This window comes from Ruegeria sp. AF7, from assembly GCF_056541885.1.
Genome location: NZ_JBQFYX010000001.1, coordinates 225,280 through 1,100,354, shown reverse-complemented (window position 1 = coordinate 1,100,354; position 875,075 = coordinate 225,280). Strand labels below are relative to the sequence as shown.

Sequence of the window (875,075 nt, the reverse complement as noted above, 5' to 3'; positions counted from 1 at the left end):
GCTTGAGCTACGCAAGGGCTCCGCTCAGCAGGCCTTGACCGCAACCTAATCACAAGAAAGAAACAGGAACGGATTCTACATCCAAACGGCCCGGATCAAGGGGCTGGGTCACAGACCATCTTTAGTCCGCGAGGGATATCTCAAGACATTGATCGGTAGGCATGCGATTTACTATCAAATTCGAGGCGAGTTGATCGCGATCATCAGAATACTGCATCAAAGTATGGATATGGAACAGCACTTGTAGTCTCGGCGAATGGCAGAAATGCGGGCTGCACACACAGCATTTGATCGCATTGTCCAAGGTATCCTTCGAGCCGGAGCGAAGGCCGGATTTGACTATGGCCAATTTAATGCTGCGAAGCCGAGAACGACGACATTGAGCCCAAAGTCTCAGATGCCGCGCTTCGTACGAATGTTTGCTAGGTATTTCGACGAGGTGTAAGCCCTGTGATTTGGATAGCAGTTTCGTTGGCTCCATTTACGGCCGCACTTTTGGAGCGGCTATTCCGAGACCTCGTGGGTGGCAAAGGCATCCGCATAGTCAGGATGCCAGCGCGACAGCGCGGGCCGGTTATGGACAATATCACCCAGGGCCCATTCGACGCGTTTCCTGTCGCGGGCTTCTGAGACATCGTTGTCGGGGCAGAGAATATAGAAATCTCCGTTCGACATGCGCTTCAGCAGATAGTCGATGGCCTCGACGCTTGACCATGCCGCCGCGGGCTTTTCGGGCATGAACTTCTGGATCATGCCCGTATAGGTAAAGCCGGGCACAAACAAATGGACGCTGATTTCGGCACCCGCCTCGCGCAGCTCGTGGGCCAGCATCTCGGTCATGACCTTCACAGCGGCCTTGCTGGTGTTATAGGCGGCGTTACCGGGTGGCGTGGTGATCCCCTGTTTCGAGCCTGTGTTGATAACCACGGCAGGGCGTGCTGCGGCGATCATCCGCGGCAGGAAGGCGTGCACTCCGCTCATGACGCCAAACAGATTGACCTCTATCAGTTTCCGCCAGTTCTCACTGTTTTCCCAACTGCCGGTCGGCAGCGCAATCCCGGCATTGTTCATCAAAACAGCCACCTCTCCGAGTTCAAAGACCTGATCGGCGAGATCCGTCATGGCTGCGGCGTTGGTCACGTCCGCGGGGATCGCCCGAACCGTCTGGGACGTATCCGCCAGTTCGATCAAATCCGCCTCGGCCTTGTCCAGCGCCTCTCCCGGAAGATCGACCAGCACAACACCCAGACCCGCCTGCAGGAACCGTTTGGCCGCAGCGAGACCCACGCCGCTTGCCGCCCCGGTGACAACGGCCAGGCCGCCTTTTTCGACTGCTTTTTGGTACATGTTTTTTCCTCTCATGATGACGGGTCACGTCGTGTTTCAGGGCGCCATCTTTTGTTTAATGCCCCCGATGAACGCCGCATCGTCCTGTTGTTTGCGGGCATCCAGCAAAGCCTCGGCATCAGGTCCTGCGCGATACCGTAAACGGTCGCTGCTATCGTTGGCCGCGTCCCAAATCACCTCAGCAACCGTCTCTGGCGCAGAAGGGTTCGATGCGAGTCTGCCGAACAGGCGCCCCATGGCTTCGGCCATCGGCGTGTAGCCTGACAGATTTTCATCCATCGCAAAATCGAACGAGCTGCCGCCGAAATTCGTCTGGATCATGCCAGGCTGAACAATACGCACCCGTATGCCCAACGGTTCCAACTCGTAGTGCAGGGCTTCGGACAGACCTTCCACCGCAAACTTGGTGCCGTGATAAAGCGCACCCAGTGGGAAGGTGATCTGCCCACCGATGGACGAGATATTGATCACCGTGCCGGAACGGTTTTGACGAAAGTGCGGAAGCACCGCTTTGGTCACCTCTATCAAGCCGATAACGTTGGTGTCGAACTGGCGTCGGATGCGGTCCATCGTAAAGGCTTCGAGCGCGCCATAGGCCCCATAGCCTGCATTGTTCAGCAAAACGTCGATCTGTCCAAAGCGATCGATGCCCTCTGCCACGGCCGTCGCGATTGATTTGGCATCCGTCACGTCCAGCCGCGCCAGGTGGACGTTCTCCAAATTGGCAAGATCCAAGCCGCTGGCAGGGGTCCGCATCGTGGCAACGACGTTCCATCCCCTGGCCTGAAAATACCCGGCCGTTGCCGCGCCGATACCAGACGACGCGCCGGTAATTAGAATGGTCTTCATATCATCGATCCCCTGGTGCCTATAGGCACAATACTCAAGAAATCTGCGTGACTCTTTTTCTATACTCCAAAATTTTTGCACAATTCTCTGGAAACGGAATTTTTTTAAGAAGTAAGTCTGCGTCCATGCAAAAGGAGGGCAAAGGCCTTATCAGAAGAACTTTGGTTGAGCGAGTTAGGGTTGTTGCGTAGCTTTTGCCCATGACCAATCCGGCCTCTTTCAAGTATTTCAAATCCAGTCCCGAGATCATCCGCCTTGCAGTGATGCTGTACATCCGTTTCCCGCTCTCGCTTCGGAACGTCGAAGATCTGTTGCACGAGCGAGGCATCGACGTGAGTCACGAAACCGTCCGATATTGGTGGAACAGGTTTGGTCCAATGTTTGCAGCTGAGATCCGACGGAAGCGTGTTCAGCAACTGCGCGCCTTCTCCAAATGGAAGTGGCACGTTGACGAGGTTTTTGTGAAGGTGAATGGCAAGCGGCATTATCTTTGGCGGGCTGTTGATCACGAAGGTGAGGTGCTGGAAGCCGTTGTCACCAAACGCCGAAACAAAGCTGCAGCACTGAAATTCCTCAAGAAATTGATAAAGCGGCACGGTTGCGCCGAAGAGATCGTCACAGATCGCTTCGCTTCCTACAAGGCTGCGCTCAGAGAAATGGGCGCGCTCGAAAAACAACAGACGGGCAGGTGGCTCAACAACCGCGTCGAGAATTCGCACCTGCCGTTTCGACGACGCGAACGCGCGATGCAACGTTTCAGGCGCATGCGAAGTTTACAGAAATTCGCCTCCGTCCACTCTTCCGTCTACAACCACTTCAACCAGCAAAGATCGCTAAGCAGCAGAGATACCTTCAAGCTGACACGCACCGCCGCTCTCGCCGAGTGGCGTCAACTTTGTTCCGGATAGGTTCGCGGTTCCCGCGGCACACTGAGACTGGTTCGAATTCGTCTGACAGCACCGCCACTCATACCGTCTTTGTTCAGCTTTTTTGCAGAGAGTTGAACTGCCGCGCCGGCCGGACGCCAACAGCTTCCCGATCAAAGATGCCGTGATGTTCGTTGCGCCCCAGTCAGCGACCCAGTCGCTGCGCAGGTCAGGTAAGTTGGCCTGACTTCACCCTCAGCAAAACACATGGTCAGTGAAAACACACAGAAATTGCAAATAAGTTATATTGCGCCTAGAGCTTTTGCCGGAGGCACGCATGAAACTGACATCCTATTCCAACTATGCGCTGCGATCTTTGCAACTGGCTGCGCTCAAGGCCCCAGATCGCATTCGCGTTGACGATGTCGTGCGGGTGCACGGCCTTGCCCGGCCGCATATTGTAAAAATCGTGCACGAGTTGGGTCGGGCCGGGTATCTGGAAACAGCACGCGGCAGAGGCGGTGGTTTCCGGTTGGCTAAACCCGCGGAACAGATAAAGATCGGCGATGTAATTCGCCTGACCGAAGGGCCCCTGGATGTGGTCGAATGCTTTAACCCTGAAAAAAACACCTGCCCTCTGATCGGTATATGTAAATTGTCCCAAGCGATCCAAAAAGCGACCGGGGCATTCATGGCTGTGCTTGATGATCTGACGCTGGCTGACATTGCCTCAAACAGAAACGAGTTGTTAAACCGTATCGCGCCGATTGAGGAGGGCATCGTGGCACCTATGCGCAACGCAAGATGACAATCCTAGATTGGACTGAGCGATTTCACGGGACTAGTCGCCTTCCGAAAGCTGTGCGTGAAAGGTTGCGTACAGCGGCCCGTATCGTGCGGTGCCCAAAAGGCGCTCAGGTATTCGGCCCTGACAACGTTCCCGACAGCCTATTGTTCTTGTACGACGGACGGATTCGCGTTTCTCAAAGTTCGGATTCGGGCCGCGAGATCGTGCTCTATCGGGTCGAGGCGGGGGAAAGCTGTGTACTGACGACGGCCTGTATGCTGGCAGAAGAAGCATATAACGCTGAAGGTATTGCCGAAACCGACGTAACGGCGGTGACGTTGCCGAAACATGCCTTTGACCGTTTGATCTCGGAAGAAGACGCATTTCGCGAGTTTGTATTCGAGGCCTACTCGCGCCGACTGATTGATCTGTTGCGGGTGGTCGATGACGTGGCATTCGGGCACCTGGATATTCGCCTGGCTGAACGTCTTCTGGTTCTGGCCGGGGGGCGGGAAGACATTCAGGCAACGCATCAGCAACTTGCCAGCGAACTGGGCACCGCGCGTGAAGTTGTCTCGCGGATATTGCAGGACTTTCAAAAGCGCGAGATGATTACCCAATCGCGGGGGCGCATTACGATAACCGACAAGGCGGCATTGGAACGCTTGGCGCAAAGCACTTGACCATTTCGGGAAATTTTCCGGTTTCGTGACTTTGTCACTGAAGTCAGGATTTCAAAGTTATATTTACTCTTCAACTTTTCAAGCCGCCAAGGTGATTGCAGGTCTGACGTGAAGGCCGGATATGGGCTGGCAGAAACGGAGGAGACGAAGATGAATGAGCGCAAACCCGCCCGGACGTTCGGCGGCATTGCCATTGCGCTGCTAGTTGCTGCTTTGGTCGGCGCGGCTGGCAGTTACATCTTTCTGATGTCCGGGCCCGGGCATCGCCAGGGCATGGCCGGTGAACGGGCAGAGCATCGTCACGGTGCAGATGGGCAAGGCCACGACGAGGTCAACATGCCGGGGCTGCGGGGCGAGAACGCGACGCTCGAGGAAAGCGCCGAGCTGGCTGTGATGTTCCGCAATTTCGATACGATCACACGCGAGGTTGAAAACCTTCCTAACGGTATTCGCACTGTCACACGATCTTCCGACCCGGATGTCATGGATGCTCTGATCTCCCATGTTGCCGGGATGATCGATCGGGTGGGCCGCAAGGATGATCCAATGATCATTATTCAGAGTCCGACCCTCGACATATTTTTTGACCATGGCGACAAGATCACCTCAGACATCGAAGTGACATCCGAAGGAATCGTAGTGGTGCAAACATCCGACGATCCGGAAATAGCCAAAGCCATGCATATCCATGCGGCCGAAGTGAGCGCGATGGCGGATCGCGGCATGGACGCCGTCCACGAAATGATGATGACACGCGGCGGAAACGGGTAACGGATCCGCGCCAGTTAGGAGGCAAGATCATGAATGATCAGAAGTCTATCGAGAGACACAACCAAAAGATGGCCGACGCGATAGCGACGCCGATTGACAGCTACCCGGTGGATCTGAGCGTGAAGCCCGATGTCCAGGGTTTTTACGACGAGGCGACCGCGACAATCAGTTATATCGTTGCAGATCCGACCTCGAATGCCTGTGCGATTATCGACAGTGTCATGGACATCGATTATGCCGCTGGCCGCATTACGTTTGGCCATGCCGACATGCTGATTGCCGAGGTTGAAAAGAGGGGGCTCAAGCTGGAATGGATCATTGAGACCCACGCCCATGCCGACCACCTGTCAGCCGCGCCTTACATTCAGCAAAAGCTGGGCGGTAAGATCGGCATCGGTGAAAACATCAAGATCGTGCAAGACGTGTTTGGCAAAATCTTCAATGAAGGCACCGAATTTCAGCGGGATGGCAGCCAGTTTGATGCCCTGTTCGTCGATGGCATGACCTATAAGATCGGCAACATGACCGCCTTTACCATGCATACACCGGGCCACACACCCGCCTGCATGGTGCATGTTGTCGGGGATGCAGCCTTTGTGGGCGACACGTTGTTCATGCCTGACGGTGGCTCCGCGCGGGCCGATTTCCCCGGTGGCGACGCGGGGACATTATTTGACTCGATCCACAAGGTGCTCAGCCTGCCGGACGAAACCCGGCTGTTCATGTGTCACGATTATGGTCCCAACGGGCGAGACATCCAGTGGGAAACCACGGTGGCCGAGGAGAAGGCCCACAACATTCACGTGGGCGGTGGCAAGACTAGGGACGAGTTCATCAAGATGCGGTCCGAGCGCGACGCGACGCTGGCGATGCCGACGCTGATCGTACCCTCTATTCAGGTCAACATCCGGGCGGGCGGCATTCCAACGGACCAGGATGGGAACCAGATGCTCAAAGTCCCAGTCAACAAGCTCTGAACGCAAGAGGCACCCATGGACATCAGAAAGATATCAGGCGCAGTTTCGGTGTCGCCGCAGGTTACGCCAGGTGACATAGAGGCCATAAAAGGCGCGGGCTTTCGTGCCATCATTTGCAACCGCCCCGATGGCGAAGGTGCCGATCAGCCGACATTCGAGGAGATCGAGGTAGCAGCAGAGAAACTGGGTCTCGAGGTACGCTATGTTCCAGTGCAAACCGGGATCGTCAGGGACGAAGACGCCGATGCCTTTGGCCGCGCGCTGACCGAGTTGCCGGGTCCGGTTCTGGCCTATTGCCGGACCGGCACGCGCTCGGCCACTTTGTGGTCGCTGAACGAGGCGGCGCACAAGCGTCCGGTGTCCGAGATTCTGTCAGCCACAAAGGTAGCCGGTTATGACATGAGCGGCGTTGCCCGCCGCATTGCCAATGGTGGGAAAACGCCGACCGACACGGGCGACGCATCCTTCGACGTGGTTATCGTGGGCGGTGGGGCAGGCGGTATCGCCACTGCGGCCAGCCTGCACGCGCGCAAATCCGACCTGTCCATTGCCATAATTGATCCGTCTGACGTACATTATTATCAGCCCGGCTGGACTTTGGTGGGCGGGGGTGTCTTCTCAGCAGAACAGACCGCCAAGACGATGGGGTCGCTGATCCCGCGCGGGGTGAAGTGGATCAAGGCGGCAGTTGCGGCCTTCGAGCCGCAGAACAATGCCGTAATTCTGGATGGCTGTCGCGTGGTGAAATACGACCGTCTTGTCGTATCTCCGGGGCTCAAGCTGGACTGGGGCGCGGTCGAAGGGCTGGAAGAAACCTTGGGCCGCAACGGGGTGACTTCGAACTACCGTTATGATCTGGCGCCCTACACATGGCAGCTTGTCGAAGGGCTTAAGGAAGGCCGGGCGCTGTTCACACAGCCGCCAATGCCGATCAAATGCGCGGGTGCGCCACAAAAAGCGTTGTACCTGTCGGGCGATGCGTGGTTCCGGCGAGGCGTTCTGAAGGATATCGACATCCAGTTCATGAACGCGGGCGGCGTGCTGTTCGGGGTCAAGGACTATGTCCCGGCGCTAATGGAATATGTCACAAAATACGACGCCTCGTTGAATTTCTTTCACAATCTGGTGTCGGTAGATGGGACGGCAAAAAAAGCGACCTTTAAGGTCGCAGTGCCCGACACCGAGCCCGAGTTGGTCACGGTCGAGTTTGACATGATGCATGTCTGCCCACCACAGGTCGCGCCGGACTTTATTCGCGTGTCGCCGCTGGCGGATGCTGCGGGCTGGGTCGATGTTGATCAGGCGACACTGCGCCACAAGAGTTTCGACAATATCTGGTCGCTGGGTGACGTGATGAACGCGCCCAACGCCAAAACCGCTGCGGCGGCGCGTAAACAGGCACCGACCGTGGCCGATAATATCGTGGCAGACATTCAGGGCCGCGGCCCAGTTGCCGCCTATGACGGCTACGGTTCGTGCCCGTTGACGGTCGAGCGCGGCAAGATCGTTCTGGCCGAGTTTGCCTATGGTGGGGTGATGACACCCAGCTTCCCGAAACTCCTGATCGACGGAACCCAACCCAGCCGGTTGGCGTGGCTGTTGAAAGAGAAGCTGCTGCCACCGATTTACTGGTCCGCGATGCTGAAGGGCAAAGAGTGGTTGGCCAAGCCCGAACCACTGAAGGTGGCGACCGATTAACTCCTTTCGAAACTGACACCGGAAGAACCGGTGTCAGTTCTGGCCTGTCCCGCCTCCGCCAAATGTGCAACGGGCCGCCGCTTTTCAGGACGTGAACCTATGCAGAGCCTTTTACGTTTCCTTCCAATTCTGGACTGGGGTCGCCAGTATAGCCGTGCGTCGCTGTCGAATGATCTGATCGCGGCAGTAATCGTCACGATCATGCTGATCCCACAGTCCTTGGCCTATGCCCTGCTGGCAGGGCTGCCGCCCGAGGCCGGGATCTATGCTTCGATATTGCCGATCATCCTTTATGCTGTTTTTGGCACCAGTCGGGCGTTGGCGGTGGGGCCTGTCGCGGTAGTGTCACTGCTGACAGCCAGCGCTGTGGGGCAGGTGGCCGAGCAGGGCACGGCCGGATACATGGTGGCGGCACTGACGCTGGCTTTCCTGTCGGGTGGGTTTCTGGTGCTGCTGGGCGTTTTTCGACTGGGCTTTCTGGCCAATTTCCTCAGCCATCCTGTCATCGCAGGTTTCATTACCGCATCGGGCATCCTGATCGCGACCAGCCAGTTAAAGCACATTCTGGGTGTCAGCGCCCATGGGCATACCCTGCCAGGGATGCTGGACTCAATCTTCGAAAACTTCGGGCAAACCAATTGGCTGACGGTAATCATCGGCGTGCTGGCCACTGCGTTCCTGTTCTGGGTGCGCAAGAACCTCAAGCCAGCGTTGCGGCGCATGGGGGTGCCGCCCCTGCTGGCTGACGTGCTGACCAAGGCTGGACCAGTTGCCGCCGTGGTGGTGACCACGGTTGTCGTCTGGGGCTTCGGGCTGGATGCGCAGGGCGTCAAGATCGTCGGCGAAGTGCCTCAGAACCTGCCGCCGCTGACTTTGCCGGGGCTGTCCCCGGACCTCATCGGTGCATTGCTGGTGCCAGCGATCCTGATCTCGATCATCGGTTTCGTCGAAAGCATCTCGGTTGCGCAGACGCTGGCTGCCAAGAAACGCCAGCGCGTGGACCCCGATCAGGAGTTGATCGGTCTGGGCGCAGCCAACCTGGGCGCGGCATTTACCGGCGGCTTTCCGGTCACCGGTGGGTTCTCACGCTCGGTCGTGAACTTCGATGCGGGGGCGGAAACCCCGGCGGCAGGCATCTATACCGCTGGTGGTCTGGCGATCGCCGCACTGTTCCTGACACCGCTGGTGTACTTTTTGCCCAAGGCCACGCTGGCCGCGACGATCATTGTTGCGGTGCTGAGCCTTGTGGACCTGTCAATCCTGAAAAAGACCTGGGGATATTCGCGCGCCGATTTTACAGCGGTGGCCGCCACCATCGTCCTGACTTTGTTGGCCGGGGTCGAAACCGGCGTGGCCAGCGGCGTGGCAATTTCGATCCTTCTGCATCTCTACAAAACCTCGCGCCCACATGTGGCCGAGGTCGGGCTTGTGCCGGGTACGCAACACTTCCGCAACATCAATCGCCACAAGGTCGACACCGAGCCGTCACTGGTGACGCTGCGGGTGGATGAAAGCCTGTATTTCGTGAACGCCCGTTTCCTCGAAGACCTGATTCAGGCGCGTGTGACCGAGGGCTGCGAAATCCGCAACGTGGTTTTGATGTTCTCAGCGGTGAACGAAGTCGACTTTTCGGCCCTCGAAAGCCTTGAGGCCATCAACCACCGCCTGCGTGACATGGGCGTTGGTCTGCACCTGTCCGAAGTCAAAGGCCCCGTCATGGACCGTCTGAAACAGTCGCATTTCCTCGACGACCTCAACGGGCAAATCTTTCTGGCTCAGTACGACGCATGGCAGCGGTTGACCGCACCGGACAGAGTAACAGCAGCGGCAGAGTAACCGGAGACGCATTCAGGTCAGAGTCCCGCGGGAAGTGCCGATGCGGGTTTAACACTCGGGTTCAACTTGAATGGGTAGGATGCGGTGGGTGGCACTTATCCACGTTCAGGAAGGGATTTGCTACGACGTCAGATCAATAATGCAACGTAGCGAAATCAAGTGGAAGCGCATCAAAGCTTTGCCAGATTTGCTCACAATACTCGGACTGAGCAACCGCAAAACGAACCATCCTGATTGTCAGTTCCTGTGAAGGAAGCGTGCTGTCAGCGCGTTGAAGCTGACCTGTTGCCAGGGACGCAGCAACCAGAGAATGAGGTAACCAGGCAACGCCAATTCCATTGATGGCATATTGTTGCATCGCAAGTGTCAGGGCTGTTTCAGCTCTGGTCACAAGTGTGGTTTCCTCTGGTAATCGCGGCGCGATTTTCCGAGCGAAAACTTGACCCAGAAACACATCGGGCGGATAGCCTATGACCGGAAGTGCCGCACTGGTGATTTTGTTGCGAACAGAGGGCGCGCAAATGGGAATCAAAGTGTCCGTGCCAAGTGTCTTGGCTTCGAATGCGTCACCAATACTGCTTATTTCGTCGCCCGGAACCGAATACATGATCGCAAAATCGACCTGTTTTGAGATCAGGTTCAACAGACATTCGTCCTGGTTCCCCGATCGCACGTGAATTGAGATATCGTCATTCTCGGTCAGCGTTTGCACGATCCTTGGCGAAATCGTGGTCGTCAAAGCATGTTGGCACACAAACGACAGTGACTTCCCGGTTTGGTCATTCGCTGTCTTCAGCACATGTCGCAGTTTGTGCAGCCGCGTACTAAGCTCTCTCAGTTCGGGCTCTAATGACTGAATGCCAGGCATAAGTGATACGGGCTTGCGGCGGCGGTCAAACAGGGTGGCTCCGACGCTGTTTTCGATAAGCCGTATCCTCCGGGTGAAGGCCGATTGAGTGAGAAGCCGCTTTTCAGCGGCTCGTGTCAACGAACCGCCATCCAAAACAGCCAAAATGTCATCGATCCATTCCAAGCGCATGGGGTTTAAATAGACCAAGGATATCTAATATGCAATTCATGCAAGTTATGAGTTGAATTTCGAATTAGATACGCGGTTCAAGCGATGATAAATTGCCGAAAGTCAATGTTAGGAGCCTCCACATGCATCTCGCCCGCTTTCCCCGTGTGCACCTTGCCCATCTGCCGACGCCGTTGGAGCCGATGAAGCGACTGTCCAAAGAGCTGGGGGTGGAAATCTGGATCAAACGCGATGACTGCACCGGTATGTCGACCGGTGGCAACAAGACCCGAAAGCTGGAATTCCTGATGGCCGAAGCCGAGGCGCAGGGCGCGGATATGGTCATGACGCAAGGGGCGACACAAACCAACCACGGACGACAGACAGCCGCTTTTGCGGCCAAGCTGGGATTTGATTGCCATATCCTGCTGGAAGATCGCACCGGTTATCAGGACGGAAACTACAACACCAACGGCAATGTCCTGTTGGATCACCTGCACGGTGCAACGACCGAAAAATTTCCCGGCGGGCATGACATGCCGGCCGAGATGGAAAAAGCAGCAGAGAAGAAAAGGGCAGAAGGACGCAACGTCTACGTCATCCCCGGCGGTGGATCAAACCCGACAGGTGCCCTTGGCTATGTGAACGCAGCTTTTGAGCTTTTGGGTCAAGCCAACGACCGTGGTTTGAGAATTGACCGGCTGGTGCACGCGACCGGCTCTTCGGGAACGCAGGCGGGGCTGGTGACCGGCATGTGCGCCATGAACGCGAAGGTGCCGGTTCTGGGGATCGGGACCAAGGCGCCCCAGCCTAAACAGGAACAAATGGTTTACGATCTAGCCTGCAAAACAGCCGAGAAGCTGGGATGCGCAGGCGTCGTGAACCGCGAAGACGTGATGGCCAATACCGACTATGTCGGGCAGGGTTATGGCCTGCCAACCGAAAGTGGTATCGAGGCAATCCGAATGTTTGCCGAGCTGGAGGGGATACTTTTGGATCCCTGCTATTCGGCAAAAGGTGCGGCAGGTCTTATTGATCTTGCACGCAAAGGCGAGTTCCAGGACCAGCGTGTCGTATTCCTGCACACCGGCGGTGCAGCGGCCCTGGGAGGGTATGACTTTGTATTTGATCATCAGAACCGCTGGGTCAATATCTGACCAATGACGCGGCCCCCGATCGGTATTCTTGGTGGCATGGGTCCCGAGGCGACTATCCTCCTCCAGCGCAAGTTGGTGGAGGCAGTGCCGGCAAGCGATGATCGTGACCATATCCCGTTGTTGATCGATATGAACCCGCAGGTGCCGTCTCGCATTGCTCACCTGATTGACGGAACGGGCGAGGATCCGGGGCCTGTGCTTGCTGCGATGGCACGTCGTCTTCAAGCTGCCGGGGCTGTGGCATTGGCCATGCCGTGCAACACCGCACATTACTATGCTGCTGCGATTACGGATGCCGCGACTATTCCCTTGTTGAACATGGTGGAATTGGCAGTGGGTCGTGCCGCGCGGATGATCGGACCGGGTGGGTGTGTCGGGATGCTGGCGTCGCCCGCGCTGCAGCGCGTAGGTCTTTTCGACACGGCGTTTCAGGTGCGGGGAATGTCAGTTGTCTGGCCAGCAGATGAGGGCAAGATGCTTGCGGCCATCCGCAGTATCAAGGCCGGTGACTCGTACAATGAGGCACGCCAAACTCTGAATACCGTATCTGCGGAACTGATGGGTGCCGGGGCAGATATGCAAATTATTGCGTGTTCAGAGCTTTCGATAATCGCCGACAGTGTCGCCGCGGACGTAATTGCCGTCGATACGATTGACCTGTTGGTTGATGCAATCATCGCGTTTTCCCAAGCAAATCGCACCCACCCTTGATCCGGCTGAAAGTGGGGCAAGTGATAAGGCTGGAAGACAGCGGTTCTGTGCAGTTGCGATCGTTGATCGTCTTGCAGATCACCTCAGCGCATAACAAAGGGGTTCGACATCGGGTTTTCCGACGTATTCAGCCAAACGGTCTTGGTTCGCGTGTAGTCGTGAATGGCCTCTAACCCTGCTTCCCTGCCATAACCGGATTGGTTGAAGCCGCCAAAGGGCGCGATGGGTGAGACGGCGCGGTAGGTGTTGATCCAGCAGATGCCCGATTGCAGGCGGGATGAAACACGGTGAGCACGGGCGACATTTTCGGTGAAGATACCCGAACCAAGCCCGAATGGCGTGTCATTGGCCAGGTTGATTGCCTCTTCTTCAGTGTCGAAGGGTAGCAAGGACATGACGGGACCGAACATTTCGACCTTCAGGGTCTCTGTCTCGGCACTGGTGCATTCCACCAGCGTTGGGGCCATGAAATGACCTGACCGATCCAGTGGTGCGCCTCCGAAACGAATACGGGCGCCCTGTTCCTTGGCCTTGGCCAGCGTCGCCTGAATTCTGACAATCTGGGCGTTTGTGCACAGCGGGCCAATATGAGTTTCAGGTTCCAATGGATCGCCGATGACAATGCCCGACATCTTTTCTTCGATTTTGGCGATAAGAGATTCCATAATTGGACGATGGATCAGCCCGCGTGATCCTGCGACGCAGCTTTGACCTGAAGCACCGAAATTGCCCGCGATCAGGCCGTTGGCGGCGCCATCCAGATTGGCATCATCGAAAACTATGATCGGGGATTTTCCACCCAATTCCAATGTGGTTACGGCAAAGTTCTCAGCCGAGTTGCGCACCACATGGCGCGCCGTTTCCGGGCCGCCAGTGAACGCGATCCGGTCCACGTCAGGATGCCGGGTGAGAGGGATCGCACAGTTTTCTGCGTCCCCGGTAATGACGGAGACGACGCCGGGTGGGAATCCCGCTTTGTCGATCAAGCGGGCGAACTCCAGCATTGGGGCGGGCGCAATCTCTGACGCCTTCAGCACAACCGAGCACCCTGCGGCAAGAGCTGGCCCAAGCTTGGTAGCCGTGAGAAACATTTGCGCGTTCCAGGGGACAATTGCGACCACCACGCCAATGGGCTCGCGCCGCGTAAAGACATGCATGTCCGGTTTGTCGATCGGTAGAACCGCGCCTTCGATTTTGTCCGCCAGCCCCGCATAGTAGCGATAATAATCGCCGACATATGCCGTTTGGGTCGCGGTTTCCGCCATCAGCTTGCCACTGTCCTTTGTCTCGATCTCGCCAAGGCGTTCTGCGTTCTGTTCGATCAGTTCTGCAAGGCGGAATAACAGTTTGCCACGTGCGGTTTGCGTCATGTCCCGCCACGCCGGATCATCAAGTGACCGGCGCGCTGCAGAAACGGCGCGCTCTACGTCTTCGGGTGCCGCACAGGCAAAACTGGCCCATTCCTCACCCGTTGCCGGATTCAACGAGGCCATCACTTGCCCACGTGCGCCTTCGGTCCAAGTGCCGTCGATAAATAGCTGGTAATGTGGTTTCTGGTGCATTGCGGCCCCTCACTGAAACTTTGGCATTACATCGTCGATGAAACGGGCAAGCGATGCGCGTTTGCGTTCGAAGCTCATGCCGCTGTCGATCCAAAACGAGTATTCATCATATCCAAGGTCTTCATAGCGTTTCAGACGCTCTGTCACTCCGTCCGCCGTGCCGATTGTCAGATCACGCGCCAGATTTTCGGGTGTCATCATTGCGTTGGCTGCCATTTCTTCTTCGGTCAGCGCCTGAATCAATCCCTGTCGGACTGGTCGCTTGTTTTGGAACCACGCGCCGAAATAGTTATAAAACCGGGACAAATCCCGCGCTGCCTGATCCAGTTCAGCGTCATCGCTCCCGACATAGGTGTGGTGAAGCAGCATGATCTTGGGGCGCGCTCCATCGTGATTGGCGCAGGCGGTTTCAAAACGGGTCATCAGTGTTTCGATTTCTTCGATGCCTTGCCAGAGCGGGGTGACCTGAATGTTGAATCCGTTCTGAACGCCGAACTCGTGGCTGTTCGGATCCCGCGCGGCAATCCAGATGGGCGGGCCGCCGGGTTGAACCGGCTTTGGGGCAGAACTGGTGGTGGGAAACTGAAAGAACTCACCGTCATGCGCGCAGTCGCCTTCCCACAATTTGGGCAGCAGAGGAGCGATCTCTCGCATTCGCTGACCGGCGGTCCATGCGTCCAGACCGGGCATAAGCCGCTCATATTCATAAGAGTAGGCCCCGCGCGCTATGCCCAGCTCGATCCGGCCGCCGGTCATGAGATCCGCTGCGGCTGTCTCGCCCGCCAGTTTGATCGGATGCCAGAACGGCGCGATTACAGTGCCGGTGCCAAGGCGCACGTTTTTGGTATGATGCGCGATGTCCACCAGCGACATCAGAGGGTTGGGTGCGATGGTGAAATCCATCCCGTGATGTTCACCAGTCCAGACCGCACGCATTCCTGCCTGATCCGCCATTTTGCACAGCTCGATGAACTCTTCATGCAGTTTCTCATGCGACTGTTCGGGGCCCAGCCGTTCCATATGGGCAAAAAGGGAAAACTCCATTCTTCAGGTCCTTTCCGACAGGCTGTGCACATCGCCCCGCTGGGCGTCACCCAGATAAAGCGAGAAATTGCGTGTTCGGCTTTCCAGCGCAAAACGAGCCATCATGGTCGCGATAGGTGCTGACGCGTAAGGCAGGGTCGCCAGGTCTTTGATTGCGATTGCCTGTAGCGTGCCATGCCGGGGCAGGGCGGGCGCAGACGCAAGAATGTAAACATGATGCGTGGTGGCATCGTCATAGACGGAATACGCGACGCCAAGGCGCGCATTGATACCCCTGGCCGTCAGGTTCTGCACAAGGCTGTTTCGCAGGTCCTGCCGATCTGACAGCGAAACTTGCGGCGGGAGGAAACCGGCATCTGTTTTCTCCAGCAAGATGTGCCCGTTCTGTTCGATGATTGCGCCGCAGACCACATTTCGCCCGGACGGTTCCAGCGCGCCACGTTCCAGCCCGAGGCTGAAATACTGCCCGTTCGCATAGCCGAGGCCGGGGGCATCGTCCTGAGAATACGTTTCGACCTGACCGATCAGAACGCAATGGTCGCCGGCTTCGACAATCTGATGAGTGCGGCAGGAAAACGTTGCGACTGCCCCCCTGATCAAAGGGACATCGTGCGTATCAAAGCAGTGATCGACTTTGGTAAATCGATCACCTTTGAACCCGGCAAACGTATTGGATACATCTTCCTGCCCCTCAGCCAGAATGTTCACCGCGAAACGGGCGCAGGTTGCGAATTTGTGATATGAAGACAGGTTTTTTCCCGGACAAACCAAAAGCAGGGGCGGGTCGAGAGAAACCGAAGTGAAGGAATTGGCCGTAAAGCCAAGTGGAGTGCCTGCGTCATCGCGCGTCGTCACAACCGTCACACCGGTCATGAACCGTCCAAAAGCACGACGAAGGTCACGAGGATCAAGAGCGGTCATGGGCGCAGCTCATTCAGAAAGCTGGAAATGGCGGCGTTGACCTGATCTGCATGCGTCATCGGCATCATATGTGCAGCGCCTTCAATGATTTGCGCGCGTCCGCTCATCGCGGTGTCCGCCATGGCACGTGACATCTCCGGGATCGAATTGGGCTCAAGACTGCCGGTTAGAAAAAGCGCCGGGCAGCTTAGTTTCTCCAACGTATCGCGTCGGGGGCATCGGCTGTGGGCGAAGACGGAGTAGGCCGTTTTATACGCAGCCGGGTCCATAGCCATCAGCCATCTACGGCAGGCATCGCGCTCGGCCGAGGCGACGTCTCCGAACCATCGATTCAATGTGCTGGTGGGATCAGCGATCGTCCTGCCATCCAGCTGCGCCGCACGGTCGCGCACGGCTTGTGCCGCATTCGCGTCTCTCTCAAAAACCGCGTTCAATGCGACGACCCCACAAACCCGGTCTGACATTTTGGCTGCAAGATCCAGCGCGATCATGGCCCCCATCGAGTGGCCCACCAAAACGACCGGACCACTCAAGCAGTCCAGAACACCCCGTGCCGCTTCGGTGTACGCCGAAAGCCTGATGCTCAGGTCAGTTAATGGGCTGTCTCCATGACCGGGCATGTCCGGGGCGGTCAGGCAACCCTCGGAAGCAAGCCCGTCCAATTGCGCGCCCCAGGCTTCAGCCTGTAAGCCAACACCGTGCAACAGAAGGATATTCTGACCCGAACCAGTCTGGATGGCCGCCAGCCCGCCGATCTCAGACCGCGGCCGGGTTGTCCAGGTCATGGCCCAAATCCTTGAGATCCTGATAACGGTCACCGATACGGTGGTGCGGTCTGCCCGAGGTTGCTGCGCCCAATACGACCACAACTTCGTCATCGCGCGGTGCGTCAGAAATCGAGAACTGAATTGTCAGGTAGTGCGACCTCCGCCCAGCGTCGTTTTTATCCATCAACGGCACCATGATCGGCGCGTTTGCCGGACCGCGTGTGTTGGTGAACGCCAGATAGGATTTCGCGCCGACGGCCTCACGGTAGTGATTGCCAAAGCGCAACGTGTGAATAAGGCCCGAAGCGTGCTCGACCTCACCATTCAGCCCGACCACAGCGGCTTTGCCATAGGCTTCGATTGCCTCTCCACTCCCGGCCAGTTTGATCATGCGTTTCGTCATCATCTCACCCAGAACAGGGCCATAGGCTTGTATCTCGGGTTTAAGGTCTTCCACAAACCGTCCTGCCCAGGGGTTGTGAACCACTGCGGCCACGGCAAACATGCGCCATGGGGTTTTGGCGGCTTGGAAGCCCTCGACAAGGACCTCCTCATCGTAGGTGACAATCTTACGTATTTCCGGTTGCATCAAAGCTCTCCTGTCGCGCTCGCAAACGTTAAAAACGGACAGGGTTTTTGACAAATGATTGAATTATGTGCTTTGCCATTAAAAAGACTAATGGACAGCTTGACCAAATGGGTAAATCTCTTCCACCACTGACCTGGTTCCGATCCTTCGAGGCGGCTGCACGAACGCTTAGCTTTACGGCGGCTGCCGAAGAGATTGGGTTGACGCAATCGGCGGTCAGTCAGCAGGTGAAATCGCTCGAAATGCGTTTGGGGACAGCTCTTTTTGTGAGGCACCCCAGAAGCTTGGCGCTGACGGATGCGGGGCGTAAACTATTGCCCGAGGTTGGCAGCGCGCTTGAAGCGCTTGCCGCGGCTGCCGGGCGCGTGGACGCCAGTGCCTCCGGAGACATCTTGACTGTCGCCACGTCTGTTAGCATCGCTCATTGGGTTATTGCCCCATACCTGTCAGATTTTACCAGACGCCATCCTGAAGTACGCGTTCGGCTTCTCAGTGCGATCTGGCCCGATGATTTCCACGCGTCTCACGCTGATGTTCAGGTTCGGTTCGGGTCAAAGAAACAGGTAGGGCATGGCGCTGTCCGACTGATACCTGACCGGCTGGTTGCTGTGAAATCCCCGGCAGTCGCAGGAGACGTGTTTGACCTGCCGCTGATCGAGGCTGTCGGGACATCAAGTGGGTGGGGCACATGGTTTGAAAAACAGGGCTTGCGCCGCCAACCCGGTGTTTTTGTCGATACATTTGGGATGGCCCTGCAACTGGCCGTTCATGGTAGCGGTGTCGCCTTGGTCAGCGAATTACTGACGACCCATGCGATTGCCGCGGGTCTGGTCGTACGCGTGCATGAATGTTCGGTGGACAGCAACGAAGGGTACTACCTTTCGTCCAACGCTGCCAATCCGGCTGCCCGGTTGTTTCACGACTGGCTGTTGGCGTTGGTTGCAGAACAGGCCTCGAATACCGTCAACGTCCCTGATTGACGTCAGACGTTGGTTGACAGTGTTCCACCGATGGGATCACGTCAACGGGCCTAAACTCAGGGGAGAAGTATGCAGGTCATCACCAATCCACATCGGGCGGGCCAAAAGCTTGCACCGTCTGCGCCGTATCCTTCTACAAATGCTGCCCGTGTTGAAGATTTGCTTTCTCAGTGCCCTGTCGCGAAAGAAACGCCATTGGTGGATGTTGGGAAACTGGCCCCTGTAGCCCAGCTTTGGGTGAAGGATGAGCGGGCGCGGATGAACCTTGGTTCGTTCAAAGCTTTAGGGGCGGCCTATGTAATTGCGCGTCATGCGGCCGAGAGGACAGGTGAGCCGGGTGAACAAACTCTGGCAGGCGCAACCTATGTGACCGCCAGCGCCGGGAACCACGGCATGAGTGTTGCGGCGGGTGCCAGAATTTTCGGCGCGAAGGCTGTCGTCTACATTGCTGAAACGGTGCCCGAAACCTTTGCGGAACGTCTGAAAGACCAAAAAGCCGAGGTTGTTCGAAGTGGTGCTGACTATGCTGCCAGTATGGGGGCAGCGAGAACGGCTGCCGACGAAAACGGATGGATATTGCTGTCGGACAGTTCGTGGGATGGATATTTTGACCTGCCATGGACTCTCATGGAAGGGTATTTGCAAATGGCGGCAGAGGCTGTCAGGCAGTGCCCCGAGGTTCCGACGCATATTCTGTTGCAAGCAGGTGTGGGCGGTTTGGCTGGAGCTGTTGCGGCTTATGCGCGAAAAACCTGGGGCGACGCACCGAAGATCGTTGTGGTTGAACCCGAAGTGGCACCTGCGTTGCAGGCCAGCATAGCTGCCGGAGAATGTGTTTTCGCGGATGGCCCGGACAGCATCATGGGGCGTCTGGATTGCAAGGAACCGTCGTTGATCGCGTTAAACGGATTGGCCCGCGATGCAGACCTGTTCCTGACCCTTTCAGATGACGATGTGGCAGCAAAGCTTGACGCGATGGCTAAGATCGGGCTGGCCACCACGGCATCCGGTGGGGCAGGCCTTGCGGCGGTTATGAACGAAACCGCACGGAATGCCATGGGGATCGACGAACACTCACGCGTGTTATGCTTTCTGTCGGAGATCGCGGAATGAGAGGGTTCGATCAGGCAGAGTTCGAGGCGCGCACCAAACGCGCGCAGGAGCCGATGGGAGCCGCGGATTTGTCGGCGCTGCTGCTGACGGCGGACACTGACTCACATTATTTTACCGGCTATCTGACCCGATTTTAGGAAGGCCCAACCCGACCATTGAACGCTTGCGCGTCGTTCTCGGTGCGCGTCGCATCACCGGAGACCAGGGTATCCTGCGCCGGTTGCGCATGATCAAATCCGAGGCTGAAATTGCCAAGATTCAAACAGCCTGTGATATTGCCGGACGCGCCTTCACCCGCGTGTCCGAGATTGCGCGAGCCGGGGTGCCTCTGAACACGGTTTTTCGCCGCTTCCAGATGCTCTGCCTTGAGGAAAGGGCCGATTGGGTGCCGTATCTTGCAGGCGGGGCAGAGCAGGGTGGCAAAATGATGTAATGCCACCTGCAACTTCCGCACCGCTGGACCTTGGCGATGTACTTATGCCGGATACAAGTCTGGTTTGGGATGGGTATTTCAGTGATTTTGATCGCAATTGGTCTGATCGTGTTACAAACCGATGAAACGTTGGAGCCTGAGTTCAGCTCGTATTTTTTTGGACCGCAAATATCCAATCTAGGTAACGCGTATTCCCAGCGGGATTGAGGTGACGACGGAAAGCCTTGCGGAAATGGAGCGGGCACTGCCAGCCGCCGCCGCATTGCTTCCCAGCGCGCGACCTTATCGCGTTGTCGGGTACGGGTGCACGTCTGCAAGCTCGGTTATCGGGTCCGACCGCGTGGCAGAACTTGTCAAACAGACATGCCAGACCGCCGAGGTTACAAACCCTTTGCGTGCGGCAACGGCCTGTGCGCGACACTTGGGCGTTTCGAAATTCGCGCTGCTGTCGCCCTATATTGAAGAGGTAAACCTTCCCCTGCGCCGGGCCTTTGCCCAAGGCGGAGTGGAGATGGATGTTTTTGGGACATTCGGGGAATCAGAAGAGGCCAAAGTTGTTCGGATTTCGGTGCAATCCGTCATTGACGCTGCCACAAAACTGGGCTCGGACCCGTCGGTTGATGCGGTTTTTCTAAGTTGCACAAACCTTCGCACGCAACAGGCTATTCCCGAGATTTGCGCGCGTATCGGCAAGCCGGTTCTGTCCAGTAATCAAAGTCTTGCGTGGCATATGCGTGCTCTGAACGAAGCCGGGTGAGCTGTTAAATCCCGATATTGTGTAACAAAATCAGGATTCACTGTTGCAATGTGAACATCGCTTGGTCTTAACTAACGGCTACAGATCAATGAAATCCGCAGAAGACGGATAATCATTTGACGTAACAGGGGGTCTTGTGGCCGATACAATGAACGACGCCGCGTTTGTCGAATTCCAACGCGTACAGAAGTCTTATGACGGCGAGAACCTCGTCGTAAAAGACTTAAACCTTGCAATGCCCAAAGGTGAGTTTCTGACAATGCTTGGGCCGTCAGGCTCGGGCAAGACGACTTGCCTTATGATGCTCGCCGGATTTGAAACCGCCACGCACGGTGAAATCCTCCTGGGCGGCAAGCCCATCAACAATATCCCGCCGCACAAGCGCGGTATTGGCATGGTTTTTCAGAACTACGCTTTGTTCCCGCATATGACGGTGGCCGAAAACCTGTCGTTTCCACTGGAAGTCCGTAAACTGGGCAAGTCGGAGCGGGATGAAAAGGTCAAGCGCGCACTGGATATGGTTCAGATGGGCGCCTTTGGTGGCCGACGTCCTGCTCAGCTGTCGGGCGGGCAACAACAGCGGATTGCTCTGGCTCGTGCCTTGGTATTCGAACCCGAACTGGTCTTGATGGACGAGCCATTGGGGGCATTGGACAAGCAGCTGCGTGAACATATGCAGTTCGAAATCACGCGTCTGGCCCATGAGCTTGGGATCACAACAGTCTACGTGACCCACGACCAGACCGAAGCGCTGACCATGTCAGATCGGGTGGCTGTATTTGATGACGGCCGCATTCAACAGCTGGCGCCGCCTGATCAGCTTTACGAAGAGCCGGAAAACAGTTTTGTCGCGCAATTCATTGGTGAAAACAACACGTTGGAAGGTGTTGTTAAATCAATTGACGGCGACACTTGCGTCGTACGTCTGGATGATGGCTCGGAAATCGACGCGGTTCCGATCAACGTCCACAGCGCAGGCGACCGGACCAAAGTTTCGATCCGCCCTGAACGTGTGGAATTCAACAAAGACCGACTGCATGCTGACGCGCATACTTTGAAAGCAAGGGTCGAAGAGTTCATTTACATGGGCGACGTATTCCGGTTCCGCATGTCCGTTGCCGGAAACAACGAATTCATCGCCAAAACTCGAAATGCGCCTGACGCCGTACGCCTGACCCCCGGTCAAGAGATCGATATTGGCTGGCTGGCACAGGATTGTCGTGCGCTCGACGCATAGACCAAACCGCGCGGGACAAGTGCGGTTAAGCTGAGGGACCGGCCGGTGAAAACCCGTGCATCGGCTGACCACCACATAAAACGGGATGAACTGGGAGTAACACATGAAACCAACCAAGATCATGCTCACTGCGGCTGCAATTGCGACGGCTGCGGGCACTGTTTCAGCCGAGGAGATGACCATCGTTTCCTGGGGCGGTGCCTATTCAAAGTCGCAGTTGAAGGCGTATCACGAGCCCTATTCGGAAAAGACCGGTATCACCATTCTGAACGATGACAGCTCGGCCGAAGCCGTTGCCAAACTGCGCGCAATGAACGAAGCGGGCAACATCACATGGGACGTGGTAGATGTTGTGGCAGCTGACGCGATCCGCCTGTGCGACGAGGGTCTGGCACTGGAAATCGATCCCGACACCATGCTGGCCCCTGCGCCCGATGGTACCTCGGCGGCGGATGACTTCGGCGACCTTCTGGTCAGCGACTGCTTTATCCCGCAGATCGTCTATTCGACAACCTTCGGCTATCGTACCGATCTGGTTGGTGATACGCCACCGACTGACGTCTGTGCGGTTTTCGATACCGAGACCTATCCAGGAAAGCGCTCGCTCGAAAAGCGTGCGATCAACAACATGGAATGGGCTCTGATCTGTGACGGCGTCGCCAAGGATGACGTTTATGACGTACTGGCAACATCCGAAGGACAGGATCAGGCGCTGGCTAAGCTGGCAACGATCAAAGACGATGTTGTCTGGTGGTCAGCCGGCGCAGACACGCCGCAACTTCTGGCTGACGGCGAAATTGTCATGGGTTCGACCTATAACGGTCGTCTGTTCAGCGTGATCGAAGAACAGAAGCAGCCCGTCGCGATGCTGTGGGACGCGCAGATCTTCGACCTTGACGGCTGGATCATCCCTGCCGGTCTGAGCGAAGAGCGTCAGGCACGTGCGCTGGACTACATCATGTTTGCGACCGACACCCAGCGCCTGGCGGATCAAGCCAAGTACATCTCGTACGGTCCGGCCCGCGCCTCGTCAGCTCCGCTGGTGGGTCAGCACGCAGAACTGGGTATCGACATGGCGCCGCACATGCCGACCGACCCGGAGAACGCCAAGAACACGTTCCTGTATAACTACGAGTTCTGGGCAGACTATCGCGATGATATCGAAGCCAAATTCCAGGCTTGGCTTGCGCAATAAGCGCTTGATTTCATGACTTGATCGGGGGGCGGTGCGCCGCCCCCGAACCAAAGAGAAACCAAGGGGCGAACATGACTGACGCAAGCCAAAATGTGGGGCCGATGCTGGCAGCGGACGGAACGCCGCTCAAGCAATCGCTGGCACGTTCACTGCGGCGGCAGAAACTGCGGGCCTTGATGCTCGTAGCTCCGCTGCTGCTGTTTGTCATGTTTTCCTTCATCGTGCCGATTGCATCGATGCTGTTCCGCTCGGTGGAGAACAGCCTGGTGTCGGAAACCCTTCCGTTGACGGTTGAAGCCCTGAAAGACTGGGATGTCCAAAGTGGCGAGCTGCCGGATGAGGCCGTCTACGACGCCTTTGTCCGCGACATGGTCGTGGCTGTCGACAACAAGACACATACCCGTCTGGGCTCGCGCCTGAACTACGAAGAAACCGGCATGTCATCATTGTTCCGCCGGTCCGGTCGCAAGCTGGGCAAGCTTGACCCGGAAACCGACGGGCCGTTCAAGGAACAATTGATCGAGATTCACGAAGGGTGGGGTGACCCGAATACCTGGGCGGTGATCAAGACCCATTCGCCCACGGTCACCAATGGCTATTTCCTGAATGCGGTAGATATGCGCAGAACTCCCGACGGCGCGCAGGCACAACCCGAAGACAAGCAAATCCTTGTAAAGCTGTTCGGTCGAACGCTGTTTATGTCTTTGGTAATAACGGGTGCCTGTATCCTGCTGGCTTATCCGGTCAGCTATTTGCTGGCGACGTTGCCGATGCGTGTCTCAAATCTGCTGATGATCCTTGTGCTTCTGCCGTTCTGGACGTCACTGTTGGTGCGGACGTCGGCGTGGAAGGTGATGCTGCAACAACAGGGCGTGATCAACGAAACGCTGGTCTGGCTGGGGTTAGTGGCTGACGATGCGCGACTGGTGATCATCAATAACCAGATCGGTACGATCACCGCAATGACGCATATCCTGCTGCCGTTCATGATCCTGCCCATGTATTCGGTGATGCAGACCATTCCGGAATCCTACACGCGTGCCGCGAAATCCATGGGTGCGACCAACTGGACGACGTTCTGGCGCATCTACTTCCCGCAATCTATTCCGGGTATCGGCGCGGGTTCAATCCTCGTGTTCATTTTGGCGATTGGCTACTACATCACGCCTGAAATCGTGGGCGGTACCAAAGGTGTCTTCATCTCGAACCGGATCGCCTATCACATCTCGTCCTCACTGAACTGGGGACTGGCGGCGGCGCTGGGAACGATACTTCTGGCGGTCGTTCTGCTGCTCTACTGGGTCTACGACAAGATCGTGGGCATTGATAACGTGAAGCTGGGATAATCGACATGGCCGCACTTACTCCGATATCCCGTAAACCTATGTCGATGGTTCTGCCCAGCGTTGCATTGGCCGGAGCATTCGCTGGTATCTTTGTCGGCGCCGGAAACGGCTCGGTCCTGCTAGGGATCGTGGGCGGTGCCATCGTGATTGCCGGACTGGCATGGATTTACATCAACATTCTAAAGAATGAGCAGTTGGCCCGCTGGATCAATATCCTCGGCTTTGGCATCGCGGGCTTTTTGATGTCCGGCCCAATGGGGGGAGTACTTGGCCTGTTGGGGGGCTGGTTCTTCGCCTGGTTTACTTATTGGTTGTACGAAGGGCGATACCGGCGCAAGCTGTTGCCGTACCTGACCGCGCAGCAGGTGTTTTACCACTACCTGTTCCGGGTGATCTGCGGTGCGATCTTCGTCTTCCTGATCACACCGATCCTTGTGGTCTTGCCGCTGTCGTTCAACGCACAGGACTTTTTTACCTTCACGCCCGAGATGTTGCGGCTTGACCCTGAAGGGTATTCGCTGAAGCACTACCGCGATTTCTTTACCAACAATGAATGGCAACGCAGCTTCAAGAACTCGCTGATCATTGCCCCGATTGCCACAATCATCTCGGTCTCGCTTGGCACCTTGGCGGCCATTGGTCTCAGCCAGAGCCACGTCCCCGGCCGCCGTGCTATCATGGGTATCCTGATTTCGCCGATGATCGTTCCGCTGATCATCTCGGCCACTGGCATGTTCTTTTTCTACAGCGATATCGGTCGGTTCCTTGAAGGCACGCTGGGCATGAACAAGAACTTTGTGGGTTATCTGAAAGTCATCCTGGCGCACGCCGTTCTGGGTATCCCGTTCGTGATCATCACTGTGACCGCCACGCTTGTGAGCTTTGATCGTTCGCTGACGAGGGCGGCTGCGAATATGGGGGCAGGGCCGGTGCGGACCTTCTTCAAGATCCAGATGCCGCTGATTCTGCCGGGTGTGATCTCGGGTGGCCTGTTCGCCTTCATCACCTCGTTCGACGAAGTTGTGGTGGTTCTGTTCGTTGGCTCAGCCAGTCAGAAGACTCTGCCGTGGCAGATGTTCACGGGCCTGCGGGAACAGATCAGCCCGACCATTCTGGCGGTTGCGACGATCCTGGTGGTTCTGTCGATTGCGCTGCTGACTACGGTTGAGTTGCTGCGGCGTCGGTCCGAACGTTTGCGGGGGCTTTCACCCGCTTGACGGAGCATTCTGTCTGATCTAACGATTCACGTGTTCATCTCCGCTGCGATGGCGTCGCGGCGTCTAAGGGGATGATCGGCTCTCGGACCCCGAGACCGCCTGTCCTGAACGCCGGGACATGTGGCCGGGATTTGTCGCCCGGCAAAGATGAGAGACCAAGTGATGACCGACACAACGAAACGCCCCGAATTCTTTACCTGCCACAATGGTGACAAAGCGCCTTTGCCGTTCAGCAAGGGGGAGTATGATCGCCGTCTCAGCAAGCTTCGCAGCATCATGGCCGCACGTGATATTCCTGCGATTCTGCTGACATCGATGCAGAATATCGCCTACTACTCGGGCTTTCTGTATTGTTCCTTTGGCCGTCCGTATGGCTGCGTGGTCACCCAAGAGGCCTGCACCACCGTTTCGGCCAACATCGACGCCGGGCAACCGTGGCGCCGGTCGGTCGAAGACAACGTGATTTATACTGACTGGAAGCGCGACAACTATTGGCGTGCGGTTGCAAGCCTGATCGGCAATGTTAAGCGGATCGGCATTGAAGGTGACCACATGACGCTGGCCGCCCGCGACACCGCCCTGCGGATGCTGGGTACCCCCGAACTGGTTGACATCGCGCCGGATACAATGACCGCGCGCATGGTCAAATCCGCCGAAGAGATTGAATTGATCAAGGGTGGGGCACGCACCGCGGACGTTGGCGGGGCGGCAATCCATGCGGCCATCCGTGAAGGCGCAACTGAGATCGAGATTGCCATGGCGGGCCGTGACGCAATGGAAGAGGAAATCGCGCGCGCCTATCCAGATGCCGAATATCGCGACACCTGGGTTTGGTTCCAGTCCGGGCTGAACACCGATGGCGCGCATAACCCGGTGACAAAACGCGCCCTGCAAAAAGGCGATATCCTGTCGCTGAACACTTTTCCGATGATCTCAGGCTATTACACTGCGCTGGAACGTACCCTGTTTCTGGGCGAGCCGGACGCTGACAGCTTGCGCCTCTGGAAAGCCAATGTGGCGGCCCATGAACTGGGTCTGAGCCTGATCAAACCCGGTGCGACCTGTTCAGGCATCACCGCCGAGATCAACCGTTTCTTTGCCGATGAGGGGCTGCTGCAATACCGCTCGTTCGGGTATGGCCATTCTTTCGGCATCCTCAGCCATTATTACGGGCGCGAGGCCGGTCTGGAACTGCGCGAGGATATCGACACCGTGCTGGAACCTGGCATGGTCGTTTCAATCGAGCCCATGCTGTGGATCCCCGAAGGGCAACCCGGTGCAGGGGGCTACCGCGAGCATGATATTCTGGTGGTGGGCGAAGACGGCGCCGAGAACATCACCGGCTTCCCATATGGGCCTGGCCACAACATCATCGATGCCTGATACAAAGAGGGGGGGAGCAAACGCTCCCCCCCTTCATTTCTCGCGACCGGCGCGTTCGTGAAAGATAAAACCCAGGAAATTCAACAATAGCTGCGCGGCCAAAATCTGCGTGCTTTCGCTGGGGTCATAGGCTGGTGCCACTTCGACAAGGTCGATGCCGACGACATTGCCGCGTTTAGCGAGGCCCTGAAGGATATCCAGAACGTCATAATACAAAAATCCCCCATGGCTTGGCGTCCCGGTCCCCGCCGCGATAGAGGGGCAAAAGGCGTCGATATCTATTGTCACATAATACCGAGCACCTTCGGGGATGCGTTCAAGAACGCCCCCGGTTCCCAGCTTTCTCGCCTGACGCACGGACAGGATGTCTGATCCACGTGCGCGTGCGTCCTCGTATCCTTCCTTGGCGGTTGACGAGACGTTTCGAATGCCCAATTGGGTCATCCCTGAGACATAGTCTTTCTCGATTGCCCGCCGCATGGGGTTGCCGTGGCCATTGGTGACACCGTGACGCTCGTCCACGAAATCCAGATGCGCATCGATTTGAACCACGTGGATCGGGCCGTTCTGTGCACAATCATCTTCAAACGCGGAAATGCAGGGAATGTTGACAGAGTGATCGCCGCCGATCACAAGCGGCAGCGCCCCGGCGGTCAGGATTTTGCGAACACCATAGGCGATGTTTTCGTGGCTGACCTCGGTCTTTGTGTGGACGATATCCGCATCCCCCAAATCCACGATACGCACGGAACTGTCCAGATAGGTTGCGTCGTCTTCGTGGTCATAGGCACCGGCATGTCCAAAACTGAACAGGGTCGAAGCCTCGCGCACGGCCCGAGGTCCGAACCTTGCCCCGGCGCGCCATTGCGTGCCGAAATCAAAGGGGGCACCAAGGACACAAACATCCGCATCAATATTATCCCAATCCTCGACATACGGAGATTTTCCAAAGGTCGATATTCCAACGAAAGGTAGGTTCAGTCGTCCTGACGCATATCCATGATCCTGCATTATCAATCCTTTCGCTGGTCATGCCGCCTTGCGTGCAATTGAACATGAGAAGGCGGTGCAATGAAATTAATTTTCTTCGATCAAACCATGTCTGGCGTTCAGACAGGTCTGATCCGGTGCATTCTTTCCGTTTAGCTGTTGGTCGTTTCGCCACAAACGAAAATTCAGAGGGGCAAGCTGGGGTACCGCAAAATCGTTCACGGCAGCGAGTGATTTTGCGGGCGATACACAAGTCCGGCGAAGCGGTGTTTTCATGGGTGCAGATGTTCAATCCCCGAAGGCTTTTACATCATGCCTGCCGCACAAGTTGCGAGCCGGGCGCAATCGTTGGCGGTGCGCTGTTCAGGGCGTCACGCGCGAAACCGGCGGCAGCTTTGTATTTGGCCATGAAACTGGCTCTTTCAGCCAAGGGAATGACCGTTTCAATATCGTCGAACACACCGGCACAGCGGTCGTTGACCAAATTCAACAGGCCAAAAGGCCCGGCACCCCGATTGCAAAGGACAAGGTTTGAAACCGGCCCGCACAGCGTGTCATCATAAGCCGCCAGCGCGGTTGGACCCACGCCATGCTTGAGCAAGCTGGCCCCCAAAACGCGGGCGTCCATGATCGCCTGGCTGGCCCCATTCGAACCGGTGGGGTACATCGGGTGGGCGGCGTCTCCGATCAAGGCAACCGGCCCGTCAACCCACGTTTCAACCGGATCGCGGTCGATCATTGGGTTTTCATATGTCACACCCGCACCGCGGATCAGAGCTGGAACATCCAGCCAATCATAGGTCCATCCGTCAAAATGATGCGCAAAATCCTTGGCCTCAACCTGCCGGAACCATCCGGTTGCCGCATGCGCGGCCGGGTCATCGTGGGTGACTTCGGCAATCCAGTTTATCAGCGCCAAGCCGGTTTCGGGGTCGGGGTGCGAGATCGGGTAGATCACCATTCGTTTCTTATGCGTACCCAGTCCGACAAAGGAGGAACCCGTGCGCACAGGCTTTGCCAATGTTGTGCCGCGCCACATGACGGCACCTCCCCAATGGATCGGAGGTTGGCTTGGATGCATTTGGGCGCGGAGGGCTGAATGGATACCGTCGGCGCCGATCAGAATGGCACCCGTTTCGTGGGTGGCCCCTTTATCAGTTTGCAGCCGCACTGTAACCGTCCCGTCCGCATTGGTCTGGTACCCCGTGGCCCGAGACCCAAGGCGCACGGCATCCGGGCCTGCGCGTTCGATAAACCGCTGGTAAAGCGCCATGTGAAACGCGCCGCGATGTACTGCGTATTGCGGCCAGTTGTAACCGGCGAAAGTTCCGCGCGGTTCCGAGTAAATCTCGCGCCCGTTCAACCCGACAAGCGCCCATTCCTGCGCAGGGACGCCGAACCCGTCCAGATCCTGAGCCGTGAAACCCAGATCGTACAACTCGCGCACGGCGTTGGGTTGCAGGTTTATTCCGACACCCAGCGGGCACAGTTGCCGAACGCTTTCAAAGACGGTGCAGTCGATGCCAATCTGATGCAGTGTCAGTGCCAGCGACAACCCGGCAATTCCACCACCCGCGATAAGCACTTTTGGATCTGTCATGTTGTGTGTCTTTCAGTCCGATTGGTGGCGGGAATTGGTTGTCGATAATCGGCGCGTGTGGATAAACCCTCAACCACAAATGCGTTTGATCCGTTCCGGGGATGGATGAAGGCTCGCGGCGTTGCGCAGCCGCGCCCGTAGGCAGATCAGAGCGGTATCAATCGTCGTTTGCATGAACCCATGCGCCATCGCCGCGCTGTCACCCTGTTTCAGCTTTCGGCGAGCGGATTGCCAAGTGTTCAGTGCGTCCGAAATCGCATTGCATGTCCAATGCTCGGCTTCTTGCGAAACAAATTCGGCAAAGGCGTCGCCCGCAGGCCCTGCGGCCAGACGTGTTGCCAGCATACGCGCGTGTATGCCGTTGGCCCCTTCGTAAATCGAGGTAATTCGGGCATCACGATAGGTCTGCTCCAGCCGGTATTCGCGCAAATAGCCATAGCCGCCCAGTACCTGCATACCCAATTCGGCGGCCTTGATACCGGCTTCGGTGCAATAGACCTTGGCAACCGGGGTTAGAAAATCAACCAGGTCAGGTGACGTAGCCCGTTCCAAGGTGACAAATGCAAGATGTGCAAGACTGCGGCTACTGATTGCCAGCCAGTCGATTTGATCCAGCATGCGGCGGATGTCGGCATGTTGATCCAGTGTTGCCAGTTGGCCGTCGGCATTGCGTCCCTGCACCCTTTCACTGGCATAATTACTGGCAATGTCGTAGGCCCGCGCGGCGTGCGCGACTCCCTGTAGGGCGACATCAAGCCGGGCGTGGTTCATCATGGTGAACATGGCCATCAGGCCTTCACCCTCGGCTCCGATCAATTCGGCTCTGGCCCCATCAAATGCCAGCTGGCACGTGGGTGAGGCATGCAGGCCCATCTTTTCCTCGATGCGCGTTACGGTAACGTGGTTGCGGCTGCCGTCAGTGCAGGTGCTGGGGCATAGAAACAGCGATAAACCTTTGACGCCGTCATCGGACGTGCGCGCAAGCACAAGATGCAGGATGTGATCGCTCATGTCCTGGTCACCGCCAGAGATAAAGATTTTTTCGCCCGTGATCTTCCATCCATCCTCAGCAGGTTCCGCCCGGCAGCGCACGCGTGAAAGGTCAGACCCGGCCCCGGGTTCAGTCAGGCACATGGTGGCCAGAGTTTCACCCGAGGCCAGAGAGGGAACGTACCGGGATTGCTGATCCTTTGTACCAAAGCGCAACAAGGTACGCACCGCGCCCGGAACCAATCCCGTAACCATCTGAAGGCTGTGGTTTGCGCCAGAAAACACTTCGGAGGTGATTGCCAGCATCAGGGCACCAAGCCCTTGACCTCCATATTCTTCAGGCACGGTGAGTGAGGGCCAGCCCTGTTCCGAATATGCTGCGTAAACTTGGCCAAAGCCGTCGGGCATGGATGCGCGACCGTTTTCCAGCGAGCATCCCTGCCTGTCTCCCGGCTCGTCTAGCGGGGCAATTTCACCTTGCGCGAAGGCCGCAAAATGTTCGCCGATCTCACCAGCCAGGTCAGCGTCCCAGTCTGGAAGCTCGGTAGCCCGGGCTACGTGGTTCAACGTGAATAAGATGTCCGCAAGCGGGGCTTCGAATGGCTTCATGGTCATATTACCCGACAGCTAGCGATTTCGGTGGTCACGACGCGGCCCGGTTCTGGCGGTTTGGCACTGTCGACGTTCAAAGTGACTGGGTAGGGGCGCGATGGGGCAGGGGGCAGCATCACTCAGTCAGTCCCAGCAGGCGCGCGGCATTGCCTTTGATGATGTCCGGGCGCAGTTCGTCCTTGATATTGATCTTCTCGAAATCCGACAGCCAGCGTTCAGGAGTGATCATTGGCCAGTCGGACCCAAACAGGACCTTTTTCCTGAGAATCGAGTTGCAGTATTTCACCAGAATCTCGGGGAAGTACTTTGGTGACCAGCCGGACAGGTCGATATAGACGTTGGGCTTGTGTTGCGCCACTGACAGAGCTTCTTCCTGCCAGGGAAATGACGGATGGGCGAGGATGATCTTCATATCCGGAAAATCGACGGCGACGTCATCCATGAACATCGGGTTCGAGTATTTAAGCCGCATTCCGTTACCGCCGCGCATGCCCGAACCGACACCGGTCTGGCCTGTGTGAAACAGGGCGATGCAGCCTTCCTCCGCGATTGCCTCGTAAAGGTCATAAGCCATGCGGTCATTGGGGTAGAACCCCTGCATCGTCGGATGAAACTTGAATCCTTTGATACCAAATTCGCGGATCAGGCGGCGCGCCTCGCGTGCGCCCATCTTGCCCTTGTGCGGATCGATTGACGCAAACGGGATGAGCACATCGTCATTTTCCGCCGCCAATGCGGCAACTTCTTCGTTCTTGTAGCGCCGATAGCCGGTCTCCCGCTCGGCATCGACCGGGAAGATCACCGCGGCTATGTTTTGCTCGCGATAGTGCTGTGCAGTCTCGGGAACCGTAGGCGGGTGGCTCCACGGAGCGCCAAAGTAATTGGCCATGGTTGCCTGCAGGTCGTCATAGCCATCGTCCGAGTGGCACCCGCAGGGTTCTTCAGCGTGGGTGTGAATGTCGATTGCGCGAACCTTGGAGATATCGACCATCTGTTCGTTCCTTTCTCAGATCTTTACGATTGCCGGGTCGGCGTCGTCATAAAGACGCTCAAGTAAATTTTGCCGTCGTGTCAGTATTTTGCGGAAATTGAGGTTCCCCTTGGCGGTCATTTCGCCCTCGGGCATTGAGGCGGGCTCGCTAAGAACAATGGCACGCCCGACCCGTGTGGAACTGCCCGATACCTCGCGTGCGCGCTCTGCCAGACGGCGGTGGATTTCACCTTGCAGCAGTTTGCAGCGGTAGGCGCCACTGTCGTCGCTCAGGTCAAATCCTTCCCGCTTCAGCTCGGCGACATCGGGAAAGACCATGACGCCGATCTCATTTCTGTCGGCACCTGTAATGACCAGATCTGAGGCAAGAGGCGCAAGGCAGGTCAACAAGTCCATCCGCAATTGCGCGGCACGCACCCATGTTCCGGTCAGCAACTTGAAATCTTCAGAAATCCGGCCGTCGAATTTCATACCTTTATTCACATCCTGCGGGTCGATGAACCGCATGGCGTCGCCGGTAATGAAAAACCCTTCTTCATCGAAAACACTGGCCGTCTTTTCGGGTTCGTTGAAATACCCGGGCATCACGTTTGGCCCTTTGATGCGCATTTCGCACCGCATGTCTTCATCCGGTATCAGCTTGAGAGTCACGCCGTTCATCGGAACGCCAACAACCCCGGAACGATCAATGGGCTCGGACTGCATCATTGTGGCGGGCGCTGTCTCGGTCAGTCCCCAGGACGAGGTCATCAGCGGTATCTCACCTTTGACATCCAGCGCCATCTGTTCAAATCCAGACCAGATGTCCTGAGGCAGTGAAGCGCCCGCATAAAAGATCAGATCAAGTTCTTCGAAGAACCGCCGCCGCAAATTGCCATCCCGCTGCAATGCGCCCAGCAGCATGCCGTAACCTACGGGAACATTGAAGCTGAGCGTGCCGGTGACCATGGACAGGTTTTCCAGCGTCCTCTCAAACAGACCAGCTACCGGTTTGCCGTCGTCGATGTAGAAGCTTCCGCCGTTGGCGAGCATCATGTTGAAATTATGTGATCCGCCAAAGACGTGGTTCCATGGCAGCCAATCGACCACTCGGGGCGGACGCGTGCGCAGAAATGGCAACGCGTCGGCCAGCATGGTTTGGTTCACACACATCATGCGATGGGTCGTGATGACCCCTTTCGGGGCCGAGGTTGAACCGCTGGTCATCAGGATCTTGGCGACGGAGGCGGGGCCAACCAGTTCATAGGCGGCCCCAAGATCGACACTGACATCCCCTTTGAGAAGTTCGTCGAACGCTGTGACCTGACTGTTCCTGCCTTGTCGGCTGGCTACGATTTCGACCCCTTGAAGCGCATCCAGTTCCAGCGCCTCTCGGTATTGATCCCCATCGACGACATAGGCCATCTTCGGGCGCACCAGTTCGATGGCATGGCGCAGGCGGCCGTGCGCGCCATGGATCAACGCGTACTGCTCAGCCACGGGGGCTGTTGGTATGCCGATATACTGAGCAGCAAGGCTTAGCAGACCGTGATCGACACCGTTACCGCTCATGATCAGGATCGGTGTGTCAGGCCCCATCCCACGCCCCAATAGCGAGCTTGCGATGGCTCGCACCTTTTCAAGCGTGGTCGCATAGCTTTCCTTGCGCCATCCCGCGCCGCTGCGTTCAGCAATGAACGTGCGGTCAGGCGCGTCCGAGGCCCAGGCGTGCAGCCAGACACCGGTTTTGTCGACGACAGGACCAAGAGTGTGGTTCGATTTTAGCAGGATGGAGCCGTCGGCCCGATCTTCGCGCGAAACAGAATGCACCAGGTATTCCGATGTGCGTTGCATGATCAGCCCCTTTTCCTCGCTTTTTCGATCGTCCTGAGGGCATCGAATACGGTGGTGATGGTTGCGTCATCCAAACCGGCCAGCAGCTTGCCTTCGTGGGCGGTCACTGCGGCGACTGCCTTTTCATATAATTGCCTGCCCGCCAGTGTCGTCCTGAGGGCATAGGCGCGCCGGTCGGTGGGTACCCGGTCGCGGACGATCAGTTCCCTGCGCTCCAGCTCGTCAATGATGACGACAAGGTTCGGGCGCTCGATATCCATTGCGTCAGCCAGTTGGGACTGCCGCAAACCGGGGTTATCGACGATGAGAACCAGTGCCGTATATGTCAGCATTCGCAGATCAAAGGGCCGCAGAGTTGTTTTCAGGTCTTCCTGCACCACATTGAAGGCCCGTTTCATGCGATAACCGACAAAGCCCCGCAGCGTGGCATCGCTGATCGTGTTTGGCGCGCTGTCTTCTGGCGTGTGTTCATGTTTCCTTTTCATGTGTTCACCTGAAGTTCGGGGCGCGCTTTTCAAGAAAGGCCCGCAGTCCTTCCTGGGCATCCGGTGTTGTTTGCGACAGGGCCGCGGCCAGCGATTCAGTAAACAGCCCGTCGTTTTGCGACATTTCATTGATCCGCGCGACCGCCTGAATCATCAGATAGTTTGACAGTGGCGCGTTTCGGGAAATCTTACCTGCCAGCTTTTGGGCCAGCGCCAAAGCCTCGCCTTCACCCACGCTATAATGTGCAAGCCCCAGCGATACCCCTTCGTCGGCACCATATTTGCGGCCGGTCAACATCATCTCGGTCATCCGATCGGCCCCCAGCAGGCGACCGACCCGCGCGGTCGCACCGCCGCCGACAAATATTCCGCGTCGGCCTTCGGGAAGCTGAAAGATCGTCGAAGGTTCAGCGATGCGAACATGTGTTGCCGCGGCAAGTTCCAGCCCGCCGCCGATCACGGCACCAAACATGGCCGAGACAACCGCAAGCCCACCAAACTGGATCTTGTCCATGACACTGTGCCAGTGGCGGGAATGATGCAGGTTTTCCTCGGCTGTACGATGAACATGCTCGGACAGGTCCAATCCGGAACAATAGTGCCCTTCAGTTCCGGTCAGTATCACCACACGTACATTTTTGGGTGGTGCAGAAAAGAAATCATCCAGCGCGCCCAACAGTTCCTCGCACATCGCGTTTCGCTTGTCGGGGCGGTTCATGGTCAGGGTCGCGATGGATCCGTTGACCTCAATGTTCAGGATTTGGCTGTCCATGGGGAACTCCTTACCGGGTCGGCAGACGAACGGCGCCGTCAAGTCGAATAGTGGTGCCATTCAAAAACGGGTTTTCAACGATCTGTTCGGCGAGCATTGCGAACTCGCGCGCTTCGCCAAGGCGGGCCGGGAAGGGAATGTTCGCAGTGATCTTGGCAGTGACCTCTTCCGGCAAGCCTTCCATCATTGGCGTGTGGAACAGGCCAGGTGCGATGGCCATCACCCGAATACCCGACTGTGCGAGTTCCCGTGCGGCAGGCAGGCACATCGAAGCGATTGCCCCTTTGGACGCGGCATATGCGGCTTGACCCAATTGACCGTCCTGCCACGCAACCGACGCCGTGTTGATGATCACACCGCGTTCACCGTCAGCCAGCGGGTCCAGCTTGGCCATGTGTCTCGCTGCGTGGCTCATCACGTTGTAGGTGCCAAAAAGATTTACGCGCAGAGTTTTCTCGAACACGTCGAATGACAGCTTGCCTTCGCGCCCGACGATCCTGGCCGCCATGCCGACGCCTGCACAACTGACGGCGATTCTGGGTGCCGACCCGAAATGGGTTATTGCCTTCCCAAACGCGGCACTCACGGCGGCCTCGTCACTGACATCGGCTTGCAGGGCAAGGCCACCAATTTCGTCAGCGACTGCCATCGCACCTTCAGCATTGAAATCCAAAACGGCAACGTTTGCTCCGCTGGCGGCGAAATGCCTTGCCGTTGCAGCGCCCAACCCGCTTCCGCCGCCGGTGACCAGCGCGACACATCCACTTAACTGCATGGTGCTCTCTCCAATTTAGTATGCTCAATCATTGTTGTATCTCATACCTATTTTCGGATGGGCCTGCTCCGGACCGCTGTTGGTGTCTAAGCTAGGGGATCAGGAACAGGGTAATGGCTGGAAACAGCACCAGGATCATGACCCGAATGATGTCAGAGGTGACGAACCACATCACTGCCTTGTAAGTTTGGGTCATCGGGGTTGAACGATCCATAGCGTTGATAATGAACAGATTCATTCCGACCGGAGGGGTGATCAGCCCGACCTCGACAACGATCAGAACCAGAATACCGAACCAGATGGCCACATGTTCGGGGCTCATGCCGAAATCCAGTGCGCTGATGACCGGAAAGAAGATCGGGATTGTCAGCAGGATCATTGACAGGCTGTCCATCAGACACCCGAAGATCAGATAGAACACCAGGATCAGGCACAACACCATCCACGGGCTGAGCCCAAGTCCAACGACCCAGCCAGACAGTTCCTGCGGTACCTGAGTGAGCGCTAGGAAACTGTTATACAGCCCTGCGCCCAACACGATGAAGAAGATCATCGCCGTGCTTGAGGCCGTGGCAATGATGCTTTCGACGAAGACCTGCCAGTTCAGATTGCCCGAGATCAGAGCGATCAACCCGGTTCCCGCCGCCCCCACGGCTGCGCCTTCGGTTGGGGTGAACCAGCCAAGATAGATGCCACCAACAACAAGGCCAAAAACCAGCAGGACAGGCCAGACATCCAGCAGTGCCCGTACGCGTTCAGGATATGGGATCGCTTCGCGGGTGCCGGCGGCGTCAGGATACATGCGCACATAGATCGAAATCGTGATGATATAGCCGAGCGCTGCCAGAATGCCGGGGACAAAGGCCGCGAGAAACAGCTTGGCGATATTCTGTTCCGTCAGGATCGCATAGATCACAAGGATCACCGAAGGCGGGATCAGAATGCCCAATGTGCCGCCAGCAGCAAGCGTTGCGGTCGAAAACCCGCCGGAATAGCCGTAGCGGCGCAGTTCGGGCAGCGCGACACGGCTCATCGTCGCGGCGGTGGCCAGGGAGGACCCGCATATTGCGCCAAATCCGGCACAAGCGCCAACTGCCGCCATGGCGACGCCTCCTTTGCGGTGGCCCAACCAGCTTTCAGCCGCTTTGAACAAGGCCGAAGACATGCCCGACAATGTCGCGAACTGCCCCATCAGCAGGAACATCGGAATGATCGTCAGCGAATAGCTGGAGAAGGTAGAGTAGGTTTCGGTTTTAAGCTTGGCCATGAACATGCTGGTGCCACCCATGGCAAAATACAGCCCGCCAATCCCGCACAGCAACATGGCAAGGCCAATCGGTGCGCGCAGGAAAATCATTATAAGAAGTACGGGAAAGGACACGTAGCCCAGTTCGAGCATGGTCAATGTGCGGCCTCCCCGCGATAGGGCAGGATATGACGCCCGGTGACAAGCTCGATGACCTGCGCGACGGCGCAATAGACAGCAACAAGTGATGCGACAAGGGCGGCAACAAAGCTTAGCCCATAGGCCCACCAAACAGGAAATTGCAGCAGAAAGGTCGTTTCACCATAGTCCAGCTTGTTTTGCATGCCGACAAACAGGCGCCATGTAATCAAAAGGATGACAAGCGACAGGACGATTTCCCAGAACGTGATGATCACCTTGTTCACCTTAGCCGGAAGGGCGTTTGTGAATACATCGACCGTGGCGTGAGAGCCGTAGAGCTGGCAGATCGGCAGGAACGAGAATATGGCGAATGCAACGCCGGCTTCGACCAGTTCAAAATCGCCATTCACCGGCCCGACGCCCGATGCAATCAGCGCATTTGCCGCTGCTTCCGACAGTGACGTCAGAATGTCCGAGTGACCCAGCGTGTTCAAGCCGCGCCCCAGCACGCTGACACAGGTCAGCAGGACCAGCGCAGTCAGAACCACACCGCCGAGAACGGCCATGAAGCGCGCGATGCGCTCAACCAGTTTCTGCATGATCAACTCCAAAGGGATTGCTCTCCCAGCGGGAAATAGCGCCGGAAGAGCGACCGGATCAGTTGCCGGAGTATTGCGAAATCAGTTCGAGCGCGCGGGCGCGCAAGCCGGTTCCGTCCAGACCTTTTTCATCCATCTCGGCGATCCAGGCGTCAGTGGTCGGCTGTGATGCTGCCTTCCATTCCGCAACCTGTTCCGGGCTCAGGGTGATGATGTTGTTGCCGCGTTCCATCGCCTGCTTGTGTGGCCCGTCATCATCGGCCTGCATCTGCTTGCCTGCGAAGGCCGAGAATTCAGCGCCCGAGTTGGCGTCGATGACGGCCTTCAGATCATCCGGCAATGCATCCCAGCGGTCCTTGTTCATCGCGAAGATGAAGGTGGTGGTATATAGCGTGTCATCGCCAAAGGTCGTGTGGTTTCCGACCAGTTCGTTGACCTTCAGGGCGCCGGTCACTTCCCAGGGAATCACAGTTGCGTCGATCACGCCTTTAGACAGCGCTTCAGGTACCGCGGGAACAGGCATGCCAACCGGGGTCGCCCCAAGCGAGCTGAAAAGGCCGTTCGTTACGCGTGTCGGTGCGCGCAGCTTTACACCGTTCAGATCTTCGATGCTTTCGATCGGCTCCTTTGAATGGATCAGACCGGGCCCGTGCACCCAGAGCCCGAGAACTTTGAATTGCTTGAAGTCATCGTCCATCATAGTTTCTTCGGCCAGATCCCAATAGGCGCGTGAGACGGCTTCTGCATTCGTCATGGTGAACGGCAGTTCGAACACTTCGGTCCGGGGAAAGCGGCCCGGTGTATATCCGGACACCGTCCAGACAATGTCGGCCACACCATCAATGGCCTGGTCGATCAGTTCGGGGGGTTTACCCCCAAGCTGCATGGACGGAAACCTTTGAATTTCGATCCGGCCATCCGAGTCCGCTTCGACCTTGTCGGCCCAGACATCCAGAACGTTCTTGGGTACGTTGGCTTGTGCTGGCAGGAACTGGTGCATCCGCAGTGTCACTTCGGCCGCAATGGCAGTGGTTGACATGGCGCCAAAAGCAATCGCCGCCACTGCAGATTTGAGTATGGTTCTGCGCAAGTTGGTCATGGTCTCCTCCCTAGATGACCTATGAGTATCATCCCCTGTTCATGATTGCTCATATTAGTTATGTTTTATAACGATTTTGATCCACTTTCTTAGTGTTTGGTTTCAGGTCCTTTTCGGAAAACAGAATGCTCACACATGTGAACCTTTTCGTCGAAACGCTACGCAACAGACAGGTTATGCGCGGACGCCAAGTTATCCTCTCAGGATTACATTGCCCTCGGTTGGCTCAAAGGTAAATTGAGATTTCTTAGATTTTAGTTTCTGTTTTCGGTAACTAAAGCGCGAAAACGGTGGATTTGCTTTCCCTGTTTCAATTGGACCAGCGCCCGCGGTGGAATTCAAGACCGTGTGTTATCGTCGGTGACAGCTTCAACTGCCTTGCCTGCGAGCTTCAGGAAAGTTTCGCGTTCATTCGGAGTTAGCCCTTCGAGGATCTCATTTTGCAGGTCAATTACGACTGGCGCAGCTGCCGCTAGGATGTCTTTTCCTTTTTCGGATAAGGTGACCTCTCGCGCGCGTCTGTCACGTTGACTGACCGAGCGTTTGACGTAGTTTTTCTGCTCCAGCCGGTCGATAACCCCGCCGATTGTTGCGCGGTCATAGGCGATTTTCGCTGCGACTGTCGCCTGATCAATGCCGGGTTCGGCGCGAATTGTTTCAAGTGCTGCGTACTGAACGGATGTAAGGTCGATCCCGGCCTCCTGCATCCGGACCGAGAACACGTGGGTTGAAATCTGATTGAGCCTGCGGATGAGGTGACCCGCCATTCCGTAAATACTCATTCAAAACCTCCGAAATCACTTTACGCCGTCACTTTTTCAGAACTACCGCGGCAATTAGTGAGTGTACATATCTTTGTTGACAGGAATTAGTAAGTATAGTTATTAAAATTGCGTGAACCTGCGGAGGAGGGGACAATGCAATATTACGTTGATGGATTTCGTCCGGGTGATCCGGATATCAAACCGGCTGCGTTCGGTCACCACATCCACCCCACAACCCTCCCCGAAAAGGTTGATGTTCTGATCGCGGGTTGTGGACCGGCCGGGCTTTGCCTTGCGGCGCAACTGGCCGGGTTCGCCGAAATTTCGACAATGATCGTGGATCAAAAACCGGGTCCGATGGAGAAAGGCCAGGCGGACGGTGTCAACGTCCGTTCGATGGAGATGTTTCAGGCGTTTGGTTTCGCTGAGAAAGTGAAGCGCGAAGCGTATTGGGTCAACCAAACGGCATTCTGGACGCCCAATCCCGCAAACCCGGACCACATCCGCCGGGCGGGCACGGTGCAGGACGTGGCCGACGATCAATCCGAGATGCCACATACCTTGATGAATCAGGCCCGGATTCATGAGCTGTTTCTGGAGGTGATGAGAAACGCTCCAACGCGGCTGCAACCCCATTACGGGCTTCGTGTCAGCGATTTGACGATTGATACCGGTTCCACGGATCACCCTGTCAGGGCAGAGCTTGAACGCCTGGGCGAAAATGGCGACGTGGTTGAACGGCTTACAGTACGTGCGAACTATGTCGTAGGCTGTGACGGTGCACGCAGCAATGTGCGCAGGGCTATCGGGGGTAAGCTGCAAGGCGACGCCGCACATCAGGCGTGGGGCGTTATGGACATATTGGCGAATTCCGATTTTCCCGATTTGCGGCGGAAATGCCTTGTTCAATCGGCTTCGGAAGGAAACGTTCTGATCCTTCCGCGCGAGGGCGGATACTTGTTCCGAATGTATGTCGAGCTTGACAAGCTGAACCCGGATGAGCGGGTCGCCAACCGCAATCTGACGGCTGACCATATCATCGCTGCCGCGAACTGGATCATGCGTCCTTTTTCCATCGACGTAAAAGAAGTCGTTTGGTGGTCGGTCTACGAGATTGGGCACAGGTTGACCGACAAGTTCGACGATGTCCCGCAGCATGAAATTGCAACACGCACCCCGCGCGTGTTCACGGCGGGCGACGCCTGCCACACGCATAGTCCCAAGGCAGGTCAGGGGATGAACGTGTCGATGGGCGATACTTTCAACCTGGGCTGGAAACTGGTGCATGTGCTGACGGGAAGATCAAAGCCTGATCTTCTTCACAGCTACTCGGCCGAGCGTTTGCAAGAGGCCAAAAGACTGGTCGAAACCGACCATAAATGGGCCCGGATCATGAGTGCACCACCAGGCGAGTCAGAGCTTGACAGCACTGATATGCCCCGATTTCAAAAACAGTTTATCGAAAATCTGGAATTCACCGGCGGGCTATCTGTTCACTATGGGCCTTCGGACTTGGTCGCCGAACCGGTTCACCAGCATCTGGCGCGTGGGCTGGTAATAGGCAAGCGATTTCATTCCGCACCAGTTGTCCGGCTTGCGGATGCCATGCCTATGCAATTGGGACATGTGGCCGAAGCGGATGCGCGTTGGAGGCTCTATGCCTTCGCTGGACAGGGAGACGCAGGTACGCAAGGCGGATCGATCCATCACCTTTGCGAGGCTTTGCAAAGCGATCCGAACTCTCCTCTGCGACGGTTTGCGCGCCCATACGAAGACATCGACGGTTTGATAGACCTTCGGGCCATCTTCCCGCAGGATTTCAAATCGCTGAATTATGAAGATATGCCGTCTCTTTTGAAACCCGAGAAGGGCAGGTACCGCCTGCGCGACTTCGAAAAGGTTTTTTGTGTTGATCACAAGAGGCGCGAAGACATCTACGAAATGCGCGGAATTGACCGGATAAAGGGCTGTATGGTCGTCGTCAGGCCGGACCAATATGTGGCGCATATCCTGCCATTAGAGTGTCACGCTGACCTGTTTGACTTCTTCTCCAGGCTGTTTGTTTCGGGCGGCGGTTGATAAGTGCGACGTCTTAGACCGCAATGGACAGAGGCTCCGGGGGGAGAATGGATTGTTGCATCGGTGCATGGTTCGGCAAGATTACCGCCTGGGCAAATCTGGATTGGCGCTTGAAGCCGCCCGTGTCGCAGGAAGGCTCTCTAGCCAGTCAGCTAAGCGCGGGTATTTCAGGACGCGTTTAACGCGGCCAGAACCTCGGTGCTCACCACAACACCGTCAGCCTCGGCTGCCGCCCGTTTGGCCAGACGCCCATCACCCGGAACACGGGCGTTCCCATTGCCGACAATTTCTGCGCAAATGCGCGCGATATATTGATTGAAGTCCGCGTTGCCGAACCGCGTCGGACCAATCGCTATCAGTGTCGCACCGCCTTTGATGTTAAGGGCTCCGAACGTCTCGCGTTCTTGATTGTCCACGGAAAGGGTTCCACCAGCCAGGGCGGCACCCAACACCTCAACCATGAAAGCGATTGCGGCGCCCTTGTGCTCGCCAAAAGGTAACAGGCTGCGGGTTTCCAGGATGGCGTTCGGGTCCGTACTGGGTTGGCCGTCAGGATCCAGCCCGGAGGGGCGGGGCAGGTCGTGCCCCTCGGCTGCGGCCATGCGGATATCCATCAAAGCAACCATTGAAGACGCCTGATCCCAGACTATCGGCGCACCGTCCTCGCGCGGGCAGGCAAAAGACATCGGGTTGGTGCCAAAAACCGGGCGCACCCCGCCTTGCGGCACCACCATGGACAATGAGTTGATCACGGCGAAAGCTACCAGACCAGCCTCGGCCAGCGGTTCGGTGTCAAACCGCAACGCGCCCAGATGGTGGCAATTTGCGCAGGTGAACGCGGCAATGCCGTATTCCTGCGCCATTTCGATCAACGTGTCGCGGGCTTCTGCTGCGGCGACCTGATAATATCCGTTATCGGCATCACCGCGCAAAACGCCCGGGGCAGCCTTTTCTACCTTGGGTTTCGCATTGCCGTTTGCATAGCCCGAGGTGAAGCTTTGGACATAGACCGGTAGCATACGCAATCCGTGGCTGCGCGGTCCGTCCCGCTCGGACCGGGTAACAATGTCGGCCAAAATATCGCTGCCCTGTGCATTAACTCCGGCAGAAACAAGTACGGATTTCGCCAGCGCCCGAACCTCGGCAAGAGTAAGCGTTTTGGTCGATTGTTCGGTCATCATTTCAAATCCAGTCTTTTTACTTCAGGGGTTAGGCACGCGCACGCGCGTTGGTGGGATCAACGGCGCAAGTATCGATCACCTCGGCATCGCGCATTTCGTAATGGACCAACACCTGCATCCTTGTACCCGGCGCGGTCATATCGTTTGGTACAAGTGCCATCGCTATGTCGTGGTTGCAATAATAAGAGAACCCACCCGACGTAACGCGCCCGATCAGTTCACCGTTTGCATAAACACCCTCATCGAACATCACCGATGTTTCGCCAAAGGGAAGCTTCAACGTGACCAACCGTTTGTGATTGCCCTCGCTTCTCTGCTTCTCCAGCGCCGCTTTTCCGATGAACTCGCGCCCCTCGGTGACGACAAACCGATCAAGGCTGGCCTCATACGGTGTCATGTCCTTGCAAATCTCGCGGTTGATGGCGCGATAGGACTTTTCAAGGCGCATGGACTCCAACGCCTCAAGCCCGAAGGGTTTTACACCGGCTTTCAAAAGCAGGTCGACAAGGTGTCGGTTATACCCGACAGGATGGTGCAGTTCCCAACCCAGCTCGCCTGTGTAAGATACCCGAAGCAGGTTTACGTCTTTGGCATAGCCCGCTTCACCCTTTTGCGCAGAGAGCCAGGGAAAAGCAGCATTCGACAAATCGTTGTCGGTCAGCGGTTGCAAAATCTCGCGCGCCTTGGGACCGGCCAGAGCGATCACACCCAACTGTTCCGAAACGTCTTCAAGGATAACCGATTGATCTTGTGGTAACAGACGTTGCAGCTGATCCCAGTTATAGGCGCGCCAATTCGGGGTCGAGACCAGATAGAAATCATTCTCGGCATAGCGGACAACTGTGTATTCCGCATCCATGCCACCATTGGGGTTTAGCAAAAGCGACAGGCTCATCCGGCCCACCTTGGGCATTTTGTTTGCCATCAGACCGCCCAGCCACCGCGCTGCGCCGGGTCCGCGTACAGTAAACTTGGTCATCGGCGACATCTCGATGAACCCGGCCTTTTCGCGGGTGGTACGTACTTCCTCCTGAACGCGTTCCATGTGGTTGGTGCGGCGGAAAGAATGTTCGGGGATCGCCTCTTGCGGCGATTTGGCGAACCAGCGCGGGAATTCATAGCCGTTGAAGCTGGTCCAGACTGCGCCGTGCGCCGTCAGCAGATCGTAAGACCCCACGGTTTTCATTGGGCGCGCGTCCGGGAAATCTTCGCCGGGGATATGCGCGTTCATATGTGTGCCCCAGGTTTCGCGAACCTTATCCATGGTCCAGCGTTTGGAGGCGTAGTCAGAGAAACGACGCGGGTCCAGTTCCGACATGTCCATGCCCGGATCCCCATCGACGATCCAGCGGGCCAGCCGTTCGCCCACGGTGCCGCCCCACAGAATGCCACCGGGCATCCCTTCGGCCAGCCACAGGTTTTTGTGCCCCGGCGCTGGTCCGGCAAGTGGCAATTCGTCCGGCGTCATTTGGAAGGGGCCGCGCGTGTTGGCCTTGATGCCCACCTCGCCAAGAACTGGCACCCGTTCGATTGCCCGTTCCCATTGGTTTTCCACGGCATCGAAATCCTCGGGCAAGAGGTCTGCGCCAAAGTCAGGTGGCACGCGGTCTTCGGCAAACAGCTTCAGGTCCTTGGTGAATTCATAGGGCCCGAACTGAATGCCGCCCACATCTTCACGCAGGTATGCGCCGTAATCCTCATCCCGCAGGATCGGGAACTCGGGAAGACCCTGCGCGCGACGTTCCTTGAGCAGAGGAACGGTTTCCGTGGTCCAGTATTGGTGAATGATGGGAATGCAGGGCAGGTCCAGCCCAACGCGCCGGGCATTTTCACGGGCATAGTTGCCGGTGGCAAAAACCAGGTGCTCGCACGTGATCTCTCCCTGATTGGTGGTCACTTTCCAATGACCGCTTTCCAGCTTTTCATACGCCCGTGCTTCGGTGTTTTGAAAGACCTTGGCACCTGCGTCCCGCGCCAGCTTTGCCATTGCCATGGTGATGTCGGCCGGGTTCACATAGCCGTCCTCGGTATGCAGAATACCGCCACGAATATGCTCGGACTGGCTCAGAAGGGGATGAACATCGGCAATTTCCGCCGGAGTCAACAGTTTGCAGGGCACACCGGCGGCCTCGGCAATCGAGATATATGACTGGAATTCATCCCAACGTTCCTGGGTGTTGGCAACGCGCAGCTGACCCACTTTGCGCAAGCCTACCGATGCACCCATCTTCTGTTCGACTTCGGAATAGATGCGGATGGTTTCCATCGTCATCTTCGACACGTTATGGGACCGCACGAAGGTGACCAGCAGACCTGCGGCATGCCAGGTCGAGCCTGAGGTCAGCGTGGTCCGTTCCAGCATCACCGCATCGCTACAGCCGTGCTGTGTCAGCCCATACAGAATGGACGCGCCCACACATCCGCCGCCAACGACAACAACTTTGGCATGTGACTTCATTTGCCGATTTCCTTCTTGCGACTGATCATGGTGTCAGACGCTCTGCCTGCCCGAAATCAGTAAGATGAGAACGTTCCGAAGTTTTTACGGAAACATGGCGCCAGACAATCGCAAAAAATTTCTCCTGCGGCTTAGTTCAGGTCACCTCTTACCGGGCCCCTTCGTATTGGTCGCTGTCTGGTTCCCGGTCATTCAGTGCCGTCCAGACCGGCATCAATTTTTATGTGCCTTGTCTTGTTTCACCCTGTTATGTTAGCGCAAACTGTGCCAGTGAAACCTGATGCCTTTGCAAAACTGGGTTTCTGTTGCCTACAGTATTGCGGCTTACAAGTGGGAGGAACAGGTGTATCTCGGTCTTGATTTGGGGACGTCAGGTCTTCGGGGAATTGTGGTCAGTGAAGACGGCGACGTCGTTGCCGAGGCCGAAGCGAACGTGAACACATCGACACCGCATCCGGGCTGGTCAGAGCAGGAACCTGCGGATTGGGTTGAAGCGTGTCAAAAGGTCGTTGCCCAGTTGCGCGGGCAAAACGGCGCTGCGTTTTCGGCAGTGCGGGGCATTGGTCTGAGCGGACATATGCATGGCGCAACGCTTCTGGACCGACAGGGTCGCGTCTTGAGGCCCTGTATCCTTTGGAACGACACAAGGTCTGCCCGTGAAGCTGCCGAACTGGATGCGCTTTCCGCGATGCGATCGATCACCGGAAACATCGTTTTTCCCGGCTTCACTGCGCCCAAACTGGAATGGGTGCGCAGGCATGAACCTGACGTTTTTGAAAAGACTGCCAAAGTCTTGCTCCCCAAAGATTATTTGCGCTTCTGGCTGACCGGAGAATACATCAGCGACATGTCCGACAGCGCGGGTACCGCGTGGTTGGACGTCGGATGCCGCGAATGGTCGGAAACAGCGCTTGAACTCAGCCACATGCGTCGGGATCAGATGCCCGAACTGGTCGAAGGCAGCGCCGCCGGGGGCGAGCTGAGGGCGGAGATTTTGCAGCACTGGGGCCTGACCGGACCCGTTGTTGTTGCCGGCGGGGCAGGCGACAACGCGGCGGCGGCCTGTGGTATTGGAAGCATCGCCGAAGGCAGCGGTTTTCTATCGCTGGGAACGTCGGGTGTGCTGCTGGTTGCCAAGGACAGTTACGCGCCCGCACCGGAAACGGCGGTTCATTGCTTCTGCCACGCGGTGCCGGAGCGCTGGATTCAAATGGGCGTCATCCTGTCGGCGACCAACAGCCTGAACTGGCTGTCCCGGAACCTCGGCCAATCCGTTGGCGCACTCGCATCGGCGTTGCCGGATACCGTCACCGGGCCGTCGAAGACAATGTTCCTGCCATACCTGTCGGGGGAACGTACCCCTCATAATGACAGCGCCATCCGGGGGGCATTCATGGGGCTGGATATTGCGTCAGATCCAGCGGATCTTGCACAGTCCGTGATGGAAGGTGTCTCGTTCGCGCTGCGTGATTGCCTTGAAGCCCTCAGGAGCACGGGAACAAAGCCTGAAAGCCTGATGGTCGTCGGCGGGGGTGCACGATCCCGGTTCTGGGTCGAGACGCTGGCAACTGTTCTGAACATTCCGCTTGCCTTGCCCAAAGGCAGTGAATTCGGAGCCGCCATCGGAGCGGCGCGCCTTGCTGCCTGTTCAGTAATTGGTGCAGACCCGGCGGAGCTCATGACATCGCCAGAAACCTCAGAAATTGTTCAGCCGCGCGCGGGGTTATTCGACGCTTATGAGGCTGAATATCAAAGATACCGCCGGTTCTATGCCGCTCTATCCCCCCTGTCTGCGCCATGATGAAGGGCGCCACTTCCGTACCCATCGAACAGGTTGTTCTGGAAGATGGCGCGATGTCAGTTTCCCTGCTGAGCTATGGGGCGATCACACAAGGGTGGTGGATCGGTGAAACGCCCCTGATCCTGGGCTATCCAAACCCGCAGGAATATCTGACCGACCCTTATTACATAGGCGCAATCGTGGGTCGCGTCGCCAATCGGATCGGTGGCGCAAAGTTTAAAATGCAGGATGCCGCTTATCGCCTGTCAACGAATGAAGGGGAAAACACGCTGCATGGCGGTGTGGTCGGGCTGTCACGCAGCCACTGGATTATCAGGAAGACCAAGCAGAACCGTGCAGTTCTGTCCTTGACGTCACCTGACGGCGCTGACGGTTTTCCCGGAGAAATCAGGTTCGAGATTCATGTCGAGCTGGCATTTCCACGGCTGACTTACACGATCACCGCATGGCCGGACCGTCCTACGCCGATCAGCATTGCGCAGCACAATTACTATACTCTGGGGTGCCAAAGCGGTATTCTTGACAGCCGTTTGACCCTGAATTCCAAGCGGGTACTGGAACTGGGCGACAGCTCTGTTCCGACAGGCGTCGTGAATGAGATCGAAAACCAAGCGCTGGATTTCTCATCCGCGCGCGTTATCGGTGATGAGGGGCGTGGCCTTGACCACTACTTCGTGTTTGAAGAGGCGGGCAATTTCGATCGACCGGTTGCCACAGTCGAAACACCGTCAGGTTTGCGCATGAATATCTACTCTGATCAGCCCGGCGCGCAGGTCTATTCCGCCGCGCACCTGTCCGATCCTTTCAGGCCATGCGCAGGGCTTTGCATTGAACCGTCCGGTTACACGGACGCTGTGAACCACCCCTTGTTTCCGTCCGTCATCTATTCTCCGGACAATCCGTATAAACAAGTTCTGACGTTGGAAATCGCAGAGGATCTGGCATGAAAGTTGCGATATCGATGTATGCTTTGGCCTTTTGCGTGACACTGTCGGCGGCGCAGGCGCAGGACCTCGGGCCGCTTCCTCAATTTGTAGAATCGGACCTTGCCAAGGTCGAACTGGGACAGTTGCTGTTTTACGACCCGATCCTGTCGGGGAACAAAAACATCAGCTGCGCCACTTGTCATCATCCGAAACTGGGAACGTCAGACGCGCTGTCTCTGGGTATCGGCGAAGGCGGTGTGGGGCTGGGGGCAGCGCGCAGGCTTGATCAGGAAAACATGCCCGAGCAGCGCATTCCCCGAAATGCACCGGGGCTGTGGAACCTTGGGGCGCTGGAATTCACCACCTTCTTTCATGACGGGCGTCTTGAGGCAGACCCGTCGCAGCCTGACGGGTTCCGAACGCCCTTGGGCACAGATATGAGGCCGGGCTTCCAATCTGCACTGGCCGCGCAAGCGATGTTCCCGGTCTTGTCGGCTGACGAAATGGCGGGCCACTATTCGGAAAACGAAGTGAGCAAAGCTGTGCGTCTTGGTTTGCTGACTCAAAAGGACGGCGCATGGGACCTTATCGCGGCGCGTGTTGCCGCAATCCCGGAATACAGGGCGCGCTTTGACCAGCTCGCGCCTGGAGAAGAGATCACTTTTACCGCAATCGCCAATATCATTGCCGATTTCATCGCCTTTGAATGGCGCGCTGACAACAGCCAGTTTGATCGCGCGATGCAGGGGAAAGAGGCGCTGCCCGAGCAGGCACAAATGGGGCTCGACCTTTTTTACGGCAAGGCCGGGTGCAGCACCTGCCATTCCGGCTGGTTCCAGACGGATCATGGATTTCATTCTATCGCCATGCCGCAAATCGGGCCGGGAAAAGCCGCCCGGTTCGAGAACCATGTTCGCGATGACGGGCGATTGCGTGTGACGGGCAATGTGGATGACGCCTTCAAATTTCGCACGCCATCCTTGCGCAATGTGACCCTGACGGCACCTTATGGTCACAACGGAGCCTACGCGCGGCTTGAAGATGTTGTCCGTCATCATCTGGACCCGGTCGCATCTTTGCGCAGCTACTCGGTCGAAAAAGCAGCGTTACCAGAGTTTCCGGGCGCGGAAGATCAAAAAGCCTTGCTCGACCCCACGCTGACCGAGGCGATTGCAGCGTCGAATGATCTGGCCCCAATTAGCCTGAGTGATGATGAGGTAAACGCCATTCTGAGTTTTCTCAGCACATTGGAAGACCCGGCGGTCCGGCTGGGTGTGCCCGCGCATGTGCCTAGCGGTTTGCCTGTTGATTAATGATCAGCGGTCGATGCGAAGCACTTGGTTGCTTCTGAAGGTCTGCCAATCACCAACCGTGCCGTCCGGCCAGATAACCCGCAGCTCCAGTTCGTCCGCGTTGCCCAGGCCAAAGTGGTGAAGTCCAGAGATGCCACTTGCGTGACCACCGCCAATGGTCACTTCCCGCGTTTGGACTCTGTCGGAGGTTTTGACTTCAATGAAGCTGCCGACAGCTGCGCGGTTGGGACGATCCTGGCCAAGATCAACCTGAACCCAGTTTCCAAGCTGTTGTTCGTTCTGAAATATCTCAAGTTCCGACCCGCGATTGACCACGACCAGATCAAGCGATCCATCCCCGTTCAGGTCCGCCAGGGCCCCACCGCGGGACTTGCCCATAGAGGCGACACCCGCCGCTGAGGCAGCTTCGAAAAACTGACCATTTGCGGATTGCAGCAACAGGTTGTTGGGGTCGGTTTGCGCCGCATCGGGCATCTGTTCGACATTGCCCTTGGCGACAAATATGTCGTCGCGCCCGTCGTTATTGACGTCGCCGAACTGCGCATGCCAGCCGGTTGACGGGCGACCATCGCCACCGACATGCGGCCTGTGCGCCGTTGTCCCCCGGTCATAAGTCGCGTCGCGCCATGTCGGCCCCTCGGCAGTGGGATCAAAGATCTGAAACTTCTGATCCCCCATCGAGGTCAGGTAAACATCAGGGAAGCCGTCCCCTGATATATCCCTTGATGCAATCCCCATGCCCCAGATCGAATAAGGCAGCCACCCATCTTCCGGCGCGTAAAGGTGTGGCGTGTCTTCCATAGCCCAAAGCTGCTCTTGCCCGCCGCGCACATAGTAATGGCGGTCGTTACTGACACGCAGGTCCGCGCGCCCGGTGCGCGCCCAGTCGGAAAACAGAATGGACAAGGAACAATGGCCCGGCACCAGGTGGAGAGGCGGGCCATAAGCCGTCCCTTCGGGGCGATACAAAAGCGTCGGCCCGCAGGCTTCAAACGGGCCATCGGGATTGGTTCGGTCGACATATGTTCCAAAAGCCAGTGTCGGCAGGGTTTGACCACTTTCCCAGGTGGCGGAAAAACCGGTGGTCCAGTGTTCCTGAGACTGGAAATTCAACGAGGTGAACGGTTCGAATGCGCAATTCGCCTTGCCACGCAACAAAACGTCTTCGCCAACGCGTAAAACCGCCAAGTCCACAAATCCGTCCCCGTCGATATCCACTGGGTAGGCGCCGGTCACGCCGGTCAGGGATAGCGCGCTTGGCGTTTCTGGCCGAAAACTGACATTGGGTCCTGATGTGTTGACAAACAATTGCGCCGGGTTGGTTCCCCCTGCGGCAAACAGTTCGGGCCGATCATCGCCATTGCAGTCGAAAACGGCGATGCCTCCGCCCACGAAGTGCTCCCATCCGCCGTCGTAAACATGGCTGGGGACGTCGATGCTGTGAAACTGCGGAAGGTTGATGTCGGCCGTGGCGGCAGACGCTGTCGCTAGCAGGATCGTCAGTTCAACTTGCATTTTCCGCCAGTTCCCTGACTTTCAGGATCGAGACTTGTTCGATCCCATAGGCCGCTGCCCCTTTTGCCCACATTGAATCCCCCCAATGGTTTACGTTGATTTCAGGCAGTGGCGCGTCAACGCTGACAACACCGTTATTGATGCGGGTCATCACTGCGTCGGAATGCAGGTATTCAAAGCTGCCTCGGGTGCCGGACAGAATGATGCATTCCGGATCGAACAGATTGATCAGGTTGGAAAGCCCCATTCCAAACATCTGGCCAGCGCGGGACAGAACTGAAATGGACCGGGCATCACCGGATTGGGCGGCTGCGTGAATATCAGCAAGAGTGTGCGGGTCAGTAGCCCGGCTGGCAATGGTTGCCTCGCGGATCAGGGCATATTCCCCAACATAAGCTTCAAGGCATCCGCGTTGCCCACACTGACATAACGCGCCATCCAGCTGAACTTTGACATGCCCGAATTCCGCGCCGCAGCCGCGCTCGCCGCGATATAGTTTGCCATCCAACACAATGCCCAAACCAATGCCGTGTTCTATCGTGACAACCAGAAAGTTCTTCAGCCCTTTGCCAAGCCCGAAAAGCTGTTCGGCCTTTGCAACCAGATTGGCGTCATTCTCGATAAACGCAGGGCAGGGGAGCACTTGGGACAGAAGCGGGCTCAGATCCACATTGCGCACTGTCAGCGAAGATGACCAATGTACAAAATTCCGCTCTGCGTCGACCAGCCCGGCAATTCCGATACAGACGCCGGAAACTTCTGTCAGGGACCTGCTTGCAGAGGTGCAGGCCTGTTCCAGCGCCGCGTATATCTTTTTTGCAAAAGCCTCCGGGGCCATCCGGGCCTCTTCCAGCGGGTGAGTGTAAGAGGTGATCTCGGTGCCTTCAAAATCGACCAGAATGACTGAAATCTGGTGCCGGGCCACTTTCACACCGGCAATCAGGTGACATCCGCCATGCAGTTTCAGCAACACACGTGGTCTGCCTCGGCGCGCGGACTTAGACGGTGTTTCGCCTTCGATTTCCTGAATCAGACCAGCTGAAAGCAGATCTGACGTTGCCGTTGTCACTGTCGCCGGGCTGGTCTCAAGCGCGCTTGCAATGTCGATCCGCGATATCGCCCCGGTCGACCGGATTTGTTCCAGCACGCGCAAACGGGTGATGTTTCGTTGATCCGTAGCGTTTGAAGAAACCTTGCTTTTCAGCATCCTGCCCTCGCGAATCTGATGATTTCCCAAGCGTAAGCGGTTTTTCTTCTTTCGGGTAGCATAAATATTTTACTGACTGAAATAAATATGCTACTCAGAATTGTGAGAGCCACGAATCATGAAGCGATGGCTCGATAAACCGGGAGGAAATCATGAAACGAATTCTCAGCGCTTCTGCTGTGGCCGTCCTGATGGGGACGGTTGCGTTTGCAGAAACCACGGTCGGTGTCAGCTGGTCGAACTTCCAGGAAGAGCGCTGGAAAACCGACGAAGCGGCAATCAAAGCCGCGCTTGAGGCGGGCGGTGCCGAATATATTTCGGCAGATGCGCAATCGTCGTCGGCCAAGCAGTTGTCGGATATTGAAAGTCTGATCGCCCAGGGCGTTGATGCGCTGATCATTCTGGCGCAGGATTCCCAGGCCATCGGTCCAGCTGTTCAGGCAGCGGCCGACGAAGGTATCCCAGTCATCGCGTATGACCGTCTGATCGAAGATGATCGGGCCTTCTACCTGACCTTTGACAATGTCGAAGTCGGTCGTATGCAGGCGCGCGCGGTGTTCGACGCCATGCCCAAGGGCAACTATGTGATGATCAAGGGCTCGCCCACCGACCCGAACGCGGATTTCCTGCGCGGTGGTCAACAGGAGATCATTCAGGGCGCTGTTGACAGTGGTGACATTGTGATCGTGGGCGAAGCCTATACCGATGGCTGGCTGCCTGCGAACGCGCAGCGCAACATGGAACAGATCCTGACCGCCAACGAAAACAAAGTCGATGCTGTGGTCGCGTCAAATGACGGAACCGCAGGCGGTGTAGTTGCTGCACTGACCGCGCAAGGTATGGACGGTATTCCGGTGTCGGGTCAGGATGGCGACCATGCGGCGCTGAACCGGGTGGCCAAAGGCACACAAACCGTCTCGGTCTGGAAAGACGCACGCGAACTGGGCAAAGCCGCAGGTGAAATCGCGGTCGCGCTGAGTGGTGGAACGGCTGCGGCAGACGTCGAAGGTGCGATCAGCTGGACTTCGCCCGGTGGCACCGAGATGAACTCGGTCTTCCTGGCGCCTGTGCCGATCACCAAAGACAACCTGTCCGTTGTAGTCGATGCTGGCTGGATTCCGCTGGAAGACCTGTGCCAGGGCGTCGAAAACGGTCCTGCACCCTGCAACTAAGTCAAGTCTCCAAACCATAACGTCTCTGGCCCGCAAGGCCGGGCCAGAGACCATAGCTGAACATGAAAGATCGGATATGACCGAAACTTCGTCTCAGCCGGTACCCCAAAAAGCAAAGGCTAACCTGTTCCAGCAACTGGAACTGGACATGCGGCTATTGGGCATGATCGGCGCCTTCATCATCCTGTGCATCGGCTTCAACATCGTAACGGATGGCCGTTTTCTGACGCCCAGAAACCTGTTCAACCTGTCGATCCAGACCGTCTCGGTCGCGATCATGGCTTGTGGCATGGTGTTCATTATCGTGATGCGCCATATTGATCTTTCGGTCGGCGCGCTGCTGGCGACCACATCTGCCGTCATGGCGATGACCCAGACCGAGCTCCTGCCGAACGTGCTGGGGTTAGGTTTGAACCACCCGGCGACTTGGGCTATCACCCTGATTGTCGGCCTTGCAGTTGGAACCTTGATCGGTGCATTCCACGGTTGGATGGTAGGCTATCTGACCATACCGGCCTTTATCGTGACGCTTGGCGGTTTTCTGGTCTGGCGCAACGTCGCCTGGTACATGACCGATGGCCAGACAATCGGCCCGCTGGACAGCACGTTCCTGATATTTGGCGGAACCAACGGGACCTTGGGTACAACCGTCAGCCTTCTGTTCGGCCTTGCCGCCACCGCTATTGCGGTCTGGGCGTTGTGGAGCGGTCGCCGCTCCAAGGCTGCCCATGGGTTCCCTGTGAAACCGGTTTGGGCTGAAACTACTTTGGCGGGGATCGTTGGCATCGCCATTATGGGATATGTCTTGATCGTCAACAGTTACTCGATCCCCACCCGCAGGCTGGAACGTATGTTCGAAGCGCGGGGTGAGACCATGCCTGAAGGGCTTGTTGTGGGTTATGGTATCCCGATCTCGGTTCTGATCCTGATCCTTGTTGCGGTAACCTTGACTGTTGTGGCCCGCAAAACCCGATTTGGCCGCTATATCTTTGCCACGGGGGGCAACCCGGATGCGGCGGAACTGTCGGGCATCAACACCCGCATGATGACCGTCAAGATCTTTGCCCTGATGGGGTTTCTGTGTGCGCTGTCCGCGGTCGTGGCCTCGGCCCGTCTGGCCAACCACTCGAACGATATCGGCACATTGGATGAGCTGCGCGTGATTGCTGCGGCCGTGATCGGCGGCACCGCCTTGTCCGGCGGTATTGGTACGATCTACGGCGCGATCCTAGGCGCGCTGATCATGCAGGCGCTGCAATCGGGCATGGCCATGGTTGGCGTGGACGCACCCTTTCAGAACATCGTCGTGGGCACCGTTCTGGTTTTGGCCGTCTATATCGACATCGTCTATCGCAAACGTCTGGGAGCGAAATGATGCAAGCACAAGAAACACAGAACCAAACTTCGGGCCGTGGGTCCGGCCAGCCTCCGCTTGTCGAAATGCGCGATATCTCGATTTCGTTCGGCGGCATCAAGGCGGTGGACCGTGTCTCGGTCGACTTGTACCCGGGCGAGGTTGTGGGCCTTCTGGGCCACAACGGGGCCGGTAAATCTACGCTGATCAAGGTGCTTTCGGGTGCCTATCAGAAGGACCACGGAGAGATCCTGATCGACGGCAAGAGGGTTGAGATCAACAACCCCCGCGATGCGCGTGCAAACAATATCGAGACGATCTATCAGACGCTGGCCTTGGCGGACAATCTGGATGCAAGTTCGAACCTTTTCCTGGGGCGGGAGATGGTCACGCCCTTCGGGTTGGTCAACGATGCCGCGATGGAGGCCGAATGCCGCAAGATCATGGCACAGTTGAACCCGAACTTTCAGAAGTTCAATGACCCGGTCTCGGCGCTGTCCGGCGGTCAGCGGCAGTCGGTGGCCATCGCGCGTGCGGTGTACTTCAACGCGCGTATCCTGATCATGGACGAGCCCACAGCCGCGCTTGGCCCACACGAAACACAGATGGTGGCGGACCTGATCCAGCAGCTCAAGGCGCAGGGGATCGGGATTTTCCTGATCGACCACGATGTGCATGCAGTGATGGAGCTGTGCGACCGGGCTTCGGTCATGAAAAACGGGCAACTGGTTGGCACTGTCGACATCGCCGATGTCACGGATGACGATCTGTTGTCGATGATCATTCTGGGCAAGAAGCCCGGCGAAAAGACGGAATGAGGTAAACGAGATGACGAGCGGTTTCTTTCAGGGGATCGAGCAGGTCCAATTCGAGGGCGAGAACAGTAAGAACCCGCTCGCATTCCGTCACTACAACCCGGACGAGATCGTGATGGGTAAGCGCATGGAGGATCACCTGCGTTTTGCCGTGGCGTGGTGGCACTCGTTTGCCTGGGAAGGCGGGGATCCGTTTGGTGGCTCGACTTTTGAACGTCCATGGCATCCGCAAGATGACATGGGCCGCGCTGAAATGAAGGCCGATGTTGCCTTTGAGATGTTCGAGATCATTGGCCAGCCCTATTTCTGCTGGCATGACGCGGATATCCGTCCCGAACAGGGCAGTTTTGCAGAAAACCTGCGCACGCTGAATGAGATCACCGATTATATCGGTGAAAAGATGCAGGCATCCGGCACCAAGCTGTTGTGGGGAACGGCCAACATGTTCAGCCACCGTCGCTGGATGGGGGGTGCCAGCACCAACCCCGACCCCGACGTCTTTGCTTTCGCTGCCGCCACGGTGAAATCCTGTTTGGACGCGACCCACAAACTGGGCGGCGAGAACTATGTGCTTTGGGGTGGACGCGAGGGCTACGAGACGCTGCTCAATACCGACATGAAGGCCGAACTGGATCATATGGGCCGGTTCCTGAACATGGTGGTCGAGTACAAGCACAAGATCGGCTTCAAAGGCACGATCCTCGTCGAACCCAAACCGCAGGAGCCGTCCAAGCATCAATATGATTTCGATGCGGCAACCTGTATCGGTTTCCTGCGCAAGTACGGCCTCGAGGATGAGGTCAAGCTGAACCTGGAACAAGGGCACGCAATCCTGGCAGGACACAGTTTCGAACATGAGATCGCTGTTGCTGCGGCTGAGGGTATGCTTGGGTCCATCGACATGAACCGGAACGATTACCAGTCCGGGTGGGATACGGATCAGTTCCCCAACAACACGCCCGAAGTCGCGCTGGCTTATTACCACATCCTGAAAGCGGGCGGGTTTACCACGGGTGGCACCAACTTCGACGCTAAACTTCGCAGGCAATCCATCGACGCCGAAGACCTGATCGCTGCGCATGTGGGCGGGATGGATATCTGTGCCCGGGGCCTGAAAGCGGCAGCTGCGATGCTTGAAGATGGTGGTCTGGAACAGGCGCTGGCCGACCGGTATGCAGGCTGGAAAACGCCCAAGGCTCAGGCGATGCTGAATTCCGACCTCGACGAGATTGCGGCACGGGTGCTTGCCGAAGACCTCAATCCTCAGCCGCGCTCGGGGCGTCAGGAAGTGCTTGAGAATTACGTGAACCGCTTTGTGTAATTCCGGCCGGCTCAGCCAGAACTCAAAATAATCGGTGTACAAAGCCCCGGAAACGCGTGAGTTTACTTAGGCGTTGCCCGGGGCTTTCCCTTGTCGAACGCAGTGGCATCATGGGCCCGTCTGGGTCGCGCAGGTGGGACGACCAGAGTATTGATGGAAAAATCATCAGGTAAGGCAATCTTTCTAAGTGGCAACCTGATGCTGCATGTGACGCGCATGTCGCTGACCACGAGCATTGGATTGATGGCGATCTTTGCTGTCGATTTTGTCGATATGGTCTTTATCTCGATGCTGGGCAACGACGCGCTGGCCGCAGCGGTAGGTTATGCCGGGACGCTGCTGTTTTTTACGAACGCCATCAATATCGGTCTGTCGATTTCTGCCGGGGCGCTGGTCGCGCGTGAGTTGGGCGGCGGGCGGGTCGAACAGGCAAGGCAATACGCGTCCAGTGTCGCCGTGCTGGGGCTGATCGTCGGGTTGGTAACCTCCGTTTTGGTGCTGCTGAACGTCAGCTTTCTGCTGTCGCTGCTTGGCGCAAAGGGCGAGGTTTTGCGGCTGGCGACGCGCTATGTGTCGATCATTCTGCCGACTATGTGGGTGATGTCGATTGCGATGGCGGCGATGGCTGTGCTGCGCGCCCACGGCGATGCGCGCCGATCAATGATGGCAACGATTTACGGCGGCGTTGTGAATGCAGTTCTTGACCCGATTTTGATATTTGCCGTTGGACTGGGGTTGGATGGGGCCGCGATAGCCTCAGTTCTGGCGCGGCTATGTATGTTGGGCGCAGCCTTATGGCCCGCGCTGCGGGTGCATCAGGGGTTTGCACGCCCATCGATGAAACAGGTGGCACAGGATTTTCGGCCCGTGCGGGCCATCGCAATCCCTGCTGTTCTGACGAACGTCGCCACGCCGATCGGGAATGCCATCGTTGTTCGGGAAATCGCGCAGTTCGGAACGGATGCAGTTGCGGGTATGGCGGTGATCGGGCGGCTGTTGCCGGTGGCGTTTTCGGTCATCTTTGCGCTGTCCGGCGCGATAGGGCCAATCATCGGGCAGAATTTCGGGGCAGAAAAATTTGATCGCGTGCGCACTGCGTTTCTGGCCGGGATCAAGTTCACCGCAATCTATGTTCTTTGCATGTCGGCTATTTTGTTTTTGCTGCGGTCCCCAATTGCAAATTTGTTCGCAGCCCAGGGGGAAACGCGCGTACTGATTTATCTGTTCTGCGGCCCGCTGGCATTGGCGTCGTTCTTCAATGGTGTGATTTTTGTGACAAATGCCAGTTTCAACAATCTGGGCCATCCGGTCTATTCCACATGGATAAACTGGGGTCGTCACACTATTGGCACATGGGTGTTTGCCATGATTGGCTCACAAATCGCCGGGGCCTCGGGCGTTCTGCTGGGTCAGGCTTTTGGGGGCGTCATCTTTGCTGTCATAGGATGGGTTCTTGTCGCGCGCGTAGTGGCACGGCTGGAACGCGTGCAAACGCCCGAGCCTTTTGCCGATCAGGGGCGGCTTCACTCGCTGTTCGGGCGTCGCGGCTGGTAAGCGATCAGGTCAGTTCCCCTGATTGCGCGCTTCCAGCCGTTCCAGGTTGACCACTGTCGACAGCATCAGGCGGTCATGGCTCCAATCCCGTGTCTGCTGGATTGAGGCCGACCCCAGAGCCAAAAGCGCACCAAAGATCAGCGTCATTCCAAGGAACACTCCCGGTAGGGCAGGTACCGATGGCTGAACATCGGTCAGCGCGATTACACGTTGCCGCAACACGCGTTTTGCCTTGCCGCCAGTCACAAAAGCAACATTCAGAACGCGTGGGCTGTTGGTTGAGATTGTCCGGGCGCAATAGTCCAGCAGGCACGCCGTGTATTCCCGCGCATCAATCCGTTTGCGCGCAACAACCGACTGGTCGCAGGCCAACTCGCGCAGCCGGCCGAACTGATACTTGAGCATCAGATAGGCCGGGTTCCAGAACAACAGCGGACGCAGCAGCTCAAACCCCAGTTCCCATTCGACGTCACCCGTACGGATATGCTGAAACTCGTGGGCAAGTGCAAAACGCAACTCGCGCGGGGTGTCCAGCAGATGGCTGGGTAGAACGACGTGGCGGCGGCGAAGTCCTCGCACGGCAAAGGGCACAGTGATGCGATCGGAAAGCCGAATATCCACCTTGGCGGACCGCCGCCAAAGAAAACTGGAATTGACAGTCTGACGGATCGTCATTGCGTCCCGCAAGGCACGCGCAGCGTACACGGCTGCGATACAGGCAAGTATGGCGGCAACGAGGGTGATCACAGGCTGCTGTCCGGACAATGCCAGATCAACCCACCTTTCGCGGGTGTTCAGCAGTGCTTCGAACTGCGTGGCAGGCATTGCGATGTCACCGCGCAGATAGGCTGCAACGGCGATATCGCCAAGGGCCACGGCACTGCCCGGCCAAGCGTAAGTCGCCAGCGACGACACGCAAACCGCGAGAAACGGACTGGCAAGAACACAAATGCTCAAGGTCTTGAGCACCCGCAACTGTGCGACATAGCCATTGCGTAGGACGGTGCGGCTTAGGGCCGTGCGGGTCACCAGCCAGATGACCGCCGAAAATGCCAGCACGATGTTGAGTTCGATGAATGCGTCGAGAACCGGTCTAACCGCTGTCATTTTGCAGTCTCCTCTCTACCAGTGCTCGAATTTCCTCCAGGTCGGCTTCGCTCAGCCCCGCATCGTCGACCAGCCGCGCCACCAGTGTGGCGGGGGTGTCGTCGAAAAGCGTGCGCGACAGATTTTGCAGCGAACGGGCCTGATATCTGTCCTTTTCCAGAAGAGGTGTGTAGATCAGGGTTTTTCCAGATTTGTGACTCTCCACAAAACCCTTCTCATCCAGAATGCGCAGGATCGTGGCCCCGGATGTGTAGGCCAGGTTGCGTTCTGACGGCAGGCGGTCCAGGACATCACGCACCGAGCCTTGCCCGAGGGCCCAGAGCTCGTTCATGAACTCCAGTTCGACCTCGGTCAGCAGATTTGTTGTCTTTTTCTTTCGCATCGGTCTCGGTGTCGTCATCGTTATTATGCCTGACAGACAAGCATCCTTTCGCGATTTCTCAAAGTCTAAACTTTCCAGAACACAAAAACGCCCCAGCCAATGGACAGGAATAGTGGTGTCCAGACGGGTTGCCCAATCAATCCAAGCCACGCCAGGAAAATATATGCGGCCCCCAGAAGGGTGATGAACAGGCGATCCCCCAGCGTGGTCGTCAGCCCCAGAACCCCGCGTCGCTCGATCCCGTCGCGGAATTTGAAGCCTTCCAGCAAGCCAATGCATGCAATGGCCGAGAAGATACCGACAAACACGGCCAGCGTGGCAGGTGTCCATGCCATCCAGAAATCGGGCCAAAGGGGGTCCGTCCACGAGAACCCTTTTTCGGCCTCTTGTCCGACATTGCCCCATCCGGCCTTGGCCTGGGCAAAGGCTGCTGAGGGCAGGAAGGGCAGGGTGAGAAGCAGTTTTCGCATATTGAACCTCACACACGTCCCATCGCGAAGCCACGCGCGATGTAGTTGCGAACAAACCAGATGACGATGGCACCGGGGATGATGGTCAGGGTGCCGGCGGCGGCCAGCAGCCCCAATTCGTACCCGGCACTGGATGCTGTGCGGGTCATCACGGCAGCGATGGGTTTGGCCTCAACCGCGGTCAGGGTCTTGGCCAGCAGCATTTCTACCCATGAGAACATAAAGCAGAAGAACGCCGCGACACCGACACCTGCCTTGATGTTGGGCAGAAAGATCGTCACGAAGAAACGCGGGAACGAATATCCATCCACATAGGCGGTTTCATCCAGCTCCTTTGGGATGCCACGCATGAAGCCTTCCAGAATCCACACCGCCAGCGGCACGTTGAACAGCGTATGGGCCAAAGCCACGGCCAGATACGTGTCGAACAGGTGGATCGACGAATAAAGCTGGAAGAATGGCAGGGCGAACACGGCCGCCGGAGCCATACGGTTGGTCAACAGCCAGAAGAACAGTTGCTTGTCACCGAGGAACCGATAGCGTGAGAACGCATAAGCCGCAGGCAGGGCAACGCAGACGGAAAGCACTGTGTTCAGAGTCACATAGGTGATCGAGTTGATGTAACCCCAATACCAGGTTGGGTCTGTGAAGATGGTGATATAGTTTTCCAGCGTAAAAGTCTGGGGAAACAGGGAAAAGCCCGACAGAATCTCGTTCGTTGTCTTGAAGGACATCGCCACCAGCCAATAGATCGGCAGCATCAGGAACGCGATATAGAGGATCGGGATGATGGACCGCTTTTTCATTCTGCGTCGTCCTTTGTCATCAGAGTGTAGAAGAGCCACGACACCAGCAGAGTGATGGCGAAGTAGATCAGGCTCATCGCTGCCGCCGGGCCAAGGTCGAACTGCCCCAGTGCGATCTTCACAAGGTCAATCGACAGCAGGGTGGTCGAGTTGCCGGGACCACCCCCAGTCAGAACAAAAGGCTCGGTATAGATATTGAAGCTGTCCATGAACCGCAGCAGAACCGCGATGGTCAGAACCGTCTTCATCTTGGGCAACTGGATGTAACGAAACACCGACCATGGGCTGGCGCCGTCGATCTTGGCGGCCTGATAATAGGCGTCCGGAATCGATACGAGGCCCGCATAGCACAGCAGCACGACCAGCGAGGTCCAGTGCCAGACGTCCATGACGATAACGGTTACCCAGGCCGACAGCGGCTGTTGCGTCATATCATAGTTGATGCCCAGCACGTCATTCAGGAAATATCCCAGCAATCCGATCTTGGGCAGGGTGAAGATGTTCCACATCGAGCCAACCACATTCCAAGGGATCAGCATCGGCAAGGCCATCAGCACCAGACAGACCGGCACCCAGAACCCTTTGCGCGGCATCGACAGGGCGACGATGATGCCCAAGGGCACCTCGATCAGCAGGATCAGGAAGGTAAACAGGAATTGCCGTCCAAGTGCTGCCTGAAAACGGTCGGATCGCAGGATCTGTTCGAACCAGCCCAAACCTTCCCAGAAGAACTGGTTGTTGCCGAAGGTTTCCTGCACCGAGTAGTTGACCACCGTCATCATGGGCACCAGCGCGTTGAACGCCACCAGCGCAAGTACGGGCAGGACAAAGAACCATGCCTTTTGGTTTTCCGTTCTCATTGCGCCCGCTCCTGAGTTGCAATCCAGCCGTCGCGGTAGATGCGGGATTGTTCGGGTTTGAATTGCAAGAAGACCTGTGATCCCGGTTCCGGTACAACGTGTTCGGTCACGACCTTGAGGGCGGTGTTGCCGACCACTGCGCTGACCACATAGTGGCGGCCGATATCGGCGACCTTGGTCACATGCGCCGGAATGCCGGTGTCGCCGAAACCTACATATTCCGGGCGGATACCCAGATCGGTGCGTCCGCCGTCACCGTGTGTGGGACCTTCCAGCATGACCTCGTGTCCTTCAAAAACGGCGCGGTCGCCTTTTGCTTCACATGGAAGGACGTTCATGCCCGGCGAGCCGATGAAATGGCCGACAAATGTGTGCTGTGGCCGTTCAAACAATTCGACGGGTGTTCCGATCTGAACCACTTCACCGTCTTGCATTACCACCACCTCGTCGGCGAAGGTCAGCGCCTCTGTCTGGTCGTGTGTCACGTAGATCATTGTGGCCTGCACGCGCTGATGCAGCTCTTTCAGCTTGGACCGCAGTTTCCATTTCAGGTGCGGGTCGATCACGGTCAGCGGTTCGTCGAACATCACCGCATTCACATCGTCGCGAACAAGGCCGCGACCCATCGAGATCTTCTGCTTGTTGTCCGGGCTCAGGCCTGATGCGCGGGTGTTCAGCATATCCGTGACGTCCAGCATCTCGGCGATTTCCAGAACACGGCGCTTGATGGTTTCGGCGTCGACACCCCGGTTCTTCAACGGGAAGGCCAGATTCTCGCCCACGGTCATCGTGTCGTAGATCACCGGAAACTGGAAAACCTGCGCGATGTTGCGTTGATCCGGGGGCAGGGCGGTGACGTCCTGATCATCGAACAGAATCCGGCCTTCCGAGGGGGTGAGAAGACCGGATATGATGTTCAGCAGCGTGGACTTACCACAACCTGACGGCCCCAACAGCGCATAGGCCCCGCCATCGCGCCATGTCACGTCGATTTCCTTCAGGGCATAGTCCTCGGGGCCTTTTGGCGATGGCATATAGCTGTGTCGAAGGTTTGAAAGCTTGATCTGTGCCATGTCAGGCCACCCTTTTGCCGTCTTGGCTGAAGTAACGGCAATGCGCCGGGTTCATGTAGAAACTGTGATCTTCGCCGACCTGATAAGGATGCACACCAGCGGCGAGTGAAACCCAGGCTTCGTCACCATGCTGGAAATGTGCGCTGGAATCCGAACCTGACAGTTCGGTCACGATCACACGTCCGGTCAGTTCGACATCGGCGTCAGACGTACGGAATGGCGTCACTCGATGAGGGCGAACGGCGATCATATATTCCCCGTCGGCCATGCCCGAGGCTGCCCAGCCGACATTGCCTGCCAATTGCGCCCGGGCGCTGGAAACAGTGATACGGGCCACATTGATAGGCGGGTCCGAGAATACACGCGCCGCGGCGATGTTTTCCGGATTGCGATAGATTTCGGTGGTTGGGCCGAACTGGGTCACGCGGCCGTCTTCCATCAGCGCGGTGTAGCCTCCCAGCAGCAATGCCTCTTCAGGTTCCGAGGTGGCGTAGACAACGACGGCCCCGCGACCAGCGAACAGATCGGGCAGTTGTTCGCGCAACTCTTCGCGCAGTTTATAATCAAGGTTCGCAAGCGGCTCATCAAGGAAGACGGCGCGGCTTTCCTTTGCGATGGCACGCGCCAGCGCGGTTCGTTGTTGTTGCCCGCCCGACAGCTCGTGTGGGCGGCGGTGCAGCATGGGGCGCAGTTGCAGCAGATCGGCGGCCTCTTCCACGCGGCCATCGATTTCCGATTTAGCCATGCCAGCCACGCGCAGGGGCGAGGCGATATTGTCGAATACGGTCATATGCGGGTAGTTCACGAAGAACTGGTGCACCAGGCTGATCTGCCGCTTTTGCGTGTTCAACCGTGTCACGTCCTGTCCGTCCATCAGGACCTTGCCCGAGGCGATCGGGTCCAATCCGGCCATCATCTTGATCAGTGACGTTTTTCCGGAACCTGTCGCACCCAATAGCACGTTGAAATGGCCGGTTTGCAGCGTCAGGTTGGTTGGCTTGATATGGATGACGTTGCCGACCCGTTTGGTCGCGTCTTGAAGTTCAATCATCTGGGAAACTCGCGGGGCATTCAGGAGTAGGCCGGGCTTAAGCCCGGCCTACGATGTTGCTTTTACTGGGACTGCCAGCGCTTAACCAGTTCGTCATAGTTGACGGTCTGGCCCTGCGGCTTTTCGTTTTCCAGCTTGGCCTTGGGAGAACCCGCTTTTTCCAGCCAGAAAGATGGGTCCTGCGGCTCGTTCAGGCGTGGACCGCAGCCGCCGTAGACACCGGCGCTTTCATCCGCGGCCTGCATACGTGCCATGGTGATGTCCATCTCTTCGGCCAGACGATCCATCGCCTCTTGCGGTGTAAAGGCACCGGAGTTCACGTCACCGATCTGCTGCCACCAGATCTGGGCCAGCTTCGGATAGTCCGGCACGTTGATGCCGGTCGGCGACCATGCCACGCGGTCAGGCGAGCGATAGAATTCGACCAGACCACCCAGCTTGGGGGCACGTTCCGTGAACGACTCGTGATTGACCGAGCTGTCACGGATGAAGGTCAGACCCACATGGGACTTCTTCACGTCGACAGTTTTGGAGGTCACGAACTGGGCATAAAGCCAGGCTGCCTGCGCACGATCCGAGGGGGTCGATTTCAGGAACGTCCAGGAACCCACGTCCTGATAGCCAACCTTCTGGCCTTCTTCCCAGTAGGGGCCGTGCGGGCTGGGCGCCATCCGCCACAGCGGCGTTCCTTCGTCATCCACGGTGTTGTTGCCTTCGGACTTCGGCTTCACCATGTCGGCCGTAAAGGCGGTGTACCAGAAAATCTGCTGGGCCACGTTGCCTTGGCTAAGCGCCGGCAGCGACTGGTAGAAGTCGTAAGACGCCGCACCCGGAGGCGCATAGGCCCGCAGCCATTCGTCCCATTTGCGGATCGCATAGACCGCAGCCGGACCGTTTGCAGCACCACCGCGCGACACTGAGGCACCGACTGGGTTACAGGTGCCCGCTTCCATGCGGATGCCCCATTCGTCAACCGGAATACCGTTCGGCTCGCCCTTGTCACCGGCACCGGCCATCGAAAGCCAGGCGTCGGTCATGCGCCAGCCAAGGTCGGGCGCGCGCTTGCCGTAATCCATGTGGCCGTAGATCGCCACGCCGTCGACTTCTTTCACGTCATTGGTGAAGAACTCGGCGATGTCTTCATAGGCCGACCAGTTGACCGGAACGCCCAGATCATAGCCGTATTTCTCTTTGAACGCGGCCTTGTTGGCTTCGTCATCGAACCAGTCCTTGCGGAACCAGTAGAGGTTCGCAAACTGCTGGTCGGGCAACTGATACAGTTTGCCGTCCGGCCCGGTGGTGAACTGAATGCCCATGAAGTCATCCAGATCGATTGTCGGCGAGGTTGTCGCCGCCCAGTCACCGCCCATCATGTCGGTCAGCGGATAGGCCAGTTGCAGACGCGAGTGGGTACCAATCAGGTCACTGTCGTTGACATAGCCGTCATACAGGTTCCGACCTGTCTGCATCTGGGTCTGAACAGCCTGGACCACTTCGCCTTCGCCAAGGATCTGGTGATTGACCTTGATGCCGGTGATTTCTTCAAACGCCTTTGTCAGAACCTCCGACTCGTAAGAATGCGTCGGAATGCCTTCGGACAGGACGTTGATTTCCATGCCAGCGTAGGGCTGTGCAGCTTGGATAAACCATTGCATCTCGGCCATTTGTTCGTCTTTCGACAAGGTCGATGGCTGGAATTCGTCGTCGATCCAACGTTGTGCTGCGGCTTCGTCGGCCCAAGCGGACCCGTGCCCCGCAATGACGGCAGCCGCCGCCACTGCGGAAAGTAGATGTCTCCGCATCTGTCTCCTCCCAAAAATTATGGTTCTCCGGCGGGAACCGGATGCAGAACAGCATCAGCGATTTTTTGCGTACGTGTCAAACTAAATTTTTAGTAATTGACGTTCAGGCATTCCGAAGCCGCGTGAATTGAATTTGTTTTCAACGCTGGAGATTATTGTAAATATCTAATTTCGTTATCGAAATTCATAAATTTCCCCGCGTGGAAAATAGGGATATCCACTGAGATCCATTGCGAGCGAGAGATGACACCGGGCACGTTGAATTGCACTCGCGTTGCGTGAGGCACAGGCACTGAGTGAGAATTTAGGCGAACCAGCATCCCAGATGATTGGTGTTGAAACTCAGTACTTACTCGCTACCAAACGGTTCCGTCAAAAATCCGGATGTGGCTATGCGGATGTAGCACGGCCTTGCCGTACACGGTAATCCGTGTCCATATATGGAAAATTTCCGGAGCCAGGTCGTGAAGAAGAATACCGTCAACACCCATCGCGAGCTGGAGTTGCTTGATGCCCTCAGACGTCTGGGAGGAACGGCTCGGAATTCGGATCTGGCGAATATGCTCGGCGTGTCCGAAGAGACGGTGCGGCGAACGATCAAAGCCTTGTCAAAGGCAGGCACAGTCGAGCGTGTTCATGGCGGTGCTTATCTTGCCGGAGCGCAGGGTGCCCCCAACTTCTTTCACAGGATCTCGCAAGACGCGGATGAAAAGCGATTAATCGCCGGGCATACTGCGAAACTGGTCCGGGATCAGATGACCGTTTTCCTGGATGTAGGATCGACGACCGCCTTCGTCGCCGAAGAGTTGCGCCAGGTCAGCAACCTCACGGTTGTCAGCAACTCCATCGGTGTCGTGCAGACATTGGCCGGGGTCAACGGAAACCGGGTGCACCTTTTGGGGGGCGAGTTGCAGATCGATGAAAGGGGGACGTTTGGTCATGTCACCCACAAGCAGCTGCAACGCTATGCCTTTGACATCGTGATCCTGAGCACGGACGCGATTTCAGACAGCAAAGGGTTTCTGTACCACAGCGCGGTCGAAGCGGATCTTGCATCGGTGGTGGTCAGGTGCGCGGACCAGGTTGTTATGGCCGCAGCGCATTCCAAGTTTGGTGAAAGGGCACCGTATGTGGGGCCGGATCCTCGACTGGTACATTCGCTGGTTACGGACGCTGTGCCAAAGGGTGGGGTGGCCAGATTCCTTGACCGTTGGGGCATCGAAATTCAGATCGCTGATGACAGCTAGGTAGCTGTTTTCAGGTACAGCCCGGATGGTCGTACTGCTTTGGGATGGAAGAAGCTAAGGAAAAGTGGCAGCCCGTAGGGGAATCGAACCCCTCTTTCCAGGTTGAAAACCTGGCGTCCTAACCGATAGACGAACGGGCCACTTGGTATCAGGTCACAAGCGCAAATGGCAGCCCGTAGGGGAATCGAACCCCTCTTTCCAGGTTGAAAACCTGGCGTCCTAACCGATAGACGAACGGGCCACGCTGGCTTGTGGAGGGCCTTTTACGGTTTCACTGTGACCCCCGCAAGCGTAAAAACGCAGGGATGGGAAAGTTTTTTAGCGCACCAAAGCCGCGTGTTAACGGGCTTCTGCTGCGTCCTCCAGCCTGAGCTGCACAGATCGGCGCCCGCCCCAGGTGTTGACCTCTAACCGACCCGCAAAATGAAAGCGCGCACCGCCGTGATTTGACAGTTTTTCGCCTATCGGCCCATCAAAAGCACCAAAGGCAATCGCATCCAGCGCGCCGCCCATTCCATCGGTCAGCGACAGTTTCAGATGCGATTCACCGACCCGTTTTGCAAAGCAAACCTGCAGGTCAGGCAGCGCATAGCGCGGGGCAGGGGCACCGGCACCAAACGGTCCGGCCTGTTCAATCAGCTCGATCAGATCCACGGTTGCTGCACCGGGCATCAATGCGCCATCCAGTTTCAAATCCGCAGGTCCACCCTGGCCCGCCCCTTGTCTGGCCAGCAGCTCGCTCAGGCGCTCCATTGCGGGTTCCAGCTGATCGCGCATGACGGTCAAACCCGCGGCCATCTTGTGGCCGCCTCCTTTGACCAGCAACCCTTCGGCCGCCAGACGCTGGATCGAAGCCCCAAGATCGACGCCGGAAACCGAGCGGCCCGACCCCTTGCCTTCATCCCCGTCAAAGCCGATCACGATTGCGGGTCGATTGGCTGTCTCCTTCAGCCGAGAGGCCACGATACCAACGACACCGGGGTGCCAGCCGTCGCCTGCCGCCCAGACCAAAGGGGTGTCCAAGCCACGCGCCTCGGCCTGCGCCAGCGCGGCGGCACGCACCGCGTTTTCAATGTCTCGGCGCTCGGCGTTCAAGGCATCCAGACGTTCGGACAAAGCCTGCGCCTCATGCAGGGAATCGGTGCTCAGCAAGCGCGCGCCCAAATCGGCCTGACCGATCCGCCCACCGGCATTCACGCGGGGCCCAAGCAGAAACCCGAGGTGATAACTGTTCGGCGCGGTATCCATGCGCGAGATATCGGACAGCGCGACAAGGCCGGGGCGCTGCCGCTGTGCCATCACTTTCAGCCCCTGTCGCACCAGGGCGCGGTTGGCCTCGATCAGTGGTGCCACATCGGCAACGGTCGCCAGGGCCACCAGATCCAGAAGGGCCATCAGGTCCGGTCCCCTTGCGCCCGCGTCACGCAGCTGCCGACCGGCCTCGACCAGCATCAGGAACACAACGCCCGCCGCGCAAAGATAACCAAGATCGCCGCTTTCATCCTGTCGATTTGGGTTCACCACTGCGACGCAATCGGGCAGCGTCTCGCCCCCCAGATGGTGGTCCAGAATGATCACATCCGCCCCCGAGGCCGCCGCAATCGGACCATGGCTGAGCGTGCCGCAATCAACGCAGATGATCAGGTCATGCGTAGCCGCAAGCTCCTGCATCGCGGGAACGTTGGGGCCGTACCCTTCGTCGATCCGGTCCGGTACATAAAGCGTCGCCTGCACGCCCATCTGCCGCAGCCAGACCAGCAGCAACGCGGCAGAACTGCCGCCATCGACATCGTAATCCGCAAACACCGCAATTTTCTGACGATTGCGGACGGCATCCAGAAAGCGCGCGGCGGCAATTTCCATATCCTTGATGGCCCGCGGATCAGGCAGCAATTCCTTCAGTTTTGGGTCAAGAAAGCCGGGTGCCTCAGATACCGGCACGCCGCGCCGGGCCAGAACCTGACAAACGGCACGGGGCAGGTCGGTTTGCTGCGCGATCATCTCGGCCGCCCGCTCAATCTCGGGGCTGGGTCCAACCCAAAGCCGTCCCGTCAGTGATTGCTCGACCCCAAGAAAACTCATTGCTCGCCTCTCATGCGCCAAGGCCGGACCCTTGTGGACCCGGCCTCTTCACCTTTTCAGAAATACTCTCGCCGAAGGCAACGGCGCAAAACGTTATGTGTTGTCATGCGGCCATGTCGGCGTGCGGTAGGACATGCGGCGCACCGACCCGGTCTTGGACCGCATCAGCAGCGTCGTGGTTTCCACCCAGCCGGGCTCGCGCTTGATCCGGGGCAGCAAAGAGCCACCGGTCACGCCGGTGGCGGCAAAGATCACATCCGCCGTCACCATCTCATCGCGTGCATAAACACGGTCCAGATCGGTGATGCCTGCCTTTGCGGCCCGGCCACGTTCGTCATCGTTACGGAACAACAGGCGACCAAAGATCTGCCCACCCATACATTTCAGCGCAGCGGCGGCCAGCACACCCTCGGGCGCGCCACCCTGGCCCATATACATGTCGATGCCGGTTACTTCGCTTTCAGCGCAATGCATGACACCCGCCACGTCACCATCAGTGATCAGACGGATCGCGGCGCCGGTTTCGCGCACTTCGGCAATCATCGCTTCGTGGCGCGGGCGTTCCAGAATGCAGACGGTGATGTCAGCGGCTTTACATCCCTTGGCCTTGGCCAGCGCTTCGACACGCTCGCGTGGCGACATGTCCAGGTTGACGACACCTTCAGGCAGCCCCGGGCCAACCGCCAGTTTGTCCATATACACATCCGGCGCGTGCAGCATCGAGCCGCGCGGGCCCATGGCGATGACGGTCAGTGCGTTCGGCATGTCCTTGGCAGTCAGCGTGGTGCCTTCCAGCGGATCCAGTGCAATATCCACACCGGGGCCATTGCCGGTGCCAACCTCTTCGCCGATATACAGCATCGGCGCCTCATCGCGCTCGCCTTCACCGATGACAACGACACCTGCGATATCCAGCAGGTTCAGCTGTTCGCGCATTGCGTTCACAGCGGCCTGATCCGCGGCTTTCTCATCGCCCCGGCCTACCAGCGAAGCCGAGGCCAGTGCAGCCTGTTCCGCCACCCTGGCCAGCCCCAGAGACAGCAGGCGGTCATTGAAATCGGTCTTGGCAGCACTCATGTTTCTGTATCCTCTGGTCAGTATAGCCGTGTCTTCCGGCATAGCTTGCGTTTCATGCAGGCCGCAAGGTCAAACCGCTTCAATCCGCAATGCAACTGGGTCGCCTGCAACCACATCGGTTTCGCGGAAACCCTCCAACGCGACGTCCAGCGCCGTTCGGGTGGTCTTATGGGTGACGATCAGCACAGGCGCTGTGCTTTCGGCATGTGCATATTGGCGCATCCGGTCGATTGACACCCCGGCATTGCCCAGAATAGCCGCAACCTTGGCCAATGCACCAGGTTTATCCAGCAGGCCCAGCCGCAGATAATACGGCGCAGGTCGACCGGTGACGGCGGGAACTGCGGTTTCAAGCGTGGTGGCTGGGCGGCCAAAGGTCGGGATCTGCAATCCACGCGCCAGATCGCAGACATCACCCATCACAGCGCTGGCTGTCGGACCTTCGCCTGCGCCGGGGCCGCGCAAAACAACCTGCTCAACCGCGTCGCCTTCGATCACGACCATATTGGTGCCGCCTTCCAGCTGGCCCAGTGGCGAGTCGCTGGGTACCAGGCAAGGCTGCATGCGTTGCTCCAGCCCGCGCGCGGTGCGCTGCGCCACGCCAAGCAATTTAATGCGAAAGCCCATATCTTCGGCCTGATCAATGTCGTCCAGGCTGATCTGCTGAATACCCTCAATCTCGATCCCGTCGAAATTCGGCTTGGTCCCAAACGCAATCGAGGATAGCAGAGCCAGCTTGTGCGCAGCGTCGATACCTCCGACATCCAGATTGGGGTCGGCCTCAAGGTATCCCAATTCGGCGCATTCATCGAAAAGGGCATTGTAGCCCTGACGCTGCGATTGCATCCGGGTCAGGATGTAGTTGCACGTTCCGTTCATGACACCCATCACGCGGGTGATCTCGTTCCCCGCCAGACCTTCGGTCAGGGATTTGATTACCGGGATACCACCAGCGACAGCGGCCTCAAACCGGATCACACGACCGGCGGCCTCGGCCTTTTCAGCCAGTTCCTGCCCGTGGATGGCCAGCAACGCCTTGTTGGCGGTGACCACATCCTTGCCACTGGCCAACGCTGCTTCGACCGAGGCTTTGGCAGGACCGTTCTCGCCACCCATCAATTCGACGTAAACGTCTATGTCGTCGCGTTTTGCCAGTGCAACCGGATCGGTTTCCCAGGCATAATCCGACAGATTCACGCCACGGTCCTTGTTCGGGTCGCGCGCGGATACAGCCACGATTTCAATCGAACGGCCTGTGCGGGCCTGCAACAATTCTGCATGGCGGCGGACGATCTTGACGACACCCACGCCGACCGTTCCCAAGCCCGCAATTCCCAGCCGCAGTGCCTGTGTCATGTCGTGGGTCCTCTTCCGCTCGAATTCTTCTGGTGTCGGATGCTTGTCCAATCAGCGCTGCCTTAGCGGGTTCAGGCCAAGGGTGCAATCCGTCACCGGGGGATAGTGGGGGTGATTTATGACGCGTCAGTTGGTTTGCGCGTTTTGTAGCGCCTGCGCCTTTTGGGCCAAGGCATTGCTGCGTTGGGTCAGATCGTCTTCGACTGCTGCTGCCTGATGGATCGGGTCCACCGGTGGCCCTAAGGTTTCCTGCAACGGAATAAGGCGCGGGTAGGGGGCGGATCTGACTGCAGCCGGTTCGCTGCCTTCCAACTCGGGAATGTCCGCACAGGCGGCGCAAAATAGAATAAGGGGCAAAACAGGCAGCAGTTTCATGTCGCAGGCTTTTCGGTCTTTGTTGCCCCATCGTGATGCACGTTTTGACGACATCGTTCAAGCGGGGTTCTATATGAACATCTGTTCATATACTGTAGACCCATGGCACGCACTCAAGGCTCACATTCCGACATAACCGGCCCGCGAATCCGCAAGGCCGCGCTGCACCTGTTTGCCCGCTATGGGTATGCCGCTGTCTCGATGCGGCAGATCGCAAAAGAGGTCGGCGTACAGGCAGGCGCGCTTTATAACTATACGCCCGACAAACAGAGCCTTTTGCACCGGTTGATGCGCGAACACATGCAGGACCTGCTTGAGGCGCTTGATGCAATGGGCCGTTGCGACGATGCCGAAGACGCTTTGCGCCAGTTTATCGGCTTTCACATCCGCTTCCATTTGCAACGCCCCGACGAAGTTTTCATCGCCTATATGGAGTTGCGCAATCTTTCGCCCGAAAACTTTGCTGAAATCGAAGACTTGCGGCGCCAATACGAAAACGTGCTGGAAAGCATCCTTGACTCAGGGCAGCAGGCCGGACAATTCGCAATTTCGGACACGAAGATTGCAACGCTGGCCGTGATTGCCATGCTGAACGGCGTGATGACCTGGTACCGTTCGGGTGGTCGCCTGTCACTGGACGAGGTCGAAGAGATCTATTGGAACATGGTGCACAAGGCCGTGACGGCCTGACAGGGTCAAACCGTCACGCTGTTAGTGCGCGGGGTGAATGAACGTGCCATTGCGCAGCTCGCGAAATGCCTGTTCCAGTTCGGCCCGCGTGTTCATCACGATGGGGCCATGCCACGCGACGGGTTCGTTGATCGGAGCCCCAGAGATCAGCAGGAACCGCAAACCTTGGGGGCCAGCCTGAACGGTGATTTCATCGCCCGTGCCAAAACGGACAAGCGTGCGATCCCCTGACATGTCGCGGATATTGACCTCTTGCCCGGCGATTTCCTTTTCCAACAGCACACCTGTCGGCTGCGAGGCATCGGCAAAGGCGGCCTGCCCCTGAAACACATAGGCGAAAGCACGGCGGTACGTATCGATCCGGAAAGTTTTCTTCACACCCGCCGGGACAGAGATATCCAGATATTGCGGGTCAGCAGCTATCCCGTCTACGGGACCGGTCTTACCCCAGAACTCACCCACGATCACCCGCACTGTCGTGCCATCGTCATCGGTGATTTCGGGGATGTCCTTGCTTTGGACGTCCTGATAGCGCGGGGCGGTCATCTTCTGGTCCGAGGGCAGGTTGCCCCACAACTGGAAGCCGTGCATCTGGCCCGAGATGTTGCCGCTTGGCATTTCCTGATGCAGGATACCGGATCCTGCGGTCATCCATTGCACATCACCGGCGCCAAGCGTGCCGGTGTTGCCCAGCGAATCCGAATGCTCGACCGTGCCGGTCAGGACGTAAGTGATCGTTTCGATCCCCCGGTGCGGGTGCCAGGGAAAACCGGCCTGATAATCCTGCGGTCGTTCATTTCTGAAATCATCAAACAGCAGAAAGGGATCCAGTTCGGACGGGTCCTGAAACCCGAATGCGCGGTGAAGTTTCACACCAGCCCCTTCCATTGTGGGGATGGCTTTGCGTGTTTCCAACGTCGGTCTAAGGGACATGTTTGCCTCCGTGTCGTCTGGGCAGCATGTAATCTCTGCGTCACAGCAGTCAATTTGCATGAAATAACCGGACCTGTGCGAAATTGTTTTGCAGCCAAACCCCTGTTGTTTCCGGCGCAAAATGGCTAGATCGAAGCGGATCAGACAGGAGACTTCTATGCAGGACGAAGTGCTGGCAACAATTCAGGCCTCATCCCCAAGACGATGGACCGGGGTAGGGATGCTGACAACGGTTGGAATGCTGGTTACCTATGTCGCGCTGGCATCGCCACCCGAACCGGTTTGGCAGGTGTTTCTGTTTATCGTTGGCGGTGCATCGCTTTGGTTGGCGCTTCGCGTCTGGCGCGCCACAGAAGACAGTATCGAACTGACCCGGACCGAGTTGCGAACAGGATCGGGTCAGGTTATCGCGGACGTGGCCGATATTGAAACGGTGGATCGGGGTGTTTTCGCGTTCAAACCGTCAAACGGCTTTCTGATCCGTACGCGAAACAAAGCAGTGAACCGCTGGGCTCCGGGGTTGTGGTGGCGGGTTGGTCACCGGGTTGGCGTGGGCGGCATGACATCTGCCGCCGAAGCCAAGTTTATGTCCGAAATTTTATCCGCTATTTGTGCAGACGAACGGGGTCTGGGTTAAGTTACAAGCAACTTCGTTTGTAAAGCGGGGACGGGTAAAGATGAAGTTCTCAAAGGTGATACCTGTCGCAAAATCCCAGCCCGGTCTGAACGTGGGGATGTATTCATTGGACGTTTCAACCAGAATAACAGTGTCCTGATTGGGCATCGGTGGCAAGCGGTCTTCGATTTCCTCGATCTTGTCGTCGTCCCACTCATTGTCAAAGCCGCGTACCGTCGACCAGCGAACGTAGTGGCGATCATCGTCTTCATCGTAAACAATCAGAGAAATACGCATCTTCACGTCTGACCGATTGTTGACCATCTTGCCTGCCAAATCGTGCAGCGAGTCGATATACACATCGGTCACGGCCTGCGTTTCACGCGAAATCAGGTCGCTGATCGTATAAGCAGCCTTCAGATTGGAGGCGCTTTGACGAAACCCCTCAAATGCAGTGAACGTGAACGTGATCGTCCATAACATCAGTGGAAAAATCATGAGCGCTTCAACGGTCAGAATGCCGCTTTCGTCTTTTTTGAAGACTTTGACGCGATTTTTCAGGTTTTGGAGTACAGACATGGTCTTACAGTGGCTCCTGTACGAATGCCGTGGTTGCGGTCACCGCGTAGTGACCTGACGCGTCCGGGACAAGTTTTGCGATGGCCGATGCCTCAAGAACCGGATCAATACGGAGACAGGCCCGCAGGATCATTAATTCGTTGGATTGGCCACTTTTGAAATCCAGAACCGGTTTGGGATCTTCGGAACTGTCCGTGCAGGGGATGTTGTCCGAAAGCACAATTCCAGCGAACGCGTCCTGTTTGATCATTTGCAACCGCAAGTTACCCTTGCAATCCTGAATGCCGGAAACATCGCAAATCCGATCCCGGATCACGTCGTGATTCCAGTTCGTACCTGTACCTAACCGAATATCTCTTACGATCAGGTCAACCCCACGTTCCAAAGCGGCATGTCGCATTGTGATGATAGACAGCTCACCACCAGCCACAAGAAGCGCCAGAAAACAGGGTATGAGCATGACAAATTCAATTGTCGCATTTCCGGCCTCAGAGCGCCGAAACATGCGGAGCCTGGAGAGTTTCTTTCCGATCATTGGGTTAGCCTCAATTTGCGGATCGACGATGCGATTGATTCAAAGGCTTTCTCAAGGTTCAGGCCGCTTACGTCATAAACGTGGCTGTCAGAGCTGGCACAGTCTTTCAGGGTTCTGTACCCGCTTCTGGGTGCCTCGAATGCGATGCCGTAAACGATGATACCCTGATCCTTGGCCGCGTCACAAACGTGCTTGGTGCGCTGGTTCTTGGCCGATGTTTCGACTTTCGCATAGGCCTTGGAATACCATTCCGCCCAACCGCTGGACTGCCAGTAATAGTTGTCGCGTGCATTCGAGGCCAAAGAAATTCGATTGAAGAGTTCAGGATATGTCAGCCGAACCGCTGTTCCGAGTTCTTCGTTCAAAGGTGTCTCTGGCTCCGGATTCCCGTAGGGATGATCCGCCCACACGCCCTGCTGAGGCCAGAAAAAGTTCGGACGCCCCTGAGAATGATACACAGTGTATTCTTCGGCTTCCGAGTTGTACCAGACGTCAGACATGCCTTCGCGCAGCGACGGGTTAAGCATGTATTGATCGGTGTTTTGACCATCGGTCATAACAATGGCGATCTTCAGCACGTCGGTACCATAGTTCGACGGGCGAACCGAGAATCTTGATGGCACAATAGTTGTACCGGCATAGGCGGGGTCCTGCTCCAGCGACAGGTCCTGAACAATTCCACGCATGCTTGGGTCCAGCAGGGCTGTTCCCCACTTCATCCCAATATCGATTGATGTGTTCCCACCGGGCGTGAGGGCCGCAATCTGGGCAAGCAATTTGTTCATGTTGTCGGTGACAGGGGTGATCGCACTTCCCGCACGAACAGGACAAACAGGCAATCTGATTGATCCTTCAGAATAAGTGAACGGATCGAAATGCGCGGTGCGTTCAAGGGTGTCATCCCGTTCCAGATCAGAATCGCTGTACTGTTCTGGAATGAAGTTCACGCAATGTGAATAGCTGTGTTCCTGTGTGACATTCGTGAACTTGTCTAGGATTGATGCCCCCGCGTTGACCTGCGTTGCGTATGGAACAATCGAGATTGAAATCTGCGTTTCGTCGGGTTTGTCCAGCATGAGCCTGACAAACTCCGACGCAGCTTCTCTCAATACTGCGATTTTTGTCTTTGATGGTGTGGCAGACGAGCGCGACATGGAGCCGGAGATGTCGAGAACCAAAGAGATTTCAACAGCGCCAATGGATTCTTCGGCTGCACTGCTAGATTTCAGGCTCAGTTTTGGAACGCCGCCATACCGCAGGTAACGCGTTGTCAGGACAGCCTCAGCAGTAGCAGACACTTTCTTGGAGCCAAAACCTTCAACTACTGTCGTAACAGCGTTCAAATCACTCAGTCCGGCTTTGGCCATATAGGAATCGACAATCTGCTTGGCAGGAAGGTCCTGGTCCAAGTCTGCAGCAGCAAGCACGGCGCGATCCAGAGTGGACTGTAGGCTGGCACGGTCGCGTTCATACTTCATAAGATCCATCGACATACCGGTAATCGCCAGCATCAGGACCACCATGAACAGTACGAAGATAGTGAAGACACCATCTTCATTCCGAGCGAATTGCTCTAAATTGAACGTTTTGCGCTTCGGTTTCGAGCCGTCGTTACAAAGCAAGGAATTTAGCATTCTGGTTACTCCGCCTCACACGTCGAATTCGTGCGTCAAAGAAAAAGAGATTTGGAACAAAGTTAATTTTCAAACGTGGCGTGAATTGGGCGAAAAAGGCTTGGTTTTGGCCTTTTTACGCGCCGAAGGGGTATAATTTGGACCGTTTCAGGTGATCTGTCGATGAAATGAAAACAATTCGTTAAGGAGTTGGCCGATCTGAGCGACTCACCCTAGGGCAACTAAGCATGCGTTCATAAAATGATTAAAAAAAGTGCATTGTTTGATTGCAGCAGGCCGCCAGTGGTGCGACAAAACGTCGTGACGTATCGTCATGTACCGCTACGGAGGATTTTATGACCGGCATCAAAGAACCCAGCTTTCGTCAAAGTGTTGACCTGATGTTCAACAGGGCCGCAGCCCTGATGGAACTGCCGCCGGGGTTGGAGCAAAAGATCCGTGTCTGCAACGCAACCTATACAGTTCGATTCGGTGTGCGGCTGCGTGGTGAAATCCATACCTTCACCGGTTACAGGTCTGTCCACTCGGAGCATATGGAGCCGGTCAAGGGCGGTATTCGATATGCCACTGCGGTTAACCAGGACGAAGTCGAAGCTCTGGCTGCGCTGATGACCTATAAGTGTGCTCTCGTTGAGACGCCGTTTGGTGGCTCCAAGGGTGGGCTTTGCATTGATCCACGAGAATACGAAGAACATGAACTGGAACAAATCACGCGGCGCTTTGCCTATGAGCTTGCAAAGCGAGACCTGATCAACCCATCGCAAAACGTGCCTGCGCCCGATATGGGCACTGGGGAGCGTGAAATGGCTTGGATGGCTGACCAATACGCACGGATGAACACAACGGACATCAATGCGCGCGCCTGTGTGACAGGAAAACCGCTGAATGCCGGTGGTATCGCGGGGCGGGTCGAGGCGACCGGGCGCGGCGTTCAATACGCGTTGCGCGAGTTCTTCCGCCACCCTGAAGACATCCAGAAAGCAGGCTTGTCAGGTAAACTGGATGGAAAGCGCATTATCGTGCAGGGGCTTGGCAATGTAGGTTATCACGCTGCAAAGTTCCTCAGCGAGGAAGATGGCGCGCGCATCACCGGAATCATCGAATGGGACGGCGCGCTATTTAATCCCGACGGCATTGACGTCGAAGCCGTGCGTCAGTGGATTGTCAAACATGGCGGCGTAAAAGACTATCCCGACGCGACCCATTCCGCCGAAGGCGCAGCAGTGCTGGAGGCCGATTGCGACATTCTGATCCCGGCGGCATTGGAAGGTGTCATCAACCTGTCGAACGCCGATCGGATCAAGGCGCCGCTGATTATCGAAGCTGCCAATGGTCCGGTTACCGCCGGCGCGGATGAAGTCCTGCGCAAGAAGGGCACAGTGATTATCCCCGACATGTATGCAAATGCGGGCGGTGTGACGGTTTCTTACTTCGAATGGGTCAAGAACCTTAGCCACATCCGCTTTGGCCGGATGCAGCGTCGTCAGGAAGAATCGCGCCACGAACTGATTGTCAGCGAGTTGGAACGGCTGGACCGGTACCTGGGCGATGCCTGGTCGATGTCGCCGGACTTCAAGGCCAAGTACCTCAAAGGCGCGGATGAGCTTGAGCTGGTGCGCTCGGGTCTCGACGACACGATGCGTATTGCCTACCAGTCGATGCGTGAAGTGTGGCACAGCCGCGACGATGTCGAAGACCTGCGTACCGCGGCCTATATCGTGGCGATTGATCGCGTTGCGAAAAGCTACCGCGCCAAGGGGCTCTGAAGCAGGCGGGCGGGGTGATCATTTCGCCCCGCCGGTACGCGCCGCGGCTTGAATGTCGATGGCGGCCCGTTAGTTTGACGGATAATAGACACTCAGAGAAACGAATCCCGGAGACCTCCATGTTGCGTATAGCCATTGTCGCGGCTCTGCTGGCCACCCCTTTGGCCGCTCAGGAAACCAAGGAACAAAGCTGCAAATATCAGGCGGATGTGGTGGCAGCGATCCAAAAGGCGCGGCTGGACCGCGTAAAAGAACGCGATGTGGCGCAAGCCGTGGCGGATAGCGGCCCGACATGGCCCGAAAACTACAATGCTGCAATCCCGCTGATCACACCTTGGGTTTATGAGCAAAAGATGCGGGACGTGCGCAAGAAAGACCTGGGCGCGGCGTGGCTTGAACTGTGCCTGCAACAATAATCCACAACTCGGACATTTCCTTGTGGACAACCGCGCGCCTTCCTCTTGGCGCGCGTTTTCATTTCTGGCAGGTTTAGCAGATGTCATTGCCCCCCGGATTTCTGGACGAATTGCGCACGCGGCTCAGCCTGTCTCAGGTTGTCGGGCGCAAAGTCATGTGGGACCAGCGCAAGTCCAATCAGGGCAAAGGGGACATGTGGGCGCCTTGCCCGTTCCATCATGAAAAGACGGCCTCGTTCCACGTGGATGATCAGAAGGGGTTTTATTACTGTTTTGGCTGTCATGCCAAAGGGGACGCGATCAGTTTTGTGAAAGAGACCGAGAATGTCTCGTTCATCGAAGCTGTCGAGATTCTGGCCCGCGAAGCCGGGATGCCGATGCCTGCGCGCGACCCGAAGGCGCAGGAAAAACAGGACCACCGCACACAGCTGGCTGATGTGATGGAACAGGCTGTGCAGTTCTTTCGCCTGCAACTCAAAACCGGGGCAGGAGCCGCCGCACGAGACTACCTCGCGCGCCGCGGGTTGAACGCGCAAGCGCTGGATCGGTGGGAGATTGGATTTGCTCCGGACGATTGGCAGGCGCTGTGGGACCATCTTCGCGGCAAGAACGTGGCCGAGGATCTGATCCTTGGGGCCGGGCTGGCCAAGCCTTCAAACAAAGGCAAAAAGCCCTACGACACCTTCCGCAACCGCATCATGTACCCGATCCGCGACCCGCGCGGACGTTGCATCGCGTTTGGCGGGCGGGCGATGGACCCCAATGACAACGCGAAATACCTGAACTCACCCGAGACCGAGCTGTTCGACAAAGGGCGCAGCCTTTACAATCAAGGCCCGGCACGACAGGCGGCAGGTAAGGGTCAGCCGCTGATCGTGGCCGAAGGCTATATGGACGTGATCGCGCTGGCCGAAGCAGGTTTTGGCGCGTCGGTTGCCCCTTTGGGAACGGCCATCACCGAACATCAATTGCAACTGCTGTGGCGGATCTCGGACGAGCCGATCATTGCGCTGGACGGCGACACGGCAGGTCTGCGCGCTGCGATGCGGGCGGTTGATCTGGCTTTGCCGCTGCTCGAAGCTGGAAAGTCGCTGCGGTTTGCCCTGATGCCAGAAGGCAGAGACCCCGACGACCTGCTGCGCGCCGAAGGGGCAGGCGCTGTGAAGGCCGTGCTGGATGGTGCCATTCCGATGGTCAAGTTGCTTTGGCGGCGCGAGACCGACGGCAAGGTGTTCGACAGTCCTGAACGTAAGGCGGCTTTGGACAAGTCCCTGCGCGAGAAAATCAAGCTGATCCGCGACCCATCAATACGGGCGCATTATGGGCAAGAGATCAAGGACCTGCGCTGGCAATTGTTCCGCCCGCAACGGCAGCAGCAATCCCGGCAATGGCAACCGCGCGGCAAATGGGTGCCGCCAAAACAGCCTGCCACGCCCGGCGCGCGGTCCTCGTTTCTGGCCTCGTCCGAGAATGCCGAGATTCAACTGCGCGAAGCGGCCATTCTGGCGATTGCCGCGCTTAACCCCCGAGTCGTCGTGCAGTTCGAACACCAACTGGAAGAGATGGAATGCCGCGACCCCGATCACGCCGCATTGCGAACTGCAATCCTGCGCCACGCGATCGATGACCCGGACAATCTGAAGGACCATATTGCCGAAACTTTAGGGCCAGAGGCCCTTGAAAACCTGCTGACCCTTCGCCATGTCGCCGTAATCCCCTGTGTGTTCAAACCAGGCGACGTTGAGAAGGCCGAGATGACACTGGCCGAAGAACTCGCGAAAATCAAAGCGCTCCGGGGGTTGGATGCTGAGATTGCCGAAGCCGCCGAGGAGATGTCCGATCTGGCCGATGAGGCACTGACATATCGGCTGGCGCAAGCGGCAGAAGAACGCAACCGGACAAGCCGAAGCCAGAATGAAGACAGGGCCATATTCGACATCGCCGACAACGGGGCGCGAATCAACCGCGACGAGAAAGACGCGTTCGAGGCGATTATGTCCGGCATCAAATTCGAGCGGAAACGCCGGTAAAATGGTGTTTTCGTAAGGCACTGGAAAAGAAAAACGGGTAAACGGGTGGCCGAATCACTTCTACGCGCTAATGATTCGGATCAAACGAATCACCCATCCCTGCAGGAGCATTGAATGGCCGCCAAAGACACGACCGAAGATCGCAAATCCGACGAGCAGGACCAGGAAATCTCGCTGGACATGAGCCAGGCCAACGTCAAGAAGATGATCGCCGAGGCCCGCGAGAAAGGTTACATCACCTACGATCAGCTCAATCAGGTTTTGCCGCCCGATCAGGTCAGCTCGGAACAGATCGAAGACGTTATGTCTATGCTGTCCGAGATGGGCATCAACATCATCGAAGATGAAGAGGCTGAAGAAGAAGAGAACAAGGGCTCGACCGAACTGACGACTACCGAAAGCAACCGCGAGGTTGCGTTGGCCGGGGCTGCCACCGAAAAGCTGGACCGCACCGACGACCCCGTTCGCATGTATCTGCGCGAGATGGGTTCGGTTGAACTGCTGAGCCGTGAGGGCGAGATTGCCATCGCCAAGCGGATCGAAGCAGGGCGCAACACCATGATCGCTGGTCTGTGCGAAAGCCCGCTGACCTTCCAGGCGATCACCATCTGGCACGACGAATTGCTGTCCGAGGACATTCTGCTGAGGGATGTCATCGATCTGGAAACCACGTTCGGCAACCAGTTGGACGAAGACGGCGACGCGCCAGTTGTAGACGCGTCGGCGGTGCAGGCTGCGAAACCCGCGAAAGAGGCCGGGCCGGAACTGGATGCCGATGGCAACCCGATCACCAGCGACGACGACGATGACGAAGACGATCAGGCCAACATGTCGCTGGCCGCGATGGAAGCGGCATTGAAGGATCAGGTTCTGACCACGCTGGAGCGGATCTCAACCGATTTCGCGATGCTGTCCGAAATGCAGGACAGCCGCATTTCGGCCACCTTGAACGAGGATGGCACGTTCAGCGAAAAAGACGAAGAGACTTATCAGAAGTTGCGGGCCGAGATTGTGCAGCTGGTGAATGGTCTTCACCTGCACAACAACCGGATCGAAGCGCTGATCGACCAACTTTACGGTATCAACCGTCGCGTCATGTCGCTGGACAGTTCGATGGTGAAGCTGGCCGATCAGGCAAGGATCAACCGTCGCGAGTTCATCGACGAATACCGCGGCCGTGAACTGGACCCCAACTGGCTGGCCGAAATGGCGGAAAAGCCGGGCCGGGGCTGGCAGATGTTCATCGAACGCTCGACCGCGAAGGTCGAAGAGCTGCGCAACGACATGGCTCAGGTCGGCCAATATGTGGGTCTGGACATCAGCGAATTCCGCCGCATCGTTCAGCAGGTCCAGAAGGGCGAAAAAGAGGCGCGTCAGGCCAAGAAGGAAATGGTCGAAGCCAACCTGCGTCTGGTGATCTCGATCGCCAAGAAATACACGAACCGCGGCCTGCAATTCCTTGATCTTATTCAGGAAGGTAACATCGGCCTAATGAAGGCGGTAGACAAGTTCGAATACCGCCGCGGCTATAAATTCTCGACCTATGCAACGTGGTGGATTCGTCAGGCTATCACGCGTTCAATCGCGGATCAGGCGCGCACAATCCGTATTCCGGTTCATATGATCGAAACGATCAACAAGCTGGTCCGGACCGGTCGCCAGATGTTGCACGAGATCGGCCGCGAACCGACGCCAGAAGAACTGGCCGAAAAGCTGCAAATGCCGCTTGAGAAGGTTCGCAAGGTGATGAAGATCGCCAAAGAGCCGATTTCACTGGAAACTCCGATTGGTGACGAAGAAGACAGCCAGCTGGGTGATTTCATTGAGGACAAGAATGCTGTGCTGCCGCTGGACAGCGCCATTCAGGAGAACCTCAAGGAAACCACGACACGGGTCCTGGCCTCACTCACCCCGCGTGAAGAACGTGTGCTGCGGATGCGTTTCGGCATCGGTATGAACACCGACCACACGCTTGAAGAGGTGGGTCAGCAGTTCAGCGTGACCCGCGAACGTATCCGCCAGATCGAAGCGAAGGCGCTGCGGAAGCTGAAGCACCCCAGCCGATCCCGAAAACTTCGGTCCTTCCTGGATCAGTAAGTATCAAGGCGCCTCTCCCGAGGCGCCTTTTTTTATTCCGGACACTCTTCACGATGGCCTGTTCTCCCATCACATTGGCGGGAACGCACAAGGGCTGGACCTTCTGTCCTTCTATATCCGTTCTGTCCACTCATGGAACGGGCCGGGGCGAGGTTTTTCAAGCTGATGACCCCCGGTCTCACGTCCGTATCGGGTGTTCTGTTCGCGTCTTGAACGCGCTGGGCGGCTGGCCTGTCCAACGTTTGAAAGCGGTCGAAAATGCGGCCTGATCGGCATAGCCCAGCGAATAGGCGATTTCGGACAAGGGCATTTCATTCTTGATAAAGGTCTGCGCCAGGTCGCACCGCAGATCGTCGACAACATCGCGATAGCTGGTGCCTTCGTCCCTGAGGCGCCGACTGAAGGTTCTAAGGCTCATCCCCAGATCAGCCGCGAGGCTTTCGGCCTGCGGGATTGCGCCGGGCAGGGATCGGGTAACCAGCCCTTCGACCTTGGCACGGGTCAGATGTTTGGGCGCGCCTCTCTCAGAAAGCAGGCGATCTGCATATTCCAGCAAGTGCTCTCTGAGTTGGGGGTCATAAGTCGGTACAGGCAGGTCCAGCGCTGAAAGAGGCAGGATAATCTCGAGGTTCTCAGCCCCAAAGGTCACGGGAAAACCGGCAAGCTTTTCAAATCTTCGGGCGTGGTCACCGACCCTGTGCTGAAACCGAATTTCTATCGGATAAAGATCGACTTGCGTCAGGTTCCGCATTCTGGCCAGGGCAGCAAATATCAGGAATTCGGTGCGTCTGTGATACCGCGCAAATCCGGGGTCTTTCCACTCGGCTTCCAAGGTCGCAAAGTTATCCGCGACGCGCAGGTTAAGCGCGATGGCAGGGTCGATGATACCGTGAAAGCGCGAGAGGTTCTCCATCACCTGTTTCAGGTCGCGGGAATACTTGCTGATATAGGCGGTCACGGTCGAGGCTGATGTAACCTCAAGACCTGTGCGGGCCGCAAACGTTATGTCATGGGTGGCGTCACATGCATAACGGATAAACAAAGCCTCGCTTTGTACGCTGTAGGTGGTCACCGGCGGCGCGATATCCTGAGGGCGCAGCCCTGCCATTTTCAGGACATCGCAGGACATGTCGCCATTTCCGGAATAGCGGTCCAGCGCCTGAACAAACAGATGAAGTCGGCCGATATCGACATCCATCGCGAAACAGTACCTCAAATTTTCAATTACATACACAAACTATTGCGGAATTGTCTTTCAGGATCGACGGTGCTGACAAGTGGATTTCACACAGAAACAAGCCGTCGGTGGCAGTTTCTCGAAATTTTTTGACCGGTATGGACAAGCATCGCCATGTGCAACGAACCAATTCAGTGGTGTTGCCGGGTCCAGACCTTTATGGGGATGAGGTCAGAGCCTCGGGGAAATCACCAGCCTCTGGTTAAGGCTCCCCGGCACGCCCCCACACCTTTCATACATGTCGCATTGCTTCGCTCAGGTGGTTTTGTCAGGCTGGCTTTAAGTCAATAGTTCCGGTGTAAAACCTTGCAGGATATTTTTGAGAATACAGCGGTTAATGACCAAAACCTAATTGTGTTCGACAGCGAATGCGTGCTGTGTTCGAGGTTTTTCCAGTTTATGCTGAAACGTGACCAGCGCCATGTTTTCCAATTTGCAACGGCGCAGTCCCCGCTTGGGCAAAAGCTATATCGTGATCTCGGCCTTCCCACACAGGATTTTCAAACAAATCTGGTGGTCGTGAATGGCGCTGTTTTTCAGCATCTGGATGCATTTGCAGCGGCGATGCGACAGTTGCGCGGCCCATGGTCGCTATTATCAATGTGTCGGTTTCTGCCTCGGCTTATCAAGGATCCAACCTATCGCCTGATCGCACGAAACAGATATGCATTCTTTGGGCGTTCCGAGACATGTCTGGTTCCCGGTCCCGATATCAGGGCTCGTTTTGCCGAAAACGGGTACTAGCGATGGACGATCCCTTTCTTAAGGCGATAGGATCGACCGAAAGGTTGCCAGGGGCGGTTCGAGTATTGCACATGAGCGAGGGCTGCTTTGCAGGACGTTGCGACATCGAACGTGGCAAAGGGATATGGGTTGCCCTTGCAACACGTCTGGCCGGGTTTCCGCAAAGCGGCAAAGACGTCCCCGTCTCCGTGCACATTGATACTGATGGCGAATTCTGGTCATGGGATCGGAATTTCGCGGGCCACAAAACCCGATCAACTCTGAAATATGATACGAAAAGAGAGTGTGTCCGTGAATCTTTTGGCGCGATCTCGATCTGGTTAAAGCCCGTTTGGTGGGAAAATGGGATGCATATCAAAATCCTCCGCCTGACCGTGTTTGGCATCCCGATGCCATCTTTTACCTTGCCGCGATCAAGAACGCGCGAATGGCAGGACAAAGCGGGGCGCTTTCGGTTTGATGTGTCTGCAGACGCGCCGGGACTGGGAATGTTGATCAGATACCAGGGCTGGCTCACGCCGGTTCACGCATCGCACGAGACGGACTAAACAGAACGTGAGCGACCCTGTGCCGACGGAGCTTATGGCCTAACCTTTTTGAGACACACAATCAGGGAATTATGACAATGAAACATACACGGACATTTGCCGCGCTTGCCGCCCTGGCGTTCAGCATTCCAATGACGGCTGACGCGGCGCCGCACGGTTACCGGACCGAGCCGATAAACGCCACTGACTTCGAGGTTATTCCGCGAGGCGACCGGCGCACCGAAGGATACTGGTGCGCCGCAGCGGATTATGCTCGGCGTACATTGGGCGCGGGTTGGCGCGATCCGATCTATGTGTTGCGTGGGTATGGGCCAAGCGTCACCACCGGGCGCAAGACGGCGGTTCAGTTTTCGACCAAGCCGCCCCAGAATGTCGATGTACAGCCAAGCAGTTTTGTTACAATCGGTTTTCAAACTGGCGACAGCATGTCTGTACAAGGCGCGAATGCCAGGTGTAACTATCGACCGTTCTATAACGACTGACAGAACGGCGAGACACCGCGAATGCAGACTGAATTTGCAATCCGTACAAAAGGATCAGGGCTATACGAATTCACGTCTGAAGTGACGCAGTGGCTTGGGCAGGTGGCGACGGATGGCTTACTGACGCTTTTCGTTCGCCACACTTCCTGTTCATTGCTTGTTCAGGAAAACGCGGACCCCGAAGTTCAAACTGATCTTCGGGCGTTTTTCGAAAGGCTGGTGCCGCCATCCGATCACCCGTCAATGTCGTATCTAAGGCATACTTACGAAGGCCCCGATGACATGCCAGCGCATATAAAGGCTGCGCTGTTGCCGGTATCCTTGTCGATACCTGTGGTGCAGGGTCGCCCGTGCCTTGGAACATGGCAGGGGATCTATCTGTTTGAACACCGCACGGCACCACACCAGAAACGGATTGCAGCACACCTGACCTGACCCTTTATCTAGCGGTTGAAATTTCCGACTACCCAAACCCTAGTTGCTGCCCTATAGTTGTGGATAAGTAAGTCGCAGCACTTACAAAAAGAGGCGGAACAAGGGACGAGGAGACGGCGGATGCGCTGCCCGTTTTGCGGAAATATCGATACTCAGGTAAAAGATTCACGCCCGGCAGAGGACCACGTGGCAATCCGCCGACGTCGGTTTTGCCCAGCATGTGGCGGGCGGTTCACGACCTATGAGCGTGTGCAGCTGCGTGATCTGGTTGTCATAAAGACCAATGGTAAACGCGAAGATTTCGACCGCGATAAACTGGAACGTTCGATCCGCATCTCGATGCAGAAACGGCCAGTTGATCCCGAGCGGATCGATCAGATGATTTCGGGTATTGTGCGCCGGCTGGAAAGCATGGGCGACACGGATATCCCGTCCCACAAGATCGGTGAGATCGTTATGGAAGCTCTGGCGCGGATCGATACCGTCGCTTATGTTCGCTTTGCGAGTGTGTACAAGAATTTCCAGGCGGCCGATGATTTCGAGGAGTTTGTCCACGAACTGCGACCGCCGCAGCCTTCGACGGACGAGTGAGCGAAACAGATAAGCGGTTTATGGCGCTGGCCTTGTCATTGGGGCGGCGCGGCCAGGGGACGTGCTGGCCAAACCCTGCGGTGGGTTGCGTTATCGTGCGCAAAGGCCGGATTGTCGGGCGCGGTTGGACTCAGCCGGGCGGGCGCCCCCATGCCGAGACTGAGGCTTTGGCGCAGGCTGGGCAGGCCGCGCGTGGCGCGACCGCCTATGTGAGTTTGGAGCCCTGCGCCCATCACGGAAAGACACCGCCCTGTGCCGAGGCATTGATTGCTGCGGGTGTCGCCCGTGTTGTGGCAGCCGTGGAAGACAGCGATCCGCGTGTCGCAGGGCAGGGCTTTGCCAAGCTGCGCGAGGCCGGAATTAAGGTCGTAACCGGTGTCCTCGCAGCGCAGGCGGAACGTGATCTGGCGGGCTTTTTTCTGAAGACCGAACAGGGCCGACCTTTTGTAACGCTTAAGCTGGCCAGCAGTTTTGATGGGCGGATCGCAACCGCGACCGGGCATAGCCAATGGATTACCGGGCCACAGGCGCGCCGCGTCGTCCATGCCATGCGCGCGCGCCACAGCGCGGTGATGGTCGGTGCCGGTACGGCGCGGGCCGACGACCCGTCACTGACGGTTCGGGACCTTGGCGTTGATCATCAGCCCGTGCGCGTTGTGGTTTCGCGCCATATGGACATATCCCTGATGGGGCATTTGGCTCGCACGGCATCAAAGACACCTGTGTGGCTCTGCCATGCGCATCACCCGGATGCCGAGCGCGCGAAAGCCTGGGAAGGATTGGGCGCAAAGCTGATCCCCTGTGCGTTGAAAGATCATCAGGTTGACGCGGTCGATCTGCTCCAACAGTTGGGGCAAGCCGGTCTGACCAGCGTCTTCTGCGAAGGTGGGGCGGCGCTGGCAGCGTCGCTGCTGGCCGAGGATCTGGTGGATGAACTGGTCGGATTTACCGCTGGATTGACCATCGGAGCCGAAGGTCTGGCTGCCGTGGGAACATTGGCTTTAACGACACTGGACGCCGCGCCACGGTTCGAACTGGTTGAAGCGAAAGTGGTGGGTGGGGATATCCTGCACCGTTGGCGCAGGGCGTCGGACTAGGTTTAGCGCCACAAGTGCGCATGTGTCGCAAACGCGCCCTGAAGTTTTGACAGAACTCGATTGAACGGACCGGTCGGAGCACAAGTGCCCTGCGCCAGACGTTCAACTGCAACCTCGACCGGGCAGGGTTGCCCCGTGACTGGGTCGAAATAACGAGGGTAATCAATCAGGGTGGCATGGACGAGGCCCATCAACGTTGGTCGTGCGCCACGCCGGGCGGGAACAACCCCCAGATCCGTGGTCAGCCCCCAACCCGCATAAAAGGGCGCGCCCAGAGTTGTAACCTTCACGCCGCGCAGCAAAGCCTCGAACCCCAGAAGCGATGTCATGGTCCATACTTCCTGCACGTGCGGCAACAATGACGCGGGGTCTGTTTGGGTTAAAACAATGTCTGCAATCGCCTCGGCATCGATCCTGCCTTCGCGCAGACCCGCTTCGACATCGGGGTGGGGTTTGTAAATCAGGATCGCGTCGGGATTGGCATCGCGCACAGTTTTCAGCAGGTCCAGATTGTTGCGGACCGCGCTGGTACCCAACAGGATCGAGGCGTCGTCCTCGACCTGTCCGGGCACAAGAATACGATGGCCTTCGGGCAGGGGGCTGGTCGGATTGCCGGTATTGTATTTGCTCAGGCCTTCGGCCAAAAGGTTTTCGACAAGACGTTCCGCGCGCAGGTCCTGATCCGGCCTCAACGTTTCACGCAAAGTGATCAGCTCTTCCAACTGGCTGGGTTTTGTCGGGTCGTAGTAGATACCGATCTCGTCTGTCACCAGCGACAATGGCGGGACCAGTGCCGCCCCAAGCCCGCGTGAACGCAGGAACCCGTCTTCGACCCGAACCGCCCCTTCGGTGTTCCTTGCCTGGCTGGCCCATACCATGTGGGGGCGGTCCGGTGTGCCGGGTTGAGATGCCGTAAAGCGCAGCTTTCCATGTTGCCCGAAAAACTGTTGCAGATGCCTGCGTTTCCACAAGCGCATCCCGGATGCCGTCCAGCCGTTCTTGTCCTGTCGCCAGGCGCGGGTCTTTGCCTCTAACGTGTCCAGTACCGTTTCCAGTTCGCACAGCTGATCACGATAGGGATCGAACCAAGTCGGGTACAGCAGCATGGCGGCCGCGAACAATTGCGCCCGTGTCAGACTGCGCTGGCGGCGCGGAACGGGTCTGTCATCCTGCGTCAGGCCCCATCCGGCATAGAAAGGTTGGCCGAACACACGCGGTTTGTGGCCCGCCAGAATTGCCTCGAACCCCAGTTGCGAGGACACGGTGTAAACAGCAACAGCCCCTTCAAGCAACGGCCATGGGCTGATCGGGTCGCTGAACCGCGTTATCCGGTCTGACAGGTCCTGATCGGTGAAATGCCCCTGACGGTGACCCGCCAGTGTTTCAGGATGTGTCTTGATCAGGATACGCGCGCCGGGGTTTTCCTCCTGCGCCAAGACAAGCATTTCAAGAAACCGGGCGCGGTCCGCTCCGCTTGCAGTTACTGAAGCATCGCCGACCGTCTGATCGATCACCAGAACATAGCCCGGATCGGGTGAATCAAGATCGAGATCGAAGGCGGAATATTTGCTGAGGTTAAGCTCTCTGATCCGCGTGATCGCGGCGCGGGCACGGTCCAGCAGGGCCGTGTCATCCAGAGGGTGCGTGGTCAGCACTGTCTCAAGTTCAGACGGCGTGGCGGCATCGAAATGCAGGCCGGAACGATCCAGCAACAGCCCCAAGGGGGGCTCGCCATTCCGGCCCGGGTGCAGAGATCTGAGAAAGGCGTCCTCGACCCGCAGAACCGGGGCAGCGTGTTTTTCGGCGATCTTAAGGCCGCGATGTGCTGTCGGGCTGTTGCCCCAGACGCCTACGCAATCGCCTTCTTTCGGAAGTCCCAGACGAATGTCGTAACCCGAAAGCGTCAGAATTCGTCTCAGACGTTTCTGGGTCAGAAAGCCGCCATTATAGACAAACAGCCGATTTAGCCCGCTCCCGGCTGACGTGTCGGGATCGGGACGCATGCATCAATTGCCAGTTAGCGTGGCAACGTTTGCAACGGGCGTCAGACCGCCTGCGATAAGTGAGATCGACTTGCTCCACTGCGCATAGGGCGCTTCGGTCACGTAGATTGTATCATCATCCCGGATCACGAAATCGCGTGCAATGAACAGGCCGTTGGGGGCTGTCAGGTTCAGCAGGTAGATCATGCGCTGATCCCCTTTGAGGTCGGCGCGTCCGGTGATACTGCGGGCGACATCCTGACGTTCCTTGCGCAGAATGAATATTCCCGTTGGATCCGAGGAAAGCGTCAGCAGACCACCGACCTGCGCCAAGGCTTCCAGAGCCGACAGGTCCTGACTTTCAAATGCCACGCGCGACTGGCCCCCGGTTGCGCCAAGGGCGATATACGATCTGCTGTCCTCTTCCACCAGAATGCGGTCGCCACCGCGCAGGGCGACGTCCAGCTTGGGGTTGCGGAACAGGTCCTCGTACCAAACGGTACCCTTCTGATCGCCCCGGATCAGGGTCACCAGCGCGATGTCCGACGCGACCGAGACCCCGCCCGCCTGGGACAACATACCAAGCAGCGATCGGGTTGGCCGTTCAATCGGATAAATGCCCGGTGCGGCGACCGTGCCCGTCAGCGAGACGGTGGACCCGTCACCCGCGACGCGCCGCACTTCGACTTGTGGGTCCGGCGTTTGTTCCTGAAGCTTGTCTGTGATCAGAACGCGCAGCTGTTCTGGCGTGTTTCCCGCGGCCCGAATCCGGCCTGCATAGGGGACAAAGATAAATCCGTCACTATCGACCTGAACCTCGTTCAACGCGGTCGCAAGACCGGTTTCGCCTGACAGCAAGCCATCGTCGACGTTTTCCCAGATGGTCAGCCCCAGCACGTCACCAGGGCGGACGGTATCTGCGGTCAATGTCTGGGCACTGCTGAAGGAGGACGAAAAGCCATACTGAGGAATGGCGGACGTCGCGCGTGTGACATTGTCGTCAACTTCAACGACATATGCGTTGCCCCCGTTTTGAACTGAACCGGCCAGAATTTCGGATTTGTTCGGTCCGGATTTTGGCAACTGGCACGCAGCCAGCAGACCAATTGCAGCCACAAGGGACACACCCCGCATCCATCGCCTAAGAGAGACTTTCACCGCCCGATATCCTCAGTCTTTTGTAGTTGCGTGCAGATTAGCTGGTAAGTTGCTTAACTTCCAGTCACACACCACCCGTTTCATTCGACGACTTTCAACTGTGTCGTTCGCGCCTCGTTCGTATTCAGAACCGATTGGTAAGGATCGTTGGTGTCCAAAAGCATATCCACGGCGCGACGCAGCAGCTGACGGCGGCCACGTCTTGAGTAGAACCCACCGGGTACCTGACTGGTTTCCAGAAGAAATTGCCGATAACAGCGATAGGCTTCGGCATCCGGGTGGCGGGGACCGGCGAAAAACGCTGCGATCGGCTGCTGTGAGACGAAATCGGGCTTGTCGTAAACCGAACGCCCGAATATGCGCAATGGAATGCCCCGCCACAGGACTTGCTGTCCGGCAGTGGAATTCACGGTGACGGCCGAACTCGCCTCATCCAGCAATATGGCCAGCTTGCCGCCCGGCACATAATGAACCCGGTCGCCGATGCCATGTTTTCCGGCTATCTCGCGGGCCCGGCGTCGCAACGGTTCGCGATGGTTTTCCAACGGGTGTTCCTTTACCACCAGCCTGTGATGGGCAGGCGCGCCCTGCGCAAATCCTTCGATTACCAGCTCAAGAAATTCACACATGCCCGAAAAGCTGGAATGAGCCTGCACCGAGCTGTCATGCCCAAGCTGCAACAGAACGAGGTGGTAGGGGTATCCGCCCCATCTGACCCGCGCCGTTGCCACACTTCGTTGAAGGCGATGAAAAGGCATCAAAAACAGTCGCTTGAGGTACAATCTGAATTCTTGAGAGACAGGTAATTCCCTGTGCGGTTGAAAGTTGCGGTAGCGACTGTTCAGGGCCATCACGAACCAATGATAAAGGGCGCCATAGAAGATATGGTGCCGCATGTCTCCCCAATGCGACGGGGGCGGGGGCGCCTTTCGGTCGGACAGGGCCAAGGCCTGGCGCATTTGCTGAACGTCCAGCGACATCAGCCGGGAATTTCCGTTTGATCCGTCCCGCTCATAAGTCACCCACCATGGGCGCAGATACCCCTCCTCGAATACATGAACGGTAACTCCGCACGACCGCGCGATTTCGACCGCACGCGCATGGATGGGTCTGGTGTCGCCATATAGAACAATATCCGTAACGGCTTTTTCAGCGATCAAAGAGGACAGTGTTGCGGGCCAGTTTTCCGGTTTGTCCTGAAACGGGATGTAACTCGCCTTGTCGAACCAGAACGCCTGATCACCTGCATTGAACCCAACCCGCCAGACCCGGGCCCCCGTGGCGCGCAACATACGCCCCAAGGCCGGGAAAAAAGGTCCGTGCGGGCCCTGAAGGAACAGGAAGACCCGATCATGAGACCTTGAAGGCGGGTGCGGCATCCGAACTGCTCGTATTGTTGTTGTTGCCAAAACTATGCCCGTTTGGTCGGTGTACGGCAAGGCAGGGCTTGCCCGCGCGGCCCGTTGGCCTTACCTCGACGGTGATAGTCAGGCACAGGTTAGGAACTGAGGGTTAACGGAATGTTTACAGGGATCGTCACCGACATGGGCACCGTCGTCGAGCTGGAGCAGCAGGGAGACCTGCGTGCGCGGATCAGGACCGCCTATGACACTGCGGGCATCGATATCGGGGCCTCGATTGCCAGTGACGGTGTTTGTCTGACCGTGATCGCGCTGGGCGACGATTGGTATGACGTCCAGATCAGCGCGGAAACCGTCTCGAAAACCAATCTCGACACCTGGACTGTCGGCAAGCGTGTCAATCTGGAACGCGCCCTGAAGGTTGGTGACGAACTGGGCGGTCACATCGTTTCGGGCCATGTGGATGGCGTAGCCGAGGTGATCGCGATCAAGGAAGACGGCGACAGCACCCGCGTCACCTTGCGCGCGCCAAAGGATCTTGCACGGTTCATCGCGCCCAAAGGGTCGGCGGCACTGAACGGCACATCCCTGACAGTAAATGACGTGACAGATTGCGATTTTGGCATCAACTTCATTCCACACACCAAGGAGGTCACCACTTGGGGTGACGTGCAGGTCGGTGACAGGGTCAATCTTGAGATCGATACGCTGGCCCGTTATGTGGCACGTCTGGCCGAAATGTCTTGATACGATACGTCGCGTCGGAACAGACCTGCGCCGTTTGTGGACTGGTCTTTGTGCCCTCAGTGGTCTATTCCGCCGTTCAAACATGCCATGCGAAAGGCTGCCCAATGAGCTTTGAGACACCCGGCCCGGTCGAGGCCCGGCTGCGCGACGCGATCAGCCCGATCGAAGACATTATTGAAGAGGCGCGTGCGGGCCGGATGTATATCCTGGTCGACCACGAGGATCGCGAAAACGAGGGCGATCTGGTGATTGCTGCCGAGTTCGCCGATGCCGAGGCCATTAACTTTATGGCCACCCATGGCCGTGGCCTGATCTGTCTGCCGATGACAGCAGAACGGGTCGAAGCACTTGGGCTGCCGATGATGGCGGTGAACAACTCGTCCCGGCACGAAACCGCATTCACCGTGTCAATCGAGGCGCGCGAAGGGGTCAGTACCGGGATCTCTGCCGCCGACCGTGCGCTGACCGTGGCAACTGCGATCAACGAGCAGAACACGATGGCTCATATCGCAACACCGGGCCACGTCTTCCCCTTGCGCGCCAAGCGGGGTGGGGTGCTGGTGCGTGCCGGTCATACCGAGGCGGCCGTCGATATCTCGCGTCTGGCCGGCCTGAACCCCTCGGGCGTGATCTGTGAGATCATGAAACCCGACGGCACCATGGCGCGTCTGCCCGATCTGGTTGAATTTGCGCAAGAGCACAACATGAAGATCGGCACAATCAGTGACCTGATCGCCTATCGGTCGCGCAACGACAATCTGGTGGTTGAAACCTCGCGTCAGATGGTGACGTCAGAATATGGCGGCGAGTGGGAGATGCGGCTGTTCACCGATCAGACCCATGGCATCGAACATGTGGTCATGATCAAGGGCGACATTACCACACCCGAACCGGTGTTGACCCGCACCCATGCTCTGCACGAGGCCCCCGATATTCTGGGTCTTGGTCCGAAATCCTCGCGCGAACTGCCGCGCGCCATGGAGAAGATTTCTGAAGAAGGACGGGGCGTGGTCTGCCTGTTCCGTCAACCGCGCAACTCGCTATATGCAACGGGCGACGAGGGGCCGCGCACAATCAAACAAACCGGTCTGGGGGCGCAGATCCTGTCCAAGATGGGAATTCAGGAACTAGTTCTGCTGACCGACTCGCCGCAAACCGTATATCTGGGGCTTGACGCGTTTGGCCTGTCCATCGTCGGCACCCGTTCGATCCTGAAGGAAGACTGATCATGGTTGCTCAAGACGAACATGGCGTTCTGTCGACACCGAAATTTGACAAGCCAGTCAAGCTGCTGATCGTGGCGGCGCCGTTTTATCGTGCGATTGCCGATAACCTGATCACGGGCGCGAAGGCCGAAATCGAAGCCGCGGGCGGAACCTGCGAAGTGGTCGAGGTTCCCGGCGCGCTGGAAATCCCGACCGCTATCGCAATGGCCGATCGTCAGTGCAACTTTGACGGCTACGTCGCGCTGGGCTGCGTCATTCGTGGCGAGACAACGCATTACGAAACCGTTTGCAACGACTCCAGCCGGGCCATCCAGTTGATGGGCCTGCAGGGCCTGTGCATCGGTAACGGTATTCTGACAGTAGAAAATGACGCGCAGGCCGAAGTCCGCGCGAACCCCAAAAAGATGAATAAAGGGGGTGGGGCTGCTGCTGCGGCCTTGCATCTGATCGCGCTCAGCCGTAAGTGGGGCTCTTCCAAAAAGGGCGTTGGTTTCAAACCGCCGTCCGAGTCCATCCTCGTGGCGGGCGACAGCAACGGATCCTCGACAGCATGACCAAGACAGACGCGCCGAAACCGGCAAACCAGAAACGCCTGATGAAATCCGCCGCCCGGCTTTATGCCGTGCAGGCGCTGTTCCAGATGGAACAGTCCGGGCAAACGACCGAAGCTGTCGTGAATGAGTTTCTGGATCACCGTTTTGGCGCTGTCTATGAGGGTGAGGAAATGTTGGACGGGGACATCTCGGTTTTCCGGTCCCTGGTTGACAATGCGGTGAACTATCAGGCGGCCATCGACCAGATGACCGACCGTGCGCTGGTCGCCAAATGGCCGATCGCTCGGATTGACCCGACCTTGCGGGCGCTGTTCCGTGCGGCTGGGGCAGAGCTGACCCAAAGCGACACGCCGCCAAAGGTTGTCATCACTGAATTTGTTGACGTTGCGCGTGCGTTTTTCCCGGAAGGCAAAGAGCCGAAATTCGTCAACGCAGTGCTGGATCACATGGCGCGTGAGGCACAGCCCGAGGCATTCTGACGCCTTTACGAGAACCAAATATGCGCAAACTATGAATGTCATAGTGCAAAGAGGTTCGCCATGCCCAAACTGATCCGCCTTTATATCACGCAAGTTGCCTGGGGCTTTGTCATTTCGGCTGTGTTTGTCGGCGTCCTGTTGGCGCTGAATGTTGCAAACCTGCGCCATCTGATAACCAGTTCGGAAATCGGCCTTATCGCTTTGGTGATGATCTGGTTCATGAACGGCATTGTCTTTGCGGGTGTCCAGTTCGCCTACAAGATCATGAGCATGGCAGAAAAGCCGCAAGGCCCGCGCCGGGGCACCCCTGTTGTACACAGCTTTAAACCGGCGGTCGCAAAGCAGGAAGCCCCAGCAGGGCGCTGAATTTCAGGGGAAAATGTGGCGGGACCACCAAACAACCGTGTGGTTTGATTCCCGAGGACCTGTATATACAGGTGGGCGCCAGGTAATCAGGCCAGGACCTGAACAGAGCCAGCCCCCTCGGAATTGCTTAAGGCCACCAGAATGCTACCTGTCACAAGAAGGGCAGAACCCGCCACGCGCTTAAGTAGGGCGTATGACGGGTTCGCACAAGGGGTCAGGCATCAACAGTTTCGTGCAATGCCGTGCGCATCTTGCCAAAGTGTTCGTCCCACCCCTTGTCCAGCGCCAGGATCAGGCCAAAACCATCGGCCCCCTGCGGCAGGCCTTCATGCCGCAGGTCAAGGCGCGTCCCTCCTGCGACGGGTTCCAGGGTCCACTTGACCACGCTCACCGCGTCGCCCATCGGTTTTACGGTGAACGTGTATTCCAGATATTTGGGAGGGTTGGCAACGCGAACCTCACCCCAAATCAACAGGTCGCCGCTTGTCGTGCCAAACATCTCCAACTTTTGACCCGCGGACAGAGGGTGTTGAGGTTTGTGGAACCATTCCGCCAGACGATCCGGGTCTGTAAGATAAGCCCAAACCGTTTCCGGCTCGGCCCTCAGAAAGATCGATTTCTTCAGAACTGCATCGGTCATTTCGATTTCCTTTCAACAGCTTCCTTGAGAGAGTTGAGGCGATCGTCCCAGAACTGGTCAAAATATCTGAGCCAGTCCAGAACGGGGGCCATGCCTTGTGGTTCAAGTCGGTTAATGCGTTCGCGGCCACGGGTTTCAACGGTGATCAAGCCGCCGTCGGATAGCACGGTCAGATGCTTTTTGACCGCGGCCCGGGTCATGTCGAACCGGTCTGTCAACTGCCCGATGGTCATGTCCTGAGACGAGAGCAATTGTACAATGTCCCTACGTGTGGGATCGGCCAGCGCACGGAACGCGTTTTGAGTTCGGTTATCCATAAGCAACCCCAGAACAGATACCATTTGGTATCATATTAATGCGATACCAAATGGTACCATGTCAAGCGCGATGCAGTACTTTACTTTTGTTCACCAATTGTTCACATTTGGGGTATGTTGTTAGATTTGCAGCCCGGACAGAAGCTCGCGCGTGGCGTCGCACGCCACCTTGCCGCGCATGGTTTTGTTTCTGTTGAAGAATTCGTTCCGGCACGTGGTTTGCGTGTCGATGTGATGGGGCTGGGTCCCAAAGGTGAGATTTGGGTGATCGAATGCAAATCCAGCCGTGCCGATTATCAATCGGATGCCAAATGGCAGGGCTATTTGGAATGGTGTGATCGATTCTTCTGGGCCGTGGATACCGAGTTTCCGACCGATCTGTTACCTGATGAAACGGGCTTGATCATTGCTGACGCCTATGATGCCGAGATCGTGCGCATGGCGCCCGAGGACAAGCTTGCCCCGGCGCGGCGCAAGAAGATGATCCAGAAATTTGCAACAGATGCAGCACGCCGTCTGCATGCGCTGCGCGATCCGCGCTTGTAAAAGCTCAGCCTTTGACGGCGAGGGCGGCCTGTATCGCGGCGCGGATCTCATCGGCGATTTCTTCGGCTTCCTCGGGGTCGAAATCCATCGGAATCTCGATGCCGTCGGCTTCGATGAACAAGCGTACCATCCCCTGATCGGTCGGACCGATTTGCAGGTTGGCCTGAATATCGCGTTCGGTATTGATGCCCATCTATGCCTCCGAGACTGAGCATTCGTGCTAGCGCGCACGGGGTTGAGAATCAAGTCACCTTTGCGGTCAGATAAGACATGGAAAATGTGGTTCTCAGAACGTTTCGCCCCGATGATGCCGCGTGGCTGGTTGGACAGCACGGGTTACTCTATGCGCGCGACGAAGGATTTGATGACAGCTTTGCCCCATTGGTTGCGCGCATCCTTGAGGAGTTCATTGCCAACAATGACCCGTCCTTTGAAAAAGGCTGGATTGTTGAACGGGCTGGGCAAAGATTGGGTAGCATCTTCTGCGTGCGTGTTGACCAGACAACCGCCAAACTACGCCTCTTCCTGCTAGTCCCCGAGGCGCGCGGACTTGGGTTGGGGAAACGGCTGTTGCAGACCTGTACAGACTTCGCACGCGAGGCCGGATTTCGGGAAATGGTTCTGTGGACCCATGAAAGCCATACGGCTGCCTGCGCGCTTTACAGGGCGTTTGGCTGGGAACTGATAGACAGCAAACCGGTGCATTCCTTTGGGGTCGATCTTGTCGAACAAAGCTGGAGAATTAGGCTTTAATCCTCTTGCATTCCCCCGGCGCGTTCGGTACATCGCCCCTCACAAAGTGCCGCCTTAGCTCAGTTGGTTAGAGCGCTGGATTGTGGATCCAGAGGTCCCCTGTTCAAGCCAGGGAGGCGGTACCATTCCCCCAAAATCGACTGTCCGTGTTCGCACCGCCAAGCGTATTAAAAGCGTTGTGTAGGCTTGAACGCCAGAATGTCCGGCGCGATGACCTTTAGCGCGCCAGGTTCAGTTTGAACCGCATTTTTGCTCGTTTGGCGGTGGGCAGGTGGCGGTTCAGGCGTTTGTTGATCAGGCCAAATCCCCCGACAATCACCAATGTCAGCAGGATGAAATAGAAGGCCAGAATTGGATAGGGGATGAACGGGTTGAACGTTTTGTCCGCGAAATAGCTGGCGTAATAGAGCGCGTCGCCACGTTGTTGCCAGGCCGGAAAGGCCGAGAAGAAGACCAACGTGGTGGCATGGAACAGAAAGATCGCTTCGTTCGTATAGGCCGGCCAGGCCAGACGCAGCATGGTGGGCCAGACGATCCGCCGAAACCGCGACCAGCCGGACATGCCATAGGCATCTGCCGCTTCGATATCTCCCTTGGGGATCGAGCGCAGGGCACCGTAAAAAATCTCACCCGAATAGGCTGCGGTGTTCAGGAACAGCACGATCAGCGCCCCCAGCCAGGCCGAGGTGAAGGCGTCGAACATCGGATATGTTTTCTTCAGCGACAGGAAGAAGAAATAAGCAAAGAAGAACTGGATAAAGAGAGGCGAGCCCCGGAACAGAAAGATGAACCATTCGGCAGGTTTGCGCAGCCATTTGTTGGTCGAGGCTTTGCCGACGGCCAGCGCGGTGGCCAGAAAGAACCCGGTCGCCAGCGCCATGACGCCGAAATAGATGTTCCAGATCATGCCCGAGCCGATCAGGGTGAACTGTTCGCACAGGGTGAAATCGGTCTTGGGCAGCAGGCGTTCGCCAAAGCCAAGCGACCGCAGGCCGTAATCCTGAATGGTCTGGATGCAGCTCATGATCGGGCTCCTTGGAAAGGAGATTGCGGGCGCGAGAGAGATTGCTGTGCAATCGCGTGCGGCACCCGGTTGCGGTCTGGAACGCGGATCATCATGCCGTGGTCTCCTTGCGCAGAAGCTCTCCGCCGGAAGTGGCCTGTCCGTGGGACAATCGCCGCATCAGTTTTTCAAGCCCAAGTTCCGAGAAACGGGTCATGCCAAGGTAGAAGATCAGCAGGAACAGGAAATACCACATGCGCCAGTCGCCATGCGGGTATTGCGTGAATTTCGAGGTTTTGGTGCCGCCCAGTTCGCGCGCCCAATACACGATATCTTCGACGCCCAGCAGGAAGAGCAGGGGTGTCGCCTTGATCAGCACCATCCAAAGATTGGACAGGCCGGGCAGCGCGTAAACCCACATCTGAGGCACAAGGATACGCCAGAAGGTCTGGCGGCGATTCATGCCATAAGCTTCGGCCGTTTCCAGTTGCGCATGTGGTACGGCGCGCATTCCGCCGAACAGGACATTGGCCGCAAAGGCGCCAAAAACGATAGAGAAGGTGATGACCGCAAGGAAAAACCCATAGGTTTCATGCACCCATTCAGGCGCGGTTCCGAGCGGCAGCTTGGCGGCCTGACAAACGAGGAAGTCATTGCCCTGGCGGATTGGGTCGGTCCAGTCCGGGCACAATATCTTATGCCGCGTCCACTCAAACGCCTGATCCAGCGCTATGACGAAGAACAGGAAAAACGCAATGTCGGGCACGCCGCGCACAATCGCGATATACCCTTTGCCCAGCCAGCTGAGCGGGGGGAAATGCGAGCGCGCCGCCATGGCACCTGCAAACCCGAAGCCAAGAGCGACGGGCGCGGTCACAGCCAGCAAGGCCAAAACCTTGATGAAAGACAGGTAGAACGACCAGTGGACGCCATTGGTCAGGTAGCATGAAAACCAGCGGAACGTGCCCAGCGTGTCAGGATCAGCGCAGTACGAGAACATATGGCGTCTTTCCAACGTCTGTTCCGGCTAGGCCGGAAGCGGCCCGGCGCCAAAGCACCGGACCGGGATTGGTCAGGTCTTAGTTGGTGACGACCGAACCGTCAGAACCGTATGTGGCGGTGCCTTCACCGAACCACTTGATCAGCATCTCGTTCAGCGTGCCGTCAGCTTTCATCGAAGTGATGGCTTCGTCGAACTTGCCGCGCAGTTCACCGTCGCTTTCACGCAGGCCCATGCCGACGCCGCCGCCCAGCGGAACCGGATCGCCGATAAAGACCAGCTCACCGCCCGATTCCTCGACCAGCGGCACCAGATAGTCGCGGTCGGCCAGAACGGCATCGGCTTCGCCGTTACGGACGGCTGCAATGGTTTCTTCCGGGGTCGCGAATTCAACCAGGGTTGCACCGGATTCGGCAACGTGGCCTGCCTGGATCGTGGCGGTTTGCGCAGCAACGACACCACCGGTTACGTCTGCCGAGTCAGAGGTCGCGACATAGGCCGACGCGGTCGGCGGGTAATAGTCTTGGGTAAAGTCGATGACCTCATCACGTTCGGCAGTGATCGACATACCGGCGATGATGGTGTCGTAGTTGCCCGAGACCAGGTTCGGAATGATCGAATCCCAGTCGTTCTTGACCCATTCACACTCCAGGTTAGCGCGTTTGCACAGCTCGTCGCCGACTTCACGCTCGAACCCGTCGATTTCACCTGCATCGTTGATGAAGTTGTACGGAGGGTAGGCGCCCTCGGTGCCCATGCGGACCGTGTCGGCCATCGCGATACCAGCAGTCAGCGCCAGGGCTGCAGTGGACAGAATCAGGTTTTTCATTGGTTACTCCCCAGTTTGGTTCTGTTCTTGAAGTTAAGCCGCCTGAGTGGCGGAGAGAAAGCCCCGAAGCCGCTCAGATTCGGGTGACGTAAAGATATCTTCGGGCAAACCTTCTTCCTCGATCAGGCCCTGATGAAGAAATACCACGTGGCTCGAGATATCTGCCGCCATTTTCATGTCATGTGTCACGATGATCATGGTGCGCCCTTCCGCTGCCAGATCCTTGATCACCTTGATCACTTCCTGTTCCAGTTCGGGATCCAGCGCCGAGGTCGGTTCGTCGAACAACAACGCCTGCGGTTCCATGCACAGCCCCCGTGCGATCGCGGCGCGCTGTTGCTGACCGCCGGACAATTGTGCCGGATAGGCGTCACATTTGTCGCCAATACCAACTTTCTCAAGGTATTTGCGCGCGCTGTCTTCCACTTCGGCCTTGTCGCGGCCCAGAACGGTCACGGGGGCTTCCATCACATTTTGCAGGATGGTCATATGCGCCCACAGATTGAACTGCTGAAACACCATCGACAGGTTGGTGCGGATGCGCAGAACCTGCTTGGGGTCCGCGGGGCGGCGCCCATGGCTATCGCCCGACCATTTGACAGGTTCGCCTTTGAACAGGATTTCACCCTGCTGGCTGTCTTCCAACAGATTGCAGCAGCGCAGCAAAGTTGATTTTCCTGACCCCGATGACCCGATCAGCGAGACTACGTCGCCGCCATGCGCTGTGATATCCACCCCCTTCAACACTTCCAGATTGCCGAAGCTTTTGTGAAGGTTTTTGATTTCGATGACGGGAGCGATTTCTGTCACGGGCAGTCCAGTAGTTTGTGGTGTTGGTGCGGTAATAGGGCCGAAAAATTTGCTCAATGCAATGCGCAATTCGCAAATTCAGGGTCGGAAACAGCCAAAATGACCAAATGCACCGGACAATTTGGTCATCAGATTATCCGCTGTGCGCATGGCGGTGGCGGGGTCGGTACGGACAGGTACTCCTCCGCCGGGATGTCGATCAGCCCCTGAATATGCAGCGTTTTGCGGTCGTGTTCGGCAAGGTTGTCTATTGCGGTTCGAACTGCGTCTGCGACCAGATCCGCGTTTTGGTCGGGTCCAGTAATATAGGGCAGGGTTGGTGTAGGAGTGGTTTTTGCCAATTCGCGCAGGCTTTTGCCCAGATCGGTATGTTCCTGCAACATCATCCAGGTCAATGCATCCAGCGCGGCGAAATCTGCCTTCCCGTCCGAGACCGCCTGCGCTGACAGCGCGTGACCGCCTGTTTCCAACAACGACGCAGGATTTAGGTTCTCCCGGGATAGATGCGTGATCGGTGCTGCCCAGCCGGATTGAGACAGCGCTTCGTTATACGCGAAGATACCGTCAGTCATGCCCGCCAGCGTGCGGTTGTCGTCGCGCCGCGCCACAAAGACCGAGCAATAATGCCCGGCAGGACAACCGGGAAGGCCGTAATCCGGGGTGCCCACCAGTTGAACCCGATCATGCAAGCGTGTGCGATAGGGCATTCCACAGGTCTGTGCCAGCACCAGATCAGGATCAAGCCAGACCTGCCAAACATCGGCGCCTCGGGTCAGCTGTTCCGGACCATGTCCCAGATGCGTGCGAATCAACCCCCAGAACCGATCATTGGCGGCCTGAACCTCGGGCATGTCGTACATGCCAAGCATGGCTATCAAGATTTGGCGGCCTTTTGCCGGGCCAAAGCCGAATCTACGTCGCTGACCCCCAGCAGGCTGACAACCAGACGCAGCAGCGAATCCTCCTCACCCGTACGGTGGCCATCAGCCAGGGCCACTGACCACAGCGCCTGAACCACCGCCAGCCGGTTTTCATAAGCGACTGCTTCCTTGATGGCACGGGTAAAACGGACCGTGTCGGGGGCTTCAGCCTCCAGATCTTCGGCACGGGCGCGCAAAGCCGCGCTTTCGAATGGGGACAAACCGTATCGTTCAGCCGAGATGCGGTCGATGCGCGCCATCTCGGAATCAGAATAATCGTTGTCAGATCGTGCCAGACGCACCAGCAAGGCCGTCAGGGCCAGGCGGGCATCATCTTCGACAAGCGGTTCGGGCTTGGGCTGTGTGAGCCTGGAAAGAAAGTCACTGAACATGGGTAAGATATAGCGGGCGCTTAACTCACATCCAAGCGGCTTTGGACGCGCTCGCGCGCTGCCTGACTGTCATTATAGCTCAGGCCCATGGCAATGCGGGCTTCTTCGACGATCTTTATCTCGCCTTCGTCCGAACTGCCATCCGCCAGAACAATTTCCCACAACGCGTCAAGGGCTGCTAGCCGCTCTTTCAGATCCGTGGTTTCCCGGATCAGTTTGCCGAACGTATCAGTTTCCGGTGCCGCAGCATGGAGCTTTTCACAGGTGGCACGCACCTTGGCTGCCTCAATCGCGTTATGCTGGTACAGACGGGCCAGTATCTTGTCGATCAGACTGATCTCTTCCAGCTTGTAATCGCGATCTGCCTGCGCGACGCGCACCATGAGGGCGCCCAGAGCAAGTTCTGCATCCGGGTCCGGCAACTGTTCATGATGAGGCGGTCTGAGCGCCTTAAAGAACCTTTTCAACATAACAAACACCTAGACGACAGGTCGTGATCGGCCAAGCACGAAATGCCGGTCTTGCTATAGTATTGCGTGTGTCCCGCGCTGAATCAGAGCTGCGCGGCACCGGGTACACACCGGCCAACATTCAATCATTGCCCAATATCCATGGGTTTCAATTTGTCCTTAAGAAACAAAGGCCTGCGTTTACCAGGTCAGCGCCTCTTTGGCTGCGTTCTGCAACCAGGCCAGCATCTGGCGATAGGGGACTGGACCGTAGCTGATCCGCGCGACCCCGAGCTTTGCCAGAGTGGGCGTATCCGGCGTGCCGGGCAGGGCGATGATATTGACCGGTAAGGTCGTGGATTCGCAAAGCCGGGCGATCAGGGCTTCGTTCTTTAGCCCGGGTGCAAAGAATCCGCTGGCGCCTGCGTCAGCATAGGCATTGGCACGGGCAATGGCCTCATCCAGCATCGTGTCGTCATGGGTGTCCGCTGCGGCCTTCAGGAAGATATCTGTGCGCGCATTGACATAGGCGGGAATAGCCGCGCGCGCGCAAGCGTCGCATACCGCTTCAACACGTTTGGCCTGAGTGGCGATATCGTAGAGACCGTCACCACCGATGATCTGGTCTTCAAAGTTGAACCCGACAACACCGCAGTCAAGTGCGCGCCGAACGTTTTGCGCGATCCCTTGCGGGTCTTCGGCATAAGCCCCCTCGAAATCCAGTGTTACCGGCAAATCAATCGCCGCAACGATGCGGCGTACATTGTCCAACGCGGCCTCAAGTGGAATGTTCTGCCCGTCGCCATAGCCCTGCGCCATGGCAACAGGGGCACTGCCGGTCGCGATGGCCTGGGCACCAGCGTCCCGAACGGCGCCAGCGCTGCCAGCGTCCCAGATATTGAACAGAATGACAGGATCGCCCTTCTTGTGAAGGCTGGTAAAGGTCACGGCTTTCTGGGACTGGCTGGTCATCGGAACTCTCCTGTTGTCACGTATCCTACAGCTAACGCTGAGAAAATGACCCGGCCAGAGTTTTTGCACCCAGCCAGGTCAATTTAAGGTGACGGCACAGGCACAGATTGCGTCAGCTTCGCAAAGCACCTGTGACATCCACCGGTTTGAAACCAAGGTCTCAGGCGTCGCCCGCAGCGCCAGAGACGAATTTCGCGCTAAACGCAGATTCGCCCAGACGTTGCAGAAGGCTCAGCTGTGTCTCCAGCCAGGCTTTATGACCTTCTTCTTCCATCAGGATGCGTTCGAACAGTGTACGCGAACCAACATCACCAACTTCGGCCGCCTGTTGCGCTGCATTGGTGTAAAAATCAACGGCCTCACTCTCGTCTTTGAGGTCAGAGGCGAACATCTCTTCCAGTGTGCCTGCTGCGGCCGGGCTTTTCTGAAACGCAAGCTCGGGGGTTCCACCCAGAAACAGGATACGTTCGATAAAGGCGTCAGAATGCACCAGCTCTTCCTGCATCTCGCCCCGCATTTTCTCGGCCAGAATATCAAGGCCCCAGTCGTCCAGAACATGCGCGTGCAACTGGTATTGGTGCGCGGCAGTAAGCTCCATATGAAGCGCTTGCTGAAGGTTGGTGATCGTTGTTGCGTTGCTCATCGGAAATCTCCTGAAACCGTGAAATGCAAAAGCAGAAAACCTGCCTCTCCACACAGTTAAGAGGTCAGCCCCCACGAAACAACGTGGGGTGACAGTCCGACACAGTCAGAGATTAGACCAGCCGCGAGGTGTCTTTTGCGGCCCGCACAAATTCGCGAAACAGCGGATGCGGGTCAAACGGCTTGGACTTCAGTTCCGGGTGGTACTGAACGCCGATGAACCACGGATGATCCGCCCATTCCACGATTTCGGGCAGACGACCGTCCGGGGACATGCCCGAAAACTTCAGGCCCGCTTTTTCAAGCTTGTCGCGATACTTGATGTCCACTTCATAGCGGTGGCGGTGTCGTTCCTCGATCTGCGTGCCGCCATAAACCTCGGCCACTTTGGATCCATCCGCCAATACTGCGTTGTAAGCTCCAAGGCGCATTGTGCCGCCCTTGTCGTCGCCGACCTTGCGCTCGACCTTGTGGTTGCCCTGTACCCACTCCTTGAGGTGATAGACCACCGGTTCAAACCGTTTCTTCCCGGCCTCATGGTCGAATTCCTCGGACCCGGCTTCGGTAATACCCGCAGCGTTCCGCGCAGCCTCGATCACCGCCATCTGCATGCCAAGACAAATGCCCAGATAGGGAACCTTGTGCTCGCGCGCATATTGCGCCGCCTTGATCTTGCCTTCGGTGCCACGCTCGCCAAACCCACCGGGGACGAGGATGGCGTGGAAGCCTTCCAGATACGGGGCCGCGTCTTCGGTATCGAAAACCTCGGCATCCACCCACTCGATCTTGACCTTCACGCGGTTGGCCATACCGCCATGGGTCAGCGCCTCGGCAATCGACTTATAGGCGTCTTCAAGCTGCGTATATTTGCCGACAATGGCCACTTTCACTTCGCCCTCGGCGTTGTGGATGCGGTCGCTCACATCTTCCCATTTGGCCAGATCGGGCTTGGGGGCGGGGCTGATCTGGAAGGCATCAAGAACGGCCTGATCCAGCCCCTCGCGGTGATAGGCCAGCGGGGCGTCGTAGATGGTCGACAGGTCCTGCGCTGCGATCACGCTGTCCGGACGCACGTTGCAGAACAGGGCCAGTTTTTCCCGTTCCTTGGTCGGGATCGGCCCTTCGGACCGGCAGACCAGAATATCGGGGGCCAGACCGATCGAGCGCAGTTCTTTCACCGAGTGCTGGGTCGGCTTGGTTTTCAACTCACCCGACGCTTTGATGTAGGGCAGCAACGTCAGATGCATAAAGATACACTGGCCGCGCGGTTTGTCCTGACTGAACTGTCGGATGGCTTCAAAGAAGGGCAGGCCTTCGATATCGCCCACAGTGCCGCCAATCTCACACAGCATGAAATCAACCTCATCCTCGCCGATGGCGATGAAATCCTTGATCTCATTTGTGACGTGCGGGATCACCTGAATGGTCTTGCCAAGGTAATCGCCACGGCGTTCTTTCTCGAGCACGTTCGAATAGATCCGCCCGGAACTGACCGAGTCGGTCTTGCGTGCCGCGACTCCGGTGAACCGTTCGTAGTGGCCAAGGTCCAGATCGGTCTCGGCACCATCATCGGTGACAAACACTTCGCCATGCTCAAAGGGCGACATCGTGCCGGGATCGACGTTCAGATAGGGGTCCAGCTTGCGCAGACGCACCGAATAACCGCGGGCCTGCAACAAAGCGCCCAAAGCTGCCGAAGCCAGCCCTTTGCCCAAGGACGAAACCACACCACCGGTGATGAAAATAAAACGTGCCATAGTTTTTCGGCTGCTCCCGTGAGACGTCAAAATCAGCTGCCCGGCGGTTCCGAAAAACCGCTGCATCACGGGACTTCACGTATAAAGGATTCGCGCCAAAAGCGCAAGAGAACCGCAAGATGCTGTTGCAGTCCTCTCTCAGGTTTCTAGGTTTTGTGGATCAATCCGCCTGCGGGATCAGCGGCGCGTTGTCGTCCTGTGCCGGCGGCAGAAGATCATCAACCGACGGAATAGCCGGAGCGCTTTCCTCGGTCGAAGCCGGTGCCGGAACGCCCAGACGGTCGATTACTGAGCTGCCCGAAGATTTCTGAGCCGCAAGAATGGTCAGTGTGATCGAGGTGACGATGAAACACGCTGCAAGTATCCAGGTCAGCTTGCCCAAAGCCGTCGCTGCCGCGCGACCGGTCATCGCACCACCGCCACCGCCCATGCCAAGGCCACCGCCTTCAGACCGCTGCATCAGGACAACGGCGATCAGGCCCAGAGCCAGAAGAAGATGGATGATGAGAACGACGTTTTCCATGGTGGTCCTGTACAGCGTGGCGTGTATCGCGTGGTACTTATGCAAGTTTGCCAGCGGGGGCAAGTCAGGAGTTGGCATCAACTTCCTTGATGTATCCCATCACGTCAAAGGGACTGGACAGTGCGTTGAGTTGTGACGCAGGCTGCGGCCATGCCACATGACGATCACGACCACCCGCATGCCCTGTTGCCACCCGAACCCGCATTGCGCGTCAAAGCGCTTGAGACGATTCTGACTCGCAAAGGGCTGATCGATCCGGCGGCTCTGGATGAGATTATCGACACTTATCAGAACAGGATCGGGCCGCAAAACGGCGCGCGCGTCGTTGCCAAAGCCTGGAGCGACCCTGCCTTCAAAGCCGCCCTGCTTGAAGACGCCACTCCGGTCGTAGCCGACCTTGGCTACTATGGCCGCCAGGGCGAACATATGGTGGTTGTCGAGAACACACCGGATCGGCACAACATGGTCGTCTGCACCCTGTGCAGCTGTTACCCTTGGCCACTGCTGGGTATCCCGCCCGGATGGTACAAGTCCGACGCCTACCGAGCCCGCGCGGTGCGAGAACCGCGCAAGGTGCTGGCCGAGTTCGGCGTCACCTTGCCCCAAGACACCTCTGTACGGGTTTGGGATTCGACGGCCGAAATTCGCTACCTTGTCTTGCCCATGCGCCCTGAAGGCACAGACGGGATGAACGAAGATGAACTAACCGCGCTTGTGACGCGCGACAGCATGATCGGCACGGGCCTTCCGAGGGTGCCCGCATGACCCGCGTTCACGATATGGGAGGCCGTTTCGGTGATGGTCCGATACGTCCAGAGGCAGAGGATGCGCCGGTCTTTGCCGAAGACTGGCACGCCCGCGCTCTTGCGGTCACACTTGCATCTGGGTTTCTGGGGCAGTGGAACATCGACGTTTCACGCCACGCGCGCGAACGCCTGTCCCCGAAGGACTACACCCGGTTTTCGTATTATGAGAAATGGATATCCGGTCTGGCCGATCTGCTTGTCGAAAAGGGTGTTCTGACATTGGAAGATCTGCGTGGCGTGCGTGGCGACAAACCGCACCCCTTGGCAGACAGAGCGCTCAAGGCGGAAGCGGTGTCCGCAGCGCTGGCCAAAGGCGGGCCCGCGGACAGGCCTTCCAATGTTGCGGCGCTGTTTTCTGTGGGGCAAGAGGTTGTCACGGTCCGACCGGCAGCAAATCGCCTCGTGGATGGGGGGCACACGCGCCTGCCTGTTTATGCATCCGGTGCCAGGGGCCGAATCCTGCGCCTGCACGGAACCCATGTTCTGCCCGATTCCAATGCGCATGGGTTGGGTGAAGCGCCAGAGCCGATTTATGCAGTGGCCTTTGCGGCATCAGAGCTCTGGGCCGCCCCCGAACATCCCGCCGACCAGGTGGTTCTGGACCTCTGGCAAAGCTACTTGGAACTGGTATGAATGATTGTATCTCATACGGAGCCCCCGAGCCGGTTTTTGCTGAGCCCTGGCACGCTCAGGTTTTTGCCGTCACCGTCGCGCTGAACGAGGCTGGGCGGTTCGAATGGTCGGATTGGGCGGCGCGCTTTTCAGCGATACTGAAACGCAATGGACTTGCCCGGGAACTGGATGGCGGTGACGATTACTTCCACGCATGGCTGGAAACGCTTGAGACATTGCTGGCCGAACAGGGCGCTGCCATGCCGAAAGATGTGCAGGATGTGCATCAGGCCTGGGAAGAGGCTTACCTGACCACTCCGCACGGACAACCTGTCCACTTACGATGACAGGGTAGGGGGCTCTGCCCCCGCCGCCCGTTCCGGGCGCCTCCCCCGGGATATTTACAGCCAGATGAAGCAAGGGATCCGCTCTTCATCTGGCTACAAATATCCCCGCCGGAGGCATCGCGCGCCCGCGCGATTTTCCTCTGCGGCGAAATATCGGTTTCCCTGCGGTTTTTGCCCCGCTATATGAGCCGGGTTTGATCACTCAGCACGAAAAGGACCGGATATGGCCAACGTGGTTGTTGTCGGCGCCCAATGGGGCGACGAAGGAAAAGGCAAGATTGTCGACTGGCTCAGCGAAAGGGCGGACGTAATCGCGCGTTTTCAGGGCGGTCACAATGCCGGTCACACGCTGGTGATCGACGGCGAGGTCTATAAGCTGCACGCGCTTCCTTCGGGTGTGGTACGCGGCGGCAAGCTGAGCGTTATCGGCAATGGTGTGGTTCTGGACCCCTGGCATCTGGTCAATGAGATCGCAACCATCCGGGCGCAGGGTGTTGAAATCACTCCCGACACGCTGATGATTGCCGAAAACACGCCGCTGATTCTGCCGATTCACGGCGAGTTGGATCGTGCGCGCGAGGAAGCTGCGAGCAAAGGCACCAAGATCGGAACAACCGGTCGCGGAATTGGCCCGGCCTATGAAGACAAGGTTGGGCGGCGTTCCGTTCGCGTTGCCGATCTGGCGGACGAAGCCACGCTGGAGGCCCGCGTGGACCGCGCATTGCAACATCACGATCCGTTGCGCAAGGGTCTGGGTATCGAACCGGTTGACCGCGACGCGCTGGTTGCTCAGCTCAAAGAGATCGCGCAACAAATTCTGCCGTTTGCGGCACCTGTCTGGAAAGTGCTGAACGAAAAGCGCAAGGCCGGGAAACGCATCCTGTTTGAAGGGGCGCAGGGCGCGCTGCTGGATATCGATTTTGGCACTTATCCCTTTGTAACGTCGTCGAACGTGATTGCGGGTCAGGCGGCAACCGGTGTTGGAATCGGTCCGGGCTCGATCAATTTCGTGCTTGGCATTGTTAAGGCCTATACCACCCGCGTTGGAGAAGGGCCGTTCCCGACCGAGTTGGAAGACGCAGACGGTCAGCGTCTGGGTGAACGCGGGCACGAATTCGGGACGACAACAGGCCGCAAGCGCCGCTGCGGATGGTTCGACGCCTGTCTGGTGCGCCAGACCTGCGCCACCAGCGGCGTGAACGGTATCTCGCTGACCAAGCTGGATGTTCTGGACGGGTTTGAGACCCTTAAGATCTGCACCGGGTATGAGCTGGATGGCGAGCGTTTGGATTACCTTCCAACCGCAGCTGATCAGCAAGCCCGCTGTACCCCGATTTACGAAGAAATGCCGGGGTGGAGCGAATCGACCGAAGGCGCGCGCAGCTGGGCGGATTTACCTGCAAATGCGATCAAATATGTACGTCGGGTCGAAGAACTGATCGAATGCCCGGTGGCACTTTTGTCCACCAGCCCGGAGCGGGATGACACCATTCTGGTGACAGACCCCTTTGCTGACTGATGCGCGAGAAACAGAAGACAGGGTTGAGTTACAAGGCACGCCGGCGCTGGTCGCTGGTGATCCTTGTGCTTGGCCTTCCGCTGTACATCATCGCCGTGGTGACGATCGTGAACTTGCTGGGGCGTCCTCCGATCTGGATCGAACTGCTGGTTTATATCGTGCTGGGCATCCTTTGGGCCCTGCCGTTCAAGTTCGTGTTTCGCGGCGTCGGCAAAGAAGACCCCGATCAGTCCTAGCGCTCGTCAGGTACGTGTAAATGACCGGGCCTGCTGAGCACTGCGCAGGATTACACGCGGTCCTCGGAGGTATATTGTCGGCTGTCTGGTATCAGTCGAAACGCTCGGGCTTTGTCATTCAGGGCAGGAGTATGGTCCAATGGCAAAAAGCAAAAAGGCCGGGGGTAAACCCGGCCTTGCTTGGAAACCTTGTGGCGTGATCAGCCTACGGCACGCTCGTCATCGGGGCGAAAACCGATCAGGTTGGACGCCGCGAAACGCCCGCCTCCGGCTTTCTCGATCTTGCCATCGCGCAGCAACTGTCCAAAAGAACGCAGGCTTTCTTCGCGATTGAACTCGTCCTGTTTCAGTGAACGCACCTTGTTCATCAGCTGCGGGCGCGAAAACTGCTCCTGACCTTCGATGAAGGACAGATATGCGGCAGCCGCTTCCAGAAGATCAGGCAGCGATTGCGCACCCTGTTCCTGTGCAAACTGTGCGAAACCGCCTTCCTCCGATCCGGTTGCGTCCTGGTCTGCGGTGACACGACGTGGCGAGACCGGGCTTGCGGATGTTCCGTGTTCATCCACCCGCTGCTCGGCCACCAGCTTGAGCGGCGCCGGAGCTTCCGGTGCCGGACGCATGCTGGTTACCTTGATCTCGGGTCGCCGTGGGCTGACCACGGATGCCAGATCGCCGCGGTAATCCCGGTCGGCCGCCTCTTCCGAGCGTGCCTGACCGTCGCGGTCGGCTTCGGTGGCTGCGACGGCGGTGCGCAGGTGCGAATAGGTTTCGCGCGCATCGCTGCTGCTGGGGTCATCCATATGCTCACCGGTCTTTGCCATCAGGCGTGACATATCCTGATCGGGATTCGCATCGTCCGCCAGTTTTTGGCTCGAACGACCGGACAGGTGATGTTCGATCTCGGAAATTTCGGTCAGCAGGTGCATTTCGTCGTCTGCGGTCAAAACACCCTGTGCCAGATCGTCCTCGACCGGTTCATCGTCGGATTCAATTGCTACGTCTTCTACGTTGAGAATGTTGGGGGCATCCTCTTCGTCGAAATCGTCTTCGCCAACGTCATCGAGATCAGCCAACAGAGGCTCGGCGGCGGACTGATCCGCCACCGGCGCGCCTTCGGTCTCGTCGATTTGCAGGGGCTGGGGGGTCAGGGGCGCCTGCAAGTCAACGGTGTCTTCGATCTGAGTTTCAGCAACTTCGGGGATCAGCGCATCAACTGTCTCAGCCGCTTGTGGTTCCGCGGCCTCCTCGTCAAGCGCCTCGTCAACCGCAGGTGCCGCCAGTTCTTCGGTTTCCTGGGTTTCAGGCTCTTTGGGTTCGGCAAAGTCATCCGCGCTGAGAGCACCAGCCTCAAACGCGGCGGCCACAGCATCTACCGGAGGAGCGGATTTGGCCAGCAGAGACGAGTCTTCGTCTTCGGAATACTCGGCAGCGGGCACATCGGAATGAGAGACGACCGCGCGAATACGCTGCAGTTTCGCCGCGATGCTGTCAGCAGCCGGGGGCGGGGTGTCTGCGACAGGTTCTGCCTCGGCGAACCCGGTCTGCGCAGGGGTCGGTTGTGGCTGAACATGAGCGGGAGTTTCGGCTACATTGACTGCGGCCGTGTGCGGGGCCGGTTCTTCAGCAGCAACTGGCGCTTCGGTTGTCTGAGTGGCACGCAGCAACAGGCCGGATTCGTTCTGACGGGCTTCGACGCGCTGTGATGCATCACGCCGGGCGATGCGGGTCAGCATTTCGGCATCAGGTTGCGGGGGTTCCGAACCGAAGTAACGGTCATCCGCTGCGAGATCGCGGAAATACTCGGCGATGGCTTTCATCGTTTCAAAGGAATCATCAAATCCTTCCAAAGTGCAGGAGAAGGTTCCATATGAAACGGTTAATACCTTGTTATTCTGTACCATCAGACGCACGTCCTTTACAAACTACGAGAGCCCACTTACCCGGAATCGGGAGCACACGAAGGCTCTGAACTTTATGCATGAACCTATCATTTTGTGGTCTTAATGTGTCCAAATCCGGGAAAAATGGCCAATCTTAGGAAAATCGAGCCAATTGTACGCTCTATCGATCCAATCGGGCTGTTCGGAGGGGGATTTATCGGATCTGGAGACCTGAATCTGGTGCTGAATCGCGTCAATTCGGTCGTTGCCGCCGATGGCGGAGCGGACATTTTGACAGAATCAGGCCGGATTCCCGATGCGGTGATTGGTGACTTCGATTCGCTGAGCAAAGCGACGCAAGCTAAAATTCCCACGGATCGCCTGTTTGCCATCCGCGAACAGGACAGCACCGATTTCGACAAGGCCCTGCGCAATCTGCACGCTCCTCTGGTTCTGGGGGCTGGGTTTCTTGGCGGGCGACTTGATCATCAACTGGCCGTTCTGAACGTTCTGGTCCGGCGGCAGGATCAGGCCTGCATATTGCTGGGCGAACGTGAACTGGTTTTTCATGCGCCGCCAGAGATCAAGCTGCCGGTTGCGCCCGGCGATGTGGTCTCGCTGTTTCCGATGCAGCCGGTGACGGGGCGCAGTACCGGGCTGGAATGGCCGATTGATAATCTGGCCTTTCAGCCGGACGGGCAGGTGGGAACATCCAACCGTGCACTGGCGCCTGTCGAGCTGAAGATGGATGGGCCGGGCCTGCTGGTGATGATCCCGCGCACAGCACTTGATCCGCTTATGCAGGTGTTTCTGTCGGGGCAGACCGGGCGCTGGCCCGCTCGCGCAGAATGACGTACAGGCCTGCGGCAATGGTGATGACGATGCCAGCCGCAGCCAATCCATCGGGCAGGTCGTTGAAAATCACCCATCCGATCAGGGTTGCAACCGGGATTTCCAGATATTGCATCGGGGCCAGTGTGGCAGAGGGCGCATAGCGCAGCGACCACGTCATCAGCAGATGCGCGACCGTACCCAACACCCCGATCGCAATCAGCAGCCAGTTCAGATCGCTGGATGGCAGGGTCATCGAGAGCTCCTGAATGTTCATTTGCGTGCCAATCAGAAGGAGCGGTGCCAGAAGGATCGTCGCAAATACGCCGGACACGGCTTGCAACGACACCGGATCGGTCTCTTTCGCGACTTGCCGGGTGACCAGCATGAACAAGGCAAAAACCACGGCAACGATCAGTGGCAGCAACGCAGGTGCACCCACCTCGGCAAAGCTGGGTTGAATGACCAGTAACGTGCCAATGAACCCGACGATGCAGGCAGCAAGACGGCGGGAACCGACCTCTTCCTCCAGAACATATTTGCCCAGCAGCAGCATGATGAATGGCATGACGAAGGCAATTGCAACGGCATCCGCCAATGGCAGGAATTGCAGCGCACTGAACATGGCCGAAATGCCGATGATATGCAGCAGCGTCCGTAGCAGGGTCAGCCGCAGGATCCGTCCGCGCATCCGCCAGGGTCGCCCCGTCACCGCAACCAGCGGGATCAGGATCACCGCTTGCACCGCGAAACGGACCATGACCAGCAGACCCAGCGGTGTGGTTTCACCCAACAGCTTCGCCATCGCATCCCCCAAGGGTGCGAGCACGCAAAAACCAAGCATCAAAAAGATGCCAAAGACGGGTCTGTCCTGGGTCATGAGCGCGACGCTATCTGTTTCGCGACGCAGAGGGAAGCGCTGTTGTCAGCGGTCGGGCAGGGGCTGAACCTTGGTGTAATCCGGCCCGTTGCAGGTGGGCAGACCATCCTCCAATTTCAGCCATTTCAGCTTTTCTTCATGCGCGACATGCAACGTTGGTTCCAGCGCTTCAGGAGCGCCCAGCGTCGCGACATATAGGTGCACCACATCCGACATGGCGGTTGACCGGAAGGACATCGGCGTGCCGCAGTGCGGGCAGAAGCTGCGCTCGACACCGGGAGAGGAGTTAAAGCGCTTGGGCTCTTCACCGATCCACCGCCAATGACCATCGCGAACTCCGAAATACGTTGTCATCGGCGCTGCGCATTGGCGGCGGCAACTGTCGCAATGGCAGGTGACGCATGAAAGTACCGGAGGGTCGACTTCGAACCGGATCTTGCCGCACAGACAATGCCCACGCATGTCGCCCCTCGCTTTCTGTTTCAACAGTTCGGTACGTTCACAGCCAGACCACCCAGCGAGGTTTCCTTGTATTTCTCATGCATGTCATGGCCGGTTTGGCGCATCGTCTCAATCACCGCGTCCAGCGGCACGAAATGCTGACCGTCCCCGCGCAAGGCCAGTGAGGCGGCTGAAACTGCTTTGATAGCGCCTAACCCGTTTCGTTCGATACAAGGAACCTGAACCAGTCCGGCAACAGGGTCGCAGGTCATGCCCAGATGATGCTCCAGCGCGATCTCGGCGGCATTTTCCACCTGTTCAGGGGTTCCCCCCATCACGGCGCAAAGCCCGGCTGCCGCCATGGCAGCGGCGCTGCCAACTTCGGCCTGACATCCCGCTTCGGCACCCGAGATTGAGGCGTTGTATTTCACCAACCCGCCAATGGCCGCCGCGGTCAGCAGGAAATCCTCGATATGGCTTTCGGACGCGCCCGGTACGTGGTCCAGATAGTAGCGTAGAACAGCGGGCAGAACACCTGCGGCCCCGTTGGTTGGCGCAGTGACAACTTGCCCGCCCGCCGCGTTTTCCTCGTTGACCGCCATGGCATAGACGCTCATCCAGTCGTTGATCGTGTGCGGCGCGGTCAGGTTCATGCCGCGTTCGGCCATCAGCGCATCATAGATGCCTTTCGCGCGGCGGCGCACTTTCAAACCGCCCGGAAGGATGCCGTCAGTGGTCAAGCCGCGTTCGATACAGGCATTCATGACGTCCCACAAACGGGCCGATCCTTTCGCGAAACTGTCGGCGCAGCCCCGCGCGATCTCGTTCGCGCGCTTCATCCCGGCTATGGTCTTGCCACTGGATTTGGCCATCTCAAGCATTTCTGCGGCGGATTTGAACGGGAACGGGACCGGGTCGCCTTCATCGGTGTCTTTCCCTTCGGCCAGTTCTTCCTCGGTCAGGACAAAGCCGCCGCCGATCGAATAAAACACCTGCCGCAGGATGACATCGCCCTGTGCGTCGGTAGCCATCAGGATCATCCCGTTGGCGTGCCCGGGCAAATTGTTGTCGTAGTCAAAAATCAGATCCGCCTTGGGATCGAAATGAAGCGTCGGCAGGCCTTCGGGCGTTACGGTGTGCGTGCGTGCTATATCGGCCAGCGCGGCCTCGGCCTTTTCGTTGTCATAGGTGTCGGGAACAAAGCCCGCCAGACCCAGAATGGTCGCCCGATCGGTCGCGTGGCCGACGCCGGTGAAGGCCAGCGAGCCGTGCAGCGAACCTTTCAGGCCCGTAAATTCAAAGGGGGACGCGCGCATCATGTCCAGAAAGCGCGCCGCGGCCACCATCGGGCCCATTGTGTGTGATGAAGACGGGCCAATGCCCACTTTGAACATATCGAAGACAGATAGGAACATATCAGATAGCCGAGCCTTCCGGGGGATTAGCGTAAGTAGGGGATGTGAAGGGTGTAACGCCCAAACCTTCCGCAGCGATTGCCGAACGGGTGGCGGGGCATGTCTCAAGGTGCAGAAGCACTTTCTGCAAATGTGGCGTGTCGGCCAGTTGATACCAGCTGCGGTCAGCACTTACGGGGTACAGGGCCATCCAGCGCATCATGCAGGCGACATAATAGGTCAGAACCGATGGGACACCTGCGCGAAACCACTCAGGCCCGCGTTGCGCCAGCGCTTCCAGCAGCCGCAGGTGCTGCTGCAACCGGGGTCGGATGCCCGCGCGCAGCGTGTCGGCCTGTGAGGCGTCTATGTATTTTTCAGCGTAGAACAGGATGCGAAGATCCGCATGCAACGTGTTGGACGCGAAGAACAGCCATTTCAGAAATCCGGCGCGTTCAGGATCATCCGCCGCCGGGGCCAATTGACCATGGCGCTCTGTCAGCCAAAGCAGGATCGCCGCAGTTTCAAAGATCGGGCCCTGCGGCGTTTCCAGAACCGGGATCAGCCCGTTGGGATTAAGCGACCGATACGCGTCGCTGTCCTGCTCGTTCTGGCGGCGGTCCACCACCACGGTTTCATAAGCTACGCCCATCTCGTTCAGCGCCAGCCGGATCACCAGCGAGGCGTTGTCAGGGGCGTAATGCAGGCGGTACCGGGTCAACATGCGCGCAACTTACAGCGCAAAGATGTGGGTGTAAGACATGATTGCGACTTTTCCGACAGGAAACGCGTAGTCCTGAGACATCTTAACACCAGTCGGATCGCAAAATGGGGTCGCAGTCGTCTGACGCATTCCCTATAACTCGGTCAGAATAAACTGGGAAAGCTGCCATGACCAGAGATCTGTCGCCAATCGACACCGCGAAATATGTTGCCGCGTACCGTGCCGCCGACATGGTCGAAGACGGGATGCGTGTCGGTCTTGGAACAGGATCGACAGCCGCCTGGCTGGTGCGCCGTCTGGGTGAACGGGTGCGCGAAGACGGACTGCGGATCAAGGGTGTTCCAACCTCGACCCGCACGGCGCAGCTTGCCCGCGAGGTTGGTATCGATGTCATCTCACTGGATCAGGCCGGTTGGCTGGACATGACCATCGACGGCGCGGATGAGTTCGATCAGGACCTGAACCTGATCAAGGGGGGCGGCGGTGCGCATCTGCAGGAAAAGATTGTGGCCACCGCCAGCGATCAGATGATCGTCATCGCCGATGCAGGTAAAGAAGTTGAAACTCTGGGGGCCTTTCCGCTGCCCGTCGAGGTCATTCCCTTTGGCTGGCAGACAACGCGCACATTGATCGAGGAAGCTCTGGATACGATGGATGTTCTTGGGACATCCTCGGCGCTGCGCATGAATGGCGAGGCTCCGTTTGTGACCGATGAGGGCAACCACATCCTTGACCTGCACCTCAAGCGCATCGGCAACCCGCGCCAGATGGCGCTGATTCTGAACCAGGTGCCCGGTGTTGTGGAAAATGGCTTGTTCATCGACATCTGCGACAAGGTCGTGATCGGCCATGGCGATGGCCGGGTCGAGCTGCGGGATATCAACGCGGGTACGGTCGCAATGGATCAGCTGCTCAGCGGATCGCGCGATAACCTGTTTTCCGATTTTTCGGACTGAGTATCGTGCAGGTCCCTCCGGCAAGTGGCTATGAAAGTTCGAAATTTCCACGCCGGGGGTTGGCACAGGGTTTTTTACGCCCAGATATCCAGAGAAATTTGCAAGTTGAACGAAGGAACCCGGCATGAGCTTTGACTATGATCTTTTTGTCATCGGTGGAGGTTCGGGCGGGGTCCGCGCGGCGCGTGTTGCGGCGGGTGAAACCGGCGCCAAGGTCGCGCTGGCCGAAGAAGACCGGTATGGCGGCACCTGTGTGATCCGGGGCTGCGTGCCAAAGAAGCTGATGGTCTTTGCCAGCGAATACTCGGGCATGGTCGGGGATGCGCAGGCCTATGGCTGGGACATTCAGCCCGGCTCGTTCAACTGGAACACTTTCCACGGCAAGCTTGTGGCCGAGCTTGATCGGTTGGAAGGGATATATCGCAATATCCTGAAGAACAACGGCGTCGAAAGCTTTGACCAGCGTGCGCGCCTTGTGGATGCCCACACGGTCGAGCTGGCCGACGGAACCCGCAAAACGGCCAAACACATTCTGATCGCCACCGGTGGTCGCCCGGTTGTTCCGGATTTTCCGGGCTCGGAACTGGCGATTACCTCGAACGAGATATTCCATTTGGACAAGCTGCCTGAAAGCATCCTGATCGTAGGGGGCGGTTATATCGCCTGTGAATTTGCCGGGATCATGAACGGGCTGGGGGTCAGGACGACTCAGTTCTATCGCGGCGCACAGATTCTTCGGGGTTTTGATGACGAGGCGCGTGGACTGATCAGCGAAGAAATGTGCCAGAACGGCATCGACCTGCACCTGGGCACCAATGTGCTCGAGATGAAAAAGCAGGGCGACAAGATCTGGGTCAAGGCCACCAACGGCTCCGAGCAGAGTTTTGATGTGGTGATGTATGCCACGGGCCGTGCGCCGAATGCCGATAACCTTGGGCTGGAGGCTTTGGGCGTTGAACGCGGCCGTAAGGGCGAGATCATCGTGGATGAATACAGCCAGACCGCTGTGCCTTCGATCTTTGCCATTGGCGATGTGACGGACCGGGTGAACCTGACACCGGTTGCGATCCGCGAGGGGATGGCCTTTGTGGAAACCGTGTTCAAGGGCAATCCGACACCGGTGGATCACGACTTGATTCCGACCGCGATCTTTACTCAGCCTGAGATGGGAACTGTCGGCCTCAGCGAAGAAGAGGCAGCGGAACAGGAACCGATTGAGGTTTATGCCACGTCTTTCAAGCCGATGCAGAAATCCTTTGCTGGCGGCACGCAGCGGGTACTGATGAAACTCATCGTCTCTCAGGCCACGCGCAAGGTGCTGGGTTGCCATATTGTCGCCCCCGGTGCCGGCGAGATGATCCAGCTGGCGGGAATCGCTGTAAAGATGGGCGCGACCAAGGAAGATTTTGACCGAACGGTTGCAGTTCACCCGGTCATGGCCGAAGAACTGGTGACAATGCGGCAACCTGTGCGCACGGCTTGATTTGCAAGCGCGCGCACACACGTTACAAGGGAACCCGTGATCACACGGTCCAAAACGAAGGAAAAGATACATATGGCGGGCAATAGCGGAGGCCCCTGGGGGGGCGGAGGCTCATCCGGTGGCGGAGGAAATCGGGGTAACAACGGGGACGGGCGCAAGCCCCCCGAAAGCGATGGCCCGCATATCCCCGAGATCGACGAACTGATGAAAAAAGGCCAGGAACAGCTGCGCGTCCTCATGGGCGGCCGTGGCGGCGGTGGCCGTGGTACCAATGGCTCGGGTGGCGGTGGTGGCCCGGCCTTTACCAAAGGCACCCTGCTGCTGGGTGGCGTCGCCGCTCTGGTGATGTGGGGCGTGGCCAGCGCCTATACGGTCAAACCCGAAGAGCAATCAGTTGAACTGCTGTTTGGCCGCTTCTCGGGGATCGGTACAGAAGGTCTCAACTTTGCCCCATGGCCGGTTGTGACGGCCGAAGTTATTCCGGTGAAGGTCGAACAGACGGAAACCATCGGCTCGGGTGGTCGTGGAAGCGATGCGGGTCTGATGCTGACGGGCGATGAAAACATCGTCGATATCGATTTTCAGGTGGTCTGGAACATCTCGAATCCGGCAGATTTCCTCTTCAACCTGCGTGATCCCAGACAAACGATTCAGGCGGTTTCGGAATCCGCGATGCGCGAAATTATCGCGCAGTCTTCGCTTGCGCCGATCCTGAACCGCGACCGTGCGGTTATCGCTGAACGGCTTGAGGAACTGATCCAATCCACGCTCGACAGCTATAGTTCAGGCATCAATATTGTTCGTGTGAACTTTGATGGTGCCGACCCACCAGAACCGGTCAAGGACGCATTCCGCGAAGTTCAGTCAGCGGGTCAGGAACGTGACCGGCTTGAAAAGCAGGCTGATGCCTATGCCAACCGGGTTCTCGCCGGTGCGCGCGGTGAAGCGGCACAGGTTCTGGAAGAAGCCGAAGCCTATCGCGCCCAGGTCGTGAACGAAGCACAGGGTGAGGCCAGCCGCTTCAGCGCGGTTTTGGCGGAATACGCCAAAGCACCAGACGTGACGCGCAAGCGTCTGTATCTTGAGCGGATGGAGCAGGTTCTTGGCGACGTAAACAAGATCATTCTGGATGAGAATGCCGGTGGGCAGGGGCAGGGCGTTGTCCCGTATCTGCCGCTGAACGAATTGCGCCGCAACTCGGGCGAGGGGAACTAAAAGATGCGTAAATCAACTTTTGTTCTGCCTGTCATTTTTGTTCTTGTGGTGGCTGCGCTATCGTCGATCTTCATCGTCGACGAACGGGAAAAAGCACTGGTTCTGCAATTCGGTCGCGTCATTGATGTCAAGGAAGATCCGGGTCTTGCGTTCAAGATTCCGGTCATTCAGGAAGTCGTCCGCTATGACGACCGTATTCTGAGCCGCGAGGTCGGACCACTGGAGGTGACACCTCTGGATGACCGTCGTCTGGTGGTTGACGCGTTTGCACGCTATCGGATTACCGACGTGCGCCAGTTCCGCGAAGCGGTGGGTGCGGGCGGTATCGATACCGCAGAACAGCGGCTGGATTCCATTTTGCGGGCGAAAACGCGCGAAGTTCTGGGTTCCGTCAGCTCGAACGATATCCTCAGCTCGGATCGGGCGGCGCTGATGCTGCGCATCCGCAATGGGGCCATTACCGAAGCGCGTGATCTGGGTCTTGAAGTGATCGACGTCCGGCTCAAACGCACTGACCTGCCGCAAGCCAACCTCGAAGCCACCTTTGCGCGTATGCGTGCCGAACGCGAGCGTGAAGCGGCAGATGAAGTGGCCCGTGGTGAGGAAGCCGCACAGCGTATCCGCGCGCAGGCCGATCGTACGGTGGTGGAACTGGTGTCGGATGCCCGCCGCGAATCTGAAATTGTTCGCGGTGAGGCCGACGCCGAACGCAACGCGATCTTTGCGGATGCCTACGGAGCAGACCCCGAGTTCTTTGAATTCTACCGCTCTCTGTCTGCCTATGAAAATGCGCTTCAGGGCGGAAACAGCTCGTTGGTGCTAAGCCCGGATTCGGACTTCTTCAACTACCTCAGTTCGCCAACTGGTCGGCGGGCACCGGTGGCGGCACCGTCCGAATGATGGGCATGATCCTTCTGGCCTTCGGGCTGGTACTGATTGTCGAGGGGCTGGCCTATGCGCTGGCCCCTTCGCTTATCGAACGGATGCTGGAGGCGCTGCGCGCCATGCCCGTACAGGCCCGGCGTCTGGCCGGGTTGCTTTGTGTTGTCAGTGGTTTGATCCTGCTCTGGGGGGCATATCAACTGGGCTTTTGACGGGGCGGTTTCACGTGCGGGTGATTTCGCTGCGATCCCGAGTTGCTCACCGGGTTAAACTGACTACATTGGAAACTAAGAAAGGCCGATACAGGCCTTGGCAAGATTGTCGACAAGGAGAGCTCAAGTGCAGGCAAAAGCGCGCAGTTTATCCGTCCGATGGGACGACGTGAGTGTTTGGATGCGGCTAATGTGGGTGGCCTTTGCTGGTACACTGCTTGTGCTGGCGCAGTCGGTTTCCGCTCAGGCCAGAAGCGAAAGCCTTGCGCCCTTGGCGGAAAAGATCAGCCCGGCCGTGGTGAACATCACCACAAGCACCCTGATCGAAGGTCAGACAGGTCCGCAGGGCATCGTGCCCGAGGGGTCTCCGTTCGAGGATTTCTTTCGCGAGTTTCAGGATCGCAACGGCGGCAATGACAACGGCCCGCCCCGACGCAGCAACGCCCTTGGGTCGGGTTTTGTGATCTCTGAAGATGGCTACATTGTCACCAACAATCACGTCATTGCGGAAGCTGATGAAATCCTTGTGGAGTTCTTCCCCGGCGACGGGCAGCCCAAAAAAGAACTGGTGGCCAAGGTCATCGGAACCGATGAGAAAACCGACATTGCACTGCTCAAGGTCGAGGCATCCGGCCCCTTGAAATACGTGCAATTTGGCGACAGCGACGTGGCGCGTGTGGGTGACTGGGTTATTGCCATGGGCAACCCGCTGGGCCAGGGCTTTTCTGTATCCGCTGGTATCGTATCGGCCCGCAACCGGGCGCTCAGCGGATCTTATGACGATTACATCCAGACAGATGCGGCGATCAACCGGGGCAACTCGGGTGGTCCGTTGTTCAACATGGACGGCGAAGTGATCGGCGTGAACACCGCGATCCTGTCGCCAAACGGTGGCTCGATCGGTATCGGCTTTTCGATGGCGTCGAACGTGGTGGTAAAGGTTGTCGATCAGCTGCGCGAATTTGGCGAAACCCGGCGCGGCTGGCTGGGTGTCCGCATTCAGGACGTGACCGAGGATATGGCCGAGGCGATGGGGCTGGAAAAACCCGGCGGCGCGCTGATCAGCGATGTCCCGGAAGGCCCCGCCCAGGAGGCCGGTCTGAAAGCGGGCGACGTGATTATCAGCTTTGACGGCGTCGAGGTCGAAGACACCCGTGGTCTGGTCCGTCAGGTCGGCGAAACAGAAGTCGGCAAAGCCGTCCGGGTCATTGTGCACCGCGATGGCGGCACACAGACAATTCTGGTCACGCTGGGACGCCGCGAGGACGCAGAAAGCAAAGAAGATGACGAAGAAGAAACGCAGGATGCTCCGGTCGAAGAAAACGCCGATATTCTCGGGCTGACCATCTCCCCGCTCACAGATACGCTGCGTGCGGATATGGGATTGGACGCAGATGCCCAAGGTCTGGTGATTTCGAATGTTGACGAAGCGTCTGAGGCTTACGCGAAAGGGTTGCGCGCGGGTGACCTGATTACGGAAGCGGGTCAGCAAAAGGTGGAAACCATCGCGGATCTGGAAGCCCGAATGGACCAATCGCGAGAGGCTGGGCGGAAATCCCTGCTGCTTCTGGTCCGCAGGGGGGGCGAGCCGCGATTTGTGGCGCTAAGCCTGGAAGAGTGATTTGAAAAGGCCGGGACAAGCGCCCGGCCTTTTTCATTGCCTGAACACCTGAAGAGGCATGCAGAAAGAAAATGAGCCATACGCAGTAATTGCGTATGGCTCAGATACAGGGAGAGATCAGTGGACAGATATCGGGGATGATTCTCTGACCTCCTACGGTAACAACTTCACCTTAGGTCAACACGAACCCTCTCGTATGTGAACCAGATCACACTGGTTCAGATAAGTTCGGAATCGGCCAGTTCCCGCAATGCGTCGAAATCCTGAATCAGCAATCCGCCGCGCGAGGATTCGACAATATTGTCGCGTTTCCAGATCGAGATTGTCTTGGAAACGGCCTCGCGCGTAGCCCCGACAAATTCGGCAAGTTCGCTCTGCGACAGGGTGATGCGCTGCGTTGGGTCGTCCTGCAATTCCGACAGATGCAGCAGCTTTCGGGCCAGTCGAATGGGCATGGGCAAAAAGACCTGCTCGTTCAGCTGCAACCCCATCCATCGCATCCGCAGCCCGGCCAACCGGATCAGATCCACGGCAAGGTCAGGCTGTTTTCTGATCTGGTTCATGACGTCATTGCGACGCACACGCAGGACGCGCGATGGCTCGGCCGCCGCAATAGTCGCCGTGCGCGGGCCGTTGTCAAACAGCGCAATCTCGCCAAAAACTTCACCTGGGCGCATCAGCGTCAATGTCAGTTTCCGGCCGCTCATCGCCAGAAAGGACACTTCAAGCGTGCCTTCCAGAATGGCATAAAGCGAATCCCCTTCATCGCCTTGTTCGAAAAGGGTTTCTCCTTGAGCCAGCGAGATGTCGGTCGCTTGCGCCGAAAGCATCTCTCTAAGCCCGTCGGAGGCTTCGGAAAGGAAGCCGCTGGTGGGAAAGGCCGTCATGTATACACCGATCTTGGGCAAGGTGTGAGTGTGGGTGGTGACACAACTTCCCATAGCTCGGCGGCTAAGCCAAGAATTTTGTTTGATTTTGCAGGTATGGCGACGTCAGAACAGCTATTTCTGTTCCGGGTCGTCCATATAGCGTTGCAGGATGCTGAATTGCAGCATCAGGAAGGCCATCAGCGCAATGGGAAATCCGAAGGTTTCGATCTTGACCCAAAGGTCGGTCGACATGGTGCGCCAGACAAACTCGTTTGCCGCGGCCAGAACAGCGAAACAGGCGCAAAGGCGGCGTGTCAGAATCATCCAGCCTTCGTGCTTCATAGGCAGCATTTCATCCAATACGTAGGCCAGATAAGATTTCTTTTGCAGCAACCCGATGCCAAGGATCAGGGCGAACAGGCCATAGACAAGCGTGGTTTTCATCTTGAAGAACCGCTCGTCATTGAACCATGCGGTCAGGCCGCCGAAGAAAATGACCATGAAGGCCGTGAAAATCTGCATCCGGCTCAGTTGGCCGGTGAGGTACCACAGGATACCCATTGCCCCCAGCATCAGGGGGACGAAGATAATCGTCGCGATGATAAAGCCGGAATATTCGGTGCCACCGATCAGAAAGCTGTCATCACGCAAGCGCAGGTAGATGAAGAAGAAGGCCAGCGGCGGGCCAAGCTCCAACGCCTGTTTCAGAAATGGGTTGATGTCTTTTTTGCCTGTCATCGGTATGTCCTGCTGCTTACCCGCCCATTTCAACTATTACGGCGCCGAGTGCAATCAATGCCATCAATGCAATGCGCCTTGGGCCAACGGTTTCCTTCAGGACAAGCCAGCCGATCAGCGCCGCAAAGACGGTTGAGGTTTCGCGCAGCACGGCGGCTTCGCCGACTTTGTCCAGTCGTGTGGCCAGCATGATCGAACCGAAGGACAAAGGCGCGATGATCCCGCCGGCCAGCCCCCGCAACATCAGCGGGCCGGGCGCAGGGCGATGCGTCATCGCGCGCCATCTGAGGAAGGCATAGATCGGCATGGCCGCGCCGTCGATCATGAAGAACCAGGCCAGAAATGTGAACGGGTCGGCGGTGGCGCGAATGCCATAGGCGTCATAGGTGGTGTAGAGGGCGACAAACAGGCCCGTGATGATCGCCAGTGTCAACGCGATGCCCAGCGTATCCCTGTTGGTTTCCAGGAACCTGAAGTTGTAGGCGGCCAACCCAAATATCCCGGCCAGCAGGGTTGCGACGCCCAGCCATTGAACGGCCGAGAATGTTTCGCCGAACAGAAGATAGGCACCGATGACAGTGAACAGCGGACCCGTACCACGCACCACGGGATAGACGACAGTGTAGGACCCTTTGGTGTACGCTGCGGCTTGCAGCGTCTTGTAGGCAATGTGGATCAGCCAGGCGAGGGCGAAGATCGGCCACATATGAGGTTCAGGCCAGGGCACCACGAAAAAGGCAAACGGGGCGGCCATCAGGCCATAGCTGGCGTCAATGGCGCCACGGGACAGCCATGGATCATGGCGGCCTTTCTGCAGCGCCCCGAACGCGGCGTGCAGGAAGGCAGCCGTCAACGCCAGTGCCAGCGCCAGTTGGTGACCGGCTTCGGTGCCTTCAAGTGAGATCAGCCAGTCGCTCAAATACGCAGACCTTTTGTAGGGCGGAGAGGGGTGGGGGCTGCCTGCCCCCACACCCCCGAGGGTATTTAGGGCCAGATGAAGAGGCGGATCAGCCCTTGTCGAGCCCGGTCAGGGCGGCGGCGAATTCTTCGGGGTCGAAGGGGGCAAGGTCATCGATTTGCTCTCCCACACCGATAGCGTGGATCGGCAGGCCGAACTTGTCGGCCAGAGCGACCAGCACGCCGCCCTTGGCGGTTCCGTCCAGCTTGGTCATGATCAGGCCCGAGACATCGGCCAGCTTGCGAAAGGTTTCCACCTGGCTCAGCGCGTTCTGGCCTGTGGTGGCGTCGAGGACCAGCAAGGTGTTGTGCGGCGCGGTATCGTCAACCTTGCGGATGACGCGGACGATCTTGGCCAGTTCCTCCATCAGGTCGGTGCGGTTTTGCAGGCGTCCGGCGGTATCGATCATCAGCAGATCCGCGCCTTCGGCCTGTGCCCGGGTCAGCGCGTCAAAGGCGAGGCTGGCGGGGTCCGAGCCCTCGGGCGCGGTCAGAACCGGAACCCCGGCTCGGTCGCCCCAGACTTGCAGCTGTTCAACGGCCGCCGCGCGAAAGGTGTCACCGGCGGCGATGACGACTTTTTTGCCAGCCTGCTTGAACTGGCTGGCCAGTTTGCCGATGGTCGTGGTCTTGCCCGAGCCGTTGACGCCGACGACCAGCACCACTTGCGGACGTTTGGGATAGATCGGCAGGGGCCTGGCCACGGGCTCCATCACGCGGGCCACTTCCTGCGCCAGCAACTGTTTGATTTCCCGGGTCGAGAGTTTGCGCCCAAAGCGCCCCTCGGCCATGTTCGAGGTGACACGCAGGGCGGTGTCGACGCCCATGTCAGAAGCGATCAGCAGCTCTTCGAGTTGCTCGAGCATGTCGTCATCCAGCGTGCGGCGCATTTCAGTGGCGGCGCCGCCGCGGCTGAACAGACGGTTCAGGATGCCTTTGGATTCGGGAAATTCCGGCGGTGGGGCAATGGGCTTGGGGTCCGCCGGGGCGGGGGCAGGTTGTTCAGCCGGTTCCTGCGCCGGTTCAGGGGCCGGAATTTCCGGGACCGGTTGCGGCTCGGGCTCAGGTTCGGGGAGGACAGGGTCGGGTGCGGCGGTTTCCTCGCCACCATCCTCGACGATGGCGTCCAGCCCCTGTTCGAGGCGGGATGAGGATTTGAACAGCTTGTCCTTTAGCTTTGAGAAAAACGCCATATTTGGTCTCCGCAGGTGTTCCTTTCACCTAATGCGGATTTGCGGCAGTTGCAAAGGGTCACGCAAAAGCGAAGACGAAACCAAATTGCGCGCCCCAGTAGAGCGGCCAGATCAGATAGGGCGTCAGCTTGTGGGCGGGGTGGTTCGCAGGCAGCAGGAACTTTTCCGTAGCAAGGATCAGATCAGACGCGATGAAGGCGATTGCAGCCGGGAACGCCCATCGCAGGGCACCTGTCTGGGGCAGCGCCAGCACGGTGATCCCCATGCCAAGGATGATCGGTATATAGGCCAGAACAGGGCCTTTCAGATCTCCGGCCCGAGGGGCAAGCAAGGTGGCCATGACAATGCCCAGAATGATCAGAGACCACACGATCGCGGGGGCATCCCAGATCAGGCTGGCGGAACTGGCAGGATGCGACAGGAACAGGGCGATATAGGCCAGATGCCCGGCGGCAAATGCGGCAATGCCGGCCATGAACGTGGCATCCGTTTCACGCGACAACAGCGCGTCCCCGGTTGCGCACAGGGCAAGTGCAACGGCGAGCATCCATGGGCTGCCCTGCAGAACCGCAATGACTGCCAGCGCGGCGACCGAGGAGGTTTTCAGCACAGTGCGCAAGGAACTGGCTGGTCGGGCCGTCAGGGGCAGGTATCCCAATGCGCAGCCAAGGGCGATCCAGAAGAGAAAGGTTGTCATGTCACCTCACCGCGGTTTTCGAATACCTTCATCCCGAGCGCGGCATATAATCAAGCGCTTACGTTGAGTTAAGCGTGTTTCCCCAAGCCCTGGCCAAAGGGTGAATGGCATAGCGGGATCGCATCTGACACAATGGGCGTATGTTCCGAGCGCTGATGATTCTCGCCTGCTTTGCCGCACCGCCCGCTGCGGCCCAGACCCCTTTGTCCGGCCCCGAATTCGACACCTATACGCAGGGCAAGACCCTGTTTTACGGTTTCGAAGGGCATGTTTACGGGGTCGAACGCTATTTGCCCAACCGCCGCGTGATCTGGTCATTTCTGGATGGCGATTGCAAGGAAGGTGTATGGTATCAGCAGGAAGAGCAGATTTGTTTCATCTACGAAGACCGGTTTGATCCGCAATGCTGGGTCTTTACGCGATCCGGCGGTGGCCTTGTCGCGCAGTTTGAAGGCGACCCGCAGGCGACCGAACTGTACGAGGCGGAAGATATCGGGGAAGAAATGGTGTGTTATGGCCCCGACGTCGGTGTCTGACTAGGTTACCCGAAGCTCATCATAGCTGAGCATGACATGCTGCTGATATGCAGGTCTTTCTGTCAGCTTATCGTAATAGCGCCGCAGGTTGGGCAGGACCGCGCGGGATATCGCGATGTCGTAATAGCGATAAAGGATATGTCCCAGCTGAATATCGGCCAGCGTCAGATCGGGCCCGCACAGGTAGGTGTTTTCTGACAGCCGGGTATCGGCAAGTACCAGTTTGCTATCCAGCGCGGCAACGGCCTGCTCAATCGCGTTTTGGTCCTGCTCTGCCGGGGCGGTCCGGACAACCTGCCAGAACACGGGCACCGTGAAATCCATCGCAACGTTGATCTTGGCCCATTCCGCCCATTTGTCGATTTCAGCCCGTTGGACCGGGTCGCGTGGCCAGAACGCATTCCCGCCATAGGCATTCGCCAGGTAGCGCAGGATTGCGCCGGTTTCCCACAGCGGTGGGTGATTGCCATCCTGTAGCACTGGGATGGTGCCGTTCGGGTTCAGCTTGCGAAAGGCATCGGTGTCCAGCCCGCCGAATCTGTGCCCTGCATCGTGGCGGTGAAAGCGCAGATCCATCTCTCCGACGCACCACATCAGGGCCTGAACATTCGATGACGTTTTGCGGCCCCAGATTGTCAGCATGGCTTAGAACAACGATCCTTGATCTGGTGTATCCGGTTTGGATTTCCGGTTGGTCTGCTTTGCGGCTGTCCCGGTGCCAAGAATGCCATCGGCGAATTCGATGTCCAGCACCGTGTGTTTTGCGGCCTCGGCCTTGGTCGTGATGACATTCCCATCTGCGCGAACCACGGCATATCCGCGTTCCAGCGTCGCCTTGTAGCTGAGCGTTTCGCGCAGGCGGTCTGTGGCCTCAAGCTGATGTTTCAGACGATCCAGCCGCGTGGTCTGCGCCGCGTTCATCCGGTCACCAAGCCGGGCAAGGTTTTGCGCGTGCTGGCCGATCTCGCGTTGAATTGGGCGCAGGGACAGGCGCGACGACAGGTTGCGCAGTGATTCCTTCCGGGCCGAGACCAGACCGCGCAGAGTTGACGGGCGCAGATGGGCTGACAGTTCCACAACTTGCAGGCGGCGGTTTTGCACTCCTCGCGTCAAAGCCGGGGTCAGGCGATCTGCAATCAAATCAAGGCGTTGCCGGGGGGAGTTCAACAGGCTGTCCGGGCGCGGCAGGGCGCGGGACAAATCGCGCAGCCTTTGCGAACGGCGCTGCACCGCGTCCGTTGCCGCGCGCGACAAGCGGGCGCCTTGCTCGCCGGTCCAGGCCAGCAGTTCGATGCGGACCGGCACGGCCAGCTCTGCCGCAGCTGTGGGTGTAGGCGCGCGGCGGTCCGAGACGAAATCGATCAGGGTCGTGTCGGTTTCATGCCCAACGGCCGAAATCAGCGGTATGTCCGATGCGGCGGCGGCGCGCGCGACACTCTCTTCGTTGAAGCCCCAAAGATCTTCGATCGACCCACCGCCACGGGCCACGATGATCAGGTCAGGACGGGGCAGCGCGCCACCGGGTGTCAACTGGTTGAACCCTTCGATGGCACGGGAAACCTCGGGGGCGCAGTTTGCGCCCTGCACGGCCACGGGCCAGATCAGAACCTTGCGCGGGAACCTGTCCCGAAGCCGGTGCAGAATGTCACGGATCACCGCGCCCGAAGGCGATGTCACAACGCCGATGATCTGCGGAAGATACGGCAGGGGCTTCTTACGCTCGGGCGCAAACAAACCTTCGGCCTCAAGCTGTTTCTTGCGCTTTTCCAGCAAAGCCATAAGCGCGCCCTGACCAGCGACCGCAACTTCATCGACATTCAGGTTGTATTTGGATTGCGCGCCAAAAGCGGTCAGGCGACCGGTGACGACTACCTCCAGCCCTTCCTCTGGCACGACCGAGAGGCTGGAAACCTGACCTTTCCATGTCGTGCAGGCCAAAACGTTCCGGTCGTCCTTGATGTCGTAGTACAGGTGCCCGGACCGGGCCTTGAACACGCGGCCAACTTCGCCGCGCACACGGATTCGCCCGAACGCGCCTTCCAGCGTGCGCTTCACCTCGCCCGAGACCTCGGAAACCGTGTATTCAGGTGTGTTTTGGCCCGGAATCGGGTCATCAAGCAGGTCGGACATTTCAGCGCCTTGTTTCAATTGCTCACCCAGCTTAGAACGCCGCGCAGGCGAGGCCAAGCAGATCGGAGACGACCCCATGAACATCCTTATTCTCGGCAGCGGCGGGCGCGAACACAGCCTGGCCTGGGCAGTGATGCAAAACCCAAAATGCGACCGTCTGATCGTGGCGCCGGGCAATGCCGGGATCGCTCAGATCGCGGAGTGTGCCGCTCTGGATATCGAAAACGGCGGGGCCGTTGTCAGCTTTGCCGAGGAAAACGCGATTGATTTCGTGATTGTCGGTCCCGAGGCCCCCTTGGCCGCCGGAGTGGCGGATCGCCTGCTCGAAGCCGGGGTGCTGGTTTTCGGACCGTCTGCCGAAGCGGCCCGGCTGGAAGCCTCGAAAAGCTTTACCAAGGAAATCTGCGACGCGGCACACGCGCCCACCGCCGCTTATGCGCGGTTCACCGCGCCCGAGCCCGCCAAGGCCTATATCCGCGAACAGGGCGCGCCCATCGTGGTTAAGGCCGATGGTCTGGCCGCCGGCAAGGGCGTGATCGTGGCCATGGACGAAGACACGGCGCTTGACGCCATTGACGACATGTTCGGCGGTGCTTTTGGCGGGGCCGGGGCCGAGGTCGTGATCGAAGAGTTTATGGACGGCGAAGAGGCGTCTTTGTTTGTTCTGTGCGACGGCCAAGACATCCTGTCCATCGGCACGGCCCAAGACCACAAGCGGGTGGGCGAAGGGGATACCGGCCTGAACACCGGGGGGATGGGTGCCTATTCTCCGGCGCCGGTTCTGAGCGCGGAAGTTGAAGCGCGTGCAATGGAAGAGATCGTGCGCCCCACCATCGCCGAGATGAAGCGCCGGGGCACACCGTTTCAGGGAATTCTTTATGCGGGGCTGATGATCAAGGACGGCCAGCCGCGCCTTGTGGAATATAACGTCCGTTTCGGGGATCCGGAATGTCAGGTCCTGATGATGCGTCTGGGCGCGCAGGCGATGGACCTGTTGCATGCCACCGCCGAAGGGCGGCTGGGCGAAATGCGGGTCAACTGGGCCGATGATCACGCGATGACGGTCGTGATGGCGGCCAAAGGTTATCCGGGAACCTACGAGAAGGGCACGGTCATCAAAGGATTGGACGGCTTGCCCGAGGACAGCAGCAACATGGTGTTTCATGCGGGCACAAGCGAGGCTGCGGGGCAGGTGCAGGCCGTCGGCGGGCGCGTTCTGAACGTGACCGCGCGCGGAAAAACGCTGCGAGAGGCGCGCGACCGGGCGTACCAGATGGTTGATGCCGTGGATTGGCCCGAAGGGTTCTATCGCAGCGATATCGGCTGGCGCGCTTTGGAGGGATGATCGGGCAGGGGGCTTTGCCCCCTCGGCCTTGCGGCCTCCCGGCGCTGCGCGGCCTCCCGGCGCTGCGCGGATTCGCGGTCGAAATCGTCCGCTGGACGATTTCTTTTCAACCACTCACCCTCCAGGATCTTTTTGGCCAGATGAAGAGGCGGATCAGCAATTCAGGGCTGATGTGAGATTGTCGCGCTGTTTGAGCGGGCCCAGGTCCGTCAGATGCCAGCCATCCTGATAGGAAACACGGATGATCCGCGACCAGTCGGCGCTGGCGAGGATCATTTCGGGATGGTCGCCACAGCTCCTCAGGCCGCCGGAAATGAAATCCTCACCGATCTTGTGGTTGGTCAGGCCGGGCAGAGCGGCGATTTCGGTCAGTCCGCTATCTTTGAAGCGCCATATGCGCAGGGTTTTGGCCAGGTGGGGGCGGTCGATATAGGCGATCTCGATATTGCCGTCACCATCCAGATCAGCAGCACCGACCGGGGCGAGCCAGCGGAAACGTGCGCCGATATGAGGAGTGGCCGCTATTTTTTCGCCAGCGGCGTTGTAGATCGCAAGCTGAGCGCCTGTTGTGTCCTGCGTTTCGACGACAACTGCTTCAACCGCGCCGTCCCTGTCGATGTCTGCCAGACGCGGCGCGAGGTCTTCGAATACACGGTCCTGTGGCAGACGAACCGTTACGACTGTATCATCGACCACAAGTTCCAGCGCGCCGTATTCGATATTGTCGCCCAAAACACCATGCGCGTATCGCGTGGTTGGTTCCGTGAAGCGGGCGTCGGTGATGGTATCCGCCGCGACGGCGATTGGCAGCGCGCACCACAGGCCAAAAGGGAGCAAAGCGCTGCGCACCCGACATTGCCACAGGCGGGCGGGCTGACGCGGCGCTTTGTTGGGCATCAGATCTGCTTTTCAGGCATCTGGACAATCAGGCCGTCCAGCGCGTCGGTCACCTTGATCTGACAGGTCAGGCGCGAGCGGGCCGGGTCGGGCTCATAGGCGAAATCCAGCATGTCCTCTTCCATGTCGTCCTTGGCCGGGATCTTCTCGACCCAGTCGGGGTGGACATAGACATGGCAGGTCGAGCAGGCGCAAGCACCGCCGCAATCGGCCTCGATGCCGGGAATGTTGTTGTCACGGGCCCCTTCCATGACGGTCAGTCCGTTGGCGACCTCGACAGTGTGCTCGGTACCGCCATGCTCGACATAGGTGATCTTTGCCATTGCGTGCGTCTTCCTTTTGCGATGTTCGAAACCTTCCTTAGTGAAGGGAGTTAGGTGTTTCCAGCCTCATTTGCGACTCCTTACGCCGTGTCTGGACTTTCCTGTATTTTGTTCTATTTTTGTTCCTATGCTTATTGCCCCTTTTCACCGCGCGGTTTCAAACCGGGACTGGCCGCGACCGCCGTCCTGTCTGCCCTCCGCCCAGCTGGAGGCCCCGCCCGAAGGGGCGCGTGTGGCCGTGGCCGGGCTGGTGATCCTGCGGCAGCGGCCGGGGACGGCCAAGGGCGTGATCTTTCTGACGCTTGAGGATGAGACCGGGATCGTCAACGTGGTGGTCTGGCGCAAAATCTACGAACGCTTCCGCCGTGCGGTGATCTCGGGGCGGTTGCTGAAGGTGACGGGTCGGATGCAGCGGGCGCATTCGGTGACCCATGTGATCGCGGAAGAGATCGAGGATATCTCGGACATGCTGGACCTGCTGGTGCAGGGGCAGGGTTAGGTCTGTCGTGCGGATCAATCCAACATTGTTCGTCACAGTGCCACAAACCCGCGCCTGGAGAGCGGGGCGATATGTTTTCTTTGCCTCAAATGTGTGTTTAAGGCGCTTTTCCGCCACTTGAACGCGGGATGGTCGACTCTTTGGAGCCGGGCGCGTAGTGACACGCATCTTTGCGCATCGGCTTGCGTCAAAGCTCGGGCCGGATTGCGCATCACTCAACGTCTTTTCAGAGTCAGTTCGGATGCCCAACGCAACACACCAAGGATCGCTCGAAAAAACCGTCTCACGGGACGAAAGCCGGATTTCCGACCGTCTGGCAGAGCTCTCGGAACTCACACGTTCTGCGGGGTATGTTCACACCGCCCGAATGATTGATGAGGCGTTAAGCGCTTATTCCTTTGAACGCAGGCAGGTTGAGACTGCAAAAAAGCTTCGGTCGGAGTTGCAGCAACTCAAGCGGATTGAGGCGTCGCGCTCGTCTGACGAAACGGATCGAAAGCCGCATTTGGTTCCGAACTTTCGGTCCCGGCGGTCGGCAAAACCCGATGGGATGCTGTTCGACAGGGCCGAGCGTTCTGACGGCGCAGCCCAGAAAGCCGGGGCGCGCAAAGGGCAGGCCGCATTTGTCCTGACGACCCGGATGCGTGTTGACGGGCGGAACGTTGCAAGGCTGCGCAATGGGCACTGGACAGGAATTTCCATGTCTTTCCCCGCGGAACCTGAATTCCAGTTTCGCTGACAGGTCGCCCCGCGCCAAGGATCCGCCGCCGGGGGCGCTGTTCGTGTTGGCGCGGGGCGGAGTAACCTGGTACGGGGACAAAGCGGGCCATACCTGCACCGCTGTAACGGTCGGTTTCACTAAACAGCCAGGCTATCCGAGTGAACGTTTACCGAACCAGAAGCACACCAAGATAGACAATGTAAGCAAGCACAAAGAGCCCGCCCTCGCGCCGACTGATTGACCAGCCGCTTCGGGCAAACCCGATAAGGACAAGCGTTGAGGCACACAGAACCCAGATATCGAGACGAATAATCTCGCCAGGGATGACCATAGGTTGCACCAGAACGGTTACGCCAAGGATACCCAAGATGTTGAAGATGTTACTGCCCAAGACGTTCCCGAGTGCGACATCTCCCTCACCTTTCCGAACTGCGATGATTGAAGTGACGAGCTCCGGCATTGAGGTTCCGATTGCAACAATCGTCAGCCCGATTACCGTCTCCGAAAGCCCCGCTGTCTCAGCAAGAGACACGGCACCTGTCACCAAGAACTTTGCCCCAAATATCGTAATCGCCAGCCCTGCAACGGTGATCAGCAACGACACGGCAAGCGATGTTTCTGGGCCGACTACGGCTTCTGCTTCGTTCTCGTAGACAGCTGCGGCTGGCGTGCCTTCGGACCTATACTCAGACCACAGCGTGAAGCCCAGATAGGCCGCCAACGTGACGACAAGCCCTGCGCCGATCAACCGGCTGATTTCGCCGTATAGAACTACGCTTAAACAAACGAGAGTTACTATCACAACCGCCGTACCATCCCGGCGGAGTGCTCTCGGATTCACGGCGATAGGCGCGATGAGTGCTGCGATGCCGAGTATCAGAAGAACGTTTCCAATGTTGCTGCCGACAACATTCCCAATCGAAATGCCTGAAGAACCGGAAAGCGCGGCTTGCAAGCTTGTAACCAATTCCGGTGTTGACGTTCCGAAGCCGACCAGTGTCAGTCCGATGACCATCGGTGATATACCGAACGACTTGGCAGCAGAAACCGATCCGCGCACCACCAATTCGCCACCGATCACTAAGCCAACAAGGCCAAATACGACAAATAACGCCGCGTACATCTTGAGTGGGTCTTTCTGAAGGATTTCCGTCGCTCATGTAATGATTTGCCAAACCTATACAATAGCAAAGGCGGATATTCGCGCATCACGCAGCACACGTAAGATTGGCCGCAAACCGGCCATGGAACAAACCTACTGCTTGAACAAAACGCTCTGTGCCTGTTTGTCCCGATGATCCCCTCGCAACTCGGCATACAGCGCGCGTCCGGCCTGAACGGCTGGGCGGGCGCTGACGGTCTCCAGCCAGCGGGCAAAGTGCGGTTTGTCCTCCAGCACCTGCTGCTGGCCTTCCCACAGGCTGGCCCAGCCCCAGATCGACATGTCGGCGATGGAATAGAAATCGCCCGCGACATACTCGTTTTCGGCCAGCCGCCGGTCCAGTACGCCGTAAAGCCGCGCGACCTCGGCGCGGTAGCGGTCCTTGGCATAGGGCAGGTCCTGCGGCGGGTCCAGTTGCGGGGCGTATTTCAGGAAGTGATGCGCCTGACCGGCCATCGGACCAACGCCGCCCATCTGCCACATCAACCATTCCTCGACCGCGATCCGGTCGCGTTCGGTCGTGCCATAGAACCGCCCGGTCTTGCGGGCCAAATACATCAGGATCGCGCCGCTTTCGAAAACCGAAACAGCCGCGCCGTCCGGTCCGTCGGGATCGACAATGGCGGGCATCCGGTTGTTGGGCGCGATCTTCAGGAATGCGGGATCGAACTGGTCACCCTTGCCGATATTGATCAGATGGGTGGTGTAGGGCAGCTCCATCTCCTCCAGGGCGATGGAAACTTTCCAGCCATTCGGTGTCGGCCAGAAATACAGATCAATCGGGTCAGCCATGCATTCTCCTGATGTTGACGGGGATCATGCGGGTTTCTGCCGGTTCGGCAAGTACCGCTTACGAAAGCGTGACCAAAGCGCAGGCCGGGCTTGACCGCGAACCGCCCGAGGCGTATTGCGATCCTGAAGCTACGTGGCGATTTGTTACCGGATTGCGGGCCACGCTAAACAACACCGCTAAAAGGTCAGGATGAAAGACCCCTTTCGCTTGGCCGCGTCTGGGGTTTTTTGTTTGCCTCCACCCGAGGCTGAAAGGATTGAGATGAGCGAGAACTGGAACAAACGCACCCAAGCCGTCCATGGCGGCATCCGTCGCAGCCAGTATAACGAGGTGAGCGAGGCGATTTTCCTGACGCAGGGTTTCGTCTACGAAAGCGCGGAACAGGCCGAGGCCCGGTTTCTGGAATGTGGCCCCGACGAGTTCATCTATGCCCGTTACGGCAACCCGACCGTGTCCATGTTCGAGCAACGCATCGCGGCGCTGGAAGGCGGCGAAGATGCCTTTGCGACGGCCTCGGGTATGGCTGCCGTCAACGGCGCGCTGACCTCGATGCTGAAAGCCGGGGACCATGTTGTTTCGGCCAAGGCGCTGTTCGGTTCGTGCCTCTATATCCTTGAAAACATCCTGAGCCGCTATGGCGTGGAGGTGACCTTTGTGGACGGCACCGATCTGGAGCAGTGGAAGGCTGCGATCCGCCCGGACACCAAGGCCGTTTTCTTTGAATCCATGTCGAACCCCACGCTAGAGGTGATCGATATCGCTTCTGTGGCCGATCTGGCCCATGCGGTCGGAGCCGTTGTCGTGGTGGACAACGTGTTCTCGACCCCGGTGTTCTCGCGCGCGATCCAGCAGGGTGCGGATGTGGTCGTCTACTCAGCGACCAAGCATATCGACGGGCAGGGCCGTGCGCTGGGCGGTGTCATCATCGGAACCAAGGACTTCATCCGCGGAACAGTTGAACCCTATCTCAAGCATACCGGTGGCGCGCTGAGCCCGTTCAATGCGTGGATCATGCTCAAGGGCCTTGAGACGATGGCGCTGCGGGTCAATGCACAGGCCGAAAGCGCGCAAAAGATTGCCGAGGCGCTGGAAGGGCACCCGGCATTGGAACGGACGCTTTACCCCGGTTTGAAAACCCACGCCCAGAACGCACTGGTTCAGACCCAGTTGGGCGGCAAGGGCGGGACTGTGCTATCGCTGGACATCAAGGGCGGCAAGGATGCGGCGTTTGCCTTCCTGAACGCGATGACCATCCCGGTGATTTCGAACAATCTGGGCGATGCCAAATCCATCGCGACGCACCCGGCGACAACAACGCACCAGCGTCTCAGCGACGCGCAGAAGGACCAACTGGGCATTACACCGGGTCTGATCCGCTTTTCCGTCGGGCTTGAGGATGCCGGTGACTTGCTGGCCGACCTTCGGCAAGCGCTGGAAGCCTCGCAGAAATAAACCAAAGCCCCCCGCGTCCTTTTTGTACTTGGGGGCAGGCTGCGTGCCTAAGCGGCCACTTTGTTTCGGGCGGCAGCCAGGCGTGCCGCCCGCTGTTCCCACCTTCAAAAGGCGCTAACTGTTGCGAGATGACGGTTTTGCGCCGGATTTTTCAATCCGGGCTGCTATTGCCGACGTATCGGGTTAGACTGGTATTAGACCATCAGTCATATATAGTCCGACGACCAACCAAGGAACCGCCGCTGATGAACGTTCACCCGCGTGACATTGATGAAAAACCGGATCGGGACAAGGCTGCCGAAGCTTTGAACGTTCTGCGGCAATGGGCCAAATCTGCTTCGGAAGCCGAGATAAACCAGCTTGACCCGGCTGTGGCCCGGCTGCTGCCCGGTTTGGCAGCGGGCAACTATCCGCCTTTTTCGCGCGCTTACCCCGATGACTTTACCGTCGATGCGGCGTACCGCGCATCCTTGCCGGATTTGCAGAACGGCCCGTCCAGCCTGATCCGTGGGGCCAAACAGCAGATCCAACATGTGGGTATTTCGAACTTCCGCCTGCCGATCCGGTTCCACCGGAAAGAGGGCGAAGACCTAACGCTGGAAACCTCGATCACCGGTACCGTCAGCCTTGAGGCCGAGAAAAAGGGCATCAACATGTCCCGGATCATGCGGTCTTTCTACAAACATGCGGAACGGACCTTCAGCTTTGAGGTCATGGAATCCGCCCTGGACGATTACATGTCCGATCTGGACAGCTTTGACGCCCGTATCCAGATGCGCTTTTCCTACCCGGACAGGATCAAAAGCCTGCGCTCGGGCCTTGAGGGGTATCAGTATTACGATATCGCGCTGGAACTGGTCGAACAGAACGGTGTGCGTCAGAAGATCATGCACCTTGACTATGTCTATTCCTCGACCTGCCCCTGTTCGCTGGAACTCAGCGAACATGCCCGGTCGATGCGCGGTCAGCTGGCGACGCCGCATTCGCAGCGCTCCGTCGCACGGATCTCGGTTGTCGTGGACTGTGATGCGGATTGCCTGTGGTTTGAAGACCTGATTGCGCTGTGCCGCCGTGCGGTTCCGACGGAAACGCAGGTGATGGTGAAGCGCGAAGATGAACAGGCTTTTGCCGAATTGAACGCAGCCAATCCGATCTTCGTCGAAGATGCCGCGCGCCTGTTTTGTGCCGAGTTGCTGGCAGATCATCACGTCGGTGATTTTCGCGTTGTCGCAAGCCATCAGGAAAGCCTGCACAGCCATGACGCCGTGTCGATTCTGACCGAGGGCCCAACCTTCGCCGCGTCCAGCCTTGACCCGAAACTGTTCACGACCCTGTTTCACATTGGCTGAACGCCTCGGGTAAGTGGCTAGAATTTAATCAGAGATTTTCCTGATCGGCGCTCATTCGCCGCAGCGCAGCAAAAATGCTGCACTTGCGCGAAAAACTCCTGTATCCTGACGGGGAATGCAGCTTCGGCACACCGGCGCGCTCAATGGTGTGTCACCCCGAAAGGAAGCCGAGACGTGAGACGCCTTGGACTGCAAGACCCCAACCTCCGCCCGGACCACCCGAGCGGGCAGGGCGCTTTACCCTCTCTCTCCGGGCTGCATCGTTTTCACAGGAGATCTATGGAATGAATCCGATTACCCAACCGCTGGAGCTTCAGGCCGCGGCTATACGCATGGCTGGCTATGCGATCGTCAACCAGATCAAGATCGCACAGATCATGACCCGTTCGGCACTTGAACTGCCGATGGTGCCGCTCCATGCCCTGCACCTGGCAGCATCAGCACCGGGTCCAGTGGTGAAAGCTCCGGCGGAAAAACCGGCGGCCAAACCCAAACCCGCCGCGACGCGCACGAAACGCGTACCGGCGAAATCGTCAACGGCCAAGAAAAAGCTGGCCCGCAAACCTGCGCCGGCCAAGCCGACGGCCAAATCGGTTGAGTTTTCAGCCAGTCCGCGGCCCAAGGCAGCACCCCCGGCGGCAGCCAAACCGACACCAGCAGTTAGTGATGAAAAAGCAGTGAAGCCTGTTGAATCCTCGGCGACACCTGCGACCGCAACCGTGCCACCCGTAACACCCAATCCCGCCCCTGCGACACCGCCGCCTGTTCAGGCAGCGCAGGTCAAGCCGACACAGGCCGATCCTGCCCCGGCCAAGGTGCAGGCGAAACCAGCCCCGGCGACGGAACCGCGCAAACCGCAGGCGCGAAAATCACGCCCCCCGTCAAAACCGCCTGTGATGCCCGGAACAGATGTCAAAAACTGACGGGTAAACCGGGATCATCTGCTTGACACGGTCGGGTTGGCACGCCAACCCTGCGCGTCATGATGGATCTTCGCCCGGTCGGATATGTGATTGGCTTGCTGGTCGCCATTCTTGGGGCGACCATGCTGCTGCCTATGCTCGCGGACCTGATCGAGGGGCGCGGCGAATGGCCGGTATTTCTGGAAAGCGCCATTATCACAACGCTGACCGGGACCGTTCTGGCGATGAGCTGCTCGAACGGTGTGGGCGAAGGGCTGACCATCCGCCAGACCTTCCTGTTGACAACCGGTGTTTGGGCGGCGCTGCCCCTGTTTGGGGCAATTCCGTTTCTGTTCGGTGAAACCGAGCTGCGCTTTGTCGACGCGTATTTCGAGGCGATGTCCGGCCTGACAACAACAGGTTCAACGGTGATTTCCGGGTTGGATACCCTGCCGCAGGGGCTATTGCTGTGGCGTGGTATCCTGCAATGGCTGGGGGGTATCGGGATCATCGTTGTCGCCATGGTGTTCCTGCCCGAACTGCGTGTCGGCGGCATGCAGATCTTCCGCTCGGAAGGCTTTGAAACAATGGGTAAAATCCTGCCTCGCGCGCAAGAGATCGCGGGTCAGATTTCGCTCATCTATGTTTTCCTGACACTGGTTTGCGCGCTGGTTTACGCCGGTCTGGGAATGAACTTTTTCGATGCGCTGGTACATGCGTTGACAACGCTTTCGACCGGTGGGTTCTCGAACTATGACGCCTCGTTCGGAACCTTTTCGGGCCCCGCCGAATATGCGGCGTCGGTGTTCATGATATTGGCGGCGCTTCCTTTTGTGCGCTATGTCCAGCTGGCAAACGGCCATACAGCGTCCTTGTGGAAAGACAGTCAAATTCGCGCGTTTCTGGCGACCATTCTGGTTCTGGTCATCATCATGTCGATTTTCCTGACATCGGTCTTTCCGCATCACTGGGAACAGGCGTTTCGGGAATCTCTGTTCAACATCACCTCGATCATCTCGGGCACCGGCTATGCCAGTGTCGATTACATGGGTTGGGGCAGCTTTCCGATCATGATGTTCTTCCTGATCGGCCTGATTGGCGGCTGCGCGGGTTCGACCGCATGCTCGATCAAGATATTCCGCTACCAGCTGCTATTCGCCTCGATCAAAAGTCAGATCAAACGGATCAGGTCTCCGCATGGCGTGTTCGTGCCGCTCTATGATGGGCGGCCCGTGGGGCAGGGCGTTCTGACCTCGGTGATGAGCTTTTTCATGTTCTTCGTCCTGTCGATGGGCGTGCTGTCCTGGGCGCTGGCGCTGACCGGCCTGGACTTCATCACAGCCGTTTCCGGGGCGGCGACCGCGCTGGCCAATGTCGGTCCCGGTCTGGGCGATCAGATCGGACCAGCGGGTAATTTCGCAAATCTCAACGACACGGCCAAATGGTTGCTGACAATCGGGATGCTGGTCGGGCGGCTCGAGCTGTTGGCCGTTTACGCGATCTTCACCGTTCAATTCTGGAGAGGCTGATGAAAAGACCCCTTGGCGCGCAGATTTCGCATATGCTCAAGGATCGTGGCGTGGACGTGATTTTCGGCATACCCGGCGTTCACAATCAGGAATTGTACCGCGGCATCGAAGAGGCTGGCATCCAACATGTTCTGGCCCGTCACGAACAGGGGGCGGGGTTCATGGCCGATGGGTATGCCCGCGCAACCGGCAAGCCGGGGGTTGCCTATGTGATCACCGGGCCCGGCCTGTGCAACATCATGACGCCGATCGGACAAGCCTACAGCGACTCGGTGCCGATGCTGGTGGTGTCGTCCTGCCTTGATGAAACACAGGCCTTGCGCGGCCAGTTGCACCAGATGAAGGACCAGCGCCTTGCGGCCGGAACCGTTGCCGACTGGTCGGCACAGGCCAACACGGCCGAGGCCGCCTATGCGCTGGTCGAACGCGCCTTTGAAGAATTCGAGCTGTCGCGCCCGCGCCCCAAGCACATTCAGGTGCCAATCGCGCAGTTGCAGGCCGAGGCTGATCCGGCACCTTTCCCCAGCCAGCCCGCGTTGCGCACCAAAGCGTTGCCGCCTGACGTATCGCCTGTTGTCTCGATGCTGAACCTTGCGCACAGGCCGCTGTTCATTCTGGGGGGCGGTTGCAAGTCCAGCGACTGGCGGCAGATTCTGACACAGCTTGGGGCTGCCTGCTTTACCTCATACGCAGGGCGCGGACTGCCAGGCGCAAACTATCCGCTGGATTTCGGCGCATCCCTGCCGCGCCCCGGCAGCGCCGAGGTTATCGCCTCAGCGGATCTGGTCATCGCGGTCGGCGCCGAACTGGGCGAGGTCGATCTGTGGCGCAGCGACCTTGGGCATTCGGCAACATTGATCCGGGTTGACCTTGATCCCGAAGTCCTGTCCGACCACCATCGCGCCGCGATCAAACTGCAAACCGACAGCGAAAGCTTTGCCCGCGCCTTGTGGCAGGCGACCGAAAACCTGAAACCGGCAACCGGCTGGTCGCCCGACGAAATTTCCGAAACCCGTGCCCGGTGGCGGGCCGAGGTGGATGCCGAACGGCCCGGAATTGTAGCAGTGGCCGATGCGCTGCGCGCGGCGATGCCCGCTGATACCATGATCTATTCCGACATGACCCAATTCGCCTATGTCGCGAAAGAGGTGTGGGACATGGCCTATCCGCATCACTGGCACCATCCCACCGGGTTCGGAACGCTGGGCTATGGTTTGCCGGCCGGAATTGGCGGCGCGGTGGCGCGGCGCGGCAAACCAACGGCGGTTATCGCCGGGGATTACGGGTTCCACTATACGATGCAGGAACTGGGTGTTGCGGTCGAACTGGGTTTGTCGCTGCCGATCATCCTGTGGGACAATGGCAAGCTGAAAGAAATCGAAGACAGCATGGTCCGCAGCCAGATCGCGCCAAATGCGGTGGTGGCGCATAACCCGGATTTCTGCAAACTGGCCGAGGCTTTTGGCGCGCGCGCCTCAGCCCCTTCATCTCTGGCTGAGATGCAGAGCGCAGTTCGCGCGGCTTTCGATGCACCTGTCCCGACCTTGATCCACATGACCCCGGACATTCTGTAAAAAAAAGAAGCGCCGCAAGTTCATGCGGCGCTTTGGTGTTTCAATGTCTGGTTTCAATATCTGCGCGGGCTCAGTCCCAGCAGTGCACCAGAACCGTCATTCCGGTCGCGCGCCGGTTCAGCTCGTTGGGGGAAATCCGGGTGGTTTCCTCGCTCGACTGACCGGAAACACCGGCTTTCGTCAGGATTTCTGTCAACCGCTCGACCGTTGCCGCAAGGCTGACTGACGCGGGCAGGGTGCGCCCCTCGGACGGTGTGGGCAGCAGCATGCCAACCACGTTGCCGCTGTCGTTGAAGACCGGCCCGCCCGCATCGCCGGGCTGTGCGTTCAGCGCCAGCCGTTTGACACCCGTCTCGCCGTTCAGGCCACGGATATCCGCGATTTGGCCGTAGGTCAGCGTCGGTGCGCCCAAAGCCCCCTGGTAGGAAAAGCCGGATACGGCCACTTCGGACTGGATGCGCGGTTGGGTGGTGCTGAAAGCAGCCACACTCATAGGGGCAAGAGCTTTTGCAGGACGCAGAACCGAAACACCAAGCTCCGGGTCCGTCAGCGCCAGCTGAACCTCCTGATCCCCTTCCAGAGTGATCCGGGTGCAGCTTTCGGCGGCTTCGGACACCGTCAGAACCGTGCCGTCCGCACCAGCGAAAAAGCCCGACCGCGACAGCCGCGGCTTGCGGATCTGAAGACCCGAGACCAGATCGATGCGCTGTTCCGCATCCGCACCGGCGGCGGCATCCAGAACCGCGTCCGTTGTGCTCAGGCTGGTCGCCATCGCAGCCAGAACACGCAGGCGGCGCGCCTCGTCCCCTTCGGGCCAGACCAGCGTAAAGCCCTTGATCATTCCATCGGCCAACCGCGCCTGCGTGAATGAAACGATCCCATTGCCGCGCCCTTCAAGGGTAAACTGGTCGCGGCCCAGCTCACGCGGGCCGTTCAGCGGAACAATTTCAAGCGACTGCATCACCTGGTAAAGGGCGCGCAGCGTGTTCTTGTCACCCTCCTGACTGATCAAAAGGGCCTGGGTGTTCAGATCCGAGGCGCTTTTGAAATGTACGAACGGAGCTTCATAGCGGTCAAAGCTGACTGTACCCAACGGCATGTCCAGCGCAATTCCGGCCGCGTCATCTGAATACCGGTCCATCCCGGCCGAGATTAGCGGCGCGTTGTATTCATCCATCAGGGCCTTGCGCTGAGCCGTGGTCAGAACTCCCGTCGCCTCATACCCGTTGAACCGCTGCCAATCGCCCATCGACCGGCGGGTTCCCTGACCGAAAGCGCCATCAATGGTCGAATTATAGAAACCCGCCGCTTGCAGGGCCGTTTGCAAGTCTCTCCGTTCCTGCGCGGTCAAAAGGCGCTCGGATTGCAGCGCTTGTGCGCGGGTTTCATCCGAAACCTGCGGGGTCGTAACCGCCACGGATTCTTCCGCCTGTGCTGCCGGTTCCGTCGGCGCGCTTACGACGTCGCGGTTTACCGCGTTTTCGCCGACAGGCCAGAACTGTTGCCCCAACGCGCTTGAAAACGCGACAAAGCTGTCACGCGGGATCTGCCCCTCGGCCCGGTATACACGCAATACCTGCTCGGCATCCCCGCGTGCATAAGGGCCGATCACGATGGCATACCAGCCACTGTTCAGCCGAAACCCGTTCACGTCGGGCAGGGTGCTGGCATAGGCTTGCGCCCGGTCCTGCGCTTCGCGCAGCGACGGCTGCGCCTCGACCTGAACCCAGACGCCGGGGTCTTGTTGAGCGGTCGCGGCGCGCAGGCCGACCAGAAGAAACAAAAGAATTGCTGAAAATACGCGTGTCATAGTCTGCCCGTGTTATGCGGTGTTTGTACTGAGGGGCAGAATACGCGATTTCATTTGCCAAATACCATGCTGTGAATGCGGGGAATTTGTGGTGTGGCCGCGCAGATACAGCCGCAGCCCAAAGCCCCGTTGACGCCCCTCGGCCCCTTGCATAGGAAGGGCCAAACCGACCGGAACCGGGCGCAGGGGCGCCCAGAGGGAATGTCATGACCGAACCGACCAGCGCACCGCGTTCATTTCAGGAAATCATCCTCAGGCTTCAGTCCTACTGGGCCTCGAAAGGCTGCGCGATTCTGCAACCCTATGACATGGAGGTCGGGGCAGGAACGTTCCATCCCGCAACCACCTTGCGGGCGCTGGGGTCCAAGGCATGGGCCGCAGCCTATGTTCAGCCGTCGCGCCGCCCCACGGACGGGCGCTATGGCGAAAACCCCAACCGGCTCCAGCATTACTACCAGTATCAGGTGCTGATCAAACCCAGCCCGCCGGATTTGCAGGATCTGTATCTGGGCAGCCTTCAGGCTATCGGCATCGACATGGATCTGCACGACATCCGCTTTGTCGAAGACGACTGGGAAAGCCCGACACTCGGCGCGTGGGGGCTTGGCTGGGAGGTTTGGTGTGACGGAATGGAAGTCAGCCAGTTCACCTACTTCCAGCAGGTCGGCGGCCATGACTGCGCGCCTGTCTCGGGCGAGCTGACCTATGGGCTCGAGCGTCTGGCCATGTATGTGCTGGGCATCGACCACGTGATGGACATGCCGTTCAACGATCCGCAATCCCCCAGCGCTTTGACCTATGGCGACATCTTCAAACAGACCGAAGAGGAATACGCCCGCTGGAACTTTGACGTCGCCAATACCGAGGTTCTGCTGCGCCATTTCGAAGAGGCCGAGGCTGAATGCGCCACGATCCTGGCGCAGGCGCATGACGATCCGAAAACCGGCAAGCGCATCATCATGGCGCATCCGGCCTATGACCAATGCATCAAGGCGTCACACATCTTCAACCTGCTGGATGCGCGGGGCGTGATCTCGGTCACCGAACGGCAGGCCTATATCGGGCGCGTGCGGGCGCTGGCCAAGCAATGCGCGGATGCCTTTGTGCAGACCGAGGCGGCCGGGTTCAGCGCCGGATGAGGCGATCAGGCCAGTCCCGGCAACAGGGCTTTCAGGCCGTCCGCGATCATGCTGACGGCGATAGCCGCCAGAATCATCCCCATAAAGCGGCTCATGATCACGCGCGCGGTGTCGGACAGGCGTTGGGCCAGCCAGGCCGCGTTCCAGAACGTGATCAGAAGCAGGCCAACAACGGCAAGGAATACGCCTGCATAAACAAAGGCTTCTATAGGCTTCTTGATCTGGTGTGCATACAGGATCAGCGTGGTGATGGTACCGGGGCCGACCAGAATGGGAAAGGCCAGCGGATAAAAGGCGACGGTGTCGGCTTCGGGGTAAGCGTCCTTTTCCCCCTTCGTCCCGTGATGAGAGGTGCTTTCGTGTCCGTTCAGCATGTTCAGACCGATCATCATGACAACCAGACCACCGGCGACGCGCAGATGATTGACGCTGATGCCAAAAAGGCCAAGCGCCTGACTGCCGACCAGGGCAAAGGCACCGCCAAGGATCAGGCAGTAGATCACGGTTTTGACCGCAATCTTGCGCTGTTCGGCGGCAGACAGGTCCTGAGTGACGCTCAGAAACACCGGCAGGTTGGTGACCGGGTTCATGATCGCAAACAATGCGCCGAAAAATCCGACGGCAAGGGTGGATTCCATCGTGTAGACCTCGTTTCTGCCTGTTCCCCGATGAAACCTGTCCTATTTTACAAGAACTTGAAAGAGGCGGCCTGAAAGATGACGGGAAAACTGCTGGCAATTCTTCTGCTGCTGTCGGCCATCGTGGCAGGCGTCGGCATGTATTATCTACAGGTCTACGGCTATTATTATGAGGTCGAACCGCAACCGGGGCAGGACGTTGCCCTGATGACGGATGCGAACGGTGTGCCGGAACCCATCGCCTATACCGGGTTTCAGGCTATCGACGCGGACAGTTCGCCGATCCGGTATCGCGCCTGTTTCGAAACCGAATTGTCGCCGGACCAGATGGCTGGATACGTGCCTGTCGAAAACTCCGAACCCCTGACCGCACCGGGATGGTTTGAGTGCTACGATGCGGTGTCTTTGGCGGAAGCGCTTGAATCCGGGCAGGCGCGGGCGTTCATGGGGGTGAAGAACATCCATTTCGGTGTCGACCGGATTGTGGCGATCACCGCGGATGGCAAGGGCTATGTCTGGCATGCGTTGAACAATTGCGGTGAAAAAGCCTATGACGGTACCGTCGTGGGCGAGGAATGTCCGCCGCGCCCGGAAAACTGAAGGAGCAGACCGTGGGCCATGTCATAGAAATCCCCGATTTCCTGACGGCCACTCTGGGGTTTGCGGTCTATCTGATCGGGGCCGAGATCAACGCACGTGTGACAACCCTGCGCAATTTCAACATCCCCGAACCCGTAACAGGGGGCCTGCTGGCCTCGCTGGTGGTTCTGACGCTCTATCTGGTCTTCGGGATCGAACTGTCCTTTGGCTTGACAGCCCGCGATTTCCTGCTGGTCCTGTTTTTTGCCGGGATCGGCCTGAACGCCCGTCTGTCTGACCTCATCGCGGGCGGTAAGCCGTTAATCTTGCTTTTGATTCTCACTCTGGCGACGATTGTCTTTCAGAATGTGATTGGCGCGGCTGGGGCGGCGATCTTCGACTATCCCGCACAGGCCGGTGTGTTGTTCGGATCGGCCGCCCTGATCGGTGGGCACGGTACGGCAATCGCATGGGCGCCGGACGTGGCGCAGGCAACGGGGTTAGACGGTGCGACCGAACTGGGTGTGGCCGTCGCCACCCTTGGATTGGTGCTTGCCGCGCTGGTTGGCGGCCCAATTGCGCGCCTGCTGGTCGAGCGGCGCGGCCTGACGCCTGACCGCCCTGACGAAGAACCCAGCGTCGGATTGCCGGATGAGCATGACGGGCACACCACAAGCATCGATCATCTGACCGTCATGCGCGTCCTGCTGCACCTGAACCTGGCGATCATCTTGGGATATGCACTGAATGAATCAATTGCCGCCGCCGGGCTGAAACTGCCGCTGTTCGTGCCCTGCCTGATCATGGGTATCGTCATCGCCAATCTGCGCACGGCCGTTTTTCCGGGCGCGCCCAAGGTGTCACGGACCCCATCCTTGGCGCTAATCTCTGAATTTGCGCTGGGGGCCTTTCTGGCCATGTCGCTCATGAGCTTGCAGTTGTGGACTATTGCTGAACTCGGGCTTGCCATTGCGGTGATCATGACCGCCCAGACCCTGTTTGCGGTTATCTTCGTGCTTTGGGTTCTATTCCCCGTCATGGGCTCGAACTACCGTGCCGCGGTTCTGGCCGCCGGGTTCGGTGGCTTCGCTCTGGGCGCAACCCCCACCGCAATTGCAAATATGACAGCCGTAACCAAGCGATATGGTCCGTCGCCTATTGCCTTTATCGTGCTGCCCCTTGTATCCGCCTTTTTTGTGGATATCGCCAATGCCATCGTCATTCAGACGATTGTGAATTTCTAAGGACCGACTATGCCCGACCTGTTGATCGAACTGTTCTCTGAAGAGATCCCTGCGCGCATGCAGACCCGCGCCGGAGATGAGCTGAAAAAACGGATCACCGATGGTTTGGTTGAGGCTGGTCTGACCTATGCTGGGGCCGCCGCCCTGACCACGCCGCGCCGCCTGACGCTGGCGGTCGAAGGGGTGCTGTCCGAGAGCCCGACGATCCGTGAGGAACGCAAAGGCCCCAAGGTTGGCGCACCCGACAAAGCCATCGAAGGTTTCCTGCGCGGCGCGGGCCTGACGCGGGAACAGTTGGAAGAACGCGACACGCCCAAGGGCGCTGTTTATTTCGCCACCATCGAAAAAGCTGGGCGTCCTGCGGCCGAGATCGTGGCCGAAGTGCTGGACGTAACCATCCGCAACTTCCCATGGCCCAAATCGATGCGCTGGGGCAGTGGCCCGATGCGTTGGGTGCGGCCCTTGCACTCGATCCTGTGCATCCTCAGCGATGAAGCGGGCGCGCAGGTTGTGCCTTTGGAGATCGAGGGGATCAAAGCCGGTGACACCACGGCTGGCCACCGTTTCATGGCGCCGAACCGGTTCTCGGTCACGTCGTTCGAGGATTATGCAGCCCAACTGAAACGCGCCTTTGTGGTGCTGTCGCCCGAAGAACGCGCCGAGCATATCTGGAACGACGCCCAGAACATGGGTTTTGCCGCCGGTCTTGAGGTGGTCGAGGATAAGGGTCTGCTGGCCGAGGTTGCCGGTCTGGTCGAATGGCCCGTGGTGCTGATGGGGCAGATTGACGAAGAGTTTCTGGAACTGCCGCCCGAGGTGCTGCAAACCTCGATGAAAGAGCATCAGAAGTTCTTTTCCGTGAAGAACCCCAAAACGGGTCGGATCGAACGCTTCATCACCGTCGCCAACCGCGAAACCGCCGACAATGGCGCAACCATTTTGGCCGGGAACCAAAAGGTGCTGTCGGCGCGCTTGGCCGATGCGAAGTTCTTCTGGGAGAACGATCTGCGCGTTGCCAAATCGGACATCGCCCAATGGACCCGCGCGCTGGAGAATGTGACCTTCCACAACAAGCTGGGCACACAGGCGGAACGGATCGACCGCATCGCCGCACTGGCCCGCGAACTGGCCCCGGTGACGGGCGCGGATGCCGATCAGGCCGAAAAAGCCGCGCGCTTGGCCAAGGCTGATCTGAGTTCCGAGATGGTCTATGAATTCCCCGAACTTCAGGGGCTTATGGGGCGGTACTACATCGAGGCAGCAGGTGAAGACGCCGCCGTGGCGGCCGTGGCTCAAGAGCATTACTCGCCGCTGGGTCCCTCGGATGACGTTCCTAACGCGCCGCTGTCTGTAAACGTGGCGCTGGCGGATAAGCTGGACACGCTGTCCGGGTTCTGGGCGATTGATGAGAAGCCAACCGGATCGAAAGACCCATTTGCGCTGCGCCGCGCGGCGTTGGGGGCTATTCGACTGATTTTGGACAACGATTTGCGTATCAATTTGGACCGTTTCTTTGACAGTCAGTTGGTTCGCGCGGAGAGCGCTATTAATGAGGCGCTGCCGGATGCGAGTGTCCGCGACCTTTTGGAGGAGATCGCCGATCATGGCGTCTTTGGCGCTGCATTCCAGACAGTTAAGGACAAAGTCGGAGGATTGCCTGCGGCTGCTTTTCTGGAGCTCGAGAAGAAGGTTCCTGACGCATCCGACGATCTCCTCTCCTTCTTCCACGACCGCCTCAAGGTCTTCCTCCGCGATGAAGGCATCCGCCACGACATTATCGACGCCTGTATCGCGATGGACGGCAATGATGACCTTAACCTGCTCGTCAAACGCGCCCGTGCTCTGAACGCGGTAATTGCGACTGAGGATGGCGAAAACCTTGTGCAGGGGTTCAAGCGCGCCAACAACATCCTGACGCAGGCCGAGGAGAAGGACGGCGTCGAATATTCCTACGGCGCAGATGTCAAATTTGCTGAAACGGACAGCGAAAAAGCGCTGTTTGCGGCCCTGGATCAGGCGCAAAAGCAGATCGATCCGGCGTTGAAAGCCGAGGATTTTCCGACCGCCATGGCCGCTATGGCCGCCTTGCGTGGGCCGGTGGATGCGTTCTTTGAAGATGTTCAGGTCAACACCGACAACGACATCCTGCGCCGCAACCGGCTGAACCTGCTCAGCCAGATCCGTCAGATCTGCTCCAGCGTGGCCGATCTGACCCGGATCGAAGGGTAAACGACCGGGCGCGCTGGCAGGCGCGCCCACAACGCACTTGCGTGAAGGGCGCAAGCGCTTATGCTGCACGCAAACCAAAAGGTGCTGCAGTGCAGAATAATCCGAATACGACGCTCATTACATCCGACGCGCCTGTCACCGCCCATAGGCATGGCGGGCGGGCCAAATGTCTGCAACGTTTGGTCCGGCTGGACCTGCCGGTGCCCCGAACCGTTGCGTTGTCATTTGATGCCGTTCACCAGATCGCCGAAGGGACAACCCCGGATATTGCATCGATCCTCGAACAGTTCGATCCCACTTCGTTGCTATGCGTCCGGCCCAGTTCCGAAGACCCCGATTGGGGTGGTCCCGGCGCGGTTCTCAATATCGGAATGAACGATGCGCGTTATGTTGATCTGTCCGACACCATGGGGGCCGAGGCCGCCGCAGCCCTGTATCTGAGGTTCGTTCAAAGCTATGCGATCCACGTGGCGCGGCTGGATGCGGATGTGTTTGATGACATTGACGCTGATGGCCGCGAGGGGCTGCGCCACTCGCTGCGCGCCTACGAGGATGAAACCGACGAGGTCTTTCCGCAGGACAGGGGCGAACAGCTGATCGGCGTTCTGCGCTCGATGGCACGTGCATGGGACGGGACGTCCGCGCGCTTGCTGCGGCAGGCCAAGGGGGCACCCGCTGACGCCGGGCTTGGGTTGGTCATCCAAGAGATGATCCCCGGCGTCGGCAAAGGGGAATGCGGATCGGGTGTTCTGCAACTGGTTGATTCCACAACCGGAATGCCACAGATCACCGGTCGCTACCTAAGTCAGAGCCAGGGGCGCGATGCGCTGGGCAAAGATGTGGCAGCCCTGTTTCTGGAAAAAGACCCGCGCGGCCCCTCGCTGGAAGAGGTCGCGCCCAAAGCTTTTGCCGATGTCAAAGCGCATGCCGCCCTGATGCGCGAGAAACTGCGCGAAGAGATGCAGGTCGAATTCGTCATTCAGGATGGCACTGTGCATATTCTGGATGGTGTCCGGGTGCAGCGATCGGCCCGCGCGGCCATGCGCATTGCCGTACGTCTTGCCGAAGACGGTATCATCCCGCCGCAAGAGGCGGTGATGCGTGTCGACCCGCACGCGCTGAACGAACTTCTGCACCGTCAGGTCCACCCCGATGCACGCCGCGACGTGCTGACCACGGCCATTGGTGCCAGCCCCGGTGCCTCGACCGGCAAGATCGTGTTCACCTCGGCCGAAGCACAGGCCAGTGCCGCTCGGGGCGAGGCGTGTGTTCTGGTGCGCCGGGAAACCTCGCCCGAGGATGTGCGCGGGATGCACGCCGCTGTAGCGGTTCTGACGGAAAAGGGCGGCATGACCAGCCACGCGGCCGTGATCGGGCGCGGATTGGGCCTGCCCTGTATCGTCGGGGCCTCGGAAATGCGGTTTCAGACGAAAGACAAGATGCTGACCGCACCGGATGGGCGGGTGTTTAAAACCGGCGATATTGTCACCATTGATGGCAGCTCGGGGCAGGTGCTGGCCGGTCAGCCCGCCATGCTCGAGGCCGCGTTGGATGACTGTTTCCAGACGCTGATGGGCTGGGCCGATGCCGAGCGTGACATCGACATCCGCGCCAATGCTGACACACCGGCTGACGCGCAGACGGCCCGGAACTTTCAGGCTCAGGGGATCGGTCTGTGCCGGACCGAACATATGTTCTTTGATCCCGGTCGTCTGATCGTGATGCGCGAAATGATCTTTGCGCAAACCTCGGCGGGCAGGGCGGCAGTGCTGGAACGCCTGCTTCCGATGCAGCGCGAGGATTTTGTTCAGCTGTTCAGGATCATGGAAGGCCAGCCTGTCTGCATCCGCCTGTTCGATCCCCCCTTGCATGAGTTTCTGCCGACAACGCGCACCGGGCAACGGGAACTGGCCGAGGCGCTGGACCTGCCCGTGTCTGACGTCGAACGCCGGGTTGAGGCGATGACCGAATACAACCCCATGCTGGGTCTGCGTGGCGTTCGTCTGGGTGTCACCGTGCCCGAGATCTACGACATGCAGGCGCGTGCGATTTTCGAAGCCACACTTGAAGCCCGAAAAAACGGTGCACCGGTGGTGCCCGAAGTGATGATCCCGCTGGTATCCGCCAAGCGCGAGGTTGAACTGGTCAAATCCCGCATCGACTCGGTCGCCGCCGCCGTTGAATCGGAACGGGGGCAGAAGTTCGAATATCGGCTGGGCGTCATGGTCGAAACACCACGCGCCTGTCTGCGCGCGGAAGAGATCGCGCCGCAGACCGCCTTCATGAGTTTTGGTACAAATGACCTGACGCAGATGACCTACGGTCTGTCCCGCGACGATGCTGGTCGTTTCATGTCCGCTTACGTGCGGCAGGGGGTCTTTACCGAAGATCCGTTCCATGTCCTTGATCCGGACGGGGTGGGCGAGCTGCTGAAACTCGGGGCGGAACGCGGACGTGCCGCGAAGCCGGATGTGACCCTTTCGGTCTGTGGCGAACACGGTGGAAACCCCGAATCAATCGCCATCTGTCGCGATCTTGGATTCGACTATGTGTCGTGCTCACCGTTCCGGGTTCCAGTCGCTCGGCTGGCTGCCGCTCAACTGGCGATTTCCTCCAGACTTGGGGGTTGACACTGCGCTGAACCCCAAGGAATAGTGGGTTATACGGTCACTCGTAGGCGAAAAATATTTTCGCTACGGGCGATTTTCCACTTGCTTTTTTCAAGATACTGGACCTTTGCCTCAGTCTGGGGTATCAGCCACGTCGCGCCCGCCGGGGGAGGGTATGGCGCGTGATGTGCCTGTGCGAGGTTATCTGATGCTACGTTACATATTGGCTGTTGCCGCAGTGGCGGCAACCGTGCTGCCGAGTGCGTCCTTCGCCGAGAAGGAAGCGACTGATACTGCAAAACAAGAACTTGTCGCCCGCAGTGAACTGCCGGCGCAAAGTTTTCGGGACTATTTCAAGCTGTTCCAGCCCCGCAAGGCGGCTGAACCTGTCGAAGTGTCCTTCTCAAAAGACTGGCTTGACCAGCAACCAAAGGCCACGGGCGGTGAAAACTGGAAATGCCTGTCCGAAGCCCTGTACTTCGAGGCGCGCGGCGAAAGCGTGCGCGGCCAGTTCGCGGTTGCCGAGGTGATCCTGAATCGGGTCAAAAGCAGCCGTTTCCCGGATTCCCTGTGCGGCGTGATCCATCAGGGGACCGGCAAGAAATACCAGTGCCAGTTCACATACACCTGCGATGGCCGCAAGGAAGTCATCCACGAGAAAAAGGCGTATGAGCGTGTGGCGAAAGTCGCGCGGGCAGCCATTGATGGCGTGGCGGATGAGTTGACCGAAGGGGCAACACATTATCACACGACGTCGGTTCGCCCATCCTGGTCGCGGGTCTACAAACAGACGGCGAAAATCGGCGTGCATGTTTTTTACCGCCACAACTACCGGACAGCGAGCAACTGATTGACGAACCCGCGCTGGAAGCTTGCTGGCGCGGGGCAGGTTGCATCCTATATTGCGGGCCAGGAGGCCCGTAATGAATTTGAACCGCAGACACCTTTTGCAAACGGCTGCAGCAGCACTGCTGATGCCGCGTGTGGCCAGTGCGGGTTTTGCACCGCTTAATGCGCGTGTAACCAAACACCCGATCGCGCCTGCAAGTTATCCTGAAACGGAAGTCTGGACATATGACGGGTCTGTCCCCGGCGTTGAACTGCGCGTCAGGCAGGGCGACCGCATCCAGCGCACCCTGATGAACCAGCTTCCGCAAGCAACTTCGGTCCATTGGCACGGCATTCGCATTGAAAACGCCATGGACGGCGTGCCCGGCCTGACACAGGACGCGGTCGAGACGGACGCAAGCTTTGATTACTCCTTCGTCGTTCCCGACGCAGGGACCTATTGGTATCATGCGCATAACCAGTCGATGGAACAGGTTGCGCGCGGGCTTTACGGGCCGCTGATCGTCGAAGAAACTGCTGCCCCCGATGTGGATCAGGATCTGGTGCTGATGCTGGACGACTGGCGGCTTGATCCGGAAACCGCCCAGATCACGGATGATTTCGACAATGGCCATGATCTCAGCCACGCTGGCCGACTGGGGAATATCATCACTGTCAACGGATCCCTTGACCCGCGCGTTCAGGCGCGACGGAACGACCGTCTCCGGCTACGCCTGATCAACGCCTCCAACGCGCGGATTTTTGACCTGAATCTCGATGGGTTGTCAGGGTGGATCGTCGCCCTTGACGGTATGCCACTGGAAACGCCGATCCTATTGTCGGGGGCTTTCCCAATCGCCCCTGCACAACGCATCGATCTTGTTGTGGATGTCGTGGCTGCGGGTGATACGGCAAGTCTGGTGAGTGTTGAACGCGACGGTGCCTTTGGCATCGTTCGGTTCGATGTCGACGAACCTCTCGCACCCGCGCCACGACAAGGCGTGGCAGCGTTGCCGCCCAACCCTTTGCCAGTCATCGAGGATGTCTCATCCGCACCATTGCACCGGATGTCCCTGCAAGGCGGGGCGATGCGCTGGCTGGACAACGCCCGGATCGGGGACACTGAATTGTCAGGCCAGGAACTGGCGCAGTTGGGCCGGTTCTGGGCCCTGAACGGTTATGCGGAACGCCCGTCCGATCCGTTTCTGGACGCCCGGACCGGCGGCCTTCACAGGATCGAGTTCGTCAATGAAACAGTCTTTCCACATGCCATGCATTTGCACGGCCACCACTTCCGACTGATCCAGCCGGACGGATCGCTTGGCCCGTGGCGCGACACTGTTTTGGTTGATCGCGGACAAACCCGCCAGATCGCGCTGGTCGCGGATAATCCGGGGGACTGGCTGTTGCATTGCCATATGCTGGGCCATGCCGCTTCGGGTATGATGAGCTGGTTTCGCGTCACCTGACGCCGCATTCGGCGGTTGGAATGGCGTTTGTTTGAATGTTATAGGCGCTTGCAACGCCTATAGTGGGCAAGCCCTGCAACAAGCCGAAAAGGCCGGACCCATGAGTTCTGAAATCCGACTGGCATTTGCGCACCCGTCCGAACGGTCCGAGGCGACCTCGCCCCGAGGGCCGCTGGACCGCATTTCCCTGCGCGACCATATTGTCGAGGTTGAAATCGGTGCGTTTCAGGCCGAGCGGGGAACAACCCAGCGGATCTGTTTCAATATCGTCGTCGAAGTCCGGCCTCTTACTGACCCCATTGACGACGATGTGGATCGCATCCTGTCTTATGACCGGGTGACGGAATCCATTGCCTATGAGCTCGCGGCCGAGCGTCTGAACCTGCTTGAAACCCTGGCCGAACGTGTGGCCGAACGTATCTTGCATGAACCTCAGGCTGTAAGGGTCTTTGTTCGCATCGAAAAACTGGATCGTGGTCCGGGCGCTCTTGGGGTCGAGATCGTGCGCGGGAAAGACTCGGTTCATCACGACGTGACCGAGGAAGACCGCCCGCATCCCCGTCTGGTCTACCTATCGAATGACGCTATCGCCTCGGACAATCTGACCGGGTGGATCGACCAGTTGCAGAACCGCCAACGCCCGCTGATCCTGTGTGTGGGGGCGTCAGACCTGGCTGCGCCGCAAACCGGCCACGCAATGACACAGCGCCGGATTGACCTGCTTGCGATCGAGCAAAACGCGTGGGTTCTGGCCGCACGCGATCACCGCTGCAAGGTGGTTTCAACCCGGACGGAACTGGACTGGGCCATGAAGAACGGCCAGATCTGTGTCTGGGCCCCGTCCAAGATCGTTCTGGACGCGGTGGATGGTCCTTCTGCCGCGCCATCCGACGCCGTGGCTTTGGCCGCGTGGTTTGCCGCGACCTTTGAAGCCAGTGAGATGATGGTCATCGGCGGTGAATTGCCGAAAGCGCCCAAAACCCCCCTGCGGGCTGTGGCCGTGGATCAGGCCAAATTGTGAGCATCTATTTCAGACCGCTGGTTCAGCACGGCCAGACCCGACCCGCTGGCGCGTACTCTCTGGCCGGTCAACCCCTGTGGTTTACCCATGTCGAAGCGCTTGGGCGCGATACCGCTCCGCAGATCATGGCGGCATCGGATATTCCCGGTGGGGCGCTGGCGCGTTTGACCGGCCCGCGCGCACCCATTGCCGGGCTGGATATGCAGGTGCCGCATATCATGGGCATTCTCAACACCACGCCTGACAGTTTCTCGGACGGGGGCGTTCACAGCTCGGTCGAGGCCGCCCGCGATGCCGCTGCAAGGATGGTGGCGCATGGGGCCACCATTCTGGATATCGGCGGGGAATCAACGCGCCCGGGCGCGGATTTCATTCCGGCAGATCAGGAAATTGCCCGCACCCGCCCGGTGATCGAGGCGATTCGCGCTCAAACGGATGCCCTAATTTCAATCGACACCCGCAAAGCCAGCGTCGCCAAAGCGGCGTATGCGGCGGGCGCGGGGCTGGTCAACGACGTCTCGGGGTTCACCTTCGATCCCGAACTGGCGCCGTTTTGCGCCGCCAAGGGCACACCAGTTTGCGTCATGCATATGCAGGGCGATCCGGCCACGATGCAGGAAAACCCCAGCTACGACAACGTGTTGCTGGATGTTTACGACTTCCTCGAATCCCAGATCGCTCTGCTGGAAAGCCTGGGGCTTCGGCGCGACCTGATCATGGTCGATCCGGGCATCGGTTTCGGCAAGACCGAGGATCATAACCTGACCCTGCTGCGCAATCTCAGCCTGTTTCACGGGCTTGGCTGCCCGATCCTGCTGGGCGTGTCCCGCAAGGGCTTTATCGGAACGATTGGACAGGAGCCTGACAAGACTGCCCGCGCGCCGGGTTCAATTGCCGTGGCTTTGGCCGGATTGTCTCAGGGCGTGCAGATCATTCGCGTTCACGACGTCGCCGAGACCGCTCAGGCCTTGCGCCTATGGGCCGCTGTCCGGTAATCCGGTCTCACGGAAAATCACGGAGTGACACCAATGCGCAAGCTGTTCGGAACCGACGGGGTGCGGGGCACGGCCAACACGCATCCGATGACGGCGGAAATGGCGTTGCGCATCGGGGCTGCGGTGGGGCGCTATTTCCGACGCGACGCGACCGGTGTGCACCGGGTCGTCATCGGCAAGGACACGCGCCTGTCCGGCTATATGCTGGAAAACGCGCTGACCGCCGGTTTGACGTCAACCGGAATGAACGTGCTGTTGCTGGGGCCGGTCCCCACGCCTGCGGTGGGTCTGATGACCCGGTCAATGCGGGCCGATCTGGGTGTCATGATCTCGGCCAGCCACAACCCGGCAGAGGACAACGGTATCAAGTTCTTTGGCCCCGACGGCTATAAATTGTCCGATCAGGCCGAGATCGACATCGAAAAGCTGATCGACGAAGGTGTCCGGCCTGCTCAGGCCCAGAATATCGGACGGGCGCGTCGTGTTGATGACGCCCGGTTCAGATATGGCGAGCGTGTGAAATCCTCGCTGCCGCGCGATGTGCGTCTGGATGGCCTGAAGGTGGTGATCGACTGTGCCAACGGCGCCGCCCACCGCACCGCGCCCGAGGTTCTTTGGGAACTGGGCGCAGACGTGATCCCGATCGGCATTGCGCCCAACGGGAAGAACATCAACCTCAACTGCGGATCGACCAAGCCGCAGCTGGCCGCCGAAACCGTCGTGGCGCATGGCGCTGACGTTGGTGTCTGTCTGGACGGCGACGCGGATCGGGTCGTTATCGTCGACGAAACCGGTCAGGTCGCCGATGGCGATCAGCTTATGGCACTGCTGGCGACGGCCTGGAAAAAATCCGGGCAGTTGAAAGGCGATGCGCTTGTGGCCACCGTGATGTCCAATCTGGGGCTTGAACGGCACCTCTCGTCACACGGTATGCGGCTGGAACGCACAGCCGTCGGCGACCGTTATGTGGTCGAACGTATGCGCGAAGGTGGCTTCAACCTGGGCGGTGAACAATCCGGTCATATCGTGATGAGCGATTATGCCACCACCGGCGATGGCCTGATGGCCGGTCTGCATTTCCTGGCCGAGATGGTTCTGTCCGGTCGCAAAGCCTCGGACCTGTCCAAGCAGTTCGAAACCGTGCCGCAGCTGTTGAAGAACGTCCGCTATGCCAACGGTCAAACTCCGCTTGAAGTTCAAAGCGTTAAAGCGGCCATTGCCGATGCCGAGGCGCGGCTGAACGGGCAGGGACGGTTGCTGATCCGTAAATCCGGCACCGAGCCGCTGATCCGCGTTATGGCCGAATGCGAGGATGACGCGCTGCTGGTCCAGGTCGTCGACAGTATCGTGGCCGAGGTCGAAGCCGCCACAGGCTAGTGCCCGAACAGAACCTTGCGCAGGCTGAACCACTGGCTGATGGCCATGCCCGTCAGGATCAAGGCCAGGGCGACGTAGAACCGCAGGGGCAGGGCCTCGGACAGGATCCAGGCCCCGAACACCATCGACCAGATCGGCACCTGATAATTCACCAGTGTCAAAAACACCGATCCGGCGCTGCGGGTGATCGAAACCCGCAGCAAGTTGGCGAATGCTGTGGGGATCAGGCCAAGCACGATCAGGGCCAGCGATGGGCGGTTGCCCTGCCACGTGGGAACACCTTCGATCAGCAGCATGATGGGCACCAGCAGAACAGCGCCGACCAGCAGGGTCAGCGCGGCCAGCGCCAGCGGCTCGACCGGCGGGCAACGCCGCGTCAGGATCGATGTCGAGGCATAGCAGAAGGCGGCCGAGATACAGGCCAGCTGCGCCAGCGGCTCGGTTCCTTGACCCAGCTTTGCTAGACCGGGTCCGATCAGGACCAATGCGCCGGAAAACCCAAGGCACACGCCCAGAAACCGACGCAGGTTCAGCGGCTCATCTGAAAAGAAATGCGCCAGCGGCAACACCATCAGCGGAATTGCAGCCATGGACAACCCTGCAAAGGCCGAGGGTACATATTGCTGCCCCCAGCTGAGCAGCATGAAAGGCACCGCAGTCGACAACACGCCAATCAGCAGGATTGATGTTGTCAGCGCGGGTGTCAAAACCGGCATGCGGCGCCCGGTGATCCGCATCAGGACAAGCAACGTCACCGCCCCCAATGTGGTGCGCGATGTCGCCACGGTAATCGGGCCATAACCTTCCAAAGCCATCGCAACGACCATGAATGTGCCGCCCCAAATAAGCCCCAGCGTAAAAACGCCGCTCCAGTCCTGCTTCGTGGGTTGTTCAACCATTCCATCCCCTTATCCCGCGTGCGCGCCGGTGTCACGGGCTGATCTTGACTTAACGTTAGTTTGCACTTACCGTAAGCAATGACTTACGATTCGACATTTACAGCTTTGGGCGATGCAACCCGCAGGCAGGTGTTCGAAGCCGTCGCCAGCCAGCCTCAGGCAGTGGGTGAGCTTGCGTCAAAGCTGCCGGTGAGCCGACCGGCCGTCTCGCAACATCTCAAGGTGCTGTCGGATGCCGGGCTGGTGACATGCCACGCGAAAGGGACGCGCCGGATCTATGCGGTGCGCCCCGAGGGGCTGGCAGAGCTGCGCAGATGGCTCGACCGGTACTGGAGCGACGTGATGAACAGCTTTGCAGATGAGGTGAACAGAGCCGGAGAGGGGCCATGACAGACCCGATTGTCAAAACAATTGTCGTAAGTGCCTCAGCTGCGCGTGCGTTCGACATCTTCGTCAACCGCATCGGTACATGGTGGCCGCTGGACAGCCACGCGGTGTCCACATCGCAGGGACAACCGGCAAGGGACGTGGTTATTGAACCCCGGATCGGTGGCGCGGTCTATGAGGTCATGTTCGACGGAACCCGTACCGACTGGGGCGAAGTGCTGGCGATCGATCCCGGCCGATCCGTGGCATTCACCTGGCACCCGGGCACCAACAGCGGGTCTCCTACGCGCGTCGATGTGCGTTTTGAGGATTGCGGTTCGGGGCAGGCCAAAGTCACCCTGACGCATTCCGGCTGGGACGTCTGGGCAGATGAAGCGCCCCAAAAGCGCGGCGGCTACGATACGGGATGGGATTTCGTGCTGGACGAATGCTTTGCTAAAGCAATCTGAAAATGAAAAAGGGCGACCGCCTGGGCCGCCCTTTGCCTGACATCGGTCAGGTTTAGTTCTTTTCTTTGTCGACCATCTTGCCGGCCGAGATCCACGGCATCATGCCGCGCAGCTTGGCGCCGGTCTCTTCGATCATATGCTCGTCATTGGCGCGGCGCGACGCTTTGATGGTCGGCTGGCCAACGGCGTTTTCCAGCATGAAGTCACGGACGAATTTGCCCTGCTGGATGTCGTCCAGAACCGCTTTCATGCGGGCCTTGGTCTCGTCGTATTTCAGGATGCGCGGACCGGTGACATACTGGCCATACTCGGCCGTGTTCGAGATCGAGTAATCCATGTTGGCGATGCCGCCTTCATAGATCAGGTCAACGATCAGCTTCACTTCGTGCAGACATTCGAAATAGGCCATCTCGGGTGCGTAACCGGCCTCGACCAGAGTTTCAAAGCCGCAGCGGATCAGTTCGACCAGTCCACCGCACAGAACGGCCTGTTCGCCGAACAGGTCGGTTTCGCATTCTTCGCGGAAGTTGGTCTCGATGATGCCCGAACGGCCGCCACCGATGGCCGAGCAGTAGGACAGGCCGATTTCCAGCGCCTTGCCGGTTGCATCGTTGTGAACCGCGACCAGGCAGGGCACACCGCCGCCTTTGGTGTATTCGCCGCGCACGGTGTGGCCAGGGCCTTTGGGGGCCATCATGATGACGTCAACGCCGTCTTTCGGCTCGATCAGCCCGAAATGGACGTTCAGACCGTGGGCAAACGCGATGGCGGCACCGGGTTTGATGTTGTCATGAACGTATTTCTTGTAGGTCTCGGCCTGCAATTCGTCGGGCATGGTGAACATGATGACGTCGCACCAGGCAGCCGCTTCGGCGATGCCCATCACTTGTAGACCTTCCGCTTCGGCTTTCTTGGCCGAGGGCGAGCCTTCGCGCAGGGCGATGACCAGGTTCTTGGCGCCCGAGTCGCGCAGGTTCAGCGCGTGGGCGTGGCCCTGGCTGCCATAGCCCAGGATAGCCACTTTCTTGTCTTTGATCAGGTTGATGTCGCAATCGCGATCGTAATAGACGCGCATTTTGCCGGTCCTTTCTGGTTTGGTTGGGGCGGTTCTACCTGCCGCGCGTCGGATTGGCGATAGGGTTGGGCTTGAGTATTTGTAAAAAAGATGAAGAATAATTCCTGAAAACGAAAAATACTGAAAAAATCATGCTTGACGATATCGACCGGCGCATTTTGCGTCACTTTCAGGCGAACCCCAGCCTGACCACCGCGGAACTGGCCGATCTGTGCCGGATCAGCGCAGGTGTCTGTTGGCGCAGGCTGGAAAAGATGCAGGCGGCCGGGATCATTGAAGGGCAGGAGGCGGTGATCGACTGGGCCGCGATGGGCTATGCGGTCGAAGTCTCGCTTCGGATCACCTTGGACAAGACACAGGCCCGCGCCTTTGACGAGTTTATGGAAGAGGCCCGCAACGTGGCCGAAGTGATCGAAATCCAGACCTTTCTGGGCCGGGTGGATGTCCGCCTGTCGGTGATAGCGCGGGATATGAAGCACTATCAGCAGCTTTATCGGGACCGGATCCTGACCCTGCCGCATATCGCCGATATCGAAGCGCTGATGCATATCGCGCGGGTCAAACGGGACGAGGTGTTACCGGTATGATCGAGCTGGACGAGATTGACCGCCGTCTGCTGCGCGCGTTGCAACAGGACGCCACCCAAAGCGCAGGTGCGCTGGGTCGCAGGTTCAACCTGTCTCAACCCGCCACCTGGCGGCGTATCCGCAGGTTGGAGGACGCCGGGATCATCAAGGGCCGAAGGCTGCGCCTGAATGCCGAGGCGCTGGGATTCGGCGTGACCGTGTTCCTGGGGGTCAAGCTGGCGCGCAAGGGTCAGATCAGCCTTGAGGATTTCGAACGCGCCGTCAGCGCCATCCCCGAAGTACAGACCGTCGAGCATGTTCTGGGTCTGTACGACTACCGCTTGCGCGTTGTGGCGCGGGACCTGTCCGATTTCGAACGCGTGTTGCGGCGCCGGATCATGACGCTGCCCGGCGCAGGCGATGTCGAGGCGAACGTCCTGCTAAGCGAGGAACGGCTGCCCGGACCGATTGGATGACCTGCCTTAGTATTTGGTGCGGATGTAATATCCGGGATGATGGGTCAGGCGGGCAAACGTGATCGGTTTGTCTTCTTTCCAGGTGGTACGCTCCATCTGGATCATCGACGCGCCCGCCGTGGTGCCCATGAATTCCGCCAGCCTTGCGTCAGCGGAAATAGCGCAGAACGCGACCTCGGCATCGTTGAACGGAGCGGCATTCAGCAGCCACTCATGCGGTCCTTGCTGGGTCAGGTCGGCGTTTTCCACATCAGGGACGGTTCCGATATTGATCCAGCGCTCTTCAAGTTGGAACGGGCGGTTGTCCGCGTAATGCATACAGACGACATGCAGAACCCGCGTCTCGGCGGGGACATCAAGCTGAGAGGACAGCCAGCGGGGGCAGGCCTCGACAGTCCGTTCCACCAGCGCATAGCGATAGGCGGCATTCTGGCTTTCGACCATCTGCCGCGCCAGTGAGAATTCCAGCTTGGCGTGTTTGCTGGGCTCTTTCTTGACCCGCGTCCCGCTTTTGCGCTTGCGTTCGATGAAACCCTGATCGGCCAGTTCCCTGAGGGCACGGTTCACCGTCGCGCGGGCGCAATTGAATTCTTCGGCCAGTTGCGTTTCGGTCGGCAGTAATGATCCCTGAGGCCACACGCGGCTTTCAATACGTCGTTTTACTTCATCTCGAACGGACTGGAAGTTAATACGCTTTTGTATCGTCACAGGAAAAATATCCCTTCAAGTAAAAAGTGTGCGCATCTGTTCAGAAGCAAGCAGAAGTGTAAAGGGGAAGTGACACTGGTTGGCGTCATTTTCTTGTGTTCCCAGTGTTATACAGCACCGAATGGGTCGATTTTACCCGCATTCCGTCGCGTCACTTTTTGTCGCGAAATGGCTTTACTGGCCAAGGTAAAGAGACCAAGACTGCACTGACGATATTGAAAGGACGCCATATGCCTGCCTTGCTGAAGAACGTTGACCCGAACGGGCTCGAAGAATTCTCGGTCGTATTCACCGATCGCTCGCTGAACCACATGTCCCAAAAGTTTCAGGGGGTAATGCGCGACATCTCGGCCATGCTGAAAGAGGTGTACAAGGCAGACGGGGTGGCCATCATTCCGGGCGGCGGTACCTATGCGATGGAGGCGGTTGCCCGGCAATTCGCGCGCGGGGCGGATGTTCTTGTGGTCCGGAACGGGTGGTTTTCGTACCGCTGGAGCCAGATCATCGAAAGCGGTGCCCTGACCAGCTCAACCACCGTGATGAAGGCGCGCGAGACTGGAAATTCCAGCCCGTCCCCCTTTGCGCCCGCACCGATTGACGAGGTCGTCGCAACGATTCGCGAACAGAAACCCGGCGTTGTGTTCGCTCCCCATGTTGAAACGGCAGCGGGTGTCATTCTGCCGGATGACTATGTGACCGCCCTGGCCAGCGCGGCGCATGAGGTGGGTGCATTGATGGTGCTGGATTGCATCGCATCCGGGTGTGCCTGGGTGGATATGAAAGCCACCGGTGTCGACGTCCTGATCTCGGCCCCGCAAAAGGGCTGGAGCGCATCGCCTTGTGCCGGTCTGGTCATGCTGTCCGAACGGGGCGAGGCGCGTCTGGAACAGACAAGCTCGGACAGTTTCGCCATCGACCTGAAGAAGTGGCGCCAGATCATGCAGGCCTATGAAAATGGCGGTCACGCCTATCACGCCACGATGCCCACCGATGCGCTGCTGGCCTTCCGCGATACCATGGCAGAAACCAGGGGATACGGGTTCGAAAAGCTGCGCAAGGCGCAATGGGCACTGGGCGACGGCGTGCGGGCGATGTTGAAGGAGTATGGCATTGTCTCGGTGGCGGCTGACGGTTTCGGCGCACCCGGCGTTGTGGTCAGCTACACTTCGGACCCCGAAATCCAGAACGGCAAGAAATTTGCCGCTCTGGGGATGCAGATTGCCGCCGGGGTGCCGTTGCAATGTGATGAACCCGAAGGCTTCAGCACCTTCCGTCTAGGCCTGTTCGGATTGGACAAGCTTTATGATGTGGACGCCACCATCGCGCGCCTGAAACGCGTGCTGGATCAGGTTCTGTAAACGGGTCGGGCCTTAGCGAACGCCAAGGCCCATCTGCATCAGCGTCTTGCGCACAGGCGGCAGGGAATACAGCGCGCTCAGCCCCATTGCGCGCGCATCCCGCAGCGGGCGCGCCTCGATCATCGAGGCGCGGTTCAGCAAATCGATCCCCTTGACCCGCATCTCGATCTCGGTATGGCGCGCCTTGTGATAGGCGTCCAGCATCTGCGCGTCGCCCAGACCTTCGGGCCGGGACTGCGCCAGATCCAGCAGGCAGCGCAGATCGCCCAATGACATGTTCAGCCCCTGCGCGCCAATGGGGGGCACCACATGCGCGGCTTCGGCCATCAGGGCAATACGCTCACCCGCCAGCCGTTCCGCGGACTGGCTGATGATCGGCCAGATGGTCCGGCGCGATGCCAGCTTCAAGGGGCCAAACAGGCCACAGGACCGTTCCGTCATCGCAGCCTCAAACGCTTCGGCATCAAGGGTTAAAAGGTCAACGGCCTTCGGGCCGCGCTCCATCCAGACGATGGCGGACGAGGGCTGCCCCTGCCAATCTGGCAGCGGAACCAATGTGAACGGCCCGCCAGACCTGTGTATCTCGGTCGAGACATTCTCGTGCGGAATAGGATGCGTCACCGCAAACGCCAGTGCTTTCTGTCCATACCGTGTTGTATGCACGTTGATACCGGCGGCCTCGCGCATGGGTGAGTTGCGCCCATCTGCGGCCAGCACCAGCTTGCAGCGGATGCGGCTGCCGTCGCTCAGGCCAACGCGGGCTTCGGCAGTGCGGGTGAACAGGCTGACGGTCCCGGTGCCGGGGCGGAAATCGACATTCGGCAGCTCTGCCAGCCGTGCGACCATCTCCCGGCGCAACAGCCAGTTGGGCAGGTTCCAGCCAAACGGTTGCTCGGAAATGTCGGCTGCGTTGAAATCGCGTATGACGCGGGGTTCGGGCACGTCTCCCCCGGCATCGACAATACGCATGATCTGCAAGGGGGCCGCATGGGCATCCAGCCGCGCCCACAGGCCGCATTGCTCCAGCAGGCCGCGCGCAGGTTGCAGAAAGGCGGTGGTGCGCAGGTCAGACCCGTCCACATCCCGTTCGGTGATCGGTGGCGCGGGATCTACACACACCACGTCAAACCCGGCGGTTCCAAACGCCGCCGCTGCGGTCAGACCGGCGATTCCACCGCCGGAAATCAGGATGTCACAACTGTCAGTCATGGCGCCTCTCATCAGTTCGGGCAGACCCTAGTTCGGTTCCGCCCCCTGCGCCAAGTGACATCCTGTCCCGTATCTCAGCCGCGTGAGATCAGGATCAGGACAAGGAACATCACCGGCACCATCATCAGGGCAGGGATGTAAAGGCCGGGAAGGCCGAACACCATGGCGGAACAGCCCCACATGCTGAGGACCGCGCCGACGGCATAATACAGGTCCTCTGCCTTGGCGTTGGCGGCGTCGCGGGCCAGCCACCCGAAAACCGGAATTGCAAAGAATAGGCGCTGCCAAACCGGCAGGCGTCCGGGCATCTCGATCGCGCTCATGGGGCTCTCCGTTCTGTTCGTCGCTCCAGCGCATATAGGGCTGCGCATGCGGGTGCAGAACGTGCGGATCGTCGCAGTGTGACAGGCTACCGCAGGCGGGCCAGAAATGCGGTCAGATCGTCCGTGTGATGGTGGATGTGATCGGCCTCATGCGGGTCCGGGGCGACGTGAACCGTGCGCATGCCCATCTCATGCGGAGCGGCCAGATTGCGCGGGTCATCCTCGAACATCGCGGCCTTGTCAGCCTGAATGCCATCCTGTGCAAAGATGGCTTCAAAGGCGGCTTTCTCGGGCTTTGGCCGATACCCGGCATGTTCGACGCCATAGATTGCATCAAACAGCCCCGAAAGCCCGCGCGCCTGCAAAACCCGCTCGGCGTAGGGCGCGCTGCCATTGGTGTAGACGATGCGCCGTCCGGGCAGGGCGCGAATGTGATCGGCCAGCTCTGCATCCGGGTCCATATGGCTCATGTCCACCTGATGCACCGCGTGCAGATAGGGCTCGGGGTCCAGATCATGTTCGGCCATCAACCCGGCCAGCGTGGTGCCGTATTGGCGCCAGTACTGCCCGCGCAGCCTGTCGGCCTCGGCCCGGTCCACGCCGATGGCCTGCACCACGTAATCCGTCATCAGAACTTCGATCTGATCGAACAGCTGCATATGCGGCGGATAGAGGGTGTTATCCAGATCGAACACCCATTGCGTGACATGACTGAAGGACGGTTTGACCATGGCTTGGGTTTAGGGCGCGGGCGGGGTGTTTTCAATGCCGTACTTGATTGACGCCCCCAGAGACGGATAGACATGTCCGAACGAGGAGACAGAATACCCCATGAGCCAGACCCGATCCCCCACCAAGGATGCCTATAGCCTGATACTCGAAGCCATTGATGTCGGCGTCTACAAGCCCGGCGATCGTCTGGTTGAAAGCGAGCTGGCAGAACGGTTCGGCGTGTCGCGCACCCCGATCCGCGAAGCGCTGCAACGCCTGGAAACCCAGTCTCTGCTGGAACGGGACGGGCGGTCGCTGATCGTGGCGTCGCTGGACCACAACCAGATGGCCGAGCTTTATATCGTGCGACGCGAACTGGAAGGGCTCGCCGCGCGGCTGGCCGCCAAACACGCCACCGAGGAAGAGATCAGGGTTCTTCACGACATGGTCCTCGAAGATGACAAGCTGGTGGGTGATCCGATGGCGCTGTCACGTGCCAATCGGCGCTTTCACGAACAGATCCATCTGGCCTCGCACAACCGCTACCTTGTCCAACAGCTTGATCTGGTGCACCGGACTATGGCCTTGATGGCGACCACGTCGCTGGCCGTGCAGGGGCGCGGAGAGATTGCCCAGAGCGAACATAAAGGCATCGTCGAAGCCATTGCCGCGCGCGATGAAGAGGCGGCGGGGCGGGCGCTCAAGGACCATATCTCGATCGCATTCATGACGCGCCTGAAGCAGGACGCAAGCCGCCGCGACAAGTGATTGTCAGGCCAGCGGCTCGTCTTCGCTGGCCTGTCCGTGCTGGGTCTTGTCCCAGAAAAACGGGTTGGTCGCCAATTCCCACAGCGCCTTGTAACCGGCAATCACGCCCAGCGGGAAATATAGAAACATCGTCGGAACCCAAGGCAAAAGAAACCGCCGCTCGCGTGCGGATACAGCGATCAGACCAACACCGATACTCAGCCCCTCTGCCATCAAAAACAGCCCGATCAGCGCGGTAGAGGTTGAATGCGGCACGATATTATCCATCGGATTGGCCAGCCCCAGGCTTGACAGCCAGAATACCCAGAGAACGGGCGCCAGCAGAAATTGCCCCAACGTGCCCAGAAAGAACGCCTGAAGGCCCAGAAATCTGGCACCTCCAAGGTCACGCCACAGCTTTTGCGGGCTGCGCATATGCACCAGATACGTGACCATGAACCCCTTGAGCCAGCGCGAGCGCTGTTTGACCCAGGGCCAGGCCCGGAAATTCGCCTCTTCATATGTTGTGGTATCCACCATTTCGGTCCGGTACCCGGCCCGGTACAGCCTTACGCCCAGATCAGCATCCTCGGTGACGTTATGGGCATCCCAGCCGCCCAGTTCCAACAGCTTGTCGCGACGGAAAAAGAACGTGGTGCCCCCAAGTGGCACCACCAGCCCCATGCGGGCGATCCCCGGCAGGATCACGCGGAACCAGCTGTTGTATTCGATGGTAAAGCAGCGTGACCGCCAGTTGGTGCGCGGGTTGTAGTAATCCAGAACCCCTTGCAGGCACACCACATCCGGCGCGGCCTGGGAGAAATGCGCCACCACGCGCTCGATCTGATCCGGTTGTGGGGCGTCCTCGGCATCCCAGACGCCGACGAAGTCGCCCCGGCAGAAATCCAGCGCGTAGTTCATGGCGCGCGGCTTGGTGGTCAACACGTTCAGCTCGGGCACCTCGACGATGCGAATCCAGCTGGGCAGGCTCACCTGCGCAAGGGCATTGCGCGTCACGTCATCCTTTTCCTCAAGCACAAGGATGACATCCAGCAACGCCTTGGGATAGGTCAGTCGCTGTAGTCTCTGTACCAGAGCGTTCGCGATCTCGCGCTCCTTGTACAATGGCACCATGATCGATACGCAGGGTTGCCGCAATGTGATGGCAGCTTCGGTGTGGTCCGGCTGCGTTCTCAGGCGATGCCAAAGGTAAGCCAGCGTGCCAGCCATCCGAAAGGCTGCAAAAAGCACTAAAGTTCCCACAGCCATGCCCAGCACCGCCAGCAGGCCAAACGCCGGGAACATGGCAAACAGCCCCAGCACACACAACAGGGCCACCGAAGGCCCCATGCGCGACCTAAGGGTCCAGTTGCGGCAGCTTTGTGCGGGATCAACCCGCGTTTCCGCAGATCTGGCCAAAGACCCCGAGAATTGCCGCGCAATCGTCCGGTCGATCTGATCGGATGCCGCCAGCACCGGGATCACGGCATATTCGCATTCGCGCATTTCGGCGGTCACGGTTGCGAACCGGTCGGGCCGGGCTGTGGCCACCAGAACAAGGGGGCCAATCCGCATCCAGGGGATGACATTGTGTTTCAGCCAGAAGTCGACCGGCATCAACCCGCTCAGTTCCGGCATCGGCGGGATCTGTTCAAGATCGGCAATCTGCCAGCCGGATTGCGTAGACAGCGCGCTCAACACGTCCTGCCGGGTGGCATAGCCTTCGCCGACCAGTATCTCTCCCAGCGGTGCGTTCTGTCTGGTTTGCTGGCTCAGCGCATGGTCCAGCTGGGACCGGGTGATAGCTCCGGTTTCCAGCAGGCAGGTGCCCAGCGGTTTCCGATACCCGGGCGCGGGGATCGGTGCGGCGGACGTGAAATCCAGAAGATCAAGCTCAGCCATAACAAAACCCTGGCGCAGTTACCTGCGCTCAGGGTTGTTCGATCAGGGTTAACACCCGGTTAACACTGCACAGACAAGCAGTTATGCCTGAATTTTCTTCTTCTCCATGGCCTCGGCGAAGCGCTCGAACAAATAGAAACTGTCCTGCGGTCCGGGCGATGCCTCGGGGTGGTGTTGGACCGAATAAACCGGCCGGTCCGCCATGCGGATACCGCAGTTCGAGCCGTCAAACAGCGACCGGTGGGTTTCTACGACGCCATCCGGCAGGGATTGCGCATCGACAGCAAAACCGTGGTTCATCGACGTGATCTCGACTTTGCCGGTGTCCAGATCCTTGACCGGGTGGTTCGCGCCGTGGTGGCCGTGGTTCATCTTGACCGTCTGACCACCCAGCGCCAGCGCCAGCATCTGGTGTCCAAGGCAGATGCCGAACACAGGCAGGTCTGTTGTCTCCAGAATCTCTTTGATCATCGGCACGGCGTATTCGCCTGTTGCTGCCGGATCGCCGGGACCGTTCGACAGGAACACACCGTCGGGCTGATGTGCCAGCACGTCGGCTGCGGTCGCGGTTGCGGGCAGAACGGTAACATCACATCCGGCGGATGCGAGGCAGCGCAGGATGTTGCGCTTGGCGCCATAGTCTACGGCAACAACCTTGTGGGCAGGGGCCTTCTGACGCTGGTACCCATCCGGCCAGGCCCACCGCATCTCATCCCAGCGATAGCTTTGGGCGCAGGTGACTTCCTTGGCCAGGTCCATGCCCTCCAGCCCGGCAAAACCGCGCGCGGCGGCGACCAGCGCCTCGATGTCGAAATTTCCCTCGGGGTCATGGGCCAGCGCCACATGCGGCGCACCTTGCTGGCGGATTGCCCGGGTCAGGCGGCGGGTATCGACACCCCCGATGGCGATGCGCCCCCGGCGGGCCAGCCAATCCTTGAGCTCCTCGGCCGAGCGCCAGTTCGATGGCTCGGTCGGATCCCATTTCACAACCATGCCAGCGGCGACCGGATCACCGGTTTCGTCATCCTCGGGGTTCACGCCGACATTGCCGATATGAGGGAAGGTGAAGGTCACGATCTGCCCGGCATAAGACGGGTCGGTCATGATCTCCTGATATCCGGTCATCGCCGTGTTAAAGCACAGCTCGGCCACGGTTTGCCCGGTCGCGCCGAAGCCTGCGCCGTAAAACAGGGTTCCATCGGCCAAAGCCAGACATGCGGTGGGCTTGGACGGGGCATTCGGGGCCATGGCGCGACTCTCCTGTAGGGTAAATCGGCGCATACCTAAGGGGGTTGGGCGTCTGGGTCAAGTCTGTTCAATTTTTGGGCTGTTGTTGTTTTTCAATGGGTTAGATGGATCGACCCCCGGTTGTATCAGGCTTTTTGTTTCTATATGGTCGGGGTTCCGTTGTCATGGGGATGGACAAACCAAATGGACATGCGATCACGGGTGAATGCCGCCCTGAAGCAAGCAATGAAAGACAAAGCAGCCGAGCGTCTGTCGACACTGCGGTTGATCAACGCCGCCATCAAAGACCGCGACATCGCGGCACGTGCGTCCAGCAATGAAGAAGCAAAGGGATGCAGCGACGCAGAGGTTCTTGAAATCCTTGGCAAAATGACCAAGCAGCGCAAGGAAAGCGCCCGCGCCTACGAAGAGGGCGGTCGCCTGGATCTGGCCGAACGCGAGATTCGCGAAGTCGAGGTGATCGAGGAATTTCTACCCAAACAGCTAGACGACGATGAGGTCAGCAAGGCCATTCAAACCGCCATCACGGCAACCGGCGCGGGTTCGATCCGCGATATGGGTAAGGTGATGGGCGAGTTGAAGACGCGCTATACCGGCCGGATGGATTTCGGCAAGGTCGGTCCGATGGTCAAGGATCATCTGTGCGCAGCCTCAAACGGCGATTGCTGAGGCACTGGGCCCCGTGAATTGCTACTGCGCGACTGGCTCGCGCAGTCTTAGGACCAGTTCGTCATAAAGCGTGATCCGCTCATCTTCGGACAGAAACGCCCCGATTTCGACCTCGCGCCCGTCTCCGACAAGGGTGACATAATGCGGAACCGGGCCGCCTTTCTCGTGCATCGCCGGCCGCGCCCAATAACGGTTGCAAGACCATTCGTGCTGCTCTTTGCCGGGGGTGTGGTGCACCAGCCGCGCATGTGTGCCCGACAGGGTCAGTACCTCGAACACACTGCGGGCGCGGTAGTTGGTCTTGATGGCCAGCCAAAGCCCCAGCACAGTGATCAGCAGAAACGGCAGCAACCCCCACAGGATCACGGAACCAAGCGTGGCCAGCAGCGGGATCAGGCCAAACAGGAACACCGACAGGATCGTGATCATCGCGCCCCGCGGCGGCAGCGAGTTATGCGGCCAAAGCCGCAGTTCCTGTTCGGTTTCCGAGGTCTGATTCCACGTGTAGGGCATACCGCGAACATAGCGCAGCGCCGCCTCATGTCGACGGGTTTTGATCAGACGACGTGGCCGACCCGAGACCAGGACAGGGCGTCATCCAGACGATCGTCACCCCAGAACACCTCCTGCCGGACAACAAAGCTGGGGGCGCCGAAAACACCCAGTTTGACGGCGGTTTCGGTTTCCGCCTCAAGGGCCGCGACGATGTCGTCGCCTTGCGCGCGCGCCAGGGTCAGTCGGGGGTCTTGCTGACACCGCAACAGCGCCTCGGACAGCGCACTTTCGCGACCGGCTTCCACCCCTTCCTCGAACCAGATGCGATAGAGCGTTTGGGTGAACGTCACGCCCCAGCCATCCATCATTCCAAGCAACGCAACCTGATTGGCCAGTGGCAGATTGGAAATCGGATAGGGCGCAGGCAGGTTGGCGTGGATGTGGTACTTGGCACAGCGGCGTTCGATATCGCGCCACATGTAAGCCGATTTCACAGGCTTTCCGGCAAAAGGGATATTCTGCTGGGCCGACATCACTGTGCGCACGTTGAACGGGCGCCAGTTCACCGTGGCGTCATGCTGGGCGCACCATTCCTCCAGACGCATCACGGTCAGGAAGCTGTACGTGCTGCCAATGGAATACCAAAAGTCGATCTCGGGCATTGCCGACCCTCCGACTGTTCCGTCCGCACATCATAGCCGATTTCGTCGCACTTGGCGAACGCAGGGTGAGGGCAAAGAAAAACCCCGCCACCAGGGCGGGGTTTCTTGGATCAGGTCGGGATCAGTGCGCGTGGCCCTTGTCCCAGTCTTCCTGCTTGGGCAGCTGCTCGAACGTGTGCTCGGGCGGCGGCGTGGGCAGGGTCCATTCCAGCGTATCGGCATACTCGTTCCAGTAGTTGGGCCGTGTCTCGCGTGCGCCACGCAGCAGGGCGTAGATCACGATGCCGAAGAACAGCAGGAACGAAGCGAACGAAATGAACGCGCCAATCGACGAAACAAAGTTCCACTGCGCGAACGCTTCGGGATAGTCGATGTAGCGGCGTGGCATCCCCTGACGACCCAGGAAGTGCTGCGGGAAGAAGGTCAGGTTGGCGCCGATGAAGAACAGCCAGAAGTGAACCTTGCCCCAGAACTCGGAATACTGACGCCCTGTCATCTTGGCGAAGTAGAAGTAGATCCCTGCGAAGATCGCAAACACGGCACCCAAGCTCATCACATAGTGGAAATGTGCCACCACATAGTAGGTGTCGTGATAGGCGCGGTCCACGCCAGCCTGCGACAGCACCACACCGGTCACACCGCCAACGGTGAACAGGAACAGGAAGCCGAAGGCAAACAGCATCGGTGTCTTGAACTCGATGGAACCGCCCCACATGGTCGCGATCCACGAGAAGACCTTAACACCTGTCGGAACCGCGATGACCATCGTGGCCAGCATGAAATAGGCCTGCTGACGCAGCGACATGCCAACGGTGTACATGTGGTGCGCCCACACGACAAAGCCCAGCACACCGATTGCGATAATCGCCCAGACCATCGGCAGATAGCCAAAGATCGGCTTGCGCGAGAAGGTCGCGATGACATGGCTGATGATGCCGAAACCGGGCAGGATCACGATATACACTTCCGGGTGGCCAAAGAACCACAGGATGTGCTGATACAGGATCGGATCGCCGCCACCGGCCGGATCAAAGAAGGTAAAGCCAAAGTTGCGGTCCATCAGCAACATGGTGATCGCGCCCGCCAGAACCGGCAGCGACAGCAGAATCAGCCACGAGGTGACGAAGATCGACCAGCTGAACAGCGGCACCTTGAACAGGGTCATGCCGGGGGCACGCATGTTCAGGAAGGTGGTGATCATGTTGATCGCGCCGAGGATCGAGGAGGCGCCCGATACGTGCACGGCAAAGATCGCAAGGTCCATGGACATGCCGCCCTCGGTCGTGGACAGCGGCGGGTACAGAACCCAGCCCACGCCCGAACCCATCTGATCGTTACCACCCGGGCTCAGCAGCGAGGCCACACCCAGCGAGGTACCGGCAACATAAAGCCAGAAGGACAGGTTGTTCATCCGCGGGAACGCCATATCCGGCGCGCCGATCTGCAACGGCATGAAATAGTTGCCAAATCCGCCGAACAGGGCAGGGATGACAACAAAGAACATCATCAGAACACCGTGATAGGTGATCATCACGTTCCACAGATGCCCGTTGGGCGTACACGGGTCGGCCATGAAGCCTTCCAGGCACATGTACTGAACACCGGGGTGCATCAGTTCAAGCCGCATGTAAACGGTCATCAGAACCGAGATCAGACCGGCCAGAGCCGAAACGATCAGGTACAGAATCCCGATGTCCTTGTGGTTGGTCGACATGAACCAGCGCTGGAAAAAGCTGCGCTGGTCTTCATGGTCGTGACCATGAATGGCTGCGTCTGCCATTATAGGTGCCTCCTGTTGCAACTACACCGCGCAGCCGGACCTCTCCAACGCGCGGGATTCCTGCTGGTTTTAGAATGCGTAGGGGCGACCTTCAATGGCCGAGTTTGATCTGGATCAAGATAAATGGCCGCACCCCCCTTGAAAAGGAACGATCAAGAGGCCGGGTTCTGAGCGTTCGGGGGGTGGCGATACAGCGGGCCTAGCGCCTGTGTTCAGGTCGCCCGCTATGGGACCGGCTCTCAAAGCTGACCGGAAAGGCGTGAACGCCTGCCGTCGGCCCACCCCGCAGGATCAAGGACAAGAGAGGGGGGTGTTGAGGCCAAAGTCTCAGATGCTGCGTTGTGTAGTAATGTCTGCATCTTCGGAGAAGACAAAGCTGGCAACAAGATCGTTGAAAATTATCAAAAACTTCTACAGCGTTGGCGTGGAAGGAGACGCAAAATGGCAATTTGCGGATATAGAACCGGCGTAATTCAGGACGCGTCACGCTCTAACTGGCACAACAATTCTGAACGACCAATCGCCTGGTCAGCGTGGTATCCAACAGAGGATTTCGAGAGCGGCGGGCAGACGCCAGAGGATTATTTTGAGCTTGGCGATGTTAACTTAGATGCCGCACTGACCACCAAAAAGAAATTGCCGGTCATACTTCTATCCCATGGCACTGGCGGCACAGCCGAGAGCCTCGGTTGGCTGGCGCGAGCGCTTGCACGTGAAGGCTATGTGGTTTTGGGAGCAAATCACCACGGCAACACTGGTTTGGAACCGTATCTCGCTGAGGGCTTTCTGTGCTGGTGGGAACGAGCGACAGACTTGTCCGTAATGCTATCGTCACTTGGGACGAGCGGGTTCTTTGCTAACAGGTTAGACTTCGATCTGGTTTCAGCTGTTGGTTTTTCTCTTGGAGGTTATACGGTTATGGCACTTGCTGGTGCCCAAACCAGTTTGGAAGAGTTTGAGGGCTGGCGCAGCGCAAACGGGATTTCTGAAGGCGGCCCGAAAGAGTTTCCAGATGCGGCGGATAGCATTCCTACACTGATGGAAACCTCAGATGCCTTTCGCCGGTCTTGGGCAGAGCACGGACATGACCGTTCAGACAAGCGGATAAAGTCGGTGGTCGCGATTGCTCCGGCACCACCGATCCGATCCTTTGTTCCGCAATCAGTCGCCGAACTTGATCTACCCGTCGTAATCCTGACTGGTGGAGCGGACAACGAAGCACCATCAGAGCACTGTGCCGACTGGCTTGCTTCGCAAAATGCCCGGTTTCAACGACACGACCTGGGTAAACAAGTGGGCCATTACAGCTTCCTAGATTTCCCCTCGGACAAGTCGCTCATTGGAAAAGCAGATATCTTTTCCGATCATGACAGCGTTGATCGTAACCAAGTGCATGAACAGGCCGCAGAAATCGTAATCCAGAACCTCACGGCATCTGAAAGAAAAGGTATTGCCTGACGATAATTGGAGCGCGTAAGCCGCCATTGGTGCAGCCGCAGCGAAATCTCACTTCGTCCCGCACAGTGCACCTTCGACTTGAGCTTGATGAAGTATTCAACAACTTAACCAGTCTTAGTCGAGTTAAGAAGTGCTAAACCTGTGCTCTGCTGCGTAGGCAGGCATCACCTGTCGGGAACGTGCCGCATCTGTCTCTGATGATGTGATCTCATGCCAAATCCAAGTGTACAAAACGTACAGCGCCCTCTGAAAACCCGGTACATTTTGTACATTTCAGGGCTCAATCCCCCGGCTTGACCCGGCGGGGCGGGTGGACCACAACTCGGGCAAAAGCCCCTCAAGGAACGGATGGCAACCATGGTTTATGATCCCGACAACATCTTCGCCAAAATTCTGCGCGGCGAGATACCTTCGTCAAAAGTTTACGAAGACGCCGACACACTGGCCTTCATGGACATCATGCCTCGTGCCGATGGGCATTTGCTGGTGATCCCCAAAACGCCCTGCCGCAATGTGCTGGATGCCACGCCCGACCAACTGGCGGCGGTTATGAACACCGTTCAAAAGATGGCTCGTGCAGTGATGAAAGCCTTCGACGCGGACGGTGTAACCATTCAGCAATTCAACGAAACCGCAGGCGGGCAGGAGGTTTTCCATCTCCACTTTCACGTCCTGCCGCGTCATGACGGCGTGTCGATGCGCCCACCTGGTAAAATGGGTGATTTCGACCTGATTGCCGAACATGCGGAGAAGATACAAATCGCTTTGTAGTCAATATCTTACGGTCTTTTTGTGAGGTGATAGTTCGGACAATTACCCACACCCGCCCGCGCATATCGTCGTGACCGGAGACAAGAAAACCCGAAACCCCTCCTTGGGACCGACCAAGTGACTCAATAGCCGGATAACGCAGAAATCGCCTGCTCCCTTGCAACGCGAATTGGCCATAAGATTAAGCGTGAAGGGGGGAAATGAATTGCCGTTCCGATTTGGGGTCGGAACGGCAGACTCGTAACCAAACACTTCTCGGATTTCGAGGGCGAGCCCTTGATCACCGGTTTAACATACCACTCACTCTTGATTGGCAGTTTCATATTACTCGTTAACAACACCGATGTATCCTAGAGAATTAAAAATTGCCTAAAGAATAACGTAAAACTGAATAGTTCTTGGTAAATTGCAACGTGTTTCGGAAACAGAGCCTTCCACACATGCATATTGTTGTATCCAAGCAGAGCGGATGCTGATTCTCTGACGAAGTAGAATCAGAGATCAGAGGCACCAAAAACGTCCGAGAAGGTTTTTTTCAGGGCCGCATCAAGATCATCCATAGTGACCGGAAGCCCCAGATCCACCAACGAAGTCACGCCATATTCGCTGATCCCGCAGGGAACGATGCCCGAGAAATGCTCCAGATTCGGTTCGACATTGATCGAAATGCCGTGAAAGCTGACCCACTTTCGCAAACGCAGGCCAATTGCCGCGATCTTGTCCTCTGCCGGTTTGCCAGTCACCGTCAGCGGTTTGTCGTCGCGTCGCACCCAGACACCAACGCGTCCGTCGCGTATTTCGCCGTGTACGTTGAATTCAGCCAGTGCCGATATCACCCAGTTTTCCAGCTGCTTCACAAATTGGCGCACGTCGCGCCCGCGCTTGTTCAGGTCCAGCATGACATAGGCCACACGCTGACCGGGCCCGTGATAGGTGTACTCGCCGCCGCGTTTGCTTGCATAGACCGGAAAGCGGTCAGGATCGGTCAGGTCTTCGATCTTTGCCGACGTGCCTGCTGTATAAAGCGGCGGGTGTTCCAGCAACCAGATGCACTCCTCCGCGTCGCCGCGCGCAATCCCGGCGACGCGCGCCTCCATAAAGGCGGTGGCGTCGTCATAACTGGTCAGACCATCGGTGATTTTCCATTCCATGGCGGCCTCATATCCGCCCAAAGCGGGCAGGGGAAGAGGGGTCAGGCCGCTTCGGCCAAACACTGTTGCAGCACCCGAGAATAGGTATCGACCCCTTGCGCGCCGGTCAGCAGGTATTTTCCGCCAAATACCATGGACGGCACACCAGAGATCCCCCGGCTGGTCCAGAACTGCTGTTTCTCTCGCACCAAAGCGATATGCTCCCCGGTCTCAAGCACCTGCCGTGCGGTATCAGGGTTCAGCCCTGCAGAAGTGACTGCCTGCAACAGAACCTCAGTGTCGGAAACATCCTGTTGCCGGGTGAAATACGCGTCGAAAAGCGCAAGCTTCAATTGATGTTGCAGGCCCTGACCTTCGGCCCAATCCAGCAACTGATGCGCCTTGAATGTATTCACGATCCGGCTGTCTTCATCAAAGTTGAAGGTGAACCCCAGTTCCGCCCCGATCGCCGTTAACCTTTCGCGGGCCTGCTGGCTCTGTTCAGGGGTCGAGCCATATTTCTCCGTGATGTGTTCCCGAAGGTTCTGCCCTTCAGGCGGCATGTTCGGGTTCAATTCGAACGGGTGCCAGCGAAGTTGGGCTTGGATGCCCTGCTGTTTCATTGCCACATCAAGCTGACGAAACCCGACTATACACCATGGGCACACAACGTCCGACACGATATCGATCTGTATGATGGGGTGGGTGTCGGTCGAGGTCATCTGAGGCTCCTGTCAGATCGAAACTGCGCTGTGCATCGGCTTAGATAAGACTGCTGCGAAGGATTTTAAACCAGCGTGTTTTTGCCTCTTCACATCGCGCGCGCCAACGTCTATACGCCGCTCTACCAAGTCACTGGCAGTGCGGTCGTGGCGGAATTGGTAGACGCGCAGCGTTGAGGTCGCTGTGGGGTAACACCCGTGGAAGTTCGAGTCTTCTCGACCGCACCAAATCTTCTCGTATCTTGTGATATTCTAATTGGCTTACGCGAAGCAGGCTTTGCCGTTCTGGTCTGTTCTCTTGCATTGCAAATCCGTGGCCCGTAACTAAGCCAGGTGTCGGGAAGCGCGCCATGCCTCTGCAATGATGCGATTTTTCCCTTCGTCCTGAATTTGCGGGCCGTAATTGCGGGTAGGTGCGATGAGACTTGTCATATCAACGATGAAAGACGAGGGGCCGTTCATCCTTGAATGGATCGCCTATTACCTTTCGATCGGGTTCACACATTTCATCGTTAACTCGAATGACTGTTCTGACGGCACCGACGCGATCCTGAAAAGATGCGAGGAGCTGGGTTTTCTGGCGCATATCGATAACCCCGGTCCCTGGAAGCATGGGCCGCAGGCGTCGGCCTATGCGAACGCTATGGAACATCCCTGGTACGCTGAAGCCGAGTGGATTCTGGTTTGTGATGTGGATGAGTTCTTAGACATCCGTGTTGGGGACGGGTCGTTGGACGATCTGTTTCGCACCTTTCCACATGCAGATGGCTTTGCCGCGATATGGCAGATGTTCGGGCACAATGGGATTGTCGAGTTTGACGACAAGTTTGTAATCGAACAATTCACATCTGCATCAGAGTTGGGGGTGGTCACACCGCAGAATGTGCGTGCCTTCAAATCGCTTGTCAGAAACAACGGGTCTTATCGGGCGATCAACACACACCGTCCGCGTGGCCCAATCGCCGGCAAGGCTGAAAGCTTTGCATGGATCGATGGTGACGGAGATCCCTTGCCACCTGCAATGCGGCGAAACGGTTGGTCTCATTCCACGACTGGCGCGGCCTTTGGGCAGCAGTTTTTCAGGATGAACCACTATGCCGTCCGGTCCATTGAGAGTTATCTGATGAAGCGGCTGCGGGGGGATGTAAACACAACCGCGTTTCATCCCAAGATGGAGGCAACGGGACAAGCCTATTGGCACATGCATTGCTTCAACAAGGTTGAAGAATTATCGGTCCTTTCCAAATTGGACCGCCTTGGAAAATCGTATGATGAACTACGTGCGGATCGTGTTCTGGGAGACTTGCACGAAAAAGCTGTTGCTTATCACAAGCGCCGTATCTCGGAGATACGTGAAACAGAGGCCGCGCAGGGATTCATAACTCGGTACAAGAATTTTGCCGGGGGGCGATATATCAAGGCGCTGGATCTGGGCGTGATGGAAGAAGGCGATCTTTCCTTTGATGCCGAGACCTACAAAGACCCCGAAGTTTCTTTCGCGCAAGTTGCGAAATGGACGCGCTTGGGCAAGATGTCCAAACCTGAAAACTCAAAACCCAATAACTACCCTTGGTTTACCCGGCTGGATTCTCTGGGAACGGCCATGGAGTACGAAGAAGCGGCGGCGCAGCATGCATTAATCACTAATGCAAAACAGGTGGACTTGCCGTTCGATCCGAAGGACCCATCTTTCCTGCCGCCAGTGTCTCCGGAGGTTGAAAGAACGAAAGAGCAGCGACAGCGGTTCTTGCGGTCAATCAGCGGCAAGAAGAACTGGGTTTTGATCGGGCATGTCGAAACCGAAATTGTAGAAGAAATACTCGCATTGGATGCAGTTGCTCAATTGACGATCATCGGGCCATGGGGGCTGTCGTGGGATACATTCGCCTGCAAGGATACGACGCAAGACAGTAATCTACAGGCCCTGGATCGCACGTTCTATTCATTGCTGGAGTACTTCCGCGAACCGATCATTGCGGGGCGTCTGAGGGTCTACCGGGCGCTGCCGCCTTTGATGCTGAAGCTGTTTCAGGAACAAAGTGTGGGCGTCGTGATCATACGCGGCGTTCGCGCCGAGCGTGTCATGTTGCAATTGCTGAACCGGATCGACAGGGTTCTGGCTCCGGGCGGAAGTATCGCTTTTACATCCTACAGGCGGGGCAAAGGGTCTTATTCCGGAATGTCTTCGGCTATTAACCGTTTTCTTGCGAGTAAAGCGAGTGACTATCGGATTACAAGCCTCGAGCCTCCGTGGCTTGGTATCGACAAGTTGCCACCACTTTCCAAAAACGACACATAGCTTCTGGTTCTTGAAGCAACGACATGTTAGCCATTGCCCAATAAACAAAACGGGTTTCGTGTGAATTCAATACCCGTCTGCAAGTGAGGTCGAGATGTCAAACGAACCCAGAGTGATCGGTGCTGTTCCCGGCAGCCAGAATAAACCGAACGCAGACAAGGCAACCAAGCGCAAGAATACAAAAGACGCGATACGTCGTACGTTCCTGACGCGCCTTCCCAAGGGCGGGGTGGCTGTTGAGATCGGTGTCTGGCAGGGCGAGTTTTCTCCGACAATCCTCAAATTGCTTGAACCCAGTCAGTTGTTTCTGATCGATCCCTGGAAACATATTGGCGAGGAATCGCATACAACGGCGTTTGTCGGTCGGACCGAAGACGAAAAGATGGAAGCCATCTTCCAGAAGGTCGTCGCGTCCTTCGAAAAAGAGATCGAAGAAGGCAAGGTTGGCATCATTCGCGATTTCTCGGTGCCGGCATTAAAGCTCTTTGACGATGAGAGCATTTCATTTGCCTATGTCGATGGGGATCATTCTTACGAAGGAGTAACTGCGGACCTGGAGGCGTTGTTTCCCAAGATCAAAGCGGGTGGGATCATGGCGTTTGATGATTACCACCGTCGCGGTTGGTGGGGCGACGGGGTGATCCGGGCCGTCAACGAGTTTCTGGGCAAACACCCCCGTGAATTGCGTATCCGGGCAATTGCTGGTGCGCAGATCGCTATAGAAAAAATCACTCCGCAAGACGACAGCAAGAAACAGGGCGACTAAGCGTCTGGGGTGAATGGCAGTGACGAACAAGCCTGAAAAAATCCTCATCTCTGCAATGAAAAATGAGGGCCCATATATTCTGGAATGGGTGGCTCATCATAAAGTTTTGGGTTTCGACCGGATCATTGTTTACACCAACGATTGCACGGACGGTACGAACAGAATTCTGCGCCGTCTTGAGGCCCTGGGTCATGTTGAGTTTCACAGGAACCGCGTGGGAACAGGCGGGATTCACAGATCAGCTCTGAGGCAGGCCCGCCGTTTGCCCGTCGTGAAAGAAGCCAAGTGGGTCTATGTCTGCGATGCGGATGAGTTTCTGAATATTCATGTCGGAAACCATAAGGTGGACGACCTGATCGAGGCCACACCGGGTGTGGATGTCATTTCCATTCCATGGAAGATATTCTCGAACAGCGGTCGCCATGTGTTGCGCGACGCGCCAGTGACGCAGCAGTTTTTCGATGGTGAGTTGGAGTATGAGCAGGGCGGGGCGGGGCGCCGGTTCGTCAAATCGCTTTTCCGGCAGGGTGAAGTCTATCTCCGCTATGGTATGCACAACCCGCATCCCAAATCCGAGTTTGAGGCAGGTGTGTTCCGGTCTGTTCCCGGGGGGCACGCGAAAGAACCCGCACCTTTTGGGAATCATGTTGCACCGCCTTTTGGATTTGAGATTGCACAGATCAATCACTATGCGGTCCGCTCCACACAAGCCTATCTGGCAAAGCGCAGCCGTGGGCGAGCTAATCACTCGTCCCAGACGTTGGGAACGGAATACTGGGACCGTTGGAACAGGGGTGGGGCGGCGGATGAGACGATCCTCAGGTACAAGGACGAAGTTGACGCATTGATGGCGGAGTTTCAGTCCGACGAACGGCTTGCGCGGCTGCACCGAAAAGCATTCCTGTGGCACAAGGCGTTGATCGAAGACCTTCTCAAACAGCCAGAATACAACGCGCTTTACCAGACGCTTGTTAATAAGCCGGCTGTAGAATTTGTTGCTAAAGACCGCGGATTGCACGCGCGTCTTTCGGCAGACAAGCAACCGTCTTCCAGCGAAAAACAGCCTGAATCCTGAAAAACCCGCCTTCGGAGAAACTGCATATGGCCGCGGAAAATACTCTTCCCACAATCGGAATGCTCTGGTTGGAAGGTCCTCTCAGTTTTCTGGAACAGATGTGCCTTTTGTCTTTTGTCGCGAACGGACACAGGGTCGTGCTGTTCCACTATGACGAAGTCGAGAATGTACCCGAAGGTATCGAACTGGTTTCGGCGAACGAAATTCACGAACCGCAGCGGTTCATTATGAACAACCAGTTTAAAACACCGGTTCCGCAATCTGATATTTTCAGGCTGCAGCTGATGCAAAAAACCGATTTTCTCTGGTGCGATACGGATGTGATTTCTTTGAAACCGATCCCGAAAGCGGATCATATTTTCGGCTTCTTCAATCGCAATACGATCTGCAATGCGATCATGCGGTTGCCGTCCGACAGCCCCGCGCTGAAAGCGTATACGGAATACAGTCTTGATCCATTCCCGATCCGTCCTTGGGTAGAAGGTGAGGAACGCGAGAATCTGGAGCGCCAGAAAAAGGCCGGTGAGTTGCCTCATGCCTCGGATCAGGCACACAGTGTTTACGGACCCGGTGTCATGACGTGGTTTCTGCGACATCATGGCGAGATAGAACACGCCAGCCCACCCCCGGTGTTTTACCCGTTGCCGTTTCGGCAAACGGGGCAGGCGAACGACATTCCAGCGCGGGAGTTTCGAAAAAAGTACCTTACGGATCAGACGCAGGCCGTCCATCTTTGGGGCCGTCGGATGCGTTGGTGGATTGCCAAGGGTGTAAAACGTCATTCATTTCTGGATCGAAGGCTGCGCGGTTTGGGGATCAGTCCTGCCAATGCACCTTTGCCACGCAGAGGGCGGGGCGCGCCGCAGAAAATTGAGTTTCCCGACTCGCTTCCGGATTTGCGGATCAGCAAAGAGGAAATCAGTGAGGCCACCAACGGCGTGATGTCCGTAGCTCAGGTCGCAAATTCTGAGCAGTTCTTCAAATTGGCCCAGGTTGAATTGGATAAGATAAAAGACAAAGGGCTTTATGGGGTGAATGACAAACCCCAATCGGGTCATCAGCGAGGTTGGGATCACTATGCCAATGACGCATTGCGGTTGAATGCCATGTCTATGTCATTGTCGAGGTTTGCCAACAATCAGCGCTATTTGCCTGACTTGAGCAACCCCAAGACCGTGACTGAGAAGATGCTGGTCATGAAGCTGTTTGCCGAGATGCCCGAAGTGTCGGCGGCGGATAAGTTGACGGCGGAAAGTTATATCCCAGAACCAGCCAGGAACCTCTTTACACCGGTGAAGCGCTATTGGGTTTCATCGTCGCCTGAGTTGCCGGAAGACCTCGACCTCGAGCCCGGCAGCTATTGGCTCAAATGCAATAACGGGCAGGGGCAAAACCACAGGATCACCTGGCCCATGAACACAGAAGACCGCAACCTGGCCCAGGAAAAGCTTACCAATTGGAGCAATAAACCCATTCCCCACGGCTTCTGGGCGGCAGAATGGTGGTATTCCACGATCGAAACGCGCTATTTCCTTGAAGAGGATCTGGCGGCAGAAGGTCAGGACATCATCGACTGGAAATTCTGGGTTGTCGCCGGAAAGGTCCAGATTGTTCAGGTCGACCGGGACCGCTCTCGAGGGCATGTGCAGATGATCCACGACCGGGATTTCAACTTCATCCCGAAAGAGCTGTATTTCCAGACAAGCGATGACACCGAGCCCAAGCCAGAGGTGTTTGACGATATGGTCGCAATTGCCGAAGCCGTCGGGCAACGTGTCGAGTTTGCGCGGGTGGACCTTTATGTAATTGGCGACAAGATTTATCTGGGCGAAATCACGCTCTGCCCGTTTGGCGGAAAACGCAAGATGCGTACGCCCGAACTGGATGTGCAGATGGGTGAGGCCTGGGTCGGCACCCGTCTGTTCCCGAACTGATCCGGTTACTCGACGGCGATTTCCTGACGCAGCTTTCCTGTTGTCTTGTCATAGATCAGGACGCGGTTGTCGTCGGTCACGACCGCATACCAGTTGGATCCAATGGTCAGGGCCTGCGCTCGGGCACCATCGGGTAAGTCGATCTGATCCGGCAGGGTGGGGGTGCGGTCTGATAGGCGGATGACAATCAGGGCGAATGTCACTAGAACCCCGCCAATCATCACCGCGGTCAGCAGCATGACCATCCGCCGCAGCAATCGTAGCTGCGGGGTTTCCTGCGGTTCTAGGGGTTCGGAAGGGACAGTCATGGGCACCCGCCAGATTGAGTTTCAGATCGCGGCCGATCCGCCGCCTCGCCTTGATAAGGCGCTTTCGCGGGATGTGCCAGACGGTGAAAACCTGTCGCGCACGCGGTTGGCGCGCCTGATCGAGGATGGCGCGGTTCGGATCGACGGGACCCGGATTCAGGACCCAAAGGCCAAAGTGTCCGAAGGGGCGCAGGTCGCCATAACTGTAGCCGAGGCGGAAGACAGCCATATCGGTGCTGAAGACATCCCGCTTGAGGTTGTTTTCGAAGACGCAGACGTGATCGTCGTCAACAAGCCAGCAGGCATGGTCGTGCACCCCGCGCCGGGCTCGCCCGGGGGTACGATGGTCAACGCCTTGCTACACCATTGCGGTGACGCTTTGTCAGGTGTTGGGGGGGTGAAACGCCCCGGTATCGTTCACCGGATCGATAAGGAAACCAGCGGTCTTCTGGTGGTCGCTAAAACGGACGCCGCGCATCACGGGCTGGCCGAGCAATTCGCAGCACATAGCGTCGAGCGCTATTACCGTGCTGTGTGTTACGGGGTTCCGGATGCAAGTGATCCTCGTTTGCGCGGCGTCAAAGGTGTCAGCTTTGAGCCGGGCAACATCATGCGTGTGACGACCCAGCTTGCGCGGCATAAGACCGACCGTCAAAGGCAGGCGGTGTTGTTTCATGGCGGGCGCCACGCGGTGACGCGTGCGCGGGTTGTTGAAAAATTCGGCGCGCCTGCTGGTCTGGCTTTGATCGAATGCTGGCTCGAGACCGGGCGAACGCACCAGATCCGCGTTCATATGGCCCATGCAGGGCATGGGCTTGTCGGGGATACGGTCTATGGTGGAAAGCGGAAATTGGCCATCAAGGCGTTTGCGCCTGCCGCTGCCGAATGCGTGTCCGGCTTTCCCCGGCAGGCGCTTCACGCCGCCGTATTGGGGTTCGAGCACCCGGTGACGGGCGAAAACCTGCGGTTTGAAGCCGAACTGCCGCAAGATATGGAGAACCTGATTGCCGCGCTTCGCGCACCGCTGACATAATAAGCAAAGTCCTGTGAGTAAGAGTTTCTTATCTTTCCTTCATGAAAGATTAATTTCAGACTGTTAGCAGCACCTCTTGAACAGGATGGGTTCCTTACCCATATCCCATGTTAAAGACTTAAACATTTGTCGGAGGGACATCATAATGGCAAATTACGCAAATCTCCCCGCGCCGACGCCCGAGGGCGGCCTGAACCGCTATATGCAGGAGATTCGCAAGTTTCCCCTGCTTGAGCCGGAAGAAGAATACATGCTGGCCAAGCGCTGGGTTGAAGAGCAGGACACAGAAGCCGCGCATAAGATGGTGACATCGCACCTGCGGCTGGCGGCCAAGATTGCCATGGGATATCGCGGCTACGGTCTGCCGCAAGCCGAAGTGATTTCCGAAGCCAATGTGGGCCTGATGCAGGCGGTCAAACGTTTTGACCCTGAAAAGGGTTTCCGTCTGGCCACCTATGCCATGTGGTGGATTCGCGCCTCGATTCAGGAATACATCCTGCGGTCATGGTCGCTGGTGAAACTGGGCACAACCTCGGCGCAGAAAAAGCTGTTCTTCAACCTGCGCAAAGCCAAGGCGCGTATCGGCGCACTGGAAGAGGGCGACTTGCGCCCCGAAAACGTCGCGCAAATTGCCAATGATCTTGGCGTGACCGAAGAGGAAGTCATCAGCATGAACCGCCGCATGTCCGGCGGGGACGCGTCCCTGAATGCCACGGTCGGGTCCGAAGGCGAAGGCACGATGCAATGGCAGGACTGGCTTGAGGATGAAGACGCCGACCAGGCCGGAGACTATGAGGCGCGCGATGAACTGGAAGCGCGTCGCGAGTTGCTTGCTGCGGCGCTGGACGTGTTGAACGACCGTGAAAAGGACATCCTGACCCAGCGCCGCTTGCTGGATCAGCCGGTGACGCTGGAGGACCTTAGCACGCAGTACAATGTCAGCCGCGAGCGGATCCGTCAGATCGAAGTTCGCGCGTTCGAGAAGCTGCAAAAGAAAATGCGGGATCTGGCACGTGAAAAAGGGATGCTGGGTGTCAGCTGACCACAATACCAGCCTGCAATAGCTGCGGGCTGGTTTTTCATCTGTGCGAAGAAACCTCCTCTTCGCGCACATGCTGGGCGCATCCTGACATATCGTAAACTGCTGAACATCTGCGGCCGCTATCCAAACTGTGAAGCCAAAAGAATGGCCGCAGGGCCAAAGCTATGGTACGGCAAAGACGCGTTTCAATTCGATGACGGTGTGACAGGTCGATCCTGCGGACCTCGCAGGGGAACGAACTCTTTGGGGTTCGAACATCTATGGAGAGCGTGATGCAAAAACCGGTTCAGTTTGGCGTGTTGGGGGCCGCGAAATTCGCGCGTGAATACATGGCACCGGCGATACATGCCGCCAACGGGGCGCGACTGGCTGCGCTGGCGACGTCAGATGCGGTAAAGGCTGAACCTTTTTTGTCGTTCCGTCCCGATCTGAAAGTGTTCGAAAGCTATGATGCGCTGTTGGCGGACCCCGGTATCGACGCGGTCTACATACCTTTGCCGAACCACCTTCATGTGGAATGGAGCCTGAAAGCGCTGGATGCCGGCAAGCATGTGCTGTGCGAAAAGCCGATGACTATGAAGGCGGACGAGTTTGACGCATTGATCCAAAAGCGCGACGAAAGCGGCCTGCTGTCCGCCGAGGCGTATATGATCGTGCATCACCCCCAATGGCAATTGGCACGCAAACTGATTGTGGATGGTGCAATCGGCAATCTGGTGCACGTAACCGGAGCGTTCAGTTTCGACAATCGGGCAGATACCCAGAATATTCGTAACCGCGCTGAAACGGGCGGCGGCGGATTGCGTGATATCGGGGTCTACGTGATCGGTGGAGCCCGGTTTGCAACGGGGCAGGAACCGGTGGCGATACAGTCAGCCATCCGTTGGCAGGATGATATCGACATCTTCACCGAAATTCGCGCGCAGTTCCCCGGTTTTACCTACTCAAGCTACGTGTCCATTCGGATGCATCCCCATCAGGAAATGGTGTTTCACGGGGAAAATGGCCTGATCCGCCTGACTACACCGTTTAATGCGCGTGTGTTTGGTGAAGCCCGGGTCGAGTTGCATCGTCCGGGGCTTGAGGTGCTGGTCACCCGGTTCCCCGGCGCAGACCATTACAAGCTTCAGGTCGAGGCCTTCTGCCGCTCGGTCAGGGAAGGGGCAGAATATCCCTGTCCGCTGGAATTCTCTCGGGGGACGCAAGAGGTGATTGACCGCGTGTTCGAGGGCGCAGTTTCGCTGTAACTTGCCCTTTGCGCGCAGGCTCGGCTATCCTTTTGCTTACGTTTAGCAGGAGATGACCCATGGCCGGAGGCTGGGCGCGCGACGGCGCAGTGAGCGAACAGATCGAAGCGTCGATTTCGGATGAACTGGCGCGGATGCAGGCGCAAAAGCGGCCTGTTGGTGAAAGCCTGACCCATTGCGCCGAATGCGAAGAGCCGATCCCTGAAAAACGCCGCGTTGCTTTGCCGGGCGTGAAGCTGTGCCTTGATTGCCAGCAGGAACGGGATGGTGCGTTCAAGGCACGTGGCGGCGTCAATCGGCGGGGGTCGAAGGACAGCCAGTTGAAGTGATCTCAGGTGCGGCTGCTTTGAGCCCAGAGTGCAAATTGCTGCGGTCGGCCCAAATACGTGCGAAGCGTGCGTCGCTGCCGTTGGTCCTACAATGGACGTCCCATTCCGGACGTTGACCGCCACTCGAAGTGCCGCAACGCAGAGTTCTTCACAATCATATTTGATCCTATTGCATGTTCTTTCTGCTCACTCAGACGCGACGGGCTGTTAACGGACCATGGACGCATCTCTTTTTCGTTGTGCGTCTCGGACCAGCGCCGCAAGCCGATAGAAGCCGTGTGCCATTTTTGTGTAGGGCGTAAGAAGGAAAAACGTAAGGACCGATCCGAGATGGATGGCCAGTAGCGCGGGCATCAGAGGCGTTGAACCGAGGGCATAGAGAACCAGCCCGCTGAGCCCCACAAACCCGAGCAACAGGATGAAGCCGATATCCCCACCCCAGGCCGACGGATCGCCGAGGTCTCGGTCTGACTTTTGCTTGAGCAGCGCCATCGCACCGCACCCCACCGTCAGCAGCAGCCCCCCGGAAATCCCGAACAGTTTCGGCAAAGACCAGAACCCGTAAGGCGCGTGCATTCCGAAGACATAGTGCATAACGGTCGCCACCGAGGTCGACGCAAAGCACAGCAGAAAACCATACATAACAGCGTGGTGGATGTGGCGTCGGCCCTGACTGAACCGGTCTTCGTCCTCGAAGTTGCAACCCTCGCCATGGCCTGCAGCCAGATCCTGCATCTTGCCCGCGCGTTTGAGCGCAGCCGTCAAATCAGACGTTTGGATGGGATTGCCACCAACCTCTGCCCAATAGCGCCTCAGGCTGAAGGCGATACTGAACAGAGGCAGCAGGAATGCAGGCGCAAAGATCGCGACCATCGCGTTATGCGATAGGACGGCATAAAACCCTTCGCCTCCACTGGAACCGATGGCGCGGGTCGCCCAGAACAACAGGGCAAATCCGATCACCAACGCCAAAGCGATGGCCCCGCCATGGGTGTGGAACCGGCGCGCCAGCGGTTGCGGCCATGCCAAGCTCTCCCAACTGTCCCGTCGCACCTCGGCCAGCGCCTTGGGCAGGTTCAGGTCAAATGCGTGCGGGGCGGTGTACTGACAGGCGTAGTAGCACCCCCGGCAGTTGTGGCATAGGTTGGCCAGTTGCGTGATGTCCCCATCCGAGAACGCGCGTTCCGCATGAAGCGACGGGAAGACCGAGCAATAGCCCTCGCAATAGCGGCAGGCGTTGCAGATCTCGGCCTGGCGGCGGGCTTCCTGAATAAGATCAGTTTGCATAAGCGGCGGCCTCTCGTCCTGCGATGCGTCCAAAAACAGTTCCGATGGTCATGCCAAAGCCCGCCAGATAGCCTTGCCCAAGGATCGACCCAGCCATCGTTTCCCCGGCCGCCCAAAGGTTTTTGATCTTGCCGCTTGGGGTCGAGCACTGGGCCGTCTCGTCAACCTTCAACCCAAGATAGGTAAAGGTCACACCGGTCCGCAGCGAGTAGCCATAAAACGGCGGTTCGGTAATTGGGCGCGCCCAGTTGGTCTTGGGCGGTATCAGGCCCGAGGTCGCCACCCCGTCCAGTTCGGTCGGATGAAACCCGCTGGTGTCACCGCAGGCGGCGTTGAATGCGCTGACGGTTGCTTTCAGTTTCTCCGCGGGCAGGTCCATCATCCCGGCCAATTCGTCCAACGTGTCCGCCTTTAGCGGAGGGAACACGGACGGCATGAACAGGTTCAGCGATTTGGCGTCGATGATGGCATATCCCACCTGATCCGGCTGCGCCGCCACCAAACGGCCCCAGATCGCGTAGCGTTTGGGCCAGACGTCTTCGCCCTCGTCATAGAACCGCTCGGCATGTTTGTTCACGACGATGGAAAACGGAACGCAGTCCAGACGGGTGACGATGCCGCCGTCGAATTTCGGCGCGCGCCCGTCGATGGCAACGGCGTGGCATTGGGTCGGGTCGCCAACGCTTTCTACTCCTTGGTCCAGCAGATCAGACAGGACAACGCCTCGGTTGTAAGGCGTTCCCCGGATCAGGAAGTTCTTGGCAGGTTCACCCCAGGCTCGGGTGAGCCAATCCGTGTCGGCCTGAAAGCCGCCGGAGGCAACGATGACCGCCTTGGGCGCTATGCGATGAGACTGGCCTTCATAGCTATAGTCGACCCACTCGATCCGATCACCATTCAGTTCCAAATGCGTGACGGCGGCTTCGTACAGCACATCTACACCCAAACCTGCCGCCGTGCGGTAATAGGCATTCACCAGAGATTTGCCGCCCCCCATGAAAAACGCATTGGTCTGTGCCAATGACAATGTGCCGGAAAGCGACGGCTGAAACCGGACCCCGTGTTCTTGCATCCAGGGAAGGCATTCTTCCGACGTGCGGATCGCCAACCGGGCAAGATGTTCATCGGTTTTTCCACCGGTGACTTTCAGCAGATCCGAGAGGTATTCGTCTTCGCTATACGCCTCGACGAGCGGACCCAACGGGCCCGAATGCATGCAGCGAAAATTGCGCGTATGGCGTGAGTTTCCGCCGCGATAAGGTTTTGGCGCCGTTTCAAGGATCAGAACACGGGCGCCTGCCTCGGCTGCAGTCATCGCAGCGCAGAGAGCCGCATTGCCGCCACCGATCACAGCGATATCGTAAGCTTCCTTTGGGGTGGCCATATCCTGTCTACCTACTGGCTTTCGTCGATTGAGCGGTCGCGGTCCTGCAACGCGCGGATGCGCATCCGCTGCGCAGCCTGAATATGCGCGCGCATCTCTGTCTCGGCCGCTGCGCCATCGCGGGCCTTCAAAGCCGCCATGATGCGCCGATGCTCGGCCACTGCGGCCTCGGCGCGGTCGCTATCCAGCAGTTGAGACGGCCCAAGGATCAACAGCGCCTTTTGCAAGGAGAGCATGGATTTTGCCAGAAACCGGTTCTTGGTCGCATCCAGAAGTGTTGCGTGAAAGACCCTGTTGATCCGCGCCGCGTCCGGGCCGGTGCCTGCTTCTGCCAGCCGGTCATTCAGAACCTCAAGCTCATCCAGTTCAACATCCGATGCCGCGCGGGTTGCCAGACGGGCCGCTGTCCCTTCAAGCACCGCGCGCATCTCATAGAGTTCCATGACCTCAGCGTAATCCAGGCTGCGCACGGTGGCACCTTGCCGTGGCACATGTGTGACCAGCCCGTCGGCTTCCAACTGCCTTATCGCCTCGCGCACCGGGGTACGGCTGACGCCCAACCGTTCCGAGAGCTCAATCTCGCGCAGCCGGTCGCCGGGCAAAAGAGTGCCCTCGCGAATCTCGCACAGCAGGCGCTGATACGCAGAATTGCCTTGTGGGCCAGGTTGTAACGGGTCGTCCTGAAGGGTCATCGCAGGCTCTCTTGTCATCTTGCGTCCAGTTGTATACACATGGATACATTATAAGTCAACGAAGCTGGAACGCTTACCTTGCACAGCCAAACCGATACCCCCTCTCTTCTGACGAAACGGGCCGTCACGCTCGGCCTGGCGGTGTCGGGCACTGGGGTATTTTGGGCGCTAAACCTGCCGCTACCTTTTCTGTTCGGGCCAATGAGCGCATGTTTGGTTGCAGCTCTTGCGCACGCACCGATGGAAGGCTTTGGACAGGTCTCGGTTGCCGCCCGCACTATACTGGGCGTGGCGGTAGGGGCATCGATTACGCCGGCTCTGTTTGCTGAATTGCCAAAAATGGCCGCGTCAATTGCGCTGATCCCGTTCTTCATCCTGCTAATCGCGCTGGTAGGTGTGCCATTCTTTCGCAAATTCTGGGGCTTTGACTCCACAACGGCTTTCTACGCAGCCATGCCGGGCGGTTTGCAAGACATGATCATCTTTGGCACAGAGGCGGGGGCCAATCCGCGTACCTTGTCCTTGATCCACGGTACGCGCGTGCTGATCATCGTGACGTTGGCCCCCTTGTTCCTCACCGTGTTCTATGATGCCCAACTCACCAATCCGATTGGCGAGCCCGCGCACAACCTGCCAATACATGAATTGGCGCTGATGGTTCTGGCCGCCATTATCGGCTGGAAAGGCGGGGAGCGGATCGGCCTGTTCGGGGCGTCAATCCTGGGGCCAATGATCCTTACGGCCGCCTTGTCACTGGGCGACTTAATTCATACCCGACCGCCTCGCGAGGCCATCCTTGCAGCGCAGTTTTTCATTGGCTGCGGAATTGGTGTGAAATTCGTAGGTGTCACATGGGTCGAACTACGCCGGGTAGTGGCAGCGGGCTTCGCCTATGTCATTGTCCTTGCCGTCCTGGCAGCCGCTTTCACCGCCGTTGTCACCACCTTGGGACTGGGCCAACCTGTCGAGGCGTTTCTGGCCTTCGCGCCCGGTGGGCAGGCAGAGATGACGGTGCTGGCCATCGTCTCGGGCGCGGATCTGGGCTTTGTAATCACCCACCATCTGACAAGGATCGTGCTGGTGATCATCGGCGCGCCCATTGCCGCAAATCTTATTCTGCGCTGGTCCAAACCTCGGGGTTGATCATGTGGATCGGAGCGCCTTCGGCATAGGCGTTCACCTGATCGAAAATATCCGCGAATTGCAGGTCGAACTCGTCTTCAGTGACAAAGCCGATATGTGGGGTCGCGATCAGGTTGGGATGTGACAAAAGCGGGTCGGTCGAATCAATCAGTGGCTCGGAATCAAACACATCAATTGCCGCTTTGCCGGGGCGACCGACGTTCAGCGCCTCAAGCAAAGCACCCGGCGCGATTAGCCCAGCCCGCGAGGTGTTTACAAACAGCGCCCCCGGCTGCATCTGTGCGAAATCCGATGCGGTGACGATCCCGCGCGTGTCCGGTTTCAAGCGCACATGGACCGAGACAACATCGCTGCTGCCAAAGAACGCTTCACGGCTGGGCGCGACCTGCGCGCCATCCGCCTGCGCACGCGCTCGGCCTTCTACGGATGACCACCAGACCACATTCATCCCAAAGGCCTCGGCATAACTTGCAATGGCGCGAGCAATGCGGCCATAGCCATAGAGCCCCAACTGACGCCCCCTCAGCGTCTTGCCCACGCCCGCCTGCCAGCGCCCTGCTTTGACCGAGGCCATTTGTGCGGGCAAATCCCGCATCCCGGCCATGATTAACGCCCAAGTAAGTTCGGCTGCAGCATATGACGGCGTCCCGCCATGCATGTTTGAGCACAGCAGCACGTCGTGATCTGTGCAGGCCTCAACATCGACATGAGGATAAACGCTGCGCTGGCTGATCAGTTTCAGATTCGGTAATTTCTCCAGCAAGGCGCGAGTGACTTTGGTACGTTCGCGGAACAGGACAAGCACCTCCGCGTCATGCAGTCGTTCGGCCAGAGTGTCAGTGTCTTCGACATGATCCGTCCATAATGTCACCTCATGACCGGTGAGTTTCTCAAAGCAAGGCAGGCCACGCAGCGTGTCAAACCAGTCATCAAGAATGTGGACCTTCATCGGCTTTCTATACCCTGCTCGGTGTTCAGTTTTCTTGGCGTCGGCACAAAATGACATGTGTCGAGAGCGGCCAGCGCATTGCGGACCCGTTCGCTTTGATCCAGCAGATGGTTGAACTGCTCATCGCACCCAGCGATCGGTGTCGGGTACTCCGCGATATCCCGCCTTAAGACCGCTTGCGCCAACCTAAGTTCCTGACGCGCGATATCGAGGCATTCTGAGTAATTGTCCATCGCGACCTCCAATATTGTATACTATAGTATACTCAATCTGGGCTGCCCGATCAACTCCCCTTCCACACCGATTTCGGAACATAAACATGCCCGTCCGCCAGCTTGCGTGCGGTTCGCACCAAGCCCGCCGCTTTCACGGTGAATCCCTCATCGGTTGAAAAATCCACCAACACGTCGATATTGCCCGAGGCGTGTTCCAGAACGACTTCAGCCGGGCTGGTCGTGGGGCGATCCAGCAAACCGTCGGCGACGGTTCCGGGAGTCAAAGCGCAAGACGCCATGCATTGCGCGCCGGTGACCGCCATGGTCGGGTGGGTTTTCCACGGCATGAAATACCGCACTGCGAGCGTTCCGCCTTCTCTGGCCGGAGCAACAAGGCCGAACTTAGGGGTGACCGATTTGGACACATCCCCCATACCCATCCGCTGCCCTGCTTCGATCCTAACGGCCTCCATCCGGTCAAAGAACGCGCGGTTTGCGTCCAGCTCATTGGCGCTCTCATAGCCCGTCAATCCGAAGTCTGTGGCGCGGGCGATAGCCATCGGCATAGCGACATCCATGCAGGTCAGTTCGACGCCCTGAACTGCATCGCGCAGGTTGCCCGTAGGCAGGAACGCTCCGGTGGCCGAGCCCACCACGCCCATGAAACTCAACTGCACCGGCGCTGAATGACCGGGAACGCCGGCGATCTCCGCATCACCCTCATAGGTCAATTCGCCCCCGGGTGTATTCACCTTGGCCACGATCCGAGCCCCAGTGTTGACGGCCCGAATGCGAACTTCAGTTTCATCACCCTGCGGTTTGAACAAGCCCATCTCGATGGCAGCAGGGGCAACGCCAGACAGGATATTGCCGCAAGTGGGTTTGAAATCGACCAGCTTGTCCTCGACCGAGACCTGCGCGAAGAAATAGTCGATATCGGCCCAGTCATCCTCGCCGACCGACAGCATCGCGACCTTTGTGGTCACCGCCGCGCCGCCGCCGATGCCGTCGATGTTCAGCGACTGCCCGGACCCAAGAGCGGCGATCAACACCTCGGCCAGCGCGTCCAGATCCTCAGGCAAATCCGAGCGGCGGAAATACGGGCCTTTCGACGTGCCGCCACGCATCAAGATATAAGGGATTGCGGTTTGAGTCATTTTGAACCCCTCACTTCAACGGCCAGGGCAGGCTGACCATGTCCTGCAACAGACCTGGCGGGAAATCGCGGTTCAGAGCGCCCGCCATCAGGCACATGAACCCGATGCCGCAGGCGGTCAGGATCAGAGTCATCTGCCAGCTGGACCCGGCGCGGATACGGAGAAAGGCGATCAGGAACCCTATCAGGGCGAGGATGAAGCCCACCACCCACGTGGCCGCGATCAAACTGGCGAACCACGCCAGAGTGGACCACAGACCGTGGGGTGCGCTGGCGTCTTCACCGGCGATTTCCTTGTCGGCAAAGATCACGTCGCCTTCGGGACGTCGCATCATCTGGATCAGAAGGATCACGCAACAGAATAGCGAGACGCTGCCGATAACCAGCGGGATGATCTTGTCGGTCATATTGTAGTCGGGGATCATGTTGGCGTTGACCAATGCGACGATCAGATAGGCCATGATCACCAGCAGAAAGATAAGCGGCGCGCGTTTGGTACCGGCCTGAACATCACCCTCGGCCATGATCATCTTGGCCTGCCGGATACCCAGAATGACCGAAACAACCGTGACCACGATCAGCACGATGACGATAGGGCTGAAGACATATTCCATCCCCTCGCCAAAGCTTTTGCGGAACCGGAATGAGGCGATCTGGAACGCCTGATTGGTGAACTTCTCAACCGGGTTCGACAGAACGAAACCGATCAGGAAGGCCGGGCGCGACCAGTCGAAACGGCGTAAAAAGATGCCGATCAGGCCGATCACGAACAGGGCCAGCAAGTCTTCGAAGTTTTGGCCGGATTGGAACGCCGCAAAGCTGATCAACATGAACAGGAACGGCGCCAGATAGGTGAAGCGGATCGTGGTCAGCTTGGCGATCCCGCCCGATGCCGCGATGCACAGGATGGTCCCGACGACGTTGGCCAACGCCAGCAGCCAGACGATCGAATAGGTGATGTCGAGATTGTCCTTGAGCATGCTCGGACCGACCTCGATATCGCCTGACCCCAGCAAAGCCACCGCGCCGATGAAGATCGCCATCGAGCCTGAACCAGGGATGCCAAACAGCAGAGTTGGCACCAGCCCTCCACCCTCTTTGGCGTTGTTCGAGCTTTCCGGGCCGATGACGCCGCGCACTTCGCCTTTGCCGAAATTGCTCTTGTCCTTGGTGGATTGCACCGAGTGACCGTAGGCGATCCAGTCGACAACCGAGCCGCCGAGGCCGGGAATGACTCCAACAATCACGCCAATGATCGAACAACGCACCGACAGCCATATATTTGCGAACCAGTCTTTGATGCCGTCCAGCCAACCGGCGCCCAGTGAGGCCCCCTTGGCAATCGACCGATCTTGACGCAGCAGCGATACGATCTCGGGCACCGCAAAGATACCCAGGCCAACGATGACCAGCTTCAAACCGTCCGTCAGATAAGGAATGTCGTAAGTTGCCATGCGCAGCGAACCGCCTGCATCCGCCTCACCAATCGTGCCAACCATCAGGCCCAGACCGGCGGCGGCGACTCCTTTCAGCGGGATCCGCCCGGCCAAAATGGCGACCATCGACAGGCCGAGAATTGTGATCATCAACATCTCGGGCAGGCCGAAGGCCAGAACGATGGGTCGCGCGATAAGTATGAACATGGTCAGGAAGGTCGCGCCGACGAGCCCTCCGAATAGGGACGAGGAAAAGGCTGCTGACAAGGCCCGTGCAGCCTCGCCCTTTTTCGCCATCGGAAAGCCGTCCAGCACGGTGGCCTGCGAAGCAGAACTGCCGGGGATGCCCATCAAGACGGACGCAAACGTGTCCGAGGTCGGCACCACCGCGACCATCCCGATCATCAGCGCCAGACCAAGGATCGGGTCCATTCCGAACATGAAAGGCAACAGCAGGGACAGACCGGCAATACCGCCAAGCCCCGGAAAGACGCCCACAGCCAGCCCCATGACGACGCCGAGAATGAGATACCCCAGAACGATGGGTTGCAGGATCAAACCCCACGCGTCACCAAGCGCAGGTAGAGCGGTGGCGAAAACCTCCATAGCGGCCGCCTTTCATAAACTGTTTTGTATGTAGAGAAACGCGCGCCCTTCGTTGGGCGCGACGACGTGTCAGCTTAGTTCAGCTCGACGCCGTAGGCCTCTTTCAGCCAGTTCAGGACGTATTGCTTGGCATTGTCATCCACATTGGTCGCCGTCTGCAGAGCAGATTTCGAGCCGTCGCCGACGAACACCGGATACTTGCCGACGTGCTTCGAGGAGATATCAGCAAAATCACCCCGCTCGGTCACTGCTTGAAACGCTGCGGTATAGGCGTCGACGACCTCTTGCGGCGTGTCACCGGGCAGGAAGGCCAGCTTTTGAACCGGGAAACCTGCCACGAAGAAGGCTTTCCATGCGTCCCATGCCTCACCACTGGTTTCGCAGCCATCGGTGGCCTCGCAGACCTCCTTGAAAGTCGGAATGCCCGGGAAGGTCGGGTCACGAACGATATTGCCATCAGCATCCAATGCGCCCCAAGTCATCATGGGAACGGCCTGACCGGCTTCGACCAGCGGGACCGAACCACCCAGATAGCCCGAGGACGTCTGGTAATCGATATTGGCTTCACCACGTTCAAACATCAGCCGACCATCCCCGCGGCCTTTGATCCCAAATACCGGTTCCACATTCATACCCAACATCTGCCAGGCCAGCAGAGGCACAAGGTCCAAACGGGTTGCACCCTGCGAGCCGTAGATGAAATTGGTGTCCTTCAGCGCATTGGCAGAGCCGTCAAACTTGGCTCCGTCCTCGGCGTTCAGATACGCAACACCACCCGTTCCAGATGCCATTACCGGAATCCAATCGTTGTATTCATAGCGTACGCGGGGATCGCTCAGCAGATACGGGAACTGAGTAGACCCGGACGTGCCAAACAACAGGGTACCGTCATCATGGCTTTTTTCCTGAAACCAGTTCGCGCCTTTGGTTGATCCCGCGCCCGGCATGAACTTGACCACCACAGTCGGCTGACCGGGCAATGCCTCGGATAATAGTGGCGCGAAGAAGTTGGCCCATTTAGCCGACCCGCCCGTTTCCGAGAACGGAATGACCCATTCGATGGTCTTGCCCGAGAAATCGACCTCGGCAGCGGCAGGTGCAGCGAATCCGGCAGCGGCGATCAGCCCCACGACGGCACGACGAGTGAAGTTGGAAATGGCCATTGGTTCCTCCCTGTTGACCAGACAACCACGTCGGCGCCCTCCGCGCCACCGTGATTGCAATTAGAACTGCGGGGTTGATTCCCCCTCCCATCTGGCAATCATGGGGCGCCAACCTTGCGCGAAACTTGCGGGAGACCTGATGCGGATCGTCATCGTCGAGGATAATGAGACCCTTGCCAACGCCATTGCCTATCGCCTGCGGGATCGGGGCCATGCCGCTGACGTGCTGACAGATGGCGGCGCGGCCGATTTGTATCTGGAGCAAGAAGGCGCAGATCTGATCGTTCTGGACATCAACCTGCCGGGTCGGTCTGGGCTTGAGATTTTGCGGTCCCTTCGCAACCGGGGTGACAGCGCGCCCGTCATCCTGCTGACCGCGCGCACCGAGACCAGCGACCGCGTTTCGGGTCTGGATATGGGCGCCGACGATTACTTAGTGAAACCCTTCGAGATGGATGAACTCGAGGCCCGCATCCGTGCCCTGTCCCGCCGCAAACAACTGGATTACGGTGCGCGCGAAACGATCGGAGACCTGGAATTCGACCGCACCGCCCGGCAGGTGAGCGCAAAGGGCCAAGTTCTCGATGTGCCGCGTCGGGAAATGGCTGTGCTTGAATGCCTGCTGGAACGTCGCGGCAGGATCGTCCCCAAAAGTCAGTTGATCGACTACGTCTACGGCGTGGGAGCCGATGTCGACGATTCGGCCGTCGAGCCGCATGTGTCACGACTGCGAAAACGCCTTCAGAACCTTGGCATCCGGATCAAGACCGCCCGTGGCCTTGGATATCTGCTAGAGGTGCAGAAGTGATCCGGCACGGCTCACTCAGGCTCAGGCTTTTCATTCTGATCCTGACGCCATTGGTGCTGCTCGCAATCCTGCTTGGATACTGGCGCTACACGGTTGCTCAACAAACGGCACAGGAGCTTTTTGACGACAGCCTATTGTCCGCCGGTCTGGCCATTTCTCGCGATGTGGCGGTGTCAGAAGGCGATGCCCTGTCGCCCACCACGCGCAGCTTGATCCGCGACGCATCGGGCGGAGAGATTTTTTATCACGTGACCGGACCCGGTGGCATCTACGTCACAGGGTATGCATACCCTCCGGCCGCTGCAAACCCGTCTGAGCAAGACGCGTACCAGCCGAGGTTTTTCGAGGCGATCTATCGGGATGAGCCGGTGCGCGTACTGAAAATGACCGAGCGCGTCACACTTGATAACCTTGTGGGCGATGCGACAGTAACAGCTTGGCAACGCGTTGCGGATCGCAACGCCTTTGCCAACGAACTGTCGATCCGCGCCGCGATCCTGATGGGTATCCTGCTGGCCACCCTTGCTGTTGTCGTGTGGTTCGGCGTCGCGCGAGGGCTGCGGCCCTTGCTGGATTTGCAGGATGCGATCGACCTACGCTCACCTGACGACCTGAGCGAAATCAAACGCCCGGTCCCGGTCGAGGTTCATGGCATTGTTCAGACCTTGAACCGGCTGTTTGGACAGGTCGAGCACAGCATCAACGCCCATCAGGTGTTTATCTCAGAAGCCGCGCACCAGCTGCGAAATCCGGCGGCAGCGGTCCAGTCCATGGCCGAGGCGTTGCGGGACGCAAGATCGGATGAGGACAAGGACAAACGGATTATCGAGCTTGTGTCGGCAGCGAAAAACTCCGCCACGGTGGCCGAGCAGCTATTGTCGTTGGAGCGGTTGCGGCAACCTACGCATCAGGATCAGATGGACAAGATTGATTTCCGTGCGGTTGTGGAAGAAGCCTGCGCTGACATGGGTGTACAGATCCTCGCAAAAGGGATCGAGTTTGATGTTATGATGCCGGACTCGACAATTCCGGTTTCAGGAGATCAGGTTTTTTTAACTGAGGCCATCAAAAACCTGCTGGACAACGCAATTAAGCACGGTGGGACTAAGTTGAGCCAAATTTCAGTCGCGCTGCGCTCTGATGGCGAGAACGTAAAGCTTACCGTATCTGATGACGGAACCGGCCTTTCACCCGACCAAAGCGAAGCCGTTTTCAGTCGATTTTCGCAGCTGGAATATTCCGAAGGTAGCGGTTTAGGGTTGTCGATTGTCTCAGCTGTAGCGAAGCGCCACGGAGGAGTGGCCGCGATCAACCAAGTCGAAAAAGGAGCAAGCGTCACGCTTCAGCTTCCCATAGCCCTGTAGTTTGTTTCAATTTCTGCTCGGAACCCGAAACCTGTCACAATCAAAGAGAGTTTTTCGATTACAGCGAATGACCGGTTTCCACCCCAGGTGCCGGACACGGTGGTCTTGATACGTCTTCACCGGACTTTGAAGCCTTTTGCAGCGAAATGGCGCTTGGTCCCGCTTAGCGGGCGTTCAGGGGCCCCTTGGGCGTGACATTCCCGGGCATGGCAGGTTCTTTCCGCAAGGCAGATGTCGCCACCCTCTGTCGAGGGCGTCTCAGCCCTCCATCGCTTCCAGCTCATCAATAAAGCCCGAGATCATCGACAGGCCTTTGTCCCAGAACTTGGGATCGCTGGCGTCCAGGCCGAACGGGGCCAGCAATTCCTTGTGGTGCATTGAACCACCAGCGCGCAGCATGTCGAAATACTTGTCCTCAAACCCATCCGCGCCGCTTTCGTAAACGGAATAGAGCGCGTTCACGAGGCCGTCGCCGAAGGCGTAGGCATAGACGTAGAAGGGCGAGTGGACGAAGTGCGGGATGTAAGCCCAGAAGGTCTCGTACCCGTCCATGAATTCAAATGCGGGGCCAAGGCTTTCGGCCTGAACGCTCATCCACAGGGCGTTGATGTCATCCGGGGTCAGCTCGCCCTCACGTCGGGCGGTGTGCAGCTTGCATTCAAAGTCGTAGAAGGCGATCTGGCGGACCACCGTGTTGATCATATCTTCGACCTTGCCAGCCAGTAGAACCTTGCGCTGTTCCGGGGTTTCAGCCTGTTCCAGCATCTTGCGGAATGTCAGCATCTCACCAAAGACCGAGGCGGTTTCCGCCAGTGTCAGCGGGGTGGATGACAGCATCTCGCCCTGACCGGCGGCCAGCACCTGATGGACGCCGTGACCCAGTTCATGGGCAAGCGTCATCACATCGCGCGGTTTGCCCAGATAGTTGAGCATCACATAGGGGTGGACATCGGTGACCGTCGGATGGGCGAAGGCCCCCGGCGCTTTGCCCGGTTTCACCGCCGCGTCGATCCATCCTTTTGAGAAGAAAGGCGCCGCGATTTCACCCATCCGGGGGTCAAAGGCATTATACGCGTTCATCACCGTCTTTTGGGCCTCTTCCCAATTCACGATACGCGTGTCTTCCATGGGCAGGGGCGCGTTGCGGTCCCAGACCTGCATGACGTCCAGTCCAAGCCACTTGCGCTTCAGCTCATAATAGCGATGGCTCAGCTTGGGGTAGGCGGCCACGACCGCCTCGCGCAGGGCCTCGACCACCTCGGGCTCGACATCGTTCGACAGGTGACGCCCGGTCTGAGCGGTCGGCATCTTGCGCCAGCGGTCGACGATTTCTTTCTCTTTGGCCTGCGTGTTGTGAACGCGGGCAAAGGTTTTGATATTGTCCTGAAAGACCGAAGCCAGTTCACGCGCCGCGGCCTCACGTTTCGCGCGGTCCTGTTCCGTCAGCAGATTCAGGGTGCCTTCGATGTTCAGTTCTTCACCGTCGACATGGAAGGCCAGTCCGGCAATCGTTTCGTCGAACAGACGTTCCCACGCGTCGCCGACAACCCCCAGATCATGAAGGAACTTTTCCAGTTCATCAGACAGCTGATAGGGCTTCATTGCGCGGATGCGACGGAACACAGGTTCGTAGCGGGCGAGATCCGTGTTCGCCGCAAAATGCGCCTTCAGAACATCGTCTTCGATCCGGTTGATCTCGAGCGTGAAGAACACCAGCGGAGTGGTGAAGATCGTGATCTTTTCCTGCATGTCCGACAGGAATTTGGCGCGCTCTGCATCTGTGGTCAGTTGATAATAGCGCAGACCGGCAAAGGACATGATACGCCCGGCGATGGCGTTGATCTTTTCGTTGCGATGCACACAGGTCAGCAGGTCTGCGGCCTCCAGATCAGCCAGCTTGCCTTCGTAATCAGCAGCAAACGCGGCACATTCACCTTCCAGCCAATCCAGATCGCGCGCTAATTCGGGTGCGTCTTCCGAGGTATAGAGATCGCTCAAATCCCATTCCGGAAGATTGCCCAGATTGCCGGAACCACCGATTGCGTTCGCGTCACGGACAGGGAAGGGAAGGTCGCGCATGGATCACCTTTAGTAGACTGCTTTTGCAAACATCTAGGGCTGGCGCGCCCGGATCACAAGCGGCCAATCCCAAAGGTGAAAAGGTTTACGAGGAAACCAGCTTGGAAGCGCCATTGGCCTGGTTGGCCAGAAAATGCGCCGCGATCTGGTCCAGAACAGGCCCTCGAACCTCGGGTGCTTCCATCAGCACCTCGTGTTCACCATCCGGAATTTCGATCAGCGTTCCGTTGGGCCAATTGGCCATGCGCGCACGAATTGCCTTGCGGTCCACAATTTGCTCATGGCTGCCCAAAAATGTCAGGCAAGGAGATTTCGGGGCGGGCTGTTCCATCAACCATGCACATTCGTCCAGCGACTCGCGCAGCCACAGGTTTGAAGGGGCACCCAGCGCGAGTTCAGGATGTGCGTTCAACTGATCCTGCATCATCCGGTACATGTCCGGGTCGCGGGTCAGCATGTTTCCCTCGAAAGGTTGCGACAGAACATAGCTTTTGAGCGTTGTGGTGGGGGGTGTGCGCTCGCCCAGGCCAAGCGCCGTGCCCCAATAGGCTGTCACGCGGCTTAAGGGTTTCATGACCGGAGTGAAGAAAATTCCCCACATAGGGCCCGTGAAGGCACACGCAGCAAAGCAGCCATTCTCGATGACGGCACGCAACCCGATTGCACCGCCCATCGAATGCCCGACCACGTACCATGGTTTTGGCAGGTCCAGCGCGCTTGCAAGTTTCAGGGTAACCTGAACGTCCTGCTGGTAATCGGTGAACTGATCGACATGTCCGACCCGAGCATCGTCCAGCAACCGATCTGCAAGACCCTGACCGCGCCAGTCGACAGCCAGCATGGCGAACCCACGCTCTACGAATTCGCTGGCAGTATTGCCGTATTTTTCTATGTATTCCGTGCGTCCCGGAAACATCATGACAGTGCCATGTGCCTTTCCGCCCGGAAGCCAGTGAGCAACGCGGATGCGTTTTTGATCCGACGTCGTCAACCAGTGGGCCTTTCCACCGGCGGGGCCGCCGGCCACGTCTTCAAACAGGGGGGCCGGCGAGAACTCCATCAGGCCAGTACCGATGCAAGTTTCATGGCAACACCCATGTCGCCATCAATGCTCAGCTTGCCGGACATGAACGCACCTGTAGGGTTCAATTCGCCGCTGAGGATTTGTTCGAACGTGTCGGCATCCGCGCTGAGGGTGACATCAGCATCGTCGTCGCTGACCCGCGCACCGTTAGAATCCAGGACAATGGCACCCAGATCGGCGATATCAAACTTGGCCGAGGCATCAAACGCGCCGCCTTCCAGTTTTTCATTCAAAGCGGCGGCTGCCTTTTCAAGAGTCTCGCTCATGTTTTTCCTCATATTGTTAGTGCGCCGTGAATGGACATCCCCGGTCGCAACGCTACACTGACTATTGTTATGAGCATTGCAATCTACAATCTCAAAGGTATCGTCGCGGCACTTTTTGTCCTAGTCACGATTTCCTCCACTTGCCTCGCGCAACAGGCGGATTTGCGCGATGAGGGCGAATTGCTGCAAAAACTTGCCCAATCGACGCCCGAGCAGGCCATTGCTCTGGATCGGCAGTTGCAAGCTCTGTGGGCCCAGTCCGGTTCAGCATCGGCCGATCTGCTGCTGGAACGTGGCCGTGAAGCGCTGGATGACGGTGACGTAGGTGCGGCGCTGGAACATCTGACCGCCCTGACGGACCATGCGCCCGATTTTGCTGAAGGCTGGCACCTGCGCGCTTCGGCCTTTTTCGGGATCGAACGGTTTGGCATGGCCGCTGCCGATCTGGAACATGCCCTGACCCTGAACCCCAACAATTACGAGGCAATCTACGGTTTGGGACTGATCTTTGAGGTTATCGGACAACCTGACAAAGCCTACGAGGCCTATTCACGGGCATTGGCTATACATCCCCACCACGAAGAAGTAACCAATGCGGTGAATCGACTGAAGCCGCAGATTGACGGCGCAGCGCTGTAAGGTCCGGGCAGGGGGCAAAGGTGAGCGGGTCATCCCGAATAGTGGCCGTTTTGGGCCCTACGAATACAGGTAAAACCCATTACGCAATCGAACGGATGCTGGGATACCGCACAGGTGTCATCGGTCTGCCGCTGCGTCTGCTTGCGCGCGAGGTCTATGACAAGATCGTCGCCATCCGCGGGCCATCGGTTGTTGCTTTGGTTACCGGCGAAGAGAGGATCGTGCCGCCTCGGACCCAGTATTGGGTCTGCACGGTCGAGGCGATGCCCGAAGGTATGGGCGCGGATTTCGTGGCAATTGATGAAATCCAGCTGTGTGCCGATCCCGAGCGCGGCCATGTCTTTACGGATCGCCTGCTTCGGTCGCGCGGAACAAACGAGACACTTTTCCTTGGCTCTGACACCATGCGCGGCCCGATTGCCGCGCTGGTGCCCGAGGCGCAGTTTGTCCGGCGCGAGCGGATGTCACAGTTGGTCTATTCCGGTTCGAAGAAACTCAGCCGGATGCCTGCACGCAGCGCTATTGTCGGGTTTTCGGTTGAGAATGTGTATGCCATCGCGGAGCTTTTGCGCCGTCTGAAAGGTGGCGCGGCGGTGGTCATGGGTGCTCTCAGCCCACGAACCCGCAACGCTCAGGTGGAACTTTATCAAAATGGCGAGGTTGATTATCTGGTTGCCACAGATGCCATCGGCATGGGCTTGAACCTGGATGTAAACCACGTTGCATTTTCATCCCTGACCAAATTCGACGGGCGGCGGATGCGCCCGCTGGCCCCGAATGAACTGGCCCAGATCGCAGGCCGTGCCGGGCGTGGCATGTCGGACGGCACCTTTGGCGTGACCGGAGAGGCGCCGCCGCTGGACGAAGGTGTCGCCCAGGCAATCATGGACAGCCGGTTTACGCCGATGAAAAAGCTGAACTGGCGGAATGCCGCTCTCCGGTTTGGTTCGATTGATGCGCTGATCAGCTCGCTTGAGGTCAGTCCGAGTGACGAACACCTGATCAAAGCCCGCCCTGCTGATGACCTGAATGTGTTGAAATCGCTGTCACAACAGGCCGAGATTGCCGCCCGTGCAAGTGACGGTCCATCCATCCGATTGCTGTGGGATGTGTGCAGAATCCCTGATTTTCGCGGCATCAGCCATGCAGAGCACGCCAGTCTGCTGGAAGTGATCTATGGCCACCTGCACGAACGCGGCAGTATTCCCGACGATTTCATGGCCCGGCAGATACGGCGGATTGACCAAACCCATGGGGATATCGATGCGTTATCCAAAAGGTTGGCATATATTCGCACCTGGACATATGTTGCGCAACGAAACGGTTGGGTGCGTGACGAATCACATTGGCGTGACGAAACGCGCACTGTAGAAGACAGGCTGTCTGACGCACTACATGAGCGACTGACTCAAAGATTTGTGGACCGGCGTACATCGGTTTTGTTGCGGCGGCTCAAACAGAAGGAGGCCCTTTTGGCCGAAGTAAATGACAAGGGTGAAGTGACCGTCGAAGGCGAATTCGTCGGTCGTCTGGAAGGGTTCCGGTTCAGCCCGGACAAAAGCGCGCAAGGAACCGAGGCGAAAGCGCTCAAATCGGCATCCCTGCAAGCACTCGCGCCGCAATTCCATCTGCGTGCCGATCGCTTCTACAATGCGCCCGATACCGAAATTGATTTCACCGATCAGGGTGGCCTGATGTGGGGCGAATATGCCGTTGGCAAATTGGTTGCCGGGGCCGAACCTCTCAAGCCCGTGGTCGAGGTTTTTGTGGATGAGGCCGCCGGTCCGGATGTTGAACAGAAGGTGCGGCGCCGGTTGCAGCACTTCATCGACCGCAAGATCGCTGCGCTGTTCGAGCCATTGCTGAATCTGTCGCGCGATGAGGAACTCAACGGGCTGGCCAAAGGATTTGCCTTCCGCATGGTCGAGGCGCTGGGCGTACTGCCCCGCGCAGGGGTCGCACAAGAGGTCAAGGATCTGGATCAGGACGCCCGCGGCGCCTTGCGCAAGCATGGTATCCGGTTTGGCCAGTTCACCATCTTTATGCCGCTGCTGCTGAAACCTGCTCCCACGCGTCTGCGTCTCGTGCTTTGGGCGCTGTCCAGCGGTTTGCAGGAATTTCCCGAAGCACCGCCTCCGGGTCTGGTCACTGTGCCGGTCGCCAAGGATGCACCACAGGGCTATGACACCATGTGCGGCTACCGCGATGCGGGTGACCGATCGATCCGGATCGACATGTTGGAACGTCTGGCCGATATGCTTCGTGCGGAGGACAGCCGTGGCGGGTTCGAAGCCAAGCCGGATATGCTGTCGATCACCGGTATGACGCTTGAACAGTTTGCTGACCTGATGCAGGGGTTGGGCTACAAAGCCGAACGCGGCGAGCGTGACAAGGTCAAACCAGCCCCGGTAGAGCAGCCTCCTGTGACAGAGGCGGCGGAACAAGCCGTTATCGGCGAGACGCCAGCACCTGACGCGGCCTCAGAAGAGGTCGCCGCGCCCGCCGAGGCGACAGCCGAGGCCACCGAAAGCACCGAGGCGGCAGCCGAGGCTGTCGCAGAGGGTCAGGTTGCGGAACCTGCGTCGGATGAACCCGAAGTTGAAGTGTTTTACACCTTCACCTGGGGCCGTCAGCGTCAGCCGAACCGTGGCCCGCGCCGCGAGCCGGGGCAGGGCAAGGGGAAACCACGGGGCAAACCGCAGGACGGCCGTGGCAAACCGCACGGCAAGAAGGGCGGCAAGCCGCAGGGTGCCAAGACCTTCTCGTCACGGCCACCGAAAAAGGAAAAGGCCATTGATCCCGACAACCCGTTCGCCGCAGCGCTTATGGGTCTGAAGGACGGCAATTGACGCAAGATGGCCGAGGCCAAACTGCGAATTGACAAATGGTTGTGGCAGGCGCGGTTCTTCAAGACCCGCAGCCTTGCCGCCAAACAGGTCAGTGGCGGCCATGTCCGGCTGAATGGAAACCGGGTGCTGAAACCGGCCCAAGCCGTGGCCCCCGGTGATGTTTTGACCTTCTCGCAGGGCCGCATTGTCCGCGTCATACGTGTGGAAAAACTGGGGGAACGCCGCGGTCCGGCGCCCGAGGCGCAAACGCTGTACTTTGATATGACCGAAAAGCAGGAAGCGCCTCTTGTAAATCCGGGTTTCGAGGGAAAAGGTCGGCCAACCAAGAAAGATCGACGTGCTATTGATCTTTCTCGCCCGGAAGATCACTGATCCTGTCTTGAAGAGCGGGCCAGACTGAATTAGCTAGTCGCTCAAACCGCAAACAGGAATCCGACCATGACCTATGTAGTCACCGAAAACTGTATCGCCTGCAAATACACCGACTGTGTCGAAGTGTGCCCGGTGGACTGTTTCTACGAAGGTGAAAATACGCTGGTCATCCATCCTGACGAATGCATTGACTGCGGCGTGTGCGAGCCCGAGTGCCCCGCCGACGCGATCCGCCCCGATACCGAGCCGGGCATGGAGGAGTGGGTCGAGTTCAATCGCAAGTATTCCGAACAATGGCCGGTGATCGTCACCAAGAAAGACCCACTGCCAGATGCGGAGGAGCGTGACGGTGAAGAGGGCAAGATGGAGAAGTATTTCTCGGAAGCGCCCGGCGAAGGCGGCTGAGTGATTCGTTCCAAGCGGCCTGTTTTGGCATAAAGACCGCGGCACAACCTGTTGAATGCAGGTTGAATATGATAAATTCCCGTAAGGTAAACTTTCGGGCGTCGTAAATTTGTGATATACTATATCTACATGATGACCGAGATTGGGATGCGCTCCGTAAGTATGCTCACTTTGGAGTTCTGAATTTGTGACAATATCGCCGCCTGACGGGGCTGAGACAGTCCCCGCATGTGGTGCTTTTGTTGTCCGTGTCCCGTCCGCTAGCAAGGAAAAAACTGAATGACAAAGTCGAAAAAGCTCGAGTTCCGCCCGAACGACTATGTTGTCTACCCCGCCCATGGCGTGGGCCAGATTATCTCGATCGAGGAACAGGATGTCGCGGGATTCTCGCTTGAGCTGTTCGTCATCTCATTTGAGAAAGACAAGATGACGTTGCGCGTTCCGACCAACAAGGTAACCGAGTCCGGTCTGCGGTCGCTCAGCTCGCCCGATGTGATCAGCCAGGCGATGAAAACGCTGAAAGGCAAGGCCAAGGTGAAACGCGCCATGTGGTCCCGTCGCGCACAAGAATATGAACAGAAGATCAACTCGGGTGATCTGATCTCGATCGCCGAAGTGGTCCGTGACCTGCACCGCACCGATGATCAGCGCGAGCAGAGCTATTCCGAGCGCCAGCTGTATGAAGCTGCCTTGGAGCGTCTGACCCGTGAGGTCGCGGCTGTTTCAGGCGCTGGCGAGGTGTCAGCCGCCAAACAGGTTGACGAGGTTCTGACCTCACGCGCTGCCTGATCGAAGGTACATTGACAATACGGGCCGCTCCAAATTTGGGGCGGCCTTTTTCGTGGCTTGGTGAATTGTTCAAGTGGCGCTAATTTCACTGTGTATGCAGCAGATTACCGGACGCACATGAAGCAGACTGTGAAATACCTGTACATCGGACACGACCCTGTTTCGGTCTGGTTTAGGTATGCGCTGATCCTGTTCGATGTTGCGACAATCATTTTCTTTGTCGGGACGGCGCACATCCCGCATGGGCCGGGCTTAACCGTTGCAAGCCAACTGGTCGGTGTGCTGATTTTTCTGGATTTCTCTGCGCGGCTCTGGATCTCAAAAGACCGCTGGAGATTTTTGCGCCAGATTTACACAGTGGCGGATATCGTGGTCATCCTCTCGCTGGTGCTTGATCCGTTTTTGACAGGCAACCTCGCTTTCCTGCGGATTTTACGTGCCCTGCGTCTGATCCATTCATATCACCTGCTCTGGGATCTGCGGCGCGACAGCCGTTTTTTCCGCACGCACGAGGACGCAGTTATTGCGGCGATCAACCTGCTGGTCTTTGTTTTTGCCACCTCAACGGCCGTTTTGGTATTTTTTATCCCCGAAGACGCGCAAACACCTTACATAGACGCGCTGTATTTTACCATGGCGACGCTCACCACGACCGGGTTTGGCGACATCACTTTGGTCACACCGGGCGGCAAAATGTTTTCCGTCTTCATTATGGTCGTTGGCGTAGCCTTGTTCGTCCGGCTGGCGCAGGCGATTTTCGCGCCACAGAAGGTCCGCCACAAATGCCCCAGCTGCGGGCTGTACCGGCACGACCCCGACGCCGTGCATTGCAAACATTGCGGCGATACGTTGCGAATTGAAACCGGGGGCGCGTCTTAGATCTGGGCGCTGATGGCAAGCAGAAATGTGATTTCCGCCAATTGTTGTGATGCGCCCAGAATGTCTCCGGTTTGACCGCCGATCTTGGTCTTCGCGACGAGCCCCAAAACAGCGACGATCAAAGCCGCGAAGAGTATCGCGGTAAGCGCCAGACTTCCGCACAAGCTGTAAGCGACCAGAATCGCGATGCCCACAGCGATACAGGCTGATCCTGCGCCGGGGGTGCCAACTGAATGGCTCAGGCCCGACTTTCTGGCGTTTGGAAGAAGAACCATTAGAGCTGGCATCAGGGCGCGGGAAAATACGCAAGCTGCAACAACCATCCAGATCGGACCAACAGCCAGCATGGTGGAAATCGCGGATATTCGTAAAATCTGCGAGATCATCAAGGCAAGCACGCCGTACGTTCCAATCTGGCTGTCCTTCATGATCTCCAGCCGACGTTCAGCGGTGAAACCGCCCCAAAGCCCGTCGAACGTGTCGGCCAGACCATCCTCGTGCATAGCGCCCGTCAACAGGATCAGTACCGCGACCAGCAACGAGGCTGCGACAAACGGGGGCAGTTGAAACCCCATCGCCAGCCAACCGGTCAGGCATGCCAGCCCGCCAACGACCAGCCCAACCAGTGGAAATGCCCATACCGATTGTGCCTGCCGGGCAAACACGGCTTTGGGCAAACGGGGCAGGGGCAGGCGGGTCAACAGCACCAGGGCCAGCGGAACATCCCACAGGGAAAACGGTTTGGTGTCGTTTTTTTGCACGCCCGTGCCTTTCGGGGTCTTGTTGGTTTCGATCCTTCGGTTAAACACGCAGGACCACTCTGATGCAATGAGGCTTTCATGCTGCCTGAACTGAATGATTTGAACACGTTCCGTGCTGTCCTGGCGGGGGCTCCGGGCCCGGATGCCGCTGCGGTGCAGGGCGCGGCCGAACGAAATGGACAATTGACCAAACCCCCTGGTGCGCTTGGTCGGCTTGAGGATCTTGCGGTCTGGTATGCAGGATGGCGAGGGGACGCCCGTCCACAAATCAGCGCGCCTCAGGTCATTGTGTTTGCCGGAAATCACGGTGTTAGCGCGCAGGGTGTTTCGGCCTTTCCGCCGGAAGTAACCGTGCAGATGGTGATGAATTTCGAACATGGCGGGGCGGCGATAAATCAGTTGGCAAGGGCGGCAGGCGCGAAGATGGATGTTCACGCGCTGGATCTGGACAAGCCGACCGCGGATTTCACCCAAACCCCCGCCATGACAGAGGATGAGTTGCTGGCCGCGTTGCGCACTGGCTGGCTGGCCGTTGATCCGCAATCCGATCTTTTGGTGGTCGGCGAAATGGGGATTGGCAACACCACCCCGGCTGCGGCTATTGCCTGCGCGCTGTTTGGTGGCGACGCGTCCGATTGGACAGGGCGCGGAACCGGTGTGGATGACGCCGGTCTGGTCAACAAAACCCGTGTCGTGGCCGAGGGCGTCGCGAAACACACGTCGAATGATGGTCTGGACATCCTGCGCTGTCTGGGTGGGCGCGAGATTGCTGCGATGGCGGGTGCAATTGCTGCCGCGCGGGTGTTGCGCATCCCGGTGATCCTGGACGGGTTCATCTGTTCGGCCGCCGCAGCCTGCTTATGGAAGCTGTCCGATGGCGCGCTGGATCATGCCGTGGCAGGCCACCAAAGCGCCGAAGCGGCCCATGGTGCCGTGCTGGCAAAATTGGGTAAAGAGCCGTTGCTGAGCCTTGGCCTGCGGTTGGGCGAAGGGTCCGGCGGGGCCTTGGCGATCAACATTCTGAAAAGTGCCGTCGCCTGTCATTCCGGCATGGCTACCTTTGCCGAAGCTGGGGTTTCGGACGGCTAAACCCGCACCTGACCCGGGCAAAGGCCTGGGTCAGGCCGATTTCTTGGCGTGCTCTTCAGCCAGTTCCAGCAGCGCGGTTTCCAGATCCTTTTCCAGCGCCTGCGAACGCTCGATGTATTTCTTGTTTTCGGCGATTGGCATTCCGGGGACCCAAAGCTCGGCCAGATCGCGCACTGCCTTCCTGTCATGGTGGTAAAACGTCTGTTCAGCCTGGGCTGCTTCGTATTCACTCAGTCCGATATTCTCCAGAACATAGCGACCTGCGCGCAGCGAACTGTCGAACATTTCCCGCACGATGTCATTGGCACCCGCCTGATACAACTCGTATACATGGGTCCGGTCGCGGGCGCGGGCGATGATGTGAAGGTCAGGACGCTGCCGTCTGGCATAGCTGACAAGCCGTGTGACTTGCTTGTGATCATCCATAACGGCGACAAGAACGGATGCTTTGTCCAATCCCGCCGCGCGCAACAGTTCCGGCCGAGTGGGATCGCCCAGAAAGCCTTTGACGCCAAATCGGCGCATCAGCTGAATCGTTTCAATATTGTGGTCCAGAACGACTGTCTTGAAACCGCTGGCCCGCACCAGCCGGTTGACGATCTGACCAAAGCGACCAATGCCGGCGATGATGACCGGGCCCTTTTCGTCAATCACGTCAGGTTCAGGGCTGGCCGCGGAATCGCCAATCTTCCGCGACAACGCATCGTAGACGATGAAAAGAAGAGGCGTGATTAACATCGTCAGAGCAACGATCATTAGCAGTTTCTGCGACAGGTCGGGCGGAATGACATTCTGTTTCGTCGAAAATGCCAGCAGGACAAAACCGAACTCACCAGCCTGCGCCAACCCAAGGGTGAACAACCAGTGATCACGCCCCCGCAGTTTGAAGGCCTTGCCCACCAGAAATAGGATGATCCCCTTGGCAAGTATCACAAGCAGCGCCAGTCCGATCAGGTCCAGCGGGTCGTTGAAAAAATAACCGAAGTCTATTCCGGCACCGACCGTGATGAAAAACAGCCCCAGAAACAATCCTTTGAACGGCTCAAGGTCGCTTTCCATTTCATGTCTGAATTCAGAACTGGCCAGAACAACGCCTGCCAGGAACGCGCCCAGGGCAGGTGATAGGCCGACCAGTGTCATCAGAAACGAAATGCCCACGACAATCATCAGTGCCAGTGCGGTGTACATCTCGCGCAGACGGGTTGCGTGGATGAAGCGAAACAACGGTCTTGTCAGGTAGACACCGGCCAGAATGACAAACACCACCGCGCCGATTGTGACAAGGGTAACGGCCCAGCCCGGCAGCCCTTCGACCAGCGACAAACTGTGATCGCCTGCGCCATGTGATCCTCCGGCCCCCCGGTCAATCGATCCATCTGCTTGGAAACGCGGCATGGCGGGCAGCGCCAGCAGTGGCAACAAAGCCAGAATTGGGATCACCGCGATGTCCTGCGTCAACAGAACCGAAAATGTCGCGCGGCCGCCGTTTGTCTGCATCAGGCCTTTTTCTGACAGGGTTTGAAGAACGATCGCAGTCGAGGAAAGCGAAAGGGTCAAACCCACCGCCAGGGCAACCGACCATGGATGGTTGGCGTACACAGCCACGGCAGCAATCGCGACTGTTGACAGCAACACCTGCAAACCGCCCAGACCCAATAGTTTGTCGCGCATATCCCATAAGGCGCGTGGCTCCAATTCCAGACCAATGAGAAACAGCATCATCACCACGCCAAATTCGGCCACATGCTGAAGATTTTCAGTTTCTGCTCCGACTAACCCCAGTACGGGTCCGATAATGATCCCGGCTGCAAGATAGCCCAGCACAGATCCCAAACCCAGTCTGGCAGACAGGGGAACGGCAATGACTGCCGCTGCCAGATAGATCGAAGCCTGGTATAGAAAGTCGTCCATGTGTGTCCTCGGAACCTTTTCAGGTGGGAAGGGGGGCGTCGCGTTTAAGTTGATCCATTACAATCTGGCTCTGTACTCGTGCAACGGCAGGATGCGGCAGGATCACCTGATGTAGCAAGCTGTTGAGGGCGGACAGGTCGTCACAGTAGATGTGCAGCAGATAGTCTGCCTCACCCGTCATCGTCCATGCGCTGGTAATCTCGGGGCGGGTGTCGACCATGCGGGCAAAGCTTGCGGATTGCTCGGGGCCATGGGTGCCCAGATGCACCTGAACGAACCCCTGCACCTGCAGGCCCAGTTTCAGCGGGTCCAGCCGGGCAGCGTACCCGGTGATGTACCCTTCGACTTCAAGCCGCTGTCGGCGGCGTCCCGCTTGGCTGGGCGACAGGTTCAGCATTTCACCCAGTTGTTGCGCTGTCAGATGTGCATCTTTTTGCAGCGCGGAAAGCAGTCGCTTGTCGGTTGCATCCAACATGTGCGGAAAAATCCTGATTTTATTAACTGATATGCGCATTTTGCGCGTCATCTTGCAGTTTATACAAAAACAATGCGCAGAAACAGCGTCAGAAAAGTCGTATTTTTGAATCAGCAAAGAAATTCCTGTTTTCGTAGGAGACGCCCATGGGTCCTTTCCCGCACAATGCCCCGAAATCCGTGATCAGCGAAGAAAACCCTGCCGGAACAGATGGGTTTGAATTCGTCGAATTCGCCCATCCAGAACCGCAGGAGCTGCGTGATCTGTTCGCAAAGATGGGGTTTGATCTGGTGGCCCGCCACAAGGAAAAACCTGCTGTCGAGCTTTGGCAACAAGGGGATGTCACATACATCCTGAATGCTGACCCGGACAGTTTCGCGGCTAAGTTCGTGGCCGAACATGGGCCCTGCGCGCCATCGATGGGCTGGCGGGTGGTGGACGCGCAAAAAGCGTATGAGCATGCCGTGTCAAAAGGTGCGGAACCTTACGACCACGCTGACAAAACCATGAATGTGCCTGCGATCAAGGGTATTGGCGGGTCGCTGATCTATTTCATTGATCAGTACTACGACACATCGCCCTATAATCAGGAATTCAACTGGATCAAGGAATCCAAACCTCGGGGCGAGGGGTTCTTCTATCTCGATCACCTGACGCACAATGTCTACAAGGGCAACATGGACAAGTGGTTCAAGTTCTATGGCGACCTGTTCAACTTCCGTGAAATTCGTTTCTTTGACATTCAGGGAAAATTCACCGGCCTTTATAGCCGCGCGCTGACATCACCCTGCGGTCGTATTCGTATTCCGATCAACGAGGACCGCGGTGAGACCGGGCAGATCGTGTCTTACCTGAAGAAATACAAAGGTGAAGGCATTCAGCATATCGCGGTTGGTAGCGATGACATCTATGCCTCGACCGATGCCATTGCTGAAAACGGCCTGAAGTTCATGCCGGGTCCGAATGAAGCTTATTACGAGATGTCCAGGACCCGCGTGGTCGGTCATGAAGAGCCGCTGGACCTGATGATGAAACACGGCATCCTGATCGACGGTGAAGGTGTCGTTGACGGGGGCGAGACGCGCATTCTGTTGCAGATCTTCTCGAAAACGGTGATTGGCCCGATCTTCTTCGAGTTTATTCAGCGCAAGGGTGATGATGGTTTCGGCGAAGGGAACTTCCAGGCGCTGTTTGAATCCATCGAGCGCGAACAGATCGAAAACGGCGAGATTTCCGCGGCTTGATCCAAATGAACCAATAAGTCGGGGGCGGTTCTGCTGCCTCTGACGTGCCTGTCTACAGGTGATCGGTCACGGTTTTGAGCGCCTATGTCAGCTGCGTGGCATCGCCAGGGTCACGTTGCGACCTTTCTTTTGATAACGCAGTTCACTGTCACTGATAGCAATGACCTTGCCGCCGTCAATACTGTCCCCAACTTTCAGTTTTTTGTAGCGCCCACTGGGAAGCCGGACCAAGGCGCGACGGTTTGCGGGTGTGCCGTAAACGCCGATCAGATTTAAGCGACGCAGATTGATCGCGTTATCGAGTGTAGCCTGGCGGGCTACAGATGCGGTTGTGGGAATCTTGGGTGCAACCGATTTCGCCTGAAACGATCCGGCGTCGTCTGAACTCTGGTCCAGCGCGGCCGTTGATCCAAGATTGGAGTTACCAGAAGCAGGTGCCTTTGCCGTGTCCAGACCCGCCGGTCGCAACCTAGGGCGCGGGACGCGGACAACGGCCAATGCGGTTGGCGTCTCGTCGATTTCTGTGCGCGCTTGCAGACTGTCCGGGCGTGCTTTTGGTCGCTTGGCCGAAAGCTCTGCCAGAGACCGCCCCCCCAACTGCCCGCGCTCGAAGCTCTCGACCAGATCTGCGGGGCGGAGTTTGGGGCGAAGACCGGCCAGTCTTTCGTCGACCTCGTCAAGTACGGGTTCGTCTTCGAAACGCACTGGCGTCGCCGGAGGAACCTTCGGTGGCCGGCCCTGATAAATGACAATCCCATCCGGGTTCAGCGTCCCTTCCGGCGTGGGCGTTACCAGCCCGCGGTCATCCAGATTGAACCGGGCTCCTGCAATGCCATGTTGCACGTCCCGAACGAAGGGTTCGTCGGTATCGAAACTGGAAGCCGGGGGCAGGGCAACCGCATCGCTTGACAGGTCGGATTTGTCAATCGACGTCAGATACAGATCGTCCGGTTCCGGGGCTTCTGGCACATCCAAAGCGGCCGGAGGCGTTACATTCACACCGGAGGCAGCGCTGATATCCTCATCTGCCTCGGGGTCCTGAGCTACAGATTCAACAGGGGTCGGGGCCACCTTGAGTGCCTCAAGGATTGCTGCGTCGGTTGGGGTGAGTTCCGGTTGTTCTACGGTATCTGCCTCGGCGGGGTCTGGTGTAGGGGGCACGTCCCCGTCCAGAGCAGGCTCAGGCGGCAAGTTTTCTGGGGGGGCAATTGCCAAAACTTCGGGCACTGTCGGTGGCAGGGCGTCGATATTCGGCTCGGAAACACCAATCTCGGTTGGAGTTGGGCTCAGTGCGACCTGATCTGTTTCTCCACCGCTGTCCAAGGCCAGCCAAACGCCGAAAACGCCGCCAAGAAGAACCGCCGCGGCAAATGCCGGGATCGCAATGCGCGGTGCCTGCGCTTTCGTATTCGCAAACTTTTTGTCAGGTGTTTCGGGGGTCAGAAACACGTTTGGTGCCGCGGCGCCTGCAATGGGATGCGCTGGTTTCCCAGCGGATTTTGCCGGTTCGGGCTGGTCTGTGTTTTTTACCGGCAGCGGGGGCTCTGTTGGTTGGGTTTTCGATGCGCCCGAACGTTCTGTGAACAATGCCTCTCGGGGGAATGCGTCTGCGTCTTCCTCGGCGCAAAACAAAACCGGTACGAAACCATGGTCCGAGGCAAAGGTACGCGCCTCGCTCAGCGTTTCTTGCGCAACAGCTGCAACATAGGTGGTGCCGCCTTCGGTCTGATAGTCGTAGCTGAGCTCGGACAAAGCGTAAGGCGTTGCGTCGGCAAGTGCGCTCTCAATACGTTCGACCGTGTCTTCGGGGGGCAAGTCATCGGTTGCAACCTGAAGGTATCGAACCTGTTCGGAAGGCAAAACAAGCTTGCAGCTTAGGTCGTTTTCCAACGCAAAGGCGTTTTCCCGCAAAACCTGCATCTGACCGGACAGGTCCGGCGAATCCAAGGGAATCGAGCCGATAACGAACCATTCGTCATCCGAGTGATGATACAGTGATATTCTGGTCGCAGAAAAAGACAGCGCAAAGGCAGGTTTCATAATCCGCAGGAACCATAATTATCAACGTCAATGCAAACACCTTGGCGTTCGCAGACCGACATTAAAGCAGGAACTTGCCGAGGGAAAGAAAAAGGCAAACTCTCCTCTTGTATGGCAATGCATCGCCGACCCATCTTTAACGCAAGCAAATCGGAGTGATAACATTGAAGACATTCGCTTTTCTGGCCGCAATGATGGCCGCAACGACCGCTGGACTTGCCCATGCGGAAGAACGTCGCATCACCGTTGACGCAACCGGAACCATCGATGTTGCCCCCGATATGGCGACGATCACATTGGGTGTGACAAATGAAAATGCCGAGGCTTCAGCAGCGATGCAGGCCACCTCGGACGCAGTTGCGAAGGTTCTTGCGCGCCTGACCGGGATGGGGATTGAAGACCGCGATATTCAGACCCGCGATCTGTCGCTTTCCCCTGTTTGGTCTGGGCGGCACGGGCAGAATGGAGAAACACCGGAAATCTCGGGGTTTGCTGCCTCGAACCGCGTGTTTGTACGTGTGCGTGATCTGTCCAAACTTGGAAGCATCATGGATGCGGTCATTCAGGATGGCGCCAACGATTTTGGTGGATTGAGCTTTGGGGTGCAGGATACCAAACCAATCGAAGCCCAAGCGCGCGCGCAAGCCGTCGGCGAAGCTATGGCCAAGGCCGAGCAGCTGGCACAGGCCGCGGGTGTAACCCTTGGCGCGGTGCAAACGATTTCGGAACAAACGGGGGGCGTGCGCCCGATGCCCGAGATGCGCATGATGAGCATGGCTGACGCAGGGGGTGTTCCTGTCGCAGGTGGTGAGGTTTCGGTGTCTGTCAGCGTCTCGATGGTGTTCGAGATCTCGGAATGAATTCAACCTGTCGCACGGGCCGTCAGCGGTTTTCGTTGCTGGCCCGAAGCGTCGAAATTGTCGGGTGACAACCAGGCCTCGAAAGCATCACGGATGCGTGGCCATTCGGTATCTATGATTGAATACCAGGCAGTGTCGCGGTTGCGCCCTTTGTAGTGGGTTGCTTGGCGAAACACGCCTTCGAAGGTAAACCCAAGCCGCTCTGCCGCACTGCGCGACGGACCATTCAGCGCGTCGCATTTCCATTCGTAACGCCGGTAACCCAGTTCATCGAACACGCGCCGCATCATCAGATACATGACTTCGGTTGATTGCGGCTTGCGCTGAAGCAGGGGTGAAAAGTGGATATGCCCGACCTCAATCGCTCCGGCGGCGGGTGCTATCCTGAGGTATGAAGCCATGCCCAATGGTATGTCATCACCGTCCAGAACAGTATGGAACATCGGGTCCGCATCCATGCAGTTGGCGCGCGCCCAGTCTTCGAACTCAGACTCGCCAGCAAACGGGCCGTAAGGCAGGTACGTCCAGTTGCGGCCATCCGTGTCCTTTGCAAACGCCCTGAACAGTCCGGGCGCATGCCTGTTCACATCAAGGGGCACGACAGAACAATACCGGCCCACCATCGGCGTATTGGGTGGCGTCGGGCGTGGAAAGTCACCCGAAACCGGTAAACCGATAGGCTGGCCAAGGTTGTTTGTGTCGTGCTGGGTCATGGTCAGGCGGTTGCTTTGGCCAGGGCTTGATCAAGGTCGGCAATCAGATCGTTCACGTCCTCGATCCCGATGGACACGCGCACCACGCCCGGACCTGCGCCTGCGGCTTCCTGCTGTTCCGGGGTCAACTGACGGTGCGTGGTCGATGCCGAATGAATGATCAGCGAGCGCGCGTCGCCCAGATTGGCTACGTGGCTGAAAATCTCCAGCGCATTGACCAGCTTGATACAGGCGTCATAGCCGCCCTTCACAGCGAATGTGAACAGGGCGCCGGCACCGCGTGGATACTGAGCCTTCACCCGATCCTGATAGGGTGAAGAGGGCAGCCCGGCATAGGTGACGTAGTCCACGCGATCATCCGCTTCCAGCCAGGCCGCGATTTTTTGCGCGTTTTCAACATGACGCTCCATCCGCAGCGATAGGGTTTCGATCCCCATCAGCGTGTAGTGGGCTGCCTGCGGGTTCATGGTCATGCCCAGATCACGCAGACCGATGGCGATGCCATGGAAGGTGAAGGCCAGCGGGCCAAAGGTCTCGTGGAACTTCAGTCCATGATAGGCCGGTTCGGGTTGGCTGAGCGAGGGGAACTTGTCATTTGCCGACCAGTCGAACTTGCCCGAATCCACGATGCAGCCGCCGGTGACGGTGCCATTGCCGGTCAGGTACTTGGTGGTTGAATGCACCACCAGCGTCGCTCCGTGATCGATCGGGCGGCACAGGTAGGGCGTGGCCGAGGTGTTGTCGACAATCAGCGGAATGCCCGCCGCATCGGCCACATCTGCCAGTGCACGGATGTCCGTCACATAGCCGCCGGGATTGGCGATGGACTCGCAGAAAATCGCACGGGTATTCTCATCGATTGCGCCCTTCACCGCGTCCAGATCATCGGTGTCGACAAACTTGGCAGACCACCCAAAGCGTTTGATTGTCTGGCTGAACTGGGTGACCGTGCCGCCATACAAACGGGTTGAGGCGACCACATTGCAACCCGGACCCATCAGCGGGAACAGCGCCATGATCTGGGCCGCGTGCCCGGACGAGCAGCAAACGGCACCAACGCCGCCTTCAAGAGTCGCCACGCGTTCCTGTAGAACGGCGACGGTTGGGTTGGTCAGGCGGGAATAGATAAAGCCCACCTCTTGCAGGTTGAACAGGGCCGCTGCGTGGTCTGCATCGCGAAACACATAGGCTGTGGTTTGATAAATGGGTGTCTGGCGCGCTCCGGTCGCCGGGTCGGGGCGGGCGCCCGCGTGAATTTGCAACGTGTCGAAACCGTAGGTGGGGCCGTCAGACATCTTGAAAATCTCCTGTTGGAATTTGTCTTGCGAAATCTGTAGGCCATTGCCCGCCTGCGCACAACGATCCTGTCAGCGCAGCCAGAGGCCCTTGCTTTTGATCGTGTTGCGGATGGCCTGTTCACGTCGTGGCAGTTGATCCCGGTCAAACAGGGCGCGGACTTTTGCGCCTTTCCCCTGCAGAACCATCTTTTTCAGTGGCTCGTATTGCTTGAGAACCTTCTTGACCTTGTTTGGAGCGACGACGGTCTCCAAAACGTCAATCACTTGGTCGCTTTCACGGGCGTAAAGCAAGGGAAACAGGCGATAGTGGCAACTGACGGACCCGTCCAGCAAACCTGAGGGTAAAACATCACGACCGCCGCCGAACGAGTGAATGACAAGGGGCAGGGCGACCTGATCCAGCCAGGGGTCAAGGCTTTGGCCAGTCAACTCCGGAATGTTTTCGTCGCGGATTGTCCTGGCGTAGTCCAGAAAACGCTCACCAAATTTCCGCGGGCATTTGCAGAAGAAATAGCCTGCATTGAAATACAGGTACCGCCGCCAGTGATCATGGGGTTGATCGGTGTCCAGCGAGCTTTCGAAATCCAACCCGAACCGGGCGTAAAGCGCGCGCCAGATACCGTCAAAGCCGGGGCCATACAGCGTTGGTTTGGGCCATGTCCCTTCAACCTTCAGTGATGCGCTGGGGCGGTCGAAGTCAAAAGGTACAGATGTGATCTCGCCAGTGATCAGCGTGTCGGTGTCAAAGAACACAAAGGGCTCATCTTCCGGCAGGGCCATCAGCGCTTCGATCTTGTTGCCGTAGGGATAGCTTTCACCGAATACATGCGAGTCGAAGGGCAGAATTTCGGCATCCAGTTGTTTCAGGGCATTCAGAACTTCTTCGTCCTGAATGCGGGGATCCTGTTTCCAGCGTGGCCCCGGATTGGGCGTGGCGACAAACAGTTTGCCCTCGAATTGCGGCGAAGAATGGCGCAGTGAAGCCGCAAACAACAGGGCTTCGTATTGCAGGCGGTTGTTTTGACCGACGACCGCGATGTTGAATTTCTGTGACGTTGCCTGCATCTATGCCCGTTTCCCGACAGGTGTTTGACCGTGCACCTTGAAGTTCGGATTACAGCAAGCGGCCCAAGGCGTCAAAAGCGGAAAATTTGAAATTTCATCACGCGATCCCATTTCTTTCAGGGGTCGCAGCAGAAAGGGTTACACATGCGGATCAATGCGGATTTCACAAAACGGGTCGCAGTTCATTTTGACAATAGCGAATGGGTCGCTTCCCCTGCGGCTGGCGTCGAGCGTAAAATGCTGGACCGGATTGGTGATGAGGTGGCCCGCGCAACGACCATTGTCCGCTTTGCGCCCGGCAGCGCTTTTTCTGCCCATACCCATGACGGCGGCGAGGAATATCTGGTGCTGGACGGCGTGTTTCAGGACGAGACCGGAGATTTCCCCGTCGGCAGCTATGTACGCAATCCACCGACGTCCTCGCACACTCCGTCTGCAGCGGAAGGCGCGACCATTCTGGTCAAGCTGCACCAGTTTGACCCGCAAGACCGTACCGAGGTGCGCCGCTCGATAAATGGCGATTCTGACGTACAACTGTTCAAAGATGAACATGAGGACGTTTTTGTGCGGACATGGGCGGCGGGGGACGTGGTCGAGCTGGATGCGCGCGACGGAATGGAAGTGTTTGTCATAAGCGGCAGTTTCTGTGAATCGGGGGAGGAATTTTCGACATGGGACTGGTTGCGCTTGCCGCCCGGAACGCACTCGCGGGCCGTTGCAGGGCCTGACGGCGCCCGGGTTTGGACCAAGTCCCACCATCTTGGCGAAATGGTCTGAAAGCTTTTCGGCCCTGAAATTAACCAAAATGCCAGTGAATCCGGGTTTTAAGGCCCGGATTTTCAATTTTTTGATCATCTGACAAATTTTACCAATTGATAAAAAATTTATTTGTGGCAAGCTGAGGTCATAACAAACATATCTACAGGGAGTAGAGTGATGGCACAGGGCCAGATGGCACCCGGCATCGTCGCCGGGCGGCTTTCAAGCGATGAGCTGACCTCGAATTTCACCGATCTGCATCCGCCATTGGCCCCGCATGAGGCCGCAGTTGCAGCAGACCGTTGTTATTTCTGCTATGACGCGCCTTGCGTCACAGCGTGTCCGACAGACATCGATATTCCGCTATTCATCCGTCAGATTCAGGCCGGACAGCCGCAGTCAGCCGGGCGAACGATCTTTCAGCAGAACATCTTGGGCGGGATGTGCGCCCGTGTCTGTCCGACGGAAACACTGTGCGAAGAGGCCTGTGTTCGTGAGGCGGCCGAAGGTAAGCCGGTCGAGATCGGGCGACTACAGCGCTTTGCGACGGATGATCTTATGTCCTTGGGCGCGCATCCGTTTGAGCGTGCGGCATCAACCGGGAAAACGGTTGCTGTCGTGGGGGCAGGGCCTGCTGGTCTGGCCTGCGCGCATCGCCTTGCCATGCTGGGCCATGACGTGGTGATCCACGAAGGCAAACCCAAACCGGGCGGTCTGAATGAATACGGGATTGCCGCCTATAAATCGACCAACAATTTTGCGCAGGCCGAGGTCGACTGGCTGCTGAAAATCGGTGGTATCTCGATTGAAACCGGGTCGGTTCTGGGTGAAAGCATCTCACTGGATGGTCTGGTCAAAAACTACGACGCGGTGTTCCTGTCCATCGGACTTGCCGGGGTGAATGCCCTGCGCGCGGATGGTGTTGACAAGGACGGCGTGCGGGATGCCGTCAATTTCATCTCGGACGTGCGGCAGGCTGGTGATCTTGCAAAGCTTCCTGTCGGGCGGAACGTCGTCGTGATTGGCGGAGGCATGACTGCCGTGGACGCAGCGGTAAAGTCCAAATTGTTAGGTGCCGAGAATGTCACCATTGCCTATCGCCGGGGCCGCGACGCCATGGGTGCCAGCCGGTACGAGCAGGATCTGGCAGCCTCGCACGGGGTTCAGATCTTGACCAACGTGCAGCCGGTGGCGGTACACGGCAATGGGACTGCCGCCGAGATAGAACTGGAGTATACCTCAAGCCAGAACGGCCAACTCACCGGAACCGGTGAAACGGTCCGGCTGCGGGCAGACCAGATTCTCAAGGCCATCGGTCAGACTCTGGAAGGTGCGCCGGAAGGGCTGAAGCTGGACGGCAACAAGATCGCTGTCAGCGGTGCGGGACGCACTTCTGTGGCCGGAGTCTGGGCAGGCGGAGATTGCGCGGCGGGGGGCGAGGACCTGACCGTAACGGCTGTTGCCGAAGGCCGGGATGCAGCGATGGACATCCACGCGACGCTGGTTTCGTGATAGGATGGGGTATTCACCCCATTCCTTTCGCTGCTGAGGTATTCCTATGTCCCAGATCGAACAAGCCGTAGCGCAACATTACACCACCGGAGCACTGACCGACCGCGTCCGCGCGGCGCTTGAGGCCAGCGGTATCGATCCGGATGCGGCCACGGTCGCAGACCTGAAAGCAGGGGACGAGTTCCACACGGGTGGCGTTCTGGCGACCAACAACCTGTTTGCGCAGTTGTCGCCGACCCATGCGACGCGCGTTCTGGATGTCGGATGCGGTATCGGCGGAACCTCTCGCTATGTTGTGGATCGCTATGACTCGACGGTAACGGGCGTCGATCTGACACCGGAATTCGTTGAAACCGCCAGGGTGCTCAGCGATATGGTCGGGCATTCCTCGAAAACCAGCTTTCATGTGGGCAGTGCCTTGGAGATGCCGGTGCCGGATGCTGGGTTCGATCTGGCTGTCATGATGCATGTGGGCATGAACATTATGGACAAGGCCGAGCTGTTCGCCGAAGTGTCGCGGGCGCTAGCCAAGGGCGGTACTTTTGCCCTGTTCGATGTGATGGGCGGAGACGTGGACGAGCCGCTGGCTTTCCCTCTGCCGTGGTCCACTGTGGCCGAAACCTCGTTCGTGGATGCGCCGGATGTTTATAAGTCTGCGGCAAGCGCCGCGGGTCTTGAACTGGTGACAGAAACGGATCGCACCGAATTCGCGATACAGTTCTTCGAGGACGTCTTTGCAAAGATTGCTGAATCCGGCCCGGCACCGCTGGGCATTCATCTGATGATGGGCGAGACGGCACCCGAAAAGTTCCAGAACTACGTCAAAAACCTCAAGGCCGGGCGCATACGCCCGACCGAAATGATATTCAAAAAATCCGGCTGAGCCGGGAAGGGAGAAGCCATGGCCGATCTGACGACTAACTTTCTGGGCATTTCCAGCCCCAACCCTTACTGGTTGGCCTCTGCGCCGCCGACGGACAAGGAATACAATGTTCGTCGCGCGTTTGAGGCCGGTTGGGGCGGTGTTGTGTGGAAGACGCTGGGGTCCGAGGGGCCGCCGGTCGTAAATGTGAACGGCCCGCGGTATGGCGCGATTTATGGTGCCGACCGCCGTTTGCTGGGACTGAACAATATCGAACTGATCACCGACCGCCCGCTTGAGGTGAACCTCGAGGAAATGGCGCGGGTCAAGTCCGACTATCCGGATCGCGCCCTGATCGCTTCGATTATGGTGCCCTGCGAGGAAGAAGCCTGGAAAGCCATTCTACCGCGCGTGGCCGAAACCGGCGCGGACGGAATCGAACTGAACTTCGGTTGCCCGCACGGGATGAGTGAGCGCGGTATGGGGTCCGCCGTAGGGCAGGTTCCGGAATATATCGAAATGGTCACGCGGTGGTGCAAGCAATACTATGACCGTCCGGTCATCGTGAAACTGACACCGAATATCACCGATATCCGGAAACCTGCGGCGGCGGCCAGAAATGGCGGCGCGGATGCGGTGTCGCTGATCAATACGATCAATTCGATCACCAGCGTAAATCTGGACACGTTCAGCCCGGAACCCTCGATTGATGGTAAGGGCAGCCACGGAGGATATTGCGGCCCTGCCGTGAAGCCGATCGCCCTGTCGATGGTGTCCGAAATCGCTCGGGCCGAGGCGACGCATGGCATGCCAATCTCGGGCATCGGGGGTGTCACCACATGGCGTGATGCGGCCGAGTTTATCTCGCTGGGATGTGGCACGGTGCAGGTCTGTACCGCTGCGATGACCTATGGGTTCAAGATCATTGATGAATTGACTGCAGGTCTGTCGGAATGGATGGATGAAAAGGGGTATACCAGCATTGATGAGGTGATCGGGCGCGCGGTGCCCAATGTCACCGATTGGCAATACCTGAACCTGAACTACATCGCCAAAGCCAAGATCGATCAGGACCAGTGCATCAAATGCGGCCGATGCTATGCCGCCTGTGAAGATACCAGCCATCAGGCGATTTCAATATCGGATGACCGTGTGTTCGAGGTGATGGATGACGAATGTGTCGCCTGTAACCTCTGCGTTGATGTCTGCCCGGTGGAAGGCTGTATTTCGATGGTGCCGATGGCGGCAGGTGAAATCGATCCGCGCACCGGGAAAGAGGTTCAGCCGACCTACGCGAACTGGACCACGCACCCGAACAATCCGATGGCCAAAGCAGCGGAATGATCGAGACAGGGAATATCCCCGAGGGGCCGCTGACGCGGCCCCTGCATTCATGGCGTCAGGAGCTTTCGGTACAACGTCTCTACAAAGGGTTCCGCACCTTCAAACGGGTCTTCGTGGCCCAGAATAGCCCGCACCTGAACGTCGAAATCGGCATAATGCTGCGTCAGCGCCCAGATCGAAAACATCAAATGATAAGGGTGCAACCGTGCGATTTTGCCCTGATCCATCCAATTGGTGAGAATGGTGACCTTTTCGTCAACCAGTTGTTTGAGATCATTGGACAAAGCGTCGTGAATGCGGGGCGCGCCTTGCACAAGCTCATTGGCAAAAAGGCGGCTTTCCCGTGGTAGCACCTGACTCATTTGCAGTTTCCGGCGAATATAGGCCAGCATTTCCTCCATCGGATCACCGGTCTCATCCAGATCGTGCAGGGGCGCCAGCCAGGTTTCCAGCAAGCCCGAAAGCAATTCGGTGTGGATCGCCTCTTTCGACGCGAAATAGTAGAGGAGATTGGGTTTGCTCAACCCCGCCTCGGCAGCAATCTGATCGACGGTTGCCCCACGAAACCCGTATGCGGAAAACACATTCAGGGCAGCCTCGAGAATCGCGGCTCGGTTCTTCTTCTGGATTCGAGTCGGTGCGCGGTCATTCGGCATGATTTCAGTGTGTCTCTTTTTTCGTCGGATAGGCGCGGATTACACTGAAATATCAGGCTTTGCCGCGCAATTTCTTGACTGATACCGAACCCGTGATAGCGTGAGTTTGACCAGTTGGTCAAATCAAGACACCAATAGCGAGCAAAATCGCAAGCAAACAGGGAATAAGACAATGGCAGCTCCGGCGCAGAATCTCAGGATCAATGGCGACAGGTTGTGGGACAGCCTGATGGAGATGGCCAAGATCGGTCCCGGTGTTGCGGGGGGGAACAACCGGCAAACTCTGACTGACGAGGATGCCGAAGGCCGCGCCTTGTTCCAGAAATGGTGTGAAGAGGCTGGATGCACCATGGGCCTTGACCAGATGGGCAACATGTTTGCGCATCGTGAGGGCACCGACCCGGACGCTTTGCCGGTCTACGTGGGATCGCATCTGGATACGCAGCCGACCGGCGGAAAATATGACGGCGTTCTGGGCGTTCTGGGCGGGCTGGAGATTATCCGCACGCTCAATGATCTCGGGATCAAGACAAGACATCCCATCGTGGCGACCAACTGGACCAACGAGGAAGGGACGCGATATGCGCCCGCCATGCTGTCGTCTGGTGTCTTTGCGGGAATGCACACGCAGGATTGGGCTTATAACCGTGAAGATGCCGAGGGTAAGAAATTCGGGGATGAACTGAACCGGATTGGTTGGCGCGGCGAAGAAGAAGTTGGCGCGCGCAAGATGCGCGCTTTCTTTGAGTTGCATATCGAACAGGGCCCGATCCTTGAAGCCGAAGGAAAGGATATCGGCGTCGTCACCCACGGTCAGGGTCTGAGCTGGACACAGGTCACGGTGACCGGCAAGGATGCCCATACCGGTTCAACCCCGATGCCGATGCGCAAGAATGCCGGGCTTGCGATGGCGCGCATTCTTGAGAAAGTGGACGAAATCGCCTGGTCTCATGCACCGCATGCGGTCGGTGCCGCGGGGCATGTCGACGTATTCCCGAATTCTCGCAACGTAATCCCCGGAAAAGTTGTTTTCACGGTCGATTTCCGCTCGCCCGAGCTGGAGGTGATCACCGACATGGAAAATCGCCTGCGGGTGGCGGCGGAAGATATTGTCAAAGAAATGGGCCTGCAGATCGAATTCGAGAAAGTCGGCGGTTTCGATCCGGTGAAGTTCGACGACGATTGCGTGTCTGCCGTGCGCGATGCGGCTGAAAGGCTGGGCTATTCGCATACCAACATCATCTCGGGCGCGGGGCATGATGCCTGCTGGATTAACCGCGTGGCCCCGACCGCCATGGTCATGTGCCCCTGTGTCGACGGGCTGAGCCATAATGAGGCTGAAGAGATCAGCAAGGATTGGGCGGCAGCCGGGGCAGATGTCCTGCTGCATGCCGTGGTCGAGACTGCCGAAATCGTGGAATAGGGGGCGCTGCCCCCGTCGCCCAAGGGCGACTCCCCCGGGATATTTTTGGCCAGATGAAGCAAGCGGCGCAGACCGCATCAGGGAGTTCAAAATGAGTACTGTTATTAAAAACGGAACCGTTGTCACCGCGGATTTGTCATACAAGGCGGATGTATTGGTCGAAGGCGGCGTCATCACCGGGATCGGGATGGGTCTGAAAGGTGATAACGAGCTGGACGCGACCGGCTGTTATGTGATGCCCGGTGGGATTGATCCGCATACCCATCTGGAAATGCCGTTCATGGGCACCTATTCCAGCGACGATTTCGAAAGCGGTACGCGGGCGGCCCTGGCCGGGGGCACGACGATGGTTGTTGACTTCGCGCTGCCCAATCCGGGCGAAAGCCTGCTGGATGCCCTGAAGCGTTGGGACAACAAATCGACACGGGCGAATTGCGACTACTCGTTCCACATGGCGGTGACATGGTGGGGCGAACAGGTTTTTGACGACCTCAAGACCGTGATCGAAACGCGCGGCATCAACACGTTCAAGCATTTCATGGCCTATAAAGGCGCGTTGATGGTGAATGACGATGAGCTTTATGCTTCGTTCAGGCGTTTGGCCGAACTGGGCGGCATCGCAATGGTGCATGCCGAGAACGGAGACGTCGTTGCCGAACTGAGCGCCAAGCTGCTGGCCGAGGGGAACTCTGGCCCGGAAGCGCACGCTTATTCCCGACCGCCGCAAGTAGAGGGTGAGGCGACCAACCGGGCCATCATGATCGCAGATATGGCGGGCGTGCCGCTGTATGTTGTTCATACATCCTGCGAAGAGTCTCATGAGGCCATTCGCCGAGCCAGAATGCAGGGCAAGAGGGTGTGGGGAGAGCCGCTGATTCAGCATCTGACCCTCGATGAAAGCGAATATTTCAATCAGGATTGGGACCACGCCGCGCGGCGGGTCATGAGCCCGCCGTTCCGCAATAAGCAGCATCAGGACAGCTTGTGGAATGGCCTGCAATCAGGATCGCTGAGTGTTGTGGCAACCGACCATTGCGCCTTTACGACCGAACAGAAACGCTTTGGAGTTGGGGATTTCACCAAGATCCCGAACGGGACCGGCGGTCTGGAAGATCGGATGCCGATGCTGTGGACGCACGGTGTGAATACCGGACGCCTGACGCCCAATGAATTTGTTGCAGTGACTTCAACAAACATCGCCAAGATACTGAATTGCTATCCGAAAAAAGGCGCGATCCTTGTTGGGGCGGATGCAGATATCGTCGTGTGGGATCCTGAAAAAACGAAAACGATCACAGCCAGTACGCAGCAATCTTCGATCGACTACAACGTGTTTGAGGGCAAAGAGGTCAAAGGCCTGCCGCGCTTTACGCTGACCCGTGGACAGGTTGCGGTACATGATGGTGAAATCCGCACGCAGGAAGGCCATGGCGAGTTCGTCGCGCGCGAGGCAAATACGACCGTCAACAAGGCTTTGAGCGCGTGGAAGGAACTAACCGCCCCTCGGCCGGTTGAGCGGACAGGTATCCCGGCGACGGGGGTTTGATCCGTTGGGCCGCTATCTGGGCGGCCCCGGCACCACTCTTTTCAAGGCAGTAGAATGACCACTGAAAGCACGACCCAGCACGTCATCGAAGCAAGGCAGCTTGACCTCACCTTTCAAACCAATGACGGGCCTGTTCACGCGTTGAAAGACGTGAACCTGACGATCGACAAGGGTGAATTTGTTAGTTTCATTGGCCCCTCGGGCTGTGGAAAAACCACTTTCCTGCGCTGCATCGCGGCCTTGGAGACACCGACCGGCGGGTCGCTGACTGTCAACAGAATGACCGCGGACGAAGCGCGGCGGAACAGGGCCTATGGGTATGTCTTTCAGGCGGCGGGCCTTTACCCCTGGCGCACCATAGCAAAGAACATCAAGTTGCCGCTTGAGATCATGGGCTATTCCGCGTCCGAGCAGGAAGAAAGGGTGAGAAAAGTCCTGGAACTGGTTGATCTTGAAGGATTTGGCGGAAAGTTTCCATGGCAGTTATCCGGCGGGATGCAGCAGCGCGCCAGCATCGCGCGGGCCTTGGCCTTTGATGCTGATATCTTGTTGATGGATGAACCGTTCGGTGCTTTGGATGAGATTGTGCGCGACCACCTGAACGAGCAGCTTTTGGCGCTTTGGGCAAGAACTGAAAAGACCATCGGATTCGTGACGCATTCGATTCCCGAAGCCGTATATCTGAGCACCAAAATTGTCGTGATGAGCCCGCGGCCGGGGCGGATTACGGATGTGATCGACAGCCCGCTGCCAAAGGAACGGCCGTTGGACATTCGTGACACTCCGGAATTCATCGAAGTGGCCCATCGTGTTCGTGACGGGTTGCGGGCGGGGCATTCTTATGACGACTGATCCGGCGGCAGAAACCATCAGACGGGCCGTGGTAGGTGACGTGCCGGCTTGTGCCCGCGTGATTTACAACTGGGCCTCGCAGACGGAATGGATGCCTGATGAATTGCCGGTGGAGGAATTGGCGACCCTGATCCACGAAGCGTTCGACAGTCGCGAGATCTGGGTCGCGGGTGATCCGGTTGATTGCTACATGTCCATAGATCCGGCGCAGTGTAAAATCGGTGCGTTGTATTGCAGCCGGACGGGGCAGGGAATTGGCAAGCGTTTCGTTGCCAAGGCGAAGCAGGGTCGGACCCATCTTTGGCTAACAACACACAAACCCAATCAGGCGGCGCAGAGGTTTTACCGTCGTGAAGGGTTCGAGGTAACTGCCGAAGAACCACCCGTACCGCCGGATACAGTGCCCGTCTATCGAATGGAGTGGCACGCATGAAGCAGATCATTGCCGTTTTCACCGTCGTCGCCGTGGTCGTTTTGTTCTGGTATGTCGCTTGCGTTCCGATGAACATCAAAGGGGTTTTGACCGAGCTTGAACGTGGCGGTGCCGAGGTTCAGCCACCCACTGCAAGTGCGCGCCGGGATCTGGGAGAGTTCGGTCTGGTTCTGAATAATTCGTTCGCGATTCCAGCAACTTGGGAGCAAGGCAAGCCCCGTTTGCCATCCCCTCATCAGGTGGCGATTGAATTGTGGGATACAACTGTTCTGAAGAAAATCAACTCGAAAAGATCGCTGATCTTTCATGGGTGGGTGACACTCAGCGCTACGATGCTGGGCTTTGTCATCGGGACCGGGCTGGGTGTCCTGTTGGCCGTTGGGATCGTGCATAGCCGCGTGATGGATTTGTCGGTCATGCCATGGGCTATCGTTAGCCAGACGATCCCGATTATCGCCTTGGCACCGATGATTATCGTGGTTCTTTACTCGGTCGGGGTTCAGGGGATCATTCCCAAGGCGATCATATCAGCGTATCTGAGCTTTTTCCCGGTTGTCGTCGGCATGGTCAAAGGGTTGCGCAGCCCTGACGCGATGCAACTTGACCTGTTGCGGACTTATAATGCCAGCCAATCGCAGGGGTTCTGGAAACTGCGCCTGCCGGCGTCGATGCCATACCTGTTCACCTCGTTGAAGATCGGTATTGCGGCGTCGTTGGTCGGCGCAATCGTGGGTGAGCTGCCGACAGGCGCTGTCGCAGGATTGGGTGCTCGGTTGCTGGCAGGCAGTTACTATGGTCAAACCGTGCAGATATGGTCAGCGCTGTTTGCTGCGGCCATTCTGGCTGCCTGCCTGGTCGGTTTGTTGGGATTGATTGAACGGTCGGTTCTGAAGCGGATGGGGATGGCGCAATGATGTTGGTTGTCTTTGCTTTGCTGCTGTGGGCTTTCGGCTGGTGGTTGAACAGCCGATTGGCCAGTGGCCCGCAAGCCGACAGCCAGATGGTACGCTTTCTGGCACCGGTGATTTTTGGTCTGACCATTGTTGGAGCTTGGGAGCTGGTGGTCCGTGGGCTTGAAGTGCCGCTGGTCATTCTGCCGGCACCGTCTGCCATAGCGGTGCGATTTGCAGGTAGCCTTGACATTCTTTGGGCCGACTTTGTTCAGACGATCCTGAAAGGAGCGCTCAGCGGATATGTCATCGGCTGTGGATCGGCCTTCCTTATGGCGATTGCCGTCGATCGGTGGGATTTCCTGCGTTTGGGGTTATTGCCAGTAGGGAATTTCGTCGCGGCTTTGCCCATCGTGGGGACGGCACCCATTCTGGTCATGTGGTTCGGGTTTGATTGGCATTCCAAAGCGGCGGTGGTCGTTGTGATGGTGTTCTTTCCGATGCTGGTCAACACCGTGGCCGGACTGCGCGAGGCCACCGCGATGCAGCGTGACTTGATGGAAACCTATGCAGCAAGCTATTGGCAGAGCTTTCTGAAGCTGCGGCTGCCTGCGGCGATGCCTTTCATTTTCAACGGGTTGAAGATTTCAACAACTTTGGCTTTGATTGGCGCCATCGTGGCTGAATTCTTCGGATCGCCGACACTGGGCATGGGATTTCGGATATCCACCAGCGTCGGTCAATTGTCGTTGGATATGGTCTGGGCCGAAATCGTTGTTGCCGCTATCGCGGGTACGGCTTTTTATGGCCTGGTGGCGGGAATCGAAAAAGTGGTGACGTTCTGGCACCCCTCACAACGCGGATAAGACGAAGAAAATCAACAGACCCTGAAAATCGGGGCGCAACAAGCAACTAGGAGAAATGAAGATGAACAAGCTATTCAGCGGGGCGGTTGCCGCCTTTGGTCTGGCAGCCAGTACGGCGCTGGCGGCGGATGAAGTGACACTGCAACTGAAATGGGTCACGCAAGCACAATTCGCGGGCTACTACGTTGCCAAGGACAAGGGCTTTTACGAGGAAGAAGGGCTGGACGTTACCATTCTGCCCGGCGGGCCTGACATTGCTCCGACACAGGTGATTGCGGGCGGCGGTGCTGATGTGACCGTTGAATGGATGCCTGCCGCTCTGGCCGCACGTGAAAAAGGGTTGCCGTTGGTGAACATCGCCCAGCCGTTCAAAAGCTCGGGCATGATGCTGACCTGCTGGAAAGATGCCGGTATTTCGTCACCTGAGGACCTGAAGAACCGCACGCTGGGTGTCTGGTTCTTTGGCAATGAGTTCCCGTTCATGAGCTGGATGAGCCAGTTGGGCATCAGCACTGATGGGAAAGGCGACAACGGTGTGGAAGTTCTGAAACAGGGCTTCAACGTCGATCCGCTGCTGCAACGTCAGGCGGATTGTATCAGCACCATGACCTACAATGAATACTGGCAGGTCATCGATGCCGGTGTCAGCCCGGATGAACTGGTGACCTTCAAATACGAAGACCAGGGTGTCGCGACGCTGGAAGATGGTCTTTACGTTCTGGAAGAAAATCTCAGCGATACGGCCTTCACCGACAAGATGCAGCGGTTTGTTCGCGCCTCGATGAAAGGTTGGAAATACGCCGAGGAGAACCCCGACGAAGCGGCAGATATCGTGCTGGAGAACGATGCAACGGGTGCGCAGACGGAAGAACATCAGAAACGCATGATGGGTGAGATCGCCAAGTTGACCGCAGGTTCGAACGGCGCGCTGGACCCGGCGGATTTTGATCGCACCGTTAGTACCCTGCTGGCCGGAGGTTCTGATCCGGTGATCACCAAGGAACCCGAAGGGGCCTGGACGCACCAGATCACGGACGCTGCTCTGAACTGACGCTAACCGTTTATCTGAGTGAAAAAAACGCGGTCCCAATCGGGGCCGCGTTTCGTATTCGTGGTGTCGGAATTGTGTCTGTACTTGGCACCGATATGAAGTAGTATTTCCATGTAATCTAACGTGTTTTGTACGAAGTGTAGGTATTTGGGAAGGAAATGCAGGAATTTTCATTAGAATTCAGCGCTGCGATTGCCTTGATCCTTGGGGTAGATTCTGAGCTGTGGGCAATTGTGCTGTTGTCTCTGAAAGTGTCCGTGTTTGCGGTTCTGGTTTCTGCTCTGATTGGAATGCCCGTGGGGGCTGCTTTGGCCGTCGCACGGTTCCCCGGCCGCCGGATGCTGATCGTCCTGATGAATGCACTGATGGGGTTTCCGCCGGTTGTCGTAGGCCTGCTGGTCTATCTGATGCTGTCCCGTTCGGGTCCTTTGGGAGTGCTTGAGCTTTTGTACACTCCGACCGCCATGATCATTGCGCAGGTCGTTTTGGTCACCCCCATTGTCGCGGCTCTGACGCGACAGGTTGTTGAAATGTTGGCTGAGGAATATTCTGAACAGCTGCGGTCCTTGGGCGTGTCACGGCTGGCCTCGGTTCCGGTTTTGTTGTGGGATGCGCGACTGGCACTTGTCACGGCCCTGCTTGCCGGTTTCGGACGCGCCATCGCCGAGGTGGGCGCGGTTATCATCGTTGGCGGAAACATCAATCATGTGACCCGCGTGATGACCACAACCATTGCGCTTGAAACGTCGAAGGGAAATCTGTCGCTGGCACTGGCGTTGGGGGCGATCCTGATCGGGATTGCAATTGCCGTAAACGCGATGGTCAGCGCGGTCAGTTTGCGGGCCGAACAGGAGGGGTTGCGCCATGCGTGACGTGATCTGTGACATGTCGAACTGTCTGACGGTTGAAAACGTGCAAATTCGCAGCAACGGCAAGGTTTTGCTGGATGTTCCTTCATTGGTTCTGGATGGTCCGGGGCCGACGTTGCTTCTTGGCCCTAACGGTGCGGGCAAAAGCCTGTTGCTGCGGTGCTTGCATGGCCTGATTTCGCCGGATCGCGGGCGGGTGGTGCAGGATGGAAACCCTCTGGGCGCTGCGCAGAAAGCGCGCCAAGCCATGGTATTTCAGAGACCGGTTCTGTTGCGACGCTCTGTTGCTGCAAACCTGGGCTTTGTCCTCAAGCGTCAGGGCATGGGGCGAGCGGCGAGAAAGGCACGTATCATCGAGTTGCTGGCCGAAGGCGGGCTGGAGGGGAAGGCCTGGCAATCTGCCCGGTCGCTTTCGGGGGGCGAGGCCCAGAGGCTGGCCATTTTGCGTGCCTTGGCGCTGGAGCCCGAAACACTGTTTCTGGACGAACCGACCAGCGCCCTTGATCCCGGCGCAACACAGATGATCGAACGTATGGTTCTGCGCGCCTCGGCGCGGGGTGTACGGATCGTGATGGTGACACATGATATTGGGCAGGCCCGTCGTTTGGCCTCGGATGTGGTCATGATGCAGGGCGGTCATGTGGTTGAACACGGCCCAGCAAAACAGGTTTTGGATACCCCCGAAAGCGAAGCATCGCGTCGCTACCTCGCGGGTGGATTGGTTACCTAACAATAAAACGGAGAAAATGATGTTCCGCGCAATACTTCGGGCGGCAGTGATGGCCCTTGGTCTGTCGGCAAATGCGGCCTTGGCAGAGACACCGTTCATTGTCGTGCAGTCTACGACATCCACCCAGAACTCGGGGCTGTTGGACTATATTCTGCCGTGGTTCGAGGCCGAGTCGGGCATTGACGTGCGCGTTGTGGCCGTAGGAACCGGTCAGGCAATCCGCAACGCAGTGAATGGTGACGGGGACGTTCTGCTGGTTCACGCCAAATCCGCCGAAGGGAAATTCGTCGCTGATGGATATGGCGTGGAGCGGAAGGACCTGATGTATAACGATTTTGTATTGGTGGGCCCCAAGGCAGATCCCGCCGGAATTCGCGGTGGTGCCGACATTCTGAGCGCTCTTACAGCGATTGCAAAGGCTGAAGCCCCGTTTGCGTCGCGCGGTGATGACAGTGGAACGCACAAGGCCGAGCTGCGGAATTGGTCGGCTGCGGGGCTTGACCCAACCGGCGCGTCCGGCAGTTGGTATCGGGAAACCGGTTCAGGTATGGGGGCGACGCTGAACGTAGCCAGCGGCATGGACGCGTACACTCTGACAGATAGGGCGACGTGGCTGTCCTTTGGTAACAGAGGCAATCTTGAGATCCTGGTCGAAGGTGATCCGCGTCTGTTCAATCAATACGGTGTGATCCTCGTAAATCCTGAAAAGCATCCGCATGTGCGCGCTGCCTCTGGTCAGCGGTTCATCGACTGGTTGACCGGGCCGGACGGGCAGGAGGCGATCGCTTCTTTCCGGCTGGACGGTCAGCAGGTGTTTTTTCCCAATGCGCAATAAGCTGGCCTGCGGCCAGCCCCTGCGGGGCGAGTATCTATGAAAAGATGAAGGCGCGGGTAGAGGTTCACCCGCTGGCCCCATTGTGGTGGATCGTGCCAAGACCAGACAGGTCATAGCCGCTAAACTCGCGTGCCCGCTGGGTGAACTGACCCGAGCGCAACAGGGTTAGCAGTTTCTGTATTGGCGGATCGAAAAAGGCCCGACGCCAGATGGCAAGATCCAGCCTCTCGGAATGAGTGGGGACAAAACCCAAGTTGTAGAGACCGGCTAGGGCGCCAAGCCCAAAACCGGCCTCGGCCTTCCGGTCATGCAGGGCGATTGCCAGCTCTTCTTCTGTACGTGCGCAGCCTGGTCGAGTATCCAGATCATCCCGGCTCAGGCCGTGGGCTTTCAGTTGAGTGTCGAACAGGCGCTGGCTTGCCGCACTGTCCTGACGCAGCATGACGGTGCGTGACTTGAGGTCATCAAAAGAACTGATGTCGGATATGCCCGGAGCAAGAAGCAATCCACGCTCACGCCGGGCGATTTCAAACAGGATTACCGGGGCTTCGCCCAAAGTGTCTTGCAGGGATTCTTTGTTGAATCCGCCATTTTCGTGGATGTGCAACACAGCGGCCTGCGCGCTGCGTTCGCTGAGCCTGATCAGCCCGTCAAAAGAACCGTCGTAATAGGTGGCCAGCCCCGACCCACTTTCACGCAGCGCCCAGTCCAGCAAAGGATCGTGGCTGCCCGCTATGATCGGGGGTAGGGGCGGTTCGGCAACCTGTGGGCCAGATCGCGACGCGTTGAGCCAGGCAATGATCTCGGCCCGCGGAAACAACAGTTTGCCCATGGCGCGCACGCACGGTACCTCACCTGACGAGGCAAGGTCATAAGCCTTCCGCTCGCCAATGCGCAGCAGATCGGCCAGTTCACGGGTGGTCAGATATTGTGCCATTCAGTCGAGGCGCACGGCGGCGCCGGATGTGGTGTCAGCGGTGCTGAACCCGATCTGTTCCAGCACAAACGGGGCTGCGCCTGCAATAATGACCATCGCGGCGACAGCGGCGAGAAAGGCTTTCATGGGCTCCTCCGGTTCAGTTCCGGTCAGTTGTTGCGCGACGCAGAAAAGCGATAAGGTCCTGGCGATCCTGTGATTTGGCAATCCGCTGCATCGGCATTTTCGACCCTGGAATGTAGTGGTCTGGCCCTTCGTCGAAAAGGGCATTTATTGTCTCGTCATTCCAAATGATATCAGAGCCTTGCAATGTATCCGAGTACAAATATCCTTGAACCGTGCCGGCCTGACGTCCAAATACACCGTGCAGGGTGGGGCCTGCACGTCGTTCGTTATCGGAAGACAGGCTGTGACAGATCGAGCATTTGCGCGCAAACTGGCGTTCTCCGTTGTCCATCTCGTCAGGATTTTTTAGGAAACTTGGTACTGCCGAGGCCATCTGGTGTTGGTCGGACAACGCATCCACAGGCCAGCTGTACATCGCCTCGTCAAGCCCGCCCGCATGGATGTTCTTACCGTCTGTGGAAAATGCCAAAGCCCAGACCGGACCGCGCAAAGTGGCGCGAAAATCCTGTGCAATGCGCCAATCGACGGTGTCGATGACCATAATATACCCTTCGCCATCGCCTACGGCCAAAAGTCTCCGATCCGGGCTGAGTGCAAGGGCAAGGATCGGGCGGCGGTCCAGAGTGAAATCGCGCTCTTCCCCGGTGGCAAGGTCAAGGACACGCGTGACACCGTCAACCGCGCCATAGGCGATCCAGTTGTCCTGCGCATTCAGGGCCAGTTCATTGATGCCGAACCCGTGCTCGACCAGACGCCTTGTTTCCTGCCCGCTGGATACATCCCATAACCGCAAAGCGCCGTCGACTCCCGCCGAATAAAGTTGCGTGCCGTCAGGTGAAAATGCGACCGCATTCACGCCACTGCCGGTCGGTTCAAGCCGCGTGGGTTCTGTGCCATCGACAGGCCACAGGCCGATTGTTCCATCCCAGCTGGCGGTTGCAATTACGGTTTCTGAAGCCGCAAGGCTGACAATCTTGCCCTTGTGTCGGCCAATGACTTCACCGCTGGGCCACTTGCGCAGGGTGAAGTCGTCTCCGGCAGAATAGAAAGCGGAGCCGTTGAACGCGACTGTGTTCACAGCGGCTTCGTGACCTTCGTACCATTCTGGTGTTTGCCCGGTCCAAAGACCCACTGAGTTGTCGAAACTGGCTGTTGCGATGCGACCGTCAGGCGCGGTGGCGATGCCCATGATGGGGCCGCCATGCCCTTTCAGCGTGAAGAATTCTGCCACGGCGGGCAGGGGAACCAGCACCAGCGCCAGAACCAGCCCACGCATCTATTCAGCGGGTGAGGCGGCTGCTTTACCAGCCTCTTTTTCCTGCACCTCTTCAAGCCAGAGTGAGTGATGCTCGCGCGCCCATTGTTCCTCGACCTCTCCGGTTCCCATGGCGTCAAACGCGCCCTCCATCCCGACCGAGCCGAGATAGATATGCGCAACGATGATCGCGATGAACACATAGGCAATCATGACATGCCAGACTTGGGCGAATTGCATCTCTTCCTGAGGTGACATCTGCACCGGCAAGGTCAGACCCAGCGCCTGCGGAATGCCCGTCGCGTTTGCGACCGAGAAGGTCTTGGCGAACAGGGGCATCTCGAACGGGAACAGCAGTGACAAGCCGGACAGGCTGATCGACACGCCTAACAGAATACAGGCCCAAAAAATGATCTTTTGCCCCGCATTGAATTTCCGGGCGGGCGGGTGGTTGCCCTTGGTGAACAACCCTCCTCCGGCGGCGAGCCATTTCAGGTCGGTCCGGTTGGGGATGTTATGAGCAATCCAGTTCACCGTGACGATGATCAGACCCAGCATAAAGGCCCAGGCCAGATTGTTATGCAGCCACTTACAGCCCAATGCGATGGTAGCGAAACCCTCCTTGCCGAAGATCGGAATCAGGAAGTCGCGGCCATAGAGCGTGAGCAAACCAGTAATGCCGAGGATCAGGAACGATCCTGCAAACAGCCAATGGCCAAATCGTTCAATTCCGTTGAAACGGGTGACTGTGCGGCCTGTTTTCTCTCCATCGATGCGGATTTTCCCACGGATCAGGAAGAACAGCAGAATGATGCCCAGCATCCCGGCGATGATATAGGTGCCATATTCGCGCAGCGGTCCGCTGCGGAAGTTCAGCCACCACATGCCGCCATCCTGTATTAGCACGCTTGCCGCCGGGCCGTTTGACGATACGGTCACATCGGCCGAGCCATAACGCAACGCACGGTACACATCACTATCCGACGCGACACCACGGGTGCCAAGCTGACCCATCAGGCCTTCTACATTGCTCTGACCGGTATTGCCGGAGCGATAGCGGTTATTCACCTTCTCGCCACGTTGCCGGGCGAGGATGTCTTCGAGGGTCGTCGCTCCGCCGGTTCCCGCCCTTTCAGGCGTTGCGTTGCTGTCATCGGTCGTTTGGGCGGCTGCCGAAAAGGTCAGCCCAAGGGTAAACAGAAAAGCGATGAGAAAGCGGAGCATCTGAACCTCGGTCAAATTCCAAGATCGGAAAACCCGCGCTGAGCGGGTTGTCCATTGCTTTGTGCAGACAGCAGCTTAGCCGTCTTTCTGGTCGTAGGCAGTACCCCAGCCCCAGGCGCCCGAGCCGAAACCGCGCGCCACGACGCGTTCACGGTAAACAGCCGACACCACGTCGCCGTCACCGGCAAGCAGGGCCTTGGTGGAGCACATTTCGGCGCAGATGGGCAGTTTGCCCTCGGCGATCCGGTTGCGACCATATTTGGCGAACTCTGCGGTCGAGTGGTTTTCTTCGGGACCGCCGGCGCAGAAGGTGCATTTGTCCATCTTGCCGCGTGAACCGAAATTGCCCGCCTGCGGGTATTGCGGCGCGCCAAACGGGCACGCGTAAAAGCAATAACCGCAACCGATGCACAGGTCCTTGGAGTGCAGGACAACACCTTCTTCGTTCTGATAGAAGCAGTCGACCGGACACACCGCCATGCAGGGCGCATCCGAACAATGCATACAGGCCACCGAGATCGAGCGTTCGCCCGGATTGCCGTCATTGATCGTCACCACCCTGCGGCGGTTGATACCCCAGGGTACCTCATGCTCGTTCTTGCACGCGGTTACGCAGGCGTTGCATTCGATGCAGCGTTCAGCGTCGCAGAGAAACTTTGCTCTAGCCATTAATCGTCCTCCTTACGCTGCCGAGATCTTGCAGAGAGTACACTTGGTCTCCTGCATCTGGGTCACTGAATCATAGCCATAAGTCTGGGCGGTGTTGGAACTTTCGCCCAGAACATAGGGGTCAGCGCCTGCGGGGTATTTGTGCCGCAGATCCTCGCCCTGGAAATGGCCGCCAAAGTGGAAAGGCATGAAGGCGACACCGGCACCGACCCGATTGGTCAGCATCGCCATCACCTTGACCTTACCGCCTTCCGGACCTTCGACCCAGACCTGTTGACCGTCCCGAATGCCAAGGTTGTTGGCATCGCGCGGATTGATCTCGACGAACATATCCTGCTGAAGTTCAGCAAGCCATGGGTTAGACCGGCTTTCCTCGCCGCCGCCTTCATATTCGACCAGACGACCTGACGTCAGGATTATCGGGTAATCCTTTGAAAAGTCGTTCTTCTGGATCGAAGCATAAAGGGTGGGCAGGCGATATGCGTGCCGGTCCTCGTAGGTTGGATAGTCCGCCACCAGATCGCGCCGGTTCGTATAAAGCGGCTCGCGGTGCAGTGGGATCGGATCCGGGAAGGTCCAGACAACCGCGCGGGCTTTGGCGTTCCCGAAGGGCGCACAGCCATGAGCGATCGCGACCCGCTGGATACCACCTGAAAGGTCGGTTTTCCAGTTGGTCTCGGGGCCTGCAACGGCATCGATTGCGGCGCGTTCTTCAGCCGTCAGGTCACCATCCCAGCCAAGATCCATCAGCATCTGCATCGTGAATTCAGGGTATCCATCCTGAATTTCCGACCCGACGCTATAGACCCCTTCGGCCAGCAGATTGTCGCCATCCCGTTCCACGCCAAAGCGTGCGCGGAAGGTCAAGCCACCTTCGGCCACCGGTTTGGACATGTCATAGAGGTTCGGTGTCCCCGTATGACCCATCTCTGCCGTTCCCCAGCAAGGCCACGGCAAACCGTAATACTCGCCGTCGTTGGGTCCACCAATGGCTTGTAGTGTGGTTCTGTCAAACGTGTGCTGATTGGCCATATGGCTTTTCAAGCGTTCCGGTGACTGCCCGGTATATCCGATGGTCCAGAGGCCCGAGTTAAACTCACGCGTGATGCTTTCAACATTCGGGGTCTCGGGGTCTTCCATCTCGATATTGCGGAACAGGCGATCCGCCCAACCGAACTTGTTGGCGAACTTGGCCATGATGACCTCGTCCGGCAGGCTTTCGAACAGCGGATCAACCACCTTGTCACGCCACTGTAGCGAGCGGTTTGACGCGGTGACCGAGCCACGGGTTTCGAACTGCGTACAAGCGGGCAAAAGGTAGACGCCATCGGTGCGGTCATGCAGAACAGCGGAAACGGTGGGATACGGGTCGATCACGACCAGCATGTCCAGCTTTTCCATTGCCGTTTTCATTTCCGGACCCCGCGTTTGCGAGTTCGGCGCGTGACCCCACAGAACCATGGCACGGACATTGTTGTCCTGATCCATGTTCGCAGGGTCTTCCAGAACACCGTCGATCCAGCGGGATACCGGGATACCGCTTTCATTCATCAGCGGTTTGTCCTTGCCGTCTTTGCCCTTGATCGTGGCGAACTGGCCCTTCAGCCAATCCAGGTCTTCGCCCCAGACGCGGCTCCAGTGGCCCCATGCGCCTGCGGACAGGCCGTAATAGCCGGGCAGGGTGTGGGACAACACACCAAGGTCTGTCGCGCCCTGCACGTTGTCGTGGCCGCGGAAGATATTGGTGCCACCACCCGAGGTACCCATGTTGCCCAGCGCAAGCTGAAGCACGCAATAGGCGCGGGTGTTGTTGTTGCCGTTGGTGTGCTGCGTGCCACCCATGCACCAGATGACCGTGCCGGGGCGGTTGTTCGCCATGGTTCGGGCAACACGTTTCAGTTGTGAGCCGGGCACGCCAGTGACGCGTTCTGTTTCTTCGGGCGTCCATTTGGCCACCTCATCCTGAATCTGGTCCATGCCCCAGACACGGGTGCGGATGAATTCTTTATCCTCCCAACCGTTGTCGAAGATGTGCCACAGGATGCCCCAGATCAGAGCAACGTCTGTGCCTGGGCGGAAACGGACATATTCATCCGCATGGGCCGCCGTGCGCGTAAATCGCGGGTCGCAGACGATCAGTGGGGCGTTGTTCTGCTCTTTTGCGCGCAGAACGTGCAGTAGAGAGACAGGGTGCGCCTCAGCCGGGTTGCCGCCAATGATGAAGATGGCGCGCGAGTTGTGGATGTCGTTATACGAATTGGTCATGGCACCGTAGCCCCATGTATTCGCAACACCCGCAACGGTGGTCGAGTGGCAGATACGGGCCTGATGGTCCACGTTGTTCGTGCCCCAGTAGGCAGCGAACTTGCGGAACAGATAAGCCTGTTCGTTATTGTGTTTTGCTGAGCCCAGCCAGTACACGCTGTCGGGCCCGGATTCCTCGCGGATGCTCATCATGCCGTCGCCGATCTCGTTGATCGCCTCTTCCCAGCTGATGCGCTTCCACTCGCCGCCTTCCTTTTTCATCGGATATTTCAGGCGGCGCTCGCCATGGGCGTGCTCGCGAACCGAAGCCCCCTTGGCACAGTGTGCACCCAGATTGAACGGGCTGTCCCAACCGGGTTCCTGCCCGACCCAGACACCGTTCTGTACTTCGGCAACGACGGTACAGCCGACCGAGCAGTGGGTGCATACGGATTTGATGTTTTCGACGGCCTGATTGGCCGCTGTCTGGGCACTGGCTGGCGTCACGGTTCCACCTGTGGCGCTGATCGCGGCAAGGCCGCCGATCGTCAGGCCCGAGCCACGCAGGAATGCGCGGCGATCGACGGTTTTCTCGCCGACCTGGGACAGGATACTTGTCCGCTGGGGGCGTCTCGCAACCCCGTTGGTCTTTTTCCTAAGCATGTCTTTCCTCCCTTGCGCGCCGTGTCAGCCACGGCTGGCTTGGTACTGCTGAAACCGACGTCAGGGCCAATCGCAACCGTCTGCCGGGTGTGAAAGCGTCCGGTCCTAGAACCGGGTGCTCTCGATGTAGGCGCGTGTATGCGCAGTATCCTGAATGCGGGTTTCGTCGGTCGGTAGCGCCGCGGCTTCGGCCTTCCCGGTCAGGCTGGCGGCGGCAACGGCAGCAGGCGCTGCGGTACCGGCCAGTTTGAGGAAGTCACGGCGCGTGGCGCCTTCTTCCTTGGTCTTGCTCATGGGAACCTCCTTTCCCAATTGCGGTTTGGTGCCCATGGGACACCGGCGATGTGCGGATTACCCCGCCGTCATCCGGAACGCTTCGCGCTCGATCTCCATAAACACCCGCCCGGCAGTGCCGACGGATGCATAAAGGACCGAGTTCTCGGCTGCTTCCAAATCCGAATAGAAATGCGTGGCCCAGGGGCCGATGTGCTTGCTCCAGAATGCCTTTTGGTCATCCAGGGAAGCCGGGCCGCCAAAACGCCCGACGATCATTCCGGCCATCATCTCCATCAATGAGGCGATGTTATCTTCGGGCTCGAACACGTTTTGGGCACGTGTGATCCCGCGAACCGCCATGTCATTGCGCAGCTGAGCCAAGGGTTTCTCGTTCAAAAAGCCCGTCAGGTAGAAGCTGGCATATGGCAGCAACTCACCCCGGCCCAATCCGATGAACAACGCATTGAATTCCCGTTCGGCAGCGGCTGGCTTGGTGACCTTAGCAACCCGTGCCATGGATTGAACGGCCTTGCCGAGATCCGTGTCATCTCCGACCAGACCAGCCATTTGGTCCAGCAACATCTGATCCGGAGGACCTGCCAGTAACAGACCCAGAAAGTTATAGAAATCCGCGCGCAGTCGATCCTCGGCTGAAACATCTAGAGTGTGCGCGTCACTTGCGGTCATTCGGTCATCCTTCAAATTCAAATGTCATTCGACGTGGCGACGGGGGACGCTCGAGTTCTTCCGGCTCTTCTACCTGAGCAACTGAAACCGGCTGTGGCACGGGATCAGGGTCAACCGGCACGACCTCTGGTTCAGAGAGCGTATCAGCCTCGATTTCGTTTTCTTCCGTTTCTTGGGGGTCGGCGGCCAGTGCTTCGACATGCGCCAGCATGCCTTTTCCAACCTGATAGGCGGTTTGGATGTTTTCGATCACGCAGGCCGCATCGGTGTAGTCCTCGCCGTAATCAACCAGCCCGTCGACATTGGCCAGAACAGGGTTCAACCGCCACAACCGCCGCAGGGCGCGGCGCCGCAGGCGATCAGGCACTGCCTTGGACATAAAGCCGGAAACATCATCGCCGGGTCCGAGGGTATCGGGATTGGGAAGGTTGAATTCGGCCAAAATCTCGGCGTCACTCTTTTCTTCAAGTTCGGCGTGATGGGCTGCGATCACCTGTTCTTCAAGGACCAGCGCCTCGGCTTCAGCTTCGGCCTGAACGGCTGCCTTTCGGCGCGACCAGAAATCACGCCGCTCTGTCATTGCAGCACCCGTCTTGGTGCGCGAAATACATCCGATGCCTGACGGATGCGCGCGTCGCCCTTACCATCCTCCACCAAATCGGTTTGCTTTCTGTCGCGGTGGCGTTTGATAAACACTTCGTGCTGATGATGTTTCAGGGTGAAATCCCGCACCCAGGCGATCAGCCCTTCCGTCATTGGGATTTTCTCGACAATTTCTTCGCCGGTATCTGCGTAATCCTGCCCCTGGAACGGAGAAGCGGTGATCAGAACTGCATTTAGCGGCGTGTCGCCCTTCAGCTCATTCCGCAGTACAAGATAGATCGAAGGCTGCCCATCCGACAGGTTGACCATGTAGGCTTCAGTCTCGTCCGCCCAGAGAGTCAGGGGGAGGGTGGCAGCGTGGTATTCTACCGCCTCGCCTTCGCGGCGCAGTTCCTGCCAGTCCGCAGGTCCGGCACCGGGCAACACGGCGACCGCGCGCCAGTTCCAGCGGGCCCAACGTGTGACCCCGGGTGTTTTGCGCACAATGACGCCAACCGGCATGTCGATCTGGCTTGCGGCCTTGGCCACTGGATCCTCCCCGAAAGGCTCTCCCCTGCCTTTCCATGTCCACTATGGTACACAAAATAGCCGCGTGCCAAGCCTGCGCGTTAATACTTTGGTCGTATTCCCAGTAGCGTCTTCGTGATCAAAGTCTGAGAAGGCTTTTGTTTTAGGGGATTTTGCCGCGAAATTCTGACCGGCGAATTGCATGCTGTGCAGGGTTGAAGTTGCCTCATCGGGAATGCACCCTAAAGTGCAAAGGATCAGGATTGCTTCCCGAGGGAGGGGACATGGGCACGAAACTTTTGCTCTGCGATTGCGCGGGAACTCAGGCGCTGGATCCGGACAGAATCGAAAGCGCCTGCGGAATTACCTGTTCAAAGGTGCATACCGCGCTTTGTACAAAAGAACTGCAATCCGCTGCGGCCTTGATGCAAGAGGGCGATACCGTCATTGGCTGTCTGCAAGAACAAGAGGTGTTCCGGTCTCTTGCCGAAGATATGAATATCGAAATCCCCGGCTTTGTCGACCTGCGGGATCGTGCTGGGTGGTCCGATCAGGGCGCGGATGCGACAGCCAAAATGGCAGCCTTAGCCGCCGAAGCGTTCCTGCCGCAACCGGTGACGCCCAGCGTTGATGTTATCAGCGAAGGCACGTGTTTTATCATTGGTCCTGGTACCGTTGCCTTTGGACTGGCGGAAAGGTTGGCCCGAACACTGGCGGTAACCGTTCTGGTCACGGATCAGGCTGAGCCAGACTCTCGGGCCTTCGATGTCATTCGGGGACAATTGCGGTCTGTTTCGGGTGCTCTGGGTGGGTTTTCCTTGCGTCTGGACAATGTGCAGCAAGTTGTTCCCGCAGGCAGAGGTGCTTTCAATTGGACGGAACCAAGAGATGGGGCGCAATCGGCCTGCGATATCATTGTTGACCTGACGGGGGGCACGCCCTTTGTGCAGGCTCCGGCCAAGCGCGAAGGGTATTTGCGGGCTGATCCCAAGGATGCGGTTTCTGTAGAACGTCTGGCTTTTGACGCCGCCCAACTGGTCGGAACATTCGAAAAACCTCTGTACGTGCGACTGGAGGAAACACTTTGCGCCCATTCGCGGGCGGAACAGGTCGGATGCTCAAACTGTCTGGATATCTGCCCAACCGGTGCAATCACACCCTCGGGCGAGCATGTGGCGATTGATCCGATGGTCTGCGCCGGGTGTGGCGAATGCGCGGCGGTCTGCCCGTCATCGGCGATAACCTATGAAGATCCACCTGTTTCGGCCTTGCTGTCACGGATGCATATTCTGGAACGCACGTACCGAAGGGCAGGCGGAATCGCACCCCGGTTGCTTGTGCACGACGCCTACGGTGCCGAAATGATAAGGCTTACAGCAAGGTTCGGCCGGGGATTGCCTGCGGATGTTATCCCGCTGGAATTGAAAGTGATATCCGGGTTCGGCCATTCGGAGATGCTGGCCGCGCTGGCACATGGATTTGCGCGTGTGGATGTGTTGCTGGCCCCGAAGACCGAACGGGATGCGCTGGATCGCGAAATTGAACTGGCACGTGCCATAACCAGTTCGGATGCGATCGGGCTGATCGAGGAGGTGGACCCTGATGCGATGGCAGACTTGCTGTATGCGCAAAATGTCCCCGAACCGTTGGCAAATCCGGTCTTGCCACTTGGCAACCGCCGACAAATCGCGCGGCTGGCAGCACAGGCCCTGAACCCGCAGGCCAAAGCCCCGCTGCCATTGCCTGAAGGTGCGCCTTACGGTGCCGTTGCTGTGAATACAGACAGTTGCACGCTCTGTCTAAGTTGCGTGTCGCTGTGCCCGTCCGGGGCTTTGATGGATAACCCTGACAAGCCCCAGTTGAACTTTCAGCAGGATGCGTGCCTGCAATGCGGAATGTGCAAGACGATCTGCCCCGAAGACGCGATCACCTTGGTGCCGCAACTGGATCTGACCGATGCTGCCCTGTCTCAGCAGGTCCTGAACGAGGAGGAACCGTTTGCCTGCATCGAATGCGGGGCTTTGTTCGGGGTGAAATCAACCGTTGAACGGATCATGGAAAAGCTTTCGGGCACGCACCCGATGTTTGCCACGTCGGATCAGGCACGGATGATCCAGATGTGCGACAATTGCCGGGTGAATGCTCATTTCCAGCAGCAGGACAATCCGTTCCAGTCAAAACCCAAGCCTCGGGTCGTTACCACCGAGGATTACTATTCGGATAGAAAGGATCACTGAAGCTTTAGCGGCGCGCCCAGATCAGCGGCGTCTATGCGCGAAACAAACGCCAGGATGGCTTCAAGATCGTCCAACGTCATCTTGACCGGGTGAATTGGGGATGGGCGCTCGGGATCAAAGGGCGGTGTCAACCCGTCGATCTGCGTGAATGCGGGGTGGGGATTGAGGGCAAAGAACGCTTCGAACCGTTCCGACCAATCCGGCATCGCGCGCAGGACGGCGAAAGAGGGGGTCGAGCCAAGCCCGTTCATCCGATTGCGGGGGCCAATCACATGACATCGACCACAATGGGTCATCGACAGTTCTTCGCCCAACACGGTGTTGCCGTCCAGGGTATCGTCCGACTGGGTGACCTTGGGATCAAAGCTGGCGCTGAACGGTTCACCCACCACAGGAGGAAAGCTTTCGACAGTGCGCTTGCCGATCTCTGATTGCAGCCAGTCGCGAAACCGGATTTGACGATCATCGCCTTCGATCCGCAGGTGATAAACCACGCCACCACGGGCAAAGACAGGATCGCCGGGTGGTTCGGTTACCAGCACCATGGCACCGGCATCATCTGCGACAACGCGTATCCCGGTCTTGAGAGAGAAGCGAGGAAGGATATGTTGCAACAGACCGGAGTCGTTAACCTCTGCCGGGGCCGCAAGGCCAATCGCCTCCTGCGACAAGGAGGGGGTGGCGGTGAGCGTCAGGCTCAGGCACAACAAGACAAGGCGCATGGTTTAGCCTAACTATGAAGGCTGTTACGCGTCAAATGAACAGAAAGAGACGGAGACACATGCAATGAGCGGCGACCAATACATGTCGACACGCACGCCCCTGTCGGCGGGGCATACCAAGGAGAGAACAGCGTGAGTGTTCGTGACGCGGTTCTGGCGAACCTGAAAAAGATCACCGATCCGGTTTCAGGTCAGGACATTGTCAGTGCGGGCATCGTGCGTGCGCTGAATGTCGAGGGCGATACGGTTCGCTTTGTTCTTGAGATTGATCCGAAGCATGCCGAAAAAATGGAAACTGTGCGCGCAACAGCTGAAAAGGCTGCGCAGATGGTTGAGGGCGTTGCAAATGTATCGGCCCTGATGACTGCGCATTCCGATAAGGCGCCGCCGGATTTGAAGCCGAAACCCAAACCATCCCAAACAGGACCGCAGGCCGTTCCCGGTGTCGACCGGATCATTGCGGTTGCTTCTGGCAAAGGGGGTGTGGGCAAATCCACCGTGTCGGCCAATCTGGCCTGTGCGCTGGCCACAGAAGGGCGGCGCGTGGGTTTGCTGGACGCGGATGTTTACGGGCCGTCGCAGCCTCGGATGTTGGGTGTCTCGGGCCGTCCGGCCAGCCCCGATGGCAAGACCATCCTGCCTCTGCGCAACCACGGCGTCACCATGATGTCGATGGGGTTGATGACCAATGAAGGGCAGGCCGTTGTCTGGCGCGGGCCGATGCTGATGGGGGCGCTGCAACAGATGATGAGCCAGGTGCAATGGGGTGCCCTGGACGTGCTGATCGTCGACCTGCCGCCCGGTACCGGCGACGTGCAACTGACGCTGAGCCAGAAATTCAAGGTGGACGGCGCTATTGTCGTCTCGACGCCGCAGGACGTGGCGCTGATTGATGCCCGCAAGGGAATCGACATGTTCAATCAGCTCAAGACGCCTATCGTTGGGATGATCGAAAACATGTCCACGCATATCTGTTCGAACTGTGGGCATGAAGAACACGTCTTTGGTCATGGTGGTGTCAAGTCCGAGGCCGAGGCGATGGGCGTGCCGCTGCTGGGTGAAATCCCGTTGCATCTGGACATTCGTATCGCCGCAGACGGGGGTGCGCCTATTGTGGTCAGCAAACCAGACAGCCCTCAGGCCGAGGCTTTCCGCAAGATCGCCCGCGACATGATCGCCAAAGGCACCGCATGAGCCAACCGGTCTTTCCCCCTTTGTTGACGGGTCACCCGGTTCAGGGTGGGGAAGACCCGTTTGAACGCGCCCAGGCTATGGCGGCTTTGGGCTGCGATGCGGGGGCGGTTGTTTATAACATTCAGGCCGATTACCTGCGTGTCGCGATCGTTTTCGCGCCCGAGGTGCCGCTTCGGGACGCGATGGCGATGCTGCCGCTTTGTGCCGTTGGGTTTCAGAATGCGCTGGGCGCTCTGGCCCCACCCGAAGTGGCGGTGCATCTGGGGTGGGATGGTCTGATTTGTGTGAATGGTGCGAAATGCGGTGTGTTCCGCGTTTCGGCCTCCGGGGAAAACGCGGAAGAAGAACCGGATTGGCTGATTGTCGGCTGGGAGCTCGCATTGATGCAAACCAGCACCGCGCCCGGCGAAACGCCGGATGTCACAGCCCTTTATGATGAAGGTTGTGCCGAGGTTTCGGCCACGCAACTGGTCGAAAGCTGGTCACGCCATATGCTGACCTGGCTCAACCGCTGGCAGGAGGATGGCAACGCGCCCCTGCATGCCGAATGGATGGGCCTGCTGCGCGGGGTAGGTGAGCCACTCGTCGATGGCGGTGTATTCCTTGGTACGGATGAGCGGTTTGGAATGCTGATCCGCGACGGGGTCAACACCCGTCTGCGCCCGCTGACGGAACTATTGGAGAACGGACGATGAAACTGGCCCGCGCGATCCATTTCGATGAAAGCGACATGAACGTGTTCCATTCTCCGGCACGTACGGGCGAATGGTGCGTTTCGGGCGGGTTCGAGTTTTCGAACTGGAGCGGCGCAGATCTGGAAGGTAAGGCGCGTCAGGCTTTTGCGAATGGCTGGCTAGGGCTGGAAACCTTTGGCCGAGTGACGTTTGTGGCGGTAACCCAGATCGAAGTCGCTGAAAGGGATCAGATCATCCGCAATCTGGCAGATCATTTCGTGCAGTATTACGGAGCGCCCTCGGTCGAAGCGGCATTGGGCGTGGCACAGAACGAAATCGATCACATGTCAGAGCTCTGTGAAGACCATGCCGCCAACACGCTGCTGACCGTCGCCAGAGAATTGTCTGAGACAGGCGTGCACGAAGCCTTTCGTGTGATCACTCCGCAAGACGCACAGCTAGAGGTGCTGGCGGTGCATGGGTCGCTGGACGACTAGAAAGGGTCTACGAACCCGCCGAACTGACCGCGCTTGAAGATCAGACCCTTGCCGGTGCGGTACATGACCTGATCCACATGACTGACAATGATCAGATGATCTCCGGCCTCGTGCCGGGCATGCAACCGGCAGTCAAACCGTGCCAGACAATTGGCCAGCTGTGGGCGATCAGCCTCGTCCGCCGTCCATTCGGCATGGGTGAAATCCACACCGTCGCGGGCAAATCTAAGCGCCTGGTCCTGTTGATCCTGAGCCATCACGTGGATCGAGTAATGCGTGCAGGTGCTGAAAGTGTCGAAGCGGTTTGACTCTCTGGCCAGGCACCACAACACCAGCGGCGGGTCCAGGGACACCGACGCAAACGAGTTTACGGTGATTGCACGTGGGCCGTCTTCGGTTTGCGCAGTTATCACGGTGACGCCCGTTCCGAAACATCCCAGCGCCTCACGAAAGGCGTGGCTTTGATCCGGGGTCGGTGTGAAAATCTTTTCCGTCATATCGCGCGCGTGTTCCTTGGCCGCGCATCAGGTGCCATGCGTGGCCCGGATTGTCCACGAAAAGCTGAACGGCGTTTGCAAATTTCAGCGTTAATTCAGGTCTTCCAGAAGACGCCCGTGTTTGCGGGTCTGGACGATGACTTCGCCAAAGGTGTTCAACCCGCGGGCCTGCAGGATGGGCAGCATCTTGACCAGTGCCTCGGCTGTTGCCACTGCGTCACCCAATGCCGTATGGCGCAGCGCCTCGGGGATCGTGATGTCCAGCCGTTCACAAAGTGCGTCCAGTGTATGTGTATCGCTCGCACCGAACAAAACAGCCGACAACAGAACAGTGTCGAGTATCGGGTGATCCCATTCGACTTCCATACGCATGGCATGGCGGCGCAGGAACGCCATGTCGAACGGGGCGTTATGGGCCACGATCACCGCATCGCGTGAGAATTGGTGAAACACACGTCCGGCTTTGACGATATCCGGTGCGCCCTGAACCATGCGATCACTGATCTTGTGCACGCGGGTCGAGGCGGCAGGGATCGGAATGCCCGGATCAACAAGCATGTCCAGATGCTCGCCCGCGACGATCTTGCCTTTCACAACGCGGACCGCGCCGATTTGAACAATCTCATCCTTGTGTGGCAGCAAGCCGGTTGTTTCCGTGTCGAAGACCACAAAACACAGATCCAGCAAAGAGCGGTTTTCGAACGCGCCGTCACCCGGCGTGTCCAGCAACTCGAAATCATAGACCAGCGGGCGGGCCTCATCTGGCGACATACGGGCAACGCTGTCTTCGAACACCAGCATGTAACCGGGTGCGTCCCCCAGTGGCTTCATGCGGGCCGAATAGGTTTGTCGGCCGTCCACGCTGGTCAGGGTGCAGAAGACATCCTTACCAGATTTGCACAACTTCCCATACGCGTCCGTCAAACCCGTCGATTCGATGTATTCGAAGAGAGAAGCGTTTAGGCGAGGATGCGCGATCTGGGCCAGCACCTCGGCCGCCTGTCCGTCATACAAAACGATTTGGTGTTTCGGACTGGCCAGCAACATGGCGACCGGGATTTCGGTCAGAAGGGCGGTGAGGCGCTGTTTTTCCGCCGCCAGATGAGCGGTTTCGGCGGCCACCGCCTCGGCTGTGTGCATGGCATTTGCGGCAAGTTGCTCGGCCAGGCCAGCCGCTGCTGGGGCCAGATCGCCCAGGTATCGCGCGGCTTGCATGTCCAGATCGGTGCTGACACCCGCATGAGCGCGGGCCCGCAGTTGTGCTGAAAGCCGTTCGATCGGTTTGGCGACATTGTCGTCAAACAACAGCCAGATACCGGCGATCAAAGCCAGTAATCCAAACCCGATCAGAACCTCGGCAAAGATGAAGTCATCAAACAGGTCAGGTTGCGCTGCCCGGGCATAGGTGATCCACAGGGCGGCGGAACTGATTGATATCCCGCCGAGCGCGAGCAGACAGAAAAACAGAAATATCCTGAGCCTCAGGCTTAACCCTGTGAGCATGGTCAAACCCCGCAGGTGGCGTCGATGATGGGGTCGGCAGGCCCGGCAGATATCCAGTCTGCATTCAGCAGACGTCCGTCATCGGAAAACTCAGCACCGTCCGCCAGATTGGCGCGACGATTCTCGGCACAGTTTACGGCTACGGGCAGTTTTGAAACCGGGGCCCAGCGGCCGAAGAAGTAAAGATCGACAAGCCGCTGGTCGGGCACGTTTTCGTTTGTGCGCACCGACACGGTGTCGATGGCGGCAAAGCGGTCGACGAAGGGCATGGCGTAGGTCCACGGGCGGTAGAGGGCGCGGCTTTCAACCTCTTGTACGATTGCCATTTCCTCGGGAAGCTGTTCGCGCGTGCGGTCATACCAGGAATACTCGCTGGAAATTGTCACAGCGATCATCCCCAAACCCGCCGCGACCGGAGTAACCCATTTGGGCAACCGCCCTCCGGTCAGCTTGTTCAGCACAAGTACGATGCCCGCAAACGCGAAGCCCGCAAAAACAGTGCCGATCAATTCCAGAAACATCGTGTCACTCCGTTCTTCAGATACGTGTCAGCCCAGCATTCCCTTGCCGTGGCCGACCGCCGATTGCATCGTTTTTACCACAACGAAGGCGTCACGAAGATGACTTCGCTCAAAGTCCGAAAGATCGGAAGGTGGCAGATAATTGTCTGGTTTCTTGCCTGATTTGACCAGTTGGACCTGATGTTCCAGCCGGGTTTCGGCGATCAGATCATAGGCGTCCAGTAAATCGCGTGCACCCGACGCGCTGAGAACGCTATTGGCCTCAGCCGCTTTAAGGCGGGCGCGGGTATTGGCCTCGGGCAGTTCGCCTTGCAAGGCGTAGATCCGCGCCAGATCCACGACCGGAACAACACCATTGTGTTTCAGATCCAGCGTATTGCGGTGTTCGCCCGACCGGATGGTTGCAAACCCACGCAGCAACCCCAGCGGCGGGGTGTGTTTCAACGAGTTCGAGATCATATGTGCGACGAAGATCGAATTGGACCTGGCCGCCGCCAATGTGTCGGCCTGCAGGTCGGCGAACAGGTCGAACGCGCCGCCAATCGGACGCAAGTCAAACATGACCGAGGCCAGCATCTGCGCTTCGGGGTTCGGTTTGGCGATCCATCCCTTGAAATAGTCGCGCCAGACACGCACCGGCTGACGCCAGCGCGGATTGGTCGCCATCATGTCGCCGGGGCAATAGAAATAGCCACAGGTATCCAGCCCGTCCGACACAAACTTGGCCAGCTTTGCAAAGTACTCCATATCCGCATCGGTCACGCCGTCATCCAGCATCAGGCAGTTGTCCTGATCCGACACGCCTGTCTGCTCCTGCCGCCCTTGCGAGCCGCAGGCCAGCCACAGATACGGCACAGGGGGCGGGCCCAGTTTCTGTTCGGCAAGGGCCAGAAGGCGCCGGGTAACCGTGTCAGCAATGTCGGTGATCAGGCGCGTGACGATTTCGTGCCGGTTCCCACCTGCAACCAGTTGCACCAGCAGCTGTGGGATTTCCGCCGTTACCCGCGCCATATCTTCGGCGGTATTTGCCTGCGCGATGCGTCGCACCAGTTCGGCCGAATTCACGGCCTGATAATGTGTCAGGTCGGTTTGTGTGACGATACCGACCAGCCGACCGCCCTCGGAAATCGGGACGTGGCCGATGCCGCGTTCCATCATGATGTGCAACACGTCCGAACCAATGTCGCCGGGTGACAGGGTGACGGGGTTCGCGGTCATGATTTCGGAAACCGGCGTGGACGGAGGCAGGCCGTCCGCAACGTACTTGCCCGAGATATCCCGCAGCGTCGCGATGCCCTGCAACGTGTCGCCGTCTGTGATGCACAGTGACGAGATGTGTTTATCGCGCATGATCTGCGCCGCTTTCTGAACTGGCGTATCCGCGGGGCAGGTGGCCGGGTTATGTGCCATCAGAATATCAATGGAACTGGTCGCAAGGCTTTGCGGGCCACTTCTGTCGCCGCGTGTCCGGTCGAAGAACTTGGCGACCACATCGTGACCGTCGATCAACTCGCGCACCAGATCCGGTGGCAAAACAATCAGGACCGACGGAGTGTGCGCACGCGCCTTGGTGGCTGCCTTACCGTCTTTCAGCAGTCCGCGCTCTCCAAAAGAATTGCGCAAACCCAGTTGAGAGACAACGGCACCATTCTCATCGGTGATTTCAACCTGTCCTTCATAGATCACGAACACACCGGGAAGCGCATGACCCAGTTCATAGACCGAGGTGTCCTCCTCGACTTCCCAAACCTCGATCTGTTTTACGATCTGATCCAGGGCATCAGCCGGTAACGCGTCATAGGGATGAACGGATTTCAGAAACCGGGCGATTTCATCGTGGGACAGGGGCATCTGATGTCTCCGATGTTTTGGTGGAAAAATCCCGCCCAGTGGTATGCCGGGCGGGAGTAGTGGATCGAAAGACGCGGTCGAAGGCAAGAGCCAACGACCGCATCATGCTCACTTGTTCTGAGCTGCACCCGCACCACGGGGAATGCGAACGCTTTCGACCAGTTCCTTGATCTCCTGCGGAGTTTCCTTGGTCATGCCAGCCACGACATAGGCGACAGCGAAGTTGACCATGGCACCGACAGCGCCGAACGAGGTCGACTGGATCGGACCCAGCAACGGATCGGCATCGGTGAACGAGTTGGTGTCCGGAATGAACAGCCATCCCTTGTGCAGGAAGATGTAGACCAGTGTAACGACCAGACCTGCCAGCATACCTGCAACAGCACCGGTGTTGTTGATGCGGGTCGAGAAGATCCCCATCATCAGTGCCGGGAAGATCGAGGCTGCCGCCAGACCAAAGGCCAGAGCAACAGTCTGTGCCGCAAAGCCCGGAGGATTCAGACCCAGCCAGGTCGCTACAGCAATCGCCACAGCCATCGCAATCCGTGCCGACAGAAGCTCGCCTTTTTCCGAGATCTGCGGGTTGATTGCGCCCTTGATCAGGTCGTGAGACACAGCCGACGAAATCGCCAGCAGCAGGCCAGCAGCTGTCGACAGAGCAGCCGCAAGACCACCAGCAGCGACCAGACCGATCACCCAACCGGGCAGGTTGGCAATTTCGGGGTTGGCCAGAACCAGGATGTCGCGGTTGAACTTGGTCAGCTCATTTCCGACCCAGCCATTTTGTTCCGCAATCGCCTGCATCGATTCAGACTTGTCATTGTAGTACTGAATCTTGCCGTCGCCGTTCTTGTCTTCCCAATCCAGCAGACCGGTTTTCTGCCATGTGGCCATCCAGTCGTACCGAGCATCATTGTCGATCTGTTCGACTGTAACGGCACCACCTTCGATGCCACCATTGGGCCACATCATGTCGGTGATGTTCAGACGGGCCATTGCGCCAACAGCCGGAGCGGTCAGATACAGCAGCGCGATGAAGACCAACGCCCAGCCAGCCGACCAGCGTGCATCAGCAACTTTGGGAACGGTGAAGAAGCGCATGATAACGTGCGGCAGACCGGCGGTACCGATCATCAGCGACAGGGTGAACAGCACCATGTTCAGCGTGTTCGAGTGATGGGCCGTGTATTCGTTGAAGCCCAGCTCTGTCACGATGCCGTCCAGCTTGGTCAGCAGCGGTACACCGCTTGCAGTGTCGCCAAACAGACCCAGCGCCGGAATCGGAGTGCCGGTCAGCTGTAGCGAGATAAAGATGGCAGGGATGGTGTAGGCGGTGATCAGCACGCAGTACTGAGCGACCTGTGTATAGGTCACGCCCTTCATCCCTCCGAACACCGCGTAGGCAAACACAACGCCTGCACCGATCAACAGCCCGGTGGTGTTCGACACTTCCAAGAAGCGGCCAAAGGCAACCCCAACACCGGTCATCTGACCGATAACGTAGGTCACCGATGCAACAATCAGACAGATCACCGCAACGATGCGTGCTGTCTGGCTGTAGAAGCGGTCGCCGATGAACTCCGACACGGTGAACTTGCCGAACTTCCGCAGGTAAGGCGCAAGCAGCAGGGCCAACAGCACGTAGCCACCCGTCCATCCCATCAGGAAGGTCGAGTTGTCATAGCCGGTAAAGGCAATCAGGCCCGCCATCGAGATGAACGAGGCCGCAGACATCCAGTCTGCCGCTGTCGCCATACCGTTGGTGACCGGGTGTACGCCGCGACCGGCGGCGTAGAACTCTGATGTGGAACCCGCGCGGGCCCAGATCGCGATGCCGATGTACAGCGCAAAGGATGCGCCGACAAACAGCAGGTTGATGGTAAACTGATCCATTATCCCCGCTCTCCCTTACTCTTCATCCACGCCGTGTTCGGCGTCCAGCTTGTTCATGCGCCAGGCGTAGTTGAAGATCAGCACCAGAAAGACCAGGATCGATCCTTGCTGAGCGAACCAAAAGCCCAGATCAGTACCACCGACGGCGATGCCCGACAGCAGCGGACGCAGCAGGATGCCGAATCCAAATGACACCAGCGCCCAGATCACGAGGCTGATGTAGATGAGGCGCAGGTTGGCCTGCCAATAGCCCTTGTCGGCTTCGGCTGCCTGCGCGGAGTTTGTAGATTGATCCGCCATTGCGGGTTCCTCCTTCGCTTCCTCGTTTGGCGGCCCGGTGCCCAACTCCTCCAGTGCGTCGGTCCGCTTCTCGACAATGCCCAACACCGTGTGGTGACAGGCAAAACTCCACCAGTCCGCCAAGGCGGTCTTTTGAAGTATTCTTTTTAGGATCAAAGCCTTGTGGCTTTTCTCCTCCCCTTAACTCATTACGTCGCCGACGATCCCTTCGAGATCGCCTGCGATATCTTCGATCCTGCCCATAGCATTGATGCGTTTCAGAACACCGTGACTGTCGTAGTAGGTGATCAACGGCGCGGTCTGTGCGTGATAAGCCGCCAGGCGCGAAGCCACGGTTTCAGCGTTGTCATCCGCGCGGCGCTTGAATTCGGTGCTGCCGCACTTGTCGCACTTACCGTCTTCGGCAGGCTTCTTAAACTGGTCGTGGTACCCTTCACCGCAGCCCGCGCAGGTATAGCGGCCCGAGATGCGGATCACCATTTCTGCATCTTCCACTTCCAGGCTGATTGCTGCGTTGATCTTTTGGTCATTGGACGCCAGCAGACCATCCAGCGCCTCGGCCTGAACCGTTGTGCGGGGGAACCCATCCAGAATGACACCCTTGGCGCAATCTGGTTGCGCCATACGGTCGCGCAGGATCGCAATGACGATCTCGTCACTGACCAGATCACCGGCTTCCATCACGGCTTTGGCGGTTTTGCCTGCTTCGGTACCTGCGGCAACGGCTTCGCGCAGCAGGTCACCCGTGCTGAGTTGAACAAGTCCGAATTTTTCTTCCAGCATCCGGGCCTGCGTGCCCTTCCCGGCGCCCGGAGGGCCGAGAAGGATAAGAACTGCGGGTGTGGTGATTGTGGCAGCTTCCATCACATCCTCACTTGTTCGCGCGGTTTTCGATCAGGTCTTCGACCACCGACGGGTCGGCCAGCGTCGAAGTGTCACCCAGCGAACCGAAGTCGTTTTCGGCGATCTTGCGCAGGATGCGACGCATGATCTTGCCCGAACGTGTTTTGGGCAGGCCCGGGGCCCACTGGATCACATCGGGGCTGGCGATCGGTCCGATCTCGGTCCGGACCCAGGTGCGCAACTCCTTGCGGAGCTCTTCGCTTGGTTCACGGTCGTTCATCAAAGTGACATAGCAATAAATGCCTTGCCCCTTGATTTCATGAGGATATCCGACAACAGCAGCTTCTGCCACGGCGGCGTGCGCAACCAGTGCGCTTTCCACCTCGGCCGTTCCCATACGGTGGCCCGACACGTTGATCACATCGTCCACGCGCCCGGTGATCCAGTAGTCGCCATCTTCATCGCGACGGCAGCCATCACCAGTGAAGTAGTAGCCTTTGTAATCCGAGAAATAGGTCTTTTCGAACCGCTCATGATCGCCCCAGACGGTGCGCATCTGGCCCGGCCAGCTGTTTTTGATGCAGAGCACGCCCTCGACACCATTGCCTTCGATCTCGACGCCGGACTGCGGGTCCAACACCACCGGTTCGATGCCAAAGAACGGCTTCATTGCCGATCCGGGCTTCATTGCATGGGCACCGGGCAGGGGGGTCATCAGGTGACCGCCGGTTTCCGTTTGCCACCATGTATCCACGATGGGACATTTGCCCTTGCCGACGACATCGTTGTACCAGTTCCAGGCCTCCGGGTTGATCGGCTCGCCCACGGTTCCCAAAGTGCGCAGATCGCTGAGGTCGCATTTCTCGACAAACTCTTTGCCCTGACCCATCAGGGCGCGGATCGCTGTAGGCGCGGTGTAGAATTGGTTCACCTTGTGCTTTTCGCAGACCTGCCAGAAACGCGAGGCGTCCGGGAAGGTTGGTACACCTTCAAACATCAGCGTGGTCGCACCGTTGGCCAGCGGGCCATAGACGATATAGCTGTGGCCGGTGACCCAGCCCACATCCGCCGTACACCAATACACGTCGCCTTCGTGATAATCGAAGGTGATCTCGTGCGTCATTGCGGCGTAAACCAGATAGCCGCCGGTTGTGTGAACAACGCCTTTTGGCTGACCGGTCGAGCCAGAGGTGTATAGGATGAACAGCGGATCTTCGGCGCTCATTTCGGCTGGTGCGCAGTAGTCGTCCGCCTCAAGGGCCATTTCGTTGTAATCAAAGTCACGACCGTCGATCCAGGTGGTCTGACCACCGGTGCGTTTTACGACAAGGCACTTGACGGTATCCTTGCAGTGCAGCAGCGCCGCGTCGGCATTGGATTTCAGGGGCGTTTTACGACCACCGCGCGGAGCCTCGTCCGCAGTTATGACGACCTTGGCGTCACAGCCATTGATCCGGGCCGCCAACGCGTCCGGCGAGAAGCCTGCAAAAACGATAGAGTGAATTGCGCCGATCCGCGCACAGGCCAGCATGGCATATGCCGCCTCGGGGATCATCGGTAGATAAATGACAACGCGGTCGCCTTTGCGCACACCCAAAGATTCAAGGACATTTGCCATGCGGCAAGTGCGGCGGTGCAACTCCGCGTAAGAGATATGCTGAGCCGGATCATTTGGATCGTCCGGCTCCCAGATGATTGCCGTTTGATCACCGCGGGTTTTCAGGTGGCGATCCAGACAGTTGGCCGAAACATTCAAGGTGCCATCGGCATACCAGTTTATCTTAACCGAACCGAAATCGTAGTTAACGTCTTTGACCTGGGCGAAGGGTTTGATCCAGTCAACGCGCTTGCCTTGCTCGCCCCAGAATGCGTCGGGGTCGCTGATCGAAGCGGCGTACATGTCGGAATATTTTTCGGCATCAACATGCGCACGTGCGACGGTTTCTGCGGATGGCGGATAGGTCTTGGCATCTGCCTGGGCAGCGGTGGTCATTTTTGAGGCTCCTCCCTCTGGACTGGATTTCGTTGGGATATTTTTTGCCACTTGGTCCGGCAATGTCGATCCCGTTCCTCCCCGAGGTCGAATATTACCGAGTTCTGAAAATAAATAAATAAATTGCCGGAATCCCTGAATTTATTTGTAAAGAAATTTCTAACTATGGTCGCACGTAGTAAAGAAAGTTCGAAAATTCCGTAAAAACGCATTTAAAATAAATGGATATGTGTAACACATTTCCTGCCTGCGATGCTTGGCATAAGCGGGTGTCGGTCCGTGAACATCTGGTTTTTCTTCGTGCGCAATCCAAGCGGGAACTCCTTCCGAGGCCGGCGGATTACCAGCGCAGGGTTGGCACATTAGAATGTTGGCGCTAGCTTGATCCTCAAGCGCCTCGGGAGGAGGCGCATCAATGGGAGATCAAATGATGAAAAACATGTTGAGCGGCGCCGCCGTCGCCGCCCTGAGCTTTGCCTTTGTCGGCGAAGCTTTTGCTACTGAATGGAACGCATCGGTCTGGGGCAAGCGTCGAGCCTTCACCGAACATGTCGAAAAACTGGCCGAGCTTGTCAGTGAAAAAACCGGTGGCGAATTCACCATCAATGTCAGCTATGGCGGTTTGTCCAAGCCGCGTGAAAATCTGGACGGTATTGAAATCGGCGCATTCGAGATGGCTCAGTTCTGTGCGGGTTACCACCGCGACAAAAACCGCGCGATTACCGTTCTGGAGTTGCCTTTTCTCGGCGTGAACAACTTGCAGGAGGAGGTGGCGGTAAGCCATGCGGTATATGACCACCCCGCAGTCAAGGATGAGATGGCCCAATGGAACGCCCGCATCATCATGACCTCACCTATGCCACAGTATAATCTGGTCGGCACCGGCGAGCCGCGCGATAAACTGGCTGATTTTGAAGGAATGCGGGTCCGGGCCACTGGTGGTTTGGGGCAAGCCTTCGAGGCAGTCGGAGGCGTTCCGACATCAGTTCCCGCAACCGAAGCGTTCAATGCAATGGAATCCGGTGTGGTCGATACCGTGGCCTTTGCCCAGCACGCACATCTGTCTTTCGGGACGATCAACGAAGCCGACTGGTGGACGGCTAACCTGAACCCGGGAACGGTAAACTGCCCGGTCGTGGTCAACATTGACGCTTACGAGGCTCTGCCGGCTGCGCATCGCGAGGCGCTGGATAGCTCGATTGATGAGGCGATTGACCACTACCTGACAAATTACGACGGATTGCTCGAGCAATGGGACAGTGTTCTGCAAGAAAAGGGTGTCCAGAAAGTCATGATTGATGATGCCGTGATTGCAGAATTCCGCACCAAAGCAGCCGACCCGATCCGTGAAAAGTGGATCGCGGAAATGACGGAACAGGGGCTGCCAGCGCAGGATCTTTATGATCTCGTGCAGATGACGCTGACGCAACAGCGCGGCGGCAACTGATCCTGAACCCGGGTGCCTGCCAGGCACCCGGTACACTAATATTGGGGAACACTGGAATGGCAGGACAGGCCACGGTGCTGGTGGACGGAAGCCGTCTGAGCCAGCTGGATCAGCAGTTGTTGAAACTGGAGCGTTTTCTAGCGCTCATCAGCGGTTTGGCAGTATTTGGCCTGATGGTCCTGGCGGTTATCTCGGTCAGTGGGCGCAATGCCCTGAATGCCCCATTGCCGGGATATGTTGACTGGATCGAACAGGCGATGCCATTGATCGCATTTCTTGGCATTTCTTATGTTCAACGCGACGGTGGCCACATCCGCATGGACATCGTTCTGTCGCGCCTTCACGGCAGAGGGTTGTGGCTTTTCGAACTGGTCTCGGTGGTTTTGATCCTGCTTCTGATGCTTGCGCTAGTTTGGGGCAGCTGGTCTCACTTCGACCGATCCTTTGATTTGGGCGCACCATTTTGGAGCCGGGACAGTTCCATTGATATCGGAATTCCGTTGTGGCCCGCGAAACTACTGGCCCCCATCGCGTTTTCCGTTCTGTGCCTGCGGCTTGCCTTGCAGGTCTGGGGATATGGCCGCGCACTATGGCTGGGATTGGAAGCTCCGGTCGCCGTTCCGTTGATACAGGACGCGGCAGCACAAGCAGCGGCTGAGGCCGAACAGTTCGAAGGGCAGGACTGATTTATGGACACGATTGAAATTGGCCTCTGGGTCACGGGCGGGCTTCTGATCTTTGTCGTGGTCGGCATGCGCGTGGCCTTCGCTGCGGGCTTGGCCGGGCTAATTGGGCTTGTTTGGATTTTTTGGGCCAAGTTTGGGTATGATCCGGCGCGGTTCGGTAAAGCGCTGACTGTTGCGGTCAAAACCGCCGGGCAAGTGCCGCATTCCAAAGTTGCCTCTCATACTCTTAGCCTGATCCCGACCTTTATCCTGATCGGGTATCTGGCTTACTACGCAGGTCTCACGCGGGCATTGTTCGAGGCTGCAAAACGCTGGGTCGCATGGGTTCCCGGAGGGTTGGCGGTTTCAACCGTATTCGCCACTGCTGGTTTCGCCGCGGTGTCGGGTGCCTCGGTTGCCACCTCTGCCGTTTTCGCCCGCATCGCGATCCCGGAAATGCTGAAGGTAGGCTACAACAAACGCTTTGCTGCTGGTGTGGTGGCCGCCGGAGGAACGCTGGCATCACTGATTCCACCATCGGCTATTCTGGTGATCTACGCGATCATCGTCGAGCAGGATGTTGGGAAGCTGCTGTTGGCGGGGTTCATTCCGGGCGCGTTTTCAGCGATCATCTATGCCGTGCTGATTGTCGGGATCGCTGTGATCTTTAAATCTGTCGGTCCTCCAGTCACAGGCTTTACATGGAAACAGCGCTTTTCGGCCCTTCCCGGAGCCATTCCTATTGTCGCCGTCATCCTGATCATCATCTGCTTTGTCTATAACCCGTTTGGTGAAAAAGCGTGGGGCACACCGACGGAAGGCGGCGCAATCGGCGCCTTCATTGTCTTCTGCTTCGCCTTGTTCCACGGGATGCGATGGAGTGAGTTCAAATCAGCGTTGCTAGAGACGGCCAAGCTTACCGCAATGATCTTTTCGATCATCTGGGGCGTTCTGATCTATGTGCGGTTTCTAGGGTTTGCAGATCTTCCCGGCGCCTTTTCAGACTGGATAACCAGCCTTGAAATGTCACCCATGATGATCCTGATCTGCATTCTGCTGGCTTACGCGGTGCTTGGCATGTTCATGGATGCGATAGGAATGCTTCTTTTGACCTTGCCTGTTGTTTATCCGGCGATCATGGCGCTGAACGGTGGTGAAACGGTCAGTGCTGCAGACAGTGCGTTTGGCATGTCCGGGCCGATGTGCGCGATTTGGTTTGGAATTCTGGTCGTCAAGATGGCCGAGTTTTGCCTGATTACGCCGCCAATTGGGTTGAATTGCTTTGTCGTCGCCGGGGTGCGCCCGGATTTGAGTGTTCAGGATGTCTTCAGGGGTGTGACACCCTTTTTCGTGGCCGACGCCCTGACCATAGCAATGCTTGTGGCATTTCCTGGTATTGTACTCTACCTGCCATCGCTAGCGGGGTAGGTAGGATGCGAGGCTCTGCCTCGCGCTCCGGGATATTTAGAGCCAGATGAAGAACGGATCCCCTGCTTCATCTGGCCAATAAATATCCCGGGGGAGGCGTCCGGCACGGGTGGCGGGGCAGAGCCCCCTTAGGCGCGCCTAACCGGCCCGCATCAGCATTCCGAACAGGTCGCGCGGATCGTCCGGGTCGGCCAACATGTCCAGAGGCTCAAAGAATGCAGTGCCTTTGATCGCCTGCTTGACATAGCGTAGGGCTGAGAAATCTTCGATCGCGAAGCCAACACTGTCGAACAGGGTGATTTGGCGGTCGTCGGTGCGCCCTTTGGCGGCACCGCTCATAACCTGCCACATCTCGGTCACGGGATGATCGGCATCCAGCGCCTGAATCTCGCCCTCGATCCGGGTTTGCTCGGGGTATTCGACGAAGATGTCTGAGCGTAGCAGGATATCGCGATGCAATTCAGTCTTGCCGGGACAATCGCCACCGATGGCGTTGATGTGGACGCCGGGGCCGACCATGTTGTCGGTGAGGATGGTGGCGTATTTCTTGTCGGCCGTGCAGGTGGTGATGATATGAGCACCTTCAATAGCGTCTTCCGGCGTCTTGCATGGGACGACCGTCAGGCCGTTGCCTTGCAGGTTTGTGGCGCATTTCGCTGTTGCACCGGGATCGGTATCGTAAAGCCGGACAGTGTCGATCCCGCACATTGCCTTGAAAGCGAGGCATTGGAATTCGGACTGCGCCCCATTGCCGATCATGGCCATGGTCGTGGCATTCTTTGGGGCAAGATAGCGCCCGACCAGAGCGGACGTCGCCGCCGTGCGCAATGCAGTCAGCAGCGTCATTTCGGTCAGCAGAGTGGGATACCCGGTGTAAACATCCGCCAGCAATCCGAATGCGGTCACAGTTTGCAGACCCTCGGAGGTGTTTTTGGGATGTCCGTTCACGTATTTGAACCCATATGCCTCCCCATCCGAGGTGGGCATCAGTTCAATCACTCCGTGGGGTGAATGCGCCGGAATGCGCGGGGTCTTGTCAAAGCTCTCCCACCGTTTGAAATCGGATTCGATCTGATCGGCGATCTGAACGATCATCTGTTCGACACCGATGTGGTGAACCAGCCGCATCATGTTGTCGACGGACACAAAAGGCACGAGTGCCTTGTCAGAAGGTTGCATCGTACTCTCCTATCGGCGGGCAAGGTGGACGCCTGCAATCATGCAGCGCACTGATCCACCAGCAGTTTCAATTGTTGGGACGGACAGTGGCAAAGGCGTTGCACTGGCTTGGATTATTTTGATTTGATCAGGGGTGAGGGCGCCTAACGCTCGGCTCGACAAGGCCAGCACCAATCCATCGCGTCCCTTCAGCTCAATTGCATTCCCCGCAAACTCGGCGATTTGGTCATGAGTCAGATCAATCACGGTTCGACCGGATTCCTCTAACCGATTGCGAATAGTCATGCGGCGGTCGGGGTCCGATATCATGTCGAGGCAGATTAAGGCATAATGAGTGCCGATCCCCATCAATACGTTGGTATGATAAACGTCCCTGCCTTTTGCGTCGCGGGCCTGAAAGGCAATAGGTTCATAGTTGAAATGCGTGCAGAACCGTTCCAGCAAGACCGGGTCGGCGCGATTGGATGTGACCGTATACGCGATGCGGGCAATGTGGTCCAATACCATCGCACCGGTCCCTTCCAGCGCAAGGTTGTCTTGTTCCAGCCCGGAATAGTCTATGACATCCTGCACGCGATACTCGTGTTTGAGCAGTTCGATTACATCGGTTCGCCGCTCGCGTCGGCGAGATGGCACGAACATCGGGTAAACTGCTATGTGACCACCAGGATGTGTGGAAAACCAATTGTTCGGGAAAACGCTGTCAGGTGTGTCGAGATCGCCAAAATCGTCAAATACGTGAACAGTGATTCCTGTGTCGCGCAGGCGTTGAACTGCCTGGTCATGCTCATCTCTCGCAGCTTCCGACGTGGCTTCGTCAGACGTGATGCTCAGCGTTTGAAACGCGTTGTCATCGCGTGTTTCCGGGTTGGAGGCAAAAGCATGTGGCCGGATCATTACCGCGGCAGATGGTGCTTGTAGCGATAGCATCAGAAACTCCGGGTGGGGCGGTCAAAGATGCGGCGGCCCATAAGTGAAGCGGCCAGATCGACCATCAGCTTTGCCGTGCGGCCACGTTCATCCAGAAACGGGTTCAGTTCGACTAGATCCAGAGAACTGACCAGTCCGCTTTCATGCAGCAGTTCCATGACCAGATGGGCTTCGCGCTCGGTCGCGCCGCCAGGAACAGTGGTGCCGACGGCAGGGGCAATGGCCGGGTCCAGGAAATCAACATCCAACGAGACGTGAAGAAGGGCGTTTTCAGCTTTGACGCGATCCAGAAACGCCAGCAACGGGGCCTTGATCCCATGTTCGTCAATGCTGCGCATGTCGGCCAGCATCGCGCGGTTCTGTTCCAGCGCAGAACGTTCCGCCGGATCGACAGAGCGCAGGCCGATCATACCGACGCGGTCCGTTGGCACGATAGCGGGTAAGGGTGGAAGCGCCTCGAAGCCTGGCCTTCCTGTAAAATAAGCGACGGGTGTCCCATGCAGGTTGCCGCTGTCTGTGCTGTTGGGGGTGTGAAAGTCGCTATGCGCATCCAGCCAAAGAACGAACAGCGGGCGGTCGACCTTAGCAGCATAGGCGGCCATCCCGGTCACGGTTCCCATGGATAATGCATGATCGCCGCCCATGAAGATTGGAATGCCCTGTTCAGCCGCTGTTAATGCGGCCTTGCTCAGCGCTTGTGTCCAACCGATGCATTCGGGCAGCGCGAACAGGTGCGGATGCTCAGGCAAGCCGGTTTCTTCAGGTTGTACGTTGCCCCAATCGCAAACGGAGTGACCAAGATCGGTCAAGGCCTGATCCAGCCCGGCCACGCGATATGCGTCGGGACCCATTCGGCAACCCTGACGCCGTTTTCCGGCGTCCATCGGCGCGCCGACTAAAATGATGTTTTTGCGTTCCATGTGGTTCATTTAGGCCGTCGTTGTGTCTTGCGTGAAGAGCACAAAATGCTCAAAATGGTTCAGGAAGTTCCTTAATGGGAAAGTGATATGGACGAATTGGATAGTCGTCTGCTGGGCGCATTGCAGCGCGACGCGCGCGCCAGCCTGTCAGAGCTGTCGGAAACGCTTGGTGTGACCCGCACGACGGTGCGCAGCCGTTTGCAACGGCTCAAGCAATCCGGTGAGATCGTCGGTTTTACCGTGTTGACGCGTCGGGATCTGGCACAAAGCCCGGTACGTGGGCTGATGATGCTGGAAATCGAGGGGCGCGGCACCGAGCGCGTGATGTCCCGGATCGGAGCCATGCGGCAGGTCACGGCGGTCCATTCGACCAACGGCAGTTGGGATTTGATTGCGGAAATCAGTACGGAAACTCTGGCCGAACTGGACGAGGTTTTGTTTCAAATTCGCAAGATCGACGGCGTTACACGTTCGGAAACGAACCTGCTGCTGTCAACGCGCAAGGGGCGGCTCTAGTGCTTTGAGATGAATGCGACTTGTGCCAGAGTTTGTGAGCAGACAGGGTGCGGCTTACCCTAAGGTAGGCCGCTTGCTGTCTAAGGGTTCAGTATATCCGGAAGGCTTACGGCATGACGACATCTGAAAAAGGCGACGGGCCTTTAGCCGGACAATGGGCCGAACGACTTGTTGCCCTGCTGGAAAAACCTTGGCTGCGCATCGCGTTACCGGTCGTTATTACCGGGATTGCCCTTTCGGTTTTGCACGATCTGTCGGCCCATGTGAAATGGTCGGATGTCCAGACCGATATTTCGGCGACATCATGGAAACTGATGTTTTTGGCGGTGTGCTGGACAGCGTTCAGCTTTTTGTCGCTGTCGCTTTATGATGTGTTCGCGGTACAAAGCGTGGCGGACGGGAAGGTGCCGTTACCTGTCGCGGGGATGGCCGGAGCCAGCGGATACGCGGTTTCGAACTGCCTTGGGTTTTCCTACATTACAGGAACTGCGATCCGGTATCGTATATATGCGTCGCTTGGCTTGGACCTTGGCCGGGTGGCTGGCGTAATCGCGACCTCGTGGGTGGCGTTCTGGATGGGTCTGATCCTGATTTTGGGTTTGTTGCTGACCCTGCACCCGGATGGAATATCCAAGGTGATGCCCGTCAGCGAAACGGCCGAAACCATCATAGGATTGTGCTTGCTGGCTGCATTTGTCGCGATGTTCATATGGTTGTCCAGCGGTGGCCGGCGGTTGGCTGTTGCGGGCGTCGGTTTCGATCTGCCCGGCGGGAAACTGGCGGGCCTGCTGACGTTGGCTGCCATTGGCGACCTATTTGGCGCATCCATGGTGCTTTACGTTTTGATACCGGATGATCTGGGTGTCGGGTACCCGTACTTCTTCACGGTCTATATCGCTGCCATTGCCGTTGGGATCCTAAGCCATGCGCCGGGTGGGATCGGCGTGTTTGAGGCGACATTGATTGCCGGTCTGGGGGCGTCGGGTCGTTCGGATGTGATTGCTGGGTTGCTGCTGTACCGGGTGGTTTACACTTTTTTGCCCTTTGCAGTCGCCAGCCTTTCCATTGCCGTTGCATCGGTCTTGACCCAAAGACACATGATCGGCGGTGCCGCTATTTGGGTCTATCGCGTGATCCGTCCCATGGTTCCGATGGTCGCGGCCGGAGTAGCGGCAGTGGCCGGAGTGATCTTGCTGGTGTCGGGCGCTTTGCCAGCTGGGGCGCAAAAGCTCGGCACGCTGAAAGATATTCTGCCGCTTTCGTTTGTCGAGGCTTCGCATCTAGCAGGCAGCGTCGTAGGCGTGTTGCTGTTGCTGGTCTCGCGCGGGTTGTTCCGCAAGCTCTACCGGGCATGGATCGTTGCGATGGTGCTGATGGGGGCAGGGTTCTTTGCTTCGCTTGCAAAGGGGCTCGACATCCACGAAGCGCTTTCGATGCTGGGAACGATTGGTCTGCTGGCCATGTTTCGTGGCGCGTTCTACCGAGTCAGCGGCGCGTCGATATTTAGGCTGAACATCCCATGGCTGATCAGTGTCGTGGTTCTGCTGGCGGTGATTTTCTGGATCGGGCTGTTTGCATATTCGCATGTCGAATACCAAAACGATCTGTGGTGGCAGTTTGCCTGGAACGGTGACGCTTCGCGCTTTCTGCGGTCCAGCCTTGTTGTGGCCGTGATCGTGGGCATTGTTGCCGTGAACTCTCTGTTCGGGCGTGAGATACCGACACCGCAGCGGGTTGAAATCCCAAAAGTTGTCGAGCGGCTGGTGATGGAGAGTGAGGATACGGAATCCCAGATCTCGCTTACCGGCGACAAGCAATTCCTGATCTCACCGGATGAGACCGCGTTTATTGCCTACGCCGACACGGGCAATGCGCTGATTTCAAAAGGAGAACCGGTTGGTGACGAGATGGCCGGGCAGCAACTGATCTGGCAACTTCGGGAAATGGCGGATCGCGAAGGTAAACTCTGCGCGTTCTACAGTGTCTCGACCAAATATCTGCCGACTTTTCTGGATCTTGGACTGTCGATCCTGAAGATTGGTGAGGTTGCGCGGGTGTCATTGCACGACTTCTCACTGGACGGAAAGTCGCGCAAGCGGTTCCGGCAGGCCAAGAACCGTGCTCAACGCGAAGGATATGTGTTCGAGATCATTCCGAAGGAAGAACTGGCGCCTCTGTTGTCAGATTTGCGTGGGATTTCAGACCGCTGGCTTGCGCAAAAGGCCGGTGCAGAAAAGGGCTTTGCGCTGGGTGGATTTGATGATCAATACCTGTCCTATTTCGATCATGCGATCCTGCGTGATGGCAACACCGGCAAGATCATGGCCTTTGCCAACCTGTTCCAAGGGGGAAATAAATCCGAGTTATCACTGGACCTTATGCGCTATGAACCCGATAGCCCAAGTTTCGTCATGGACGCTCTTTTCGCCGACATGATGGATTGGGGTGCGCAGCAGGGTTTTCACTGGTTTTCACTGGGTGCCGCACCGTTCTCAGGGATTGAGAACCGTCAGCTTGCCTCGCTTTGGAACCGGATTGGAGGGTTCGTTTACGAACATGGCGAACAGTTCTACCATTTTGAGGGTCTTCGTGCGTTCAAGCAGAAGTTCGATCCGGAATGGAGCCCGAATTATCTGGCCAGCCCCGGCGGGCTGGCCGCGCCCCGCATCCTTTATGAGGTCAATATCCTGATCTCGGGCGGGTTGCGCGGGTTAACCAAGTAGCACCTAATTCAGGCTCGCGCGGGTTGGGGTTTTCTGCAGCAGATCGCCCCAATCCGTGCGATAGGCCATCTCGGCCAGAACGGTTTCAGGCAGGAATTCCTGATTTTGACGGATTTGCCATCCGCCGCCCAGGCCCTTGTAAACCGCCACCAGATTGCTGGATACCTGCTGCCGCGCCTCGATCAGGTTGGCCTGTGATCGCAATAGCGCGGTCTGGGTGTTCAGAACACGCGAATAATCGGCAATGCCGTCTGTATACTGGTTGACGGCGATTTCGGCAGCTTTGCGTGAGGCGTCGACGCTTTGCTGATAGAACCCGACCTGCTTACGTGCCTGCGCATAAGCGACCATGGCACTTTCAACTTCGGAATAAGCGGTCAGCACAGTGTTCTGATAGTTCGCAATCAGCGCCTGGTAAGCGGCGTCTTGCGCGCGAACATTGTTCTTGATGCGGCCATAGTTCAGCACATTCCAGACCACACCAGCACTGGCCAGTCCCGTTGTGCTGCCACCGCTGAACAGATCGCGCCCGCCGGATGCCTGCAGACCGATCGCGCCCGACAGGATAAATTGGGGATACAGGTCCGCCATCGCGATGCCCACCTGTGCTGATTGCGTGGCTGCCGCCAGTTCAGCCGCGCGCACATCCGGGCGGCGGCGCAGCAATTCAGCGGGAACGCCCACAGCCACATTTGCTCGGGCCGATGGAATGCGTCCGGTATTGCCCAACAGACCGGTCATGCGTGAAGGTGTTGTGCCCAACAACACCGCAAGCGCGTTCTTGGTCTGTTGCAGGTCGCTTTCCAGTTCCGGTACCAGCGCCTTAGTGTTGTTCAGTAGGGCGGTGGATTCTTGCACGTCCAGTTCCGTGGTGACGCCATTGTTGAACCGCAGCTGAGTCAGGTCTGCCGAGTCCTGCTGCAATTTGATGTTCTCGCGCGCAATTGCCAGCGTCTCCTGCAACGCCCGGATATTGACGTAAAGCGCGGCGACGTCCCCGGTCAGCGTAACCAACGCGTCGTCGTAATTCGCCACTTGCAGGGCCAGGTTGGATCGCGCCGCCTGAACACCGCGCCGCTGGGCACCCCAGACGTCCAGCTCCCACTGGGCATCGAAGCCGACTTGCGAGGTCGAGAATTCGGTATCCAGCGGGATGACGCGATTAACATCCGAAATCGGCCCCAGATTGTCACTGATCTGGCGCCGATCAAGCGATCCGCCTATGGCCTGCGACTGTGGATAAAGCTCGCCAAAGGCGATACCCAGTTGTGCGCGAGCCTGCAAAACCCGCGCGCCAGCGACCTGAAGTGTCAGGTTCTGGGCGTAGGCCTCGGCAATCAGTTTGTTGAGGGTCGGATCATTGAATGTCTGCCACCATTTCACGACAGGCGCACTGCGCGACGTCAGCCCGCTTTGACCAGTGCTGGGGTTGTTGACCTCGATCCACTGTTTCACGACCGGTGAGTTGGGGCGCACGAAATCCGGCCCAACGGGTGTGCAGGCCGCAAGAGTGGCGGCACAAATGGCGGTTCCCAGCAACCTGCGGAGTGTCATGGCGCGCATCCTCAGATATCCAGAGGTCGGATGAAGTTGGCGAAAGAATAGAGGCGGATGTTGATACGCCTCAGAAACTCAAAACTTTTGCCTTGGCCTGTATAGATCGCCACAGCGGCATGGCCGCCCGCTGGGAAAATGTGGTCTTCCGGCACATCGACGGTGATTTGAACCGCAATCCGACCGGGCAGTTTGGGCAGCTCGAAACCGGGCAGGCGGCCCGACGGGATGAGTTGCCCTTGCCGGGTCGCCCACCAGATCGCTTCGACCTTGCCCGTCAGGATTTCACCGGGATAAAGATCAAGTGCGACTTCGACCTCTTGCCCCGGCTCGACAAATTTCAGGTTCTGCTGGCGGAATGTGGCAAGGATATAAGGGCTTTCATCAGTCACAAAGCTGGCAATCGCACCCAACCGGACGTCACCGACTACCAATCCGGGACGAGCCTGTTGCGAGACGATCATGCCATTTTCAGGCGCATAGATTGTTGTGTTTTCCAGAAAATACTCGGCTTCGGCCAATTGCGCCTGCGCTTGAAGGATGCCGGTGTTCACGCCGTCAATCTGCGATTCCAGCGCCAGCTGAGCCTTGGCCAGGTTCGCCTCGGCCTGTTTGACGGCGGCCTGATCTTCCGTCACCTGTTCGTTCCAACGGTCGAGTTCGTCTTGACGGGCGCCTCCGGCGGGAACAAGGTTTTCATACCTTGCCTGTTGAGTTTGCGCATAAGCCAGTTGTGCATTGGCCCGTTCGACAGCTTCGGTCGAGGCAATGACATCCTGTTCAAGGATTTTGGCGTTCTGCTGTGCCGCCACCAGCTGGGCCTGCGCATTATCGACCGCCAGAGAAAACACCGTATCGTCGAACCGATAAAGCGGATCGCCCTTTGTGACCGGTGTGTTCGGTTCAACAAGAACCTCGGAGAGGATCGTCGGCTGTGTCAGCTTGGGGATGATCTGTATGGTCGAACGTACCACGTGGCTGTCTGCGGAAAACGGCTGAAAGAAACGCAGCGCCACAAGGAAGATCAGCAGCAGGTGTGCACCCACCCAGAACGAAACAATGCCCCAGGCTATGTTGAACTTCAGCCATTCCAGCTTGAAGAAAATGAGCCAGACGAAAATGATGTAGAACAGCGTGATGCCGAGGGCGACGAACATAGGTATTAGGGTCCTTCGGCTTTAACCGGGTTGTGTGTCGTCTGTGTCCAGACGATCCTGGTATTCGGGCTTGACCTTGCCGCCCAGACGTTTGATTTCATCGCGAATGGCATCTTTTTCCTCGTCCGGGCCGCGGCGAATATCGACCGTGACGCCATCGTGGAAAGCCCACATGAAGGCGTGAACCCAAGGCACGACAGCCAAGAACCCCATCCATCCCATGATCTTTACAGCTTCGGCATGGGGATGATTGCGTTTGATCGCGATCCGCCCCGGAAGGCCCATAATGAACAGGAACAGCGCCATAACCGCTGCAAGTAGCAGGATCAGCGCGGCAAATGTCAGATAGTCATAATAGCCAAGCGGCTGGCCCAATAGTCCCATGCGTTTGCCTCCATCAGGGGAAGGTTAGGGTATCCTCAATCATTCGCTTTCAGTTCGTCAATCAACTTGTAGTCCGTAGGCGGGTCATCACAAATGCCCGGTCCGCATTCCAGCAGAGTTGAACCGGCATTCAGCACGGCCAGTGCCAGCATGACAAAGAAGGCGATTTTGGCCAGCTTGTTTCCCCCAAATCGCCCCTCGCTGGTCGCGCCCGAGCCGTATTGGCGTTCAAAAAGCAGCATGAACGACGTACCCAGCAGGACAAGGAAAAAGGCGATGCCCGCCCAAGTGTAGTAATGCAGCCCCAGAACGGGCGAACCGTAGTGGCCGGTTCCCGGCACAATGTGCAACAGGATTTGCCGGATCGAAACACTGCCGCCATACAAAGCGGCAATCAGCATAATGGCATAGTGCTGCGGTCGCGCGCCATACAGCAGGTTCAAGCCCAGCCCGACGCCGACAGCAACAAAGCCGACACGCTGCAACAGGCAAAGCGGGCAGGGTAGTTCGTAAAGGGCAAGTTGATAGAAGAACGCCAGCGCCAGAACAAGACAGACAGCCAGCATTCCGATCGCGTTCAGTGTACGTGACAGTTCAGGTGTCATGACGAGGCCCTCAAAGCTGAATTGTCAACTGACTGGTGGCGTGGAATTTCAACCAGTAGATACTCAGGGCAATCGTAAGGAAGAACAGCGCATTGCCTGCCTTCGTCATGTTGAAATAGTTGAGCCCCATCGTGGCAGTAAGTAATGCAAATAAAAGCGCAATCATGGCCCGGTGCTCCCCTCCCGTGCACATATCTTTATGCAAACGATAGTGTCAGGCCGGGTGGCATCTGGCAAGCGGCGCGGTAAATTGGAGACTATTCTTAATGTCCGCTAGTTACACAGGACGATGTCCGTTTGCCATTCCTGACTGCGCAGGTGCAGATCGCCTGGTAACGGCGCATCCGTGTAAATTGCGTCGATTTCTGCCAAAGAAGTGATGCGCGCCGGAGCCGAGCGGTGAAACTTTGAATGGTCGGCAACCAGAAATGTGCGGCGTGCCTGCGCAATGATGGTCTGGCTGACTTGTACCTCCTGAAAGTCGAAGTCCAGAAGATCTCCGTCAGTGTCCAAAGCTGAACAGCCGATTACGGCAAGGTCAAATTTAAATTGCCGAATGGTCGATACGGTCAGATTTCCGATCAACCCGCCGTCGGTGCGCCGCAGAACGCCACCGGCCATGACGACCTCACAATCCGGGTTCTCAATCAGAATGTTTGCGACATTCATGTTGTTGGTCACAACCATCAGATTCTTGTGGTTCAGCAATTGCCGCGCCACGGCCTCGGTCGAGGTTCCGATGTTCATGAAGATCGATGCGCCGTCGGGGATATCGATGGCGCAAGCCTGTGCAATACGGGTCTTGGCGTCGGCGTTCAGGGCACGGCGGTCTTCATATCCGATGTTTGACACGCCCGAGCGCAGCACCGCGCCGCCATGCACCCGATCCAGTTTACCTGCCTCGGCCAACTCGGTCAGGTCGCGCCGGATCGTCTGGACCGTGACACCAAATCTTTCGGCCAACCCGTCAACGGTGACGCGACCTTCGGCCCCGGCAATGTCCAGAATGTCAGATTGGCGGAAAGACAGCGACATGGGTGTTTCCAGACTTGAAGTATTTCTTTCGTTTTTGTTCTTTCTGGCCGGTTTTGCAAGAACGGCATGCGAAAATATCAGGTCAGTGTTGCAAAACGAAGAAATTCGAACATAAACATTGACCATACGAAGAATGTTCTGGCAAATGCCTATCATCCATCCTGACAAGGAATCATTGGCATGCAGTCAGCGGACGTTCAGACAACGGACCTTTTTATCATCGGTGGCGGGATCAATGGTTGCGGCATCGCACGGGATGCTGCTGGCCGCGGGCTGTCAGTTGCTTTGGCAGAGATGAATGATCTGGCCTCGGCCACATCATCAGCCTCGACCAAACTGTTTCATGGCGGGTTACGGTATCTGGAGTATTTCGAAATCCGTCTGGTGCGCGAGGCCCTGATCGAGCGTGAAACCCTGTTGCGCGCGATGCCGCATATCAGCTGGCCGATGCGCTTCGTGCTGCCATACCATAAGGATATGCGGTTTGACTCGGAAACGCCGACCTCACGGCTGCTCAGCACGGTCATGCCGTGGATGCGCGGGCGGCGTCCGGCCTGGCTGATCCGGTTGGGTTTGTTCATGTATGACAATTTGGGTGGTCGCAAAATTCTGCCGGGCACCACGTCGCTGAACCTGCGATCGGCTCCGGAAGGGGCCCCACTACAGGACAAATTCGAAACGGCTTATGAATATTCCGACTGCTGGATCGAAGATTCGCGGTTGGTGGTCCTGAATGCCCGCGACGCCGAGGCGCGCGGTGCGCAGATCATGGTGCGAACCGAGGTGATTTCCGCCGAGCGGGTGGACGACCTTTGGCAGGTATCCATTCGCGATCGCGACAGCGGTGAAACCCGTCTTGTCCGGGCCAGAATGCTGATCAATGCAGGTGGCCCTTGGGTCGGGGACATCATCCAGTCCAAGATCCGTGTGAACTCACGCGAGGGTGTTCGGCTTGTTCGGGGCAGCCATATTGTGACACCCCGGCTGTATGACCACGACAAGTGCTATTTTTTTCAGGGCGAAGACGGCCGCATCATTTTCGCCATTCCGTATGAGCAGGACTTTACCTTGATCGGCACAACGGATCAGGATCACCCGGACCCTGACACGAAACCCGTCTGTACTGAGGCCGAGCAGGAGTATCTGTGCACTTTCGCATCGAAGTATTTCAAGCGCGCTGTGACCCGCGAAGATGTTGTGTGGACCTATTCCGGTGTGCGACCGCTTTATGACGACGGTGCCAGCAGTGCCACCGCAGCAACGCGAGATTACACGCTGAAAGTCGATGCGCAGGGTGGGGCGCCTGTATTGAACGTGTTTGGCGGCAAGATCACCACCTATCGCAGGCTCGCGGAAAGTGCTCTGGAGAAGGTTGGTGAATTCTTTCCGAATATGCCGGGCCCCTGGACCGCTGGTGTGGCGCTGCCGGGCGGTGACTTTCCGGTTGACGCTGTTGAAGCCCTGACTGATCAGCTTCAGGCCGCGTATCCGTTTCTGGGTGCCGCCTGGGCTGCACGCCTGATCAGGGCCTATGGAACCGAAGCAACAGATGTCCTTGGGGATGCGCAACAGCTGTCTGATCTGGGTGAGGATTTTGGCGCAACCCTGACCGCGCGGGAAGTCGCGTGGTTGATGGACAAGGAATATGCACGGACCGCCGAAGATGTCGTCTGGCGGCGCAACAAGCTGGGCCTGCGACTGAATGCCGAGCAGAATGCGCGGATCGACGGCTGGATGACTGAACGGCTGGCCCCCGGCTCGACCTGATCCATCTTTCTATCCTCTTGGCGCGTGATGAGTGTTGTGCTAGCCGTTGGATACGGTCGGCAGACACCGAGGCGTCGCTGCTCTTACCCAGAGTGCTAAACCTGCCAGTGTATGTGAAACTATCGCAACCATCAGGGCGTTGTTTCGTCAAGTCAGCGACCAACGATCGCGCAAAACGCCCGATATGGATTTGTGATGAGCAAAACTCCTGTACCCTTGCACGCCGATGATCTGACCGGATTCGTGCGTATCCTGTCCCAACAACTTGGCGACTCCAGCCCGTCGCACCTGACCCTGATGAATATGGTCGCCCGTGCCGCCGGGTTTCAGAACGTGCAACATATGCGCGCCACCAGTGCCGCTGCCCGGCGGACCGAGGCCCGCCCGAAACAACCGACTGCTGACATGCGCACGGTTGAGCGCACATTGCACCTGTTCGACGCACAAGGCAGGCTTCGACAATGGCCGTCAAAACGATCGGTGCAGACTTTGTCTTTGTGGGGGCTCTGGTCTGCGGTACCGGCAGCCGCGGTGCTGCAAGAGGGTGAGGTCAACGCGTGCCTCAATGCCGAACATTGTTTTGATGACCCTGCAACCCTGCGCCGGACCATGATTTCCTGTGGGCTGCTGACACGGAACCGGGATGGATCGGATTATCGCCGGGTCGAGCAGGCACCGACACCAGAAGCAAAGGTGGTGATCCGCGAACTCTCTGAACGTCGGCGGGGAAGACCAGACTGACGCCAGAAAAAAGCCCCGCCGAAGGGCGGGGCTTTGATTGGATCAGGCCGCTTCTTCTGAAGGGCCGGGATCGTTTTTGCTGCCTTTCAGCCACTCACGCATGCTTTGCATCAGGGCGTAGAGGACAGGCACCACGATCACGCCAACCAGCGTCGCGGCCAACATGCCACCGAACACGGCGACACCGATGGCTTTCTGGCTGGCCGCACCCGCACCATTGGCAGCCAGCAGCGGTACGACCCCCAACAGGAAAGACAGGGCAGTCATCATAACAGCGCGGAACCGCTGATGAGCGGCCTCGACGGCAGCGTCCTTGATCGAAAGACCCTTGGCGCGCTGTTCCATTGCAAACTCGACGATCAGAATGCCGTTCTTCGAAGCAAGGCCCACCAGCATGATCATACCGATCTGCGTATAGAGGTTTATGTCACTGCCAACGATGGCAACCGCGGCCACCGCCCCGAACAGGGCCACGACCACAGACAGCAAGATCGAGACCGGCATGGTCCAGCTTTCATACTGTCCAACCAGAAACAGGTAACCGAATAGGATAGCCAGCCCCAGAATGATGATCACCAGGCTGCCGGACGCCAACTGTTGTTGTGCCGTCCCCGTCCATTCGAACGAGTATCCCGGCGGCAGGGCCGAAGCAGAGACCTCTGTCATCGCGGTGATCGCATCGCCGCTGGAAAGGCCCGGTGCAGGCACCGCCGTCACCGTTGCCGACCGGAACAGGTTATGCCGTTTCAGCAGAACCGGCCCCAACACGTTTTCTACGTCGATCAGGGTACCCAGTGGCACCATGTCGCCCTTCTGAGAGCGCACATAGAGGCTGGCAATGTCATCGACATTGTCGCGATAGCTGCCTTCCGCCTGGATCATTACGCGATAGACGCGACCAAACAGGTTGAAGTCGTTGACATAATACGACCCCAGCTGGGCCTGCATGGTCTGGAAAATCTCAGCCACCGAGACGTCCAGTGTTTTGGCTTTCTCGCGGTCCAGATCCACGAACAGCTGCGGAACGTTGGCGCGGAATGTCGTATAGGCCTGCCCGATCTCGGGGCGCTGGTTGGCCGAATAGACAAACGACCCCACAGCCGATGCCAGATCCTGCGGCGAGCCGCCTCCGGTTTGCTGCACCTCCATCTCAACCCCGGCAGACATGCCAAGACCCTGAATTGGTGGCGGGTTGAAGGCAACGGTCGAGGCTGCGGTTTCGTTATTCGCGATGGCCAGCACCTTGCCCAGAATGGCCTTGGCGCTCAGGTCCTCCTCCTGCCGTTCGGCCCAGTTGTCGAGGTTCACGAAAATGGCAGCGCCGTTGGTGATTGTGCCGTTCAGCAATGAAAAGCCATTGATCAAAACGGTGCTGGACACACCCGGGATCTCGCGTATCTGGTCATCGAGGCGCTTTGTCACGGCCTCGGTCCGTTCCAGCGTCGCGGCGTCAGGCAGTTGCACGTCAACAAAGAGATAACCATTGTCTTCCAGGGGGATAAACCCGGCTGAGGTGTTCGACATGATTGCCCCTGTTCCCATGCCGAGACCAACCACGATGGCCAGCGCGATAGCCGGAAAGACAAGCAGTTTGCGCACAATAGCGACATAGCAGTTACGAACGCCACCAATGAAGTTTTCGAACAGCGCAAGCAGCCCTTTGGGCGGCCCTGAGCGGGCCTTAAGGACCAGCCCGCACAGGGCAGGTGACAGTGTCAGCGCGTTGATGGACGAGATCACAACAGCGGTCGAGATCGTGACAGCGAACTGAGAGTACAACCGCCCTGAGATGCCCGGCATGAATGTCACCGGCACGAAAACCGCCAACAGAACCAGCGTGGTCGCGATGACCGGGCCTGTGATCTGCCCCATTGCCTTACGGGTGGCTTCTGCCGGGGGCAGCCCCTCATCAGCGATGATGCGCTCGACGTTTTCGACCACGACAATGGCGTCATCAACCACGATGCCGATGGCCAAAACCAGTGCGAACAGCGAGATCGTGTTCAAAGACATGCCGAAGGCCAGCAAGAAAGCAAACGTGCCAATCAGTGAGACCGGGATGGCAACCGCCGGAATGATCGTGGCACGCCAACTGCCGAGGAACACAAAAACGACCGAGATCACAAGTGTGAAGGTCAGGATCAGTGTGGAAACAACGTCATTCAACGAGGCTTCGACAAAGTCGGTCGTGTTGAAGGGGACATCATATTCGACATCCGACGGGAATGCGCGGGACAGCCGCTCCAGTTCCGCCTGCACGCGCTCTGAAACGGCGAGGGCGTTTGCGCCGGGGGCTTGATAGATGCCGATCACGGTGGCGGGTACAGACTGAAAATAACCGGACGCCGAGTAGAACTGTGCACCAAGCTCAACCCGGGCGATGTCTCTTACGCGGACAATTGCGCCGGCATCTCCGGTACGGATCACGATGTCGCCAAATTCTTCGGCTGACGTCAGTCGACCTTTGGATTTGATCGTGTATTGAAAGGTCTGCCCTTCGGGCACAGGCGGTGCACCGATCGAGCCTGCAGACACTTCGATATTCTGTTCGCGGATCGCGTTGATCACATCACCTGGTGTGATGGACAGGGCTGCCATCTTGTCAGGGTCCATCCAGACCCGCATGGCGTATTCAAGGTTGGTCAGAACATCAGCCTTACCCACGCCTTGCACACGCGCCAGCGCATCGCGCAGGTTGATCGAGGCATAGTTGGAAAGAAACACGCTGTCATAGGTGCCATTGGGCGAGGTCAGCGTGACCAGCATCAGCATATTGGTCGACGATTTTTGTGTGACAACGCCCGAAGATGTCACTTCGGCGGGCAACGAAGACATTGCCTGCGCCACCCGGTTCTGCACGTTGACCGAGGCGATATCGGGGTCGGTGCCAACTTCGAAGGTTACGTCCAACGAATACGAGCCGTTGTCAGACGATCTGGATGTCATGTAGATCATGTCGTCCACACCGTTGACCTGCGCCTCGATCGGTGCGGCCACAGTGTTCTCCACTGTTTCCGCATTTGCGCCGGTGTATTTGGTGGAGACGTTGACCACGGGCGGGGTAATGTCCGGGAACTGCGCGACCGGCAGCACCAGATAGCCGATGCCACCCATGATGGTCAGCACCAGCGAGATGACAAACGCCAGCTTTGGCCGGCTGATGAACAGGGCTGAGAACATCGATTATTCTCCCGGCTGTTCAGAGGCGACGACCGCGTCAACAGCCACACCGGGACGGACCCGTTGCAGGCCCTCGACAATCACGCTTTCACCCTCACGCAAGCCTTCGGTAACGATGATGGCGGTACCTTCCGTGTTGCCTGTGGTGATATATCGCTGCTCCACCATCTGCTTGTCGTTTACAACCAGAACAAAATCACCACGCTGATCGCGTTGCAGCGCAGCTTGCGGCACCAGAACTTGCAAGGTCGGTTGCAACGCTTCGATCTGCACATTCACGAATGCACCGTCCAGGATCAAACGGTCGGCATTTTCGAACTGGGCGCGCATTGTGATCGCGCCGGTCAACGGGTCGATACGATTGTCGACAAATACGATCCTGCCCGTTTCATCCAGCTTGGTTCCATTTGGCAGCGTGATATGCACGTTGGGGCTTTGCGGGCTGTCCGCAAGAGAAGCGGAATTTGCGCCAACGGTCTGAAGAACCGAAGTAAAGAGTTTTTCGTTGAGCGAGAAATTCACATAGATTGGCGTCTCGCTAACAATGTTCACCAGCGGCGGGTTAGTCGGGCCGACCACATCACCGACACTGGTGGTGATGCTGCCTATACGTCCATCAAAAGGCGCGTGGATCTGTGTATAGCTGAGGTCCAGTTCGGCCTGCTGGATCGCTGCATTTGCGGCCTTGACCTGAGCCTCGGCGACCAGTTCGTTTGCCCGAGCGATGTCGCGTTCGGATTCAGGTGTCGCGTCGCGCTTGTAAAGCTCTTCCTTACGCGCCAGGTCCACCTTGGCCAACTCAAGATTTGCCTCGGCTCGGTTCAGATCAGCTTTTCGGGCCTCCAATGTCGCCTCGTAAAGGTCCGGTTCGATGGTGAACAACAGGTCTCCTTCCTTGACCGTAGCCCCATCCTCGACATTCCGGCTGTTGAGAAAACCATTCACGCGGGCCACGATATCGACTTTATTGATCGCCTGAGCGCGCCCTATGAAGGAAGCCTCGTCGGTGATTTCCTCGGTGTAGGCGGCCGCAATCGTGACTTTCGGTGCCGCCCCTTCGTCCTGTGCAGTTGCAGGTTGGGCCAGTCCCAAGGATATCAGCAATAATGCGGTGGCAATTGGATTGCGGGCCTGAGTTGGAAAAGGGAAAACTTGGGACATGGCGAAAGCCTCGTGCATTTCAGAAACAATTGGTGTCCATCCCGGCGGTCACAAACGCGCGAGTCGACAAAACTTGTTTGCAGGATGGCTTGTTTACCACGAATTCTCAAGCGCGATGAATCCCGAGGTGGTTTGCGATGACGTCAAAAATTACAGCAACTAAGCTGGTTTAGGTGTCGGCCCGTTCCGAGGTGCCGAACGAAAACAGGGGCCAACGGCCCCCGTTTGAGCTGACGAATGTCAGGGTGATCAGCTGCGTTTGCCGGCGAATTTTGCCTGCCATTCTTCGCGCTGTTCGTCTGTGATCTTGGCGAACAGAACGTCTGGCACGGTAAAGTCGTGACCCGCGGGTAGCGCGTTCAACGCTGCGGCCACGTCCTCGGGCCAGCTGGTGTCGAGCGTGTTCATGGCGCTTAGCATCTTGGCCGAGGTATCAGGGATGAACGGCGCGCTGAGCACGGCATAGAACCGGATCAGGTTCAGGCCCAGACGCACCTGCGCAGCGGCCCCTTCGGGGTCTTCCTTAAAGGTTGACCACGGCGCTGCAGCTTGCAGGTATTCATTGCCAGCCACCCAGATGGCCCGCAGTTCCTGAGCCGACTTGCGGACGTCCATTGCTTCCATATGCGCCTCATAAGCACGGACGCGTTTGGTAAGTTCATTGATCAGAGCGTTCTCACGCTCGCCAAACTCACCGCCTTCTGGCACCACCTCACCAAATTTCGAGCGACAGAACTTGGTGATGCGGCTGACGAAGTTGCCCAGAACATCGGCCAGATCCTTATTCACGAATTGTTGGAAGTTCTCCCACGTGAACTCGCTGTCGCTGCTTTCCGGCGCATGGCTCAGCAGCCACCACCGCCAGTAGTCGGCTGGCAGAATCTCGAGCGCCTGATCCATGAAAACGCCACGCCCCTGCGAGGTCGAGAACTGGCCGCCGTCGTAATTCAGGTAGTTGAAGGATTTCAGGTGGTCGACCATTTTCCACGGCTCGCCCGACCCTAGAATAGTGGCGGGGAAAGAAAGCGTGTGAAATGGCACGTTGTCCTTGCCCATGAACTGGACATATCGCACATCGTCCGCACCCTTATCGGTGCGCCACCAACGTTCCCACTCGGAATCGGGTTTCCCCTTGGAATCCGCCCATTCCTTGGCACAGGCGATGTATTCGATCGGCGCGTCGAACCAGACATAGAAGACCTTGCCTTCCATACCGGGCCAGTCCTGATCGCCTTTCTTGACCGGAACGCCCCAGTCCAGATCGCGGGTGATCCCCCGGTCTTGCAACCCGTCGCCATCATGCAGCCATTTCTTGGCAATGGATGTGGTTAGGATCGGCCAGTCGGTTTTGCTGTCAATCCAGGCATCCAGCTGATCCTTCATTGCCGATTGGCGCAGATAGAGGTGCTTGGTCTCGCGCACTTCCAGATCCGTCGAGCCCGAAATGGCCGAGCGCGGTTCAATCAGGTCGGTCGGATCCAACTGCTTGGTGCAGTTTTCACACTGGTCGCCACGTGCGTTCTCGTATCCGCAATTGGGGCAGGTGCCCTCGATATAGCGGTCCGGAAGAAAGCGACCATCTGCGTTGGAATAGATTTGCTTTTCCGTGACCTCGCGGATCAACCCGGCCTCATCCAGCTTTCCGGCAAAATGTTGGGTCAGCTTTTTATTCTGCTCGCTGGATGAGCGGCCAAAGTGATCAAAGCTCATCCCAAAACGTTTGGCGATGTCGGCCTGAATTTCGTACATGTCCGCGCAATACTCGGCCACCGGCTTTCCCGCCTTGGCCGCGGCCAGTTCGGCCGGGGTGCCATGTTCGTCGGTGGCACACAGGAACATGACCTCGTTCCCCCGGCCACGCTGGTAGCGTGCATACAAGTCGGCAGGCAGTTGCGAGCCGACCAGGTTGCCGAGATGCTTGATCCCATTGATGTATGGGATCGCCGAGGTGATGAGAATCCGAGCCATATTCCGTTTCCGCGTATCTAACTGCGCGTTCGTCTAACCTAAGTCACCGCTCAGCAAAAGCCCGGTTTCGTAGATGACTGGAATAACTCTTATTTGTGACGCGCACCTTATGGGACGACCAAGTCACGTGTGGCCGTTGTAAACCGGTCAGAATGTGGTCAGCCAATACGCATACTCGCCGAAATGCAAGGCTGCGGATCCGCTATTCATTCCTCTCGGGCGCGTTTCAGCAGCCTTCCGACAGTAAATGATGTACGCGGCGCGTAAACATAATTGGTTCTCTCCTCTGGCGTTGGACGGGAACGCATCCGGGCCAGTCCGAACCCGATCAGGAACACATGTCCAACCGCGACAAATGCAAACAAAGCGCTGGGACCGAAATCCTGGATCAGTGTTGATGTGATATAGGGAGATGCAATTGCCCCCAGCGCGTACCAGAACATCAGGGCGGCAGACAATTCGACCCTTTGTTCGGTCGTCGCAAAATCGTTGGCATGCGCGGAGGACACCGAAAAGATCGGGAATGTCGTGAAGCCAAAAAGCCCTGCGGCCAGCATGACACCGACGGTTCCCGTGTCGCTTGCCGCCATTGTGACCCCGCAGCTTAGTACCGCCGCGACCGAAAGCCAGATCAAGACCCAGCGCCGGTCATACTTGTCAGCGAGCCATCCCATCGGATACTGCGCCAGTGCGCCGCCCAGAACGAAAGAAGCTAGGAAGAAGGCGATTTGATCCACTCCCAGCCCGACTTCCTGACCGTAGACGGGCCCGACCATTCGGAAAGATGCTGAGCTGAGTGCAGAAACAATGACGCCTGCAACGGCCAATGGCGAACTGTGCCAAGCCAGTTTCGGGCGCAGCCGAGGTGCGTCAGGCGTCCTCGGTTGACTTGCGCGTGTCAGCGTCAGCGGCAGCAACGAGGCGCAGCACAGGATCGCCAGGAGGTTATAGGAAACATACGAGGCGGGTGGCAGGACGGCGATGATCAACTGAGCACTCAGCGAGGCACCCATATCGACGATGCGATAGGTGCCCATGGCTCGTCCACGTGTCTCATTGGTCACTTTTGCATTCAGCCAGGCTTCGATGACGGTGTAACTACCTGCCACACATGTGCCCGAGGCGATACGCAACGCCGCCCATACATAAGGATTGTCTGTCAGGGTGTGCCCGATCAATCCCATCGCGCCCAGCGCCGTGCATACAGCAAATGCGCGGGAATGCCCGACGCTGCCCATCAGTCGCGGCGCCCACCAGCAACCTATGAAAAAGCCGAGGAAATGTGCCGAACCCAGCATACCGATCTGTTCGGTCGAGAAGTTCAGTGTGATTCCGGAAATGGCATCAAGTGGCCCGACGCCGCCCGTTGAAAGCTGAAGCAGAATGACCGAAAGAAACAGAGCGGCAAATGAAATGATCGTGCGCATGGTTTTCTCAGATAGGCGGCGTCACCGGACAATGCGCGCATCTATTCGACTTTATCCAGTCATTTTTTGCTTTTTGTGGTTTAGGTTGCGCGAATGATCTCGGCATGGATGTTCAGTCCGACGTTTTTTCCGACCAGATCATGATAGCCCGAAGCGTCGAAGTCGTGCCGGTTCAAAGTCCCCGTCAAACCTATGGACAGGCGGTTCAGGTCGTTCGCGGCTGTTCCGGGCTGGCGGTAGAGGTTGGCCTCCAAGGTGACCGGGCGCGTGATACCGCGAACTGTCAGTTCCCCCGTGATACGAGCACCATTCGATATGCGCCCATCCGCGCCCAGTTGAATGTCAGTCGATACGAACTGAATTGTCGGAAAGGTTTTGGTGTCCAATACACTGGGACCGAGCATTGGCATGCGGGCAAAGGGCAAGCGAGTCTTGGCCATGTTAACATCCAGAACCACTGTGACCTGGCTGTTTTGCAGGCGGTGCATGTCAATCTGTACGTCAGCCTGCCGGATCGGCATTGAACCGGTCTGGGGAATGCCAGACAGATCAAAGGTAAAACCGACCACGGTGGCTTTCGTTGATAAGATGTATGGCTGCAACGCGGCCTGCGCTGTACTGGCCAAAGGCAGAGCCGCCATCCCTGCAAGCACCTTTCGGCGGGTCAGGAGTCTCATGCCATGACCGCGCCTCGTCTGGGACGGGATCTTTTGAGCAACATCAGTATGATGGCAATGTTCAAACCGTTCCAAAGAATGCCGTTGACGAAAGCGAGTTGGTAACTTCCGGTGACATCGTAAATCCAGCCTGACATCCAGCCACCAAGCGCCATGCCAAGAATTGTCATCATCATGACGAATCCGACTCGCGCACCGGCTTCTTGCGGCGGCATGTATTCGCGGACAACCAAAGCGTAGCTGGGCACGATGCCACCCTGCGCCAGACCGAATAGCAAGCTGATCACGTAAAGTGAGACCATCCCGTCATATGGCAGGAACAGGAACAGCGCGATGCACTGCAAGACTGAGCCGATCAAGAGCGTCATGACGCCGCCCAGACGGTCGGCCAACAGGCCCGAGAGAATACGGCTGGCGACGCCACCTAGCAGCATCAGCGATAGCATTTCAGCCCCCACTGCGGGGCCATATCCCAGCCCGACGCAATACGACACGATATGGACCTGTGGCATGGACATTGCGACACAACATCCAATGCCGGCCAGACCAAGAATGTACTGCAACACGCGTGGTGAAACACCGACACTGCGCGCGTTGATCCGGGCTGTGGCCGCGGCGGTGCTGTGCGCCTCGATTGGGACCTTGCGGCGCAACAACAAGGAAAGGGGGATGACAACCAGCAGCGTCAGAGCCGCCAATGTCAGATAGACCTGCTGCCAGCCGTCGCGTGCCAGAATACCGGCGAGCAGGGTGGGCCAGATTGCCCCAGACAGGTAATTCCCGCTGGCCACCAGTGCGACGGCGATTCCGCGCCGTTTCATGAACCAGTGCGATATATCGGCGATCAAGGGCCCAAATCCGATCGATGTTCCCAGCCCGACCAGCAGATGCGCCACAGATAGAAGCATGATATTTGGAGCCAGCGTTGCCAGCGCATAACTGATTGCGCTTAAAACAGCTGCGCCGATCAGCGCGCGTGTTACCCCCAACCGGTCAACCAATTGCCCCAGCCACATATTTCCCAGCGCGAAACCTATCATCGTAAGCGTATATGGCATTGAGGCTTCAGCGCGACCGACGCTGAACTCGGCTTCGACGGCGGGCATGACCACGATGACCGCCCACATTCCCACATTCGCCACAGTTGCGATGGCGAGCGTGATCAGGAGGCGTATCCAGGAATAGCGGCTGTCATGGATCGGGTGGCTCATGCGGCGACGCTAGGGTGCGATCCGGAGTTTGGCGAGTCACATCTTGCGTGATCCTTGCGGCTTCACGTCAGAATGTCCTCTGTTTCAATGCGTTTCAGGTGCAGACCGGTGCGGGCAGCAGTCTGAGTGGCCTGCCAGCTGACCGGGGGCAGGGCGCGGGCGCGGCGGCGGGTCAGGGTCCAGTGCCTGGCATCCCCCTGATGGGCGGCGGCCATGTGCCAGCGTGTCTCAACCCCTTGTGCGCCGCCCTCACCGGGCGTCAGCAGCAAGCCAAGCGGGGCTTGGCCCATCGTGCCGCCTTGTTCTGCGGCCAGATGCATCCGCCGCACCGGCGTCAGCCCCGGTGCGCCGGGCAGGTCGCCTATGATCAGCGGGATGGCCCCGCTGCGCAGCGCCTCTTCAATACACCATAGCAGATCTTCGGCGCGGGTGGGGTGGACGAACAGAAAACGCGCCGGATCAGCAAAGGCCATAATTCCGTCAGGGTTCAGTTGAGCGGGCTCCCACGCGGGGGAAATCCACAGCACGGGACCCTGTGTCTGACCGGCCAGCCAGATGGCAAAGCTGCGTCGGGCGGGGCCGCAAGCCTCGTGCACGCGACCCGGTTGCAGGGTGATCTGCGAATGGAGATTTATCCCCGGGATCTGACGTGCAGGTTTGGGACCAAGAAGCTGAGCAGACATGCCCGCAAGCTATCATGTTCCACTTTTGTTCTCAAGAGGTGAGGAGCATCAACGGGACAGGATCAGCTTGCCATCCGCAAACTGAATGCTTGAAAAACGGTGCAGATATTCCATCCCCAAAAGAGACTTATCCAGTTCGCCCTCGTTGACCCAGGCCGAAACGTTCTGATCCGTAATGGGTCCTATCGTCAGGGTCTCAAGCCGCACCGGCGCGGTACGCACCTCACCGTTTGCAGTCAAGGCGCGCCCGAAATAGTTCAGCTGATCGGGATCAATGCCTGCCCGTTTGGCATCCCGCGCGTTCAACACGATCTGGCTGGCACCGGTGTCGACAAGAAAGGTGATCAGCTCACCATTCACCAGAACCGGAAGGTAATAATGGCCATCATAAGCGCGGGGAACCTCAACCGAGTTACCGGTGACACTCATCTGCGGCGCGGGAGCGACCGAGGAACGAATATCCTCCCACAGACCGACCAGTGCAATGACCCCGACAAAAATGAACACCCATGCCATGACCTGCTGAAACGTCTTGCCAAGCGACTGCCGATTATGCGTGACAAACCACATCAGCAGCGCCGCCCCCAGCAGGGCCAGATAGATCAGGCGTCCAATATCGAAACTGTCCATGCGGTTCCCGGAAATCCCCTTAACCTTGTTAATATGGGGGCTTAAGATGCGAATCCAAAGGCCTTGAGGCCATCAAGAATAAACTGAACAGATAATGCAGCCAGCAGCATCCCAAGAAGCCGGGTCAACACGTTCAGCCCGGTTTTCCCCAAAAGCCGTGCCACGGCCCCGGATGTAAGATACATCACAAAAACCATTGCCAGAACGACCAGCATAACGCCGATGACAACCGCCAGACCCTGAATGCCGGGATGTTGACCGGCCAGCAGGATCATGGTGGCAATCGCACCGGGTCCTGCAATCAGTGGGATGCCCAGCGGAAACACCGACGGGTCCGGATGTTCTTCTTCTTCGGCACTGTTTTCACGACGTTTGGTCCGGCGTTCAAACAGCATGTCGAGCGCGGTCAGAAACAGAAGAACACCTCCCGCAACGCGAAACGCCTCCATCGAGATGCCGACAAAACCCAGCAACGCTTCGCCAAAGGCCGCGAACATGGCCAGAATGCCGCCTGCCGTCAGGCATGCGCGTATCGCGACAGAGCGGCGCGTGTGCCAATCCATGTTCTGGGTCAGGGCCACAAAAATCGGCGTTTGCGCCGGTGGATCAAGAACCACGAAAAGCGTTGTGAACGCAGTGATCAGAAATGCGGTGTCAATCACTCTTTGCTACTCTGTTGCAGATGTTTCAAAATTTTTAGGGCGTCTTCGGCCCGTCCGGAGGGAACATAAACATGATCGTGGTGATAGCCCGCAACCATGTTCGCCGGAATTCCGGCCTGTGCCAACACCTCTGAGACCGCAGCGGTCAGACCCACGCCTTCGAGCGAGGAGTGCACTTGAAGCGTGATACAACGCATAGCAACCGCCTCTTTTGGTGCGCAATGGAACGGAACGATTAAAGACAGACCTTCGGCCTCGACATAACTGGCGCGTGTCCCGTCGGGCCAGTCCATATCTTCGGGCCAGACCACAAATGCGAATTCGTCGGGTTGAATTTCGGGGTGCATTCCCGCGATCATCGCTTTGGTTTCAACAACGGGATCGCTCATACCGTTTCTGCCTGTTCCAGTCGCTCGGCAGCGGCGATCCAAAGCGCTTCTGCTTTTTGCATGGCCTCGACCACCTCGGCGAATTTGCGGTTCCAGGTTTCCAGATCGTTGATCTTGTCGTCCTCGTATAAAGCCGGGTCGGCCAGTTTTGCCGCGAGCTTGTCGTGCATCTCTGTCAGTTTCTCGACCCGGTCCTCGCATTTGCGCAGGTCCGCCCGCAGTGCCAGCATGGTATCGCGCGAGGTACGTTTGGGCTTCTCTGTTTGCGGCTTTTCTTTCACCGGCTTGTCACGCGCCAGCAAAAGGGCCCGGTAGGATTCAAGGTCACCGTCATAAGATTTGACCGTACCGTCCGAGACCAGCCACAACCGATCGGCAACAAGCGACAGAAGGTGCATGTCGTGGCTGACCAGCACGACAGCGCCGGAATAGGCGGTCAGTGCTTCGACCAGCGCCTCACGGCTTTCGATATCCAGATGGTTCGTCGGTTCATCGAGGATCAGCATATGCGGTGCGTCGATGGTGGCCAGCAGCAGCGACAGGCGTGCTTTTTGCCCACCCGACAGGCGGCCAACCTCGGTTTCCGCCTGAGCTGCGTTCAGGCCGAATCCCGCTAAACGCGAGCGCCACTTGCCAGGCGCCTCGTCCGGGCGCAGGCGGCGCAGGTGGTCCAGTGGCGTTTCGTTCACATAAAGCTCGTCCACCTGATGCTGAGCGAAATACCCGATGCGCAGCTTGTTGCTGCGGGTCATCTTGCCAGCCATCAGGGGCAGGCGGTCTGACAGAAGTTTGGACAGGGTAGATTTGCCCTGACCGTTCTTACCCAGCAGCGCGATGCGGTCATCCTGATCAATGCGCAGATTCAGGCGGCGCAGTACTTCGATCTCGCCATAGCCGGTGACACCACCTTCGATCTGGATGATCGGCGGCGACAGCTCCTCGGGTTCGGGGAAGGAAAACGCGCGCAGCGCGGCCTCTTGCGGGGTTGAGACCAACTGGATGCGTTCGATCATTTTCAGGCGCGATTGGGCCTGAACGGCCTTGGATGCCTTGTAGCGGAAGCGATCCACAAAGCTTTGCAGGTGTGCGATGCGGGCCTTGGCCTTGGCGTTTTCCGATTCCGCCTGCGCCAGACGTTCTGCCCGCCGTTCAGCGAATTTGTCATATGGCACCGCGTAATAGGTGAGCTTGCGATCCTCCAGATGCAGGATCGACCCTACGGCACGGTTCAACAGGCCCCGGTCATGGCTGATGATAATGACCGTGTGCGGATATTTCGCCAGATAGCTTTCCAGCCATAGCGCGCCTTCAAGGTCCAGATAGTTGGTCGGTTCGTCCAACAGCAACAAATCTGGTTGCGAGAATAAAACCGCCGCCAATGCCACTCGCATCCGCCAACCGCCCGAGAAATCCGAGCAGGGGCGCAATTGGTCCGCGTCGTCAAACCCCAACCCCTTGAGGATCGAGGCTGCGCGCGCCTCGGCTGACCAGGCGTCGATATCGGCTAGCCGGGTCTGAATTTCGGAAATTCGCGTGGGATCCGTTGCGTTGCCAGCCTCGGCCATCAAGGCGCTGCGTTCGGTATCAGCGGCCAGAACAGTGTCGATCAGCGAAACGTTGGACGAGGGGACCTCTTGCGCGACCCCGCCAATGCGGGCGCGCTTGGGGACCGAAATATTGCCCGATTCCAGCGCCAGCTCCCCGCGGATCAGGCGAAAAAGCGTGGTCTTTCCCGTGCCATTCCGGCCCACAAGGCCAACCTTGTGACCGTCTGGTATGGTTGCGCTGGCGCCATCAAACAATGGGCGGCCTTCAACGGCATAGGTGATGTCTTCGATCCGTAACATGGGGCGCTCTTAGCAGAGGTGTGATGCCGCCGCCAGCGGCTTGGCGTTTTCAAGCGTCAAGCAATGTGTTAGCGCTGTCTCGTTTGCTTATTGAAGCGGTTTTCCACATGCGCGCGGCCCGGACGCCTCCATCCCTGATCACGTTGATCTTTGCCACGGCGCTGTCGGTGCTGACGCTCAACATGTTCCTGCCGTCGCTCGCGCATATGAGCGAAGATTTCGCCGTGGATTACGGCCTAATGAACCTGTCGGTCGCGGGGTATCTGGCGATTTCGGCAGTGTTGCAATTGATCATGGGCCCGTTATCGGATCGCTTTGGGCGCAGGCCTATCCTTTTGATTTGTATGTCAATATTTTCCCTCGCGTCGATCGGATGCACACTGGCCGGATCGATCTGGGTTTTTCTTGGCTTCCGCCTGCTTCAGGCTGCTGTCGTCGCGGGCTCGGTCCTGTCCAGTGCGTCGATCAGAGACCGTTACGCACCAAATGAGGCGGCAAGCAAACTCGGTTACGTCGCGATGGCTATGGCTTTGGCCCCGATGCTTGGGCCGATGTTGGGTGGGGTGCTGGATATGCTTTTCGGCTGGCGTTCGGGGTTTGTCCTGTACTCGTTGCTCGGGGCAGGGTTGCTGGTGCTGCTTTGGTTCGACATGGGCGAGACCAACACGAACCGCTCGTCCACATTTGGTGCCCAACTGCGCGAGTATCCACATCTGTTCCGTGCCCGCAGGTTCTGGGGCTATGCCTTATGCGCAGCGTTTTCGATTGGGGGGTTCTACAGCTTTATCACCGGTGCGCCGCTGGTTGCTGCAGCGTGGTTCGACCTGAGCCCAGCAACGCTGGGGCTGGGGATTGGCATCATCACCGGCGGGTTCATGGTTGGCAATTTTGTTACCGGTCGGATTGCCGCCCGGACGCGTCTGACGACGATGATCTTGTCAGGGAGGATCGTGGCCTCGACCGGGCCGTTTTGCGGATTGATGCTGTTTCTCGCCAATCAAGGATCGGTCTGGGTCTTCTTCGGCTCGGCAATCTGTGTCGGCTTTGGCAATGGTTTGACCAATGCCAATGCCGCGGCTGGTGTAATGTCGGTACGCCCCGGGCTGGCAGGTAGCGCAGCAGGGCTGTCGGGGGCGATGATCGTGGCTTTGGGCGCTGTCCTGACCTCAATGACCGGCGCATTCGTCAGCCCCGAAAACGGGCCGTATCTGGTACTGGGCATGATGTGGGCCTGTAGCTTTGCTGGCTTGCTGGCGGTGCTTTACATCCGTCGATTGGACCGCGTCGACCCTTTGCCAGAGACAATCTGAACTACAAAGCCACCGGCAAAGCATCATTACACTTTTCATGGACCAAAGACCGTGATACCCGGCGCGCGATGGATTTCGGCGCGGGTCCCGCGTCATATTATAAGGAGAGGCCGACATGGCACTGGAACGCACATTCTCGATCATCAAACCTGATGCAACCCGCCGCAACCTGACCGGCAAGATCAACGCCAAGTTCGAAGAAGCTGGCCTGCGCATTGTGGCGCAAAAGCGCATTCACATGACCAAAGCTCAGGCTGGCAAATTCTATGACGTTCATGCCGAGCGTCCGTTCTATGACGAACTGTGCGAATTCATGTCGTCGGCTCCGGTTGTTGTTCAGGTTCTGGAAGGCGAAGGCGCCATTGCAAAGAACCGTGAAGTCATGGGCGCAACCAACCCTGCAGACGCAGCGCCGGGCACCATCCGCGCCGAGTTTGCGGAATCGGTCGGTGAAAACTCGGTCCACGGTTCGGACGCTCCGGAAACCGCAGCAGTTGAAATCGCATATTTCTTCTCGGGTATTGACCTGGTCGGCTAAGCCACAGCCATTGCTGACAAATAGGGGCCGCATCCTTGGTTGGGTGCGGCTTTGTTCGTTCAGACCTGCTTTAGGTCCTTTGGTGCAACACGAACCCCGATGGCGTCCAGATCTGCAATCATCTGGTTTTCCGGAGCCGCCCCGTTACCGGCTTTGATTGCGTCGAACCTTTCGCGCAGGGCTTTTTTCTCGTCACCCTTGCAGTCGTTCCACGGGCGGCCCTGCAATCCCATCACCAGAACATAATATCCGATGAAATGCGCCCTGGTGCCTGCCCGCAACAGGCGGGCGTAGGCTTCGTCCGGCCCTAGTTCTCGCAGCGCTTCAGCCGAATGGATACCAGCGCGTGCGCAAGCCTGTTCAAAGGCCGGGCCAAGGTTTCGGATCGAAGATACTGGTTCGCTCATAGCTGTTTCTTACTTCGGCACCCGGGGCCTGTCACCCCGTGAATATACTCGCTCGCAGTCATAATGGCTTGATGTCCTTTCGGGTTCCGCCGAGATTGAACAAGAAAACCCAGAATGGCGTTGGGGCAGCCCGCCAAACAAAGGGGCGGGCGCGCAAATGACCGTTGAGAAACCCGTAAACGGGTTTCTGAAATTGAACTGGAAAGGCGTATCATGACCAGATCGTCAGGCGATCAGTTCATTTTCCCAGCGAGGATTGACGAAACGGCTCTGGCAAATGCCATTGCCGGGTTTTCCCAAGAAGTTTCACCCGGTAGCCCCGTCAAAGCTTTCGCATTGCTCGATTGTCACGATCAGTCATTGCGCGCCTCGGGTCGTGCTTTGATCGATACCGGCGGGGTGTTGCACCTGCTGCGGAAGGATCACGGACCTTTGTCTCAGCAATACTCGGGGCATCTGCGATTTGTGCGGGACTTGTCAGAAGGGCCGGTTCAAAAGGCGCTGAGCGACTTTCCTGAACTGCGGGCGCTGACGCGGATCGGTGTTGGAGAGATCAGGGTTCAGACCTTTGCCGTACTAGATGACCTGCAAAAGACAAAAGTCAGGGGAACTTTAACGTACATGTCGACGCCATCAGGGCAGGCGACCATTGTACGAATTCAGAAGTTGCGTGGGTACAAGAAGGCTTATCAGTTGGTCTGTTCCTCTATCGCCAGCATTACGGGCAGTGTTCATGATATTGAAACGCTCTATTCCAGCCTGATTCCAGACATGGTTCCCTATCAGGCCAAGCCTGAAATAAAGTTTGGTCAAGCGGATCCTTCCATCGAAGTCGCTGCGAAAATCATTCAAACATATCTGCGGGTTACGCGGCAAAACGAAGAGGGTGTGATCGCTGACATCGACACCGAGTTTTTGCACGATTACCGAGTATCGTTGCGCAAGATCAGGTCGGTGATCAGCCTGTTCAAGGGCGTGTTGTCCGAGTCTCAGACGACCGAGCTGAAGCGGGTCTTTTCCGACCTCATGACCCGTACCGGACCTCTGCGCGATTTGGATGTCTATCTTCTGGAAAAAGACAAGTATTTCAATCTTATCCCGCCGAACCTTCACGTGGGATTGTCCGAGATGTTTGATCAGGTGCAAACGGAACGTGCACAAGAGCAACTGCGCCTGTCACGCTGGTTGCACAGCGCCGACTACACGACGACCATGACCGACCTGACCGCACTGTTTGCAAGTCCGGACCACTTGGACCTTGGACCAAACGCGCATCGCGGCACGTATGACTATGCCTGCGCGCTGATCTGGAAGCGCTATCGCAAGGTGTGCAAACTGGCGCGCGGTATTACTGTCAGTACGCCAGACAAGACGGTGCATGACCTTCGCATTGAATGCAAAAAGCTTAGATACCTGATGGAGTTGTTTGACCCTCTATTCGATTGGAATGGTTTGAGAATGATCCTTAAGCCGTTGAAAAAACTCCAGGATAGTCTTGGCTTGTTAAACGACTATTCTGTTCAGCAAGATGCGTTGCTGACCTTTGTAGCGTCGCGCGCCGATACGCAAGGCCGCGTGGATGCGCAGATCGGTTTGTCCGTGGGCGGGCTAATCGCTGTGCTTGATCAACGCAAGAAGACCGAACGAATGCGTGTTGTCGCAAGTTTTCATCAGTTCGACGGGCAAGACGAACGACACATGTTCCGCAGCCAGTTTCACCACAAAGAGGAGTAAGGAATGAAGATCATTGCCTGTTACAGCAACAAGGGCGGTGTCGGAGAAACCGCGACTTCGGTGAACCGGGATTATGCCTATGCACAGACTGGTCAAAGGATATTGTTATGCGATCTCGATCATCAGGGTGCGTCTGGGTTCTGTTTTCGAGCCGCCGATGAGATCGTTGTTCCCGTCAGTCGCACAACCTTGACCGAGCGGTCATTTGGTCAACTGGATGGCTTCTTCAACAAACGTGAGCTGCGCCAGAAAAGTTGCGAACGTTCTTTTCGATGGTGCAGCATCGGGTCTCTGTCGGCACTTACGCAGATCGCGGCGCGGTTGGTACGGCATATCGGGTGCTGTTTGATAAGCTGGAAGATTGAGCGGGGGTACCCTTATGAGCAGGGAAATTGAGCGCAAGTTTCTGGTGGCAAGGATGCCGGACCTGAGCCGCGCGGAAAAAGCAGAGGTGCGTCAGGGGTACCTCACCGCGCCGGAGGACTCGACCGAATTGCGCTTAAGGCAAAAGAACGATGTGTTTTTCCTGACCTTAAAAGGAGGCGGTGATCTTGTACGTGTTGAGCGTGAGACAGAGATAACCCGGGACCAGTTTGAAACCTTCTGGCCGGAAACTCGAGGACGCCGGATCGAGAAGGTACGTTACACGGATCAAATGCCGGACGGCCACCAGTTCGAGCTGGATGTTTTCTCAGGCGGCCTGGAACCCCTGTGTTTGGTTGAAGTTGAATTCCATACCAGTGAAGCCGCAAATGCCTATGTCCCACCGGATTGGTTCGGTGCGGATGTCACCGAGGATAAACGTTATAAAAACATGATATTGGCGGTAAACGGACTGCCGGGTTAACTCTGAATTGCTAGATTGATCGTGGTTTCCAAACCTGGGTTGCAGTTTCGGGCTGCGAATGTCCCGCCATGCATATGAGAAATCGCGGCAACCAGCGCGAGCCCCAATCCCGCATTGCGTTCCGTGCGCGCCGGATCAAGCGTGACGAATGGAAGCTGAAGGCGATCCAACTCTCCGGGCGGAACACCCGGACCACGGTCCCGAACCCGCAATTGGGCTAATCCGTCCTCGGTACCGATTGAGATCGTGATTGTGGTATCTGCCGGTGCGTAGCGCATAGCGTTTTCCAGCAGATTGGAAAGAGCCTGCGAGAGGAGGGGCCGGTGCCCCTGAATTGCGGGGGCAGAGCCTATAACCTCAAGACGGACGTCCTGATCCGCGGCCACCGGATCATAAAGCTCCACGACATCGCCAACCAGTTGCTGCAAGTCAATGTCTTCGAATTGCTCGCGCCCCAGACCGGCCTCGGCCCGCGATATCTCGGTAAGCTGCCCCAAGACCCGCAAAACATGGTCGATTTCTCCCGTTGCCCGCGCAATGTCGATCTCGCGGTCCAGATCGCTTTTGCCGGGCTCGGAAAGGGATTCGACCCGTTGGCGAAGGCGGGACAGAGGAGAGCGCAAATCATGTGCGATAGAGTTCGAGGTGGTGCGCAGATTACTGACCAGCTCTTCGATCCTGTCGAGCATGTTGTTCAAAGTGCCAGAAACCTGATCGAACTCGTCCCCGGTTCCGCGCAGGGGCATCCTTTTGGAAAGATCGCCGGAAACGATGTTTTCGGCTGTGCTTGCGATGTCCGACAGGCGTGAAAACACCAGACGTGTGAACAGCCAGCCGGTGATCACGCTCAGGACAAATGCAATTGCCAGTGCCAGTGCCAGCGAACGGAACAGCACGCGGTCGAATTGTTGACGGGCCGCCGCATCCCGGCCCACCAAAAGGCGTTCGCCACCGGGCAGGCGGATCGATGCCGCCGAGATAGGCACCAGTTGGTCATTGTCAGCTCTGCGCAACTCAAGGTCGACCCAGCCGCTTCCGGCGGTCACATTGACCGGCCAGGTTTTCAGGTTACCCACAAGCTTGACGCCTTGCCGATCCGCCAGAAGATACAGCGCGTCTCGGTCGGGCGCGCTTGGAAGACGACGCTCGATCGCTGTGATCAGCCCGATCAGCCCGCGCCGTTCATATTCATCTGCAAGCCCGGTCAGTTCGGCGGACACGACTGATCGGGTCTCGGATTCGATGCTTCTGTTGGCTGTCACATAGACCAATGCCAACACGGACGCGGTCAGGAACGTGCTTAGCACCATGCTGGCGGCGACAAGTCTTGTTCGTGAATTATTAAGGGAAAGCCGAAGGTTATCCATCGGACATCATGTAACCCGCACCGCGAACAGTTTCAATCAAAGGTATGTCTCCGCCTTCATCCAACTGGCGGCGCAGCTTTGAGATGTGAACATCCACAACGTTGGTGTTCGGGTCGAAATGATAATCCCAGACGCCTTCAAGCAGCATGGTACGCGACACAACACGGTTCTTACGGCGCAGAAAGAATTCAAGGATCTGGAATTCACGAGGTGTCAGCGTAATCTCATGGCCGTCCCGCGTAACCTTGCGGGTCAGAAGATCCATTTCAAGATCCTTGCAGGTCAGAGTCGGCGTTTCCTCGGATTCTTGCGGACGTCGTAACAGGGCTTCGATCCGTGCATGAAGTTCCTGAAATGAGAAGGGCTTGACCAGATAATCGTCGGCGCCTGACCGCAATCCTTTGACGCGCTCGTCTACTGCGCTCATGGCCGTCAACATCAAGACAGGTGTTTTCAACCCTGCTGCACGCAGGGATTTGATCAGCGACAGCCCGTCCAGACCGGGAAGCATCCTGTCCAGAACAATGGCGTCAAACCCGCCATCCGTGGCGTGGTACAATCCTTCGCGGCCATCAGCAGCCGTTTCGACCACATAGCCCTCTTCGCCAAACCCTTTGGCAATGAAATCCCTGGTGTCAGTGTCATCTTCGACGATCAACAGACGGCGGCTCATGATGTGGTTCCTTTCCCTAAGGATTTAAACACAAAATTCAAACAAAGCATATGGTTTGCTGACGATCTTGCCGGGTGCTGGGCACGCACCCGGCAAGCCCGACGGACAGCGGACAACTCAGTTCCGTCGGGTGAGGCGCGCGCCGGTTCTCCCCATCAAGCGGCGCGCGCATGGTATTGATCAGACCAGTTCGACGGCAACGAAGATCTGGCTGCCAGCCCGGTTGATCAGCACCAGTGCCGGGTCTGTTTTTTCGCTGTCCAGTGCCGCCTTCAGCGCTTCGGGTGTGAACGTGTCCTGATTGCCCAGTTTGACGATCACGTCACCGCGTTGCAGACCCGCCCGAGCCGCAGGGCTGTCCGGTTGCAGGTCTGTGACGACGACACCTTCGACGGCTTTGGCGATACCTGTCTCGGCTCGCATCGTTTCGGTCAGCGGGGCCACGGTGACACCAAGCGACGTGCCCGCCGCTTCGGATTCGACAGGGGTATCGGACTGAGCCAACGCTGCCTGATGCTGGCCAACGGTCAAAGTGACCGTTTCCTGTTTGCCATCGCGCAGAATGGTCAGATTACTTGCGGTGCCGACCTTGGTTGTGCCCACCAGAATGGGCAAGTCACCACTGGAGTCTACGGCTTCGCCGTTGAAGGACAGGATAACATCGCCTTGCTCCAGAACGCCATCTGCAGGGCTGTCAGCGACAACATCTGCCACCAGTGCACCCGAGGAGGCATCAATTCCCAGTGCCGCCGCAAGCTGCGGGCTGATATTCTGGATAGATACACCCAGCCATCCACGGCTGACCTGCCCGTCGTCCTGCAGATCGACCGCAATATGTTCAACGATGTTCGAGGTTACAGCAAATCCCAATCCGACAGATCCGCCACTGGGGGAATATATGGCCGAGTTCACGCCAACCACTTCGCCGTCCATGTTGAAAAGCGGGCCACCAGAGTTGCCCTTGTTGATGGCGGCGTCCGTTTGAATGAACTCGGCATAAGGCCCGTCCGAGATATTGCGCCCTTTGGCCGATACAATGCCGGTGGTAACTGTCGAGCTCAAACCAAACGGGTTGCCGATCGCAACGACATCTTCGCCAACGCGGATTGCATCGCTGTCACCCAGTTCGACAGCTTGCAGACCCGGGCCTGCATCGATCTTCAAGACTGCGATGTCTGTCAGCGGGTCGGTGCCAACTACCTCGGCCTCAAATGTCCGGTCATCACTTAGGCGAACGATTACAGTCGCGGCATTGTCCACCACATGGTGATTGGTGACGATATAACCGGCTTCATCCAGTACAAACCCTGACCCGAGCCCTTGTGCCGGCCCGCGTTGAGGCATGTTGAACCCTTCAGGCCCACCAAAGCGCTTGAAGAATTCCCCAAACGGATGACCGTCGAAATCAAAATTCTGCCCCTGTGCGGGGCTTGGGGCGGCCTTTTGTTCGGCAATGATGGTTACAACCGACGGGGAAACGGTTTCGACAAGATCGGCAAGCGCCTCATCCGCCATCGAAGGTAAAGCGGTTGTGGCCAGCATGGCTGCGCCCAATGCGCTGACCCCCATCCAGTTGGATGTGCGGGGAAGTAAAAGCGAAGATTTTCGGATGCTCATTTCTGTCTCCTGGTTTGATCACGCAATTTCCGTTGCGCGTTGAGACATGAGATGCACTGGCAGGATTGGGGTTTCCTGACTGATCAATTAAAAAATCTTAATTTTGCCACAAAGCGGGTGTTTTGTGGCGAAGGACGTTGATCAGGATTCGCTTATTTAACCGGGTAGGTCGAAGGCGAATCGGAGGATTGTTGCCAAAACAGACGTCAAACTTTCAAAAAAGTTGAATTTTCATTGTTTTGTTGACAATGCTTTCACTGAACAGTGGGGAAAAATGCTGCTCTTCCAATGGTTGTGGGCGAGTCCGGGAGTCATCGGACTTGACGCTGTAACTTTGCTGACAGGCAGCTGAATGGGTGCATAAGTTTGCGCTTAATCCCGAATCGTTGATATGCGCACCGGACTTGGATCGCCTATAGGTTGAACAAGCCCTGGGGCTATGTTGCCTAAAAGCCAAATCGAGGTGCGCGAAATTAACCTATTCTTCCAATTTTACGTTGTTTCTAAGGATCGGATAAGTGAGGATGAAATTGCCCAAGTGAGGGGAAGCCAAAAGCGCTAGGGGGCGCTGGCGGCTAACTCAGTTACCGGAAGTTTTAGCGGCGTGTTAACGAGGGGGTCTTGTTTAGGTTTAGCTGCTAGGGAACCAGAGTGTCTTTAAGACCTATTGGTCAAACTTTTGGAATTGTAGAAAGTGGTAGTCCTGTATTGGGCACCGGCCCGGTCGATATCGACCGGGCCGTGTTTATTCAAGAAGTACACTTTTTGCGCCAGGCGTCCCAATCTTCCGGTGTATCCAGATCTAAAACCGCGTTTTGACCGGGCAGGGGTTGCAGGAATACGCCGCACTGTTGCGAGCGAACCACCGCCTGCGCGCCGTGATCACCGTGTAATGCCGAAAGCTGAGTGAAAAGCGTCCGATCGAAGATCACCGGGTGCCCGGGCTTTCCATCTGCGGTTGTTCCGCGCCAGATTACATTGTCGGGATGTAATTGACGTGCATTCAAGATCGTTCTCAGATCAGCCTGGGTCAGGTCAGGTAAGTCGGCCAGCAAGACCATGACTGCGGGTGCGTCTACAGGAAGGTATTCTATGGCGGTGCGCAAACTGGCGTTCATTCCCTCTGCCGCGTCCGGGACCGGAACGGTCTGAACATCCAGTCCCGCAAGTGCGTCATATCTTGGGTGTGGACGCGGTGGCAGGGCGACAAGGACAGGCGCCACACCACGCGCAAGGGTCGCCGTACGGGTCAGCAGTGGAATGCCGTCGATTTGCTGCAAAAGCTTGTCCAACCCGCCCATACGACTGGATTGACCGGCGGCAAGCAGGATGATTGGGATTTCGGTCATTGTGCCTCACTGCCGTCAGTCATGTGTGCTGTCATCCCCTCATGCGTGTGCCATCTGAGTCAAACAAAGGTGTCGAGATAACCTTCGCTTTGCGCATCTGCCCCAGAATCTCGATTTCAACCTCCAGACCATCTTCTATGCGCCCGGACGGAAGAAAGCCCATGGCGACGGATTTTTGCGCAAAATGAGAGTAGCCGCCCGAGGTACAGAACCCGACAACCGAACCATCCAGCCAGATCGGTTCATAGGCGTTGACGTCTGCATCGTATGTTTCAACTTCGAAGGCTGCCAGCTGGCGGGTGGTTCCGTTGGCCCGTTCTGCTTCCGCTGTATCGCGGCCGATGAAACGGGTGCTTTTGTTGAAAGCAATGAACCGGTCCAACCCCGTTTCTGCGGCGGTGTAATCTGGCGAATATTCCCGCATCCATGAGCCAAAGAACTTGTCTAGCCGCAGGCTCATCATTGCGCGCATTCCGAACGGAACAATGCCATGGGGTTGTCCGGCCTCCCACAGCGTCCACCAAAGCTGACGCTGCGCTAAGGGGTCGCAATAGATTTCGTAACCAAGATCACCCGTATAGCTGACACGCTGAACGATACAGTCGGTCATGCCGACAGTCATCCGGCGCACGTTCAGGAAGTTGAAATCGGCCAAGTCGTCTCGGGTGCAGGCTGCCAGAACCTGCGTTGCCTTCGGGCCGGCAATCTGGAAGCCGTTCAACCGGTCGCTGACGTTTTCAATCCTCACGCCGTCCTGAGCGTTTTGCTGGAACCACCGCATGTGGAAGGCCTGACTGCCATAAGACGCCGTAAGCTGGAAGTCGGTGTCAGTCAGGCAGGAAACGGTGAAATCACCGATTAGCTTGCCCTTGTGCGACAGCATCGGGGTCAAAGACAGCCGACCGGGTTTCGGAATGCGGCCAGCCATGATCCGGTCCAGCCAGTTCCGAGCATCGGGTCCGGTGATGCGGTATTTGCCGAAATTGTGGACTTCGTTGATACCCACAGCTTCACGCACCGCCCGCACTTCGCGCCTTGTCGCCGTGAACGCGTTCGAGCGGCGGAAGGATGGCGTTTCAAACCCCGGCTCATCTTCCTGAGCAAAATAGTTTGGGACCTCAAGGCCGTATTGCTGCCCCCAGACCGCGCCCAGCTCGCTGAAGATGTCATACATTGGTGTTGTGCGGTTGGGGCGCGCGGCAGGCAGTTCTTCGTTCGGATAGGCGACACTGAAGCGTTTCTGATAATTCTCGATGACTTTGGGGCGGGTGTAACCTGGGCTGATCCAGTCTCCGAAGCGGGCAACATCCATGGCAAACACATCGCGCTCGGGCTCGCCTTCGATCATCCACTGCGCCAGCGTCAGGCCAACGCCGCCACCCTGACTGAACCCGGCCATGACACCGCAGGCCGACCAGTAGTTGCGCATTCCGGGTACAGGGCCGACCAGCGGGTTGCCATCAGGGGCAAAGGTAAACGGCCCATGGATCACCGATTTTATCCCAGCCTCAGCCAGCACAGGAAAGCGGCGATACGCGAATTCGATACTGTCGGTGATCTTGTCATAGTCATCGGGCAGCAACTCGTGCCCGAAATCCCACGGGGTGCCGTCTACTGCCCAGGGCTTGCAGGTCTGTTCGTAGAACCCGATGCACAGGCCACGCCCTTCCTGCCTTAAATAGCTTTCACCTGCCGGATCCATGACATGCGGATGCTCGCCACCCGCATCGATAATTGCTTCGATCTGTGGGATCGCGTCGGTGACAAGATATTGATGCTCCATCGGGTGCAGGGGAAAATAGACACCGGCCATGGCGCCAACTTCACGTGCCCAAAGCCCGCCTGCATTAACAATGTGTTCGGCATGGATTGTGCCCTTGTCGGTGACGACATCCCAGCTTCCATCGGGGCGCTGGTTGGTTTCACGCACCATACAATGGGTTTCAATTGTGGCACCGCCCATTCGCGCGGCCTTGGCATAGGCATGGGTGGTGCCTGAGGGGTCCAAATGTCCATCCAGCGGATCATAAAGAGCACCGATAATTCCGTCGATATTTGTAATGGGCGCGATCTTTTTGATTTCTTCCGGGCCGACGATTTCTGTTTCAAGCCCCATGAACCGATGCTTGGCGCGTTCCGCCAGCAGCATATCAAACCGGTCCTGATTGTCGGCAAGTGTCACACCGCCCACGTGGTGCAGGCCACAGGACATGCCGGTGATCTGTTCCAGTTCTTTATACAGCCTGATCGTGTATCCCTGTAGCGCCGCCATGTTGGTGTCGCCGTTGAGGGTGTGAAACCCGCCTGCCGCATGCCAGGTCGATCCGCTGGTCAGTTCGGACCGTTCCAGCAACATGACGTCCGACCACCCGAGCTTGGTCAGGTGATAAAGAACCGAACATCCGACCACACCGCCACCAATGACGACCACCTGGCATGTGTTTTTCATCCGCTCCTCCTTTTCTGGTAGGACGGTGCAGATCAATGGCAAAGCATTCTGTCAAACGAGCGACAGAGCGCGTCGTTTTTGTCTAGCGTCCAAACCCTATAAGGGCCGCACTTTCAGGGCTGTGATACGATTGCCTTCGCGTGCTGTAACCTCGAACCGGAAGCCATGGAACGAGAACACTTGCCCAACAACCGGGATCATCTGGGCTTCGTGGATGACCAGACCAGCAAGAGTGTTGGCTTCTTCATCCGGTAGCGACCAGTCCAGCGCACGATTGACATCGCGAATGGTCATAGCACCTTCGACAAGGAATTGGCCATCATCCGTCCGCACGACCGGCACCTCTTCGGCGATATCGAACTCATCGGCGATTTCGCCCACGATTTCTTCCAGAATATCCTCAAGCGTGATCAGTCCACGCAATGAGCCGTATTCGTCCACCACCAGCGCAAAGTGACCGTGCATTCGCAGAAACTCGCGCATCTGGTCATCCAGAGTTGTGGTCTCCGGAACGAAATAGGGGGCATTTGCGACCTTGCCGATGTCGAAGCTGGCCAGCCGGTCGGTGCCGCCATCGCTGCTGCCAGCCTGTGCATACATCGCGCGGAACAAGTCCTTGGCGTGAACAACGCCAACTATGTTCTCCTGCTCGTCCCTGAAAACAGGCAGACGAGTGTGAGGGCTTTCAAGGCATTGCCTTAGGATAGCTTCGGGTGGGGCGTTCGCATCGATCATTTCGATGTTGGAACGGTGGAGCATGATCTCTTCCACCGTGCGGTCGCCCAGATCCAGCGCGCCGAGGATGCGGTCGCGATCTTCCTTTTCAACCACCCCTTCGGAATGGCCCAGTTGCAGAGCGCCTGCGATTTCTTCGCGCACGGCCAGAATGTTGCTGTCAGGATCGATCTGAACTCCGAACAGGCGCAATACGCCACGCACCAACAATCGAACGGCCGCGACGACAGGTGAAAACACCGTCACTACCACGCTGATGATCGGTGCAACGGCCGCAGCGGCCTTTTCGGAATTGGTGATGGCGTAGGTTTTGGGCAGCACTTCGGCAAAGATCAGCACCAGAAAGGTCATGACCAGGGTCGCCAATGCCACGCCGCTTTCGCCAAAAAGACGTGTGAACAACGCTGTCGCCAGCGACGCGGCCAGAATGTTGACGAGGTTGTTGCCCAGCAGAACCGACCCGATCAGACGTTCGTTGTCGTCGGTGATTTCCAGAGCCTTTTTGGCCCCGCGCGATCCCTTGTCGGCCTGAGCGCGCAGTTTCCCCCTAGATGAGGCGGTCAGCGCCGTTTCCGAGCCCGAGAAAAATCCGGACAGGATAAGCAGGAACAGGATAGCGCCGGTCGTAAACCAGAATGCGCCGTCGATCATAGAAGGTAAGGGTTCCATTGGTCCTTGATAGGTTTGTGTACTGCATCCGTTATGGGGACGTCGCCCCGCTGGATCAAGGTCTTAGCCCTTGTCTCCATTGCGGTCTTTGCTCAGCGGGTGATGTTGCAACACCAGTTCCGCCAGACGTTCATCCAGAACATGCGTATAGATTTCTGTCGTCGCTACGTCTGCATGGCCCAATAACGTCTGGATCGATCTCAGATCAGCGCCGTTGGCCAGCAGATGCGTTGCGAATGCATGGCGCAGCGTGTGTGGTGTGACTTTTTCAGAAGAAACACCGCCGCGCACAGCCAGCTCTTTCACCAGCAAAAAGAACCTGTGCCGTGTCAGATGACCGGACTTTCCGCGTGATGGGAACAGAAAGCGCGAGCGCTGAGCGCCTTTTTCCGCGGCCAGGTCCTCGGCCTCGTCCCGCGCGGTCAGCCACGCGGCCAAAGCATCCCGGGCCGGCGGCGACAGGGGGACCATTCGCTCCTTACCCCCTTTTCCCAGCACCAGTAGCATCCGGGGGTCGCCACGGGCCGAGGAGACGGGCAGGGAGACAAGTTCAGTCACCCGCATTCCGGTGGCGTACAAAACCTCCATCAGGCAGGTGTTTCTTAGCCTGTCAGATTCGGTTCTCCCGGTTTTTCGGGCAGCCTCCAGCAAACGATCAACTTCGGGCACATCCAGCGTCTTGGGCAGCCGTTTCTGCCGGCCGGGACCTTTGATCTGAATGGCAGGATTGGTCGCGCGCCAGCCTTCCTCGAAGGCAAACCGGTACAGCTGTTTGATAGCAGACAAACGCCGCGCGCGGGTCGAACGTGACAAGCCCTGTGCATCGCAGTCGATCAGGTAGGCTTCGATCAGGTCGCGATCTGCCTGATCAAATCCGGATTTCTTGCGGTCCAGCCATTCGGCAAAATCTTTCAGGTCGCGCCCATAGGCCAGCAGCGTATTGGTAGCCGCGCCAAGCTCTGCCGCCTGCGCCTGCAAGAACGTTGAAATCCACAGGGCATCTGATGCCGGAGAGCCCATGATCAACGCTTTTGCAGGATCAAAAGGGACAGGGCCGCACGTCGCGCGGTGTCTTCCAACCCAACGCGCCGGAATGTTGCAATCGCCGCTGTCAGGTCCACCAGATTGCCCCGTGCGCCATGTGCAAACAGTTGCATGGCTTCAATAATGGCTTCGCCCAATTGACCGTTGGCCAGCAGCGCATCAATGTCGCCCGGCACAGGCGCTGCCCATTCAAACCCCTGAGCGACAGCATCAGCCAAAGGGGACGGGGACACCGCGCGCCCGGGGTCACCTTGTGCCAAAGCGGCAAGAAATCGGGTTTCGTTGGATGTGTCGGGCGCTGCCAAGGCGGCCTGTTCGTAAAGCCCCGACAGCATCAGAATACGCCAGCGCAGGATTTCGGTGGTGGCAACCGGCAATGTGACAGACGACAAGCGCTCGGCGAACAGTTCGGCAAACGGAACCTCAAGCCCGACACCGCGCATCTGTTGCCAGACCGGTTGCAAAGTCTTTCCGATCGCTTCCGCGTTCCCGGTGTCTAACGCGCTTTCAAAACGCTGAACGGCGGCCACCCGATCCCAGACAGCACCTGAGGCTGCCGGATCACGCTCGGTATAAAGGCCCAGCAGCTGATTGGGGGTTAATGCGCCAATACGGGTAAGCCGTTCCGCTGCTTCGATCTGTGCCTTCCAACCCGCGACATCGCGCAGATCCGCATTGGCAAACGCCCGTGGCAGCGGAGCGGAGGGAAGCCGTTCGCCAATTGCCTCAAACAAACGGAACGTCAGGGGATCAGGGTTTTCCGGCTGCGGCAGGTAAGCTGCGCCTTCATACAGTTCCGGGCTGAGGAAACGGTCCAGAACCGCCAGATCCTCTGGTGGAAGGATTTCAAGCGCATGTGCTGCCTCAAGTGTCAGCGCGGCTGAAACCCAATCCCCGCGGCGGGCCTTGCAGAAGATCTGAGCCGCATAGTCCCGCGAAAGATGCGGTTCAGCAATAAGGGCGGTACAACTGCGATCCTCATCCCCGGTCAAGAGCGTCGCATCGAACCAGCGTTTGAAACGGTCCTGCGTGTCAGTGGGCCCGGCCAATTGAACAAGCGACTGCGCCGGATCAGCAGCGCCCAGTTGCATCAATCGGTCCAGCCGTGCCAGCAAAAGGATTTCTTCAGCCAGAGGCCCTGACGGCGCGCGGGTTTCAGACAAGAGCAGCGTGAACAACAATCGCTGCATGGCCGGGTTGTCACGCACGTGGACGTCGGCGATCAGTTCGGCCAGGCGATCCGCATCGCTGCCCTGCCAAAGGTCGACGGGCAGACCGGTGACAGAGGACGAAACAAGGCCCAGCGGCTGCGACAGTGCCTCAAGCGAAGTCACCTCAATTTCCGGCAATGCGCCATCTTGCGTAACCGGTGGTTCCAGCAGAACGGTTCCCGGCAGGTTTTCCGGCGGGTCTGTCAGCCATTCGATGGCGGATAAAGGTTCCTGCGCATGTGCCGACCCGGCCAGTGTGATTGCCAAAAGCAGTTGCTTAGTTGACATCCAGTGCAACCGGCTCGCGAATTTCACTTTGAGGCGCAGAGAAATCCGCACCAAAGAATGGACCGACATAGGCATAGGCGACCAGCCCGATGAATGCCAGGCACAGAACATATATCAGGAATTTGATCAGACGGCTCATGGCGTCACGCTGCCTCAATTTTTGATTTTGACCAAGTTATAACTGGCATTTTTCCCAAGATCACGTCATTCACGGTGAAATGAGCGAAATTAAGCATAACACGCACTCAGCGGACGCGCAGACCCGGTTTGATCTGCACAAAACCGTGGTTCTGGTCGGTATGATGGGGGCCGGAAAGTCAGCCGTGGGTCGTGCTTTGGCCGCTCGACTGGGTGTTCCCTTTCTGGACAGCGATGCCGAAATCGAATCAGCTGCGAACATGACCATCCCCGAAATCTTTGAGCGGGACGGGGAACCTTTTTTTCGCACCAAAGAATCACAGGTTATCAGCCGCCTGCTGGATGACAAAAAAGGCGTACTTTCAACGGGTGGCGGGGCGTTTCTTCAGCCTGACAACCGGCGTATGATCACCATGCGGGGTGCGTCGGTCTGGCTGCGGGCAGACCTGAAAGTTCTGTGGAGCCGTGTCCGCCACAAGGACACGCGCCCGCTGCTTCGTACTGCCGATCCTTATGCGACATTGAAAGCCCTCTACGAGGCGCGTGTTCCGGTTTACGCCGAGGCGGATCTGATCGTGGATTCGGATGGCGAAACTTCGATCGAGAATATGGTGGACCGGGTTGTCGACGCCTTGTTGGCGCGCCCTGATGTTTTGGAAATCAGATAATGCATCAAACAGTACACGTTGAACTTGGGGACCGGTCGTATGACGTAGAAATCGGTCCGGATCTTCTGGCGCGCGCGGGCGATTGGATTGCACCGCTATTGGCGCGTCCTAAGGTGGCCGTCCTGACAGATGAAAGTGTCGCTGATCTGCATCTGGAAACGCTGCGTGCGGGTCTGAAAACCACCGGGATCGAAATGTCCGCGCTGGCCTTACCCGCCGGAGAGGCAACAAAAAGCTGGCCACATTTCGAACGCGCGGTTGAGTGGCTGTTGACTGAAAAGGTTGAACGCAGCGACGTTGTTGTGGCCCTTGGTGGTGGGGTAATTGGTGATCTTGCCGGCTTTGCCGCAGCCGTTCTGCGCCGAGGTGTTCGGTTCGTACAAATCCCCACGTCTTTGCTGGCGCAGGTCGACAGCTCTGTCGGGGGGAAAACAGGGATCAACGCCCCTCAGGGGAAGAACCTGATCGGCGCTTTTCATCAGCCATCGCTGGTTCTGGCCGATACATCTGTGTTGAAGACCATGTCCCAGAGGGACTTTCTTTCAGGGTATGGCGAAGTGGTGAAATACGGCTTGCTTGGGGATGCTGATTTCTTTGAATGGCTTGAGGCGAACGGGCGAAGTGTGTCTTCAGGCGACATGGCCGCACGTGTGCGTGCGGTAACCCGCTCGGTTCAGATGAAAGCCGATATCGTGGCCCGGGATGAAACCGAACAAGGTGACCGCGCCCTGCTGAATCTGGGGCACACCTTCTGCCATGCCTTGGAGGCCGCCACAGGGTATTCCGACCGTCTTTTGCATGGCGAGGGCGTGGCCATTGGCTGTGCACTTGCGTTCGAGCTTTCGTCCCGCCTTGGCCTGTGTTCACAAGAGGACCCAAGCCGGGTACGCGCACATCTGCGGGCGATGGGCATGAAAACGGATCTGGCTGATATTTCGGGCGAATTGCCAAATGCCGAGGTACTGGTGGATCTGATGGGGCAGGACAAAAAGGTCGTGGACGGCCAGCTGCGGTTTATCCTGGCCCGCGGAATTGGTCAGGCATATGTGACCTCGGATGTGCCGAAGGATGCGGTCTTGTCGGTTCTGTCGGACGCTCTCGCCCCGGTGTGACGCAAGGGGCTAACGACCCTGAATGACCATCAGCTCGCCGATGTTTTCGCGGGTTATGTAACCGATCATGCGACCGCCATAGGTCAGAACTGCAATGGCCGGCGCCCCATTGTGCAGGTGTTCCAGCACGTCCTCAAGGCCGGTTGTCAGCAAGACTGCGGGGACGTTTGTATCCATGATCGAGGTCGCGGGCGCAGTTCTGGGCTGGTCGCTTGCAAGGGCGGTGAACAGGCGATCGCGTGTCACAAAGCCCAGCAACGTGTGATTTGGGTCCAGTATCGGAAATTCGTGCTGCGTGGTGTGAATGACGGCTTGTGCTGCTGTGCTCAGCGTATCACTGGGAGAAAGTGCGTGAAACTCGGTGATCATCGCGTCACGGGCCAGAACACGACGAACCGCAGATCGCAAAGCGACTTCCTGGCTTTCTGCATTGGCTGCAAAGAACACGAATACGGCGATCAATACCAGAATTGGATTGCCAGAGCTCAGCCCTAGAAATCCAAACCCGATGGCGACAACCTGGCCACCAACGGCTGCAATTCGGGTGGCTTTGACACGATTCATGCGTAAACACAGAAGTGCGCGAAAGACGCGGCCTCCGTCCATTGGGAAGGCCGGGATCAAGTTGAAGATGGCCAAAAGCAGATTGATATAGGCCAGCTTGTCCACAATCCTCACATTTGGTGACTCCAATTGCGCGAGGGTCTCAAGCGGCATACCTGCGCCAAGCGCGGCAAGGCCAATAAAGATAGCGATATTCACTGCCGGACCCGCAAGCGCCACCAGAACCTCTTGCATCGGTTTTTCCGGCATTCTCTCAAGCCGGGCCAGGCCGCCGATGGGCAAAAGGGTGATGTCGGGGGTTTTGATACCATAACGCCGCGCCATAAGGGCGTGACCGAACTCATGCGCGACAACGCAGGCAAACAGCGCCAGAACAAAGAGAAGGTTTTCTATCGCGGCTGGCAGGCCACCGGCTGAGAATGCGGCAAAACCGACCCAAGCGAGCAGCAGAAAAAAGGTGACATGGACCCTCAGTTCGGACCCGAGCAATCGGCCGAGAGAGAAGGACCATGTCATGTTGTTTCTCCGTTTTACTTAGAACGGAATCTCGTCGTCGTCGATTCCGCCCGAGGCTGGTGCCGGAGAGCTGGATGGACCGCCATAGGGGTCACCGTAACCGCCACCGGCCTGGCCGCCACCATACCCGCCGCCGCTGCCGCCACCGCCTTCACTACGACCGTCCAACAGGGTCAGTTCCCCGCGATAAGGGCGCAGGACAACCTCGGTCGTGTACCGATCCTGACCGGACTGATCCTGCCATTTGCGGGTTTCCAGCTGGCCTTCGATATAAACCTTGCTGCCCTTGCGCAGATATTGCTCGGCGATGCGGGCCAGCGGTTCCGAGAAGATGGCAACCGAATGCCACTCTGTCCGTTCACGACGTTCACCCGTGTTGCGGTCTTTCCAGTTTTCCGAGGTGGCAATGCGCAGGTTGCACACTTTGCCACCGTTCTGGAACGACCGGACTTCGGGGTCGCGGCCAAGATTTCCCACCAGAATGACCTTGTTGACTGAACCCGCCATGTAAATCCTCGTTCTGTTCTGCGTAAATGCGCCGAATCTGGCGCAATGAGTTTCGTGAGACCCTATACGGCCTGCATCATGGTTGAAAACAGTTGATACAACACTGTCGAACAAGAGTCTTACTGTACTATTTACCAAGCTTTCATTTTTTGCGGGAATACCTATACTCCCACTGGTTTTGATCGAGCAGGATAAGCAAAGATGCGTTCTTGGGTTGCTGGGTTTTCCGTTGCCTGCCTTGTATTGGCCGTTGCGCCGGTGCAGGCACAAACATTGTCCAGCAAAAGCCGCAAGGATATTTTCCTGAAACAGGCGAAAGTTCTGGATTCTCGTGCGGCAACCCAGTACCGCGACTCGGCCCGGCTGAAACCCAAAACAACGCGTGATCAGGTCAGCAAACGGTATTCAGGAAAGTATCGCGGAGAATATCTGGAAATCGCGCGCCGTGTTGCTCGCCTTCACAGCATCCCTGAAGATCTGTTCTTGCGTCTCGTGCAGCAGGAAAGTGGATGGAACCCACAGGCGAAGTCACATAAAGGTGCGTTAGGACTGGCGCAGCTTATGCCACAGACGGCCGAGCTTTTGGGCGTAAACCCCCATGATCCCAAGCAGAACCTCGAAGGCGGTGCCAGATATCTGTCCTGGCAGTACCGCAAGTTCAAATCGTGGCCTTTGGCGCTGGCGGCCTATAACGCGGGTCCCGATGCGGTTGAAAAGCATGGTGGTATTCCGCCGTACAAGGAAACCCAGAACTACGTGAAGGTTATCTGGGGCGGCTGAAACCGATGCTGCGCCGCAGAACGTCCTATTCTTGATTCAGTGCAAATCCTCCAACTAACCTGACAGGGTATCGCCCAGAAACTGGTGAGGCCCCTAATGCCTGCTGATCATCCGCAGATTCCCAAAGAAACGCTGGCAAACTGGCAGCAACTTGTTGATCTGGTCGCAGAACTGGCCGACGTGCCCGCAAGCCTGATCATGAAAACCGACGTGCCGGATCATGCGGTTTTGATCACATCCGATCACCCCGAGAACCCGTATCCGGTCGGTCTGAGTTTCCAGTTGAACCCCAAGCTGTACTGTCAGGGTGTTCTGGAGCGTGACGGAGAGTTGGTGGTCCAGGACGCCAAATGTGATCCGGTTTGGGCGGACAACGACGACCTGGAACACGGAATGACCTTTTACATCGGCTTACCGCTGAAATGGCCCGATGGATCGGTGTTCGGCACAATCTGTGTTCTGGACCGTAAACAGAACCGGCGGGCCCTGTTGTTCCGAGAGGGGCTGGCGCAATTCGCGCGCATGGTCGAGTCGGATTTGGCTTTGTTGCAAGAGGTTTATCTGAGACGCGCGTTGGAGGAGAAACTGAACGAAACACTTGCCCAGCTTGAAACGCGTGTTTCGGATCGAACCCGAGAGTTGCAGGAGACGAACACGGCGTTGCGCGTATTGCTCTCAAGTCTCGACGATGACCGCAAAAACCGGGATCACGAAATCGTCGAGCAGGTTCGCAGCAGAGTATTACCACATCTTGAAAAGGTTCGGGCGCAGCTTTCCGGCGACGAGGCGCAATTTGTCTATCTTGAGCTGGCCGAAAAGAACCTGAACGAGATCACATCTTCGCTGTCTGACAAGTTGACGGATGCCTTCGCGGCAATGACCCCGACCGAAATGGAAATTGCACAGATGGTCATGTTTGGGAAAACCACAAAGGACATTGCCAAGGCCCTGTCCCGAGAGACGTCGACAATCGATTTTCACCGCAACAACATTCGTCGAAAACTAGGACTTGAGGGACGGGATCAAAACCTGCGCAGTCATTTGCTCTCGATTTCGTGAATGCCGAATATGGGGATTGCCCCCATATTTCACCCCCATTTTTTCGGTCTGAGCCGATGTGCTTTGGCTTGTTACCCTCTGGGTTGAGGTGCGGAAAAACGGCGCACGTCCAACAGAGAGGTACAAAGATATGGATCGCAAGGATCTGAAACCGACCATCCTGAAAGGGGACAGGGATCATCTGGCACCGGGGCTGTCTCGGCGGTCATTTTTCATGGCGGCAGGTGCTGCCGGTGTTGGCGCGACAGCTTCAGTGCTGGGGGCAAAACCGGCCGAGGCGCAATCGCAAGTCTGGTTGCAGCCAGGAAACAATAACCACGTGATCGACCTGCAGGGATCGACGGGTCAGGCCAGTGCCGGAGTTGTCGGTATCGACTATTATGGCCATTGCGCCATAAAGATCACCTCGCCCAACGGCGCAACGGTCCTGTTCGACCCCTGGCGTGATGACCCGTCGGGCGCGTGGGGGCTTTGGTTCCGCAATGAATTCCCCCAGATCCCGGTGGACATTACCTTGTCGACACATGCGCATTTCGATCACGACGCGATCGAACGACCAAGCTCGACCATGGTGCTGGACAGGATGGTGGGCAATTTCGAGTTCGCCGATATCAAGATCACCGGTTTTGCAGATAAACATGCCTGCGTGGCGCCGGGGTGGTACAACTGGACCAATGCACTGGCCGAGTTTGGGGTCGAAGCCTGCCCACCGAACAATGTGGGTCATATGGATATGGTGGTCTATCTGGTGGAAACAGGCGGCATTCGTACGCTGATCTGGGGTGATAATCGCCACAATCCGCCTCAGGAGTTTTGGGACGCCGTCGGACAGGTCGATGTTCTGACCCTTCCGGTAGACGGGTCGCAACATATCCTGAGTTTCGATCAGGGTAATGACATCGTGGCCAAGCTAAAGCCCAAGATCATTATCCCAACTCATTACCTGAACGAAGTCACGTCTTATACGCTGACCACGCTGCAATCAGCAGACGAGTGGGTAAAGGGACAGCAAAGCTATCAGATGCTTGACAGTGCCAGCCTGAAACTGGAGGCCGGAGAGATTGCTGGTATGAACCAGGAGTTCATGCATTTCGGCAACAATGTCATGACCGGCTGAGAGTCTTACAGGGAACCACCACTCACAGGCGCCGCCAGTTTCCTCGTGAAACGCGGCGCTCACAGAAAGGGCCGGTCAACGACCGGCCCTTTCCAGTGAAGATCCGCAAACCTACTCGGCCGCGACTTTGATCACGGGTTGCATCCGTGCCAGCACCTCTTCGGACAAGTGGCACTTCACCTGATGACCCTCGGCCAATGTCTGCACCGGTGGCACATGTGACTCGCAGCGGCCGTCAGGCACTTCGGATTTCCAGCGACACCGTGTCTGGAACGGGCATCCCGGTGGCGGGTTCATGGCTGAAGGAATATCACCTTCCAGTACGATGTGCTGCTTTTCGACCGATGTATCGGCGATGGGAACAGCACTCAGAAGCGCTTCGGTATAAGGGTGGTAGGGGGGGGCAAAAACCTGATCAGTTGTGCCCAGCTCGACCACGTGGCCCAGATACATCACCATCACTCGGTCGCTGAGGTATCGCACGATGGAAAGGTCATGGCTGATGAACAGCAACGTGGTTTTGTGCTCGCGCTGAATTTCCATCAGCAGGTCGGTCACCGCAGCTTGCACCGAAACGTCCAGCGCCGATACGGGCTCGTCGGCTACCACAATGCGCGCATCGCCGGCAAAGGCGCGCGCGATACCTACGCGCTGCTTCTGGCCACCCGACAGCTGACGCGGCATTCTGTCGGCAAAGGCGCGCGGCAGTTTTACCAGATCCAGCAGCTCCAGCATCCGCTTCTTGCGCTCGGCCTCGGAATTGCCAACACCGAAGATTTCCAATGCCCGGATGATCTGGCGCCCAACGGTCATCGACGGGTTCAGCGTGTCGAACGGGTTCTGAAACACCATCTGAACTTCACCAACGGTCTTTGCGTCGCGCTCTTCTATGGGCACCTGTTCGATATTGCGGTTGTCCAGAAGAATCTGCCCGTCCGTGGCCGTCTCAAGACCCATGAGAACTTTGGCAAAGGTGGACTTGCCGCAACCGGATTCGCCCACAATGGCCAATGTCTCGGATTCATGCGCCTCGAAACTGAGCGTTTCGTTTGCCTTCACAACCTTCTTTTCGCCACCGCCGAACAGGGCATTTGCTGCAACCTCATAGTATTTCTTGAGGTTGTCCATCTTCAGAACGACCCTGCCGATCTCACCTTTCTCTTTCTGTTCACCCACCGTGATTGGTGCGTTCCAGTCAATCTCTTTGAATTTAAGGCAACGGGTATGGTGCCGGTCATTTCCGGGCACCGCCTCCATCAGGATGTCCTTGGCGTCACAGCGACCTTCTTCGAAATAGTCGCAGCGCGGACCGAAGTTACAACCAGGGGGCCGCTCATGGGGTAGGGGAAAGTTCCCCGGTATAGCCACCAGCGGACGCGAATTCTTGTCGGCCCCCGGCAGCGGGATCGACCGGAACAGGGCCTGCGTGTAAGGATGCTGCATCTCGTCAAACACATCCTTGATCGAGCCGCGCTCGACCGCCTCACCCGAATACATCACGCAAAGCCGGTCACAGGTTTCCAGAACCAGCCCGAGGTTGTGCGAAATGAACAGCATCGAGGTGCCGTATTTCTTGCCCAGATCCTTCACCAGCTCGACCACGGCAGCCTCAACCGTCACGTCAAGTGCCGTTGTTGGTTCGTCAAGGATCAGCAGCGCCGGTTTCGACATCAAGGCCATCGCGATCACGATGCGCTGCTGTTGACCGCCTGACAGCTGGTGCGGGAACGAGTTGAGCATTCGCTCGGGGTCCGGCAAGCGCACATCGGTGACAACTTCCAGCGCGCGCGAATACGCTTCTTCCGCGCTGACGCCCTCGTGAATCATGGGCACTTCCATCAGCTGCTTACCGATCTTCATTGCCGGGTTCAGTGAGGCCATCGGCTCCTGATAGATCATCGCGATCTCATTGCCGCGTATGTCGCGCAATTCATCTGAACTCATTTCCGCCAGATCACGACCCTTGAACTTGATTGTACCGCCAACGATGCGACCGTTTTTGCCAAGGTCCTGCATTACACCCAACGCCACCGTGGACTTACCGCAGCCGGATTCACCGACCAGACCAACAGCTTCACCGGGTTGCACGCTGACAGAGAAATCCATCACGGCCGGAATTTCCCGCAGGCGGGTAAAGAAGGAAATCGACAGCTTGTCGATCTCCAGGATCGGGCCGTCATAATCCGCCATCTTGCTCATCTTGTATCTCCTCACCAGATCGAGGGGATCCTCTTCATCTGGCAAAAATATCTCGGGGGGTCCGGGGGGCTGGCCCCCCGGTCGCTTTCACATCAGTCTTTCAGACTTTCTTCGCGCAACCCGTCGGCCAGCAGGTTCAGACCCAGAACCAGCGTCAACAAGGCCAGCGCGGGTGGCAGAGCAGGGTGCAGGTAGATCGACAAAAGCTTGCGCCCCTCGTTGATCGTCGACCCCCAGTCAGGGCTTTCAGGTGGCAGGCCCAGACCAAAGAAACCTAAGGTTCCCAGTAGGATGGTGGTATAGCCAATACGCAGACAGAAATCGACGATCAGCGGGCCGCGCGCGTTGGGCAGGATTTCCCACAACATGATGTACCACGGACCTTCGCCACGGGTTTGTGCTGCTGCCACGTAGTCCCGTGTTTTGATGTCCAGCGCCAGTCCGCGCACGATGCGGAAAACGGTGGGCGAATTCACAAAGACCACCGAGACGAAGACCACCAGAATACCACCTGGAATATCGAACAGATCCAGATAGGTCGGCAGACCCCAGATACGATAGGCGTCGGTATTGATGATGTAGCCACCGGTCGAAATCAGAGACAGGTAGAACCAACCCGCTACCCCTAAAACTCCGATCAACAGCGGTGTTCGGAAGTTCGGTCTGGTATAGTAGCGTGAGTTCAGCAGCACACCGAGGAAGATGATCGGGAATACGAACAAGACGGCCGCCATGTAATTCGGTACCCCGGTCGCAACGATCTCGGGCGTGACCAGCAGATAGAACAGCAAGATCACCGGGAAGGCCAGAATCAGGTTCGCAAGGAACGACAGCAAAGTATCCAGCCGACCACCATAATAGCCTGCCGGAAGGCCCAACGTGATGCCAACCATGAAGGCAAACATCGTGGCAAGCGGGGCGATCTGAACAACAATCCATGCCCCTTTGACCATGCGGCTGAACACATCGCGGGCCAGATTGTCGCCACCCAGCAGATACCAGGCGTATTGACCGTCCTCTAGATTGGAAAGTGGCGTACCTGGCACTTTGTTCTTCATGCCCGAAACCTGTGACAGCGGGTCATGCGTGACGATCAAATCCATCGCGCCGAATACCCCGGTGAAAACCCAGAACATCACAAGGCCAAAGCCGATCATGCCGATGGGGCTGTCAAACAGTTTGCCGTAGAGGCCAAGCTTGCGTTTGAAAGCGATCGACATGGCATAAAGGATGATCAACGACACCCATACAGGCAAGAACTGCTGGGACATGGCGCCAATAATCCCGGCGCTGGTGCCCATCACAACGCCCAGCACGATATAGGCGAGTGCGATTCCGACACTGGCCAAGAAACTGTAGCGCAGTGCAAGTTGTATCAGTGTCCGCAGGCCTGAGCTTGAGCTCAACGTACCGTCCGGGTTCACCGTCATCTGGTCTTCGGGCAGCACGATGCTGGCCAGCATCCAGACGGCAATGGATAAGACCATTAGCGCAAGGCCAAGGGCAAAAAGCGGGTTCAGGAAGGCGATAGAGCCGGTCCAGGTAAGTGGTTCCATGATCTAACCCTCCTTAAGAAATGCGGATGCGCGGGTTGAGGTAGACATAGCCGATATCCGAAATCAGCTGGGTCACCAGCACCACAAAGACCGAAACGACCGAAATCGCCAGCAACAGCTGAATGTCGTTATTGCCCGCGGCCTGAACCAGCGCCCAGCCGAAGCCCTTGTAGTTGAACAGGGTCTCGACGATCACCACGCCATTCAGCAGCCAGGGGAACTGCAGCATGATGACGGTGAAGGGTGCGATCAGCGCGTTACGCAACGCATGTTTCATGACGATATTGGGGAAGGACACACCTTTCAGACGCGCTGTCCGGATATATTGGGCGGTCATCACTTCGGTCATCGAAGCGCGAGTCATTCGGGCAATATAGCCCATCCCATAAAGTGCAATAGTCAGGACCGGCAGGAAGAAGTTCTCAAAGGTCGGGTTCTCCATCGCTTGCGTGGCCGTGCCTTTGAACCACTTCAAACCAACTGCGGATGAGGTGAAGATCGCGATAAAGATCACGCCCGAGACATATTCCGGCGTCGCCGTCGTTGTGATGGCGAAGGTCGATAACGTCCTGTCAGTGGCAGATCCTTCTTTCATTCCTGCCAAAACACCAAGGATCAACGCGGACGGAACCATCAGCAACATGACCCAGAGCATCAGACGACCAGTCAGAGCCAACCGGTTCCCAACAACGGTGGAAACCTCTTCCTTGAAGACAGTCGAATAGCCCCAATACCCTTGCAGGATTCCGCAGAAATTCGGAGATTCTTCGGCGGTTTTGCCCGGCAGAATGCATCTTCCCTGAACGGTTCCGTCTTCATTCGTGTACCGATAAGAGGGCAGGACACCTAGCCATTCGCCGTATTTTATCGGAGTGGATTGGAGGTAACCATTTTTGCTCAGGTAGCTCTCAACCTGTTCATCCGACATCCGAAAGTTGCCCTGCGTTTTCGCCAGCTTCTCGAGGTTCGGATAGAGGTTGGTTAAGAAGAAAACCAGGAAAGTCAAACACAATGCCGTCAACAGCATGATGCCAACGCGCCTTAGAATGAAAAGTCCCATATTTGCCCCTGTGGGTCGGCTAGCGCGGGTTTCAAGGAACACCACGCTTAGCTGTTATTATTTGTTCGTCGCGTTCAGGACGAAGAGGCCGCGCCAGGGTGGCGCGGCCTTTTGCGTTTTGGCTCAGGACGTAAAGCCGAACTTATAAAGCTGCGGCAGGTCTGCGATATGCTTTTCGACACCCACCAAATTGTCGCGGTGATGGCGCATCGCTGTCCGCCAATAAGGCTGGATCGTGACACCTTCGTCGATCATGATCCCCTGCAGTTTGGCCATCACTTCACGACGTTTGTCGACATCTGCGATCGAGTTCGCCTCGGCCAGCAACGCATCAAACTCTGCATTGGCGAAACCGGATTCGTTCCATGCGACTCCTGATTTATAGGCCAGTGCCAGAACCTGAGTGCCCAATGGGCGGTGGTTCCAGTTCGTCGACGAGAAGGCGTATTTCGTCCAGTCGTTCCAGAAGGTCGATCCCGGCAGAACTGTATGCTTGGCCTTGATGCCCGCGTCGTTCAGCTGCGCTACAACCGCGGCTGTGGTGTTACGGCGCCAGTCATCATCGATTGATTGCACTTCGTGCTCAAAATCACCCATACCCGCTTCGTCCATCAGGGCTTTCGCCCCGGCGGGATCATACGGGATACGAGTCACGGCCGAGTCATGTTCAGGGTGCATCGGCCCGACGTGGCAGTTGTCTGCTGGAATGCCGTAGCCCGACATGCCCAGCTCCAGACACACCTCGTTGTCGACCGCCATGGCCAAAGCCTGACGAACGCGCTTGTCGCCGTAGATCTTGTTGCCGTTTTCGTCTTCGGCCAACTGGTTCGGGCGGATAACGATGGTGAAGCCTGACGGGATTTCCGAGCGCACAAGCCCAATGCCATCAAAGATGTCGACGAATTCGCCAACAGATTCCCAGTTCATGTCGATCTCTTCGGCCTCATAAGCCGCAAGGAATGCAGCCGGGTCAGTGCCGTAGTCAATGAACTCGATGCGGTCGATATAGCCGCCTTTGCCAGCCTCATATCCCCACCAGTCGAAACCTTCGTTGCGCACCAGCACGCCTTTGACACCAACTTCGTGGCTGTCAGGCAGCATGAAGCCCGTGCCGACGGGGTTTGAAAGCATGTCGTTCGCATCGAAGCTGCTATGAACGATTGCGGCGGGATAGTCCGCCATACCCGGGATGATCGTGATGTCAGGCGCGTTGCACTTCAGTTTGACAGTATGGGAGTCAACCACAGTGATTGCACCGTCCGCAGCTTGCTGAGTGCTTTCGTCAATAAGCGACGCCATACGCGATGCCATCGAGTTGCCTTCCAGACCCGCGTCACACCATCCTGCAATGTTGCGGGCCACGTCTTCGGCTGTGAAATCGTCGCCGTTGTTCCACTTTACGCCCTTGCGAACGTTCAATGTGTATTCAGTGGCGTCATCATTGGCTTCCCAGCTTTCCAGCAGCATTGGCTTGAACGAGCCGTCGTTGTTGTATTCAACGAGGTACTCCAGCCAGCCTGCTGTGAAAGTGGCAATTTGCGTCCAGTCATAGGTTCGCGGATCTTTGAGCGCGCGCACTTCCATCTGGTAGCGGATGGTACCACCGCGCTGCGGCTCTTGTGCCGCCGCAGGCGATTGCAGACCGATCAAACCATAGGCCGTCGGTACCGCGACACCCAGCGCCGTCGCACGGACCAGAAATTCCCGGCGGCTAAGCTTGCCGTCACGGTATTCCTGCGCGTGCATCTCGGCCGCCCAGTGCACCTTGTCGTTGGTGATTGCCGTATTGGTCATAAATGTCTCCCTGTGACATTGATTTTGTTGATTTGTTATTGTTCTAAGCGACGCGGGCTTGTCCGGTCGAAAGAAAGAAGGATTCCGGTTTTTGGACTCTGTGCATCCCCATGCCGCCATTCGGCACCAGAAATCACTCAACGTCAACGTTCGGAATCGACATAAAATGCACAAAAACGACGTTACCGCATTGTTGATATTTCGATAGGGATATTCCTACTTGACACACCGCAGAGGGAGAACCTTGCGGAACTTCGATGTCAAATTACTGATAAAAGACGAGAAACTTCTTCTTTATCTGTTGATCAAATTGCTTTCGCTATCAAATCCAGAGGAATGAACAACACCAGATATCACTTTGAGAAATCAACGTGATTCCATGTTTTCATTCTGGCCCGGAACCACGTGCGTTGACGTTTGGCAAATTGCCGGGTCGAGATCGTGGCCCGTTCACGGGCCTGATCCAACGTCATCATTCCATCCAGATAGGCCATAAGTTCTGGCACGCCAATGGCTTTGCAGGCGGGAAGAACGGGGTCGAAACGATCCCGCATCGCGCTCACTTCGTCAATTGCACCCAGTTCAAGCATCTGATCAAAACGGCGTTCAATCCGATCCAGAAGCCACGCTTTGTCGACGTCAAAAAAGATAGGAACCGCATCATTCAGCCTTAATATTGGCGGTGGCGTATCGGCCTGCCAAGATAACAGGCTTCGCCCCGTGGCACGCTGCACTTCCCAAGCGCGCTGCACGCGCGCGCGATTCTGCGTATCCAGGCCAGCCAAAGTCTGTTCGTCAACCCCGGCGACAAGCTCGGCAACGGTCAGCAAGTCTGCTTCGGCCCGCACCTGCACCGGAGTTGCGGGGATCTCGGCCATGCCTTCGGTCAGGGCCGAGAAATACAATCCTGTCCCGCCGACAATGATTGGCCGCTGGCTCCCGGTCAGCAGTGGCACCACTTCTCGCAGCCAGTGACCGGCTGAATAATCCTGATCATAGGCGATGTGACCATAGAGCAGATGCGGTACGCGTGCTTCTTCTTCGGCAGATGGTCGGGCCGAAATCACACGCCAACAATCATAAACCTGACTTGCATCTGCATTGACGATGACCCCGCCATGGCGTTCGGCGATCTCCAGCGCCAGCGCTGATTTCCCGGATGCAGTCGGCCCTGCAATCAGGACAGGTTTGTCATCGGGAATAGGGGGCAATTGCCGAAATATCGCGTCTGTTGATCGCCGGGTCATATGCGGTTGCCTCAATCCTCACCAACCGCATTGAACCTGCGGAGCTTTTGCTTCATTTTGCGCCGGAAATTAACCCCGTGCCAGCCCGGAGCGCAACATGAGCCTTTCCCCGTCTTCTGAAACTGCCGAAACCCCGAAAACCACATACAAACGTGTCATGTTGAAAATTTCAGGAGAGGCATTGATGGGGGATCAGGGCTTTGGCCTGCACCCGCCAACCGTTCAGCGCATCGCGCAAGAGGTGAAATCGGTTCACGATCTGGGCGTTGAGATCTGCATGGTTATCGGTGGCGGAAACATTTTCCGGGGCCTGAGTGGATCTGCTCAGGGTATGGAGCGGACGACAGCAGACTATATGGGGATGTTGGCCACGGTGATGAACGCACTGGGTATGCAATCTGCCCTAGAAGAGATTGGGGTGTTCACCAGGGTCATTTCGGCCATTCGCATGGATGAAGTGTGCGAGCCGTATATCCGCCGCCGCGCCGTACGACACCTTGAAAAGAAAAGGGTTTGCATCTTTGCGGCCGGCACCGGCAACCCGTATTTCACCACCGACACCGCGGCGACCTTGCGCGCCAATGAAATGGCGTGTGAGGCGATTTTCATGGGCAAGAACGGTGTCGACGGCGTTTACGACAAGGATCCCAAACAACATGCCGACGCGGTGCGTTATGACACGGTCACCTATGACGACGTTCTAGCCAAGCGGTTGCGGGTCATGGATGCGTCAGCCATCGCGCTGGCGCGTGACAACAACCTGCCTCTGATCGTCTTTGGTCTGGATGAGCCCGGCGGTTTCCGTGGAATTCTTGCAGGCGAGGGGACATATACCAAAGTTCAGGGTTGAGGCCCGAACGAGACCCGCCCCAGAGTGTTGGAAATTCAGCCCCGGCAACCCCGCCGGGCTTTTTCTTTTGCTTCAGCTTGACGGTCGCGGATGGTGCTGTCTAAGTAGCGTTGTCCTTCCGAAGAGAAGGGCTGCCCGGTGTTTCGTCAGCTCATGGCGCAAGCACAGGCTGGGCTGGAAGACCTGCCATGATTTCTGAGATGTCCGGAAACATGAGCGGGCATCTTGTTGATATGACAGCACAACTAAGGAGCAATGAGGCATGAGCTCTCTGGATATCGATTTCGTTCGGGCACAGTTTCCGGCTTTTTCCGAACCCAGCCTGGAAGGACAGGCTTTTTTTGAGAACGCTGGCGGGTCTTATACTTGCAAGCCGGTGATCGACCGGTTGACGCGGTTCTATACGCAACGAAAGGTTCAGCCCTACGCCCCGTATGAAGCAAGCCGTCTTGCAGGTGCCGAGATGGATGAGGCACGTGCGCGCATGGCCGCCATCCTGGGTGTTGAAACTGATGAGTTGAGCTTTGGCCCTTCGACAACACAGAATACCTATGTTTTGGCGCAGGCATTCCGGCAGTGGATGAAACCCGGTGAGGCGATTGTCGTGACCAATCAGGATCACGAGGCAAATTCGGGCCCATGGCGTCGTCTGGCCGAGGCAGGGATTGAGGTGAGGGAGTGGCAGATCGATCCGGAAACCGGATCACTGAACCCACAGGATCTGGAAAACATGCTGGACGAAAAAGTGCGACTGGTCTGTTTCCCGCATTGTTCCAATGTGGTGGGAGAGATAAACCCGGTCACCGAGATCACTGCGATTGCCCACGCGGCCGGCGCATTTGTCTGCGTGGACGGCGTATCTTACGCCCCGCATGGGTTTCCGAACGTTGGTGATCTGGGGCCGGATATCTACCTGTTTTCGGCCTATAAAACCTACGGCCCGCATCAGGGGTGCATGGTCATTCGCCGCACACTGGGAGAGTTACTGCCCAACCAAGCGCATTATTTCAACGCTGACGTTCTGTATAAACGCTTTACCCCGGCGGGCCCGGATCATGCACAGATTGCTGCAAGTGCAGGTATGGCCGATTACGTCGAGCTCTTGTGTGCTCATCACGGCGGGCCTGACGTGGGCGCGGCAGAGCAGGGTGCCTTTGCTCATGATCTGATGCGCGCGCACGAGGTGTCCTTACTGCAGCCTGTTCTGGATGCGGTAAAGGATCGCAATGCGGTACGTCTGATCGGCACATCAGACGCCACCCGGCGCGCGCCGACTGTTGCGCTGTCGTTGAACCGCCCGGCTGAACCTGTTGCAGCGGAACTGGCGCAATACGGTGTTATGGCTGGTGGCGGCGACTTTTATGCTGTGCGCCCATTGCAAGCGATGGGAGTAGATCCGGCACAGGGCGTTTTGCGGGTCAGCTTTACGCATTATACCTCGCAGCAGGAGATTGATCAGCTTTTGGAGGCGCTTGAACGCGTTTTGTGATCCACTCTGCTTGGGGCTTCGTAGAACGAAGAAAACCTCAGGGTGGATATGGAAAACGAGCCGTCTCCGATCATCTTATGGTTCCGACGGGATCTGCGCCTGTCGGACCATTCGGCATTGACTGCTGCTGTTGCAAGCGGCCGTCCGATCATACCAGTCTTTGTTCATGACCCTCTTGTGCAACACCTTGGCGCGGCCCCGAAATGGCGGTTGGGGTTGGGTCTGGAGGTCTTTTGCGACGCTCTGACGAGGCTTGGTAGCCGTCTGATCCTGCGGCGTGGCGATGCGCTTGAGCAGTTGCAGACACTTGTCAAAGAAACCGGTGCCAAGGCTGTTTATTGGTCGCGGGCCTATGATCCAGCGGCGATCAGACGCGATACACAGATCAAAACGGCACTGACCGAACTGGGTGTAGGCGCAAAGTCCTTTCCCGGTCATTTGCTTTTTGAGCCCTGGACGGTAGCAACAAAGCAGGGCCAGCCGTTTCGTGTCTACAGCCCTATGTGGCGCGCGGTTCAGCGGCGGGACGTGCCAACGCCGGATGCATTGGTGTCACGCTTGGCGGGGCCTGCAACCTGGCCTTCCAGTGATAAACTGAGCACCTGGCATATGGGTGCGGACATGTACCGAGGCGCTGCAATCGTGCGCCCCTATGTCCAACCCGGCGAGAAGGCCGCCCGCGATCGACTTGAGCACTTTCTCGACCAAGTCCCCCGTTATTCCAATGACCGTGACCGGTTGGATCTGGACGGAACATCAAACCTGTCAGAATACCTTTCATTGGGCGAGATCGGGCCACGCACGGTCTGGCACAGGGTTCAACAGGCTGCGATGACGGGAACCCCCGGCGCCGAGGCATTTCTGCGGCAGTTGGTCTGGCGTGAGTTTGCCTATCACCTGATGTTTCACTCACCGCATCTGCTGACTGATAACTGGAAAGCGGAATGGGATGATTTCCCGTGGAATATCGATCCAGATCACCCTGAAGTTGCCGCCTGGAGGCAGGCCCGAACCGGAATTCCTGTCGTCGATGCTGGCCTGCGGCAGATGTATGTGACAGGCCGTATGCATAACCGGGCCCGGATGATTGTTGCCAGTTACCTGACCAAACATCTGATGACACACTGGAAAATCGGGATGAACTGGTTCGAGGATTGCCTGATTGACTGGGACCCAGCCTGTAACGCCATGGGCTGGCAGTGGGTTGCGGGATCAGGCCCCGATGCGTCGCCCTTCTTTCGTATATTCAACCCCGAAACGCAGGCGGAAAAGTTTGATCCGCAGGGGGCTTACATGCGGCGCTGGATCGCCGAAGGCCAGACGAAACCCAGTGACGTTGCACTTTCCTATTTCGCTGCGCTTCCCGGTTCATGGAACCTGTGTCCGCAGGCGGATTATCCCGAACCTGTCGTGAAACTGGCGGATGGACGAAACCGCGCCTTGCGTGCGTATGAAAGCCGAAAATCCCACTAAGGAACTGAAAACTTGCCAGAAACAAAATCGCGGCCTAGCCTGATACCTGTGCCGCAGAGGGGAGAGCGGATGGTGCTGACGACGATAGAGGGGCAGTCGGATCTGCCCAGGTATTTCGCCCAGGTGTTCAAGATGCTGGCCCGAATGGAGTCGGGGCGACTAGACATAACATTGCCTGATGGCCGCATCTTTCGCGCAGAGGGGCCAAAGGCAGGGCCTGTTGCTCAGATCGATATCCACGACGGAGATGTTTTTGCCCGTCTGATCCGCGAAGGCGAGCTGGGGTTTTCTGATGCCTACCTTGAAGGACATTGGAGCACGCCTGATCTGCGCTCATTCATGGATCTTGTCCATCTGGGGTCCGAAACCGTCTATGACGGGTTTACTGGAAAGTTCCTTGTCCAGGCCTATGAACGGCTGCGGTTCTGGCTTCATCGCAATAGCCGGACGCAGGCGAAAAAGAATATCTCGTACCACTATGATCTGGGTAACGACTTCTACGGTTTGTGGCTGGATGACACGATGACTTATTCCAGCGCCATTTTTGAGACCGGGCAAGAAAGTCTTGAGAAGGCGCAAACTGCCAAATATGCCAGCCTTGTCGATGAAATGGGGGCCAAACCCGGTGACCACATTCTGGAAATCGGATGCGGTTGGGGCGGTTTTGCCGAATATGCCGCGAAAGAGCGGGGTTTGCATGTAACCGGCCTTACGATTAGTGAGGAGCAGTTCAAGTTTGCCAATGAACGCATTGAAAAAGCAGGACTTTCTGATAAAGTAAAGTTCAAGTTGCAAGACTATCGCGACGAGCGTGGGCAATATGATGGCATCGCCTCTATCGAAATGTTCGAGGCGGTCGGTCAAAAATACTGGCCGGTTTATTTTGAAACCGTTCGTGAACGGCTGAAGCCGGGGGCGCAAGCGACCTTGCAAATCATAACGGTAGGTGACCACCGCTGGGATTATTACAAGAACGGTGTTGATTTCATTCAGAAATACATATTTCCGGGTGGAATGCTTCCGTCGCCCACGATCCTACGGCAGCAGATCAATCTGGCGGGTTTGAATGTGGTGAAGTCGAAAGAATTCGGCAAAAGTTACGACCTGACGCTGCGGCGGTGGTATGAGACGTTCAATGCAAAATGGGAACAGATCGCAGACCTGGGCTTTGATGAGCGTTTTCGCCGCATGTGGAATTATTATTTGACTGCCTGTGGCGCAGCCTTTGACACGCGCAATTGCGATGTGACACAGATCACCGTAGCAAAGCAAGTTAACTGACGGACCGTAACATGCCCACTGCCTCGCGTCTTGTAGCCGCCGTTTGCCTCATCGTGCTGGCATTCATTGTCTCTGGCATGATTATCGAGAACGGCGAAGAAGGTAAGGATTACGGGCACTTTACCCTGGTTAACATGGGCCTTGGCGCGGTTTGCGGGTGGGGCATCATGGGCAAGCGTGCAGGGCGCGGCTGGACTGCTGGGATCAATAACGGCCTGACTGGTGTCGCCTCGCTGATATTCTGGGCGTTGTTCGTGCAGGGCTGTTACGAAATGTTCCGGCTTGCCATGCGCAACCGTTACGGTGGCCCATTTGAGGCCATCCTGGCCATTTTCAAGATCGGGATTGAGTACGGTAAGCTGCTGATTTACCCGGAAATCCTGATTGCATTCCTAATTGGGGCTTTTGTCTCGGGGCTGGCCACAGAACAGGCCAGCCGGTCGTGGCGCTGATCCGTTACTGACAAGAGAGATCGAATTTGTCTGATTTGTTCTTTTATGGAACGCTGCGACACTTGCCGTTGTTGGAACGCGTTCTTGGCCATCCTCTGAGCGAAACCAAAGCGAGGCCCGCCCAACTTCGAGGCCATGCTGTCCATTCTGTTCAGGGGCAGGATTTCCCAATGATCGTGGAATTGGAAGGTGCCAGTGCTGAAGGTTTACTGGTGCAGGAATTGTCGTCTGTGGATCTGGCTAGGCTGGATTATTACGAAGGGTCTTTCGACTATGATCTGAAGTCTCTGAAGGTCGAATTGGAAGACGGGACCGAGGCCCAAGCTCAGGTCTTTTTTCCTGCCCCCGATGCTTGGAGACCGGGTGATTTGTGGTCGTTTCAGGACTGGGCGGACAGATTGGGCGAACTTACAACGCTCGCCGCTGAGGAAGAGATGGCCTATTTCGGGAAGGTCGATCCCCGGGTCATGGCCCGCAGTGTTCGCGCCACGCAAACGCGCGCCTGGTCAAAGATCATGGCCGGGCAGCGGCGAACCGGTGATCCGCGGGACATTGCAAAAGACGTGATCGTGCATCGCCATGACCGGGTGTATCTTGATTACTTCGGGATGGAGGAAATCGATCTGCAACACCGGCGGCATGACGGCAGCATGGGTCCGGTTCTGCGCCGTGGAAGTTTGTTGCAGGGCAGTGCGGTCGGCGTTCTGCCCTATGATCCGGTCAGAGATACCGTTTTGATCGTGGAACAGTTCAGACCGCCGGTTTTCCTGAACAACGATCCGGAACCCTGGCTTTGGGAAGCGGTAGCAGGGATGATTGATCCCGGCGAAACACCCGAACAGGCCGCGCATCGCGAGGCGATGGAGGAGGCGGGTATTCGGTTTGACAGGCTGGAATATGCTGGCGGTGCCTATACCTCGAGCGGATCTTCCACCGGGTTCATGTATCTTTATGTTGGTCTGGGTGAATTGACGCACACCACAATCACTGGCGGCCTTGACACAGAAGGTGAAGACATCCGCAGTCAAATCTTGCCATTCGGTGAATTCATAGACATGACGGATCGCCATGTTTTCAAGGATCTACAATTGGTGTCTCTGGCTTATTGGCTGGCCCGCCACCGGGATAGATTGCGCGGGTGACTATCCCGCTTGTGGTCGCCGCGGTGCGGCTGTAAATCTTCGATGGTACAAAACGACAAGGGGCCATCATGCGCATTGCACGAGATCTTGCTGACGCAGTAGGAAAAACACCGCTGATCCGGCTGCGCCGCATCAGTGAAGAAACTGGTTGCGAAATTCTCGGCAAAGCCGAATTCATGAACCCCGGTCAATCCGTCAAGGACCGTGCTGCACTCTATATTATCCGTGATGCCATTGCGCGGGGCGATTTGAAGCCCGGTGGCACCATTGTGGAAGGCACCGCCGGCAATACCGGTATTGGTCTGGCGCTGGTGGGGGCGTCAATGGGGTTCAAGACCGTGATTGTGATCCCGGAAACCCAGTCGGAAGAAAAGAAAGACATGCTGCGGCTGGCCGGTGCACAACTGGTTCAAGTTCCGGCTGCACCTTATCGCAATCCCAACAATTTCGTGCATTATTCCCGGCGTTTGGCCGAGGAATTGGCGCAGACGGAACCCAATGGGGCAATCTGGGCCAACCAGTTTGACAACGTGGCGAACCGTCAGGCCCATGTTGAAACCACTGGACCCGAAATCTGGGAACAAACAGACGGTAAGGTCGACGGGTTTATCTGTGCTGTCGGGTCGGGCGGTACGTTGGCCGGGGTTGCCGAAGCGTTGCAGCCCAAGGGTGTGAAAATCGGTCTGGTCGATCCTATGGGTGCGGGTCTCTACTCTTACTACACCACCGGTGAAATCGCGATGGAGGGAGGATCGATTGCCGAAGGTATCGGACAGGTTCGGATAACAAAGAACCTGGAAGGGTTCACGCCGGATCATTCCTATCAGATCACTGACACCGAGGCGTTGCCCTATATCTTTGACCTGCTCCGTGACGAGGGGCTGGTCATGGGCGGGTCAACCGCGATCAACATGGCGGGCGCCGTGCGTCTGGCCAAAGAAATGGGGCCGGGCCACACGATTGTGACTGTCCTTTGCGACTATGGCACGCGGTATCAGTCCAAGCTGTTCAACCCGGATTTCCTGCGCGAGAAAGAATTGCCGGTGCCGGATTGGATGACTGAAGCACCGCGCAGCATTCCCGGCGTTTTCGAGGACGTGTGATGCCGAGGCAGGTTCGCCTGTTTCTGACACTGGTATTCCTGTGTCTTGTCGGGCTCGCAGGCGGTGCTGTCGCGCAGCTGACCGACAGGCAAAGTGAGTATTACCGGGGCTGGATAAAAACGGCTGACCGTGCCGAGTCCGTGATTGAAGCGAACCGTGCGTCAAACGCTGCGTTTGAGAATTTACGTTCTGAAATAAACGGTTACCGAGAGGACTTTAACAAGGCACGCAGCGCCAACACAGACCGTATCGCAACGCTGGAAAGCCAGATCAAGGCGCTTGGTCCAAAACCCGAAGGGGACGCGGCCGAACCTGAAGACATCGCTAAATTGCGAACTCATCTTAATGAGCAGCTCAACAGTTTGCGGGTGCCGCGCATCATTTCCGAAGAAGCTTATACCCGCGCAAATGGATTGATCAGTGAAATCGATCGGATCATCCGGACGCGGCAGACAAAACAATTCTTTGAGCGCGGGCCGTCACCGATCAACCCCGTATATTGGGGACCTGCTTGGCAAGACGTAAAAGAGGCGCTTCAGAGCCTGACAAATGAAACAATTACCAACCTGCGTTCGGACGTAGTGAAAGAACGTATCCGTGATCGTGGCTTGGGAATCTTGTTTCTGGTGATCCTGGCCGCGGTTTTACTGATCTTCGGCAAACGTTGGTCCGAACGGGGCGGCGACTATCTGAGGTTGCTGGGCGGAGCGGGCACTGGTGTTTGGTCCTTCATCATTTCTCTGTTGCGGATTCTGTTGCCATGGATCGGTGTCGTTGCCGCCATCGCCGCAATCAGTCTTTCGGGTATTCCGGGTCTGCGAGGCAGTTTGTTGCTGGAAAAAATCCCCTACTGGGCGGCAATTGCCTTCTTCTACGACTGGATTGGCCGACAGATTTACGTGATTGGCGCTTCACAAGGATTCAAGCGCCTGTCTGCTGCTCGGATTACCGAATTGCGGATATACATTGATCTGTTGGCTTTGATGTTGATCCTGCACGAACTGGCGCTTCTGTTTCAGCAGATCGAAAACGTCTCGGATGCGACTCGTGCGGTGATCAGCTTTCCCGTGATTGTTGGAACGGCATTGCTTTTGCTCCGCGTGCGGCAGATCAGAACGAACGACCGCCTGCTGGACCAGACGGCGTCTACCCGGGCCGCCGGATTCAGCCAGTTGTTGGAATTCCTGCGCAAGGCCATGTTCCTGCTGGGGATCGCAACACCCGTACTGGCACTGGCCGGCTATACCAATGCGGCCGAAGCGATCGTGTTTCCGGCGGTAAAAACGCTGGTTCTGATTGCCGCTCTGGCGATTTTCCAACGGTTCGTCAGTCAGATATACGGATGGATCACAGGGCAGGGCGACGCTGCGCGCGACTCTCTTTTTTCGGTCCTGGTGGGCTTTGCACTCGCCATCGTCGCGCTGCCTGTTCTGGCGATATACTGGGGCGCGCGCGAAACGGACCTGCTTGAGGTGTGGTCGCGTCTGCTGCTTGGCTTTGACATCGGCGGTGTCATGATCTCGCCCAGCAATTTCCTGACATTTATCGCTGTTTTCGCAATCGGATATACGCTGACACGGTTGTTGCAAAGCGGGTTGCGCAACTCGCTGTTGCCCAAAACCAGCATCGATCCGGGCGGGCAGAATGCGATTGTCGCTGGCTCTGGGTATATCGGGATCTTTCTGGCTGCGTTGGCAGCGATCATGGTCGCGGGGTTTGATCTGTCGTCGCTGGCAATTGTCGCTGGCGCACTGTCTGTCGGTATTGGCTTTGGCCTGCAAACGATTGTGTCTAATTTCGTGTCCGGCATCATCCTTCTGGTCGAACGGCCGATCTCCAAGGGTGACTGGATAGATGTGAACGGGATGATGGGCTACGTGCGTGACATCTCCGTCCGATCGACCCGGATCGAGACGTTCGACAGAACGGATGTGATCATTCCAAACTCGGACCTGATCAGCGGCGTCGTCACCAACTACACACGTGGCAATACCATCGGTAGGGTGATTGTACCGGTCGGTGTCGCCTACGGAACAGATACACGGCTGGTCGAGACCATTCTGGGCGAGGTCGCAAACAACCACCCGATGGTTCTGGCCAACCCGGCGCCCAGTGTAGTGTTTCAGGGATTTGGAGCGGATGCGTTGGATTTCGAGATCAGAGCGATCCTACGGGATGTGAACTGGGTTTTATCCGTCAAATCCGACATGAACCACGAGATCAATCGGCGCTTTCTGGAAGCGGGTATCGAGGTGCCGTTTGCACAGCGTGATATCTGGTTGCGCAATCCCGAAGCTTTGCAGACCTCGAACAAGGTTAAAGAGGCAGGCCTTGCGCCCAAACAGAACACAACCGATTCAACGGCAGGAAAGCCAGTTGAACTGACAGAATCTGATCTGGACCCTGACGCGGGCGATGAAATCTGACGACCAGTCCGACAGCTGAAAGGTCGCGTTTCTGGTCGCTTGACGCTCTGGGTAGACTACCGGATTTAATTGATCCTTTCCGGTGATTTCACCGATTTGGGGCCTTGCAAATCTCATGACATTGGTCCAAACATCGCCGGCACGGAGAGGTGGCCGAGTGGTCGAAGGCGCACGCCTGGAAAGTGTGTAGGCGGGGAACCGTCTCCAGGGTTCGAATCCCTGTCTCTCCGCCATTACCCCCTTAGACAGAAACCCAAACCAGCCCCGGCGTCTTGGCTGTGTACAACTTGGTTTCGTGTACCACGCCGGGTCTTCGAAAGCGCAGGATTTTAAATCCCGGACACTTTTGCTTTTCCTAAAATGAACGCGCGTTAAGCCGGAAAACGAAAAAAATACCATAAACATTAACAAAAATGTCCATTTGATATAGAATTACAGTGTTTTTGTTCGGTAACTCTTGGGTTTTCGTGTGGCGCAAACGCTTTATGATAAATACGGTGGCTTCAAAACAATCAGCCGTGTCGTGATGACCTTCTATGAAATGGCGTTGGATTCGGATGACATCGGCCATTATTTTGAAGATATTGATATGCCGCGGTTGATTGATCATCAGACGAAGTTTGTATCGTCCCTGATTGGCGGACCGGCGTCATTCAGTGATGACAGGATCGAAGCCGTACACAGGCATCTGAGTATTTCACACGACGAATTTGATGTGATGGCTGAGCTGTTTGGCGAAGCGCTGAGCGTGCATGGTATGTCCGATCAGGATATCAAAACCGCGCTGGCTGCAATTGAAGGGAAGCGTTCAATTATCGTCGCCCGAAACGCGGCATGAGCATTCATGCAATAAACGAACAGCTGTTACGCGCCATCGGTGTCGGCATTGCCGTGGTGCGCGCCTCGGATCTTCAGTTCGTTTTTCATAACGGGCCGTTTTCGGAGTGGTTTGGAACCCCCGAGAACGGCAGTACTCTTACGGACATTCTTCCCGCCCTTGATCCCAAAGAATTGGAAGACGTCAAGCAATCGGGCTTGAGATATTCGGTTGAATTGCAAATCAAGCCGAAGCGGCGGACCTTGATCTTTGCAGTCGCAGTTTCGTTGGCCAAAGGGCTGTCCGAGCAGGTTCTGATTGTCGAATGCCAGAACATCACGCGCATTCGCGAGCTGGAAAGCATGATCGACAGCTATTCCACCATGGTCGAACGCAACACGCGAGAGCTGGAGCGTGAGAAAGAGCGGGTTGAACGGCTGCTTCTGAACTTGATGCCACGGGCCGTTTATGAAGAGTTCAAAACCTTCGGTGTTGTCACTCCGCAGCTCTACAAGCAGGTGTCTGTTGTTATGCTGGACTTTGTGGGATTCACTGATTTCGCGGCCAAGACCGACCCGACAGTGACCCTGAGCGAGTTGAACGACATTTTCACAGCGTTTGACAGGATCGTTGAGCAATTCGGGTGTGAAAGGATCAAAACAATAGGTGACGCATATCTTGCGGTCTCAGGCATGCCTGACCCGACACCCGATCACGCGACGGCAGTGGCCCATTGCGCGGTACGTTTCCTGCGTTATCTCGAACGCCGGAACGAAAGCCACCCGCACAAATGGCAGGCCCGGATCGGTTTGGGCATGGGGGCCGCGGTCGGGTCTGTGGTGGGTATTCAGAAATACGTCTACGACGTTTTCGGTCCGGCGGTAAATATCGCGTCCCGACTGCAAATTTTCGCCAATCCTATGAAAATCGTTGCGCCGGAAGAGATGAAATACGCCCTGATTGACGAATTTCAGGTCTCGGACCTGGGACGTGTTGACATAAAGGGAATGGGCGAGATGAATCTGATCAACGTAACGTCCGGGCTGAGCTTACCGCAAAGCAGCCGAACTTTTTGACAGGTGTCAGTCGTCCTGCGGGATCAGACCCAGCCCTCGCAGGTAGATTCCAATGCCGCTTTCCAGCAGGTCTTCCGGGGGGAAGGGAGACGTCGCGCCGGTATTGCGCGCGTATAATTCAACCACACCATGGCTCATCGCCCAGATATGTGCGCTGAACATCGACGCGGGCGGGCGCTTTTCAGGGGGAATATGTTGTGACAGGTCGTCGGCGGCTTTTTCAAGAACCGATTTGGCCCGATTGGCGGCCATTGATAGTTCGGGGGTGCGATTCAACGAAATTCCACTTTCGAACATGGCGATGTAATGGCCGGGGTTCTTCCGCGCAAAAGCCAGATAGGCCCGCCCGGTTGCCTCGAAGGCCGCCAGGGCAGAGGGTTGGCCCTTGTCATAAGCGTATTGCATCAGGTCCGCGAACATCTCGAACCCTTGCCGTGCAGCTTCGGCGATAAGGTCTTCGCGCCCTTCAAAATGGCGATAGACAGCGGCGGGTGTTACGCCAGCGGTTTTGGCGGCTTCAGATAACGTAAAACCTGTCGGCCCCTTTTCTTCGATCAGGGACAAGGCTGCCTCGATCAGGGCTTGCTTTAGGTTTCCGTGATGATAACCGCGTTTTGACATCCCGGCCTCAGGTTCTTTGATTAGGTATTGGAAGACAAGGGGATAGACCAAATACACACGGTCGTCCAACGCTTGCCCTTGAAATCCTTGGCCGGGCAGGGTGAAAACGCAACCTAGGCTTCCCAGACATCCGGACCACCGCAGATCAGGGGATCAATGTCGCCAATGCTTTTTGCGTCCTTCTCATCATAGTCCAGCGTGTGCAGAACCGTTTGAATTGCTGCAAGACGGGCGCGTTTCTTATCGTCCGACCGGACAATTGTCCAAGGAGATACGTCTGAATGTGACCGGGTCAGAGTTTCTGAAATCGATTGTGTGTATTCGTCCCACTTGTCCAACCCAGCCACGTCAATAGGGCTGAGTTTCCATTGCTTTAAGGGGTCGGTTTCACGGGCCAGAAAGCGGTTCAGCTGCTCAGCCCGCCCGACATTGAGCCAGAACTTGAAGAGTTTGATGCCATCATTGACCAGACCCGTTTCAAGCGGCAGAACCTGACGAAAGAACCGCTCGCGCTCTTCCTGGGTGCAGAAACCAAAGACGTTCTCGACCACGCCGCGATTGTACCAGCTGCGGTCAAAGAACACGATCTCGCCAGCGGCAGGCAGGTGAGGGATGTAGCGCTGGAAGTACCATTGACTGCGTTCAGTTTCTGAGGGTTTGCTGAGCGCCACATTGCGCGCGCCGCGTGGGTTCAGGTTTTCGCGAAACCGTTTGATCGTTCCGCCCTTGCCGGCGGCATCGCGGCCTTCGAAGATGATGGCGATCCGTTGCGCCGTGTCCTTGACCCAAGACTGCATTTTGACCAGCTCGATCTGGAGCAGTTCCATCTGCTCATCATAGTCCTTGGTCTTCATCTTCTCGCTATACGGGTAGGTCGGGTTCAGGATTTCGCCTTTCTTCGAATTCTCGATCTCATCCCGCACAGCTTTGGGCGCGCTTTCCTGAAAATACTTCTCTATAGAACCTTTTTCGGTCCGGGCCATATGTCACCTCACGATAAAACCCATATCCGACTATGGATTAGAGCTTGGATTAACGCAAACCTGCACGCCGCGCTGCACGATCAATTGCGGAGGCAACCTCGGGCGCTGCGACAACCTGCGGCATGTGACCGATCCCTGGTAACGCGACCAGTTCGGCCTGCGGGATTTGCTGGATCAGACGTCGGGAATGCCACTCGAGGCCGACAGTGTCGTCGGCGGTGCCGTGAACGATTTCGGTTGGCACTGAAATCTCACCGTATTTCGGCTGCAATTGGGTTATCTCATCCAATAGATTGGCCCGTTGCTTGGCATTTGCATGCATGGAACTGCGCCGGATGGTCAGGCCGGGTCCGAAATGTTCGGCGTATCCAGCGGGGGTCGATTGAGGCGCAAATACAGTGTCCAATGCCCGTGCCACGTACCAATCGGGCACGAATGAAGAGATCAGGGGCAGGGCGAGCGCGTTGCCGACCGTGGTAGACGCCAATTGGTTAAACCCATCCAAAGGCGTTTCCCATGGAATGGCAGCGGGTGCGATCAGAACAAGCGCCGAGAGATCCTCGGGCCTGGTGACCGCCCATGCAAGCGCCACTGAACCGCCATAGCTTTGGCCCGCAACGATAGGCTTTCCCGCCCCAAGCTGGGCAGCAGCTTTTTGCAGGATATCCGCTTGTTCCGTGATCGTTTCACCGTCTGGGTTGAAACTTTCTGAAAATCCCAGGCCGGGCCGGTCAAAAACGATGACGCGGTAGTTTTCAGCCAGAATGGGTGCCAGCGCAAAAGTCATGTCGCGGGTGTTGCCGCTTGAGCCGTGAAGAAGGACCACATCTGGCCCTTTCCCCATGACAACCGCATGAACGGCGATCCCGTCGACATCAAGAATCTGGCCTTCGGGTGGGAAAGCCGCTTCTGCCTGCGCTTCATTCCGGGCGCTGCGCCACGCAGTCACAGCAGCAAGGCCCAGAATGATGAGGCCAAAGGATATCAAGTTCTTAGCGGCCAATTTCACTCATATCGAAAGGTGTCGACTGATAGATTTCGTTTATCCAGTTGCCATAAAGAAGATGCGCGTGACTGCGCCAACGATTTTGAGGTGTCTTGGATGGGTCATCATCCGGATAATAGTTGATCGGCACGTTGATGGGCGTGTCATTGGCGACGTCGCGGTCATACTCCTGTTTCAGCGTGTCGCTGTCATATTCAAAATGATTGAAGATATACAGCGCGCGGTGGCTGGGATCCTCGACCAGACAAGGGCCTACATCGTCGCTGCCCAGAAGGGTCGTCAAACCCTGTGCGGCGTCGATCTCAACTTGTTTCATTTCCGTCCAGCGGCTGACCGGGATAACACAATCGTCAGAGAACCCACGCAAAAAAGGTGATGCAGGGTTCAGATTGCGGTGACGGAAACAGCCAAAGGCCTTGGCATCCAGCATGTGTTTTCGGACACCATGAAAATGGTTGATCATCGCCATCCCGCCCCAACAAACGCCAAAGGTTGAGTGAACGTTTGTCTGAGTCCAGTCGAAGATTTCGCTGATTTCATCCCAATAGGTGACGTCACAAAATTCCAGATGCTCGATCGGTGCGCCAGTAATGATCAGGCCGTCGAACTTTTGGTCCTTGACCTCCTGAAAAGGCTGATAGAACTCGGACATATGCTCGGCGGCGGTGGTTTTTGTCTGGTGTTCCGTCATACGGATCAAAGACAGTTCGATCTGCAACGGGGTTGCGCCGATCAGGCGCGCAAACTGGTTTTCCGTTTGAATCTTCTTCGGCATCAGGTTCAGCAGCCCGATGCGCAGGGGGCGAATATCCTGACGCATTGCCTGATCCTCGGACATGACCATAACGCCCTCTTTGTTCAGGACGTCAAAGGCGGGCAGATCTGAGGGAATTTTGATGGGCATGTGTCTGACTTCGAAGAGATTAGGGAAAACTGGTAGTTAGGCGTTATTGCGTCTGGCCTCAAGGGTACGTTCGATCAACTCATCGAAATCGGCCGCATCGCGGATCTTGCCGATGTCGTTGGCATCAATCGTCACGCCCCAGTTCTTTGCCATCGCCTCGTACCGAGGATGACGATGGGCCAGGGCTTGTGCGTAGGTCCAGCGGACAAAATCATCGGGGTTGACCTCGACCTCTGCACAGCCGTGTTGATCCAGATACTCGGTCCAGGAACGGGTCAGGAAATCGGCCTGATAGGACATGGGTTTTGGGGCCTTGTCGAAACGGCGCACAAGATCGGCCGTATGACCCTCGTCACCCTTCAGCCAGATCATGAGGGTTTGCCGCGCGAGTTCAGACAAAACCTGATCTCTTGGGTCCTCGGGATCTACCCACTCGCAGATGGATCCGCCCGTATCGCATATAAAGTGAGGATATTTGTACAGACGCTCGGCGCGGTCGATGAAGTATTCGGTGTCCAGCAGCGCATGAATTTCGGCCAAGCGAAACTGTTCCTGCCTGCGGCGGTATTCTGGCATGTCCAAGCCGCCCAGATCGGGGTTTCCCGGCTTGCCCAGATAAGCAGCAACAGGTGTCAGATTGGCGAATGAAATATTCGAACCGATATAGATCGAATCCGACAACAGCAGTTCACGCAAGAACGGAACTTTCATAGCCTCGGCCTTGGCATTGTCGGTGATGTACTCGCCCATATAGCGCGTTCCGATCCGGTAATCGATCGAGTAGTGGAACCAGTTCCCGGAATCTCGGAGGATGTTGGATACGTAGGTCTTGCCCAATCCTGACATGCCAAAGAACAGCACTTTCTTGCGGCTTGCGGTGCGCCAGTCATTGGCTGAGGTGTAGATCATTTTGCGCTGTCCTTTTTTGCCCTAGCTAAATCGGGCAGCGCACGGCGTCAATTGGGCCGGGACGAACGATTCAGAACCAAAAGGCCAATCGCCAGAACGGCAAAGCCCAGAAAGGCGTTTGGGGTCAGGGACTCTTCGCGCAGCAATGCGCCCAGAACAATAGCGACCGGGGGTATGACAAGCGTCACCAGCATAAGATTGCCACTGCCGGCCATTGCCAAAACCCGATAGTAAAGCAGATATGCGCCGGCCGTTGCGACGATCGCATAGTACCCGATGGCCGCCCAGGTTATTGCGGGTAACGCCAAGCTGGGTACTCCATCAACTGCTAGTGTTATTGGCAATACCAACACTGTCGAAGCCGTCAGCATACCGGCGGCGGCAACCACCGGTGGAAGGTGCGATAATGTCTGCCTCGCCCAAGCCGCGGCGCATGCGTAGGAAACTGTTCCGGCCAACACTGCAAGCTGAGCGGTGCTTTGCAGGCTGAAACTCAAGAAATTCTGCGCTCCGATCGCGATTGAGACACCAAGAAAGCCCAGGCAGACACCCAGTAGCCGGGTCTTTGTCAATCGTTCGTCGCGAAAAAACAGTGCTGCAATCAGAACGCCGAAGATCGCGGTCGCCGCGTTCAGGATCGCCGTCAGACCCGTGTCAATGTACAGCTGCCCCCAAGCCATCAGGCTAAAGGGGATGACGTTGTTCAATAGCCCCATGACCAAAAAAGCGCCCCAGATACCGGGCGAGCGCGGCACCTTGATCCCCTTGATCCAAGTCACCAGGCACAAGACCAGCATGGCCCAGAATGTGCGGTGCAAAACTGACGTCATCACGGGAAGTGTGTCCAGAGCGACCCGGATGGAAACAAAGGAGGCGCCCCAGATCAGTCCAAGCAGCAAAAGCTCGGTCCACCCGCGGAGGGAGAGGTGTTTTTGTTCGTTCATGCGGGCACTGTTTCATTGAAGTTAACCAACGGCGACCCGGTTCATGCGAAAAAGCCCCGCAGAAACTGCGGGGCTTTGTAGTAAATATGATTACTCAGATCAGTTCAGAGCGTATGTGATCTGAAAACCAACGCTCCAGGCGCTGTTGCCAGTGAATGTCCCACGTGCCGCCGGACCGGCGCCATTCGCGGTGGCATCTCCGATATCCGTGTAACGCACACCACCGGAAATTTTGGCATTCTCAAGAGAATAGGTGCCACCCAGACCGATGCTCCAGAACCCATCTGTCGGGCCGAGGTTCGACACCGGCGTACCTTGGGAAGATTCGTAGCCCAGTGTCACAGCACCAGAAAATTCTTCCGAGAACTGATAACCCAAACCCAGCGAGTAGGTGAACGTGGCTTCGTCATAATCAACCAGGTTCGTCGTCGGCGGATAGTTTGGCGGGTTATACACAAGCTGTGGCCAGTCGACCCAACGGATCGAGCCAAACAACAATGTCTTGGGCGCCACACCGGTCTGGAAATCCAGGTTGATTGACTGCGGTGTTTCAATCTCACTTGTGGTGTTGAACGTTGCCACAGTCCCTGGAGGGGCCGGGGGTGGCGGGTTGAGCGATTCCGTCTGTGAAAGGTCGTGGCTGATCTTGGAGTTATATGTCAGCGACACACGTGCCGCGATTTCGGGTTTTTCCCACGCGACGCCAACGACATACCCAAATGCAGTATCAGCGCTGGTATCCACCTGATAGCCAGCGGTAATTGGAACGGTTATCGAAGCCTTGACGCGCTGCGCGCGAATACCACCGATCGCACTGAAGCCACCATCGAATTTGTAGCGCAGCAGCGCAGTGATGGCATCTGTATCCGCTGTCGCTCTCAGGCTGTCGGTTCGACCACCGGGAACTGGGTTGATAGACAGAGGATACGTGCTCGCGTACTGAATATCGGCACCAAAGGGCTGATCATACATGATGGCGAAATCAAGCTTTTCCGTAAGCGCCGTTTTGTACCCCAAGTGTGGCGTAAAAAAATCGTTTGCGACTTCGCCCGAGTCTTGAGGTTGACCGATATTTGGTCCAGCAAGCGCAGGCATCGTGCCGGTCACGCTTGGATCTGTATACCCCAACCGAAACTGAACTGCAGAGCCTTCTTCAAAGATCAGGTTGATACCCTGACCGCTGCGGTCCAGACCGCCTGCATAACCAGCCGTTGCTCCAACGCACAAAGCGCACGTTGCGAGTAGTGTTGTTTTCATTCTGTCCTCCCGAACTTTTTTCGAGTATTTGCTTGGCGAAGAATTGAGTGAGTCCAGCGCCTACCCGTGTGTAATGCGCGATACTTTCTTTTCAGTTAGTTTAAGGTCAACTGGTGACGGTGCGTTACTTGTTGCCACTACAGTTCTGAACTGTTGCTAAACTGTTACGATTTTCGGACCAGATGTTCAGGAAAATGCCTGCAAAGATGACAGCGGCGCCGATCAGAACCCAATGGTCGATGGGCTCGTGATAGAGGATCATCCCGATTACCGCGATTGTCGGAAGGCGTGCAAAATCAAAGGGAATGACGACGGTTGCCGGGGCGATAGACAGGGCATTGGTAATGCAGAAATGCGCCAGCAAACCCGCCAACCCAACCAGAATCAAGTAGGGCGCGGTTTGCATTGTCGGAAGCACAATCTGACCGTCGATGCCAGCGGCTGTGGCCCCAAGGACCGCTTGCATTGCGGTCAGCCAGAAAACGATACACCCAATACTGGCAAATCGCGTAAGCTTCTTGGTTGTAATCGTTGTAAACGCAAAGAAAACCGCTGATGCCGCTGCTGTTATTAAGCCGGGGCTCAGGGGGGCAGCGCCTGGGCGTGTGACGATCAGAACCCCTGAAAACCCAATTAGCGCCGCAATCAACTTGAGCGGGGTCAACCGTTCGTTCAGAAACAGCGGCGAAAGCAGGATCACCCAAAGCGGTTGAGTGAACTCCAGCGCGAAAACCTGTGCCAAAGGAGCCACTGCCACGGCGTAGAACCAGAGATTTTGCCCTGTAAAGTGTAAGGTGTTTCGTAAAGCATGCAATCCCAGCCGTTCGGCTGAAACCTGCTGCCAGTTGCGCGTTAAAGTCAGGACTGTTGCAACAACAACGAACCCCACGATGCTGCGATACATCATGATTTCAAAGGTATCATGCGCAGAACTCAGCTCACGCCCTGCAACCGCCATGGATGAGAATGAGGCGATCGCACCTGTCATCCATAGACCGGCCTTCAACACGTCTTTCTGCGCATGGCTCATTTCGGGCGTCCCTCAGGTTCGTCGCGTAGCCGCGCGGCCAAAAGACCGCAAGGCCAAGAGCTTATGATAAGCAGGCTAGGTTTGCCCGGCCATTCAAACGTCGAAGGTGCACCAGATTCAAGGTCGTATAGATGACTGCCCCGAACAAAGGCTTGAACGAGAAGGACGTTTTGCAGCTCAATCAGTTAAGTTTTACGCAGACACCCACCGGTTATTCCCACTCGATGGTGCCGGGTGGTTTCGATGTGATGTCATAGGTGCACCGGTTGATGCCCTTAACCTCATTGATGATCCGCGTTGCCGTTTCGCCCAGGAACTCATGGCTGAACGGGTAGTAGTCTGCGGTCATGCCATCGACAGATGTGACGGCCCGCAGCGCACAGGCGTAGTCATAGGTGCGTCCATCACCCATGACGCCTACCGTGCGCACTGGCAAGATGGCGACAAAAGCCTGCCAGATGTCGTCATAGAGGCCGTGTTTACGGATCTGGTCGATATAGATCGCATCGGCTTCCCGCAAAATACCCAGTTTTTCACGTGTGATCTCGCCGGGGCAGCGGATTGCCAGACCGGGCCCGGGGAAGGGGTGACGCCCGATGAAACTCTGCGGAAGGCCAAGTTCACGGCCAAGCGCGCGAACCTCATCCTTGAACAGCTCTCGCAGGGGTTCGACCAGTTTCAGGCCCATCTTTTCCGGCAAGCCACCGACATTGTGGTGCGATTTGATGGTTACAGAAGGTCCGCCCGAAAATGACACCGATTCGATTACATCCGGATAAAGCGTTCCCTGGGCCAGGAACTCGGCCCCTTCAATGGTATCGGCGTGTTTCTGGAACACGTCGATGAACAGTTTGCCGATGATCTTGCGTTTGGTCTCCGGGTCGCTTTGCCCTTCAAGCTCGCCAAGGAACAGTTCGGATTCGTCCGCGTGGATCAGTTGGATATTGTAGTTGTCGCGGAACATGCCGACGACTTCTGTCGCCTCGTTCTTGCGCAACAGCCCGTGGTCAACGAAGACGCAGGTCAACTGGTCTCCAATCGCCTCGTGGATCAGGATCGCCGCGACCGAGCTGTCAACGCCGCCCGACAAACCGCAGATGACCTTCTTGTCACCAACCTGCTCGCGGATCTTGCGGATCATCTCCTCGCGATAGGCCCCCATGGTCCAGTCGCCCTTGAAACCGGCCAGCTTGACGAAGTTCTCGTACAGCTTCGCGCCCTTGGGCGTGTGGTGCACCTCGGGGTGGAACTGCACGGCATAGAAATGGCGCGCTGGATCGGCTGTGATCGCAAAGGGCGCGTTAGGCGATGTGCCAAAGACCTGAAATCCCGGCGCGATTTCACTGACGTGGTCACCGTGGCTCATCCAGACCTGTTCATCCCCGTCGTCAAACCAGCCCTTCAGAATTTCCAGTTCGTCTTTTGGCGTGACAAAAGCCCGACCGAACTCGGCGGTGCCATGGCCACTTTCGACCTTGCCGCCAAGCTGGTGCATCATCACTTGCTGGCCATAACAGATGCCCAGAATCGGCACGCCGTAGTCAAAAATCTCTTGCGGAGCACGGGGCGACCCTTCGCGCGTCACACTGTCCGGCCCGCCCGAGAAGATCACGGCGCGCGGGGCCATTTCCCGCACGAAATCCATCGTGACATTCTGGTAAGGGTGAATTTCGCAATAGACATTCAGTTCGCGCAGGCGGCGGGCAATAAGCTGCGTAACCTGGCTGCCGAAGTCGATGATCAGAAGGCGGTCGTGGGATGTCTGGGTCATGTCAGCGCCTTAGGGCAAGCCTGCACATTTCGCAAGAGCGAGGTCCGATTCCGGCGCGGGATTCGATGAAGATCGCCACACAGGCCTTCGGCACTCGTGTTTCCCGCCGTTCGTGATCCGAAGTAGACAGGTGCGGTAACAATTGGGCCGCACTTTCCAAAATCCGATTATCCCCAATGGCAGCCCGTTGGCGGGATTGCAGAACGGCAATGTCGCTTTTTCCCCCAACGTGCCGCAATCCCTATGCTTGCGTTCCGGCAAACCTGTATCAAACGCTCAATCTAACCAACAACACGGGATCTTCTCATGACCGAGGCAAACACCCGGCGCAGGGCGAGAGGTGGCGGTGGCGCTGCCCGCCGTGCCGAGCGGACTGCAGTTCGTATCGAGACCGCGAAATACATCGAACGCAACATTCCGAACTTCGAAATCCTCAATGAAGAGGCACTGGAGATCATCGAAAACAATGCGGAAACCGTGTTGGAAGAGATCGGTGTTAACTTTGTTGATAACCCTGCCGCTCTGGAACGCTGGCGCGACGCTGGCGCGGATATCGACGGTGAACGCGTGCGCATTCCGCGTGGCCTGGCTCGTGAGCTGATCAAAACTGCGCCCAGCGAGTTTACCCAACATGCCCGCAACCCCGAGAAATCGGTCGTAATCGGTGGCCGAAACATGGTTCTGGCCCCGGTTTACGGCCCTCCTTTCGTGCGCGATGCACAGGGCGGCCGTCGTTACGCGACGATGGACGACTTCAACAAGTTCGTGAAACTCGCCTATATGTCCAAGTGGTTGCACCATTCGGGCGGCACGGTGTGTGAACCGACCGACATTCCGGTGAACAAGCGCCATCTGGACATGTTGAAGGCGCACATGACCCTGTCGGATAAGCCTTTCATGGGTTCTGTGACCGATCCCAGCCGGGCTCAGGATTCGGTCGAAATGTGCGAAATCCTGTTCGGCAAGGAGTTCGTTCAGCAAAACACGGTGATGACGTCGCTGACCAACATCAACTCGCCGATGACATTCGACGATGTGATGATGGGCTCGCTGGAAGTCTATGCACGTAACAATCAGGCCTGCATCATCTCGCCCTTTATTGTGGGCGGCGCGATGGCGCCGGTCTCGGTGGCCGGTACTTTGACACAGGTTCTGGCCGAGGTTCTTGCCGGTGTGGCGTACAGCCAGATCGTCCGTCCCGGTGCACCCGCGATCTTTGGTGCATTCGTGACTTCGATCGACATGAATTCTGGTGCGCCGACCTTCGGAACACCAGAAGCTGCGCATATCACCTATGGCGCGGGTCAACTGGCGCGGCGTCTGAACTTGCCCTATCGGTCCGCAGGATCGTTCTGTGGCTCGAAACTTCCGGATGCGCAGGCGGCTTATGAAACAGCGAACTCGCTGAATATGGGACTGTTGGCTGGCGTGAACTTCATGTTGCATGCCTGCGGCTGGCTGGAAGGCGGCCTGGTGGCCGACTTCGAGAAATTCGTTATGGATGCCGACCAGTTGGGTGTTTTGCATTCGCTGGCCAAGGGCGTGGCCTATGACGAAAACGCGCAGGCCATGGATGCGATCCGGGAAGTTGGCCCGGGCGGGCATTACCTAGGATGTGCCCACACGCAGGCGAACTTCAAGGAATCGTTCTGGAAGTCCGATCTGCTGGACTACAAGCCATATGAAACCTGGCAGGAAGAAGGCGCACGTGATACGCGGGCTCTGGCCTCTGCGCGGGTTGAACACCTGCTGGCAAATTACCAGCAACCGCATATGGAACCGGATACAGCCGCAGCGCTGGAAGCCTATATCGCCGAGAAAAAGGCCTCCATGCCGGATGCGTTCTCCTGATTACTGAAGGACCGGGGCGCGGCTGGCCTGATACAGCCGCGCCTCACCCAACAGCGCGATAAGAATGTCGAGATGTCGGACCAGAGAGTATGCGGCATCATCTTCTTTGCGCAGTTCATTCACCTCTTTTTCCATCTCAATCAGACGCAGCAGGGCTTGACCTGAACCCGGCAAGGACTCGTATCCCAGAATACGTTGCAGATGCCTGTCCCGGTTGTACTCCCTCGCTCCGAAATTGGCGGCTCTCGCCAACATGCGTGGGCGGTGAAGCATTGAGATCATTGTCATCAGGTCCTGCATCTTATGTGTCCTGTGTCTGAGGTTTACGGGACCATTAAATGCACAACCTAAGCGGGTGTTGCCTTCGTGACAGCCTCTCCGAACGATGGTTTCACGACTGTTTATCTTTTTGAATCAAATCTGGTTCGTGCCTTGTGTGGTTAACGAACGAGTAACGAATGGGCCTCTAGTTAGATTTGGTTAACCGGCTATCCGAGGGCGATAAGTGACATTTTGTTTTGTCGACGAGGGCAAATAATCATGGAAAACAACATGGCTTTCACCATTCCGGCATGGGTTCCAGAGGGGGCGCAAAGATACCTTGCTCATACCGAAAACGGACGCTCGATCCGCGATATCGCGAGATCGGCAGGCTGCCATGCGTCAACCATCCTCCGGCAAATCCGGCGTATCGAGATGCGCCGCGACGATCCTTTGGTGGATGCCGCGTTGCAATCGCTGGCAGAAACACATTTTTCCATGTCCGACGACACAAACGGGGCGGCCGCGATCGCGGATGAAACAGCCCAGGAAGAGGCGTTCGAAAGAGAGGCATTGCGCATTTTGCGCCGCCTGAGTGAGACGGGTTCGGTTCTTGCCGTGGCTGAAGAGATGGACAAAGCGGTAGTCGTTCGTGACACCTGCAATGCCGGAGCCACCAGAACCGCAGTCGTCGATTGCGAGATCGCTCAGGCTCTGGCCTTAAAGGACTGGATTTCCTGCGATAATCCCGGTCGAATATCGCGGTACAGGATTTCCGCAGCAGGCCGAACGGCCCTGAGCCACCTGATCGCAAAAGCGGAAAACAAGGCGCGTGTGGGAACCGAAGTCGGCTTTGCCGAAACTCAGTCGTTGTTTCAGGTAAAAACATCGGGTGGGGCGACAGACCGGATCAGGCGCATTCGCTATAGTGCCACGGAAAGCCCGTTGGTTGCCCTTGCACGCAGACGCGACCGCGATGGCAAGCCTTTTCTGGATGAATCGCTTGTCAGCGCCGGAGAGCGTTTGCGCGAAGATTTCGAGTTGGCGCAGATTGGCCCTCAGGTTTCACAGAATTGGGAGCGGTTTCTAACGGCTGGTAGCTGCGGCAGTTATGACAGTGAAAGCCACGGAGGAAAGGGGTCATCCGACGCGCGGGACCGCGTGGCGCGGGCCTTGTCTGATCTTGGCCCCGGACTAAGTGACGTTGCCCTGCGGTGCTGTTGCTATCTCGAAGGGTTGGAACTGGCGGAAAAACGCATGGGCTGGTCAGCACGATCCGGAAAGATTGTTCTGCGGATCGCGTTACAGCGGCTGAAGCGCCACTATCAGGATCAGGCTGAACGCGACCGCATGATAGGCTGAAGGCACAAAAAAGGCCCGTCAAAACGGGCCTTTATTCGTCTTGTTAATACTCAGGCCAGTTCGGGCTCTGCTGTTGCCTGAAGGTGTTTCATCAGGTTTTCGGGCGAAGACACGCCATAGGGATCTTCGGGGCAGTTATCCATCAGGCCAGGTTCTTCGAACCACGCTTCGACAACGCCGTCGTTTACGATGGCCGCATAGCGCCATGACCGCATGCCAAAGCCCAGATTGTCCTTGTCAACCAACATACCCATTTTGCGGGTGAACTCGCCAGATCCATCGGGAATGACCTTGACGTTGGTCAGACCCTGATCTTGGGCCCATTTGTTCATCACAAAGCTGTCGTTGACAGACATGCAATAGATTTCATCGACACCCCGGGCAATGAAATCGTCATACCCGTTTTCAAAGCCGGGCAGTTGATATGTCGAGCAGGTGGGCGTGAACGCGCCGGGCAACGAGAACAGGATCACGCGTTTTCCGGCAAAATAGTCAGCGGTGGTCTTGTCTTCCCAACGGAACGGGTTTGGTCCTTCGACTGAGTCATCGCGGACACGGGTGTGAAAGGTCACGTTGGGCAGTATTGCGCCGGATTTCATGGTCAAGCTCCTGTGATTCACCTGTGGTTTTGCCGTGGCTTAAAACAGTTCTAAACTGCCTTCAATCGACGAAATGCCGCATTCTGAATTAATAATTTATTCTCATTAGGCATTGAAAACATGCGGTAAAACGGGAATTTGCAATCGCGTTCTTGCTCATGCGCGGTGGCGTTGCATAGCGGCTATGCGCCACTGGTGTAACACTGCACATCTGTCTATGTTATGAGCGACAAGATTGACCCAAAGTCAGGAATACTGCCCGTGCGAGATCTGAAGATCCCCGAACAGCGCCACCCGGAGAAAGCGCACCGCCCAGATAATGCGCAGCCCAAGAAACCGAACTGGATCAGGGTCAAGGCACCCGGCGGCAAAGGCTATGCAGATACGCGCCGGATCATGCGCGATAACAATCTGGTCACCGTCTGCGAAGAGGCGGGATGCCCCAATGTCGGCGAATGCTGGAGCCAGGGCCACGCCACTATGATGATCATGGGCGAGATCTGTACTCGTGGCTGCACATTCTGCAATATCGCTACTGGCCGCCCGGACGACCTTGACGCCTTTGAACCCGGCCGGGTGGCACATGCGGTCGAAAAACTTGGCCTGAACCATGTGGTTATCACCTCGGTCGACAGGGATGATCTGAGCGATGGCGGAGCCGAGCATTTTGCGCAGACCATCCGCGCGGTGCGGCACCGCTCTCCCAAAACCACGATCGAGATTCTGACGCCCGATTTTCTGAAATGCGATGCGGATGTTCTGGAAATTGTGGTCCAGGCAAAGCCGGATGTCTTCAATCACAATCTGGAAACAGTACCGGGTCTGTACCCCGAGGTTCGCCCCGGCGCGCGGTACTTCCATTCCCTGCGTCTATTGCAGCGGGTGAAAGAGCTTGATCCGTCGATCTTTACCAAGTCCGGTATCATGGTTGGGCTTGGCGAAAACGAACAGCAGGTGCGTCAGGTCATGGATGACATGCGCGCGGCGGATATCGATTTTCTGACAATTGGCCAGTATCTGCAACCGACACCGAAACACCATGGCGTTGATCGTTTCGTAACACCCGAAGAGTTCGCGTCTTACGAAAAGGCGGCTTACGGCAAAGGCTTTCTGATGGTATCCGCGACACCTTTGACCCGGTCTTCTTATCATGCAGGTGATGATTTTGCCCGGCTGCGCGCGGCGCGTCTAGAAAAGCTACAAAAAGCGTGACGCCGGACCAGAGCGCGCGACTGACCCTTCTGCGCCACGAGTTGCATCAACATCCTGAACTTTCGGGGCAAGAAAAGAATACCGCGGCGCGGGTGGCTGAATTTCTGCGCGACGCTGGTGCTGACCACGTCATGACCGGAATAGGTGGGCACGGGATCGCTGCTGTTTTCGAAAGTGGCCAACCCGGTCCCACGCTGGGCATTCGCTGCGAAATGGATGGGCTGCCGATCCAGGAGTTGGCGAACCATTCCCATGTATCACAGGTCGCGGGCAAAGGGCATTTGTGCGGCCACGACGGGCATATGACAATGGTTCTGGGCGTGGCAGACGTGTTGAATCATCAACGCCCCAAGAAGGGCCGCGTCGTATTGATCTTCCAGCCAGCCGAAGAGACCGGCCATGGTGCAATCGCTTTCCGAGCTGATCCCCAATACGCCGAGGCTGCGCCCGACCTGGTGTTGTCTTTGCACAACTTACCGGGATTGGAGTTGGGGGCGGTCGAAATTTGCAGCGGTTCTGCCAATTGTGCCTCACGCGGGATGCAGATTGTTCTGACCGGAAAGACGTCACATGCTGCCGCTCCGCAAGATGGGGTGTCACCTGCCGGTGCGCTGGCACGCCTGATGCCGGCTTTGACCGTGTTAGGGGACGGCGGGGATCTGAATGACGGCTACGCGTTGACGACCGTCACACATGCCACGTTGGGTGAGCGCACGGTCGGAGTAGCACCGGGGCGGGCCGAGCTATGGGTGACACTTCGCACGGTCACAGACGCGCGAATGGTGCAGCTGATCAGCGACGCTGAATCGTTGGTCCGTGAAATGGCCAAAGCCGAAGGACTGGCGGTCGAAATCAGTTATGACGAAGTGTTTGAGGCTTGTGCCAATCACCCGGAAGCAGTCTCGATCCTGTACACGGCCTGCACGGAGCAGGGCGTTGCTTGCAGGTTTGTCGATCAGCCACAGCGGTTTTCAGAAGATTTCGGCCAGTTTGGAAAAAGTGCGAAGGCCGCCATGTTCTGGTTGGGGTCGGGGAGCGACCATCCCCAGTTGCACAACCCGGACTATGACTTCCCGGATGCGCTTATCCCGATTGGGACCGGGATATTTCTTAAGGCCATAGAATCTATGCTCGGAAAAGCCATCTAGGGGCTAATTTTTCATTTTTATTAATAATTACAAGAGGTTGGGGCGAAGTATTCGTACAGCGCGACGTCAACTTTTTCTTCAGTTCAACCATGCTGTTGGTTGGACTGTGACAGATTCTTTATAGTAATCGAAAGAGTTACAACTCGGGTGTCTGGCCCGAAAGGAGCGGCAAATTGCCCGCTCAGCTATTCGTCTGTAAAGCGGACTTTGCCAATATAGGGCAGGTTGCGATTGCGTTGGGCGTAGTCAATTCCATATCCCACGACAAATTCGTCTGGAATCTCAAACCCGATCCAGTCTGATCGGAAATCCACTTCACGGCGGCTCGGCTTATCCAGCAGGGCAATGGATTTCAGGCGCGCGGGGTTACGGCTTTGCAGCAACTTGGTGACATGGTTCAACGTATGACCGGTGTCAACGATATCCTCGACAACCAGCACGTCGCGCCCTTCAATTGCGCCGCGCAAGTCTTTGAGAATACGAACTTCCCGGCTGCTCTCCATCGCGTCTCCGTAAGAAGAAGCTTCAAGGAAATCCACTTCGATCGGAAGGTCAAGTTCGCGCACAAGGTCGGCGATGAATACAAAGCTGCCGCGCAGCAGACCCACGACCACCAGCTTGTCGGTGTCTTTGAACTCTGCCGAAATGTCGCGACACAGCTCCTCGATTCGAGCAGCGATGGCCTTTGCCGAGATCATCTCATCTATCATATATGCGCGGTCAGTCATCGCAGCCCCCTTGATCTTTGGCGCGCAACATACGACATGACGCGCCATTGTCACCTGCAAATACCGGACGCCATGCCTATCCATTCGGAAACCCGCCACCTGCCTTATACAGCCCAGCAGATGTACGACTTGGTTGCCGACGTGGCCAAGTACCCCCAATTTCTGCCGTGGTGCGCGGCTGCCCGTATTCGCAAAACCTATGAGCTGGGTGAGGCTGAAGTGATGGAGGCTGATCTGGTCATCTCGTTCAAGGTGTTCCGCGAACGTTTTGGCAGCAAAGTAACCCTGTTTGCGGATCAAAAGAAAATCGACACCGAATACCTGGACGGCCCCTTCAAATACATGAAATCCGACTGGCAGTTCGAGGACGCGCCTGATGGGGGTTGCAACGTCTCGTTCCATGTGGACTTCGAATTCAAGAATGCCATCCTGCAAGGGATTATCGGCGTGGTATTCAACGAAGCCATGCATCGGATCGTGCGCGCGTTTGAGGCGCGCGCGCAACAACTCTACAGCTAGGTCTTTACCCTTGTCAGGCGCACGCTAGACTACGCGCATGACGGAATTTACTGCATCATTGGCCGCTTTTGCGGCAGGCCCGGTTTCGACGTCGTCTCAGGCAAGAATCGTCACGTCGCTTTCTGTTCTTGACTGGGTCGCTGTGGGCCGGGCAGGCGCGCGCGAACCTGTCTCAATCACGGTTCGTGACATGATACTGTCCGAGGGCGGGAACCCTCAGGCGCATCTCTTTGGCGGCGGCTCGGCGCCGCTGCGTGGTGCTGCGTTGGTCAATGGCACGGTGTCTCACGCGCTGGATTACGATGACACGCATTTCGCCCATATCGGACATCCTTCCGTCGCCATTTTGCCCGCAGCCCTTGCGGTGGCCGAATGGGATGATCGTATTCTTGTCGATATGCTCGAAGCCGCTTTGGTGGGTATGGAAACCTCAATCCGAGTTGGCTTGTGGCTGGGGCGCGGCCACTATCAGGCAGGATTTCACCAGACGGCAACATCCGGTGCCTTTGGGGCGGCTGTCGCTGTCGGTCGTTTGCTGGGTTTTGACGCAAACCAGATGCGAATGGTTCTGGGTCTGACGGCAACGCGTGCGGCAGGGCTGAAGGCGCAGTTCGGAACCATGGGCAAGCCGTATAACGCCGGACTTGCCGCCTCGGCAGGGGTCGAGACAGCATTGCTGGTGCAGCGCGGTTTTCAGGCCAACGCCGACGCGCTGGAAGGTCCTTTTGGGTTTGGCGCAACGCATCAAGGCGCGGCAGACCAAACTGCTCTGGATGGGGTGGGTAATGAATGGCTGTTTGAAACGGTCAGCCACAAGTTTCACGCCTGTTGCCACGGTCTTCACGCCGCGTTGGAAGCCGCGCGGGAGTTGGACATAGCAGAACCCGAGGTCGCCGAGATCCAGATAAAAACGCATCCGCGCTGGATGAGTGTGTGCAATCAGCTGTCACCGACAACCGGACTGGGGGCCAAGTTTTCCTATCGGACAGTGATCGCGATGCAGGCGCTGGGATATGATACGGCTTTGCCAGGCAGTTTCACTGACAAGGTCTGCCTTGACCCGCGTGTTACGTCTTTGCGCGACCGCATCACGGTCGAGGCAGATGACAGCCTGTCAGAAACGCAGGCGCGTCTGTCCCTGCTGCGTCGCGATGGTATTCGCCGCGAAGCAACGCATGATCTGCTGAACCCAATATCGCTGTCTGACCGCGAGGATCGCGTGCGCGACAAAGCGACCAAGCTGATCGGCGCGGATGAGGCGGACACGATCTGGTCGATGCTGCGCACCGGGGGACGTGCTAGCGATTTGGCCGAACAAGTGGCGGGTTAAGCCACGCGCCAGTGCAACGGAAAGCCCGGGTCAAACACAGTGACCGGTCCATCGCCTGTGTCAATCTTTGAGGGATACGAAACGGGCTCACCCTTGGTCAGGGTGATCATCTCCTGGTTCACGGGCAAGCGATAGAAACCTGGCCCGTTGAGCGACACAAATCCTTCCAGCTTGTCCAAAGCACCTTCCCGGTCAAACATCTCGGCGACCAAAGACATAGTGTTGGTCGCTGTGAAACAACCGGCACAGCCACAAGCCATTTCCTTGTTTGCATCCGTGTGCGGGGCGCTGTCTGTACCCAAAAAAAACCGCGCATCGCCCGACGTTGCGGCGGTTAGCAGGGCCAGACGGTGTTCCTCGCGCTTGGCGACGGGAAGGCAATAGTAATGCGGTTTGATGCCACCAACCAAGATGTTGTTGCGGTTGATAATCAGGTGATGCGCCGTGATCGTTGCACCCAGATCAATCGCGTTGGCTTTGACATAATCCACACCATTGGACGTGGTGATATGTTCCATCACCACACGCAGGCCCGGTGTCGATCTGCGGATCGGATCCAGAACACGGTCGATGAACACGGCTTCACGGTCAAATATATCGATCTCGGGATCCGTCACCTCGCCATGTACGCACATGGGCAAGCCGATTTCGGCCATCTTCTCAAGCACCGGGCGCACTTTGTCGAAATCGCGCACACCCGAGGCAGAGTTGGTCGTAGCCCCGGCAGGATACAGCTTGACGGCTTTGATCACACCGCTGGCATGGGCCGCTGCGACATCTGCGGCGTCTGTATCTTCGGTCAGATACAGGGTCATCAGCGGCTCGAACGTCATACCGTCGGGCAGGGCCGCCAGAATGCGGTCGCGATAAGCGGCGGCCTGATCGCCGCGCACAACCGGCGGCACTAGGTTCGGCATAATGATCGCACGGGCGAAATGGCGCGCGGTTTCGGGCAGAACGGCTTGTAGCATCGCGCCATCGCGCAGATGCAGGTGCCAGTCGTCGGGGCGGTGGAGCGTAAGGGTGTCGGTCATGGCCTTCCGCTAGCATAGCTGTTGCGAAAGACCAACTGCGTCCGCGCAAGCCACAAAGAAAATCTTGTCAACCGACCTGAACGTCGTAGCCCCGACCAAGGTTGAGGCCTTGACGGCCAGACGGTTGCATGACCTGTTTATCCCTAAAGCAGAGAGGGGTTCCATGACACAGCCAGTTTCCATCGATGCCGTGCAGCAGATGCTGGGTCGTCAGGGCTATGTCTGTGGTCGCGCCCTTGCGACGGTTGTGTTCCTGTCGCTGAAGCTTGGACGCCCGTTGTTTCTGGAAGGCGAGGCAGGGGTGGGAAAGACCGAGATCGCCAAGGCTCTGGCATCCGGGTTGAACCGGCGCCTGATCCGTCTGCAATGCTACGAAGGTCTGGATGCGTCTTCTGCCGTTTACGAATGGAACTTTCCGGCGCAGATGGTCGCGATCCGAACGGCCGAGGCCGCGGGTGGGGCCGACCGGGGCGCGTTGCAGGCGGAACTGTTTTCGGATGAATACCTGATCGAACGCCCCTTGTTGCAGGCAATGCGCCCGGACGAAAATGGAGCGCCGGTTCTTCTGATCGACGAACTGGACCGGACCGATGAACCGTTCGAAGCCTTTCTACTGGAAGCTCTGAGTGATTTTCAGGTCACGATTCCTGAACTGGGCACTGTTGTAGCACCCGAACCACCGATTGTAATTGTCACGTCGAACCGGACCCGCGAAGTGCACGATGCCCTCAAGCGTCGCTGCCTGTATCACTGGGTTGATTATCCTGATTTCGAACGTGAGATCGAAATTCTGCATGCGCGCGCGCCTGAAGCTGCGGAAGGGCTTAGTCGCGAGGTTGTAGCCTTCGTTCAACGTTTGCGCACCGAGGATTTGTTCAAGAAACCCGGTGTGGCCGAGACCATCGACTGGGCGAAATGCCTGTTGGCGCTGGATGTGTTGAACCTCAGCCCCGAGGTGATCGGCGACACGCTGGGTGCGATCCTGAAATATCAGGACGACATTCAAAAACTTCAGGGGTCCGAGGCCAAACGCATCCTCGACGAGGCCAAGGCCACGCTCGAACCGGTCTGATGTTTCATCTTTTTCCAAATACTCCGGGGGTATGGGGGCAGAGCCCCCATAACGTCTGATGGCCGAACAACTTCCGCTGGATATCCCAGACAACCCAAAGCTGGCGCACAACATCACCCATTTTGCCCGCGCACTCAGAAAGGCTGGGCTGCCAATCGGACCCGGTCGTGTGATCGACGCAATTCGTGCGGTGCAGGCGGCAGGTTTTTCCGAGAAACAGGATTTCTATTGGACCTTACACGCCTGTTTCGTGAACCGCCCGGAACACCGCGTGGTTTTTGCGCAAGTCTTCCGAATGTACTGGCGAGATCCGCGTTACATGGAACACATGATGGCTATGATGCTTCCTGCAATTCGCGGCGTTCAGGAAGAACGCAAGGCCGATGCCGGTGAAAAGCGCGCAGCTGAGGCGCTGCTGGACGGGGTTGAGCGTGATTTGCCGGACGCTGCAGGACAAGGGGAAGACGAAACCGAGATCGAAATCGACGCAACCCAGACTGCATCGTCCGAGGAGCGGCTGCGCAATCTGGACTTCGAGCAGATGAGCACGGCCGAAATCGCGCAGGCCAAGCGCGTATTGGCGCGGATGACACTGCCAGTAAAGCCAATTGAATCACGCCGCGGGCAGACCAGCCATCTGGGGCACCGTATCGACCGTGCCCGCACCTTGCGCGCGGCCATGCGGCAAGGGGGTGAGTTGCGCGATATTGCCAGACTACAACCCAAACCGCGCTGGCCAAATCTTGTCACGCTTTGCGATATTTCCGGCTCGATGAGCCAGTACAGTCGGATCATCCTGCATTTCCTGCACACGGTATCGAACGCCAAGGGTGCGGGTTGGGCCAAGGTCCATGCCTTCACATTCGGCACACGCCTGACCAACATAACGCGCCACCTGCACCAACGGGATGTAGACGCGGCACTTGCCGCCGCAGGGGCCGAGGCGCAGGATTGGGAGGGCGGCACTCGCATCGGAGAGTGTCTGCATCAATTCAATCGGGACTGGTCACGCCGGGTGATGGGGCAAGGGGCGGTCGTTCTGCTGATCACCGACGGGCTCGAGCGGGGTGATCCCGAGCTCCTTAGGAAAGAGATCGAGCGTCTGCACCTTTCCTCAAAACGCCTGATCTGGCTGAATCCCTTGTTGCGTTGGGACGGGTTCGCGCCCAGGGCGCAAGGCGTCGCCGCGATGCTGCCGCATGTTGACAGTTTTCGCGCAGGGCATTCGATTGCCTCACTCGAAGACTTGGCCGCAGCGATTTCACAACCCGACGACAAGGGCAGAAAGCACGGCTGATGGCCGCGCTTTCCGACTAGCCGATTACGACAGTTGCTCTTCGTTGCACTTGCGGGCCATCTCCATGGCTTTGTAAGTGCCTGTCAGATCGACCGTGAAGGCATAGGATGTCTCGGGGAACACGATCATGACCTTTTTCTTTGCCAGATCATCCGCGAACTGAGGGCTGTCCGACAGGACATAACCACCGGAATAGCCTTTGGTGATGTTGCCTTTCATGCCGGTCGCTTCACCCAGATAGATGTTGTCGCCCAGCAGGATGGCGACTTCTTGCGTCTCGCCACGTTTGATATCGGTTTCAGCCTTGGTGAACACGCCGACATATCCCACACCGCGATCTTCGGTCAGACCCATCTGAACGACGTTTTCCGCATCATCAACGGCCTCGATCAGGCAGGATTTCTTTTCATTGTCGATGAAGACTTTCCAGCCTTCAACCTCTCCATAGCGTTGGAATGTGTCAGCCCACGCTGCGGTTGAAGTCAAAAGACCAACTGCCGCGCCCAGTGCAAGAATACGTTTCAACTGCATGTCTCCGATCTATGAATTGTTTGGTATGCAAGCCAGACCCGATGCCGGTTGCCTGTACAGGCTAGAACTCGGGTCACAAACAATCAATGCTATGATTTGTTGAATATCTTTCAGGCCGTGGCGTTGCCTAATGGGGTCCAATATAGACCTTTTGGTAAGCTTGGTGCGCTTTTCATCCCGCAAATCCCGCTTATGTTGGTGTAATAGGTCATCCAGAGGTTCCGATGAAGCGATTCGACAACAGTCCTGAAACGGCGCTTGACTGGCACCGCAGCGGGCGCGGCGCGGCGCTCGCTACAGTTGTCGAAACCTGGGGCAGTGCGCCGCGGCGGGTGGGATCCCAATTGGTGATTGGTGGCGATGGTCGGATCGAAGGTTCCGTTTCTGGCGGATGTGTCGAAGGTGCTGTTATCGTCGAGGCGCTTGAAGCCATTGACGAAGGCGAAGCGCGTTTGCTTGAATTCGGGGTCAGTGACGACGATGCCTTTGCGGTTGGTTTGGCTTGTGGGGGGACCATACGCATTCTTGTCGAACCCATAGGACAAGTCCTGCCCGAACCTATGTTGGCGGAACTGGTTGCCGCTCGGACCGCTCGTGCACCCATTGCCTACGAAGTCAATGTCGAGACCGGGCGCAGGGCGTTGCGCCGCAATGCTTATGCCGACAGGCTGCGCATGGATCGGTCAGGGTTCGAAGAAGATGGCCAGACCTTTGTCGCAGTGCACAACCCGCCGCTAAGGTTGCTGGTCGTTGGGGCGGTTCACATTGCGCAGGCTCTGGTGCCGATGGCGCGGATTGCGGGCTACGATCCAACCATCATCGACCCGCGTGACGCCTTCGCGTCCAGTGCGCGTTTTCCCGGCGAAACGATCCTGACGGATTGGCCGGATGAAGCCGTTGCGAATCTTGGACTGGACGCGCGGACCGCGATTGTCCTGCTGACACATGACCCAAAACTTGATGATCCGGCGCTACAAGCCGCATTGGACGCCGATGTGTTCTATATCGGTGCATTGGGGTCAACACGCACCCATGCCAAGCGCATTGAGCGTATGAAAGCGGCTGGTTTCACCGATGCGCAAATCTCTGGCATTCATGGGCCCATTGGCCTGGATATCGGGGCCGCCGGTCCCTCGGAAATCGCGGTTGCGATACTGGCGCAGATCACTGCAGTTCTTCGAGGGAAGGCATGAAATTTGGGCCTGTACCGGTCTCCCGGGCAGAAGGAGCTATTCTGGCGCATTCGGTTACAGCGGATGGGCGAAAGCTCCGCAAAGGGCTTGAATTGCGCGCGGAACATGTAGCGCAACTGGAAAAGGCTGGTTTAAGCGAGGTCATTGTTGCCCGGCTGGATACCGGTGATTGCCATGAAGATCAGGCGGCACGCAAACTGGCGTCTGCGCTGGCACCTGATCCAGCTTCAGCCAACTTGCGGGTAACCGAGGCTTTTACCGGGCGGGTAAATCTTTTGGCCGATGGGCCCGGGGTTGCCGTGCTTGATGTTCACGCACTTGAAATGTTCAATCAGGTCAATCCGATGATTACCGTTGCGACCGTTCCCCAGTACCAGCAAATGGGGGCGAACGGCATGGTGGCGACCATCAAGGTCATCTCATATGCCGTGCCAGAGGCTGATGTTCAGCGCGCCGCCGGGCTGGCAAAAGGAGCTGTGCGTTTGGCGCGGCCAGTTCATCGGACAGCCGGTCTTGTTGTCACGGAAATTCCCGGTGGGCCGCCGAACGAAAAGGGGATTGCCGCAATTCGGGGACGGGTCGAGGCATTGGGAATGGAGCTTTCGGAGGTGCAGATTGTTCCGCATCGAACGGATACTTTGACCAGCGCGATTTCTAAGGGGAAAGGTGATCTTCTGATGATATTGACGGGTTCGGCCACCTCGGACCCGAACGATGTCGCACCGTCGGCCGTTCGGCTGGCTGGCGGGACGATTGATCGCTTTGGTATGCCGGTTGATCCGGGAAACCTGCTGTTTCTGGGGGACCTGCAAGGCCGACCTGTGATCGGTTTGCCGGGATGCGCCCGCTCTCCGGCGTTGAATGGGGCGGATTGGGTGCTGTCGCGTGTCGCATGCGGGATTGAAACAACAGGCGCAGATATTGCCGGAATGGGGGTTGGCGGGTTGTTGAAGGAAATCCCGACCAGACCCCAGCCGCGAGCGAAACGAAACGACTGACCGCCGCCAAGGTCCGCTATATTGCGTATGTACTATTGATATTCTAGGGTTTTCTCATCCTTGGCAAAACGCCGGGCCGCCAATACGCGCCGGTGTCCTCCCGCGCTTTTTGAAACTGTTCGACCCTATCCCGTGCAGCTTCGCCCCCTGCATCAAAGAGATGACCGAGCAGGCATTCCAGAACCGCCATCGCGCCGGAAAAGCTTGAAAACGGATGTAATGTGCGGGTGCTGACGGGCAGAACCACATCCGGGTTGACGCCGGGGGCAATCACCTCGCTATCCGACAGCAGTACAATCTTTATGGCCCTGTCGCGGGCAAAGCGCATCGACTGGATCGTATCTGCGGAGTAGGGATGGACCGTGATGGCAAACAAACAATCCTCGGACGTGGCCTCGACCAGGTCATCGATGGCCGAGCCCATGTGCCGAGGTATCAGCTGTAATCCGGGATGGGCCATGCGCCCCGCGTAGTGAAAATAATAGGCCAGCGCATGACTGGACCTTGTGGCGGTCACATAACAGTGACGTGCAGACACCATGTATTCAACGGCACGCTTGGCCAAATTCGGCTCCATCAGACGCAGAGAGCGGGACACAACATTCATCTCATTGCGCGCGAATCTGGCCTGTGCGCCGTGGAAAGGGTCTTGTCCGGGTGATGTGGTTAGCCACCCATGACCTATCCTGTCTTCGCTGTCTGTTGTGAGGGCAAGGCGAAATGGGTGGCGGAAGGCGTCAAAACTGTCGAAACCCATACGCTGCGCCAGTCGAACAAGAACACTGGTGCTGATGCCGATCCGGTCAGCGGTCACCCGGACCGGGTTCAGGCCGAAATCACCGGGATGGTCGATGATATACTTCGCCGCGACTTGCATCTGCGCAGGCATCTCATCGATCTCGCGCCGAATTTGGCTGGTCAAGGCTGCAAGGGTGGGTGTCATGCAGAAAAGAAACATATGTTTTCTTTAGTGTAAATTGAAAACGTCATCCAGCGACTCTAACTGAGGGCAAAGACTTGGGTGGTGCTATGACATCAAAAACAACTGACAGCTTGGACAGGCCCTACATTCTGGTTGCGCCAAACGGCGCCCGGCGGAGCGCGTTGGATCATCCCGCCTTACCGCTCAGGATTGATCAGATCGTCACGTCAGCACGGGATTGTCATGCTGCGGGTGCGGACGGGTTGCATCTGCATATTCGAGATGCAGACGGACTGCATTCACTGGACGCCGGATTGTACCGGGAAACGCTTGCGGGATTGCAGCGCGAGGTTCCAGGAATGGAGCTACAGATCACGACCGAAGCAGCCGGGCAGTTCGACGTAGCATCGCAACTGGACTGTTTGCAAAAGGTGCGACCTGAATGGGCCTCAATCTCGGTGCGTGAAATCGCGCGCGACCTGAACCTTGCGCCCAGGGTCTATGCACAATGCGCGGATCAGGGCACGCGGGTTCAACATATACTGTATGATGCTGACGATGCACGACTACTGGACCATTGGCGCGCTCAGGGCATCGTACAGGCGGATCAGACAGACCGTTTGCTTGTTCTGGGGCGATACAGCGATGGCCAGCAATCTATGCCAGCCGATCTCGAGGCTTTTCCAAAAAGCCCGGCTCGTTGGATGGTGTGCGCCTTTGGAGCGCAAGAACATGCCTGTCTGGCCGAGGCTGCACGACGCGGTGGTGACGTGCGGGTTGGTTTTGAAAACAGTCTGACGGGGGCCGATGGCAGACCGTGGACAGATAACGCGGCTTCGGTCGCAGCATTAGTCGAATTGCTTGGAAGGGCACAGAAATGAGTCATGTTTTCCCACGTCACACGAAATCGGACCTCCCTGTCGCGGTTGGTGGCGATGGCTGTTATCTAATTGATGCAGAGGGCAAGCGTTACCTGGATTGCGGTGATGCGGCGGTGTCTTGTTTGGGCCATTCGAATCAGGCCGTGATCCAAGCGGTACAGCAACAGGTAGAACAGATCGCTTATGCACATACCGGCTTCATGACATCGGAACCGGCCGAGGCTTTGGCTGAATTGTTGATCCGGCACGCGCCGGGGGATCTGGACCGGGTGTATTTTGTTTCGGGCGGGTCCGAGGCGACCGAAGCGGCAATCAAACTGGCGCGCCAATACTTTCTAGAAATCGGACAACCTGAACGCCGTCACGTTATCGCGCGAAAGCAAAGCTATCATGGCAACACTTTAGGGGCTTTGTCCGCTGGGGGTAACGTATGGAGACGGGCGCAATTCGCCCCGATGCTGATCGAGATGACCCATATCTCAGCCTGCTACGAGTATGCCGAAAAACCGGAAGACGAGAGCAGCTTTGACTATGGCCAGCGTGTGGCGAATGAGCTGGAATCTGAAATCCTGCGGCTGGGTCCCGATACGGTCATGGCATTTATGGCCGAACCAGTGGTTGGGGCCACCCTTGGCGCGGTCCCGGCGGTTGAAGGGTACTTCAAGCGTATTCGCGAGATCTGCGACCACTATGGTGTGTTGCTGACTTTGGATGAGGTGATGTGCGGTATGGGCCGAACCGGTCACATGTTTGCCTGCGATAATGACGGCATCGCGCCAGATATTCTATGTATTGCCAAGGGGTTGGGGGCCGGATATCAACCAATCGGAGCTATGCTGTGCACCGGCAAAATCTATGACGCGATCCGCGACGGATCAGGGTTTTTCCAGCATGGGCACACCTATGTCGGTCATCCGGTCGCCACAGCCGCCGCATTGGCGGTAGTCCGTGAGTTGACCGAACGGGAATTACCGGCGCGTGCCGGGGTCATGGGCAACAAGCTGCAATCCGCCCTCGAGGCTGCATTCGGACAGCACCCGAACGTGGGAGATATCCGTGGGCGCGGGTTGTTCCGTGGTGTTGAACTGGTCGCTGACCGTGACACCAAGGCACCCTTTGATCCATCACGTGGCATCGCAGGAAAGGTGAAAAAGGCAGCGCTGGCCGAAGGGTTGATTTGCTATCCCATGGCTGGCACGCGGGATGGCCGGAATGGCGATCATGTCCTGCTGGCGCCGCCCTTTATCATCGAGGAGGCCCAGATTGAGGAGCTAGTACAAAAACTTGGTCGCGCATTGGCTGTTGCTATCTAGCACCGTGAGAACAAAAAAGGCTCTCGCTAAATCAGCGAGAGCCCTTAGTCTTTCAACTGGTTTTCGATTACTTATGCGGAAGCGGGCCGATCATCATGACCATCTGACGGCCTTCCATCTTCGGCATGTTTTCTATCTTGCCGACCTCTTTGATGTCTTCAGCCACACGTTCCAGCAATTCGCGACCCAGATTTTGGTGTGCCATTTCACGGCCACGAAAGCGCAAGGTGACTTTGACCTTGTCGCCCTTTTCCAGAAACTTAAAGACGTTCTTCATTTTGACGTCATAGTCATGCGTGTCGGTGTTTGGCCGGAACTTGACCTCTTTTACCTCGATGATCTTTTGCTTCTTGCGGGCTTCGGCTTCGCGTTTTTGCGTTTCGTATTTGAATTTGCCGAAATCCATGATCTTGCAGACCGGCGGGTTTGCGTTAGGCGAGATTTCGACCAGATCAAGACCTGCATCTGCGGCCATCTGCATGGCTTTGGCGGGATGAACCACCCCGACGTTTTCACCTTCGGCGCCAATCAGGCGAATTTCGGGGGCACGGATCTTATCATTGACGCGCGGGCCGGTGTCTCTTTGTGGCGGCGCGTTGTGAGGTCTGCGAGCTATGGGTTCATTCCTTTGATGATTGCAGAATTTCGAGCCCGGAATTTAAACCGGGCAGGGCCGCACTTCAAGCGGCATAAATACAGGGTAATGCGAAAAAACTTGTTTTCTGCCGGTGTTTTTCGCGTTCAGGGCGGCCAAGTCCTGAACGCAAGCCCACTTTAACCGACAAAGGCTTTTTCGATAACAAACTCCTTGGGTTCCGAGTTGGCACCTTCGCGCAATCCAAACCCTTCTAGGATTTCCTTGATATCCAAGTTGAAAGCCAGCGAGCCGCAGACCATTGCACGATCGGTTTCAGGCTTGATGCCGCCGTCAATACCCAGGTCGGAAAACACGGTGCCGTCCTGAAGCAAGGTCGTGATGCGGCCCATCTTGGGGCTCTCTTCCCGTGTGGTAGTCGGGTAATAGCGGATCTTGTCGGCAAATCCTTCACCGATCAGTTCGGCCAACAGTTCGTCCTGACGGATGCTGTCGATCAGTTGACGGCCATATTCCAACTCTGCCACTTCGCGACAAGTGTGGGTGATGATGACCTCGTCATAGTCCTCATAGGTCTGCGGTTCACGCAGCAGCGAGGCAAAGGGCGCAAAGCCGGTGCCGGTCGCAAAGAACCACAGGCGTTTGCCGGGCAGCAGGGCGTCATGCACCAAGGTGCCAACCGGTTTTGGACGCAGGATGATCTGGTCACCCGGTTTGATATGTTGCAATTTCGAGGTCAGCGGGCCGTTCTGAACCTTGATCGAATAAAACTCCAGCTTTTCATCCCACGAGGGCGAGGCGATGGAATAGGCGCGCAGCAACGGCTTGCCGTTGTCGCCCAGAAGACCAATCATCACAAACTCGCCCGAGCGGAAACGCAGCGAGGCCGGGCGCGACACCTTGAAAGAAAACAGGCTGTCGGTCCAGTGTTTGACATCGGTTACAGTTTGCGCGTCCGGCAGGACGGGGACTTTTACGGCGGTTGCTTCGCTCACGGGCTTCATCTCTGTCATCGTTTACCTGCCGGTCTGCTAAACCGACATCTCCGTTTAATCTTTGATCCAAGTCAGGAAAAGGGGACAGATTGCCCCCTTTGCGTCACAAGCTGGCGAGTGCGGGGTTCAGCCGCGCAGGCGAGCCTGATAGTTATTCTCTTTCCAGTTCGCGCGGGCTAGCCATTGATCTTCGGGTTGGCGGTCTGCCAGTTCTCCGTCGATCTCGACCTCGTCAAAGCCGCTGCGGCGCGCCATGGCGTATTGATCGGCAAGCACATGCCCTTTGGCGCGTAACCGGCCTTTGTAGCCCTTCAAGCGCAATGTGCGGGCGATGGTAAAGCCGCGACCATCTGCGAAAGACGGGAAGTCCACCCGAACCAGCCTGGTGCCGCCCAACCGGTCATACAGTTCGTCTGGGTCAGTCTCGGAACTGACGTCCAGCGCGACCACGTCATTGGCGGCGTCATCCAGAGTGACAAAGCCGTCGGTCCAGTCATCGGGCGAAAAGCCCTCATCCGTTACGATTACGTTCATGTTTTCTCTCCGACGCGCATCATCTTGCCATCGACAAAATGGATGCCGCATTCTTCCTTGTTCTGGTCGCGCCACCGTCCGGCGCGGGGGTCTTCGCCCTCTTTGACCGGCGAGGTGCAGGGCGCACAGCCGATCGAAGGGTATCCTTTGGCCACCAGCGGGTGCCGGGGCAGGTTGTTTTCTTCCATATAGGCCAGCACATCCTCGGGTGCCCAATGCGCCAGCGGGTTGACCTTGATCCGGCCTGTTCCGTCCTCGACCTCGAAGAATTCCAGCGCGGCGCGCGTGCCTGCCTGAAACCGCTTGCGTCCGGTTATCCAGCCATCGAACCCCACCAGTGCTTTTTGCAGTGGGAACGTCTTGCGCAGGTTGCAGCACGCGTCCGTGTCGCGCAGGCGCAACGCGCCGTATGGGTCTTCGCGCTCAACTTCTGCATCCTCGGCCCGGATGATGCGAATGTTGGTAAGCCCCAGACGCTCGCTCACCTCTTGCTGGTACTCCAGCGTTTCGGTGAACAGCATCTGCGTGTCCACGAAAAGAACGGGCGTTGCCTTGTTCACCACCGCCGCCATATGCAACAGCACGACGGATTCCGCGCCAAAGCTCGAGACCAAGGCAAGCTCGTCGATCTCGTCAATCGCTCCATGCATGACATCATGAGCGCTGTGGTGCCGGAACTGGGCATTCAAGCCTTCGACACGTTCAGTCAGTTCGCGTCTGTCCCGGCCCAGTTCCGTCTGGATCAGGTCAAGCGGCATTTGCGCGGGCCTCGGGGTAGAGGGCGTTTTTGAATGGCGCCATGCCCACCCGGCGATATGTTTCCAGGAATGTCTCCTCTGCGCTTGCACGCTGGTTCAGATAGGTGTCGACAATGCGCTCTACGGCAGGAACGATTTCGTCATAGGCAAAGCCCGGACCGGTGCGATCACCAATTGCCGCAGTTTCGGTCGCATCGCCACCCAAAGTGATCTGGTAGTTTTCGACACCTGCGCGGTCCAAACCCAGAATGCCGATGTGGCCAACATGGTGATGACCGCAGGCGTTGATGCAGCCTGAGATTTTGATCTTCAGGTGGCCGATGTCATGCTCAAGCTTCAGGTCCTCGAACCGTGTTGCAATTTCCTGAGCAACCGGGATCGAACGCGCCGTCGCCAGCGCGCAATAATCCATACCCGGGCAGGCGATGATGTCGCTGATCAGACCGATGTTGGCGGTGGCCAGTTCGTATTCCTTCAGCTTGGCGTGGATCGCGGGCAGGTCCGATTTGTGGACATGCGGTAGGATCACGTTCTGCTCGTGGCTGATGCGCAGCTCGTCATAGGCGAATTCTTCGGCCAGATCGGCCATAACGCGCATTTGCTCGGCAGTTGCATCGCCCGGTGTTGCTCCATGCTTCTTGATCGAGATCGTGACGATCGCATGGTCCGCGTTCTTGTGCGGCGCGATGTTGGTGTCGACCCACGACCGGAAGACCGGATCGTTGGTATAGGTGCTTTCAAACGACGCGACCGAGCCTTCACGGTAGGCAGGTGGTGCAAAGTGGCCCTTGATCTCTTCCAGCAGGTTCATATCCGCGCCTTTGAACTGCGGGCGGACCTTCAGGAAGCGTTCGTTGACCTTGGCGCGGATAGCGTCGATGCCATGCTCGTGCACGGTGATCTTGATACGTGCCTTGTACTTGTTGTCGCGGCGACCAATCTGGTTCCATACGGAAACTGTGGCCTCCAGATAGGCCAGCAGGTCGTCAAAGGCGACGAACTCGGACAATTCCTTGCCGATCATGGGCGTACGGCCAAGGCCACCACCAACAATGACGCGAGCGCCCAGAACGCCGTCACGTTCGACCAGTTGCAGGCCGATGTCATGCGCTTTGATCACGGCACGGTCATTTTCTGAACCGGTGATGGCGATCTTGAACTTGCGCGGCATGAACTGGAATTCGGGGTGGTCGGTCGACCACTGGCGTAGCAGTTCGGCATAGGGGCGCGGATCTGCGACCTCGTCCGCTGCGGCACCGGCGAAATGGTCGGCGGTCACGTTGCGGATGGTGTTGCCCGAGGTCTGGATGGCGTGCATGCCAACCTCGGCCAGCGCGTCCAGCATATCCGGTACGTCGTTCAGCTTTGGCCAGTTGTACTGGATGTTCTGACGCGTGGTGAAATGGCCATAGCCTTTGTCCCACTTCTCGGCCAGCAGCGCCAGTTGACGCATCTGCGCACTGTTCAGCGTGCCGTAGGGAATGGCGACACGCAGCATGTAGGCATGCAGTTGCAGATACAGCCCATTCATCAGGCGCAGCGGCTTGAATTCGTCTTCGGTCAACGAGCCGTCAATGCGACGCTCGACCTGGGCACGGAACTGCGCGTTACGTTCTGCCAAAAATGCTGTGTCGAACTCGGAGTAGCGATACATGTCTAGCTGTCCTTGTTTGCAGCCCCGAACCTAGGGGCCTTGAAAGGGGAGAGAGATGGCCAGAGGTCAGGCCCGGGGCTGCTGGGAAGTTTCCTGTTTGCCGTGGGCATAGTTGGACGGACCAGTCCGGCGGAAATCTTCCCGAAAATGGGTGGGTTCTGGGCCGTTTTTGCCAGCAACGGCATCAGCCAGATAGGCGCCCACGACTTTACTTGCCTGACGCGCCGCATCCAGCAGACGCACCTGTGCATGTGCTTCGTCAGTGATCAGTTCCGCCTGCGACAGTTCACGCGTCCAACTGTCATCTTCGGTCTGGTAAATGACGTCACCTACCAGCAAGTCATTTGCGGTGACGACTTTGGGGGTAAAAGCGCGGGCCATCAGGCAAGCTCCTTGTTGAATTCGGTTACGGCCTGCGCCGCTTCGCGCGGGGCAAGGCCATAGAATGTCAGGGCCGGTCCATCCATTTCGGCGGCGGCCAGATCGGCGGGCAGTTGATCCAGTGTGGTGGCCAGTATCTGCTGGTTCGGACGCGAAGCGTTTTCGACCAGTGTGACAGGGGTGGCGCGATCGGCGCCATGCATGATCAGGCGACCCTGGATAAAGCGGACAGATTTCTTGCCCATATAGATCGCAGCAACCGAACCGGCCCGTGCCAGGGCATTCCAGTCATGATCCGCAAAACCATTCATGTCGTGCCCGGTCAGGAACCGAACCGAGGAATTCCGGCCGCGTTGAGTCAGACTTTGGCCGATGCCTGCCACCGCGGCAGAGGCCGCTGTGATCCCAGGAACGATCTGCCACGAAATACCCGCCGCCTCGACGGCCTCAATCTCTTCATCCAGACGGCCAAAGACAGTAGGATCGCCGGACTTCAGGCGGACCACGCGGTTACCATTCAAGGCATATTCGACCAAAAGCGCGTCGATATCACTTTGCTTCCAGGATGGGCCGAACCCGGCTTTGCCGACATCAACCAAGGCGGCGCTTTGACCGGCTATGTCCAGAACGGGTTCACTGATAAGGCGGTCATGCAGCACAACATCAGCCCGCTCAAACGCGGTCAGCGCCTTGAGCGTCAGCAACTCGGGGTCGCCCGGACCTGCGCCGACAAAGTCGACATGTCCTTTGGGGCCTGTTGTGCGAACGTCCTGCATCGGATCATCTCGGGTGTGGTTTGACTTGACCCTCAATATAGGAAATATTCCCACCAAAGCGCCATATGGGCGCTAAAATAAGGATAAACGTTCCATTTATGCGAAAATATGGAACGAAAGCTTCGATGTGGAAGGGAAATTGGAATGTCGGTGCGGATAGATGATACGGATCGGAAAATTCTGGCCGAGCTGCAACGCGATGCAGGGCAGTCACTGGATGAAATAGCGGCTCGGGTCGGCAGTTCAAAGACGCCTGTCTGGAATCGTATACGCAAGCTCAAGAGTGCAGGAATAATAGGTCAGCAAACGGTTTTGCTGGATGCCGAAGCGCTCGGGTTTGAAGCGACTTTCTTTGTTTTGATCCGCACATCGGAGCACGAGGCCGAGTGGCAGCGAAAGTTCCTTAAAGCATTGCGCGATCATCCCGAAGTGCAAGAGGCGCACCGGCTGGCCGGAGACATTGATTATATCCTCAAGGTTCGGGTCAAGAACGCGCGCGCCTATGACCAATTCTACCAGTCGCTGATATCGGAGGTGCGGGTGCACAACGTAACCGCGCTTTTGTCGATGGAAGAAATCAAGTCCACAACCATGCTTCCCCTCAACGCATTGGTTGAAGGGGCGTAAAAGGCAGGTGCTTCCAACGCCGGATCGAGCCGCGCCTTATACAGGTCAGACCTGAACCATTAACCGTTCCAAACCATGGAAGTGATAGCTGTCTGAATAGGTTGGCTCTGTAGCGAGCCGCAGGTTCGGGCAGCTGTTGAACAGAATGGGCAGGGCTATGCGCATTTCCAACCTTGCCAAAGGGGCGCCGACGCAGAAGTGGATGCCTCCGCCAAAACTTGTGTTGACCTCAATCGAGCGCGTCGGATCAAACCTGTCGGGTTCATCCCAGACCGCAGGGTCGCGGTTTGCAGCGCCAAGCAAAAGTGCGATCTGATCACCGCGTCTGAACGAATGCCCAAACATATCAACGTCTTCATACGCATAGCGTGTGAACATGTGTAGGGGCGGGTCATAGCGCAGGATTTCTTCAATCGTTGCGTCGATCTGGTCCGGGCCTAGAACGTCGGGGCTGGTATGTGTTTGCAACAGGGTTTTCACACCGTTCGCCAGCGAATGCACCGTTGCTTCGTGACCTGCATTCAACAGCAAGATGCATGTTGCGACCAGTTCGTCGATGGACAGCTTTTCGCCTTCCTTCTCGGCGCTGATAAGCCGGGTGATCAAATCGTCACGCGGATCGTTGCGTCGTTGTTTAATGTATCCCAACAGGAAATCCGTGAACTCCTGAGAGGACTTGGCGGCCTTATCCTCGGTCGCCTGCGTCCGGTTGGCCTGATACATGGCGACCATGTCATGCGACCACTGCAACAGGTTGGGTGCCATGTCTTCGGGAACGCCCAGCAGTCGGCAGATGGTTCTCAGCGGGACCTGCGTGCAATAGGCACTCAACAGGTCGAAAGGTGTATTCGGAAACGTCTCGATAAGACTGTGGCATAGCAATTCAATGGAAGGCTGCAATGCAGAAATTTCCCGCGACGTGAAAGCGCGCATGACAAGCGCTCTCAGGCGGGTATGTCGCGGGGGTTCAGCTTCAAGCAGCGAGTGGGCTTCGATAGCCAGCCAGGGGGCCAGATGGGCAGGGCCCTGTGTCGCGCATTCAGGCGGAACTTCCCGCCCAAACCGGCGGTCGCGAAGAAGTGTCCGCACCGCCTGACAGGACGTTGCAGCAACCATATTGTAGTCGCGCCAATAGAACAGATCACCAGCAGTGCGGGCATGATCATAGAAAGGGTAGGGGTTCTGAACGAAACCCGGATCTGTCGGGGATTGCGAGAATGACTTCATGCGACGCACACTTGCCACGAGCCGCGTTGAATGCAAGACCCTGTCTATGCAGAGAGTTTGGATCATTGTCGGTTTTTTGTCCGCTGTCGGGCTGCTATCGAGTTTTGTTTGGTCTTATGGTTATCGTCAGGCGCTGTCTCAGCTAAGTGACAAGGCCGAAGCTGACCTTGAACTGGCGGCGGATCGGCTCAGTACCCAGATGCAGGTCTATCAGGAACTGGCGGTTCTGATGGCGACACATCCCGCCTTGCACGCGTTGGATACACCGACACAAATACATGACGCGCAAGCGATGTTGCTGGACGTCGCCGACAAGACAGCGGCCGTCAACATGATGTATCTGGATCGCAGCGGTCGGGTTCTGGTCACCGCACAGCCAGTGGCACAGCGAGATATGTCCGCACATCCAGCGTTCAGGCGCGCCATGCAGGGTGCGGTGGGCACCGCCCATGAGGTGGTTCCAGAGAGTGGCGAACGGATATATTCCTATGCCGCTCCGACTTTTGCTCCGTCTGGGCAAGTCGAAGGTGCAGTGATGGTGGTTGCCGACGTCCAGGACATTGAACAAACCTGGCGGGGCAGTACCGAAGCCGTGTTCTTTGTTGATTCTGACGGTGTCGTCTTCATCTCAAACCGATCAGACTTGCTGTTCTGGAGCCGCGAGGCTGGCCAGTCCGGGCTGACACCGCCAGAAGGTGCGTCGGTGGATTTTGCAGCGACGCGGGTCGGCCAGCATGAATTGTGGCGGTTGAACTGGGGGCGGTATTTGCCACGCGACGCGTTGCACCTAACGCTTGAACTGCCTGTGATCGATATGACCGCCGAGGTTTTGGTGGACGTGGCCCCGGCCCGGCGACTTGCCGGGTTGCAGGCGGCGGCGGTCGCAGCGATCTGTCTGGCGTTTGGCGCGATGCTGTATCTTGCGATGGAACGGCGACGGACGCTGGCGAATGCCAACACGGTTCTGGAAAGCCGGGTGGCGCAGCGTACCCGTGCTTTGACCCAAGCAAACACCGCATTGCGCCGCGAAGTTGCAGAACGTCAGGAGGCCGAAGCCGCACTGAAGAAAGCGCAGGCCGAGCTGGTGCAGGCAGGTAAGCTCAGCGCGTTGGGGCAGATGTCGGCGGGGATTAGCCACGAACTTAACCAACCGTTGATGGCGATCCAGCAATTCGCCGACAATGGTACGGCCTTTCTTGAACGCGGCAAAGGCGACAGGGCCAGCGAAAACCTTGGACGTATTTCGGAAATGGCCGCCCGCATGGCCCGCATCATCAAGAACCTGCGCGCGTTTGCCCGCAACGAAAGCGAACCGATGGGCCGGGTCGATCTGGTGCAGGTTCTGAAAACTGCCGTCGAATTGACCGAAACCCGATTGCGTGACGATGATGTGACGCTGGAATGGGAACCGGGACAGTCTGCGGTTTATGTTTGGGGGGGGGAAGTCCGTTTGGTGCAGGTCTTTGTTAACCTGATCAACAACGCGGCGGATGCGATGCTGGGGCGACCCAAACGGCACATTTCGATTGTGATGCACGAAGAAGACCGGTTGCGCGTTTCTGTGCGGGATACCGGTCCGGGGATTGAAGACCCTGACCGGGTGTTCGAGCCGTTTTATTCGACCAAAAGCGTAGGATCATCTGAAGGTTTGGGGCTTGGTCTTTCTATATCATATGGTCTTGTTCAAAGCTTTGGGGGTGAAATCCGCGGGGCAAACACGGCTGATGGCGCAGTGTTTACCGTCGAGTTGGAGCCCTATGGAAAAGAAGAGGCAGCATGATGCGCAGGGTTCTGTTGGTCGATGATGACGCAGCTGTTCGCGAGGCATTGGCGCAAACCATTGAACTTGCAGATTACGCACCGACAACAGCCGGTTCTTTTGTGGCGGCCAAGGATCATATTCGGCGGGATTTCCCCGGTGTGATTATTTCGGACATTCGAATGCCCGGGCGGGATGGCTTCCACTTGTTGGCGTATGCTCGGGACATCGACCCCGAGCTTCCGGTGATCCTTTTGACCGGAGAAGGTGATATCCCAATGGCCGTAGAAGCCATGGGAAAAGGAGCGTTCGATTTTCTCGAAAAACCCTGCGCTGCGTCTGACCTGATGGATGTTCTTGAACGCGCATTCGCAGCCCGCACCCAAGTGTTGGAACAGCGCGCCCTGAAATCCGAACTTGAAAGGGGGGACCCGGCCGCACGTTTGCTGTTTGGCCTGTCTCCGCAAGCTGAGGCGCTGCGGGATCGCGTGCGGACCGTCGCACCGACAGGGGCCGAAGTTCTTGTTACCGGCCCGCCGGGCAGCGGCATATCCAAAGTAGCCGAAGTGGTCCACCTGATGTCGCCCGCTGGTCAGGGGCCTTTTGTCAAACGTCCGGCTTCAAGTCTAAGCCCCGATGACCTTGCCCAAAGCTGTGGCGATGCCGTGGGTGGTTCCCTGTTTCTGGACGAAGTGTCTGCCATGCCCCAAGCCACGCAGTTTGCGGCGTTGGAGATCATCGAGCGCGGTCCGGGGGGGCGTATTATCGCAGGAACAACCGCCGACCTATCCGCGTTAAGTTCGGAAGGGCGGTTCAACGCTGATCTGTTTTATCGTTTGGATGTGATGCGGGTGCGTGTTCCTTCATTGGCGGAACGCCCCGACGACATTCCGGTGATTTTTCGCCACTATGTGGCGCAAGCGGCCGAACAGGCTGGCATCGCAATTCCCGAGATTTCGTCCGAACATCTGGCGGCCTTGATGGCCAGCGACTGGCCGGGCAACGCCCGTTCGCTGATGTCAGCAGCAATGCGGTTTGTTCTTGGAATGCCCGAGGAGGTTACGCAGGCTACGGATCTGGGGTTGAGCGAACAGATGGCGCGGGTTGAACGATCTTTGTTGATTGCAGCTTTGGGACGCCACAATGGAAAAGCATCAGATGCAGCCAAGGCGCTGAAGCTGCCGCGCAAGACCTTTTACGACAAGCTGGCGCGCTATCAGATTCGTCCCGAGGATTACCGCAGATAAGCAGGAACCGGATTGGCGCATCTGATTCGAAGAAGTGATTCGGAAATTGTGCGGAAATCCGCACAAGCCGCTCTGAGGATGTGCGAGTTTTCGCACGGCTCGGGACTGTGAAGCGCAGAACCTGAACCAGTAACGACGTAACACTTTGGTATTAAACAGGTAATCAGACACGTTCCGCAATCGCAGTCAAAAGTTGTGTGCTTTACCCTGAGTCGCTTCACTGCACGCCATACGGCGCTTACCCGGCGTCGACTGCAAGTTTCAAGGAACTCTGGGAGGATATCAGATGAAGCTTCTGACAACGGCAGCAACTGCGCTTGCTCTGACGGTAACCGCAACGGCTGGTATGGCTGCATGCGATGAAGGCGAAATCGTCGTTAAGTTCGCACATGTGACGAACACCGACAAACACCCCAAAGGCATCGCGGCATCGCTGTTAGAGCAGCGGGTCAACGATGAAATGAACGGCACGATGTGTGTTGAGGTCTACCCGAACTCGACTCTCTACAACGATGACAAAGTTCTCGAAGCGATGTTGCAGGGCGACGTGCAACTGGCCGCGCCCTCGCTGTCGAAATTCGAGAAGTTCACCAAACAGTTCCGCCTGTTTGACCTGCCGTTCATGTTCAAGAATGTCGACGCTGTAGACGCGTTCCAGGCCTCGGCCGAGGGGCAGGCGATGAAAGACAGCATGCAGCGCCGGGGCCTGCAAGGTCTGGCGTTCTGGCACAATGGCATGAAGCAGATGTCGGCCAACAAGGCTTTGGTTGATCCGTCGGATGCAAACGGTCTGAAGTTCCGCGTGCAGTCGTCAGATGTGCTGGTGGCACAGATGGAAGCCATCGGTGGTAGCCCGCAGAAAATGGCATTCTCGGAAGTGTATGGCGCGTTGCAACAGGGCGTTGTGGACGGGCAGGAGAACACTTGGTCGAACATCTACGGCAAGAAGTTCTTTGAGGTGCAGGACGGTATCACCGAAACCAACCACGGCATCATCGACTATCTGGTCGTGACATCGGTGGATTGGCTGGACAGTCTTGATCCGGCGGTGCGGGATCAGTTCCTGACTATTCTGGCCGAAGTTACCGAGACCCGGAACAAAGAAGCCTTTGCTGTGAACGAAGCGGCCAAAGCGTCGATCATCGATGCAGGCGGCGTCATCCGTGAACTGACCCCTGAACAGCGTCAGGCCTGGGTCGACGCGATGAAACCGGTTTGGGACAAATTCGCCGGTGACGTGGGTCAGGACAAGATCGACGCGGCACAGGCCATCAACGCCGGGTTCTGATCCGGTCAAAGACCGCGCGTCCGGGGACTGGGGAGTATTCGACGCGCAGGCCGGGCGGGCTGAAATGGCCCGCCCCATTCTCAACTCTCTCTTCAATAAAATGCGGGGACTGAAAGATGTCTGGTGCGAACTCCGGCCAGGGCGGGCTGATCGACCATATCGAAGAAACCCTGATCGCGTTGCTTTTGGGCCTTATGACGGTCGTTACATTTGCCAACGTGATTGCGCGGTTTGTCTTTAATTCCAATATCCTATGGGCACTTGAGTTGACAGTGTTCACGTTTGGCTGGCTGGTGCTCCTGGGCGCGTCTTACGCAGTCAAGAAACATGCTCATCTGGGCGTGGATGCAATCCTGAACATGCTGGCGCCAGCACCGAGGCGCCTAATGGCGCTGGTCTCGGTTGGATGCTGTCTGGTGTTTTCTCTGCTGATGCTCAAAGGGGCATATGATTATTGGGCCGTCTTTGCAGATCTGCCGCCAACATCGGGCCGCTGGTTCCCTACCGGGTTTGATTTCGGCGCACGCAGCCAGAGTTTCTACGAGGTAGACGACATCCCCATGGTCGCGCCGCTGCGCTTTCTGGAAGACCTGATCAACTATGGCGAGGGGTATGAAAAACTGCCCAAGGTCGTACCTTACCTGGTTCTGCCGGTATCCATGCTGCTGCTCGTGATCCGGTTTACGCAGGTCGCCGTTCAAATTTGGCGTGGTGAGACCGATCGCCTTGTCGCCAGCCACGAAGTCGAGGACGAGATTGAGGAAGTCCGCGCACAACAAGGGGTGCATGACTGATGGACGTTATCCTTCTTTTCTCGATGGTCATCGGCCTGCTGCTGATCGGCGTTCCGATTGCGGTTGCACTTGGCCTCAGCTCGACCCTGTTCCTGCTGATCTATTCCGACAGTTCGCTAGCTTCAGTCGCAGGCACGCTGTTCGAGGCGTTCGAGGGGCATTTCACCCTGTTGGCGATCCCGTTTTTCATTCTTGCCTCGTCCTTCATGACGACGGGCGGTGTGGCGCGCCGGATCATCCGTTTCTCGATTGCTTGCGTGGGGCATCTGCCCGGCGGTCTGGCGATTGCGGGTGTGTTTGCTTGTATGCTGTTTGCCGCGTTGTCAGGATCGTCCCCGGCCACGGTTGTAGCTATCGGGTCGATCGTCATCGCAGGTATGCGCCAGGTTGGGTATTCCAAGGAGTTTGCCGCCGGTGTGATCTGTAACGCGGGTACGCTGGGCATCCTGATCCCACCGTCCATCGTGATGGTTGTGTATGCCGCCGCCGTCGAAGTTTCAGTTGGGCGCATGTTTCTGGCTGGCGTTATTCCCGGTCTGATGGCTGGCTTCATGCTGATGATCACCATCTATGTCATGGCAAAGGTCAAGAACCTGCCCAAGGGTGAATGGAAGGGGTGGGGTGAGGTCTTTACCTCGGCCCGCGAGGCCGGTTGGGGCCTGTTCCTGATCGTTATCATTCTGGGTGGTATTTATGGGGGTATCTTTACCCCGACCGAGGCTGCCGCGGTTGCTGCCGTCTATGCCTTTTTCATCGCCAGTTTCGTCTACAAGGACATGGGTCCGCTGAGTACGGAAGGGGACGCACAGAACCTGCCGCTGCTGAAAAAGCCTTACGCGTTGGTCACGGCGTTCTTTCACCCCGATACCAAGCATACACTGTTCGAGGCGGGCAAGCTGACGGTGACGCTGTTGTTCGTGATCGCCAACGCGCTGATCCTTAAGCATGTTCTGACGGACGAACAGGTGCCGCAGCATATCGCCGAGGCGATGCTGACCGCAGGGCTAGGGCCGGTGGCGTTCCTGATCGTTGTGAACGTGATCCTGCTGATCGGTGGTCAGTTTATGGAGCCGTCGGGCCTGTTGGTGATCGTCGCACCGCTGGTGTTCCCGATTGCCATCGAGTTGGGCATTGATCCGATCCATCTGGGCATCATTATGGTGGTGAACATGGAAATCGGAATGATTACGCCTCCGGTTGGTCTAAACCTGTTCGTAACCTCGGGCGTTGCAGGTATGCCGATGATGAGCGTTGTTAGGGCAGCGCTGCCGTTCCTCGCTGTTCTCTTCGTCTTCCTGATTATGGTGACGTATATTCCGTGGATCTCGACATTCCTGCCCAACACCTTCATGGGCCCGGAAATCATAACCAATTAGGTGGTTTGACGATGCACGTAGCCGGGCGGTTTCGACTGCCCGGCTTTTTCGTATCTTGAACCCCGGCATCAAGTGCTTAACTAGGGTTCAGAGGACGACCTCCCCATAATGGGACATCTTTCGGGACGACCCGAACGAATACGAGGTTGTCTTATGCCCTGGGTATTCCTTCTATTTGCTGGCCTGTTGGAAATCGTCTGGGCCGTAGCGATGAAGCAATCGGCTGGTTTCACCCGATTGTGGCCTACGGCCTTGATGGTGCTTTCGATGATCGGGTCTTTCGGTCTTCTGGCGCTGGCGATGCGGGACCTGCCGTTGGGCACAGCTTATACCATCTGGACGGGTATTGGTGCAGTGGGGGCGTTCTGTGTCGGTATCCTGTTTCTGGGTGAAGCCCTATACCCTGCGCGGATTCTCGCGGCCCTTCTGATCGTGTCAGGTCTTATCGTGATGAAGTTGTCGTGAGGCCGTCATTGACCAAGTCTTTGCGCTTGGGCAGGGTTTGGGAAACACGGGAAATGGAGACCGGAATGTTGACCGAGACCGACAAGCGCTTGCTACGCGTGGCTTATGACGAGGCCAAAGCCGGGTTTGATGAAGGTGGATGCCCGATCGGGTCAGTTCTGACGCGGGGTGGCGATATTGTTTCACAAGGGCGCAATCAACGTGTACAGGGCGGGGATCCGATCGCACATGGCGAAATGGATGCCTTGCGCAAAGCGGGACGTCAGAAAACCTACCGGGATACGGTTCTTTACACGTCATTGTCACCTTGCATGATGTGCTCGGGCACTATCGTTCAGTTTGGTATCCCGCGTGTGGTGATCGGCGATACCCAAAACTTTGGTGGCAACGAAGACTTTCTGCGCGACCGCGGCGTCGAGGTGGTGATAGCCAACGATCCCGATTGTATCGCGCTGATGCAGCGGTTCATCGAAGAAAAGCCAGAGCTTTGGGCCGAAGATATTGCCGAGTAAAGGCGAATCCTAGGCGCTCTCCAGTGCCTGAATAATGCCCGTGAAATCCCTGGCCTTCAGGCTGGCGCCGCCCACAAGCGCACCATCGACATTTGAAACCGCAAAGATCTCCGCCGCGTTGGAGGGTTTGACTGAACCGCCATACAGAAGTCGGACAGAGCGACCCACACCTTCGCCAAAGCGGCGCTCTAGCCGGGCGCGGATGAAGTCGTGAACTTCCCCAATCTCATCAAGCGTCGGAACCTTGCCGGTGCCGATGGCCCAGATCGGCTCATAAGCAATGATCAGGTTCTCGCCGGTTGCCTGATCCGGGATCGACCCCGACATCTGACCGCCGATTATGTCGAGCGTGTTGGCCGCCTCGCGTTGCTCCAGACTTTCGCCTACGCAAATGATCGCTTTTAACCCCGCGTCCATCGCTGCACGGGCCTTGGCGCGTATATCCTCGTCATGCTCTTCATGGTCTACGCGACGTTCGGAATGACCCAGGATGACTGACGTCGCGCCCGCGTCCAGCAGCATCTCGGCGCTGATATCGCCTGTATGCGCGCCCGCGCTTGCCGCGTGACAATCCTGCCCACCAACGGTGACTGCTGACCCGCGTACGGTGTCTGCGGCACGGCTGAGCAATGTTGCCGGAGGGCAGATGAGTATATCGACCGAAGCGTCTGGGTGAGACTTGCACAGTGCTTCAAGCTCGCTCAGCGCAGCACCGGTTCCGTTCATTTTCCAGTTTCCTGCCGCAAGCCTGCGCCGCATACCCGTATCTCCCTGATCATTCGATGATTTAGGATGCGGATAGCATTGTCGACGCGATCTTACAATTCCACGGATCGGGTGGGTTCACGCGCTTTGATCGACAACACGGCGTTCGGGCGGGCCCGTGTCACGGGATTATCCGGCGCAAACTAGGATTGCTGCGTGATGCTTTCATCGAATTTGATGGATTCACCGCAACCGCAGGCGTCGACAACATTCGGGTTCCTGAACTTGAAACCTGATTCCAGCAACGACACCTCGTAATCGATTTCAGTCCCGAACAGGAACATCTGCGCCATTGGCGCGATCATGACGCGTGCTCCATCCTGTTCGACAACTTCATCATGCGGATCAGCCTGATCGACATATTCCATGGTATATTCCATGCCTGCACAGCCGCCTTTCTTGACGCCAATGCGCAAGCCAGCGTGGCCACCCGAGTTCATCAGGCGGATGATTTGTTCTGCGGCTTTAGGCGTCATGGTCACAGCCTGCTTGCCGGGAATGCCGAACATGTAAGTCTCCGTTGTCGCGCGTTGCGTTTAATTTAGGGCTCAGGAGGTCAAGGCTCAAGACGGTGTGTTATAAAGAGTTTTATCCGGATGAAACAACCCGGCATTCAGAATGGGTTCGCTGAAGATATCCAACTGTGAGACCGTGGAACTGAATGGGTTCAAGTTGGTCAGCCGTTAACTCGGTTTGCTTTGAAATACTATCAGAAAGGATAATATTGTGAATGAGTTACAGGCGATTGTTAATTCGATCTTGATGCGCGCGGTGCTTACCATTGCAGTTCTTCTGTTTGTTCCGGATGATGCGGCGGCCACCAATGATGGAGAGAGGCATCCAGTAAACTGCGCGACCGCCGAGGGCGATTTGCGCGCCATCGCGGCCGAGAAAAAGCACGCGCAGGACCAACAGTTGGAAAGTGTTGCTGCCATTACTCCTGCCGGGGCACTTTTGGGGCTGGTCACAGGAACGGAACACAAACGGCTGCAAATGCTGTCGGGGGACTACATCAATCAACTTGACGCCAGATCTGCGAAAATCAAAAAGACCTGCAATTTGAACTGATTACCCGACGTTCGGTTATCTGGGTAAGAAAAGGACCGTTCTCGGGCAAGAACGGTCCGTGTTTCGGGGCCGGAACTCGGGGGGGCGGTCAAATCATGTCTGGCCCGAGGCGACACTGATTGGTGCCGTCCACAGGTCTTTTCCTGCAACATTGTGACAGGGACAGCACGAGCAGGTAACAAAAACGCCAATGTTTTGTGACAAGTACCCGGGAAACTGTGGCAGGTGCCTACATAAATCCCAGTTCCAGACGTGCTTCGTCTGACATCATCTCCATACCCCAGGGCGGCTCCCAGGTCAGTTCCACGTCAACCTCTTTGACGCCTGCAACAGGCTCGATCGCTTCCATGATCCATCCGGGCATGTCGCCGGCAACCGGGCATCCGGGGGCTGTCAGCGTCATGATCACCTTCACGGCGTTGTCCGAGGAAATGTCGATCGTGTAGATCAGGCCGAGGTCATAGATGTTCACCGGGATTTCCGGATCGTAGACCGTGCGACACGCCTCGACCACGGGCTCGTACAGGGGGTGCTCAATGGTTGACGGCGCAATCAGCGGTGTGCCTTCAAACTGTTCGCTCGGGTGAGTCATCTTTGCCTCGGGTCAGTTGCCTGAGCGATTATATAGGGAATAGGAGCAACAGGGTCCAGTAGGGCGGCGGCGCCGATTGGGGCGCCGCGGCAATTTAGTCGTTGATGTCGTGGTTGAAAGTTTTGACCTGACCGTTCGGCAACGCAAACAGTTTCCGCAAAACAAGCCACGCAATCAGTGACATCACTGCAAAGATCAGCGCCAACACGTTCAAAGACAGAGCCATTCCGGATACGGCAAGGATAAGGCCCGTGACTGCGGCTCCGATTGCAAAGCCCAGAAAAATGAACCCTGGCAGGACAATCTCAAGGATACCCAGCGCCAATGCGGCGGCGAGCCAGATCCACCAGGTCAACCAGAATGGGTCTGCCATCATTTTCCTCCTTTTAGCATTTTGAATGCATCACCAAAGGCTTCCAGTGCGTTGGCAGGCACAACAATAGTTTGCTTGCCAGTACCGTTTCCAAGCGCATTCAGGGCTTCAACCTGCTTCAAGGCAACCTGATACTGGGCCGCTTCTATGCCGTTATCCTGAATGGCCTTGGCGACCACACCTGTGGCATAAGCTTCGGCTTCGGCCTGAATGCGCCGCGCCTTGGCGGTTTGTTCCGCCGCATAAAGCTCGGCGTCGGCATGCAGCTCGACTGCGCGCTTCTTGCCCTCGGCTTCTGTCACCTGCGCACGACGGGCGCGTTCGGCGTTCAGCTGTTGAAGCATGGCGTCACGGGTGGCCTGATCCAGATTTACGTCCAGAATCTCGGCGCGGGTGACTTCGATGCCCCAGTCATCGACAGCTGTTTCAACGCTTTCCTGAATACGCGTGATCAGTTGGGACCGGTTCGACTGAACCTCATCCAGATCCATCTTACCAATCTCGGCGCGAACGATCCCGGCGACAGTGGTGGCAATCGCGCCATCTACATCGCGAATCCGGTAAACCGTCTTTTCAGGTTCGAGAATACGGTAGAAGACCGATGTATCGATCTGCACCAAAACGTTGTCCTTGGTGATTGCGTCCTGCGTCGCGTTTGGCAGCTGGCGTTCCAGGATCGAGATCTTGTGGCGCGCAACGTCCAGCAGCGGAACGATAAAGTTGATGCCGGGGCCAAGTACGGAATGCAGGCGCCCAAACCGTTCAACCACATATTTTTCGGACTGTGGTACAATCTTGATGCCTTTGAAAATGATAAAAACTACCAGCACTGCTGCCAGCAGGTAAATGATGTTCGACGAAAGCAATCCGATGATTTGGTCTTCGGTCATTCTGTCCTCTTTTTGTTGTGTACTATAGTATACATGTGGCGATTGAATCGCTCGATTTCAACTCTGGTATGAGGGGAAAGCAGCGTCATGCAAATGCCCAGGTAGTGAAACGCGGCATTGAAAATTAGTGCTGTGACCGCTTTGCATCCCTGATTGTTTGCGATATCGGGCTTGGATGAAAATGATAATCGATACAGATCCTGGCATCGATGATGCCATGGCAATCGCCTATGCCGCCGCAGCGCCCGAGATCGAGCTGATCGGCCTGACCACCGTGTTCGGAAACACGCATGTTCACCAATCCAGCCGCAATGCCCGGTTCCTGCTTGATAAGCTGGGTCTGGATCTGCCTGTCGCGGAAGGGGCTGCGGTTGCCTTGGGTGCCGATACGCATTCGCCATCCGAGCATGTGCATGGCCCCGAAGGATTCGGTGACCTGACTGATATACCCGAGATCGGAAGAAACCACGCTCTGCCAGCTGCGGAATTTCTGGTCGATATGGCACGAACCCATAAGAAAAAGCTGGTGGTTTGCGCCGTGGGCCCCCTGACCAACATCGCCAACGCTATTCGTCTGGATCCGGAATTTGCCGGGAATCTTGGGCGTTTGGTGATCATGGGCGGCGCTGTGTACTGCCCGGGCAATATAACCAACCATGCCGAGGCCAACATCTACCATGATGCTATTGCGGCTGAAGAGGTCTTTGCCACACCGCCGGATACCGTACTTGTCGGTTTGGATGTTACGCTGAAAACGCTTTACGAGACTGCGGATTTCGAAAGCCTGGCAATGCGATCACCTGACATGGGATCCTTTCTGCGCGATATCTCACGCTTTTACCTGAAGTTCTACAAGGACGTCGGTGGTCTGGAAGGCTGCGGCCTGCACGATTCGACCGCTGTGATTGCTTGTTCTCACGGTGCCATGTTCGACATGGTTGAAACAGGTCTTCGGGTTGTCACCGAAGGCGACCAGAAGGGGGCGACGCAACCTGACCCGGAACGTCCCACAGTTCGGGTCTGCCGCGATGTGGATGGGGCAGGGGTTGTGCAGCTGTTTACAGACCGTGTTGCCTCGCTACCCTGACGGGTTGCAAAGACCGGTCGGATCGGGCAAAGCCTGCCCGGTTCGGTGACCCGAGGCGATGACATGACCCAGCACTTTTCATTTGAACTTAAGGCCACAGACGGCAAAGCCCGGACGGGTGTGATCAGCACACCGCGCGGCGACGTTCGAACGCCTGCCTTTATGCCGGTTGGCACTGCGGCAACGGTCAAGGCGATGATGCCGGAAAGCGTTCGGGCGACAGGTGCAGACATCCTTCTGGGGAACACCTATCACCTGATGTTGCGCCCGACCGCTGAGCGTATTGATCGACTGGGTGGACTGCACAAATTCATGAACTGGGATCGGCCCATTCTGACAGATTCCGGCGGATTTCAGGTCATGTCGCTGGCCGGTTTGCGCAAGCTGACTGAAAAGGGCGTGACCTTTAAATCCCATATTGACGGGTCAAAGCACGAATTGACGCCGGAACGGTCGATGGAGATTCAGCGCCTTCTGGGGTCGGACATTGTCATGTGTTTCGACGAATGCCCCGCGTTGCCAGCTGATCGTGATCGCATTGCCGAGTCGATGCGCCTGTCGATGCGTTGGGCCGAACGGTCGCGTGATGCGTTCGGCGATCGTCCGGGGCATGCGCTTTTTGGCATCATGCAAGGTGGGTTAGAAAAAGACCTGCGCGAAGAAAGCGCCGAGGCGCTGAAATCTATCGGTTTCGAGGGCTATGCAGTTGGTGGCCTAGCCGTCGGCGAAGGGCAGGAGGCCATGTTCTCTTGTCTCGATTATGCCCCCGAGTTTCTGCCATCGGACAAGCCGCGCTATCTGATGGGCGTCGGCAAGCCCGACGATATCGTCGGTGCCGTTGCCCGCGGGATCGACATGATGGACTGCGTGTTGCCCTCGCGGTCCGGGCGTACAGGGCAGGTTTTCACCCGCTACGGCGTGGTGAACATCAAAAATGCCCGTCACGCAGATGATCCGCGCCCGCTGGACGCGCAGTGCACTTGCCCGGCCTGTTCGAATTACTCTCGCGCTTATTTGCACCACGTGTTCCGCGCGAATGAGATGATCTCCGGCATGTTGCTGACATGGCATAACCTGCATTATTTTCAGGAGATCATGGCCGGCATGCGCGACGCGATTGCGGAGGGTGCGTTCGAAGCCTGGCAGGCCGATTTCCACGCGCAGCGCGCGCAGGGGGATATCGAACCGCTGTGAAATTTTGCCCCCTCCAAGGCGAAAACGGCCAGTTCTGCGCGGTCGGGCTGTTTTCCGGCGACTGATCGCGCAAGAGCGGGGTGTATTCTACTATTTTGGTGGATATGTTCCCGGCACGCCTTGCAGTCCGCCAAACCTCGGTTCATTCTGATTGGTGATACATGGCGATAAGGTTGAAAATGGGCGATGAGGCCCCACCTTTATCGTCCAAGACAGGAGACGGTCAAATGTTGCCTCGATGAGGGACAAGTACCGTCTTGCCAACGATAAGGATAGAGCATGCAAGAGCCTCTGAATTCCTCCTACCCCGTCCTGCCGCTGCGCGATATTGTGGTGTTCCCACATATGATCGTGCCGCTTTTCGTAGGCCGTGACAAATCGGTCCGCGCGCTGGAAGAGGTGATGCAGGATGACAAGCAAATTCTGTTGTCCAGCCAGGTCGATCCCGGTGTTGACGACCCTGATGAAGAAGGCATCTACCGCACCGGCGTTCTGGCCAATGTGCTGCAACTGCTGAAGCTGCCCGATGGCACAGTAAAGGTACTGGTCGAAGGGCAGGCGCGTGTTCAGATCACCGAGTTTCTGGAAAACGAAGAGTTTTTCGAAGCCCGCGCAGAATACCTGACCGAAATTCCCGGCGACGTCACCACGACCGAAGCGCTGTTGCGCACTGTCGCGGATGAGTTCGAGCGTTACGCCAAAGTGCGCAAGAACATCCCGGAAGAGGCACTGACCGCAGTAGGAGATACAACCGAGCCTGCGAAACTGGCCGACCTTGTGTCGGGGCATCTGGGCATCGAAGTCGAACAAAAGCAAGAGCTTCTGGAAACCCTTAGCGTCAGCGAGCGGCTTGAGAAGGTCTATGGCCTGATGCAGGGCGAGATGTCTGTTCTGCAGGTCGAGAAGAAGATCAAGACCCGCGTCAAATCCCAGATGGAGAAGACGCAGCGTGAATATTATCTGAATGAGCAGATGAAGGCCATTCAGAAGGAACTTGGCGATGGCGAGGACGGCAGCAACGAAGTTGCTGAACTGGAAGCCAAAATCGCCGAGACCAAACTGTCGAAAGAAGCGCGGGAAAAGGCCGAGGGCGAGCTTAAGAAGCTCAAGAACATGTCGCCCATGTCGGCCGAAGCCACAGTTGTGCGCAACTATCTGGATTGGATTCTTGCTCTGCCTTGGGGCACCAAGTCCCGTGTCAAAAAGGATCTGGGCCGCGCGCAGGAGATTCTGGACGCCGACCATTATGGGCTTGAGAAGGTCAAGGAACGGATCGTTGAATACCTTGCGGTTCAACAGCGCTCGAAAAAGCTGAAAGGGCCGATTCTGTGCCTTGTCGGTCCTCCGGGCGTCGGTAAAACATCGCTGGGTAAGTCGGTTGCGAAGGCAACCGGGCGCGAGTTCATTCGCATCTCATTGGGTGGTGTACGCGACGAATCCGAAATCCGGGGCCATCGTCGGACTTATATTGGCTCGATGCCCGGCAAGATCATTCAGGCGTTGAAGAAGGCGAAAACAACGAACCCGCTGATTTTGTTGGATGAAATCGACAAGATGGGGCAGGATTTCCGGGGTGACCCGGCATCCGCGATGCTTGAGGTGCTGGACCCCGAACAGAACAACACGTTCATGGATCATTATCTTGAGGTTGAATATGACCTGTCCAACGTGATGTTTCTGACCACGTCGAACAGCTACAACATGCCCGGGCCCCTGCTTGACCGGATGGAGATCATCCCGTTGGCCGGTTACACCGAGGACGAAAAGCGTGAGATCGCCAAGCAGCACCTGATCAGCAAACAGGTCAAGAACCATGGTTTGAAAGCCAAGGAATTCGAACTGACCGATGAGGCGCTGCAAAAGATCATCCGCACCTATACCCGTGAGGCGGGCGTACGGAACCTTGAACGTGAAATCGCCAAGGTTGCGCGCAAATCGCTGACCAAGATCATCAAGAAGGACGCGGAAACCGTTAAGGTCACACCCGAAAACCTGCAAGATTTCCTGGGTGTGCCGAAATTCCGTTATGGCCTGGCCGAGCAGGACGATCAGGTTGGTGTTGTCACCGGTCTTGCCTGGACATCAGTGGGTGGCGACCTGTTGCATATCGAAGCGTTGAAACTGCCCGGCAAAGGGCGGATGAAGACGACCGGTAAGCTGGGCGATGTGATGAAGGAATCCATCGACGCCGCTTCGTCCTATGTGCGTTCGATTTCACCTCAGATCGGGGTAAAGCCGCCGCAGTTTGACAAGATCGACATTCACGTTCACGTACCGGATGGCGCGACACCCAAGGATGGCCCATCGGCTGGTCTGGCCATGGTCACGTCGATTGTCTCGGTTCTGACTGGTATTCCCGTTCGGAAAGACATTGCTATGACCGGCGAAGTCTCACTGCGCGGGAATGCGATGCCAATTGGTGGTTTGAAAGAAAAACTGCTGGCCGCGCTGCGTGGTGGGATAAAGACCGTTTTGATCCCGGAAGAGAATGAAAAGGATCTGGCGGATATCCCGGACAACGTCAAAGAAGGGCTGAAGATCATCCCGGTCAAACATGTCTCGGAAGTTCTGGAACATGCTTTGGTGCGTAAACCGGAACCGATCGAATGGGACGAAGCCGCGGAAGAGGCCGCAGCAGCGGCGGCCGCGTCGCCCGGTAATACCGGACCTTCCGCAACCGCGCATTAAGGCTTTGGTGAGTCAACAAAAGGCGAAGCAATAGCTTCGCCTTTTTTGTTGGGGGATGTAGTGAAGACCGCACCATGCAGCGCCAAGACGCTGCATGAAACCAGCGTTTCATTTTGGGCATCGGTGTGCTCTGGAAAATGGTGGGTGATAACGGATTTGAACCGCTGACATCTTCGATGTGAACGAAGCGCTCTACCACTGAGCTAATCACCCATGGGACGGGGTGATATCTTTCCCGAAGGTTGGCTGCAAGGGAAATAGAACCCGCGGCATCCGCAAAAAATCGCGCCGTATACAAAAATCTGGAATCTGGCAAAAAACTTGAAAACGCCGCTTGACGCTGCCCGAGCGTAGCCATAATACACCCAAACGTTCAGCAATGAACATGCAGCGGGCGGTTGTAGCTCAGTTGGTTAGAGTACCGGCCTGTCACGCCGGGGGTCGCGGGTTCGAGCCCCGTCAACCGCGCCATCGCTGCCATCCTTGGTCCAGGCAAAAGGCCACGAAAATAGATGCGCGGTTGTAGCTCAGTTGGTTAGAGTACCGGCCTGTCACGCCGGGGGTCGCGGGTTCGAGCCCCGTCAACCGCGCCATTTTCCTCCTCAAAAAGATCAACGGTTGCGCCATTTCTGGCAACTTTTTGCAATCCTGTGTTCATTGCAGGTGCTAATCGGCGAAATTTCGATTGTTCACTAAATGTTCTAACTTTTCTGTTGGAGTCTTGGTCTGGCTCGCCTATCTCTTAACCACTTGTTTGTTGGGGGCCGCATATGGCTGAGCTGAAGAATATCGAGGTGCGCGGCGCGCGCGAACATAACCTCAAAGGTATAGACGTTGATATCCCTCGGGATCACTTGGTGGTCATCACCGGACTGTCGGGTTCGGGGAAGTCCTCATTGGCGTTTGACACCATCTATGCAGAAGGCCAGCGCCGGTATGTCGAAAGCCTTTCGGCCTATGCCCGGCAATTCCTGGATATGATGGAAAAGCCGGATGTCGACCATATCAGCGGCCTGTCTCCGGCAATTTCGATTGAACAAAAGACGACGTCCAAGAACCCGCGTTCAACTGTTGGCACGGTAACCGAAATCTATGACTATCTGCGTCTGTTGTTTGCCCGCGCTGGAACGCCCTACAGCCCAGCCACCGGGCAGCCGATTGAGGCGCAGCAGGTGCAGGACATGGTCGACCGGATCATGACAATGGAAGACGGCACGCGCGGCTATCTTCTTGCCCCCATCGTGCGCGACAGGAAGGGTGAGTACAAAAAAGAATTCCTGGAGCTGCGCAAACAGGGTTTCCAACGCGTCAAGGTAGACGGAGAGTTCTACGAACTGGATCAACCGCCAGTGTTGGATAAGAAATTCCGCCACGATATCGATGTGGTTGTTGATCGACTGGTTGTGCGGGAAGGTATGGAAACGCGCTTGGCCGACAGTCTGCGCACCGCTCTGGATCTGGCCGACGGGATTGCCATATTGGAAACCGCCCCGCGTGAGGGTGATCCGGAACGCATCACATTCAGCGAGAATTTTGCCTGCCCGGTCAGTGGTTTCACCATTCCCGAAATCGAACCACGCCTGTTTTCGTTCAACGCGCCCTTCGGTGCCTGCCCGGATTGTGACGGTCTCGGGGTCGAGTTGTTCTTCGATGAGCGCCTTGTGGTGCCGGACCAGACGCTGAAACTCTACGATGGTGCTTTGGCCCCATGGCGCAAGGGTAAATCCCCTTATTTCCTGCAAACCATCGAGGCCATTGCGCGCCATTACGAGTTTGACAAGAACACGCCCTGGAAAGACCTGCCTAAAAATGTGCAGGAGGTCTTTCTGCGTGGGTCCGGGGATGATGAAATTCAATTCCGGTACGACGAAGGCGGGCGTGTCTATCAGGTGACCCGCAGCTTTGAAGGCGTGATCCCGAATATGGAACGCCGGTACCGCGAAACCGACAGTGCGTGGATTCGTGAGGAATTTGAACGATATCAAAACAATCGTCCCTGCGGTGCCTGCGAAGGCTACAGGCTGCGGGCCGAAGCGCTGGCGGTAAAGATCGCCGGGTTGCATGTGGGGCAGGTGGTGCAGATGTCGATCCGTGAGGCTTTGGCGTGGATCGAAGATGCGCCCAACCACCTGAGCGCCCAGAAAAACGAAATTGCCCGCGCCATCCTCAAGGAAATTCGCGAGCGACTTGGTTTCCTGAATAACGTTGGTTTGGAATACCTTACGCTGTCCCGTTCAAGCGGAACGCTGTCAGGAGGCGAAAGCCAGCGTATTCGTCTGGCCAGTCAGATCGGCTCGGGGCTGACCGGGGTCCTCTATGTGCTGGATGAGCCTTCGATCGGACTGCATCAGCGTGACAATGACCGGCTTCTGGATACGCTCAAGAACCTGAGGGATCAGGGCAATACGGTGATCGTTGTAGAACATGACGAGGAAGCCATCCGCGAGGCTGACTATGTTTTCGACATCGGTCCGGGGGCAGGTGTGCATGGCGGTCAGGTGGTCAGTCACGGAACGCCTGCGCAAATCGCGGCAGATGCGGCCTCCATTACCGGGCAGTACCTGGCAGGAACGCGTGAAATCGCGGTTCCGGTGCAGCGTCGGAAGGGGAAGAAGCAGAAAGTCACGGTGGTCAAGGCCACGGGCAACAACCTGAAGAATGTCACAGCCGAATTCCCCTTGGGCAAATTTGTTTGTGTCACCGGTGTGTCGGGCGGGGGTAAATCAACCCTCACGATTGAGACATTGTTCAAAACCGCGTCAATGCGGCTGAACGGGGCACGTCAGACACCAGCACCCTGTGAAACCATCAAGGGGCTGGAACACCTCGATAAGGTCATCGACATCGACCAGCGCCCCATTGGGCGAACGCCGCGTTCAAACCCGGCGACTTACACCGGGGCCTTCACCCCGATCCGAGATTGGTTTGCCGGGTTACCTGAGGCTAAGGCACGCGGGTACAAACCCGGTCGCTTCAGCTTTAACGTCAAAGGCGGGCGGTGTGAGGCTTGTCAAGGTGACGGTGTCATCAAGATCGAGATGCACTTTCTGCCTGACGTCTACGTGACTTGCGAAACCTGCAAGGGAGCGCGGTACAACCGCGAGACGCTTGAGATCAAGTTCAAGGGCAAATCCATCGCGGATGTGCTTGATATGACAGTGGAAGATGCGCAGGAGTTCTTTAAGGCCGTGCCCTCAATCCGGGACAAAATGGACGCCCTTGCGCGTGTGGGTCTTGGCTATATCAAGGTGGGTCAACAAGCCACGACTTTGTCAGGTGGCGAGGCGCAGCGGGTAAAGCTGTCAAAGGAACTGTCAAAGCGTTCAACCGGACGAACGCTCTATATTCTAGACGAACCGACAACAGGTCTGCATTTCGAAGATGTTCGCAAGCTGTTGGAATTGCTGCACGAACTTGTCGATCAAGGCAATACGGTCGTGGTGATTGAGCATAATCTGGACGTGGTTAAAACTGCGGATCATATCATCGACATTGGACCCGAAGGTGGTGATGGCGGTGGCGAAATCGTCGCCACTGGAACACCGGAAGACATAGCCGACGTTGAACGCAGCCACACCGGGCGATACCTGAAGCCGATGCTGAAAGGGGCGCGCGTCGCGGCAGAATAAGTGCCCAGACGCGGCCTCAGTTCAGGATATCTGCGATCGCGCCAATCAGGTTCAATACTTTGCGTGTCTCGGGGTCGACCCGGTACACATAATCACCGGCACGGACATAAGAGTAGTTTCGGTTCAACCCATAGCGATAAGGGTCATTGATCCAACGGTAATCATTGGTAATGAAGTCACCATCGCGATAGATTTTCTTTGCCTGACCAGGCGGCACGCAGGGAACGGATTTCTTGGCCAGACCCGGAGGGCAATGCCCGGCCTTGTTCTTTGCAACCGCGGCAACCGGGGAAAGGGCCAAAGCCGCCAGAGTTGCCGTCGTTACCAAAAATCTCGTCATGTCGCCGTCCTTTGCGAATTGGCCAGCCGGGCCTTTTGTTCATGACTGCCTAGATGGTCGCTTGCCCAAGATCTGTCAAATCGTTGGGCAAGATGCCGCCAGTTGTTTCAGTCACGTCCGCGGTTTTCGAACCGTGGCAACATGGCACTGAAATCGCGTCCCTTGCCATCTTCGTTCTCGACAAATTGCTCATAAAGCGCGGTGGCCGCCTGACCCATCGGTGTATCTGCATCTGCACTCTCAGCCGCCTGCTGGCTGAGGCGCAGGTCCTTCAGCATCAGCTCGGCCGCAAAACCGGGGGCGTACCCATTGTCGGCCGGGCTTTGCGGGCCGACACCGGGGGCAGGGCAATAGGCGTTCATCGTCCAGCTGTATCCGGACGACGTACTTACCACGTCAAACATCTTCTGCCGGTCCAGACCCAGTTTGTCGGCCAAAGCGAAGGCTTCACAGGTTGCAATCATGGTGACACCAAGGATCATGTTATTGCAGATTTTGGCAGCTTGACCGGCACCGGCCTCACCACAGTGAACAGCTTTCTGCCCCATGATGTCGAACAGAGGGGATGCCTTGGCAAACGCGGCTTCTGATCCGCCAGCCATGAAGGTCAGCGTGCCAGCCGCAGCACCACCGATGCCGCCAGAAACTGGCGCGTCTACGGACAACAGTCCGGCGTTGATGGCCTGATCCGCAACTGCCCGCGCGCTTTCCACATCAACTGTCGAGCAATCGATTAGCACGGCACCTTGTGCCATTGCAGGAATGATCTGATCCGCAACGGCCCTCAGAATCGCACCGTTTGGCAGCATCGTGATGACAGCATCGGCCGTTGCAACAGCTTCCGAAGCGGTTGCGGCCTGAGTTACCCCTTCAACCGTCACGCCTGCTGTGTCAAAGCCAATAACCTGATGACCGGCTTTTGCAAGATTGGCCGCCATTGGCGCGCCCATGTTTCCCAGTCCGATGAAACCGATTTGCATCTCTTAATCCTCTTCGAAAGTCAGGGCGTCCGCACCCAGTGGCTGCAGCATTTTCGACACGGCCACCAGAGGGACGTTCATGTCAGGAAACTGCCAGTTCGGATTGCGATCCTTGTCGATGATCTGCGCGCGGATGCCTTCCAGAAAATCGCCATGCTCCATCGCGCGGTGGGTGAAACGATACTCCATCTCCAGAGCTCGGCGTATGCTCAGAGAAGGGGAGCGCAGGCGATGAAGAGCCTCGATTGTGCAAGCCACGGAAAGCGGCGCGTTTTTCCTCAGCATGCCCAGAGTTTTCGCCGAAAACTCACTGTCGTCGCTGCGCAGACTGTTCAGAACGTCGCCAAGGGTTTCACCGGAAAAATGCTGATCGATTTGGGCCTTCAAGTTCACCAATTCACCATCAGTCGGTGTATCGGCGTGGTCAGCCAACAGCTCAGCGTTTCCAGAGGCTTCGAGCAACTCGATCAGATCGGACCATTGTGATTGCGGGATGAAAAGGTCGGCAAACCCTGCATAGATCGCATCCGCAGGCCCCATCCGATAGCCCGTTGTTCCCAGAAACTCACCCGCGCGTCCAGGTGCAAGGGCCAGCATCAACGAGCCGCCGACATCCGGCACCAGTCCGATGGAGCATTCTGGCATGGCAATCTTTGCGCTTTCTCCCACAATGCGATGGCTGCCATGGCATCCGATGCCAACACCGCCGCCCATCGCGAACCCCTGAAGAAAGCTGATGACCGGTTTAGGATATTCGAAGATCAGGGCATTCAGACGGTATTCGTCACGCCAGAATTTCTGACCGTAAGAAAAATCACCCTTGGTGCCGGTTTCATAAAGTTCAGCAATATCACCGCCCGCGCAGAAGGCCTTTTCCCCTTCGGCGTCCAGGATGATCAGGTCAATCTCATCGTCCTCGCGCCAGTTGCGCAGCGCTGTGTCGATAGCCATGCACATGTCATAGGTCATCGCGTTCAGCGCATGAGGACGGGTCAGGGTGATACGCCCGGCACGGCCTGTGGTGCGGATATCGATATCTGACATGGGCGCCTCAGCGATTGGCAAGCAATTGGCGTGATACAATCACACGCATGATCTCGTTCGTGCCTTCCAATATCTGGTGTACACGAAGATCACGCACAAGCTTTTCGATGCCGTAATCCGCAAGATAGCCATAACCGCCATGCAATTGCAGGCACTGGTCCACAACTTTCGATCCAGTCTCGGTAACGAACTTCTTGGCCATGGCGCAGAACTTCGTGGCATCCGGCGCGCCCTGATCCAGCTTCCAGGCTGCCTGCCGAAGGAACGTACGCGCGGCCTGCAATTCGATCTCCATATCCGCCAGACGAAACTGAAGGGCCTGAAACTGGTCGATGGATTGGCCAAAAGCCTTTCGTTCGGACATGTATTGCAGCGTCATATCCAGCCCGGCCTGAGCGGCGCCAAGCGAGCAGGCAGAAATGTTAAGCCGTCCGCCATCCAACCCCATCATCGCATATTTGAATCCGTCACCTTCCGCGCCCACAAGGTTTCCGGCCGGTATCTTGCAATCGTCGAACTGAACTTGCGCGGTGGGTTGGCTTTTCCAGCCCATCTTCTGCTCGAGCGCCCCGAAGCTGAGGCCGGGCGTGCCGTCTTCAACGTAAACGGTCGAAATCCCTTTGGGCCCGTCCTGGCCGGTACGCACCATACAGACGTAAGCGTCGGAATATCCGCCGCCTGAAATGAAGGCCTTTGTTCCGTTCAGCGTATAGCCTTCGTTGGTCCGTTCGGCGCGTGTTTTCAGCGCTGCCGCATCCGATCCAGAACCGGGCTCGGTCAGGCAATAACTCAACACAGTTTTCAAGTTCAGAACATCGGGCATGATGCGCGCCTTGAGGTCATCGTCGGCAAAGTTGTCGAGCATCTTGGCGCACATATTATGGATCGACAGGAACGCCGCGACCGACGGGCAGGCCATCGATAGGGCCTCAAAAACCAGAGTTGCATCCAGACGGGTCAGGTTTGACCCACCGCTGGCCTCGGACACGTAAAGGGCGCCGAAGCCAAGCTCTCCGATTTGGGGCCACAAGGCTTTGGGGATTGTTCCTTCAGCCTCCCATTGCCGGGCAAAAGGGGCGATATGTTCCTGCCCAAAGGCATGTGCCATGTCGAAAATGGCTGTTTGTTCCTCGCTGAGTGCGAAATCCATGGCGCTCCCTCCCATCGGCAATGAATTGAACAGTTGTTTATTTCTGAATTCTTACAGAAATTTTGCAGGTTCAACAATGGCTCTGGGCAGGGGACTGTTGTCGCCACTGTCTAAAGATCCGCGTGGAACTCTTCGATCAGGTGGCGCACGACGGCCTTGCCGGGATCTTCCCCGCGCGCGGCAGCCTCGGCATGAACGCGACGTTGGCGTGTGGCCGAGGTGCCGTTTTCGGCGATCTGCCGCAGCCGGGCCAGATCCGACATTGTACCCAGTGCCTCGGCATCTTCGGCCAGCAATCCCATCAGATCACCGATCAAATCGGACATGGGTTTGATCGAGCGATCGCCGAAATCGATCAATCCTTCGCCCACACCGTATCGCTGCGCGCGCCAGCGATTTTCACCTATCAGAAAGCGATCATATTGCCGCCAGCGCAAGTTGCGATCTTTCAAGCGGCACAACATTCGCGTCAACGCCTGCACAAGGGCGGCCAGTGAAAGCGTGTGCTCCAACCTTGGTTGGACATCCATAATCCGCGTTTCAAGTGTTGGAAAGCGATGCGAGGGGCGAAGATCCCACCAGATCTTTGTGGTATCTTCAATGACCCCCAGTTCAATCAAAATTCCCGTGGTGCGTTCATATTCGCCCCAGCTTGCAAAGACCGGCGGCAGACCGGTGCGCGGCAGATTGTCAAAGACGGTCAGACGGTACGACGACAGGCCCGTATCTTCGCCGTTCCAGAAAGGCGAGGACGTCGACAACGCCAAAAGATGCGGCAAAAAGTACGACAATTGCGGCATCAGATCAGAACGCAAGGCTTGGCTTTCAACCCCGACATGAACATGCATTCCGCAGATCAGCATCCGGCGGGCCACACCCCCCAGCGCGTGTTGCAGCGCATCATAGCGTTCCTTTCGAGTGTGATGCTGATCCTTCCAGTTCGCAAAAGGGTGGCACGACACGGCTATTGGCGACAGGTTATATTCCGCGGCCCGTTCCGAAACACAGGAGCGCAGGCGTTTCAGGTCCTCGCGCGCTGAAGCGATGGTTGTATGTGGGCGGGTGCCGACTTCGATCTGGCATTGCAGGAATTCGGGGCTGACCTGTCCTTCGAAATCATTCTGACAGGCTTCCATCAACGCTTCGGGAGCTTCGGACAATTGGAGGCTGTCGCGGTCTACAAGAAGGTATTCTTCTTCGATCCCGATCGTGAATTCCTGCTGCATGGCGGCCCTCGCGGTAGTTATTTTGATCAGTGAATACGGAAATTTTCTTTTTGCCAAGGGTTTGCCCGGCTTGTCCTTGCAGAGGAACGACCAGCAAAGGTATGGAATAACGCAGCAAAGACCACGGAGCCAGCGACTTGAAACCCAGAAAATTCCCGCAGATCAACGCCGCCCTGGATGAGCTGGGTGTGAAACTGGTCGACAAGGTCACCGAACAGGATGAGCGCGCGCGGCTGGAAGCTTTTGAGGCTGCCGGAGGTCTGACGCGCCCCGTCTATGCTTTGTCGCCGGGAATGGATGGGTTTGATATTTCGCAACTGGTCAGTGAATACGCCGCGCATAAGCATGCGCTGGACGCGCTGAAGGATCCTGAGCGCAATCAGACCGGCTATCGTGCTGGAAACGGCTATTACGACAGCCCCGACGCGGATGCCTTGTATCTGATGATCCGACGCTTTCAACCCCGGCGGGTGATTGAGGTTGGATGCGGAAACTCGACCAGAGTAACCCGGCAGGCGGTCATCGATGGCGGGTTTGACACCAACATTACGGCAATTGATCCGTATCCCCGCGCTGACATCGCCCAAGTTGTTGATCGGTTCGAACAAAAACGGCTGGAGGACGCCGACCCGGCGCTGTTTTCAGAGCTAGAAGCCGGCGACATCCTGTTCATCGACTCCAGCCATGTTGTTCGGATGAGCAACGACGTCGCGCACTTGTTCTGCCGCATCATTCCGACACTGAAGCCCGGAGTGGTGATCCATGTGCACGATGTTTTTCTGCCCTACGAATACCCCAAGCGGTTCTTTTATGACTGTCCGGGTTGGGGCGAGCAGTACATGTTGCACGCTTTGCTGCAATCTGGCGCGTATTCAATGCTTTGGCCGGGATATTACCTGCAACAGGATCGACCCGATGCCGTCGCCAATTTCCCCTTTTTGGCTGAAGGGCGCGCTCAAAGCATCTGGGTACAGCTAAAAGAAAAATGAATTCAGACTGATCCGGCGTGACGATAGCCCCGTACCCCTTTCCATAACAAGCTGGAGAGGAGAAGACAGCCATGTTTCGTCGTACTTTTATGGGTGCCGCCGCCGCATTTGCATTTGCCATGCCGGTCAAGGCGCAGGCTGCGGATATCGTTGATACCGCTGTAGCGGCCGGATCGTTCAACACGTTGGTTGCCGCAGTTCAAGCTGCAGGTTTGGTAGATACCCTGAAAGGAAAAGGTCCATTCACCGTCTTTGCCCCAACAGACGAAGCGTTTGCCGCTTTACCCGAAGGCACGGTGGAAACGTTGTTGTTGCCGGAGAACAAAGATCAACTCGTGTCAATCCTTACGTACCATGTTGTACCAGCCAAGGTGATGTCCGGCGACATAGCTGGCAAGCGCGCGAAGGTTCTGACTGTACAGGGTGATCGGCTGAGCGTGAATGCCAAAAACGGCGTCAAAGTGAATGACGCCAAGGTCATACAGGCGGATATCGAAGCCAGCAATGGCGTGATCCACGTGGTTGACGCTGTTATCCTGCCGGAATGATGCTCTGCTCCTCAAGAAATCAAAGCCCCGGCGTATGACCGGGGCTTTTGCTTTTCTAAGCTGGTAAATTAGACCAAACGAACCTGTGTGCCGACCTTAACCAGTGGATACAATTCTTCAACGTGTTGGTTATACAGGCCAATGCATCCTGACGAGCTCTGCCGACCGATCTTGCGCGTGTCGTGCGTGCCGTGGACGAGATAAGCAGGCCAGTCCAGATACATGGCGCGCGTTCCCAGCGGGTTGCCTGGATCGCCACCTTCCATCCGAATAGGCAGGTTGGGGTCACGCTCGCGCATCGAGGCGGTCGGTGTCCAGCTTGGAAATTCGGTCTTGCGTACAACTTTTGTGTAGCCGCGTTTTGTAAGCTCTTCGCTCATGGGCACAGAGCTGGGGTACAGCTTATAGGTGCCATCCGGCGCCCAATAGTGAACCGCGCGGCTGGTAATGTCGGCCAACAGGCAGCCAACGCCCAGCTCATCAAAGTGATCCTGCCAGTTTTGTTGCGCGAAGGATGATACATTGCGCCGTACCGGTAACTGTGTGCTGATCGCGTCTTCTGTCTCCGGAAACGCGTCCGTGCTTTGGGCCCGAACAAGGGCGGGGGTCGCCATCAGGGATGCAACGCCCAGCAGGGCGGAACGACGGGTTATTCGGGAGTGGGACAAGGGTGCCTCCGGTAAATTCACTGCTCAATGTGTATTTGGCGGCAAGATATTTCCATTGGTCGCAATTTTCCAGAGTGACGCACCTGAATTTCTTGTGAACGTGGGGAATTTGAACGCTGCTCGGCGGAAAAATGCAAAAACCCGGCCCTGAATAGGGCCGGGTTCCATAGTCATGCAGGCTGAAATCAGTCCATGGCTTTGAAGTTGAACTCGCCACCTTCCTTGATGCCCGACGGCCAGCGTGCGGTTACTGTTTTGGTGCGGGTGTAGAACTTGAAGCTGTCCGGGCCATGCTGGTTCAGATCGCCAAACATGGATTTTTTCCAACCACCAAAAGTGTGATAAGCCAGCGGAACGGGGATCGGAACGTTGATACCCACCATGCCGATATTGATCCGGCTGGCAAAATCGCGCGCTGTGTCACCGTCGCGGGTAAAGATCGCTGTGCCGTTTCCGTATTCGTGGTCCATCGCCAGACCGATCGCCTCTTCGTAGGAACCTGCACGGACAGTCGACAGAACCGGGCCAAAGATCTCCTGTTTATAGATGTCCATGTCCGGAGTGACGTGGTCAAACAGGTGCGGGCCGACAAAGAAGCCGTCCTCATAACCTTGCAGGCTGAAATCACGGTTATCGACGACCAGCTTTGCGCCTTGCTCGACACCCGAATTGATCAGACCAAGGATACGCTCTTTCGCGGCGGCGGTTACTACAGGGCCCATGTCGACATCGTCACCAGCGGTGTAGGGGCCCACTTTCAGCTTTTCGACGCGCGGGATCAGCTTTTCGATCAGCTTGTCCGCGGTTTCTTCACCAACCGGAACCGCAACAGAGATTGCCATGCAGCGTTCGCCTGCTGCGCCAAACCCGGCACCGACCAGCGCGTCGGCGGCCTGATCCAGATCGGCGTCGGGCATGACGATCATGTGGTTCTTGGCACCACCAAAACACTGGGCGCGTTTGCCGTTTGCGGTGGCACGGCTGTAGATATACTGAGCAATCGGGGTAGATCCTACAAAGCTGACACCCTGAATGATCTCGCTGTCGAGGATCGTATCAACGGCCTCTTTGTCACCATTCACGACCTGGAACACACCCTTGGGCAGGCCGGCTTCGACAAACAGTTCGGCCAGCATCAGCGGAACCGAGGGGTCACGCTCGGACGGTTTCAGAACAACGGCGTTACCGCAGGCCAGTGCAGGACCGACATGCCACAGGGGCATCATCGCAGGGAAGTTGAAGGGCATGATCGAACCCACGACGCCCAGCGGCTGGCGCATGGAATACATGTCGATGCCGGGGCCTGCGCTGTCGGTGAACTCGCCTTTCAGCATCTGAGGCGCACCGATGCAGTATTCGATCACTTCCAGACCACGCTGCAAGTCGCCTTTGGCATCGGGAATGGTCTTGCCGTGCTCGCGGCTTAGTGCCTCGGCCAGTTTGTCCATGTCGCGGTTCATCAGGCCGACCATTGCCATCATGACACGTGCACGTTTCTGAGGGTTGGTTGCGCCCCATTCGGGCTGGGCAGCGGCTGCGGCCTCAATCGCCGCCGTGGTTTCCGCAGCACTGGCCATCGGGCACTTGTATTGAACCTCGCCCGTTGCCGGGTTGTAGACGTTGTCGAAACGACCGGATGTACCGGCGACCATTTCGCCGTTCAGGAAATGGGTCAGATCTTGCATCAATAACTCCTCCGATAGATTTGTGCGCACAATAGGCTTGCAGAAATCCCGCGAACAGAGGCAATATCTCAAAAGAGTTTTGCAAAAATGCAAAGGTAAATGGTGTGACCCCAAACTGGGATGATATGCGGATCTTTCTGGCCGTGGCACGCGAGGAAAGTCTTTCTTCCGCAGGTCGTATCCTGAAAATCGATCCCGCTACGGTGGGGCGGCGTGTTGCGCGATTGGAGGCGACGCTGGATTCCACGTTGTTCACCAAGTCGCAGCAGGGCTATGTCCTGACACCGGCAGGTCAGCGCCTGTTGGAGCATGGGTTGCATGCGGAAGAGGCGATGCGGGCAGCCGCCGGAGCTGTGGCCGGATCCACGAAATCACTCAGCGGGCAAATCCGAATAGGCGCGCCAGATGGCAGCGCAAATTACCTGTTGCCCCAAGTCTGTGCCAGGATCAGCGATTCAAACCCGGAACTGGATATTCAGATTCTGGCTCTGCCGAGGGTGATCAACCTGTCCCGTCGCGAGGCCGATATGGCCGTGACTGTCAGCGTGCCAACCGCAGGGCAGCTTTTGGTCAAGAAAGTCAGTGATTACAAACTGCACATGGTCGCGACCGATGAATATCTGAAACGTCACGAACCAATCCACTCGGTCGCCGACCTCAAGGGGCACCGGTTGATCGGTTACATTCCCGACATGATCTTTGACCGCGAACTGGATTACCTGAACGATATTGGGGTTGACCGTGTCGCGCTTGCATCGAACTCGGTCTCGGTGCAATTGCGGCAGGTCAGTTTGGGAACTGGCGTTTGTGTGGCACATGACTTTACGTTGCCTTTCCATCCGGGGCTTCGGAAAATCCTGACGGATCAAGTGAGTCTGACGCGCAGTTTCTATCTGGTCCGGCATGAAGGAGATCAGCGCAACGAACGGTTGAACCGCTTTGCCGATGCCCTGACACGCGGCATTCGCGAGGAAGTGCTTCGATTGGAAGCAGATGCCGGTGCTTGACAGGTCGCCACAATCGCGCAACGCTTTGGAATAAGTGTTATTATTCCGGAGGAGTTCTTCATGTTGGTACAGGCTATCCTGACGTCCAAAGCGACAGACGGCGTTGTAACGGTGGCGCCAACGGCGACAGTTTCAGAAGCCTCGAAGATTCTTGCGGAAAAGCGGATCGGGACGGTTGTTGTTTCTGACGATGGCGGAAAAACCGCAATTGGAATTCTGTCTGAGCGCGACATCGTCCGTGAGCTTGCCGCCAGCGGTAGTGGCTGTCTCGACCAGCCTGTAAAATCTTACATGACGCAGGACCTGATCACGACGACGCGTCAGGCCTCTGTTCAGGATATCATGGCCCGCATGACAGAAGGGCGCTTTCGCCATATGCCGGTTGTCGAAGACGGTAAACTGATCGGCATCGTCACACTTGGTGACGTGGTAAAGGCCCAGCTGGCCGAACTGGCGATGGAAAAGGACGCCTTGGAAGGCATGATAATGGGGCACTAACAGCAAGGGGTGTCAAAGCAATCACTTGCACCTGCAGCAAAGTTGTGTTTGCTTGCGCAGAAATTTTGTTGCGCAGGAGGGCGTGATGCGGGTTGGTTTGTATCCGGGAACCTTTGACCCTATCACCATAGGGCACATCGATATCATTCGCCGGGCGGCTGCATTGGTGGATAAACTGGTCATTGGCGTCGCCATCAACCGGGACAAAGGCCCGTTGTTCTCGCTGGAAGAGCGCGTCGCGATGATCGAGGCCGAATGTGTCGAACTGACCGAACAAACCGGCACAGAAATCATCGCTCATCCCTTCGAAAATCTACTGATCGATTGCGCAAGGGATGTCGGTGCACAGATCATCGTGCGCGGTTTGCGCGCTGTCGCGGATTTTGAGTATGAGTTCCAGATGGTTGGTATGAACCGCGCACTGGACGACTCGATCGAGACTGTCTTTTTGATGGCCGAGGCACGCCATCAGGCGATTGCTTCAAAACTGGTGAAAGAAATAGCCCGTTTGAACGGGGACGTGTCAAAGTTTGTCACGCCCCGTGTCAATGCCGCACTGCGTGAGCGGTTAGGCTAGGGCGCCCATCGCGGCGGCCGTATCCAGCATCCGGTTCGAAAAGCCCCATTCGTTGTCATACCAGGCCAGCACGCGAACCAGCGTACCGTCGGTGACTTTGGTTTCCGCCAGTGACACCGTCGAGCTGTGCGAGTCGTGGTTGAAATCGACCGACACCAGAGGACGGCTTTCCGCCGCCAGAACACCGGGGATCTTTGCAGCGGCATCAATGAACAGTTGATTGACCTCATCTTCGGTCGTTGGGCGTGAAACCTCGGCAACCAGATCAACGACCGAAACGTTCGGGGTGGGTACCCGGATGGCCTGACCCGTCAGTTTGCCCCTGAGTTGCGGCAGTACCAGCCCCACAGCGGCGGCTGCTCCGGTAGTGGTAGGGATCATCGACAGTCCAGCGGCGCGCGACAGGTAGGGGTCTTTTCCAACTGTGTCATGAACAGGCTGGCTGGCGGTATAGGCGTGAACGGTGGTCATGTTGCCATGTTTGATGCCAAGACCTGCGTCCAGAGCTGCGGCAACCGGAGAAAGGCAATTCGTGGTGCAGGATGCGTTCGAAACGATCAGATCTTCGGGCGTCAACTCGCTGTCGTTGACGCCAAAGACGATGGTTTTCACACCGCCGTCACCTCGTGCAGGGGCTGAGATCAGGACTTTCCGTGAACCGTTCTTGAAGTGACGTTCAGCCGCTTCGCGCGTGCGGAAAACACCGGTGCATTCCAGAACAACGTCGATGTCAGACCAGGGCAGGTCTTCGGGATTACGCTCACTGCTCAGGCGGATCGGGCCGCGCCCCACATCGAGGCCGGCGTCTGAAAGCGTGACAAGGTTGGGATAACGGCCATGAACACTGTCAAATTCGAACAGATGCGCGTTCATGTCGGGCTTGCCCAAGTCGTTGATCGCGACGATCTCAACGTCTGTACGCCCGCTTTCCATCACCGCGCGCAGAACCCCGCGCCCGATCCGTCCAAATCCGTTGATCGCTAGTTTCAGGGTCATGGCTCGCTCCATAAAATATCTCAGCTTTATGAGTTAGCGCTAACAATTACAGATCAAGCGAAATGTCAAGAAAAACCTCTCTCATCGCCAAAAAGCGAGCCAGTCCAGAAAGTCGTAAAGCTTCTTACCGAGGAACAACATGTGCTCGGTTCCATACAAGGCTACGTCCAGCATCATGCCCCCAAGCAGTAGGACGCCAAGCCAGATAGCGATTTGATTGTTCATGTCGGTTCCGAACGAAAATGCCCGCCCAGATAACCTGAGCGGGCACCAACGTACAAGCGAAGTCCGAAAGGTCAGTTAAGGCGACCCATGGCGACGGCTACGTCTGCCATGCGAACCGAGAAACCCCACTCGTTGTCATACCAGGCCAGCACGCGCACCATGCGATCATCGACGACGCGGGTCTGATCGGGTGCGAAGATCGAGCTTTCTTCGGTGTGGTTGAAATCGGTTGATACCAGCGGTGCGGGCTCATATCCCAGAACACGCTGCATCGGCCCTTTGGCTGCTTCTTCGACGATTGCGTTGATCTCGGCCACCGAAGTGTCACGCGACGCGCGGAAGGTCAGGTCAACCGCAGAAACGTTCGGGGTAGGGACCCGGATGGCGGACCCGTCCAGACGGCCTTTCAGGTTTGGCAGAACTTCACCCAAAGCTTTGGCAGCACCGGTTGAGGTCGGGATCATCGACATCGCGGCAGCGCGGGCGCGATAGAGGTCACTGTGACGACGGTCCAGCGTGGGCTGGTCTCCGGTATAGGCGTGAATGGTGGTCATGATACCGTGTTCAATGCCGACACCTTCGTCCAGCACCTTGGCAAGCGGGGCCAGGCAGTTTGTGGTGCAGGAGCCGTTCGACACCATGTTGTCGTTCGCGGTCAGGGTGTTGTGGTTCACACCAAAAACGATGGTCTTGTTCACGTTCTTACCGGGGGCGGACAGCAGCACCTTACCTGCACCGCGATCCAGATGTGTTTTGGCCTTGTTGCCGTCATTGAATTTACCGGTGCACTCCAGAACGACGTCACAGCCCTCCCAGTCTAGTTCATTCATATCGTAGGTCGAAAACATCTGCATCGGGCCACGGCCCAGATCCATTGTGTTGCCTTCGATCGAAACTTCGCGCGGGAAACGCCCGTGAACGCTGTCATATTTCAGCAGATGCGCAGAGGTTTCCAATGGGCCGGTTGCATTGACTTTGATCACTTCGATGTCGTTACGCCCCGACGCGGCGATGTGCGACAGGGTGCAGCGGCCAATACGGCCAAAACCATTGATACCGACCTTGATGGTCATGTGACGTCTCCTGATGCGCTTGCGTTGAGGGCCATATAGCGGCGAAATGGGAATCTCAAAAGGGCAAAAACGGCATATTCTTAAGGTGTTAGCGCAAACCTGCGACGGTTGCGCTAACGCTTGCGCTAGCCGTTGGATCAGGTAGGGTCCAGATGCGGCAGCGAAAGGGAAAGGAAACGCAATGAGTGGTCTTTTGGCCTTGTTGGACGATGTGGCCGGGATCGCCAAGGTTGCGGCGACATCGGTGGATGATGTCGTGGCTGCGGCGGGCAAGGCTGGGGCCAAGACTGCGGGAGTGATCATCGACGACGCCGCAGTGACACCGAAATACGTTCAGGGCTTTGCCCCGGCGCGCGAATTGCCGATCATCTGGCGTATCGCGCGCGGTTCGGTTTTCAACAAAATCATACTCCTGTTGCCGGTGGCCTTGTTGCTGGCCAATTTCGCCCCGTGGCTGATTACCCCCCTGTTGATGCTGGGTGGATCATATTTGTGTTTTGAAGGCGCCGAGAAGATTTTTCACGTCCTGTTTCCTCATGGTAGCCATGTCATTGAAGAGGATATGAAAAACCGGGACCCTGGCCATCTGGAAGAGCAGAAGGTCAAGGGCGCGATCAAGACCGATTTTATTCTGTCTGCCGAGATTATGACCATTGCACTGGCGGCGATTGAAGCCCCGAACCTATGGATGCAGGCCGCGACGCTGGCCGTTGTAGGGATCGGCGTGACGGTGGCCGTCTATGGGTCGGTGGCTCTGATCGTGAAGATGGATGATGTTGGGCTTTATCTGGCGCAGAACGCGCCAACACCTATCGGTCGCGGTCTGGGCCGAGGGTTGGTCAAGGCAATGCCCGGGGTGATGAAAACATTGTCCGTTGTCGGAACTGCGGCGATGCTGTGGGTCGGCGGGTCAATTGTGATCCACGGGATGGAGGTGTTGGGCTTTGGATGGTTGGGCCATCATATCCATGATTGGGCCTATGCAATTGGGCATTCTGTGTCTGATCAATGGGTTGGTGCGGTTGAGTGGGTATCCAAGGCCACGATGGATGGCGTATTTGGTTTGGCTTGGGGATTGGTTTTGATCCCTGTTGCGACCCGGATCATAGCACCACTGTTAAGTAAGAATGCGAAACACTGAATTGACCCGTTACCGTCTGGGCACGACCATCGATGGCCCGCTTATTCGAAAAGTGGGCACGCGCGGATCAAAAGGCAGATCCACAATTATTTCTGCTTTGAATGTTGCGGCCGACGAAGTCCCATTCGATGAATCCGAGCTTCTCAGTTTCTTGCATTTTCGTGTTGATTCCGCTTTCAGGGCGCAGGAGCGTAGCCGTTGGTTCGGGGGACGCTTTTACAACGCTTTAGTGGGTCAATCGGCTAATTATGTCCCGCTGTCTGGAACACATCTTCGCCAAGCGTTGTCTTGCCTCGGCCTGCAAGCACCTGAGAAAGTGGTGGTGCAAGGACGGTATGAGTTGCGGTTGGATTACGCTCTGAAAGCCTATGAAGAACTTGCACTTCGGGTTAAGGCTGAACCCAAATGAAAAGGGCGGCCAAGGCCGCCCTTTGCTCGATCAGATGGGACTGATTTACAGCCCCAACAATTCCTTGACCTTGGCCACGGTTGCTTCGGCGGTGATGCCGAAATGCTTGTACAGCTCACCGGCAGGGGCCGAGGCACCAAAGCTGGACATGCCGATGAACCCGGCTTTGGCTTCGCGGCCACGTTCACCCAGCAACCAACGATCCCAGCCGCCAGCACGAACCGCAGCCTCGATGCCAACGCGGACCGGACCTGCCGGAAGGACGCGCTTGCGGTAGGCTTCGTCCTGTTGGGCGAACAGCTCCATGCAGGGCATCGAGACGACGCGGGTGCCGATGCCTTCGGCTTCGAGCATCGCTTTGGCTTCCATGGCCAGCGACACTTCGGAACCTGTGGCAATCAGGATCGCCTGACGCTTGCCTTCTGCTTCGGCCAGAACGTAAGCACCCTGCGCGGTCAGGTTCTTGGTCTTGTGCTCGGTACGAACCGTTGGAACACCCTGACGGGTCAGCGACAGGACCGACGGGCTGTCCTTGAAGGTCAGCGCCAGTTCCCATGCCTCGGCGGTTTCAATGGTGTCAGCGGGGCGGAACACAAAAGTGTTGGGGGTTGCACGCGAGATCGCCAGATGTTCGACAGGCTGATGGGTCGGGCCGTCTTCACCCAGACCGATCGAGTCATGGGTCATCACAAAGACACTGGGGATCTTCATCAGCGCGGCCAGACGCATGGACGGGCGGGCATAATCTGTGAAGGCCATGAACGTACCGCCATAGGGGCGGATACCACCATGCAGCGCCATGCCGTTCATCGCGGCCGCCATGCCGTGCTCACGGATACCGTAATGGATGTAGCGACCCTTGCGGTTATCCGGAAGGAATACACCCATATCGGCCGATTTGGTGTTGTTCGATCCGGTCAGGTCCGCCGAACCACCAACGGTTTCGGTCATGATCGGGTTCACAACGTTCAGGACCTTCTCCGACGACGAACGGGTGGCCAGTTTTGGCTGATCTTCGGACATCTGTTTTTTGAAGGCACGAATGGCTCCGGCCAGACGTTTGGGGGCCTCGAACGCATAGGCGCGGGTGAACTCAGCCTGCTTGCGCTCGGACAGTTGTGCAAAACGCGCTTCCCATTCCGCACGCTCGGCAGCGCCACGCGCACCGATGGCTTCCCATGCGGATTTGACATTGGCAGGCACGTCAAACGCATCATGCGCCCAGCCATAGGCCTTTTTGGCGTCCTTCAGCTGATCCGCATCGGTCAGCGCGCCGTGCCCCTTTGACGTGTCCTGCGCCGCGTGGCCCAAAGCAATGTGGGTTTTACACGCAATCATGGTCGGCTTGTTCGACTTCTTCGCCTGAACGATGGCCGCGTCGATGGCCTTGGGGTCATGACCATCGATTTCGATCACATGCCAGCCCGAGGCCGCAAAGCGACGAACCTGATCGGTGCGGTCAGCGATATCGACGGTGCCGTCGATGGTGATATTGTTGTTGTCCCAGAAAACGATCAGCTTGCTCAGCTCGTGACGGCCGGCCAGGGTGATTGCCTCCTGGCTTACGCCTTCCATAAGGCAACCGTCGCCCGCGATGACATAGGTATAGTGGTCAACAACCTTCTTGCCATAATGTGCACGCTGGATTTCTTCGGCCATCGCAAAGCCCACGGCGTTCGAGATACCCTGACCCAGCGGGCCGGTCGTGGTCTCAACACCAGCGACCAGAAAGTTTTCGGGGTGGCCTGCGGTTTTTGCGCCCAGCTGACGGAAATTCTTGATCTCCTCCAGTGTCACATCTGCATATCCCGTCAGGTACAGCAACGAATAAACCAGCATCGAACCATGGCCTGCGGAAAGGATGAAGCGGTCGCGATCCGGCCAGTTCGGGGCCGAGGCGTCAAACTTCAGGTGCTTTTCGAACAGGACGGTGGCGACATCAGCCATGCCCATGGGCATACCGGAATGTCCGGAGTTTGCAGCGGCGACGGCATCAAGGGTCAATGTGCGGATGGCCGCAGCTTTGTCCCAGTGTTCGGGGTTGGCATTGCGCAGCGCAGTCAGGTCCACGGGCGTTGTTCCTTTGGATAAAAAGCAGATTGCGGGCTCAATACCACTCAGCACTCAAAGTGCAAGCAGAACCGGGGTTTATCCGCCTGGATTGCTTGAAGTGCGTGGCCCAAGTGGTTGAAAGCAAACAGTGGGTATTTTCTGTCGCATTCCGTTAGACTGGCGGCAGGCGGGATTCGATTTTGATTCGGATCGCTTCGCAACAGAATGAACCTTGATAAAGAGGTGACAGCGGCATGAGCCAACTTGAGGAATTACAGCACCGCATAATTGCGGCGATGGACCGTATCGGAGCGGGCGTCGACGCATTGGGCGGTGCGACCGCAGACGCCCAGCCGGATGACGGCGTCAAGGCGGCACTTGAAGATGAAAGAGTTGCGAACGCGCAGCTTCAGGAACGGCTGAAATCCCTGAAGGAGCAGCACGAACAGGAAGTGGACGGGTTGCGTGCCGATCTTGAGGAGTTGCGTACTGCGTCTACCGATACAGCCGAAACAGACGCTCTGCGATCCGAGCTGGAAGAAGCCCGTGCGAAAATCGCGTCGGTCGAAGCCGCGCGCGCTGAATTGGCCGAAGCCAAGGCCGCATTGGACAATAGCACCGAGCTGGAGGCGCTGAAGGCGGAAAACAGCCGGCTAAAGGAAGAACTGTCAGACACTGTTCGCGTCGACGACCTGAGCGCCGAGCTTGAGATGCTGCGCGCTGAACGGACCAGCCACGGCGCTGCAATGTCGCGGCTGGACGACGATCTGCAACGGATGCGCAAGGCAAACGAGCAGTTGCGCACTGCGATAGACGAATTGCGCGCCGCCGCCGCCGAAGGTGTCGCAGATGCCGAGCTGCTGAACCGGGCCACCGTTGCGGAACTGGAAGCAACGCGCGCGGCGCAGGCGTCAGACGCCGCCGAAGCGCAGGCCGTTCTTGCAAGGTTGGAACCTCTGCTGTCGCAGGCGAAACTTGTTGAAGGTGAGGTAGAGTAATGCCCGAAGTGACAATTCATATCGGCGGGCGCGGTTTTGACGTATCCTGCCGGGACGGGGAAGAGCCCTTTCTGCACGCTGCCGCCAAAGTGTTGGACGACGAGGCACAGGTACTGTCCGATCAGATCGGTCGTATGCCGGAATCCCGCATGTTGCTGATGGCCGGTTTGATGCTGGCCGACAAGACTGCGGCCACAGAGGACAAGGTCAAATCGCTCGAAGGGAAACTGGCCGCAGCCGAAGCCGAGCTTCAGGCGCTGCGAAGCGCCCCGGCGCCCGAACCTGAGCGCATCGAAGTGGCCGTGGTTCCACCATCCGTTACAGATACGCTGGCCGAACTGGCCGCACGAGCCGAAGCACTGGCCGCAGTAGTTGAGGAGAAAAAGGCACGATGAGGTTCCTGCGCAAATTCATCTGTGCGGCGGCGCTGGTTACGCCCGCGACAACAGCATTGGCTGAGATTGATATTCTGTCTGTCACCTTCACCTGCGAGAGCGGAATACCGCTGCCTGTCACCTATTTCAACGCGCCGGACAGTACGGGTGCAGCGGCAACCTTGGTGGACAACTCACTTGTTGTGATGCGCCAGGTCGAAAGCGGGTCTGGTATCCGCTACGAATCCATTGGTGATGGCGGAACATACATCCTGCGCTCGAAAGGGTGGGACGCGTCCGTAAGCTATTTGGCGGCAGGCGCCGCCGTTGAGCAGGAGATATACCGGGGTTGTTCCAGCCGGTAGGCCGGATTACGCGTTCGCTTCGCGGATTTTGTCGGCCGCTTCCTTGTTGTAGCCGACGTTGTTTTCGTCGAACAACGCGTCCAGTTCGCCCGAAAGGGTCATCTCGGTGATGATATCGCAGCCGCCAACAAACTCGCCTTTGACATAAAGCTGGGGCACGGTCGGCCAATCGGAATAATCCTTGATCCCCTGACGCACTTCTTCGTCGGCCAGGACGTTCACATCCGTGTATTCAACGCCCATGTAGTTCAACACCCCGGCCACGCGCGAGGAGAACCCGCATTGCGGCATTTCCTTGGTGCCTTTCATATACAGCACCACATCGTTGGCTTTGACGGTTTCGTCGATCTGGGTCTTAACGTCGGTCATCTTGTTTTCCCTTTTCATCCGCATCTGCGGGGATTGTTCCATCACTGGGCAAGCTGGGTGCCCATCCTTCCGTTTCAAGCCGCCGGTGTTCGGCCTGCGCCATTTTCACAGGATCAAGCCCGTATCTCTCAAGGCCACCCACTTTGCTGAGTTCACCCGGATCCGGACGCATATCGGCGAGGTTGCGTTTTCTGTTCCGCTTCACATAGGCTTCGATCACTGAAGCGGCAACTATCAAAGCTGCGAATATACCTATCCAGAACAACAAGCCATTCATAATTGGGCGCTCTCAACCTTTGCGTTGTGTGAGTTTTCGCCGTCTCATATTCCTTGTGACGCGCCAATATCTGGGCCCATATTTAAGAAGCTTTGGCAGATCACAAAACAGGATCGCCAAGGAGTTGATAATGTCAAAGAACAGAAAGGTTAGTCTCAGTAGAGCCCATCCTATCGGTTCTTCCACTATTCAGGCACTTTCGTCGTCAACGCCAGTGCGTGCAGCTCTCCATCCGGGCCATCCATCTTGCCCTTTAGGGCTGCGTAAACCGCGCGTTGTTGCTGCACCCGGTTTTTGCCGCGAAAGCTTTCGTCCACCACCAGGGCGGACATATGAACACCGTCGTTGCCGCCGACCTGAATATCCGCATCAGGAAAAGATTCTCGCAGCAGGTGTTCGATTTGATGGGCGCTCATCGGCATGTAGGTAACTCCTGAAGGTCTTTCCAAAGATGTAGAGCGCCTGAACCGGGCGCGCAAGGGCACATGAATATGCCAAAACGACGAAACCTGCGCTTATTCAGAACGCAGGTTTCGAGCGAGATTTATTCAGCCTGATCAGGCGACGGCGTCGGCAAAGCTGTTGCGGAAAACGGTCGTCAGGTCTTCTAGCGAGGCCTCCGAACCGCCGATCCTGACGGTATCTCCAGTAAAACGACCTACAGAGGCCAGCGGAACACCTGCCTGACCTGCCGCGATCATCAACGCCTCGGCCTGATCAAAGTTGCACGCGATCAGATACCGTGCCTGATCTTCCCCGAACAGGAAGTCCGTCGGTGCATCATCGAGACAAACGCCAACCCCGGCGGCCTCGGCCAGTTCGAAGGCCGCAAGCGCAAGACCGCCATCACTCAGGTCTGTGCAAGCCTTGATCATACCTCGATTGGCGCGAATGAAATCACCATTGCGTTTCTCGGCGTCCAGATTCACATGTGGCGCGTCGCCATCTTCTCGGTTGAAGACCTCGGCCAGAAGGGCGGACTGACCCAAATGGCCTTTGGTTTCGCCGATCACCAAAGCCACGTGGCCTTCGCGTACCTCGTTGCCGATGATTTCATCACTGTGGTTCAGCAGCCCGACAGCGCCAATTGTGGGGGTGGGCAGGATCGCCTGACCGTCGGTTTCATTATACAGTGACACGTTGCCTGACACGATCGGCATATCCAGCGCGCCGACTGCGGCGCCGATGCCCTGAATGGCGCCGACAAACTGACCCATGATTTCGGGCTTTTCCGGGTTGCCGAAGTTCAGGTTGTCTGTTGTGGCCAGCGGTTTGGCGCCAACAGCCGTCAGGTTGCGGTAGGCTTCGGCCACCGCCTGTTTGCCGCCCTCAACCGGGTTGGCACGGACGTAGCGTGGGGTCACATCAGAGGTAAACGCCAGCACCTTGTCGGTGCCGTGGACGCGCACCATACCCGCACCCAGACCCGGTGTTCGGTTTGTATCCGCCATCACCATCGTGTCGTACTGCTCATAAACCCACTGCTTGCCCGCGTAGTTGGGCGACGAAAGTAAGGCGCGCAGGCCGTCAATCGGGTCGATCTGAGGCACTTCGGCCAGGTCCTCGGCTTCGGGCGTCGGCACCCAAGGGCGATCATATTCGGGCGCGGTCGAAGACAGTTTGGACAGGACGAGATCGGCCTTGACCTCACCGTTGTGCATGATCAGGAAGCGGTCTTCGGCAATGGTTTCGCCAACGATTGCGAAATCGAGATCCCATTTTTCGAACACGGCGCGGGCTTCGGCCTCAAGTTCGGGTTTGAGAACCATCAGCATGCGTTCCTGAGATTCGGACAGCATCATTTCATAAGCTGTCATGTTCTCTTCGCGCTGGGGGACGTTTTCCAGATCCAGACGCACGCCCAGACCGCCCTTATCGCCCATCTCAACGGCGGAACAGGTCAGGCCCGCAGCACCCATGTCTTGAATCGAGATCACGGCACCGGTCTGCATCAGCTCAAGCGTTGCTTCCATCAGGCGTTTCTCGGTGAAGGGATCACCCACCTGAACAGTGGGGCGTTTTTCCTCGATGGTATCGTCAAACTCGGCCGAGGCCATCGTCGCGCCGCCGACACCGTCGCGTCCGGTCTTGGCACCCAGATAAACCACAGGCATGCCCACGCCCGACGCGGCAGAGTAGAAAATCTTGTCACTGTCGGCCAAACCGGCGGCAAAGGCGTTCACAAGGCAGTTGCCGTTGTAAGCCGGGTGAAAGCGGACCTCGCCCCCAACGCAAGGCACACCGAAACAGTTGCCATAGCCGCCAATGCCTTCGACCACGCCGTTAACCAACTGGCGGGTTTTGTGGTGGCCGGGTTCACCGAAGGACAGCGCGTTCATCGAAGCGATCGGGCGCGCACCCATGGTGAACACGTCCCGAAGGATGCCGCCGACACCCGTTGCCGCGCCTTGATAGGGCTCGATGTAAGACGGGTGATTGTGACTTTCCATCTTGAAAACAACGGCCTGACCGTCGCCGATATCCACGACACCGGCATTCTCGCCCGGTCCGCAAATGACCTGAGGTCCCGAGGTCGGAAGAGTGCGCAACCACTTCTTCGACGACTTGTAAGAACAATGTTCGTTCCACATAGCCGAGAAAATGCCAAGCTCGGTAAAGGTCGGTTCACGCCCGATGATCTCGAGGATCATGTCGTATTCCTCGGGCTTGAGCCCATGTGCGGCAATCAGATCGGGTGTGATGGCGGGCTCTTGCATCTTCTGTCCTGTGTCCAAGTGGGCCGAGATTGCGCGCCTTGTAGGGCAAGCACGCGCGTGTGGAAAGGGTCAAGTCGGCGCAGGTCGCGTCTTTCAAAGAAAAACGGAACCGGCTTCACGGCCGGTTCCGAAAAACTGCACAGCAGTCCTGTTGCAAATCGCAGACGTAATCCCCGAAGGTTACGCCGATCCCTGGTCCTTGTTGACTTCAGCAGCAGCTGCGGCACCAACAGCAGTCTTCTGTTCGGGCGTCAGATGCTCGACCTCTTCCAGTCCGGGAATCGCAACGCGCACCTCGCGGCGGGCAAAGTCGATACCGTTTTCTTTGAAGGCTGCTTTGACCCGGTTGAAGATTTCCTTGCGCAAGGTGAATTGCTTGCCCGGTTTGGCCATAAATTTACCGCGAATGATCATGCCCACATCATCAAAGTCGAACACGCCCTGAGACTTGAAGGGCTGTAGGAAGCCTTCTTTGTGGGTTTCGTCCTCCATCATTTCAGCCCCGATCTTTTTGAAGATTTTCTTGACCTTGTTGGGATCGGTATCGAAGGGAACGGTGAATTTCAGCTTCATAATCACCCAGTCACGGCTGTAATTTGTCAGTTTCTGGATTTCTCCATAAGGGATCGTGTGCACAGGCCCCCTGTGATGACGCAGTTGCATTGAACGGATCGAGATTTTTTCGACCGTTCCGGTGGTTCCGCCCACATCGACATATTCGCCGACGCGGAAGGCATCATCGACCAGAAAGAAAACACCACCGACGATATCTGCCACCAGTTTCTGAGCACCAAAGCCGATGGCCAGACCCAGAACACCGGCACCGGCCAGAAGCGGTGTGATGTTGATACCCAGCGCACCCAAGGCCAGCAGGCCAAAGATTACCGAAATTGTGACTTGGGCCGTAATCCGCATCAGCGGCAAGACCGTCGCCAGACGAGAGCCTCCGGCACCGCCGCCTTCACCGCTTGCTTCCTCGTCGACTGCTTCAGCTGCGGTCTGTTCCTTGGCCAGCCTGCGGTTGATCCATAGTGAAACAACCTCGTTCAGGATGTAGCCGACCGCAATGATCAGAAGGAATTCAATGACAGCGCCGCCAACTTCGGCACTGACACCGGCCGAGGCGACATTGCGCAGGTCAAGATGCCACGCGCGGGCGATCATGAAAACCACGACCAAACCCGCAATAACCCGCCCAATACGGATATAGCTGCGCTTGGCCGCGCGATGAGCGCGTTCGGCCAGCGGGCCTTCGCCTGACATTGGTGGCTGCAAATGGCGTACCAGCCCGCGGATCAAAGTGTCGAGAGCAGGGGCAATCAGTAACCAGAACATGGTTGTGAAATGCGCACCACGACCCAACAATCTCAGCGTCGATGGATCGCGTTGTGCGACCAGGAATTCGACCAGCAGCCAGATTGTCACCGAAACACCAATGGCGAAGTAGGGATAATAATGCGCAACTTCTTCATCGAATTTCGTGTGATCCGGATCTGTTCCCAGCATCATCTGAGACAACCCTTCGCGCGCGGTCCATGCGATAATAGCGATATAGACATGGGTTGCCGCGTTCAGCCAGAAGCCGATGCGTGTATCGTCACCTGTCACGCCATTAAGAGCGTTAAAGCGCACAACAAACAGTGTGAACCCAATCAGGATCAACAGCCCGATCAGATTGCGATGCAGATATTTTGCCCAATGGTCGTCAATACTCACCAACCGATATTTGGGCTTCTCCGGTGCCAGAACAAAACGTGAGGCCGCAGCCCCCAGGCGTGGAATCCAGATCAGATAGAAAACAAACGGAGCGGCATAGGTGATCTGTTCGGGTGTCAGAAGCCCGCGACCAATCACGCGAATGACAACATAGAACACGATCAGCCCGGCAATTTCGCGGCAGAACCTGCGGAACAGGTAACTGATGGCGCCCCTGAGATCGGCCTCATCCCCAACTTCGGTCGCTTCATGCCAGCGACGGGTCAGGAAAATGAACAGTTTCTCGGCTATGAAACCCGCAATCAACACAGAAAGAATAAGCCCAAACAGGGTAAGGACGCCGGACGTTCCAAACGTGTCGCTGAAATTGCCAAACGCAGTTATCTGTGCCGTGACAATATTGGGAAGCGTGGTCAGAACATGTGTCCAGGACGAGACCATCTCGGCCCATATCTCACTGATTTCGGTCAGCGGGTCTTCCACGTTCGCCTTCTCGGCAGCCTGCTTTTCGGCGACCGCATCAAGGCGCTCTAACAGAATGGCGCGCACCTGGTCATCTGACATGCGGGCAACCAGACCATCGACCTGCTCAGGTGTTAGATCGTCCGGAATGGTCACTGAAGAAGTTGAGCCGGTATCTTGCGCATAAAGCGGAACCGCCAAAAATAGAGTGCAGACAATCGCCAACATAAGGCGGAATGGGTGGAACATGATTCTCCCTCGAACACGAAATTATCTCGTTTTTTTGGGATCATATGCCTATGCGTGTATTTTTCCCAGAGCTTTCGCTGACTTGATGCAACGCCTAGAGCAAAAAAAAGGCCGAGCAATAAGCTCGGCCGTAGTCCAACAGGGAGGTATGAAGATGATGAGCGTTTCAGCATCACCGCCTTCGAGTGCTCATTTAGGGGTCAGTTTATAAACGTTCAAGGAATTTAACCCTGAAATGTCCTCATGTCCGCTATGCTATTTGTGCATAGCTAAAGTTTTCCCATCTTTTTCAGTTGTTTGCGCTGTGCGATGATCTCGTCCTGCACAAAGTCGCGGAACGCCCCGACACGTTTGGAGTGTCGGAGTTCTTCGGGATAAGCCAGATAGACCGGCACGTCAGCGGTTTCGACATCCGACAGAACCGGCACAAGATGCGGGAAATCCTGTGTGACGTAATCTGGCAGAACCCCAATGCCGAGATTGTGCAACACTCCCTGAAGGACGCCGAAGTAGTTGTTTACAGTCAACAGGGATGCGGGATTGTAGGTCATTAGGTGGCGAACCATGGCCGCGCTGGCGCCCACCTGGGGTGCCGCGGGTGTTTGACAGATCAGCCGGTGATTTTGGATATCCTCCAGAGATTTCAGCATTCCGCCATGCGCTTCGATGTAGTTGTGCGTCGCGTAAAGCGCCATCTGAACCGTCATCAGGCGTTTTCGCACAAGATCTGCCTGGCTGGGTTCCTTCATGCGAATGGCGACATCCGCTTCTCGCATGGGAAGGTCCAGAACACGTTCTTCCAGCATCAGGTCGATGTTCAGATCAGGATATTGTTCATAAAGCTTGGGCAGGCGCGGGGCGAGCCACAGTGTGCCGAACCCAAAGGTCGTCGTGACCCGAAGAACGCCAAAGACCTCTTCCTCACTGTCGCGAATGCGTGCAGCAGCTGCGTCCAGCCGTTTTGACATGGCGGATGTGGCGTCGAACAACAGTTCACCCTGTTCAGTGAGAATCAGCCCCCGGGCGTGGCGGTGAAAAAGGGTGGCATCCAACGACTCTTCCAGCGCGCGGATCTGTCTGCTTACGGCGGATTGAGACAAATTGAGCTTGTCCCCGGCATGTGTGAGGCTGCCCGCATCGGCCACCGCGTGAAATATTCTAAGCTTGTCCCAATCCATCGCCGCAACTTTCGTTATCTTTTCGAACGCCTATATGAAACAGGTAACAAGTTCTACAATCAAAGGCCGAAATCGTTACGGTTCAGTGCATAAAACCTATACAGGTCAGAAATTATGACCTAAAATGTACTACGAACATGCACACTGATCTGGCGAGGGGAGACGTCTGATGAGTCAGCCACAGATTACGTTAAACGACCGGTTCGATCTTGAGAAAAGCCCCGTTCTCCTGAACGGAACACAGGCGCTTGTCCGGTTGATGTTGATGCAAAAGGCCAGAGACCGGCAGGCGGGGCTGAACACTGCGGGGCTGGTGACTGGATATCGTGGCTCGCCACTTGGCGCTGTTGATCAGCAGATGATGCGGGCGCAAAGGCAGTTGTCCCAAAGCGATGTTACGTTTCAATTCGGATTGAACGAAGATCTGGCGGCAACGGCGCTGTGGGGCAGCCAACAGGCCGGCTTGCGCGGCGACGGCAAGTTCGATGGGGTTTTTGGGCTTTGGTACGGCAAGGGGCCGGGCGTAGACCGGTCCGGTGATGTCATGCGCCACGCGAATATGGCCGGAACCGCCAAGCATGGCGGTGTGCTTATGGCGATGGGTGATGACCATACCGGCGAAAGCTCGACCGTGTTGCATCAGTCCGAATGGTCACTGGTAGATATGTATATGCCTGTCGTCAGCCCGGCGGGTGTGCAGGAAATCCTCGACTACGGAATTTACGGCTTTGCGCTCAGCCGTTTTGCTGGGGTTTGGGTTGGGCTAAAAACCATGAAGGACACAATCGAAGTAACTTCGGTTGTGGATGGTCGCCCCGACCGAATGCAGGTTGTTGTACCTGATTTCGATATGCCGGAAGGTGGTTTGAATATTCGCCTTGGGGACACGCCGCACCTGCAAGAAACGCGCGTCATCGATTACAAAAGGTTTGCAGCCGAGACGTTTTCGCATGCCAACAAGCTGGACAAGCGGATTTGGGGCAAACCGGGTGCAAAGATCGGGTTTGTTGCCGCGGGCAAGAACTGGCTGGACCTGACCCATGCGCTGTCGCTTTTGAACATCGACGAGTCTGAAGCCGAACGGCTGGGGATCACCACCTACAAGGTGGGACAGACCTTCCCGCTGGACATGGTCGGGTTCCACAACTGGGCCGAAGGGCTGGACCTGATCGTGATCGTCGAGGAAAAGCGCAAGCTGATCGAGGTTCAGGTCAAAGAAGCTATCTTTGACGACCGCCGCGGTCGCCGGGTTTATGGGTGGTACAAGGGCGGCGCCGGTACGTTGCACCGCGATGAACTGTTCCCGACCCGCGGCGCGCTGGACCCTATCATGATTGCCGAAAAGCTGGGTGAGATCCTGATCGAAGAAGGGCGTGAAACCGATGGTATTCGGGCTGGGCTGGCCTCTTTGTCCGAGGCGCGCCGGGCCGACAACGCACAGGAAATCGCAACACGGCTTCCTTATTTCTGCTCGGGCTGCCCGCATAACAGTTCGACCAAAGTCCCCGATGGCAGCCGTGCCTATGCAGGGATCGGTTGTCATTACATGGTCCAGTGGATGGACCGGAATACCACGGGCTTTACCCAGATGGGCGGTGAAGGCGCGAACTGGATCGGTGAGGCCCCGTTTTCGACCACCAAACACGTGTTCCAGAACCTTGGCGATGGCACCTATAACCACTCGGGCGTTCAGGCGATCCGCGCGGCGTTGTCTGCGGGCACGAACGTCACCTTCAAGATCCTGTTCAACGATGCCGTCGCCATGACGGGCGGGCAGGAGAATGAAGGCGATCTGACCGCAGAACGGATCGTTGCCGAAGTCAAAGCCATGGGTGTCCGTGAGGTTGCTCTGGTCTATGACGAAAAGGAAGACGTGAACTTCAAGGCTCTGCCGTCGAGTGTTCAGACATTCGAGCGTGCGGAACTGATGCACGTGCAAGAGAAATTTCGCGAGATCGAGGGCGTCTCGGTCATCGTTTATGTTCAGACCTGTGCGGCCGAAAAACGCCGTCGCCGCAAACGCGGCACGTTCCCGGACCCGGACAAGCGCGTATTTATCAATACCGATGTCTGCGAAGGCTGCGGCGATTGCGGGGTGCAGTCGAACTGTGTGTCGATTGTGCCCAAGGAAACAGAACTCGGACGCAAGCGCGCCATCGATCAGTCAAGCTGCAACAAGGATTATTCCTGCCTGAACGGCTTTTGCCCATCCTTTGTCACGCTTGAGGGGGCGAAAATCCGCAAAGAGGCAACGACCGAAATCGACTTGCCGGACCTGCCGATGCCGGTGTTGCCCAAGATCAGCGGCACCCATAACGTGGTGATCACGGGTGTCGGGGGAACCGGTGTTGTCACGCTGGGCGCGATTCTTGCGCAGGCTGCCCAGATTGACGGCAAAGGCGCGGGCATGATGGAAATGGCGGGCTTGGCGCAGAAGGGCGGCGCGGTTCACATCCATTGCCGTCTGGCCAACGCACCCGAAGACATCAGCGCCATCCGTGTCGCAACCGGCGAAGCCCATGCGCTGATCGGCGGTGATCTGGTGGTGTCCGCTGGAGCCAAAACTTTGGGCCTGACGCGCACAGGCCGTACAGGCGCCGTTGTGAACAGCCATGAGACGGTAACAGGCGACTTTACGCGCAATACCGAGTTCCGCATTCCTGCCGATCAGCTGGAACTGGCCCTCCAGGCACGGTTAAAAGAAGGTGTCTCGCTGTTTGACGCGACCGAGTTGGCACGCGCCGTGATGGGCGACTCGATCTATTCCAACATGATGATCTTTGGCGCGGCGTGGCAGCGGGGGTTGTTGCCCGTCAGCCATCAGGCGATCTTTGATGCCATCGAATTGAACGGAACTACGATTGAACGGAACAAGCGTGCGTTCGATATCGGGCGTTGGGCGGTTCTGCATCCCGCTGAAGTGCAGTCCATTCTGTCCCCGACCGTGACCGAGATGCCCAGATCGCTGGATCAGAAGATCGAATTCCGCGCAAGCCATCTGACCGATTACCAAAGTGCGCGGCTGGCCAAACGGTATCGCAAGCTGGTCGACAGTGTTGAGGATGCGGATATCCGCGAGGCGGTGGCAAAAGGCTATCACAAGCTTTTGTCCTACAAGGATGAATACGAAGTCGCGCGCCTTCTTCTGACAAGCCGTGACAAAGCGGCTGCCGAGTTCGATGGTGATTTCAAGATGACGTTCCATCTGGCCCCGCCCTTTTTGGGGGAATCGGGCAGCAACGGCAGACCCCGCAAACGTGCGTTTGGCGAAGCCATCCTTGGCCCACTGAAGCTTTTGACCCGGTTGAAGGCACTGCGCGGTACGCCACTGGATATCTTCGGCTATTCGTCGGAACGCAGGATGGAACGTGCGTTGATCCGTCAATATGAAAAGGACATGCGCGAGGTTCTGCCGCTTGTATCGCAGACAACACGCGATGCGATTGCCGCCCTGGCTCGTTTGCCGCTGGATATCCGTGGGTTTGGCCCCGTATTGCGCGAGAACGAGGCCAAAGCAGCCAAACGGCGCGAGGAGTTGCTGGCCGTCATTCGCGGCGGAGGGACAGGGTTGCAGGCTGCGGCGGAATAAAACGTCACAAGCGTGTCACGATAGCTAGGCAAAATTGTTACTTGCACTTATTTTGCAGGCAGCAAACCGGAGACCCATATGCCTTCTCGTCGTCATGCCGTTCGCGACATTTCCTACGCGCATTCCGCCGATACTAAAGGCGGGCGGATGGTTATCAAGCTGATGGAGAACACCACAGGCCGTATGCGCCTGATCAAACGTGCGGACGGGTACGAGAAAGACGTTGCCAATGGGCGCGACTTTTGGGCCGTGATGGTTGAACGTTATGGGCTGACACTGGACGTGGCAGGAGGATCGCTTTCGAATATTCCGAAAGACGGTCCTCTGATCCTGATTGCCAATCATCCCTACGGAATTCTGGATGGCCTGATGATGGGACATATCCTGTCCGAGACACGGGGTGATTTCCGCATTCTGGCCCATCGGGTGTTTCGCAAGGCCGAAGACCTGAATCGCATCATTCTGCCAATTTCGTTTGATGAAACGAAAGAGGCGATGCAGCTGAACCTTGAGACCCGCAAAACCGCACTCACATATCTGGGCGAAGGCGGGGCGATCGGCATTTTTCCCGGCGGGACGGTCAGCACCGGGGTTAAGCCGTTTTCCCACCCCATGGATCCGGGTTGGCGCGGGTTTACCGCGCGGATGGTGGCAAAATCTAATGCCAAAGTTGTTCCGGTTTTCTTTGATGGCCACACGTCTCGTCTGTTTCAGATCGCCAGCCATCTGCACAGTACTTTGCGGATGGGCCTGCTGATCAAAGAGTTCAAGAAACGCGTTGATACACCGGTGAAGGTCGTAGTCGGAGAGCCGATCAGGCGCGACATTCTGGACCCGCTCAGCAAGGATACGCGCAAGATGATGGATTTCCTGCGCAAAGCCACGTATGAGCTGTCTCCAACGCCGTTGAAGTCTTATGATTACGGCTATGAGTTTGAGGAACGGCATCGCGCCTGAGTGATCTAATGGCAGTAGGTATCTTTGATTCCGGTTTGGGCGGTCTGACCGTCCTGAGTGCCGCACAGCAACGTCTGCCGGACGTTGATTTCCTGTATTTTGCAGACAGTGCACACGCGCCATACGGTGTGCGTGATGCCGAGGATATCTATCAGCTGACCCGCAAGGCGGTTCAGGATCTGTGGTCGCGTGGCTGCAATCTGGTGATTCTGGCCTGCAACACGGCCAGCGCCGCAGCGTTGCGGCGCATGCAGGAAGAGGGCGTGCCCAGCGGCAAACGCGTTCTTGGCGTTTTTGTCCCGTTGATCGAAGCGCTGACCGAACGGCAATGGGGTGACAATTCTCCGCCGCGCGAAGTGGCCGTCAAACATGTGGCATTGTTTGCAACGCCTGCCACGGTATCCAGTCGGGCTTTTCAGCGTGAATTGGCCTTTCGGGCCATCGGTGTGGATGTCGAGGCACAGGCCTGTGGCGGCGTTGTGGATGCCATAGAAGATGGCGACATGATCCTGGCCGAAGCCTTGGTGCGCAGCCATGTGGATGCGCTCAAGCGCAAAATGCCGGAACCTCAGGCCGCTATTCTGGGCTGCACGCATTACCCGTTGATGGCCGAAGCATTTCAGGCGGCGTTGGGTGAAGATGTGCAGGTTTACAGCCAGGGTGCGCTTGTTGCTGACAGTCTGGCAGATTACCTGCAACGTCACCCCACCATGTTGGGCGACGGCCCAAGTGGTTTCCTGACAACAGGCAAACCCAATGTTGTCAGCGACCGGGCGACGCAGTTCCTCCGACGACAAATCACGTTCCAGGCTGCCTGACTTAGGTCAAGGACGCAGCCGCTCTGCTTCCCTTATTTCAAGGCCGTCGCATCGGCGGTCGAGACATGTGACACTCAAGTGAAAGAGGTCTGACATGACCCACAAAATCGCAATTCTGGGCGCTTCGGGCTATACTGGCGCTGAACTGGTGCGGCTGATCGCCGAGCACCCGAACATGGATATCGTCGCGCTGGCCGCCGAACGTAAGGCTGGCATGACCATGGCGCAGGTCTTCCCGCATCTGCGCCACATGGATCTGCCGGATCTGTGCAAAATCTCCGAGATCGACTTTGCGCAGGTCGACCTGTGTTTTTGCGCCTTGCCGCACAAAACCAGTCAGGAAGTGATCCGGGACTTGCCGAAAGACCTGAAAATCATTGACCTGTCCGCAGACTTCCGGCTGGCAGACCCCGACGAGTACGAAAAATGGTACGGTAATCCGCATATCGCGCTAAAACAGCAGGAAGAGGCGATTTATGGTCTCACCGAGTTCTACCGCGAAGACATCAAGACGGCACGGCTTGTTGCGGGTACCGGGTGCAATGCGGCGACCGGGCAATATGTTCTGCGGCCACTGATATCTGCCGGGGTCATTGATCTGGACGATATCGTTCTTGATCTGAAATGCGCCGTATCAGGGGCAGGGCGGTCACTGAAGGAAAACCTGCTGCACGCTGAACTGAGTGAAGGCAGCAATGCCTATTCCGTCGGTGGGACACACAGGCATCTTGGCGAGTTCGATCAGGAGTTTTCGAAACTTGCCGGTCGGGCTGTGCATGTGCAGTTCACGCCCCACCTTATCCCTGCAAACAGGGGTATTCTGGCCACAACCTATGTGAAGGGTGACCCGCACAGCATCTACGAAACGCTTGCCAAAGCCTATGCGGATGAGCCGTTCATCCAGATGCTGCCGATGGGTGAGACCCCTTCGACCCACCATGTGCGGGGGTCGAATTTCTGTCACATCGGTGTTGTGGCCGATCGGATTGAGCGGCGCGCAATTGTGATTGCGGCGCTGGACAACCTGACAAAAGGTAGCAGTGGGCAAGCCTTGCAGAACGCGAACCTGATGTTAGGTGAAGATGAAACTCTGGGCCTGATGATGGCCCCGCTTTTCCCGTGAGGATGGTATGAAAACGCTCAAGAAACGTCGGCGTGTACAAGTCATTCTGGTGGCAGTTGTTGCCTTGGTGGCGGCAACTGCGTTGATTGGTTGGGCATTGCAGGACGGGATCAACTTTTTCCGCTCGCCCAGCGAGGTGATTGCAGAGCCGCCGAAACCGACCGAAGTGTTTCGGATTGGCGGCTTGGTCGAAGAAGGCTCGATCATCCGCGGACAGGGCGAAACCATCCGTTTTGTTGTAACGGATGGCGGCGAAAGCGTTCCGGTCTCGTTCACAGGTGTTCTACCTGACCTTTTCTCGGAAAATCAGGGAATGATCGGCACGGGAAGTTACGTGAACGGCGTCTTTGAAGCGACTGAAATTCTTGCCAAACATGATGAGACCTACATGCCGAAAGAGGTCATGGACGCTCTGAAAGAGCAAGGTGTCTACAAAGGCGCGGAAGAAAGCTGAAGCCGTTTGAATCTGTTACGGAGCGTTGCGTGCATGGTGCATGCAGCGCTCCGTTTCGTTTTAAATCATTAATATCTGTCGGAAACGGTGTGGCCACCTAACGTTACGAGGGTGGTATGCAAACGGTTCGGCAAATTGCCAAAGAGATTGTGGCCCGTGAAGGGGGCTTTGTTGATGACCCCGACGATCCGGGCGGGGCAACCAAGTTCGGGGTCACGATTCACACCCTGCGCAGGCTGGGTTTGGATCTGACTGGCGACGGCCGGGTTGACGAGGCGGATGTGCGCGCATTGTCCCCTCGGCAAGCGGTCGACATCTTTGTGCAGCACTATTTCGACAAGCCGCACATTGCGGAGCTTCCCGAAACCCTGCATGCTTCGGTTTTCGACATGTATGTGAATGCGGGTGCGCAGGCGGTCAAGATCCTTCAGCGGCTGCTACAGGAAATGGGGTTTAACGTCACCACCGACGGCGTGATAGGCCCGCAAACCGTGGCGGCCTGCCAAAGCGCGGCGCAGCCAGAGCCCGACGTCCTGCGCGACGCCTACGGGATTGCGCGGCGAAACTACTATTTTCGCCTTGCTGATCGACGGCCTGCATCCAGAAAATACGCGCGCAACCGTTCAGGCGGCAAAGGTGGCTGGATAATACGGGCCGAAGAGTTTCTTTCGCCGCGTTATCATCTTTCGGACAGCGAATTTACCAGAAGGATCGCGGCATGGGGCTGATTTCAGGTGTGCTGGCGCTTTTGTTTGGTAACGGGCGCAACGTCTTACAGGAAACCGCAGAACTCTATCGTGAAAACACCGAAGCAAGCGCAGTACGCGCCAATGAGATTCAAACTCAGGCCATGTTACAGTTTGGCTCTGAATTTCAGGCACCTCAAAAGGGGCTGTTTGACCGTGTCATGGACGGCGTGAACAGGTTACCGCGCCCGGCGCTGGCATTGGGAACGCTTGGCTTGTTTGTTGCCGCCATGGTCGACCCAATATGGTTTGCCGCACGGATGCAGGGCATAGCCTTGGTCCCAGAACCGCTGTGGTGGTTGCTGGGCGTGATCGTATCGTTTTACTTTGGCGCGCGCCACCAAAGTAAAATGCAGGATTTTCAGCGGGATATCCGCTCAACCATGACGCAACTGCCAACGGTCATGAGCAATATTGAGGCCTTGCGCACGATGCAGAGCGACAGCCCGGGAGTTGCTGATCCCGGCCCGGATTCTGTGCTGAACAGCGATGTCATACGTCCCGAGGAAAACCAGGCGCTGAACGATTGGCGAAAGCTTCGCGGTATCTGACCCGCGACACTTTGTGCGTGCAGAACAAGCTAAAGGTCATGGCCCCCGGTTCCGCACCGGCGTATATTCCGGGGCATGATTACAGAGCTTGGCCACTTCACCCTGATCCTCGCGTTCTTTGTCGCAATTGTGCAAAGCGTTGTTCCCCTGATCGGCGCCTCAAAACGCTGGGCCGGCTGGATGGGCTTTGCAGAGCCCGCCGCGATCGTCCAGTTCCTGCTGACAGCGTTTGCATTTGGTGCATTGATCTGGGCGTTTGTAACGTCTGACTTCTCCCTCAGGATTGTGGTCGAGAATAGCCACACAGCAAAGCCGATGCTGTACAAGATCAGTGGAACATGGGGCAACCACGAAGGATCTATGCTGCTGTGGGTGCTGATCGTCACCCTGTTTGGTGCGATGGCGGCCTTCTTTGGTGGTGGCTTGCCACCGACACTCAAAGCCCGTGTTCTGGCCGTTCAATCGGCTATTGCCGTGGCGTTTTTCGGTTTTATCCTGTTCACGTCGAACCCGTTTGACCGGCTTGCCATCGCGCCGTTTGACGGGCGCGACCTGAACCCGCTGCTGCAGGATCCCGGGTTGGCCTTCCATCCGCCGTTTCTGTACCTCGGCTATGTCGGGCTGAGCATGGCTTTCAGCTTTGCGATTGCGGCCCTGATCGAAGGGCGTATCGATGCAGCATGGGGCCGGTGGGTACGCCCCTGGACGCTGGCGGCATGGGTTTTCCTGACTATCGGTATCGCGCTGGGGTCCTGGTGGGCTTATTACGAACTGGGCTGGGGCGGTTTCTGGTTCTGGGACCCGGTGGAAAACGCATCCTTCATGCCCTGGCTGCTAGCGGCGGCGCTGTTGCACTCGGCAATTGTCGTGGAAAAGCGCGAAGCATTGAAAAGCTGGACCATTCTGCTGGCAATTATTGCGTTTGGATTTTCCCTGATCGGCACGTTTATCGTGCGTTCAGGTCTGCTGACCTCGGTACATGCTTTTGCCAATGATCCTGAACGCGGTGTGTTCATCCTGATCATTCTGGTCTTCTTCATCGGTGGCGCGCTTACCTTGTTTGCCGCGCGGGCGCAGGCGATGGAGGCCAAGGGCGTTTTTGGCATGGTCAGCCGCGAAAGCGCGCTGATCGTGAACAATGTCCTTCTTGCGGTCAGTTGTTTCGTTGTCTTTGTCGGGACGATGTGGCCGATGGTGGCCGAGATGATGTTCGACCGCAAACTCTCGGTCGGGGCGCCGTTTTTCAACGCGGCCTTTTCACCGTTCATGGTTTTGCTGGGTCTGATCCTGCCGATCGGGGCCATGCTGCCGTGGAAACGCGGTCGGTTGGGCAAAACGGCCTGGTCCCTGCGCTATGCCTTTGGTCTGGCGCTGGCGATTGCGTTGTTGGTTTGGGCAATGCAGACCGGTCGCAGCGCGCTAGGGCCCGTAGGCCTGTTTCTGGGGGCATGGATCACTTTCGGTGCCGCCATTGATTTGTGGAGCCGGACAGGCCGCAATGGCAGCTTCAAACGTCTGATCCGACTTCCGGGCGCCGATTGGGGTAAGGCAGTTGCCCATACCGGTCTTGGGGTGACGATCTTTGCGATTGCCGGTCTGACCGCGTGGGAGGCGGAAGATATCCGTGTGGCGCAACTGAACCAGCCCTTCGAAGTGGGTCAGTTTACACTGACATTGCAGGACGTGCGACGGGTTCAGGGGCCGAACTATTTTTCAACCACGGCTGATGTTCTGGTCGAAAAGGGCGGTCCCGTCATCGGAACGCTGCATCCCGAGAAGCGGGATTATCCCGTTGCACGCATGCCGACGACCGAGGCCGCGATTGACTATCGTTTTCTTGGTGATCTTTACGTCGTCATCGGGGATCAGCAGGCAGATGGTGGCTGGGTCATGCGCACCTATATCAAGCCTTTGGCGAACTGGATTTGGGGTGGTTGTATCCTGATGGCGCTCGGTGGTGTCCTCAGCCTGAGCGACAGGCGGTTCCGTGTCGCCGCAGGTGCGCGCAAATCACCCGCTGGCGGAGTACCCGCAGAATGAAACGCCTTGTATTGATCCTGCTGCTGCTGGCAGCGCCGGTGTTTGCGGTACAACCTGACGAAGTTCTGGACGACCCTGTTCTGGAGCAGCGGGCGCGCGACCTGAGTGTTGGGTTGCGATGCCTGGTGTGTCGCAATGAAAGCATTGACGAAAGCAACGCTGAACTGGCACGCGATCTGCGCTTGCTTTTGCGTGAACGCCTGGTTGCGGGTGACAGCGACGAAGAGGCTGTCGCGTTTATCGTTGACCGCTACGGCGAATATGTCTTGCTCAAGCCCACCACCAGCGGTTCGAATCTGCTGTTGTGGCTTGCCGGGCCAATCATGTTGCTGATCGCTGCCGCAGTCGGGTTGAACTTTCTTCGCACACGCGCTAGGGCGCAGGTTTCAGATGAAACCGAAGCTCTAAGCGCGGAAGAACAGGAACGCCTTCGCCAGATTCTTGAAGACTGACGTTTGGTTCTGCTTTTCCCATCCTGCCCGGACAAGTAAATGTGCTGAAACACGTGGCGCGAGGGGAAAAGTCTTCATGAATTACGAAACGGTTCTATTGGACATATCGGGCGGTCTGGCGGTTCTAACCCTGAACAGGCCGGACAAGATGAACGCGCTGACCACTCGGATGCGGGCAGAGATTACCCACGCGATGAAAGACGCCGCGGTTAAAGCGCGCTGTATCGTTATCACCGGGGCAGGGCCGGCGTTTTGTTCCGGGCAGGATCTGGGCGATGCATCATCAACTGGCAAGATCGATCTGGAACGGTCATTGCGCGACGAATACGAGCCGATGCTGGAAACCATCCACAGCTGTCCGGTTCCGACGATTGCAGCTGTGAACGGACCTGCTGCGGGGGCAGGGGCCAATCTTGCACTGTGTGCGGATGTGGTTATTGCAACTGAGAGTGCGTATTTCCTACAGGCCTTTGCACGTATCGGCTTGCTGCCCGATGCCGGGGGCACCTGGTTCATGCCGCGCCAGATGGGCTTGGCCAAAGCGATGGGGGCCGCCTTGTTTGCTGACAAGATCAGCGCCCGGCAGGCCGAAGAATGGGGTATGATCTGGGAAGCTGTGCCCGATGATGCGTTTGCCGCACATTGGCATAAAAGGGCAGAATATCTGGCCAAAGGTCCAACTGCGGCCTATGGCGCGATCAAACGAGCCATTCGCGGGACGTACGAAAACACATTGCAGCAGCAGCTTGCAACCGAGGCGCATCTTCAAGGTGAATGTGGCCGGTCGCGAGATTTTGCTGAAGGCGTGGTGGCGTTCATGGAAAAACGCCCTCCGAAATTCGAAGGGCGTTGATAAGCGTTAGGCGCGGCGGCGGCGACGCGTGCGGCGTTCGGGGCCCGCGTCGTCCTCGGTTCCGTCCGAAGCCGACGAAAACGGACCCAGTGCCTCGGTGATCTGATCCAGTGTCGGGCGCTCGCCGCGCGAAGTGGTATCCAGCGCTTCGCGCATTTTGCGCAGATGATCGGGCATGGTGCCGCAGCACCCGCCGATGATTGTGGCGCCCGAATCTCGCGCCATGGCAGCATACCGACCCATCAGTTCGGGTGTCCCGTCATAGTGGATATGGCCATCCACGTATTTCGGAATGCCCGCATTGCCCTTTGAGATCAGCGGGCGCTCGGTGCCTTGCGCAGCAAAACCCAGAACCGTGCGCAGGATATCCGACGCGCCGGTACCACAATTGGCCCCAAAAGCGATCGGTGGGTTTGGCAAGGTTTCAACCAAAAGCGCAAGATCGGCCGAGGTGACACCCATCATTGTGCGCCCGGCCGTGTCAAAGCTCATCGTGCCGCACCAGGGCATGTCGGCCAGCGCAAAGGCCTCGGCTGCCGCGCGGAACTCCTCGGGCGCGCTGATGGTTTCTACCCAAAGAACGTCAACCCCGCCCGCTTTCAAAGCCTCGGCCTGTTCATGGAACATTTCAACCGCTTCGGAATGCGACAGGCTGCCGACCGGCTCCATAATCTCGCCGGTGGGTCCAACAGATCCTGCCACGACTACAGGGCGCCCGGCTTTGTCTGCGACTTCACGTCCAAGTTCTGCGCCGATACGGTTCAGCTCGCCCACGCGGTTCTGCGCATCATGCAGTTTCAGACGCGCCGCAGTGCCTCCAAACGTATTGGTCAGAAACAGGTCGCTGCCCGCATCGACTGACCCCTGATACAGCGCCCTGATCTTGTCTGGAGCATCCACGTTCCACAGCTCAGGCGCATCACCTGATTGCAGACCCATGTTAAATAAGTTGGTCCCCGTTGCACCGTCCGCAAGGATGGTGTCTTTGGTGTCCAGAAGTTTGCTCAGCGCGTTTGTCATAGGGTTATTCCAGAAAAAGCGTATAAACGCTGCAAAAAAACAGAGACGCCCCATGTCTCATGACCAGGGCGTCAAATCAAATTCATAAAACTCATGAAGATCATGAGTTTTGCATTTCAGGCAATCAATGCTCGCCTTCCGCCATCACCTGTTCTTTGGCCTCAACCAGAAGCTCGGCCATTTTCGAACGGATCGTGGCTTCGTCCGCAAGATCACCCAGGTAGGCTTTGACTGCCTCGACAACATCGTCCTCGCCGACATGCTGCAGGTCGGTATGAACCAGTTCCTGTCCGTATTTCCGTGCCTGTTCAACAGTTTCGCCCTTCAGCGCGGACGCCCAGACAGCCATAAAGCGGTTGCGGCGCATCCGTGCGATGAACTGCATCTTTTCGTCATGGGCGAATTTGCTTTCAAACGCGGCTTCACGTTCGTCGAATGTGGTCATTGGTTGGGGACCCCTTGGATTACCGTTTCTCACTGATGATATGACAATAGGACACCCCGGGTGCAAGGTATTTGCGCTGCGTCAAAGGCCCTCGGGGCAGCGAACTTGCGGGAACGCAGGGCTTGCACTATGAGGACGCCAACGTGAAGGGACTCATTCCCTTTCGCCAGTCTGGAAAGGTCGCTTATGGCGCGTCGCAAGAAAATCTACGAAGGCAAGGCCAAAATTCTGTATGAAGGCCCCGAGCCGGGCACCATCGTACAGTATTTCAAGGATGACGCCACCGCATTCAACGCCGAGAAGAAGGACGTGATTGACGGTAAAGGCGTGCTGAACAACCGTTTGTCCGAGTTCTTCATGACCGGGCTGACCCAGATTGGCATTCCGAACCACTTCATCCGGCGCCTGAATATGCGCGAACAACTGGTGCGCAATTGCGAGATCATTCCGCTGGAAGTGATCGTGCGCAATTACGCGGCGGGTTCGATGTCGAAACGTCTTGGCATTGCCGAAGGGACGCAATTGCCTCGTCCGATCGTTGAATATTGCTTCAAGGATGATGCTTTGGGCGATCCTCTTGTCACCGAGGAACACATCGCCGCGTTTGGCTGGGCCAGCCAGCAGGACATGGACGACATCCTCAGCCTTGCGCTGCGCGTGAACGATTTCCTGAGCGGCGTGATGCTGGCGGTGGGAATCCGTCTGGTTGACTTCAAGATTGAAATTGGACGCGTGTTTGAAGGCGACTATCAGCGGCTGGTTGTTGCGGACGAAATCAGCCCGGACAGCTGCCGCCTGTGGGATATCAAGACCGGTCAGAAACTGGACAAGGATGTATTCCGCCGCGATCTGGGCAGCCTGACAGATGCCTATTCCGAGGTCGCCCGAAGGCTGGGTGTGCTGCCTGCCAGCAATGTCACCAAGCCGACGCTGATCAACTAAACACTCCTTCTCAGCAGCGCCGCCCCCTCAGGGCGGCGTTTTGCCTTTGCCAAGTTGTTGGCCGAGCAGGGTGTTTGCGTGTGGCCGGGTCGTTTGATCAGATGACTATTCCGAAGTTTCCAGCTGCTGCGCCAACAAAACTACTCAGGTCCAACTGACGGCGCAGGATCGTCACTCGCCTGCGGCAAACTGCGTTTGAAACAGGGTTGTCGAAACCCATCAGGCGCGCTATCCCCCGCGCAACGAAATGGGCCTTGTATGCGGCCCACAGGTGGAGTTGCCAAAATGAAAGCACGGGTTCATGTGATGCTCAAGAACGGGGTGCTGGACCCGCAGGGCGAAGCAGTACGGCACGCATTGGGTGCTATGGGCTTTGATCAGGTCGAAGGCGTGCGCCAAGGCAAAGTCATCGATCTTGAGCTTGCCGATGGCGCGACCGAGGCAGACGTGACCGAGATGTGCGAGAAGCTTTTGGCCAACACCGTCATCGAACGCTACGAGATCGAACTGGCCTGATTGATGCGGGCCGCGCGTCTGATCACCTATCGTCAACCGCTTGAGGTGTCGACGATCCCCGACCCGGTTCCCGCCGAAGACGGTGTTGTGGTGCGGGTGCTGGCCTGCGGCGTGTGCCGGTCCGACTGGCACGCCTGGTCGGGCTCAGACCCCGACGTTGTCCTGCCCATGACACCCGGTCACGAGTTTTGCGGCGAGGTGGTCTCGGTCGGAACGCGCGTCGCACGGTGGCGTGTCGGGGACCGGGTGATTGCGCCCTTCATCCTAGCCTGTGGGCATTGTCCGGACTGCGCGCAGGGTCATCAGACAATCTGTCCTAACCAGGTCGTACCCGGCTTTACCTGTGACGGGGCTTTTGCTGAATATGTTGCCGTCGCTCATGCCGATGCCAACCTGACATCCTTGCCCGACAGCATCGCGCCTGAAATCGCCGCCGCATTGGGGTGCCGCGTAACCACGGCGTGGCAGGCGCTTGTTGGCCGGGCGCAGGTGCGGGGTGGTGAGTGGATTGCTGTCTTTGGCGGCGGCGGTGTCGGAATATCAACGCTTCTTCTGGGCAAGGCGCTTGGCGCGTGTGTAATCGTTGTCGATATCGCCGAAGACAAGCTGGCCTATGCCAAAACTCTGGGCGCCGATGCGGTGATCAACGCCGCGACATGTGATGCCCCACAGGCGGTGAAGGACATCACCGGTGGCGGTGCCGATGTTGCGATCGAGGCACTTGGCGTCCAAGCCACGACCGTTTCCGCCATGCGATCCCTGCGTAAAATGGGCCGCATGGTGCAAATCGGAATGCCCGCGGGGGACCATGTGCAGATGTCGCTGCCGATGGATGTGCTCTATTCTGGTCAGCTCTCCGTGTTTGGCACCCGTGGAATGCCAAGCTGGCGCTATCCATCGCTGTTGTCCCTGATCACCGGTCAAGGGGTCGACCTGAGCCCGCTGGTGACCCGGAAAATAACCCTGAACCAGGTAAGCGCCGAGCTTGCCGCTTTTGACCATCCAACGCCTCCGGGTGTTGCGGTTGTCACAGATTTTGTCTCGTAGGAGGGCCCGCCATGCGCGCAGCCGTAATCGTATTCCCCGGATCCAACTGTGACCGAGATCTTGCCGTCGCCTTTGAGCAGGCCGGTTTTCAGGTCGATATGGTCTGGCACAAAGACGCGGCTTTGCCCGAAGGTATTGATATCGTGGGTGTTCCCGGCGGGTTCTCTTACGGAGATTACCTGCGTTGCGGCGCAATCGCGGCGCAATCGCCGATTTGCAAGGCCGTGGTCGAACACACGCAACGTGGCGGTTATGCCGTTGGAATTTGCAACGGTTTTCAAGTTCTGACGGAAACCGGCATCCTGCCGGGCGCGTTGCTGCGCAATGCCGGGCTGAAATATATCTGCAAGACCGTCGGCCTGAAGGTCGAAACCAGCGACAGCGCGTTTACCAGCGGTTACAACGCAGGCGATGTGATCGGTATTCCGATAGCGCACCACGATGGCAATTATTTTGCGGATGACACGACACTGGCCGCTTTGAAGGATCAGGACCGGATCGCGTTCACCTATGCCGAAAACCCGAACGGCTCGGTCGGGGATATCGCCGGGATCCTGTCGGAAAACCGCCGCGTGCTTGGAATGATGCCGCACCCCGAACGCGCAGCGGATCAGGGTCATGGCGGCACAGACGGGGTGGCGTTGTTCCGCGCATTGTCAGGTGTGTTTGAAGCGGCGTGACTTGAGGTCTCGCCCGCCGGGGCTTAACCTTTCACCATGAACCCCGAAGTTCGATCTGGCTGGTCAAATATGTTGAAACCGTTTCGTGGTGCACCGCTGGGCTGGCGGTTGCGGCTGGCGGTTCTTGTTCTGCTGGTCGCGACAATTGCAACGGTATGGATCACGAACCGACTGTTGACCGACAGGTTCACCGAATCCACGCGCAACCGGGCGGAACTACGGCTGACTCTGTATTCGGGCAACTTGCTGAGTGAGTTGCGCCGCAACTCGATTGTTCCGCAATTGCTTGCCCGCGACCCGACGTTGATTTCGGCATTGCAGTCAGGCGATTACACCCTTTCGACACAGCGCCTTATTTCATTCGTGGAAGAGATCGGCGCGGCCTCACTGGTTTTGCTGGACAGCGACGGGCGCACAGTTGCCGCGACCGACCGGAACAGGTTGGGTGAAGGGCATCGAAACACGCCTTATTTTGTGGATGCGATCCGCTCGAACGCAACGATATTTTCCGTTATCCCCAAGGACGCAGGCGGATACAGCTTTGTGTATTCGCGCCGGTTGGAGAACGGGGCCGAGTTTCTGGGGGTAATCGTCGTCGAGGTTGACCTGCAAAAGTTCGAACGCGCTTGGGCCGGTATCTCGGATGCAGTGATGGTTACCGACAGCGCCGGCAACATCATTCTGTCTACGGAACCCCGGTGGCGCGGGCTGGATGAGAACACGGCGATGTTGCGCCAGCCTCCACAAGGTGCGATCCAGCGCGCCATCCGCGCTACAACCGATTGGACCGCGCTGCCGCCTGATGCCTATCTTCAGGGCGAAGCGGTAATGCGGATCGAAACGCGTATTCCGTTCCGCGGCTGGCAGATGACGTCGTTCACGACCTATGCCTCGATCCGGGAAAAGGTGAACAGCGTTCTGGCGCTCGAAATCATGGGGTTTGCGATTCTTCTCGCGCTTGCGTTCTATGCGTTGAGCCGCCGTGCCACGTTGCGCATGACCCTGTTCCAGCGCGAGTCGGCAGAGCTTCGCGCATTGAACGCACGGCTACAGCGGGAAATCGCTGAACGTGAACGGGTTGAAAAGACGCTGGATTTGGCGGAACAGACGCTTGCGCAAAGCTCGAAACTGGCCGCCCTGGGCGAGATGTCGGCCGCGGTCAGTCACGAGTTGAACCAGCCACTGGCGGCAATGAAAACCTATCTGGCCGGGGCCCGCCTGTTGCTGCGCCGCAACCGCCCGGAAGAGGCCCTTGCCAGCTTTGGTCGCATCGATGGTCTGATCGAACGGATGGGCGCAATTACCCGGCAGCTGAAGTCTTATGCACGCAAGGGGGCAGATGCGTTTTCACCAGTAAATCTTGGTGAAGCGCTGGCCTCGTCCCTGTCGATGATGGAGCCGCAATTGCGTCAGCGACACGTGAAGATTACGCAGATCGTACCAGAGGAACCCGTGATCGTGATGGGGGACCGAATGCGCATCGAACAGGTCATGGTCAACCTCTTGCGAAACGCACTGGACGCCACCAAATCAGTGGCGGAGCCGGATGTGGAAATCATCCTGGCAGCGGGTGACACGGCCGTGCTGACCGTACGCGACAACGGGCACGGAATCGAGGATATCGAAAACTTGTTCGAGCCGTTCTACACGACCAAACAGCCCGGCGACGGTGTTGGTCTGGGGCTTGCCATCTCGTCAGGGATCGTGAACGACCATGGGGGACGGTTGACTGCGCGCAACGGCCAATATGGCGGTGCGGTGTTTGAAATGCAGTTGCCTGCACTGGGAAGCGACGGCCTTGAAGCCGCGGAATAACGAGGAATGACTATGGCACAAGCCATGAAAATTGCCATTGTTGACGATGAACAGGACATGCGCCAATCGATCAGCCAGTGGCTCGCTTTGTCCGGCTATGACACGGAAACCTTCGCCAGCGCGGAAGATGCGCTCAAGGTGTTGGGTCCGGATTATCCGGGGATAGTGATTTCGGACATCAAGATGCCCGGAATGGACGGCATTCAGCTTCTCAAAAAGCTGATGGGCGCTGACAGCACCTTGCCCGTGATCATGATCACCGGTCACGGCGATGTTCCGATGGCTGTCGAGGCGATGCGTGTCGGTGCATTCGATTTCCTTGAAAAACCCTTCAACCCCGACCGCATGTCTGAACTGGCCAAACGGGCCAGCAATGCGCGGCGTCTGACGCTGGACAACCGCGCGCTGCGCCGGGAATTGTCCGGCGGCACCCAGATCATGAACAAACTGATCGGTGCCAGCCCGGTTATGGAACGCCTGCGCGAGGATATCCTCGATCTGGGCCAGGCGGATGGCCATGTGCTGATCGACGGAGAGACAGGGACCGGAAAGACGCTTGTCGCACACGCCCTGCATGCGGTTGGAAGCCGTGCCGGCAAGAAATTCGTGCTGGTGTCCTGCGCGGCGCACGAGGAAGACGCGTTGGCCAAACGTCTGTTTGGGCCGATGATGCCTGAAGACGCCCAATTGCCCGCCATCGAAGAGGCGCGGGGCGGAACGCTGGTTCTGGAAGATGTCGAAGCGCTCAACGATTCCCTGCAAGCCAAGCTGCTCAGCGTGATGAACGAGCAGGGCACGCCGGCCGAGACACGCATCGTAGCGATCTCGAACCTGCAAGAGGCGGGAAAAACCTCCGAAGATGTCTTACGGCCGGACCTGTTCTACCGACTGGCCGCCTTGCGCATCACCATGCCGCCCCTGCGCCAGAGGGGCGAGGATATTCTGACCCTGTTTACCCGTCTGAGCGAGCAGTTCGCCGAAGAATACGGCTGCGATGCGCCTCAGGTAAGCGCTCAGGAAGCCGCGCAGCTGTTGCAGGCACCCTGGCCGGGGAACGTGCGCCAGTTGATCAACATTGCCGAACGCGCGGTGCTGCAATCGCGCCGTGGGTCCGGAACGATCGCCTCGCTGTTGATGTCGGATCACGAGGAAATGCAGCCGGTCATGACCACTGAAGGCAAGCCGCTGAAGGAATATGTCGAAGCCTTTGAACGGATGCTGATCGATAACACTATGCGGCGGCACAAAGGCTCAATCGCGTCTGTGATGGATGAGCTGTGCCTGCCGCGCCGGACGCTGAATGAAAAGATGGCCAAATACGGCCTCCAGCGGTCGGACTATCTGTAAACTTTGTGGCGGGGGCTCTGCCCCCGTCGCCTTTGGCGACTCCCCCGGGATATTTTTGGCCAGATGAAGGCGATCCCGCACGCCGTCGCAGGGGCGGTGCAGTTTGCCCATTGTCTTTTCCACAGGACTGCTTTTATTGTGTCCGGACGGGCCGGGCCAGTTTTGTGTCCATAAGCCCCGAATCATTGAGTTTCGCTGCTTTGCTGATGGTGATGACGGATTGTTCGCCGCAAAGCAGACCGATTGTGCCTCATTTGGGGCAATGTAGTACCTGAGTCCGACATGTCGGGCGAAAGGAATAATGGGCAGGCTGCGGCTAACGCGCCTGTCGGAGAAGAACCGCGATGACGCGCGCGCAACGATTGAGTGACCGGGCAGGGGGCCACAGCGCCAGACCCTGCCGCGCGCCGTCCAATATCGCCCTGACAAGACACCTCCCCAAATGTGCCTGTCCACCTGGACGGGTCAGGATAACGCGTTTGGCGCGGTGCACCAAGGACACATGGCTAAGAAAATGCTTATCGATGCCACCCACGCGGAGGAAACCCGCGTCGTGGTGGTCGACGGAAACAAGGTCGAGGAGTTCGATTTTGAATCCGAAAACAAGCGCCAGCTTGCTGGCAACATCTATCTTGCAAAAGTAACACGGGTTGAGCCGTCGCTTCAGGCGGCCTTTGTGGATTATGGCGGGAACCGGCACGGCTTCCTGGCGTTTTCGGAAATTCACCCGGACTATTACCAGATCCCCATCGCCGACCGTGAGGCGCTGATGGAGGAAGAGCGCGCTTATGCCGAGGCCATGAAGGCGCGGGATGAGGCCGACGAAGGCAAGCCGAAGAAGCGGCGTTCGCGCTCCCGATCGAAGGCCGCGGATCTTAAATCGGACGATCTGGTCGAAACGATGGAAGTTTCGACCGAGCCGACCGGTATGGAAACCATCGACCTTGACGACAGAGACGATGCCGACATGGAGGTGCCCGAAGGGACATCGCCAATGGAAGTCGTCGCTGAAACACCTGTTGAGGAGCCTGAGGACAACGAAGCGTCGGAAGCTGTGTCAGATGACACTGCAGGGGAAACGGCTTCGGAAGACGAGGCTGAGGTTGAAACGGTTGAGGCTTCGCAAGACGACGCAGCAGGGGATTCTGATGACCCGGCGGACGCTTCAAGCGCTGATGATGGCGATGACGCATCTGAATCGTCTGAGGATGACCAGGACGCAGAAGATGGCGACGCGGATGAAGAACACGCTGACGCAGCCGCGAAAGATGACACGATTGAAACCGTGGCCGAGGAAGATGACAGCGAGGACATCCGCCCTCCACGCAAGCCACGCCCGCGCCGGTACAAGATTCAGGAAGTGATCAAAGTGCGCCAGGTGTTGCTGGTGCAGGTCGTCAAGGAAGAGCGCGGCAACAAGGGGGCAGCCCTGACGACATATCTGTCGCTGGCCGGTCGCTATTGTGTTCTGATGCCAAACACCGCGCGTGGCGGTGGGATCAGCCGCAAGATCACCAACGCGGTTGACCGCAAGAAACTGAAAGAAATCGCCGCGGATATTGATGTGCCCACGGGGGCAGGTTTGATTATCCGGACTGCGGGCGCCAAGCGCACCAAATCGGAAATCAAGCGCGACTATGAATACCTGCAACGCCTGTGGGAGCAGATCCGGGCATTGACCCTGGAATCCATCGCACCTGCGAAGATTTATGAAGAAGGGGATCTGATCAAACGGTCGATCCGGGACCTTTATAACCGCGATATCGATGAGGTTCTGGTCGAGGGCGAGGGCGGATACCGCATCGCCAAAGACTTCATGAAGATGATCATGCCGTCGCACGCCAAGAATGTGAAACGGTACGAGGACGCGCTGCCGCTGTTTGCACGCTATCAGGTGGAAAGCTATCTGGCGGGGATGTTCAACCCGACTGTTCAGCTGAAATCTGGCGGGTATATCGTGATCGGCGTGACCGAAGCGCTGGTGGCGATCGACGTGAACTCGGGCCGGGCCACGAAAGAAGGCTCGATCGAGGAAACGGCGCTGAAAACCAACCTGGAGGCTGCGGAAGAAGTGGCCCGCCAGTTGCGTCTGCGTGACCTTGCCGGTCTGATTGTCATCGATTTCATCGATATGGACGAGCGCAAGAACAATGCGTCCGTTGAAAAGCGTCTGAAGGACAAGTTGAAAACCGACCGTGCCCGCATTCAGGTCGGCCGGATTTCAGGTTTTGGCCTGCTCGAGATGAGCCGTCAGAGGCTGCGCCCCGGTATGATCGAGGCGACCACGCAGCCATGCCCGGCATGCCACGGCACCGGCCTGATCCGTTCGGACGACAACATGGCACTGTCGATCCTGCGTCAGATCGAAGAGGAAGGCACCCGCCGCCGCTCACGCGAGGTTCTGGTGCGCTGCCCGGTCAGTATCGCGAATTTCCTGATGAACCAGAAGCGCGAGCATATTGCACAGATCGAATCGCGCTATGGCCTGTCTGTACGGATCGAAGGCGATGTGCATCTGGTCAGCCCGGATTTCTCGATGGAGAAATTCAAGACCGCCAGCCGCATTGTTCCCGAAGCGACAGCACCTGTCGTGTCGGTCGATGCCTCGCTGATGGATCTGGTCGATTCTTCGGACGAGGAAGAAACCGAAGAGGATATCGCGCCGACCGAAGATGACACCAAACCCAAGCGCAAGCGCCGCCGTCGTCGTCGCAAGAAGGGCGGGGGCAATGGTGACGCGCCGGAACAGGGCGCGGATGACGGTGAAGGGGCAGAGCAGGAGGATGCCGCAGGCGAATCCGCTGAAACCGAAACCGCTGTCGAGGCAACCGAAGCCGAAGCGGCGGAAGAGGAAAAACCCTCCAAGCCCAAACGCAAGCGCGCTCCGCGCCGTCGTAAGAAAGATGCGGTGGCAGAAGAGGCTTCGGAACAGACAGAAGCAATTGATGCCGATACCGGGGCTGATGCACCGGTGGTAGTTGAAGAGGCGGCCTCAGACGCTGAATCCGAGCCTGCCGAGGCGACTGTCGCCGAGCAAAGCGAAGCCGCTGAGACTGCTGACGCTGAGCCGGAAGCAACAGAGGTGGCCGAGCAGACTGAGGAAGTCGCGCAAGCTGAAGCGGTCGTTGCGGTGGAAGAACCTGAAATTCAATCTGCCGATGAGCCGGTCGAAGACGCGCCCGTGGAAGAAACACCCGTGGCAGCAGAACCTGAACCGGTGCTTGAAACTGTGGCAGATGAACCTGAGCCAGAATCCGACAGGCCCAAACGGCGCGGATGGTGGTCGTTGGGCAACTGATGAAAGGGCGGGCAGATTTGCCCGCCTTTTTTATATCATTAAGTCAGTCGGATTTTTGGATCAGATAGACCTGATGTTCGCCATCCAAATCCTGAGACAGCAATGTGTGGCCAGCTTCGGCGCAAAAATGCGGGACATCGATGATGGCTGCCGGGTCATCAGCCAGCACACGCAACACAGAACCTTGCGGCATGGATTTCAGCCGTTTGCGGGCCTTGAGGACGGGCAGCGGGCAAAGAAGGCCCAGCGCATCCAGCGTATCTGTAATCTCTGACATGATTTTCGGGATAGGGCGTAGTTGTAATATTGTCCAGATTCCAAGCACGAGGATGTGACTCATTGGCCCCGTGACGGACCGCCAATCATCACTTATGTGCTTAGACATGTTCGGAATAGAAATCATAGACGCGGGGCTGCTGCCCGCCATGTTTGTTGCCCTGCTGGGTGGCCTGATCAGCTTTCTGTCGCCTTGTGTGCTGCCCATCGTGCCGCCCTATCTGGCATATATGAGCGGCGTCACGATCAACGAAATGCAGGATGAGACCCGCGCCCGGCGCAAGGCAACCATGTCAGCGCTGTTCTTTGTGCTGGGCCTGTCGACGGTTTTTCTGCTGTTGGGCTTTACCGCATCTGCCTTTGGAGTGTTCGTGCTGCAAAATCAGGTGCTTTTTGCCAAGCTGTCCGGGGCCGTTGTCATTGTCTTTGGCCTGCATTTCCTGAATGTCCTCCGCATCCCCTTTCTGGACCGCGAAGCGCGGATCGAAACCGGTGATTCCGGTGGCTCGGTCTTTGGGGCTTATATTCTTGGATTGGCCTTCGCATTCGGCTGGACGCCCTGTATCGGGCCCCAACTGGGCGCGATCCTGTCCCTTGCGGCGACCGAGGCCTCGGTGGCGCGGGGCACGCTGTTGCTGGGTGTCTATGCGGCTGGATTGGGTATTCCGTTCCTGCTCGCAGCCATGTTCCTAAACCGCTCTATGACGGTGATGAACCGGATCAAGCCCTATATGGGCGTGATCGAAAAGGTCATGGGGGGGCTGCTGCTGTTCGTGGGCATCATGCTGGTCACAGGCCTGTTCACCCGCTTCAGCTGGTGGTTGCTGGAAACCTTCCCGGCACTTGCGAATTTCGGCTGAGCGTCTGACCCCCTTACCTTGACCTAAAGCCTGCGTTAACCTGCGCGGCAGAAGGTAAAGGCATGAGCAGTCAGAGAAATCAGTCACAGGTGCGCAAACGCCGGGTGTTCTACATCCCCGGTTATGACCCGATGCCGCCGCGACGATATCGCGAGCTTTACCGAACCGAGTCGCAAGCGCAGGCCCGGATTTCGGGATATGAGATCGCCATGGCTCCCAAGTCCGCGGAGGGTCTGTTCGGCTGGTCCGTGACGTCCATTCAGGACGGTGCGTCCGTCGAGACTGAAATTGAAGTACTGGTCTGGTCAGACATCGTGCGCGACAGCATGTCCGCGTCGATCCCTGCCACCTATGCGCAGTTGGCCCACACGGCGTGGATATACATTTCGACCGGTGCTTTGTGGCGCCTCATGCGGTTGCGCAAAGGCCCGGTGATTGCGGCGCTCTATCCGGTGGCGATGTTGGTGTCTCAGCTGCTGGTTGCGTTTGCAGTCGTGTGGGCATCCGTGGCGATGGCTGGCTGGTGGGGTCTGTTTCCGGGTATCGCCGTTGCGGTTGCGCTGATGCTGTGGTTCCGCAAGATCGACAACCGGTTGTTTGCCTACTACCTGATGCATGATTACGCCTATTCCGCACAGTTAAAGGGGGAAACTCCGCTAAAACTGAAGGAAAGGCTGGCCGCATTCCGCAAAGCGATTGAAGCCGCGCTGATATCCAGTGTGGATGAGGTTCTGGTGGTGGGCCACAGTTCGGGTGCGCATCTGGGGGTGTCTGTTCTGGCCGACCTGATCCGCGACAGGGCCGTGCCGCAACAGGGGGCAGAGTTGTCGTTCCTCAGCCTGGGGCAGGTGATGCCTATGGTGTCCTTTCTGCCAAAAGCGCATGGCCTTCGGTCCGACCTTCAATTCCTGTCCTCCAGTTCAGCCATCACATGGGTCGATGTCTCGGCCCCCGGGGATGGCTGCGCATTTGCGCTGTGTGATCCGGTGGCCGTTACAGGGGTGGCCAGGCCGGACAAACGCTGGCCGCTTGTCCTGTCGGCGGCCTTTACCCAAACCCTGGCGCCTGAACGTTGGAAAGCCCTGCGCTGGCGGTTTTTCCGGCTGCATTTTCAATACCTTTGCGCATTCGATAAGCCGGGTCCGTACGACTATTTCCGAATTACGGCAGGCCCTTTGACGCTGAAACAGCGGTTCCTTGGGCGCACACCTTCGCGCAGCCGGATTGAGACGCCAGTGTCCAAATACACGTCGGTGCGTCCATGACCCCGCCCAAGCCCCAGCCGCGCGCAGACAAGGTTTCCCTACTGCGTTACCTGAAACTGTTTCGTCAGGATCTGCTGTCTGCACAGCCAGCGCGCCTTTATCGCGCGTGGATGGCCGAATTCAGGACACCCTTCTTCCGGTCCTTCCTGGTCAATGAACCGGACCTGATTGACATCGTCCTCAGGAAAAGCCCCGAAGATTTTCCTAAATCGGGCCGGATCAGCGAAGGCCTGCGCCCCTTGCTTGGAAATTCGGTGTTTCTAACCAATGGAGAGACGTGGAAACGTCAGCGACGCATCATTGACCCGGCATTTGAGGGCGGGCGGCTGAAAGACACGTTTCCCGCCATGCTGGCCGCAGCAGACGCTTGTGTTGAGCGGTTGCGCCCCCATGTCGGCAAACAGATCGAAGTCGAAGAACAGACAAGCCACGCCGCAGCAGATGTGATTTTTCGCACCTTGTTTTCGGTGCCGATCGACCACGCCATAGCCAGCAAGGTGTTTGAAAAGTTCCGCAACTACCAGCGCGAACAACCTCTGCTGAACCTTGCAGCTTTCGTTCCGCTGCCCAAATGGATGCCTCGGTTCCACTCCCGGACGACACGGAAAAACGCCGAAGACATTCGTAACCTGATCACTGACCTGACCCATGAGCGGGCAGAGGCGATCAAGGCCGGAACCGCCCCCGATGATCTGGCAACCAAGATCATGACAACCGCTGACCCTGAAACCGGTCAGTTTTTCGGGCCCAAAGAAATGGTTGATCAGGTCGCGATCTTCTTTCTGGCAGGCCATGAAACCAGCGCATCGGCCCTGGCGTGGACATTGTATCTGCTGGCGCTTTATCCCGAATGGCAGGAAAGGATTACTGACGAAGCTGCCGCTCTGGACGACCCGACCTTTGCCTCGGTTTCCAAACTCAAGATCAGCCGCGACGTGTTTCGCGAGGCACTGCGCCTGTACCCACCGGTTCCCATGATGGTGCGAGAGGCCAAGTGCCCACACCGTTTCCGAAACAGAGACGTTCCCAAAAGGTCACAAATCGTCATCAGCCCCTGGCACCTGCACCGTCACGAACGGTTATGGGACAATCCCGACGGCTTTGACCCGACCCGCTGGAACAGTGAAAACGGCAAAACATGCCAGCGCGAGGCATATATCCCATTTTCCGCAGGTCCCCGCGTCTGTACCGGAGCCGGGTTTGCCATGGTCGAAGGGCCGCTGATCCTGTCGATGCTGGTGCGAAATTTCAAATTCGAAACAATCAGCGGCAAAACGCCGGTTCCGGTGGCCCATCTGACCGTTCGATCCAGGGATGGCATATGGTTGCGGCTGGTTGAGCGCTAACAAACTACCATCGGTCCTGACTGTGATGTATGCGGGGGAAGACATCGGAATCATCATTGAACGGGAAAACATTATGGCCAAAGCAGAACAGCGCGCGCAGATGATCAACGGCGCAGGCTTTATCGCGGCATTGGATCAAAGCGGCGGCTCGACCCCGAAAGCTCTGGCGTTGTACGGCGTTGATGCGTCGACCTACAGCTCGGACGCTGAAATGTTCGGCGAAATTCAAAAGATGCGCGCGCGGATTATTCTGGCAAATGACTTCACCAAAGACAAAGTCATCGGTGCGATCCTGTTCGAACGCACCCTCGGGGAAGAGATCGAGGGCCGAAAGGTCGCTGATTACCTCTGGTCAGTCAAAGGCATCGTGCCATTCCTGAAAATCGACAAGGGCCTCGAGGATCAGGCCAACGGTGTTCAGTTGATGAAACCGATCCCCGGTCTGGCCGACACGCTGGCTAAGGCAGAAGGCGTGTTCGGTACCAAAGAACGTTCGGTCATCCACGAGGCCAATGCCGAAGGCATCGCGGCCGTGGTTGCCCAGCAATTCGACGTTGCCCGTGAAGTGACTGACGCCGGAATGGTTCCAATCGTCGAGCCGGAGGTCAACATTCATTCAGAAACCAAGGCCGAGGCCGAGGACATTCTGAAAGCTGAAATCCTGAAGAACCTCGACCAGCTGGCCGAAGGGCAGGAGGTCATGCTGAAGCTGACGATCCCGACACAGGCAAACCTGTATGACGAACTGGCCGACCATCCGCGTGTTCTGCGCGTTGTCGCGCTTTCAGGCGGGTATTCGACCGAAGAGGCCTGCAACCTGTTGGAACAGAACGGCAAAATGATCGCGTCTTTCTCGCGCGCACTGACCGAAGGTCTCTCGAAACAGCAGTCGGACGCCGAATTCAACGCCGCTTTGGGCGGCAATATCGACAAGATCTTCAAAGCCTCGGTCTGATCCTCAGACAGGTTTCGTGAAAAAGCGGCGCAACTGTGCCGCTTTTTTTCTGCTGATACAGCCTTCGGCATGGTCATTGACCAGCCCCATGGCCTGCATGAACGCAAACACCGTCGTGGGGCCAACAAACTTCCAGCCCCGTTTCTTGAGGTCCTTCGACATAGCCACCGACTCGGGCGATGTGGATGCCGATTGCGGGGGCGGCGGGGTTTCCGCCTCATATCGCCAGACATAGGCTGCCAGCGATCCTTCTGACGCCACCAGTTCCTGCGCGCGGCGGGCGTTGTTGATCACCGCCTCGATCTTGCCCCGGTGGCGAATGATCCCATCATTTTGCAGCAGACGTTCAACATCGGCTTCAGAGAACTCAGCCATCTTGTTGAAATCAAATCCGTAAAACGCTTCTCGGAAATTCTCGCGCTTGTTCAGGATCGTGCGCCAGCTAAGACCCGATTGAAAACTTTCCAGGCACAGTTTTTCGAACAATCGCTGATCATCCGAGACCGGAAACCCCCATTCGTTGTCATGATAGTCAAAGAATTCCGGCGCTGCCTGGCACCAGGAACACCGAGGTTGACCGTCAGGTCCCAATACCGTGTTACCCATGAATGTACCCCTTTTGTTCCTTGAGGACGTTATACCCAACAGCCAAGATCTGACAAGCGTTAAACCTTGTCTCGGTACCAGTTCAGAATAAACACGCGAATAGCCGAGGCCAATCCGGTTTCCGGGTCGCGGTCAACATCAATTTGCGCGGCCAGTGCATTGATTGGCTGATCTTTTTCTTTCGCAATATCGCGAAATGCCCGCCAGAATTCGTCTTCAAGCGAGACTGATGTCCGGTGTCCCTTGAGGGTCAATGAACGTTTTACCGGTCGACCGCTCATTCATCCAGCTCGTGATTGTCAAGGTCACGCTTCTGCTTGTCCTGCTGAAGTTTGACGATTGTTTTCTCGGACTTGGTGCGCCCAAAGGCGACGGCATTCTGATCTGCGCGGGCCTTCTTTTCGGCCCGCGCCTTTTCTTTTCGATACCGGTTCAGGTTGACCGGCTTGCCCATCAGTCTTTCGGGCCGATCATCTGTTCGGGGCGCACAACGGCATCAAAGGTTGCCTCGTCCACAAACCCCAGCGCAATGGCTTCTTCCTTGAGGGTTGTGCCGTTCTTATGCGCGGTCTTGGCGACCGTGGTGGCGTTGTCATAGCCGATGGTCGGGGCCAGCGCCGTCACCAGCATCAGCGATTCCTTCATCAGCTTGTCGATGCGCGGCTCATTGGCCTTGATGCCCAGCAACATCCGCTCGGTAAAGCTGTCGGCGGCGTCGCCCAGCAACTGGATGGATTGCAACAGATTGTAGGACATCATCGGGTTATAGACGTTCAGCTCGAAATGGCCCTGACTGCCTGCAAAATTCATCGCGGCGTTGTTGCCCATCACATGCGCAGCAACCTGTGTCAGCGCCTCGGCCTGGGTCGGGTTCACCTTGCCGGGCATGATGGACGAGCCGGGCTCGTTCTCGGGCAGGATCAGTTCGCCAAGCCCCGAACGCGGACCAGAGCCCAGGAAACGGATGTCGTTGGCGATCTTATAGCAGCTGCCCGCGATGGTCGCCAAAGCCCCGGACATAAAGACCATGGCGTCATGGGCGGCCAGCGCTTCGAACTTGTTCGGCGCGGTCACGAAGGGCAGGCCGGTGATCTGCGCCATATGGCCCGCCACAGCTTCGCCCCAACCGTTTTGGGTGTTCAGGCCGGTGCCTACGGCGGTGCCACCCTGCGCCAGCTCATAAATACCGGGCAGCGCTGCGTGAACGCGTGCAGTCCCCTGACGGATCTGGTGGGCATAACCACTGAATTCCTGCCCCAGTGTCAGAGGTGTTGCATCCTGCGTATGAGTCCGGCCGATCTTGATGATGTCCTTGAACTCATCTGCCTTCTGCTCAAGACCAGAGGCCAGCTTTTCCAGCCCAGGCAGAAGGACGTCACGAACACTCATCGCTGTGGCGATGTGCATCGCGGTGGGAAAGGTGTCATTCGACGACTGACCCATGTTGCAGTGATCGTTCGGATGCACGGGGTCTTTTGAACCGATGACACCGCCCAGAATTTCGATGGCGCGGTTCGCGATGACCTCGTTCGAGTTCATGTTCGACTGGGTGCCGGAACCCGTCTGCCAGACGACCAGCGGAAAGTTGTCGTCAAACTTGCCTTCGATCACCTCACCCGCGGCCTGAATGATGGCATCGGCAATCCTGGCATCCAGTTTTCCGGTCGCCTTGTTCTCCATCGCGCAGGCTTGCTTGATCACGCCCAGCGCACGCACAATGGCGATGGGCTGTTTCTCCCAACCGATCGGGAAGTTCATGATCGAACGCTGCGTTTGCGCGCCCCAATACTTGTCGACAGGAACCTCGAGCGGGCCAAAGCTGTCGGATTCGGTGCGGGTCTGAGACATCTGTCACTCCGTCTGGTATGCTGTTGTATGCCGTTTAGCCGCAGCCAAGCCGTGACGCAATCGGCCAGTTGCGCGCACCTTAAACCCAAGGGCGTCAAAGGTATAGGCGCGGGGTGCGTCACTTTTATTGTTATCGTCGGGGAATGTGCCATTGTGCGCGGCCCCCTCTCAGCTACAATAGGTTCGTAGCCGCCTTGGAGGACAAGATGTCGAATTTCCATCGCATTACGCTTGAAAAAGCGATCGTGTTATTTGCTGTCTGTGCTTTGTGGCTGTCTGTTCTGGGCGCATCTGCGCGCGCCGCGGACATTACCCCGTTCCTGGGGGATTATGTGGGCTCGGCAAATGTCGTGGATGCGGACGGAACCTCAACCCCGCGGGATATGAGCGTTTCCATTTTCGAGACCAAAAACGGGTTCAACGTCAGCTGGCAAACCACGACCTACAAGCTGGACGGGCGGGTAAAAGAACAGCAGTTTTCCATCGACTTCGTGCCCTCGGACCGCCCGGATGTATTTTCGGCCGCAATGAAACGCAACGTGTTCGGTCATGAGGTTCCGCTGGATCCGATGAAAGGTGAACCCTTCGTCTGGGGGCGTATCGAAGGCGAAACGCTGACGGTGTTTTCGTTGTTCATTGACGTTGACGGCGGATATGAATTGCAGCAGTTCGACCGAACCCTGGCCGAAGACGGGCTGAACCTGTCATTTTCACGCTTCATAGACGGCCAGAAATCCCGATCAGTCGAAACATTTCTGATGAAACGCTGAACCCCGCGCCGGGCGGGGCTCAAAGGCTTATTTGCGGAAGCTGTCCAGCGACACGACATCGGCGTCGTGATGTGCCTCTTCTTCCTCTTCGACCTCGATCAAGTCATCTGCAACATAATCGTCCTCATCTTCGTCGTCCGGGCTTTCGAACCGCAGTCCAAATTCCACCGATGGATCGACAAAGGTCTTGATCGCGCCATAAGGAATATAGAGCGGTTCCGGCGCGTCCCCGAAATTGAGAGTAATGGCGAACCCGTTCTCTCCGACTTCGAGGTTTTCAAACCAGTGCTGCATGACGATTGTCATTTCTTCCGGATACCGGTCGCGCAGCCAATCCGCGATGTCCACGCCATCTTCGCGTGTGTCGAAGGTAATGAAAAAGTGATGCGCTCCGGGCAGACCGGATTTCGATACATCCGTCAGCACAGTCTTGATAAGCCCGCGCATGGCGGTGTGCATCAGGTTGCCATAGTCGATGCCTTGCGACATGTGTCATCCTCAAAAGTGGTTAAGCTCAGCATAGGGGTTTTGTTCGGAAACGAAAGGGCAGGTATGATCGGATTGATCAGATATTATGCGCAGCCAGCCCTGCCATTGACATCAGAACCAGCACCGTACCGATCCCCAATTTTAGTCTAAATATCAATATTCCAGCAATAAAGGTTAACGCAAGCGCCGGGATATCGAGCGAGGACAGTCGGGGCACGGGTATTGCCGCCGGACCCAAATTCATATCTGGCACCGATTCGAAAAGAACATTCAGGGCAAACCACACGGAAAGGTTGAGAATCACTCCGACAACAGCGGCGGTGATACCGTGAAGGGCGGCAGACAGGCGGGGACGTGTGGCCAGACGGTCAAGGTAAGGGGCCGTCAGGAAAATCCACAAAAAGCAGGGCACAAACGTTGCCCATAGCGCAACAGCGCCCGCAGCAAGCGCCAGTGAGAACCCACCGTTGATCTGTCCCGCCAGCATGGCGACAAACTGTGTAACCAGTATCAATGGCCCGGGGGTGGTTTCTGCGAGACCCAATCCGTCAATCATCTGGTCTGCACTGATCCAGTGATACTGATCCACAACCGTTTGCGACATATAGGCCAGAACGGCATAGGCGCCGCCAAAGGTCACAACAGCCAGACGGGCAAAGAACCACCCCAGATCGCTGAGCAATTGATGGCCGCTGAGTGTTAACGCAACAAGCGGCCCCAGCCAAAGCGGCAACCAGATCGCTATCGTCCGGGCCGAGCGGGCAAGGTGCGGCGTGTCCTGAGCCGCGGTTTTCCCGATGGGTCCATTATAACGCAAATACCCCCAAAGGGCCGCGATCAAAATGATCAGGGGGAAGGGCAGGTTGAACAGAAAGATCGACAGAAACGACAGACCCGCGATGACACGATGCTCCGTATCCGTCAGCGCCTTACCTGACAGCTTGCGCAGGGCTTGCAGGACGATCACAATGACGGTCGCCTTGATGCCGGTAAATGCGGATTGCACCAGTGGAACGTCGCCGAATGCTGAATAAAGCGCGACCAGAACAGTAATGACAAACGCCCCCGGCAACACGAACAGGCTGCCCGCAATCAGCCCGCCCGCGACGCCGCGCAAACGCCAGCCTGCGTAGGTTGCTAATTGCATTGCCTCGGGACCGGGCAGCAACATGCACAAGGAAAGCGCGCGCAGATAGGTCTGTTCATCCAGCCAGGGCCTGTGCTCGACCAGTTCCTGATGCATCAGCGAGATCTGGGCAGCGGGCCCCCCAAATGACAACAGGCCGATCCGTCCGAATACCTTGAAAAGGTCCAGTGTCGAAGGTTTCATGCGCCATGACCCGATGGCCAGTCATGCTTTTCATCAAATCCGTCGCGTGCCCAGCGGAACAGGGCATCATAAAGGTGCAACCCAGCTTCAAGCTGAGCATGATCATCGCGATACTGGCGGGACAAACCAACCGAGAACGCCAGCAACCCAGCGGCTTCCGGGGCCAGATCGTGCTGGTCGGTATCCGCAGCGCGTATGATCCGGGCCATACGCTCAAGCGCCTCGGTTCGCAGGTCAAATGCCCGGATCATCGTGTCAAATGTGCAGCCGCTGTCCTGATGTGTCCAAAATGCATTCGGAACGTCAAAGGGGGTGGCATCAAAATGATCAACGACTCCCTGAACTTCTTCCGACGCGACGAAAAGGAACCGTGCATTGCGGTCAACAAACCGGCGGATCAGCCAGGGGCAGGCGATACGATCAATTTTGGGCCTTTGGCGCGTAACCCACAATGTGCTGCCATTAATGGGCGCCGGCAGAATCGACTGTGGGATCAACGGCGCCTCGCGCTGCTCGTGCCACCCTTCAAACCCGCCTTCCAGATGTTCGGCGTTTTTGCCCATCCCGCGCAGCCAGGACGCCACCCCCTGGCTGAGCTTTTTGCCCTTGTGGCAAATAATTACACAAGGGTCGTTGCCAATCAGACGGCTTATTGCGTCGATTTCCGTGTGCGGTAAGCGAGTTGATCCCGGTATCAGCCGCGGGTCCTCACTGAAATCCGCGTCGGTGCGTATGTCGATCAGAACGGGTACCTGAGGCGTTCCGATCAATCGGCTCAATTGGGTTGGTGTGATGGCGTTAAGGGCAGCCATAGCATGTCTCCTTTAGTCATTCGGATCCATGCGAAGCTTGGGCTGACGCCTCACGGGGTGTTCGCAAGCTGACCCCCTGCATCAGTGCTACCGCGCAAGAACGTAGGGGGTCAAGTTTACGGTTTGAACCGTCAGGCCCAGTCGAGCCTCTGACCGGTCATGCACACCGGAAGGGTGTCGGCAGGAAACTGACCCATCTCTTCAAAAAACGAGATGAAATCGAAATGATTATACGCTTCGACCATCTTATTGTTTTTGAACCGGGCCATGACCTGACCGGTCACCTCCAAAGGGGCACCATTATCGGCCCGGCACGTCTGCACATGCAGGATTGCGGATACCCAATCGCCATTCTCGATGATCTTGGGCAAATCCACCTTGATATCCCCCAAGACATGGCGAAACGCCGTGACGAGATCCCGAAAATCGTCCGCACCCACCTGCATTTCGGGGATCAGCCCCTCGGCCATGGTTTCTGGCGCAAAGAACTGATCGATCGCCTCGGTGTTTCCGTTTTCCCAAACCTCAGAATACCAGGATCTGAGTATCTCTGAATTCGTCATCCCAACGCTCCTGTCCAACTGCGAACACGATGGCAAAAAGGAATGAACAAACTCTGAATCTGCGCAAAGGCGGCGTAAATCTTAGACATATTGGGGGGAAGTGCAGGTTTCTGTTGCCAGGTACCTGCGAACCCCGCCTTACGCGGCTAGGCGCAAGGACTTAAGTTTCGGTCTTGTTACTGCTTACGCAGCAACTGCAACCGGAGCACGATTGTCGTTTGCAATTGTACTGTTTTCGCCGGTAACGGTGGCAGACAGCCGAGACAAAGCTTACCCCTTTAGACGTTCGTCGATCCTGTTTCGGCCCCGTGATCCTCAAACGAAGGATTTTGGTGGAGCCGCCGGGTACCGCCCCCGGGTCCGATCCGCTTATTACGAGCGCGTTTATGTCCATAGTCCCGAAGGACACCTCATATATAGGTGAGGAGAGCTGCGGATGCAAACCCGGAATGCACATCTTTGTTAGCTTTAATTACAAAGTGTTACGCGTCCCTGTTGAAGTTGGCGGCGATCAACCATATCGCCAGCACCAGTTCGATTCCACCAAAGGTTGCTGCCTTCACAAAAGGCGGGTTATCCAGCGCCAGTGACAGGAAGCGGCCCAATGCGGCACCCGCATAGACTATGCCCAGCATCGTGTAGGCCATCGGAGCATTCAGCCAGATGACAGCAATGCCCGAGACCACAAACAGCCCTCCGACCGAAGCGCGCAGCTCGCTCAGACCCATGGTGCTGTTGGTGGGTGCCAGATCCAGCGCGTTGGCGGTATGAACTGGCGCCAGAAAGCCGAACAGGCCAAAACCGATTGTCAGCAACGCGGCAATGACATTCAGGGTCGTGATCATCCGGGCCTCATTGAATTGTAATATCAGCACCTGAGGATAGTGTGTTGCGGCCCAAAGGAAAGCGATTAAACCGCCGACCACAGCCCCAAAAGACCAACTAAAACAAGGCTGAGCGCCCAGATGAGTTCAAGGTTGAACCAGCTGCGGGACAGGAAACGCAGCCCCAGCCAACGATAAACAGCGAAGGCCAGAAACCCTCCGCCCAGAACCATGGCGGCGGTGTGCAAGGCCGCAACTCCCAGAACCAGCAGACCGTTTGTTGTCATGATTTTGGAGATCGCCTGATGACCGGCATCCAGTTCATCCAGCTGGCACAGACCAAGATAGATCGGAACCAGCATAAGGGCGGCCCCGTGGGCAAGCGCCACCAGAAACGACCACAGCGCCAGTTTGCTGGGCGGTATGCGCGACAGAAAACGGGGATGACGGCGGGTGATCGCAATGTATAGCCCCATCGCGATGACAATCAACGCAGCCCCGATGCGGATTTCCCGTTGATAATCGACCAGAACGGCCATCAGCGCAAAAGGCAGAAGGACACCCAGCATGGCAATGAAATGTCCACCTGCCAAAGCTGCCAGCGCGCGCCAGAGGGCGGATTGGCGCTGCTCCATCAGGGCCGAGGAAACCGCCAGCGGCCAGCCCATCCCGGGGTTCAGCCCGTGATACGCGCCGCTTAGAACAACGGCCAGCCAAAGGCCAGCCGTTGATGTCATCAGGATCTCCAATTCAGACCGAAGGGTAACAGAAACTGTCGGTTGAACAATCTCCACCCTCCAGCCGGATTTGGTGGCTGCGATATCCTTTGGGGAAATCAACCCAGAACTTCGGGTCCAAAACCAGCCCGCCATTCTCGCCGACATCGGCCTTGACCATGGCCGCGCCGCCTTCTTCGGGATAGAACTGATCGTCCCACGTGGAATAAAGTGAATTGGTCCAATAAACGCGTTTACCATCGCGGCTGATCTCGACCATTTGTGGCCCATAGCCAAAGGTCTGTCCGTTCGGATGTTTGGTCTTTTTTACAATACCTCCGATTTCAACTTTCCCGGCAAGGGTCGGGTTCATCGGATCGGATACATCATATTGATGCATCTCGCCGGTGCCCCAGCAAGCGACATAAAGGTATTTGTCATCCAGGCTCAGGTCGATATCGGTGACCAGTGGTGGTACGGCGGCAAACCCCTTCAGAAGTTCAGGAAGATCATCTGGATCAGCGGGTTGCGGGTCGATGGTGATCGTTTTCTTGGCTTCGAACGTGCCATCTTCATTGCGCCACCACGTAAAGATTGCGCCTTGCAGGTTGGTGGTATCGACGACAACACCACAGAACCCGTATTGTTTGACCGGGTCATGCGCGGGCCGGATTTCCAGCGCCATCTGGTGGTTTTCGCCCAGATCGATGGTTTGGATATTGGTCCGGTTGCGCAGGTTCCAGAAATGGATGCGGTGACCGTATTTGTTCGAAAGCAGATCCTCGGCCACCAGCCCGTTTTCAAATTGCGGGGGAAGGCCCCATTCGGAACTGACCATGTAATCGCGCGGCAGATTCCACCAGAAATCATAGTGCTTGTCCTGCACGCCGCGCTCGATCTCATAGCGCCCGATGATCTCGAAGGTTTCACAATCCATGATGAAAATACCCGGAGGGCCATCCGTGCCGTCCTCACCGCCGCCGCCCAGCGTGCTCACATAGATGCCTTCCGGCCCGCAATGGATCGTGTGTGGTCGTGAATACCCGGTTTTGTCAAAGACTTCCTCGGGCTCGATGATCTTGTGAATCTTCGCCTCAAGCGGGTTCTTTACATCGATGATGTATATCCGGCTCGACCGGATACCTGGGATGATCAGATAGCGACGTTCCAGAAACGCATGACCGCTGAGCGGGGAAAGCGACGAGGAACAGGCATTCCAACCGAAATGGTGAAACTCGTCGCCTTTTTCGGGCATGATCACCTGATGCACGATCTTCCCGAAATCGGCCGAGGTCGGATCGACATTCACAACTGCCAGCCCGTCAGGTTGCGAAAAATCGGGGCTGAGCATCAGCGTGAATGCAAGCGTTTCAGCGGGGCCTTCCATCGCCAGCTTGGCCGACGGATAAAAGGTTGGGTCCGGTCTTTTGTTCATAACGTCCTCCCGTAAATCATTGTCATTCAATTCTTATTGAGAGTTCCGGTCTTGGCGCCGGATGACATTCTGCCTGCTCGTACCTCTGCCTTTGAAAGTATGTTTCCGTTTAAGCCTTCAGGCCGGTTTGCGTTTGCGTACGGCCACATCGTGGGCCAGTTGCTGTGTGTAATGCTCCAGGTCGACCAACGCCGTGTCGACAATATCTGCGTCTCTGGCTTCAAGCGCGTCCGCAATTCTGGTGTGCAATGCGATGATTTCTTCGCGCGACCGAGCTGTGAAGGTAATCATGTTCATCAAAGGTTGCATCGCCTCGACCGCGCCAGCCAGTTGATAGGACAGGACCGGGTTGTCGGCCCCGTCTACCAGGGCCCTGTGAAAGGTGACGTCTGAGGCACAAAACGCCTCATCCGTCAGACCGGGCTGGGACTGGCGAAAGATTTCCGCCCGCATCGTGGCAAGCTGATCCGCCGTTCGTCGTTGGGCAGACAGGGGGGCACAGGCCCGTTCCAGCGCATAGCGGGCCTCGCAGGCCGTATCAAAGCTGACCGCGTTCATCGACAGCAGCAGGGTCGAGGTCGTGATCTGCTGCGAATAGGCATCTTCGAAACTCAGACGGTTTACGAACGCACCTCCGGTTGCGCCACGCTGCGTGCGGATCAGGGATTGCGCCGCCAGTCGTTTCAAAGCCTCACGCACAGTTGGGCGCGAGACTTGAAATTGCTCGGAAAGTTCCGCTTCCGAGGGTAGGCGCGCATCCACGATCAACTCGCCTGAGACAATCGCGTCCCGGATGGCATGTGCAATCTGGGCAGACAGGTCGGCGGTTTTCCGAGGCGCGGTTTTCATGTTCAGAAGACCCTGAGCAAATTTTTATTTGTCTGACATTTAAAAGTCTGACATTTGAAAAGCAAGAGAGTTGAGTCGGGAGGCCGAAGTGAGTCGTACTTGGCTACGCAGCGGAATGTGGCTGGGCTTTTATGTCCTGATCCTGTGGGGATGGTGGGTCATGTTCGCGATGGGCCGCGACATGGATCTTGACCTGATCGGTCGTCCGGGGCCCATGGGGCAGGCGATGGCTGCGATGGACCCGCGCATGGACATGTACATGCCCATGGCCGAGTTTGGCACGCTGTTCTGGATGTGGGCGATCATGATGGCGGCCATGATGCTGCCAACGCTTGTTCCGACCCTGCGCAGCTATGACGACCTGATCCAAAGCGCCAATGGCACCCGTGCCGGGTGGCTGGGTGTGCTTGCAGGGTATTCCTTGGTCTGGGTCGGATTTGCGGCTGTGATCGCGGGAACGCAACTGGCTTTGCTGTTTGGTGGTGTGATCGACATGCTGGGCATTGCCAGATCCGGCTGGGTTGCGGGCGGGTTGATGATCGCGGTTGGCGCGTTTCAGTTCTCGCGCGTCAAAGAGGTCTGCCATGGCGTGTGCCACGCCCCAATGACCTATTTCCTGGGCCATTGGAAAACCGGATTTGCGGGCGGTGTGCGCATGGGGCTGGGCCTTGGTGCCTTCTGCGTCGGATGCTGCTGGGGTTTCATGGCGCTGGGATTTGTGGGCGGCGTCATGAGCCTGTTGTGGATGGGTCTTACGACCCTGTTCATGGTATTGGAGAAACTTCCCCAGATCGGGCATGCTGTGACCCGGCCAATGGGGTTTGCGCTGATTGCGGGCGGTCTTGTTCTGCTCGTTTATCCAATTAGCTACGGAGGATAAGCCAATGGCTAAGAACAGAAAACCAGACGCCGACCGGTTGCCCGTCAGCCAACGCATCGACAGCCGGATGCCCAATCCCAAACGGCGCGAGATGAGTCCGACGGACTGGGCCATCAAGGGTGAGTTGATCCTGAACTGCTCGTGTGATGTGTTCTGTCCCTGCGTCGTTTCACTGGGCGCGCACCCTCCGACCGAAGGGCATTGCCATGCCTGGATGGGTATTATCGTTGATGAGGGCCATTATGAGGGCGAGGACCTGTCAGGTCTGAATGTCGGCCTGCTTGTAGATATTCCCGGCCGGATGGGTGAAGGCCAGTGGAAAGTGGCGGCTTACGTCGATGATCGCGCCAGCGGCAAAGCCTATAACGGGTTGCTGCAAATCTTCAGCGGGCAGGCGGGCGGTACCACCGGTCTGTTCACCATGCTCGTCAGCGAAATCATCGGGGCCGAACGGGCGCCGGTTCAGATCGAGCGCGACGGCACCAAACGCCGCATCATGATCGGTCGCAAGATTCAGGGTGAGATCGAGATGTTGGCGGGCAAAGACCCCGAGCATCCCGTGATGGTTTCAAACTCAAAATACTGGATGGGACCGGACATCATCGTGGCGCGCGGCACCAAATCGAAAGTGCGCGACTACGGTCGCGTTTGGGATTTTGGCGGCAAGTCCGCTGAGATTTGCCCGATTGATTGGCACGGGCCCAAATGATGATCACAGGCGCGTTTGCGCAAGATGTGGCGCGCCAAAAACACTGGCAAAACTCGCAGTTGGCCGAGTTTCTGCATTAGCTGTCGCATCAGGAACTGACCTGTTTATCGGGCCAATCTCCTGTTGCTTAGTCGTAAAAGAGGTCGATGTCACAATGCCTTACGAAAACTATGTGATCCATTTCTTCAACCATCAGACCCACCACCGGGGTCAAATGCGCAAGATGCTGACCGAAGTTGGGTCGCAAGCGCCCGTCAGCGATATCGTCTTTATGCCCAAGGAGGTTTGAATGCCGCAGATTTCCGCCTCTCGCCGGTTGCGGCGCACACCGTTTTCAGACGGGGTCGAGGCCGCAGGGGTCAAGGGGTACACGGTTTATAATCGTATGCTGTTGCCCACGGTCTTCGAAAGCGTCGAAGCCGATTACCGGCATCTGAAATCCCATGTGCAGGTCTGGGATGTCGCGTGCGAGCGGCAGATCGAGCTGCGCGGACCGGACGCCGCGCGCCTGATGCAGATGCTGACCCCGCGCGATTTGCGGGGAATGCTGCCGGGGCAATGTTTCTATGTCCCCATCGTGGATGAAACCGGCGGTATGCTGAATGACCCGGTTGCGGTAAAACTGTCCGAAGACCGCTGGTGGATTTCAATCGCTGACAGCGATCTGTTGTTGTGGGTCAAGGGAATCGCCGTTGGATATCGTCTGGATGTGCTGGTGGACGAACCGGATGTGTCACCTCTTGCTGTTCAGGGTCCCAAAGCTGACGATCTGATGGCGCGTGTCTTTGGCGACCGGGTGCGCGACATCCGGTTCTTCAAATTCGATATGTTCCAGTTTGAAGGTCGCGATCTGGCTGTGGCGCGATCCGGTTATTCCAAACAGGGCGGGTTCGAGATTTATGTGGAAGGCAGCGATATCGGCATGCCCCTGTGGAACGCTCTGTTTGCGGCAGGGGAAGATTTGCAGGTGCGCGCCGGATGCCCGAACCTGATCGAACGGATTGAAGGCGGTCTGCTGTCCTATGGCAATGACATGACCGACGACAACACCCCGCATGAGTGCAGTCTGGGCAAGTTCTGCAACACACATACCGCGATTGGCTGTATCGGCAGGGACGCGTTGCTGCGTGTGGCCAAGGAGGGGCCCGTTCAGCAAATCCGCCCCATCGCCATTGCGGGCGATCCGGTGCCTGGCTGCGACCGTCCATGGGACCTTTACGGCGACGGCAAGCGTGTGGGGCAGGTGACCTCGGCCGCGTGGTCACCCGATTTCAACACCAACGTAGCCATTGGCATGGTACGCCTGAGCCATTGGGATGCGGGAACAGAGCTGGACGTGGAAACGCCAGATGGGATGCGCCGCGCGACCGTGCAGTCGCATTTCTGGATTTAAAGGGGGGTTTTGGGGGCGCTGCCCCCGTCGCTGCGCGACTCCCCCGGGATATTTAGGGCCAGGTGAAGCAACGGGCCGGCTACAGAAACACGAAAGGAATTGAGAGATGTTCAATGCACTTATGATGGACAAGGACGAAGAAAGCGGTTTGGCGAGCGCGTCGGTCAGGCAGCTCACGCTGGATGATCTGCCCCATGGCGACGTCACGGTCGCGGTTGAATATTCCACAGTGAACTACAAGGACGGTCTGTGTCTGTCCCCCAAGGGGGGCGGTTTGGTGCGGGCGTATCCGCATGTCCCCGGAATTGATTATGCCGGTACCGTCGAGGCATCTTCCGACGCGCGTTACAAGCCCGGTGACAAGGTCGTTCTGACCGGGTGGCGGGTAGGTGAAGCGCACTGGGGTGGTTATTCGCAGAAAGCCAGTGCCAAAGCGGACTGGCTTGTGCCTCTACCGGATGGGCTTGACGCCCGGCTGGCGATGGCTGTTGGGACTGCCGGGTTTACCGCGATGCTGGCCGTGATGGCGTTGGAGGATCACGGGCTGACCCCCGATCGCGGCCCGGTTCTGGTAACCGGGGCGGCCGGTGGTGTCGGTTCGGTGGCAACAGCCATTCTGGGTCATCTCGGCTATCAGGTGGCCGCCGTGACCGGGCGACCTGAAACCGGCGATTACCTGAAATCGCTTGGTGCAACGACAATAGTGCCTCGCGATGAGCTGAATGAGACAACCAAGCGCCCGTTGGAAAGTGAAACCTGGGCTGGCTGCGTGGATGCCGTGGGCGGCGCGATGCTGGCGCGTTTGCTTGGGCAAATGAAATACGGCTGTTCGGTCGCGGCCGTGGGTCTGGCGGGTGGCGCGGCGCTGCCTACAACGGTGATTCCCTTCCTGCTGCGCGGTGTGAACCTTCTTGGCATCGACAGTGTGATGCAGCCTTATGAAAACCGGGTTCGTGCCTGGCAAAGGATCGCGACCGACCTGCCGATGGAAAAGCTTGAGGCCATGATTCAACCGGCGGCTTTGTCCGACCTTCCGCAATTGGGTGCCGATATCCTGAAAGGGCAGGTCAAAGGGCGCGTTGTTGTCGATGTAAATACCTGAGCGCAGAGGACGACCCAAACCTGACCTGATGCGCCGGGTCGGGTTTGGGGGAGGCGCGTTTGGTACAAAATGATCGCAACACCTCTGGCCATTGGTACAAAACCGCCTCATGATTGCTATACATCCCAAATGTGATGGCGTAAGACCCATCCAAAGAGTACCTGAATACGGGGAGTGAGCAGCATGTCTGACGACTTCGAACTGGACACCGATGACCTGAAACGCCGCATGGATGGCGCAATGGTCAATCTGAGAACCGAATTTGCCTCGCTGAGAACCGGGCGCGCATCGGCCTCGATGCTGGAACCTGTCATGGTCGACGCATATGGTTCGATGACACCGATCAACCAGGTGGGCACCGTCAACGTGCCAGAGCCGCGCATGGTCACTATAAATGTGTGGGATAAGTCATTGGTCGGGAAGGTTGAAAAAGCCATTCGCGAAAGCGGACTGGGCATCAACCCGCAGCTGAACGGCACCATCATCATGCTGCCGATTCCCGAGTTGAACGAAGAGCGTCGCCGTGAACTGGGCAAGGTCGCTGGCCAATATGCGGAAAGCGCCCGGATCGCGATCCGCAATGTGCGCCGGGATGGCATGGATCAGATCAAAAAGGCAAAGGCGGACGGTATGTCTGAAGACGATCAGAAGCTGTGGGAAAGCGAAGTGCAGGATCTGACGGATGCGATGATCAAGGCAGTCGATACAGCGCTTGAAACCAAGCAAACTGAAATCATGCAGGTCTGATCTGGTCTGATGCCGAAAGATCCCCAAACCGATCCGGTCTGCGGCCCGCGCCATGTCGCTATCATCATGGATGGCAATGGCCGCTGGGCACAGGCGCGTGGTCGCCCAAGGCTGTTTGGGCACCATGCCGGAGCGCGGCGTGTTCGCGAGGTTGTCGAGGCCTGCCCGCATCTGGGGATCAAGTACCTGACAGTGTTTGCATTCTCGACTGAGAATTGGAAGCGAACGCAGGTTGAGGTGGCCGGGTTAATGAGCCTGTTTCGGCGCTACATCATCAAGGAGACACGGACCCTGGCGGATAATGGCATCCGGGTACGGTTCATTGGCGATCGGGTACGGTTGGATTCGAAACTGACCGAATTGATGGATTCACTGGAAGAAGAAACCAAGGACAACGACCTTGTTCATCTGACAGTCGCACTGAACTATGGCGGTCGGGACGAGGTGGCGCGCGCCACCAAGCGCCTTGCGCGGGATGTGGCCGACGGGCGGCTTAAACCCGAGGATGTGGATGAAGAAACGTTACCTAAGTATCTGGATACACGCGTTCTTCCGGATCCTGACCTTGTCATTCGGACCAGTGGCGAAGCACGGATTTCGAACTTTCTGCTGTGGCAGTCCGCCTATTCCGAGTACGAATTCATAGATACCTTGTGGCCGGATTTCACCGCGGCGGAACTCGAAAGGCTTTGTCGCAACTACGGGGCCAGAGAACGCCGTTACGGGGCGGTTCTGGCATGAGTGATGGCCGGTGGTCTGATCTGACGAGCCGGGTCCTTTCTGCCGCCGTTCTGGTTGCGATAGGGGCCATTGAAGTCTGGCTTGGTGGTCTCTGGTTCGAGGTCTTCATTGCGGCTGCTTGTGGCCTGATGACCTGGGAACTGGTTCGGATGATCGACCCTGAAAGCCAGGGTGTGGCCGTCCAGTTGGGCGTTCTGACTGCGTTTGCCGTTATCCTCAGCTACCACCTGCCAGCGCTGTACACGCTCCCTGTCGTGCTTGCGCCGGCTTTGGTGGGTATGGGACAGATCAGCCGCTCGAAAACCTTGTACGGCATGTTCGCGATCTGGATTGTTGCGGCTGGGCTGGGTTTCATTTCCATTCGCGAAAACTCGGGTTTTGGCTGGATGGTCTGGCTGATTGCGGTGGTGGTTGCCACCGATGTGGCGGGCTATTTTGTGGGTAAAATGGTCGGTGGTCCCAAGTTCTGGCCAAAGGTCAGCCCCAAGAAAACATGGTCGGGAACGGCGGGCGGATGGGCTGCCGCAGCCTGTGTCGGTATCGCCTTCGCAAGCCACGCGGGTTTCGGATTTGCCTTTGTTGTTGTTTCCGTTTTCGCATCAATGGCCAGTCAGGCGGGTGACATAATCGAAAGCGCGATCAAACGTAAGTTCGGGGTCAAGGACAGCTCGAACCTGATCCCGGGTCATGGCGGTTTTCTGGATCGGTTTGACGGCATGATGGGGGCCGCGGTGTTTGTTCTGATTGCAGGGCTTCTGTACACGCCGGGTGAGATGTAATGCGCCGGATTTCCGTTCTTGGGGCCACGGGTTCGATCGGGCAAAACACGCTTGATCTGATTTCGCGTAATCCCGAAGATTATGATGTGGTGGCGCTTACCGGCGGCGCGAATATTCGACAACTTGCCGATGACGCTCGTCGGTTGCGCGCTGATCTGGCTGTCACGGCGCATAAAGACAAGTTGGAGGACCTGCGCGCCGCCTTGGCGGGCAGTGGGGTCGAAGTGGCGGCCGGAGCGCGTGCGATCGACGAAGCTGCCGCGCGTCCGGCGGATTGGGTGATGTCGGCTATCGTCGGAGCAGCGGGCCTTGCGCCTGGGATCGAAGCCCTGAAACAAGGGACGACACTGGCCTTGGCCAACAAGGAAACACTGGTCTGCGCCGGATCATTGGTTCTGGACACTGCAAGAAACCATGGCGCGCGTTTGCTTCCGGTCGACAGTGAACATTCGGCGGTGTTTCAGGCGCTGGTTGGCGAAGATATCGACGCGGTCGAACGCGTGATTATCACGGCAAGCGGCGGAGCATTCCGGGACTGGCCGCTGAAGGATTTGGCAAACGCCACCGTTGAACAAGCGTCCAGCCATCCGAATTGGGATATGGGCCAGCGGATCACGATCGACAGTGCCTCGATGTTCAACAAGGCATTGGAAGTCATAGAGACAAAAGAGTATTTCGGAGTTTCCCCGGATCAAATCGAAGTTTTGGTTCATCCCGAATCCATTGTCCATGCAATGGTCGGGTTTTGTGATGGCGCGATGATGGCACACATGGGTGCCCCCGATATGCGCCACGCCATTGGGTATGCGTTGCACTGGCCGGACAGGCAGGAGTTGCCGGTTCAACGGCTGGACCTGACTAAGCTGGGACAGCTGCGCTTTAACGAACCGGATCTGACACGCTATCCAGCCCTTAAACTTGCCTGGGACGTGATGGAGCGTGGTGGGCTGGCCGGAGCAGTTTTCAACGCCGCCAAGGAACGCGCGCTGGATCACTTCATTGCGCACCGGATCGGTTTTCTGGATATGGCCGATACTGTCTCGGCGGTATTGGACAGATTTGACGCAACGGGTGGCCTTATTGATGCCCCGATGACACTTGATAACGTACAGCAAACCGACCATCTGGCACGTCAGTGGGTCGATAACACTGTGATGGAACGAGCAGGATAGAATTTTGGACGTACTTTCCCTGATCCCGCAATTCGGCAATCTGCTGTGGACGATTGTTGCCTTTGTTATTGCGCTGTCGGTCATTGTTGCCGTGCATGAATATGGCCATTACATTGTGGGCCGGTGGTCGGGTATCCATGCCGAAGTCTTCTCGCTCGGGTTTGGGCCGGTGCTCTGGAGCCGCAAGGATAAGCGCGGAACCAAGTGGCAGATCGCGGCGTTGCCTTTTGGTGGATACGTGAAGTTTCTGGGCGATGCCAATGCGGCCTCGGGCAAGGATGAAGAAGCGATGGAAGACATCGCGACCCAAAGTCCTGAGGAGTTGCGCCGCACCATGCATGGTGCCCCGCTATGGGCACGAGCCGCCACTGTCGCCGCTGGCCCGGCCTTTAACTTTGCCATGTCAATTCTCGTTTTTGGCCTGATCTTCTGGTCGCAGGGCGTTTCGCGCGAACCCCTGACTGTTGGCGCGTTGCAGCCTTTGCCAGGCACCGTGCAGGAGTTACGCGAAGGCGATGTGATCACGGCTATCGCCGGTCGTCCTACGCCGGACTATGACGAAGAAGGCGCATGGAAGGAGTTCATCGACGACCTGCCTGTTCAGCCGGTTCTGGATTATTCTGTGATCCGGGATGGTGAACCCCTTGAGGTTCAGGCCCCTTGGATGTTCCCGCCGCTGATCCGTCAGGTTGCCCCGCGCAGCGCGGCGATGGATATCCAGCTAAAGCAAGGGGACGTCATCACCTCGGTCAACGGTGAACCGATCTTTGCCTTCGATCAGCTAAAGGATCATGTCGAAGGATCGGACGGTCGCGTCTTACTGCTTGAGGTCTGGCGGGATGGGTCCGAGTTGGAATTTGCCCTTGCGCCGCGGCGCACGGACGAGCCCCAGCCTGATGGTGGCTTTGTCACGCATTGGCGCATCGGAATCGTCGGTGGCATGATGCTGGAGCCAGCAACCGTACCGGCTGGGCTTTTCGATTCCTTTAGGGGCGGTGTCATCCAGACTGGTCGCATCATTGAAGGGTCCTTGTCTGGCATGTGGCACATGGTGACGGGCGCAATCAGTACCTGCAACATCTCAGGGCCAATCGGAATTGCCGAAACCTCGGGGGCAATGGCCAGCCAGGGGGCGCAGAACTTTATCTTTTTCATCGCTGTCCTGTCGACGGCGGTCGGGTTGTTGAACCTGTTTCCCATTCCTGCATTGGATGGCGGGCATCTGGTTTTCTACGCCTACGAGGCCATTGCGGGGAAACCACCCAGCGACCGAGCGTTGCGTGTGCTCATGGGCATTGGAATTGCGATCATCCTGACGCTGATGCTGTTTTCGGTCAGCAACGACCTGTTCTGCTGAATGTGGCGGCTGGAGCAAATTCCAGCCGCATTCCCGCCATATTTCGACGTTACAGTATTCCCGTCTAAAGGGAACAGTCATGTCCAAAACGCTGAAAAAATCGTATCAAAGCTTTAGCTTCCTCTTCATGTTGAACTGGGACGTTATGCTGAGTTTTGCCGTTACAGCGTTGGCAATGGCTGGAGCCGCTTATCTGGCGGGAATGTGATTCTTCGGAAAATCGTAGGCCTGTTGTCGCGTGGCTGTCAGCCTGACTGCTTCGATATCGCCTTTTGACAAGCTCATTCAATCCCGTTACTCAGCATTAAAGTCTCAAAATTCTGGGTAGAGCATAAAATGACTGACAGGCGAGACGCAGGCACATCCTGCGGGGGGCATAAGCCAACAAACAATATTTTGTGGCAGGCGCTAACGGTTTTTTTCCTTTTTGTTGCGGTAAGTTTACTGGCGTTTCCACATGCGGCATCGGCGCAAAGCTACACGATCAACTCGTTTGATGTTGAGGGGAACCGCCGGATCGAAACCGGAACAATTATCGCTCGGACCGGAATCGAACCGGGCCAGACTGTAACTGCCGGGCAGCTTAACGATGCCTATCAGCGTTTGCTTGACAGTGGTGTATTTGAGACAGTTGAACTGACGCCGCGCGGCACGACTCTGGCCATTCAGGTTCAGGAATACCCAACGATCAACCAGATCAGCATCGAAGGGAATGCTCGCGTCAAAGACGATGTTCTTTTGGATGTGATCTCATCGCAACCACGCCGGGTCTTTACACCTCAGGCGGCCGAAGCGGACGCTGATACCATTGCCGAAGTGTATTCGGCGCAGGGTCGCGTCGCGGCAACTGTTATTCCCCGCATCATCCGTCGTAGCGATAATCGCGTTGATCTGGTTTTTGAAGTGGCAGAAGGCACGACCATTGAGGTCGAGCGCGTCAGCTTTGTCGGCAACCGCGCCTTTTCGGACCGGAGGCTGCGCCGGATTCTGGAAACCAAACAGGCAACGTTCCTGCGGACATTCTTCCGCAACGACACGTTTATCGGCGACCGCATCGAATTCGACAAACAGGTCATTCGCGATTTCTACCTGTCGCGGGGCTATATCGATTTCCGTGTGAACAGCGCCAACGTCGAGTTTACCCGAGAGCGGGATGCGTTCTTTCTGGTTATGAACGTCACCGAAGGCCAAAAATTCTCGTTTGGAAGGATCACGACGGTTAGCGAAATTCCTGGTGTTGATGCGGCACCGTATCAGGATGCGCTGAAAATCAAACCTGGCGTGACCTATACGCCGACGCTGGTGGAAAACTCGATCGCGCGGCAGGAACGTCTTGGCCTGAAACAGGGTGTTGACTTCCTGCGGGTGGAACCACGTGTGACGCGCAATGACCGCGACCTTACTCTGGATATCGAATTTGTTCTGACGAAGGGTCCGCGGATCTTTGTCGAGCGGATCGATATCGAAGGCAACACCACCACGCTGGACCGTGTGATCCGCCGCCAGTTCGACACTGTAGAAGGTGACCCCTTCAACCCGCGTGAAATCCGTCAGGCCGCGGAACGCATCAATGCGCTCGGGTTCTTTGCCGTTGCCGAGGTCGAACCTCGGGAAGGGTCGTCCCCCAGCCAAGTCATTCTGGATGTGGATGTTGAAGAACAACCTACAGGTTCGCTCAGCCTGGGCGGCAGCTACTCGGTCACAGACGGTTTTGGGATTGCAATCGGCCTGAACGAGGCAAACTTCCTGGGGCGTGGTCAGAATCTTGGCGTGTCGCTGTCAACAGCGCAGGATTCGGAACAGTACACCATTAACTTCACCGAACCCTATCTGCTTGGCCGCAAGCTTCGTTTCGACCTTGGACTGGGTCTGTCGGCAACCAATTCGGGCTTTGCAAGTTACGACACGAGCTCGTTGTTTTTTAGACCTCAGTTGACCTACGCAATTGGGGAACTGTCTGCTCTTCGGCTGCGCTACGGCTGGGACCGCAGCGAAATGACACAGCAGAGTAATCAGACCAGCGGAGCGGTGATTGCGTCCGAGATCGCGCAGGGAAAACGGACGTCCAGCTCGCTGGGACTATCCTACATCTATGACAGCCGTATTGGTGGTCTGAACCCGAACTCGGGTGTTCTGTTCGAAGTGGGCGTCGATGCGGCAGGCCTTGGCGGCGATAACAAATACTTCAAAACCACCGCGCGCGGGATTGCTCAAACACGGGTCTGGAACGAAGAGGTTGTTCTGCGTGCAACTCTGGAACTTGGCGCACTGAATTGGTCTGGTAATGGTTTCAGCCGTGCAGTTGACCGATTTGTGTTAGGGCCCAGTACCTTCCGCGGCTTTGAGCCTGCAGGTCTTGGCCCGCGTGATTTGTCCAACGGCCAGGATGATGCCATCGGCGGCAACTATTACTGGGTCGCGCGTTTTGAAACCGATTTCCCCTTGGGGCTGCCCGAGGAGCTGGGCCTGCGGGGCGGTCTGTTCTATGACGTTGGAAACCTTTACAACATCAACGATGTGAACACTGCAGGGGCAAATATCGTTGGTGCAGACGGGTCCATTCGTCACGTAATCGGCATCTCGGTCTTGTGGGAAACGCCGTTTGGACCTTTGCAGTTCAACTTCTCGAAAGCTCTGAAAAAGGAAACGTTCGACAAGGAGCAGAACTTTGACCTGACCATTCAGGCCCGGTTCTGATCTGCGATGACGAACAGGTTCTTTACCTTGATACAGGGCCCGCTTTGGGCCCTGTGTGCATTTTTGATGCTGTTTCAGGCCCCTTCGGCTGAGGCACAGCAACTGGGTGTTCCGCAAGCCAGCGTGGTCACGTTGTCCGGCGAGCAGCTGTTCAAGAACTCGGCATTCGGGCAGCGCGTACTGCGCGAGATCGAAAAAGAAAGCGCGATGCTGGCGGAAGAAAACGAACGGATTGTCGCGGAACTCAGCCGAGAAGAAAAAGACCTGACCGAAAAGCGCGCGACCATGCCAGCAGAGGAGTTTCGCCCACTGGCCGACGCGTTCGATGTCAAGGTTCAGTCCCATCGCGACGGGCAAAGGGCAAAGCTTGACGCGCTGGCACGTCGCAGCGAGGAAGCGCAACAAACGTTTTTCGATATAGTTCGCCCGATCCTTGTCGATTTGCTGCGCGAATTTGGTGCCAGCGTGATTATCGAACGCTCTAATGTCGTTGTAAGCACGTCTGATATCACAGAGGCTGCGATAATCCGCGTGAACACGGCAATTGGCGATGGCAGCGGACTTCAAAAGGACACAAGCGAATAGGTTCGCTTGCCCTGGCGAGGCTGTATTGCTAACCACGCTGAAAAAGAAACATCCAGAACAGGATAACCGCATCATGACAACGGAAACCAAAAGTGCCGATATTCAGTTGATCCAAAGGATCCTGCCGCATCGTTATCCGTTTTTGCTGGTCGACAAGGTGGTGGACATCTCTGGCTATCAATCGGCTCGAGGTATTAAGAACGTCACCATGAACGAGCCGCATTTCCAGGGCCACTTCCCGGGAACACCGATCATGCCGGGTGTTACCATCGTCGAGGCGATGGCGCAGACCGCAGGCGTAATGCTGGGCGTAGGGATGGATGTCATCGACACCGAGTTGCTGATCTATTTCATGAGCATCGACAAATGCAAATTCCGCAGGAAAGTTGTTCCTGGCGACGTGCTGGAGATGCATGTCGAAACGGTTCGCGGCAAGAAGGGTGGCAAGCTTTTCAAGTTCAGTGGCCGGGCCACTGTTGATGGTGAAGTGGCAGCGGAAGCAGAATTCTCGGCCTATGTCGATTGGGATATGGAAAAAACAACATGAGCGGTATCCACCCCAGCGCGATTATCGAAGACGGGGCGCAGATCGGGCAGGATTGCGTCATCGGTCCTTTCAGCTATGTGGGCGCTAATGTAAAACTGGCTGATCGGGTCGAGTTGAAGTCTCATGTTGTTGTGACCGGTGATACATCGATCGGCGAAGACACCGTGATCTTTAATTTTTCGGTGATCGGTGAGATTCCGCAGGACCTGAAATTCGGCGGTGAAAATACGCGCCTTGAAATCGGTCAGCGCAACCGCATTCGCGAGCACGTGACGATCAATACCGGGACCGAAGGTGGCGGCCGTGTAACCCGGATTGGGGATGATTGCCTGCTGATGGCAGGTGTTCATGTGGCCCATGATGTGCAAATCGGCAACCGGGTAATCATGGTGAACCACGCCGGAGCAGCGGGTCACTGTATTGTCGAAGATGATGTGATCGTCGGTGGCATTTCGGGCCTGCACCAGTGGGTGCGTGTTGGTCGTGGGGCGATCATCGGTGCGCTCACCATGGTGCCCAAAGACGTCATTCCCTACGGTTTGGTACAGGCGTCCAGGGGTGAGCTTGAAGGTCTGAACCTCGTGGGGCTCAAGCGTAAAGGTGTTTCGCGCGAAGACATCTCGGCATTGCGTGCCGCGTTCAAGGAGCTGTCTGAAGGCGATGGAACGTTCATGGATCGCGCAAACCGTCTTGGTCAGGGTAACGAAAGTGACTATGTGCAGCGGATCGTTGATTTTGTCACCGGACACAGCGATCGGTCGTTCCTGACACCGAGGAAATAGGAACATGCTTGCGTTGATTGCGGGAACCGGGGCGCTGCCGACCGAATTGGTTGCCCAACTGGCGGAACGCCCGCTGATCTGCGCGATGGAAGGGTTCCTGCCGGATGATCTGGTCGCGGATATCGTGTTTCCGCTTGAACAGCTTGGAAGTTTTATCGCCGGGCTTCAGGCAAGGGGCGTGACTGAGATCTGCATGGCGGGTGCAGTTCGGCGCCCGCAGGTTGATCCCAAACGTATTGACGCGGCAACGATGCCGTTGGTTCCGGTGATCCAGCAGGCCATGCTGTCGGGTGATGACGGAGCATTGCGGGCTATCATTGGCCTGCTGGAAGGTGCCGGTATGCGAGTCCGGGCAGCGCAGGAAATCGCCCCAAGCCTGTTGCCGCCTTTGGGCTGTCTGACCGAAGTGCAGCCATCCGAAAGTGACATGACAGATGCAGACCGTGCTGCCGGAATTCTGCGGGCCATGGGGGCTGCGGATATTGGTCAGGCCTGTGCTGTCTCAAAAGGGCAGGTGTTGGCAGTCGAGGGCAGCTTTGGAACCGCCTGGATGCTTCAATCCCTGACGCAACGCCCGGACGCGGGGGGTGGCATACTGTTCAAAGGCCCAAAGCCCGATCAAGATCGGCGTGCTGATCTGCCTGCCATCGGGCCCGACACCGTCACGGATTCGGTCGCGGCAGGCTTGTCTGGCATCGTTCTGGAAAAGGGCGGTGTGCTGGTTTTGGAAAAAGAACAGGTCATCGCCGAATGTAACCGTCTTGGGCTGTTCCTGTATATTCGCGAGCGGGCGGTCTGATGCGCGTCTTTCTGGTCGCCGGTGAACCTTCGGGCGACCGGCTGGGCGGCGCGTTGATGGAGGGGCTGAAATCCCTGATCCCCGATATTGAGTTCGAAGGGGTGGGCGGACCTTTGATGGCTGCTCAGGGGCTGACCAGCCGGTTTCCGATGTCGGAACTTTCGGTGATGGGTTTGATCGAGGTTCTGCCGAAGTTTTTTCACCTCAAGCGTCGGATCTCGGAGACCGCGCACGCAGTGTTGGACACACAGCCGGATGTTCTGATCACCATCGACAGCCCCGATTTCAGCCTGCGTGTCGCCAAAATCGTCAAGGGCGCCAGTAGTATTCGCACCGTGCATTACGTTGCGCCCAGTGTCTGGGCCTGGCGTCCGGGGCGGGCGGATAAAATGGCAAAGGTCATCGACCATGTGCTGGCACTGCTTCCGTTCGAGCCGCCATACATGGAGCGGGCAGGGATGGAGTGCGACTTTGTCGGCCACCCTGTTGCCAGCGAACCGACGGCAACACAGGCCGAGATTGCGGCCTTCCGGAGCAAGTACGACCTGGGCGATGCTCCAGTCCTGCTGGCTCTGCCCGGATCGCGACGGGGTGAGATCGAACGTCTGGCAGACACGTTCGGTGAGGCATTGCGGCTGTTTTTGACGGACCATCCCAGTTATCGTGTCGTGGTTCCAACCGTGGGTGCGACAACTGACCTGGTCAACGCTCTGACGCAAAGCTGGCCGGGCGCACCAATAGTGCTCGACCCGCGACAAATGGGGGCCGGGCAAGCCACGGTCGAAAAACGCGCGGCTTTTGGCACGGCATGTATCGCGCTGGCCGCTTCGGGTACGGTTTCTTTGGAACTGGCGGCGCAGAATACACCTATGGTGATCGCCTACAAACTCAATTGGCTGACACAGAAAATGGCCGAACGCATGGTCAAGCTGGACACTGTTACATTGGTCAATCTGGTATCTGAAACACGCGCCGTGCCTGAATGCCTGCTAAACGATTGCCAGCCAGAAATGATTGCCAAAGCCCTGCATGATGTGACCAACGCCCCTGACGCTCAGAAACTCGCGATGAACCTGACAATGGAACGGTTGGGGCGCGGAGGAGATGCTCCGGGATTGCGGGCGGCACGGGCTGTGCTGGACAGAATGCAGATTAAGAATGCTTGATCACGCGCTGTTCGCCGCTTCAGCCGGGATTGCCATGATATCCACTAATCTGGACAATCTGGCCGTCTTGCTGGGTTTGGTATTGGTGATCGAGCAGCGCCGCGCCATCATTGGCTTTGCTGTCGCACAGACAATCGTTCTGACAATGGCCATGACCGTCGCATTGGGCGTTGACCAGAGTGGCGCGCCGTTTTGGATCGGGTTTCTGGGTCTTGTGCCACTGGTCTTTGGTCTGCGCGGTATCTGGCGGCAGTTTTTCGGGGCCAATTCTGAAGGAACCGAGGCAAAAGGGGCCGTAACATCGGTGGTTACCCTGTTCCTGAGCCTGTCGATTGACAGTTTCGCGGTCATGACACCGCTATTGGCGGATTCTGCCCCTTCATACCGTGTTGCCGCTTTGATCGGCGCAGCATTGGCTGCTTCAGTTCTGGTCTTTACCGCGGCTTGGGGCGCCCCTCGGGCCAAAAGCCTGGGGCCACGCGTTGCCCGTATGGATCGGATCGCCCCATACATCATGGTCTGCGTCGGGCTCTATATCCTCTTCAATTCGCCCACGGATACCCTGTAACAGGCTTGTTCCGGCGTTCCGTCTCGGGTTTGTGATCCGCGAGCGTCTGTTGCTGCGGAGCGGACTTAAGATATCCTCGCGGAAAAGGAGCTTTCATCATGACCCGCATCCCCCCTTTGGCAGATGCCGAGATGGCAGACGAGACACGCGCGTCACATGCGGCTTTGGGTGCTTATGGCCCGTTCGACAATTGGGCCCGGGTTGCCGCACATTGCCCACCGGTTCTGGAACATGTCGCAGGGATGTTGACGGCGTTGCGGGAACAGCAAACCTTGCCGCGTCGTGCGCTGGAACTGGCCATGGTAACGGTTTCCAAATTGAACGCCTGTGACTACTGCGTCTCGCATCATACTCCGCTGTTGACGGTTGCAGGTCTCAGCCCCGAAGGCGCGGCGCGCCTGCCAGATGTCGAAAACCACCCTGAATTGGACGCGTGCGACAAGGCTGTCGTGCGATACGCCGAGGCGGTGACGACACGATCAGGCCGCATGCGCGACGCTGAGGTTTCCAACCTGCGGGACTGGTTCAGCGATGCCCAGATTGTCGAGTTAACCTGGCGCATCGCATTGTGCGGTGCATTCAACCGGTTCAACGATGCGCTTCAGATCCAGATCGAACCCGTGGTTGAACCCGTTTCAGCCTAGTATCCGCGCCAGATCCAGCCACCGCCAAAGATGCGGCTGCCTTCTGAGGCATAGAAGACGCAGGCCTGACCGGGCGAGATGCCTTCTTCGGGTGTCAGCAATTCCACCTCAGCAGCGGTGTCGGACAGCGGTCGAATAATGGCCTCGCGCGGGGGGCGGGTCGAACGGACCTTGACTGACAGGTGCCATTCTTCGCGCGATGTGAAGGCTTCATCGCCCAGCCAGTTGATCTCACGCACGGGAACGACACGCGTTGCCAGCATCTCTTTGGGGCCGACAACGACCTGTTTTTTGTCCACGTCCAGCTTGACCACATAAAGCGGCTCGCTCAGGCCGCCGATGCCCAAGCCGCGCCTTTGGCCGATCGTGTATTGGATCACCCCGTTGTGCTGCGCCAGAACGCGGCCATCGGCATGAACAATCTCACCCGGTTCCGCAGCACCGGGGCGCAGCTTTTCAATGACGTTGGCATAGTTGCCGTCGGGCACAAAGCAGATGTCCTGACTGTCGGGTTTGTCCGCCACAGACAACCCATATTGAGCCGCCATTTCGCGGGTCGCGTCTTTTGACGGCAAATGACCCAACGGGAAGCGCAGGAAATCAAGCTGTTCGGGCGTTGTCGAGAACAGGAAATAGGATTGATCCCGGTTAGCGTCTTCGGCGCTGTGCAGTTCCGGGCCGTTTGGCCCCATCTTGCGCTGGATATAGTGCCCGGTGGCCATACAGTCGGCCTCAAGATCCTTGGCGGTTTCCAGCAGGTCCTTGAATTTTACGCGCTCGTTGCAGCGAATGCAGGGGACGGGTGTTGCGCCTGCCAGATAGCTTTCCGCAAACTCATCGATCACCGCGTCCTTGAAGATGTTTTCATAGTCCAGAACATAGTGGGGAAACCCACGCTCTTCTGCTACGCGGCGCGCATCGTGGATATCGATCCCGGCACAGCACGCCCCTTTCTTGGCCAGAGCCGCGCCATGGTCATAGAGTTGCAGTGTCACCCCCACCACATCATAGCCCTGATCGGCCAAGTAGGCCGCGACGACGGAGCTATCGACGCCCCCTGACATGGCCACAACCACCCGCGTTTCCGAGGGCGGTTTGGCAAAGCCAAGCGAGTTCAGCGGGGTCTCGGTGTCGAGGGCCATTGGCGGTTCCTGTCCGGGTTAAGAAAGACCGGCAGAATATAGGAAAATTCTACACACTCTCAAGGGGCGGTTTCATACGACCTTAAGTAGGCTGGTGCCAGCTTTGATGCAGCAAAAAGGGTAAAGCGATGTATTTGCACAAAGTGGAAGGGCCAAGGTTTGTTTCTCTGCCGGATGGATCCATACTGACGCGCGCCGATCTGCCGCCGACAAGCACTAGGCGGTGGGTAGCTTCACGCAAGATTCTGGTCGTGCGTGGGGTACTTTACGGGCTGATCAGCCTGTCTGAGGCAAAACAGAAATACGGCATCAGCGACGAAGAATTCAACGGCTGGGTTTCCCTGGTCGCGGAACACGGTGTCGAGGCTTTAAAAGCCACGGCCTTAAAAAAGTATCGACAACCTAAAGGTGAGCAGGAATAAATGATTCAACGGTAACGTCAGATTAACCATTCTTGGTCAGGTTTAATTTTAATTGGAATTATTGACCCGAATTGGAGCAGTGAAAATGCGTATACTTCTTGTCGAGGATGATCCGACCACGTCTAAAAGCATCGAACTGATGCTGACGCATGCGAACCTAAACGTTTATGCAACGGATCTTGGCGAAGAAGGTATCGATCTGGCAAAGCTCTACGATTACGACCTGATCTTGCTGGACCTGAACCTGCCGGACATGAACGGGCATGAAGTGTTGCGCCAGCTACGGATTGCCCGTGTGGAAACACCGATCCTGATCCTTTCGGGCGCAGATGATACGGACAGCAAGATCAAAGGTTTCGGGTTTGGCGCGGATGACTATCTGACCAAACCCTTCCACCGCGAAGAACTGGTGGCCCGCATTCATGCCATCATCCGCCGGTCGAAAGGGCATTCGCAGTCCATCATCCACACAGGTCGCGTGGCTGTAAATCTGGACGCCAAGACCGTTGAGGTGGACGGAAAAACCGTGCACCTGACAGGAAAAGAATACCAGATGCTGGAATTGCTCAGCTTGCGTAAGGGTACGACTCTGACCAAGGAAATGTTTCTGAACCACTTATACGGCGGCATGGATGAACCCGAGCTGAAGATCATCGACGTCTTCATCTGCAAACTGCGCAAAAAGCTCAGCAATGCAACCGGTGGTGAGAATTATATCGAAACCGTTTGGGGGCGGGGCTACGTGTTGCGCGACCCGCAAAGCAACACTCTGGACGAGACGCGAATGGCGGTCGGCCTTTGATTTGAACCGTTTGTGTCGCTGGTGGTCCAGGGCGGCACATTGCACTCACGGCTCAGCACATCTGGACCTGGCCATGGCCTCGCCCTATCACTGAGGTCCAAGAACGCGTGACAGGGCGAGGCCATGAGCAAATCCACTCCCATATCAAACCTGACCGATGATGAGGCGCGTGCCGAACTGGCGCGGTTGGCGGACATACTGTCCCGAGCCAACACGCTGTATCACGCAGAAGATGCGCCCGAGTTGTCGGATGCGGATTATGATGCCCTCAAACGCAGAAATGCCGAGATCGAGGCGCGTTTTCCCCACCTGAAACGTGCTGACAGCCCAACAGAGCAAGTCGGGGCCAAACCGTCGGACGGGTTTTCAAAAGTTACTCATGCCGTCCGAATGATGTCACTGGGAAATGCGTTCGACGATGGGGACATTGCCGATTTCGACAGCTCGATTCGCAAATATCTGGGCTTTGATGCAGGCGCGCCGCTGGCTTTCACAGCTGAACCCAAGATTGATGGCCTTTCTTTGTCCTTGCGTTATGAGAACGGACAGCTGGTTCAGGCCGCAACGCGGGGCGACGGTGAAGTTGGCGAGAACGTAACGGCCAACGCCTGCACTGTCTCTGATATTCCACAGCAGATTGAAAACGCGCCTGACGTTCTTGAGGTTCGAGGTGAGATTTACATGTCCCACTCTGATTTCAAAGCCTTGAACACGCGACAAGGCAAACGGGGGGGCAAACCCTTTGCCAACCCGCGCAATGCAGCGGCAGGGTCACTGCGTCAGCTGGATTCGGAAATTACCCGATCCCGCCCATTGCGCTTCTTCGCCTATGCCTGGGGTGAACTGTCAGAGCCTTTGGCGGATACCCAGATGGGAGCGATTGAGCGTCTTGCGACCCTTGGGTTCCCCACGAATTCCTTGACGCGCCTATGTGCCACGACTGAGGACATGATTGCTCATTACCGGGATATCGAAGCGCAGCGTGCGACTTTGGGGTATGATATCGATGGGGTCGTCTACAAGGTAAACGATCTGTCATTACAGGCACGTTTGGGTTTCCGTTCGACGACGCCAAGATGGGCGATCGCACATAAGTTCCCAGCCGAACTGGCCTGGACCAGATTGGAGGCGATTGACATTCAGGTTGGTCGAACAGGGGCGCTCAGCCCCGTGGCACGGTTGCATCCTGTAACGGTTGGCGGGGTGGTCGTCTCCAATGCCACTTTGCACAACGAAGATTATATCGCTGGGCGCGACGCCAAAGGCGGCACGATCCGTGATGGAAAAGATATCCGAGTGGGCGATTGGGTTCAGGTCTATCGCGCGGGCGACGTGATCCCCAAACTGTCGGATGTCGACTTGTCCAAACGCCCCGCCGATGCACGCCCCTTTGCCTTTCCGACACATTGCCCCGAATGCGAGAGCGATGCGATCCGCGAAGAAGGCGACGCGGTTCGACGGTGCACCGGCGGCCTGATCTGTCCTGCGCAGGCCGTTGAAAAGCTGAAACATTTCGTGTCGCGCAAAGCCTTTGATATAGAAGGGCTGGGTGCAAAACAGATTGAAATGTTCTATGGTGATCCAACCCTTCCGATCAATGCGCCAGCTGATATCTTCACGCTGGAACAGCGGGACTCAGCTAGTCTGACGCGGTTGAAAAACCGGGACGGGTGGGGCGAAACATCCGCCAGGAACCTGTTCGAAGCCATTGATGAAAAACGGAAGATTCCCTTTGCGCGCTTGTTGTTCGCACTGGGCATTCGACATGTTGGTGAAATGGGCGCGCGTGATCTGGCACTTTTTTACCGCGACTGGGATGCAATGGCGCTGGCGTTGGACACTGCACGCCCGGCTGCGCTGGCCCAAAGGCGGGCGGATGAGGCGGAAGATGCCGAACGTGCGGCGGCCCAGCTTGAAGGGCGTCGCGCGCGCGTGAAAGAAGTGCGGGACGCAGCCATCGCGGATGCCAATGTCGGTGCAGATGCCAATGCCGCCTGGGCAGAGCTGATCGGCATCGACGGAATTGGCGCAACGCTTGGCCTTTCATTGTCGGACGCATTTGCCAATGAAGAGGAACGACGGGCTTTCGACACGCTGCGCAGCAAATTGACGGTTATCGCCCCCGACGCGCCAGCCTCGGACAGTCCGGTCGCGGGTAAAACCGTAGTGTTCACCGGAACGCTGGAAAAGATGACCCGCGCCGAGGCGAAAGCGCGGGCCGAGGCGTTGGGCGCGAAGGTTTCCGGTTCTGTCAGCAAGAAAACCGATATTCTGGTTGCGGGTCCCGGGGCCGGGTCAAAGGCGAAGAAGGCAGCGGAACTTGGGATCGAAACTTTGGACGAGGATGGCTGGCTTCAGCTGATAGAAGGCGCATGAGCGGACGGCCCGAACAGCTTTTCCCGCTATTTGCGGGGCTGGAAACGTTGGATGGCGTCGGCCCCAAGACCGCACAAGCCATGGCACAGACCGGGGCGGAATCCCCGCGCGATGTTCTGTTCAGCCTGCCTTATGCCGTGGTGGATCGGCGCAGGCGGGATACAATTCAGGGGGTGGACCTGCCGGCCACTCTGACTGTCGAAGTGACAGTTGGCCTTCACAGGCCACCCCGCAACAAGGGGGGGGCCTACCGCGTTCATGTCGAAGACAGTCAGGCCGATTTCCAGCTGGTCTTTTTCCACGCACGTGGTGAGTATCTGAAGAAAGTGTTGCCGCAAGGATCACGCCGCGTGGTTTCCGGCAAGTTGGAACTGTTCGACGGCATGGCACAGATGGTGCATCCGGACCACATGCTGCCCGTTGAACAAGCCGGAGATATCCCGGAATTCGAACCGGTTTACCACCTGACGCAAGGGCTGACCCAGAAAACAGCATTCAAGGCCAGTCGCAGTGCATTGGCACGCGCTCCCAAGCTAGAGGAATGGATCGATCCGGCGCAGGTGTCACAGCAAAACTGGCCGGATTGGGCTTCGGCCATTCACGCCGGTCACAATCCGCGCGGCGCTGATGATGTCGCGCCGTTTGCCCCCGCGCGACAGCGGCTGGCGTATGACGAGTTGTTTGCGCATCAGCTGACGCTCGCTCTGGCCCGGCAGCGAGAGCGCAAGTCGCGGGGGATCGTCAGCGTTGGAACCGGGGCACTGCAATCAAAGGTGTTGGCAAGCCTTCCATATCGCCCCACTGGCGCACAAACGCGCGCCATTGATGAGATTTCGGCTGATATGGCGTCTGACGCCCGAATGAACCGGCTGTTACAGGGCGACGTCGGCGCCGGTAAGACGCTGGTTGCCTTCATGGCCCTTCTGATCGCGGTTGAGGCAGGCGGGCAGGGCGTGATGATGGCCCCGACTGAAATTCTGGCACGCCAGCATCTGGAAGGATTGCGCCCCCTGGCGGAGCAGGCCGGAGTGGTTCTGGAACTGCTTACCGGACGTGACAAGGGCGCGGAGCGGCGTGCCAAGCTTGAGGCGCTTAAACAAGGCGATATTCACATTCTGGTTGGCACACATGCAGTGTTTCAAAGCGATGTTGAATTCAAGGCGCTGAGATTGGCCATCGTCGACGAACAGCACCGGTTTGGCGTGCGGCAGAGGATGGAATTGTCGGAAAAAGGCAAGGGAGCCGATGTTCTGGTAATGACCGCCACCCCCATCCCGCGCAGTCTGGCGCTGGCGCAATATGGCGATATGGATGTTTCGGTGTTGGATGAAAAACCTCCGGGGCGAAAACCGATCAAAACGGCAATTGTCAGCACACAGCGTATGGACGAAGTCATCGCCCACCTGCGGCGCGCGATTGATGAGGGGCGACAGTGTTACTGGGTGTGTCCTCTGGTCGACGAATCCGAAGTTTCAGACCTTACAGCGGCCGAGGAACGCTTCAAACGCCTGCGGGCCATTTTGGGTGAGGGCGTTGTGGGGCTGGTTCATGGTCAGATGCCACCAGCCGACAAAGACGCCGCAATGAGCGCATTTCAGAACGGGCAAACAAAGGTCCTTGTTGCCACGACGGTGATCGAGGTCGGCGTGAACGTACCCAACGCAACGATCATGGTCATTGAACGGGCCGAGATCTTTGGGCTCGCGCAATTGCACCAGTTGCGGGGGCGCGTTGGGCGCGGGGATGCGGAATCCACCTGTTTGCTGATGTATCAACCACCGCTCAGCGAGGGAGGGCGCAAGCGGCTGGCGGTTCTGCGCGAGACAGAGGATGGCTTCCGAATATCGGAAACTGACCTTGAGATGCGAGGCGCGGGCGATCTGATCGGGACTGCGCAATCCGGGTTGCCAAAATTCCATATCGCGGACCTGGAACGTCAGGCAGGATTGATGGCCGTCGCCCAATCCGATGCGCGGGCGCTGCTAACGACCGATCCCAAACTGACCTCGGACAGGGGACAGGCCGCGCGTGTTCTGCTTTGGCTGATGAAACAGGATCAGGCGATCCGTTTGATTTCAGTGGGTTAGCTTTAACGTTCTCTAAAGTTCACAAATGTTCTCAAAAAGTTCTTTACCTGCGCTTGGAAATATGAGAACAAAAGGTCAACAAAGGATTAAAACTCTGACCGGAGGTGACCCTATGCTGACCCAGATCAAGACCGCTTTCTGCCGCGCGCAATCGACTATCCTGCAGGATGCCGTTGGCGTGGTGTCTTTGGTCGTGATGCTGATGGTGGCCCTTCACCTACCGGTTGGTTTCTAAGCCTTTCTGCCTGCGATCTCGTGCCGAAAAATCCGCGCTGTCATCCCCATTTCAGTCAAGGGTGACCTGCCTGTCCCAAACCCCTTGAGGGGGCCATGCCTCGGCCCCGCGCGGTACACCGGACCCCACACGAGACACGCAATACCTGCCGCCGCCCTTTCGCCCGGAAAGCGCGGCGGCTTTTTTTACAATTGGCCGGTTTTGAAGATTTCCAACAGCGCGGACAGGACTGAGTTAGCAGCTACCGAGGCCAAGATCATGCCCATGACACGGCTGATGATTGCCGCGCCTGAATGACCGATCAACCGAATGATGGGCTCGGCCAAAAGCATCAGTACAAACGCAACCAGCAATACGGAAAGCATGACAAGCGCTGTGATACCCTGATCCGCGATGCTGTAACGGTGGTTGTCAGTTAGGATAACGATTGCCAGCATTGCGCCGGGGGATGCCAGTGAAGGCACGGCAAGCGGGAAAATCGCCGGGTTCTGCTGGTGATACGCGTCTTCACGATCTTCTTCGGCTTGCCTTTGTTCAACCTCTTGTTTGCTTTCACCAAAGATCATCGTCAGCGCAAAAAGAAACAGGATAATGCCGCCAGCGACTTGAAACGAATTCAGCCCGATATCCAGCGCTTCAATCAGCACCTGACCAAACACTAGGAAGAACAGCAATACGGCAGCACTTATTACGGCTGCTAACAGCGCTGTCCGCCGCCGGCCTGCCGCGTCCAATCCGGCCGTAACGGCGATGAAAACGGGAATTGTTCCAATCGGGTCGATAACGACCCAAAGCGTAACGAAATGCTCGAGCAAATTATTCAAACCCATCCCTCCTGAAATCTGGGCAGAGGGTAAACGGGTTTACACCAAATAGCTATAATCAGGCGCAGTTTGCCCGTTCAGCCTGCGCCATGGCCTCAGCCGTGGCATCCAGAACCAGCAGGATCGACGCGTGGCGGTTTTTATAATCCCGTGCGGGCATAAGCACCTCAAGGCCGTCAAACGGCGCATCGGGTGCAGGGCCACCAGTCTTGAGCATGGCCGCCAACTGATCGCGCGCAGCTTCGACCTGCGCCCGCGACGCGCCAATTATTGCATCTCCGACGACCGAGGCGGACGCTTGCCCCAAAGCACAGGCCTTGACGTCCTGACCAAAGGCACTGATCTGACCATCGCGAACCTTGATGTCCACAGTTACTGTCGATCCGCATAAAGGTGAGCGTTTCTTGACGGTTGCATCGGGATCTTCCAGTCGCTCAAGATGCGGAATATCCGCAGCCAGCGCCAGAATGCGCCCGGAGTACAGCTTAATCAGGTCGTTCTCGCCGCTCATGGCTTTCCCTCGTCGTGTGTTACCCATACATAGTGGCGAGCCCACCGGATGCAAAAGGTTTTTGAGATGTCTGACCCAGTCGTGTTTGATCCCTCTACTTTGAGATTTAATGAGGCGGGTCTGATCCCGGCGATTGCGCAGGATGAAACATCAGGCGAGGTTCTGATGATGGCCTGGATGAATGTGCAGGCGGTTGAAAAGACCCTTGAAACCGGGCGGGTAACATATTGGTCGCGCTCGCGGCAGGCCTTCTGGATCAAGGGCGAAACCTCGGGCCATGTACAGGAACTGGTGGATTTCCGGATCGATTGTGACAGGGACTGCCTATTGGTTCTGGTCCGTCAAACCGGTGCAGCCTGCCATACCAACCGACGAACCTGTTTTTTTACCGCCGTTCGGGATGGGATCGAAACTGAACTGATGGCGCCAATGGAATAGGGGTCAAAGCCCAACCATTCGGCGAATGTCGTCTGGCCTGGCTCCTTCGGCCCGGTATTTTGAAATCGCGCGGGCATCGTCGCGTTTGGCCAGCCGTTTGCCTGCATCATCGCGGATCAGATCATGGTGGAGATACTCGGGTGTCGGTAGGTTCAGTAAAGCCTGCAACAGAACGTGGATGCGGGTCGCTTCGAACAAGTCCCGCCCTCGAACCACCTGTGTTACACCCTGAGCGGCATCGTCAAGCACAACGGACAAGTGATACGACGTCCCCATGTCGCGGCGGGACAGAACTACATCACCTATGGTGGCAACCAACTCATCAGGCGTGAAAGTGATAATGCCGGTTTCGCCGCCCGGACCCGATCCCAGCTCAAGAAATTGGTACCTGTCCGGGTTGCGGACCGCCTGACACGCCTTGACCACGTCCAATCGCAAGGGGTCCTGAGTTGGACGAGGAAGGATCGATAAATCTTTGCCAACAAACCTTTTTCGACAGGTCCCGGGATAAACAAGCCCGTCGGGTCCAAGCATCGGCGCGCCTTCCTGCGGCGCACTGGCTGCTGCTGCTATATCTTTGCGATTACACGTGCACGGATACAAAAGCCCCTGCGCCCATAGCTGGTCCAGCGCCTTATGGTAAACGTCCATACGATCCGATTGGCGCATTACGGGTTCTGGCCATGTCAGCCCCAGCCATCTGAGGTCGCTGTATATCTGATCCTCCCATAGCTGTCGTGAGCGGGATCGATCGATATCCTCAATTCGCAGCAAGAACCGGCCGCTTTCAGATGTGGCCCTATCGCTGGCAACCAACGCAGAATACGCGTGCCCGAGATGAAGGGGGCCTGTTGGGGATGGCGCAAAGCGCGTTACAAGAGTCACGCTTTTTCTAATACATACACGTCAGAGTTAAGGTTGATCCCAGGCAGGTGGGGACCGTGTTCACGAAATAACAAACGTGCTGCCCCCATGTCGACCCAATCCGTCAGACGGCAGGTGAATTTATGGTCCGCCAACGCATGATCGTTCAGCGAAAAGCCAAGCAAACCACCCTTGGGCAGTGCGTGCATCAACAAATCCAGTGTCTCGGGCGGGGCAGCACCTTTTCCGATCACTCCTATGGCTGTGATCATCGTGTATTCCCCACGTTTCAACGGCGCGGGCTTGGCGATATCGAATCCGGTCAATGTTCGGTAAACGCCTTTGCTGGCGGCTTCCTGAAGCATGTTCTCTGTTGGGTCCATCCCATCGATGACCTCAAAGCCAACAGCGCGCAGGGCAAGCCCTGACAACCCGGTGCCGCAGCCGTAGTCCAGAATAGGTGTCTGGGGCTTCGGTGCGAAAGACCACAAAGCCGCTGCTACACGGCCCGGCGTGGCGTAACCGTGTTCACCAACTTCCTTTTCATAGGTCGCAGCCCAGTTCTGATAGTGCGCTTCAGTCGCTTCAGGCGTGCCGAGATTGTATGTGCTGTTCAAAAACGTGTCGTTCATTCCAGCATGCTAGGCCGAGACCGCATTAAGCGTCTAGTCAGCAATGTTCCAACCAGTTACTCCATTCAGCTTTGGCCCGATCGGTATAGGCCTTGTACCGGTCTTTACGACCCCGACGCCCGCCTTTCAGGCCATCCACGGGGCGAAACAGACCGAAATTCACGTTCATCGGCTGAAAGGTCTTGGCCTCGGCACCGCCCGTAATGTGATGGATCAAAGCACCCATTGCGCTGTCTTGCGGAACGGTTGGCAGGTCACGCCCCAAAATCTGAGCGGCGGCAAGCCGACCAGCCAGCAACCCCATCGCGGCGCTTTCTACATAGCCTTCGACGCCGGTGATCTGTCCGGCAAACCGGATGTTGGGTTTGGATTTCAACCGCATTTGCGAATCCAAAAGCGTGGGAGAGTTGATGAATGTGTTTCGGTGGATGCCGCCCAACCGGGCGAAGCTGGCATTTTCCAAACCCGGGATCATACGGAACACGTCGGTCTGGGCGCCATACTTCATCTTGGTCTGGAAACCCACGATGTTGAACAAGGTGCCCAGTGCATTATCACGGCGCAGCTGCACCACTGCATGCGGTTTCACATCGGGCTCATGCGGGTTGGTCAGCCCGACCGGTTTCATCGGACCATGGCGCAGCGTTTCGCGACCGCGTTCGGCCATAACCTCGATGGGTAGACAGCCGTCAAAGTAACCTGCTGTCTCTCCTTCGTGAAATTCGGTTTTATCTGCTGCCAGAAGCGCATCTATGAAGGCTTCGTACTGATCCCGGTCCATCGGACAGTTCAGATAGGCTGTCCGCTCTTCTTCAGTCTCGCCCTTGTCGTAGCGTGATTGCATCCACGCTTTGCTCATGTCGATGCTCTCGGCATAGACGATCGGTGCGATGGCGTCGAAAAAGGCAAGTGCGTCAGACCCTGTCTCGGCCTGGATGGACTGACCCAGCGTGGGTGACGTCAGGGGACCGGTCGCAAAGATCCACTGGCCTTCGTCGGGCAGGGTCGTCACTTCTTCGTCGGTTACCGTCACACGCGGGTGGGCGCGAAGTTTTGCGGTCACACTTTCTGCAAACGGGTCACGATCCACAGCCAGCGCGCCACCGGCTGGCAGGCGGTGTTCATCGGCCGTTGTCATGATCAACCCATTGGCGGCGCGCATTTCCCAATGCAGCAGGCCCACGGCATTCTGCTCATCATCATCCGAGCGGAACGAGTTCGAACACACCATTTCCGCCAGATTGCCGGTCTGATGTGCAAAGGTGCCGATGGTCGGACGCATTTCGTGGATCACAACATCCACACCCATTTCAGCAGCTTGCCAGGCCGCTTCTGACCCGGCCATGCCGCCGCCTACAATATGCAAAACTTGTGTCATGCGATGCCACATAGGGCAGACCACAATCGGGCGCAACTGAGGCAAAGCGGTTTCGCGAATTTTATGGAAGGGGTCTTGGGGTCGCCGCTGCGGGATTGTCAGCGCTGGTGAGAGAGACCAGCTGGAGGGACCTTCCGCCCACGGCGACCCAAAAGTGTCCTGAGGCCTTGGCCTCGACCCAGCTTTGCCACAGTGTCGCCCTTTTGAAAAGTGCAAAATTCAAAACAGTGGCGAAAAATGTGCAAAACAATTGCATTATTGGGACCAATTTGGGGGACGTTTTTCGATAAAGGCTGAAATGCCTTCTTCTGTATCCCGGTACAGCATGTTTTGCGCCATTACGTCGCCGGTATAGGCATAGGCCTGATCCAGCGGCATCAGAAGCTGTTGATAAAACGCCTCTTTACCGATTTTGACGGCGGCTCCTAGTTTGGAGGCAACCTGTTCTGCAAGCGCATTGGCTTCTTGTTCAAGATGCGTCATGGGGACAACGCGGTTGACCAAACCCAAATCGGCAGCACGTTCGGCTGATATGAAGTCTCCTGTTGTCAGCATTTCAAATGCCTGCTTTCTGGGGATATTGCGGCTGAGGGCCACCATTGGGGTGGAGCAGAATAAGCCGATATTAACCCCGTTCACTCCAAACCGCGTGTCTGCGGCGGCGACGGCCATGTCACAGGTTGCCACCAACTGACACCCGGCGGCGGTTGCAATGCCGTGGACCTGTGCGATGACGGGCTGGGGCAGGGACTGGATTGACATCATCACCTTCGCGCAGCGCGAAAACAGGTCATTGAAATAAGCTTTGCCGCCATCTTCGGACTGGCGTCCGGCCGTCATCTGTTTCAGATCGTGGCCAGCGCAAAATGCCTTGCCCTGACCCGCCAGGATCACTGCCCGGATCGACGTGTCCTTACGCAACGTGTCCAGTTCAGCCTGAAGCGCCGACAGCATCTCGTCACTCAGCGCGTTCAGCCGCTCTGGGGCGTTCATTGTAAGCCGCGCAACAGCGCCGGTGTCGTTACGTTCCAGAATTGCCATCTTGCCCTCCGATCCCATGTTGGGCCAACTCTAGGTCGGTATGAGCAGGAGGGAAAGCATGGCTTTGGCAATGAACCGGGACGAACTGTCACAATACCTTAAGCAGGTTTTCCCGCAGGTGCACAAAGACTTTGTCGTCGAGGACCTGACCGAAGATACAATCACAATGCGCCTTGTTGTGCAGGATCAGCATTTGCGGCCGGGGGGCACGGTTTCGGGGCCATCCATGTTTGGGTTGGCCGATGTTTGTGTATACGCAATGGTTCTGGCGCGAAAAGGGCGTCAATCCCTGGCGGTCACGACGAACAGTTCCCTGGATTTTTTGCGCAAACCAGAAGGCAACACGGACATGATCGCCAAATGTCGCCTGCTGAAACTGGGCCGGACTTTGGCCGTCGGTGACGTGCTTATGTATTCCGATGGCGCAGAAGACCCAGTTGCCAGAGCGACGATGACCTATTCCCTGCCACCTGCAGGGTCCGTGGCCGCGAAATTCGGATAAAAAAGACCGGGGACAAGCCCCGGCCCAGGAAGAGGTCCCAATAATGGGACTGGGGATCAGTTAAATCTGCCAAAAATGGCGCTTTACCTCGCGGCGCGCATCATGGCGTGTCAGACCGACGTCTTTCAGCAAGCGGTCATCCAGATAACTAAGATTGACGCGGCTACGGCGACGACGCTCCCATTGAGTGACCGCTGCCGCAAACCGCACGGCCAGTGCAGCGGCCAGAGGCAGCCGGGGGCTGTCGGTCAGCAGCAGAAGGGCGGGGGTGTGCATTGTGCGTGTCATCTCGGAATTCCTTTCAATTGTATTGACACAAATTAGCTGTACTTGGTACATGTGACTGATACATTCGAAATTGTGTCAAAAGCAAAGGAAGAATTGTAATGGATACAATTTGGCCAGAGGCGCTACCGAAATCCAAAGGACCGAAATACACTCTGGTTGCTGACACAATTCGAAAAGCCATAGATAACAAATCTTTGGAAGTGGGCGTCAAACTTCCTCCGGTGCGCGAACTGGCGTATCGCCTGCAAATAACGCCTGGTACAGTCGCGCGCGCCTATACAATCCTGACAGATGAGGGGTTGTTACAAGCCGAAGTCGGGCGTGGTACATTTGTTGCGCCGCCAAAATCGCCCATTCTTGACGACGTTTGGGCGCGGCAACTGCATCTTCGGGACGACAAATACAATGCCAATGTAAGTCTGTTCAGCCCTAGGTTGGCAGATATGGGGCAGGTGTCCCTGATCCGTGAATGTCTGAAAAAAGTGTCGCAAGCCGATCCGGGTTTGTTTCTGAATTACCCGACGCGTGACGCGTACCAGCCCGTGCGACAGGCGGTTGTGGACTGGTTGTCAGACCTTCCGCTGGGCGCACTGACCCATGATGATATTGTGTTGACACATGGCGGCCAGAACGGGCTTTGCGTTGTGTTTCAGACGATCCTGCGCGGGCCCAAACCTGTCGTACTGGTCGAGGACCTGTCTTATGCCGGGTTCCGTCGCGCAGGCGAACTGATGCGCGCGGAAGTGGTCGGTGTGAAGATGGACAGATGGGGTGTCGATCCGGCAGCGTTAGAACATGTTCTGCGCCACACGACAGCGCAGGCCGTCTGCGTGTCGCCAGAAGTTCAAAACCCAACGGGCGCACACACACCGTTGGAGCGGAGGAAAGAGATCGTTGAGATTGCCCGTCGCTTTGATTTGCAGATCATTGAAGATGATTGCTATCGCATGGGCGATGCCCGAGAGCCCAGCTTTCGGGCACTGGCGCCTGAACGGGGATGGCATGTGTCATCAATCTCGAAGATTCTGACACCGGCATTGCGTGTGGGTTTTGCTATCGCCCCCAGAGAAAAAAGTGTGGATCTGCGCCGGTCCGCTGAATACGGATATTTCGGATTGGCCCAGCCCCTTGCGGAATTGACCCGCCTTCTGCTGTCCGATCCGCGTACGCGTCAGATCGCCAAGGATGTGCGTACGCGGATGGGGGATTATCTACGAGTTGCCGTCAATACCCTGGGTGGGTTTGATCTGAACTGGGCCCCGGACGTTCCCTTTGTCTGGCTGAGCCTTCCGTCTGGCTGGCGGTCGGCTGCATTCAGTCGCGCGGCCGAGCGGGAAGGGATACAACTCCGATCCGCCGACGAGTTCGCGCTGCGCGATGGGCGCGCGCCGAACGCGGTCCGTATCGCCATGAATGGTCATGTGTCGCTTGAACGGTTCGAGGACGCGATGCAGCGCCTGCGTGTTCTATTGGACAATCCGCCAGAACAAATAAGCGTTTGAAGATGGGGTAAAATAATACCTATTTTGTAACGCGTTGTTTTTACGAATATAAATAAGCCAAGAGCCGCTTGACCTGCGTGCAGGCACCTCATAAAACCCGTCCATCGAATTCGGGCCGCTCCGCTGGGGCGGTCTTTCACATCAAACAGGACTATCCTGCCATGAAAACCTTTTCTGCAACACCTGCAGACATCGACAAGAAGTGGATCCTGATCGACGCCGAAGGCGTTGTTCTGGGCCGTCTTGCTTCGATCGTCGCCATGCGCCTGCGTGGCAAGCACAAAGCGTCGTTCACCCCGAACATGGACATGGGCGACAACGTCATCGTGATCAACGCTGACAAAATCCAGATGACTGGTAAGAAGCGCGAAGAAAACTTCTACTGGCACACTGGCCACCCTGGCGGCATCAAGTCGCGCACCAAACAGCAGATTCTGGAAGGTGCACACCCCGAGCGCGTGGTCTTCCAGGCCGTCAAGCGCATGCTGCCAGGCAACCGCCTGTCGCGCCAGCAGATGACCAACCTGCGTATCTATGCCGGTGCCGAGCACCCGCACGAGGCCCAGGCCCCCGAAGTTCTGGACGTCAAGTCCATGAACAAGAAAAACACCCGGAGCTAATGACCGATGGTTGATCAGATCAATACTCTCGAAGAGCTGAGCGCCGTCGCAGGCGTTGAAACCGTGGCCGAAGAAGTCATCGTGCGTGAACCCGTACGTGACGAGCTGGGCCGCTCCTACGCCACTGGCAAACGTAAAGACGCTGTTGCCCGCGTTTGGATCAAGCCGGGTTCCGGCAAAGTCACCGTGAACGGCAAAGATCAGGACGTCTATTTTGCACGCCCTGTTCTGCAGCTGATCCTGCGCCAGCCGTTCCAGGTTGCCGGCGTAGAAGGTGAATTCGACGTTGTTGCAACCGTCAAAGGCGGTGGCCTGACCGGTCAGGCCGGTGCGGTCAAGCACGGCATCTCGAAAGCGCTGCAACTCTATGATCCGAACCTGCGTGGTGCCCTGAAAGCCGCTGGCTTCCTGACCCGCGACAGCCGCGTTGTGGAACGTAAGAAATTCGGTAAGCGCAAAGCCCGCCGTTCGTTCCAGTTCTCGAAGCGTTAATTCGCCGGGAATACCCAAAAGAAAGGGCTCGCACTTGCGAGCCCTTTTGCTTTGCGCTGGTCAGGCATTCATTCTTCGTAAACGAGTTTCCACGCACCGTTTTCAACAACGTTGACGAACACAGTATCCGCGCCCTGATGGTCTTCAGGGCCATAGGTGATATGGTTGCCAACCAGATCGTCCTGATAATCCAGCGTTTCCATCGCTGCGATGAAACTGTCCTGCGTCAGATCGGGGCCTGCGGCTTCTAACGCCTTGACCATCATCTCAGCCGCCGAATAACCCAGCATGGCAAATCCGACCGGATCTTCGCCCGTGGCTGCCTTGTATTCCTCGATAAATGCGGCCGGAGCAGGTTGATCCGCACGCGCCCAAAGATCCTGCCACGAAGCTGCCGCGTAGAATCCATCAGTCACGCCACCGGGCACCTGCGCCACGACCGTCAGGAAACTGGCCGAGGTGCCGAGAAATTTCATATCGGTCAGGCCCATTTTCTTAGCGGTGCCCACGACAGTGATCGCCTGCCGCACCCCAAGCGCCATGGTGACGATATCGCAACCCTCTTCCTTGAGCTTGCTCAGCGATCCAACGAAATCCGTCTCATCCGGTTTGTGGGTGGTTTCTGATCCAAAAGTGATCCCGGCTTCTTCGGCTCCGGCCTTGCTGCCTTCTAGAATTTCCTCACCAAAATCTGTCGGCAAGTACATGGTGCAGACCGTCTTTGATCCAAACTCGCCAGCCAGATAGTTCACACCGACACGCGCCTGATCGAAATAGGTCGAGAAAGAGGTGAACTTGTTCCGCATGGGTTCCTGCAACATCTGACGCGCAGCAGTAAGAGGCGCCACGTTGGGAATGCCCTTGGGATCCAACAGCTTGAAACCTGCCATGTTCATCGGCGTTCCAAGCGACTGCAACATGGCAAATACCTTGTCGCGATTCAGCAGTTTGTTATAGCCCTGCATGGCTCGCGGCATCTGATAGCCATTGTCTTCGACCACGTAACGAATTTTTCGCCCGTGCACGCCACCGGCTGCATTCACCCGATCAAAGACGACATTTGCACCTTTGGTTGCCGGAACACCCACTGCGGCGAATATCCCGCTCAGGTCGTTGACAGAACCAATGACAATCTCATCATCGGTCACGCCCTGTGTTTGCGCCCAACCAAGTGTTGCCGATGCTGTCAGCAGTGATGCAGCCGCCAGCCTGTTGAGTAATTTCTTCATCTCTTTCCTCCCGTTAATCTTTTGGTCAAGTGTACATATCTTCGATCAGATGCCCGTGTTTCTTTTCAACCAATCCGCGTTTCAGCTTCATCGTGGCTGTAAGCTCGTCGTCTTCAGCGGTCAGCAGGACATCAATCAGACGGAAATCCTTGATCTGCTCGACCCGCGCAAATTCTGCATTAACAGCGGCAATTTCCGAACTGATCAACTGCCTGATTTCCGGTGCTGCGCATAGCGAGGCAAAATTCGAGAAGGGGATTTTATGGCCCTGCGCGTATTTTTCGACATTTTCCTGATCAATCATGATCAGTGCCGTCAGAAATTTGCGCCTGTCCCCGATGATGATTGCATCCGCGACATAATGACTGAACTTAAGGCGGCTTTCGATCTCGGCTGGGGTGATGTTCTTACCACCTGCGGTGATGATGATATCCTTAAGGCGGCCGGTAATGGTGACATAGCCATCCTTATCTATTGACCCCATATCACCGGTACGCAGCCAGCCGTCGGCGGTAAAGGTTTCTGCGGTTTTCGCGTTGTTGCGCCAATATCCCTGAAAAATGTTCAGGCCCTTCAGTTGGATTTCGCCATCGCCCGAGATACGGATGTCGCAGCCTTCGACGGCTTTGCCTATGGTTCCGATCTTATTGCTGTCTGTGGTGTTGAGCGTGGCAAGGCCCGAAGTTTCGGTCATCCCGAACCCTTCCACCAACGGCACGCCGATGGACCAGTACCATTTCAGCAGATCAGTCGAGATTGGGGCGGCACCTGTTCCGCCTCGTCGCAGTTTGTCCAGACCCAGCATCCGGCGCAGGTTTTTCAAAACCAGCTGATCCCAGAACCAGAATCTGGTGGCGACGCCGGTTGGAACAGGTTGGCCAGCACTCAGATATCCGGCACGGCGCGCACCAATTTTCAATGCCAGGCCGAATGCCAGCCGCCCCAAAGGTGTGGCTTCCTGCGTCAGGATCTGGACGTGTGAGTAGATCTTTTCCCAAACCCTTGGCACCGCTGTGAAGGTTGTCGGCGAGACCTCCTGAAGGTTTGGAAAAACAGTTTCAGGGCTCTCGGCAAAATTGACAGTGCAGCGGGCAGCCAAAGGAAAATAGACCGAGACATTACGTTCCAGAATGTGACACAGGGGAAGGAAACACAGCTGTTCATCGCCGGGCAGTGCTGGCAGCGCCCGTGCCGCGGATTCGACGGCGGCCAGAATATTTTCATGGCTAAGCATTGCGCCTTTCGGCTGACCGGTTGTGCCCGACGTATAGACCAGCAAGGCAGTGTCCTGCGGTTTGGCCAATGCAATTTCCGCTTCGAAGCGCCCGGGCTCGGCCAGTTCTGCCTTTTGGCCCAAGGCGAACAGCTCGTCGATCATCATGCAGCGCGGATGGTTCAGGTCATGCAATCCTTCGTCTTCAAGGATGATTACCTTGATCAGATCGGGAACCTCGGTCTCAATTCCCAGAAACTTGTCCAGATGTTCTTCGTCCTCGACAATCAGAAACCGGCTGCCGCTGTCGTTGATCAGATACTGCAACTGACTGGCGGAATCCGTGGTGTAGACGCCGGAAGCGATACCGCCAACGCCCTGAATACCCATGTCGAGCCAGGCCCATTCCTTGCGATCTTCGGACAGGATAGAGACCACATCGCCACGCTCCAGCCCCAGCTTGCGCAAGGCCAGCCCGATCCATTTGGCATGCTGCCAGTAATCGGCCCAGGAATAGGACTTCCAGATACCCAGGTCTTTTTCGCGATGCGCTGTTCGGCTGCCCAGTTCGGCACATCGGCTTTGGAACAATTCAGCAATTGTGATGCAGCCATCAACACGCACCGGGCGCTGTCCTGCCGTTGCGTTGAACTGAACGCCGTTTATCACGACCTGTGGGGGTAGAGGCGTGGCGTCCATCAGTCTTACCTCCACGTCTTTTTCCGCTTCCAGCGGCGGCTTTCGCGCGCGCCTTCTTCTTGTTTTCCAAGATAGAAGCTTTGAATATCCTCGGATCGCAAAAGCGCGTCGGCGGCCCCGTCCATGACGATGCGACCCACCTCCATGACATAGCCGTGATGCGCCAGTTCCAGCGCCGCATTGGCATTCTGTTCAACCAGCAACATCGTCATATTCTGCTCTTCGTTCAAGCGCTTGAGAATGCCGAAGATCTCTTGCACCAGCAGAGGGGACAGGCCCAAAGACGGCTCATCCAGCAACATGATACGAGGTCTGGCCATCAATCCGCGCCCTATGGCCAGCATCTGTTGCTGCCCACCCGAAAGGGTTCCGGCCTCTTGCGACCGACGGCTTTTCAGAACCGGAAAATAACGAAAGACCAGCTCACGATCCTGTTCGATCTGGTCTTTGTCTTTGCGGGTGTAGGCGCCGAGGCTCAGGTTTTCATCAACCGTCAGCAGTGGAAAAACTTCGCGCCCTTCCGGGATGTGGACCACCCCGCGCTGGACAACCTTGTGCGGCTCCCAGCCCTGGATGTCACCGCCGTCAAAGGTAATCGTTCCCTTTTCCGGGTCCATCACACCAGAGATGGTTTTCATCAATGTGGTCTTGCCCGCGCCGTTTGCGCCAAGGATCGACACGATTTTGCCTTCGTGAACATCCAGCGAAACGCCCCGAATGGCCATGATTGGGCCATAGAAACTTTCGATATTGCGAACTTGCAAGATCGGAGCGTTCATGAGGCTTTCCCCAGATATGCCTCGATCACGGCCGGGTGCGATTGCACATCTGCCGGTGGCCCGAGGGCCAGCTTTGCCCCATCTGCCATGGCCAGGACCCGGTCGGACACGCCCGATACCAATCCCATGTCGTGTTCGACCATCAGCACGGTAATGCCCATTTGCCGCCGGATATCGTCGATCCACCAACGCATATCGGTCGTCTCTTCCACCGACAGCCCCGACGCCGGTTCATCCAGCAGCAGCAACTTGGGATCGGTCGCCAGGGCACGTGCAACTTCGACCACTTTGCGCACGCCGTAAGGCAGCCCGGAAATCAACTTGTCGCGATAGGCCTGCAGGTCGAGGAAATCGATAATCTGTTCGACTTTTTCCCGGTTCTCCAGCTCTTGCCGTCGGACCGCAGGGGTGAACAAGAGTTCTGAAATCAGGTTCGTCTTGCGGTGCCGATGCCGTCCAACCAAAAGGTTTTGCAGGACAGTTGCGTGTTCGAAGAGCTCGATGTTCTGGAAGGTCCGCGCCACACCAAAGGCCGCCACGCCTGATGGTTTGGCCTGAAGCAGATCGTGACCATCAAACCGGATCGACCCTGAAAACGGATCGTAAAAGCGCGAGATCAGATTGAAGACCGTCGATTTGCCCGCGCCATTCGGCCCGACTATGGCAAAGACTTCGCCCTGCTGAACCTCGAAGGACAAATTGTCCACGGCCGTCAGACCACCAAATTTCAGGGTAACGTTTTCAAATTCAAGCAAGCTCATCTCAGACGCTCCGTCTTGAGATAGGATTTCTGCCGTTTGAACATGTCCTTGCGATAGAAGGGAAACAGTTCGAACCAGGTGCGGATTTTCAGCCAGCGGCCATAGATGCCCATGGGTTCGAAAAGGATGAAGCCGATCAGGATCATGCCAAAGATGCCGAACTCCAGCCCCGGAATGGCAACGGTGTTTCCGCCAATGATCGCGCCGACATATTCCTTTGAAATCGATAGAAACTGCGGCAAGAACCCGATGACGATTGCGCCCAGGAACGCGCCATGGATCGAGCCCAGCCCGCCAATAACAATCATCATCAGCAATTGGATCGAAATCAGGACGCTGAAGGTTTCATTGTTAAACGCACCAGCAAACAGACCCATCAACGCGCCGGCCCAACCTGTAACCGCACAGGACAAGGCGAATGAAATCATCTTTGTTCGCGCGATATCTATACCCATCGCCTGCGCCGAAACCTCGGAGTCGCGAACGGCGATGAAGCTACGTCCTAGAGGGGCCCGCAGCAGGTTTAAATATCCCAACGTGACCAGAACGGTGACGAACAGAACCAGCCAGTAAAAAAGATCAGGCGTCCCCCAGCGATCAACCGTAAGGCCAAAGATCTCGACCCCGCCGATATATTTACCCGCGACACCACCAGTGATCGGCTCGGACAGAACGATGATGTCATCCATCAGGATGGACAGCGCCATGGTAAAGATCGCCAGGTAGATACCGTGAAGCCGCAGGGCAGGGACTGCGACGGTCACACCCGCGATCCCGGTCAGAATTCCGGCCAGCGGAAACGCGACTAGAAAAGGAACGCCTGCCTCAATCAGGGCCACGTTGGCGTAACAGCCAAAGGCCAGAAAGGCCGCATGGCCCAGGCTGACTTGCCCTGTATGTCCGGTCAGGATCATCAGGCCCAGACCGGCGATGGCCCAGATCAGAACGTTTGTCAGTTCACCCAGATAGAAATCGTCCAGTGCGAAGGGCGCGGCCGCGACGACAAACAGTAGAAGCAGATAAAGGCGCAGCTGGAACCCGTCTTTCCAGGGGCGGATATCCTGCATGTAGTCGGTTTTGAAAACGATCCGCATGGCTCAGACCTTCTTGACCCGGACCTGACTGAACAGCCCGTTTGGTCGGAAGATCAGGACGGCAAGCAGCAAAGCGTATGGCGCGACCTGGCTGTAACCTGCCGCAATGTACCGGCTGGCGAAGGGTTCGATAACGCCGACAATCAGCCCTCCGGCCAATGCACCCGGCAAACTGCCGAATCCGCCGATAACGGCGGCGGCAAACGCCTTGATGCCCAGCAGTCCGGTTGTCGGATCCACAGCGCCTTTTGCAGCAAAGAGAATTCCGGCAATTCCTGCAACGCCTCCAGCCAAAGCCCAGACCCATCCCTGAACACGCCTGACGGGAATGCCCATGTAATAAGCTGCCAGCTGGTTTTGCGAGGCGCCCTGCATCGCCAGACCCAGCTTGGTGCGGCTGAAGAAAACATAGAGTGCCCATGTCAGCAGCAACGTGACAACGATTATCGCGACATCCTCCATCCCCAGTACAAGACCGCCCATACGCACTTCTTTGCCCGCAAGCGGGTTTTGCAGCGTTTGCGGCTCGTGCCCCCAGATCAGACCGGCAACGAAACGGATCACAAAGCCCAAAGCAATGGTCAGTATGACAACGGCGGTCTGGCTTTCACCGAACAAGCGTCGAATGATCAGGCGATCAAGAAGAAAACCGAGCGCGCCCATTATTCCCAATGAAACAGGCAGAGCGAGCCAGAACGGCAACGCCATATATTCGGTATTTGTCAGGCCGATGGTCACAAATGCGCCCAGCATCATGAAATCGCCCTGCGCAAAGTTCACCGCTTCGGTTGCCTTGTAGATCAGTACAAAGCCAAGCGCGATCAGGCCGTAGACACACCCGTTCGCCAGCCCGCTAATCAGCAGCTGCGCATTATCCACACTGTCCTCCCTCCACCGGTTTTCCAGCGTCTTCTTCCGCCCGCGTGTATCCTCCGGCAACGCAGGTGAGTTCTACTATGGGGCGATAATCACCTTTCCGTCACTCTTTTTCAGCGCTTCGGCAAGATTCGACACAAGATTTTCGAGTGTAAGGTGTTCGGAAACATCCGTTTTCCAGCGACCATTGGCAAAGCGGGCCTGAACTTCGGCCACAACCCGCATCTGGTCAGCGGGCGGTGTCGACATCATCCATTGCGTCAGCCAGAAACCTTCGATCCGTTTGCCCATGAAAATCAGCTGGCCGGTCTGGGAAAGCGTTGGCGCTTCGGTCGAAAGTTTGCCGTAGCTGACCCAGCGCGCCCGGTTGGGCATGGCGCAGAACAGTTTCTCGGACAGTTGATCCGTCACCGCATCAAGGAAGACCCGCGGCTTCAGCGTGGCGCTTATCGCGGCAAACTTCTCGACGATTTCAGGATCGGACGTCACAAGCACTTCGGCAGCTCCAAGACTTTTCAGCGTGTCGACTGTCTCGGCCCGGCGCACCAGCGCGATGGGTTTCAACCCCAGATCACGCCCGAGGCTGCACATCAGTTTTCCCAATTGGCTGGACGCAGCGGATATCACAAATGCATCGCCGTCTTCCCTTGCCATGTCCACCATCGCCATCGCGGTGAGAGGGTTGACGATTTGCGCGGCGCCGTCATCATCTGAAATATCCGGACGCAAGGGAATACACATTTGCATCTGCGTCACGATGTATTCCGCCCAGGCGCCGGAACCTGCGGCCACGAAAGCGACGCGCTGTCCCTTCAGCGCCTCGGCACCTTTTCCGGTTGCAACGACGTCGCCACAGCCTTCGAAGCCGGCCGCGGCACCTTTGACGCGCGGCTGGCCGTATTCACCCTTAATGAAGTGGAGGTCGGACGGATTGACCGACGACGCGCGCAGGCGGATCAAAACCTGACCGGGGCCGGGATTGGGAACGGGCAGTTCCGCGGGTTCAAGCCAATCAGCCGCATTCTCGATGACTGGTCCGGTCGAAGTGGCCGAGTACCCGCCGTGTTTCAGGATGGCAGCTTTCATTGTTTGGGGCAGGTCAGTCATGGGATCGTCCTCAAGATGGCTAGTTCAATGTGCACACCCCCTTAAACAGGAGATTGCCAACGGGCGACCTCGGGGTGAGGATGTGTTGTCGGGGCAGCCAATCAAAAGCCGAACACTGGGTCAATTCAGAGAAACGATAACGTAAGGGCACGACTGGAAAATTGGCGTGCGGGGTAGGGGCCGGAAACTGGCAACCGGCCCCTTCTTTGTTACTGCTGCGTCAACAGCGCGGTCAGTTCCTGAATCTTCAAGGCGATGGTTTCAGGCGACTCTTTAATGTCATTTACAATCTTGATCGCCTGTTCTTTCAGATCCGTGGCCAATGTGCTGTCCTGAATCGAGCTAATGATACCTTCATAGTCGAAATTGGTGGGGTCCAGCTTGCCTTCCTGAATCCAGGAGCTCAGCAATTCCTGTCCCTGACCCGCCAGCGCCGCCACCTGATCACCGGCTTGCTGTGCTGCCTCGGATGCTTGTTCCGCAACAGACGAAGCTGCCTCACTGGCTTGGTCGGCAACCGACGATGCGGCTTCCTGCGCCTGTTCGGTCAAGGATGAAGCTGCCTCGCTGGCCTGTTCTGTTGCACCTTCCAGCGCATCAGACGCAGCTTCCTGAGCGGTTGACGCGGCATCAGCCACTGCATCGCCCGCCTCCTGCGCTGCGGATTGCACTTGTTCAGCCGGAGTTTGTTCGGACTGGTTGAGATAGTAGTAACCACCAACACCGACAGCGGCGATGATGATCAGGATAAGAATACGCGACATGTGTGTCTCCTTTGGAAAATGTGTCGCCGGGATGCGTTAAATGTAGCGGAGATACAAAGGGGAATTCCTGTGAATTCTCAGCAGAATACAGGTTTGGGCCGTGCTACGCTGATTGCACCAGATTTCACGGCAAGAACACGCCGGGTGACCTAGGCCACTACAGTTTCTGACAGCGGACCACTTGCAATTTTGTTGAGAACCCAAATCAGACCGGAAGACGTTTTCTGACAGCCTTCGATATTGGGAATGTGGCGGAGAGACAGGGATTCGAACCCTGGGTGGGCTTGCACCCACAACGGTTTTCGAGACCGCCCCGTTCGACCACTCCGGCACCTCTCCGCGGGGGTCTGTGAGGGGGGGATTTAGTCAGGAACGAACGGGGGCGCAAGCAGAAAATTCCGGAAATCGTGATTGCCGGGATTTTCCGTTGCCTGCCAGCGCAAAACACCTACTCTGAAAGGTATGACACAGTTTGCACGCCGCATCGCCTTTTGGTTTCTCGCCTCGTTTCTGGCACTTGTTCTGGTTCCTCCTGAGCTTTCCGCAGCGAACCGGGATCGGATTGAGGCTTTTCTGATCACAACGGGCTTTGACGTAGCTCTTGAAAGCATCGCCCTGAGTTCACGGTCCGCGCCGCAGATGTTGGGTGTTGACCCAGAGGGTTTCGGCTCGGACTGGACCCGTTTGACGGACGAGGTTTTTGAAGTCGGTGCAATGCACGACACCGCAGTTTCCATTCTGGAACAGACCCTAAGTGACGAGGCCCTGGCACACGCTGTCGAGTTTTACGCGTCTGACCTTGGTCAACGTCTGGTCGTGGCCGAAAATGCCTCACACATGCAAGAAGACGATGACGTCAAGCAATTGGCAGGCCAAAGGATCATCTCTGACCTGATCAAAAGCGGATCGAAACGGGTCGAAAGTTTTAAACGCATGAACACGGCGATCGATTCCACAGGTACGGCGTTGCGTGCCTTGCAGGAAATTCAGGTGCGCTTCCTGCTGGCGGCCAGCGCATCGGGCGTCATCGAGTTGCAGCTGAACGGAGATGAACTGCGTGAATTGATCAAGCGAAATGAACCGGCAATGCGTCAGTCACTGCAACTTTCTAATCTGGCGGGTGCGGCCTACACCTATCAGGATTTTTCCGACGCTGATGTGGATACTTATGTTGACGCGCTGGAACAGCCGCTGATGCAGGAAGTCTACGAGCTGTTGAACGCCATCCAATATGAGATCATGGCCATGAGGTTCGAGGTTCTGGCCGCACGGATGGCCGAGTTGCACCCGGCACAGGACATTTGATGCAGCGCGTAATTCTGGCATTTGTGGTCGCCCTGTGTTGGGCACTGCCGCTGTATGCCGATGGAAAAGTCGATCGGCTGGCACAAGCCATGCGTCTGACACAGGTGATGGAAATCCTTGTTCACGAGGGGCAGGGCCATCGCGAGACTCTTGACGATACTTTTTTGGATAACAAGGGTGGCGCTTTTTTCGAGTCGCAGGTCAATCGTATCTACGATCCCCTTTGGATGCGGGAACATCTGACGGACGCCTTCAAAGAAGGTATGTCCGATGTTCAGCTTGATCAGGCCATCTTGTTTTTTGAAAGCGATCTTGGCCAGACCATCGTAACACTGGAAAACTCGGCCCGGCGCGCCATGTCGGATCAGGCAATCGAAGACATGGCCCGAGAAGCCTACAAATCCGCAGAACGCAGCACCGCTCAGTTTGCTTTGGTCAAGGAATATATCGAGGCAAATGACCTGATCGAAAAGAATGTTCAGGGGGCATTGACGTCTGACTACAGCTTCTTTCAGGGGCTTGATGTTGATGCGCGGACCGATGATCAGGAACTTCTGGCTGAGCTTTTATTGCAGAAAGATAGCCGGGCCGAGGACACTGAGGAGTGGCTTTTCTCGTTTCTTCTTATGGCCTACCGCCCGTTGGACGAGGCGCAGATGCGCGAAAATATCGCGTTTTCCAGAACCGAGACGGGACAGGCCCTGAATGACGCCGTGTTTGACGGCTTTGATCGCATGTTCAATGATATTTCCTATCGCCTGGGGCAGGCGGTTGCACAGGCGCTGAGGGCGTCCGATCTTTGACACCGCTTTGGTGTTGACTTTTACCTGTAATCTAAGGATAAGCGCGCATCCCGGCCGGTTTTCCGCGCCGGGTATCGTTATTATTTGGCCCTCATGACGTTGTCAGGGGCCATTCACACAGCCCGAAAAGGGCGCGCTGTTCGAGGTGGCTTTCAAGTTTCTTGGGGCCAAAACACCCAACCGGGGACCACAGAACGCGGGTTAGAAAAGGAAAGACGCATGTTTGCGGTCCTCAAGACTGGCGGCAAGCAGTACAAGGTTCAGGCGGGCGATATCCTCCGCGTTGAAAAACTGGCTGCCGACGCAGGTGAAAAAGTTCAATTCAACGATGTTCTGATGCTGGGCGGTGACGCTCCGGTTGTTGGCGCACCTTTCGTTGCAGGCGCAGGCGTTCAGGCCGAAGTGATCGAACAGATCAAAGGTGACAAGGTCATCAAGTTCGTCAAACGCCGTCGTAAGCACAGCTCGAAGCGTACCGTTGGCCACCGTCAGAAACTGACACTGGTCAAAATCACCGACATTCTGGCGTCGGGCGCCGACAAATCGGGCATCAAAGCTGCAACCGGTTCCGCTCCGGCTGGCGAGGCGGCACCCGCTGCAAAGCCTGCCAAGAAAGCCGAAGCCAAGGCTGAAGCACCCGCTGCTGCCGCTGCTGACGATCTGACCCAACTGAACGGTGTCGGCCCTGCCGCCGCCAAGAAGCTGGTTGAGGCCGGTATCGAGAGCTTTGCCGCTCTGGCCGCCTTGTCGGATGAGCAGATTGCTGCTATCGAAACGGTCAAAGTGAAACCCGAATGGGTTGAGCAAGCCAAAGAATTGGCTAAAGGCTAAGGAGAGAGAGAATGGCACATAAAAAAGCTGGCGGTTCCTCCCGTAACGGTCGCGACTCAGCTGGTCGTCGCCTTGGCGTAAAACTGTATGGTGGCCAGGCCGCTATCGCAGGCAACATCATCGTGCGTCAGCGCGGCACCAAGTTCTGGCCGGGTGAAGGCGTAGGCATTGGCAAAGATCACACCATCTTTGCAACTGTCGATGGCGCCGTGAAGTTCCACAAGGGACTTAAAAACCGCACCTTTATTTCGGTCCTGCCAGTGGCGGAGGCCGCAGAGTAAGCCGAGACCCAGAAGGTTTAAGAAAAATTCATGGGGGACCGGCACAAAGTGCCGGTCCCCTTTCTCGTTTTAACGCAGTCGTGACCGAAAGAACCGATGACAGTCGCAACCACCAGTTTCCTGATCTTTGCCGCCTCTCAGGTCGGTACGCCGGGGCCGGCCAACATGGTCCTGCTGGGAACGGGTGCGCGCTATGGGTTTCGTGCCGCATTACCTTTTGTGGCCGGTGTCGTGCTTGGTAAGCAGCTGATTATCTGGCCCGTGGGCTTTGGTTTGCTGCAACTGGCGGAACAGGTTCCGACGGCCTTTGCGGCGCTGAAATATGCTTCGGCTGCATATATTTGCTGGCTGGCGTGGAAGATCGCGAATTTGCGACTGTCGCGCGAAACTGCGGTTGGTGATGTTCCGGGATTCTGGGCGGGGTTGATCGTGCATCCGCTGAATCCAAAAGCCTGGGCCATGATTGTTGCAGGTTTTACGGGCTTTGTCGCGGCGGGGACGTCCAGCTTTGACGCAACGCTCACGATCGCTCTTAGTTTGTTGATCTGCCAGATTTTTTTGCACCCGATCTGGACTTTTGCGGGGGATAGAATCGCGCATGCGGTTGAAGGTCGCCCGGCGGAAAAATATCTGATGTGGACGTTGGCGGGTCTTACGGTCGCGTCCGTACTATTCGTGTTGTTCGGAGGAGGAACACACCAATGAAGCTTGAGACAATAATAAATCAGCCGGTCATTGAAACCGAGCGGTTCGACCTGCGCCCCCTGCGCCGGTCGGATATGGGCCTTATCGAGCATTACGCAGGTGATGAGCGCGTGGCGCGGATGACCACCAGTATTGCACATCCACTGGCCCCCGGTTCGATCGAAGCCTTTGTAACCCGTTCGATGGCTGACAACCGGGACGAGGACGTCTGGGTCATGGATGCCACCAAGGACGGTGGCCCGGAACTGATCGGTGTGATTTCGCTGAAACGGCTTGATCGGAATCAGTCTGAAGTCGGCTATTGGGTCGCGCCGATCTATTGGAACACGGGCATTGCCTCGATGGCTGTGGAAGCGCTTGTTAACGCCAACCCGCTGGAAAACGCGACGATGTTTGCCAGTGTGTTTCAGGATAATCCGGCCTCGGCCCGGGTCCTGACCCATTGCGGGTTCCAGTATCTGGGGGATGCGGAAAGCTATTCGGTGGCGCGCGATGCGAATGTGCCCACCTGGACATACAGTAAAAAACTCTGACTTGTGGCCGATGGGGCCTTTGCAGTAGGGGACACACATGAAATTTCTCGATCTCGCAAAGGTCTACATCCGGTCCGGGGCCGGCGGTAGCGGCTGCGTCAGCTTCAGACGCGAAAAGTTTATCGAATACGGCGGCCCCGATGGCGGGGACGGCGGCAAAGGCGGGTCTGTCTGGGCCGAAGTTGTGGATGGGCTGAACACCCTGATCGACTTCCGCTATCAGCAACACTTCTTCGCCAAAAACGGGCAACCGGGCCGGGGGCAGCAACGCACCGGCAAGGATGGGGACGATATCGTTCTGCGTGTTCCGGTTGGCACTGAAATCCTGGACGAAGACGAAGAAACCGTCATCTGCGACCTGACCGAAGTCGGGCAACGCGTTCTGCTGGCCAAGGGCGGCAATGGCGGCTTTGGCAACCTGCATTTCAAGTCCGCCACCAATCAGGCCCCGCGCCGCGCCAATTCGGGGCAGGCGGGGATTGACCGCACAATCTGGCTGCGGCTCAAGCTGATCGCCGATGTGGGTCTTTTGGGTATGCCGAATGCAGGCAAGTCGACCTTTCTGGCGGCCACGTCGAATGCGCGGCCCAAGATTGCCGACTATCCGTTTACCACGCTGCACCCCAATCTTGGCGTTGTCGGCGTGGACAACGTCGAATTTGTTGTGGCCGATATCCCGGGCCTGATCGAAGGCGCTCATGAAGGCCGTGGCATTGGTGACCGTTTTCTGGGTCACGTGGAACGCTGTGCCGTGTTGTTGCATCTGGTCGATGGCACCTCTGCGACGGTCGCCGATGATTACCGCACGATCATTCACGAGCTGGAAGCCTATGGCGGTGAACTGGCTGAGAAGCCCCGGATCACTGTTCTGAACAAGATCGACGCGCTGGATGACGAAGAACGTGCCCTTGCCGTCGCTGAGCTTGAGGAGGCCGTGGGCGGCCCCGTCATGACCATGTCCGGTGTGGCACATCTGGGTGTAACCGAAGTTCTGCGGGCGCTGCGCAGCCAGATTGACGACAACCGTGTGCGTCAGAAACCCGCTGAGGAGGCACAGCCTTGGCAACCCTGACCTCGGCACGCCGTTTGGTGGTAAAAATCGGGTCGGCTTTGCTGGTTGATCGCGACACCGGCCTGCTGCGGTCTGACTGGCTGCTGTCGTTGGCGCAGGATGTTTCCTGGCTCAAGGGGCAGGGGAAAGATGTAATCCTTGTTTCGTCCGGTTCGATTGCACTGGGTCGCGGCGTTCTGGGCCTGCCGATGGCGGCACTGCCCTTGGAACAGTCACAGGCAGCTGCTGCGGTTGGGCAAATCCGGCTTGCACGCGCTTATGAAGAAGCGTTGGCACCCCATGGGATCACCACGGCGCAGGTTCTGGTGACGCTTGAAGACAGCGAAGATCGCCGCAGGTATCTGAACTCACGCGCAACCTTGGAAACTCTGCTTGGGTTGGGCGTCGTTCCGATCGTCAATGAAAACGACACGGTTGCAACGGACGAAATCCGGTATGGCGACAATGACCGTCTGGCCGCGCAAATCGCCGTGACAGTAGGGGCCGACCAACTGATTCTGCTGTCGGATGTGGATGGCTTCTATTCGGGCAATCCTAAGGAAGACACTTCGGCGAAGCGCTTCGAGACAATCGACAGGATCACACCCCAGATTGAAGCCATGGCCGGTGATGCGGGCTCGGGCCTGTCAAAAGGCGGGATGAAAACAAAACTGTTGGCGGCCAAGATGGCAACCGCGGGCGGTTGCGCCATGGCGATTACCGAAGGGTCGGTTCTGAACCCTCTGAAAACGCTTGAAAACGGTGCCAATTCCACATGGTTTACCGCGACATTGGATCCACACGCAGCCCGCAAACGATGGATTTCGGCGATGAAACCTCGGGGTGAGATTACCGTGGACGAGGGGGCGGCCAAGGCACTGGCCAATGGCAAAAGCCTGCTCCCTGCCGGGATTGTGGAAGTGACCGGAGATTTCGGTCGCGGCGATCCTGTCGCCGTCCTTGATCTGGAATCCCGCCGTCTGGCTCAGGGGATAAGCCGGTATACGGCGCAGGAAGCCGATGCGATCAAGGGGCGTAAGTCTTCTGAGATTGAAGCGACGCTGGGCTATCCCGGCCGCGCAGCCCTCATCCACCGGGACGACCTCGCCCTTTAACCTTCAATAAGATGATCTGAAAGGCACGCGATATGAAAGACTTCGACAGCATTCCTGCTCTGATGGAAGATCTTGGGAAACGTGCCAAAGCCGCTTCGCGTGAACTGGCTTTCGCAACAGCTGAACGAAAGCACGCGGCGCTGACTGCAGCCGCAGACGCGGTTTGGGCCAATCGGGCACGGATCATCGAAGCCAATCAAAAAGATCTGGAATTCGGCCGCGACAAAGGCCTGAGCCCTGCAATGATGGATCGCCTGATGCTGGATGAGGCGCGCGTTCAGGGTATGGTGGACGGGCTGAGAACCGTCGCGGATCAGGCCGACCCGGTGGGTGAGGTTCTGTCAGAATGGAACATGCCCACGGGCCTTAACATCCAGCGCGTCCGGACACCGTTGGGGGTTATCGGTGTGATCTATGAAAGCCGACCCAACGTGACTGCGGATGCCGGGGCGCTGTGCCTGAAATCGGGCAATGCGGTAATCCTGCGTGGCGGATCCGAAAGCTTTAACTCCTCAGCCGCGATCCATGCCTGTCTGGTCGAAGGGCTGAAGGCCGCGAACCTGCCCGAAGACGCCATTCAACTGGTGCCCACACGCGACCGCGCTGCGGTGCAGGAGCTGCTGACGCTGACCGACTATGTCGACGTCATCGTTCCACGCGGTGGTAAGGGACTGGTGGGCCTTGTACAACGAGAGGCCCGTGTGCCGGTCTTTGCCCATCTCGAAGGCATCGTGCACATTTACATCGACAAGGCTGCTGATCCGCAGAAAACGCTGGAAGTTGTGCTGAATGCCAAGACCCGCCGCACTGGTATTTGCGGAGCCGCTGAATGCTTGCTGGTTCATCAGGATATCGCCGACACACTGGGGCGTGACGTCGTTGCGGCACTGGTCCAGTCAGGTGTCGAGGTTCACGCCGACGGTGTCCTCGCTGCGGAGGGTACAGTTGCTGCTACGGCGGAAGACTGGGGAAAAGAGTTCCTCGACAGCGTGATCGCTGCGAAGCCCGTTGCCGATATTGATGCCGCGATTGCTCATATTCAGCAATACGGCTCGAACCACACCGATTGCATCATGACCGAGGATGACACGGCTGCGGCCCGTTTCTTTGAGCGTCTGGACAGCGCAATCCTGATGCACAATGCCTCGACTCAGTTTGCGGATGGTGGCGAGTTTGGCATGGGGGCAGAAATCGGAATCGCGACGGGCAAGATGCACGCGCGCGGACCGGTTGGGGCGGCGCAATTGACCAGTTTCAAATATCTCGTGCGCGGGAACGGAACGATCCGGGCTTAAAACCGAAGTGACACGCGGGTTGCCGAGGTTTCAACGGCAATCCGCCGACCCATCGCAGCTGCCGTTTCAGGCAGCAACGCGAACTGAACGTGCGCGGGCGTGATCTTGGTGGGAAACCGACCTGTCACGACGTTCTTCCAAAGATCACCATCGACATTCAACCGGTCTGCAACCCCGGTCACTATCCAATTGTTGCCCTGATTGACGATTTCGACAGCGCCGCCCAGAGGCATGGCACTTTCGCAGCACATCAGTGCCAGAAAGGCCAGTTTGACCTGATTACGCGGCACTGGCCCGGTCAGGTTCCAGTTGACCCGTATCCGCCCGGCACGCTCGATATCTTTCAGCAGTTCGGTTACTTCGGCCCGACCAAGCGGGTGATCACTGCTCGAGCCAAAGGCAACACGGAAAAAACGAATACGTGCCCCGGCACTTCCGACACTGCCCGAGATCAGTTCCATCTCGGGGCCCTGTACGGCGCCCACCATATCCAACAGCTCAAGCCCGTTGGTGATCGCGCCGATCGGGCTGATCAGATCATGGCAAATCCGCGAACCGATCAATTCGGCCAGGTTGACGTTGCTCTCGCCCATGCGTACCTCCGACTGTATCTGCCGCACGTCCCGGAGGCCCCTATGACAGACATGAATGCTATACTTGCACCGGGCATGTTTGTCCGCCACCCGGATTTTCCCGAATGGGGCGTCGGACAGGTTCAGTCCAACATTGCAGGCAAGATCACCGTGAACTTTCGCGAGCAGGGAAAAGTGGTGATCGACGGAACGCGCATCGCCCTGATGCCGGTCTTTGATCTGTGAAAGTGGTTTAGGAAAGGTTAACAACGCTGACCGAAGCGGGGCTTGTTGCCTTTGGCTGAAAAACTGCGGTATCAGCAGCCAAAAGAACACGGATCACCCCATATGCCGGATACTGGCCCTTCTTTCACCGTAAAACTGGCCGAGACCGAAGCCGACCTGCAAGCAGCTCAACGCCTGCGCTATGACGTCTTCGTGCGTGAGTTGGGGGGCGGCGGAGAGATGGTTGATCACGATGCTGGCCTCGAGAAAGACCGTTTCGACCCGTATTTCGATCATATGTTGGCCTATGATGATCACACCGGCGAAATTATTGGCGTCTACAGGATGTTACCGGGCGAACGTGCTGCGGAACTGGGACAATTCTATTCCGAAGATGAATATGACCTGACCGTTCTCAAGAACAGTGGGCGCAAACTGCTGGAGTTGGGACGGTCGTGCCTACACCCCGACTACCGTGGGGGTACGGCAATGTACCACCTGTGGAACGGTTTGGCCGCTTATGTAGCGGAACGTGACATTGAGGTGCTGTTCGGCGTTGCGAGTTTTCACGGAACAGACGTGGCCACATTGGCGCAGCCCTTGTCGATGCTTCACCACAACCATCTGGCTCCGCCAGAGTTGCGCGTACGGGCGCAGCCCGATGTTTTTCAGTCGATGGACCTTGTGAAACCAGAGGCTTTGGACCGCCGCGCCGCCATGGTTCAGGTGCCAGCATTGATCAAAGCCTACCTTCGCTTGGGTGGTTTCGTGGGCGAGGGCGCCTTTATCGACCACACCTTCAACACAACGGATGTGTGCCTGATCCTCGACACGACGCGCATGAATGAACGGCAGCGTCGAATTTATGGCGGGGCGTGACGCTGTGAACGACCCGCTCTGGAATAGTGAAGACGCGCCCGATCCGATCGAGCTGGGCGTTACCGGATGGGTTCTGGTCATTCTGCGCGGAGTCCCGCTGGCGGCCCTTGTCTTTGGTGGCCTGATCATCCTTCTGGCCGTTCGCCTGATCGAGTATCCGATTTTCGGCGTCCGGCGACCTGTGACGCCGTTCATCACACAGTTTGTCTGCCGCAACGCGTTTCGAATTCTTGGCATCGGGTTCCGCACATCAGGCGCGCTGATGAAAGAGAGGGGGGCGGTGGTGGCAAACCACACGTCCTGGCTGGATATCTTTGCTCTGAACGCGCGCAAGCGGGTCTATTTTGTCTCCAAGGCAGAAGTTGCCAAATGGCCCGGTATCGGCTGGCTGGCCCGTGCGACCGGGACGCTGTTCATCGAACGGGATCGCAAGAAAGCCAAGGAACAAACCAAGCTGTTTGAAACCCGCCTGAAAGTGGGTCATAAACTGTTGTTTTTCCCCGAAGGCACCTCAACCGACGGGCTTCGCATTTTACCTTTCAAAACAACGCTTTTCGCCGCGTTCTTTGCAGATGAGTTGCGTGATTTCATGTATATCCAACCCGTTTCTGTGGTGTTTCACGCGCCCAAAGGCCAGCCAAAACGCTTTTATGGCTGGTGGGGGGATATGGAGTTCGGGCCGCATTTGCTGAAGACCCTTGGCGCACGTCGGCAAGGAACTGTTGAACTAATATATCATGCGCCAGCGCGGGTCAGCGACTTTGAAAACCGCAAGGCTCTGGCCGCCCATTGTGAAGACGCCGTCAGGCATGCGCACGCATTGGCGCAGCTTGAAAAATAAGGGCGATTGGCCCTTGCGTAGCGCGCAAACCTGCCTTATACGCGCGCCATTCAAACCCGCAGGCGGGGTTTGGCCTTTTTGAGGGAGACATCCTCATCAAGACCGCCGGTTGGAGCGTCCGCTTCTTTCACCCCCGCCCAGGCGTAAACCGGAAAAGGAAAATTGCATGGCTCTTCCCGAGTTCACCATGCGTCAGCTGCTGGAAGCTGGCGTTCACTTTGGTCACCAGACACAGCGTTGGAACCCCCGCATGGGCCCGTTCATCTACGGCTCGCGCAATGGCATCCACATCATGGACCTGACCCAGACCGTTCCGATGCTGGATCAGGCTCTGCAGGCTGTTCGTGACACCGTCGCAAAAGGTGGCCGCATTCTGTTCGTTGGCACCAAGCGCCAGGCCGCTGGCCCGATCGCTGAAGCGGCTGAAAAGTCGGCTCAGTACTACATGAACCACCGCTGGCTGGGCGGCACGCTGACCAACTGGAAAACCGTTTCCCAGTCGATCAACCGTCTGAACCAGATCGACGAAGCCATGGAATCGGGCGCAGAAGGCCTGACCAAGAAAGAGCGTCTGGGCATGGAACGTGACCAAGGCAAACTTCAGGCGTCGCTGGGTGGTATCCGCGAAATGGGCGGCGTTCCGGACCTGCTGTTCGTCATCGACGTCAAGAAAGAAGCACTGGCCATCGCAGAAGCCAACAAACTGGGTATCCCGGTTGTGGCTGTAGTCGACACCAACTGCTCGCCCGATGGCGTTGACTACATCATTCCCGGCAACGACGACGCGGCACGCGCAATCGCTCTGTACTGTGATCTGGCCGCACGCGCCGCTCTGGACGGTATGACCGCGCAGATGGGCGCAGCAGGCGTTGATCTGGGCGCATTCGAAGAAGCTCCGGTTGAAGAAGCTCTTGCGGAAGAAGCCGCAGAAGCCCCTGCCGAAGCGTAAGCTGCCCGTCACGTAAATGACATATGGGGCAGGGTATGACCTGCCCCAATTCCGTTTGAATTGAGGAGAGCCAAAAGATGGCAATCACAGCAGCAATGGTTAAAGAACTGCGCGACTCGACCGGCGCAGGCATGATGGACGCAAAAAAAGCGCTGACCGAAACCGGCGGCAACATGGACGACGCCGTTGACTGGCTGCGTACCAAAGGCCTGGCCAAAGCGGCCAAGAAATCAGGCCGTACCGCAGCAGAAGGTCTGGTTGCTGTTCACGTCAACGGTGGCAACGGTGTTGCTGTCGAAGTGAACTCGGAAACCGATTTCGTTGCGAAAAACGCTGAGTTCCAGGAAATGGTCAGCAAGATTGCAAACGCTGCTGAAGGTGTGGACGACATCGAAGCACTGCTGGCCGCTGATCTGGGCGGAAAAAGCGTTGCCGACACGCTGACCGACAAGATCGCCACCATTGGCGAAAACATGTCGGTGCGCCGCATGGCCAAACTGTCAGGTGAAACAGTTGTGTCTTATGTGCACAACGCTGCGACCAGCGGCATGGGCAAAATCGGTGTGCTGGTTGCACTGTCGGGTGGTGATGAAGCTATCGGCAAGCAGGTTGCGATGCACATCGCCGCTGTGAACCCGGCTGCCCTATCCGAGGCCGACATGGACCCGGCAATTGTCGAGAAGGAAAAGCAGGTTCAGATGGACATCGCCCGCGAATCCGGCAAGCCGGAGCAGGTGATCGAAAAGATGATCGAAGGTCGCATGAAAAAATTCGTCGCCGAATCGACATTGCTGAGCCAGCAATTCGTTGTGAACCCTGATCTGACCGTTGAAGCCGCTGCAAAAGAAGCCGGCGCAACCATCACCGGCTTTGTTCGCCTGGAAGTTGGCGAAGGAATCGTTGTGGAAAAAGAAGACTTCGCTGCCGAAGTCGCAAAAGCTGCTCAGGGCTAAAGAAAGGCTCCGACAGGGGCCTTGCTGAACAAAGTGAAAGGGTTACGCGTCGCGTAGCCCTTTTTTGTTGGTGGCACATCAGAGAATTGGCAAAGAAGTGAAGGATTGGAGGGCCCCGCATGATGGGGATGGTCGAGGCCCCCCAAAATTCCGACACAGGTACGCGGACGAATAGGCGCCCCCTTGTCAGAGTGATTGGAGAGCTTTGAAATCGCAAAGATCCAACCGAATGTTCCCTGGCTAAAGCCACCACTCACGGAACACTCTCACTTTGCAACTTTTAGGTTAGATTTGAAAAGTAGTGATTTCCTTACCTAGGGTAAACTGACGCTGGATAGCGTCAGAAAAACACTCCTAAACTTCCATAATGAACATCTGATTATGCAAAGACGCCTTTAACACAGCCTGTGCTGTCGTTTCAACCGACAACGCCTCACGGGCGAGTCGAAGATGCTTTTCAACGGTTGCCGCTGTCAGGCCCATCAGCAGGGCAATGTCCTGCGTGGTTTTGCCGTCACCGACCCATTGCAATGCCTCGCGCTGACGCTTTGTCAGGGCCCGGTTCGGTGGATTGAAAGGCAAGGTCAGGATCTTGAGATGCGCAACGTTGTTCATCAAAAGAATGTCTTCGCCATGTTCGTGCCAGATCGCGTCAATGTCTTCCTGGCTCATCCCTTCCTTGGCGGACAGGGAAATCGCCCCTTTAGACCGCACCGAGACCGAGTTGAAGCTGATGGTGTAACCAGAAACGACACCCATGGACTTGTTGAACTCGAAAACCTCGCGCTCTTTGTCGGTCATCGACCCTCGAGAATGCATGTCCAGCAACATTTTCCAACTGGCGGCGCCTTCATTGTCCAGCGCCCATTTCAACATGGGGGCGTGAAAATACAAACCGTCCTTGATGAAACCATCCACATAGGCACGGTTATGGTTGGTCAGAATGACAAAGTCCTCTGGATCACCCAATGAGGTTGCCGTCCTGTATTGCGTGTGGCCGTAGATAAGACGATCGAACCCGAACTCCGCCATCCGTCGGCAATGCGCATCCCACAGGTCTTCCAGGGTCTTGGCATAACTGACAAACCGCAGAAAATCCCTGAGGGTCATGCCGTGCCACCTGCTTTCAAATGTGCGGCCAGCGCGTCCAGAGCAAGAACATAGCCTTGGGCGCCAAAGCCACAGATCTGCCCCAGAGCAACAGGCGCGACATAGGACTTGTGCCGGAATGCTTCCCTTGCATGGATGTTGGACAGGTGAACCTCGACAACCGGCAGGTCAACTGACGCGATGGCATCCATCAGCGCAACCGACGTGTGTGTGAACGCCCCCGCATTGATCACAAGGCCATCCTGCACACCGCGTGCGCCGTGGATCGCATCAATTAACACACCCTCATGGTTGGATTGCAGATGCGAGACTTCAAGGCCAATGGACGCGCCATGGCGCAGGCACTCCTCCTCGATCATCTTCAGAGTGGTGCTGCCGTAAACCTCGGGCTGACGTGTGCCAAGCAGGTTGAGGTTTGGGCCATTCAATACCAAAACGTTGTGCATGTCTTCACGATCCCCATTAATGGTACATAGACGCCTAAAGGTTGGGTTGTCTACCTGACTTTGCCGGATCGAGTACAGTCGAATAACCGGTGTACGAAGCGGGTCGCTGTTTTAATCCCGGCTTCAACTTTCCGCCATGGTGACAACGATTTTCCCCAGAACGGTTCGCTGCGACAATTGTTCAAGCGCCTCGTGCGCGCGGGCCAGCGGGAACCGGGCGCTAATTCGCGGTCTTATTTTCCCGGCTGTATATAGATCGAACAGATTCTTGACGTTGTCAGCATGGCCGATTGGGTCGCGGAAAACTGACGCGCCCCAAAACACACCAACGATCTGGCATCCTTTCAAAAGAGCCAGATTCAAGGGTATCCGCGGAATGCCCGCTGGGAAACCGACGACAAGATAACGGCCTTTCCAGGCCATGCTGCGCAGGGACGGTTCGGCCAGCGCACCCCCAACGGCGTCGTAGACGACGTCCACGCCATCAGAACCTGCAAGTTTCTTAACTTCGGCTGAGAAGGATTTTTGTGCTTCCTTGTCCATGTCGCGCGGGTAAATCACCACGTCATCGGCACCAATCTGGCTACAGAATTCGGCCTTTTCAGGTGATGAAACGGCTGCGATCACCCTGGCACCCATGGCTTTGCCCAGTTCAATGGCGGCTGACCCCACACCTCCGGCGGCACCTAGTACCAACAGGGTTTCACCGGGCTGAATTTCCGCCCGATCCTTAAGCGCGTGGTAGGACGTGCCGTAGGTGAAAATAAAACAGGCGGCATCTTCATAGGGCATCGCATCAGGAATTCGGATTGCAGTGTCCGCCTTGAGCGTGACATGGGTCGAAAACCCACCATGCCCGGTTAGGGCCAAAACACGGTCGCCTGGCTTAAATCCATTGACGCCTTCGCCCACAGCCAGAACTTCACCCGCAATTTCACCGCCCGGAGCAAAGGGCCGTGGCGGCTTCATCTGGTACAGATCGCGGATAATCAACGTGTCCGGAAAATTCACGCCCGCTGCTTTCACACCGATCAAAAGCTGACCTTTGCCCGGCTGCGGATCTGGTAGGGTCGTAAGCTCCAGGGTTTCGGGACCGCCCGGTGCGACGCTGAGTAATGCTTGCATACCGCCTCTGTTCTGCCTGTACTTTGTGTCGAGGAAGTTTTGGTGCAGCATGGTTTTTTGTCAACGCTGCGGTCCAACGCCTGCCGCCACGGCAAGAGGAATGCAATTTGTATCACGATGAACCGGTGCCAAAGAAACTGAGGAGCACAAAATGACCCCCGACACCCTCTTTTCGCTTCACGGCAAAACCGTATTGGTAACAGGTGGGTCTACAGGTATTGGCCGCATGGCAGCCGAGGCGCTGGTACGGGCGGGTGCGCGCGTGCTCATTGCCTCAAGAAAAGGAGACGCCTGTGCCGAGGTCGCTGCAGAACTGAACGCGCTGGACGCGCCGGGCAGCGCCGAAGGCTTTGCCGGTGACATTGGCAGCGCAGCCGGTATAGGCAAGCTGGTCTCTGACATTCAGGAGCGTACGGACACACTGGACATCCTGATGAACAATTCGGGGGTGTCCTGGGGTGCACCGATGGGGCAGTTTCCCTACGATGCATGGGAAAAGGTCATGTCTGTCAACGTGACAGGGATATTCGAACTGACCCAGCGGCTTTTGCCAATGCTAATGAAATCAGGCACCGCCGAAGACCCGGCGCGCATTGTCAATGTGGGGTCAGTCATGGGTGAAGTCCCAATGGGCGATGGGGCCTACAGCTATTCGGCCTCAAAGGCTGCAGTTCTGCATCTGACCAGGGTCTTGGCCAAGGAACTTTCACCGCACCACATCACGGTTAACGCGCTCGCTCCGGGGCCGTTTGTGTCGCGCATGACTGCCTTTGCGACAGCCGATGAGGATACCAGAGAACGGGTTGGCAAGTCTGTACCTCTGGGTCGCGTCGGACGGGACGAGGATATTGCAGGCTGTATGTTGTTCCTGTGCGGTCGCGGCGGCAGCTATGTGACAGGCGCAGTGATCCCGGTTTCGGGTGGGATCAACGTGGTGACAGCCGGAAACATCTTTGCCGAGGCCCTGTGACGGGAAGACAGCCAATGAAGACCGAAATCAATCTGGATCTGGCAGCGGTAGATGCGTACCTGAGCGCGCATCTTTCCGGCTACAACGGGCCATTGGAGGCGAGGAAATTTGATGTCGGGCAATCCAACCCGACGTTTGAGTTACGCACACCAGAGAAAGCCTATGTGCTGCGCCGAAAACCCGCCGGCGTACTGTTGAAATCGGCACATGCCGTTGATCGCGAATTTCGGGTTCAAAGCGCCCTTGCCGAGAGCGAGGTTCCGGTGCCCAAGATGTATCTGTTGTGTGAAGACGACAGCGTCATCGGCTCGGCCTTCTATGTGATGGACCGCTTGCAGGGCAGGGTGTTTCCGGACCCAACCCTGCCCAAAGAAAGCAACGAAACCCGCGCCGCCATCATTGACGAAATGAACAGAGTTCTTGCCCAATTGCACATGGTGGATATCGATGCCGTTGGCCTGTCTGACTATGGGCAGATTGGCAACTATTACGAGCGCCAGATCGCGCGCTGGACCAAGCAATACCGCGCGTCCGAGACCTCGGCCATTGCGGATATGGATGCGCTGGCTTCAGCGCTAGAGACCTCGGTACCGGCCGATGACGGGCAGCGCACGCTGGTGCATGGGGATTACCGCATCGATAACCTGATGTTTGCGCCGAACCGGGCGGAATGTATCGGAGTGTTGGATTGGGAACTGTCGACGATCGGTCACCCTTATGCAGATCTGGCCGCAGTAATCATGCAATGGCAGTTGCCGCCGGGAAAACAGGGCCGGGGGCTGGCGGGTGTGGATCGAAACAGCCTGGGCCTGCCCAGCGATGAGGCATTCATTGCCCAATACTGCAAACGTCGAGGCCTGGATGGCATAGACAATTTCGGCTTTTATCTGGGCTTCAATTTCTTTCGCATGGCGGGCATTCTACAGGGTGTCTACAAACGCGCGCTGAATGGGAACGCGTCAGACCCCGACCGCGCAAAGGCTTTTGGCGCATATGTTCCTATATTCGCCCAGCACGGCCTGAAAGCTCTTGAGTCCACATTAGAGTGACGACCTATCAAGCTGTTTTTATGTCACTATCTTGCCTTGAAAGTTCAACTTCAAGATTTGGCAGACTGTTCTTTCCAAAAAACAGCTCAGCCCCGGTGAACATGCTGGGAACCCCAAACACACCTCGCCGAACCGACGACTTGGTTATCTCTTTCAGTTTCAGTTTAACGTCGGGGCTCGTCATGGCTTCGCGAATTTTGCGAACGGGCAAGTCGTTTTCATGCAGGATATCCGTCAGGACACCGATCTCGTCCGCCTTCTGACCATGCACCCAAATTGCATCAAAAATCGCGTTTATATATTTGACTTCCCAAGGTTTTCCATTGGCAAAGCACGCACCGCGCATGGCAAGTTTGGTATTGATCGGAAAATGCGGGCTCATATGAAAGCTCAGCCCACGACGGCGGGCAAACCTATGCAGATCATGCGTCAAATAGGCCGTTTTCTGGCGGTTTTCGGAGTATGCCTGAAACGGGCTTTGGTTATGCGTCGCCTTGAACACCGCAGGCAGAAGGACAGGCACATATGTAATGCTTGCGTTATGGCGCTCGGCAAGTTGGGGAAGGATCTTGTGGGCGAGAAACGCGTTCGGGCTGCAAAAATCGTAAATGAAGTCTATGGTCTGCGTCATAGGGTTCCTCCGTTTCGGTCCCTTGAAATCTTGTTCATTGAACTTCAGGCGAATCTGCGTCGAAATCAGTCTAACATTTCATTGTGAGACACGCTGATGAAGTCTGTTCACGAATTTCTCTGCAACACGCAACTTTTTGCTGTTATTTCAGGTCACAAGCTTAAACAGTCGCAATTCAAAACCTCACGGAAGCTCGCGAATGTCCCACAGGCAATCCATGTTTGATCAAACCCGGCTGGATCGGCTTAGCCATTGGATGGAGAGCTATGTTGAGCAGCGCAAATATGCCGGATCATCCTTTTTGCTGCGCCACAAAGGGAATGAGGCCTTTTTTCATGCCAGTGGTGTCAGCAGTCTGGAGACTGGCCGGCCCTTCCAACGGGACACGTTGGTGCGCATTTATTCCATGACCAAACCGGTCACATCGGTCGCGTTGATGACATTGGTCGAACGCGGGCTTGTTCACCTGAACGTGCCTGTGTCTGAGTTTCTGCCTGAATTCAAAGATATGCACGCGCTTGTCCCAGGGGCGGAGAGACTGGATCAGACCGAGGCTGCACCGCCTCCCACTCTGCATCAGTTACTGACGCATACCAGTGGGCTAAGCTATCCGTTCAACTCCGGGCTTTTGCCCCAAGCGATGGATGAACAGGACCTTATTTTCAAACCTAATCAGGGACTTCTGGAACACCTTGTGCGCGATCTGGCAGGGCTGCCACTGGCGTTCCGACCCGGTGCACGCTGGGAATACTCGGTCGGGATTGACGTGCTGGGTCGAGTGATCGAGGTGGTCTCGGGCCAGTCATTGGAGCAGTTCTTTCGAAGCGAAATCCTTGAGCCGCTGGACATGCGCGAAACAGGTTTTTCCGCACCCGCTGGGGCAGGGGATCGTTTCGCATCGCTCTATACCCCATTGGCTGGCGACGCGATGGCGCTGAATTCCGCGGATCACGGTAGCGAAAGCCTGCGACTGTTCGATTCCCACATAGGATCCCCGTTCGAAAACACGACGACCTTTTCCGGCGGTGGCGGTCTGATCTCGACAATCGATGATTATGCCAAATTTGCGGACATGCTTCGAAATCGGGGGGCCGGGAACGGGTGCCGCATACTTGGTCCGAAAACAGTCGATTTCATGATGCGCAATCACCTTCCCGGCGACATTGCGTCAATGGGTCCGCAGAGTTTTGCAGAGCAACCGATGGACGGAATGGGCTTTGGGCTGGCCGGAGCCGTCGTCCTGAACCCCGGTCTGGTAAAAGTTCCCGGCTCAATCGGAGATTTCAGCTGGGGTGGCATGGCCTCGACTTATTTCTGGATTGACTGGCAGAATGACCTGACGGCGATTTTCTTTACCCAACTTTCCCCCTCAAGTTCGTACCCATCCCGCGCCGAACTCAAGGCACTGGTTCATGCGGCCATGATTGAATGATTTCCTCTGTACTGATACCCGGTGCCGGACGACACAACTTGCGAGCAGACGATGACCGAAGCGGAACGTATCTTACTGGATCTTCTGGATATTGAACGTCTTGAGGTCGATCTGTTTCGCGGGACAGGGTCGGGCGGTGAAACGCCCACACGCATCTTTGGCGGACAGGTCATCGCGCAGGCGCTGGCTGCGGCGTATCGGACTGTTGAAGAACGGTTATGCCATTCGCTGCACGCCTATTTCATTCGCCCGGGCGATCCGGAGAAACCCGTTATTTATCAAGTTGATCGAGCCCGAGACGGAGGTTCTTTCACAACCCGCCGCGTGGTTGCGATTCAGCACGGAAAGCAAATCCTGAACATGTCTGCATCGTTTCATGTCCAAGATGAAGGCTGGGACCATCAGCATCCGATGCCCGTCGTGAACGCACCGGAAGCGTACCCGTCCCGATCTGAATTGCGTAAAACATACGTTGAACGTGTTCCGGAAAGGTTGAGGGGTGAATTGCTGCGCGAGCGCCCGATCGAGGTCCGTGAAGTCGATCATCTGGACCCATTCACACCGAAAGTCTCTGATGATCGAAACCAGACTTGGTTCCGTATGCCCGCTGCTGCTTCGGTCGACACCAGAACGCAGCACTTACTGCTGGCTTATGCGTCTGATATGAACCTGATGTCCTCTGGATTGCGGCCACACGGGCTGAGCTGGTTTAGCGGAGAGTTCAACGGCGCAAGTCTGGACCACGCGCTATGGTTTCACGCCCCGGTGAGTTTTCAGAATTGGCATCTTTACGTGATGGATTCGCCGTGGACGGGGCAGGGACGCAGCTTTAACCGTGGATCGATCTATTCCGAGGACGGTACCCTTGTTGCATCTGTCGCACAGGAAGGATTGATGCGCAGAGTTCGCGCGCAATCTTAACTGCTGTCGCTAAATCTCTGATTTAACTTCTGCATTCCAACAAGCCACCGATCATAATCAGCCGCTTTGAACTGCAAATAATCAGCAACTTGTGGATGAGGTAGAACCAAAAACCGTTCATTTCGAATAGCTTGCACGCAGGATTCAGCCACGTCGCTCGGCTCGAGCATTCCATCAATCGAAGCTACTGAGATTTCATGGCCTTCGGTCATTTTCGAACGCACAGCCTGCGGACACAGGACCGAAACTTTCAATCCTTCAGCGCCGTATGTCAGCGAAAGCCATTCGGCAAATCCTACAGCGGCGTGTTTGGTAACCCCATATGGGGCTGCACCAGGTTGGTTCAGCAAACCTGCCGCAGAAGCAGTTATCATTATATATCCGCCGCCGCGACGAACCATGCGTGGAACCAGATGGCGGGCGGTCCAGACATGGGACATGACATTAATCTTCCAGATCCGATCCCAATCTTCGTCCGCAACATCGAGACCGCCAAGCGTCAGAATTCCGGCATTTGCGCAAAACAGGTCAATTGGACCGACAGTTTCTTCAACAAAATCAATCAGAGCCTTGATCTGCGCTTCGCTGGAAACGTCGCAGGGATACGCCTGACCACCAATTTGCTTTGCGACCAAATTTGCGCCAGCGATATCGACATCCGAGCAGATTACACGTGCACCTTCTTGGGAAAACCGTTCTGCAAGACCACGACCAATACCTTGGGCAGCGCCGGTGACAACGACAGTTTTGTTCTCAAGCTCCATGCGTATTCCGGGCAGGTTCGTTACAGTGTTATCAATGTGTTGGCTTGCGTTCTGTATTACAAGTATTGCATTATTACCATAATACCAATTACACGCTAATAGGAAATAACCGAGATATACTCAGATTCCATTGCAATCAGCCATCAGACCAATGCGATCAACACAGGTCTGATGCGAATTATCCCAACGCGTAACCGGCACCGCGGACTGTGCGAACCGGATCATCCCCGCCATGTTGCGTTAAGGCTTTGCGCAGTCGTCCAATGTGTACATCAACGGTACGCGTATCGACATAGATGTCGCGTCCCCAGACCCTATCCAGCAATTGTTCACGGCTCCAGACCCTGCCCGGCTTTTCCATGAACGTGCTAAGAAGCCGGAATTCGGTTGGACCCAGTTTCAAGGGCTTGCTGTCACGGCTGACCTTGTGGGTTTCCGAATCCAGAATGATGTCATCGTACTCCAGTCGCAAACCAACAGTTGCCGGTCGGACGCGGCGCAGTTGTGTTCGGACACGCGCCATCAGTTCGACGATCGAATATGGTTTGACCACATAATCGTCGGCACCAGTTTCCAGCCCGCGAACCTTGTCTACCTCTTCTGATCGGGCCGACAGCATGATTATCGGGATCGAGCGTGTGTCCGGACGGCTTTTGAGCCGGCGGCAAACCTCAATCCCGCTTAGGTTGGGCATCATCCAGTCCAGAACAATGATATCCGGGCAGTCTTCGTCGACCAGCAGCATAGCTTCGTCACCGTTGGCCGCCTTTGAGACGCGAAAACCTTCGGCTTCAAGGTTGTAGGCCAGCACCTCGCGTTGGGCCAACTCATCCTCGACCACCAGAACCGTCGGTTGATCTGCGGACATCTCAAGCCTCTCCTACGCTGTTTGCGACGTTATATCGGCCTTGGGCCGAGCCTCGGTCGGGCGGTCGCCTGTAACCAGATACACCACCTGCTCGGCAATCGAGGTTACATGGTCGCCCATACGCTCGATGTTCTTGGCGATGAAATGCAGGTGCATACAGGCCGAAATATTGCGCGGATCTTCAGCCATGAAGGTCAGGAATTCGCGGAACAGGCCGTTATACATCTGGTCGACCTCTTCATCGCGGTTGATGACGTCGGTGGCCAGTTCCGCGTCGCGTTGAATATAGGCGTCCAACGCGTCGCGCAGCATACGTTCAACCTCGCGCGCCATGCGGCGCAAGGCAGCTGCGCTGCCGCTGATCTCGCCTGCATTAGCCAGAACGGTCGTACGCTTGGCGATGTTCTTCGCGTAATCGCCAATCCGCTCGAGATTACCGGATACTTTCAGGACCGAAAGAACCAGTCGCAGGTCACTGGCCGTGGGCGCGCGCAATGCAATCAGACGCGCGGTTTCCTCGTCGATCAGGTCTTCCAACGCGTCGATGGCCTTGTCACCTTGTCGTATTTCCTGGGCCAGCTCAACGTCACGGCTTTCAAGCGAGCGCGCCGCGCCCATGATAGCGGCCTCAACCAGACCGCCCATCTTCATGATATGCGCCTGGATTGTTTCGAGGTCGCGGTCAAAAGCAGATGCAATATGTTGTTCGCTCATTGTTTGATACCTGTGCTTAGCCGATACGGCCTGTAATGTAGCTTTCCGTGCGCGGATCGACCGGATTGGTAAAAATCTGACCGGTTTCACCGAATTCCACCAGATTACCCAGGTGGAAAAAGGCCGTTTTCTGACTGACGCGCGCGGCCTGCTGCATCGAGTGGGTGACGATCACAACCGAATATCGGGAACGCAATTCGTCGATCAACTCTTCGACCTGTGCGGTTGCAATCGGGTCCAGCGCCGAGCACGGCTCGTCCATCAACAGGACTTCCGGTTCAGTTGCCACGGCGCGCGCGATACACAAACGTTGCTGTTGCCCCCCTGACAAACCCGTGCCAGGCGAATCCAGACGGTCCTTGACCTCATCCCAGATTGCGCCTCGACGCAGTGACTTCTCAACGATCTCATCCAGTTCCGCCTTATTCTTGGCCAAGCCGTGGATACGCGGACCATAGGCCACGTTGTCGTAGATCGACTTGGGGAACGGGTTCGGTTTTTGGAACACCATGCCGACTTTGGCGCGCAACTGAACGGGGTCGACCCGCTTGTCATAAATGTCTTCGCCGTCCAACAGGATATCACCTTCGACACGGCAGATATCGATGGTGTCGTTCATCCGGTTCAGACACCGCAGGAAGGTCGATTTTCCACAACCCGAAGGACCGATAAAGGCCGTGACGGTCTTGTCTTCGATCTCAACACTCACGTCCTTGATGGCGTGGGTATCACCGTAGTATACCTGAACCTTCTTCGCGTTGATCTTGATGTCTTTGGAGTCCACGGTTCTCTCCACTCGTGTCATGTCGTTCATTATTGCCCCCAATTACCAGCGGCGTTCAAAGCGGCGGCGCAGGATGATAGCGATGATATTCATGGTCAGCAGGAACATCAAAAGGATGATGATTCCGCCCCAGGCCTTTTCGTAGAACCCGACATCAGCGCGTGCGGCCCAAGTGTAAATCTGGGCGGGCATTGCCGAGTTCGGCTCGGTAAAGCCGGCAAGGAACCCGTCGGGATATCCCCGCGCCACAAAGCCTACCATGCCGATCAGCAACAACGGCGCGGTTTCACCCAAGGCTTGTGCCAGACCGATGATGGTGCCGGTCAGAATGCCCGGCGCGGCCAAAGGCAGCACGTGGTGGAACACAGCCTGCATTTTCGAGGCCCCTACCCCCAACGCTGCATCACGGATCGACGGCGGAACCGCTTTCAGCGAGGCGCGGGTCGAGATGATGATCGTCGGCAATGTCATGAGGGTCAGAACCAGACCACCAACCAGCGGCGCCGATTGTGGCAGGTGCATGAACTGGATGAACACGGCCAGACCCAGAATACCGAACACAATCGACGGCACGGCGGCAAGGTTCGAGATGTTCACTTCAATCAGGTCGGTGAATCTGTTCTGCGGGGCGAATTCTTCAAGATAAATCGACGCCGCCACACCAATGGGCAGTGACAGGCCCAAAACCACCAGCATCATGAAGAACGACCCAATGACCGAGGCGCCGATGCCCGCACCGCCCGGGTTGTCAACGCCAGAATCCGCGCCGGTGATGAACGGCCAGTTGAAGGCCTGCTTGATGATGCCCGCCTGTTTCAGCGCATCAACCAGATCCAGATCGCTTAGCTGTAGAAACCGGCTGTCCTGCAAGGTGTCACGGGACACGCGGCCTTTGAAATACCCGTCAACCCGGCTGGATGCGGCCAGATCAAACTTGACCGGATCACCCAGCCTGCCGGGGTTATCGGCATAGTAAGTTCGGATGGTTCCACCGATTTTACCAAGAAGACGTTCGATGGCCGCTTCGTCGAAATCAACGCTGATCCCCTGGTCTTCCAGTTCCTTGCTCAACTGAGCGATGAACAGGTTGGAATAGGCTTTGGTCTTGAACAACGTACTTTCCGCCTCGTCTCGTTGCGCAGCAGACAGGGTGAAATCCACGCTGACAACAGTGCGCTGAAAAGCCGGAATGCCCTGCGACAGGATCGAGGCGAACAGAACGATCAGGAAGAACAGGCCCGTTGCAATAGCGACAATCCCGTAGGCCCGAAATCGTTTCTCTGCATTTGCACGTTTTTTGGTATGTGCATCCGCTACAGTCAGCGAGACAGAGCGATGACCTGTTTCAGAGCTTTGCATGCTGGCGTCGGTCATTCGTATTGCTCCCGATACTTACGCACGATGTAGAGGGCAAAGATGTTCAGCCCAAGCGTGAGAGTGAAAAGGGTCATACCCAGGGCAAAGGCCACAAGCGCTTCGGGCGATGCGAAATCCGCGTCGCCGGTCAGCTGGCTCACGATTTTTGCGGTGACCGTCGTCATGGCTTCAAACGGGTTCAGGCTCAGCCGTGCTGCCGCCCCTGCCCCAAGGACCACGATCATTGTCTCACCTATGGCGCGCGATGCGGCCAGCAGGATCGCCCCCACGATACCTGGAAGGGCCGCAGGTAAAACAACCTGACGGATGGTTTCGGATTGCGTTGCGCCCAGTCCGTAAGAGCCGTCGCGCATGGCCTGCGGCACCGCGTTGATGATGTCATCCGACAACGAGGACACAAACGGGATCAGCATGATGCCCATGACCAACCCAGCGGTCATGACTGCCGTGCCAGCCTTCATCCAGCCAAGCCCGTCATCCCCGAACAGGCCAAGCAAAAGCGGACCAACAGTAAGCAGCGCAAAAAGGCCGTAAACGATGGTCGGGATACCGGCCAGAATCTCGAGCAGCGGTTTTGCGACGGCGCGGACACGGGGTGACGCGTATTCGCTGAGGTAAATCGCAGCGAACAACCCGATCGGGACAGCCACTAGCAGGGCAACGAGCGAGATATAGAATGTCCCCCACAACAAGGGAATAATACCAAGTTCAGACGACCCGCCGCGCCCCGAAAAACTGGGGGCCCATGTCGTGCCGAAAAAGAAATCGGTAGCAGGGTAGAGCTTGAAGAATTCCCAAGTGTTGAAAACCAGGGACAGGACAATCCCGACAGTGGTCAGAATTGCGATGGATGCGGCCGCCAGCAACAGGATACGCACCCCCTGCTCGACCACATTACGCGCGCGGTATTCCGCGCGAGTTTGAAACCAGCTGACCGCAGCACCGGCGAGTGCGGTCAGTATGACGGCGACTGCCATGATCGAATAGCCGGTCGCATTCATGATCCGATAGGTTTGCGCCGCGCGCAGCACAGGTTGCGTGATATCCGACGTCACCACCTGCCCGGCATCCTTCAGACGCTGGGTCATGTCGATTACATCCGCGCGCGCGTTGCGCGCCAGTTCCTCGGGTATCTGCCCGGCGGCAACCGCGTTGTCCAGACCGTACGCGGTGCGACGGACCTCGGCCATGACCAGATTTAGGGACGAGCCGTCTTGGATGGCAGAACCCGAGATCGTTTCAGAAACCTGAGAGTTCACGTAAAGCGGTTGTACCAGCAACCAGAGGATCATAAGGCCGAATGCGGGTACGATCGTCTTGAGAGCGACATTTGCGCCATAATACGACGGCAGCGAGTGCAAAGCCCGGATATCTCCTGTGGCGCTTTGCAGGGCGCGTGAGCGCCCCAACACGTAACCGACTGAAGCAATCGCTAGCACGATCAGAACGAGCCATACTATCGGCATGAAACCCCCATTTGGTCTTGGCCGGGAAAGCTGAAAAATGTGGGGGCGACAGAAATGCCGCCCCCGGTATTTCGAACCAAAGGCGGGATTAACTGCCCGAACCCATGGTTACTTCGTTGGCGATTGCATCCTGAGTTTTTGCCAGCTCAGGGTCCGCAACCAGACCATAGTTTGCCAGAGGACCCGAAGCGCCTGCGATTTCGTCGTGGGTAAAGAACTGGGCATATTCTTTCAGGCCGGGGATCACGCCGATATGGGCTTTCTTCACGTAGAAGAACAGCGGGCGCGAAACCGGATATTCACCGGTCGAGATGGTTTCGGTCGAAGGAGCGATACCCGACATGGTGGCCACTTTCAGCTTGTCGGTGTTGTTCTCGTAGAACGCCAGGCCGAAGATGCCGATGCCATTGGGGTTGGTGTCGATACGCGCCAGCGTTTCGGTGTAGTCACCATCGATGTCGACCGCCTTGCCGTCGGTACGTACAGCCAGACATGCATCTTCTGCGTCGTCTTCGCTCATGCCGCCAGCAATCATGGCTTCCATCGCGCCGGTCGCTTCACACCCGATCAGCAGAACTTTTTCTTCGAACACTTCACGGGTGCCGTGTTTTGTACCCGGAATAAAGCCCGCGATTTCTACATCAGGCAGTTCGGGGTTGAATTCAGCCCAGGTGGTGTAAGGGTTATCAACCACTTCACCGTCTTTCAGAACTTTTGCGCCCAAAGCGTTAAAGATGTCAGCAGGTTCAAAAGCGGTGAAGGCAGGACCGGTCTGCTGGCTTGCAAAAACGATGCCATCATAACCGATGCGGACTTCCATGATGTCAGTCACACCGTTTTCGGCGCAGGCTTTGATTTCTTTTTCACGGATCGCGCGTGATGCGTTTGCAATGTCGATGGTGTTTTCACCAACACCCTCACAGAAACGCTTCAGACCAGCTGACGAACCGCCGGATTCAACAACCGGGGTCGGGAAGTCGGTGTTCTCACCAAACAGTTCCGCAACGATCGAGGCATATGGAAGAACGGTCGACGAACCGGCAACCTGAACGTTGTCACGGGCAGCAGCGGTGGTTGCCGAGACGGTGGCGATTGCCAGCGCAGAAGCCGACAGTTTTACAAAGGACATTTCAGTCTCCTTGAAAAGGTATGATTGATCACCCCCATGATGATCCTGCGTGCACCCCTAGGGGTCGTGCGTAAGCCTTTTGTGACAAGTGTGTAACGCTTTTATGACAACCTCCGTTTATCCGGAGATTTCGGGTCAAAAAATCGTAACGAGGCAGATTTTGAAGGGCGGTAATGCGGGAAGGGCTACCGTGGTAAGATGACCGTAAAGACGGAACCTTTTCCCAACTCACTTTCCACGCGCAACCGTCCGCGGTGGCGATTGACGATGTGCTTGACGATGGCCAGCCCCAGCCCCGTTCCACCCAACTGCCGGGATCTGTGATTGTCGGCGCGATAGAATCGCTCGGTCAGACGTGGCAAATGCACGGAATCAATTCCTGGCCCCTTGTCGATGACCTTCACCCGCACCCCAGGTCCACGCATCGCCGCGTCACGCTCTGATGACAGAACGCTGACTGTGACGCTGCCACCGCTGGCACCGTATTTGATTCCGTTTTCGATCAGGTTGGTGAATACCTGCCGTAACTGATCGCTGTCTCCGGTCACGGAAAGTGGGCCGTCCTGTGCGTCAAGCGTTAGCGTCACACCCGCCTCTTCCGCAAGGGGGCGCAACGAGTTCAGGGTGGATTGCAGCAGCCCTGTCAGCTCCAGCTGTTGATTTGGGCGTACTCTTTCTTCGCTTTCCACGCGGTTCAGGGACAAAAGATCGCCAACCAGCCGGTTCATCCTGTTGGCTTCATCGGCCATGATTTGCAGGAACCGGTCGCGCGCAGCCGGATCGTTGCGTGCAGGGCCGCGCAAGGTTTCAATGAAGCCCATCAGTGCCGTCAAAGGCGTCCGCAATTCGTGACTGACATTGGCAACAAAGTCGCGGCGCATCTGACTTGCCTGTTCCAGATGCGTGACATCTTGAAAAGTGGTCAGAACGGCCCCGCCCGACACAGCTCCGACCCCGTTCATATACCGGCATTGCACATCAAATGTTGTGTCCTGCGCGCCATCATTGGAAAGATGACGCGCTGCCTTTGTTCCTTTGGACTGAAGGCTTTGCTCAATCGCTTCAAGAACCTGTGGCTGCCGCAGGATGGTCGCGAAATGCCGCCCCACGATATTCTGCCCCAGAAGGGTTTTCGCATCCGTATTGGCGGCAATGATCCGTTCAGTCTGATCCACCATCAGCGCGGGCATTGGGATGGCCTGAACAAACCCATCAAGAAGGTCATCTGACATGCTTCAAACCCCGATCAATCCGCGCGCTTTATTGAACAGGTCTCAGAGTGTCCCGAAACCTGCGCATGTTTTCCTGATAATGCATCGCGCTTAGGGTAATCCGTTTTGCTGCGGCCTCGTCAAGCTGGCGCACCACTTTGCCCGGAGACCCCATCACAAGGGAATTATCCGGAATCTCCTTGCCTTCCGTGATCAGGGCCCCTGCCCCGATCAGGCAATTCCGCCCGATCCGGGCACCATTCAGAACAATCGCGCCCATTCCGATCAGAGTATTTTCTCCGATTGTGCACCCGTGCAACATCACTTTGTGTCCGATGGTGCAATTCGGACCGATCGACAAAGGATACCCGGCGTCGATGTGCATGACGCAGTTTTCCTGAACGTTGCTACCTGCACCAACGCGGATTTCCTCGTGATCTGCGCGAATCGTGCAGCCGAACCAAACCGAGGCGCCCTGTTCCAGCACAACCTTGCCGATCAGGTTGGCATCGGGTGCAACCCATGTGTCCTCGTGAATTTCGGGCATGTGCTCGCCTAACGCGTAGATCGTCATGACAGCCCCTCGAATTCGTTTTGAAGCTTGCGCACGTGTTGTTGCAGATTTGGCTGTTGAATACGGCGCATCCGTTCGGCGCTGACAATGGTCTTCAGCTTCTTTTCGGTCGCCTCAAGATCGTCATTTATCAGGACATAATCGTAATAGCCCCAATGGCTGATCTCATCCCAGCTTTTGAGCATCCGCCGTGCGATAACTTCATCGCTATCTTGCCCACGTGATTCCAGACGGCGGCGCAGTTCGGGGATCGAAGGCGGCAGGATGAAGATCGACAACGCATGCTTACCCAGATCCGAGTTGCGGATCTGAACCTCGCCTTGCCAATCCACGTCGAACAGCACGTCCTTGCCTGCGTGGATCGAACTGCGAACCGGATCAGCGGGTGAGCCGTAGAAGTTACCGAAGACATGCGCATGTTCCAGCATCTGGCCATCGGCGACCTTCTGCTTGAACTCGTCTTCAGAAAGAAAATAGTAGTCCCGCCCATCTTCTTCCCCCGGACGCGGGGCACGGGTTGTGGCCGAAACCGAAAACTCAAGGTCCTTGTCCCAGTCCATCAGCCGCTTTGCCAGGGTGGATTTGCCTGCCCCGGACGGGGAAGACAGGATGATTAAAAGGCCTCGGCGATCCGCCATATCAGTCGTTCCCATCTTTATTCTACGTTTTGCACTTGTTCGCGCATCTGATCGATCACCGCCTTCAGTTCCAGCCCGACAGCCGTCAGCTCCGTACTCTGAGCCTTGGAACATAGCGTGTTGGTTTCGCGGTTGAACTCTTGCATCAGGAAATCAAGCTTGCGTCCGACAGCCCCGTCCTGCACAAGCAGCTCTCTTGCTGCGGCCACATGTGCAGACAGGCGGTCGATCTCTTCGGTAATGTCGGCTTTGACCGCGATCAAAGCCAGTTCCTGCGCGACGCGATCCGGGTCCGCGCCCTGCGCGTTGTCCAGTACGTGTGCCAGATTGTCCCGCAGTGTCGCGGCCATCTTGTCCTTACGATGCACGGCCAGATCAGCTGCCTGAGCTGTCAGCGCCGCAACCTGATCCAACTGAGTGTACAGCACGGCGGCCAACGCTTCGCCCTCGGCCCGGCGCATATCGACAAAAGCGGCCAACAGGTCGTTGAAATCTTCGGTCAGGCGCGCAACCAGCGGAGCGGGATCATCCGCATCTGCGGTTGCATCCAACATGCCTTTCAGTGCCAATAGGTCCGAGGCGCGCGCCGGTTCCAGAGCGATACCGCGCGCAGCTGCCATCTTATGTGTTTGTTCCAAAGCGCTCAGGGCAGCGGCCATAGCGACCTCGTTCAATGCCAGTTCCGAGGCAGAGTCCTCGCGGGTCAGACGCATTGAAAGGGTCACATTCCCTCGGCTCAGGGATTTTGACAGCGCGGCCCGAAGGGCCACCTCAAGCCCGGTCAGCCAATCAGGGACGCGCAGGCGCATATCAAGGCCTTTGCCGTTGACACTGCGCAACTCCCACGTCCAGTTGTGCGGTCCGTATTCCCCCTTCCCCGAGGCAAACCCGGTCATGGATCTGATCATGACTGTCCTTTCCTGTGACCTCACCCATTTGGATGTGTGCCGCACCTAATGCTATTGGCCGGTGCAGAGCAAGAGTTTGCTGAGGCCGCATTTGTTTGGCGTAAGTTAACCATTCGTTAAAGAATTGCTCCAAAATTGAATAAACCCGAGTCAAACTACCCCTGGTAATGGCTTGCAGGCCACAAATGCTCCGGTTGTGTTGCATTTTATGAAAATGGCGGCCAATTGACGTAAGGGTGAAGAAAATGAAAACCTTTTTCGGGACTGGTTCCGGGTCAGAATTTGGAAAGATCGTCGCAATGGATCGCTTTGACAGTGGGCGCAGCCTTACGCCGATCCGCCAGGCCGAGGCGTATTGGACTGCATTGCTGAGCGGTGACGGTGTTCCGATGCGGTCTCAGGTCGACCCGCGTGGACTGGAAAACATACTCGAATATACTTTCATTCTTGAACGGATCGCCCCGGGACTGGCCCGGTTTCGCCTTGCCGGAAGTCACCTGAACGCGCTTGCGGGGATGGAGGTTCGTGGCATGCCTGTGACGGCCTTCTTCCAGCCTGATGATCGCGCCAGGATTAAGGACGTTCTGGAGCAGGTATTTGCAGCACCCGCCGTCGCAGAACTGGGTCTGGAGTCGAACGGGATACTGGGGCGTACCCGGATGCAGGCCCGCATGATCCTTTTGCCGCTCAAAAGCGATCTGGGCGACGTCAGCCGGGTTCTGGGCGTCATGGTCGCGGATGGTGCGATTGGTAAAACCCCACGCCGATTTTCGATTTCTGATACGCGGATCAAGTCATTTTCGGAAATTCAGATACCAACTCCTGCTGTGCCTCAATCCGTTGACGGTTTTGCCGAAGACCAAACGGATTTCAAACGCGCGGCCAAGCACCTTCGTCTGGTCGTGTCGCGCGATGACTGAACCAGTCTGAACAACCGGAACAAAAAACAGCGGACCGGTGGCCCGCTGTTTTTCTTTCTTTTCGAACGCTTAACTTGCGGCGCGTTTTGATCCGTTGCGGCGCAGGTTGGTCAGTTCTTCCGCCACCAGGAACGCCAGTTCCAGCGACTGAGACGCGTTCAGGCGCGGGTCGCAAGCTGTGTGGTAGCGATCTGACAGATCCTCTTCTGTCACGGCCCGCACACCACCGGTGCATTCGGTAACGTCGAGACCGGTCATCTCGAAATGGACACCGCCGGGGATCGTGCCCTCAGACTGATGCACGCCAAAGAAATCGCGCACCTCACGCAAGACAGAATCGAACGGACGGGTTTTGTAGCCCGTGGCCGATTTGATGGTGTTGCCGTGCATCGGGTCGCAGACCCAGGTGACCTTGGCGCCTTCTTCCTTCACGGCCTTGACCAGACGCGGAAGGTGTTCACCCGCCTTGCCTGCACCAAAGCGCGCGATCAGGGTCAGGCGGCCCTCTTCATTTTCAGGGTTCAGCTTCGACATGAGAACCTTGAGATCTTCTGCCGTCGTCGTCGGACCACATTTCAATCCGATCGGGTTCAGAACGCCACGACAGAACTCGACATGTGCGCCGTCAGGTTGGCGTGTACGGTCGCCGATCCAGATCATGTGGCCAGACCCGGCCAGCCAGTTGCCCGAGGTCGAATCCAGACGGGTCAGCGCCTCTTCATATTCCAGTAACAGACCTTCGTGACTGGTGTAGAATTCAACGGTCGAGAATTCGTGCGTCGTGTCTGCCGTGATACCAGCCGCTTCCATGAAGTCGATGGTGTCCTGAATGCGGTCCGCAACTTCGGAATACTTCTGAACGTCCTGTTCGTCGGTAAAGCCCAGCGTCCACGAATGAACACGGCTCATGTCGGCGAAGCCACCGGTTGAAAAGGCACGCAGCAGGTTCAACGTGGCCGCCGCCTGTGTGTAGGCCTGCAACATCTTGCCGGGATTCGGAATCCGCGCTTCGGGCGTGAACGCCAATTCGTTGATAATGTCACCGCGGTAGCTGGGCAGTTCTACACCATTCACAACCTCTGTCGGGGCGCTGCGCGGCTTTGCAAATTGGCCGGCCATGCGACCGACCTTTACCACCGGCACCTTGGCACCATAGGTCAGAACCATCGCCATTTGCAGCATCACCTTGAAGGTGTCACGGATCGCATCGGCGCTGAATTGTTCAAAGCTTTCAGCACAATCCCCGCCCTGAAGCAGGAAGGCCTCGCCGCGACCGGCGGCACCAAGATGTTGCTTGAGGCGCCGCGCTTCACCGGCAAAGACCAGCGGGGGATACTGCGAAAGCTGGGCCTCGACCTTGGCCAATGCGGCCGCGTCGGTATAGTCTGGCATCTGAACCCGGGGCTTGTTGCGCCAGTTCGACTTTTGCCATTCGGTCATAGCTTTGATCTCCGCTGAAGTGTTCAGGTCGCCTCTATACAAAAAGCAATGAAGAGTGACCATATCCCATTTGCGCCTCTTGACGCCGCAAACAAGCTTTGATCATGGTGACTGCCAAATACGTCGCCGGATACCAGGTTTTCCCGCGCAGAATTAAGGACATTTTGTCATGCAAGTGCAACGCCAAGCAGTCACGGTGGAAAATGCTGGGGCCACACCCCGCCATTTCGTTTTTGTCCTGCTGGACAAGTTTTCGCTGCTGTCTTTTGCGTCGGCGCTCGACAGCCTGCGCATCGCAAACCGCATGGCCGACAAACAACTTTATACATGGACGCTTTCAGGTGAAGGCGGAGATTCGATTTCATGTTCAGCCGGAACCGAATTCAAACTGGATCGTGACCTGGACGAACTGCAACGCGACGATGTCGTTCTGATTTGCGGGGGCGTTGACGTACAAGCCGCGACCACCAAACGCATTCTGAACTGGTTGCGGCGCGAGGCACGGCGCGGATTGCGGATCGGCGGTCTGTGCACGGCTGCTTATACCTTGGCCAAGGCCGGTCTGCTGGACAACAAGCGGGCGACGATACATTGGGAAAACTCCGACAGTTTCATCGAAGAATTCGATGAGGTCGAGTTGACGAAAGCAGTCTTTCAGATTGACGGCAGTCGTATGACGACGGCTGGGGGGACCTCTTCTATCGATCTGATGCTCAAGTTGATTGCAGACGATTTCGGCGAAGACCTGGCAAATGCGGTGGCGGATCAGATGATCTATTCGTCTATCCGGACAGATCAGGACACGCAGCGCCTGTCTACACCGACGCGTATTGGCGTACGTCACCCCAAGTTGAGTCAGGTCATCCTGATGATGGAAAAGAACATAGAAGAGCCGATCTCACCTTCGATTCTGGCCAAGGAAGTCGGCATGTCGACCCGCCAACTTGAGCGACTGTTCCGGCGTTATCTCAGCCGCTCGCCCAAGCGGTACTATATGGAGCTTCGTTTGCACAAGGCGCGGAACCTGCTGATGCAAACCGATATGAGCGTCATCAACGTAGCCCTGGCCTGTGGGTTCGCCTCGCCTAGCCATTTCTCGAAATGCTACCGCGCGCATTACAACACCACGCCCTATCGCGAGCGTGGTGCGCAGAGCGGGCGGCTATCGGTCTGAGCGCCTAGAATTTCTCCAGAATGGGCGTAACATTGGTGTTGAGGGAAAAACTGAGAACCATCAGACCGTCGTCACGTTCGTGCAATACCGTGTAGATGAAAACATAGCTGTTCTTGTCATTCCAATACACCCGCATCTCCTGCGTGAAGCCGTTTTCAAGCTCGACCCGCTTGGCCACGTTGGCGTGGGTCAGGTAATATGGAACAAGGTCGCGCAGTTGGCCCTGAAGAACCTCCATCTCCTGCGGCGTGTATTCATCAGCGCCTCCCAACCGTTTGACGACGTTCGAAAATTCGCGGTTCTTCATCTTGGTATCGACGAAGGTTTCATAATCGGCATAGGTCGGAAAAACCTCGTCCGCCGCAGCGGGAACCGCCAAAAGGCACAAGATTATCGTTGCGAGAATGCGGAACATATCAATCCTCTATGAAGTGCATTCCGACACTCCTAGGACGAACGGGCGAGCCTGTAAACCGCCCCTTTCCCGACCGAGATGAACCAGATTGCCCCATCAGGGGCCTGCACGATGTCGCGGACCCGTTCGGTTTCGGGTCCCCTGATCTGCTCGACCTCGCGCAGTGGATCCCCAGACAGCCGCGCGATATAGTCGAATTTCAGCGAGCCCACGAAAATGTCGCCCCGCCATTCGGGAAACATGCCGCCGGAATAGACCATCAACCCCGACGGCGCGATGGACGGGTCCCAGTACAGGCGCGGCTGCTCCATGCCAGGCTTGCTGGTGCCCTCGCCGATTTTTTCACCCGAATAATGTGTGCCGTACGAGATAACAGGCCAGCCGTAATTGGCACCTGCGCGGGGTTGGTTGATTTCATCTCCACCCCGCGCCCCGTGTTCCGAGATCCAAAGTCGGCCAAGCGCGTCCAAATCCGCGCCCTGTGGATTTCGATGACCGTATGACCATATCTCGGGTTCGCTATTCAATTGCCCGACAAAGGGGTTATCTGCCGGAACCGTCCCATCGCGGTTGATATGAATGACCGAGCCCAAAGGATTGGACCGATCCTGTGCATTCTCCGCCTGTCCCCGCTCGCCCAAGGTCACGAACAATGTCTCATCATGCGCTTCGACCACACGGCTGCCAAAATGCCAACCACCCGTACCACCTGGCGATGCCTCGAAAATTACTCGAAGGTTCTGAAGGTTTTTGCCAGTCTCGGACAGGCGCGCAACCGCAACCGCAGTCCCTGCACCGTCGCCCTGAGGTTTTGCGAAGGTCAGAAAGACCTCTCGACTTTGATTGAAATCGCGTGAGATCGTGACGTCCAGCAATCCGCCCTGCCCCAAAGCCGCAACCATTGGAACGCCTGAAACATCCCCAACTTGTCCATTTCGCACATACAGCAACCTTCCATCCCGTTCCGTGACGAGGAAGCTTTCATCGGGTAAAATGCCAACCGCCCATGGGGTCTCCAACCCGCCGACCATTTCTTCCAGCTGGACCATCCCGGCTGAAACCGACAACGTTTGGGCTGCGGCATTCCAGGCGCAGAGTGAGAAAGACAGAATCATCGCCGTTCTGAGCATTCTGGTCCCTTTCGGTGACAATCAGGGGTGAGTCCCAACAAAACAGATAGGATTTCAAACGAAAAAGACAGGTTTGCGTTAGGACTTTTCTTTTCCGAACAGCTTGCCTAGGGTCGTCGCCAGAACGAATACGTTCACAACTGGGAGTAACCATATGAAAAAGCTGCTTACTGCAACTGCAGCAACTGCATTGCTGGCCGGCGCAGCCATGGCCGAAGATGTCAAACTGGGGATTTTGATCGGCTTTACCGGCCCGATTGAATCGCTGGCCCCTGCCATGGGATCGGGCGCGGAACTGGCAATCGCCGAAGTCAACGAATCCGGCAAGTTCATGAACGGTGCCAGCGTGGCTGGTGTACGTGCTGATACCGGCTGTATCGACAATGGTCTGTCCACCTCGAACGGCGAGCGTATGATCGCTGACGGCGTTGCAGGCATCATCGGCGGCGACTGTTCGGGTGTAACCGGCGCGATCCTGCAGAACGTTGCCATTCCAAACGGCATGGTCATGATCTCGCCTTCGGCGACCTCGCCCGGCCTGTCGACCATGGAGGACAACGGCCTGTTCTTCCGCACCGCGCCGTCGGATGCTCGCGAAGGTCAGGTTATGGCTGATATCCTCAAGGATCGTGGCATCAACTCGATCGCGCTGACCTATACCAACAACGACTATGGCAAAGGTCTGGCCGATGCGATCCAGACGTCCTTCGAGGCGGTTGGCGGCGAAGTGACCATCGTGACGGCGCACGAAGACGGCAAGGCCGACTATTCGGCTGAAGTTGGCGCGCTGGCCTCGGCCGGTGGCGACATTCTGGTTGTCGCGGGTTATCTGGACCAGGGTGGTCTGGGCATCATCCAGTCGTCGCTGGACAGCGGTGCGTTCGACACCTTTGGTCTGCCCGGTGGCATGATCGGTGACTCGCTGCCCGCAAATGTCGGCCCCGACCTGAACGGCTCGTTCGGTCAGATCGCCGGGTCCGGTGGTGAAGGTGCAGAAAAGTACTTTGCACTGGCCGAAGCAGCCGGGTTTGACGGCTCGTCGCCCTATTCGCCCGAATCCTATGACGCGGCAGCGCTGTTCATGTTCGCCATGCAAGCCGCCGGTTCGACCAACCCCGCAGATTACGCGGGCAAAGTAATGGACGTCGCTAACGCACCGGGTGAAAAGATCTATCCGGGTGAACTGGCCAAAGGTCTGGAACTGCTGGCCGCCGGTCAGGACATCGACTATGTCGGCGCGTCCGGTGTCGAGTTGATCGGCCCCGGCGAAAGCGCAGGGTCGTACCGCGAGATCGAAGTGACCGACGGCGAAAACAAGACCGTCAACTTCCGTTGATCCTGCATATTAAGCTATAAAATCAGACAGCCCGGGCCTTGTGTCCGGGCTGTTTCAATGACAAAAGGCTGCACCTCGTTTCACGGGGACAAGGCAAGGGGATACCATGATCGTCGTCGAGGACGTGCATAAGCATTTCGGCGGATTTCACGCGGTGGACGGGGCGTCGCTGGAAATCCAAAAAGGGTCGATCACCGGCCTGATCGGGCCCAACGGGGCCGGAAAAACCACTCTGTTCAACGTGATCGCCGGTGTTTTGCCTCCGACCAGCGGAAAGGTGGTTATGGATGGTGAAGATATCACTGGCCTGCCTCCGCATGAGCTGTTTCACAAAGGTTTGCTGCGCACGTTCCAGATCGCGCATGAATTCTCGTCGATGACCTGCCGCGAAAACCTGATGATGGTGCCCGGTGCGCAATCGGGTGAGGCGCTGTGGAATACCTGGTTCGGACGCAAGCGCATCGCTGATGAAGAGCGCGCGTTGAAAGCCAAGGCAGACGAGGTGCTGGAGTTTTTGACCATCGAACATCTGGCCGATCACAAGGCCGGTCAGGTTTCGGGCGGTCAAAAGAAACTGCTGGAACTTGGTCGTACCATGATGGTGGACGCCAAGATCGTATTTCTGGACGAGGTCGGAGCAGGCGTGAACCGCACCCTGCTGATGACCATCGCTGATACGATCCTGCGCCTGAACAAAGAGCGTGGTTATACGTTTGTTGTCATCGAGCACGACATGGATTTCATCGGCAAGATCTGCGACCCGGTCATCTGCATGGCCGAGGGTAAGGTTTTGGCCGAGGGTACTCTGGATGAGATCAAGGCAAACGAGCACGTGATCGAAGCCTATCTTGGCACCGGCCTCAAAAACAAAGACAAGCTGGAGGCCCAGACATGACCGCTGGCATGAGCGACAACCCCTATCAGGACGACAAGGGCAACAAGGACGCATCGATTACCAACACGCAAGGTATCGGAACAATGACGCCTGCGCATCGTAAAAGCGGGACGACTCATCGCGTTGAAGGCGGCCCGTTTCTGATCGGCGACACCATGACCGGCGGTTATGGCAAAGGCCCGGACATCCTGCACGACTGCACCATTGCCGTGGACAAGGGTGAGATCGCAGTCATTGTCGGCCCCAATGGTGCGGGCAAGTCAACGGCGATGAAGGCCGTGTTTGGGATGCTGGATGTGCGCGCGGGCTCTGTACGTCTGGACGGCGAGGATATCACCAGCCTCACCCCGCAAGACCGCGTAATCCGCGGTATGGGCTTTGTTCCTCAGACATCGAACATTTTCACCTCGATGACTGTCGAGGAAAATCTGGAGATGGGTGCCTTTATCCGGCACGACGATTTCTCGGACACGATGGAGCAGGTCTATGACCTGTTCCCGATCCTGCGCGACAAACGCAACCAACCTGCCGGCGAACTGTCTGGCGGTCAGCGCCAACAGGTCGCCGTGGGTCGCGCGCTGATGACGCAACCCAAGGTCCTGATGCTGGACGAGCCCACCGCAGGTGTCTCGCCCATCGTGATGGATGAGCTTTTTGACCGCATCATTGAGGTCGCACGCACCGGCCTGCCGATCCTGATGGTTGAACAAAACGCCCGCCAGGCGCTGGAGATTGCCGATAAGGGATATGTGCTGGTTCAGGGGCGAAACGCCTATACTGGTACGGGCAAGGAATTGCTGGCCGATCCGGAAGTGCGGAAGAGTTTCTTGGGCGGTTGAAGATGAGACGGAGCGCAAACTCCCTTTTGGTGCGCACCGTCCTCCTCATTCTAGCAGTGGGTTCGCAGAAACACGTTGCTTCAAGGAAAACAGTGCAGAAAATCACTGCATAACCAAGTACAACCGCCTTCCTAATTCTCACCCCGCCGGATTGCTACAATATCCGGAGTCATTCGCGGCATGTGGGCCTTTGACCGACATGTCATAGTGCAGGTTATCGAAATCCACCACAAAGGTCACCACGTCCTGATCCATGATATGCAGGAAGGTGAGCGAGTTCAGACCGGGAATAATCTTCGCCTCGCCCTTGATGTTTTCGGCCACGATGAACCCCTTGTCCGTCTCACCCGACCGCGCCAGAGTCACCGATCCCCCGTTTTTGTCGGAGAGGCAATTGACGACAAAATCCGCGCCATTCAGCGGGTCGTCGATTGCAGCTTGTACGAATGTGGGCATCAACAGGCCAGCCGTGATCAGCGCGGTAAATCTCATGAGTTTCTTCCTTCTGTTACTTATGCCTGCCTTCGCGCGCTATTACGCTCGCGAGATCAGCCTTATATTTCGGTCCTGGCTGCGCTCGACAATCACATCTTCCGCAGCTCAACGAAGTGAATTTAGGAAAAACCCTTTCGTATCATAGACCTGAACCAGCTATTTCACCGGAACTTGAGGCCTGGTGAGGTGGTGTGCGCTCAGCTTGAGACAAGAACAATCTGGGGCCCTAGATTGGCAGACAGAACGGCCCGGCGCGGGTCACTTTGAACCTGAATCGCTCAACCCATGTCTGATTGTGTTTTCAATATGTCAGGATAATGGTGCGTTAAATTTGAGGACGTTAAACAGGACTATTATTTATTTGTTTTAATGGCTCTTTCACGAGACCAAATCGGTTATTTTCACGCGTGATTCAAAGGGCAAAAAACACGCTTAAGTTCAATTTGTGACATAATGGAGCTTTAGGCGGGCCATCCACGCCGGTCGGGCCATATTACTGAACCAATGGCTCGACAGTTCGAAGGCGAATGCAAAATCGAAGACAAGGACCCGCAGACTATGAAACTCTGGATCGCTTTGCCGCTTGCCCTATTTTCGGCCACTCAGGCAGTAGCCGAAGAACGCCACCTATTGTGCACCTCCGACCGCGACGGCAGCGAAATCCGCCTTAGCCGTGCCGCGGACGGTGACAAAGGTAACATTGAAACCCCAATAGCCGCAGGCGATGCTGTGATCCTCAAAGGCGTGGGAAGCATGACGTTCATGTATATCGAAGGTCAGAACGTGATGACGCTGGTGGTTCAACTTGACGACATGTCCTATGATCTGTCTGTCAAAGGTCCCCATGCCGACGAAGATTTCGGCAAATGCCAAGACGTTCAGGCGTGACTTTGCATCCAAGCAATACTGCCGGGTGGCCACGCTGACCTCAAAAGTCGCGCGGCTTCACCTGCGCGTTTGGTTCTCGGAAACTCACAAGCCTTGCTGGTTCCGCGTTACCCTGGCAAAAAACGTTCGCCCAATTCGTTGAAAACCATAGCCGTGTGTTGAATTACCAATGGTACACATGCCATAAAGCCGCACCCGGACAGTGAGAAGAATTCATGGATTTACTGAACGCGTTGGTCACACTGGCCAACTTTGTCATCGTGCCTGCGATTGCCTATGGCAGCCAGCTGGCATTGGGAGCGCTTGGCGTGACCCTGATCTACGGAATCCTGCGGTTTTCGAACTTTGCCCATGGTGACACCATGGCCTTTGGCGCGATGATCGCTGTGCTTGTCACCTGGGGTTTGCAAGCCGCTGGTGTCAGCTTTGGGCCGTTGCCGACTGCCCTGCTCGCCCTGCCCTTTGCCATCCTTGGCTGCATCCTGCTGGTGTTGGTCACGGACAGGCTGGTCTACCGCTTTTACCGCGAACAAAAGGCCAAGCCGGTTATCCTTGTGATCGTATCAATGGGTGTAATGTTCATCATGAACGGTTTGGTGCGCTTTATCATCGGGCCGGATGACCAAAAGTTTTCGGACGGTGCAAGATTCCTGATATCCGCGCGGGACTTCAAATCCATGACAGGCCTACAAGAGGGGCTGGCTATCAAGACCTCGCAAGGGATTACACTGATAGTGGCCGTTATTGCCGTGGCCTTGTTGTTCTGGTTCCTCAATAAAACACGAACCGGGAAATCGATGCGCGCCTATTCCGACAACGAGGATCTGGCGCTTTTGTCCGGCATCAACCCTGAACGTGTTGTGATGATCACCTGGATCATCGTGGCCGCCTTGGCGACCACAGCGGGTGTTCTTTACGGGTTGGACAAGAGCTTTAAACCCTTCGTCTATTTCCAGCTTCTGCTGCCGATATTCGCTTCGGCCATCGTGGGTGGCCTTGGTAACCCACTGGGCGCAATTGCCGGCGGGTTCATCATCGCGTTTTCCGAGGTGACGATCACCTATGCCTGGAAAAAAGTACTGACCTATGTGGCCCCCGAAAACCTGGAGCCGTCCGGATTGGTCCAGCTCCTGTCCACCGATTACAAATTCGCTGTCAGCTTTGTCATCCTGCTGATCGTGCTTCTGTTTAAGCCCACGGGCCTGTTCAAGGGAAAAGCAGTATGACCGAATCTGTCAAAAACACTCTGCTTTTCATAGCTGTTGGCAGTCTGATTCTGCTGACCGGTTTCACGCAAAGTTGGAACACTGCCGTTCTGATCCTGAACATGGGGCTGATCTCGGCCATCATGGCGATCGGTGTGAACCTGCAGTGGGGCTTTGCGGGCCTGTTTAACGTAGGGGTTATGGGCTTCGTCGCGCTGGGTGGTCTGGCCGTGGTTCTGGTTTCGACAGAGCCTACTCCGGGCGCCTGGGGCGCAGGCGGTTATGGTATCGTTCTGTCCTTGCTACTGGGGGCTGCCACCGTTGTTGCAGCCGTACTGGTGGCAACAAGAATACCCAAAGGCCGGGTGCAAACGCTCACAATAATCACTGTCCTTATCGTCGGCTTCTTCCTCTACCGGGCCGTGTTCGACCCCAATGTTGCCGCGGTCGAGGCCATTGACCCGGCGATTGCCGGTAACATCGGTGGACTGAACCTGCCCGTTCTGCTGGCCTGGCCTGCCGGAGGTCTGCTGGCTGCCGGGGCGGCGTGGCTGATTGGCAAAACCGCGCTAGGGCTGCGGTCAGATTATCTGGCAATTGCCACACTGGGTATCGCCGAGATTATCATCGCCGTCATGAAGAACGAGGACTGGTTGGCCCGCGGCGTGAAGAACGTCTATGGCATCCCGCGTCCCTCCCCGGTTGTCGGGTATGAAGTTGACTTGCAGCAAGATCCGGCTTTTCTTGCCCGCGCCGAATGGCTGGGGCTGGATCCGGTCACTGCATCCACCCTCTCGGTGAAACTTGGGTATTCGCTGCTGTTCATGCTGGTTCTTCTGGTGCTGCTCTGGATGGCGCAAATGGCGCTGAAAAGCCCGTGGGGCCGTATGATGCGCGCAATCCGCGACAATGAAATTGCAGCCGAAGCGATGGGCAAGGACGTCACCCGTCGCCACTTGCAGATTTTCGTATTAGGGTCGGCCATTTGCGGCATCGCAGGCGCGATGATGACCACTCTGGACGGACAGCTGACGCCGGGCACTTACAATCCGCTGCGCTTTACCTTCCTGGTTTGGGTCATGGTGATCGTTGGCGGTTCGGGCAACAACTTCGGGGCCGTTTTGGGTGCGTTCCTGATATGGTTCTTGTGGGTTCAGGTCGAACCGATTGGCTTGTGGTTGATGAGTGTTATCACTGCAGGCTTGCCGGATGGCAGCGCGCTGAAGGCACATCTTATTGATAGTGCCGCACATATGCGCCTGTTCACGATGGGCCTGATCCTGTTGATTGTTCTCAGATTCAGCCCAAGGGGTCTGATCCCCGAGAAATAGGTCCGCGCCACGTTCCAATGCGCAAAACCGCGCCACTTATCTGGCGCGGTTTCTTGATTCTTAAGGTTTTTCTGAATAAACGAACCCACCACAGTGTTTTCGATTTGCGGCAGGTTGCTGGCACTCACCCTCGCCTATGCCGTTTCAATCGATCAACAAGACGAGTAGACAAGAGTAGAAAATGAAAGCACCACATCTGAAATCACTCATTCTGTTTCCGGCTATTGCGGTTGCGGTATCCGCTTGTGTCCCCAGCCCCGAAGATCTTGAGACGACGCCCGTCAAGGTTCAGACACCTAAAGGTGTCGTGACCTGTCAGTTGTATCGTCAGGATCGCGTGACCTGGGACCGTGCAATCGACTTCCCAGCCACGAAGATGTCTGTTCCCGAGGCTGACGCCTATTGTCGCCAGGAAGGCCAACGCCGACTGAAGTAAACGCTGTAGCGCCCACCAAGGACGCTACGTTTTTACCTGTTGCGAAACAATCCGCCGAGGATACCGCGCACGATCCGGCGCCCGGTTGTGCCCTTAAGCTCTTTGATCACCGCTTCGGTCATTGCCGTGGCAAACGTGTCCTGCTTGCGCTCAACCCGGGAGGAGGACCGGCCGACCCGGCTGCCCGAATATCTGCGGGCCGAAGAATATTCGCGTTCGATCGGCGATTGCGCTTCAAGAACTTCGTCGGATTCGGCCAGTTCTGCGGCATTGGCCGCAGCTTGGGCCCGCGCCTGAAGAATCTCGAAGGCAGATTTTCGATCTACGCTCTTGTCGTATTTTCCTGCCATCGCCGAGGCGGCAAGGATATCCCGGCGTTCGGCATCTGAAATTGGCCCCAGCTGAGATCCCGGCGGACGAATAAGCGTACGCTCGACCACGCCCGGAACACCTTTCTTTTGCAGCATTGAGGTGACGGCCTCCCCCACACCGACTTCGCGAATTGCCGTTTCCGTGTTAAAAGTCGGGTTCTCGCGATAGGTTTCAGCGGCCAGCCGCAGGTTCTTTCGGTCCCGCGCCGTGAATGCCCTTAATGCGTGCTGTATACGGTTGCCCAGCTGTCCAAGAATATCTTCCGGGATATCGGCGGGGCTCTGAGTAATGAAGTATACACCCACACCCTTTGAACGGATCAGGCGGGCGACCTGTTCGACCTTGTCCACCAGAACCTTTGGCGCATCGTCGAACAACAGATGGGCTTCGTCAAAAAAGAACACCAGCTTTGGTTTTTCGGGGTCTCCGACCTCTGGCAGCTCTTCGAACAGTTCACTCAACAGCCACAACAGAAACGTTGCATATAGCCGTGGGGCTGCCATCAGCTGGTCTGATGCCAGAATGTTCACCATTCCGTGCCCGTTTTCGTCAGTTCGCATCAGATCGGCCAAATCCAGCGCCGGTTCGCCAAACAGTTTTGTTCCGCCCTGATTCTCGAGAACCAGCAGACGTCGCTGAATCGCCCCAATCGAGGACGTGGATACATTGCCGTATCGCAATGACAGTTGCGCCCGATTCTCTCCGATCCAGACCAGCAGCGCCTGTAAGTCCTTGAGGTCCAGCAGCGGCATCCCTTCTTCGTCGGCCACGCGGAACGCGATATTCAGGATACCTTCCTGCGCCTCGCTCAACTCCAATAACCGCGACAGCAAAAGCGGACCCATTTCCGTCACTGTCGTACGCACCGGATGGCCCTGTTCACCGAACAGATCCCAGAATGTCACCGGGCAGGCAGAATAGGCAAAATCCTCGAACCCGATCCGACTGGCCCGGTCCTGAAAGGCCTGATTCAGTTTGTGGGTCTCGCTTCCGGGAAGGGCCAGCCCAGACAGGTCCCCTTTCACATCCGAGAGGAATACCGGGACACCCGCCTGAGAAAAACCTTCTGCAAGAATCTGCAATGTCACGGTCTTGCCGGTACCAGTTGCCCCGGCAATCAATCCATGGCGGTTCGCATATTTCAACGTAAGTTCCTGCGGCTGAGCATAGTTTTCACCGCCACCGCCCAAAAAGATATTCGTGCCCATTAACATTGCCTTATTGTTCACCGATCCGCCGCCAGCATACAAAGTTAACCTTTGACTGCGATAGTCTATTTGCCTTGCGTTGCGGGGCAAACTTCCTCCCTGTCGACTGGCCGTGCCTGCTGGCACGGCCCTTTTGGTTCGGCCCCTAGATTATTATTTTGGCGCATAGATTAAAAATTGAGGATAGCTGTTGACCCGTGTGCGCCCCTTCCGTAGGGTTTGCGCATAAATAAGTCGGCCAGTCCGACGGGGAGAAACTTATGGGGAAGGGAGCTGGTCGAACAGCTCCCTTTTTCTAATCTCCGAAGGTGCGGTTCCGACCTCAGGCAAGAATCCGTTCACGTTCGCAAAGGCTGTTCTGTTAGTGCCTGACACTGGTTCAGAAGAGTGTTAAACGAAGCAAAAAGATCAATCATCAACCCGAGGCATTCATGTTCAAGAAAATCCTCTCGTTCAACACGGTCGCCGCTGTTCTGCTTTCCGGTGCGGCGTATGCACAGGACACTACCCAAGAAAACCAGCCGCAGACTGAAACGCCACAAACGGAAGTCGCTTCTGATCTCGACCTGGGAGAGAGCGGACCCCGCGTCGGTGAACAGTACCTCAAAGAGGAAAGCGGTGACTGGAAAATCACCTGTATCAAAACTGAGGATGGCAATGACCCCTGTTGGCTTCGCCAAATTCTGCTAGGGGAAGAAGGCCAACCGATTGCTGAAGTATCCGTAAACAAATTACCACAAGGCTCCGCGGCAATCGCGGGCGCGAGTCTTATTGTTCCTCTGGAAACTCTGCTTCAGGCACAAATCGCACTGTCCATCGACGGTGCTCCTAGTAAAAGATACAACTACCATCATTGTAACCCCGTCGGCTGCGTAGCCCAATTGGGCTTTACCGAGGGGGATGTCGATGCTCTGAAAGCAGGTAGTAAGGCAACCCTCTCTCTTGTCTCTGTCCTTGCACCTTCCCAACTATTGCAGATTGACGTTTCATTGGCTGGATTCACAAAAGGATATGACCAGCTGACGGTACTGGAAAACTGAGTCACCGGAAAAACTAGAAACGCCGCCTTTTCTTTGCTGGCGGCGTTCGGCAAAAAAATTACTGAAGCGTTAGACCCGCTTCAGGGCCAGTACGGCATTCAACCCACCAAAGGCGAATGCGTTGCTAAGCGCGACGTCGACGTTTGCCTCGCGTGCTTCGTTCGGTACCACGTCCAACGCGCATTCCGGGTCCGGTTCCTCATATCCAATCGTCGGTGCAATGACACCGTCCCGCAGCGCCATGATACAGGCCAGCAATTCCACCGCGCCGGTCCCGCCTATCAGGTGGCCGTGCATGGACTTCGTGGACGATATCATCAGATCGTCTGCGTGCGGCCCAAACACGTCGGCCACGGCTGCGCATTCGGTCTTGTCATTTGCAGCTGTTCCGGTGCCATGCGCGTTGATATAACCCACATCTTTTGCGTTCAGCTTCGCATCGGCCAAGGCACCAGCCATAGCCCGCGCGGCACCTTGTTTGCTGGGCATCACAATGTCCGAGGCATCCGATGACATGGCAAAGCCGGCAACCTCGCATAGTATTTCGGCGCCTCGGGCCCGGGCGTGTTCGTATTCCTCAAAGACAAAGACACCAGCCCCTTCGCCCTGCACCATTCCGTTGCGGTTGGCACTGAACGGGCGGCACGCGTCTTTCGACATCACGCGCAGACCTTCCCAGGCTTTTACACCGCCGAAACACAACATAGATTCGGACCCGCCCGTAACCATGACCGGAGCCGCGCCACTACGCACCATCTGAAAAGCCTGAGCCATCGCATGGTTTGATGACGCACATGCCGTCGACACGGTGAAACTGGGGCCCTTCAGGTTGTGTTCCATTGAAACATGGCTGGCGGCTGCATTGTTCATGAGCTTTGGAACGACAAAGGGGTGTACCCTGTTCTTCCCGTCCTCATAAACGGAACGGTAATTGTCATCCCAGGTTGAAACACCACCGCCTGCGGTCCCCAGAACGACGCCTGATCTGGCCGCCAGTTCGCCGTGAAATTCGATACCCGACTGTTCAATCGCCTCTTTGGCTGCCGTCAGGGTGAATTGGGTGAAGCGGTCGTACAGCGACATCTGCTGTCGGTTGAACCGCCCTTCCGCCTCGAACCCCCGAACCTGTCCGCCGATCTTGATGGCCAACCGATCAACATCCCGGAATTCAAGTTCCGAAATACCACAACGACCTTCGCGCATTGCTTCCAGCGTGTCAGGGACCGAATGGCCCAGCGAATTGATCGTACCTGCTCCGGTAATGACAACGCGTTTCATGAGCGTGTGTCAGACCTTTTCCGACACAAGCTTTTCGATCCCAGAGATGATCGCGGCCACATTGGAGATATCGAAGTCATTGGCCTCGGGCTCGTTGGCATTGAAAGGAATCGAAATGTCGAACTCTTCCTCGATGGCAAATATGCTTTCGACCAGCCCGAGGCTGTCGATACCCAGATCTTCCAGCGTGCTTTCGGGCGTTACATCCGATGGCTCCAGAACGGCCTGCTCTGCAATGATCGCGATGACGCGGTCGCTGATGCTCATGTCGATCCCCTGATTATCAGTTTGAGGTTGATTTAATCGCTCGGGGTCTGTTTGAAAACAGCCTTTTTCAATGCCTCGACGTCGCGTGCCATACGGGGCAAACGCCGTTGTGCCTTGTAGATGTCCGTATGCGTTTCCATTTTGACGCCGGGATACCCCATGATCACGCGACCGGCGGGTACGTTGGACAGTATCTTAGTGCCGCCTCCGGCAATAACCCCATCCCCGATGAATATGTTGTCGACAACGCCGGTCTGACCGCCCAGAACCACGTTGTTTCCGATCTCAACCGAACCCGACACACCAGTCTGACCGCACAACAGGCAGTCCTGACCGACTCGGGTGTTGTGCCCGACATGGACCAGATTATCCAACTTCGAACCGTGGCCAATATACGTATTTCGGATCGTGCCATTGTCGATTGTGCAATTCGCGCCAATTTCGACATCGTCACCGATTTCCACAGCACCCAGCGAGTGAATGCGCAGCCAGCTCTGAGCTTTGGCCTCACCCTGATCGCCCATTGTCTTGCGTACATTTTCGACGCCCGAGACTTCGGGGGTAACAAAACTGAACCCGTCCCCTCCGATCCGGGCACCGGGTTGCGCAATAAAACGATCTCCGATCTGCGCCCGTGCGCCAATGCTGACCATTTCGCGCAACACTGCCTGGTCGCCCAATATGGCGTCCATTCCCACGGTGCAATGTGCCCCTATGACAGAGCCCGCGCCGATCCGGGCGCGCGCGCCCACAACAACCAACGGACCAATCGCCACATCCAGACCAATTTCAGCGGTCGGGTCTATCACGGCCGAGGGGTGAATCCCCGGCTCGACCCCTTGCCCCCGGTCCAGCATGGAAGTGATGCCAGCCATCGCCATACGGGGACGTTTTACAAAAATCGCCGCACGCAATCCCATCGCCTGCCAGTCGGCCCCTTCCCATAGGACGGCCGCACGAGCGGCTCCGTTGGTAAGCGCCTCGGCGTATTTCGGAGACATAGCCATCGCCAGATCTGTCGGGCCTGCATCGCCCGGTTCGGCGGCGCGCACAATCGTCAGGCCGCCGTCACCCTGACATTCGGCCCCCAGAGACTCGGCAATCTGTTGTACGGTAAACTGCATGGCGGGCTTCCTTTTGGCAGGATTTGCCCTGTGCTTACCCCTGAACGTCCGGCAGGGCCACCCCTGCCTTTTGCAAGGCTTCCCAAATCTTGCCGTCCCGCCCATAGACATCGCGGCGATACTGCACTTCACCTTTGGGCCCGATATAGGCCGTGCGGTAAATCAGATGCACCGGAACTTTCTGTTCCAAATTAACTTTGGTCTCTTTTCCGGTGTTCAGAACGCGATGGAAGAATGCCTTTGGATCTTCCTCCTGTTTGGCTAGAAGCGCGTAAGCAAATTCAAAGGGTTGGGCCAAGCGGATACACCCATGTGAAAAGGCCCGAACTTCGCGCGAGAACAGGTTTTTCTGTGGAGTATCATGCAGATAGATGTTGTGCTTATTGGGGAACATGAACTTCACCAGACCCAATGCATTGCTTTTGCTCGGCGGTTGGCGCATTGCGAAGGGAAAATTGCTGGTCGTGAACTGTGTAAAGTCTACCGCACCCCGATTGACCTGCCTGCCGCTTCTATCTGTTATCTGGATATGGCCAACAGCATTGGGGTTTGATTGCAGCTTCGGCAGGTATTCCTTGGTTATTATCGAGCGGGGAACATACCAGCTGGGGTTGATTACCATATGCTCCATCTCGTCCGAAAACTCCGGACTTCTGCGATCATGCACATTTTTACCGATAACCGCACGGGTTTCAAAGGTGACTTGCCCGTCATCCACGATCTTGGCCGTGAAGTCGGCTTGGTTCACAAGGATATGACGCGTGCCGCGTTCCCGAGGCAGCCAGCGTTCGCGTTCCAACGCAACGTAAACGGCTTTCAACCGGTCTGTGGCTGGACGGTTAATTTCGGCAATCGTCCCCTTGCCCGCCACACCATCGGTTTCAAGCCCATGCGCGGATTGAAAGGCACGAACGCCTTCAAGCAACGCGCTGTCGAAAGACGGGCTAGCGGACGGTTTCATGTAACCCATCACCACCAGACGGTCGCGCAGCTTGACAACATTCGGTCCCGTGTCGCCGTATTCCAGTTTGTTTTCGGGAACTGTTGGCCCCCATCCCCCTTGAAACACCAGCTTTTCCAAGGACAGCTTCTGCTTCATCAATGCGCGGTATTGATGTGATTGCGGCGCCAAGACAGTAAAGTAGGCCGCGCCCAGAGTGCTTATTCCCTGCAAATGCTCAACAGTGCTGCGTCGTTCTACGGACCGAACCAGCCCATCATCCACACTGCCGGGCCGGATTGCGCCCGCATAAAGCGCGTCGGCATATTCGACAAAGATACGGCTAAGTTCTGCTTCAACCGCACCGAGATCGCGCACCGAACGGGCCTTTTCCATCTTCTCCATCACGGCGGCAACAATTGGCTCGGCCTGTGGAAGGCCGTGCAGATGCGCATTCGTAAGCGCATTGATCAGCGCCGCCCGGCGTTGAGTGTGTTCAGGCGTATCGCCGACCCAAAGCGGCGAAAACCCGTTTGCCCGGTAGAACTCAACCAGTTGCGGCGCCTGTTGAGTATGTTCAGCCATCGCCATCTGAAACGCAGTTCCTGGCGCAGCTTCGGACGACACATTGGCGACGGACGCGGTAGCCACGAAACACGCGGCAAACAGGATGCTGGTACTGGCGCGGAGAACAGAAAACATAGGATGGCCTTGGAATTCAATAGGTTGAACTGGTGATTTATACGTCGAATAACTATGCAGTCTTGCCAGAACGCTTGTCCACTCACGATATCCTTACCAAATCGCATCTTCGTCGGCCTGATGCGCGTTTGCATCGGCTACGCGGCCCAAAGCCCACAACTGCGAAATATTTGTAATGCTCTGTGACAAATGCGCAAAAAACTGCCGAAAATTCCCCCTTGAAAAGGTGAAAATGAAACACTTCTTGGCCCTCGATTCCGATTGTGCCATAAATTCCGCATCTGGGATGGGAAAAATTAAGACAGTGCACGTAACATCGTGTGCAGGCAGGAACAGTACGGGACGAAACCAAAATGACAGAGAGCAGTTCCTCGGGCTTGACCCGACGTGCCCTATTGGGTGCGTTTGCAGCAACGGCAATCGCAGCAGCACCAACCTACTCCAACGCAGCGGGCTTTTTACGCGGTGGCGGTGACATCCGTCGCATCCGTATGTATTCCGGTCGCACAGGCGAACGGTTGGATATGATTTATTGGGTCGATGGTAAGTATATCAAGGACGCTGTCAAAGAAGTGAACAACTTCATGCGTGATTGGCGCACAGATCAGGTAAAATCAATCGATTTACGCACTATTGATATCATGGCGGCATCACACAGCCTGCTGGATGTCAACGAACCCTATATGCTGTTGTCCGGCTACCGCTCTCCTCAGACCAACGCAATGCTGCGTTCCCGGTCCCGCCGTGTGGCGCGCAACTCGCTTCACATGGAAGGGCAAGCAGCTGATTTGCGCCTTGCCTCCCGCTCGGTATCGCAGATGGCCAAGGCGGCGATGTCGTGCCGCGCAGGCGGTGTTGGTCAGTATTATGGATCGAACTTCGTACACATGGATTGCGGCGTAGTTCGCACCTGGCGCGGGTAACACCTGGACGCTCCTCCCGGTTTGTTCAGAACTTTAGCTGACTGTTTATTCCGGTCGGTTTTATAGTTTTCGTGGCGATTGGCGGCAGAGCCGCCAAGTCTGCTAATTTGAATTTCTCGGTACCTGGCAGGGTATCCCTCTCTCAAGCACTACAACTCGGCTATGGTTATTAGCTTGCGGGCCGTTGTGATGACTGCACGATCAACGCGCAAAGCGAGCTAATTCACAAGCCTACAGTTCTGGGCTCCCGACTTCGATCCAATTTTGAATATTGGGTGGCGCACCTGAGAGGATTCGAACCTCTGGCCTCTGCCTTCGGAGGGCAGCGCTCTATCCAGCTGAGCTACAGGTGCCTTGGCCGTTAGCTAACCTTGTTCCAATCCGGGTGCAACTGCAAATCGCGATTGCCGCACCCCAATCAAGACCAAAATCAGGCAAACAGATCATGCGCCAATTCAAGCGCTTCGATCAGCGTGTCAACTTCATCGGTAGTGTTATAGAGACCAAAGCTGGCGCGGCACGTTGCCGTCACCCCCAGGTGGTCCATCAGTGGCCCGGCACAGTGGTGACCGGCACGAACCGCAACACCCTTCTTGTCGAGAATGGTTGAGACGTCGTGTGCATGGCCAGCACCGTCCAGCGTAAAGCTGAAAATCGCGGCCTTGTCCGGGCGAGTGCCTTGAACCTGCAACCAGTTCAGCCCAGTCAGACGTTGCATCGCGTAATCGCGCAAGCTGGATTCATGAGCTGCGATGTTTTCCATCCCCAGGTCCATCATATACTCCAGCGCCACGCCAAGACCGATGGTCTGTACGATCCCCGGCGTGCCGGCCTCGAACTTCATTGGCGGGTCATTATAGATGATCTGATCCTTGCTGACCTCTTTGATCATGTCGCCGCCACCGATAAAGGGGCGCATTTCGGCCATGCGTTTGGATTTGATGTAAATCGCACCTGACCCTGACGGCCCATAAAGCTTGTGGCCTGTGATCGCGTAGAAATCGCACCCTATTTCTTCGACATTTACCGGCATGTGAACGGCACCCTGACTGCCATCAACCAGAACCGGGACGCCCTTGGCGTGGGCACCATCAGTTATGGCTTTCACATCTACAACCGTACCCAGCACGTTCGAGCAGTGTGTCACTGCAACCAGCTTGGTTTTCGGTCCGATTGCATCGATTACCGCCTGCGGGTCAAGCCCGCCCTCTGCGTCGACGTCGACCCATTTCAGCACGACGCCCTGTCGTTCGCGCAGGAAATGCCAGGGTACGATGTTTGCATGGTGCTCCATCACACTCAGAACAATCTCATCGCCCGCTTCAAGTCGCGGCATAGCCCAGCCATAAGCGACCAGGTTGATCCCTTCGGTCGTACCAGAGTTCAGGACGATCTCATTCTCGTTCGATGCCCCCAGAAACCGCGCGATCGTGCCACGAACGGCCTCGTATTTCTCTGTCGCAAGATTGGACAGGAAATGCAGGCCACGATGGACATTCGAATACTCCTCGGCATAGGCCCGCGTCACCGCGTCAATGACCACCTGAGGTTTCTGAGCCGAAGCACCATTGTCGAGATACGTCAAAGGCTTGCCATTCACCTGACGCGACAAGATCGGAAAGTCAGAGCGGATTTTCTGCACATCATACATAAGAGAGGTATTCCTAGACGGGCCCGGTTGGGCTTAGAAACAGAACGAAGGGGATGGCGACAAGGGCTGACAACACAATTACCGCAAAGGATTTCCAGAGCGACCCGAGTTGATGCGCTTCGTTCAGAAAATGAAGCGTGACGTAAAGGCTCAGGATTGCTGTCGCCAACAATGTCATCATCATCAGGAACGGTAGGGTCAGGCTCAAGATCAGCGTCACGACCAAGGCGGCTATTTGCAGGAATTGCAGCCAGATCGTCAGAACCATCAGATCATCGAACCTCGCCAGACCTCCAAGCATTCGCCCGACCAGCAGGAACGCGACAATGCTCAGCATCATGGCCCCGGCCGAGCGCACCAAAACCATGGGAATGCTTTCGAGCGCAGGAGAGGGTTGACCCGCCGCCATTGTTATCGACAGATCAATTCCCAATTGGACAACGCAGTTCAAAACGACCGCCAGCGCAAATGCCAACCAAAGCACTTCTCGCCCCAGCTTGAGCGCCATCAGTTGACGCGCCGCTTCGGCCGGGTTCTTGATCGTCAAGACCGCCAGATTTCCCAGAAAACTCGAATTCATGCGACGGACCTTTGCACTTGTCTGAGACCGGATACCCAGAACCAGACAAAAACAGCAACCCAGGCGAGACCTACAAACGTCAAGGTAGGCCCTGGCCCGATGAATCCGGCGACAAGGCCGTTCAGCAGAACCAGCGGCGCAGAGGACAACAGCGCCCAAAACAGTGCCAGGCGCGCACCATAAGCGCTTCCCTGCCCGCCAAACAGGCGTGCCGCCCAATGAGATACCAGTGCCAGCGTGTAAAAAACCAAGGGCAGAATGAACACTGATCCAAGCAGAGCACCACCCAATAGCATATTCAGCTCAACGCCTTCCAGATGCGCTTTACGGGCAAGGCCAGGCATCTGGGCGATGAATGCCACCACACAAAACGCCATGACAAAGATCAGCGCCCGGTCTTCTCGTTGACCCATATCCAGAAGCCTGCGCACCACGCGCCCCGGCCCCCGGTACGTTGCCAGGATATCCGACGACAGGGCCATCAGCTTCGGCGCGCCAGCCACCCTTCCAGACGGCTTACGATTTCATCTGCCAAAGCGCTGTCTTCGATCTCGTCCACTGCTTCTGCCAAGAATGCCAGCGTCAACATGTTGGTCGCGTCCTTGACCGGAACACCCCGTGACCGAAGATAGAACAGCGCTGTTTCGTCAATCGCCCCCGAGGTTGAGCCGTGGGAACACGCCACGTCATCGGCGTAGATCTCAAGTTCGGGTTTGGCGAGGAACTGGCTATCATCATCCAAAAGCAGCGATTGGCTGATCTGGTACCCATCGGTTTTCTGGGCCCCTTCCTTTACAAGGATCTTGCCCTGAAACACTCCGGTCGCACCGTTGCGCAGCACTTTCTTAAAGACCTGACGGCTTTCGCAATTCACCGCGTCATGGGTGATGAACACCGTGTCATCATGGTGGAAATCACCATCCCCAACACAGGCCCCGGCCACATGCGCCACAGCATTGTCGCCGGTCAGTTCAACGACCTGTTCGTTACGGGTCAGCACCCCATTCGCTGTCAAGGTGAAGGACTTGTAGACCGACTCTGCCCCCAAACGCGTGAACATATGGGTCGCGGCGCGACGTTCATGGTCCCTGCCTTGTGCCCGCACATGATGCAGCGTCCCCTTGTCGGCGATTTCAATCTCCATGCATTTGTTGAAACGCGACGCCGCCGGACCGGATTCAAGAATTGTCACCTCGGCCCCGCTTTCCACACGAATAACGTGATGCAGGATCGCGTCGGATGTCGGTGAGGCATGACGATAGATCAGGTTGATCGGTTTAGAGGGTTTGCCCGTAACGTGAATGGCGACACCGTCCGACGCAAAGGCCGTGTTCAATGCAGCCAACGGACGTTGAACCGGGGACTGGCCACGCGCTTCCAGAACGCCATACAGGTCTTTTGCCCAATGAATGTCTTTGCAGCAGATGTCTTCAATCCGGTCGATCTTGACACCGTCCAGCGACAGCTCATCGGATTCCTCGGCGCTGAACACCCCGTCGACAAAGACTATTTTCAAACGGTCGAGGTCGTTGAAAAGTACCGGTTCATCATTGACAAACACCGCCGCAGGCAAAGCCTCGGCAGAAATCAGACTGTCGGGCTGGGTGTATTTCCAATACTCATCCCGGCGCCCCGGCAGCCCGGATTCCAGAACACGCGCCAGAGCGTCTTCGCGTGCACCGCGGGTGCAGCCCGCGTCAGGCATGGTCAGCGCAGCCAGACGCGCCTCGGTTGCGGTTTGTTTCGCTTGCGGCAAAGCCATCAGTTCACCTCGGCCAGAATGTCGGCATAACCGTTGTTTTCAACCTCAAGCGCCAGATCCGGGCCTCCGGTTTTGACAATGCGGCCATCGGCCATGATGTGCACGACGTCAGGTTTGATGTGATCCAGCAGGCGCTGGTAATGGGTGATGACCAGGAACCCACGGCCTTCGTCCCGCAGGGCATTCACACCTTCGGCGACCAGCTTCATCGCATCCACATCAAGGCCCGAGTCGGTTTCGTCCATGATGCACATCTTCGGTTCAAGCATAGCCATCTGCAGGATTTCGTTACGCTTTTTCTCACCGCCCGAAAAACCAACATTGACCGGGCGCTTAAGCATATCCGCGTCGATCTTTAGCGTCTTGGCCTTGGCACGCACTTCTTTCAGGAAGTCTGCGGCAGACAGTTCCTCTTCTCCACGGGCCTTGCGCTGCGCGTTTACTGCGGTGCGCAGGAACGTCATGTTGCCAACTCCGGGGATTTCAACCGGGTATTGGAAGGCAAGGAAAACACCTGCTGCTGCGCGTTCCTCCGGTTCCATCTCCAGCAGGTCCTGACCGTCCAGAGTGGCCGAACCTTCGGTTACTTCGTACCCGTCGCGCCCCGACAGAACATAGCTGAGGGTCGATTTGCCCGACCCGTTCGGCCCCATGATCGCGTGTACCTTGCCAGCCTCGACCGTCAGGTTCACACCTTTTAGGATCTGCTTGTCTTCTTCTTCAAGCTGTACGTGCAGGTTTTTGATTTCCAGCATTTTTTGTCCTTTTGCGTATCGCAAGGGGCCCTTGGCCCCGTATTGTTCTAGCCCAGTAATCTGCGGATCAGTCTGGCGATGATCCAACCCAGGATCGCCCCGCCACCTACTGCCCAAACCGGGTTGATGAATTCCATGTAATGGGTGTTGACGTAGGCCACGCCAAGCAGACCGCCCAGAACCGGCAATGTGTACCCAAGCCAGGTCAGCACATTATCCTTACGGATGCGGGTTCCGGGTGACCGCGTCATCACCCAACCGAACCTTCAAGTGAGATGGCCACCAACTGCTGTGCTTCCATCGCAAACTCCATCGGAAGCGCCTGAAGCACGTCTTTGCAGAACCCGTTGACCACCAGAGCCACGGCTTCTTCCTCGTCCATGCCGCGCTGACGGCAGTAGAACAGCTGATCGTCATCCACTTTTGACGTCGTCGCCTCGTGCTCAACGCGGCTCGAGTTGTTCTTGACCTCGATATAGGGAACCGTATGTGCGCCGCATTTGTCGCCGATCAGCAGACTGTCACACTGCGTGTAGTTCCGGCTGTCCCTGGCTTTCGGGTGCATCGACACTAGCCCACGATAGGTGTTCTGGGCCTTGCCCGCGCTGATGCCCTTGGACACGATGCGCGACTTGGTGTTCCTGCCCAGATGAATCATCTTGGTGCCGGTGTCGGCCTGTTGATAATTGTTGGCAATCGCGATCGAATAGAATTCACCCTGGCTTTCATTGCCGCGCAGGATGCAGGACGGGTATTTCCATGTCACGGCCGATCCGGTTTCCACCTGCGTCCACATCACCTTGGACCGGTCACCCCGGCAGTCGGCGCGTTTGGTCACGAAGTTATAGATACCGCCCTTGCCGTTTTCGTCCCCCGGAAACCAGTTCTGAACGGTCGAGTATTTCACCTCGGCATCTTCTTCGACGATGATCTCGACCACGGCAGCATGCAGTTGTGCCGTGTCACGCTGGGGTGCAGTGCAGCCTTCCAGATATGAGACGTACGAGCCCTTGTCAGCAATGATCAGGGTGCGTTCGAACTGGCCCGTGTTCTCGGCGTTGATGCGGAAATACGTGCTTAGTTCCATCGGGCAGCGAACGCCCGGCGGGATGTAGACGAATGAGCCATCCGAGAATACAGCTGAATTCAATGTTGCATAGAAATTGTCCGATACGGGAACCACGGTTCCCAGGTACTTCTTGACCAGCTCAGGATGCTCTTTGATCGCCTCAGAGATCGAGCAGAAGATCACGCCTGCCTTTTTCAGTTCGGCCTGAAAGGTCGTACCCACGGAAACCGAGTCAAACACTGCATCGACCGCTACCTTGCGGCCTTCGGCAGGTGCATCCTCTGCCCCTTCAACACCAGCCAGAATCATCTGTTCTTTCAGAGGGATACCAAGCTTTTCGTAAGTGGCGAGCAGCTTTGGATCAACCTCATCCAGAGATTTGGGTTTCTCTTCCATCGATTTGGGGCGGGCATAGTAATACTGGTTTTGAAAATCGATTGGCGGGTAGTGAACCATCGCCCATTTGGGCTCTTCCATTTTTGTCCAACGCTCGAACGCGGCCAGACGCCATTCGGTCATCCACTCAGGCTCATCGTTTTTCCCCGAGATCAGACGGACGATATCCGGGTTCACGCCTTTGGGCGCGTATTCCATCTCGATATCGGTGTCCCAGCCATATTTGTATGTGCCGACCTCGCGAACCGCGTCCACGGTTTCCTGATCGACACCTTCTTTTACCTGGGTCTGGTCCAAAGCGGCCATGACTTACCCTCCGTCAGATCACGCAGCCCGCGCGCGATGCTTTTTCTCTTTTTCAAGCCACGTTTCGGCGAAACGCAGCACATCTTCTTCAGTCGTCTCTGGCCCCAACGATACGCGGATTGCGCATGACGCCACCGTCTCATCAAATCCCATTGCTGTCAGAACCCGACTGGTTTTGACTTTGCCGCTGGAACAGGCGGATCCCGCACTGATGGCAAAGCCAGACAAATCCATCTGCATCACCTGCGTTTCACCTTTCCAGCCGGGCGTCGCGAAACACAGGGTGTTCGGGAGTCGCTCCTGATCTTTCCCGACAAAAATAGTAGATATTGCACCAGCCTCAAGGGCGTTTTCTAGAATATTTCTAAGTTCTCTGACTTTTTCCCATACTCCATCAGCCAGATCGCGCTGAGCAGCCTCGGCAGCCGCGCCAAATCCGGCGATACCCACCACATTTTCAGTTCCGGATCTTCGCCCCATCTCCTGACCGCCGCCGCTGGCCAAAGGTTCGATATCGATACCTTGCCGCAGGATCAAAGCGCCAACACCTTTTGGCCCGCCAATCTTATGCGCCGACAGGATCCCCATATCTGCGCCGCTCCAGGCAAAAGAAAACGGAATGCGTCCGACAACCTGCGTAATATCCAGCAACAGCCAATCAGCGCGCCGCGCGCCATAGGGCCACTGCTTCTCAACTTTCTGAGGCGGCTGCGTGATGACTCCGGTCTCGGAGTTCGCAAGCCCCATCGCCAATATGTGCCCGGGGCCAAAGGGATGCTCGCTGCAATGGGTCAAGTCGAAATGCGACCACAGCGCATCGTGGGCAGTGCTATCGACAAAGACGTCGCAGCCTTCGGGGCGATTTTGCAGAACCCGCGCCGCTTCGGTCGCGCCAGAGGTAAATATGACCTCTTGCGGACGGCAACCGACGGCCTCGGCGACTTGCGCCCGCGCACGTTCAACCAACGCTTTTGCGGCACGCCCTTCTGCATGAACAGATGACGGGTTCCCGACCACATCCATCGCCGCGATCATCGCTTCGCGCGCTTCGGGTCGCAGCGGCGTGGTCGCGTTATGATCCAGATAAACACGTTTCATGGATACATCTTTTCCCGCACGGAACTCATATGCATGTTCGACTTACCCAGCTCATTCATCCACGACGGAAAACAGGCTTGGAACTGCCGGGCAAGGCGCAAGGTCGTTTCTGATCACATCCGACAGGCGCGTCTGGTGCAGGAAGACATAAACATGCGCGCTCAGGCTTTCCCACAAGCGGTTCGTCAGGGATTGCGCCCTGCTGCCCGATGACGCACCGGATGCCCCGGCCCCTTTTTGCAGGGCGTCAACCGTCTCATCCACGGCGGCCAGAACCTCGACCACGCGAATCTCGGACGCGGGACGTGCAAGACGATACCCCCCTCCGGGCCCACGGACAGAAGCAACCAGTTCCGCGCGACGCAGCTTGACGAAAAGCTGCTCAAGATACGGCAGAGAAATGTCCTGCCGTTCCGAAATTTCGCCCAGGGTTACCAGCCGGTCTGTTGGCTGAAGCGCAATATCCGCCAAAGCGACCATCGCGTAACGCCCTTTGGTCGAAAGCTTCATTCCCTGCCCCCTTTTATCCGGATCTGCGCGAAATCATTGACGCCGACGCTGCCAGTGCGTATCTCCGACTGACAGCGCGATTGCGCCAAGCAATGTAATTAGAACCGTTCTAAGGTGTCCGACGATTATAGTCAAGTATATCCGGATGCCCGCACGAAAATGACAGGACCAAAGCACACATGCCCGAGGTGATTTTTCCCGGACCCGAAGGCCGCCTGGAAGGCCGTTACCACCCGCAAAAGGAAAAAGACGCACCGATCGCTATCGTGCTTCACCCGCATCCTCAGTTCGGCGGGACCATGAACAACAAGGTGGTCTATAACCTGCACTATGCCTTTTACAACATGGGCTTCACCGTGCTGCGCTTTAACTTCCGCGGCGTCGGTCGCAGCCAGGGCGAATACGATCAGGGCGTAGGCGAGCTGAGCGATGCGGCATCTGCGCTGGATTACCTGCAATCCATGAACAACAACTCGAAACACTGCTGGGTTGCAGGCTTTTCGTTTGGGGCGTGGATTGGAATGCAGTTGCTGATGCGCCGCCCCGAAATCACGGGTTTCATTAGCGTGTCACCGCCTGCCAACATGTATGACTTTTCCTTCCTTGCGCCCTGCCCGTCTTCGGGTCTGATCATCAACGGATCGGCTGACCGTGTGGCACCACCAGCGGATACCACCGCGCTGGTCAACAAGCTGCACGAGCAAAAAGGGATCACGATCACCCATAACGAGGTTGAGGGCGCGGATCATTTCTTCCAGGAACGCCACATGGACACGCTGATCACAGATGTCAGCGACTATGTGAAACGTCGGCTGACCGAGAACACCCGCTAATGTCCGACACCATCACATCGCTCGCGGCCAAACTGGCCGAAGATACGATGAAGGTCATGGACGAAACTGGCGAAGACCGGTTCTTCGTGGAGGTAGGTGAAGTGCTTGGTGCGGCGTCTCAATCTCTGGAAGAGGCTTTCCTGACAGAAATCCGCGTGCGTCTGGCTGAACGCAAGGCCAGACAATTCGTGATCAAGCGCCTCGCCACGCATCGCGCGAAACTCAAGGCGATTGAAAAGCAATGACCGATCGCCTGGTTGCGCAGGTCGCATTTCTGAAGCGAGCCGACAATCTGAAGTTGGTCGAGCGGGCAAATGTCCTGCTTGACCAGTCAAGGCCCGAAAACTCCGCCGAACACAGCTGGCACTTGGCTTTGTGGGCAATGGTCATGGCACCACTGGCCGGGCCGGACATCTCGGTCGACCGGGTCATCCGCATGTTGCTGCTGCATGATCTGGTTGAGATCGTGACAGGTGATCATCCGATTCACCTCAACACGGATTGGGACACCGTGGCCGAGGCTGAACAGGCCGCCGCACAGGAATTGTTTGGCCTGTTGCCCGACGAACAGGCGCAGGAATTTCTTTCGCTCTGGCACGAATTCGAGGCGGACCAAACCCCGGATGCCCGGTTCGCCAAAATTTTGGATCGCTGCCAGCCGCTGTTTCAGGTTCTGTGCGCCGCCGACCCACGAGAGGATCATGTGGAGATTGCGCGGTCGAATCTGGCAGACGGTCGCGCAGCGTATCTGGCCCATGCGTTTCCATTGGCCCACCAGCATGCCACAAACCTCTTGACCAACTCGGACCCTCAGGATGACGCCTTCACGAAAAGATTGGCGTTTCTTACAGAAGCGGACCAGTTGAAATCCGTTCTGCGCGCGTCACGCCTGATGGCCAGTGACAGGTTCGAGAATTCGGCGGAACATTCGTGGCATGTCATGCTCTACGCATGGGTATTGTCAGAATACGCGCATTCGGACGTTCAAGTGGACCGAACCCTGCAGATGTTGCTTTTGCACGATGTTGTCGAAATCGACGCGGGCGACCACCCGATCCACGGACATGTCGACCACGCGGAACAGGAAGCCAAGGAACAGGCCGCCGCCAAGCGATTGTTTGGCCTTTTGCCTGACTGTCAACACAGGCCATTTACTGAACTTTGGCACGAGTTTGAGGCGGCTGAGACCGCAGAAGCCAGGTTTGCAAAGGCTGTTGACCGCTTTCAGACACCCATAGCAAATCTGGAAACAGGTGGCGGGTCATGGGTCGAATACAAAGTGAAATTCGACCAGATTGTAACGCGTGTCCGACCAGCTATTGCAGCGGGAGCGCCTCAGCTATGGGACTGGCTGCAACCGCAACTGGTTGCGCATTTCGAAAATGGTAAAACAGCCGATCCTCAAGCATAAAAAAAGGAGCCTGAAGGCTCCTTCTTTCTTGCTTGGTTTCTAGCGGCGTTCAAAAAACACTACTACCATCAAACTGTTGAACCAAGTTGGCTGCATTCACTTCGACGGACCCCCCGTCAGCAAGCCACCCAATCGCCACTATCAGACCCGAAGCAAATATGATTGATTTCGCAAATAACGTCATCGCTCAAAACTCGTTAACAAAATGAAAAAATATGCAGCGAATATTACATTCATTCGACTGAAAAAACAGTCAGGTATACCTGACCCAAGGTAATCTTGTAGACAACATGACGGCCCGCGTATTTCACTCACACAAATCACCCTCAGGCCACCCGACGCACCCTTTTCCGAGGTATTCAAATGCCCCAAGCCTATCTGTATCTGTTGCTGGCTGTGCTGGCTGAAACCATTGGCACAACGGCCCTGCAAGCCAGCCAGCAGTTTACGCGGTTCTGGCCTTCCGTGATCGTTATCGTTGGGTACGCGTTTGCATTCTACCTTTTGGCGATGACGTTGAAGGTCATGCCTGTCGGCATTGTTTATGCTATCTGGTCCGGACTAGGCATCTTTCTGATCGCGCTCATCGGTTTTATCGTTTTCGGTCAGCGTTTGGATTGGCCGGCAATACTCGGATTGGCGATGATTCTGGCGGGAATCCTGATCATTCACCTCTTTTCAAAGACTGCCGGGCACTGAAGGCCGGTTAGGGCTGGTATATTTTGCCGCGCCGCGTTATGCGCGCGGCAACTTCCCGTTCAAAGGCTGACCTCTCATGGACCTGCGCAACATCGCAATCATCGCTCACGTGGACCACGGCAAAACGACCCTGGTGGACGAGCTGCTCAAACAATCCGGTGCATTCCGGGAAAATCAGGCCGTCGCGGAACGCGCCATGGACAGTAACGACCTGGAGCGTGAACGCGGCATCACCATCCTGGCCAAGGCCACCTCGGTTGAGTGGAAAGACACGCGCATCAATATTGTCGACACCCCTGGCCACGCCGATTTCGGCGGCGAGGTCGAGCGCATTCTCAGCATGGTCGACGGTGTTGTTCTGTTGGTGGACGCCGCAGAAGGCCCGATGCCCCAGACCAAGTTTGTAACGTCCAAGGCACTGGCGCTGGGCCTACGCCCGATCGTGGTTCTGAACAAGGTCGATAAGCCGGATGCCGAACCTGACCGCGCACTGGACGAATGCTTTGACCTGTTCGCCAATCTCGGCGCGGATGACGACCAGTTGGATTTTCCTTCAATGTACGCCTCGGGCCGTTCGGGCTGGGCGGATATGGAGTTGGACGGTCCCCGCAAAGACTTGAGCGCGCTATTCGACCTGATCGTCGATCATGTCCCTGCCCCGAAGCAGGTCGAACACAAAAATGAACCCTTCCGGATGCTGGCCACGACATTGGGCAGCGATCCCTTCATCGGTCGTATCCTGACCGGTCGTGTGGAAAGTGGCACGCTGAAGGCTGGCGACAACCTCAAGGCGCTCAGCCGCGATGGTTCGGTCATCGAAAACTTCCGCGCCACGAAAATCCTGGCGTTCCGGGGACTGGCCCAGCAGCCCATTGATGTGGCCGAAGCAGGCGACATCGTGACCATCGCTGGCATGAGCAAAGCCACCGTAGCGGATTCGCTGGTTGCCCCTCAGGTCACTGAGGCCTTGCCCGCGCAGCCCATCGATCCACCGACCATTACCGTGACCTTCGGTATTAATGATTCTCCGCTGGCAGGCCGTGACGGCAAAAAAGTTCAATCTCGCGTCATTCGTGACCGGCTGATGAAGGAAGCCGAGTCGAACGTCGCCATCCGTGTCACCGACACCCCCGGCGGTGAGGCGTTCGAGGTTGCGGGCCGTGGCGAGTTGCAAATGGGTGTTCTGATCGAGAATATGCGCCGAGAAGGCTTTGAGCTCAGCATCTCGCGCCCGCAGGTTCTGTTCCGTGAAGAAGACGGGCAGCGGCTTGAGCCTATCGAAGAAGTCACCATCGACGTGGATGACGAATATTCTGGTTCCGTTATTGAAAAGGTTACCGGCGCACGTAAGGGTGAACTGGTCGAGATGCGCCCGGCCGGTACGGGCAAGACGCGGATCATCGCCCATGTCCCGTCCCGCGGTCTGATCGGTTACCACGGCGAATTCCTGACCGACACGCGCGGTACGGGTGTACTTAACCGCGTGTTCCATGACTGGGCGCCACATAAGGGGCAGATTCCGGGCCGTCGCGCAGGCGTTCTGATCTCGATGGAGAAAGGTCAGGCTGTGGCTTATGCGCTGTGGAACCTGGAAGAACGTGGCCGTATGTTTGTTGGTCCGCAAACAGACGTATATCAGGGTATGGTGATCGGCGAACACTCGCGAGACAACGATCTGGAAGTGAACCCGCTCAAAGGCAAGAAGTTGACAAACGTGCGCGCCAGTGGATCCGACGACGCGGTCCGCCTGACGCCGCATATTCAGTTCTCACTGGAAGAGGCAATTGCCTATATCGACGATGATGAACTGGTGGAAGTTACACCAAACGCGGTGCGCCTGCGGAAGCGTTTTCTTGACCCGCACGAGCGTAAGCGGATGGCCAAATCTGCCTAGAACACCCTCAGGTTGCAAACTGACCAAACGGAAACAATGGCAATAGTGTGGCATATTTGCTTCCAATACGACAAAAGACGAAATCAGAAAAACCGGGCTCACTGCCCGGTTTTTATTTGAAAACTAACACCTTTCTCCGCATGGTTGAAAATTTCCGCCCCGGGCCTCACCAACAAGATATTGTAGGCGCCCTCGAATTATGGTCAAAACACGTCAGAAGTGTGACGTCCTTCACAAACACCGATACGGGAATGGTGCATAGAAGGACGTAGTTTAGTTATCGAGTTCCAAGGAGTTCAAAATGGGTAATAGAGCTCGCAAGTTTCCACTGTTTTTTATTGCGACAACTTTTCTGCTTTCACCTGCCGGTGAAACCTTTGCCGCTGGGACATGTACGGTTGCAACAGCACGGCAATCCGCTGCGTCCGCGCAGGTTTTGTGCGAATGCGATGCTGTGACATCCGGCATGATCCGCTACATTCAACGCCGTCATGACTTCGATCAGATTCTGGCGCGCGTCGGTGCAGAATGCGCCCCGCTGGCAGGTCTGCTAAGTGACTTCCCGACCGCATCGATCGGTGTCTCAGACCAGAGATCCGGCGACGGACCTTCCCAGGAAAATGGCACGCCCCCCAATGGTGGCGGCGGTAACCCAACCGGTGGCGAAGAACCTGGTGGTGAAGAACCCGGTGGTGAAGAGCCCGGTGGCGAAGAACCCGGTGGTGAAGAACCCGGTGGCGAAGAGCCCGGTGGAGAAGAACCCGGTGGCGAAGAGCCCGGTGGAGAAGAGCCCGGTGGCGAAGAGCCCGGTGGAGAAGAGCCCGGTGGCGAAGAGCCCGGTGGAGAAGAGCCCGGTGGTGAAGAACCTGGTGGCGAAGAGCCCGGTGGAGAAGAACCCGGTGGAGAAGAACCCGGTGGGGAAGAACCCGGTGGTGAAGAGCCCGGTGGTGAAGAGCACGAAGAAGACTGATAAAGACGAAACCGAATACCAGCGAACCGGCCCTAGGAACGCGGAGCATATTCGATAGAAAAAACTCTGCTGGTCGAGGCTTCGGGGCTGGAATACGTCGATACGCAAAACGTTCGGATTAATCCGTCCAAGCGTAAGGTCAAAGACTACACTCTTGGGCGCAGACCAAATCTGCGTCCAAGGGTAAGATTTTGGGTAGGTAAATATACCGCTGAGGTCAGCTGCGCCCGTAAACGCCGACCCATTGACTGGGCCGCTTCGGATCTTGCATGCGCAAGAACAAATAGCGCGTAGCTGTCCAGGGTTTGATCCGGTTTGTGAGATTGTCCAAGATCAGGTCGCCCTGCGCCGAGCGGTAGACCAGAACCGCATGAGGCGTCCGGCGTGTGTCCAGAACGGTCGCAATCAAAAGCTTACTTGGATCAACCCCGGCATGGATCAGATCCCTTTTCTTCAACAATGCAAAGTCTTCACAATCACCGCCTCTGGGTGTTGGCAAGGCCCATCGCTCACGCGTTTTGTACTGGGACTGATCCGTAACTTCCCGGGTCGACGCGTTTACGCGGCGATTCACTTGATTTACCACCGTCAGCTCTTGGTGGCTGGACAACGTGACCGAGCGTTTTGCAGTGCAAGCCCAGTTATATTGGTTGCATAGGTTGATTGCGCCTGAGGGCGGAGGTGAAGACGCAACGATTGGGATAAAGACGCCGTCGGATGCCTGCGCGACAGGTGCGGAGGCGATTACGCCGATACACACGGTGCAGATACCCAATGCGCGCGCCGCAACCGATGCAGGCACGGAAACACACCTCTTGGTTAAATTCGCTAATGAAATCATGCGAGTTCCCCGATCCGATGTTCTTCGAATGATTACATGGCCACCTGCACCACATTCTGTTTCTTGAAACTATCTGTGATCAGGTGTTACGCGCAATCTTTTGAGACCTTGCAAAGGAAACAGGGCAGAAATTCGTCCGAGAATCTGACAATTTCACGTAAGAATTTTGTTGGCGGGGCCACAATTCTGCCAGGACCCATTCGACAGAACAGGAGCATCAAAGGGTAAGTGATTGAATTAAAACAATTAAACAAAAAACAGCCCGCTGTCGCGGGCTAATCAGTATCAACCAAACATGACATAAGCCGAATCTTGCTTATTCACTGCCGGTTTTCTTGGAAATATCAGCGCCTTGGACGCAAGGCCCATATGTCACTCGGTGATTTCCACCACAACCAGTTCACGCTCACTTGCGCCGCGCGCGTGATTCAGGGCCTGCTGGTACTCATCCGAGTTATAGCATTCAACCGCAGCCTCCAGCGTTGGGAAGCGCGCCACTACGTTTCGTGGACGTTCCTTACCTTCCAGCTGAACGTACCGTGCAGCACGGGCGATAAACTCGCCCCCGTGCTTGGCGATGGCCGGTCCGGCCAGTTCCGCGTATTTGCCGTAAGCCTCAGTGTTCGTCACCGTGACATGCGCAATCCAAAGAGCAGCCATATTAACCTCCCAAAACCTGTTGTGCGGCCTTGATTGCCGCATCTGCATTTGATGCATCCTTGCCGCCGCCCTGGGCCATATCAGGACGACCGCCGCCGCCTTTTCCGCCCAACTCGATTACCGCAGCTTTGACAAGATCCACCGCCGAAATCTGTCCGGTCAGGTCTTCTGTCACACCAGCCGCAACGGCCGCCTTGCCGCCCGTATCCGCAATCAGCAACACCGCACCCGATCCAAGGCGGCTTTTGTGTTCGTCGATCAACGCAGGGAGGTCCTTGCCTGAAACACCGCTGAGGGCTTGCGCCAGGAATTTCACACCATTTACATCCCGCGCCTCGGCACCACCGCCCTGGCCGGCCCCACCTGCCATAGCCAGATCCCGGCGCAACTGAGCCACTTCGTTCTGCAAAGCCTTGCGTTCGTCCAGAAGGCTTTTCACGCGCGCCACAACGTCGTCCGGTTGCGCCTTCAGTTCTGATGCGACCTGAGCCAGACGTTGATCCTGTGCCGAAAGATAGCGGAAGGCTTCATCCCCGGTCAGCGCTTCGATCCGGCGCACACCTGCACTGCTGGCGCTGTCACCCAACACAACAAAGGTGCCGATATCACCTGTCTGGCGCACATGTGTGCCGCCACAGAGTTCTATCGACCACGTATCGCCGTCATGGCCTTTGCCTGTTGGTGCCTTGCCCATGGAGACGACACGAACCTCGTCACCATATTTCTCGCCGAACAGGGCCTGCGCGCCCAATGCGCGCGCGTCGTCGGGTGTCATGACCCGGGTTTCAACAGTCGAATTCTGGCGGATGAAATCGTTCACCTCACGTTCGACTTTCTGGATTTCCTCCAGGCTCAGCGCTTTGGAATGACTGAAGTCGAACCGCAGACGATCCGCCGCGTTCAGCGAGCCGCGCTGCGCCACGTGGTCACCCAGCGTTTCGCGCAGGGCTTCATGCAGCAGGTGCGTGGCCGAGTGATTGGCGCGAATGGCGGAACGGCGGGCGTGATCAACCTCAAACTCTACCGCGTCGCCCTTGCAAACAACGCCGCTTTGAACTGCTACCTTATGAGCATAGACCTTGCCGTCGGCAAACTTCCTCGTGTCCTCCACGCGGCTCAGGTGATCGCGATCCTCCAGCCTACGCAACGCGCCAGTATCGCCGACCTGACCGCCGGCCTCCCCGTAGAACGGGGTCTGGTTCACGACGACCCAACCGCTGCTGCCCGCGTCGATCTTGTCAACCAGTGCGCCATCAACAACCAGGGCGACAACCTGCGCTTCGGCTTTCTCGGTATCGTAGCCCAGAAAATCCGTCGCACCGGCGGTATCCAGCACATCAAACCATACAACCTGATCCGCTGCTTCACCTGACCCGGCCCATGCAGCACGTGCCTTGGCCTTCTGTTCAGCCATCGCGGTGTCAAAACCGTCCGTGTCGACGCTCAGGCCCTTTTCACGCAGCGCATCCTGCGTAAGATCCAGTGGGAAGCCATACGTGTCGTAAAGCTTAAAGGCCGCTTCACCTGACAGGGGTGCCCCCTCGGAAAGCCCTGAAACCTCATCATCCAGCAACTTCAGACCACGGTCCAGCGTCTGCTTGAACCGGGTTTCTTCCAGCAGCAGCGTCTCTTCGATAAGCGGTTGCGCCTGTTTCAGTTCAGAATAATGTCCGCCCATCTGCTGCACCAGCGTAGGCACCAGGCGATGCATGACAGGATCCTTGGCGCCCAGCAGGTGCGCATGGCGCATGGCGCGGCGCATGATCCGGCGCAGAACATATCCCCGGCCGTCATTGCTGGGCATCACACCGTCTGCAATCAGGAACGACGTCGACCGCAGGTGATCCGCGATCACCCTGTGATGCACGTTCTGGTCGCCATAGGGGTCGACACCGGTCGCATCCGCCGAAGCCTCGATCAGGGTTTTGAACAGATCCGTGTCGTAATTGTCATGGCTGCCCTGCAACAGCGCCCCAATCCGTTCAAGCCCCATACCTGTGTCGATCGACTGCATGTCAAGTTCGACCATCGAGCCATCTTCGAACTGCTCGTTTTGCATGAAAACGACGTTCCAGATTTCGATGAATCGGTCGCCATCCTCCTCGGGTGAACCCGGAGGGCCACCCCAGATGTGATCGCCGTGATCATAGAAGATCTCGGTGCACGGGCCGCAAGGTCCGGTCGGACCCATCTGCCAGAAATTGTCATTGGTGGCGATGCGAATGATCCGGTCCTCGGGCACACCGACCTTTTTCCAGATTTCAAAGGCTTCATCATCGGTATGATAGACGGTGGTCAACAGGCGGGTCTTGTCGATACCGAATTCCCTGGTGATCAGCTCCCAGGCAAATGGGATCGCTTCATGTTTGAAATAATCCCCGAATGAGAAGTTTCCCAGCATCTCAAAAAACGTATGGTGACGCGCCGTATAGCCAACATTGTCGAGGTCGTTGTGCTTGCCACCCGCACGCACACATTTCTGCGCCGTGGTGGCGCATTTGTAATCGCGGGTTTCCAGACCGGTGAACAGGTTCTTGAACTGCACCATGCCTGAGTTCACGAACATCAGTGTCGGGTCATTGCGCGGCACCAGCGGGCTGGACGCGACGACCTCATGCCCTTGTTTTTCAAAGTAGTTCAGAAAAGTCGATCGGATGTCGTTCAGGGTTGGCATAGGGCTCTCTCGGCGCACATATATCTTGGTCTCCGTTGGTTTAGCCCCCCGTCAGGTGAGTGTCCACAGCAGAGGCACTCAGGAACGAAACAAGGCGACCCGATCAGGCCGCCTTGTTTCAAGTGATACAGTCTTTGCGCAGATGTCAGGGGTTACCCACCTCAGGACATCAGGCCTCCAGAATATCGTCATCCTCGGCAACGCCTGGCGACATATCGAATTCCAGCCCATGCGCCGCGCGGATCTTGTCTTCGATGTCCAGCGCCACCCGGCTGTTTTCCCGCAGGTATTGTTTGGCGTTCTCACGCCCCTGCCCGATCCGCTCATCACCATAGCTGAACCAGGACCCGGACTTTTCGACAACACCAGCTTTAACACCCAAATCCAGCAATTCGCCCATCTTCGAGATGCCTTCGCCATACATGATATCGAACTCGACCTGCTTGAACGGCGGTGCGACCTTGTTCTTCACAACTTTGACGCGGGTCTGGTTCCCGACCACTTCATCCCGGTCCTTGATTGCGCCAATCCGGCGGATATCCAGCCGAACCGAGCTGTAGAATTTCAGCGCATTGCCACCGGTTGTGGTTTCCGGGCTGCCGAACATCACGCCGATCTTCATCCGGATCTGGTTGATGAAGATGACCATGCAGTTCGAACGGCTGATCGAGCCTGTCAGTTTGCGCATTGCCTGGCTCATCAGCCGGGCCTGAACACCCACGCTGCTGTCGCCCATGTCCCCTTCGAGTTCCGATTTCGGCGTCAGGGCAGCGACCGAGTCGACAACAACCATATTGACTGCGCCCGAGCGTACCAGAGTATCTGTGATTTCAAGCGCCTGCTCACCGGTGTCAGGCTGGGAGATCAAAAGCTCATCCAGATCAACGCCCAGCTTGCGGGCATATTGCGGGTCCAGAGCGTGTTCCGCATCTACGAACGCGCAAACTCCGCCGCGCTTTTGCTGCTCAGCAATGCAATGAAGGGTCAAAGTGGTTTTACCCGAGCTCTCAGGCCCGTAAATCTCAACGATACGCCCCATCGGCAGCCCGCCGATACCCAGCGCGATATCCAGACCCAGCGACCCGGTCGAGCTCGCCTCGATGTCCTGCCGGGCATCTTCTCCCAGCTTCATGATCGACCCCTTGCCGAACTGCCGTTCGATCTGGGCCAGCGCACTGTCGAGCGCCTTTTGCTTGTCTGCGTTTTTCTTGTCGCTCATTGTCAGAAGATCCGCCATTGTCCTGTCGCCTTCCCTTTTGTCACACCCTTAATCGGGCGGCAATCGCTGCTTTGTTCGCCTCTTGTTCCTTATGAGATCAAAAAGAGAACATTTCAACTAAAACTTACAGAAATCAGTCTTCTGCAATTGTATTAAAGAGTCGTTTACGACAATCTGCACAAGTAACATGGCAACCTCGGGAACCGATAAATGCTTGTTTTTTATAAAGAACGACTTGCTTTTCTTTCAGTCCCCAAGACCGGAAGCACGGCTTATCACACGGCGTTGCGTGACCGGGCCGATCTCATCGTGACACATCCGCCAGAGCTGAAACACGCCCCGGTGCGTCGGTATGACCGGTTTTTCCAGACCATGTTTCGAAAACTGTTTGATACCGAGATGGAAATTATGGCCATTGTGCGCGAACCGTTGGATTGGCTGGGCAGCTGGTACCGGTTTCGCAGTCGTGAAGACTTGATAGGTCAACCGCGCTCGACACGTGACATGAGTTTTGACGCATTCGTGCAAGCCTATTTGCTGGACACACGTCCCGAGTTCGCCAATGTCGGCAGCCAGGCGCAATTCTTCCGTACCCGCAACGACAGTTCTGGCGCTCGTCATATCTTCAAATACGAACATCAAGACAAGGTGTTAGACTTTCTGCAAGCACGTCTGGACATGCAGATCGACCTGAAGCGCGAAAACGTATCGCCTCCGGGAGATTTGCATCTGTCACCTGCTACCGAACAGAAGTTTCGAAATGCCTGCCCGGAAGAATTTGCGCTGCACAAAGCCGCATTGTGATCCATCAGTTAAGTTGTTGAAACACGGCCTCTGTCAGTTGGCTGAGGGAAAACGGTTTGGGCAGAAAGGTTGAGTTGGCAATATCCGGACCGGTATCACCGAAAACGCCTTCGGTATACCCGGACACGAAAATCACACGCGCATCCGGGCGCGTCTCCATGGCCTTGCGCACCCAAGTGGGCCCGTCCATTCCTGGCATGACAACATCTGTGACGAATATATCAACACTTAACGCGGAATCTTCAAGCAGTCGAAGCGCCTCTTCCGCCGAGTCCGCCTCGAGCACGGTGTAACCCTTCAGTCGCAGGGCGCGGGTCGCAAAGGCGCGAACAGGCGCCTCATCCTCGACCAGCAGCACCACGCCTTCGCCCTGCCTGGCGCTCCGGGCTTCGGGCTGGACTGGCGATTCAGTTTCGACCTCGGACGTCGTCGCGCAAACCGGAAGAAAGACAGTGAACTCGGTGCCCCGTCCAATTGCGCTGTCGACAAAGATAAACCCACCGGTTTGCTTTACGATCCCGTAGGCTGTTGACAACCCCAACCCGGTGCCCTCACCAGTTCGTTTCGTGGTGTAGAAGGGTTCGAAAATCTTCTGCAGCTTATCTGCTGGGATACCAACACCGCCATCCACAACCTTGACTGTCACATAGTCGCCCGGTTGTACGGTTGCCCTGTCCCGCATGAGAGGCTGCAAAAGGGTCAACACACTGGTTTCAATGCGAATTTCACCACCGTCCGGCATGGCATCTCGTGCGTTAACGACAAGGTTCATCAGCACCTGCTCAAGTTGACGCTTGTCCGCCCGCACGGGTTTGAGCACCGGATCGTGGCTCAGCGTCAATTGCACCTTCTCGCCAACCAAACGGTTCAGCAGGTGAATAAGGTCCGAGATCGTGTCACGCAGATCCAACACTTCCGGCCTGAGGGTCTGTTTTCGCGAAAACGCCAAAAGCTGACTGACCAGCGCGGCGGCCCGGTTGGCATTCTGATTGATCTGCACCAAATCCCCGTAGTCCGGGTCATTCTGGTCATGGCGCAACAGCAGCAGATCGCAGTGACCGGAAATGGCCGTCAGCAGGTTGTTGAAATCATGTGCAACACCTCCGGCCAATTGCCCTACGGCCTGCATCTTCTGGCCCTGAACGAATTGAGCTTCCAGAGTCTTCAGTTCAGTCGCATCGTTCAGAACCGCGATCAGGCATATCTTTCCATCGACAAACACACGGCTCAGGGTGACTTGAACAAAGATTTCCTTGTCGTCCCTAATGAACTGCAAAAACTCTGATCGCTGCGTTTCTTCATGCGCCTCGGTTCGTTTCAACCAATCCAGCACAGGGCCCCCTACGCCCCGCATGATGTCGCTGATGTTACTGCCTTCAAGCTGCTTCTTTCCCAACAGTTTCGCCGCCAGCCGATTACTGTCCAGAATGATGCCGTCCTCGGAAAGTCTGAGGATTGGAACCGGGAGGTCAGAGAAGGACATGACCGCATCCTGTGCGGGCATCTGCGTAATCGGTAACAAACAAAGGCTTCGTTCCGACCCGGATTGAGAAAATTCGGACACGGCTGCCAGAATATGACCATCGCGGGTCCTGACTGCGTTGACAGCCCCGGTCCGCGGTTCGGCTTCGCTGAAAATATCCTGCGCCCTGGCAGGGTGCGCACCAAACAAACGCTCGGCCGTGGCATTGACGCGCAATACGTCACCTGCGCGTCCAAGGGTTACGACCGGCAAGCCAAGGGTTTGCCAGCTATCCTGTTGAACACAGCTAAAGTTCCAGTAGAACAGTCCCGGCCGCAATCGGTGCACGGAAACCGAAATAGTCCGATCGCCACCGGGAAACTCGCTCTGGGCGCTTCCTGTGGATTGCGCCCGCGATTGTAGGCTCAACAAGATCGCCGAAGGGTTAGCAAACCTGGAGCGCAAACAGCGGGCTAGGTTTCCGCCTCGTATGGCCCCCAGCTTTTTGTCCGCCAGGACGTTCGCGGCCAATATGTCACCATACCCGTTTGAGATCACAACCGGAGCATCCTCGCGCTCTGCGAAAGCGGCAAAAAGGGCTGATATCTGTTGCAAATGCCTGTTCGCAATCGCCCCCTTGATCCCAAACAAAAGCGCCACAACCAGCAGTGAAATGCCTGTTGCCAGCAAACCCTTTGTCCAATCCGACGGCAGAAACCCAACCGCAGGTGCCAAGCTGATCAACAGCGCCACAAACACCAACGACCCGATCCGAAACACCGATGGAGTATCGGCGGTTGAAGGGACTGGAACAAATTCAGTGATGTCAGGCATAAACGGCTCGGGCACAGGTTTTGCGGTAATAACAGGTAGAATTGGTTAACACTCGCCTAACGGCGCTAAAAAACAAATCAGCTACCCAGGGTTGTATTTACCGAAAGATCAGCGCGTCAAGTGTGACGTAAAGAACCCGTCGGACCCGCGCGTTACCTGCCACGCCTGCCGGAAGGTTTCACGCCAGCCCGCATGTTTTGTCAGAAACCTGTCGACAACCGCATCGTTCTCGTCGGCAAGAACCGAACACGTTGCATAAGCCAGCACTCCACCTGCTTGGACCAATGGCGTGATATCTGCGAGAATGTCAGCCTGAATGACCGTGAGTTCTTGCAAACGTTCTTCAGTCAACGCCCATTTGCCTGCCGGTGCGCGCCGCCACGAACCGCTGCCAGAACACGGGGCGTCGGCCAAAACGACGTCAAAAGGCCCGTGACCAGCAAGTTCCGCGCTGTTCAGGATGGTTATTCTGGCCCCTGCCCGTTCTGCCCGCGCTGGAATATCCTTCATTCGGCGTGCGTTTACATCATGAGCGTATACTTCGACGCCTTTGTTTGCAGCAATCGCAAGCGACTTGCCGCCGCCCCCGGCGCAATAGTCCAAAACGCGCATTCCAGGGCGCAGATCCAAGGCAGCAACAACCGCCTGACTTGCCGCATCCTGAAGCTCGACCAGGCCCTGAGCGTATGCCTGGCTTTGCGCGATCCGACGCGCGCCCTCTGTCACCTCCAGCCCGGTCTCACATATCGGTGTTGGACGGGCTGAAATACCGTCGGTTGCCAAAGCATCAATCGCCCGGTTTGTTTCCGTTTTCAACAGATTGACCCGCAGAAAAACCGGGGCGCGCTCTTGCAATGCCAATGCGCAAGGCACGGCGGCATCGTTCAAGGATGCAACGAACCTTGGCCACAGCCAGTCGGGAAGATCATATCTCTCGGCGTCGGATGCAAAATCCCTTGATACTTCGTCATTTTGAAGGGCTTCTGGCGCGTGGCGGTCACCGGTAAACAACTCAACCGGATCTTCACCCGATGCGCGAATTGCGCCGATCATCAGGCCGCGGCCAGTTCCGGAACCACCCAAAGCAGCAAATGAGCGTTTGCACCGCACAGCGTCAAACACATGATCGCGAATAGCTGCCCGATCCTTGGAGCCCGCAAACCTGCTGCGCCGCGCCCAGCCGGTCAGCGCTTTTTCAACCGGGGCCTCGGCCAGAATTTGATCCAATATTTCAATCGAGGCCTGAACGCGGGCAGCAGGTGTCATCACGGATTACCTTGACTGAAACAGGCCGTGACAGGCCAATACAAAATAGCTACGGCACCCCGAGCATGGGTGCCGTATGTCACGCGCAACGGCTTACATCACCCGGTAGTTCGGGCTTTCACGTGTGATCTGAACATCGTGCACGTGGCTCTCTTTCAGACCTGCGCCCGTGATCTTTACGAATTGGCAGTTTCTGCGCATCTCTTCGACAGTCGCGCAGCCGGTGTATCCCATCGCGGCGCGCAAACCACCAACTAGCTGGTGGATCACTGCACTGGCTGATCCTTTGTAAGGAACCTGCCCTTCAATCCCTTCGGGTACCAGCTTGTCATTTGCTGCGTCCTTCTGGAAATACCGATCCGCCGATCCGCGCGCCATCGCACCAAGACTGCCCATACCGCGATAGGATTTGAACGACCGGCCCTGATACAGAATGACCTCACCCGGGCTTTCGTCTGTGCCCGCGATCATCGAACCCACCATGGCGCACGACGCACCGGCGGCAATTGCCTTGGCAAAATCGCCCGAAAACTTGATGCCACCATCCGCAATGACCGGAACATCCCCCGCCGCGGCGGCACAATCACTGATCGCGGTCAACTGAGGGACACCAACGCCCGCCACCATGCGTGTTGTACAGATCGAACCGGGGCCAATACCCACCTTGATGGCGTCAGCACCTGCGTCGATCAGCGCCTTGGTCGCCTCGCCTGTAGCAACGTTTCCGGCAATGATCTGAACCTCGTTCGACAGGGTTTTGACCCGTCTGACCGCATCCAGCACACCCTGAGAATGACCATGCGCCGTATCGACGACAATGATATCCACGCCCGAAGCCACCAGTTGCTCGGACCGCTCAAATCCCGCGTCTCCAACCGATGTCGCGGCAGCCACTCGCAGGCGGCCAAGCCGGTCTTTGCAGGCAGTTGGGTTCAGAACGGCCTGTTCGGTGTCTTTCAACGTTAGCAGACCTGTAAGTTTTCCCGTGCCATCGACCACAAGCAATTTTTCGATACGACGGGCCCGCATCAGGCTTTTAGCCTCTTCCAGATCGGCGGGTTCTTTCAGCATTGCCAGGTTTTCCGAGGTCATCATCGCCTTGATCGGTGTGTTGTCGGAATTGGCAAAGCGCATATCCCTGTTGGTCACGATACCAACAACGCGGCCATCCGCGTCAACTACCGGGAAACCGGTAAAATTATAGCGCTCGACCAGAGCCTTCGCATCGGCCAGGGTCTGATCCGCGCGCAAGGTAACGGGGTTGTAGACGATACCCGACTCGAACCGTTTGACGCGGCGAACTTCGCGAGACTGCTCTTCTACGGAAAGGTTCTTGTGGATGACCCCGATACCGCCCGCCTGTGCCATGGCAATGGCCATGCGCGCCTCGGTCACAGTGTCCATGGCCGAGCTCAGCAGCGGGATGTTCATGGTAATCTCACGCGTGACACGCGTGGTGGTGTTCGCTGTTGCCGGCAGCACTGAAGATGCGGCCGGAACCAGAAGAACGTCGTCAAAGGTGAGTGCCTCACGAATCTGCATCTGAATACCCCATGCAAAAGCCCGTTTGGCGGTGACCCTATTGCATGGATTGAACCAAAGGAAAAGCCCTTGGGGGCAACTCTGTGGCTCCAGTTGCCTATACAGCCGAAGAAAACGACGCATGCCGTGCAAATCGTGCCGCTGATAGCCCTTTCCCTTTGCGCTCAAACCCATATCTTGCCGGGAAAACGCGCGAACACAAAAAGGCATGTCACTCATGACCAACGACCCACTTGTCGTCTTTACCCCGTCCGGCAAACGCGGGCATTTTCCTGTCGGCACGCCCATTCTGACCGCAGCCCGCCAATTGGGAGTGGATCTGGATTCGGTCTGCGGGGGCCGTGGTATCTGTTCAAAGTGTCAGATCACCCCAAGCTATGGCGAATTTCCCAAGCACGGCGTCACGGTGGCCCAGGATGCGCTGAGCGAATGGAACGCGGTCGAGCAACGTTATGACGACAAGCGCGGCCTAAAACCCGGTCGTCGTCTGGGATGTCAGGCCTCGGTTCAGGGCGATGTCGTGATCGACGTGCCGCCGGAAAGCCAGGTGCATCGTCAGGTCGTTCGCAAGGCCGCCACGGCACGCGCCATCACCATGGATCCGGCAACGCGTCTGTATTTCGTGGTGGTGGAAGAGCCCGACATGCATTCGCCAACCGGCGATCTGGAGCGCCTTGAACGTGCGCTGCGCGAGCAATGGAAAATTGACGCGGCCACGGCGGACCTATCGCTTCTGTCCAAGCTGCAACCGGTTCTGCGCAAAGGCAAATGGGAAGTCACTGTGGCCGTTCACAAAGGCCACAAGGACAGCGTCGCACGCATTGTCGAAATCTGGCCCGGCCTGCACGAAGGCGGGTTGTATGGGCTGGCCATCGACCTAGGCTCAACTACGATTGCGGCTCATCTGACCGACTTGGAAACCGGCGAGGTCAAGGCGTCATCGGGTCTGATGAACCCGCAAATCCGCTTTGGCGAAGATCTGATGAGCCGTGTTTCATATTCCATGATGAACCCCGGCGGGGATCAGGAAATGACAAAAGCCGTGCGCGAGGCGATCAATGATCTGACCACCTCAATCGCTGAAGAAGCTGGGATTGACACCGCGCTGATCGTTGAAACGGTGTTTGTCTGTAACCCGGTCATGCACCATCTGCTGCTGGGTCTGGATCCCGTCGAGCTGGGTCAGGCGCCCTTTGCCCTGGCCACGTCCGAGTCGATGTCCCTGCCCGCACGTGAGATGGAACTGACCACCATGAACCCCCGCGCGCAGGTCTATATCCTGCCTTGCATCGCGGGCCATGTGGGCGCGGATTGTGCGGCGGTTGCCCTGTCCGAAGAACCCGGCAAATCCGAGGACTTGGTTCTGATCGTCGATGTGGGCACCAATGCCGAAATCCTGCTGGGCAACACCAGCCGCGTTCTGGCCTGTTCCTCACCTACCGGGCCTGCGTTTGAAGGCGCTCAGATCAGTTCTGGCCAGCGCGCAGCACCCGGCGCGATCGAGCGGATCGAAATCGATCCCCTTACCAAGGAACCCCGCTTTCGCATCATCGGGTCCGAGAAGTGGTCGGACGAAGACGGCTTTGACCTTGATGTCGCCACCACTGGTATCACCGGTATCTGCGGCTCGGGCATTATCGAAGCTGTGGCCGAGATGCGTATGGCCGGCCTTCTGGATGAAAGCGGCCTGATCGGATCGGCCGAGCAGACTGGAACGGCCCGCTGCATCCCCGAAGGCCGCACACACGCTTACCTGATTCACGATGCCAGCGCCGAAGGTGGCCCCCGCATCACTGTCACGCAAGGCGACATCCGCGCCATCCAACTGGCCAAATCCGCGCTTTATGCCGGTGCGCGTCTGCTGATGGACGAGATGGAAGTTGACAAGGTGGATCGTGTGGTTCTGGCCGGTGCCTTTGGAGCTCATATTTCGACCAAGCACGCCATGGTTCTGGGCATGATCCCTGATGCACCCCTAGACAAGGTCACCAGCGCGGGTAATGCCGCTGGTACAGGCGCGCGGATTGCGCTGTGCAATATCGGATCACGCGCTGAAATCGAACGCGTCGTGCGCGAGATCACCAAGATCGAAACCGCAATTGAGCCGAAGTTCCAGGATCATTTCGTGGCCGCCAACGCGATCCCGCACAAAACCGATCCATTCCCGGAACTGGCGCAGGTTGTCACGCTGCCCAATCCAAGCTTCAACACGGGCGGAGAAAGCGAAACAGGCGGTGGACGCCGTCGCAGACGTCGCGGTTAAACCAGCATTGGAACGACTCGCAGGTACGCCTCGGGTCGTTCCCCAAACTGGTTTCAGGTTGCGCGTCGCACCTCGCCCAGCGACGAAACGCCCATCTGCGCCATGGCAATACTCATTTCATCACTCAGCACAGACCACAGCTGCTCAAGCCCTTCTTCCCCTTCTGCCGCGATTGCAAATTGCAGGATGCGGCCGAAGAAGGCAAAATCTGCCCCGTTTGCCAACGCTTTCAAAACATCCTCGCCCGAGCGCAAACCGCTGTCGTAAAACAGCGGGTAATCCAGGCCGACGGCGTTCCGAATTTCTGGCAATACGGCAATCGGCGCTGGCGCACTGTCCAACTGGCGCCCACCGTGGCTTGAGACCTGAATGGCATCGACACCTGCCGACCTGAGGCTCAGCGCGTCCTCTGCATCCAGAACGCCCTTGACCACCAGTTTCCCGGCCCACTGGTCGCGCAGACGGGCCAAAGTCTCCCAGGTCGCCCTGGCCCGGCTTTCCCGGCGATCAAAATCATATCCGTCCATCAGGAAATTCGCCATTTCGGGCTTGCCCCGCAGCAGCGTCGACAGCGACCACCGCGGATGAAGCGCAAAATCAAGCACCTGTTTCGGACCCATTTTGAACGGCATCCTGAACCCATGGCGCAATTCGCGCGGGCGACGTCCCACTTCGGGTACGTCAACCGTCAGTACCAGCGTTTCGTACCCCGCAGCCTTTGCGCGCTCGACCAGCTTGAACGTGCCACTGCCATCGCCGCTGAAATACAGCTGAAACCAGGCATGTCCTTCTGCCTCGACAATCAGGTCTTCCAACGGGGTCGATGCGACGGTTGAGACCCCAAGCGGCACCTCGTACCGCGCCGCAAGACGTGCCAGCATCAGATCTGCACCGGGGGCCGACAGATTGCACATACCCATCGGTGCGATGCCAAACGGGCGTTGGGTCGACCCGCCAAAGACGGAACAAGCCAGCGACCTTTCACTGACATCTTTCAGAATCCGAGGGCGAAGGATCAGCGCATCCAGTGCAGCCCTGTTTCGGGCTGCGCCAACCTCGGCCCCGGCAGACCCATCGATATAGTCAAACACCATCCACGGCAGACGCCGCCGCGCCAGGCGGCGGGCGTCTTCGGAACTGTGGATAGCGCTGGATAACATCAGGCCTGTACGGCCTTCATGAACCGGTCGCGGATCACCACCGGATCCATAGTGATAACAGGCATCTTGGCGTTTCCGCTTTCGCACTTGGCCACGATGATGGTCATCTGTTTCGAATCCAGCGCTTCTTGCAGCACGCGGCCGGTGTCTTCGGCCTGACATTCGATTACGCGCTCGCATCCCGCGGCTTCCGCCATTTTCGCCAGAGAGGTCTTCTGCCCGGCATACGTCGGCTGATCCCCAGTGGACCCGTACGACCCATTATCGACGATCAACAGGATATAGTTGTCCGCCACGTTGTTGGCGATGGTCGGCAAGGTACCCAGATTGGTCAGAACCGACCCGTCCCCATCGATCACGATAACCGGCTTGGGCTGCGACAAGGCCAGACCCAGACCGATGGATGAGGCCAGCCCCATCGTGCCCAGCATGTAGAAATTGGTGGGCTGGTCGTCGATGGCATGCAGTTCCTGACTTGGAATGCCAATGTTACAAACAACGAGCTGATCGCGCAGGATCGGAGCGATTTCTTTCAGAATTTCAGAGCGGATCATTGGTCGCCATAGCCTCCCCAGAAACTGGCATCGGTCAGAATGGCGACCGGTTTGTTGCACATAAAGGTGTATTTGAGGATCGTGTCGAGCTCCTCAACATCTGACTGATGGTGGAAGTGATAAGTCGGAATATTCAGCTGAGCCAGCAGCGCTTTGGTGTGCACAGCCATTTCAACCTGGCAGGCAACCGGTTCGCGCAGCTCTCCGCGATAGGAAATCAGCATCGGCAATGGCATGCGATAAAACTGGATCAGTGTCGCCAGCGTGTTGATCGTCACACCGATTGCGGTGTTTTGCATGATGATCGCGGGACGCTTGCCGCCCATCCATGCCCCGGCGCACAGGCCCATCCCCTCGTCTTCCTTGTTGGACGGGATGTGATAGATGTCCTCTCGCTGGTCGATTTCAGCGATGACGCCTGCCAGTTGCTTGCACGGGACGGTGGTGACGAACGAGATATCGTTGGCCACCAGATCGTCGGTTATCTTCTTGTCTATGTTCATGGTCGGGCTGTTGGTCCTGTTGGGGCGCTTGGCGCGATTAAGGAAATCAGGTTCTGCGGTGCACATGTACAGCGCAGGGGGCATGACGAACAACGCGTGACGCTGTCGATCCCAGAAAGTAGTCGCTCAGGTCCGGTTTGTGCGAACCTATAACAATGCAGTCCACATTGTTGCTGGTCGCGTAGTCAATGATGGTGCGGGCGGTGTGTCCTTTGATAATTTCGGCTTTCACACCATCCAGCCCGTCAACTTTTTGCAACAATGCCCGCCTCGCGCGCTCGAACCCTTCGGCCACTGCGGATTTGTCGAGATAGGCGCTGACTGATCCCTGTGGCATTTCGTAGACATGCAAGCCGATGATCTCGGCCCCGTTTTCGGACAAGGCACGCGCGACTTCCAGCGTATGCTGTGAAATGCCGTGATCCAAAGCCATCGGGACCAGAATTTTCTTGTACATGGTGGCCTCCAGTTCTGTCAGGTTTATCCCCAGGGTCTCAGGATAATCTTCGGTGCGGCTACAGAGCCAGAGCGGATATCGCGAAACGCCTGCGCGCCATCGGCCAGTGCACGCTCATCAACCCAATTCAGGGCGCCAAGACGGCCGTCAAAGATCGCCTGAGCCGTGTCGCGGAAATCCTGCGCGGTGTAGGTGTAGGTTCCGATAAAGGTGATCTCCTGCAAGGTCATGCGACGCACGTCCAGACCTCCGGCATCTTCACCCAATCCGACATGCGCGATCACGCCACCCGGCGCGGCCAGGGCCGAAGCGACCGACCGTGTCGCGGCATATCCAACAGCATCAATGACCAACGGGAAAGACCCATTGGGCGCATCCACAAGTGCAAAACTTTCGATTTCCGCCAGATAAGTCCGGCGCAACGCGTTTGGTTCCGCGATTGTAACGTCTTCAATACCCTGCGCCCGCAGGGCCAAGGCCGCCGCAAGGCCAATAGCCCCTCCGCCAATCACCAAGGCGCGGCGGTCCATCGCAGAATGCTGAGCCTCGATCCCCAGTCTGACTGCGTGCCAGCTTACCGCCAGAGGTTCAGCCAGCGCAGCCTTGGCGAAAGGGACATCATCGGGCACGTCGACAAGATTTCTGCCTGGCATCGAGACATATTGCGCGAACGCCCCTTCGCGCGGTGGCATCGAGATGATCTGGCGGTCCGGGCACAGATTCTCGCGACCCGCCCGACATGCCGCGCATTGGCCACAGGTTACCAGCGGGTTGATCGTCACCCGGTCACCGGCGCGGATACCATCAGCTATGACACCGGCTGCCTCGTGCCCGAGGATCAGGGGCGCCGGGCGACGTGCATCATGGCCCAGATAGGCGTGCATGTCCGATCCGCAGATGCCAACCGCCTCGACCCGGATCAGGTGTTCCGATGCGCCCGGTTCGGCATTCGGCACATCGTCAAACACCATGTGTTCAACACCTTTGTAAACCAGAGCCTTCATTTGGCAGTAAACCCTCCGTCAACCATCAGAACCTGTCCCGTGACATAGTCAGACGCCCGAGAGCATAAGAACAGGATCGGCCCGTCGATATCCTGCATCCGCCCATTGCGTCCGATACAGGTTTGCGCGGCGTTCCGTTCCGCGCGCTTGGGGTCGTCGAACACAGCCTGCGTCAGTTCGGTGGGAAAGAACCCCGGTCCGATGGCGTTGGCGTTTATGCCAAAGGGCGACCACGCCTCGGCCATGGCGCGTGTCAACTGCCCGATCCCCGCCTTGGACGCGCCATAGGCGATACCACCTGGAAAAGCGCGCGTTGTTTGCAGCGAGGCGAAATTGACAATTCGCCCCCACCCCTTTTCCTTCATTGTCGGCACCATCGCCTGGCTAAGGAAGAACGGCGCGCTCAGGTTCAGGGCAAGCGTGGCGTCCCACCCCTCAGGAGTAACATCATCGGCGGCCTCACGCGTGTTCAGCCCAGCCGCATGGACCAGAATGTCGGGGGGGCCAAACTTGGAAGCGACGGCCTGTGTCAACGCATTTACCCCATCTCGATCTGCAACGTCTGCAACAACCGTTGCAGCGCGCGCGCCAATCTCGGCCTGCATCTGCGCCAATGCCTCGCCGCGCCGGGCCACGCCGACAACACGCGCACCTGCCGCGGCAAGAGTCCGTGCCACTTGCCGCCCAAGTCCAGAGCTGGCACCGGTGATACACGCCACCCGGCCAGTCAGGTCAAACAATGAGCGCGGGTCATCCATCGGCGGTCAAGTCGAATTGCTCGTCCGGGAAATACTTTGCAAGACGCACATCTGCGGCACGGGCGTGACCTTCCATTCCTTCCAACCGCGATATCCGCGCGGTCGCTTCGGCGATGGGCTTTGACCCTTCGCGGGTGGCCCGCTGCCACGTCACGATCTTCATGTATTTATGGACACTCAGCCCGCCAGTATAGCTGGCCGCGCCCGAGGTTGGCAGAACATGGTTCGTACCGGTCGCCTTATCTCCGTATGACACGGTTGTTTCCTCGCCCAGAAACAGCGATCCGTAACAGGTCAGCCGTTCCAGCCACCAATCCAGATCCTCAGCCTGAACCGTTAGATGCTCAGGTGCGTATTCGTCGGAACAGGCGGCCATCTCTTCGCGGTTGGAACAGACGATAACCTCAGCATAATCGCGCCATGCGGCCGAGGCGTTTTCGCGGTTCAATTCCGGCAGATCTGCGATCAACGCAGGCACCAGTTCCATCACCTTTTGCGCAAGGTCGCGATCATCGGTGACCAGCCAGACCGGCGAGTTGTATCCGTGCTCGGCCTGACTGACCAAATCGGTGGCGACGACATGCGCATCGGCGGACTGATCGGCAAGGATCAAACTGTCGGTCGGACCTGCGATCATGTCGATACCAACCTTGCCGTAAAGGATGCGCTTGGCTTCGGCCACGAACTGATTGCCGGGGCCCACAAGGATGTTGGCGCGCGGTAGACCAAACAGGCCGTAGGTCATGGCGGCAACACCCTGCACGCCCCCCATAGCCAGAATGCTGTCGGCCCCGCAGATATGCGCCGCATAAACGATGGCAGGCGCAACCCCTTCGCCAGGGCGCGGAGGCGAGCACGCTGTGATGTGGCGACATCCCGCAACTTTCGCTGTGGTCACTGTCATGATCGCACTGGCGATGTGGCTGTATCGCCCCCCTGGCACGTAACACCCTGCAGCATCCACTGGAATTGCCTTCTGCCCGGCAATGAAGCCCGGAACGATCTCGGTCTGAACGTCAGATACGGTCGCTTTCTGCGTCTCGGCAAAGCGCCGAACATTGTCGTGGGCGAAACGGATGTCGGCTTTCAACTTTTCGGAAACTTTTGCACAGGCGGCCTCAATCTCAGCCGAGGTCAGCAAGACATTCCCTTCGTACTTGTCGAACTTGGCGGCGTATTCTCTTGCCTTTGCATCACCGCCCGCCTCGATATCGGTCAGAATTGTCTTCACCGTATCATGCACCTCTGAGGCGTGTGATTGAGCCGTTAAAGTTGCCTTTTTCAGATATTCACGAGGCATGTTCAGCAGGTCCTATTGGTAGATTTCAGGTAGCAATGTTGTCGACACGGCTGGCACGTAGGCGATCAGGATCACCACGATCAGCATGGTCAATACGAAAGGCACGGCTCGGGCGGCAATCTTCAGAATGGATTCACCGGTAATGCCAGATACGACGAACAGGTTCAGCCCCAGCGGCGGGGTGATAAAACCCACTCCCAGCGCGGTGATCATCATGATGCAGAACTGGATCTCATTCATGCCGATATTGTCCGCTAGTGGTTTCAGGATTGGTGCCAGGATGACGATATTCGGCGTCGTCTCCATGACGCAGCCCGCTGCGATCAGGATGCCGATCATCAACAGGATCAGCAGATACGGATCGTCTGTCAGCGAGGTCACCGAAGTGACAAACCCCTGAGGAACACCCATGATCGCCAGCGCCTCGGCCAGCGGAGCTGAAAAGGCGATGATCGGCAGGATCACCCCGTTCACCTTTGCAGAGCTGACCAGCATCGACGGAAAATCCGCCAATGTCAGCGTACGCAGGATGAAGCCCATGATGATGGTGACGACAACGGCCGTTGCGCCGGCTTCGGTCGGGGTCAGGCGACCTGAGAAGATGCCGTAAAAAATGATCCCCGGCACGATGAACGCGTACCAGCCCGATTTCAGCGCCTTGCCCAGATTGGCCAACCACTCCCCCATGGTCATCATGCCGCCACCTTCGTAAGCGTAAAGGCGGTTCATGATGATGTTGGTGATCAGGATCGACACCAGGATAGCCAGACCCGGGATCAGAGCGGCCAGAAAAAGCGTCGATGCGGAGATACCCAGCACAAGGCCGATGATGATATAGGCGATTGAGGGCGGTATCAGGATGCCGGTGCAGGCACCGGCCGCGACCAGAGCACAGGCGTAGGGGCGCGGATACCCGCTTTCCACCAACCGGTTGATGGTCATCCGGCCTACCGCAGCAGCCCCGGCAGCGTCTGATCCCGAAATCGCGGCAAACATTCCGCAGACCAGCACCGTGGCCGATCCAAAGCCCCCCTTGGCGAAGCATGTCAAAGCCTCGGCAACATCCAGAAACTTGCGTGACAACCCTGTCCGAACCAAAACATCCCCGGTCAGGATAAACAAGGGCACAGCAGTCAGGGCAAAAGCGTCAATGCCAGTAAACAGGCTCTCTCCGACAAGGCTGAGAGGAAGGTCACCGGACATGATCAGCATTACAATCGCTGCTGTCCCAATGGCAGCCCAAACGGGCACGGCCAAGGCAATCAGGCCTACGAACAGGATCACCGGCAGGTAAAAATCCCAACCCAGTTCAACGGTTTGATTGAGGGAATTCCAAAGCATCCGGTCTCTCCTCAGTCAAACAGCTTGTCACCTTCGAAGACGGGCGTGCCGTCGCGAAGGCATTTCAGATCGCGTAACAGGGATTGGATCAGCCGCCAGATCATCAGGGCAAACCCGGTCGGCACAGCCATCAGGAACCAAACCTTGGAAATCCGCAAACCGTCCGTAACGGAACCAAACTTGGCCGAAACGTGAACCGCTTCATACGACCAGTAGAGTGCGATGATCGCCACCATGAACATCACCAGATCGCCGAAGATATAAAGCAGTGCTTTGGGGCGCGGCCCGACGTAGTGCATGATCACGTCGATCCGGATATGGGCGCGCTCTTTCACCGCGGCAGCCGCACCGATCCAGGCAAGGTAGATAAAGGAATACCGTACGATTTCTTCGCCCCAGATCGAGGAATAGGCGAATATCTCGCGCCGCAGCACCTCGATGGCCATGGTGATCACCAGCATCACGTAGAACACCAGCAGCAACCAGCGTTCGGCGTTTCGGTCAATGTTCTGAAGAACGGTCATCTGATCCTCCGGCGATGGGACAGCCCAGTCCGTACCTGCCTTGACCGGCCACTGTCGGCCGCGCGGTACAAGAATCGTGGACGCCGACAGGCGCCCACGGGTTTCACCTTAGGCGTCGTGGACGTAGTATTTGCCCTGCGTACCGGCCGCTTCGACCAGCTTCTCAAAGTTGTCCATCGAACCGGCCAGTTCCGTCTTGAAAGGATCCCATTCCGAACGCTGATACCCACCGGCATCCTGCCATTCCGCCAGCTGATCATCGCTGAGTGAGTGGAATTCAACACCTGCCTTGTTTAGCTCGGACATGGCGTAAGCACGCGCCGACGGAACCTTGGACAGGTTCTGATGGCCAGTCATCTCGGCACCCCACATAATGCCTTCCTGCACGTCAGCAGGCATCGAGTTGAACCACTCCAGATTACAGGAATAAACCTGACTGTCCGGAACGGCCTGCGTGAAGGTCACATGGCTGAGGATGTCCTTGAAACCAAAGACATACAGTGCTCCAACTGACGGGTCGAGCGCGTCGGCAACACCCTGCTTGATCGCCGAAGGTGTTTCACCCCATGCCACAGGCGTCGGGTTGGCACCAACCATGCGATAGTATTGTTGCAGCATCTTCGAACCGGGAACGCGGAACTTGATCCCGCCCATGTCCCCCGGTGTTATGACCGCATTGCCACCCTGCCGGACTGCGACAACACGCGGATCGATATTCACGTAGAACAGGGCCTTGAAGCCTGCCGCCTCGACCTTGGGGTGGACTTCGCTTTTCCACGTGTCCGAATGGACAAGGTTGGTGAAGCGCTGGTTCGACCCGCACAGATACGGCATGTTGATCAGGTCGACCGTGGACGCAAAAGGCGCAAAATTCGACAGCGAGTGCTGCGCGGCCTGAATGGTTCCACCTTGTACTTTCTGCACCAGCGCACCGCCCGCGCCTAGCTGGCCACCGGGGGCCAATTTGACATAGACCTTGCCGTTGGTAGCATTCTGGATGTTTTCCTTCAGATCCAGCTGCATGATCGGATAGCTGCGCGACGCACCCAGCACATAGGCTGTGGCCACCGTCATAATGTGGTCTGCGGCCTTTTCGCGCTCACTCTCTTCTTTTGCGGTTTGCGCGGCAGCCTCGGAAGACCACAAAACACCCCCTGCCCCGGCAACCAATGCGGCCGTGAACGCGCCACTCGCGCTCAGCTTCAGAAAGTTGCGACGTTCTGTTGACGCCAGTTCAATCTCGTCGTTGTTCATGAATTGCCCTCCCAAGCAAAAGTTCAGCTGCCGTCTGTTGCGTTTCGGTCAGCTTCCTTTTTCAGAATCGCGACAACGAACAAAATCGACGCCGCGAACAGAACCAACATCTCTCCTACGTCACCAAGAAACGCGCGGCCTGCAAAAGCACCCAAAGCAACGTTGGCGAAATAGATCGCGAAAACGACGACAGATGCAGCAAGGACCATTTCCGGGACTCCCGTTCAGAATCGGTTCAACACCTTTGTAAGCGCTTACATCAATATTGCAAGCGCTTACATTGGTGCTTTCATCATTTGAAAAATGCGATTAACTTAAGCCAACTGGAATTGAGAGTTCGAGAATGTCAAAACATCGGTCTGCTCCGACACTGGATGACGTTGCCAAGGCCGCGGGTGTTTCGACCGCGACAGTGTCCCGGTGTCTGAACAACCCGCAACAAGTTGTTGAAGCAACGCGCAAGCGTGTCCTGTCGACGGTCGAGGAATTGGGGTACACGCCAAATTTCGCGGCCCGCGTGATGGCGGCCAAGCGGTCATTTACCATTGGCGCCATCATCCCCACCATGGAAAACGCGATATTCGCAAGGGGGTTGCAGGCGTTTCAGGAAGAGATACATCAGCGTGGTTACACGCTGCTGGTCTCCAGTTCAGCCTATGAGCCCGAAGCGGAAAAGGATCAGATCCGAACCCTGGTCGCACGGGGTGCGGATGGGCTGTTATTGATCGGTCATGACAGGGACGCAGATATTTACGATTATCTGGACAGACGGAAAGTGCCCGCGCTGGTTGCCTGGTCCTTTCTGCCGGATAAACCTGTGCCGTCAGTTGGGTTCGACAACCGCAAGGCCATGAAAGCGCTGGCAGACCAGATCATCAGACAGGGACATACGCGTCTTGCGACGATATCGGGTATCAGTTCGGGTAATGACCGGGCGCGGCTCAGGATCGCTGGGATAAAAAGCGCCATGGCTGAACACGGCCTGCAGCCGGATGACCTAATGGTGATCGAAACCACATATGAGTTCGAGAATGGCGCGACGGCATTCAGGGATCTCATGGCGACTGACATGCCGCCGACCGCAGTTTTGTGCGGAAACGATGTTCTGGCAGTCGGCGCATTGAGGCAGGCGCAGAAAATGGGGCTCCGAGTGCCCGAAGACGTGTCGATTACAGGCTTTGACGACATCGAAATCGCGCGCATTGTCAGACCTGCCCTGACAACGGTTCACGTGCCCCACCGTGAAATGGGTCAAAAGGCTGCGCAGGAGTTGATACGAATGATCGAAACGAACTCTGCGGGCCAGTCTTTGGAGCTTTCGACCCATTTGGTCACCCGAGACTCCTTGCTTGACCGCATTCCTTAAGGCTCAGAAAGTTCGGCGATTCATTGCGTGTAAAAGGCGCACCGGTCTACGATTCAGTGTGACGTTCCGCTTTCATTGACCTGAATCAAAGCACGCAAAGTGACCACATAGTGAAGTACGAATATATCAACGGGCCCGACGCTCACCTGCCTGACCCCAAGCAAATTTACCGGTGATCAGTGATTCAGTGGTGTGAAAGTTAGCTCCGTGGGCGCGGCGAACGTGCGGCGCGCTCTCCTGCCGACTACGCTCTGGCTTCTCGGGACCAAACGCACGTCAGTCACTCATATGATCGAGGCAACGGGACCAAGCAGAGAAACTTTAATGCCAACCCAAGACACGCAACGCATTCCAATTGGCGGATAGATGATGTCCATCGTTGAACAAAAGACACCAAAGTTGCGACGGGCGCTGACGACCCCGCTGCTCACGCTCTATGGGCTTGGGGTAACCGTGGGCGCTGGAATTTACGTGCTTGTTGGTGCGACGGCCGGGATAGCGGGCCCGTATGCCGCGGTTTCGTTCCTGATTGCTGCGCTTGTTGTTGCGCTGACCGCCCTGTCATACGCAGAACTGGCAACCCGATATCCTGTGAGTGCGGGTGAGGCCGCCTATGTCGAAGCTGGGTTTCAGAAAAGCTGGATGGCCGTGCTGGTCGGTCTCGCGGTGGCCGCCTCGGGCATCATCTCGGCCTCGGCCGTGGCTATCGGGGCCGCGTCGTACCTTCAAACGCTTACAGGTTTAGGCATTTCAAGTCTGACAATCGGTGTAGTTCTGATCATGGGGCTGATCGCCCTATGGGGGATCACGCAGTCGGTAATGGTGGCGGCAGTCATTACCATCATAGAAATCAGCGGGCTACTTGTCGTTATTGGTTGGGGCCTGTCCCTTCCTGAGCCTCAGGGCTATGCGCTCACCCAGATGGTTCCCGGGCTGGACCCAACCGCCTGGAGAGGGATATTGGCCGCTTCGCTTCTGGCGTTTTTCGCCTTTGTCGGTTTCGAGGACATGGCGAATGTCGCTGAAGAAGTTAAAGACCCCGCCGGAACAATCCCGAAAGCGATCCTGTTGACGCTTATTCTGGCCACGGTCTTGTATCTTGGTACGTCCATGACTGTTCTGTATGTGGTGCCGATCGATGTCCTTTCGACGTCCGCCGCACCGCTGGCCCTGATTTTTACGGACGCGCCCGAGGTTATCCAGCAGGGGTTTTCGACCATTGCCATCGTAGCCACGATCAATGGTGTTCTGATCCAGATGATCATGGCATCCCGCGTGATTTACGGGCTCGCGGATCGGGATCATTTGCCTAAGTTTCTGGCTACGGTATCTCAGGTCACTCAGACGCCAACGGTAGCGACAATCATGGTCACGGCAATAATCCTGTTGCTGACCCAAACGCTTCCAATCGCCATTCTGGCCGAGCGCACGTCGCAAATTGTTCTGGGGGTCTTTGTGCTGGTCAATCTTTCACTGATCCTTTTGAAGACCCGGGCTGAAACCGATGAACCGCAGTTCCGCGTGCCTCTTGTTGTTCCCCTCTTTGGGGTGGTGACCAGTTTGTTGCTTTTTGCGTCCGCGTTTCTGTAAGCCTGTATCATTGGGTCAAGGAAATCCTGCGATGCGATTTACGTGAACATGACCACTGACCAGCCTTCTACAGGAGCGCCGCTTTCTGCATGGTGGCAAAGAACCTTTGTTGATCTGGCGCGACAGATGCGATGGTCCTACCTGCCACCGCTCATGGTCTACTTTGCCGCCGGGGTTTCTGGCCTGACATCGGTCGTCGGCGCTTTTTTTCTTAAGGACTATCTTAACCTATCCGCTTCCTTTGTAGCCGGGTTGGCGTTTTGGGCCGGGCTTCCCTGGATCCTGAAAATGCCACTGGGTCATATCGTTGATCTGTTTTGGCGGTGGAAGTCATTGCTGATCCTATTGGGGGCAACCCTGATCACCTTGTCCCTGCTCACCATGTACGGGCTTGTGGCCTTTCCCGGACATATGGTTGATGTCATACCGCTGGAACACTGCTATATCATTGCCCTGCTCTTGGCGCCTTCCGGCTATGCCATTCAGGATGTCGTCGCCGACGCGATGACGGTCGAGGCCGTTCCAAAGATCAATCCCCACGGGCAGCCGTTTTCGCCCGAGGAAACCCGTGCGCAGCATACAACAATGCAAACACTGGGCAGGATCGCCATTTTCTCGGGATTCGCAGCCGTAGCCGCGGTCAATATCTGGGTGTTCTCGGGAACCGAGGGCATGCAGAAATCAGACCGTCTTGCATTGTATGGCAACGTCTATCTGATCGCGCTTGTCATTCCCCTGTTGTCCGTCAGCGGTGTGGTTTTGCACGGTTTGATACAGCGTCAACATCTTCGCCTAGGTCATCCCCCGCATACTCCTGACGAAACCACCGAGGTCAAATGGCCAATCCTGCTGGGCGGTCTCGCCTTTGTTGTACTGAGTATCGTGTTGGGAACATCGAATTTCCAACTCGCCCAGGAAACTATTTTTGTAGTCTCACTGAGTGTGATCTTGTACCTGATGTCGCGCTTGGTGAAGGAACTGAACCCAAATCAGGCAAAGGCTCTGATTGGTACGGCGATAATCATTTTCGTGTTTCGTGCGGTTCCCTTGCCCGGGCCGGGGCTGACCTGGTTCGAAATCGACGAGTTGGGGTTTGACGAGCAGTTCCTGGCAATCCTGGCGCTTCTGACGTCCCTGCTTGCACTGGTCGGGCTCATCGTTCTGAGACCGTTTATGGCCAACCGCTCGATTGCGCAGGTCGTTATCATTCTGACCATCGCGTCGGGGGTCCTCGCCCTACCCAACCTTGCGCTGTATTACGGCGTGCATGAATGGACATCTGCGCATACCGGCGGGATCGTAGACGCGAGGTTCATTGCAATCCTCGACACCGCAGTTGAATCCCCGCTGGGTCAAATCGCGATGGTTCCGATGCTGGCCTGGATCGCACGTAATGCTCCTGTGCATCTGAAGGCAACTTTCTTTGCCGTCATGGCGTCATTCACCAACATGGCCTTGTCGGCCAGCAGTTTGGCAACGAAATACATGAACCAGATTTTCGTGGTGTCGCGCGCGGTAACCGACCCGGAAACCGGTGTCGTCACATCGATTGCCGATTACGGCCAACTTGGACACCTGTTGATCGCCGTGGCCCTGATTTCTGTGATCGTTCCGTTGACGGTCGTATTCTTTGTTCAAAAATCGCCTTTCCAGACCAGTGATTGATCACTGGCTGACAGTTTCATTCAGCAAGGTTTTCAGGTGCAAAACCGGAACCCCGATGTTTGAACCCCCGAACTCTGGCAGGATCGCGGCGTTAATCGCGACCACCTCACCCTTGCGGTTCAGGGCCGGTCCTCCGCTTCCTCCTGAGGTTGTTTCTGCGTCATAAACAACTGCACCCGGACTTGTCTGTGCCACGATTCCTCGGCTGGCGAGCGGTTGAACCTGGTTTTGCGCAGATAACCGTGCGGCGATCGTCCAGAAATTGACGGACCCGTCTTTCTCGAGCGTTTTCAGAAATTCCGGCCCCGCCTGCGCAATTAACGCTTTCAGGCCAGTAGGATACCCCAGAAGAAAGACTTCGTCACCGCTGCGAGGAAGGTCATCGGCCAGTCGTAATCCCAGCCCCTCGATACGGTTTGGATCAACCGACAAAAGCGCCAGATCAGCGGTCTCACTGAACCGGTCCAAAGTGGCCTCGATCGGATCGGTCTGACCTGGCAGATAGGCCAGCAACTGCAGCATCTCGGCCTCAAGACCTGCGTTTTTCAGTGCCTGAGCCTTGTCGCCGGTTGTCCAGGGCAAGGCAACGTGGCGGTTGGTGGCCATCAGCGGTGTACCCTCCAGCAGAAACCCGGTGCCGGTGAACTGGAACTCTGCGGGCTCACCCGTTGCGTCCGGTTCGATCCAGGGTTGTCCGAAAGGCGTTTGCAACTTCTCTCCGTTTGGCCCCAACACATGGCGCAGCAGTTTGCCGCTTTCGACATGACGCAATCCGTAGGCACCCTGAATGAAAGCCACGGATTGAGTAGACGCGGTGATGACCCGCGTGGACGCCCCTGCGCGCTGTTCAAGGGTACCCAACCGCTGCTCGGTAGATATCAGCTGGTTCTGAAAGGCATCCCTCAACGCCACAAGGTCTTCGGGGGTCAGCACATCTTCCCGCGTCTGGCTAAGCATGGCCGCCACTGCTTCGATCTTGCGGGCTTCCTGTTGTAGACTGTCGGCCAGTCTCCGGTCGTTTTGATAAAGCAGGAACAGCAGACCTGCGATCAGCGCAATCGCGGCAACCACCGTAATCCTGAAGAACATAGTGGTTTGAGAAACAAGCCTTCGCCCACTCTCACGCAGCGCACCCGACATTCTTTGGGCAAAGGGCCGGCGACTTGACCGCGCATAGGCATAGGCGTCACTTAGGATATCCTCGACCGTATGACGAATGGGAAACCTCTGAGTACATATGCGGTACCGTGAGATCGGGCCCAATTCGCCAAATTCGATCATGTCGCCGTGTTTCAGCGATGCTGATACAATCTTGTGGCCATTGACCCAGATGTCTTGCCCTGCCAGCGCGTTGAGCACATAGCCCCCCTCGGACCACTGAAGCGTTGCGATGTCTTCGTCATGAGGCGGCGTGTTGTCTTTCAGGCGCAGGCCTAGCGCACGGGCTTCGCCGACAGAAACAGTCAATGCGCTGTCAACAAGCCAGGAAACCGTTCCACGGGACGGGCCGGTCAGGCTCTCCAGAAAGGCATGAACATCACCTGCGCAAGGCTCTTGGGGTGTACTCGTGCCGGTCTGATCAATTTCCCGCATAGTTGGGCTCTGCTCAACAGTGATGGGGTCACTCTATCATAAGACGCCCGGAATCCTACCAATCGCAAGGGGGATGCCCAAAACCGGAAATATCTACTGGCACAGGTCAATTTGGTGGAACGTCCCGAAACGACCCCCATGCCTGCCGGAGCAGGCCTTCACCGGAAATCGTCGTCTGACCTGAAAGTTCTGGAGCGGGTAGCGGGAATCGAACCCGCGCGTTCAGCTTGGGAAGCTGACAGGCTACCATTACATCATACCCGCCGCACCCCTGAGATATAACCAGAGTTCCCTGACACGCAAGCCGGATCGTTTCAGGTTGCCCGGAAAAAGTCACTCGGTCCGCGCACGAAGACTGTCGATCAGCGAGTCATCTACATCCAAAGTCTGGATGGCCGCCTCAAGCGTGCGGCTGTCCAGATGTTGCGGGTTCAGATCGACCCCGGCTGAAAAGGCTTTGACAATGGCCTTCATGGCGCTGATGCGCGCGTATCTTTTGTTATTGGCCGGTATCACGTGCCACGGTGCCAGATCGGTCGACGTCCGGGCCAGCATTTCATCCACGGCGATCTCGGTAACATCCCATTTCTCGCGATTCCTGAAATCCTCGTATGTCAATTTCCAGCGCTTCAACGGGTTTCTCAGCCGTTCAGTAAACCGCTGCATCTGTTCATCTTCAGAGATGTGGAAGAACAGCTTGACGATCCGGGCACCATCGTCGACCAGCATGCGTTCGAAATCATTGATTTCCTGATAAGCAGCGCGCCAGCGTGTTTCCGGGGTCAGGTTCTCGATCCTCTCGACCAACACGCGCCCGTACCAGCTGCGGTCGAACGCGGATATCGCTCCGGACGGTGGCAAACGTTCCCAAAACCGCAGCAGGTAATGCCGGTTGAGGTAGTAGTTCCGGGGCGCCCCAATTGGCCAGACCTTAAAGCTGCGCGGGTCCAGAGCCTGGCTGATCCTGCGAATGGTTCCCCCCTTGCCTGCCGCATCCCAACCCTCGAACACCAGCACACCCTTGAGCCCGTGAAACAGATACGCTTGTTGAATCCTGGCCAGCTTGGCCTGAAGATCAGTCAGTTGCTCGAAATACTCCTTTTTGCCCAACCGCTTGGTCAGATCCGCTTCTGAGAGTTTCGGGGGGTGATGTTTGCTCATCGTGCCACCTGATCGTTGCGTCCCGGATCAGGATATCCTGAACCCTTGCGCAAAATCGACATTAATCAGGGTCAAACGAAAAGGCCGGGCACAGTGCCCGGCCTTCGCTGTCTTTGTTGATGCAATCAGGCGCGGCGACGACGGCCACCGCCGCGACGACCACCGGCTGCGCCACCGGCCTCGTCAGGTGATTTGTTGAACCGGATCCACTCGCCACCATGCGGGTCGTTGTTGGTCAGCAGGTTGGCAGCGCGGATGGCCTCCATCTCTTTTCCGGCGCGCGGCTTGGTGGAGCCCAGGCCGAACATCTGAACGAACGCCTCGTCATCCATGCCTTCGGGCAGGATGATGCCCGCCGCTGCAACGGATTCTTTTTTCTCGGCAATCTTCGCCTGCGTCACTGGCAGAGCCACCGGGTTCATGATCGCCGAGGTCATGCCGGCACCCATAGCCATCGGCAAGAAGGCATTGTTGATGCCGTGGCGGTTCGGCAGGCCGAACGAGATGTTGGACGCGCCACAGGTGGTATTCACGCCCAGCTCCTCGCGCAGGCGACGGACCAGAGCAAACACCTGCTGACCGGCAGTTGCCATCGCGCCAATCGGCATGACCAGCGGGTCAACAACGATGTCATGCGCGGGGATACCGAAATCGGCAGCACGCTGAACGATCTTCTTGGCCACTTCGAAACGGACATCGGGGTCTTCCGAGATACCGGTGTCATCGTTCGAGATCGCCACGACCGGTACGTTGTATTTTTTGACCAGCGGCAGAACCAGTTCCAGGCGCTCTTCCTCGCCCGTGACCGAGTTCAGCAGCGGGCGACCTTCCGCCGCCTCAAGACCCGCTTCCAGAGCACCGGGAACCGACGAGTCGATACACAGCGGAACTTCGACCAGACCCTGTACCAGCTCGACAATCTTGCGCATCAGCGGCGGTTCGGTCTCGTTCGGGTTGGGATTCGAGTTGTAGACGACGCCCGCATTGATATCCAGAACGGTCGCGCCAGCCGCTACCTGAGCCAAAGCATCTTTTTCAACGGTCGAAAAGTCGCCCGCCTCCAACTCGGCCGCCAACTTTTTCCGACCGGTCGGGTTGATCCGCTCACCGATCACGCAGAACGGTTCGTCAAAGCCCAGGACGGCTGTTTTTGTTTTTGATTCTACGACTGTTCGGGTCATGTCCGTTCCTTAGGAGGTTACAGGCTTTGCCGAAGCGCCGCCGTTATTGATCGCCCAGTTGGCGTTGGTTTTGATCCCGCCCAGCGGGAAGAAGTGCACGTTGGTGATGTTGAAATCCGGGTTGGCCGCTTTGTGGTTGGCCAGTTCGGTCACGACATCGGTCGGCTCGTAGGGCAGCAACAGCTTGGAAACATCCATGGCGCGCTTTTGCAGAACCTTCAGCGACGGCCCAACGCCGCACGCGATGGCGAACTTGATCAGGGTTTGCAGCTTGGCCGGGCCCGCGATTCCGATATGGATCGGCAGATCGATGCCCGCTTCTTTCAGGCTGTCGGCCCAGGAGATGATCGGCTTGGCGTCAAAGGCGAACTGTGTTGCCAGCGCCATTTCGGCATCCGTTGTCTCGTTGAATTTCTGCTTCCAGCGCAGGGCGTCATCGACATTCTTGGTGGACCCATCGGGATCGATGTCCTTGTTCCCCTCGGGGTGACCGGCAACATGAAGACGTTTGAACCCTGCCTTGTCGAACAGACCGGTTTCCATCAGCTGCATGGAACTGTCGAAATCGCCATGCGGCTTTGTCACGCCACCGGCCAGCAACAGCGCCTGTTCGACGCCCGCCTCGCCCTGGTACATCGAGATCCAGTTTTCCAACGTCGCCGCATCCTTGATGATCCGCGCCGGGAAGTGGGGCATGACAGGATAGCCTTCGGCTGCAATCCGCTTGGCTGTCTTGACCATATCTTCAATCGGGGTGCCTTCGATATGGGCAATGTAAACGCGTGTGCCTTCGGGCAGCAGCGCGCGGAAATCCTCGACCTTTTCGGCGGTCCGCGGCATGACCTCGATCGAATAGCCTTGCAGGAAGGCTTCGACGGTCGGGTTCACAGGGCTGTTTTCGACCACATCACGTTTCTTGAAGTTCAGCAAAGCCATTGAGGCCTCCCATTAAGATACGGGCTTATGCCCAACCGTCATTTGCGATCAGCGCTTTGATGCGGTCCTGATCGTATTCCTTTTCCAGACGCAGGGCCTCGGCCTCGGCTACTTCTGCCGGGTCGCCATCAACCGCAAAAGGCTCGGCCTTGCGCCATTCGGCCAGATAGGCATCACTGTCCTTGGCGTTTACCTTCATGGCAGCGCGGTCGATGGCTTGCTCGAACCGTTCTTCCAGTTGCCGCTTCGCGCCGCGACGGCCTTTGCCGACGATGACCTGAGCGGGAATGTCGCGCCAGTACACGATGGTGACGTCAGGCATTACTGTGATTCCTCCTAACCCGATGGGCCGGTTCTAAACTTCAATGTGGGGATGGGTCGGTCGATTTTCGACACCCGGCGCTTTTCAAGCGACGTTTTCGCCCACGGTGGCGTGGCGGGGTTTTAACCCGTCTCGCGGCGAAAACGCATACCAAAATTCTCATTGTCACTATGAGAGCGCTGCATAATGAACAAAAGCCCCGGACAGCATGACCCGCCCGAGGCTTGTTTAAACGCGTCTTGCCGGGGTTAACCGACCAGCCCGCCGTCTTCACGAGAAACCGCAATGATGGCAGAACGAGGAACCGAGTTTCCACCGTCGGGCCAGTGGCTATTGCCGTCTTCACCGGGGTGCTGAATACCAACAAACATGGTGCGGCGATCCGGCGACCAGCTGAGGCCAGTGATCTCACACTCGTTCGGGCCGACGAGGAAACGACGGATTTCACCGGTAACGGGGTCGCCTGCCAGCATCTGGTTGTTCCCCTGCCCTTCGAAGTCGCCCTCGTTGCTGTATTTGCCGTCGGTCTGGATCCACAGCAGACCGTTGCTGTCAAACTTCAAACCGTCGGGCGAGTTGAACATATTGTCGGCGTTGACATTGTCCGAGCCGCCATAAGCATCCTGATGCACGGTCGGGTTTCCGGCCAGTACATACAGGTCCCATTCGAAACCCGATGCGCCATGGTCTCCGCCTTCAGGACGCCAGCGCACGATCTGACCGTATTTGTTCGCCTCGCGCGGATTCGGCCCGTTGACCGAAGTGTCGTCGCCACCGGCATTCGGTTTCACACCGCGGTTCTTGTTGTTGGTCAGGCAGCAATAGACCTCGGGCGCGTTCGGATTGGCCGCAACCCATTCCGGGCGATCCATAGTGGTCGCGCCCACGGCCGACGCTGCCTGTCGCGTATGGATGCAGATTTCGGCCTGCGACGTCATACCAGTTGTTTCGGGGGTCAGGTCCAGCCACTCACCAGTCCCGTCGTCGTTGAACTTTGCAACCGACAACGTACCGTTCTCAAGCAGCGCATTCGTATCCACACCAGCGGCATAAACACCTTCCGAGACGAAGCGATACAGGAACTCACCCCGTTCATCATCGCCCATGTAGACGACGACGCGACCGTCATTGTTCACAATGGCCTCGGCGTTTTCATGCTTGAACCGACCAAGCGCGGTCAGCTTGCGAGGCGTCGAGGCCGGATCGGTTGGGTCGATTTCGACAACATAGCCTGCGCGGTTCGGCTCGTTAGGGTTTTTCGAGACATCGAAACGCTCGTCAATTCCGGCCCATCCGTATCCCCAGTCTTTGGACGAAACGCCATAGCGCTGAAGTTCGGCGCTGACTTCATGGTTTTCGTCTTCAGCCGAGAAGTAGCCGTTGAAATTCTCTTCACAGGCCAAATACGTCCCCCATGGGGTCATGCCGTTGCCACAGTTGTTCCAGGTGCCCTTAGAGGTGGTGCCTGTCGGATCAGCGGCAGTTTTCAACAGATCATGGCCCGCGGCAGGGCCCGTCAGTGACATGTCTGTCTGCGGCGTGATGCGGCGGTTATACTGGCTATCCTTAACAATGCCCCACTTGCCATCGGTAGCTGCAATCTCGACCACCGTCACACCATGCGCCATCATGCCTTTGGCAACATCGTCATCCGAGGCGGCTTTGGCGTCCGGGTTGTTGCCCCAAAGGATATCGCGATTGGTGTATTCGTTGTTCACAACCAGCAGAACGTGCCCCTCGTGCAAAAACACATCCTGACCGTCGGTGTTATCACCAAATGCGCGCTCTTGGCTGGCAGCGGTTCCACGGGTGGCCGGATCAAATTCGGGCACATCAGACCAAAGCGGGTCGCCCCAGCGCACCATCACCTCGGCCTTGTAGCCCGGCGGCACGATGACGTCATCGGCAGTTGACGCCGGAATCGCCTCAAACGCAAATCGATCTGCGGCTGCGCGCGCACCAGTCGGAAGCAGCGACCCGCCCAAAGCCGTGAAACTTCCCACCGCCAATACGCCGCCCAGAAATCCACGACGTGACAGGGCACGTTCAACGACGCGGTCAAACTCACATTCCTCTGGGCGCGGGTTCACCATTTCATCGAATTCGTCAAAGGTCAGGACACGTTTATCTTTCATGGCAGGCTCCGTCTGCGGCTGATTGCGATCAAGAATCCCTCAACCGGGATCAAAGATCAAATCGCACCTCAGTATGAACGGCGTGTGACATCCAAGCCAAATTTGAAATGGAAATCGCTTGCACGTCGACGACGCCCCGCCTAGGGTCAAATCAACTCGAAAATCGGAGGGCGTTACGATGGCGCCCAAGCGTCCCAAAGGTGCGGGCGCGTTCCCGCAAGCGGTCGAAAGCCCCGCGCCGGCAAGACCCGATCCGGATGCCCTGTATGCGGCTCTGGATTTGGGAACAAATAGTTGCCGCATGTTGATAGCCCAGCCCAAGGGCAGCGGGTTCCATGTGGTTGACAGCTTCTCCAAGTCCGTGCAGCTGGGCGCGGGTCTGGAACGCACCGGACGTCTGTCGCGGGCGTCGATGGCACGCACCGTTCAGGCGCTGCGAATCTGTCAACAAAAGCTGAAACGGAACAAAGTGAAACGGATGCGTCTGATCGCAACCGAGGCCTGCCGCCGCGCCAAGAATTCCCGCGAATTCATCCGGCAGGTCAAACGCGAAACCGGGCTGACGCTTGAAATCATCCAACCCGAAGAAGAAGCCCGTTTGGCGGTGATTTCCTGCGCCCCGCTTGTGTCCACCAAGACCGAACAGCTGTTGGTTGTCGATATTGGCGGCGGTTCGACCGAGCTGGTCTGGATCGACATTTCGTCCGTCCCTCGCCGTGACCGCCCGGCTGCGATCATGCGTTTGCATAACGGATTTCACACGGTCGACAGCCCTTTTCCGGCTGCAAAAGTCGTGGACTGGATCAGCGTGCCGCTGGGTGTTGCCACGTTGCGGGATCAGTTCAATGACGTCGAAAACGACGCCGCTCGGTTTGCGTTAATGAGCTGGTTTTTCGAAGAAAACCTGGCCGATTTCGCACCTTACAAAGATGAACAAACCCGTGAAGGTTTTCAGATCGTCGGCACCAGCGGAACTGTCACTACGGTTGCGGCATCGCATCTGGGCCTCAAGCGGTATGACCGGACCAAAGTTGACGGGCTGCGTATGACCAGTGACCAGATTGACAAAGTGATACGCGGGTATTTAGAACTCGGCCCTCATGGGCGCCGCCGGGATCCTCGGATTGGGGAAGACCGGCAGGCCCTGATCATGTCCGGCTCGGCCATTTTGCAGGCATTGTTGCGCTGTTGGCCCACTGATCGCCTTTCCGTGGCAGATCGGGGCCTGCGCGAGGGCCTGCTTTATGCGCAGATGAGCGCGGACGGGGTACTGGAAGACGGACCGTTCTGATGGCGAAGACACCAACTGGCAAAAACAACTCGGGGCGCGGGCAGCGTGACCTGAAGGTAAAGGTAAAGACCGCACGGGGTCGCAAGCTGAGTTCGACCCGTTGGCTCGAACGGCAGTTGAACGACCCCTATGTCAAGCGCGCCCAGACCGAAGGATACCGTGGGCGCGCCGCGTATAAGATCTTGGAACTTGACGACAAGTTCCGCTTTCTCGTTCCCGGAGCACGGGTTGTTGATCTGGGGTGCGCGCCTGGTGGCTGGTGCCAGGTTGCAGTCAAACGGGTAAACGCGCTTGGCGAAAAGTCAGGAAAACGGGTCGGAACGGTGCTGGGTATCGACTTGCAGGAAGTGGAACCGGTTGCGGGTGCCGATACCCATGTTCTGGACTTCATGGCGGATGACGCCGACCAGAAGGTCAAAGACTGGCTGGGTGGCAAGGCGGATGTGGTAATGTCGGATATGGCCGCGGCGTCCTCGGGTCACAAGCAGACCGACCATCTTCGGATCATTGCACTGTGTGAAACTGCGGCCCATTTTGCGTTTGACGTGCTGGAAGAAGGTGGCACATTCGTAGCCAAGGTTCTTGCCGGCGGTGCTGAAGGCGATTTGCAAAAACTTCTGAAGCAGAAATTTCAGAAAGTGGCGCATGTGAAACCGCCCGCATCCCGTTCGGACAGTTCGGAAAAATTCGTTGTGGCAACCGGATTTCGCGGCTGAACTTAATCTTCCAAACGGATACGGTTTCCGGTCAGACGTTGTTCGCGCAACGACGTGGCGGCCATACCCTGCAACATCAGTGTGTCCCCATGCGAAACATATACAGGCTCGCGATTGCGCAGCTCTTCAATGCGCTGCGCCAGCGTAGTGGGGTTCGTTCCGGTTGCTTTCTGTCTTGTTGACTCAGCGGACATGCATCACCTCAAAACAACAGTTCCGAAATGCTGTTAGCGTAAAATCTTGCCGTGAAGATGGAACAAATCGGGCAAGCCTGTGCCGGATCAGGGGCCCAGTTGTTGCAACAATTGCAGCAAAGCCGGGTCATCGGGCAACCTGATCAAGGCTTCGCGCAAGGCGATACGTGCGGCTTCCGGGCCGCTGTTGATCTGCGCCAGCTGTACCACCATGGGCCACGCTTCGGCGCGTTGAGGGTCCAGCGCGACAACCTCACGAAATGCCCGTTCGGCGGCCGAGGCGTTGCGCAGCGTCAACGCCATGCCCCCCAGAACCAGATGGGTTTCCGGGGCATCCAGCCTGTTCGAGATCGCCGCCTGCCACTCGGCCATCCCTTCCCCGGCCAAATCCTGTTGCTGAGATGTCAGAGCTTGAGGAGGAATACTCAGAAATTCCTTGGCGGCGGCTATGCGAACGTTGCGAAAAGGATCAGACAAAAGGGGCTCTAACCTTTGGGCACGATCTGTTGGGCTCGCCTGACGCTGCAAGGCTGCTGCATTTGCGCGTATCAGCGGATCGTCTTCCTGCAACAGTGGCGCTGTATGCGCGGCAACCTCGGGCGAGCCGAAGGGTTGCAGCAAATACGCCGCTGTTGCGCGCACGATAGCGGGTTGCGAGGGATCCATTGTGACAGCAATCAAACCCTCTGGCGAATTCAACTGACGATCGGCAGCAGCTCTGAATACCGTACCAAAATGCGCGCCCCTATTGTCTGTGTCAGGAAACCAGCCGTTGATCCGGCTGGCAGCCCAGGCCTGATCCTTATTCTGGTGGCAATCAGTGCAGGCATCAGTCCCTAATCCCAGATCCGGTCGCGGCACGCGAAAGCTGTGATCCCGGCGACCGTCCACACCCATATATGTGCGTTCGATCATGTGGCAGCTTTTGCACTGGGCGCCCGCGCTATCCATGACGTGATGATGGTGATTGGGTGTATCGTATTCCCTTTTCGCTAGCGTCGGGAAATCTGGGTTTCCGGCCGTGGAATGACATTGCGTGCAAATACCGTTGCCTTCGGCCTTCAACTGCGCGCTATGTGCCTCGTGGCAGTTCATGCATCCGACCCCTCGGGCATACATTTTGGATTGCAGGAATGAGCCGTAAACGTAGACCTCATCCAGTATCTGCCCGTCCGGATGATACGAACCGGGCCGCAACACAGCCAGGTTATAGGCATCATGATACGGGGTTCCCGGCAAAGGATTTCCGTTGCCATGCGCCTCGCGCCGCGAATGACATCCGGCACATTGCTGGATCCCGGCCTCGGTCTGGCCCTTGCCCCAGCTCATCGAGAAGCCTCTATCACTCAGCCCCCCGGCAACACCCTGCCCTTTGGTCCAATCGATATGTGCCGACCCCGGTCCATGGCAAGCTTCGCAGCCAACACCAATCTCGGCCTGTCGCGAAGAGTATGTTCTGGATTGCGCGTCGTAGTTCTTTTCAAACCCTGTGGCGTGACATTCGGCGCAGCGCGCGTTCCAGTTCTTGTAAGGGCCCGTCCAGTGCAGCCCGTCTTCTGGTGGCAGATCCTGATCGGGGTATAAGTGGTACCAGCGCTTCTGCTGAGTGTCCCAAACCACATCAAAACTTTGCAACCGCCCCGGTTCGGTTTCAAACAGATATTGTTGCAGAGGCGTAATCCCAACGACGGAATGCACATCATATGCCGTCGTCGCACCGTCTTTTTCCGTTACACGAGCTGTGAACCCGTCTGCCTGTTTAGTAAATTCAACCGTCATCCCGTTCTGCACGAACCGGGTTCCATCGAAATCGGCGACCAGATGGCCGTCGCCAACTTCCGTCCAGGCCAAGGCATGGTGAGACGAAGCCCATGCCTCGGCCTCGCGTTGATGGCAGTCCGAACATTGATCCGATCCGACATATTCCAGTGACTGCGCCTGCCCTTCACTTGCGAGGACTAAGCAAGCCGCCAGAATGGCAAATCTCATGCCATATCTCCTTCAGCGGCGTTCCGAAGGTCGATCAATGCGCCGTTGTATTCAGCGCCAAGGATCAGCATCGCAGAACACAGATACAGGAAGATCAGCGCAGCCATTGCCCCGGCCAAACCCGCATATGTGGCACTGTAGGTGGCGAACTGGCTGATATAGACTGAAAATGCCCATCCGCCAGCTGCCCACAAAACCAATGTCAGTATGACGCCGGGCAGGATCTGGGTCAGGCTGTGCCTGCGGGTTGGCAGAATTAGATGTGCCAGCAGGACGGTGCCTGCCGGAACGGCCACGGTAAACGTCCATCGCAGGCGATCTACGGACAGCCATTCCGCTACCGGAGCTTCGGTATGCTCTGCCACCAGTTTCGTGTAGACCGGCAAGACCACCTCGACCGTTGCAATAACAAGGATTGCCGAACCGCCAAGGATAACCAGAACCAGACACAAAAGCCGGGTCTTCCAAAAAGGCCAACTGTCCTGATCGTGATAGGCCTGATTCATCGCGGCGCGTACTGCGGCAACCCCGTTGGAGGCAAAGTAGATGGCAAGCAGGCCGCCCAGCGTAATCACACCCGACCCCGCCCCGGCCAGAACCGCACGCAATTCGGCCACGATCGGGTCCGCAACATCCTTGGGCCATGCCCCGAACAACAGATCAATCAACTCATCAGTGACATAGTCCTGCGACAATGCCCCGGCCAGCGCCACGGTGAACAACACAAAGGGAAACAGGGCCATCATCAACGACATGGCGACGTGGCTGCTCATGACAGGTCCGTTTTTCCTGACGAACCGGCGAAGTGCCAGCCATAGTGCCTGAAGCGGGCGGCCAAACTGGGGAATCGTGGGCTTTGTCATCCTGCAACCCTAACCTGCAGAAATAAAACACAGAACCCGTCATCGATATCAAAGTGACAAATGCCGATCTGCAAACGGCTGACTGCATTGCTAAAAACGGATTGCAGGTGCAGGATTGGATAAAGTCGGGCGATCACCAGCCTACGTAAGAACAGATAAACAGGATACTGAATGATCCCGGATCAGGAAGATTTCACGGCTCGCCCCAGGCTAAAACTGTCTGTTGTCCGCGACACCTGCATTATCGCGACGCTGATAGTGTTGGGGCTCTATGCCGGGGCGAACTTCCTGATCCCACTTGCCATGGCGCTGCTGGTCAATGTTCTGATCATTGCGCTGAGCGACCGCGTTACCGCGCTGACTCGCGCTCCGGTCTGGTTGGCCAATATCGCCGGAGTGACCGTGGTTCTGGTGGGATTGTTCATGATCATGTACGTGCTGGGCAGTCAGGCAACGCAGTTTGCTCGGTCCGTCAGCACCTACGAAAACCAGTTCGACGGGGCGGTTGAGCGCATAACCGGTCTTGTCGGCAACGATGTCACCACTTTCATCCGCGACAATCTGGTCAGCATCGACATGACCTATGTCGCACGCCTGTTGCTGGGCAGCGCTACGTCCCTGCTAAACCAGTTCTTTCTGATCAGCCTCTATGTCGCGTTCCTGATGGCCGAGCGTCTGGCCTTTCGCAAGAAAATTCAACTTGCGGCTGGTGACCCCCAAACCGGCGCAGATTTTGCGACCATGCTTGATGCCATATCGATCAGCCTGCAACGATATGTTGGGGTAAAGACGCTGATCAGCCTGATCACAGCGGGCATCAGCTATTTTGTATTCAGGGTTCTTGGCTTGGAATATGCGGAAACCTGGGCCGTTTTGACCTTTGCTCTGAACTTCATACCCTCGATCGGGTCGATCATAGCGGTGTTTTTCCCAGCCATGATCGCGCTTGTTCAGTTTGATACGATCGTTCCGTTTCTGATTATCTTATTTGGGTGCGGCACCCTTCAATTCCTGATCGGTAACTTCCTTGATCCGGCCATGCTGGGACGTTCGCTGAACATGTCGACATTCCTAGTTATTCTGGCATTGACCTTTTGGACAACTGTCTGGGGCCTGATCGGTGCTTTCCTGAGCGTGCCACTGACGGTCTGCATCCTGATCGTGTTCAGCCACATCCCCGCTTTGCGCCCGGTTGCAATCATGATGTCTCTGGACGGCCAATTGGGCGAGGAGGACGGTCAGGCGCGTGCGAAAAACTGAACCACGACGCAGCGTTGATTTAAGCTCGCCGGGCACCTTACACCGCGGCCAGCCTGTCCGCGTATTTTGAACCATATAGCGGTGTCGCGCCCCGAAACCTCAGGTCTGACAACTTGCTATCAATGCGCTCCGATCCAGCAGTCGAACCCGGCCATACCCCAGTTCGATTAACCCCAAATCCACAAGCCGGTGAAGGTTCCTGTGCAAAGTCGGTTGCGATACAGCAATCATCGCCGCCAGATCGTCCTGGGAAACATCAATCCAGCCCTCGGTTTTCGAGGTTCCTTCGTCCAAGTGAAGCAACCTCAGGACCAGCCGCTTTTCCGTTCCCGTCACGGCAAGATTTGCCATGATGCGCAACGCGGTCCGCATATTCTCATGCGTTAACGCATAGAAATCCCGGATGTAGTCAGGATTGTTCTGAATCAATCGCGAGATGCTCAGGTTAGGGAAAAACAAGGCTTGAGTGGCTTGCGTCGTGACAATACTGACCAGACGCAGCGCACCTGCAAACAATGCAAGATCGCCGATCCAGAACCCAGCGCCGTCACGGTGCAAAACAAACTCCTGACCGTCATCCGCGGGGGCCGTTATCTGCACACCACCGCTGAGGATCGCGTAGATTCCATTTGCCGGATCACCGTAGTGATACAGTGTCTCTCCTGCTTGTACCGATTTCGATATGCCAAGGGCTGCCAAATCAGCCTGAAACTCTGACGAGCGGTCACTGAACCATCCGGTGTTTCGTAATAGCGTTAGATTATTCATTTTGTCTCACATTTGTACTTTGAGATATAATCATATGATGAGTTTCCGACGCAAGAACTGACCTATGATGAAAACGTTCGATTCCCAGAATCTGATATTTTCGACATGGGAATCAACACATTGCTGCCGTGTTGTTCATGCGTTTGAACGCCGGAGATTTAATTTTCCAAGGGTCACTAAGATCCTATCAGATCAGGAGCAAACCATGTTACCTCCATGTTCGCCATCTGGCACCTGGCGTAGTAACTTGCGCCGACTTGCCGTGGTAACCGCCACGTTGACACTGGCCATTCCCGCTTGGGCGCAGGACCAGAAACCGAATATCCTTGTGATCTGGGGCGACGATGTTGGTCAGTCCAACATCTCGGCCTACACGCGGGGTCTGATGGGGTATCAGACGCCCAATATCGACCGCATCGCCGAAGAAGGCATGATGTTCACGGATTACTACGGTGAGCAGTCGTGCACGGCCGGGCGATCATCTTTCATCATGGGGCAATCCGTTTTCCGCACGGGCCTGTCCAAAGTTGGCCTGCCAGGCGCTAAGGAAGGTATGCAGATCGAAGACCCGACCATTGCGGGACTTCTGAAAGCAGAAGGCTATGCCACAGGTCAGTTCGGAAAAAACCACCTGGGCGACCGAGATGAACATCTGCCGACAAACCACGGTTTTGACGAATTTTTTGGTAATCTCTACCACCTCAATGCCGAGGAAGAGCCGGAAAACATCGACTATCCCAATGATGCTGTTCTGCCCGATGGCAGAACCTTTCGGCAAGCTTTCGGACCGCGCGGTGTAATCAAGTCGACAGCAGGTGGTGAGATCGAGGATACCGGCCCGCTGACCAAGAAGCGTATGGAAACGGTCGACGATGAAACTGCGGCGGCAGCGATTGAATTCATCCGCAAACAAGAGGAAAGCGGTACACCGTGGTTCGTCTGGTGGTCAGGCACCCGGATGCATTTCCGCACGCATGTTTCCGAAGAGAAATGGGCAAAAGCCAATGAAATCGTCGGCAAGCAGGTGGATGAGTACACGGCTGGCATGATTGAACACGATATGCATATCGGTGACTTCCTGACTGCGCTGGACGAGCTGGGCATTGCCGACAAAACCATCGTGTTTTACTCGACTGACAATGGTCCGCACATGAATACGTGGCCAGATGCCGCGATGACACCGTTCTGGGGTGAGAAAAACACCCAATGGGAAGGTGCATGGCGCGTACCTGCCATGGTTCGGTGGCCCGGCAAAATTGCCGAAGGCGCTGTGTCGAACGAGATCGTGCACCATATGGATTGGTTGCCGACATTCTTGGCGGCGGCTGGCAACGAAACCGTGAAAGAAGATCTTCTGGAAGGTGTCACCGTGACCGAAGTTGGCGGCGGGCGTGACTATCGCGTGCACCTGGATGGTTACAACATCTTGCCGTTGCTGACCGGCGAAACAGACGAGAGCCCGCGCAGGGAAATCTTCTATTTCACGGACGATGGTGACCTTGCGGCACTGCGCTTCGGTGATTGGAAAATCACCTTCCTGGAACAGAAGGCATGGGCGACCTTGCGCGCCTGGATGGAGCCGCTGACCCCTCTGCGTGTGCCATTGATCGCCAACTTGCGACGCGACCCGTACGAGCGTGGCTATCGCACATCGAATACCTACTATGACTGGATGCTCGACCGTGCCTACATGCTGGTGCCTGCGCAGGCCTATGTCGCGCAGTTCCTTGAAACCTTCAAGGAATACCCACCCCGACAGGAAGCGGCGAGCTTCAGCCTCGACAAGGTGATGGAGAAGCTGACGTCACCTCCGGGCGCACCGTGAACCTGGCCGTTTGATCCAAGACACAGCAAAGCCGGAGTCCCGATACCGGGGCCCGGCGCTTCTCATTGGCGGTTGAAAATTGAGGAATAACCCGTGCGTCTGTTTTTGATATTGTGCAGTGTGATAGGAGCGACGGTCGCCATTGCTGACCCCTTGCCCTCTTGGAACAATCTAGAATCCAAAGAGAAAATCGTTTCGTTTGTTGACGAAGTAACCGACCCTGCCTCTGCTCATTACGTGACGCCGGATGACAGGATCGCCGTATTCGACAATGACGGAACGCTTTGGGCCGAACAGCCTGTGTATTTCCAGTTTGTTTTTGCCATGGACCGACTGGCCGATCTGGCCGAGCAGGACCCGTCGATCCTGACAACGACTGCACTGGAAGCTGCTGCAAAGGGTGATCTTGCGGCAATTCTTGAAGGCGGGCATGAGGCGCTGATCGAAGTTGTCAACGCCTCGCATTCGGGCACCAGCGTCGATGACTTTCAGGCAGGTGTTGCGCAATGGCTGGAAACCGAACGTCACCCGGGCACCAGCCTACCCTATGATCAAATGACATACCAACCGATGGTCGAGTTGCTGCGTTATCTACGTGACGAAGGTTTCAAGACCTACATCGTATCCGGCGGCGGCATTCATTTCATGCGCGTCTTCGCCGAGGATGCCTATGGTATCCCGCCGGAACAGATATTGGGAAGTTATGCAGACAGCACCTATGAGGTGATCGACGGCAGCCCGACGATCATCAAGGCGCCGGGGTTAGCCTTCATTGACGACAAGGAAGGCAAGCCGATCAACATCGAACGCACGATTGGCAGACGCCCGATTCTGGCCGCAGGCAATTCGGATGGAGATTTCGCTATGCTGGATTGGACAACGTCGGGTGATGGCCCGCGTTTGGGAATTCTGATCCACCACACGGACGCCGAACGCGAATGGGCCTATGACCGCGAAAGCCCGATCGGAAAGCTGGCAGACGGGCTGGATCAGGGTCCTGACAAAGGATGGATCATTGTCGATATGGCGCAAGACTGGTCGCGCATCTACACTGGGGCAAACTGAACGGCCCGAAAGACGTAAGACCCCATGTGGACAGCGCTGGTATCTATCTTTGTATTCACGTTGTACGTGGCTGCATTTGTGTTTTCGATCCGAGCGGCGCAAACCGCGCGGACACCGCAGGGTGCAGTTGGTTGGGTGGTCTTTCTGGTATCAGCACCTTTCCTGGCGGTGCCGTTGTATCTTTTTCTGGGACACCATCGCTTTCACGGATATCGCATCGCGCGCCAGAAAAGTGAGCGGGTTGTTGAAGGGATCAAAACCTTTGCCGATTACTCAAGGCCCGATCCCTCGTCTATGTCGATCAATCCGCGCCCGTTCGAGTTTCTGGCGCATCTTCCTGTGTCCAGCGGAAACGGTGCCCGGCTGCTGGTTGACGGGCACGCCACATTCGACGCCATTTTCGACGCCATCGACAAGGCGAAGAACTATATCCTCATTCAGTTCTACATCATCAGAGACGACGCACTGGGCCGCAAACTGCAATCCAAGCTGATCGAGGCGACGAAGCGTGGGGTTCACGTCCGTTTCATGACCGATGCAGTCGGCAGTTATGGTTTGCCGCGCGCGTATCTGGATACCATGCGTGAAGCCGGGATTGATGTCGCCGACCCTCGTCAACAACGCGGCCCGAATTTTCGGTTTCAGCTGAATTACCGAAACCACCGCAAAACCGTCATTATCGATGGCGAGACAGGCTTTATCGGTGGCCACAATGTTGGCGAGGAATATCTGGGCAAGCATCCGCATTTCGGCCACTGGCGCGACACTCACATCATGATGTCCGGTCATGTCGTCCGGCAATTGCAGCTTATCTTCACCGAAGACTGGCATTGGGCACATAACGAAGACCTGATTGATGAACTTGACTGGGCGGGCAGTGAATCCGAACAGAACATGAATGCCCTGCTGGTTGCGACCGGGCCCGGAGACGAAACCGAAACTGGCGCCATGATGTTCTTTGCGGCAATCGCCGAGGCAAAAGAACGGTTGTGGATTGCGTCGCCTTACTTCGTACCCGACATCGATGTCATGACAGCCCTGCAACATGCCGCGATGCGCGGTGTGGATGTGCGCATCCTTGTTCCTGACATGATCGACCATCGCCTGCCCTGGCTGGCCGCGTTTGCCTATTTCGATGAAATCCGCGACTGCGGCGTGCGCGTGTTCCGCTATACTGGTGGGTTCATGCATCAAAAGGCGTTCGTTGTCGACGAGACGCTGGCCGCTGTGGGAACAACAAACCTCGACAACCGATCCTTCCGCCTGAACTTCGAAGCCATGGCGCTGTTCTTTGATGCCCGGGCCGCGCAGGCCGTCGACCAGATGCTGCAAGAAGATTTCGAAACCAGTTACGAATTGACCCGCAGGTTGAGTCAACAACCGGCCCACATCCGCTTTGGTGCGCCGCTGGCGCGGTTGTTTGCTCCGATCCTTTAGGAAAAGAACCTCTCCTGAAAGACGCGTGTCATCAGTGCGACCAAGTACGCGGTCGACAATCCAAACGCCAACAGCCCGGTGACCGAGGCAAACGAGCCGAAAATGCGCAGCCCTTCACCCAAAACGATGTCGCCGTATCCGAGCGTCGTAAACGTCACCAACGAGAAATAAATGGCCGAATTCCAGTCCGGCAAAACATTCAGCAATACCCAGACGATAGCCCAGATCCAGACCTGAATGGTGTGCGTTGCGATAATGAAGCCCAAGGCAACGGCAATTGGCCCCGCGGTTGCCACAAACACCCCGCGTGTGACCCATTTTTTGTCCATCTTGATTATGGACATCGTGCACCAGGTCAGAAAGAGAATCTCGATCAGGATACAGATACCCAGAAAGGTACTGCCCCAAACGATCTGATGCAGCAACGTCATGTATTTACACCCTGATTTTCGGCCACGAACTGTCAAGGCACAATGACCTTTCAAAACGCAAGGCACAACCCCGCCACCGGATAAGGTAGCCTGCGGCGAAAGGAACCGGAGTAAGGTCTGCACTGGACAGTTGGGAAGTCCAACGCACATCCTCTGCAAAAAGGGCGCTTCATGCTGTTGATCATCGACCGAGTTCAGAAAACTTACCCCGGCGGGCGGCCCGTTCTGCGCGACGTGTCTCTGACACTGGATCAGGGACAAACGCTTGCACTGACCGGTGAAAGCGGCAGCGGAAAAAGCACCTTGTTGAACCTGGCCGCCGCTCTGGACGATTTCGACAGGGGCGAGATCACGCTGGATGGCACGCCACTGTCCCCGTTGGACGATGCCGGGCGGGCCGGGTTGCGGCGCAGTAAGGTTTCGCTGGTGTTCCAGCAGTTCAACCTGATCCCATCGCTGACCGTGAGGCAAAACCTGTCCTTTCATGCCCGCCTTGCAGGTACCGAAGATGCCCAATGGTCCGGGCAACTGGCCGAACGGCTTGGGCTTTTGGATTTGCTGGACCGCTACCCCGAAAGCTTGTCGGGCGGACAGCAACAGCGGGTGGCCATCGGACGCGCCATGGCAGCGCGCCCGAAACTGTTGCTGGCGGACGAACCGACGGGCAATCTTGACGAAACCGCCAGCGCCAAAGTGCTGGACCTGATGCTGTCACTTGTTTCTGATACTGGCGCAGCTTTGCTGCTGGTGACGCATTCCCCGCAGATCGCGGCCCGACTGGACACGCACCTACGCCTGAGCGGCGGGTGCATCCAATGACATCTGCCGTCGTCCAGGCCCTGCTGTCCCATTGGCGGGTGCATTGGTTGCAACTGGCAACGCTGCTGATCGGTATCGCCCTGGCAACTGGTCTGTGGTCCGCTGTACAGGCCATCAATGCGGAGGCCCGCGCCAGCTATTCCCGTGCCAACGCCCAACTGGCACTTGGGCAGTTTGGCGAATTGCGCGATCCAGCCGGTTTCATCCCCATGTCCCGTTATGTCGACCTGCGTCGCGCAGGATGGCAGGTGGCCGCCGTACTGGAAGGCCCTTATCGGGTCGCTGGACGTACGTTGCGTTTGATGGGCGTGGATATGGTGGCCTATCCCGCCTTGCCCGCAATTACCGAGGCCCAGCAAAGCGGTGCGCCGCCCGACCCGGCGGACATATTGACTGCTCCGGGCCGCCTGCTGGTTTCGACAGAGTTGGAGCACTTGTTGCGCGGTCACGATACTCTGCCCCCGGTTCTCAGTACCTCAGCGCTGCCGCCGGATGTGATCCTGACGGATATCGGCGTTGCCGAACGTCTTCTGAATCAGCCCGGTTCAGTCTCGCGGCTCATTATTCTGCCCGATCAACCCCGCGGGCTTCAGCCCCTGACCACGATCGCGCCAGAGCTGGAACGCATCAGCCCGTCACAAAAGATCGACACTGCTCGGCTGACCGACAGTTTCCACCTGAACCTGTCAGCCTTTGGATTGCTGTCCTTTGCAGTCGGCCTTTTTATCGTGAACGGCACAGTCGGGCTGGCATTTGCCCAACGCAGGGGCATTATCCGCACGCTGCGGGCACTGGGTGTTTCGATGCGATTACTGGTCTGGCTGATCCTTGCCGAGCTGACATTTCTGGCCTTGATCGGTGGGCTCGTCGGGTTGCTTTTGGGCTTCTTTCTGGCCGGAGCACTTCTGCCCGATGTCGCGGCCACGTTGCGTGGCCTTTACGGCGCACCAGTAACAGGGCAACTGACGCTGCAACTGGAATGGTTTTTGGCTGGGATTGCCATGGCAGTCTTTGGCACATTGCTGGCCAGCGGCCACGCATTGTGGCGCCTGTCGCGTATGCCCCTGCTGACAAGTTCGGGCGTTCAAGCGTGGCGGGGCGACCCCCGTGCGCGCCATCTTGCAGCGGCATTCGGATTGGTGATGATCCTGGGTGGCGGTTTGGCCTATGTCAGTTTCGGGGGGCTGATCGCCGGGTTTACCCTGTTGGCTGGCTTGCTGACCGGTGCAGCGCTGATGCTGCCTGCGCTTTTGTCAGTAATGCTTTCATTCTGCGCCAGCACAGCGCGGGGGCCTGTTGCCCAATGGGTCTGGGCGGATATGCGGGCACAACTGCCCGGATTGTCACTTGCCCTGATGGCCCTGTTGCTGGCTTTGGCGGCGAATGTCGGCGTAGGCACGATGGTGTCCAGCTTCCGGCTGACATTCGTCGGGTGGCTTGACCAGCGCCTGACGTCAGAACTCTACCTGACTGCCAGCGACGACGATCAGGGGCAGGAGATTACCGACTGGCTGCGCCCTCAGGTCGAAGCCATTCTGCCAATCCGAAATGTGGAATTGTCGCACGAAACGGGGCCTCTGTTTCTTTACGGTGTCGTGGATGATCCGGTCTATCGGCAGAACTGGCCAGTGATCACCTCAACGCCGAATGCATGGGTTGACGTCATGGCCGGGCGTGCGGTTCTGATCAACGAGCAACTGGCCCGGCGTGCCGATCTCTGGCCCGGCGGTGCTTTGGCCTTATCGCCGGACCACATCCTGACCATCGCCGGGGTCTATTCGGATTATGGGAATCCTACCGGGCAAGCCATCGTCTCGATGGACCAACTGAACCAGATCGCTCCGGGTACGGAGGCCCGCCGTTTTGGCATTCGTCTAAACCCCGAAAACGCAACCGAAATGGCGCAAACCTTGAGGGAACGGTTCAACCTTCCACGTCAGGCTGTCGTACAGCAAGCTGCAATGAAGGCGCAGTCGCTGTCGATATTTGAGAAGACTTTTGTCGTGACCTCGGCCTTGAATGTGCTGACCCTCGGCGTGGCGGGATTTGCCATTCTCACCAGTCTTCTGACCCTGTGGACCCAGCGCCTGCCACAGATCGCACCGGTCTGGGCGCTGGGGCTGAACAGGGCGCAACTTGCAGGGCTGGAACTGTTGCGCAGCCTATTGCTGGCTGCGTTGACCGCCTGTCTGGCGTTGCCACTTGGGCTTGTTCTGGCATGGGTTCTGCTGACGGTGATCAACGTTCAGGCTTTTGGTTGGCGCCTGCCGATGTTCGTCTTCCCCTGGGATTGGCTGTGGCTGTTTCTACTGACCCTTCTTGCTGCCCTGCTTGCCGCCGCCCTGCCCGCGCTACGGATGCTGCGCCTGCCACCCGCCGATCTGCTGAGAGTGTTCGCCAATGAACGTTAGGACCCTCCTGTTCCTTCTTATGTGGCTCCACCCGATACCGCTTTGGGCGCAGGGCTACGCAGGTCTCGGCGGGTCGGCCGAAGGCTTTGACGTGCCAGTAGCCGGGTATGAGTTTGATTTCCCAAGGGACCACGGCCCCCACCCGGCCTACCGCATCGAATGGTGGTATCTGACGGCCAATCTCCAAGGGGACGACGGCCTGGACTATGGCATTCAATGGACCCTGTTCCGGTCAGCCCTGAAGCCCTATGACAGCGACGGATGGCAAAGCCCGCAACTTTGGATGGGTCATGCTGCTGTTACGACCCCCAAGGCTCATTTTTTTACCGAGCGATTATCACGCGGGGGGATTGGGCAGGCCGGTGTAACTGCACAACCGTTTGAGGCCTGGATTGATGAATGGCGCATGGCCGGATCGGATTTGGACAGCCTGTCGCTGACGGCAAATGGTAAAGACTTCGGCTATGACCTTTCGCTGACTGCGCAAGGGCCATTGGTTCTTCACGGAGACGCGGGCTATTCGGTCAAATCTTCTGATGGGCAGGCAAGTTACTATTACTCGCAGCCCTTCTATTCTGTCGAAGGCGTGCTGCATTTGCCGGATAGTGAAGTCCGTGTAACCGGTCAGGGCTGGCTGGATCGGGAATGGTCCTCACAACCCTTGGCGGCAGATCAGAGGGGTTGGGATTGGTTCTCGCTCAGTTTTGAGGGCGGCGATAAATTGATGGCTTTTCGCCTGCGCGGGGACCGAGGCGACTTCACTTCGGCCACCTGGATCAATTCAGACGGCAGTACTGAGGCCATCCCCAACGGCTCAATCAGCCTTTTGCCGCTGAGTACCAACGAGGTTGCCGGGCGTGACATCCCGACACACTGGCAAGTCGATCTTGTGGACCGGGGCATAGAAATTCAGGTCTCCGCCCTGACACCTGATGCGTGGATGGGTACCAGTTTCGAATACTGGGAAGGCCCTGTCACCGTAACCGGCAGCCATGAAGGCGTTGGCTATCTTGAGATGACAGGCTACTGAACCAACCCGATATTTGTTCACGACCAGCGACGCGATCTTTTGCGCGCTGGAAAATCAGTCAGCGAACGACATACACCGAGACGTTGGAATGCCGCACCACTCGCGCGGCATTCGGGCCAAGCAGGTAGTCCTTAAAATCCGGCTTATGCGCGCCGATCACAATCAGATCGGAACCGGCGCTTTCGGCGGTTTTCAGAATCTCCTGATAGGCTGTGCCTGTCGCAACGACATGGCGGATGCTTTCATTGCGCTCGGCCCCCAATGCCGAAATACACAGCGCCGTCAGTTTGGCCTGCGCCTCAGCCAACGCCTTGTCGTGAAAATCGGATTCAAAGAACCCGGACACCCAGCTTTCCCCGAAATCGGGCAACACAGTCACAACATCCAACTGTGCCCCTTCCAGATCCGCCAAAGCAGCCGCTTTCTGCAGGACCGGAGTATCAATCTCACCATTGCTGATATCAATGGCACACAGAACAGAACGTGTCATGCGGGCACCCCTTGTCTGGCGGCACGGCCGCGTTGCAGGAACGCGATAAGTCCCAAGAGGATCATCGCTGGGATATACACCAACTGCTTGGGCAGCTGGTCGGACGGTAAGCTGACCGAGGCCAGGCGTACGGGTTCATCGCCATAGTAGTCGAAGATGCCCAGATCGTCGGCCACCGGCGTGCCGAACAGCGGCTCGTCAAGCTTGACCAACCCGTCCTCGGGGACCAGCAGCAAGCCCATCGCCTCGACTCGCGCGGCCCCTCCTTCTTCGTCGCCCACAGTGACAACAACGGTTGTATCCACCATCTCGAGCGTATCGAAATCGGGGCCCGCGACGACCAGGCGGACATCTGTTCCCGGCCGTGTCTGACCAATGGTTTCTTCGAATGCAGCGGGTTCAACCGATTTGAACGGAGGCGAGATACGATCCATGAAAAAGTCTGGTCGAAACAAAGCAAATGCCACCAGAACGAGCGCGACACTTTCATAGATACGGCTGCGGGTCAGGAAATACCCCATCGTACCCGCCGTGAAGACCAGAATCGCTATGGTCGCAAAAACGGCCACCGTGATCCCTTCAAGCCATGTAACGTCGATCAAAAGAAGATCAGTGTTGAAGATGAACACGAAAGGCAGTGCCACTGTGCGCAGGCTGTAGAAGAACGCCGTGAAACCGGTTTTGATCGCATCACCGCCCGACACGGCAGCCGCCGCGAAACTTGCAAGCCCAACGGGCGGTGTGACATCGGCCATGATCCCGAAGTAAAACACAAACAGGTGCACAGCAATCAGCGGTACAATCAGCCCGCTTTGCGCGCCCAGCTCAACGACTACCCCGGCCATCAACGAGCTGACAACGATATAGTTCGCCGTGGTCGGCAGACCCATGCCCAGAATCAGACTTAGCAGCCCAACCATAACCAGCATCAGGATTAGATTGCCTCCCGACAGGAATTCGACCAGATCAGCCATAACCTGACCTACGCCTGTCAAGGTCACCGTGCCGACGATCACGCCCGCAGTGGCGGTTGCCAGCGCGATACCGATCATGTTCCGCGCGCCATCAATCAACCCTTGCCACAGGTCAGCGACGCCATCGACAAAGGTGTTCTTGAGATTGCTCTGCCCCCGGAAAAGAGCCTTGAGCGGTTTCTGCGTTAACAGGATTACGAACAGCAAGGCGGTCGCCCAGAAGGCCGACAGTCCCGGCGATTTTTGTTCGATCATCAGGAAGTAAACCAGAACGATGATCGGCAGAAGGTAATGCAAACCTGCCTTATAAATATCAGCGATAACAGGAAGCGTGACCTCTTTTGCATTCGGGTCGTCCGGCTCAAGGTCCGGCACCTGAGCGGCCAGATATAGCAATCCGACATAAATCGCGCAGACGATCAGGCTCAGCACCAGGCCTGCTGCAGACGGAACCCAGCTTGTTACAGCATCGACCGGGAATTGCGAGCCATAACAAAGCCCTGCAAACACCAGGAAGAAAGCCAGCATACCCACAACGGTTCGCGCCAGATGCACGTCACGGTCGCCCAAAGTCGGCATGTTTCGCTTCACAGCCTCAAGGTGCACGATATAGACCAGCGCGATATAAGAAATCGCCGCAGGCAGGAAGGCGTGGGTAATCACCTCGACATACGAAATGCCCACATATTCCACCATCAGGAACGCAGCCGCACCCATCACAGGTGGCATGATCTGACCGTTGACCGATGAGGCCACTTCGACCGATCCGGCCTGTTCACTACTAAAGCCCACACGCTTCATCAGCGGAATGGTGAATGTCCCGGTTGTCACAACGTTGGCGATGGACGAGCCCGAGATCAGGCCGGTCGCCGCCGAACCGACAACCGCCGCCTTGGCTGGGCCACCGCGCAGGTGACCGAGGGCGCCAAAGGCCATCTTGATGAAATAGTTCCCTGCCCCGGCCTTATCCAGCAGCGCGCCAAACAGCACGAACAGGAACACGAATTTGGTGGAAACTCCCAATGCGATGCCAAACACGCCTTCTGACGTGATCCACATGTGGCTCATCGCCTTTTTCAGGCTCGCACCTTTCCAGCGGATAACTTCCGGCACCCATTCAGATGCACCAAAGAAGACATAAGCCAAAAAGATCGTCGCGATAATTGCCATGGCCGGGCCAAGCGCGCGTCGCGCGGCCTCGAACAGTAGCACCAACCCAAGCAACGCGACCCATTTGTCCGTATCGTCGGCCAAACCGCCCGCATTAACGATCTTGTCATAGAAAAAATAGCCATAAAGCGCGACGAACGCACCGACCAAGCCCATTATCCAATCCTGTACCGGAATATAGCCGCGCGGGCTGGACTTTAGTGCCGGATAAGCCGCAAAGGCCAGAAACAGAGCGAAGGCAAGGTGGAATTGCCGCGCATTGTTTACCACGCTGCCCGGCAACACGTAGTTTGCGAGCGGCGACGCCAGGATAACCTGAAAAATCGACCAGATCGCGGCTACAATCGCCAGGAAGACACCTACATTCCCGACCGGATTACGCCCGCCCGCGTCAGATGATGCGACCAGATCCTGAAGCTCTTCTTCGGAAAGCGGACGATTGGATTGAGTGTCGGAATTCATATAATGTCTCCCCGTCGCGACCATTTTTGGCCTTCTGAATTACCCGCTTTGTGCGGGTTTGGGTTGCAGGGCGCCCTTAGGCGCCCTGCCCTAGGTCTGGCTTACTGAATCCAGCCTTTTTCTTTGTAATACTTCTCGGCACCCGGATGCAGCGGTGCCGACAGGCCATCTGCGATCATCTCTTCGGGCTTGAGGTTGGCAAACGCCGGATGAAGCTTTTTGAAGTCTTCGAAGTTTTCAAAGACCGAGCTAACCACCGCATATACCGCGTCGTCCGACACATCTGCCGAAGTTACGAAAGTCGCGCCTACGCCGAATGTCTGGGTGTCGCCGTCAGAACCACGATACATGCCACCGGGGATGGTTGCAGTGCGGTAGAACGAATTGTCATTGACCAGCTTGTCCACGGCTTCACCGCTGACATTCACCAGAACCGAGTCACAGGCTGTGGTGGCTTCCTGAATCGAACCCGAAGGGTGACCAACGGTATAAACCATAGCATCGATCTGGTTGTCGCACAGGGCAGCCGATTGTTCAGCCGCTTTCAGCTCTGTCGCCAGTTCGAAATCATCGGTGGTCCAGCCCATTTCGCTCAGAAGAACTTCCATGGTGCCCCGCTGACCGGAACCGGGGTTCCCGATGTTCACGCGCTTGCCTTTCAGGTCTTCAAAGTTTGTGATGCCCGCATCGGCGCGGGCCACAACCGTAAATGGCTCGGGGTGGACCGAGAACACGGCACGCAGCTTTTCGAAGGGACCTGCCTCTTCAAATTTCGAGGAGCCGTTATACGCGTGATACTGCCAGTCGGACTGGGCAACGCCGAATTCCAGTTCGCCTTCGCGAATGGTGTTGATGTTGTAGACCGAGCCACCGGTCGATTCGACCGAGCAGCGCACGCCGTGCTCTTTCCGGCCCTTGTTCACCAGACGGCAGATCGCGCCACCTGTCGGATAGTAAACACCGGTCACACCGCCGGTACCAATTGTAATGAACTCTTCGGCATAGGCCGCCGGAGCCAACATGGCTGCGGTTACAAACGCGCCGAGGCTCATTTTGCTGCTGTTTTTCATTTCAATACTCCCACATATTTTTGTCTGGCAGTTGGAATTCAAATCGATGACCTGCCCATGAAACTGTGCCGATAACGATGATCGGCATGCCTCACAGCAGGTGCAACCTGTTGAATTTTCCAGTTTCTCCCAACCTCTTTGAGGGTTCATCCAGATACATTCAATGTCAAGGCCAGCACCGGCCTGACTCGCATCTATCCGCATATATGAGCGTAATTTTTGAATTTTCCCCTCTGGCACACAGGAAAACCCGCCTGATCGGTCTACTTTATCTTTGCGCCCATTTTTGTTCAGGTTTGTTCAACAGCGGATCGTATACGGCACCCTCATCCGGGATGAGGGTGATACCAGAGGCAGGAAAAGAACCAGACCAGAACGAAGAATTGAGAGTTAAGTGCCCAAGCACTCGAAAATCCCGAAAAGAAAAAACAGGAAGCAGGTTCCCCTAACCCCCTGTTTTTACTTTGGTACCCAAGGCCGGACTCGAACCGGCACGGTATCACTACCGGGGGATTTTGAATCCCCTGCGTCTACCATTCCGCCACTTGGGCCACGGACACTGGATTAGCGCCCATCAAAGGGAAGGTCCAGAGGCAAAAATCATCCATTATTCCATTTGTTACTGCCGTGATGGTTGACGGGCCGTCAGGTGCGTGGTTTGGCTTTCCCGGGTCGAGAACGGGATTTGAGTGCTAAATGTTGCGATCGCTTTATGACTGGACAATTCGTCTGGCGGAACACCCTCATGCGCTGTGGGCGCTAGCCGTAGTGGCTTTTGTCGAAAGCTCGTTCTTTCCAATCCCCCCCGACGTTCTGATGATTCCAATGATCCTAGCGCGCCCGTCGCGCGCCTGGCTGATTGCAACCGTTGCCCTGGTGGCTTCGGTTCTGGGCGGGATGCTGGGCTACGCGATTGGCGCGTTTTTCTATGAAAGCCTTGGGCAGCCCATTCTTGAATCCATGGGCAAGGCCCATGCGATGGAAGAATTCAACACCCGCTTCAACGATTTCGGGTTCTGGGCGGTACTGGCCGCCGGAGTGACGCCTTTCCCCTACAAGGTCATCACCATCATGTCCGGCTGGACAGGAATGCCGCTTGGAACATTCATCGCAACGTCGATACTGGCACGCGCGCTCAGATTCTTCCTTGTTGCGGCCCTGCTTTGGGGCTTTGGCGAGCCGATCCGTGAGTTTATCGAAAAACGCCTGGGGCTGATGTTCACCTTGTTCATCATCCTGTTGTTTGGTGGCTTCCTGGTGGTGAAATACCTATGACGAGACGTTCACAACTTATCGCACTGGCAAGTCTTGGGTCCCTGGCCCTTCTGCTGGCAGCTTTTGGCTTTCAGCATCTGGGCGGCCTTGCCCCATGTAAAATGTGTATCTGGCAGCGCTACCCGCATGGGTTCGCAATCGCAATTGGCGTTTTGGCGCTGGCCTTACCAAGGCTAAGTTTCCTGCCCCTCTGTGGCGCAATGGCCGCCGCCACCACTTCGGGCATTGGGTTCTATCACGCCGGCGTTGAGCAGGGGTGGTGGGAAGGTCCGACCAGTTGCACATCCGGCAGCATCAGTGGGATGTCGAATGACGATCTGTTCGATCAGATTATGTCCGCGCCTTTGGTTCGCTGCGACGATATCCCGTGGGAAATGTTCAACATCTCGATGGCTGGGTGGAATGCCATTGCCTCGGCTGTTCTGGTGCTGATCTGGCTCGCGGCGTGGAAGTCAGGCCGGGCCTAGAATTCGTCCAGCTCTGCATCCCAATACAGAAAATCGATCCAGCTTTCGTGCAAGTGATTGGGGGGGAATTTCCGACCAACATTGCGCAGTGCTTCGGCGTCAGGCTGGCGCGGCGGCTTACGCAGGTTCATTCCTGCCTGACGCAGTGATTTCGACCCTTTGCGCAGGTTGCACGGGCTGCAGGCCGCCACAACGTTCTGCCAACTAGTCACCCCACCGGCGGCGCGTGGCACCACATGATCAAAGGTCAGATCACCGCGACTGCCACAATACTGGCATCGGAACTCGTCCCTCAGAAATAAATTAAAGCGCGTGAAGGCCACGCGCTTTCTGGGTTTTACATAGTCTTTCAAAACAACGACCGAAGGTATTCGGATCTGCGTACTCGGGCTGCGAACCACTTCGTCGTATTCGGCCACGATGTCGACGCGATCCAGCCAGGCGGCCTTGATCGCTTCCTGCCAGGGCCACAGGGACAACGGGTAATAAGACAGGGGGCGATAATCGGCGTTCAAAACCAATGCCGGATGATGCTTCAGCGCACCAGGCTCCCTGACAAATTCGGTCCTGAAGTCTCCGTCCATATCAGAATCGCTCCTCGCTCTGCTCTGCCCGTTTTGACATCAGAGCGGGGAACACCCGCCCCGGCCTTAGTATGACTATATATCGTGTTAATACTCTGACAAGCCCTGATTTTCCACAATATGTCGCAAACTGGGTAATGCGAATCCGTAACAGGCACATGACAGTTATCCACAGCTTGCGCGGGGTGCACTCTTCGGGGTATGCGCACGTCATGTCCTGGTTCATTCGCTTCAACAAACCTTACGATGTACTGCCGCAGTTCACCGACCGCGACAATGCGGATACTCCGCGCAGTACACTGTCCGATTTCATCGATCTGCCCGGGGTTTATCCCGCCGGTCGACTGGACCGTGACAGCGAAGGTTTGATGCTACTGACTGACCACGGCAAGTTACAGGCGCAGATCTCGGACCCCAAGCACAAGATGGCAAAAACCTATTGGGTTCAGGTCGAAGGTATTCCGGACGAAACCGCCCTGAAAGCGCTGCGAAACGGCGTCGAGTTGAAAGACGGCCTGACCCGTCCGGCGAAGGTGCGGCAGATCGACGAGCCAGACAACCTGTGGCCCCGCACCCCGCCAATCCGCGAACGCGAGACTGTACCAGACAGTTGGATAGAACTGTCCATACGCGAGGGCAAAAACCGTCAGGTGCGTCGAATGACGGCCGCCGTGGGCCTGCCGACCCTGCGCCTGATCCGCTGCCGCATTGGTGACTGGACATTGGACAATCTGGAACCGGGCCAGTGGGACAGCCTGCCCATGCCATCCCTAAACACCACACCGCAACGAAAACGCGACCGTCGACCGCGCCGGTGACATACCCTGCCCTGATCTGCTAAACTTAGGTCATGAAACTAACTCCCGGAATACCGGCCCCTTCGGCGATTCTGGAAGCGTCGCTTTATGTCGATGATCTGGACGCAGCGGAACAGTTTTACGGCGAAGTACTGGGCCTGGAACGCATTCAGCGCGTCGCCGACCGCCACGTGTTTTTTCGAATTGGCGGATCGGTCCTGCTGATCTTTAACCCGGAACAGACGGAACAGCCGCCCCTCAACCCGGACATGCCTGTTCCGCCCCACGGCGCCCGTGGTGCAGGACACGTGTGTCTTGTACTGACCCGTGATGAAATCGCAGTGATGCGCAAGCACCTTCTGGACTGGAATGTCCCCGTAGATGCAGAATTCGACTGGCCCGGAGGCGCACGTTCCTTGTACGTGCGCGACCCGGCCGGAAACTCAGTCGAATTTGCGGAAGCCCATCTTTGGTCTTGAGCCAATACAGAACGACCGTGTTCCGCTGAACTGACCTTACTGGCTAAAGGCTCAGCTTGTCGCGCATGAAGGCCAGGGCCACACTCAGCCCGTCCGGGGCGATTCCGTGCCCGGTGCCCTTCATGACATGGGCATAGACCTCCTTGAAACCGGCGGATTGCAGGGCCTCTGCCGCTTCGGGCAAGGATTGCAGCGGGACGACGTCGTCGGCATCGCCATGCACCAGCAGTACAGGCATCCGGCTGACGGTTTCGTCTGCCAGAAGGTCCGCCTCTAGCAAACGGCCTGAGAAAGCGACAATTCCGGCCACGGGGTCTTCGCGGCGGGGCGCGACATACAGGCTCATCATCGTACCCTGGCTGAAACCAAAAAGGACAACCTGTTCGGGCAACAGGTCTTCATCCACCATCAGAGCATCCAGAAAGGCGTTGAAATCCTCGACCGCCATTTCCATGCCCCTGCGCGCCTCTTCCTCAGACGACCCGTCAATCCAGGGAATCGGAAACCACTGAAAACCATTGGGCATTCCGGGGATCTGCTCGGGCGCGTCCGGGGCCACGAACAATGTGTCGGGCAGATGTTCACCCAGCGGGTCGGCCAAACCCAGCAGATCGGCACCGTTTGCGCCATAGCCATGTACGAACACCACAACCGAGCGCGTGTCGCCCGAAACAGGCTCTTTCCGGAGCGCATTCAAAACCCGTGTCATCTGATCCCTTCTCTTTGCTTTGCAACCCGGTAATAGGCCCACAGCACCCGCGCCGCAACCGAGCGCCAGGGCGACCAGGCCTCGGCCATCTTGCGCAGTTCTTTGTCCGTTGGACGGTTGGGCAGGTCATAAAGGATGCGCGCGGCCTCTTGCAGCGCCAGATCACCGGGGGCGATCACATCAGCGCGACCAAGTGAGAACATGGCGTATATCTCCGCGGTCCAGACGCCAATGCCTGACACTTGCGTCAGCGTGGTCAAAACTTCCGCATCAGAGGCATCACGTAACGCTTTGTAATCTATACGCGCTTCCGCCAAAGCCCTTGCATAGCGGATCTTCTGACGGCTTAACCCTACAGCCCGAAGATCGTCATCCGTTGCCCACATGATCTTACGCGGACCCGTCAGTTTGGCCTCTTGCAGGCGTTTCCATATTGCATTGGCCGAAGCCACACTGACCTGTTGGCTGACAATGGCACTCAGCAGTTGCGCGAACCCGTCGGGACGGCGACGTAACGGCAATGGGCCAGTCTGTTCCATTGCATAGGCCATGCGCGGACAGCTCTGGGCCAGCCATTCAGCCCCTTCCGCCACACAATCCGGCGTTTCGATGATGCGGCCAACAGGCATCTGGTCTCCCTGCTCGGTTGCTACTGGCACGTTAGGCGCATGTGCCGCAGATGCAACCGGGTTGTGCCGCAAACACTTAGCCGATAACCATTCGGCCATGACCATGATCTCGACCCTTCCCGATGACCGTCAGGCCAAACGCAACGTCGCCGTCTTGGTGGCGGCGCAGGCCATTCTGGGCGCGCAGATGCCAATGATGTTCATCGTCGGAGGGCTGGCAGGTCAGTCTCTGGCGACCAATCCCTGCCTGGCGACATTGCCTATTTCGCTGATTGTTCTGGGATCGATGCTGGCAGCCACGCCAATCTCGGCCATCATGCAAAAATGGGGGCGTCGGGTCGGGTTCCTTGTTGGCGCAACATCCGGTGCGTTGGGCGGGCTGATCGGAGCCTATGGCCTGTTCCTTGGCTCTTTCCCCGTCTTCCTTGTCGGCAGCCTGCTGACCGGCATCTACATGAGCGCGCACGGGTTCTATCGCTTTGCAGCGGCAGACACCGCATCAGACGATTACCGTCCAAAAGCGATTTCATACGTGATGGCTGGTGGACTCGCGGCTGCGATCATTGGCCCGCAGATCGTCAAGCTCACATCCGAAGCTTATGTCATCCCGTTTCTGGGCACCTATCTAGCTGTCATTGGGATCAATGTACTGGGGTCCGCCCTGTTCTTCTTTCTTGACATCCCAACGCCTGCAAAACCCACCGACACCGAGCCCAAGGGGCGGTCGCGACTGGAGTTGCTGAAAACACCCCGCATCGCCGTGGCCATCATATGTGCCATGGTATCTTACGCGCTGATGAATCTTGTGATGACCTCAACTCCGTTGGCCGTGGTGGGTTGTGGTTACTCGGCCAATGACGCGGCTGACATTGTCACCAGCCACGTACTGGCCATGTATGTGCCCAGTTTCTTTACGGGCCACCTGATCGCCCGGTTTGGCATCGAAAGGATTGTAGCGCTGGGTCTGGCGATTCTTGCAGCCGCTGGACTGGTCGCCTTGCAGGGTGTAGAATTAGGGAACTTTTTCGTCGCCCTCATTCTTCTGGGCGTTGGATGGAACTTTGGCTTTATCGGCGCGACCACGATGCTGGCCGCATCGCATGAACCGCAGGAACGCGGTCGGATGCAGGGCCTTAACGACCTGCTGGTGTTTGGCGGAGTGACTATGGCCTCGCTGGCTTCGGGTGGATTGATGAACTGCTCGGGTGGGTCCCCGGTTGAAGGGTGGACAGCAGTCAACCTTGCCATGATTCCGTTGCTGACATTGGCAGGCGGGGCCCTGTTGTGGCTGGTTCTTCGACCGGCCGACCCGGAACGGGCCTGATCACCAGCGCCCGCTGCCCGCAGTCCACATCAGGGACAGCCGCTGCTGTATTTCTCCCGGCACAAGATCACCGGAGGCGACACGTTCGGGTCGGGCTATGGCTTGCTTTAAAATCCGTTCGGCCAACCAACCGGAATATAATGCTGGCCGTGCCTCGGCCGAAATCTCAGCCCGATGCGATCTGGCTTTTTGCAGGCGTTTCAAGGCGGTTCCGGCCAAGGCACGCACCCCTTCAAGGGTACCGTCCAAAAGCGGTATCCGCCCGCGTTGTTCCAATTCAGGAATAGCCCTCAACCAGTTCGACACCCCAACAGCATATCCAAAGTCACGCAACACAGTTTCATCGGCCGCCCCCAGCGCCTGGGCTGATGCAACAACCAATGAGCCCGTGCTGTGATCGATGTAGGCGTCAAAGTGCTCCTGATCCTCGAACGGATCACGATATATATCCCAACGCCTTACGGCCACATATTCATCCAAAACACCAGCCAGATGGGGCGAAAGAACCTGTGACAAGGGTGTTACTACCTCGTGCCGCCGTACGGTTGCCCCTTCAGCAATTTCCTGTAGCGCGTCACGCCACCATTGCAGCCGCATCTCGGCGATCATCGGCTCTTGCGTCACCCAGGGCGCGCGGGCAACTTCGACGTTTAACGCGTAAATCGGGAATAGGACTGCACGGTCTGCCACCGGTGCAGCCATCGCAGCGCGGAAACGATCTGGATCAGCCCGTTGCACAAGTTCCGCGCAGGCCTTGACGTCTTGGTCAAAGACCACGCTCACTCGGCTGCTGCCTTTTTCGGATCACAATCGCGCACCAGTTTCCATTGAATCGCATCCAGAAGCGCCTCGAAAGACGCATCGACTATATTCGCGCTGACGCCCACGGTGGACCAGCGCCGCCCCTGCCCGTCTTCGCTGTCGATGATGACACGCGTGACCGCTTCGGTGCCGCCTTGCGTAATCCGCACCTTGAAGTCGACCAGACGCATATCTGACAACACCTGTGAATACTGGCCCAGATCCTTGGCCAAGGCTTTGGCTAGGGCATTCACCGGCCCCCTGTCGCTGCCTGACTCGTCCATGGATTCGCTGACAGACAGCTTCTTTTCACCATCCACTCTTACGACAACAACGGCCTCGGACAGGCTGACCATCTTGTTGTATTTGTTCTTACGCCGTTCAACGGTGACTTTGTAACGCTTGACCTCGAAGAACTCAGGCAATTGACCCAGCTCTTCCCGCGCCAGCAGTTCAAAACTGGCCTGAGCGGTGTCATAGGAATATCCATCCGCCTCGCGGGCCTTTATCTGGTCAAGGATGCGGCCAAGTGCGGGGTCACCTGCCTCAACACGCAAACCAGCCTCGGTCAAACGCTTGCGCAGGTTTGACTGACCAGCTTGGTTCGACATCGGAATGATGCGGGCGTTCCCGACGCTTGCGGGGTCCACATGCTCATATGTCGATGGGTCCTTGAGGATCGCGCTGGCGTGCAGTCCGGCCTTATGTGCAAAAGCCGACGCCCCGACATAAGCCGCCTGCTTGCTGGGCACCCGATTCAGGACATCATCCAGCATCCGGCTGATCCGGGTCAAACCAGCCAAAGCCTCACGGCTGACACCAATATCAAACTGCGACGCATAGGGTTCCTTCAACAACAGCGTCGGGATCAAAGCGGTCAGGTTCGCATTGCCGCAACGTTCGCCCAAACCATTCAATGTACCCTGAATTTGCCGTGCACCTGCCTCAACAGCAGCCAGAGAACAGGCAACGGCATTTTCAGTATCGTTATGGGTGTGAATGCCCATCCGATCACCGGGCAGCCCGGCTGCGATCACCTCGGATACGATCCGCCCGACCTCGGACGGCAAAGCGCCACCATTTGTGTCGCACAGGACAACCCACCGCGCGCCCGCCTCAAGCGCTGCGCGACAAACATCCACGGCATATTCCGGATTGTCCTTGTAGCCATCAAAGAAATGTTCCGCATCAAACAGCGCTTCACGCCCCAGCGCGACGATATGCGCGACCGAGGCGCGCACGTTTTCTGTGTTCTCTTCCAGTGAAATACCAAGCGCGTGGGTGACGTGATAATCATGCGACTTGCCGACCAGACAAACAGCCTGCGTTCCCGCATTCATCACGGCTGCCAGCACATCGTCATTCTCGGCTGATCGTCCTGCGCGTTTGGTCATGCCGAACGCCGTCAACCGGGCCGCGGTCTTTGGGGCCACCTCGAAAAACGCGCTATCGGTCGGGTTGGCGCCGGGCCAACCGCCTTCGATGTAATCCACGCCCAAAGTGTCCAGCGCCTGCGCGATCTGCACTTTTTCTGCGGTCGAAAACTGCACGCCCTGCGTTTGCTGCCCATCGCGCAGGGTTGTGTCGTAGAGGTAGAGGCGTTCCTTAGTCATCAGACCTCCTCCAGCTTGGCAGCATCAAAACCAGCGCCAGGCACCAGTTCGACACTGTCCTTGCTCATTCGAACCTCAAGCCCCGCCGCAATATATGCTGCCTTCAAGCGATCAACTTCTGAGAAGTCCTTGCTTTGCATCGCGATTTCGCGTGCCTTCGCTAAACGGTCCGCATGAGAGGTCAAATCGACAGATGCGGTATCTGCCCAGTCGCTCATCTCAGGTAAAAGCAAACCCAGCAGTTGCGCACTGGCCAGCAGACCTGCGGCGTCACCGTCTGAAGCCAGACGATAAAGCTCGCTCATGGCACCTGCCGTATTCAGATCGTCACTTAGTGCTGCGATGACTTCAGGTGCCGCGCTGGCTGCGGGCTCGATGCCCGCTGTCAGCGCCCGCCACTTGCGCAGCGTCGCCTCGGCCTCACGCGCCTTTTTCTCGGTCCAGTCCATCGGCTTGCGATAGTGCGTCTGCAGAAAGACGAAGCGGATTACCTCGCCCGGCACACCCTGCTCCAACAGATCATGCACGGTAAAGAAATTGCCCAGCGATTTGGACATCTTCTTGCCCTCAACCTGCAACATCTCGTTGTGCATCCAGACCCGTGCAAACTCCCCATGCGGGTGAGCGCATTTGCTCTGGGCGATCTCGTTTTCATGATGCGGGAACATCAGGTCATTGCCACCCCCGTGGATATCAAAGCTCTCGCCCAGCAGTTCATAGCTCATGGCCGAGCATTCGATGTGCCAGCCCGGACGTCCCCGGCCCCACGGGCTGTCCCAGCCCGGCAGATCATCAGTCGAAGGCTTCCACAACACGAAATCCATCGGGTTTTTCTTGTATGGAGCCACCTCGACCCGCGCGCCCGCAATCATGTCATCGACCGACCGGCCAGACAGTTTGCCATAGCTTTCTTTCCAGCTGTCGACCGCGAACAGAACATGACCTTCGGCGGCATAGGCGTGACCCTTGGCAATCAGGTCTTCGATCATCGCGATCATCTGGGCGATATACTGGGTCGCGCGTGGCATCTGGTTGGGTTCCAACGCTCCCAACGCGCCCATGTCGTGCAAGTACCAATCGATGGTCTCGTCCGACCGCTCCTGCACCAATTGCTCAAGCGTGCCTTCTGCGCCCGCCTGTTTGCGCGCCAATGCCGTTGCGTTGATCTTGTCGTCCACGTCGGTGAAGTTGCGCACATAGGTCACGTGCTCTGTGCCATAGACATGGCGCAACACGCGGTAGAGCACATCGAACACAACCACCGGGCGGGCATTACCCAAATGGGCACGATCATAGACCGTTGGGCCACAGACATACATCCGCACGTTTTCAGGATCGATCGGTACGAAGTCTTCCTTCGTCCGCGTCCGTGTGTTGTGCAGCTTGATCGTCGTCATCGGTCGGGCTCCTAAGAAACAGTAAAGGCTTACGCGTTGGCGCGGGCTTAGCAACTTGTCTCAGGGATGAAAACGAAAGAAACCGGCCCGCTTGATAAATCAGCAGGTAATGCAGCAGATAATAATGATGCAGGTCACCGGGTTCATGGGACATCGGTTAGCATGGGATCATTCCCAAGCCAAGTGTTGAGTTTGCCATCCCCGTTCGGCACAGTGCCGAACATGGACCGAGATTTCGTCAATTCCATCTGCAAAACGCTGCCCGGCGCTGAACTGTCCGATCCCTGGGGCGGTGGCCATGACGCCTGGAAAATTGGTGGCAAAATGTTCGCCTGTATCGGGATCGCAAATGACGGTGTTTCCGTAAAAACGCCCGATATCGAAACGGCGCAGATGCTGATAGACACCGGGATCGGCGTAAAAGCCCCCTATTTCCACCGCAGCTGGGTGCGTCTTCCGTTTGACACCGGTGCAGACGAAATGCGCCATCGTTTGACTGTGTCCTATGACCTTGTCCGCGCATCATTGACCAAAAAACTTCAGGCCTCGATAGCGCCGCGAAGCTGATTGACAAACGTCCGCCGCTCTGCCCCATTCAGCGCAGAGTAACCGGGGCCCTTGTCATGGAATTGTCCAAGCGCATCACGCAGATCACCGGCGGCAGCGACGGGTGGGAGGTGTTCAATCGGGCCCGACGGATGCTGAATGAAGGGCATGCTGTGACAGAATTGACAATCGGCGAGCATGACGTTCGTACCGACTCGTCGATCCTGCACGCTATGGACCAGTCGGCCCGCAACGGTCACACCGGTTATGCCACGGTGCCCGGAACAGATTTGCTGCGCGATACGGTTGCTACCCGGGTTCAGTCCCGCACAGGTATCCCAACGACGCGCAACAATGTACTGATCACGCCCGGTGGGCAGTCCGCCCTTTTCGCCGCGCATATGGCGGTGTGCGATCCCGGCGACACCGGGCTGTATCTGGACCCGTATTATGCCACCTATCCCGGGACGATTCGCGGCGCCGGGGCCATTGCCCGCGCTGTTCGGACCGCTGCAGAGGATGCATTTCAACCGCGCGCAGATTTGATTGATGCAGCGGCGGAAGGCGCGGTTTCGCTGTTGATCAACACGCCGAACAACCCGACCGGAGTGGTGTATTCCCGTCAGTCACTTGAATCCATTGCCGATGTTTGCCAACGCCGTGACCTGTGGCTGATATCAGACGAAGTCTATGACACCCAGATCTGGGAGGGCGAGCACCTGTCTGCCCGCGCGCTGCCCGGAATGGCCGACCGTACCTTAGTGGTTGGATCAATGTCCAAATCACATGCCATGACCGGGTCCCGATGCGGGTGGATCGTTGGTCCGGAATACGTGATCCGCCACCTGATAGATCTGGCTACTCATACAACTTATGGCGTTCCGGGGTTCATTCAGGACGCGGCCAGCTTTGCACTGACCGCAGGACACGAACTTGAAAACAAGATCGCCGCGCCATTCCGTCGCCGCCGTTCATTGGCGATCGACATATTGGCGGCGCAGAACACAGTGGGGCTCGTCCCGGCGCAGGGTTCTATGTATCTGATGCTGGATATACGGGCGACCGGGCTGACGGGCGAAGGGTTTGCGAACGCCCTGCTGGACACTCATGCGATTGCCGTCATGCCGGGCGAAAGCTTTGGCAAAGCCGCAGCGGGTCACATTCGGGTTGCCATGACCGTGGATGATGAGAAATTTGTCAGTGCCTTGAGAACCCTGTGCGCGTTTTCAGCGCAGCTCGCCAAGCGACACGCGGCTGAATAGCCGCATCTAAAACCGAAATGTCGTACGCAGGTTGAAAACATTGGTGTCCAGACTGCCGCTGGATCGGGTGACATCGTCGAAATTCTGCCGCAGTGCCTCACCGCTGATAACGAAATTCTCGCCAATCGGATAGGCCAATCCGATTCCGTAAACCGCGGCCGTGTCACTGTCGACCGACGTATCAGCCCGCGCCGCGCCTACGACCACGTATCCCAGAGCGTTACCGAATTCATATCCGCCACGCAGTTTCAAGCTGGTCATGCTGTCGAGACTGCCCTGAGACTGGCCAAGGTTCAGGGACAGCCGGTTATATTCCAACTCACCGCCCAGAACGAAATTCCCAAAGTCCTGATCATACCCCAGATGCGCACCAAAGGCCGCATCATCGCCATTCGCGCCGCCCGGACCGTCGGCATCTGCAAATCCAAAACTGAACCCTGCATACCCGCCAGTCCAATCCTCAGCCGCAACAGGGCTAGCACCGGCGATCAATATCGCAACAACAAGGACGTAAAAAGGGTTCATAGTCGGGCTCAATGCAACACCGCTCTGGTTTCGATCAGAGGCATGACTTCAATTCAATCTGTGACCTGCTGGTCATAATTCAACTCCGCTCAGCAGACCCTGGAAGTAAGTGAATGCAGTATAACAGATTTCTTCCAAAACGGGTGAAAATCTCGGCGTTTGGTTCTCTGACCCCAAAAGCCGTGAGGATTGTCCATGTGAATAATTATCAAAGGTCGCAAATAGAACAGATTGTGTCGCCGCGTTTTGGAATGGTCGCGCAAGACGTTGAGGGGCAAAATGGCAGACGACGACTGGAAAATCAGCCTGATCAGCCGCACCATTGGGGCAGATCGCGGCCGTGCCGCACGGGGACGGCCGTAAAGGTGTTCTTGCTGACACCTTAAGACATCACTCAACGACCGGATTCTTGAAATGAACGACCAACCCCGCAATTCTTCGCGCAGTGGCGGCCGCGCCGCGCGCCGTGCTGCCCGTGCAACCGCACTGCCCGAGCACCTGCGACCAGTCCGCCCCGGAATGGAAGGCGGCGTCCTGAATGTACTGACGCAGGCGCAGATCGAACGCATCCACGAAGCAGCACTAACAGCGCTTGAAACCATTGGCCTTGCAGACGCCCCGCAAAGTGGCATTGACTATCTGGTCGGTGCGGGCTGCACCTTGGGCGACGATGGCCGTATCCGTTTCCCGCGTGCCCTTGTCGAGGACACGATTGCAAAGGCGAACCGCTCGGTCACTTTGTACAGCCGGGATGGAAACACCGATCTGGAATTGTCCGACACCAAAGTGCACTACGGTACGGCCGGGGCCGCCGTGTCCATGGTTGACGTGCACGGTCGGGAATATCGCCATTCCACCGTGCAAGATCTGCACGATGCCGCACGTATCTGCCAGCAGCTTGATAACATTCACTTTGTGCAACGGCCAATGGTCTGTCGTGACATCGCCGACAACCTCGAAATGGACCTCAACACGATTTACGCCTGCTGTTCGGGGTCCTTCAAACACGTCGGAACATCTTTCACCGAGCCAAGCCACGTCGCACCGGCGATGGAGATGATCTATATGATTGCGGGCGGTGAAAACAAATTTCGCGAGCGCCCCTTCGTTTCGAACTCGAACTGCTTTGTTGTTCCTCCAATGAAATTCGCAACCGAAAGCTGCGAAGTGATGGAAGCATGCATCAAGGCCGGTATGCCTGTCTTGTTGCTATCTGCCGGTATGGCCGGTGCCACAGCGCCGTCGACCATCGCCGGTGCGATCACGCAAGCAACTGCGGAATGCCTGGCGGGATTGGTTTATGTTAATGCCGTAAGTCCCGGTGCCCCGGCGATTTTCGGCACCTGGCCCTTTGGTCTGGACCTGCGGACCGGTGCCATGTCGATTGGTTCAGGGGAACAGGCCCTTCTGACTGCCGGATGCGCCCAGATGCACCGGTTCTATGACTTGCCGGGCGGAGCTGCGGCTGGCGCATCGGATTCGAAACTGCCCGATATGCAGGCCGGCTGGGAACAGATGTGTTCGAACGTCATGGCAGGTCTGTCCGGTCTGAACATGGTATATGAGGCGGCCGGGATGCATGCCTCGTTGCTGGGGTTCTGCCTGGAAAGTCTGATCCTCAGCGATGATTTGATCGGACAGGCGCAACGCTGTGTACGCGGGATCGAAGTGACGGATGACACGCTGGCACTGGATCAAATGGCGGCGGTATGCATGGGCGGCCCAGGCCACTATCTAGGGACTGACGCAACGCTGAGCCGGATGCAGTCAGATTACGTCTATCCGACATACGGAGATCGCTCCTCACCGAAAGAGTGGGTGGAGCTTGGCAAGCCCGATCTGGTGGAAAAAGCCGTAGCAAGGAAAGAGGAAATCCTTTCCACCCCTTCCCCAGCAAGGTTCGACCCGGTTCTGGACGCCGAACTTCGGAAAAAATTCAAAATCCATCTTCCCGCTTAAGGTGATGGAAAAGGCGGCCCGAAAGGGATCGGGCCGCCTGTTCATACAATGCCTACCCGTCGCTGGGCGGCAACAATCCTGCCTCCTGCGCGATCGCGACTTCGTCTGCATCCAGCGCTCCGTCACCATTGGCATCCATGGCTGAGAAAGTGTCGGCGTTGACTTCCGGTACGACTGCCTGAATTTCCTCGATGGTCAGCAGACCATCACCGTTGGTATCGGCTGAGGATTGGGCCGAAGCAACGCCGGGCAAGCCCAGAACGGCCATGGAAAGCCCGATCAAATAATGCGATTTCATTTCAGTGCCTCCTGAAAGGTGTGTTTGTGTTTACGTCCGGACGACGCCCAGAAGCACATGACCCCCCCTGCGCGTCACGCGCTTTGGTAGAGTTTCGTGATTTCACGCCAATCTTTGCGTGTTTGCCCGAGTCGGGTTTGCGGCCCTCCGCCTGAAGAAGCCGGCAAAACCTGTATCGGCGGCTCTTGCCCGACAGGACCACCTCAATCCGGCAATGTGGCGCTTATCCGGGACGACTCGGAGGGACAAAAAAGAAAGGGGGCCGAAGCCCCCTGTCAGTTTCGCCTTCCAGGCTCATTTCGTTGACCGCCCGGTGTTTTTTTGCCTGCGGCCTGGACTGCGCATGGGGCGAGCGCACCCGCCCCGTGAAAGAGTGGGAGGGAGCAAGTATTCCGCCCCACCCTGTTCCCGGCCAACACGGGCATGTCGGCCGAGTGGAGAAAGGTCACTTGGTAAGTCTCAGACCTGTTCTCCTTATTCGTCGGGGTCGGTTACTTAGGGCAGCGTCCGACCCCTACGCCCCGGGGTGCCGGGGCGCTAAAGTCAGCTACCCCTTTGGAGGGTAAGGGTCCTTCCCATAAGTGTTACGCTCGCGAATACGGCCATTCTCACCCTTGAGATATGCTTCTCCTCCGCGTTCACGCGCGAAGTCTTTCGACTTCTCCCACGCCTCTGCTTGAGTAGACGAAACGCTGGAAGCTCGTGTTGCTCCTTCGCGCTTAGATTCCCATTGGCCGTCTGGCCTTTTCTGAGTCCAATAGTTCTTCTCATTCGCCATCTTATTTGGCTCCTTATTCACAGGCGGTCGCGATTTCTTGTTGGTAAGTCTCGGGACAACTCTGTATTTCCAAGCACACTATTGATCCCCAAAATCCGATCTGTCTTCCTTTCAACTGTCGACCCTTCTTGGGCCGGATTTGGTTTATCTCGCAGCGTGCTAACCGATTGCGAGATCAGCCGGGGATCGGTGCGCCAACACCGGTCCCCAACCTTCAATTTCTTAGCTACACCCGCTTGTCGCGCCGCAGGTGTTGCACTTCATGCAAGTGCCGTTACGCACCAGCGTGTAGTTTCCGCATTCGCCACAGGGGTCGCCCTCATAGCCCTGCATCTTGGCTTTGGTGCGGGCGTCCATCCCGGTTGCCACTGCCGTTTCGGTGGCAGGCGCTTCGAACACAGTTGCCGTTTCCGACATTCCGGCCACGTCGCCATAACTGCCGTTGAACACCATCAGATCCTGCGGCAGACGCTTGCGAAGATACCCGGTGGAGCTGATTTGTTTCAACACTTCCAATGACTTGGACGCCGCAGTTTCACTAATTTCCGAGACGTTAGAAACGCCTTCCTCTTCACCGCGGCCCAGATCATCAAAGGTCGCGCCCTCGGGTTTCACATGAGCCAAATCGGTACGGTCCAGATAGGACACGGCCAGTTCGCGGAAGATGTAATCCAGGATCGACGTCGCGTTCTTGATCGAGTCGTTGCCCTGCACCATCCCCGCTGGTTCGAACTTGGTAAAGGTGAAGGCGTCGACAAACTCCTCCAGCGGCACGCCATATTGCAGACCGACAGACACGGCGATGGCAAAGTTGTTCATCATCGCCCGGAAGCCAGCGCCTTCCTTGTGCATGTCGATGAAAATCTCGCCCAATTGACCGTCTTCAAACTCACCTGTGCGCAGGTACACTTTGTGGCCGCCAACGATGGCCTTCTGAGTATACCCCTTGCGGCGATGCGGCAGTTTCTCGCGATGGCTACGGATCATTTCCTTGACCACAACCTTTTCGATCACTTTTTCGGCCAGAACGACGGCTTTTTCCTGAGCAGAGCCGCTTTCCAGCACTTCGGCCGCCTCGTCGTCGTCCTCGACCAGCGCCGCCGCCAGAGGTTGCGATAGCTTCGAGCCGTCTCGGTAGAGCGCGTTGGCCTTCACACCCAGCGACCAGCTGAGTTCATAGGCTTTCTGGCAATCCTCAATGGTCGCGTCATTCGGCATGTTGATCGTTTTCGAAATCGCGCCCGAGATGAAGCTCTGTGCCGCAGCCATCATGGTGATGTGGCTGTCAACCCCAAGGAAACGCTTGCCTTTTTTCCCGCACGGGTTGGCGCAGTCGAAGATTGAGTAGTGTTCTTCCTTCAGATGTGGCGCGCCTTCCAGCGTCATGGTTCCGCAGACGTGGTCGTTGGCCGCGTCGATATCCGCGCGGGTGAACCCTAGATGACGCAACAGATCAAAGGTCGGGTCATTCAGCTTGGTCGCTGGGATGCCCAGAACACCGGTGCAGAAATCCTCGCCCAGTGTCCACTGGTTGAAGACGAACCGGATGTCAAAGGCGCTTTCCAGCGCGGCATCCACCTTGGCCAGCTCATTCGGGCCAAAGCCGTGGCCGGTCAGCGAGGTGTGGTTAATCCCCGGCGCGTTGCCGATGGTGCCGTGACCAACGGCATAGGAAACGATCTCTTCAATCTGCGACGAGGAATAGCCCAGCTTTTCCAGCGCAGAAGGCACCGAGCGGTTGATGATCTTGAAGTAACCGCCACCGGCCAGCTTCTTGAATTTCACCAGCGCAAAGTCAGGCTCGATCCCAGTCGTGTCGCAATCCATCACCAGACCGATGGTGCCGGTGGGCGCGATCACGGTGGCCTGCGCGTTGCGGTAGCCATTTTTCTCGCCGAGGCTCAGCGCCTCGTCCCAAGCCGACATGGCCAGATCGACCAGATGCTTGTCCGGGCAGTTGCCGTGGTCCAAAGGCACCGGCTTAACCGCCAGTTTCTCATACCCCTCGGTCACACCCTGCGATGCGCGGCGGTGGTTGCGGATGACGCGCAGCATGTGGTCAGCGTTGCGTTCATAGCCTTTGAAGGCACCCAGCTCACCGGCGATCTCAGCCGAGGTTGCATAGGCCACACCGGTCATGATCGCAGTCAGCGCGCCACAGATCGCCCGGCCCTCGTCCGAGTCATAGCTGTAGCCCATGTTCATCAGCAGACCGCCGATATTGGCATAGCCCAGACCCAAGGTGCGGAAGTCATAAGACAGCTGCGCGATTTCCTTCGACGGGAACTGCGCCATCGTCACTGAAATTTCCAGCGTCAGGGTCCACAAGCGAGAGGCATGCATATAATCCGCCGCCTGGAACTCGCCATCCTTGAGGAAGGTCAGCAGGTTCATCGAGGCAAGGTTACAGGCCGTGTCATCGAGGAACATATATTCCGAGCACGGGTTCGAGCCGCGGATCTCACCATCTTCGGGGCATGTGTGCCACTCGTTGACCGTGTCATGGAACTGGATGCCCGGATCGGCACAGGCCCAAGCGGCGTGGCCGACTTTCTCCCACAGGTCCCTCGCCTTGACCGTCTTGGCGACCTTACCGTCAGTTCGGTTGATCAGTTCCCAATCGGCGTCTTTCTCGACAGCGGTCAGAAACGCATTGGTGACACGGATGGAGTTGTTCGAGTTCTGGCCCGAAACCGAGCTATAGGCTTCCGAATCCCAGTCCGTGTCATAGGTCGGAAATTCGATACTGTCGTGACCCTGCTTGGCATAGTCCAGCACGCGTTTTATATAAGTCTCGGGGATCGCTACCTTTTTCGCCTCGCGAACCGCCTTTTTCAGCGCGTCGTTCTTGTTCGGATCATAGGCGTCATCCGCAGATCCATCCCACGAACGGATGGCCTCGAAAATGCCGTTCAGCATCTTCTCGTGCATCTTCGATCCGGCAACGATCGAGGCCACTTTCTGCTCTTCGATCACCTTCCATTCGATGAATTGTTCGATGTCGGGGTGATCCGCATCGACAATAACCATCTTTGCTGCCCGACGGGTTGTCCCGCCTGATTTGATCGCGCCGGCGGCGCGGTCGCCAATCTTTAGAAAGCCCATCAGGCCCGAGGATTTGCCGCCACCTGACAGTGCCTCGCCTTCCGCACGCAGATGGCTGAAGTTGGTCCCGGTGCCCGAGCCGTATTTGAACAACCGTGCTTCGCGCACCCACAGATCCATGATGCCGCCTTCGTTCACCAGATCATCATCGACGGACTGGATGAAGCAGGCATGTGGCTGCGGATGTTCGTAGGCGGATTTGGATTTGGTCAGTTTGCCGGTCTTGTAGTCGACATAGTGGTGCCCTTGCGCCGGACCGTCGATTCCATAGGCCCAGTGCAGGCCAGTGTTGAACCATTGCGGGCTATTTGGCGCGGCGCGCTGGGTCGCCAGCATGTACCGCATCTCGTCAAAATAGGCGCGCGCATCCTCCTCGGTAGAAAAGTAACCACCTTTCCATCCCCAGTATGCCCACGCACCGGCCAGTCGGTCAAAGACCTGCTTGGAGGAAGTCTCGCCCTCGAACTCAGCATCTTCAGCGGGAACCGACCGCCAAAGGAATTCGGGTACGTCTTTTTCCTTAACTTTCTTCAGTTTGGACGGAACACCAGCTTTGCGAAAGTATTTCTGGGCGATTACGTCACTTGCCACCTGCGACCAGGATGATGGAACTTCGATCCCTTCCAGGCGGAACACAATGGTTCCATCGGGGTTTCGGATTTCAGATGTCGCAGACACAAAATCCAGTTCCGAATAGGCATCCTGATCTGGTTTGGTGAATTTTCTTTCAATCTTCATGTCCGCAGCCCTAGTTAAATTCCGCCTAATTTTCGGTTCACGGCACTACATTTTGAGTTGCGGAGCACCACCCGCAACGCCGACAGAAGCGCGCAAAGGTACTTGTCGCTGTCTTGGACAGCGAAAAAGCCGTTACAACGGCTGCACGTTAATAGACTGTGCTTATCCGACCCTCGCCTGTTGCCGTCCCGGCTTGAATACCAGATATTGTGGCAATCTCTTCGGCTCATACAATTTGGCGTATATTGCCATAGAAGGTCAACGCCCTTTTTCAGCCAAATTTGAAATCTTTTTTGTTGACCAGACCCAGACACGAGGGGTGTGAAACTCAAGGTCCGATTCCTCCACAGGCTCGCCTTCGGCAAATTCTCGGCCACAACTCGAAGTCTCAAATCGAATTACCGTTTTTTCCAGCATAGTTATCTGTATTTGATCAACCAACGCCGCGCTGGTTAGGCTGTAAAGGAATCATCTTCGCCGGGTCTGTCGAACCCACGCTGAACGACCAAAGGTTCACTTCGGAATGAGAAAGGCCAAATGAATGAAGTTGCTTCGCTTTATCCCCGCGTTGGCCTGTATCGTGGCCTGCACGCCACAAGAAACGCCCACCCCGTCACGTAGCGCGCTGTTCGAAACCCATCCCAAAAGGTTATTTGAGGCATTCGAAACCAGTTGTTCTGGTCCCGGCAAGGTTTTTGAGAAAATCGGCGAACAGGCATTTGAATGCAGCGAGTATCTGCCCCCAAAAGCGGCGGCCTATTTGATTCTGAACTATGACGGATTTCCGCAGGACCTGCCCCAAAGTGTCATGCGCCTGACATCGTCAAAAACAGGTTCCGGCTATCGCGTCGACGCACGATCGTACTTTAAAGTGCCGCAGAAAACCGGAGCAATCGTTGAGGTTCCATTGGAAAGTGACGCGCTGGATCAGGCGATCAGCTCGTTGTATCTGGCGATGGGCGGAACGCCCACATGAGAATGTGAAGGAAGTGGTCGGGGCGGCAGGATTCGAACCTACGACCCCCTGTACCCAAAACAGGTGCGCTACCAGACTGCGCCACGCCCCGGACCGTGCGCCTTCCTAACGATGCCAATCTGATTTGAAAAGCCCTAACAGGGCCAAATCGCAGGACCTTGCGAAAAAATTTCGTGCTGCATCTGAGTGCCGACGCCGATAGAGTATCGCGCGGACAATCCCGCATTGATTTCCAGCACCGCAAAAACGGCATCACCACCTTCAATCGGTGTCAGATCGCCGGGAATCGCTCTCTCATGCACATGTGTCACCGTGCCCGTACGGTCCAGAAATATCATGTCGAGCGGAATCAGTGTGTTCTTCATCCAGAACGCGACGGGTTGCGGTGGATCAAACACGAACAACATACCCGAACGATTCGGCAACGACTCGCGAAACATCAAACCCCTTGACCGCTCCTGTGGCGTAACCGCCACTTCCACGTCAAATCGGATTGTCGCGCTGTCGTTTCGGAGTGTGACATGGTCGGCGCTGCACGCAGCAAACGCCCCCCCTGTCCACAGCGTGATCAGAAGGGTCCAAAATGCCAGAAAACGAGTCATGGAACCGTCAGCCGTCCAGCGCGGCTTCCCAGGCGAGAACCTGCGCCGCCATTCGGCCGCGCTTGCCATCAATTACGCGCATCGCAAGCGCCTCTCCGGGCTGAAGGTCAGCAAGCCCCGAGCGCCGCAGCACTTCTATATGCAAGAACACGTCTTCACCGCGCCCAAAAACATTTGCGAACCCGAAGCCCTTGCCTTTGTCGAACCACTTCACCCGCGCAGCCTCCAAAGGGGCTTCTGCGATAGCGTCCGGATCCAACTCGGCAAAATCAGCCAGCATCATCGACTCGGCGCGCGCTGGCGGGTCGATTGCAACAACCTCAACCGCTTGGACACCTCTGTCCGTGCGATGTGTCATGATTTCGATACCCGCACCGTCCGCGACGGAACTCTGACCGAAATTGCGCAAAACATTCACATGCAACAGGATGTCTGGCCCGCCTTCGTCGGACACAACAAAGCCGTATCCCTTAGCGGGATCGAACCATTTCACGTGTCCACGGACGCGATACATATTGTTCAGGTCTTCTGGCACGGTTTTCCCATCGCGAATTTTAGCAGTTCGTTAAGGGTCTGTTGTTTATGGGATTGGCGGGCAAATTCAAGCTGAAAAAATCGTTTACTTTCTGCCTGTTGCATTTCACGACACGTGAACGTCATGGATTCAACCTTTCAACATGCCATGCCGATCCCGGCTCAATTCGTTTCCATCTGAACCGGTCATGCAAGCGAAATGCTCCATCGGCCCAGAACTCAATCTCTGTCGGCGTTAATCGGTACCCGCCCCAGAACGGAGGGCGTGGTGGATTCGTTCCAAGTTTAGCGGTCACTTTCGCGACCTCTGCCATCAAAGCTGTGCGGCTTGAAAGCGGTTGTGACTGCTTTGAAGCCCAGGCACCCAACCGGCTTTTCAATGACCTTGAAGCATAATATGCATCAGCCTGGGGCCCGTTTTCACGACATATTGTACCACGAACGCGAAGTTGACGCCGCAAAGATTTCCAATGCATTACAAATGCAGCTTTTTCCGACGTATCCAGCTCGTTCGCTTTGGCGCTTTCGTAGTTTGTATAAAATACAAACGAATCCGCCTCAATTTCCTTCAGCAAGACCATGCGTGCATTTGGCAAACCATCCGGGTCTACGGTTGCAAGCGCAATCGCATTCGGATCATTCAATTCAGTTTCTTCAGCCTCAGCTAACCACCGGGCCGCAATTTCAAACGGATCGGAGCCAGCAAAGATGCCTTCACGCTCGGTCATTTCCATCCCCTGGAAAGTGTTAACGACGAACCTAAGGCGAGAACCCGCTGCGAGCAAGAGCGCACGGCCTTGATGCAGCGCAACCAATGGCATAAACCAACTCAACATAACGCGAAGACAGGCGGAGAACCAAACATGTCAAATCATTTGATGGCCGGTAAACGTGGCCTCATCATGGGACTGGCCAATGACAAATCGATTGCATGGGGAATCGCCCGCGCCTTGTCCGAAGCCGGAGCTGAACTTGCTTTTTCCTACCAGGGTGATGCTTTAAAGAAACGTGTGGACCCACTGGCTGCGCAGCTTGGGAGCGAAATCGTTCTGCCCTGCGACGTGAGCGATGAAGCATCTATCGATGCCCTCTTTACGGCGCTGGAAGAGAAATGGGGTAAACTGGATTTCGTCGTTCACGCCATCGGTTTTTCTGACAAGAACGAATTGCGTGGACGTTATGTGGATACAAGCCGGGCCAATTTCACGCTGACAATGGATGTATCCGTTTATTCGTTCACTGCGGTTATGCAGCGCGCGGAAAAGTTGATGTCCGAAGGCGGCAGCGCGATAACGCTGACCTATTACGGAGCCGAGCAGGTCATGCCGCATTATAATGTGATGGGTGTTGCAAAGGCCGCTCTGGAAGCGTCGGTCAAGTATCTGGCCGAGGACTTGGGCAAGGACGGCATTCGCGTGAACGCGATTTCCGCCGGTCCGATCAAAACGCTGGCCGCCAGCGGCATTGGCGATTTCCGCTACATCATGAAATGGAACGAGTACAACTCTCCGCTACGCCGCAACGTGACCATTGACGATGTCGGCAAGTCGGCCCTGTACCTGCTGTCAGACCTAAGCAGCGGCGTCACCGGTGAGAACCTGCACGTGGATTCGGGCTACCATATCGTCGGAATGAAGGCCGTTGACGCCCCAGACGTGGAAAAAGGTTAAGAACATGAGCGCTAAGGATCGCCTGCCGCACGAAAAAGGATTTCACATCAGCTGGGACCAGATCCACCGCGACTCGCGCGCATTGGCGTGGCGTCTGGACGGACAAGGCCCCGATGACGGCAGCTGGCGTGCTGTGGTGGCGATCACCCGCGGCGGCATGGCCCCTGCGATGATCGTAAGCCGGGAACTGGATATTCGTACTGTCGATACGGTCAGCGTCAAATCCTACCATCATCAGGCTCAGGGTGAGGCCGAAGTTCTGAAAGCACCCGATGCCAAATTAATGGGCGACGGAACCGGAATTTTGATCATCGACGATCTTGTGGACAGCGGAAAAACCCTAGAACTGGTTCGAGAGATGTATCCGAAAGCGCATTTTGCGACGGTTTATGCAAAACCCAAGGGACGCCCAATGGTGGATACGTTCATCACCGAAGTCAGTCAGGACACATGGATCTTTTTCCCGTGGGACATGGCCCTTCAATATGTCGAGCCCTATCGGGGCACCGATTGAATTCAGATCAGTAGGAAGCACATGACGCTCAGCCGGACCGCCGCAACATTCGCGCCGCCAGTGATGGAAGCGCGCCGATGGCTCGAGGGTGTTACGTTCCCGCCCGAACGTCCGTTGATCAACGTCAGCCAGGCGGCGCCGGTTGACCCGCCGCCGCTGGCGTTGCGCGAGGCTATGGCCGAATTTACCGTGCGCGAAGACCATGCGCATCTTTATGGCCCTGTGCTTGGAAATAATGATCTTCGCGCGGAACTGGCTGCGCAGATCAGCGCGCATTACGCAGCAAGTGTTGAGGCATCTGAGGTTGCAATTACCTCAGGCTGCAATCAGGCGTTTTCAGCAGTGATTTCGGCCATCACCGGCGAAGGGGATGAGGTTATTCTACCAACCCCTTGGTATTTCAATCACAAAATGTGGTTGGATATGTCCGGTGTCCATGCAGTTGGCCTGAAGACCGGCGACGACTTACTGCCCGACCCTGAGAGCGCACGCGCGCTGATCACGGACAAAACACGTGCCATCGCTCTGGTCACGCCCAATAATCCCGGCGGCGTTGAATACCCGGCAGACCTTGTCCGCGCCTTCTTTGAGCTGGCGCGCGAAACCGGAATTTACCTGATCGTCGACGAAACCTACCGTGACTTCGACAGTCGCAGCGGGCCGCCACATGACCTGTTCCAGCAACCTGACTGGGATCAGACGCTGATCCACCTTTATTCCTTCTCTAAGGCCTACAGGCTGACGGGTCACAGGGTCGGTGCCATTGCAACGGGCCCTGCGCTTTTGGCTGAGGTCGAAAAGTTTCTCGACACCGTTGCCATTTGCCCTGGTCAGATCGGACAGTTCGCCGCGCTTTGGGGTATGCAAAACTTGTCGCAATGGCTGGCAGGGGAACGCGACGAAATACTCGACCGTCGTGCTGCCATCCTTGAGGGTATACCCGCGCTGGAATCCGAAGGTTGGCGCCTTTTGGGACTTGGGGCGTATTTCGCCTATCTGGAGCATCCGTTTGACATTCCGTCTGACGAGCTTGCCCGGCGTTTGGTGCGTGAAGCCGGTGTTCTGTTATTGCCCGGTACCATGTTCATGCCCGCTCACCACCCGGACGGGAAACGGCAAGTGCGCATTGCATTCGCCAACCTCGACCGCACAGGTTTGGGCCAATTGTTCAAACGATTGCAGGGCCTGTCCTTCTAAGCTTGCCCCCCGGCGGTGTGCGTCGTATTCAAGGCGGCAACCGACAGGGCAGAACGCTGCCGAAATAACAAGAGGGCACCATGGCCGCAGGCGCTAAAAGTCTTTCGAAAACCTTTGTCTGGATTCTGATGGGCATGCTGATGCTGGGGCTTGCGGGGTTCGGCGCGGTCAACCTGAGCGGCACAGTCCGTACTGTGGCGCAAGTTGGTGATGAAAGCATCTCGATCGATGATTTTGTCCGCGAGTTACAGCGCGAGATCCGCGCGGTTGAGGCGCAATCGGGTCAGCCCCTGCAAATGTCGCAGGCACGGGATCTGGGGCTGGACCGAAACGCGCTTGCCCGCCTGACGGCCTTGGCGTCGCTGGACAACGAGGTGAGCCAGCTTGGGATTTCCATAGGGGATGAAAACCTGCAAAAAGAGATCGTGTCTGTCCCGGCCTTTCAGGGCGTAGACGGCAATTTCGACCGCGAGGCATACCGCTTTCAGCTTGAACAGGTCGGCATGACGGATTCCGAGTTCGAGTCGGACCTGCGCAAAGAATCTGCCCGTACGATCGTTCAAGGTGCGATCATGGGGGGTGTGGAAATGCCCTCAACCGTGACAGACACAATGGCCAACTATATCGGCGCCCGTCGCAGCTTTACCGTTGCAACCGCCGGGGCCGAGGCATTGGAAGAGCCCGTGGCCGAGCCGACTGACGCACAGATTCAAACCTACTATGACGAAAACGCTGAACAGTTCACCCTGCCCCGCACGAAACAACTGACGTATGCGATTCTGTCTCCGGCCATGTTGGTGGACACGGTTGAGGTTGACGAAGAATCCCTTCGCAAGCTCTTTGAAGAGCGGTCGGACGAATATAATCAACCGGAACGCCGTCTGGTCGAGCGCCTGAATTTCCCGGATGAACAAGCAGCCAACGACGCCAAGGCGCAACTTGAGGTCGGCGGAACGACCTTTGAACAACTGGTTCGCGATCGTGATCTGGAACTTTCCGATATCGATCTAGGCGACCTGACACGTGAGGATCTGGGCGAGGCCGCCGACGCCGTGTTCGCGGCAGAGCTTGACGCCGTTGTTGGCCCTCTGCCTTCGGTATTTGGCCCCGCCCTGTTCCGTGTCAACGGATCCCTGGCTGCAAACAGCGTTCCCTTTGAGGAGGCCGAACCGGCCCTGCGCGAAGAACTGGCGACAGAACGCGCCCGCCGCCTGATCGAGGCACAGTCCGAAGACATAAACGACATGTTGGCTGGCGGCGCGACCCTGGAAGAACTGGCAAATGAAACCGAAATGGAACTGGGTCAGATCGACTGGACCCGAGACAGCGCCGAGGACATAGCGGCCTATGACGGGTTCCGCACGGCCGCCGAAGCCGTGCAAGAAGGAGATTTCCCTGAAATCGCATTTCTCGAAGACGGATCGATCTTTGCCTTGCGCCTGAACGACGTTCTGCCGCGTCGCCCCGAACCGCTGGAAAGCGCACGCGACAGTGTCGCTGCGGCTTGGGTACAGGCAGAGACCAATAAAGCCCTGTTGGACAAAGCAAACGCCGCATTGAGCCTACTGGCCACTGATGGTGACTTCGCAGCGACTGGCCTGCCCTTCCGCGTTGAAAACGCACTGACGCGTACCGCGTTTCTTGATGACGTCCCCGCCAGTTTCATGAATGAAGTGTTTCAGATGGAACTCGGTGAGTTGCGTGTCATTGGTGGAAATGGTGCAGCCTTGCTGGTGCGTCTGGACGAGGTTCTGCCCCCCGAGGATTCCGACGAACTGCGCCGGTTGCGCGACGCGCTGGCAACGCAGATGGATCAGGCGCTGTCGCAGAATATTTTTGACGCATACGTACGGGACGCTCAGACCCGCGCCCGCCCGGTCGTGGATCAGCAGGCGCTGAACGCCGTGCAGGCGAGCTTTTAAGCGAGACCAAGATGGCCCTGACACCCGATTTCGATACCTTCGCACGCGCCTATGAAGCGGGCGAAAACCAAGTGGTTTACACACGTCTCGCCGCCGACTTGGACACACCCGTGTCGCTGATGCTCAAACTGACGGGAGCGCAGAAAGATGCGTTCATGCTGGAGTCGGTTACGGGCGGTGAGGTGCGTGGCCGCTATTCGATCATTGGCATGAAACCGGACCTGATCTGGCGCTGTCACGACGAAGTGTCCGAATTGAACCGCTCGGCGCGGTTCGACGCCGACGCCTTTGCAGCGCAGGATGGCAATCCGATGGACAACCTGCGTGCCTTGCTGGCCGAAAGCCGTATCGAGTTGCCAGACGACCTGCCTCAGGCCGCTGCCGGGCTGTTTGGATATCTGGGCTATGACATGGTTCGGCTGGTCGAATACCTGCCGGACGTGAACCCCGATCCGCTGGGGCTGCCAGATGCGATCATGTTGCGCCCGTCTGTTGTCGCAGTATTGGATGGTGTCAAAGGCGAGGTGACCGTGGTCTCACCCGCCTGGGCCAGCGACGGTCAATCTGCCAAGGCTGCCTATGCGCAGGCGGCCGAGCGTGTAATGGATGCGGTCCGCGATCTGGAGCGCGCGATGCCCGCCGAAACCCGTGATCTGGGCGACGCGCGCGAAATTGCGGAACCGGTGTCGAACTTCACCAAATCCGGCTATATGGAAGCGGTTGAAAAGGCCAAGGAATACATCCGTGCAGGCGATATCTTCCAGGTTGTTCCTGCGCAGCGTTGGACGCAGGATTTTCCGCTGCCGCCTTTTGCGCTTTATCGTTCGCTGCGACGCACCAACCCCTCGCCGTTTATGTTCTATTTCAACTTCGGCGGTTTTCAGGTCGTTGGGGCCAGCCCCGAGATTCTGGTGCGTGTTTTCGGCAGCGAAGTCACCATTCGCCCGATCGCAGGCACCCGTCCCCGTGGCGCGACCCCCGAGGAGGACAAGGCAAACGAGCTTGACCTGCTGGCCGACAAGAAAGAGCTGGCCGAACACCTCATGCTTCTGGACCTCGGGCGCAATGATACCGGCCGCGTGTCCAAAATCGGCACTGTACGTCCCACCGAAGAGTTCATCATCGAACGCTACAGCCATGTGATGCACATTGTCTCGAACGTGGTGGGTGAATTGGCGGAAGACAAAGATGCGTTGGACGCCTTCTTTGCCGGGATGCCTGCGGGCACCGTCTCGGGCGCGCCAAAAGTGCGCGCGATGGAGATCATTGACGAGCTTGAGCCGGAAAAACGCGGCGTCTATGGCGGAGGTGTCGGCTATTTCAGTGCGGGCGGTGACATGGACATGTGCATTGCCCTGCGCACCGCCATCGTGAAGGATCAGAAACTCTATATTCAGGCTGGTGGCGGTGTTGTCTATGACAGCGACCCCCAGGCCGAGTTCATGGAGACTGTCCATAAGTCAAACGCCATACGGCGCGCAGCGGAAGATGCCGCTCGGTTCACCGGAAACGGCAACAGTTAAAAAACAAGGGCGGCTGATCAATTGATCACCGCCCTGTCTCAAGCTGTCACTGTACCTGTTTCATCAAGACGGCCGAGATCGGCGCCATCGCTACCCGGCTGCCGCGATCCTCAAGACCCCACAGCAACAGGGCCGAGATTGTCTCGGGCCGCACCCGCCCCAGCATGACAACGGTTCCTTCCTGACCTGCCCGGAACGCGGCTTGATCCAGGAACCGGCGCATGATTCTGGGATCCTGTCGCGCCCCATCGATATCGCGGAACACAACGCTGGACGGAATGCCATTGCGAACCGCCAACTTCTGGACAGTATTCAGCCCATTGTCCTGAGTGATCAACCCGCGCCCGGTTCCGGCGGCAATCGCCGCGACCTGATCGGCCAGCTTGCGATTTCCCTGAATGCCGCTGTTCACGCCTTCCAGAATACCCACTGTTTCAGGCAATGTATCCAGCCACACAGACAGCGAAACTTCGGCATCCTGCGCGCTTGCTGCCTCGGGCAAGTCCGCAAGGGCCAGAACTTCGAACCCGGCCGCGCGGTGCCGTGCCATCTTTTCCGCCGCATCTGGATCAGACGGGTTCACGGCAAAGCTGATCGGGTAAGGGAAATCCTGCAACGCTTCGGCCCCGAATGCGCCTTCGTCATCAATCAGAATGATCGACATTAGCGGCTTAGCTTCCGGGTTCTCGAACTTGGCGGCAAAACGTTCAATCGGTTTTTCCGCAGATGGCTGTTCGGAAATCGCCTGTTCTGCAACAGGCTCATCATCTCGTTCCGTCAATGGCAGGATACGTTTTCCGACAATCGAACTGGTACTTTCTTCCTGTTCTCCCCCGATCTGAGGCAGCGCAGCAATGCGCGGAAGCTCGCGGGGCAAGGTGTCTTCATCCCCTTCCACCGCAATCGGACTGCTTTCAAATGAATTATCAGTCGTAGTGTCTTTTGTTTGTGGTTCAGCCTCGACCTGTGGCAACGGATTTGGTTCGGGCTCAAGAACTGCGACATCGGTTGTGTCAGACTCGGTCGGCGGCGTGGGGGTTTCATCAATTACAACCGGCACGGACTGTTCCTGCTGAACTGCGGGCACCTGGCTAGGCTCGGGCGGCGCAGCGGGGGCTTCGGTCATGACGGACACTTCGGTCGCCACCGTAGCAGCGGGCTCGTTCGGAGCCTCAGCCGCTTTGCCTACCTCGGGCTGCGGCTCGGATGACGCTTCCAGCCCGGACAGGTCGGCCAGATCTTCGCTGGCATTATCGGCGGCTTCTGGCGCACGCGGGGCCAGTTCCACCAGATCGGCATCAGAAACATCCTCGGCAAGTTCAGTAGGCGCCTCTGGTGTTTCTGAAATCGTCGGCGCTGGTGCTTCGGTCGCAACAACCGGCGTATTGACCATCGGCGTGTTGAGCGACACGACCGCACCCAAGATCAAAACAACGATCGCCCCTGCGACCATTCCTCCGAAAAATCCGCCCATATTTCCTGCCTTTCGCCTCTTTTCCCTGCCTCGCCCTGCTCTGCGCCATCTGGTGTGGCGCTCGGTCAATTGGAGGCGTCAGAAACCGTATGTCCTCTTGACGCTGCCGCCCAAGCCTGAGCATGTATGTGCGGACATTATACCGTGGCCCGGGGTTGCATCGCCAGCCCGAAATGCCCAAGCGAAGATAAGTGCCCATATGCTGCTGCTGATCGACAACTACGACTCGTTTACCTACAATTTGGTACATTATTTGGGCGAACTTGGTGCCGAAATGGTCATTCGCCGCAATGATGCGCTGGATGTACAGGAAGCAATGGCCATGAACCCGGCTGGCATCTTGCTAAGCCCCGGCCCCTGCGACCCGGATCAGGCGGGCATCTGTCTGGCTCTGACCGAAGCCGCGGCCGAGACCAAAACGCCCCTTTTGGGGGTTTGTCTCGGGCATCAGACCATCGGACAGGCTTTCGGTGGCAAGGTTGTTAGATGCCACGAAATTGTGCATGGCAAGATGGGCATCATGCATCACACCGGGAAAGGCGTCTTTGCTGGCCTTCCGTCGCCCTTTGAAGCCACACGCTACCATTCGCTGGTGGTCGAGCGCGAGACGCTGCCCGACTGTCTTGAGATCACAGCCGAGCTGGAAGACGGCACGATCATGGGGCTGCAACACAAGGAACTGCCTATTCACGGTGTTCAGTTCCACCCTGAATCGATTGCGTCCGAGCATGGTCACGCCCTTCTCAAGAATTTCCTGCAAGAACTGAAAGTCCCCGCATGAGCGACGCGCTGAAACCGCTGATTGGAGCAGCCGCCGATCGTCCGCTGACCCGTAAAGAGGCCGAGACTGCCTTTGGCATCCTGTTCAACGGCGAAGCCACGCCAAGCCAGATTGGCGGGCTGTTGATGGCCATGCGTACAAGGGGGGAAACGGTTGATGAATATGCCGCGGCCGCGGCTGTCATGCGCGCCAAGTGCAATGCCGTGCGCGCACCCGAAGGAGCGATCGACATCGTTGGCACCGGCGGAGACGGGAAAGGCACCCTGAACATCTCGACCGCGACTGCATTTGTCGTCGCAGGCGCTGGCGTGACAGTCGCAAAACACGGCAACCGCAACCTAAGCTCCAAATCCGGCGCAGCGGATGCACTGGGGCAAATGGGTATCAACGTTATGGTTGGACCACAAGTTGTTGAAAGTGCTCTGAAAGATGTCGGTATCGGTTTCATGATGGCACCGATGCATCACCCCGCCATTGCGCATGTTATGCCCTCGCGGCAGGAACTGGGAACGCGCACGATTTTCAATATCCTGGGCCCGCTGACCAACCCTGCTGGCGTCAAACGGCAATTGACCGGCGCCTTTAGCCGCGAGCTGATCCGCCCCATGGCTGAAACACTAGGCCTGCTGGGGTCAGACCGCGCGTGGTTGGTACACGGATCGGACGGGACTGACGAGTTGACGATCACCGGTATCAGCTGGGTCGCCGCTTTGGAGCATGACGTGATCAAAGAGGTCGAGTTGCACCCCGAGGATGCTGGCCTGCCTGTGCACCCTTTCGAAGACATCCTCGGCGGAACCCCTGAAGAGAACGCCATCGCATTTCGTGCTCTGCTGGACGGTGCTCGGTCAGCGTATCGTGATGCCGTGTTGCTGAACTCTGCCGCCGCATTGGTTGTCGCTGATGCGGCAGGTGATCTGCGCGAAGGTGTGGCCATGGCCGCTGCGAGCATCGACAGCGGTGAAGCCAAAAACAAAATCACGGCCTTGGCCGCCAAGACTCAGGAGGCCGCATGACCGAAACCGTTCTGGACAAGATCAAAGCCTACAAACTGGAAGAAATCGCAGCAGACAAGGCTCAGAAGTCCTTGGAGACGCTGGAAAGTGAAGCACGTGCCGCTTCGGAAACCCGCGGGTTTGCCGCAGCGCTTCAAGCTGCGTCCCGGCAAGGTTACGGCCTGATCGCTGAGATCAAAAAAGCCAGCCCTTCCAAGGGTTTGATCAGGCCTGATTTTGATCCGCCTGCCTTGGCCAAGGCTTATGAAGAAGGCGGTGCTGCGTGTTTGTCCGTGCTCACCGACACGCCCAGCTTTCAGGGTGCAAAGGAATATCTGACACAAGCGCGTAACGCGACATCTCTGCCCGCTTTGCGCAAGGATTTCATGTATGACCCTTATCAGGTGGTCGAGGCACGTGCTTTGGAAGCCGACTGTATTCTGATCATCATGGCATCCGTCAGCGATGATCAGGCAGCCGAGTTGGAACAAACCGCTTTCGATTGGGAGATGGATGTTCTGATTGAGGTTCACGACCAAGCCGAGCTTGAACGCGCAGCCCAACTGAAAAGTCCATTGATCGGTATAAATAACCGCAATCTCAAGACCTTCGAGACCACTCTTGACACAACACGCCGCCTGTCCAAACTGGTGCCAGCGGACCGTACTATCGTGTGTGAAAGTGGGTTGGGCACGCCAGAAGACTTGCGGGATATTGCGCGCTATGGCGCCCGGTGTTTTTTGATCGGCGAAAGCCTGATGCGCCAGGACGATGTCGAAGCGGCCACGCGCCACATCCTGTCCAATCCGCTTATCCCCGGAGTGATGTGATGCCGCTGACCCATTTCGATGCTCAAGGTCAGGCGCATATGGTCGACGTCTCGGGCAAAGAGGTCACAGATCGCATAGCCGTGGCTGTGGGTTACGTGAAGATGGCACCGGAAACCTATGAAATCATTTCAGAACAACGCGCGGCAAAGGGCGATGTTTTGGGCGTTGCCCGCTTGGCCGGCATCATGGGTGCAAAGAAGACGCCGGATCTGATCCCGCTCTGCCATCCTTTGCCGGTGACCAAGGTTGCCGTTGAACTGACCCTCGACCCGGATCTGCCGGGTGTTCAGATCGAAGCGACAGTCAAGACGTCAGGTCAAACCGGAGTTGAGATGGAGGCTCTGACCGCCGTTTCCACCGCAGCCTTGACTGTGTACGATATGACCAAAGCCGTCGACAAAGCGATGGAAATTGGCGGCATTCATGTAAGCCTCAAAGACGGCGGAAAATCAGGGCGTTACGAGGCGAAATGATTACCGTCGAAGAAGCGCGCGCCCTGCTGTTCGATCTTGTCGGCCCTCTACCTTCGGAACAGGTTCCACTGGCCCAGTCCGCGGGACGTGTTCTGTCGCACGCGGTTGTGGCAACGCGCGACCAACCTCCTTTCGCCGCATCTTCGATGGATGGCTATGCCGTCAAAGCCGACGAAGTCGAGCTTCATGCCATGTTCAAAGTGGTGGGCGAATCCGCTGCGGGTCGTCGTTTCGACGGCTCGGTGGGCCCCGGTCAGGCCGTGCGTATATTTACCGGCGCTCCGGTTCCCGATGGCGCGGATTTCGTTGTGATTCAGGAAGATACCGACCGGCGTGGCGATCTGATCACGATCACAGACCACCCCGGCCCCAAAACGAACATCCGCCCTGCCGGTGTGGATTTTATGACAGGCACGCCCATCACGGCACCGTGTTTGATCCGCGCCGAAGACGTTGCCCTGATGGCTGCGATGAATATCGCGCGGGTCCCGGTTTCTCGGAAACCCGTCATTGCCCTGATCTCGACCGGCGACGAACTTGTCATGCCCGGCGAAGAACCGGGACCGGACCAGATTATTGCGTCTAACACGTTTGGACTGCGGGCATTGCTTGAGGGGCTAGGCGCGGTGGTTCGTGTCCTTCCGATTGCACGGGACACGGTTTCATCGCTTGAGACTACGTTTGATCTGGCGCGAGGGGCCGATCTCGTCGTGACGATTGGCGGTGCGTCGGTTGGTGACTACGACCTTGTGTCTGATGTATCGCAGGGTTTGGGGATGGACCGGTCTTTCTACAAGATCCGAATGCGCCCCGGAAAACCCCTGATGGCTGGTCGCATGGGTGGCACCGCGATGGTCGGACTTCCTGGGAACCCGGTCAGCGCGATGGTCTGTGGCTATCTGTTCCTTGCCCCGATGGTGCGCCGGATGCTGGGGTTGGAATTGGTTCTGCCGCCCTTTCGGTCTGCCCACTTGACCGAACCACTGACAGAAAACGGCCCGCGCGAGCATTACATGCGCGCGGTTCTGGGCGAAACGGGTATCCGGGCCTGTGCAGATCAGGACAGCTCTCTCCTTAGCGTTCTGGCGCAGGCAAACGCCCTTTTGGTCCGTCCCCCGAACGATCCCGCCCGCAAGACCGGGGAAACGGTTCAGTACCTGCCGATCTGAACTTCTCCCAAATTCATTGACACAAAACGTGAACATGCGTAGAACAAAAGAAAACGCATGAGCGACGAGGTGTGAGCAATGCTGACCAAGAAGCAATTGGATTTGTTGAAATTCATCCAAAAACGCGTGCAGGCGGACGGTGTACCGCCCAGTTTCGATGAAATGAAGGCCGCGCTTGACCTGCGGTCGAAATCCGGCATCCACAGGCTTATCACTGCACTGGAGGAACGTGGCTTTATTCGTCGCCTCGCGCATCGTGCCCGCGCGATTGAAATTGTGAAACTTCCCGAAAGCCTTGGCGGCGAACCAACTGCCGGTTTTTCACCCCGCGTGATCGAGGGTGACAGGCCCAAGGGCCCCCGCCCGACCAATATTGAGCCGGTTGCGGTGGATGCGCTGGAATTGCCGGTGATGGGTCGGATCGCGGCGGGTGTCCCCATTGAGGCGATCAGCCATGTGTCCCATCACGTAGCGGTCCCCGGCCCCATGGTTTCCGGAAAAGGCCAGCACTATGCGCTAGAGGTTCGCGGCGACTCGATGATCGACGCGGGCATCAATGACGGGGATGTGGTCGTCATCCGCGAAACCGCGACTGCTGATAACGGTGATATCGTGGTTGCACTGGTAGAAGATCAGGAAGCGACGCTGAAACGCTTTTTCCGCCGCGGCAACGCTATTGCACTCGAAGCGGCCAACCCGGCTTATGAGACGCGCGTTCTTCCCGAAGAAATGGTCAAGGTTCAGGGTCGCCTAGTCGGTCTGATCCGCACCTATTAATCCTGCTTCAAACGACGGTCCCCGGCGGGCTTCGGGGACCAGAGCCGTTGGCCTGTCAGTTCTGCGCTAGAAGTCAGTTTTCCGTCCGACAATGACAGGCTGCCGGTTTCGCTCAGATCATCCGGATCGAAGACGGCGCACGCACCCGCAAGGGGCAGCGCGACCGTCGAAACAATGATCTGGTTGCCTTCGCATTCGTCAAACTTGCGCGCAGCCCTTTTGCCCGAGATATGGATAATTTCCTTGTCCTGATAAGTGTACCGCTGAACGGTGCTGCTATCCGGCCATCTGCCTGCTGCCGCGATCTGATCCGCGCCGTCACCGTCATTCTCCAGCCAGACTCTGGCAACAAACCCACTGCCTTTGCTTTTACTCAGGGCCCGGCCCTGAGGGGTCATTACACCGACCAACCCTCCGTTTTCTGCAATCAGAACATCTGGCCTGTGGCCCGAGTTCCAAAGCACAAATGACAGAATGACGGGCCCGACCCCGTACCAATGCGCGCGCCCTTGCCACAAGGCCAGCCACAAAGCCCCAACAGCAACAAGTGGCAATACATACCAGGGCGGACTGACTACAAAACCCTGAGCACCGCCCAGATGAGACACCCAGTTTGAAACCCCAAGGATCCAATGCAACGCCCAGCCCATAACGGTCAGCGGAAAAGCCTCCAACCCAAATGGGGCCGCCAGTGCGGCGACAACTGCCGCAGGTACAACAACAAGGCCCATCACGGGCACGGACAGCAGATTCGCCAGCAATCCATAGTGAGACATCGTATTGAAATGCGCAGCGCCAATTGGGGCCGTGGCAAGCCCGGCCATCGCCGAGGACATAACCACGCCAGCAATCGGTTTCAACCAGTTCCGGCCGGGTAACGGACCCACCTTTTGCAATGCGCCGAAGACGGCGACCAAGGCTGTCGTTGCTGCAAAGGACATCTGAAACCCCGGGCTCAGCAGCGACTCGGGCCAAAGAACCAGAACGATCAGCGCAGCAACAGAAACCGCACGCAACGAGATCGCACGCCTGTCGATCAACACGGCCCCCAGCATCACACTGACCATGACATAGGCGCGTTCGGTTGCGATATTCCCACCGGACAACAGTAAATAAAGCGTTGCCGCGACCAGCGCGAACACAGCCGCAACTTTTCGAACAGGTAGCCGCAAAGCCACGAAGGGGATCAGTGACAAACCGATGCGACAGGCCACAAAAACAAAACCCGTCAATAGCCCCATGTGAAGCCCGGAAATTGCAAGCAAATGCGCCAGGTTCGACGCGCGCAGGGACAAGAGCGTCTCTTGCCCCATACCGCTGCGATCGCCTGTGGTGACGGCAGCAGCAAACCCACCGATTTCTCCGGGCAGGATTTGTTTCACTCGCTGTGATATCGCCATTCGGATTGCCGTAATCCGAACACCACCAATACCGGCTTTGGCTGGCGCAATCGTCAGAACAGGAACGCGGGTATACCCGACCGCGCCCAACCCCTGAAACCAGGCATGGCGGCGAAAATCGAACCCGCCGGGTTCAACAGGGCCCTGCGGCGGCGAAAGATGCGCTGTGGTCATGATCCGTTGCCCAGGCGCAAAAGGTCCTGTCGTGCCATGAACAGAAAGACGGATGCGTTGCGGCCTGCGCTCCTGCGGCACGTCCCCTACGCGCACCTGATCGAGCGTCAACCGCAACGCATCCGAGGCAGACCGATCCATGGCGACGACCCTCCCCTCGACAGGGCCATAGTACCGCCAGGACAGAACCGGTTCTGCCACCATATGGGCGCGAGTACCTGCCAGTATAACACCGACCGCAATCAGCGCCCCCCCGGTCGCTAACGTTCCCACCCCCGGTGGCAGCCGGCGGCTTAAGGCAAAAAGAGCCAGGAACAAGCAAAACAGACCTGCGTATACCGGCCAGCCGGGCTCGCTCCGGGCACCGAAATAGAGACCGATCCCCGTTGCCAGCATGACTGGCGTCCACGGAAACAGGTACCCTGTCTGGTGCAGCAGCGCGGCCTCGACCCGTGCAAGAACACGCATGGTTGCCCCCGTCCTTCGGGCTCGTTAGACAGGCGTCAAACTATGCCAGATACGGTTACCAAAAGGTTAATCCTCAACATGTCCGAACAGGTCGTCACACGTTTTGCCCCCTCGCCCACAGGTTTTCTGCACATCGGTGGCGCGCGCACCGCATTGTTCAACTGGCTTTACGCCCGCGGACGTGGTGGAAAGTTCCTGCTGCGGATCGAAGACACCGACCGGGAACGCTCGACCCCCGAGGCGACCGCCGCGATCCTTCAGGGCATGGAATGGCTGGGACTGGACCATGATGGCAACGTAATTAGCCAGTTCGAAGGAGCTGCCCGGCATGCTGAAGTCGCGCACCAGCTTCTGGCCGAGGGAAAGGCATATAAATGCTTCTCGACGCAGGACGAAATTGCCGCCTTTCGTGAACAGGCACGGGCGGAGGGCAAGTCGACCCTGTTCCGCAGCCCCTGGCGTGACGCTGATCCTTCAGCACATCCCGACCTGCCATTTGTCGTTCGCATCAAGGCTCCGCAGGACGGCACAACAGTGATCCGCGATCAGGTTCAGGGCAACGTGACCATTCGCAACGACCAACTGGATGACATGGTTTTGCTGCGTTCCGACGGGACACCGGTCTACATGCTGGCGGTGGTGGTCGACGATCATGATATGGGTGTTACCCATGTCATTCGCGGCGACGATCACCTCAATAACGCGGCGCGCCAGATGATGATTTACGAGGCGATGGGCTGGGATGTTCCGGTCTGGGCCCATATTCCGCTGATCCACGGGCCAGACGGTAAGAAACTGTCCAAACGCCATGGCGCGCTTGGCGCGCAGGAATATCAGGCCATGGGCTATCCCGCCGCTGGAATGCGCAACTATCTGGCCCGCCTTGGGTGGAGTCATGGTGACGATGAATTCTTTACGGATGCACAGGCAAAGGACTGGTTTGATCTGAACGGCATCGGCAAAAGCCCTGCCCGGTTTGATCTGAAAAAACTGGAAAACCTGTGTGGTCAACACATCGCCATCTCTGATGATGCTGCACTGCGGCGTGAAATCGAAGCGTACTTGGCCGCAGCCGCTTTACCGCCCCTGACAGATTCACAATCCAGTGATTTGGAACGTGCGATGTATTGCCTCAAGGACCGGGCGCGGACTTTTCCTGAACTCCTTGAAAAGGCTCACTTTGTCTTAACCGAACGCCCGATTTCTCCCGACGAGAAAGCGGCAAAGGCGCTGGCTTCTGTATCCGACGGTATACTGGGAGAATTGACGCCGCAGCTGCAAAATGCTAGCTGGTCTCGGAACGAACTGGAGGAGACCCTGAATTCCTTTGCCGAGTCAAAGGAGCTCACGTTCGGCAAGCTGGCTGGCCCGCTCAGGGCCGCGTTGGCTGGTCGGGCCGTCACGCCTTCGGTTTTTGACATGATGCTTGTGCTGGGACGGGATGAAACCCTGGCGCGGCTTTCAGAAGCAGCGAAGTAACCCGAATTTCATAAACGGGTAACGCTGCTCCGCTAACACCCGGACTGCGCGAAAGCGCGCAGTCGTTGCCCGCACTGCCCGAGGTTCCTTTGGCGTGCGCATGAATGAAGAAGGGATACCCATGACTGACAGCAACAAGACAGCCACTCTGACCGTTCACGGCAAAGAGTATGAGTTGCCGGTTCATTCCCCGACCGCCGGTCCGGATGTCATTGATATTCGAAAGCTTTACGGTCAGGCAGGTGTATTCACCTATGACCCCGGTTTCACTTCGACAGCAAGCTGCGACAGCACCATAACCTTTATCGATGGTGAAAAAGGCGAGTTGCTGCACCGCGGCTATCCAATCGACCAACTGGCCGAAAAATCGCACTTTCTTGAGGTCTGCTACCTTCTGCTCTACGGAGAGTTGCCGGTCGCAAAAGATCTGGAGAAATTCGAAACCACAATCACCCGCCACACCATGCTGCATGAGCAGATGCAGTATTTCTACCGTGGTTTCCGCCGCGACGCGCACCCGATGGCCATCATGGTCGGTGTTGTCGGTGCGATGTCGGCCTTCTATCACGATTCGACCGATATCGCGGACCCGCACCAGCGCGAGGTCGCCTCGCATCGCCTGATCGCCAAAATGCCGACAATCGCAGCATGGGCTTTCAAATACCACACAGGGCAGCCCTTCGTGTATCCGCGCAATGACTTGGACTATGCGTCGAACTTCCTGCGCATGTGTTTCAGCGTTCCCGCCGAAGAATATGAGGTCAACCCGATCCTCAGCCGCGCGATGGACCGTATCTTCACGCTTCACGCGGACCACGAGCAAAATGCGTCAACGTCTACCGTGCGTTTGGCATCGTCATCGGGCGCAAATCCGTTTGCATGCATCGCCGCCGGCATTGCTTGCTTGTGGGGACCGTCCCATGGTGGCGCCAACCAGGCATGTCTGGAGATGTTGGAAGAGATCGGTACCGTTGATCGCATTCCCGAATTCATCGCCCGCGCCAAAGACAAGAACGACCCGTTCCGCCTGATGGGCTTTGGCCACCGCGTGTACAAAAACTTTGACCCACGGGCCAAGGTGATGAAGCAGTCGGCCGACGAGGTTCTGGATCTTCTGGGCATTGAAGACAACCCGAAACTGCAGGTCGCTAAAGAGCTGGAACGCGAAGCGCTGGAAGACCCGTATTTCGCCGACAAAAAGCTGTTCCCGAACGTTGACTTCTATTCGGGTATCATCCTCGAGGCGATGGGTTTCCCGACCTCAATGTTCACACCAATCTTCGCACTTTCACGGACCGTTGGCTGGGTTAGCCAGTGGAAAGAGATGATTGAAGATCCACAGAACAAAATCGGCCGTCCGCGTCAGCTGTATCTGGGTGAGACACTGCGCGACTACGTGGACATCGAAAACCGCTGAGCCATTAGGGTTCGCAATCAATCCAGAAGGCCCCGGTTAAACCGGGGTCTTTTGCTTTCGTTACTGAAGCAGCGGACGGTTCGGCATTTGGTTTCAGAACAAGCTCATTTGATCCCCGGGTTGCGGCGGAACTGCAAACAGGCCGCATCTTAACGGAGCGGATTTGATCGAAAGCCCCAGTCTTTTGCAGGTTTTAGCAAACCTCAGGGCGATGAGCTCGGCGTATTCCCCCTCACCCCGCATCCTGTGCCCCCAGCGCGGATCATAGTCGCGCCCGCCATGCATTTCACGCAGCTTGGACATGACCTTTTCTGCACGGGCGGGTTCGTGCTCTGCCAGCCAGTCCTGCCAAAGATGAGAGACTTCGCGGGGCAATCGCAACATGATCCAGCTTGCCGCATCTGCGCCCGCCTCTTTTCCAGCGTCCAACAGGCTCTCCAACTCATGATCTGTCAGCCCAGGCACAATAGGCGAGGTCATCACGCGAACCGGAACGCCCGCATCGGTCAACGCTCTGATCGTCTGCAACCGACGCGCCGGAGACGGTGCGCGAGGCTCCATCCGCCGGGACAGACCTGCATCCAGCGTGGTGAGCGATATACCAACCCGCGCCAATCCCCGGCTGGCCATGTCAGCCAGAATATCCAGATCACGCTCGATCAATGTTCCTTTGGTCACGATTGCGACCGGGTGGTTGAATTCTTGCAAGACCTCAAGGCACGACCTTGTAATCAGGCGGTTTTTTTCGATGGGCTGGTAAGGGTCAGTGTTTGTCCCGATCGCGAGCGTGGCGACCTTGTAGGACTTTTCCGACAGTTCCTTGCGCAGAACGATGCTCATGTTGGGGCGCGCAATAAGGCGGGTTTCGAAATCCAGTCCTGCGGACAAGCCCAGATAGGCATGGCTTGGTCTGGCGAAACAATAGACACAGCCATGCTCACACCCCCGATATGGGTTGATCGAACGATCAAAAGGCAAATCAGGTGAACGGTTATAGGTGATAGCACTGCGCGCCACCTCATCCCGCGTCTCGGTTCGCAAGGGCGGCAAGTCTTCATCGATGTCCCACCCGTCATCAACAGCCTGCGTTGCAAACCGTTCAAACCGCCCGGTCGTATTGGACGTCACCCCCCTTGCTTTGATGATATGCCCGATGCTCACGGCACATATGTTCCCTTTTTGTTCCTATCTCACGATAAGCCTGAAACGAATCCTGTGCAAGCCAGCACCGCGAAGAAACCGGGAAGCATTGATGAAAAATAAACAGGATAATATTGCAGACTTTTCAATCGAGCCGGTGCCATTTTTGGCATATAGGTCGGTCCCGAAACGACCAACGTCGCAATCGTCACAGTCAGAATGCGACGTTTTGGCCAAAACGGAAAAAATGCCACCACGGGCCGATGGCCCGCCCAGCACAGGGAATACCCCATGTCCGACGAAGAAGATATCGTCCTGTCCGAACTGAATGATGACGAACTGGTCGATCAGATGTTCGACGATCTCTATGACGGATTGAAAGAAGAGATCGAAGAAGGCACCAATATCCTGCTGGAACGCGGATGGACGCCGTATGACATCCTGACCAAAGCTCTGGTTGGCGGCATGACCATTGTGGGCCATGACTTCCGCGACGGCATTCTGTTCGTTCCCGAGGTTCTGCTGGCAGCCAACGCGATGAAAGGCGGCATGTCGATCCTCAAGCCGCTGCTGGCCGAAACCGGTGCTCCGCGTGTTGGCAAGATGGTCATCGGCACCGTGAAGGGTGACATCCACGATATCGGCAAGAACCTTGTGTCGATGATGATGGAAGGTGCAGGATTCGAGGTTGTAGATCTGGGAATCAACAACCCGGTCGAGAATTACCTGGAAGCACTGGAGACGGAACAGCCCGACATTCTGGGCATGTCCGCCCTGCTGACCACCACGATGCCCTACATGAAAGTCGTTATCGACACCCTGGTCGAACAGGGCGTGCGCGACGATTACATTGTTCTGGTCGGTGGCGCGCCGCTGAACGAAGAGTTCGGCAAAGCCATCGGTGCAGACGCCTACTGCCGTGACGCTGCAGTTGCAGTGGAAACCGCCAAGGATTTCGTGGGCCGCAAGCACAACCAACTGGCTGGCTAAGACCTTTAAGGTTTTTCTTAGAAGGCCGCCCGTTTCGGGTGGTCTTTTTCGTTTTAGCGCTCCGCCCCTTCATGAGGTGTATCGTTTATCCGTTTGTAAACGAAAGTGCGGTTAAAAACCGAAACGTCCAAGTTTCGGGGGTTCCGTGCCGCAGTCTTTCACAGCCATTTCGTTGGGCAAACTTGCCGATATCGATATCGCCGAGGGCAACAATGTCGCCGAAAACGCCTCTGCCCTGGTTGGGCAAACCTTCGGTCACGCGGACGCGCCGTTGGCGCATAACAGCGTGACGTGGAACGTGGTTGGAAACTCCGGCTCTGCCTATGACATGAACAACATGTCTGCCAATGATCGGTTTTCGATCAACGGCGGCGCGCCGCAAACCTTTGATGGCACATCAGTGTACCACGCCACCGTCACTTATTTCGACGGCACAAGTGCAAACAATACTGCCGTTGTCGCGCAGGATGTGGATGGCAACACATATTTGGTGCCTGAGTTCTCGGCCAATGCAGATCAAGCCGCTCTGGAAGCGGGGCCTATACATTCGATCACCTTCAACAGCCTTGCTGGCAATCGATATTCAGGCATGGTGTCCAGCCGTGAAGACTGGGACCTGGTCCCCTGCTTTACCTCTGGCACGCTGATCAGAACCCGCAAAGGGGAACGCCCAGTGGAAACGCTGCGCCCCGGCGACTGGGTGGAAACCCTTGATCACGGGTTTCAAACGGTGCGCTGGGTTGGGCAGCGGCTGGTTCAGGCGGTTGGCGCGTTCGCGCCGGTCCTGTTCAAGGCAGGCGCGCTTGGGAACACCCGCGATCTGCTGGTGTCGCAGCAACACAGGATGCTGATCCAGAGCTGGCGCCTGGAACTGCATACCGGCCAAAACGAAGCACTGGCCCCCGCCAAACACCTGATCAACGGACATGACATCATCCTCAAACCCGGCGGGGTCGTAACCTACATTCACATTCAGTTTGATCAGCATGAGCTGCTCTGGTCGGAAGGCTGCCTGAGCGAGAGCTTTCATCCCGGCGCCCAAAGCTGGAACGCCCTTGAACAGTCAGCCCAACAAGAGATCCTGTCCTTGTTCCCCGAGATATCAAAGCAAGGTACTGTCGCCTACGGCCCACCCGCTCGGCCTCTGTTATCGGCATTCGAAACACGAACGTCGGCAGCCTGACAAGAGATGTCGGAAGAAGGCTTGCCTGCAAGCTGTTTTCATTCTCTTGTGCCATGAGCCCATAAGGATGCCGATCCATGCCAAGCGATACGTTACCAGATGATGCAAGCCTGACGACCAAAGGTTATGACGGCGTGGAAAACGCAAGCATCCTGCTGATCGCCTGCGGGGCGCTTGCTCGCGAAATTCTGGATATCAAAACGCGCAACGGCTGGGATCACATGGCGCTGACCTGCCTGCCTGCAATCCTGCATGTTCACCCGGAACGGATCACACAAGCAGTTGAAGACAGCGTGGCCAAACACCGCGACAGGTTCGAAAAAATCTATGTGGTTTACGCCGATTGCGGAACCGGAGGTCTGCTGCAATCCGCTTGTGAAAAACTGGGCGTCGAGATGGTAAAAGGCCCTCATTGCTATTCGTTCTTCGAAGGCAATCAGGCCTTTCAGGAACGCGGCGAGGACGAAACAACTGCCTTCTACTTGACTGATTTTCTGGCCCGCCAGTTCGACGCATTTGTCTGGAAACCACTGGGTCTGGATCGCCACCCGGAACTGCGGGACATGTATTTCGGCAATTACACCAAACTGATTTATCAGGCCCAGATCGACGATCCGAAACTGACCGAACGCGCACGGGAATGCGCGGATCGCATGGGATTGGCGTTCGAACGGCGTTTCACCGGCTACGGCGATCTGGAAACCACTTTGTCAGACTGGGCAAACCGCCCTGAGTGACCTCAGGCGTTTTCCTGTGCGACCTGGCGGATGCGTTCGATCATGGCCCGCAATCCATTGGACCGCTGCGCTGAAAGATGGTCGTTCAAGCCCAATCGGGCCAGTTCCGCTGCCGCATCGACCTGCGGCACCTCGGACACCGGCAGCCCGTTGTATAGGGACCGAAGCACGGCGATCAGCCCGCGAACGATCAGCGCGTCACTGTCACCATCAAACTTGAACACACCTGCTTCGATCATCGGGTGCAGCCAGACCTGACTGGCGCAGCCGTGAACCTTTGTCGCCGGAACCTTCAACGCGTCATCCAAAGGCTCCATCGCCTTGCCCTGTTCGATGACATGGCGATACCGGTCTTCCCAGTCTTCGAGAAACTCGAAATCCTCGACAATGTCTTCAAAGGCAGGCGTGGCCATGGCGCAGTGATCCTTTCGTTGAAATCACAATGTGACCTATGCCGACGACCACCTGCTGTCCAGCCCCAGCTGTGGCTTTTCAACGCGAAGAATATACGCTAACCCATTGTCTGAATTCGTGTGAAAAGCAGTGGGTCTATGCAAAAGTCTCTGTTCGTTCTTATCATCGCCATGCTGACCCTGACTGCCTGCGGCAGCTGGCGCGACTCGCGGGTGAATCCGTCAAACTGGTTTGGCTCCAGCAAGTCTGTGAAGTCTGAAACACCGCCGGACCCAAATGCCGCCGATGCGTTGGTTCCCAAGGCAAGAGAGGGAAGCGGCCTGTTTTCGCGCCCAGATGCCGAAGACACCAGTGTTCCAATCGCCAAAATCGATGAGCTGCGGATCGAGCCAATACCGTCAGGCGCGATCATTTATTCCTCTGGCACCGCGCTTCGGCAGGGTGCCTATAACGCACGCTTGGTTTCGGTTAATTCAGAAGAAAACAAAGAAAAGGGAATTCTGGAATTTGTATTCCGCGTGAACTACCCCAACTCAGAGACCCCGCAAGGATCTGAACGAACAAGAATGGTGTCGGATGCCATAAATGTTTCGACTCAGGATCTTGAAGGCATTCGCCTGATCCGTGTCGTCGGGCAACAGAACACCTTGGAATCGCGGCGGCGGTAATCGCCGTTAAAGTGAGACGACCTTGACCGCCTGCCCTTTGGCCGCCAGCGCGATTTTCCCCTCGCACAGTTTCAGCGCGTCTTCACCAAAGACTTCGTAACGCCAACCTGACATCGCGGGCAATTCTCGCTCGCCCGCGGCAATCTGGTCCAACTCGGAACTTGTTGCGATCAGCTTGGCCGCAACGCCCGAACTTTCGGTTTTGGATTTCAGCAGAACCCGAAGCAAGTCGGCCAAAGCCGGGTTGACCTTCAGGTTGTCACGAGAATTGTCGATCTTCGGCAGATTTTCCTGCGGACAATTTGTGCCCTTCGTCACCGCAGCAAGAATACCTTCGGCAATCGGTCCTTTTCGCGCCTCGCGCAACAAAAGGCGCGATCCACCGAGATCGGCGATTGTCTTGGGCTTGGTCGACGCCAGTTCGATCAAGGCGTCATCCTTGAAGACCCGGTTGCGCGGCACGTTATGCTCCTGCGCATACCCTTCGCGAAACTGCGCCAACTCACGTACGACGGCCAGGAACTTAGCCGAGTTCGTTCGCGTTTTGACCCGCTTCCACGCCTCTTCGGGACGGATATCATACGTGGCAGGCTGCGTCAGTGTACGCAACTCTTCAGCCACCCAGTGGTTGCGCATCGTTTTATTGAGTTCCGCGGCAAGATATTCGTAGATCTTGCGCAGATGCGTTACATCCGCCAATGCATACGTTTTCTGGGCTTCCGTCAAAGGACGACGGGACCAATCGGTGAACCGCGACGTCTTGTCGACGCCCTGTTTGCAGATTTTCCGTACCAGCGTCTCATAGCCGACCTGCTCACCAAACCCGCAGACCATTGCGGCGACCTGTGTGTCGAACAACGGGTTGGGGAACACACCCGCCTCGACCCAGAATATCTCAAGATCCTGACGCGCGGCGTGGAACACCTTGACCACGTTCTCGTTTCGGAAAAGCTCATACAGAGGTTCGAGGGACAGGCCATCCACTAACGGATCGACCAGAACCGCGCTGTCTTCATCATCAGAGGGAACCGCCAGTTGCACGAGGCACAGTTTCGAATAATAGGTCCGCTCGCGCAGAAACTCGGTATCGACTGTGATATATGGATAGCTTGCGGCCGCCTTGCAGAAATCGGCCAGTTCTTGCGTCGTCGTCAGAGTTTTCATGCGCCGTACTAGTTTTGCTCTTGCTCTTGTGAGTGCCCGTAATTTCCCTCGCCCCCAAGCGATACCGACGACCATAGGACGATTTTCAGGCGAGTGTAAATCACCCTCGGAACCTCACGGCATGAGAACAGGTGACCTGTTGCCTTCAGCAAAGCGGCGCAGCACCGCCGGATAAAGTTCATGTTCCCGGATCAGAACTTTTGCGGCCAAAGTGTCCGGGGTATCTGCTGGTTCGATATCCACCCGCGCCTGCCCCAAAATCGGGCCATCATCCAGGGCCGCCGTCACCTCATGAACCGAACATCCATGTTCCGCATCTCCCGCTTCAATTGCGCGCGCGTGGGTATGTAACCCCTTGTATTTGGGCAGCAATGACGGATGGATGTTCAACATTCGCCCCTGAAAGCGGGTAACGAAATCCGCAGTCAGGACCCGCATGAAACCGGCCAGGCAGACAATATCCGGCCGCGCTTCTTCCAAAGGCTTCAGCAACTCAGCCTCAAAGGCTGCGCGATTGCCCTTGAATGGCCGGTGATCAACCACTGCGGTCGGAATGCCACGGTCCGCAGCTTTTTTCAGCCCGCCCGCCTGCGCATTGTTGGACAGAACCAAACAGGGCCGCGCCGGATGATCACCGGTCATGCTGTCGACAAGCGACACCATGTTGGACCCGCCCCCAGAAATCAGGATCGCGACGCGCTTGTGGTTCACAGCAGTTTGCCCGAATAGGCAACTCCGGGCGTTTCGGTGACCGTACCGATCCGCGACACCGTCTCGCCAGCCTCGGCCAGCAAGGTCGAAAGCTGATCGGCCTTATCTGGATCGCACACCATGATCAGACCGATGCCACAGTTGAAGGTCTTGAGCATCTCAGCTTCCGCGATACCGCCAATCTGCGCCATCCAGCTGAAAACAGACGGCAATTGCCAGCTGTCCAGATCAATCTGGGCCCCCAACCCTTCCGGCAATACGCGCGGCAGGTTCTCGGTCAGACCGCCACCGGTGATATGGGCCAGTGCGTGAACTCCACCTTCGCGGATCGCGGACAGGGCCGGTTTGACATAAAGGCGCGTCGGTGTAAGCAGCGCCTCGCCCAGCGAACCTACACCAAAGGGGCACGGTGCATCCCAGCCCAGACCAGACAGTTCGACGAGTTTACGTACCAGTGAATACCCGTTGGAATGCACTCCGTTCGAGGCCAGACCAAGCAGCACGTCCCCCGCCTGCACTCCGGAAGGCAGGTCAGCGCCGCGTTCCATTGCCCCGACTGAGAAGCCGGCCAGATCGAAATCGCCATCAGGGTACATGCCGGGCATCTCGGCAGTTTCGCCACCAATCAGAGCACAGCCGGATTGCGCACACCCTTCGGCAATTCCTTCAATGATCCGTGCGGCTGTATCTGTGTCCAACTTGCCTGTCGCGAAATAGTCGAGAAAAAACAGGGGCTCGGCCCCCTGACAGATCAGGTCATTGACACACATGGCCACCAGATCGATGCCAACCCCGTCCACGACGCCGGTATCGATCGCAATTCGCAGTTTTGTACCAACCCCGTCCGTGGCACCAACCAGAATGGGATCGTGATACCCGGCAGCCTTCAGATCGAACAATGCGCCGAAACCGCCCAGACCGCTCATCACGCCGGGGCGGTTGGTTCGCTTTGCTGCGGGCTTGATCCGGTCAACCAGAGCATTGCCCGCGTCAATATCCACGCCTGCATCGGCATAGGTGATTCCGTTCTTGCCCGCTGTCATGGCCAGTTCCTTTTGAATGCTTTGCGGGCGGGTTATTCGATTGTGGCGTTTGTTGCAACGGTCAGGCTTGACGCGGCTGTTCACCGTGATACGCAATGCGCCTAGGCGGGCCTGTAGCTCAATTGGTTAGAGCAGAGCGCTCATAACGCTTTGGTTGGGGGTTCGAGTCCCTCCGGGCCTACCAAATCACCGCCACGCGCCTTGAACACCCCGCACATCCCACTGGTTTTGTTTGCGTTTTTGACAACAAGCATTCATCCTGACCTGTGCAGCCAGTCCAAATGCGGTTCGAATTCAAAGTCTTTGGTCCAGCTCACCGATTTCCAGTTTCGATTTAATCGCCATGGGATGACAGGTCTTGCGGAATAACTCCGAAATCTTTTCGCGAGAAATCCAGCGCCTCGGTTCAGAATATCGTCATGTTGACGCGGCTTTGAACCGGTGAAGGTGTCAGTTTACCGGCCGATTATGATATCGGCGCACAAACCACCCAAGCGTTCACTTTTGGCCAATCGCAGAGTGCCACCATGGGCTCGCGCAACGTCCGCCACGATCGCCAACCCCAAACCCACGCCACTACCCTGATTCTGATTGCGCGCAGGGTCGAGCCGCGTAAAGGGTTTGACCGCCTCTGTGCGCTGCTCTGCGGGAATTCCAGGGCCATCATCTTCAACACGGATGCGCAATGACTTTGTGTTTAGTGACAGGCTGACCTCGGCCCGGCTGCCGTAGCGCACGGCATTGCCGATGAGGTTTTCAACGGCCCGACGAACAGCCATGGGGCGCAGCATTGCCGTTCCCTGCCCTTCGACAGCGACCAGTTCGGCTGGATGCCCGGCTCGTGTCGCGTCATCTACAATCTGTCGAACAAACTCAGCCGGATTGATTTCCTCCGGCGATCCTTCGGACGCCCCGCGTGAGAATTCGAGGAATGCATCAACCAAGGACTGCATTTCCGCAACGTCCTTTAGCAAAGGTCGTGCCTCATCCTCGGGTAACATTGCCAGTCCAAGTTTCAGGCGCGTCAGAGGCGTGCGCAGGTCATGACTGACGCCGGATAACATCAGCGTCCGTTGTTCGATCTGACGTTCGATCCGTGACCGCATATCCAAAAACGCATTCCCCGCCGCGCGTACTTCGATGGCACCGCCCGGTGAATATGGTACGCTCCGCCCTCGTCCAAACGCCTGTGCCGCATTGGCCAGCCGTGTGATGGGGCGCAACTGGTTTCGCATGTACAGAAATGAAATCGAGGTCATTATGATCGCGAAAAACAGCATCGTCACGATCAACTGATGCGGCGCCGCTGGCGACAATCTGCGCCGGTCAAAGGTCAGTTCCAGCACCCCCAGATGCGTATCCAGGTACAGACGCGCTTCGCGGCTGCTTGGCAACGCAACAGCACTCAGCTCTGGCAACCTTGCGCGAAGCTCGGCCTCGACCTGCGGCGCTATGAAGTCGTACCACCGTGGACGATCTAATTTGGGAGTTTCGTTGGGGGGCAGAAATCTGGCCTGCATTTCCAGCGCCAGAAGATCCGGGCGCACTTCGGCCAAGGCCTGGTGCTGCGTCTCGGCCCTGTCCATCATGGTGGTGATCAGCATCACTTCCCTTGAGGCTGCGCGCGTCATCTGGTCAGTGACATCTTCCAGATGCTTTTGAAGAAAGGAAACTCCTACAACCAGCAGCAACGCGATCACAGGAAGAACCAGAATCAGCGCTGCTCGGGCATAAAGGCTGCGTGGCATATATGGTTTGAGCCAGTGCGTGGACATGCGCTAAACCTAGCGGGCTGCCCGGACAAGAGAAAGAGCACAGAATGCAGGCACCAGACGAATTCAATCCACCCGCTGGTGTTGCGACAGAATTGCAACCGGGTCTTCGGCGCATTCTGGCCCCCAACCCGTCACCGATGACCTATCGCGGCACCAACACCTATCTGCTGGGCGATCGTGACATTGCCGTCATTGATCCCGGCCCCGCAAGCGAAGAGCATTTGAACGCGATCCTGAATGAACTGCGACCTGGCCAGAGAATCAGCCACATACTCGTCACGCACACACATCTGGATCACTCACCCTTGGCAGCACCCCTTGCTGCGCGAACAGGGGCTGCGATCTATGCGTTTGGTGGTCCCGAATCCGGTCGCAGCGCTGTTATGGCGACCCTTGCAGCGCGTGGATTGGCCGGAGGTGGCGAAGGCATCGACACCGCGTTTCGTCCGGATATCGAGGTTGCGGATGGTGAGGTCATCTTTGGCGATGACTGGCAGCTTGAGGTTATTCACACTCCGGGGCATCTGGGAAACCACATTGCCCTGGCATGGCAGGATACCTGTTTCACCGCCGACCATGTGATGGGATGGGCCAGTTCGCTGGTGTCGCCACCGGACGGAGACCTGACCGATTTCATGACGGCCTGCCACCGCCTGCGCGCGCGCGATTGGTCCGTTTTTCACGCGGGCCACGGTGCACCGATTACAGACCCCGCCGCGCGATTGGATTGGCTGATCCGGCACAGGCAAAACCGCGAAGCCCAGATTCTGTCCGCGCTCGAGGAAGCAGACGGATCGGCGCGGCACCTGGCCGAACGTATCTACACCGACACACCCGCGACACTGCTGTCAGCCGCGGAGCGGAATGTTTTTGCCCACCTCGTTGATCTGACGGGAAAAAAACAGGTGTCACCGCTCGGCGAACTATCTGCCACAGCGGTTTTTCGCAAAGATCTATGAAGCCGCGAAAAATTTTCAAAGTTCGCGTGCTTAACCTCTGGACGCCGGGATTCCGGGTTGCTATACGCCCCTCAGTTCCGGCGTAGCTCAGCGGTAGAGCAGTTGACTGTTAATCAATTGGTCGTAGGTTCGATCCCTACCGCCGGAGCCAAAACTTCCCAATATTCAACCTTTTGTCAGGGTCAGAAACCACATCGGTATTCTGGGGCTTTTTCGTTGAAAAAATGATGACCGCCCTCTGGACGCCGGATACTCCGGTTGCTATACGGCGCGGACCGTTCCGGCGTAGCTCAGCGGTAGAGCAGTTGACTGTTAATCAATTGGTCGTAGGTTCGATCCCTACCGCCGGAGCCAATTTACCCCGCTAGATCACATCTCACCCCGCAAGGGCATCCTTGAAATCTGCACGCAGGTTGCGTTTCAGCACCTTTCCGGTTGCGTTCAGCGGCAGCGCGTCAACAAAAACAACCTTGTCCGGAATCTGCCATTTGGCAATTTTCCCTTCGAAAAAGGCCAGAAGTTCCTTTTCGCTTGGATTCTCGCCATCAGCCCTTACTGCAACTAGCAAGGGGCGTTCGTCCCATTTCGGATGCGGAACACCGACCACGGCGGCAGTTGCCAGTTTCGGATGCGCAACAGCGATGTTTTCAAGTTCGACCGAGCTGATCCACTCCCCTCCGGACTTGATGATGTCCTTGGATCGGTCACGAATGGTCATGTAACCATCGGTGTCCAGCGTTGCGACATCGCCTGTGGCGAACCAACCGTCTTGCAACAGATCCTGATCCTGCATCAGGAAATAGCTGTCCAGTACCCAATGCCCCCGCACCATCAGATCGCCCTGCGTTTCACCGTCATGTGGCAGATCTTTGCCGTCATCATCCACGATTTTCAGTTCAACCCCAAACGGTGGCCGACCCTGACTCAGACGGATAAGGTGTTGTTCTTCAAGCGGCAGCACCAGATGTTTGGCCAATGGGTAGTTGGCCGTACCAAGCGGGCTCATCTCGCTCATTCCCCACGCATGTACCGTATCGACGTCATATTTATTCCGGAAAGTCTCCATCATCGAAGGTGGGCAAGCGGCACCTCCAATCACGGTCCGTTCGAGGCTTTTCAAACTCGTCCCGCATTTGGCTGCATGCGCCAACAGTCCCTGCCAGATTGTAGGCACCCCCATGGCCAGCGTCACGCCATAGGTGTCGATCAGATTGACCAGCGCCTCGCCATGCAAATCCGGGCCGGGTAAAACCAGTCGCGATCCGGACATGGCGCAGGCATAAGGCGAGCCCCATGCATTAACGTGGAACATAGGAACGACGGGCATCACGACATCCATCGCCGAAAAGCCGATCACGTCGCGCGTATTCGACGCGAAACTGTGCAGGACCGTCGATCTGTGGGAATAAAGAACCCCCTTGGGATGGCCGGTTGTACCCGACGTGTAACACAGCCCTGACGCGGTGTTTTCATCCAGTTCAGGCCAATCAAAGGCCGCGTCACCGGTTTCGATCAGCTCATCATAAAATTTCAGGTCGGGTATCTTTGCTGCAGCGTCATCGTTGCGGGGGCCCATCAGAACAAAATGGCGAACATCCGTCAGCGCACCGTGCAAGGCAGCAACCAGCGGGACGAAGGTTGCATCAAAGAACAACACCCGATCCTGAGCATGGTTGATAATGTAAGTCAGTTGTTCAGGAAAAAGCCTCGGATTGACCGTGTGACAGACATATCCCGCACCCGAGGTGGCATAATAGATCTCCAGATGCCGACGATTGTTCCAGGCCAGCGTCCCGACCCTGTCCTGCGGCTCCAGACCCAGCTGCGTCAGGGCCGACGCCAAACGCCGGGCGTTCACGGCTATCTCGGACCAATTGGTTTCTGTCACTGATCCATCCGTTTCGACCGAGAAAATCTCGGTCTGACCGTGGTAACGCTGTGCGTGATCAATCAGCGACGAAATCAGCAAAGGCTGTGTCATCATCTGTCCCAGCATGGACATCCTCCCGTCATGGGCGGGACCTTGCCTGGCCCCTGCCTGTTCCGTCTGGCACTGACAGGCAGGGGTGTTCCCCGTCACGTCAGTCCAGCCGTTTCCTAGAAGGAACCCTGCCAATCATTTAATTGTCTGACAATAAGAGAATGCAGCCCACACCGGTAGCGGAATACATCCCGTCGCCTAATCCCGGTGTTTCAGCGCGTAGGCGACCAATGCTGCGGTCGACCCATCCTTGCCCTCGGCGCTTTCTTCGCCATCCACGATGGGGCCAAGCGAATTGGCCAGTTCCTTGCCCAGCTCAACCCCCCACTGGTCGAAAGAGTTGATGCCCAGCAACACGCCTTCGACAAACACCCGGTGTTCATAAAGCGCAATAATCTGACCCAACACAAACGGTGTGAGTTTGGGGTAAATCAATGTTGTCGAGGGACGATTGCCGGGGAAAACCCGGTGCCGGGCCTGCCGGTCCAGTTCATCACCCAGATACCCCTGCTGCGTCATGCGTTGGCGCGCTTCTTCGAACGAACGGCCACGCATCAGGGCCTCGGACTGCGCCAGACAATTGGCCAAAAGCAGACGGTGGTGATGGGTCAGTTCTGGTTCATGCCCCTCGGCCGCAACCATGAATTCGCAGGGAATGGCATCCGTGCCCTGATGTATCAGCTGGTAAAACGCGTGTTGTCCATTGGTGCCCGGCTCACCCCAGACGACAGGTCCTGAAGGCATGGTCAAGGACGACCCATCCATCGCCACGGATTTGCCATTCGATTCCATTTCTAACTGCTGGAAATATGCGGGCAGACGCAAAAGCCGCTGGTCATAAGGCAGCACCGCACGACTGGTATGCCCCAGAACTTGTCGATGCCAGATGCCAACCAAGGCCAGCATCACAGGCATGTTTTCATCCCAGTCAGCCGAGCGGAAATGCAGATCCATCGCCTGCCCGCCGCGTAAAAACGCGTCAAATGCGTTTGAACCAACAGCAACCATGACCGGCAAGCCGACCGGCCCCCAAACCGAATAACGCCCACCGACCCAATCGGCGAAACCAAATACATGCGCCTCGGGAATACCGAAGGCCTTCGTCTTGTCCAGAGCGCTGGAAACGGCGGCGAATTGGCGCGACGGATCGCCGCCGCCTTCTGACATCCACGCGCGGGCGGTGCGCGCATTGGTCATCGTTTCGATTGTGGTAAAGGTTTTTGAGGCGACAATGACCAGCGTGCGCGTCGGGTCAAGCTGCCGCAACGTGTCCGCAATATGCGCCCCATCCACATTCGAGACGTAATGCACCCGCGGCCCATCGTGATAAGGTGCCAGCGCCAACGTGGCCATGACAGGGCCCAGGTCTGACCCGCCAATGCCGATATTGACCACATCGGTAAAGTTGCCCCCCGCCCCAGCGATAGCGCCGCCGCGCACCTCTTCCGCGAACACGCGCATCCGTTGCAGCGTATCCAGAACCTCGGGCATAACGTCCTGACCGTCCACTTCAACCGGCCCGCCATCAAGGTTGCGCAAGGCCGTGTGCAACACCGCGCGCCCTTCGGTCTCGTTGATCTTCTCGCCCGCGAACATCGCATCACGCCGAGACGCAAGACCAGCCTCTGCACACAATTGAATGAGCGCGGATCGCACCACATCATCGATCTGTGTTTTTGAATAGTCGAATACCACATCCCCGGTTGAGGCTGAAAATACTTCGGCCCGGTTTGCATCTGCCGCAAACAGGTCAAGGATACGACGGTCACTTGTCGTCTGAGCCAGTGTTCTCAAAGCATCCAGATGCATTGCCTTACTCCGCCCAGTGTACGGTCATGCCACCAAGAACTGCGGCGATCGGTGCCTCTTCCGGTGGTAGCGACATGGCTTTTTCAAGAACGGCGCGTTTTGCCTGTCCATAGATGATCAGGTGTTTCGACAGCGCCCCGTCCAGGACCGGAGCGGTCAGGGAAATTCGCGCCTCTGGCTGCGTTTCGGTCCGGGCGACGATCAACGTAGGTGCATCACTGCGCAATGCCTCGTCCAGCCCTTCCATTCCCGGAAACAATGAGGCCGTGTGCATGTCTTCGCCCATTCCTAGTACCAGCACCGACAATGGCAATACCGGCGCAATCAGCGACTCGATTTCGGGCAACGCTGCCTCAGGTTCTGAACCAGGGACATAAAGCGGAATATATTGCGCCACTGAAGCCCGGCTGGTCAGCAACCTTTCGCGGATCAAACGTTCGTTCGAGCGGTCATGATCTGCTGGCACACAGCGTTCATCCGTCGGCAACACACGCACACGATCCCATTCAAGATCAGCGGCACACAGGCTATCAAAAACAGGGCCCGGAGTTGTTCCCCCGGGAACGGCCATTGCAACGGTATCATGGTGCAGCAATGCGGCCTCTAGGTCGCCCGCCAGCACGTTGGCCACGTCGATGGCAAGCATTTCGCGATCAGCATATTCCTGAATTTTCATGGCTTTATCCCTTGCCAGTGACGTCCGTCACGTTTCATCAGAAGTTCGGCGTCGCCCGGCCCTGTGCTGCCGCTGTCATAAGGCTTTGGTACGTCCCCACGTGCCAACCATCCGGCGATAATCGGATCGGTCCAGGCCCAGGCGGCCTCAACCTCATCCCCGCGCATGAACAGGGTCTGGTTTCCGCGGATCACGTCCATCACCAGGCGTTCATACGCATCTGGCGGGTCCTGATTTTCGGGGCCCAGGGCTTCGGCAAAGCTCATGTCCAAGGGAACGTCGATCAGTCGCATCCCCCCCTGCCCGGGTTCCTTGATCGTCACCTTCAGCGTGATCCCCTCGTTCGGCTGCAACCGGATCGACAACGTATTTGCATGACGCCCCGCCTCTTCCCCGAATATCGAATGCGGCGCGTCCTTGAACATCACGTTGATCACCGACGAGCGCGCCACCAGACGCTTACCGGTGCGCAGGTAGAACGGTGTACCTGCCCAACGCCAATTGCTGATATGGGCCTTCAACGCCACATAGCTTTCGGTGGTTGATCGCGGATTGCCAACGCAGTCCCGGTATCCTGGCCCGTCTGGACCGGCCGCAAACTGCCCCCGCACGATGTGGTGCGGTTCAACCGGATCAAGCGCCCGGATCACTTTAAGCTTTTCATCCCGAACTGCGTCAGGATCAAACTTGGCCGGAGGTTCCATCGCAATCAGGCAGAGCAGCTGCATTAAGTGGTTCTGCACCATGTCCCGCATCGCACCCGCCCGCTCATAATAGTCTTCGCGCCCTGCGACACCAACAGTTTCCGCAACCGTTATCTGAATATGGTCGACATACTGGCTGTTCCACAGCGGTTCGAACAGCATATTGCCAAACCGGACCGCCATCAGATTCTGGACGGTTTCCTTGCCCAGATAATGGTCGATCCGGTAGATTTGATTTTCATCAAAATGCGCGGCCAGTGTTGCATTCAAGTCCCGTGCGCTTGCCAAATCATGTCCAAACGGCTTTTCGACCACGATACGGGTTTCTTCTGTCACCAGATCATACGCCCTAACCCGCTGGGCCAATGGCCCGAACAGGCTGGGACCGACCGAGAAATAGAAAGCGCGAACCCGGTCGGGCGAGAGTTTTTCGCCCAGTACATCCCAACCATCCGTCGTCAGGGCATCCAGCGATACATAGTCGACCCGTTGCAGGAAACGGTTCAGGGCTTGCGAATCCTGCGCCCGTTCCGAAGCGTGCCGATGCAGCGACGCAGCAACCATGTTACGAAAATCATCCGCCGAATGACCGGCACGCGCGGCTGCTATTATCCGGGCATCCTCGTGCCACTGACCCGCACAATACCGACGGTAAAGCGCAGGCAGGATTTTGCGCTGCGCCAGATCACCGGTGCCGCCGAAAATGATCAGATCAAATGGATCAACAGGGATGACACGTGAAACCATGAGTTGTCCTTACCCTGACCCTTCCGGCATGTCCAATGTTAGCGCAACCAAAGCTTAATAAATCTCGCTGTTCAAAACTCTGTCAGAACCTCTGCGCCAGACTTACCAAATCCGCGACAAAGGGCTAGATCAGTTTGATAACTTCAACGAACCGGATGTGGGAATGAAAGACAACGCCCCTCAGCTTGCCAATGTCGGCAAGTTTCAGCGTAAACTGGTAACGGCCGACGGCCAGACCCGCGCAAAGGTTTCCCTTACCAACCCTCAGACGCTGTGGTTCAATACCGGCACGCTGTGCAATATTGAATGCGTCAACTGCTATATCGCCAGCAGCCCGACCAATGACGCGCTGGTTTATATCACTGCGGACGAGGTTCGTGACTATCTTGATCAGATCAAAGCCCGCAATTGGCCGGTGCGTGAAATTGGTTTTACGGGCGGCGAGCCCTTCATGAACCCCGAGATGATCGACATGACACGCGACGCGCTGGAGCGTGGGTACGAAGTGCTGATTCTGACCAACGCGATGGCCCCAATGATGCGCCGCAAGATGCGCGACGGGCTGCTGGCATTGCAAAAGACATTCAATGACAAGATGACCCTGCGTGTTTCCGTAGATCATTACCGGGCAGAACTGCACGACCTTGAACGCGGCAAAGGAAGCTTTGAAAAAACCCTGACGGGTATGAAGTGGCTGCGCGATCACGGCTTTAACATGGCTGTCGCCGGACGCACCGTTTGGGATGAGTCTGACACGGAAAGTCGTGCGGGTTATGCCGCATTCTTTACAGAGCACGGCTTTGACATTGACCCGCATAACCCGGCACAGACCGTCCTATTCCCCGAGATGGACGAAACTGTCGAAGTACCCGAGATTACAACGGCTTGCTGGGGAATACTGAACAAGTCACCCGACGCATTGATGTGCGCCAGCGCCCGCATGGTGGTGAAACGGAAAGGCGCTGACCGGCCCGCCGTGTTGGCCTGCACGCTGCTGCCCTACGAGCCGGAATTCGAGATGGGTCATTCTCTGGCCGAATCCGAGGCTGACGTTCACCTGAACCACCCCCACTGTGCCAAATTCTGCGTGCTGGGCGGCGCCAGTTGTTCTGGCTGATTGGGTCAGGAAGTTCCTGATTTCATTTCAGACGCATCATCAGACACGCGCCGACCGCTTCGGTTCATTGTTTGAGGAGCAAGCATAAACGGAAACTGCGCTTGCCCCTCGCTCAGTTCACACGAAACTCTCCTACCATGTTGCGCCACTCACCCGGTGCGATCATTTTGCGATGGGTGAATTTGACGGAATGCAGCGGGCCTTCGATTTCGCGCTGCCAGAAGTCGATGAATTTGAACAATTTCGGATGATCCGGCGCAAGGTCGTAATCCTGCCAGATGAACGTGTTCAAGACGTGGATATAGTCTGGCATATGATAGAAAAACTCCGCCGTCGTCAGCCCGTACCCCTTGAGCATCAATTCGGTTTCGCTTGGATTCATGCAGACCTCCTGTTTGATACAAGGCCTGCTCAAGATACCACGAAAACCTTCTAATACTTATATAACAATATGTTACTTGAGTATTACCGGGGAATTTCCCCGTAAAGGCGCTGCTTGCTTGCACCTTATGTGCCGGGTCTGATAAGATACACCCACAAGATATAGACCCAGAACAAGACACGGGCAGTTTACGTGAGCGATACGCCAGAAATTCCTGAAAACATGGATGAAACCCCGCCCGAGCGCCCAGTCTATGACGGCCCGACGGTTTCCATCGAATCCGAAATGCGCACGTCCTATCTGGACTATGCCATGTCGGTCATCGTCAGCCGCGCGATCCCTGATTTGCGCGACGGGCTAAAACCGGTGCACCGGCGTATCCTTTATGCAATGCACGAGACGGGGAACACGCACGATAAGGCGTACCGCAAATCGGCACGCCCGGTGGGCGACGTGATGGGTAAGTATCACCCGCATGGTGACAGTGCGATCTATGACGCACTGGTGAGGATGGCGCAGGATTTCTCGATGTCGCTGCCGCTGCTGGATGGTCAGGGCAACTTTGGCTCGATGGACGGCGATAACCCAGCGGCTATGCGGTATACCGAAGTGCGGATGGACAAGCCCGCCGCTTCCCTGTTGGCTGATATCGAAAAAGAAACGGTCGATTTTCAGGACAACTATGACGGCAAGGACCGGGAACCGACAGTTCTGCCGGCCCGTTTCCCGAACATGCTGGTCAATGGTGCCGGAGGTATCGCCGTGGGGATGGCGACAAACATTCCGCCGCACAACCTTGGCGAAGTGGTCGATGCGACTTTGGCGCTGATCGACGATCCCGACCTTACATCAGAACAGTTGATCGAATACGTCCCCGGCCCCGACTTTCCAACTGGTGGCGTGATGCTTGGGCGCTCAGGTGCGCGCAAGGCCTATCTGGAGGGCCGCGGCAGCGTCATCATCCGCGCCAAGACCCGAGTGGAAGAAATCCGCAAGGACCGCTATGCCATCGTTGTCGACGAGATTCCCTATCAGGTGAACAAGGCCGCGATGATCGAAAAGATCGCCGAGGCGGTTCGCGAGAAGCGGATCGAAGGCGTGGCCCATGTACAGGACGAATCCGACCGCAACGGCGTACGCGTTGTGGTTGAGCTCAAGCGCGATGCGACGCCCGAGGTGGTGCTGAACCAGCTCTACCGCTTTTCGCCGATGCAGACCTCCTTTGGCTGCAATATGCTGGCGCTGAATGGTGGCCGCCCCGAACAGCTGACCCTGCGCCGGTTCCTGACCTCGTTCATCGACTTCCGTGAAGATGTCGTTGCCCGCCGTACGGCCTATGACCTGCGCAAGGCGCGCGAACGCAGCCACATCTTGTGTGGTCTGGCTGTGGCGGTGTCCAATGTCGATGAAGTGGTCGCAACGATCCGGTCGTCTGCTGACGCCGCCGAGGCCCGCGAAAAACTGATGACCCGCCGTTGGCCTGCCTCCGACATCGAAGGCTATTTGCGCCTGATCGATGATCCTCTGTCCAAGATGAATGACGATGGCACCTATAATCTGACTGAGGTTCAGGCCCGTGCCATTCTGGAGTTGCGCTTGCAACGCCTGACCCAACTGGGCGTCAAAGAGGTCACGGACGAGCTGGAAGAACTGGCGGCCAAGATCAAGGAATACCTTGATATTCTGTCCTCACGCGAACGGATCATGGGCATCATCGCTGATGAGCTGCGCAGCGTGCGTGAACAGTTCGCGGTCGACCGCCGCACTGAGATCGTCGACTGGTCCGGTGACATGGAAGACGAAGACCTGATCGAGCGTGAAGACATGGTCGTGACCGTCACTTCGGGCGGGTACATCAAACGCACGCCGCTGGCAGATTTCCGCGCCCAGAAACGCGGTGGCAAGGGCCTGTCGGGGATGCAGACCAAGGAAGAGGACGTTGTGACCAACCTCTTCGTTGCAAACACCCATACACAGCTGCTGTTCTTCACGACGGACGGGATGGTCTACAAGCTCAAGACCTGGCGCTTGCCCCAATCCGGGCGCACCGGCAAAGGTAAGGCCATCGTCAACATCCTTCCGATCCCAACTGGCGTTTCCATCGCCGCGATCATGCCCGTGGATGTACCGGACGAGGAATGGGAAAACCTCCAGATCGTCTTTGCCACCAGCGCAGGTGACGTGCGTCGTAACCGGTTGTCGGACTTCACCAATGTCCGGCGCAACGGCAAGATTGCCATGAAGCTGCCCGACGGCATTGAACTGGTGAATGCGCGCATCTGTTCGGAAGACGAAGACGTGATGCTGGTCACCAATTCCGGCCGCGCGATCCGCTTCCGGACAACTGACGTGCGTGTCTTCAACTCGCGCGAATCCACAGGTGTCCGAGGGATCAGGCTGACCAACGGTGACCGCGTCGTGTCGATGTCCGTGATCCGTCATTTCGAGGCGACACCCGAAGATCGTGTGGCCTATCTCAAGATGCGGCGTGCGGTCGCGGGGCTTACCGAAGAAGACGCTGGTGAAGACGAGGAAGCCGCAGCAAGCAGCGATTTCAGCCAGGAAAAATACGCCGAGATGTCGGCTGCCGAAAACCTTATCCTCACTATCACCGCTGGTGGTGCAGGCAAGTTGAGTTCAAGCCACGACTATCCTGTGCGCGGACGTGGCGGCATGGGTGTGGCGGCGATGGACAAGGCCATGCGCGGCGGGGACTTGGTTGCATCCTTCCCGGTCGAGATCGACGATCAGATCATGCTGGCCACATCGAAAGGCCAATCTATCCGGGTGCCGGTCGATGGTATCTCTTTCCGCTCAAGATCCGCAGGTGGCGTGAAGGTGTTCAATACCGGCAAGGGCGAAGAAGTCGTCAGCGTCGCGTGGATCGCAGATCAGGGCGACGAGGAAGAATGACAGTAACCCCGGGCACCGGTTCGACGATTCCCGGGGTTCAGTTCATGTCAGGTAGGCATTGAAAAAAGCGATGGTCCGGCTCCATGCCAGATTTGCCGCGGCTTCGTCATATCTGGGCGTCGTATCGTTGTGAAAGCCGTGATTGACGTCCGGATAGAAGTGCACGCTGAATTTCTTTTGATTGGCTTTCAGCGCCTCTGAATATGCAGGCCATCCAGCGTTGATACGCTCATCCAGACCGGCATAGTGGATCATAAGAGGTGCTTCGATGGACGGAACATCTTCGGCTGGTGGTTGCCGACCGTAGAATGGCACCGAGGCCGCAAGGTCCGGATAGGCTACGGCCAACGCGTTGCAAACACCTCCGCCATAGCAGAAGCCGACAGCGCCAACTTTGCCGGTTGAAAGATCATGATCACGAAGGAACTCAAAAGCCGCGAAAAAATCCGCCATCAGTTTTTCCCGGTCCATCGAGCGCTGCATCTCGCGCCCTTCTTCATCAGTACCTGGATAGCCGCCAAGGGGCGACAACCCATCAGGTCCAAAAGCCAGAAAACCGGCCTTGGCCGCGCGGCGCACAACGTCCTCGATATAGGGGTTTAGACCCCGGTTCTCGTGCACGACCAGTACCGCTGGCAATTTTCCTTCGGCATTTGCCGGCATCGCCATCAGGCCGCTGGTTTCGCGGTGCCCGTCCGGGCTGTCATATGCGACCACCATGGTTTGGATCGCGGGATCGTCCGGGGCCACCTGTTGAGCCCAGGCGTAATTAGGTTGCAACTGGTCCAGAATCATTGCGCCTGTCATTCCGGCAGCCGTGTATTTACCGGCTTTTGAAATGAACTCACGCTTGGACATCGTACCGTGCACATATCCGTCGAATATCTCTAGGATACGCGGATCAAAATCACTGGCTTTCTTGCGGGCTTTTCCGGTCATCGAAGCCTCCCAGGCGATGGTATCGGTGCACCGATTCTAACGCCTGAGCTGCAATTCGGAAACTCACAAATCGTAGAGCGCGCCGAACTTGGCCTCGAGATAGCTTAGCAATGGGTCCGGTCCGGGCTCGATGCCGCTTGCACGGGCAATCACCTCGCGCGGTGCATAAAGGCCACCATGCTGCTGCACATGCTCACGCAGCCAGCCGGTTGCGCCGGTGGTGTCGCCGCGGGCCAGTTGCGCGTCAAGATCGGGCTCTGAACCGCGCAAGGCCTGGTAGAGGCACCCAGCATAGACATTGCCCAGCGAGTATGTCGGAAAGTAACCGAACAACCCAACCGACCAGTGCACATCCTGCAAACAACCGTTCGAGGGCTTGTCGATCGCATAACCGAAATCTGCCTTGAACCGATCATTCCAGGCGGCCTCCAGATCGCCGACCTGCAAGTTTCCGGCCATCAGCGCGCGTTCCAGATCAAACCGCAACATGATGTGCAGATTGTATTGGACCTCATCCGCCTCGGTGCGGATATAGCCGTTATGGACGCGGTTGACCGTCGCATAAAACGCGTCCGGATCGGCAATGCCGAAATCGCCGAACGCCTCTTTCATTTGTTCGAACAACCAACCGGTAAAGGCCCGCGACCGACCCAACTGGTTTTCGTAGATCCGGCTTTGACTTTCATGCACGCCCATCGACACACCAGAGCCGAGCGGTGTCAGCAGGTATTTCCTGTCGATCCCCTGTTCATAGGCGGCGTGGCCCACCTCGTGAATGGTGGAATAGAAACAGTTGAACGGGTCTGTTTCGCTGGTTCGTGTGGTGATGCGGACGTCAAGACCGCTGCCGGAACTGAACGGGTGAACCGCCTTGTCCACGCGACCATTGTTCAGGTCGTAGCCAAAGGCGACCGCCAGTTTTTGTGTCAGACGCATCTGGGTCTGCTCGTCAAAACTGTGGTTGAGGGCAGCGGGCTCGGGCCGCTCCAGCACGGCGGCACGCAGGGCTACCAGTCGTGGGCGCATCTGGTCGAAGATATCCGCAATCTGTGCGCTGGTCGTGTAGGGCTCGTAATCTTCGACCATGGCGTCGTATACGTCGCCCCCTTGCGCCAGCGCCTCGCCTTCCTGTTGTTTCAGCGACACGACTTCTTCCAGAACCGGAAGAAAGGCCGAGACATCTTCGTCCGCGCGCGCCTGCGCCCACTTTCCCTGCGCAGCGGACGTCACACGGGCGATCGCCGTCGCCAGATCGGCAGGCACCTTCACCGCGCGATCATATGCGCGCCGGATTTCACGCATCTGCGCCTTGCCGACCTCATCCTGAGGCGCGGCCTGATCCAGCCATTCGGCAACACGAGGATCAGAACGACGTGCGTGCAGGACAGATTCGATAGCTGCCATTTCTTCGGCGCGCTGTGGCGCTGCGCCGCGCGGCATGACGGTTTCCTGATCCCAGCCAAGCCGACCAGCGATCTGGCTCAAAGCTGAAGTTTCCCGCTGAAAGCTCATCAGTTCATTGAAAGCGGTCATAATTTTAAACTCCGCGCACAGATGTTGCGATTGGATAAGCTGTGAGGAACCGCGCGCGCAGGATCAGCGTCCAAACGATGACGGCCATAAACTGGTGGAAGATAGCGACCTGCCATGGCGCGCCGTAAACCACGGTCACGATGCCGACGACGACCTGTAACGAAAGCGCGGCGAAAGCAGCGTTGAAGGCAAAACGCGTCTGCGGATGCGCGCTGCCGCTGCCACGTCGCCAGACGACAACGGCGAAAATGAACAGCAGATACCCTGCACACCGGTGGATGAACTGTACCAGACCGGGGCTTTCAAAGAAGTTTCGCCACATCGGCTCCAACATAGTCGCATCCGGTGGAAGCAACTGCCCTCCCATCAGCGGCCAGTCGGTGTAAGACCGCCCGGCGTCGATCCCGGCGACAAGCGCGCCAATGAGTATTTGGAAAAAGGCGAAATGCATCAGCCCTGTGGACAATGAAAACAGCCTGACCTCTTTGGCCCGGCGCGCCTGCATCAGGTCACGTTCTTCCCGGCCGAGTTCAAAGATGTACCAGGCCAGGACTCCCAGGATCACAAAAGCCAGCCCCAAATGCGTTGCCAGACGGTAACTTGCAACAGCCGTCATGCCTTCACCCTGGGTGACGCCCGAGGCCACCATCCACCAACCAACAGCGCCCTGCAGACCGCCAAGAAGACCCGGAACGATCAACTTTCCCGTCCACCCTGTCGGGATCTTGCGGGAGAGAAGAAAGGTCAGAAATCCAACGGCCCAGACCAGACCGATCATGCGACCCAACTGACGATGGCCCCATTCCCACCAATAGATGGATTTGAAGTCACCCAACTCCATCCACTGGTTCTGGATGCGCCATTGGTCAATCTGCTTGTACTTGTCGAACTCTGCCTGCCAGTCCGCCTCGGTCATCGGCGGCAAAGCTCCGGTGATCGGACGCCATTCGGTGATCGAGAGGCCGCTGTCGGTCAGGCGCGTCAGGCCGCCAACCGCGATCATCACAACGACCAGCGCAAACAGGATCATCAGCCAGATGCGGATCGCATTGCGAGCGCCGCCGCGCCCCCGGTCGATCATACCGGGTTGAACCGCCTGTTGTTTTTTGGTGTTCGTGACCTCTTCGAAGATGCTGCGCCTACCGCTCATGCTGTCCTCATGTCCTGATTTTGTCGCAAGCTAGGGCTTGGGTGAAGATTGGTCCAGCCTCAGCCTTTATCCTTCCAGCGGACCATCTGACGCATGATCCCGTGCAACATCTGCACATCGGCCCGTGTCATTCGCATCCGCGACCACAGGTTGCGCAGGTTTACCTTCATCCCTTCGGCCTTTTCGGGAGGGTAGAAGAACCCCGCCTCCTCCAGCCTGTCCTCGTAATGCTCGACAAGTTTTTCGACCTCGACCCCAGTGGCCCAGTCACCTTTGCCCAGATCGGTCGATTCATGCACCACATCCCCGGTCTGGCGCATCCACTCATAGGCGGTCAGCAATACGCATTGACCAAGGTTCAGCGAGGCATATTCCGGGTTTACCGGCACCGAGATGATCGCGTTGGCCTTGGCGATGTCTTCATTCTCTAGCCCCGCGCGTTCAGGGCCGAACAGAACGGTAACCTTCTCGCCCGCAGCAATCTTTTCGGCGGCAATCTTCATTGCGTGTTCGGGGCTGTAGACAGGTTTGGTCAAGCCCCGCTGACGGGCTGTCGTGGCGAAGACAAAAGTGCTGTCGGCCAGCGACCCGGCCAAGTCGTCAAACAGCTGCGCCTCATCCAGCAAGCGCCCTGCGCCGCTGGACATTGCCACCGCTTTGGGGTTCGGCCAGCCGTCACGCGGGGCCACGATACGCATCCGATCCAGCCCAAAGTTCCACATCGCCCGCGCAGCAGCACCGATGTTTTCACCCATTTGCGGGCGCACAAGCACGAAGGAAGGCTGGGGTTTGTCGCTGGGCATGGCTCACCTTAAGAAAACTTGGCCTGCTGTAATTGGCAGGCTCTTGCAGGGCAAGGCGCAGGAGCGTTATTTGCAGGCTCTGGACCATAAAAGTTTGCTTCCCAGCCGCAATCCGCTAAACCGCGCCAAAGACTGAAAGCCGAAGGACGCGCCCATGGACACCCCCGAGCAGCCGCAGATTTACCTGATCACGCCTCCGACCATCGAGTTGAGCACGTTCACGAACAAGCTGGCATCGGTTCTGGACGGGGTCGAGATTGCCTGTATCCGTCTCGCGTTGGCCGGAAGTGACGAAGATACCATCGCCCGCGCGGCGGACGCCTGCCGCGAAGTTGCCCATGCGCGCGACGTGGCCATCGTGATCTCGAACCATGTATTGCTGGCGCAGCGCCTGGGGCTGGACGGGGTGCATCTGGATGATGCTGCACGCTCGGTCCGCACCGCGCGCAAGGAACTGGGTGCCGATGCAATCGTCGGAAGCTTTTGCGGCGCGTCCAGCCATGATGGCATGACTGCTGGCGAAAACGGAGCGGATTATGTGGCCTTCGGTCCCGTCGGCTCGGCCAAACTGAGGGACGGGACCCGCGCTGAAAAGGACTTGTTTCAATGGTGGTCCGAGATGATCGAGGTTCCGGTTGTGGCCGAAGGTGGGTTGACGCCCGAATTGATCCGCGATCTGGCCCCCTGCACCGATTTCTTTGGCATCGGCGATGAGATCTGGGGCAGTGACGATCCGCTTGGCGCACTGAAAACGCTGCTGGCCGCGTTGCCTTAACCCTGCACCCAAGGCTCGACTATCCAGTAGACCCCGGCACCTGCAATCAGCATCGAGGCCAGAACCGATACCCGGCCTCGTTTACGGTGTGAGCCGCCAGAAAACAAAAGCGCCAGAGCAAGCCCGGCAAGGGCCACGGCAAAAAGCGGCAGAATATTCCCGGCGCCAAAGCCCAAGATGGCCGGGGGCAGATGATCTGGCGGCACTCCGATCCCGATCAGGGCCGAGGCAAATACCAGACCTTGAAGACCGCCAATGGCGAGAACCGCCAACAAACGCCAGACCTGCAATCGCCGGGCAACCAGGTTCCACAGCGCCAGAACGATGGTCGAAGCCACCAGAACCGGGGCCTCGCTCACTTTTCCTGCATCCAATACGCCATGCAAACCCAGCCCAAGCCCGATCAGAGCGCCCGCTGACAGGAACACCAGTTGAGATACCACTGGGCGCAATTTCAAAGACAGAAACACTAGCGCCAAAACAAGAATGGATGGCTTAATTGGGTTTCGGAGAAACTGATCGACCCCTTTTGTGAAATATGTCTGCAATGTTTGTTGCGTTGTCAGAGACGCCCCGCCTTGCAAGGGGATCAGCGGGCTGGTTTCACCGGCAGCCAAATACCCGGTGTATGGGGCTGCAACATTTTGCTGTCGCAGAACGATTGGTCCGCTTTCTGACGGCCAGATCAGACGCAGGTTTGACACCTGATCGGGCAAAGATGCAGTCAGCAACAGTTTGGAAACCCGCACTTTCTCCGTTTCTCCCACAACAGGAATACGCACACCTTCATAAGACAAACTCAATCGCTCTGGTGCCTCCACGATAAGATTATGTTTCCAGAGCTGAACGAACTCTCTGATCTGGGGTTCCAGCTCAGAGGAAACCAGTCGCCGCAAGGATTTGTAGTTTGGATCGTCGGAAAACGCAGCGGGCTGCGCGGGATTGTTCCCGGTTAATATGGCCTCGGCATTCCATTTCAACTCTATAAACAAAGTGTCGGACTTGACCCAGAAATCAACGACGGTCGGCGGGGCGGATTGCGCTCTGCCGGATCCGGGATGCATAGCTACAAGAACAAAAAAACTCAGGGCACAGGTTTTGAGGGTTCGAAAGATGGCGCGGAAAACAGGGCCATTCATACGAAAAGCTCCAACAGGAAAATCAAATCACCAATCATTGCTATCGATTGTTCCCGCGAAGGCCGCAGATCGCAAGCCCAAAGGGCATATCGGACCTGTGCACCGTAAATCTCTGATTGCGGTAACGTTCTGACTTGCATGGGCATCACCGCTGCGGCATGACGTCCTTTATGACTCAGAACAGTAATATCCTGTGTATCGGTTCGGTCCTGTGGGACGTGATCGGACGATCGGCCAGTGCCATGCGGCAAGGCTCGGACGTGCCTGGTCGGATTACCCGCCTGCCGGGTGGTGTTGCGATGAACATAGCCATGACGCTGGTGCGTTTTGGTATGACGCCAACCCTGCTGACCGCCATTGGCCGCGACCCCGAGGGCGACGAGTTGATTCATGCCTGTTCCCGCCTAGGTATGATCACGGATCACATCTATCGCTCGCAGGACTTGCCGACCGACCGATATATGGCCGTCGAAGGTGCCAACGGGTTGATCGCGGCCATTGCCGACGCACATTCGCTGGAAGCCGCTGGCGCTAAGATACTGCGTCCGCTGATGCACGGCCCGCTTGGCTATGAAAACACGCCCTTTGAGGGGCCCATTGCGCTTGACGGCAACCTGACCCTGAACCTGCTGGAAGAAATCGCCCAAAGCCCTGCATTTGCCCGTGCCGATCTGCGTGTTGCCCCGGCCTCGCCCGGCAAGGCCGAGCGCCTGTTGCCCTTCCTGAAACATGCCCGCGCCACGCTTTATGTGAACCTCGAAGAGGCAGGAATATTGTGCCAGCGTGAATTCACTGATTCTGAATCTGCCGCAAAGGGCCTTCTGGATCGTGGCGCACTGCGCGTGCTGGTCACCGATGGCGGCAGCTCGGCCACGGTCGGCAGTTCGGACGAAATTCTGACCCAAACACCCCCCTCCGTTCTGGTCACCCGTGTGACCGGCGCCGGGGATACCTTCATGGCGGCTCATATCGCCTCAGAATCCGGCGGCGCATCGAGTGATGAGGCTCTGACCCGCGCTCTGCATGCCGCAGCAACCTACGTTTCCGGAGAAACCCCACTGTGATCGACATTCAATATTCAGCCGAGGTCCGCGCTGCCAAGGACGCGGGTCATCCCATCGTTGCGCTGGAAAGCACCATCATCACCCATGGCATGCCCTACCCGCAAAACGTCGAAGTTGCGGCGCAGGTCGAACAGGACATCCGCGATGCGGGGGCGGTTCCGGCGACCATGGCGGTGATTGAAGGCAAATTGCATGTGGGGCTCGAGCCTGGCCAGTTGCAATGGCTGGGTCAGGCGCAAGGCGTTGCCAAAATCTCGCGCGCAGATATGGCGGCCTGCATCTCGACCGGTGGTACCGGAGCCACAACCGTCGCCGCCACCATGATCGCCGCGCATTATGCCGGGATCGAGGTATTTGCCACCGGCGGCATCGGGGGTGTGCATCAGGGCGCTGAAACCACGTTCGACATCTCGGCTGATCTGCACGAACTTGGCCATACACCAGTCACCGTCGTCGCAGCCGGGGCCAAGGCCATCCTTGATCTGGCGAAAACTCTTGAAGTTCTGGAAACGCTGGGGGTGCCTGTCATCTCCCATGGCCAGGATGCGTTTCCTGCCTTCTGGTCTGCAAAATCACCCTATGCTGCCCCCCTGCGCATGGACACTCCTGAGGCTATCGCCAAGGCCCATGCAACGCGTCGCGCGTTGGGCCTGCCCGGCGGGCAGCTTGTGGCGAACCCGATCCCGATCGCGGATCAGATCCCTTCCGAAATACTGGCCCCCATCATCGCCGAGGCACAGGCTGATGCAGATGCGCATCGGATCACCGGAAAAGATGTGACGCCCTATCTGCTGCAACGTATCTTTGAAAAGACCGAAGGACGTTCGCTTACCGCCAACATTGCCCTCGTGCGCAACAATGCGCGCCTTGCTGCGGCGATTGCACGGGCACTGGCAGAACAGGGATAACGCAAGCCTATTGTGCCATGGATACCGATTGACTACCTAAATCCCGATAACCACTCGGAACCAAGATGAATACACCGTTCGACGAAGAACCGCATCATCGCCGCCCTGGCATGCTGGCACGGCTGCGCGCATCTTTCCTGACCGGCCTCGTTGTCATTGCACCGGTCTGGCTGACGGTTTGGCTGATTTGGTCGGTAGTCGGCTGGATCGACAGTGCCGTTTTGCCACTGGTGCCTCATCAGTTCCAACCGGAACAATACGTTGGTATCAACCTGCGCGGTGTGGGCGTCGTGATCTTCCTGATCTTTACCGTGATTGTAGGGTGGATCGCCAAAGGCATTCTGGGCCGGTCCCTGATCCTGTTCGCCGAAAGCGTGGTAGATCGGATGCCGGTCGTCCGCTCAATCTATTCGGGGATCAAACAGATCTCGGAAACAGTATTTGCCCAAACCGAACGGTCCTTTGAAAAGGCATGCCTGATCCAGTACCCCCGCCGCGGGATCTGGGCCATTGGGTTTGTCTCGACAACCGCCAGGGGCGAAATCAGCAAACGCGCAGAGACCGGAGGAGAGCTGCTCAGCGTCTTTGTTCCGACCACCCCCAACCCGACCTCGGGCTTTTTGCTGTTTTTCCCGGCGGAAGACGTAATTTTGTTGGACATGACAATTGAGGATGCCGCGAAACTGGTGATCTCGGCCGGGCTCGTTTATCCCAACGAAAAAGACCCTACGCAACCGCCCGAGTGATTAACCGAACATGGTCGGCAGATCGACTGTACTGGTCTGGCCCAGATCACTCTTGTGCTTGGTCAGAAAACGATCCGCTGCAGCCCGCCCCGCCTGTTTCAGCTTGTGCAAAATAACCGGGTTGGGCACGGTTTTGGTGGCAACAGACAGGCTGCTCATCAACTCGTTATCCGCAATCATATGCACCAGAACGCGGCTCATGTCCCCGGCCTTCAGCTTGCCCTCTTTCAGAAGCCGTTGAACAAAGCTGATTGCCCGCAATTCGCGAAACAGGGATGAGTTGAAGCTGATCTCGTTGATCCGGTTCTGGATCTGCTGCGGTGTGACCGGTACCGCGTCGCGCTCCAACGGGTTGATATTCACGATCACTACGTCATCCGGCAGATCATTGTTGAACAGCGGATAGAGCGCCGGATTACCTGTATAACCGCCATCCCAGTAGGCTTCGACCCGGTTCGTCTTTGGATCAAATATCTCGACTGCCTTGAACAGGGTCGGCAGGCAAGCTGAAGCCAGAATGGCATCTGTCGAGACCTCCTCGCCAGTAAAGACGCGGATTTTCCCACTTCTCACGCAGGTGGCGCACACAAACAGGCGGGGTCCCGCATCGGCGCATACTTCCGCAAAATTGAACCTGTCCACCACCGGCTCCAGCGGATTGCTGTAGAATGGACCATAGGCATAAGGCGACACCATCCGCGACCAGGCATCACCGATTGAAAACGGCACCGAATATTCCATCGCCTGCGCGATTGCGGCCGGTTCCAACCCGCGAAACCAATTGACTATACGCATGTCTCCAATCGCACCCATACGCCTCCAAAGCCCGTCCAGCTGCGCACGCGCACCCTCACGTCCTGAATGAACCATCCCCGATTTGAACGCCGCACCGTTCAACGCACCGGCGGATGTTCCGGTGATCGCGGCAACCTCGATGTCTTCCTCATCCAGCAGTCGGTCAAGCACACCCCAGGTGAACGCCCCATGCGCACCGCCGCCCTGCAAAGCCAGATTGATCCGTACCACCGCCTTCACCCTTCATCTTTTCAGAAATACTCCGGGGGTTTGGGGGCAGCGCCCCCAAGGCCAATCACAAGGCGGTCCAGCCGCCATCGACAGAAATCGTGGTTCCCGTGATCTGCGCCGCTGCGTCCGAGCACAGGAAAATGGTTGTCCCGCCCAGTTGCTCAACCGTGGCGAATTCCTTGGAAGGTTGCCGTTCCAGAAGCACGTTTTTTACAACCTCCTCGCGGCTCATATTGTATTCTTTCATCGTGTTCGGGATTTGGGCCTCAACCAGGGGTGTCAGCACATAGCCTGGGCAAATGGCGTTGCAGGTGATAGGTTCTTGCGCGGTTTCCAACGCAACGGTCTTGGTCATCCCCACCACCCCGTGCTTGGCGGCAACATAGGCTGCCTTGAATGGCGACGCCGTCAGGCCGTGGGCCGAGGCGATATTCACGATACGACCCCAACCCGCCTTGCGCATCATCGGCAGTGCGGCAGCGGTCGTGTGAAAGACCGAGTTCATGTTGATCGCAATAATCGCATCCCATTTTTCCGCCGGAAACTGATCGATCGGGGACACAAACTGAATGCCCGCGTTGTTCACAAGTATGTCGCAAGCTCCGGCCTGCTCAATCAGCGCCCGGCACTCTTCGCCTTTTGACATATCCGCCTTGATGTAACGCGCTTTGGTTCCGGTCTCTTTGGCAATCTCAGCGGCCAGCGCGTGATCTTCGTCTCGGTCCGTAAAGGAATTCAGGACAACATCTGCTCCGGCCTTCGCCAGCTCGCGCGCGACCCCCAGTCCGATGCCAGAATTAGACCCCGTGATGATTGCTGTTTTGCCGGAAAGGCTCATGACCGTTCTCCCTGAAGCGATGATTTGGTGCACAATGCCATGCTGCACCTGCAAAGAAAACGGGGAAACACACCTGCCTGAAATCCCAGCCTGACACTTCTCAAGCAGCCAAAAAAAACGCCCGCACGAAGCGGGCGTTAAGTTATTGAGGCAGGTTTCATACAGGCAAGAAACCTATCGAGCAGTGCATCCTTTATAAGCAATTCCACGCCTTCGTCCAAGCTAAAAGTTTGATAATATGAAAAATCATCACTACGGTGAATCCCAACAAAATAAGGCCAGAGCAGGATTGTTTCCAAAATGAGCCCGGATTTTCTCCGACCGTTTCGACCACTTGCGGCGGGAATCGCAAGCATTTTCATGATCTCTGTCGCCCATGCAGAATCGTCACATGGCATAGCTATGTATGGGGACCCGGCCCTACCACCGGATTTTGTGTCCCTACCCTATGCCAACCCCGATGCCCCCAAAGGCGGCAAAGTCGTTTTCGGAAATACCGGCGGCTATAACAGCCTGAACCCGTTTTTGCAAAAAGGCACCTCGCCTTGGCAATTGCCATTTTGGACCCATGAAAGTCTGATGGGGCGATCCTGGGACGAACCTTTCTCACTTTACGGGCTGTTAGCCGAATCAGTTGAGACGGCGCCGGACCGGTCGTGGGTTGAATTTACCCTGCGGGAAGAGGCCCGGTTTTCTGACGGCAGCCCGGTCACGATTGACGACGTGATTTGGTCATATGAGACGCTCGGCACTCAGGGGCATCTGCGCTATCGCGGTTTTTGGGACAAAATCGACAGGATCGAACAGACTGGCCCGCGTTCGGTTCGGATTACTTTCAACGTGCCTGATCGCGAACTTGCCCTGCTCGCAGGGATGCGTCCGATTCTGCAAAAGGCGCAGTGGCAGGACAAGGATTTTGCCGACGCCGCCCTGCACGATGTCCCAATCGGCACCGGCCCCTATGTGATCGATAGCTACGAGGCGGGGCGCTATGTGAACCTTCGTCGCAACCCTGAGTATTGGGGGCAGGATATCCCGTTCCGTCGCGGTACCATGAATCTGGATGAAATGCGGATCGAGTTCTACGGCGACGGCAGCGTTCTGTTCGAGGCCTTCAAAGCTGGTGAGCTGTCAGCGGTGCGTGAGTTCAACGGCGACAAATGGGACACGCAATACAGCTTCCCCGCCGTTCAGCGCGGTGATGTCATCAAGACCGAGATACCGCATGGCAAACCGTCAGGCATGACCGGGTTCGTGATGAACACCCGCAAAGCCCCGTTCGACGACTGGCGCGTTCGCGAGGCCCTGACCCTGGCCTTCAATTTCGAATTCATCAACGACACGATCACTGGTGGGGCGCAGCCAAGGATTACGTCCTACTTCTCGGGCTCAGACCTGGCCATGCAGCCCGGACCGGCCCAAGGGCAGGTAAAAGCCCTGTTGGAACCCTTTGCCTCGGATCTGATCCCCGGCACGCTGGAGGGGTACGAACTGCCGAAGGGCGACGGTTCAGCCCGCAACCGCGCAAATATTCGCAAAGCCACCAAACTGTTGACCGAAGCGGGTTGGACCGTTCAGGACGGGGTTCTGCACAACACGAATGGTGATCCGTTCAAAATGACGGTCTTGCTACAGCAGGGGGATAGCGAGATGGCGTCGGTGGTCGAGATTTATTCCCGCGCGCTGGAACGACTTGGCATTCAGATCACAACGGAACAGGTCGACAACGCGCAGTATGTCGGGCGCACCGGAGAGCTGGATTTTGATGTTACGCCTTTCCGGCGTGCTCTTTCACTGTCTCCCGGCAACGAACAGCGTTTGTATTGGGGAAGCGAGAACGCGGACACACCCGGTACACGCAACCTGATGGGCGTGGCCTCGCCCGCTGTTGATGCTATGATTGACGCCATGCTCGCCTCGGAAACACCTGAAGATTTTACCGCTGCAACCCGCGCGCTTGACCGGGTTCTGACAGCCGGTCGCTATGTCATCCCGATCTGGAGTTTTGATGTCGGGCGGATTGCCCACATCCGCGAGCTCAAGTTCCCTGAGACTGTGCCAATCTATGGCGACGGACCGCAATACATGCCGGAAGTGTGGTGGTACGACGCCGGGTAATCACGTGAACATCAGGGCAGCCGGGCTTTGCACGACACCGGCTGTTCTCCGCACGGTGTTGGCGGACCCCTTGAAAAACGCGATTCCTTCGCGCTTCCAGCACGATTGGCCCCGGAAAACCACGCCTGTCGGCGGAATTCAGCACATGGCCATCACACTAGGGATACGTTTCGCGACAGCAGGTCGCAGCATCAGATGCAGGCCATATCGGATGCCGGATGATCCCATGAGACGCACCTTCAGCCTGCTTCGGTCAACGTTAAAAGCTGCATTGAATCGCGGTATTTAGACATAGCCCAAAGATGGAGGTCGCCTTTACAACTCGCGCGCCGGGAATACCCGGTTCCGCACCAAACAGATCTCCTGATCCGCAGGTGCTTTAAACAGTTTCAAGCCTGCCGCCCTGTTGCGGCAGGTATTGCAGAGGCACAATCTTGTAAAAGGAATGCAGTGGCATGCTGCGACATTTTGTCATGTCTTCCCTAACGGCACCCATTACGTACCCTAAAGAGGGGGAGAGCAGTCCTAAACGCTACATAAGGAAAGCTCATACATGATGAACTGGACGGATCTGACACAAGACTGGAATGCGGCCTACGCACGTGCAAAGCGGCGTTTTCCGAATTTGCGTGACCAGGACATGATGCGCGTATCAAAAGATCGTAAAGGGTTCGAAGCCTATCTGGCAGAGCGTCACCAGTTAACCATGAACGAAGCTCATGAAGAGGTCGAAGATTTCCTGTTCACCGAAGGTCTGAACAGAGAATTCTGCCGCGCGTCGCTAAGCAAGTGATGTGACCCAAAGGATTGTCGCATCTTCGTCACTGACGGAGATTACGTTATGGCCCATGCTGCCATCGTAATAGGCGCTGTCACCCCTACGCATTTCGACCGGCTCATAGAACTCGGTATAGAGCCGGACAACACCAGTCAGAACATACATGAACTCTTCGCCATCGTGGCGCACCCAGCCGTCGAATTCGTCCATGGACCGTGCCCGAACCCGCGCGCGGTAGGGCAGCATGTGTTTCTTGGTCAGGGTTTCGGCCAGCAACTCATGCTCGTAGGTCGTTGTCGCGTGGGCCGCCCCTTCGCCCATCCGGGTAATCGCCATCCGTCCGATGACCTGGTCCCGCTGCGGCGGTGTGAAAAGCTGAGGCACCGAGATTTCCAAGCCAACCGCAAGCTTTTTGAGCGCGTCATAGGTAGGTGACATCTGCCCGTTCTCGATCTTGCTGAGCGTAGAACGGGCCAAACCGGCCTGACTGGCGGCCTGCTCCAGCGTCCATTTCCGCGCTTTTCGCAATTCGCGCACGCGCGCGCCAAGGTCAAGCGGTTCAACTTCGGTGTGATCACCGGAATCGCGGGCAATTCGGATCAGGGATTTGGGATCTTGGGTGCTCATGTCATTCTCTATAGGCTTGGCCAGCCGCGCTTGCAACGCGCCAGACACCGCGTTAGCCAATGGCCATGTTATCTGTCTTCGATCAGGGGGCGCCCGCGCCCTGCCCCGCACCGTTCAATCTGGCGGCGCATGTCCTTGGCCGTGCCGATCAGGTCCCTGACAAAGTGGCGTTGTCGGTACTAATGCCCCACGGCGAGCAGGACTGGACCTATCGCGACCTGCAATCTGCCGTGTTGGGCACAGGCGCGGGGTTGCTGCAATCAGGTCTGACACCCGGCGATACCGTTCTGATGCGGCTCGGCAATACGGTGGATTTCCCGATTGCCTATCTGGGCGCGATTTCAGTGGGTATCATTCCGGTGCCGACTTCGTCGCAACTGACGGAACCCGAAACCGCCAGAATGATCGACGATCTGTCCCCGGCTGCGGTTCTTCGTGATCCCGCTGTCTCATGCGCGCCTCATCCCAGACAGATCGAGTTGGATGCATTAAAGGCCATGCGCGACATTCCACCCGCCAGCTATGACCTGGGCGACCCCGAGCGCATGGCATATGTCGTCTACACCTCGGGAACCTCGGGCAGTCCGCGTGCCGTGGCCCACGCCCATCGGGCAATCTGGGCGCGGCAGATGATGGTCGATGGTTGGTATGGTCTGCGCGCGTCCGATCGGCTGTGTCACGCCGGAGCGTTCAACTGGACCTATACACTTGGCACCGGTCTGATGGACCCGTGGACCATCGGCGCAACCGCCTTGATCCCGGAACCGGGCACGGACATCTCCGCCCTGCCCGCTCTGCTCCGCCAGCATCGCGCAACGATCTTTGCGGCGGCACCGGGGGTCTTTCGAAAATTGGTGCAAGAGTATGAGCAAATCAACTTACCTGACCTGCGCCACGGTTTATGCGCGGGGGAAAAGCTGTCGCGCGCCCTGCACGAGAAATGGCTAAGCGCCACCGGTACGGAATTGTTCGAAGCCTATGGCATGTCCGAATGCTCGACCTTCATATCCTCCAGCCCGGCACACCCTGCGCGCGGCGACGCATTGGGGCACCCGCAACCGGGCCGTCGTGTGGCCATTCTGGGCCCGGACGGCCCGGTGCCGCAGGGGCAAGAAGGCACCATCGCCATTCATCGGTCTGACCCTGGATTGATGCTGACCTACCTCAATGCACCGGATGAAGTTGAAACCCGGATGCAAGGCGAATGGTTCCTGACCGGAGATCAAGGGGCAATGGCTGTGGACGGCCAGATCAGTTATCTGGGCCGGGACGACGACATGATGAATGCCGGAGGCTACCGCGTATCCCCGGTCGAGGTCGAAGCCGCCCTGTCCCGTTTTCCCGGTATCACGCAGGTCGGCGCGGCCGCGGTCGAGGTCAAACCGGACACATTTGTGATAGCAGCCTTCTATACCGGCCCGGAAAAGCTGGACGATGCGGCCCTGCGCGCCTATGTCGAGGCCAATCTGGCACGTTATAAACAACCGCGCGCCTTCATCCACCTGTCTGCGCTGCCCACCGGCGGCAACGGCAAACTCCTGCGCCGGGCGTTGCCGGCCTATTTCGAGGCACCAGCCACATGACCCAGACCGTCAAGCTCGACATCCTGTCCGATCCGATCTGCCCGTGGTGCTATATCGGCAAAACGCATCTGGACAAAGCATTGGCCAATGTGCCCCAGCACCCTTTTGTCATCGAATGGCATCCGTTTCAGTTGAACCCTGATATGCCGGACGCAGGTATGGATCGTCGCGAATATCTGGAACGCAAGTTTGGCGGCAAGGACGGCGCCGTGCGTGCTTATGCGCCCGTGGTTGAACATGCTGAAAACGCCGGTCTGAAGATCGACTTCGAAGGCATGAAACGCACGCCCAACACGCTGGATGCACATCGTCTGATCCATTGGGCCGGGATCGAAGGCAAACAGAATGCCGTTGTCGATGCGCTGTTTGATGCCTACTTTGTTCAGGCCCGCGATATCGGCGACCCCGAAGTTTTGGCCGACATCGCAGACAGCGCCGGAATGGACGCCGCAGTGGTCATGAAGCTGCTGAAATCCGACGCTGACCGCGAGGATATTCGAAACCGCGACACCCACTCACGCGAAATGGGCGTCACTTCGGTCCCGACCTACATAGTTGCCAACCAACATGCCGTTCCGGGTGCTCAACCACCTGAAATGTGGGAGAAAGTGATCGCCGAGATCATGTCTCAACTTGAGGCTTATCCTGCAGAATAGCACAGAGGTCTGTGCGAATTTCCAGTCTGGTCTAACCCGATTCACCGTGATAGCGCGAACAGGTTAGGAGTGCTTCATGGCCAACCGCATGTCGAAGGCGGAATTCATTGCGCTGATCGCAATGATGTTCGCCACTATCGCGTTTTCGATCGATTCAATGCTGCCTGCCCTGCCCGAAATCGGCGCGCAGCTTAGCCCCGATGACGTTAATCGCGCTCAACTGATCTTGACATCCTTCGTTTTGGGAATGGGTATCGGTACATTCTTTACCGGCCCGCTATCGGATGCGCTGGGGCGCAAGCCAGTGATCTTTTGCGGTGCGCTTTTGTACATTGCGGCTTCGGCTGTGGCCTGGGCCAGTTCTTCGCTGGAGCTTGTGCTGATTGCGCGTGTTGTGCAGGGTCTGGGCGCTGCCGGGCCACGTGTCGTGGCGATGGCCATCATCCGTGACCTGTATTCGGGCCGGGAAATGGCGCGCATCATCTCAATCGCTATGATGATATTCACTTTGGTACCAGCAGCGGCCCCGATGCTGGGCGCGGGCGTTATTGCCCTCTTCGGTTGGCGCGGGATATTCATGTCCTTCATCCTGTTTGCCCTGATCGTCGTGATGTGGATGAGCACACGACTGCCCGAATCCCTGGCTGTCGAGAACCGCCGTCCCTTCCGTCTGCATCTGATGATTGCGGCCGTGAACGAAATGTTTGCCCATCCCACCGTGCGCTTGTCTATCTTCGTGCAGACCTTGTGCATGGGGACCTTGTTCACCATGCTGACTATGGTGCAGCCGGTCTATGACGTGATCCATGATCGGGCCGACAGCTTTCCCTTCTGGTTCGGATTTGTCGCCCTGATGTCAGGTTCGGCCAGCCTTTTGAACGCAGCTTTGGTGGTGCGCGTCGGGATGCGCCGGATGGTCACATTCGCCTTCGGCGCGCAGATAGCCATCACGTCTGTCGTCATCATCCTGAACATGGCGAACCTTTCGCCCGATATGTCATTTGCCCTGTTTGTCTTCTGGCAGACGATGGTCTTTTTCATGGCTGGTGTAACCATCGGCAATCTGAATGCCATTGCCATGGAGCCCATGGGCCACATCGCAGGCATGGCCGCTTCAGTTGTCGGGTCGATCTCAACAGTAATGGCCGCGGCAATCGCCGCGCCGATCGGGCTTCTGTTCAACGGGTCCATCGCGCCTTTGACAATCGGCATTCTGAGTATGTGCGTTCTGGCATTTGGCCTGATGATCCACATGGGTCGCATCGAAGAACGGCTGCCAGCCTGACCTGTGAATCGCCGGTGAATCACGCTATCCTACCCAGAACTTAAGGGGAGGAACTGCGATGTGCGATTACTACGATCTGGGCAACTATTCCTGCGCGATTTCCACATCCAGTCCCGAAGCTCAGCTGTGGTTTGACCGTGGCCTGAACTGGACATACGGTTACAATCACGAAGAGGCGGTGGTCTGTTTTCAACGCGCGGCCGAGCATGATCCGAATTGCGCGATGGCCTATTGGGGTGTCGCGTATGCCGCCGGACCAAACTACAACCTCCCGTGGGACCTGCTGGATGAGAGAGGTCGGGAAGAAGCGTTGTCACGGGCTTACGACGCGATGCAGAAAGCTCTTAGCCTGCTCGCAGGATGCACTGCCGTCGAACAGGCCTTAATTCAGGCCTTGCCTGCGCGTTACCCGCAACGCGGTCCGGTTGAGGACATGCACCAATGGGACCACGGTTTTGCCGACGCGATGCGCACGGCATTTGCGGCACACCCGGACCACCTCGACTTGCGTACCATCTATGTCGAAGCGCTGCTGAACCTGACACCATGGCAGATGTGGGATCTAAATACGGGCCAACCCGCCCAGGGCGCGGCAACGAAGGAAGCGCAGGATGCGCTTGAATGGGCCATGGCAAACGATCCGTCTGCGATGTCTCACCCAGGCCTGCTGCACCTTTATGTTCATCTGATGGAGATGTCTCCAACACCAGAGAAAGCCCTGCAAGCAGGGGATGTCCTGCGCACACTGGTACCGGATGCAGGCCACTTGGTACATATGCCGACGCATATCGATGTGCTTTGCGGACACTACCACAACGTTGTGCACTGGAACGAAAAAGCCTCGGAAGCCGACTTGAAATATTACGAGCGCGAAGGCGCGTTCAACATCTACACAGGCTATCGCCAGCACGATTATCACTTTGCTATCTACGGAGCGCTTTTTCTTGGACAGATGGAACCGGCCCTTCGTGCCAATCAGGGATTGTGGGACACAACACCCGAAGAATTGCTGCGCATCGAAAGCCCACCGATGGCAGATTACTTCGAAAGCTACATGTCCATGGGCCCTCATATCCTGATCCGTTTTGGCCGCTGGGACGAGGCCAAGGCACTGGAACTGCCCTCAGATCCAGACCTGTTCCGCACCCTGACGGCTACAACACACTACGCGCGCGCCATCGCTCATGCAGCAACCGGTGATATCGCCAACGCCGAGGCCGAGGAAAATCTGTTTCTTGCCGCCAAAGAATGCGTTCCGGAAACACGTAGGCTGCACAACAACCGTGTGATTGACCTGCTGGAAATTGCGCGGGAAATGCTGCGTGGTGAGATCGAGTACCGCAAGGGCAAGTTTGAAATCGCGTTTGCCCATCTGCGCCGCTCGGTCGAGCTGGACGATACCTTGCCCTATGACGAACCCTGGGGATGGATGCAGCCCACCCGCCACGCGCTTGGCGCGTTGCTGTTCGAACAAGGTCATGCGGCGGAAGCGGAGGCCGTCTATCGCGAAGATCTTGGCCTTGGCGGCTCGCTCAGCCGCGCTTCGATCCATCCCGACAACGTGTGGAGCCTGAAGGGGCTGTACGATTGTCTCAAAGCCCGCGGGGAAGATGTTGAAATCCTACAGGTCAAACAACGGCTTGACCTGACGTTGGCCCGCGCCGACCGAATGGTAGCTGCGTCCTGCTTCTGTGCGCAGGCGGCAATGCGTAGCTAAAACGTCTTGATCGTGCTGACGCACGATGCCTCCGGCGGGGATATTTTTAGCCAGATGAAGCAGGGATCCGCTTCTTCATCTGGCCGTAAGTATCCCGGGGGAGATGCGCGGAACGCGCAGCGGGGGCAGAGCCCCCTCTCACATCTCAACCTGCTTTGACCTTTTTTTGCGCCGCGACCACTTTTTCAGCAAGATCCCGGGCAATTGCAAAAGCTCCTTTGATCTTGTCGCTGTCCTTTTTCCAGTCCCGGCGCACGACGATTTTGTTGTCTTTGACCTTGGCCATACCGCGTTGATTCTGAATGAACTCAACCAGTCCCTGCGGCGAGGCGAATTTGTCATTGTGAAACTGGATGGTCGCGCCTTTCGGCCCGCCGTCAAGCTTTGCGATCCCGGCGCGTTTACACATGGCCTTGATCCGCACAACCAGCATCAAGGTATTCACCTCTTTCGGCAATTTGCCAAAACGGTCGATCAATTCCGCAGCAAAGCCTTCCAGTTCGACTTTTGTCGACAGCGATGACAGGCGGCGATAGAGCCCCAGGCGCACATCCAGATCTGGCACGTAGTTCTCGGGGATCATAACCGGCACACCCAGATTGATCTGCGGGGCCCATTGATCGTCCGCATCCGACAGCCCCTCCATCTCGCCGGCTTTGATCTTGGCAATCGCCTCTTCCAGCATGGATTGGTAAAGCTCGTAGCCGACATCGCGCATCTGGCCGGATTGTTCTTCACCCAACAGGTTGCCCGCACCACGTATGTCAAGGTCCTGCGAGGCCAGAGTGAACCCGGCCCCCAACGTATCCAGCGAGCCCAGAACACGCAGGCGTTTCTCGGCGGCAGCGGTCAATTTCTGACGCAGTTTGGTGGTCAGGTAAGCATAGGCACGGGTTTTCGAGCGCCCCACCCTGCCCCGGATTTGATAGAGCTGCGCAAGGCCAAACATGTCCGCGCGGTGCACGACCATCGTATTCGCCGTCGGAATATCCAGCCCGCTTTCGACGATTGTCGTGGCCAGCAGCACATCGTACTTGCCGTCATAAAACGCGTTCATCCGATCATCGAGCTCACCCGCTGCCATCTGGCCATGGGCAACCACGTAAGTGAGCTCAGGCAGTTGATCTTTCAGAAATTCTTCGATCTCAGGCAGGTCCGAGATGCGCGGTACAACATAGAAACTCTGCCCCCCACGATAGTGTTCACGCAGCAGCGCTTCTCGGATTGTAACGGCATCGAACTCGCTGACATAGGAGCGGATCGCCAGTCTGTCGATTGGAGGTGTTCCGATAATCGACAGGTCGCGCACGCCGGTCAACGATAGTTGCAGCGTTCGTGGGATCGGTGTCGCGGTCAGGGTCAGCACGTGAATGTCTGAGCGCAGCTGTTTCAGCCGTTCCTTATGACCCACGCCAAAATGCTGTTCCTCGTCGATGATCAAAAGCCCCAGATTGTTGAACCGTATGTTCTTGGCCAAAAGCGCATGCGTTCCGATCACGATGTCCACTGTCCCGCGGGCCAGCCCGTCACGGGTTTTCTGGGCTTCTTTCGACGAAACAAAGCGCGACAATTGCCGCACCTCCAGCGGGAATCCCCGAAAGCGCTCCCTGAAACTCGCGGCATGCTGGCGGGACAGAAGGGTGGTGGGCGCTACAACCGCAACCTGAACGCCCGACATGGCGGCGACAAATGCGGCGCGCATGGCAACCTCGGTCTTGCCAAAGCCGACGTCACCGCAGATCAGACGATCCATTGGTGCGCCGGAATGGATATCTTCCATCACATCCGAGATCGCTCGCAACTGGTCTTCGGTTTCCTGATATGGGAACCGCGCGCTGAATTCTTCCCACGCGTGGGGCGGCGGATCCATGACCGGGGCTTTGCGCAACGCGCGTTCAGCGGCGATGCGGATCAGCTTATCGGCCATCTCGCGGATGCGCTCTTTCAGCTTGGCCTTCTTTGCCTGCCATGCGCCACCGCCCAAACGGTCCAGCAGACCTTCGTCATGACCGTATTTCGACAGCAGTTCTATGTTTTCGACCGGCAGGTACAGCTTTGCCTGTTCAGCATATTCCAGCAACAGGCATTCATGGGCGGCACCGGCTGCGGTGACGACCTCCATTCCCATGTAACGACCTATGCCGTGATCCACGTGTACAACCAGATCACCAGGGCTGAGCGATTGGGCTTCGGTCAGAAAGTTCTCGGCCTTGCGGCGCTTTTTAGGCTGACGGATCAGCCTGTCGCCCAGCACATCCTGTTCAGCGATCACTGTTAGATCAGGAGTTTCAAACCCGTGCTCTAACGCCCAGACGGCAAGGTGCAAGCCGCGTTTACCAATACGGGTGCCGTTGGCCACATGTATCGCCTCGGCCAACCCCTCGTCTTCGATCAGGCCGGTCAGGCGTTCCCGCGCACCATCAGAATATGAGGCGATCAGCACCGGGCCTTTGTCGAGCTTTGCAGTAATGTGACTGGCCAAAGCACCGAACAAGCTGATGCTTTCCTGCTGGCGTTCCGGCGCAAAATTGCGCCCGATGCGTCCTCCCGCGTCGATGACACCGGGGCCAGAGGCTTGCGGCAGCGGGCTGAACTGCAATACCCGGCGATCCGCGACAGCCGCCTCCCAGGCGGTATCGTCAAGATACAGCAACCCCGGAGGTGTAGGTTTATAGACCGTGTCCATGCGGGATCGGTTTTCCAGCGCCAGCCGCCGGGTTTCGTACTGATCGGCAATCGTATCCCAACGCGCCAGACGCGCGGGCGTCACCTGATCATCGACAGTGATCACCGCATTCGGCAAGTAGTCGAACAGTGTCTCCAGTTTTTCGTGGAAGAACGGCAGCCAGTGTTCGATCCCCTGATGTTTGCGGCCCGCGCTTACGGCCTCATACAATGGGTCATCTGTACCGGCGGCACCAAATTCAATGCGATAGTTCTGGCGGAACCGGGTTATGGCGGCCTCGTCCAGGATGACTTCGGACACCGGTGCAAGTTCAACGATGTCCAGCTTTTCGGTTGTTCGCTGGGACGCCGGATCAAAGCGTCGCGCACCGTCCAGAACGTCGCCGAACAGGTCCAGCCGAACCGGGCCCGTCTCTCCCGGAGGGAAGATGTCGATGATGCCGCCACGGATGGCGTAATCGCCGGGTTCCATCACCGTTGGACTTTGTGTGAACCCCATACGCACCAGAAAGTTTCGCAGAGCGGTTTCATCTATGCGATGGCCAACTCGGGCAGTAAACGCCGCCTCACGCAATACCTCTCGTGCCGGGACGCGTTGGGTCGCGGCGTTCAGCGTGGTCAGCAATACATACTGTTGGGGCATCTGGTGAACCAGCGCCGCCAGTGTGGCGACGCGCGCCGCTGAGATATCCGCATTGGGCGAGACCCGATCATAAGGAAGGCAATCCCAGCCCGGAAACACAAAGACAGGCATCTGAGGCGCAAAGAACGCCAGTGCGGAACGCATCGCTTCCATCCGCTTGTCATCGCGTGCGACATGGGCCACCGGCCCCTTGCTGCGGGCAATCTCGTTCAGCACCAGCTGCGCGTCAAACCCTTCGGGGGCACCGCCAACTGTCACGTGGTTCGGAGCCTTCATCGCCTCGCCTTTCAGAATCTTCTATCCCAGAACGCCAATCGAAAGGTTCTGATACATGCCCCAGAGCGAAGTGACCAGTATCGAGATCATACCGATGATCTGGGTGTACAGGCGGCAGCGGGAAATTGTTTTAGAGACAGTTTCGAGCGTCAAGTCCTGCCGCCTGAGGCGCCTTGCGTGTGCAATGTTCACCAAAAGCACCAAGGTCATTGGGAACAAAAGCAAAAAAAGGGCCTGCGCGAACTCAACATCATAATAGAACCCAAGCGTGGCCATCCCGGTAAACAGAAAACACCCAAACGCCAAAAGGATGGTGCCAGACATCTCGACAATCAGCAGAATCCGATTTGTATGGATGCGAACGATGTCGAGCAGATCGGTTTCGACCTGACCTCCGATCCGGCGGGCACGGACAACCAGATCATATGGGATGCCCATCACCCAGTGGCTGGCCGACGACCAGAGTACCGCCAGTACGATCCAGAACCACAGATTCGAAAAGCTGCGCATGTCGATGAGTTCAAAGATCGAAGAGTACCAGTCCAAACCCAACCCTTTATTCACACTACTCAGGGGGGTTCCATCTAGGCGCGCGTCCATTGATACCCTTGAGACCTTTGTGAATTCATGCCACCCAATGCACGAATGTTCAAGGAGAACGCGCCATGAAACCGACCATTGCCCCATTTCCCATGACCCGCTTTCGCCGCGCCCGTCAATCACAGGCAATTCGTGCGCTGGTGCGTGAGAACACTCTGACAACGGATGACCTGATCTGGCCGGTTTTCGTACGCGATGGCGAAGGCATTGAAGAGCCCGTGCCCTCGATGCCTGGTGTGGTTCGCAGATCGGTTGACCTGATTGCCAAAGCGGCGGTCGAGGCCCAGGCCCTTGGGATTCCTGCGATTTGCATCTTTCCCTACACCGACCCGGCACTGAAAACCGAAGACTGCGCCGAGGCATGGAACCCCGACAACCTGTCAAACCGGGCCATCCGGGCAATCAAGGCAGCGGCTCCGGACATTGCCGTAATGACGGATGTGGCGCTTGACCCGTATAACATCAACGGTCACGACGGATATGTCGTTGACGGCGAAATCGTCAACGACCAGACCGTCGAGGCACTGGTAAAGATGACGCTGGCACAGGCCGACGCCGGTGCGGATATCATCGGCCCGTCGGACATGATGGATGGCCGGATCGGGGAAATGCGTCGCGCGCTGGAAGGTGCAGGCTATCACAACGTGATGATCCTCAGCTATGCCGCAAAATATGCCAGTGCGTTTTACGGACCCTTCCGCGACGCGGTCGGCGCATCGGGGGCCCTGACGGGCGACAAGAAGACATACCAGATGGACCCTGCAAACTCGGACGAGGCTTTGCGCCTGATCGAACGCGATCTGACCGAAGGCGCGGATATGGTGATGATCAAGCCGGGCATGCCTTATCTGGATATCTGCCGCCGCGTGAAAGACAGTTTCGGTGCGCCGACATATGCCTATCAGGTATCGGGCGAATACGCGATGATCCAGGCCGCAGCCCAGAACGGCTGGATCGATGGCGAGAAGGTGATGCTGGAAAGCCTTCTCGCCTTCAAACGCGCCGGTTGCGATGGAATTCTGACCTATTTCTCTCCTCAGGTTGCGCGCATCCTGCAGGGATAAAGCCCGCAAGTTTCGCGATATTTCGCCGATAAGATTGCCCGATCGGGCAGCTTTCCCGTGACACATCGCCCTGATCGGCGTATCCTTGCCGCCAAGACCGGGATCACCCGGCATATCAGGCACAGTTACAGAGATATAAAACCATGAGCAGTTCCAACTCCCCCCGACTGAATCGTCGCGGCTTTGCCTTGGGCATGGCAGGTCTGAGCTTGACCGCCGCCTGCGGCAACGGTGTCGGCAATTCCAACGCAGCAACAATCGATGCCCGGGTCGACGCCACGCTGACCGAGATGTACAGCCGCTATCCCAATACGGTTGAAATTGCGAACAAGGCCAACGGCATGCTGGTCATGCCGCTGATTACCGAAGCCGGTTTCGTGTTCGGTGGCGGTTACGGTCGCGGCGCACTGCGCATCAGCGGTGCAACAGTTGACTTCTATTCGGCGGTCAAGGGCACGGCCGGGCTACAGATCGGCGCGCAGCAATATGCGCATGTTCTGTTTTTCATGACCGAAGACGCCCTGAACGATTTCCGGCGCTCCAGTGGTTGGACAGCCGGAGCAGATATTGGCTATGTGGTCAGCGATCAGGGCGATTCCCTGTCGACAGACACAACGACACTGCGCTCGCCCGTTCTGGCCGCCATCTTCGGACAGGCTGGGCTTCAGATCGGTGCGACCGTGGAAGGCACGAAATATACCCGCATTATTCCATAACTCGGGCTTCCCACTTCTTCTGACAAACCCCATCACAGCGGAATGCTGCGGTGGGGTATTTGTTTTCATCCTTTCTGCACAGGTTCTTGCCGCGTTCCTCTTTCGGTTGGACCCGCCATCCACTAATCTCCGCGCAACCTTCATGTACTAGAATTTGGGGCAGTAATGGGTCTTGTTTTCCGCTGGCTGGTGCGCATCGTGTCGGGTCTGATCATGCTGATCCTCGCCGCAATGGGCCTTGTCTATTTTCTGGCCAGCCAATCCCTGCCGGATTATGACCAGAAACTCGAAGTCAACGGGTTGACCGCTCCGGTTGAGATCGTGCGCGACACCGCCAATGTGCCGCACATACTGGCCCAAAATGACCCGGATGTGTTTTTCGGTCTTGGATATGCCCACGCGCAGGATCGATTGTGGCAGATGACGGTCATGCGCCGCACCGCGCAGGGCCGCTTGTCCGAAATCTTTGGACCACGCACCCTGCGCGTTGACAAGCTGCTGCGCCGGCTGGATCTGTACGGCCTTGCCCATCGCTCGGTCGAAGTGCAGGACGACTATACCAAGGCTGCCCTTCGTGCTTATGCGGCCGGGGTCAACGCACGCCTGACCGAGATCAACGACGAGGCCTTGGGGCGCGGCGCGCCTGAGATGTTCCTGTTCAATGCACCCGTCTCGCCCTGGCAACCGGGTGACAGTATTGCCGTGATCAAGCTTATGGCACTGCAACTGTCCGGTCACCTGACAGACGAGGTTCTGCGGGCGCGTACGTCTTTGATGCTGAGCAATCCGGACAGACTGGCAGATATTCTGCCCGATGTTCCCGGCCCCGGCATTGCTGCGTTGCCTGAATATGCTTCGCTGTTTCCCAACCTTCCACGCTATGCCGCTGGTACGAGTTTTCCTGAAACGCTGCTTTCACCCCTTCCCAAACGCGGGCTGGCGGGGGCATCAAACGCCTGGACTGCTGCGCCTTCGCGCTCGGCAAGCGGTGGAACATTGCTGGCCAACGACCCGCATCTCGGCTTCACAGCACCCGGCGTGTGGTATCTGGCGCATCTTGGTCTGGAAAAGGGAAGCGTCATTGGGGCCTCGATCCCTGGTATTCCTGCAATCATGACCGGCCGCAGTGACCGTTTGGGTTGGGGGGTGACGTCGTCCTATCTTGACGATCAGGACATTCATATTGAGCAGCTGAACCCGGAAAACCCCGAAGAATACCTGACCCCGGATGGCTATAAGGAGTTCCAGACCCGTCCTTCGATCATTGAAATCAAAGGGGAAGCTCCGGTTACACTGACGCTGCGCTGGACTGAGAACGGGCCTGTGTTACCCGGTACGGATTACAAGCTGGAAACCATCACACCGCCGGGCCATGTTGCGTCTTTGTCCTGGACTGCGCTCAGCCCGCAAGACACTTCGATGACGGCGTCCATGGCCCTGATGAACGCGGACAACGTGCAGGACGCCGTAACCGTGGCCCGGCAATTCATTGCGCCCTCGCAGAACCTGTCACTGGTCGACAAAACGACAATAGGGATGAAACTGATCGGCGCTATGCCCCGGCGTGATCTGCAAAACCAAAGCCGCGGACGCATTCCGACACCCGGCTGGATCGAAGCAAACCGCTGGCAAGGTCGCCTACCCTACGCCAACAACCCGGAATTCGTGGCCCCTGTCGGCGGTGTTCTGGGCAACACCAACAACAAGATCATCGACCGCCCGTTCCCGGATCATGTGTCCTACGAATGGGGCGACACTCAGCGCGTGCATCGCTGGGAACGTCTGATGCAATCGCGTGAGGTGCATACCCGCGATAGTTTCATCGAAGCGCAACTGGATACGGTCAGTTTCACCGCGCGCTCTCTGCTGCCGCTGATCGGTGCTGACCTTTGGTACACCGGTGCCTCGGCCCCTGAAGGGACGCCCGAACGGCAGCGCCAGATTGCGCTGTCGCTGCTGGCGGACTGGAACGGCGAGATGAACGAGCACCTGCCCGAACCGCTGATCTATGCAGCCTGGGTGCGGGCGCTTCAGATCCGCCTGATTTCGGACGAGCTTGGGCCGCTGGCCAGCGAATTCAAACATGTCGAGCCCCTGTTCATCGAACGGGTCTATCGTGACATTGATGGCGCCGGTGTCTGGTGCGATGTACGACAAAGCGCGCCGGTTGAAACCTGTACCGAAATGGCACGACTTGCGCTGGATGACGCGCTGATCTGGATCACCGAACGCTACGGCAGCGCACTGGAATCCCTGCGCTGGGGTGATGCCCATCAGGCGACCCACGACCACCCGGTTCTGGGGAACTTGCCTATACTTCGGTATTTTGTGAACATTCGCCAATCGACCAGTGGCGGTGACAACACCTTGCTGCGCGGGCGCACGTCGGGCGAAGGGCTCGACCCGTTTCAGAATGTGCACGGGGCCGGGTATCGCGGTGTGTATGACTTTGCCGATCCCAACAGCTCGGTCTTTATCACCGCTACCGGCCAATCGGGCCATTTCCTGTCGCGCTATTACGACGATCAGGCGCAGCTGTGGCGGCGTGGCGAGTATATTCCCATGTCGCTGGACCTTGACCTTGCCCGCGCCGCTGCTGTCGGAGTGACCAATCTGATCCCACGTTAAGCATCAGGGTTTCGGCGACTCCCCGCCCCTTTTTGTCCGGACCGTGGACGCCATGCGGCAGTTTCGCCTACCATCACCGGGCGAACTGTTTCGGACCAGGGGGAAACTATGGCCAGCATTCGGGATACTCTGAACAACCTTGCCCGGGATTACGCAATTGCTTGGAGTTCAGGTGACGCAGATGCCGTCGCCAGCTTTTTCGCGCTGGACGGACGGATTACAATCAACAGAGGTGACCCGATCGAAGGGCGCGCAGCGATTGCCGATATGGCCCGGGGTTTCTACGCCGATTTTCCTGATCTGGAGGTGCGCTGCGACATGATGCGATGGGCCGGATCTCATGCCCTATTTGTCTGGACACGTGAGGGGCATCATGCTCAGACCGGCAACCATGTTATCGCACGCGGATGGGATGAATGGGAACTTGCGCCCGATCATCTTGTACAGTCGTCAGTCGGCTGGTTCGACACCGATGACTTACAGCGACAACTTGAAGGCGTGTGACTTAGGTCGTCTTTTTGCCAGCGGTTTCAATATTGTAACTCCGCGGTATTCCTTGTGTAATCAGAAACCACTCGGATGCCTTCGTCCGCTGCTGATGCGCATCAAAGGCCTGCTGATTCACAAAAACCTCTGAAACAGTGAACCGTCCGGGTGTGATCTGATCCTCGACAACGTCGAACGACAGGCAACCCTCTTCCGCCTTTGTGAGGGCGATATGCGTGGGCAGAGCGGCGCGCACATCTTCAAGGCGGTCCGCCGGAACATCAATAAATCCGGTCAGGAATACTCTTTGATCCATTGTATCAGCCATCTTACGCAATTTCACTGTATCTATAGTGTGTCGAATTGGGCGGCCTGCTTATCTGTCCAAAGGACAGTGATACGGAACCCCTCTTCGGTCTGCTCTTCAGATTGTACAACATCCTGCCGGAACAACCACGCCCGCTTGTTCCCTTCCGCAAAGGTCAGGTTCAGAACAACCTCGTGCCGGGCCCCTTGCAGGATTGCTGCAATCTCGGACAGTAAAGGGGTCACGCCTTCGCCGGTAACTGCCGAAATGGCAAATATGGCCGGATCGCGATCCGCCCTCGCCAACGCGGCGTCTTTTTCTTCCGTGCTCAGCAAGTCAGTCTTGTTCCAAACCTCAAGCCGGGGGCGTTCTTCGTCGACACCAAGCGAGGTCAGGATTGCTTCGACATCCTGCGCCTGTGCTTCGGTTTCTTCATGGCTGATATCGCGCACGTGAACAATCAGATCAGCACCCAACACCTCTTCAAGCGTGGCCCGAAAAGACGCCACAAGCTCGGTCGGCAGGTTCGAGATAAAACCCACCGTATCCGACAGGATCACTTCCGGGCCATCGGGCAGTTGCACGCGGCGCATGGTAGGGTCCAGCGTGGCAAACAGCATGTCCTTGGCCAACACTTCGGCCCCGGTCAGCCGATTGAACAGAGTAGATTTCCCGGCATTGGTATATCCAACCAACGCAACGATCGGATATGGCACCTTGGCCCGCGCGGCACGGTGCAACGTGCGGGTCTTGACCACTTTCTGCAATTGGCGACGCAGACGCACCAGTTGTTCATCAATGGCGCGGCGGTCGGCTTCGATCTGGGTCTCGCCGGGGCCGCCGACAAATCCCAAGCCGCCACGCTGACGTTCAAGGTGGGTCCAGGCCCGCACCAGCCGTGTCCGCTGATAGCTGAGCGCAGCCATTTCGACCTGCAACACCCCTTCACGGGTACGTGCACGGTCGCTGAAAATCTCAAGGATCAGCCCGGTCCGGTCGAGGATCTTGACCTTCCATGCCTTTTCCAGATTGCGCTGCTGAACCGGGGTCACCGGCCCATCGATCAGAACCAGCTCAACCTCGTTTTCACGAAGCCGCTCGCCCAGTTCCTCGATCTTGCCACTGCCAAACAAATAGCCGGGCTGGGCGCGTTGCAGGCGAACGATTTCAGACCCGATCACGTCCAGATCGGGCAAAGCGGCGGCCAGCGCAACCGCCTCGGCCAGCGCTGGTTCAGGAACGCGGCGCTGTTCATCTGATTTGATTTCGGGATGCAGCACCCAGGCCCGGGTGCGCGTCCGGTCATGTTCCATCAAGAGGCGTCTTCGCCCTCATACAGGTTGATCGGCTGTGATGGCATGATGGTTGATATTGCGTGTTTGTACACCAGCTGCGACTGTCCGTCGCGGCGCAACAATACACAGAAATTGTCGAACCAGGTGATCACACCCTGCAATTTCACGCCATTGATCAGGAAAATTGTAACCGGAACCTTAGCTTTCCGTACATTGTTCAGGAAAGCATCCTGAAGATTCTGTCTGTCCGAAGCCATATTTTGATAATCTCGCCATTGTTCTTGCTACGCGTTGCGGACCAACGCGCTCCCTCCCGGTGAGTATGGAGTGCCGCGGTAAGATATTCCAGACGAAAAATTAAGCACTAAAGACGACGGGATCCAACCGGTTCAATCCCGCCACAGCGAAGGGGTGATCAGGGCGATGATCGCAAGCGTCTCGAGCCGGCCAATGACCATCGCCGCGCACAGCGTCAGCTTGGCCCCTGCGGACAGGTCGATCAACCGGATTGGAACATCAGTGGCCAATTCAATCAGCGGACCCGTCGTGCTGAGCGTTGCGACGCTGAGCACCATGGCCTGTTCAAACCCGGCCCCCATTGCGGCCAGCAAAAGGTTGAACACCGCCAGTGTCAGCGCAAAGAGCATCAGAAAAATCCAGGCGATAAACGCGCCGTCCCTTTGAATGCGTCGGTTGCCGCCTCCAACCCCGCTGACGGATGAGGGATAGATCAACCGGTCGATCTCGCGCGCACCGTTCAGGTACAGGGCAAAAACCCGCAGCAGTTTCACGCCGCCAGCCGTGGTGGCAACCCCACCACCGATCAGGGCCAGCCCCATCAGCAACAATCCGGGCGTTCCCAGACCAGACAATTGCTGCGCATCATCCCAGTTTGCGCTTTCAAACCCGGCGGTTGTCAGAAAGGCCAGAACAGTGAACAGCATACCCCAGATGACCTGCAATGCCTGCAAAGGTTCGATTTGCCCGCCGATTTCCGTAACGCCTGCAATAACGCGAAAGAACAGTAACGCAGCAACGGCCAGCACAATCATCAGGCCAATGCGAAACTCCGGGTCCGTATCCAGGCGGGAATAACCGGATGTTGCCGTGTCGGTCGAAAATGTCAGGCGCGAAAGGGCAAAGAACAGGAACAAAAACAAGATCGCCTCACCCGTGAAGCCCGCCTGCGCGCCTTCCATGCCGCCCACCGGAGAAATTCCGGACGTCGCCATGACCGACATTGCGTGGCAAACGGCTGTCAGTCCGGTTTCGCCTGCGATCAGAAGAAGGATCCAGATCACAGCCGTCAGCCCGGCATAGACCGGGGTCAGTCCCTTTGCCACACGGAGCAGTCGACCGCGCGGATCAACGCGTTCGCTTTGCGCAACACCCGATACCGGGCGACCCGGCTGACCGCGGGCCGTGACCTCGAACCCACCCAGCGACAAAGGCGCAAGGATTGCCGCGGCGGCAATCCACATCAGCAAACCGCCCATCCATCCAACCAAGGCGCGCCACAGGTGCAGCGGGGCCGTCAGGCGGTCTGGATCCGGAAACAGATCCGCCCCCGTGGTTGTCAGGGCACTGACCATGTCAAAATAGGCGTTCAGGAATGTGGTCGTTCCCAGCGCATCGTGAAATGGAATCGCAAGAAAGACAGGCAGAATGGTGAAACATGCAAGCATCACCGCCAATTGTCCCAAAGTTCCGCGCCTTGGCACACGGTTGGACGAGGCCAGTGCGACACTGACGACCAGAAACAACCCTATGATACCGGAGTACAAAAACGACCGCGATGTATCGTGATCATCCAGCGCCAGCGCGTAAACTGCCGGAATCCACATGGCCAGTGACGCAATAGCCCAGATCAGAAGAAACAGCGGCAACCGCCGCAATAGCCCGATCTGTTGTATCCCCGCATGCGCCATCAGAAGAAATCGATTGAAACCTGCATCAGGCGTTCGACCTCAGGCACGTCGTTGGCCATGGCAAAGATCGCGACGACATCCTTTTCATCGATCCTGAGGCTGCCCGTCGGTCGCATAACTTCATCTCCTTTGAGTACGGCCCCCACCAGTACGCCCTCGGGAAAATCGATATCGCGCAGCTTTTGACCGGCCATGGGAGAGGTTGAAAGAACCTCAGCCTCGATCACTTCGGCCTCAGCATCTCCGATCGAGTAGACCTGTCGCACCCGGCCATGACGGATGTGGCGCAAGATCGAACTGACGGTGGTTGCCCGTGGATTGATATACGCATCAATCCCCAAAGGTCCCATCAGGGCCACCATACTGGGATCATTGATCAAAGCGATCGCCAGGGCACAACCCTCGGCCTTGGCGCGTACAGCGGCCAGCATGTTCGTGCGGTCGTCATCCGTAACCGCCAGCATTGCATCCGCCCTGTCGATACCGGCTTCGCTCAACAAACTGGCATCAAGGCCATCACCGTGCAGCACAATCGTCCGTTCCAGCGCCTCGGCGGCGATCTCGGCGCATCGGCGATCCCGCTCGACGATTTTGGCGCGCACGCGGCTTTTTTGTTCTTCCAGAGTTCGCGCCACTTCAAGCCCGACATTGCCCCCGCCCACGATCACCACACGATCCTGACGCTTTTGGGTCTTGCCAAACACCTCCATAGTGCGATCCACGTCTTTTACATTGGTAAAGACGTAGCATTCGTCGCCCACAAACAGCTGATCCTCGGATTCTGGTGCAAACAGCGTGCCATCGCGACGCACCCCCACTACGATCGAACTGAGCGTCGAGAACAAATCGGTCAGTTGCCGCAAAGGTGTGTTCACGATCGGGCAGTCTTCATCCACGCGAATACCCAAAAGCTGCGCCTTGCCGTCCATGAAAATCTCGGTGTCAAAGGCGGACGGGGCCGACAGGCGGCGCATCGCAGCAGCGGCAACTTCGCGTTCGGGGCTGATCACCACATCAATCGGCAGATGATCGCGCCGGTAAAGGTCCGAGTGGATCGCCTCAAGATATGATTTCGACCGCAGTCGCGCGATCTTGCGCTGGATCGAAAAGACCGAATGCGCCATCTGGCAGGTGACCATGTTCACCTCATCCGAATGGGTCGCAGCGATAATCATGTCCGCATCGCGCGCGCCTGCCCTTTCAAGCACATCGGGATAACTTGCAAACCCGGCGATCCCCTGCACGTCCAGCGTTTCGGTCGCCCGCCGAACCAGGTCGGGATTGTTGTCGACAACGGTGACGTCGTTCAATTCACCCGAAAGGTGCCGCGCAATCTGCCAGCCGACCTGACCCGCGCCGCAAATAATGACCTTCATGTTTCTGGCCCTTCTGCCTGAAAGGATTGAATGACAGATGCCCCCAAAGCGGTCAATTGAATTGTCATCGCCGATCAGCTGCGGCAAGATAAGCATATGAAAACGCTGTTTCCTATGCTTGTGCCGCTGATGGTGCTGTCCTCGTGCGGGCCGCTCTCGCTTTACTATCGCGAGGGTGAAACCGTGTCACGTCTGCAAAAAGAGACCACCCAGTGCCAGCTTAGGGCGGTCAAAGAGGTGCCAGTTGCCAATCAGATCCGCCAAAGCCCGCCGACATATTGGCCCGGGCGCACGTATTGCGACGGCAGAGGTCGTTGCTATCAATCCCCGGGCTGGTGGCAGCCCGGCAGGGTCTATACCGTCGATGTGAATCAGGGTCTGCGAAACACGGTTGAGGCGCAATGCATGGCCGAAAAGGGATTTCGCCCTGTCAGTTTGCCGCCCTGCAAGCAAAATGTGAAATCGCGGGTACCATTGGCGCGAACAACAACATTGCCGCCCCTCAACAGTGCCTCATGCTTTGTGAAATTCGATGACGGGTCGTTTCAGATCATCACTCCGGGGCAAGCCGGGTAAGCAAAACCACGGTACCGCGCGATTGATCATTCCAGTCCGGTTCAAGCGCGTTTGCGCCGCGCGGCAAGCCACAAATGCAGCGCCATGGCAACAGCATAGAACCCTACCACGGCAATCAACATGCCTGCTTCACTGGTCCGCCACAGTATTGCAAGCAAAACAGGTGTGCCCAATAGGTTACCCGCATTCCCCATCTGCGCCATCGCACCATAGCTCAGCGCCTGGTTTTCGGGTGTCGAGTTCAACTGCGGCACCGCCGCAAAGCTGCCGCCCTGAACAAGCCCCAGCACCGCAAAAAGCGCAACGCAGACAACGGGCAACGGGGCACCAAGAAACAGGGCGCCTATCGTAAGGATAGACAGCCCGAAACCGAGGTTAATAACAAAAACACCAGAACAAACGCTCAGCAAAACCGGGACGGTAAGCCAGGAAATCACGATCCCGGCCAACGGCATCAGACCAGCAATCATCGCACTGACATCGTCCGGCAATCTTCCCGGAAGAATGGCCAGCAACGAGACAAAGGTCAGCGTGTAAAAGAACCACCCGAGCGCCGGAGCGGACACAAACGCAGAGCGATAGGTCTGTACGTGTATGTCAATCAGTATTCGCACGCTCCAAAAGGGATTGTTTACCAAATCCGATGCACTGTTGGGACGGAAAGATACGATCAGGACGGCGATCAGAAACATCAGCGCGCCATGGGTAGCAAAATAAACCGGCAGCCCGACCTGAGCGATCAAGGGAAGCCCAAGCCATGCGTTCAGGGCAAAGGCGACACCAAAGAAACTGCTCCACAAAACCATTGCCGCGTTGCGCCATTTTCCAATCGTGATTTGCGCAATCAGTGTTGGTGCTGCGACAACGATAGCCAGATGAGAGACCCCTTCGACAACGCGGCTGACCAGCATCAGGCCCAAACCGGGGATACTGGCCTGAAACAGGGACACCGCCCCGCCAAGGGTCAAGCCAAACATCAGCAACCGGACAGGCCCAACCCGCCCGGCTATCGCGCCGGACAATGCACCAAGAATCGCGCCAATCAGGCTGATGACTGACAAAAGCCAGCCAATCTTGTCCGCGTGCGCAGGATAGAGGGCTGCGACCTGAGCAAAAGGAACCGCAATCTTGGCGAATTGGGTCGCCGCACCTAGCCCGGCAAGCCAAAGCAACAAAACCTGTAACAAGATGCGTAATGGATGGGGCATAAGCCGGTTCTACTGCACCCGACCGCACAGGAATACGCATAAATTATGCGCGTCCCGACCGTGCCCCACTGACCAGCCGGACCGGCGTTCCATCCGACAGGTACAACCGTTCCCAGGTGATCTGTCCGGCACTGATCCGGATACGGTCGTGCCGCGCTTCGGAGGTTACAAACGACTTGGGGTTGGGCGCTTGCAAATCCCACCATCCCTCGTCCTGTAGCTCGGCCTCAGCCTGACGGATTTCGTCCGTCGCAAATTGCCAGAGGGACACGCCAAGCAGTGCCCGTTGGGTGGTTTTCCAGTCCCGCGCCCGCCTGCGGGAATAGGCCAGGCACAGGTGGCTGGCCTCCTCAACCAGATGGATGCAGTCTGCCGAGTTCACGACAAGCCGTCTTAGCGCGTTGTCATCCGCCCTGAAAGGAGCCAGCGCAGCAAACACCGAGTGTTGTTGATCAGGCGTTGGAAGCTGAACCCCGTTCTCCCATCTGGAAACCGTGGTCTGATCGACCTCCAGAACCTCGGCCAGCGCAGCTTGTTTCAATCCGATCGACCGTCGAAGTCGCTTTAACCGCCTGCCAAAAGCCGGGTAGCCTTCGACGAACCGGCCAGACAGATCAGAGTTCACCGTTCTCGCCATCAGTTCCTCACATCCGTCTGCCCGTGAACTATGCCCCCAGACTCACTCTGCCGGTTCGGGTTCGTCGATTTGCGCGACCCGCGCACCAGATTTGTTCGAGGTCACAACACCCAGCGACTTTAACTTGCGATGCAGCGCACTGCGTTCCATGCCGACAAAGCTGGCGGTGCGGCTGATATTGCCGCCAAAGCGGTTGATCTGGGTCAGCAGATATTCCCGCTCGAACGCTTCGCGGGCCTCGCGCAGCGGCAAAGTGGCCAGCGCACCCGACAAGACAACGCGGCCCGACTCTTCGGCCTTGTCTTCTTCATTGGGCAGCTCGCGCGCCTCAATCGGGCCGGTGCCGTCGCCCAGAATCAAAACACGTTCGATCAGGTTCTTCAACTGGCGCACGTTACCCGGCCAGGTCATTGTCTGCAGCAAAGCGACCGCCTCGTCCGACAGCTCCCGCATAGGCAACCCTTGGGTTTCGTTGCACATTTCGATGAAGTGCTGGGCCAGTACCGGTATATCCTCGCGCCGGTCCTCGAGTGAGGGAACGGAGATCGGAACCACATTCAGACGGTGATACAGCTCTTCCCGGAAACGCTCGGCGGCGATTTCATCATCCAGATCCTTGTTGGTTGATGAGATCACCCGAAGATCCACGCGCACCTTGTCCGAGCCACCCACGCGCTGGAATTGCTGATCCACCAGCACCCGCAGGATTTTGGACTGTGTGCCCAAAGGCATGTCGGAAACTTCATCAAAATAGACCACGCCGCCATGGGCTTCTTCCAGCAATCCGGATTCCACACCGCGTTCGGCCGATTCCCGGCCAAACAGAACTTCTTCCACACGCTCAGGCTCAATCCCGGCACAGTTGACGGTCACGAACGGAGCGTTCGCACGGTTGGAGTGGGCATGGATATAACGCGCAGCAATTTCCTTGCCCGAACCCGCAGGTCCACGCAGCATGACGCGACCGTTTGATTTGGTCACCTTGTCCAACTGCCCCTGCATGGCCCGGAACGACGCGGATTTGCCGATCATGTCCGAGTTGTTGACCTCTTTCCGCTTCAGCGACGCGTTCTCGCGCCGCAGACGAGACGTCTCCATCGCGCGGCGGATCACCACCATCAACTGGTCAATGTTAAACGGTTTCTCGATAAAGTCGTAAGCACCCTGTTTGATAGCCGCTACAGCGATTTCGATATTGCCGTGGCCCGAAATAATCACCACCGGCACATCCGGGTTATCGCGCTTTACCGTCTTGAGGATATCAATCCCGTCCATGCGGCTGTCTTTCAGCCAGATATCCAGGATCAACAGACCCGGCGGTTCGGAATTGATCGACGCCATGCACTCGTCCGAGTTGGCTGCCAGCCGGGTTGAATAGCCTTCGTCCTCCAGAATGTCGGACACCAGCTCGCGAATATCGCGCTCGTCATCTACGATCAGAATGTCGCTCATCTTTGGCCTGCTTTCAGTTTGTTGGTTCTAATTGCCTGCTTCTGCGGCGCAACGGTTGGGGACATACTTGCCCCAGGCAAACGGATCACAGCCATTGCGCCAAAATGGTCCTGTCCGTCAAATACGGGCGCGTCCTCAAGGGTCAGCGCGCCGCCATGCTCTTCTATGATTTTCTTGACGATCGGAAGACCCAACCCGGTCCCTTCGTCGCGTGTCGTTACATAAGGTTCAAACAAACGCGCCCGGTCTTCCGGCAGACCTATCCCATTGTCTGCAATGGTGATGATTGTACCCGCATCATCGCTTGAAACCGCCACCTTGATCTGCGGCACCAGGTTTTCCGGGGCCCCTTTTTCTTTCAGAGTTGCAATGGCTTCTCCGGCATTCTTAATCAGGTTCGTCAACGCTTGATTAAGCATGGTCGCATCTACATCCGCCATGATCGGCTGCTGCGGCAGGTCGGCATCAATCTGTACGTCCGGCTGTCCCGCCTGTTGCAAAAGTACGGCTTCGCGCACCAGTTCGACAAGGTCTTCCTCCCGTCGAACGGGCTCGGGCATCCGCGCGAACTTGGAAAACTCATCCACGATACGCCGCAGGTCATTGGTTTGCCGCACGATGACGCCGGTCATCGATTCAAGGCTGCCGCTGTCTTCCTCATCCAGTTTGCGGGCGAACTTGCGCTTGATGCGCTCTGCGCTGAGCTGGATCGGCGTCAATGGGTTCTTGATTTCATGTGCAATGCGGCGGGCCACGTCACCCCACGCCGCCATTCGCTGCGCGCTGACCAGATCGGTTACATCGTCAAAGGCAACCACATAACCTTCCAGCCCGCCATCCTCTCCACGACGGATAGCCATGCGAACCAGCAGGTTTTCAAGCTGCCCCTTACGTGTGACCTTAACCTCACCCTGAACAGCCTCCTGCCCGCTGTCCTTGAGGCTTTCAAACAAAGGCAAAAACTCGGGAACCGCAATGCCGATAGCCAGGTGTTCTTCACCACGCGACCAGTCCAGCAAGCGTTCAGCCGAGCGATTGACAAACGTAACGCATCCATCGGGGTCCACGCCGACAACACCGGACGTGACCGAACTGAGCACGGAATCAAACAGGCGACGCCTGCTTTCGATTTGCTGGGTATTTTCCAGCAGCGTGTCCCGCTGCCCTTTTAGTTGTCGGGTCATCTGGTTGAAATATCGGCCCAACATCGCAATTTCGTCGTCGCTGGCCTCTTCAATGACCTGGACACTCAAGTCTCCGGCACCGACCCGCTGCGCCGCCGTGGTCAAACGTCCAACCGGGCGCGAGAGGCGTTCGGCAAACCACATCCCCAGCGACATCGCAGCCAGGATCAGGATCAGCGCAAAGCCCAGATAAAGCAGACCGAATTCGAACAACACCCTGCCCCGTTCACTTTCCAGCTGCTGATAGAACTGCGCCGTTTCCTTGGTGTCATCCAGCAGCGTCAACAACTGCCCATCCACCTCGCGGCTGACATAGAGGTAGCGGTCCAGATAAGCGGTCAGAGGCACAAGCGCGCGGAATTCATTATTCGGCCAGTCGGCAATGATCAGCAGCCCCTTATCTGCCGCTTCCGTCATTTGCTCGGCTGTTGGTGCCTCATAGTTGAACAGATAGGACCGATCCCCGCGCGACCGGATTTCGCCCGTTCCGTCGATGACATAGGCTTCGCGCAATCCGCGCTGAATCCGGGCCTGCCCCTGCGCCAGAACCTCGCGGAGTTCGGCATCAGAAATGTAAAACTCCACCGAACGTGCATTGTTCAGGAACCGCGCCAGAACCGTAGCGTCCTGCGTCAGACCGCTGCGATGTTCCTGCTCATAAGCCTCTGCCGCCGTCAGGGAAGACCCGACAACCTGGCGCACGCGATCCGAAAACCAGCCTTCCAGACCGATATTCACGGTCAGTCCGGCAAAAATGGCGACCGTAACGGTCGGAACCAGCGCAAGCAGCGTAAACGCCCCGATCAGGCGCAAATGCAGACGCGAGCCTGCCGACTTGGCCCGCCTTGCAGCAATCAGGCTGCCCAACTGACTGAGCACCAAAGCTGCCACAACCAGAACATAGACAAGATCAGCCAGCAGAATCAGCCGCAATGTCGGCGCGGTCGCACCTAGGTCAAAAGGACCAATGACGAGGTATGTGGCAAGCGCCAGAACTGGCCCCATGAGGACCAGCCCAAAGGTGCCGAAATTGCGCAGTTTCCGTGATTTACGCCATCGACCAATCGATGGGATCATCCCGCTCTGTGCTCGGGTTGCCACCGTCTGCCCTCATCCTGATGTGCCGCTTGTGCGGCTTACCGCCATATGTCGTGATCTTTTCCCGACAGATGCCGGGATGCCACGGTTTGTGTGGCGATATTACATCAGTTTGCGGCGCCGTGTCACCTGTATATCGAGATCTGTTATCTTTTTTCGCAGCGTATTTCGGTTAATCCCCAGTAAATCAGCACATTTTGCCTGGTTCCCACCAGTTGCATCCAATGCGATTTCGATCAGCGGGGCCTCAACTTCACGCAAAATCCGCTGATAAAGGCCCGGCGGCGGCAATATATTGCCGTGCAGATCGAAATACCGTCGCAGGTGACGCTCGACCGAGGTTGAAAGCTTCTCGCGTTCGCCGCCGCTCAGAACCGGCGCAGCCTCAGGCTGGCTGCCCAACACCATTTCCACCTCGGCCTTCGAAATCTCATCTGCCCGGCTGGTCAGCCCCAAACGGCGAACGGCGTTTTCCAGTTGCCGGACGTTCCCTGGCCATGAATAGCGCCGCACCAACTCAACCGCTTCCGGGCTGAGCCACCGCTTGTTTCCGCTTTCCTTCTCTTCCCGGGCCAGGAAATGTTCGGCCAGCAGTTGAATATCGTCGACCCTTTCACGCAACGAGGGCACGTGGATCGTCGCCCCGCACAAACGATAGTACAAGTCCTGACGGATACGGCCGTTTTCCATTCCATCGGTCAAGTTTGTCTGGCTGGTTGCCATGAAACGCGGAACATGATCGCCGGGCGTGTCCATCATACGCACCACGCGGGCTTGAATTTCATCGCCGATATCCGCGATTTCATCTATCAGCAGCGTACCGCCACGCACCCGCGCCATCACGCGGGCCGGGCCCTCCAGATCGCTTAGGTCGGCTGTGGTGACTGTGACAAAGGGTAATGTACGCCGGTCCGAAAAGTCGTGAATTGCCCGGGCAATCAGCGACTTACCCGTTCCGCTTTCACCCGAGATCATAACCGGCAGGTCGGTGTTCATCACGCGGGCGACCAACCGATACAAAGCCTGCATGACTGGCGTGCGGCCGACCAGCGGCAGTTCATCCGGACGCTCACCACCTGCCTGTATGGGTTCCGGCTGTGCGCGCTGCTTCTGATCCAGCGCCCGCGCCGTGCGCTTCATCAAATCCGGCAGGTCAAACGGTTTGGGCAGATAGTCATATGCGTCAGCCTCAGCCGCCTGAATCGCCGTCATGATCGTGTTTTGCGCGGAAATCACGATAACCGGCAATCCAGGGCGATCCTTTGCGATCTTCGGCAGCATCTCCAGACCGTTGCCATCGGGCATAACAACGTCCGAGATCACCACGTCGCCTTTGCCTTCGCCGACCCAACGCATCAGGGTGGTCAGCGAAGACGTTGCGTGCACCTTGCATCCGGCCCGCGTCAGCGCCTGAGTCAGAACGGTGCGGATTGTGCGGTCGTCATCCGCAACCAGTACGGTGCCATCCATCAGGTGCTCTCCTTCTTGTGTTCGGTTGCATCTCGCGGCGCGCGGCGCAGCGACAGTTTGAAAACGGTGCGGCCGGGCACGGAGTCGGCGGAAATCCAGCCGTCATGGTCGGAAACGATCTTACTGACCAGCGCCAGTCCCAGACCGGTGCCGTTTTCCTTGCCCGACACGAACGGGTCAAAAATGTCACCGCGGATATCCTCGGGCAGGCCCGGACCGTCATCGATGATCTCGATCTGCAACGGCAGGGAATGACCCGATCCATCACTTCGGCGCAGGCGGAAGGAATGTTCGAAATACGTGCGCAGACGGATTGTTCCGCCCTGAGGCCCCGCGGCCTCGGATGCGTTTTTCAGCAGGTTCAGAACCACCTGAAGAAACTGGTCCGGATCGCCATAGGCCAGCGGCAATGACGGATCGTAATCCTCGATGATTGTCATATCCGCGCCAAATCCCAGCAGCGCGGACCGCCTTGCACGGTCCAGTACATCGTGGATATTGACCGGCCTGAGGTCCGGTTTCTGCAAGTTGCCGAATTGCTCGACCTGTTCCAGAAGCTTCACGATCCTGCGGCTTTCGGCCACAATAAGGTCTGTAAGTTCAAGATCCTGTGACGAAATATTCATGCTCAGCAGTTGCGCTGCACCGGTAATCCCGGCCAGTGGGTTCTTAATTTCATGCGCCAGCATCTCGGCCATGCCAATCGCCGACTGCGCCGCTGACTTGACCGTGTTGCCCAAGGTCATCCGGCCCGCCAGTTCACGAGGCGATATGATCATGATCATCGACCCCGGATGCCCGACCAGAGGCGCGATTTGCAACGCACATTGCAAGGGTGCACGATTCCCAGAACCCGCATCCACATCGTTAACGAACAGTGGCGTGCCTTGCGACCGGGCGCGCAGGAAAGCTTCCTCCAGCGGCGCGTCAACGGCGATCTGGTCCCATACCGGGTGCCCGATTACCGACCGGCGCGAGGCATTCAAAAACCCCTCGCCCGCCGAATTCACATCTGCGATGCGGTCGCTTTCATCAATAATAAAGGCCGGAACCGGCAAAGAGTTCCAGATGTTGGCGTTGGAGTTCATGCCGCCGCCTCGCCCGTTTCGGCAAGTGCATCCCCAAGAAGGCGCAGGACATCATCCGTGTTGCGCGACGTCAGAACCGCCCGGCGCAGCGGCGCGGGGGTTGCGGCCTGATCCATGTACCATCCCAGATGCTTACGGGCGACACGCAGGCCCAGATCGGCACCGTAGAACCCCAGCATCGCCTGATAATGCGTGCGCACCATGTCGATCAGGTCATTCCCGACCGGAATATCCGGCGCATCCGCCCCGTAAAGGTCGTGACTGATCTGCGCCAGAAGCCAGGGTTTACCCTGTGCGCCACGCCCGACCATGACGCCATCTGCACCAGAGTGTTCCAAAGCGGTTCGTGCGGCTGCTGTGTCTACAATATCTCCGTTCGCAATAACCGGAATCGACACGGCCTGTTTCACGGCCCGGATTGCGCTCCAGTCAGCGCGCCCCTTGTAGAACTGGCATCGCGTGCGTCCGTGGATCGTAACCATCTGAACGCCTGCCTCTTGTGCACGGCGCGCAACCTCGGGGGCATTCAGCAGGGTGTCATCCCACCCCAGACGGGTTTTCAATGTCACTGGAACGTCGACTGCACTGACAACGGCCTCGATCAGCGTCAGTGCGTGGTCCGGTGTTTTCAGCAGGGCCGAACCGGAATACCCATTTGTTACCTTTTTGGCAGGACACCCCATGTTGATGTCGATCACCCGCGCTCCACGATCAGCAACCTGACGCGCGGCCTCCGCCATCCAATGCGCCTCGCGCCCTGCCAGTTGCACAGCTGTGTTTTCCACATCGGCGGACAGTTCGGCGCGCTCCCGCACTCCGGGTTTGGCCTGCACCATCTCCTGACTGGCGACCATTTCGCTGACGACCATGCCGGCACCAAAGCGCATAACCAGATCCCGAAACGGGCGATCTGTGATTCCGGCCATCGGGGCCAGCAAAACCGGCGATGTTACGAATTTGTCAGCGAAGCGCAAAGTCAACGTGCTTAATCCTTGGGCAGTTGCAGTTCTGATATCGAATTCCACGCATATGAACAACAAAACGACGCGCAACAAGCCCGCAAAACCATCATCTGCCTATTTTTTAATCACTAGACCGTAGGTGATTGCCACTGCAATCACCGCCGCCTAAACAAACGCAACAAAATGGAGGGCGCGCTGCATGACCACAGCTGCCATCATAGTCGCCGCAGGCCGCGGCATGCGCGCAGGGGGCGACGTCCCAAAACAGTGGCGCAGCCTTGCAGGTCGTCGCGTGGCAGACTGGACAATCGATCGGTTCCGCGGACAGGTCGCTCATATCGTTCTGGTCTTATCCGACGAAGACACTCTGGTCTGGGAGGAGTTTCGTGATACCGATCTGATCCTCGCTTCGGGCGGCACAGATCGCACGGGTTCTGTACGCAATGGTTTGAAGGCCCTGGCGCACCTCGACGTGAAGCGCGTCCTGATTCATGACGTTGCCAGACCTTGCGTTTCGTCGCGCACCATTCAGGACGTCTTGCACGCATTGGATGCACATCAGGCCGCGGCCCCCGGACTAGCGGTGACTGACGCCTTGTGGATAGGACAAGACGGGGACGTGACAGGCACGCAAGACCGCAGCAACCTGTTTGCGGCACAGACACCGCAAGGCTTTCATTATGACACCATCACCGCCGCCCATGCGGCGCATCCGGGCGGTGCTGCTGATGATGTTGAGGTTGCACGCGCTGCGGGGGTAGATGTCTGCATCGTACCGGGCGATGCGGACAACCTGAAGATCACTCGCCCCGAGGATTTTGCCCGGGCGGAACGTATCATGGGAATGGATATGGATGTAAGACTTGGCAACGGCTATGACGTGCACCGATTTGGCGACGGGGATTATGTGGTCCTTTGCGGTGTGAAGGTTCCCCATGATCGCGGGTTGCAGGGGCATTCGGATGCGGATGTCGGGATGCATGCTGTAACCGACGCGATTTATGGCGCATTGGCGCAAGGGGATATCGGACAGCATTTTCCGCCCTCGGATCCGCAATGGAAAGGGGCCGCCAGCGAGATCTTTCTGCGTCACGCGGTCGAACTGGCTGGACAGATGGGGTATCGCATCTCGAACGTGGATTGTACGCTGGTCTGTGAATACCCGAAGATTGGCCCTCACGCCGCTGTTATGCGCGAAGAAATGTCCAAAATCATGGGCTTGCGTGCCGATCAGGTCTCGATCAAGGCCACCACGTCCGAGCGTCTGGGCTTCACCGGTCGCAGTGAAGGCATCGCATCGATTGCGACGGCCTGTCTGGTGAAATCATGAACGCGGCGCAGTTGATTGGCACCGTTGGCGGCGTCGGATATATACGCCCTGCCCCCGGCACCTGGGGTTCGCTGGCCGCGCTGCCGATGGCTTGGGTCCTGCACACGCTGGGCGGATTCCCATTGCTGGCAATCGCAACGCTCGTGGTGTTCGCAGGCGGCCTGTGGGCCACGCGCGTGATGACCGACGGCCAGGACGATCACGACCCGTCGGAAATCGTCATCGATGAGGTCGCGGGCCAGTTCATTGCCCTCTGGGCGATCTCACATCCGTCCTGGGCGCATGGGATCGACATTACCGCCCTCTGGCCCGGCTGGGTTGCCGGGTTCGCTCTGTTCCGCCTGTTCGACATCACCAAACCCGGCCCCGTCGGTTGGGCAGATCGTCGCGGCGATCCTATGGGAGTGATGCTGGACGACGTGATTGCGGGTATTTTCGCAGCCGTTGGCGTGATGGTTCTGGCTGGCATCACGCACGGGGTTCTGGGCCTATGAACGTGCCCGACCTGCTGAACCGCGCCAAAGCGCAGGGCGTTATGATCGCCACTGCGGAAAGCTGCACCGGCGGTATGGTCGCTGCGGCCCTGACGGATATACCCGGCAGCTCGGCCGTCGTGGATCGGGGTTTTGTTACCTATACCAACGGGGCCAAGCAGGACATGCTGGGTGTGCTGGCAGAAACCCTGCAGGCTTTCGGCGCAGTGTCCGAGCAGGTTGCTCGCGAAATGGCCGAAGGCGCATTGCGCAACTCACAAGCGCAGCTTGCCGTCGCGATTACCGGCATTGCCGGGCCGGGCGGGTCTGAATTCAAACCCGAAGGGCGCGTATGTTTCGGACTGGCCAGAGAAGGCCGGGAAACCCGGAGTGAAACGATTGAGTTTGGCGCGCAAGGGCGGGATGCGGTGCGCCGCGCCGCGCGGGATCATGCGCTGGCGTTACTTCTGACTGGACTTTCATAACACGCACGATTTTTAGGCATTATCTGCCCATAGCCGCCAAAACTGTCATCACTTGAACAAAAGGCGACAAAACAGGCGCTCAATTCGGGTGTTGCCTCTTTTTTCCTCACCTGCCCTCCGCTTCAAGGCTCTGCACAAACACTCACTCGACCCCGGAGCGTTGTCAGATGACCTGCCCGGGAAACCATGCAGGGAAAAGGAGAGCGGCCCATGAATGGAGCCGATACAGCCTGGATCATAGTTGCTACAGCACTGGTCCTTTTTATGACGTTGCCGGGGCTGGCCTTGTTTTACGGCGGGCTTGTACGTGCCCGAAACGTGCTCAGCGTTTTTATGCACTGCTTTGCCATTGCCTGTTTGATGAGCATTCTGTGGCTGGTCGCCGGGTACACCATCGCCTTTGGGCCCGGTGAAAGTGGGCTTTGGGGTGGTTTGGGCAAGGCTTTCCTCAACGGTGTTGATGTGGACAGCCTTGCTGGCACTCTACCGGAAATTCTGTTCTTTGCCTTTCAGATGACCTTTGCCATCATCACCCCGGCCCTGATCGTGGGCGCATATGTTGAACGGGTGGGCTTTGGCTTTGTGCTGACCTTCTCGGCGCTGTGGATGCTGCTGTGCTATGCGCCAGTGGTTCACTGGATCTGGGGCGGTGGAATGCTGGCCGATGGAGGTATTTTGGGCGACATTGGCGTGCGTGATTTCGCGGGCGGTATCGTGGTGCACGAAACCGCTGGTCTGGCAGCCCTGATCATCGCCGTCATCCTTGGCCCGCGCCGCAACCGCACGACCCCGCCGCATAATCCCGGCTATGTCATGGTCGGCGCCGCGATGCTGTGGGTCGGCTGGTTCGGCTTCAATGGCGGTTCGCAACTGGCCGCGGACGGAGGCGCTGCGATGGCGATGACCGTTACCCACCTGTCCGCCGCAACCGCGTCACTGACATGGGCGCTTTGGGAACGCATCCGCTTTGGCAAAGCCTCGATGGTGGGTCTTGTCACCGGAACAATTGCAGGCCTGGCCTCGATCACGCCCGCTTCGGGTTTTGTGGGTCCGGTTCAGGCCCTTATCATCGGCGCTGTTGCGGGCGTTCTGTGTCAGGAAGCCGTCAGTCTGGTGCGCAACAAGCTGAATATCGACGATACGCTGGACGTGTTCGCGGTACATGGCGTCGGAGGCATCTTCGGCACCATCATGATCGCCGTGTTTGGCCTTGGCACATGGACCGCACAGTTGGGCGGGCTGGTTATCGTGGGTGTCTTTACGGCAGCTGTCACGATAGTTCTGGTCAAGGCGGTTGCACTGATCACACCACTTCGCGTAAACGCCGAGACCGAGACAAATGGCCTCGACCTCTCGGTACATGGTGAGCGGGCCTATGACATGAGCAGCTAAGCCCACCTTGGCTGCCTATCGCCCGTAAGGGCAAAAGCGGACCTGTCACGGGTCCGCTTTTCTTGTTTTCGCGTCTTGTCCACGTACGACACACCCAAAACACCCTGAACCTTCAGGGCAAATGATCAGCCTGACGCAGGATGCGCATTGGTTCCCTTCGGAATTACTATCCGGCATTCCAGACCGCCAAGCGAGTTGGATGCACCCAGATCAAGTCGACTGTCATAGGCCTTCAACAAATCAACCGCGATGGCCAGCCCAAGGCCACTGCCCGAGACAGAGGTATCCAGCCTCCCCCCCGATCGCAGTGCCTCGCGGTGAGCGTCCTGAGGAATTCCCGGACCATCGTCGTCAATCACAACTTCAATCCCGTTCTGGGTTCTCCCAGCCGTCAAACGGACCTTGTGTTTGCACCATTTGACCGCGTTATCCAGCAGGTTGCCCAAGACTTCTTCGATATCCTGCGCGTCCATTCGCACCCAAAGACCGGGGTCGCGTTCAATTTCCAATGACTTTCCTTCGCGCTCGGCCATGGTCGTGAACAGACGCGCCAGTCGATCAATCGAATGAGACAGATCGGTACGAGAATGGGTCAAGTCCGCAGTATTCAGCGCCCGCATTCGGGCAAGCGACCGGCCCAGCTGCGCGTCAATACGGTCGAGAGCTTCCACCGCGGTTTCCGTAGAACCTCCCGCTTCGGACAACAGCAACAATTCATTGCGCATGATCGCAGTAGGTGTTTTCAGGGCATGGGCCAAATCTGCCGCCTGACGACGTGATCCCGATACAATTTCCCGGTTTCGGCGCAAGAGCTGGTTCAGATCCTCGACCAGAGGAGAGACCTCTTCAGGATAATCACCTGGTTTAAGGTCTTCGTCCCGATCCCAACGGTGCGCCACATCCGAACGCAGCTTTCTGAGTGGTGTCAGGATGATTGACGTCAGCAGAAGCGATCCAACGACACCGATCAGACCGACCAGCGCAAAAACCGGAAGCAGGCTTTGTTGTGCAGCGCGACGTTCCGCGACAAGCTGGGCCTGACTTTCGGCAACGCTGACCCCCCAGACCGTACCATCCTCATAGGTAATTTTCTGAAAGGCTCCTCGTAAATCTTCGTTTTCTAGACCACGAGTATTCCAAAGCGTCGTTACATCAGGGGTGCCAAGGGGTTCGGCGATGACTCCGTCGAACAAGGAAGCCGACGTAAAGATTTCGCCTTCGCTGTTGCTGACTTGCCAGTATCGGCCAGAATACGGTGTGCCATAGGCTGGATCGAACATCAGATCCCGCAGCGCGTCCGGGTCATGGGTCGTGACGCTCAACCCAACGACCAGTTGCGTGTGACGATCAAGCAATGCGGTATCAAACCTGTCTGAAACACGGGCATTGATGAACGAGAACACGGCCAGCGTACCGACACCCACTGAAAGGGCACCTGACGCGATCCCCCCCAGTAGAGCCCGTTGACGCAGGGATAACATCAGGCGGAGTCGATCATGTATCCGCGGCCCCTAATCGTTGTGATCAGATCAGGGCCAAGTTTTTTGCGCAGACGGGTTATGAAGACGGCAATGGTGTTCGAGTCCCTGTCTCCATCGTATTCGTAGATATGCTCTGACAGCTCGGTCCTTGAAATCATACGCCCAGCATTGTGGGCGAGATACGTGAGAACAGCCAGCTCTTGCGCAGTCAGGTCGATTGGCACACCATCCGCCGTTACACGCCCGTTGCGGGTGTCCAGCACAACATTTCCCATTTCAACGACGGGATTCAACTGACCGCTCTGCCGCCGCAGAATGGCGCGGACCCGCGCTGCCAGTTCGGGCATATGGAACGGCTTGGTCATGTAGTCGTCCGCGCCTGCGTCCAATCCGTCGACCCTTTCGCTCCAGCCATCGCGGGCCGTGAGGATCAGCACCGGGGTCTTGATGCCCGCGCTGCGCCATTCCCTCAGAACTGAAATGCCGTCGCGTTCCGGCAATCCAATATCGAGGATAATCATGTCATAAGGTTCTGTTGCGCCGAGATGCAAAGCTTCTAGGCCGCTGTTCACAATGTCCACGACCCGACCTTCAGCGTTCAACAGTTTCTTGATCTGCTCGCAAAGGTGCGGCTCGTCTTCTGCCAGTAAGACTCTCATACTTGGGAATTATAGGCGCGCGAATAGCAGTTTAACCATTACTTTTTGCCACCGCCGTTGCCGCCACCGTTTCCACCGCCGTTGCCGCCAGAATTGCCACCACCGTTACCACCGCCATTGCCACCACCGTTACCACCGGAGTTGCCGCCGCCGCTACCTCCGGAGTTGCCTCCGCCATTGCCACCAGAGTTGCCGCGACCGCCACCACTGTTCCCGCGGTTGCCGCTTTGACCACCATTTGCTTTGGCTGAAGACTTGCCTTGAGATCTCGCATTAGCCGAGTTTCCAGGCGCAGATTTTGCCGCTTCCGAGATTTGTTTTCCGATTTTGGACCTGTTGGAAACGACGACGCCGGTTTTTGCGTTAACAATAACACTGACAATCTTCCCGTTCGGTTTTTTGACCAGTACTCGGTAGTAAACTTTGTCGGCCTGAAAAGCACGCGCATCAATGGGCGTGCCGCCAAAGACCTGCTCGACCCCTTTGATGACTTTTTGCAGACGGATTGCGTTGCCAGACGTTGTCGCTTTGCGCAGCTCTGCCTGCTTCAGCTCACGAACGGCTGAATTGCCTTCTCCGGGCTGGAGAAAGACAATAAGAAACATGATGGTTAAGAGCTTTCTCATCTTCGGCACTCTTTACTGCGCAACCACCCACACAATCTACCGATTTCAACATGAACTGGGGATGAACGACCAGTTTGGCGTAGGTTCAATGATGATCGGGTTAGATAGCACCTGTCAGATCTTGATTCCGGCAAGCGGTTTGCCTGTGTGCGAATCTTGGAAAACTATATCGGACCACTGAAACACGCCTTCGATTTACGAGGAACGCTATGAAAACCAATATGACCGGCTTGCTGAAAGCCTCTGCACTCGCAATCGCAATGTTAGGCTCCACCGCAATTGTTGGCGCGATTGCATTTCCTGACGTGGCTTATGCAAAAGATGGCAAAGGCGGCGGTAATGGAAATGGCGGTGGTAACGGCAACGGCGGTGGTAACGGTGGTGGCAATGGCGGCGGCAAAGGAAACAGCGACAGTGCCGGAAAGGGCAAAGGCAACAGCGGCGGTAATGGCGCGACCAAAGGTGGCGGTTCGAAATCCGCCGGCAAGTCAGGGCGCACAACCTCTGGCGCAAAGGGCTCGAAGTCAAAAACCTCGAAGGGGAAATCGTTCTCTTTGAAAGATCTGTTTTCCGGTAAGAAGTCCAAGAAAACTCAGACCAAAACTGCACCGGCCGCGCACGCGAAAAAACCTAAGGTTCAGATCGAGGAAACAGAACTGACCGAGACCCGCAAGAAGGGGAATAAACTGGCTGCCGCGCTGGGCGTCCACCCTTCGGAACTGGGCGCACTGAACGCAGCCAACGCAAGTGAGAAGGCCCTTCAGAACGCCGCCCCGAATTCGCGCGTCGGTCGTATTGCAAATTATCGCGATACCGTTCTGGCTGGCGAAAGCATCCGCGCAGAACTTGCTGAAAAACAAGAGCTTCTGGATGAGATGACTCCACCAGATCGTTCCAGTGAAGAAATAAACGACGACCTAGAGGATGCTCTGGCCGATGTTCAGGAAAAGCAGGACATCGTTGATGATCTTGAACAGCAGCTCGCCGACGCGGGAGGCACCGATCCGGATATAGAGGACGCCCTTCAGGCAGCAAACGATGATCTGCAGGCTTCAAAAGACACGGCAGACAACCTGAATGCCGAAAAACAGACCGCCTTGGAATACGAGGAAGCCGTGCAAGACGTCGAAGACCTGGCAGATGCCGTTGAGAACCAAGCTCTTAACGAGCGCGCGGCGCTAGAAGATGCAGCGAACAAACCCGTCACCGATGAGGTTGAGGCTGCTGTAAAGTCAATGCTTGGCCTGGATAGCTAACGGCTTTTGTCCTCGTTCTTAGGAAGTGGGCAAAAGACCGGGCCAGCTAAGTGATTACCAGCCGTTTGGCTGGCCCGACTTTCTCATTAAGATCCTGACCGCCAGGTTGTATTGCGCTTATGCCCGACGCAAGTTGGCAAAGGTTACTGAGAAAAAATTTAGCCCGCTCCAATTCGGAGCGGGCTTTATCTTTCCCTGATCAAGTTGATCCGGAAATCCATCGGACGTCTGATTTTCAGAAGTCCCGGTTTGCCTCTTCTAGTCGCTTGTTATTTACGATTTCTGTCAGTGCATTTTCGATAGGAGGGAAGCGACTGCTGCTCGAATTTGTATTACTTGAAACTTCGCCGTTCATGACGGGATTATGGGGTTGCATTGTCGCACATGCATACGGCGCAACCTCAATAGCAGTCTTGATCATGCTGTTCCCCTTCCATTCAACCGGACGTGGTTTGCCCGGCCTGTGCGATCAGTATGCCCCGAGCCAGTTGAACACTCAGAGAATACATTGTTCACATTATGTTAATGTTGTCGCGAAATCATGAACAACGACTAAGTAGCTAACAAAACAGGATATTTTTTCGCCATCAGATACAATCAGACTGGAAGGGCATAAAAATCTGGCGCTCTCTCCCCACTCCGTAGGGTTGTTTCCCCCTCACGAAAGCGGCAGTTGGTCATGGCGAAAGAGTCAGATTCCCTACATTGCTATAGAGGGCAAAATTGCGGCCGAAATTTAGAAACTTACAAGACAGCCGGCGAAATTGCAGCACAGTTCAGTGGATGTTCGACCGGCGTGGCACTACAAAGGGCGGGACCATGACGACAGATAGATCCTTAAAAGATCAAGAAAAGGTCTTCAGACCGTCCTGGTAGCAATCCATTCGGTTCGCTAACCCGCGATCTGAGCAAAACCCCTATCAGCATCAACGCTTCGGTTTAACAGATGCAAAAGCTCGACCTGGCTCGTTGCCCCTGTTTTGGAAAATATGGAACTTAGGTGCGAACGAACTGTTGTCGGGCCAACGGACAGAGTCTCCGAAATCGTCTTCACTGTCATTCCCTCTTTCATCATCGCACATACCCGAAACTCGCATCTGCTGAGGTCGGCCGGATTATGTGGATCAAGGATCGGAACAAAGCGATTGTTGCTGTTGAACTTGGACCGGTGACTCCGAAGAACCTCGGAGTTGGCAGCAACTGTTCCGGGCAAGCGTTTGCTCCAGCCAGACGATAATGTTGGAGCCAGCGCACTTATCAGATCAAGTTCGAAGGTCTGCGGGTGAATACTGTAGTGAAGCTCAATGTAATCAACCTGCGCTCCGGTTACGTCCAGCGGAATCAGGATAACCTCCACCAGCCCCTCAGGCCTTTGGGGCCGACAATGGGACATTGGTGATGCGTCGGATAACACCAAGTCTGATAGTTTCCAGACTGAACCCGGCCTTGCCGTTGATATACATTCTCCAATAACCAACTCTGCCTGCGTTTGCGGCTGTGAAGGCCAGATTTTCCCCTGCTGGACACAACAGCGCGCAATATGCTTTGCCTTCCAATCCTTTTTCTGCATTCTGACAATTAGAACCGCATCAGCATTTGCCAGGCGCATTAAACAATTTACGGATCGAGACACGGAGCCATTACCGCATAGGGCCTGAGTCCACTCCACTACAAAGTCCAGACTCTCCCTCGCCTGAGCGCTCTTTAAAAAACTCACACTCATAACAATTAACCATTCAACCAAACAGACCGACCAAACAAACAGGTTCGGGTTACTACAACAAATTTGTGTTCCTTTCGAAGTCACAGCAACCGGAATTATAGGCTTGTCTGCGCGGGAAGTTTTCAAACAAAGCCTTTTAAGAAACTTTATATATTTGTTTTCAATATGCTTTTCTGAGTCTTGTCATCACTGAACCGCACGATGCCAATCCGCAAACGTCAGACCGGTCAGTAAAAATCAACCACCATCCCGCTCACAATTGCGACCCGGCTCAATTCATTGTTTCCGAAAAAGGGCGATTCGCCGAACGTTAATACGTTGTTAACGCAGGGTTAAATGTATTCGCCCAAAAGTTTGATTTCTTTCGATTGACTCAACCATTAGGTGTATTTCAATTACCTTTGAAGGAAGGCACGCATTTCCCCCGTTCCTATTCTGATTCCCGAGCTAATGCATTTTCGCCTGGCTTGCGCTCAAGAATACGGAGCGCTGAAAACGTCTAACCTATTTGGGGGAAAAAAATGACTAAATTCATGAAGAAGTTTGTTAAAAACGAAAGCGGTGCAGCAATCGTCGAGTATGGCCTGGCTCTTTTGGTCGTGGCGTCGATTGCAGTTGGCGCATTCTCGTATCTGGGCACTACCACCAACACAAACGTGACTGGTGCATGCGCTGCTCTGGGTAGCGCGACCTGCTGACCCAAACACACTTACCAAAATACAGAGCTCTGTGCCGCCGCGCCACTGTTGCGGCGCAGAGTTCACCGCCAGGAATTTCGCGAAAACAAGACGACCGAAGTTCCATATTTCAGAACGTAATTGTTGGAGAGAGTGATGCGTATCAGGCCAATCATTTCTACACTGTTTGGAATTGCGATAGCGTCCGGTTCCGTTTACCTGGCGAAAGATCACATTCAGTTTAAGACAAGCACTGCCGGTGTCTCGCCAGATGCCGATCTGGTTGAGATCTACGTGGCCCGATCAGAAATCGCGTTTGGTCAAACGATCGAAGCGCACGACGTCACAATTCACCCCTGGCCGCGCGAGGCGCTCCCGGCCGGAGTTTTCACGGACATTGATGTACTTGTTCCAAACAATCGCCGTCAGCTGCGGCGCGCCAAGGGCCGGTTCTATCCCGGCGAAGTAATGCTTCTTTCCAAGGTTTCGAACTTTGGAGAAAAAGTCACCCTTGTTCAGAAGTTGGGTGAAAACACACGCGCCATGGCGATTGAGGTCGATGCTGTAACGGCCGTGGGCGGTTTTGTTACCCCGGGCGATCACGTTGATATCGTCTTGACCCAAGGTGCCAAGCAGGACCTGCGCGCGGTCACCATCTTGCAGAATATTCGCGTCATTGGCGTGGACCAGCAGTCGGAGGAATTAAGCGATCAGCCGGAAGTCGCCCGCACGATTACGGTGGAAGTGACCCCGCAGCAAGGTCAACGTCTGGCCCTGGCTCAAAAGGCCGGAACCCTGAGCCTGACACTTCGCACCCTGGACAGCGTCGAGGATGAACCCATGGAGATGGTTCGCCTGCGCGATCTGCTGCAGGAGGAAGGACCGGTAGAAAAGGTTGATATTCAACCCACTGTAAAGCTGCGCCGGGGAACCGAGACTGAGGTTGTGACCATCCAGCGGCAACAGGAAGAAGCGGAACAGGCAACAGAAACTGCGCCCGCCGCCGAATTGCAACCTGATACCCAAAAAGATGCGCAGCTTGCGCCGGCGTCCGCGACGCCGCGCGTCAAACCCCGCATTCGCCCAATCAAAGTCAGTCGGACACCTGGCCAATAAGTTCAGCCATGCGAGCACGTGCAATCATATCCGCATTCGCCCAAGAAGAGAACGGCACCGTCGCGATCCTGTGGGGCACTGCCTTGGTCGCATTCCTCGGGTTCTTTGCGATCACACTGGACGTTGGCCGGTTGAATTCGACACATGCAGAGCTTCAGTCATTCGCCGACAACGTAGCTTTGGCCGCAGCAGGAGAGTTGGACGGCCAACCGGACGCGATTACGCGCGCCACAAATGCAGCAGCAAATCTTGTCAGCGATAGCCAGACATTCGCGAACGGGGCGACCACGCTTTCAGGATCTTCGGATTATACTCTCCTGTTTCACTCGGCGCTTCCGGCATCGGATCTGACCCCGCTTGGCGCAGATCTTACAACCGATCCACGGAAGGCCAGGTTCGCGCAGATCGTGTTGACACCCAAGTCCCTGACGATGAGCCTGGCTTCGGCGCTGGACAAAATGCTTGGTGGGGCTGGGTTTTCTGCTGCCAGCGTTTCAGCCGAGGCAGTGGCCGGATACTCGAAAGCGGCGTGCGATATCTCACCCCTGATGTTCTGCCTGCCCCCGAATTGGGAATCCACTTTGACTGTGGGCGACCAGATTCTGTTGCGCAGTGGCGGCAACGGAACGGCCTGGGGACCGGGTAACTTCGGCTTTATTGATCTGGCGAATTTTCAAGACAGCTCGGGTGTATGTGCCGACGAAGGGGGCAATAAACTGGCCTGTCTGATCGCGGCGCAAAGCCAGATCACCCAGTGTGTTCTGACCAATGGTCTGAACACCGAACCCGGCCAGAAAAACGGCATTACCAATGCTGCGTTCAACGTCCGCTTTGACATCTACCGCTCGGTTCTCAACGGTGAGAAGAACAATATCGATTTCGCGCCCGCACCGAATGTTATTAAGGGGATTGAAAGCAACGGTGGCGGCGCTTGCATTCAGGGCAATGAACAGACGACCCCTGATACAACCGGTCTAGGGCGCGATCTGTGCATGACGGCAGGCACCTGCGGTGGAAACAACCGTTTCGGTGACGGCAACTGGGATCGAACCGGGTACCTTAATCGAAACCACGATCTGGCAGATGGGATTGCCGACGGCATCGGCAGCGACACACATCTGCCACCACTGTCCGGGTCGGATACCGTTTTTTCCGGGACGCGGTATGGAATGTATCTGAGGGAAATAGCCTACGGGAACACGAACCCCTACGCGGCACCGAACGCAAATTCCATTCTTGACCCTTCACTTGCCGAAACCGGCCGTCCAATGTGTTCCAGCCAGATGTCCAACGACCCGGCACGGCGCGTTGTAACAGCTGCCGGTATTGATTGCGCGCTGAACCCAGTATCTGGTTCGACAACTGGGGTTCCGGTCACCAAATTTGTTGCCGTGTTCCTGACTGAACCGGTGGGTGATGACGGTGGCTCACCCCCCAGTTTCGACATCCACGGAGAGGTCGTCGGTTTCCCCGATGTGACCGGTGTTGGCAGCGGCGGCAACGGGTTCGGCGGCATCTTTCGCGACGTCGTACAGTTGTATCGATAGGGGCAGAGTGTTCATGTGTATTCGCCTCAAATCCCCTTTCAAACGCTTCGCCAAAAACGAAGATGGCGCGATCCTTGTCGAGTTTGGCCTTGTCATGCCGATTATGCTGCTGCTGTTGGCGGTGACACTGGAATCCGCACGCCTCATGTGGTCGTACCAGTCGGTCATTGCCGGGGTCCGGGATGCCAGCCGTTATATGTCGCGCGTCACGCCCTCGGATATCTGTTCGTCTGGCGGAACTGTCGCGGGGCTCAGCACAACTCTGAAAGGGATTGTCGAGCGTGACATTCATGGCAACAGCCTGTTTCCCCCCAGCATAACCGTCAACTCGGTAACACCCAGCCTGTCCTGCGTGTCCGGCACGTATCGCATGAACCCGGCGCCCGTCGGTCAGGTAAGCGCCAATATCACCGTTCAGTTCCCGTTGGGGGGCATACTGAAGCTTTTCGGCAGCGGCGCGTCATCGATAACCACCGACGTCGCTGACACATCGCGGATATTTGGCCAATGACAAGGTTGCGGAATAATCGCGCCATCTGTCGCCAGGTCGCGGACAAGATGCTGCGCGACCAAAATGGTGGGGTTCTTGTTGAGTTTGCCTTGGTTGTGTCCCTGTTTTCCTTCCTGTTCCTGGCATTGCTGGACTTTGGCCGGCTATCATACAGCGGAGTGAACGCGCAAAAAGCCGCACAGTTGGCGGCGCGCATCGCTGTGGTGCGCCCTGCGGCCTGTCCGGGTGTGCCACAAACCCACACGCGGGGAACATCCGCGTTGTCCCCTCGCTTTGGCACCCCATGCAGTGCGTCGGCTGGCGTATGTGCCGACCCCGTAACACCACCTTGTGTGGGTGATACCGCCAACGCCACGGCATCTGAAATCTGGGGGCGCATCAACCCGTTGCTGCCCCCCGGCACGACGATTGACGCCTTGCAGTTTTCCTATGATTTCAATTCCAATCTGGGCTTCCTGGGTGGCCCTTACACGCCCATGGTCACGGTTGAGCTGAACCTGAATGATTTTCAGTTCGTGTCGCCGCTGGCCGCGCTTGCAAATGCCGCGGGCGCGACCAGCAGCACAATTCCTTCAACAGCCGGGTTTTCCAATTTCAGCGTTTCGCTGCCTGCCGAAGACCTGGCATCAGGAGAGTCAGGTTAATGGTTAAGAACGTTTCCAATCTCAATTCACATTCTGTCATGCTTGTATCTGAAAGCGAAACCGTCGCTCAGGTGGTCGCCAATGCCTTTCCCGCCGGTCAAAATAACGAAATCTCAGAGAATGCGGGTTCTTTCAAAGCTTTGAACGGAACAGCACGCAATCTGGCATTCAAGCATGACCTGGTTATTTTCGAAATCGACCCCTGCGACGCGGGCGAGGTTCTGGCTGTCAAAGACCTGCTGACCCATCGACAAGACGACACCTTGTTTGTCGCGCTGACGCAGAATGATGTTTCGATCTCGGTCGCCCGCGAACTGCGGAAAATCGGCATCGACGAGGTTCTGCCCCTGTCCATTGACGAGGATGGGCTGAAAGCTGCAGTAGCAGAAAAAATCTCTTCCCGTTCACTTCCGCAAGGGTTCATTCGAAATGGCCCCTCTGCCCTTGGCACGGTGATCCCGGTTGCAAAATCCCGCGGTGGAATCGGAGCGTCAACGGTCGCAGTCAACCTTGCCTGCTCGCTGGTGGGCGGGAAAGGATCCTTCCTGAGGAAAAAGGCGAAAAACCGCGTCGCGCTTCTGGATTTTGATCTGCAATTCGGAAACGCGAACGTGTTTCTGGATCTTGAAGATAACGGGGGATGCCTCCAACTCATCGAAAATCAGGAAGAGCCGGATGATCATTTCCTGACGTCGATCCTTCAGAACCATACGCTCGGCATTGATGTGTTGTGCGCGCCCGCGCCGCTGGTTCCGCTTCAATCCATACGACCGGGCTTGATCGAGGGGATGCTCGACCTGCTTCAGCGCCGGTACGACTATGTTGTCATCGACCTGCCCTGTGCCGTTGTGGAATGGGTCGAACCCATCTTTAAACGCGCGAACCAACTTGCACTGGTTACTGACACCACGGTTCCGTGTGTTCGCCAGACCCGGCGCCTGATCGATTTCTATCGCGAGGCGAACGTGGCCCTGCCCGTCGAGGTTGTCGTGAACCGCGAACGGAAGACGCTGATCAAACCCGCACACGTTCGCGAGGCCGAAAAAGTGCTGGAAACGAAACTGAAGCACTGGCTGCCGGACAATCCCAAGATTGCGCGAAACGCGGTCGATCTGGGACGACCGATTGTGGACATGAAGCCGCATTCGGACCTTGGCAAGGCTCTGACGAAACTGGCTGCGTTCATATCCGAAGGCACCCGGCCAGCCACACAAAAAACTGCATAATGGGAGATCGCCGTGTTTAACGAGTACAAATCACGCCGGGCCGCGTCCAAATCGAACGTGTTGGTTCTGGAACGGCCGATCGAGGTGTCAAAGTCCAAAGCAACACCAGAGCCGGTGGACGTTGACCTGCAAGCGCATCTGGAGCTTAAAAGCCGTCTGCACAGTGAGCTTCTCGACCGTCTGAACCTGTCAGTGATCGACAAGGTCGAACGGTCCGAACTGAAACGTCAGATCGCCGCGCTGGTTACCGGGCTGATCGAGGCCGAACGCCTGCATTTGCGTTCCGAGGCATTTACAGCCCTAGTTGATGAACTCATTCACGAAGTAATGGGTCTGGGCCCGCTGGAACCTCTTTTGGAAGACCCGACGATCAACGACATTCTCGTCAACTCTTATGATCAGGTCTATGTGGAACGCTTCGGCCTGCTGGAACAATCCTCCGTACGCTTCCGCGACGAACGCCATCTGCTTCGGATCATTGACAAGATCGTCAGCCGGGTCGGCCGCCGTATTGATGAATCCCAGCCATGGGTCGATGCGCGTCTGGAGGACGGAAGCCGGGTCAACGCGATTATCCGCCCGTGTTCAGTTGATGGACCGGCGTTGTCGATCCGCAAATTCTCGCGCAATCCCCTGACCATCGACAAGCTGGTCCAGCGGGACAGCATGAACGAACAGGCAGCCAAGCTACTGGCCGCGCTGGTCGAAGCCAGGCTGAACATTCTGATCTCGGGGGGCACCGGTTCGGGCAAAACAACAATGCTGAATGCCGTTTCATCCTATATCGACGGCAAGCAGCGTATCGTGACAATCGAAGATGCGGCCGAACTTCAGTTGCAGCAAAGCCATGTCGTCCGCTTGGAAACCCGTCCCCCCAACTCGGAAGGTCAAGGGGTGATTACGCAGCGGGATCTGGTGCGCAACGCGCTCAGGATGCGGCCTGACCGCATTATTGTCGGCGAGGTCCGTGGTGCCGAATGCTTTGACATGCTTCAGGCCATGAATACGGGACATGACGGCTCCATGACGACCGTACATGCGAATTCGGCCCGCGATGCGCTCAGCCGGGTCGAACAGATGGTGACGATGCTGGGGGCGGACCTGCCCGTCAGAACCATCCGGTCTCAAATCGCCTCGGCCATTCAGATCGTCCTGCAACTCAGCCGTCTGAGCGACGGGACACGCAGGGTCGTCAGTATTTCCGAAATCACGGGCATGGAAGACGATACGATCACGATGCAGGACATCTTTGTCTTCAAGCGCCGTGGCAAGTCTGAAAACGGCGACGTTCTGGGAGAGTTCCTGCCAACCGGAATACGGCCAAAATGCTTCGACCAGCTGGTGGCGGCGGGTGTCGATGTGGACACCAACATGTTTATTCATGGGGTGACGACATCATGATTGACCTTCAGCCCAACATACTGAACATCCTGATCTATATTTCGATTTTTCTGGGTATTCTGCTTGCCTACGAAGGCGTTCACCAGCTTCTGGCGCGCAAGGAAACGCATGGCGAAGCCAGAAACCGCCGCATGAAACTGATCCAGAACGGGGCTTCGACGGATCAGGTGTTGCAGCTGCTTCGCGATCCCGCAATGCTGGCTGCTGGTGAAAAAGCCGGGCTGATTACGCGGTTTCGTCGTCTGCTTGTGCAAGCCGGTTTGGCGGTCAACCCGGTTTGGGTGGTTCTCGCCGTCTCCCTTCTGGTTTTGATGATCTTTTTCGGGGCCTCCCGGTTCCTTGCACCGGAACTGGCAGTCATTCTGAGCGCTGTGTTCGGCCTCATCGGCCCGGTTATCGTGCTGGTCGCCATGAAAGACGCCCGCGCGAAGAAACTGACGAAACAACTGCCAGACGCGTTAGACCTGATGGCCCGGGGGCTGAAGGTGGGGCATCCCGTTGCAGTGACGGTTGGAAACGTTGCCTCTGATCTGCCGGATCCGATCGGGTCAGAGTTTGGCATCATCAAAGACCAGATCAACTATGGTGATGACGTCGCGACCGCCTTTCACGACTTTGCGCACCGCGTCGGAACAGAGGATGCAAAATACCTTGCTGTAAGTATCGGCATTCAGCATGGAACTGGCGGCAACCTGTCCCGCGTTCTAAGCATTCTGTCCCAGACCATCCGGGACCGGCACACTATGCAAAAGAAGATCAAGGCAATCTCTGCCGAAGGTCGCCTGAGCAGCCTTATTCTCACGATTCTGCCGGTCATCATTTACCTTTCGATCGAGTTCTCCACCCCAACATTTTACGGCGACGTACGCAGCGATCCGCTGTTTCCGTACTTCGCCCAAGTGATCATTGGCCTGACAATTGCCCAGGGTTTCATCCTGAAACGGCTGGTTAAGTTCAGATTCTAAAGGGAATTGGGATATGGATATTCTTCAGGACATTCTAAACGATCCGCGCGTCACACCGCAGTTGATCCTGTTGGTCGGAATCGCCCTTAGTGTTTTCTTTGTCTTCATGGGCTTTGCCGGATTTACAACAAGCGAAAACACCGCAGCACGTCGCATGCGCGTTGGGTCGATTTCACAAGGGCATGGGCAGGATTTTGACCTTATCCAGGGTGACAACAGCGACCCGCACGGGCTGCTGAAGGCCTTTGTCCCGTCGTCAAAACGCGAACGCTCCAGGATCGGCAAGCTTTTGAAACAAGCCGGAATTCGGCAAAAGCACGCCATTCGCACCTATTATACCTTTCGGGTCGTCCTGGGATTTGTGTTGCCTGCCGCGTTCGTTGCAACCATGGCTTTGCCGATCGAAACGCAAGTTCAGTTAGGGATCGCCGACCTTTTGCAGGGTGTTACGTGGGTTAACACAATGCAGATCGTGACGGCACTGATGGTCCTGGGCTTTTATGGCCCGGCACTGTGGTTGCGGCGCCGCATAAAGAAACGCCGCCAGGCCATCGAACACAGCCTGCCTAACGCGCTTGACCTGCTGCAAGTCGCTATCGAGGCCGGGCTGGGCTTTGACGCGGCGATGATCCGGGTCTCGCATGAAATGGCCAAGGCAGCTCCGGAAATCTCGCAGGAGTTTTCGGTTCTTCAACTGGAGTTGCAGGCAGGCAAAGAACGTCAGGCCGCCTTTCTGGACATGGCGAACCGGGTCGGTATCGACGAGATGAACTCGTTCGCGAACGCCTTTTTGCAATCCAACCAGTACGGAACCAGCATATCCGCATCGTTACGCCGCTTCGCCACTGACATGCGGCTTGACCGAGAACTTCGCGCCCAGGAAAAGGCAAACCGTCTGCCTGTGCAGATGTCTGCCGTGATGGCCATGTGCATGATGCCTGTCCTATTGCTGATTTGTCTGGCACCAATGCTGATCCGGTGGGTCAACATGTTCGGGCAAGGGTAACGCAGCGACAATGGTGTTCGCATAGCTGACTACCCGGAAACAGCGGACCTTAGGGGGGTCCGCTTTTCTTTTGTTCCAACAGCTCTCGACTCCGGGCCAAGGGTCGGGCTATCAGCCCGAAACATCATTTCATCGCCGAGGTCCCGCCATGATCCCCAGTTCTTTTCCCGATAGCACTGAAATCGCTCGCCTGACGGCCCGGATGCTGCTGGAGATCAAGGCCGTCCACTTCAACGCGCGCGAGCCGTTCACGCTGGCGAGTGGCCTTCCCAGCCCGACCTATATCGATTGCCGCAAGCTGATCTCCTACCCGCGCATTCGTTCCACGCTGATGGATTTTCTGACTGTTACGGTAATGCGGGACGCGGGTTTCGAAGCCTTTGACAACATTGCGGGCGGCGAAACTGCGGGCATCCCCTTTGCCGCGATGGTGGCCGAACGTATGGCATTGCCGATGACCTACGTGCGCAAAAAACCCAAAGGTTACGGGCGCAACGCCCGCATTGAAGGCGCAATGAGCGAAGGTGAACGCGTGTTGCTGGTCGAGGACCTGACTACCGATGGCGGTTCGAAACTGTCCTTCGTCGATGCAATTCGCGAAACTGGTGCCACCTGCGGGCATACGGCTGTGATCTTCTACTACGGTATCTTCCCCGAAACCGAGAAGACGCTGGGCGACCATGGTGTAAAGCTGCATCACCTTTGCACGTGGTGGGATGTTCTGGCCGAGGCCAAGGCGCAAAAAGCCTTTGATCAGGAAACACTTGACGGGGTCGAGGCGTTTCTGAACGACCCGCGAGGCTGGCAGGACGCGCGAAAATCGTGATTTTCAGCCTGTGGACGGCTTGGGGATAGTTGATTTTCGAATCGCATCAAAGCACGCCTATCTAGTCAAGATATCCAGCCACCACACCAAATGTTGCGATAACGCTGCGCCCGTGTAAAACTGGTGCTAAGTTATCCCCATTGAGGTGGGCAGTTATCCCAAGGCGGGGGGCAGTTATACCAACTTACCCCCATTCATTTGCAGATAGCTTGAACCGGGGCGTGGCGTGTAGAACCTCGGAACGGGCAGCGGGGACATTATGAACGAGATCAGCAGTATCGAGCAGGCAGCGGCGCATATTCAGAACGCCGAAACCATGCCGCATTCCATTGAGGCTGAACAGCAGCTTCTGGGTGCAATTTTGACGAATAACGACCTTTACGACCGGGTCGCTTCGATCATTGGGTCCGAGCATTTCTATGACCCGGTTCATGCCCGCATTTATGAGGTCGCGGCCGCACGCATTGCAAAGAACGCGCTGGCCTCGCCTGTGACGCTGAAATCCTTCATGGCCGAGGATGAGGGCCTGAAGGAATTGGGCGGGCCCGCTTATCTGGTCAAACTGGCCGGCGCGTCGATCAGTGCCTTTGCGGTACATGATTACGCCCAGATGATCTATGACCTCGCCATCCGGCGCGAGTTGATCCGCTTGGGCCGCGACATCTCCGACAAGGCCGCGCGGGTCGATGTAGCCAGCGAACCGAAAGAACAAATCGTCGAGGCCGAACAACAGCTTTATCAGCTTTCCGAGCAGGGCCAGACCGAACAGGGGTTCCAGTCCTTCCTCAAGGCGGTCACAGAAGCCGTCAACGTCACCAACGAAGCCTACCAGCGCGGTGGCGGCATGGCTGGAATCTCGACCGGTCTGGTCGATCTCGACAAACAACTGGGTGGTCTTCACCCCTCGGACCTGATCATTCTCGCGGGTCGTCCATCGATGGGCAAAACCTCGCTGGCGACCAACGTGGCCTTCAACGTGGCCAAAGCGTACAAACGCGGTCTGAAACCGGATGGTTCCGAAGGCGCGATTGACGGCGGGGTCGTCGGCTTTTTCTCACTTGAGATGAGCGCCGAACAGCTGGCCGGGCGCGTTCTGGCCGAGGCGTCCGAAATCTCCAGCCACAAGATCCGTCAGGGCGACATGACCGAGGCCGAATTCCGCCGTTTCGTGGATGCGGCCAAAGAACTTGAAGCCTGCCCGCTTTTTATCGACGACACGCCCGCCCTTCCGATTTCTCAGCTTGCCGCACGCGCGCGACGGTTGAAACGCACACATGGGCTGGACCTGCTGGTGATCGACTATCTGCAACTGTGCCGCGGCATGTCCGACAACCGGGTTAACGAGATTGCCGAGATTTCAATGGGCATGAAAGCAATCGCCAAAGAACTGAACATTCCGGTGATTGCCCTGTCGCAGCTTTCCCGCCAGGTCGAAAACCGCGACGACAAACGTCCGCAACTTTCTGACCTGCGTGAATCAGGCTCGATCGAACAGGACGCCGATGTTGTGATGTTCGTGTTCCGCGAAGAATACTACAAAGAACGTGAAAAACCCGGCGATCACGAGCTTGAGAAGATGGAAGAATGGAAACAGGCCATGGAACGCCTGCACGGCAAGGCCGAGGTTATCGTTGGCAAACAGCGCCACGGTCCAATCGGCACGGTCGAGCTGTCGTTCGAGGCGCAATTCACCCGGTTCGGCAATCTTGTCAAACCTTGGCAGCAGGGTGGTGAGATCGAAGGTTATTGATCGCGAAAGGACAGCCTTACTTGGGTTTTCCCGACTTTCCTTTGATTGTTGGCAAAGCAATAACGTTCTCTGAGCTTTTCGCGCGATTCAGGATCTGGTGCGCGAACCAAGAATGAGGTCCGCCCGCCTGTTTTCTGACAGATTGAACCCCGCACTCACCAAAGCGTCGGATTGTTCAACGCAGACACGCAGTGCGACGGGCCGCTAAGTGGCGCAAGCGCCTGACCATCCAGCGACTGCCCCAGCCAGCCATGCGGATGGCTCAGCTTTTGCGGCGGTTGTGCAGTGGCCTCAGAAATCTGCTCAAAACCTGTTTTTCGATAGTAAGCGGGATCACCATAGGTGAGTGCCACGTTCACGCCTGATGCCCGCAGGCAATCCAGACCATAGGCAATCAAAGCCTGTCCAATCCCGGCTTTTTGCCTGTCTGTTCGGACAGCCATAGGCGACAGGATAAATACCCGGCGCGCGTCCTGTGGAAACAGCAATCGGGAAAAGATGGCGCAGCCAAGCGGCACCTGATCGTGACGCGCGGTGCACACCATCAGATCCTGTGGTGGGGTGGTATCGATCACCTCTTGAACAAAAGCTTCGATAACCACCCCCTCGTCCGGGCCTTCCGACGCCGAAAATACTTCTGCGAAAAACCGGGCTGTTTCGAACGGGTCTGGCGTTTGATCGATATAAAAATCCATGATTTCCTCGGGATATGCCGCCGCACCGTTTTTTGCCGCGATGGGACGATCTTGTTCACAAGATCACTTTAACACCTATGTGAAGACAATCCCGAAAACGGCTTAACACAGCAGTAAGTCGCCAAAATGTCTGCTTTTTTGGGTGTTTTCCGCCGTACCTGTCGTTTGATGGGCGTAATCTGTCGCGGAAAAAGCCCTTTCCCTCTTGACCTTGGACGGCGCAATGTCATGAACAGTCCCATGAGTACTGCACGTTTAACGATCAATCTTCAGGCCCTCGCCAGAAACTGGCGGGCACTCGACGCGAAAACCGGGGTCGAAACCGGTGCCGTGGTCAAGGCAGATGCCTATGGGCTGGGCGCAGGACCTGTCAGCGACATTTTGGCAGAAGAAGGCGTTCGCAAGTTTTTCGTGGCTGCCGCAGAAGAAGGCACAACCGTTCGCGAGGCAGTTGGCCCCGGCCCGATGATTTTCGTTTTTTCGGGACATATGGACGGCGATGCCGATCTACTGCGCGGCAACGACCTGATACCGCTGATCAACTCGCCAGAGCAGTTTCAACGCCACACAGAGGCCCTGCCCGACCACCCGTTTGGTATCCAACTGGACAGCGGTATGAACCGGCTTGGTCTTGAACCTGCTGACTGGGCTGAGTTGCGTTCCAAGGCCGAAGCCTTGAACCCGGCGCTCATCATGTCTCATCTGGCCTGCTCGGACGAGCCGGACCACCCGATGAACCAGCAACAACTGAAAACCTTCCGCGAGATGACTGATGGGGTCGCTGCGCCGCGCTCCCTGGCAGCGACGGGCGGGATGCTTTTGGGGCCTGAGTTTCATTTCGATTTCTGCCGCCCGGGTATCGGTCTTTATGGCGGAATGCCCTTTGTCGGTGCAAAGCCTGTCGTAACCGTAGACCTTCCTGTCATCCAGGTACGCAAGTTGGCCGTGGGCGAGACCGTGGGTTATGGAAACACCTGGGTGGCGCGACGGCCGTCCCGGATCGCCACCGTTGCTGCCGGCTATGCAGACGGCCTGCATCGCGCTATTGGCGGCGGCATCGACACATTTGCGGGCGACCAACCGTGCCCGGTTGTTGGACGTATCTCAATGGACCTGATCACCGTGGACGTCACGGACCTGCCGAAAGACCCGGAGCGCTTGCGCATTCTCAACGGTCATCAAACCGTTGATGATCTGGCCGAGGCTGCTGGTACAATTGGCTATGAAATCCTGACATCAATGGGCAATCGCTATTCGCGGGGCTACGTGGAATGAACCCAATCAGCGCGCTGGGGGGGCTGGGCCGCACCGTGCTGGGCCTGCTTGCGGCCTTTGGCCGGGTGGCCCTGTTCGCGCTTGATGCAGTGTCGCACATCCTGCGCCCACCCTTCTATCCGCGCGAATTCGGGATGGCCCTGCTGAATATCGGCTGGCTGTCCCTGCCCGTCGTCGGCCTGACCGCCATTTTCACCGGCGGCGCGCTGGCCTTGCAAATCTATGCGGGCGGTGCGCGGTTCAACGCCGAAGCCGTCGTGCCCCAGATTGTCGCCATCGGCATGGTGCGAGAGCTTGGCCCGGTGCTGGTCGGCCTGATGATCGCCGCGCGCGTGACCTCGTCCATCGCGGCCGAGATCGCCACGATGAAAGTGACCGAGCAAATCGACGCTCTGGTCACGCTGTCGACCCACCCGATGAAGTATCTTACTGCTCCGCGTGTGCTGGCCGCCCTGATCACCGTACCTGCGCTGGTCGCGGTGGGCGACGTTATCGGGATTGCGGGCGGGTACACTGTCGCCACGCAGAACCTGGGCTTCAACCCGGCGGCCTATCTGAAAAACACCGTCGATTTCCTCGAGATGCGCGACATTGTATCGTCTCTGGTTAAGGGCGCGGCCTTTGGCGTGATCGCGGCTATCATGGGCTGCTACTACGGCATGTCCTCGGGCCGCGGCGCGCAAGGTGTGGGTCGAGCTACCAAAGGCTCGGTCGAGGCCGCCGCCGTCCTGATCCTGGCCGCCAATTTCGTACTCACAGGGGTGTTCTTCTCGCTATGATCCGGATGGAGAACGTAACAAAAGCCTTTGGCGACAACCGCGTCCTACAGGGTATGAACCTTGAGATTCCCAAGGGCACCTCGATGGTCATCATCGGCGGCTCGGGCACCGGTAAGTCGGTGGCGCTGAAATGTATTCTGGGCCTGATCCAACCCGACAGCGGTATGATCTATGTGGACGGTAAAGACGCCACCAAGGGCGACCGCGATGCGTTTCTGGCCCGGTTCGGCATGCTGTTTCAGGGCGCCGCGCTCTTTGACTCCTTGCCCGTCTGGCAAAACGTCGCCTTCCGCCTGCTACGCGGCTCACTAAAACGCCCGGTGGATGAGGCGCGAGAGATTGCCATCGAAAAACTGCGCCGCGTGGGCTTGAAACCCGACGTGGCCGACCGCCTGCCCGCCGAATTGTCCGGCGGCATGCAAAAACGCGTCGGCCTCGCCCGCGCCATCGCCGCCGAGCCCGAGATCATCTTTTTTGACGAACCCACCACCGGCTTGGACCCGATCATGTCCGGCGTCATCAACGACCTGATCCGCGAGATTGTGACCGAGATGGGCGCAACGGCCATGACCATCACCCACGACATGAGCTCGGTCCGTGCGATTGCCGACAACGTGGCGATGCTGCATGGCGGGGTGATCCAGTGGACCGGGCCTGTGGCTCAGATGGATGCCTCGGGCGATCCGTATATGGAGCAGTTCATCAGCGGCAGCGCTGAGGGGCCGATTGAGGCGGTGCGTTAGAGTTTGTTAACGAGACAATGATCCTCCTGCTCTTTACTCCGCTAGTGTTTCTTGGGCTCTATTTACTGGCCATAATTGACCTGCGCTTTGAGCGCGGACGAGAACGCGATTTCCTAAAGCTCTTGTTTTCCGCTATGTTTCCGATAATTTTGTTTGCGGTGACGCTGTGGATTGCAAACACGCCCGGTCAATACATCTGGGCATCAAGAATATCGGCAGTATTAACACTGGGCGCATACCTGAATTGCGGGTTTGACTTGATCGCTTTTCGCAAAGAAAAGTCAGCGCAAGTTCGATCAAATATCGCTTTGGCAATTTGGTTCGTTTCGTTGGCGGTTTATGCTTTCTATTTTTTCAAACGAATTCTCGGACTCTGATTACAGCGATTATGCCACGAACTCCGTCGGAAAGGACTGTTTGGGTAACCCACTTGCTAGGGGCAAACAATCCCATCTATCTGTGTCACATGACCCTCCGCCTCGCCACCCTCTCCCTCCTGATCCTCTACCCCATCGCGTGGTTCGCCCCACTGATGCGCGCAGGCCTGCTGCCTATTTTCGGCCTCAGCGAAATCAGCGTCATAACCGGCCTCCAGTCCTTGTGGAAATCCGACGTCTTCCTCGCGCTGATCGTCACCATCTTTGCCCTCTTCGCGCCCTACATCAAAACCATTGGCACCGCCCTGATACAGTGGAACCTGCTGGATGCCCGTGTGCAGCCTGCGCTCAACATCCTCGGCAAGCTGGCGATGGCCGACATATTCCTGATCGCGCTATACATCACGCTGGCCAAAGGCATCTCTTACGCCACTGTTGAGACCGCATGGGGTCTCTACCTGTTCACGGCCTGCATCCTTGCCTCCATCGCTTTGGGCATTCTCACCGAACGCCACTGCAAAACCAACGCCCGGACATAGGGCGCTGACGAAGAGGAAAGCCCTGCAAGGGCTTGAAGAACCGCCCGTCCTCGGGCACCAAGACGTCATGGCAAAACCAACCTTCTCCTGCTCCGCCTGCGGCGCATCCCATTCCCGCTGGTCGGGCCGCTGCGACGGATGCGGCGAGTGGAACTCGATCATCCAGGACGTACCTCTGTCGGCAGGCCCAGCCAAGAAATCGCTGGGTTCGAAACGCGGGCGGTCGATGACGCTCACCGACCTGTCGACCGAGGAAACGCCACCACCCCGCACGCTCTGCGGCGTGGAAGAGCTGGACCGGGTGCTTGGCGGCGGGCTTGTTCCCGCATCTGCCCTGTTGGTGGGCGGCGACCCCGGTATCGGTAAATCCACCCTGCTGCTGCAAGCGGCCGCCCGCTTTGCCCGTGCTGGCGTCAAGACAATCTATGTCTCGGGTGAAGAAGCCAGTGCGCAGGTTCGCATGCGGGCGCGCCGCCTTGGGCTGGAAAATGCGCCGGTGCAACTTGCTGCCGAAACCAACCTGCGCGACATTCTTACCACGCTTGAAGCCGAGAAACCCGGTCTGGCGATCATCGACTCGATCCAGACCATGTGGGCCGACAATGTCGACAGCGCGCCGGGGTCCGTGTCGCAAGTCCGGGCGGCTGCTCATGAACTGACCGCCTTTGCGAAACGGCACGGCGTGTCGATCATCATGGTCGGACACGTCACCAAGGAAGGCCAGATCGCAGGCCCCCGTGTTGTCGAACACATGGTCGATACGGTGCTGTATTTCGAGGGCGAGCGCGGCCACCAGTTTCGTATCCTGCGGGCGGTCAAGAACCGCTTTGGTCCCGCCGACGAAATTGGCGTGTTCGAGATGACAGGCAAAGGGCTGTCGCAGGTCACCAACCCCTCGGCCTTGTTCCTGTCGGAACGTGGTACGCCCAGCCCTGGCTCTGCCGTCTTTGCCGGGATTGAGGGCACACGGCCCGTTCTGGTCGAATTGCAGGCCCTTGTCGCCCCGTCCCCCCATTCACAACCACGCCGGACAGTGGTGGGGTGGGACAGCGGGCGGCTGGCGATGATCCTTGCCGTGCTCGAAGCGCGTTGCGGCATTCCCTTTGCCGGTCTCGACGTCTATCTGAACGTGGCCGGCGGGTTGAAAGTCAGTGAACCCGCCGCCGATCTGGCCGTGGCTGCTGCACTGCTCAGCGCGCGCGAGGACACAGCCCTGCCCTCAGACACCGTCGTTTTCGGGGAAATCTCGCTATCCGGGGCACTTAGACCGGCTCCGCAGACAGAAAACAGGTTGAAAGAAGCACAAAAACTTGGTTTCACAGCGGCAATAGCTCCGGCAGGTGGCAAAACCGGTACTGTGGCAGGTCTGACACTCACCCGACCCTCAGATTTGGTGGGGTTTGTTGGCGAAACCTTCGGAGCAGGTTAAAGTCGCGCCTTGAGGGGCAGAAAAGAACAGGCGAGGGCCATGGAAGGTTTTACAATAATCGACGGGGTGGTTGCCCTGATCATCGTGCTGTCAGGCTTGCTGGCCTACTCGCGTGGGTTCATGCGCGAAGTTCTGGCCATCGCGGGTTGGGTTGCGGCGGCCGTTCTGGCGTTCATCTTCGCCCCGCAGGCTGTACCTCTGGTCAAGGAAATCCCGGTCGTCGGAGATTTCCTGCGTGACAGTTGCGAACTGTCCGTGATCACCGGGTTTGCAGCGGTCTTTGCGGTGGCGCTGATCGTGGTCAGTATCTTCACACCGCTGTTTTCATCACTGGTCCAGCGCTCGGCCCTTGGCGGTCTGGATCAGGCTCTGGGGCTGTTCTTCGGCATCGCTCGTGGCATTCTTCTGGTTGCGATCGCATTCTTCGTTTACGACACCGTCATGACCGGCCAGTCTTACACAATTGTTGATGAAAGCCGGTCGGCCAAGGTGTTTGAACAGTTCAGCGGCCAGATTGAGGAACAAAACCCCGAGGCAGCTCTGGGGTGGGTTACGACTCAGTATGAACAGCTGGTCGCCAGTTGCACGGCAGGAAACGCTGAACCGGCAACAACTGCACCTTCCAACGGCTGATAGAGGCAGATCACCAATTCATGAAAGCCCGGCGCTGCCGGGCTTTTTTGTTGCAGATCAGACAAACCCCTCGCCACCGCACACGGTGCAGCGGATTGTCTTCAAGCCAAAGCACCCGTCGCATCGACTGAAAATCGGTTTTCCAAAGATATCTCTGCTTTTGGCTATCTCACCCGCTCCGTTACAGATCTGGCACGACGCGCGCCCCAATCCTCGGCACCGATGGCACCGCTGCCTGATCCGTTCCTGGTTCTTGTGAGGAGGTTTATGCTGCCACATTCAGGTCCCCCCGAGGTGCTGAGTTTTAGCAGTTAATGTATGCAATCAAATGCATGACAGCACATATGTTTGCGCATGTCACCATCTTCGTTTTTCTACGTCGACAAACGCAAACTTGGCCTGCGGCATTTGGCTATTGTGATCCTTTGATGACAGCCACGCCATTAGGCATTATGTGGGGGCCAACCCGCCACGGAATCGGAGCCACCGATCTTGTCCTTTCTGTATGAATGCGCGCTGATCGCAGTGATGGTCGCCCTAACGGCGTCTTGTTCCTGTGTAGCGAACAGTTCCGCGCTGAAGATGCAGAAAATCCGGTGCCGAACTGCGGCCAATCCTCGAATGAAATCGTCATAGAAGTTGGAGCCCCTTGAATGTGTGGGATTTTAGGAATCGCAAGCCGGACACATGATGTCTTTGCTGAGATCTATGACGGGCTGCTGATGTTGCAGCACCGGGGTCAGGATGCCTCGGGGATCGTGACTTACAACGGCGAATTCTTCCGGGAAAAGAAAGCCAATGGTCTGGTCAAGGACGTGTTCAACGCCCAGGATGCTGAAACCCTTTTGGGCCATGTCGGCATGGGGCATGTTCGTTATCCCACGGCCGGATCACTCAGCGCGGCTGAAGCGCAACCTTTCTTCGTGAACGCACCCTACGGTATCTATCTTGTTCACAACGGCAACATCACCAACACAGCGGAACAGCGCGAGAAAGTGACCGGGAAATACAGCCGCCACCTGCGCACCACATCGGATTCGGAAATCCTGCTGAACGTGCTGGCCGACAAAGTGGCTGACGCCATCAAGGTGAACGGCAATTCGGACCCGATCCGAAACATCTTTGCCGGTGTGAAGATGACGATGGAGCGGGTTCAGGGCGCCTATTCAGTCATTTGTCTGGTGGCAGGTGTTGGCATGTTGGCGTTCCGCGACCCATTTGGCATTCGGCCCCTTTCGGTCGCAAAACGCAATGTCGACGGTCAGGGGGACGATTATGCCTTTGCTTCGGAAGACGTAGCCTTTGGCATCAACAGTTTTGAAAAGCTGCGCGATCTGCGCCCGGGCGAGGCCATCCTGATCGACCTGAAAGGCAACATGCACGAGTTTCAGGCGGTCGAAGGCAAGCTGACGCCCTGTATCTTCGAGTATGTGTATCTGGCACGTCCGGATTCACTGCTGGACGGTGTCTCGGTTTATAAAACCCAGATGCGCATGGGACAGACGCTGGCGAAACAAATTCAGGACTCGGGCCTGGAAATCGACCGGATCATTCCCGTACCCGACAGCGCCCGCCCCGTGGCACTGGAAGCGGCGAAAATCACCGGCATCCCCTATCGCGAGGGGTTGGTGAAGAACCGCTATGTCGGGCGTACCTTCATCATGCCGGGTCAGGCCGAGCGACAGAAATCCGTCCGCCGCAAGCTGAACGCCGTTCCGCTGGAATTCGAAGGCCACAGCGTTCTGTTGATCGACGATTCCATCGTGCGCGGCAACACCATCAAAAAGATCGTTCAGATGTGCCGCGACGCCGGGGCCAAGAAGGTTTATGTGGCCAGCGCCTCGCCGCCGGTCAAATACCCCAACGTCTATGGCATAGACATGCCGACCAAGGCCGAGCTGATCGCAAATGGCAAAGAGATCGAAGAGATCCGTGAAGAGCTGGGCGCTGATGCACTGTTCTATCAGCATCTGGAGGACCTGATCTGGGCGGCCCAGGAAGGCAACCCGGACATCCAGGGATTTGATTGTTCCTGCTTTGATGGCAATTACATTACAGGCAGCGTTAGCGCGGATTACCTGGACAGTCTGGAAAACAGCAGCCGTGTCAGCCAGAAACGCGCGGATATGCAGGTTCCGGGCGGGTCGTGGAATGCGGCTAAACTCGCCTCAGGCTGAATGACTCCGCCCACCGAGTGCACGTCCAGCTTCTGTTCAGACCGCGAATCAAACCGTTCGGCATGCAGATAGGACAACCCTGTTCAGGGTGGCTCGCATCTATACTGTTCCACCGATGAGTGGAAATCTGCCACAACCCGGCGGCGATTCTTGCACGATCACAGGGACTAACAAAAAGGTCGCTACGTCGTGAATCGTGGAGTATGTGAAGGTCTTTTGCTTACCTGATCGTTTTGGTATCGGGCGGCAACCACTCACTCGAAATAAGGGGTTCGGAACTCATGCCGGGCCACGGACCATGTCAAACACCAATGTCAAAAGCGCGGCCACACAGCAGGGCGCGTTAAACAAGAACTCTGTTTCTGTTCTGGGGGTGTTCGGGCCCAAAACCGAACTGCACGCCTTGGTACGCCTGTCATCGGGCCGCGTGAAAGAGGTTGAACCCGGAAGCCGCGTCGCCTCGGGTACGGTGATAGCAATCGACGAACAGGGCATCATGCTGCGACAAAGCGGCCAGACCAAGCGGATCGCCATTCCCGGCAGCTAATCGCGACTTGACGCCCCTCGCGCGGGGGTTCAAACCGCAGCCATGACCGATCAGACAAGAATCGCCCTTATCACCGGGGCCTCTCGCGGGTTGGGCGCTGCGCTGGCCGAAGCGCTGGCACCTGAATACCATATCGTCGCCGTCGCCCGGACCACCGGCGGGCTGGAAGAGTTGGACGACCGTATCAAGGCCAGGGGCGGGTCAGCCACCTTGGCCCCCATGGACATCACCGATCCAAACGCCATGGCGACCCTGTGTCGTGGCATCCATGACCGTTGGGGTAAGGTCGACCTGTGGATGCACACAGCCATCCACACATCAGCACTGACACCGGTGCATTTTGTTGACCCCAAGGAATGGGCCAAGGCGATCAACACAAATGCAAACGCGACCTCGGTTCTAATCCCCTATGTCTCACCCCTTCTGGGCGAGAGTGGCCATGCGGTGTTTTTTGACGATCCGAAAGCTGGCGAGAAGTTTTATGGCATCTACGGTGCCACCAAGGCCGCGCAGATGGCTCTGGCCCGCAGCTGGGCCGTCGAGACCGAACGCACCGGCCCGCGGGTTTCGGTTGTCGAGCCCGCGCCAATGCCCACGGCCGTCCGCGCACGGTTTCATCCCGGGGAAGACCGGAGCGTGTTGAACAGCACCAAGGATGAAGCCGCGCGGATTCTGGCGCTGCTTTAGGAAATGGCCCTGACGGGCCATGCCTCTGGCGGGGATATTTACAGCCAGGTGAAGCCGGGATCAGGTGATATGAACGCCGTTGCGCCCGGCCAGATCGACGAAGAATTGCCAGGCGACACGGCCAGAGCGCGACCCGCGCGTTGCTTGCCACTCAATTGCCTCGGCGCGCAGGGTTTCTGCATCAACTGAAACGCCATAGAAGGCGCAATAGCGGTCGATCATCGCCAGATACTCGTCCTGATCGCAGGGATGGAACCCAAGCCACAAGCCGAAGCGATCCGACAGCGAGACTTTTTCTTCGACCGCCTCGGAAGGATTGATCGCGCTGGAGCGCTCGTTTTCGATCATATCCCGCGGCATCAGATGACGGCGGTTTGAAGTGGCATAGAAGACCACATTCTCTGGCCTGCCTTCAATACCACCGTCCAGAACAGCCTTGAGGGATTTATAGTGCTGGTCATCGTGGCTGAACGACAGGTCATCGCAAAACAGTATAAACCTGTAGGGCGCGGCGCGCAGATGGTTCAGCAGCCGCGCGACCGTGCCCATATCCTCGCGCTGCAGTTCGACCAGCTTAAGGTTGGCGTACTCAACGCTCAGAGAGCCGTGCACGGCCTTCACAAGGCTGGACTTTCCCATCCCCCGCGCCCCCCAGAGTAGCGCGTTATTTGCCTTGTACCCCGCTGCAAACCGGCGCGTGTTGTCCAACAACGTGTCGCGAGAGCGATTGATGCCGACCAAGAGGTCCAGATCGACCCGGTTGACATGCGCAACAGGTTCCAGTCGATCCGGTTCGACATGCCACACAAAAGCCGGAGCAGCGGCGAAATCAGGCGCCGCCAAAGGAGCCGGTGCCATGCGTTCCAACGCCTCGGCGATACGGTTCAGGGCTTGGTCATCCATGTGGGCCTCCGGTTTTGTCTTGAGGGGGTCAAAGCACGTTCCAATTGGCACAACAAGAGTTTCAAACAAAAAAGGCGCGCCTTTGGATGGCGCGCCCATTTGTTTTCATCGGCAGACTTACTTGTCGTCGTCGAATTCCTGCATCAGGTCATCATCCGCTTCCGGCTCATCATCGTAATAACCGTCAGCGCGCAACTGGTCCTCGCGTTTCTTTTCCACCCGCGCGACCAGGAAGATCGAAATCTCGTATAGGCCGTAGACCACCACAAACAGAATGATCTGTGTGATGACATCCGGTGGTGTGACAATTGCGGCCAGAACCAGAATGCCAACTACCGCATATTTCCGAACAGCGCCCAGCCCCTCGGCACTGACCAGTCCTGCCTTACCCATGAGGGTCAGGAGAACCGGCAGTTGGAAACATAATCCAAAGGCCACAATGAACTTGATCGTCAGGTTCAGATATTCCTGGGCTGAGCCCTGGAACACCACGGTATGTGGCGCAGCAGTTGCAGCATCGACAACCGCCTCTCCCTCTGTTCCAAACTGTTGGAACCCTAGGAAAAAATCATAAGCCAGCGGCGTGACGACATAGAACGCAAAGCTCGCCCCCAACAAGAACATGAAGGGTGAAGCCAGCATGAAAGGCAGGAACGCGTTTTTCTCGGACTTGTAGAGGCCCGGCGCAACGAACCGCCACATCTGCATCCCAATATAGGGAAACGCCAATACGAACCCACCCAGCAGAGAAACCTTGATGTAAACGAAAAAGCCCTCTTGCAAGGCGATAAATATCAACCCGCAATCCTGCCCGCGTACAGCAAGAGCCTCACACAAAGGGGTTGTCAGAAAGTTAAAGATCGGTTTGGCCACTGAAAAACAGATGATCATACCGATCAGAAACGCCACGACACAGTGGATCAACCGTGTGCGCAGTTCGGCCAGATGTTCAATCAACGGGGCCGAAGAATCGTCAATCTCGTCGGTATTGCTCATGTCTTGCTTTCAGTGTTCAGCGCGGCTTCGGCCTCTTCTGCCTTGGCCAGCGCATCGGCTGCTTCTTTGGCCTTGCGCTCGGCGGTGGCACGGGCGGCTGACGCCTGAACCTTTTTGGCCTGCTCGGCCCGCTCGGCCGCCAGTTTACCCGTTTCGCTTTCAGGGTCGAACTTTGTAGGATCGATGCTTTTCGCCATCTCCTGCGCGGCTTGCTTGACACCGTCCATGGCCGATCCCACTGGATTCACGGCAGCGTTGAGACCTTTCTTGATCTCATTCACACCGGCCTGATCGGCAGCCTCGTTCATGGCGCTGCTGAATTCGCGCGCCATTCCACGCGCCTTGCCGACAAAACGTCCGACATTGCGGAACAGCACCGGCAGGTCCTTTGGCCCCACAACGATCAGGGCAACGATGCCGATGACCAGAAGCTCGGTCCAGCCCAGATCAAACATCCGCGCTTACGCCTTGTCTTTCTCGGTTTCAGGTGTGACGTCCTTGGCCAGCTCAGAAGCGTCCTTTTCCAGCTCTTCCGAACCGTCCTTGACACCCTTCTTGAACGCGGTAATGCCTTTGCCAACTTCGCCCATCAGCGAACTGATCTTGCCGCGCCCGAACAGAACCAGAACCACAACGGCGATCAGCAGCAGGCCAGGAAGGCCGATATTGTTGAGCATGTCTTCTCTCCTATTTCGTCGGCACGTTTGCGCGCCGGGAACATCAACTGACTCAGTCTTTACGCCTCGATCGCTGGTCTCAAAAGGCATCTGCTACGGGTTGCGGGTAAAAATTTTGGAAAACGCGAGGAATCTAAAGGGTCGCAATTTTCAACTGACAGGTTTATGTCAGTTGCTATCCGTTAGGGATTTGGCATCGAAACAAGGTCAATGGAGATTTAAATGACCCACGTTGCTGAAATCGTCACCTTCACCCTGGCCAATGGCACCACACCGGAAGAGTTCGTGAAACTCAGTCAGGCCTCTGAGGCCTTTGTGCGCAGCGCGCCGGGCTTCGCCCATCGGCAGCTTAGCCAGGGCGAAGATGGTCGCTGGACCGATTATGTTGTCTGGACCGATTTGAAAGCGGCAGAGGACGCCGCTGCGCAGTTTCCGCAACAGGAATGTGCGGCAGGCATGATGGCGGTCATCAATCCCGATAGTATCCAGATGCGTCACGAGAAAGTCCTATGGAACATGACTGCCTAAACGCAGTCAGAACGGCGTGTCATGCGCCGCACTGACCGCCTGTTCGATATCATCCAGATCCTGCGCGATGGCAAACTGCACCGCGCGCAGGACATTGCGGACCGGCTTGAGGTGTCGGTCCGCACCATCTATCGCGACATGGATACGCTTGTTGCTTCGGGCGTTCCAGTCGAGGGAGAGCGCGGTGTCGGCTACATGGTGCGCGAGCAGATCACCCTGCCCCCGTTGAACCTGACCACAGCCGAGCTTGAGGCGCTGAATCTTGGCATGGCCATCGTGGCTGAGGCCGCGGATACTGACCTGAAGGCTGCCGCACAATCGCTTGCCGACAAGATCGACGCTGTTTTGCCAACGCAGGTCGTGGCCGAGGCGGACAGCTGGAAATTCGCGGTCTACCCGTTTGCCGATGCCGCAAGGGGCCTTGCCCATATGGCACCGATCCGCGCAGCCATCAAATCACGTCAGAAACTTCACCTGTCTTATCGCCGCATCGACGGCGTTTTGACTGAACGCACCATCCGCCCGCTCCATATGGAATACTGGGGGAGGGTCTGGACCCTTACCGCCTGGTGTGAGCTGCGCAACGGATTTCGTGTTTTTCGAATCGACCTGATCGAAGCTGTTTCACCCCTTCCGGAGATCTTCGCCGACGAACCTGGAAAGCGCCTGAGCGACTATGACCCGTACGTCTGACAGGCTTCATCTTTTCAGAAATACTCTCGCCGAAGGCATGGCCCGGTACGGGCCATCTAGTCTCACTTCAGATAAGGTTCCGGGTCTACGGACTCGAATCCTTTGCGGACTTCGAAATGCACATAGGCATTGTCGCCGCCCCGCAGTTGAGCCAGCTTCTGACCACGGCGTACCTTATCGCCTTTCTTGACGGTGATCTTGTCGACATTTGCATAGACAGTCAGAAGATCGTTGTTGTGCTTGACCACAATGATCGGCACCTGATCCGCGTCCGCTGTGATCGCCGCGACAGTACCAGCCTCGGCTGCTGTGACCGACGTACCCGGCGCGGCAGCGATGTCGATGCCCTCATTCTTGCCCTTGTCATAGCCGCGAATGATAGTGCCGCCAACCGGCAGGGACAGCGCGGAAGTGCGCGTATTGGTTGGCGCTTCGGCGGTCACGTCGGGGGCCTCGGCCAAAGGCGCAACTTTTTCGTCCGGCAAGGGCTGCGTAGCGCTGGGTGGCGTCGGCGTCGGAGAACCCTGCCCCGGTTCCGTCACTTCCGTGGCGGGAACGGGCGCGGCACTAGCCGCATTTTGCCGGGGCGCTGACTGGTTCTTGACCGGAATCAACAAGTACTGACCTTCACGCACGGTAAAATCAGATCCCAGCCCGTTCCATTCCGCCAGAGATTCAACCGGCACCTGGTAGAGGCGGGAGATTGTATAGGCCGTCTCACCCCGCTTGACCTTGTGCCTGACCGGCTCCGGCCCAGCTGACACCGGCGCGGGTATTGGTGCCGGTTTCGCGGGTTCCAGTGTTGTGGTCTGAACCGAACCCGACGACGGCACCTGATCAATTGCAGACCCGGCAACCGACGCGATGTCCACACCGCTGCCAGCACCAACAGTGCGTGGCAGTGCAAGAACCTCACCCTCTCTTAGCGTGTCCGTCGTCTGAAGGCCGTTGAAACGCGAAAGCTCGCCCTCGGGCAGGCCAACCCGCGCGGCCACGTCCCGCACCGTATCGCCGCGGCGCGCCACGACCACCTGGTAGTTCGGATAGGTAATGACACCCCGGTTGTCCGGTGTCGGGCGGGATGCCGTCGCGGATTGCGCTGCATTGGTGGTCGAAAAGCCACCGATCTGCCCGCGAAGGTCATAATCCAGAGGCCCCTCGCACCCGGCCAGAATGGCCAGAGCGGCCACCCCGGTCGCACAGCGGCGCATTGCTGATTTGGATACTGCTCTCATAATTCTGTCCTCAACGCCTGCCCCTGTTACCCGGAGTTCCGGCGACCAATTCTTTAAGCCTATCACGCCTCGTCCTTCCCTAGCCCCTCCAGAAGGGGCACGAAACGGACAGACGTTAATTCGTCATAGTCCAGACCATCTTCGGTGCGCGTCACTTTGATCAACTGCTGCACCGCGTCCGACTGGCCCACGGGTAAAACCATAATACCCCCGATTTTCAGCTGCGCCAAGAGCGGGCCCGGAGGATCCTCAGCCGCGGCTGTGACAATGATCCGGTCAAAAGGGGCTTGTTCCGGCAGGCCAAATGACCCATCCGACAACATCGAAGTGATATTCGTCAGGCCCAGGTCGGCAAACAGCTTGCTTGTTTCGCTCACCAACCGCCTGTGGCGTTCCACTGTGTAGACCCGGCGGGCCAGTTTGGACAGGATAGCTGCCTGATAACCCGAACCTGTCCCAATCTCGAGCACCGTGTCCCGGGGCCTCACGTTCAGGGCCTGCGTCATCAGACCAACGACCGAGGGTTGACTGATCGTCTGACCGCAGGAAATCGGCAGCGGCATGTCCTCGTAAGCGCGCCCTGCGAACAGGCCGGTGACAAAGCGACCGCGGTCCACCTGCTCCATCGCAGCCAACACGCGCGCATCCGTGACCCCCCGTTTGCGCAGGGCAAACAGGAATTGCATTACAGTTTCAGGGTCCAGTCCGCTCATTCGACCGCCTTCAATGCCTCCAGCATGTCATGTGCAGTCAGGTCAGCGCGCATCGGCGTGACCGAGATATAGCCTTCCAGATTAACAGCCGCATCCGTTCCGGGTGCGGTCGGATTGTGCTGATAGCCGCCCTTGATCCACAGGAACCGCCGCCCCGAAGGCGAACTGTGCGGTTCGACCGAAAAACGCGTATCGCGCCGAAACCCCTGCGCCGCAATCCGCGTGCCCAGAACATCGTCTGCCGGAACCGGTGGGAAATTCACATTGTAGAACAGCCGGTAATCACCCTGTTCTGCCGGAGTTGCGTCCAGAATCCGGCGCACCAGATCTGCACCATACCGGGCGGCTGCCTCAAACGGGTCGTCAAGGCCCAGGTTGCGAGGGCCAAAGTATTGCGACAGGGCAATCGCTGGGACGCCCTGCAATGCCGCTTCCATCGCGCCGCCGATCGTACCGGAATACAACGTGTTTTCGGCCGAGTTATTACCCCTGTTCACGCCGGACAGAACCAGATCGGGAGGGGTATCCAACATGACATCGTGAAGCCCTGCCAATACACAATCGGCAGGCGATCCTTCGGCTGCGAAGCGCCGCTCTCCCAGCTTGGCGACCATCATCGGGTGGGTATAGCTGATGCAATGCCCGACCCCGGACTGTTCAAACGCGGGCGCGACCACCCAGACCTCTCCATCCGGTCCGGCCAGCTCGGCCGCAATCGCCTCAAGCGTGATCAAGCCCGGCGCATTGATCCCGTCGTCATTGGTCAGAAGAATTCGCATGTGCCCGATTTACCCCCGCGTTTGGCTCTTGATAGACCCGGGCCTGCGTTGCGGCAAGCGACGTGGCCCCGCAATCTGAGGATTTCGCGCACCACTTGGGCGGAAAACGAAGGATCAGCGCCTGGTCTCGGGAAAAACGAAACATCTGTCGCGGCGGATGGTCAGCCACATGACCCGGCCCGGGTTGGGGACAAACACGTTCGGAACCGTCGCCTTTAGGATCGAACCATCGTAGTCCATGCGGAACTCTACCAGACTCTCATTGCCCAGAAATCGCGCACGTTCAACGACACCACGGGCCGCGACACCATCTGTCGGCGTCGGCAGTGGCCCCTTGCCGTTGCGGTCAAAGTCCAGCTTGATGTGCTGAGGGCGAAAAACGATCTCGACATCCGTACCATTCGGAATGCCCGGTGCCAGGAACTGACCAAAGGGCGTATCCGCCAATGCACCATTCACTTGTGCCCGTAAAACATTGACATCACTGAAAAAAGCTACCGCTGCCTTGTCTGCGGGACGCGTATAGACGTTATAGGGCGCGCCCTGTTGCACTATCTTGCCACGCCGCATCAGGGCGATCTCGTCGGCCATGCGCATCGCTTCTTCCGGCTCGTGCGTGACCAACAGTACGGCGGCATCTTCTTCCTTTAGAATGGCCAGCGTTTCGTCACGGATACCATCACGTAAACGGTTGTCGAGGCCGGAAAACGGCTCGTCCATCAGCATGATGCGTGGGCGCGGCGCCAGCGCACGCGCCAACGCAACGCGTTGTTGCTCGCCACCCGATAGTTGATGCGGGAAACCGTCGATAAACCGCATCAGGTCGACTTTGCGCAACAACTCCTCGACCCGGACGCGTTTTTCGTCCTTGCTGCCCTTCAGGCCGAAGGCCACGTTATTGGCCACGCTCAGATGCGGGAACAGCGCAAAGTCCTGAAACATCAGACCGATCTCGCGCCGTTCCGGAGGCACCCGGAACACGGTGTCGCAGATCAGCTTACCATCAACGTAAATCTCACCCGAGTCCTGCATCTCGACCCCGGCGATCATGCGCAACGTGGTGGATTTCCCGCAGCCCGACGGCCCTAGAAGACAGGTCACCTTGCCTGCCTGAACGGTCAGCGAAACATCATCCACAACAACCCGGCCTTCAAACCGACGGATAATGTTGCGAATTTCCAGACGCGGCGGAATTGCGTTACCTGTCACCGATGGACCCCGTTGCCTTTCCCGATCAAATCAATCGGGCTTGAGCGGGGATAGCAACCCCGCCCCTCAGGCGCAAGGGATCAGCAACACTCGCCAGAAGCGACAGATGCACCCGTGGCCTCAAACGGGCTTTCGCCACCACAGCCTTCGAAAATGCCATAATGGGTCGAAAAATCGCCGAAAAAGTCAAAGTGACGGGCAAATCGCGTGTCTTTCAGCATCATCCAGGTGTTGCCGCAAACCGGAAACACCTTGCCAGCTTCGATAACGTGGTGGTCATCCAGAACAAATTCATGCGGTGCACTCGGCACGGTCCCCTTGTAGATCACGGCTTGCCCATAATCCTCACAGGCCGGTTCCAGTGCTGGCAGCTTGAACAGACGGTATGTCGCGGACAGGAACTTCAATGGCGCAACACGCTCTTCCAGTACGGGATTTTCGATCGTCAGTGGACGGTGCGTCACGCGGCGCGGGTCGCCGAAACCGGCCGTTCGAGCCATTGACAGGAAATCATTCCAATAAAGCGCGCCGGACAGGCACTCGCCATAAAGAACTTCGTCTTCGGCCATCGTCTGCGGAATACGGCGGTCTGCATAGACATCCGAGAAATACATCTCTCCGCCCTTTTTCAACAACCGATGCGCGCCGCGCAGAACCGCATTCTTATCCGTGGCCAGGTTGATCACGCAGTTCGAGACGATGATATCGAACGATCCGGGTTCCAGATCAAGCTCATCCAGTTTTTCGATATAGCCGTGATGGAACTCCACATTGCTGCGGGCATATCCAAATGCTTGGGCGTGATACTCCTGATGCGCGCGGGCGACGTCCAATTGTTCGGACGTCATGTCGACCCCCACCACCCGGCCCGTCTCGCCGACCATGGCGGACAAGGCATATACATCCCGCCCGGCCCCACACCCCAGATCGAGGATCGACATGCCTTCCAGATCAAGTGGGGCAATCAGACCGCAGCCATAGTAGCGAGTCAGAACGTCGTCATGAATCTTTGAAAGGATCTTTTTGACATGACCGGGCATGTCGTCGGGCGTGCAGCACGCATTGGTCTGCAAGTCAGCACTGCTTTGCAGGACTTCACCGTAATAGTTCTGCACCGATTCATGTTTCATCGCGCTTTTCCCTCGCAAATGGTCATGTCCGAGCTAATGCAAGCGCCGGGAGTTCGCAATCCGGCGAAGGCGTTTTTGACGAAAGCGTGAGTGGTCCCGCGCGGTTTTACCCAAGCAGATCGAAGTCCACGCCCGCACGAATTTTGCCATTCACCTGAACCTCAAGCCGATGTGCGCCGGGGACCAGTTTGAACGTTGTGGCGTCACCCTTCAACTTGTGGCGTTTTTCCAGCGTCAGTTTCCCGTTCTTCAAAGCCGCCTGCTTCAACTTGTGCACCTTGGCTGAGATTTTCCCGCCAGGTCTTTGAAAATGAATGACATAGTCAACCAGAACTGGCAGCTCTCCGGCCCCTTTCAAAGTGACCGAAAAGGCCAGAGCGTCCCCAATTCGAGCTTCGGAGTTCAGGTTGACCGCGACCTCGATTTCCGCGTCCGGGTCATAGCCTAACATCTTCATTGCTTCAGGATGCCCCGCTTTCACAAGTCCGCGCAGGGTGTGTGACGTCATCCAGTCCAGTTCGTCCTGAGTCTGATGACCCTGGTTGCGCCACGCCTTCAGGCGATCCAATACCAGATCCGGGTCTTTCTTGGTGATGTCGTTCAGGTGATTGGATACGGACCGGGTGACATACCGCGTCGAATCCATGTGCAAATTGTCCAGCAACGGCAGCGGGTCCTGCAAACCCAATGCGACCGCCTGCCCCCATGGCAATCGGGGGCGCGTCCCCTCGCTGACCAACCTGCGCACGTGGTAACTGTCATGAGAGCACCAATCCTGCATCCGCCGCAACACCCGGTCCGGGTCATGGTTCAGGAACGGTCGGATCGCCCATTCCATGGAAAACCTCTGTGTCAGTTCCTCCATCACGTCCAAAGCCAGATCAACATGCTCAAGGCCTATGGCCGCTACCCACTCACCGACCGGCGCAAAGATGAAATCGCCAAAATCGTCATCCGTTTTCGTCGGGTCCAAAGGCGCAGGCAAGGCGCGCAGGATCGTCGGGGCAACAGCAGGCAAGTCACCGGGCACCGCCTGTTGCAGACAAGTGGCGATCCAGATGATCCGATCCTTCAGCTCTAGATCCAGCAATCGCGACATGACCGCAGATCGGAATGCCGGGGCATCAAATTCTGCATGAGACTCGGAAAACAAACCACTGAGATAATTTACTTTCTCAGCGTTGAACATCTGATCTTTCAACGAAAACCCTTGCGCCATGGTCACATCGTCAAATTGGTTGCGCCACCATCCAGCAGAATGTTCTGACCAACGATGAACCCCGCATGTTGAGAGCACAGGAACGCGCAGGCTGCCCCGAATTCCTGCCGCCTTCCATAGCGTCGCGCGGGAATGGATGCCGAACGGTTTGCGCGTGCGTCTTCGATCGAGATGCCTTGCTGTGAAGCCACACCGCTGTCCAGCGCATCTGCACGATCCGTCGCGTGAATGCCGGGCAGCAGGTTGTTGATGGTCACGCCATGCGGTGCAACCTGGCGTGAAGTTCCCGCGATATATCCGGTCAAACCCGTGCGGGCTGCATTCGAAAGCCCCAGCACCGCAATTGGCGCGCGCACAGATTGCGAGGTGACGTTCACAACCCGACCCCAACCTTTGTCCATCATTCCAGGAAGCAGCGCCTTCATGAACGCAATGGGGGTCAACATATTGGCATCCAGCGCCTTGATGAAATCATCACGCCCCCAATCCGACCATAAACCCGGCGGCGGGCCGCCGGCATTTGTCACAAGAATATCAACGCCCTGCGCTGCTTTGATCACCTGCGCCTGCCCTTCCGCAGTCGTCACGTCACAAGCGACTGTTTGTACCTCAACGCCATGCTCTGACCTGAGGCGTGCTGCCTCACTCTCCAAAGCGTCTGAACCACGCGCATTCATCACAAGGTTTACGCCAGCCTCAGCCAAAGCCTCGGCACAGCCCAAACCCAACCCTTTGCTGCTGGCACAGACCAGCGCGCGCTTTCCTTTTATTCCAAGGTCCATCGGATCCTCCCTGTCAGTCATTGCCGCATGTCTAGCATCGGCCAGACAGGGAAGACCAGAAATGGCTTGGGATCAGTAGAAGAACTCTTCTCGCACGATCTTGCCATCTGCGACGTGATAGACACCCACTTCGCGCATATCAAAGGCTTCGCCCGTTTCCTTCACCTTACCCTGCACTTCGAAAATCACTGCAAAGCGGTCCTCGCCGTGCACAAACGGGTCGCTGACCGAAGCGCCAGAAACCTCGTGGGCTCCTTCCCACCATTCATGTTTGCCACGGATCGCGTCACGCCCTTGTACTTCGCGCCCCATGCCTGAGTAATCGACTGCTTCGACCGAAACCGCGTCTGGCGCATACAATTTCTCAAGGTTTTCCTTGGCGCGGTCCTCACGGCAGCCGGCCACCAATTCATTGGCAATCTCTTTCAAATCCATCGAATTACTCCATTATTTGTTCACTATATGTTCTTATAGCCACAAGGCCGTGATTCGAACCAGCCCCTTTGTCTTGCCTCGGCAGGATTCCCCGCCTATACGCGCGTTCATGCTTGATACCTCGAACCAACCTGCCCTGCCGCCCGAGATTGCCCGTCGCCGGACATTCGCCATCATCTCGCACCCGGATGCGGGCAAAACGACGCTGACTGAAAAGTTCCTGCTGTACGGGGGCGCCATTCAGATGGCCGGTCAGGTGCGCGCCAAGGGCGAGGCACGGCGGACACGCTCGGACTTCATGCAGATGGAGAAAGATCGCGGAATCTCGGTTTCCGCATCGGCCATGTCGTTCGACTATGGCAATTTCCGGTTCAATCTTGTTGACACGCCCGGCCACAGCGATTTCTCGGAAGATACCTACCGCACGCTGACGGCCGTGGATGCGGCCGTGATGGTGATCGACGGCGCGAAGGGTGTCGAAAGCCAGACGCAAAAACTGTTCGAGGTCTGCCGCCTGCGCGATCTGCCGATCCTGACCTTCTGTAACAAGATGGACCGCGAAAGCCGCGATACGTTTGAGATCATCGACGAAATCCAGGAGATGCTGGCCATCGACGTCACCCCCGCCGCATGGCCGATTGGCGTAGGTCGTGATTTCATCGGCTGCTACGACATGCTGCGCGACCGGCTGGAGCTGATGGACCGCGCCGACCGGAACAAGGTGGCAGAGAGCATCGAGATTAACGGGCTTGATGACCCGAAACTCGCAGAACACGTACCCGAACATCTGCTGGAAAAGCTGCTGGAAGAGGTTGAGATGGCGCGCGAGTTGCTGCCCGCGCTGAACCCGCAGGCGGTGCTTGAAGGGCACATGACCCCGATCTGGTTCGGCTCGGCCATCAATTCGTTCGGCGTCAAGGAACTGATGGAAGGCATCGGCGCTTACGGCCCGCAGCCGCAAGTGCAATCAGCCGAACCCCGCCAGATTTCGCCGGATGAAAAGAAGGTCGCAGGCTTTGTTTTCAAGGTGCAGGCCAATATGGACCCCAAGCACCGTGACAGGGTGGCGTTTGTGCGCATGGCCTCCGGCCATTTCAAGCGCGGCATGAAGCTGACCCATGTACGGTCGAAAAAGCCGATGGCGATTTCAAACCCGGTGCTGTTTCTGGCATCTGACCGGGAACTGGCAGAAGAGGCCTGGGCCGGAGATATCATCGGCATTCCCAACCACGGCCAGCTGCGCATCGGTGACACGCTGACCGAAGGCGAGGCGCTGCGCGTCACCGGCATCCCCTCTTTCGCGCCGGAACTGCTGCAAGGCGTCCGCGCGGGCGATCCGATGAAGGCCAAGCATCTGGAAAAAGCCCTGATGCAGTTTGCCGAGGAAGGCGCGGCAAAGGTGTTCAAACCTTCGATTGGCTCGGGCTTTATCGTCGGCGTTGTCGGTGCGTTGCAGTTCGAAGTGCTCGCCAGCCGGATCGAGATGGAATACGGCCTGCCCGTGCGTTTCGAGGCGTCTCAGTTCACCTCGGCCCGCTGGGTCAGTGGTGACAAGGCCGAGGTCGAAAAGTTTGTGAATGCAAACAAGCAGCACATCGCGCACGACCATGACGGCGACATTGTCTATCTGACCCGGCTGCAATGGGACATCGACCGGGTGGTTCGGGACTATCCCGCCCTGAACCTGACTGCCACCAAAGAGATGATGGTGTGATCCAACTGACTGATTGCACAGCCGAGTCTGCCTGTGCAATTCTGCGCGCATGAGCAAGGATGAACTGACTTTCCCCGGCGGTCTGCCCGACATGCTGGACAGGTATGAAAACCGGCGCAGCCCGTTTCAGTTCGGCACCACCTCGTTGCCTGACCTTGACATCGACCTCATTGAACTGGCCGGTCGTGCATTGCCCGAAAGTGCGACTGTGCCCCCGCCAAAGCCTAATACAAGCTGGGATCGCAAGCGCGCTCAGATAGCGCGGGAATTTGTCGGAAATTCAGAACTTGCTTTCCTGAATGCCCAGTTGATCTCGAACCTGCGAAAGCGGTCCTTCCCGCGCCACGCCCCGCTTCTGTTTTGCCGCCTTTGGGACGAACAGTCGGACCACCTTCTGTCCACGCTTGATCTGCGGTGGCTGGTCTCGTCGGTTCAGACCTTTGCGGACCACGGCCAAACTGCAACCCAGCGCGAGGTTGGTCATGCGTTGCGCATGTTGTTCGGCATGATGAAGCTTTATGAGTTCGAGAGGCGCTTTTCGCAGCTGCCCCCGGAAACACCATTTCCGTATCAAAAATTGAAACACGTCCCGCTGCCCTATCAGATGAAAGGGTTTTCCCTTGGAAGTGGCGGGCTGGACGTCAATCTGATTGCCCCGATCTGGACCAAAGCCCTAAGCGACACCACCATCGCGCCGCTGGTCGATCACTTGATGATCGAGCTCAACAGTGATCCCGGCGGTGTCTTTCGCCGCCTGAAACTCATGCGCGAAGCGCGCGCGCAGCGCACATGACCACATGGGGTGTCGTGTCGATGGTCAGGGGCCCGACCGAAGATGTCCTTCGGTTCGTGGCCTATCACCTCGATCTGGGCGCCGAGACCATCTATATCTATCTGGATGAGCCGAACCAGCGCACGTTCGAGGCGCTGAAGGCGCATCCCAGTGTTTGCGTACAGGTTTGTGATGACGCCTATTGGCAAAAGCTAAAACGCACGCGACCGGACAAGCACCAGGTTCGCCAATCGGTCAACGCCACATACGCCTATCGTGACACGCATCTGGATTGGCTGGCCCATATCGATGTTGACGAGTTTCTGTGGTCTCCGACCCCAATCTCGGATGTGTTGCGCGAAGTCCCGGACAAGGTTCACGCCGCCCGTGTCCGCCCGATCGAGGCGCTGGCAGGCGGCGAAGACCTGTACAAGGCGCATGTTCCACAAAGCCCGGCCCGAACACAGCTGATTGAGATGCTTTATCCCAACTATGGGGCTTTCGTCCTTGGCGGGTTCCTCAGCCATGTACAGGGCAAGTTGTTTGCGCGCACGGGATTGAAACGTCTGAGTTTTCGTATCCACAACCTGTTTCAGAACGGGAAATTGCTGCCGTGTAAATACGAACTTGCGCAGGTCGATCTATGCCACCGCCACGCGCCGGACTGGGATCACTGGATTGCACATTATCCGTTCCGCTTGGATCGCGGCTCGTATCAGGCTGGCATGGCCCCGAATGCCCCGCGCGAGATGGGGGGGCTGAACAAGAATGAATTGCTCAGCTGGATTGAAAGCGAACACGGCGAGGACGGGCTGCGCGCGTTCTTCAACGAGATGAGCGGCGCTGACCCAGATGTCCGCGCCCGGCTGGAGCAGAATGGGCTAATCCGCCACCGTGCATTGAATCTGGACGCGAAACTGGCGAAACACTTTCCCGGAAGTTGCTGAATTGTTGCGCAAAACTCGAACCTGTCTCGATGAAACCCTGATGCAGCGGTCTTCATTTGACCCCGACCAACGTTTTTGTTATGTCCGCGTCCAAGCCGAAATGTCGCATCACGCGCATGGCCATCCGGGCCCGGCACATCTTATACGCGCGGGCCAGGTCAAGTGTCCGCATTCAACCGGACTTACATGACAAAGTTTAACGAACTGAACCTGAACCCGAAGGTCCTCAAAGCCATTGAGGAAGCCGGATACGAAACCCCAACTCCGATCCAGGCAGGTGCGATTCCGCCCGCATTGGAAGGTCGCGATGTTTTGGGCATAGCCCAGACAGGCACGGGAAAAACCGCCAGCTTTACGCTGCCGATGATCACGCTGCTGGCCCGTGGCCGGGCGCGTGCCCGTATGCCACGTTCGTTGGTTTTGTGCCCGACGCGGGAACTGGCCGCTCAGGTGGCCGAGAATTTCGACACCTATACCAAACACCTGAAACTGACCAAAGCGCTGTTGATCGGTGGTGTCAGCTTCAAAGAGCAAGAAGCCCTGATTGACCGTGGAGTCGACGTTCTGATCGCCACGCCGGGCCGTCTGCTGGATCATTTCGAGCGCGGCAAACTGTTGCTGACCGGTGTTCAGATCATGGTGGTGGATGAGGCGGACCGGATGCTGGATATGGGGTTCATCCCCGATATCGAGCGCATCTTCTCACTGACACCATTCACCCGGCAGACCCTGTTCTTCTCGGCGACAATGGCATCCGAGATCGAGCGGATCACCGATACGTTCCTGTCGGCCCCTGCCCGGATCGAAGTGGCCCGGCAGGCCACCGCATCCGAAACCATTGAACAGAGCGTCGTCATGTTCAAAGGTGGGCGCCGTGACCGCGAGGCCAGCAACAAGCGCGGCCTTCTGCGCGCGCTGATCGATGCCGAAGGTGACAAATGCACCAACGCGATCATCTTCTGCAACCGCAAGACAGATGTGGATATCTGCGCCAAGTCGCTGAAGAAATACGGTTACGACGCCGCCGCCATCCATGGCGATCTGGACCAGTCGCAGCGGATGAAAACATTGGATGGATTCCGTGACGGGTCCTTGCGCCTGCTGGTCGCCTCAGACGTGGCGGCACGCGGTCTGGATGTTCCGGCTGTCAGCCATGTGTTCAACTTCGACGTCCCCAGCCACCCCGAGGATTATGTGCACCGCATTGGCCGCACCGGTCGCGCCGGGCGCGAAGGCAAGGCCATCACAATCTGCTCGGGACGCGACGAAAAAGCACTGGTTGCGATCGAAAAGCTGATCCAGAAAGACATCCCGCGCATAGACAACCCGGTTCAGGAAGAGCCCAAGCCCGAACAGCCGAAGCCCGAGAAAAAGGCCAAGGCCCCCGAAAGCATGAAAGAAGGTAAAAAATATCGCGAGCCGAAGGGGCACAGTCGTGGGCGCAAGGAAGGCACCGGCCAGGTCGTCGTGGGCATGGGAGATCACCTGCCCAGCTTCATCGCGCTTAGCTTTGACGAACGTCGCGCCAGCTAGATTGCCAGCACAAGCGCTAAAATCGAGAACCCAAGCAACATCATCCCGGCGATCTCGCGCCGGGTGATCGTTTCTCGGAAGAATAGGATCGAAGCCATGAGGCTAAAGATCAGCTCAACCTGCCCCAGCGCTTTTACATAAGCCGCATTCTGCAAGGTGAAGGCCCAGAACCAGCAAAACGAGCCACCGAGGCTGGTCAGGCCGACAAATACCCCGGTCTTTCGCGTTTGCCAGACTGCGCGCAGTTCGGCCCGGTCCCGCCACAGCAGCCATATCCCCATGCTGGCGAACTGGAATGTCACCACTGCGGCCAGTGTTACCAGCGCTCGGAACCACGCATCGATATCGCCCAGTTGCAGTGAAGCCCCACGATAGCTGACGGCGGAAAACGCAAACAAAACACCTGATCCAAGCCCCAATTGCGAAGCCCGATTGGTCAGATGGCGCCACCAGGGTCCGTCCCCTCCGGGTGTTTTTGACAACAAAAGAACAGCCATCAACCCCAACAGGATCGCGAACAATGCGCCCCGCGACACACTGTCCCCCAAGACCAAAAAACCAACAATCGCGGTCTGGATCACCTCGGTTTTCTTGAAGGTAATTCCAACGGCAAAATTGCGTTGTTTGAACAACGCCACCACGCAAATCGTTGCAAGGATTTGCGCTGTCCCTCCGATGACCGCGTAAAGCCAGAACAAACTGCCAAGCCGAGGCATGCTCGCCCCGGTTATCTGCAACGCAACATATAGCCCGATAACCGCCAACGGCATGGAATAGGCAAACCGCGCAAAAGTTGCACCTGCAGCAGATAGTTTCACGCTTGCCAGAGATTTTTGCAGCATGAAACGCACAGTCTGAAAACTGGCGGCGGCGATGGTGACGGGGATCCAGAGACTCATGCCACCCGTTGTGTCGTCAATTCAAGGCTTTGGCCAGAGGGGATGTGGCACAGGGTCTTTTGCGCGAACGAAATACTGCCGGAATATCTGTGCATAGGACCGGTAAACATAGGCTTCGTTGCAAGCCAAGTACCTGTCCTTTCCGTCGCGGTACAATGCAGGCAAGCGATACCACGGAGCCGCCGGATTCATGTGATGAACGACGTGTAGGTTATTGTTTAAAAACAAAAACGCCAGAGGCCCGTGATCTTCGACAATCACCGTGCGGGCGCGGGATTTTTCATGTGCACGATGCTCCAGAAACGTGCGGATCTTCAAAAGCGACAGCCCCATATAGGCCGCGACCAGATAGGCCCAAACCGGCATGGCCGATTGCGCAGCTACCCACAGAACCACCGCCGCGCCGGGAAGGTGCACAGCCCATGCCAGCAGGATCGCCCTGTCCCCGCGTATCAACCCACGCCATTCGTCAAACATAAACAGACCCTGACCAAGGACGGGCCCCAGTACCATCCGCCCCAACAGCGTGTTGTTCAGGCTCAGGATCATCTGCGCCAGCCGCGGCAATCCCGACCAGATATGCGGATCCAGATAATTCGATTCCGGGTCGTCATAAGGGTCCGTCAGGGTGGCATCCTGATGATGCGCCAGATGCAGGTCCCGAAAGCGGTTATACGGAATTGCCAATGTCAACGGCAGTGCCATCAACGCCTCGTTCAGCCATTTGGCACGAAATGGGTGCCCGTGCAGGGCCTCATGCGTCAGTGACGAATGCAAAGCCGCAACAACACCCAGAGCAGGGATAGCCAACCACAAGGATGTGTTTGCCATCCAGAACAGACCGGCAAGCCACGCAGCATAACACAAGACGATCAGGAAAAACGTGCCCCATTCGGGCGATTTGGGTGTCGTAGGGTCAGCCATTTCGGCCCCACGAAATGTTTGCCCAAATTCTTTCGTAAATCACGTACATCGTCAGGCCGATGGCCGTGTTCACCAGCGCCAGCGCCCCTCCTACAGCGGCCGAGCCTGTTGCCAACAGGCCCACCATTGTCATGATCGCCAACCCCATCGCATTCCAAACGATTGCTTTCACGACTGATCTTCGCCGCGTTTCCATTCCGAACCCCGTTTTTTTCTTACTCAAAGCGTTACATCCGGACCCCGGCATTGAAAATTCTGAATATGATTAACAAAACTAATCAAATGTGATAAAAATCACGGCATGCAGGAAAATATCGACAAGCGCGACCGTGCCGCGCAATTTCGTCTCCGCCTCGCCCGCGCGATGGAAGAGCGCCATGTCAGCCAAAGTGCCCTTGCGCGCAATATTGGCGTTGACCGCTCGACCGTTTCCCAATTGCTGACAGATCATGGCGCGCGGTTGCCCAACGCACATGTTGTTGGCGGATGTGCAGCGGCGCTCGGCGTTTCGGCCGACTGGTTGCTGAGCCTATCTGACAGGCCGGAAAGCGCGGCTGAGCTTCTGGCTAGCTCGCTGACCTTTACCGAGGCCCCACGCGCCCTTGTCGATGAACGTATCTTCGAGTGGCATCAGGAGGCCGCCGGGTACAAAATCCGCTATGTCCCGGCCACCCTGCCCGACATGCTCAAGACGCGTTCGATACTGGAATGGGAATACGCCCCGCATCTGGGCCGGACCGCGGACCAAGCCATCGGCGCGTCGGCGGATCGTCTGGCATGGATGCGTAGCGCCCAGTCAGACTATGAGATCGCCATGCCGTTATTCGAAATCGAAAGCTTTGCAAGCGCCACTGGGTATTATCAGGGTCTCAGCCCCGAGGTTCGGCTGGAACAGATCGATCACCTGTTGGCGCTGTGCGAACAGCTCTATCCGCGGATGCGTATCTATCTGTTTGACGCAAAACGGCTTTATTCCGCACCCGTAACGATTTTCGGCCCGCTGCTTTGTGTATTTTACGCAGGAAGTCACTATATGGCCTTCCGCGACCGGGATCGGATCGAGACATTCTCACGCCATTTCGACACACTAGTACGCGAGGCCGACGTGGCCGCCCGGGACTTTCCAAACCACCTGCGTCGCCTCAGAACGGCGGTTTCCCGCGACTGGTGATGCAGCGCCATCCAACCTGTGCTATTCTACTTTGGCGCGAACCATAAGGCATTCCGAACACAGACGGAGGAGCACAGGAATGGACGCAATTCAAACCGCTCAATACGCACGTGCACTTTTTGCCGCCCATGGAGACCAAGCCGAGGCCGAAGCCGCGCAAAAAATGCGCGACTGCGAAGCTGCCGGAAACCGGCAAGAAGCCCAGGACTGGCAGGCAGTCCGTCAGACCATCCGCCAGATCCGTGGTCCAAACCAGGGCTGAGTTACAATTTCGGGTCCGGGTTGACCGTGTGGCCATCCACCGCGATCACCTGTCCTGAAACCAGACGTGCCGCATCTGAGGCAAGGAAGACTGCCATATTGGCGACATCCTGCGCTTCGACGAAGCGCCCCATTGAGGTGCCCGAGGCATAGCCCCGATAGACCTCGTCACGGGTCATGCCCTTGGCTGCGGCCTCGCGGGTCAGGACGCCCTCCATCCGAGGGCCTTCAACTGCGCCCGGACAAATGGCATTGGCACGGATGCCATAGGGCCCCAGCTCCATCGCCAGTGTTTTCATCAACCCGATGACCGCCCATTTTGCCGACGCATAGGGCGCCCGGAACGGGTAGCCATACTGCCCGGCTGTCGACGAGGTCAGAATGATGCTGCCCGCCCGCGCCGTTTTCATCAGCGGCGCTGCATATTTTGCCGCCAGAAAAGCACCGTCCAGATTGACCGCGACACAAGCACGCCACGCGTCCAGATCAATATCCTCAATGGCATTTGTCGGGCCGGCAATACCGGCATTGGCGCAGAGCACATCCAACCCGCCTGTCGAACGGACGGCGTCAAATACCGCGCGCATGTCAGCCTCGTCCGCAACATCGGCTCGGTGCCCGGTCCAATGTTCGGGCAAAGTATCCAACGCCGCCTGATCGATATCAGTAACCCGGACGTCATAGCCAACCGCGTCAAACGCCTCGGCCATGGCCCGGCCGACGCCTGACGCGCCAGCCGTCACCAGAACACGGCGCGTCATGAAGGCTTCCTGATCGCTGCGCCTGCGCCCTCGGGATAAGGCAATCCGGCCTGAGCCTCTGCAACCCGCGCCATAGCCGCTTCGATTTCAGCGGATGGCGCGCTCGGGCGGCGGGTTTCCAGGCTGACATGCAGCAGAAAACTTTCACCCGTGGCCAGCAGCTTGTCGCCCTCATACATGCTGTGGAACACATGCAGCTTCTTGCCCTTCCCCAACAGCATCTGCGTGCGCACGTCGATTTTTGCACCGGCATGAGCTTCATCCACATAGCGAATGTGGTTCTCCGCTGTGAAATAGCTGCCGCCCGAGGCGATGTAATCCGCATCGCATCCGATGATTTCCATGAACCGATCGGTGGCGGCGGCAAAGGCCTCCAGATATTTCGCTTCGTTCATGTGGCCGTTGTAATCCGTCCAGTCCAGCGGAACAGCCCGCGACAGGGTCAGGATGGGCTGGCTCAGATCCGCCTGATCCAGCGTCGGCAGCGCACCGGGTTTCAACCGTGCGTCATGTTGGTTCAGCACCGCACCCGCGCCGTAATTCTGCGCCTTGAGGGCCCGCATCATGCCAACAAGATTGTTGTCGCGAATACGCTCCAGCTCTCGGATCGAATGCATCCCGGATTGTGCGTCAGATTGACTGGCGATCAAATCGACCAGTTCGTCAGTGAACTCGGGAACATCCATCAGCTTGGTCCACGGCCATTTCAAGGCAGGTCCGAACTGCGCCATGAAATGCCGCATCCCCGCCTCGCCACCGGCCACGCGGTAGGTTTCGAACAGACCCATCTGCGCCCAGCGGATGCCGAAACCCATACGGATGGCCTCGTCAATCTCTTCGGTCGTCGCAATGCCATCCTTGACCAGCCAAAGCGCCTCGCGCCAGACAGCTTCCAGGAACCGGTCGGCAATATGCGCATCGATCTCTTTCTTGACGTGTAGCGGGAAAAACCCAAGCGATTTCAACAGGTCCTGGGCCTGTTTGATCATCTCGGCCGGGTTCTTGTCCGTTGGTACAAGCTCGATCAAAGGCAGCAGGTAAACCGGGTTGAAGGGGTGAGTCACCACGATCTGCTCGGGGCGCAGCGCTCCGTCCTGAAGTTCGGACGGCTTGAACCCACTGGTCGAGGATCCGATGACCGCGCCCGGATCGCAAGCCTCCTGCAAGCCTTTGTAAACCTTCAGTTTCAAATCCAGACGTTCCGGCACACTCTCCTGTATCCAACGCGCACCCTTAACCGCTTCGGCCATGTCGCTGTGAAAGCTCAGCACACCCTCGGCTGGCAACGGAACGTCACTCAGCCCCGGCAAGGACCGTCTTGCGTTGTCCAGCACCTCGCCAATCTTGCGTTCCGCCTCGGGGTCAGGGTCAAACACCCGCACATCCCAGCCATTGAGCAGGAACCGCGCGGCCCATCCACCACCGATAACTCCGCCCCCAATAATTGCTGCCGTTTTCATGATTTCCCACCTACTGGCTGCGCATGTTTCATCTTTTTAGAAATATTCCGGGGGCTTGGGGGCTGGCCCCCAAAACCCGCGTGTCCATTATTTTGCAACAGGTGCCTGCTTGGTCAGCCCCAGCTTCGCACGGACTTCGTCAGGGCCGATCACGCGCGCGCCCATATTCTCGATGATGGATCCCGCACGTTCCACCAGTTGCCAGTTCTCGGCCATTACGCCCTTGTCCAGCCAAAGGTTGTCCTCAAGCCCCACGCGCACATTGCCGCCCGCGAGAACCGAAGCCGCGACAAACGGCATCTCGTTCCGTCCCAGCGAAAACGCGCTGAAGGTCCAGTCATCCGGCACGTTGTTTACCATCGCCATAAAGGTATTCAGATCATCCGGCGCCCCCCACGGTACCCCCATGCACAGCTGAACCAAAGCGTTAGGTGCCAGAATCCCTTCCTTCACCAGTTGCTTTGCAAACCACAGGTGGCCAGTGTCAAAGGCTTCGATCTCGGGTTTGACACCCAGGTCGGTCATCATTTTGCCCATGGAGCGCAGCGCACCAGGCGTATTCGTCATAACATAATCGGCCTCGGCAAAGTTCATTGTGCCGCAGTCCAAGGTGCATATCTCGGGCAAACATTCGGCAATATGCGCCACACGTTCGGATGCTCCGACCATGTCCGTGCCCGCGGCCACGGGAAACGGGTTTTCAACACCGCCGAACACGATGTCGCCGCCCATGCCGGCCGTCAGATTCAATACGACGTCCACATCAGCGTCGCGGACGCGGTCTGTCACCTCGCGATACAGATCCAACCGGCGGCTTGGCGCACCGGTCTCGGGGTCGCGCACGTGGCAGTGTACCACTGCCGCCCCGGCCTTGGCGGCAGCGATTGCGCTGTCGGCGATCTGCCGCGGCGACCGCGGCACATGCGGGCTGCGGTCCTGCGTCCCGCCCGAGCCGGTTACGGCGCAGGTAATAAAGACTTCGCGGTTCATTTCCAGAGGCATGGTGTTTTCCCCAAGTTATACCCGGTTCTGCCTTGGGTTTTCCCCAGTCTTTTCCCCGGATTCCGATTTGCGTTCTGACCCGACTCTGGCGCAGCTTTGGGAAAACCACTTGGCAATATGCGAATCAAACTTGATGAAATCCGCAAAAAACATACTGCAACCGGAACACCGCGCCCTGAAAACCGCGGTGCTTGTGCTGGACGAATGCAACACGCTCAGCTTTGCCTCTGCGGTGGACCCGATGCGGGCCGCGAACCGTCTGGCGGACCGCCCGGCCTTTGATTGGGACTATGTGACCGCAACGCCAGAACCCGCGGTGCTGACTAGCGCGTTGCAAGTGCCTGGTACTCCACTGGCCCGGTTGCAATCCTGCGACCTGATGATCGTGGTCGCCGGGTTCCAACTGGCCCGACACGCCACCCCCAGCCTGCTGGCTGGTCTGCGGCGCATCGCGGGCACAGGCGCAACGATGGCAGGCATTGATGGCGGCCCGTGGCTCTTGGCCGAGGCCGGGCTACTGGATGGCCATCTGGCAACAACCCACTGGGAAGACCTAGAAAATTTCGCCACGCGGTTTCCCGAAGTTGATGTGCGCACCGACCGCTTCGCCGTTTCGGGTAATCGACTGACTTCGGGTGGCGCAATTCCGGCTGTCGAGATGATGCTGCACATCATCGCCGCCCGTCATGGCGCAAGTTTCGCCGCGCGCGTTGCGGGCCTGTTCCTTTACGATGGTGCTCCGGACCCTGGAAAACCGCAAAGCCGCACAGGCGTACCCCATCGCCACACAGCACTGACCGCAAAGGCCAACTCAATGATGCAGGCGTCACTGGATGATCCCCTGCCGCTGGCCTATATCGCAGATCGCCTAGGCACCAGCCCGCGGACGCTGCAACAACAGTTCCGCCTGCGCCTGAACACGACGCCGCAGGACCACTATCTGCAACTGCGCCTGGCCGAGGCCCGTCGTCTGGTCACCGACACTGATATGCCATTGATGGATGTGGCGCTCGCCACCGGCTTTGCCTCACAATCCAGCTTTGCCCGCGCTTTCCGCACCGCCCACGGTCAATCGGCCCGCGACCTGAGACACGAACGCGCGCATCCCACCCATCACTGACCGGATCCACCTTCATCTGGCCCAAAATATCCCGGGGGCGTCGCCAAAGGCGACGGGGGCAGAGCCCCTAAAACGGCATCGGGTGCGCCCGATGCGCCCTGCTGATCTCGGCCAACACATCCTTGGGTAATTCAAGATCCACGCCCGCCAGAATATGATCCAGCTGTGCAACGGTCGTGGCCCCGAAGATTGCCGACATCATGAACGGGCGCGTCCGGCACCACGCCAGTGCCATATGCACCGGATCCAGACCATGCCGCGCGGCGATGTCCAGATAAGCTGCAACCGCCTCGAAAACACGACCGGATTTCCGGCCTCCCATCTCGGGCACAAAGGACATACGCGATCCGTCGGGGACGCAGTCATTTTGATACTTCCCGGTCAAAAATCCTGCCGCCAAAGGGGAAAACGCCATCAGCCCAACATCTTCATGAACACTCAACTCACCCAGGTCGGTGTCGAAATGGCGGCACAGCAATGAATATTCGTTCTGCACCGATGCCACGCGCGGCGCCCCCATCTGTTCGGCCAGCCGCAGCCATTGCGCGGTTCCCCAAGCGCTTTCATTCGACAGGCCAAAGGCACGGATATTGCCCTTGTCCACCTGAGCCTGCAATGCCTCAAGGCATTCCTGCATGTTGCTCAGCACTTCGTCCGTGTTTTCGCCAGACGGCGCATAATCCCAATTCTGCCGAAACATATAGCTGCCCCGATTGGGCCAGTGGAACTGGTAGAGGTCGATGTACCCGGTCTGCAATCGTCGCAAAGACCCCTCAATCGCTTCGGGTATGGTGCGGGCGGTGATCGGCGCACCATCACGGACAAAGGACAGCCCCGCGCCGGAATGCTTGGTCGCCAGAACATAATCACCCCGGCGGGTAGGATTGGCGGCATTCCAGTTTCCCAAAATCTCTTCGGTGCGCCCGATCGTTTCCTTCGCGACAGGGTTCACCGGGTACATTTCGGCCGCGTCGACAAAGTTGATCCCCGCGTCCAGCGCCATATCCATCTGCCGGTGCGCATCCGTTTCAGATGTTTGAGAGCCAAATGTCATCGTGCCAAGGCACAGATCGCTCACCATAATTCCGGTACGGCCCAAAGGCTTCTTCTGCATCGTCGTATCTCCTGAAAATTGCGGGCCGGTCAGGCTTCGGCCTTTTTCTCCCACCGCCCGGACTCCTCCGACCAGTATTGTGCGGAACATCCGGCATCCGTCAGCGCTTTCCACTGCCCGCGCGCGTGTTGTACAGCCATGTCGTCATTGCCATCGAACAGGATACAAACCCGTTCCAGCGCGGCGACTTCTTCCGCCTCGACCGGCGCTCCATCCACGGCCATGATGCAGGTCGCGCCATTTCCCGCCACGGCGCTGGTGGTCAGCAGGATCGGCTGGTCCGCGTCATGCGGACCGCCTGCGCGACCATGGGGCAGGAACCCGTCCTCGGGTCCCAGCCAAAGTTTTTCATCCAGCCAGTCCATCCGTGCAGGGTCAGTACCCCGCACGGCTATCCGCCACCCGGCTTGCCGCGCCTTGTCCAGCAGCGCAGGCAAGGTGTGCTCCAGCGGCTGGCGGGTCAGGTGGTAGAAATAGACAGCGCCCATATGCCTACTCGAAATTGTCCTGCACAAACCGGCTCAGTGCGCGTACGCCCCAGCCGGTGGCGCCTTTGGGCGCATAAGATGTCTCGTCGGCAACCGAGGCGACCCCCGCAATATCCAGGTGAATCCACGGCGTTTCCTCTTTCACGAAACGCTGCAGGAATTGCGCGGCGGTGACTGAACCCGCGGGACGACCGCCCACGTTTTTCACGTCGGCAATGCGCGATTTCAGCAATTTGTCATAGGCATCGCCCAATGGCATCCGCCAGGCGCCTTCATCCTCGGCCTTGGCAGATTTCAGGAAGGCATCGCAGAATGTGTCATTGTTCGAAAAGACACCAGCATTCTCATGGCCCAACCCGATAATGATCGCACCGGTCAAAGTTGCCAGATCGATCATGCCGACCGGCTTGAACCGTTCCTGCGCGTACCACATCACGTCACACAGAACCAGACGGCCCTCGGCGTCGGTGTTGATGATCTCGACCGTATCACCTTTCATAGACCTGACCACATCACCCGGACGGGTGGCGTTACCTGATGGCATATTCTCGACCAGACCAACCAGCCCCACGACATTGGCTTTTGCCTTGCGCTTGGCCAGCGCGCGCATGGTGCCCGCAACAACTCCGGCTCCGCCCATGTCCATGGTCATCTCTTCCATGCCAGCAGCTGGTTTGAGCGAGATACCACCCGTGTCGAACACTACGCCTTTTCCGACCAAAGCCAGAGGCGCGTCGTCCTTGGCACCGCCATTCCACTGTATCACCACCACTTTCGAAGGGCTGTCCGAGCCCTGCCCGACGCTTAGCAATGTGCGCATCCCCAACTCGGTCAGCTTGTCTTCGTCCAGCACTTCGACCTCAAGACCCAGCTCCTGCATCTCAACCAGACGGTCCGCGAATTCGGTAGTGGTCAAAACATTTGCCGGTTCATTGGTCAGATCGCGCGTCATCCGAACGCCATCAGCAATTGCATAGAGAGGTGCAAAATCTGCCTCGATCTCTACAGGCTTTGCGTGGCTGATTGTCACTGTGCCCGCCTTCTGGCTTTCCTTGGTTTTATGCGCGTCGAATTCATAGCTGCGCAGAACAATCCCCAGTGCCAGATCCTCGGCCCGCGCCTGATTGCCCACCATCACCAGCATGTCCTTGCCGCCTGCCAGCTTAGCCAGCGCCGCCCCTGCCTTGCGGGCTTCGCCGGCCTCGGGACGACGTGGCAGAACCAGAACATCCAGCGCCTCTGCCGCCATCCCTGTGGGCCATGCCATCGAGACGACATCACCTGTCTTCGACTTTCTGAAACTCTCGCTTTCAACAAGCCGCGCCAAGCCGCCCTTCGTCAGACGGTTTGCCCGGCGGGCTGCCGGGCTCATCTTACCGTCATCCGGAATGATGATAGCGACGCGCCCCCCGGCCTGCGCCATAGCCTCAAGGTCAAATTCCTGAAAACGGATCGGTATCAGACTGCTCATTGTACACTCCTCGAATTCTGTTCCCCAAGACCTAGCCCGCGGGGCACGCATTGACCAGATAGCAGTTTTCCCCGCCTTTCAATTGCATTAAGGTCCCGAAAAAATGACCGGCAGGCTCGGGGGAGAAAAACGTGGTACGACAGGGCAGGCATACGCTGTCGCGCGCAGCATTGCGCAGGCGCGATATCGGCCCGAACCCTCGCACTACAGGCGCAATGGGGTCGCGCCCATGATCCTGGACCGTTACTTCGCTCGCCGGTTTCTGCAAAGCTTCATGGTCATCGGAGGTATTTTTCTGACCTTGATGATTCTCATCGATCTGATCGAACAGATTCGCCGCTTTGACGATTTCGACCTGTCTTTTGCCCAGCTGTTGCACCTCACACTGCTGAATACTCCAGCTGCCATCAGCGAAATGCTGCCTCTGCTGGTCATCCTGTCCACCATTGCGCTGTTCGTCGGGCTGGCACGTACGTCCGAACTTGTGGTGACCCGTGCAACTGGCCGCTCGGGCATCCGCGCCTTGGTTGCGCCTGTCCTGTTGTCGCTGATCATCGGCACGCTGGCAGTCGCGCTGCTGAACCCTATTGCAGCAGCCACATCCGAAGAATTCCGGCGCTTGTCGGATTCCTACCGAAACAACGGCAGTTCGGCCCTTTCGATCAGCAGCGAGGGCCTTTGGCTGCGCCAGTCTGCCGAGAATGGGCAGGCTGTCATCCACGCCCGGGCAACGTCGAACCAAGACAAGCTGCGGCTGGACGGAGTTACCGTCATCACTTTTGGGCGGGATGGCAAACCGACCCAGCAAATTGTTGCGGACCGGGCAGAGTTGGAAGGCGGGAACTGGGTTCTTTCCAAAGCAAAGGTATGGGCTTTGGAGGACGGGCAAAACCCCGAATCCAACTCGGTTGCACACGAGCGTCTGGAGCTGCCAACCTCACTGACCCGGCAGCGGATCATGGACACTTTGGGGCAACAGGATTCGGTTTCGGTATACGACCTGCCCCAGTTAATCAGCGACCTGCGCGAGGCGGGATTCTCGACCAAGCAATATGAGGTCTGGCTGCAGGTACAGCTGGCCCGGCCTTTCTTTCTGATCTCGATGGTTCTGATCGGGGCCGCGTTCACCATGCGCCACGTTCGGTTCGGCGGCACAGGGATCGCGGTCCTGACAGCCGTCCTGCTTGGATTTGCCATCTATTTCGTGCGCAATTTCGCGCAAATCCTTGGGGAAAACGGACAATTGCCCATCTATATCGCCGCCTGGGCACCGCCCTTTGCCGCAATTCTGTTGTCTCTAGGTCTGCTACTGCATGCGGAGGACGGCTGATGCGGCATATCGTTCCTGTGTTGCTTACCAGTGCACTCGCTTTATCCATCCCGACGGGACTTGCAGCACAGACCTCTCAAGGCCAACCACAGCCACAGGGCGCACAAGCGCAGCAAGAGCCTGCCTTGCTGGTGGCCGACAAGGTATTCATCACGCCTGAGCGCAAACTTGTGGCTGAAGGCAATGTCGAGGCCTTTCAGGGCGACACCAAATTGTCCGCCCATCGTATCACATATGACCGCGAGACTGGCGAGCTGACACTGGAAGGCCCCATTCGTATCGATCAGGGTGGTCAGACCACCCTGCTGGCGGATTCAGGGCAACTGGACAGCGGAATTCAGAACGGACTGCTGGTTGGTGCGCGCATGGTGTTTGAACAGCAGGTACAGATCGCCTCGGTTCAGGCGAAACGGGCCGCAGGCCGTTATACACAATTCAGCAAGGTTTCAGCCACATCCTGTCATGTCTGCAACGACGGCAGGCCGCCTCTTTGGCAAATCCGGGCGCGCAAAGTCACGCATGATCAACTGGAACGGCAACTATATTTCGAAGGCGCGCAGCTTCGGGTGTTGGATTATCCGGTATTCTACTTTCCTTATCTGCGCCTGCCCGACCCAACGCTCGAGAGGGCAACCGGATTTCTGGTTCCTTCGATCCGCAGCACCTCGCAATTGGGCACTGGGGTTCAGGTCCCCTATTTCTTCAAGCTTGGCGATCATAAGGACCTGACACTTACGCCTTACGTCTCAGCCAAGACGACTACTCTGGGATACCGCTATCGTCAGGCCTTCGTAAACGGACGTATTCAGGTGGATGGCGCGTATACACGGGATGATGTGCAACCCGACCAGGATCGCGGCTACCTGTTTGCCAAAGGCTGGTTCAATCTGAAAAACGATTTCCGGCTGACCTTCAATCTGGAAACCACATCCGACGATGCCTACCTGGCTGACTATGGCTTGCCGGACCTCGACCGTTTGCGCAGCGAAATTGCGCTGGAGCGGATTAAGCGCGACAGCGCGTTCAAAACCGGCGTGATCTACTACAAAACACTGCGGGACAGCGAAAATCAGGACGAGATTCCGTCTCGCGTCTTCGATCTCAACTATGAAAAACGCTATTTTCCCAGCACGCTAGGTGGCGAGGTTCGGCTGGCTTTTATCGGTCACGCGCACGAACGCACCAGCGATACAGATGTTGTTGGTCGCGACATTGCACGGGCCACCTTCGATGCCGAATGGCTGCGCAGCTGGACTTTCTCATCGGGGCTGCGGATCGATACCACGCTGGGGGCGTCGGTTGACACTTTCAACATTCGCCACGACAGCAACTACCCCGACAATGTGACCCGATCTACGCCGCGCGCGGCTTTAACTCTCCGTTATCCAATGACCCGGCGCGAAGAATCGGGGGCTGTTCAGTTCCTCGAACCGATCGCGCAGTTCGGATGGACACATGTATCGGACACCGATGTTCCGAATGATGAAAGCACTTTTCAGGAATTCGATCAGGGCAACCTTCTTTCCCTCTCGCGGTTTCCTGCTGAAGATCAGCGCGAGAACAGCGCCACGGGTGTTGTTGGCCTGAACTGGGCCCGGTATGGCGCGGGTGGTTGGCAGGCCCAGGCGACTGTGGGCCAAGTGTTTCGGGCCGACGCCGATCCAAACTTCACGCTCACATCGGGCTTGCAGGGCACATCATCGGATTTGCTGGTAGCCGGGCAGATCAGCACGGCCAATGGCTGGTCACTTGCCGGGCGCGGTCTGATAGACGGGGATCTAAGTTTTGTCAAAGCCGAGCTGCGCGGCGCATGGGTATCCGAAAATGCCGGCCTTTCCGGCAGCTATATCTGGCAAGAGCCGGACCCAGCGGAAAACATCACCGAAGAAATCTCGGAAATTCTGCTTCTTGGGCGCTACCAGGTCGATCAGAACTGGCTGACCAATGCCCTGGCGCGCTACGATCTGGCTGAGTCGGAGCCGATCCGGCTGGGTCTGGGTGTGACCTATCAGAACGAATGCGTTCGGGTTAACATGTCCGTAAGTCGGCGCTTTACTTCAACATCCACTATTGAGCCTTCGACAGAATTCGGCTTTACCCTTTCTCTGACAGGGTACGCCCTTGAAGGCGGTGGCAAGACATACAAGAGAACATGCAGTTGATATCAGGTTTCTCCAGGTTTCTCCGTTCCGGTTGGCTTAAACCGGTCACACCGGCACTGGTTGCCGCAGTTTTTGCAATCGCGCCTCATCAGAGTGGCGCGCAAAGCCTGTTCTCACCCGCGATCCGCGTCAATCAGGACATTGTCACCTGGTACGAGCTTGAACAGCGCCTGCAATTTCTGAATGTTCTGGGTTTGCCCGGTGACAACGAAGCTGACGTCAGGGATGCCCTGATTGATGAAAAACTGCGCAAGCAGGTCATGCGCGACGCCGGCGTGCAAGCGACGCCCGAGGCCGTTCAGCTGGGCATCGACGAATTCGCCGCGCGCGGACAACTGTCATCCGAACAATTCCTGAAACTTCTCGGCGACGCTGGCGTCGACCCTGAAACGGTCCGGGATTATGTCGCGGATCAACTGGCATGGCGCGACTATATTAGCTCTCGTTATCTTTCGCAGGCCCGCCCGACCGAGGATGAGATCGATCGTGCACTGGGCCAGACGGGCGGAGGCGGATTGCAGGTCTTGCTGTCCGAAATCATTATCCCGGTAAACCCGCAAACGGTTGCCCAGACCGAGCTGTTGGCCGAAGAAATCTCGCGCCTTGAAGGGCAGGACGCGTTTTCTGCTGCCGCCGCTCAGTATTCCGCAGCCGCAACACGGGGTCAGGGTGGACGTCTGGAGTGGCTGAACATCTCGAACCTGCCCCCGGCGCTTCAACCTGTCATCCTGGGGCTTCAGACCGGTGAGATCACCGACCCGATCACCCTGCCGAACGCGGTTGCCCTGTTTCAGATGCGGGGCTTGCGCGAAGTCGCAACCGGCGCTCCGCGCATTTCAAAGTTGGATTATGCCGCCTATTACCTGCCTGGCGGGCGCAGCGCCGAAACCCTTTCGCGGGCCGCGAAGTTGAAAGAAGAAATCGACACTTGTGATGATCTCTATGGCATTGCCAAGGATCAGCCCGCCGAAGTTCTGGACCGGGTCGAAGCCGCACCTTCCGAGGTGCCCGGTGATATTGCCGTGGAACTGGCCAAGCTGGACCGGAACGAAGCGTCGGCGACTCTGACCCGCAACAATGGTCAGACGCTTGTGTTTCTGATGCTGTGCAACCGCACGCGGGATCTGGGCGAAGACACCTCTCGGGGCGATGTCGCCAACGCGCTGGCGCAGCAACGTCTTCAGGCCTTTGCGGCCAGTCTGGTGGAGCAGCTGCGGGCTGACGCTGTCATTACTCAGGAATGATACGGCCCGTCGCGCTCAGCTGCGGCGAACCGGCCGGTATCGGCCCGGAAATCGCGGCCAAGGCGTGGGCTGAACTGCGCGATGCCTGCCCGTTCTTCTATATCGGGGACGCCAGCCACCTGCCAGCAGGCACACCCGTTGCTAAAATCGAACACCCAAGTCAGGTTGCTGAAGCCTGTGGCCGGGCCCTGCCCGTTCTTCACATGGATTTTCCCGCCGCGAACGTATTCGGCCAGCCGAATCCGGCCAACGCGCCATCGGTGGTTGATGCCATCGAAACCGGCACCGAACTGGTACAGACCGGTGAGGCCGCAGCGCTTTGCACTGCACCGATCAACAAGAAAGCCCTGATCGACGGCGCAGGCTTCACCTTTCCCGGCCATACCGAGTTTCTGGCGGCCCTTTCCGGAACCCGCCGGGTTGTCATGATGCTGGCCAGCGAGCAGTTGCGCGTCGTTCCCGCGACGATTCACATTCCATTGTCACAGGTTCCCGCAGCACTTACCCCTGATCTTCTGCGCGAAACGATTGAAATCACTGCACGCGGTTTGCGTGATCAGTTCGGTATCGCGCATCCCCGGATCGCAGTTGCAGGCCTGAACCCGCACGCAGGTGAAGGCGGCAAGATGGGCACAGAGGAGCTCGACTGGATTGCTCCGATGCTGGCCGATCTGAACCCCGAGGACGCGACAATTACAGGCCCCCACCCTGCGGATACGCTGTTTCACGCAGCCGCCCGCACCCGCTATGACGCCGCCATCGCCATGTATCACGATCAGGCCCTGATCCCGATCAAGACGCTGGATTTCGACCGGGGCGTGAATGTCACCCTTGGCCTGCCGTTTATCCGTACCTCGCCCGACCACGGAACAGCACTGGACATCGCGGGGAAAGGCATCGCCAACCCCTCCAGCCTGATCGAAGCCCTGAAACTTGCCCAACGCATGGTAAAAAGCTCTTGATCCTTCACCTGGCTGAAAATATCCCCGCCGGAGGCACAAAAATCTCGGGCACAGCCCCTTTAACTGGCGCCAAGGTATTCCGATCATGAGCGCTATAGACACGCTTCCCCCTCTGCGCGAGGTCATCGCAACCCACCAGCTTTCCGCGCGCAAATCGCTGGGGCAGAATTTCCTGTTGGATCTGAACCTGACTGCCAAGATCGCCCGACAAGCCGGCGATTTGTCAGAATGCGATGTGCTTGAAATCGGCCCCGGTCCCGGTGGGTTGACACGAGGCCTGCTGTCCGAAGGCGCGCGCAAGGTCGTGGCCGTCGAAAAAGATACACGGTGCATTGCCGCCCTGAACGACATCGCCGCCGCGTATCCGGGTCGGCTTGAGGTGATCAACGGCGACGCACTGGAGATCAACCCGCTTGAATATCTGACACCGCCAATCCGCGTCGCCGCCAACCTGCCCTACAATGTCGGCACCGAGCTGCTGGTGCGTTGGCTGACACCGCCCGAATGGCCCCCATTCTGGCAGAGCCTGACGCTGATGTTCCAACGCGAAGTGGCCGAGCGTATTGTTGCCCAACCCGGCAGCAAAGCCTATGGACGCCTTGCCATCCTTGCCCAATGGCGGGCAGAGGCACGTATCGCCATGTTGCTTCCCCCCGGGGCCTTCACTCCGCCGCCCAAGGTTTCAAGCGCCGTGGTCCACCTGACCGCCTTGCCCGAGCCACGCTATCCCGCCGATGCCGCCACCCTGTCGCGCGTCGTGGCTGCCGCCTTCAACCAACGCCGCAAGATGCTGCGCGCCTCACTCAAAGGCATTGCCCCGGATATCGAAGACCGCCTTCTGGCCGCAGGTATCAAGCCCACGGACCGTGCCGAGCAAGTCCCGCTGGAAGCGTTCTGCGCTTTGGCGCGCGAAGTCAAGAAAACCTGATCAAACGAAAAAGCCCCGAGTTAAACCTCGGGGCTTGGTTCTTTTGACATCGGCTTTATTCTGCCGCCTCCGGTGCGTCCCCCGTGTCGGCAGGAGCATCCTCTTTTGCCTCCGGTGCTGGTTTGGGCTTCCGGGCGCGTGGCTTGCGCGCGGGTTTTTCCTTGCGCGGAGCCTCTTCCGGTGTTTCAGCCGCCGGGGTTTCTTTGTTTTCCGGGGTCTCTACCAGACCGCTATCGGGCTCTGAAGCCTGATGGTTAAGGTCCATCACATCAGGCTGCGGTGCTTCGGCCGGATCAGCCTGGCGGGTCGCTTCGCGTTCCTGACGTTCGGCACGTTCACGGTCGCGCTCGGCCTGGCGTTCGCGGTTCTGGCGCTCCTGCTCTTCACGGCGTGCATCAATCTCGCGCTGCGCCTCGCTCAGCATCCGCAGGTAGTGTTCCGCGTGTTGCTGGAAGTTTTCTGCCGCCACGCGGTCATTCGACAGCTGAGCGTCACGTGCCAACTGGTTGTATTTGTCAATAATCTGTTGCGGCGTGCCACGGACCTTGCCTTCAGGACCCGAGCTGTCAAAAACCCGGTTTACGACGTTGCCGCCAGAAGGACGATTGCGGTTATTCTTGGCCCGCGAACGGGGTTTGGAAGATCTCATCTTACTTTACGTCAGCCTTATCTATGCGATGTCGTTCAACCCGTGTTTTGCACTGCTCTAAGGCGTTTGCCGTGACGGGAAGTCGACTTTTTGGGCTTGGCGTCAGGGGTGCGCTGCAACAGCGTCAACCTCGCCGACTAATCCTGAGTAAACATGTCCTGACGGCGCAGACAAGAGGAATCTCGGGTTTTCACCAGCTTTTTTGCTCAGGTCGGCGGTTTTTGCCGCAAACCCGCCGCTCAACCCGGCATTCTCGCGCCGACAACGCGGTCGCGACCGTCCAGATCATGGATCACCCGAACGTCCACCAACCCGGCGGCGTCGAACAGGGCTGATACTTTTACCGCCTGCGTCGGACCAATTTCGACAAGAATTCGCCCGCCCGGAAACAGAAAATCCGGGGTCGCCGCCGCGATCCGACGATACGCGCCCAACCCGTCCCCTTCATCCGTCAGGGCCATACGCGGCTCGTGCTCACGCACTTCGGGTGAAAGCTCTTCCATCTCAGACACTGAGATATACGGCGGGTTGGAAACAATAAGGTCGAACTGCCCCTCAATGTTTTCAAGCCAGTTTGATCGAAGGATCTCAACCCGCGCCTCTACCTGATGCTGAACCGCATTGGCACTGGCTTGCAGGCAGGCGGCTTCGCTCAGATCAACACCCAAGCCCGTGGCACTGCTGCGTTCGGCCAGAAGGGTTATCAGGATACACCCCGAGCCCAGCCCCAGGTCGAGGACATGATCAAATGGTTCGCTCAACGCTGCTTCGATCAGGGTTTCAGTTTCCGGGCGCGGATCAAGGACATCCCGGCTGACGCGGAACCTGCGGCCGTAAAACTCCCGCTCACCCAACAGATGCGACACCGGAACCCGAATGGCACGCAAGGAGATCAGCTGATCATAACGCTCGGCAATTTCAGGCTGTAATTCTTCCGGGGCAATCAGCGTCACCCGGCTGGCTTCAATCCGTGCAGCGTGGGCCAGCAACAAACGCGCGTCGCGCGCCGGATCGTCCACACCGGCCGCACGCAGGCGCGCTGTCGCCGCCACCATCGCCTGTGCCGCTGTTTGCAGACCTGTCATTGTGCCATCTCAGCCAGGAGCCGGGCCTGATCATCCGCCGTCAGCGCATCAATCACCTCGTCCAGATCGCCCTGCATCACCTGATCCAGCTTATAGAGCGTCAGGTTGATCCGGTGGTCGGTCATGCGCCCTTGCGGGAAGTTATAAGTACGAATGCGTTCCGAGCGATCCCCCGAGCCAACCTGATTGGCACGATCTGCCGAGCGTTCACTGTCAATCCGCTGCCGTTCCAGATCGTACAAGCGCGTCTTCAGAACCTGCATGGCGATTTCGCGGTTGCGGTGCTGAGATTTTTCGGAACTCGTCACCACCAATCCCGTCGGAAGATGCGTGATCCGCACAGCCGAGTCTGTCGTGTTCACGTGCTGTCCCCCGGCACCCGAGCTCCGCATCGTATCGATTCGGATATCAGTGGCGTCGATCTGGATGTCTACATCCTCGGCCTCGGGCAGAACCGCCACTGTCGCCGCCGAGGTGTGAATGCGCCCCCCGCTTTCGGTTTCGGGCACGCGCTGCACCCGATGGACGCCGGATTCATATTTCAAGCGCGCAAAGACATTGTCGCCTTTGATATGGGCGACCACTTCCTTGATGCCGCCCAGATCCGAGGCCTGCTCTTCGATAATCTCGAATTTCCAGCCACGCGCCTCGGCGTATCGCTGATACATGCGCAATAGATCACTCGCGAACAAAGCGGCCTCGTCCCCGCCGGTGCCAGGGCGAATTTCCAGCATCGCCGGACGGGCATCTGCCGCATCCTTTGGCAACAATGCCAGTTGGAGCGCGGTTTCCGCCTTGGGGATGCGAGCCTGCAACTCGGGGATTTCCTCCTCGGCAAGCTCTTTCATGTCCGGGTCGGTCAGCATCGCCTGCGCCTCGGCCAGATCTCCCACCAGCTGTCGCCAGGCCATGATCTGATCGACGACAGGCTTGAGGTCGGAATATTCTTTGGCCAGCGCCGCAATATCACCACCCGACGCGCCATCGGCCATGGCAGCTTCGAGGTACTGAAAACGCTGGGTGATCTGTTCAAGACGTTCTTCGGGGATCATCCCGGCGGTGTCTCTCATCCGGGGGCTTTGGTCAAGGGCAACGTCATGCTAAGCTGGCAGCCATGAAACGGGTTTTTCTTACTCTGCTGGTGACGACCACGCCTGCATTCGCCGATTACATCGGCCCTGACGGCAAGACGCGGGATTGCTATTGCACCGACACATCCGGGTCACGCATCGAACTGGGTGAAATGATCTGCCTTCAGGTCGACGGACGCATGTTCACCGCGCAATGCCAGATGTCCCTGAACGTTCCCATGTGGCGCGAGGTTCAGGAGGGGTGTTTGTCGTCTGGGTTACACTCGGACTGGCCTAATTTGGATACACCACCAGATGGTGACAACTCTCTCTGAGCGCTACAAGTCTTCCCACTTGCTCAAATTGCACGCCCAATGTTGGAACAGCCTGAGTGCGACTGTCAGCAAAGTAAGTGGTACGGCGGCCAACGCTGCAGGGCCAAATATATTGGGAAGGCAAAAGTTCTCGCCAAGAATGACAGTTACCCCGGCCTGAACCGAAGCAACTATCAAGGTCAACAAGACAAACACAGCAACATTGGTTAATGGCGAAGCCCAATACAGAAAGGGTCTTGGTTCAAAGCCAAGGGCTTTCAATCGTTCAAGCTCAGACTCAATTCTTATGTGCTGCTTAACACCGGCCTGCTCAATTTCAGCCAATGCATTATGGAACTTTTTCTCATAGTCATTCATACGTCCAATTTAGGAACTTTCCCCTTGATTTCAATCTATTGAAGTGCAGTCAACCACCCATCGACCCGCGTCCTGTTCACCCCGAAATCCTTGCGACCAAACCGCAAGCGGCCGTGAATGCGCAGGGTGTCTCCGTCCTGCTGAGCCGTGGTGTAGTCGGGAAAGCCGATCCATTTCGTGCGGGTGATATAGGTGATCATGCCCTCGCTGACCGAGCCGGCCAATACTGTAGTGCGCGGCGTGGCTTGGGCAACCTTGTCAAGACGCTGCAACCCGTCGGGGCCGGTTTCAACAACGCGCAACACACCACCCGGCAAGTTCTGGCTTTCGGTCGAAACCAAAGCGACGTGCCACCGCGCAGGGTCTGACGGTGCCAGCCGGACATAGGCGCCCGCCCCAACCACAAGCGCAATCACTGCCCACAAAGCCATCTTTTTCATCCCGCTCCATCCCTTTTGTGAACCCTAAGCGGAACAAAACCGGCGGCAAGACATTCCACCGCGTCTTACCGCGACGTCACACCCGGAAGGATGCACAGCATCTCATAGATCAGATTGGCTGCTGTCAGTGCTGTGTTGCCCGATGGATCATAAGGGGGTGAGACTTCGACCAGATCGCATCCCACCACGTTTACCCCATGCAGGGCATGGATCAGTTGCAGCGCTTGCGGTGTCGAAAGACCCGCGATTTCCGGCGTGCCGGTGCCCGGAGCGTATGCGGGATCAAGGCTGTCGATGTCGTACGAGATGTAAACCGGGTGGTCCCCAATGATCTTGCGAACCTGCGATCCGATCTGGGTCAGGTTCTGCTGCCACAGCTCCCATGCGGGGAACTGGCGGAAGCCCCAGTCCTTGGCCTCGGTAAAATCCGAGGCTGCATAACCCGAGCCGCGAATGCCGATCTGGAACGTCTTGTCGGGAACAATCAGCCCCTCTTCATATGCACGACGGAAAACGGTGCCGTGGGTTTCGCGTTCACCGAACATCTCGTCATTCACATCGGCATGAGCGTCCACATGCACCAGCGCCACGGGCCCGTGTATTGCCTTGATGGCTCGCAGGATCGGCAGGGTGATCGAATGATCGCCCCCCATGGCCATCGGGATCACGCCTTTCGCCAAAATGGCGTCATAGCTTTCCTTGATGATCCTGAGGCTGTCCGCAAGCGAGAAGGTGTTGATCGCCAGATCCCCAATATCGGCTATCTGCAAACTGTCGAACGGGGCCGCTCTGGTGGCCATGTTATAGGGCCGGATCATCGCGCTTTCGCCGCGGATCTGCTTGGGGCCAAAGCGCGTGCCCGACCGCCACGACGTGCCGATATCCATCGGCACCCCCAGCACCGCCACATCCAACCCCTCAAGCGAGGAGGCCTGCGGCAGGCGCATGAATGTGTTCGGCCCGGAAAACCGGGCCAGATCATTCCCGCTAAGTGGTTGGTTGAATTCGGTCATGTGCGTAATGGTCCCGTCCCTGTTCGTCACTTGATCCAGCACATACCTTAAGCATGGCTAACTGTTGGTTAACGTGAACCCTTGCGGGTTTACCCATCTGCTTTATCCAGCTTGTTCCACCCCAACAGGCAAATGATCTGCGTCGCCACATGGGCCCCAGCAATCGCTGTCGCACCTGAGGTGTCAAAGGGCGGCGATACTTCGACAACGTCCCCGCCCTTGATATTGATCCCGGCAATGTCGCGCAGGATGATTTGCGCCTGAATCGAGCTTAATCCACCCCAGACTGGCGTGCCCGTACCAGGGGCAAAAGCCGGGTCAAGACCGTCGATGTCAAAGCTGAGGTAAACGGGGCTGTCACCAAGAATGTTCTTGATCTTCTCTGCCACAGCAGCTGGTCCCGATTCATAAACCTCGCGCGCATCGATGATGTTCACGCCCAGCGTATCCTCGTTCGTCGTGCGAATACCCACCTGGACCGAGCGTTTCGGATCGACAATGCCCGACTTTACCGCCTTGTAGAACATTGTCCCGTGATCCACGCGGGACATGTCGTCGTCGGCCCATGTGTCGGTATGCGCATCGAATTGCAGCAGGGACATTGGCCCGAATTTCTCGGCATAGGCCTTGAGGATCGGAAAGCTGATATAGTGATCGCCACCCAACGCGACCGACGCCACATCAGCAGCCAGAATGGTTCGGATGTGGTCGGTCAGCGTGTCAGGAAAGGCCGGGATATTGGCGTAATCATAAGCCATATCGCCATAATCCACGATCGCCAGTTCACTCAGCGCATCAAAGGGCCAGCCATAAGGCGCATCGGGCGACTGAAGCGCGCTGGCCTCACGGATCGCCCGCGGGCCAAGGCGCGTGCCGGGCCGGTTCGTAACTGCCTGATCAAACGGCACGCCAGTAACGGCGATGTCCACACCCTTCAGGTTCTTGGTGTAAAGCCGCCGCAGAAAAGACGTCGCCCCGCCGAACGTATTTTCATAAGACAACCCTTTGAGGTCCGGATTGGTGAATGCCTCATCCACCTGGTTTCTTGCGTCTTCCAGTGCCATGTCTTCTGTAGTCCCTTTCCCGAACCTTTATCAGCTCAACGGCTGCGCTTTTTCCACGATCCGCGCGAAAAACGACGCGCCCACCGGCGCGATTTCGTCGTTAAAGTTGTATTTCGGATGATGCAGCCCTGCGCCTTCGCCCTGCCCAAGGAACAAATAAGCACCGGGGCGCTTTTGCAGCATGTACGAGAAATCCTCGGCCCCCATCTCGCGCCCGGTATTGCCGGTGACGCGGTCGTCTCCGGATATTTCACGCGCCACCTCGGTCGCAAATCCCGCCTTTTCGGCATCATTGATGGTGGCAGGGTAATCTACATTGTATTCCAATCGCGCCTCGACCCCATAGGATTTGGCTTGCCCCTCGACAATCTCGGCCATGCGCCGCATCACCATCTGCTGGACGTTCGGGTCGAATGTTCGAACGGTGCCGTTGATATAGGCCGTATCCGGGATCACGTTGTTGACCGTGCCGGTGTGGATTTGCGTGACCGAGACAACAAGATCATCCAGCGCATAATGGTTGCGGCTGACAATGGTCTGAATGGCCTGCGCAATCCCACAGGCCGCCATAACCGGATCACGGGTTTCATGCGGCATCGCACCGTGGCCACCGACTCCCTGAATATGCACTTCGAACGTATCGACAGCCGCCATGATCGGCCCCGGCGTGGTATAGAATGTCCCTTCGGCAAATCCCGGCGCGTTGTGCAGCGCGTAGACCTGTGAGATGTCGAACCGGTCCATGATGCCTTCTTCGACCATCACACCAGCACCACCGCCATCTTCCTCGGCGGGTTGAAAGATCAGCGCCACGCGACCGCTGAAATTTCGCGTCTCGGCCAGATAACGTGCCGCGCCCAGTAGCATGGTAGTATGCCCGTCATGGCCGCAGGCATGCATCTTTCCGGGGTTCTGAGAGGCATAGTCAACGCCCGTTTCCTCGGTAATTGGCAACGCATCCATATCGGCGCGCAAGCCAATCGTCGGCCCGTCGCCCTGCCCGTTGATGATCGCGACCATCCCGGTCTTTGCGATCCCCTCATGCAACTCATCAACCCCGAACTCACGCAGACGTTCGGCCACAAAGGCTGCCGTTTCATGGCATTCGAATTCCAACTCGGGGATGGTATGCAGATACTGGCGCCATCTGGTCATGTCGGCAGAGAAATCGGCAATTCGGTTGACGACGGGCATCTGGGGTGGACTCCTGATCGGGACTGCGGAATGGATGCATCTGACACCGGAATGAAAGGGTTCGCAATGGCTGAAAATCCTCTGATCCATGACAGCAATGCAGGTATCGAACGGCTGCTGGAAATCATGCGCCGCCTGCGCGATCCGCAATCCGGCTGCCCGTGGGATATCGAACAGGATTTCGCGACCATCGCCCCCTATACGATCGAAGAGGCCTATGAGGTCGCTGACGCCATCGAACGCGAAGCCTATGACGAGCTTAAGGGAGAGCTGGGGGATTTGCTGTTCCAATCCGTGTTTCACGCCCAAATGGCAGAAGAAGCAGGACATTTCACCTTTCAGGACGTGGTGCGCACCATGTCCGACAAGATGGTCAGCCGCCATCCGCATGTGTTTGGCGATGAATCCCGCGACAAGTCGGCCGACCAGCAAACCAAAGATTGGGAAGCCATCAAAGCCGCCGAGCGGGCGGGCAAAGAACAAAAAGGTGCACTGGACGGTGTGGCTGCAAACCTGCCCGCCCTGTTGCGCGCGCATAAGCTGCAAAAACGTGCCGCTCGAGTGGGGTTCGACTGGCCTGACGCCAGCCATGTGCTGGCCAAGATCACCGAAGAAGCGGCCGAACTGGAAGAGGCGCGCGACAAAATGGATGCCGACGCGCTGGAAGACGAGTTCGGCGATCTGCTGTTCGTGATGGTCAATCTGGGCCGTCATCTTGGCATCGAACCCGAAGCCGCCCTGCGTCGCACCAATGCCAAGTTCACCCGTCGCTTTGAAAAGGTCGAAGCCCGGCTGGCCGAACGGGGCAAGACCCCCACGCAAAGCGATCTGGCCGAGATGGATGCGCTGTGGGACGAGGTCAAAACGGAAGAGCATCGCGCGAATGGCAAACTCCCGCCGGTGGATACACTGGCCGCGACCAGAAACGGGTAGACAAGCGATCCGACACTTGCGAGTGTCCCACCTTCACGACCCCCGGAGACGCCTATGCCCCCTCGCAAGATCATCATCGACACCGATCCCGGACAGGATGACGCCGTCGCCATCCTGCTGGCGCTGGCCAGCCCGGACGAGATCGAGGTTCTGGGTATCACGGCCGTCGCGGGCAACGTCCCGCTCGTCCTCACGGCTAAGAACGCCCGAATCGTTTGTGAATTGGCCGGACGTACGGATGTGCCGGTTTATGCGGGCTGCGACAAACCGCTGAACCGCCCACTTGTCACCGCAGAACATGTGCACGGGAAAACCGGGCTGGATGGCCCGGTCCTGCCGGATCCGCAGATGCCATTGGCCGAAGGTCACGCAGTGGATTTCATAATCGACACACTGCGCGCTGAAGAACCGGGAACAGTGACCCTGTGTCCGCTGGGGCCGCTGACAAACATCGCGACTGCATTTCGCAAAGCCCCCGATATCATCGACCACGTGCAGGAAATCGTCTTGATGGGCGGGGCGTATTTCGAAGTCGGCAACATCACCCCCACCGCTGAATTCAACATCTATGTCGACCCAGAAGCTGCTGATATCGTATTCAAATCCGGAAAGCCAATCGTTGTCATGCCATTGGATGTCACACACAAGGCGTTAGTGACCAAACCACGAAATGACGCGTTCCGCGCATTGGAAAGCAAGGTAGGAAATGCCGTGGCCGAGATGACGGATTTCTTTGAACGCTTCGACAAAGAGAAATACGGCAGCGCGGGTGCTCCCCTGCACGACCCTTGCGTCACCGCTTATCTGATACGCCCCGAGCTGTTTTCGGGCCGCCGGGTGAATGTCGAGATTGAAACAGGGTCTGACCTGACCTTGGGCATGACCGTCGCCGATTGGTGGGGTGTCACCAACCGCGCACCAAATGCGCTGTTCATGGGAGAAATCGACGCCGACGGCTTTTTTACCTTACTGACAGAAAGGCTGGCCAGACTATGAGCGCTGCCCTCCGCCTTGCGCGCCCCGACGATCTGGATCGCCTTATGACGCTGGTCACCGCCTTTCATACCGAGGCCGGGCTGACACAAGACGCCGACAAGACACGCAATGCCCTCGCCCCCATGCTGGATGGCATCCCTCATGGCTGTGTCTATCTGATCGGGCCCGGACGTGCGCCGTTGGGATATATCATCCTGACCTTTGGCTGGTCAGTCGAGTTCGGCGGCATGGACGGTTTCGTGGACGAGATCTATATACGCCCCGCCGTTCGGGGCCGCGGCATTGCCTCCGAGGTTCTTTTGGACCTGCCCAAAGCGCTTGCCGGGGCAGGCCTGATGGCTCTTCATCTGGAAGTCGACCGAAACAATGAATCTGCCCAAAAGCTCTATCTGCGCACCGGGTTCAGACAACGTGACAGGTATATGCTGATGAGCAAGGTACTTTAGCGCGACTCGCCGCGGAAGATATTTGCCGGATTCATGTCCTGAACCGGGTCATTCGACGAAACCTGTTCTCCGGTTATCGGATACGTTCCCGGACCCGCGCAGGCGGACAATACTGTGATGGACGTTGTAGCGATTATCAGAAGGAATTTGGATACAGACATCGTAGTCTCCTTTCTGCAATGAAGACAAACTACGGCATTCGGTGTGGACGTGATAAGTAACAAGTTCACACATAAGAATAGATAAGCCACATTTTTATTGTCAAACACCTCCAAAACAGACGGATATATCCCTGAAAACTCTAACTTTTCTCAGGCCCGCGCGTGTCATTCTCAAATAGCGGCATCTCGAAAAAAAGCAGGTGGTCACGTGCGATTTCAGGAGTTTGGTAATAGGCGTCGCGCAGGTGAAAGCCCAAAGACAGGTATAACCGAGTCGCCGCTTCCAGGGGTTTGCCGGTGTCCATTCGAATATAGTCGAACCCAAGATCTCGACACATTTCGATCAGCGAAAGCATGATGGCACAGCCTGCGCCGGTCCCTCTTGCTGCGTCAGTTACAAATACGCGTTTGATTTCAGCCACACCAGGCTCGTACGTGTGAAACATGCCGCAGCCGACCGGTTCCCCATGCAGTAATGCCAGTTTGATCCCACCGTTCGGCGGCGTGTGTTCCGCGTCGATGTTGTCCATTACACGGGTGTATTTTTCGCTTGGGTAGAAGGCCTGAACGATCTGGGCGGTTCTTTCATCCAGCGCCAGCAGGAAATCCCTGTAATCCCAACACAAACGCCGAACCGCTTCAAACTGGTCCGGCGTTTCCGGTTCGATGATGTTCAGCACAATGCGACCCCCGGATTAAACCCAGGGGCCAGCCTAGCACCAAGTGCGTTATTTGCGAAGGATCGACGCGCCTGCGTATTCCGCAACCTCGCCCAGCGATTCTTCGATGCGGATCAACTGGTTGTATTTGGCCAACCGGTCCGACCGCGCCAGCGAGCCAGTTTTGATCTGACCGCAATTGGTCGCCACCGCCAGATCAGCAATGGTGGCATCCTCGGTCTCGCCCGAACGGTGCGACATCACGTTTGTGTAACGCGCACGGTGCGCCATATCGACGGCGCGCAGGGTTTCGGTCAGCGATCCGATCTGGTTCACCTTGACCAGCATCGAGTTCGCGCAGCCGCGCTTGATCCCTTCGGCCAAGCGCGCCGGATTGGTCACAAACAGGTCGTCGCCCACCAACTGCACCTTGTCGCCGATGGCGTCGGTCAAGGCTTTCCAGCCGTCCCAGTCATCCTCGGACATGCCATCTTCGATCGAGATGATCGGATAGTCATTGACCAGCGCCGCCAGATAAGTTGCGTTCTCCTCGGATGTCAGGGTGATCCCCTCGCCCGCCAAAACGTATTTGCCGTCCTTGTAATACTCGGTCGCCGCACAATCCAAGGCCAGGTGGATTTCTTCTCCCGGTTTGTAGCCCGCCTTTTCAATGGACTTCAGGATGAAATCCAGCGCCTCGCGTGTGCTGGCGATGTTCGGGGCAAATCCGCCCTCGTCACCGACACCGGTGGCCAGACCGGCAGCCGACAGCTCTTTCTTCAGGGTGTGGAACACTTCGGACCCCATGCGCACAGCCTCGCGAATATTCGCGGCCGAGGTTGGCATGATCATGAATTCCTGAATGTCGATCGGGTTGTCGGCATGTTCGCCGCCGTTGATGATATTCATCATAGGCACCGGTAGCACGCGGGCCGAGGTGCCGCCGACGTAGCGATAAAGGGGCTGCGTGGTGAAATCCGCTGCGGCTTTGGCAGTTGCCAGCGACACGCCCAGAATGGCGTTGGCACCCAGACGGCCTTTGTTATTGGTTCCGTCCAGTTCGATCATCGCCTGATCGATGGCCACTTGCTCTGTCGCGTCAAAACCCACCAGTTCCTCGGCGATTTCACCATTCACGGCGGCCACGGCTTCCAGAACCCCTTTGCCCATATAGCGGGATTTGTCGCCGTCGCGTTTTTCAACGGCTTCATGTGCGCCGGTGGACGCACCGGACGGTACGGCGGCGCGGCCCATGGTGCCGTCTTCCAGAATCACGTCGACCTCGACCGTCGGGTTGCCCCGGCTGTCCAGAATTTCGCGCGCGTGGATGTCAATAATGGTGCTCATGAGGTCTGTCCCTATGGCTGCAGTCGGTTGCACGCGTCATAGCAGCAACCGGCCAAAAGTAAACCGGTTCCGTTATCGCTAACACGCATATTTACCGACCTTTAGGGCTAACAGTTTGCTGTTTGCGCCAACAGGTTCACGCCGGGACCAGATTGCGCGCCAAACGTCGCTCGCGGATAAAGGTGTACAGGCCAGATCCGATGATGAGGCTCGCCCCTGCCATTGTCAGCGCGTCAGGGCGTTCCCCGAACATCAGCATTCCGGCAAGGATCGAAAACACCAGACGCGTGTAACGGAATGGCATCATGGCCGAAGCCTCGCCAACCCGCATGGCCGTGACGATGCCGTAATACCCTAGAACACCAAAACCGATCGCCCCCAGGTACGGACCTGCCTGGTCGCTTTGTACCGGCACGAAGGGTGTTCCTGAAATAACCATCAACAGCAACCCGGCCAGCGCCACTGCGATATACGCCTGCATCGCCACAACGGATGAAGCCACCCGAACATCCAGCTTGCGGGTTATCAGATCACGCGCCGCAATCGCAAACACGGTCAGAACGACAAACAGTGAATCTGGCTGAAACCCTTCCAATCCGGGGCGAATGATCATCAGAACACCGACAAAGCCGACACCAATGGCGCTCCAGCGGCGCCAGCCGACCTGCTCTCCCAGAAACAGGGCCGCGCCCATGGTCACGGCAAGCGGCATGGCTTGAAACACGGCGGCGACAGTGGACAGATCGATCAGCGACAGCGCGGTGACAAAGGTCACGGCACCGAATCCTTCTGTCCCTGCGCGTAGCATCGGCAGCAGTTTCCACGCCACGGGATCGAAGATGCGTTTGCGGGTGACCACCGACATCACCGCAAAGACAAGCCCGCAGAACACACCCAGACACACCATGATCTGACCGGTCGGCACAGCGCCCGACAGGAACTTGATGAACATATCCTCAAGCGAAAAGGCCGCCATCGAGCCGATCAGCAAAAGGATGCCGTTTACGTTATTCATGCGCGCGTCCACAGGAAAAGGGTACTTGGGGTGCAGTGTCCGGGCACATGAACCGCAACCGGCGACGTCTGGCAAGCCAATTCCCGAAACGTTCAATGAATTAACGTGGTGGGGCCGTTCGCGATTTGTGATGGATCACTCCTGCTTGAGCGGTACGCCGTACAGTTCCAGCCGATGCCCTTTCAGCTTGTACCCAAGCTTGGCGGCGATCTTTTCCTGCAGGGCTTCGATCTCGGGATCGACAAATTCGATGACCTCGCCCGACTGCATGTCGATCAGGTGATCGTGGTGATCGCGCTCGGCATCCTCGTAACGGGCCCGCCCATCGCCGAACTCCAGACGCTCCAGAATACCGGCCTCTTCGAACAGTTTGACCGTACGATACACCGTCGCAATCGAGATGCCTGTGTCGATGGCAGAAGCACGCGCGTACAGTTCTTCGACATCCGGATGGTCGTCGCTTTGTTCCAATACCTGCGCGATGATCCTTCTTTGACCGGTCATGCGCAGACCTTTGGCCTCACAACGTCCAATAATCGTTTCCGACATGATGCCCCTCAGAATTGCTCGGGTGTCTGTCTTAGTATGTCTGCGCACTTTGCGCCACAGGGATTTCTTCTTTTCCGTTGAAGTTAAGCCACGCGCGCCAAATCAGCCCAAACCGGCAAATGATCCGATGCGATATGTGCGGGGCGCGCGTCATGGACACCATGCGCAGTGGCCCTGACGCCCGCGCCCAGCGCGATCCGATCCAGCGCGCCCAGCGGCTGCGCGGCGGGAAAACTTGGCTTGGGGGGCAGGAAACGCATTTCGGGTGCCAGGTGATCCAGAATCGGCTGTCGGGACCATTCGTTGAAATCCCCCGCCCAGACAGTCGGCATCTGCTCCAGCTCTTTATCAAACCGCCTGATATGCGAGATCTGCTGACGTCGCGATGCGGGCAACAGCCCCAGATGCATACCCATCACCCGCAACGGCCCGATAGGGGTATCAAATTCGACACGGACCGCGCCGCGCGGTTCAAGCCCGGGCAATTCGTGATGTCCGGTCCGCCGGACCGAAAGGCCCTCGCCACGCCAGATCACCGCGTTGCCATGCCAGCCCAGACTGCCGGCACCGCCCAGATCGACGATCTGCCAACCGGCTTCATCCAGCATGAAATGCGGCAGGGCCGCCGGGCGCGGCGGCAGACGTTTGTCGGCCTCCTGCAACACAACGATATCGGCCTGCATATGTTCGATGACCTGCAAAATGCGCTGCGGCTGGCGCCGGAAATCCAGCCCGAGGCATTTCTGAATGTTATAGCTGGCAATGCGAAGGGTGGAAGATGACTGCATATAGATCTGACCAGTGGGCTTGACCCAAAGTGACACGCCTGCCGCCGGACGCAACCCTTCAGTTTCACTTCGCAGCAACGGCAACCGGGGAAGTCGCCTTGGAATGGTATTTCGCTTAAAAACCCGGCACGTGACGCGGCCGGAAACAAATGGGTTTCCCCTCATTTCATCCGGGAGCGGCAGGACGGAAGTGCCGCAGTTTCAGCGCATCCAACACCGATTTAGACCGGACAAAACAATTCGCCCCTCCCCGCGAAACCATACCGCACCGAGCGACTACCAGAGATGTTTGACCGTCACGTACCACAGAACGTGGCGTGCACGACCTCGTTATCGGTCGGGGGCCGTTTCAGATCGTCCGCATCTGCCTGATCGTCGTAAGGCCGTGCGAGGACGGCGTTCAGCCGATGGAACGGCTGGTAATCCCCCGCCACCGCTGATTGGATCATCTGCTCGACCCGGTGATTGCGCGGAATAAAGGCTGGGTTCGCTGCGGTCATCACGTCATGCGGTAACGCCTCACGTGCCAAGCGTGGACGCCAGCCCTCTGCCCAGCTGTCAAAGGCCTGCGGGTCGATAAACTGATCGCGCGCGGTATCTTTGCCCAGCGCACGGAAGGTGTTGGTGAAATCAGCCTGCCCCTCGGCCATGCGTTTTAGCAGATCGGTGATCAGCGCCTGATCGCCTTCTTCAGCGGTCGTCAGTCCGACCTTTGCCCGGAACCGGGTCAACCAGTTCTGTTGCAGCAGGTCCGGCATGGCATGCACGATCTCGGTCGCCTCCTCAACAGCGGCGTCCTTGTTGTCCATCTGCTGGATCAAAGAGGTTGCCAGCTGCGCCAGATTCCACACTGCAATATCTGGCTGGTTGGCATAGGCATAACGGCCCATCCGATCTATCGAGCTGTAGACCGTATTGGGGTGATAAACGTCCATGAAGGCACAGGGGCCATAATCGATGGTCTCACCCGCGATCGAGCAATTGTCGGTGTTCATGACCCCATGGATAAAGCCCACGCTCATCCACCAAGCGATCAGGCGGGCCTGCGCATCCCGAACGGCCCGCAACAGGCCCATTGGACCTTGGGCTGCGGGATAGTGGCGCGCGATGGCATAGTCCGTCAGGCGCCGCAGATTGTCCAACTGCCCCCGCGCAGCAAAGACCTGAAAGGTGCCTACCCGCAAATGGCTGGTTGCAACCCGGGTGAGCACCGCACCGGGCATCGGGCCCTCCCGGAACACGGTTTCACCGGTCTCTACCGCCGCCAGTGCGCGTGTTGTGGTGATGCCCAACGCGTGCATCGCCTCGGACACCACGTATTCGCGCAGAACCGGACCCAGCCAAGCCCTGCCGTCGCCCCTACGTGAAAACGGCGTCGGGCCCGAGCCTTTCAGCTGAACATCCCGCCGCACACCATCCGTTCCGACAGTTTCGCCCAACAGCACCGCGCGCCCGTCCCCAAGCTGCGGGTTGTACTGGCCAAACTGATGCCCGGAATAAAGCTGCGCGATGGGGTCCGCACCATTGGGGATGCGATTACCTGCAAAGGCTTCCGCCATCTCTTGCACGTCGCCTGGATGGACCTGCAACAGCCGTGCCAGATCATCATTGAACGCGATCAGCTTGGGCGCGCGTACAGGCGCCGGTTTCTGTCGCGCAAAAAACGCGTCCGGCAGGCGGGCATATGAGTTATCGAATGGAATGGTCAGTGTCATGCGGCAAACATATTCCCCGTGCGCACGAATACCATAGCGGATCACACCTTACCGTGCATAATCGCGTCAAACACACGAGGGCCACATGACCGCACAAGAGATCATCGACCGCCTGAACCTGCAACCTCACCCCGAGGGCGGCTGGTACGCGGAAACCTGGCGCGCCGAGAACAAGGGCCGCCCGACCGGCACCTGCATCTACTTCTTGCTGCAGGCGGGGGAAAGCAGCCACTGGCACCGGGTCGACGCGACCGAGATCTGGCTCTACCACGCGGGCGCGCCATTAATCCTGTCCTTGAGCGCAACAGACAAGGGCCCGGCGGTTGACCATGTGCTGTCACCCGATTTGTCTCGGGGCGCACCGCAACTGATTGTTCCCACCGGCCATTGGCAGGCCGCGCGCAGCACCGGTGATTACACGCTGGTCAGTTGTACAGTGTCTCCCGGATTTCAATTCGATGGGTTCCAACTGGCAGAACCTGGGTTTGATATCCCTCGGGGATAGGTTGATCTGGGGATGCTCTGAAAAGGTGAGTTTACAGAAAGTTACGCATTTATCATTCTGTAAACGCAACCGCAGGTATCGGAGCATCGGGTGATTGTGAAACACATCTTTCTGGTCCTTCTGCTTCTGTTCGCAAGCACCTGTCTTGCGAGCGCAGAGACCGCCTGTGCAGAATCCCCCCATTCATCCGAATTGGCACTACCCGATTTGGAGGAGGAAGTCGCAACTGAACACATCGAACCTGCTGCGACTGTTGAACCTGCGGTGCTGATCTCGAAACGCCCTGCGCTGCGCCCTTGCAAGTTCCGCCAGTTTGAAGTGGGTCGTCAGCGTATGCGCGACCGCGGCGCGGTCTGTGGTGACTGGACCATTCTGGGCGAAACCCGCGCGTCTTTGGCTGGAAAAGCGCTGGGTTGCGGCATCGCCAACCCGGTCCGGATTTACAGAATTTCGGACATTGCGCTCAGCCAGTTTTCGCTGATGGACTGTCAGACAGCTGTCACGCTGAAAACGTGGATCGAAAACGTCGCCAAACCCGTCTTCGCTGATCTGGGTGGTGGGCTCAAGGGGATGCGCGTTGTTGGCCACTATGCCTGCAAGACGCAGAACAACCAGCCCTATGCGCGCATTTCCGAACATGCGCGGGGTCGGGCCATCGATATCTCGACCTTCGTGTTGCAGGACGGAACGCAGATCACCGTTCAGGACGGATGGAGCGACACCGATCAAAGCACCGTGTTACGAGAGTTGCACAGCGGAGCCTGTGGCCTGTTTGGAACTGTTCTTGGTCCTGATGCTGACCGGTATCACAAAGGGCATTTTCACTTCGACACAGCCCGTCGCAGTGGCAAGCCTGTGTGTCGATAACGCGTTAGCCGTTACCTGTATGCAACCTCAACCCACCGGTTGAGCGTTCACAGTACTGACCATGCCGCCACCCACCAGCGCTTTCACCCCGGTTGTTCCCGGGCACGAGGTTGGCAATCCCCGCGCCACACGCACGGCCAGATAGGCAAAAGCCTGCGCCTCGAGCATATCACCGTCCAGCCCCACGGCCTCGACCGGTTCGACCGGGCAGTCGAGGGACACGCGCAGCATCTCCATCAACACCGGATTGCGCCGTCCACCGCCTGTAACCAGCACGCAAGACGGCGGTTGCGGACAATGTTCCATCCCCTGCACCACCCCCGCTGCGCACATCCCGGTCAGGGTCGCCACCGCGTCAGCGTCACCCAGTTCTTTCACCAGGTCGATCATCTCAGAGAAATCATTCCGGTCCAGCGACTTGGGCGGCATGCGTGCGAAGAAAGGCTCAGCCAGGAACAGCTCCAGCGCACCCATTTCGACGGTGCCATTGCGCGCAACCGCACCATCCCGGTCCAGCGGCTGCCCCAGCCGGGCCTGCATCAGGTCATCGACCGGTGCATTCGCCGGCCCCGTATCAAAGGCAAGCAGCGCCCCCGGCGCCTCGGGACCATCAAAGCTTGGGTCCACATAGGTCAGATTACCAACACCGCCCAGGTTCAGAAAGCACAACGGGCGGTCCGCGCCAAACCACTTGGCGCAAGCAAAGTGAAAAAACGGTGCCAGCGGAGCACCCTCGCCCCCCATCGACACGTCGTCGCTCCGGAAGTCCCAGACCACCGGGCGCCCCAGCGCCTGCGCCAGACCAAGACCATCGCCCACCTGCAGTGTGCCACGCCCGCGCGGTTCATGCACCAGCGTCTGGCCGTGAAAGCCGATCAGATCTACATCTTCGAACTCGGACAGCGCCTCGGCATGGGCTATGGTTACCATTTCAGCCGCCGCATCGACCTGCGGGCCGTGCCATTGCCCCAAAGCCGCCCGCAGCACATCGCGTTCAGCGTCGGTATAGGCGCGATAGCCGCTTTTCCCGAATCCAGCGATGGAATGCCCGTCGGTTTCCACCACCGCAGCGTCCACCCCGTCCAGCGACGTACCGGACATCGCGCCCAATGCCCGAACCATTCCGTGTTTCTTGATGGTTTGGCCCACGCCCGCCTCCTGATCTGGCATTGTTTCCGCCGTGCCCGGAGTTCTGGACTTCACCTCTGGGTTGCAGCTTGGTCAAGGTGCTTTTGTTATGCCGCCTTGGCAAGCCTTCTGATTGGGGGCGTCGGTTTTTTTCCGACTTCGCGCCTCAGGATCAACACCCCGGCCACCTAGTTGCGCGCGCATATCACAGCACGCGCTTTTAGATTGAAAAGGTGGCTTTTCCTCATCCGCAGCGCCGCCTATACAGTGCCGCGCAACACAAACCCCGAGGGCACGATATGACCTACCACCCCAAATCGGATTTCATCGCCACGATGATCGAGCGCGGCTTCCTCGCCGACTGCACCGATTATCAGGGCCTTGACGACGCGCTGATCAGTGGGTGCAAGCCGGCCTATATCGGCTTTGATGCAACGGCCAAGTCGTTGCATGTGGGCAGCCTGATCCAGATCATGATGTTGCGCTGGTTTCAGAAGACCGGCCACCAGCCGATCACCCTTATGGGTGGCGGCACCACCAAGGTGGGTGACCCTTCGTTCCGCGCGGATGAACGCCCCCTGCTGGGACCCGAACAGATCGACGAAAACATCGCGGGCATCAAGAAAGTGTTCGCGGCCTATATCGATTACGACACTGACGCCGAAAACAAGGCACTGATGTTGAACAATGCCGAATGGCTGGATGATCTGAACTACCTCGATTTCCTGCGCGACATCGGGCGGCATTTCTCGGTCAACCGGATGCTCAGCTTTGAATCGGTGAAATCCCGGCTGGATCGCGAGCAATCGCTGTCGTTTCTCGAGTTCAACTACATGATCCTGCAAGCCTATGACTTTCTGGAGCTGAACCGTCGCTATGGCTGTGTTCTGCAAATGGGCGGCAGCGACCAGTGGGGCAACATTGTTAACGGTATCGACCTGACCCGCCGGGTGCTGGATCACGAAATCTACGGCCTGACCTCTCCCCTGCTGACCACCAGCGACGGTAAGAAGATGGGTAAATCGCAGGATGGCGCGGTCTGGCTGAACGCCGAGATGCGCTCACCCTATGAATTCTGGCAGTTCTGGCGCAACACCACCGATGCGGATGTCGGGCGGTTCCTGAAGCTCTATACCGAATTGCCCGTGGATGAATGTGACCGTCTTGGCGCGCTTGCCGGGTCCGAGATCAATGAGGCCAAAATCCGCCTCGCCAATGAGGTGACAGCCCTTCTCCACGGGGCGCAAGCTGCGGCAACGGCCGAAGCCACAGCCCGTGAAGTGTTCGAAAAAGGTGGCGTTGGAGACGATCTGCCCACCCTGACCCTCAGCGCGGATGAACTGGGCGACGGCATGTCCATCGTGCAGATCATTGTCAAATCAGGCCTCGCCAAATCCGGCAAAGAGGCCAAGCGCCTGATTGCTGAAAACGGGGCCAAACTGGACGACGCTCCGCTGACGGATGCAGGTTTGATGATCGACGCGGGCGCATTGTCATCCCCGATCAAGCTGAGTGCAGGCAAGAAACGCCACGCATTGGTGCAACTGGGCTGACGCCCCTTTCACCTTTGATTGCAAAGCAGGAAACGGCCACCCGATTGGGTGGCCGTATCTATTTTGGAATGGGCAAGGCTACTGACGTCCCTTTCCGCGACCGGGCCGGTCGCTTTCGCCCTCGTCGTCATTGGCGTTGTTTCCGCGACCCGGACTGCTGCCCTCGCCGCCGTTGCCGCCGCCATTGTTACCCTTATCGCCACCTTTGCCGCCGCCGTTATGGCCCTTTCCGCCGCCGTTATTGCCTTTGCCACCGCCGGGTTCACCGTCGCCACCACCGGGTTCCCCGCCACCGCCGCCGGGCTCTCCACCGCCACCGCTAGGTTCTCCACCGCCACCGCCGGGCTCTCCGTCACCGCCGCCGGGCTGTCCACCGCCACCACCGGGTTCTTGGCCGCCGTTGTCAGGTTCTCCGCCACCACCGAGGCCGTCTGGACCAGCCGCGTTCGCAAATCCCGCCCCGCCGGGTTCTGAACCGCGACTTTCACCCCGATTCTCTGCCAGACCGGACAAGCTTGCCGTTGGCACATCTGTCAGCAAAGCGGCCAGGCCCGGGCATTGCGCCCCGGTAACGCGCAGCGTTGTCTCAAAATCCGGTCGCTTCTGAAGTCTGTCCAGAAAGCTCGGGGTCACCTGAACACAATCGCAAAGACCGGCATAGTCGCCTGCATTCGCGAAATTTCGGGCCGTTTTCCAGTTACACGTTTCCGGCGCTGCAACAGCACTGCCGGCAACCACAATCCCAAAGACAGGTGCAGCCAGAACAGCGCCCAGTGTTTGTTTCATACCATTTACCATATCGGAACCTCCTGACGAAAAAACACGCAATGGCTGTGATTACTTCGTTCACGAACAGGCGCGTTTTCGTGAAGCGCGGATTAAGATGCCTTAAAGATGCGTATTGACCCGGCGGCGGTCAGTCCGCCCCGCCCCTTTTGGCGTTCAGGCTCAAAGATGTGGACACCGCCCCTGCAAAGCAGTTATTGAACAGTTGTTCATATCCCAGGGAGGAGCTCCGATGCACTTGTCCACCACAGCCGCTCTTGTCACCGGCGGCGCATCCGGTCTGGGCGAAGCCACCGCCCGTCACTTTGCCGCGCAGGGCGCGCAAGTCACTATTCTGGACCGTGACGCGGACCGTGGCGCTCAAGTCGCCTCCGAAATCGGCGGATATTTTGCGCTGACGGATGTAACCGACGAAACCTCGGTCGCTGCTGCCGTGCGCCACGGCATGGACAAGATGGGCAAGATCACCGCGACTGTGAACTGCGCGGGTATCGCTTATGGAATCAAGACAGTCGGCAAGGATGGGCCCCACCCGCTGGACGCGTTCCAGCGTACGATCGACATCAATCTTGTCGGCACATTCAACGTCTCAAGGCTGGCCGCTGCCGAGATGGCAAAGAACGAACCCGAACCGGACGGGGCGCGCGGTGTGATCATCAACACTGCATCTATTGCCGCATTCGACGGCCAAAAGGGACAGGCGGCATACGCTGCATCGAAAGGCGGGGTTGTTGGCATGACCCTGCCAATGGCCCGTGATCTGGCCTCGACCGGGATTCGCGTCATGACCATCGCGCCGGGTATCTTTATGACCCCGATGCTGGCGGGCCTTCCCGAAGACGTGCAGAAACAACTGGCCGCCGACGTCCCGAACCCGGCCCGCCTGGGCGACCCTAAGGAATACGGGCGGCTGGCCGGTTTCATCGTTGAAATGGGCTACCTGAACGGCGAGGTCATCCGCATCGACGGCGCTCTGCGGATGCGATAAGACAGCTCTATGTTGGAGCGCCAGAAAATGCAGTCCGGGCAGTGGTATTGCTGTCTCGATCCTGAGTTGGACGATCTGCGCGCGCGGGCACGACGGGCTGTTCACGCTCACAACACCTGTCCGCCCGACACACGCGGCGCGATGGCCCCGGAACTACACGCGCTGCTGGGACATGTCGGCGAGGACTGTTTTCTCGAAGCCCCTTTTCACTGCGCGTATGGAATGAACATCCATCTGGGCAGCCGGGTTTTCTTCAATGCCGGATGCGTGGTTCTGGACACGGCCCTCGTTCGGGTCGGCGACGACACGATGTTTGGCCCCAATGTTCAGATTTACTGCGCTCATCATGCCAAAGACCCGGCTGATCGGGCACAAGGGTTGGAAATCGGCCTGCCCGTCACCATCGGCAGGCAGGTTTGGGTTGGCGGCGGAGCGATCCTGTTGCCCGGCATTACCATAGGCGACTACGCCACAATCGGCGCAGGCAGCGTCGTCACCAAAGACGTCCCCGCCAGAGAAACCGTGGCAGGTAATCCGGCAAAACGTCTGGCGCGCTAAGCGCTTTCAGCCTTCTCTTCGAGCGTCAGCCATTCCTCTTCAGCGGCCGAGAGTTTCTCCTGCCGCTCAACCAGCGCCTCGGTCGCTTTTTGGAACTTCACCGGTTCGCGCGTGAACAGCCCGGGGTCGGACATCAGCTCTTCCAGCTTGGCAATCTCGGCCTCAAGGCGCGCGATCTCGGCAGGCAGTTTCTCCAGCCGGTGCTTTTCCGAGAAGGATAGGCCGGATTTCGGCTTTTCTTCCTGCTTGATCTTTGGCTTTGAAGCTTTTGCTTTTTCTACGCTTTTTTGGATCACGTCGCCACGCTGCGCGATGTAATCCGACCAGCCGCCAGCATAGACTGCCGCCCGTCCGTTCCCCTCCATCGCGATGGTGGTTGTCGCCACGCGGTCCAGAAAATCCCGGTCATGGCTCACCAGCAGAACGGTGCCGTCATAATCATCCAAAAGCTCTTGCAGCAGGTCCAGCGTCTCGACATCCAGATCGTTGGTCGGTTCGTCCAGCACCAGAAGGTTCGAGGGTTTCGCCATCAGTTTGGCCAGTAACAACCGGGCTTTTTCCCCACCCGACAGGGATTTGACGGCTGCTCGGGCCTGCCGTTCGTCAAACAGAAATTCCTTGAGATACCCTACAACATGTTTGGGCTGCCCGCCCACCATTACCTGATCGGCCTTGCCCGACACCCGCATTTCCGGATCGCCGGTCAGACTGTCCCACAGGCTCATCTCGGGGTCCAGTTGGGCACGGGTCTGATCGAACACCGCGATTTCAAGGTTCGTCCCCAAGGAAACCGAGCCCTCGTCCGACTCCACCTGCCCCAGCAGCATCTTCAGCAACGTTGTTTTGCCAACACCGTTCGGCCCGACAAAGGCCACTCGGTCACCGCGTTGTACCAGCAGATCAAAGTTCCGAACGATCTGAGTGGTATCAAACGCTTTGGCCAACCCCTTGGCCTCGATCACTTTTCGGCCTGATTTTGGCCCGGCCTCCAGTGCCATTGCAGCCGAACCCGGACGTTTGATCTGCGCCGCCTTTTCGGCTCGCAACGCCTGCAAGGCCCGCACCCGGCCTTGATTACGTTTGCGTCGGGCGCTAATGCCCTCAACCGCCCATTTCGCTTCGGACTTAATCAGGCGGTTCAGCTTGTGGCGTTGCTGGTCCTCTTCCTCCCAGACCTTGTCCCGCCAGGCCTCAAAGGCTTCAAAGCCCTGCTCCTGTCGCCGAACAGCCCCCCGGTCAATCCAAAGTGTTGCCCGCGTCAGCGCCCTTAGAAAGGCCCGGTCATGCGAGATCAGCACAAAGGCCGCTCGGGTCGCGCCAAGTTCGCGTTCCAGCCACGCGATGGCTTCGATATCCAGATGGTTGGTCGGCTCGTCCAACAACATCAGATCCGGTGCTTCGGCCATCAGCTTGGCCAGCGCAGCCCGCCGCCTCTCTCCGCCCGAAGCCGTCTCAACCGCCCGTGAAGGATCGAACTTCAACCCTTCACCGGCCCGTTCAACCTTGTAAAGTTCTCCCGGCTCCAACCCGCTGGAGGCGTAATCCCCCAACGTGGCAAAGCCCTCCATCGTCGGATCTTGCTCCATATAGCCAACGGATTTTCCGGGCGGCACGACAATCTCGCCCCGATCAGCCTCGACCAGACCGGCCATCACTTTCATCAGCGTGGATTTTCCGGACCCGTTTCGCCCCACCAGCGCAACACGATCACCGGGCTGAACCACCAGATCCAGTTCGGAAAACACCGGGTCACCCCCGAAAGTCAGGGAAATGCCGGACATCTGCAACAAAGGAATTCTCGCCATGTGCGCCAGCTAAACCGGCTGACACATTGCGTCAACGCCCCGTCTTCACCTTTTGAAAAATACTCAATCTACCCGGCCACCGCCCGCAACAGACGTTTGCGTGCCGGGGGGATCGCACCGATTTCCACCCCTGTAAAAACGTGCAGCGTGTTCATGTGGCGATCCACCACCGCATGATCGCTGACCCAACCGCCCATCATCAGGTAGGTCCGCAACAAGGGTGGCATCCGCAGCATTGCCTTTTTCACATCCGGTCTGCGCCGCAGACGCGCGGCAAAACGAAACACATCCGGAGCCTTCACGCGCGGCAACCAACGTTTCGGGCCCAGATGGCGATATTTGAGCATCGCAAACGCATCCAGATACTGCTCAGTTTCGGTACCGGCAAAAGAGGAACATCCAAACAGCATCTCGACGTTGTTCCGGTCAACGTAGGCCGTCATTGCCCCCCAGGCGACACGCAGGATGTCGGGGTCGCTGTGATTGGGGTGGATACAAAATCGTCCCATTTCGACCATCCGACCTTCGAAGCCTTCGAGCGAGGTCAGGTCGTAGAACTGTGACGAATAGCTTCGCTTGATCTCGCCGCCACTTTCCATGGTCAGCATCCGAAAGCAGCAGACCAGCCGTTCTGCCGAGCGCGTATCCTCGATCAGGATATGGCTACAGCGTGCATCAAACTCGTCGCAGTCCGGTTGCTCTGTGCCAAAAGCCAGCGTCCGCAATGCCTGAGCTGTTCTGATATCCTCGGGCGATTGCGCCAATCTGGCGCGATAGCGCCCCTTGCTTAACAAAACTGCCGTTGCCACGGTCGCGTCCTCCACGGTTGCCGACCCTCAGGCGTCGGTACGACACCGTTAGCACAAGACATGTGACTGCCCTGTGACCACCGCAAGGTTTTGGCGCAAATTAGTTAGCGCCCGGAATGTTGGCCGGGTTGAAGTTGCCGATATTGCCCAGCAGCTGACGCAGGAAGCCTTTGTCCTGAACGTTGGAATCGGTAACGCGGCGCTCCAGAGCAATCACATTCCCGTCCTCTAGACCAAAGCGCTCGATATTTCTGACGACACCGCGCTGATCAAAACTGATGGCAACCAGCTCGCGCGATACCACCTCGGGCCGTTTCGGACCGTAGTGACGCACGCGAGAGCGGACATAGTAATAGCCCGAATCCCGAACCACGCCGGATGCGCCCGGCGCGCCGATGGCCTCTTGCACGCTGTCACGCGTGTCTACGCCAACTTTGATTTCCGCCAGTTCCTCGGCCGGTGGCACATAGCCGTGATTCTTGAAGACAGCCGTACAAGCCCCGGTCGCAGCCAGAAAGGCAACAAACACAAGCGATTTCGCAGCTGGTTTCAACTGGTTCACTACCTTCAACATCTGCACCCTCTTGCCTTGGCCTTCTTCGGCTTCTATCCGATTACATAAACCGCTGCCACGGTTCAACACATAGAAAGGCTCACGAATGAGCAACGCGACATCATTTCGGGTGTCTGACCTGCCGCAGAACGCCCCGACACCGTTCAATCTGCGCCCCGCAACCACCGCGCTTGAACAGATCAGGCAAGAGCTTGGGCTGCTGGGGCTGCGCAAGCTCAGCTTTTCGGGCGACGTGCGGGCACAAGGCAAACGGGACTGGGTATTGAACGGCAAACTCGGTGCAACTGTCATCCAACCTTGCGTGGTAACGCTGGAACCGGTGACGACAAGGATCGACATTCCGGTGCACCGGACATTTCTTGCGGATTGGGCAGACCCTGATGATCCAGAGTTCGAGATCCCGGAAGAAGACGAATCTGAACCTTTGGGGCCTGAAATTGATCCGGCCCTAGTCATGATCGAGGCCCTGTCTCTGGCTCTGCCACAATATCCGCGGAAAGACGGCGCAGAACTGGGTCAGGCTGCCTATACAGAACCGGGCAAACAGGCGATGACGGATGACGATGCCAAACCCTTTGCAGGATTGGCAGGATTGCGCGATGTGCTAAAAAAAGACGAGTGACAGGTGCCAGTTTTCCTGTCATAGCAGGCGGTCAGAAAAATCGCTTGAACATGCCGAGAATCGCAGTATTTTCGCGCGCTCATCGGATTTTGGGTTGGACATTGCGGGGCTCGTCGCCTAAACGCGCGTCAAACCACGATAAACGAACTACGAAACCCGGGTCGGCAGCGAATCTGCGGCCCCCAGTCAGACAAAGGTTGAGACCATGGCCGTCCAACAGAACAAAGTTTCCAAGTCGCGTCGCAACAACCGCCGCGCACACGACGCTCTGGTTGCTGCAAACCCGAACGAATGCCCGAACTGCGGCGAACTGAAACGCCCGCACCACGTTTGTGCATCTTGCGGCCACTATGACGATCGCGAAGTCGTCGCACAGGCCGACGAAATCGATCTGGACGAAGACGCAGCCTAAGCCTGATCGAGCGCAGACCAAGGCATGAACGATCAGCCCACGCACGCCGGACGGATCACCATCTCGGTTGACGCAATGGGAGGGGATGCAGGTCCCGCTGTCGTCGTTGCAGGTCTGGCGAAATCGGCTGGCAAGAACCCGAATATCGGGTTCCTGCTGCATGGGCCCGAACAGGTATTGCGCAAGCTGGTTGCCAAACGACGTGTCCTTGAAGGGCGCGTCGTTTTTCGTGATTGCCCCGACGTTGTCACGATGGAGGACAAGCCCAGCCAGGTTGTGCGCAACGGCAAGCAGACCTCGATGTGGTCCGCGCTGGAAGCGGTTCGCCAGGGCGAAGCCCATGGCGCGGTATCCTGCGGGAACACTGGCGCCCTGATGGCCCTGTCGATGATGCGGCTGCGCAAATTACCGGGTGTCAACCGCCCCGCAATCGCGATCCTGTGGCCTTCGCGCAACCCGCAGGGGTTCAATGTGATGCTGGACGTGGGCGCCGATGTGCGCGCCGACGCCAAGGACTTGCTGCAATTCGCCCTGATGGGCGCGTCTTATGCGCGCAACGGCATGGCCCTGAACCGACCCCGGATCGGGCTGCTGAACGTTGGCACAGAAGAGCATAAAGGCCGCGCGGAACTGAAAGAAGCACACGCCTTGATCTCGGATTTCGCGGAACAGGCGAATTTCGAATTTGTTGGCTTTGTCGAAGGCAGCGACATTCCCGGTGACAAGGCAGATGTCATTGTTACCGATGGGTTTACCGGCAATGTCGCGATCAAAACAGGCGAAGGTACCGCCAGCCTGATCGGAGATCTTCTGCGTGAGGCGTTCAAATACTCTCCGTTGTCCCGATTGGCTTCGGTCCTGGCTATCACGTCGCTACAGCGCCTGAAAAAGCGTATTGATCCGCGGCGCGTGAACGGTGGCGTGTTTCTGGGTCTGAACGGGACAGTTATTAAATCCCATGGCGGGGCAGATGCGACCGGAGTGTCGGCGGCGATCAAACTGGCCTTTACCCTGGCACAGTCCGGCTTTGCCGAAAAATTAGCTGCGCGGGTTGCATCCACGGCCCAGCTTGCACAAGATGCCGCGCAAGCTGCGCCGCAGACCGATAAATAACAAAAAAGGCAGTACCTCAAAAATGGCAGGCCGTTCAGTTGTAGTAGGTGTCGGGCATTATTTGCCGGAACGTATTGTTCCAAATTCCGAGTTCGAGAAAACGCTGGACACGACGGATGAGTGGATCAGAACCCGGTCGGGGATCGAACGCCGTCACTTTGCCGCCGATGACGAAACGACGTCGGACCTGGCCACCAAAGCTGCCGAGGCTGCGCTGGCCGATGCGGGCCTGACAGCGGATGATATCGACGCGATTGTCCTGGCGACCTCGACCGCGGACCTGACCTTTCCTTCTGCCGCGACCATGGTTCAGGCCCGGCTGGGCATGACCAGGGGGTTTGCTTTCGACGTACAGGCTGTCTGCGCGGGATTCGTTTTCGCGCTCAGCAACGCAAATGCGTTGATCCTGTCCGGCCAAGCCAAACGCGTGCTGGTCATTGGTGCCGAAACCTTTTCCCGGATTATGGACTGGACCGACCGCTCGACCTGCGTTTTGTTCGGGGATGGCGCCGGCGCATTGGTACTCGAAGCGCAGGACGGCGAAGGCACCGCTGCGGATCGCGGCATACTCGCAACCGACCTGAACTCGGATGGGCGCTACAAGGACCTGCTTTATGTCGATGGGGGTGTTTCGACCCAATCCACCGGGCATCTGCGAATGCAGGGCAATCAGGTCTTCCGACATGCCGTTGAAAAGCTTACCAAAACCGCTGAGACAGCCCTGGGCCGCGCGGGGCTGAGCAGCGCTGACGTAGACTGGATTGTTCCTCATCAGGCAAATATTCGCATCATTCAGGGCACGGCCAAAAAGATGGGCCTGCCAATGGAAAACGTAGTTGTGACCGTTCAGGATCACGGCAACACCTCGGCTGCATCCATCCCATTGGCATTGTCGGTTGGTAAACAACGCGGGCAGATCAAACCCGGCGACCTGATCGTGACCGAAGCGATTGGCGGCGGTCTGGCTTGGGGCGCGGTGGTTCTGCGCTGGTAACCGGCGCAATCCAGCTTACACAGCTGCTTGCAATTCATTGATATTGACAGCGAATTTGCCATACCCATATGCTTTGACAGCAACAGGGGAAATGACATGGGCGACAATACACTGACTCGAATGGATCTGAGCGAGGCCGTCTTTCGCGAAGTCGGGCTTTCACGTAACGAAAGTGCGCAGCTGGTCGAAAGCGTTCTGAACCACATGTCCGACGCTCTGGTGCGCGGTGAGCAGGTGAAAATTTCGTCCTTCGGTACATTCAGTGTTCGCGACAAGACCGCGCGAGTCGGTCGCAACCCCAAAACCGGCGAAGAAGTTCCGATACAGCCCCGCCGCGTACTGACCTTTCGCCCGTCGCATCTTATGAAAGATCGCGTCGCCGTCGGGAATCGCAAGTAACCCAGGGTCACGCGGATATGAGCAAGTCTCCCGACGCGTTTCGCACGATCAGTGAAGTAGCGGATTGGCTTGGGGTTCAGGCCCATGTTTTGCGATTCTGGGAAAGCAGGTTCGCTCAGGTCAAACCGGTCAAACGCGCGGGCGGGCGCCGGTATTATCGCCCGAATGACATGCGTCTTTTGGGGGGCATAAAGAAACTGCTTCACGAAGACGGGACCACAATCAAGGGCGTACAGCGAATCCTGCGCGAGCAAGGCGTCGCACATGTCGCAGCACTGTCTCCGCCTCTGGACGAACCGGGTCCTGCCCTGATTGAACCCGTTCAAGGTACTGTGGTGCCGTTCGAACCCAAACCCGCTGCCGCCACCGAACAAATCCCTATGGATCTGGACGGACCGTCCGAGCAGCCGGCGAATGAATGCATGCAGGCCGACGCACGTCCCACGGCTGTGTCAGTACAAGAACCAGACCTGAACACAGCGCCCCTGATAGGCGGAATTGCTTCGCTGGCGTGGAAGCGTGCCGAGTTTGACGACGAACTTCTGCGCCAGATTGCACCGATTGCAAAAGACCTGCGCCGCTGGCTGGATCGGGTCGAAACACAGGCGACGGGTTAGGAAAAAAGGCAGTGTTTTCCTCTTGCCCCTGCCGGGAAAATCTTTATGAACGGCCCAACGTCGGGCTATGGCGCAGCCTGGTAGCGCGTCCGTCTGGGGGACGGAAGGTCGCAGGTTCGAGTCCTGCTAGCCCGACCAAATCACACCGACGTTTATGGCACAAAGGCCAGATCCCGCTCTGGCACATGAGGGGATCGAGATGACAGGTGTTTGCGCGAACCAGCAAATCGAAGCAATGATCGCGCGCGGAGAGATCGCCGCCAACCCCGATGTCCTGTCAGCGCAAATTCAACCGGCCAGCCTTGATTTGCGTTTGGGAACAGTGGCCTACCGCGTTCGTGCCTCATTCCTCGCGGGCGAAGGACAGACCGTTACGGATCGCTTGGCCGAGTTCGAGATGCACCGCATCGACATCTCGGACGGCGCTGTTCTGGAAAAGGGCTGCGTCTATCTGGTGCCTCTGATGGAATCGCTTGCCCTGCCCCGCGATATAACCGCCGTCGCCAATGCCAAAAGCTCGACCGGGCGGCTTGACCTTCTGACCCGTACCATCACCGATGGTGGCACCGAGTTCGATCGCGTGCCCGCAGGCTACAAAGGCCCGCTGTATGCCGAGATCTGTCCACGTTCGTTTTCGGTTCTGGTCCGACCCGGTATGCGTCTGAACCAGATCCGTTTCCGTCAAGGTCAGGCCGTCTTGTCTGACGCGGAACTGACCGCCCTGCACGCCGAATCGCCGTTAGTAGACGGCCCTGCTGTAATTCAGGACGGTCTTGGCTTTTCGGTCGATCTGCAACTGCCCGATACCGATCTGGTCGGCTATCGCGCCAAGCCCCATACCGGGGTAATCGATCTGGACCGAATTGGCGAATACGACCCCCAGGACTATTGGGAGGAAGTGCGCACCAAGGACGGTCGCATCATACTTGACCCCGGTGCATTCTATATCCTTGTCAGCCGCGAGGCGGTCCATATCCCGCCGATGTATGCCGCCGAAATGGCACCTTATCTGGCGATGGTTGGTGAATTCCGGGTGCATTATGCCGGATTCTTCGATCCCGGCTTTGGCCATGCAGCCGCCGGGGGGGCCGGATCGCGTGGCGTGCTTGAGGTGCGATGCCACGAAGCGCCTTTCGTGCTGGAGCACGGACAGGTGGTCGGGCGTCTTGTCTATGAAAAAATGGCCGAGATGCCCACGCAGCTATATGGTGCCGGGATTGCATCGAACTATCAGGGGCAAGGCCTGAAACTGTCCAAGCACTTCAAAGCGGTTGGCTAATCCTCAGAATTTCTTGCAACGGTGCTTGTGCTAGATAACCCGCGTTGCCTGTCGCAGGTTCTGCGCCTGACCTGTAGTGACCTGTCAGGATTTTTACTCCTCAAACAGTTCCGACTGGTCTTCGTCCACTTCGTCTTCACGCGCCTCGCCCAACGGGATCGCCCCCGGCGGAGGTCGGTTTTCCAACAAACCCGCAGCCCTTAGCTCCTTGAGACCCGGCAGGTCGCGGGCGTTCTCCAGACCAAAATGATCCAGAAACTCGGACGTCACCACAAATGTCACAGGACGACCCGGTGTCATACGGCGACGGCCCAACCTGATCCACTCCATCTCAAGCAACTGGTCAATCGTCCCGCGAGAAACTGACACACCGCGAATTTCCTCAATCTCGGCGCGGGTGCAGGGCTGGTGATACGCGACGATGGCCAATGTCTCGATCGCGGCCCGGCTGAGTTTACGGGACTCGACCGTTTCCTTCTGCATCAGAAAGCCCAGATCGGGGGCTGTGCGAATCGCCCATGCCTCCCCCACGCGCACCACGCGCACGCCGCGCCCTTCGTAACGTCTCTGAAGCAATTCAACGGCTTGCGCGGCGTCGCTTCCATGCGGCATCCGCGCCTCAAGATCGGCAATCGTCACCGGATCGGCACTGGCAAACAACACAGCCTCGACCATACGCTCCTGTTCCGCCAGGGGTGGCGCCTCGAACAGGGTACCGGTTTCTTCTGGGGCATCAGTCACGTGTCTGTGTCCTTTTGCGCAAATGGATCGGCGCGAATGTCTCGCTCTGCTTGATCTCCATATGTCCTTCTTTCACCAGTTCCAGCGAGGCCGCAAAGGTCGCAGCCGTCGCCGACCTGCGGCGCACCGGGTCAGTATCCCAACCATCGGGCAGATAGGTTTCCATATCGGTCCACGTCCCCGCAAAACCGATCAGCGGGCGCATCCGCTCCAGTGCCTGCTCCATCGTGAACACCGCATCGCGGTCCATCACAAAGGGGCGGAATTCGTCACGGGTGCGGATACGGGCATAACCCTGCATCAGGTCCAGCAGCGTGGCGGAATAAGTCACGGTGCGAATGCGGGTGACGTCCTCGCCCTGCCCGCGCTTGAAAAAATCACGACCCAGTTGGTCGCGGGCCATCAGCCGTGCAGCGACGTCGCGCATCGCCTGCAGGCGTTCAAGTTGAAACGCCAGATGCGCGGCCAGTTCTTCACCCGATGGTCCTTCGTCATCGGGGTCTGGCGGCAGCAGTAAACGGGACTTAAGAAAGGCCAGCCACGCCGCCATGACCAGATAATCGGCGGCCAGTTCAATGCGCAGCGCACGCGCCTTTTCAACAAAGGCCAGATATTGCTGCGCCAGCGCAAGAACCGAGATCTTGCGCAGATCCACTTTTTGCGTGCGTGAAAGGGTCAACAAAACATCCAACGGGCCTTCGAACCCGTCGACATCAACAATCAGCGCTTCGGCCGCAAGACGATCCGCGACCGAGACAGGGTCTTCGCCAAAAAGATTATCGTTCATATACCTGCCCGCCCATTAGGGCAGATAGTTCCGCTTCGGCGGCTTGGATGTCAAGTTCCCGCGGGCGTTTGCGCATCGCCAGCGCCCGTTCTGCGCGGGCTTGTGCCACATCCGACATCTCACCGGCAGTTTCCAACACAGCGGCACGTTCAGAAAAACTGCCATTGCAATGCAGGACCACATCACAGCCCGCCTGCAAAGATTGCCGTGTGAGGTCCGTCAACGCCCCACTGAGCGCTCTCATCGAAATATCGTCGGTCATGATCAGCCCGCCAAAGCCGATATTGTCTCGGATCAGGCCCATCATGGCCGCAGAAATAGTGGCTGGCCGGGGATCGATCTGATCGAAGACCAGATGTGCTGTCATCCCCATCGGCAGGTCATTCAAGGCGCGGAACGGCGCGAAATCGCTGTATTCCAACTCTTCCAGCGGCAAATCAACGTGCGGAAGGTCATGGTGACTGTCCAGAGTGGCACGGCCATGGCCGGGAATGTGCTTGAGAACCGGAAGTACACCCCCATCCAGATGACCCTGTGCCACGGCCCTGCCGATCCTGGAAATCTGCTCAGGATCAAAGGCATAACAGCGGTTTTTCAAAAACGCGTGGGTCTCGGGCCGCGCCACATCGACCATGGGGGCACAGTTGCTGTCGATACCCAGACCAAACAGCTCATCCGCAATCAGGCGGTACCTGAGGTACATGGCGCGTTCCGCTTGATCACCCGCCCTGATCACATGATCCAGCGGCGGCAGCCATTCGCGGGCCAAGGGTGCGCGCAAACGCTGCACGCGCCCACCTTCCTGATCGATGGTAATGGGGCAGTTGCGCCCAACGGCCTCGCGGAAATCATCACACAAGGCCCGCACCTGATCGGCGCTTTCAATATTGCGGGAGAACAGGATAAACCCAAACGGGTTCATCTGGCGAAACAGGTCTCTTTCCTCCTGCGTCAGGCGCAGTCCTTCAGCATCTGTGATCGCTGCTCCGAACTTCACCTCACGGCCACCGGGATACAATCAGCGCCTTGCGCGACCAGAGCAGCGCAGAACTGGCGCGAGTCGCTCAGGTCTTCGAACCCCAGAACACGAAGGCGGTAGAAGGTCCGTCCACCGCTTGAAGTTTTCTGGATAACCCGCTGTTTTCCCGACAAATAATCACCAAATTGACCATTCAAACGGTCCCACTCGGCCTGTGCCACTTGCGTGCTGTCATAAGCTCCAAGCTGCGCCAGCCGGGTTCCCTTGGCCAGTGTATCCGGATCAACATCCACCCCGACCGCGGCTTTCACCGCTGCATTGATGGCGTCTTCGGAAGTCTCACTGGGCGCGACCTGACTGCGGGTGGACCGTGCCGGACGCGTCACAGGGCGCAATGATCGGCGCACGCCCGGCAACTCGGCGAAGCTCGGGTCCGGCAAGGCCGCAGCAAAATCTGCTGGGTCAATGGCGGGTTCTTCATCGGGGGTGGTCAGCGATGCCAGTTGCACACCGTCTTCGAACTCTTGCTGCGTTTCTGCTGCCGCACCCGCCAATTCCGCAACCAGCGCATCTACTGCGTTCTGGCGCAGGCGCGCGGCCTCCTGCGTGGTGATAGGTTCTTCGACCACATGCAGCGCAGGGGTCGGCTTCAGTTCTCCGGCGGGCAGATCTTCGTCCGTCAAGGACACCGGGCGCGGTGCAAGGATCAACCGGTCGGCCGGCGCCGCAGCGCTGCCTTCGGCGGCGACGGCATTCACGGCAAAGCCCTGATGATCGGCGGGTGTTCCACCCGGATTTTCCGGCTGTACACGCATCGGCCCTTCGGCGGCGCGAACAACCGGCACGCCACTGACATCGCGCATGATCAGTTGATAGCCCCAGACCCCGACACCGGCGACCAGCGCCAAGGATGCAACAGCCCCCAGAAAATTGACTGCCCTGCCCAGACCAAACGAGCCACGCGGCGCGTCATCTTCCTGCATGTCTTCGGGAAAATCATACACATCATCAGAATGCGCTTGATTCGGGTAATGAATCTGCCCGGGGCTTTGGTGCCCCGAGTAATCGTAACTCGCCATGTCCGCCTCACTGCCCGTTTCGCGCCTGAAAATAAGGCCCGCGGGTCATTTCTTGCCTACCTCATACCGGCGGTTCGGGCGATATTTTTTACCGCATCTCCTGCGCCGGAGTAACGCCAAGAATACCCAAGCCCGCTGAAATCACAACAGAAACGGCCCGGGCCAAAGCGATTTTTGACTGGCTTGTGGCAACATCGCCATCCTGGATGAAACGCAATTGCGTCTCGTCATTGCCCTTGTTCCACAACGCGTGAAAGTCGCCTGCAAGTTCATAAAGGTAAAAGGCGACCCTGTGCGGTTCATTGGTCCGGGCGGCAATCTCGACCAGCCGTGGCCATTCTGCCAGCTTCTTGGCAACAACCAGTTCCGAGGCATGATCGATCTTGCTCAGGTCAGCGTCCGCAAGGGTCGCATCATCAGCCGCAATTCCAGCTTCGGCCGCACGGCGCAGCACGCTCATGACGCGGGCATGTGCGTATTGAACGTAGAACACGGGGTTCTCGCGACTTTGTTCCAGCACCTTGTCAAAATCGAAATCCAGCGGCGCGTCGTTCTTGCGGGTCAGCATAACAAACCGCGTCACGTCCGGGCCCACCTGATCGACCACATCGCGCAGAGTGACAAAGTTCCCTGCCCGCTTGGACATCTTGAACGGCTCACCATTCTTCCACAGCTTCACCAGCTGCGTCAGCTTGATATCAAGCGGCACCTTACCGTCGGACAGCGCCGACACAGCTGCCTTCATCCGTTTGACATAGCCGCCATGGTCGGCGCCAAACACGTCGATCAGCGCGTCAAAGCCACGGGTCACCTTGTCATAGTGATAAGCAATATCCGGGGCAAAATAAGTCCAGCTGCCATCCGATTTCTTGACAGGGCGGTCGACGTCATCGCCATGTTCGGTCGATTTGAACAGGGTCTGTTCGCGTGGCTCCCAATCCTCGGGCTTTTTGCCCTTCGGCGGCTCGAGCACGCCTTCATAGATCAGGCCCTTGTCAGTCAGCGATTGCAATGCGGCCTCGATCCGACCAGTGCCATAGAGAGATTTTTCCGAGAAGAACACATCCATCTCGACGCCCAGCGCTTTCAGGTCAGCGCGAATAAGGTCCATCATCGCGTCGGTCGAGAACTCACGCACCTCTTCCAGCCAGTCACTTTCCGGCTTGTCGATCAGGCTGTCGCCGTATTTCTCTTTCAACGCCTCACCGATTGGGATCAGGTAGTCGCCGGGATAAAGACCTTCGGCAATTTCGGGGCTCAGACCATTGGCCTCGCGATAGCGTTCGTAAGCCGAGCGCGCCAGCACATCCACCTGCGCGCCGCCGTCGTTGATGTAATACTCGCGGGTCACGTCATGGCCGGAATAGGCCAGCAGGCTTGCCAGAGCATCCCCGAACACTGCACCCCGTGTATGACCCACGTGCAGCGGTCCGGTTGGGTTGGCCGAAACATATTCCACGTTGACCTTCTGCCCGTGGCCCATAGTCGAGCGGCCATAATCGGTGCCCTTCTCCAGCACAGCCGCCAGCACACCTTGCCAGACCGACGGTGCCAGCCGCAAATTGAGAAAGCCCGGACCTGCCACATCGGCGCTGGTGATCCGGTCATCCGCTGCCAGCTTCCCAGCCAATACATCGGCAATGTCGCGCGGTTTCATCCTGGCCGGTTTTGCCAGCACCATCGCCGCGTTTGTCGCCATGTCGCCATGCGCCGCATCACGCGGCGGTTCAACCGCCACGTTGTCAAAACTCAGCCCCTCGGGCAACGCGCCTTCGGACTGCATCTGCGCCAGCGCGTCCAGTACGAGGCCGCGGATCTCGGAAAACAGGTTCATTTCGGATGTCCTTTTGCTTGTCGCGGGGTTTACCACGCAATGCGGCAAGGTCAATGGAAGCCTATTGTTTGAACTCGGTTGGCGCCAAATGCCCGCCAATCTCGCCCGAATATCCGCTGCCTGAGACCTCAATTGCCCTGCGCGCTGTCTGTCGAGCTGCCACCGACCACCACTTCCCGGCTGCGCAAGACACATCACCCAACCTGCAAAAAGGCCGCGAAAGTGGATTATTACCCGTGTCGTTGCAGCGCAATCAGCCCGTCAGCCGTGCGTGATCCTGCAAGGCAAAACGGTCGGTCATACCTGCGATATAGTCCGATACGATCCGGGCCAGAGCGGTCTCGTCCGCCGCAGCTTCAATATCCTCGTGCCAGCGTGCGGGCATCTGTTTCGGGTCGCTCAGATAGATCGGAAACAGGTCTTCGACAACCGTTGCAACCTCGGCCCGTACCTTCATGACGCTGGGTGCGCGATACATCCGGGTAAACAGGAACGCCCTGATTTGTTTCAGATCCGTCCAAGTTCCGTCCGAGAATTGGATGACAGGATACCCGAGATGGCGGATCTCTTCGACCGTCTGCGCGCCCGAGGCCGCAATCAAGTCACGCGACGTTGTGATGACGTCCGCCACCATGACCCCAAAAACCCGCCGCAGTGCTTCATGACGCCGCCGATACGGATCAAGACCGGGGTATTTCGCATCCACATCCGCATAACACGCCCCCACGATCGGAAGGTGGCGCAGATCATCATCTTCAAACAACCCCGCACGCAACCCATCCAGAAGGTCGTGATTGTTGTAAGCAATGTCATCAGACAAGGCCGCCACCTGCGCCTCGGCACTTGCATGGGTATGAAGTTCAAGGTCAAAGCCCTGGTTGCATTCCGCCAGGGCCCAGGGCAATTCGCCAACAACCGGGCCGTTATGCTTGGCGATACCCTCCAGGCACTCCCAGGTCAGGTTGCATCCGTCAAACCCGGCATAATGCCGCTCCAACTTGGTTACGATCCGAATGGCCTGAGCGTTGTGATCAAACCCCCCGTAAGGCGCCATCAGCGCGTGGAGGGCGTCCTCACCCGTATGACCAAAGGGGGTATGACCCAGGTCGTGCGCCAGGGCTACAGCTTCGGTGAGTTCAGGATTCAGGCCCAACGCCCCTGAAATGGTTCGCGCGACCTGAGCGACTTCGATGGAATGGGTCAGCCGTGTTCGATAGCTGTCACCTTCGTGCTCGACAAAGACTTGCGTCTTGTGCTTGAGCCGTCGAAACGCACTGGCATGAATGATCCGGTCGCGATCGCGCTGAAAGCTTGACCGGAAGCTGCTTTCTTCCTCTGGAACCAGCCGCCCCCTTGCGCGGTCTGGGTCCGAAGCAAAACCTGCTCTGTCCAAAGGCCTTGTCCTTGTCGCCTGTCTTTTGGTTTCATATATTGTAGGACGCTTGGGAAATAAACCTTTGGAGACCGGCATGAATCTGCCCCCATCAGTCACCGAACGCGCCTACGACCGCCTTGCCGAAATCGGTGCCGCGGAACAGGGGCAAGCCCTGCGTGTCGCAGTGGAGGGAGGTGGATGTTCCGGTTTTCAATATGAAATCGCTCTGGACACGCCAAAGGCCGATGATCTCATCCTTGAAGGCAAGGGGCAGAAAGTCATCGTCGACCCTGTCTCTCTGCCCTTTCTTGAAAACGCTGTGATCGATTTCACTCAGGAGCTTATCGGTGCACGGTTTGTGATCGACAATCCCAACGCCACCTCGTCCTGTGGCTGCGGCACGTCGTTTTCAATGTAACCGGTGGGGGCTTTGCCCCCACACCCCCAGGATATTTTCAGCCAGATGAAGCAGGGATCCACTCTCTGTCCATAACGACCAGAGAGCTTCACCTGGCGCGGTCATCGGCGTCCCCGCCTGTACCGCCCTTTCAAGTATCGAGAAAATGGTTAAGGATCCGTTTCTTCATCTGGCTAAAAATATCCCGGAGCGCGAGGCAGAGCCTCGCTAGTCCGATCTCCGACTTGCCGCTGGGCCCGTTCTGAGCGATAGGTTGCCACAAGGCTTCGGAGGATCGCGCATGAAAATCGCCACATACAACATCAATGGCATCAAGGCGCGAACCGAGGCGCTGCCCCGCTGGCTGGACGATGCCCAACCCGACGTTGTTCTTCTTCAGGAAATCAAATCCGTCGACGAAAACTTCCCCCGCGAGATGTTTGAAGATCGCGGGTACAACGTGGAAACACACGGGCAAAAAAGCTTCAATGGTGTCGCGATCCTGTCGAAGCTTCCGCTGGAGGATGTATCACGCGGCCTTCCCGGCGATGACAATGATGAACAGGCACGCTGGATCGAGGCGACCGTCGTGGGCAAAAAGGCCCTGCGACTCTGTGGGCTGTATCTGCCCAACGGGAATCCGGCACCCGGACCGAAATACGATTACAAGCTGGCCTGGATGGAACGGCTTTTCGACCGCGCGCAGGCCCTGATGAAGTCAGAGGAGCCGGCCCTGATGGCCGGAGACTATAACATCATCCCACAGGCCGAGGATGCCAAACGCCCCGATGCCTGGCGGGAAGACGCGTTGTTCCGCCCGGAAAGCCGGGCCGCCTTTCGAAAGATCCTGAACCTTGGCTTTACCGAGGCCTTCCGTGCGACAACGCAGGGTCCCGACCACTATTCTTTCTGGGATTACCAGGCTGGCGCTTGGAACCGGAATGACGGAATTCGGATTGATCATTTCCTGCTAACGCCACAAGCGGCCGACCTCATGCGGAATTGCCAGATTGATGCCGCTGTTCGGGGGCACGAAAAGCCATCCGATCACGTTCCTGTCTGGATTGACCTGGATCTTTGAGGCCCTAGGCAGCCGTGACGTCGTGACTGTAGATCCACTCATAGCGTTGTGACAACCGGGCACCAACGACCCGCAGCACACATTGCGCAGCCATACGGGCTGGACCGCGCAGATGAAAGTTCCGCGCATTTGACCCGGCCGCCGCGACAACGCGCTGCGCCCTTGGCTTGCGGGTTGTTTCATAGGCCGCCAGTGCGTTGGTGATACCCGATCGTTCGTCAAACGCGCGCGCCAGCACCCAGGCGTCCTCGAGCGCCAGACATGCCCCTTGCGCCATGAATGGCAACGTCGGATGGGCCGCGTCCCCCAGCAGTGCCAACCGACCATTCTGCCAGTTTTGCGCGACGGGCCGCAGAAACAATGCCCACAGATGCACTTCCGTGACTTTCGACAGAATGTCGCGCACGGGGCCGCCGAAATCCGCGAAGCGCTTGCGCAGCTCTTCAGGGTCGCCCGTCTGACGCCATCCTTCTTCCCGCCAGTCCGAGCGCTCTTCGACCGCAACAATGTTCATCATGCTTTCGTCACGCAACGGATAGGTCACCACATGCCGCCCCGGCCCCATCGTCAGGGATGCGGAAACCGGATCATGACCGGGCTGCCAGGGGATGGTGGCGCGCCAGGCCACCTGATGCGTGAACTCCGGCACCTCTGCCCCGTTCAAAGCCGGGCGGAGCATACTGCGGCCGCCATCGGCCGCAATGGCGCATTCAGCGCGAATTCGCTCGCCTGACGCCAGGACCACCTCTGCCTCGTTGGGATGCTTTTGCACATGCGAAACTCTGGCACCCAACCGGATATCCACGCCTGCCGCACAAGCCGCATCATGAAGAAGGTTCAGAAGGTCGGCACGGTGGTAGTAGTAGGTCGGACCAGCTGCGGGGCCTGGCAGCCGACTGACCACGCGCCCATTTCGGTAATCGCGCAAGACAGTTCCATGGGATTTCTGCCCGACAGAAAGACCTGTGACGCCAAGTGCATGAAGAACGCGCATCCCGTTCTCACTGATCTGCAAACCAGCACCGACTTCGGTCAGGGCCGGGGATTGCTCCAGAAGCGTGACATGCGCCCCACGGTGTTGCAGCGCCAGTGCCGAGGCCAGGCCGCCGATTCCACCGCCGACTACACAGAATTTCAATCCGTCTATCTTCATGACACCCGCATAACGCAAAAACGCCGGAGCCACAGGCCCCGGCGTTTGGATTTCTTACACATACCCGGCGATTAATCGTCGCGGTGGACCTTTTCGCGACGCTCGTGGCGCTCTTGCGCTTCAAGTGTCATGGTTGCAATCGGTCGTGCGTCCAGACGTTTCAGCGAGATCGGATCGCCCGTCATTTCGCAATACCCGTATTCGCCATCATCAATCCGGCGCAGGGCCGAGTCGATCTTTGCGACCAGCTTTCGCTGACGATCACGGGTCCGAAGTTCCAGCGCACGGTCTGTTTCTTCGCTGGCGCGGTCCGCGACGTCCGGAATGTTACGGGTGTTGTCTTGCAGCCCTTCGATGGTGTCGCGGCTACCAGCCAGTAACTCTGTCTTCCAATCCAGCAGCTTGCGGCGAAAATACTCAAGCTGACGATCATTCATGAAAGGCTCATCTTCGGCCGGACGATAATCTTCCGGCAGAAAAACTTCCTGCTTCATATTTGCTCCCTCGGTTTGGCCAGTAACGTCGTTCGAGGCTGTTTCAGCTGACATTTGGCTCTCCCTTCTGCGCAGCGTTTAGCCGACGGACGGTGGAATGTCACTACACAAACGTTGCGCAACAGTGCACCCCCGCGGATTTGTCTAACTATGAGACAAACATCAACAAAACCTTGTATTTCTATGAAATTTGACAGGCTTTTTTAGGGCGAGAGGCACGGCGCCCGGAATTGGTCTATATCGGAATCAAGCAAAAGGGCTTGGAGTTGCAGCACAATTCCCGCCGGGCGACGCAGGGACGCGGGTTGTAAAAAACCTTGCCGCTCTGTAACCCGGAAACCACAACCTGCCCGTCCAACACAATATACGCACGAGAGGCCCATGACCGCACGTTTCCAAGGTACAGCCGAATATGTCGCCACCGACGATCTGACCATTGCCGTGAACGCCGCTGTCACGCTGGAACGCCCCCTGCTGGTGAAGGGCGAACCTGGTACCGGCAAGACCGAGCTGGCTAGGCAGGTGGCCGGTGCGCTAGGGCTGAGAATGATCGAGTGGAATGTGAAATCCACCACCCGCGCGCAGCAGGGTCTTTATGAATATGATGCCGTCAGCCGCCTGCGTGACAGCCAATTGGGCGAAGAGCGCGTCCATGACGTGTCGAACTATATCCGCAAGGGCAAGCTGTGGCAGGCCTTTGACGCCGACGAAAAGGTTGTTCTGCTGATCGACGAAATCGACAAAGCGGATATCGAGTTCCCCAATGACCTGTTGCAGGAACTCGATAAGATGGAGTTCCATGTCTATGAAACGGGCGAGACGGTCCGGGCCAAGCACCGCCCTATCGTCATCATAACTTCGAACAACGAAAAAGAGCTGCCCGACGCCTTCCTGCGCCGCTGTTTCTTCCACTATATCCGCTTTCCGGATGAGGCGACGATGCGCCGGATCGTCGATGTGCATCACCCCGGCATCAAGGACGCACTTCTGACCGCCGCGCTGACGCAATTCTATGAAATCCGCGAGACGCAAGGGCTCAAGAAAAAACCCTCGACCTCAGAGGTGCTGGACTGGCTGAAGCTGTTGCTGGCCGAAGACCTGACGGCGGAAGACCTCAGGCGTGACGGGGCCAGCGCGCTGCCGAAGCTGCATGGCGCTTTGCTGAAAAATGAACAGGATGTGCATCTGTTCGAACGTCTTGCATTCATGGCACGTGGCAAACGCTAGCCTGCGTGTGAACAATCTGTGATCACGGCTTGCCATTGGGTATCTCGGGTGTCAGCATCGAGATACCTGACGCAACCGCGTTGCAAAGCAGCAGTATTGGGGTCATCACTTGGCGAACGCTCTGACAATCCGGACCCTGCGGGCCGAGGACAAAGATCAGTGGGCCGAAATGTGGCGGGATTATCTGGCGTTTTATGAAACCACCCTGCCTGAAAACGTGTATGAAACGACCTTTTCCAGATTGGTGGGCGACGACCCGCAGGATTTTTCCTGTTTTGTCGCGGAACAGGATGGTGTTTTGGTCGGACTGACGCACTACCTGTTCCATCGCCACGCCTGGAAAGTGGAAAAGGTCTGTTATCTGCAAGACCTGTTCGCCCGACCTGAAACCCGAGGAACGGGCGTCGGTCGCGCCTTGATTCAGGCGGTTTATGAAGAGGCGGATCGCCAGGGCGCCCCATCCGTTTACTGGCTGACGCAAGAGTTCAACCACACGGCACGCCACCTTTATGATCGCATCGGCACCCTGACACCGTTCATCAAGTACGCCCGCCCATGATGCGTTTGGGCGCCCTTTTTCTGGCGCTGGTTATCGCTGGCTGCACGTCTGTCGAGACAATCGAACTCGGGAACGATGTCCCATATGTCGAAGTGGCGTTGCCGCCGGCCAAGTCTTTTGCGGCACCCCGCCCTTCGCCACCGGCACGGTCCAATACGAACATCGCGTCGGATTTCCTGTCCCTGCATTTCGAACTGGAAAGCGGGGCCGCACTGCCCGTGTTCACGCGGTTCGAAACGCCGATCACCGTTCGCCTGACCGGATCGCCGACACAAAGTATGCAGCAGGATTTGACCCGCCTGCTGAACCGCCTGAAGCGCGAGGCGGGTATCAACATCCGACAAATCAACGACGGGCAGGCCAATATCACGATCGAAGCGGTCAGCCAGAAGGACATTCTGCAAATTCTACCAAACGCGGCCTGTTTCGTGGTGCCAAACGCGTCCAGCCTGACCGAGTATCAGCGCGACCGCCGCAAACCCAAAAGCAGTTGGGTTGAGCTGCGCCAGCGCGAAAGATTGGGGATTTTCATCCCCTACGATGTCAGCCCGCAGGAAATGCGCGATTGTCTGCACGAAGAACTGGCACAGTCCCTTGGTCCTCTGAACGACCTCTATCATCTGCCGGATTCGGTGTTCAACGACGACAATATTCATACGGTCTTGACCGGGTTCGACATGCTGATCCTGCGCGCGGCTTATGCGCCCGAACTGCACACCGGCATGACCCGCGATCAGGTCGCTGCCGTCATCCCCGGAATTCTCAGCCGTCTGAATCCACGCGGCGACCGACTAGCTGCGCAACCCCCCACAAATACCCCCCGAGAGTGGATCAACGCGATCCAGAAATCACTGGGACCGGGGCCGGGTTCCCCCCGACAGATGCGCGCCGCACAAAAGGCAGCCCGCATCGGGCAGCAACTGGGATGGACAGACCACCGCCGCGCCTATCCCCACTACCTGATGGGCCGGATGGAGCAGTTTCGTGACCCGGCAGAAGCCCAGCGGCAGTTCAAGATCGCGCAACAATTTCTTCGCGCGACGCCCGGAACCGAGGTTCATCAGGCTTATGTCTCAACCCAGACCGCAGCCTTTGCACTTGCACAGGATCGCGGGCCCGAGGTCCTGCCCGAACTGGATCAGGCCATCGACGTGATGACCCGCGCGGAAAACGCTTCGCTGCTGGCAACGTTGCTGCTGTTGAAATCCGAGGCCTTGAAACAGGCCGGTCAATTGCAGCAGGCACGTGCCGTCAGGCTGGACAGCCTTGGATGGGCGCGATACGGGTTCGGTTCGGATTTGGTGGCTCAATCTCTGGCTCAAAACAGTGGCCGACGCCCCGCTGACAGCACGAAAGACGGATGAAACGCATATGTTGCTAGTACTGGGAATGGCGATACTGGGTGCAATCCTGGGCGCTTTGACCGCAAAAAAACGCAATGGAAACGGCGCCGACATGGCGCAGTATGCCGCCGGATATGGGATCGCTTTTGCGCTTGTGGGGCTGGTGATCTCGCTGGTTCTGCTTCGCATGGTGGCGTGACGCGATGTTCCTGCCCTTTTTCGAAAACCTCCGCAAAGCGGGCATCCCGGTATCGCTCCGGGAGTATCTGACTTTTCTGGAAGGCATGAAAAAGGGTCTGGTCACCTATGATGTCGAAGCGTTCTACTACCTTGCCCGCGTGTCGATGGTGAAGGACGAGCGCAATATCGACAAGTTCGACCGCGCCTTTGCCGCCAGCTTTGAGGGCTTGGGCGACATCAGTTTCGATCAGGTGTTGGAAGCTGTCGATATCCCAGCCGATTGGCTCGCCAAGATGGCCGAGAAACACCTGTCGGACGAGGAGAAGGCCGAGATCGAAGCGCTCGGCGGTTTCGACAAGCTGATGGAAACGTTGCGCGAGCGCCTCAAGGAACAACAAGGCCGTCACCAGGGCGGTAACAAATGGATTGGTACCGCAGGAACCTCTCCGTTCGGGGCATATGGGTATAACCCCGAAGGCGTCCGTATTGGTCAGAAAGAAAGCCGCCACCAGCGTGCCGTCAAGGTCTGGGACAAGCGGGAATTCAGGAACCTCGACGACACGGTTGAACTGGGCACCCGCAACATCAAGGTTGCCCTGAAACGCCTGCGCCGCTGGGCGCGGGAGGGAGCAGCCGAAGAGCTGGATCTGGACGGCACCATCCGTGCCACGGCCGAGCATGGCTATCTGGATGTCAAAACCCGGCCCGAGCGCCACAACGCGGTGAAGGTACTGTTGTTTCTGGACGTCGGCGGCTCAATGGACCCGCATATCAAAGTGGTTGAAGAGTTGTTTTCCGCTGCAAGAACCGAGTTCAAACATCTGGAATATTACTACTTTCACAATTGCCTGTATGAAGGGGTCTGGCGCGACAACCGCCGCCGCTGGAACCAACAGACCCCGACCCACGAAGTGCTGCGCACCTATGGATCCGACTACAAGTGCATCTTTGTCGGCGACGCCTCGATGAGCCCCTATGAAATCGCCTATCCCGGCGGTGCCAATGAACATTGGAACCAGGAAGCCGGGCAAGTCTGGCTGCAACGCGCGCGCGAACAGTGGGCGTCAAACCTGTGGATCAACCCGGTGCCCGAGAAATACTGGGAATATACCCATTCCATCAGCATGATCCGCGACATCTTTGAAGATCGCATGGTGCCCATGACACTGGCTGGTCTGGAAAAGGGAATGCGCGAGCTGACGCGGTGAAACACACCATCAGGTATTCCTGCTGATTAATACCTTGACCTCAAGCAGGGTTGAGCTTTCACAGTAACCCGGTTGCCGTTTGAAAACCTGAGGAGCTGACTGTGCATCTGCTGACAATCCTGGATCACCCAAAGCCGAACTCCTTTACGGCCGCCGCTGTCGCGAAACTCTGCGAAGGCGCAAAGGCGGCTGGCCATACCACCGAGGTTGCGGATTTGCATGCAGAAGGGTTCGATCCACGCTGGTCAATGGCGGATATAGAAGGCGAAGCAGGCACGGGCGCACCGCAAGACATACTTGCGGAACAAACACGGATTGCGCGCGCCGATGCAATCTGCCTGGCCTTTCCATTGTTCTGGTGGGGAATGCCTTCGATGATGAAAGGCTGGGTCGACCGCGTGTGGATGTGGGACTGGGCCTACGATCAGTTGGACGACCCGGAAAAGTCCCTCCAGAGGTCGCGAACAGGATTACTGTTGGTGCCAGCCGGTGCGCGTTCTGACGAAATGGAAGCCAAAGGATACACCGACGCGCTTGAGACACTCTGGACCAAAGGCACGTTCGGGTATTTCGGGTTTTCACCCCGGAAACTCGAGCTGTTGCATGGCGCGACCGGATCAGCCCCGCGGCGACAGGCGCTTTTGGAACGTTGCTATGAAATTGGACGTACGCTTCCGCAACCTGAAAGCGATCCATGAACACGGTCGCGCTCTGCAGCCTCACTTTGAAATGCGGCTGGATTGTGAGAAGCTTCTATTTTCCATTTGCTCTTGGGGTGTTGAAAACCCATATCTAGCCCATGCTGCGTCTGACCCCTATCCTGCTGGCCATTGCCTATGGAATTGTGATGTACCGGATTTCCGTCTGGCGCACCCATCGGGAACTGGACGCAAAGTCGACCGAACTTGTTGACCCGGCCCTCAAGCGCATGACCGACCGGCTGGCTGCCGCGCTCGAGATCGAGCGGGTTCCGGTTTATATCTATGAGATCGACCCGGTGAACGGGCTGGCCGCACCGGACGGGCGGATATTCATCACGCGGGGATTTTACCGCAAGTTCCGCAACGGCGAGGTTTCGGCTGAGGAAATGGCCAGTGTAATCGCGCATGAGTTGGGCCATGTGGCACTAGGTCACGCGCGGCGGCGGATGATCGATTTTTCGGGGCAGAATGCGATGCGCACGGCGCTGATCATGGTCCTGAACCGGTTCATCCCTTTTGTCGGAGCGATGATTGCCAACGCGTTGACCGCACTGATCGCCTCGCGCCTGTCGCGGGGGGATGAGTATGAAGCGGATGAATATGCGGCCGCCTTGCTGACAAAAGCCGGTATCGGAATCGGTCCGCAGAAATCACTGTTTCACAAGCTGGAAGAGTTGACACAGCAACGCGCCGGGGTGGTCCCGGCATGGCTGATGAGCCATCCCAAGACAGATGAACGTGTTGCGGCGCTGGAAAAGCTTGAACAGCGTTGGGCACAGCAGTGAAGCCTGTGCTGCGAGAGGCCAGCCTCTCGCGCTCTCCGGGATATTTTGGGCCAGATGAAGCTGGATCCCACTCAGGTGGCGAGTGCCTTGCCCAATCGCGGAAGCCGGGCTTTTTTCATGAGCGCGCGAAGGGTCCATTTTTCGGCTGAGAGGCGATTGGCTTCGGCAAGGACCTGAGTGGCAAGTGTGCTCATGCCTTCTGGATTGGATTGCCAAAAGCCGTACAGCAGGCTGTCGGGGTCTTGCCGATCAAGCCCTTCATCAGTCAGGATATTTCTGGGAAAATCCTTGGCATTAACCGTGACAATCAGATCAGCGGAAGCAGCTATTGCTGTAGCCAGCACGTGGATATCTGCGGCGTCCGGCAGCCACAGACGGTTTTGAAGACCCTCATTCGTTGGACGTTCAGCATCCGGCCAAGCCGCTTGCACCAACGCGATCTCGGCGCGCGCCTGCGCCTCACCCGTCGGGCCCAGCTTACGGGCGGCGCGGGCCCATTCTTCGAGGATGCGGGCGGACCAGAGCGGGGTGAAATGCCCCAATCGCGCAGCACCCAACAGCATCTCGCGCATGACCGTGGGATAGAGGACGCAAGTGTCGAGAACAGCCTTCATAGGCGGTAGAACACCGCTTTGAGGTAGCCGCTTTCCGCCAGTTGCGGCAGTTGCGGGTGATCCGGCCCGGCAAATCCGGTGTGGATGAGTTGCGCCTGTCGACCCGCCCGGCCGATCCCGCGGGAGGAGGCGTCGCGGAACCGTCCCAGATCGGCGGCATGAGAACACGAGCACAGCCCCAGATAGCCGCCGGGTTTGACCAGAGGTGCGGCAAGCCGTGCGATACGCTCATAAGCGCGCAACCCCGCGTCCAGCGCTTGTTTTGAGGGGGCAAAGGCAGGTGGATCACAGATGACCACGTCAAACGCCGCACCCTCGTCCCCCAATTGGGTCAACACATCGAACGCGTCGCCCTGTCGGGTCTGGAACCTGTCGGCAAGGCCCGAAGCCGCAGCGCCTTTGGTGGCCAGTTCCAGCGCGGCCGCAGACCCATCGACGGACAGCGCTTGTCCGGCACCTGCGGCCAGCATTGCCAGACCAAAGCCGCCGACATGGCTGAACACGTCCAGCACCTGCGCTCCGGGATGTACCAGCCGTGCGGCAAAGGCATGGTTGGGGCGTTGATCGTAAAACAGGCCGGTTTTCTGACCTCCGGTCAGGTCGGCCATATACGTGGCACCATTCATCGGCACAGGCAGGGGTGCGTCGGGTGCGGTGCCGTGCAAAGTCAGGTTCTCATCGTCCAGCCCTTCCAGCCCGCGCGTGCGTCCCGAGGCGTTTTTCAGCACCGTCGTCACGCCTGCGACCTTGACTAGCGTTTCGGTGAGCGTATCCAGATGCACCTCGGCCCAGGCCGCGTTGGGCTGGATGACACAGCTATCGCCAAACCTGTCGATGATCACACCGGGAAAGCCATCGGCCTCGGCATGGACCAGACGGTAGAAAGGCGCATCAAACAAGCGTTCACGCAATGCAAGGGCGCGGCTAAGGCGGGTTTCGAACCAAGTATTGTCCAACTGCGCGTTTGTGTCGTGATCCAGCACCCTGCACATGATTTTTGAGTCAGGATTGACGGCCACCAGCGCAAGCGCTGCACGGTTGTCATCCTCGAGAATCGCCAGAGCGCCTGCGGGGATCTTGCGCGTGCGGCGGTCTGTGACAATGTCATTTGCATAGACCCAGGGGAAGCCATGGCGCAGCCCGCGCGCGTTGGCTTTGGGTTTCAGGCGGATACGGGGGCGGTCGGCAGTTTGGGTCATGGCGCCCTCTTAGTCGCGAATGTGCCGATGGAAAAGCCCTAGCGGTTCCGAGAGCGCCAGCCGCCACGCCGTTTCGGGGTTTGGGCCGCCTGAAGGCCCTCGGACAGAACCTGAGTCATGGGGTGATCCGGGCTGTGCAGCGCGTATGCCGCATGCAACTCGGTCAGCGCCGTGTTCTGGTCACGCTCTTCGGGCAGGCTGAGCGCCCAGTCCAGAAATATGCTGCGGCATTCCGGCAGGGTGATGCCTTCGATACGATAGGCTTCCTGGATCAGACCTTTGTGGTCATTGGGATCAGTACTGCGTGCCATCTTCGCCCTCTTGGATCACGCCGCCGATCAGGTCGGCCGCGGTTGTGTAACTCTTCTGTAATGCCCGTTGCAGTGCATCGACCTGTTCAAACCCGGTGGCGCGGCACAGGAAATCCACACCTCCTTCACCGATCTGTTCCGCCTCGATGACCTTGCCCGATAGAAGCCGGGCCGCACATTGCACCGACCAGCATAGGCTGTAGCAGTCTTTCAGGGATTGCGCCTGCGCGACATCCAGCAACCCGGCAGCGACGGCACCATCGAGGCCCGAGGACACGTCGCGTGCCGTAGACCCTGCCAGCAAGGCACCGGTTTCGGCCATCAGTTCGATATCCATCAGGCGGCCGGGCCCGTTTTTGGCATCCCAGATCCCGGCGGGTGCCTTGGCTGCGGCCAGACGCGTTCGCATCTCGGCGACTTCGCGCAAAACCTTGTCCCGCTCGCGTGGGCGCGACAGAAACCCGACGCGAAACGCTTCGATATCATTTGCCAAACCGGCATCACCCGCAACGACATGAGCACGGGTCAGGGCCAGATGTTCCCACACCCAGGCCTCATTCTGCTGATAATTGGTAAAGCTGGCCCAACTGGTGGCGACTGGTCCCTGATTGCCGGACGGGCGCAGTCGCATGTCGACCTCATACAGCCGCCCCTGTGACATCGGAGCCGAAAGTGCCGTGATCAGCGCCTGCGTGAACCGCGCATAATAGGTGCGCGTGGCCAAAGGACGCGGACCATCGGACATGTCCTGATCCTGCGGATCATAGATCACAATCATGTCCAGATCGGATTGCGAATTGATCCGTCCTGCGCCCAGCGACCCCATGCCCAACACCGCCGCTCCGCGCCCCGGGGCGGGCCCGTGTTTGCGGGCGAAATTCTCGGCAACATATGGCAGGATGGCGGCAATCACCGATTGTGCAAGTTCTGCATATTGCCGGCCTGCCTGTGCCCCGTCGATCAGACCCCGCAAGTGGTGGACACCGACCCGGAAATGCCATTCCTTGCACCAGCGCCGTGCAAGGTCGAGCCGGGTTTCATAGTCAGGCTCTTCCGCCAGCGCACGGTCCAGTTCGATTTGCAATGCCTTCTGCCCCGGCCAATCGGCAAAGAAACTGCCGCCGATCACCGCGTCGAAAACCGAGGCATTGCGCGACAGATGCGAAGCCAGAGCATGAGATGTGCCAACGATATCGACCAGCAGGTCGATCAGTTGCGGATTGGCCTCGAACAAGGAAAACAGCTGAACCCCGGCGGGAAGGCCAGACAGAAACCCATCCAGCGCCATCAACGCCTCTTCCGGTTTGGCGGTCTTGGCAAGACGCGACAGCAACTCGGGCCGCAACCTTTCGAATATCCGCGACCCGCGCTGGGACCTTAAGGCCGGATAGGTCGTCCACCGGGCCAGAACACTCTGGTCAAATTCTACATCCTGCGCCGCCACAGGTGCAGGACCGGGCCCGGGCGCAAAAAATCCTTCGGTCAGTTCGTGCACTTCGGTCAGGCGGTTTTTCACGTCCTGTTTCAGTTCATCACTTTCGATCCCCATCAGACAGGCGATACGTTCAATGCCTTCAGGTGATTTCGGCACCTTATGCGTCTGCGCATCATGAACCATCTGAATGCGGTGTTCGACTTCGCGGTGCGCCCGGTAATGATCGGTTAGTTTGTCCGCAACATCCTGCGGCACCCAGCCTTTTGACGCCAACGCCGCCAACCCCGGAACCGTTCCACGCACCCGTAAATCCGGATCGCGACCGCCTGCGATCAACTGACGGGTCTGGGTGAAGAACTCGATCTCGCGAATACCGCCCTGCCCCAGCTTCATGTCGTGGCCCGGGATCGACAAGACCCCGCCCGTACCTTTGTTTTCGCGAATCCGCAGACGCATATCATGCGCGTCCTGAATGGCGGCAAAATCCAGATGGCGACGCCAGACAAAAGGGCGCAGACTGTCCAGAAACCGCTGCCCCGCGGCCAAGTCTCCGGCGCAGGGGCGGGCCTTGATATATGCCGCGCGTTCCCATGTGCGGCCAAGGCTTTCGTAGTACCGTTCAGCGGCCTCCATTGCCATGCAAACCGGTGTTACGGCGGGATCTGGCCTCAGCCTCAGATCGGTACGGAAAACATAGCCATCGGCAGTCTTGTCGCTGAGCGTCGCGCAGAAGTTCCGCGTTGCCCGCACCATGCCCTGCCGGGCCTCGTAAAAGTCATCGGGGTCGAACCGCGTCTCATCAAACAGCACAATCAGATCGATATCCGAGCTGTAGTTCAGCTCATGCGCGCCCATCTTGCCCATAGCCAGAATGACCATCCCGGCGGCAGTTTCGATATCGTCCTCGGTCATACCCGGCAGTTTGTTGCGCCGGATCAACGTCGCAATCTCGGCCTTGGCCGCAGTATCCGCGGCCAATGCACCGAAATCGGTCAACGCCGCGGTGACTTTCTCAAGCGGCCAGGCACCTGCAATGTCGGCAAGCGCGGTCAACAACGCCACACGCCGCTTGGCCTGCCGCAATCCGGATTTCAGCTGATCCGGCGGCAGCTCACGCGCATCCGCCATGACTTCAGACAGAGCCTGATCCGGGCGCATTATGGCATCAGGCAGCCATTCCCTTTCACGCTCGATCAGGCCTTTCAGATATGGGCTGGACCCGGCTGTTCCCGCCACCAGCTCTCCCATCTCCTGCGACAGATCAGGTATCAGAGCGCGGGTTTCATCGCCCAGAGACGGATCAAACGCACGCGGAAGGCGGGTAATGGCAAGAGCGTTAGTCATGCGCGCACCCTGCGCATTGCGGGGCGCAATCGTCAATGGGGCATTCTGATTAGGTTTCCTGAACCGGCGTATCCTGACTGAAGCTGTTGATCCATACGTCGTTTCTTCTTTCCCACAAAGATGAAATCAGCATTGCCTCGCGCCGATCTGCGCCCGGGCGCAGGTAATCGGCGCGGTAGGACAACAAGACGATATCCGGGGTCAGAATGCGTAACCGGGCGTCACTCAGATCAAACTCGGCCATCGTTGGCGCATCTGCAAATTGCCCGACGTGATCGTCCCGATTGGCAAACCCCGTGGGATAAACGCCCAGAAAATCCGCGCTCAGCAAGGCGCGGTCGGCGCTGGCATTACCTTCAACCAGCGCCACCCAGACCTGTGTTTCCAGTTCAAGTATGTCCTTTAGTGCAAGGGCAGCTTTGTTGTCCGTCATATCCATACTCCGACCCTGTGGGCCAGTTCCTGAAACGTCAACCGGATTGCATAATGTAAATCTTTTTCACATTACCCCTTGCACCCGTCCAAACGGTACCCCATCTATGCAATGTGAATAGAGTTTACATCAACCCTGGAGAGCTCAAATGACCGCATTGTCCGACCCCGCCGTCCCCGCGAATCCGGGATGGCTTTATCGAACCGAAGCCTGGCTGGATGACAAAGGCAAAGGGGCCTGGATCGCCGCCATGGTTCTTGGTTTCATCTTCTTCTGGCCCGTTGGCCTTGCCCTGCTGGCCTACATGATCTGGAGCAAACGCATGTTCAGCAAATCCTGCAACCGTCGTAAATCCTGGCACAGCCACATGAGCGCAATGAAGCCCTCAGGCAACAGCGCCTTTGACGCCTACAAAGCAGATACCCTGGCCCGCCTGGAACGTGAACAACAGGATTTCGAAGCCTTCCTACGCCGCCTGCGTGACGCCAAGGACAAGGCCGAATTCGACCAATTCATGGATGAACGCGCCCGCGAGAACCATGACGAAGACGGCAAGGGCGAGCCCGCCTGATTGACCTTGCCCTGCCCCGGTGTTTCGGGACAGGGTACCCCTACCCCAGTTTTTCGGACCCATCGAATGAACCATCTGCCCGACCCCGACACCCAACCCGATTTCTATCGTTCCGTGACAACCAAACGCTTCGTCGCCTGGCTGTTCGATATCGCCTTCATTTCGCTGCTTTGCACGGTGGCAATCCTCTTTACTGCGTTTCTGGGTCTGTTTTTCCTGGCCCTGATCTACGCCGTCGTTAGTTTCGTCTACCGGGTGGTGACCATCGCCAACGGCTCTGCCACGCTGGGAATGCGATTTATGGGGATCGAGCTGCGCGACGCGTTCGGAGAACGAATGGATCTGGGCAAGGCGCTTGCCCATACTGCGGGCTATTTCGTCAGCATGGCCTTTCCCGTGGTCCAGATCATCTCGGTCATCATGATGATGACCAGCGCCCGTGGCCAGGGTCTGACCGACGGTTTTCTGGGCACCGTCATGATCAATCAACGGGCCTGACGCAAGGTTGCGTGAAACACTTGGCGGTCTCGGGAACGGTTGCTATCATCCCTCCCGAGGCTGGATGGGGATTTCATGCGACATACGCTGCCAATAGCGCCACAATTCTATGTCACGGCACCGCAGCCCTGCCCTTATCTTGATGGCAGGATGGAACGTAAACTGTTCACCGCCCTGCAAGGCGAAGGGGCTGAACAGCTGAACAACTCCCTGTCTCAACAAGGATTTCGCCGGTCTCAGAATGTGCTCTACCGGCCTTCGTGTACGGATTGCGCGGCCTGCCTGTCAGCCCGGATCGATGTGTCAGCCTTCCAGCCGACCAAAAGCCAGAGACGCGCGGCAAAGCGGAACGGATACCTGGAACGTCGCGCAACCTCGCCATGGGCCACGGATGAACAATACGAGCTGTTCCGCCGTTACCTTGACACCCGTCACGCCGATGGCGGCATGGCTGACATGGATGTTTTCGAATTCGCCGCGATGATCGAGGAAACACCGATCCGCAGCCGCGTTGTGGAATACGCCGATCCTGAAACGGGCGAGTTGATCGCCGTCAGCCTGACCGATGTGCTCGATGATGGTCTAAGCATGGTCTACTCCTTCTACGACCCGGAACAGCCGCAGAACTCACTCGGCACCTACATGATCCTCGACCATATCGACATCGCACGTGAGGCGGGCCTGCCCTATATCTATCTGGGGTACTGGGTCCCCGGCAGTCCCAAGATGGGCTACAAAGCCAAGTTTTCAGGGCTCGAGGCCTATATTCAGGGGGGCTGGCAAAAGATCAGCGATCCGGATGCCTATACCGGCACATCGCATCACCCCTTGTCGGCGCCGCCAATCGCCGAACAGGTCGCCAATATCCAGCTCCCTGACCGGCATCCGACCAAAGGCTGACCGCGCGATGAAACAAAGCCTGCATGCCGTCACCCTCGTGGTGCCGGATTACGACGACGCCATCTTGTTTTATACAAAGACGCTCAGCTTCGAACTTATCAAGGACATAGACCTCGGCAATGGCAAGCGCTGGGTTCTGGTCGCGCCTCCCGGTTCGGATAGCGGCTTCCTTCTTCTGGCAAAGGCTGACGGATCCGAACAAACCAACGCCATAGGCAACCAGACCGGCGGACGCGTCGGGTTCTTCCTGCAAACCGATGATTTCTACCGCGACCATGCGAACATGCGCGCAAGGGATATCCCCTTCGAAGAAGAACCCCGTCACGAACCTTATGGCATTGTCGCAATCTGGCGTGATCCCTTCGGCAATCGCTGGGACCTGATCCAGTTCACCTGATCCGAATCTTCATCTGGCCAAAAATATCCCGGGGATGAATTGGCCGCAGGCCAAGAAGGGGCTGGCCCCTTGCCCGAAACAAACAGAAAAGGGGGCCAACCGGCCCCCTTTGCAATATTCCCTTCCGGATCGGATCAGTTTGGCATCAGGTCCGGAACGATCGTGACAATCGTCGGGAAGAACCACAAGATCGCGATCCCCATCACCTGGATCAGAACAAACGGAACGATCCCGCGATAAATATGGCCGGTTGTGACCTCTTTCGGCGCAACCCCTCGAAGGTAGAACAACGCAAACCCGAAAGGTGGCGTCAGGAACGACGTCTGAAGGTTCACCGCCACCATGATCGTGACCCATTTCGGATCGAACGAGCCGCCATAGATCACCGGGCCCACGATGGGGATCACGATGTAGATGATCTCGAGGAAATCCAGCACGAACCCCAGAATGAACAGCACCAGCATCACGATCAGGAAAACCGTGAACTCGTTGTCAAAGCTCTTCAGGAATTGCTGGATATAATGCTCCCCTCCGAATGAAATCACCACGAGGTTCAGCAACTGCGATCCGATCAGGATGGTGAACACCATCGAGGTCACTTTGGCTGTCTCACGCACCACCGGGGTCAAAACACCGCTGGAATAGAGCACCCAGCATCCGTACAGCAGCCCGAACAGGGCGTACAGATAGGCCGCATAAGCAATGATGAAGGCGATCCAGGTTTCCACCGTCACACTGCCTTGATTGATACGCAGGTCAAAGTTGACCCCCATCAGCAGTGCAATGACAACGGCGAAGGTCGACCAGATGACCACTTTGCCCGAACGGCCCTGATCCTGCAGCTTGCGATAGGCCGCCAGCATGATCGCGCCACCCGCGCCCAGCGCAGCCGCTGGTGTCGGATTGGTGACACCTCCCAGGATCGAGCCCAGCACCGCTATGATCAGAACAAGCGGCGGGAAGACCACGCGGATCAGATCGTTTGTGGCACAGCGGGCCGCAGCCTCTTTGCAGCCATACATGGCCAGCGCGAACGGCAGGGCGAGCAGTACGAAAGTCACGCCAGAGGATGTGGTCGGCGATATCATCAGGATATCGACCAATGCCATCAGCAACAGCCCGATCGCGCCAAGGATCAGCGGCTGCGGTGACCGCGAGGGTGCGATACCACGGCCCAGAACCAGGGTCAGACCCAGCAGAACAAGGGTTACCGCCACTCCGGTGCCGATCGGCGCCGCATCGGCAATCCTTTTTTGCTGTTCGGCCGCCAGTTCCTCTTCTGTCAGGCGATGCGCTTCGGCTGTGCCGCCAGCGGCATCAATTGCCTCCTGCTCGGCAACAGCCTGATCCCAGGCAACCTGCCCGTGCAGATCGATCATCGACGCCTTGCACTCTGCCGAGACATTGGTCCGCAGCGACGCACCCTCGCCAATATCCGAAAAGGCCGAGACAGAGATATTCTGGCTTCCGATCACACCGACATTGCCCAGAAGGACCGCACCGACGATCAGGGCAACCGGCGCACCCAACAACCATGTCAGGCCTTCTGACCGCGTAATGGGTTCCCCGGAGCCACCGGACACAGCCACTGCAGGCGCCTTGTGCGGGTTCAGCAGCGCATAGCCAAAGGCGTAAAGCGCGTAGAGCAGCGCGAGCATGATCCCCGGCAGCAATGCCGCCTGGAACAACGTCCCGACCGAGACAACCGCAGGCTCACCCAGATAGGTCAGCGCGTCGGTACAACCGGCTTCAACAGCCCGGGTTTCCTGCGCTGTCGAATACAGATCCCCCGCCAATGTGCCCAGCAGGACGATCACGATCGACGGTGGAATGATTTGCCCCAAGGTGCCCGATGCCGCGATCACACCGGTCGCCAGTTCCGGCGAATAGTTGTTGCGCAACATGGTTGGAAGCGCCAGCAGGCCCATCGTCACAACGGTCGCGCCAACGATACCGGTCGAAGCCGCAAGGAACGCCCCCACAACCACAATCGACACGGCCAGACCACCCGGAAGCGGGCCAAAAACGCGCGCCATTGTGGTCAGAAGATCGTTGGCAATCTTTGACCGCTCCAGCGTGATGCCCATCAGAACGAACATGAGCACGGCCAGAAGGGTCTCGATGGATTGCCCGGCCAGCACGCGCTCGTTCATGCGGTTCACGATGAACGACACGTTCCGGTCCAGCGCGGTTTCCCAGCCCGAGGCAAAAACCGGTTCGGCGAGCCTTGGCAAATCCGGGTATCGGAACACGGATATGGTGTCCGGCTTGATCCCGGAGTTCACAAGGTCCCGATAACTTTGCGATCCGACGTCAATCGCCTGGTGGATCAGCAACCCCGCGCTGTCCAGCGCGGCGATGATGCCAAAGGATATTATCCCTGCCCCGCCGATGGCAAAAGCCACCGGAAAGCCGGAAAGAATGCCCCCGAAAAGGCAAAAGAATACGATAATGAGGCCTATCTCGACGCCATCAAGTCCGAATAGCATTGTCTTTGTCTCCGCCCTTAATGCGCGCCTTCATAGGCTTCTTCGCCCTCACCAAGGCTGTCCTTGTCGAGGTATTTTCCAACGCTGTCCGGTCCTTCCACGTATTCCAGATACGACCGGTACAAAAACGCGATGGCGTGCAGGAACACCATGGCCGCAAACGCCACCAGAAGGATCTTGAACAGGAAGTAGGCATTGAACCCGTTGGGGCTGAACCCGATGGTTTCCACGTTCCAGCGCAAGGCGCGGGATTTGGCCACCAGACGGTCCAGCGCGTCACTGGCCGAAGGGTTCGGCACGATCAGATGACGCCACAGGAAGAACCAGCCGTACATCCAGGTCAGCACCGCCATTGGCATCATGAACAGCAACGCACCGCACATATCGACCACACGCTTGGCGCGGTGGCTGATACCGGCATAGATCAGATCAACGCGCACATGCCCGCCCTGCACAAATGTGTAGGTACAACACAGACAAACAACCATGGCGTTATACAGTTTCAGCTCTTCCGCGAACCAGCTGATATCCATCTGGAACGGTATGCCCAGACCGAAGGACATGTCAGGACGGGTAAAGACCCGTTGCATGAATACGATGACGATCTGCTGAATCACCATCAGCAGACCCGCCCAGGCAAAGAACCGCCCGGTGGTGTTTGCAAATCCTTCCAGGCCGCGCACGATGGCCCACATGAAGTTCCGGTAATACAACCCGACGGCTGTCAGAACCAAAAAGAAGGTGAACACCACAAAGAAGAACTCGACCGAGCCGCCGTAATAGACAAAGCGCATGATCGACGCCTTGTCAGACCAGTCCAGCCAGAGCTGCGGATGCGTGACCGCATATCCGAAATTATAGAAGGCTTCGGCAATGTTCTGAATGAACCAGACCAGTCCATTCCACAGGGCGCCGAAGAACGAGATACCGTTTTCGTCCTGCATGTTGTCCCCAGGTCGTCTCAGTTGCGCGCAGGCCTATTGTGGCTTGCCCAAGTCCCTTCACGCAACGGGAAAGGCTTCCCCGCAAGGCGCGGGGAAACCGTTTTTCCTTTGATCAGGAAGGCTTAGCCGCGAACACGGTCACGCTGTGCGGTGTAGACACCCGACGACAGGTTGTTCCATGCCGACGAAGCCGCCATCGACGACATTGCGCTGTCGTGGATCTTCTTGAACAGCTCATCGCCCATGTTCTCGTCCAGAACTTCCTGGCTGGCCTTGCCGAACGCATCCCAGACACTGTCAGGGAATTCCAGGACCTTGACGCCACCGGCCTGCAGGCGCTGCAGCGCTGCGCCATTGTTGGCCAGGAACTGCGCCAGGTTCCACTGGTGTGCTTCTGCGGCAGCGATCTCGATGATCTTCTGCTGGGCCGGGGTCAGCTCATTGAACACGTCGCGGTTGGTTGCCAGCGACAGACCTGCGCCCGGCTCGTGGAAGCCCGCGGTGTAGTAGGTCTTGGTGATTTCCTGGAAGCCCGCCTTTTCGTCGGCCCAGGGTCCGATCCACTCGGTTCCGTCAATCGCGCCGGACGACAGCGCCTGATACACTTCGGAACCGGGGATGTTCTGAACAGACGCGCCCAGTTTGCCCAGTGCTTTACCGCCCAGACCGGGCATACGGAACTTCAGACCATTGAAGTCTTCAGGGCTGTTGATTTCTTTCGAGAACCAGCCGCCCGCCTGCGCACCGGTGTTACCGGCCAGGAAGGACTTCAGGCCAAAGATTTCGCCCAGCTCATCATGCAGCTCCATACCGCCGTCATGATAGTACCAGTTGACCAGTTCCTGCGCGGTCATGCCGAAGGGCACGGCCGTGAAGAAGGCGTAACCTGGGTGCTGACCGACAAAGTAATAGTCAGCGGCGTGATACATGTCGGCCTGACCGGACGACACCGCGTCAAACACCTCGAACGCGCCAACCAGTTCGCCTGCCGCTTTGATCTCGACATTCAGGCTGCCATCCGACATCGCGTTGATGCTGTCGGCACAACGCTGCGCGCTGTCAAACACGCCAGCCAGACCACGACCCCACGAGGTCACCATGGTCAGTGTGCGCTGTCCCTGCGCATAGGCCGGAGCCGCCAGAGCGGTTGCTGCAGCTGCCGAGCCGCCCAGCGCGGATTTTTTCAGAAATGAACGACGATCCATATGAGTGTTCCTCCCCTTCATAGTCACGATCCGGCAGAACCGGACCTGTCGCATTCAGTGCGCGTCAGCCTAATGTGAGCGAAGCGAAAGGGAATACCTACTACTGCGTAGAGAATCGATTTCTTTTGGGGATGCGGTGAAATTTCCGAACGAAAACTCCAACAAAAACGGCCCAAATACCGGAATTTCACAGACCAACGCCAATCTTTTTGCATTTTTGCCGCCGCTTGCGTATCGATTCGTCCATGCAAAGACTTCGACATCTGGTCTCGCTGACCTATGCGCAGAAACTGTCGCTGGTGGCCGCAATCCCGCTGGTTGTGGCCGTGGCCGCAATCGCTGTACTTGTCGCATATGAGGCACGTGCGACCGCCGAGCGCGAGATCGAAGCCCTGGAGCGCAGCCTGATAGAAGCCAAAAAAGAAGAACTGCGCAACTACGTGACGCAGGCGCGCAATGGTTTTGCCTATATCTATGGCCGCGCTGAACCGGATGACGAGGTATCAAAGAACCTTGTCTCGCAGATACTCTCGGCAATGATCTATGGGCAGGACGGGTTCTTTTTTGTTTACGACTATGATGGCAACAATCTGGTCAGCCCCCGTCAGACACAATTTATCAACCGCAACTGGGAAGGTCTGACCGACAGCGATGGCACGCCCATCGTTGACGAGTTCATTCGCCTCGCCCGTCAAGGGGCCGGGTGGCACAGCTTCATGTGGGAAAAACCCTCGACCGGGGATGAGGCGCAGATGATCGCCTATGTCGTCGGGTTGCAGGACTGGCGCTGGGTCGTGGGTACCGGGGTCTTCATTGACGACATTGTCGCCACGGTCGCCAACGCAAGGGCCGAGGTCGAGGCCCGCGTGCAGCGCACCTTCATGTATATCGGCGCCATTGTTGTTGCTGCCGTTCTGATTGTCTTTGCCTCGGGCATGTTGCTGAACATTCGCGAGCGGCGGTTGGCGGATGCCAAGCTGAAGGAACTGACGCAACGTGTCTTCGACGCGCAGGAAGAAGAACGCGGCCGGGTTGCCCGCGAACTGCATGATGGCATCAGCCAGATCCTTGTGGGTGTACGCTATGCGCTGGACAATGCGCGCCGCCGTCTGTTGCGCGGCGATGATGCGGGTGCGCGCGATCCGCTGGACAAAGGCATCGACCATCTTCGCACCGCCATCACCGAGGTGCGCCGCATCAGCCGCGACCTGCGCCCCGGCGTGCTGGACGACCTTGGTCTCGGACCTGCGTTGAAGGCTCTGACCGACGATTTTCGCGAACGAACCGGGATCGAGACCGAATTTTCCACCGTCGTTTTCCGAAACCGGCTGGATCAGGACAGCAAGATCGCGCTTTATCGCATCGCACAAGAGGCGCTGACAAATATCGAACGCCACGCGGATGCCTCTTATGTTACAATTGACCTGCGTGGCCACAAGAAAGGCGCAACCATGCGGATCACCGACAATGGCCGTGGGTTGCGCGCAGAATCCGGGACCCCGACCACAGGCATCGGCCTGCGCAACATGCAGGAACGAATTGAACAACTTGACGGATCGCTGCGTATTCTGTCATCACGCGGACCGCGCGGCGGAACGGTGATCGAGGCCAGTCTGCCGCTGAGCCACCTGTTGCCACCGCAGGAAGACGCAACTCCGAACCGAAAGGCCGGTACATGAGCGCCAAAAACATCCGAGTTCTTATTGTCGACGATCATCCCATGGTGGCCGAGGGCATTCAGTCGATCCTTGAAAGCTACGACGATATCGAAGTGGTTGGAACACTCGGCAGCGGTCAGGCCGCGGTGGATCAGGCGGTTGGCCTCGCCCCGGATGTCATCCTGATGGACCTGAACATGCCTGGCCTCGGCGGACTCAGCGCCACGGAAATCATTCTGGAACGCCTGCCCGATACGCGCATCCTGATCCTGTCGATGCATGACAGCCCCGAATACATTTCGACCGCGCTCAGCCACGGCGCAAAAGGCTATGTTCTCAAAGATGTCCCAACCGAAGAGATCAAGCAGGCCATCGATGCGGTCATGCGGGGTGAGCAGTATCTGTGCACCGGTGCCAGTGGGTCCCTGAAACCCAAAGGCGACAACGCACGCGAGGCGCTGACAGGGCGCGAGCAAACAATTCTGCTGGAACTGGCGCAGGGCAAATCAAACAAAGAGGTTGCGCAAAAGCTGGATATCTCGGTGCGCACGGTTGAAACGCATCGCAAGAACATCAAGCGCAAACTGGGAATTTCCTCGACTGCCGGGCTGACCCGCTACGCGCTGGAACATGGCATGCTGCAAGGCACCGGGGTCGGCTTCTGATCGATGCGCGGTCGCAGCCCAGTGCTGCCTTACCCAACTAGAGGAGGCTTGCCGCAGGCATAGCGATAACAGGCGGGAGCGTTCACGCCCGGGGTCTGATATCCTGACCAAAGAACACAAGTGTTCCGTCTTCATCCAGAATGTGAAACTCACGCTGCAAATAAGGTTGGTCGAACGGAGGCCGAACGCGCCCCTCGGGCAGATCGGCCAACCCAGCCCGCAAATTTTCATAAAAGCCGTCGATATCGTCTACATCAATATAAAACGACTGGTCGTCGCCCAACGCCTTGCCATCCTCTCGCGGTGGGCATTCCAACAACCGAATGGCGACCGGGCCAAGTGACAAAAATGCGTAATTGTCCTGCTTGAAGCTACAGGTAAATCCTAGTCGCTTACAGTAGAAATCAATCTGGTTCTGCAAGGATGAACACAGCACAAATGGGGTAAGTTGCAAAATCTTGGGCATCTGAAGCTCCGAACAGGAAATAGTTTCAGTTTACCCGTGATGATCTGTTAATCCAGCAACTGATCCTTTCGCAAACCCGCACGCTCGTAATGGTGCGGCAACACGCGTCCATAAAGCTGCTGCGTCCGTTCGATCCCGCCGCACATGCCTTCGGCCTCGACAAATGAAAAGATACCCACATACCGCCGCCGCGTGCCCTTGACCGGTGCGACCCTGTGCAGAGAATAGCGGCCTTTGAATATCTGCAAGTCCCCAGGTCGCAATTCCAGCCGATGAACACGCGCCGTGTTTCCATCCAGAACCGAAGCGACCTGATCGAAATTCTCATCCTCGGCTGAGCGCAGATTGGGCGCGTATTCGAATGCACCGCCCTGCTCGCCATTCTGGATCGCCAGTGTCACGGTGTAGTTGTTGGTGTCGAAATGCCAGGGAAAGCCCTGCCCCTCTTCCACGACATTGATGATCACGTCCGCCAACGGGTCGTCGTAACGAAAGAAGCGGTCCTCAGGCTCATCCAGCGCATCCCGAATGAAGGGAAGAAATCCGCTAAACTCGTAAATCCTGCGCAAAGGACCGGACTGCGCAAAATTGTCGGCAGGAACAAACGCGTTCGAACGGTCATAGAACCGTCTGATCGGATGGGCGGCGTCGAACCGTGGGTCGTCTTTGGTGAAATAGGCATTTGTACGATTGAAAGACCGGTGTGCATTGGGCGCCACCTCGTCTGCCTCTTGCACCAAAAGCTCGATCCCCTGTGCATGTGCGAAACCCGGTAGAACCGCACATCCGTCCTGTTCCAACTCGCGCCGCAAATCCTCGATCAATCGCCTGTAAGCTGGCGAATCCGGGCGATCGATCGGATATCGTCCCAGATCTACCAGGTCCTGTAACATGCTCCGCCTCCCTCGTTTGCGACCACAAGGTCAGCGTGACCCAGACAAAACACCGGATCATGCCAGTTTCAGACATCGGCCTGACGCATTCAGACCTTCATACTTGTCCCGCCCTCAGGAAAACGACTGCCCTTTTCCCGGAAATTCCCGGCATGCGGCAATCTGCGCAACAAAATTTCGCAAAATACCGCCATTGAGATAGAAAATTGGTGGATTTGCCTGTTGACGCTCCTCCCCCCCGACCATAATGTCCCCTGCAAGCAAAAAGGAGCCTCTGGCGATGAGAACGCTAGTCGTAATCGTAGGAACCACGCGCATGGGCCGGTAACGGTAAACCATAATCGAACCCATGCGCCTCCGAAAATTCGGGGGCTTTTTTTTGTCAAACGCAAGACACATGTCGCGAACGGAGCAAAGCAGATGACACGTGAGATGACCGGCGCAAAGATGGTGGTTCAGGCCCTCAAGGATCAGGGCGTGGACACGGTATTCGGATACCCCGGTGGCGCCGTCCTACCGATCTATGACGAGATCTTTCTGCAAAACGACATTCGCCACATTCTGGTGCGTCACGAACAGGGTGCAATCCACGCCGCCGAAGGCTATGCGCGGTCGACCGGCAAGCCGGGTGTTGCGCTTGTAACCTCTGGTCCCGGTGCCACAAACGCCGTTACCGGCCTGACCGATGCGTTGCTGGACTCGATCCCGATTGTGGTTCTGACCGGACAGGTCCCGACCTTCATGATCGGATCGGATGCCTTTCAGGAGGCCGACACCGTTGGCATCACCCGCCCCTGCACCAAACATAACTGGCTGGTAAAGGACACGAATTCGCTGGCCGAAACGCTGCACGAGGCTTTCCATGTGGCCAAGTCGGGCCGTCCCGGCCCGGTTCTGATCGACATTCCCAAGGATGTGCAGTTTGCCACGGGTGAATACAACAGTCCGAAACCTTCGACCTCGCACTACCAGCCTGTGCTGAAAGGCGATCTGGAGGAAATCAACGAGCTTGTTGCAGCCATTGAAAAAGCCAAGAAGCCTGTTTTCTATACGGGCGGTGGCGTCATCAACTCTGGCCCCGCAGCCAGCCAGTTGCTGCGCGAACTGGTGGATTCCACCGGCTTCCCGATCACATCTACCCTGATGGGTCTGGGTGCCTATCCCGCGTCGGGCGAAAACTGGTTGGGTATGCTGGGGATGCACGGCCTTTACGAGGCGAACCTTGCGATGCACGGCTGTGACCTGATGATCAACATCGGCGCACGGTTCGACGACCGGATCACAGGGCGCATTGACGCGTTCTCTCCAAAGTCCAAGAAAGCCCATATCGACATTGATCCGTCTTCAATCAACAAGGTCATCCGTGTGGACATCCCGATTGTCGGCGACGTGGCGCATGTACTGGAAGACATTCTGAAGGTGTGGAAATCACGCGGGCGCAAGACCGATGCAGCAGCCGTCAAGAAATGGCAGGCACAGATCTCCGAATGGCGCAAGATTAACTGTCTGTCCTACACCAACAGCGAAAAGTCGATCAAACCGCAATATGCGCTGCAACGTCTTGAAGAGCTGACGAAAAAGCATGACCGCTATATCACCACCGAGGTTGGCCAGCACCAGATGTGGGCGGCACAGTATCTTGGGTTCGAAGATCCCAACCGCTGGATGACATCGGGCGGGTTGGGCACTATGGGCTACGGCTTCCCCGCCTCCATCGGTGTGCAGATGGCACATCCGGACGCGTTGGTGATCAACGTCGCCGGTGAAGCCTCTTGGCTCATGAACATGCAGGAAATGGGCACGGCCGTTCAGTACCGCCTGCCCGTCAAGCAGTTCATCCTGAACAACGAGCGTCTGGGCATGGTCCGGCAGTGGCAGGAACTGCTGCATGGCGAGCGCTATTCGCACAGCTGGTCCGAAGCCCTGCCCGATTTCGTGAAACTCGCCGAGGCGTTTGGCGCCAAAGGTATCCTGTGTTCCGACCCCGCCGATCTGGACGACGCGATCATGGAGATGATCAACTACGACGGCCCAGTGATCTTCGACTGTCTGGTCGAAAAGCACGAGAACTGCTTCCCCATGATCCCGTCGGGCAAGGCACATAACGAGATGCTTTTGGGCGAGGCCGAGACGCAGGGCGTGATTCAGGCAGGTGGCGCTGTGTTGGTTTGACCAGGATCGTGTCCGTGCTTGCCAGAGCGATCAATTGATCGAGTTTTTGGCATCACTGACTTTGCCGATCATAGTCCGAAAGGAACCAAAAATGCGTAACGTTAGCACGTCTGTGCCTTCAAGTGCTTCAAACGCAAAAGATAACTTGTCCATATTTAACGGACGGCGCGGTTGGCAAGTCGGTACGCTTGTTCCTGCATTTGTGCTTGCCGTGTTTTTGTTCTGGCTTGGATCGGCATGGTATGCACTTTCTCTAGAAGGAAAGCCGGCATTAAACTTTGATTTCAAGGTTTTTTGGTCCGCGGGCCGAATTGCCTATCAGGGTGAGCCCTTGGCTGTATTTGACATAGATCGGCTAATTGAAATCCATCAGGCACATAATGAAGGTGAGTGGGGTCCTTGGTTGTATCCACCTGCTTTTCTGCTGGGGATGCAACCGCTGGGAGCTTTGACATTTTCACAAGCCTGGGCGGTGTTCTCTACCGTCTCTATTCTGTCCATGGTTCTGGCAGTTCGCTCGTTTTCCTGCGGTATCTTGCCGGTGTGGTTTGCCTTTGCCTTGCCTCCTGCCCTCCTACCAAGTCTGTATTTGGGGCAGACAACTGCACTTTGGACGGCCGGTTTACTGGCAGCGCTAGCTGCCCTTCGTGATCACCGCTATGTTCTTGCTGGTTTTTTCATTGGGTTGCTAACGCTAAAACCGCAATTGGGATTGCTGATCCCCATTGCTTTGATCGCTTGCGGTGCGTGGAGAACAATTGCGTCAGCCGTTATCACGACCACCTTGATATCGATCGCCGGAACTTGGGTAGTTGGGGTCGACTACTGGGTGGAGTTGCAGAAAATGCTGGGCATTCAAGCTGACTGGATCAGGAACTCCATCAGCTCAAACTCCAATATGCTGAGCCCGTACTCTTTGCTGGCAAGCCTCGGAGTTGGTGAAAAACACGCACTGACCCTGCAATGGATGATAACCGCTCTGTCCGGAGTGGCTGTCTTTCTTGCATGGCGCAGCCCCAAGGTGAATTTCGATCTACGTGTTGCCGTACTCATGCTGGGAATCGTGTTGTCGTCGCCATATCTCTGGCACTACGAAGTAGCCTTACTTGCAATGACGGCCCTGTTCTTACTCAGGGCCGGCATACTGACTCGACAGCCCTGGGGTATTGCTCTGGCGGCAGCAATGTGGATCGGCGTCTCACCTGCGTTCCTGTTTGACGCATTTCGCGAAAGCACTGTGTTTTCCCTTCGTCTGTTGTTTTTCCCCATTCTGGTACTCGCCAGCCTAGTCTGTTTTCGCGCTTTGATTTTCAGTTTGCGAAAGCCTTCCGAACTATCTGCTCATGATGAGGTTATTCCATGACACCGCTACAAATCAAAAAAGGCTCCAATCGCCATTCGGCCTACAACCTACGACCTACCTTCTCGGACATGCAGGAACGCCACACCATTGCCGTGCTGGTCGAGAACGAACCCGGTGTCCTGGCCCGTGTGATCGGTCTGTTCTCGGGGCGTGGATATAACATCGAAAGCCTTACCGTGGCCGAGGTGGATCACACAGGACACCTGAGCCGCATCACCATTGTCACCACCGGCACGCCGCAGGTGATCGAGCAGATCAAGGCGCAGCTGGGCCGGATCGTGACTGTCCATGACGTGCATGACCTGACGGTCGAAGGCCCGTCGGTTGAACGCGAACTGGCCATCATAAAAGTCGTGGGAGAAGGCGACAAACGCGTCGAGGCGCTGCGCCTGGCTGACATCTTCCGCGCCAATGTGGTCGACAGCACCCTGAACTCTTTCATCTTCGAGATCACCGGCGCGCCGGACAAGATCGACGCTTTTGCTGACCTGATGCGCCCGCTGGGCCTGATGGAAATCGCCCGCACCGGCGTGGCGGCCCTACTGCGCGGTGACTGAACAACATACCCGCCTTGCGACTTTTCTTGCACCCAGGGCGGGAACACTATTTGAGGTTAGTGGGCATTTTTAAAACCAACCCACGCGCCCTTCTATGCGCTAAATTTGCCATAGGGCCGGCTTTTCCGGATAAAGATTAGGCATTTTCAGATAAAGCCTATTGCCATTGCGCTTTATGGCATTAGCCTCAACGCGCAACGCGACGTGGGGATACGTTGCTTGGGGTCAATCTGTACGATTTTTCAATGCGCGCCGGGGCTTGGTTCCAGTGATGCGATGGTTTTTCAGGAATCTCAGCAAGACGTGGGCATCCATGACCAACGACATTCGCAGCCCGGCTGAACTTCGCGCGATGTTTGGCGCGAACCTGCGGCAATTGGCACGAAGGTATCGGTCAGTCTCGGCACTGTGCCGCAAGCTTGGCGTAAATCGCACGCAATTCAACAGGTATCTTTCGGGCGAAAGTGTTCCACGGCCAGATGTTCTGGATCGCATCTGTCGGTTTTTCGACGTGGATGCGCGCATTCTTCTGAAGCCGCTGGACGAAATTGAAAAGGTCGAGGATCACGCCGCGAAAACTGCCTTGACCGAGTTTCTGGGGTCAGGTGTGGACATGATCGCCAGAACTGCGTTTTCTCCGGGGTTTTACGCCGTGATCGAAAGCGTCTCGGCCTCGCACCGTATGACCCTTCTGCACGCCCGGCCACAGGCCCAATGCACATTGATACGCGGATATGTGTCGCGCGCGGCGATGCCTGAGGCAACGCCGCAAGCGCGCGAAATACAGGGGATCGTCGCCTGCTCCGGCGATTCCGTCTATATGCTGACCTCTCAGCGGGAGGGTCAAAACAGTCGCGTTTATATGATTTCACCCGATCCGACGGGAACAGCGGTTCAGTGGCGGGGTACGGTTGTCAGCCCGGCCACCCCTGAAGCACCGGAGCCCGTGGTTCTGAAATATCTCGGGCATGATGCAGCTGCAATTTTCGCCGCTGCGCGGCTGTCTACGAACAATCCGGCTCAGCAACTCTGACCGGTTATCTCAGGACGATGCTTCCCCGCCTTCGACTTGGGTGATTTGTCTATACAGGTGCCAACTGGCGTGGCCCAACAGTGGCAGGACCACCAGAAGGCCCAGAAACCAGGGCACCATGGCCAGGAACGTCAGAACAGCGATGATTACCCCCCAGACAAGCATCACCGGAAAATTCCCGGACACATAGGTAAAACTTGCAATCATTGCCGTGACAAAATCCAGTTCGCGATCCAGCAGCAGTGGGATCGACAATACGGTGATCATATAGAGAACGGTTGCGAATACCGCCCCAACCACCGTGCCCACAGCCAGCATTGTCAGGCCATTCGCCGTCAGAAAGACCTCAAGCGAGGATGACACGTTAGTCATCGTGGCCAGCCCAAGGAACAGGGCAAAGATCATGTGCCCCAGGAAAAACCAGAACAGAAACACCACGACGATGATGGCGCAAATCGACGGCAATTGCCGGCGGCTTTGTTGCAGCACGACACCAAAGATTGCACCAAGATCCAGCGGTTCGCCCTGTTCCAGCCGGTGCGACACCTCGTAAAGGCCAACAGCGGCAAACGGGCCGATCAGTGGAAAGCCGATAGCTGCCAGAACCAGCCAGAAGGTTGTACCAGTCTGGATGGTGACCCATGCCATCGCCCATCCCGCAAGCACGTAGAACCCGGCAAAGATCAACCCGAACTGCGGCGCGCGCCGAAAGTCGGCCCAGGCGCGCTTCAACGCTGTGCGCAGCATGGCTGTATCTACCGGACGCATGTCCGGAACGCCAAATGGCTTTTCCATTTAGTCTCCTCCCTGATCGGCGTTATGACATCGCCGGCCTCTTGTTAGGCCAGTCGGTTTCGGTGTGATACGCCGCCCCGACCGACAGTAATTTCTGATCCGATCCTTTTGGTCCAAACAGTTGAAAGCCCATGGGCAGGCCCTGCACACCAAACCCGGCGGGCGCGGCCAGACAAGGCAAGCCAATCAGGCTGACCGGTACCGTGACATGCATCCAGCGATGATATGTATCCATCGCGCGGTCCGCGATCCGGGTGGGGTATGGCGTTTCGATCCCAAACGGCCAAACCTGTGCGGATGGCAGGACCAGGGCATCAAACTGCTCGAACAGTTCCGCCGCGCGCCGGAACCATTCTGACCGAATTACGCTGGCGTGATGCACGTCCATGGCACTCATCGTCAGACCCCGGTCCAGCTCCCACTGGGCTGTGTCTTTCAGATGGTCCCGTCGTTCAGCCAAAGGTTCCAGCCCTGCGGCGACAGTCCAGGACCGCAGGGTGATCCAACTGGTCCATAACCGTTCGGCATCGAAAGGCGGGGCGACATGTTCAACACGCGCGCCCCGCGCTTCGAACACCTTCAACGCATCCCGGCACAGCTCAAGGATTCCGGCTTCAACTGGAAAGGCCCCGCCCCAATCGCCCAGCCAGCCAATGCGCAGCCCGTTCAGATCTGCTGCGACCACTGGGGAAACCGGTGTATATTCTCCGACCAATGGCAGGCGCGGATCGGGCCCCGAGATCACGTCGAGCAGGATACCCAAATCTTCGGGACTGCGCGCCATCGGCCCCAGCGTGGACAGTTGATGCAGGAAACTGTCACCCACAGGATCAGACGGCACCCTGCCCCAGCTTGGGCGAAAGCCGTAGACGTTGTTCCAGGCCGCCGGGTTGCGCAGGCTGCCCATCATGTCAGACCCGTCGGCCAATGCCACCATACCCGTTGCCAAAGCCACTGCCGCACCACCGGATGAGCCACCGCAGGTGAAACTGGCATCATACGGGTTGCGCGTCGCACCATAGACCGGGTTGAACGTGTGCGAACCCAGCCCGAACTCCGGCGTATTGGTCTTGCCGATCAGGATGGCGCCCGCGGCCCGCATCCTGGCGGCAATCAGATCATCCCTGTCAGGGACGACATCCCTGAAAACAGGCGATCCGTGCGACGAGACAATACCTGCCACATTGACCAAATCCTTGACGGCAATTGGCAGTCCGTGCAGCGGGCCAGTGACAGGACCGCTGTCGCGGGCCTGCGCTTCGGCCTTCAGCTCGCCCTTGTCCCGCAGCGCCACGATGGCGTTCACGTCACCGTTGACTTTGGCAATGCGATCCAGCGTGGCCCGCATGACTTCTGTGGCCGAAACCTGCCGGGTAGCCAGTTGGTTCAGAAGCTCTGTGGCAGATATCCGGGTCAGGTCCATAACACGCCAGTCTGTTGTTGGTCTTCAACAGCCTAGCGAGCGGTTCACCTCATTTAAACCCACTGTTTAGATGTGTCTTTTCTTGTCTCACAAACAACAGCATCACAACGCTCTGCGGTGCAATGGCAGGTTGCTGTCCCGGCCCAACCAATACCATAGACAAAGGGCAATGGCGCCACCACTCAACACCAGCCAGACCCCACCCCACAGCATCGCGGTGCCGCCGAATTCCTCGGCCAACAGGAACGCGTCCGAGCGTGCGCCGGATCGTCGGATGGTGTCATCAAAGATATCAAACGGCACGTAGATCATGCTGGTCAGCCCGACAACGCGCAGCACCAGATCACTGACCTCGTGGCTCATGAACCACGCTGTCGCAATCATTGCCGCCCCGACGCCTGCGCAAAACAGCAAGGCGAAAGCATCGCGTATGTACAGCAGTGCGATCAGACACATGATTGCGCCGAAAACAGCCAAAACAGCCCGGTCAGCATTTGTCCTCAAGGCAATGATCAAAAGCGCAATACCAAACACAAGCGAGCCGAGATAGCCGGCGGACAGGCTGAGAAACCTGCTGCCGCCCCGGCCGATCACCATTCCGCCTTGCTGGGGTGAGATCGTGAAACTCTCGACCGAGCCGCCAGTCAATAGGATTGTCACGGCATGAGACAGCTCATGCAGAAAGACAACCAGAATTTTTAGCGGAACAACAAACGGCGTGTTCCAGAGCGCAAAGACCAGACCGGTGATCAGGATTAGCTGCCAGTGCCCTTTGCGCAGGTCCGGAAAGGAACGCTGGCGTGTCACCTTAGCTGTCGCCCTGCGCCTCGGATCGGCTTTTGCCTGCCACGTTCAGGGCCAAGGTTGCCGCCATGAATACGTCCAGGTCCCCGTCCAGAACCCCTTTGGTATCCGAGGTTTCGTGATTGGTTCGCAGGTCCTTGACCATCTGATAGGGCTGCAAGACGTAAGACCGGATCTGGTTGCCCCAGCCCGCATCGCCCTTAGCCTCGTGCGCCGCGTTGATATCCGCGTTGCGGCGATCCAGTTCCTGCTGGTACAGGCGCGATTTCAGGGCTTTCATGGCAATATCACGGTTCTGGTGCTGCGACTTTTCCGAACTGGTCACAACAATCCCGGTCGGGATGTGCGTGATCCGAACGGCCGAGTCGGTGGTGTTCACGTGCTGGCCACCAGCCCCCGAAGACCGGTAGGTGTCGATGCGGATATCGGCCGGGTTCACCTCGATCTCGATATTGTCGTCGACCACCGGATAGACCCAGACCGAGCTGAAAGACGTATGGCGTTTTGCCGCCGAGTCATAGGGCGAGATCCGCACCAACCGGTGTACGCCGCTTTCCGATTTTAGCCAGCCATAGGCGTTGTGGCCGGAAATCTTGTAGGCTGCGGATTTGATCCCCGCTTCTTCGCCCGGTGTCTCGGATTGCAGCTCGACCGTGTAACCCTTTTTCTCGGCCCAGCGCACATACATGCGCGCCAGCATCGACGCCCAGTCGCAGCTTTCGGTTCCCCCCGCGCCCGAGTTGATTTCGAGGAACGTATCATTGCTGTCGGCCTCACCGTCCAGCAGCGCCTCAAGCTCTTTTTTGGCGGCTCTGGCTTTCAGCGTCTTGATCGCGGCTTCGGCATCCTGAACGACTTCTTGGTCTTCCTCCATCTCGCCCAACTCGATCAGTTCGATATTGTCGTTGAGGTCGGTCTTGATGGATTCATACGTCTCGATTGCATCGACCAGCATCTGCCGCTCGCGCATCAGTTTCTGCGCGTTTTCAGGGTTATCCCAAAGGTTGGGGTCTTCGACGCGCGCGTTGAATTCCTCAAGGCGATGCGGTGCGGTTTCATAGTCCATACGCTGCGCCAGCAGCTCCAGCGACTTTTTTATATCCGCCACGATGTTCTGGGTTTCGGCGCGCATGGTCTTGTCCCAACTTGCTCAATCAGGCCTGCGTGATAGCAAGAGGTGCGAGACACCACAAGACAGGCTGGACCTGAATGCAAAACACAGTCGAAGAGTTTCTGGGCAGATGGGATTTGCACTTTCCTGAACTGGTTGCGGACACCGGCCATGCAAGAGTGTGGAAAGTACAGTCCAATTGCGGCCCAGCTGCCTTGAAGCTTTATCGCAGGCAAGATCGCGGGAACGAAAAACCGGGCACAAACTTGTTGGTCGGGTGGCGCGACAGGGGCGCTGTTCGGATTTTGGAAGAGGCACGGAGCGCCGTACTGATGGAGTGGTTGGATGGACCATCTCTGGGAGATATCGCCCGCGCGGGCAGGCCCGAAGAAGCCGTCAAGACACTTGCGGAAACAGCAGCGTGTTTGCACGCAGGGGACCCGGTCAGCGCCACTGGAATGAAACCCTTGCAACAGGTGTTCGCCCCCTTGGCTGAATGCACCTTTGCGGCCGAGTGCCCTGCCCAACTGCGTAACGCGGTGAAGTCAGCGATTGCACTAAGTGAAGACTTGTTAGACAGCCAACCTTCACCCGTACCTCTTCACGGGGACTTTCATCCAGACAATGTCATTATGACACTATCAGGACCCCGGATCATCGATGCAAAAGGTTATCTAGGCGATCCCGCTTTTGAACTGGCCAACGCGTTGCGACACCCTAAGGGAATGCCGGATCTTGTGCGCCAACCCCTGCAAATCGAAACCTGTCTGTCGGAGTATTCCAAAGCAATGAGTGTTCCACGAATACGGCTGGCTCAATGGGCTGCCGCGAAATGCGCATTGTCCATCTACTGGCGATCTGACGGCCCGATCTGCGGTGACGCAGAAGCTGATCTACTAAACCTGTTTCTGAAAGCGGCCGGTCAGTAAAGCCCGCCGGTGCTCAGGTCCCCTTGGGAAGCTTTCGGACCAACGGTCACGGTCTGGCCCGTCGACGTCTGAACCTGTACACCAGCGCGCTGGACTTCTTCAAACAATGGCAGGTCCGATCCGATGGCAAAACCACCATCATAGACACGGTCGATAAAACCATCGACGCCGTCGCGGAAGAATTCGGCCACGACATAGTCACCGGTGGCATCATCGGGCAGACGGGCCCCGCTGAAGCGGTCGATCTTGATGAAATGACCGCCTTCCGGCACTTCAAACGGACCGCCGCCGTATTTTTCGACCGCTTTTTCCATGAAGCTCTGGAACACAGGGCCACACAGCGTGCCACCATAGGCCCCACGTCCCATCGGACGCGGTCGGTCATAACCGATATAGCAACCGGCCACGATGTTCGACGTAAAGCCGATGAACCACGCATCCTTGGAGTCGTTGGTGGTTCCGGTTTTGCCCGCTGTTGGCACGGGCAGATTCACAACGCTGGATGCCGTCCCGCGATCGACCACACCCTTCATCATCGATGTCAGCTGATAGGCGGTGATCGCATCCATGACCTGCGCGCGATCCGTGACAAGGGTGGGCGATTCATCTGGTTCCAGCCAGGTCGAGTTACAGTCCAGACACTGACGGTCATCGTGGCGATAGATGGTTTTTCCGAACCGGTCTTGAATGCGGTCGACCAGAGTGGGTTCCACACGCTGGCCGCCATTGGCGAACATCGCATAGGCCGCGACCATCTTGTAAAGCGTGGTTTCCTCGGCCCCCAGCGAGTTGGCCAAAAACGCGCCCATCCTGTCATAGACACCGAACCGTTCCGCGTAGCCCGCAACGACAGGCATTGTAACTTCCTGCGCCAGACGGATGGTCATCAGGTTCCGCGACTGTTCGATCCCTGTGCGCAAAGGTGTGGGGCCGTAGAATTTGTTGGAAGAGTTCTTGGGGCGCCACAGCCCCTGCGGCGTGTTCACTTCGATCGGCGCATCGACGACGATTGTCGCGGGGCTGTATCCGCTGTCCAGCGCAGCAGCATAGACAAATGGCTTGAACGACGATCCCGGCTGACGCTGTGCCTGTGTGGCCCGGTTGAACACGGTATCCTGATACGAGAACCCGCCCTGCATCGCCAGAACACGACCCGAGTTCACATCCATCGCGACAAAGCCGCCTTGTACCTCGGGCACCTGGCGCGCCGACCACTGCCCATCTTCACCCGCAACGACAAAAATGACGTCACCGCGCTTGAAGTTGGCCGCAAAATCACCCTGCATCCACTTGATGTCCGCGCGCGGGATAGTCCCATCGGCAGGACCTTCTTCGACACCAACGGTCAGTTGCTGGTCGGTCACGCCCAGAACCACGGCGGGATACCAACGGGTTGGCAGAATAACGTCGCGCGGAATTTCCATGGCCGCCAGCGCCTCGCGCCATTGCGCCTCATCCGCCAGTTTTTCTTCCGGGATCACGTCACCTGTTCCGCGCCATTTGCCACGGGAGCGGTCGTATTTCTCAAGCGCCTCGCGCAGGGCCCGTGCGGCCTCAACCTGCATTTCCTCATCCACCGATGCACGCACGGTGAAGCCGCCGGTAAAGAACTCGCCCTCACCAAAATCTTCGCTCAGCTGGCGACGGATTTCATCGGTGAAATAGTCGCGGGGCGGCAGGGCCGTACGGAAGCTTTCAAAATCTCCGTTCTGGACCGAGCGCAGAGGCAACTCGACCTCGGCCTCATAAGTCGCCTGATCGATGTAACCGTTCTGCTGCATCTCGCGTAACACGTAATTGCGGCGGGCCAGAAGGCGCTCTTTTTGCCAAACGGGGTGGTAATCTGACGGCGCTTTGGGCATGGCAGCCAGCATGGCGGCCTCATGCGGGGCCAGTTCCTGGAGGGTCTTGTTGAAATAGGTCTGCGCGGCGGCAGTCACACCGTACGAGTTCTGGCCCAGAAAGATCTCGTTCATATAAAGTTCGAGGATCTGTTCCTTGTCCAATGTATCCTCAAGCCGGGTCGCAAGAATGATTTCCTTGATCTTACGCTCGGCCCGGCGGTCACCGGACAGCAGAAAGTTCTTCATGACCTGCTGCGTAATAGTCGACGCACCGCGAACGGTTTCGCCCTTGGTCCGCACCGCCTCGACCCCGGCGGCAATGATGCCGCGCGGGTCATAGCCCTGATGGTTGTAGAAATTCTTGTCTTCCGCCGAAATAAACGCCTGCTTCACCAGATCCGGGATTTCCTCGGACGGGGTAAACAGGCGGCGTTCCTGCGCGAATTCATCGATCAGCTTGCCTTCACCCGAATAGATCCGGCTGATCGTGGGTGGCTTGTACTGTGCCAGCGACTCGTGGCTGGGCAGATCGCGCCCATACATCCAGAACACCGCACCGATCACCAGCGCGGCCATGAAAATACCCAATGTCACGAGGCTGAAAATCGCCCCGAAAATCGAAAGAATGAACCGGATCACGTTACTGCCTTTTTCTCGCGGTGCCGCCTATATAGTGATGCGCCGCCCAAGGGTCAAAACACCGAGCGTATTCTAGCCGTTTTGCGCCGCAAGGTCACTGGCCAATAAGGGATTTGCGGATCACATCTTGATGGCGCCAATCCTCAAGCCCTCGTTGAATTCCAAGCGCCATTCTTGCCCGCCAATCAGGATCTTTGAGGTTCTTGAGGTCTCTGGGGCTGGACAGAAATCCAAGCTCGACCAGAACCGACGGGATGTCCGCCGCCTTGAGTACTGAAAAAGATGCGGTACGCAGGGGTTTGCCGTTCATCGGCCCGCCTTGTTGTGCCAGACCGTTTGCGATGGCTTTGGCCAGCGCGCTTGTGCGTGGCATCGTTTCCTGACGGGCCATGTCCAGCAGGACATCCGTGACCTGATCATCTGCCCCGTTCAGATCGATACCGGAAATCAAATCCCCGCGGTCGTGCCGTTCTGCCAGCTTCGCACTGGCCACATCCGAGGCATCGTTGGACAGGGTATATACCACCGCGCCATGTGCCCGCCCTTCGGACAGGGAATCAGCGTGCAGCGAAATGAACAGGTCCGCACCGGCCCGGTGCGCCAGCGCAATTCGGCGCTCCAACGAGACGAACTGATCGTCGACCCGTGTCAAAACCACCTCGTACCCGCCTGATCTTAGTAGGATTTCGCGCAGCTCACGCGCGAAAGTCAGCATAAGGGTTTTTTCATCAATCGCGTCAGTCTCGGCCCCCGGATCAATGCCTCCGTGGCCCGGATCCAGCATGACACGCAAGGGTCGGTCGGCACTGCGCACCGCGGCTTGCGGCACATCCGCCGGTTCCGGCAGGTCCCAGCCCGGGTTTCGCGGCGCACCTGCCGAGGCGTTGAAAGCATCGAAATCCGTCCCCTTGAGGTCGAGCGACAGCAATGCAGCCCCCGAATCCTCTGCCACCGACATTTCTGCTTTCGTCACTGCCATCGGCGCACCCAGTTCCAGCACCAGACGTGACCAACCCGGAACATATGCGCCAAACTGCACACCGCTGATGCGATCGGATTGCAGGAAGTCTTCGCGGGTCAGCCCGGCCCAATCCACTTCGTTGAAGTCCAGAACCATACGGTAGGGATCCTGCAAGGTGAAAATCCTGTAGGGAACGCCCTGACTGAGGGCGATGTCCACCCGAACACCGGTACGCCCGACATCCGTAATACGGCTCTGCTCAGGCTGGACACGCGCCAACGCGCTGAAATCCTGCGCAATGGCACCACCAGCCAACGCCCAGAACAGCGCAATGCTAAAGAAGATCCTGCTCATGGCCTCAAGTTTTCCCGAGATCGTTTGTCGGTCACCCTATACCACAAGGGGCGGTTTGTGAACGGCTCAGGCCCGTTCCGTGACAGCACCGCGCCGGATCATAAACAGGCGCAAACGCTCAAGCCCTTCCTGAATGTCATCCGTCGCGCGCGCATAGGAAAAACGCAATGTGGTATGGCCGCGCTGCGGGTCAAAATCCAGCCCGGGTGTCACAGCCACACCGGCCTGTTCCAGAATCTCGGCCGCAAATGCGCGGCTGTCATCAGTCAGATCAGACACATCGGCATAGACATAAAACGCCCCGTCGGGCGGCGCGATGTTCGAAATCCCGGCCTTGGGCAGCCCGTCCAGCATCAGCGCGCGATTGCGGCGGTACACGTCCAGATTGGCTTGCAATTCGTTGTCGCAATCCATCGCAGCCAGCGCCGCGACCTGACTGGCGTGGGGGGCGCAGATGAACATGTTCTGAGCGATCCGTTCGACCACGCGCACCTGATCCTCGGGCACCACCATCCAGCCTACGCGCCATCCGGTCATCGAAAAGTATTTCGAGAATGAGTTGATCACATAACATTCATCTGTCAGTTCCAGCGCCGTCACGGCCTTGGCTTCGTATTCCAGCCCGTGGTAAATCTCGTCACTGATGAACGACGCGCCCTGCCCATGAGCCGCCTCGATCAAGGCACCCATGGCGGCGCGATCCAACATCGTACCGGTCGGGTTTGCGGGTGAAGCCACCATCAGCCCTTTCAGGTCCATCCCCTGAATATCCGCTGCGACAGGCTGCAACCTTTTTTCCGGCGCGGTCGGCAGGTCGACCGGGACCAGACCCAGCGCCTTCAGGATCTGGCGATAGGACGGATAGCCGGGCGCCCCGATACCGACACGGTCGCCACTGTCGAACAAAGCGGTAAAGGTCAGCAGGAATCCGCCGGACGAGCCAGGAGTGATCACCACCCGCTCGGGGTTCAGGTCGACATTGTACCAATCGCCGTAAAGCCGGGCGATCCGCTGCCTCAGGGCGGGCAGACCCAGGGCAACCGTATAGCCCAGCGGGCCTTGCACCATCGCCGCGGCCAAAGCTTCGGTCGCACCCTTTGGCGCGCCGGTTCCGGGCTGGCCGACTTCCATGTGGATCACGTGGCGACCTGCCTCTTCGGCCTTGCGTGCCGCCTCCATCACATCCATCACGATGAAGGGATCGACCCCGGACCGGGTTGAGTTTCTCATGCCCATCTCCCATGTTGCAGTCATGGCTTTTGAGCGCGTATCCCGGTTGGCGTCAATCCCGGCCTTGATGGTTGCCGTTGTCGTCTGGCTGGCGGCAGCGGTGCAATCGCACGCGCAAAGCCTGATCCGCGACCCTGATATCGAACATGGCCTGCGTGAACTGGCCTTTCCGGTGTTGCGGGCTGCGGGGCTGAACACGAACCGGGTTCAGATTCTGGTCGTAAACGACAACACGTTCAATGCATTCGTCATCGACTACAACGCGATTTATGTGAACTACGGGCTGATTCTGACCGTCGAAAGCCCCGAGATGTTGCAGGCTGTCATCGCCCACGAGGCCGCACATATCTCGAATGGTCATCTGGCACGACGGGCTGAGAACCTGAAAGCGGCGCAGCGCAACGCCAGCCTCGGCACGGCTTTGGCCCTGCTGGCAGCTGCGGCGGGTGGGGGCGAGGCCGCCATCGGGATCGCTGCTGGCACCCAAGGCGCAGCAATTCGCGGTTTTCTGGGTCACACCCGCGCGGAAGAGGCATCCGCCGACCGCAGTGCCGCAAGTTACCTGCGATGGGCCGAAATCTCACCCAGCGGGATGGTGGAACTGCACCGGAAGTTCGCCGGTCAGGAACTGCTGAGTGTCGCCAATCAGGACCCCTATATGCGCTCACACCCAACAAGCCGTGATCGTCTGCGCGCCGCCGAGGCGTTCCTGGACGAGTTTGGTGACCGCGCCGTTCCAAACCCCAATTCGGATTATTGGTTTGCGCGGGTTAAAGGTAAGCTGTCGGCCTTTCTGCGGTCGCCCAGCTGGACCTTGCGGCGTGCCGGTGAAGAACCCTATCGCGACATCCGCCTGATGCGAGAGGCTTCGGCCTATCATCAGAATCGCGATCTGTCCCGCGCCCGTGCCGCGATAGACGCGGCACTTGCCGAACGTCCTGATGACCCGTTCTATTACGAACTAAAGGGGCAAATACTGTTAGAAAACAGAAAGGTAAGCGATGCTGTTAATGCTTACGCAAGCGCTGTTGAAATGGCCCCGAACAATGCGTTGATCCTTGCGGGCTATGGGCGCGCCCTGCTGGCGCAAGGGGAAACAAAACAGGCATTGAATGCATTGGAACAGGCGCGTGCGCGCGACTTTCGTAATGCACGCCTGATGCAGGACCTGGGTGTGGCTTACGCGCAGGTCGGAAATAACGGTATGGCTTCGACCGTGACGGCAGAGCGTTACGCGCTGCAAGGTCGGATGGAGGATGCCGGAATTCACGCGAAACGGGCCGTGGCGCAATTGCCCGAAGGCTCTCCGGGTTGGCAAAGGGCACAAGACGTGCTGATTGCCTCAGAACGACTCAAGAAAGACAAAAGGAAACGGAAATGATCCTCAGACATGCTGCACCTGCCCTTCTGGGGCTTTCCATGGCGGCGACCTCGGCACATGCGCTGGACCTGAACGCGATGAATGATGCCGAAAAGGCAGAGTTTGGCGCTCAGGTACGCGAATACCTGCTGGAAAACCCCGAAGTCATTATCGAGGCAATCAATATCCTCGAACAGCGAAATGCAGTGGCCGAAGCGGCCGCAGACAAGGAACTGGTCGCCGCCAATGCGGAAGAACTGTTCGACGATGGCTATAGCTGGGTTGGCGGCAACCCGGATGGCGATATCACACTGGTCGAATTTATGGACTACCGCTGCGGCTATTGCCGCCGTGCGGTGCCCGAAGTGGCAAACCTGCTGGCCAGCGATGGCAATATCCGGTTTGTGATCAAAGAACTGCCAATTCTGGGCGACGCATCTGTTTTGTCCTCGCGCTTTGCGGTGGCAACCAAGCAAGTGGCAGGCAATGACGCCTATAAACAGGTTCACGATGCGCTGATGGAATTCGGCGGTGAACCCTCAGAAGTAACTCTTCGCCGCATCTCTGACGGGCTGGGTCTGGACAGTGACGCGATCATCGCCGCGATGGACAGCGACAGCGTCACGGATGAGATCAGCCGCACCCGTGCCTTGGCGCAACGGATGCAGATTTCGGGCACGCCCTCATTCGTGTTGGGAACCGAGTTGCTGCGCGGCTATCTGCCCGCCGATCAGATGCAGCAGATCGCAGATGGCGTTCGCGCAGAACAGGGTTGATAGGTATTGGGGGCGGTACAGCTGCCCCCAGACAAAAAGGCGGACTGATCACTGACCTCAGCCGTCTACCGGTTCCACGGCCCTTTGATAGAGATGCCACGTGGTATGGCCAAGGATCGGCAAGGTAAAGATCAAGCCCATAAACGCCGGAACCATCGACAATAACATTGTGACCGAGATGATCGCTGCCCAGCCGAGCATGACCACAGGGCTTTCCGAGACGACGCGTAAAGACGTCAACATGGCTGAAACGAAATTTGTTTCCCGGTCCAGAAGCATAGGCATGGCGACGACGGTGACCGAAAACAGGACAGCCGACAGGAACGCCCCGACACAGGTGCCAATTGCAAGGAATGTCCAACCCTGCGGAGTGAACAAGATGATGTTCAAGAATCCGTCAAAATCCGAAAAGGATGAATTCTGCAGGATGATCGCAAGCCAAAGCCGGACCTGATAAACCCAAACCCAGAAAATGAACAGCGTGACAAAGGCCATCCAGCCCATTTCGCGCTTGCGTTGATCGGCCATGACAGTGAGGATTTCATACCAGCCAAAACTCTCGCCCTTCTGTAACCGCCGGGACATCTCATAAAGTCCCGCAGCGGCGAAAGGCGCAACCAGAGGAAATCCGACAATCGCTGGAATGATCATCCAGATCTTGCCAAGCCAGACCAAGCTCCAGACCATTAGGATTCCGAAAGCCGCATAGAAAAGCCCGAAGAAACCGCTCATGAAGGGGCGCGCCAGAAAATCGGAAAACCCAGCTTTCAGCGACGCCTTTATGTCATCCGAAGTAACCCGATTGACCTTGGGCATGGCCTGCTGGTGTGGCGTCAGGTTCTCAGGTGGCGTAGGGCCTGCGGTCTTGGATGTCATGACACACTCCTCCCAAAGCATGGGTCCGCGCTGGTCTGCTTACCGACGGAACCAGCGGCGAAACAGGCATCGTTCAGTCACGAAACAAGTTAGCAACAGCTCAGGCACCGGGGCAAGGGATGAGTAAGGTCGCTATGCCCGCCTTACCGACACAGCCGACCCCACACTACTCTGCCGCTTCCGCAGTCGCGTCCAGTTCAGCCGCTTTCTTTTCGACTTGTTCCACGATGTGGTCGATCATCTGATCGTTGGACATCTTGTGGCTGGCCTTGCCTGCCAGATAGACCATCCCGGACCCGGCCCCGCCACCGGTAAACCCGACATCGGTCATCAGCGCCTCGCCCGGCCCGTTGACCACGCAGCCGATGATCGACAGGCTCATCGGTGTCTTGATGTGTTCCAGACGGCGTTCCAGCGCCTCGACGGTCTTGATGACGTCAAACCCCTGCCGTGCGCAGGACGGGCATGAGATGATGTTGACGCCCCGGTGGCGCAGACCAAGGGATTTGAGGATTTCAAAGCCAACCTTCACCTCTTCCACCGGATCGGCAGACAGGCTGACGCGGATCGTGTCGCCGATCCCCATCCACAGCAGGTTGCCCAACCCGATGGCAGATTTGATGGTGCCGGACACCAGTCCGCCCGCCTCGGTGATACCCAGATGGATGGGCGCATCAGTGGCTTCGGCTATGCCCTGATACGCGGCGGCGGACAGGAAAACGTCGCTGGCCTTCACACTGATTTTGAACTCATGAAAATCATTGTCCTGAAGGATGCGGATATGTTCCAACCCGCTTTCGACCATCGCTTCGGGGCACGGCTCGCCATATTTCTCAAGCAGGTGCTTTTCCAGACTGCCCGCATTCACGCCGATCCGGATCGAGCAATTGTGGTCGCGCGCGGCCTTAATGACTTCTTTCACCCGGCGTTCATCGCCGATGTTGCCGGGATTGATGCGCAGACAGGCAGCGCCTGCCTCGGCCGCCTCGATACCACGGCGATAGTGAAAATGGATGTCCGCAACGATGGGCACCGGGCTTTCGCGCACGATCTCTTTCAATGCCTTAGCCGACGCCTCATCGGGGACTGAAACGCGCACGATATCCGCGCCAGCCTCGGCTGCGGCCTGAACCTGCGCCACTGTTGCCGCCACATCGGTGGTCAGGGTGTTGGTCATGGTCTGAACGGCGATCGGGGCATCGCCCCCGACAGGGACGTTGCCGACCATGATTTGACGGGATTTACGACGATAAATGTCGCGCCAAGGGCGCACGTGATTAAGGGACATAAGGACGGATCCGCGTCTGCCTGAGTTGCGACAGTAGATAGTCCGGCAAAGGGGTTACCGCAATGGCAAGATCACTCGGCGGGCGCTTCTGTCGCCGCGGTTTGCAGTTCAGCCACCAGCTGCTTGAGCGCGCTGTTCTGATCCGCCTCAAGATCGGCAACGGCATAAACTTCCGAAACTGCGTCTTTCGAAAGGATCACCCCTTTGGCAACCGTGCCGGGTGCCCCTGCCGGGCCATAGTGCTCGCCGTTCATCGAGAAATAAACCGATCCCGACGCCCCTGCCCGCAACAGCGGCGGTTCTTCTGTCAGCGGAACCTCAAAGACACTGCCTTGCTCGACCGTCCCAAGCGTCCCTTCGAAAATGACACTGCCATCTGCCGCCGTTACCCGCATCCAAGAAGGATCGACAGCAACGATTTTCAGCGTGGTATCAACCTGTTCCACGACCTGAGGCAAAGCTGGTCGTTCAACCGTGTGCACTTCGGCAACTTCGAACTGCGGCAGGCTTGGCGGGCGGAAGGTTCCGACATCGCGCGGATCAAGGGTCGAAATCGGCGCATCGCGGGCAACCAGAACCGGAACATCCAAGGCCTGCGGACGATAGAGACGGTCCAGTGCCTCGGTATTCGCCGCAGCAACCACATCATCGACAACGCCGCCGCGCACGGCATCCAGCGGATCAAGGTCGGACAGCACCACAGGCGCTTGTTCGACCGGGCTGACCTGCACCTGCTGGATCTTGTTCAGAACGGCCCACCCGCCATAGCCGATGCCGCCAATTACCGCCAACAGCACCAGCGACGAGCCGATGGCGCGCGGTTCAATCTGACTGACCAGAGATTCCTTGCCCGGAATGTACGGCGTATTGGGCGAGATGAAGGGATCGCGCCCCATTGGCCCACGCGCCGGAAGCGCGCCGGTCGGCTTTCGCACCACCGAAGCCTCGGCCGACATGCCATGCGCGACCGAAAAACCGCTTTCCGCGCAGAAAGTCGAGAATGTTTCATCCGGGTTCATACCCAGATAACGCGCATAAGAACGCACATACCCGGCGATAAAGCCGGGCGTGTCAAAGGCGTCGGGATCCGCGTTTTCGATGGCAGCAATGTAGTTGGCTTTGATCCTCAACTCGCGCTGAACATCCAACAGAGATTTGCCCATGGTTGCGCGTTCGCCGCGCATCTTGTCACCAAGGCGTACCTCGTAGTCGTCAAACCCTTTCGGTCTGACATCTACATCCTCATCAGATTCGCGCTGTGATCTGCGCCCAATCATTCCTGCTGCCCCATTCTGCCTGTCGCGCGTTTCGCGTTAGCGGCGAATCATCCCCAAAACGATTCGTCCGCCGATTTTGTTAGCGTAAGCTTAACACGCGGCAAATACGTTGCACACTTTGGCGTGAGGTTAACCGGCAAGTTCGGCGCGATTTAGCGCACAATGTGACCAAAGTTCGTCCATCGCCTGTACCAGACGGTTCATTTCGTCAGGCCCATGCACCGGAGAAGGGGTAAAGCGCAGACGCTCGGTTCCGCGCGGAACGGTCGGGAAATTGATCGGTTGCACATAAATGCCGTAATCATCCAACAGCATATCGCTGAGCTTCTTGGTATGGACCGGGTTTCCAACGATCACGGGCACGATATGGCTTCCGTGGTCGATCAGCGGTAACCCCATCCCCTTCAACCGCAGCTTGAGGATTTTGGCCTGCGTCTGATGCTGCTCACGCAGTTCAGGTGCAGTTTTCAGGTAGGCAACCGATGCAGCAGCCCCGGCCGCAACCGCAGGTGGCAGGGACGTGGTAAAGATAAAGCCCGGCGCATATGACCGCACGGCGTCGCACATCTTGGCGCTGGCCGCGATATAGCCGCCCATCACGCCATAGGCTTTTGCCAGCGTGCCATTGATGATGTCGATCCGGTGGGCAAGGTTATCGCGCTCGGTCACACCGCCGCCGCGCGAGCCATACATGCCTACCGCGTGCACTTCGTCGATATAAGTCAGTGCGCCGAACTCATCTGCCAGATCGCAGATCTCTTCGATCGGACCAAAATCGCCGTCCATAGAATAAACCGACTCGAATACGATCAACTTGGGTGCGGCCGGATCGTCCGCTTCAAGCAGCTCGCGCAGATGCGCCACATCGTTGTGCCGGAAGATGCGCTTGGCCCCGCCATTCCGGCGCACGCCTTCGATCATCGAGGCATGGTTCAGCGCGTCAGAGTAGATGATCAGGCCCGGGAACAGTTTGGGCAGCGTGCTGAGCGTTGCGTCATTGGCGATATAGGCGCTGGTAAAAAGCAGCGCGGCTTCCTTGCCGTGAAGATCGGCCAGTTCAGCCTCAAGCCTTTTATGATAAACCGTGGTGCCCGAGATATTGCGCGTACCGCCTGAACCTGCACCGGCTGCATCAACAGCTTCGTGCATTGCATTCAGAACGACCGGGTTTTGCCCCATGCCCAGATAATCGTTGCCGCACCATACGGTGATGTTCTGCTGTGACCCGTCCGGACGTGTGCGCACCGCATGGGGAAAATACCCATTGCGACGTTCGATATCGATGAAGGTCCGGTAACGACCTTCATCATGCAGCCTGGCAATCGCTGAATCGAGCTGAGCAGTATAGTCCAAAGGACCCTCCTTGAACGCCCGTATCCGGTTTCCCATTGGGCGATATTTTCGCCACCTCCCACAGCTTACCCTGTTTCGGTGGCTTTGTGTTCCCTTATTCAGCTGGTTACAGCCGAAAAGGTGAACCCAACTTTGATTTGCATCAAATATAAGTTTGCACCCCATCCGACAAGTAAAGTTACGGCCATCGAACGCGTGGAAACGACGCAGGTCCCGCCTCCCTACCCAAAGCTTACACCGCCGGGCCGCAATTCGTGTCAACAACTCTGGACGGCGCCGACAACGCTGCTAGGGTTCGCGGGAACAAAAAACAGGCAGGAGCCCCCCATGTCGCTAGACGCCGTGTTGAACCGGATTGACGAAGATCTGCAAACCTCGATCGACCGCCTGATGGAACTGCTGCGCATCCCGTCGATCTCGACTGACCCCGCATACAAGGCCGAGGTCAGCCGCGCCGCGGACTGGCTGGTCGCCGATCTGAACAGCATCGGGATTGCGGCAGAGAAACGGGAAACACCGGGCCACCCGATGGTTGTTGGCCACGTGGGTGAGGACGCGACTGCGCCGCATTTCCTGTTTTATGGCCACTACGATGTGCAGCCGGTCGATCCGTTGAACCTGTGGAACCGGGATCCATTCGATCCCGCCATTGAGGACACCGAAACCGGACCGGTCATCCGCGGACGCGGAGCGTCAGACGACAAAGGCCAGCTAATGACTTTTGTCGAAGCCTGCCGCGCCTGGAAGGCCGTACACGGATCCTTGCCCTGCCGCATCACTTTCTTTTTCGAGGGCGAAGAAGAATCAGGCTCGCCCTCACTGGTTCCTTTCCTCAAGGAAAATGCCGCCGAACTCAAAGCGGATCTGGCGCTGGTCTGCGATACATCCATGGTATCACGCGGCGTTCCGTCGATTGCGGCGCAGTTGAGGGGCATGCTGAAGGACGAGTTTACCATTGTGGGGCCGCGCATCGACCTGCATTCCGGCCACTATGGCGGCCCGGGCCTGAATCCGCTGCGCGAACTGTCGAAAATCGTGACCTCTTTTTATGACGACGAAACCGGGCGGATCGCTGTCGACGGGTTCTACGAAGGCGTGCATGAAGTACCCGAAGACCAGTTGCGCCAATGGCAGAATTGCGGCTTCGACGAAGCGGATTATCTGAGTTCGGTCGGCTACACCCAGCCGCATGGCGAAAAGGGTTACTCCACCTTGGAGCAACAATGGGCACGACCAACGCTCGAAGTGAACGGGCTGTGGGGTGGTTATAACGGTGCGGGCTCCAAAACCGTTATTCCGTCCAAGGCCCATTGCAAAATCACCTGCCGTCTTGTTGGTGACATGGACCCGGACGCGCTGCGCGCCAAAATCCGCAAACATGTCGAGGATCAGCTATCCCCGGACGCCAAAGTGGTCTGGGATAACGATATGGAAGGGTCTCCCGCGTCGGTCATGAATATCACCCGCCCCGAATTCGAAGCCGCGCGCGGCGCGCTGTCGGATGAGTGGGACCGCGAGGCAGTGTTCACCGGCATGGGGGGATCAATCCCTGTTGTCGGCTATTTCAACACCGTTCTGGGGCTCGACTCGATGCTGGTTGGCTATGCAAACGAAGATGATGCCATCCATTCGCCGAACGAGAAATATGACGTGAAAAGCTTCCACAAGGGCATCCGGTCATGGGTGCGCATTCTGGATGCTTTGAACACATAGTTTTTTTGCGAGGCTCTGCCTCGCGCTCCGGGATATTTGCAGCCAGATGAATAATGGATCCCTGCTTCATCTGGCCCAAAATATCCCGGGGGAGGCGCGCGGCACGCGCGGCGGGGGCAGAGCCCCCCACCCGGCCGGGGCAAATACGCCGGTCTTACATATGGATCACGCGGCCATAGGCATCCAGCACACTTTCGTGCATCATCTCTGACAGTGTCGGGTGCGGGAAGACAGTGTTCATCAGGTCTTCTTCCGTTGTCTCCAGCTGGCGACCGACCACGTAACCCTGAATCAGTTCGGTAACTTCGGCACCGATCATGTGGGCGCCCAGCAACTCGCCTGTTTTGGCATCGAACACGGTTTTGATCAGCCCGTCAGGCTCACCCAAAGCGATGGCCTTGCCATTGCCGATAAAGGGGAAACGGCCGACTTTGATGTCGTAACCCAGCTCTTTGGCTTTTGCTTCGGTATATCCAACCGAGGCAACCTGAGGCTGGCAATAGGTGCATCCTGCGATGCTTTCGGGTTTGACCGGGTGCGCATGTTGACCCGCGATGAGGTCCGCGACCATGACACCTTCGTGGCTTGCTTTATGTGCAAGCCAGGGCGCGCCTGCGATGTCACCGATCGCATAAAGGCCCTCAACCCCGGTGCGGCAATACTCGTCCGTAACCACATGTGTCCGGTCGATCTTGACGCCCAGAGGTTCCAGACCAAGGTTTTCGATATTGCCAACGATCCCGACAGCCTTGATCACTGTGTCGAACTCTTGTTTCTCGACCTTGCCCTTTACCTCGATATGCGCGGTCACTTTCCCCTTGCCACGGTCCAGCTGCTTGACCATGGCTTTTTCCATGATGGTCATGCCCTGTTTGGTGAACGCCTTCTTGGCCAATGCGCTGATTTCGGCGTCTTCGACCGGCAACACCCGGTCCATCACCTCGACAACTGTGGTGTCTGCGCCCAGCGTATTGTAGAAGCTGGCAAACTCGATGCCGATCGCACCGGACCCGATGACGAGCAGTTTTTTCGGCATCCGCGGCGGTTGCAGCGCGTGCTTGTACGTCCAGACCAGATCGCCGTCAGCTTCAAGGCCCGGCAGTTCCCGCGCCCGTGCCCCGGTTGCGAGAATGATGTTCTTGGCGGTCAGTTCCTCGGTGCCTTTGTCGGTCTTGACGCTGACCTTGCCTTTTGCAGGGATCGTGGCCTGCCCCATTACAACGGCAACCTTGTTCTTCTTCAGCAGATGGCCAATGCCTCCTGACAGCTGCGCGGCCACGCCACGGGATCGTTTGACCACCGCGTCCAGATCATATCCGATCTTTTCGGCTTTCAGACCGAAATCCTTGGCGCGCTCCATCAGATGAAACACTTCGGACGACCGCAACAGCGCCTTGGTGGGAATACAGCCCCAGTTCAAGCAGATCCCCCCCAAATGCTCGCGCTCGACAACCGCGGTTTTCAAGCCCTGCTGGGCTGCGCGGATTGCAGCGACATAGCCGCCGGGGCCAGCCCCGATTACGATCAGATCATAGGATTGTGCAGCCATGTGTTCCTCTCGGCGCAGGAGTTGAAAATTTAGTTTACCATTAAACTATTATTCGGAACGCATCAATATACCGATCCCGCGACAAATAGGACGCAGGGTAAGCGATGCCTAAACTTGCGGAATTCAGCCTATACCCCGGGCCATGCAATGGCTAGAAAAGAAACGCCGACACCGGTCGGACCTATTCTTTTCTCAACCCATTCAAGGGGCTGACCATGGCCAAAACTCTGAAAGATCTGCTGCTTGCCCTGCTCAACGCCACATTGATACTTGTTGCGCTGTGCCTGTTTCTGGGCTGGAAACTGGCGTCGAAAGCCGAAAGCATCACTGCTGAAGTCTCGCAAACGGTTCAGGCCGTGGCCCCCCTCCGGGATGAGGCAAAGGGCATTCGGGACGAGCTTGCGGCGTTGCGGACTGATTTGACGGTACTTTTACAACAAGACACGTTGGCAGACAGCCAAGCCGCGCAAAACCTCCGGGCAACGCTGGGGCGCCTGAATACAGCAGAACAGAAGCTGCAAACGGTTCAGGAGCGGATTTCGGAACTTGCTGACACGCCAGAAGTGCTGATTGCGCAGGCGATCCAAACCGGTGCCGATATCGCGGCAGAACGCGTTTTGGCATTGCGGGGATGTACACCGGAGTCATAAAGCGCAGCCGCGACCAAAGCGCGGTTGCGGCTTCGCGCTCAGCCCGTTGCCTGTAGTTCGCGCACGGTCGTGCCGTACCCGCCCATATCGACATAGGCAGTTTCATGCGGGGTCGAGCTGCGGGACAGCGCCGCGTTCCGATACGGGAAACGACCGAACTTGCGGATCACCTCGCGATGCGCTCTGGCGTGCAGAAGGTTGCTTGCGTCACTGCTCATGTTTTGGCAGATCAGACGCACACAGCGTTCCTGATCACACAGGTTTTCCGAGTGCATCATGGGCAGGTAAAAGAACTGTCTGGCCGGTTCGTCAATCTTTTTGTCCCAGCCTTTGTCGACCGCACATTTCGCTGCCGCCAAAGCCGCGCGATCGGTCGAGAAGGCACGCGCCTCCCCCCGGAACATGTTGCGCGGGAACTGATCTGTCAGGATGATATAGGCAAGCGCCCCACTGGGATAAGTCAGCCAGAGCGAGAACCGACCCGCTGCCGCTGCTTCCCAAGTTGACTGAAACCGCGCCCGAATGTCTGCATCCAGCGCCTCATCTTCAAGATACCAACCCTTAGGGCCAACTTCATCTAACCAAAAACTCAATACTTCTTCAGGCGTTACCATTGCCTTAAACTCCGTCAATTGCCCGCGCCCCAGACGTAACGTCATTTAAGTCCCTTTTACAGAACTGTTACAGTAACATATTGCAACACAACCGACATAATTCCGTGTCTCAAGCGGTTTCGCGCGAACCCTCTTCGAACTCGGCTTCTGCCGCCTCTATCGCAACTTCCTGTGCAACCTCGAATGCAACGGGCGATGCGGTTGGATAAAGCGTCGACATGGTGCTGGTTTCATCAACAGGAATGGCTGCACGCTGGGTCATCCGGTAGACCGAATAGGCGGCCAACGCGACAAGCAACACGGCGATGATCAGGAAAAAGCCCGGCGGGCCAAACACTGCATCCCCCATCAGCCAACCTGTGATAACAGGTCCGGTAATTGCCCCAAGGCCGTTGATAAAGATCAGGCCGCCGGATGCCGCGGCCATATCTTCGTATTCCAGAAAATCGTTGGTGTGCGCAATCAGCAATGAATACAAAGGGTTGGTCATTCCGCCGATCACAAAAGCAGACGCCAGAAGGATTTCGAAGGAAAAGCCATAAAGCATACCACTGACGGCGCCAACAGCCCCGGTTGCCGCAACCAACAGGATCAGGAAACGCCTGTCCATCCGGTCGGAAAACCAGCCCAGCGGGTATTGCAGGACAATTGCCCCAACATAGAACGCCGCCACAAATGCCGAGATTTCAACCAAGGACAATCCGGCCTGAGCCCCATAAACCGCCGACATCCCGAACTGCGCCGAAAACACGCCCCCCAGCAGGAACATGCCGACACACCCCAGCGGAGAGCTTTTCATCAACTCCCGCAGCGTCATCGGCTTGGTAGTATCGAACGCCGGAGTTGGTGAGATCGACAGCAAAATCGGTGCGAAAGAAACCGAAACAAGGATCGAGGCGATCACGAATGTTTCGTACCCGGCCGGGTCGCCCAACAGGAAAAGGCCCTGCGCGCCGATGATACCCAACATCTGAACGATCATGTAAAGCGACAGGGCCTGTCCGCGGTTTTCATTATTGGCTGCATTGTTGAGCCAGCTTTCCGCAGTGACGTAAACGCCCGAGAAACAGAACCCGATCACCACGCGCCCCAGAACCCAGGCAATCGGGTCTGCCAGCATCGGATACATGATCATCACGGCGGAAATGAAAGACGCCAGTGCCGCAAAGACCCGCACATGGCCAACACGCCGGATCATCTCGGGCGCAAGCCGTGAACCGCCCAGAAAACCAACGAAATAAGCTGACATTACAAAAGACATCTCAAGGGTCGAAAATCCCTCAAGCTGCCCACGAACACCCAGGATCGTGCCCTGAAGGCCGTTTCCGACCATCAGCAACCCCATGCCGAGCAACAATGCCCATGCGCTGGACAGAACCTGAATCATTTGGGCCTCCGATAGGTGCCAACCTTGTTTGAGTTTTGTTCTGCGATCAAAGACCGCTTCCATCGCGCTTGTCTACGACATTCCCTGTCGGTGATGCCGTATGCGCGCCTATCCGGGGATCAAAAGCGACGCATCGCCATAAGAAAAGAACCGGTAATTCTGCGCGATGGCATGGGCGTAAATATCACGCATCCGGTCCTGACCCATCAACGCCGAAACCAGCATCAGCAACGTGGATTTCGGCAGATGAAAATTTGTCATCAGCGCATCGGTAACGTGAAACCGGAAACCGGGATAGATGAAGATATCGGTGTCACCTTCCCACGGTTCGATCGTGCCCGAACGCGCAGCACTTTCGATCAGGCGCAGGGCAGTGGTGCCCACCGGGATGACACGCCCGCCAGCAGCTTTGGTGGCCTGTATCTCGGCGACAGCCTCGGCGCTGACCTGCCCCCATTCGGCATGCATCTTGTGGGTTGTCACATCCTCGACCTTGACCGGCAGGAAGGTTCCGGCGCCAACATGCAGGGTCACATGTGTGACGGCGACACCCCGTTCCGACAAAGCCTGCATCAGGGCATCGTCAAAATGCAACGAGGCGGTCGGCGCTGCCACCGCACCGGACTTGCGGGCCCAGATGGTCTGATAATCCGTCTTGTCCTGCTCATCGGCCGGACGTTTGGCGGCGATATAGGGCGGCAACGGCATCGCACCGGCCTGATCCAGCGCCTTGTCGAAATCCTGACCGCTGAGATTGAAGCGCAAAAAGGCCTGCCCGTCTTTCACCCGATCCAGCGTCGCGCTCAGATCGGCCGAAAACACGATCTCTTCCCCCGGCTTCACTTTCTTCAGCGGCTTGATGAGCGCAGACCAGGTGCCATCGGCCTGCGGATCCAGCAGAGTGGCCTCGACCCCGGCGGAAACCGGGCCTTGCGCACTGTCCCTGTGGCGCCGCCCGTTCAGGCGCGCCGGGATAACGCGCGTGTCGTTCAGCACCAGCCGGTCGCCCGGCCGCAGAAAATCGGGCAGATCGAACACGTGGCTGTCCACTGTAGCACCCCCCTGCGCCACAAGCAGGCGCGCAGAGGATCGCGGGCTGGCAGGCCGCGTGGCAATCAGGTCGTCGGGCAGGTCAAAATCAAAATCGCTGAGCTTCATGACCGCGCCTTACAACCCCACAAAAGATTCGGCCATATCCCGTCAGCGGTCACTGGGAGGAGAGCCAAATGTCGGTTTCGGCTCGTCAGGTTCCACCGGCGCAGCATTGGGGCCGTCCGAGACCGTTGGCGCAGGCTGACGCAAGAGATCACGCAGAAACAGGGGCGCCAGACCGGACAGAGGGTTCACCGCGACTTTGGGCGAGGATATCGGCCCGGTCAGCGTGTAATTGAACCCAATGACGCCTTCACCCTTGCGGGTAAACACGCTGCCAACGGCATTGAGAAGGTAAATTGGTGAAATCGCCCCCCGCAGGTTCAGCAGGCTGTTCACGGTGTCGATTGTGCCATCAAACGAAAGCCCCATTGACGGGCCAACAGCGCTGCCACTCAGCACTTTGATGTCAGTGGGCGATATCCTCATGCGGCTGTCAATCGCCGAAAAGAAGATCCCCTGCCCGGCCATCTCGTCCAGCAGACCAACAAGGCTGATCGCGTTCAGGATCGCGGCCATGGCCGGGGCATCGGTGATCCGCGTATTTACGATTTTCAGGATCACGTCGTAACTGCCGGGCGCAGCCACCGGTTCAAGCTTGAGGTCCAGATCACCGCCGCGCGCCTGCGTCAGAACCCCGGCTGATCGCAAAACGGCCCCCGCGTCTTTCGACGTCAGGTCAACGGCGCTTCGATTTCCCCGCGGGGTCACTTGACCGGCAACAGCCGCTCCGCCGTTCACCCGCGCTGTGAAAGTGCCATTTACGCCACCGGTTGTCTGGAACGCCCCCCGGAAACCTGTCAGCGCGACAGTTTCGGTGACCTGAAGACGGTCCAGTGCCACGTCCAGATTCGGCCCGGGGGCCCCGCCGCC

The 875,075-nt window shown here is 57.4% G+C and carries 845 protein-coding genes, 17 tRNA genes, 1 other RNA gene, 3 pseudogenes and 1 riboswitch (1 of these 867 running past the window's edge); of the genes and pseudogenes, 421 read left to right on the top strand and 445 right to left on the bottom strand.

Annotation, left to right across the window (positions count from 1 at the left end; all coding sequences use genetic code 11):
- The first annotated feature begins 79 nt into the window (after positions 1 to 79).
- Entirely contained in the window at positions 80 to 247 is a 168-nt protein-coding gene (locus ACR0AP_RS05480) for a type II toxin-antitoxin system RelE/ParE family toxin (protein ID WP_480505828.1), read from the top strand.
- Between the two features lie 257 nt (positions 248 to 504).
- Here the strand turns inward: ACR0AP_RS05480 and ACR0AP_RS05475 are convergent, their stop codons facing one another.
- A complete protein-coding gene (locus tag ACR0AP_RS05475) occupies positions 505 to 1,347 on the bottom strand; it encodes an SDR family NAD(P)-dependent oxidoreductase (RefSeq protein WP_480505778.1) in 843 nt (280 codons plus the stop codon).
- A 36-nt stretch (positions 1,348 to 1,383) separates the two neighbouring features.
- Positions 1,384 to 2,196, bottom strand: a complete 813-nt coding sequence (locus ACR0AP_RS05470) for an SDR family oxidoreductase (RefSeq protein WP_480505776.1) — start codon at positions 2,194 to 2,196, stop codon at positions 1,384 to 1,386.
- Between the two features lie 200 nt (positions 2,197 to 2,396).
- On the opposite strand from ACR0AP_RS05470, the gene ACR0AP_RS05465 reads away from it, so the two are divergent.
- The 7 genes from ACR0AP_RS05465 (at position 2,397) to ACR0AP_RS05435 (ending at position 9,814) form a co-directional block, all read left to right on the top strand.
- Positions 2,397 to 3,104, top strand: a complete 708-nt coding sequence (locus ACR0AP_RS05465; RefSeq protein ID WP_480505774.1) for an IS6 family transposase — start codon at positions 2,397 to 2,399, stop codon at positions 3,102 to 3,104.
- 295 nt (positions 3,105 to 3,399) lie between these two features.
- Positions 3,400 to 3,870: an Rrf2 family transcriptional regulator gene (locus ACR0AP_RS05460; RefSeq protein WP_480476276.1), complete on the top strand. Its 471-nt coding sequence runs from the start codon at positions 3,400 to 3,402 to the stop codon at positions 3,868 to 3,870.
- Entirely contained in the window at positions 3,867 to 4,532 is a 666-nt protein-coding gene (locus ACR0AP_RS05455) for a Crp/Fnr family transcriptional regulator (RefSeq protein ID WP_480505772.1), read from the top strand. The genes ACR0AP_RS05460 and ACR0AP_RS05455 overlap by 4 nt, the downstream gene beginning before the upstream one ends.
- 150 nt (positions 4,533 to 4,682) lie before the next feature.
- Complete coding sequence (locus ACR0AP_RS05450; RefSeq protein ID WP_480505770.1) at positions 4,683 to 5,303, top strand: hypothetical protein; 621 nt, start codon at positions 4,683 to 4,685, stop codon at positions 5,301 to 5,303.
- A gap of 92 nt (positions 5,304 to 5,395) precedes the next feature.
- Positions 5,396 to 6,280 carry an MBL fold metallo-hydrolase gene (locus ACR0AP_RS05445; protein WP_480486479.1) on the top strand — a complete coding sequence of 295 codons (885 nt, stop codon included), beginning with the start codon at positions 5,396 to 5,398 and terminating at the stop codon, positions 6,278 to 6,280.
- A gap of 15 nt (positions 6,281 to 6,295) precedes the next feature.
- Complete coding sequence (locus ACR0AP_RS05440; protein ID WP_480505769.1) at positions 6,296 to 7,978, top strand: bifunctional protein tyrosine phosphatase family protein/NAD(P)/FAD-dependent oxidoreductase; 1,683 nt, start codon at positions 6,296 to 6,298, stop codon at positions 7,976 to 7,978.
- A gap of 99 nt (positions 7,979 to 8,077) precedes the next feature.
- On the top strand, positions 8,078 to 9,814 hold the full coding sequence (locus tag ACR0AP_RS05435) for a SulP family inorganic anion transporter (protein ID WP_480505767.1): 1,737 nt from the start codon (positions 8,078 to 8,080) through the stop codon (positions 9,812 to 9,814).
- Between the two features lie 133 nt (positions 9,815 to 9,947).
- Here the strand turns inward: ACR0AP_RS05435 and ACR0AP_RS05430 are convergent, their stop codons facing one another.
- Positions 9,948 to 10,871, bottom strand: coding sequence for a LysR family transcriptional regulator (locus ACR0AP_RS05430; RefSeq protein ID WP_480505765.1), 924 nt, complete (start codon positions 10,869 to 10,871; stop codon positions 9,948 to 9,950).
- Positions 10,872 to 10,975: 104 nt separating this feature from the next.
- On the opposite strand from ACR0AP_RS05430, the gene cuyA reads away from it, so the two are divergent.
- Positions 10,976 to 11,989, top strand: a complete 1,014-nt coding sequence (gene cuyA, locus ACR0AP_RS05425; RefSeq protein WP_480505764.1) for a D-cysteate sulfo-lyase — start codon at positions 10,976 to 10,978, stop codon at positions 11,987 to 11,989.
- Between the two features lie 3 nt (positions 11,990 to 11,992).
- Positions 11,993 to 12,700, top strand: coding sequence for a cysteate racemase (gene cuyB, locus ACR0AP_RS05420; RefSeq protein WP_480505762.1), 708 nt, complete (start codon positions 11,993 to 11,995; stop codon positions 12,698 to 12,700).
- An 83-nt stretch (positions 12,701 to 12,783) separates the two neighbouring features.
- Here the strand turns inward: cuyB and ACR0AP_RS05415 are convergent, their stop codons facing one another.
- Genes ACR0AP_RS05415 through ACR0AP_RS05395 form a run of 5 tightly spaced genes read right to left on the bottom strand, consistent with a single transcriptional unit; the run spans position 12,784 to position 17,583 of the window.
- Entirely contained in the window at positions 12,784 to 14,262 is a 1,479-nt protein-coding gene (locus ACR0AP_RS05415; RefSeq protein WP_480505761.1) for an aldehyde dehydrogenase, read from the bottom strand.
- A 9-nt stretch (positions 14,263 to 14,271) separates the two neighbouring features.
- Positions 14,272 to 15,306, bottom strand: coding sequence for an LLM class flavin-dependent oxidoreductase (locus tag ACR0AP_RS05410; RefSeq protein WP_480505759.1), 1,035 nt, complete (start codon positions 15,304 to 15,306; stop codon positions 14,272 to 14,274).
- 3 nt (positions 15,307 to 15,309) lie between these two features.
- The gene (locus ACR0AP_RS05405) at positions 15,310 to 16,227 is read right to left on the bottom strand and encodes a flavin reductase family protein (RefSeq protein ID WP_480505758.1); all 918 of its coding nucleotides are present in this window, start codon (positions 16,225 to 16,227) and stop codon (positions 15,310 to 15,312) included.
- Positions 16,224 to 17,012, bottom strand: coding sequence for an alpha/beta fold hydrolase (locus tag ACR0AP_RS05400; RefSeq protein WP_480505756.1), 789 nt, complete (start codon positions 17,010 to 17,012; stop codon positions 16,224 to 16,226). Before ACR0AP_RS05400 ends, ACR0AP_RS05405 begins: the two co-directional genes overlap by 4 nt.
- On the bottom strand, positions 16,984 to 17,583 hold the full coding sequence (locus ACR0AP_RS05395) for an amino acid synthesis family protein (protein WP_480481716.1): 600 nt from the start codon (positions 17,581 to 17,583) through the stop codon (positions 16,984 to 16,986). Before ACR0AP_RS05395 ends, ACR0AP_RS05400 begins: the two co-directional genes overlap by 29 nt.
- Before the next feature lie 107 nt (positions 17,584 to 17,690).
- On the opposite strand from ACR0AP_RS05395, the gene ACR0AP_RS05390 reads away from it, so the two are divergent.
- The 9 genes and pseudogenes from ACR0AP_RS05390 (at position 17,691) to ACR0AP_RS05350 (ending at position 27,244) form a co-directional block, all read left to right on the top strand.
- Positions 17,691 to 18,563, top strand: a complete 873-nt coding sequence (locus tag ACR0AP_RS05390; protein ID WP_480481714.1) for a LysR family transcriptional regulator — start codon at positions 17,691 to 17,693, stop codon at positions 18,561 to 18,563.
- A 69-nt stretch (positions 18,564 to 18,632) separates the two neighbouring features.
- Positions 18,633 to 19,676, top strand: coding sequence for a pyridoxal-phosphate dependent enzyme (locus ACR0AP_RS05385; protein ID WP_480505754.1), 1,044 nt, complete (start codon positions 18,633 to 18,635; stop codon positions 19,674 to 19,676).
- Positions 19,673 to 20,213: pseudogene (locus ACR0AP_RS05380) on the top strand (M24 family metallopeptidase); the annotation flags it as partial. The gene ACR0AP_RS05385 and the pseudogene ACR0AP_RS05380, both read left to right, overlap by 4 nt.
- Before the next feature lie 104 nt (positions 20,214 to 20,317).
- A complete protein-coding gene (locus ACR0AP_RS05375; RefSeq protein WP_480505753.1) occupies positions 20,318 to 20,866 on the top strand; it encodes a maleate cis-trans isomerase family protein in 549 nt (182 codons plus the stop codon).
- A gap of 136 nt (positions 20,867 to 21,002) precedes the next feature.
- Positions 21,003 to 22,103 carry an ABC transporter ATP-binding protein gene (locus ACR0AP_RS05370; protein WP_480505751.1) on the top strand — a complete coding sequence of 367 codons (1,101 nt, stop codon included), beginning with the start codon at positions 21,003 to 21,005 and terminating at the stop codon, positions 22,101 to 22,103.
- A 103-nt stretch (positions 22,104 to 22,206) separates the two neighbouring features.
- Positions 22,207 to 23,298: an extracellular solute-binding protein gene (locus ACR0AP_RS05365; protein WP_480505749.1), complete on the top strand. Its 1,092-nt coding sequence runs from the start codon at positions 22,207 to 22,209 to the stop codon at positions 23,296 to 23,298.
- Positions 23,299 to 23,369: 71 nt separating this feature from the next.
- Positions 23,370 to 24,644 carry an ABC transporter permease gene (locus ACR0AP_RS05360; RefSeq protein ID WP_480505747.1) on the top strand — a complete coding sequence of 425 codons (1,275 nt, stop codon included), beginning with the start codon at positions 23,370 to 23,372 and terminating at the stop codon, positions 24,642 to 24,644.
- Positions 24,645 to 24,649: 5 nt separating this feature from the next.
- Positions 24,650 to 25,861, top strand: a complete 1,212-nt coding sequence (locus ACR0AP_RS05355) for an ABC transporter permease (protein ID WP_267365892.1) — start codon at positions 24,650 to 24,652, stop codon at positions 25,859 to 25,861.
- A gap of 162 nt (positions 25,862 to 26,023) precedes the next feature.
- Entirely contained in the window at positions 26,024 to 27,244 is a 1,221-nt protein-coding gene (locus ACR0AP_RS05350) for an aminopeptidase P family protein (protein WP_480505744.1), read from the top strand.
- Positions 27,245 to 27,277: 33 nt separating this feature from the next.
- Here the strand turns inward: ACR0AP_RS05350 and speB (ACR0AP_RS05345) are convergent, their stop codons facing one another.
- From speB (ACR0AP_RS05345) to ACR0AP_RS05290, 12 genes are all read right to left on the bottom strand, one after another.
- A complete protein-coding gene (gene speB / locus ACR0AP_RS05345) occupies positions 27,278 to 28,255 on the bottom strand; it encodes an agmatinase (protein ID WP_480505742.1) in 978 nt (325 codons plus the stop codon).
- A gap of 289 nt (positions 28,256 to 28,544) precedes the next feature.
- A complete protein-coding gene (locus tag ACR0AP_RS05340; RefSeq protein ID WP_480505740.1) occupies positions 28,545 to 29,834 on the bottom strand; it encodes a flavin-dependent oxidoreductase in 1,290 nt (429 codons plus the stop codon).
- 69 nt (positions 29,835 to 29,903) lie between these two features.
- The gene (locus tag ACR0AP_RS05335; protein WP_480505739.1) at positions 29,904 to 31,433 is read right to left on the bottom strand and encodes an acyl-CoA dehydrogenase family protein; all 1,530 of its coding nucleotides are present in this window, start codon (positions 31,431 to 31,433) and stop codon (positions 29,904 to 29,906) included.
- 118 nt (positions 31,434 to 31,551) lie between these two features.
- Positions 31,552 to 32,427: an amidohydrolase family protein gene (locus tag ACR0AP_RS05330; RefSeq protein WP_480505737.1), complete on the bottom strand. Its 876-nt coding sequence runs from the start codon at positions 32,425 to 32,427 to the stop codon at positions 31,552 to 31,554.
- A gap of 15 nt (positions 32,428 to 32,442) precedes the next feature.
- Positions 32,443 to 34,260 carry a feruloyl-CoA synthase gene (locus ACR0AP_RS05325; protein WP_480505735.1) on the bottom strand — a complete coding sequence of 606 codons (1,818 nt, stop codon included), beginning with the start codon at positions 34,258 to 34,260 and terminating at the stop codon, positions 32,443 to 32,445.
- A 2-nt stretch (positions 34,261 to 34,262) separates the two neighbouring features.
- Complete coding sequence (locus ACR0AP_RS05320) at positions 34,263 to 34,745, bottom strand: MarR family winged helix-turn-helix transcriptional regulator (RefSeq protein ID WP_480505733.1); 483 nt, start codon at positions 34,743 to 34,745, stop codon at positions 34,263 to 34,265.
- Positions 34,746 to 34,749: 4 nt separating this feature from the next.
- Positions 34,750 to 35,517 (bottom strand): crotonase/enoyl-CoA hydratase family protein, encoded by a 768-nt coding sequence (locus tag ACR0AP_RS05315; protein ID WP_480505731.1) that lies wholly within the window; start codon positions 35,515 to 35,517, stop codon positions 34,750 to 34,752.
- A gap of 10 nt (positions 35,518 to 35,527) precedes the next feature.
- Positions 35,528 to 36,292 (bottom strand): SDR family NAD(P)-dependent oxidoreductase, encoded by a 765-nt coding sequence (locus ACR0AP_RS05310; RefSeq protein ID WP_480505729.1) that lies wholly within the window; start codon positions 36,290 to 36,292, stop codon positions 35,528 to 35,530.
- A gap of 91 nt (positions 36,293 to 36,383) precedes the next feature.
- On the bottom strand, positions 36,384 to 37,697 hold the full coding sequence (locus ACR0AP_RS05305; protein ID WP_209504353.1) for a TRAP transporter large permease: 1,314 nt from the start codon (positions 37,695 to 37,697) through the stop codon (positions 36,384 to 36,386).
- A complete protein-coding gene (locus ACR0AP_RS05300; RefSeq protein WP_480486114.1) occupies positions 37,694 to 38,278 on the bottom strand; it encodes a TRAP transporter small permease in 585 nt (194 codons plus the stop codon). The genes ACR0AP_RS05305 and ACR0AP_RS05300 overlap by 4 nt, the downstream gene beginning before the upstream one ends.
- A 58-nt stretch (positions 38,279 to 38,336) precedes the next feature.
- Positions 38,337 to 39,377: a TRAP transporter substrate-binding protein gene (locus ACR0AP_RS05295; RefSeq protein ID WP_480476338.1), complete on the bottom strand. Its 1,041-nt coding sequence runs from the start codon at positions 39,375 to 39,377 to the stop codon at positions 38,337 to 38,339.
- A 338-nt stretch (positions 39,378 to 39,715) separates the two neighbouring features.
- A complete protein-coding gene (locus tag ACR0AP_RS05290) occupies positions 39,716 to 40,159 on the bottom strand; it encodes a MarR family winged helix-turn-helix transcriptional regulator (RefSeq protein ID WP_480486113.1) in 444 nt (147 codons plus the stop codon).
- A gap of 135 nt (positions 40,160 to 40,294) precedes the next feature.
- Here ACR0AP_RS05290 and ACR0AP_RS05285 point away from each other — a divergent pair, with 135 nt between their 5' ends.
- Positions 40,295 to 42,220 (top strand): FAD-dependent monooxygenase, encoded by a 1,926-nt coding sequence (locus tag ACR0AP_RS05285; RefSeq protein ID WP_480505727.1) that lies wholly within the window; start codon positions 40,295 to 40,297, stop codon positions 42,218 to 42,220.
- 167 nt (positions 42,221 to 42,387) lie between these two features.
- On the opposite strand, the gene ACR0AP_RS05280 is transcribed toward ACR0AP_RS05285, so the two are convergent.
- Positions 42,388 to 43,401: an Ldh family oxidoreductase gene (locus tag ACR0AP_RS05280; RefSeq protein ID WP_480505725.1), complete on the bottom strand. Its 1,014-nt coding sequence runs from the start codon at positions 43,399 to 43,401 to the stop codon at positions 42,388 to 42,390.
- A 28-nt stretch (positions 43,402 to 43,429) separates the two neighbouring features.
- The gene (locus ACR0AP_RS05275; protein ID WP_480505723.1) at positions 43,430 to 45,859 is read right to left on the bottom strand and encodes a GcvT family protein; all 2,430 of its coding nucleotides are present in this window, start codon (positions 45,857 to 45,859) and stop codon (positions 43,430 to 43,432) included.
- Between the two features lie 343 nt (positions 45,860 to 46,202).
- Here ACR0AP_RS05275 and xylB point away from each other — a divergent pair, with 343 nt between their 5' ends.
- The 3 genes from xylB to ACR0AP_RS05260 are packed head-to-tail and all read left to right on the top strand — an operon-like array spanning position 46,203 to position 49,899.
- The gene (gene xylB, locus ACR0AP_RS05270; RefSeq protein WP_480505826.1) at positions 46,203 to 47,660 is read left to right on the top strand and encodes a xylulokinase; all 1,458 of its coding nucleotides are present in this window, start codon (positions 46,203 to 46,205) and stop codon (positions 47,658 to 47,660) included.
- Entirely contained in the window at positions 47,657 to 48,607 is a 951-nt protein-coding gene (locus ACR0AP_RS05265; RefSeq protein WP_480505721.1) for an aldose epimerase family protein, read from the top strand. Before xylB ends, ACR0AP_RS05265 begins: the two co-directional genes overlap by 4 nt.
- Positions 48,604 to 49,899, top strand: a complete 1,296-nt coding sequence (locus ACR0AP_RS05260; RefSeq protein WP_480505719.1) for a cytochrome-c peroxidase — start codon at positions 48,604 to 48,606, stop codon at positions 49,897 to 49,899. The genes ACR0AP_RS05265 and ACR0AP_RS05260 overlap by 4 nt, the downstream gene beginning before the upstream one ends.
- A gap of 3 nt (positions 49,900 to 49,902) precedes the next feature.
- On the opposite strand, the gene ACR0AP_RS05255 is transcribed toward ACR0AP_RS05260, so the two are convergent.
- Complete coding sequence (locus ACR0AP_RS05255; RefSeq protein ID WP_480505717.1) at positions 49,903 to 51,414, bottom strand: CRTAC1 family protein; 1,512 nt, start codon at positions 51,412 to 51,414, stop codon at positions 49,903 to 49,905.
- A complete protein-coding gene (locus tag ACR0AP_RS05250; protein WP_209504344.1) occupies positions 51,404 to 52,621 on the bottom strand; it encodes an ROK family transcriptional regulator in 1,218 nt (405 codons plus the stop codon). The genes ACR0AP_RS05255 and ACR0AP_RS05250 overlap by 11 nt, the downstream gene beginning before the upstream one ends.
- 152 nt (positions 52,622 to 52,773) lie before the next feature.
- Between ACR0AP_RS05250 and xylF the strand changes: the two genes are divergently transcribed.
- From xylF to ACR0AP_RS05225, 5 genes are all read left to right on the top strand, one after another.
- A complete protein-coding gene (gene xylF, locus ACR0AP_RS05245; RefSeq protein ID WP_209504343.1) occupies positions 52,774 to 53,793 on the top strand; it encodes a D-xylose ABC transporter substrate-binding protein in 1,020 nt (339 codons plus the stop codon).
- Between the two features lie 76 nt (positions 53,794 to 53,869).
- The gene (locus ACR0AP_RS05240; protein ID WP_480505714.1) at positions 53,870 to 55,168 is read left to right on the top strand and encodes a sugar ABC transporter permease; all 1,299 of its coding nucleotides are present in this window, start codon (positions 53,870 to 53,872) and stop codon (positions 55,166 to 55,168) included.
- The gene (locus ACR0AP_RS05235; RefSeq protein ID WP_480481611.1) at positions 55,168 to 55,965 is read left to right on the top strand and encodes an ATP-binding cassette domain-containing protein; all 798 of its coding nucleotides are present in this window, start codon (positions 55,168 to 55,170) and stop codon (positions 55,963 to 55,965) included. Before ACR0AP_RS05240 ends, ACR0AP_RS05235 begins: the two co-directional genes overlap by 1 nt.
- Positions 55,966 to 55,975: 10 nt before the next feature.
- Positions 55,976 to 57,283 carry a xylose isomerase gene (gene xylA, locus ACR0AP_RS05230; protein ID WP_480505712.1) on the top strand — a complete coding sequence of 436 codons (1,308 nt, stop codon included), beginning with the start codon at positions 55,976 to 55,978 and terminating at the stop codon, positions 57,281 to 57,283.
- A 153-nt stretch (positions 57,284 to 57,436) separates the two neighbouring features.
- Positions 57,437 to 58,837, top strand: coding sequence for an MATE family efflux transporter (locus ACR0AP_RS05225; protein WP_480505710.1), 1,401 nt, complete (start codon positions 57,437 to 57,439; stop codon positions 58,835 to 58,837).
- A 9-nt stretch (positions 58,838 to 58,846) separates the two neighbouring features.
- Here ACR0AP_RS05225 and ACR0AP_RS05220 read toward each other — a convergent pair whose 3' ends face one another.
- The 8 genes from ACR0AP_RS05220 to ACR0AP_RS05185 form a co-directional block, all read right to left on the bottom strand.
- The gene (locus tag ACR0AP_RS05220) at positions 58,847 to 59,944 is read right to left on the bottom strand and encodes a M56 family metallopeptidase (RefSeq protein WP_480505708.1); all 1,098 of its coding nucleotides are present in this window, start codon (positions 59,942 to 59,944) and stop codon (positions 58,847 to 58,849) included.
- Entirely contained in the window at positions 59,931 to 60,326 is a 396-nt protein-coding gene (locus ACR0AP_RS05215; protein ID WP_209504337.1) for a BlaI/MecI/CopY family transcriptional regulator, read from the bottom strand. Before ACR0AP_RS05215 ends, ACR0AP_RS05220 begins: the two co-directional genes overlap by 14 nt.
- Before the next feature lie 65 nt (positions 60,327 to 60,391).
- Positions 60,392 to 60,796, bottom strand: coding sequence for a DUF2160 domain-containing protein (locus ACR0AP_RS05210; protein ID WP_480505706.1), 405 nt, complete (start codon positions 60,794 to 60,796; stop codon positions 60,392 to 60,394).
- An 8-nt stretch (positions 60,797 to 60,804) separates the two neighbouring features.
- Complete coding sequence (locus tag ACR0AP_RS05205) at positions 60,805 to 61,602, bottom strand: carbohydrate ABC transporter permease (protein ID WP_155139158.1); 798 nt, start codon at positions 61,600 to 61,602, stop codon at positions 60,805 to 60,807.
- Positions 61,599 to 62,462 (bottom strand): carbohydrate ABC transporter permease, encoded by an 864-nt coding sequence (locus tag ACR0AP_RS05200; RefSeq protein WP_480505704.1) that lies wholly within the window; start codon positions 62,460 to 62,462, stop codon positions 61,599 to 61,601. The genes ACR0AP_RS05205 and ACR0AP_RS05200 overlap by 4 nt, the downstream gene beginning before the upstream one ends.
- Positions 62,459 to 63,535: an ABC transporter ATP-binding protein gene (locus ACR0AP_RS05195; protein WP_480505702.1), complete on the bottom strand. Its 1,077-nt coding sequence runs from the start codon at positions 63,533 to 63,535 to the stop codon at positions 62,459 to 62,461. The genes ACR0AP_RS05200 and ACR0AP_RS05195 overlap by 4 nt, the downstream gene beginning before the upstream one ends.
- A 1-nt stretch (position 63,536) precedes the next feature.
- Complete coding sequence (locus ACR0AP_RS05190) at positions 63,537 to 64,586, bottom strand: ABC transporter ATP-binding protein (RefSeq protein WP_209595796.1); 1,050 nt, start codon at positions 64,584 to 64,586, stop codon at positions 63,537 to 63,539.
- Between the two features lie 62 nt (positions 64,587 to 64,648).
- Positions 64,649 to 66,388 carry an ABC transporter substrate-binding protein gene (locus ACR0AP_RS05185; RefSeq protein WP_209504332.1) on the bottom strand — a complete coding sequence of 580 codons (1,740 nt, stop codon included), beginning with the start codon at positions 66,386 to 66,388 and terminating at the stop codon, positions 64,649 to 64,651.
- 464 nt (positions 66,389 to 66,852) lie between these two features.
- Between ACR0AP_RS05185 and ACR0AP_RS05180 the strand changes: the two genes are divergently transcribed.
- Positions 66,853 to 67,635, top strand: coding sequence for a DeoR/GlpR family DNA-binding transcription regulator (locus tag ACR0AP_RS05180; RefSeq protein ID WP_348540321.1), 783 nt, complete (start codon positions 66,853 to 66,855; stop codon positions 67,633 to 67,635).
- A 65-nt stretch (positions 67,636 to 67,700) separates the two neighbouring features.
- On the opposite strand, the gene ACR0AP_RS05175 is transcribed toward ACR0AP_RS05180, so the two are convergent.
- From ACR0AP_RS05175 to ACR0AP_RS05150, 6 genes are all read right to left on the bottom strand, one after another.
- A tRNA-Glu gene (locus ACR0AP_RS05175) sits at positions 67,701 to 67,775 on the bottom strand.
- A 26-nt stretch (positions 67,776 to 67,801) separates the two neighbouring features.
- Positions 67,802 to 67,876, bottom strand: a tRNA-Glu gene (locus tag ACR0AP_RS05170).
- A 98-nt stretch (positions 67,877 to 67,974) separates the two neighbouring features.
- The gene (gene recJ / locus ACR0AP_RS05165) at positions 67,975 to 69,717 is read right to left on the bottom strand and encodes a single-stranded-DNA-specific exonuclease RecJ (RefSeq protein ID WP_480505699.1); all 1,743 of its coding nucleotides are present in this window, start codon (positions 69,715 to 69,717) and stop codon (positions 67,975 to 67,977) included.
- A gap of 93 nt (positions 69,718 to 69,810) precedes the next feature.
- Positions 69,811 to 70,794 carry a class II fructose-bisphosphatase gene (glpX, locus tag ACR0AP_RS05160; protein ID WP_267366140.1) on the bottom strand — a complete coding sequence of 328 codons (984 nt, stop codon included), beginning with the start codon at positions 70,792 to 70,794 and terminating at the stop codon, positions 69,811 to 69,813.
- Positions 70,795 to 70,863: 69 nt separating this feature from the next.
- Entirely contained in the window at positions 70,864 to 72,150 is a 1,287-nt protein-coding gene (locus tag ACR0AP_RS05155; protein WP_267366139.1) for a homoserine dehydrogenase, read from the bottom strand.
- Between the two features lie 126 nt (positions 72,151 to 72,276).
- Positions 72,277 to 72,525: a hypothetical protein gene (locus ACR0AP_RS05150; protein ID WP_480481597.1), complete on the bottom strand. Its 249-nt coding sequence runs from the start codon at positions 72,523 to 72,525 to the stop codon at positions 72,277 to 72,279.
- A 102-nt stretch (positions 72,526 to 72,627) separates the two neighbouring features.
- Here ACR0AP_RS05150 and ACR0AP_RS05145 point away from each other — a divergent pair, with 102 nt between their 5' ends.
- Positions 72,628 to 73,215 (top strand): TetR/AcrR family transcriptional regulator, encoded by a 588-nt coding sequence (locus ACR0AP_RS05145; RefSeq protein ID WP_267366137.1) that lies wholly within the window; start codon positions 72,628 to 72,630, stop codon positions 73,213 to 73,215.
- A 21-nt stretch (positions 73,216 to 73,236) separates the two neighbouring features.
- Here ACR0AP_RS05145 and ACR0AP_RS05140 read toward each other — a convergent pair whose 3' ends face one another.
- Complete coding sequence (locus ACR0AP_RS05140; protein WP_480505697.1) at positions 73,237 to 74,148, bottom strand: pirin family protein; 912 nt, start codon at positions 74,146 to 74,148, stop codon at positions 73,237 to 73,239.
- Positions 74,149 to 74,305: 157 nt separating this feature from the next.
- Here ACR0AP_RS05140 and ACR0AP_RS05135 point away from each other — a divergent pair, with 157 nt between their 5' ends.
- Positions 74,306 to 74,785, top strand: a complete 480-nt coding sequence (locus ACR0AP_RS05135) for a hypothetical protein (protein ID WP_480505695.1) — start codon at positions 74,306 to 74,308, stop codon at positions 74,783 to 74,785.
- On the opposite strand, the gene ACR0AP_RS05130 is transcribed toward ACR0AP_RS05135, so the two are convergent.
- From ACR0AP_RS05130 to ACR0AP_RS05120, 3 genes are all read right to left on the bottom strand, one after another.
- On the bottom strand, positions 74,747 to 75,343 hold the full coding sequence (locus ACR0AP_RS05130; RefSeq protein ID WP_480505693.1) for a TadE/TadG family type IV pilus assembly protein: 597 nt from the start codon (positions 75,341 to 75,343) through the stop codon (positions 74,747 to 74,749). The genes ACR0AP_RS05135 and ACR0AP_RS05130 overlap by 39 nt on opposite strands.
- Positions 75,344 to 75,347: 4 nt before the next feature.
- Positions 75,348 to 75,803: a pilus assembly protein gene (locus ACR0AP_RS05125; protein WP_324170032.1), complete on the bottom strand. Its 456-nt coding sequence runs from the start codon at positions 75,801 to 75,803 to the stop codon at positions 75,348 to 75,350.
- A 71-nt stretch (positions 75,804 to 75,874) separates the two neighbouring features.
- Positions 75,875 to 77,512, bottom strand: coding sequence for a pilus assembly protein TadG-related protein (locus ACR0AP_RS05120; RefSeq protein WP_480505690.1), 1,638 nt, complete (start codon positions 77,510 to 77,512; stop codon positions 75,875 to 75,877).
- 335 nt (positions 77,513 to 77,847) lie between these two features.
- On the opposite strand from ACR0AP_RS05120, the gene ACR0AP_RS05115 reads away from it, so the two are divergent.
- From ACR0AP_RS05115 to rpoD, 4 genes are all read left to right on the top strand, one after another.
- Positions 77,848 to 79,278: a Glu/Leu/Phe/Val family dehydrogenase gene (locus ACR0AP_RS05115; protein WP_209595808.1), complete on the top strand. Its 1,431-nt coding sequence runs from the start codon at positions 77,848 to 77,850 to the stop codon at positions 79,276 to 79,278.
- Between the two features lie 119 nt (positions 79,279 to 79,397).
- Positions 79,398 to 79,694 carry a hypothetical protein gene (locus ACR0AP_RS05110; RefSeq protein WP_152457544.1) on the top strand — a complete coding sequence of 99 codons (297 nt, stop codon included), beginning with the start codon at positions 79,398 to 79,400 and terminating at the stop codon, positions 79,692 to 79,694.
- Positions 79,695 to 79,774: 80 nt separating this feature from the next.
- Positions 79,775 to 81,724 (top strand): DNA primase, encoded by a 1,950-nt coding sequence (gene dnaG, locus ACR0AP_RS05105; RefSeq protein WP_480505687.1) that lies wholly within the window; start codon positions 79,775 to 79,777, stop codon positions 81,722 to 81,724.
- Between the two features lie 114 nt (positions 81,725 to 81,838).
- Positions 81,839 to 83,821 (top strand): RNA polymerase sigma factor RpoD, encoded by a 1,983-nt coding sequence (rpoD, locus tag ACR0AP_RS05100; protein WP_209504318.1) that lies wholly within the window; start codon positions 81,839 to 81,841, stop codon positions 83,819 to 83,821.
- A gap of 178 nt (positions 83,822 to 83,999) precedes the next feature.
- Here rpoD and ACR0AP_RS05095 read toward each other — a convergent pair whose 3' ends face one another.
- The gene (locus tag ACR0AP_RS05095) at positions 84,000 to 85,019 is read right to left on the bottom strand and encodes a helix-turn-helix domain-containing protein (RefSeq protein WP_480486077.1); all 1,020 of its coding nucleotides are present in this window, start codon (positions 85,017 to 85,019) and stop codon (positions 84,000 to 84,002) included.
- A 393-nt stretch (positions 85,020 to 85,412) separates the two neighbouring features.
- On the opposite strand from ACR0AP_RS05095, the gene ACR0AP_RS05090 reads away from it, so the two are divergent.
- The 6 genes from ACR0AP_RS05090 to ribD all read left to right on the top strand — a co-directional run bounded on the left by ACR0AP_RS05090 (position 85,413) and on the right by ribD (position 88,955).
- On the top strand, positions 85,413 to 85,802 hold the full coding sequence (locus ACR0AP_RS05090) for a thiol-disulfide oxidoreductase DCC family protein (protein ID WP_480505824.1): 390 nt from the start codon (positions 85,413 to 85,415) through the stop codon (positions 85,800 to 85,802).
- A gap of 2 nt (positions 85,803 to 85,804) precedes the next feature.
- Positions 85,805 to 86,350 carry a DUF4166 domain-containing protein gene (locus ACR0AP_RS05085; RefSeq protein ID WP_480505686.1) on the top strand — a complete coding sequence of 182 codons (546 nt, stop codon included), beginning with the start codon at positions 85,805 to 85,807 and terminating at the stop codon, positions 86,348 to 86,350.
- A 77-nt stretch (positions 86,351 to 86,427) separates the two neighbouring features.
- Positions 86,428 to 86,832 carry a hypothetical protein gene (locus ACR0AP_RS05080; protein ID WP_480505684.1) on the top strand — a complete coding sequence of 135 codons (405 nt, stop codon included), beginning with the start codon at positions 86,428 to 86,430 and terminating at the stop codon, positions 86,830 to 86,832.
- A 21-nt stretch (positions 86,833 to 86,853) separates the two neighbouring features.
- On the top strand, positions 86,854 to 87,267 hold the full coding sequence (locus ACR0AP_RS05075) for a secondary thiamine-phosphate synthase enzyme YjbQ (RefSeq protein ID WP_480505682.1): 414 nt from the start codon (positions 86,854 to 86,856) through the stop codon (positions 87,265 to 87,267).
- A 120-nt stretch (positions 87,268 to 87,387) separates the two neighbouring features.
- Positions 87,388 to 87,858, top strand: coding sequence for a transcriptional regulator NrdR (nrdR, locus tag ACR0AP_RS05070; RefSeq protein WP_209504313.1), 471 nt, complete (start codon positions 87,388 to 87,390; stop codon positions 87,856 to 87,858).
- Positions 87,855 to 88,955: a bifunctional diaminohydroxyphosphoribosylaminopyrimidine deaminase/5-amino-6-(5-phosphoribosylamino)uracil reductase RibD gene (gene ribD, locus ACR0AP_RS05065; RefSeq protein ID WP_480505680.1), complete on the top strand. Its 1,101-nt coding sequence runs from the start codon at positions 87,855 to 87,857 to the stop codon at positions 88,953 to 88,955. Before nrdR ends, ribD begins: the two co-directional genes overlap by 4 nt.
- A 2-nt stretch (positions 88,956 to 88,957) precedes the next feature.
- Here the strand turns inward: ribD and ACR0AP_RS05060 are convergent, their stop codons facing one another.
- The 3 genes from ACR0AP_RS05060 to ACR0AP_RS05050 all read right to left on the bottom strand — a co-directional run bounded on the left by ACR0AP_RS05060 (position 88,958) and on the right by ACR0AP_RS05050 (position 93,474).
- The gene (locus tag ACR0AP_RS05060) at positions 88,958 to 90,958 is read right to left on the bottom strand and encodes a capsular polysaccharide biosynthesis protein (protein WP_480505678.1); all 2,001 of its coding nucleotides are present in this window, start codon (positions 90,956 to 90,958) and stop codon (positions 88,958 to 88,960) included.
- Between the two features lie 3 nt (positions 90,959 to 90,961).
- Entirely contained in the window at positions 90,962 to 92,095 is a 1,134-nt protein-coding gene (locus ACR0AP_RS05055) for a polysaccharide biosynthesis/export family protein (protein WP_480505676.1), read from the bottom strand.
- 80 nt (positions 92,096 to 92,175) lie between these two features.
- Positions 92,176 to 93,474, bottom strand: coding sequence for a capsule biosynthesis protein (locus ACR0AP_RS05050; protein ID WP_480505674.1), 1,299 nt, complete (start codon positions 93,472 to 93,474; stop codon positions 92,176 to 92,178).
- 141 nt (positions 93,475 to 93,615) lie between these two features.
- Between ACR0AP_RS05050 and ACR0AP_RS05045 the strand changes: the two genes are divergently transcribed.
- The 5 genes from ACR0AP_RS05045 (at position 93,616) to ACR0AP_RS05025 (ending at position 96,828) form a co-directional block, all read left to right on the top strand.
- Positions 93,616 to 94,203 (top strand): riboflavin synthase, encoded by a 588-nt coding sequence (locus ACR0AP_RS05045; protein ID WP_480505672.1) that lies wholly within the window; start codon positions 93,616 to 93,618, stop codon positions 94,201 to 94,203.
- Positions 94,204 to 94,307: 104 nt separating this feature from the next.
- Positions 94,308 to 95,429: a 3,4-dihydroxy-2-butanone-4-phosphate synthase gene (gene ribB / locus ACR0AP_RS05040; protein WP_480505670.1), complete on the top strand. Its 1,122-nt coding sequence runs from the start codon at positions 94,308 to 94,310 to the stop codon at positions 95,427 to 95,429.
- 2 nt (positions 95,430 to 95,431) lie between these two features.
- A complete protein-coding gene (locus ACR0AP_RS05035) occupies positions 95,432 to 95,983 on the top strand; it encodes a 6,7-dimethyl-8-ribityllumazine synthase (protein ID WP_480505668.1) in 552 nt (183 codons plus the stop codon).
- Positions 95,980 to 96,462, top strand: a complete 483-nt coding sequence (gene nusB, locus ACR0AP_RS05030; RefSeq protein WP_480481565.1) for a transcription antitermination factor NusB — start codon at positions 95,980 to 95,982, stop codon at positions 96,460 to 96,462. Before ACR0AP_RS05035 ends, nusB begins: the two co-directional genes overlap by 4 nt.
- 60 nt (positions 96,463 to 96,522) lie before the next feature.
- Entirely contained in the window at positions 96,523 to 96,828 is a 306-nt protein-coding gene (locus tag ACR0AP_RS05025) for a hypothetical protein (RefSeq protein ID WP_209504305.1), read from the top strand.
- 214 nt (positions 96,829 to 97,042) lie between these two features.
- Here ACR0AP_RS05025 and ACR0AP_RS05020 read toward each other — a convergent pair whose 3' ends face one another.
- Together ACR0AP_RS05020 and ACR0AP_RS05015 are read right to left on the bottom strand one after the other, a co-directional pair.
- Positions 97,043 to 97,468 (bottom strand): SRPBCC family protein, encoded by a 426-nt coding sequence (locus tag ACR0AP_RS05020; RefSeq protein WP_480505667.1) that lies wholly within the window; start codon positions 97,466 to 97,468, stop codon positions 97,043 to 97,045.
- Positions 97,465 to 97,785 carry an ArsR/SmtB family transcription factor gene (locus ACR0AP_RS05015; protein WP_480476940.1) on the bottom strand — a complete coding sequence of 107 codons (321 nt, stop codon included), beginning with the start codon at positions 97,783 to 97,785 and terminating at the stop codon, positions 97,465 to 97,467. Before ACR0AP_RS05015 ends, ACR0AP_RS05020 begins: the two co-directional genes overlap by 4 nt.
- A gap of 114 nt (positions 97,786 to 97,899) precedes the next feature.
- Between ACR0AP_RS05015 and ACR0AP_RS05010 the strand changes: the two genes are divergently transcribed.
- Entirely contained in the window at positions 97,900 to 98,331 is a 432-nt protein-coding gene (locus ACR0AP_RS05010; protein ID WP_209504302.1) for an MmcB family DNA repair protein, read from the top strand.
- 4 nt (positions 98,332 to 98,335) lie between these two features.
- Here the strand turns inward: ACR0AP_RS05010 and ACR0AP_RS05005 are convergent, their stop codons facing one another.
- The gene (locus ACR0AP_RS05005) at positions 98,336 to 98,524 is read right to left on the bottom strand and encodes a DUF6324 family protein (protein WP_117869403.1); all 189 of its coding nucleotides are present in this window, start codon (positions 98,522 to 98,524) and stop codon (positions 98,336 to 98,338) included.
- A 77-nt stretch (positions 98,525 to 98,601) separates the two neighbouring features.
- On the opposite strand from ACR0AP_RS05005, the gene ACR0AP_RS05000 reads away from it, so the two are divergent.
- Positions 98,602 to 99,084, top strand: coding sequence for a GNAT family N-acetyltransferase (locus ACR0AP_RS05000; RefSeq protein WP_480505665.1), 483 nt, complete (start codon positions 98,602 to 98,604; stop codon positions 99,082 to 99,084).
- A 48-nt stretch (positions 99,085 to 99,132) separates the two neighbouring features.
- A tRNA-His gene (locus tag ACR0AP_RS04995) sits at positions 99,133 to 99,209 on the top strand.
- 92 nt (positions 99,210 to 99,301) lie between these two features.
- On the opposite strand, the gene ACR0AP_RS04990 is transcribed toward ACR0AP_RS04995, so the two are convergent.
- The 11 genes from ACR0AP_RS04990 to secG form a co-directional block, all read right to left on the bottom strand.
- Positions 99,302 to 100,108: an ABC transporter permease gene (locus tag ACR0AP_RS04990; protein ID WP_209595834.1), complete on the bottom strand. Its 807-nt coding sequence runs from the start codon at positions 100,106 to 100,108 to the stop codon at positions 99,302 to 99,304.
- 91 nt (positions 100,109 to 100,199) lie between these two features.
- Positions 100,200 to 101,087, bottom strand: a complete 888-nt coding sequence (locus ACR0AP_RS04985; RefSeq protein ID WP_480476942.1) for an ABC transporter permease — start codon at positions 101,085 to 101,087, stop codon at positions 100,200 to 100,202.
- Positions 101,088 to 101,166: 79 nt separating this feature from the next.
- Positions 101,167 to 101,916 carry a transporter substrate-binding domain-containing protein gene (locus ACR0AP_RS04980; protein WP_480481555.1) on the bottom strand — a complete coding sequence of 250 codons (750 nt, stop codon included), beginning with the start codon at positions 101,914 to 101,916 and terminating at the stop codon, positions 101,167 to 101,169.
- Positions 101,917 to 101,949: 33 nt separating this feature from the next.
- On the bottom strand, positions 101,950 to 102,726 hold the full coding sequence (locus tag ACR0AP_RS04975; protein ID WP_267365283.1) for an ABC transporter ATP-binding protein: 777 nt from the start codon (positions 102,724 to 102,726) through the stop codon (positions 101,950 to 101,952).
- Positions 102,727 to 102,854: 128 nt separating this feature from the next.
- Entirely contained in the window at positions 102,855 to 103,604 is a 750-nt protein-coding gene (locus tag ACR0AP_RS04970) for a phosphate/phosphite/phosphonate ABC transporter substrate-binding protein (RefSeq protein ID WP_480505664.1), read from the bottom strand.
- On the bottom strand, positions 103,601 to 104,038 hold the full coding sequence (locus ACR0AP_RS04965; protein ID WP_480505663.1) for a tellurite resistance TerB family protein: 438 nt from the start codon (positions 104,036 to 104,038) through the stop codon (positions 103,601 to 103,603). Before ACR0AP_RS04965 ends, ACR0AP_RS04970 begins: the two co-directional genes overlap by 4 nt.
- A 20-nt stretch (positions 104,039 to 104,058) precedes the next feature.
- On the bottom strand, positions 104,059 to 104,508 hold the full coding sequence (locus ACR0AP_RS04960) for a tellurite resistance TerB family protein (RefSeq protein ID WP_209504295.1): 450 nt from the start codon (positions 104,506 to 104,508) through the stop codon (positions 104,059 to 104,061).
- 180 nt (positions 104,509 to 104,688) lie between these two features.
- Positions 104,689 to 105,459 carry an isocitrate lyase/PEP mutase family protein gene (locus ACR0AP_RS04955; RefSeq protein ID WP_480505662.1) on the bottom strand — a complete coding sequence of 257 codons (771 nt, stop codon included), beginning with the start codon at positions 105,457 to 105,459 and terminating at the stop codon, positions 104,689 to 104,691.
- 160 nt (positions 105,460 to 105,619) lie between these two features.
- Positions 105,620 to 106,102 carry a bacterioferritin gene (locus ACR0AP_RS04950; protein WP_267365948.1) on the bottom strand — a complete coding sequence of 161 codons (483 nt, stop codon included), beginning with the start codon at positions 106,100 to 106,102 and terminating at the stop codon, positions 105,620 to 105,622.
- A gap of 112 nt (positions 106,103 to 106,214) precedes the next feature.
- A complete protein-coding gene (locus ACR0AP_RS04945) occupies positions 106,215 to 107,858 on the bottom strand; it encodes a CTP synthase (protein WP_209595839.1) in 1,644 nt (547 codons plus the stop codon).
- A gap of 160 nt (positions 107,859 to 108,018) precedes the next feature.
- Positions 108,019 to 108,381 (bottom strand): preprotein translocase subunit SecG, encoded by a 363-nt coding sequence (gene secG / locus ACR0AP_RS04940; protein WP_209504291.1) that lies wholly within the window; start codon positions 108,379 to 108,381, stop codon positions 108,019 to 108,021.
- 150 nt (positions 108,382 to 108,531) lie between these two features.
- Here secG and nthA point away from each other — a divergent pair, with 150 nt between their 5' ends.
- The 5 genes from nthA (at position 108,532) to ACR0AP_RS04915 (ending at position 111,901) form a co-directional block, all read left to right on the top strand.
- Positions 108,532 to 109,146 (top strand): nitrile hydratase subunit alpha, encoded by a 615-nt coding sequence (gene nthA / locus ACR0AP_RS04935; RefSeq protein WP_209504290.1) that lies wholly within the window; start codon positions 108,532 to 108,534, stop codon positions 109,144 to 109,146.
- Entirely contained in the window at positions 109,143 to 109,820 is a 678-nt protein-coding gene (gene nthB, locus ACR0AP_RS04930; RefSeq protein ID WP_480505661.1) for a nitrile hydratase subunit beta, read from the top strand. Before nthA ends, nthB begins: the two co-directional genes overlap by 4 nt.
- A complete protein-coding gene (locus tag ACR0AP_RS04925) occupies positions 109,817 to 110,146 on the top strand; it encodes a nitrile hydratase accessory protein (RefSeq protein WP_480505660.1) in 330 nt (109 codons plus the stop codon). The genes nthB and ACR0AP_RS04925 overlap by 4 nt, the downstream gene beginning before the upstream one ends.
- A 223-nt stretch (positions 110,147 to 110,369) precedes the next feature.
- Positions 110,370 to 111,665 carry an adenylosuccinate synthase gene (locus ACR0AP_RS04920; protein ID WP_480486046.1) on the top strand — a complete coding sequence of 432 codons (1,296 nt, stop codon included), beginning with the start codon at positions 110,370 to 110,372 and terminating at the stop codon, positions 111,663 to 111,665.
- On the top strand, positions 111,665 to 111,901 hold the full coding sequence (locus ACR0AP_RS04915) for a DUF2842 domain-containing protein (protein ID WP_480476464.1): 237 nt from the start codon (positions 111,665 to 111,667) through the stop codon (positions 111,899 to 111,901). The genes ACR0AP_RS04920 and ACR0AP_RS04915 overlap by 1 nt, the downstream gene beginning before the upstream one ends.
- A 200-nt stretch (positions 111,902 to 112,101) precedes the next feature.
- Here ACR0AP_RS04915 and ACR0AP_RS04910 read toward each other — a convergent pair whose 3' ends face one another.
- Complete coding sequence (locus tag ACR0AP_RS04910) at positions 112,102 to 113,805, bottom strand: hypothetical protein (RefSeq protein WP_480505659.1); 1,704 nt, start codon at positions 113,803 to 113,805, stop codon at positions 112,102 to 112,104.
- A gap of 123 nt (positions 113,806 to 113,928) precedes the next feature.
- Between ACR0AP_RS04910 and ACR0AP_RS04905 the strand changes: the two genes are divergently transcribed.
- Positions 113,929 to 114,636: a thiamine diphosphokinase gene (locus ACR0AP_RS04905; RefSeq protein ID WP_209504284.1), complete on the top strand. Its 708-nt coding sequence runs from the start codon at positions 113,929 to 113,931 to the stop codon at positions 114,634 to 114,636.
- On the opposite strand, the gene ACR0AP_RS04900 is transcribed toward ACR0AP_RS04905, so the two are convergent.
- From ACR0AP_RS04900 to ACR0AP_RS04885, 4 genes are read right to left on the bottom strand one after another with little or no spacing between them, the layout of a single operon-like run.
- On the bottom strand, positions 114,581 to 115,495 hold the full coding sequence (locus ACR0AP_RS04900; RefSeq protein ID WP_480505658.1) for a DMT family transporter: 915 nt from the start codon (positions 115,493 to 115,495) through the stop codon (positions 114,581 to 114,583). The genes ACR0AP_RS04905 and ACR0AP_RS04900 overlap by 56 nt on opposite strands.
- A gap of 45 nt (positions 115,496 to 115,540) precedes the next feature.
- Positions 115,541 to 115,957 carry a GFA family protein gene (locus ACR0AP_RS04895; protein WP_480505657.1) on the bottom strand — a complete coding sequence of 139 codons (417 nt, stop codon included), beginning with the start codon at positions 115,955 to 115,957 and terminating at the stop codon, positions 115,541 to 115,543.
- A gap of 20 nt (positions 115,958 to 115,977) precedes the next feature.
- Positions 115,978 to 117,351, bottom strand: coding sequence for an L-serine ammonia-lyase (locus ACR0AP_RS04890; RefSeq protein WP_480481524.1), 1,374 nt, complete (start codon positions 117,349 to 117,351; stop codon positions 115,978 to 115,980).
- A 1-nt stretch (position 117,352) separates the two neighbouring features.
- On the bottom strand, positions 117,353 to 118,054 hold the full coding sequence (locus ACR0AP_RS04885; RefSeq protein ID WP_480505656.1) for a glutathione S-transferase family protein: 702 nt from the start codon (positions 118,052 to 118,054) through the stop codon (positions 117,353 to 117,355).
- Between the two features lie 167 nt (positions 118,055 to 118,221).
- Between ACR0AP_RS04885 and rpiA the strand changes: the two genes are divergently transcribed.
- From rpiA to ACR0AP_RS04855, 6 genes are all read left to right on the top strand, one after another.
- Entirely contained in the window at positions 118,222 to 119,010 is a 789-nt protein-coding gene (gene rpiA, locus ACR0AP_RS04880; protein ID WP_480493460.1) for a ribose-5-phosphate isomerase RpiA, read from the top strand.
- A gap of 124 nt (positions 119,011 to 119,134) precedes the next feature.
- Positions 119,135 to 120,493, top strand: coding sequence for a glutathione-disulfide reductase (gene gor, locus ACR0AP_RS04875; protein WP_480505655.1), 1,359 nt, complete (start codon positions 119,135 to 119,137; stop codon positions 120,491 to 120,493).
- Positions 120,494 to 120,565: 72 nt separating this feature from the next.
- Positions 120,566 to 121,708: an FtsH protease activity modulator HflK gene (gene hflK / locus ACR0AP_RS04870; protein ID WP_267363979.1), complete on the top strand. Its 1,143-nt coding sequence runs from the start codon at positions 120,566 to 120,568 to the stop codon at positions 121,706 to 121,708.
- Positions 121,709 to 121,711: 3 nt separating this feature from the next.
- Positions 121,712 to 122,608 (top strand): protease modulator HflC, encoded by an 897-nt coding sequence (gene hflC / locus ACR0AP_RS04865; RefSeq protein WP_209595851.1) that lies wholly within the window; start codon positions 121,712 to 121,714, stop codon positions 122,606 to 122,608.
- On the top strand, positions 122,608 to 122,802 hold the full coding sequence (locus ACR0AP_RS04860; RefSeq protein WP_480476484.1) for a DUF2065 domain-containing protein: 195 nt from the start codon (positions 122,608 to 122,610) through the stop codon (positions 122,800 to 122,802). Before hflC ends, ACR0AP_RS04860 begins: the two co-directional genes overlap by 1 nt.
- A 181-nt stretch (positions 122,803 to 122,983) precedes the next feature.
- Positions 122,984 to 124,423 carry a DegQ family serine endoprotease gene (locus ACR0AP_RS04855; RefSeq protein ID WP_480505654.1) on the top strand — a complete coding sequence of 480 codons (1,440 nt, stop codon included), beginning with the start codon at positions 122,984 to 122,986 and terminating at the stop codon, positions 124,421 to 124,423.
- 218 nt (positions 124,424 to 124,641) lie between these two features.
- Here ACR0AP_RS04855 and ACR0AP_RS04850 read toward each other — a convergent pair whose 3' ends face one another.
- The 5 genes from ACR0AP_RS04850 to ACR0AP_RS04830 all read right to left on the bottom strand — a co-directional run bounded on the left by ACR0AP_RS04850 (position 124,642) and on the right by ACR0AP_RS04830 (position 128,877).
- Complete coding sequence (locus tag ACR0AP_RS04850; RefSeq protein WP_480481510.1) at positions 124,642 to 125,310, bottom strand: Crp/Fnr family transcriptional regulator; 669 nt, start codon at positions 125,308 to 125,310, stop codon at positions 124,642 to 124,644.
- Between the two features lie 114 nt (positions 125,311 to 125,424).
- The gene (locus ACR0AP_RS04845; RefSeq protein ID WP_209595853.1) at positions 125,425 to 126,030 is read right to left on the bottom strand and encodes an inner membrane-spanning protein YciB; all 606 of its coding nucleotides are present in this window, start codon (positions 126,028 to 126,030) and stop codon (positions 125,425 to 125,427) included.
- A 16-nt stretch (positions 126,031 to 126,046) separates the two neighbouring features.
- Positions 126,047 to 126,949 (bottom strand): EamA family transporter, encoded by a 903-nt coding sequence (locus ACR0AP_RS04840; protein ID WP_480486033.1) that lies wholly within the window; start codon positions 126,947 to 126,949, stop codon positions 126,047 to 126,049.
- A gap of 88 nt (positions 126,950 to 127,037) precedes the next feature.
- Positions 127,038 to 128,180: a signal recognition particle-docking protein FtsY gene (ftsY, locus tag ACR0AP_RS04835; RefSeq protein ID WP_480505652.1), complete on the bottom strand. Its 1,143-nt coding sequence runs from the start codon at positions 128,178 to 128,180 to the stop codon at positions 127,038 to 127,040.
- A 58-nt stretch (positions 128,181 to 128,238) separates the two neighbouring features.
- A complete protein-coding gene (locus ACR0AP_RS04830) occupies positions 128,239 to 128,877 on the bottom strand; it encodes a lysoplasmalogenase family protein (RefSeq protein WP_480505651.1) in 639 nt (212 codons plus the stop codon).
- A 155-nt stretch (positions 128,878 to 129,032) separates the two neighbouring features.
- On the opposite strand from ACR0AP_RS04830, the gene ACR0AP_RS04825 reads away from it, so the two are divergent.
- Positions 129,033 to 129,413: a hypothetical protein gene (locus ACR0AP_RS04825; protein WP_480505649.1), complete on the top strand. Its 381-nt coding sequence runs from the start codon at positions 129,033 to 129,035 to the stop codon at positions 129,411 to 129,413.
- On the opposite strand, the gene ACR0AP_RS04820 is transcribed toward ACR0AP_RS04825, so the two are convergent.
- Together ACR0AP_RS04820 and xseA are read right to left on the bottom strand one after the other, a co-directional pair.
- Positions 129,414 to 130,055, bottom strand: a complete 642-nt coding sequence (locus tag ACR0AP_RS04820; protein WP_480505647.1) for a glutathione S-transferase family protein — start codon at positions 130,053 to 130,055, stop codon at positions 129,414 to 129,416. It abuts the gene before it with no gap.
- 3 nt (positions 130,056 to 130,058) lie between these two features.
- Positions 130,059 to 131,543 (bottom strand): exodeoxyribonuclease VII large subunit, encoded by a 1,485-nt coding sequence (gene xseA, locus ACR0AP_RS04815; RefSeq protein WP_480505646.1) that lies wholly within the window; start codon positions 131,541 to 131,543, stop codon positions 130,059 to 130,061.
- 76 nt (positions 131,544 to 131,619) lie between these two features.
- Here xseA and purD point away from each other — a divergent pair, with 76 nt between their 5' ends.
- Positions 131,620 to 132,888 (top strand): phosphoribosylamine--glycine ligase, encoded by a 1,269-nt coding sequence (gene purD / locus ACR0AP_RS04810; protein ID WP_480505645.1) that lies wholly within the window; start codon positions 131,620 to 131,622, stop codon positions 132,886 to 132,888.
- A 153-nt stretch (positions 132,889 to 133,041) separates the two neighbouring features.
- On the opposite strand, the gene ACR0AP_RS04805 is transcribed toward purD, so the two are convergent.
- Both ACR0AP_RS04805 and ACR0AP_RS04800 read right to left on the bottom strand, forming a co-directional pair.
- Entirely contained in the window at positions 133,042 to 133,785 is a 744-nt protein-coding gene (locus tag ACR0AP_RS04805) for an FG-GAP repeat domain-containing protein (RefSeq protein WP_480505644.1), read from the bottom strand.
- Positions 133,785 to 134,108, bottom strand: coding sequence for a 2Fe-2S iron-sulfur cluster-binding protein (locus ACR0AP_RS04800; RefSeq protein WP_209504265.1), 324 nt, complete (start codon positions 134,106 to 134,108; stop codon positions 133,785 to 133,787). The genes ACR0AP_RS04805 and ACR0AP_RS04800 overlap by 1 nt, the downstream gene beginning before the upstream one ends.
- Positions 134,109 to 134,235: 127 nt before the next feature.
- Here ACR0AP_RS04800 and ACR0AP_RS04795 point away from each other — a divergent pair, with 127 nt between their 5' ends.
- Entirely contained in the window at positions 134,236 to 134,607 is a 372-nt protein-coding gene (locus ACR0AP_RS04795) for an OB-fold nucleic acid binding domain-containing protein (RefSeq protein ID WP_480505643.1), read from the top strand.
- 241 nt (positions 134,608 to 134,848) lie between these two features.
- Positions 134,849 to 135,346 (top strand): hypothetical protein, encoded by a 498-nt coding sequence (locus ACR0AP_RS04790; protein ID WP_480505642.1) that lies wholly within the window; start codon positions 134,849 to 134,851, stop codon positions 135,344 to 135,346.
- 148 nt (positions 135,347 to 135,494) lie between these two features.
- Here ACR0AP_RS04790 and ACR0AP_RS04785 read toward each other — a convergent pair whose 3' ends face one another.
- Together ACR0AP_RS04785 and ACR0AP_RS04780 are read right to left on the bottom strand one after the other, a co-directional pair.
- Positions 135,495 to 136,451: a calcium/sodium antiporter gene (locus tag ACR0AP_RS04785; RefSeq protein ID WP_209595860.1), complete on the bottom strand. Its 957-nt coding sequence runs from the start codon at positions 136,449 to 136,451 to the stop codon at positions 135,495 to 135,497.
- Between the two features lie 132 nt (positions 136,452 to 136,583).
- Positions 136,584 to 137,282 (bottom strand): glutathione S-transferase N-terminal domain-containing protein, encoded by a 699-nt coding sequence (locus tag ACR0AP_RS04780; protein ID WP_480505641.1) that lies wholly within the window; start codon positions 137,280 to 137,282, stop codon positions 136,584 to 136,586.
- A 123-nt stretch (positions 137,283 to 137,405) separates the two neighbouring features.
- A riboswitch (SAM riboswitch) is annotated at positions 137,406 to 137,483 on the top strand.
- A 61-nt stretch (positions 137,484 to 137,544) separates the two neighbouring features.
- Between ACR0AP_RS04780 and metZ the strand changes: the two genes are divergently transcribed.
- From metZ to ACR0AP_RS04755, 5 genes are all read left to right on the top strand, one after another.
- Positions 137,545 to 138,735: an O-succinylhomoserine sulfhydrylase gene (gene metZ / locus ACR0AP_RS04775; protein WP_480505640.1), complete on the top strand. Its 1,191-nt coding sequence runs from the start codon at positions 137,545 to 137,547 to the stop codon at positions 138,733 to 138,735.
- A 245-nt stretch (positions 138,736 to 138,980) separates the two neighbouring features.
- Positions 138,981 to 140,084, top strand: a complete 1,104-nt coding sequence (gene folE2 / locus ACR0AP_RS04770) for a GTP cyclohydrolase FolE2 (protein ID WP_480505639.1) — start codon at positions 138,981 to 138,983, stop codon at positions 140,082 to 140,084.
- A 284-nt stretch (positions 140,085 to 140,368) separates the two neighbouring features.
- The gene (locus ACR0AP_RS04765) at positions 140,369 to 141,007 is read left to right on the top strand and encodes a hypothetical protein (protein WP_480505638.1); all 639 of its coding nucleotides are present in this window, start codon (positions 140,369 to 140,371) and stop codon (positions 141,005 to 141,007) included.
- Positions 141,008 to 141,066: 59 nt separating this feature from the next.
- Positions 141,067 to 142,515 carry a TrkH family potassium uptake protein gene (locus tag ACR0AP_RS04760; RefSeq protein WP_480486008.1) on the top strand — a complete coding sequence of 483 codons (1,449 nt, stop codon included), beginning with the start codon at positions 141,067 to 141,069 and terminating at the stop codon, positions 142,513 to 142,515.
- Positions 142,515 to 144,089, top strand: a complete 1,575-nt coding sequence (locus ACR0AP_RS04755) for a thiamine pyrophosphate-binding protein (RefSeq protein ID WP_480505637.1) — start codon at positions 142,515 to 142,517, stop codon at positions 144,087 to 144,089. Before ACR0AP_RS04760 ends, ACR0AP_RS04755 begins: the two co-directional genes overlap by 1 nt.
- A gap of 70 nt (positions 144,090 to 144,159) precedes the next feature.
- Here the strand turns inward: ACR0AP_RS04755 and ACR0AP_RS04750 are convergent, their stop codons facing one another.
- The gene (locus ACR0AP_RS04750) at positions 144,160 to 145,899 is read right to left on the bottom strand and encodes a serine protease (RefSeq protein WP_480505636.1); all 1,740 of its coding nucleotides are present in this window, start codon (positions 145,897 to 145,899) and stop codon (positions 144,160 to 144,162) included.
- Between the two features lie 206 nt (positions 145,900 to 146,105).
- On the opposite strand from ACR0AP_RS04750, the gene ACR0AP_RS04745 reads away from it, so the two are divergent.
- Positions 146,106 to 147,038 (top strand): glycine--tRNA ligase subunit alpha, encoded by a 933-nt coding sequence (locus tag ACR0AP_RS04745; protein ID WP_480505635.1) that lies wholly within the window; start codon positions 146,106 to 146,108, stop codon positions 147,036 to 147,038.
- A gap of 5 nt (positions 147,039 to 147,043) precedes the next feature.
- On the opposite strand, the gene ACR0AP_RS04740 is transcribed toward ACR0AP_RS04745, so the two are convergent.
- Complete coding sequence (locus tag ACR0AP_RS04740; RefSeq protein WP_480505633.1) at positions 147,044 to 147,676, bottom strand: MarC family protein; 633 nt, start codon at positions 147,674 to 147,676, stop codon at positions 147,044 to 147,046.
- 78 nt (positions 147,677 to 147,754) lie between these two features.
- On the opposite strand from ACR0AP_RS04740, the gene ACR0AP_RS04735 reads away from it, so the two are divergent.
- The 9 genes from ACR0AP_RS04735 (at position 147,755) to glmM (ending at position 160,027) form a co-directional block, all read left to right on the top strand.
- A complete protein-coding gene (locus ACR0AP_RS04735) occupies positions 147,755 to 148,276 on the top strand; it encodes a DUF6446 family protein (protein WP_480505632.1) in 522 nt (173 codons plus the stop codon).
- Positions 148,252 to 149,499, top strand: a complete 1,248-nt coding sequence (gene gltS / locus ACR0AP_RS04730) for a sodium/glutamate symporter (RefSeq protein ID WP_480505630.1) — start codon at positions 148,252 to 148,254, stop codon at positions 149,497 to 149,499. The genes ACR0AP_RS04735 and gltS overlap by 25 nt, the downstream gene beginning before the upstream one ends.
- 9 nt (positions 149,500 to 149,508) lie before the next feature.
- Positions 149,509 to 151,728 (top strand): glycine--tRNA ligase subunit beta, encoded by a 2,220-nt coding sequence (gene glyS / locus ACR0AP_RS04725; protein ID WP_480505628.1) that lies wholly within the window; start codon positions 149,509 to 149,511, stop codon positions 151,726 to 151,728.
- An 89-nt stretch (positions 151,729 to 151,817) separates the two neighbouring features.
- Positions 151,818 to 154,358 carry a putative PEP-binding protein gene (locus ACR0AP_RS04720; RefSeq protein ID WP_480505626.1) on the top strand — a complete coding sequence of 847 codons (2,541 nt, stop codon included), beginning with the start codon at positions 151,818 to 151,820 and terminating at the stop codon, positions 154,356 to 154,358.
- 187 nt (positions 154,359 to 154,545) lie between these two features.
- On the top strand, positions 154,546 to 155,187 hold the full coding sequence (locus ACR0AP_RS04715) for a cell wall hydrolase (protein WP_480505624.1): 642 nt from the start codon (positions 154,546 to 154,548) through the stop codon (positions 155,185 to 155,187).
- A 73-nt stretch (positions 155,188 to 155,260) separates the two neighbouring features.
- Positions 155,261 to 156,634: a multicopper oxidase family protein gene (locus ACR0AP_RS04710; protein ID WP_480505622.1), complete on the top strand. Its 1,374-nt coding sequence runs from the start codon at positions 155,261 to 155,263 to the stop codon at positions 156,632 to 156,634.
- Between the two features lie 100 nt (positions 156,635 to 156,734).
- Positions 156,735 to 157,655, top strand: a complete 921-nt coding sequence (locus tag ACR0AP_RS04705) for a dihydroneopterin aldolase (RefSeq protein WP_480505620.1) — start codon at positions 156,735 to 156,737, stop codon at positions 157,653 to 157,655.
- Complete coding sequence (folP, locus tag ACR0AP_RS04700) at positions 157,652 to 158,650, top strand: dihydropteroate synthase (protein ID WP_480505618.1); 999 nt, start codon at positions 157,652 to 157,654, stop codon at positions 158,648 to 158,650. Before ACR0AP_RS04705 ends, folP begins: the two co-directional genes overlap by 4 nt.
- A gap of 33 nt (positions 158,651 to 158,683) precedes the next feature.
- Positions 158,684 to 160,027 carry a phosphoglucosamine mutase gene (gene glmM, locus ACR0AP_RS04695; RefSeq protein WP_480505616.1) on the top strand — a complete coding sequence of 448 codons (1,344 nt, stop codon included), beginning with the start codon at positions 158,684 to 158,686 and terminating at the stop codon, positions 160,025 to 160,027.
- Here the strand turns inward: glmM and ACR0AP_RS04690 are convergent.
- Entirely contained in the window at positions 160,024 to 160,926 is a 903-nt protein-coding gene (locus tag ACR0AP_RS04690) for a DMT family transporter (protein WP_480505613.1), read from the bottom strand. The two genes, glmM and ACR0AP_RS04690, sit on opposite strands and share 4 nt — an antisense overlap.
- A 78-nt stretch (positions 160,927 to 161,004) precedes the next feature.
- Between ACR0AP_RS04690 and ACR0AP_RS04685 the strand changes: the two genes are divergently transcribed.
- On the top strand, positions 161,005 to 161,316 hold the full coding sequence (locus ACR0AP_RS04685; RefSeq protein ID WP_480505611.1) for an ArsR/SmtB family transcription factor: 312 nt from the start codon (positions 161,005 to 161,007) through the stop codon (positions 161,314 to 161,316).
- A complete protein-coding gene (locus ACR0AP_RS04680) occupies positions 161,313 to 161,762 on the top strand; it encodes an SRPBCC family protein (protein ID WP_480505609.1) in 450 nt (149 codons plus the stop codon). The genes ACR0AP_RS04685 and ACR0AP_RS04680 overlap by 4 nt, the downstream gene beginning before the upstream one ends.
- 52 nt (positions 161,763 to 161,814) lie before the next feature.
- Here the strand turns inward: ACR0AP_RS04680 and ilvC are convergent, their stop codons facing one another.
- On the bottom strand, positions 161,815 to 162,837 hold the full coding sequence (gene ilvC, locus ACR0AP_RS04675; protein WP_209504241.1) for a ketol-acid reductoisomerase: 1,023 nt from the start codon (positions 162,835 to 162,837) through the stop codon (positions 161,815 to 161,817).
- A gap of 131 nt (positions 162,838 to 162,968) precedes the next feature.
- Between ilvC and ACR0AP_RS04670 the strand changes: the two genes are divergently transcribed.
- Positions 162,969 to 163,424 (top strand): Lrp/AsnC family transcriptional regulator, encoded by a 456-nt coding sequence (locus ACR0AP_RS04670; protein ID WP_480476554.1) that lies wholly within the window; start codon positions 162,969 to 162,971, stop codon positions 163,422 to 163,424.
- On the top strand, positions 163,421 to 163,879 hold the full coding sequence (locus ACR0AP_RS04665; RefSeq protein ID WP_209504239.1) for an Lrp/AsnC family transcriptional regulator: 459 nt from the start codon (positions 163,421 to 163,423) through the stop codon (positions 163,877 to 163,879). The genes ACR0AP_RS04670 and ACR0AP_RS04665 overlap by 4 nt, the downstream gene beginning before the upstream one ends.
- A gap of 6 nt (positions 163,880 to 163,885) precedes the next feature.
- On the opposite strand, the gene ACR0AP_RS04660 is transcribed toward ACR0AP_RS04665, so the two are convergent.
- On the bottom strand, positions 163,886 to 164,587 hold the full coding sequence (locus ACR0AP_RS04660; RefSeq protein WP_480505607.1) for a GntR family transcriptional regulator: 702 nt from the start codon (positions 164,585 to 164,587) through the stop codon (positions 163,886 to 163,888).
- A gap of 230 nt (positions 164,588 to 164,817) precedes the next feature.
- On the opposite strand from ACR0AP_RS04660, the gene ACR0AP_RS04655 reads away from it, so the two are divergent.
- Positions 164,818 to 165,945, top strand: a complete 1,128-nt coding sequence (locus ACR0AP_RS04655) for an aminotransferase class V-fold PLP-dependent enzyme (protein WP_480505822.1) — start codon at positions 164,818 to 164,820, stop codon at positions 165,943 to 165,945.
- Between the two features lie 12 nt (positions 165,946 to 165,957).
- Here ACR0AP_RS04655 and ACR0AP_RS04650 read toward each other — a convergent pair whose 3' ends face one another.
- The 3 genes from ACR0AP_RS04650 to ACR0AP_RS04640 all read right to left on the bottom strand — a co-directional run bounded on the left by ACR0AP_RS04650 (position 165,958) and on the right by ACR0AP_RS04640 (position 168,208).
- The gene (locus ACR0AP_RS04650) at positions 165,958 to 167,154 is read right to left on the bottom strand and encodes a UbiH/UbiF family hydroxylase (RefSeq protein ID WP_209595879.1); all 1,197 of its coding nucleotides are present in this window, start codon (positions 167,152 to 167,154) and stop codon (positions 165,958 to 165,960) included.
- A 74-nt stretch (positions 167,155 to 167,228) separates the two neighbouring features.
- Positions 167,229 to 167,477: a hypothetical protein gene (locus ACR0AP_RS04645; RefSeq protein ID WP_480505604.1), complete on the bottom strand. Its 249-nt coding sequence runs from the start codon at positions 167,475 to 167,477 to the stop codon at positions 167,229 to 167,231.
- An 86-nt stretch (positions 167,478 to 167,563) separates the two neighbouring features.
- Positions 167,564 to 168,208, bottom strand: coding sequence for a pyrimidine 5'-nucleotidase (locus ACR0AP_RS04640; RefSeq protein WP_480476564.1), 645 nt, complete (start codon positions 168,206 to 168,208; stop codon positions 167,564 to 167,566).
- A gap of 100 nt (positions 168,209 to 168,308) precedes the next feature.
- Between ACR0AP_RS04640 and ACR0AP_RS04635 the strand changes: the two genes are divergently transcribed.
- Entirely contained in the window at positions 168,309 to 168,956 is a 648-nt protein-coding gene (locus tag ACR0AP_RS04635) for a GntR family transcriptional regulator (protein WP_209504233.1), read from the top strand.
- 3 nt (positions 168,957 to 168,959) lie between these two features.
- Here ACR0AP_RS04635 and ACR0AP_RS04630 read toward each other — a convergent pair whose 3' ends face one another.
- Positions 168,960 to 170,837, bottom strand: a complete 1,878-nt coding sequence (locus tag ACR0AP_RS04630; RefSeq protein ID WP_480505602.1) for a glycosyltransferase — start codon at positions 170,835 to 170,837, stop codon at positions 168,960 to 168,962.
- 81 nt (positions 170,838 to 170,918) lie between these two features.
- Positions 170,919 to 172,085: a glutamine-hydrolyzing carbamoyl-phosphate synthase small subunit gene (carA, locus tag ACR0AP_RS04625; protein WP_480505600.1), complete on the bottom strand. Its 1,167-nt coding sequence runs from the start codon at positions 172,083 to 172,085 to the stop codon at positions 170,919 to 170,921.
- 183 nt (positions 172,086 to 172,268) lie between these two features.
- Here carA and ACR0AP_RS04620 point away from each other — a divergent pair, with 183 nt between their 5' ends.
- A complete protein-coding gene (locus ACR0AP_RS04620) occupies positions 172,269 to 172,754 on the top strand; it encodes a GatB/YqeY domain-containing protein (RefSeq protein ID WP_480505598.1) in 486 nt (161 codons plus the stop codon).
- Between the two features lie 21 nt (positions 172,755 to 172,775).
- On the opposite strand, the gene ACR0AP_RS04615 is transcribed toward ACR0AP_RS04620, so the two are convergent.
- The 3 genes from ACR0AP_RS04615 to ctaD all read right to left on the bottom strand — a co-directional run bounded on the left by ACR0AP_RS04615 (position 172,776) and on the right by ctaD (position 175,691).
- Positions 172,776 to 173,267, bottom strand: a complete 492-nt coding sequence (locus ACR0AP_RS04615; RefSeq protein WP_209504230.1) for a DUF2244 domain-containing protein — start codon at positions 173,265 to 173,267, stop codon at positions 172,776 to 172,778.
- A 44-nt stretch (positions 173,268 to 173,311) separates the two neighbouring features.
- Positions 173,312 to 173,911: a 2-hydroxychromene-2-carboxylate isomerase gene (locus ACR0AP_RS04610; protein WP_209504229.1), complete on the bottom strand. Its 600-nt coding sequence runs from the start codon at positions 173,909 to 173,911 to the stop codon at positions 173,312 to 173,314.
- A 121-nt stretch (positions 173,912 to 174,032) separates the two neighbouring features.
- The gene (gene ctaD / locus ACR0AP_RS04605) at positions 174,033 to 175,691 is read right to left on the bottom strand and encodes a cytochrome c oxidase subunit I (RefSeq protein ID WP_480505596.1); all 1,659 of its coding nucleotides are present in this window, start codon (positions 175,689 to 175,691) and stop codon (positions 174,033 to 174,035) included.
- A gap of 441 nt (positions 175,692 to 176,132) precedes the next feature.
- On the opposite strand from ctaD, the gene ACR0AP_RS04600 reads away from it, so the two are divergent.
- Together ACR0AP_RS04600 and ACR0AP_RS04595 are read left to right on the top strand one after the other, a co-directional pair.
- Positions 176,133 to 177,149, top strand: coding sequence for an alpha/beta hydrolase family protein (locus ACR0AP_RS04600; protein ID WP_480505594.1), 1,017 nt, complete (start codon positions 176,133 to 176,135; stop codon positions 177,147 to 177,149).
- Positions 177,150 to 177,497: 348 nt separating this feature from the next.
- Complete coding sequence (locus ACR0AP_RS04595; protein ID WP_480505592.1) at positions 177,498 to 177,920, top strand: HIT family protein; 423 nt, start codon at positions 177,498 to 177,500, stop codon at positions 177,918 to 177,920.
- A gap of 494 nt (positions 177,921 to 178,414) precedes the next feature.
- Here ACR0AP_RS04595 and lipB read toward each other — a convergent pair whose 3' ends face one another.
- Complete coding sequence (gene lipB / locus ACR0AP_RS04590) at positions 178,415 to 179,071, bottom strand: lipoyl(octanoyl) transferase LipB (RefSeq protein ID WP_480505591.1); 657 nt, start codon at positions 179,069 to 179,071, stop codon at positions 178,415 to 178,417.
- A gap of 41 nt (positions 179,072 to 179,112) precedes the next feature.
- A complete protein-coding gene (locus tag ACR0AP_RS04585) occupies positions 179,113 to 179,772 on the bottom strand; it encodes a DsbA family oxidoreductase (RefSeq protein ID WP_209504224.1) in 660 nt (219 codons plus the stop codon).
- 141 nt (positions 179,773 to 179,913) lie between these two features.
- Here ACR0AP_RS04585 and ACR0AP_RS04580 point away from each other — a divergent pair.
- The 5 genes from ACR0AP_RS04580 to ACR0AP_RS04560 all read left to right on the top strand — a co-directional run bounded on the left by ACR0AP_RS04580 (position 179,914) and on the right by ACR0AP_RS04560 (position 185,846).
- A tRNA-Leu gene (locus tag ACR0AP_RS04580) sits at positions 179,914 to 180,000 on the top strand.
- A gap of 190 nt (positions 180,001 to 180,190) precedes the next feature.
- A complete protein-coding gene (locus ACR0AP_RS04575) occupies positions 180,191 to 182,071 on the top strand; it encodes a glycosyltransferase family 2 protein (protein ID WP_480505589.1) in 1,881 nt (626 codons plus the stop codon).
- Between the two features lie 94 nt (positions 182,072 to 182,165).
- Positions 182,166 to 182,837 (top strand): class I SAM-dependent methyltransferase, encoded by a 672-nt coding sequence (locus ACR0AP_RS04570; protein WP_209595900.1) that lies wholly within the window; start codon positions 182,166 to 182,168, stop codon positions 182,835 to 182,837.
- 55 nt (positions 182,838 to 182,892) lie between these two features.
- The gene (locus ACR0AP_RS04565; protein WP_480505587.1) at positions 182,893 to 183,912 is read left to right on the top strand and encodes a glycosyltransferase family 2 protein; all 1,020 of its coding nucleotides are present in this window, start codon (positions 182,893 to 182,895) and stop codon (positions 183,910 to 183,912) included.
- A gap of 26 nt (positions 183,913 to 183,938) precedes the next feature.
- Complete coding sequence (locus tag ACR0AP_RS04560) at positions 183,939 to 185,846, top strand: ATP-grasp fold amidoligase family protein (RefSeq protein ID WP_480505585.1); 1,908 nt, start codon at positions 183,939 to 183,941, stop codon at positions 185,844 to 185,846.
- 5 nt (positions 185,847 to 185,851) lie between these two features.
- Here the strand turns inward: ACR0AP_RS04560 and ACR0AP_RS04555 are convergent, their stop codons facing one another.
- Positions 185,852 to 186,154: a DUF6476 family protein gene (locus tag ACR0AP_RS04555; RefSeq protein WP_480505583.1), complete on the bottom strand. Its 303-nt coding sequence runs from the start codon at positions 186,152 to 186,154 to the stop codon at positions 185,852 to 185,854.
- On the opposite strand from ACR0AP_RS04555, the gene ACR0AP_RS04550 reads away from it, so the two are divergent.
- The 4 genes from ACR0AP_RS04550 (at position 186,153) to ACR0AP_RS04535 (ending at position 189,805) form a co-directional block, all read left to right on the top strand.
- Positions 186,153 to 187,187 (top strand): RluA family pseudouridine synthase, encoded by a 1,035-nt coding sequence (locus ACR0AP_RS04550; protein ID WP_480505581.1) that lies wholly within the window; start codon positions 186,153 to 186,155, stop codon positions 187,185 to 187,187. The genes ACR0AP_RS04555 and ACR0AP_RS04550 overlap by 2 nt on opposite strands.
- Positions 187,188 to 187,332: 145 nt before the next feature.
- The gene (gene rpoH / locus ACR0AP_RS04545) at positions 187,333 to 188,229 is read left to right on the top strand and encodes an RNA polymerase sigma factor RpoH (RefSeq protein ID WP_209504218.1); all 897 of its coding nucleotides are present in this window, start codon (positions 187,333 to 187,335) and stop codon (positions 188,227 to 188,229) included.
- 272 nt (positions 188,230 to 188,501) lie between these two features.
- The gene (locus ACR0AP_RS04540; RefSeq protein ID WP_480505579.1) at positions 188,502 to 189,476 is read left to right on the top strand and encodes a Gfo/Idh/MocA family protein; all 975 of its coding nucleotides are present in this window, start codon (positions 188,502 to 188,504) and stop codon (positions 189,474 to 189,476) included.
- A gap of 59 nt (positions 189,477 to 189,535) precedes the next feature.
- Positions 189,536 to 189,805, top strand: a complete 270-nt coding sequence (locus tag ACR0AP_RS04535) for a DksA/TraR family C4-type zinc finger protein (protein WP_480481378.1) — start codon at positions 189,536 to 189,538, stop codon at positions 189,803 to 189,805.
- A gap of 207 nt (positions 189,806 to 190,012) precedes the next feature.
- On the opposite strand, the gene tcuB is transcribed toward ACR0AP_RS04535, so the two are convergent.
- From tcuB to ACR0AP_RS04520, 3 genes are read right to left on the bottom strand one after another with little or no spacing between them, the layout of a single operon-like run.
- Entirely contained in the window at positions 190,013 to 191,092 is a 1,080-nt protein-coding gene (tcuB, locus tag ACR0AP_RS04530) for a tricarballylate utilization 4Fe-4S protein TcuB (protein WP_480505577.1), read from the bottom strand.
- The gene (gene tcuA, locus ACR0AP_RS04525) at positions 191,082 to 192,476 is read right to left on the bottom strand and encodes an FAD-dependent tricarballylate dehydrogenase TcuA (RefSeq protein WP_480505575.1); all 1,395 of its coding nucleotides are present in this window, start codon (positions 192,474 to 192,476) and stop codon (positions 191,082 to 191,084) included. Before tcuA ends, tcuB begins: the two co-directional genes overlap by 11 nt.
- A gap of 11 nt (positions 192,477 to 192,487) precedes the next feature.
- Positions 192,488 to 193,168, bottom strand: coding sequence for a GntR family transcriptional regulator (locus ACR0AP_RS04520; RefSeq protein ID WP_480505573.1), 681 nt, complete (start codon positions 193,166 to 193,168; stop codon positions 192,488 to 192,490).
- A 78-nt stretch (positions 193,169 to 193,246) separates the two neighbouring features.
- Here ACR0AP_RS04520 and ACR0AP_RS04515 point away from each other — a divergent pair, with 78 nt between their 5' ends.
- Positions 193,247 to 194,311: an AbrB family transcriptional regulator gene (locus ACR0AP_RS04515; RefSeq protein WP_480505571.1), complete on the top strand. Its 1,065-nt coding sequence runs from the start codon at positions 193,247 to 193,249 to the stop codon at positions 194,309 to 194,311.
- On the opposite strand, the gene ACR0AP_RS04510 is transcribed toward ACR0AP_RS04515, so the two are convergent.
- The 5 genes from ACR0AP_RS04510 to ACR0AP_RS04490 form a co-directional block, all read right to left on the bottom strand.
- Positions 194,280 to 195,260, bottom strand: coding sequence for a D-2-hydroxyacid dehydrogenase family protein (locus ACR0AP_RS04510; protein ID WP_480505569.1), 981 nt, complete (start codon positions 195,258 to 195,260; stop codon positions 194,280 to 194,282). The two genes, ACR0AP_RS04515 and ACR0AP_RS04510, sit on opposite strands and share 32 nt — an antisense overlap.
- Positions 195,257 to 195,493 (bottom strand): hypothetical protein, encoded by a 237-nt coding sequence (locus tag ACR0AP_RS04505; protein ID WP_480505567.1) that lies wholly within the window; start codon positions 195,491 to 195,493, stop codon positions 195,257 to 195,259. The genes ACR0AP_RS04510 and ACR0AP_RS04505 overlap by 4 nt, the downstream gene beginning before the upstream one ends.
- Positions 195,494 to 195,543: 50 nt before the next feature.
- A complete protein-coding gene (locus ACR0AP_RS04500; protein ID WP_480505565.1) occupies positions 195,544 to 196,632 on the bottom strand; it encodes a 4-oxalomesaconate tautomerase in 1,089 nt (362 codons plus the stop codon).
- Between the two features lie 10 nt (positions 196,633 to 196,642).
- Positions 196,643 to 198,673 (bottom strand): tripartite tricarboxylate transporter permease, encoded by a 2,031-nt coding sequence (locus ACR0AP_RS04495; RefSeq protein WP_480505563.1) that lies wholly within the window; start codon positions 198,671 to 198,673, stop codon positions 196,643 to 196,645.
- Between the two features lie 74 nt (positions 198,674 to 198,747).
- Positions 198,748 to 199,836, bottom strand: coding sequence for a tricarboxylate transporter (locus tag ACR0AP_RS04490; protein ID WP_480505561.1), 1,089 nt, complete (start codon positions 199,834 to 199,836; stop codon positions 198,748 to 198,750).
- 139 nt (positions 199,837 to 199,975) lie between these two features.
- On the opposite strand from ACR0AP_RS04490, the gene ACR0AP_RS04485 reads away from it, so the two are divergent.
- Both ACR0AP_RS04485 and ACR0AP_RS04480 read left to right on the top strand, forming a co-directional pair.
- Positions 199,976 to 200,644, top strand: a complete 669-nt coding sequence (locus ACR0AP_RS04485) for a response regulator transcription factor (protein WP_480505559.1) — start codon at positions 199,976 to 199,978, stop codon at positions 200,642 to 200,644.
- Positions 200,641 to 202,008, top strand: coding sequence for a sensor histidine kinase (locus ACR0AP_RS04480; RefSeq protein ID WP_480505557.1), 1,368 nt, complete (start codon positions 200,641 to 200,643; stop codon positions 202,006 to 202,008). Before ACR0AP_RS04485 ends, ACR0AP_RS04480 begins: the two co-directional genes overlap by 4 nt.
- Positions 202,009 to 202,266: 258 nt before the next feature.
- On the opposite strand, the gene ACR0AP_RS04475 is transcribed toward ACR0AP_RS04480, so the two are convergent.
- From ACR0AP_RS04475 to ACR0AP_RS04465, 3 genes are all read right to left on the bottom strand, one after another.
- Positions 202,267 to 204,087: a M3 family oligoendopeptidase gene (locus ACR0AP_RS04475; protein WP_480505555.1), complete on the bottom strand. Its 1,821-nt coding sequence runs from the start codon at positions 204,085 to 204,087 to the stop codon at positions 202,267 to 202,269.
- An 85-nt stretch (positions 204,088 to 204,172) separates the two neighbouring features.
- Positions 204,173 to 205,147: an alpha/beta hydrolase gene (locus ACR0AP_RS04470; protein WP_480505553.1), complete on the bottom strand. Its 975-nt coding sequence runs from the start codon at positions 205,145 to 205,147 to the stop codon at positions 204,173 to 204,175.
- Entirely contained in the window at positions 205,147 to 205,437 is a 291-nt protein-coding gene (locus ACR0AP_RS04465; protein WP_209504212.1) for an SCP2 sterol-binding domain-containing protein, read from the bottom strand. Before ACR0AP_RS04465 ends, ACR0AP_RS04470 begins: the two co-directional genes overlap by 1 nt.
- Before the next feature lie 69 nt (positions 205,438 to 205,506).
- Here ACR0AP_RS04465 and ACR0AP_RS04460 point away from each other — a divergent pair, with 69 nt between their 5' ends.
- From ACR0AP_RS04460 to ACR0AP_RS04435, 6 genes are all read left to right on the top strand, one after another.
- Positions 205,507 to 206,076, top strand: a complete 570-nt coding sequence (locus ACR0AP_RS04460) for a tetratricopeptide repeat protein (RefSeq protein WP_480505551.1) — start codon at positions 205,507 to 205,509, stop codon at positions 206,074 to 206,076.
- A gap of 20 nt (positions 206,077 to 206,096) precedes the next feature.
- Positions 206,097 to 208,925 (top strand): helicase-related protein, encoded by a 2,829-nt coding sequence (locus ACR0AP_RS04455; protein ID WP_480505549.1) that lies wholly within the window; start codon positions 206,097 to 206,099, stop codon positions 208,923 to 208,925.
- 6 nt (positions 208,926 to 208,931) lie between these two features.
- A complete protein-coding gene (locus tag ACR0AP_RS04450; RefSeq protein WP_209504209.1) occupies positions 208,932 to 209,297 on the top strand; it encodes an RNA-binding S4 domain-containing protein in 366 nt (121 codons plus the stop codon).
- Positions 209,298 to 209,363: 66 nt separating this feature from the next.
- Entirely contained in the window at positions 209,364 to 209,702 is a 339-nt protein-coding gene (gene fdxA / locus ACR0AP_RS04445) for a ferredoxin FdxA (protein ID WP_170616129.1), read from the top strand.
- Between the two features lie 279 nt (positions 209,703 to 209,981).
- Positions 209,982 to 210,491 carry a CarD family transcriptional regulator gene (locus ACR0AP_RS04440; protein WP_209504207.1) on the top strand — a complete coding sequence of 170 codons (510 nt, stop codon included), beginning with the start codon at positions 209,982 to 209,984 and terminating at the stop codon, positions 210,489 to 210,491.
- A gap of 117 nt (positions 210,492 to 210,608) precedes the next feature.
- Positions 210,609 to 211,370 carry a potassium channel family protein gene (locus ACR0AP_RS04435; protein WP_480481368.1) on the top strand — a complete coding sequence of 254 codons (762 nt, stop codon included), beginning with the start codon at positions 210,609 to 210,611 and terminating at the stop codon, positions 211,368 to 211,370.
- Here ACR0AP_RS04435 and cobS read toward each other — a convergent pair.
- Entirely contained in the window at positions 211,367 to 212,131 is a 765-nt protein-coding gene (gene cobS, locus ACR0AP_RS04430) for an adenosylcobinamide-GDP ribazoletransferase (RefSeq protein ID WP_480481366.1), read from the bottom strand. The two genes, ACR0AP_RS04435 and cobS, sit on opposite strands and share 4 nt — an antisense overlap.
- 78 nt (positions 212,132 to 212,209) lie before the next feature.
- Here cobS and cobT point away from each other — a divergent pair, with 78 nt between their 5' ends.
- Entirely contained in the window at positions 212,210 to 213,220 is a 1,011-nt protein-coding gene (cobT, locus tag ACR0AP_RS04425; protein WP_480505547.1) for a nicotinate-nucleotide--dimethylbenzimidazole phosphoribosyltransferase, read from the top strand.
- A 30-nt stretch (positions 213,221 to 213,250) separates the two neighbouring features.
- Here the strand turns inward: cobT and ACR0AP_RS04420 are convergent, their stop codons facing one another.
- Positions 213,251 to 215,131, bottom strand: coding sequence for a monovalent cation:proton antiporter-2 (CPA2) family protein (locus ACR0AP_RS04420; protein WP_480505545.1), 1,881 nt, complete (start codon positions 215,129 to 215,131; stop codon positions 213,251 to 213,253).
- Positions 215,132 to 215,150: 19 nt separating this feature from the next.
- Positions 215,151 to 215,606: an Lrp/AsnC family transcriptional regulator gene (locus tag ACR0AP_RS04415; protein WP_480505543.1), complete on the bottom strand. Its 456-nt coding sequence runs from the start codon at positions 215,604 to 215,606 to the stop codon at positions 215,151 to 215,153.
- 146 nt (positions 215,607 to 215,752) lie between these two features.
- Between ACR0AP_RS04415 and hppD the strand changes: the two genes are divergently transcribed.
- Complete coding sequence (gene hppD / locus ACR0AP_RS04410; RefSeq protein WP_480505541.1) at positions 215,753 to 216,850, top strand: 4-hydroxyphenylpyruvate dioxygenase; 1,098 nt, start codon at positions 215,753 to 215,755, stop codon at positions 216,848 to 216,850.
- 87 nt (positions 216,851 to 216,937) lie between these two features.
- Here hppD and ACR0AP_RS04405 read toward each other — a convergent pair whose 3' ends face one another.
- Positions 216,938 to 218,890 (bottom strand): hypothetical protein, encoded by a 1,953-nt coding sequence (locus ACR0AP_RS04405; RefSeq protein ID WP_480505539.1) that lies wholly within the window; start codon positions 218,888 to 218,890, stop codon positions 216,938 to 216,940.
- 164 nt (positions 218,891 to 219,054) lie between these two features.
- On the opposite strand from ACR0AP_RS04405, the gene ACR0AP_RS04400 reads away from it, so the two are divergent.
- Positions 219,055 to 219,750: an SIMPL domain-containing protein gene (locus ACR0AP_RS04400; protein ID WP_480481356.1), complete on the top strand. Its 696-nt coding sequence runs from the start codon at positions 219,055 to 219,057 to the stop codon at positions 219,748 to 219,750.
- Between the two features lie 2 nt (positions 219,751 to 219,752).
- Here ACR0AP_RS04400 and ACR0AP_RS04395 read toward each other — a convergent pair whose 3' ends face one another.
- The 3 genes from ACR0AP_RS04395 to ACR0AP_RS04385 all read right to left on the bottom strand — a co-directional run bounded on the left by ACR0AP_RS04395 (position 219,753) and on the right by ACR0AP_RS04385 (position 222,826).
- Complete coding sequence (locus tag ACR0AP_RS04395; RefSeq protein WP_480505537.1) at positions 219,753 to 220,463, bottom strand: GNAT family N-acetyltransferase; 711 nt, start codon at positions 220,461 to 220,463, stop codon at positions 219,753 to 219,755.
- Positions 220,464 to 220,465: 2 nt separating this feature from the next.
- Complete coding sequence (locus tag ACR0AP_RS04390; protein WP_480485932.1) at positions 220,466 to 221,758, bottom strand: O-acetylhomoserine aminocarboxypropyltransferase/cysteine synthase family protein; 1,293 nt, start codon at positions 221,756 to 221,758, stop codon at positions 220,466 to 220,468.
- A 72-nt stretch (positions 221,759 to 221,830) separates the two neighbouring features.
- Complete coding sequence (locus tag ACR0AP_RS04385) at positions 221,831 to 222,826, bottom strand: hypothetical protein (protein WP_480505535.1); 996 nt, start codon at positions 222,824 to 222,826, stop codon at positions 221,831 to 221,833.
- 144 nt (positions 222,827 to 222,970) lie between these two features.
- On the opposite strand from ACR0AP_RS04385, the gene ACR0AP_RS04380 reads away from it, so the two are divergent.
- From ACR0AP_RS04380 to preA, 4 genes are all read left to right on the top strand, one after another.
- The gene (locus ACR0AP_RS04380; protein ID WP_480505533.1) at positions 222,971 to 223,603 is read left to right on the top strand and encodes a cupin domain-containing protein; all 633 of its coding nucleotides are present in this window, start codon (positions 222,971 to 222,973) and stop codon (positions 223,601 to 223,603) included.
- 159 nt (positions 223,604 to 223,762) lie between these two features.
- Positions 223,763 to 225,097, top strand: a complete 1,335-nt coding sequence (locus ACR0AP_RS04375; protein ID WP_480505532.1) for an NAD(P)-dependent oxidoreductase — start codon at positions 223,763 to 223,765, stop codon at positions 225,095 to 225,097.
- 46 nt (positions 225,098 to 225,143) lie between these two features.
- Complete coding sequence (locus ACR0AP_RS04370) at positions 225,144 to 225,980, top strand: class I SAM-dependent methyltransferase (protein ID WP_480505530.1); 837 nt, start codon at positions 225,144 to 225,146, stop codon at positions 225,978 to 225,980.
- An 18-nt stretch (positions 225,981 to 225,998) separates the two neighbouring features.
- Positions 225,999 to 227,303, top strand: a complete 1,305-nt coding sequence (gene preA, locus ACR0AP_RS04365; protein WP_480505528.1) for an NAD-dependent dihydropyrimidine dehydrogenase subunit PreA — start codon at positions 225,999 to 226,001, stop codon at positions 227,301 to 227,303.
- A gap of 47 nt (positions 227,304 to 227,350) precedes the next feature.
- Here preA and ACR0AP_RS04360 read toward each other — a convergent pair whose 3' ends face one another.
- Complete coding sequence (locus ACR0AP_RS04360; RefSeq protein WP_480505526.1) at positions 227,351 to 227,959, bottom strand: TetR family transcriptional regulator C-terminal domain-containing protein; 609 nt, start codon at positions 227,957 to 227,959, stop codon at positions 227,351 to 227,353.
- A gap of 172 nt (positions 227,960 to 228,131) precedes the next feature.
- Between ACR0AP_RS04360 and ACR0AP_RS04355 the strand changes: the two genes are divergently transcribed.
- The 10 genes from ACR0AP_RS04355 to ACR0AP_RS04310 all read left to right on the top strand — a co-directional run bounded on the left by ACR0AP_RS04355 (position 228,132) and on the right by ACR0AP_RS04310 (position 237,454).
- The gene (locus tag ACR0AP_RS04355) at positions 228,132 to 229,382 is read left to right on the top strand and encodes a Zn-dependent hydrolase (RefSeq protein ID WP_480505525.1); all 1,251 of its coding nucleotides are present in this window, start codon (positions 228,132 to 228,134) and stop codon (positions 229,380 to 229,382) included.
- A gap of 91 nt (positions 229,383 to 229,473) precedes the next feature.
- Complete coding sequence (gene hydA, locus ACR0AP_RS04350; protein ID WP_209595938.1) at positions 229,474 to 230,928, top strand: dihydropyrimidinase; 1,455 nt, start codon at positions 229,474 to 229,476, stop codon at positions 230,926 to 230,928.
- Positions 230,929 to 230,982: 54 nt separating this feature from the next.
- Positions 230,983 to 231,780: an ABC transporter ATP-binding protein gene (locus ACR0AP_RS04345; protein ID WP_480505523.1), complete on the top strand. Its 798-nt coding sequence runs from the start codon at positions 230,983 to 230,985 to the stop codon at positions 231,778 to 231,780.
- Entirely contained in the window at positions 231,770 to 232,213 is a 444-nt protein-coding gene (locus ACR0AP_RS04340; protein WP_480481338.1) for an N-acetyltransferase family protein, read from the top strand. The genes ACR0AP_RS04345 and ACR0AP_RS04340 overlap by 11 nt, the downstream gene beginning before the upstream one ends.
- On the top strand, positions 232,210 to 233,127 hold the full coding sequence (locus ACR0AP_RS04335; protein ID WP_480505521.1) for an ABC transporter permease: 918 nt from the start codon (positions 232,210 to 232,212) through the stop codon (positions 233,125 to 233,127). Before ACR0AP_RS04340 ends, ACR0AP_RS04335 begins: the two co-directional genes overlap by 4 nt.
- Complete coding sequence (locus ACR0AP_RS04330; RefSeq protein WP_267364134.1) at positions 233,124 to 233,969, top strand: ABC transporter permease; 846 nt, start codon at positions 233,124 to 233,126, stop codon at positions 233,967 to 233,969. Before ACR0AP_RS04335 ends, ACR0AP_RS04330 begins: the two co-directional genes overlap by 4 nt.
- Positions 233,970 to 234,030: 61 nt before the next feature.
- Entirely contained in the window at positions 234,031 to 235,020 is a 990-nt protein-coding gene (locus ACR0AP_RS04325; protein WP_480505519.1) for an ABC transporter substrate-binding protein, read from the top strand.
- Positions 235,021 to 235,178: 158 nt separating this feature from the next.
- On the top strand, positions 235,179 to 235,892 hold the full coding sequence (locus ACR0AP_RS04320; RefSeq protein WP_480505517.1) for an ABC transporter permease: 714 nt from the start codon (positions 235,179 to 235,181) through the stop codon (positions 235,890 to 235,892).
- Positions 235,885 to 236,619, top strand: a complete 735-nt coding sequence (locus ACR0AP_RS04315; RefSeq protein WP_480505515.1) for an ATP-binding cassette domain-containing protein — start codon at positions 235,885 to 235,887, stop codon at positions 236,617 to 236,619. The genes ACR0AP_RS04320 and ACR0AP_RS04315 overlap by 8 nt, the downstream gene beginning before the upstream one ends.
- A gap of 19 nt (positions 236,620 to 236,638) precedes the next feature.
- The gene (locus ACR0AP_RS04310) at positions 236,639 to 237,454 is read left to right on the top strand and encodes an ABC transporter substrate-binding protein (protein ID WP_480505513.1); all 816 of its coding nucleotides are present in this window, start codon (positions 236,639 to 236,641) and stop codon (positions 237,452 to 237,454) included.
- Between the two features lie 64 nt (positions 237,455 to 237,518).
- On the opposite strand, the gene ACR0AP_RS04305 is transcribed toward ACR0AP_RS04310, so the two are convergent.
- The 10 genes from ACR0AP_RS04305 to ACR0AP_RS04260 all read right to left on the bottom strand — a co-directional run bounded on the left by ACR0AP_RS04305 (position 237,519) and on the right by ACR0AP_RS04260 (position 246,666).
- Complete coding sequence (locus ACR0AP_RS04305) at positions 237,519 to 238,391, bottom strand: substrate-binding domain-containing protein (protein ID WP_480505511.1); 873 nt, start codon at positions 238,389 to 238,391, stop codon at positions 237,519 to 237,521.
- Positions 238,392 to 238,517, bottom strand: a complete 126-nt coding sequence (locus ACR0AP_RS04300; RefSeq protein ID WP_480505509.1) for a hypothetical protein — start codon at positions 238,515 to 238,517, stop codon at positions 238,392 to 238,394.
- Between the two features lie 13 nt (positions 238,518 to 238,530).
- Positions 238,531 to 239,793 (bottom strand): c-type cytochrome, encoded by a 1,263-nt coding sequence (locus ACR0AP_RS04295; RefSeq protein ID WP_480505507.1) that lies wholly within the window; start codon positions 239,791 to 239,793, stop codon positions 238,531 to 238,533.
- Positions 239,794 to 240,996, bottom strand: a complete 1,203-nt coding sequence (locus tag ACR0AP_RS04290; RefSeq protein ID WP_480505505.1) for a formate dehydrogenase subunit gamma — start codon at positions 240,994 to 240,996, stop codon at positions 239,794 to 239,796.
- 75 nt (positions 240,997 to 241,071) lie between these two features.
- The gene (fdh3B, locus tag ACR0AP_RS04285; RefSeq protein ID WP_209504177.1) at positions 241,072 to 241,665 is read right to left on the bottom strand and encodes a formate dehydrogenase FDH3 subunit beta; all 594 of its coding nucleotides are present in this window, start codon (positions 241,663 to 241,665) and stop codon (positions 241,072 to 241,074) included.
- A 12-nt stretch (positions 241,666 to 241,677) separates the two neighbouring features.
- Positions 241,678 to 244,572, bottom strand: a complete 2,895-nt coding sequence (locus ACR0AP_RS04280) for a formate dehydrogenase subunit alpha (RefSeq protein WP_480505504.1) — start codon at positions 244,570 to 244,572, stop codon at positions 241,678 to 241,680.
- Positions 244,573 to 244,677: 105 nt separating this feature from the next.
- Positions 244,678 to 244,866, bottom strand: coding sequence for a ubiquinol-cytochrome c reductase iron-sulfur subunit N-terminal domain-containing protein (locus ACR0AP_RS04275; protein WP_209504175.1), 189 nt, complete (start codon positions 244,864 to 244,866; stop codon positions 244,678 to 244,680).
- A 57-nt stretch (positions 244,867 to 244,923) separates the two neighbouring features.
- Positions 244,924 to 245,535, bottom strand: a complete 612-nt coding sequence (locus ACR0AP_RS04270) for a TorD/DmsD family molecular chaperone (protein WP_209595960.1) — start codon at positions 245,533 to 245,535, stop codon at positions 244,924 to 244,926.
- Between the two features lie 4 nt (positions 245,536 to 245,539).
- A complete protein-coding gene (locus ACR0AP_RS04265) occupies positions 245,540 to 246,115 on the bottom strand; it encodes a DUF3306 domain-containing protein (RefSeq protein ID WP_480481321.1) in 576 nt (191 codons plus the stop codon).
- Entirely contained in the window at positions 246,112 to 246,666 is a 555-nt protein-coding gene (locus tag ACR0AP_RS04260; protein ID WP_480505502.1) for a DUF3305 domain-containing protein, read from the bottom strand. The genes ACR0AP_RS04265 and ACR0AP_RS04260 overlap by 4 nt, the downstream gene beginning before the upstream one ends.
- A gap of 263 nt (positions 246,667 to 246,929) precedes the next feature.
- On the opposite strand from ACR0AP_RS04260, the gene ACR0AP_RS04255 reads away from it, so the two are divergent.
- Complete coding sequence (locus ACR0AP_RS04255; RefSeq protein WP_480505501.1) at positions 246,930 to 248,882, top strand: 4Fe-4S binding protein; 1,953 nt, start codon at positions 246,930 to 246,932, stop codon at positions 248,880 to 248,882.
- Here the strand turns inward: ACR0AP_RS04255 and ACR0AP_RS04250 are convergent.
- A complete protein-coding gene (locus ACR0AP_RS04250; protein WP_480485895.1) occupies positions 248,876 to 249,604 on the bottom strand; it encodes a hypothetical protein in 729 nt (242 codons plus the stop codon). The two genes, ACR0AP_RS04255 and ACR0AP_RS04250, sit on opposite strands and share 7 nt — an antisense overlap.
- Before the next feature lie 132 nt (positions 249,605 to 249,736).
- Between ACR0AP_RS04250 and ACR0AP_RS04245 the strand changes: the two genes are divergently transcribed.
- From ACR0AP_RS04245 to ACR0AP_RS04235, 3 genes are read left to right on the top strand one after another with little or no spacing between them, the layout of a single operon-like run.
- Positions 249,737 to 250,798, top strand: a complete 1,062-nt coding sequence (locus ACR0AP_RS04245; RefSeq protein ID WP_480505499.1) for an Mrp/NBP35 family ATP-binding protein — start codon at positions 249,737 to 249,739, stop codon at positions 250,796 to 250,798.
- Positions 250,795 to 251,493, top strand: a complete 699-nt coding sequence (locus ACR0AP_RS04240; RefSeq protein WP_480485891.1) for a biotin/lipoate--protein ligase family protein — start codon at positions 250,795 to 250,797, stop codon at positions 251,491 to 251,493. Before ACR0AP_RS04245 ends, ACR0AP_RS04240 begins: the two co-directional genes overlap by 4 nt.
- A complete protein-coding gene (locus tag ACR0AP_RS04235) occupies positions 251,490 to 251,969 on the top strand; it encodes a DUF6505 family protein (RefSeq protein ID WP_480505498.1) in 480 nt (159 codons plus the stop codon). Before ACR0AP_RS04240 ends, ACR0AP_RS04235 begins: the two co-directional genes overlap by 4 nt.
- Here the strand turns inward: ACR0AP_RS04235 and ACR0AP_RS04230 are convergent.
- The 8 genes from ACR0AP_RS04230 to acs all read right to left on the bottom strand — a co-directional run bounded on the left by ACR0AP_RS04230 (position 251,966) and on the right by acs (position 261,370).
- On the bottom strand, positions 251,966 to 252,466 hold the full coding sequence (locus ACR0AP_RS04230; RefSeq protein WP_480505496.1) for a flavin reductase family protein: 501 nt from the start codon (positions 252,464 to 252,466) through the stop codon (positions 251,966 to 251,968). The two genes, ACR0AP_RS04235 and ACR0AP_RS04230, sit on opposite strands and share 4 nt — an antisense overlap.
- 90 nt (positions 252,467 to 252,556) lie before the next feature.
- A complete protein-coding gene (locus ACR0AP_RS04225) occupies positions 252,557 to 253,969 on the bottom strand; it encodes a 3'-5' exonuclease (RefSeq protein ID WP_480505494.1) in 1,413 nt (470 codons plus the stop codon).
- A 2-nt stretch (positions 253,970 to 253,971) separates the two neighbouring features.
- Positions 253,972 to 254,490 (bottom strand): hypothetical protein, encoded by a 519-nt coding sequence (locus tag ACR0AP_RS04220; protein ID WP_267364034.1) that lies wholly within the window; start codon positions 254,488 to 254,490, stop codon positions 253,972 to 253,974.
- A gap of 27 nt (positions 254,491 to 254,517) precedes the next feature.
- On the bottom strand, positions 254,518 to 256,341 hold the full coding sequence (locus tag ACR0AP_RS04215) for a DUF294 nucleotidyltransferase-like domain-containing protein (RefSeq protein ID WP_480505492.1): 1,824 nt from the start codon (positions 256,339 to 256,341) through the stop codon (positions 254,518 to 254,520).
- A 108-nt stretch (positions 256,342 to 256,449) separates the two neighbouring features.
- Positions 256,450 to 258,234 (bottom strand): sodium:solute symporter family protein, encoded by a 1,785-nt coding sequence (locus ACR0AP_RS04210; RefSeq protein ID WP_480505490.1) that lies wholly within the window; start codon positions 258,232 to 258,234, stop codon positions 256,450 to 256,452.
- Between the two features lie 15 nt (positions 258,235 to 258,249).
- The gene (locus tag ACR0AP_RS04205; RefSeq protein ID WP_209504901.1) at positions 258,250 to 258,534 is read right to left on the bottom strand and encodes a DUF4212 domain-containing protein; all 285 of its coding nucleotides are present in this window, start codon (positions 258,532 to 258,534) and stop codon (positions 258,250 to 258,252) included.
- Positions 258,535 to 258,714: 180 nt separating this feature from the next.
- Positions 258,715 to 259,398, bottom strand: a complete 684-nt coding sequence (locus tag ACR0AP_RS04200) for an adenylate kinase (protein ID WP_480505488.1) — start codon at positions 259,396 to 259,398, stop codon at positions 258,715 to 258,717.
- A gap of 7 nt (positions 259,399 to 259,405) precedes the next feature.
- Positions 259,406 to 261,370: an acetate--CoA ligase gene (acs, locus tag ACR0AP_RS04195; protein WP_480505487.1), complete on the bottom strand. Its 1,965-nt coding sequence runs from the start codon at positions 261,368 to 261,370 to the stop codon at positions 259,406 to 259,408.
- Positions 261,371 to 261,800: 430 nt separating this feature from the next.
- Here acs and ACR0AP_RS04190 point away from each other — a divergent pair, with 430 nt between their 5' ends.
- From ACR0AP_RS04190 to ACR0AP_RS04180, 3 genes are read left to right on the top strand one after another with little or no spacing between them, the layout of a single operon-like run.
- The gene (locus ACR0AP_RS04190) at positions 261,801 to 262,817 is read left to right on the top strand and encodes a C4-dicarboxylate TRAP transporter substrate-binding protein (protein WP_480505820.1); all 1,017 of its coding nucleotides are present in this window, start codon (positions 261,801 to 261,803) and stop codon (positions 262,815 to 262,817) included.
- 56 nt (positions 262,818 to 262,873) lie between these two features.
- On the top strand, positions 262,874 to 263,503 hold the full coding sequence (locus ACR0AP_RS04185; protein WP_480505486.1) for a TRAP transporter small permease: 630 nt from the start codon (positions 262,874 to 262,876) through the stop codon (positions 263,501 to 263,503).
- A gap of 3 nt (positions 263,504 to 263,506) precedes the next feature.
- Complete coding sequence (locus ACR0AP_RS04180; RefSeq protein ID WP_480505484.1) at positions 263,507 to 264,910, top strand: TRAP transporter large permease; 1,404 nt, start codon at positions 263,507 to 263,509, stop codon at positions 264,908 to 264,910.
- Positions 264,911 to 265,048: 138 nt separating this feature from the next.
- Here ACR0AP_RS04180 and ACR0AP_RS04175 read toward each other — a convergent pair whose 3' ends face one another.
- The 3 genes from ACR0AP_RS04175 to rocF are packed head-to-tail and all read right to left on the bottom strand — an operon-like array spanning position 265,049 to position 267,939.
- Positions 265,049 to 266,089 (bottom strand): ornithine cyclodeaminase, encoded by a 1,041-nt coding sequence (locus tag ACR0AP_RS04175; RefSeq protein ID WP_480505482.1) that lies wholly within the window; start codon positions 266,087 to 266,089, stop codon positions 265,049 to 265,051.
- 9 nt (positions 266,090 to 266,098) lie between these two features.
- Positions 266,099 to 267,019 carry a citrulline utilization hydrolase CtlX gene (ctlX, locus tag ACR0AP_RS04170; RefSeq protein WP_480505480.1) on the bottom strand — a complete coding sequence of 307 codons (921 nt, stop codon included), beginning with the start codon at positions 267,017 to 267,019 and terminating at the stop codon, positions 266,099 to 266,101.
- Positions 267,019 to 267,939: an arginase gene (gene rocF, locus ACR0AP_RS04165; RefSeq protein WP_480505479.1), complete on the bottom strand. Its 921-nt coding sequence runs from the start codon at positions 267,937 to 267,939 to the stop codon at positions 267,019 to 267,021. Before rocF ends, ctlX begins: the two co-directional genes overlap by 1 nt.
- Positions 267,940 to 268,026: 87 nt before the next feature.
- On the opposite strand from rocF, the gene ACR0AP_RS04160 reads away from it, so the two are divergent.
- Together ACR0AP_RS04160 and mprF are read left to right on the top strand one after the other, a co-directional pair.
- Complete coding sequence (locus ACR0AP_RS04160; RefSeq protein ID WP_209504154.1) at positions 268,027 to 268,455, top strand: Lrp/AsnC family transcriptional regulator; 429 nt, start codon at positions 268,027 to 268,029, stop codon at positions 268,453 to 268,455.
- 113 nt (positions 268,456 to 268,568) lie between these two features.
- A complete protein-coding gene (gene mprF, locus ACR0AP_RS04155) occupies positions 268,569 to 271,178 on the top strand; it encodes a bifunctional lysylphosphatidylglycerol flippase/synthetase MprF (RefSeq protein ID WP_480505476.1) in 2,610 nt (869 codons plus the stop codon).
- Positions 271,179 to 271,181: 3 nt separating this feature from the next.
- Here mprF and ACR0AP_RS04150 read toward each other — a convergent pair whose 3' ends face one another.
- The 6 genes from ACR0AP_RS04150 to ACR0AP_RS04125 form a co-directional block, all read right to left on the bottom strand.
- A complete protein-coding gene (locus tag ACR0AP_RS04150; RefSeq protein ID WP_480505474.1) occupies positions 271,182 to 272,732 on the bottom strand; it encodes an efflux transporter outer membrane subunit in 1,551 nt (516 codons plus the stop codon).
- A gap of 11 nt (positions 272,733 to 272,743) precedes the next feature.
- Positions 272,744 to 273,889: an HlyD family secretion protein gene (locus tag ACR0AP_RS04145; RefSeq protein WP_480505472.1), complete on the bottom strand. Its 1,146-nt coding sequence runs from the start codon at positions 273,887 to 273,889 to the stop codon at positions 272,744 to 272,746.
- Positions 273,890 to 273,910: 21 nt separating this feature from the next.
- Positions 273,911 to 274,273 (bottom strand): DUF3302 domain-containing protein, encoded by a 363-nt coding sequence (locus tag ACR0AP_RS04140; RefSeq protein ID WP_209504150.1) that lies wholly within the window; start codon positions 274,271 to 274,273, stop codon positions 273,911 to 273,913.
- Positions 274,274 to 274,308: 35 nt separating this feature from the next.
- The gene (locus ACR0AP_RS04135) at positions 274,309 to 274,878 is read right to left on the bottom strand and encodes a disulfide bond formation protein B (RefSeq protein ID WP_480505470.1); all 570 of its coding nucleotides are present in this window, start codon (positions 274,876 to 274,878) and stop codon (positions 274,309 to 274,311) included.
- A gap of 10 nt (positions 274,879 to 274,888) precedes the next feature.
- Complete coding sequence (locus ACR0AP_RS04130; RefSeq protein ID WP_209595994.1) at positions 274,889 to 275,044, bottom strand: DUF5993 family protein; 156 nt, start codon at positions 275,042 to 275,044, stop codon at positions 274,889 to 274,891.
- Between the two features lie 107 nt (positions 275,045 to 275,151).
- Positions 275,152 to 275,913 (bottom strand): DeoR/GlpR family DNA-binding transcription regulator, encoded by a 762-nt coding sequence (locus ACR0AP_RS04125; RefSeq protein ID WP_480505468.1) that lies wholly within the window; start codon positions 275,911 to 275,913, stop codon positions 275,152 to 275,154.
- Between the two features lie 180 nt (positions 275,914 to 276,093).
- Here ACR0AP_RS04125 and glpD point away from each other — a divergent pair, with 180 nt between their 5' ends.
- Positions 276,094 to 277,680, top strand: coding sequence for a glycerol-3-phosphate dehydrogenase (gene glpD / locus ACR0AP_RS04120; protein WP_480505466.1), 1,587 nt, complete (start codon positions 276,094 to 276,096; stop codon positions 277,678 to 277,680).
- 195 nt (positions 277,681 to 277,875) lie between these two features.
- A complete protein-coding gene (locus ACR0AP_RS04115; protein WP_480505465.1) occupies positions 277,876 to 278,421 on the top strand; it encodes a DUF2087 domain-containing protein in 546 nt (181 codons plus the stop codon).
- 42 nt (positions 278,422 to 278,463) lie between these two features.
- Here the strand turns inward: ACR0AP_RS04115 and ACR0AP_RS04110 are convergent, their stop codons facing one another.
- The 11 genes from ACR0AP_RS04110 to ACR0AP_RS04060 all read right to left on the bottom strand — a co-directional run bounded on the left by ACR0AP_RS04110 (position 278,464) and on the right by ACR0AP_RS04060 (position 292,256).
- Positions 278,464 to 281,601 (bottom strand): efflux RND transporter permease subunit, encoded by a 3,138-nt coding sequence (locus ACR0AP_RS04110; protein ID WP_480505463.1) that lies wholly within the window; start codon positions 281,599 to 281,601, stop codon positions 278,464 to 278,466.
- A gap of 3 nt (positions 281,602 to 281,604) precedes the next feature.
- Positions 281,605 to 282,762, bottom strand: coding sequence for an efflux RND transporter periplasmic adaptor subunit (locus tag ACR0AP_RS04105; RefSeq protein ID WP_480505461.1), 1,158 nt, complete (start codon positions 282,760 to 282,762; stop codon positions 281,605 to 281,607).
- A gap of 249 nt (positions 282,763 to 283,011) precedes the next feature.
- On the bottom strand, positions 283,012 to 284,730 hold the full coding sequence (gene metG / locus ACR0AP_RS04100) for a methionine--tRNA ligase (protein ID WP_480505459.1): 1,719 nt from the start codon (positions 284,728 to 284,730) through the stop codon (positions 283,012 to 283,014).
- 206 nt (positions 284,731 to 284,936) lie between these two features.
- On the bottom strand, positions 284,937 to 286,157 hold the full coding sequence (locus ACR0AP_RS04095; RefSeq protein WP_480505457.1) for an MFS transporter: 1,221 nt from the start codon (positions 286,155 to 286,157) through the stop codon (positions 284,937 to 284,939).
- Positions 286,158 to 286,237: 80 nt separating this feature from the next.
- Positions 286,238 to 286,834 carry a YceI family protein gene (locus ACR0AP_RS04090; RefSeq protein WP_480505455.1) on the bottom strand — a complete coding sequence of 199 codons (597 nt, stop codon included), beginning with the start codon at positions 286,832 to 286,834 and terminating at the stop codon, positions 286,238 to 286,240.
- Positions 286,831 to 288,045 carry an MFS transporter gene (locus tag ACR0AP_RS04085; protein WP_480505453.1) on the bottom strand — a complete coding sequence of 405 codons (1,215 nt, stop codon included), beginning with the start codon at positions 288,043 to 288,045 and terminating at the stop codon, positions 286,831 to 286,833. The genes ACR0AP_RS04090 and ACR0AP_RS04085 overlap by 4 nt, the downstream gene beginning before the upstream one ends.
- A 62-nt stretch (positions 288,046 to 288,107) precedes the next feature.
- A complete protein-coding gene (locus tag ACR0AP_RS04080) occupies positions 288,108 to 288,728 on the bottom strand; it encodes an ImuA family protein (RefSeq protein WP_480505451.1) in 621 nt (206 codons plus the stop codon).
- A 48-nt stretch (positions 288,729 to 288,776) separates the two neighbouring features.
- Entirely contained in the window at positions 288,777 to 289,358 is a 582-nt protein-coding gene (locus ACR0AP_RS04075) for a retropepsin-like aspartic protease family protein (RefSeq protein ID WP_480481265.1), read from the bottom strand.
- Between the two features lie 41 nt (positions 289,359 to 289,399).
- Positions 289,400 to 290,020, bottom strand: a complete 621-nt coding sequence (locus ACR0AP_RS04070; RefSeq protein WP_480481263.1) for a MarC family protein — start codon at positions 290,018 to 290,020, stop codon at positions 289,400 to 289,402.
- Complete coding sequence (locus ACR0AP_RS04065) at positions 290,017 to 290,409, bottom strand: ACT domain-containing protein (protein ID WP_480505449.1); 393 nt, start codon at positions 290,407 to 290,409, stop codon at positions 290,017 to 290,019. The genes ACR0AP_RS04070 and ACR0AP_RS04065 overlap by 4 nt, the downstream gene beginning before the upstream one ends.
- The gene (locus ACR0AP_RS04060; RefSeq protein WP_480505447.1) at positions 290,406 to 292,256 is read right to left on the bottom strand and encodes an ABC-F family ATP-binding cassette domain-containing protein; all 1,851 of its coding nucleotides are present in this window, start codon (positions 292,254 to 292,256) and stop codon (positions 290,406 to 290,408) included. The genes ACR0AP_RS04065 and ACR0AP_RS04060 overlap by 4 nt, the downstream gene beginning before the upstream one ends.
- Positions 292,257 to 292,363: 107 nt before the next feature.
- Between ACR0AP_RS04060 and ACR0AP_RS04055 the strand changes: the two genes are divergently transcribed.
- On the top strand, positions 292,364 to 293,566 hold the full coding sequence (locus ACR0AP_RS04055; RefSeq protein WP_480505445.1) for a multidrug effflux MFS transporter: 1,203 nt from the start codon (positions 292,364 to 292,366) through the stop codon (positions 293,564 to 293,566).
- Between the two features lie 115 nt (positions 293,567 to 293,681).
- Entirely contained in the window at positions 293,682 to 294,104 is a 423-nt protein-coding gene (gene ndk / locus ACR0AP_RS04050; protein WP_480505443.1) for a nucleoside-diphosphate kinase, read from the top strand.
- 59 nt (positions 294,105 to 294,163) lie between these two features.
- Here the strand turns inward: ndk and ACR0AP_RS04045 are convergent, their stop codons facing one another.
- The gene (locus ACR0AP_RS04045; protein WP_209504134.1) at positions 294,164 to 294,511 is read right to left on the bottom strand and encodes a TfoX/Sxy family protein; all 348 of its coding nucleotides are present in this window, start codon (positions 294,509 to 294,511) and stop codon (positions 294,164 to 294,166) included.
- Positions 294,512 to 294,724: 213 nt separating this feature from the next.
- Here ACR0AP_RS04045 and ACR0AP_RS04040 point away from each other — a divergent pair, with 213 nt between their 5' ends.
- From ACR0AP_RS04040 to ACR0AP_RS04030, 3 genes are read left to right on the top strand one after another with little or no spacing between them, the layout of a single operon-like run.
- Positions 294,725 to 296,245 (top strand): CHAD domain-containing protein, encoded by a 1,521-nt coding sequence (locus ACR0AP_RS04040; protein ID WP_480505441.1) that lies wholly within the window; start codon positions 294,725 to 294,727, stop codon positions 296,243 to 296,245.
- A gap of 3 nt (positions 296,246 to 296,248) precedes the next feature.
- Entirely contained in the window at positions 296,249 to 296,641 is a 393-nt protein-coding gene (locus ACR0AP_RS04035; protein ID WP_480505439.1) for an AAA family ATPase, read from the top strand.
- Positions 296,625 to 297,092 (top strand): CYTH domain-containing protein, encoded by a 468-nt coding sequence (locus tag ACR0AP_RS04030; RefSeq protein WP_209504132.1) that lies wholly within the window; start codon positions 296,625 to 296,627, stop codon positions 297,090 to 297,092. The genes ACR0AP_RS04035 and ACR0AP_RS04030 overlap by 17 nt, the downstream gene beginning before the upstream one ends.
- On the opposite strand, the gene ACR0AP_RS04025 is transcribed toward ACR0AP_RS04030, so the two are convergent.
- The 9 genes from ACR0AP_RS04025 to ACR0AP_RS03985 all read right to left on the bottom strand — a co-directional run bounded on the left by ACR0AP_RS04025 (position 297,089) and on the right by ACR0AP_RS03985 (position 308,633).
- Positions 297,089 to 298,459, bottom strand: coding sequence for a sensor histidine kinase (locus ACR0AP_RS04025; RefSeq protein WP_480505436.1), 1,371 nt, complete (start codon positions 298,457 to 298,459; stop codon positions 297,089 to 297,091). The genes ACR0AP_RS04030 and ACR0AP_RS04025 overlap by 4 nt on opposite strands.
- Positions 298,452 to 299,132: a response regulator transcription factor gene (locus ACR0AP_RS04020; protein WP_480505434.1), complete on the bottom strand. Its 681-nt coding sequence runs from the start codon at positions 299,130 to 299,132 to the stop codon at positions 298,452 to 298,454. The genes ACR0AP_RS04025 and ACR0AP_RS04020 overlap by 8 nt, the downstream gene beginning before the upstream one ends.
- A gap of 180 nt (positions 299,133 to 299,312) precedes the next feature.
- The gene (locus ACR0AP_RS04015) at positions 299,313 to 300,749 is read right to left on the bottom strand and encodes a Do family serine endopeptidase (protein ID WP_480505432.1); all 1,437 of its coding nucleotides are present in this window, start codon (positions 300,747 to 300,749) and stop codon (positions 299,313 to 299,315) included.
- Between the two features lie 749 nt (positions 300,750 to 301,498).
- Entirely contained in the window at positions 301,499 to 302,098 is a 600-nt protein-coding gene (locus ACR0AP_RS04010; RefSeq protein WP_480505431.1) for a nucleotidyltransferase family protein, read from the bottom strand.
- A gap of 31 nt (positions 302,099 to 302,129) precedes the next feature.
- On the bottom strand, positions 302,130 to 304,547 hold the full coding sequence (locus tag ACR0AP_RS04005) for a GcvT family protein (RefSeq protein ID WP_480505429.1): 2,418 nt from the start codon (positions 304,545 to 304,547) through the stop codon (positions 302,130 to 302,132).
- A gap of 96 nt (positions 304,548 to 304,643) precedes the next feature.
- Positions 304,644 to 305,951 carry an HlyC/CorC family transporter gene (locus ACR0AP_RS04000; protein WP_480505427.1) on the bottom strand — a complete coding sequence of 436 codons (1,308 nt, stop codon included), beginning with the start codon at positions 305,949 to 305,951 and terminating at the stop codon, positions 304,644 to 304,646.
- A gap of 63 nt (positions 305,952 to 306,014) precedes the next feature.
- Complete coding sequence (locus ACR0AP_RS03995; protein WP_480505425.1) at positions 306,015 to 306,971, bottom strand: site-specific tyrosine recombinase XerD; 957 nt, start codon at positions 306,969 to 306,971, stop codon at positions 306,015 to 306,017.
- 2 nt (positions 306,972 to 306,973) lie between these two features.
- Positions 306,974 to 308,494, bottom strand: coding sequence for a hypothetical protein (locus ACR0AP_RS03990; RefSeq protein ID WP_480505423.1), 1,521 nt, complete (start codon positions 308,492 to 308,494; stop codon positions 306,974 to 306,976).
- Positions 308,484 to 308,633: a hypothetical protein gene (locus tag ACR0AP_RS03985; protein WP_209504123.1), complete on the bottom strand. Its 150-nt coding sequence runs from the start codon at positions 308,631 to 308,633 to the stop codon at positions 308,484 to 308,486. The genes ACR0AP_RS03990 and ACR0AP_RS03985 overlap by 11 nt, the downstream gene beginning before the upstream one ends.
- A 79-nt stretch (positions 308,634 to 308,712) precedes the next feature.
- Here ACR0AP_RS03985 and ACR0AP_RS03980 point away from each other — a divergent pair, with 79 nt between their 5' ends.
- Positions 308,713 to 309,300, top strand: a complete 588-nt coding sequence (locus ACR0AP_RS03980; protein ID WP_209504122.1) for a shikimate kinase — start codon at positions 308,713 to 308,715, stop codon at positions 309,298 to 309,300.
- Positions 309,300 to 310,412, top strand: coding sequence for a 3-dehydroquinate synthase (gene aroB, locus ACR0AP_RS03975; protein WP_480505421.1), 1,113 nt, complete (start codon positions 309,300 to 309,302; stop codon positions 310,410 to 310,412). The genes ACR0AP_RS03980 and aroB overlap by 1 nt, the downstream gene beginning before the upstream one ends.
- A gap of 9 nt (positions 310,413 to 310,421) precedes the next feature.
- Here aroB and ACR0AP_RS03970 read toward each other — a convergent pair whose 3' ends face one another.
- Together ACR0AP_RS03970 and ssb are read right to left on the bottom strand one after the other, a co-directional pair.
- Positions 310,422 to 311,492, bottom strand: coding sequence for a site-2 protease family protein (locus ACR0AP_RS03970; RefSeq protein ID WP_480505419.1), 1,071 nt, complete (start codon positions 311,490 to 311,492; stop codon positions 310,422 to 310,424).
- Between the two features lie 18 nt (positions 311,493 to 311,510).
- On the bottom strand, positions 311,511 to 311,999 hold the full coding sequence (ssb, locus tag ACR0AP_RS03965) for a single-stranded DNA-binding protein (protein WP_209504119.1): 489 nt from the start codon (positions 311,997 to 311,999) through the stop codon (positions 311,511 to 311,513).
- A 201-nt stretch (positions 312,000 to 312,200) separates the two neighbouring features.
- Here ssb and ACR0AP_RS03960 point away from each other — a divergent pair, with 201 nt between their 5' ends.
- From ACR0AP_RS03960 to ACR0AP_RS03950, 3 genes are all read left to right on the top strand, one after another.
- Entirely contained in the window at positions 312,201 to 312,779 is a 579-nt protein-coding gene (locus ACR0AP_RS03960; RefSeq protein ID WP_209504118.1) for a lytic transglycosylase domain-containing protein, read from the top strand.
- 96 nt (positions 312,780 to 312,875) lie between these two features.
- Positions 312,876 to 313,838, top strand: a complete 963-nt coding sequence (locus tag ACR0AP_RS03955) for a LuxR C-terminal-related transcriptional regulator (protein ID WP_480505416.1) — start codon at positions 312,876 to 312,878, stop codon at positions 313,836 to 313,838.
- Between the two features lie 130 nt (positions 313,839 to 313,968).
- The gene (locus ACR0AP_RS03950; protein ID WP_480505414.1) at positions 313,969 to 314,955 is read left to right on the top strand and encodes an MBL fold metallo-hydrolase; all 987 of its coding nucleotides are present in this window, start codon (positions 313,969 to 313,971) and stop codon (positions 314,953 to 314,955) included.
- A 111-nt stretch (positions 314,956 to 315,066) separates the two neighbouring features.
- Here the strand turns inward: ACR0AP_RS03950 and ACR0AP_RS03945 are convergent, their stop codons facing one another.
- From ACR0AP_RS03945 to miaA, 5 genes are all read right to left on the bottom strand, one after another.
- Positions 315,067 to 317,154, bottom strand: a complete 2,088-nt coding sequence (locus tag ACR0AP_RS03945) for an ABC transporter ATP-binding protein (RefSeq protein WP_267363907.1) — start codon at positions 317,152 to 317,154, stop codon at positions 315,067 to 315,069.
- Between the two features lie 92 nt (positions 317,155 to 317,246).
- Positions 317,247 to 318,710, bottom strand: a complete 1,464-nt coding sequence (locus ACR0AP_RS03940; RefSeq protein ID WP_209596036.1) for an ABC transporter permease — start codon at positions 318,708 to 318,710, stop codon at positions 317,247 to 317,249.
- A gap of 13 nt (positions 318,711 to 318,723) precedes the next feature.
- Positions 318,724 to 319,770: an ABC transporter permease gene (locus ACR0AP_RS03935; RefSeq protein ID WP_209504113.1), complete on the bottom strand. Its 1,047-nt coding sequence runs from the start codon at positions 319,768 to 319,770 to the stop codon at positions 318,724 to 318,726.
- Positions 319,771 to 319,893: 123 nt separating this feature from the next.
- Entirely contained in the window at positions 319,894 to 321,564 is a 1,671-nt protein-coding gene (locus tag ACR0AP_RS03930; protein WP_209504112.1) for an ABC transporter substrate-binding protein, read from the bottom strand.
- Positions 321,565 to 321,917: 353 nt separating this feature from the next.
- Positions 321,918 to 322,811 (bottom strand): tRNA (adenosine(37)-N6)-dimethylallyltransferase MiaA, encoded by an 894-nt coding sequence (gene miaA, locus ACR0AP_RS03925; RefSeq protein ID WP_480505411.1) that lies wholly within the window; start codon positions 322,809 to 322,811, stop codon positions 321,918 to 321,920.
- Positions 322,812 to 322,908: 97 nt separating this feature from the next.
- On the opposite strand from miaA, the gene pyrH reads away from it, so the two are divergent.
- The 11 genes from pyrH (at position 322,909) to ACR0AP_RS03870 (ending at position 334,920) form a co-directional block, all read left to right on the top strand.
- On the top strand, positions 322,909 to 323,661 hold the full coding sequence (pyrH, locus tag ACR0AP_RS03920; RefSeq protein ID WP_209504110.1) for a UMP kinase: 753 nt from the start codon (positions 322,909 to 322,911) through the stop codon (positions 323,659 to 323,661).
- Positions 323,662 to 323,923: 262 nt separating this feature from the next.
- Positions 323,924 to 325,150, top strand: coding sequence for an aminotransferase class V-fold PLP-dependent enzyme (locus tag ACR0AP_RS03915; protein WP_480505409.1), 1,227 nt, complete (start codon positions 323,924 to 323,926; stop codon positions 325,148 to 325,150).
- Positions 325,151 to 325,198: 48 nt separating this feature from the next.
- Positions 325,199 to 326,623 (top strand): cryptochrome/photolyase family protein, encoded by a 1,425-nt coding sequence (locus ACR0AP_RS03910; protein WP_480505407.1) that lies wholly within the window; start codon positions 325,199 to 325,201, stop codon positions 326,621 to 326,623.
- A gap of 69 nt (positions 326,624 to 326,692) precedes the next feature.
- Entirely contained in the window at positions 326,693 to 327,904 is a 1,212-nt protein-coding gene (locus ACR0AP_RS03905; RefSeq protein ID WP_480505405.1) for a class I SAM-dependent methyltransferase, read from the top strand.
- An 11-nt stretch (positions 327,905 to 327,915) separates the two neighbouring features.
- Positions 327,916 to 328,356, top strand: coding sequence for a TrgA family protein (locus ACR0AP_RS03900; protein WP_480505403.1), 441 nt, complete (start codon positions 327,916 to 327,918; stop codon positions 328,354 to 328,356).
- 26 nt (positions 328,357 to 328,382) lie between these two features.
- On the top strand, positions 328,383 to 329,498 hold the full coding sequence (locus tag ACR0AP_RS03895; protein WP_480505401.1) for an NUDIX domain-containing protein: 1,116 nt from the start codon (positions 328,383 to 328,385) through the stop codon (positions 329,496 to 329,498).
- A gap of 68 nt (positions 329,499 to 329,566) precedes the next feature.
- Positions 329,567 to 330,601: a cysteine synthase A gene (locus ACR0AP_RS03890; protein ID WP_480485822.1), complete on the top strand. Its 1,035-nt coding sequence runs from the start codon at positions 329,567 to 329,569 to the stop codon at positions 330,599 to 330,601.
- Positions 330,601 to 333,027 (top strand): DUF3772 domain-containing protein, encoded by a 2,427-nt coding sequence (locus ACR0AP_RS03885; RefSeq protein ID WP_480481201.1) that lies wholly within the window; start codon positions 330,601 to 330,603, stop codon positions 333,025 to 333,027. Before ACR0AP_RS03890 ends, ACR0AP_RS03885 begins: the two co-directional genes overlap by 1 nt.
- 143 nt (positions 333,028 to 333,170) lie before the next feature.
- Positions 333,171 to 333,260 (top strand) — tRNA-Ser (locus ACR0AP_RS03880).
- Between the two features lie 236 nt (positions 333,261 to 333,496).
- Positions 333,497 to 333,865, top strand: coding sequence for a group I truncated hemoglobin (locus tag ACR0AP_RS03875; protein WP_209596705.1), 369 nt, complete (start codon positions 333,497 to 333,499; stop codon positions 333,863 to 333,865).
- Positions 333,862 to 334,920, top strand: a complete 1,059-nt coding sequence (locus ACR0AP_RS03870) for an adenylate/guanylate cyclase domain-containing protein (RefSeq protein ID WP_209504102.1) — start codon at positions 333,862 to 333,864, stop codon at positions 334,918 to 334,920. The genes ACR0AP_RS03875 and ACR0AP_RS03870 overlap by 4 nt, the downstream gene beginning before the upstream one ends.
- A 6-nt stretch (positions 334,921 to 334,926) precedes the next feature.
- Here ACR0AP_RS03870 and ACR0AP_RS03865 read toward each other — a convergent pair whose 3' ends face one another.
- From ACR0AP_RS03865 to guaA, 9 genes are all read right to left on the bottom strand, one after another.
- Complete coding sequence (locus ACR0AP_RS03865) at positions 334,927 to 335,541, bottom strand: TetR/AcrR family transcriptional regulator (protein ID WP_209504101.1); 615 nt, start codon at positions 335,539 to 335,541, stop codon at positions 334,927 to 334,929.
- Positions 335,542 to 335,654: 113 nt separating this feature from the next.
- Positions 335,655 to 336,524, bottom strand: a complete 870-nt coding sequence (gene ppk2 / locus ACR0AP_RS03860; RefSeq protein WP_480505399.1) for a polyphosphate kinase 2 — start codon at positions 336,522 to 336,524, stop codon at positions 335,655 to 335,657.
- Positions 336,525 to 336,573: 49 nt separating this feature from the next.
- A complete protein-coding gene (locus tag ACR0AP_RS03855) occupies positions 336,574 to 337,527 on the bottom strand; it encodes an alpha/beta fold hydrolase (RefSeq protein WP_480505397.1) in 954 nt (317 codons plus the stop codon).
- Positions 337,517 to 338,434 (bottom strand): homoserine O-acetyltransferase MetA, encoded by a 918-nt coding sequence (gene metA / locus ACR0AP_RS03850; RefSeq protein ID WP_480505396.1) that lies wholly within the window; start codon positions 338,432 to 338,434, stop codon positions 337,517 to 337,519. Before metA ends, ACR0AP_RS03855 begins: the two co-directional genes overlap by 11 nt.
- 36 nt (positions 338,435 to 338,470) lie before the next feature.
- Positions 338,471 to 339,343: an ATPase gene (locus ACR0AP_RS03845; RefSeq protein WP_480505394.1), complete on the bottom strand. Its 873-nt coding sequence runs from the start codon at positions 339,341 to 339,343 to the stop codon at positions 338,471 to 338,473.
- A 47-nt stretch (positions 339,344 to 339,390) separates the two neighbouring features.
- Entirely contained in the window at positions 339,391 to 340,287 is an 897-nt protein-coding gene (locus ACR0AP_RS03840) for a DMT family transporter (protein ID WP_480505392.1), read from the bottom strand.
- A gap of 99 nt (positions 340,288 to 340,386) precedes the next feature.
- Positions 340,387 to 341,544: an OmpP1/FadL family transporter gene (locus ACR0AP_RS03835; RefSeq protein WP_480505390.1), complete on the bottom strand. Its 1,158-nt coding sequence runs from the start codon at positions 341,542 to 341,544 to the stop codon at positions 340,387 to 340,389.
- Positions 341,545 to 341,668: 124 nt separating this feature from the next.
- Positions 341,669 to 342,574 (bottom strand): DMT family transporter, encoded by a 906-nt coding sequence (locus ACR0AP_RS03830; protein WP_480505388.1) that lies wholly within the window; start codon positions 342,572 to 342,574, stop codon positions 341,669 to 341,671.
- A gap of 211 nt (positions 342,575 to 342,785) precedes the next feature.
- Positions 342,786 to 344,345 (bottom strand): glutamine-hydrolyzing GMP synthase, encoded by a 1,560-nt coding sequence (gene guaA / locus ACR0AP_RS03825; protein ID WP_480505386.1) that lies wholly within the window; start codon positions 344,343 to 344,345, stop codon positions 342,786 to 342,788.
- Positions 344,346 to 344,651: 306 nt separating this feature from the next.
- Here guaA and ACR0AP_RS03820 point away from each other — a divergent pair, with 306 nt between their 5' ends.
- Entirely contained in the window at positions 344,652 to 346,196 is a 1,545-nt protein-coding gene (locus ACR0AP_RS03820; RefSeq protein ID WP_267366259.1) for a trimethylamine methyltransferase family protein, read from the top strand.
- On the opposite strand, the gene ACR0AP_RS03815 is transcribed toward ACR0AP_RS03820, so the two are convergent.
- Positions 346,197 to 346,496, bottom strand: coding sequence for a DUF6477 family protein (locus tag ACR0AP_RS03815; protein WP_480505383.1), 300 nt, complete (start codon positions 346,494 to 346,496; stop codon positions 346,197 to 346,199). It abuts the gene before it with no gap.
- 240 nt (positions 346,497 to 346,736) lie between these two features.
- On the opposite strand from ACR0AP_RS03815, the gene ACR0AP_RS03810 reads away from it, so the two are divergent.
- Complete coding sequence (locus tag ACR0AP_RS03810) at positions 346,737 to 347,819, top strand: DUF6456 domain-containing protein (RefSeq protein ID WP_480505382.1); 1,083 nt, start codon at positions 346,737 to 346,739, stop codon at positions 347,817 to 347,819.
- Between the two features lie 50 nt (positions 347,820 to 347,869).
- Here ACR0AP_RS03810 and ACR0AP_RS03805 read toward each other — a convergent pair whose 3' ends face one another.
- Positions 347,870 to 348,418 (bottom strand): peroxiredoxin, encoded by a 549-nt coding sequence (locus tag ACR0AP_RS03805; RefSeq protein ID WP_209596075.1) that lies wholly within the window; start codon positions 348,416 to 348,418, stop codon positions 347,870 to 347,872.
- A 261-nt stretch (positions 348,419 to 348,679) separates the two neighbouring features.
- Between ACR0AP_RS03805 and lipA the strand changes: the two genes are divergently transcribed.
- Positions 348,680 to 349,630 (top strand): lipoyl synthase, encoded by a 951-nt coding sequence (gene lipA / locus ACR0AP_RS03800; RefSeq protein WP_209504088.1) that lies wholly within the window; start codon positions 348,680 to 348,682, stop codon positions 349,628 to 349,630.
- Complete coding sequence (locus ACR0AP_RS03795; RefSeq protein ID WP_480505379.1) at positions 349,627 to 350,778, top strand: amidohydrolase; 1,152 nt, start codon at positions 349,627 to 349,629, stop codon at positions 350,776 to 350,778. The genes lipA and ACR0AP_RS03795 overlap by 4 nt, the downstream gene beginning before the upstream one ends.
- Positions 350,779 to 350,963: 185 nt before the next feature.
- Here the strand turns inward: ACR0AP_RS03795 and hpt are convergent, their stop codons facing one another.
- Complete coding sequence (gene hpt / locus ACR0AP_RS03790; RefSeq protein WP_209504085.1) at positions 350,964 to 351,506, bottom strand: hypoxanthine phosphoribosyltransferase; 543 nt, start codon at positions 351,504 to 351,506, stop codon at positions 350,964 to 350,966.
- A 72-nt stretch (positions 351,507 to 351,578) separates the two neighbouring features.
- On the opposite strand from hpt, the gene ACR0AP_RS03785 reads away from it, so the two are divergent.
- Positions 351,579 to 352,025: a type II toxin-antitoxin system RatA family toxin gene (locus ACR0AP_RS03785; RefSeq protein WP_480505818.1), complete on the top strand. Its 447-nt coding sequence runs from the start codon at positions 351,579 to 351,581 to the stop codon at positions 352,023 to 352,025.
- 37 nt (positions 352,026 to 352,062) lie between these two features.
- A complete protein-coding gene (locus ACR0AP_RS03780; protein WP_480505377.1) occupies positions 352,063 to 353,355 on the top strand; it encodes an MmgE/PrpD family protein in 1,293 nt (430 codons plus the stop codon).
- Here ACR0AP_RS03780 and pyrC read toward each other — a convergent pair.
- The gene (gene pyrC, locus ACR0AP_RS03775; RefSeq protein ID WP_480505376.1) at positions 353,352 to 354,389 is read right to left on the bottom strand and encodes a dihydroorotase; all 1,038 of its coding nucleotides are present in this window, start codon (positions 354,387 to 354,389) and stop codon (positions 353,352 to 353,354) included. The two genes, ACR0AP_RS03780 and pyrC, sit on opposite strands and share 4 nt — an antisense overlap.
- A 163-nt stretch (positions 354,390 to 354,552) precedes the next feature.
- Here pyrC and ACR0AP_RS03770 point away from each other — a divergent pair, with 163 nt between their 5' ends.
- Together ACR0AP_RS03770 and ACR0AP_RS03765 are read left to right on the top strand one after the other, a co-directional pair.
- Positions 354,553 to 355,461, top strand: coding sequence for an AAA family ATPase (locus tag ACR0AP_RS03770; RefSeq protein WP_480481163.1), 909 nt, complete (start codon positions 354,553 to 354,555; stop codon positions 355,459 to 355,461).
- 58 nt (positions 355,462 to 355,519) lie between these two features.
- Positions 355,520 to 356,778: pseudogene (locus ACR0AP_RS03765) on the top strand (vWA domain-containing protein).
- A 4-nt stretch (positions 356,779 to 356,782) separates the two neighbouring features.
- On the opposite strand, the gene ACR0AP_RS03760 reads toward ACR0AP_RS03765, so the two are convergent.
- A complete protein-coding gene (locus ACR0AP_RS03760; RefSeq protein WP_480505374.1) occupies positions 356,783 to 357,289 on the bottom strand; it encodes a hypothetical protein in 507 nt (168 codons plus the stop codon).
- Between the two features lie 224 nt (positions 357,290 to 357,513).
- Here ACR0AP_RS03760 and ACR0AP_RS03755 point away from each other — a divergent pair, with 224 nt between their 5' ends.
- Positions 357,514 to 358,482: an XdhC family protein gene (locus ACR0AP_RS03755; protein ID WP_480505372.1), complete on the top strand. Its 969-nt coding sequence runs from the start codon at positions 357,514 to 357,516 to the stop codon at positions 358,480 to 358,482.
- Positions 358,479 to 359,480 (top strand): molybdopterin-binding protein, encoded by a 1,002-nt coding sequence (locus ACR0AP_RS03750; protein ID WP_480505369.1) that lies wholly within the window; start codon positions 358,479 to 358,481, stop codon positions 359,478 to 359,480. Before ACR0AP_RS03755 ends, ACR0AP_RS03750 begins: the two co-directional genes overlap by 4 nt.
- A 43-nt stretch (positions 359,481 to 359,523) precedes the next feature.
- On the opposite strand, the gene ACR0AP_RS03745 is transcribed toward ACR0AP_RS03750, so the two are convergent.
- Positions 359,524 to 360,423, bottom strand: coding sequence for a MurR/RpiR family transcriptional regulator (locus tag ACR0AP_RS03745; protein WP_480505367.1), 900 nt, complete (start codon positions 360,421 to 360,423; stop codon positions 359,524 to 359,526).
- Positions 360,424 to 360,509: 86 nt separating this feature from the next.
- On the opposite strand from ACR0AP_RS03745, the gene ACR0AP_RS03740 reads away from it, so the two are divergent.
- Positions 360,510 to 361,283, top strand: coding sequence for a beta-keto acid cleavage family enzyme (locus ACR0AP_RS03740; RefSeq protein WP_480505366.1), 774 nt, complete (start codon positions 360,510 to 360,512; stop codon positions 361,281 to 361,283).
- The gene (locus ACR0AP_RS03735) at positions 361,280 to 362,596 is read left to right on the top strand and encodes an aspartate aminotransferase family protein (RefSeq protein WP_480505364.1); all 1,317 of its coding nucleotides are present in this window, start codon (positions 361,280 to 361,282) and stop codon (positions 362,594 to 362,596) included. The genes ACR0AP_RS03740 and ACR0AP_RS03735 overlap by 4 nt, the downstream gene beginning before the upstream one ends.
- A 67-nt stretch (positions 362,597 to 362,663) precedes the next feature.
- Here the strand turns inward: ACR0AP_RS03735 and infC are convergent, their stop codons facing one another.
- The 7 genes and pseudogenes from infC to cobA form a co-directional block, all read right to left on the bottom strand.
- Positions 362,664 to 363,125 carry a translation initiation factor IF-3 gene (gene infC / locus ACR0AP_RS03730; RefSeq protein WP_480505816.1) on the bottom strand — a complete coding sequence of 154 codons (462 nt, stop codon included), beginning with the start codon at positions 363,123 to 363,125 and terminating at the stop codon, positions 362,664 to 362,666.
- Between the two features lie 245 nt (positions 363,126 to 363,370).
- Positions 363,371 to 364,204, bottom strand: a complete 834-nt coding sequence (locus tag ACR0AP_RS03725) for a ferredoxin--NADP reductase (protein WP_480505362.1) — start codon at positions 364,202 to 364,204, stop codon at positions 363,371 to 363,373.
- Positions 364,205 to 364,312: 108 nt separating this feature from the next.
- Complete coding sequence (locus ACR0AP_RS03720) at positions 364,313 to 364,720, bottom strand: DUF934 domain-containing protein (RefSeq protein WP_480472503.1); 408 nt, start codon at positions 364,718 to 364,720, stop codon at positions 364,313 to 364,315.
- Positions 364,717 to 365,478 carry a phosphoadenylyl-sulfate reductase gene (locus tag ACR0AP_RS03715; RefSeq protein ID WP_480505360.1) on the bottom strand — a complete coding sequence of 254 codons (762 nt, stop codon included), beginning with the start codon at positions 365,476 to 365,478 and terminating at the stop codon, positions 364,717 to 364,719. The genes ACR0AP_RS03720 and ACR0AP_RS03715 overlap by 4 nt, the downstream gene beginning before the upstream one ends.
- A complete protein-coding gene (locus ACR0AP_RS03710) occupies positions 365,468 to 367,132 on the bottom strand; it encodes a nitrite/sulfite reductase (protein WP_480505358.1) in 1,665 nt (554 codons plus the stop codon). Before ACR0AP_RS03710 ends, ACR0AP_RS03715 begins: the two co-directional genes overlap by 11 nt.
- A gap of 66 nt (positions 367,133 to 367,198) precedes the next feature.
- A complete protein-coding gene (locus ACR0AP_RS03705; protein WP_480505356.1) occupies positions 367,199 to 367,513 on the bottom strand; it encodes a DUF2849 domain-containing protein in 315 nt (104 codons plus the stop codon).
- A pseudogene (gene cobA / locus ACR0AP_RS03700) lies at positions 367,513 to 368,259 on the bottom strand (uroporphyrinogen-III C-methyltransferase); the annotation flags it as partial. The gene ACR0AP_RS03705 and the pseudogene cobA, both read right to left, overlap by 1 nt.
- Before the next feature lie 174 nt (positions 368,260 to 368,433).
- On the opposite strand from cobA, the gene ACR0AP_RS03695 reads away from it, so the two are divergent.
- Complete coding sequence (locus tag ACR0AP_RS03695) at positions 368,434 to 368,916, top strand: Lrp/AsnC family transcriptional regulator (RefSeq protein ID WP_480472511.1); 483 nt, start codon at positions 368,434 to 368,436, stop codon at positions 368,914 to 368,916.
- 45 nt (positions 368,917 to 368,961) lie between these two features.
- On the opposite strand, the gene ACR0AP_RS03690 is transcribed toward ACR0AP_RS03695, so the two are convergent.
- Positions 368,962 to 370,143 (bottom strand): cytochrome P450, encoded by a 1,182-nt coding sequence (locus ACR0AP_RS03690; protein ID WP_480505354.1) that lies wholly within the window; start codon positions 370,141 to 370,143, stop codon positions 368,962 to 368,964.
- Between ACR0AP_RS03690 and ACR0AP_RS03685 the strand changes: the two genes are divergently transcribed.
- The 7 genes from ACR0AP_RS03685 (at position 370,142) to ACR0AP_RS03655 (ending at position 377,584) form a co-directional block, all read left to right on the top strand.
- A complete protein-coding gene (locus tag ACR0AP_RS03685) occupies positions 370,142 to 371,923 on the top strand; it encodes a sensor histidine kinase (RefSeq protein ID WP_480505352.1) in 1,782 nt (593 codons plus the stop codon). The genes ACR0AP_RS03690 and ACR0AP_RS03685 overlap by 2 nt on opposite strands.
- Entirely contained in the window at positions 371,920 to 373,149 is a 1,230-nt protein-coding gene (locus tag ACR0AP_RS03680; protein WP_480505351.1) for a sigma-54-dependent transcriptional regulator, read from the top strand. The genes ACR0AP_RS03685 and ACR0AP_RS03680 overlap by 4 nt, the downstream gene beginning before the upstream one ends.
- Before the next feature lie 286 nt (positions 373,150 to 373,435).
- Complete coding sequence (locus ACR0AP_RS03675) at positions 373,436 to 374,437, top strand: DctP family TRAP transporter solute-binding subunit (RefSeq protein ID WP_209504066.1); 1,002 nt, start codon at positions 373,436 to 373,438, stop codon at positions 374,435 to 374,437.
- A gap of 116 nt (positions 374,438 to 374,553) precedes the next feature.
- Entirely contained in the window at positions 374,554 to 375,231 is a 678-nt protein-coding gene (locus tag ACR0AP_RS03670; protein WP_209504065.1) for a TRAP transporter small permease, read from the top strand.
- The gene (locus ACR0AP_RS03665; RefSeq protein ID WP_480505350.1) at positions 375,231 to 376,607 is read left to right on the top strand and encodes a TRAP transporter large permease; all 1,377 of its coding nucleotides are present in this window, start codon (positions 375,231 to 375,233) and stop codon (positions 376,605 to 376,607) included. Before ACR0AP_RS03670 ends, ACR0AP_RS03665 begins: the two co-directional genes overlap by 1 nt.
- 153 nt (positions 376,608 to 376,760) lie before the next feature.
- The gene (locus ACR0AP_RS03660; RefSeq protein WP_480505348.1) at positions 376,761 to 377,072 is read left to right on the top strand and encodes a DMT family transporter; all 312 of its coding nucleotides are present in this window, start codon (positions 376,761 to 376,763) and stop codon (positions 377,070 to 377,072) included.
- Between the two features lie 65 nt (positions 377,073 to 377,137).
- Positions 377,138 to 377,584, top strand: coding sequence for a nucleoside deaminase (locus tag ACR0AP_RS03655; protein WP_480505346.1), 447 nt, complete (start codon positions 377,138 to 377,140; stop codon positions 377,582 to 377,584).
- A gap of 9 nt (positions 377,585 to 377,593) precedes the next feature.
- On the opposite strand, the gene tpiA is transcribed toward ACR0AP_RS03655, so the two are convergent.
- Together tpiA and ACR0AP_RS03645 are read right to left on the bottom strand one after the other, a co-directional pair.
- Entirely contained in the window at positions 377,594 to 378,343 is a 750-nt protein-coding gene (gene tpiA, locus ACR0AP_RS03650) for a triose-phosphate isomerase (protein WP_480505344.1), read from the bottom strand.
- Positions 378,344 to 378,492: 149 nt separating this feature from the next.
- Positions 378,493 to 378,858, bottom strand: a complete 366-nt coding sequence (locus tag ACR0AP_RS03645; protein ID WP_480505343.1) for a HesB/IscA family protein — start codon at positions 378,856 to 378,858, stop codon at positions 378,493 to 378,495.
- 217 nt (positions 378,859 to 379,075) lie between these two features.
- Between ACR0AP_RS03645 and ACR0AP_RS03640 the strand changes: the two genes are divergently transcribed.
- Positions 379,076 to 379,417: a hypothetical protein gene (locus ACR0AP_RS03640; protein WP_480505341.1), complete on the top strand. Its 342-nt coding sequence runs from the start codon at positions 379,076 to 379,078 to the stop codon at positions 379,415 to 379,417.
- 229 nt (positions 379,418 to 379,646) lie between these two features.
- Here ACR0AP_RS03640 and ACR0AP_RS03635 read toward each other — a convergent pair whose 3' ends face one another.
- The 3 genes from ACR0AP_RS03635 to ACR0AP_RS03625 form a co-directional block, all read right to left on the bottom strand.
- Positions 379,647 to 380,009, bottom strand: a complete 363-nt coding sequence (locus ACR0AP_RS03635) for an SUF system Fe-S cluster assembly protein (protein WP_267364500.1) — start codon at positions 380,007 to 380,009, stop codon at positions 379,647 to 379,649.
- Between the two features lie 94 nt (positions 380,010 to 380,103).
- Positions 380,104 to 380,382 carry an NfeD family protein gene (locus ACR0AP_RS03630; protein ID WP_480505339.1) on the bottom strand — a complete coding sequence of 93 codons (279 nt, stop codon included), beginning with the start codon at positions 380,380 to 380,382 and terminating at the stop codon, positions 380,104 to 380,106.
- Complete coding sequence (locus ACR0AP_RS03625; protein ID WP_480505338.1) at positions 380,382 to 381,272, bottom strand: SPFH domain-containing protein; 891 nt, start codon at positions 381,270 to 381,272, stop codon at positions 380,382 to 380,384. The genes ACR0AP_RS03630 and ACR0AP_RS03625 overlap by 1 nt, the downstream gene beginning before the upstream one ends.
- 175 nt (positions 381,273 to 381,447) lie before the next feature.
- On the opposite strand from ACR0AP_RS03625, the gene ACR0AP_RS03620 reads away from it, so the two are divergent.
- From ACR0AP_RS03620 to lon, 3 genes are all read left to right on the top strand, one after another.
- The gene (locus ACR0AP_RS03620; RefSeq protein ID WP_480505337.1) at positions 381,448 to 382,359 is read left to right on the top strand and encodes a nucleoside hydrolase; all 912 of its coding nucleotides are present in this window, start codon (positions 381,448 to 381,450) and stop codon (positions 382,357 to 382,359) included.
- A gap of 63 nt (positions 382,360 to 382,422) precedes the next feature.
- The gene (tgt, locus tag ACR0AP_RS03615) at positions 382,423 to 383,553 is read left to right on the top strand and encodes a tRNA guanosine(34) transglycosylase Tgt (protein WP_480505335.1); all 1,131 of its coding nucleotides are present in this window, start codon (positions 382,423 to 382,425) and stop codon (positions 383,551 to 383,553) included.
- Positions 383,554 to 383,832: 279 nt separating this feature from the next.
- Positions 383,833 to 386,241 carry an endopeptidase La gene (gene lon, locus ACR0AP_RS03610; protein ID WP_480485761.1) on the top strand — a complete coding sequence of 803 codons (2,409 nt, stop codon included), beginning with the start codon at positions 383,833 to 383,835 and terminating at the stop codon, positions 386,239 to 386,241.
- A 138-nt stretch (positions 386,242 to 386,379) separates the two neighbouring features.
- Here lon and ACR0AP_RS03605 read toward each other — a convergent pair.
- Positions 386,380 to 386,454, bottom strand: a tRNA-Val gene (locus ACR0AP_RS03605).
- A 181-nt stretch (positions 386,455 to 386,635) separates the two neighbouring features.
- Between ACR0AP_RS03605 and ACR0AP_RS03600 the strand changes: the two genes are divergently transcribed.
- The 3 genes from ACR0AP_RS03600 to uvrA all read left to right on the top strand — a co-directional run bounded on the left by ACR0AP_RS03600 (position 386,636) and on the right by uvrA (position 389,870).
- Positions 386,636 to 386,712, top strand: a tRNA-Asp gene (locus ACR0AP_RS03600).
- A gap of 45 nt (positions 386,713 to 386,757) precedes the next feature.
- A tRNA-Asp gene (locus ACR0AP_RS03595) sits at positions 386,758 to 386,834 on the top strand.
- A gap of 177 nt (positions 386,835 to 387,011) precedes the next feature.
- Positions 387,012 to 389,870 carry an excinuclease ABC subunit UvrA gene (gene uvrA, locus ACR0AP_RS03590; protein WP_480505334.1) on the top strand — a complete coding sequence of 953 codons (2,859 nt, stop codon included), beginning with the start codon at positions 387,012 to 387,014 and terminating at the stop codon, positions 389,868 to 389,870.
- A gap of 16 nt (positions 389,871 to 389,886) precedes the next feature.
- Here the strand turns inward: uvrA and ACR0AP_RS03585 are convergent, their stop codons facing one another.
- The 5 genes from ACR0AP_RS03585 to ACR0AP_RS03565 all read right to left on the bottom strand — a co-directional run bounded on the left by ACR0AP_RS03585 (position 389,887) and on the right by ACR0AP_RS03565 (position 394,610).
- The gene (locus tag ACR0AP_RS03585) at positions 389,887 to 390,210 is read right to left on the bottom strand and encodes a hypothetical protein (RefSeq protein WP_209504052.1); all 324 of its coding nucleotides are present in this window, start codon (positions 390,208 to 390,210) and stop codon (positions 389,887 to 389,889) included.
- Positions 390,211 to 390,317: 107 nt separating this feature from the next.
- Positions 390,318 to 391,190, bottom strand: a complete 873-nt coding sequence (mmsB, locus tag ACR0AP_RS03580) for a 3-hydroxyisobutyrate dehydrogenase (protein WP_480505332.1) — start codon at positions 391,188 to 391,190, stop codon at positions 390,318 to 390,320.
- Positions 391,191 to 391,193: 3 nt separating this feature from the next.
- Positions 391,194 to 392,234, bottom strand: a complete 1,041-nt coding sequence (locus ACR0AP_RS03575) for a 3-hydroxyisobutyryl-CoA hydrolase (protein ID WP_480505330.1) — start codon at positions 392,232 to 392,234, stop codon at positions 391,194 to 391,196.
- Between the two features lie 7 nt (positions 392,235 to 392,241).
- Complete coding sequence (locus tag ACR0AP_RS03570; RefSeq protein WP_480505328.1) at positions 392,242 to 393,384, bottom strand: acyl-CoA dehydrogenase family protein; 1,143 nt, start codon at positions 393,382 to 393,384, stop codon at positions 392,242 to 392,244.
- A 110-nt stretch (positions 393,385 to 393,494) separates the two neighbouring features.
- Complete coding sequence (locus tag ACR0AP_RS03565; RefSeq protein ID WP_480505326.1) at positions 393,495 to 394,610, bottom strand: carboxylate-amine ligase; 1,116 nt, start codon at positions 394,608 to 394,610, stop codon at positions 393,495 to 393,497.
- Positions 394,611 to 394,747: 137 nt separating this feature from the next.
- On the opposite strand from ACR0AP_RS03565, the gene ACR0AP_RS03560 reads away from it, so the two are divergent.
- Together ACR0AP_RS03560 and ACR0AP_RS03555 are read left to right on the top strand one after the other, a co-directional pair.
- A complete protein-coding gene (locus ACR0AP_RS03560; RefSeq protein ID WP_480485756.1) occupies positions 394,748 to 395,599 on the top strand; it encodes a class I SAM-dependent methyltransferase in 852 nt (283 codons plus the stop codon).
- Positions 395,600 to 395,670: 71 nt separating this feature from the next.
- Positions 395,671 to 396,147 carry a fasciclin domain-containing protein gene (locus tag ACR0AP_RS03555; protein WP_480485754.1) on the top strand — a complete coding sequence of 159 codons (477 nt, stop codon included), beginning with the start codon at positions 395,671 to 395,673 and terminating at the stop codon, positions 396,145 to 396,147.
- Between the two features lie 68 nt (positions 396,148 to 396,215).
- On the opposite strand, the gene ACR0AP_RS03550 is transcribed toward ACR0AP_RS03555, so the two are convergent.
- Together ACR0AP_RS03550 and ACR0AP_RS03545 are read right to left on the bottom strand one after the other, a co-directional pair.
- Positions 396,216 to 396,761 (bottom strand): L,D-transpeptidase, encoded by a 546-nt coding sequence (locus tag ACR0AP_RS03550; protein WP_480486475.1) that lies wholly within the window; start codon positions 396,759 to 396,761, stop codon positions 396,216 to 396,218.
- 239 nt (positions 396,762 to 397,000) lie between these two features.
- Positions 397,001 to 398,500 carry a CoA-acylating methylmalonate-semialdehyde dehydrogenase gene (locus ACR0AP_RS03545; RefSeq protein ID WP_209596112.1) on the bottom strand — a complete coding sequence of 500 codons (1,500 nt, stop codon included), beginning with the start codon at positions 398,498 to 398,500 and terminating at the stop codon, positions 397,001 to 397,003.
- 125 nt (positions 398,501 to 398,625) lie between these two features.
- Between ACR0AP_RS03545 and ACR0AP_RS03540 the strand changes: the two genes are divergently transcribed.
- From ACR0AP_RS03540 to coaD, 3 genes are all read left to right on the top strand, one after another.
- On the top strand, positions 398,626 to 399,507 hold the full coding sequence (locus ACR0AP_RS03540) for a LysR family transcriptional regulator (RefSeq protein WP_480505813.1): 882 nt from the start codon (positions 398,626 to 398,628) through the stop codon (positions 399,505 to 399,507).
- Between the two features lie 60 nt (positions 399,508 to 399,567).
- Positions 399,568 to 400,005, top strand: a complete 438-nt coding sequence (locus ACR0AP_RS03535) for a CBS domain-containing protein (protein ID WP_209504042.1) — start codon at positions 399,568 to 399,570, stop codon at positions 400,003 to 400,005.
- A gap of 85 nt (positions 400,006 to 400,090) precedes the next feature.
- Positions 400,091 to 400,582, top strand: a complete 492-nt coding sequence (gene coaD, locus ACR0AP_RS03530) for a pantetheine-phosphate adenylyltransferase (RefSeq protein WP_480505324.1) — start codon at positions 400,091 to 400,093, stop codon at positions 400,580 to 400,582.
- On the opposite strand, the gene gap (ACR0AP_RS03525) is transcribed toward coaD, so the two are convergent.
- The gene (gene gap / locus ACR0AP_RS03525) at positions 400,574 to 401,578 is read right to left on the bottom strand and encodes a type I glyceraldehyde-3-phosphate dehydrogenase (RefSeq protein WP_480505321.1); all 1,005 of its coding nucleotides are present in this window, start codon (positions 401,576 to 401,578) and stop codon (positions 400,574 to 400,576) included. The two genes, coaD and gap (ACR0AP_RS03525), sit on opposite strands and share 9 nt — an antisense overlap.
- A gap of 296 nt (positions 401,579 to 401,874) precedes the next feature.
- Positions 401,875 to 402,876: a type I glyceraldehyde-3-phosphate dehydrogenase gene (gene gap / locus ACR0AP_RS03520; protein WP_267363431.1), complete on the bottom strand. Its 1,002-nt coding sequence runs from the start codon at positions 402,874 to 402,876 to the stop codon at positions 401,875 to 401,877.
- Between the two features lie 181 nt (positions 402,877 to 403,057).
- On the opposite strand from gap (ACR0AP_RS03520), the gene ACR0AP_RS03515 reads away from it, so the two are divergent.
- Positions 403,058 to 404,017: a DUF808 domain-containing protein gene (locus ACR0AP_RS03515; protein WP_480481112.1), complete on the top strand. Its 960-nt coding sequence runs from the start codon at positions 403,058 to 403,060 to the stop codon at positions 404,015 to 404,017.
- 1 nt (position 404,018) lies between these two features.
- On the top strand, positions 404,019 to 404,426 hold the full coding sequence (locus ACR0AP_RS03510) for a hypothetical protein (protein ID WP_480492716.1): 408 nt from the start codon (positions 404,019 to 404,021) through the stop codon (positions 404,424 to 404,426).
- Between the two features lie 45 nt (positions 404,427 to 404,471).
- Here ACR0AP_RS03510 and tkt read toward each other — a convergent pair whose 3' ends face one another.
- Positions 404,472 to 406,496 (bottom strand): transketolase, encoded by a 2,025-nt coding sequence (gene tkt, locus ACR0AP_RS03505; RefSeq protein WP_480505319.1) that lies wholly within the window; start codon positions 406,494 to 406,496, stop codon positions 404,472 to 404,474.
- Between the two features lie 236 nt (positions 406,497 to 406,732).
- On the opposite strand from tkt, the gene ACR0AP_RS03500 reads away from it, so the two are divergent.
- Genes ACR0AP_RS03500 through ACR0AP_RS03490 form a run of 3 tightly spaced genes read left to right on the top strand, consistent with a single transcriptional unit; the run spans position 406,733 to position 408,215 of the window.
- Positions 406,733 to 407,476 (top strand): hypothetical protein, encoded by a 744-nt coding sequence (locus tag ACR0AP_RS03500; protein ID WP_480505317.1) that lies wholly within the window; start codon positions 406,733 to 406,735, stop codon positions 407,474 to 407,476.
- A complete protein-coding gene (locus ACR0AP_RS03495; protein ID WP_480481107.1) occupies positions 407,476 to 407,871 on the top strand; it encodes a cell division protein ZapA in 396 nt (131 codons plus the stop codon). The genes ACR0AP_RS03500 and ACR0AP_RS03495 overlap by 1 nt, the downstream gene beginning before the upstream one ends.
- On the top strand, positions 407,868 to 408,215 hold the full coding sequence (locus ACR0AP_RS03490) for an MliC family protein (RefSeq protein ID WP_480505316.1): 348 nt from the start codon (positions 407,868 to 407,870) through the stop codon (positions 408,213 to 408,215). The genes ACR0AP_RS03495 and ACR0AP_RS03490 overlap by 4 nt, the downstream gene beginning before the upstream one ends.
- A gap of 6 nt (positions 408,216 to 408,221) precedes the next feature.
- Here ACR0AP_RS03490 and grxD read toward each other — a convergent pair whose 3' ends face one another.
- From grxD to ACR0AP_RS03460, 6 genes are all read right to left on the bottom strand, one after another.
- Entirely contained in the window at positions 408,222 to 408,584 is a 363-nt protein-coding gene (gene grxD, locus ACR0AP_RS03485; protein ID WP_209596128.1) for a Grx4 family monothiol glutaredoxin, read from the bottom strand.
- Complete coding sequence (locus ACR0AP_RS03480) at positions 408,571 to 408,861, bottom strand: hypothetical protein (protein ID WP_480505313.1); 291 nt, start codon at positions 408,859 to 408,861, stop codon at positions 408,571 to 408,573. The genes grxD and ACR0AP_RS03480 overlap by 14 nt, the downstream gene beginning before the upstream one ends.
- Before the next feature lie 185 nt (positions 408,862 to 409,046).
- On the bottom strand, positions 409,047 to 409,283 hold the full coding sequence (locus ACR0AP_RS03475) for a BolA/IbaG family iron-sulfur metabolism protein (RefSeq protein WP_209504030.1): 237 nt from the start codon (positions 409,281 to 409,283) through the stop codon (positions 409,047 to 409,049).
- Positions 409,284 to 409,418: 135 nt separating this feature from the next.
- A complete protein-coding gene (gene purL, locus ACR0AP_RS03470) occupies positions 409,419 to 411,578 on the bottom strand; it encodes a phosphoribosylformylglycinamidine synthase subunit PurL (RefSeq protein ID WP_480505311.1) in 2,160 nt (719 codons plus the stop codon).
- 180 nt (positions 411,579 to 411,758) lie between these two features.
- Positions 411,759 to 414,005, bottom strand: a complete 2,247-nt coding sequence (locus ACR0AP_RS03465) for a mechanosensitive ion channel family protein (RefSeq protein WP_480505309.1) — start codon at positions 414,003 to 414,005, stop codon at positions 411,759 to 411,761.
- 269 nt (positions 414,006 to 414,274) lie between these two features.
- Positions 414,275 to 415,183, bottom strand: a complete 909-nt coding sequence (locus ACR0AP_RS03460; protein WP_480481095.1) for a LysR family transcriptional regulator — start codon at positions 415,181 to 415,183, stop codon at positions 414,275 to 414,277.
- Positions 415,184 to 415,352: 169 nt separating this feature from the next.
- Between ACR0AP_RS03460 and ACR0AP_RS03455 the strand changes: the two genes are divergently transcribed.
- The 10 genes from ACR0AP_RS03455 to ACR0AP_RS03410 all read left to right on the top strand — a co-directional run bounded on the left by ACR0AP_RS03455 (position 415,353) and on the right by ACR0AP_RS03410 (position 426,766).
- Positions 415,353 to 418,772: an indolepyruvate ferredoxin oxidoreductase family protein gene (locus ACR0AP_RS03455; protein WP_480505307.1), complete on the top strand. Its 3,420-nt coding sequence runs from the start codon at positions 415,353 to 415,355 to the stop codon at positions 418,770 to 418,772.
- 78 nt (positions 418,773 to 418,850) lie between these two features.
- Positions 418,851 to 419,729 carry a lysophospholipid acyltransferase family protein gene (locus ACR0AP_RS03450; protein ID WP_480505305.1) on the top strand — a complete coding sequence of 293 codons (879 nt, stop codon included), beginning with the start codon at positions 418,851 to 418,853 and terminating at the stop codon, positions 419,727 to 419,729.
- An 8-nt stretch (positions 419,730 to 419,737) separates the two neighbouring features.
- Positions 419,738 to 420,547, top strand: coding sequence for a glutamate racemase (murI, locus tag ACR0AP_RS03445; protein WP_480505303.1), 810 nt, complete (start codon positions 419,738 to 419,740; stop codon positions 420,545 to 420,547).
- Between the two features lie 94 nt (positions 420,548 to 420,641).
- Positions 420,642 to 421,670 (top strand): N-acetyl-gamma-glutamyl-phosphate reductase, encoded by a 1,029-nt coding sequence (argC, locus tag ACR0AP_RS03440; protein ID WP_480505301.1) that lies wholly within the window; start codon positions 420,642 to 420,644, stop codon positions 421,668 to 421,670.
- A 7-nt stretch (positions 421,671 to 421,677) separates the two neighbouring features.
- Positions 421,678 to 422,124, top strand: a complete 447-nt coding sequence (ccmE, locus tag ACR0AP_RS03435) for a cytochrome c maturation protein CcmE (protein ID WP_209504023.1) — start codon at positions 421,678 to 421,680, stop codon at positions 422,122 to 422,124.
- Between the two features lie 116 nt (positions 422,125 to 422,240).
- Entirely contained in the window at positions 422,241 to 422,852 is a 612-nt protein-coding gene (locus ACR0AP_RS03430) for a holin-associated N-acetylmuramidase (RefSeq protein ID WP_480505299.1), read from the top strand.
- Positions 422,843 to 423,421: a holin family protein gene (locus ACR0AP_RS03425; RefSeq protein ID WP_480505297.1), complete on the top strand. Its 579-nt coding sequence runs from the start codon at positions 422,843 to 422,845 to the stop codon at positions 423,419 to 423,421. The genes ACR0AP_RS03430 and ACR0AP_RS03425 overlap by 10 nt, the downstream gene beginning before the upstream one ends.
- Before the next feature lie 75 nt (positions 423,422 to 423,496).
- Positions 423,497 to 425,461, top strand: coding sequence for a heme lyase CcmF/NrfE family subunit (locus ACR0AP_RS03420; RefSeq protein WP_480505295.1), 1,965 nt, complete (start codon positions 423,497 to 423,499; stop codon positions 425,459 to 425,461).
- A complete protein-coding gene (locus tag ACR0AP_RS03415) occupies positions 425,458 to 425,913 on the top strand; it encodes a cytochrome c-type biogenesis protein (RefSeq protein ID WP_480505293.1) in 456 nt (151 codons plus the stop codon). Before ACR0AP_RS03420 ends, ACR0AP_RS03415 begins: the two co-directional genes overlap by 4 nt.
- Before the next feature lie 76 nt (positions 425,914 to 425,989).
- Positions 425,990 to 426,766, top strand: a complete 777-nt coding sequence (locus ACR0AP_RS03410) for an enoyl-CoA hydratase-related protein (protein ID WP_480505292.1) — start codon at positions 425,990 to 425,992, stop codon at positions 426,764 to 426,766.
- A 6-nt stretch (positions 426,767 to 426,772) separates the two neighbouring features.
- Here the strand turns inward: ACR0AP_RS03410 and bmt are convergent, their stop codons facing one another.
- Together bmt and ACR0AP_RS03400 are read right to left on the bottom strand one after the other, a co-directional pair.
- Positions 426,773 to 427,786, bottom strand: a complete 1,014-nt coding sequence (gene bmt, locus ACR0AP_RS03405) for a betaine--homocysteine S-methyltransferase (protein WP_480505291.1) — start codon at positions 427,784 to 427,786, stop codon at positions 426,773 to 426,775.
- Positions 427,787 to 427,910: 124 nt separating this feature from the next.
- The gene (locus ACR0AP_RS03400; RefSeq protein WP_267364605.1) at positions 427,911 to 428,231 is read right to left on the bottom strand and encodes a DUF1476 domain-containing protein; all 321 of its coding nucleotides are present in this window, start codon (positions 428,229 to 428,231) and stop codon (positions 427,911 to 427,913) included.
- A 186-nt stretch (positions 428,232 to 428,417) separates the two neighbouring features.
- On the opposite strand from ACR0AP_RS03400, the gene purC reads away from it, so the two are divergent.
- The 7 genes from purC to ACR0AP_RS03365 all read left to right on the top strand — a co-directional run bounded on the left by purC (position 428,418) and on the right by ACR0AP_RS03365 (position 437,876).
- The gene (purC, locus tag ACR0AP_RS03395) at positions 428,418 to 429,173 is read left to right on the top strand and encodes a phosphoribosylaminoimidazolesuccinocarboxamide synthase (RefSeq protein WP_209504015.1); all 756 of its coding nucleotides are present in this window, start codon (positions 428,418 to 428,420) and stop codon (positions 429,171 to 429,173) included.
- Positions 429,174 to 429,458: 285 nt separating this feature from the next.
- Positions 429,459 to 429,689, top strand: a complete 231-nt coding sequence (gene purS / locus ACR0AP_RS03390) for a phosphoribosylformylglycinamidine synthase subunit PurS (RefSeq protein ID WP_480485730.1) — start codon at positions 429,459 to 429,461, stop codon at positions 429,687 to 429,689.
- 3 nt (positions 429,690 to 429,692) lie between these two features.
- A complete protein-coding gene (locus ACR0AP_RS03385) occupies positions 429,693 to 430,736 on the top strand; it encodes a zinc-dependent alcohol dehydrogenase family protein (RefSeq protein ID WP_480505289.1) in 1,044 nt (347 codons plus the stop codon).
- Positions 430,737 to 430,747: 11 nt separating this feature from the next.
- Positions 430,748 to 431,416 (top strand): phosphoribosylformylglycinamidine synthase subunit PurQ, encoded by a 669-nt coding sequence (purQ, locus tag ACR0AP_RS03380; RefSeq protein WP_480505287.1) that lies wholly within the window; start codon positions 430,748 to 430,750, stop codon positions 431,414 to 431,416.
- A gap of 69 nt (positions 431,417 to 431,485) precedes the next feature.
- Positions 431,486 to 433,231, top strand: a complete 1,746-nt coding sequence (locus ACR0AP_RS03375; protein ID WP_480505286.1) for a sensor histidine kinase — start codon at positions 431,486 to 431,488, stop codon at positions 433,229 to 433,231.
- A gap of 12 nt (positions 433,232 to 433,243) precedes the next feature.
- On the top strand, positions 433,244 to 434,578 hold the full coding sequence (locus tag ACR0AP_RS03370) for a sigma-54-dependent transcriptional regulator (protein WP_480476731.1): 1,335 nt from the start codon (positions 433,244 to 433,246) through the stop codon (positions 434,576 to 434,578).
- Between the two features lie 502 nt (positions 434,579 to 435,080).
- Complete coding sequence (locus ACR0AP_RS03365) at positions 435,081 to 437,876, top strand: Rne/Rng family ribonuclease (RefSeq protein WP_480505284.1); 2,796 nt, start codon at positions 435,081 to 435,083, stop codon at positions 437,874 to 437,876.
- Between the two features lie 43 nt (positions 437,877 to 437,919).
- On the opposite strand, the gene ACR0AP_RS03360 is transcribed toward ACR0AP_RS03365, so the two are convergent.
- Positions 437,920 to 438,153: a sulfurtransferase TusA family protein gene (locus tag ACR0AP_RS03360; RefSeq protein ID WP_480481072.1), complete on the bottom strand. Its 234-nt coding sequence runs from the start codon at positions 438,151 to 438,153 to the stop codon at positions 437,920 to 437,922.
- A 106-nt stretch (positions 438,154 to 438,259) separates the two neighbouring features.
- Between ACR0AP_RS03360 and ACR0AP_RS03355 the strand changes: the two genes are divergently transcribed.
- The 4 genes from ACR0AP_RS03355 to ACR0AP_RS03340 all read left to right on the top strand — a co-directional run bounded on the left by ACR0AP_RS03355 (position 438,260) and on the right by ACR0AP_RS03340 (position 442,578).
- A complete protein-coding gene (locus tag ACR0AP_RS03355) occupies positions 438,260 to 439,012 on the top strand; it encodes a cytochrome c biogenesis CcdA family protein (RefSeq protein ID WP_480505282.1) in 753 nt (250 codons plus the stop codon).
- Between the two features lie 62 nt (positions 439,013 to 439,074).
- Positions 439,075 to 440,277: a hypothetical protein gene (locus ACR0AP_RS03350; protein ID WP_480505280.1), complete on the top strand. Its 1,203-nt coding sequence runs from the start codon at positions 439,075 to 439,077 to the stop codon at positions 440,275 to 440,277.
- Positions 440,274 to 441,623: a cytochrome P450 gene (locus ACR0AP_RS03345; RefSeq protein ID WP_480505278.1), complete on the top strand. Its 1,350-nt coding sequence runs from the start codon at positions 440,274 to 440,276 to the stop codon at positions 441,621 to 441,623. Before ACR0AP_RS03350 ends, ACR0AP_RS03345 begins: the two co-directional genes overlap by 4 nt.
- Before the next feature lie 73 nt (positions 441,624 to 441,696).
- Positions 441,697 to 442,578: a fructose bisphosphate aldolase gene (locus ACR0AP_RS03340; RefSeq protein WP_480505276.1), complete on the top strand. Its 882-nt coding sequence runs from the start codon at positions 441,697 to 441,699 to the stop codon at positions 442,576 to 442,578.
- Between the two features lie 3 nt (positions 442,579 to 442,581).
- Here ACR0AP_RS03340 and ACR0AP_RS03335 read toward each other — a convergent pair whose 3' ends face one another.
- From ACR0AP_RS03335 to fumC, 4 genes are read right to left on the bottom strand one after another with little or no spacing between them, the layout of a single operon-like run.
- Positions 442,582 to 443,184 (bottom strand): DNA-3-methyladenine glycosylase I, encoded by a 603-nt coding sequence (locus ACR0AP_RS03335; RefSeq protein WP_480505274.1) that lies wholly within the window; start codon positions 443,182 to 443,184, stop codon positions 442,582 to 442,584.
- Positions 443,185 to 443,243: 59 nt separating this feature from the next.
- The gene (locus ACR0AP_RS03330; RefSeq protein WP_209504003.1) at positions 443,244 to 443,465 is read right to left on the bottom strand and encodes a ribbon-helix-helix domain-containing protein; all 222 of its coding nucleotides are present in this window, start codon (positions 443,463 to 443,465) and stop codon (positions 443,244 to 443,246) included.
- Positions 443,462 to 443,638, bottom strand: a complete 177-nt coding sequence (locus ACR0AP_RS03325; protein ID WP_267364384.1) for a DUF4169 family protein — start codon at positions 443,636 to 443,638, stop codon at positions 443,462 to 443,464. The genes ACR0AP_RS03330 and ACR0AP_RS03325 overlap by 4 nt, the downstream gene beginning before the upstream one ends.
- Positions 443,638 to 445,032: a class II fumarate hydratase gene (gene fumC, locus ACR0AP_RS03320; protein WP_480505272.1), complete on the bottom strand. Its 1,395-nt coding sequence runs from the start codon at positions 445,030 to 445,032 to the stop codon at positions 443,638 to 443,640. Before fumC ends, ACR0AP_RS03325 begins: the two co-directional genes overlap by 1 nt.
- A gap of 206 nt (positions 445,033 to 445,238) precedes the next feature.
- Between fumC and ACR0AP_RS03315 the strand changes: the two genes are divergently transcribed.
- Positions 445,239 to 445,802 carry a hypothetical protein gene (locus ACR0AP_RS03315; RefSeq protein WP_480481056.1) on the top strand — a complete coding sequence of 188 codons (564 nt, stop codon included), beginning with the start codon at positions 445,239 to 445,241 and terminating at the stop codon, positions 445,800 to 445,802.
- 27 nt (positions 445,803 to 445,829) lie between these two features.
- Here the strand turns inward: ACR0AP_RS03315 and ACR0AP_RS03310 are convergent, their stop codons facing one another.
- From ACR0AP_RS03310 to ACR0AP_RS03270, 9 genes are all read right to left on the bottom strand, one after another.
- Entirely contained in the window at positions 445,830 to 446,291 is a 462-nt protein-coding gene (locus ACR0AP_RS03310) for an SspB family protein (RefSeq protein WP_480505270.1), read from the bottom strand.
- A gap of 76 nt (positions 446,292 to 446,367) precedes the next feature.
- The gene (gene chrA, locus ACR0AP_RS03305) at positions 446,368 to 447,621 is read right to left on the bottom strand and encodes a chromate efflux transporter (protein ID WP_480505268.1); all 1,254 of its coding nucleotides are present in this window, start codon (positions 447,619 to 447,621) and stop codon (positions 446,368 to 446,370) included.
- Entirely contained in the window at positions 447,618 to 448,433 is an 816-nt protein-coding gene (locus tag ACR0AP_RS03300; RefSeq protein WP_480505266.1) for a chromate resistance protein ChrB domain-containing protein, read from the bottom strand. The genes chrA and ACR0AP_RS03300 overlap by 4 nt, the downstream gene beginning before the upstream one ends.
- A 131-nt stretch (positions 448,434 to 448,564) precedes the next feature.
- Entirely contained in the window at positions 448,565 to 448,996 is a 432-nt protein-coding gene (locus tag ACR0AP_RS03295; RefSeq protein WP_209503996.1) for an ester cyclase, read from the bottom strand.
- 99 nt (positions 448,997 to 449,095) lie between these two features.
- Positions 449,096 to 449,442, bottom strand: a transfer-messenger RNA (tmRNA) gene (ssrA, locus tag ACR0AP_RS03290).
- A 36-nt stretch (positions 449,443 to 449,478) separates the two neighbouring features.
- The gene (locus ACR0AP_RS03285; protein WP_480505264.1) at positions 449,479 to 449,841 is read right to left on the bottom strand and encodes a DUF4345 family protein; all 363 of its coding nucleotides are present in this window, start codon (positions 449,839 to 449,841) and stop codon (positions 449,479 to 449,481) included.
- A gap of 65 nt (positions 449,842 to 449,906) precedes the next feature.
- A complete protein-coding gene (locus ACR0AP_RS03280; protein ID WP_267364371.1) occupies positions 449,907 to 450,557 on the bottom strand; it encodes a hypothetical protein in 651 nt (216 codons plus the stop codon).
- 13 nt (positions 450,558 to 450,570) lie between these two features.
- Entirely contained in the window at positions 450,571 to 451,971 is a 1,401-nt protein-coding gene (locus ACR0AP_RS03275; RefSeq protein WP_480505262.1) for a selenium-binding protein SBP56-related protein, read from the bottom strand.
- Positions 451,972 to 452,088: 117 nt separating this feature from the next.
- The gene (locus ACR0AP_RS03270) at positions 452,089 to 452,820 is read right to left on the bottom strand and encodes a FadR/GntR family transcriptional regulator (RefSeq protein WP_480505260.1); all 732 of its coding nucleotides are present in this window, start codon (positions 452,818 to 452,820) and stop codon (positions 452,089 to 452,091) included.
- A 115-nt stretch (positions 452,821 to 452,935) separates the two neighbouring features.
- Here ACR0AP_RS03270 and ACR0AP_RS03265 point away from each other — a divergent pair, with 115 nt between their 5' ends.
- The 19 genes from ACR0AP_RS03265 to ACR0AP_RS03175 all read left to right on the top strand — a co-directional run bounded on the left by ACR0AP_RS03265 (position 452,936) and on the right by ACR0AP_RS03175 (position 469,488).
- The gene (locus tag ACR0AP_RS03265; RefSeq protein ID WP_480505811.1) at positions 452,936 to 453,700 is read left to right on the top strand and encodes a DUF2182 domain-containing protein; all 765 of its coding nucleotides are present in this window, start codon (positions 452,936 to 452,938) and stop codon (positions 453,698 to 453,700) included.
- 4 nt (positions 453,701 to 453,704) lie between these two features.
- Positions 453,705 to 454,409 (top strand): DUF1326 domain-containing protein, encoded by a 705-nt coding sequence (locus ACR0AP_RS03260; RefSeq protein WP_480505258.1) that lies wholly within the window; start codon positions 453,705 to 453,707, stop codon positions 454,407 to 454,409.
- 154 nt (positions 454,410 to 454,563) lie between these two features.
- The gene (locus tag ACR0AP_RS03255) at positions 454,564 to 454,698 is read left to right on the top strand and encodes a DinB family protein (RefSeq protein WP_480505256.1); all 135 of its coding nucleotides are present in this window, start codon (positions 454,564 to 454,566) and stop codon (positions 454,696 to 454,698) included.
- Positions 454,699 to 455,802, top strand: coding sequence for a dimethylsulfoniopropionate demethylase (locus ACR0AP_RS03250; protein ID WP_480505254.1), 1,104 nt, complete (start codon positions 454,699 to 454,701; stop codon positions 455,800 to 455,802). It begins immediately after the preceding gene.
- Positions 455,803 to 455,908: 106 nt separating this feature from the next.
- The gene (gene acuI / locus ACR0AP_RS03245; RefSeq protein ID WP_480505252.1) at positions 455,909 to 456,904 is read left to right on the top strand and encodes an acryloyl-CoA reductase; all 996 of its coding nucleotides are present in this window, start codon (positions 455,909 to 455,911) and stop codon (positions 456,902 to 456,904) included.
- A 183-nt stretch (positions 456,905 to 457,087) separates the two neighbouring features.
- Positions 457,088 to 457,651, top strand: a complete 564-nt coding sequence (gene frr / locus ACR0AP_RS03240) for a ribosome recycling factor (RefSeq protein ID WP_209596181.1) — start codon at positions 457,088 to 457,090, stop codon at positions 457,649 to 457,651.
- Positions 457,652 to 457,660: 9 nt separating this feature from the next.
- Positions 457,661 to 458,392, top strand: coding sequence for an isoprenyl transferase (locus ACR0AP_RS03235; RefSeq protein WP_480505250.1), 732 nt, complete (start codon positions 457,661 to 457,663; stop codon positions 458,390 to 458,392).
- Positions 458,389 to 459,171 carry a phosphatidate cytidylyltransferase gene (locus ACR0AP_RS03230; protein ID WP_480505248.1) on the top strand — a complete coding sequence of 261 codons (783 nt, stop codon included), beginning with the start codon at positions 458,389 to 458,391 and terminating at the stop codon, positions 459,169 to 459,171. Before ACR0AP_RS03235 ends, ACR0AP_RS03230 begins: the two co-directional genes overlap by 4 nt.
- On the top strand, positions 459,171 to 460,343 hold the full coding sequence (gene dxr, locus ACR0AP_RS03225; protein ID WP_480505247.1) for a 1-deoxy-D-xylulose-5-phosphate reductoisomerase: 1,173 nt from the start codon (positions 459,171 to 459,173) through the stop codon (positions 460,341 to 460,343). The genes ACR0AP_RS03230 and dxr overlap by 1 nt, the downstream gene beginning before the upstream one ends.
- A 4-nt stretch (positions 460,344 to 460,347) precedes the next feature.
- Positions 460,348 to 461,700 (top strand): RIP metalloprotease RseP, encoded by a 1,353-nt coding sequence (gene rseP / locus ACR0AP_RS03220; protein ID WP_480505245.1) that lies wholly within the window; start codon positions 460,348 to 460,350, stop codon positions 461,698 to 461,700.
- A 79-nt stretch (positions 461,701 to 461,779) separates the two neighbouring features.
- Positions 461,780 to 461,908, top strand: coding sequence for a hypothetical protein (locus ACR0AP_RS03215; RefSeq protein ID WP_267364732.1), 129 nt, complete (start codon positions 461,780 to 461,782; stop codon positions 461,906 to 461,908).
- A gap of 128 nt (positions 461,909 to 462,036) precedes the next feature.
- Positions 462,037 to 464,397, top strand: a complete 2,361-nt coding sequence (gene bamA, locus ACR0AP_RS03210) for an outer membrane protein assembly factor BamA (RefSeq protein ID WP_480505243.1) — start codon at positions 462,037 to 462,039, stop codon at positions 464,395 to 464,397.
- A gap of 6 nt (positions 464,398 to 464,403) precedes the next feature.
- Positions 464,404 to 464,982: an OmpH/Skp family outer membrane protein gene (locus ACR0AP_RS03205; protein WP_480505240.1), complete on the top strand. Its 579-nt coding sequence runs from the start codon at positions 464,404 to 464,406 to the stop codon at positions 464,980 to 464,982.
- Positions 464,983 to 465,055: 73 nt separating this feature from the next.
- A complete protein-coding gene (gene fabZ / locus ACR0AP_RS03200) occupies positions 465,056 to 465,529 on the top strand; it encodes a 3-hydroxyacyl-ACP dehydratase FabZ (RefSeq protein ID WP_209596189.1) in 474 nt (157 codons plus the stop codon).
- Positions 465,526 to 466,311, top strand: a complete 786-nt coding sequence (lpxA, locus tag ACR0AP_RS03195) for an acyl-ACP--UDP-N-acetylglucosamine O-acyltransferase (protein WP_480505238.1) — start codon at positions 465,526 to 465,528, stop codon at positions 466,309 to 466,311. The genes fabZ and lpxA overlap by 4 nt, the downstream gene beginning before the upstream one ends.
- A gap of 4 nt (positions 466,312 to 466,315) precedes the next feature.
- The gene (locus tag ACR0AP_RS03190) at positions 466,316 to 467,110 is read left to right on the top strand and encodes an LpxI family protein (RefSeq protein ID WP_480505236.1); all 795 of its coding nucleotides are present in this window, start codon (positions 466,316 to 466,318) and stop codon (positions 467,108 to 467,110) included.
- Positions 467,110 to 468,276, top strand: a complete 1,167-nt coding sequence (gene lpxB / locus ACR0AP_RS03185; RefSeq protein WP_480505234.1) for a lipid-A-disaccharide synthase — start codon at positions 467,110 to 467,112, stop codon at positions 468,274 to 468,276. Before ACR0AP_RS03190 ends, lpxB begins: the two co-directional genes overlap by 1 nt.
- Positions 468,269 to 468,844 (top strand): hypothetical protein, encoded by a 576-nt coding sequence (locus tag ACR0AP_RS03180; protein ID WP_480505233.1) that lies wholly within the window; start codon positions 468,269 to 468,271, stop codon positions 468,842 to 468,844. The genes lpxB and ACR0AP_RS03180 overlap by 8 nt, the downstream gene beginning before the upstream one ends.
- Positions 468,845 to 468,942: 98 nt before the next feature.
- The gene (locus ACR0AP_RS03175) at positions 468,943 to 469,488 is read left to right on the top strand and encodes a carboxymuconolactone decarboxylase family protein (RefSeq protein ID WP_480505231.1); all 546 of its coding nucleotides are present in this window, start codon (positions 468,943 to 468,945) and stop codon (positions 469,486 to 469,488) included.
- Here the strand turns inward: ACR0AP_RS03175 and mnmA are convergent.
- The gene (mnmA, locus tag ACR0AP_RS03170) at positions 469,485 to 470,630 is read right to left on the bottom strand and encodes a tRNA 2-thiouridine(34) synthase MnmA (RefSeq protein WP_480505229.1); all 1,146 of its coding nucleotides are present in this window, start codon (positions 470,628 to 470,630) and stop codon (positions 469,485 to 469,487) included. The genes ACR0AP_RS03175 and mnmA overlap by 4 nt on opposite strands.
- A 128-nt stretch (positions 470,631 to 470,758) precedes the next feature.
- Between mnmA and sciP the strand changes: the two genes are divergently transcribed.
- The 5 genes from sciP to ACR0AP_RS03145 all read left to right on the top strand — a co-directional run bounded on the left by sciP (position 470,759) and on the right by ACR0AP_RS03145 (position 476,552).
- Positions 470,759 to 471,052 carry a CtrA inhibitor SciP gene (gene sciP, locus ACR0AP_RS03165; RefSeq protein WP_480505227.1) on the top strand — a complete coding sequence of 98 codons (294 nt, stop codon included), beginning with the start codon at positions 470,759 to 470,761 and terminating at the stop codon, positions 471,050 to 471,052.
- An 85-nt stretch (positions 471,053 to 471,137) separates the two neighbouring features.
- On the top strand, positions 471,138 to 471,854 hold the full coding sequence (ctrA, locus tag ACR0AP_RS03160) for a response regulator transcription factor CtrA (RefSeq protein ID WP_267364745.1): 717 nt from the start codon (positions 471,138 to 471,140) through the stop codon (positions 471,852 to 471,854).
- Between the two features lie 123 nt (positions 471,855 to 471,977).
- Positions 471,978 to 474,230: an NAD-dependent DNA ligase LigA gene (gene ligA, locus ACR0AP_RS03155; RefSeq protein ID WP_480505225.1), complete on the top strand. Its 2,253-nt coding sequence runs from the start codon at positions 471,978 to 471,980 to the stop codon at positions 474,228 to 474,230.
- The gene (recG, locus tag ACR0AP_RS03150) at positions 474,227 to 476,317 is read left to right on the top strand and encodes an ATP-dependent DNA helicase RecG (protein ID WP_480505223.1); all 2,091 of its coding nucleotides are present in this window, start codon (positions 474,227 to 474,229) and stop codon (positions 476,315 to 476,317) included. Before ligA ends, recG begins: the two co-directional genes overlap by 4 nt.
- Positions 476,318 to 476,429: 112 nt before the next feature.
- Positions 476,430 to 476,552: a hypothetical protein gene (locus tag ACR0AP_RS03145; protein ID WP_280922355.1), complete on the top strand. Its 123-nt coding sequence runs from the start codon at positions 476,430 to 476,432 to the stop codon at positions 476,550 to 476,552.
- A 185-nt stretch (positions 476,553 to 476,737) separates the two neighbouring features.
- On the opposite strand, the gene ACR0AP_RS03140 is transcribed toward ACR0AP_RS03145, so the two are convergent.
- Positions 476,738 to 477,376: a MarC family protein gene (locus tag ACR0AP_RS03140; protein WP_209596212.1), complete on the bottom strand. Its 639-nt coding sequence runs from the start codon at positions 477,374 to 477,376 to the stop codon at positions 476,738 to 476,740.
- 58 nt (positions 477,377 to 477,434) lie between these two features.
- Positions 477,435 to 477,887, bottom strand: a complete 453-nt coding sequence (locus ACR0AP_RS03135) for an iron-sulfur cluster assembly scaffold protein (RefSeq protein ID WP_480505221.1) — start codon at positions 477,885 to 477,887, stop codon at positions 477,435 to 477,437.
- A gap of 48 nt (positions 477,888 to 477,935) precedes the next feature.
- Here ACR0AP_RS03135 and hisI point away from each other — a divergent pair, with 48 nt between their 5' ends.
- Positions 477,936 to 478,325 carry a phosphoribosyl-AMP cyclohydrolase gene (gene hisI / locus ACR0AP_RS03130; RefSeq protein ID WP_480505219.1) on the top strand — a complete coding sequence of 130 codons (390 nt, stop codon included), beginning with the start codon at positions 477,936 to 477,938 and terminating at the stop codon, positions 478,323 to 478,325.
- A 3-nt stretch (positions 478,326 to 478,328) separates the two neighbouring features.
- Here the strand turns inward: hisI and gluQRS are convergent, their stop codons facing one another.
- The 4 genes from gluQRS to ACR0AP_RS03110 form a co-directional block, all read right to left on the bottom strand.
- Entirely contained in the window at positions 478,329 to 479,210 is an 882-nt protein-coding gene (gene gluQRS, locus ACR0AP_RS03125; protein ID WP_480505217.1) for a tRNA glutamyl-Q(34) synthetase GluQRS, read from the bottom strand.
- Positions 479,207 to 479,821, bottom strand: coding sequence for a class I SAM-dependent DNA methyltransferase (locus ACR0AP_RS03120; protein ID WP_480505215.1), 615 nt, complete (start codon positions 479,819 to 479,821; stop codon positions 479,207 to 479,209). Before ACR0AP_RS03120 ends, gluQRS begins: the two co-directional genes overlap by 4 nt.
- Positions 479,822 to 479,858: 37 nt before the next feature.
- Positions 479,859 to 481,199 (bottom strand): methylenetetrahydrofolate--tRNA-(uracil(54)-C(5))-methyltransferase (FADH(2)-oxidizing) TrmFO, encoded by a 1,341-nt coding sequence (gene trmFO, locus ACR0AP_RS03115; protein ID WP_480505213.1) that lies wholly within the window; start codon positions 481,197 to 481,199, stop codon positions 479,859 to 479,861.
- A 255-nt stretch (positions 481,200 to 481,454) separates the two neighbouring features.
- Complete coding sequence (locus ACR0AP_RS03110; RefSeq protein WP_480505211.1) at positions 481,455 to 482,240, bottom strand: enoyl-CoA hydratase; 786 nt, start codon at positions 482,238 to 482,240, stop codon at positions 481,455 to 481,457.
- Positions 482,241 to 482,298: 58 nt separating this feature from the next.
- On the opposite strand from ACR0AP_RS03110, the gene ACR0AP_RS03105 reads away from it, so the two are divergent.
- Positions 482,299 to 482,742 (top strand): PaaI family thioesterase, encoded by a 444-nt coding sequence (locus ACR0AP_RS03105; RefSeq protein ID WP_480505210.1) that lies wholly within the window; start codon positions 482,299 to 482,301, stop codon positions 482,740 to 482,742.
- 60 nt (positions 482,743 to 482,802) lie between these two features.
- Here the strand turns inward: ACR0AP_RS03105 and ACR0AP_RS03100 are convergent, their stop codons facing one another.
- Positions 482,803 to 483,030, bottom strand: a complete 228-nt coding sequence (locus ACR0AP_RS03100; RefSeq protein WP_480472702.1) for a DUF1127 domain-containing protein — start codon at positions 483,028 to 483,030, stop codon at positions 482,803 to 482,805.
- A 98-nt stretch (positions 483,031 to 483,128) separates the two neighbouring features.
- Here ACR0AP_RS03100 and ACR0AP_RS03095 point away from each other — a divergent pair, with 98 nt between their 5' ends.
- The 3 genes from ACR0AP_RS03095 (at position 483,129) to rpsI (ending at position 485,644) form a co-directional block, all read left to right on the top strand.
- Positions 483,129 to 484,532 (top strand): aminotransferase-like domain-containing protein, encoded by a 1,404-nt coding sequence (locus ACR0AP_RS03095; RefSeq protein ID WP_480472704.1) that lies wholly within the window; start codon positions 483,129 to 483,131, stop codon positions 484,530 to 484,532.
- A gap of 161 nt (positions 484,533 to 484,693) precedes the next feature.
- Entirely contained in the window at positions 484,694 to 485,152 is a 459-nt protein-coding gene (rplM, locus tag ACR0AP_RS03090) for a 50S ribosomal protein L13 (protein WP_209503960.1), read from the top strand.
- A gap of 6 nt (positions 485,153 to 485,158) precedes the next feature.
- Positions 485,159 to 485,644: a 30S ribosomal protein S9 gene (gene rpsI, locus ACR0AP_RS03085; RefSeq protein WP_209503959.1), complete on the top strand. Its 486-nt coding sequence runs from the start codon at positions 485,159 to 485,161 to the stop codon at positions 485,642 to 485,644.
- Positions 485,645 to 485,712: 68 nt separating this feature from the next.
- Here rpsI and ACR0AP_RS03080 read toward each other — a convergent pair whose 3' ends face one another.
- From ACR0AP_RS03080 to ACR0AP_RS03040, 9 genes are all read right to left on the bottom strand, one after another.
- Positions 485,713 to 486,873, bottom strand: a complete 1,161-nt coding sequence (locus ACR0AP_RS03080; protein ID WP_480505207.1) for an ABC transporter substrate-binding protein — start codon at positions 486,871 to 486,873, stop codon at positions 485,713 to 485,715.
- Between the two features lie 25 nt (positions 486,874 to 486,898).
- Positions 486,899 to 488,785 (bottom strand): AMP-dependent synthetase/ligase, encoded by a 1,887-nt coding sequence (locus ACR0AP_RS03075; protein WP_480505205.1) that lies wholly within the window; start codon positions 488,783 to 488,785, stop codon positions 486,899 to 486,901.
- Positions 488,786 to 488,790: 5 nt separating this feature from the next.
- Positions 488,791 to 489,564, bottom strand: a complete 774-nt coding sequence (locus tag ACR0AP_RS03070) for an ABC transporter ATP-binding protein (protein WP_480505203.1) — start codon at positions 489,562 to 489,564, stop codon at positions 488,791 to 488,793.
- Positions 489,561 to 490,325 carry an ABC transporter ATP-binding protein gene (locus ACR0AP_RS03065; protein ID WP_209503955.1) on the bottom strand — a complete coding sequence of 255 codons (765 nt, stop codon included), beginning with the start codon at positions 490,323 to 490,325 and terminating at the stop codon, positions 489,561 to 489,563. Before ACR0AP_RS03065 ends, ACR0AP_RS03070 begins: the two co-directional genes overlap by 4 nt.
- Positions 490,322 to 491,419 (bottom strand): branched-chain amino acid ABC transporter permease, encoded by a 1,098-nt coding sequence (locus ACR0AP_RS03060; protein WP_480505201.1) that lies wholly within the window; start codon positions 491,417 to 491,419, stop codon positions 490,322 to 490,324. Before ACR0AP_RS03060 ends, ACR0AP_RS03065 begins: the two co-directional genes overlap by 4 nt.
- A 3-nt stretch (positions 491,420 to 491,422) precedes the next feature.
- Positions 491,423 to 492,298, bottom strand: coding sequence for a branched-chain amino acid ABC transporter permease (locus ACR0AP_RS03055; RefSeq protein WP_480505199.1), 876 nt, complete (start codon positions 492,296 to 492,298; stop codon positions 491,423 to 491,425).
- Positions 492,299 to 492,373: 75 nt separating this feature from the next.
- Positions 492,374 to 493,402, bottom strand: a complete 1,029-nt coding sequence (locus tag ACR0AP_RS03050) for an alcohol dehydrogenase catalytic domain-containing protein (protein ID WP_480505197.1) — start codon at positions 493,400 to 493,402, stop codon at positions 492,374 to 492,376.
- Between the two features lie 209 nt (positions 493,403 to 493,611).
- The gene (locus tag ACR0AP_RS03045) at positions 493,612 to 494,166 is read right to left on the bottom strand and encodes a hypothetical protein (protein WP_480505195.1); all 555 of its coding nucleotides are present in this window, start codon (positions 494,164 to 494,166) and stop codon (positions 493,612 to 493,614) included.
- 249 nt (positions 494,167 to 494,415) lie between these two features.
- A tRNA-Ser gene (locus ACR0AP_RS03040) sits at positions 494,416 to 494,505 on the bottom strand.
- Between the two features lie 123 nt (positions 494,506 to 494,628).
- Between ACR0AP_RS03040 and ACR0AP_RS03035 the strand changes: the two genes are divergently transcribed.
- The 9 genes from ACR0AP_RS03035 to ACR0AP_RS02995 all read left to right on the top strand — a co-directional run bounded on the left by ACR0AP_RS03035 (position 494,629) and on the right by ACR0AP_RS02995 (position 502,085).
- Positions 494,629 to 495,471 carry a DUF2059 domain-containing protein gene (locus ACR0AP_RS03035; RefSeq protein WP_480505193.1) on the top strand — a complete coding sequence of 281 codons (843 nt, stop codon included), beginning with the start codon at positions 494,629 to 494,631 and terminating at the stop codon, positions 495,469 to 495,471.
- Positions 495,471 to 496,274, top strand: a complete 804-nt coding sequence (locus tag ACR0AP_RS03030; RefSeq protein WP_480505192.1) for a DUF2059 domain-containing protein — start codon at positions 495,471 to 495,473, stop codon at positions 496,272 to 496,274. The genes ACR0AP_RS03035 and ACR0AP_RS03030 overlap by 1 nt, the downstream gene beginning before the upstream one ends.
- A 219-nt stretch (positions 496,275 to 496,493) precedes the next feature.
- Positions 496,494 to 497,105: a 50S ribosomal protein L21 gene (locus ACR0AP_RS03025; protein ID WP_480480969.1), complete on the top strand. Its 612-nt coding sequence runs from the start codon at positions 496,494 to 496,496 to the stop codon at positions 497,103 to 497,105.
- A gap of 11 nt (positions 497,106 to 497,116) precedes the next feature.
- A complete protein-coding gene (gene rpmA / locus ACR0AP_RS03020) occupies positions 497,117 to 497,386 on the top strand; it encodes a 50S ribosomal protein L27 (protein ID WP_050602452.1) in 270 nt (89 codons plus the stop codon).
- 96 nt (positions 497,387 to 497,482) lie between these two features.
- On the top strand, positions 497,483 to 498,091 hold the full coding sequence (locus ACR0AP_RS03015; RefSeq protein WP_480485662.1) for a LysE family translocator: 609 nt from the start codon (positions 497,483 to 497,485) through the stop codon (positions 498,089 to 498,091).
- Positions 498,088 to 498,624, top strand: a complete 537-nt coding sequence (locus ACR0AP_RS03010) for a GNAT family N-acetyltransferase (protein ID WP_480472732.1) — start codon at positions 498,088 to 498,090, stop codon at positions 498,622 to 498,624. The genes ACR0AP_RS03015 and ACR0AP_RS03010 overlap by 4 nt, the downstream gene beginning before the upstream one ends.
- A 37-nt stretch (positions 498,625 to 498,661) precedes the next feature.
- Positions 498,662 to 499,696, top strand: coding sequence for a GTPase ObgE (gene obgE, locus ACR0AP_RS03005; protein WP_209596239.1), 1,035 nt, complete (start codon positions 498,662 to 498,664; stop codon positions 499,694 to 499,696).
- Positions 499,684 to 500,790, top strand: a complete 1,107-nt coding sequence (proB, locus tag ACR0AP_RS03000) for a glutamate 5-kinase (RefSeq protein WP_480505190.1) — start codon at positions 499,684 to 499,686, stop codon at positions 500,788 to 500,790. Before obgE ends, proB begins: the two co-directional genes overlap by 13 nt.
- Positions 500,791 to 500,822: 32 nt before the next feature.
- Positions 500,823 to 502,085, top strand: a complete 1,263-nt coding sequence (locus tag ACR0AP_RS02995; protein ID WP_480505188.1) for a glutamate-5-semialdehyde dehydrogenase — start codon at positions 500,823 to 500,825, stop codon at positions 502,083 to 502,085.
- On the opposite strand, the gene ACR0AP_RS02990 is transcribed toward ACR0AP_RS02995, so the two are convergent.
- A complete protein-coding gene (locus tag ACR0AP_RS02990) occupies positions 502,082 to 502,678 on the bottom strand; it encodes a histidine phosphotransferase family protein (protein ID WP_480505186.1) in 597 nt (198 codons plus the stop codon). The two genes, ACR0AP_RS02995 and ACR0AP_RS02990, sit on opposite strands and share 4 nt — an antisense overlap.
- Before the next feature lie 42 nt (positions 502,679 to 502,720).
- On the opposite strand from ACR0AP_RS02990, the gene ACR0AP_RS02985 reads away from it, so the two are divergent.
- From ACR0AP_RS02985 to tsf, 5 genes are all read left to right on the top strand, one after another.
- Entirely contained in the window at positions 502,721 to 502,903 is a 183-nt protein-coding gene (locus ACR0AP_RS02985) for a DUF3553 domain-containing protein (RefSeq protein ID WP_267364751.1), read from the top strand.
- A gap of 102 nt (positions 502,904 to 503,005) precedes the next feature.
- A complete protein-coding gene (olsB, locus tag ACR0AP_RS02980; RefSeq protein ID WP_480480957.1) occupies positions 503,006 to 503,761 on the top strand; it encodes an L-ornithine N(alpha)-acyltransferase in 756 nt (251 codons plus the stop codon).
- A complete protein-coding gene (gene olsA, locus ACR0AP_RS02975; RefSeq protein ID WP_480485654.1) occupies positions 503,727 to 504,602 on the top strand; it encodes a lyso-ornithine lipid O-acyltransferase in 876 nt (291 codons plus the stop codon). The genes olsB and olsA overlap by 35 nt, the downstream gene beginning before the upstream one ends.
- 166 nt (positions 504,603 to 504,768) lie before the next feature.
- Positions 504,769 to 505,551 carry a 30S ribosomal protein S2 gene (gene rpsB, locus ACR0AP_RS02970; protein ID WP_209503940.1) on the top strand — a complete coding sequence of 261 codons (783 nt, stop codon included), beginning with the start codon at positions 504,769 to 504,771 and terminating at the stop codon, positions 505,549 to 505,551.
- A gap of 77 nt (positions 505,552 to 505,628) precedes the next feature.
- The gene (gene tsf, locus ACR0AP_RS02965; protein ID WP_480480953.1) at positions 505,629 to 506,504 is read left to right on the top strand and encodes a translation elongation factor Ts; all 876 of its coding nucleotides are present in this window, start codon (positions 505,629 to 505,631) and stop codon (positions 506,502 to 506,504) included.
- A gap of 354 nt (positions 506,505 to 506,858) precedes the next feature.
- Here the strand turns inward: tsf and ACR0AP_RS02960 are convergent, their stop codons facing one another.
- The 3 genes from ACR0AP_RS02960 to ACR0AP_RS02950 all read right to left on the bottom strand — a co-directional run bounded on the left by ACR0AP_RS02960 (position 506,859) and on the right by ACR0AP_RS02950 (position 509,185).
- On the bottom strand, positions 506,859 to 507,614 hold the full coding sequence (locus ACR0AP_RS02960) for an autoinducer binding domain-containing protein (RefSeq protein ID WP_480505184.1): 756 nt from the start codon (positions 507,612 to 507,614) through the stop codon (positions 506,859 to 506,861).
- Complete coding sequence (aroQ, locus tag ACR0AP_RS02955) at positions 507,611 to 508,060, bottom strand: type II 3-dehydroquinate dehydratase (protein ID WP_480505182.1); 450 nt, start codon at positions 508,058 to 508,060, stop codon at positions 507,611 to 507,613. Before aroQ ends, ACR0AP_RS02960 begins: the two co-directional genes overlap by 4 nt.
- 123 nt (positions 508,061 to 508,183) lie before the next feature.
- Complete coding sequence (locus ACR0AP_RS02950) at positions 508,184 to 509,185, bottom strand: NADPH:quinone oxidoreductase family protein (RefSeq protein ID WP_480505181.1); 1,002 nt, start codon at positions 509,183 to 509,185, stop codon at positions 508,184 to 508,186.
- A 151-nt stretch (positions 509,186 to 509,336) separates the two neighbouring features.
- On the opposite strand from ACR0AP_RS02950, the gene ACR0AP_RS02945 reads away from it, so the two are divergent.
- A complete protein-coding gene (locus ACR0AP_RS02945; RefSeq protein ID WP_480505179.1) occupies positions 509,337 to 510,155 on the top strand; it encodes an SDR family NAD(P)-dependent oxidoreductase in 819 nt (272 codons plus the stop codon).
- 14 nt (positions 510,156 to 510,169) lie between these two features.
- On the top strand, positions 510,170 to 511,204 hold the full coding sequence (locus ACR0AP_RS02940) for a phosphotransferase family protein (RefSeq protein WP_480505178.1): 1,035 nt from the start codon (positions 510,170 to 510,172) through the stop codon (positions 511,202 to 511,204).
- A gap of 7 nt (positions 511,205 to 511,211) precedes the next feature.
- Here ACR0AP_RS02940 and ACR0AP_RS02935 read toward each other — a convergent pair whose 3' ends face one another.
- Positions 511,212 to 511,835, bottom strand: a complete 624-nt coding sequence (locus ACR0AP_RS02935) for a DsbA family protein (protein WP_480505176.1) — start codon at positions 511,833 to 511,835, stop codon at positions 511,212 to 511,214.
- Between the two features lie 217 nt (positions 511,836 to 512,052).
- Between ACR0AP_RS02935 and ACR0AP_RS02930 the strand changes: the two genes are divergently transcribed.
- The gene (locus tag ACR0AP_RS02930) at positions 512,053 to 513,267 is read left to right on the top strand and encodes a serine hydrolase domain-containing protein (RefSeq protein ID WP_480505174.1); all 1,215 of its coding nucleotides are present in this window, start codon (positions 512,053 to 512,055) and stop codon (positions 513,265 to 513,267) included.
- Positions 513,268 to 513,318: 51 nt separating this feature from the next.
- Positions 513,319 to 514,188 (top strand): acyl-CoA thioesterase, encoded by an 870-nt coding sequence (locus ACR0AP_RS02925; RefSeq protein WP_480485639.1) that lies wholly within the window; start codon positions 513,319 to 513,321, stop codon positions 514,186 to 514,188.
- Here the strand turns inward: ACR0AP_RS02925 and ACR0AP_RS02920 are convergent.
- The 11 genes from ACR0AP_RS02920 to ACR0AP_RS02870 all read right to left on the bottom strand — a co-directional run bounded on the left by ACR0AP_RS02920 (position 514,185) and on the right by ACR0AP_RS02870 (position 524,621).
- Positions 514,185 to 514,952 carry an SDR family oxidoreductase gene (locus ACR0AP_RS02920; protein WP_480485637.1) on the bottom strand — a complete coding sequence of 256 codons (768 nt, stop codon included), beginning with the start codon at positions 514,950 to 514,952 and terminating at the stop codon, positions 514,185 to 514,187. The genes ACR0AP_RS02925 and ACR0AP_RS02920 overlap by 4 nt on opposite strands.
- A gap of 178 nt (positions 514,953 to 515,130) precedes the next feature.
- Positions 515,131 to 515,820, bottom strand: coding sequence for a phosphate regulon transcriptional regulator PhoB (gene phoB / locus ACR0AP_RS02915; RefSeq protein WP_480480935.1), 690 nt, complete (start codon positions 515,818 to 515,820; stop codon positions 515,131 to 515,133).
- A 12-nt stretch (positions 515,821 to 515,832) separates the two neighbouring features.
- Positions 515,833 to 516,534 carry a phosphate signaling complex protein PhoU gene (gene phoU / locus ACR0AP_RS02910; protein WP_480480933.1) on the bottom strand — a complete coding sequence of 234 codons (702 nt, stop codon included), beginning with the start codon at positions 516,532 to 516,534 and terminating at the stop codon, positions 515,833 to 515,835.
- 16 nt (positions 516,535 to 516,550) lie between these two features.
- On the bottom strand, positions 516,551 to 517,348 hold the full coding sequence (gene pstB / locus ACR0AP_RS02905) for a phosphate ABC transporter ATP-binding protein PstB (protein ID WP_267366513.1): 798 nt from the start codon (positions 517,346 to 517,348) through the stop codon (positions 516,551 to 516,553).
- 12 nt (positions 517,349 to 517,360) lie between these two features.
- The gene (gene pstA, locus ACR0AP_RS02900; protein ID WP_480505172.1) at positions 517,361 to 518,692 is read right to left on the bottom strand and encodes a phosphate ABC transporter permease PstA; all 1,332 of its coding nucleotides are present in this window, start codon (positions 518,690 to 518,692) and stop codon (positions 517,361 to 517,363) included.
- The gene (pstC, locus tag ACR0AP_RS02895) at positions 518,689 to 520,161 is read right to left on the bottom strand and encodes a phosphate ABC transporter permease subunit PstC (RefSeq protein WP_480505170.1); all 1,473 of its coding nucleotides are present in this window, start codon (positions 520,159 to 520,161) and stop codon (positions 518,689 to 518,691) included. Before pstC ends, pstA begins: the two co-directional genes overlap by 4 nt.
- Before the next feature lie 88 nt (positions 520,162 to 520,249).
- The gene (locus ACR0AP_RS02890) at positions 520,250 to 521,290 is read right to left on the bottom strand and encodes a substrate-binding domain-containing protein (protein ID WP_267365708.1); all 1,041 of its coding nucleotides are present in this window, start codon (positions 521,288 to 521,290) and stop codon (positions 520,250 to 520,252) included.
- Positions 521,291 to 521,475: 185 nt separating this feature from the next.
- Positions 521,476 to 522,522 (bottom strand): ATP-binding protein, encoded by a 1,047-nt coding sequence (locus ACR0AP_RS02885; protein WP_480505168.1) that lies wholly within the window; start codon positions 522,520 to 522,522, stop codon positions 521,476 to 521,478.
- Between the two features lie 28 nt (positions 522,523 to 522,550).
- Positions 522,551 to 523,075, bottom strand: coding sequence for a gamma carbonic anhydrase family protein (locus ACR0AP_RS02880; protein ID WP_209503923.1), 525 nt, complete (start codon positions 523,073 to 523,075; stop codon positions 522,551 to 522,553).
- Positions 523,072 to 523,713: a guanylate kinase gene (gmk, locus tag ACR0AP_RS02875; protein WP_209503922.1), complete on the bottom strand. Its 642-nt coding sequence runs from the start codon at positions 523,711 to 523,713 to the stop codon at positions 523,072 to 523,074. The genes ACR0AP_RS02880 and gmk overlap by 4 nt, the downstream gene beginning before the upstream one ends.
- A 17-nt stretch (positions 523,714 to 523,730) precedes the next feature.
- Entirely contained in the window at positions 523,731 to 524,621 is an 891-nt protein-coding gene (locus tag ACR0AP_RS02870; protein WP_480505166.1) for a YicC/YloC family endoribonuclease, read from the bottom strand.
- A 245-nt stretch (positions 524,622 to 524,866) separates the two neighbouring features.
- Between ACR0AP_RS02870 and ACR0AP_RS02865 the strand changes: the two genes are divergently transcribed.
- Complete coding sequence (locus tag ACR0AP_RS02865; protein WP_480505164.1) at positions 524,867 to 525,541, top strand: PAS domain-containing protein; 675 nt, start codon at positions 524,867 to 524,869, stop codon at positions 525,539 to 525,541.
- A gap of 69 nt (positions 525,542 to 525,610) precedes the next feature.
- Here ACR0AP_RS02865 and ACR0AP_RS02860 read toward each other — a convergent pair whose 3' ends face one another.
- Entirely contained in the window at positions 525,611 to 526,981 is a 1,371-nt protein-coding gene (locus tag ACR0AP_RS02860; RefSeq protein ID WP_480480917.1) for a class II 3-deoxy-7-phosphoheptulonate synthase, read from the bottom strand.
- A gap of 169 nt (positions 526,982 to 527,150) precedes the next feature.
- Here ACR0AP_RS02860 and ACR0AP_RS02855 point away from each other — a divergent pair, with 169 nt between their 5' ends.
- Positions 527,151 to 528,155, top strand: coding sequence for a GlxA family transcriptional regulator (locus ACR0AP_RS02855; protein WP_480480915.1), 1,005 nt, complete (start codon positions 527,151 to 527,153; stop codon positions 528,153 to 528,155).
- 4 nt (positions 528,156 to 528,159) lie between these two features.
- On the opposite strand, the gene ACR0AP_RS02850 is transcribed toward ACR0AP_RS02855, so the two are convergent.
- A complete protein-coding gene (locus ACR0AP_RS02850; RefSeq protein ID WP_480480913.1) occupies positions 528,160 to 528,570 on the bottom strand; it encodes a hypothetical protein in 411 nt (136 codons plus the stop codon).
- A 32-nt stretch (positions 528,571 to 528,602) separates the two neighbouring features.
- Positions 528,603 to 529,700, bottom strand: a complete 1,098-nt coding sequence (locus ACR0AP_RS02845) for a PQQ-dependent sugar dehydrogenase (RefSeq protein ID WP_480505162.1) — start codon at positions 529,698 to 529,700, stop codon at positions 528,603 to 528,605.
- Between the two features lie 154 nt (positions 529,701 to 529,854).
- On the opposite strand from ACR0AP_RS02845, the gene ACR0AP_RS02840 reads away from it, so the two are divergent.
- The 3 genes from ACR0AP_RS02840 (at position 529,855) to ACR0AP_RS02830 (ending at position 532,770) form a co-directional block, all read left to right on the top strand.
- Positions 529,855 to 531,036 carry an ABC transporter substrate-binding protein gene (locus tag ACR0AP_RS02840; protein ID WP_209503916.1) on the top strand — a complete coding sequence of 394 codons (1,182 nt, stop codon included), beginning with the start codon at positions 529,855 to 529,857 and terminating at the stop codon, positions 531,034 to 531,036.
- Positions 531,037 to 531,142: 106 nt separating this feature from the next.
- A complete protein-coding gene (locus ACR0AP_RS02835) occupies positions 531,143 to 531,931 on the top strand; it encodes an ABC transporter ATP-binding protein (RefSeq protein WP_209596275.1) in 789 nt (262 codons plus the stop codon).
- 8 nt (positions 531,932 to 531,939) lie between these two features.
- A complete protein-coding gene (locus ACR0AP_RS02830) occupies positions 531,940 to 532,770 on the top strand; it encodes an ABC transporter ATP-binding protein (RefSeq protein WP_267366696.1) in 831 nt (276 codons plus the stop codon).
- 138 nt (positions 532,771 to 532,908) lie between these two features.
- Here the strand turns inward: ACR0AP_RS02830 and ACR0AP_RS02825 are convergent, their stop codons facing one another.
- Positions 532,909 to 533,262, bottom strand: a complete 354-nt coding sequence (locus ACR0AP_RS02825; protein ID WP_480505160.1) for a hypothetical protein — start codon at positions 533,260 to 533,262, stop codon at positions 532,909 to 532,911.
- 561 nt (positions 533,263 to 533,823) lie between these two features.
- On the opposite strand from ACR0AP_RS02825, the gene ACR0AP_RS02820 reads away from it, so the two are divergent.
- The 4 genes from ACR0AP_RS02820 to ACR0AP_RS02805 all read left to right on the top strand — a co-directional run bounded on the left by ACR0AP_RS02820 (position 533,824) and on the right by ACR0AP_RS02805 (position 537,125).
- Positions 533,824 to 534,153 carry a hypothetical protein gene (locus ACR0AP_RS02820; RefSeq protein WP_480480907.1) on the top strand — a complete coding sequence of 110 codons (330 nt, stop codon included), beginning with the start codon at positions 533,824 to 533,826 and terminating at the stop codon, positions 534,151 to 534,153.
- A gap of 215 nt (positions 534,154 to 534,368) precedes the next feature.
- Positions 534,369 to 535,379, top strand: coding sequence for a branched-chain amino acid ABC transporter permease (locus ACR0AP_RS02815; RefSeq protein ID WP_267366195.1), 1,011 nt, complete (start codon positions 534,369 to 534,371; stop codon positions 535,377 to 535,379).
- The gene (locus tag ACR0AP_RS02810) at positions 535,376 to 536,689 is read left to right on the top strand and encodes a branched-chain amino acid ABC transporter permease (RefSeq protein ID WP_480480904.1); all 1,314 of its coding nucleotides are present in this window, start codon (positions 535,376 to 535,378) and stop codon (positions 536,687 to 536,689) included. The genes ACR0AP_RS02815 and ACR0AP_RS02810 overlap by 4 nt, the downstream gene beginning before the upstream one ends.
- A 181-nt stretch (positions 536,690 to 536,870) precedes the next feature.
- Positions 536,871 to 537,125, top strand: coding sequence for a hypothetical protein (locus ACR0AP_RS02805; RefSeq protein WP_209503910.1), 255 nt, complete (start codon positions 536,871 to 536,873; stop codon positions 537,123 to 537,125).
- A gap of 32 nt (positions 537,126 to 537,157) precedes the next feature.
- Here ACR0AP_RS02805 and ACR0AP_RS02800 read toward each other — a convergent pair whose 3' ends face one another.
- Positions 537,158 to 538,705: a helicase HerA-like domain-containing protein gene (locus tag ACR0AP_RS02800; RefSeq protein ID WP_480505158.1), complete on the bottom strand. Its 1,548-nt coding sequence runs from the start codon at positions 538,703 to 538,705 to the stop codon at positions 537,158 to 537,160.
- Positions 538,706 to 539,136: 431 nt separating this feature from the next.
- Here ACR0AP_RS02800 and ACR0AP_RS02795 point away from each other — a divergent pair, with 431 nt between their 5' ends.
- Complete coding sequence (locus ACR0AP_RS02795; protein WP_480505156.1) at positions 539,137 to 539,745, top strand: invasion associated locus B family protein; 609 nt, start codon at positions 539,137 to 539,139, stop codon at positions 539,743 to 539,745.
- A 69-nt stretch (positions 539,746 to 539,814) separates the two neighbouring features.
- Here the strand turns inward: ACR0AP_RS02795 and ACR0AP_RS02790 are convergent, their stop codons facing one another.
- The 4 genes from ACR0AP_RS02790 to ACR0AP_RS02775 are packed head-to-tail and all read right to left on the bottom strand — an operon-like array spanning position 539,815 to position 544,056.
- On the bottom strand, positions 539,815 to 541,023 hold the full coding sequence (locus ACR0AP_RS02790; protein ID WP_480505155.1) for a beta-ketoacyl-[acyl-carrier-protein] synthase family protein: 1,209 nt from the start codon (positions 541,021 to 541,023) through the stop codon (positions 539,815 to 539,817).
- 9 nt (positions 541,024 to 541,032) lie between these two features.
- Positions 541,033 to 541,290, bottom strand: a complete 258-nt coding sequence (locus tag ACR0AP_RS02785; protein ID WP_171723262.1) for an acyl carrier protein — start codon at positions 541,288 to 541,290, stop codon at positions 541,033 to 541,035.
- A gap of 32 nt (positions 541,291 to 541,322) precedes the next feature.
- Positions 541,323 to 542,414 carry a UDP-3-O-(3-hydroxymyristoyl)glucosamine N-acyltransferase gene (locus ACR0AP_RS02780; protein WP_480505153.1) on the bottom strand — a complete coding sequence of 364 codons (1,092 nt, stop codon included), beginning with the start codon at positions 542,412 to 542,414 and terminating at the stop codon, positions 541,323 to 541,325.
- Positions 542,415 to 542,448: 34 nt separating this feature from the next.
- On the bottom strand, positions 542,449 to 544,056 hold the full coding sequence (locus ACR0AP_RS02775; protein WP_480505151.1) for a L,D-transpeptidase family protein: 1,608 nt from the start codon (positions 544,054 to 544,056) through the stop codon (positions 542,449 to 542,451).
- Between the two features lie 353 nt (positions 544,057 to 544,409).
- Here ACR0AP_RS02775 and mepK point away from each other — a divergent pair, with 353 nt between their 5' ends.
- The gene (gene mepK, locus ACR0AP_RS02770) at positions 544,410 to 544,979 is read left to right on the top strand and encodes a peptidoglycan L,D-endopeptidase MepK (protein WP_209503903.1); all 570 of its coding nucleotides are present in this window, start codon (positions 544,410 to 544,412) and stop codon (positions 544,977 to 544,979) included.
- Between the two features lie 276 nt (positions 544,980 to 545,255).
- Here the strand turns inward: mepK and ACR0AP_RS02765 are convergent.
- The 10 genes from ACR0AP_RS02765 to iscR form a co-directional block, all read right to left on the bottom strand.
- Positions 545,256 to 545,332 (bottom strand) — tRNA-Arg (locus tag ACR0AP_RS02765).
- Positions 545,333 to 545,409: 77 nt separating this feature from the next.
- Positions 545,410 to 546,630, bottom strand: a complete 1,221-nt coding sequence (locus ACR0AP_RS02760; RefSeq protein WP_480505150.1) for a cysteine desulfurase — start codon at positions 546,628 to 546,630, stop codon at positions 545,410 to 545,412.
- A gap of 13 nt (positions 546,631 to 546,643) precedes the next feature.
- Positions 546,644 to 547,210, bottom strand: a complete 567-nt coding sequence (locus tag ACR0AP_RS02755; protein ID WP_480505148.1) for a YIP1 family protein — start codon at positions 547,208 to 547,210, stop codon at positions 546,644 to 546,646.
- Entirely contained in the window at positions 547,207 to 547,692 is a 486-nt protein-coding gene (locus tag ACR0AP_RS02750; protein ID WP_267365776.1) for a YIP1 family protein, read from the bottom strand. Before ACR0AP_RS02750 ends, ACR0AP_RS02755 begins: the two co-directional genes overlap by 4 nt.
- Positions 547,692 to 548,972 carry a Fe-S cluster assembly protein SufD gene (gene sufD, locus ACR0AP_RS02745; protein ID WP_209596296.1) on the bottom strand — a complete coding sequence of 427 codons (1,281 nt, stop codon included), beginning with the start codon at positions 548,970 to 548,972 and terminating at the stop codon, positions 547,692 to 547,694. The genes ACR0AP_RS02750 and sufD overlap by 1 nt, the downstream gene beginning before the upstream one ends.
- Positions 548,972 to 549,727, bottom strand: a complete 756-nt coding sequence (sufC, locus tag ACR0AP_RS02740) for a Fe-S cluster assembly ATPase SufC (RefSeq protein WP_480505147.1) — start codon at positions 549,725 to 549,727, stop codon at positions 548,972 to 548,974. The genes sufD and sufC overlap by 1 nt, the downstream gene beginning before the upstream one ends.
- A gap of 47 nt (positions 549,728 to 549,774) precedes the next feature.
- The gene (locus ACR0AP_RS02735; protein ID WP_480505146.1) at positions 549,775 to 549,978 is read right to left on the bottom strand and encodes a hypothetical protein; all 204 of its coding nucleotides are present in this window, start codon (positions 549,976 to 549,978) and stop codon (positions 549,775 to 549,777) included.
- On the bottom strand, positions 549,978 to 551,498 hold the full coding sequence (gene sufB, locus ACR0AP_RS02730; RefSeq protein ID WP_480480883.1) for a Fe-S cluster assembly protein SufB: 1,521 nt from the start codon (positions 551,496 to 551,498) through the stop codon (positions 549,978 to 549,980). The genes ACR0AP_RS02735 and sufB overlap by 1 nt, the downstream gene beginning before the upstream one ends.
- Before the next feature lie 18 nt (positions 551,499 to 551,516).
- The gene (locus ACR0AP_RS02725) at positions 551,517 to 552,596 is read right to left on the bottom strand and encodes a cysteine desulfurase family protein (RefSeq protein ID WP_480505144.1); all 1,080 of its coding nucleotides are present in this window, start codon (positions 552,594 to 552,596) and stop codon (positions 551,517 to 551,519) included.
- A gap of 51 nt (positions 552,597 to 552,647) precedes the next feature.
- Positions 552,648 to 553,106 carry a Fe-S cluster assembly transcriptional regulator IscR gene (gene iscR, locus ACR0AP_RS02720; RefSeq protein ID WP_209596301.1) on the bottom strand — a complete coding sequence of 153 codons (459 nt, stop codon included), beginning with the start codon at positions 553,104 to 553,106 and terminating at the stop codon, positions 552,648 to 552,650.
- 179 nt (positions 553,107 to 553,285) lie between these two features.
- On the opposite strand from iscR, the gene ACR0AP_RS02715 reads away from it, so the two are divergent.
- From ACR0AP_RS02715 to ACR0AP_RS02690, 6 genes are all read left to right on the top strand, one after another.
- On the top strand, positions 553,286 to 553,939 hold the full coding sequence (locus tag ACR0AP_RS02715; protein WP_209503893.1) for an alpha/beta hydrolase: 654 nt from the start codon (positions 553,286 to 553,288) through the stop codon (positions 553,937 to 553,939).
- Positions 553,939 to 554,184 (top strand): hypothetical protein, encoded by a 246-nt coding sequence (locus ACR0AP_RS02710; protein ID WP_209503892.1) that lies wholly within the window; start codon positions 553,939 to 553,941, stop codon positions 554,182 to 554,184. Before ACR0AP_RS02715 ends, ACR0AP_RS02710 begins: the two co-directional genes overlap by 1 nt.
- Positions 554,181 to 555,350, top strand: coding sequence for an HD domain-containing protein (locus tag ACR0AP_RS02705; RefSeq protein WP_480480879.1), 1,170 nt, complete (start codon positions 554,181 to 554,183; stop codon positions 555,348 to 555,350). The genes ACR0AP_RS02710 and ACR0AP_RS02705 overlap by 4 nt, the downstream gene beginning before the upstream one ends.
- Positions 555,351 to 555,713: 363 nt before the next feature.
- Complete coding sequence (locus ACR0AP_RS02700) at positions 555,714 to 556,049, top strand: SMR family transporter (protein ID WP_209596305.1); 336 nt, start codon at positions 555,714 to 555,716, stop codon at positions 556,047 to 556,049.
- Positions 556,050 to 556,125: 76 nt separating this feature from the next.
- A complete protein-coding gene (gene typA, locus ACR0AP_RS02695; RefSeq protein WP_209596307.1) occupies positions 556,126 to 557,943 on the top strand; it encodes a translational GTPase TypA in 1,818 nt (605 codons plus the stop codon).
- A gap of 301 nt (positions 557,944 to 558,244) precedes the next feature.
- Positions 558,245 to 558,913 carry a hypothetical protein gene (locus tag ACR0AP_RS02690; protein WP_480505141.1) on the top strand — a complete coding sequence of 223 codons (669 nt, stop codon included), beginning with the start codon at positions 558,245 to 558,247 and terminating at the stop codon, positions 558,911 to 558,913.
- Positions 558,914 to 559,130: 217 nt separating this feature from the next.
- Here ACR0AP_RS02690 and ACR0AP_RS02685 read toward each other — a convergent pair whose 3' ends face one another.
- The 4 genes from ACR0AP_RS02685 to recA all read right to left on the bottom strand — a co-directional run bounded on the left by ACR0AP_RS02685 (position 559,131) and on the right by recA (position 564,325).
- Positions 559,131 to 559,715 (bottom strand): transglutaminase-like cysteine peptidase, encoded by a 585-nt coding sequence (locus tag ACR0AP_RS02685; protein ID WP_480505139.1) that lies wholly within the window; start codon positions 559,713 to 559,715, stop codon positions 559,131 to 559,133.
- Positions 559,716 to 560,126: 411 nt separating this feature from the next.
- Entirely contained in the window at positions 560,127 to 560,414 is a 288-nt protein-coding gene (locus ACR0AP_RS02680) for a DUF1330 domain-containing protein (RefSeq protein WP_480480870.1), read from the bottom strand.
- A 1-nt stretch (position 560,415) separates the two neighbouring features.
- On the bottom strand, positions 560,416 to 563,088 hold the full coding sequence (alaS, locus tag ACR0AP_RS02675; protein ID WP_480505137.1) for an alanine--tRNA ligase: 2,673 nt from the start codon (positions 563,086 to 563,088) through the stop codon (positions 560,416 to 560,418).
- A gap of 169 nt (positions 563,089 to 563,257) precedes the next feature.
- Entirely contained in the window at positions 563,258 to 564,325 is a 1,068-nt protein-coding gene (gene recA, locus ACR0AP_RS02670; protein ID WP_267366220.1) for a recombinase RecA, read from the bottom strand.
- Positions 564,326 to 564,517: 192 nt separating this feature from the next.
- On the opposite strand from recA, the gene ACR0AP_RS02665 reads away from it, so the two are divergent.
- Positions 564,518 to 565,111, top strand: coding sequence for a sulfotransferase family 2 domain-containing protein (locus ACR0AP_RS02665; RefSeq protein ID WP_480493129.1), 594 nt, complete (start codon positions 564,518 to 564,520; stop codon positions 565,109 to 565,111).
- Positions 565,112 to 565,115: 4 nt separating this feature from the next.
- On the opposite strand, the gene ACR0AP_RS02660 is transcribed toward ACR0AP_RS02665, so the two are convergent.
- The 3 genes from ACR0AP_RS02660 to guaB all read right to left on the bottom strand — a co-directional run bounded on the left by ACR0AP_RS02660 (position 565,116) and on the right by guaB (position 570,215).
- Positions 565,116 to 567,407 (bottom strand): ATP-binding response regulator, encoded by a 2,292-nt coding sequence (locus ACR0AP_RS02660; RefSeq protein ID WP_480505136.1) that lies wholly within the window; start codon positions 567,405 to 567,407, stop codon positions 565,116 to 565,118.
- Between the two features lie 108 nt (positions 567,408 to 567,515).
- Complete coding sequence (locus tag ACR0AP_RS02655; protein WP_480505134.1) at positions 567,516 to 568,673, bottom strand: RsmB/NOP family class I SAM-dependent RNA methyltransferase; 1,158 nt, start codon at positions 568,671 to 568,673, stop codon at positions 567,516 to 567,518.
- A gap of 93 nt (positions 568,674 to 568,766) precedes the next feature.
- Positions 568,767 to 570,215 carry an IMP dehydrogenase gene (gene guaB / locus ACR0AP_RS02650; RefSeq protein ID WP_480505132.1) on the bottom strand — a complete coding sequence of 483 codons (1,449 nt, stop codon included), beginning with the start codon at positions 570,213 to 570,215 and terminating at the stop codon, positions 568,767 to 568,769.
- Between the two features lie 217 nt (positions 570,216 to 570,432).
- Between guaB and ACR0AP_RS02645 the strand changes: the two genes are divergently transcribed.
- On the top strand, positions 570,433 to 572,478 hold the full coding sequence (locus ACR0AP_RS02645; protein ID WP_480505131.1) for an ASKHA domain-containing protein: 2,046 nt from the start codon (positions 570,433 to 570,435) through the stop codon (positions 572,476 to 572,478).
- 53 nt (positions 572,479 to 572,531) lie between these two features.
- Here ACR0AP_RS02645 and ACR0AP_RS02640 read toward each other — a convergent pair whose 3' ends face one another.
- The 11 genes from ACR0AP_RS02640 to ACR0AP_RS02590 all read right to left on the bottom strand — a co-directional run bounded on the left by ACR0AP_RS02640 (position 572,532) and on the right by ACR0AP_RS02590 (position 581,542).
- A complete protein-coding gene (locus ACR0AP_RS02640; RefSeq protein WP_480505129.1) occupies positions 572,532 to 573,638 on the bottom strand; it encodes an alpha-hydroxy acid oxidase in 1,107 nt (368 codons plus the stop codon).
- Positions 573,638 to 574,192 carry a sulfopyruvate decarboxylase subunit beta gene (gene comE, locus ACR0AP_RS02635; protein WP_209503877.1) on the bottom strand — a complete coding sequence of 185 codons (555 nt, stop codon included), beginning with the start codon at positions 574,190 to 574,192 and terminating at the stop codon, positions 573,638 to 573,640. The genes ACR0AP_RS02640 and comE overlap by 1 nt, the downstream gene beginning before the upstream one ends.
- Positions 574,189 to 574,695, bottom strand: a complete 507-nt coding sequence (comD, locus tag ACR0AP_RS02630) for a sulfopyruvate decarboxylase subunit alpha (RefSeq protein WP_209503876.1) — start codon at positions 574,693 to 574,695, stop codon at positions 574,189 to 574,191. The genes comE and comD overlap by 4 nt, the downstream gene beginning before the upstream one ends.
- 46 nt (positions 574,696 to 574,741) lie before the next feature.
- Positions 574,742 to 575,152, bottom strand: coding sequence for a universal stress protein (locus ACR0AP_RS02625; RefSeq protein ID WP_480505127.1), 411 nt, complete (start codon positions 575,150 to 575,152; stop codon positions 574,742 to 574,744).
- A 23-nt stretch (positions 575,153 to 575,175) separates the two neighbouring features.
- Positions 575,176 to 576,156, bottom strand: coding sequence for an alcohol dehydrogenase catalytic domain-containing protein (locus ACR0AP_RS02620; RefSeq protein ID WP_480505125.1), 981 nt, complete (start codon positions 576,154 to 576,156; stop codon positions 575,176 to 575,178).
- Positions 576,153 to 576,914 carry an SDR family NAD(P)-dependent oxidoreductase gene (locus ACR0AP_RS02615; RefSeq protein ID WP_480505123.1) on the bottom strand — a complete coding sequence of 254 codons (762 nt, stop codon included), beginning with the start codon at positions 576,912 to 576,914 and terminating at the stop codon, positions 576,153 to 576,155. The genes ACR0AP_RS02620 and ACR0AP_RS02615 overlap by 4 nt, the downstream gene beginning before the upstream one ends.
- Positions 576,907 to 578,214, bottom strand: a complete 1,308-nt coding sequence (hisD, locus tag ACR0AP_RS02610) for a histidinol dehydrogenase (protein ID WP_480505121.1) — start codon at positions 578,212 to 578,214, stop codon at positions 576,907 to 576,909. The genes ACR0AP_RS02615 and hisD overlap by 8 nt, the downstream gene beginning before the upstream one ends.
- Before the next feature lie 12 nt (positions 578,215 to 578,226).
- Positions 578,227 to 579,555, bottom strand: a complete 1,329-nt coding sequence (locus ACR0AP_RS02605) for a TRAP transporter large permease (RefSeq protein WP_480505120.1) — start codon at positions 579,553 to 579,555, stop codon at positions 578,227 to 578,229.
- An 11-nt stretch (positions 579,556 to 579,566) separates the two neighbouring features.
- A complete protein-coding gene (locus ACR0AP_RS02600; RefSeq protein WP_480505117.1) occupies positions 579,567 to 580,079 on the bottom strand; it encodes a TRAP transporter small permease in 513 nt (170 codons plus the stop codon).
- Between the two features lie 108 nt (positions 580,080 to 580,187).
- Entirely contained in the window at positions 580,188 to 581,333 is a 1,146-nt protein-coding gene (locus ACR0AP_RS02595) for a TRAP transporter substrate-binding protein (protein ID WP_480485587.1), read from the bottom strand.
- 23 nt (positions 581,334 to 581,356) lie between these two features.
- Positions 581,357 to 581,542, bottom strand: coding sequence for a hypothetical protein (locus tag ACR0AP_RS02590; protein ID WP_267366030.1), 186 nt, complete (start codon positions 581,540 to 581,542; stop codon positions 581,357 to 581,359).
- A gap of 134 nt (positions 581,543 to 581,676) precedes the next feature.
- Here ACR0AP_RS02590 and ACR0AP_RS02585 point away from each other — a divergent pair, with 134 nt between their 5' ends.
- From ACR0AP_RS02585 to ACR0AP_RS02575, 3 genes are all read left to right on the top strand, one after another.
- Positions 581,677 to 582,699 (top strand): LacI family DNA-binding transcriptional regulator, encoded by a 1,023-nt coding sequence (locus tag ACR0AP_RS02585; protein ID WP_480505115.1) that lies wholly within the window; start codon positions 581,677 to 581,679, stop codon positions 582,697 to 582,699.
- 369 nt (positions 582,700 to 583,068) lie between these two features.
- A complete protein-coding gene (locus ACR0AP_RS02580; RefSeq protein ID WP_480485584.1) occupies positions 583,069 to 584,289 on the top strand; it encodes an APC family permease in 1,221 nt (406 codons plus the stop codon).
- A 126-nt stretch (positions 584,290 to 584,415) separates the two neighbouring features.
- A complete protein-coding gene (locus tag ACR0AP_RS02575) occupies positions 584,416 to 585,954 on the top strand; it encodes an MFS transporter (protein ID WP_480505113.1) in 1,539 nt (512 codons plus the stop codon).
- On the opposite strand, the gene ACR0AP_RS02570 is transcribed toward ACR0AP_RS02575, so the two are convergent.
- The 7 genes from ACR0AP_RS02570 to ACR0AP_RS02540 form a co-directional block, all read right to left on the bottom strand.
- Positions 585,955 to 587,547, bottom strand: a complete 1,593-nt coding sequence (locus ACR0AP_RS02570) for a trypsin-like peptidase domain-containing protein (RefSeq protein WP_480505111.1) — start codon at positions 587,545 to 587,547, stop codon at positions 585,955 to 585,957. It lies immediately after the preceding gene.
- A gap of 190 nt (positions 587,548 to 587,737) precedes the next feature.
- A tRNA-Gly gene (locus ACR0AP_RS02565) sits at positions 587,738 to 587,811 on the bottom strand.
- Positions 587,812 to 587,880: 69 nt separating this feature from the next.
- Positions 587,881 to 588,708, bottom strand: a complete 828-nt coding sequence (locus ACR0AP_RS02560) for a polyphosphate kinase 2 family protein (protein ID WP_480505109.1) — start codon at positions 588,706 to 588,708, stop codon at positions 587,881 to 587,883.
- Between the two features lie 125 nt (positions 588,709 to 588,833).
- Entirely contained in the window at positions 588,834 to 589,889 is a 1,056-nt protein-coding gene (locus tag ACR0AP_RS02555) for a methyltetrahydrofolate cobalamin methyltransferase (protein WP_480505107.1), read from the bottom strand.
- A 9-nt stretch (positions 589,890 to 589,898) separates the two neighbouring features.
- Entirely contained in the window at positions 589,899 to 590,825 is a 927-nt protein-coding gene (locus ACR0AP_RS02550) for a methylenetetrahydrofolate reductase (RefSeq protein ID WP_480505105.1), read from the bottom strand.
- Positions 590,826 to 590,850: 25 nt separating this feature from the next.
- Positions 590,851 to 591,147: a virulence factor gene (locus tag ACR0AP_RS02545; protein WP_209503861.1), complete on the bottom strand. Its 297-nt coding sequence runs from the start codon at positions 591,145 to 591,147 to the stop codon at positions 590,851 to 590,853.
- 248 nt (positions 591,148 to 591,395) lie between these two features.
- On the bottom strand, positions 591,396 to 593,282 hold the full coding sequence (locus ACR0AP_RS02540) for a PhoX family protein (RefSeq protein WP_480505103.1): 1,887 nt from the start codon (positions 593,280 to 593,282) through the stop codon (positions 591,396 to 591,398).
- A gap of 178 nt (positions 593,283 to 593,460) precedes the next feature.
- Between ACR0AP_RS02540 and ACR0AP_RS02535 the strand changes: the two genes are divergently transcribed.
- Together ACR0AP_RS02535 and ACR0AP_RS02530 are read left to right on the top strand one after the other, a co-directional pair.
- Positions 593,461 to 594,573 carry a Ppx/GppA phosphatase family protein gene (locus ACR0AP_RS02535; protein WP_267365936.1) on the top strand — a complete coding sequence of 371 codons (1,113 nt, stop codon included), beginning with the start codon at positions 593,461 to 593,463 and terminating at the stop codon, positions 594,571 to 594,573.
- Complete coding sequence (locus ACR0AP_RS02530) at positions 594,573 to 595,289, top strand: RlmE family RNA methyltransferase (protein WP_480505102.1); 717 nt, start codon at positions 594,573 to 594,575, stop codon at positions 595,287 to 595,289. The genes ACR0AP_RS02535 and ACR0AP_RS02530 overlap by 1 nt, the downstream gene beginning before the upstream one ends.
- A gap of 2 nt (positions 595,290 to 595,291) precedes the next feature.
- Here ACR0AP_RS02530 and ACR0AP_RS02525 read toward each other — a convergent pair whose 3' ends face one another.
- From ACR0AP_RS02525 to ACR0AP_RS02515, 3 genes are all read right to left on the bottom strand, one after another.
- Entirely contained in the window at positions 595,292 to 595,483 is a 192-nt protein-coding gene (locus tag ACR0AP_RS02525; RefSeq protein WP_480505100.1) for a hypothetical protein, read from the bottom strand.
- 87 nt (positions 595,484 to 595,570) lie between these two features.
- Entirely contained in the window at positions 595,571 to 597,472 is a 1,902-nt protein-coding gene (locus ACR0AP_RS02520; RefSeq protein ID WP_480505098.1) for a tetratricopeptide repeat protein, read from the bottom strand.
- The gene (locus ACR0AP_RS02515) at positions 597,469 to 598,335 is read right to left on the bottom strand and encodes a YihY/virulence factor BrkB family protein (RefSeq protein ID WP_480505096.1); all 867 of its coding nucleotides are present in this window, start codon (positions 598,333 to 598,335) and stop codon (positions 597,469 to 597,471) included. Before ACR0AP_RS02515 ends, ACR0AP_RS02520 begins: the two co-directional genes overlap by 4 nt.
- Before the next feature lie 171 nt (positions 598,336 to 598,506).
- On the opposite strand from ACR0AP_RS02515, the gene ACR0AP_RS02510 reads away from it, so the two are divergent.
- On the top strand, positions 598,507 to 599,595 hold the full coding sequence (locus tag ACR0AP_RS02510; protein WP_480505094.1) for an AI-2E family transporter: 1,089 nt from the start codon (positions 598,507 to 598,509) through the stop codon (positions 599,593 to 599,595).
- Positions 599,596 to 599,694: 99 nt separating this feature from the next.
- Here ACR0AP_RS02510 and ACR0AP_RS02505 read toward each other — a convergent pair whose 3' ends face one another.
- Positions 599,695 to 600,363: a Crp/Fnr family transcriptional regulator gene (locus ACR0AP_RS02505; protein ID WP_480505092.1), complete on the bottom strand. Its 669-nt coding sequence runs from the start codon at positions 600,361 to 600,363 to the stop codon at positions 599,695 to 599,697.
- Between the two features lie 205 nt (positions 600,364 to 600,568).
- Between ACR0AP_RS02505 and ACR0AP_RS02500 the strand changes: the two genes are divergently transcribed.
- From ACR0AP_RS02500 to cls, 3 genes are all read left to right on the top strand, one after another.
- Positions 600,569 to 602,188 (top strand): arylsulfatase, encoded by a 1,620-nt coding sequence (locus ACR0AP_RS02500; RefSeq protein WP_209596364.1) that lies wholly within the window; start codon positions 600,569 to 600,571, stop codon positions 602,186 to 602,188.
- Between the two features lie 93 nt (positions 602,189 to 602,281).
- The gene (locus tag ACR0AP_RS02495; protein ID WP_480505089.1) at positions 602,282 to 603,253 is read left to right on the top strand and encodes an HAD family hydrolase; all 972 of its coding nucleotides are present in this window, start codon (positions 602,282 to 602,284) and stop codon (positions 603,251 to 603,253) included.
- Positions 603,254 to 603,277: 24 nt separating this feature from the next.
- Positions 603,278 to 604,690 (top strand): cardiolipin synthase, encoded by a 1,413-nt coding sequence (gene cls / locus ACR0AP_RS02490; protein WP_480505087.1) that lies wholly within the window; start codon positions 603,278 to 603,280, stop codon positions 604,688 to 604,690.
- On the opposite strand, the gene ACR0AP_RS02485 is transcribed toward cls, so the two are convergent.
- Positions 604,687 to 605,121 carry an ion channel gene (locus tag ACR0AP_RS02485; RefSeq protein WP_209596371.1) on the bottom strand — a complete coding sequence of 145 codons (435 nt, stop codon included), beginning with the start codon at positions 605,119 to 605,121 and terminating at the stop codon, positions 604,687 to 604,689. The two genes, cls and ACR0AP_RS02485, sit on opposite strands and share 4 nt — an antisense overlap.
- 171 nt (positions 605,122 to 605,292) lie before the next feature.
- Between ACR0AP_RS02485 and ACR0AP_RS02480 the strand changes: the two genes are divergently transcribed.
- The 3 genes from ACR0AP_RS02480 to ACR0AP_RS02470 are packed head-to-tail and all read left to right on the top strand — an operon-like array spanning position 605,293 to position 609,381.
- A complete protein-coding gene (locus ACR0AP_RS02480) occupies positions 605,293 to 605,940 on the top strand; it encodes an ABC transporter ATP-binding protein (RefSeq protein ID WP_480505085.1) in 648 nt (215 codons plus the stop codon).
- Complete coding sequence (locus tag ACR0AP_RS02475) at positions 605,937 to 608,351, top strand: FtsX-like permease family protein (RefSeq protein ID WP_480505083.1); 2,415 nt, start codon at positions 605,937 to 605,939, stop codon at positions 608,349 to 608,351. The genes ACR0AP_RS02480 and ACR0AP_RS02475 overlap by 4 nt, the downstream gene beginning before the upstream one ends.
- Positions 608,341 to 609,381 carry a lipocalin-like domain-containing protein gene (locus tag ACR0AP_RS02470; protein WP_480485557.1) on the top strand — a complete coding sequence of 347 codons (1,041 nt, stop codon included), beginning with the start codon at positions 608,341 to 608,343 and terminating at the stop codon, positions 609,379 to 609,381. Before ACR0AP_RS02475 ends, ACR0AP_RS02470 begins: the two co-directional genes overlap by 11 nt.
- A gap of 58 nt (positions 609,382 to 609,439) precedes the next feature.
- Here the strand turns inward: ACR0AP_RS02470 and ACR0AP_RS02465 are convergent, their stop codons facing one another.
- From ACR0AP_RS02465 to ACR0AP_RS02450, 4 genes are all read right to left on the bottom strand, one after another.
- A complete protein-coding gene (locus ACR0AP_RS02465) occupies positions 609,440 to 609,871 on the bottom strand; it encodes a universal stress protein (RefSeq protein WP_480505081.1) in 432 nt (143 codons plus the stop codon).
- Positions 609,868 to 612,477: a TRAP transporter permease gene (locus ACR0AP_RS02460; RefSeq protein WP_480505079.1), complete on the bottom strand. Its 2,610-nt coding sequence runs from the start codon at positions 612,475 to 612,477 to the stop codon at positions 609,868 to 609,870. The genes ACR0AP_RS02465 and ACR0AP_RS02460 overlap by 4 nt, the downstream gene beginning before the upstream one ends.
- 101 nt (positions 612,478 to 612,578) lie before the next feature.
- Positions 612,579 to 613,547: a TAXI family TRAP transporter solute-binding subunit gene (locus tag ACR0AP_RS02455; RefSeq protein WP_480505077.1), complete on the bottom strand. Its 969-nt coding sequence runs from the start codon at positions 613,545 to 613,547 to the stop codon at positions 612,579 to 612,581.
- Between the two features lie 465 nt (positions 613,548 to 614,012).
- Positions 614,013 to 614,098 (bottom strand) — tRNA-Leu (locus ACR0AP_RS02450).
- 145 nt (positions 614,099 to 614,243) lie between these two features.
- Here ACR0AP_RS02450 and ACR0AP_RS02445 point away from each other — a divergent pair.
- On the top strand, positions 614,244 to 614,822 hold the full coding sequence (locus ACR0AP_RS02445) for a YqaA family protein (protein WP_209503842.1): 579 nt from the start codon (positions 614,244 to 614,246) through the stop codon (positions 614,820 to 614,822).
- Positions 614,819 to 615,289: a disulfide bond formation protein B gene (locus ACR0AP_RS02440; RefSeq protein ID WP_480505075.1), complete on the top strand. Its 471-nt coding sequence runs from the start codon at positions 614,819 to 614,821 to the stop codon at positions 615,287 to 615,289. The genes ACR0AP_RS02445 and ACR0AP_RS02440 overlap by 4 nt, the downstream gene beginning before the upstream one ends.
- On the opposite strand, the gene ACR0AP_RS02435 is transcribed toward ACR0AP_RS02440, so the two are convergent.
- Complete coding sequence (locus ACR0AP_RS02435; protein ID WP_480485548.1) at positions 615,286 to 615,873, bottom strand: HNH endonuclease; 588 nt, start codon at positions 615,871 to 615,873, stop codon at positions 615,286 to 615,288. The two genes, ACR0AP_RS02440 and ACR0AP_RS02435, sit on opposite strands and share 4 nt — an antisense overlap.
- Before the next feature lie 212 nt (positions 615,874 to 616,085).
- Here ACR0AP_RS02435 and ACR0AP_RS02430 point away from each other — a divergent pair, with 212 nt between their 5' ends.
- Entirely contained in the window at positions 616,086 to 616,691 is a 606-nt protein-coding gene (locus ACR0AP_RS02430) for an rRNA large subunit pseudouridine synthase E (protein ID WP_480505073.1), read from the top strand.
- Positions 616,692 to 616,723: 32 nt separating this feature from the next.
- Positions 616,724 to 617,149, top strand: a complete 426-nt coding sequence (locus tag ACR0AP_RS02425; protein WP_480505071.1) for a VOC family protein — start codon at positions 616,724 to 616,726, stop codon at positions 617,147 to 617,149.
- Positions 617,150 to 617,192: 43 nt separating this feature from the next.
- Here the strand turns inward: ACR0AP_RS02425 and ACR0AP_RS02420 are convergent, their stop codons facing one another.
- Both ACR0AP_RS02420 and ACR0AP_RS02415 read right to left on the bottom strand, forming a co-directional pair.
- Positions 617,193 to 617,858, bottom strand: a complete 666-nt coding sequence (locus tag ACR0AP_RS02420) for an alpha/beta hydrolase (protein WP_480505069.1) — start codon at positions 617,856 to 617,858, stop codon at positions 617,193 to 617,195.
- Positions 617,855 to 618,487, bottom strand: coding sequence for a DNA-3-methyladenine glycosylase family protein (locus tag ACR0AP_RS02415; RefSeq protein ID WP_209596382.1), 633 nt, complete (start codon positions 618,485 to 618,487; stop codon positions 617,855 to 617,857). Before ACR0AP_RS02415 ends, ACR0AP_RS02420 begins: the two co-directional genes overlap by 4 nt.
- A 97-nt stretch (positions 618,488 to 618,584) precedes the next feature.
- Here ACR0AP_RS02415 and ACR0AP_RS02410 point away from each other — a divergent pair, with 97 nt between their 5' ends.
- The gene (locus ACR0AP_RS02410; RefSeq protein ID WP_480505067.1) at positions 618,585 to 619,811 is read left to right on the top strand and encodes an MFS transporter; all 1,227 of its coding nucleotides are present in this window, start codon (positions 618,585 to 618,587) and stop codon (positions 619,809 to 619,811) included.
- Here ACR0AP_RS02410 and ACR0AP_RS02405 read toward each other — a convergent pair whose 3' ends face one another.
- Genes ACR0AP_RS02405 through cysS form a run of 3 tightly spaced genes read right to left on the bottom strand, consistent with a single transcriptional unit; the run spans position 619,812 to position 623,622 of the window.
- Complete coding sequence (locus tag ACR0AP_RS02405; protein WP_480505809.1) at positions 619,812 to 620,588, bottom strand: squalene/phytoene synthase family protein; 777 nt, start codon at positions 620,586 to 620,588, stop codon at positions 619,812 to 619,814.
- 2 nt (positions 620,589 to 620,590) lie between these two features.
- Positions 620,591 to 622,225 (bottom strand): citramalate synthase, encoded by a 1,635-nt coding sequence (cimA, locus tag ACR0AP_RS02400; RefSeq protein ID WP_480505065.1) that lies wholly within the window; start codon positions 622,223 to 622,225, stop codon positions 620,591 to 620,593.
- Positions 622,225 to 623,622, bottom strand: coding sequence for a cysteine--tRNA ligase (gene cysS / locus ACR0AP_RS02395; RefSeq protein ID WP_480480801.1), 1,398 nt, complete (start codon positions 623,620 to 623,622; stop codon positions 622,225 to 622,227). The genes cimA and cysS overlap by 1 nt, the downstream gene beginning before the upstream one ends.
- 222 nt (positions 623,623 to 623,844) lie before the next feature.
- Here cysS and ACR0AP_RS02390 point away from each other — a divergent pair, with 222 nt between their 5' ends.
- Positions 623,845 to 624,189, top strand: a complete 345-nt coding sequence (locus tag ACR0AP_RS02390; protein ID WP_480472937.1) for an MmcQ/YjbR family DNA-binding protein — start codon at positions 623,845 to 623,847, stop codon at positions 624,187 to 624,189.
- Positions 624,190 to 624,245: 56 nt separating this feature from the next.
- Complete coding sequence (locus ACR0AP_RS02385; protein WP_480505064.1) at positions 624,246 to 625,430, top strand: pyridoxal phosphate-dependent aminotransferase; 1,185 nt, start codon at positions 624,246 to 624,248, stop codon at positions 625,428 to 625,430.
- 6 nt (positions 625,431 to 625,436) lie between these two features.
- On the opposite strand, the gene ACR0AP_RS02380 is transcribed toward ACR0AP_RS02385, so the two are convergent.
- Entirely contained in the window at positions 625,437 to 625,955 is a 519-nt protein-coding gene (locus tag ACR0AP_RS02380; RefSeq protein WP_480505062.1) for an outer membrane protein, read from the bottom strand.
- A gap of 414 nt (positions 625,956 to 626,369) precedes the next feature.
- Between ACR0AP_RS02380 and ACR0AP_RS02375 the strand changes: the two genes are divergently transcribed.
- Complete coding sequence (locus ACR0AP_RS02375) at positions 626,370 to 627,914, top strand: trimethylamine methyltransferase family protein (protein WP_480505060.1); 1,545 nt, start codon at positions 626,370 to 626,372, stop codon at positions 627,912 to 627,914.
- A 52-nt stretch (positions 627,915 to 627,966) separates the two neighbouring features.
- Here ACR0AP_RS02375 and ACR0AP_RS02370 read toward each other — a convergent pair whose 3' ends face one another.
- The 3 genes from ACR0AP_RS02370 to ACR0AP_RS02360 all read right to left on the bottom strand — a co-directional run bounded on the left by ACR0AP_RS02370 (position 627,967) and on the right by ACR0AP_RS02360 (position 632,833).
- Complete coding sequence (locus ACR0AP_RS02370; RefSeq protein ID WP_209596397.1) at positions 627,967 to 628,212, bottom strand: EF-hand domain-containing protein; 246 nt, start codon at positions 628,210 to 628,212, stop codon at positions 627,967 to 627,969.
- A 547-nt stretch (positions 628,213 to 628,759) separates the two neighbouring features.
- Entirely contained in the window at positions 628,760 to 628,990 is a 231-nt protein-coding gene (locus tag ACR0AP_RS02365; protein ID WP_480480793.1) for a DUF2188 domain-containing protein, read from the bottom strand.
- Positions 628,991 to 629,212: 222 nt separating this feature from the next.
- Positions 629,213 to 632,833 (bottom strand): vitamin B12-dependent ribonucleotide reductase, encoded by a 3,621-nt coding sequence (locus ACR0AP_RS02360; protein WP_480505058.1) that lies wholly within the window; start codon positions 632,831 to 632,833, stop codon positions 629,213 to 629,215.
- 541 nt (positions 632,834 to 633,374) lie between these two features.
- Between ACR0AP_RS02360 and ACR0AP_RS02355 the strand changes: the two genes are divergently transcribed.
- Entirely contained in the window at positions 633,375 to 633,809 is a 435-nt protein-coding gene (locus tag ACR0AP_RS02355; protein WP_480505056.1) for a hypothetical protein, read from the top strand.
- Positions 633,810 to 633,823: 14 nt separating this feature from the next.
- Here the strand turns inward: ACR0AP_RS02355 and ACR0AP_RS02350 are convergent.
- The 4 genes from ACR0AP_RS02350 to pdxH form a co-directional block, all read right to left on the bottom strand.
- Positions 633,824 to 633,900: transfer RNA gene (locus tag ACR0AP_RS02350), tRNA-Pro, on the bottom strand.
- 43 nt (positions 633,901 to 633,943) lie between these two features.
- The gene (locus ACR0AP_RS02345; RefSeq protein ID WP_480493098.1) at positions 633,944 to 634,411 is read right to left on the bottom strand and encodes a DUF192 domain-containing protein; all 468 of its coding nucleotides are present in this window, start codon (positions 634,409 to 634,411) and stop codon (positions 633,944 to 633,946) included.
- A gap of 7 nt (positions 634,412 to 634,418) precedes the next feature.
- A complete protein-coding gene (locus ACR0AP_RS02340) occupies positions 634,419 to 634,925 on the bottom strand; it encodes a cold-shock protein (RefSeq protein ID WP_245220458.1) in 507 nt (168 codons plus the stop codon).
- 142 nt (positions 634,926 to 635,067) lie between these two features.
- A complete protein-coding gene (pdxH, locus tag ACR0AP_RS02335; RefSeq protein ID WP_480505054.1) occupies positions 635,068 to 635,673 on the bottom strand; it encodes a pyridoxamine 5'-phosphate oxidase in 606 nt (201 codons plus the stop codon).
- Positions 635,674 to 635,808: 135 nt separating this feature from the next.
- Between pdxH and fabI the strand changes: the two genes are divergently transcribed.
- From fabI to trpE, 5 genes are all read left to right on the top strand, one after another.
- Complete coding sequence (fabI, locus tag ACR0AP_RS02330; RefSeq protein ID WP_480505052.1) at positions 635,809 to 636,615, top strand: enoyl-ACP reductase FabI; 807 nt, start codon at positions 635,809 to 635,811, stop codon at positions 636,613 to 636,615.
- Between the two features lie 4 nt (positions 636,616 to 636,619).
- Positions 636,620 to 637,129, top strand: coding sequence for a xanthine phosphoribosyltransferase (gene gpt / locus ACR0AP_RS02325; RefSeq protein ID WP_209503823.1), 510 nt, complete (start codon positions 636,620 to 636,622; stop codon positions 637,127 to 637,129).
- 21 nt (positions 637,130 to 637,150) lie between these two features.
- Entirely contained in the window at positions 637,151 to 638,326 is a 1,176-nt protein-coding gene (locus ACR0AP_RS02320) for an aminotransferase (RefSeq protein ID WP_480505050.1), read from the top strand.
- Between the two features lie 80 nt (positions 638,327 to 638,406).
- Entirely contained in the window at positions 638,407 to 640,248 is a 1,842-nt protein-coding gene (locus tag ACR0AP_RS02315; RefSeq protein WP_480505049.1) for a SurA N-terminal domain-containing protein, read from the top strand.
- An 11-nt stretch (positions 640,249 to 640,259) separates the two neighbouring features.
- On the top strand, positions 640,260 to 641,771 hold the full coding sequence (gene trpE / locus ACR0AP_RS02310) for an anthranilate synthase component I (protein ID WP_480505047.1): 1,512 nt from the start codon (positions 640,260 to 640,262) through the stop codon (positions 641,769 to 641,771).
- Between the two features lie 46 nt (positions 641,772 to 641,817).
- Here the strand turns inward: trpE and ACR0AP_RS02305 are convergent, their stop codons facing one another.
- Positions 641,818 to 643,245, bottom strand: a complete 1,428-nt coding sequence (locus ACR0AP_RS02305) for a divergent polysaccharide deacetylase family protein (protein ID WP_480505045.1) — start codon at positions 643,243 to 643,245, stop codon at positions 641,818 to 641,820.
- Positions 643,246 to 643,444: 199 nt separating this feature from the next.
- Between ACR0AP_RS02305 and ACR0AP_RS02300 the strand changes: the two genes are divergently transcribed.
- From ACR0AP_RS02300 to lexA, 6 genes are all read left to right on the top strand, one after another.
- Complete coding sequence (locus tag ACR0AP_RS02300) at positions 643,445 to 644,026, top strand: anthranilate synthase component II (protein ID WP_480472961.1); 582 nt, start codon at positions 643,445 to 643,447, stop codon at positions 644,024 to 644,026.
- The gene (gene trpD, locus ACR0AP_RS02295) at positions 644,023 to 645,042 is read left to right on the top strand and encodes an anthranilate phosphoribosyltransferase (protein ID WP_480505043.1); all 1,020 of its coding nucleotides are present in this window, start codon (positions 644,023 to 644,025) and stop codon (positions 645,040 to 645,042) included. Before ACR0AP_RS02300 ends, trpD begins: the two co-directional genes overlap by 4 nt.
- Positions 645,039 to 645,851 carry an indole-3-glycerol phosphate synthase TrpC gene (gene trpC, locus ACR0AP_RS02290; RefSeq protein WP_209503816.1) on the top strand — a complete coding sequence of 271 codons (813 nt, stop codon included), beginning with the start codon at positions 645,039 to 645,041 and terminating at the stop codon, positions 645,849 to 645,851. Before trpD ends, trpC begins: the two co-directional genes overlap by 4 nt.
- Positions 645,851 to 646,324, top strand: coding sequence for a cyclic pyranopterin monophosphate synthase MoaC (gene moaC, locus ACR0AP_RS02285; RefSeq protein WP_209503815.1), 474 nt, complete (start codon positions 645,851 to 645,853; stop codon positions 646,322 to 646,324). Before trpC ends, moaC begins: the two co-directional genes overlap by 1 nt.
- Positions 646,321 to 647,493, top strand: coding sequence for a molybdopterin molybdotransferase MoeA (locus ACR0AP_RS02280; RefSeq protein ID WP_480505041.1), 1,173 nt, complete (start codon positions 646,321 to 646,323; stop codon positions 647,491 to 647,493). Before moaC ends, ACR0AP_RS02280 begins: the two co-directional genes overlap by 4 nt.
- 78 nt (positions 647,494 to 647,571) lie before the next feature.
- Positions 647,572 to 648,270 (top strand): transcriptional repressor LexA, encoded by a 699-nt coding sequence (gene lexA / locus ACR0AP_RS02275; protein ID WP_267364515.1) that lies wholly within the window; start codon positions 647,572 to 647,574, stop codon positions 648,268 to 648,270.
- On the opposite strand, the gene ACR0AP_RS02270 is transcribed toward lexA, so the two are convergent.
- The gene (locus ACR0AP_RS02270) at positions 648,267 to 650,312 is read right to left on the bottom strand and encodes a ComEC/Rec2 family competence protein (protein WP_480505039.1); all 2,046 of its coding nucleotides are present in this window, start codon (positions 650,310 to 650,312) and stop codon (positions 648,267 to 648,269) included. The two genes, lexA and ACR0AP_RS02270, sit on opposite strands and share 4 nt — an antisense overlap.
- Positions 650,313 to 650,390: 78 nt before the next feature.
- On the opposite strand from ACR0AP_RS02270, the gene gltX reads away from it, so the two are divergent.
- Together gltX and gltA are read left to right on the top strand one after the other, a co-directional pair.
- Positions 650,391 to 651,791 carry a glutamate--tRNA ligase gene (gltX, locus tag ACR0AP_RS02265; protein ID WP_480505807.1) on the top strand — a complete coding sequence of 467 codons (1,401 nt, stop codon included), beginning with the start codon at positions 650,391 to 650,393 and terminating at the stop codon, positions 651,789 to 651,791.
- Positions 651,792 to 651,912: 121 nt separating this feature from the next.
- Positions 651,913 to 653,208, top strand: a complete 1,296-nt coding sequence (gltA, locus tag ACR0AP_RS02260) for a citrate synthase (protein ID WP_480485519.1) — start codon at positions 651,913 to 651,915, stop codon at positions 653,206 to 653,208.
- A gap of 93 nt (positions 653,209 to 653,301) precedes the next feature.
- Here the strand turns inward: gltA and ACR0AP_RS02255 are convergent, their stop codons facing one another.
- Positions 653,302 to 654,369, bottom strand: a complete 1,068-nt coding sequence (locus tag ACR0AP_RS02255) for a PA0069 family radical SAM protein (RefSeq protein WP_480505037.1) — start codon at positions 654,367 to 654,369, stop codon at positions 653,302 to 653,304.
- Between the two features lie 270 nt (positions 654,370 to 654,639).
- Here ACR0AP_RS02255 and ACR0AP_RS02250 point away from each other — a divergent pair, with 270 nt between their 5' ends.
- From ACR0AP_RS02250 to ACR0AP_RS02240, 3 genes are all read left to right on the top strand, one after another.
- Positions 654,640 to 655,338, top strand: coding sequence for a corrinoid protein (locus ACR0AP_RS02250; protein WP_209503809.1), 699 nt, complete (start codon positions 654,640 to 654,642; stop codon positions 655,336 to 655,338).
- A gap of 145 nt (positions 655,339 to 655,483) precedes the next feature.
- Positions 655,484 to 656,521: a Hint domain-containing protein gene (locus tag ACR0AP_RS02245; RefSeq protein ID WP_480505035.1), complete on the top strand. Its 1,038-nt coding sequence runs from the start codon at positions 655,484 to 655,486 to the stop codon at positions 656,519 to 656,521.
- 77 nt (positions 656,522 to 656,598) lie between these two features.
- Positions 656,599 to 657,258, top strand: a complete 660-nt coding sequence (locus ACR0AP_RS02240; RefSeq protein WP_480480760.1) for a DUF1638 domain-containing protein — start codon at positions 656,599 to 656,601, stop codon at positions 657,256 to 657,258.
- 2 nt (positions 657,259 to 657,260) lie between these two features.
- Here ACR0AP_RS02240 and ACR0AP_RS02235 read toward each other — a convergent pair whose 3' ends face one another.
- A complete protein-coding gene (locus ACR0AP_RS02235) occupies positions 657,261 to 657,671 on the bottom strand; it encodes a SufE family protein (RefSeq protein ID WP_267367543.1) in 411 nt (136 codons plus the stop codon).
- 138 nt (positions 657,672 to 657,809) lie between these two features.
- On the opposite strand from ACR0AP_RS02235, the gene ACR0AP_RS02230 reads away from it, so the two are divergent.
- Entirely contained in the window at positions 657,810 to 658,340 is a 531-nt protein-coding gene (locus tag ACR0AP_RS02230; RefSeq protein WP_480480758.1) for a hypothetical protein, read from the top strand.
- A gap of 6 nt (positions 658,341 to 658,346) precedes the next feature.
- Here the strand turns inward: ACR0AP_RS02230 and rnd are convergent, their stop codons facing one another.
- The 3 genes from rnd to purM form a co-directional block, all read right to left on the bottom strand.
- Positions 658,347 to 659,504, bottom strand: a complete 1,158-nt coding sequence (gene rnd, locus ACR0AP_RS02225) for a ribonuclease D (protein ID WP_480505033.1) — start codon at positions 659,502 to 659,504, stop codon at positions 658,347 to 658,349.
- Between the two features lie 114 nt (positions 659,505 to 659,618).
- Positions 659,619 to 660,215 carry a phosphoribosylglycinamide formyltransferase gene (gene purN / locus ACR0AP_RS02220; protein WP_480505031.1) on the bottom strand — a complete coding sequence of 199 codons (597 nt, stop codon included), beginning with the start codon at positions 660,213 to 660,215 and terminating at the stop codon, positions 659,619 to 659,621.
- Positions 660,212 to 661,258 carry a phosphoribosylformylglycinamidine cyclo-ligase gene (gene purM, locus ACR0AP_RS02215; RefSeq protein WP_480505029.1) on the bottom strand — a complete coding sequence of 349 codons (1,047 nt, stop codon included), beginning with the start codon at positions 661,256 to 661,258 and terminating at the stop codon, positions 660,212 to 660,214. The genes purN and purM overlap by 4 nt, the downstream gene beginning before the upstream one ends.
- Positions 661,259 to 661,365: 107 nt before the next feature.
- Between purM and ACR0AP_RS02210 the strand changes: the two genes are divergently transcribed.
- Positions 661,366 to 661,442, top strand: a tRNA-Ile gene (locus ACR0AP_RS02210).
- A gap of 271 nt (positions 661,443 to 661,713) precedes the next feature.
- Here ACR0AP_RS02210 and ACR0AP_RS02205 read toward each other — a convergent pair.
- Positions 661,714 to 663,033 (bottom strand): ATP-binding protein, encoded by a 1,320-nt coding sequence (locus ACR0AP_RS02205; protein ID WP_480505027.1) that lies wholly within the window; start codon positions 663,031 to 663,033, stop codon positions 661,714 to 661,716.
- A gap of 44 nt (positions 663,034 to 663,077) precedes the next feature.
- Between ACR0AP_RS02205 and ACR0AP_RS02200 the strand changes: the two genes are divergently transcribed.
- From ACR0AP_RS02200 to ACR0AP_RS02190, 3 genes are all read left to right on the top strand, one after another.
- Positions 663,078 to 663,992, top strand: a complete 915-nt coding sequence (locus ACR0AP_RS02200) for an MBL fold metallo-hydrolase (RefSeq protein WP_480505025.1) — start codon at positions 663,078 to 663,080, stop codon at positions 663,990 to 663,992.
- 76 nt (positions 663,993 to 664,068) lie between these two features.
- Positions 664,069 to 664,143, top strand: a tRNA-Asn gene (locus ACR0AP_RS02195).
- Between the two features lie 128 nt (positions 664,144 to 664,271).
- A tRNA-Asn gene (locus ACR0AP_RS02190) sits at positions 664,272 to 664,346 on the top strand.
- 22 nt (positions 664,347 to 664,368) lie between these two features.
- Here ACR0AP_RS02190 and ACR0AP_RS02185 read toward each other — a convergent pair.
- The 4 genes from ACR0AP_RS02185 to zwf form a co-directional block, all read right to left on the bottom strand.
- A complete protein-coding gene (locus tag ACR0AP_RS02185) occupies positions 664,369 to 665,988 on the bottom strand; it encodes a long-chain-fatty-acid--CoA ligase (protein WP_480505023.1) in 1,620 nt (539 codons plus the stop codon).
- 183 nt (positions 665,989 to 666,171) lie between these two features.
- Positions 666,172 to 667,782: a glucose-6-phosphate isomerase gene (pgi, locus tag ACR0AP_RS02180; RefSeq protein ID WP_480505021.1), complete on the bottom strand. Its 1,611-nt coding sequence runs from the start codon at positions 667,780 to 667,782 to the stop codon at positions 666,172 to 666,174.
- Positions 667,783 to 667,786: 4 nt separating this feature from the next.
- Positions 667,787 to 668,458 carry a 6-phosphogluconolactonase gene (gene pgl, locus ACR0AP_RS02175; protein ID WP_480505019.1) on the bottom strand — a complete coding sequence of 224 codons (672 nt, stop codon included), beginning with the start codon at positions 668,456 to 668,458 and terminating at the stop codon, positions 667,787 to 667,789.
- Positions 668,455 to 669,909 (bottom strand): glucose-6-phosphate dehydrogenase, encoded by a 1,455-nt coding sequence (gene zwf / locus ACR0AP_RS02170; RefSeq protein ID WP_480505017.1) that lies wholly within the window; start codon positions 669,907 to 669,909, stop codon positions 668,455 to 668,457. Before zwf ends, pgl begins: the two co-directional genes overlap by 4 nt.
- Positions 669,910 to 670,072: 163 nt before the next feature.
- On the opposite strand from zwf, the gene ACR0AP_RS02165 reads away from it, so the two are divergent.
- Positions 670,073 to 671,026: a radical SAM protein gene (locus tag ACR0AP_RS02165; protein ID WP_480505015.1), complete on the top strand. Its 954-nt coding sequence runs from the start codon at positions 670,073 to 670,075 to the stop codon at positions 671,024 to 671,026.
- A gap of 112 nt (positions 671,027 to 671,138) precedes the next feature.
- Here ACR0AP_RS02165 and ACR0AP_RS02160 read toward each other — a convergent pair whose 3' ends face one another.
- On the bottom strand, positions 671,139 to 671,408 hold the full coding sequence (locus ACR0AP_RS02160) for an usg protein (RefSeq protein WP_267366492.1): 270 nt from the start codon (positions 671,406 to 671,408) through the stop codon (positions 671,139 to 671,141).
- Positions 671,409 to 671,600: 192 nt separating this feature from the next.
- On the opposite strand from ACR0AP_RS02160, the gene gyrA reads away from it, so the two are divergent.
- Complete coding sequence (gene gyrA / locus ACR0AP_RS02155) at positions 671,601 to 674,321, top strand: DNA gyrase subunit A (RefSeq protein WP_480485510.1); 2,721 nt, start codon at positions 671,601 to 671,603, stop codon at positions 674,319 to 674,321.
- A gap of 42 nt (positions 674,322 to 674,363) precedes the next feature.
- Here gyrA and yghX read toward each other — a convergent pair whose 3' ends face one another.
- From yghX to ACR0AP_RS02135, 4 genes are all read right to left on the bottom strand, one after another.
- The gene (yghX, locus tag ACR0AP_RS02150; protein ID WP_480505013.1) at positions 674,364 to 675,260 is read right to left on the bottom strand and encodes a YghX family hydrolase; all 897 of its coding nucleotides are present in this window, start codon (positions 675,258 to 675,260) and stop codon (positions 674,364 to 674,366) included.
- 63 nt (positions 675,261 to 675,323) lie between these two features.
- Complete coding sequence (locus tag ACR0AP_RS02145) at positions 675,324 to 676,793, bottom strand: carboxypeptidase M32 (RefSeq protein WP_480505011.1); 1,470 nt, start codon at positions 676,791 to 676,793, stop codon at positions 675,324 to 675,326.
- Positions 676,794 to 676,797: 4 nt separating this feature from the next.
- Positions 676,798 to 677,943, bottom strand: coding sequence for a heme A synthase (gene ctaA / locus ACR0AP_RS02140; RefSeq protein WP_480505009.1), 1,146 nt, complete (start codon positions 677,941 to 677,943; stop codon positions 676,798 to 676,800).
- 59 nt (positions 677,944 to 678,002) lie between these two features.
- Positions 678,003 to 678,746: an RNA methyltransferase gene (locus ACR0AP_RS02135; protein WP_480485503.1), complete on the bottom strand. Its 744-nt coding sequence runs from the start codon at positions 678,744 to 678,746 to the stop codon at positions 678,003 to 678,005.
- A 154-nt stretch (positions 678,747 to 678,900) separates the two neighbouring features.
- Between ACR0AP_RS02135 and ACR0AP_RS02130 the strand changes: the two genes are divergently transcribed.
- Positions 678,901 to 679,521, top strand: a complete 621-nt coding sequence (locus ACR0AP_RS02130) for a thiamine phosphate synthase (RefSeq protein WP_480505007.1) — start codon at positions 678,901 to 678,903, stop codon at positions 679,519 to 679,521.
- Here the strand turns inward: ACR0AP_RS02130 and ACR0AP_RS02125 are convergent.
- Positions 679,518 to 680,660 carry a hypothetical protein gene (locus ACR0AP_RS02125; RefSeq protein WP_480505005.1) on the bottom strand — a complete coding sequence of 381 codons (1,143 nt, stop codon included), beginning with the start codon at positions 680,658 to 680,660 and terminating at the stop codon, positions 679,518 to 679,520. The genes ACR0AP_RS02130 and ACR0AP_RS02125 overlap by 4 nt on opposite strands.
- A gap of 170 nt (positions 680,661 to 680,830) precedes the next feature.
- Between ACR0AP_RS02125 and ACR0AP_RS02120 the strand changes: the two genes are divergently transcribed.
- From ACR0AP_RS02120 to ACR0AP_RS02110, 3 genes are all read left to right on the top strand, one after another.
- A complete protein-coding gene (locus ACR0AP_RS02120; RefSeq protein WP_480480723.1) occupies positions 680,831 to 681,724 on the top strand; it encodes a PfkB family carbohydrate kinase in 894 nt (297 codons plus the stop codon).
- Entirely contained in the window at positions 681,721 to 682,632 is a 912-nt protein-coding gene (locus ACR0AP_RS02115) for a pseudouridine-5'-phosphate glycosidase (RefSeq protein ID WP_480505003.1), read from the top strand. The genes ACR0AP_RS02120 and ACR0AP_RS02115 overlap by 4 nt, the downstream gene beginning before the upstream one ends.
- Positions 682,633 to 682,697: 65 nt before the next feature.
- Positions 682,698 to 683,378: a DUF502 domain-containing protein gene (locus tag ACR0AP_RS02110; RefSeq protein ID WP_267365243.1), complete on the top strand. Its 681-nt coding sequence runs from the start codon at positions 682,698 to 682,700 to the stop codon at positions 683,376 to 683,378.
- On the opposite strand, the gene ACR0AP_RS02105 is transcribed toward ACR0AP_RS02110, so the two are convergent.
- On the bottom strand, positions 683,379 to 684,404 hold the full coding sequence (locus ACR0AP_RS02105; RefSeq protein ID WP_480505805.1) for a patatin-like phospholipase family protein: 1,026 nt from the start codon (positions 684,402 to 684,404) through the stop codon (positions 683,379 to 683,381).
- Positions 684,405 to 684,468: 64 nt separating this feature from the next.
- Positions 684,469 to 685,242 (bottom strand): 3-hydroxybutyrate dehydrogenase, encoded by a 774-nt coding sequence (locus tag ACR0AP_RS02100; protein ID WP_480505001.1) that lies wholly within the window; start codon positions 685,240 to 685,242, stop codon positions 684,469 to 684,471.
- Between the two features lie 300 nt (positions 685,243 to 685,542).
- Here ACR0AP_RS02100 and ACR0AP_RS02095 point away from each other — a divergent pair, with 300 nt between their 5' ends.
- The gene (locus ACR0AP_RS02095) at positions 685,543 to 687,360 is read left to right on the top strand and encodes an extracellular solute-binding protein (protein WP_480504999.1); all 1,818 of its coding nucleotides are present in this window, start codon (positions 685,543 to 685,545) and stop codon (positions 687,358 to 687,360) included.
- Positions 687,361 to 687,913: 553 nt separating this feature from the next.
- Positions 687,914 to 688,153, top strand: a complete 240-nt coding sequence (locus tag ACR0AP_RS02090; protein WP_209503780.1) for a hypothetical protein — start codon at positions 687,914 to 687,916, stop codon at positions 688,151 to 688,153.
- On the opposite strand, the gene ACR0AP_RS02085 is transcribed toward ACR0AP_RS02090, so the two are convergent.
- On the bottom strand, positions 688,142 to 688,765 hold the full coding sequence (locus ACR0AP_RS02085) for a helix-turn-helix domain-containing protein (protein ID WP_209503779.1): 624 nt from the start codon (positions 688,763 to 688,765) through the stop codon (positions 688,142 to 688,144). The genes ACR0AP_RS02090 and ACR0AP_RS02085 overlap by 12 nt on opposite strands.
- 65 nt (positions 688,766 to 688,830) lie before the next feature.
- On the opposite strand from ACR0AP_RS02085, the gene ACR0AP_RS02080 reads away from it, so the two are divergent.
- The 4 genes from ACR0AP_RS02080 (at position 688,831) to ACR0AP_RS02065 (ending at position 694,006) form a co-directional block, all read left to right on the top strand.
- Positions 688,831 to 690,348, top strand: coding sequence for a class I adenylate-forming enzyme family protein (locus ACR0AP_RS02080; RefSeq protein ID WP_480504997.1), 1,518 nt, complete (start codon positions 688,831 to 688,833; stop codon positions 690,346 to 690,348).
- Complete coding sequence (locus ACR0AP_RS02075; RefSeq protein ID WP_480504995.1) at positions 690,345 to 691,004, top strand: DsbA family oxidoreductase; 660 nt, start codon at positions 690,345 to 690,347, stop codon at positions 691,002 to 691,004. The genes ACR0AP_RS02080 and ACR0AP_RS02075 overlap by 4 nt, the downstream gene beginning before the upstream one ends.
- A gap of 76 nt (positions 691,005 to 691,080) precedes the next feature.
- Positions 691,081 to 692,289, top strand: a complete 1,209-nt coding sequence (locus tag ACR0AP_RS02070; protein ID WP_480504993.1) for a multidrug effflux MFS transporter — start codon at positions 691,081 to 691,083, stop codon at positions 692,287 to 692,289.
- 58 nt (positions 692,290 to 692,347) lie between these two features.
- Entirely contained in the window at positions 692,348 to 694,006 is a 1,659-nt protein-coding gene (locus ACR0AP_RS02065; protein ID WP_480504992.1) for a tetratricopeptide repeat protein, read from the top strand.
- 145 nt (positions 694,007 to 694,151) lie between these two features.
- On the opposite strand, the gene mfd is transcribed toward ACR0AP_RS02065, so the two are convergent.
- Entirely contained in the window at positions 694,152 to 697,610 is a 3,459-nt protein-coding gene (gene mfd, locus ACR0AP_RS02060; protein WP_480504990.1) for a transcription-repair coupling factor, read from the bottom strand.
- A 21-nt stretch (positions 697,611 to 697,631) separates the two neighbouring features.
- Positions 697,632 to 698,156 carry a component of SufBCD complex gene (locus ACR0AP_RS02055; RefSeq protein ID WP_480505803.1) on the bottom strand — a complete coding sequence of 175 codons (525 nt, stop codon included), beginning with the start codon at positions 698,154 to 698,156 and terminating at the stop codon, positions 697,632 to 697,634.
- A gap of 119 nt (positions 698,157 to 698,275) precedes the next feature.
- Here ACR0AP_RS02055 and hemB point away from each other — a divergent pair, with 119 nt between their 5' ends.
- From hemB to ACR0AP_RS02035, 4 genes are all read left to right on the top strand, one after another.
- Positions 698,276 to 699,274 carry a porphobilinogen synthase gene (gene hemB, locus ACR0AP_RS02050; protein WP_267365852.1) on the top strand — a complete coding sequence of 333 codons (999 nt, stop codon included), beginning with the start codon at positions 698,276 to 698,278 and terminating at the stop codon, positions 699,272 to 699,274.
- A gap of 143 nt (positions 699,275 to 699,417) precedes the next feature.
- A complete protein-coding gene (locus ACR0AP_RS02045) occupies positions 699,418 to 699,990 on the top strand; it encodes a lipid-binding SYLF domain-containing protein (RefSeq protein WP_209503773.1) in 573 nt (190 codons plus the stop codon).
- Positions 699,991 to 700,155: 165 nt separating this feature from the next.
- The gene (locus ACR0AP_RS02040; RefSeq protein ID WP_480504987.1) at positions 700,156 to 702,618 is read left to right on the top strand and encodes a penicillin acylase family protein; all 2,463 of its coding nucleotides are present in this window, start codon (positions 700,156 to 700,158) and stop codon (positions 702,616 to 702,618) included.
- A gap of 108 nt (positions 702,619 to 702,726) precedes the next feature.
- Complete coding sequence (locus tag ACR0AP_RS02035; RefSeq protein ID WP_480504985.1) at positions 702,727 to 703,122, top strand: SgcJ/EcaC family oxidoreductase; 396 nt, start codon at positions 702,727 to 702,729, stop codon at positions 703,120 to 703,122.
- Position 703,123: 1 nt separating this feature from the next.
- On the opposite strand, the gene ACR0AP_RS02030 is transcribed toward ACR0AP_RS02035, so the two are convergent.
- From ACR0AP_RS02030 to trkA, 5 genes are all read right to left on the bottom strand, one after another.
- Complete coding sequence (locus ACR0AP_RS02030; protein ID WP_480504983.1) at positions 703,124 to 703,420, bottom strand: putative quinol monooxygenase; 297 nt, start codon at positions 703,418 to 703,420, stop codon at positions 703,124 to 703,126.
- Between the two features lie 32 nt (positions 703,421 to 703,452).
- Positions 703,453 to 704,724, bottom strand: a complete 1,272-nt coding sequence (gene hflX, locus ACR0AP_RS02025) for a GTPase HflX (RefSeq protein WP_480504981.1) — start codon at positions 704,722 to 704,724, stop codon at positions 703,453 to 703,455.
- On the bottom strand, positions 704,724 to 704,963 hold the full coding sequence (gene hfq / locus ACR0AP_RS02020) for an RNA chaperone Hfq (RefSeq protein WP_005982826.1): 240 nt from the start codon (positions 704,961 to 704,963) through the stop codon (positions 704,724 to 704,726). Before hfq ends, hflX begins: the two co-directional genes overlap by 1 nt.
- Before the next feature lie 132 nt (positions 704,964 to 705,095).
- Positions 705,096 to 706,634, bottom strand: a complete 1,539-nt coding sequence (locus tag ACR0AP_RS02015) for a TrkH family potassium uptake protein (RefSeq protein ID WP_267366208.1) — start codon at positions 706,632 to 706,634, stop codon at positions 705,096 to 705,098.
- Positions 706,634 to 708,010 carry a Trk system potassium transporter TrkA gene (gene trkA / locus ACR0AP_RS02010; RefSeq protein WP_480504979.1) on the bottom strand — a complete coding sequence of 459 codons (1,377 nt, stop codon included), beginning with the start codon at positions 708,008 to 708,010 and terminating at the stop codon, positions 706,634 to 706,636. Before trkA ends, ACR0AP_RS02015 begins: the two co-directional genes overlap by 1 nt.
- A 96-nt stretch (positions 708,011 to 708,106) precedes the next feature.
- Between trkA and ACR0AP_RS02005 the strand changes: the two genes are divergently transcribed.
- Positions 708,107 to 708,586 carry a hypothetical protein gene (locus ACR0AP_RS02005; protein ID WP_209503766.1) on the top strand — a complete coding sequence of 160 codons (480 nt, stop codon included), beginning with the start codon at positions 708,107 to 708,109 and terminating at the stop codon, positions 708,584 to 708,586.
- A gap of 41 nt (positions 708,587 to 708,627) precedes the next feature.
- Here ACR0AP_RS02005 and ACR0AP_RS02000 read toward each other — a convergent pair whose 3' ends face one another.
- The 7 genes from ACR0AP_RS02000 to dusB form a co-directional block, all read right to left on the bottom strand.
- A complete protein-coding gene (locus ACR0AP_RS02000) occupies positions 708,628 to 709,794 on the bottom strand; it encodes an MFS transporter (protein ID WP_480504977.1) in 1,167 nt (388 codons plus the stop codon).
- A 43-nt stretch (positions 709,795 to 709,837) separates the two neighbouring features.
- Complete coding sequence (locus ACR0AP_RS01995; RefSeq protein ID WP_480504975.1) at positions 709,838 to 710,431, bottom strand: helix-turn-helix transcriptional regulator; 594 nt, start codon at positions 710,429 to 710,431, stop codon at positions 709,838 to 709,840.
- 42 nt (positions 710,432 to 710,473) lie between these two features.
- A complete protein-coding gene (ntrX, locus tag ACR0AP_RS01990) occupies positions 710,474 to 711,883 on the bottom strand; it encodes a nitrogen assimilation response regulator NtrX (protein WP_480480685.1) in 1,410 nt (469 codons plus the stop codon).
- Positions 711,880 to 714,144 (bottom strand): sensor histidine kinase NtrY-like, encoded by a 2,265-nt coding sequence (locus ACR0AP_RS01985; RefSeq protein WP_480505801.1) that lies wholly within the window; start codon positions 714,142 to 714,144, stop codon positions 711,880 to 711,882. Before ACR0AP_RS01985 ends, ntrX begins: the two co-directional genes overlap by 4 nt.
- Positions 714,145 to 714,267: 123 nt before the next feature.
- Positions 714,268 to 715,635: a response regulator gene (locus ACR0AP_RS01980; RefSeq protein ID WP_480504973.1), complete on the bottom strand. Its 1,368-nt coding sequence runs from the start codon at positions 715,633 to 715,635 to the stop codon at positions 714,268 to 714,270.
- Positions 715,635 to 716,723, bottom strand: coding sequence for a two-component system sensor histidine kinase NtrB (locus ACR0AP_RS01975; RefSeq protein ID WP_480504971.1), 1,089 nt, complete (start codon positions 716,721 to 716,723; stop codon positions 715,635 to 715,637). The genes ACR0AP_RS01980 and ACR0AP_RS01975 overlap by 1 nt, the downstream gene beginning before the upstream one ends.
- On the bottom strand, positions 716,720 to 717,703 hold the full coding sequence (dusB, locus tag ACR0AP_RS01970) for a tRNA dihydrouridine synthase DusB (protein WP_480504969.1): 984 nt from the start codon (positions 717,701 to 717,703) through the stop codon (positions 716,720 to 716,722). The genes ACR0AP_RS01975 and dusB overlap by 4 nt, the downstream gene beginning before the upstream one ends.
- A gap of 181 nt (positions 717,704 to 717,884) precedes the next feature.
- On the opposite strand from dusB, the gene ACR0AP_RS01965 reads away from it, so the two are divergent.
- The 4 genes from ACR0AP_RS01965 to ACR0AP_RS01950 all read left to right on the top strand — a co-directional run bounded on the left by ACR0AP_RS01965 (position 717,885) and on the right by ACR0AP_RS01950 (position 721,365).
- Positions 717,885 to 719,015, top strand: coding sequence for a bifunctional 2-C-methyl-D-erythritol 4-phosphate cytidylyltransferase/2-C-methyl-D-erythritol 2,4-cyclodiphosphate synthase (locus ACR0AP_RS01965; protein WP_480504967.1), 1,131 nt, complete (start codon positions 717,885 to 717,887; stop codon positions 719,013 to 719,015).
- On the top strand, positions 719,012 to 719,509 hold the full coding sequence (locus tag ACR0AP_RS01960; protein WP_480504965.1) for a phosphatidylglycerophosphatase A family protein: 498 nt from the start codon (positions 719,012 to 719,014) through the stop codon (positions 719,507 to 719,509). Before ACR0AP_RS01965 ends, ACR0AP_RS01960 begins: the two co-directional genes overlap by 4 nt.
- The gene (locus ACR0AP_RS01955) at positions 719,506 to 719,973 is read left to right on the top strand and encodes a CinA family protein (RefSeq protein WP_480504962.1); all 468 of its coding nucleotides are present in this window, start codon (positions 719,506 to 719,508) and stop codon (positions 719,971 to 719,973) included. Before ACR0AP_RS01960 ends, ACR0AP_RS01955 begins: the two co-directional genes overlap by 4 nt.
- Positions 719,974 to 720,183: 210 nt before the next feature.
- Positions 720,184 to 721,365: an ammonium transporter gene (locus tag ACR0AP_RS01950; RefSeq protein ID WP_480504960.1), complete on the top strand. Its 1,182-nt coding sequence runs from the start codon at positions 720,184 to 720,186 to the stop codon at positions 721,363 to 721,365.
- 125 nt (positions 721,366 to 721,490) lie between these two features.
- Here ACR0AP_RS01950 and ACR0AP_RS01945 read toward each other — a convergent pair whose 3' ends face one another.
- From ACR0AP_RS01945 to ACR0AP_RS01935, 3 genes are read right to left on the bottom strand one after another with little or no spacing between them, the layout of a single operon-like run.
- A complete protein-coding gene (locus ACR0AP_RS01945) occupies positions 721,491 to 722,846 on the bottom strand; it encodes an ATP-binding protein (RefSeq protein ID WP_480504958.1) in 1,356 nt (451 codons plus the stop codon).
- A complete protein-coding gene (locus tag ACR0AP_RS01940) occupies positions 722,846 to 723,505 on the bottom strand; it encodes a response regulator transcription factor (RefSeq protein ID WP_480504956.1) in 660 nt (219 codons plus the stop codon). The genes ACR0AP_RS01945 and ACR0AP_RS01940 overlap by 1 nt, the downstream gene beginning before the upstream one ends.
- A 38-nt stretch (positions 723,506 to 723,543) precedes the next feature.
- Positions 723,544 to 724,131 carry a PepSY domain-containing protein gene (locus ACR0AP_RS01935; protein WP_480504953.1) on the bottom strand — a complete coding sequence of 196 codons (588 nt, stop codon included), beginning with the start codon at positions 724,129 to 724,131 and terminating at the stop codon, positions 723,544 to 723,546.
- Positions 724,132 to 724,340: 209 nt separating this feature from the next.
- Between ACR0AP_RS01935 and ACR0AP_RS01930 the strand changes: the two genes are divergently transcribed.
- Entirely contained in the window at positions 724,341 to 725,387 is a 1,047-nt protein-coding gene (locus ACR0AP_RS01930; RefSeq protein WP_480504951.1) for a hypothetical protein, read from the top strand.
- Positions 725,388 to 725,622: 235 nt separating this feature from the next.
- Here the strand turns inward: ACR0AP_RS01930 and ACR0AP_RS01925 are convergent, their stop codons facing one another.
- On the bottom strand, positions 725,623 to 725,808 hold the full coding sequence (locus ACR0AP_RS01925) for a hypothetical protein (protein WP_480473092.1): 186 nt from the start codon (positions 725,806 to 725,808) through the stop codon (positions 725,623 to 725,625).
- A 471-nt stretch (positions 725,809 to 726,279) separates the two neighbouring features.
- Positions 726,280 to 726,744, bottom strand: a complete 465-nt coding sequence (locus tag ACR0AP_RS01920) for a helix-turn-helix transcriptional regulator (protein ID WP_480504949.1) — start codon at positions 726,742 to 726,744, stop codon at positions 726,280 to 726,282.
- 899 nt (positions 726,745 to 727,643) lie between these two features.
- Between ACR0AP_RS01920 and ACR0AP_RS01915 the strand changes: the two genes are divergently transcribed.
- The 11 genes from ACR0AP_RS01915 (at position 727,644) to ACR0AP_RS01865 (ending at position 738,779) form a co-directional block, all read left to right on the top strand.
- Positions 727,644 to 727,808 (top strand): Flp family type IVb pilin, encoded by a 165-nt coding sequence (locus tag ACR0AP_RS01915; RefSeq protein WP_267367933.1) that lies wholly within the window; start codon positions 727,644 to 727,646, stop codon positions 727,806 to 727,808.
- A gap of 135 nt (positions 727,809 to 727,943) precedes the next feature.
- Positions 727,944 to 728,903: a Flp pilus assembly protein CpaB gene (gene cpaB, locus ACR0AP_RS01910; protein WP_480504947.1), complete on the top strand. Its 960-nt coding sequence runs from the start codon at positions 727,944 to 727,946 to the stop codon at positions 728,901 to 728,903.
- An 8-nt stretch (positions 728,904 to 728,911) separates the two neighbouring features.
- Positions 728,912 to 730,450 (top strand): pilus assembly protein TadG-related protein, encoded by a 1,539-nt coding sequence (locus ACR0AP_RS01905; protein WP_480504945.1) that lies wholly within the window; start codon positions 728,912 to 728,914, stop codon positions 730,448 to 730,450.
- Between the two features lie 13 nt (positions 730,451 to 730,463).
- Positions 730,464 to 730,961: a TadE/TadG family type IV pilus assembly protein gene (locus ACR0AP_RS01900; protein ID WP_480485459.1), complete on the top strand. Its 498-nt coding sequence runs from the start codon at positions 730,464 to 730,466 to the stop codon at positions 730,959 to 730,961.
- The gene (locus ACR0AP_RS01895; RefSeq protein WP_480504943.1) at positions 730,958 to 731,605 is read left to right on the top strand and encodes a TadE/TadG family type IV pilus assembly protein; all 648 of its coding nucleotides are present in this window, start codon (positions 730,958 to 730,960) and stop codon (positions 731,603 to 731,605) included. Before ACR0AP_RS01900 ends, ACR0AP_RS01895 begins: the two co-directional genes overlap by 4 nt.
- Positions 731,605 to 732,831 (top strand): CpaE/TadZ family protein, encoded by a 1,227-nt coding sequence (locus ACR0AP_RS01890; protein ID WP_480504941.1) that lies wholly within the window; start codon positions 731,605 to 731,607, stop codon positions 732,829 to 732,831. The genes ACR0AP_RS01895 and ACR0AP_RS01890 overlap by 1 nt, the downstream gene beginning before the upstream one ends.
- Before the next feature lie 12 nt (positions 732,832 to 732,843).
- On the top strand, positions 732,844 to 734,232 hold the full coding sequence (locus ACR0AP_RS01885; RefSeq protein WP_480504939.1) for a TadA family conjugal transfer-associated ATPase: 1,389 nt from the start codon (positions 732,844 to 732,846) through the stop codon (positions 734,230 to 734,232).
- Complete coding sequence (locus ACR0AP_RS01880; protein WP_480504937.1) at positions 734,229 to 735,197, top strand: type II secretion system F family protein; 969 nt, start codon at positions 734,229 to 734,231, stop codon at positions 735,195 to 735,197. Before ACR0AP_RS01885 ends, ACR0AP_RS01880 begins: the two co-directional genes overlap by 4 nt.
- Before the next feature lie 13 nt (positions 735,198 to 735,210).
- Complete coding sequence (locus tag ACR0AP_RS01875; protein ID WP_480504936.1) at positions 735,211 to 736,203, top strand: type II secretion system F family protein; 993 nt, start codon at positions 735,211 to 735,213, stop codon at positions 736,201 to 736,203.
- Between the two features lie 148 nt (positions 736,204 to 736,351).
- Positions 736,352 to 737,029: an orotate phosphoribosyltransferase gene (locus tag ACR0AP_RS01870; RefSeq protein ID WP_267366868.1), complete on the top strand. Its 678-nt coding sequence runs from the start codon at positions 736,352 to 736,354 to the stop codon at positions 737,027 to 737,029.
- Between the two features lie 259 nt (positions 737,030 to 737,288).
- Positions 737,289 to 738,779 (top strand): replicative DNA helicase, encoded by a 1,491-nt coding sequence (locus ACR0AP_RS01865; protein ID WP_209504877.1) that lies wholly within the window; start codon positions 737,289 to 737,291, stop codon positions 738,777 to 738,779.
- 155 nt (positions 738,780 to 738,934) lie between these two features.
- On the opposite strand, the gene ACR0AP_RS01860 is transcribed toward ACR0AP_RS01865, so the two are convergent.
- A complete protein-coding gene (locus ACR0AP_RS01860; RefSeq protein WP_480504933.1) occupies positions 738,935 to 739,474 on the bottom strand; it encodes a GNAT family N-acetyltransferase in 540 nt (179 codons plus the stop codon).
- 240 nt (positions 739,475 to 739,714) lie between these two features.
- Between ACR0AP_RS01860 and alr the strand changes: the two genes are divergently transcribed.
- The 10 genes from alr to ACR0AP_RS01810 all read left to right on the top strand — a co-directional run bounded on the left by alr (position 739,715) and on the right by ACR0AP_RS01810 (position 748,660).
- On the top strand, positions 739,715 to 740,749 hold the full coding sequence (alr, locus tag ACR0AP_RS01855) for an alanine racemase (RefSeq protein WP_480504931.1): 1,035 nt from the start codon (positions 739,715 to 739,717) through the stop codon (positions 740,747 to 740,749).
- Positions 740,746 to 741,528: an MlaE family ABC transporter permease gene (locus ACR0AP_RS01850; protein ID WP_480504929.1), complete on the top strand. Its 783-nt coding sequence runs from the start codon at positions 740,746 to 740,748 to the stop codon at positions 741,526 to 741,528. The genes alr and ACR0AP_RS01850 overlap by 4 nt, the downstream gene beginning before the upstream one ends.
- The gene (locus ACR0AP_RS01845; RefSeq protein ID WP_480504927.1) at positions 741,525 to 742,271 is read left to right on the top strand and encodes an ABC transporter ATP-binding protein; all 747 of its coding nucleotides are present in this window, start codon (positions 741,525 to 741,527) and stop codon (positions 742,269 to 742,271) included. Before ACR0AP_RS01850 ends, ACR0AP_RS01845 begins: the two co-directional genes overlap by 4 nt.
- A gap of 17 nt (positions 742,272 to 742,288) precedes the next feature.
- On the top strand, positions 742,289 to 742,648 hold the full coding sequence (locus ACR0AP_RS01840; RefSeq protein WP_480504924.1) for a hypothetical protein: 360 nt from the start codon (positions 742,289 to 742,291) through the stop codon (positions 742,646 to 742,648).
- Between the two features lie 89 nt (positions 742,649 to 742,737).
- A complete protein-coding gene (locus ACR0AP_RS01835) occupies positions 742,738 to 743,187 on the top strand; it encodes a paraquat-inducible protein A (protein WP_480504922.1) in 450 nt (149 codons plus the stop codon).
- Between the two features lie 67 nt (positions 743,188 to 743,254).
- Positions 743,255 to 744,616 (top strand): DNA repair protein RadA, encoded by a 1,362-nt coding sequence (radA, locus tag ACR0AP_RS01830; RefSeq protein ID WP_480480631.1) that lies wholly within the window; start codon positions 743,255 to 743,257, stop codon positions 744,614 to 744,616.
- Positions 744,617 to 744,655: 39 nt separating this feature from the next.
- Positions 744,656 to 745,249 carry a CvpA family protein gene (locus ACR0AP_RS01825; RefSeq protein WP_267364181.1) on the top strand — a complete coding sequence of 198 codons (594 nt, stop codon included), beginning with the start codon at positions 744,656 to 744,658 and terminating at the stop codon, positions 745,247 to 745,249.
- 653 nt (positions 745,250 to 745,902) lie between these two features.
- Positions 745,903 to 747,426 carry an amidophosphoribosyltransferase gene (gene purF / locus ACR0AP_RS01820; protein WP_480480629.1) on the top strand — a complete coding sequence of 508 codons (1,524 nt, stop codon included), beginning with the start codon at positions 745,903 to 745,905 and terminating at the stop codon, positions 747,424 to 747,426.
- Positions 747,427 to 747,724: 298 nt separating this feature from the next.
- Positions 747,725 to 747,973 carry a hypothetical protein gene (locus tag ACR0AP_RS01815; protein ID WP_209503732.1) on the top strand — a complete coding sequence of 83 codons (249 nt, stop codon included), beginning with the start codon at positions 747,725 to 747,727 and terminating at the stop codon, positions 747,971 to 747,973.
- A gap of 42 nt (positions 747,974 to 748,015) precedes the next feature.
- On the top strand, positions 748,016 to 748,660 hold the full coding sequence (locus ACR0AP_RS01810) for an SDR family NAD(P)-dependent oxidoreductase (RefSeq protein ID WP_480504920.1): 645 nt from the start codon (positions 748,016 to 748,018) through the stop codon (positions 748,658 to 748,660).
- Positions 748,661 to 748,720: 60 nt separating this feature from the next.
- Here ACR0AP_RS01810 and ACR0AP_RS01805 read toward each other — a convergent pair whose 3' ends face one another.
- The 4 genes from ACR0AP_RS01805 to ACR0AP_RS01790 all read right to left on the bottom strand — a co-directional run bounded on the left by ACR0AP_RS01805 (position 748,721) and on the right by ACR0AP_RS01790 (position 751,236).
- Entirely contained in the window at positions 748,721 to 749,563 is an 843-nt protein-coding gene (locus ACR0AP_RS01805; protein ID WP_480504919.1) for an ATP-binding protein, read from the bottom strand.
- Positions 749,564 to 749,680: 117 nt separating this feature from the next.
- On the bottom strand, positions 749,681 to 750,559 hold the full coding sequence (gene tatC, locus ACR0AP_RS01800) for a twin-arginine translocase subunit TatC (protein ID WP_480504917.1): 879 nt from the start codon (positions 750,557 to 750,559) through the stop codon (positions 749,681 to 749,683).
- On the bottom strand, positions 750,556 to 751,014 hold the full coding sequence (tatB, locus tag ACR0AP_RS01795; protein WP_209503728.1) for a Sec-independent protein translocase protein TatB: 459 nt from the start codon (positions 751,012 to 751,014) through the stop codon (positions 750,556 to 750,558). The genes tatC and tatB overlap by 4 nt, the downstream gene beginning before the upstream one ends.
- Before the next feature lie 6 nt (positions 751,015 to 751,020).
- On the bottom strand, positions 751,021 to 751,236 hold the full coding sequence (locus ACR0AP_RS01790) for a twin-arginine translocase TatA/TatE family subunit (RefSeq protein WP_209503727.1): 216 nt from the start codon (positions 751,234 to 751,236) through the stop codon (positions 751,021 to 751,023).
- A gap of 222 nt (positions 751,237 to 751,458) precedes the next feature.
- Between ACR0AP_RS01790 and ACR0AP_RS01785 the strand changes: the two genes are divergently transcribed.
- Together ACR0AP_RS01785 and ACR0AP_RS01780 are read left to right on the top strand one after the other, a co-directional pair.
- Positions 751,459 to 751,764 carry a hypothetical protein gene (locus tag ACR0AP_RS01785; protein ID WP_267364188.1) on the top strand — a complete coding sequence of 102 codons (306 nt, stop codon included), beginning with the start codon at positions 751,459 to 751,461 and terminating at the stop codon, positions 751,762 to 751,764.
- Between the two features lie 21 nt (positions 751,765 to 751,785).
- A complete protein-coding gene (locus tag ACR0AP_RS01780; protein WP_267364189.1) occupies positions 751,786 to 752,457 on the top strand; it encodes a helix-turn-helix transcriptional regulator in 672 nt (223 codons plus the stop codon).
- A gap of 62 nt (positions 752,458 to 752,519) precedes the next feature.
- On the opposite strand, the gene ACR0AP_RS01775 is transcribed toward ACR0AP_RS01780, so the two are convergent.
- From ACR0AP_RS01775 to ACR0AP_RS01740, 8 genes are all read right to left on the bottom strand, one after another.
- The gene (locus ACR0AP_RS01775; RefSeq protein WP_480504915.1) at positions 752,520 to 753,692 is read right to left on the bottom strand and encodes a peptidoglycan DD-metalloendopeptidase family protein; all 1,173 of its coding nucleotides are present in this window, start codon (positions 753,690 to 753,692) and stop codon (positions 752,520 to 752,522) included.
- A 62-nt stretch (positions 753,693 to 753,754) separates the two neighbouring features.
- Complete coding sequence (locus ACR0AP_RS01770; RefSeq protein ID WP_209503723.1) at positions 753,755 to 754,405, bottom strand: protein-L-isoaspartate(D-aspartate) O-methyltransferase; 651 nt, start codon at positions 754,403 to 754,405, stop codon at positions 753,755 to 753,757.
- Positions 754,402 to 755,184: a 5'/3'-nucleotidase SurE gene (surE, locus tag ACR0AP_RS01765; protein ID WP_267364192.1), complete on the bottom strand. Its 783-nt coding sequence runs from the start codon at positions 755,182 to 755,184 to the stop codon at positions 754,402 to 754,404. Before surE ends, ACR0AP_RS01770 begins: the two co-directional genes overlap by 4 nt.
- A 114-nt stretch (positions 755,185 to 755,298) precedes the next feature.
- A complete protein-coding gene (locus tag ACR0AP_RS01760; protein ID WP_245222490.1) occupies positions 755,299 to 756,366 on the bottom strand; it encodes an ABC transporter ATP-binding protein in 1,068 nt (355 codons plus the stop codon).
- 107 nt (positions 756,367 to 756,473) lie between these two features.
- The gene (locus tag ACR0AP_RS01755) at positions 756,474 to 757,523 is read right to left on the bottom strand and encodes a methyltransferase domain-containing protein (protein WP_480504913.1); all 1,050 of its coding nucleotides are present in this window, start codon (positions 757,521 to 757,523) and stop codon (positions 756,474 to 756,476) included.
- Positions 757,524 to 757,629: 106 nt separating this feature from the next.
- Positions 757,630 to 758,742 carry a hypothetical protein gene (locus ACR0AP_RS01750; RefSeq protein ID WP_480504911.1) on the bottom strand — a complete coding sequence of 371 codons (1,113 nt, stop codon included), beginning with the start codon at positions 758,740 to 758,742 and terminating at the stop codon, positions 757,630 to 757,632.
- Positions 758,743 to 758,744: 2 nt separating this feature from the next.
- On the bottom strand, positions 758,745 to 759,524 hold the full coding sequence (locus ACR0AP_RS01745; RefSeq protein WP_480504909.1) for an SDR family oxidoreductase: 780 nt from the start codon (positions 759,522 to 759,524) through the stop codon (positions 758,745 to 758,747).
- Between the two features lie 72 nt (positions 759,525 to 759,596).
- Positions 759,597 to 759,959: a SnoaL-like domain-containing protein gene (locus tag ACR0AP_RS01740; RefSeq protein ID WP_480480611.1), complete on the bottom strand. Its 363-nt coding sequence runs from the start codon at positions 759,957 to 759,959 to the stop codon at positions 759,597 to 759,599.
- A gap of 109 nt (positions 759,960 to 760,068) precedes the next feature.
- On the opposite strand from ACR0AP_RS01740, the gene ACR0AP_RS01735 reads away from it, so the two are divergent.
- The 4 genes from ACR0AP_RS01735 (at position 760,069) to ACR0AP_RS01720 (ending at position 764,925) form a co-directional block, all read left to right on the top strand.
- Positions 760,069 to 761,673: a peptide chain release factor 3 gene (locus ACR0AP_RS01735; RefSeq protein ID WP_209503717.1), complete on the top strand. Its 1,605-nt coding sequence runs from the start codon at positions 760,069 to 760,071 to the stop codon at positions 761,671 to 761,673.
- Between the two features lie 49 nt (positions 761,674 to 761,722).
- A complete protein-coding gene (locus tag ACR0AP_RS01730) occupies positions 761,723 to 762,466 on the top strand; it encodes a hypothetical protein (RefSeq protein WP_480504907.1) in 744 nt (247 codons plus the stop codon).
- Positions 762,463 to 763,392: a glycosyltransferase family 2 protein gene (locus ACR0AP_RS01725; RefSeq protein ID WP_480504905.1), complete on the top strand. Its 930-nt coding sequence runs from the start codon at positions 762,463 to 762,465 to the stop codon at positions 763,390 to 763,392. The genes ACR0AP_RS01730 and ACR0AP_RS01725 overlap by 4 nt, the downstream gene beginning before the upstream one ends.
- 186 nt (positions 763,393 to 763,578) lie before the next feature.
- A complete protein-coding gene (locus ACR0AP_RS01720) occupies positions 763,579 to 764,925 on the top strand; it encodes a DEAD/DEAH box helicase (protein ID WP_480504903.1) in 1,347 nt (448 codons plus the stop codon).
- Here ACR0AP_RS01720 and ACR0AP_RS01715 read toward each other — a convergent pair.
- From ACR0AP_RS01715 to ACR0AP_RS01705, 3 genes are read right to left on the bottom strand one after another with little or no spacing between them, the layout of a single operon-like run.
- A complete protein-coding gene (locus ACR0AP_RS01715; protein WP_480504901.1) occupies positions 764,922 to 765,824 on the bottom strand; it encodes an EamA family transporter in 903 nt (300 codons plus the stop codon). The two genes, ACR0AP_RS01720 and ACR0AP_RS01715, sit on opposite strands and share 4 nt — an antisense overlap.
- Before the next feature lie 21 nt (positions 765,825 to 765,845).
- Positions 765,846 to 766,748, bottom strand: a complete 903-nt coding sequence (locus ACR0AP_RS01710) for a fatty acid desaturase (protein ID WP_480504899.1) — start codon at positions 766,746 to 766,748, stop codon at positions 765,846 to 765,848.
- Positions 766,741 to 766,944 carry a DUF2061 domain-containing protein gene (locus ACR0AP_RS01705; protein WP_267366130.1) on the bottom strand — a complete coding sequence of 68 codons (204 nt, stop codon included), beginning with the start codon at positions 766,942 to 766,944 and terminating at the stop codon, positions 766,741 to 766,743. The genes ACR0AP_RS01710 and ACR0AP_RS01705 overlap by 8 nt, the downstream gene beginning before the upstream one ends.
- 105 nt (positions 766,945 to 767,049) lie before the next feature.
- Between ACR0AP_RS01705 and ACR0AP_RS01700 the strand changes: the two genes are divergently transcribed.
- Both ACR0AP_RS01700 and ACR0AP_RS01695 read left to right on the top strand, forming a co-directional pair.
- A complete protein-coding gene (locus ACR0AP_RS01700) occupies positions 767,050 to 767,919 on the top strand; it encodes a helix-turn-helix domain-containing protein (RefSeq protein ID WP_267366129.1) in 870 nt (289 codons plus the stop codon).
- Between the two features lie 79 nt (positions 767,920 to 767,998).
- Positions 767,999 to 768,181, top strand: coding sequence for a hypothetical protein (locus ACR0AP_RS01695; RefSeq protein WP_267366128.1), 183 nt, complete (start codon positions 767,999 to 768,001; stop codon positions 768,179 to 768,181).
- 1 nt (position 768,182) lies between these two features.
- Here ACR0AP_RS01695 and ACR0AP_RS01690 read toward each other — a convergent pair whose 3' ends face one another.
- From ACR0AP_RS01690 to bcoG, 3 genes are all read right to left on the bottom strand, one after another.
- Positions 768,183 to 768,941 carry an SDR family oxidoreductase gene (locus ACR0AP_RS01690; protein WP_480504897.1) on the bottom strand — a complete coding sequence of 253 codons (759 nt, stop codon included), beginning with the start codon at positions 768,939 to 768,941 and terminating at the stop codon, positions 768,183 to 768,185.
- Positions 768,938 to 770,404, bottom strand: coding sequence for a carnitine 3-dehydrogenase (locus ACR0AP_RS01685; protein ID WP_480505799.1), 1,467 nt, complete (start codon positions 770,402 to 770,404; stop codon positions 768,938 to 768,940). Before ACR0AP_RS01685 ends, ACR0AP_RS01690 begins: the two co-directional genes overlap by 4 nt.
- An 84-nt stretch (positions 770,405 to 770,488) precedes the next feature.
- Positions 770,489 to 771,403, bottom strand: coding sequence for a 3-dehydrocarnitine:acetyl-CoA trimethylamine transferase BcoG (gene bcoG / locus ACR0AP_RS01680; protein WP_480504895.1), 915 nt, complete (start codon positions 771,401 to 771,403; stop codon positions 770,489 to 770,491).
- Between the two features lie 133 nt (positions 771,404 to 771,536).
- On the opposite strand from bcoG, the gene ACR0AP_RS01675 reads away from it, so the two are divergent.
- Entirely contained in the window at positions 771,537 to 772,523 is a 987-nt protein-coding gene (locus ACR0AP_RS01675; RefSeq protein WP_480504893.1) for a GlxA family transcriptional regulator, read from the top strand.
- A gap of 67 nt (positions 772,524 to 772,590) precedes the next feature.
- On the opposite strand, the gene ACR0AP_RS01670 is transcribed toward ACR0AP_RS01675, so the two are convergent.
- The 3 genes from ACR0AP_RS01670 to ACR0AP_RS01660 are packed head-to-tail and all read right to left on the bottom strand — an operon-like array spanning position 772,591 to position 775,596.
- Complete coding sequence (locus tag ACR0AP_RS01670; protein WP_480480594.1) at positions 772,591 to 773,637, bottom strand: aldo/keto reductase; 1,047 nt, start codon at positions 773,635 to 773,637, stop codon at positions 772,591 to 772,593.
- A 29-nt stretch (positions 773,638 to 773,666) separates the two neighbouring features.
- Positions 773,667 to 774,125, bottom strand: coding sequence for a DNA polymerase III subunit chi (locus ACR0AP_RS01665; RefSeq protein WP_480480592.1), 459 nt, complete (start codon positions 774,123 to 774,125; stop codon positions 773,667 to 773,669).
- A 4-nt stretch (positions 774,126 to 774,129) separates the two neighbouring features.
- A complete protein-coding gene (locus ACR0AP_RS01660; RefSeq protein WP_480504890.1) occupies positions 774,130 to 775,596 on the bottom strand; it encodes a leucyl aminopeptidase in 1,467 nt (488 codons plus the stop codon).
- A 229-nt stretch (positions 775,597 to 775,825) separates the two neighbouring features.
- Between ACR0AP_RS01660 and lptG the strand changes: the two genes are divergently transcribed.
- The 5 genes from lptG to rsmA all read left to right on the top strand — a co-directional run bounded on the left by lptG (position 775,826) and on the right by rsmA (position 782,222).
- Positions 775,826 to 776,926, top strand: coding sequence for an LPS export ABC transporter permease LptG (lptG, locus tag ACR0AP_RS01655; protein WP_480505797.1), 1,101 nt, complete (start codon positions 775,826 to 775,828; stop codon positions 776,924 to 776,926).
- A complete protein-coding gene (locus ACR0AP_RS01650) occupies positions 776,926 to 779,088 on the top strand; it encodes an LPS-assembly protein LptD (protein WP_480504888.1) in 2,163 nt (720 codons plus the stop codon). Before lptG ends, ACR0AP_RS01650 begins: the two co-directional genes overlap by 1 nt.
- Positions 779,079 to 780,332: a peptidylprolyl isomerase gene (locus ACR0AP_RS01645; RefSeq protein WP_480504886.1), complete on the top strand. Its 1,254-nt coding sequence runs from the start codon at positions 779,079 to 779,081 to the stop codon at positions 780,330 to 780,332. The genes ACR0AP_RS01650 and ACR0AP_RS01645 overlap by 10 nt, the downstream gene beginning before the upstream one ends.
- Positions 780,329 to 781,294, top strand: coding sequence for a 4-hydroxythreonine-4-phosphate dehydrogenase PdxA (gene pdxA / locus ACR0AP_RS01640; RefSeq protein WP_480504884.1), 966 nt, complete (start codon positions 780,329 to 780,331; stop codon positions 781,292 to 781,294). Before ACR0AP_RS01645 ends, pdxA begins: the two co-directional genes overlap by 4 nt.
- 85 nt (positions 781,295 to 781,379) lie before the next feature.
- Positions 781,380 to 782,222: a 16S rRNA (adenine(1518)-N(6)/adenine(1519)-N(6))-dimethyltransferase RsmA gene (gene rsmA, locus ACR0AP_RS01635; protein ID WP_480485400.1), complete on the top strand. Its 843-nt coding sequence runs from the start codon at positions 781,380 to 781,382 to the stop codon at positions 782,220 to 782,222.
- 55 nt (positions 782,223 to 782,277) lie between these two features.
- Here the strand turns inward: rsmA and ACR0AP_RS01630 are convergent, their stop codons facing one another.
- The 3 genes from ACR0AP_RS01630 to prfA all read right to left on the bottom strand — a co-directional run bounded on the left by ACR0AP_RS01630 (position 782,278) and on the right by prfA (position 785,008).
- Entirely contained in the window at positions 782,278 to 782,871 is a 594-nt protein-coding gene (locus ACR0AP_RS01630) for a DUF4167 domain-containing protein (protein ID WP_480504882.1), read from the bottom strand.
- 239 nt (positions 782,872 to 783,110) lie between these two features.
- Positions 783,111 to 783,956 (bottom strand): peptide chain release factor N(5)-glutamine methyltransferase, encoded by an 846-nt coding sequence (prmC, locus tag ACR0AP_RS01625; RefSeq protein ID WP_480504880.1) that lies wholly within the window; start codon positions 783,954 to 783,956, stop codon positions 783,111 to 783,113.
- Complete coding sequence (gene prfA / locus ACR0AP_RS01620) at positions 783,953 to 785,008, bottom strand: peptide chain release factor 1 (protein ID WP_480505795.1); 1,056 nt, start codon at positions 785,006 to 785,008, stop codon at positions 783,953 to 783,955. The genes prmC and prfA overlap by 4 nt, the downstream gene beginning before the upstream one ends.
- Before the next feature lie 62 nt (positions 785,009 to 785,070).
- On the opposite strand from prfA, the gene ACR0AP_RS01615 reads away from it, so the two are divergent.
- Positions 785,071 to 785,361, top strand: a complete 291-nt coding sequence (locus ACR0AP_RS01615) for a hypothetical protein (protein WP_480504878.1) — start codon at positions 785,071 to 785,073, stop codon at positions 785,359 to 785,361.
- A gap of 3 nt (positions 785,362 to 785,364) precedes the next feature.
- Here ACR0AP_RS01615 and ACR0AP_RS01610 read toward each other — a convergent pair whose 3' ends face one another.
- From ACR0AP_RS01610 to ACR0AP_RS01590, 5 genes are all read right to left on the bottom strand, one after another.
- A complete protein-coding gene (locus tag ACR0AP_RS01610; RefSeq protein ID WP_480504876.1) occupies positions 785,365 to 785,718 on the bottom strand; it encodes a DUF6404 family protein in 354 nt (117 codons plus the stop codon).
- A 35-nt stretch (positions 785,719 to 785,753) separates the two neighbouring features.
- Entirely contained in the window at positions 785,754 to 786,149 is a 396-nt protein-coding gene (locus ACR0AP_RS01605; RefSeq protein WP_480504874.1) for a DUF1499 domain-containing protein, read from the bottom strand.
- 74 nt (positions 786,150 to 786,223) lie between these two features.
- Entirely contained in the window at positions 786,224 to 787,171 is a 948-nt protein-coding gene (gene speB, locus ACR0AP_RS01600) for an agmatinase (RefSeq protein WP_480504872.1), read from the bottom strand.
- 89 nt (positions 787,172 to 787,260) lie between these two features.
- A complete protein-coding gene (gene speB, locus ACR0AP_RS01595; protein ID WP_480480570.1) occupies positions 787,261 to 788,235 on the bottom strand; it encodes an agmatinase in 975 nt (324 codons plus the stop codon).
- A gap of 30 nt (positions 788,236 to 788,265) precedes the next feature.
- Positions 788,266 to 789,429, bottom strand: coding sequence for a M20 aminoacylase family protein (locus ACR0AP_RS01590; protein ID WP_209503692.1), 1,164 nt, complete (start codon positions 789,427 to 789,429; stop codon positions 788,266 to 788,268).
- A gap of 66 nt (positions 789,430 to 789,495) precedes the next feature.
- Between ACR0AP_RS01590 and mazG the strand changes: the two genes are divergently transcribed.
- The 3 genes from mazG to ACR0AP_RS01575 are packed head-to-tail and all read left to right on the top strand — an operon-like array spanning position 789,496 to position 791,804.
- A complete protein-coding gene (gene mazG / locus ACR0AP_RS01585; RefSeq protein ID WP_480505793.1) occupies positions 789,496 to 790,362 on the top strand; it encodes a nucleoside triphosphate pyrophosphohydrolase in 867 nt (288 codons plus the stop codon).
- A 54-nt stretch (positions 790,363 to 790,416) separates the two neighbouring features.
- Complete coding sequence (locus ACR0AP_RS01580; RefSeq protein ID WP_480504870.1) at positions 790,417 to 791,358, top strand: nucleoside hydrolase; 942 nt, start codon at positions 790,417 to 790,419, stop codon at positions 791,356 to 791,358.
- Positions 791,355 to 791,804 carry a GNAT family N-acetyltransferase gene (locus tag ACR0AP_RS01575; RefSeq protein WP_480504867.1) on the top strand — a complete coding sequence of 150 codons (450 nt, stop codon included), beginning with the start codon at positions 791,355 to 791,357 and terminating at the stop codon, positions 791,802 to 791,804. Before ACR0AP_RS01580 ends, ACR0AP_RS01575 begins: the two co-directional genes overlap by 4 nt.
- On the opposite strand, the gene ACR0AP_RS01570 is transcribed toward ACR0AP_RS01575, so the two are convergent.
- The 7 genes from ACR0AP_RS01570 to ACR0AP_RS01540 all read right to left on the bottom strand — a co-directional run bounded on the left by ACR0AP_RS01570 (position 791,801) and on the right by ACR0AP_RS01540 (position 798,038).
- Entirely contained in the window at positions 791,801 to 791,965 is a 165-nt protein-coding gene (locus tag ACR0AP_RS01570; protein WP_480480564.1) for a hypothetical protein, read from the bottom strand. The two genes, ACR0AP_RS01575 and ACR0AP_RS01570, sit on opposite strands and share 4 nt — an antisense overlap.
- Positions 791,966 to 792,105: 140 nt before the next feature.
- Positions 792,106 to 792,645 carry a GNAT family N-acetyltransferase gene (locus ACR0AP_RS01565; protein ID WP_480480562.1) on the bottom strand — a complete coding sequence of 180 codons (540 nt, stop codon included), beginning with the start codon at positions 792,643 to 792,645 and terminating at the stop codon, positions 792,106 to 792,108.
- A gap of 48 nt (positions 792,646 to 792,693) precedes the next feature.
- Positions 792,694 to 793,971, bottom strand: coding sequence for a phosphopyruvate hydratase (gene eno / locus ACR0AP_RS01560; protein ID WP_480504865.1), 1,278 nt, complete (start codon positions 793,969 to 793,971; stop codon positions 792,694 to 792,696).
- A 136-nt stretch (positions 793,972 to 794,107) separates the two neighbouring features.
- Positions 794,108 to 794,986 carry a DMT family transporter gene (locus tag ACR0AP_RS01555; RefSeq protein ID WP_480480558.1) on the bottom strand — a complete coding sequence of 293 codons (879 nt, stop codon included), beginning with the start codon at positions 794,984 to 794,986 and terminating at the stop codon, positions 794,108 to 794,110.
- 135 nt (positions 794,987 to 795,121) lie between these two features.
- Complete coding sequence (locus ACR0AP_RS01550) at positions 795,122 to 795,535, bottom strand: Fur family transcriptional regulator (RefSeq protein WP_209503686.1); 414 nt, start codon at positions 795,533 to 795,535, stop codon at positions 795,122 to 795,124.
- Positions 795,536 to 795,618: 83 nt separating this feature from the next.
- Entirely contained in the window at positions 795,619 to 796,323 is a 705-nt protein-coding gene (locus ACR0AP_RS01545; protein WP_480481649.1) for an endonuclease/exonuclease/phosphatase family protein, read from the bottom strand.
- Positions 796,324 to 796,619: 296 nt separating this feature from the next.
- Positions 796,620 to 798,038, bottom strand: a complete 1,419-nt coding sequence (locus ACR0AP_RS01540; RefSeq protein ID WP_480504863.1) for a protein adenylyltransferase SelO — start codon at positions 798,036 to 798,038, stop codon at positions 796,620 to 796,622.
- A gap of 85 nt (positions 798,039 to 798,123) precedes the next feature.
- Between ACR0AP_RS01540 and ACR0AP_RS01535 the strand changes: the two genes are divergently transcribed.
- The gene (locus ACR0AP_RS01535; protein ID WP_480485391.1) at positions 798,124 to 798,543 is read left to right on the top strand and encodes a cupin domain-containing protein; all 420 of its coding nucleotides are present in this window, start codon (positions 798,124 to 798,126) and stop codon (positions 798,541 to 798,543) included.
- A 90-nt stretch (positions 798,544 to 798,633) separates the two neighbouring features.
- Complete coding sequence (locus ACR0AP_RS01530) at positions 798,634 to 799,410, top strand: extensin-like domain-containing protein (RefSeq protein WP_480504861.1); 777 nt, start codon at positions 798,634 to 798,636, stop codon at positions 799,408 to 799,410.
- 27 nt (positions 799,411 to 799,437) lie between these two features.
- Here the strand turns inward: ACR0AP_RS01530 and ACR0AP_RS01525 are convergent, their stop codons facing one another.
- A complete protein-coding gene (locus ACR0AP_RS01525; protein WP_480505791.1) occupies positions 799,438 to 800,532 on the bottom strand; it encodes an anhydro-N-acetylmuramic acid kinase in 1,095 nt (364 codons plus the stop codon).
- A 305-nt stretch (positions 800,533 to 800,837) separates the two neighbouring features.
- Between ACR0AP_RS01525 and tyrS the strand changes: the two genes are divergently transcribed.
- Complete coding sequence (tyrS, locus tag ACR0AP_RS01520; protein ID WP_267363943.1) at positions 800,838 to 802,091, top strand: tyrosine--tRNA ligase; 1,254 nt, start codon at positions 800,838 to 800,840, stop codon at positions 802,089 to 802,091.
- Between the two features lie 78 nt (positions 802,092 to 802,169).
- Here the strand turns inward: tyrS and ACR0AP_RS01515 are convergent, their stop codons facing one another.
- Positions 802,170 to 802,877, bottom strand: coding sequence for a hypothetical protein (locus tag ACR0AP_RS01515; RefSeq protein ID WP_480504859.1), 708 nt, complete (start codon positions 802,875 to 802,877; stop codon positions 802,170 to 802,172).
- Positions 802,878 to 803,109: 232 nt separating this feature from the next.
- Between ACR0AP_RS01515 and ACR0AP_RS01510 the strand changes: the two genes are divergently transcribed.
- Together ACR0AP_RS01510 and ACR0AP_RS01505 are read left to right on the top strand one after the other, a co-directional pair.
- Positions 803,110 to 803,865 carry a 3-hydroxyacyl-CoA dehydrogenase gene (locus ACR0AP_RS01510; RefSeq protein WP_267363947.1) on the top strand — a complete coding sequence of 252 codons (756 nt, stop codon included), beginning with the start codon at positions 803,110 to 803,112 and terminating at the stop codon, positions 803,863 to 803,865.
- A 27-nt stretch (positions 803,866 to 803,892) separates the two neighbouring features.
- Positions 803,893 to 804,423 carry a sugar O-acetyltransferase gene (locus ACR0AP_RS01505; RefSeq protein WP_480504857.1) on the top strand — a complete coding sequence of 177 codons (531 nt, stop codon included), beginning with the start codon at positions 803,893 to 803,895 and terminating at the stop codon, positions 804,421 to 804,423.
- Here the strand turns inward: ACR0AP_RS01505 and ACR0AP_RS01500 are convergent.
- The 3 genes from ACR0AP_RS01500 to ACR0AP_RS01490 all read right to left on the bottom strand — a co-directional run bounded on the left by ACR0AP_RS01500 (position 804,420) and on the right by ACR0AP_RS01490 (position 807,611).
- Positions 804,420 to 806,228 carry an ABC-F family ATP-binding cassette domain-containing protein gene (locus tag ACR0AP_RS01500; RefSeq protein WP_480504855.1) on the bottom strand — a complete coding sequence of 603 codons (1,809 nt, stop codon included), beginning with the start codon at positions 806,226 to 806,228 and terminating at the stop codon, positions 804,420 to 804,422. The two genes, ACR0AP_RS01505 and ACR0AP_RS01500, sit on opposite strands and share 4 nt — an antisense overlap.
- Positions 806,229 to 806,296: 68 nt before the next feature.
- Positions 806,297 to 807,037, bottom strand: coding sequence for a GNAT family N-acetyltransferase (locus ACR0AP_RS01495; protein ID WP_480504853.1), 741 nt, complete (start codon positions 807,035 to 807,037; stop codon positions 806,297 to 806,299).
- Positions 807,038 to 807,137: 100 nt separating this feature from the next.
- The gene (locus tag ACR0AP_RS01490; RefSeq protein ID WP_209596647.1) at positions 807,138 to 807,611 is read right to left on the bottom strand and encodes an outer membrane protein assembly factor BamE; all 474 of its coding nucleotides are present in this window, start codon (positions 807,609 to 807,611) and stop codon (positions 807,138 to 807,140) included.
- An 85-nt stretch (positions 807,612 to 807,696) separates the two neighbouring features.
- Between ACR0AP_RS01490 and ACR0AP_RS01485 the strand changes: the two genes are divergently transcribed.
- The 8 genes from ACR0AP_RS01485 to ACR0AP_RS01450 all read left to right on the top strand — a co-directional run bounded on the left by ACR0AP_RS01485 (position 807,697) and on the right by ACR0AP_RS01450 (position 813,047).
- Entirely contained in the window at positions 807,697 to 808,233 is a 537-nt protein-coding gene (locus tag ACR0AP_RS01485; RefSeq protein WP_480504851.1) for a YceD family protein, read from the top strand.
- A gap of 205 nt (positions 808,234 to 808,438) precedes the next feature.
- Complete coding sequence (gene rpmF, locus ACR0AP_RS01480; RefSeq protein ID WP_008756996.1) at positions 808,439 to 808,645, top strand: 50S ribosomal protein L32; 207 nt, start codon at positions 808,439 to 808,441, stop codon at positions 808,643 to 808,645.
- Between the two features lie 24 nt (positions 808,646 to 808,669).
- The gene (gene plsX / locus ACR0AP_RS01475; protein WP_480480536.1) at positions 808,670 to 809,758 is read left to right on the top strand and encodes a phosphate acyltransferase PlsX; all 1,089 of its coding nucleotides are present in this window, start codon (positions 808,670 to 808,672) and stop codon (positions 809,756 to 809,758) included.
- A 22-nt stretch (positions 809,759 to 809,780) separates the two neighbouring features.
- Positions 809,781 to 810,752 carry a beta-ketoacyl-ACP synthase III gene (locus ACR0AP_RS01470; protein ID WP_480504849.1) on the top strand — a complete coding sequence of 324 codons (972 nt, stop codon included), beginning with the start codon at positions 809,781 to 809,783 and terminating at the stop codon, positions 810,750 to 810,752.
- Between the two features lie 96 nt (positions 810,753 to 810,848).
- The gene (gene ihfA / locus ACR0AP_RS01465) at positions 810,849 to 811,151 is read left to right on the top strand and encodes an integration host factor subunit alpha (protein ID WP_209503673.1); all 303 of its coding nucleotides are present in this window, start codon (positions 810,849 to 810,851) and stop codon (positions 811,149 to 811,151) included.
- 17 nt (positions 811,152 to 811,168) lie between these two features.
- Positions 811,169 to 811,768 (top strand): MerR family transcriptional regulator, encoded by a 600-nt coding sequence (locus ACR0AP_RS01460; protein WP_209503672.1) that lies wholly within the window; start codon positions 811,169 to 811,171, stop codon positions 811,766 to 811,768.
- A 61-nt stretch (positions 811,769 to 811,829) separates the two neighbouring features.
- Positions 811,830 to 811,906, top strand: a tRNA-Pro gene (locus tag ACR0AP_RS01455).
- Positions 811,907 to 811,967: 61 nt separating this feature from the next.
- Complete coding sequence (locus tag ACR0AP_RS01450; RefSeq protein ID WP_480504847.1) at positions 811,968 to 813,047, top strand: 2'-deoxycytidine 5'-triphosphate deaminase; 1,080 nt, start codon at positions 811,968 to 811,970, stop codon at positions 813,045 to 813,047.
- A gap of 93 nt (positions 813,048 to 813,140) precedes the next feature.
- On the opposite strand, the gene scpB is transcribed toward ACR0AP_RS01450, so the two are convergent.
- From scpB to ACR0AP_RS01420, 6 genes are all read right to left on the bottom strand, one after another.
- Positions 813,141 to 813,788 carry an SMC-Scp complex subunit ScpB gene (gene scpB, locus ACR0AP_RS01445; protein ID WP_209503670.1) on the bottom strand — a complete coding sequence of 216 codons (648 nt, stop codon included), beginning with the start codon at positions 813,786 to 813,788 and terminating at the stop codon, positions 813,141 to 813,143.
- Positions 813,781 to 814,575 (bottom strand): segregation and condensation protein A, encoded by a 795-nt coding sequence (locus ACR0AP_RS01440; protein ID WP_480504845.1) that lies wholly within the window; start codon positions 814,573 to 814,575, stop codon positions 813,781 to 813,783. Before ACR0AP_RS01440 ends, scpB begins: the two co-directional genes overlap by 8 nt.
- Positions 814,565 to 815,572 carry a beta-N-acetylhexosaminidase gene (gene nagZ, locus ACR0AP_RS01435; protein ID WP_480504843.1) on the bottom strand — a complete coding sequence of 336 codons (1,008 nt, stop codon included), beginning with the start codon at positions 815,570 to 815,572 and terminating at the stop codon, positions 814,565 to 814,567. The genes ACR0AP_RS01440 and nagZ overlap by 11 nt, the downstream gene beginning before the upstream one ends.
- On the bottom strand, positions 815,569 to 816,633 hold the full coding sequence (locus ACR0AP_RS01430; RefSeq protein ID WP_480504841.1) for an SPOR domain-containing protein: 1,065 nt from the start codon (positions 816,631 to 816,633) through the stop codon (positions 815,569 to 815,571). Before ACR0AP_RS01430 ends, nagZ begins: the two co-directional genes overlap by 4 nt.
- An 88-nt stretch (positions 816,634 to 816,721) precedes the next feature.
- Complete coding sequence (argS, locus tag ACR0AP_RS01425; protein ID WP_480504839.1) at positions 816,722 to 818,467, bottom strand: arginine--tRNA ligase; 1,746 nt, start codon at positions 818,465 to 818,467, stop codon at positions 816,722 to 816,724.
- 253 nt (positions 818,468 to 818,720) lie between these two features.
- Positions 818,721 to 819,860 (bottom strand): deoxyguanosinetriphosphate triphosphohydrolase, encoded by a 1,140-nt coding sequence (locus tag ACR0AP_RS01420; protein ID WP_480504837.1) that lies wholly within the window; start codon positions 819,858 to 819,860, stop codon positions 818,721 to 818,723.
- A gap of 76 nt (positions 819,861 to 819,936) precedes the next feature.
- Between ACR0AP_RS01420 and ACR0AP_RS01415 the strand changes: the two genes are divergently transcribed.
- Together ACR0AP_RS01415 and xth are read left to right on the top strand one after the other, a co-directional pair.
- Positions 819,937 to 820,260 (top strand): HesB/IscA family protein, encoded by a 324-nt coding sequence (locus ACR0AP_RS01415; protein WP_480504835.1) that lies wholly within the window; start codon positions 819,937 to 819,939, stop codon positions 820,258 to 820,260.
- 280 nt (positions 820,261 to 820,540) lie between these two features.
- Positions 820,541 to 821,320 carry an exodeoxyribonuclease III gene (gene xth / locus ACR0AP_RS01410; RefSeq protein ID WP_480504834.1) on the top strand — a complete coding sequence of 260 codons (780 nt, stop codon included), beginning with the start codon at positions 820,541 to 820,543 and terminating at the stop codon, positions 821,318 to 821,320.
- Between the two features lie 4 nt (positions 821,321 to 821,324).
- On the opposite strand, the gene ACR0AP_RS01405 is transcribed toward xth, so the two are convergent.
- A complete protein-coding gene (locus ACR0AP_RS01405) occupies positions 821,325 to 822,473 on the bottom strand; it encodes an FAD-dependent monooxygenase (protein ID WP_480504832.1) in 1,149 nt (382 codons plus the stop codon).
- A gap of 71 nt (positions 822,474 to 822,544) precedes the next feature.
- Positions 822,545 to 822,967: an RNA polymerase-binding protein DksA gene (gene dksA / locus ACR0AP_RS01400; RefSeq protein ID WP_209504868.1), complete on the bottom strand. Its 423-nt coding sequence runs from the start codon at positions 822,965 to 822,967 to the stop codon at positions 822,545 to 822,547.
- Between the two features lie 381 nt (positions 822,968 to 823,348).
- Here dksA and ACR0AP_RS01395 point away from each other — a divergent pair, with 381 nt between their 5' ends.
- The 7 genes from ACR0AP_RS01395 (at position 823,349) to ACR0AP_RS01365 (ending at position 828,970) form a co-directional block, all read left to right on the top strand.
- Complete coding sequence (locus tag ACR0AP_RS01395; RefSeq protein ID WP_480504831.1) at positions 823,349 to 824,194, top strand: AAA family ATPase; 846 nt, start codon at positions 823,349 to 823,351, stop codon at positions 824,192 to 824,194.
- Between the two features lie 109 nt (positions 824,195 to 824,303).
- Positions 824,304 to 824,753 carry an N-acetyltransferase family protein gene (locus tag ACR0AP_RS01390; RefSeq protein ID WP_480504829.1) on the top strand — a complete coding sequence of 150 codons (450 nt, stop codon included), beginning with the start codon at positions 824,304 to 824,306 and terminating at the stop codon, positions 824,751 to 824,753.
- Entirely contained in the window at positions 824,750 to 826,117 is a 1,368-nt protein-coding gene (locus ACR0AP_RS01385) for a DUF2927 domain-containing protein (RefSeq protein WP_480504827.1), read from the top strand. Before ACR0AP_RS01390 ends, ACR0AP_RS01385 begins: the two co-directional genes overlap by 4 nt.
- A 7-nt stretch (positions 826,118 to 826,124) precedes the next feature.
- The gene (locus ACR0AP_RS01380) at positions 826,125 to 826,295 is read left to right on the top strand and encodes a hypothetical protein (protein WP_209503658.1); all 171 of its coding nucleotides are present in this window, start codon (positions 826,125 to 826,127) and stop codon (positions 826,293 to 826,295) included.
- A 4-nt stretch (positions 826,296 to 826,299) separates the two neighbouring features.
- Positions 826,300 to 827,484, top strand: coding sequence for a vWA domain-containing protein (locus tag ACR0AP_RS01375; protein WP_480504825.1), 1,185 nt, complete (start codon positions 826,300 to 826,302; stop codon positions 827,482 to 827,484).
- 101 nt (positions 827,485 to 827,585) lie between these two features.
- A complete protein-coding gene (locus tag ACR0AP_RS01370) occupies positions 827,586 to 828,182 on the top strand; it encodes an NAD(P)H-dependent oxidoreductase (RefSeq protein ID WP_480480502.1) in 597 nt (198 codons plus the stop codon).
- A gap of 101 nt (positions 828,183 to 828,283) precedes the next feature.
- Positions 828,284 to 828,970, top strand: coding sequence for a M48 family metallopeptidase (locus tag ACR0AP_RS01365; RefSeq protein WP_480480500.1), 687 nt, complete (start codon positions 828,284 to 828,286; stop codon positions 828,968 to 828,970).
- Between the two features lie 71 nt (positions 828,971 to 829,041).
- On the opposite strand, the gene ACR0AP_RS01360 is transcribed toward ACR0AP_RS01365, so the two are convergent.
- From ACR0AP_RS01360 to ACR0AP_RS01340, 5 genes are read right to left on the bottom strand one after another with little or no spacing between them, the layout of a single operon-like run.
- A complete protein-coding gene (locus ACR0AP_RS01360; RefSeq protein ID WP_480480498.1) occupies positions 829,042 to 829,584 on the bottom strand; it encodes an RSP_2648 family PIN domain-containing protein in 543 nt (180 codons plus the stop codon).
- On the bottom strand, positions 829,581 to 830,783 hold the full coding sequence (locus ACR0AP_RS01355) for an RSP_2647 family RNA methyltransferase (RefSeq protein WP_480504823.1): 1,203 nt from the start codon (positions 830,781 to 830,783) through the stop codon (positions 829,581 to 829,583). The genes ACR0AP_RS01360 and ACR0AP_RS01355 overlap by 4 nt, the downstream gene beginning before the upstream one ends.
- A gap of 38 nt (positions 830,784 to 830,821) precedes the next feature.
- Positions 830,822 to 831,094, bottom strand: coding sequence for a hypothetical protein (locus tag ACR0AP_RS01350; RefSeq protein WP_480504821.1), 273 nt, complete (start codon positions 831,092 to 831,094; stop codon positions 830,822 to 830,824).
- A complete protein-coding gene (locus ACR0AP_RS01345) occupies positions 831,078 to 833,873 on the bottom strand; it encodes a [protein-PII] uridylyltransferase family protein (protein WP_480504819.1) in 2,796 nt (931 codons plus the stop codon). Before ACR0AP_RS01345 ends, ACR0AP_RS01350 begins: the two co-directional genes overlap by 17 nt.
- Before the next feature lie 49 nt (positions 833,874 to 833,922).
- Positions 833,923 to 834,306, bottom strand: a complete 384-nt coding sequence (locus ACR0AP_RS01340; RefSeq protein WP_480504817.1) for a DUF4440 domain-containing protein — start codon at positions 834,304 to 834,306, stop codon at positions 833,923 to 833,925.
- A gap of 148 nt (positions 834,307 to 834,454) precedes the next feature.
- Between ACR0AP_RS01340 and ACR0AP_RS01335 the strand changes: the two genes are divergently transcribed.
- The 4 genes from ACR0AP_RS01335 (at position 834,455) to ACR0AP_RS01320 (ending at position 836,672) form a co-directional block, all read left to right on the top strand.
- Complete coding sequence (locus ACR0AP_RS01335; protein WP_209503649.1) at positions 834,455 to 834,877, top strand: DUF2852 domain-containing protein; 423 nt, start codon at positions 834,455 to 834,457, stop codon at positions 834,875 to 834,877.
- Between the two features lie 66 nt (positions 834,878 to 834,943).
- Positions 834,944 to 835,375 carry an RDD family protein gene (locus ACR0AP_RS01330; RefSeq protein ID WP_480504815.1) on the top strand — a complete coding sequence of 144 codons (432 nt, stop codon included), beginning with the start codon at positions 834,944 to 834,946 and terminating at the stop codon, positions 835,373 to 835,375.
- A 75-nt stretch (positions 835,376 to 835,450) separates the two neighbouring features.
- Positions 835,451 to 836,275 (top strand): arginyltransferase, encoded by an 825-nt coding sequence (locus ACR0AP_RS01325; RefSeq protein WP_480504813.1) that lies wholly within the window; start codon positions 835,451 to 835,453, stop codon positions 836,273 to 836,275.
- A 7-nt stretch (positions 836,276 to 836,282) separates the two neighbouring features.
- A complete protein-coding gene (locus ACR0AP_RS01320) occupies positions 836,283 to 836,672 on the top strand; it encodes a VOC family protein (protein WP_480504812.1) in 390 nt (129 codons plus the stop codon).
- A 134-nt stretch (positions 836,673 to 836,806) separates the two neighbouring features.
- Here the strand turns inward: ACR0AP_RS01320 and ACR0AP_RS01315 are convergent, their stop codons facing one another.
- From ACR0AP_RS01315 to ACR0AP_RS01305, 3 genes are all read right to left on the bottom strand, one after another.
- Positions 836,807 to 839,161: a TRAP transporter large permease gene (locus tag ACR0AP_RS01315; protein ID WP_480504811.1), complete on the bottom strand. Its 2,355-nt coding sequence runs from the start codon at positions 839,159 to 839,161 to the stop codon at positions 836,807 to 836,809.
- A gap of 17 nt (positions 839,162 to 839,178) precedes the next feature.
- Positions 839,179 to 840,105, bottom strand: a complete 927-nt coding sequence (locus tag ACR0AP_RS01310) for a TRAP transporter small permease subunit (RefSeq protein WP_209503644.1) — start codon at positions 840,103 to 840,105, stop codon at positions 839,179 to 839,181.
- A 122-nt stretch (positions 840,106 to 840,227) separates the two neighbouring features.
- Positions 840,228 to 841,310, bottom strand: coding sequence for a TRAP transporter substrate-binding protein (locus ACR0AP_RS01305; protein WP_480485346.1), 1,083 nt, complete (start codon positions 841,308 to 841,310; stop codon positions 840,228 to 840,230).
- Positions 841,311 to 841,555: 245 nt separating this feature from the next.
- Between ACR0AP_RS01305 and ACR0AP_RS01300 the strand changes: the two genes are divergently transcribed.
- Positions 841,556 to 842,989 (top strand): cache domain-containing protein, encoded by a 1,434-nt coding sequence (locus ACR0AP_RS01300; RefSeq protein ID WP_209503642.1) that lies wholly within the window; start codon positions 841,556 to 841,558, stop codon positions 842,987 to 842,989.
- Entirely contained in the window at positions 842,986 to 843,633 is a 648-nt protein-coding gene (locus ACR0AP_RS01295) for a response regulator transcription factor (protein WP_267363844.1), read from the top strand. Before ACR0AP_RS01300 ends, ACR0AP_RS01295 begins: the two co-directional genes overlap by 4 nt.
- An 82-nt stretch (positions 843,634 to 843,715) precedes the next feature.
- Here the strand turns inward: ACR0AP_RS01295 and ACR0AP_RS01290 are convergent, their stop codons facing one another.
- From ACR0AP_RS01290 to ACR0AP_RS01280, 3 genes are all read right to left on the bottom strand, one after another.
- Positions 843,716 to 844,099: a bleomycin resistance protein gene (locus ACR0AP_RS01290; RefSeq protein ID WP_209596686.1), complete on the bottom strand. Its 384-nt coding sequence runs from the start codon at positions 844,097 to 844,099 to the stop codon at positions 843,716 to 843,718.
- A gap of 47 nt (positions 844,100 to 844,146) precedes the next feature.
- Positions 844,147 to 844,992, bottom strand: a complete 846-nt coding sequence (locus tag ACR0AP_RS01285) for a HalD/BesD family halogenase (RefSeq protein ID WP_480504810.1) — start codon at positions 844,990 to 844,992, stop codon at positions 844,147 to 844,149.
- 114 nt (positions 844,993 to 845,106) lie between these two features.
- The gene (locus tag ACR0AP_RS01280; protein WP_480504809.1) at positions 845,107 to 845,343 is read right to left on the bottom strand and encodes a hypothetical protein; all 237 of its coding nucleotides are present in this window, start codon (positions 845,341 to 845,343) and stop codon (positions 845,107 to 845,109) included.
- Positions 845,344 to 845,412: 69 nt separating this feature from the next.
- Here ACR0AP_RS01280 and ACR0AP_RS01275 point away from each other — a divergent pair, with 69 nt between their 5' ends.
- The 4 genes from ACR0AP_RS01275 (at position 845,413) to ACR0AP_RS01260 (ending at position 850,117) form a co-directional block, all read left to right on the top strand.
- Complete coding sequence (locus ACR0AP_RS01275; protein WP_480504807.1) at positions 845,413 to 847,164, top strand: acetolactate synthase 3 large subunit; 1,752 nt, start codon at positions 845,413 to 845,415, stop codon at positions 847,162 to 847,164.
- A gap of 91 nt (positions 847,165 to 847,255) precedes the next feature.
- Positions 847,256 to 848,527 carry a glycosyltransferase family 87 protein gene (locus tag ACR0AP_RS01270; protein WP_480504806.1) on the top strand — a complete coding sequence of 424 codons (1,272 nt, stop codon included), beginning with the start codon at positions 847,256 to 847,258 and terminating at the stop codon, positions 848,525 to 848,527.
- Positions 848,524 to 849,084, top strand: a complete 561-nt coding sequence (ilvN, locus tag ACR0AP_RS01265; RefSeq protein WP_480504804.1) for an acetolactate synthase small subunit — start codon at positions 848,524 to 848,526, stop codon at positions 849,082 to 849,084. The genes ACR0AP_RS01270 and ilvN overlap by 4 nt, the downstream gene beginning before the upstream one ends.
- Before the next feature lie 313 nt (positions 849,085 to 849,397).
- A complete protein-coding gene (locus ACR0AP_RS01260) occupies positions 849,398 to 850,117 on the top strand; it encodes a helix-turn-helix domain-containing protein (protein ID WP_480504803.1) in 720 nt (239 codons plus the stop codon).
- 9 nt (positions 850,118 to 850,126) lie between these two features.
- Here the strand turns inward: ACR0AP_RS01260 and ACR0AP_RS01255 are convergent, their stop codons facing one another.
- The 4 genes from ACR0AP_RS01255 to prfB all read right to left on the bottom strand — a co-directional run bounded on the left by ACR0AP_RS01255 (position 850,127) and on the right by prfB (position 854,271).
- Positions 850,127 to 850,912 carry a DUF2189 domain-containing protein gene (locus ACR0AP_RS01255; RefSeq protein ID WP_480504801.1) on the bottom strand — a complete coding sequence of 262 codons (786 nt, stop codon included), beginning with the start codon at positions 850,910 to 850,912 and terminating at the stop codon, positions 850,127 to 850,129.
- A gap of 22 nt (positions 850,913 to 850,934) precedes the next feature.
- On the bottom strand, positions 850,935 to 852,335 hold the full coding sequence (locus tag ACR0AP_RS01250) for an amidase (protein WP_480504799.1): 1,401 nt from the start codon (positions 852,333 to 852,335) through the stop codon (positions 850,935 to 850,937).
- 102 nt (positions 852,336 to 852,437) lie between these two features.
- Positions 852,438 to 853,142 (bottom strand): M50 family metallopeptidase, encoded by a 705-nt coding sequence (locus ACR0AP_RS01245; RefSeq protein ID WP_480504797.1) that lies wholly within the window; start codon positions 853,140 to 853,142, stop codon positions 852,438 to 852,440.
- A gap of 1 nt (position 853,143) precedes the next feature.
- A complete protein-coding gene (gene prfB, locus ACR0AP_RS01240) occupies positions 853,144 to 854,271 on the bottom strand; it encodes a peptide chain release factor 2 (RefSeq protein WP_480504795.1) in 1,128 nt (375 codons plus the stop codon).
- A 77-nt stretch (positions 854,272 to 854,348) separates the two neighbouring features.
- On the opposite strand from prfB, the gene ACR0AP_RS01235 reads away from it, so the two are divergent.
- Positions 854,349 to 855,179, top strand: coding sequence for an aminoglycoside phosphotransferase family protein (locus tag ACR0AP_RS01235; RefSeq protein WP_480504794.1), 831 nt, complete (start codon positions 854,349 to 854,351; stop codon positions 855,177 to 855,179).
- Here the strand turns inward: ACR0AP_RS01235 and ACR0AP_RS01230 are convergent.
- From ACR0AP_RS01230 to ACR0AP_RS01220, 3 genes are all read right to left on the bottom strand, one after another.
- Positions 855,173 to 857,662, bottom strand: a complete 2,490-nt coding sequence (locus tag ACR0AP_RS01230; RefSeq protein ID WP_480504792.1) for a penicillin-binding protein 1A — start codon at positions 857,660 to 857,662, stop codon at positions 855,173 to 855,175. The genes ACR0AP_RS01235 and ACR0AP_RS01230 overlap by 7 nt on opposite strands.
- A 94-nt stretch (positions 857,663 to 857,756) precedes the next feature.
- On the bottom strand, positions 857,757 to 858,977 hold the full coding sequence (locus ACR0AP_RS01225) for an N-acetylmuramoyl-L-alanine amidase (protein WP_480504791.1): 1,221 nt from the start codon (positions 858,975 to 858,977) through the stop codon (positions 857,757 to 857,759).
- Between the two features lie 66 nt (positions 858,978 to 859,043).
- Positions 859,044 to 860,207: a pyridoxal phosphate-dependent aminotransferase gene (locus ACR0AP_RS01220; protein ID WP_480504789.1), complete on the bottom strand. Its 1,164-nt coding sequence runs from the start codon at positions 860,205 to 860,207 to the stop codon at positions 859,044 to 859,046.
- Between ACR0AP_RS01220 and ACR0AP_RS01215 the strand changes: the two genes are divergently transcribed.
- Positions 860,206 to 861,588 (top strand): M48 family metalloprotease, encoded by a 1,383-nt coding sequence (locus tag ACR0AP_RS01215; protein ID WP_480504787.1) that lies wholly within the window; start codon positions 860,206 to 860,208, stop codon positions 861,586 to 861,588. The two genes, ACR0AP_RS01220 and ACR0AP_RS01215, sit on opposite strands and share 2 nt — an antisense overlap.
- Positions 861,585 to 862,343 carry a DsbA family protein gene (locus tag ACR0AP_RS01210; protein WP_480504785.1) on the top strand — a complete coding sequence of 253 codons (759 nt, stop codon included), beginning with the start codon at positions 861,585 to 861,587 and terminating at the stop codon, positions 862,341 to 862,343. Before ACR0AP_RS01215 ends, ACR0AP_RS01210 begins: the two co-directional genes overlap by 4 nt.
- 57 nt (positions 862,344 to 862,400) lie before the next feature.
- On the opposite strand, the gene ACR0AP_RS01205 is transcribed toward ACR0AP_RS01210, so the two are convergent.
- The 4 genes from ACR0AP_RS01205 to hemA form a co-directional block, all read right to left on the bottom strand.
- The gene (locus ACR0AP_RS01205; RefSeq protein ID WP_480504784.1) at positions 862,401 to 863,219 is read right to left on the bottom strand and encodes a DUF2189 domain-containing protein; all 819 of its coding nucleotides are present in this window, start codon (positions 863,217 to 863,219) and stop codon (positions 862,401 to 862,403) included.
- A gap of 166 nt (positions 863,220 to 863,385) precedes the next feature.
- Complete coding sequence (gene ispG, locus ACR0AP_RS01200; RefSeq protein WP_480504782.1) at positions 863,386 to 864,507, bottom strand: flavodoxin-dependent (E)-4-hydroxy-3-methylbut-2-enyl-diphosphate synthase; 1,122 nt, start codon at positions 864,505 to 864,507, stop codon at positions 863,386 to 863,388.
- Positions 864,508 to 864,578: 71 nt separating this feature from the next.
- Positions 864,579 to 865,784: a helix-turn-helix domain-containing protein gene (locus tag ACR0AP_RS01195; protein WP_267364006.1), complete on the bottom strand. Its 1,206-nt coding sequence runs from the start codon at positions 865,782 to 865,784 to the stop codon at positions 864,579 to 864,581.
- Between the two features lie 129 nt (positions 865,785 to 865,913).
- Positions 865,914 to 867,137, bottom strand: a complete 1,224-nt coding sequence (gene hemA, locus ACR0AP_RS01190; RefSeq protein ID WP_480480456.1) for a 5-aminolevulinate synthase — start codon at positions 867,135 to 867,137, stop codon at positions 865,914 to 865,916.
- A gap of 327 nt (positions 867,138 to 867,464) precedes the next feature.
- On the opposite strand from hemA, the gene ACR0AP_RS01185 reads away from it, so the two are divergent.
- The gene (locus ACR0AP_RS01185) at positions 867,465 to 868,850 is read left to right on the top strand and encodes a M20/M25/M40 family metallo-hydrolase (protein ID WP_480504780.1); all 1,386 of its coding nucleotides are present in this window, start codon (positions 867,465 to 867,467) and stop codon (positions 868,848 to 868,850) included.
- Between the two features lie 154 nt (positions 868,851 to 869,004).
- On the opposite strand, the gene lpdA is transcribed toward ACR0AP_RS01185, so the two are convergent.
- Positions 869,005 to 870,399, bottom strand: a complete 1,395-nt coding sequence (lpdA, locus tag ACR0AP_RS01180) for a dihydrolipoyl dehydrogenase (RefSeq protein ID WP_480504778.1) — start codon at positions 870,397 to 870,399, stop codon at positions 869,005 to 869,007.
- A gap of 215 nt (positions 870,400 to 870,614) precedes the next feature.
- Here lpdA and ACR0AP_RS01175 point away from each other — a divergent pair, with 215 nt between their 5' ends.
- On the top strand, positions 870,615 to 871,049 hold the full coding sequence (locus tag ACR0AP_RS01175) for a hypothetical protein (RefSeq protein WP_480504776.1): 435 nt from the start codon (positions 870,615 to 870,617) through the stop codon (positions 871,047 to 871,049).
- 38 nt (positions 871,050 to 871,087) lie between these two features.
- On the opposite strand, the gene ACR0AP_RS01170 is transcribed toward ACR0AP_RS01175, so the two are convergent.
- The 4 genes from ACR0AP_RS01170 to ACR0AP_RS01155 form a co-directional block, all read right to left on the bottom strand.
- The gene (locus ACR0AP_RS01170) at positions 871,088 to 871,663 is read right to left on the bottom strand and encodes a DUF924 family protein (protein WP_209504864.1); all 576 of its coding nucleotides are present in this window, start codon (positions 871,661 to 871,663) and stop codon (positions 871,088 to 871,090) included.
- A gap of 109 nt (positions 871,664 to 871,772) precedes the next feature.
- Positions 871,773 to 873,050: an MFS transporter gene (locus ACR0AP_RS01165; protein ID WP_480504774.1), complete on the bottom strand. Its 1,278-nt coding sequence runs from the start codon at positions 873,048 to 873,050 to the stop codon at positions 871,773 to 871,775.
- Positions 873,051 to 873,158: 108 nt separating this feature from the next.
- Complete coding sequence (gene queA / locus ACR0AP_RS01160; RefSeq protein ID WP_480504772.1) at positions 873,159 to 874,208, bottom strand: tRNA preQ1(34) S-adenosylmethionine ribosyltransferase-isomerase QueA; 1,050 nt, start codon at positions 874,206 to 874,208, stop codon at positions 873,159 to 873,161.
- Positions 874,209 to 874,250: 42 nt separating this feature from the next.
- Positions 874,251 to 875,075, bottom strand: partial view of a YhdP family protein gene (locus tag ACR0AP_RS01155; protein WP_480504770.1) — the 3' end only. 2,553 nt of this gene lie beyond the right edge of the window; 825 of the gene's 3,378 nt are visible here — the last part of the coding sequence; its start codon lies off the right edge, out of view — the gene reads right to left on this strand; its stop codon occupies positions 874,251 to 874,253.

Coding starts and splice junctions, on each gene's coding strand:
- ACR0AP_RS05475 (WP_480505778.1), bottom strand. CDS start 1,347: ATGTACCAAAAAGCAGTCGAAAAAGGCGGCCTGGCCGTTGTCACCGGG.
- ACR0AP_RS05470 (WP_480505776.1), bottom strand. CDS start 2,196: ATGAAGACCATTCTAATTACCGGCGCGTCGTCTGGTATCGGCGCGGCA.
- ACR0AP_RS05465 (WP_480505774.1), top strand. CDS start 2,397: ATGACCAATCCGGCCTCTTTCAAGTATTTCAAATCCAGTCCCGAGATC.
- ACR0AP_RS05460 (WP_480476276.1), top strand. CDS start 3,400: ATGAAACTGACATCCTATTCCAACTATGCGCTGCGATCTTTGCAACTG.
- ACR0AP_RS05455 (WP_480505772.1), top strand. CDS start 3,867: ATGACAATCCTAGATTGGACTGAGCGATTTCACGGGACTAGTCGCCTT.
- ACR0AP_RS05450 (WP_480505770.1), top strand. CDS start 4,683: ATGAATGAGCGCAAACCCGCCCGGACGTTCGGCGGCATTGCCATTGCG.
- ACR0AP_RS05440 (WP_480505769.1), top strand. CDS start 6,296: ATGGACATCAGAAAGATATCAGGCGCAGTTTCGGTGTCGCCGCAGGTT.
- ACR0AP_RS05435 (WP_480505767.1), top strand. CDS start 8,078: ATGCAGAGCCTTTTACGTTTCCTTCCAATTCTGGACTGGGGTCGCCAG.
- cuyA (WP_480505764.1), top strand. CDS start 10,976: ATGCATCTCGCCCGCTTTCCCCGTGTGCACCTTGCCCATCTGCCGACG.
- cuyB (WP_480505762.1), top strand. CDS start 11,993: ATGACGCGGCCCCCGATCGGTATTCTTGGTGGCATGGGTCCCGAGGCG.
- ACR0AP_RS05415 (WP_480505761.1), bottom strand. CDS start 14,262: ATGCACCAGAAACCACATTACCAGCTATTTATCGACGGCACTTGGACC.
- ACR0AP_RS05410 (WP_480505759.1), bottom strand. CDS start 15,306: ATGGAGTTTTCCCTTTTTGCCCATATGGAACGGCTGGGCCCCGAACAG.
- ACR0AP_RS05405 (WP_480505758.1), bottom strand. CDS start 16,227: ATGACCGCTCTTGATCCTCGTGACCTTCGTCGTGCTTTTGGACGGTTC.
- ACR0AP_RS05400 (WP_480505756.1), bottom strand. CDS start 17,012: ATGACCTGGACAACCCGGCCGCGGTCTGAGATCGGCGGGCTGGCGGCC.
- ACR0AP_RS05395 (WP_480481716.1), bottom strand. CDS start 17,583: ATGCAACCGGAAATACGTAAGATTGTCACCTACGATGAGGAGGTCCTT.
- ACR0AP_RS05390 (WP_480481714.1), top strand. CDS start 17,691: ATGGGTAAATCTCTTCCACCACTGACCTGGTTCCGATCCTTCGAGGCG.
- ACR0AP_RS05385 (WP_480505754.1), top strand. CDS start 18,633: ATGCAGGTCATCACCAATCCACATCGGGCGGGCCAAAAGCTTGCACCG.
- ACR0AP_RS05365 (WP_480505749.1), top strand. CDS start 22,207: ATGAAACCAACCAAGATCATGCTCACTGCGGCTGCAATTGCGACGGCT.
- ACR0AP_RS05360 (WP_480505747.1), top strand. CDS start 23,370: ATGACTGACGCAAGCCAAAATGTGGGGCCGATGCTGGCAGCGGACGGA.
- ACR0AP_RS05355 (WP_267365892.1), top strand. CDS start 24,650: ATGGCCGCACTTACTCCGATATCCCGTAAACCTATGTCGATGGTTCTG.
- ACR0AP_RS05350 (WP_480505744.1), top strand. CDS start 26,024: ATGACCGACACAACGAAACGCCCCGAATTCTTTACCTGCCACAATGGT.
- speB (WP_480505742.1), bottom strand. CDS start 28,255: ATGCAGGATCATGGATATGCGTCAGGACGACTGAACCTACCTTTCGTT.
- ACR0AP_RS05340 (WP_480505740.1), bottom strand. CDS start 29,834: ATGACAGATCCAAAAGTGCTTATCGCGGGTGGTGGAATTGCCGGGTTG.
- ACR0AP_RS05335 (WP_480505739.1), bottom strand. CDS start 31,433: ATGAAGCCATTCGAAGCCCCGCTTGCGGACATCTTATTCACGTTGAAC.
- ACR0AP_RS05330 (WP_480505737.1), bottom strand. CDS start 32,427: ATGGTCGATATCTCCAAGGTTCGCGCAATCGACATTCACACCCACGCT.
- ACR0AP_RS05325 (WP_480505735.1), bottom strand. CDS start 34,260: ATGCAACGCACATCGGAATACCTGGTGCATTCTGTTTCGCGCGAAGAT.
- ACR0AP_RS05320 (WP_480505733.1), bottom strand. CDS start 34,745: ATGAAAAGGAAACATGAACACACGCCAGAAGACAGCGCGCCAAACACG.
- ACR0AP_RS05315 (WP_480505731.1), bottom strand. CDS start 35,517: ATGGACAGCCAAATCCTGAACATTGAGGTCAACGGATCCATCGCGACC.
- ACR0AP_RS05310 (WP_480505729.1), bottom strand. CDS start 36,292: ATGCAGTTAAGTGGATGTGTCGCGCTGGTCACCGGCGGCGGAAGCGGG.
- ACR0AP_RS05300 (WP_480486114.1), bottom strand. CDS start 38,278: ATGCAGAAACTGGTTGAGCGCATCGCGCGCTTCATGGCCGTTCTCGGC.
- ACR0AP_RS05295 (WP_480476338.1), bottom strand. CDS start 39,377: ATGACCAACTTGCGCAGAACCATACTCAAATCTGCAGTGGCGGCGATT.
- ACR0AP_RS05290 (WP_480486113.1), bottom strand. CDS start 40,159: ATGAGTATTTACGGAATGGCGGGTCACCTCATCCGCAGGCTCAATCAG.
- ACR0AP_RS05285 (WP_480505727.1), top strand. CDS start 40,295: ATGCAATATTACGTTGATGGATTTCGTCCGGGTGATCCGGATATCAAA.
- ACR0AP_RS05280 (WP_480505725.1), bottom strand. CDS start 43,401: ATGATGACCGAACAATCGACCAAAACGCTTACTCTTGCCGAGGTTCGG.
- ACR0AP_RS05275 (WP_480505723.1), bottom strand. CDS start 45,859: ATGAAGTCACATGCCAAAGTTGTTGTCGTTGGCGGCGGATGTGTGGGC.
- ACR0AP_RS05265 (WP_480505721.1), top strand. CDS start 47,657: ATGATGAAGGGCGCCACTTCCGTACCCATCGAACAGGTTGTTCTGGAA.
- ACR0AP_RS05260 (WP_480505719.1), top strand. CDS start 48,604: ATGAAAGTTGCGATATCGATGTATGCTTTGGCCTTTTGCGTGACACTG.
- ACR0AP_RS05255 (WP_480505717.1), bottom strand. CDS start 51,414: ATGCAAGTTGAACTGACGATCCTGCTAGCGACAGCGTCTGCCGCCACG.
- ACR0AP_RS05250 (WP_209504344.1), bottom strand. CDS start 52,621: ATGCTGAAAAGCAAGGTTTCTTCAAACGCTACGGATCAACGAAACATC.
- xylF (WP_209504343.1), top strand. CDS start 52,774: ATGAAACGAATTCTCAGCGCTTCTGCTGTGGCCGTCCTGATGGGGACG.
- ACR0AP_RS05240 (WP_480505714.1), top strand. CDS start 53,870: ATGACCGAAACTTCGTCTCAGCCGGTACCCCAAAAAGCAAAGGCTAAC.
- ACR0AP_RS05235 (WP_480481611.1), top strand. CDS start 55,168: ATGCAAGCACAAGAAACACAGAACCAAACTTCGGGCCGTGGGTCCGGC.
- xylA (WP_480505712.1), top strand. CDS start 55,976: ATGACGAGCGGTTTCTTTCAGGGGATCGAGCAGGTCCAATTCGAGGGC.
- ACR0AP_RS05225 (WP_480505710.1), top strand. CDS start 57,437: ATGGAAAAATCATCAGGTAAGGCAATCTTTCTAAGTGGCAACCTGATG.
- ACR0AP_RS05220 (WP_480505708.1), bottom strand. CDS start 59,944: ATGACAGCGGTTAGACCGGTTCTCGACGCATTCATCGAACTCAACATC.
- ACR0AP_RS05215 (WP_209504337.1), bottom strand. CDS start 60,326: ATGCGAAAGAAAAAGACAACAAATCTGCTGACCGAGGTCGAACTGGAG.
- ACR0AP_RS05210 (WP_480505706.1), bottom strand. CDS start 60,796: ATGCGAAAACTGCTTCTCACCCTGCCCTTCCTGCCCTCAGCAGCCTTT.
- ACR0AP_RS05205 (WP_155139158.1), bottom strand. CDS start 61,602: ATGAAAAAGCGGTCCATCATCCCGATCCTCTATATCGCGTTCCTGATG.
- ACR0AP_RS05200 (WP_480505704.1), bottom strand. CDS start 62,462: ATGAGAACGGAAAACCAAAAGGCATGGTTCTTTGTCCTGCCCGTACTT.
- ACR0AP_RS05195 (WP_480505702.1), bottom strand. CDS start 63,535: ATGGCACAGATCAAGCTTTCAAACCTTCGACACAGCTATATGCCATCG.
- ACR0AP_RS05190 (WP_209595796.1), bottom strand. CDS start 64,586: ATGATTGAACTTCAAGACGCGACCAAACGGGTCGGCAACGTCATCCAT.
- ACR0AP_RS05185 (WP_209504332.1), bottom strand. CDS start 66,388: ATGCGGAGACATCTACTTTCCGCAGTGGCGGCGGCTGCCGTCATTGCG.
- recJ (WP_480505699.1), bottom strand. CDS start 69,717: ATGAGTTTTCTTGGGGTCGAGCAATCACTGACGGGACGGCTTTGGGTT.
- glpX (WP_267366140.1), bottom strand. CDS start 70,794: ATGAGTGCTGCCAAGACCGATTTCAATGACCGCCTGCTGTCTCTGGGG.
- ACR0AP_RS05155 (WP_267366139.1), bottom strand. CDS start 72,150: ATGACACAGGCACTGCGGCTGGGAATTGCGGGCTTGGGAACGGTCGGC.
- ACR0AP_RS05150 (WP_480481597.1), bottom strand. CDS start 72,525: ATGAAACTGCTGCCTGTTTTGCCCCTTATTCTATTTTGCGCCGCCTGT.
- ACR0AP_RS05145 (WP_267366137.1), top strand. CDS start 72,628: ATGGCACGCACTCAAGGCTCACATTCCGACATAACCGGCCCGCGAATC.
- ACR0AP_RS05140 (WP_480505697.1), bottom strand. CDS start 74,148: ATGTCCCTTAGACCGACGTTGGAAACACGCAAAGCCATCCCCACAATG.
- ACR0AP_RS05135 (WP_480505695.1), top strand. CDS start 74,306: ATGCAGGACGAAGTGCTGGCAACAATTCAGGCCTCATCCCCAAGACGA.
- ACR0AP_RS05130 (WP_480505693.1), bottom strand. CDS start 75,343: ATGTCTGTACTCCAAAACCTGAAAAATCGCGTCAAAGTCTTCAAAAAA.
- ACR0AP_RS05125 (WP_324170032.1), bottom strand. CDS start 75,803: ATGCTCATACCCTGTTTTCTGGCGCTTCTTGTGGCTGGTGGTGAGCTG.
- ACR0AP_RS05120 (WP_480505690.1), bottom strand. CDS start 77,512: ATGCTAAATTCCTTGCTTTGTAACGACGGCTCGAAACCGAAGCGCAAA.
- ACR0AP_RS05115 (WP_209595808.1), top strand. CDS start 77,848: ATGACCGGCATCAAAGAACCCAGCTTTCGTCAAAGTGTTGACCTGATG.
- ACR0AP_RS05110 (WP_152457544.1), top strand. CDS start 79,398: ATGTTGCGTATAGCCATTGTCGCGGCTCTGCTGGCCACCCCTTTGGCC.
- dnaG (WP_480505687.1), top strand. CDS start 79,775: ATGTCATTGCCCCCCGGATTTCTGGACGAATTGCGCACGCGGCTCAGC.
- rpoD (WP_209504318.1), top strand. CDS start 81,839: ATGGCCGCCAAAGACACGACCGAAGATCGCAAATCCGACGAGCAGGAC.
- ACR0AP_RS05095 (WP_480486077.1), bottom strand. CDS start 85,019: ATGGATGTCGATATCGGCCGACTTCATCTGTTTGTTCAGGCGCTGGAC.
- ACR0AP_RS05085 (WP_480505686.1), top strand. CDS start 85,805: ATGGACGATCCCTTTCTTAAGGCGATAGGATCGACCGAAAGGTTGCCA.
- ACR0AP_RS05080 (WP_480505684.1), top strand. CDS start 86,428: ATGAAACATACACGGACATTTGCCGCGCTTGCCGCCCTGGCGTTCAGC.
- ACR0AP_RS05075 (WP_480505682.1), top strand. CDS start 86,854: ATGCAGACTGAATTTGCAATCCGTACAAAAGGATCAGGGCTATACGAA.
- nrdR (WP_209504313.1), top strand. CDS start 87,388: ATGCGCTGCCCGTTTTGCGGAAATATCGATACTCAGGTAAAAGATTCA.
- ACR0AP_RS05060 (WP_480505678.1), bottom strand. CDS start 90,958: ATGCGTCCCGATCCCGACACGTCAGCCGGGAGCGGGCTAAATCGGCTG.
- ACR0AP_RS05050 (WP_480505674.1), bottom strand. CDS start 93,474: ATGCCGCACCCGCCTTCAAGGTCTCATGATCGGGTCTTCCTGTTCCTT.
- ACR0AP_RS05045 (WP_480505672.1), top strand. CDS start 93,616: ATGTTTACAGGGATCGTCACCGACATGGGCACCGTCGTCGAGCTGGAG.
- ribB (WP_480505670.1), top strand. CDS start 94,308: ATGAGCTTTGAGACACCCGGCCCGGTCGAGGCCCGGCTGCGCGACGCG.
- ACR0AP_RS05035 (WP_480505668.1), top strand. CDS start 95,432: ATGGTTGCTCAAGACGAACATGGCGTTCTGTCGACACCGAAATTTGAC.
- nusB (WP_480481565.1), top strand. CDS start 95,980: ATGACCAAGACAGACGCGCCGAAACCGGCAAACCAGAAACGCCTGATG.
- ACR0AP_RS05025 (WP_209504305.1), top strand. CDS start 96,523: ATGCCCAAACTGATCCGCCTTTATATCACGCAAGTTGCCTGGGGCTTT.
- ACR0AP_RS05020 (WP_480505667.1), bottom strand. CDS start 97,468: ATGACCGATGCAGTTCTGAAGAAATCGATCTTTCTGAGGGCCGAGCCG.
- ACR0AP_RS05015 (WP_480476940.1), bottom strand. CDS start 97,785: ATGGATAACCGAACTCAAAACGCGTTCCGTGCGCTGGCCGATCCCACA.
- ACR0AP_RS05010 (WP_209504302.1), top strand. CDS start 97,900: ATGTTGTTAGATTTGCAGCCCGGACAGAAGCTCGCGCGTGGCGTCGCA.
- ACR0AP_RS05005 (WP_117869403.1), bottom strand. CDS start 98,524: ATGGGCATCAATACCGAACGCGATATTCAGGCCAACCTGCAAATCGGT.
- ACR0AP_RS05000 (WP_480505665.1), top strand. CDS start 98,602: ATGGAAAATGTGGTTCTCAGAACGTTTCGCCCCGATGATGCCGCGTGG.
- ACR0AP_RS04990 (WP_209595834.1), bottom strand. CDS start 100,108: ATGAGCTGCATCCAGACCATTCAGGATTACGGCCTGCGGTCGCTTGGC.
- ACR0AP_RS04985 (WP_480476942.1), bottom strand. CDS start 101,087: ATGTTCTCGTACTGCGCTGATCCTGACACGCTGGGCACGTTCCGCTGG.
- ACR0AP_RS04980 (WP_480481555.1), bottom strand. CDS start 101,916: ATGAAAAACCTGATTCTGTCCACTGCAGCCCTGGCGCTGACTGCTGGT.
- ACR0AP_RS04965 (WP_480505663.1), bottom strand. CDS start 104,038: ATGTTCAGTGACTTTCTTTCCAGGCTCACACAGCCCAAGCCCGAACCG.
- ACR0AP_RS04960 (WP_209504295.1), bottom strand. CDS start 104,508: ATGTTGAAAAGGTTCTTTAAGGCGCTCAGACCGCCTCATCATGAACAG.
- ACR0AP_RS04955 (WP_480505662.1), bottom strand. CDS start 105,459: ATGACCAGCCAGTCCCAGAAAGCCGTGACCTTTACCAGCCTTCACAAG.
- ACR0AP_RS04950 (WP_267365948.1), bottom strand. CDS start 106,102: ATGAGCAACGCAACAACGATCACCAACCTTCAGCAAGCGCTTCATATG.
- ACR0AP_RS04945 (WP_209595839.1), bottom strand. CDS start 107,858: ATGGCACGTTTTATTTTCATCACCGGTGGTGTGGTTTCGTCCTTGGGC.
- secG (WP_209504291.1), bottom strand. CDS start 108,381: ATGGAAAACGTCGTTCTCATCATCCATCTTCTTCTGGCTCTGGGCCTG.
- nthA (WP_209504290.1), top strand. CDS start 108,532: ATGCCACATGACGATCACGACCACCCGCATGCCCTGTTGCCACCCGAA.
- nthB (WP_480505661.1), top strand. CDS start 109,143: ATGACCCGCGTTCACGATATGGGAGGCCGTTTCGGTGATGGTCCGATA.
- ACR0AP_RS04925 (WP_480505660.1), top strand. CDS start 109,817: ATGAATGATTGTATCTCATACGGAGCCCCCGAGCCGGTTTTTGCTGAG.
- ACR0AP_RS04920 (WP_480486046.1), top strand. CDS start 110,370: ATGGCCAACGTGGTTGTTGTCGGCGCCCAATGGGGCGACGAAGGAAAA.
- ACR0AP_RS04915 (WP_480476464.1), top strand. CDS start 111,665: ATGCGCGAGAAACAGAAGACAGGGTTGAGTTACAAGGCACGCCGGCGC.
- ACR0AP_RS04910 (WP_480505659.1), bottom strand. CDS start 113,805: ATGGTACAGAATAACAAGGTATTAACCGTTTCATATGGAACCTTCTCC.
- ACR0AP_RS04905 (WP_209504284.1), top strand. CDS start 113,929: ATGGCCAATCTTAGGAAAATCGAGCCAATTGTACGCTCTATCGATCCA.
- ACR0AP_RS04900 (WP_480505658.1), bottom strand. CDS start 115,495: ATGACCCAGGACAGACCCGTCTTTGGCATCTTTTTGATGCTTGGTTTT.
- ACR0AP_RS04895 (WP_480505657.1), bottom strand. CDS start 115,957: ATGCGTGGGCATTGTCTGTGCGGCAAGATCCGGTTCGAAGTCGACCCT.
- ACR0AP_RS04890 (WP_480481524.1), bottom strand. CDS start 117,351: ATGTTCCTATCTGTCTTCGATATGTTCAAAGTGGGCATTGGCCCGTCT.
- ACR0AP_RS04885 (WP_480505656.1), bottom strand. CDS start 118,054: ATGTTGACCCGGTACCGCCTGCATTACGCCCCTGACAACGCCTCGCTG.
- rpiA (WP_480493460.1), top strand. CDS start 118,222: ATGACCAGAGATCTGTCGCCAATCGACACCGCGAAATATGTTGCCGCG.
- gor (WP_480505655.1), top strand. CDS start 119,135: ATGAGCTTTGACTATGATCTTTTTGTCATCGGTGGAGGTTCGGGCGGG.
- hflK (WP_267363979.1), top strand. CDS start 120,566: ATGGCGGGCAATAGCGGAGGCCCCTGGGGGGGCGGAGGCTCATCCGGT.
- hflC (WP_209595851.1), top strand. CDS start 121,712: ATGCGTAAATCAACTTTTGTTCTGCCTGTCATTTTTGTTCTTGTGGTG.
- ACR0AP_RS04860 (WP_480476484.1), top strand. CDS start 122,608: ATGGGCATGATCCTTCTGGCCTTCGGGCTGGTACTGATTGTCGAGGGG.
- ACR0AP_RS04855 (WP_480505654.1), top strand. CDS start 122,984: ATGCGGCTAATGTGGGTGGCCTTTGCTGGTACACTGCTTGTGCTGGCG.
- ACR0AP_RS04850 (WP_480481510.1), bottom strand. CDS start 125,310: ATGACGGCCTTTCCCACCAGCGGCTTCCTTTCCGAAGCCTCCGACGGG.
- ACR0AP_RS04845 (WP_209595853.1), bottom strand. CDS start 126,030: ATGACAGGCAAAAAAGACATCAACCCATTTCTGAAACAGGCGTTGGAG.
- ftsY (WP_480505652.1), bottom strand. CDS start 128,180: ATGGCGTTTTTCTCAAAGCTAAAGGACAAGCTGTTCAAATCCTCATCC.
- ACR0AP_RS04830 (WP_480505651.1), bottom strand. CDS start 128,877: ATGACAACCTTTCTCTTCTGGATCGCCCTTGGCTGCGCATTGGGATAC.
- ACR0AP_RS04825 (WP_480505649.1), top strand. CDS start 129,033: ATGATTCTCGCCTGCTTTGCCGCACCGCCCGCTGCGGCCCAGACCCCT.
- ACR0AP_RS04820 (WP_480505647.1), bottom strand. CDS start 130,055: ATGCTGACAATCTGGGGCCGCAAAACGTCATCGAATGTTCAGGCCCTG.
- xseA (WP_480505646.1), bottom strand. CDS start 131,543: ATGTCCGACCTGCTTGATGACCCGATTCCGGGCCAAAACACACCTGAA.
- purD (WP_480505645.1), top strand. CDS start 131,620: ATGAACATCCTTATTCTCGGCAGCGGCGGGCGCGAACACAGCCTGGCC.
- ACR0AP_RS04805 (WP_480505644.1), bottom strand. CDS start 133,785: ATGCCCAACAAAGCGCCGCGTCAGCCCGCCCGCCTGTGGCAATGTCGG.
- ACR0AP_RS04800 (WP_209504265.1), bottom strand. CDS start 134,108: ATGGCAAAGATCACCTATGTCGAGCATGGCGGTACCGAGCACACTGTC.
- ACR0AP_RS04795 (WP_480505643.1), top strand. CDS start 134,236: ATGCTTATTGCCCCTTTTCACCGCGCGGTTTCAAACCGGGACTGGCCG.
- ACR0AP_RS04790 (WP_480505642.1), top strand. CDS start 134,849: ATGCCCAACGCAACACACCAAGGATCGCTCGAAAAAACCGTCTCACGG.
- ACR0AP_RS04785 (WP_209595860.1), bottom strand. CDS start 136,451: ATGTACGCGGCGTTATTTGTCGTATTTGGCCTTGTTGGCTTAGTGATC.
- ACR0AP_RS04780 (WP_480505641.1), bottom strand. CDS start 137,282: ATGGCTGACCCGATTGATCTGTATTTCTGGCCGACACCGAATGGCTGG.
- metZ (WP_480505640.1), top strand. CDS start 137,545: ATGAGCGAGAACTGGAACAAACGCACCCAAGCCGTCCATGGCGGCATC.
- folE2 (WP_480505639.1), top strand. CDS start 138,981: ATGAACGTTCACCCGCGTGACATTGATGAAAAACCGGATCGGGACAAG.
- ACR0AP_RS04765 (WP_480505638.1), top strand. CDS start 140,369: ATGAATCCGATTACCCAACCGCTGGAGCTTCAGGCCGCGGCTATACGC.
- ACR0AP_RS04760 (WP_480486008.1), top strand. CDS start 141,067: ATGATGGATCTTCGCCCGGTCGGATATGTGATTGGCTTGCTGGTCGCC.
- ACR0AP_RS04755 (WP_480505637.1), top strand. CDS start 142,515: ATGAAAAGACCCCTTGGCGCGCAGATTTCGCATATGCTCAAGGATCGT.
- ACR0AP_RS04750 (WP_480505636.1), bottom strand. CDS start 145,899: ATGACACGCGTATTTTCAGCAATTCTTTTGTTTCTTCTGGTCGGCCTG.
- ACR0AP_RS04745 (WP_480505635.1), top strand. CDS start 146,106: ATGACCGAACCGACCAGCGCACCGCGTTCATTTCAGGAAATCATCCTC.
- ACR0AP_RS04740 (WP_480505633.1), bottom strand. CDS start 147,676: ATGGAATCCACCCTTGCCGTCGGATTTTTCGGCGCATTGTTTGCGATC.
- ACR0AP_RS04735 (WP_480505632.1), top strand. CDS start 147,755: ATGACGGGAAAACTGCTGGCAATTCTTCTGCTGCTGTCGGCCATCGTG.
- gltS (WP_480505630.1), top strand. CDS start 148,252: ATGTCCGCCGCGCCCGGAAAACTGAAGGAGCAGACCGTGGGCCATGTC.
- glyS (WP_480505628.1), top strand. CDS start 149,509: ATGCCCGACCTGTTGATCGAACTGTTCTCTGAAGAGATCCCTGCGCGC.
- ACR0AP_RS04715 (WP_480505624.1), top strand. CDS start 154,546: ATGCTACGTTACATATTGGCTGTTGCCGCAGTGGCGGCAACCGTGCTG.
- ACR0AP_RS04710 (WP_480505622.1), top strand. CDS start 155,261: ATGAATTTGAACCGCAGACACCTTTTGCAAACGGCTGCAGCAGCACTG.
- ACR0AP_RS04705 (WP_480505620.1), top strand. CDS start 156,735: ATGAGTTCTGAAATCCGACTGGCATTTGCGCACCCGTCCGAACGGTCC.
- glmM (WP_480505616.1), top strand. CDS start 158,684: ATGCGCAAGCTGTTCGGAACCGACGGGGTGCGGGGCACGGCCAACACG.
- ACR0AP_RS04690 (WP_480505613.1), bottom strand. CDS start 160,926: ATGGTTGAACAACCCACGAAGCAGGACTGGAGCGGCGTTTTTACGCTG.
- ACR0AP_RS04685 (WP_480505611.1), top strand. CDS start 161,005: ATGACTTACGATTCGACATTTACAGCTTTGGGCGATGCAACCCGCAGG.
- ACR0AP_RS04680 (WP_480505609.1), top strand. CDS start 161,313: ATGACAGACCCGATTGTCAAAACAATTGTCGTAAGTGCCTCAGCTGCG.
- ilvC (WP_209504241.1), bottom strand. CDS start 162,837: ATGCGCGTCTATTACGATCGCGATTGCGACATCAACCTGATCAAAGAC.
- ACR0AP_RS04670 (WP_480476554.1), top strand. CDS start 162,969: ATGCTTGACGATATCGACCGGCGCATTTTGCGTCACTTTCAGGCGAAC.
- ACR0AP_RS04665 (WP_209504239.1), top strand. CDS start 163,421: ATGATCGAGCTGGACGAGATTGACCGCCGTCTGCTGCGCGCGTTGCAA.
- ACR0AP_RS04655 (WP_480505822.1), top strand. CDS start 164,818: ATGCCTGCCTTGCTGAAGAACGTTGACCCGAACGGGCTCGAAGAATTC.
- ACR0AP_RS04650 (WP_209595879.1), bottom strand. CDS start 167,154: ATGACTGACAGTTGTGACATCCTGATTTCCGGCGGTGGAATCGCCGGT.
- ACR0AP_RS04645 (WP_480505604.1), bottom strand. CDS start 167,477: ATGAGCGCGATCGAGATGCCCGGACGCCTGCCGGTTTGGCAGCGCCTA.
- ACR0AP_RS04640 (WP_480476564.1), bottom strand. CDS start 168,208: ATGGTCAAACCGTCCTTCAGTCATGTCACGCAATGGGTGTTCGATCTG.
- ACR0AP_RS04635 (WP_209504233.1), top strand. CDS start 168,309: ATGAGCCAGACCCGATCCCCCACCAAGGATGCCTATAGCCTGATACTC.
- ACR0AP_RS04630 (WP_480505602.1), bottom strand. CDS start 170,837: ATGGCTGAGCTTGATCTTCTGGATTTCACGTCCGCCGCACCGATCCCC.
- carA (WP_480505600.1), bottom strand. CDS start 172,085: ATGGCCCCGAATGCCCCGTCCAAGCCCACCGCATGTCTGGCTTTGGCC.
- ACR0AP_RS04620 (WP_480505598.1), top strand. CDS start 172,269: ATGGACATGCGATCACGGGTGAATGCCGCCCTGAAGCAAGCAATGAAA.
- ACR0AP_RS04615 (WP_209504230.1), bottom strand. CDS start 173,267: ATGCCCTACACGTGGAATCAGACCTCGGAAACCGAACAGGAACTGCGG.
- ACR0AP_RS04610 (WP_209504229.1), bottom strand. CDS start 173,911: ATGCCCGAGATCGACTTTTGGTATTCCATTGGCAGCACGTACAGCTTC.
- ctaD (WP_480505596.1), bottom strand. CDS start 175,691: ATGGCAGACGCAGCCATTCATGGTCACGACCATGAAGACCAGCGCAGC.
- ACR0AP_RS04600 (WP_480505594.1), top strand. CDS start 176,133: ATGGCAATTTGCGGATATAGAACCGGCGTAATTCAGGACGCGTCACGC.
- ACR0AP_RS04595 (WP_480505592.1), top strand. CDS start 177,498: ATGGCAACCATGGTTTATGATCCCGACAACATCTTCGCCAAAATTCTG.
- lipB (WP_480505591.1), bottom strand. CDS start 179,071: ATGGAATGGAAAATCACCGATGGTCTGACCAGTTATGACGACGCCACC.
- ACR0AP_RS04585 (WP_209504224.1), bottom strand. CDS start 179,772: ATGACCTCGACCGACACCCACCCCATCATACAGATCGATATCGTGTCG.
- ACR0AP_RS04575 (WP_480505589.1), top strand. CDS start 180,191: ATGAGACTTGTCATATCAACGATGAAAGACGAGGGGCCGTTCATCCTT.
- ACR0AP_RS04570 (WP_209595900.1), top strand. CDS start 182,166: ATGTCAAACGAACCCAGAGTGATCGGTGCTGTTCCCGGCAGCCAGAAT.
- ACR0AP_RS04565 (WP_480505587.1), top strand. CDS start 182,893: ATGAAAAATGAGGGCCCATATATTCTGGAATGGGTGGCTCATCATAAA.
- ACR0AP_RS04560 (WP_480505585.1), top strand. CDS start 183,939: ATGGCCGCGGAAAATACTCTTCCCACAATCGGAATGCTCTGGTTGGAA.
- ACR0AP_RS04550 (WP_480505581.1), top strand. CDS start 186,153: ATGGGCACCCGCCAGATTGAGTTTCAGATCGCGGCCGATCCGCCGCCT.
- ACR0AP_RS04555 (WP_480505583.1), bottom strand. CDS start 186,154: ATGACTGTCCCTTCCGAACCCCTAGAACCGCAGGAAACCCCGCAGCTA.
- rpoH (WP_209504218.1), top strand. CDS start 187,333: ATGGCAAATTACGCAAATCTCCCCGCGCCGACGCCCGAGGGCGGCCTG.
- ACR0AP_RS04540 (WP_480505579.1), top strand. CDS start 188,502: ATGCAAAAACCGGTTCAGTTTGGCGTGTTGGGGGCCGCGAAATTCGCG.
- ACR0AP_RS04535 (WP_480481378.1), top strand. CDS start 189,536: ATGGCCGGAGGCTGGGCGCGCGACGGCGCAGTGAGCGAACAGATCGAA.
- tcuB (WP_480505577.1), bottom strand. CDS start 191,092: ATGCAAACTGATCTTATTCAGGAAGCCCGCCGCCAGGCCGAGATCTGC.
- tcuA (WP_480505575.1), bottom strand. CDS start 192,476: ATGGCCACCCCAAAGGAAGCTTACGATATCGCTGTGATCGGTGGCGGC.
- ACR0AP_RS04520 (WP_480505573.1), bottom strand. CDS start 193,168: ATGACCCTTCAGGACGACCCGTTACAACCTGGCCCACAAGGCAATTCT.
- ACR0AP_RS04510 (WP_480505569.1), bottom strand. CDS start 195,260: ATGAAGGTCCACATTCTTGATGACTGGTTTGACACGCTGCGTGGCCTG.
- ACR0AP_RS04505 (WP_480505567.1), bottom strand. CDS start 195,493: ATGGACAATTACTCAGAATGCCTCGATATCGCGCGTCAGGAACTTAGG.
- ACR0AP_RS04500 (WP_480505565.1), bottom strand. CDS start 196,632: ATGACTCAAACCGCAATCCCTTATATCTTGATGCGTGGCGGCACGTCG.
- ACR0AP_RS04495 (WP_480505563.1), bottom strand. CDS start 198,673: ATGGAGGTTTTCGCCACCGCTCTACCTGCGCTTGGTGACGCGTGGGGT.
- ACR0AP_RS04490 (WP_480505561.1), bottom strand. CDS start 199,836: ATGGCCATTTCCAACTTCACTCGTCGTGCCGTCGTGGGGCTGATCGCC.
- ACR0AP_RS04485 (WP_480505559.1), top strand. CDS start 199,976: ATGCGGATCGTCATCGTCGAGGATAATGAGACCCTTGCCAACGCCATT.
- ACR0AP_RS04475 (WP_480505555.1), bottom strand. CDS start 204,087: ATGCGCGACCTTCCCTTCCCTGTCCGTGACGCGAACGCAATCGGTGGT.
- ACR0AP_RS04470 (WP_480505553.1), bottom strand. CDS start 205,147: ATGGAGTTCTCGCCGGCCCCCCTGTTTGAAGACGTGGCCGGCGGCCCC.
- ACR0AP_RS04465 (WP_209504212.1), bottom strand. CDS start 205,437: ATGAGCGAGACTCTTGAAAAGGCAGCCGCCGCTTTGAATGAAAAACTG.
- ACR0AP_RS04460 (WP_480505551.1), top strand. CDS start 205,507: ATGAGCATTGCAATCTACAATCTCAAAGGTATCGTCGCGGCACTTTTT.
- ACR0AP_RS04450 (WP_209504209.1), top strand. CDS start 208,932: ATGGCCGAGGCCAAACTGCGAATTGACAAATGGTTGTGGCAGGCGCGG.
- fdxA (WP_170616129.1), top strand. CDS start 209,364: ATGACCTATGTAGTCACCGAAAACTGTATCGCCTGCAAATACACCGAC.
- ACR0AP_RS04440 (WP_209504207.1), top strand. CDS start 209,982: ATGACAAAGTCGAAAAAGCTCGAGTTCCGCCCGAACGACTATGTTGTC.
- ACR0AP_RS04435 (WP_480481368.1), top strand. CDS start 210,609: ATGAAGCAGACTGTGAAATACCTGTACATCGGACACGACCCTGTTTCG.
- cobT (WP_480505547.1), top strand. CDS start 212,210: ATGCTGCCTGAACTGAATGATTTGAACACGTTCCGTGCTGTCCTGGCG.
- ACR0AP_RS04420 (WP_480505545.1), bottom strand. CDS start 215,131: ATGGACGACTTTCTATACCAGGCTTCGATCTATCTGGCAGCGGCAGTC.
- ACR0AP_RS04415 (WP_480505543.1), bottom strand. CDS start 215,606: ATGTTGGATGCAACCGACAAGCGACTGCTTTCCGCGCTGCAAAAAGAT.
- hppD (WP_480505541.1), top strand. CDS start 215,753: ATGGGTCCTTTCCCGCACAATGCCCCGAAATCCGTGATCAGCGAAGAA.
- ACR0AP_RS04405 (WP_480505539.1), bottom strand. CDS start 218,890: ATGAAACCTGCCTTTGCGCTGTCTTTTTCTGCGACCAGAATATCACTG.
- ACR0AP_RS04395 (WP_480505537.1), bottom strand. CDS start 220,463: ATGACCCAGCACGACACAAACAACCTTGGCCAGCCTATCGGTTTACCG.
- ACR0AP_RS04390 (WP_480485932.1), bottom strand. CDS start 221,758: ATGTCTGACGGCCCCACCTACGGTTTCGACACGTTGCAAATTCACGCG.
- ACR0AP_RS04385 (WP_480505535.1), bottom strand. CDS start 222,826: ATGCAGGCAACGTCACAGAAATTCAACATCGCGGTCGTCGGTCAAAAC.
- ACR0AP_RS04380 (WP_480505533.1), top strand. CDS start 222,971: ATGCGGATCAATGCGGATTTCACAAAACGGGTCGCAGTTCATTTTGAC.
- ACR0AP_RS04375 (WP_480505532.1), top strand. CDS start 223,763: ATGGCACAGGGCCAGATGGCACCCGGCATCGTCGCCGGGCGGCTTTCA.
- ACR0AP_RS04370 (WP_480505530.1), top strand. CDS start 225,144: ATGTCCCAGATCGAACAAGCCGTAGCGCAACATTACACCACCGGAGCA.
- preA (WP_480505528.1), top strand. CDS start 225,999: ATGGCCGATCTGACGACTAACTTTCTGGGCATTTCCAGCCCCAACCCT.
- ACR0AP_RS04360 (WP_480505526.1), bottom strand. CDS start 227,959: ATGCCGAATGACCGCGCACCGACTCGAATCCAGAAGAAGAACCGAGCC.
- ACR0AP_RS04355 (WP_480505525.1), top strand. CDS start 228,132: ATGGCAGCTCCGGCGCAGAATCTCAGGATCAATGGCGACAGGTTGTGG.
- hydA (WP_209595938.1), top strand. CDS start 229,474: ATGAGTACTGTTATTAAAAACGGAACCGTTGTCACCGCGGATTTGTCA.
- ACR0AP_RS04345 (WP_480505523.1), top strand. CDS start 230,983: ATGACCACTGAAAGCACGACCCAGCACGTCATCGAAGCAAGGCAGCTT.
- ACR0AP_RS04340 (WP_480481338.1), top strand. CDS start 231,770: ATGACGACTGATCCGGCGGCAGAAACCATCAGACGGGCCGTGGTAGGT.
- ACR0AP_RS04335 (WP_480505521.1), top strand. CDS start 232,210: ATGAAGCAGATCATTGCCGTTTTCACCGTCGTCGCCGTGGTCGTTTTG.
- ACR0AP_RS04330 (WP_267364134.1), top strand. CDS start 233,124: ATGATGTTGGTTGTCTTTGCTTTGCTGCTGTGGGCTTTCGGCTGGTGG.
- ACR0AP_RS04325 (WP_480505519.1), top strand. CDS start 234,031: ATGAACAAGCTATTCAGCGGGGCGGTTGCCGCCTTTGGTCTGGCAGCC.
- ACR0AP_RS04320 (WP_480505517.1), top strand. CDS start 235,179: ATGCAGGAATTTTCATTAGAATTCAGCGCTGCGATTGCCTTGATCCTT.
- ACR0AP_RS04315 (WP_480505515.1), top strand. CDS start 235,885: ATGCGTGACGTGATCTGTGACATGTCGAACTGTCTGACGGTTGAAAAC.
- ACR0AP_RS04310 (WP_480505513.1), top strand. CDS start 236,639: ATGTTCCGCGCAATACTTCGGGCGGCAGTGATGGCCCTTGGTCTGTCG.
- ACR0AP_RS04305 (WP_480505511.1), bottom strand. CDS start 238,391: ATGGCACAATATCTGACCACCCGTGAACTGGCCGATCTGCTGCGCATT.
- ACR0AP_RS04300 (WP_480505509.1), bottom strand. CDS start 238,517: ATGAAAGCCTTTCTCGCCGCTGTCGCCGCGATGGTCATTATTGCAGGC.
- ACR0AP_RS04295 (WP_480505507.1), bottom strand. CDS start 239,793: ATGCGTGGGCTGGTTCTGGCGCTGGTGCTGGTTCCCCTGCCCGCCGTG.
- ACR0AP_RS04290 (WP_480505505.1), bottom strand. CDS start 240,996: ATGCTCCGCTTTCTCATCGCTTTTCTGTTTACCCTTGGGCTGACCTTT.
- fdh3B (WP_209504177.1), bottom strand. CDS start 241,665: ATGGCTAGAGCAAAGTTTCTCTGCGACGCTGAACGCTGCATCGAATGC.
- ACR0AP_RS04280 (WP_480505504.1), bottom strand. CDS start 244,572: ATGCTTAGGAAAAAGACCAACGGGGTTGCGAGACGCCCCCAGCGGACA.
- ACR0AP_RS04275 (WP_209504175.1), bottom strand. CDS start 244,866: ATGAGCAAGACCAAGGAAGAAGGCGCCACGCGCCGTGACTTCCTCAAA.
- ACR0AP_RS04270 (WP_209595960.1), bottom strand. CDS start 245,535: ATGACCGCAAGTGACGCGCACACTCTAGATGTTTCAGCCGAGGATCGA.
- ACR0AP_RS04265 (WP_480481321.1), bottom strand. CDS start 246,115: ATGACAGAGCGGCGTGATTTCTGGTCGCGCCGAAAGGCAGCCGTTCAG.
- ACR0AP_RS04255 (WP_480505501.1), top strand. CDS start 246,930: ATGGGCACGAAACTTTTGCTCTGCGATTGCGCGGGAACTCAGGCGCTG.
- ACR0AP_RS04250 (WP_480485895.1), bottom strand. CDS start 249,604: ATGCGCCTTGTCTTGTTGTGCCTGAGCCTGACGCTCACCGCCACCCCC.
- ACR0AP_RS04240 (WP_480485891.1), top strand. CDS start 250,795: ATGAGCCAACCGGTCTTTCCCCCTTTGTTGACGGGTCACCCGGTTCAG.
- ACR0AP_RS04235 (WP_480505498.1), top strand. CDS start 251,490: ATGAAACTGGCCCGCGCGATCCATTTCGATGAAAGCGACATGAACGTG.
- ACR0AP_RS04230 (WP_480505496.1), bottom strand. CDS start 252,466: ATGACGGAAAAGATTTTCACACCGACCCCGGATCAAAGCCACGCCTTT.
- ACR0AP_RS04225 (WP_480505494.1), bottom strand. CDS start 253,969: ATGCTCACAGGGTTAAGCCTGAGGCTCAGGATATTTCTGTTTTTCTGT.
- ACR0AP_RS04220 (WP_267364034.1), bottom strand. CDS start 254,490: ATGTTTCTGGAATTGATCGGCACTGTTTTTGCGGGCTTCGCGTTTGCG.
- ACR0AP_RS04215 (WP_480505492.1), bottom strand. CDS start 256,341: ATGCCCCTGTCCCACGATGAAATCGCCCGGTTTCTGAAATCCGTTCAT.
- ACR0AP_RS04210 (WP_480505490.1), bottom strand. CDS start 258,234: ATGGATCAGTTTACCATCAACCTGCTGTTTGTCGGCGCATCCTTTGCG.
- ACR0AP_RS04205 (WP_209504901.1), bottom strand. CDS start 258,534: ATGGCGGATCAATCTACAAACTCCGCGCAGGCAGCCGAAGCCGACAAG.
- ACR0AP_RS04200 (WP_480505488.1), bottom strand. CDS start 259,398: ATGGAAGCTGCCACAATCACCACACCCGCAGTTCTTATCCTTCTCGGC.
- acs (WP_480505487.1), bottom strand. CDS start 261,370: ATGACCACCGCTGCCCAGGCAGATGCCAAGACCTATCCGCCATCCGCA.
- ACR0AP_RS04190 (WP_480505820.1), top strand. CDS start 261,801: ATGAAAAACATGTTGAGCGGCGCCGCCGTCGCCGCCCTGAGCTTTGCC.
- ACR0AP_RS04185 (WP_480505486.1), top strand. CDS start 262,874: ATGGCAGGACAGGCCACGGTGCTGGTGGACGGAAGCCGTCTGAGCCAG.
- ACR0AP_RS04180 (WP_480505484.1), top strand. CDS start 263,507: ATGGACACGATTGAAATTGGCCTCTGGGTCACGGGCGGGCTTCTGATC.
- ACR0AP_RS04175 (WP_480505482.1), bottom strand. CDS start 266,089: ATGCAACCTTCTGACAAGGCACTCGTGCCTTTTGTGTCCGTCGACAAC.
- ctlX (WP_480505480.1), bottom strand. CDS start 267,019: ATGCTATCGCTACAAGCACCATCTGCCGCGGTAATGATCCGGCCACAT.
- rocF (WP_480505479.1), bottom strand. CDS start 267,939: ATGGAACGCAAAAACATCATTTTAGTCGGCGCGCCGATGGACGCCGGA.
- ACR0AP_RS04160 (WP_209504154.1), top strand. CDS start 268,027: ATGGACGAATTGGATAGTCGTCTGCTGGGCGCATTGCAGCGCGACGCG.
- mprF (WP_480505476.1), top strand. CDS start 268,569: ATGACGACATCTGAAAAAGGCGACGGGCCTTTAGCCGGACAATGGGCC.
- ACR0AP_RS04150 (WP_480505474.1), bottom strand. CDS start 272,732: ATGACACTCCGCAGGTTGCTGGGAACCGCCATTTGTGCCGCCACTCTT.
- ACR0AP_RS04145 (WP_480505472.1), bottom strand. CDS start 273,889: ATGTTCGTCGCCCTCGGCATCACGCTGTTCTACATCATTTTCGTCTGG.
- ACR0AP_RS04140 (WP_209504150.1), bottom strand. CDS start 274,273: ATGGGACTATTGGGCCAGCCGCTTGGCTATTATGACTATCTGACATTT.
- ACR0AP_RS04135 (WP_480505470.1), bottom strand. CDS start 274,878: ATGACACCTGAACTGTCACGTACACTGAACGCGATCGGAATGCTGGCT.
- ACR0AP_RS04130 (WP_209595994.1), bottom strand. CDS start 275,044: ATGATTGCGCTTTTATTTGCATTACTTACTGCCACGATGGGGCTCAAC.
- ACR0AP_RS04125 (WP_480505468.1), bottom strand. CDS start 275,913: ATGTCGCTGTCTTTCCGCCAATCTGACATTCTGGACATTGCCGGGGCC.
- glpD (WP_480505466.1), top strand. CDS start 276,094: ATGCAGTCAGCGGACGTTCAGACAACGGACCTTTTTATCATCGGTGGC.
- ACR0AP_RS04115 (WP_480505465.1), top strand. CDS start 277,876: ATGAGCAAAACTCCTGTACCCTTGCACGCCGATGATCTGACCGGATTC.
- ACR0AP_RS04110 (WP_480505463.1), bottom strand. CDS start 281,601: ATGTTCTCAGCCCTGTTCATCAGCCGGCCAAAGCTGGCGTTTGTCATC.
- ACR0AP_RS04105 (WP_480505461.1), bottom strand. CDS start 282,762: ATGTCCCAAGTTTTCCCTTTTCCAACTCAGGCCCGCAATCCAATTGCC.
- metG (WP_480505459.1), bottom strand. CDS start 284,730: ATGGCTCGGATTCTCATCACCTCGGCGATCCCATACATCAATGGGATC.
- ACR0AP_RS04095 (WP_480505457.1), bottom strand. CDS start 286,157: ATGCGCACGATCATTTCATTTGCCGCTCTGTTTCTTTCGGTCATTCTG.
- ACR0AP_RS04090 (WP_480505455.1), bottom strand. CDS start 286,834: ATGAGACTCCTGACCCGCCGAAAGGTGCTTGCAGGGATGGCGGCTCTG.
- ACR0AP_RS04085 (WP_480505453.1), bottom strand. CDS start 288,045: ATGAGCCACCCGATCCATGACAGCCGCTATTCCTGGATACGCCTCCTG.
- ACR0AP_RS04080 (WP_480505451.1), bottom strand. CDS start 288,728: ATGTCTGCTCAGCTTCTTGGTCCCAAACCTGCACGTCAGATCCCGGGG.
- ACR0AP_RS04075 (WP_480481265.1), bottom strand. CDS start 289,358: ATGGACAGTTTCGATATTGGACGCCTGATCTATCTGGCCCTGCTGGGG.
- ACR0AP_RS04065 (WP_480505449.1), bottom strand. CDS start 290,409: ATGAGCGATCCCGTTGTTGAAACCAAAGCGATGATCGCGGGAATGCAC.
- ACR0AP_RS04060 (WP_480505447.1), bottom strand. CDS start 292,256: ATGTTACGGATCGAAGACATCACCTATGCCGTTGAAGGCCGCCCATTG.
- ACR0AP_RS04055 (WP_480505445.1), top strand. CDS start 292,364: ATGCGCGCGGCCCGGACGCCTCCATCCCTGATCACGTTGATCTTTGCC.
- ndk (WP_480505443.1), top strand. CDS start 293,682: ATGGCACTGGAACGCACATTCTCGATCATCAAACCTGATGCAACCCGC.
- ACR0AP_RS04045 (WP_209504134.1), bottom strand. CDS start 294,511: ATGAGCGAACCAGTATCTTCGATCCGAAACCTTGGCCCGGCCTTTGAA.
- ACR0AP_RS04040 (WP_480505441.1), top strand. CDS start 294,725: ATGACCAGATCGTCAGGCGATCAGTTCATTTTCCCAGCGAGGATTGAC.
- ACR0AP_RS04035 (WP_480505439.1), top strand. CDS start 296,249: ATGAAGATCATTGCCTGTTACAGCAACAAGGGCGGTGTCGGAGAAACC.
- ACR0AP_RS04030 (WP_209504132.1), top strand. CDS start 296,625: ATGAGCAGGGAAATTGAGCGCAAGTTTCTGGTGGCAAGGATGCCGGAC.
- ACR0AP_RS04025 (WP_480505436.1), bottom strand. CDS start 298,459: ATGGATAACCTTCGGCTTTCCCTTAATAATTCACGAACAAGACTTGTC.
- ACR0AP_RS04020 (WP_480505434.1), bottom strand. CDS start 299,132: ATGAGCCGCCGTCTGTTGATCGTCGAAGATGACACTGACACCAGGGAT.
- ACR0AP_RS04015 (WP_480505432.1), bottom strand. CDS start 300,749: ATGAGCATCCGAAAATCTTCGCTTTTACTTCCCCGCACATCCAACTGG.
- ACR0AP_RS04010 (WP_480505431.1), bottom strand. CDS start 302,098: ATGACCGAAATCCCAATCATCCTGCTTGCCGCCGGTCAATCCAGTCGT.
- ACR0AP_RS04005 (WP_480505429.1), bottom strand. CDS start 304,547: ATGAAAAACACATGCCAGGTGGTCGTCATTGGTGGCGGTGTGGTCGGA.
- ACR0AP_RS04000 (WP_480505427.1), bottom strand. CDS start 305,951: ATGGAACCCTTACCTTCTATGATCGACGGCGCATTCTGGTTTACGACC.
- ACR0AP_RS03995 (WP_480505425.1), bottom strand. CDS start 306,971: ATGGGCTCTCCGGCATCAGATGCCCTGTGGATTTCAACGTTCTTGCAG.
- ACR0AP_RS03990 (WP_480505423.1), bottom strand. CDS start 308,494: ATGTCAACTAAGCAACTGCTTTTGGCAATCACACTGGCCGGGTCGGCA.
- ACR0AP_RS03985 (WP_209504123.1), bottom strand. CDS start 308,633: ATGAGCCGTCTGATCAAATTCCTGATATATGTTCTGTGCCTGGCATTC.
- ACR0AP_RS03980 (WP_209504122.1), top strand. CDS start 308,713: ATGAGCGAAATTAAGCATAACACGCACTCAGCGGACGCGCAGACCCGG.
- aroB (WP_480505421.1), top strand. CDS start 309,300: ATGCATCAAACAGTACACGTTGAACTTGGGGACCGGTCGTATGACGTA.
- ACR0AP_RS03970 (WP_480505419.1), bottom strand. CDS start 311,492: ATGACATGGTCCTTCTCTCTCGGCCGATTGCTCGGGTCCGAACTGAGG.
- ssb (WP_209504119.1), bottom strand. CDS start 311,999: ATGGCGGGTTCAGTCAACAAGGTCATTCTGGTGGGAAATCTTGGCCGC.
- ACR0AP_RS03960 (WP_209504118.1), top strand. CDS start 312,201: ATGCGTTCTTGGGTTGCTGGGTTTTCCGTTGCCTGCCTTGTATTGGCC.
- ACR0AP_RS03955 (WP_480505416.1), top strand. CDS start 312,876: ATGCCTGCTGATCATCCGCAGATTCCCAAAGAAACGCTGGCAAACTGG.
- ACR0AP_RS03950 (WP_480505414.1), top strand. CDS start 313,969: ATGGATCGCAAGGATCTGAAACCGACCATCCTGAAAGGGGACAGGGAT.
- ACR0AP_RS03945 (WP_267363907.1), bottom strand. CDS start 317,154: ATGAGCAAGATGGCGGATTATGACGGCCCGATCCTGGAGATCGACAAG.
- ACR0AP_RS03940 (WP_209596036.1), bottom strand. CDS start 318,710: ATGGAACCACTTACCTGGACCGGCTCTATCGCCTTCCTGAACCCGCTT.
- ACR0AP_RS03935 (WP_209504113.1), bottom strand. CDS start 319,770: ATGGGACTTTTCATTCTAAGGCGCGTTGGCATCATGCTGTTGACGGCA.
- ACR0AP_RS03930 (WP_209504112.1), bottom strand. CDS start 321,564: ATGACCAATACGGCAATCACCAACGACAAGGTGCACTGGGCGGCCGAG.
- miaA (WP_480505411.1), bottom strand. CDS start 322,811: ATGACCCGGCGATCAACAGACGCGATATTTCGGCAATTGCCCCCTATT.
- pyrH (WP_209504110.1), top strand. CDS start 322,909: ATGAGCCTTTCCCCGTCTTCTGAAACTGCCGAAACCCCGAAAACCACA.
- ACR0AP_RS03915 (WP_480505409.1), top strand. CDS start 323,924: ATGAGCTCTCTGGATATCGATTTCGTTCGGGCACAGTTTCCGGCTTTT.
- ACR0AP_RS03910 (WP_480505407.1), top strand. CDS start 325,199: ATGGAAAACGAGCCGTCTCCGATCATCTTATGGTTCCGACGGGATCTG.
- ACR0AP_RS03905 (WP_480505405.1), top strand. CDS start 326,693: ATGGTGCTGACGACGATAGAGGGGCAGTCGGATCTGCCCAGGTATTTC.
- ACR0AP_RS03900 (WP_480505403.1), top strand. CDS start 327,916: ATGCCCACTGCCTCGCGTCTTGTAGCCGCCGTTTGCCTCATCGTGCTG.
- ACR0AP_RS03890 (WP_480485822.1), top strand. CDS start 329,567: ATGCGCATTGCACGAGATCTTGCTGACGCAGTAGGAAAAACACCGCTG.
- ACR0AP_RS03885 (WP_480481201.1), top strand. CDS start 330,601: ATGCCGAGGCAGGTTCGCCTGTTTCTGACACTGGTATTCCTGTGTCTT.
- ACR0AP_RS03870 (WP_209504102.1), top strand. CDS start 333,862: ATGAGCATTCATGCAATAAACGAACAGCTGTTACGCGCCATCGGTGTC.
- ACR0AP_RS03865 (WP_209504101.1), bottom strand. CDS start 335,541: ATGTCAAAACGCGGTTATCATCACGGAAACCTAAAGCAAGCCCTGATC.
- ppk2 (WP_480505399.1), bottom strand. CDS start 336,524: ATGGCCCGGACCGAAAAAGGTTCTATAGAGAAGTATTTTCAGGAAAGC.
- metA (WP_480505396.1), bottom strand. CDS start 338,434: ATGCCCATCAAAATTCCCTCAGATCTGCCCGCCTTTGACGTCCTGAAC.
- ACR0AP_RS03845 (WP_480505394.1), bottom strand. CDS start 339,343: ATGATCTACACCTCAGCCAATGACTGGCGCACCGCAAGCCGCAAGAAA.
- ACR0AP_RS03840 (WP_480505392.1), bottom strand. CDS start 340,287: ATGAACGAACAAAAACACCTCTCCCTCCGCGGGTGGACCGAGCTTTTG.
- ACR0AP_RS03835 (WP_480505390.1), bottom strand. CDS start 341,544: ATGAAAACAACACTACTCGCAACGTGCGCTTTGTGCGTTGGAGCAACG.
- ACR0AP_RS03830 (WP_480505388.1), bottom strand. CDS start 342,574: ATGAGCCATGCGCAGAAAGACGTGTTGAAGGCCGGTCTATGGATGACA.
- guaA (WP_480505386.1), bottom strand. CDS start 344,345: ATGACCCAGACATCCCACGACCGCCTTCTGATCATCGACTTCGGCAGC.
- ACR0AP_RS03820 (WP_267366259.1), top strand. CDS start 344,652: ATGACCGAGGCAAACACCCGGCGCAGGGCGAGAGGTGGCGGTGGCGCT.
- ACR0AP_RS03815 (WP_480505383.1), bottom strand. CDS start 346,496: ATGCAGGACCTGATGACAATGATCTCAATGCTTCACCGCCCACGCATG.
- ACR0AP_RS03810 (WP_480505382.1), top strand. CDS start 346,737: ATGGAAAACAACATGGCTTTCACCATTCCGGCATGGGTTCCAGAGGGG.
- ACR0AP_RS03805 (WP_209596075.1), bottom strand. CDS start 348,418: ATGAAATCCGGCGCAATACTGCCCAACGTGACCTTTCACACCCGTGTC.
- hpt (WP_209504085.1), bottom strand. CDS start 351,506: ATGACTGACCGCGCATATATGATAGATGAGATGATCTCGGCAAAGGCC.
- ACR0AP_RS03785 (WP_480505818.1), top strand. CDS start 351,579: ATGCCTATCCATTCGGAAACCCGCCACCTGCCTTATACAGCCCAGCAG.
- ACR0AP_RS03780 (WP_480505377.1), top strand. CDS start 352,063: ATGACGGAATTTACTGCATCATTGGCCGCTTTTGCGGCAGGCCCGGTT.
- pyrC (WP_480505376.1), bottom strand. CDS start 354,389: ATGACCGACACCCTTACGCTCCACCGCCCCGACGACTGGCACCTGCAT.
- ACR0AP_RS03770 (WP_480481163.1), top strand. CDS start 354,553: ATGACACAGCCAGTTTCCATCGATGCCGTGCAGCAGATGCTGGGTCGT.
- ACR0AP_RS03760 (WP_480505374.1), bottom strand. CDS start 357,289: ATGCAGTTGAAACGTATTCTTGCACTGGGCGCGGCAGTTGGTCTTTTG.
- ACR0AP_RS03755 (WP_480505372.1), top strand. CDS start 357,514: ATGAAGCGATTCGACAACAGTCCTGAAACGGCGCTTGACTGGCACCGC.
- ACR0AP_RS03750 (WP_480505369.1), top strand. CDS start 358,479: ATGAAATTTGGGCCTGTACCGGTCTCCCGGGCAGAAGGAGCTATTCTG.
- ACR0AP_RS03745 (WP_480505367.1), bottom strand. CDS start 360,423: ATGACACCCACCCTTGCAGCCTTGACCAGCCAAATTCGGCGCGAGATC.
- ACR0AP_RS03740 (WP_480505366.1), top strand. CDS start 360,510: ATGACATCAAAAACAACTGACAGCTTGGACAGGCCCTACATTCTGGTT.
- ACR0AP_RS03735 (WP_480505364.1), top strand. CDS start 361,280: ATGAGTCATGTTTTCCCACGTCACACGAAATCGGACCTCCCTGTCGCG.
- ACR0AP_RS03725 (WP_480505362.1), bottom strand. CDS start 364,204: ATGACAGAGATGAAGCCCGTGAGCGAAGCAACCGCCGTAAAAGTCCCC.
- ACR0AP_RS03720 (WP_480472503.1), bottom strand. CDS start 364,720: ATGAACGTAATCGTAACGGATGAGGGCTTTTCGCCCGATGACTGGACC.
- ACR0AP_RS03715 (WP_480505360.1), bottom strand. CDS start 365,478: ATGCCGCTTGACCTGATCCAGACGGAACTGGGCCGGGACAGACGCGAA.
- ACR0AP_RS03710 (WP_480505358.1), bottom strand. CDS start 367,132: ATGTATCGCTACTCCGAGTTCGACACAGCATTTTTGGCAGAACGTAAC.
- ACR0AP_RS03705 (WP_480505356.1), bottom strand. CDS start 367,513: ATGGCCCGCGCTTTTACCCCCAAAGTCGTCACCGCAAATGACTTGCTG.
- ACR0AP_RS03695 (WP_480472511.1), top strand. CDS start 368,434: ATGTCGGTGCGGATAGATGATACGGATCGGAAAATTCTGGCCGAGCTG.
- ACR0AP_RS03685 (WP_480505352.1), top strand. CDS start 370,142: ATGCGACGCACACTTGCCACGAGCCGCGTTGAATGCAAGACCCTGTCT.
- ACR0AP_RS03690 (WP_480505354.1), bottom strand. CDS start 370,143: ATGAAGTCATTCTCGCAATCCCCGACAGATCCGGGTTTCGTTCAGAAC.
- ACR0AP_RS03680 (WP_480505351.1), top strand. CDS start 371,920: ATGATGCGCAGGGTTCTGTTGGTCGATGATGACGCAGCTGTTCGCGAG.
- ACR0AP_RS03675 (WP_209504066.1), top strand. CDS start 373,436: ATGAAGCTTCTGACAACGGCAGCAACTGCGCTTGCTCTGACGGTAACC.
- ACR0AP_RS03670 (WP_209504065.1), top strand. CDS start 374,554: ATGTCTGGTGCGAACTCCGGCCAGGGCGGGCTGATCGACCATATCGAA.
- ACR0AP_RS03665 (WP_480505350.1), top strand. CDS start 375,231: ATGGACGTTATCCTTCTTTTCTCGATGGTCATCGGCCTGCTGCTGATC.
- ACR0AP_RS03660 (WP_480505348.1), top strand. CDS start 376,761: ATGCCCTGGGTATTCCTTCTATTTGCTGGCCTGTTGGAAATCGTCTGG.
- ACR0AP_RS03655 (WP_480505346.1), top strand. CDS start 377,138: ATGTTGACCGAGACCGACAAGCGCTTGCTACGCGTGGCTTATGACGAG.
- tpiA (WP_480505344.1), bottom strand. CDS start 378,343: ATGCGGCGCAGGCTTGCGGCAGGAAACTGGAAAATGAACGGAACCGGT.
- ACR0AP_RS03645 (WP_480505343.1), bottom strand. CDS start 378,858: ATGTTCGGCATTCCCGGCAAGCAGGCTGTGACCATGACGCCTAAAGCC.
- ACR0AP_RS03635 (WP_267364500.1), bottom strand. CDS start 380,009: ATGACTCACCCGAGCGAACAGTTTGAAGGCACACCGCTGATTGCGCCG.
- ACR0AP_RS03630 (WP_480505339.1), bottom strand. CDS start 380,382: ATGGCAGACCCATTCTGGTTGACCTGGTGGATCTGGCTCGCCGCCGCA.
- ACR0AP_RS03625 (WP_480505338.1), bottom strand. CDS start 381,272: ATGACCGAAGACCAAATCATCGGATTGCTTTCGTCGAACATCATTTAC.
- ACR0AP_RS03620 (WP_480505337.1), top strand. CDS start 381,448: ATGAAAATGATAATCGATACAGATCCTGGCATCGATGATGCCATGGCA.
- tgt (WP_480505335.1), top strand. CDS start 382,423: ATGACCCAGCACTTTTCATTTGAACTTAAGGCCACAGACGGCAAAGCC.
- lon (WP_480485761.1), top strand. CDS start 383,833: ATGCAAGAGCCTCTGAATTCCTCCTACCCCGTCCTGCCGCTGCGCGAT.
- uvrA (WP_480505334.1), top strand. CDS start 387,012: ATGGCTGAGCTGAAGAATATCGAGGTGCGCGGCGCGCGCGAACATAAC.
- ACR0AP_RS03585 (WP_209504052.1), bottom strand. CDS start 390,210: ATGACGAGATTTTTGGTAACGACGGCAACTCTGGCGGCTTTGGCCCTT.
- mmsB (WP_480505332.1), bottom strand. CDS start 391,190: ATGCAAATCGGTTTCATCGGACTGGGAAACATGGGCGCGCCAATGGCG.
- ACR0AP_RS03575 (WP_480505330.1), bottom strand. CDS start 392,234: ATGTCAGATATCGATATCCGCACCACAGGCCGTGCCGGGCGTATCACC.
- ACR0AP_RS03570 (WP_480505328.1), bottom strand. CDS start 393,384: ATGGATTTCGCACTCAGCGAGGAACAAACAGCCATTTTCGACATGGCA.
- ACR0AP_RS03565 (WP_480505326.1), bottom strand. CDS start 394,610: ATGCAGCAGGAATTCACGATCGGGATCGAAGAAGAATACCTTCTTGTA.
- ACR0AP_RS03555 (WP_480485754.1), top strand. CDS start 395,671: ATGTTTCGTCGTACTTTTATGGGTGCCGCCGCCGCATTTGCATTTGCC.
- ACR0AP_RS03550 (WP_480486475.1), bottom strand. CDS start 396,761: ATGGCGACCCCCGCCCTTGTTCGGGCCCAAAGCACGGACGCGTTTCCG.
- ACR0AP_RS03545 (WP_209596112.1), bottom strand. CDS start 398,500: ATGCAAGATCTGACCCATTTCCTGAACGGCGAAATGGTCGCCGGTACA.
- ACR0AP_RS03540 (WP_480505813.1), top strand. CDS start 398,626: ATGCGGATCTTTCTGGCCGTGGCACGCGAGGAAAGTCTTTCTTCCGCA.
- ACR0AP_RS03535 (WP_209504042.1), top strand. CDS start 399,568: ATGTTGGTACAGGCTATCCTGACGTCCAAAGCGACAGACGGCGTTGTA.
- coaD (WP_480505324.1), top strand. CDS start 400,091: ATGCGGGTTGGTTTGTATCCGGGAACCTTTGACCCTATCACCATAGGG.
- gap (WP_480505321.1), bottom strand. CDS start 401,578: ATGACCCTGAAACTAGCGATCAACGGATTTGGACGGATCGGGCGCGGG.
- gap (WP_267363431.1), bottom strand. CDS start 402,876: ATGACCATCAAGGTCGGTATCAATGGTTTTGGCCGTATTGGCCGCTGC.
- ACR0AP_RS03515 (WP_480481112.1), top strand. CDS start 403,058: ATGAGTGGTCTTTTGGCCTTGTTGGACGATGTGGCCGGGATCGCCAAG.
- ACR0AP_RS03500 (WP_480505317.1), top strand. CDS start 406,733: ATGAGCCAACTTGAGGAATTACAGCACCGCATAATTGCGGCGATGGAC.
- ACR0AP_RS03495 (WP_480481107.1), top strand. CDS start 407,476: ATGCCCGAAGTGACAATTCATATCGGCGGGCGCGGTTTTGACGTATCC.
- ACR0AP_RS03490 (WP_480505316.1), top strand. CDS start 407,868: ATGAGGTTCCTGCGCAAATTCATCTGTGCGGCGGCGCTGGTTACGCCC.
- grxD (WP_209596128.1), bottom strand. CDS start 408,584: ATGACCGACGTTAAGACCCAGATCGACGAAACCGTCAAAGCCAACGAT.
- ACR0AP_RS03480 (WP_480505313.1), bottom strand. CDS start 408,861: ATGAATGGCTTGTTGTTCTGGATAGGTATATTCGCAGCTTTGATAGTT.
- ACR0AP_RS03475 (WP_209504030.1), bottom strand. CDS start 409,283: ATGCCGATGAGCGCCCATCAAATCGAACACCTGCTGCGAGAATCTTTT.
- purL (WP_480505311.1), bottom strand. CDS start 411,578: ATGCAAGAGCCCGCCATCACACCCGATCTGATTGCCGCACATGGGCTC.
- ACR0AP_RS03465 (WP_480505309.1), bottom strand. CDS start 414,005: ATGTTCCACCCATTCCGCCTTATGTTGGCGATTGTCTGCACTCTATTT.
- ACR0AP_RS03460 (WP_480481095.1), bottom strand. CDS start 415,183: ATGGATTGGGACAAGCTTAGAATATTTCACGCGGTGGCCGATGCGGGC.
- ACR0AP_RS03455 (WP_480505307.1), top strand. CDS start 415,353: ATGAGTCAGCCACAGATTACGTTAAACGACCGGTTCGATCTTGAGAAA.
- ACR0AP_RS03450 (WP_480505305.1), top strand. CDS start 418,851: ATGCCTTCTCGTCGTCATGCCGTTCGCGACATTTCCTACGCGCATTCC.
- murI (WP_480505303.1), top strand. CDS start 419,738: ATGGCAGTAGGTATCTTTGATTCCGGTTTGGGCGGTCTGACCGTCCTG.
- argC (WP_480505301.1), top strand. CDS start 420,642: ATGACCCACAAAATCGCAATTCTGGGCGCTTCGGGCTATACTGGCGCT.
- ccmE (WP_209504023.1), top strand. CDS start 421,678: ATGAAAACGCTCAAGAAACGTCGGCGTGTACAAGTCATTCTGGTGGCA.
- ACR0AP_RS03430 (WP_480505299.1), top strand. CDS start 422,241: ATGCAAACGGTTCGGCAAATTGCCAAAGAGATTGTGGCCCGTGAAGGG.
- ACR0AP_RS03425 (WP_480505297.1), top strand. CDS start 422,843: ATGGGGCTGATTTCAGGTGTGCTGGCGCTTTTGTTTGGTAACGGGCGC.
- ACR0AP_RS03420 (WP_480505295.1), top strand. CDS start 423,497: ATGATTACAGAGCTTGGCCACTTCACCCTGATCCTCGCGTTCTTTGTC.
- ACR0AP_RS03415 (WP_480505293.1), top strand. CDS start 425,458: ATGAAACGCCTTGTATTGATCCTGCTGCTGCTGGCAGCGCCGGTGTTT.
- ACR0AP_RS03410 (WP_480505292.1), top strand. CDS start 425,990: ATGAATTACGAAACGGTTCTATTGGACATATCGGGCGGTCTGGCGGTT.
- bmt (WP_480505291.1), bottom strand. CDS start 427,786: ATGACAAACGCGCTGAGCAAACTTCTGGACACCAAAGACACCATCCTT.
- ACR0AP_RS03400 (WP_267364605.1), bottom strand. CDS start 428,231: ATGACCACATTCGACGAACGTGAAGCCGCGTTTGAAAGCAAATTCGCC.
- purC (WP_209504015.1), top strand. CDS start 428,418: ATGGCGCGTCGCAAGAAAATCTACGAAGGCAAGGCCAAAATTCTGTAT.
- purS (WP_480485730.1), top strand. CDS start 429,459: ATGAAAGCACGGGTTCATGTGATGCTCAAGAACGGGGTGCTGGACCCG.
- ACR0AP_RS03385 (WP_480505289.1), top strand. CDS start 429,693: ATGCGGGCCGCGCGTCTGATCACCTATCGTCAACCGCTTGAGGTGTCG.
- purQ (WP_480505287.1), top strand. CDS start 430,748: ATGCGCGCAGCCGTAATCGTATTCCCCGGATCCAACTGTGACCGAGAT.
- ACR0AP_RS03375 (WP_480505286.1), top strand. CDS start 431,486: ATGTTGAAACCGTTTCGTGGTGCACCGCTGGGCTGGCGGTTGCGGCTG.
- ACR0AP_RS03370 (WP_480476731.1), top strand. CDS start 433,244: ATGGCACAAGCCATGAAAATTGCCATTGTTGACGATGAACAGGACATG.
- ACR0AP_RS03365 (WP_480505284.1), top strand. CDS start 435,081: ATGGCTAAGAAAATGCTTATCGATGCCACCCACGCGGAGGAAACCCGC.
- ACR0AP_RS03360 (WP_480481072.1), bottom strand. CDS start 438,153: ATGTCAGAGATTACAGATACGCTGGATGCGCTGGGCCTTCTTTGCCCG.
- ACR0AP_RS03355 (WP_480505282.1), top strand. CDS start 438,260: ATGTTCGGAATAGAAATCATAGACGCGGGGCTGCTGCCCGCCATGTTT.
- ACR0AP_RS03350 (WP_480505280.1), top strand. CDS start 439,075: ATGAGCAGTCAGAGAAATCAGTCACAGGTGCGCAAACGCCGGGTGTTC.
- ACR0AP_RS03345 (WP_480505278.1), top strand. CDS start 440,274: ATGACCCCGCCCAAGCCCCAGCCGCGCGCAGACAAGGTTTCCCTACTG.
- ACR0AP_RS03340 (WP_480505276.1), top strand. CDS start 441,697: ATGGCCAAAGCAGAACAGCGCGCGCAGATGATCAACGGCGCAGGCTTT.
- ACR0AP_RS03335 (WP_480505274.1), bottom strand. CDS start 443,184: ATGGGTAACACGGTATTGGGACCTGACGGTCAACCTCGGTGTTCCTGG.
- ACR0AP_RS03330 (WP_209504003.1), bottom strand. CDS start 443,465: ATGAGCGGTCGACCGGTAAAACGTTCATTGACCCTCAAGGGACACCGG.
- ACR0AP_RS03325 (WP_267364384.1), bottom strand. CDS start 443,638: ATGGGCAAGCCGGTCAACCTGAACCGGTATCGAAAAGAAAAGGCGCGG.
- fumC (WP_480505272.1), bottom strand. CDS start 445,032: ATGTCTCAGACCCGCACCGAATCCGACAGCTTTGGCCCGCTCGAGGTT.
- ACR0AP_RS03315 (WP_480481056.1), top strand. CDS start 445,239: ATGTCGAATTTCCATCGCATTACGCTTGAAAAAGCGATCGTGTTATTT.
- ACR0AP_RS03310 (WP_480505270.1), bottom strand. CDS start 446,291: ATGTCGCAAGGCATCGACTATGGCAACCTGATGCACACCGCCATGCGC.
- chrA (WP_480505268.1), bottom strand. CDS start 447,621: ATGAAACCTTCGACACTGGACCTTTTCAAGGTATTCGGACGGATCGGC.
- ACR0AP_RS03300 (WP_480505266.1), bottom strand. CDS start 448,433: ATGGCTGCCCTTAACGCCATCACACCAACCCAATTGAGCCGATTGATC.
- ACR0AP_RS03295 (WP_209503996.1), bottom strand. CDS start 448,996: ATGACGAATTCAGAGATACTCAGATCCTGGTATTCTGAGGTTTGGGAA.
- ACR0AP_RS03285 (WP_480505264.1), bottom strand. CDS start 449,841: ATGATCACGACCCTGAATGTCATTGCCGCGTTGCTGACAATCGGTTTT.
- ACR0AP_RS03280 (WP_267364371.1), bottom strand. CDS start 450,557: ATGACATCAACGGCTGGCCTTTGGCTGGCCGTTGTTCTAAGCGGCGCG.
- ACR0AP_RS03275 (WP_480505262.1), bottom strand. CDS start 451,971: ATGAACAAAAGACCGGACCCAACCTTTTATCCGTCGGCCAAGCTGGCG.
- ACR0AP_RS03270 (WP_480505260.1), bottom strand. CDS start 452,820: ATGAAAACCGCGCCTCGGAAAACCGCCGACCTGTCTGCCCAGATTGCA.
- ACR0AP_RS03265 (WP_480505811.1), top strand. CDS start 452,936: ATGTGGCTGGGCTTTTATGTCCTGATCCTGTGGGGATGGTGGGTCATG.
- ACR0AP_RS03260 (WP_480505258.1), top strand. CDS start 453,705: ATGGCTAAGAACAGAAAACCAGACGCCGACCGGTTGCCCGTCAGCCAA.
- ACR0AP_RS03255 (WP_480505256.1), top strand. CDS start 454,564: ATGCCTTACGAAAACTATGTGATCCATTTCTTCAACCATCAGACCCAC.
- ACR0AP_RS03250 (WP_480505254.1), top strand. CDS start 454,699: ATGCCGCAGATTTCCGCCTCTCGCCGGTTGCGGCGCACACCGTTTTCA.
- acuI (WP_480505252.1), top strand. CDS start 455,909: ATGTTCAATGCACTTATGATGGACAAGGACGAAGAAAGCGGTTTGGCG.
- frr (WP_209596181.1), top strand. CDS start 457,088: ATGTCTGACGACTTCGAACTGGACACCGATGACCTGAAACGCCGCATG.
- ACR0AP_RS03235 (WP_480505250.1), top strand. CDS start 457,661: ATGCCGAAAGATCCCCAAACCGATCCGGTCTGCGGCCCGCGCCATGTC.
- ACR0AP_RS03230 (WP_480505248.1), top strand. CDS start 458,389: ATGAGTGATGGCCGGTGGTCTGATCTGACGAGCCGGGTCCTTTCTGCC.
- dxr (WP_480505247.1), top strand. CDS start 459,171: ATGCGCCGGATTTCCGTTCTTGGGGCCACGGGTTCGATCGGGCAAAAC.
- ACR0AP_RS03215 (WP_267364732.1), top strand. CDS start 461,780: ATGTCCAAAACGCTGAAAAAATCGTATCAAAGCTTTAGCTTCCTCTTC.
- bamA (WP_480505243.1), top strand. CDS start 462,037: ATGACTGACAGGCGAGACGCAGGCACATCCTGCGGGGGGCATAAGCCA.
- ACR0AP_RS03205 (WP_480505240.1), top strand. CDS start 464,404: ATGACGAACAGGTTCTTTACCTTGATACAGGGCCCGCTTTGGGCCCTG.
- fabZ (WP_209596189.1), top strand. CDS start 465,056: ATGACAACGGAAACCAAAAGTGCCGATATTCAGTTGATCCAAAGGATC.
- lpxA (WP_480505238.1), top strand. CDS start 465,526: ATGAGCGGTATCCACCCCAGCGCGATTATCGAAGACGGGGCGCAGATC.
- ACR0AP_RS03190 (WP_480505236.1), top strand. CDS start 466,316: ATGCTTGCGTTGATTGCGGGAACCGGGGCGCTGCCGACCGAATTGGTT.
- lpxB (WP_480505234.1), top strand. CDS start 467,110: ATGCGCGTCTTTCTGGTCGCCGGTGAACCTTCGGGCGACCGGCTGGGC.
- ACR0AP_RS03180 (WP_480505233.1), top strand. CDS start 468,269: ATGCTTGATCACGCGCTGTTCGCCGCTTCAGCCGGGATTGCCATGATA.
- ACR0AP_RS03175 (WP_480505231.1), top strand. CDS start 468,943: ATGACCCGCATCCCCCCTTTGGCAGATGCCGAGATGGCAGACGAGACA.
- mnmA (WP_480505229.1), bottom strand. CDS start 470,630: ATGGCCCTCGACACCGAGACCCCGCTGAACTCGCTTGGCTTTGCCAAA.
- sciP (WP_480505227.1), top strand. CDS start 470,759: ATGTATTTGCACAAAGTGGAAGGGCCAAGGTTTGTTTCTCTGCCGGAT.
- ctrA (WP_267364745.1), top strand. CDS start 471,138: ATGCGTATACTTCTTGTCGAGGATGATCCGACCACGTCTAAAAGCATC.
- ligA (WP_480505225.1), top strand. CDS start 471,978: ATGAGCAAATCCACTCCCATATCAAACCTGACCGATGATGAGGCGCGT.
- recG (WP_480505223.1), top strand. CDS start 474,227: ATGAGCGGACGGCCCGAACAGCTTTTCCCGCTATTTGCGGGGCTGGAA.
- ACR0AP_RS03145 (WP_280922355.1), top strand. CDS start 476,430: ATGCTGACCCAGATCAAGACCGCTTTCTGCCGCGCGCAATCGACTATC.
- ACR0AP_RS03135 (WP_480505221.1), bottom strand. CDS start 477,887: ATGAGCGGCGAGAACGACCTGATTAAGCTGTACTCCGGGCGCATTCTG.
- hisI (WP_480505219.1), top strand. CDS start 477,936: ATGCAAAAGGTTTTTGAGATGTCTGACCCAGTCGTGTTTGATCCCTCT.
- ACR0AP_RS03120 (WP_480505215.1), bottom strand. CDS start 479,821: ATGAACGACACGTTTTTGAACAGCACATACAATCTCGGCACGCCTGAA.
- trmFO (WP_480505213.1), bottom strand. CDS start 481,199: ATGACACAAGTTTTGCATATTGTAGGCGGCGGCATGGCCGGGTCAGAA.
- ACR0AP_RS03110 (WP_480505211.1), bottom strand. CDS start 482,240: ATGGCAATTCTGGAACGTAACGACACCGGCGCTGTTGCGCGGCTTACA.
- ACR0AP_RS03105 (WP_480505210.1), top strand. CDS start 482,299: ATGGCTTTGGCAATGAACCGGGACGAACTGTCACAATACCTTAAGCAG.
- ACR0AP_RS03100 (WP_480472702.1), bottom strand. CDS start 483,030: ATGACACGCACAATGCACACCCCCGCCCTTCTGCTGCTGACCGACAGC.
- ACR0AP_RS03095 (WP_480472704.1), top strand. CDS start 483,129: ATGGATACAATTTGGCCAGAGGCGCTACCGAAATCCAAAGGACCGAAA.
- rplM (WP_209503960.1), top strand. CDS start 484,694: ATGAAAACCTTTTCTGCAACACCTGCAGACATCGACAAGAAGTGGATC.
- rpsI (WP_209503959.1), top strand. CDS start 485,159: ATGGTTGATCAGATCAATACTCTCGAAGAGCTGAGCGCCGTCGCAGGC.
- ACR0AP_RS03080 (WP_480505207.1), bottom strand. CDS start 486,873: ATGAAGAAATTACTCAACAGGCTGGCGGCTGCATCACTGCTGACAGCA.
- ACR0AP_RS03075 (WP_480505205.1), bottom strand. CDS start 488,785: ATGGACGCCACGCCTCTACCCCCACAGGTCGTGATAAACGGCGTTCAG.
- ACR0AP_RS03070 (WP_480505203.1), bottom strand. CDS start 489,564: ATGAACGCTCCGATCTTGCAAGTTCGCAATATCGAAAGTTTCTATGGC.
- ACR0AP_RS03065 (WP_209503955.1), bottom strand. CDS start 490,325: ATGAGCTTGCTTGAATTTGAAAACGTTACCCTGAAATTTGGTGGTCTG.
- ACR0AP_RS03060 (WP_480505201.1), bottom strand. CDS start 491,419: ATGCGGATCGTTTTCAAAACCGACTACATGCAGGATATCCGCCCCTGG.
- ACR0AP_RS03050 (WP_480505197.1), bottom strand. CDS start 493,402: ATGACTGACCTGCCCCAAACAATGAAAGCTGCCATCCTGAAACACGGC.
- ACR0AP_RS03045 (WP_480505195.1), bottom strand. CDS start 494,166: ATGTCGCGTATTCTTATCCTGATCATCATCGCCGCTGTCGGTGTTGGT.
- ACR0AP_RS03035 (WP_480505193.1), top strand. CDS start 494,629: ATGACACAGTTTGCACGCCGCATCGCCTTTTGGTTTCTCGCCTCGTTT.
- ACR0AP_RS03030 (WP_480505192.1), top strand. CDS start 495,471: ATGCAGCGCGTAATTCTGGCATTTGTGGTCGCCCTGTGTTGGGCACTG.
- ACR0AP_RS03025 (WP_480480969.1), top strand. CDS start 496,494: ATGTTTGCGGTCCTCAAGACTGGCGGCAAGCAGTACAAGGTTCAGGCG.
- rpmA (WP_050602452.1), top strand. CDS start 497,117: ATGGCACATAAAAAAGCTGGCGGTTCCTCCCGTAACGGTCGCGACTCA.
- ACR0AP_RS03015 (WP_480485662.1), top strand. CDS start 497,483: ATGACAGTCGCAACCACCAGTTTCCTGATCTTTGCCGCCTCTCAGGTC.
- ACR0AP_RS03010 (WP_480472732.1), top strand. CDS start 498,088: ATGAAGCTTGAGACAATAATAAATCAGCCGGTCATTGAAACCGAGCGG.
- obgE (WP_209596239.1), top strand. CDS start 498,662: ATGAAATTTCTCGATCTCGCAAAGGTCTACATCCGGTCCGGGGCCGGC.
- ACR0AP_RS02995 (WP_480505188.1), top strand. CDS start 500,823: ATGAAAGACTTCGACAGCATTCCTGCTCTGATGGAAGATCTTGGGAAA.
- ACR0AP_RS02990 (WP_480505186.1), bottom strand. CDS start 502,678: ATGGGCGAGAGCAACGTCAACCTGGCCGAATTGATCGGTTCGCGGATT.
- ACR0AP_RS02985 (WP_267364751.1), top strand. CDS start 502,721: ATGACAGACATGAATGCTATACTTGCACCGGGCATGTTTGTCCGCCAC.
- olsB (WP_480480957.1), top strand. CDS start 503,006: ATGCCGGATACTGGCCCTTCTTTCACCGTAAAACTGGCCGAGACCGAA.
- olsA (WP_480485654.1), top strand. CDS start 503,727: ATGAACGGCAGCGTCGAATTTATGGCGGGGCGTGACGCTGTGAACGAC.
- rpsB (WP_209503940.1), top strand. CDS start 504,769: ATGGCTCTTCCCGAGTTCACCATGCGTCAGCTGCTGGAAGCTGGCGTT.
- tsf (WP_480480953.1), top strand. CDS start 505,629: ATGGCAATCACAGCAGCAATGGTTAAAGAACTGCGCGACTCGACCGGC.
- ACR0AP_RS02960 (WP_480505184.1), bottom strand. CDS start 507,614: ATGACCCTCAGGGATTTTCTGCGGTTTGTCAGTTATGCCAAGACCCTG.
- aroQ (WP_480505182.1), bottom strand. CDS start 508,060: ATGCACAACGTTTTGGTATTGAATGGCCCAAACCTCAACCTGCTTGGC.
- ACR0AP_RS02950 (WP_480505181.1), bottom strand. CDS start 509,185: ATGCAAGCATTACTCAGCGTCGCACCGGGCGGTCCCGAAACCCTGGAG.
- ACR0AP_RS02945 (WP_480505179.1), top strand. CDS start 509,337: ATGACCCCCGACACCCTCTTTTCGCTTCACGGCAAAACCGTATTGGTA.
- ACR0AP_RS02940 (WP_480505178.1), top strand. CDS start 510,170: ATGAAGACCGAAATCAATCTGGATCTGGCAGCGGTAGATGCGTACCTG.
- ACR0AP_RS02935 (WP_480505176.1), bottom strand. CDS start 511,835: ATGACGCAGACCATAGACTTCATTTACGATTTTTGCAGCCCGAACGCG.
- ACR0AP_RS02930 (WP_480505174.1), top strand. CDS start 512,053: ATGTTTGATCAAACCCGGCTGGATCGGCTTAGCCATTGGATGGAGAGC.
- ACR0AP_RS02925 (WP_480485639.1), top strand. CDS start 513,319: ATGACCGAAGCGGAACGTATCTTACTGGATCTTCTGGATATTGAACGT.
- ACR0AP_RS02920 (WP_480485637.1), bottom strand. CDS start 514,952: ATGGAGCTTGAGAACAAAACTGTCGTTGTCACCGGCGCTGCCCAAGGT.
- phoB (WP_480480935.1), bottom strand. CDS start 515,820: ATGTCCGCAGATCAACCGACGGTTCTGGTGGTCGAGGATGAGTTGGCC.
- phoU (WP_480480933.1), bottom strand. CDS start 516,534: ATGAGCGAACAACATATTGCATCTGCTTTTGACCGCGACCTCGAAACA.
- pstB (WP_267366513.1), bottom strand. CDS start 517,348: ATGAACGACATGACACGAGTGGAGAGAACCGTGGACTCCAAAGACATC.
- pstA (WP_480505172.1), bottom strand. CDS start 518,692: ATGACCGACGCCAGCATGCAAAGCTCTGAAACAGGTCATCGCTCTGTC.
- pstC (WP_480505170.1), bottom strand. CDS start 520,161: ATGCCGATAGTATGGCTCGTTCTGATCGTGCTAGCGATTGCTTCAGTC.
- ACR0AP_RS02890 (WP_267365708.1), bottom strand. CDS start 521,290: ATGTCCTTTGTAAAACTGTCGGCTTCTGCGCTGGCAATCGCCACCGTC.
- ACR0AP_RS02885 (WP_480505168.1), bottom strand. CDS start 522,522: ATGTCAGATGACCTTCTTGATGGGTTTGTTCAGGCCATCCCAATGCCC.
- ACR0AP_RS02880 (WP_209503923.1), bottom strand. CDS start 523,075: ATGACGATCTACGCGTTAGGCGAGCACATGCCCGAAATTCACGAGGAC.
- gmk (WP_209503922.1), bottom strand. CDS start 523,713: ATGGCGGATCGCCGAGGCCTTTTAATCATCCTGTCTTCCCCGTCCGGG.
- ACR0AP_RS02870 (WP_480505166.1), bottom strand. CDS start 524,621: ATGATCAGATCCATGACCGGGTTTGCCTCGGGGAAGGGGGAATACGGA.
- ACR0AP_RS02865 (WP_480505164.1), top strand. CDS start 524,867: ATGAAAACCTTTTTCGGGACTGGTTCCGGGTCAGAATTTGGAAAGATC.
- ACR0AP_RS02860 (WP_480480917.1), bottom strand. CDS start 526,981: ATGACCGAATGGCAAAAGTCGAACTGGCGCAACAAGCCCCGGGTTCAG.
- ACR0AP_RS02855 (WP_480480915.1), top strand. CDS start 527,151: ATGCAAGTGCAACGCCAAGCAGTCACGGTGGAAAATGCTGGGGCCACA.
- ACR0AP_RS02850 (WP_480480913.1), bottom strand. CDS start 528,570: ATGTTCCGCATTCTCGCAACGATAATCTTGTGCCTTTTGGCGGTTCCC.
- ACR0AP_RS02845 (WP_480505162.1), bottom strand. CDS start 529,700: ATGCTCAGAACGGCGATGATTCTGTCTTTCTCACTCTGCGCCTGGAAT.
- ACR0AP_RS02840 (WP_209503916.1), top strand. CDS start 529,855: ATGAAAAAGCTGCTTACTGCAACTGCAGCAACTGCATTGCTGGCCGGC.
- ACR0AP_RS02835 (WP_209596275.1), top strand. CDS start 531,143: ATGATCGTCGTCGAGGACGTGCATAAGCATTTCGGCGGATTTCACGCG.
- ACR0AP_RS02830 (WP_267366696.1), top strand. CDS start 531,940: ATGAGCGACAACCCCTATCAGGACGACAAGGGCAACAAGGACGCATCG.
- ACR0AP_RS02825 (WP_480505160.1), bottom strand. CDS start 533,262: ATGAGATTTACCGCGCTGATCACGGCTGGCCTGTTGATGCCCACATTC.
- ACR0AP_RS02820 (WP_480480907.1), top strand. CDS start 533,824: ATGAAACTCTGGATCGCTTTGCCGCTTGCCCTATTTTCGGCCACTCAG.
- ACR0AP_RS02815 (WP_267366195.1), top strand. CDS start 534,369: ATGGATTTACTGAACGCGTTGGTCACACTGGCCAACTTTGTCATCGTG.
- ACR0AP_RS02810 (WP_480480904.1), top strand. CDS start 535,376: ATGACCGAATCTGTCAAAAACACTCTGCTTTTCATAGCTGTTGGCAGT.
- ACR0AP_RS02805 (WP_209503910.1), top strand. CDS start 536,871: ATGAAAGCACCACATCTGAAATCACTCATTCTGTTTCCGGCTATTGCG.
- ACR0AP_RS02800 (WP_480505158.1), bottom strand. CDS start 538,705: ATGGGCACGAATATCTTTTTGGGCGGTGGCGGTGAAAACTATGCTCAG.
- ACR0AP_RS02795 (WP_480505156.1), top strand. CDS start 539,137: ATGTTCAAGAAAATCCTCTCGTTCAACACGGTCGCCGCTGTTCTGCTT.
- ACR0AP_RS02790 (WP_480505155.1), bottom strand. CDS start 541,023: ATGAAACGCGTTGTCATTACCGGAGCAGGTACGATCAATTCGCTGGGC.
- ACR0AP_RS02785 (WP_171723262.1), bottom strand. CDS start 541,290: ATGAGCATCAGCGACCGCGTCATCGCGATCATTGCAGAGCAGGCCGTT.
- ACR0AP_RS02780 (WP_480505153.1), bottom strand. CDS start 542,414: ATGCAGTTTACCGTACAACAGATTGCCGAGTCTCTGGGGGCCGAATGT.
- ACR0AP_RS02775 (WP_480505151.1), bottom strand. CDS start 544,056: ATGTTTTCTGTTCTCCGCGCCAGTACCAGCATCCTGTTTGCCGCGTGT.
- mepK (WP_209503903.1), top strand. CDS start 544,410: ATGACAGAGAGCAGTTCCTCGGGCTTGACCCGACGTGCCCTATTGGGT.
- ACR0AP_RS02760 (WP_480505150.1), bottom strand. CDS start 546,630: ATGTATGATGTGCAGAAAATCCGCTCTGACTTTCCGATCTTGTCGCGT.
- ACR0AP_RS02755 (WP_480505148.1), bottom strand. CDS start 547,210: ATGAATTCGAGTTTTCTGGGAAATCTGGCGGTCTTGACGATCAAGAAC.
- ACR0AP_RS02750 (WP_267365776.1), bottom strand. CDS start 547,692: ATGGCCCTGTCGTCGGATATCCTGGCAACGTACCGGGGGCCGGGGCGC.
- sufD (WP_209596296.1), bottom strand. CDS start 548,972: ATGGCTTTGCCGCAAGCGAAACAAACCGCAACCGAGGCGCGTCTGGCT.
- sufC (WP_480505147.1), bottom strand. CDS start 549,727: ATGCTGGAAATCAAAAACCTGCACGTACAGCTTGAAGAAGAAGACAAG.
- ACR0AP_RS02735 (WP_480505146.1), bottom strand. CDS start 549,978: ATGACGCGGTCACCCGGAACCCGCATCCGTAAGGATAATGTGCTGACC.
- sufB (WP_480480883.1), bottom strand. CDS start 551,498: ATGGCCGCTTTGGACCAGACCCAGGTAAAAGAAGGTGTCGATCAGGAA.
- ACR0AP_RS02725 (WP_480505144.1), bottom strand. CDS start 552,596: ATGAAACGTGTTTATCTGGATCATAACGCGACCACGCCGCTGCGACCC.
- iscR (WP_209596301.1), bottom strand. CDS start 553,106: ATGAAGCTTTCGACCAAAGGGCGTTACGCGATGGTCGCTTTGGCGGAT.
- ACR0AP_RS02715 (WP_209503893.1), top strand. CDS start 553,286: ATGCCCGAGGTGATTTTTCCCGGACCCGAAGGCCGCCTGGAAGGCCGT.
- ACR0AP_RS02710 (WP_209503892.1), top strand. CDS start 553,939: ATGTCCGACACCATCACATCGCTCGCGGCCAAACTGGCCGAAGATACG.
- ACR0AP_RS02705 (WP_480480879.1), top strand. CDS start 554,181: ATGACCGATCGCCTGGTTGCGCAGGTCGCATTTCTGAAGCGAGCCGAC.
- ACR0AP_RS02700 (WP_209596305.1), top strand. CDS start 555,714: ATGCCCCAAGCCTATCTGTATCTGTTGCTGGCTGTGCTGGCTGAAACC.
- typA (WP_209596307.1), top strand. CDS start 556,126: ATGGACCTGCGCAACATCGCAATCATCGCTCACGTGGACCACGGCAAA.
- ACR0AP_RS02690 (WP_480505141.1), top strand. CDS start 558,245: ATGGGTAATAGAGCTCGCAAGTTTCCACTGTTTTTTATTGCGACAACT.
- ACR0AP_RS02680 (WP_480480870.1), bottom strand. CDS start 560,414: ATGGCTGCTCTTTGGATTGCGCATGTCACGGTGACGAACACTGAGGCT.
- alaS (WP_480505137.1), bottom strand. CDS start 563,088: ATGCCAACCCTGAACGACATCCGATCGACTTTTCTGAACTACTTTGAA.
- recA (WP_267366220.1), bottom strand. CDS start 564,325: ATGGCGGATCTTCTGACAATGAGCGACAAGAAAAACGCAGACAAGCAA.
- ACR0AP_RS02665 (WP_480493129.1), top strand. CDS start 564,518: ATGCTTGTTTTTTATAAAGAACGACTTGCTTTTCTTTCAGTCCCCAAG.
- ACR0AP_RS02660 (WP_480505136.1), bottom strand. CDS start 567,407: ATGCCTGACATCACTGAATTTGTTCCAGTCCCTTCAACCGCCGATACT.
- ACR0AP_RS02655 (WP_480505134.1), bottom strand. CDS start 568,673: ATGACACCTGCTGCCCGCGTTCAGGCCTCGATTGAAATATTGGATCAA.
- guaB (WP_480505132.1), bottom strand. CDS start 570,215: ATGCAGATTCGTGAGGCACTCACCTTTGACGACGTTCTTCTGGTTCCG.
- ACR0AP_RS02645 (WP_480505131.1), top strand. CDS start 570,433: ATGACCAACGACCCACTTGTCGTCTTTACCCCGTCCGGCAAACGCGGG.
- ACR0AP_RS02640 (WP_480505129.1), bottom strand. CDS start 573,638: ATGTTATCCAGCGCTATCCACAGTTCCGAAGACGCCCGCCGCCTGGCG.
- comE (WP_209503877.1), bottom strand. CDS start 574,192: ATGATCCGCTCTGAAATTCTGAAAGAAATCGCTCCGATCCTGCGCGAT.
- comD (WP_209503876.1), bottom strand. CDS start 574,695: ATGAACATAGACAAGAAGATAACCGACGATCTGGTGGCCAACGATATC.
- ACR0AP_RS02625 (WP_480505127.1), bottom strand. CDS start 575,152: ATGTACAAGAAAATTCTGGTCCCGATGGCTTTGGATCACGGCATTTCA.
- ACR0AP_RS02620 (WP_480505125.1), bottom strand. CDS start 576,156: ATGAAGGCTCTGGTTTACAAAGGTGTTGAACACATGGTGTTTGACGAT.
- ACR0AP_RS02615 (WP_480505123.1), bottom strand. CDS start 576,914: ATGGATGACCCGCGCTCATTGTTTGACCTGACTGGCCGGGTGGCGTGT.
- hisD (WP_480505121.1), bottom strand. CDS start 578,214: ATGCCTCGTGAATATCTGAAAAAGGCAACTTTAACGGCTCAATCACAC.
- ACR0AP_RS02605 (WP_480505120.1), bottom strand. CDS start 579,555: ATGCTTTGGAATTCCCTCAATCAAACCGTTGAACTGGGTTGGGATTTT.
- ACR0AP_RS02600 (WP_480505117.1), bottom strand. CDS start 580,079: ATGACCGTTCTTCAGAACATTGACCGAAACGCCGAACGCTGGTTGCTG.
- ACR0AP_RS02595 (WP_480485587.1), bottom strand. CDS start 581,333: ATGAACAACGACGAGATTGAACTGGCGTCAACAGAACGTCGCAACTTT.
- ACR0AP_RS02590 (WP_267366030.1), bottom strand. CDS start 581,542: ATGGTCCTTGCTGCATCTGTCGTCGTTTTCGCGATCTATTTCGCCAAC.
- ACR0AP_RS02585 (WP_480505115.1), top strand. CDS start 581,677: ATGTCAAAACATCGGTCTGCTCCGACACTGGATGACGTTGCCAAGGCC.
- ACR0AP_RS02580 (WP_480485584.1), top strand. CDS start 583,069: ATGTCCATCGTTGAACAAAAGACACCAAAGTTGCGACGGGCGCTGACG.
- ACR0AP_RS02575 (WP_480505113.1), top strand. CDS start 584,416: ATGCGATGGTCCTACCTGCCACCGCTCATGGTCTACTTTGCCGCCGGG.
- ACR0AP_RS02570 (WP_480505111.1), bottom strand. CDS start 587,547: ATGCGGGAAATTGATCAGACCGGCACGAGTACACCCCAAGAGCCTTGC.
- ACR0AP_RS02560 (WP_480505109.1), bottom strand. CDS start 588,708: ATGAGCAAACATCACCCCCCGAAACTCTCAGAAGCGGATCTGACCAAG.
- ACR0AP_RS02555 (WP_480505107.1), bottom strand. CDS start 589,889: ATGACCCGAACAGTCGTAGAATCAAAAACAAAAACAGCCGTCCTGGGC.
- ACR0AP_RS02550 (WP_480505105.1), bottom strand. CDS start 590,825: ATGGCTTTGCTGAACTTCAAGAAACGTGATGTGGTCGAAAACAGCCCT.
- ACR0AP_RS02545 (WP_209503861.1), bottom strand. CDS start 591,147: ATGCCTGACGTCACCATCGTGTACTGGCGCGACATTCCCGCTCAGGTC.
- ACR0AP_RS02540 (WP_480505103.1), bottom strand. CDS start 593,282: ATGAAAGATAAACGTGTCCTGACCTTTGACGAATTCGATGAAATGGTG.
- ACR0AP_RS02535 (WP_267365936.1), top strand. CDS start 593,461: ATGGCGCCCAAGCGTCCCAAAGGTGCGGGCGCGTTCCCGCAAGCGGTC.
- ACR0AP_RS02530 (WP_480505102.1), top strand. CDS start 594,573: ATGGCGAAGACACCAACTGGCAAAAACAACTCGGGGCGCGGGCAGCGT.
- ACR0AP_RS02525 (WP_480505100.1), bottom strand. CDS start 595,483: ATGTCCGCTGAGTCAACAAGACAGAAAGCAACCGGAACGAACCCCACT.
- ACR0AP_RS02520 (WP_480505098.1), bottom strand. CDS start 597,472: ATGAGATTTGCCATTCTGGCGGCTTGCTTAGTCCTCGCAAGTGAAGGG.
- ACR0AP_RS02515 (WP_480505096.1), bottom strand. CDS start 598,335: ATGACAAAGCCCACGATTCCCCAGTTTGGCCGCCCGCTTCAGGCACTA.
- ACR0AP_RS02510 (WP_480505094.1), top strand. CDS start 598,507: ATGATCCCGGATCAGGAAGATTTCACGGCTCGCCCCAGGCTAAAACTG.
- ACR0AP_RS02505 (WP_480505092.1), bottom strand. CDS start 600,363: ATGAATAATCTAACGCTATTACGAAACACCGGATGGTTCAGTGACCGC.
- ACR0AP_RS02500 (WP_209596364.1), top strand. CDS start 600,569: ATGTTACCTCCATGTTCGCCATCTGGCACCTGGCGTAGTAACTTGCGC.
- cls (WP_480505087.1), top strand. CDS start 603,278: ATGTGGACAGCGCTGGTATCTATCTTTGTATTCACGTTGTACGTGGCT.
- ACR0AP_RS02485 (WP_209596371.1), bottom strand. CDS start 605,121: ATGACGTTGCTGCATCAGATCGTTTGGGGCAGTACCTTTCTGGGTATC.
- ACR0AP_RS02480 (WP_480505085.1), top strand. CDS start 605,293: ATGCTGTTGATCATCGACCGAGTTCAGAAAACTTACCCCGGCGGGCGG.
- ACR0AP_RS02475 (WP_480505083.1), top strand. CDS start 605,937: ATGACATCTGCCGTCGTCCAGGCCCTGCTGTCCCATTGGCGGGTGCAT.
- ACR0AP_RS02470 (WP_480485557.1), top strand. CDS start 608,341: ATGAACGTTAGGACCCTCCTGTTCCTTCTTATGTGGCTCCACCCGATA.
- ACR0AP_RS02465 (WP_480505081.1), bottom strand. CDS start 609,871: ATGACACGTTCTGTTCTGTGTGCCATTGATATCAGCAATGGTGAGATT.
- ACR0AP_RS02460 (WP_480505079.1), bottom strand. CDS start 612,477: ATGAATTCCGACACTCAATCCAATCGTCCGCTTTCCGAAGAAGAGCTT.
- ACR0AP_RS02455 (WP_480505077.1), bottom strand. CDS start 613,547: ATGAAAAACAGCAGCAAAATGAGCCTCGGCGCGTTTGTAACCGCAGCC.
- ACR0AP_RS02445 (WP_209503842.1), top strand. CDS start 614,244: ATGTTGCGATCGCTTTATGACTGGACAATTCGTCTGGCGGAACACCCT.
- ACR0AP_RS02440 (WP_480505075.1), top strand. CDS start 614,819: ATGACGAGACGTTCACAACTTATCGCACTGGCAAGTCTTGGGTCCCTG.
- ACR0AP_RS02435 (WP_480485548.1), bottom strand. CDS start 615,873: ATGGACGGAGACTTCAGGACCGAATTTGTCAGGGAGCCTGGTGCGCTG.
- ACR0AP_RS02430 (WP_480505073.1), top strand. CDS start 616,086: ATGTCCTGGTTCATTCGCTTCAACAAACCTTACGATGTACTGCCGCAG.
- ACR0AP_RS02425 (WP_480505071.1), top strand. CDS start 616,724: ATGAAACTAACTCCCGGAATACCGGCCCCTTCGGCGATTCTGGAAGCG.
- ACR0AP_RS02420 (WP_480505069.1), bottom strand. CDS start 617,858: ATGACACGGGTTTTGAATGCGCTCCGGAAAGAGCCTGTTTCGGGCGAC.
- ACR0AP_RS02415 (WP_209596382.1), bottom strand. CDS start 618,487: ATGCCTGTTGGCCGCATCATCGAAACGCCGGATTGTGTGGCGGAAGGG.
- ACR0AP_RS02410 (WP_480505067.1), top strand. CDS start 618,585: ATGACCATGATCTCGACCCTTCCCGATGACCGTCAGGCCAAACGCAAC.
- cimA (WP_480505065.1), bottom strand. CDS start 622,225: ATGACTAAGGAACGCCTCTACCTCTACGACACAACCCTGCGCGATGGG.
- cysS (WP_480480801.1), bottom strand. CDS start 623,622: ATGACGACGATCAAGCTGCACAACACACGGACGCGGACGAAGGAAGAC.
- ACR0AP_RS02390 (WP_480472937.1), top strand. CDS start 623,845: ATGGACCGAGATTTCGTCAATTCCATCTGCAAAACGCTGCCCGGCGCT.
- ACR0AP_RS02385 (WP_480505064.1), top strand. CDS start 624,246: ATGGAATTGTCCAAGCGCATCACGCAGATCACCGGCGGCAGCGACGGG.
- ACR0AP_RS02380 (WP_480505062.1), bottom strand. CDS start 625,955: ATGAACCCTTTTTACGTCCTTGTTGTTGCGATATTGATCGCCGGTGCT.
- ACR0AP_RS02375 (WP_480505060.1), top strand. CDS start 626,370: ATGAACGACCAACCCCGCAATTCTTCGCGCAGTGGCGGCCGCGCCGCG.
- ACR0AP_RS02370 (WP_209596397.1), bottom strand. CDS start 628,212: ATGAAATCGCATTATTTGATCGGGCTTTCCATGGCCGTTCTGGGCTTG.
- ACR0AP_RS02365 (WP_480480793.1), bottom strand. CDS start 628,990: ATGGCGAATGAGAAGAACTATTGGACTCAGAAAAGGCCAGACGGCCAA.
- ACR0AP_RS02360 (WP_480505058.1), bottom strand. CDS start 632,833: ATGAAGATTGAAAGAAAATTCACCAAACCAGATCAGGATGCCTATTCG.
- ACR0AP_RS02355 (WP_480505056.1), top strand. CDS start 633,375: ATGAAGTTGCTTCGCTTTATCCCCGCGTTGGCCTGTATCGTGGCCTGC.
- ACR0AP_RS02345 (WP_480493098.1), bottom strand. CDS start 634,411: ATGACTCGTTTTCTGGCATTTTGGACCCTTCTGATCACGCTGTGGACA.
- ACR0AP_RS02340 (WP_245220458.1), bottom strand. CDS start 634,925: ATGTATCGCGTCCGTGGACACGTGAAATGGTTCGATCCCGCTAAGGGA.
- pdxH (WP_480505054.1), bottom strand. CDS start 635,673: ATGACCGAGCGTGAAGGCATCTTTGCTGGCTCCGATCCGTTTGAAATT.
- fabI (WP_480505052.1), top strand. CDS start 635,809: ATGTCAAATCATTTGATGGCCGGTAAACGTGGCCTCATCATGGGACTG.
- gpt (WP_209503823.1), top strand. CDS start 636,620: ATGAGCGCTAAGGATCGCCTGCCGCACGAAAAAGGATTTCACATCAGC.
- ACR0AP_RS02320 (WP_480505050.1), top strand. CDS start 637,151: ATGACGCTCAGCCGGACCGCCGCAACATTCGCGCCGCCAGTGATGGAA.
- ACR0AP_RS02315 (WP_480505049.1), top strand. CDS start 638,407: ATGGCCGCAGGCGCTAAAAGTCTTTCGAAAACCTTTGTCTGGATTCTG.
- trpE (WP_480505047.1), top strand. CDS start 640,260: ATGGCCCTGACACCCGATTTCGATACCTTCGCACGCGCCTATGAAGCG.
- ACR0AP_RS02305 (WP_480505045.1), bottom strand. CDS start 643,245: ATGGGCGGATTTTTCGGAGGAATGGTCGCAGGGGCGATCGTTGTTTTG.
- ACR0AP_RS02300 (WP_480472961.1), top strand. CDS start 643,445: ATGCTGCTGCTGATCGACAACTACGACTCGTTTACCTACAATTTGGTA.
- trpD (WP_480505043.1), top strand. CDS start 644,023: ATGAGCGACGCGCTGAAACCGCTGATTGGAGCAGCCGCCGATCGTCCG.
- trpC (WP_209503816.1), top strand. CDS start 645,039: ATGACCGAAACCGTTCTGGACAAGATCAAAGCCTACAAACTGGAAGAA.
- moaC (WP_209503815.1), top strand. CDS start 645,851: ATGCCGCTGACCCATTTCGATGCTCAAGGTCAGGCGCATATGGTCGAC.
- ACR0AP_RS02280 (WP_480505041.1), top strand. CDS start 646,321: ATGATTACCGTCGAAGAAGCGCGCGCCCTGCTGTTCGATCTTGTCGGC.
- lexA (WP_267364515.1), top strand. CDS start 647,572: ATGCTGACCAAGAAGCAATTGGATTTGTTGAAATTCATCCAAAAACGC.
- ACR0AP_RS02270 (WP_480505039.1), bottom strand. CDS start 650,312: ATGCGTGTTCTTGCACGGGTCGAGGCCGCGCTGCTGCACCAGACAGGG.
- gltX (WP_480505807.1), top strand. CDS start 650,391: ATGTCCGAACAGGTCGTCACACGTTTTGCCCCCTCGCCCACAGGTTTT.
- gltA (WP_480485519.1), top strand. CDS start 651,913: ATGACTGACAGCAACAAGACAGCCACTCTGACCGTTCACGGCAAAGAG.
- ACR0AP_RS02250 (WP_209503809.1), top strand. CDS start 654,640: ATGTCCGACGAAGAAGATATCGTCCTGTCCGAACTGAATGATGACGAA.
- ACR0AP_RS02240 (WP_480480760.1), top strand. CDS start 656,599: ATGCCAAGCGATACGTTACCAGATGATGCAAGCCTGACGACCAAAGGT.
- ACR0AP_RS02235 (WP_267367543.1), bottom strand. CDS start 657,671: ATGGCCACGCCTGCCTTTGAAGACATTGTCGAGGATTTCGAGTTTCTC.
- ACR0AP_RS02230 (WP_480480758.1), top strand. CDS start 657,810: ATGCAAAAGTCTCTGTTCGTTCTTATCATCGCCATGCTGACCCTGACT.
- rnd (WP_480505033.1), bottom strand. CDS start 659,504: ATGAAAACTCTGACGACGACGCAAGAACTGGCCGATTTCTGCAAGGCG.
- purM (WP_480505029.1), bottom strand. CDS start 661,258: ATGACAGCGGGCAAGAACGGAATCACCTATGCCGATGCAGGCGTGGAT.
- ACR0AP_RS02205 (WP_480505027.1), bottom strand. CDS start 663,033: ATGTCCACGCACTGGCTCAAACCATATATGCCACGCAGCCTTTATGCC.
- ACR0AP_RS02200 (WP_480505025.1), top strand. CDS start 663,078: ATGCAGGCACCAGACGAATTCAATCCACCCGCTGGTGTTGCGACAGAA.
- ACR0AP_RS02185 (WP_480505023.1), bottom strand. CDS start 665,988: ATGCTGGGACAGATGATGACACAGCCTTTGCTGATTTCGTCGCTGATT.
- pgi (WP_480505021.1), bottom strand. CDS start 667,782: ATGCATCTGGATGCTTTGAGAACACTGGCTCAGACGACAAGTGACCGT.
- pgl (WP_480505019.1), bottom strand. CDS start 668,458: ATGAAAATTCAGGAATATGCTGATCGCGAAATGCTTGCCATCGACGTG.
- zwf (WP_480505017.1), bottom strand. CDS start 669,909: ATGGTTTCACGTGTCATCCCTGTTGATCCATTTGATCTGATCATTTTC.
- ACR0AP_RS02165 (WP_480505015.1), top strand. CDS start 670,073: ATGAAAGACAACGCCCCTCAGCTTGCCAATGTCGGCAAGTTTCAGCGT.
- ACR0AP_RS02160 (WP_267366492.1), bottom strand. CDS start 671,408: ATGAATCCAAGCGAAACCGAATTGATGCTCAAGGGGTACGGGCTGACG.
- yghX (WP_480505013.1), bottom strand. CDS start 675,260: ATGACCGGAAAAGCCCGCAAGAAAGCCAGTGATTTTGATCCGCGTATC.
- ACR0AP_RS02145 (WP_480505011.1), bottom strand. CDS start 676,793: ATGACCGCTTTCAATGAACTGATGAGCTTTCAGCGGGAAACTTCAGCT.
- ctaA (WP_480505009.1), bottom strand. CDS start 677,943: ATGAGCGGTAGGCGCAGCATCTTCGAAGAGGTCACGAACACCAAAAAA.
- ACR0AP_RS02135 (WP_480485503.1), bottom strand. CDS start 678,746: ATGCCCAGCGACAAACCCCAGCCTTCCTTCGTGCTTGTGCGCCCGCAA.
- ACR0AP_RS02130 (WP_480505007.1), top strand. CDS start 678,901: ATGGACACCCCCGAGCAGCCGCAGATTTACCTGATCACGCCTCCGACC.
- ACR0AP_RS02125 (WP_480505005.1), bottom strand. CDS start 680,660: ATGAATGGCCCTGTTTTCCGCGCCATCTTTCGAACCCTCAAAACCTGT.
- ACR0AP_RS02120 (WP_480480723.1), top strand. CDS start 680,831: ATGACTCAGAACAGTAATATCCTGTGTATCGGTTCGGTCCTGTGGGAC.
- ACR0AP_RS02110 (WP_267365243.1), top strand. CDS start 682,698: ATGAATACACCGTTCGACGAAGAACCGCATCATCGCCGCCCTGGCATG.
- ACR0AP_RS02100 (WP_480505001.1), bottom strand. CDS start 685,242: ATGAGCCTTTCCGGCAAAACAGCAATCATCACGGGGTCTAATTCTGGC.
- ACR0AP_RS02095 (WP_480504999.1), top strand. CDS start 685,543: ATGAGCCCGGATTTTCTCCGACCGTTTCGACCACTTGCGGCGGGAATC.
- ACR0AP_RS02090 (WP_209503780.1), top strand. CDS start 687,914: ATGATGAACTGGACGGATCTGACACAAGACTGGAATGCGGCCTACGCA.
- ACR0AP_RS02085 (WP_209503779.1), bottom strand. CDS start 688,765: ATGAGCACCCAAGATCCCAAATCCCTGATCCGAATTGCCCGCGATTCC.
- ACR0AP_RS02080 (WP_480504997.1), top strand. CDS start 688,831: ATGTTATCTGTCTTCGATCAGGGGGCGCCCGCGCCCTGCCCCGCACCG.
- ACR0AP_RS02075 (WP_480504995.1), top strand. CDS start 690,345: ATGACCCAGACCGTCAAGCTCGACATCCTGTCCGATCCGATCTGCCCG.
- ACR0AP_RS02070 (WP_480504993.1), top strand. CDS start 691,081: ATGGCCAACCGCATGTCGAAGGCGGAATTCATTGCGCTGATCGCAATG.
- ACR0AP_RS02065 (WP_480504992.1), top strand. CDS start 692,348: ATGTGCGATTACTACGATCTGGGCAACTATTCCTGCGCGATTTCCACA.
- mfd (WP_480504990.1), bottom strand. CDS start 697,610: ATGAAGGCTCCGAACCACGTGACAGTTGGCGGTGCCCCCGAAGGGTTT.
- hemB (WP_267365852.1), top strand. CDS start 698,276: ATGAAACCGACCATTGCCCCATTTCCCATGACCCGCTTTCGCCGCGCC.
- ACR0AP_RS02045 (WP_209503773.1), top strand. CDS start 699,418: ATGAGCAGTTCCAACTCCCCCCGACTGAATCGTCGCGGCTTTGCCTTG.
- ACR0AP_RS02040 (WP_480504987.1), top strand. CDS start 700,156: ATGGGTCTTGTTTTCCGCTGGCTGGTGCGCATCGTGTCGGGTCTGATC.
- ACR0AP_RS02035 (WP_480504985.1), top strand. CDS start 702,727: ATGGCCAGCATTCGGGATACTCTGAACAACCTTGCCCGGGATTACGCA.
- ACR0AP_RS02030 (WP_480504983.1), bottom strand. CDS start 703,420: ATGGATCAAAGAGTATTCCTGACCGGATTTATTGATGTTCCGGCGGAC.
- hflX (WP_480504981.1), bottom strand. CDS start 704,724: ATGGAACATGACCGGACGCGCACCCGGGCCTGGGTGCTGCATCCCGAA.
- hfq (WP_005982826.1), bottom strand. CDS start 704,963: ATGGCTTCGGACAGACAGAATCTTCAGGATGCTTTCCTGAACAATGTA.
- ACR0AP_RS02015 (WP_267366208.1), bottom strand. CDS start 706,634: ATGGCGCATGCGGGGATACAACAGATCGGGCTATTGCGGCGGTTGCCG.
- trkA (WP_480504979.1), bottom strand. CDS start 708,010: ATGAAGGTCATTATTTGCGGCGCGGGTCAGGTCGGCTGGCAGATTGCG.
- ACR0AP_RS02005 (WP_209503766.1), top strand. CDS start 708,107: ATGAAAACGCTGTTTCCTATGCTTGTGCCGCTGATGGTGCTGTCCTCG.
- ACR0AP_RS02000 (WP_480504977.1), bottom strand. CDS start 709,794: ATGCCCCATCCATTACGCATCTTGTTACAGGTTTTGTTGCTTTGGCTT.
- ACR0AP_RS01995 (WP_480504975.1), bottom strand. CDS start 710,431: ATGGCGAGAACGGTGAACTCTGATCTGTCTGGCCGGTTCGTCGAAGGC.
- ntrX (WP_480480685.1), bottom strand. CDS start 711,883: ATGAGCGACATTCTGATCGTAGATGACGAGCGCGATATTCGCGAGCTG.
- ACR0AP_RS01985 (WP_480505801.1), bottom strand. CDS start 714,144: ATGATCCCATCGATTGGTCGATGGCGTAAATCACGGAAACTGCGCAAT.
- ACR0AP_RS01980 (WP_480504973.1), bottom strand. CDS start 715,635: ATGGATGGCACCGTACTGGTTGCGGATGACGACCGCACAATCCGCACC.
- ACR0AP_RS01975 (WP_480504971.1), bottom strand. CDS start 716,723: ATGAACTCCAACGCCAACATCTGGAACTCTTTGCCGGTTCCGGCCTTT.
- ACR0AP_RS01965 (WP_480504967.1), top strand. CDS start 717,885: ATGACCACAGCTGCCATCATAGTCGCCGCAGGCCGCGGCATGCGCGCA.
- ACR0AP_RS01960 (WP_480504965.1), top strand. CDS start 719,012: ATGAACGCGGCGCAGTTGATTGGCACCGTTGGCGGCGTCGGATATATA.
- ACR0AP_RS01955 (WP_480504962.1), top strand. CDS start 719,506: ATGAACGTGCCCGACCTGCTGAACCGCGCCAAAGCGCAGGGCGTTATG.
- ACR0AP_RS01950 (WP_480504960.1), top strand. CDS start 720,184: ATGAATGGAGCCGATACAGCCTGGATCATAGTTGCTACAGCACTGGTC.
- ACR0AP_RS01945 (WP_480504958.1), bottom strand. CDS start 722,846: ATGTTATCCCTGCGTCAACGGGCTCTACTGGGGGGGATCGCGTCAGGT.
- ACR0AP_RS01940 (WP_480504956.1), bottom strand. CDS start 723,505: ATGAGAGTCTTACTGGCAGAAGACGAGCCGCACCTTTGCGAGCAGATC.
- ACR0AP_RS01935 (WP_480504953.1), bottom strand. CDS start 724,131: ATGAGAAAGCTCTTAACCATCATGTTTCTTATTGTCTTTCTCCAGCCC.
- ACR0AP_RS01930 (WP_480504951.1), top strand. CDS start 724,341: ATGAAAACCAATATGACCGGCTTGCTGAAAGCCTCTGCACTCGCAATC.
- ACR0AP_RS01925 (WP_480473092.1), bottom strand. CDS start 725,808: ATGATCAAGACTGCTATTGAGGTTGCGCCGTATGCATGTGCGACAATG.
- ACR0AP_RS01915 (WP_267367933.1), top strand. CDS start 727,644: ATGAAGAAGTTTGTTAAAAACGAAAGCGGTGCAGCAATCGTCGAGTAT.
- cpaB (WP_480504947.1), top strand. CDS start 727,944: ATGCGTATCAGGCCAATCATTTCTACACTGTTTGGAATTGCGATAGCG.
- ACR0AP_RS01905 (WP_480504945.1), top strand. CDS start 728,912: ATGCGAGCACGTGCAATCATATCCGCATTCGCCCAAGAAGAGAACGGC.
- ACR0AP_RS01900 (WP_480485459.1), top strand. CDS start 730,464: ATGTGTATTCGCCTCAAATCCCCTTTCAAACGCTTCGCCAAAAACGAA.
- ACR0AP_RS01895 (WP_480504943.1), top strand. CDS start 730,958: ATGACAAGGTTGCGGAATAATCGCGCCATCTGTCGCCAGGTCGCGGAC.
- ACR0AP_RS01890 (WP_480504941.1), top strand. CDS start 731,605: ATGGTTAAGAACGTTTCCAATCTCAATTCACATTCTGTCATGCTTGTA.
- ACR0AP_RS01880 (WP_480504937.1), top strand. CDS start 734,229: ATGATTGACCTTCAGCCCAACATACTGAACATCCTGATCTATATTTCG.
- ACR0AP_RS01875 (WP_480504936.1), top strand. CDS start 735,211: ATGGATATTCTTCAGGACATTCTAAACGATCCGCGCGTCACACCGCAG.
- ACR0AP_RS01870 (WP_267366868.1), top strand. CDS start 736,352: ATGATCCCCAGTTCTTTTCCCGATAGCACTGAAATCGCTCGCCTGACG.
- ACR0AP_RS01865 (WP_209504877.1), top strand. CDS start 737,289: ATGAACGAGATCAGCAGTATCGAGCAGGCAGCGGCGCATATTCAGAAC.
- ACR0AP_RS01860 (WP_480504933.1), bottom strand. CDS start 739,474: ATGGATTTTTATATCGATCAAACGCCAGACCCGTTCGAAACAGCCCGG.
- alr (WP_480504931.1), top strand. CDS start 739,715: ATGAGTACTGCACGTTTAACGATCAATCTTCAGGCCCTCGCCAGAAAC.
- ACR0AP_RS01850 (WP_480504929.1), top strand. CDS start 740,746: ATGAACCCAATCAGCGCGCTGGGGGGGCTGGGCCGCACCGTGCTGGGC.
- ACR0AP_RS01845 (WP_480504927.1), top strand. CDS start 741,525: ATGATCCGGATGGAGAACGTAACAAAAGCCTTTGGCGACAACCGCGTC.
- ACR0AP_RS01840 (WP_480504924.1), top strand. CDS start 742,289: ATGATCCTCCTGCTCTTTACTCCGCTAGTGTTTCTTGGGCTCTATTTA.
- ACR0AP_RS01835 (WP_480504922.1), top strand. CDS start 742,738: ATGACCCTCCGCCTCGCCACCCTCTCCCTCCTGATCCTCTACCCCATC.
- radA (WP_480480631.1), top strand. CDS start 743,255: ATGGCAAAACCAACCTTCTCCTGCTCCGCCTGCGGCGCATCCCATTCC.
- ACR0AP_RS01825 (WP_267364181.1), top strand. CDS start 744,656: ATGGAAGGTTTTACAATAATCGACGGGGTGGTTGCCCTGATCATCGTG.
- purF (WP_480480629.1), top strand. CDS start 745,903: ATGTGTGGGATTTTAGGAATCGCAAGCCGGACACATGATGTCTTTGCT.
- ACR0AP_RS01815 (WP_209503732.1), top strand. CDS start 747,725: ATGTCAAACACCAATGTCAAAAGCGCGGCCACACAGCAGGGCGCGTTA.
- ACR0AP_RS01810 (WP_480504920.1), top strand. CDS start 748,016: ATGACCGATCAGACAAGAATCGCCCTTATCACCGGGGCCTCTCGCGGG.
- ACR0AP_RS01805 (WP_480504919.1), bottom strand. CDS start 749,563: ATGGATGACCAAGCCCTGAACCGTATCGCCGAGGCGTTGGAACGCATG.
- tatC (WP_480504917.1), bottom strand. CDS start 750,559: ATGAGCAATACCGACGAGATTGACGATTCTTCGGCCCCGTTGATTGAA.
- tatB (WP_209503728.1), bottom strand. CDS start 751,014: ATGTTTGATCTGGGCTGGACCGAGCTTCTGGTCATCGGCATCGTTGCC.
- ACR0AP_RS01790 (WP_209503727.1), bottom strand. CDS start 751,236: ATGCTCAACAATATCGGCCTTCCTGGCCTGCTGCTGATCGCCGTTGTG.
- ACR0AP_RS01785 (WP_267364188.1), top strand. CDS start 751,459: ATGACCCACGTTGCTGAAATCGTCACCTTCACCCTGGCCAATGGCACC.
- ACR0AP_RS01780 (WP_267364189.1), top strand. CDS start 751,786: ATGCGCCGCACTGACCGCCTGTTCGATATCATCCAGATCCTGCGCGAT.
- ACR0AP_RS01775 (WP_480504915.1), bottom strand. CDS start 753,692: ATGAGAGCAGTATCCAAATCAGCAATGCGCCGCTGTGCGACCGGGGTG.
- ACR0AP_RS01770 (WP_209503723.1), bottom strand. CDS start 754,405: ATGAGCGGACTGGACCCTGAAACTGTAATGCAATTCCTGTTTGCCCTG.
- surE (WP_267364192.1), bottom strand. CDS start 755,184: ATGCGAATTCTTCTGACCAATGACGACGGGATCAATGCGCCGGGCTTG.
- ACR0AP_RS01755 (WP_480504913.1), bottom strand. CDS start 757,523: ATGAAACATGAATCGGTGCAGAACTATTACGGTGAAGTCCTGCAAAGC.
- ACR0AP_RS01750 (WP_480504911.1), bottom strand. CDS start 758,742: ATGGCGCAAGGGTTTTCGTTGAAAGATCAGATGTTCAACGCTGAGAAA.
- ACR0AP_RS01745 (WP_480504909.1), bottom strand. CDS start 759,524: ATGGACCTTGGAATAAAAGGAAAGCGCGCGCTGGTCTGTGCCAGCAGC.
- ACR0AP_RS01740 (WP_480480611.1), bottom strand. CDS start 759,959: ATGGATTTGAAAGAGATTGCCAATGAATTGGTGGCCGGCTGCCGTGAG.
- ACR0AP_RS01735 (WP_209503717.1), top strand. CDS start 760,069: ATGCTTGATACCTCGAACCAACCTGCCCTGCCGCCCGAGATTGCCCGT.
- ACR0AP_RS01730 (WP_480504907.1), top strand. CDS start 761,723: ATGAGCAAGGATGAACTGACTTTCCCCGGCGGTCTGCCCGACATGCTG.
- ACR0AP_RS01725 (WP_480504905.1), top strand. CDS start 762,463: ATGACCACATGGGGTGTCGTGTCGATGGTCAGGGGCCCGACCGAAGAT.
- ACR0AP_RS01720 (WP_480504903.1), top strand. CDS start 763,579: ATGACAAAGTTTAACGAACTGAACCTGAACCCGAAGGTCCTCAAAGCC.
- ACR0AP_RS01715 (WP_480504901.1), bottom strand. CDS start 765,824: ATGAGTCTCTGGATCCCCGTCACCATCGCCGCCGCCAGTTTTCAGACT.
- ACR0AP_RS01710 (WP_480504899.1), bottom strand. CDS start 766,748: ATGGCTGACCCTACGACACCCAAATCGCCCGAATGGGGCACGTTTTTC.
- ACR0AP_RS01705 (WP_267366130.1), bottom strand. CDS start 766,944: ATGGAAACGCGGCGAAGATCAGTCGTGAAAGCAATCGTTTGGAATGCG.
- ACR0AP_RS01700 (WP_267366129.1), top strand. CDS start 767,050: ATGCAGGAAAATATCGACAAGCGCGACCGTGCCGCGCAATTTCGTCTC.
- ACR0AP_RS01695 (WP_267366128.1), top strand. CDS start 767,999: ATGGACGCAATTCAAACCGCTCAATACGCACGTGCACTTTTTGCCGCC.
- ACR0AP_RS01690 (WP_480504897.1), bottom strand. CDS start 768,941: ATGACGCGCCGTGTTCTGGTGACGGCTGGCGCGTCAGGCGTCGGCCGG.
- bcoG (WP_480504895.1), bottom strand. CDS start 771,403: ATGCCTCTGGAAATGAACCGCGAAGTCTTTATTACCTGCGCCGTAACC.
- ACR0AP_RS01675 (WP_480504893.1), top strand. CDS start 771,537: ATGAAATCCGCAAAAAACATACTGCAACCGGAACACCGCGCCCTGAAA.
- ACR0AP_RS01670 (WP_480480594.1), bottom strand. CDS start 773,637: ATGCAGAAGAAGCCTTTGGGCCGTACCGGAATTATGGTGAGCGATCTG.
- ACR0AP_RS01665 (WP_480480592.1), bottom strand. CDS start 774,125: ATGGGCGCTGTCTATTTCTACCACCTGACCCGCCAGCCGCTGGAGCAC.
- ACR0AP_RS01660 (WP_480504890.1), bottom strand. CDS start 775,596: ATGAGCAGTCTGATACCGATCCGTTTTCAGGAATTTGACCTTGAGGCT.
- lptG (WP_480505797.1), top strand. CDS start 775,826: ATGATCCTGGACCGTTACTTCGCTCGCCGGTTTCTGCAAAGCTTCATG.
- ACR0AP_RS01650 (WP_480504888.1), top strand. CDS start 776,926: ATGCGGCATATCGTTCCTGTGTTGCTTACCAGTGCACTCGCTTTATCC.
- ACR0AP_RS01645 (WP_480504886.1), top strand. CDS start 779,079: ATGCAGTTGATATCAGGTTTCTCCAGGTTTCTCCGTTCCGGTTGGCTT.
- pdxA (WP_480504884.1), top strand. CDS start 780,329: ATGATACGGCCCGTCGCGCTCAGCTGCGGCGAACCGGCCGGTATCGGC.
- rsmA (WP_480485400.1), top strand. CDS start 781,380: ATGAGCGCTATAGACACGCTTCCCCCTCTGCGCGAGGTCATCGCAACC.
- ACR0AP_RS01630 (WP_480504882.1), bottom strand. CDS start 782,871: ATGAGATCTTCCAAACCCCGTTCGCGGGCCAAGAATAACCGCAATCGT.
- prmC (WP_480504880.1), bottom strand. CDS start 783,956: ATGACAGGTCTGCAAACAGCGGCACAGGCGATGGTGGCGGCGACAGCG.
- prfA (WP_480505795.1), bottom strand. CDS start 785,008: ATGATCCCCGAAGAACGTCTTGAACAGATCACCCAGCGTTTTCAGTAC.
- ACR0AP_RS01615 (WP_480504878.1), top strand. CDS start 785,071: ATGAAACGGGTTTTTCTTACTCTGCTGGTGACGACCACGCCTGCATTC.
- ACR0AP_RS01610 (WP_480504876.1), bottom strand. CDS start 785,718: ATGAATGACTATGAGAAAAAGTTCCATAATGCATTGGCTGAAATTGAG.
- ACR0AP_RS01605 (WP_480504874.1), bottom strand. CDS start 786,149: ATGGCTTTGTGGGCAGTGATTGCGCTTGTGGTTGGGGCGGGCGCCTAT.
- speB (WP_480504872.1), bottom strand. CDS start 787,171: ATGACCGAATTCAACCAACCACTTAGCGGGAATGATCTGGCCCGGTTT.
- speB (WP_480480570.1), bottom strand. CDS start 788,235: ATGGCACTGGAAGACGCAAGAAACCAGGTGGATGAGGCATTCACCAAT.
- ACR0AP_RS01590 (WP_209503692.1), bottom strand. CDS start 789,429: ATGCCCGTCGTCAACCGAATTGCCGATTTCTCTGCCGACATGACCAGA.
- mazG (WP_480505793.1), top strand. CDS start 789,496: ATGGCTGAAAATCCTCTGATCCATGACAGCAATGCAGGTATCGAACGG.
- ACR0AP_RS01580 (WP_480504870.1), top strand. CDS start 790,417: ATGCCCCCTCGCAAGATCATCATCGACACCGATCCCGGACAGGATGAC.
- ACR0AP_RS01575 (WP_480504867.1), top strand. CDS start 791,355: ATGAGCGCTGCCCTCCGCCTTGCGCGCCCCGACGATCTGGATCGCCTT.
- ACR0AP_RS01570 (WP_480480564.1), bottom strand. CDS start 791,965: ATGTCTGTATCCAAATTCCTTCTGATAATCGCTACAACGTCCATCACA.
- eno (WP_480504865.1), bottom strand. CDS start 793,971: ATGAGCACCATTATTGACATCCACGCGCGCGAAATTCTGGACAGCCGG.
- ACR0AP_RS01555 (WP_480480558.1), bottom strand. CDS start 794,986: ATGAATAACGTAAACGGCATCCTTTTGCTGATCGGCTCGATGGCGGCC.
- ACR0AP_RS01550 (WP_209503686.1), bottom strand. CDS start 795,535: ATGTCGGAAACGATTATTGGACGTTGTGAGGCCAAAGGTCTGCGCATG.
- ACR0AP_RS01545 (WP_480481649.1), bottom strand. CDS start 796,323: ATGCAGTCATCTTCCACCCTTCGCATTGCCAGCTATAACATTCAGAAA.
- ACR0AP_RS01540 (WP_480504863.1), bottom strand. CDS start 798,038: ATGACACTGACCATTCCATTCGATAACTCATATGCCCGCCTGCCGGAC.
- ACR0AP_RS01535 (WP_480485391.1), top strand. CDS start 798,124: ATGACCGCACAAGAGATCATCGACCGCCTGAACCTGCAACCTCACCCC.
- ACR0AP_RS01525 (WP_480505791.1), bottom strand. CDS start 800,532: ATGGTTCGGGCATTGGGCGCGATGTCCGGTACGTCGCTGGACGGGGTG.
- tyrS (WP_267363943.1), top strand. CDS start 800,838: ATGACCTACCACCCCAAATCGGATTTCATCGCCACGATGATCGAGCGC.
- ACR0AP_RS01515 (WP_480504859.1), bottom strand. CDS start 802,877: ATGAAACAAACACTGGGCGCTGTTCTGGCTGCACCTGTCTTTGGGATT.
- ACR0AP_RS01510 (WP_267363947.1), top strand. CDS start 803,110: ATGCACTTGTCCACCACAGCCGCTCTTGTCACCGGCGGCGCATCCGGT.
- ACR0AP_RS01505 (WP_480504857.1), top strand. CDS start 803,893: ATGCAGTCCGGGCAGTGGTATTGCTGTCTCGATCCTGAGTTGGACGAT.
- ACR0AP_RS01500 (WP_480504855.1), bottom strand. CDS start 806,228: ATGGCGAGAATTCCTTTGTTGCAGATGTCCGGCATTTCCCTGACTTTC.
- ACR0AP_RS01490 (WP_209596647.1), bottom strand. CDS start 807,611: ATGTTGAAGGTAGTGAACCAGTTGAAACCAGCTGCGAAATCGCTTGTG.
- ACR0AP_RS01485 (WP_480504851.1), top strand. CDS start 807,697: ATGAGCAACGCGACATCATTTCGGGTGTCTGACCTGCCGCAGAACGCC.
- rpmF (WP_008756996.1), top strand. CDS start 808,439: ATGGCCGTCCAACAGAACAAAGTTTCCAAGTCGCGTCGCAACAACCGC.
- plsX (WP_480480536.1), top strand. CDS start 808,670: ATGAACGATCAGCCCACGCACGCCGGACGGATCACCATCTCGGTTGAC.
- ACR0AP_RS01470 (WP_480504849.1), top strand. CDS start 809,781: ATGGCAGGCCGTTCAGTTGTAGTAGGTGTCGGGCATTATTTGCCGGAA.
- ihfA (WP_209503673.1), top strand. CDS start 810,849: ATGGGCGACAATACACTGACTCGAATGGATCTGAGCGAGGCCGTCTTT.
- ACR0AP_RS01460 (WP_209503672.1), top strand. CDS start 811,169: ATGAGCAAGTCTCCCGACGCGTTTCGCACGATCAGTGAAGTAGCGGAT.
- ACR0AP_RS01450 (WP_480504847.1), top strand. CDS start 811,968: ATGACAGGTGTTTGCGCGAACCAGCAAATCGAAGCAATGATCGCGCGC.
- ACR0AP_RS01440 (WP_480504845.1), bottom strand. CDS start 814,575: ATGAACGATAATCTTTTTGGCGAAGACCCTGTCTCGGTCGCGGATCGT.
- ACR0AP_RS01430 (WP_480504841.1), bottom strand. CDS start 816,633: ATGGCGAGTTACGATTACTCGGGGCACCAAAGCCCCGGGCAGATTCAT.
- argS (WP_480504839.1), bottom strand. CDS start 818,467: ATGAACCTGTTTTCCGAGATCCGCGGCCTCGTACTGGACGCGCTGGCG.
- ACR0AP_RS01415 (WP_480504835.1), top strand. CDS start 819,937: ATGAATCTGCCCCCATCAGTCACCGAACGCGCCTACGACCGCCTTGCC.
- xth (WP_480504834.1), top strand. CDS start 820,541: ATGAAAATCGCCACATACAACATCAATGGCATCAAGGCGCGAACCGAG.
- ACR0AP_RS01405 (WP_480504832.1), bottom strand. CDS start 822,473: ATGAAGATAGACGGATTGAAATTCTGTGTAGTCGGCGGTGGAATCGGC.
- dksA (WP_209504868.1), bottom strand. CDS start 822,967: ATGAAGCAGGAAGTTTTTCTGCCGGAAGATTATCGTCCGGCCGAAGAT.
- ACR0AP_RS01395 (WP_480504831.1), top strand. CDS start 823,349: ATGACCGCACGTTTCCAAGGTACAGCCGAATATGTCGCCACCGACGAT.
- ACR0AP_RS01385 (WP_480504827.1), top strand. CDS start 824,750: ATGATGCGTTTGGGCGCCCTTTTTCTGGCGCTGGTTATCGCTGGCTGC.
- ACR0AP_RS01380 (WP_209503658.1), top strand. CDS start 826,125: ATGTTGCTAGTACTGGGAATGGCGATACTGGGTGCAATCCTGGGCGCT.
- ACR0AP_RS01375 (WP_480504825.1), top strand. CDS start 826,300: ATGTTCCTGCCCTTTTTCGAAAACCTCCGCAAAGCGGGCATCCCGGTA.
- ACR0AP_RS01365 (WP_480480500.1), top strand. CDS start 828,284: ATGCTGCGTCTGACCCCTATCCTGCTGGCCATTGCCTATGGAATTGTG.
- ACR0AP_RS01360 (WP_480480498.1), bottom strand. CDS start 829,584: ATGAAGGCTGTTCTCGACACTTGCGTCCTCTATCCCACGGTCATGCGC.
- ACR0AP_RS01355 (WP_480504823.1), bottom strand. CDS start 830,783: ATGACCCAAACTGCCGACCGCCCCCGTATCCGCCTGAAACCCAAAGCC.
- ACR0AP_RS01350 (WP_480504821.1), bottom strand. CDS start 831,094: ATGGCACGCAGTACTGATCCCAATGACCACAAAGGTCTGATCCAGGAA.
- ACR0AP_RS01345 (WP_480504819.1), bottom strand. CDS start 833,873: ATGACTAACGCTCTTGCCATTACCCGCCTTCCGCGTGCGTTTGATCCG.
- ACR0AP_RS01340 (WP_480504817.1), bottom strand. CDS start 834,306: ATGACGGACAACAAAGCTGCCCTTGCACTAAAGGACATACTTGAACTG.
- ACR0AP_RS01335 (WP_209503649.1), top strand. CDS start 834,455: ATGACCGCATTGTCCGACCCCGCCGTCCCCGCGAATCCGGGATGGCTT.
- ACR0AP_RS01330 (WP_480504815.1), top strand. CDS start 834,944: ATGAACCATCTGCCCGACCCCGACACCCAACCCGATTTCTATCGTTCC.
- ACR0AP_RS01325 (WP_480504813.1), top strand. CDS start 835,451: ATGCGACATACGCTGCCAATAGCGCCACAATTCTATGTCACGGCACCG.
- ACR0AP_RS01320 (WP_480504812.1), top strand. CDS start 836,283: ATGAAACAAAGCCTGCATGCCGTCACCCTCGTGGTGCCGGATTACGAC.
- ACR0AP_RS01315 (WP_480504811.1), bottom strand. CDS start 839,161: ATGCTATTCGGACTTGATGGCGTCGAGATAGGCCTCATTATCGTATTC.
- ACR0AP_RS01310 (WP_209503644.1), bottom strand. CDS start 840,105: ATGCAGGACGAAAACGGTATCTCGTTCTTCGGCGCCCTGTGGAATGGA.
- ACR0AP_RS01305 (WP_480485346.1), bottom strand. CDS start 841,310: ATGGATCGTCGTTCATTTCTGAAAAAATCCGCGCTGGGCGGCTCGGCA.
- ACR0AP_RS01300 (WP_209503642.1), top strand. CDS start 841,556: ATGCAAAGACTTCGACATCTGGTCTCGCTGACCTATGCGCAGAAACTG.
- ACR0AP_RS01295 (WP_267363844.1), top strand. CDS start 842,986: ATGAGCGCCAAAAACATCCGAGTTCTTATTGTCGACGATCATCCCATG.
- ACR0AP_RS01290 (WP_209596686.1), bottom strand. CDS start 844,099: ATGCCCAAGATTTTGCAACTTACCCCATTTGTGCTGTGTTCATCCTTG.
- ACR0AP_RS01285 (WP_480504810.1), bottom strand. CDS start 844,992: ATGTTACAGGACCTGGTAGATCTGGGACGATATCCGATCGATCGCCCG.
- ACR0AP_RS01280 (WP_480504809.1), bottom strand. CDS start 845,343: ATGGGTTCGATTATGGTTTACCGTTACCGGCCCATGCGCGTGGTTCCT.
- ACR0AP_RS01275 (WP_480504807.1), top strand. CDS start 845,413: ATGACACGTGAGATGACCGGCGCAAAGATGGTGGTTCAGGCCCTCAAG.
- ACR0AP_RS01270 (WP_480504806.1), top strand. CDS start 847,256: ATGCGTAACGTTAGCACGTCTGTGCCTTCAAGTGCTTCAAACGCAAAA.
- ilvN (WP_480504804.1), top strand. CDS start 848,524: ATGACACCGCTACAAATCAAAAAAGGCTCCAATCGCCATTCGGCCTAC.
- ACR0AP_RS01260 (WP_480504803.1), top strand. CDS start 849,398: ATGACCAACGACATTCGCAGCCCGGCTGAACTTCGCGCGATGTTTGGC.
- ACR0AP_RS01255 (WP_480504801.1), bottom strand. CDS start 850,912: ATGGAAAAGCCATTTGGCGTTCCGGACATGCGTCCGGTAGATACAGCC.
- ACR0AP_RS01250 (WP_480504799.1), bottom strand. CDS start 852,335: ATGGACCTGACCCGGATATCTGCCACAGAGCTTCTGAACCAACTGGCT.
- prfB (WP_480504795.1), bottom strand. CDS start 854,271: ATGCGCGCCGAAACCCAGAACATCGTGGCGGATATAAAAAAGTCGCTG.
- ACR0AP_RS01235 (WP_480504794.1), top strand. CDS start 854,349: ATGCAAAACACAGTCGAAGAGTTTCTGGGCAGATGGGATTTGCACTTT.
- ACR0AP_RS01225 (WP_480504791.1), bottom strand. CDS start 858,977: ATGAGCAGGATCTTCTTTAGCATTGCGCTGTTCTGGGCGTTGGCTGGT.
- ACR0AP_RS01215 (WP_480504787.1), top strand. CDS start 860,206: ATGCCCATCTCCCATGTTGCAGTCATGGCTTTTGAGCGCGTATCCCGG.
- ACR0AP_RS01220 (WP_480504789.1), bottom strand. CDS start 860,207: ATGAGAAACTCAACCCGGTCCGGGGTCGATCCCTTCATCGTGATGGAT.
- ACR0AP_RS01210 (WP_480504785.1), top strand. CDS start 861,585: ATGATCCTCAGACATGCTGCACCTGCCCTTCTGGGGCTTTCCATGGCG.
- ACR0AP_RS01205 (WP_480504784.1), bottom strand. CDS start 863,219: ATGACATCCAAGACCGCAGGCCCTACGCCACCTGAGAACCTGACGCCA.
- ispG (WP_480504782.1), bottom strand. CDS start 864,507: ATGTCCCTTAATCACGTGCGCCCTTGGCGCGACATTTATCGTCGTAAA.
- ACR0AP_RS01195 (WP_267364006.1), bottom strand. CDS start 865,784: ATGATTGGGCGCAGATCACAGCGCGAATCTGATGAGGATGTAGATGTC.
- ACR0AP_RS01185 (WP_480504780.1), top strand. CDS start 867,465: ATGTCGCTAGACGCCGTGTTGAACCGGATTGACGAAGATCTGCAAACC.
- lpdA (WP_480504778.1), bottom strand. CDS start 870,399: ATGGCTGCACAATCCTATGATCTGATCGTAATCGGGGCTGGCCCCGGC.
- ACR0AP_RS01175 (WP_480504776.1), top strand. CDS start 870,615: ATGGCCAAAACTCTGAAAGATCTGCTGCTTGCCCTGCTCAACGCCACA.
- ACR0AP_RS01170 (WP_209504864.1), bottom strand. CDS start 871,663: ATGGTAACGCCTGAAGAAGTATTGAGTTTTTGGTTAGATGAAGTTGGC.
- ACR0AP_RS01165 (WP_480504774.1), bottom strand. CDS start 873,050: ATGATTCAGGTTCTGTCCAGCGCATGGGCATTGTTGCTCGGCATGGGG.
- queA (WP_480504772.1), bottom strand. CDS start 874,208: ATGAAGCTCAGCGATTTTGATTTTGACCTGCCCGACGACCTGATTGCC.